We start from the raw sequence: 922746 nt of genomic DNA on the forward strand, positions 1-922746 counted from the left end.
AAATCCCAAAAACGTCCGGTTTCACTAGCATTATAATTGAAATATTCTTTGTTGTTATACGTCGCTTTTGGAGAAAAATTGTAGATATCCCACAATTCCGCAGAGAATTTCCCCGCTTTGAATCCTGCATAATTATTGAATTCTTTGTATGAACCATCAGCAGTTCCTCCTGCCCAAAATCCGCCGTAAAAGTGATCATACTCTAAATAAATATTTCCAGTATATGTCAATCCTGCGGCCACTTCTAACCCTCTCCAAAGATGAGAATTTCTAATCTGCAAAGCGGAATGAAGATTTTGGTTTATAAAATTATCTTTTATAGAATCGTTTTGAGCCTGAACATTTGTACACAAAAGAAAAATCGTTAATATTATTGTTTGTAAGGCTGTTTTACTTTTTAAATGGCTTATAGTTATCATTATTATTTTTTGTTGATTTTGACTTTTAATGCGATGCGTGAATTATTTCTTCTTGTTTTCCTGTGACTATTTGCCTGTCTTGGGTTCTAATTTTATAACCAAACAATGCATAAGACAGCATGAACAATTCACAAGCTACATTTAGCAGCCAAGTGTATCTCCAAGAGTGAAAAAAATCAGCTAAACCTCCTTGAACCAGTGTAAATACCGCTCCACCAAATACCGCTGAAACAAATATTCCAGAAGCCTTTGAGGTGTATTTGCCCAAATCTTTTATGGCAAGTGAGAAGATGCAGCTCCACATTGAAGAGTGGAATAGTCCTACAGCAACTAAATACCATAAATTTTCCTGAAAAATAGAAGTCAGAATAAGAATCGTTGCGATTGTCGTGGTTACTGCCAGCTGTACTTGGGCAGGAATTTTATTAAAGAAACTTGAGATTGCTCTACCTACAAGAAATCCTCCCCAATAAAGTGTTGATAATAATGCGTGAACACCGAAATCAATTCCTCCAATAATCATATCTTCTCTTCCGAAAAAAGTTATCGGATTTCCTGATTTAATTCTTTCTAAAGCATATAAATTGATGTTTGCACCAATTGCAACTTCTGTTCCCACATAAAAGAAGATCGCCATTACCCCAAGTGTAAAATGTCTGAATGAAAAGACGCTTCTCTCCAACACTTCTCCTTCTGCAACACGCGTATGAGGCAAATCTGGAATGTTTAATTTTTTGGTCAAAAATATAACCGCAATAATACAAAGTATCAAAATCGATAACGGCGTTATCAATTGTTTGATTTGGATGCTTTCGATAGAAATTCCGCTGAACATAATTACCGTAACAAAGAATGGAGCCGATGTTGTTCCGATAGAATTGATACCCGTAGTGATATTCAGTCTTTGAACAGGTTGCGTTCCAGGCAAATCATATGAAGCTATATACGGATTTACAACAACTTGTATCACCGCCGCCGAACAACCCATGATGTATGAACCACAAAGGAAAATTAAATAGCCATACGGAATTGTGACCGCGCCAATCGTTAAGTTAAAATGCGGAAAATTATGCCCTATTATTGTTGAAGTTAGATAAACTGAAAGTCCGAGCACGATAAACATCAAACCTCTTATGATGGTTTTCTTGTATCCGTACTTGTTCACCCATCTGCTTCCGAGCGTTCCGTTTACCAGGTAACCAAGAAAGAAAAAGAAGGATATTAAAGTGGTAAGTGTATTTTTTATATCACCTGCTTCCGTCAAAAAAGTTCCTTTTAGTGGTGCCTGCAACTGCTCGTTGATTGTCGTTAAAAAACCTACAATAAAGTAGATAAACGTAACAATAACAAAAGGCATTAATTTATTAGTTGATTTCATAATTTTATGGTTTGGTTGTTAAATAGTTTCTAATGTTTTTGCTATTCCGTTTGTCTTGATATTTTCTGCAAAAGCGCTGTACTGGCTCACAAAACGCTCATATGATTTCAATTTGACATTTTGAAAAGCAGACAACTCTAAAAAGTCTAGTACATTGTCGCTGTCGATTAATTTTTGATCATCTGGAGTCAACCAAGGTTCGTTTATTTCATAAGAAATACCTTTGTCATCTACTTTATATTTCAGGTAATGACGGTACGAAGCAATCAAGAAAGTTACCCTTGTTAAATCTTTGTCATCCTTTAGCATTTTGGTAAGATTCGGAACAACATAAACCGGAAATTTGGATATTCCATCAGAGCACAAACGGCTTATTTGATCACTTACGGCTTTGTTTGCAAATCGTTCGATAAGTGTGGTTTTGTAAAGCTCAAGATCTGTTTTTTCAGGCGCTGGAACGTACGGAGTAATGTCAATATCCATAAAATCTTTTAATAATTTCTTGAATATCGGATCGTGCATCGCATCATCTACTTTTCTGTATCCAAACAATAAAGAAGGATAAGAAAGCAATGTGTGAGAAGCATTCAGCAAACTAAGTTTCATGTTTTCGTACTTCGTAACATCTTGCGTAAACTCAACACCAACTTTTTCTAAAGCCGGTCTTCCTGCAGCAAAATTATCTTCGATAACCCATTGAATAAAGTCTTCGCAATATACTGGCGCTTGGTCGTTTAAACCGCTTTTTTTATTTAGAGATTCTACGTCAGCGGGCGTTGTAGCAGGCGTAATTCTGTCAACCATGCTATTTGGAAACGTTACATTTGTTTTTACCCAAGCAGCAAGATCTTTGTCTTGTGCTTCGATAAATGTTGTAAACGCTTTTTTGGTCACGTTTCCATTATGCTGAAGATTATCACAGGAAAGGATTGTGATTCCTCCATTTCCATTGGCTTTACGCTTTCTCAAACCTTCGGCAACAAAACCGAAAACAGTTTTTGGTTGAGATGGATTAGCAAGATCGTGCTGCACATTTTTATCTTCCAAAATAAATTCGCCACTGGCCTTATCTATATTGTAACCACCTTCAGTAACGGTAAGTGTCACTATTTTTGTAGCAACGTCTGCGATTTTATCTGAAATAGCATTTGGATTTTCTACTCCCCAAATTAATTCTACGAGAGAACCAATTTTAATAACCTCATCTATTCCGTTTCTGCCGCAAATTGTGAGTGAATATTCTCCGTCTTGGTTTTTCAGTTTTTTTACAATCGTTTCATCCGAAGGCAAAAGTGCTACGCCGCAAATTCCCCATTGCTGTTGCGTAGGATCTGCTAACAGTTTATTAATATAAAATTCTTCGTGTGCACGGTGAAAATTACCAATTCCAATATGTACTATTCCAGTCTGTACATTTTCTCTTTCGTATTCGTAATGAGTGACTTGTATTTCCATTTTTATATTTTTTATGTATCTTTTCTTTAATTTTAAGCTAATTTATAAGACAATAAATGAAAACGTTATAGTTGCGTTTCTAAAACAGCCTGCAAACGTTACCGCAAACGTTTGCAAAATCTGCAAACGTTTGCATGCAACAGAAATAAATTATTATTCTATATTTGTTTTTTTGTACTAAATTACACACGATTATGAAATCGAAACCCGTAACAATCAAGGATTTATCAAAACACTTATTTTTATCAATCTCGACAGTATCAAGAGCTTTAGCCGATAATAAAAATATCAGGCAAGAAACCCGTGATAAAGTTTTAGAAGCTGCCAAAGTATTGGGATACAAGCCAAATCTTACGGCAGTAAACTTAAAGTCAGGAAGAACTTTTAGTATAGGTGTGATTGTTCCTGAAATGATTACACCTTTTGCATCTCAGGTTTTAGAAGGAATTCAAGAAATTTTATATCCAAAGGGTTATCGCGTAATTGTAGCACAATCTGATGAAAATCCGGAGACAGAGTATAAAAACATTCTTCTTATGGAACAGTTTCAAGTAGATGGCATCATCATTTGTCTTTGTGACCAGACTTTAAATAATGATTTATATTTAAAAATTCAAAATAGCGGAATTCCTTTGGTCTTTTACGATCGGATTCCGAAGGATATGGATGTATCTCAAGTATTGGTAAACGATTATACAAAATCGCTTTTTATGGTCGAACACCTTATCGAAACAGGTAGAAAACGTATTGTTCACTTAAAAGCTCCTCCGTCTATATATAATTCTGTTGAAAGATTAAAAGGGTATCAGAAAGCATTGGAGAAACATAAAATTCTTTATGATCCTTCTCTGGTTATTCAAGCTGGACTAACTTTTGAAGACGGAATGAGGGCTGCGGCACATTTGCTCGAAAATAAAATCGAATTTGACAGTATTTTTGCCTTTACAGACACATTGGCAATCGGAGCAATGAATTATTTGCGTGAACAAAATATCACGGTGCCACAACAAGTTGCTATAGCGAGTTTTTCAGGAACAAAACTTTCAACGCTTGTTTACCCGCAATTGACTACTGTAGAACAACCTTTGGAACAAATGGGACGTACAGCTGCTGAGATTATACTCAAAAAAATAGCCAACAATTCGGTTATCAACGAAACCATAATATTAGATGCTGCAATCAAAATAAGAGCTTCAAGTGTGTCGTGTATTCCAGAAAAAAAAGAACAATTGTAATATTGAACCTCTTTCTTCTTCAATCAAACATTTATATATTTTCCAACTTAAAAGTAAAAAATAGAAGAAGGAAAAACAATTGGAAAATTAAAATGTAATATTCTAAATAATTAATATGCAGCTAATAAAACATTAAAAAAGAAGCTTCATCTCACTGCAAAAAATCCTAGTCAGAGATTAGGACTTTTTGTAGAATGGAACTAAAAATAAAAAACTGCAAATCCTAAGTAGATTGCAGTTTTTTTTATTTATCTAAGTATAAAACCGTTTTTCATTGGGTCTTTTGGATCTATCAAAAATGTATTTATGCCTGTCACAAAAGCTGTCCCTTCAACTTGTGGAATTACAGCTTTAAAAGGGCCAAATTTTTCCTCTCTAACAAGAGATCCTTTAAAAGTACTTCCGGTAATGCTTTCTATGGTAATAAACTCATTTAAATTTATAGCATTTCTAGCTTTTTCAATCGCAACTCTTCCAGAAACACCAGAACCTGTTGGAGAACGATCAACTTCTCCATCGGCAAACACACAAACATTTCGGCTATGATTTGAAATATTCATCGGTTCATCGATAAAAATAGTTCCGTATAAAAAGCTCAAATCTTCTTCAAATGGATGTTCAATTTCTTTATCACGATTCATTACGGCATGTTTTATGTCGACGCCATTTTGAATAATCGCTCTGTAATTCTCTTCGGTTAAACCAAAATTCAAACGTGTATTTTTCCTCAAATCCACATAAGCATAAAAAGCGCCGCCATAAGCCAAATCATAAACAACATCACCAATGCCCGGAACATTGACCACACGATCTAAACCTACGACAAAACTTGGCACACAATGAAACCTCACTCCTATTACTTCTCCATTTAATACGGTCACAAATGAAAAAATTCGGCCGCATGGCGCATCAATTTTTAATTCATTTTCACCTTCTTTTACTTTGATCCAATTCATTTTTGCTGCAAGAGTACTTATCGCAATAATCGCATGACCACACATGCTGCTGTATCCTTCATTATGCATAAAAAGAATTCCAAAATCTGCATCTTCATCGTTTGGCGGAAGCAAAATACAGCCATACATATCAGCATGACCGCGAGGTTCAAACATCAATGCAGTTCTTAAATAATCGTAGTTTTCTTTTATATCTCTTCGGTATTCTAAAACGGTATTTCCTTTAAGCTCTGGAAAACCAGAAACAATTACGCGCAAAGACTCGCCACCTGTATGCATATCGATTGTTTTGATTTGCAGTACAGAGGCGTCTGCTTTATAATCTATATTATTACAAATATTTTGGTAGGTATTAGACATTTTTTTGTGTTTTTAAATTATATTCTTCATAAAAATATCCTGCTGCAACAAGATCTTCTAAAGCATGTCCAACAGACTTAAAATAAGTGATTTCGGTATGCGAAGTTCTGCCTTGCTTTGTATTGCTGCACAGTTCAAACAAATCTGCTTTGATTGTTTCTTTGGTGATAATTCCACTCGTAAGCGGAATCAAGATATCGCCGCTTTCTTTTAGTCCGCCCTGGTATGTATCAAGAAAAAGACTTGATTTTAAGACTGCTTCGTCATCGGCCTCACGCATGTCCTTTTTATATGCGCCAACAAGATCTAAATGCTGTCCTGGTTTGAGCCATTTACCAAAAACAAGCGGAACGGGCGATAAAGTTGCTGTCGAAATAATAGCTACTTGAGAAATAACTTCTTCTATTGTTGGAACTGGTGTACAGATCAGTGAAGAATTTTTGAATGCATCGCACACCATTTGTGCTTTTTCTATAGTTCTTCCCCAAACGTAAACTTCTTTTATAGGCCTAACACTTGCATGCGCTTTAATTAAATTAATAGCCAGCGCTCCTGTACCAATCATTAGCATAGACGAAGCATCTTTTTGCGAGAGGTAACTGCTCGCTAAAGCAGATGTTGCCGCAGTGCGTTTACCTGTCAGTGATTTTGCTTCTAGAATTGCTTTTATATTTCCTTTATGCCCATCGAGATAAATGTAAGTTCCTTGAATTGAAGGCAAGTCATATTTACCATTATTAGGACTTACAGTGACTATTTTTACTCCTAAATCTTTACCCGCCTGAAACGCTGGCATTAACAATAGTGTAGAATCTTTACCTTCTTCTGGATTAGGATAATCATGATGATGACGCATAGGCACTTTGATGTCTGGGGTCGAAAACCCAGTCCGAAGCCTTTCTATAAGTTCTTTAAAATTGCATTTTTCTTCAATGAAATGATCTGAAATAAATTGTATTGGTTCCATGTATTTTGTTGAAATTTCACTAAAAATAGAAGATTATTTTATCGCAATACTATTTCACCTACAATCAGATAATATAGGTCAAATTAGGGTTAATATAATACCAATTATCTACTTCGTTAATATTGTTCATTGGATAGAAAATCAAAAAAAAATTCTATTGAAGTAGTCTTCAATTCGAAAAGCAGAATAATACATACTAAAAAAAGTAAATCTACTTACTATGCCATCAAAGTTAGTTATACAAGTTTTTTTTGTTATTTTAGTTTTATCAATACCTTTCAAAAAGCCAAATTTTAATAATTATCTCAAAAGAGAATCAAATGAACCTGAATTTTTATCAGCCTAAAAATGAAACTTTAAAAAAATATATTGAGGGATATTACTTTATTTCAAAAGATAAAAATTCAGGATCTGTACAATATTTCACTTTCCCTAATAATTTCTGCATTTTAACCACAAATGAAGATTTAGACGTTGAAGTACAAAACAACGAAGTTATTATAAAGTCATCGCCAATAAAAAACATAATGACATGTGTAGTTTCTCGTTATACCAAACCAATGAAAATACATTATAAAGAGCTTATAAATGAAGTTACTATTTACTTTAAGCCATTAGGAATAAGTCAGTTTTTACCCAATTCAAAAAATATTTTTTCAGAAGGAACTATTTTAGATTTTACTTTCATACCTGACTTTAATGATAAAATGATTGAAATTTTCAGTCTACCCAAAGACAGACAAAGTCAGGAACTTGAAAATTATTTGCTTTCTAAATTACAAATCAAAAAATTTTCTTTAATTGAAAAAATACTTGAGGCCATTGAAACTGATGAGAAGATTGAAGAAATTGCACAAAAGCACCAAATAAGCAGGCAATATTTGAATAAAATATTCACAAAACACATTGGTAAATCGCCTTCAGAATATCGAAAAATACACCGCTTTAGAAATTCAATTCTTAAACAGAAAGAAAGCAAGAATTTTTCCGAATTATCTCAGTATGATTTTTATGATCAATCTCATTTTATTCGCAATTTTAAAGAATTAACTAATAGGAATCCCCAAATATTTTTCAAAAACATAGATACAGAAAAAGAAAATATTTGGCTGTTTGTCTAAACAGTTTCCATTTGTACAATTCTACAATTTTGGGTTAATCTACTTTTACCAAGTTCGAAATCTATATGAAATAAAAAAATCCCAAAAAACATGAACTGGCAAAAAATCCATCTTTACTTACACACATTCTGTCGATATTTTCTAGCTACAATTATAATTTTATATGCTTATGGCAAAATATTAAAAACCCAATTTGTATCACAGCCAAGCGTATACGATATGCCAATTGGCTCATTAGATGGTTTCCGTCTTACCTGGTATTATTATGGTTACTGCTATTGGTACCCAATTGTTATTGCCGTTACGCAGATTATAAGCTCACTCCTACTCTTTTTTAGAAAAACGACCAGAATTGGAATTGTTCTTTTCCTAAGTTTTATGATCAATATTCTTCTAACAGATTATGCTTATGATATTAATGCAAAAGAAATTGCAATAACATTAACTCTAATGGCATTGTTTGTATTTTTCTCTGATTACAAAGTTTTTTACAAATATTTTTTAGAAGAACCACCATTGTTCCAGAATAGCGACAGACCTAAATGGGTAAACAAGATTAGCATCATTAAATTCATTTATATTCCCGCTGTATTCATTGGTTTCTTTATCATGTTCAGTATTTTGAAGAAAGAATACATGTCGCAGGATGATTTTTATGGAACTTGGGAAAATCTTCAAACAAAAGAAAGATTGCATTTTGAGAATCTGAATAATTTTCAACTTAACAAAGCAGATCATTTAAAAAGCACCGTAAATGGAGAATACTCGTTTACAAAAGATTCTTTAACTTTAAAAGCAAAGGATAAACAGAATAAAACAAAAGAGTATCTAAAAGGAAAATATAAGTTATTAAAATCTAATTTAATCATTACAACCACTACCGATGATCTAAAATTTATAAGAATTAGATAAAAACAAATCTGAGAAAACATTAAAGACCTGATGAAGATGATGAAAAATAAATCAACTTTATCTTTATTCAAAAAAAACCTTAAAAGAATTCTATAGGTTCTTTTAAGGTTTTATTTTTGGTATGTTTAACGACTTTCTAATATCTCTAAATTAATCTGCAACGTATTTATTATTCCAATTTTACGATTACTTTTTTAAACTTATAAAATCCCCACAATTACATATACCCTTCTCCATCTGTTTTACTTAATTTAGAAAAGGTATAGCTAGACAGAATGGTGAAAATAGCCAATGTAATAAAAGTATATTTAAATGCTTTGTCTGTGTTTAAATCAAAAATACCTGTCTGAAATAACGAAAGTGCAAGACTAGAAACAGAAACTCCAAAACTTACCGAAAGCTGCTGCATAATTACCAGCATTGTATTTCCTCCGCTCGCTGTGTCTTGATCCAAATCTGAAAGTGTTATGGTATTCATTGCCGACATTTGCACAGAAGTAAAAATTCCATAAAATATCATCAGTAGAATATAGTAGCCAAGTGGCGTTTCTTTTGTTACAAAACCTAGAACAATCAATATAATTCCCAACAGAATGGTGTTGCTTATCAATACTGTTCTATAACCAAAAAACTTTATAATACTTACCATAAATGGTTTTACAGCTACATTTGACAAGGCCGAAGGCAACAGCAATAGTCCCGATACAGAAGCCGAATAGCCAAAACTTGTCTGGAGCATAAGTGGCAATAGTAACGGTAATCCGCCTATTCCTAATCTGGTGATCAAACTGCCAATTAATCCAATTTTTAAAGTTCTGATATTTAGAAGATGTAAATCAATTATAGGTTTTTCAGTTCTTTTATAATGGATATAATAAAAAAGTGAAAGAAGCCCAGATAGAAATAATAAACTTAAAATGACAATCATGTGAGTTCTTTCGTCTCCTATAAGTTCTAAGACCAAAGTGATAGAGATCAGCGCTAAGCTAAAATACATCAAACCTCTAAAATCGAACCTTCCAACGGCATGTTTAAAATTTGGCATTATTCGATATGCCATCGAAATTCCGATAATACCAATAGGAATATTCACCAAAAAGATCCAATGCCAACTTAAATTATCAGAAAGAAACCCTCCTAGACTTGGACCCGCAACCATTCCTAACAATCCAAATACGGTTATAAAATTCATCGTTTTGAGCAGTTCGCTTTTCGGATATTGATATAAAATAGCCAATCGTGCAACTGGAACCATCATTGAAGCTCCAACTGCTTGCAACACTCGAGCCATATTAAAAGATTTTAAATCGGTAGAAAGTGCGCAAAATAAAGATCCCATAATAAATAAAAATACAGCAATCATAAACATCGTTCTTGTGCCAAATTTGTCTGCCAGCCATCCAGAAAGCGGAATAAACATTGCCAATGTAAGTGTATAAGTTACAATAACAGAGTGCATTTCTGTTGGGGAATATCCCATATCTCCAGCTATTGAAGGAAGCGAAGTATTAAGAATAGTGCCATCTAATGATTGTATAAACATGGCAATTGCTGTTACCCAAGGAAGCAGACGAACCGCATTTTGCTCTTTTTTTTCTTCTTTATCGTTTAGCATCATATAGTTTTAGATAGAAACTCGATTTATAGCTTATGAAAATTAAGAAAAAAAACTTAATTAAGAAAAATCCTAATTAGATTATAGAAAACAAAAACCCGTTTGAAAATATTCAAACGGGTTTTTGTTTTTACCTGACAGCATACGAAGTCGTAATTCATTTTCTATGGCTATAGCAGTTTCTTGATAACAAGAAGTAAAAGCAATAAATAGTAATAAAGTATTTTTCGTTCAGAGTATTTTAAAGCGCTGCAGTTATTTACAAAACCGCAGTGCTTTCTTTTATATTATTTTTCTGCAGCTGCAAATTTTGCTTGGAAATCAGAGATTTTAATTAAGTTACCAGACACCAGCAAATAAATATCATTCCCTTTAAACTTAAGCATTTCAGTGTATTTGAAAGAAGAGTAAACCCCTCTACCGGCTGTTCTAACTTTTAAATCTCCATCTTTATAAAGAGACAGACTATTATTCTGAAGATTTAATTTAAAGATTCCTTTTCCAGCATTCACAACGTATAATTCATTTTTTGTATCAAAAGTAAGATCAGTAAAATGATCACCATTTGTTACCGAAACTAGAGTTGTTACTTTCCACTCATTGTTCACATATTCTAATTTTCTAATCGCAGAGTTTTTGTAAGTCCCTGTACTTGGATCATAAACTTCATCAATTAAATACAAAACACTATTCAAGCTAATTATTTTTGTTACAGCAGCAAAACTTGCCTCTAACCCTGAACCATCTTTTATTTCTTCTTTACCCGAACCAGCAACAAAAACATCTCCGTTTAACTCTGGTAAAACTCGTTTTATATTTCTTGCACTCAAGTCAAAAACAAAATAAGTATTATCGTTATTATTACAGATACGAAAAAGATTAATCTTACTAGCAAATGGAGAACTTATTGGTTTCATAGTATAAAATGGGTTCAACTCCGAAAAGTTATTTTCGAAACGCATTATCTTATCCTGATTTGGCTCATTATTCCCTTTTGCAACCAATAGAAGATCTCCATTGTTTGCCAAAGCAAGTCTGGCAAATGTGTAAGTTGCAAGATCAAGATTTTTAAGCGTAGTTTCTTTACCATCAAGATCAGTCTTTTTTAAACTTACATAATATCCTTTTTCGTCGTTAGTTTGCCCAATACTATAAAGTGTATTATCAGCGCCAACAACAAAGTCATTGATAAAGAAACTTGTAATGTAATCTGCTTTTATTTCCCCTTTTTCTTCGGGCATTCCTCCCGGCTGACTTTCTGGACCTGAACAGCTACTTAGTATTAAAAAAAACTGTAGTACTACTAATAAAATACCTTTTCTCATTTTTACCATTTTATATATTAATTCATTATTTTATTTAGCCTGACTTCCTAAAGTATAGCCATTTCCAACTAATACCCTAACAATATTCATTGCTGTAATGTCTTTACTCATTTTATACCCTATAGGATTTCCTCTATTATCAAAGGTTGCTTTCAGTACTTTTTTGTCAAAAGTGATTACCTGTTCGTTCAGAAGTTTATCATATCCTGAGAACATTCCTCCTCTGGCAAACCAAGTTCCGATTAAGTTACTATTAAGGTCTAAAACTTCATATTTTAAATCTCCATTTGAAGAAGGTGATGTCACTCTTACAAACCCAATTCTTTTGTCGTCTGGATTTTGATTTTGTGCTTTAACACTATAAATAGTTCCTGAATCATCAATTGTTAATTGGTACGTATCTGCAATTTTATTAGCGTTGTCTACTTCTCCTTGAACTCCTAAACGTTTTGCGGCTATACCTGCTGATTCACCGTTGATAAAACTTTCAACTGCTTCTTTGTTTAAACCTTCTGCTCCTATCATTCCTCTGTCTAATAGTTCGTAGATAATACTGCGATCATAATTGAAGGCACTAAACTTTCTGCTTTTGTTCTTAAATTCTAATTCGTTAGTTTTTCCTGTCGCTAGATCTTTAAGTTCAATCCATGGCAATACCAAAGACTCTTCGTTTGGGGCTTTCTTTAGTTCTGCTGTAATTGAATAATTTTTATCTAAGCTAAAAATGGTAAAAAGTGGTTTTTTCCCCTCTACAAAACCAATTGTTTTTTCATCTAGCTGTATTTCTCCTTTGTCAATTTTTAATTTTTGTGCAAAACTGCATGCTCCAATTAATATTACTAATAGAGTTAAAAGATTTTTTTTCATGTTTAAATTTTTAGTTTTTGTTTTTAAAAAATGTTTTCGTTTTAACTACGAAAATTCATTGTCTGTTATTAATATGATGTTCTATTTTCAAGTATTATTCAATATCATTTTCATTTATTGTAATCAACAGTCTTTTTATAATTTATCTATTCATTTGTGGTCACGAAAAAGATACTTGCACTAGCAGAGAAAAATTATCCTCATTTAAGATTTGCGACAGACTTATTATCTTTCTGAACAAAGTCAATTATAGAATCTAATGATTCTGGAGTTAATGGTTTTGAGGTAAGATGGACTTTTTCTGGTTGAGACAGAACATTTCCGTCACATAAAACTGTAGTTCTTGTAATTGTAAATCCTTTTTTATTTGCTTTCTTCCATTCGATTGGAGAATTAACAGCCCAGCGAATTAAGATTCTATCCTTTTGTGCTCTGGTATTTACGATAACAGCAGCACTTTTGGTATGTGAATAGGATAACGATACAAACAATAAGAAGAAAAAAATATACATATTTGGGGGCATAAGATGTAATTATTTCTATGTTAAAAAAACAAAAGTAGTTTTTAAAATTATAATTTAAATACGGTTTCCCGTACTACAATGTAAAAACATGTAAAAAGAAAAAGATAATACACTAACATACAACATCATACATTAAATTTTACCTTTTTTTTCTTACGAATTAAAATCAAAAAAAATCATTTTCAATGTTTTTCTATAACATTTCTTGCTGAGGAAGCGCTTACTATTGATTTAAACAAATTCCTAAAAATTAATTTAACTTGTTTTTCTATAGTTATAAATAGCCAATGCATTTAGTACAATGGCGAAAATAAGCAAGTACAGAAGCTCTGTCCCCACTTCTTGTAATCCACTTCCTTTCAAAACAATAAGCCGAACCACTTTTATAAAATGCGTAACAGGAGTAAATTCTGAAAAAATTCTTGCCCAATTCGGCATGCTGTCGGTACTAGTAAAGAAACCGCTCATGAGCATAAAAATCATCATAAAGAAATAAGCAATAAACATAGCTTGCAATTGTGTATCTGCAAATGTTGAAATCAAAAGTCCTAATCCTAATAGAGCCGTTAAATAAACTCCCGCAAAAAGATATAATACTAAGAAACTTCCTTGCGGAAAAATTCCATAAATCAAATACATTACGATAAGGCCTACTGTAAATACAATCATTCCGACAATCCAAAAAGGAATGAGTTTGCCTAGAATAAATTGCCATTTCTGAATTGGCGTTACATTAATCTGTTCAATTGTACCAATTTCTTTTTCTTTTACAATATTTAGTGCCGTAATAAATCCGCCAATCAAAGTGAGGAGTAAAACTAGGATTCCTGGAACCATATAGTACTTATATTCTGCTCTCGGGTTGTACCAATTTGTACTGTTCAAAGTAATTAAGGATGGTGAAACAGAAGCAGATTGTGGCGGTAATTTATACCGTATATCAAGATCGTTGCTAAAATCTGCCAAGACAACATTTAAATAAGCATTTCCGATATTTGATTTCGTTCCATTAATGGCGTCTGCGGCGATATTTACTTTCTGACTGCCTTCTCTTACCAAGTTTCGTTCAAATCCAGAAGGAATTTCTAAAATTAAGTCCGCATCTTCTCTTTCAATAAACTCCAAGCCTTCTAGGTAAGAAGATGGAGCTCCAACAATATGAAAATATCCTGAAGAACCGATTTTATTAATTAATTTTTGAGAATAAGAGCTGTGATCGTGATCTACATAAACAATGTTTACACTTTTCACTTCAAAATTAGCAGCCAAAGGCAAAATAATGAGCTGAAAAATCGGAACAAAAAACATCATAGCCAGTATGGTTTTGTCTCTAAATATCTGGCGAAATTCTTTCTGTAATATAAAACCCAGCACTTTCATGACAGTCTAATTTTAAATTTCTTCAAAGATATTGTCAGCAATACAACAGTCATTACAGCCAATATTAAAGTTTCCTTCCAGATGTAAGAAAACCCCAAACCTTTGAGCATTACAGCTTTTACAATGATATAGTAATAATGAGACGGAATTAAATGAGAAATAGCCTGAAATATCCAAGGCATATTTTCTAACGGAAACATAAATCCTGTAAGCAGTAAAGTTGGCAGCATCATTCCCATCATGGATATAAGCATTGCGGTCTGTTGCGAATCGGTTACGTTTGAGATAAGCAAACCAAGAGAAAGACAAGTGATAATAAACAAAATACTCTCTGCAAAAAGAAGCAAGAAACTCCCTTTAATTTCTACATCCAGCAGATATACCGAAAGAAGAATAATCAAGATGAAATTGATTATAGAAAGCACTAAATACGGAATTGCTTTAGCGATTAGAACCATTATGGGACTGAAAGGCGACACAAGTAAAATTTCCATAGTTCCTAACTCTTTTTCACGCACAACAGCAACAGAAGTCAAAGCTGTGCTAACAATCATAAAAATCAAGGCAATTACGCCTGGAATAAAATTAAGCGAACCGTTTTGCTCTTCGTTATAAAGCTGTCTTAACTCAGGAATTATTTGATAATTTAATTTCGCAGACGGATTTAGTTCCTGCTGATAATCTCTAATAATGGCGTTCAGATAATTGGTCACAATTGTTGCCGTATTGGGGTCTGATGCATCTGCAATTACCTGAATTTTTGCTCCTCCAAGACGCTGCACATCTGAACCAAAATTGGATGGAAAAATAACTGCACATTTTATCGTTCCATCTTTAAATCTGTTTTCAATATCATTGTAATTCAAGATCGGATTTTCGACATGAAAATAAGAACTGGACTGTATCTTTCTTATCATTTTTTCAGTATGAAGATCGTGTGAATTATCCTGAATGGCAATTCCGATATTCTTGACTTCACTGCTCAAAGCAAAACCAAAAAGAATAATCTGAACAACAGGAAGTCCAAAGAGAATCAAAAGCGTTCTTTGATCTCTGAAAACATGATAAAATTCTTTTCGGATAAAAGCCAATAATCTTTTCATACTAATCTGATGTTCTTTTGGCATTTCGCGCCAATTCATAAAAAACCTCATCCATAGAAACGGCATTGAAGCGTTTTTTTAAGGCCGATGGAGAATCTATTGCTGCTACACGCCCATCAACCATTATACTGATTCTATCACAATATTCGGCTTCATCCATATAATGCGTGGTGACAAAAACCGTAATTCCGTCAGCTGCCGCCTGATAAATCATTTCCCAAAACTGACGTCTTGTTATTGGATCAACGCCTCCTGTGGGTTCGTCCAAAAAAACAATTTTAGGACGATGAAAAACTGCAACAGAAAAAGCCAATTTTTGTTTCCATCCTAAAGGCAATCCTCCAACCACTTTTTTCGCCTCTTTTTCCAGTCCTAAAGTCAAAATCAGATCCTTGCTTCTTTCTTTAATTTCAGATCTTGAAACTCCATAAACGCCGGCAAAAAATTCAATATTCTCCAAAATAGTCAGATTATCATACAGCGAAAACTTCTGACTCATATAACCAATATTCTTCTTGATTTTTTCCTGCTGTTTGTAAACATCAAATCCAGCCACATGAGCTTCTCCAGAAGTTGGAAAAGAAAGTCCGCAGAGAATTCGCATCGCAGTTGTTTTTCCTGCACCATTGGCACCTAAAAAACCAAAAATCTCGCCTTCATTCACTTCAAAACTAATTTTATCAACTGCTTTGAAATCTCCAAATTGCTTGGTTAGATCTTTACAAATTATAGCTTTATTTTCCATCTAGCATTTCTTTTGGTTCTCTAGAATTGTCTTGTTCTCGCATTAGACGAATAAAACTGTCCTCAATAGTAGGTTCTGTTTTTTTTACTTCTAAATCTTCTGGATTGTATTTTTGAGCGATCGTTTTAATTTTTTCTTCATCTGCTTTTTCTGAGACTAAAGTAAGATGAAGAAATTCTCCAAAAGCATCACAATTCTCGATTTCTTTTTCAGTTCTAAGATTTTGTAAAAGCTTGTAAATATTCTTTGCTTTAACCGCAAAAAGCGTTTTAGGAAAACTTTTTATAATTTGCTGCGGCTCATCGACTGTCATTATTTTTCCGTTTTGAATAAGAGCAATGCGGTCGCATAATTTTGCTTCATCCATGTAAGGAGTTGACACTACAATTGTGATATTTTGCTTTTTAAGTTTTGCCAGCATTTCCCAAAACTCACTTCTTGAAACTACATCAACACCAGTAGTGGGTTCATCTAGAAATAATACTTCAGGTTTATGAATTAACGCACAGCATAAAGCCAATTTTTGTTTCATTCCTCCCGAAAGTTTTCCAGCACGTCTGTCATTAAAAGGTTTTATCTGATCGTAAATATCTTTAATCAGATCATAATTTTCTTCAATTGTAGTACCGAAAATAGTGGCAAAAAATTCTAGGTTTTCTTTTACTGTCAAATCCTGATATAAGGAAAATTTACCTGGCATATAGCCCACTTTATTTCTAATTTCCTGAAACTCTTTTACAACATCATGACCTTCAACAGTTGCTGTGCCTCCTTCAGCTAAAAGCAATGTGGTTAAGATTCGAAAGATTGAAGTTTTTCCTGCACCATCTGGGCCAATTAGCCCAAAAAGTTCTCCTTTCTTCACTTCAAAAGACACCTCATCTACAGCGACAAAATCACCATACTTTTTAGTAATATTTTTTAATATAACTGCCGGCATAAATTATTGTTTTATTTGGACCAAAGGACTTCTCCGTACATACCAATTTTCAAATATCCATCATTTTTCACCCTTACTTTTATGGCATAAACCAAGTTGGCGCGTTCGTCTTTTGTCGGAATCGTTTTTGGAGAAAACTCCGATTTGTCGGAAATCCAGCCAATTGTTCCCTGATATTCTTTGTATTTCTTTTCGCCTTGATCAATACGCACTTTTACCTGCTGTCCCATTTTTATTTGAGGCAATTGTGTTCCTGTAATATAAGCTCTCAAGTCGAGCGTTTCTAGATTTGCAATTTTATATAACGGTTTTCCAATTACCGCCATTTCATACTGTTCTGCATATTTTGCCAAAACGGTTCCTTTTATCGGATTCACAATTACACTTTTACTCAATTGATCTTCAATTCCTTTTAACTGAACTCCAACCGTATTTCCTTGTTGAGTCAAGTTTTCATTTGTAGTTTCCAATGAACTTTTCTGAGCCTTTATCTGAGCTTGTAGAGCAGCGACTTTAGAATTTATATCATCTAATTGTTTTTGAGAAGCCACTCCGCCTTTTACCAATTTTTCAGTTCTATTTCGGTCTAAAATGGCATTATCAAGCTGTCTTTTTAAACTTTCGGTCTGAATTTGTATTTGTGGCCTACCGCTAAGAATCGCTTTTTCATTCTGCCTTAATTGCATTTTGTTTATAGCAAGCTGTGTACTGTCTATAAAACCTACTTTTTGTCCTGCTTCTAATTGCTGACCTTCTTCTACATTTAATTGTAAAATCTGCCCATTTGCTTCTGCTGACAGAATGGTTTCAACAGCTTCAAAAGAACCTGAAGCATCAAAATCATTTTCTTTATCATTGCAGGAAAACATGAATATTGCTGGAATAAGAAAATATAAAAGCTTTATCTTTTTCATAATGTATAGTATTAATTTCCTTTGATTGTCTGATACTCGTATTCTGTCATAAGCAATTGAATTTCGTGCAATGCTTTTTCTGCACGTGCATTTCCCTCTTTTTCGGTTGCATTCAGCAAATCGATCAACGGACCAGCGCCAGTGTCATATTTCAGCTGATATCCTTCGCGAATAGTCTGACGAAGTTTTACAATTTCATCATCGTCTTTCAAAATGGCTTTTTGTCTTTCGATATCTGCTGTTTTTTGATTCATTTGAAATCTCGTATTAAATAAAAATGTTTCTTCCTGCAATTCTATTTTTTTCAAATTCTGCTCTTTCAGCTGTTTTTCATTGGAGTTTTTATACAGCCCGTTTACGTCCCATCCAACGCTTAATCCGGCAACGCCAACCGTAGAAATTTTATTAGCGCCTAAATTAATTCCTGGTGCCAATGCGATACCCGCTCCTAGTAATCCAACTTTGGGCATAAGACTTACTTTCTGCATATCGGATTGTGCATTTACCAGATTACGCTGATTGGCAAAAAGCTGCTGCTCGGGACGTTTGATTATGGTGTCAATACTGGAAGAATTTAAAGGTTTTCCCAATTTTTCCTGATTGATATTTTTCCCAATCAAATAAGAAAGCATGGTTTGATAGCCCGATTTAGTATACTCAAAGTCTTTTTTCTGTCTGCTGAGATTAAGCTGTTCGGCTTTCATTTCATCGACATCGGTTTTGTATGCCAAACCATTTTCATGAAGTTTTCTAACTTTATCAATATTATTGGCAATAATACTGTTTTGTATCTGTAGCTGTTTCAATTGCTCGTCTATAAGCAATACGCCAAAATAAAGCTGATTTACCCTAGAACGTAAATCGTAAAGCGAAACTTCTACAGACGCTTTATCAATCTCTGAAGAGGCATTAATTATCTTTTTCTGTGTCTTAGTAGCACCTCCATCCCAAATAACTTGATTGACTTGCCCGAGACCAATAAACTTAAATTTGCTGTCATTACCAGAACCGCCCAAACTTGGAAAATCTCCAAAAACATATCCTTCAATAGCAGTTAAGCTTATCTGAGGCAAATAGGCTTTATTCGCATTACTCAAAGTATATTCTTTACTTTTTTCTATTAGCTCATATTGTTTGATTAAAGGATAATTTTCAACGGCAAGCTGATAACTCTGATCAATTGTCAAAGTCTGTGCCTGTGAAGTTATAAAGAACAAGATTCCTATATATTTAAAGTATAATTTCCTCATCGTATATAAAATTAACTTCTAGTTAGTATTAGACAGCTGTAAACATCATTTTAATCCATATTGGAATTTTTTTCTTACGCTCTTGCATTAAAGCATGAAACTGAGAAATTTCAAGATTTTTACTTCCCATAATGATTGGTTTTGCTATAAATGGAAAAACAACTAATCCCATTACATTCATTATAAAATGCAACGGATTCGGCTCTGCTATTTCTTTATTTTGAACTGCTTTCTGGAATTGCTGAATAAAAAACGATTCATTCACAATTTCTTTAATTGGCAGTCTTTTTAAAAGTCCTTCTGGATTATTGCGGATTTCAGTTAAAATAAAGGTTGGAATTTCTGGTTCTACGCTGATGAAATCAATATATCGCTCGGCAATAATTTGCACTTTTTGCTCCAAAGAAGTTTTTTCATCATTCAAAATCACTTTCATACTTTCTATAAAACCAGATAAAGTTTCGGTCATTATGATTTCAAAAAGTTTAGCCTTACTTCTAAAATAATAATTAAGCAAAGCAAGATTCAAATCGGCTTCTTCAGCAATATCTCTCGTTCGGGTTGCTGAAAAGCCTTTTTTATAAAAAACAGTTTTGGCCGCCGTTTTTATTTTTTCTTCTGTGGTTGAATCTTTTTTCTCTGAAACACTCATTTCTAATGATTTACATACAAATATAAATTATTTTAAAAAACTTTAAACAATAATTTTAATCAAATGATTAAATATTTTGATTAATGTGTAAAATCAGTAAGCCAAAAACATTTTTAAATTCCAAAAACAAAAACACAAAATACTGATTTAAAGAGTATTAAACTTTATATTTAATTCGAATATTCTCATTAAAAAACAATATCTTTACTTATACTAATTGTTTCCATAATTGCCTTAGACTGATTCAAAAGAAATTTGTTTTTTACTAATTTCTAGCGTTTTTAATATGAAAAACAATTTTATCAGATTGCTAATTATATTGTTCTCTTTAAGCACATTAGGACAAACTCAAAAAAAAGACATTAACCAACAGCTTCAGACTTGGGTTTCTATCAATACGGTTACCAAATTTGCAGACCATTGGGGTGTGATTGGTGATTTTCATATCAGACGGAATGATTTTGTTTCCGATCCGAGTTTTTATTTTATAAGAGGCGGTATCAGTTATATACCAAATTCAAACATTTCTCTAAATCTAGGATATGCGCACATGTGGCTTGCTCCATCAAATCCCGATTGGAGTACTTTTTCAGATGAAAACAGGATTTATCAGCAGGCTCAGTTAAATACAAAATTTGGAAATGTAAGCATTTTGCAGCGTTTGCGAAATGAACAGCGCTGGCAGGAAAAAATCGTCAATGATAAATCCAGCGGCGATTGGCGCTTTACCGATAGAATTCGCTATCTGATGAGTTTCACTTTCCGAATTTCTGATAAAAAATCGTGGCCTCAAATGGTTCTTTCAGATGAAATTTTGCTGCATTTTGGAGAAGAAGTTGTTTACAATACTTTTGATCAAAACCGATTTTTTATCGGAATCAAAAAAAATATCAATCCGAAATGGAGTTATGATTTTGGATATATGAATGTCTATCAGCAAAAATATTCTGGCTATCAATATGATATGAATCACACGATACGATTGTTTTTTTATCTGAGTACCAGCATTAGAAAAAAAGCACCTTCTGAGATTGAGAATTCTGGAGATGAATAAATTAAAGATTTTCTAAATTAAAAGTATCATTAGATTTAAAAGATTCAAAAAACTCAAAAGCTCTTTTCTCGGCATAAGAATATTCAGAATCACGAAGTGGAAAAGCACAATGTCCACCATATTTTGGAGTTTCCAGATAAACAAATGCACTGTTTTTGGCGATAGTTCTCGGATAGCATCTTTCGCCCAAAAAAGGATCGTCTAGCGAATTTATAATCAAAACTGGAGTAGTAATATCTTTAAGTGAAAACTCTGGAGAAACACGTTCGTAATAATCATCACGGCTAGCAAATCCATGCAAAGGAGCCGTAAAATATTGATCTACTTCATCAAAAGTTGAAATATTATCAATTTGATCACGGTTGATGAAATCGGGAAATTGCGCTGCTTTATATTTCAGTTTCTTTTTAATATCTATAGTAAAATTCTTTAGATACACTCTGTTAAAACCTTGCTTAAGCACTTCTGCGCTTGTCGCAATATGAGTAGGAACGGAAATAGAAACCGCTGCTTTTATACGTTCATCGATTTTTGTCCATCCTAAATAATTAAGAAGCTGAACACCTCCCATTGAATATCCTATTAAATAAATATCTTCAAATCCTTTTTGCAATGCAAACTGAACCACTTCATCAAGATCGTCAATTGCGCCATGATGATACAATCTCGGAAGACGATTCATTTCTCCGCCACAAGTACGATTGTTCCATGCAAAAACCGAAAAACCTTTTTGCAGAAAATAGGCCGCACAACTGTTATTATACGTTCTGCGCGAATCTCCTTCTAAGCCGTGGCATAAAATAACTGCTTTCTTAGAATCATTTAAAATATAATCGATATTGATAAAATCACCGTCATTTAACTCATGTTTATCTCTTGTATATTTGGGAACTTCAAATTTTTTAAACAAAGCAGCATAAATAGTAGAAACATGCCTATTGCGATGAATAATAGAAGGAGAAATATATTCTGATTGTTCAATTAGTGGCATAACAAAGCGTTTTTATGGTACTTATTACAAATCTAAGAAATCAATATGTAATTTTATTCTTAATTTTATTTTTCTCTCTTTTCAGATAATTTATCTCTATGTAAATTTAAAAAAACCTTAGAATACAAAAACAGATTCAACTAAAAATTAACTGTTAAATATAGAGAAACAGCGCTCTACGTACGCTCATCGCGGGTTTGAATGTTTACTTTATTCGTATATTTGTAAAATCGATTTCTAAAAAGCAAAATCCAATAAATGTTTGAACTTTTACAAGTAGATCCAAAAACTATTTTTCAACTTTATTTCTGGGGTAATTTTTTTACCTGCATCCTTATTTTTAGTTTTTCTTTTTCGTATGCCACTAGCGATAATAAGAAAATACTAAAATGGTTTGGGTTAGGCAAATTAATACTTACGCTCGCTTGGATAATGGCTCTTTTACGCAATATCATTCCAGATTTTGTTTCTATCAATATTGCCAATTCCATGATTTTTGGAGCCTGCTGCTTTGAAACGATCGCCATGTTATCGCTCATTAAAGCGCAAGCAAAAAGGCTTTTTCAGATCCAGATTGCCATTACCACTGTGGCAATATTATTTTTTAATATTGCTACGCTTTTTGATGCAAGCATGAATACTCGAGTAATTATTGGTGGCGTTGGTATATTTGCCATTTATTTATTGCCTACTATAACTTATTTTACAGAAAAAGAAAAAAGCTTTTTTAAGACTTTTTATGTTATGTGTTATATGGCATTTGAAGTTTTAATCGCAATAAGAGCGGTTCACAGGTATCTTTATCCGCAAAACTTAATTATTTCAAATGACACTCTGGATAGTTTGTACAGCATTTGCCTATTTCTTTTGACCTTAATTGGAATCGTAGGTTTTTTGCTTTTGGTGAAAGAAAGACAGGATAATAAAATCAAAAAGCTTTTAAGCGATAAAAACCAATTTTTCTCTATTATTTCTCACGATTTAAGAGGTCCTTTAGGATCATCGGTTTCATTATCGGAGATTTTGCTTGAAAATATAGACCAATACAGCCGTGAAGAAATTAAGGAAATATCGGAAATGCTGCATGATTCAAATAAGAACATTTACAAATTGCTTGAAAACTTATTGGAATGGTCGCGTGTCCAAACCGGAATGATTACTTTTAATCCTAAAAACATATTGCTAAATGCTTTAATCGAGGAGAATATCGAATTGAGCAAAAATGTGGCTTTAAATAAAAATATTTCAATCTTATTTGAATCGGATGAACTTGTAGAAACGGCAGCTGACCAAAATATGATCAGTACGATTTTACGAAATCTGCTGAGCAATGCCATAAAATTTACGGACAAAAACGGCGAGGTTAAAGTCAAACTGCTGAAAGCAAATCAAAAAGTAGAAATTTCTATTACAGATAACGGAATTGGAGTTCCAGACGCGATAAAAGAAAAGTTATTTAAAATTAACGGAAAGGTATTGCAGAAAGGAACAGAAAATGAACTTGGAAGCGGACTAGGATTGTTGCTTTGTAAAGAGTTCGTAAGTATTCATGAAGGAACCGTTTGGGTAGAAAGTGAAATGGGGAAAGGAAGTTCATTTAAATTTACACTTCCACTACTTTTAAATTAAAATCCAAATTTCAATCTTCAACAAAAAAAAATCCAAATCCCAGTTTGAATTGGAATTTGGATTTTTAATATTAGAATTTAGAAAAGTTTAGTCTAATACAAAACTTACACTAACATTTGCTGTAATTTCGATTTCGCCAATTGCTAAAGTTTCGTTTGCAGCTCCTCCCATTGAGTCTGCTTCTTTCATTCTCATAGCAGCATACATTGGCTGTGGACGGTAAATTTGAGAGTTGTCAGAAATTGTAAACGCCTTACCTACTTTTTGTCCTAAAACAGAAACGTACTCTTCTGCTTTTGTTTTAGCATCTTTCATAGCTAGTTTTCTAGCTTCAGATTCGTATTGCGCTAATTTAGATGTTTCAAAAGAAACTTTGTCAATTCTGTTGATTCCTTGCTGAACCAAACCTTCCATTAACTCATCATACTTAGCCAAATCTTTTACTACGATTTCTACAGTTTGTGTAGCATTGTAAGAAGTTTTCTTTTTCTCATAATCGTACTGCGGATTAAGAGCTACTTGTTTTGTTTTAAAATCTGCTGTTGGGATATTCATTTTTTTGATGAATTTTAGAACAGCATCCATCTTTTCGTCATTTTGCTTTTTGACGTCTTTAGCATTATTCCCTTTTGTTTCAACCGAAGCTGAAATACAAACCTGATCAGGTGCTACTTTTACTTTTCCTTCCCCATTAACATTGATTAGAGGAACTTGTTTGATTTCTTGGCCGTAAGACATAGTCATAAACATGATTGTTAAAAATAATACTAGTTTTTTCATTTTTGTTATATTTTAATATTTAATTGAAACTTTTCAAAAGTTGTGCCAACATTACAATTTCCCCAATTTTGCCATTCCAAAAAGTATCAAAATTGGTATTGCAAGGAGGATCACCATCATTGTATGGTCTGTAATTAATGATGGCATTTTTATCAAAGTGATCAAATACCCCCCTATAGCGCCCCCAAAGTGCGCTGTATGCCCAATATTGTCATTTTTGGCTTTCATTCCATAAATTGAGTACAATAAATACAAAATTCCGAAAAGGTAAGCAGGCATCGGAATGATAAAAAATATTCCTAGCATCATGTCAGGCTGCAGCAATATTGCAGAATACAAAACTCCGGTTACAGCGCCAGACGCTCCAACGGCTCTATAGCTATAATCGTTTTTATGGAATAACATAGTAAGAAGACTTCCGAAAATTAAACTTCCAAAATAGACTAGAACAAAAGAAAAATTTCCGAGCCAGTTTAAAACAACGGGTGCAAAAAAATACAAAGTCAGCATATTAAAAATTAAATGCATCATGTCTACGTGCAAAAAGCCCGAAGACAGCATTCTGATCTGTTCTCCAGAGCGAATACTTCCTACATGAAATTCGTATTTTCTAAAAAAATAAAGATCGTTAAATCCTTTGTAACTAATAACAACGTTCGCAACGATAATCGCTATTAAAATAATATTCATAAGTAATAGTATATTGTGAATTCAGAATTGTAAATATAATCATTCTTAAAGATAAGTTAGCACGAAAGCAAAATAGCAGTCGTTAATCATTTTTAATTTATCTTTGTAAAAAAAATTTACATGCAGTTTCTTGTTTATATTTTAGCCTATCCTCTACTTTGGCTTATCTCTATATTACCATTTCCGATATTCTACTTATTCTCAGATTTTGTATATTTTCTGGTTTATAGAGTTATTGGATACCGTAAAAAAGTAGTTCGAGAAAATTTGGCTTTAACCTTACCACATTTAAGCGATGCTGAAAGAAAAGATATAGAAAAGAAATTCTATAAGCATATGTGTGATATGTTTTTAGAAATGATTAAAACCATGAGCATGTCTCCTGAAGAAATGGAAAGGAGATTTCAGGTGACCAATATTGATCTTGTTCGCGATTATGCTAAAAAAGGAAAAAGCGTTATTCTAGTTGCTTCTCATTATGCCAGTTACGAATGGCTTTTAACCATAAATCCTAAACTTGGATTTCAGGGAGTTGCTGTTTACAAAAGACTAGCCAATCCTTATTTTGATAAATTGGTTCGAAAAATCCGCTCGAAATACAATACAGAGATGATCGAAACTCGAAAAGCGATTCCAACAATGGCACAAAACCAGCGCAATGGAGTTTTAAGCATGTACGGTTTAGCAAGCGATCAATCTCCTAAATTGGATAGAATTTTTCATTCGATGAAATTTATGGGAATTGAAGTTCCTGTGCATACGGGAGCAGAAATGCTAGCCAAAAAATACGATTTGGCGGTTATAATGGTAAAAGTAGAAAAAGTAAAAAGAGGTTTTTACGAAGCAACATTCGTCTCTCTTGCCGATAATCCGAAAGATTTTGAAGATTTCCAGATTACAGAAATGTATTTAAAAGAAGTCGAGAAACAAATTCTTGCAAAACCTGAGTTCTACTTATGGACGCATAAAAGATGGAAACACAGAGTTAAGTAATATCTTAAAAGAAATTAAAAGCTAAACTCATAAAACTAAGAAGCCTCTTTTGAAACTTTCAAAAGAGGCTTTATTTATTAAGAAACTGAAATTTTAGATTCCAGCAATTACTTTAATCTCATCAATAATTCTTAGTGCTAATTTATCTGCTGCATCTTGAGAAGGCGCTTCAGTATAAATACGAATAATTGGTTCTGTGTTTGATTTTCTTAAATGAACCCATTCTGTGGCAAAATCAATTTTTACACCGTCAATTGTCGAAATATCTTCGTTTTTGTATTTCTCTGTCATTTGAGTTAAAATCGCATCAACATCAATTTGCGGAGTCAATTCAATTTTATTCTTACTCATGTAATATTCTGGATAAGAAGCTCTCAAAGCAGAAACCGGCATTTTTTTATTTGCTAAATGCGTTAAAAATAAGGCAACTCCAACCAAACTATCACGTCCGTAGTGCAACTCAGGATAGATAATTCCACCGTTACCTTCACCACCAATAATCGCATTGTTTTTCTTCATTAATTCTACCACATTCACCTCTCCTACGGCACTTGCTTCGTAGCTTCCGCCATGCGCTTTAGTAACATCTCTTAAAGCACGAGAAGATGACATATTAGAAACTGTGTTTCCTGGAGTTTTGCTCAAAACATAATCTGCACAGGCAACCAAAGTATATTCTTCACCAAACATTTCACCGTCTTCACTGATAAAAGCCAAACGATCTACATCTGGATCTACCACAATTCCAAAATCAGCTTTTTCTTTTACCACCAATTCAGAAATATCAGTTAAATGTTCTTTTAATGGTTCTGGGTTGTGCGGGAAATGTCCGTTTGGTTCGCAGTACAATTCAACCACTTCAACTCCCATTAATTTTAGCAGTTTCGGAATAATAATTCCTCCAGAAGAATTTACACCATCAACCACCACTTTAAATTTAGCTTCTTTTACTACTTCGATATCTACCAATGGCAAGTTTAAAACTTCATCGATATGAATATCCATGTAAGCGTCATTAGAAATAACTTCACCTAAACTATCCACGTCAGAAAAATCAAAAGCTTCAGCTTCAGCAATTTCAAGTATTTTTGCTCCGTCGGCTCCGCTTAAAAACTCACCTTTAGCATTTAATAATTTTAAAGCATTCCATTGTTTTGGATTATGAGATGCTGTTAAGATAATTCCGCCGTCAGCTTTTTCCAAAGGAACAGCTACTTCAACAGTTGGCGTCGTAGAAAGTCCAAGATCAATCACATCGATTCCTAAACCAATCAAAGTATTAACTACTAAATTATGAATCATTGGTCCAGAAATTCTAGCATCACGGCCAATTACAACTGTCAATTTATCTTTAGCAATATTATTTTTTAAGAAAGTTCCGTATGCCGATGCAAATTTTACAGCATCAACAGGAGTTAAATTATCTCCTACTTTTCCTCCGATCGTTCCGCGGATTCCAGAAATAGATTTTATTAGAGTCATTTTAATGAGTTAGGGTTATTTTTTTACAAATATAAAAAAGTTACTGAGTTACTAAGGTGCTAAGTTTCTAAGATTTTAAATTTAACCTGTAAGAACCTACTTGCATCTTGTTGTTTTTATAACAAAATGATTTAAAAAAGTTTTTATACATTTACTAAATAACTTAGAATCTTTACGGCATTTAGATTCTTAGAAACTTTAAAAAATGAATTTCTTAGCCCATATATATCTTTCTGGAGACAATGATTTAATTAAAATCGGGAATTTTATGGCGGATGGAATTCGCGGTAAGCAGTTTGAACATTTTCCTGAAGATGTCCAAAAGGGAATTCTACTGCATCGATTCATTGACACTTATACCGATTCTCATGATATCTTTAGAAAAAGCACTAAACGTCTTCATGAGCGATACCATCATTATGCGGGAGTTATTGTAGATATCGTTTACGATCATTTCTTAGCTAAAAACTGGACACAATATTCTGATGAAGAATTAGCGCTTTTTGTGAAACGTTTTTACAATTCCTTACATGATAATTATGATATTTTAACCGAAAAAACACAAGGTTTAATGCCGTATATGATTGAAAGGAACTGGCTTTTGAGTTATCGAACCACTGAAGGAATCCAGAATATTTTGACTCAAATGGATAGAAGATCTAAAAATATTTCGCAGATGCAGTATGCCGTTGAAGAGCTTACTGAATTTTATGACGAATTTGAAGAAGAATTCACACTTTTTTTTGAGGAAATGAGAAAGAAGGCTCAAGAAAAACTACTCTCTCTTTAAGTCAATTTAATTTTATTACACATGAAAAAAATTACGATTTTAATCGCCCTTTTATATATAAGCAGCAGTAATGCACAACAGACAGCTCCAAATCCGACTGGATTGGTAGTTACAAAAGCGATGGTAGTTTCGGCTCGCGAAGAAGCTTCAAAAATTGGTTCTGATATTATGAAAAAAGGCGGAAATGCTTTTGATGCTATGGTTGGAACAGAGTTAGCTCTTGCAGTTGCTTTTCCGTTTGCGGGAAACATCGGCGGTGGCGGATTTATGGTGTATAGAAAAGCAAATGGCGAAGTCGGTTCTTTGGATTATCGCGAAAAAGCGCCGCTAGCTGCTACAAAAGATATGTTTTTAGATAGTGAAGGAAATGTTATAAAAGGAAAAAGCACTCAAACAGCACTTGCCATTGGTGTACCAGGAACTATTGCAGGTGTTTTTGCTGTACATAAAAAATACGGTACAATGCCTATTTCTAAAATTCTTGAGCCCGTAATTGCTTTGGCAGAAAGAGGTGTTGTAGTGACCAAAAAACAAGAGAAAAGCTTAAAGGATTATCATGAAAGCATTGTAAAAATAAACGGAGAGGATTCTCCAGCATCAAAAGCTTACAAAGAAAACGATACCATCAAATATCCAGCTTTAGCCAAAACTTTAAAAAGAATTCAGAAAAAAGGAAGAAACGAATTTTATAAAGGTGAAACGGCAAAAATCTTAGTCAATTATCTTAAGGAAAAAGGCGGTATTATTACCATGCAAGATTTAGCCAAATATGAAGCCAAATGGAGAAAACCTTTACAATTTACTTATAAAGATTTAAAAATCACTTCAATGGCTCCGCCAAGCAGCGGCGGAATCTGTCTGGCTCAAATCTTAAAAATGCTAGAGCCCTATGATTTAGCCAAAATGGGACATAATTCTGCAGAAGCAATTCAGGTAATTGTCGAAGCTGAAAGAAGAGCTTATGCCGATAGGAGTTATTTTTTAGGCGATCCAGATTTTGTCAAAATTCCGATGAAAGAATTATTAAATGAAAACTATCTTCGTGAAAGAATGGCTAGTTTTAATCCGGAAAAAGCAACTTTGTCTAGCGAAATAAAAGAAGGAAAAGTAAATTATGCCGAAAGTACTGAAACTACACATTATTCGATTGTAGACCAATTCGGAAATGCTATTGCTGCGACAACAACCTTAAATGATGGTTATGGTTCTAAATATTATTGTGATGAACTTGGTTTCTTTTTAAACAATGAAATGGACGATTTTAGTGCTAAACCTGGTTCTCCAAATATGTTTGGTCTGGTTGGAAATGAAGCCAACAGCATTGCTCCACAAAAACGAATGCTAAGTTCTATGACGCCAACAATTGTAGAAAAAAACGGAAAACTTTTTATGGTAGTTGGAACACCAGGAGGTTCAACTATTATAACTTCAGTTTTGCAGACTATTTTAAACGTTTACGAATATAATTTAAGTATGCAAGAAGCAGTTAATGCTCCGCGTTTTCATCATCAGTGGCTTCCAGATTTAATTACTTTCGAGCCTAATACTTTTGCATCCAAAACCATAGATAACCTTAAAGCTAAAAGTTACATTATCAACGAAAAACCAACTCCAATTATAGGAAAAGTAGATGCTATTTTGGTTTTACCTGACAATAAATTAGAAGGAGGAGCTGACTTTAGAGGCGACGATAAAGCCGTTGGTTTTTAATAGTCCTAAGTTTTTATTTTTTTAATCTAACATTATAACCTAATTTTGTAAGAACGATAATTTTAAAACAGAATGCTAAAAAAATATTTCAGAAGACTCGAAAGCATCATTGCTTTGGCACAATCCTTAATGACTCCAAAGCAGTTTCTTTTTTTGTCAAGCGTTCTTATCGGAATATCTTGTTCCCTTGCGGTTATCGTGCTTAAAACTTTCGCACATAGCGTATTCTCTTTTGCCACCTATATTAATGGAATCCTAAAATTGAGTTTCATTAACAGTATTCTGCCTATCATCGGTATTACATTAACGGTTTTCGTAGTAAATAAAGTTCTTAATGGAAGTATCCAAAAAGGGACTTCACAAATCTTATATGCAGTTGCCAAAAAAGCTAGTATTATTCCAAGAAAGCAGATGTATGCCCAAATTGTGACGAGTTCGTTAACGGTAGGTTTAGGAGGTTCTGCTGGTTTAGAGAGTCCAATCGTAATTACTGGAGCAGCATTTGGTTCCAATTATGCCCAGAATTATAAGATGCAGTATAAGGATCGAACTTTATTAATTGGATGCGGAGTTGCGGCTGGAATCGCAGCAGCATTTAACGCCCCAATTGCAGGAGTTCTTTTTGCTATTGAAGTTTTATTGGTAGATGTCAGTATTTCTGCTTTTACTCCCATTATGATTTCTGCTGCGACAGGCGCTTTGGTTTCAGCAATTGTTTTGGATGAAAGCATTCTTTTAAGTTTCAAAAAACAAGAAACATTTGATTATCACAACATTCCATTTTATGTTATTTTAGGTGTGCTTACTGGATTAGCAGCAATTTACTATTCAAGAAATTTTCAGAGAGTAGAGCATTATTTTGCGAAACAGCAAATCAATCCTTATAGAAAAGCTTTAATTGGTTCATCTCTATTAGCTTTATTAATTTTTATTTTTCCGACTCTGTTTGGTGAGGGATACGAAAGTATCAAAACCTTATCTGAAACCGATCCAGGAAAATTATTGGACAACACATTATTTGCTGATTTCAGAAATAATCAGTGGGTTTTACTTTTATTTATTGGAGCCACTATGATGGTTAAAGTATTTGCTTCAGGATTAACCCTAGGAAGTGGTGGAAATGGAGGAAACTTCGCTCCTTCTTTATTCTTAGGATCTTATTTAGGATATTTCTTCTCTAAGCTAGTTACGATGATAGGTTTATCAAAACTTCCTATAAGTAATTTTACTATGGTCGGAATGGCTGGAATTTTAAGTGGTTTATTTCACGCGCCTTTAACTGCAATCTTCTTAATTGCAGAAATTACAGGAGGTTACGGATTAATGATTCCGCTGATGATCGTTTCTTCAATCAGTTTTGCCATTTCTAAACGTTTTGAAAAATATTCGCTTGACGTAAAAGGATTAGCCAAAAAAGGCCATGCCTTTACAAGCAATAAAGATTCTAATATTTTATCGACTTTAGATATCGACTCAATTATTCAATGCGATTATCTGACTGTTCATCCAGATGAAAATATGAGCAAGTTGGTAGACCTTATTTCGCATTCTAACCAAGTAGTTTTTGCAGTAGTAAACAATGATAAAGATTTGGTCGGAGTAGTTCATTTTAACGATATTCGAGAAATTATATTTAATTCTTACCGCGTAAAATATACTTTCATTAGAGATGTAATGAAAGCACCAGCTGCCACAATTTCTACACTTGACAGTATGGAAATCGTAATGCGTAAATTTGAAACTACCAAATCTGCTTTTCTACCTGTTCTAAGAGATGGAAAATACCACGGATTCATTTCAAAATCGATAGCACTTGAAGCTTATAGAACAAAACTTCGTTCTATGACGATTGAATAATCTTAATATCGGATACGTTAAAAATTTTATTTATCCGATATTAAGAAGTACCTTTGTAGGATTATGCTTAATATTGACCTAACATACCGAGAAGAATTTCAATCAACCTTTCATCGATTGTACCAAAAAAGGCAAGAACTGCAAAATAGCAGACCATTGCCCAATATCGCCTTGAATAAAATAAGAGAGAGCCTTTCTCTAGAATGGACTTATAATTCTAATAGCATTGAAGGAAATACACTCAGTCTCAGAGAAACTCAAATGGTTATTCAAGAAGGAATTACCATCAAAGGAAAATCACTTCGTGAACATTTTGAAACTCATAATCATGATAAAGCCATTGATTACCTATACTCCATTGTAGATGAAAATTACAAACTAAGAAGTATAGACATTCTTTCTATTCATGGTTTGGTAATGCGCTCTATCGAAGAAGATTTTGCAGGAAGAATTCGTAACGGAGGAGTTCGAATTTCAGGAGCTAATTTTATGCCTCCAAATGCCAATAAAGTCTCCGATTATTTAGACGAACTAATTGAGTTTATTAATACAAATCCGCTTGGTTTAAATGATATTGAACTCGCTACAATATATCATCACAAATTAGTCTGGATTCATCCTTTTTTTGATGGAAATGGGCGCACAGTTCGTTTAAGCATGAATTTATTGTTGATGCGATGTGGTTTTCCGCCAGCTATTATTCTTAAAAATGACAGAAAAAAATATTACGAAGCGCTTAATCAAGCTAATAACGGTAATTATCAGAAACTAACCCTTTTAATGTGCCAAGCCCTCGAAAGAACACTCAATATTTATCTGGGTGCGATGCCAGGAAGCACTTATGACTATCAATCTATTCAAAATATTGTTAGTGAACCAAATACGCCTTACGGCCAGGAATATGTAAGTTTATTGGCCAGAACAGGCAAAATTGATGCTTACAAAGAAGGCCGAAACTGGTACACCACCAAAGAAGCAATAGAAAACTATATGGCAACCCGAAAAAGAAAACGCTAGTTTAAACTAGCGTTTTTTGTTACTAATTGTAACATAAAGTTTTGCTATCGAGCACTAAAAGAACAAATCAAAGTGGTAACTTTGCGTTTTGCTCAAAATTATGTTAGATAAAGACAATACTATTGAAGTTCTTGGCGCAAGAGTTCATAATCTAAAAAATATCGATATATCCATTCCGCGTGAAAAACTGGTTGTAATTACTGGTTTATCAGGTTCGGGAAAATCTTCTTTGGCATTTGATACTATTTATGCTGAAGGTCAGCGTCGTTATGTTGAAACTTTTTCAGCTTACGCCAGACAATTCCTTGGCGGATTAGAACGTCCTGATGTAGATAAAATAGATGGACTTTCTCCTGTAATCGCGATTGAACAAAAAACAACCAGTAAGAGTCCGCGTTCTACAGTTGGAACTATTACTGAAATTTACGATTTCCTAAGGCTTTTATACGCACGTGGCGCAGATGCCTACAGTTATAACACAGGCGAAAAAATGGTTTCGTATTCTGATGAACAGATTAAAGATCTGATTATTCAGGATTATAACGGAAAACGAATTAATATTCTTGCTCCAGTTATTAAAGCCAGAAAAGGTCATTATGCTGAGCTTTTCCAACAGATTACCAAACAAGGATTCTTAAAAGTTCGTGTAAACGGAGACGTTCAGGATTTAGTAGCCGGAATGAAACTGGATCGTTACAAAACGCACGATATCGAAATTGTGGTGGACAGAATGGTGATTGAGGACAATCCAGATACTCAAAAAAGATTATCTGAAAGTATCAATACAGCGATGCATCACGGTGAAGATGTCTTGATGATTTTAGATCAGGATTCTAATGAGGTTCGTTATTTCAGTAGAAATTTAATGTGTCCTACAACAGGAATTTCATATCAAAATCCAGAACCAAATTTATTTTCGTTCAACTCTCCAAAAGGAGCTTGTCCACATTGCAACGGATTGGGAACGGTACACGAAATCAATGTTAAGAAGATTATTCCAAATCCGAAATTATCTATAAAAGCTGGTGGTTTTGCTCCCCTTGGAGAATATAAATCTTCTTGGATCTTTAAACAATTGGAAACCATTGGAGAAAAATTCGGATTTAAAATAACCGATCCAATCGAGAAAATTCCGGAAGAAGCGATGCAAATGATTTTGTATGGCGGAAAAGATAAATTTTCTATCAACTCAAAAGATCTTGGCGTTACAAGAGAATATAAAATCGATTTTGAAGGAATTTCCAATTTCATTAAAAATCAATACGATGAAAGTGCTACAACCAGCATAAAACGTTGGGCAAAAGATTTTATGGACGAAATTAATTGTCCTGTTTGCGACGGTTCGCGTCTTAAAAAAGAAGCATTATTTTTTAGGGTAAATGAAAAAAATATCACCGAATTGTGTGATATGGATATTTCAGATTTAACTGCTTGGTTTCAAGATTTAAATAGCCATTTGACAGACAAACAGCTTTTAATTGCTTCTGAAGTGGTAAAAGAAATCAAAGACCGCTTGAACTTCCTGATGAATGTCGGTTTGAATTATTTAGCTTTAAGCCGAAGTTCAAAATCGCTTTCTGGAGGTGAAGCACAGCGTATTCGTCTAGCAACTCAAATTGGTTCTCAGCTGGTTGGAGTTCTTTATATTTTGGATGAACCGAGTATTGGTCTACACCAAAGAGATAATGAAAAACTTATTCATTCTCTCGAACAATTACGCGATATCGGAAACTCAGTTATTGTGGTCGAACATGATAAAGACATGATCGAAACGGCTGACTATGTAATTGATATTGGCCCAAAAGCCGGAAAATACGGTGGAGAAATCATCAGTATAGGAACTCCTAAAGAAACTTTAGCTTCAGACACTATAACCGCTCAATATTTGAACGGTAAAATGAAGTTTGATATTCCGAAGAAAAGAAGAAAAGGAAATGGTAAATTCTTGAAACTGACTGGTGCAACAGGAAACAATCTTAAAAACGTTTCGATTGAAATTCCGTTAGGGCAATTAACCTGCGTTACGGGAGTTTCTGGAAGCGGAAAATCTACTTTGATTAATGAAACGCTTTATCCGATTTTAAATGCGTATTATTTTAATGGTGTAAAAAAACCGCAACCTTACAAAAAGATTGAAGGTTTAGAACACATTGATAAAGTTATTGATATTGACCAAAGTCCGATTGGAAGAACACCACGTTCGAATCCAGCAACTTATACGGAGGTTTTCACAGAAATTAGAAATCTGTTTACCATGACTTCTGAAAGTATGATTCGAGGTTATAAAGCGGGTCGTTTCAGCTTTAACGTGAAAGGCGGACGCTGCGAAACCTGCGAAGGTTCTGGTGTAAGAACAATAGAAATGAACTTTTTACCAGACGTTTATGTAGAATGCGAAACTTGTCAAGGAAAACGCTTCAACAGAGAGACTTTAGAAATTAGATATAAAGGAAAATCAATTTCTGATGTTTTGGATATGACAGTTGATGAAGCGGTTCCGTTTTTTGAAAATATTCCGAAGATTTACAGAAAAATCAAAACCATTCAAGATGTTGGTTTAGGTTATATTACGCTTGGTCAGCAAAGCACAACTCTTTCTGGCGGTGAAGCGCAACGTATAAAACTGGCGGGAGAATTGTCTAAAAAAGATACTGGAAATACATTTTATATTCTAGACGAACCAACAACAGGTTTACATTTTGAAGACATTCGCGTGTTGATGGAAGTAATCAATAAATTGGTTGATAAAGGAAATACTATTTTGATCATCGAGCACAATATGGACGTTATAAAACTTGCCGATTATATTATTGATATTGGTCCAGAAGGTGGAAAAGGCGGGGGACAATTGGTTGCCAAAGGTACTCCAGAAGAAGTGGCTCAGAATAAAAAGAGCTATACAGCTAAGTTTTTGAAAAAAGAGCTAGAGTAATAAGAATATCTTTGTCAAAGTTTGAAACTTTGACAAATATTTAAATATTTTAACAATTTAACAATAATTATTTTATATTTTAGCTTTAAAAAAGCGAAATATGAAAACCACCGTATTATTTATTATAATATCGATATTCTCACTTAACTCCTATTCTCAGTCTCAAAAAGACAGCCTCAATAAAGTTGTTCAAGAACGAATTAAAAACATAGAGGAAGATCAATCCGAAAACCCCTATTACAGCCAGCAAGAACTCGAAGACAATTATAAAAACGAAATTAATACCTTTCTGGCTTTAGCTCAACCAAGTGAAAATAGTGATTTAGCAAATCATTTCAAGGTCTACTTGGAAAAAAGACTTCTCAAAAAAATAGATTTTTCGACAATTAAGTGGTCTGCTTTTTATAAAGAAATTTCAAAGAATAAAACAACTCTTAGCGTTCGATTAACTTTTGAATTAAGCAAAACAGGTAAAGCAACAAACTGCCGTATCAATACCAAAGACAAAGAATTAGAAAAAAACATTATCGAAGTTTTCAAAAAATTTCCATTAGAAAAACTGGGAATAAAAGAGAGTGATAAATTAGGAAAAATCAGCGTGCAGCTATTTACTAAGGAAGATAATGAAGTTGTTATAAAAGCAAGTCAATTTGCTGTAGTTGATGTACCTCCAATACTAAAAGGATGTGAAGATGCTTCGTTATACTGGCAATTAAATAAATGTCTTTACGACAGATTATATGATTACATTTTAAAAAACATTTCATTAAAAACGCTTAATAATCAAGAATTAAGAGGTGAAATCATATTCAGACCACGTTTTACAATTAATAGCAAAGGAAAAATTATAAACGTAAATTCTATTGCACCAAACAAAGTGATTAAAGACGAAATTGATCGTGTTATATTATCCTTTAATGAAACAATAGAACCCGGCAAAAGAAATAATGTTCCTAAAAATACCTATTGTGATACGTTCCGTACTATTACAATAGAAAATTTGAAATAGTATTTTTTTTTGATATAAAAGGTCAACAATCCAATCATTTATTGAAATTACGGAAGATCATATTTGAAATTATAATTAATTTTGATTCAAATTTAATTCATTGATAATGAAACAAAAACCCCATATTCATCATTATCGCAACATTACTTTTGGATTATAATTCCTGTTTTTTATAACAATTCTAGAAAAAAGCGTTAATTTAGTGTCCGCTTTTTTTGAAAAATTCACGCTTTTTAAAGAAAACATGTTTCGATTAAACTGAATGTTTATTTGAAAGCAACTGCCCTAGCCCTGATGGGAGCGGCATCCTTTTGTGGCGGGGTTCGCCACAAAAGATATAGTGGACAGCGGGAAACAGCTCCTAACTCCGACTATACTCAGGATGACAAATACAGGGACAAAAACATAAATAAAATAATAAATTAAAATACCTAAAATGAGATTAGAAGATTTTGATAATGATGAAGATAAAGTAATTCAGGATCGTTTGAAACAAAGAACGTGGAATGAAATTAAAACCAATGACAGCTGGGCAATTTTTAAAATTATGTCTGAGTTTGTAAATGGTTATGAAGCAATGGGACGTATTGGTCCTTGTGTTTCAATTTTTGGATCGGCGAGAACAAAACCAGAAGATAAATATTATCAATTGGCAGAAAAAATTGCCTACAAAATCAGTAAAGCAGGTTACGGTGTGATTACAGGAGGTGGTCCCGGAATTATGGAAGCTGGAAATAAAGGAGCGCATTTGGGCGGAGGAACTTCGGTTGGCTTAAATATCGAGCTACCGTTTGAACAGCATTTTAATCCGTATATTGATCATGATAAAAACCTGAATTTCGACTATTTCTTTGTGAGAAAAGTAATGTTCGTAAAATATTCGCAAGGTTTTGTGGTTATGCCAGGAGGTTTCGGAACTTTAGACGAAATGTTTGAAGCTATCACTTTGATTCAGACTAAGAAAATTGGAAAGTTCCCAATCATCTTGGTTGGAGTAGAATTCTGGTCTGGCTTGATTGAATGGGTTAAAACTGTTTTGGTGGAAAAAATGCATACAGTAAGCCCTGAAGATTTGAATTTATTTAAAATTGTAGATACTGAAGACGAAGTTGTTGAGGCATTGGATAAATTCTACAAAAAGTACGATTTAAGTCCGAATTTCTAATTTCCGAACCATATAAGCGTAGCGTTTAAAGCAATCTTTTTAAATAAACTTATATCACTTATATGGTTAAAATATACTGCAAATACGCAAAAATTGAAAGCTGTTTTTTTAAACAGCTTTTTTTATACTATTTTTACAAAAATCCGTAACTTCAATACATCGTAACATAAGTATGTCTGATAATTTTTAAGCCAATATTTGAAAGCACTTTATAAAATTATTTGCCTCGTTTTGGTTTTATCATTTTCGATAAAACTAACTGCACAACATCAATCTAAGATGGAAGTGGCGGTAAATCTCGAGCTTAAAACACTTAACATAAAACAGGATATTACCTATCATAATAATACAAACGACACTTTGGTTTCGATTGTTCTTAATGATTGGAATAATGCTTATGCAGACAAAAACACACCATTGGCTAAACGTTTTTCTGACGAATTTTACAGAGGTTTCCATTTAGCAAAAGCTGCAGACCGAGGAAAAACTACGATTATAAATCTAACTGACACCAATTTTTCAGCTTTAGAATGGGAAAGAAGTGCCGAAAATCCTGATTATATTACTGTGCGATTGAATCGTAAACTTCTTCCAAACGAAAAAATCGATTTACATATTAATTACATTGTAAAAATACCGAATGACAAATTCACTCATTTTGGTTTTGATCAAAATGGCGGAATGGCATTAAAAAACTGGTTTTTAAGTCCTGCCCGTTTTGAAAATGGTCTTTTTGTAAAGTACAATAATTTCAATTTGGATGATATTGCAAATGCAGTGAGTGATTATGATGTTGAAATCAAAATCCCAAATCAATATGCTATTGCTACCGATTTAAATTCGGTTTCAAAAGATACTACCAATCAGAATTACAGTATTTATTCTTATTCAGGGCAAAATAGAACCGATTTTAGTCTTTATATTGAAAAGCAAAATAGTTTTAGAGCATACGACAATGGTTCTTTGGTGGTTCTAACGAATTTAAAAAACAAAAAAATAGACGAGTATCAGAAGGCGATCATTATTAATCGCGTAGTTTCTTATGCTGAGAAATTTATAGGTAAATATCCGCATGAAAAAATCACAGTTTCGCAGATAGATTATGATAGAAATCCATTTTATGGTTTAAATCAGCTGCCATCGTTTATCAGTCCGTTTGAAGATGATTTCATCTTTGAAATACAATTTTTAAAGACTTTTTTAAACAATTATCTCAAAAACAGTTTGCGCTTAGATCCAAGAAAAGACAATTGGATTTATGATGGAATCCAGATTTACACCATGATGAAGTATATGGAAGAACATCATCAGGATGAAAAAATGCTGGGAAAACTTTCAGACATGAAACTCTTTAAAAGCTATAACATTACCAATCTGACTTTTAATGAGCAATATAGTTATTATTACATGCTAATGGCGCGTAAAAATCTGGATCAGCCTCTTGGAGATCCTAAAAATACGCTGATAAAGTTTAACGAACAAATTGCTAGTAAATATCGTGCGGGTTTAAGTTTGAGTTATTTAGACGATTATCTTAATCATGATATTGTTCCTAAAAGCGTGAAGGAATTTTACAACCTCAACCAATTTGGACAATCTAATCGTTATGACTTTGAAAAAATCTTAATTCAAAAAAGCCCAAAAAATATCGATTGGTTCTTTAAAACTATTATCGATTCTAGAGATATAATCGATTATAAATTTACTAATGTTTCGAGAACAGCAGACAGCATAACATTTTCGGTAAAAAATAAAACTGGAATTTACGCTCCTATTCCGATTTACGGAATTAAAAAGAAAGAAGTCGTATTTAAAGAATGGATTGAGCCTGCTAAAAAAGATTCTGTTTATGAATTCAGCCGAAAAAATGCGGACAAAATCGTTATCAATTACAATAACGAAGTTCCAGAATATAACCAACGAAACAACTGGAGATCTCTAAAAAATGTTTCACTAAATCGTCCTGTAAAATTTAATTTTGCTAAAGATTTAGAAGACCCAGATTACAATCAAATTTTATACATTCCAACATTAAATTATAATTATTATGATGGCTTTACACCTGGAATTCGTTTTCATAATAAAACCATTCTAGACAAACCTTTTAATTTTGATATTAATCCCGCTTATTCAATAAAGGCAGGAACCATTTCTGGCTCATCGGCTTTTTCTTGGAATCAATACTATCGTAACAGTACTTTATTCAATGTTCGATATTCTATCAGTCAAAATTATTACCATTATGCTCCAGATGCTACATATTTGAGATTAAATCCTATGGTAGTGTTTCGTATTCGCGAAAAAGATTTCAGAGACAATAGAAAACAAGCGATCATGTTTCGTGAGATCATCGTAAATCGCGAAGCTAGCAGTTATATAACAGATAATTCAGAACCTAATTATTCGGTATTTAATGCTCGATATTCTAATACAAAAACAGAATTGATTGATCATTTTAGTTTTATGACTGATCTGCAGTTTTCTGGAGGATTCGGAAAAGTTTCTGGTGAAGTCGAATACAGAAGATTATTTGAAAATAACAAAAAGTTAAATTTAAGATTATACGCTGGAAGTTTCCTCTACAATACAACAAACTCAGATTATTTTAGTTTTGGTTTAGACCGTCCGACTGATTATTTATTTGATTATAATTTATTTGGAAGATCAGAAAGCACAGGATTTTTCAGTCAGCAGTATGTTATTGCCGAAGGAGGTTTCAAATCGCAAATAGAACCTTCCTACGCCAATCAATGGATGGCCACTCTAAATGCGAGTTATGCAATCTGGAATTGGGTAGAACTTTACGGTGACATTGGTTTTTTGAAAAATAAACACCAAAGCGAGTTTTTTGCTTACGATACTGGAGTGCGTTTAAATATGGTTCCTGATTATTTTGAACTCTATTTTCCTGTTTATTCAAATAATGGATGGGAAATATCACAGCCTAAATACAATGAAAAAATACGATTTATAATCACCTTTTCACCAAAAACGTTAGTCACACTTTTTACTAGAAAATGGTTTTAATCAAATAAAAATTAAACAAAAAGTTGCGAAATTATCAATAAAATTAAATTTTACATAAAAATAACATAAATAAAATACATAGTTTTTAGATTTGAATACAAATAATTAAATTATATTTACTTCAAAGAATTATGATTATTGATTGTTTTTAAGTAATTTCGCGACATAAACAACATGACCCTGCAAGATTATGATAAAAGAAAAAAGCAATACTACACTGACATTTGAAGATTTCAAAACTGAGGTATTGAATGACTATAGAATTGCGGTAACAAGCCGTGAATGTAGTCTTTTAGGTCGAAAAGAAGTATTAACCGGAAAAGCTAAGTTTGGTATTTTCGGAGACGGAAAAGAAGTGCCACAGTTGGCAATGGCTAAAGCTTTTAAGAATGGAGATTTTCGTTCTGGATACTATCGCGATCAAACTTTTATGATGGCTATTGGCGAATTGGATGCTAAGCAATTTTTCGCTGGTTTATATGGTCATACTGATTTAGCTTTTGATCCAATGTCTGCGGGAAGACAAATGGGCGGACACTTTGTAACGCACAGTTTAAACGAAGACGGTTCTTGGAAAGACTTAACTAAACAAAAAAACTCAAGTTCAGATATATCTCCTACTGCTGGTCAGATGCCAAGATTATTGGGATTGGCACAGGCTTCAAAAATTTACCGAAACGTAGACGGAATTACTATTAAAGACAAATTTTCTGTAAATGGTAATGAAGTTGCTTGGGGAACTATAGGAAACGCAAGTACTTCTGAAGGTTTGTTTTTTGAAACCATAAATGCTGCTGGAGTTCTACAAGTTCCGATGGTAATGAGCGTTTGGGATGATGAATACGGAATTTCTGTTCATGCAAAACATCAGACTACGAAAGAGAATATTTCTGAAATTTTAAAAGGATATCAGCGTGATGAAGATTCTAAAGGTTATGAAATCTTTAGAGTTAAAGGCTGGGATTATGCAGAACTGGTTTCTACTTACGAAAGAGCTGGAGCCATTGCACGCGAAGAACACATACCAGTTTTAATTCACGTAAACGAATTAACACAGCCACAAGGCCACTCTACTTCTGGTTCTCACGAACGTTACAAAAGTTCAGAAAGACTGGCTTGGGAAAGAGATTTTGATTGTATTCGCCAAATGCGTTTGTGGATGATTGCAATTAATATCGCTTCTCCAGAAGAATTAGCAGAACTTGATTTCGAATTAAAGAAAGAAGTTTTAGAAGCTAAAAAAGAAGCTTGGAATAGCTTTATTAATCCAATTATTGATGAACAAAAGAATCTTTTAGCTTTATTGGAGCAAATTGCCGAGGCAAGCATCAATCATAAAGAAAGAATCAAAAAATTAATTTCTGAATTGGCTGCCATTAAAGCACCACTTAAAAAGGAATTATTGGTTTATGCAAGAAAGATTCTTCGTTTTATTGAAGTTCCAAATAGCAAAGTTCTTTTATCTAATTGGATCACAGGATTCTTAAAAGAAACACAAGAAAAATTCAGCAGCAATCTACATTCTGAATCTGAACAAAATGTATATTCTGTACAAAAAGTTCTTCCTAAATATGCTGAAAACGCAAAACCAGATTTAGACGGAAGAATGATTTTACGAGATAACTTTGATGCTTTATTTGCAAAATATCCTGAAACTTTAATTTTCGGCGAAGATGTTGGAAACATTGGAGACGTAAATCAAGGTTTGGAAGGGATGCAGGAAAAATACGGAGAACTTCGTGTTGCCGATGTCGGAATTCGTGAAGCAACTATTATTGGTCAGGGAATCGGAATGGCTTTGAGAGGTTTACGCCCGATTGCTGAAATTCAGTATTTAGATTATTTATTGTACGCTATTCAGATCATGAGTGATGATTTAGCTACATTACAATATAGAACTGTTGGAAAACAGAAAGCGCCACTAATTATTAGAACTCGTGGACACCGTTTGGAAGGAATCTGGCATTCTGGTTCTCCAATGGGAATGATCATCAATGCTATTCGCGGAATTCACGTTTTGGTTCCAAGAGACATGACACAAGCTGCTGGTTTTTATAATACTTTGCTAGAATGTGACGAGCCTGCTTTGGTTATTGAATGCTTGAATGGATACCGTTTAAAAGAAAAAACACCTTTGAACTTCGGTGAATTTAAAACACCAATTGGAGTTGTAGAAACTCTAAGAGAAGGTTCTGATATTACTTTAGTTTCTTACGGATCAACATTAAGATTGGTGATGCAAGCAGCTAATGAATTGGCAGAAAAAGGAATTGAGTGTGAAGTTATTGATGTTCAATCTTTACTTCCTTTTGATATTAGTAAAGACATTGTAAAAAGTATTGCTAAGACAAACCGTCTTTTAGTAATTGATGAAGATGTTCCTGGAGGAGCTTCAGCTTTCATTTTACAGCAGATTTTAGAAGAGCAAGATGCTTACAAACATTTAGACAGCAAACCACAAACTTTAGCTGCTAAAGCACACAGACCTGCATACGGAACTGATGGTGATTATTTCTCTAAACCTTCTGCAGAAGATATTTACGAGAAAGTGTACGATATGATGCACGAAGTTAATCCTTCTAAATATCCTGCTTTATACCAGTAATTAAGAATTTTAGATATTAAAAAAGCTCCAAGATTTTGGAGCTTTTTTTTGTTTTTACCCAAAGTGTCCACACAGTTTTGTCATTTCGACGAAGGAGAAATCTCCGTAAGTAGCTCTACAAAGATTGATCAGCATTGTGGAGTTTCTTGCGGAGATTTCTCCTTCGTCGAAATGACAAGATTATGGATAATATTATTCAAACTAATTAAATATCTCGCAACATAGCTCTCGCTCTTTCTAAATCCTCCGCAGTATCAATTCCGATTCCCACGTGAGTTGTTTCGACCATTTTGATACGTTTTCCGAATTCTAAATAGCGTAACTGCTCCAACTTCTCAGAAGCTTCTAAAGATTTCATTGGAAGGCTGTAAAAGTCTAATAACGCTTGTTTTCTAAAAGCATAAATTCCGATATGTTGAAAATATCTTACTCCAACATTTTTCTCTCTCGGATACGGAATTACAGAACGTGAAAAGTATAATGCAAACTGTGACTGATCTACTACCACTTTCACATTATTCGGATTATTGATTTCGTCCTCATTGGTAATTTCACGCATTAACGAAGCCAAATCAATTTTTCTATCTGAATCATTCTTAAAAACAGATAATACTTGAGCTAAAGGCTCAGCTTCTGTAAATGGTTCATCGCCTTGTACATTCACTACAATATCAACATCGAGATCGGCAATAGCTTCAGCAATTCGATCGCTTCCAGATTCATGTTCTTTGATACTCATTATGGCTTTTCCTCCATTGGAAACAATTTCATCAAAAATCAGATCAGAATCAGTTACAACAAAAACATCATCGAATAATTTTGTAGAAACTGCTGCTTCGTAGGTTCTTAAAATTACTGTTTTTCCACCTAAATCCTGCATTAGTTTTGCAGGAAAACGTGTTGAAGCATATCTGGCCGGAATTACTGCTATTATTTTCATTCTTATATTTTACTGAGTTTAAAAACTCAAAAATTAGTAATTTAATTTTCACTTCTTTTAAGTGTTTACAAATATGCAAAAATTACTTTTAAATTTTCTGTTTTTCTATTTCTGTAAGGGATGAAAATCATGTTCATAAATTTTCTGCCTAGTAGCAAACAACACATTGATTGTTATTAGCAACTTTCTCGTGCTATTTATTAAGACAAAAAATTAAACCAAAACTGTAACACGAAGATAAGTTGCGGGAATTAATGTAGAATTTTTGTCATTACTTTTGTTTTGGCTATTGACTAATTCGTCAAGTTTCGCATACAAATCCGAGGTTTTCCCATTTTGCTCAGCAGCTTCGAAAGCATTCATAGTTGGACCATAATAATTTTTCAATCGATCTAGCCACTCCGAAGGTGGGAATGCTGCTTTAAATGTAAAGGTATCTTTCTCAAAAGAAATATTTTCTTTAGGAACACCAGCATTTGTGAATCTTTCAACTACGTTATCCTCAATCCCCCAAAGCATTGGACTTACAAAACCCTCAGGAGGAGGTGGCGTAAATTCTGAGCTAATTTTCAAGATTTGTGCAACCAACGTTGGATCTCCCGGTATCCAATTACCCATAATAACTTTACCTCCAGGCCGTGTAACACGAACCATTTCTTTAGCAACATCAAAAGGTTTTGGAGCAAACATTGCTCCAAAAATACTCATCGTAACATCGTAAGATTGATTTTTCAATTCATTCAAATCGGTTGCGTCACCTTCTTTAAATACAATATTATCTAATCCTTCCTTTTTTGCTCGAAGATTACCAGCTTCAACTAAATTTCTTGCTATATCAACACCTAAAACATTGGCTCCTAATTTTGCCGAAGGTATTGCAGTAGTACCATCGCCACAGCCTAGATCTAGAACGTTGTTATTTTCTTTAATTCCAATTTTGGCAACCAATTCCGCACCACTTTCTCTCATAGATTCTGCAATACGCGTAAAATCGCCTTTTTCCCATAATGCTTTGTTTGGATTCATCTTAGTTTTATCAGTGATTATAGTGCTGATGCCGCACTTTAACTTAATTTACAAATACCTTCTATCGTTTTTTAAATGATCACCAGTTAATCATAAAAGGCATTTAAAAAAACTACTTAAAAAGAAGATACATATCAAATAATCAACTGACAAACAATTACTTACGCAAAAATAAACAAAATTTAGATGAAACATTTTACTATCTCCTAAAATTTACTTTTTAAACAAACTGTCTAGATTATAACTTTTAAACCAATACCATATAAATGGAAAAAGATTGGAAAAACTTTGACCAGTTCTTCTCTATTTTCACACAAAAACAAATACACATTTCACAAAGAGTTTTCTAAAATATTTTTATAACATTTTCATTAAAGCATTGTTATTTAATTTCTTAGAATATTTTTATTTTTATATAAAAAACTATGAAAAGAAACTTTACTTCTCTCCTGCTCTATTTCTTTTTAATATTTACCTCCAATGCTTTTTCTCAAAATGAAACCATCAATGCATTTACAAATCGAATTTTTGATGGCAAAGGTTACCAACCATTGACTAATTTAAAATGGAAATTTAAAACAGAAGGAAAAATCTTTTCTTCTCCAATTGCACAAAACGGAACAGTTTATATTGGTAGTGAAGATGGTTATTTTTATGCTGTCGATGAAAAATCTGGGATTCTAAAATGGAAATTTAAAACCAATGGAGCCGTTCACAGTTCTGCAAGCCTTTATAATGATATTGTTTATTTTGGAAGTTTTGATGGATATTATTATGCTGTAAATGCAAAAACAGGAAAAGAAATATGGAGATTTAAAACCAAAGGAGAACATTGGTATAGCGAAATTGGAATGTGGGGTATGAAACCTAGCGATCTTCTTATGGCCGATTTATGGGATTTTTATCTTTCTACTCCCGTTGTTTATGTAGACCATAATTCTGCATTGGCAATTTTTGGAAGCAGCGACGGAAATCTATATGCTGTTGATGCTAAAAATGGAAGTTTAAAATGGAATTTTCAAACAAAAGCGGCTATACACAGCACTCCTGTACTAGAAAAAAATACCGTTTATTTTGGTGGATGGGATAGCGTTTTTTATGCTTTAGACTGCAAAACAGGAAAAGAGAAATGGAAATTTTCTACTGAAATCAAAACGGGCTTCACGGGAATTCAAGCTTCTGCCACTGTTCATGACGGAATCGTTTATTTTGGCGCAAGAGATCCTTATTTGTTTGCACTAGATGCCGAAACAGGAAAAGTAATCTGGAAATACAACGCCGAAAATTCTTGGATTTTGAGTACGGCTGTTGTCAAAGATAATATACTGTATGTTGGAACTTCAGATACTTACGCTTTATTGGCATTGGATGCTAAAACAGGAAAAGAAAAATATCGATTTAAAGGAAACGGATATATTTATTCTTCGCCAGCAATTGCAGGAAACACGATTTATTTTGGAGATTTTACGGGGAATTTCTTTGACTTAAACTTGCTTTCTAATGGAAAAGAATCGAACATCATTCCAACAGAAAACAGAAATAAATATGCGGGCAGCACTCTTAAAAATAATCTTTTAGATTTTGGATTTGTTACCAAACAGGCAGATTTATCTAGTTATGCTGAAAACCAAAAAGTCATGTGTGAGTTTTACAAATTAGGCTCCATTGTTTCTTCTCCATTCATCAGTAATAATATTATTTTTTACGGAAGTGCAGATGGATATCTGTATGCCTATAATTTGAGAAAGGAAAAATAATCTCTTTGCGAATCTCCGCGTAAATCTTTGTGCAACTTTGCGGTATAACTTATTACACAGAGACCAACAAAGCTTTCGCAGAGATTCGCAAAGATTATTACATCAATTTTACTGAAGTCATACTCAGAGATCCAGCCAGTAATTTATCATTAAAGAGGCTTAAATCATCTGTTTTATCTTTCAAACCTAAAGTATACAATAACGGAAGATAATGCTCTGGTGTTGGAACTGCCAACTGAATAGCTTTATTCATTTTTTCGAAATCAATTAAAGGCTGAAAATTTCCATCTAACAAATAATTATTTACCGTTTCGCGTGCTTCTATAGCCCAATCGTAGCCGTAATTATCTTTATCAAAATTTCTAAAATCGACCATTCTTAGATTGTGGACAATATTCCCGCTTCCGATAATTAAAACGCCTTTGTAACGAAGCGCTTGCAGTTTCTGAGCCAATTCAAAATGATATTGCCCAGATTTTGTATAATCGATGCTTAGCTGAATTACAGGAACATCGGCATTCGGGTATAAATGTTTAATTACGCTCCAAGCACCATGATCCAATCCCCAATGTTCGTCTAATTCGACCATAACAGGATCTAAAAGCTTTTTAGTTTCAACTGCCAATTCTGGACTTCCTTTTGCTGGATATTGAACATCAAAAAGTGCTTGCGGAAAACCTCCAAAATCATGAATGGTTCTTGGCATTTCCATCGAAGTTACTTTTGTTCCTTTTGTAAACCAATGTGCAGAAACGCATAAAATAGCATTGGGTTGCGGAAGTGTTTTTGCCAGATTGCGAAAACCAGTCACAAATTGATTTTCTTCAATAGCATTCATTGGGCTGCCGTGTCCTAAAAATAGAACAGGCATTTTATCTGTGTTCGAAAACGTAGATGAAATCGAATGTAAGTCGTTTAGTGTTGTCATTTTATAAAAGTTTTTTTGCCACAGATTAAACGAATTTTCACAGATTTTTACTCATTTTAAGTTAAAATGGTGGATGCTTAATTTTTGTTTCACGCAGATTTTGCAGATTGAGCAGATTACTTGATTGCATTTTTTTTAATTAATAATCCGTTCAATCTGCAAAATCTGCGAGAGAAATTTAAACGCATTAAAAAAAAAAATCTTTTTAATCCTTTTATCCCGATAGCTATCGGGAGTGGCTAAAATTTATTCTTCAAAACTCTCGTCTTTAAATCCTATCAAATATAACTTATTTTTGGCACGTGTCATAGCGGTATAAAGCCATCTAATGTAATCAGAATCAATTCCATTAGGCAAAAATGGCTGTTCTATAAAAACAGTATTCCATTGTCCTCCTTGCGATTTATGACAGGTTATAGCGTATGAAAATTTAACTTGAAGTCCGTTAAAATATTCATTTTCCTTTACCTTCTGGAATCTTTTGTATTTAGTCGGTTCGTCTTCATAATCTTTCATCACTTCTTCATACAAACGATTTGATTCTTCATAAGTTAAAGAAGGCGATTCACTTTTTAAAGTATCCAAAATCAAAACCGTTTCAAAAGGCTTTTGCTCTGGATAATCGACCATTCTGATCTTTACTTTCGCAAACGTATATCCATATAATTCTTTGATTCCGAAAAGTTCTAGAACTTCAATGATATCTCCATTGGCAATAAATCCCGCTTCGTCGGTTTCTTTTAGCCAGAAATAATTGTTCTTAACGACCATCAAGAAATCACCTACCGAAAGTTCACTTTCTTTAAACAAAATACGGCTTCTAATCTGTTCATTATATTGATTGGCGCGTTTATTTGAACGCACAATAAAAGCAGTATCTTCAATGCTATAATTGCTGTACGCCGTATTTATCGCATCTTGAATATCATAGCCATCTGTCAGGCGAACAATGTCTTTAAACCTCTTTACGTTGAACTTAAATTCAGTTATAAAACTCTCTTTCAGCAATTCACGCAATTCGGTTGCATTGTATAAAATTCCAGAATTTTCTTCCTGACGCATTACTTCGTCCAATTCGATATGATCAATTTCTTTGCTGTAATGAAAACCCAAAGTATCAATATCTAAAGCAGGACTAACATCCAAATTGACTGGTGGAAGCTGAGCTGTATCTCCTAAAAGTATCATTTTACAGTTTTGACCAGAATACACATAATTGATCAAATCGTCTAGAAGTGATCCGCTGTCTAAAGTACTGTCTGAAATCATCGAGGCTTCATCGACGATAAAAATCGTATTTTTATGTTTGTTGACTTGTTTGGTAAAAGCGACTCCGCCACCAGAAGACTTCTTCGGGAAATATATTTTTTTATGAATTGTAAAAGCTGGATTATTCGAATAATTAGCAATTACTTTGGCAGCACGACCAGTTGGCGCAAGCAAAACGTACTTTTTATTAATATCTCCTAAATTATTGACAATAGTAGAAATAACGGTTGTTTTTCCCGTTCCAGCATATCCTTTCAAGACAAAAATGGTGTCGTTTTGAGGTTCAGTCAGGAAAATTGCAATCTTCTGAAAAAAAATATCCTGCTTATATGTTGGAGGAAAAGGAAATCGTTTTTGTAAAATACCGTAAAACTGTGCAGAATTCATAAAATAATATTGAAATACAAAGGTCGACTTTTTTAATGGCAATGACAAAAATCAATTTCAATGTCAATTTCAAATTTCAACAACTCCAAATATTCAATGAAAACAATCAAATTAGCACAAACCAAACATAACTATTTAACTTTCAAATAAATATACTTTTTCTTAACCTTGTATTAAACTTAGATTCAAATTGTTTTTTGAAATTGCAATTATAATTGTTCCTTTTTAATTTGTAAGTTTGTGGTCGCTTAAATTCTTTCTTGATTTAAAACAGGTAACGAATTGTAAATCAACTATGTCATTACAAAATACTAACATTACTTCAAAAAATTACAGAAAACTTTCTATTCAGGTTTCCCTGACTGGATTTTCATACTGCTGTTTTGATACTTTAAATAATGTCATTACTTCTTTTAAAGAAATAAAGTTTGACACTAACAACAAAATACCTCGAATTGAAGATTTATTCAGCAACGCTTTCAAACTAAATCCTGAATTAAAAGAGACTTACGACGAAGTAATGGTTATTCATAATAATAATTTTTCGACTTTTGTTCCGACTGCTTTATTTGATGAGAATTATTTAGGAAGCTATCTGCAATACACTACAAAAGTATTTGAAACAGATCACTTTACTTTTGATCAAATTCCGAATTATCAGATGAATTCAGTTTATATTCCTTATGTGAATATCAACAATTTCCTGATTGATAATGTAGGTTCTTTTAATTCTAAGCATGCCAACAGCATTTTAGTCGAGAAAATTCTAGACAATTCTAGAAACAACGACGATAAAAAGATGATTGTGAATTTTAACCCAAGTAATTTTGAAATTATCGTGGTGCAGAATCAGAAGCTTTTATTGTTTAATTCATTCGAATACAATACCCCAGAAGACTTTATCTACTATATATTATTTACAGCAGAACAAATGAGCATGAATCCGGAGAGTTTCAAATTAGAATTGTTAGGAACTATTTCAGAAAACGATCCATTTTATGCCATAGCTTACAAATACGTGCGCCATATTTCTTTTATGGATGTATCAAAACTAAAAGAGAAAAACAGCTTTACAACTGCTCAAAATCAAAAACATTATATCTTATTTCAATCATGAGAATCATTTCAGGAAAATACAAAGGACGCCGAATTTTTCCGCCAAAAAATCTACCTGTAAGACCAACGACTGACATGAGTAAAGAAGCATTGTTTAATGTTTTGAATAATCATTTTAATTTTGACAGTTTAAAGGTTTTAGATTTATTTTCGGGAACAGGAAACATCAGTTATGAGTTTGCTTCACGCGGAAGTGCTCCTATCACCTCCGTTGATGGCGATTTTGGATGCGTAAAATTCATTAAGCAAGTTTCGTCAGAATATGATTTTGATATTGCTGCAACCAAAAGCGATGTTTTCAAATTTTTAGAAAACTGCAGAACCACTTACGACATTATCTTTGCAGACCCTCCTTACGGATTGGATCAGGCAACTTTTGAGAAAATTGTTCTAACGGTTTTTGAAAGAGATTTATTGGAAGATGACGGAATGATGATTATCGAGCATTCAAAATATACCAAATTGGATCATATGAGTAATTTTTCTTTCCAGAAAAGTTATGGCGGTTCTTTCTTTAGTTTTTTTGAATTGAATTCGACAGACGATGATGAAGAATTACCACACGATGCTTCTAAAAAAGAATCTGAAGAAGACGAAGGATAAATTTTTAAATATTAAAATATCAAATTCCAAATTTCAATTTTGCCTGAAACATCAGGATTGGAATTTGGAATTTTCTTTTTGTTTTTTTCAAACCTTATCTAATTCTATTTTCACTTTCATTCACGCTTTTTTCTTTGAATTCAGAATCTTTTATTTTTCCGAAAGAATAACGAACTGCAATAGAAATCTCGTTAGCATCAACTAAATATCTAGCTCTAGAACTTATATTATTAATTGTAAATCGTTCAGTATAAATTGTATTTTTAAAAATATCATTATAATTTAAAGTACAATTCCAATTTTTACCAAATGATTTTGCCAAAGACAAATCAAAAATCAGTTTTGCATTTCTTTCAAAAACTCCCTCTTTTTGTTTGGTTGCACCCCAAAAAGATAGAACAAAAGTAAAATCCTTTGGCAGTTTGAAACTGTTATTCGAATAATAATACAAGTAGGTTTTAGAAGAATTAAACAATGCCGATTGATCCTCAATTTTATTGGTCGCAAAAACTAAAGAATTGGTATTTGTCCAAATTTTATAAGTAAACGGCAACGTAAATTCAATATTATAACCCGTTTCTTTCTGAAAATTTTTCTCGGTAAGAGTCAAAACATTATTCTGATTGTCAAATACAAAATCTTGATAAATAGGATTTTTATTTTGATATAAAGTCAGTTTTACAGATTTATCATGATATTGAAAAACCGTTGAAATCACATCCATAAATGTTGGTCCGAGATTGATATTACTGCCATAAATAAAATACGGATTTATATACGTTGCAATCATACTCAAAGACGAATAATTAGGCCTCGAAATACTTTTAGAATAATCTACAGTCAAACTCTTGGTGCTATCTATAGAAAACGAAAACTGCGCTTTTGGAAAAAGATTAGTATAGTTTTTATCAACTAAAAACGCGTTATCTGTACTGTATTTACCACTGACATTGGTATTTTCAATTCTTAAACCAGCAGAGAAACTGAATTTTTTAATTTTTCCCGAAAGCTGTGTATAGGCAGCTAAATTGGCTTCTTTAAAATGATAATCAAAAGAAGTGTTTTCGTTTTTATCATAATCAAAAACATCATAATCTGATTTGGAATTTGCCGATGAATAAAGTCCACCATATTCCCAATTCATATCATTCTTGAACTTTTTCTCTAAATCAATTCTTCCAGAAAAAACATCAACATTAAACTTTTGATTTCGGTTCTGCGACAGCTCCAATTCGGTTTCATTATAATTGTTCTCTACCAAACTCCATAAATGTTGATTGAAATTGGAACCTTGAAAACCAACAAACATCTTTGTATCGATAGCTTTTATTTTTTTTGAATAATTCACAAATGAATTAATAAAATTTTTGTCGCTCGAATTATCACTAAAAGTAAAAACATTATTTATCTGATCTTGATTTTTATTAAAAGTAAAAGTATTGATATCGAAAGTATCGCTTTGCATTTTCCCATTTACATTTGCCGAAAAATAATCTTCCTCATTTATTTTATAAAATAAACCTCCACCAAAAATGTACTGATTTCTATACGTAACCGCCGAAACATTATAATCTGAAACAATATTGGCCTCTGGAATTTGATACGCAATACTGTGGCTTTCCCAAGGATTTAGTTTATTATAATTGAAATTGGCTTTCCATTCTAATTTACCTTTCTTAAAGCTAGAATTAAAACCTAAATAATTATTGTAATTCTTTTTGAAAGAAGCTGTTTCTGAAATTTCGGTTCTAAAACTATCTTTTTTACTGAGTTTCCGTGTAATTAAAATTACAGCACGCCCTTCAGCTTCATATTTAGACGACGGATTCTGAATGATTTCAATTGTTTTGATATCAGCGACAGCTAAAGCATTTAAATCGTTCATTCCGACTTTCTGATTATCAATATAAATTAACGGATTTCCTTTACCCACGATCGAAATACTTTCGCGATTTGAACTTACCTGAACCAAAGGAAGCCTCGAAAGCAAATCAACCGGATTTGGAATTGAATTGTAAACCGAATTGGCAACATCAACTTTTATGTTTCCGTTTGAGTTTGTAAATGTTTTTTTCTCCTGACTGATTACAATTTCATCTAATTGATTTGAAATAGAATCTTTTGGTGTTTCGTTCTGAGCATTGGCAATACATGAAAGACAAAAAAGTAAAAGTGTTATTAGAAGTTTTAAAGGCAGATAAAGATTCATTTTAAAATTGAAATTGATTAGTAGTGCTGCAAAAATGCTTTGAAAATCTAGTTCCGAAAGTTAATCGTAGGTTAATGCAAGGTTAATCTGCTATTTGTATGGTAAAAGCCGTATTTTTGAAACAGAATTTTAAAAGAGTATGAAACAAAGAATCAATTTATTAATCACATTTTCTGTCATTGCGCTAATTGTGCTCATGACAGTACAATGTTATTTGGTAAAAACAGCCTACGAATATAAAGTGGCACAGTTTCATACGCAGATTAAAAATGAAATTGCCCAGATTTCGAATAATTATAGCGATATTGATTCGGCTTTGGTTGCAAAAAGAGAAATGCTTTACAAAAGCCTTTCGGAAAAATATATAAAAGGAAAAAACACCAAACTGGATCTTAAAATTGGCGTTTTACAAAATGAATACCAGAGCGCTGTAACTCGAGAAATCCAAAGAAAATTTGAAAGAGATTTACCTAATTTTAAAATTGATTTTGCGATTGTTCTCAACAAGTTTATTTTGTATCAAAGTGCAAAAAAAGCCGATACGATTTTCTCGGAAAAGCCTTTTATCCATAATAAGTTGTACGGAAATCTGGCTTCTTTAAATCATGCTTTTTTAGTGCGAAATTATGTTGGAACAACCAACGGAACTTTTGAAAATCAGGAATATCAATTACTGACAGAAGACTCCATGTACGTTTCTGTAATGGATTGGGAAATGATTATTTTGAAGCGAATGACTTTTATTCTCATTCTGTCTCTATTATCAATTTTGACTTTAATTACGCTTTTTGTTATTGCCTTAAAAGCTTTAATCAAACAGAAAAAAGTGAGTGATGTAAAAACCGATTTCATCAACAATATTACACACGAACTTAAAACGCCTTTGGCAACTTTAGGGATTTCGACAAAGATTTTAGCACAAAAAAGCATTCGTGACAATGACGAAAATTTTAATGCCATTGTGAGTACAATTTCACGTCAGAATAACCGTCTGCAAAATCTAATCGATCAGGTTATGGCGAATTCTTTAGCAGAAAATGAAATTGAATTGCAAAAGGAAAAAATAGATGCCGAAGATTTCCTGCTTTCTATTGTCAATGATTTTAAAATTGCTTTTCCAAAAATCAATCTTAAAACCGATTTTCAGACAGCGAAAACTATTCTGGTTTTGGATAAATTTCATTTGACAACTGCTTTCTTAAATGTTCTAGAAAATGCTGTAAAATACGGATCGAACACTATAACGGTAAAAACAAGAATTGCAGAAAACCAGTTTTCTATTAGTTTTGAAGATGATGGAATTGGAATTGCAAAAAACAAACAAGCATTTCTTTTCGAGAAGTTTTATCGTGTTGAACAAGGAAATCTGCATAATACAAAAGGCTTAGGTTTAGGATTATATTATGTTGATCAGATTGTAAAAGCACATCAAGGCTCTGTTAACGTTATTAGCGAGTTAGGAAAAGGAACTCAGTTTACTATTTTATTAAAAGTTTAATTACCTTATTTTGAAAAGATTACTTTTAGCCGAAGACGATTTTGATTTTGCTGCAATTTTAAAACAATATCTAGAACTGCATCAATTTGAAGTAATCTGGGCAGAAAACGGCGAGATAGCTTTGGACTATTTTAAAAACCAGGCTTTTGATATTTGTATTTTTGATGTCATGATGCCCAAAATGGACGGATTTTCATTGGCTGAAAAAATAATTAACATCAATCCAGAAATTCCTTTTATTTTTCTAACAGCTAGAAAGCTCAAAGAAGATAAAATTATTGGTCTAAAACTTGGCGCAGATGATTATATCGCAAAACCTTTTGAAGTCGACGAACTGGTTCTTCGTTTACAGAATATTCTAAAGAGAATAGAGCAAAAAAGAAGTTTGGAGGGGAATAATATAATTGAAATTGGTTCGTATATTTTTGATAATGAACGTTTGACTCTGAATAATAAAAACCATGTTCAACAGCTTACAGAGATGGAAGCTTCACTTATTGAGTATCTCTATCTCAACCATAATCAGTTACTAAAGAGAGATCAGATTTTAATGTCGGTTTGGAAAAAAGACGATTATTTCTCAGGACGAAGCATGGATGTTTTTATTAGCAGACTTAGAAAATATTTTAATTCAGATCCAAAAATCAAAATAGAAAGCGTTCGCAATATCGGATTAGAATTTAAAATAGAAAAACCTTGACGAATCAAGGTTTTTTCTATTTTTTTTATTTGATGACCCAACCTAAAGTAAAGTTTCCTACTGGTACAAATTCTGTATCATATTTATCAAAATTCACTCCTGGTCCAACATTAAACTCGAGATTAAATCTTCCTTTATAAGTTCGCTGCAAACCCCATAATGCTGCAACTGTAAATGATCCTACGTAATTCCCGAATTTATCATTCGTCGAAATCGAAGGAAAACTATAAAGTACATTTGCTGCAATATAATTTCCTGAGTTAAAAGCTGTTCTTTTTCCTTTGTTAGCTCTTTTTTCTAAATTATAATAATGACGAAACTGCTCATTAATTAAAGGGAAAAGATAGACATTGCTCTCGTCATAATAACTGTTGTATCGATATCCCAAACCTAAAGCTGCCTCCGAATAAAGTGTGTTTTTTGCTGACAATGCATGTTCATAAACAAAACCTGGAAATAGCAGATTAATTTTAAACTGATTTTTTACAGAAACTGAAGCTTCTTCTTGTGCTTGAATTGCAGTAAATGAAATAGTAAATAGAAGTAATAAAATGTAATTTTTCTTCATTGTTTTTCAATTGGTTAGTTGCGACAAAAATAGTATTAAAAGTATATTATCCTACTAAAAGCAAATTTATTTTCTTACAACTAGAAATAACAATCTATGGCACTGCAAATCATGTAATTTTTCAAGATCAATTATATAACAACAATTAACTTATTGAAATTTAACTTTGTTAGAGAACTTTTAAATCTAACAATCATGAACCTAAAAAGATTTTTCGGCGGATTGCTTACAATCCTCGGAATTATAGGACTTATCTATACTGCGGTTATTTTTGCCGGCACATCTGGAGAAACTAGAGATATAAAATCGCTTATTATTTACGGCATACTCGGAATCGTATTTTTTACATCGGGTATTAGTCTGGTGCGAACTACAAAGGACGAAAGTTAAAAAAAGGTACAAAGAGGCAAAGGCTCAAAGAGGCAAAGTTTTAAATCCTTTGTACCTTTGAGCCTCTCGACCTTTAAACCTAAAAAATAACTATTCCGAAACAGGATCCAGATTTAACTCTGTAAAATCTCTTTCTGTTTTAGAAATTATTATGGTTGCGACTGTGTTTCCAATTAAATTGGTAATCGCTCTAGCTTCGCTCATAAATTTATCTACACCCAGTAAAAATGCCAAACCTTCAACTGGAATTTTATGCAAGGCTGTTAAGGTTGATGCTAAAACAATAAATCCGCTTCCGGTTACACCCGCTGCTCCTTTGGAAGTAATCATCAAAATTCCGATAACGGTCATGATTTCAAAAAAGGTTAAATGCACGTCATAAAGCTGTGCAATAAAAAGAACCGACATTGAAAGATAAATCGAAGTTCCGTCAAGATTAAAAGAATAACCAGTCGGAATCACCAAACCTACAACCGATTTACTACAGCCCATTCTTTCCAATTTCACCATAATACTTGGCAAAGCAGCCTCAGAAGAGGAAGTTCCGAGAACCAGTAAAAGTTCTTCTTTAATGTATTTTAAAATCGAAAGGATACTTATTTTATAATATCGTAATATGCTTCCTAAAACCAAAAAGACAAATAATGCCATTGTTAGATAAACACATAGCATCAGTTTTCCAAGCGGAATCAAAGTGGCAAGACCAAACTTTCCTATTGTGTAGGCCATTCCGCCAAAGGCACCAACTGGAGCAAGATACATTACATATTTTAAAGCAGTAAAAACGACTTTTGAAAATCGTTCTAAAACTAAAATAGTCTGTTCTCTTTTCTGATAAAAGTTCAGCGCGATTCCGCATATAATGGCAGCCAATAAAACCTGTAATGTAAAGTTGGACAAGAAGAATTGCAACCACGAAAAATCCTTTGCTGCTCCGTTTGTATATTGGCTTGCATCTCCAAAAGTCAGACCCGATTTATCAATTTTTCCCGGTTTAAATATATAAGCAACAGTTACACCAATTGCCAAAGCAACGGTCGAAACCACTTCAAAATACGTTAAAGCTTTAACGCCAATTCGACCTACTTTTTTTAGATTTCCCATTCCCGAAATTCCCAGAACGATCGTCAGGAAGATAATTGGACCAATAAAGAGTGAGATTAACTGAATGAACTTTTTACCCAGAAATTCCATCTTTACACCATTTTCTGGAGAAAAATGTCCAAGTAAAACACCCGAAATAATAGCAATTAAAACCCAAAAAGTAAGATTGGTTACTATGGCTCTAAAAAGGCTTTTTTTAGATTTTGGCGAAGGATTTGGAGTAGTAATATTCATGAGAATTAGTTAGATAGTTCACAAATATATAAAAAATGCAGACCTGTAAGCCGGATTCTGTTCTTGTCTCATTTTGCAATGATACAATACCTTATCATTTATCTAGATTCAGCATTACTACTGAACTCAATCTACCTACCCTTCGGCAACGGACGAGAAGCCCTTAAATGCCGATATACTTGGTATTTCACCGCATAGAGTTTACCTGGTTTCACTACAGCATTACCTGTACATACTTTCTGCTGCACTTGTCCTAATCCCTTTCGGAACCGACGGGCGTTACCCGCTATGCTTCTCTGTGGTGTCCGGACTTTCCTCCCTTCCGATCCCGATAGCTATCGGGACGAAACGACGATAAGGCGGTCTGCGCTGCAAAAGTAGCGATTTAAGAACTAACAATAATAATTTTAAATTTCAGATTTTATGAATTTTATCATAACTTTTTAATTTTAAAATAGTTATCTTTAAAAATCTATAATTTAAATTCGGTTTATCATGAAAAGAATGTATCATTACGCAACTGTTTCAAAGGCTTTAGATCAATTGAATGAGAAAGGATTTACGTGCGACTTTAATCGAAATGCAGACGCGATTAAAAAAAATCCTGAGAAATTTGAAATTGTTCATGTGTATCGATACGAGGGTGAGTCAGACCCAGCAGATGAAGCAGTTGTATACGGAATTAAATCAACTTCGGGCAAAAAGGGAGTTTATGTCGCTGGTTTTTCAGCCGATTCAGATCAGGAAACAGCGAAGTTTTTATTTGATTTAAGCATCCGAGGACGTTAGAAAATCAAGTAAAAAAATGAGAACAAAAAAAATATTAAATAATCTATGTCATTCCTAGAAGCCGAAATTCTTTTTCGTTTTTTAGGAATGACATAAAATAAAAACCTTTGTTCTTTTGAAGCTTTAACCCCTTAAAGCTAAAAAAGCTAAACTGTCGGTATTTTCAATTTCCATCCTGGCTTAATTAAATCAGGATTTGAAATAATATCCTTGTTCGCTTCAAAAATATCCTGCCAAGAAACTCCGTATGCTTTTCCAATCTTCGAAAGAGAATCTCCTACTTCAACTGTATATTCTCTCGAAAAGCCTTCTTCCACTTCAATATTCATAACCAAATCGGCCGATCTAAAATCAGGATCAATAGTATTATAAGCATTCCAAAGCTTTTCTTTTTCTGCCGCAGATTTTGCTTTTCCGTCAATATAAAGCACATTATCCTGCTCTCTTACTTGCAAATTTTCAATTCCTAATTCGGATGCCAAATCTGTCACTTCTCTATATTTATCTTGTAAACTCATAACAACTTATTTTATAATTAATTTGTTATCTACTTTTTTAGGTTTCAATTCCTGAATGCTTTGGATAAGAGGCTGTAGTTTGTCTCTTTTAATTTCTCCCGAAAGTGTTACAACGCCTCCCACAACAGTTGCACTAACACCATCATAAGCATCTACAACTTTACTAACGGACTTGTCTAAATCGGCATCTGAATTAATAACAACAGTAGCCGCAGCTTGTTCCTGATTGGCTTTTTCAATTTCGCAGGTATTAACTACAGATTTAACACCTTTGGTTGCTTTTACGCTTTTTCCAATATTTTTTTTGAACATTTCATCATCACAAACACCTGTAATTGTAGCCACACCTTCATGTACTGTAACTTGGATGTCTGGATCATTTAATTTTTCATTAATTGCTTTTTCAATATCGGCATCACTGGGTTTGCACGACACCAAAAAAACACTGAGACTCATTCCTAATAAAATTGATCTAATTTTCATAATGATAGGTTTTAATAATTAACTCCTTAAAGTTAAACAAATTAAATATCAACAAGTTATATGATATTGTTATGATATTTGTAAATTTTCCAGCAATTTAACTTTTATCAACTTCTAAAAATTATTCAAAAAAAAACGCAAAAAGAAATTTCTGATAAAGAAAAAACAGAAGCAAAATTGGAAACTTTCAGTCGATACATTATCATTTCTTTGATTGTCAACATCGTATTATTTCTGATTTTACTCTTTGTTATTTTGAAGAAAAAGAATTTCGCTAAATAACTAAAATCGGTTTTAAACAACGAAACAAAAGTCATATATTTGCTATCGAATAAAAAAGAATATGGAACAATTTGTAGTATCGGCACGTAAATATCGCCCGCAGACCTTTAAGGATGTTGTGGGGCAAAAAGCCATTACCAACACTTTGTTAAATGCTATAGAAACCAATCACTTGGCTTCTGCTCTTTTATTCACAGGACCGCGTGGAGTTGGAAAAACAACCTGCGCTCGTATCTTGGCTCGAAAAATAAATCAGCCTGGATATGATGATCCTACCGAAGATTTTGCCTTTAACGTTTTTGAGCTGGATGCTGCCTCAAACAACTCGGTTGATGATATTCGTAATCTTATCGATCAGGTTAGAATCCCGCCACAGACTGGACAATACAAAGTATATATCATTGACGAGGTTCATATGTTGTCTTCGGCCGCTTTTAATGCTTTTCTTAAAACATTAGAAGAACCGCCAAAACATGCTATTTTCATTTTGGCTACAACAGAGAAACACAAAATCCTTCCAACGATTTTATCTCGTTGTCAGATATTTGATTTCAAAAGAATTACGGTAAAAGACGCTAAAGAACATTTAGCAGATGTTGCCGAAAGTCAAGGAATCGTTTTTGAAGACGATGCATTGCACATTATTGCTCAAAAAGCAGATGGCGCCATGCGTGATGCTTTGTCTATTTTTGACCGTGTAGTTTCGTATTGCGGAACAAATTTGACTCGCCAAGCCGTAACCGAGAACCTAAACGTCTTAGATTACGAAACCTATATTTCGATTACTGATTTACTTTTGGAAAATGAAATTCCGAAACTATTATTAGCATACAATGATATCTTAGCAAAAGGTTTTGATGGACATCATTTTATTGCAGGTTTGGCTTCACATTTCAGAGATTTATTAGTAAGCAAAACGCCTTCGACTATTGCTTTATTAGAAGTTGGCGAACAAGCACAGCAAATGTATGCCGTTCAATCACAGAAATGTTCTCAGGAATTTTTACTTAAAGGGATTGACATTGCAAACGACTGCGATTTAAAATACAAATTAAGTCAGAATCAACGCCTTTTAGTTGAATTATGCTTGATGCAATTGGCCTCTATCAACTTTGATGGAGAAAAAAAAAAGCTGAGCAATTCATAATTCCGCCCGTTTACTTTAAAAATGGAGGTTATTCTATAGTTGAAGTCCAAAATCCAAAGCCTAAAGTTGAAAGTTCTGTTGCAACTGAGAATCAAACTTCTCAAGCTGTAACTGAAACTAAAACTGCCATTTCTCAACCGCAACACGCTACTGAAACTCCAAAAGTTCAAACTCCTGAAGCTCCAAAAACAGAGGCAAACGGTGCTCCTAAAGTTTCTGCTTTTTCTCTTGCCAGTATCCGCAAGAAAAAAGAAATGGAAGCCAGCGGCAAGACATATGTTAAACCTACTTCTGCTTATTTAACTGAAGAATTTAATGAAACCGATATGCGTCTTCACTGGAACAAATATGCAGAACGTTTAGGCCAAAAAGGTCTTAAGATTATGGAATCGATTCTATTGATTAGCGATCCTGTTCTGAATGGCACAACAATCTCTTATGAATTGCCAAACGAAGGTTCTAAATTGGATTTTGAAGGTCAAATGAATGGTTTATTAGGATATTTAAAAGGTCACTTACATAATCATGATATTACAATTGAAGTAATTGTAAACGAAGAGATTAAAGCAGTAAGAGCTCTTAACGATCAAGATCGATACAATCGTTTCTTAGAAATCAATCCAAGCATTGAACTTTTACGCACTACATTTGGATTGGATATAAATCTTTAATCTCTTGTTTCTACCACAAATCAATTCATTCTGGTAATTTATAACAAAGTTTTATTTGTTTTTGAGTCCGAGATTGTAGACTTTCTCAAGCCATTTCTTTCTTTGCTCTTCGTTAGAACCTTTTATAATTCCGACGTAACTCACTCTGACAGGTTTTACACCGCAAAACTCCAAAGTAGATTTCTTTAACTGGTTTACGCTTGGCCTTCCAAAAAACAAGCGATAATACCAGCCTGGCTGATCTAAAGTTGTGATAATATGAGCTGTTTTACCTTTTAGCAATTTATCCCACCAAACCGAATTTTCGCGATACTGAAATGTCATTCCTGGTAAAAACAAACGATCTATAAATCCTTTTGTTATCGCTGGGAGTCCGCCCCACCAAACGGGATGAATCCAAACCAGATGATCTGCTCTTTTTATTTTCTCCCACGATTCTAATAAATCTGGTTCTAAGCCTGTTCTTTTTTGATAACCAAATTTTAGATTTGGATTGAAATTTAAATTGGCAATTGTGATGGTTTCAACTTGTGCACCAGAAGCAATTGCTCCGCTTTTATAAGATTCAGCAATTCCGAAATTGAAACTTTCTGAATTTGGGTGTCCGTTTATTATTAGTATTTTTTTCATATTTATGTTTTTTCAAAAATACTATTAGTACATTTTCTTTTACTGGACAAATGTCCTGAAAAGTCTTTTTTGCCACAGATTACACAGATTAAAAGGATTTTTTAAATCTAAAAAACAATAGCCTTTCTAATTCTGCTTAAATGTCTTGGAGTAATTCCTAAATACGAAGCCAAATATTGCAACGGGATTAACTGAATATAGTTTTGATGATTTGTGCAAAGTTCTTCGTAACGTTCTGCGCCTGATAATTTTTGAAACGAAATCATTCTTTTATGCAGGTTTACAAATTCTAATTCAGTCAATTTCCTGCCTGTTTCCTGCCAATTAAAACCTGATTGATAGAGCTTTTCTAAACCTTTTCGGTCTAAAATCTGTAATTCTGTATCGGTTAAAGCCTGAATATTTTCTTCTGCTTTTTCTTGGGTAATAAAACTGGCAAAAGAAGCCATAAATTCATTTTCAAAAGCAAAACAATTGGTAATTTCGTCGCCTTTGTGATTGACAAAAAAGGAACGGAGAATTCCTTTTTCTATAAAAACAATTTCGTTGCAAACCTGATTTTCAGTCAAGAGAAGTTCTCCTTTTTTTAATGTCCGAAATGTAATCAAACCATCTAAAAGGCTTAATTCATCATCTGAAAAATCTTGAATGGACTGGAAAACAGTTTTCATAAATTAATCCTCAGAAGCAAAAACGCGTTCAATTCTTTTATCTGGAATAAGCCAAAGCATAGCCACAATAAAATAAGCTGCTCCTGAAATCCATTGATTATAAAATGCAGTGACAATTCCGATTACATATAAAACTAAGGAGATTTTACCTTTAAAATCCTTTTTAAGCACTCTTCTCAAAGCCGAATCATTTCCTTCACTGCACATAATGGTATATTGCAGAATAACATACGAAATTGCAGAAAGCAGCAAAATAGTTCCATATAAACTCATTGCGGCCTTTTCAAAATTATGCTCTCCCATCCAAGCGGTAGAAACAGGAATTAAGGAAAGCCAAAACAAAAAGTGTAGATTACTCCATAATACCTTTCCGTTTACTTTTGACAATCCATGAAGTAAATAATGATGGTTATTCCAATATATTCCAACGTAAATAAAACTCAAAACATAACTTAAAAACTTTGGGATAAGAGGTTTTAAATCTGAAAACTCATGCCCTTCCGGCGCTTTGATTTCCAAAATCATAATCGTAATAATGATTGCCAAAACGCCATCACTAAAAGCTTCAAGTCTGCCTTTATTCATTTACAAAGAAAATATAAATATTAAATTTTACCGAAATACATTGCTTTTACAATACCATCAGAAAGTCCGATTTTAGGAACATAAATCTGGCGTGCACCGCTCCATTTCATCGCATTAAGATAAATACGAGTTGCATGGATAATTACGTCGGCACGGTCAGAATTCAGTCCTAATTCGGCAATTCTCTGTTCGTAAGTCAATGAATTTAAAAATGCGTACTGTGAGTTAACATAAATGTAAGAAAGCGGTTTTTCCTGCTGTTTTCCAGACATTTTAAACAACTTATTGATGTTTCCTCCAGAACCAATCAGTGTTACCTCATCGTAATCTGCCGTGTTGGTTTTAATCCATTTTTCGATCTCATCCCAAACTGAATCATGAACCATATTATTCAGTAAACGAACAGTTCCCGCTTTGAAAGATCTTGAAGTAATCATTTTTCCGTCAGAGAATAAAGTAAATTCGGTACTTCCACCTCCAACATCCACAAATAAATAGGTTTCGTCTGACTTGATTAAATGATGCAAATCTGTAGAAGCAATAATTGCTGCTTCTTTTTTACCGTCGATAATCTCTATTTTAATGTCGGCTTTTTTCTTAATTAAAGCCACAACTTCTTTAGCATTATATGCCTCCCGCATTGCAGAAGTTGCAAACGCCATATAGCGTTCTACTTTATGTACTTTCATCAAAAGATTGAATGCTTTCATCGCATCAACCATTCGATCTATATTTTCTGGTGAAATTTCTCCAACCGTGAAGGCGTCTTGTCCTAAACGAATTGGCACACGAACAAGGGAACTTTTATTAAACTGCGGTTCTTTACCTTCTTGTTCCACAACGTTAGCGATCAAAAGCCTCATGGCATTTGAACCGATATCTATCGCTGCAAACTTCCTAATATTAATCATGCTCACTTAATGATTTGAAATTGGTATTTATTATTAATTTATTTTTTGAGGAACCTCATCTAGTATCGCTACTTTATTCTGATAATATTTATAGGTCTCAAATTGCGCTCTAAATGGGGCATGATGATTTTTGGGCTTATATTTATTATCCAATTTATAAGAATGATATCTCACTTTTACGTTTCCTTTCCAGGCAATATTGAAGTTGTCAATCAATTCTTTCTTAATTTCAAGGTCATAAATCGGACAGGTTACTTCGACTCTTCCATCAAGATTTCTGGTCATAAAATCGGCAGACGAAATATAAACTTCGGTTAAACCAGCATTTCCAAAAATATAAACTCTCGAATGTTCTAAGTAATTATCTACAATACTTATAGCCTCGATATTTTCACTCATTCCAGGAATTCCAGGAATCAAAGAACATATTCCTCTAACTTGCAATTGGATTTTTACTCCGGCATTGCTTGCTTCGTATAATTTATCGATCATTTTAAAATCAGATAAACTATTCATTTTTAACTTTATATGTGTTTTTCTACCTGCAAGCGCATGCAGAATTTCACGGTCAATCAGTTTTATGAATTTGCTCCTTGTATAATGAGGCGATACGATTAAATGTTTGTATCTGTGAACTCTATAATTGATATCGAAAAACTCAAATATTTTTGATGTGTCTTTTAAAATTCCCTGATGGCATGTAAACAATGTTACATCGGTATAGATTTTTGCTGTCGACTCATTGAAGTTTCCAGTTGAAATAAATCCGTAACGACGGTTTTTACCTTCTTCCATTCTTTCAATTACGCAAATCTTACTGTGCACTTTCAATCCTTTGATACCAAAAATAAGTTCGATGCCTTCTGTCTGCATTTGTTCTGCATACGAAATATTCGATGCTTCATCAAAACGTGCCTGAAGCTCGATTTGCACTACTACCCTTTTACCATTTTTGGCCGCATTTATTAGCGAACTGATAATCTGTGAATTCTTCGCTAAACGATATAATGTAATTTTTATGCTAGTTACTTTTGGATCTAAAGCAGCTTCACGCAAAAATCTAGTTAAATAGGAGAATGACTGATATGGCGCATGAACCAAATAATCTTTTTTAGAGATTTTTTCTAAAATACTTCCTTCCAAACTCAAACCTGGAACCGGCAATGGTTCGTTTGGTTTATACAATAAATCGTATCTGCCTAGATTTGGAAAACTCATATAATCACGACGATTATGATATCTTCCTCCTGGAATTATACTATCTGTTTCTACAATTTTCATTTTATCCAAGAAAAATTGAAGTGTGTCTTCTTCAATTAAATTGTCATAAATAAAACGAACAGGTTCTCCAATTCGGCGATCTTTTACAGAGTTCGAAATTTTTTCAAGCATACTTTTACTCAAATCGCTATCAATATCCAACTGCGCATCGCGTGTAATTTTAATCATGTGAGCAGAAACGCTCTTATAATTAAATATATTAAAGATGTTTTTTAGCTTGAAACGAATAACATCATCAATTAAAATGACATATTGCTTTTCGTCATCAGAAGGAAGAACAACAAACCTGTTAATGTTTTTGGGAATCTCAATTAAAGCATAACGAACCTCATCATTTGCCAATTCTAAACGAACTGCCAAATATCCTAAGGTATCTTTTAGAATTGGAAAAACGGCTAAATCATTCAAAATGATGGTTACCAATTCTGGACTTAACTTTTGGGTATAAAAATCTTTTAAAAAACATTCTTGTTTTGGTGAAATCTGCGTTTCGTTTATAATAAAAATATTTTCAGATTCAAGCTCTGCTTCAATATTTCCAAGTATACGCAAACTTTCAGATTGCTGCTGAATTACGATTTCGGTAATGTCTTTAATTAATTGATGGGCAGAAATACCACCCAAATATTTTTCGCCAGAAATACCAGAAAGGCTTAATCTTCGAATGGCCGCATACCGAACTCTAAAAAATTCATCTAAATTGTTTGAAAAAATTCCAACAAAACGCAGTCTGTCTAAAAGTGGTACTGTATTGTCTGCTGCTTCCTGAAGCACTCTTGCATTAAACGCTAGCCAGCTTTTTTCTCTATCGATATATTTCTGTTCGTACACTGTAATTATTTTAAATCTTTGGGGAAAATAGTTTTATGTGTTTTGCCCTTATGGATCGTGTCCCAGCTGTCGGCATCAAATTGTAAAGATACAAAGCCTGAAGTTGGAACATTTTCTATAAAAACATCCCCAAATTTATTAACAAAATTTGTAATAGCCTCGTTATGTCCGAAAAGAATAACGCTTTCAAAACTATTATCACATGATTTAATAACTTTTTCGAGTTGCCTTTCATCAAAAGTGTATAAATCATCTCTAAAAATGATACTCTCTAAAGGATAGGATAAGTTTTGCGCAAAAATTAAAGCAGTTTCTGAGGCTCTCGCAGCAGTACTGCTCCACATTATATATGTCTTAGGAAGATACCCTGAAATATTTAATGAAACATCATGCGCATCTAAAATTCCCCTTTTCATTAACGGACGATCAAAATCTTTTAAAGGTGCTTCCCAGCTAGATTTGGCATGACGAATTAAAATAAGATTTTTCATAAACAGCAGAATTTAAAAACCTGATGTCCAGGTTATTTTTAATTAAGTTCTAATTTACAAAAGATATTTTAAACCTTCTCCTTTTTTTATTTCTGTTAACATTATAACGAAATTTTAACAAGAATAAACAATTCTCAAAATGTTAACAATTGGAAAATCATAGAAAAACAAAAATTGCATTTTATGTACTTCGTCTATAAAATTAGTATTTAGTCGATAATGTGACAGTTCGCAATATTTTAACTAATTATTTGATTATTAGTTATTTATAATATTTCAAATAAACCAATTACCGCTAATAAAGCAAAAAAATGTACGAAAAAATTTCACTTTTTAGAGTTAAAAAAAAGCGTTTTTGAGTCAATTTTGGATGAAAAAACAACACTTCAACGAGTTTTTAGGTTAGTTACAGATAAAAAAATAATATTAGAAAAACTCTAATATAACTTTGATTCTGTTAAAATTTCATAAATACTTTAAAACTAAATCTTAAGTTATGAAAACAAAATCTACTCTTGAAAAAGCAGTAAAATTTGTAAGCAATTGTAAGTTTATTTTTTTCTCGAAGAAAAACATTTTTACTAAAAACATTTTTTGCGCACTATCATTTTTAACCATAACACTTTTTCATGCTGAAAATGTCGATTCGCACCTAAGCAATTTAGATAATTCTAACCAAGCATCTAAAATGATTTACTTAAATGATAGCCATCTTTTGCTGAATTAAAAACCTCCCTTTTGATTTTACCGAGCCCTAATGTCATTTTATAGTTTAATAAAAAGGCAATCCAAAAACACAATCTGATTTAAAATATCAATAAACCGATAAAAGCTATCAATATGAAAAAATTCTACTATCAATATTTAACATTTTGTTATTTATTTTTACTGCTACTAAGTGGGACTTTCATTGGAAATGCACAAGAAATACCTACACGAATTGGGAATACATTGTCTCCAAGTAAAGCTACCGCAAAGACGGCTGCAGTTAGTGCCCTTGCCGCTGCTGGTTCCATCGATGTTGCAAATGCTTCATATGGCTACAATGGCTACACCCCCGACCTATTAGTCCGCAACATTTTAACCTCTGGCTGTCTTAGTATAAGCAATGTTCGTTTTGGTTATTACAAAAGAAGCAATAATAACTGGAATTGGGTAAACCACAACTGGTCTACAACAGCTGGAGACAGACAATTAGGCTATTACAATAAAGCAACTTCAACATTTCCTATAGACGAAGGTATTCTCTTATCTACTGGGAAAATCAGCTCTGCTATGGGACCGAATAGTTATACCAATAGATCAGACGAACTTGTCAATGAAGCTAGTGATCCCGATTTGACCAATATATCTGGTGAAACCATGCACGACGCAGCAATACTTGAATTTAATTTTATTCCCGACGGAAATTTAGTTGAGTTTAAATTTGTATTTGCTTCCGAAGAATATTTAGAATATGTGCATACAGATTATAATGATGCTTTTGGATTTTTCTTAAGCGGATCTGGAATTAATGGCCCCTATACGAACAATGCTATAAACTTGGCTCAGTTACCAAATGGCGATGCAGTTACAATTAATAATATACATTCGTCAGGAACAAATGTCAACAATGTATCTTTCCCAAATCATAACGTTGCATATTATGCTAACAATCCTGCTGGTTCTGCCACAATGGAGTATGATGGATCAACTGTGGTATTAACTGCTACTTATGCCGTTACACCAGGACAGAATTATAAAATAAAAATGGCAATTGCAGATGCATCTGACCAAAAATGGGATGCTGGAGTATTTTTAAAAGCAAAAAGTTTTGCAACAAATACGTTGGTTATTACAAACCCAGCCCCAGTTTGTGCAAATGGTACAGCAAACTTAACATTGCCTGCTATTACGGCAGGAAGTACTTCTGGTCTAACCTATACTTACTGGACAAATTCTACAGCAACTACTCCTCTCGCTACGCCAAGTGCTGCGCCTGTTGGAACATATTACATTAAAGGAACCAATGCCGAATCAGGTTGTTCTGATATCAAACCTGTAGTGGTAAGTCAAACCAATATTGTAATAACTGAAACCACGGCTTCGCATATTGATGTCAAATGTAAAGGAGCCGCAACTGGTTCAGCCACTGTAACTGCATCAGGCGGAACGGGAAGTTATAACTATTCTTGGAATACTTCTCCCGTTCAAACTAATGCAACAGCAACAAACTTGTCTGCTGGCACATATACTGTGACTGTAACTGATTCAAAAGGTTGCAGTAATACTAAACAAATAAGTATTACTGAACCTACAACTAGTTTAGCCGCATCTACAACTCAAGTTAATTTAACTTGTAATGGAGGAACAAATGGTTCTGCAACCGTTACTGCAACAGGAGGAATGGGGACTTACACTTATTCTTGGAACACAACTCCAGTTCAAACCTCAGCTACAGCCTCTAATTTAGCTGCTGGAACCTACACTGTAATAGTAAAAGATGCAAATCTTTGCCAAGTTACAAAAACTGTAACCATAACTGGACCTACTGCAGCTTTAGCTTTAGGGGCATCTTCTAAAACCGATGCTTCATGCTTCGGAAAAAGTACCGGAAGCGTAACGGCTGGAACCGTTACAAATGCGGTTGGAACCGTAAACTACTCTTGGAAAAACAGTTCGAATGCAGTGGTTGGAACAGCAGCAACGGTTTCAAACCTTCCTGCGGGAACTTATACTTTAACTGTAACTGATTCCTGTTCTTCTCAGTCTAATTCTGTTACAATCGGACAGCCAGCGGCAGCTTTAGCTTTAGGAGCTTCTTCTAAAACAGATGCTTCCTGCTTCGGAAAAAGCACTGGTTCTGTAACAGCGGGGACTGTAACAAATGCGGTTGGAACTGTTTCTTATTCTTGGAAAAACGGCAATGTTGAAGTAGGAACTTCAGCAACGGTTTCAAACCTTCCTGCGGGAACTTATACTTTAACTGTAACTGATTCCTGTTCTTCTCAATCCAATTCTGTTACAATCGGACAGCCAGCGGCAGCTTTAGCTTTAGGAGCGTCTTCTAAAACAGATGCTTCCTGCTTCGGAAAAAGCACTGGTTCTGTAACAGCGGGGACTGTAACAAATGCGGTTGGAACTATAACTTACTCTTGGAAAAACGGCAATGTTGAAGTAGGAACTTCAGCAACGGTTTCAAACCTTCCTGCGGGAACTTATACTTTAACTGTAACTGATTCCTGTTCTTCTCAGTCTAATTCTGTTACAATCGGACAGCCAGCGGCAGCTTTAGCTTTAGGAGCGTCTTCTAAAACAGATGCTTCCTGCTTCGGAAAAAGCACTGGTTCTGTAACAGCGGGGACTGTAACAAATGCGGTTGGAACTATAACTTACTCTTGGAAAAACAGCTCGAATGCAGTGGTTGGAACAGCAGCAACGGTTTCAAACCTTCCTGCGGGAACTTATACTTTAACTGTAACTGATTCCTGTTCTTCTCAATCCAATTCTGTTACAATCGGACAGCCAGCGGCAGCTTTAGCTTTAGGAGCGTCTTCTAAAACAGATGCTTCCTGCTTCGGAAAAAGCACTGGTTCTGTAACAGCGGGGACTGTAACAAATGCGGTTGGAACTATAACTTACTCTTGGAAAAACAGCTCGAATGCAGTGGTTGGAACAGCAGCAACGGTTTCAAACCTTCCTGCGGGAACTTATACTTTAACTGTAACTGATTCCTGTTCTTCTCAGTCTAATTCTGTTACAATCGGACAGCCAGCGGCAGCTTTAGCTTTAGGAGCTTCTTCTAAAACAGATGCTTCCTGCTTCGGAAAAAGCACTGGTTCTGTAACAGCGGGGACTGTAACAAATGCGGTTGGAACTGTTTCTTATTCTTGGAAAAACGGCAATGTTGAAGTAGGAACTTCAGCAACGGTTTCAAACCTTCCTGCGGGAACTTATACTTTAACTGTAACTGATTCCTGTTCTTCTCAATCCAATTCTGTTACAATCGGACAGCCAGCGGCAGCTTTAGCTTTAGGAGCGTCTTCTAAAACAGATGCTTCCTGCTTCGGAAAAAGCACTGGTTCTGTAACAGCGGGGACTGTAACAAATGCGGTTGGAACTGTTTCTTATTCTTGGAAAAACGGCAATACTGAAGTAGGAACTTCAGCAACGGTTTCAAACCTTCCTGCGGGAACTTATACTTTAACTGTAACTGATTCCTGTTCTTCTCAGTCTAATTCTGTTACAATCGGACAGCCAGCGGCAGCTTTAGCTTTAGGAGCTTCTTCTAAAACAGATGCTTCCTGCTTCGGAAAAAGCACTGGTTCTGTAACAGCGGGGACTGTAACAAATGCGGTTGGAACTATAACTTACTCTTGGAAAAACAGCTCGAATGCAGTGGTTGGAACAGCAGCAACGGTTTCAAACCTTCCTGCGGGAACTTATACTTTAACTGTAACTGATTCCTGCTCTTCTCAATCCAATTCGGTTACAATCGGACAGCCAGCGGCAGCTTTAGCTTTAGGAGCGTCTTCTAAAACAGATGCTTCCTGCTTCGGAAAAAGCACTGGTTCTGTAACAGCGGGGACTGTAACAAATGCGGTTGGAACTATAACTTACTCTTGGAAAAACGGCAATGTTGAAGTAGGAACTTCAGCAACGGTTTCAAACCTTCCTGCGGGAACTTATACTTTAACTGTAACTGATTCCTGTTCTTCTCAATCCAATTCTGTTACAATCGGACAGCCAGCGGCAGCTTTAGCTTTAGGAGCTTCTTCTAAAACAGATGCTTCCTGCTTCGGAAAAAGCACTGGTTCTGTAACAGCGGGGACTGTAACAAATGCGGTTGGAACTATAACTTACTCTTGGAAAAACAGCTCGAATGCAGTGGTTGGAACAGCAGCAACGGTTTCAAACCTTCCTGCGGGAACTTATACTTTAACTGTAACCGATTCCTGTTCTTCTCAATCCAATTCTGTTACAATCGGACAGCCTGCGGCAGCTTTAGCTTTAGGAACGTCTTCTAAAACAGATGCTTCCTGCTTCGGAAAAAGCACTGGTTCTGTAACAGCGGGGACTGTAACAAATGCGGTTGGAGCTGTTTCTTACTCTTGGACAAACAGCTTGAATGCAGTGGTTGGAACAGCAGCAACTGTTTCAAACCTTCCTGCGGGAACTTATACTTTAACTGTAACTGATTCCTGCTCTTCTCAATCCAATTCGGTTACAATCGGACAGCCAGCGGCAGCTTTAGCTTTAGGAACGTCTTCTAAAACTGATGTTTTCTGTTTTGGAGCAAGCACTGGTACTGTAACGGCTGGAACCGTGACAAACGCAATTGGAACTGTAAACTATTCTTGGACAAACAGTTCGAATGCAGTGGTTGGAACAGCAGCAACTGTTTCAAACCTTCCTGCAGGAATATACACTTTAACAATCACTGATTCCTGTTCTTCTCAATCCAATTCTGTTACAATCGGACAGCCAGCTATAGCTTTAAGCTGCTCAGTTATTCAAAACAAATCTGTTACTTCAAATGGATTAAGCGATGGAGAAGCAACTGTAACACCAATTGGAGGTAATGTTGGCTATACTTATTTATGGGATAATAACGAAACTACTCAAAAAGCACTTGGATTAAATGCAGGATTACATACTGTTACAGTTACCGATTCAAAAGGCTGTACAACAACTTGTACTGTCACTATAACTCAACCAAATGTACTCTCTTGCAGTATTTCTCAAGATAGCGCTGTAAAATGTTTTGGAGGTAATACTGGTAAAGCAACTGTAACTGCTGTAGGTGGTAACGGAGAGTATACATATTTATGGGACAATAGTGAAACAAGTGCGCAAGCAGTTGCTTTAACTGCCGGTTTACACACTGTTACTGTTACTGATAAATTAGGTTATACAACAAATTGTTCTGTAACAATTTCGCAACCTCAAAAAGCATTAAGTGCAATAAAAAGTCAAACAGATGTTACTTGTGGCGGAGGAAATAATGGTTCTGCGACAGTAACTGTTTCAGGTGGAACTGCTCAATATAACTATTCTTGGAACTCAGTTCCTGTACAAATAACTGCAACTGCAAGTAATCTTGCTGCTGGAAATTACACTGTGCTTATTACTGATGCAAACGGATGTACACTTTCTGAATCGTTTACTATTTTGGATGGAGATTCAATTAAACCAATTGTAAATCCGCTGCCTGAGGTTACTACTATCAATTGTCCAGCAGTACCTGTTTTTGCACAAGCAACGGCAACTGACAATAATGGAACTATTTCTTCATTAACTTTCGAAGATACTATTATACAAGGGAATTGTGCCGGCTCTTATACTAAAACAAGAACTTGGACCGCAAAAGATGCTTGCGGAAATATTTCTCTTCCTGTAAGCCAAACTATAATAGTTCAAGATAATACTGCTCCAATCTGGGCAACTCAGACAGGATCTTTAGATAAAACTGTTGAGTGTAGCGATACACAAGCTCTAGCATCGGCTCAAGCCTTATTTCCTAGTGCTAGCGATGCCTGCGATGCTGATGTTTCAAACATCATAAAAGTAAGCGGAAAATTTACAGCTTCTGAAGGATGCGGAAATGCAGGAACTTATACCAATACTTGGACTGTAAAAGACGACTGCGAAAATACTTCTGAAACTTTCACGCAAGTGATTACAATTCAGGATACTGCTGCTCCAACTTGGACAACTGCTGCAGGAACTCTAAACGCAACTTTAGAATGCAGCGATACTCAAGGACTTGCAGCAGCTCAGGCTCAGTTTCCTATAGCTTCTGACTCATGCGATGCTGATGTTTCAAACATCACTAAAGTAAGCGGACAGTTTGTAGCTTCTGAAGGATGCGGAAATGCCGGAACTTACACCAATACTTGGACTGTAAAAGACGATTGTGGCAATACTTCTGAAACTTTCACTCAGGTGATTACAATTCAGGACACTGCTGCTCCGACTTGGACAACTGCTGCGGGTTCTCTAAACGCAACTTTAGAGTGCAGCGATACTCAAGGACTTGCGACAGCTCAGGCTCAGTTTCCTATAGCTTCTGACTCATGCGATGCTGATGTCTCTAACATCACTAAAATAAGCGGACAGTTTGTAGCTTCTGAAGGATGCGGAAATGCCGGAACTTACACCAATACTTGGACTGTAAAAGACGACTGCGGAAATACTTCTGAAACTTTCACGCAAGTGATTACAATTCAGGATACAGCTGCTCCAACTTGGACAACTGCTTCAGGAACTCTAAACGCAACTTTAGAGTGCAGCGATACTCAAGGACTTGCGACAGCTCAAGCTCAGTTTCCTATAGCTTCTGACTCATGCGATGCTGATGTCTCTAACATCACTAAAGTAAGCGGACAGTTTATAGCTTCTGAAGGATGCGGAAATGCCGGAACTTACACCAATACTTGGACTGTAAAAGACGACTGCGGAAATACTTCTGAAACTTTCACGCAAGTGATTACAATTCAGGATACAGCTGCTCCAACTTGGACAACTGCTTCAGGAACTCTAAACGCAACTTTAGAGTGCAGCGATACTCAAGGACTTGCGACAGCTCAAGCTCAGTTTCCTATAGCTTCTGACTCATGCGATGCTGATGTCTCTAACATCACTAAAGTAAGCGGCCAGTTTGTAGCTTCTGAAAATTGTTCAAATGCAGGAACTTACACCAACACTTGGACTGTAAAAGACGACTGCGGAAATACTTCTGAAACTTTCACTCAGGTGATTACAATTCAGGATACAGCTGCTCCGACTTGGACAACTGCTGCAGGAACTCTGAACGCAACTTTAGAGTGCAGCGATACTCAAGGACTTGCAGCAGCTCAGGCTCAGTTTCCTATAGCTTCTGACTCATGCGATGCTGATGTCTCTAACATCACTAAAGTAAGCGGCCAGTTTGTAGCTTCTGAAAATTGTTCAAATGCAGGAACTTACACCAACACTTGGACTGTAAAAGATGATTGTGGCAATACTTCTGAAACTTTCACGCAAGTGATTACAATTCAAGATACTACTGCTCCAATGTTTACTGGCGATCTTCCTCTAGATATTGAAGTATCATGCGATGCAGTTCCTGAATCAGCAGAAATGCATGTTTCAGATAATTGCAATGATAATTTACCAATAGTATTTTCAGAGGTAAAATCTGGTATTGAGAATGAATGTTCAACTAATTATACTTTAACTCGCACTTGGAAAATTAGCGACTGCGGTGGAAATACAACCACTCACGTTCAAATTATTACAGTAAGAGATAAAACTGCTCCAACAGGAACAGCTCCTGAAAGTATAACAAACTTAGCTAGCATTGATTTAATACCAGCAGGAAATCCGTCAGATATTAAAGACGCGGCTGATAATTGCAGCTCTACTGTAAATATCACTGTTTCGGACACTAACAATGAAGGAAACGGCTGCGACGGAACACCTTATATCTTAACAAGAACTTATACTTTAACAGACTGTGCTGGAAACAAAACCGAATTGGTTCAAACCTTTACAGTTGAAAGCAAAGTTACTGTTAGCGGAGTTGCAACAAACACAAGCTGTTTTGGAGGAAGCGATGGTAAAATTACAGTAACCAATAGCCCTGGCTCGATTGTAGTAATTACTAATGAGAGAAATGAAGTAGTTGGTAATACAAATTTACCAGCTGGAACTTATACTCTTACTGCAACGGCACTAGTCAACGGCGAAAATCAAACTTGTTCTGCTACAGCTACAGTAGTGATTTCTCAACCAGAATATACTGTAAAAATTTCTGGACAAGTAATAAATGTAGATACCAATACGCCTCTTGCCAATGTACCTGTTACTTTAATTCCGCAAGGAACAACACCTGGAGCAATACAAATGCGTATTACAGGAACTGATGGAATGTACAGTTTCTCTGGAATGCCTGCTGGAAGTTACTTGGTACAAGTACAAGATGCAAACTTAAATAGTGCACATCAATTATATCCTGTAGATTCTAGTTTATTCTTTACAACTCTTGAAGATTGTAAAGTTCAGACTCATAATTTCGAATATGGCAAATCTACTCTTCCTGTACTTGGAGATTATGTTTGGTATGATCTTAATAATAATGGAATTCAAGATGAATGGTACGATGCCAATAATGATGGAGTGGTTACTAAAAATATTCCAGATTCAAATGGCTCTATCGATTACAGCCAATGGGAATGGATAGATCTTAACGGAGATGGAAGCTATACTGGTCCTGAAAATAATGGAGAGCTAAATGCAGCAGGTTTCGGTAATGCTCTTAGTTCTAATATAATTGTTGATGGTCCAAATGGCTACCATGCAGATGTAATTGTCGGAATTGAAGGATTCTGGAGAGAACGTCCAGAAACTGCAAATCCGTATGGAGATTATACAATAAAATTAGTAAGAGATGCTAATTTCGATGCTGTGGCTGCTGCTTTAGGTGCTACTGGTCTAGTGAAAGTTATCCCTTCTTCATCTGCTAAAAACATAAGTGGTAAAACGAGCAAAATGCAAATGCATACCGTTTGTCAAACCACAACAGATGCCGGTTATGTAGTAACTGTAACGCCAGAGGATTTAGTTCACTTAGACATTGACTTCGGCGTAAGCTGCAAAGAATACAAAGATATTGTTGCTAATGATGACAGTGCAGGTCCTATTGCTGGTGTAAATCATACCACAACTAACGTATTAAATGTATTAACAAATGATACTTTAGAAGGAGCAGCGATAACTGCCTCTGATGTAATTATAACGACTGTAACTCCAAACGAGTTTTTACAGCTAAATCCTGATGGTTCTGTTGATGTGTTACCAAATGCTCCAGTAGGAACATTGACAATGGTATATCAAATTTGCGAAGCCGATCAGACAGATAATTGTGACACTGCAACGGTTACAATTACAATTGAAGCACCAGTAATGACTGTTACAGCAACATCAATATGTGTGAACGACGTTCCTTACGTTGATTATGTGGTAACGCCAGTAAACTTCACTCCTGTAAATGGTGTGACAATTGCTTGGGCCGATAGCAACAACAATGTCGTAACAACAATGACCAATTTACCATTGAGCGGTCGTGTATTATGGCCTGGAGCTGTTGTAGATGGGCAAGGAAAAGGAATTGATTGGCCTGGATGGATTTTTGAAAACAACAAATGGATTGAAGCCGCTGATGGATTTGAGAAATTACGTCCAACTGCTAACCTAACCGTTTCTGTAAATCCTAGTGAAACTATCACACTTAGTTATCCACCAGCAGATCCTTTCTGTACTGCGAGACCAACATTTGCCATTGTCGCAACTTATGATAATCCAGCACCAATAACAGGACCTGCAGGACAAACTAACATAGTGAATGTTTTAACTAATGACACATTAAATGGTTCGTCAGTAAATATAAACGATGTTACCTTAACAACTACTGTTCCTGACCCAACTGGTGCCTTGACATTAAATCCTGACGGATCTGTAAATGTTGCACCAAACACACCAGGTGGCACTTACACGTTAACTTACCAAATTTGCGAAAAAGCCGATTTTGGAAACTGCGATAGTGCAATTGTAACAGTAGTAGTTCTAGATCCGCCAGCGCCACCTACACCAGTAGTTGCAAATGACGATACGTACAGTAATATTGGATGTAACTCTTTCGGACTAGTTGGAAATGTATTGAGCAATGATACGAAAGGAATCACTCGCGCATCATTAGAATTAGTAAACTTTACACTTCTTACTGAAGCAACCGGCACTAAATCAAATCCAAATATCACTTTTGATGGTTCTGGAAATGTAACAGTATCAAGTTTAACACCTGCCGGCACTTATACGTACAGCTACAGAATTTGCGACAAACTAAGTTCTGAAAATTGTGATACTGCAACTGTTACGATTATAGTTGTTCCAAATGGTGTTACTCAAACTAGTGCAACAGCTTGTAACGATGATTCGACATTGGTAAATCTAAGCAGTCTGCTTCCTGAAGGAAGTCCTTCAACAGGAACTTGGATTGATAAAAATAATACTAATGCCCTTCAGGGAACAATTCTTAATCCGTTTGGTTTGGCATTAGGCAATTACGTTTTCGAATATGCAATAGCTGATGAAAAATGTCCAAGAAGCATAGTTTTAAACATGGAAATCAATGATGATTGTAAAGTCTTAGCTTGTGGTGACGTATTAGTTCATAATGCTTTTTCTCCAAATGGCGATAACAAAAATGATTTCTTCAAAATTGACAATATCGATGACACCACTTGTTATCCAAGCAATTCTGTCGAAATATATAATCGCTGGGGAATTTTAGTTTTTGAAACTACAAACTACAATAATACAACAAATGCTTTTGATGGTACTTCTAGAGGAAGAACAACTGTTAAGCAATCTGACGGACTACCAACTGGGACTTATTTTTACATTATTAATTATAAATCTCTAGATGGAAACAACAATGTTCAAGATCATAAACTAGACGGGTATTTATATCTATCAAAATAATCCTTTTCAAAATACGCTGTAAAAGCTCTTTTACAGCGTATTTAAAACTGAAAAAATGAATCAATCTTGAATAAGAGCACATTGAATTACAATGATTTAAAAGTCAATAGTATTAAAATAATATAATCTACTATGAGAACAAAGCTATTTTTCTTCGTCATTCTGTTAGTTACATGTTCAGGGTATGCACAGCAAGACGCTCAGTATACACAGTACATGTACAACACAATAAATATAAATCCTGCTTATGCAGGTTCTCGTGGGGTATTTAGTGTTTTTGGTCTTTACCGTACTCAATGGGTTGGTCTTGACGGAGCACCGGAAACAAGCAGTTTTTCAATTAATACACCGCTAAACAATAGCAGACTAGGTATAGGAGCTTCTTTGGTTAACGACAAAATTGGTCCAACAAACGAAAACAATATCTCAGTTGATCTATCGTATACTGTCCAGACATCTGCAGATTTTAAACTTTCGTTTGGTATTAAAGGAACTGCAAATATCTTCAATTTGGATGTAAACAAACTAAATCCGGCAGATCAGGGTGATCCGCAGTTTCAGGATTTAAGCAATAAATTTTCTCCTAATGTTGGTGCTGGGGTTTACTGGCATTCAGACAAGGCTTACATTGGTTTATCTGTTCCAAATTTTATTGAAACAAATCGTTACGACGACAATGATGTAGCAATTTACAAAGACAAAATCAATTACTATTTAATGGCAGGTTATGTATTCGATCTAGACAAATATCAATACATTAAATTCAAACCAGCTATTTTAACCAAAATGGTCGAAGGTGCACCGCTACAAGTTGATGTTTCTGCCAATTTTATGTTCTACGACAAATTCATGGCTGGTGTAGCTTACAGATGGAGCGCTTCATTAAGTGCTATGGTCGGATTTCAGATTACAGACGGACTTTATTTAGGTTATGGTTATGACAGAGAAACCACTCATTTAAATAATTACAATTCAGGTTCACACGAAATTTTCCTTCGTTATGAATTCTTCTCCAACAAAGGTAAAATGACAACTCCTCGTTTCTTCTAAAAAATAAGGTATCATGAAAAACTATACACTACTTTTCCTTACAATTCTAGGTGCTTTTTCATTTAGCAGTTATGCACAGCAGTCTAAAATAAATACTGCAGACAAAAAATATGACGGCTATGCTTATGTCGATGCTATAAAGACCTATGAAAAAGTTGCCGCTAAAGGCTACAAATCTGAAGACATGTTTAAAAAACTGGGAAATGCTTATTATTTCAATTCAGATTTTCAGAATGCGGCAAAATGGTACGGCGAATTATTTGCAATGAACACAAATGTTGAACCAGAATATTATTTTAGATATGCACAATCTCTAAAATCGACTGGAGACATTACCAAAGCAAATAAACTTCTGGATGAATTTAATGCTATCTCAAAAAATGACAGCAGAGGAAAACTTTACAAAGAAGATGTAAATTATCTGGATCAAATTAAAGCAAACTCTGGGAGGTACCAGATAGAAGATGCTGGAATTAACAGCAAATATTCAGATTACGGATCATTTGTGTATAACAATAAAGTTTATTTTGCATCGGCGCGAGATACAGGAAATTTTACACAACGTAAACACAAATGGACAGGAGAATATTTTACAAATATTTATAATGCTGATTTGGATCCTTCTACCGGTAGCACATCAAAAGTAAATAAATTTAAATCGGCTATTAATACCAAATTCCATGAAGCTTCTCCTGTTTTCACAAAAGATGGAAAAACAGTTTATTTTACCAGAAATAACTACATCGACGGAAAAAAAGGAAAAGACGAAAACAAAGTCACCTTAATCAAGCTTTACAAAGCTGAATTGGGGAAAGATGGCAAATGGACCAACATTGCAGAGCTTCCATTCAATAGCAATAACTACAGTACAGCTCACCCTGCTTTGAGTCCAGACGAAAAAACACTGTATTTTGCTTCTGACATGCCAGGAACTATTGGCGAGTCAGATTTGTATAAAGTCAGCATCAATTCAAACGGAGGTTATGGCTCTCCAGAAAATCTAGGAAGTAGTATTAATACGGAAGGAAAAGAAACCTATCCATATGTTACCAGCGAAAATGAAATCTATTTTTCATCTGACGGGCATCCAGGCTTGGGAGGTTTAGATGTTTTTGTTGGAAATATTGACAATAACGGAAAAGTTAGCAATATTCAGAATGTTGGAGCAGATATCAATTCTCCAAAAGATGATTTTGCCTACATTATTGATCCCGAAACAAGAAGAGGATTTTTTACTTCCAACAAAGATGGAGGTCAAGGTTCAGATGATATTTATAAATTCTTAGAAACTAGAAGGCTTAAATGCGTTCAGGTATTATATGGCACAATTACCGATGCTGAAACTGGCGTACCGCTTCCTGGAGCAAAAGTAACGCTGTATGACGCAGGAATGGCACTTAAAAATTCTGCCGTTGCAGATGGCTCTGGACTATACTCTTTTGATGTAGAATGCGGAAAAACATATTATGTAAGAGCAGAAAAACCAGAATTTGCTACAAAAGAAGTTAGCATAACTGTAGACAAAACAAGTGGTAAAACAAACCTTCCTATTGCACTAGAAAAATCAACTTGCAAAGTTACTGTGGGTGATGATTTAGGAAAATGTTTTGGAATTAAAATGATTTATTTCGACCTCGATAAATCAAATATTAGAACCGAAGCAGCATTAGATTTAGAAAAAATATTGGCTGTTCTGAACGATAATCCTACTATGAAATTAGATATCCGTTCGCATACAGACAGTAGAGCTTCTAATCAATACAACGAAGCCTTATCTGACCGAAGAGCAAAATCAACTATACAATGGCTGGTTAAAAACGGAATTTCTCCTAACCGCTTAACTGGAAAAGGCTACGGTGAAACAGAGCTCGTAAACAAATGTTCCGATGGCGTACCATGTACTGAAGAAGAACATCAAGCCAATAGACGAAGCCAATTTATTATAACCGCTTTATAAATTTCTTAATAGATAAAAAAAGCTGCCTAGATGGCAGCTTTTTTAATTTAAAAAGTCGTTACATTTCTAAGAATTGCAACGACTTCTAAAAAACCAACCTGTTCAATAAACTTTTAAATCTTAACAAAAATGTTAGTGTAATATTTTTTTCCTGTAGCTGGATCCGTTGTTACAGACAATCCAAAATGAGTATAATCTCCTTCTATATTTTCTTTGTGCCCTGGGCTATCCAGCCAAGCTCTTAAAGCGGCTTCGGGAGTTTTATAATTGTAGGCAACATTCTCGCCTACTTTTTTTGCTCCCAATACACTAGTAATATTACTAGATCTTGCCACAAAATCGTTATGATTCACCACATTATTTTCAATCATATATTTATTATGCTCTTCGCATTTAAAAGATATATGATTAACTCTCTCCAAGGCATTCAAACCAATACTCACGCGGTATTCGTTTATTAACCTCATTGTTTCTATTTCGGTGTCATTATAAGTATAATTAGCAACAAGCACTTCTGTTGGAGTGGCAGTATCCGCGCTTGCTTCGGCGGTGTCGGCAGAACATGCGTTCATTGCGACTAAAATCGCAATGAACAACATGGTGCGCATTATCTTTTTCATAATCATCAGCATTTTAGCGGTTTAAAGTAAATGTTGGGGCAAATCCTTTAAATTTATCTTTGAATAAATTCGTTCGTATTATTGTATACCAAACGTATTCAATTTACCGTTAAAGTGCAAAAATAATCGATGAAATGCACTATTTTTTATTTTTAGTATATAAAATTCTTACGTAAAAGCAATTTTAGGAAGACAACCTTTCAATCTTCCAAGAAAAATCTGACTGACTTGTATATCGAATTCTATCGTGAAGTCTATTTGGTCTTCCCTGCCAAAATTCAACTTGAAGTGGAGTCACGATATAGCCACCCCAATTTTCGGGTCTCGGAATTGGCTTACCTTCAAATTCGGTTTCTAATTTTTTTAAATTTTCTTCTAAAAATGTTCTTGACGGAATCACTTCGCTTTGATTGGAAACAATTGCTCCTAGCTTACTACCATCAGGACGTGAATCAAAATAATTATCCGAAATAACTTCAGATGTTTTCTGCGCAATTCCTTTAATAATTACCTGACGTTCTGCTTCCTGCCAAAAAAAAGACAAACACACATTTGGGTTTGCTTCTATCGCTTTTCCTTTTTCCGAATTATAATTGGTATAAAATATAAACCCTTCTTCAGAAAATTTCTTCAATAAAACCACACGCGATTTAGGAAAACCATCCAATCCAATTGTTGAAACCGTCATGGCATTCACCTCCCCGCTTCCTCCAAAATCTTCCACCTCATGAAACCATCGGTTAAAAAGATTAATTGGATCTTCTGGAATATTCGTTTCTAATAATTCGCTTTTCTCGTAAGATTTTCTATAATTACTTAAATCATTCATAGTTTTTGATTTTAGTTTATTTTGTTTCAAGTTTCAAGTTTCAAGTTTCAAGTTTCAAGTTTCAGGTTTCAAGTTTGTCAGGCTTAGTGAAGTCGAACGTTCACAAAGCACGTTCTATTCAAAAAAAGCATTTCGACTTCGTTCAGTGTGACAATCATATACTAAGATTCCATCAACTTAAACTTGAAATAACTACACCAAAACTTAGTCGCTTAGCAACTTAGCATCTCAGAACCTTAGATTAAAACTCAAAACTAACTCCATCATCTGCCAAAAGCACATTTGGAAAAACTTCTTCTGCTTCTTTTTTAAATGGCTCCAAACCATCATAACGTGTCGAATAATGACCTAAAATAAGCTGTTTTACATTTGCTTTTAAAGCAATGCTTGCTGCTTCTTTTGCAGTCGAATGCAGTGTTTTTTCAGCTAATCTTGCTTCCGATTCTAAAAACGTAGATTCGTGATATAAAATGTCTGTATTCTGTATAATCTGAATGATCTCTTCATTGTAAACTGTATCAGAACAGAAAGCATAACTTTTTGCTGGTGGCGGGTCAAAAGTAAGTTTTTCATTTTCAATTACTGTTCCGTCATCAAGTGTAATATCTCCGCCATTTTTTATTTTCTGATAATACGCTACATGAATATTATAGCGCTGAACAGCTTCTACGTTTAACTTTCTTTCGTCTGGTTTTTCCTGAAAAAGGTATCCATTTGTATAAACACGATGCTTTAGCGGAATTGTCTTCACAATGACCTTCTTATCTTCAAAAACAACTTCACTTTCTTTCGATTCTAATTCGTGAAAGAACAAAGAATATGTTGTCCAAGATTCAGTCAGTTTTAATTGAATAAGGATCAATTCTTTAATTCCTTTCGGACCATAAATATGTAAATCTGTGGTTCTTCCTAAAAGGGAAAAAGTTGAAATAGTGCCAATTAATCCAAACAAATGATCTCCATGAAGATGCGAGATAAAAATGTGATTAATTTTTGAGAATTTAATCTTGTTTTTGCGAAGCTGTACCTGAGTCCCTTCACCACAGTCAATTAAAAACAATCTGTTTTTAATCTCCAAAACCTGCGCAGTCGGATTGGTAAGCGTTCTAGGAGTTGCGGCATAACAGCCAAGTATAGTTAACTTCATTTCTCAATTAAAAATTGATAATTGACAATTATTAATTTTTAATTATCAATTGTTAATTATTAGAAACCTAGGTCTCTTTCGATTTCTTCCATTTCGATAATATCGTGAGCCTCTAAGAGAGAAGGCACTACCACTAATTTATCTGAAATAGCATTAAAATCAAGATCGGTAGCTACAATTACAAACGATTTTTTTGCTTTTTTCTGAACTTTAGATAGCGGTAAAAAAGCTTTTAAATCATTTTCTGAAATATTAGAATCTGCTGATAAGTCGATTATAATATTTTGTTTTTCAAAGGTTTTAAATTGTTGCGTCACTTTTTCCAAGAAAGCGTTTACATCTCCTTGCGTATCTTTAATCGTAACGGTATGTCCTTTTTGATCTACTTTCATTTTATAATTTGAGGGGCTTATATTTTATGATGCTAATTTACTAAGTTTTTTTGTTGTTTCAAGTTTCAGGTTTCAAGTTTTATGCTCACTGTAACATTCATTTCAACACTGAAAACTGCGACTGTGACTGAAAACTAAAAAACTATTGAATCTTAGATGCTAGCAAATAAATAACCGCCATTCTAATCGCAACTCCATTCTCCACCTGATTCAAAATAACTGAATGATCAGAATCGGCCACCTCAGAAGTAATTTCTACTCCTCTGTTGATTGGTCCTGGGTGCATGATTACGATTTCTTTTCCTAGCGAATCCAAAAGCGGTTTGTCTACTCCATATTGCTGTGCGTACTCACGCGTTGATGGAAAGAAATTCACATCCATACGTTCGTTCTGTACACGAAGCATATTCGCAACATCACACCATTCTAATGCTTTTCTTAAATTTGGTTCAACCGTAACACCAAGCGATTCAATATATCTCGGAATCAATGTTTTTGGTCCGCAAACTTTTACTTCTGCGCCTTGCATCTGCAAAGCATATATGTTTGAAAGCGCTACGCGTGAGTGCAGAATATCACCTACAATAACTACTTTTTTTCCAGCAACATCACCCAGTTTTTCTCTAATCGAATAACTGTCTAATAAAGCCTGAGTTGGGTGTTCGTGCGCGCCGTCTCCAGCGTTTACGATACTCGCTTTGACATTTTTAGATAAAAAATAAGCCGCTCCGGGATTAGAGTGGCGCATTACAACCATATCCACTTTCATCGAAAGGATATTGTTTACAGTATCAATCAAGGTCTCTCCTTTTTTAACAGATGACTGAGCTGCAGAAAAACTGATTACATCAGCAGATAAACGTTTCTGCGCTAATTCGAAAGAGAGTTTGGTTCTGGTACTATTTTCGAAGAAAATATTGGCAATAGTAATATCTCGTAATGAAGGAACTTTTTTAATCGGTCTATTAATGACTTCTTTAAAATGATCTGCCGTTTCAAAAATCAGGTTAATATCATTCTCATTGATATATTTAATTCCTAATAAATGATTTACGCTTAATTCTTTCATTGTGTGTGTTTATATGTTTAATCGTTGAATTGTTTAATCGTTTTTTTGTCAAATTTGTTAATCGGAATTACTACCGATTAAACAATTAACCGGTTAACCGATTAAACTTAATTCGTCACTAGGTGAACAACATCTTCACCATCATTTTCTTTCCAGCTTACAATTACTTTTTCACCATTAATAGCATCGACTTGACGGCCTCTGTAATCGGGCTGAATTGGCAAATGACGGCTGAAACGTCTGTCTATTAAAACCAATAATTCAATTTCTGAAGGTCTTCCAAAAGATTGAATGGCAGTTAAAGCAGAACGAATGCTACGTCCAGTAAACAAAACGTCATCGATAAAAATGACTTTTTTGTCTTCGACTATAAAATTGATTTGGGTTTTATTGGCTTCAAGCGGTTTATCAGTACGACGGAAATCATCTCTAAAAAAAGTGATGTCCAGATATCCTAACGAAATTTCAGGAACCTTGTATTCGTTTTCTAATATTTGTTTTAAACGTTCAGCTAAAAAAACGCCTCTTGGCTGAATTCCAACCAAAATGGTATTAGAGAAATCAAGATGTTTTTCGATTAACTGACAAGCCAAACGATGGAGTATGATAGTAACTTCTTTCGAATTAAGTAATACTTTTTGACTCATAAGTGATTGTAATGTTTGGTTGCGCAAATATACGGAATCTGATTTTATTTGTTGGGATGTTGGGGTTGGAAATATTTTTATTGAATTGGCAAGTTTAAAAAAAATATATTGAAATGGTGACCATAACATAAAAACATTAACTTTGTAGGAATTTTATCGTAAAAAATTTGATATCATTTTTATTTAATTATTAAGAAAAGAAAAAATGGGAACATTCTTTAATGGCGCAAATTGTGATATTTACATTGGCAAAGGAGCTGGCAAAAAATTACTTGATGATATTACTAATGCAAAAAAATCCGTTAAAGTAATTTCACCTTATCTTTCTCCTGCATTAATAAATGAATTGATAATCCTTCATTCTAAAGGAATAAAAATTTCACTAATAACAAATGACACTATAGAAGATTTCTACGGTAACTACGAGAAAAACATTTTTAAATTAATACAGCAACATCGCACTTTAGATAGTTCTTCTAACGAATTAAGAAATAAATGGATTGGTTTTGAAGAAACAATTCGCTATATCTTTTTTGGATTTTTAGCAATTTTTGTTTTTGCATTATTTTTATTTAAAAGTTTTAAAACCCTTTATCTTCTATTTCCACTGATATTAATTTATCTGTTAAGGAAAATGTTATTGTCTAAAATAAAAAATAAACGCATATATAATTACTCCTATAGTCAATTATTTCTTTTCAAAGTTTATATTTCACCCACAAACATTAAGAATGATTCTAGTACATTCGTTCACGGAAAAATATATATAATTGATGACGAGATTGTTTATATGGGTTCCCTCAACTTTACCGCTAATGGAACTAAACATAATTATGAAACAAGAATTAGAACTATTGATAAAATTGCTGTTGATACAATTATTAAAGAGTATAACGAATTATTTAATAATTCAGGTTTTCCAGAAAGAAATATCCAAGATTGGGGAAAACAACTTTATAATGAACCTATAAATTAAAAAAATCTCTCTTGCTATTCAAGGTCTCCTGGCTTCGCATTTATAATCATAGAAGATATTAAGAAATTTTGTAGAATGTTAAAATGATTTTACAGAGGAGAGCGGTTATTATCAATCGAGTCTCTTTAGAAATTAATTAAAAAAAAATACCTTGATCCTTATACCAATAATTGGTATATTTGATAAAATTTTTCAATCATGCCAAAAAACACATCAATATTATTAGGTGATTATTTTGACAACTTTATAAGTTCTCAAATAAAAAGCGGAAGATTTTCATCTGCAAGTGAAGTTATTCGAACTGCATTAAGAATGTTTGAAGAAGAAGAATCAAAAAAAAGTGAGCTAATTAAAGAACTAAAAAAAGGAGAAAAATCTGGATTTGTAAAAGATTTCGATCGTGTTTCTTTTTTGAATAATCTTGACAAAAAATATCCTGATAATGAATTATAAGATCAGTAGTGAAGCATCTTATGATTTAGAGAAAATTTGGTTATATACTTTTGAAAACTGGTCGCGCGAGCAAGCTCATAGATATATAGATTTAATTATGGATGAAATCGAATATTTATGCTTAAATCCAAAATCTGGATACGATGTAAATCATATTAGAAAAGGATATTTTCGTAGTAAAGTAAAGTCTCATTTAATTTTCTATAAAATCAACATAAAAGAAAACCAATTAGAAATTATTAGAATTTTACACCAAATGATGGATATTGAAAATAATCTAGGAAGATAATTATAAAATCCAAATCCTAAAACATTTCCCAAAAATTCTATAACACATTTTGCCTATTCCTGAAGTAATTTTAAGTATCAATTTAAAACATCAGAAGTCATGCAAAATAAAATACTAAGATTGTTAATGGTATTTGTAATACTGTTTTCATTTACAAGCTGTGAAGTTATTGGAGACATTTTTAAAGCCGGAATGGGATTCGGGATTTTTATCGTAATCTTTATTATTGCGATTATTATCTGGATTTTCGCAAAAATGTTCGGCAGCAAATAAGACATAAAAAAATCCCGTTATTTTCATAACGGGATTTTTTTTTATTAAAGATTATACATCTTCTTTCTTTGTTCTTGAATTTTTTCATCATCAAGATATTCGTCAAATGTCATGTAACGGTCGATTACTCCGTTTGGTGTCAATTCTACGATTCTGTTACCAACTGTTTGCGCGAACTCGTGGTCATGCGTTGTGAAGATTACAGAACCTTTAAAGTTCTTCAATGAGTTGTTGAAAGCGGTAATAGACTCCAAATCTAAGTGGTTTGTTGGCTCATCAAGCATCAAAACATTTGCACGCTCCATCATCATTCTAGAAAGCATACAACGTACTTTTTCTCCTCCAGATAAAACTCTTGAAGTTTTTAAAGCTTCTTCTCCAGAGAAAATCATTTTCCCTAAAAAACCTCTAATGAATACCTCATCACGCTCTTCTTCTGTTTTAGCGTACTGACGTAACCAGTCAACTAAACTTAAATCATTTTCAAAATATTTGTGATTTTCAGCTGGTAAATACGCTTGATTGGTTGTAATTCCCCAATCGAAAGTTCCAGCATCTGCTTTTTGCTCACCGTTTAAGATTTCATAGAAAGCTGTTGTAGCACGTGAATCTTTAGAGAAAAGAACGATTTTATCGCCTTTTGCCATATTCAGGTTAATATCTTTGAATAAAACTTCTCCGTCTACAGAAGCCGCTAAGTTTTCTACATTCAAAATCTGATCTCCAGCTTCACGATCCTGATCGAAGATAATCGCAGGATAACGACGGCTAGAAGGTTTAATTTCTGAAATATTTAATTTCGAAATCATTTTTTTACGAGAAGTTGCTTGTTTCGATTTCGCAACGTTTGCACTAAAACGACGAATAAATTCTTCCAACTCTTGTTTCTTCTCTTCTGCTTTTTTGTTTTGCTGTGCACGTTGTTTTGCCGCTAATTGGCTAGACTCGTACCAGAACGTATAGTTTCCTGAGTAGTGGTTGATTTTTCCGAAATCTATATCAGAAATATGTGTACAAACCGCATCTAAAAAGTGACGGTCGTGAGATACAACAATTACAGTGTTTTCGTAGTTTGCCAAGAAGTTTTCTAACCAAGCGATTGTCTCGAAATCCAAATCGTTGGTAGGCTCATCCATAATTAGCAAGTCAGGATTTCCAAAAAGTGCCTGCGCCAAAAGCACACGTACTTTCATTTTTCCTTCCATATCTGCCATTAAAGTATAATGATCTGCTTCTGTGATTCCTAAGTTAGATAACATCGCTGCAGCATCAGAATCGGCATTCCATCCGTTCATTTCTTCAAACTGAACTTGTAACTCTCCTATTCTGTCTGCATTAGCATCATTGTAATCTAAATAAAGTTCATCCATTTCTTTTTTAACAGCGTACAGAACTTTATTTCCCATTAAAACGGTTTCCAAAACAGTATGCTCGTCGAACATGTTGTGGTTCTGGTTTAAAACCGACATACGTTTTCCTGGCTCTAAATGAATGTGCCCTGAAGTTGGATCAATATCACCCGAAATCACTTTTAAGAAAGTAGATTTTCCTGCACCATTTGCTCCAATAACGCCGTAAATATTTCCGTGAGTAAACGTAGTATTTACTTCGTCGAATAAAATTCTTTTACCAAACTGAACTGATAAATTATTGACTGTTAACATGAATGTCTTTTTAATTAATTTGGTGCAAAAGTAGTGAAAAAGGTTCTAAGTTGCAAAGATGCTAAGGTGCTAAGGTTTTTTATGCTTGTGTGGGTTTCTAGCAGTCCCGATAGCTATCGGGAGCAAAGGCGCAGAGTTTTTTTACCAAATTGATTACTGCGTAATCTTGTCATTTCGAGGGACGAGACCCGAGCGATAGCGAATTGGCGAAGCAAATCTTCGCGAGTAGCTCCGTAACAAAAACCCAATCTTTGTAGAGTTTCTTGTGGAGATTTCTCGTTCCTCGAAATGACAAAAAATGAGGTTACTTTGTCGATTAACTAGTGCGATTTCTCCTTTCAGTCGAAATGACAAAAATAGGTTACTTTGCCATAAAACTTTGCGACTTCACTCCCGATAGCTATCGGGATTGCGAGATTAATTAAGACTTTACAACTGACTTTCTTTAGCTAAAGCCACTTCTAAACTCTCAAAATTAGGAAGCACTTTAGCAATCATTCCTTCTTTGTTTAGAATAAAATGTGTTGGGAACGAATTTAACTGCAACGATTCATTCATATACACTTTCATGTCTGGAATTACAGAATATGAAAGAGGTTTTCTTGCTAAGAATGTTTTTAATTGTTCTGCTGAATCTTCGGCTAGACTCATAAAAACGATATCTTTTCTGTCTTTATATTCTTCGGCCAATTTATTGACTTGCGGAAATTCTCTAATGCATGGCGTGCAGTGAATGTACCAGCATTTAATCACAATAATTTTTCCCTTCATGGATTCGTTGGTTACCAGATTTCCGTTTAGATCTTTGAATGAGAATTTCGGAAAAGCGGTTCCTTCCATTTTATAGTTTTTATAAGCATCAAAACCAATTTGATTGATGGTTGCTTTTATACTCGTATCTGTTTTTGGCAAAATTTTAAAGAGCTTATAAACGAATACACTTTCTTCTGATTTTAATCGAACTGGAATAAAATTTCCGTTTGCCAACTGGTCTAGAAAAACTTCTTTAGTAATTTCTTTTGAAGATGCATCTAAAGCGATAAAGTCTCTAGAAAGCATTATTTTTTTATTCTGATAAACGGACCATTCTGGGTAAGTTTTTTGAATTTGAGTGGGGTCTACTTCTGGATTTCCGAATTTGTTTTGAGCTTGACTAAACGAAAAGATGAAAAAGAATAGTATAAGGGTGAAAAATTTCTGCATGAATTCTGAAAAATGTATTTGATTCCAAAAGTAATCAAAATTTAATAAGCCTATTTTTCTTCATCCAATTTTAATTCAAAAAATCGCTATTGTTATTACTTTTTATTGGATAAACTCTAAAACAATAGCGAACTTGATTGCATCGGGAATTAAACTAATATTCCTAATTCTTAAGCCTTGGCAAAAAAGAAATATCCATAGTATATCTAGCTGGATTTTCAGGGTCTATAAAAACCCTTACATCGTTTGTTTTTACAAATTCTGTAGGATCAAACCAAATGTTATCACTTTTGAAAACATATAATTCATTTGTTTTCGGATCTTGCCACTGGCCGTAAATCTGAAAAGGATTTCTTCCATTTACTGCATAACCGGTATTTAATTGCACTTGAGTAAATTTTGCTGAAACTAGTTTTCCTGTTTCGTGCAAATTTTGTATTTTATTATTTTTAAGCCAACGAAATAAAATTCCCAAAGAACCTAACAAAAAGAAAACTACCCCTACAACTCCTAAAATCAATACACCAAGCCATAGCGATGCAAAGCCTTTTATTTCTGCTTTGTTAGGATTCGCCGGATCATAAAAAACTTCAACTTTCTCACCAACATCATAGCTTGGTGGGCTGCTGCTTAATGATGAATGATGAGTAATTACTTGACCAGCTTTAGTCGAAAAAGAAACAACCGGACTATAAGTTGTTGATTCTTTAGATCGCTTCGGAACCAATTCTACAACAGTTCCCTGTACGATTTCTGCTTTCGCTAAAAAAGTTTGTTTATCTACATAAAGATAAATAGCTCCAGCGATTAAGCCAGCGCCAATAATGGAGAATACAAAATTAAAAATTGAAAATATTTTCATTAGTTATACAGTTAATTAGTTATCGTAAAAATAATATTAAAACAATTTTTTCCTAATAATTTGAGTATTTTTTTTAACAAAAAAAACCTGACAACGAATTGTCAGGTTTAAAAATGTCCTAATTCAGGCAAAAACCAAATAACAAATTACCTAAAGTTGGCACATTGTTTTGAAATAAAATTTAGATTAAAAAATAAATAACCAAACTCAATTTTAACCCAGTAAAAAATTTTACCTCACTTAATTTTCATGAACTTTGTTATTAACTCTTGAAAATATATCTGATTCTAATCATTTATAATATGACCAGAAAAATGTCTTCTGTAAATATCTCTGCCAAAATATTTCCGGAAGAGATAAATCATTTCAAATTAATAAAGGCAATAAAATACTAAACACTAATTCAAACTAATTTTACAATAGTTTCTTCAAGCTTGTATAAACAGCTAGTTCTACATCGGCATGATCCTTCGTATTACAATCTTCTACTAACTTTTTCAAATCATCAGCTTTTAAAGCCGATTTATTATCCAAAGCCAATAGCAATTCTTGTGAAGCATCATTTAGTTTTTTAGATAATGGCAATATAGGCTGTACCAATGGTGCATTATTGCTTAATTCTGTTAACCCTTTATGAACAGCAATCCATTTGGTAAAAAATGCTGCCACTTTAGTTTTATTATCTTCAGATTTATTGGTTAAATATTGATTTACAGCTGCATCAAATGCAAGGGCATCTTTTGCATCTGGTCCACAAGCATCTGCAAATAAAGTAAACGGAGAATACATTTGATACTCTGTTCCGCCTTTATTACGAGTATATCCTTTTAGCGGTTCGCTTACATTTGAAAACTCTTCCAACGATTTGATATCCTGATTATTTGCGATATTTCTTAAAATCACATTTTTGTTACGAATATGTGTAATGCCTAATTCTTCTAATCTAAAAGAAATCGTTTCTAAACGTTTACGCATATTTTCTACGTCAACGATATCTTCTGCAGACCATAATCTTTCTGCAATTGCGGCTGTTCTCGGCCAGATTCTTGAATCTATTGTTGTTGGTGTAGCCAATTCTGTCCACATAGTAGCTTCGCCACCTAGAATTCTTGCTTTTTCATCACTTGTTAAATTAGCTCCTTTTGGCATCGGATCGTTTAAGTAATGACTTGCAATTGGATACATTAAATCGATATAATATCCGTTAGACAAAACGGTTTTGTATCCTTTTTTTACTGCTTCTACCAAAGATTGACCTGCTGGCATTCCTTCGTTTGGACCTCTCCAAGAATGTACAATTGCTTCTTTTGATAAATCTTTAGTCAAAATTTCTTCCCAACCCATCAATTGCTTTCCGTGTTTCTTTAACATCGGAGCCAACTGCATTGTAAAATACGTTTGTAATTCGTGGTTGTTCTTTAAATTATGCTTCTTTTTGAATTCCTGAATTTTAGGATTCTCGTCCCAGTCTTTTCCTTCGTTTTCATCTCCTCCAATGTGAAAATATGCACCCGGAAACAACGGACAAACCTCATCAAAAACTTCGCTTAAAAGCTGGTATGTTTTAGGATTTGAAGGATCTAATGTTGGAGAAAAAATTCCAGCATTTCTTTCAATTCCATAGGTAGCAATTGCTGTACCTTGAATATTTTTTTCGGATGTTCCTCCTGTCAGCGTAATCACTTTGCTTCCAATTTCTGGATAAGCTGTTAAGATTGCAGATCCGTGACCCGGAACATCTATTTCTGGAACTATTAAAATACCGCGCTCATCGGCATATTTTACGATATTTTTAATTTCCTCTTGTGTGTAATACATTCCATCTGAGGCTACTTGCGTAAACCTTGGATATTTTTTCATTTCGATTCTCCAGCCTTGATCGTCAACCAAATGCCAGTGAAAAACATTCATTTTCATTGCAGCCAGTGCATCGATATTTCTTTTAACTACATCGATAGGCTGAAAATGTCTTGAAACATCCATCATTAAACCTCTCCATGTAAATCTTGGAAAATCTGAAATTTTTGAAACTGGAAAATAAAATGTTTTCGAATTGTTTTGAAGCATTTGAAGCAATGTCTCTAAACCATGTAAAGCTCCTAAATCGCTCGAAGCATTTAAAGTGATTTTGTTTGCAGCAATATCCAAATGATAACTTTCATCTTCGTACAAACCAATTTTACCGCTTTTGGTACAATTAATCTGTAATTCTGCATTTGGAACTTCATTTAATTTGGTAATAAAACCTTGTTCAAAAAATATACCTGTTCTACCATCTAAACGGCGCAAAAAACGAGTTACTCCTCCAAAAATTCTAGCATTTGGATTACCAGTAATATTTACTTTAAAATTTTTACTTAAATTAAAATTACCTTCATTAATTACAACATTCTGAGGCCAAGGCATAAGATTCAGCTGCTCTTTCTGGACTTGAGCACCTGCCGATATACCTGCAAATAATAGTACAAATAAATATTTCATTTTTCTTTTTTTTGGTCGGATAGCTTTTAATGACTATCCTAAATTTATATTAAAAACAAAACTCAGAGTGATTTCAGCTTTACCTCACTTTTGCTATGAGATCATTCTGAATTTTGCTATTTGATTCATTAAAAAACGAATCAGATTTTTTTAGTAATCAAAACGCTTAAAGGCTTCTATTGCTTCATATTCAGCCAAACCTAGTTCGTCATATAAAATTGCTGTGTTTTTGTTTCGATCTTCTGCCCTAACCCAGAATTCACGAGAATCATTTCCTTGAAACATTACTCTGTCTTTTTGAGACTGGTGATGTAAAATGGCATGACGTTTTAATAATACTTCTGAAGGGCTTAACGGAACGGCCATATCAATTTCATGAATATCCCATTCGTGCCAAGCTCCTCTGTAAAGCCACAACCAGCAATCATTCATGTACGGTTCTGGTTTAAGCTCTTTTAATGCAGCAAAAATGGCATTTAAACAAACCTCATGTGTTCCGTGCGGATCTGCAAGATCTCCAGCAGCAAAAACTTGATGTGGTTTTATTCTAGCAATAATGTCTTTTACGATAGCAATATCTTCTGGTCCTAACGGATTCTTTTTAACCTGTCCTGTTTCGTAAAAAGGAAGATCCAAAAAGTGCGTATTCTCATCTTTCAATCCGATGTATCTTGTTGCTCCGTAAGATTCTCTTCTTCTAATCAATCCTTTTAATTTTCGAACTTCCAAAGAATCGATTTGATTTTCAGATTTGTTATTTAAAAACTCGATAACCGATTTGAAATTGATATCAGCTTGACCTTCTCCGATAAAATCACTGGCAACTTCTGCAAATTTTAAAGCTTCATCGTCTGAAACTGCAATATTTCCCGAAGTTTGGTACACCACATGAACATCGTGTCCTTGCTTGATTAATTTTGAAAATGTTCCTCCCATAGAAATCACGTCATCGTCTGGGTGTGGGCTAAAAAGAATAATCCTCTTTTTTGCCGGGTTTGCCCTTTCTGGACGAAATGAATCATCTGTGTTTGGTTTTCCTCCTGGCCAACCCGTAATAGTATGCTGTAGAATATTAAACATATTAATGTTCATATCATAAGCAGAACCTTCCTGAGCCAAAAGATCAGACATTCCGTTATTATTGTAATCACGGTCTGTCAGTTTTAAAATAGATTGTTTTGTTTTTTGACAAAGCCAAACAATAGCTTTACTTTTTAATTCGGGAGTCCACAGACATTCGCCAACTAACCAAGGCGTTTTAAAACGGGTTAATTCTGACGCTGCCGACTGATCTAAAACAAAAGTTGCATTTGGATGGTTCTGTAAAAATGTAGCCGGAACTTCTGAACTGATATCTCCTTGAATAGTTCTTTTGATGATATCTGCTTTGTTTTGTCCCCAAGCCATCAAAACAATACGTTTTGATCTCATAATGGTCGAAACTCCCATTGTTATGGCGCGTTTCGGCACATTATCTATACCATTAAAAGCAGATGAAGCATCGACTCTTGTGATATGATCTAAGGTAATAATTCTTGTTCCTGAATTGATGTGCGAACCAGGCTCGTTAAATCCAACATGTCCTGTTCTACCAATTCCAAGCAATTGAAAATCAAGACCACCCGCATTTTTAATATTCATTTCATAATCAATACAGTATTGATTGATTTCCTCAATTGCTACAGTACCATCAGGAATATTAATATTTTCAGGCTTGATATCAATATGATTAAAAAGATGCTGATGCATGAAATAATGATAGCTTTGATTATTCTCCTTAGTCATTGGATAATATTCATCCAAATTAAAAGTGATTACATTGCTAAAACTAAGTCCTTCTTCTCTGTGCATTCTCACTAGTTCCTCATAAACTTTGATCGGAGAAGAACCTGTTGCCAGACCTAAAACACAAGGTTTATTTTTTTCTTGCTTAGATCTAATTAGCTGCGCAATTTCCTGTGCTACAATTACAGAAGCTTCAATAGAACTTTTAAAGATTTCGTTATGAATTTTCTCAAAACGAGTTTCTTCAAATTTTCCCGCGCTTTTATAACTGATATCAGGTTTTATTTCTAAAGCACTTTTCATTTCTTTTCTTTTTTGTAGTAATTACCATCATGGTTTTAAGATATGGTATAGACAGCTTTCGCCATCTATACCACACTACTAACCAAACTTAATATTCTTGTTTTTTCTTTTAGAAGTTCGGAGCGTTAACGTCCCACCAAGTTCTTGTGCCTCCGTTATCAGGACCGTTAAGTTTTGCAATACCTGTTTTAAGACCTTCTGGGTTTCCATCTTTTTCAGTAGAAACAAAGTTTATTCTTCTTACACCATATTCAGTCGTGATTGCACCAGCACTTTGGTTGTTAAGAATTGGCAATAATTTAGGATAACCAGTTCTGCGGTGTTCAGCCCAAGCTTCCATACCGTCAGGGAAATTAGCAATCCATTTTTGAGTAATGATTTTTTGCAGTTTCACTTCGTTACTTGCAGCATCATCCCAAGCAACAGTTACTTTATTTACAGCTAAACCACTATTGAATGGAGCAACTGGATCTACATAATCTTTAGCTGTTTTTACATTATTTGCAATATAGTCAGAAGCACCACCTACAGAAAGCTGTTCAAAAGAAGCCGTAATACCAGCTTTGTAGAATGTTGCAGCGTCACCACCCATATTCCAGCCTCTTAAAGCCCCTTCTGCTCTTAAGAAGTAAACCTCAGCTGCATTTAACCAAACAACTTGTTTGTCTTCGTCTATTATCTTACCAAAGTTCGAAAAATTAATGTGTTTTGACTTATCACCAAGAATACCGCCAGTACGGATTCCTTTATATTCTCCAGGAAACTGTTCTGAAGTTTTAAAATAAACACTTATTCTAGGATCATTGTAACCTCCCATGATAGACTCCATATCTGCAGACATACGGCTATCATTATATTCGTAAGCAGCAACTCTAAGTGGGTGTTGTGAAACATCTTTATTTACAATAAAGCTGTCTGCATTTACTGTCATTACACCAAATTTTTGGCTAATTGCTTTTTCAGCTTCCGCTTTAGCTAATGTTGGATTAACTTTTACAACACGCATTGCTAATCTTAAACGTAAAGAGTTTGCATATCTAACCCATTTTGTATAGTCTCCTTTATAAGTCGAACGATCGATTTTTGTAAAAGAACTTGTTTCTCCTGCATCAATTCTTTTTGTTAATTCTGTAACAGCAAAATCTAAATCTTTAAACATTAAGCCATAAGCTTCTTCTTGAGAATCATATCCAATTGCTGCATCTGTAGTCCCTAATTTAGAATAAACTATTGGTCCCCATGAATCTGCAGCTTTATGTAAAGTCTGTACTTTTACTATTGTTGCCAAAGCATAAAACTCATCATATTTTCCTTTAGATGCAGCTTCAACTTTCAAGTAATTTGCCATTACTTGCGTGTAAATAGCTTCCCACCCCCAAAGGTTCCAGTTGTCAGCAAGCGCATAAGAAAGGTTATTATTACCGTCAAAACCTGGTGCTGTAGTATATCCTCCCCAAGTGTTACCCGATAAATCAATAGCTACCTGATACTTCCACCCTGGCACATTTACCATCACGTTGTCAAACATCGTAGTAAAAGGCCCTTTAATATGATTAAAGTCTTGCGTTAGTTCCTCTTGTGTAAAACCATCAGGATTACTATTAATCTCGTCAAAATTATCTGTACAACCAACTAAAGCCAAAAGACCAAGACAGATTAGTGATTTTTTTATATTATTTGTTTTCATGATGTTTTAATTAGAAAGTTACATTTAAATTAAGACCAATACTTCTTGTTGATGGTAAACCATAAATATCAACTCCTTGTAAGCCCTGACCTGTACTTAAAGCAATGTTTGGATCGAATGGTGCATCTTTATAAAAGAAGAATAAGTTTCTTGCGATTAATGATAAAGTTGCTGTATTAACAAATGGAATTGCTTTTTTATTGAAAGTATATCCAAGCGAAACCTCTCTTAAACTTACGTTTGTTGCATCATATACATACTCGGCAGTAGCACCGTTAAGACCACCTACAGCTTCATAGTATTTCTGAGGATCCATTTTAGTTACTTTTGTACCATCAGGCATAACTGCATTTACAGCAACACCACCAGCATTTCTAGCATCTCCAGATCTTTTTGACACTCCATAAAAATCATTCATAGATTCTGTAATACTCATTACATCTCCTCCAAAACGTCCATCGATTAAGAAGTTAGCTGTAAAAGCACCAAATTTGAATGTGTTTGACCAGCCTAACATAAAATCAGGGTTTGCATTACCAACTTCATGAAAATCAGCTTCAACTGCTAAGTTTCCTTTGTCGTCTAAAACAATTTCTCCTTTATCATTTCTAACGATACCTTTTCCTTCAATCACACCAAATGGTCTTCCTTCTGTTAAAGAGTATCTGTAATTAATATTATTTACAGGAGTTAATGGAATTTTACCTCCTAATTCTTCTGGAATTTCTTTTACTTTATTTTTATTGTGAGAATAATTTACCATAGTTTCCCATGAGAATTTTTGTCCCTCAATAATTTTACCGCTAACAACAAGCTCAAGTCCTTTATTTTCTATACTACCAGCATTTATCCCGTAGAAAGTATAACCGTAAGGGTTTGTTGCCGGAGCAGGAACTTGAATGTATTGATTTTTAGTTTCTGAGTTATAGTAAGAAATTTCGAAACCTAATCTATTGTTAAACATTCTCCATTCAGTACCAAATTCAAATTCTGATTTCAATTCAGGTTTCAATCCTTCACCTGGTCTTGGACCTACTACAGGAGGAATAATATTACCACCTTGAATAGTCGATTTTGGAGAAGTTACAAAAGCAGAAACGTCATTACCTACTTGAGCATAAGTTCCTCTCACTTTTCCGAAGTTAATCCATTCTGGCATTGTTGCCATTTCACTAATAAGAGCAGTAACCCCTACAGATGGATAAAAATAAGATGAAGTATCAGTATTTACTAAAGTAGAAGACCAATCATTACGCCCTGTAACATCTAAGTATAACATGTTTTTATAACCAAAAGTTGCTGAAGCAAAAATTGATTGAACCTCTCTTGAAGAACCTGTAGCCTGAAGGCTTAAGTTATCTAAACCACTTGCACTTGCAAAATTCCCCAAAGTAAACAAGTTAGCATTTACAAGCCCGCCAACAATACCAGAATCTAACGTAGTCTGTTGATTTGCCAATGTATTATTGATACTTGTTCCTACGATAGCATTAAAGCTAAAATCTTCGCTGAAATTAGTATTAATTTTAGCAATCAAATCTCCGTAACGTTGTGTGCTTAAATTAGCAACGTTTATATATCTACCATTTATATTAGATAAAGAAGTATTTGTTGTAGCATAAATCTTTTTATCATAATCATTTTCAACTCTATTATAGCTATATCTTGCAGCAATGCTTAACCAATTGTTTGCTTTATATTCTAAAGCTAAATTTCCGTTGAAGAAATTATCTTTATCAATAGATTTATTTCTGTTGATTAACCAATAAGGATTCTGAACATAGATATCAGCATTTGGTGCGCTGTAGAAGTTTTGACCGTATAGGTTTCTAGAAGGAATAAATGTTTCAAAATTATCTTTATAATAATTAAAGTCATTTCCTCTTTGGAACAAATAAACTCCAGTTAATGGGTTTGAATACAATCCGTTTACTGGTCTGTTGTCAATAGTCTGAGTTGTATATTTAGCGTCAGCAGAAACAATTAATTTATTGTTGAAAAATTTACCTGTTTGGCGAATTCCAAAGTTGTTTTTCTTTAATCCATTTCCTTCTATAACTCCTGACGCAGCAGTATTAGCATAAGAAATACTAGTTGAAGAAACATCAGATCCAGTTGTAAAAGCAGCAGAAGTAATTTGTGTAACTCCTGTGTTAAAGAAGTCTTTTACGAAATCATTTGAAGAAACTTTTCCTCCCCAAGATTTTTGTGCCCCAGCTGTACCATATTCATACTGAAATTCTGGTAATGAATGAACAGATTCAAAAGTAGTAACAGAAGAAACAGCTAAATTTCCTGTATTTTCTTTAACTTTTTTAGAAGACAATAAAATAACCCCATTTGCTCCTTGAGATCCGTATAATACAGAAGCTGCAGCACCTTTAAGTACAGTCATTCCTTCGTAATCGTCTGGATTAATCAAAGAAATAACATCTCCTCCGTCACGGTTACCTCCAGCAGTACTACCAAATGAATCATTTGATGCATTTGTATTACCTTGCTGATTCGAAGTACCATTATACATAGGAATACCATCAATAACGTAAAGTGGCTGGCTATTCATGATAGAAGAGTTACCACGAATTACAACTTTTGTAGATCCACCAGTACCTCCAGCACTTTTTGTTACTGCAACACCGGCAATTTTACCTGCAATAGTATTAATAACGTTGGCATCTTTTACACGTGTTAACTCTTCACCTTTAAGTTCTTGAGCAGCGTATGTTAAAGATTTTCTTGTTTTCTTAACACCTAAAGAAGTTACAACAACCTCGTTCAAAGCATTTGATGCAGCTGCAACCATTTTCACATTAATTGTAGCAGCATCTCCTACAACTATTGTTTGAGTTTCTAGTCCTACATAAGTAAAAACCAAGTTCTGACCTTTTTGAACTTCAATAGTATACAATCCGTCAAAATCGGTAGTTGTTCCTTTTTGACCTCCTTGTACAGAAACAGAAGCTCCTGGTAATGGCATACCGTCAGAATCTGTAATCACACCCTTGACATTTTTTACTTGTGCAAGCGAAACTTGCGCCGTAAAAACAATCATAAAGATTAAGAAAATTTTTTTCATGTTTATTTTATTTTGTTAGTTATGAAGTAAAATTATTCTTAAGGCATTGTTAAAAAAAATAAATTAAACCAACGACAACAAAATTTAAACCAACGACATAAATCATTCAATAATACGCTTTACGAAAACGTTCTACTTGAAAAATTAAGCACTAATATCCTTTTTTTGCGAAATTTTATTCAAAAAAATTGCCTCTTTGCAGTTAATTGTTTAAAGTTGCACAATATTTCATTATTGTTAAGAAAAACTAAATTTATCTAATAGACCAAACCAATTGAAAGAAATAAGAAAAGTTAAATTTGATATTAAACTGCAAAATCATGTTTGGTTCTGGGGTGTTTATTTTACTTTAAACTTCTTAAGATGGGGTGCTTACTTTAATGATTATCCTTATTCTTTCAAATCCAACTTAATAGAATTCTCATTGGTTATTCCTTTGGTGTATTTAAATTTATTTGTTTTAGTCCCAAAATATGTATTGAAGCAAAAATATATTATGTATACATTTTTATTGCTTCTCAGCCTATTTGCGATTTATTTGGCTAAAACTGCCCTCACCTATTATATAATATCCGAAAATATCTGGCCAGAAGCCAATAGAGAATATCATCCTTTTGAAATCAATCATATTGTGGCTGTTTGCATTGGAGAATTGTATGTTCTCGCAATGGCATCATCTGTTTACCTTACCTTGACATGGTTAAGAGAGCGAGAAAGAAATAGATCTTTAAGAGAAAATCAGTTTAAAATAAAACTAAAGTATCTCGAGAATCAGATCCAGCCACACTTTTTCTTTAACACATTAAACAATCTCTACGCTTTATCATTAGAGTCTTCAAAGAAAGTTCCAGATGTAATTATCAAACTTTCTAATTTGATGGAATATGTTCTATACGATGTAAAAGGCACCAAGTTTGTTCCTCTTATTAAAGAAATCGATTATATTCAGAATTATATTGAAATTGAAAAATTGCGTTTTGAAAATGTAGAAGTAACAATAAATCTAGAGTCAAATATCGATGATGTTGTCGTTCCTCCGCTTATTTTTATTTCATTAGTAGAAAATGCCTTCAAACATGGCGGATTAAACAATAAAAACCTAAAAATAAAGATCAATTGCAGAGTTATCGACAATAAAACGCTCGATTTTGAAATCTTAAATAATTTTGTAATTTCACAAAATCATAATCCAAAACGAGGAATCGGTTTAGTTAATACAAAAAAGAGGTTAAAGTTAATTTACAGAAACAATTTCAGCCTTAAACATACCACTAAACTAAATTTCTACATAATCCGATTGCAAATACCTACCCAGAATGAAGATTAAATGCGTGTTAATTGATGATGAGCCTTTAGCTATCAAAGTCCTGCAAAATTATTTTACCAATTTTACAGATTTTGAAGTTGTCGCGACATTCAATAACTCTTTAGAGGCGCTCGATTTTATAAACAGTACTCCTGTTGATGCCGTCTTTTTAGATATAAACATGCCTATGATGACTGGCTTTGAACTTATTAGTCTTATCGAAAATAAAACCAAAGTTATTATTACTACTGCTTTTAGAGAATTTGCTGCCGAAAGTTATGATTTGGATGTACTGGATTATCTCGTTAAACCAATTCCGCTTCCAAGATTTATAAAATGTATTAATAAAATTACCACCGAATACAATCTTAAAAACAATATTAAGGTTGAAACCTCAAAAGGTGATTCTCATATTTTTATTAAAGTCGATAAAAAAATGATGAAAATTAATATTGAAGAAATTTTATTTGTTGAAGGAATGAAAGAATATATAAAAGTTGTCACGCCTGATAAAACTTATATTACTCATAAATCTCTTACATCATTATCTGAAGAATTACCAGCAGATCGTTTCCTTAGAATCCACAAATCTTATGTAATTGCGCTAAATAAGGTAAAATCTATAGAAGGAAACCGCGTTCAAATACAATCTTACAACATTCCGATAGGCAGAAACTACAGTAAAGAAGTTAAAAATAAGATATTGGAATAAATATAATTACGAATTACATTTTCTAAGTAGGTTAAAATTAACACTTTGTTGAAAAAACATAGTCGTTGGTTTAAATTTAACATTATTTATACCTTTTTATTTTTTTTTGATAATCCTAACAAATATATTTACGGTCTTCAAAAAACAATAAAATAAAAATTAACCTTATTATTATGAGTTCAGAAAATGTGCAAACCAAATGGGGGCAATTTATCTCTTTGATAATCGTCTTCTTCTTTTGGGGTTTTGTTGGATCTGCCAATGACATCCTGATTCCAGTATTCAAAAAAGTATTTACGTTATCGCAAGTACAATCTCAATTAGTAGCATGGGCTTTCTATGCAGCTTATTTTGTTGGATCAATCATATTCTTTATCGTTTCGTTAAAAGTAGACGTTTTACAAAAATACGGCTACAAAAGAACCTTATCTGCAGGATTAGTTCTATCTGCTATTGGTTCATTTTTATTCGTTCCTGCTGCTACAACTCAAAGCTTCCCTTTCTTCTTAACAGCTTTATTTACAGTAGGATTAGGTTTTTCAATCCAACAAATTGTAGCAAACCCTTTAGCTATTAAAATGGGAAGTCCAGAAACTGGAGCACACCGTTTAACTCTTGCCGGCGGAATCAACTCTTTCGGAACAACAATCGGAGCTATTTTGCTAGGAATTGCACTATTCGGAATGGGAGACAACAAAAAAACAGCTCTTTCATTAGAAGATATTAAATTGCCTTTCATCATTTTAGGTCTTGCTTTTATCGCTGTTGCCGTTTTTATGAATTTTTCTAAAATCGAAGACCCAGCAAAAGAGGAAGAAGCAATCATAAAAGACAAACACAGTAAATTCAACATTCTTGACTATCCGCAATTATACTTGGGTATGTTAGGAATTTTTATTTATGTTGGAACTGAGGTTACTATCATCAGTAATCTACCTGCATTATTACACACTCACGAATTCGGAAATGTTCTAGAAGATGCTGTTGCACCATTTATTGCGCTTTATTGGGGAAGTTTAATGATCGGTCGTTGGAATGGCGGAGCAAACGTGTTTAACACTTCAAACTTAGTAAATACTGCGCTTAAATTTATTGTTCCTGCTGCTGCATTTGGAGTAATTATCGGAGCAAATATCTTTGCTGCACACGACGTTTCTTCATTCTACATTTACCCAATCTGGATTTTATTATTTATCGCTGTAAGTTTTGTTGGTGGTAAAAATGCTGGAAAAACATTAATGCTTTTCGGAATTTCAGGATTAACTATGATGGTCTTAGGGCTAGTTTGGCCAGATCCTTCAATAGCTAAATTCTTCTTTATCTCTGGAGGGTTATTCTTATCTATTATGTGGCCTTCAATCTTCGATTTAGCCATTGCTGGATTAGGAAAAAACACAGGAAAAGCGTCCTCTTTCTTGATCATGATGATTCTTGGTGGTGGAGTAATTCCGTTAGTACAAGGAAGTATATGTGATTTAGATGCTACAAATCCAAACGGAATTTTAGGCATCACTTACACACACTTCTCATATATTGTACCACTTCTAGGTTTTGCTTATTTAGGATTCTACGGTTTCTACTGTCCAAAAATTTTAAAAAGACAAGGAATCAGCCATATCGAAAGTGCTGGTGGAGGACACTAATATTTAGAAATATCAATATAAAAAAATCCAAATTTCAAATAAAACTGAAATTTGGATTTTTTTTATTTCCAAAGAAGAGAAACCTCAGAACCTCAGTATCTCAGAACCTTAGCCCCTTTATTTCGCATTAATAATATTCTCAAGATTCTTCTTAAAAATTGCCTTATTTTGCGCCGTTAAAGAATAAACAACATCTTTATCGGCATGAACAATTACTTTGTCTATATTGGCATTTAAAAGCGCTTGGGGATCTTTAATTTTCAACGTGCACGCTCCGTCAAAAAAACCATCATCTTCTATGGTTTTTCTCGCCTCAATAATTGTCCCATCACTTAAAACAGCCGAAATAGTCATTTGGCTATTTAATGTTTTCGAATAAAAACCATCCATTACCAGCAAAAGACGATAAGAATTTTTTAATTCTGGCCCTTTAAATTCGTGCCTCGTAATATTATACCGAAGACCTTTTGCGAGAGTTTGAAATTTAACCGAACAATCTAATTCATAAGTAGCAACATCACCCGCTTCATTTACCGAAGTAATTACTTTAGCGGCTTGGGCGTTTATAGAAAAACTCGCTGCAAAAAAAGACAATATAAGCACTATAACTTTCATATCTAATGGTTTAAGATTCAATATAAAAGTAAAAAAAATCGTCTCTTCTCGTTAGAAAAAAGACGATTTTAATTTTATAAGTATCTAAGGATTATTTATTTCCTTTTTCAAAGTCAGCTACAAACTGAGCTAAACCGATATCTGTTAATGGGTGTTTCAATAAACCATAAATTGCAGAAAGTGGTCCTGTCATAACATCTGCACCAATTTTAGCACAGTTTACAATATGCATTGTATGACGTACAGAAGCCGCTAAAATTTGAGTTTCGTAACCATAGTTATCATAAACTTCTCTAATTTCCTGAACCAAGTTCAATCCATCAGTAGAAACATCATCTAAACGGCCCACAAACGGAGAAACATAAGTTGCTCCAGCTTTAGCTGCCAAAAGCGCTTGTCCTACAGAGAAAACAAGAGTTACATTAGTTTTAATTCCTTTATCAGAAAAATATTTAGCTGCCATAACACCTTCCTTAGTCATAGGAAGTTTTACAACGATTTGCTCATGCAATTCAGCAAGCTCCTCACCCTCTTTAACCATACCTTCAAAGTCAAGAGCATTAACTTCAGCACTTACATCACCTTCAACAAGATTGCAAATATCAACATAATGCTTAAGGATATTGTTTTTTCCAGTGATTCCTTCTTTTGCCATTAATGACGGATTAGTTGTTACACCATCCAAAACACCTAAAGCTTGTGCTTCTTTAATTTGAGCTAAATTAGCTGTGTCAATAAAAAATTTCATAATTTATATTATTTAAATTGTGTTGATTTATTCAGGGCGTGACCAGATTTGCAAAAGGCGCACCAATCAAACCGCTTATAAGCGCCTTTTCCAAATCCGGTCGGGCTATCCGTACTACTTCGGTAGTTTACTCCTATCCCTCACGCAAACGCAGCTGCAAAATTACGAAATCAATACCAATAACAATTTCAAAAATCAAATCAATTTGTGATTTAAATCTAAAATCAAGTAATTAATTGCGATTTATAACTTATAATGATTCATAAGCATCTTCTCGTACATTTTATCTGGAAGCGCACGTTTCAATACAATCGAAAACTTCTGCATAAAAGCACCCACTTTATAATGCCCATTTGGCTTTTTGGTTTGAATGATTTTATAAACTGCTTCTGCCATTTCGTTCGGATTACTTCCTGCATCAACATGATCATTCATAGTTGCCAAAACATCTCCATACACCTTTTCATAAGCAGAATCTTTAATAACTGGCGCATGATAACGGCCAGCCGCAATATTGGTTGCAAAATCTCCAGGCGCAACATTTGTAATTTCAATTCCAAAAGACTTTACTTCCATTCTCAAAGCTTCAGTAATCAATTCTAAAGCTCCTTTTGAAGCCGAATAAACACTTCTATACGGAAGTCCCATATAACCAGCAATCGAAGTAATATTGATGATAAGTCCAGAATTCTGTTTACGCATTTGAGGCAGCGCAGCTTTCATCACTTCAATCGGACCGAAAAAGTTCGTTTCAAAATTGTTTCTTATCTCTTCAGTCGGAATTTCTTCTAGAGGTCCTGTAATTCCAACTCCAGCGTTATTAATTACGATATCTAATCTTCCAGAAGTTTCAATAATTTTGTTTACCGCGTTTTTAATAGAATCAACATTTCGGACATCTAAAGCTACTAAAGGAAAAACTGAATTTAAAACTTTCTCAGGATTTCTGCTTGTTCCATAAACTACGAAACCTTTTTGATGTAAAAACTCACCAATAGATTTTCCAATTCCTGATGATCCTCCGGTAATTAAAACGACTTTGCTCATTTTTTTAGTTATAAGTTATGGATTATGAGTTATGAGTTTTTGGAATTGGGTTTATTTTGAACTACATAAAGCAGTCAACTTTTTGCTTCTAACCAATAACATCTAACTTCAGATAGGGTCAAAAATAAAAAAATCCTCCTGAAAGGAAGATTACAAATTAAATTTATTCTAAAAAAAGTGGCAAGCGACCTACATCGCACCGCTCAACCACGTACCCTTGCTATGTTCCCATCCTGGGGGAGTCTGCAGGAGCTGGTCGTGTAGGACTTGCCGGTGCAAATATACAATCTTTTTATATTTTTGCAAGAGCTTTGTTGCTATAAAAATAACATCGTATATTGGCTTATTGAAATTTTAAACTATGAAAAAATATAACTTCCTAGCTGTCATTTTATTAGGAATCACATTAATCGGATGTGGAGATACAAAAAAAGGTGAAAATTCTTTGTTTACTATCGACGATTCTGCTTTTCCGGCTCATTTTACGCAAAAAGAAGTGCTTAATATTGGAATTTTAAACCCAAATTCGAAAGAAATCGACAGCGTTGCCTACTTCATAAACGACCAAAGAGTTGGAGGCACAAAAGGCAAAGAAAATTTTAGATTTGAATTAATAGATCAAAAATTAGGTTATCAATACCTAAAAGCTACTGTTTATTTTGGTGGAGATTCTTCTGACGCTACTAAAAAAATTGAAGTGGTTTCAGACGTTGAGCCAAAACTTTTAAATTATAAAATCGTAAATACTTTTGCACATGACTCTTTAGCTTTTACTGAAGGTTTAGAATTTCATGACGGAAAACTTTTTGAAAGTACAGGACAAAAAGAAGATTCATACTTTAGGGAAGTAGATTATAAAACCGGAAAAGTAATCAAACAAGTTGATCTTCCGAAAGAATATTTTGGAGAAGGAATCACTTTCTTCAATGGGAAATTATATCAGCTTTCATGGCAGGAAAAAACTGGTTTTATTTATGATGCTAAAACTTTTAAACTGGAAAAAACATTCAAATACGATAAAGATATTGAAGGTTGGGGAATGACGCATGATGACAAATACATTTATCATTCTGATGGAACAGAGAAAATTTGGAAAATGGATCCTGCTAATCAAAAGCTAATTGATTACATTAATGTTTATTCTGGCAGTTCAAAAATTAAAGCATTAAACGAATTAGAATTAATCAATGGTAAATTCTATGCTAATGTTTGGCAAAAAGACGCTATTGCAGTTGTAGACCCAAAATCCGGTGCAGTTGAAGGAATTATCAATTTATCTGGACTACGAAAATTTGTAAAAAGCAAAAATGCTGAAGTTTTAAACGGTATTGCTTACAACCCTGCTACGAAAACCATTTTTGTTACAGGTAAATATTGGGATAAAATATTCGAAATAACAGTTTCTGAATAATCTTTAGAGAAAAACAATTTTGCGAATTTCACAAGTTTTCACATATTAATCCGTGAAAATTTGTGAAATTTGTGTTTTATAACAACATCTACAATGACAACATTAATCACAAATATACTAGAGCTATTGCAGGTTCGCGAAACTTCAATTGCCAAAGTTTCAGGTTCTGAAATGGCCAATCTTCCAACAATTAAAAATGCTTTCTTAGTTTTAAAAGACAATTTAATTGAAGATTTCGGCTCAATGGATAATCTTCCAAAAATCAATGCTGATAAAACAATTGATGCAACTGGAAAAGTTGTGCTTCCGTCTTGGTGCGATAGCCACACGCATATTGTATACGCAGGAAATCGCGAACAAGAATTTGTAGATAGAATCAACGGGCTCTCTTATGAAGAAATTGCCAATCGTGGAGGCGGAATTCTTAATTCGGCTAAAAAGTTAAACGAAACTTCTGAAGAAGAAATTTACAAGCAATCTAAAAAACGTTTAGAAGAAGTAATGCATTTAGGAACTGGTGCAGTCGAAATAAAATCTGGTTACGGATTGACTGTTGACGGGGAATTAAAAATGCTTCGAGTTATAAAAAAACTGGCAGAAAATTATCCAATTGCCATAAAAGCAACCTTTTTAGGTGCACATGCTTTTCCTACTCACTACAAAGACGACAAAGCAGGATATATTGACGAAATAATCAATGAAATGCTTCCTGAAATTTCAAAAAACAATCTTGCCGATTATGTAGATGCTTTTTGCGAAAGTGGCTACTTTTCTGTAGAAGAAACCGAAAAAATAATGGAAGCCGGTTTAGCATTTGGCTTAAAACCAAAAATCCATGTCAATCAATTTAATTCTATTGGCGGAATACAGGCTGGAATTAAATTTAACGCCCTTTCTGTAGATCATTTAGAAATAATGAACCCAGAAGACATTCAAGCATTAAAAGGGACTGAAACAATGCCTGTTGCATTACCTTCATGTTCTTATTTTCTAAGCATTCCATATACTCCTGCCCGCGAAATGATAAAAGCTGGTTTACCTATAGCATTAGCCACAGATTTCAACCCCGGCTCTACTCCATCGGGAAATATGAATTTTGTAGTTGCAACAGCATGTATTAAAATGAAAATGACGCCAGAAGAAGCAATTAATGCCGCAACCATAAACGGAGCATACGCAATGGGACTTTCAGAAACGCACGGAAGCATTACAAAAGGTAAAAAAGCCAATCTGATTCTAACAAAACCAATTTCTTCTTACTACCAAATCCCTTATGCTTTTGGAAGCAATCTTATAGAATCTGTTTTTGTTGAAGGAAAAATTTTAGAATAACTCAGTGGGTAAAATAGAATAAAACAAGGTAAGATACCCACTTTTCATCAAACAAAGGACAAACTTAAAATACAATAATATGAAATGAAAGCCTCTTTAATTAGAGGTTTTTTTATTTACTATATTTGAATAAAAACAAATATGGAAATCTTTATAGGTATAGCAGGACTTCTTATTGCTTGGTTAACATATCAGAAAACTTTTCATTCAAAACCTGATGAAGAAAGAAATAATTTGTTAGGTGTTTTCCTAACCACACAAAAACTTCATTTAGAAGTTCAGTCTCTTCTGCAAAAATATATAGACGATAATAATGGAGCTGGACATTTTATTTATCCTGACATAACTTTTCAGCGTATATTGGATATGTATAAACAAGGTTTTGAAAAAGATTTATCTGATAAAGTTTATGAGGAATTAAAAAATAATCAAAATTATACTAAAAGTAATATTGCTACTTTTCAAAATCAGATTGATATACAACATAATGCATTATTGCAATTTCGCAATCAATTGCTATTTTTACAAGCGCCCAATAACGAATAGATTCCAGTTAAAGGAGCATACTTACCTAAAATAATTTGATCCAATCTTCAAAATCTAATTTAGATCAACCAAAATCTTTTTACATCTAAAAAAAAATTCTATACGCAAAATGTTTCACGCAGATGTAAAAAGATTATAGCAGATAAATACAGATTAAATTGAAAAAACCACCATACATTTTCCCATAAAAAAAGGTCTGTGAAAATCACAGACCTTTAATATCTAAGTGGTATTTTATCCCTTTGGCAAATTATCTTAAACTGAAACTAGTTTTAGAAACCAATTCGTCGTTATCAAAAACATTGATAAAGTAAGTTCCTTTAGCAAAATCTTTTCCTGGAAGATCCTCACTTACTTGTACCGTTTTATTTTCATATTTAACTGTAGTTTTGAAGCTGTAAGTTAATGAGTTATCACCAAAACTTTCTGTTTTCTTTTCGCCTAAAACATTGTTTTTAGCATCGATAACTTGTACATAATACGTTTTGTCTCCAGATTTTGCAATTTGATTTTCAGCAATTGTAAAACTAACTTTCAAAACATCAGCACGGCTTGCTTTATCAGTTTCGATTTGTTTACCAGAGCTTTTCAATTTGTAAGCCGAAGTTTTAGTATTTAATACTGATAATTTAGAACCTTTTTCTACAGTTTTAGCCAATTCTTCGTTTTGACCAACCAATACTTCATTATATTTTTTAGATTCTCCTAAAACTACAATAGTACTATCTCTTTGAGTAGTTAAAACACCATTTTGTTTTTTCAACTCATCATTTTCAGCAACTAGAGTTTTCATTTTGCTCTGCATTGCCTGAACTTGAGATCTGTATTTAGAAACATCTCCTTTAGACTTGTTCAAATCATCCATTAAAGCAACCACTTTGTCTCTTTCTTGGATTAATTCGTCAGACATAGAAGTATTTTCAGCAATTGCTGCATCATAAGTCGCTTTTAGCTCCTGTAAATCTTTCATTACAGATTCTTTCTCTGTCAAAGTTGTTGTAAGCTCTGTTTTAACTACCTCTGTATCAGAAGATAATTTAAAAATATACACTAAACTACCGATTAGTAGGACTGCTAAAACTGCGATTACCGCCTTTAGACTTGAATTGTTGTTCTTTGGGTTTTCCATATTTAAATAATTTTCTTTAATAACAAATTTAAGAATTAATATAAGGTAATAACGTAAGTTTCTACAATTATATTATTTTTGGAAAATAAATTTTTTTCATGGAAAAATTAATCCCTTTCACTATAAATGATTTAGCAAAAGTCACAAATCATAGAAGTGGTGAAATAAAGTTTGGAGAAAAGATGATTGTCATTCCGCCAGGAGTTGACAAAGTTAATTTTCTTAAAGAAAGCGAAGCAAACTATGTGCTTTTAGGAATTCCAGAAGATATTGGAGTACGCGCCAATTACGGAAGACCTGGAGCTGCTTCGGCATGGCAGTCTGCGATAAAAAGTATTGCCAATATTCAGCATAATAGATTTTGCAAAGGCAGCAACATTATTGTCTTGGGTCAAATTAATGTTTCTCAAGAAATGCGCGATGTCGAAAATCTTGATTTTAATGACATTGATGATCGCTCAAAATTAAGTCAGCTAGTTGAAAAAATAGACAAAGAAGTATCTCATATTATTTTTACAATAATTAAAGCGGGAAAAATACCCATAATTATTGGTGGCGGCCATAACAATGCCTACGGAAATATTAAAGGTGCCGCTCTTGCGAAGGGGAAACCTGTAAACGCCGTAAATTTTGACGCCCATTCTGATTTCAGGATTTTAGAAGGCCGTCATAGCGGAAATGGCTTTTCTTATGCTTATGAAGAAGGTTTTTTAAAGAAATATTTCATTTTTGGACTTCACGAAAACTACACTTCAAAAAGCGTTTTAGATATTATAAAAAAACTGGAAGACCGTGTTCGCTATAATACTTACGATAGCATCAATATTAGAAAAGAAAAAGACTTTAATCGCGAAATGATTACAGCTTTGGATTTTATCAAAAATGATGCTTTTGGAATCGAAATCGACCTAGATGCAATTCCGAATATTGCCAGCAGTGCCATGACAATAAGCGGATTTTCGGTTGAAGAATTAAGACAATTTGTTTCTTTCTTTGGTGAACATAAAAATGCAGCTTATTTGCATATTTGCGAAGGCGCGCCAGATTTAGACAATTCTCCGAACAATAACTTAATAGGTAAACTAATTGGTTATCTAGTAACCGATTTTGTCAAAGCAAACATAGAAAAAGACTGATATTAAAAAGCCAATTGCGAGTATAACAAATTGGTTTTTGCCAAATAAAAGCCAATTCAAACAAACGATTGACTGAATAAACCTATCTTTGCACGGCATTTTAGACTTAAAACTAAAATAGTTAATCACCAAGATATGTTATTCGAAGATCTATCACTTTCAAAAAGTATACAAAAAGCCGTATTTGAAGAAGGCTATTTAAATCCGACCCCAATTCAAGAAAAAGCAATTCCGGTTGTTTTAGAAGGCCGTGATTTAATTGGCTGTGCGCAAACAGGAACAGGAAAAACGGCAGCATTTGCTATTCCAATCATACACCAATTACATCGTATTGTAGGTTCATCAAAAAAAGCCAAAGTTATTCGTGCGCTTGTGGTTACACCTACTCGTGAATTGGCGGTACAAATTGGGCAAAGCTTTGACACTTACGCAAAATATACCAATTTAACACAGCTGACTATTTTTGGAGGAGTTTCTCAGAATCCCCAAGTAGATGCTTTAAAAAACGGAGTCGATGTTTTAATTGCCACTCCAGGACGTTTGCTTGACCTTCATAAGCAAGGTTTTCTTGATCTAAACCATCTGCACACTTTAGTGCTTGACGAAGCCGATCAGATGTTAGATATGGGTTTTATAAACGATGTAAAGAAAATCGTAAAGCTTACGCCTAAAAACAGACAAACTTTACTTTTCTCTGCAACAATGCCAATCGCCATTCGCGAACTGGCAGAAATGTTTCTTCAAGATCCAGCGCAAGTAGAAGTTTCTCCCGTTTCATCTACTGCAGAAAATGTAGAGCAGCGTGTTTATTTTGTTGATAAAACAGAAAAAAGAAACTTGCTTTATACTTTAATTAAAGAAGAAAATTTATCAAACGTGCTTGTTTTTTCTAGAACAAAACACGGTGCAGACAATGTTGTAAAAGCACTTCGCAAAAAAGATATTCCTGCAGAAGCAATTCACGGAGACAAATCACAAAATGCAAGACAAAGAGTTCTAGACGCTTTTAAAAATAAAGAAGTTGGTGTTCTAGTTGCAACTGATATTGCTGCAAGAGGAATTGACATCGAGCAATTGCCTTATGTAATCAATTTTGATTTGCCAAATATTCCAGAAACTTATGTTCACCGCATTGGCCGTACAGGACGTGCTGGAAACGGCGGAATTGCAATTTCTTTCTGCGGAAAAGACGAACTTCCATATTGGAAAGACATTCAGAAACTAATAAAAGTTGATGTAAAAACAATTGCAGATCATCCGTATCAATGGCATTCTGGAAGTCCAGAAGCTGGAGAGAAGCCTAAAAGCTCAAACAGAAGCGGCGGTGCTCACAAATCGAGAAAATCAACAAACGCTAAGAAGAACAAAAAACGCTGGTACTAAACAGCGTTTTTTTCTTTTATAAGGAAATTAATTATTTTAAACAATTTAACCGGTTCAAAAGGTTTAATAATAATATCATTCATTCCAGATGAAATCGCTTCATCTGTAATTTCATCTTTATCAAAAGCAGTCAAGGCTACAATTGGGGTCTCTATACCTTGAAGACGTATTCGTTTGGTAGTTTCAAATCCGTTCATTAAAGGCATATTAATATCCATTAAAATCAGATCAAACGTTTCTTCTTCTAAAATTTTAAGTGCTGCAAAACCGTCATCTACAACCTTGCAAGAATAATTATTCTTTTCAATAATTTTCTTCGTAACAAGCTGATTGATAAGATTATCCTCGACAACTAAAATTTTATAAATTTCACTTGAAGTCAGATCAACTTCTATTTCATTAATAATACTTTTAGTTTTCGCTAAATCGTGTTCAAAAGCAATTGTAAATGAAAACGCAGTTCCTTTTCCGAGATCACTATCCAATGTGATGGTACTTCCAAAAAGCCCTAACAATCTTTTTACAATACTAAGCCCTAAACCTGTACCTTGATAATCTTCGTCTCTTCTGCCAACTTGAACAAACTTCTCAAAAATTTTATTCTGATCTGCAACCGCAATTCCGATACCATTATCTTTAATTAAGAAATCCAAATAATACAGCTTCCCTTCTACTTTATTCAGCTTTACATTAATTTCAACTTGTCCATCTTTAGTAAATTTCAATGCATTGCTTACCAAGTTCATTAAAATTTGAGCAAGACGAAGTTTATCTCCAATTAAATACTCAGGAATATGTGAGTCTATATTGGTAGAAATTCTATTATTATTTTTTTGGGAAAGAAAAGAAAGTGAGTTTTTAATTACCGTAATTTCATCAGAAATATTAAAAGTCAGGTTTTCAAGAACAATTTTGTTTTCTTCAATTTTGTTAATCTGCAGAATATCATTTACAAGAGATAGTAAATATCTGGCAGAAAATTTAAGGGAACTTAAATGCTGACTTCTTGAAATTTCTTTATGCTCTTCGAGCAGCATATTGGTAATTCCAACCACACCATAAAGCGGAGTGCGTAATTCGTGGCTTATAGTCGATATAAACTGCGTTTTAAGCAAAGAGGCTTCTTCTGCAATTTCTTTCGCTTTAAGAAGTTCTAAATTGTGTTTTTTCTTGTATCGAATGTTCTTTATTAGCGTAATAATCAAAATTAAAAGAATCAGTGAAATCAAAACAAAGAGAATCACAATAATTTTTGATTTCCTTAAACTTTGAGATTGTTCTACTTTTTCTCCCTCAACTTTGTCAATCTGCCTTTTATATTCGTCCAATTCTAAACTTAAACCAGCTTGAGATGCCTTTTTAATTTTTTTTACATCGTAAAGATTATTTGAAATATCATAATGTTTAACAAGTGCATCATAAGCTTCTTTATGTCTGTTGGTTTTATTTAAAAAATGTGAATATTCTAAATAAGCACGTGACAGATCTAATTTCTCCTGACATTTTTTGCCTGATTCAATAGCACTCAAAAAATAAGCATTGGCTTCCTTATTATCATTTTTATAGCTAGAGTAAATACCATTCAACATAGCAACAATAACCTCAGTTGACTCGTCGTTGTACTTTATTTTAGTACTATTTACATACTTTAAAAATAGATATCCCTGATTGTAATTTCCGATATCAAAATAAGCCCATGCAATATTTACGTTTGTAAAATAAACCTCTTTTAAATCATTTATTTTCAAAGCGTAAGCTACTGCTTTTTTATAACTCCGAATTCCCTCATCAAATTGTTCTTTCCCAAAACAATACATGTTCCCTAAATTATTATAAAGGTTACATTTTAAAGAATCGTTAGTAGTTTTATTAGCATAATACAAACCTTTTTTATAGAAAAAAATGGCTTTATCATACTCTTCCAATTCGTTATAATTGGCAGCTATAATATTATACGAGCGAGCCGTAAGGCAATAATCTTTTATTGCTGTCGCGGCATTAAGGGCAACTCTAGAATAGATAAGTGATTTTTCGAAATTGGATTCTCTAAAATTTAAAAGCGCTTTCTTTACATTCTTCTCAATTTTAGGATCGAGGTTACAATTAGATTGCGCGATTGCTGAATTGGCAAGGCAATTCAGAACCAATAGAAAAAGTAAAAAAATCCGTTTGTGGGGCATTAATCGGCTAATTTGATCAAATATACACTTTAAAATAAAAAAAAGCTGCATTTCATAAAAAAATACAGCTTTTCAAATATTATTTCAATAACTAAGATAAAAAATTAAAATCTCAGTACTATTTTTATTCTTTTCTTTCCTCCCATTGTCCTACAACAGAAGTCGCTAATGCATTTCCTAATACATTAGTAGCACTTCTAAACATATCGCAGAAGTGGTCAATTGGAAGAATCAACGCAATACCCTCAATCGGAATATCAAACATACCGCAAGTTGCAGCCACTACAACCAAACTTGCTCTCGGCACGCCTGCAATACCTTTACTAGTAAGCATTAAAACTAAAAGCATTGCCATTTGCGTTCCTAAATCTAAATGTACATTGTAGAATTGAGCAATAAAAATACTCGCAAAAGTCATATACATCATACTTCCGTCAAGGTTAAATGAATATCCAAGTGGCAACATGAAAGAAACGATTTTATCTTTTACTCCAAAAGCTTCTAGTTCTTCTGTCAATTTAGGAAATACAGCTTCGCTACTTGTTGTTCCAAAAGCAATAGCCAAAGGCCCAGTAATACGTCTTAATAATTCAGTCATTCTTCCTTTTAGGAAAATATATCCAATGGCAATTAAAATAACCCATAAAGTACTAATACCAATTAAAAACGAACCGAAAAATTTAAAGTAAGTAATTACCAATTCTTCTGCATCTCTTATCGCAAACACACCAGCAATTGCTCCAAAAACTCCAATTGGCGCAAATTTCATCACGTAGTTTACCATTTTTAAAACGATGTGCGACAATTTATCGAAAGCACCAATTATCGGCTTTACAGTAGGCCCTAAAGAAGCTGCTGCCAATCCGAAGAAAATTGAGAAAACTACAATTTGCAGAATCTCATTCGTTGCCATTGCTTCAACGATACTTTTTGGTACGATATGTTCAACAAAATTATCAAAAGACAAGTTTTGTGTTTTACCAGTAACTTCAGAAGCTGCTGCCATATCAACGTGATCCAGTTTTAGACCAACACCTGGCTGTAAAACATTTACGTAAAACAATCCTATTAGAAGAGAAATAAATGAAGCTGTAAAAAACCACCCAATAGCTTTTCCTCCAATTCTTCCAACAGTTTTAATATCACCTAATTTCGCGATTCCAACCACTAAAGTTGTAAAAACCAATGGAGAAATAATCATTTGCACCAAACGAATAAAGATGGTGGCCAGCATTTTTATTTTACTGCTAAATGCCTGCGCTGCTTCAGGTGAAATGGTATTATGCAATATAATTCCTAAAATGGCTCCAAGAACCATCGCAATTATAATCTGCCCTGTTAATCCCGAAAAAAATGATTGTTTTTTAGTTTCTGTAACTTCTTGCATTAAATTATTTTTTAATTATTAAAATATAAGACCCTCACTGTCTTACCTTTTATTAATATGTTTTGTTGATTAAATAAAAATCTGCCAAAACAATTGCAGCCATCGCTTCTACGATTGGCACTGCGCGAGGCACTACACAGGGATCATGACGTCCTTTTCCTGTCATTGGTGTAATATTTCCTTTATTATCTAAAGAATCTTGAGTCTGCATGATAGTTGCAACAGGTTTAAAAGCAACTCTGAAATAAATATCCATTCCGTTACTAATACCACCTTGGATTCCGCCAGAAAGATTTGTTTTTGTAGTTCCGTCAGGATTGTATAAATCGTTATGTTCGCTTCCTTTCATTTCAGAACCAGAGAAACCGCTTCCGTATTCAAAACCTTTTACCGCATTAATAGAAAGCATTGCTTTTCCTAATTCTGCATGAAGTTTATCAAATACCGGCTCTCCTAAGCCAATTGGAACATTCTGAATTACGCAAGTTACAACTCCGCCAACAGTATCTCCCTGTTTACGGATGTCACGAATATATTCTTCCATAATTGCCGCAGATTTCTCATCTGGACAACGAACTGGATTGCTTTCAATTTTAGAAAAATCCAATTCCTGATAAGGTGTTTCTAAATGAATTGGACCAACAGAAGAGACATAAGCATTGATCTTAATTTCAGGAAGCATTTGCTTTGCAATTGCACCCGCTACTACTCTACTTGCTGTTTCTCTTGCAGAACTTCTTCCGCCACCGCGATAATCGCGAAAACCGTATTTCTGATCGTAAACATAATCAGCATGGCTTGGTCTATAGTTATCTTTTATATGAGAGTAATCGTCTGATTTTTGATTGGTATTTGGAATAATGAAACCGATTGGAGTTCCAGTAGTTTTTCCTTCAAATATTCCAGATAGAAACTGAACGCTGTCTGGTTCTTTTCTTTGTGTAACAATTGCTGATTGACCAGGCTTTCTACGAGCCATATCTACTTCAATTGCTTCAAAATCTAATTGTATTCCTGGAGGGCATCCGTCAATAATTCCGCCTAAAGCTTCACCGTGAGATTCTCCAAATGTAGTTACTTTATATAGTATGCCGAAGCTGTTTCCTGCCATTGTGTTTTGTTTTGAGCAAATGTAAGTTTTATGAATTAAATTAAAAAATTTAAAACTGGTATTATTAACGAAACATTAAATGGGATAAAAATCACAATTTGGTAAAATTATCCTCTTTTTAATAACCTTTTAATAAACTCAAATTTCACAAACTTTCTTTCATTTGTAAAACTTCAAATCAAGAAAAATTGAAAAAAAGAAATGTCGAATTGGTCGTTCTTTCTGATGTTCATTTAGGAACTTACGGAAGCCACGCAAAAGAACTAAACAACTATCTTTCAAGCATTAAACCCAAAACTTTAGTTTTAAATGGTGATATAATTGATGCTTGGCAGTTTCGTAAATCTTATTTTCCAAAAGCACATTTACGAGTTATTCAGCGTATTATTGGAATGGCCTCTAAAGGAACAAAGGTGTATTATATTACTGGAAATCATGACGAAATACTTCGAAAATTCAGTGATATGAATATGGGAAATTTTGCCCTTGTTGATAAATTGGTTTTAGAATTGGATGATAAAAAAGCCTGGATTTTTCACGGAGACGTTTTTGATGCCTCTGTACAACACTCAAAATGGATTGCGAAACTAGGCGGATTAGGTTACGATTATCTGATTTTAACAAACCGATTTGCCAACTGGTGTCTGGCGAAATTAGGACGTGAACCTTATTCTTTTTCAAAAAAAATAAAAGCAAGCGTTAAAAAAGCAGTAAAATTTATTTCTGATTTCGAAACTACTGCAACCGATCTAGCCATAGAAAAAAATTACGATTATGTTATTTGCGGACACATTCATGAACCAAAAATCGTAACAAAAGAAAACAAACACGGTTCTACTCTATACCTCAATTCTGGTGACTGGGTAGAAAACTTAACCGCTTTAGAATATCATAAAAAACGCTGGAAACTGTTTTCTTATAAAGCCAGTAATTTTGCGGAAGAAGAAAATCTATTAGAAATGGAAGATCTTCTCACTTCTCAGCTAATTTCTTCGATAATACTAAAATAGAGCGCTCAGAAACAGTTTTTTTTTAAGAATTTTAACGCTTCAAATTTCTAAAAATGTAAATTATATAACAATTTTCAAAAATATTATACGTTCTCTATCTGACTGTAATAATACATTTGAAAAAAATTAATTTACCACTTTTATGAAGAAGATACTTTTATCTGCCATTATGCTTCTTGGTTTAGCATTTACGGCTCAATCACAAGAAATTTCAAAACACGCTTTAGGATTACGTTTGGGCGACAACAACGGATTTGGAGGAGAAATATCATACCAATTAGGATTAAATCAAAAAAACAGACTTGAATTTGATTTAGGATGGAGAAACAGCAGTGATGTAGACGCTATAAAAGGAGTTGCTCTTTACCAATGGGTTTGGAATATCGACGGAGGTTTTAACTGGTATGCTGGTGTCGGAGGTGGACTAGCTGCTTGGGATCACGATTACTACAATAACAACTACAAATATAACGATAGCGGAACTTATGTTTTTGCAGCTGGAGATATCGGTATAGAATATAGATTTAAAGAAGTGCCTCTTACTTTATCATTAGACGCAAGACCAGAAATTGGTTCAGGATATTATGACGATGACAATTTTGGATTTGATGTTGGTTTAGGAGTTAAATTTAGATTCTAACTAAAAATAAAAAATAATTGTAAGAAGAAGCCTGTCGTTTAAAAGCGACAGGCTTTTTTTTATTACTTCAAAACACTTAGCTCTTAATTAATGATAATCGGTTTTTTAGAATGGATTTTCACAACGGTATAAGGATATGAAATAACCTGCATGGTCATTGCGTCTTTTGCAGGGCTGTTTTCTTTTACAGTTATAATGATATTTTTATCTGTTTCTTCGACTTTTTCAACATCAATACTATAACCGCTTGTGTTTTTTTCACCCATATTCAAAATCACATAATTATAATCATGAATATTTGGTTCTTTCATTTTATCAGCCAAAAGCGGATCATTTTCAAGCATTTTAATTTCATTCGGCTCAGTTAAAATCTCGAAAAATTTAATATTTCCTCCACCGTCCGATTGCGTTGTTAAAACTTCGTACAATGCATTTGAATTTTCAACTTTCTTCACTCCACACGAAACCAAAACAAAAATCGCTAAAACAGAAATTACCTTTTTCATTTTATCTTTTTTAATTAGTGCTTCTCCAATTTGTAATCATCAACCGCTTTCTGGTATAAAGCTTCATATTTAGGCAATATGTTTTTAATGTCAAATTTCCTTGCCACTTCCAGAGCATTTGCTTTAAACTGACTCAAAACCGCATCATCTTTTAGAATCTTTAATGCATTTTGTGCCATTTCCTCAACATTTCCAACATTGCTTAAGTATCCAGAAAAGCCATCAAAATTAACTTCAGGCAGTCCACCAGAATTACTTGAAATTACAGGAACACCGCATGCCATTGCTTCCAATGCTGCCAAACCAAAACTTTCAGTTTCTGAAGGAAGCAAAAACAAATCGGTCATACATAAGATTTTATCAATTTCGTGGCTATTCCCAAAGAAAATGACTTTGTCTAAAATACCTAATTCCTGACATAAAATTTCTGCTTTTTCTTTTTCAGGTCCGTCTCCAACCATCATCAGTTTAGCTGGAATTTCTTTCTGAACATTATAGAAAATCTTAATGATATCTGGAATTCGTTTTACTTTTCTAAAGTTACTAATATGCGTAATAATACGTTCGTTTTCATTCGCCATTACATAACGGTGACAAGGCGCGTTTGGATCTTTTTTGACTTTGTCCAATTCAATAAAATTCGGAATCACCTTAATTTTATTTTTGATTTTGAACAATTTCAAAGTATCATCTTTCAAACTCTGAGAAACTGACGTCACATAATCTGATTTATTAATGCTAAAAGTCACCGCAGGTTTATAAAACGGATGATTTCCAACAAGTGTAATATCAGTTCCGTGAAGCGTTGTAATCATCGGAAGATTAATTCCTTCGTTTTTAAGCATTTGTTTTGCCATATAACCTGCATAAGCATGCGGAATGGCGTAATGCACATGCAAAAGCTCTATTTTATACAATTTAACCATATCGACCAATTTGCTCGATAGCGCTAATTCGTACGGCTGATAGTGAAACAAAGGGTACTCCGGAACATTTACTTCGTGATAATGAACATTCGGATTCAAAAGTGCCAATCTTACTGGTTGGCTATATGTAATAAAATGTATTTCGTGTCCTCTTCTGGCTAATTCGAGACCTAACTCAGTGGCTACTACACCACTACCTCCAAAAGTAGGATAACAGACAATTGCTATTTTCATGGATTAAATTTAATTCTACGAAAATACTCAAAAATAGCGTTTAATTAACCGTTTAAATTGTTAGATTTTTGACAAAATTAGATTAACTCTGGTTGATAAATATTTTATAGAAGCAGAACAATATCGGTTAAAACAACTTGCAGTCCCGTTGTCCGCTAAATTCCCGATTAACAAAAACTACGGCTGAAAAAGCCTTGTTTTTCTAAATCGGGAGATACCGCTCCCATCGGGGCTAGATTAGACGTTTTTGTTTCCATAAGAATTGGCCCTGTCCAACTTTGTCAAAGTTTAAAACTTTAACAAAGTTCTTTATACAACGAAACCCGAAAAGTTTCAAACTTGAAACCTGAAACTTAATAAAACTTTAAACCATAAAAAAAAGGCATAAAATCTACATTTTATGCCTTTTAAATATATCTTAAATACTATTAGAAAAATCTACTGTGCCAGCTATCGGCAGCAGGAACTTCCCAAGATTCGTTGAATTCTTCGATATTATTTACCAAATTATTGAAAACAATTGTATTCTCAGAAACTGACTTATCTTTTACCATTTTCTTGAAATCAATTAATGGTTTGTGTGCAATATGTTCGCCTAGTTTAAAAGTAACATTCATTTTATCTAACAAATCAACATTATACTTTTTCTCTAAACTTTGAATAAATTCAACAGAACTATCAATAGAACAACCTGTAGCAGCTTGTACATCTTGATTTACTGCCAATATTATAAATCGATTATATTTCAATAAAAACGAAGCTTCTAGACTTGTGCCGTGTGCAGCCCATTGTTCTACAAAAGCTTTTAAGTCCGTTTCTATTTCAGAAAACTCTTCCTCAGAAAATTTTCTGTTCGACTGGTAAATCCAGACTCTAGATTCACCTGGTAAATTTTCAAAAGGTATATACATTTTTTCTTTTTTTATTTGTTTTTGTTTCAGGTTTCAGGTTTCAAAACTTAGTAGCTTAGCATCTTAGAACCTTAGCACCTCTTTTACAAATCCTGTGCATTCGCTATTAATTCAGCGATATCCAGAACTTTAACCTGTCCTTCTTTTTCTTGATGTTTAATTCCGTCCGTCAACATCGTATTGCAGAATGGACATCCCGCTGCAATGATATCTGGTTTTACTTCTAATGCATCTTCCGTACGAAGAACGTTTACTTCTTTGTTTCCAGGTTCTGCATCTTTAAACATTTGCGCTCCTCCTGCTCCACAGCATAAACCGTTTGCCTTAGAACGTTTCATTTCGACCAATTCAACGTCTAATTTCTGAATTAAATCTCTAGGTGCTTCGTACACTTTATTGGCTCTTCCTAAATAACAAGGGTCATGAAAAGTGATTTTCTTCCCTTTAAACTGTCCGCCTTCAACAGTCAATCTTCCATCATCAATTAATGATTTCAAAAATTCTGTATGATGAATAACTTCGTAGTGGCCTCCTAACTCAGGATACTCATTTTTTAAAGTATTAAAACAGTGCGGACAAGCAGTAACGATCTTTTTAGCTTCATAAGCATTCAAAACCTCGATATTCATCATGGCCTGCATTTGAAACAAAAATTCATTTCCAGCTCTCTTTGCAGGATCTCCAGTACAACTCTCTTCTGTACCTAAAACTGCAAAAGAAACATTAGTACGATTTAAAATTCGCACAAACGCTTTAGTAATTTTTTTTGCTCTATCATCAAAACTTCCTGCGCAACCTACCCAAAACAAAACCTCTGGCTGTTTTCCTTCGGCAAGCATTTCTGCCATTGTTGGTACTACTAAATTTTCTGACATTTCTCTCACTTTTGTTTAATCGGTTAGTCGTGAAATTGTTTGATCGCTAAAAGCAAAATGACAATTCTATAAAAACCGAAATATTATTTTAAAATCGATTAAACGGTTAAACAACTAACCGATTAAACAATAAATCTTAATTCTCGTTTTTCCAATTTAAACGGTCTTGCTGGCTGTATTGCCATGGAGCACCGTTATTTTCAATATTAGTCATCATCGCGTTTAATGACATTGGAGCTGCACTTTGTTCCATAACCAAATAACGACGCATATCCATAATAATAGATAATGGACTAATATTTACAGGACATTCTTCAACACAAGCATTACAAGACGTACAAGCCCATAACTCTTCTGGCGTGATATAATCGTTTAATAATGTTTTGTTATCTGGAACAAAAACACCTTTATTGGCATCGATATTTTTACCAACTTCTGTTAAACGATCTCTTGTGTCCATCATAATTTTACGTGGAGACAATTTTTTACCGGTTTGATTTGCTGGACAAGAAGAAGTACAACGTCCGCATTCTGTACAAGTATAAGCATTTAACAACTGAACCCAGTTTAAATCCTGAACATCACTTGCACCAAATTTAGCAGGATGAGCATTCTCATCAGCTGGGGCTGCTGCAAAAGGATCAGCGTTTGGATCCATCATTAATTTTACCTCTTTTGTAACCGAAGCCAAATTATCAAATTGTCCTTCTGGATTTAAATTGGCAAAATATGTATTTGGGAATGCTAAAAGAATGTGTAAATGTTTTGAGAAGTATAAATAGTTCATAAAAACTAAAATACCCGCAATATGCAACCACCAGAAAACTTCAAATAACAATCCAACTGTTTCATTAGATGCACCATTAAAAATTGGCGCGATAAATTGACTTATCGGGTAACTTCCTGCTTTATGAAAATGAGAATATCCGCCTGGAACATTTTGCAAATGAAAATCGGAAGCATTCATCAACAAAAACAAAATCATCAAAACAGTTTCAAAATACAAGATGTAATTGGCATCACTTTTTGGAAAACCAGTTAAATCAGAATGTATAAAACGCTTTAATCGAATAAAGTTTCTTCTTAGCCAAAATACTGTAACAGCAAAAATTACAAGTATAGCTAATATTTCAAATGAAGCAATTAGAACATCATAAACTACACCTAAATAAGGCGCAAATATTCTATGCGTACCAAATAAACCATCAATGATGATTTCAAGTAATTCGACATTAATAATTACGAAACCTACATATACAATAATATGAAGGATTCCAGCAACAGGGCGTCTCACCATTTTTGATTGCCCTAGAGCAATTAATGCCATGTTTTTCCAACGAGCTTTAGGATTATCTTTTCGATCTACATCGACTCCCAAATTAATATTTCGGATGATTTTTTTTACGCTCGTTGCAAAAAAACCGAAACCTGCAATAAGAAGTACTGCGAATAAAATATTATCTAAATAACTCATTTATACTTATTTTTTATCAGTTGAGTTTGTTTCTTCTGTTGGTGCTACGTATGGTTTATTTTTCTTTCCGAAAAGAGAAACGTTTACGTAACGAGTTGGGTAAAGGCGAACATCTTGCAATAACAATTCAAGCTCTTTTGAAGTTTTTGCCAAGTTATTATACAATGCATCATCGTTCAACAACTTACCTGCTGTTCCTTTTCCAGAATTCAAATTAGCCATTAAAGCATCTACTTTAGCCAAAGTCTGGTTCAAGTTACGAACTGTTTTGCCTAAATCTGCTTTATTTAACGAATCTGAAATTTTATTGAAATTACTAGACATTTTATTGAAGTTTGAAACCGCTCCATTAATTTGTCCTTTATTAGTATCCAAAATATTATTAAGACTACCTGAAGCTTTATGAAACTGTGTCATAGTCTGACTTAGTTCTGCAATTGTTTTCTTTAGGTTTTCTTGAGTGTTTTTGTCTAAAGTATTATTTAATCCAGTAACCAAAACATCAATATTTACAAGCATCTTATCCAACTTTTGCTGAATTGGCTCAATTTTTCCTCCTAAAGACTCTGTTAATCCTAATTCAACTGTTGAAGTCAATTTCTGCCCGTCTTCAGCTAATTCTTTATCGGCAAAATTTGGAATGATTTTAATTTGTTTCCCACCAATTAAACTTGGAGAATAAATAGAAGCTGTACTGCTTTTAGTAATCGGAAAATCCGTTTTAAGCTGAAGCTCCACTAATAGTTTTCCTGTAACTTCATCAATTGTAATTTTATTTACTTTACCAATCGCAAGTCCGTTAAGTGTTACTGGTGCAGATGGTGATAAATCTTCAACATTATCATATTCAGCATATAATATTGTATAATTAGTAAAAAGGTCTCTTCCCTTTAAAAAACTATATCCCCAAATAAATAGTAGAATGGATCCGATGACTAATATAGCCGTTTTAATTTCTCTTGTTAGTTTCAAAATTCTAAGTGTTTGTACAAAATTAATATAAATATTCGAACTTGTGATTATTATTTAATCGCGTCCTGAATACTGATTTTCTCACCATCTTTAGTTGCTACTAAAAATGCTGCGCCATATCCTTTACTTTTAGCTTCTTGCAGATATTTCTGTGCTGTTTCGTAACTTGTAGTTTCTTCGTAGAAATATTTATAAATATTGTTTTCGTATATCATTGTTACATTTTTAAGTCCTTTAAAGTTTTTAGGTTCTAAAGGTGTTTTTTTGATACTTGCAATAAGCTGTACTTTAAAAAATGTTCCTTTTGGAGCATTCTTCGCAACAGCAACTGGAGTTGTTGCTTTAGATTTTGAAGGAGTAGTATCTCTTATGGGCCGACTATCCTCTGATTCAGTTCCTGAACCAAAGTATTCTCTTTTATAACTTAAAATAGCTTCTGCAATTGCTTTTGCAATATCATCCTGACCTTCTTCTGAATTCAAGATATTTCCTTCTGTTGGATTCGAAACAAATCCTGTTTCAACCAAAACTCTAGGCATGTATGCTTTATGAAGTACCATAAAAGGCGCTTGTTTTACACCGCCATGACGAAGTTTTTTTCCTAATTTCTCAAAGTTTTCTTCGATTTTAGTTGCTAAAGTAATACTGTTATCTAAATATTCTTCTTGCATCAAAGTCATACCAATCATTGATTCTGGTGAATTTGGATCGTAACCTTCATATTTACGTTTGTAGTCTTTCTCTAATGTAATTACTGAGTTCTCTTTTTTGGCCGCTTCAAGGTTTGATGCTACCTTACTTAGACCCATTACATAAGTTTCGGTTCCGTCGGCTGCAGTATTTTTATTGGCGTTACAGTGAATCGAGACAAAAATATTCGAATTTGCTCTGTTTGCAATATTTGCTCTTTCGACCAAATCAACAAAAACATCTGTTTTACGAGTGTAAATTACATTAACATTTGGATTAAGCTCTAAAATCTTTCCTACTTTCAAAACAATAGCTAAAGCAATATTCTTTTCAATCCGTCCGCTGTAAACAGCTCCAAAGTCATGATCTCCATGTCCAGCATCAAGTGTCACTTTAAACACATTTGACTGACTATGAGCATAAAAAGACGATATCATTAGAAATAAAGCAAATATTACTTTAAATTTGTTAATTCCATTCATAAATCTAAAAGTTAATTTTAATAAAACGCAGCTGTTATAATTTTTAGAATTGATTATTTTTGCCAAAAAATTATATGTAAGTTTGACGTGTCAAAAAACAAGCCATAATTTTACAAAAATAGCATTTAAACCTTTGCATACAAACTTATTTAATATCGTTTTAATATCATTTTTCCTAACTATAGGTTGTGGTAATTTATATTCGCAAGAAATAAAAAACAAAAAAAAGCCTTTACCTGCTGTAAAACAAACAGATAAAGAAACTGTTGCGATTACAGACACCATAAAACTTGACACGGTTAAACCGAAAAAGACTTTTTTGGACGGAAAAGTTAGATATAAAGCAAAAGATTATGCTAAAATTGACCAGAAAAAAAAGCTGATTACTTTATATAATGAGGCTGAATTATACTACAAAGATGTCGAGTTAAAATCGGGTATCATTGTACTTAATTACGAAAAAGACGAAGTGTATGCAGGAAGAATTAAAGATTCTGCTGGTGTTTTAACTCAATATCCAAACTTCAAACAAGGACCAAGCGAGGTACAGCCAGACTCTATCCGATTTAATTTTAAAACTAAAAAAGCCTTAATCTACAATTCCAGAACAGAACAAGGTGAATTTAAAATTAAAGCCGCGGTTACTAAAAAAGAAAACGATTCTGTTTACTTTTTAAAGGGAGCACGTTTTACCACATCAACAGATGTAGATCATCCTGAATACTATTTCCAGACTAGTAAAGTTAAATTTATACCAGGAAAAAAAGTAATTACTGGTTTAACAAACATGGTAATTGCAGATGTTCCTACTCCTCTAGCGCTGCCTTTTGCCTATTTCCCAATGAGTCAGGAAAAGAGCGTTTCGGGTATTATTATCCCGAGTTATAACGATTCTAATACTCGAGGTTTTTCATTGCAGAATGGAGGATATTACTTTGCATTAAGCGATAATTACGATTTGACCGTATTAGGAGATTATTATACCAACGGAAGTTACGCCATGCGATTTGAATCGGCATATGCAACACGATATAAGTATAGAGGAAATGTAAATATTCGTTTTGAGAACTTAATCAATAGCGAACGTGGTTATCCTGATTATTCAAAACAAAGCATTTACAATATTCAGTGGTCGCATTCTAAAGACACAAAATCAAACCCCAATTCTACTTTCTCTGCGTCTGTCAACATGGGTAGTAGTAAGTACTTCAAACAGTCTATTAACCAAGCCAATATTGGATCAAACTTAAACAACACTTTAAGTTCATCTATTTCATATAATAAAACATTTAATACTATTCCTGGTTCTCGTATTTCGTTATCTGCAACCCATAGCCAGAATACGCAGACAGAAGACATTATTATGACACTTCCGTCTTTACAAGGAAGTATTGACCGTGTATATCCTTTTGTTGGAAAAGATGGCGTAAAAAAGGGATTAATCAAAAACATCAACTTACAATATAATGTAAGCGGTAAAAACTATTTCAAAACGAAAGATTCGCTGTTTTTTAAGCCTCAAATGTTTGACGATGCACAGCTAGGATTACAGCAAACTATTCCATTGAGCACTAACTTTAAGATTTTCAAATATTTTAGTGCTGGAGCTTCTACCACTTATCAAGAAACATGGGTAAATAAAACCATTCAAAAAGTTTATGACCCAACTGCTGGACAAACCATTAATAAAACCGTAAATGGTTTTGATGCTTTTAGAACTTATAATTTCAGCACCAACTTAGGTACTACTATTTACGGAACTTTCAATTTTGGAGACGACAAGAGAATTCAATCTATTAGACACGTCATGCGTCCGAGTATAACGTATGCTTATACCCCAAGTTTTGAAAAATACTACGACACTTATGCCGTTGATGCTTCTGGAAGAATTACTTCTGAATATACAAGATTTGAAAACGGATTATATGGAGCTCCAGGAAAAGACAACTCTAACATTGTTGGTTTTGCTTTAAGCAACACCTTTGAAGCCAAAGTAAGAGATCGTGACAGCACAAAAACAGAACCTAAAAAAATAATGCTGTTAAACAACTTAAACTTCAGTACAAGCTATAATTTCAATGCTGACGGAAAATCAACATTTGGGTGGCAGCCTGTATTAGTTAGTGGTGGAACGCAGTTTTTTGACAACAAAATGAATATGAATTTTGGTGCAACATTAGATCCATATGCGATTGACAACGGAGGTAACAAAATTGACAAATTCAACATTGACAATGGCGGAAGTTTATTTAGAATGACAAGTGCAAACGTAACTTTAAACTATTCATTCTCAAATAAAGGAACTGGAAAAGAAAAAGAAAAAAATACGCAAAGCCAACGGAATGGTGGACGAAGCGATGATTTATTTGGTACAAATACAGACTTAAATGACAGCCGTAATAGTCAGTTTGCCAATGAGCCTGAAAAAGATGATGTCATTACAGAATTCTTTAATTCTAAAGTCCCTTGGGATATGACACTTGCGTATTCGTTAACATACTCAAACGTAAAGAGGGAAAGCACTATTTCTGGAAACTCAATCATGGTTTCTATTAATACCGATCTTACGCCTAAATGGAAAGCGGGAGTTTCAACAGGTTACGATTTTGTTCAAAAAGGAGTTACCTTTACACAATTCCGTTTTGAAAGAGATCTGTTAAGCTGGAGAATGGCTTTTAACTGGCAGCCTTTAGGAACAAATTCTAACTGGAACTTCTTTATTGGAATTAAATCTGGTATGCTTAGCGATATCAAATGGAACAAGCGTAGCGTTTCAAACAGATAAACCACTTTCGAATCAAAATAATTTCATTATGAAAAAAATCATTTTCACCGAAAAAGCTCCGGCGCCAATCGGACCTTATAATCAAGCTGTATTATCTGGAAACACACTTTATGCTTCTGGACAGATTGCAATCAATCCTGAGTCAGGAGAATTGATTACAGACAACATTAATGATGAAACCAATCAAGTTATGAAAAACATTGCTGCTATACTTGAAGCTGCAAACATGACTTTTGAGAACGTTGTAAAGTCAACTATTTTCATCATGGACATGAATAACTTTGGAGCAATAAACACCGTTTACGGTTCTTATTTTAACGAAAAAACCGCTCCAGCTCGTGAAACGGTTCAAGTGGCTTGTTTGCCAAAAAATGTTAATGTAGAGATTTCTATAATTGCTGTGCAATAGCATCTAATAATAATTGTGCCGTTGCTTCATTGGTTGCCAGCGGTACATTATGCACATCGCAAACACGAATTAGCATATTAATATCAGCTTCATGCGGATGACTTGATAATGGATCTTTAAAAAAGAACACCATTTGCGTAATTCCTTCCGCTACTCTTCCTGCAATTTGCGCATCACCTCCAAGAGGACCAGATAGCATTCTTTGGGTTTTAAATCCAGCAGCTTCCGCTTTTCCCCCCGTAGTTCCGGTACCAATTAATCTTATTTTTTCATTGTGTAAAACAGCTTCATTTTTAATTAAGAAATCAATTAAATCCGCTTTTTTTCCATCATGAGCAATAATGGCAATTTCCATAAAACCAGAACTATTGATTAGCGACATGGTAAGCAATTAGTCCATCAATAGGTCTTCTTAAAACATTACCTAATTGAAGTTCATATTTATTAAATGTCTCTTGTAATTCATCTTTCAAATAGAATGCAATAGAACCAACAAAATGTACTGGAACTTCTTTGCAGTTATCAAATTGTTTGATGTAGTTCTTAACGAAAGACTTCATTCCTTTGAAGATAATTTTTCTGCAGAACTCTGTATCTTTATGCTTAATCAAGAATTTAGCATAAGTAGCTAAATAAGCATTCGGATTTGGTTCTTTGTATAATTTGTTTTTAATAAAATCTGGATCAACGTCGTACTCTTTTTCAAGTTCAACAGCCAATTCTTTAGGCATTTTATTAAAATAGTATTTTCTAATTAATTCTTTTCCAAAAACATTACCGCTGCAATCATCCATTACGATATAACCTAATGATTGAACTTTTTGATGCAATACTTTTCCATCAAAATAACTGCAGTTAGAACCTGTTCCTAAGATAGAAACAATCGCTTCTTCTCCTTTTGGAGTTGTTGCATAAACAGCAGCGTAAGTATCTTCCTGAACGTCTACAATTGCGTTAGAAAAATATTCTTGAAAAATTCTTTTCAGCCACTCTTTCATTCTGTCTGTACCACAACCGGCACCATAAAAGAATAAATGTGTAGCATTTTTTTTATTTTGTAAGATATCAAAACGGTCATTTAATCTTTCGATAATTTCTGGCTCGTCTAGAATTTCAGGATTTAATCCTAAAGTTTGTGTTGTGAATAATACTTTTCCATTATCATCTATCGCAATCCAATCGGCTTTAGTAGATCCACTGTCAACTATTAATTTCATTTGTTTCGTTTTTGGAATTAGGTTTTTCTATTTTTTAATTTAAAAGTGTGATATTTACATTAATCATAGAAGTAACAAAATAAGAAAATCCCGTTATTGTAAAGTAACGGGATTTTGCAAAAATATATATTATTATTTTAAACCTGCAATATGTACAGATAAATCGATTAATTTACTTGAGTATCCGTACTCATTGTCATACCAAGATACTAATTTGAAGAAAGTAGAGTTTAATCCGATTCCTGCACCAGCATCAACGATAGAAGTTCTTTTGTCTGAGATAAAATCTTGAGATACAACAGCATCTTCAGTGTATCCTAAAATACCTTTCATTTCGTTTTCTGAAGCTTTTTTCAATACAGCTAAGATTTCTTCGTAAGTAGTTTCTTTAGCTACTTTTACAGTTAAATCTACAACAGAAACGTCAGCAGTAGGTACACGGAAAGACATTCCAGTTAATTTTCCATTTAAAGATGGGATAACTTTTCCAACCGCTTTAGCAGCACCTGTTGAAGAAGGAATGATGTTGATTGCAGCAGCACGTCCACCTCTCCAGTCTTTTCTAGAAGGTCCGTCAGCTGTCATTTGAGTTGAAGTAGTTGCGTGAACAGTAGTCATTAAACCTTCAACGATTTCGAAATTATCGTGGATAACTTTAGCTAAAGGAGCTAAACAGTTTGTAGTACAAGAAGCGTTAGAAACAACTAAATCAGAAGCTTTTGCAGTTTCGTGGTTCACTCCCATTACAAACATTGGAGCATCAGCAGAAGGAGCAGAAATGATAACTTTCTTAGCACCACCTTTTAAGTGCTCACTTGCAGTTTCGATAGTTGTGAAGATACCAGTACATTCAGCTACTACATCTACATCAACTTCGTTCCATTTTAAGTCAGCTGGATTTCTTTCTGCAGTGATACGGATATTTCTTCCGTTTACATATAATTTTCCTTCTTTAACTTCTACAGTTCCGTTGAAACGACCGTGAACTGAATCATATTTTAATAAATAAGCTAAGTGATCTACGTCTAACAAGTCGTTGATTGCAACAACTTCTACATTATCTCTATTGAAAGACTCTCTAAAAACGATTCTTCCGATACGTCCAAATCCGTTTATTCCTAATTTTACTTTTGACATTTTACTAAATTTTTTGCTTTTGTTTTTATTACACTATTTCAAAGTCTAATTTCCTCACAATAAACTTCTCTTCTTTTTAAACTTTTATATTGATTATGTAGACATGATGTCTGACACTCTTAATAATTCTCTATCAATTTCTGATTTTCCTTTGATAGCCTGCTCCAACGGCGTTAAGATCACTTTATCTTCACGAAGTCCAACCATATAATTTGATTTTCCTTCAATTAAAGATTCAACTGCTTTAACTCCTAGACGGCTTGCCAAAACACGGTCAAAACAAGACGGAGAACCACCACGCTGCATGTGTCCTAAAACAGAAACTCTTACATCGTACTCAGGCAAGTTAGCTTCAACGTAATCTTTTAATTCGAATACGTTTTTACCAATTTTATCTCCCTCTGCAATTACAACTATACTAGATGATTTTCCTGATGCTTTACTTTTTTGAAGTGAATCTAAAAGACGATCTAAACCTAAATCTTCTTCAGGAATAAGGATTTCTTCTGCTCCTGCACCAATACCTGCATTAAGAGCAATGTGACCAGCATCTCTACCCATAACCTCTACAAAGAAAAGACGATTATGAGAACTTGCTGTATCTCTAATTTTATCGATACAGTCTACAACAGTATTTAAAGCGGTATCATACCCTAAAGTAAAACTTGTACCAAAAATATCATTATCAATTGTACCTGGAATTCCCATTACAGGAAAACCAAATTCTGCATTAAAAATTAATCCTCCTGTGAAACTTCCATCACCACCAATAACAACCAAAGCATCCACACCAGCCTTAACAAGATTCTCGTGTGCTTTTTTTCTACCTTCAGGGGTTCTAAACTCAACTGAACGAGCCGATTTTAAGATCGTTCCACCTTTGTTTACAATATTATTTACGCTTCGTGGTCCCATTTCTTTGAAGTCTCCTTCAATCATTCCTTGATACCCTCTATAAATTCCGATGCATTCTATATTATGGTATGCGCAAGTTCGAACAACTGATCGTATTGCAGCATTCATTCCAGGTGAATCTCCTCCTGAGGTAAGAACACCTACTTTTTTTATTGTTTTTGGCATTATTTAAGTATTAAAGTGTAAAATTAGCAAACATTCAGCACTTTTCGGGTTACGATTATCATAAATTAATAAAATCTGTTAAATTCAAACGTTTTCGTTAATAAGTTTTTTCTAGGAAAAAATTTCATTAAAAATAATAAAACGCTATTTTTTTAATTAAATCGTCAAAATTAACAATACCCTAATGAAGTGTTATAAAAATAGAATTTCCCGCTCAAATGGAAAATTTTAAAAGAGTCCCTAAATTTAGCACAAAAAAAACCATTATGAGAATAATGGTTTTATAAAAGGCTATTTTTAACAAAGTGTTAATAATCGTTGTCTGGAATTAGTCCTTGATTATTGCTTGGTGTATGTTCCTGTTCTTTTTTCTTCTTTTCTTCTTCTTTTTTCTTTTTCTCCTCCTCTTCTTTGGCTTTCTTCTTGCTTTTATCTGAATCTTTCTTACTAGAGAAATTCATATAATCAGGAAGATAGGAATCCTGGAGTTCATCAGAAGCAGAGCCTTTAACCGCTTTTTCGATTTTATGGTTTTTAAACAGCTTGTTCACAAGCTCGCTAAAGGTATCAAAATCTACTTCGTAAGAAATACCGACACCTTGCGTATAACCAATTCCCTGTCCTATATAATTAATATCATTTTCTTTATTAAACAAACGAAGGTTCATTGTACCATCTTCATTTACACGATATAGAATTTCGATATCTCCAACAATCGCAGATTCGTTAACACCTCCAACAGGAACTCCTAATTTTCCGTTGATCGTGATTCTTTCATTAATCTGAGAAGATATATTAGCCACAAACTGTCCATCTACTTCCTGTCCTGTTCTTCTGTCAGCAGCGATATAATTTAAATCGATATTTACTTTATCATTATCCGACTTAATAATGCCTCCCAATAAACTAGAAGCTGTTTCTGTCAATGTTCCAGAAAAATCTCCTTGGCTAAATCCGTCGGTACTCATAAACGAACCAGTCGATAATAAATAAAGTGCTTGTGTCTGACGAATATCTTTATCGTCTAACTTATATTGTATTTCCGATTTTAAAACATTACTTACCGATGGGAATTGGATATCAAAATTAGGTTCTGGACTCGCCAAATCTCCTCTTAATCCAATTACAACTTCTACTGGAACTTTTTTATTGAATGAAGACGTATTATCTAAAAGAACAGCCGGATTGGCCTGAGTTTTATAAACTGCTTCTAAATTCAGCTGAGCACGCATCGGGTTTCCTTCCCAAATGATCGAACCTCCTTTTTTAACCGTAAACTTTTTATCGATAAGACCACCGTATTTAAAATTATAAGTTCCTTCGTATGCCTGGAAATCCCCCCACATATTAAATTTACCTAACGTATTAATTTTAAATAAAAGCGATCCGTATCCTCTTCCTTTCATACCATGTCCCGAATTTCGATCTAAAATAACTTCTACTTCGGCATCTGGCGTAATATCAAAATCAAATTCTAGTTCAAGTCCGTTATAATCTCTTGTTTTTTCGACAATTCCGTTCTCTAGATTATATTTTTCTTTTGGCGTTACAAAATGAATCCAGCTACTTTCACCAACACTTTGTGTATTATTAATTGGAATCTTGACTTCGGTACCCTTTTCAGATTTTGCATCTACCTTAATAAACAACCCCTCTACAGGACCTTTTATACTGGCCGTTCCGTTTATGAATGCTGTTCCGAAATAAGCTGCATCATCACTATCTTTTGTATCCAGTGCCACTAAACGCTTAGAAGTAATTTTTAAATCTAATTTCCAATCGCCAAAATTATTATGTTCGATACTTCCATTCAACAGACCTTTTGTGCCATATTTAGTATCTGTTAACTGATTATTTCTAAAGAGGAATTTTTCATTAGTCAAATCAATAACGGTTCGATCACTTAATTCATAATCGGTATTTAGATACGGAATCGTCATTCCTGCTTTTTCAACATACAAACGGCCGTTGATTTCCGGTTTTTTCAAATTACCGACAACAGCGGCATTTCCAGAAACAGAACCGCGAACATTAGACAAAACATCGCCTCCGACAGTTCCTAAAGTAGCCAGATTGAAACCTTCTAGTTTTAGGCTCATATCCAAGATGGTTTCTTTATTCTCTACAGCAAAAGTTCCGTTTGCTCTAAATGATTCTGTAAAACCATTTTGAATCGATGAATTAACGGTGAATTTCTTAAAAGATTCATCACCAGAAATATCAAAATTAAGCGTACCTAGTTCCGTCTTGTTCATCACAAGATGATCAATCTTTATGGATGCTGTGGGCTGATAAACATTTTTATTCTGCTTATAATTGACATTTCCATTCAAATTACCATTAAATACAAACTTAGAATTGACGGGGGTTATTTTATTAATATCAACATCTTCAAAAGTCAGTTCGAGATCTTTATAATCTGCTCCTTTTATAACTCCGTTTAAATCAATTTTCTGATTTTCATGAGATAAAACGATATTATCAAACGTGAAATTTTTAAAGAACTGATCAAAAATAATCTGATTATCTTTTTCAGCATCTTCGTTTAAGTACCAGATATAGTCCTTAAACTTCATTTCCGATTTCTTGATTCCGACAATATTATTTTTACTCTTATCTATCGTATGATATAAATCTAGGTTAAAATAATCTTCTCCTTTATCACCGCCTTTAAACTCAGAACGAACAAAAAGCGTGTCATTTGCTGTAACGTTAATCAAGTTAAAATCGCGTATTTTATAATAAGGAGTTTTTATACTGTCTAACTCGACATAAGCATTATAAAGCGGATTCTTATTATCAATATTGATACGAATATTATCAAACGTATTTTTGTCTGCTGTAATTTTTTTCGATCTAAAACGGAATTTAAATTCTTGCAAGTCAGAATCTATTTTCCCTCGTACAACTGTAGACGAATCAATATTTATTTCTGGATAAAGCATTTCGACCACTTTGTCGTAAACGCGGAAATTAAAGGTTAAAAATTGCCCTTTTTTCAACTTATAGGGCTTATAATTGGTATATAAGCTTCCCACAGAATTCATAACCAATTTATCCAATTGGTCAAATCTAAATTTACCCACAATTTTCCCGTCAACAACATCATTCGAGCTAATAGTTATTGTTCTCAAACGATCTGCATCGAAACTGGAATTCAAATTTACCTGATCAAAAACATAAGTCGCTTTTGGATTCTGGTATTCTGCATCATTAATAAAAATGTCTCCTTGCAGATTTTCAATAGAATTCCCAGACAGCTGAACCACAACATCACCTTTAAAATGTGAAATCGAATCGCCAACGAATTTAAGTTTTCGCAAATCTGAATTTTCAACATTAATATGAAAATCATAACGGTTTTCTCTTTTACTCAAATCAAGCAATCCATCAAAACTCAAATTTAAGTTCGGATCATTTATCGCAATTTGTCCTTTATAATATGGAAGTTTAAAATTTCCGTTGACTACAATATTATTATATGTGTATTTATTGTAATCCAGCTTTGCAATATCTCCTTTAATAACCGTATTCAAATATTTTTCAGTAAAACCAACTCCGTCAACATCAAGATTCAACGTTGTTTTACCAATATCTTTTCGATTTAAAACCGCACCAACATCAAAATTATTTAAAATAATATTTCCCGAATACGATGCTCGGTCAATAAAATCCATATTATTCATATGAAGATCAACTTGTCCGTTTCCTAAATCAGTAGCAATTTTGAAATCAGTTTCTAATGCTGTAGTTGAAACTTTTGCTTTTCCGACAATATTAAACTTACCAATTCGCTTCATTTCTGCAGGAAGTCTTTTCCCTAAAACCCCAGGAAGCAAAACAACCAAATCATCATAACTGGAAAGTAGTTTGCTAAACTTTCCATCCATAGAAAACTTCTGCGTTTTACTGCCCAAAAGATTTCTGAAATTGATTGTTCCATTAATTTTTGATCCATTTGTATCGCTTAGCCTCAATCCTGTAAGCGTCATATTGTTCAATGGACCGTCTAATTTGGTTTTCAGTTTAAAATGCAGATTTTTACCTAAACCATCATAAAAATGGCGAATATCGTTGGTTGCGACAGAAGAAGAATCTATCAAAACATCAAATCGAACTTTATCTGTAAAATCAAGAAAATCTGATGGCTTATAATTTAAAATTGCAACACCATAAATTGAAGATCTTTTGGTTTTAATAGCCAGATTTTCAACTTTAATCTGCTTTTTGGTATAACTAAATTTCCCTGCAAAATTAGAAACATACAAACCACGGTGATCCATAAATGAAAATCTGTGAATATTTGTATTCACATCTGGTCCGTATAATTTAAACTCACTGATATAAGCATTCAGTTTTGTAAAATCTAGAAATTTAGGAGTCGTTTTATTTTCATCAACAACAGAAAATCTTCCTTTTTCTATGTAAGCGTTTTTAGCCGTTAAAAGAAAATGTTTTGTTGATTTTTTCTTTGGCGTATTTTCTACCTCAAAAGCTTGAATAAACTTATTAATGTTGTTTTCATCTTCACCTTTGTACGTTTTCAGATTAAAAATTAAACCTGTAAGGCGTAAATCTCCAAATATTAAATCTCCATCCAACAATCTGCTGAAACTGGCAATATCGGTCGTAATGATATCCGAATAAATCATCGTTTTTTTATGATGATCTAAAATGGTCACTTTCTTCAATTTTACTCCACCAAAAATATTAATTGCCGTTTTTTCAACATTAATATTAACCTTGTAATCTTCGTTTAATGAGTTGGTAACGTAATTGGCAATCTGTGTCTGAACGACAGGAAGAGATAATATGATAGCAAGCGCTAACAAAAGTAAAATCAACCCCATTAGGATTCGTGATATTATTTTCTTTACTTTTTTGATAGCTTCTTTAATTTTAGTTTTTCTTTAATTTATTTTGAACAGACAAAGAGCTGCTGTTTTTGATAAAAATTCTTTAATTTTGGGGCACAGCTTAAATCAAAGAAATATAATCATTTGATTTGTCAAATATAATTCAAAATTTGTGCCTTTATATGCAAAATCAAGAGGTTTTTATTCTAGCCATCGAAAGTTCATGCGATGATACTGCTGCCGCGGTTCTACATAACGACAAAGTATTGTCAAATGTTGTAGCCAATCAATTAATTCATAATCAATACGGAGGTGTTGTTCCTGAATTGGCTTCCCGAGCACATCAGCAGAATATTGTCCCTGTGATCGATGCTGCACTTCGTAAAGCAAATGTACAAAAAGAACAGTTAAGCGCAATCGCATTTACACAAGGTCCAGGTCTAATGGGATCTTTATTGGTGGGAACTTCTTTCAGTAAATCATTATCATTAGCCTTAAATATTCCGTTAATTGCTGTAAATCACATGCATGCTCATATATTGGCTCATTTTATTGACGAAGAAGGCTATGATAAGCCAGAATTTCCTTTTTTAGCTTTAACGATAAGTGGCGGACATACCCAAATTGTAAAAGTGAATAGTTTTTTTGATATGGAAATTATTGGAGAAACTACAGATGATGCTGTTGGCGAAGCTTTTGATAAAAGTGCTAAAATTCTTGGACTTCCTTATCCTGGCGGACCTTTGATTGATAAATATGCGAAAGAAGGAAATCCGAAAGCGTTTCCTTTTACAAAACCGAAAGTTCCGGGATTAGATTTTAGTTTCTCTGGACTAAAAACGGCTATTTTATATTTCATTCAAAAAAACAAACAGCAGAATCCGAATTTTATTGAAGAAAATCTAAATGATATTTGTGCTTCTATCCAGCATACCATTATCGAAATTTTGATGGATAAAATTAAATTGGCTGTAAAAGAAACTGGAATTACACAAATTGCAATTGGCGGTGGAGTTTCGGCAAATTCGGGAATTAGAAATACGCTAAAAGAAACTGAAAGCAAATACGGCTGGAAAACTTTTATTCCAAAATTTGAATATACAACAGACAATGCTGCAATGATTGGAATTGTAGGTTACCAAAAATACTTATCTAATCGTTTTGAAACTTCTGCGGTGGTTTCTAAAGCAAGAATCCAATTTTAAATCATGCAGTTATTTTTTAATCCGAATATAGACGAGACAACCGAAAGTTTTTCTTTTGACAAAGAAGAAAGCCGTCACATTATAAAAGTCCTTAGAAAAAAAGATGCAGATATTCTGCATGTTACAAATGGTTCTGGATTATTGTTTGAAACTCAGATTACTTTGGCTTCAGATAATAAATGTATTGTTGAAGTTCTCAACATTACGAACGCTGAAAAACCAAAATTTCATTTGCATTTGGCCGTTGCGCCAACTAAAATGAATGATCGTTTTGAATGGTTTTTGGAAAAAGCAACCGAAATCGGAATTCAGGAAATCACGCCAATTTTCTGCGATCGTTCTGAACGAAAAGTGATTAATCGTGATCGTTTTGAAAAAATCATTCTTTCGGCAATGAAACAATGCAACGAAACTTTTCTTCCAAAATTAAATGAAGCTATTTCGTTTAAAGAGTTCATTAAGCAAAAGCAAAATGGCTTACAATTAATTGCACATTGCGAAGAAACAGACAAAAAATCACTAAAAGAAGTTCTAAAACCAAATGAAGATGTTACCATTTTAATTGGACCGGAAGGCGATTTTTCCGAAAAAGAAATTGCGTTAGCATTAGAAAATAATTACAAACCTGTAACTTTAGGAAATACCCGTTTAAGAACAGAAACAGCTGCTGTTGTAGCTTGTCATAGTGTTGTTTTTTTTAATGAATAAATAAATTAATCGTACAAAGTTTGTCATCCTGAGGAACGAAGGATCTCACTCGATTAGACAAAGATTGGCAACAAACGGCGAGGAATTTCTAGTGTGATCCTTCATTGCTCAGGATGACAAAAAAAAGGCTTTTACACATATCAGAGCACTAAAAATATTATGAAAAAAATATTCTATCTATTTTTACTAATTTCACTCTCTTCTTTTTCTCAAGAAATTGCTTTGCTAAAATACAGCGGTGGTGGCGATTGGTATGCAAATCCAACTTCTTTGCCTAATCTAATTAGTTTTTGCAATGCCAATATAAATACTCGTATTAAAAACAAACCTTCGACTGTAGAACCAAGTAATCCAGATTTGTTTTCGTATCCTTTTGTGCACATGACAGGTCACGGAAATGTTGTTTTTAGCGATTCTGACGTAGCCAACTTAAGAAACTATCTTACAGCCGGCGGTTTTCTGCATATTGATGACAATTATGGAATGGATCAATATATTCGAAAAGAAATCAAAAAAATATTTCCAAATAATAATTTAGTAGAGCTTCCAGCAAATCATCCAATTTTTCAAAAACCGTTTCCTTTCCCAAACGGATTGCCAAAAATTCATGAACATGACGGAACGCGTCCGCAGGCATTTGGCATTTTTACAGACAATAAATTGGTTCTACTTTATACTTATGAATGTGATTTGGGCGATGGCTGGGAAGATCCCGAAGTTCATAACGATCCGGCAAACGTAAGAGACAAAGCCCTAAAAATGGGCGCAAACATTATCAATTATATTTTTACCAATTAAATTTTAGAAAGTGCAGCTTACTCACGAAGAAAATCAATTTGAAAGAAAAACATTTCCCATTACTTTGATATGTGATCATATTTATTTTCAGCAGAATATTGGTTCTTTATTCAGAATTTCTGAAGCTTTTGGAGTTGAAAATATTATTTTTTTCGGAAAAGATATTCCGCTTACACCTCGCAAAATCAACAAAACTTCTAGAAGCACACATCTTCATGTTTCGCATTCTGTAATAGAAGACTACAATGAGCTTCACTCCTTTTTAACCGCTAATGACTTTGAAATTATTGCTTTAGAAATAACTTCAAACAGTAAACCTTTGAAAGAAGTTACGATTCCTGAAAACAAAAAAATTGCGCTTTTGATTGGAAGTGAAATTAACGGAATATCTGAAGAACTTCTTAAACTTTCTAATCAAATCGTGCATATCAATATGTTTGGCAAAAACAGCAGTATGAATGTGGTGCAGGCTGCGAGTATTGCGCTTTACGAGATTACTTCTTTATAAAAAATCATTCTTCAAGCATTTTGTTTCATTTTTTGCATCAATTTAACCGTTTTAAATTATCGATAAAGTACAGATAATCAAGACGAAATACATTTAAAAAACACAAAAGAAAGAAAAAACTTATTAATATTTTTATTTCTTTTTTTGTAGGAATCAGTATCTGTAAGGGTTTGCAAAATTTCTGACAAAATATTCTTTGTAATATTTTTCCACGATATTTTTTTGTTATAAAATTGCTGCAATGTTTAACTAATCAACATTTTTATAACAAAAACCCAAATTATTATGAAAAAAGTTATTATTACCACATTTGCAGCATTAATGCTGTTTGCATGTCAAAATGAACAATCTGATTCTGCCAACGCAGATGCAAGCGTTCCTGCAAGAAGAGGCTGTGCAACACAAGAAGTTTTAGAAGCTCAATTGAAAGCCGATCCTATGTTGGCAATTAGAATGAACGAAATCGAAACTTTTACCGCACAACACGCAAGTTCAAATTTTACTGGCCGTTTGGTTAATGGAAAAATTGAAATTCCAGTTGTAGTAAACGTTTTATACAAAACTGCTGCACAAAACATTTCAGATGCACAAATTCAATCACAAATCGATGTTTTAAACAAAGATTTTAATGCTTTAAACTCTGACTACAATAATGTACCAGCATTATTCTCAGGAGTTAAAGCTAACATCGGGATTACTTTTGTTTTAGATCAGGTTATCAGAAAATCGACAACTAAAACCTCTTGGGGAACAAATGACGCTATGAAGAAAACAGCTCAGGGCGGAATTGCTCCTACTTCTCCAACTACAAAATTAAACTTATGGTCATGTGTTATTGGGGGCGGAATTTTAGGTTATGCACAATTCCCTGGTGGCGCTTCTGCTACTGACGGAGTAGTAATTGATCCTAAATACTTCGGATTATCTGGTTCTGCAAATGCTCCATATAACTTAGGAAGAACAGCTACACACGAAGTTGGTCACTGGATGAACTTACGTCACATTTGGGGAGATGCAACTTGCGGAAGCGATCTTGTTTCTGATACTCCTACACATAACACAGCAAACTACGGAGTTCCTTCTTACCCTCATTACAGCACTTGTACAGGTACTCCTGTAGAAATGACAATGAACTACATGGATTATGTTGATGATGCTGCAATGTACATGTTCTCAACAGGACAGAAAAATAGAATTTCGGCTATTTTTACAACTGGAGGAGCAAGAGCTGCTTTTGCACAATAAGCTGAAACTAAAAATATCAATAAAGCGAGATGATTCATCTCGCTTTTTTTGTTTATCCATAAATTTTAGAATGCTTTTTCCTATATTTATAGTCTAAATTTTAAGCATGATCACATCAAAAACTATTTCTAACGGAATATTAAGAGCCTTAGCTACAATTTTAATAATTGGCATCGTCTTATATTTTTTATATGAAATTCAAACTGTAATTGTCTATTTGTGCATTTCGCTAATATTGTGTTTGATTGCCAATCCGATGGTGCTGTTTTTAAAGAACAAATTAAAATTCAGCAATTCGATAGCCGCTACAACGACAATTATCTTTTTCATTTTTCTAATTGTGGGCTTTATTTTATTGTTTGTTCCTTTAATTATTTCTCAAGCAAATAATCTGGCACTTCTTGATACAGCGCATCTGCAGGCTCAATTTATAGAAACAGAAAACAGTCTTGAAAAATACTTTAATATTCCGCATATAGATTTGAATAAAGTTATAAAAGATTCTAAACTTATTTCTTTCTTAGATTTCAGCTATTTTACAGGATTCATCAACACTATAATCAACTTTATGGCCGATATGGGAATGGGATTGGTATCTGTATTTTTTATTACTTTCTTTTTCATAAAAGATCAGGATATCTTTAAAGATCAGGCTAGAAGAATATTGCCAGATTCAAATGAAGATAAAATTTTAAATTCAGTCACAAAAATAAACCATTTATTGACTCGCTATTTTATCGGATTATTACTGCAGCTAATTGTTGTATTCATTCTCTATCTAGTTGTATTGCTAATCTTCGGAAATAAAAATGCTTTTGTAATTGCTTTTTTATGTGCCATTCTAAATATAATTCCCTATTTGGGGCCTATTATTGGAACAACTTTAGCAGCCATTCTGACTATGATAAGCATGATTGGAAAGGATTTTCAATCAGAAATTCTTCCAACAACAATTTATGTCGTTATTGGATTTTTATTGGTTCAGGCAATTGACAACAATATTAGCCAGCCAATAATTTCGTCAAAAAGTGTAAATTCGCACCCGTTAGAAATATTCTTGGTTATATTAATCAGCGGTATTACGTTTGGAATTGTCGGAATGATAATCGCAATTCCTGCATTTACAATGATTAAAGTAATTTTAAAAGAATTTTTTCCTGACAATAAAATTGTCTCCGTATTAACCGAAAGAATTTAGCTTTGAACAATCCTATTTTGCATCCAGAAATTCAAGAATATATAATTCAAAATACTGGTGCAGATATAACAAAATTGGCGCTCCAAAAAAATCCATTCCCCGATGTAGACTGGATTTTAATATTGAATCAAATTGAAGCACGAACAAAAGCAAAGGAAAAACTTCCGACTTGGTTTACAGCCGAAAACATCATTTATCCGAGTAAAATTTCTGTAGAACAAACCTCTTCAGAAAAAACAGCAGCTTACAAAGCTTCTTTAATTTCAGGTGAAACTTTAATTGATTTAACTGGCGGTTTTGGCGTTGACGATTATTATTTTTCGAAGAAATTTAAAGCGATTACGCATTGCGAAATAAATGAAGAATTATCTGGAATTGTAACCCACAATTTTAATCAGCTAAAAGTTGAAAATTGTACATTTTATACTGGAGATTCCATCCATTTATTAGAAGAATCAAACCAAAAATACGATTGGATTTACATTGACCCTTCTCGAAGAAATGACAGCAAAGGTAAAGTTTTCATGCTGAAAGACTGTCTGCCAAATGTTCCTGAATTACTTGATTTTTATTTCGAAAAAGCAAATTCAATTTTAATTAAGACTGCTCCATTATTAGATATTTCAGCAGGATTGTCAGAATTGAAAAACGTAAAGAACATTCACATCATTGCATTAGAAAACGAAGTTAAAGAACTGCTTTTTGAAATTCATAAAGGATATGCAGGCGAAATAACTTTAAAAACGGCCAATATCTTAAAAGATAAAACTGAAACTTTTGAGTTTGTTTTAGACAGCGAAATTCCATCACTTTCTTACGGCTTTCCATTACAATATCTTTACGAGCCAAATGCGGCAATCATGAAATCTGGCGGTTTTGATCAAGTAAGCAATGCTTTTCAGATTAATAAATTGCACAAACATTCGCATTTATATACTTCAGAAAGTTTAATTGATTTTCCTGGAAGAAAATTTGAGGTTCAAAAAGTCCTTTCATACAATAAAAATGAAATGAAAAACGAACTAGCCGGTAAGCAGGCCAATATCACTACACGTAATTTTCCAGAGACTGTAGAAAGCATTAGAAAAAAATGGAAAATAAAAAATGGAGGAAATTTGTATTGTTTTTTTACGACAGATGTAAAAGATAACAAAATAGTTTTAATTTGCACCAAAATAATCTAACACAATGAAACAATTAATTACGCTAACTCTATTTTTATTAACCTTTACCGCATTTGCCCAAAAACCTTGTGAATACAGTGTAAATGTAAACGACTCTATTGGATCTTATAAAATAACAAATGAATATTTGATGAGTGAGAAATATTTCGGCGGAAGCTTTAATTATATCTTCTTCTCTTTGGCTCAAACAGATGGTTTACCAACATTGAACCTACAATCTATCCAAAAAAGCAAAGATTTTATAAAGGCAAACTGTTTTGATAAAAACTCAAAAATATTTTTGCAATTAGAAAACGGAAAAATTGTAACCCTAATGCATATCAATCAAGAGAATTGTGGAACACTTGTTCGTGACGAAAAAGGGTTTGATAACCGTATCAATACTGGTATTTTTATGTTTATGAAAGACAATTATGAGGAACTGAAAAAATCTCCAATTTCTATAATGCGAATAAAATACCTTACCAACACAGAAGATTATATTGTAAAACGAGAACTTACTTCTGAATTAACTGGAAAGGTAACGAATCCGAATACTTATTTTATGGATAATATCAGGTGCGTTGAGTAATTAATCGCATTTCCATTTCTGGTTGGAAACTTTATCTTTTAAACCTGTTTTTAAATTATAATGCCACCATTCAGAATCAAAGGAGTTAAAGCCATTTTTAATCATAGTCTTTTTTAAATAAGCCCTATTAGAAAGAATTTCTTTTGAAAGCTGTTTAAAATTATGACTCGCCATAATTCCAAAAAAATCAAAAGAAGTTCCCATATCCACTTCTTTTCCGGTTATATCGACCAATGAAATATCTACGGCTCCTCCTCTATTGTGGATGGAGCCTTTTTTTGGATCGGCAACGTAGATCGGATTCGACACAATCTCCCACATTTTCTTCTGAATATCCAAAGGCCTGTAACAATCGTAAATTTTAATTCTATAGCCTTTTTTCAAAAAATCTTTATTGGCTTCAACCAGCGCTTTTACAGTTTTTAAACGAAGCATACATTCCGCACAGTCATAAACTTTTGTTTTTAAGAAATTATCTTCGGTTGCATATTTCATATCATAAACAAAATCGTTGCTGTAATCTCGCAGATTCACAAAGGTAGTATCCGAAATTTTCACTTCAGCTGATGCAGTATAAGTTTCATTTTGAGCATGCAAACAGCTTATTCCAAAAAGAAAAAAAAATAAAATTTTGAGAGTATATTTCATTGTCTGAAGATTTTAAAAACTTGAAATTAAACAAAAAAATCTTAAAAACCGATTCTAAGATTTTCCTTTACAACTAAAAGCCCATTTTTTTGAATTCCTAATTCGTCATAAATTACTTTCAAACCAAAGTTTATTTTTAATATCTTTATGATAATTAAACCATTACGTCTTTGTAAATTAAATTATTAATTCTAAAAATCAATTATGTTATGAATTACAGAGCTAAATACATTTCAGCAGCAATCGTAAGCAGTTTAATTTTGTTTTCCTGCAAAAAAGAAATTATAAAAGAAGTTCCTAAAACAGATTCTACTTCTATAAAAACAGAAGCTTTAAAAGAAGACAGCATAGTGTTGAACCCGAATGATTCTTTATATAGTTTAGTAGATAAAAGTGTTATTGGAACGCAGTTTCTGACCAAAAGCAGTATAGCTCCGAGATTAAAAAAATTATTAGGAGCAGATTATGACCAAATGGTAAAAAATTGGAACACAGAAACTCCTTTTGAAAAACAAGATAATATACTTCATGCATGGGGATGCAAACAGCATGACTGCAGCAATTATTCTTATGATTTGTACATCGATGTTAAAAACAATAAAATCAATGTCTACAAATTTTCCGAATCTAAACTAACCGTTTTTAAAGAAGATAATTTTGATATTGAAATTAATGGTAACTTTTTAAAAGATCTTGAAATTAAGAAGCAAAATATCATAAATAAAAAATAATAATGTGCCCGTTTAGGCGCTTAAAAAAAAACAGAAGTCTGGTTCTTATTGAACCAGACTTCTGTTTTTTATAAAATTACTTTTAATAATTATATCTCTCCTGTAATCAAAATATTTTCTTTTACTCCTTTGTCTCTCAGCATTCTAAAATGAGAACGAACAGCATGATAAAACGGATACGAAGTGTATGGCAGATTATATTCTTCTGCATAACGTCTTATAATTGGCGTAATATAAGGATAGTACGTATGGCCAACAGCAGGAAAAAGATGATGTGCCACATGATGCGTAAATCCGCCATAAAGAAAATTAGCCAATTTACTTTCAGTGCTAAAATCCTTAGTAACAATCATTTGATGCATTACCCAAGTGTCAGAAAGATTTCCATCTTCATCCGTATGTGGAAAATGGGCATCTTCATCAACATGTGTAGAAACTAAAGCTACAACTCCAATCGCACTGCCGCATAGATGCATAGAAAGCCAAGCAAACAAAACCATGTACCAAGGCTGGCTTAACAACATCATAGGAATAAAAAGCAAATAAATAAGATTAATAATCTTTGCCGCAAAAAGTCTATACACTTCCTGTCTCGGTATTTTATCCACCACTCTTTTTACGTAATTATCCTTTGTTCCAAAAAAATCTTTAAAGTCTCTAATATAAAGCCAATTAAGACTATAAAGAGGATAAATAAACCACATGTAAATATGCTGGTACTTGTGGTAATTAAATAGCGGACTGTTTGGAAATATTCTAATAATATCGCTCTGCTTGATATCAATGTCCCAATCTGGCACGTTTGGATAAGCATGATGCAGACTTATATGGCGTCGCATCCAAAGCCAGTGATTACTGCCAAATAATTCTAAAACATATAAAAACCATTCATTATGCTTAGGCTTTTTAAACAAAGCTCCATGTGCAGCATCATGAAAAGCATTTATAAATAAAACGATCATTGTAATACCAGACAAAATGTAAAAAAGAAATAGTAAGGGCGTCTGGTTTCCGAAAATTAAAATACAGGCGTAGAACAAAAAAAATACTGCCAGAAGTCCTAAAGACTTCACGACATTTAATACATACAAAGACGAGTTTTTTAAGACCGTTTCATTCACTTCTAAACGCATCTTTTTAAAAAAATCATCTGCTCCTGGTTTAACATAAACCGGTCGTTTTAATTTTTCCATATTGGTTACTGCTAGAAATTGTTAACCAAATTTAGTAAAAAAAAACTTAAACTGTAAGCGTAGATTTAAATAAAAATAGAGTATTTTAAACAAAAAAACCACTCTGTTAGAGTGGTTTAAATTAATTTGACATTTAAAATTGTTAGATATTTTTTGGAAAACTTTTTATTATTCCTCAAACTTTTTATCTGCCAATCGCAATCTAATATTATGAATACGACCTTCAATCTCTTGCAAATCATTCAGAATATTTTGTTTTTCATAAATCGCGCCGACTTCATTAACCATATCTTGCTCATCGGGAGCAAAAAGATCATTCAAATCCACATCAGGAAAATTTTTACTCAAGCTAATAATAAATTCAGAACCCATACTAGCTGTCCCATGTAAATATCTTCCAATCATTGCAGGGCTAAATCCTAGAATTGCCCCGACTTCCTTCTGCTTTAATCCTTTATCCTTAAAGAATTTACTTAGTTTCTCGTGATACATCATTTTTAAATTTCAAAGAAAATATAGGTAAAATATATTTTTTAACATTAAAAAGAATAAATAATATAATATTATTCTTACATTTACACGTAATAAAATACATACAAATAATTATTAGCAAATATATGTCAAAATTAATCAATAATAGCAATTTTAAAGAAGATAATTCTCACAATAAAAAAGCTTATGAATTTATAGATAAGCATTTACCTGTTACCTATGTTGACCTCACTATTGCTTGTATTGTAAAAAAAGGACAACCAGCCCCAAGCAAAGCATTAATTAGAAATGTCAGAAACAAAACCATACTTCGAAATGACGTCTTACTTGCACTGGTAGAAGTAGCCAATGAAAACAAAGAAGCAATCGAAAAAATTAAACTTCTAATCTCATAATTTTCAAAACAAAGAAAAACGATTTATAACCAAAGATTATTTTATGACAACCCGAAATAATAATAAAAAAGAAAACCCTAGACAAAAGTCTATTCACAATCATTTTGAAATCTTATCTTCAGATAAAAATGATTTCAAAAACATTGCTTATTTATACGGAATGAGTCCTGAACAATATAAAGAAGGACTTGAAATTCATTTAAAATGTTTTAGCCAAATTGAAAAAGTGAAAAGAATTATCAATTAGGAATATATCATCTATCAATAAAATTATATCAAATACACATCATCTCTTTTTTAAATCACTTCATAAAACCAATAAAATTAATTCGTATTGTAATTTTCAAATTTTAACATCAAAACATTATTTCAGCTAATTTTCAACTTTTTTGTAATTTGCCTTCCAACAAATTTGTCTTAGCAAATCTTCTCTGATGAAAAATTTAATAGTATCGATTTTATTTCTTTTAAGCTGTTTCATTCAGCAGGACTGTCTGGCTCAAAAACATAAAAAATCACGTTTTAAAGCTTTGGTTTTATATGAAAATGGTGGACATCATCTCCCATTTACCAAAGCGGCTAAACCATGGTTAAATAAACTTGCCATTGACAGCAGCTTTACAATTGATTATTTCGAAGGTACTAAAACAATCAACGAGGCACTTTTAAAACAATATCAAGTTTTTATTCAATTAGATTATCCTCCGTACACTTGGAGTGAAGAATCTATGCAGGCGTTTCAGAAATATATGAACAGCGGAAAAGGTGGATGGGTTGGTTTGCATCACGCTACTCTGCTTGGGGAGTTTGATGGATACCCAATGTGGAAATGGTTTTCTGATTTTATGGGCGGAATCAGATTTGTGAATTACATTCCAGATTTTGCGAGCGGAAAAGTAAATATAGAAGATAAATCTCATCCTGTAACTAAAAGAATTCCATCTGATTTCATTATCCAAAAAGAGGAATGGTATATTTATGACAAAAGTCCCAGAACAAACGTTCATGTTTTGGCTTCGGTTGATGAGTCTACCTATCAGCCAAATTCAAAAATAAAAATGGGAGATCATCCTGTGGTTTGGACGAACGATCGCTTTGCTTCACGAATTGTTTACATTTTTATGGGACACGCACCAGAATTATTCCAAAACGAAGCATACACTACCCTACTTCGAAATTCAATTTTCTGGGTGGCAGGCAAAAAATAATTCAGTATTACACCTAATTGTTATTTTTGCCAGTCATCAAAAAATTAAACAATCAAGACTGTGATTCAAAAAGTAAATAAAACAGAATATCCCGAACTGATTTCAGTTTGGGAATCTTCAGTAAAAGCAACGCATGACTTTTTAAAATCTGAAGATTTTATATTTTACAAAGAACTTATTCCAAATTTTTTTGATAATGTTTCTTTACACTGTATAAAAAATGACCAACAACAAATTATTGGTTTTGTTGGAACTCTTGACGAAAACTTAGAAATGTTGTTTGTAACAGCAGACCAAATTGGAAAAGGAATCGGAAAAAAGTTATTATTATATGCAATTGAAAAACTTAAAATCTCAAAAGTTGATGTAAATAAAGATAACCAAACAGCCACTGCATTTTACAAGCATTTTGGTTTTGAAATACAATCAACATCCGATTTAGATGGATGCGGCAAACCCTATCCGATTTTGCATTTAGAACTAACAAAAGAGCCACTTCATTAAAGTGGCTCTTTAGATTTTACAACAAACTGCTTTTATTTTTTCCAATATCTTAAAAACAAATTAAATAATTCTTCCGCATTAATTTCAATCTCTGAAGCGGAGTACATTATATTCAATTTCGAATTTTGTTCATCATAAGCCATTTTCCACAGAAATTTAGAAACGTGACCCTCATACTTGGCTTTATTATCAATTGTGATGGCAACCAAAGTATCACCTCCTACTTTCGTTAATTGCAAATCGGTAACATCTTGCCACTCTATTCTTCCAAAAGCTTTAGCCACTGGCGTTGTTCTTCCAGAAAAACCATTTGAATCTATTTGAATTAATGGGGATTTATCTTTTATTCCGGCAAGAACTTTAAATGTTAAAACAAGCATAATTAAAAGAATTGCACCAGAAACTATTGAAAGTTTTATTTTAAATACTCCATCAAAAGTTCCTATGCCATATAAAAGCATAATTGCTAATAAAGCACTAATTGCGCCAGCATATAAAAGTAAGTTTCTCGTTTTCTTGGCATTTCGGTAAAATTTTATTTCTTCATTCATGGAGCGTAGTAAAAATTTTTATTTATTATTAGAATTAAAAATGAAGAAGCAATTTACTACAAAATATTCTAATAACGTAAGAAACTTCTATAAATATTGATTTAACTAAAGAGACAAAACAATTTCAATTAATACATTTCAAGCAACTAAGCTTACAAAACACTGCAAATCAATTTTCTACCCAACTGGAAATTGTATAACTTCTATATGAAATTAAATACTTTCAAACGCAATCTCCATTTGTACCTTTATTATAAAACTAAATATTCATAATAAAAATACAGGTTATGGCAGAAATTAAAATTGAGAAAAAGAAGCCAATTTGGCCATGGATTGTAGCAATCCTATTAATCTCAGCACTTGTATACTATGTCTTTATAAAAGATGATCAAGTGCAAAATGAAAACAGAATGGAAATCGAAAACAATTCTAGTGTAGACAGCACAGCAAATTATTAAGAAACTATGGAAAATAAAGATAGAAATTTATACAGATTAGATGAGCTTTCCGATTATAAAGTTGCTTCAAACTATTCTGATGTAAGAGGTTGGAAAATTGTAGACTCAGACAACCGCACGATAGGAAAAATTGATAACCTATGGGTTAATAAAGATATGCAACGTGTTGTTTATCTAGACGTTAACCTTGATAAAGGATTAATAGAAGACAGTCGTAATGAAGTGCATGATGCAATTGCGAATGAAAATGGAAAGGAATTTATCTATAAAGATGGAGACAGCCACATTATTATACCAATCGGCTCTGTGAGTATAAATAAAGACACTAAAATTGTCATGGCCAACAATATTGGATATGATACATTTAGAAAAACAAGCAGATATAACTGGCAAAATGATTTTGATAGGGAATACGAAAGAAGAGTATTAAATTCTTATTATCCTACTGAGGAATCGCGCCTTGCTTCTGAAAGTAATGACGATACTTTTTACAAACGAAGAGAATTTGACAATTATTGATAAATGTAATTTGCAATAAAAACAAATCTTACAAACGAATAAAGACCAAGCGTTCAAGAATGTTTGGTCTTTATTTATTTTATCTCTTTAATATTCTATTTTATTTTGAATTTGATTTAATCTTTCAGATAAATTTCCTTTTACTTCAATTACTTCCAAATCAAAATCATCAATTAATTCTCTGACAATATCATTTACTTCATACCTCAGTTCGGGCAAATCAGAAGCTGAGCACAAAATTCGATCTGGCTTTTCAATAGGAACAAATACAAAAACGTCAATTTCTCTAATTGCATTTTGAATTTTATTAAATATTGACGAAAAATTTAATTTATCATCGACCGCTAAAGCATATGCTAAAAGATCAATTGGACAGCGGTCAAAAATAGCGTTTCTGTTACTTCTTACTATTTGTTTTAAAGAATGTTCTAACTGGATTATATAATCATCTGAAGTAGGCACTTCAGAAAAATCAAAACCCATTTCTTGCAGTTCAAAATACGGTTCTGAATAAAACTCATAATCAGGAAGAGTTTCATGCAGTTTTTCTGCAAATGTGGTTTTACCAACCTTATGAGCTCCAAGTATTGCTATTCTCATACCATTACTATTTTTTAACTATAAACAACTAAAAATAAACAAAATAGGCACAAAACAAAAAAGGATGATCAAAAATGATCATCCTATAAAGTGATCCCAGAAGGATTCGAACCTTCGACCTACGCATTAGAAGTGCGTTGCTCTATCCAGCTGAGCTATGGAACCATTATTTCAAAATTTCTAAAAATAGAAATCAAAACTATTTACATAAAAACAAAAAAACCATTCTATTTGAATGGTTTCTTGTGATCGCAGAAGGATTCGAACCTTCGACCGCCTGCTTAGAAGGCAGGTGCTCTATCCAGCTGAGCTATGCGACCATTATTTCAATTGTAGTCGGGGTGGCAGGATTCGAACCTGCGGCCTCCTGCTCCCAAAGCAGGCGCGATAACCGGGCTACGCTACACCCCGAGGCAAAATTTAAGCGGAGAGACAGGGACTCGAACCCTGGCGACGGTTACCCGTCGACAGATTAGCAATCTGCTCCATTACCGCTCTGGCACCTCTCCTTGCTTGCGGAATTGCTTCCGTTTTGCGAGTGCAAATGTATAACAACATTCCTTTTCTCACAAGCTTTTTTTTGAGTTTTTTTAGTTTTTTTTTATCTTTTTTCAAAACCACTTCACAATCAAACAAATAGAATTAACAAAAAATTCACCTTAAATTTAAAATCATCGTGATTCAATACAAAATTTGAATTTATTCAAATAAACATTAAATTTGCTTACTAACTATTATTAAACAGAAAATGAACAAAAGAGTTGTTATCGTTTCTGCCGTTAGAACACCTATCGGAAGTTTCATGGGCGGGTTATCTAGTGTACCTGCTCCAAAATTAGGCGCTGCTGCCATAAAAGGAGCGCTTTCAAAAATTAATCTTGACCCAAAATTAGTCGATGAAGTTTTCATGGGAAATGTAATTCAGGCAGGTGTCGGACAAGCTCCAGCACGCCAAGCAGCACTTTTTGCTGGTCTGTCTGAAGAGGTTGCCGCTACAACAGTAAACAAAGTATGTGCTTCTGGAATGAAAGCTGTAATGTTTGCTGCTCAAGCAATCGCATGCGGTGACGCTGAAATTGTGGTCGCGGGCGGAATGGAAAGCATGAGTTTGATTCCTCACTACGTACAAATGCGTGCCGGAAACAAATTTGGTCCAGCTACTATGCTTGACGGAATGCAAAAAGATGGTTTGACAGATGCTTACGACAATAACGCAATGGGAGTTTGCGCTGACTTGTGTGCATCTGAATACAAAATCAGCCGTGAAGAACAAGATGCATTTGCAATTCAGTCTTATGAAAGAAGTGCAAAAGCTTGGGACGCTGGAAAATTCGATAATGAAGTTGTTCCTGTTGAAGTACCGCAAAGACGCGGCGAACCTGTTATATTTTCTAAAGATGAGGAATATACTAACGTGAAATTAGATAAAATTCCATCTTTAGCACCAGTTTTCACAAAAGACGGAACTGTAACTGCCGCAAATGCTTCAACAATAAATGATGGAGCTGCTGCTTTGGTTTTAATGTCTGAGGAAAAAGCAAGTGCCTTAGGCTTAAAACCTTTAGCTTACATAAAAGGCTATGCAGATGCTGCACAAGAACCAAAATGGTTTACAACAAGTCCAGCAAAAGCATTACCAAAAGCTTTAGATAAAGCAGGAATTTCAATTTCAGATGTTGATTATTTCGAATTCAACGAAGCTTTCTCTGTTGTTGGATTAGCCAATGCAAAAATATTAAACCTAGACAATGATAAAGTAAACGTAAATGGTGGCGCTGTTTCTTTAGGACATCCTCTTGGAGCTTCTGGAGCACGAATTATCGTAACTTTACTTAATGTTTTAGAACAAAACAATGCAAAAACTGGAGCTGCTGCAATTTGCAACGGTGGCGGTGGCGCATCGGCAATTGTTATCGAAAGAGCTTAAAACAATATCTCAAAAAATCAGGAGTTACCAATATAACTCCTGATTTTCAACTTATAAATTTCCTTAAATGTTTGGAATTTGCAATTTAGCCATAGTACCTGTTCGAGCTGAAGCCAGCGACAGAAGTGAAATTGTTACACAGCTCTTGTTTGGCGAGCATATCGAAATTTTAGAACGCCAGAATCAATGGGCTAAAATAAGAATTCAGTACGACGATTATGTTGGCTGGGTAGATTCTAAACAATATCAGGTTATTACCAAAGAACAATTTGATCTTCTGAGCAAAGAGTCAATTATTTTAAATGCCGATTTAATTGATTATATCACTGCACCAAATAATCTATTACTTCCAATTCCGCTTGGAGCTTCATTATCTTTTTTAAACAATAGCGAAATCAATACTTCCAACTTTGATTTTGAAGGAACCAAAACCAGCGGTATCAAACCTAAAAGCGCTTTAATTAAAACTGCCTTTATGTATTTGAATGCTCCGTATTTATGGGGCGGAAAAACACCTTTTGGTATTGACTGTTCTGGTTTTACTCAAATGGTTTACAAATTAAACGGCTATAAAATTCATCGTGACGCTTCTCAGCAGGCACTTGAAGGCGATCCGTTAAGTTTTATTGAAGAATGCGAACCAGGTGATTTGGCTTTCTTTGATAATGATGAAGGAAACATTACCCATGTTGGCATCATCATGGAAAACAACTACATCATTCACGCAAGTGGCAAAGTACGAATTGACCGTTTGGACCACAGCGGAATTTATAATCCAGAAATAAACAAACACACTCATAAACTTCGTGTGATTAAGAAAATCATCTAACTTTTATTTCGTATCGAAAAATAGAATTAAAGTACGCGGATAAAACAGATTCGCTTTGCGAAAACGCGGATTTATACAGATTTTTTCTTTTTCTCTCACAGATTGAGCAGATTTATTTAAAAAAATCTATTTTAAATCAGCCTAAATCATTTAAAATCTGCGTGAAATAAAAAATCCTTTTAATCATTATAATCTGTGGCTAAAAAAATTAGCGCAAATTCAGGAAATTTGTAGCAAACAAAACCTTAAGCACTCAATCGAATCGTCTTTCTAAACTCAGACGGACTATACCCTTTTTGTTTTCTAAAAAACTTATTAAAATGGCTTTCATCCGTAAAACCAAATTCATAGGCTATTTCGTTAATACGTTTCTCGCTAAATTGCAAACGATGTTCAATCAATTTCGTTTTATAATTGCTGATATACTGCTGCATCGTTTCACTGGCATGTTTCTTAAAATAACGTCCTAAATAGGTATTCGAAATTCCGAAATAATCACTGATTGATTCTGCTTTGATTTTTTCAGGATAGTAGATATTGTTTTGAATATATTGCAGAATATCCATCGCTTTAGCTTCCGTATTTATGGTTACTTGTTCAGGCAAGTATTTCGCGATATTTCTCGCCACAATAATAATCAGCGTATTCACCAACTGCTGAATCAATTCCTGATTGTAAACATCTTTATCCTGATGTTCGCGACAAATAGCTTCAATCATCACTTTCACTAGACATTTATCAGGATCATTTTTAAGAATACAGCCCGGCTGATGATTGGCATTTTGAAGTATATATTCTAATCGCTGAATATTTTCATTCTGCAAACTCGAATTTTTCAAATAAATATCATTAAACCTCAAAAAGAAAAACTTCGTTTCGGTTTCAATTGTAAAATTATGGCAATCCTCAGGCGTTAATAAAAACAAATGCCCAGGATCATATTCGAATATATTTTTATTGATACACTGCCTCCCAGTTCCTTCCAAAATATAAACCAATTCGAAAAAATTATGACGATCTCCAACGTCTGGATATTCATTCAGCGTTTCAAAAGAAACCGTAAAAGGTTCATATAAGTTTTCTTTTTTCATAATTACATTTTATTTGAAGATGCAAATATACCTAAAAAAGACAAATATATACCAAATAAGAATCATAAAAACAGTATAATTTTGCCTCATTAATTTTAAACATAAAAAATCACAATCATGGAATATAGAAAACTAGGCAACTCAGAACTTGAATTATCAGCAATTACATACGGCGCATTTGCTATTGGCGGAACCATGTGGGGCGGAACAGAAAAGAAAGATTCAATAGAATCTGTTCAGGCTTCTATCGACCACGGCGTTACCACAATCGACACTGCCCCTTTTTACGGATTTGGTTTAAGTGAAGAAATGATCGGGGAAGCCATAAAATCTTACGATCGTTCTAAAATTCAATTACTTACTAAATTTGGTTTAGTTTGGGACGGAAGTAATAATGGAAAAGGCGATTACTTTTTTGATGCTGACGACAATGGCAAAAAAGTTCCGATTTACAAATATTCATCAAAAGCAAACGTCATTAAAGAAGTTGAAGAAAGCTTAAAACGTCTTCAAACCGATTATATCGATTTATTGCAAATTCACTGGCCAGACTCAACAACACCAATTTCTGAAACTATGGAAGCTGTTGAAACTTTAATTCAGCAAGGAAAAATCAGAGCTTTTGGAGTAAGTAATTACAATATTGCACAAATTCAAGAAGCACAAAAAACAATTCAAGTAGCTTCAAATCAAGTTGCGTATAGTATGCTAAACCGTGGAATCGAAGCAGATTTAATTCCGTTTACAGTGGCAGAAAACATCGGAATCATTGCTTACAGTCCAATGGAAAGAGGTTTATTGACTGGAAAATATTTCACAGACAGCAAATTAAAAGAAAACGACCACAGAAACGGCTATTTCGGAAAATTCGATTTACAGCAGGTGAAAACTTTAATAGAAGAATTAAGTTCTTTAGCGCATTCAAAACATATTTCAATTTCTCAATTGGTTTTACGCTGGACCACTTTACAAAAAGGAATTTCAATTGTCTTAGCGGGCGCAAGAAACGCAGAACAAGCTATTTCAAACGCCAAAACAATGGATTTCGATTTATCAGCTTCAGAATTAGAATTCATCAATCAAGCAATTTCAAAAATTAAATAATTAGAATTTGGGCGTGTCCCAATCCCGATAACTATCGGGAGGGCTATCCGCTAAATCTTTTACTTTTTAAAGAAAAAAGTAAAAGGATATCGCTACTATCCCTCACGCATCACGTATCCATAACAACATAAAGTAAAATGAAAAAGATATTTATAATTAACGGCGGACAAAAATTTGCCCATTCAGGAGGAAAATTCAATAAAACAGTTCAAGATTGGACAATTGACTTTCTTTCAAAAAGCAAAGAATACGAAATAAAAACAACTCACGTAGAAGACAATATTGATCTTGACCAAGAAGTAGAAAAATTTGTTTGGGCAGATGTAATCATTTACCACACACCAGTTTGGTGGTTTCAGTTGCCAAACCTTTTCAAAAAATACATAGACGATGTTTTCACAGCAGGTCACAACAAAGGAATTTACAAAAGCGACGGAAGAAGCCGTGTGAATCCAGACATCAATTACGGAACTGGCGGACTTCTACACGGACGCAAATACATGCTTACCACAAGCTGGAATGCGCCTGCAACGGCTTTTACACTTCCAGGAGAATTCTTCGATCAAACTTCGGTTGATGATGGCGCTATGTTTGGTTTCCACAAAATGAACAAATTCACCGGAATGGAAAAAATAAACAGCTTCCATTTTCACGATGTCGAAAAAGGAGCAACACCAGAAAATATTGCTATCTTTAAAGAGAATTACACGAAACATTTAGAGCAAACTTTTAAAAACTTATAATTATGATTTCGATTACAGCAATTTTAAAAAGTAAACCAGAGCATTTAAATGAAGTTCAAAACCTGCTAACACATCTAGTAACCGAAACTAGAAAAGAAGTTGCATGTATTCGTTACGATTTACACACTTCCGAAAATGTTTTTATCCTTTGGGAAGAATGGAAAGACCAACCAGGATTAGACCTGCATAACAATCAATCCTACTTGCAAGAATTCATCAAAAAAACGGAAACGCTGGTTTCAAGTCCAATTCAGGTTTACAAAACGGTACAGACTTTATAAGTTTTTTTTCAATAGCCACAACCCGAGCGATAGCGAATAGGCGAAGCAATTCACGAATTAATATAAAATCTATGCGTATAGATTTTATATTAATTCGTGACCCAAGCGATAGCGAACAGGCGAAGCAATTTGTGGCTATTAAATTATTCCGAAAAAAGCTAAATTGCCTAAAATTCAGAAATCTATATTTTATGAGCAATTATCATCTTGCCGAAATCAATATTGCCAAAATGAAAGGAGTCGACATTAACGACCCAATAATGAAAGAATTTGTAGACAATTTAGATACTGTAAACACTTTAGCCGAAGAAAGTGAAGGTTTTGTTTGGCGTTTAAAAGACGAAACCGACAATGCTACAAATCTTAATCCGTACAATGATGAACAAATTATCATCAATGTTTCGGTTTGGGAAAGTATCGAAACTTTGGAACATTATATGTACAAAACTTTTCATAGTGATTTTTTAAGACGCCGAAAAGAATGGTTTCAGAAATTCGGAAAAGCGCATACGGCTATGTGGTGGATTCCTAAAGGACATATTCCTAATCTTGAAGAAGCTGTCGAAAAATTAGATTACCTTCAGCAAAACGGTCCATCCGACTTAGTTTTCGATCTTCGAAATAAATATCTAATGCCGGTTAATACATAGTTGTATAGCCACGAATTCACGAATATATTTTTTAAAAACTATGCGCAAACATTTTTAAATTAATTCGTGAATTCGTGGCTAACAAAAAACTACTTTATCCCTCCAAAAGCCCCAAAACACATATTTTTATGTAAAATTTCGACTTTTGAAAATCCTACTTTTTTCATTAAATCCAATTGATAATTCATCGATCTCGGAGAATCTTCTTTTTCGATATAATCCAAAACCTTTTGGCGATACTCTGCCCCTCCTATTCCTTCTAAATAATCGCCGTAACGCTGCCAAGTATATTCATTCAATAACTCTGTGTCTTGTGTGATTAAATCCGAAATCATCAAACAACCTCCTGGTTTTAATAATGTAAACAATTTAGTAAAAGTCGTTTCCCAATCGCTATCATCACGCAAATGATGCAAAACTGCACCAGCCAAAATGATATCAAAACTATTTTCCTCTAAATCTATTTCGCGAATATCGCCTTGCTTTGTTACTACTTTTCCGTTGGTTTCAGCTGAAACCCTTTGAAAAGCGCGATCCAACATTGGCAAGCTCAAATCGACCAAAGTGCAGTTTAAATCTGGCACTTTAGATAACATTTTTAAAGTATAATTTCCGGCGCCACAGCCAACATCTAAAATTGTTGTAGCATTAGGAACAATGCGCTTTGAAGCTTCGGTTATTAATTCCAAAGAAATAGTTGCATCGATTGTAGCCACTTGTCCTGTTTCTAAATTCGAAAATCGTTCGACATCATTGTCAAAACGTTCTTTGATTTCTTCAATAGTTGATTTTTTCATAGTTCTTGCTTTTTATACTCTCACAGATCTAGCAGATTTAGGGGATCTTTTTGCTATTATTGATCGGAATATTGGTGATTAAGAATTAAAATAATTTTAATTAATCTGTAATCTGCCCTATCTGCATAATCTGCGAGAGAATTGTTTTTTGATTTTTCAAAACTATCTCTTTCATAAATACTTTAAAAATACTATTTTTATCAATTAATAATACTTTAAAAGTATCATGGAATTACGTCACTTAAAATATTTTTTGGCTGTAGCCGAAGAACTCAACTTTACCAAAGCGTCAGAAAAACTCTTTATTTCGCAACCACCTCTAAGTCGACAAATAGCTGAATTGGAAGAAGAACTTCAAGCAAAGCTTTTCATCAGAAACAATAAAAAAGTAGAACTTACTGAAGCTGGAAAATATTTTGAAAAAGAAGCCAAAGCACTTTTTCAGAATCTAGAACGTATTTCACTAAAAACAAAAAAAATCGCAGAGAATGTGTCGGGAGAATTTAGGATTGCTTACATAAGTTCCATACATTCTGCTACAATTTCAGAATTGATAAAACATTTAAAATTACAATTTCCTTATGTCAATTTCAAGCTTTTTGAGGTTTCTACAAGCAAACAAATTGACGCTTTAGAACAAGGAAAAATTGAAATGGGAATTATTCGTTCCCCTATAAAATCTCCCAAAATACAATCGCAATTATGGTTTCAGGATGGTTTTTCAATTGTTTTTAATAAAACAAACATTCATCTCAAATCTGAAAAAGAGATATTGAATTTAAAAGATGAAACATTCGTTTTCTTTAACAAAGATTATGCACCACATTATCACGAAGTTTTACTGGAATTGTGTGCTTTTTATGGCTTTACGCCGAAGATTATCCACGAAGCCAACAACATCAATTCAATAGTACAATTAGTCAAAAACGGATTAGGAATTTCGATTGTTCCGTCAAATATTGCTAAAAACAATCAAGATTCTGAGATTAGTTTTATCGAATTGAAAAAAGTGAATTTACGTACGGATGTTTCGATTATAACTTCAAAAGAAGATGACTCTGAAATTACAAGATCTGCTGTTGATTTTTTGTTGCTACAAAGGCGCTAGGACGCAAACTTTTTTTAAGTAGAAAGAAGCGTACAGTTTGTCATCCTGACGAAGGAAGGATCACACAAGAAATTCTGCAAAGAGAATCGTCAATCTTTGTCGAGTTACGCGTGTGATCCTTCCTTCGTCAGGATGACATAAAATGAGAAAAATCCTTTTAATCATTATAATCTGTGGCAAAAAAAACTTTGCGTCCTAGCGCCTTCGTGGCTATAACAAAAAATCGTTACAATTTAGTACAGAAATCCACATTATAAAAAGAGAACTTTTAAATACCTTAGCAAATCAAAATTCTACAAAATAAAACTACTATAAAAATGGCTGAACAATCTTCAATTCAGTGTCCAAACTGCGGAACTCCAATCGATGTCAATGATGTTTTGAAACATCAATTGGAAGACAGCATCCGTAAAGAATTTCAACAAAAAGCCACTATTCAAAATAAAGAATTAGAGCTTAAAAACGAACAATTGGATAAAGCCAAAGCCGAATTTGAAGCCAAAAAGAAACAAGAAAACGAACTTTTTGCCGAACGTTTGGAACGTGAAAGAAAAATTGCGGAAAAAGAAATTTCGGAAAAACTTAAAACCAAACTTGAAGAAGAAAACAAAGATCGTTTGCTTTTAATGGAAAAAGAACTCTCTGAAAAATCAGAAAAAATCAGGGAATTAAATAAAATGGAAGGTGAAATCGCCAAATTACAGCGCGAAAAACTGGAAATGAAAGATGCCATTCAAGCTGAAGCCGAAAAACAATTGAACACGCAATTGGCTTTGGAACGCGAAAAAATCAGAAAACAGGAAGACGATAAAAACGAACTGAAATTCAAAGAACTTCAGAAACAACTTGAAGAACAAAAAAAGCTGACGGAAGAAATGAAACGCAAGCAAGAACAAGGTTCGATGCAATTGCAAGGCGAAATAATGGAATTAGCAATTGAAGAATGGCTTGCAAACAACTTTCCTCTTGATAGTATTGACGAAATTAAAAAAGGTGCAAATGGTGCTGATTGTCTTCAAATTGTAAATACTCGCGAGCATCAGAATTGCGGTTCTATTTATTATGAAAGCAAGAGAACAAAAGCTTTTCAGCCTTCTTGGATTGAGAAATTCAAAAACGATATCAGAACCAAACGAGCCAATATTGGTGTTTTGGTTACCGAAGTAATGCCAAATGGAATGGACCGAATGGGAATGCGCGACGGAATCTGGATTTGTACTTATGAAGAATTTAAAGGTTTAAGCGCCGTTTTACGTCAATCTTTAATTCAGATCAATCAAGCTGTACAAGCGCAGGAAAACAAAGGCGATAAAATGTCGATGTTGTACGATTTCTTAACCAGCAATGAATTCCGTTTGCAAATTGAAGGAATTGTAGAAGGGTTTACACAAATGCAAAGCGACTTAGATTCTGAAAAAAGAGCGATGCAGAGAATCTGGAAACAACGCGAAAAACAAATCGAAAAAGTGGTTCATAATACTTTAGGAATGTACGGTTCGATTCGCGGTATTGCCGGAAATGCGGTTCAAAGTGTAAAAGCTTTGGAATTGGATTTTATTGAAGGTGATGATGAAGAAGAAGAAACTAAAGAACTAGAATAAATCCTTCGACTTCGCTCAGGAAGACAAACGAAATGTCAGGCTGAGCGAAGTCGAAGCCCTTATAAAACCTAATCCACCTTCTTAAAAACCAAAAGTTTCCCAGAAGGATTCGAAAGCGTCAGTCTGTTATTTTCTATAGAATAAGTCGTCGTACTTTGCAACGCTTTCAAAAATTCACCTTCTTTATTTCCTTGTGCGCAAGCCATAAGAGTTGAAATCACTTTTGTAAATCGCAATACATCTTTTTCATAAAAAATTTGTCCGCTGATTCCGTTACAACCTCCGTAACCAGAAAATCTGTTTTCTGAAGAATTGATTTCGATTCGAGGAAATTCCTTTTGAAAATCGGTTGCAAAAACTTTATAACCATTTAGTTCTTCCAAAACCCAAATATCATGAAGTCTGTAATCGGTAAGATATTTTCCGCATCCGCTGAGTTTCTTCGTTTCTAATTCCGAATTGTTTCTAATTTCAACTTTTACACTATAAGGCGAAATTGCACCAGACATAGAGTCTTGACAATCTAATTGCTGAATCGTAATCGTAGCCGAAGTCGTTTCATTATTTACTTTATACATTTTCACATTTGCGTCCATAGCTCTAATGGCTTCAACTGCTGGAAAAGCAATTTTTTCTTTCCCAGGAATTAAGGATGTAAAAACAATTCCTCATTGCCCATTTTGATTCCCCAAAAAGGTTCGTTTCCTGTTCCTTTAAAGTAATATTTTAAATCTTCTTCGGCAGAAATTGTTGAAGTTGTTCCTCCAGAATCCTTATTTGCTGTTGTTTTACAGCCTATCACTAAAAGTGAAAATAACAAAATTGAAAGTATTTTTTTCATGAGATCTCAGTTTAAAAACATGTTTCTTTTTCAAAACTCCTGTAAAATTCTTATGAATTTACGACTTTTTTCTGAAACGCTTATTTAGAATCTTTTCAAATTTTAAAAAACTAAGTAAGTACAAAATCATTCAAAACCCACACCACGTAAAAGACTACGCCGAAATACGTAGTAAAAAAACACATCTCTTACTTAAAAATTAACATAATTACGTATTTTTATAAGTATAAATACTTATATTTGCGAAGTAATACTTAATTAAAGAAATCATGATTAAAGTAATAGTAGTTGGAAACGGCATGGTTGGTTATAAATTTTGCGAAAAGTTCATTGCAAAATCAGGACAAGAAAAGTATCAGATTACCGTATTTGGCGAAGAACCAAGACGAGCATATGATCGCGTACATTTAAGCGAGTACTTTGGAGGAAAAACAGCTGATGATTTATCATTATCTACAACCGAGTGGTACGCAGAAAACAATATTATTTTAAATACATCTGAATTAATTACAGATATTAATCGTGATGCAAAAACGATTCATACACACCTAAACAAAACACATACGTACGACTACTTAGTTTTGGCAACAGGTTCTTCCGCTTTTGTACCGCCAATTGAAGGTGTCGAAAAAGAAGGTGTTTTTGTGTACAGAACCATTGAAGATCTGGACGCTATTATGGCCTACGCCAAAAAAATAAAAATAAAAGGCGCGACCGAAGCTGCCGTTTTAGGTGGCGGTTTATTAGGTCTTGAAGCTGCAAAAGCAGTTAGAGATTTAGGCTTGAATCCGCATGTGGTGGAATTTGCGCCACGCTTGATGCCAAGACAATTAGATCAAGGCGCAAGCGATATGTTGCAAGCTAAAATCGAAGAACTAAATATTGGAATTCATCTAAACAAAGCGACCCAATATATTGACGGAAAGGAAAGTATAACGGGAATGATGTTTGCTAATGAGGAATTGTTAAAAGTTGATATGTTGGTTATATCTGCTGGGATCAAACCTCGCGACGAACTGGCAAGAGTTTCAGGACTTGAAGTGGGCGTTAGAGGCGGTATTGTGGTAAACAATCAAATGCAGACATCAGATCCTTCTATTTATGCAATTGGCGAAGCGGCACTTTACAATCAAAACATTTACGGACTTGTTGCTCCAGGCTACGAAATGGCCGATGTTGCGGCCGAGCAAATCTTAAATGGCGATAAAACCATGAGAGAAACCATTGATATGTCGACACAATTAAAATTAATTGGTGTTGAAGTCGCGAGTTTTGGCGATCCTTTTATCGAAAATGAAAACGTAACTGCCATTATTTATGAGAATAAACTAAGCGGGATCTACAAAAGAATTAATGTTACCAAAGATTCTAAAACCCTTTTAGGCGGAATTTTAGTCGGCGATTCAAGTGACTACAATTCGCTTTTCCAGATCTACAATAACGGAATGGCTTTGCCAAAAAATCCAGAAGATTTGATTTTGGGTTCTCGTGATGGCTCTGAAGGTTCAAGTTTAGGAAGTGTAATGGATTTGCCAGACACAGCCGTAATTTGTTCTTGCGAAAATGTTACAAAAGGCGCAATCTGCTGTAAAATTTTAGACGAAAGCTGTTCTTCATTATCAGATGTTGTCAAAGCTACAAAAGCAACTTCTGGCTGCGGAGGCTGTAAACCAATGGTTTCTGATTTGGTAAAAGCCACTCAAAAATCTTTAGGAAAAGAAGTAAAAGAAGTAATCTGCGAGCATTTCAACTACAATCGTCAGGAATTATTCGATTTGGTAAAAATCAATAAATACGAGAATTTCTACGATGTTTTGGATCATCATGGAAAAGGCGACGGTTGCGAAATCTGCAAACCGGTTGTTGCTTCTATTTTCTCTAGTATTTATAACGATACGGCGAATAAACACGTTACAACTCAAGATACAAACGATAGATTTTTGGCCAATATTCAGAGAAACGGAACGTATTCTGTTGTTCCAAGAGTTGCCGGAGGCGAAATCACTGCTGAAAAATTAATTGTAATAGGCGAAGTAGCAAAACAATTTGATTTGTACACTAAAATCACTGGAGCACAAAGAGTGGATTTATTCGGAGCGCATTTAAGCGATCTGCCAAAAATCTGGAAAATTTTAATCGACAATGGTTTTGAAAGCGGTCACGCTTACGGAAAATCGCTTCGTGCTGTAAAAAGCTGTGTCGGAAATGCTTGGTGTCGTTACGGCATGGACGACAGCGCCGGATTTGCCATCGAATTAGAAAACAGATATAAAGGAATCCGTTCTCCACATAAATTAAAAGGAGGTGTTTCGGCCTGCATCCGCGAATGCGCCGAAGCCCGCGGAAAAGACTTTGGATTAATCGCTGTTGAAGACGGATGGAACTTATACATCGCAGGAAATGGCGGCGCAAACCCAAAACACGCTGTTTTATTGGCAGAGAAAATCGACAAAGAAACGGTTATTAAATACATGGACAGATTCTTAATGTATTACATCCGCACTGCTGGACCGCTGATTCGAACTTCAACTTGGTTAGAAAAATTAGATGGAGGCTTAGACTATTTAAAAGAAGTGATCATCGAAGACAGTCTAGGAATCTGCGAAACCTTAGAAGCTGAAATGCAGACTTTAGTCAACACTTTCGAATGCGAATGGAAACAAGTTCTTGAAAAACCAAGATTATTAAAACGCTTCAATCACTTTGTAAACTCAGACGAAAAAGACGATAACGCCGTTTTTGTTCCACTTAGAGATCAAAAAATGCCAAAAGCCTGGTCTTAAAAAAAAAATTGCCACAAAGACGCAAAGTCACAAAGTCAAAATAAAAAAAACTTAGCGCCTTTTCGCCTTTGTGGCAAACCACCATAAAGCTCCAAAAAAAAAAAAAATCATTAAACGTTTGCTGTCCTCTTACCCTCTTTTTTACTGCGCCATCATAACTCTCATGATTGTAAAAAGAGGGCTAAGAAACAGGAAATCAAAACTTAATCAAAATGGAAGAAATCTTAAATCAATACGAAACAGTTCATGCGAGCGATGCAACAATTTGGTTCAAAGCTGGTAAAGTAGAAGATTTCCCGACCAACCGAGGCGGATGCATCAAATACAAAAACAAACAAATCGCTATTTTCAACTTTACGCGCCGAAACGAATGGTATGCGTGTCAAAATGCCTGTCCGCATAAAATGGAAATGGTGCTTTCAAGAGGAATGACAGGCTCTGCCGATGATATTCCGAAAATTGCCTGTCCGATGCATAAAAAAACATTTTCTTTAGTTGACGGTTCAAACCTAAATGGCGAAGACTATAACATTGCAACTTATCCAGTTAAGATTGTTGATAACGAAGTTTTTGTTGGATTTGTAGATTAGACTTTTAAAGAGCCAAGAAGCAAGAAGCAAGAGACAAGGTAATAAAGTTTTTCAAAATCTTGCCTCTTGCTTCTTTCATCTCACTTTCGAATTTTGACTTTCTACTTTTCTACTTAATTCCGTATCTTTGAAATTCTATTATCAAACCAAAAAATGACTACACCTTTTCAAAAAGCAAGCGAATGGATTGATGCTGAAAACGCTCAAGACCCAAATATTGAAATCGACCAAAACCAAGAATATCCAAAAGAATTATTGTACTCCAACAGGATGTACGAAAGATTAATGCAATTTGAACCAAATGCCTCCGAAGAAATCCAAATTGCATCAAAAGCACAACACATCTGCCGATGGAAAGTAGCTCGTGAATCTTACCCAATGGATCGTGTGGGTTATTTGAAATGGAGAGAAGAATTAAAAAAATTCCACGCAAAAACTACCGCCGAAATTCTGAAAAAAGCTGGTTACGATCAAACTTTTATCGATCGTGTTTCATTTTTGATAGAGAAAAAATTACTTAAAAAAGATCATGAAACCCAATTACTTGAAGACGTGATCTGTCTGGTATTTTTAGAATATTATTTAGAACCTTTCGTACATAAACACGACGAAGAAAAACTAAAAAACATCATCAAAAAAACTTGGGATAAAATGTCCGACAAAGGACACCAAGAAGCCTTAAAGATCAAATATTCTGAAGAAAACTTAAACTTGATAAAAGCTTCTTTAGGATTGTAAAAAAGATATGAAGAAAAGCAATCAGGAAGCTGCAGAAAAAATCACATTCAAAAATTTACGTCGTCTGTATTTTTTTGCGCTTCTTACTATTGCCTTAACTATAATTATCAGTCAGTTTTTAGTACAATACAATCTTAATCAGCAATTAAGCGATTCTAAGATTATCAATTTTTCTGGTAAACAAAGAATGTTGAGCCAGAAAATCGTCAAAGAAGTTCTGATTCTGCATTATGTTTCTGATACCGTTTCTGCAAAACAAATTTCGCATTTAGACGAAGTCTTATCACTTTGGAAGAAAAACCAAAATGCACTCGAAAACGGCAATGACAGCTTGGCTTTTCCAAAAGAAAAATCGGAAACACTTTCTAAATTATATCTTGAAATTAATCCGATTTTCAATAAAATTGCACAAACTACAGAGGCTTTTTTATTGAATTTACAGCAAAAAAAATCGGTTTCTGAAAATCAAAAATTGGTTCAGATTATTTTAGAAAACGAAGGCATTTTCCTTTCAAAAATGAATCAAATCGTAACCCAATACGATCTTGAAGCGCACGAAAAAGTAACCGAACAACGCCGAATAGAATATTGGATTTTCGGTTTCACACTTTTAATTCTGGTTTTAGAATTCTTTTTCATTTTCAGACCTACAAATAAGAAAATCGAGCGATTAATTACAAGACTTTTATCTTCCGAAAAGAAAGCTTTAAAGCTCGCATACGACACAGAAATCCTTAGCGAAATCAAAGAAAATTCGGTTAAAGAATTAAAATCGCTCAATTATGCAATGGAAAATACTTTATTGTATTGCCGAATTACGCCTGATGGTTCGATCATTCATATTGGTGAAAAATTTGCTAAATTGCTGAATTATACCAAGTTTTCATCCAACAAAAAATTCTCCGAAGTTTTAACTGTTGATGAAAAAGAACAAGCCAATTTTGACAGACTAATTTTCGAAAAACAAAGAAGTGGCTGGCAAGGCGAAATCAGTATTTTAAACAAAGAAAACGAAACCATTTGGCTAGATTTATCAATGGTTCCGGTTATGATCAAAAAAGACGAATTAGAACTCTTAATTGTCTGCTTCAACATTACCGAACGCAAAAAAGCACAACGAGAAGTCGAACGTTTAAATCTTGAAAATACCACCGAAAAAATCAATCAGCAAAAGATTATTTCGAGTAAAATTGTTGAAAATCAGGAAAACGAACAAAACCGAATCGCCAAAGAAATTCACGACGGAATTGGCCAAATGCTTACGGGTTTAAAATTCAGTTTAGAAAGCATTAATTTAGACGACAGAGAAAAATCAGAACAAAAAATTGAGTATTTAAAAAAGCTTTCTTTAGATATTATAAAAGGTGTCCGCACGGCAACTTTCAACCTAATGCCACCAGAATTAAGCGATCACGGCATCGTTTCTTCTTTGGCAAAACTCACGCAGGAACTTTCAAAACTTACAGGAAAAGAAATTCTTTTCTACAACAAAACCGATTTTGATCAGCGTTTAGATTCTCTAATCGAAATCAACATTTATCGTCTCACGCAAGAAGCCATCAACAACGCCATAAAATACGCCGAATCGTCACATATTATTGTACAACTTTCGCACAGTGAAACTTTACTAAGTATTATTGTTGACGATAACGGAAAAGGTTTCGACGTAAATTCAGTCGACAAAAAACGCAACAGCGAATCTGGAATGGGACTTTTATTCATGAAAGAAAGAATCCAATACATCAACGGACGCGTTTTCATGAACTCAATCCCGGGCGAGGGAACCAGAATTACGTTCAATATTCCGATTCTTAAATGAGAAAATTAGTCAATTAGATAATTTGATAATTACTTAAAGTAGCGTAAAAAATTATCTAATTCTTAAATGACACATTCCCTAATTTTCTAATTGCCACATTAACTAATTATCTAATTAATTTGGGCGAGCCAGTATTAGAAAAAGTGGGCAATTTAACTTTGTCTATATACGCCCACTCTTCCTAATACTGTCGGGCTATCCGCTCCGCCGAGGCGGATTGCTCCTATCCCTCTCGCGGGCAATCGGTTTCAGTATATCATCAAGTACTATTTGTCATTTCGAGGAACGAGAAATCTCCACAAGTAGCTCTATAAAGATTGGCGATTTAGATTGTGGAGTTTCTTGTGGAGATTTCTCGTTCCTCGAAATGACAAACTTGATGTAAAACTTTCTCCGAATCTAGAGTTTTATCCTTGAAATTTAAAATTCCCAACATTAGAAATTTTAATATTGGAATTTAATTTTAAAAAAAGTACGTATATTAGCATCTTCTTTTTAGATGAATATACGTAAAAATCGAGAATCAAAATTAAGTAAACTATGAGCAATATCATTCGAGTAGTATTGGCAGATGACCATGTTTTTGTTAGAGACGGAATCAAATCCTTACTGGAAAATGAAGCAAACATCGAGGTTGTAGGTGAAGCAATCGATGGTGCAGACGCTCTGGAAGTAGTTGCAAAAACGCAGCCAGACTTACTTATAGTAGATATTCGTATGCCCAACTTAACTGGTATCGAAGTAGTAGAAAAACTTAGAAGCGAGAATAACAACGTAAAAATCATCATGCTTTCGATGCATGAATCAGAAGAATATGTATTGAAATCGATTAAAGCAGGCGCCGACGGTTATTTATTAAAAGGCTCAAGCAAAGAAGAATTCTTAAAGGCATTGCACAGTGTTGCTGCTGGCGGAAAATATTTCAGTGGAGATATTTCTTCTATATTAATTGGACAATTGACTAATTCTTCGGTATCATTAGAACCAAAACAAACCTTGGGAGAAGAAATGATGATTACGAAAAGAGAAAAAGAAATCCTAACACTTCTTTTATCAGGAAAAGGAAACAAAGAAATCGCCGAAGCTCTTGATATTAGTAAAAGAACTGCCGAAGTGCATCGTTTTAACCTAATGAAAAAACTGAAAGTAAAAAACCTAATGGAACTTTCAAACAAAGCGGCTGAGTATTCGTTAATCTAAAAAATACGTATAAATACGTAATTATTTTTCAAAAACTGCGTTTTAGCAGGTTTTAACTAAGTTATAGTACTTATTTTTACATAAAAATATAAGTGCTATGAAAAATACAAACTCACTATCGCAATCACACAAAATTTTATTTTTGAACACATTGGCATTTACTGTGTGTTTTGCCTGCTGGACATTAAATGGGGTTCTGGTAACCTTTTTAGTCGATAATGGAATTTTCCATTGGGATGTTATTCAAGTCGGATGGCTTTTAGGAATTCCAATTTTAACCGGATCTATAATGCGTCTGCCAATCGGAATCCTAACAGATAAATTTGGAGGAAAATATGTTTTTTCACTATTACTGCTTCTAAGTTCGATTCCGCTGTTCCTTCTTCCCTACGCCGACAGTTTTTTTATGTTTGCCGTACTTAGTTTCTTCTTCGGAATGGTTGGAACCAGTTTTGCAGTCGGAATTGGCTATACTTCAATTTGGTATCCAAAAGAATGGCAAGGGCGCGCACTCGGAATCTTCGGAATGGGAAATGCTGGTGCAGCCATTACAACATTCTTAGCACCATCGTTATTAAACCATTTTTCAATTGATGATCCACAAAATGGTTGGAAAATTCTGCCTGTTATTTACGCTATTTCATTGGTTGCAATTGGTGTTGCGTTTTTAATTTTCGCTCAAAACAAAAAAATAGAAAGCAACGGTAAATCTATTTCGCAAATGCTTACCCCTTTAAAATCGCAAAGAGTTTGGCGTTTCGGAGCCTATTATTTCTTGGTTTTCGGATGTTTTGTAGCTTATTCACAATGGTTATTGCCAAATTTTATGAACGTGTATCAAACAAGTTTGGTAATGGGAGGTTTATTTGCCACTATGTTTAGTTTGCCATCTGGAGTAATTAGAGCTTTTGGAGGTTATTTGTCTGATAAATTTGGAGCTCGAAAAGTGATGTATTGGGTTCTGGGTTCCTCGGTAATCTTAAGTGCTTTGCTATCAATTCCTAAAATGGAAATTACCACTTCTGGCCCAGGAATATTAGCGGCTAAAAAAGGCGTTGTAAATCAAATCAGTGATAAAACCGTAAAAGTTGGTGATAAAGAATATCCTATTGCACAAAAGAAAGCTACGACAAATGAAAGCACTATTTTTCCAACCACTTCAAGCTGGCAAGATGTAGTAGTCGCACACAATCAAAGCGTGGCTAAAAAAGAACTAATTGCAAAAGGTGTAACTGTAATTAAGTTTGATGCTAATATGTGGGTGTTTTTGATTCTAGTAATTCTAATCGGGATTTCTTGGGGAATCGGAAAAGCGGCAGTTTACAAACATATTCCAGAATATTTCCCAAAAGAAGTTGGCGTTGTTGGCGGAATGGTCGGAATGATTGGCGGTTTAGGCGGTTTCTTGGGCCCCATTATCTTTGGATATTTACTAACAGCAACCGGAATCTGGTCAAGTTCATGGATCTTTATTCTAATCTTTTCAACTGTCTGCCTGGTTTGGATGCATTATACTATAACACAATTATCTAAAGAGAAACAAATTAAAGTAAGTAAAGCAAAATTAGAACCAGCATATTAGACTTAGATTAAAAAAAAATTAGAATTATGATTGAAATCATAATAAATACTGGCTTTTTCTTATAAATTTACTTTCAATAAAAACCAAAAAATTTTATGAAGAAACTTAAACTAATTTTATTACTTATCGTAGGATTAAGTTTTGAAATGCAAGCCCAAGAATTAGATGTAAACCTACAAATTAGACCACGTTTTGAATATCGTAACGGTTACAAAACCCTTCTTCCAGAAGGACAAAAAGGAACCTCTCAAATTTCACAGCGTTCTCGTTTAGGAATCAATTTCAAACAAGACGATTTAATTCTAAAATTAACTTTCCAAAATACAAGAACATGGGGAGATGTCCCTCCTGCTACGGTTGCCGATAAAAATGGAGTGGCTGTTTTCGAAGCTTGGGCACAATATAATTTCACTGAAAAATGGAGTGCCAGAATAGGGCGTCAGGTTCTTTCTTATGATAATCAGCGTATTTTGGGTGAAATGGATTGGGCACAGCAAGGTCAAAGCCACGATGCGTTAACGGTTTCTTTTCATGATGAAACTCAAAAATTAGATTTTGGAGGCGCTTACAATTCAACAGCAGAAAATGTTGTTCAAACTCCATATACCGTTGCCAATTATAAAGCAATGCAATATGCTTGGTACCATAACCAATTTAACGAAAAATTAGGTGCGAGCTTTTTACTGCTTAATACTGGCTACGAATATGCTCCCGATCCTGCTCCTTCTACAAAACTATTGGTAGATTACATGCAAACTTTTGGTCCCTATTTAACTTATAAAAAAGATAAAATTGATACCAGTTTTTGGCTGTATGGACAAACTGGAAAAAGCACCGATCAGCAAGTTAGTGCCTGGAATGCTGCTGCCAACGTTACTTACAGCATAACTGATTCGTTTAAAGCTGGCTTAGGTTACGAATTTTTATCTGGAAAAGATTCAAATGACGGAAGCACGGTAATTAAGTCTTTTAACCCAATTTTTGGAACCAACCACGGATTTAACGGTTACATGGATTATTTTTATGTTGGAAATCATTTAAAAAACGTTGGTTTACAAGACGCTTTCTTAAAATTGAATTACAATGTAAACAAATGGCAATTTGCTTTGATTCCACACGTATTTTTATCTGCAGCTGATGTAGTGAATGTTAACGAAAAAATGGATTCTTACTTAGGAACTGAGATTGATGCAACTTTTGGATATAATTTCAAAAAAGATATTACTGTTACAGGAGGTTATTCTCAAATGTTCGGATCTAAAACTATGGAGTTTATCAAAAACGGAGATGCAAATCACACCAACAATTGGGCTTGGTTAATGGTTTCTGTGAACCCGAGAATTTTTAGCTGGAAAAAATAGTTTTTCTTTAAAATTAACTCAAATATTTTACCCTTTTCCTATTTCGGAAAAGGGTAATTTTTTTTTAACATTCTAAAGTACAATTATATATTTTAATACTTATATTTGAGGCGATTATGAACCCCCAATTCTATCCTAATGAAACCATTTCTAAAATTGTCTTTGGTGACTTTTATTGTCACGCAAACAGGCATCGCGCAAAAGTACAATGACGCCTTAATTTCTAAAAATTCAGAAATAAACTTTGCTAAAACGCAAAAAAGAGGAATCAAGAAAAACAACATTGTTTATTATGTCGAGAACGATTTACAAACCATTTCTGCCTACAAAAGAAGCAAATTGAAATGGCAAACTAATGTAATTTCTGTTTGCGGAAAACCAAAAAAAGGAGAGCCTGAAATTAGATATGTTGGTTACAATTCAGACAAGCTCCTTATCGTTATCGGAAAACATAATTTTGCTGAAATCGACATTAACAGTGGTGAAACAAAATTTGTTGGTTAAGATTAAAGAAATCTAAATATTTAAACTGCCCTTTTTCTATTTTGAGAAAGGGTATTTTTTTTATTAATCGCATAAACATCTTTTTTTAATATATTTGATTGATCAAAATGATAATTTGAATCAATTATTTGAATTCCGGATATTGAAAAGAGATACAGAAATAATAACAATAAACTCAATTGATCAAATTCCTTCATTGGAAGCAATAAAACGCATACCTAGAAATATAACTTTGAAAATTATTTTCGGGAATTCTGTTCAAAATCAACGTGAAACTATTGGTCAAAATTTTAAAAAGGAACTACAAGGATTTCAAGTTGGAATTCATCTTTTAAATCCAGAAATTAACATTGCTAAACTAATTACAAATCAAGAAATCGAAGAACATCAAGATTTCTTCGAAAACTGTGCAAAGGATTATAGAGAATTAGGTAGGAAACTAATCTTTGAGTTAGCAAAACAATTTAAAATTACAATGTTTGAAAACTATCCCATATTAGCTTTTAATAAATTGAAAGGTGATAAAAGAGGACGTGGAAAAATGGGTGATTGGAAATATTTTTTTCACGGATTTCATTGTTGGTTTGAAAATCAAAAAACAGGACAAACAATTGAAGTTCCATTAACTTTCGGTCTTGAGTTTGGTGATTTAGATCCTTATTTTTTTTCAATTTTTATTAAATCCACACCAAATTATCAGCCGTTACCTGTTGAAATTTACGAAGATTATGCAGATGGTGTTAGAATAAATGAAAAGATGCTTTCTCTGGGAAAATTTGAACACATCAATTCAAATTTTAAAAATCATTTCGGAATTGTAGTTACAGATCGGGAAAAAATAGAAATCAAAGAATATATACCTGAAGAAAATATCACAAAAAGAAAATTTAGCTTTTGGAATATTATTAGACTCAAATTTTAAATTCTTACCAAATGAACCTAATCGCTTGGAACTGCAATATGGCATTCAGAAAAAAAGCTCAATATATTCAAGCTTTGAATCCTGATATTGCTGTAATTTCTGAGTGTGAAAGTCCTGAAAAACTCAAATTCCCAGATGGCACAAAATTACCTTCGGATATTCTTTGGTACGGCGAAAATCCTAATAAAGGAATTGGTATTTTTTCCTTTGGAGATTATAGATTTCAATTGTTAGAATACCATAAACCAGATTTCAAAAACATCCTTCCAATTGCCGTAACAGGCGGAAAAATTGACTTTACTTTATTTGCTATTTGGGCCAATAATCCTACAGATAAAGAGGGCGCTTATATAACTCAAATTTGGAAAGCAATTCATTTTTATGAAGATTTAATCAAAGAAACTAAAACCATTTTAATTGGAGATTTCAACAGCAATACGATTTGGGACAAACCCCGTCGAGAAGGAAATCATACAACGGTTGTAAACAAACTAGCCGAAAAGAATATTTTCAGCACTTATCATAAATACTTCAATCAAATTCAAGGTAAAGAAGAACATCCTACTTGGTATTTGTATCGTCATGAAAACAAACCTTATCATCTTGATTATTGCTTTGCTTCAAATGATTTTATGGAAGTTTTAGAAAGCGTCGAAGTTGGCGCTTACAAAGATTGGACGTTGTACAGTGACCACAAACCTTTAATTATTAAATTCAATATATAAACCATGAACAACTGGACTCAACGTTGGGACGACCGTTACAAAAGCGAAGAATTCGCATACGGCGAAGAACCTAACAATTATTTAAAAGAAGAACTTGAAAAACTAAATCTCGGAACAATCCTTTTTCCTGCCGAAGGCGAAGGAAGAAATGCCATTTTTGCAGCTAAATTAGGCTGGAAAGTTTCAGCATTTGATATAAGTGAAGAAGGAAGAAACAAAGCGCTTCGTTTAGCAGAAAACAATAATGTTTCACTTGATTATCAAGTTGGCGAACTGGAAACTTTAGATTTTCAGGAGGAACAATTTGATGCGATAGCTTTAATTTATGCTCATTTTCCAGCTGCGATAAAATCGGAAATTCACAAACAACTGAATCAACTTTTACGAAAAGGTGGTATTATTATTTTTGAAGCTTTCAGTAAAAAGCATTTAGAATATGTTACCAAAAATGAAAAAGTTGGCGGGCCAAAAGACATCGAATCTCTTTTTTCAATAGAAGAAATCAAAGCTGATTTTCCTAATTATGAAATCATCCAATTAGAAGAAAAAGAAATTGAACTCAACGAAGGTTTATTTCACAACGGAACTGGTTCTGTAATTCGATTTATTGGCAGAAAAAAATAAATCACACTCGACGTAGAGACGCAAAGAAAGCGTCTCTACAATAAGAAACCTTAGAATCTTAAAAATACTTATGCTCCATAATTTCAGATCTCAACTCTGAAACTCCTAAAATCCCAACACGCTTTCCTTCAGTTTTAATCAGCGATTCTTTTTTAAGACTTGATAAAATACGTATTGCCTGCTCTTCTGTAGTTCCTGCAAAATCGGCAATTTCTTTTCTCGAAAGCTCAATATCAATCAAGCCATTATTTTGTCCAAACTTGCGATGAATATAAAGCAATAAATCAATTACACGTTCGCGAACATTCATGTGTGCAATTTTGCGGATGTTATTTTCGCTTTTATTTAATTCCTCGGCATAAAATAGCATCAACGCATACGTAAATTCAGGAATATGCTGCAAAATTTCGAGCATTGTTTCATTGCTGAAATTACACAAAACTGTATCTTCCAAAGCATAAGCGCCAATTAAGTATTTTTTTCCAGTTCCAAATCCGCGAAAGCCAATTATATCTCCATTTTTGGTCAATCGAACAATTTGTTCACGACCGTTAATTCCTGTTTTTACTGTTTTGGCTTTTCCTTTACAAATAAAATAGAGTCCTTGTAAAGACGAACCCTCGGTAATAAACTGATCCGATTTTTTACAGATTATATTCTGTTTTTTAGTAATATAACCTGCCATCTGTTCTAAATGCAGATGTTTCTTAATAAAACAATTTTCATTGACGCAGGAATAACAAATGGTTTGCTCTTCTTTCATGAGTCCTAATTTTTAGCAGATTAAAAACTAATTTGTTGTACCTCATTTATTTTCATCAAAATTAGAAAAATAAATCTAAAAAATAAGTATTAATACGTAAAAATACTTATTTTTGCATAAGTACTTTTCTAAAGTCAGACCAATCACTATAAAGTAGTATCTCTAAATAGAACTCTAATGCAAACTACGAAGATCAAAACTACGTGTTCCTATTGCGGCGTTGGCTGTGGTATAATCGTGACCAATGATGCTAAAAACGGCGTGATGGTAGAAGGCGACAAAGATCATCCTGTAAACAAAGGAATGTTATGTTCAAAAGGAATGAATTTGCATTACGTAGTCAACGATACTTCTGACCGAATTTTATATCCCGAAATGCGCGGGAGCAAATCCTATCCGCTGGAACGCGTAAGTTGGGATACCGCTCTAGACCGTGCTGCTGCTGTTTTTTCCTCTATTATAAAGAAACACGGATCAGATAGCGTTGGTTTTTATATTTCTGGGCAATGTTTAACCGAGGAATATTACTTAGTTAATAAACTAGTTAAAGGATTTCTGAAAACGAATAATATCGATACCAATTCGCGTCTTTGCATGAGTTCGGCAGTTGTGGGTTACAAAAAGACTTTTGGAGAAGATTCTGTTCCCATTGCCTATGATGATATTGAGTTGGCGGACACTTTTTTAATCACAGGAGCAAATCCGGCTTGGTGTCACCCTATTCTTTTCAGAAGATTGGAAAAACACAAAGAGAAAAATCCGAAAACCAAAATAATTTGTATCGATCCCAGAAGAACCGATACGGCCGCTTTTGCCGATTTACATTTGCAGATTATTCCTGGTTCAGATATTATTTTATATCATGCCATTGCGCGAAGAATTATCGAAAAAGGATATGTAGATCATGATTTCGTTAAAAATCACGCAGAAAATTTCAAACAATACAAAGATTTAGTTTTAGGAACTTCTCTTGAAAAAGCTTCTAAACTTTGCGGAATTTCGGTAAACGATATTAAACTTGCCGCCGATATTATTGGGAAAGCAAAAGGTTTTATTTCGCTTTGGGCAATGGGTTTAAACCAAAGTGCAGTTGGAGTAGATAAAAATACAGCATTGCTGAATTTATCTTTATTAACAGGGCAAGTCGGAAAACCAGGTTCTGGACCATTTTCATTAACAGGTCAGCCCAACGCAATGGGCGGACGCGAAGTTGGCGGAATGGCAACACTTTTAGCCGCGCACAAAGACATTGCGAATCCAACACATCGCAAAGAAGTGGCTGATTTTTGGGGTGTTGACGAGATTTCAGATAAACCGGGTTTAACAGCTACGGAAATGTTTGAAGCTTTAGAATCAGGAAAAATGAAAGCGGTTTGGATAATCTGTACAAATCCGTTAGTGAGTTTACCCGATTCTAGAAGAGCCGAAAAAGCACTTCAAAATGCTAAATTCGTAGTCGTTCAGGATATTTCTCACAATGCCGATACAGCCAAATTTGCTGATTTATTATTGCCTGCTGCGGGCTGGTTAGAAAAAGAAGGAACAATGACCAATTCGGAGCGTCGTATTTCTTATCTGCCTAAAGGCATCAATGCACCTGGAGAAGCACTTCCTGATATTGAAATCTTGATTCGTTTTGCTAAAAAAATGAATTTCAACGGATTCAATTTCAACAGTGCCGAAGAAGTTTACAAAGAACATTGTGCGCTTACTAAAAACACTAATATTGATATTTCATTCTTAAATTATAATCGTTTAAAAACTGAAGGCACTTTTCAATGGCCAGTTCCAGATTATAATCATCCAGGAACTCCAAGATTATTTACAGATAAAAAATTCTATACGCCATCTGGAAAAGCAATTTTTAATCTGCCGGTTTCTATCGAAAACACATCGGTTCAGCCAAATGATGAATTTCCTTTTATTTTAACAACGGGAAGAATTCGCGATCAATGGCATACAATGACCAAAACTGGGAAAGTCTCTCGTTTGTTAACACATATTCCAAGTCCAGTTTTAGAAATAAATCCGATTGATGCTTTTAAAAACGATATTAAAAATGGTGACATTGTCGTAGTTTCAAGCAAAAATGGAGAAGTTCGTGTAAAAGCGAAAGTCACCGATACAATCAAAGAAAAAGTAGTTTTTCTACCAATGCATTGGGGAAAACAGCTCGAAAATGATTTGAATAGAACGAATAATTTAACGAATACGGTTGTCGATCCAATTTCAAAAGAACCTGATTTTAAGTTCACAACCGTTTCGATTAAAAAATATGTAAAACCATTCCAGAAAATCGCGATTGTTGGCGCTGGAGCAGCTTCTTTTCGATTTATTCAAAACTATCGTGAATTCAATTCAACCGATGAAATTATTGTTTTTTCGAATGAAATAAATCCGTTTTACAATCGTGTTTTACTTCCTGAATATATGACGGGAGAATTCAGTTGGGAACAGCTTTTAAAGGTAAAAGATGGGGAAGCTTTCAGTAAGTTGAAAATCACAATGAAAGCTGGAGTGGCAATTGAAAAATTAGACCCAAAACAAAAAACAATTATAGATAGTCAAGGTGAAATCCATACTTTCGATTCTTTGATTATAGCAACTGGAAGCCGTCCTTTCGTTCCCGAAAATGCACAGCTTCATCTTCCTGGACGTTTTACCGTTAGAAGAAAAGAAGATGCTGATCGCTTGAAAAAACACTTGGACAGCACTAATCTTCCGCCAGAAGAACAGCACGTTGTCATTATCGGCGGCGGATTATTAGGATTAGAATTGGCCGCAGCTTTAAAACATAAAAAAGTAAAAACAACTATAATTCAAAGGGCTTCACGTTTAATGGAGCGCCAATTAGACCGAATTTCAAGCAAATTATTGGCCGAAGAAGTTCAGCTTCGTGATATTCAAATTTATTTTGACAATGAAGTCAGTACGGTTTTCGAAACTGATAATCCGAATGAAATCGAAATTGCTTTAAAAAGTGGGAAAATCATAACGGCAAATGCAATTGTATACACGATTGGAACTATTCCGAATATTGAAATTGCTCGTGAAAGCGGTTTAGCTTGCGGACGTGGCATAAAAGTCAATCAGTATTTGCAGACTTCAAATCCGGATATTTTTGCAATTGGAGAAATAGCAGAATTTGATAATAAGTTATTCGGAATTACTTCTGCAGCTGAAGAACAAGCTGATATTCTAGCGAATTTCCTTGCTGGCGATATTAGCAGTTATTACAAAGGTTCGATTTTAATGAATATTCTAAAATTAGAAGACATTAATCTTTGCAGTATTGGCGACCTTACCATTCCTGAAAATGACGATTCGTACGAAGAAATTGTTTTTGCCGATTTAAAAAAACGTTATTACAAAAAGTGCATCGTAAAAGACGATCTTTTAGTTGGTGCCATTTTAATGGGAGATAAAAATGAGTTCGCCGAATTCAAAACGATGATTGAAAGCAAAATCGAATTATCAGACAAACGAAATACGCTTTTGAGAGGAAGTTCAAACGCAAAACCCGTTTTAGGTAAATTAGTCTGTTCGTGCAGTCAGGTTGGGGCTGGAAACATTGAAGAATCCATTAAAAGTGGTGTTAATGATTTCACTGAATTATGCAAAAATACAGGTGCAGGTTTAGGATGTGGAAGTTGTAAAACAGAGGTAAAGGAAATATTGGCAAAGTGTAAATAGTTTGTTTTGTTTCAGGTTTCAGGTTTCAAGTTGCTTTACTTTGAGCATAAATTTTAACGCAAAGAGCGCAAAAGTTTTTCGCAAAGTTTCGCAAAGTTTATTTTTTTTAAGTAGACAAAGTTCACAAAGCTTTGAATAAAAATTTTAAGTATTGCTTTGCGAACTTTTCGATAGAAAATAATTTTGCACAGAATATAAACCTTCAAAACTTTGCGAAAAACTTTTGCGCTCTTTGCGTTTAAATCAACACAATCCAGAAACTTGAAACCTGAAACAAAGAAAACCTGAAACAAAAAGAAAAAATGGAACTGACAAGATTAATAGTAAAAGGAGGCGTTATTTCGCCAGGAGAACTTAAAGAAGTTGTAAACATCGCTTTGAAAGAAGGTCTGGATTCGATTTCGTTTGGTTCTAGACAGGATATTATTTTCCCAAAAGGCTTTAAATCTTTAGATAAAACCACTTTAGGAAAACATCATTTTGTTTATCCGGATCAAAAAAGCGGCAACAATATTGTTTCATCTTATGTTTCGACAGATATTTTCAGAAATACCAATTGGCTTACTGGAAATAGATTTTTATATATTTTGGAAGAATTTAAAGAACAGCCAAAACTTAAAGTCAACATAACCGATCCGAAACAGCAATTAGTTCCTTTGTTTACAGGACATTTAAACTTTATCGCTTCGGAGCATGAAGATTATTGGTACTTATACATTCGTCTTCCAAAATGGGAGAAAATAGAAGTCTATCCTGTTTTGATTTACAGCTGGGATCTGGCTAAGATTTATTACGAAATCGAAAAGATTTCCGAAGAAGAAATAACGGATATCGAACTGCTTTTTACTTTGGTAAGCGAAGCTTTAGATACCAACAACAGAACAATCGACAAACCGTTGAATATTCCTTTTTATCCATTTCCGTATTATGAAGGAATGAATAGAATGGGAATTGATCAATATTGGTTGGGTTTGTATTGGAGAAATAATTTATACGATTTGGATTTCTTAAAAGAAATGTGCGATTTGTGTTTTGAATGCAAAATCGGGAAAATCTGTATCACTCCTTGGAAATCTTTCATTATAAAAGGAATTCCGAAAGATCGAAAACTAGAATGGGAAAAATTCTTAGGGAAACGAGGCATTAACGTACGACATTCTTTATTAGAATTAAATTGGCATTTACCTGTTGCGATGGAATGGGCTTTGAATCTTAAAACTTTTCTGGTTCGAACTTTAGATCAATTTGACATCAGCACCTATGGATTGAACTTTGGAATTTCAGAATACAATCGCGACGGACATTATTTTACTTCAATTGTCATCGAAAAAAATGAGCTTCCAAAAGACTTGGAATCTATTAAGATCAGAGACACTTATAATGTTTTGTTTGCGAAGAATTTCGACCCAAATACGCGTGAATACATTGTACACTCTCAAGATATCGACAAACTGGAACTGCCAACCATTTTAATTGAGTTAAGCCGAAAATATTTTGACGAACTTGGAAACACAGCTGCAGAAACAACAGAAAATCTTCAGAAAAAAGAAAAACCACAGTTGGATATATACCAATGCCAGGAATGCTTAACCCTTTACAATTCTCAATACGGAGACGAAACCCAAGGAATTCCAAAAGGTCTTTTGTTTGAAAATCTCCCAGAATCTTATTGCTGTTCTCTTTGTGAAGCACCAAAAAGTAATTTTAGAATTTTGGAAGCAGTTGAAAATTAGCGAGTTCTATTATTTCTGTATTCAAAAATTGCGTATATTTAACTTAACTAAGAGTTTATATTTAAAGAAATATACTTCGAAGTCTTTAAAATCACTTGGTTAAAATCTATTCATTCAATAAAAAATACAGTTATGATAAAAAGAACAACACAATCTTCTGCTGACAAAGCTACTGATGTTCCAGCAGAAACAGCTGTAGAAAGTACTACAGAAATACAACCAGAAACTAAGACAACAATTAAAAGAACTACTAGAACTGCAGTAAAACCAACAACTGCAAAAACAGCCACTACTAGAACGGCTGCTACAAAAGCACCTGCTGCAACTGTCAAAACTGCAGCAAAAACTCCCATAAGAGCGGCTTCTAAAACAGCACCAGGAGCCACGGTGAAAAAACCTGCAACAACAGCTGCAAAAACAGAACCTATCGTTTCTGAAATTGTAGAAATTAAAACCAATGACGTTGCAGAAAACAAACCTGTTGTAACTGTTGAGAAAATTGGTAAAGAGAAAAACGACATAAAATCAAAGCTTAAAGCTAAACTTAAAGCCAAAAAAGACAAAGAAAAGAAAAGAGAAAAAGCGATTAAAGCTGTTATCAAAAAATTAGAAAAAGCGAAAAAAGCAAAACTAAAAGCAGCTGAAAAGAAAAAAGAAAAGGCTAAAAAAGCGAAAGAAAAAGCTAAAGCTAAGAAAGTTGCTGACAAAAAAGCTAAAGCACAAAAAAAAGCAAAAGCTAAAAAGAAAAAATAGTATTCTGAGAAGGTTTGACTTTGAAAAAAGTTAAACCTTTTTTTATTTTCATTAGCAATGTACATACAGTTTGTCATTCTGAGAAACGAAGACACGAACGATAGCGAACTGGCGAAGCAATCGCACTCGTAAATCGACAAAGATTGGAGAATTACTATGACGAGCTTCTAGTGTGATTCTTCGTTCCTCAGAATGACAAAGCTATGCGGTTAAGACGTCGACTTCACTAAGCCAGACAATTCACAATTAACAATTCACAATTAATTACCCCCCAATCGCAATCATGCTGCGATTATCAAAATGTTTTGTAGGATCGTCCATTTCATCCATCGTAACCATTCCTGCACGGACTTTCTTTTTATTTTGAATGGATTCTGAAATCAAATCAGTAATAGATTCTCCATTTCTAAAAGCAGTTAATAAGTCAGTTTCTGAATTAGAGAAAAGGCAGTTTTTTATTTTTCCGTCTGCCGTCAAGCGGATGCGGTTGCAACTGTCACAAAACGGATTTGTGATGGAACTGATAATTCCGAAATCGCCTTGAAAACCTTTTATTTTATAATTTCTTGAAGTGAAGTTTTTTTCGTCTTCTAGTTTTTGAATTTCTTCCGAAGAAAATTGCGTTTCAACTAACGCTAAAATTTCGTTCTGTGATACCATTTTGCTTCTGTCCCACTCGTTTCCAGCAAATGGCATGAATTCTATAAATCGAACCGAAATAGGCAGAAACTGAGTCAGTTTTACAAAATCTACAATTTCATTATCATTAAACCCTTTTATCAAAACCACATTTACTTTTACCTGAAAATCGTTATTCAAAAGTAAATGCAGATTATCAATCACTTTCTCAAACTGATTTCTAAGCGTTATTGAAGCGAATTTAGAAGAAACCAAAGTATCTAAACTCAGATTGATTTTTTTGACATTAAACTGCTTTAAAACCTCAATTTGACGATCAATTAAAATTCCGTTTGTAGTCAAAGAAAGTGAAATGTTTAAGTGCGATAATTTAGAAACAATTTCTGGAAAATCTTTTCTTAGCAAAGGTTCACCGCCAGTTAACCTGATTTTTTCAACACCATTTTTTACGAAAGTCTGAGCAATTGCAAAAATCTCATCGGCAGTCATTAAACTAGCTTTTGGAGACAATGCGATTCCATCCGCTGGCATACAATATGTACAACGCAGGTTGCATTTTTCCAGCAGCGAAATGCGCAGATAATTATGCTTGCGCCCAAAACCATCCGTCAAAATAGTATTAGAGGCTGTCATGATTTTTTCCTTTTAAAATATGAAAAACATGCATTACATGCGGAAAAACAGCATCCATAGATTCTCTTACACCGTTTGTTGAACCCGGCAAAGCCAAAACTAGGCTTTTTCCTAAAGTACCTGCAACACTTCGAGAAAGCATGGCGTACGGCATTCTTTGCTGACCGTAACTGCGAATGGCTTCTTCAATTCCTGGAATTCTGCTTTCCAATAATGGTTCTAAGGCTTCTGGTGTAACATCTCTTGGTGATAATCCAGTTCCGCCTGTAAAAATAACCAGCTGATTTTCTTTAGCGAAAGCTTTTGTTTTTTCCTGAATAATATCCAATTCATCTGGAATGATTTCGTAGTGAGAAGTTTCTACTCCGTACGAATCTAGTTTTTCTACAATTGTTTTTCCTGAACGATCTTCTTTATCGCCCGCAAAAATGGAATCGGAACAAACGAAAACCGCAGCTTTAATTACATTCGGGAATTTATTTTTGAAAGACGATTTTCCGCCTTCTTTATTAATTAATTTGATAGTCGAAATTTCGATTTCCTTGTCAATTGGTTTCAGCATATCGTACATTGTCAAGGCTACAATCGAAGCTCCATGCATGGCTTCAACCTCAACTCCAGTTTTATAAACAGTCTTTACACTGAAAATAATATGAATTTCTAATCCTTCTATATTGTATTCAACAGCAGTATACTCAATTGGAAGCGGATGACAATCTGGAATGGACAAATGGGTATTTTTTACCGCAAATAATCCGGCAGTTTTTGCCATTTCCAGTACGTTTCCTTTTGGCACCAAATTATTGACAACAGCATCAATAGTTTCCTGTCTACTGACTTTTACAATTGCAGTTGCTGTTGCTTTTCTTAATGTGCTTATTTTATGCGTAATATCTACCATTAACTATTTTGTTTCCAAGTGAATGTATCGTTTTCAAACATTTCTTTGCCAAAAATTGGCACATCTGTTTTTATCCAGTTTACGATCGCTTCCGTTGCCTCATAAACTTGCTTGCGACGTGTTGCCGAAACAAAAACGAACAAACAGATTTCGCCCGCTTTTACAACGCCTAAGCTGTGATATATATGCATGCAGGTTAAGTCAAACTTAGCGAAGGCCTTTTCGCGAATGGCATACAAAGCTTCATTTGCCATGTCTTTATAAGCTGAATAATCGATTGCTACGACTGTGTTATCATGAATAACATCGGCACGAACTTGTCCTAGAAAAATATTGTGCGCTCCAATCGTATGTTTTGATTGGTGTTTAGCGATCGATTCGGCTATAAATTCAGGAGCAATTGGCCCTTCTACAAATACATTTTTACTCATTTTTTATTTTTTTTTGCCACAGATTATATGGATTAAAATGATTTTTCTTTTGCCACGAAATACACGAATTTTCACGAATTAAAACTCAATATTGTCATTTCGACGAAGGAGAAATCTTCGCAAGTAGCTCCGCACAGTATTTCCCCAATCTTTGTCGAGTTTCTCGTGGAGATTTCTCCTTCGTCGAAATGACAAACTAGACGAACATTTTAAAATCTATGACTATATTTTTATTTCTTGTAATAATTGTTTCATTGCCAAAGCGCCACCTGCAATGCTTTTTGCATATTTAAATTGATACTTTTGAAGCAATTCGACTGCGATTTTACTTCTAATTCCAGATTGACAGAAAACATAGATTTTTTGGTTTTTATCCAGTTTTTCTATTTCCTTTTCTAAATGCATTAACGGAATCTGAATTTGATTATGTAAACTGATTTTTGGCACTTCATCTTCATTTCGAACATCTAAAAAAAGAACCTCATCGTTTTCTATTTCATCCAAAAGAAGTTCAAATTTTATTTCTTCAATTTCTGTTTTATTATATTTTTCTTCGAATGCTTCTCTGCTTATAGACTGAAAATCGCTTTTATCGAAATCATACTTCTGCTGTTCATTATTCAAAATAGTATAAACCAAAATTTTTCCGCTTAAAACTTCTCCAACTCCAAGAATTATCTTTATGACTTCATTGGCCTGAAACATTCCGATAATTCCAACTGAAACGCCAATTACGCCAGCGTCTTCACAATTTGCAGCATTCGAATTTTCATCTGGATACAAGCATCTGTATGTTGGTCCGTTTTGATAATTGAAAACTGAAACTTGCCCCTGAAATCTAAAAATAGATCCGTAAACCATTGGTTTATTCGTCACGACACAAGCATCATTAATTAGATATTTTATCGAAATATTGTCTGTTGCATCTACGATAATATCATATTTTTCAAATAACGAAATGGCATTTCTTCCAGATAATTTTTCAGAGAAAGCATTCACTTTTATTTCTGGATTTAATTCTGAAATCATCGTTTTAGCTTCTTCAGCTTTGGATTTTCCAACAGCCGAAGTTTTATAAATAACCTGACGATGAAGATTCGAAACATCAATTACATCATCATCAACAATTCCGATTTCACCAATTCCTGCACCAGCCAAATAAGGCAAAACTGCAGCACCCAAACCACCAGCACCAATCACCAAGACTTTTGCTTTTGATAATTTATACTGGCCTTCTACTCCTATTTCAGGAAGAATTGTCTGTCGGTTATATCGTGTTGATTCTTTCATAATTTTTCAATTAACCGCCAGCAAATGGAGGCAACAAAGCTACAATATCGCTAGTCTGTAAAGTATAATCTGAAGTTTTAGAAACTATCTTCTGATTTACCGCAACGCTAAAAGTCAGTGATTTGAATTCATATTTCTCGTTCAAATCCTGCAACAATTTTTGCAATGACAATTCTTCAGAAAAAGATAACTTTTCGAATTCACATTTTGTCTTTTCAGCAACAGCTCCAAAATATTTAACCTCGATCATTTTTATAAATTTAAATTCTGGAAAATGAATTCGTCTTCAAAGTGTTCTTGAAAATACGAAATCCAGCTCGATGTATTTCTGACTACTTCACCAATCACGATAATGGCTGGCGATGATATATTTTTTTCAACCACCAATTTAGTAATTGTATTGATAGTTCCTATTACTTTTTGCTCCGAATTTTTCGTTCCGTTTTGTATAATGGCAATTGGCAGATCATCATTTCTGTTTTGCTGATAGATTGAAATAATTTCATACAGTTTATGCATCCCCATTAAAATCACAACAGTTGCTGCCGATTTTGAAGCCAAATGAACGTCTTTTGACAATTCATGAGATGAAGTTGTTCCTGTGATAACCCAAAAACTTTCGGCCACTTTGCGCTGTGTCAAACTGATTCCGACTGAAGCAGGAACTCCTAGTGCTGACGAAATTCCAGGCACAATAGCTGTTTCTATTCCGAAATCTTCAGCAAATTCAATTTCTTCACTTCCTCTTCCAAAAACAAACGGATCACCGCCTTTTAAACGAACCACATGTCCGTGAGTTTTTGCCATGGAAACAATCAATTCGTTAATCTGATCTTGTGTGTACGCGTGACAGCCCAAACGTTTTCCAACAAAAACAATTTCTGCATTCGATGCATATTCTAGTAATTCTTCGTTTACCAAAGCATCATACAAAACTACATCGGCACTTTTTAAAGCTTTAATTGCTTTTAGCGTAATCAATTCAACATCGCCTGGGCCAGCGCCGACAATGGTTAATTTTGGTGTTTTTAAAGTTTTCATAATGCCTTAAATTGAATTGATATTTAAATCATCTAATTCGTCTGCCGAATTAATATTACTTAAATGATAATTTTCACTTTCTTCTATATTGATAATCTGATGTGGCAGTTTTGCTAGCAGATCCATCATTTTTAATTCATTAGAATCAATTGCTTCTTTTATTACCGGAACAATATTTTTTGAATAAATTCCGATTAATGGATGGGTTTTACTTTCAGATGCAAAAACTGTAATTCCCGCTTCTTGTGTATGCTTTGAAATTAATTCCTGCAGTAATTCGGTTGAAATTAACGGAATATCACAGCTTAAAATCAGATTGAATTCGGTTTCAGAATATGACAGTGCGGTGTAAATTCCTCCCAACGGACCTCTGTCTACTATTAAATCTGGTATTTTTTGATAGGGCAAATAATCATATTCTTTTGATCCTGTAATCAGCTTAATTTGATCTGTTATGGGTAAAATAGCCTGAATAATATGTTCGATAAATGGCTTATCCTGAAACAAAACCAATCCTTTTTCTGATTGCATTCTGGTGCTTTTTCCTCCGCAAAGAATAAATACTGTTAGTGTTTCCATAGTTTTTTTGTTTCAGGTTTAAATTGAAAAGTTTTTTTACCGCAAAGTGCGCTAAGTTTTTTATTCTTTTAACCTTTAAATTAAGTTCGCAAAGCTTTGCGCACTTAACTATTTCGAAAATAGCTTTTATAAAACTTTGCGTGCTTTGCGGTTAAATTCAATTTTATTTTCAAGGAAAGATCAATTTAACACTTGCCATTAAAATCACTGTTCCTAATACCATTTTTAATGTTCTGTTAGAGAAAGAGCCACTTCCGTAAAAACCACCTAACATTCCTCCTACTACAGCAATTGGAACGAGATAGAAACTTTCTATCGGAATTGTTTTTCCTCCTAAAAAGAATCCTAACATTCCCGCAAATGAATTCACAAAAATGAATAAACTTGAGATTGCCGCCGATTCTTTTACAGATGCCCATCCTAAAAACAATAGAATCGGACTTAATATAATTCCGCCGCCAATTCCTAACATTCCAGATAATAATCCGATGGCAAAACCAATTGCCAAAGCAAACGGAAGATTTATTTTTACTTCCTCTTTTTCTTTAAAATTAAAGACTCCAAACAACCTCAACGCTGCAAAAACCAATACAACTCCTAAAACAATTTTATAAATCGCATTATCTAAGGTTATAAAACCACCAATAAACGCTGCCGGAATCGATGCAATGGCAAACGGATAAAAGAGCTTTGGTTTGAAATAATTATTTTTATAATAAAACAAAAACGAAATACTCGAAACAAACAAATTCAACAGCAAAGCCGATGGTTTCATTACAGAAACCGGAAAAGCAAAAATGCTCATCAATGCTAAATATCCTGATGCTCCGCCGTGCCCGACACTTGAATATAAAAACGCTATTATAATTAAGGCGAAACTGAATAATAGTATATTTTCGGAAGTTAAGAGGCTCATGTTTTTTGTTTAATCGTTTATTTGGTTAAATGTTTAACGGTTAGCTATGTGTTTTTATTTATATAGCGCTTTCCGCTTCTTATCTTAAAAATCTTTAATCTTTTCTATTTAATCTTTGTTCTTTCTTCTTCCTATCTAAAAACCTTTAATCAATGGGCAAGATTGTTACTGAAGCTCCTTTTTTAATGTTTTCAATATCATGAGGCACAATTACCAAACCATTTGCAATAGCAAAAGAATTTAGCATTGAAGAGGCTTGCCCTTCTAAAATCGTAACACTTGTTTCATTATACAATGCCTTTAAAAAAAGTGTTTTCCCTGTGTTATTTACGACCTCGCTATCTAATTTTCGAACAATCTTTGGCAAATGTGTATTAGAAAATCCCATTTTATTTTTGACTGCTGGATATACATAAATATAAAAATTAGTCAAAGATGAAGCAGGATTTCCAGGCAAGGCAAATACCAAAGTATCTTTTTTAGAACCAAAAAACATTGGCTTTCCAGGTTTCTGATTGATCTTGTAAAAAAGTTCTTCTACTCCGTTTTTCACTAATGCTTCTTTTACAAAATCATAGTCTCCAACAGAAATTCCGCCAGATATAAGCACAATATCATTCTTTTTGAGAATGGATTCCAAGGCTTTTTTTGTTGCTTTTAAATTGTCTTTAACAGTATGAACTTTAATTTTATTAACGCCTATAGTCTGCAATGCAGCTTGAAGCATTATAGAGTTGCTTTCGTAGATTTTTCCTTTTGAAAGTTTTTTTCCAGGTTTTACCAATTCATTACCTGTAACTAAAATAGCTACTTTCGGCTTTTTATAAACCGTTATTTCTGTAATTCCTAAACACGCTAAAAAACCAATTGCAGCGGGTGTAATCAGGGTATTGGCATCAAGAACAACATCTTCTGCATTAATCTGTTCACCTTTACTTCTAACATTGGCAAAAGGTTCTGGCATTTTTGCAATCAGAATAGAATCTCCGTTTACCATTACATGTTCCTGCATAACAACAGTATCTGCATCATTAGGAACATAAGCACCAGTAAAAATACGAACGGCTTCAGTCTCTTTTAGTTTTATATTGGCATGATCTCCAGCTTGAGAAATTCCTACTACATCAAACTGATGTCTTCGTGAATGAATAAAAGCATAACCATCCATTGCCGATTGGCGAAACGGAGGCATTGAAATTGGCGAATAAATTGTTTCTGCTAAAATATATCCCAACGCCTTATCTACAGAGATTTTCTGAGTGGTCAAAACAGAACTATTTGCTGCAACAATTTCTAAAGCTTCATTTACTTCTATCATTTCTTCGGATTATAAAACTAAGTATAAATACTTAATACAAATATAAGTATTTATCATTAGGTTGATTAAAAAATTTGAATTTTCTTTTTGATACGTATAAAATTACTCTAATTTATTCAAAATCAACTTTAAATTCAAGTTTAGATTTTACAAAATCAAAAGCAAAATAACTTTTTTCGTCATTTTTTTCCTTTTTTTATTACTCCTAAATCTTTCCAAAGTTGTTTTTTACTTGAAAACAAAGTGTAAAATACTACAATTTTACTTAGTTTATAAGATTTCTTTTAACATTTGTTTGAAACTTAAAAAACCTGTCAACACCTTTAAAATAAGGCAATAAAAGAAATAATTCTGTCAACAATGTCTCTGTAAATGTATATTTTTCAAAAAAAACTCAACAAACTTTTGGTTTTTATTATATAAAATTTAACTTTGTCTATAGGATTAGTAGAGTTTAAAATAATATTTCAAACCATAAAAACTATTATTGTGAAAACAACAGAAAGCATATCGCGTTACATTCTTCCTAAAAAATACACTTATAGCACTTTTTGTTATATGTGTTTCTGTTGTTAATAATCTCCTTTTATTTTGTTTGCCTCTAGAATCCATATCGAAGCAAATCAAAAAAACACCACCAAAAATATTTACTGAATTTTATCCAAAAGTCTCTCTGATGCATTCACTTGTGTCGGGCAGATTCTTGAAACCATATCTATTATTCAACAAATTAAATGACTAACAACTAAAAAGACTAAAATGAAAACAATGCAAACCTGTTGCTGTAAATAAAAAAAGCCATTTCTGCGGCAACAGAAATGGCAAGGCTTAAAGAACATTTATCACTAAATCAAGAACACCATTAGAGTGCTGTATAAACAGTGCTCAGGGCGTCTTGTTAATTACTTAAAACCAACACAAAGAAATGAAAAAAAAGTTAAACATACACATACTGCTGTTTCTACTCTTGATAACGGCAGGAATACAAGCCCAAAATACCACACCGCTTATTCAATCAAAACTAGACGGAACTGTTGTTGATGACATTACAAATCAGCCTATTATAGGTGCTTCTGTAACTATCAAAGGAACAACTCATGGTGTGGTGACCGATGCAGAAGGAAAGTTTTATTTTCAGACAGGACAGAAATTTCCGTACACTTTAATCGTAAGCTACATCGGATATAAAAAATTAGAAATAGTAGTTGAAAAAAATCCAGTAATCATAAACCTTAAAGAAGAACGCCAAGAACTAGACGAATTGGTAGTTGTGGGTTACGGAACTCAAAAACGAAAAGACATTACAGGTTCTGTAGCTTCCGTTCCAAAAGCCAATTTATCTCAGGTAACTTCATCGGCAGATAATCTTTTAAGAGGCGCTGTAGCTGGAGTTGTAGTCACACAAAGTTCTGGTCGTCCAGGTGCTTCTTCAAGTGTTCGCATTCGCGGAGGAAACTCTATTACTGCTGGTAACGAACCTCTATATGTTGTGGATGGAATTTTAATTTACAACGACAATAGTAATAGTGGCGCGGGAGTAACTTATGCCGGAGCAAGTGTAAACGTTTTATCTACTATAAATCCTGCCGATATAGAATCGATAGAAGTGCTGAAAGATGCATCGGCAACAGCAATTTACGGTTCTCGTGGTGCAAATGGAGTTGTAATTATTACGACTAAAAAAGGAACAAAAGGACAAGATAATATTTCGTATCAAGGTTATTTCGGATTTCAGAATATTTCAAAAAAACTTAGATTAATGAATGCCAGCGAATGGGCAAGTTTACGAAATGATGTTCAGGCAAGCATTGGCCAAGCTCCTTCTTTCTCTCCTGAACAAATCGAGGCTTTAAAAACCTCAGGAAATTACGATTGGCAGTCAGCGGCATTTATTACTGCTGCCCCTGTTCAAAGTCATAATCTATCTTTTTCTGGTGGAGATGAAAAATCAAGATATGCCGTTTCTGCAGGTTACTTCGATCAAGATGGTATTGTTTTGGGTTCTAATTTTAAACGTATTTCGCTTCGAGCAAACTATGAAAGAAATTATTCTCAGAAATTCAAATTTGGTGTAAATGCTAATTATACAAACTCAATTGCAAATGGAGTTGGCACAAATGGCGGTGCGGCGGCTGGAAGAAATCCGAACCCACTTGTTAGTGTGCTTTTAACAGCTCCTGTTGTACCTATTAAAAATGCAGACGGAAGCTATAATGTAACCAACAATCCTTATGCAACTTCTGTAAATGGTTATGTTCCAAATCCAATAAATGATCTGGATAATACAACTAACGAAACCAAATTAAACAGGATTCTAACCAGTTTATTTGGCGAGTATAAATTCAATAAAGAATTGACTGCAAAGGTCGCTGTAAGCGGTGATGTTTTAAATACCAAACAAAACTATTACGCGCCATCAAACACCACAACAGGAGCTGGAACAAAAGGTTTAGCTTCTATTGGAGAAAGATCAGTAGGTTCTGTTTTAAATGAAAACACACTAAATTATAATACCCATTTTGGCGAAAATCATAAATTTTCTGCTTTGGGAGGTTATACACTTCAATATACGAAAGGCGAAGTTGTGAATGCTGGCGCTCAAACTTTTGTTAATGATGCCAATACTTACAATGCTATTCAAGATGGTGTTCCTGTAAAACCGTATAGCGACGCTTATGAAAGTGTTTTGAAATCTTGGCTAGCAAGAGTGAATTATTCTTATAAAGGAAAGTACAATTTTACGCTCTCTGGACGTGCGGACGGTTCTTCTAGATTTGGTTCAGAATCACTTTGGGGTTATTTTCCTTCTGCAGGATTTTCATGGAATATTACCGATGAAGAATTTGCCAACAATATTAAAGGTGTAACAGAAGCTAAACTGAGAATTACAGCAGGAACAACAGGAAACCAAGAAATTGGAAACTACCTGCCTCTGGCTTCAATGGGATCTGTTAATTATTCTTTTGGAGGAACATTATACACAGGTCTGGCTCCTACTCGATTGGCAAATCCAGATTTGAAATGGGAAAAAACCAATCAGTACAACGTTGGATTGGATTTATCTTTATTAGACCGAAAAATCAATTTTGTTTTTGATGTTTATTATAAGAAAACAAAAGACCTTTTAATCAACGTTCCAGTGCCGTTGAGCTCTGGTTATGCAACAGTTCTTCAGAATATTGGAGGTGTTGAAAATAAAGGTTTTGAGGTTGGATTAACAACTGAAAACATTAAAACAGAAAACTTCGCATGGAACTCCAACATCGTATTTTCTTTAAATAGAAATAAAGTTACTGAGATTGGAAATGGTGTAAACGAATTTTTCCCAGTAGTTCCAAATGGTTCTTTATTGCAGCAGCAGCCAGTTATTGTAAAAGTAGGTTTGCCTTTGGGAACTTTCTGGGGATACAAAACCAACGGAATTTTTCAAACTCAAGAAGAAGTTAATACACAGCCAAAAATCAACAGTTTAGCAAACACCAAAGTAGGTGACAGAAAATATGTGGATACCAACGGAGATGGCGTAATTACAGCTCTTGACAAAGGAAACTTAGGCACTTCTCAGCCAAAATTTGTTGGAAGTTTCAGTAATACTATTTCATACAATGATTTTGATTTGAATTTCTCTTTTCAAGGAGCATACGGAGGAAAGATATTCAATGCTTTAAATCAGCAATTAGAAATTTCAACTCTTGGAACCAATGCAGCAGCAACTTTAAATGATCGCTGGACACCAACAAATCCGAGTAACGAAATTCCGAGAGCTTCTAGTTCTCCGTTAGGAATTGTTTCTGAGCGCTATGTTGAAGACGCTTCTTTCTTACGATTAAAACTAATCACATTAGGATACACTTTACCAAAAAGCATTTCTAAAAAAATAGGAACAAAGAGTGTAAAAATTTACATCTCAGCAGAAAACCTAATCACATGGACCAAATACACTGGCTATGATCCAGAGGTAAGTTCATACGAACAAAACAATTTATATCCGGGAATTGATTTTGGCTCTTATCCAAACTCCAAAACATTCATCTCGGGCTTGAACGTAACTTTCTAAGTAAAAAGATATTAAAATGAAAAAGATAATTATAACATTCCTTTTAAGTGCCGGTCTATTGGTATCGTGCGCAGATCTTGAGGTAACACCTACCTCATTTGTAACCGAAGACAATTATTTTGTCACTCAAGATGATGCTACTGCAAGTGTAACAGCAGTTTACGCTTCTTTAAGCCTTGATCCAGGCGAGCAGAGTTTGTTTGGAAGAAACCTTTATTTCTTAACCGATATGGCTTCAGATTATGCGGCGACGGGAGTTTCCGCAACCAATCCGCAAGTAAGGGCTTTAAGTAGTTTAACGCATGATGCTACTTCAGATCGTGTTCAAGTGGCTTGGAGACAAATTTATAACGGAATCAACAGAGCCAATGTTTCTATTGACAATATTCCGAAAGTTTCTGGTTCAGAGATTATCAAAACCAGATTGATTAATGAAGCTAAATTTATTAGAGGGCTCTTGTATTTTCAAGCAGTTCGTCTTTGGGGAGGTGTTCCAATTGTTTTGCACGAAGCGACTTCTATCAATTTGGGAGATTTAAAAACCAATCGCTCTACTGTTGATGAAGTTTATAATCAAATCATTAAAGATTTAACAGATGCTGAAGCTCTTCCAAAAACGTATACCGCTGCAGATGCTGGACGCGCTACATCGGGAGCCGCAAAAGCGATTTTAACCAAAGTATATCTGACTAGAAAAGACTGGCCAAATGCTATTGCGAAATCTAGAGAAGTAATTGATGGCGGTTACGGATACGCGTTGTTTGAAGATTTCCAAGATATTTTCACTAAAACAAAAAAGAACGGAAAAGAGCATATTTTCTCGGTTCAATTTGAGCCAAATCAAGCAGGAAATGGTTCTAGCGGAAGTACTTTTCAAGCCACTTCTTTTACGGGATTCACCGCAACAGAACCGGCAGATATTATCTCAGATGTTGCTTTGTTTTATGATATTTATGCACCTGGTGACAAAAGAAGAGATGTAAGCTACGCCAAACAGTTGCTTAATCCTGCAACGGGAACGCTTTACACTTTTCCGAAACCAATCTTCAAAAAATATTTGGATTTATCCAATTTGGCTACTCCTGGAAACGTAGCGATCAACTTTCCGGTTATTCGTTATGCGGACATCCTTTTGTCTTTAGCGGAAGCGATAAATGAACAAGGCGGACCAACGGCAGAAGCATACGAATTAATCAATCAAGTTCGCAGAAGAGCTTTTGGAAAACCTATTACAACTCCGGATGCTTCTGTCGATTTAGTCGGATTAAATCAGACCTCTTTTAGAGCGGCAATTCAGGAAGAACGCAAAAAAGAATTTGTTCAGGAAGGACAACGCTGGTACGATTTGGTAAGATGGGGAACTCTGGTTACCGAAGTAAAAAAAGTAACGGCTAAAAATTCGGTTTCAGAGCGAAATAATCTGTATCCGATTCCGCAAAGCGAAAGAAATATCAACCCTGATGGATTACCTCAGAATCCTGGATATTAATTAAAACCATATAACTAAAAAACTATAAAAAATGAAAAATTTAAAAAATAGCATTTCAATCAAAGGCTCTAAGAAAGGGCTTTTGATTACTGCTGTCCTAATTGCACAATTAGGATTTGCACAGGACAAACAAGAATTTAAGGGTACAATTGGTAAAACTTTAGCTGATTCTAAAGAATATTGGCCAGATCCTGTAACTGCACCAAAAGGCGCTCCGAATATTGTTTGGATTCTTTTGGATGATGTTGGATTTGGAGCTTCAAGCACTTTTGGAGGATTAATCAACACTCCTACTTTTGATAATCTGGCAAATAATGGTTTGCGTTATACCAACTTTCACACAACAGCAATTTGTGCTCCTACCCGTGCCGCATTACTGACCGGAAGAAATTCTGGTAGAGTTCACGTAAGCGGATTTTCTCACACTATTTTATCTGCTGGTTTCCCAGGTTGGGACGGAAGAATTCCTTCTGATAAAGGAACTATTGCAGAGATTTTACGTGACAACGGATACAACACTTTTGCGGTTGGAAAATATGGCGTTACACCAGACGAAGATGCTACAGATGCGGGTCCGTTTGACAGATGGCCAACTGGAAAAGGTTTCGATCATTTCTACGGATTCTTAGGTTCTCAAACCGATCAATACAATCCTGATTTGGTAGAAGATCAAGTTCATATTAAACCTGACGGGCGTCATTTAAACGAATTGATTACAGACAAAGCCATCAGCTACATCCAGAAACAGCAGAAAGCAGCGCCGGGAAAACCATTCTTCTTGTATTATGCTCCAGGAGCGGTTCACGCACCTCATCAGGTAGCTGAAAAATGGGTTGAACCTTATAAAGGAAAATTTGATGAAGGTTGGGATGTTTACCGCGAAAAAGTATTGGCAAACCAAAAGAAATTGGGAATATTTCCTCAAAATGCAGGACTGCCAGATCGTAATGCTTTAATTACGGAATGGAAAAAATTAACTCCAGACCAAAAGAAAGTATACGCAAGATTCATGGAAGTTTATGCAGGATTCCTGACGTATACCGATTATGAAATCGGACGAGTTGTGGATTATTTAAAACAAAGTGGACAATTGGATAACACTTTAATTTTTGTTGCCATTGGTGATAACGGAGCTAGTAAAGAAGGAACTTTGCAAGGAACAATCAATCAGAGTTTGTTTGCTCAAGGAAAAACAGATGAAGAAAACTTCCAAAGCAATTTGAATAATATTGGAGAAATCGGAACAGCAAAAGGTTTAAATACCAATTATCCTTTAGGATGGGCACAAGCAACCAATGCTCCTTTCAAAAACTGGAAACAAGATGCACATTCAGAAGGAGGAACTCGTAATCCGTTGATTGTTTTTTATCCAAACGGAATTAAAGATAAAGGCGGAATCAGAAATCAATACAGCCACGTAACCGATTTGCTTCCAACTACATTGGCAATTGCAGGAATTAAAGCTCCAGAATATATTAAAGGAATCAAACAAGATATTATTCAAGGTTCTTCATTTCAAGCTTCTTTAGATAATCCGAAAGCCGAATCATTGCACAAAGTTCAATATTACTACATCTTTGGAAACAGAGCCATTTACAAAGACGGATGGAAAGCTTCTGCGGCACATTTACCAGATTCTTTTGCTGTGAAAAAATCTCTAGGAAGCAACGAAAAACCAGCTCCAAGCAACTTCGATACAGATGTTTGGGAATTATACAATCTTAACGAAGATTTCAATGAACGTAATAATCTGGCGAAAAAATATCCTGAAAAACTGGCTGAACTTCAAAAATTATTTGATGAACAAGCCAAAGAAAACAACGTCTACCCTTTGATTGATTGGCAGGATGTGTACAACAGAAGAATTCACAATACAGGCGCTGATAAAGGAAAAACAGTTTCTGACTTAATCAAACAAGCCACTAAACCTGGAGGAACCAATAACTAATTACCGAACCTGCAAGGTTTCCAAAACCTTGTAGGTTTAAATTAAAAGCTTAAAAAAACATACCTGCAAGGTTTGAAAAACCTTGCAGGACATAAAAAAGAGTAATTATGAAACGAGTAGATTATGAAATTATAGGAAAAAAGATTGTCGTGGGGATAATCTTGTTTTTAGTTCCACTAGCGATTCTAGCTGGCGGATTAGCAGTAGTAAATCAATTTTTAAAGTAAGAAATCATGGCAATAGTTCAAAAAGAAAAATTAACCAGAGACTTAACGATAAGTTTCTTCATTTATTCATTGCCGGTAGTGGCAATTTATTTGTATTTCAAATTAACAGGCGGAGCCATAAATGAATCGCACATTACACTGCCTTCATTTTTAGAATTTGCACAACCTGTTTTTGCTAATATCAGAACTTGGGGATTAACGGTATTTATGATCGTTTTAGGAATTATAGAATTTGCAGCTGGACTGTACGATGACGAATGGACAGGCGAAGAACGTAAAATAGATATTGTTTGTTTCCTAGCACCAAAATTACTTTTGCCTCCCGTAATTGCTTTTTTCAGTTTAACAGCTTTGCCTTATTTATTGCCAAATTTGGCAAATTCATTATCATGGGTTCCATTTTGGGGAGGCTTTTTCTTAATTGCCATTGCAGACGATTTAACACAGTATTGGTACCATAGATTGCATCATCAGGTTCCGTTTTTATGGCGTTTTCATAGAACGCATCATTCGGCTCCATATATGGGAATGGCGATGGCTTCTAGACAAAACTTTATTTACACGGTTTTCTTTTCTCAAATTTATTTGACAGCAACTTTAACCTATTTGGGTTTAGGACTTCCTGCTTTATTTGTTTTAGTAATCAAAAGTTTTATCACTTTAGGTGCGCACTCCAGTATTCCTTGGGATAAACCTTTTTACAAATACAAAGTGCTGCATCCAATTGCATGGGTTTTAGAAAGACTGATTTCTACTCCTGCAACACATCAAGCGCATCATGCAGACACAAGCGGAGACGGCGTTGGTCACTTTAAAGGAAACTTTGGAAATATGTTTTTTATCTGGGATATCATTTTCGGAACAGGTCTAATAACACGTAAATATCCAAAATCATTCGGAACAAAATCGTACAAACAAGAAGAATGGTACGCTCAGTTTCTTTGGCCAATTTTTAAATCTAAAAAAGAAGGCAGTTCTCTTGCCGAAGGAGTATTATCGTTTCCATTAAAACCTAAAACGGCTGCTGTTGAAGAAACTCCTGCTCCAGTATTAGAACAAGTATAAAAACTTCCTTACATGAAAAATCACATCTTAAAAACTAGTATAACAGCAATTGCCTTTTTATGGGCAGTTGCTGCTTTTTCGCAAAATGAAATTCATAGCTCATTGTCGCTAGATTCATTTTATTCGAAAATAAAAAGTCAAAAAAATCCGCAGATTGTTGATGCGAGAACTCCCGAAGAATTTGCTTTGAACCATATTGAAGGCGCTGTAAACTTTAATCTTCAATCTGAAAATTACGCGCAATCTGTTGCTAAACTAGATAAATCTAAGCCTGTTTTTATTTATTCTATTGGAGCAGGCCGAAGTGTGGCCTTAGAGAAAGAATTATTAAAAAATGGTTTCTCAGAAGCCTACAGTTTAGAAGGCGGAATTGCCAATTGGATTGGAAACGGAAAACCTTTTTATTCCAATCTAAAAAGTAAATTGTCTTTAACAGAATTCAATAAAATAATTGCTGCTAATAAAACTGTCCTAGTAGATATTGGTTCCAAATACTGCTCGCCTTGTAAAAAAGTAAAACCCATTTTAGAATCCATTCGATCGGAATATGGAACCAATTTGAAAATCGTAGAAATTGAGCTGGAAGACAGTCCGCAGGTAATTGCCGATTTAAAAACGGTGAAAGTTTTCCCGACTTTGATTTTATACGAAAATGGAAAAATTATTTTTAAGAAAGAAGGCATCAATGATTTGAAGAGTGAAGTTGATGTTGCTTTGGCTTCGAAGTAATGCTTTTAAGCTTTGTCAAAGTTTTACATACGTACAGTTTGTCAGGCTGAGCGAAGTCGAAGCCCGCAATCAAAATCGACAATCTTTATAGAGTTTCTTGCGGAGATTCCTCGTTCCTCGGAATGACAAAAATGCGTGTAAAACTTTGACAAAGTTCTTGCATTCCATTAAAAAACAAACCAAAAACCATATATGGCAACCTATAAAAAAATAACCAAAATTGTAATTCCCATTTTACTAGTGCTTCTCATTCTAGGAGCATTTTTATTCTGGCCGATTAACACTGACGGAACATTAGTAAAAGAAGACCAGAAACTAACGAAAGGTAAAAAAGTATTTTTAGCCTCAAAAGCACCATCCGATTCAACAGTAAAAAAGCCAAATATCATTATTCTCCTTGCCGATGATTTAGGTAAATATGATATTTCGCTTTATGGAGGAAAGTCGACTCCTACTCCACAGATTGATTCTTTGGCGGCTTCTGGAGTTACTTTTACTGATGGATATGCTTCAGCTGCAATTTGTTCACCTTCACGCGCTGGATTAATCACAGGAAGGTATCAGGAACGTTTTGGGCATGAATATCAGCCGGGAGATCGTTATCCGAAGAATAATTTAGAATATTATGGTTTTAAATATTTAATCAATACAAACGGATGGAGATTAAATGATAAAATCAATTATCCTAATGAAGCTTCGATTAAAACGCAAGGACTTCCAAAATCTGAAATCACATTTGCAGATTTAGCGAAAAGACAAGGCTACAGTACTGGAATTATTGGTAAATGGCATTTAGGCCACAACAAAGGATTTTTTCCTTTAGACAGAGGTTTCGATTATCATTACGGATTTTATCAGGCATTTTCGCTTTATGCACCTGAGGATAATAATCCAGATATTATCAATCACCATCATAAAGATTTTACAGACAAAACGATTTGGGGAAATGGCCGCGTTGGAATTGGACAAATTCGCCGAGATACCACCATTATTGATGAAAAAGCCTATTTAACCGAAAAATTTGCTGATGAAGCCGAAGCTTTTATTGATAAAAATAAGAACAAACCTTTCTTGCTTTATATTCCGTTTAATGCACCTCATACGCCGTTTCAGGTTCGAAAAAAATATTATGATCGTTTTCCGAACGTAAAAGATGAAAACAAACGTGTTTATTTTGCGATGATTAGCGCTTTAGACGATGCAATTGGAAGAATACGTGAAAAAATCAAAAAAGAAGGTTTAGAAGAAAATACTTTAATCTTTTTTGCCAGCGATAATGGCGGTGCCGATTATACTTTTGCCACAACAAATGCTCCACTTAAAGGTGGTAAATTTTCTCATTTTGAGGGCGGAATCAATGTTCCTTTTGCACTTTCGTGGAAAGGAAAAATTAAGCCTCATACAGTTTACAAAAACCCCGTAAGCACTCTTGATTTTTTCACAACTATTGCATCAGCAATTGGTTCTGATTTACCAAAAGACAGAATTTATGACGGAGTTGATTTAGTAAAAACAGTAAATGAAAATAAAATTGCCCACAAAGATTTATACTGGCGTTCGGGCGATGCAAAAGCGATTAGAAGTGGCGACTGGAAACTAGTTATTAGTGGAAGAACCCATGAAAAATGGCTGTACAATCTTGCTTCTGATAAATTTGAAAAAACAGACCTCTCACAAAAAAATCCTGAAAAGGTAAAAGAATTGCAAACTGCGCTGCAAAATTGGGAAAAGGGTTTAATAAAACCGCTTTGGCCTAATTTAACTTATTACGAATTTGACTTTGGCAAACAGAAATACTTTGTCGATTTATAAATTGTAATTTTCTAATACAAACCCGACAGTTTTAAAAACCTGTCGGGTTTAATCCTAAAAATCAATTGCCTCCAGTTAAAACTGTAGGCAATTTCACCAACATTCTCAAAAAAGAATTTAATTCAAACTTTAATGTCAACCTCAACAAAATTTACTATTCACGAAGATTGGACCGTCGTTATTCTCGCTTTTCTAATTATCGGAATTTCTCTTTTTCTTTTTCTGCCAGAAGTTCCCGTTTTTAAATGGACAAATGGAACAGATTTAATAAATAATGTTTTCGAAATAAAAAACATTCAAACCATTGGTGTTCAATTTCTTTATTTTATTTCTATTGGGATAATCGGCACTTTCTTAGTTGGGAAATCAGTTAAAAATTTCGTTTTAGGATTTCCAATCATTTATCTGCTGACAGTAATTGCCTTGATACTTGCTGGAAATTCTGAGGTAAAAGCGCTAAATCTAGAAGCAGTCATTTTCAGTTTGGCCATTGGATTAATTATTGGAAATTTCTTCCACCTTCCAAAGTGGTTTCGTTCAGCATTATCAACCGAACTTTTTGTCAAAATCGGATTGGTTTTACTGGGAACGAGTGTTATTTTTTCTGATATTTTAAAAGCGGGTTCATTAGGTTTAATACAGGCTTTAGTTGTCGTTTTATCGGTTTGGTATTTTGCATTTTGGTTATGCAAAAAACTAAAAGTCGACGACGAATTAACCATGATGATTTCGAGTGCGGTTTCAATCTGCGGAGTATCAGCGGCGATTGCAACTTCTGGAGCGATAAAAGGAGATTCAAAAAAATTGTCCTATGTGATTTCGATGGTTTTGGTTACCGCAATTCCGATGATGATTTTTATGCCGATCATAGCCAGTCATTTTAATTTTCCCGAAGAAGTAACAGGCGCTTGGCTCGGCGGAAGTATTGATACCTCTGGAGCTGTCGTCGCATCTGGAACTTTGGTTGGCGAAACTGCTTTAAAAATAAGTACAATTGTCAAATTCTCACAAAATGTTTTATTGGGTATAGCCGCTTTTGCCATTTCAATTTATTGGACATATACTCACAATCAATCTTCTGAGGTTCAAAAATCGAAACCAACTCTAGGCGTAATCTGGGAACGTTTTCCAAAATTTGTCATTGGGTTTATAGCAGCTTCTGTTGTCTTTTCGTTTTTTGTTGCACCAGAAACCCGAGATGAAGTAAAAGAAAGCTTAAAAAATCTGCAAGGACTTTGGTTTGCCTTAGCTTTTACAAGTATTGGCTTAGAAACCAATTTTAAAGATTTGCTTCAAAACAACAGCAGAAAACCTTTAATAGCATTTCTCGCTGCGCAATTCTTTAATATCATTATTACATTGATTATCGCTTTTTTGCTTTTTAAACCTTAAAAATAGTATTACTATTCTATATCAAACCCGACAGGTTTTTAAAACCTGTCGGGTTTAGTTTTATAATTCAAATATTAAGCTTAAAAAAGCAAGTAAAAACTGTATAAACAAAATAGTTTAAATCTATTTTTACTTTTTAAAACAAAAACCATAAATAACTAATTTACAATTACTTAAAAACACTTAAAATATATTTAAAACTCTTGAAATATACTTTTCCTTAAAAAAAATTAAATAATCTTTTGGTTTTCATTATAATAAAATTAACTTTGTCTATAGGATTAGTAGAGTTTAAACAATAAAGAACTACATTTTGAAAACAACAGCTTACACATCGCATTACATTCTTCCTGAAAAATTCACTTATAACACTTTTAGTTATATGTGCATGTGCTGTTAAAAATCCAATCTCCGTTTTCGTTTCTTATCGAAAATAAATTCACAAACTAAATTACATCTTGACAATGAACGATTAATACTTAAAGTATTGAACGATTAACTATGTCAAAACCATATTAACTAAAAAAGAAAAATAATAACTAAACAAGATTACAAAATGAAAATAATGCACTGCCCTTTCCATTCATAGTAAAAACCATTTCTGCGGCAACAGAAATGGCAAGACTCAAAGAACATTTATCACTAAAGAAAGCCTTCGGAAATTGGAAAACCAATTTTCCGTACCGCTTTATTATTTAAATCCAAAAAAGTAATGAACAAACAATTACATGCCTTTTTGTGGCTTTTTGTATTTTTGGTTTCAACCGAAATTAAAGCACAAAATACACAGCCCTTAATTAATTCGACCTTAAATGGTACCGTTGTAGATCAAGTTACCAATCAGCCAATTCCTGGCGTAACAATTCAGATCAAAGGAACAACTCATAGTTCTGTAACAGACTTAGACGGAAAATTCTATTTTCAAACGGGACAAAAATTTCCTTATACTTTAATCGTAAGCTATTTAGGTTACGTTACCGCAGAACATATTGCAACCAAAGATTTCATTCAGATCTCGCTAAAAGAAGATGTAAAAGAATTGAACGAAATAGTAATCATTGGTTATGGAAGCACTTCTAAAAAAGACTACACTGGAGCTGCAGAAACTGTGGCTCAGATGTCCTTAAAAGCAACTCAGAAAACATTAGAAAGTTCGCTTCAAGGTTCTGTAGCGGGTGTTAACGTAACACAAACTTCAGGGCAGCCAGGAGCAGGAATGAGCATTCGTATTCGTGGAGGAAGTTCGATTCAGGGGGGAAATGAGCCTTTATATGTTATTGACGGCTTTCCGTTATACAATTCAGAAGTCACTTCTGGTGTTTTAAGCGGTACGCCGACCAATCCGCTTTCAACAATAAATCCGTCAGATATAGAATCGATTACGGTTTTAAAAGATGCTTCTTCAACAGCAATTTACGGTTCTAGAGGAGCAAACGGAGTTGTTATTATCACGACCAAAAAAGGTTCAAACAATGCTACAACTGTAAGTTATGATTTTACAATCGGTCAACAGTCAGTCCGTAAAAAAGTTGATGTGTTAGACGCACAAGGATTTTCTAGATTGAGAAATGCCGCTTTATACGATTCTAATCCGTCAGGTGGAACAAACCAATATTTGAGCGATGCGCAAATTGCCCAATTAGGAAAAGGAACCGATTGGCAAGATGCAGCTTTCCAAAAAGGACTGACACAAAATCATCAATTGAGTGTTTCTGGCGGAAATAATCAGACCAAATATGCGGTTTCTGGAAATTATTACAATCAGGAAGGTATTATAAAAAATACAGGTTTTGAACGTTTCAGCGGACGCGTTAATTTAAATTCGAAAATAAGCAGTAAAGCAAGATTTGGTTTGAATTTAACAATTGCCGAAACGAAATCTAAAGTAGCTCCAAGCGGTTTGGTTACCGCATTATTGAGCATGCCTCCTACTGCAACGATTTACGAACCAGACGGAAGTTATACTTTAAGAAATCCGTTTGAGAATATTTTTGCCAACCCGATTGCGACTTTAAACGAGCGTAAAAACCAATCTATTACCGACCGCATTTTAGGAACTATCTACGGTGAATATGATATTTTGAAAAATTTGGTTTTGAAAATTTCTTTTGGAACCGATATGATTTTCAATAAAGAAAAAAGCTATTTGCCTTCTAGCATTTATGAAGGTTCTATTACCAACGGAGAAGGAAAAATTGGAACTGCCGATTCTAGAAGCTGGTTAAACGAAAACACCTTAACTTATACAACAGTAATTGGCGAAAAACACCATCTGAATGCTTTAGCAGGTTATACACAGCAAAGTTCAACCAGAGAATTTAACACTTCTGGATCACAGCAATATGTAAACGATATTACAGGTTACTACAGTTTACAAAGTGGAAATGTGGCTTTAATGCCAACTTCTGGCGAAAGTACTTGGGCGTTAAATTCATTCTTATCAAGGGTAAATTACAATTACGATTCTAAATATTTCTTAACAGGAAGTATTAGAGCCGACGGTTCTTCGCGATTTGGAAAAGACAATAAATGGGGTTATTTCCCTTCTGTTGCCGCAGCTTGGCAGATTAGTAACGAATCGTTTTTTAATCCTGTAAAAGACGTTATCAATAGTTTAAAAATCAGAACAAGCTGGGGTGCTACAGGAAATCAGGAAATTGGAGAATATCAGTCTTTATCTACTTTAACAAGTGTAAAATATCTTTTTGGAGATCAGATTTATACGGGTTTTACGCCTACGCGAATTGCAAATAATAATTTAGGATGGGAATTAACCAATCAATTTGATGCTGGAGTTGATGTTGGCTTCTTTAATGATAAATTGAATTTAACGGTTGATGTGTATCGCAAAACCACCAAAGATTTATTGTTAGATGTTCAGCTTCCATATACGACAGGATTTACCTCTTCACTTCAAAATTTTGGATCTGTAAGAAATCAGGGAATTGAATTTGGCTTGAATGCTTCTCTTGGAAATACTGCTTTTTCTTGGACATCGAATTTCAATATTGCCTTCAACCAAAATAAAATTATTGCTTTAGGAAATGGTGCTGAATTCTACACTTTTGGAAACTATATTTTAAAAGTTGGCCAATCTTTAGGAACTTTCTACGGAGCAGTAACTGACGGAATTTTACAGACAAATGAAGTAGCTACAAAAGGAGTTTATACCGGAAATGCAACGCCAAAAGCAGGAGATCGCTTGTATAAAGATATTAATGGAGATGGCGCATTTACAACCGCTGCTGACAGAACAAGTATTGGCGATGCACAGCCCGATTTTGTTTTCGGATTCTCTAATAATTTTATTTATAGAGGTTTTGAATTAGCGATTTTAGTAAATGGTTCTGTTGGAAATAAAATCCTTAACGGAAACCTACAAGCTCTGGAATTGTACAACGGACAGCAAAATGCATCAACCTCAGCTCTGGACGCTTGGACACCGACAAATCCGAGTAATACAACGCCAAGAGCAAAATTAGATCCTGCACCAGTTTTCTCTAATCGTTTTGTGGAAGATGGTTCTTTCGTGAGATTAAAAAACATTGCTTTAAGTTATAATCTTCCTAAGAAATTATCAGAGAAATTAAGTTTGACCTCAGTAAAATTCCGCGTTATCGGAGAAAACTTATTAACGTGGACAAAATATACTGGCTACGATCCTGAAGTAACAAACGGAACGACAATTTCTCCTGGAACAGATACTGGAATTTATCCTGCTTCTAAAACAATCTCAGGAGGTTTAATCGTAACATTTTAAAAGACTTATCATGAAAAAAAATATAATATTCAGTTTAGCGGTACTCTTTTTACTGAGTGCGTGCAATACTTTAGACGAAGATCCAAAAGCTTTTATTTCGTCTACCAATTTTTATAAAACCACCGAAGATGCCGATGCAGCCGTAATTGCGATTCATAATGCTATAAACAGTTCGACACATACGTTGTACAATCGTTTAATTCAGATTGCAACCGAAATGGCGACCGATGATTACGAAGCGGGACCAAGAGCAAGAAATGCGCATGTTAGAGCGTTGTCCAATTTAACGCATGATGCATCAAACGACCGTATGATCGAATTATGGAGACAAAGTTATGACGGAATCAATAGAGCAAATGTGGCTATTGACAATATCGCGAAGAATCCAAATCTTAATTCACAGAAAGACAAAGATTTAATTAACGAAGCAAAGTTCTTACGAGCGCTTTTATACTTTAATTTAGTGCGATGGTTTGGAGATGTTCCGCTGGTTTTACACGAAACAACAGTTTTAACGCCAGAAGCAATCAATGTCAGCAATACGCCAGAAGCAGATGTTTATACGCAGATTGAAAATGATCTAATTGATGCCGAAGCACTTCCTGTAGTACAGCAAAATAAAGGCCGAGTAACGGCTGGCGCTGCAAAAAGTATTTTGGCAAAAGTATATTTAACTGAAAAGAAATGGCAGAAAGCAGCCGAAAAAAGCAAAGAAATCATTGATAGTAAAGTTTATGATTTGTTCGAAAATTATGCTGATGTCTTTAATGTGGCAACCAAAAACGGAAAAGAACATATTTTCTCTGCTCAGTTTAAAGGATTAACCAACTGGAACGGAAATATGCTGGCTTCTACAGCCGCGCCTACTTCGGTTCCTGGAATTGCAGGAGATCAGGCTGATGCTTTGCACAAGGAAGGTAAACTTTTTGAAGCTTTCGCTGAAACAGACAAAAGAAAGTACATCACTTTTGCAGTCGAATTTGTAAGTCCGACCGATGGAAAAACGTATAAAGTTACGCCGCATTTCAATAAATATTTCGATCCAGCGACGCCAACTTCGCCAGGACAGTCTTCTAAAAATACGCCAATTATACGTTTTGCAGAAGTATTGCTGATTTATGCAGAAGCTTTAAACGAACAAAACGGAGGTCCAACTCCACAAGCGTATGCCGCAGTTGACCGAGTGAGAACTAGAGCAGGCGTTGAATTATTAGCAACAACTTCTCCCGCATTAGGTCAAGACGCATTTAGAGAAGCGGTTTTTGAAGAAAGAAGAAAAGAATTGGTTTACGAATATCAGCGCTGGTTTGATTTGGCAAGAAGAGGCCCAGATTATTTTGTAGCTAAATTAAAAGCCGCAGGAAAAACCAACGCACAGCCAAAACACGTTCACTTTCCTATTCCGCAAAGAGAACTGGATTTGAATCCGAATTTGAAACAAGTTCCAGCTTGGAGATAACTTTTTTTGAAACACATAAATTTATTTAACACATAGAAACATAGCTCTTTGATACTGCATAAAGACATTTCACTTGTTTTGAAAAAACATAGTTTAAGACTGATGTTTTATAAGCAAATAAGCTATGTGTTGAGAAATGTATTTCACTTTTACATTCTTTTCAAAAGCAAAAAAATCTATGTCTCTATGTGTTTGAAAAAAATTAAAAATATACTAACAGTAAATTATAAATAAGATGAATAAAAGAATAAACATTTTATTTTCTGTTTTATTGACAGGAATAATAGGTTCTTATGAAGCCGAAGCCCAAACCGCATCCTCTAAACCCAATGTAATTTTAATTATGGTTGATGATATGGGATATTCTGATTTAGGGAATTACGGTTCTGAGATAAAAACGCCAAACCTGGATCGTTTAGCGAAAGAAGGAACTCGTCTCCGCGAATTTTACAACAACTCAATTTGTGCGCCTACGAGAGCTTCCTTATTAACAGGACAATATCAGCACAAAGCTGGAGTTGGTTATTTTGATGTGAATTTAGGACTGCCAGCTTATCAGGGTTATCTAAACAAAGAATCTTTGACTTTAGGCGAAGTTTTCCGTTCGGGAGGTTACAGCACTTTAATGTCAGGAAAATGGCACGTAGGTTCTGAAGATCAGGCGCAATGGCCAAATCAAAGAGGTTTTGATAAGTTTTACGGAATCTTAAAAGGTGCAGCGAATTATTTCGACACAAAACCGCTTCCTTTCGGGAAAACGGCTTATCCTGTGAAAATGATTCGCAATAATGAAGAATTGCATCCAAAAGACGACTCGTACTATTTCACAGACGAAATCGGAAATAATGCGGTTACTTTCTTAGACGAGCAAAATAAAGAGAATAAACCTTTCTTTTTATACTTAGCCTTTACAGCGCCTCACTGGCCATTGCAGGCAAAACCTGTTGACATTGCCAAATATCGAGGAAAATTTGATGAAGGCTGGGATGTTTTGAGAGAAAAAAGAATTCAAAAATTAAGAGAAAACGGCATTTTGCTTCCTAACCAAACTATTGCTCCTCGCGACCCAGAAGTTCCAGAATGGGATAAATTGACTTACGATGAAAAACAATTCTGGAAAGCCAAAATGGAGGTTTATGCCGCAATGGTAGACAACATGGATCAAAACGTTGGAAAGGTTTTAGATAAATTGAAAGCTTTAAAAAAAGACAAAAACACTTTAATCATTTTCATTGCAGATAATGGTGCTCAAGGCGGATTCAATACGTATAATCCATTAAAAAGAGGTTTAGTTCGTAACGACGGGCCAATCGGAACTTCTGGTTCTTTTGATTATCAGGAACAAAACTGGGCATATCTTTCTAATACACCTTTACAGGATTATAAAAACAATATGCACGAAGGCGGATTCAGTTCTCCGTTTATTGCTTGGTATCCATCAAAAATTAAAGCAGGAAGAATCGATAAAGGAACGGGACATATTATTGACCTTGCTCCTACTTTTTATGAATTGGCTGGAATTGAATATCCTAAAAACTTAAATGGTGTAACTTCTAATCCGCTTGCTGGAAAAAGTTTATTGCCCGTTTTATTTGACAATGCATCAGAAGTAAACCGTGGCGCTCCTTTATTCTGGGAAAGAGCTGGAAACAGAGCCGTTAGAGAAGGAAAATGGAAATTGGTTTCTATTTATCCGTCTTACCAATGGGAACTTTATGATCTTGAAGCAGACCGTGGCGAAACAACAAACGTTGCATCACAAAATCCTGGAATTGTAAATGATCTTTCTGCCAAATATTTTGATTGGGCAGACAAAACAGGAGTTGTAGAATACAGCAAATTCAAACAAAAAGGAGAATTGATTCCGGGAGCTGCTGCTAAGAAATAATTCAAAGCTTTAAAAAAATCATCTTTTTTGAATTTTAAAAGCATTCAAGGGTCGAAAAACGAGTTCTAAAAACTTATTTTTTCGACCCTTTTTTATTGTATAAAACAAAACACAAACAACTAACAAACAATACATTAAAGCCAAAATTTTTTATTTATCACCAAATAATTTCATAACGTATCAAATAAATTTCAAAAAAGATTTGGATTTTATCATAATAAACATAACTTTGTCTATAGAATTAGTAGAATTTAAATAATTAAAGCACTACATTTTGAAAACAGCAGAAAAAATATCGTCTCACATTTTTCCTAAAAATTATACATACACTACATTTTGTTGTATGTGTTTCTGTTGTTAATTCCTTTACTATTTTCTTTTTAGCGATTTCCATTTAAAAAAAATGGGAAGCAAAAAGCGATTCTCTTTATTTCCCAAACACTTTCCTACTGTAATCTTATAATCACTTTGCTGTTTTGCATCAAGAGGATTATTATGTCATCAAATACTATTTAAAAGGTTTTGATTCAGATATCAGTTATGGTAAGAATTTCAATTACAAACCAAAAACCAATTGTTATGAAATCTTTTTATCACGAAATAGCGCGACAACATCAGGAATTATTAATTCTTCCCGAAAAAAAAGTTATCCATCAGTTTATTGATGATTTCTTCCTTCTGCTGTATTCAAATACAACAAAGACTTATGAAACTGAGGCATCTGTAAGATATAAATTCAATCTTCTTGAAAAACAGTTTGATGAACTAGTCACCGATTTTTCTCCCAAAAGTGATTCAAGACAACAGACTGAAATCTTTTTTGAAGCCATTCCGCATTTACACAAAAAAGCAATAAATGATGCGCTTACCATTTTTACAAAAGATCCAGCCGCAAAATCCTTTGAAGAAGTCTTGTATTCTTATCCTGGCTTTTTTGCTATTGCGGTTTATCGATTTTCACATCAATTATGGGAACAGGATCTAAAACTTCTTGCCAGAACTATTTCAGAATATGCACACATAAAGACGAGTATAGAAATTCATCCCGGCGCTCAAATCGGAGATAATTTTGCCATTGATCACGGAACCGGAATTGTAATTGGCGAAACCACAATTATTGGCAATGATGTACAAATTTATCAAGGCGTTACGCTTGGGGCTATGAGTGTAAAAAAAGAAGACGCATTTATAAAAAGACATCCAACAATTGAAGATAATGTGGTAATCTATGCCAACAGCTCTATTCTTGGCGGTCAGACAATCGTTGGAAAAAATTCAATTATTGGCGGTAATGTATGGCTTACCAACAGTATTCTCCCAAATTCTATTGTGTATCATAAGAACGAAATAAAAATAAAAACACTTTCAGAAAACAAAAAAGAAATCCAAAAAGACACTGCAAGCCTAACTTTTAATTACAATACAGGAGAAAGATATTTATCTGTAGATGAGCTGTTTGAATAAAAATTATCAATAACTTTAAGGGATCAAAAAACAAATTATAAACCTATTAAAACTCAAAAAATGGCAGAAACAAAACCACAACAGACCGCATTAGGCGATGTTGCAGCAAGACAGCTCGCAATAGCAACTCGTACAGTTCCACAAATCGGAACCGTGACACCAAGATGGCTAACACATTTATTACATTGGACACCAGTTGAATCGGGCGTATTTCGTTTAAACAAAGTTAAAAATGCCAACCATATCGAAGTAGACTGTTCTGCCCGTGACGAAAGAGTTTTACCCAACACTTTTGTTGATTATATCGATAATCCAAGAGAATATAATCTTGCGGCAGTACAAACCATTATTGATGTTCATACCCGTGTTTCTGACTTATACAGCAAACCTTATAATCAGATTTCAGAACAACTTCGCTTGGCAATAGAAACGATTAAAGAACGTCAGGAAAGCGAATTAATCAATAATAAAGATTATGGTTTATTGAGCAATGTTGTGCCTTCACAAATCATTAAAACACGCACAGGAGCTCCAACTCCCGATGATTTAGATGAATTGCTTACAAAGGTCTGGAAAGAACCTGGATTCTTTTTACTGCATCCATTGGCCATTGCAGCTTTCGGGCGCGAATGTACTCGTCGTGGTGTTCCTCCTCCTACTACATCTTTATTTGGATCTCAGTTTTTAACTTGGAGAGGAATTCCGCTTATTCCTTCGGATAAACTGCCAATTGTAAAAGGAAAATCTAAAATCATTTTACTGCGTACAGGCGAAAGCCGTCAAGGCGTTATCGGATTAATTCAGCCGGGATTGCAAGGCGAACAATCTCCAGGATTATCCGTTCGTTTCATGGGAATTAACGAAAAAGCAATTGCTTCTTATCTGGTTTCACTTTACTGCTCTTTGGCTATTTTGGTTGACGATGCCATAGCTGTATTAGAAGATGTAGAAATAGGAAAGTATCATGAGTACAAATATTAACAACAACGGTTTACCTAACATAGACGATTTGCAGTATTTAGCAAACGAACTGTTCAAAGCCTTGCCTAACGAGTTTCCTAAAGAAATTTCGTTAAGTCCGGATAAGACTGAACATCCGCGTGCGACAAAGATTGCAGAAACGATATTGCAAACAGGAAACATTGGTTCATTAGATCAAATTCCTTTAGCAGTTCCGTCGAATGTACAACCTACTCAGCATTCCTTTAGCGGGTTTGGCGCTTCTCCTTCCGTATCCAATTACGAAAACACAGGAGCTTTCGCTTTGCCTCCAAATGCTGGAGCAGGTTTTGATCCAAAGGGCGAAAAAAGTTCCTCAGGAGTGCAGGAAAATCATGATTTAAACATGGATGATCCGCATACTGGTTTTCATGATATTAATTTAAATAATGGAAATCCGCAGCTGAATGAAGAATCTACTTTTTCGCCATTGTTGCTCAACAATCAATATCTGCCATTTCAAACAGAAAATTCTTCTTTTGAAATTGAATTACAGGCAGCCTTATCTTTTGTTGATACGCAGTTTAAAAAACGAGAAGATTTTCCGTTAAACGGAAATGAAACGGCAACATCGTATTACTTTTTAGATCAGAATCCTTTTGCATTTGATAGAAGAAGTACCAATATCTCCGTCGGAAATTCTTTTGATGCTAAAGAAATTAATCTTTTCAAAGGACATCATTTTAATGCCGAATTGGTAAAAAAGGATTTTCCAATTCTGAGAGAAACCGTAAACGGAAAACCTCTAGTTTGGTTTGACAACGCCGCAACGACACAAAAACCGCAATCGGTTATTGACAGAATTGCCTATTTCTACGAACACGAAAATTCGAATATTCACCGCGCGGCGCACGAATTAGCAGCTCGCGCCTCTGATGCATATGAAGCTGCCCGAGAAAAAGTAAAAACTTTTTTGAATGCCAATTCGGTAAACGAAATTGTTTTTGTTCGAGGCGCAACCGAAGGAATAAATCTAGTTGCTTCAACTTGGGGCGATCAGAATTTAAATTCGGGTGATGAGATTATTGTCAGTAATCTGGAACATCATGCGAATATCGTTCCGTGGAAACGTCTTGCTGATAAAAAAGGTTTGAAGCTAAGAGTGATTCCTGTTGATGATGACGGTCAGATTTTGTTGGATGAATATGCAAAACTGCTGAATTCGAGAACTCGTTTAGTTGCTTTTACACAAGTTTCGAATGCATTGGGAACTGTAACTCCAGCCAAAAAAATAGTTGAAATGGCACACGCTGCTGGAGCAAAAGTTTTGATTGATGGCGCACAATCCGTTTCGCACATGAAAGTCGATGTTCAAAATCTGAATCCAGATTGGTTGGTTTTCTCTGGACATAAATTATTTGGCCCAACGGGAATTGGCGCTTTGTATGGAAAAGAAGATTTATTGAACGAAATGCAGCCGTATCAATCTGGCGGAAACATGATTCAGGATGTCACTTTTGAGGAAATAAAATACCACAAAGCTCCGAATCGTTTTGAAGCGGGAACAGGAAATATTGCCGATGCCATTGGTCTTGGCGCCGCTATTGATTATGTAACCAAATTAGGAATTGAAGCAATTGGTCAGTACGAGCATTATTTACTCGAGTATGCTACCCGACTTTTAAAAGAAATTCCAGGAGTACGATTAATAGGAACTGCCAAAGATAAAGCCAGCGTTTTGTCTTTTAACTTGCAAGGCTACTCAAACGATCAGGTCGGACAGGCCTTGAACAAAGAAGGAGTTGCGGTAAGAACCGGACATCATTGTGCACAACCTATTTTACGTAGAATGGGGGTTGAAACAACAGTTCGTCCTTCATTAGCATTTTACAATACAACTCAAGATGTGGATACTTTTATTAAAGCCTTATGGGAATTGAAAAAAGTGAGATTCTAAAATAAAAATGAGTCAATGCTTTAAAAACATTGACTCATAAGAAATAGTTACTTTTTTTGATATTTTAAGTAATTATAACCAGAAGGCGATTGTTTCATTACAGTCGCCTTTTTATATCATTAAAGTTACGGAGAATTAATTAATTTCTGAACTCATTCAAAGATTTCTCGATAATTTCAAGACATTCTTTAATCTGCTCTTCGGTCATTACCAAAGGCGGAGCCAATCTAATTTTATTTCCGTGCGTTGGTTTTGCCAATAATCCGTTGTCTCTGAATTTAAGGCAGATTTCCCAAGCCAAATCAGATTCTTCATCTGTATTGATAACAATTGCGTTCAAAAGTCCTTTTCCACGAACCAACGTAATCAAGTTATTTTTTTCAGCGATTTTATTTAATCCGTCTCTTAGAATTACTCCTAAACGTTCTGCATTTTCAGCCAGTTTTTCGTCTTTAATCACTTCCAAAGCTGCGATTGCTACAGCCGCTGCAACAGGATTTCCTCCAAAAGTAGAACCGTGCTGTCCTGGTTTAATCACATTCATGATTTCGTCGTTACATAAAACAGCCGAAACCGGATAAACTCCGCCAGAAATTGCTTTCCCTAAAATTAAAACATCAGGCTGTACATTTTCGTGATGAACGGCTAAAAGTTTTCCTGTACGAGCAATTCCTGTCTGAACTTCATCGGCAATAAATAATACATTATGTTTTTCGCAAAGCGCTTTCGCTTTCGCTAAATATCCTTCAGAAGGAACATAAACTCCTGCTTCGCCTTGAATCGGTTCAACCAAGAATCCTGCAATATTTTTAGATGAATTTAACGCGTTTTCAAGTGCTTCAAGATTATCATATTCAATTTTAATGAAACCATCTGTAAAAGGCCCGAAGTTTTTACGAGCTGTTTCATCATTCGAAAATGAAATGATAGTTGTAGTTCTTCCGTGAAAGTTATTCTCACACACAATAATCTGTGCTTGATTTTCTGGAATTCCTTTTACTTCATACGCCCATTTTCTTGAAATTTTTAGCGCTGTTTCAACTGCTTCAGCACCTGTATTCATTGGAAGAACTTTATCAAAACCAAAATAGTTCGTCACATATTCTTCATAGTTTCCTAATTTATCATTGTAAAAAGCACGCGAAGTCAAAGTCAGTTTTTGCGCCTGCTCTACCATTGCATTCACAATTTTAGGATGGCAATGCCCCTGATTTACCGCAGAATAAGCAGATAAAAAATCATAATATTTCTTTCCGTCAACATCCCATACATATACGCCTTCTCCACGCTCTAAAACTACAGGAAGCGGATGGTAATTATGAGCTCCATATTTGTTTTCTTTTTCAATCAAAACCTCTGATTTTGATGAAAGTGTTTTTTCTGTACTTATCATAATATGCTTTTTATTTCCACAAAAATATTAAATTTAAACAAATAATAATCCAAAAAACAATATTTTGACTTAAATATAACAAAATCAAAGTCAAAACTTAAAATTTGCCACCTCTAAAAAAGCATATTTATTTTTTCGAGAATAAGATTAGATGACCGTTTATTAAAAAAAAGAATTACTTTTATAAATCGCAAAAGACTCAATTTTAAAACGATTTTTACTGAATGGAATTATTAGACGAATTTGATATTAGTATTCTCAAAGAATTAGAAAAAGACGGAAGAATGGCTTTCTCAGCTATCGCCACTAATCTTAAAATATCAAATACAATGGTGCATCAGCGTATTAACAGAATGATTGAACAAGGTGTAATTGGCGGGATTAAACCCATTATTCAGGAAAAGAAAATTGGTTACGACTGGGCTTCTTTTACTGGACTTACATTAAACAAAGATTCAGATTCTGAACGAATTATTGAAGCGCTTAAAGAAATCCCTGAGATTACCGAATGTTATTATGTAACCGGTTCTTTTACGCTTTATATAAAAATCATTGCGAAAAATCATGAGCACATGCGTCGTATTCTTTACGAAAAAATCGATGGAATTCCTGGTATTGACAAGACTGATTCTATTGTAGAATTGGGATGTGCTTTTAAACGAAACATATCACTATAAGAGAAAAAACATTCTTTCAAAATATAGGTTACAAACCTCACAAGAATTTACTTGTGAGGTTTTTTTGTAACATAATATTTCTGATATTTGTTAAAAATTGAAGAAATCATGAAAAACACCATAATTATTTTATTCAGTGCAATCTTATTCTCAAATCTTATGAATGCGCAATTAAAACCCGTAAAATATACAGAAGGAAGCCAACAGCTAAACGGCTTATTTATAAAATCTGCTAAAAAAAGCAGTAACAATCCAGGAATCTTACTTTTACCAGCGTGGCTTGGAATTGATAATGCCTCTAAAGGAATTGCAGAAGAATTATCTAAATTAGGCTATCATGTTTTTATCGCTGACATCTATGGCGAAGGAAATTATCCAAAAAACACAGGTGAAGCAGGAAAACAGGCTGGTTTTTATAAAACAAATTTCGAAGCGTATCAAAAACGTATTGATGCTGCCTTAAAAGAATTAGTCAAATCTGGCGCTAATGCCGATAATATTGTGGCTATTGGATATTGCTTTGGAGGAAGCGGTGTTCTTGAAGCTGCCCGCGGACATTTGAATGTAAAAGGTATTGCTTCTTTTCATGGCGGTTTAGGAAAAGATGCGAGCAGAAAAAACGAACCAATTGCTACAAAAGTTCTTATTTGCCATGGAGCTGATGATCCTTTTGTTTCAAAAGACGAAATTGCTGCTTTTCAACAAGAAATGCGTGATGGCAAAGCAGACTGGCAAATGATTTATTATGCAAATGCGGTTCACTCTTTTACTAATCCTGAAGCAGGAAGCGATAACTCTAAAGGTGCTGCATATAATGCTGTTGCTGCCAAAAGATCTTTTGAACATTTACAGCTTTTCTTAAACGAAGTCCTGAAAAAATAATTTCAAAAAACAAATACCTAAAAACTACCAGAACAAATCAATTAACACAAACCAATGTCACATAATAAAATTAGAGAAGACAAAACTTGTCTAAACTGCAGGCATGTTGTTGAGCAGAAATACTGCCCAAACTGCGGACAAGAAAACAGTGATAGCCGAAAAACTTTTCATCATTTATTTATTCATTTTTTTGAAGATTTAACGCACTACGAAAATGCATTTTGGAAAACAATAAAAAATCTGCTGTTCAAGCCTTCAACGCTGACTAAAGAATATCTTTCAGGAAAACGCTTGTCTTATCTTGCTCCAGTCCGATTATATATTTTTATCAGTTTTATTACTTTTTTATTGATTGCAATGTTTCCAAATAATGTTGGTGAAAAAATTGATAAAAGTGAAGAAGCGCTTAACAAAGAACTCTCTAAAGCTACTGACAGTTTAAGTATAAGCAGAAAGGACGACAAAAGATACTTTCATTTTAAAACGATGAAAGAACTTGATTCGATTCAAAAATATGGAAAACCAAATGAGAAGCTGAATGCTTCTTCGTATTGGTTTGCCGAAAAAGCGATACACGTTACGGAAAAATATACCAAAAAAGAGATTTATGAAAAATTCGTTGAATCGTTCTTTCATAACCTGCCTAAAATTCTCTTCATAATCATGCCGTTTTTTGCTTTTTTCTTGTGGCTTTTTCACAACAAAAAAAGATGGTATTATTTTGATCACGGAATTTTCACACTGCACTATTTCTCTTTCCTATTACTGATTTTTCTCATCATGTTTATCATCGACAGATTGATTGGTCTTTTTGGAGAAGATAGTCCGCTGTCTTTTATATCATCAATTACAACATTTGCAGGAACCGTTTGGATGTGCTATTATTTTTATCCTGCGCACCATCGCTTTTATGGTGAGTCAAGAATAGTCTCTTTTATAAAAAGCTTCTTCTTGTTTATAATAAATTCTCTTTTTATCCTATTTTTACTCACTTTATACGTTCTTTACACATTTATTAATTTACACTAACTACTAGAATGAAAAAAATACTCATTTTATTCTTAATTGTCTCTGCGTATTCTTGTAAAACTGCGCAGTCAACTACAGCTAAAGACAATTCGGATCCAACAAAATACGTAAAAGCGATCAGCGAAAAAGATCTTAAAAAAATGCTTTATACTGTTGCTTCTGACGAAATGGAAGGCCGCGAAACTGGCTCTAAAGGACAGAAAAAAGCAGGTCTTTATATGATCGAGCAATACAAAAAAAGCGGAATTTCTTTTCCAAAAGGAGCTAAAGATTTCTACCAGCCTGTTCCTGCTGCATTTATGAATGCAAGACGTAATCAAAATCTTCCAGATTCTGAAAATATCTGGGCTTACATTGAAGGTTCAGAAAAACCAAATGAAGTTTTGGTAATTTCTGCACACTATGACCACGTGGGAATTAAAGATGGTGAAGTTTATAACGGTGCTGACGACGATGGTTCTGGAACTGTAGCTGTGATCGAAATGGCTAAAGCTTTTGCTAAAGCTAAAAAACAAGGTCATGGTCCAAAACGTTCTATCTTGTTTCTTCACGTAACTGGCGAGGAGCACGGTTTACATGGATCTCGTTATTATTCTGAAAATCCATTATTTCCAATCGAAAACACCATTGCAGATATCAACATTGACATGATCGGACGCCGTGATGTTGAGCATTCAAATACAAACAACTACGTTTATGTTATTGGTGCTGATAGATTATCTTCTGATTTACACAATGCCGTAGTAGCTCAAAACGAAAAATACATCAAAATGGACTTAGATTTTAAATTTAATGATCCAAAAGATCCAAACCATTTCTATGAGCGTTCTGACCACTATAACTTTGCAAAACACGGCATTCCAGCTGTTTTCTTCTTCAACGGAGTTCACGAAGATTACCACGGAAAAGGTGACGAACCTCAAAAAATTGAGTACGATGCTTTAACTAAGAGAACGAAACTGGCTTTTGTAGTAGCTTGGGATTTAGCTAATAGAGAGAATAGACCGGTAGTTGATAAGAAGTAGTTCTTTTTAAGATACTAAGGTTCTAAGATGCTAAGATTCTAAGGTTTCTTTTAGGAACGGTCATAAAAAAAAGGATGAGTTTAACTCATCCTTTTTTTGTTATTTATTATTGATTTACTTTTTCTTAATGCTAAAAACCTTAGAATCTTAGCATCTCAGAACCTTAGCAACTTTCCTAGTCATTCATCGAAATCAAAAACTCTTCGTTGTTTTTTGTTTTCTTGAAACGATCGTTTACGAAGTCCATAGATTCTACTGGGTTCATGTCTGATAAATATTTACGCATAATCCACATTCTTTGCAATGTTTTCTCGTCTAATAATAAGTCATCACGACGTGTACTAGACGATGTAAGATCGATTGCAGGGAAAATACGTTTATTGGCTATCTTACGGTCTAATTGAAGCTCCATGTTACCTGTTCCTTTAAACTCTTCGAAAATAACTTCGTCCATTTTAGAACCCGTTTCAGTCAATGCAGTTGCAATGATACTTAAAGATCCTCCATTTTCTACATTTCTCGCTGCTCCAAAGAAACGTTTTGGTTTTTGCAAAGCATTGGCATCAACACCCCCACTTAATACTTTTCCAGATGCTGGCTGAACCGTGTTATAAGCTCTTGCAAGACGAGTGATTGAGTCTAATAAAATCACTACATCGTGTCCGCATTCTACTAAACGCTTAGATTTTTCTAATACAATATTGGCAATTTTCACGTGTTCTTGTGGTTCTCTATCGAAAGTTGAAGCAATAACTTCACCACGAACACTTCTTTGCATATCTGTAACCTCTTCAGGACGCTCGTCAATCAAAAGAACGATTAAATAAACTTCAGGATGGTTTGCTGCAATTGCATTTGCAATATCTTTAAGAAGCATTGTTTTACCAGTTTTAGGCTGCGCAACGATCATACCACGCTGACCTTTACCAATTGGTGAAAACAAATCTATAATTCTGGTTGAAATAGAACTGCCTTTTTCGGCTAGTTTAAATTTTTCTGAAGGAAAAACGGGTGTCAAGTGTTCGAAAGAAACTCTATCACGAACTACTTGCGGATCGTGACCATTAATTTTTAACACACGAACCAAAGGGAAAAACTTCTCACCTTCTTTAGGCGGGCGAACCACTCCTTTTACAGTATCTCCGGTTTTTAAACCAAATAATCTGATTTGTGAAGTTGATAAATAAATATCATCTGGAGAAGCTAAATAATTATAATCTGATGAACGTAAGAATCCGTAACCGTCAGGCATCATTTCTAGAACACCTTCACTTTCAATAATTCCGTCAAATTCAAAATCAGAATCTCTAAAATTATTGTTATTCTTTTTATTCTTATGATTAGGATTTTGATTATTGTGATTTCCGTTTCCATTGCCATTCCCGTTCTGATTTTGGTTCTGATTCGGGTTTTGATTTTGGTTCTGGTTTTTATTCTGATTCGGATTGATCTTTTTTGCAGGAGCAATTTGTGGAGTTTTCTCGGCTGTTTCGGCTGTTGGCTCAGAAACAATTGGTTCTGATGGAGCTGATTCTACAGTCTCTTCTGCAGTAACTTCTTTTACAGCTTCTTTTTCTTTTTTAAGGGCAACTTTTTTCTCGTATGCCGATTTGCTGAATTTTACAACTTTAGACTCTTTTTTTGCTGCTGGTGTTTTATTTTCCTGTGCTTCTACCGCCGCCTTTTCTGCAATTGGCTCAGCTGTATCAGCAGTATCGTTTTTTTGAACAGTTTCCTCTACTTTATCAAATTCTAAAACGGGAGTATTTTTGGTATTTGCTGCTTTTGTTTTTGCTGGAGCAATTCTGGCACGCTTTGGCTTATCGTCTTTTGCATCAGAAACTACTTCTGTTTGAGGAGCTTGAGCAGGCGCATTAGCACTCTCTTGGTGTGCTAAAATCTGACTAATTAAAGTCTCTTTTTTGACACCAGTAATCTTTATTGTTTTAGCTAACTTAGCTATTTCTTGAAGCTCAGAAAGCTTCATTTCTTTTAATGCAGAAATATCAAACATGAATGTTCTATGAATTTAATTATTTTAAGGAATACTGTAAAAAGAATAGGTAGATAATTAATTTGAATTGACCGCAGTATGAAGTGCTTACGGTATTATGATGCAATAATACGAATAAAATTTTATCATACAATAGTATTTTAAAAAAAGAAAATATATTTTTGTAAAACATTTTTAGACCATGATACAAAGAATTCAGACTGTATATTTATTTCTAGCTTTTGCTGCAACTGGCATTTTAATGCTTTTTGTTCCGCTTTGGACAACTAGTGCAGGAAAACCATTCTTTTTTATGCAGGATCAGCTTTATACTGTTTTATTAGGCTTAACAACTATGCTTAGTATTATCAGTATTATTTCATTTAAAAAGAGACAAAATCAGTTTGTATTAAACAGACTTAATATAATATTAAATTTAATTTTATTAGGATTATTTGTATATCGATCACTAAATTTATCTGGAGGGACTGAGGTCTCTGAGAAAGGTATTGGGATGTTCATGCCGATTGTTGCTATCGTGTTATTAGTTTTAGCTAATAAGGCCATCAAAAAGGACGAAGATCTTGTAAAATCTGTTGATCGTTTGAGGTAAACCTATAAACTTAGTTTATTTTGTGCGAAGAAGAACCCGAATTTTTATTCGGGTTTTTTTTTGCCCTATTATGGTATAAATCAAACCTAAAGAGCATCTTAAAAACGTGTTTTACATGATAAATTTGCATTTTCAAATTCAAATTATCATGATCCCAAAAATAAGGATTCATCTTGCAGACGATCACCAAGTCTTAATTGATGGACTATCCAACTTACTTCAAACCGTTTCAAACTTTGAAGTGGCAGGAACTTCACTAGACGGCACCACTGTCTATGATGATGTTGTGGAAGACAATGCCAATGTCTTGATTCTAGATATAAGCATGCCAAAAAAAGACGGAATTGAAACACTGAAAGAGTTTAATGAAAAACAGCTTCCTTGCAAAGTCATCATTTTATCTAGTTATGATGATTTAAAAATCATTAAAGAAGTCATGAAACTAGGCGCAAAAGGTTATCTCACAAAAAATTGCGCTGGCGAAAATATTATTGAAGCTGTTGAAGCTGTTTATCAAGGACAGGAATATTTTAGTGATGCTGTTAGAGAAAAAATCTTCAACTCTTTTATGGACAGCCCCAAACTAAATCACAATGCGATTACAGAAAACCCGATTTTAAGTCCGCGAGAGATTGAAATCATTATCTTGATTGCTTTAGAATACAGTGGAAAAGAAATAAGCGAAAAGCTTTTTATCAGTTCGCATACCGTCGAAACACATCGTAAGAACATTATGAAAAAACTGAATATTAAAAGTACAATTGGTTTAGTTAAATATGCTCTTAAAAACAATCTGATCAATCCTTAAAATTGCTTTTATGTTTGCTTTTCGTTTTTTTATCTCTTTAGTTTTATTCTTGGCTGTTCAAGGAACTAGCATTGCAATTCCAAAAGATACCGCAAATGTAAAGACGCCACAAACCCAAGTTGATAACAAAACCGCATTTAAGCCTACAAGCAAATCCGAACAATTACGAAATAAAAAAATTGTCAGCTTATCTATTATCCTCACTGTCATTATTTTTCTTTTGCTGTACTTTTTATACCAAAACAATAAACTAAAGCAAAAAATAAAACGAAAAGACACCAAACAGAAAATCCTGCTCAACATTATCAATTCCGGCATTGATTCGCAAGAAGCAGAACGCAAAAAAATCGCTTCTTTTCTGCATGACAATATCAATTCGCTATTATCTTCTGCAGGATTGCATTTAAATACATTCACTGCACAGCAGAATATAAAATCAGACGAAATACAGAAAGCAAAAAGTATTTTATCAGAAGCTCATGAACTTTTAAGAGATATGTCGCATGACCTTGTTCCCGCACTCTTGGTTCGTTTTGGATTAATTTATGCTTTGGAAGATTTATGTGAAAAAAACTCCAATTCTGCTATGGAGTTTGATTTTTCAAGTTCTATTCCGACCAGTAAAAGATATGCCGAGAAATTTGAAATGAAAATCTATTTCATTGTTAGTGAATTATGCAGCAATATCACTAAACATAGCAATGCCAAAAAAGCCATACTTTCTTTGTCCGAAAAAGAAAATCAATTAGTCCTGCGTATTCACGATGACGGAATTGGTTTTAAAACCCAAAAACTAAAAGATGTAGAAGGTTTTGGATTAAACAGAATTAGGGCTAGAATTAAAAAATACAAAGGCTCTTTGTCTATTATTTCAAAAGAAAATAAAGGAACTAAAATCAAAATCGAGATTCCGTTGCCACATTAATTACTTCGCTCCTATTTCGACAATTTCCAAATCTTTGATTTTATCATCGTCAATTACAAATCGTAACATGGTTCTCACTTTATGAAACCCGCTCTTTCCAGCCGCTCCTGGATTCATGTGTAATAAATTGTTCTTTTTATCAAACATGACTTTCAAAATATGCGAATGCCCACAGATAAATAATTTCGGGGGATTCAAAGCCAATTCTTCTCTAACGTTTGGATTGTATTTTCCAGGATAACCACCAATATGCGTAATCCAAACCGAAACATTTTCGCATGAAAAACGATTATTTAACGGAAATTCCAATCTTGCCTTTGCATCGTCAATATTTCCGTAAACTGCTCTTAAAGGTTTTAGTTTTTTAATAGCATCTGTCACGCTCAAATCTCCAATATCACCAGCGTGCCATACTTCATCTGCCTGAGCAACATATTTTAAAATAGTATCATCGATGTGACTGTGAGTATCTGAAAGTAACAGGATTTTGGTCATTTTCTAAGGTGCTAAGATTCTGAGGCGCTAAGGTACTAAGGTTTTTTCTTTTTTTAGTCCTGAGATATTAAGGTTCTTAAGATCCCAGTGTTTCTTTTGCTAAGTAAGTTTTTAATGAAAAAATCCGATTCACTTTCGCAAATCGGATTCTTGAAATTATTTAAGATGTAGAACTTATTGTTTTTTAGGATTTTTTCCTTCTTTTAATTCTTTTGTGTCCATCATTTCCATCAATTTCAATCCTAATAAGCCACTAATTGAACCATCAGAACCGCCATTTCCTGAAATTAATACATCTGGAATTACTTTGATATTTCCTTTACCAATTTCTTCGGTTACCTTGTAACGGGTAAAGTTGTCTCCGCCCATAGCACTAACTTGCAATTGATATGCTTCTGCAGTAGATTTACCAATCGCCATAATTTTCTCCGCTTCAGCCAAACCAGTTTTCGAGATTTTTTCAGCTTCTGCGCTTGCGTTCAGTCTTGTTGCTTCTGCTTGTGCTCCTGCTCTTGCTTTTGTTGCTTCTGCTTCCGCACTTGCACGCATTTTTGTAGCTTCTGCTTCAGCATTTACATTGAGCTTTAAACTTGTTGCATCTCCTTCAGCTTTCTTAACAGTGGCATCTGCGGTACGTTGTGCAATTTCAACACTTTGCGAAGCTCGTACAATCTCTTTCTGCATATCTGCAATTGCTGTTTCCTTTTCCATTCCCTGACGCTGTTCTTGCGCCAATTTTTGGGTTTGATATGTTTTTTGTTCTTCTTCAGCCAATTTTCTATCTGTCAACGTTTTCATTAACGAATCTGGCGGAACAATATCTCCAATTAACGTATCAACTGCATTTACGTTATATTCATCAAGAACTAACTTAATATGATTTTTAGCCGATTCCTGACGTTCTTTTCTAGTTGTCAAGAACGAGATCACGTCGCTGTCCTGAGCTGAGTTTCTGAAATAATTACCAATTGTAGGTTCTAAAACCTGAGAAACTAAGTTGTTCATACTACCAAAACGTGCAATTACTTTTGGCGCTTCGGCTGCTGGAACGTGAATAATTTGTGCAACGTCAAGATTGAATGGGAAACCATCTTTTGAACGAACTGTAATCGTAGATAGGTTTTTATCTAAATCATGCGATTCACTTCTTGCATTGGCCCAGTTTAAAACCAAATTTGTTGTTGGAACAGGTTCTAACTTGGTTGTATATTTATTCAAGGCATATTTTCCTGGTCCGAAAGGCTCCATCCAAACACCGCGCTGTCCTTTTGAAACAATATTTCCATGTTTAAAAGTGTCGCCTGTAACGTCTTGGCCGTCTTCTCCAATATAAGAAATCACAACGCCAACGTAACCAATTGGCACATCTGTCATTGGATTTTGTTCAATTAGAATTCCCCAAGTATTAATATAATAAGAACCCGCTAACATAACCTGAGGCTGCAAACCACGGTTTCCGCCATGTTCAAGGAATTTATCAAAATCCTGAAAATTGTTGTGACTATCTACAAACTTACCTGCAATCTGTCCTTGCGGAATTGGTTCGCCATCAAGAGCTGTAACAATACCAATCATGTTTTCGTAAATCTTGATTTGATCTGTAATTACAATCTCAAACAAAAACGTATTGATACGATACGATCCTGTTGTAATAAAAGCAGTCTGACGCCCTTTTTGTCCGCCGTTGTCTAAAAATGCTGTTGCATCTTGAAAGTTATCACTTTCTACTCTTCTGGCTAAGATTCTTCCTGTCGGAATTTCTTTTCCATCTTTACTAAGAACTAGTCCAATTTTTCCTTCTGGAATTAATGTAAAACTAGTCATGTCAATTGAATACTGCCAAATCCACATTCCCCAATATAACCCCGGAGCAAGTGTTTTGGCTTGATAGCCCGCTTCGCCTTTTGTTGCGATAATTCGACCGTCGGGTAATGATTTGTCTGCGCCAAACAAAACAAACTTTTTAGTTACTAAACCAATTTTATCCTCAGGAACGATCACCATTCCGAAGAAAACGCGCAAAATAAATTTGTAAAAAAGAATGGCAAATACAATTAAAAGTATCCACCAATAAGAGGTAATTTCATTCATAGTTTTTGTTTTTTAGTGATACAAACATAGGAGAAATATGAAATGTTAAAATGAAAAATTTTAAAATTTAACATTTAGAATTTTCTGACTAAAAATGTTAAAAAATAATTTCAATTATATCGTTGGAATTGTCAATTTCTGACACGATTTTTAGCTGAACAAACTATGATTTGCATTTTGGCTTTTAAAGGATTTTAACAAAGCTTCTAAGATTCTGAGATACTAAGCGACTGAGTTTTTGTTTTTAGAATTTATAGAAATGGATGTTTATTAGTTAAAAAACATATCGAAAATAGTATACCTATATATAAGTACAATTTTTTCAATCGGGCGTGAGACGCACTGCGCTGCGTCTCTACAGATATGCACGATGAAAACTTTACCTCTTTGTAACTTTGAACCTTTGTTCCTAAAAAGAAAAAACTTAGAACCTTAGTACCTCAGAATCTTAGCATCTTTTAAAAAAAACCTTTGTACCTTTGCCACTCAGAACCTCTGTCCCTTAAAATGAGATATTTTATTCAATTCGCTTACAACGGAACACATTATCATGGCTGGCAGATACAGCCAAACGCTTCTTCTGTTCAAGAAACTTTAAATAAGGCTTTTTCGGTTTTATTAAACGAAACGATCAGCATTATGGGTGCTGGGCGAACAGATACTGGTGTTCATGCAAGTGAGATGTATGGACATTTTGATACTGAAAAGACTTTGGATATTCCGGTTTTGGTTTATAAACTGAATTCTTATTTGCCAAAAGATATTGCGATTTTTGATATTATTCCGGTTCGTGATGACGCACATTGCCGATTTGACGCAACAAAACGAACTTACGAATATCATATCAATACGATTAAAAATCCGTTTTTACAGGAACTGAGCTGGTATGTTACGCAACAACTTGATGTAGATTTAATGAATGAAGCCGCTCAGATATTATTAAAGCACACCGATTTTCAGTGTTTTTCAAAAGTTAATACTGATGTCAACACATTTGATTGCACGATTTTTGAGGCATACTGGAAACAAGAAAATGGGAAACTAATTTTTACGATTTCGGCAAATCGTTTTTTGAGAAATATGGTTCGTGCAATTGTAGGCACTTTGATTAATATTGGTTTAAAGAAAATTACTTTAACCGATTTTGAAAATATCATTGCCAGCAAAAGCAGAGAAAAAGCTGGATTTTCGGTTCCGGCGCATGGTTTATATTTGACCAATATTTATTACGATTACATTTAATAGCCCTGATTGAAGTGAAAAGCTTTTTTGAAAAAAATATAGTTTTTGTAATTTTTATGGAGCGACCAACGGAAGCTTTATAAAAATTAAACAAAAACATATTTTTGAGAAAAACTTGTAACGGAAAGCAGGAAACAGCTCCTAAAAATAAATGAAAGCAAAAGCATTCGACACAGGATTATTCAAACGAATTTTAAAATATACAAAGCCTTATAAATGGCGTTATTACGGCGTAATTATTTTTGCCGTTTCGCTATCTATTTTTGCTGCGCTCCGTCCTTATTTACTTAAAGAAACGGTTGACGGGTACATTAAAACTCATGATAAAATGGGTTTACTAATGTATATCGTTTTAATGGGCGTAGTTTTACTAATGGAGGTTTTTTCGCAGTTTTACTTTGTGTATTGGGCAAACTGGCTTGGTCAGGACATTGTAAAAGATATTAGAACGAAACTTTTTCAGCATATTCTGAGTTTTAGAATGAAGTATTTTGATTTGGTTCCGGTTGGACAGCTGGTTACACGAGCGGTTTCGGATATTGAATCGATTGCCCGTATTTTCAGTCAGGGTTTATTTATGATTATAAGCGACTTGATGAAAATGGTCGTGGTTCTTATTTTTATGTTTTACATGAACTGGAAACTAACTTGGATTGTGGTAATTGCCATGCCTATTCTGGTTTATATTACGAGAATCTTTCAACGCAAAATGCAGGTTGCTTTTGAGGAAGTACGAACGCAAATTGCCAACATGAACTCGTTTGTTCAGGAACGCGTTACGGGAATGAAAATTGTACAGCTTTTTAACCGTGAAAAAATAGAGGCCGAAAACTTTAAAGAAATCAACAACAAACATAGAGTAGCTTGGATTAAGACGATTCTGTACAACTCGATCTTCTTCCCTATTGCCGATATTATTTCGTCTATTACTTTAGGTTTGGTTGTGGTTTATGGTGGTTTCAGAATCTTGAATGGAGATCATTTTACAACTTTCGGAGATTTATTCTCATACACGATGTTTATCGGAATGCTTTTTAATCCGTTGAGACAAATTGCCGATAAGTTTAACGAGATGCAATTGGGAATGATTGCTGCCAATCGTGTTTTTGATATTATCGATACACAAGATCATATTCAGGATACTGGAAAAATTGAAGCGCCAGTTTTTGATGGAAGTATCGAATTTAAAAATGTTCGTTTTAGTTATATTCCTGAAGAAGAAGTAATAAAAGGTATAGATCTTTCAGTTTCTGCTGGGCAGACTGTTGCAATTGTTGGTTCTACAGGCGCAGGAAAATCTACTATCATTAATTTATTGAATCGTTTTTACGAAATCAACAGCGGAACAATTTGTATCGATGGCGAAAACATAGAAAACTACACTTTGGCTTCTTTAAGAAAACAAATTGCTGTGGTTTTGCAAGATGTATTTTTGTTTGCCGATACGATTTACAATAATATTACGCTGCACAATCCAGAAATTACAAGAGATAAAGTAATTGATGCAGCAGAGAAAATCGGTGTTCATGATTTTATTATGAACTTACCGGATAATTATGATTTTGATGTAAAAGAGCGAGGCGTTATGCTTTCGTCTGGACAAAGACAGCTTATTGCTTTTTTACGTTCTTATGTGAGTAATCCTAGTATTTTAATTTTGGATGAAGCAACTTCTTCAATCGATACGTATTCTGAAGAAATGATTCAGCGTGCAACAGAAACGATTACAAAAGGAAGAACTTCTATTATTATTGCGCATAGATTAGCAACAATTGTAAATGCAGATAAGATTGTGGTGATGGATAAGGGATTGATTGTTGAACAAGGTACACATCAGGAGTTATTGCAAAAGACTGATGGGTATTATAAAAATTTATATGACTCGCAATTTGCCGTAGCAAACTAAGTCATGATGTTACTTTTTGAAATTTAGATTAAAAAATATTACCTCTAGGCGCGCATTTCTAATATATGTTATTGTTTCGATCCTGATTACGGTTTCGGCAGTCTATATTCTGAGCAATCTGATTACTGATTTAACTGAAAAATCGAATGACGATATAGCTACGCGCAATTTTTTTAAAAAGCAGGAATTCATGTCCGAAGAGCTTTCGAAGTTTTTGGAGCAGGAAAAAAAAATTGAGCATGTTTTAAAAATAAGCAATTCTCAAAACCTAGGTAATAATCTTCAGCTTTTATCTTCGCTTCAAACATATAATAAACTGATTGTAAACAATTGGTTTCAGATTAATGAAAATGCAATTCAATACGGAAATTCTTCTATTTCTAACGAAATTAAAAATGACGTAAAAGCATTTCTTCTTCAAAATAAAAACAGTGATCATCTGAGCGTAATTCTTCCGCAAGGAAATGAATGGGTTTGGCGTATTTATTTCAAATTAACTTCAGAAAACAAAACCATTGTAAAATATGGCTATGATATCAATTTAAGATTGCTTCATAGTTATATTTCTAAAATAGACAAAACCAAAACGGCTACTAATTACGCTTTTGTTTTTGACAAAAACGGAAATTGCATTTACCATCCAGAAATTGCTTTTCTTGGAAAAAATATTTTTAAGATTTCATCTTTCAAACCGTCTGACACTATTTATAGTAAAAAACAAGATTTTGCCAAAAGCACAACTTTGTCTGAGTTCTTGCAGTTGGATGTGATTCGTTTTACCAAAAAACTGGACATTAAACACTCAAACTGGTTCATCTGTGTTAATGTTCCAAAAATGGTTGCAGACGAAAATGTGGCTTTAGTTAAAAAGTACTCAACTTCGATTTATTTGATTACAACTGTAATGTTGCTACTAATTTTCTCTCTTTTCTCTTATGCCAGCAGACGTGCTTATAAAGAAAAAGAAATTGTTACAAAAGAGAAAAACAAACTCTTAGTCGAAAACGAAAAAATCATCAAAGAAAAAGCTTTGATTCAGTTGCAACAATTAAAAGAGCAGATTAATCCGCACTTTTTATTTAATTCACTCAATTCGCTTTATATGCTGATTGGAAGTGATATTAAAGTTGCACAAAAATTCACATTAAACTTATCTCGTATTTATCGTTATTTAATTGATCCGCCAGAAAAGAACATTGTTCGCTTGAAGGACGAATTATTATTTATCGAAAAATATATCTTTTTGCAGCAAACTCGTTTTAAAGAAGAGTTATTCTTTTCTATTGAAATTGAAAGCGAAATTGCATTAAACAAACACATCCCCTATCTTGCTTTTCAGATTGTGGTCGAAAATGCTATTAAGCATAACAGAGCCACTCAGGAAAGTCCACTTACTACAAAAATCCTGATTAAAGAAGATCAGGTTATCATCAGTAACAATCTTCAAAAGAAATTGACTGCAGAATTGAGTACTAAATTTGGGTTAAATTACCTAAAGAGTATTTACAATTATTATTCAAAAACAGAATTTAAGACATCAGAAAAAGATGGCTATTTTGTTTGTATTCTTCCATTAATATCCATTCACTCCTAAAAAAAAGCCACTCACTCCTTTTTGTTTTTTTCATGAACTAAAATAAAATAGTTTCGGACCTAAAATTAACCTAAACTTAACATCTGATGAAGGAAAAATCATTCCTGCATAATTTGATAACAATTTGCATACTCCTATTATTATTATCGCCGCTTACCGTTCATTCTCAAAAGAAAAAGAAAGACAAAAAAGAGGACAAAACTGAAATTAAAAAAGATTCTACCGATTCTAAAAAAGGTAAAAAATACGACGACCTTGTAAAAAAAGGTTCTGTAAAAAAGGGAATCTTCAATGTCATTCAAGTAAAAACCGATGTTTATTTTGAAATTCAGGACAGTTTATTCCAAAGAGAATTTTTAGTAGTAAACAAATTATCTCAAGTTCCTTTTCAAGTAAACGAAGCTGGCTTAAATAAAGGAATGAATTATGAAAACAAAGTCATTAGTTTTTATAAAGATACAATAGCAAAGAAAGTCTGGGTAAAATCGTATGTCCCTAAGGTTTCTTCACCAAAAGAAGATGCGATTACACAATCGGTTCAAAATAATTTTGCAGAATCTATTATTGAAGTTTTTGATATTGAAACCAAAAACAACGATTCGACTTCTGTTGTTATTAAAGTAAACAAGATTTTTGACGGAAAACAAAAAAGCTTCAATGATGTTTTGAGCAACATTGGTTTTGGAGGTTCTGTAAAATCTGAGCTTTCTTATATTGAAGGCGTAAAATCGTTTCCTAAGAACATTGTCGTAAAATCACAACTGACAACTTCTGTAAGCGAAGGCGGACCGGCATTATCGGTAACGCTTGGCGTAACAAGTAATATTATTTTATTGGATAAAACTCCAATGAAACCACGTTTTTCTGATAACCGAATTGGTTTCTTTTCTGAAAAACATTGGTATTTTACCGATGCACAGCAGGCAATGGTTGAAAAAGAACTCATTACACGCTGGAGATTAGAACCTAAAAAAGAAGATGAAGAAAAATATTTGAAAGGTGAATTAGTAGAGCCGAAAAAACCAATCGTTTATTACATCGATCCATCGACTCCAAAACAATGGAGAAAATATATTATTGATGGAGTACACGATTGGCAGGCAGCTTTTGAAAAAGCGGGTTTCAAAAACGCTATTATCGCAAAAGAACCTACTGATAAAGATTTAGATTTTGATATTGATGACGTTCGCTATTCGGTAATTACATACGCTGCGTCTCCAAAATCAAATGCTATGGGGCCATCTGTCGTTGACCCACGAAGCGGTGAAATTATTGAAGCCGATATTATCTGGTGGCATAATGTAATGACTTCGCTTCAAAGCTGGATGCGCATTCAGACAGGACCAATTGATCCTAAAGCTAGAGGAAATAAATTTAGTGATGAACATATGGGAGAAGCTATCCGTTTTGTTTCATCTCACGAAGTTGGACATACTTTTGGTTTAAAACATAATATGGGTTCTTCTTTTGCTTACGATGTAGAATCGTTGCGCTCTAAAGAATTCACAGCAAAAATGGGCGGAACAGCTCCATCAATTATGGATTATGCCCGTTACAATTATGTAGCACAGCCAGAAGACAACGTAACAGTTATTACTCCGAAAATTGGAGAATACGATAAATATGCTATTGAATGGGGTTACAGATGGTACTCGCCTAACGACAACGAAACAACAAAACTAAACGCCTTAATTACAAAACATCAAGATGACCCCATTTATTTTTATGGTGAGCAGCAAGGAAATGTAATTGATCCTCGTTCTCAGTCTGAAGATTTAGGAAATGATGCCATGAAAGCAAGCGAATACGGTTTGAAAAACTTAAAACGTGTTGTAGATAATATTTTAAGCTGGACTTACGAAAAAGATCAGTCTTACTACGAAACAGGCAAACTGTATATTGGAGCTATTGGCCAGTGGCAAACATACAATGAGCATGTATTAGCTAATATTGGTGGTGTTTATTTAAATACAACGGTTCATGGCGATAACAAACAAAGTTATGTTCCAGTTCCTGCTGCAATGCAAAAAAGAGCTGCAGATTATTTAGTTAAAAATGTCCTTACAATTCCGCAGTGGTTGTTTTTCAATGATATTTTAGAAAAAACAAATCCGTTGAAAGATTCTCCTTTTGGACCTTATGAGTATACACCATACACAATGGCACGAGGATTACAATACGATGCTATGTACAGCTTGTTCAGAGACGACCGTTTACTTCGAATGACAGAGAATGAATTATATCAGCGAAATAAAACTAAAGACCCTGTTTTTACCGTAAATGATTTGTTTAAAAAAATGCATCAAAACGTTTTTGCTGGAACAATTGCGAATAAATCACTATCAATTCTTGAGCGTATGACACAAAAGAATTATGTAGATGTATTAATTATTTCGACAAATAAATTATTTGAAAAAACCGAAGCGAAGAAATCAATCGAAATTCAGCAGACTTTAAGCATGCCGCATTTATGCAATTATTTAGATGATGCTCATATGGCGAGAAACATTAATAATGCTTTTTTAAGTAGAGTTGCAGAAGTAACCTCAGATAAAAAAGGCGAATTAAATAAAGTGCTTCAGTTATTAAAAACCAAAAAGAATACTGGAGACCAATCAACCCAAAACCATTACCGCGATTTGATACAGCGAATCGAAAAAAGTCTAAACACAACCTTTTAATACACAACCCAAAAACATGAAAAATTTTCTACAAGCCTTACTGCTGTTCCTGGCCATCGCAGGATACTCGCAGGAAACCCGAACCATTTCGGGGATCATTTTAGATGAAAATGATCACCAACCTATTCCTGGAGCTTCAATTTTTGTTGAAAACAACTCTATCGGAAGTAAAACATCACAATCAGGAATTATTCAAAGTGAAAGCATTGGAACTACAACAGATTTTGATGGTAAATTTACTTTGAAAATAGGAAAAAAAGTTACCGCATTGAGAATCACTTTTATGGGATATCAGCCTTATACCCTTGAATTGTCAGCTCAAAAAGAATATACAATCAACTTAAAATCTGAGGTTGCAAAACTTCAGGAAATTGTAGTTACGGGATACCAAAAAATTGAAAAAAGAAAGCTTACATCTGCTATTACAAAAGTAGATATGGCTTCGATTCAGCAAGCTGGGGTTTCTAGTATCGATCAATTATTAGTTGGACAAGTTGCAGGAGTTGCTGTTACTACTCCATCTGGAGCGCCAGGTGCAGCGGCAAAAATCAGAATTAGAGGTACAGCTTCTTTAAACGGCTCTCAAGATCCTTTATGGGTATTAGACGGACTTCCGTTAGAGAATAATGATGCTCCTAAAAATTATGATAAAGACAATATTGATGTTTTAAACAACTACTCTATTGCTGGTTTAAATCCAGACGACATTAAAGATATTACTATCTTAAAAGATGCGGCTGCAACGGCTATTTATGGTGCACGTGCTGCAAATGGAGTAATTGTGGTTACTACTAAAAAAGGAAGAAGCGGTAAAATGTCGATTAACTTCAACACAAATACCTTTATTACGCTAAGACCAGAAATGTCAAAATTAAACTTGATGAACTCTAATCAAAAAGTTGATTTTGAACTTGATTTGGCTAGCCGTGCAGATTTGACTTACAGAGACACCGGTGGAGATGTTGCTCGTATCCTAAACGGAGCGAATGAATTAGATGCATACAGAGCCGGTGGATTCTCTTCTTTGAGTCCACAGACACAGCAGTCAATCAATAATTTAAGAGGCATCAATACAAATTGGGGTAACTTATTATACCAAACTGCAATTAATACACAGCATGGTTTAAGTTTATCTGGAGGTGGCGAAAAATCAGATTATTATTTCTCTTTAGGATATTATGACGAAAAAGGAACTACTATTGGAACTGGTTTAAAACGTTATAACTTAACATTAAAAAACAATTTCGAAATAACGGATAAATTTAAAGTTGGTGTTGGAATTTTTGGTTCTGAAAACAAAACTACTTCTTATATCGCAGATACAAGTGGTTTTACTAATCCTGCCAATTATTCAAGAAACGTAAATCCGTACTTGACTCCTTATAATCCTGATGGAAGCTACAAATACGATCCAGACATTGCTGGTTATTCTGACCGTTATGTTCCTTTCAACATCATCGAAGAAAGAAACAATACTTCTTACGATTTAAAAACGAGAGCAGTTAAGGCTTTATTAGACGCTGAATACAAAATTACAAAAGACTTAAGAGTGACCAGCCAATTAGGTTTACAGTTAGATAATAGTTCAAGCGAAAAATTTGCTGCTGCAGACACTTATTTTACAAGAAGAACAAAAGAACAAACACGTTACTACAAAGACGGAAAATACAATTATTTCCTTCCAAATGGAGGTATTATTCAAAATTCAAACACCGATTTCTTTCAGTATAACCTAAAAACAATGGTTAACTATAGCAAGACTTTAGGTGAAAAACACGAAATTGAAGCAATGGTAGGTAATGAATTGAGAAGAACTTACACTACAAGTATTGCAACAAAAGGTTTTGGATTTGACCCAAACACATTGACAACACAGCAAATTATTTTCCCAAATTCAGACTCAGCAAACAATCCTGAATATAGAACATACGTAAAAAACCAGAACGAAAACGCTTTTGCTTCATTTTACGCAACTGGTTCTTATACTTATGATAGAAAATATACCTTCTTTGGAAGTGTTAGATACGATGGTTCTGACTTATTTGGTGTAGATCCTAAGTACAAATATTTACCGTTATGGTCGGTTTCTGGATCTTGGTTAGTTTCTCAAGAGAAATTCCTTCAAGACAGCAAAGTAATATCTAATTTAAGACTTCGTACTTCGTACGGTTTACAAGGTAATATTGATAAAGGAACTTCGCCATACGTAATGGGAAATAACAAAATAACAACTATTTTACCTGGAACAACAGAACCAACAATTGTTGTTATAAGTCCACCAAACGATAAATTGCGTTGGGAAAAAACACAGAATACCAACTTTGGTTTAGACTTAGGATTATTCAATAACCGCATCAGCATTGTTACAGATGCTTACGGAAGAAAAAGTACTGACTTAATTGGTATGAGATCTTTGCCGTTAGAAAATGGTTTTGAGTTTACAAACATGAACTGGGCGCAAGTAAGCAACAAAGGTTATGAAATCGCTATCGCGACAAAAAACATTGATCGCCCAAATTTCAAATGGACAACAAACATCAACTTTGCACATAACAAGAGTAATGTTGACCGTCTAGAAATTCGTGACAACACGTATACGCCAAACCAAGAAGGTCATGCTGTAAATGCTGTTTTCGGATTTAAAACAAACGGAATTGATGAAAACGGTTATCCACTATTTGTAAATAAAAAAGGAGAAACGGTAAACGCACAAACTTTCTTTGGTTTATTTGATCCTTATGCAGACTTTTTCCCTGGAGAATTTGCGCAATCAAGCTTAACGCCAGCAGAATTTAGAGATTTATTTGTTTATTTAGGAGACAAAGACCCGAAATTTACTGGAGGTCTTACCAATACCTTTAAAATAAACAATTTTGATTTGACAGTTGCTGCAGCTTTCAATTTAAAACAAACTGTAGTTAAAACACCTCCTTACAACGGAACACAAGTAGATAGAGGACAAAACTTTACAACAGATATTTTAAATGCTTGGTCGCCAACAAATACATCTTCTAATTTACCAGGAATTACAAGTAAAGATTCTGGAACAGGAGATTCTTATTTAGCTTATTTATGGTTTGCTGGAGCAAATCAAGTGCCTACATACAACTATTTGGATACATGGGTTAGCGAAATGAGCTACATGAGATTAAGCAGTGTGCGTTTAGGTTATACATTCCCTAAATCTTTCACAGATCAAATTAACATTCAAAGCATCAGATTAAATGTTGAAGCGAGAAACCTATTTGTTGTAGGTTCTGATTTTAAAGGATATTTTGATCCTGAAACATACGGAAACATTTATGCGCAGCCAGTTCCTAGATCATTTACTATAGGATTTAATGTAACTTTCTAATACAATTAAAGATGAAAAAATTCTCAAAATATATATTTCTTTTTGTCGCTTCGATTGCTGTCAGCAGTTGCGATGAATATCTAGATGTGACTCCTATCGGAAAAGTGATTCCAGAAACTTTACCACAATTTCGAGCTGTTTTAACTACAGGCTACTCCATCTATCCAGAACACAAAGCATTGACGTCTATGCGTACAGACGAATTGGTTTTAAATGAAGATAGTGACAGAACTGTATCTTATAGAGACATTCATATCTGGAAAGATGGAAACCCTGATCAGTTTACTAAGTTTTTTCCATATGATGAACTATACACTACGATTTTCTATACGAATGTAGTAATCAATGAAGCTTCAAAAAAACTGGATGCTTCTCCTGAAAGAGATCAATTAATTGGAGAAGCTTATGCACTTAGAGCTTTAGCTTATTTTGACTTGGTAAATCTTTTTGGAAAACCATACAATGCAGCAACAGCTCCTTCAGATAAATCAGTTCCGTTAGCTTTAGAAATCGACTTAGAGCAAGTTTTTGTTCCGCAAACTGTTGAAGTTATTTACAACCAAATTATTTCAGACACAAATGAAGCTGAAAAATTAATCAATGTAAGTTCTCAAACTAAAGGCATAAACTACCGCTTTTCTAAAGTTGCTTTGTACAGTTTAGAAAGCCGAATTTATCTTTATCGACAAGAATGGCAAAAATCTTTAGATGCTGCCAACAAAGCACTTGCTATAAACAGTAATCTAGTTAATTTAAATTCGACTCCTATTATTCCAACAAAGTTTGATACTGCAGAATCTATTTTAGCTATAGAAGTAGGATATACTACCGACATTATGGAATCTTCTTTTGCATCGCCAGAGTTGATTAACGCTTATAGCAAAACAACAGATTTGCGTTTTCCTCTTTACTTTTCAACTAGTGGAAGCAATTACATAATTGAAAAAGGAAGATTCGACGAGAACAAATGTACTATCAGAACTTCTGAATTGTATTTGACAAAAGCAGAAACATCTGTAAAACTCAACAATATCTCAGATGCTAAAAAGACTGTTTTAAGTTTTGTGAAAAACAGATATTCAGCAACAGGATACACACAACTTGAAAGCGAAGTAAACGCTATGAATGCAGCAGATCTGACCAACTTTATATTGGCAGAAAGACAACGTGAATTTGTTGTTGAAGGTCAACGTTGGTTTGATTTAAGAAGAACAACACAAAAACAGATTGTTCATACTCTAAAAGGACAAAATTATACTTTGATACAAAATGATCCGCGTTATACTCTTATTTACCCAGCAAACGCGAGATTGAACAACCCCAATCTATAATACACCTATTGTTTTTTTTAAAAGAGGTCTAGTTTTTACAGCTAGGCCTTTTTTTATAAAAAACTACCAACAAAATAGCCTCTTTATTACGAATGGATTTATCTTTGCAAAATATACTGATTATTTAAAGTCCGTAAAATGAAAATTGCTATTGTCGAAGACGAACATCTTGCTTCCAGCTATCTAAAATCTATTTTAGAACAGCAGGACGTTTTATCGATTGATGCAATCAACGTTTTAAAATCGGTTAAAGAAGCTGTAGCATTTTTTAGCGAAAACAAAGTAGATCTTGCCTTCATGGACATACATTTGGGCGACGGAAAAAGTCTTGAAATTTTCGAAAAAGCAGATATCTCCTGCCCTGTTATTTTTGTAACCGCTTACGATTCGTATGCCATTTCTGTTTTCAAACATTTTACAATCGACTATCTTTTAAAGCCATTTGAAGAAGAAGAATTGTTAGAAGCACTTCAGAAATTCAAAAAAATAAAAGATAGCTTTAACAGCAATGCTACACTTCGATCTTTAGTTGCAATCGAAAATCCTGAAAGCAGTAAAATACAGCGTCATTTCCTAGTAAATCACGGTTATAAAATGATTTCTATTAATGAAAACGAAATTTCGTATTTTCTAGCGACTGGAAAACATCTTTTTATTCATATAAAATCTGGAAACAGCTATTTGTACAATAGTACTTTGACTGATATAATAAATAGTCTCGACCCTTTCAACTTCTTCAAAATAAACCGAAAATATATCGTTAGCCGAGACAGCATTAAAGAAGTTATAAAACATTCTAATCAGAAGGTCGAATTGATTTTGACGGTTCCAGCAGCTGAATCTGACGCGATTTTTATCAGTAAAAAAGAAATCAATAACTTCAAAAATTGGCTGGATCAATAATTTAATAATTATTTAGCTATAAATTAATCCAGATTCAAAAAACAAGAAAACTGCGTTTTTGATAATTTGTGATTTAAAATCCGACTAAAAACTATCAAAAACACTTTAAAACGTTAAATTAGCGTTATAGAAATCATAAAATTGCCCTTTCACAATGAATGAGATAGCTGAAATTTTTGGTTTATTTTTTATCTTTGAGAGTATAGAAATCAAATGTAAAAGACAATGCCACAAAATAGATTTTATCCTGATGAAAAATTCAAAGAAATAGAAATAAATGCCTCATTACAATTAAGATATGCCATTTCAAACAGGGGAAGACTAATAAGCTTTACCGACGATATTGAAAACGGACGCATCTTAAAAGGCGGTTTAAGCGACGGATATCCAACTTTCCGTTTTAAGGTTAAAAAAGACGATAAAATCGTAAATAAATATCTTTTCTTATACAAACTAGTTGCGCAATATTTTATTCCGAAAGAATCGGAAGAACAAACGTATGTACTGCATCTGGATTACAATAGAGCCAACGATGATGTAAGAAACTTGCGCTGGGCAACCAAACAAGAAATGATGGCGCACAGCCGTAAAAGTCCGCGCGTGATTCAGGCAAAGAAAAACTTAATTGAACACAACCTAAAAGCTGATGGGCGAAAATTAACCACTACAAAAGTGATGTTAATTAAAAAAATCCTTGCAAGACCAGAACAAAAAACACGTCTTAAAATGATTGCCAAACAATTCGGCGTAAGCGAAATGCAGATTAGAAGAATTGCCAGCGGAGAAAACTGGGGACACGTTAAGATTTAATGGTGAATGGTTAATTGTGAATGGTAAATTATTAATTCATAACTCATAATTATATAAGCCACAGATTATACAGATTAGCACAGATTTTTTAGAAATCATTTTAATCTTTATAATCTGTGGCTTATTTTTTTATGACAATAGATTCAACAATTGTCAGGCTGAGCGGAGTCGAAGCCCGCACAAAGCTCTTCGACTTCGCTCAGAGAGACAACTAAATAATCATCTAAATTTTTCAGATTTATCGTCAAAATAGCAAAAATCACTTCATAATTCACAATTTACAATTCACAATTCATTCGGTTTCTGTGAAAAGACCAAAATCTCTGTCTTTAAAAACAAAATTTCAAGTGTTCATATAAAATAAATCCTTAAATTCGCAATCACAAATAACAAAAGAAGAAATCGAAAGATGAGTTTCGGAAATATAAACTTCACATTCGATTGTTAATACTAAAAGCAAAAAAAATGAAATACGACGTTATTGTTTTAGGAAGTGGTCCTGGAGGATATGTAACAGCGATTAGAGCTTCACAATTAGGCTTTAAAACTGCTGTAGTAGAAAAAGAAAATCTAGGTGGAGTTTGCCTTAACTGGGGATGTATCCCAACAAAAGCGCTTTTAAAATCTGCTCAGGTTTTTGATTACCTTAAACACGCTTCTGACTACGGATTGAAAGTTTCTGAATTTGATAAAGATTTCCCTGCTGTTATTCAACGCAGCCGTGGTGTTGCTGAAGGAATGAGCAAAGGTGTTCAATTCTTAATGAAAAAAAACAAAATTGACGTTATTGAAGGTTTTGGAAAACTAAAACCAGGAAAAAAACTTGACGTTACTGATAAAGACAATAAAGTTACAGAATATAGCGCTGATCACATTATCATCGCAACTGGTGCTCGTTCTCGTGAGTTGCCAAACTTACCTCAAGATGGTGTAAAAGTAATTGGATACCGTCAAGCAATGACATTGCCAACTCAGCCAAAATCTATGATCATTGTTGGTTCTGGAGCAATTGGAGTTGAGTTCGCTCACTTCTACAACTCAATGGGAACAGATGTTACTATCGTAGAATTTATGCCAAACGTAGTTCCTGTAGAAGACGAAGATATCTCAAAACAATTTGAGCGTTCTTTGAAAAAATCAGGAATTAAAGTAATGACTAACTCTTCTGTTGAGCGTATCGACACAACTGGAGCTGGAGTTAAAGCTTTCGTTAAAACTGCAAAAGGAGAAGAAGTTCTAGAAGCTGACATCGTACTTTCGGCAGTTGGAATTAAAACAAACATTGAAAACATCGGATTAGAAGAAGTTGGAATCGCGGTAGACAGAGATAAAATCTTAGTAAACGCGTACAACGAAACTAACATTCCGGGATACTACGCAATTGGAGACGTTACTCCAGGTCAAGCTTTAGCTCACGTGGCTTCTGCTGAAGGAATTAACTGCGTAGAAAAAATTAAAGGTTTACACGTAGACCCAATCGATTACGGAAACGTTCCTGGTTGTACTTACGCAACTCCAGAAATCGCTTCTGTAGGTTTAACAGAAAAACAAGCAAAAGAAAAAGGTTACGAATTAAAAATTGGTAAATTCCCATTCTCAGCTTCTGGAAAAGCAAAAGCTGCTGGAAATGCTGACGGATTCGTAAAAGTAATTTTCGATGCTAAATACGGAGAATGGTTAGGATGCCACATGATTGGTGCTGGTGTTACAGATATGATTGCAGAAGCAGTTGTAGCTCGTAAACTAGAAACTACAGGTCATGAAATCCTTAAATCTATCCACCCTCACCCAACAATGAGCGAGGCTGTTATGGAAGCTGTAGCTGATGCTTACGGCGAAGTAATTCACTTGTAAAAATATACAAAGTAGAGACTAAATGTCTTTACGGAGTTATATATAATTTTCAATTTATAAAATCTGATTTGTGAAAACAAGTCGGATTTTTTTATGCCTATAGCTTTATCATTTCAACCGAAGAGAGAAATCACACTAGAAATTCTACAAAGTAAATCGTCAATCTTTGTCATTTCGACCAAGGGGAGAAATCACACTAGAAATTCTACAAAGTGAATCGCCGATCTTTGTCATTTCGACGTAAGGAGAAATCTTAGCAAGCAACTCGACAAAGATTAGAAAAAAATCATTGCTAATAACTTTACTTTGCGGAGTTTCTCGCGAAGATTTCTCCTTACGTCGAAATGACAATACTACGGTTAAAAAAAAGAACTTCAAACAAATCTCAAAATTCATTAAACAACATTTCTCCCAAAGTACTAAAAAGATTACTTTTATAAATCATTATAAACAAGCATTGTTATGGAAGAAACAAAAATATTCTACGCCGACGGGGAAAACCCTAAAATGATCGAAGCTTACAAAAGAGCACAAGAAACCTTTAAATATTTCTGGAGAGAACTATCTTGGGAATACAGATGAATAGTTCCAGGATTGGATGTTGCTTGTGTAAAACTGGCTTTTACTCAAGAAATAGACAACGAAACAATCGTAGAGCACATGTGGATTAACGACGTCAACTTTGATGGCGAAAATATATACGGAATTTTAGTAAATGATCCCGATGAGCTGACCAATGTAAATAATGGAGACGAAATCGCAATTCCAGTTAATCAAATAAGCGACTGGCTATTTGCTATTGATGGCAAAACTTATGGAGCGTTTACAATTCAAGCAATGCGTTCTGAAATGAGCGATGAAGAAAGAGAATCGCATGACGAAGCATGGGGATTGGATTTTGGTGATTTTAATGACATTCTGGTTGTAAATGAGCAAAAAGAAAAACCCGAAAATCTAATAGAACATCCAATGAGCAAAAACATGAGAGAAAGTCTTATCGATTTTGTCAAAAATAATCCAGAGGAAGTAACCAATCAGGATGAGTTAGGCTATACTTTTCTGCATCGCGAAGTTATAGCAGGAAACCAGAATTCTGTAGAAGTTTTACTAGAAATTGGTGCAGACAAAAATGTAAAAACAGAAACTGGCAAAACTCCTTTAGATTTTGCTAAAGAATTAAAATGGGATCATTTACTTCCCCTACTACAGTAAAAACTTCAAAATCCGATTTGCTTCTGTAAATCGGATTTTATTTTTATGTAAAGTCTTATATATTTTTTCAACTCAAGTCCAAAACTATTCTATTTTTCATCTGTTAAAATTAAAGAATGTACTACTTTTGCTGCTCCAAATCTAAAATGCCACAGAATGAAAAAATTATTCTTTACGCTAGTACTGTTAACCTCAGTTCTTATATCTGCCCAAACCAAAACCGACACTGATTTTGCTTCTCAACTGAAAAACTCATTTTCAGGATCTGCAGATTGTGTAAACGACTTCGAAAAAATACTGAAACCAGCTGAACTTCAGTCTTTGAATACCACACTAAACGGTTTTGAAAAAAAATATCTTTATAAAATTGTTGTGATCACGACTCCTTCTTATGCGCCATTTAAGTCATTGGAAGAATATACATTAGAACTCGATAAATTTCTATCAAAAGACCCTAGACTAGACCCTACTCTTTTAATAATAGTAAGTAAAACGTTAAGACAAATTCAGGTAATAAGTGTCGATTTTATAAGATACAAATTAAGTAATGAAGACACCCAAAACATAATTGCTACTTATTCTGTTCCAGAACTTAAAAAAGGAAACTATTATAAGGCTTTAGAGCTGGCATCAAATGAATTCATGAAAAAGCTTCAGCTCTAATAAAAAATCAAAATCCGATTTGTGCAAACCAATCGGATTTTTTATTTATCTTGTTTACGCTTAATAAACAATAAATGTAAATTCGAAATGATAGTTGTAGAAGAATCTAGAAATATCGATTTACCACGTTTAAGAACCATTTTCTTAAATGAAAGACAGCGAACATTTACGGAGCAAGACACATCAGAATTTAAATTAGAAGATTTCGATAAGCAGACTCAAGGAGAATATATCCTAACTGCTCTCATAGATAATATTGCTGTCGGATTTATTTCGATCTGGATGCCTAACAATTTTATTCATCATCTCTACGTTGATACTATATATCAAGGAAAAAACATTGGCACTCAATTATTACAAGCCGCCATACAAAAAACAGCATTTCCAATTACGTTAAAATGTCTTGTGAGCAACACAAAAGCAACTGAATTTTATCTTAAAAAAGGATTCAGAGAAAAATCTAAAGGACAGTCAAGCAACGGAACTTATATTTTATTTGAGCTGACAAAAGATGTAAAATAACCTAAATGTTTTAGCTATGAATCAGGTTCAGGAATACAACAATTCTCAGACAGCAGAAAACAAAGAAATCTGTAATCTCCTTTATTCTATTATAAATAAAAACTTGATCGAAGCCGAAAACAAAATATGGCACGCTCATCCTGTTTGGTTTCTAGACGGAAATCCGATTGTGGGCTACAGCAAATTAAAAAATTCGGTTAGATTACTATTTTGGAGCGGACAATCTTTTGATGAAGAAAAACTGCAAAACGAAGGTTCGTTTAAAGCAGCAGAAATGCGTTACATAAACTCCAGTCAAATAAACGAAGAAGATTTAAAACGCTGGCTCAAAAAAAGCAGAGAAATTCAATGGGACTATAAAAACATTGTGAAACGAAAAGGCGAATTGCTTCGGTTAAAATAAATTATAATAGCTTAAAGATTTAATTTTCAAACTTTATTTTTAATTTTATTACTGACATACAGTTGTCATAAGGTCATTTTACCTTTATAAAGTAAAATTAAAAAGATGGAAACTAAAGACGGAAAATTAGCCGTTTATGCCCAAACAAGACAAGATTGGCGCAATTGGCTACAGCAAAATAGTCAGACAGAAAAATCAGTTTGGCTTATTTTGTATCATAAAAAAAGTAAAATGAAAAGTGTCAATTTAGTTGAAGCAACCGAAGAAGCGCTTTGTTTTGGCTGGATTGACAGTCTCTGCAAAAAAAGAGATGCAGAAAGCTATTACCTCACTTTCTCTCACCGAAATCCAAAAACCAGTAAATGGAGCAAACCAAATATCGAAAGAGCCGAACGCATGATTCAGCAGAATTTAATGACAGAACAAGGTCAGAAATTAATTGATATAGCAAAAGAAAAAGGAAAATGGATAATAGATGAAACATGATGAAAACGTATTTTGCCATGCTGAATTAGGATTTTAAAAGAACGTTTCGCTTTAAAATAATTTGTATTTTAGTAAGACCAGAACTATAATCTAAAACCTTCTAGATCATGCTAAAACAAACTTTTGTTCTTCTCTTTTTTTGTTTCGGAATCCATTTAAATGCTCAAGATATCGGTTTTACCAAACCAGATTACAAAGCAATAGAAAAAGAAATCAGTGATAAAAACTCCAAATTCTTTTATCCGAAATTAATTGAAAGGCTAGTGAAAAATGATACGCTTTTAACCCACGACGAATACCGCCATTTATATCTAGGTTACTTTTTTCAGCCCAAATACAACGCCTTTTGGACTTCTCCCGATGACGAAAAACTTCGTACTTTTTATGCTAAAGAAAAACTCGAAGCTTCAGATTATGATGAAATTATAAAACTGGCCAATAATTCTTTAAAAGACTTTCCATTTGACCTTAGACAGCTCAACTATCTAGCTTACATTTATCACTTAAAAGGCGACGAAACTGCTGCAAAAATTACCTCTTTTAAATTTCACAGTATCATGAATGTCATTCTTTCTTCTGGCGACGGTAAAAAATGCGAAACTGGTTTTCATGTTTTAATGGTCGATCACGAATACATACTGCTCAATCTTTTTGAAATTGAATCGAAAGGCCAATCACTTGTTGAAAATTGTGACTACCTAAGTTTCGAAAAGGGTGTTTATAATGTAGACGGAATTTATTTTAACATTGAAAAAATGCTCGAGAACGAAAAGAAAATGCTTCGATAAACAAAATCTCTAAACATACAACAATAGCTTCGTCATTAAATTGATGAAGCTATTTTTTTTGATAAAAACCATTTATTTATTGCTTATCAATAAATTTTTATTATTTTAGCAGCATAACTTCTAATCTTAAATAACATGGAAATTAAAATTGGAACACCGCAGATTCTAAAAATCCTGAATATTTTATCTTGGATTATTTTTATTGGCTTATGTGTAGAAGCTGGTATGTATCTTTTTAACGGAATTTATACCATGACCATAAATTCATACAATGCTAGATTTCTAGATTTACTTGACCTTTATACTTTTAATACAGGTTTCTATGTACAGGAAATATGTTTCATCAGTATTGTAGCTATTCTCAAAGCTATTATGTTATACATAATTGTAAAATTGCTTCATGAGAAAAAATTAAATATAGAACAGCCTTTTACCTTAGAAACAGGAAACTTTATATCATATCTTTCGTATCTAGCTTTCGGAATCGGATTATTTTCCCTTTGGGCCGCAAAATTCAATATCTGGCTAACTACAAAAGGAATAAAAATTCCTACACTGGAAAGTTTAAATCTTGAAGGCGGAAGCGTTTGGATATTTATGTCCATTATACTTTTTGTCATTGCACAGATTTTTAAAAGAGGAATCGAAATCCAATCTGAAATTGACCTAACCATTTAAACGAAAAATTATGCCTATTATAGTAAATTTAGATGTCATGATGGCAAAAAGAAAAATGTCATTAAATGAACTTTCAGAAAAAGTAGATTTAACATTATCCAATCTTTCCATTCTAAAAACTGGCAAAGCAAAAGCAATCCGTTTCAGCACACTTGAAGCCATCTGCAAAGTTCTGAATTGTCAGCCTGGAGATATTTTAGAATTTTCTGAAGAATAATAAAAACTTTTATTTTAATTTGTATTTTCGTACAAAATTCAATTAGTTTTTAAGAGCATTTTCTAACACAAAAAATCTAACAATGAATATTCTAGTTGTTTACGCGCATCCGAGCAAAAAATCATACACTTTTCAGGTTTTAGAAAGATTAAAATCAGTTTTAGGCAATGAAAATTGGAATATTGAAGTCTCCGATTTGTATGCATCTAATTTTGTTAGTGATATGTCTGAAGCAGAATATGAGCGTGAAGGTTTTGCTAAGGCACAGCTCCCAATTTCTCAAGATGTTTTAGTAGAACAGGAAAAAATAGAAAAAGCAGATTGTATTATTTTCCTGTATCCTGTTTGGTGGAGTGATTGTCCAGCAAAATTAAAAGGCTGGTTTGATCGTGTTTATTCAGTTGGATATGCTTACGGACAAAATGAAACTTCAAGAAAGATGAAAACCATTCCGTACGGACTTGTAATTTGCACTGCGGGACATCCGAATGAATTTTTACTTGAAATTGAAATGGCTCAAAGTATGGAAAAAATTATGCTCGAAGACCGTTTAGGAAAACGTTTTACGCACAAAGAAATGATTATTCTAGGTGGAACATTAGAACTTGAAAATGTAATGGCAAAACATTTTGAACTGATTAATAAAATTCCAGAAAAAATTAAAGCAATACAATAGATCACAAATCTTATTTTATAAAAAATGATAGAAGACAATAATTTAGAAAAATCAGTTTTTGAAGAAATTCCAACCGAAAAAATATATTCAGAAAAAGCGATACGAATAGGAACATTTTTTGCTGGTCCGCTGGTTGCAGCGTATTGCATTGCAGAAAATTTTAAAGCATTTAATGATTCTGAAAAAGCAAAGAACACATGGATTATTACCACACTGTCAATGATTGCAATTATTGGACTTATTTTTATCATTCCCGATAATTTCCCTAGTATTCTCTTCCCTATACTTTATTCAGCTGTGGCTTCTTATTTCTTGAAAAAATTCCAGGAACAGAACATTCAAAAACATATTCAAAATGGCGGTGAAACTTTCGGCGGATGGAGAGTTACTCTGATTGGCTTATTGAGCATTCTTATATTTTTAGGAATTATTATGAGTGTTGTCCTATTAACTGAAAACGCCTCATAGTTTTTCTGTCCGAAACACCCCTTAAATTTGTCTCTAAAACACCTTAATCAATTGATTTTTAGATTGTAATTTTACTTTACTAATTTAAAAAAATCAATTGATTATGAATACTAACGATTTTACCACAACAATACTTTTCAATCAATCACCAGAAGAAGTTTTTAAAGCTATACAAAACGTTAAAGGCTGGTGGTCGGAAGAAATTGAAGGAAAAACAGCAAACAAAGGCGACGAATTTAAATACCACTATGAAGATGTTCATCGCTGTAAAATAAAACTAATTGAAGTAGTTCCAAACCAAAAAATCGTATGGCTGATTGAAGAAAATTACTTCAGTTTTACCAAAGACGACACGGAATGGACCAACACAACAGCCGTTTTTGATATTTCGAAAGAAGGCGATAAAACAAAACTCACTTTTACACACGTGGGTCTGGTTCCAGAATACGAATGTTTTGACGTCTGCAAAGCTGGTTGGAGCAACTATATCGAGAACAGTTTAAAAAAATTAATAGAAACTGGAAAAGGACAGCCAAATGCAACTGGAAAACCTCAAATAGAAACCGAAAGAGCATTATCATCAAAAGAATAAATTTCATAAATTCGTTACAATAAAGAAACGAAAATTATGAATCCTATTTTAAGAAATACTTTGGCCATAATTGCAGGTCTTGTTATCGGAAGTATTATCAACATGAGTATCATTTTAATAAGCGGTTCTATAATTCCGCCTCCAAATGGTGCCGATGTTACCACTACAGAAGGTTTACAAGCAACTATGCACTTATTCGAGCCAAAGCATTTTTTATTTCCTTTTTTAGCCCACGCAATCGGAACTTTCGCTGGAGCATTTACAACTGCATTAGCAGCTGCCTCACACAAAACGAAACTAGCTTTTATTATTGGTGCTTTCTTTCTATTTGGTGGCATAACAATGGTATTAACACTCCCATCTCCACTCTGGTTCAGCATTGTCGATTTGGTTTTTGCTTATCTACCAATGGCTTATCTCGCTTCTAAAATCGCTTCAAAAAAGAAAATCTAAAGAAAAATGGAAACCAAAAACGCTCTAAAACCAGCTAAAAAATGCTACAGCCACATTGGCGGTAAACTCGGCGAACTTCTTTTGGAAACATTTGCCGACAAAAAATGGATTGCAAAAAACGAGGCTTCAGATAAGCATTTTTACATCACCGAATTGGGCGAAAAAGAATTTGCCAAATTGGGTATCGATCTTACCAAAATCAAATCGGAAGCCATTTAATTTTATAAATTCACTGTTATTTTCTGCAAAATTTATAGCACTTAATTTCATAACTTAGTTTACTTTAAAAACCTGAATTATGACTAAGAAAGAAATCGCTAAAAACTTCCTGAAACTAGCAGCAAAAGGGCATCCTCATGAAGGTTTTCGATTGTATGTCGGAAAGAATTTCAAACACCACAATGCTTATTTCAAAGGCGATGCAGACACTTTAATGCTTGCCATGGAAGAATCTGCCAGAACAAATCCGAATAAGCTTTTTAAAATTCATCATATTTTAGAAGATGGAAATCTCGTTGCTGTACACTCTCATCTCAAACAAACTCCATCAGATATAGGTTTTGCAGTAGTGCATGTTCTAAAATTCAAAGACGATAAAATCGTAGAACTTTGGGATTTAGGACAGCCTGTTCCTAAAGATTCTATTAATGAAAATGGAATGTTTTAATTTTTGTTTCAAGTTTCAGGTTTCATGTTACCTACAAAACGTGAAACTTGAAACTTGAAACCTGAAACTTGAAACCTGAAACTTGAAACCTGAAACTTGAAACTTGAAACCTGAAACCTGAAACCTGAAACTCGAAACCTGAAACCTGAAACCTGAAACTCGAAACCTAAAAAAATTCACCATTAACAATTATAAATGAACTTCATCACCAAAATCTCCTTATTATTAGTTTTAATCTTTGTTTCTTGCAATTCATCTGCTCAAAAAAAAGACAATTATAAAAAAAGTATTGATAGTTTACTTCAAAACACCAACCCTAAATTTAATGGTGTGATTTTGATTTCTCAAAACGGAAAAACATTGTATTCTAAAGCAGAAGGTTTTTCGAATTTCGAAACCAGAACACCTATAAAAATGGATACTCAATTTGAAATCATGTCCAACAGTAAATTAATTGCTGCCGTTTTACTGTTGTTGGAAGTAGAAAAAGGAAAAGTAGATTTGAATGATCCAATCAAAAAATACCTACCAGAACTTACACAAACTTGGGCAGATTCAGTAACAATTCATCAGCTTTTAAACCATTCTCATGGAATTATCGATTTAGAAAAACCATTGGCTTTTAAACCGGGAACCGATTTTAAATACGGAAATCTAAGTTTTAATCTGGTTGCAAAAATTGTCGAATTCAGCTCTAAAAAAAGCTACACAGAAGTTGCCGAATCACTTTTTAAGAAATTAAAGATGAATCATACTTTTTGTTATTCAAAAGATAAAGAACAAAATCTGGCAAAAGGCTATTATAACATAAAAAATCAACTGGAACCCGATACTTCAAGACAAATCACAGATGAAACTTTAGGTGCAGACGGCATTATTTCAACCGTTTCTGATCTTGCTATTTGGAACAATAATCTTCATAAAGGAAAAATATTAAAACCAGAATCGTATCAGTTATTAACTAAAAACACCATTTTATCTCAGCATAATTTCTTCGGAAAAGAAAAGCAACCTTATGGATACGGAATTCGAATTGTAGAAGAAGAATCCGTTAAATATCTTGGACATACAGGTTTGGGAGACGGGTTTTCTGGCGTAAATTTGTATTTCCCACAAAGTGATGTAAGTTTGATTGTATTGGAAAATCAGATGCCCGAAGATGCCAGTTTGTTTTATGCGACTGAGTTTAAAATCAAAAACATTCTTTTAAAAAGTAATTTATTAAAGAAAAAGTAAGCTAAAATGGCAAAAAATAAAACCACAGAAACTCAAAATAGCGTTACTGATTTTATTAACGCTGTCGAAAATGAAGTTAAAAGAAACGACGCTTTTGAACTTCTAAAAATAATTCAAGAAGCAACTGGTTTTGAGCCCAAAATGTGGGGACCAAGCATTATTGGTTTTGGAAGCTATCATTACAAATACGACAGCGGTCACGAAGGAGATGCTCCGTTGGCTGGTTTTTCGCCAAGAAAAACAGCCATGACCGTTTATTTTTATCTGCCACAAGAAAAAAGAGAAGAACTTTTATCTAAACTTGGAAAACATACTTCGTCTAAGGCATGCATTTACATTAAAAAACTCGAAGATATTGATATTGAAATCTTAAAAAAGATAATTTTACTTTCAATTGAATATACCCAAAATTTATATCCTCAAAATAAATGACAACATTCGTAATTCTATTATTGCTGATTGGTTTTGCAATTTATATGTTTCTGCAACATCCAAAATTCGGAAAAGCGCCTTCGGGAGCGAGACTAGTTCAAATTCAAAATTCGCCACAATTTAAAAACGGAAAATTCGAAAACCAGAGCTTTACGCCCGATCTCGCTGAAGGAGCAACTATGGCTGGAGTTTTGTTTGAATTTTTCTTCAAGAAAGTAGATCGAAAAATTCCAACCGATCTTATTCCGTCTGTAAAAACCAATTTATTGGAGCTTCCTCTAGATCAAGATATTTTGGTTTGGTTTGGGCATTCGTCTTATTTTATTCAGCTTGAAGGAAAACGCTTTTTAATTGATCCCGTTTTTAGCGGTAACGCCTCTCCTATTCCTGGCACAACAAAATCGTTTAAAGGAACAGATATTTACACGGTTGACGATCTTCCAGAAATTGATTATTTATTGATTACACATGATCATTATGATCATTTGGATTACGATACATTTCTAAAATTAAAACCTAAAACTAAAAAAATAATTACGGCGCTCGGTGTGGGTTCGCACTTGGAATTCTGGGGATTTCCATCTGAAAATATCATTGAAAAAGATTGGTACAGCACTATCAAATTAGATGAAAATCTGACAATTCATACTGCACCATCAAGACATTTTTCGGGCAGAGGTTTTAAAAGATGCAATACGCTCTGGACTTCTTTCATTCTCGAAACTAAAGATTTTAAAATGTATTTAGGCGGAGATAGCGGCTATGATTCTCATTTTGCTGCAATTGGTGAAAAATATGGCCCATTTGATATTGCTTTAATTGATAACGGCCAGTACAATGAAAAATGGAAATACATTCACAACATGCCGGAAGATGTTATAAAAGCCATGAAAGATCTGAAAGCAAAAAGAGTATTTCCTGTACATTCTTCAAAATTTGCTTTATCGTTACATTCTTGGGATGAACCTTTAAATAAAGTGACTCAATTGAATCGTTTATCTGAAAATCCAGTTCCACTAATTACACCAATGATTGGCGAAATTGTTGAATTGAAGAATGACAAACAAGAATTTAAACAATGGTGGAAAGGGGTTAATTAATTATGAATTGTTAATTATGAATTATGAGTTCTAAATCTATGCAATGTCACCCTGAGCGATCCCGAGGCTTCGGGAGAAGGGCGCTCCAATTGGCACTAGGGCTTCGACTTCGCTCAGCCTGACAAAAGTGAACAAAACATGAAACCTGAATCTTGAAACTCTAAAACCAAAAACAAACTAAAAACCGTGAAACAAAAAATAATATTTCTATCCTTTTTCTTCCTTTTAATAACCAATGCCTTTTCTCAAAACACTTATGTCTTTTTAGGATCATATAATCGTGATAAATCGGCAGAGGCTATTCAGGTTTATCAATTGGATACTTTGAGTGGGAAGCTAACCAAATTTACGTCGGTTAAAAATATTGTAAATCCGTCATATTTGACGGTTTCTCCAAATGGGAAATATGTGTATGCGTGTACAGATACCAAAACACCAAATGCAGGAAGTGTAAGCAGTTTTGAATTTAACGCAACAGCAAAAACTTTGACTTTTTTAAACAGCCAGAGAAGCGGTGGCGAAAATCCTGTGTATGTCAGCGTTCATAAAAGCGGAAAATGGTTGGCAAATGCCAATTATACAGAAGGAAGCGTATCGGTTTATCCGCTTCTAGAAAATGGTAAAATTGATTCTATTGCGCAGAATTTTCAATATACAGATGGAAGCGTCAATAAAGAAAGACAAACCAAATCTCATGTGCATTCTGCCGTATTTTCTCCACAGTGCGATTATTTGTTTTTACCCGATTTAGGCGCCGACAAAATACGCTGTTATGCTTTTGATGAAAATCAGAAAAAACCTTTAATAGAAACTCAAAATCCATTTACCAAAACCGATTTGGAAGCTGGACCAAGACATTTTACCTTTCACCCAAATCAAAAATGGGGATATTGCATTGAAGAAATGGCTGGACAAGTAAGTGTTTACAATTATGAAAATGGCATTTTAAAAAAAATACAGCGCATTGCCACACATCCCGACAAAATTAAAGAAGGTTTTGAGAGCTCTGATATTCATATTTCTCCCGACGGAAAGTTTCTTTACGCCACAAACCGAGGCAAGGAAAACAATATCGCAATTTTCTCTATTGATGAAAACGGACTTTTGAAAAACATTGGTTATCAATCTACTTTAGGAAAACATCCTCGTATTTTTGCTATTGACGAAAGCGGAAAATTTCTAGTTGCTTCGAATGTTTTAACGGGTAATATTATAGTTTTTAAAAGAAATCTGAAAACGGGATTATTAAAGAAAGTAGGAAAAGAAGTAAAAATGGAGAATGTTTCCTGTGTGAAGATTAAGAAAATTTAACCACAAACCATTAATCAAAAAACCATAAAAAATGCAAATATCAAACTTCAATTTACAGCCAGATTTTTTAGAAAACGAAATTTCAAAATTAATTCCGCTAGAAGAAAAACATTTTGAAGCATTGTTTGAAGCAGCTTCCGATCCTTTAATTTGGGAACAGAATCCTGTAAAAGACCGATATACAAGAGAAGGTTTTAAAACTTATTTTGACATTATAATTACAAAAAGTTCCTTCTTAATTCTCGATAAACAAACCAATGAAGTTATGGGAACAACAAGTTTTTATGACTACAATCCAGAAAAATCGAATGTTGGAATTGGTTATACTTTCATTACAAGAAAATATTGGGGCGGACCATATAATAGTTCAAATAAGAGATTAATGATGGATTATGCTTTCCAGCATGTTAATTCGGTGCTTTTTCATATCGGAGCTGAAAATTACCGTTCTCAAAAAGCCGTTTTAAAGCTAGGAGCGGAAAAAATCAACGAACTGACATTTATTATTAACGGCACTGATTTTCCTTATTTCGAATATGAATTGAAAAAAAAGTAAAATACTTCTAATTTACCATTTCACATCTAACATTTCACAAAAAAGAATGAAAAGAATAACTGTTTTCTGCGCCTCTAGTTTCGGCACTGAAAAAATTTTCGAAGAACAAGCCTCAGCTTTAGGGAAAACTTTGGCCGAACAAAATATAGAATTAGTTTACGGCGGTGCAAATGTAGGCTTGATGGGCGCAGTTGCAGATGGAGCTTTAAATGCAGGCGGAAAAGTAATTGGCGTACTTCCAAACTTTTTAAGATCTAAAGAAATTGCTCATTTGGGTTTAACCGAATTAATTTTGGTAGAAAGCATGCACGAAAGAAAAACCAAAATGAACGATTTATGCGATGGTGTAATTGCACTTCCTGGCGGTTTTGGAACACTAGAAGAACTTTTTGAAATGCTGACTTGGGCGCAATTAGGATTGCATAAAAAACCGATTGCTATTTTAAACGTAAACGGTTTCTACGATTCGCTAATAAATTTATTGCAAACCATGACAGAAAAAGGATTACTCAAAGAAGTCAATCGAGAAATGCTTTTAGTTAGTGAAAATATTGACGATTTGCTGGAGCAAATGAAGAATTATGTTGCGCCAACTGTTGGAAAATGGATTGATAAAAAAAAGTTATAAATTGTGAATTATGAGTTAAGAGTTGCCTGTTCAGAATAAAAACTACAAAATTTAGAGTTATATTTACAAATCCATCTCGCTTCTAACAAACAACATCTAACTTCAAAAGAAATGAAAACAGAAAATAACAAATTCGCAAGAGCCGAAATGCTGATTCGAAAACCTGTTTCAGAAGTTTTTCAGGCTTTTATTGATCCGCAGATAACGAGTAAATTTTGGTTTACAAAAGGATCCGGAAAATTAGAAGAAAATCAAAAAACCGAATGGACTTGGGAAATGTATGGTTTTTCGCTTTCGGTTACCACGCTAGTTTTACAGGAAAATAAAAAGATTGTCATTGAATGGGGAAATCCAGATGAAATCACTTTGGTAGAATGGGTTTTTAGTCCTTTAAACGAAAATGAAACTTTTGTGAGCATTACTAATTCTGGTTTTCATGGAGATTCAGACAAAATAATTGATCAGGTTCGCAATTCAACTGAAGGTTTTACTTTGGTTTTAGCGGGTGCAAAAGCTTATTTGGAGCATCGTTTACAATTGAATTTGGTTTTGGATCGTTTTCCGAAAGGTCTTGCTTAATTTCATTTAACCGCAAAGAGCGCAAAGTTTTTTTGAGAGTCATTAAAATGAAAAGTTTGCAAAGCATTTTCTACACAAAACTTTGCGAACTTAAAATATAGATTTTGCTTAATCTTCGTATTAAAAAAAACCTTAGCGCACTTTGCGGTAAAAATTTAACTACAAAGAAAGGCAAATTGAAACAATTAAAAACAAAAGAAAATGGAAGTAAAAAAGCCGGAAAATATAGACGAATACATTGGCGGATTTCCTAATGACGTTCAGGAAGTTTTAGAAAATGTTAGAGCAACGATTCATCAAGCAGCGCCAAATGCTAAGGAAAAAATTAGCTATTCTATGCCAGCTTTTGAGCAAAATGGTATTGTAGTTTATTTTGCTGCTTTCAAAAACCATATCGGACTTTACGCTTTGCCAAGCGGACATGAAGCTTTTGCCGCAAAACTTTCTAAATATAAATCAGGAAAAGGTTCTGTTCAATTTCCATTAAAAGATCCAATGCCTTATGATTTGATTACTGAAATTGTAAAGTTTAGAGTCAAAGAAAATCTTGAAAAAGCCAAAAAGAAATAATTCTAAAATCTATTTTCTTATCATTTACAAAGTCTTATTTAATGAAAAAAATAAATCTTCTTTTTTTACTTTATACCTTTTTTGTAAGCTATTCTAGTTTTGCTCAAGACGAAACTACAATTGAAAAAGAAATTTTAGAACTTCATAAACCCACAAAAAAAGTTCGTGACTCAATTATAAAGTTGCAAAAAGAAGTTTATTTAAAAATTGAATTTGAAAAAGACTCCATAATTAAAAATCAATTAAAGCTTCGTTTAGATGAATTAGAAAACGCAAAAGATCAAAATGATATTGAAGAATTAAAACTTGATTTTGTTTTTGCTAAAAACCATCCTAGTTCATACCACGCTTTACAACTAATACGAGTTCCTGTTAATCGTTTTATTGGAATGAATTTTTATGACACTTTTGTGGAAGTTTTTGAAAATTTCACTCCAGAAATAAGGAATTCAGAAAAAGGGCAGGAAATGTCCGAGAAACTAAAATATTTCAAACAAAGTAAAGTTGGAAGTCAAGCTCCCGATTTTAATCTGAAAGATATTAATAACAATGCCATTTCGCTTGCTGATTTTAAAAACAAACAATATGTTTTAATAGATTTCTGGGCTAGCTGGTGTGCTCCTTGCCGCGAAGAATTACCTTATATTAAGGAATTATACAAAAATTATAAATCACTTGGCTTCGAAATTATAAGCATTACTAGAGATGAAAACTTAGATGCCTGGAAAAAGGCTATTATTAAAGATAAAATCGAGTCTTGGAAACATATTTCAATTTTAGAGAATAATAGTTCTATTGATAAAGATTATTTTGTTAACGGAATTCCTCATAAAATTCTTATCGATAAAAACGGCATTATTATTGGGAAATGGAAAGGCAGCGGAGAAAGCAACAAACATGATTTACAAAAGCTTTTAAAATCGATTTTTGAAGCAGAATAATATACATCAATGAATTTAACCGAACATTACAATCAGCTTTACAAAACATCTTCTGAAATCATTTCGGCAGGAAAATATTCAATCGATTCTGAACTTAAAAATGAATCAGATTCCCGTTTTGGAATCACACTGCTTATTCGCCCAAATGAGGAAATTAAAGCTAATATTCAGCAATTTATCAATGCATTAAAAAAAGCGGAACCTGAGCAGTATTTTTATCCCGATTCAGATATTCATATTACAGTAATGTCAATTATTTCTTGTTCGGATAAATTTACTTTGAATCAGATTTCAACGAACGAATATATTGAGGTAATTTGCAGAAGTCTTGTTAATGTTGAAAAAATTAAAATTCATTATAAAGGTGTAACTGCTTCTCCATCGGCAATTATGATTCAGGGATTTCCAAGTGATGAAACACTGCATAATTTACGAAACAGACTTCGTGAAAATTTCAAGAATTCAGGATTACAGCAATCGATAGACAGCCGATATGAAATTTCTACCGCACACTCTACCATAATGCGCTTTCAAGAAAAACTTCATGATCCTAAAAAACTGATGGGAATTGCAGAAAAATTCCGTGATTATGATTTCGGAGAATTTGAGGTTAAAAACTTAGAATTGGTTTATAATGACTGGTATCAGCGTAAAAGCACTACACGTGTTTTGGGTGATTTTGGATTGAGGTGATTTTTTTGCTTGCCACTAATTTTATTGAAGTGAATAAAAAAATAATTCGTGAAAATTCGTGGCGAAAAATAGAATCCCAACTTTATTTAAATTTTCCAAAATGCCATAAAACTCCCGAAGGATCGTGCAGGAAACATTCGCTTCCCCAATCTAAATGACGAGTTGGGGTTAGTTTTACACCGTATTTTTCAGTCAAATTGAGTGCTGCTAATTCATTATAATAACGATCCACATCATCAACTTCGAGAAAAATCATAGTATTTTCGTTCCAGCTTTTATCGTAATAATCTTGGAGATAAAAAGCGATTTCTCCCGTTTTAAAAACTGAGAAATTAGATTCTAAAACTATTTCCTCAAATCCTAAATCACGATAAAAGCTTCTTGAGATTTCAAAATTTTTGGAACCAATAAAAGGACGTATTGACTTAGCATTGTGATTCATTTCAGTATTTATTTAAGATTACTATTTTTTGTAAGTTAAAAAGAAATAAAACCCTTTATTTAACTTTCACAATATTATATTTTAAACCATCTCTCGTTTCTCTATCGTTTACGACACCAAATTGATAAACAAAATCATTATACTTTAATGTTTTGTCTTTTCTATCATAAATCAGAATAGAGATAAAGGAATCATATTTTGACGAATTGTCTGTTTTCTTTTCATTGTAAAATTCGTTAAAAATTATGCCTTTAACTTTAAGCAAATTTTGATCATACTTTACGTCAAATTGTGTTTCTTGTGTAACTTGATTTCCATAATGCACAACTGCCTTGTAAGTACCTTCCACAAAATCGTCATACATTTCTTTTCTTACCAATGAATTATCTCTACAATCGACAGAAACAATTTTAGATTTATTATTAAATTTGACATCCTTTATTGCTTCATTTTCAACAAATCCAACAAAACAGCTTTTATCTTTAAACACAGAGATTTTCGAGTATTTACTTCCTTTAGATAGCAACTCGATTCGCTTTCCTGCAGGAATAACAAAATCAATATTTTTATAGTTATTGGTATCGAGAGTATCACTTAGCAAATAATTTTGCCTCGCAGTTAAATTATCAATATCATTTTTATCAAACAAAATCTCCAGCACAACTTCCTTATCAAATGATCTAACTTGTGTTACTGAGAAAGATTCATCTTTATATTTCTTAAGCTTAATAATATTAAAATCACATCCTTTTTTACATTTTCCAATTAATTCTACACTATCATTTTTAGTAAGTGTAACTATTTTACCATCTTTTAAGCTGGAAGGTGTTGTAAAGTCTGATGGCAAACGAACTTTATGAGTAAAGTTTCTTTGTGCAAAAGCACAACCTGACAAAAACAACAATGCAATTAATACTATTTTTTCTCTCATTTATTTTTTCTGATATACTATTGAAAAACTTATTCGCTTCTGAAAGATTACAAATTTATGTCGTTATAATAAATTAAAAACCATTTATTTTTGATCAGTTTAAATTGTCTTTCGACTTCAAAACCGCTGTTATCAATCCAAAATTTCTCCGTAATTAATGTATCCGTTTTTATTATTGAATGTTGATACTCTCCTATTTCAGTTTTTTCAGCAACCGGAATTACTTGAAACTGCCAGTTTTTTCGCGTCCAATTGCTCTGCTCAAAACCAGTGATATGCTTTCCTTCAATAGGGAAATCAACTCTCGAAACCTGAAAAATTGAATCTGAGTGGAATTTTTTATTGAACTCATCAAAATTCTCAGGCAGTTCTCTTTTTGCAGATCTTGCAACGCTATCAATATCAGGCATTTTAGAATTCAAATCTGATTCCTGTTTTACTTTGTTAGTACAATTCAAAAAAATGAGTGCAAAAGCAAAAATTAATAAAACGCTCGAGATTTTCATTAAAATGAAATTTAATTCTTTTTCAATATACTTCCAATACCTCGACCAATCTGTTCTATTGCCTCAATTCCTTTTGCTAGAGGCGATGCCGTAAAATCTTCATAAGCATCCATTGCGCTTTCTTTGCGATCGTCTTGCGGGTACACCAGTATTACGTTGTTGCTATCGAAGTATTTTTCGAATTTCTGTGGCAACTTATCAAAGATAGATTGATACGAAACAGAACCTTTTCTAGAAAGATTAAAGACTACCAAATCTGTTGGTTTTATTTCGTCTGAAATGCTTTCAAAATCTTCCCAGTCAGAAACATTTTTAAATCCTAATTTGGCGTTTAATTTCAAATTATTCGCAATCTGCTGAATGGATTCATGCGTTTTGTATTCAGCATAAACCACAATTGGAATACTTAATTCTTGTGATAAACGACATATTTTCTGAAGCAGTAAATGAAAACCAACGCCTCTTTCAGTAAATGGAGGGCAGACAAAAACCAATCTTTTTTCTTCTATAAAATTCTTTTGGAATCTACAGATAAACAAACTTTTATCAACATTATTAATTATTGAATCGACATTTTCTCCAAATATTTTATCAATAAAACCTGTTTTTCTTGGCCAGCCTACAATCACAATATCAGACATGATTTCTTTAGAAGTTCTCGCAATTCCACTCGCAGGATTATGATCAATTCTGGCAATAGTATTGATTTTAACTTCTGAAGCTGAACCTTGAATAACAAATTTATCAGCCGCTTTTCTGTATTTTAAAATGTTCTTTTCTGCCTGATTATTGTTAGGAACAATTGTTAATAAAGTAATTGGGTTAGATGATTTTTTATCTTTTATCAAAAGGGCAAAATCCAGTAAACTTGCTGCTGCAGAAGTTTTGGCCAGTGGAATCAGAATATGTTCGTCTAAAATTTGATCTCTTCCAGTATCTTCATGCGAGAATTCTTCTTCGCAGATAGCAATTTTCTTAGCCGCTTTTTCAGTCGCAAACGACGCTACGATGCAAGTAATCAGAATCAGGATAATAGTTCCGTTTAAAATATTTTCATCTAAAATTTTGGCTTTAAAACCTACCAAAATAACAGCTAAAGTAGCAGCAGCGTGTGCACTGCTCAATCCGAAAATAAGCTGTCTTTCGGTTTTGGTGTATTTAAAAACAATTTGAGTAAAAAATGCAGCAATCCATTTTCCGAATATCGCTACAACACTTAAAGTTCCTGCCACAATCAAAGCTGTAGGTCCGCTCAAAATAACGCTGACATCAACTAGCATTCCAACAGAAATCAAGAAAAACGGTATAAATAGCGAATTCCCCATAAATTCAATTCTATTCATCAGAGCAGATGAATGGGGAATTAACGGATTTAAAGCCAGACCTGCTACGAACGCTCCAATGATTGGCTCTACTCCTGCTACTTCGGCCAAAAAGGCAGCAAAGAACACGACAGAAAGTACAAATATATAATGGGCGTGTTTCTCACTTTCTAGTTTCTTAAAAAACCATTTAGCAATTCTCGGAATAACCACAAACATAATAGCAGAGAAAATCGCTAAGGAAATTGTTAGTTTAATCCAAAATGCCTGATTTAAATTCCCCTGAGCGCTTCCCATAATCACGGCTAGAATAATCAAAACCGCAGTATCGGTCAAAATGGTTCCTCCTACTGTAATGGCAACCGCTTGGTTTTTGGCAATTCCCAGTTTACTTACAATCGGATAAGCAACCAAAGTGTGGGTCGCAAACATACTTGCTGTTAAGAAACTGGCATTAAAATCGTATTGAAGCAAATAAAAACAAACTGGAAATCCTATGGAAAGTGGCAGAATAAACGTAAAAAAACCAAAAAGCAAACTCTTATTTCGATTGGCTTTAAACTCATTCATATCCAATTCTAGTCCAGCAATAAACATAATGTATAAAAGACCAATAGTCGAAAAGAGATCAACCGCAGAGTTTTTTGCCAAGATATTTAAACCGTGCGGACCGATAATAACTCCTGAAATAATAAGTCCAATAATTCCGGGAATGTTAATCTTTTTAAGTAAAATTGGACAAAGCAGAATTATAAAAAGTATTAACGAAAAAATCAATACAGGGTTGCTTAAAGGTAATTCGAATTCTTGTAATAGATGTCTGAAAAATTCTATCATATAGTAACTTTATCTTCTTGTGGTATTCATATTTGTAAAAAGACATTCTCAGAATTCAAACAAAATCCATGAAGTATTAATAATTAAAGAGCGAAGCATTAAATGCAACTCGTTCTTTTACAAAAATACCGAAAAAACACTAACTTTTAACGGAAACCGCATATTAAGGTTTTAAATTTATTTCGTTGCCGAATTATTAAATTTTAATATAATTTTTAACAAATACGCAAGATTAACATTAAAAAATAAATCATCGTTGCATTATTCGATTATCTTTGTCTTAACAAAAACTAAACAATGGAAGAATGTATCTCTGTTTTTGATATGCTTAAAATTGGCGTTGGCCCTTCAAGCTCACATACTTTAGGTCCTTGGCGTGCTGCCGAACGTTTTTTGGAAGAGCTCAAAGACGAAGCAATTTTAGACGATATTACAAGAGTAAAAGTCGACTTATATGGCTCACTTTCTTTAACTGGAAAAGGCCACGCAACAGATCTTGCCGTTATGCTCGGATTGAGCGGACAAGATCCTGAATATATCCCTGTTGAAGATATCGCAGGAATTATTAAAAAAATCGAAACCACAAACGAAATCAATTTGGGCAACAAAAAAGTGATTCCGTTCTTTTTTCTTCAAGACATTGTTTTCAACAAAGACTTTCTTCCGTTTCACGCAAACGGATTGAAATTTACAGCTTACAAGTCTGATGATTCAGAATACGAATCTACTTTTTATTCTATTGGTGGTGGATTTGTTGTAAAAGAAGAGCGTACAAATGCTAAAGAAAAAAAAGCCATAAAATGCGCCTTTCCTTACCCAATTCAAAACGCTGCTGAATTATTGAATTATACAGTTACAGAAAACAAATCAATTTCTGAAATTGTATATCAAAATGAAATTTCGATGCGTCCAGAAGCCGAAGTGCATTCCGAATTAATGCGTGTCTGGAACACCATGCTGGAGTGTATGTACATTGGCTGTCACTCTGAAGGTATTCTTCCTGGCGGACTTCATGTACGCAGAAGGGCTTTTGATATGCACCAAAATCTAATCGGATTATCCAATTATACCGACCCGCAAAGTTGGCTGGAAGAAATTAGAAAAACTGAAGTTAAATTTCGTCAAATTTTAAAATGGGTAAGCTGTTTTGCACTTGCCGTGAATGAAGTAAATGCATCTTTAGGACGTGTTGTAACTGCTCCAACTAACGGAAGTTCTGGTGTAATTCCTGCCGTTTTAATGTATTATATGGTAATTGAAAACCATAATGCAGGCGAAAAAGAAATCAAACAATTTTTGATGGTTGCAGGCGAAATTGGAAGTATCTTCAAGAAAGGATCCACTATTTCTGCTGCAATGGGCGGATGTCAGGCCGAAATTGGCGTTTCGTCTTCTATGGCGGCGGCGGCACTTTGCGAATTAATGGGTGGAACTCCTGCTCAGGTTTTAATGGCTGCTGAAATCGCAATGGAACATCATTTAGGTTTAACATGCGATCCAATTGGCGGTTTGGTACAGATTCCTTGTATCGAAAGAAATACAATGGGTGCAATTAAAGCGATAAATGCTGCTGAATTAGCTTTAGAAACTGATTCTAAAAATGCTAAAGTTCCTTTAGACAAAGTGATCAACACAATGTGGGAAACAGCAAAAGATATGAATTCAAAATACAAAGAAACTTCTGAAGGAGGTCTTGCAATCGCTGTAAATATGGCTGATTGCTAAAATTTTTATTTGCCACAGATTAAAAATAAAAATCTGTGAAAATCTTTTTAATCTGTGGCAAAAAAAAACAAAATCAAAGAGAAATAATTACAAGTTTTCAATCTTTTTATTGTTTGATGTCATACACTGTCTGAAAAAGCTTTCATTGAAAAACATAGAGCTTATACTGAAGCTTCTCTAAAATCACCTCACACTTATAGTATCATAATGGAACACAGGCTATTCCGATTAGAATTTAAAGACAGTAAACTATTTTCTATCGAAATATTCTATTATTGCTGATTCCCATTCTACAATTATTCAATACTTTTACATTATCAAAAAAACAATAAAATGTCAGTAGCAAAAAAAGATTATAAAAGAATCACAACAAAGTCATTAATTGAAATGAAAAGCAATGGAGAAAAAATCTCTATGCTTACTGCGTACGATTATACAATGGCTAAAATTGTTGATACCGCTGGTGTCGATGTAATTTTAGTTGGTGATTCGGCATCAAACGTAATGGCTGGTCACGAAACAACATTGCCAATTACTTTAGATCAAATGATTTATCATGCTTCTTCTGTAGTTCGCGCTGTAGAAAGAGGTTTGGTTGTAGTTGACTTGCCTTTTGGAAGTTATCAGTCAGATTCTAAAGAAGCCTTACGTTCTTCTATCAGAATCATGAAAGAAAGTGGTGCGCATGCTGTGAAACTTGAAGGTGGAAAAGAAATTAAAGAATCTATCAAAAAAATATTAAATGCTGGAATTCCAGTTATGGGACATTTAGGTCTAACTCCTCAATCTATCTATAAATTCGGAACTTATACTGTTCGTGCCAAAGAAGAAGAAGAAGCAGACAAGTTAATTGAAGATGCTCAAATGCTTGAAAAAGTAGGGTGCTTTGCTGTTGTTTTGGAAAAAATTCCAGCTGCTCTTGCTAAAAAAGTAGCAGAAAGCATTTCTATTCCTGTTATCGGAATTGGTGCCGGAGGCGGTGTTGACGGTCAAGTTTTAGTAATTCACGATATGTTAGGAATGAATAATGAGTTTAGTCCGCGTTTCTTACGCCGTTATTTAAATTTATACGAACAAATGACACAAGCAATTGGTCAATATGCTGCAGATGTTAAGTCTAGCGATTTTCCGAACGCTAGCGAACAATACTAATTTTTTTTAAGATACTAAGGTTCTGAGTTGCTATCCCGATAACTATCGGGACTAAGTTTTTAGGTTCAAAGAAGCAAAGGAACAAAGGTTCAAAGATTTTTGAATTGCCTCCAGCTTTAGCTGGAGGTATCTTTTTTTAGATCTCTAAAAGGCTTTAGCCAAATCTTTATATATAATTCGAAATTCTCATTATGAAAATTATTTCTACTAAAGACAATCTCCAAGTTTTACACGAAGACAATCACATAATTGTGGTCAATAAACGTGTGGGTGATATTGTACAGGGAGATAAAACAGGCGACAAACCTTTGTCTGATGTTGTAAAAGAATACATTAAAGCCAAATACAATAAACCTGGTGATGTTTTTTTAGGTGTTATTCATCGTTTGGATCGACCAACAACAGGAATTGTAGTTTTTGCGAGAACCAGTAAGGCTTTATCGCGAATGAATGAATTGTTTAGTAATCGCGAAACAAAAAAAACATATTGGGCTGTTGTAAAGAATAAACCAATTGAAGCGTCTGCTAAACTGGTTCATTATTTAAAACGAAATGAAAAAAATAATACTTCAAAAGCACATTTAAAAGAAGTTCCTGATAGCAAATTAGCAAGTTTAGATTATACCATAATTAAAGAACTTCAAAATTATACTGCGCTCGAAATCAATTTACATACGGGGCGTCATCATCAAATTCGTGCACAGTTATCTGCAATTGGTTCGCCAATTAAAGGAGACCTTAAATATGGCGCAGACCGAAGCAATCCGGATGGAGGAATTCATCTTCATGCCAGAAAACTCACTTTTGTGCATCCTGTTTCTAAAGAAAACGTTACGATTATTGCTCCTACGCCAGATGATCCAATTTGGAATGCTGTATGATTTTTATGATTTAATTGTTAAATTTTTAAATTTTATCGATTAACTTGCATGGAGTAAAAAACAAGCTAATCGGAAAATGGATTATAAAAGTAACATCGGATATCGAAAGGAAACTCTAAAAAAGTTATTGTACAATATTCAGAAAAGTGAAGATTTAATTGTAAAAGCTTTGTACGATGACTTTAAAAAACCGGAGTTCGAAGCTGTTTTGACCGAAACCAATTATGTCATTTCAGAGCTTAAAGATGTTATAAAAAACATCAATAAATGGGCAAGACCCAAACGTGTCCTTCCATCCATTCTTAATTTTCCTTCTAGCGATTACATTTACAAAGAACCTTACGGAGATGTATTGATTATTGCGCCTTGGAATTATCCTTTTCAGCTGGCTTTATGTCCTCTGGTTGCTGCAGTTGCTGCAGGAAATAGAGTAGTTTTAAAACCTTCTGAACTTACGCCTCATACCTCTGCCGTAATTGCAAAAATTATAGAAAAAACTTTTCATGTTAATCATGTTGAAGTTTTTGAAGGCGGAATTGAAGTTTCTAATAAACTGCTTGCACAGCGCTGGGATTATATCTTTTTTACCGGAAGTGTCGCTGTTGGTAAAATTGTTGCAAAAACAGCAGCAGAAAACCTAACTCCTGTTACGCTCGAATTAGGAGGGAAAAATCCATGTATAATTGACGAAACTGCCAATTTAAAGCTCGCCGCAAAACGAATTGTCTGGGGGAAATTTATCAATGCTGGCCAAACTTGCATTGCTCCTGATTATATTCTGATTCAGAAAAACATGAAGGTTAATTTCATTTCTTATCTAATTGAGGAAATCATAAAAGCGTATGGCAAAAAAATAGACAAATCTCCCGATTTCGCTAGAATTATAAATACAAAAAATTGGTACCGACTAACCAATATGATTCAAAATGAACATGTTTTATTTGGAGGAGAAAGCGATGCCAACAAACTTTATATTGCCCCAACACTTCTTGAAGAGCCAGATTTGGACAGTCCGGTTATGAAAGAAGAAATCTTCGGTCCGATTCTTCCAATTCTAGTTTACGAAAATGAAAATGACATCGAAAAGATTGTCAGCCGATATGAGAAACCTCTTTCATTTTATATTTTTAGCGAAAATAATTCATTCGTTCAGCAATTACTTTCAAAATATTCCTTTGGAGGTGGCTGTATCAACGACACTGTGATTCATTTTTCTAACAATAGATTACCTTTTGGCGGTGTTGGTCATAGCGGAATTGGAGCTTATCATGGCAAACGAAGCTTCGACACATTTTCTCATCATAAAGCAATTGTAAAAAAAGGAAACTGGTTGGATTTGCCTATGCGTTATGCACCTTACAAAGACAAACTGGTTTCAATAAAACGAATTTTAGACTGGTTATAAATCAGTTAGAAACATTTCGGAATGTTTTATAGATTTTTATACTGAATTGATTAAAAATATTATATTTACGTCAAGATACCTTTCAAATAGTACAAGTCTATAAAACAATTTTACATACAAATGAAATCTACACTTAACCAAATTGAGGACATTAAAAAAAATGGCTATTCCCTTGATTTTGCTACAGTTTTTAATCACGCTTTCGAAAACTATAAAAAAATAGCACTTTATTCTGGGCTAATCATTTTAGTATTTTCAATTATTGCCGCTGTGGCTTTTATGGGCATTATGATTGCCTATTTTGGAGCTGAAGCCATGACAAAAGATTTTATTCAAAACATAGAAAACCAACAATTCACTGCTGTTCAGCTTGTAATACAAACCGTTGCTGTTTCTCTGCTTGCTGGAATTACAGCTCCATTTGGCGCAGGTTTTCTTAAAATGGCAGATTCTGCAGATAAAGATGTAGAATTTAATGTTTCAACTATTTTCAGCTATTACAAAGCGCCCTATTTTGGACAAATTTTTGTTGCTGCTTTTATTCCTGCTTTAATAGGAACAGCTCTTGCTACTTTAGTAGAAAGTTCAGGAATTTTATTTGTCGGAAATCTGATTTCATTTACAGTTTCTTTCTTTATGTATCTATCAATTCCATTAATTGTTTTTGGAAACCTTAATGCAATTGATGCCATAAAATCAAGCTTAATTATCGTTACTAAAAATCCGCTTAACATATTTGCTTTTTTTATCATAGGTTTTCTTGGTTCGATGGTAGGCTTTATAGGCTGTTGCGTCGGAATTATTTTCACGGTTGTTTTTAACAGTTCTATGATTTACGCCACCTATTTTGCCATTTTTGGAACACCATCTGAAGAAGAAGATTCAATTGATTCAATCGGAAAATACAATGTAGATTAAAATAGAAATTTCTTAATTAAAGAGAACCTAACCACTTCTTTTAAGAATTTTCAAAACGCTATTTACTTAACCAACATACCCCAAATTCTATGGCCGCAAACTGTAGTTTTTTCAATTCGGTTATCTCAGGAATTTCCGCTATAGGGAGTGCCTTTGAATCAATTATGACCGGATGGTATGTGTTTAATTCTGACATCATTTATTACAACAACCCTAAACTTATTGTTTTAGGGTTATCGCTTATTGCTTTTCTTTCTCTTTTAGTTTATCAGTTTTTTAGGATCAAAGCTAAAATTGGATATTTCATCGAAAAGAAGAAAGAACAAGATGCTATAGGCAAAGAATACCAGCTTTATATTTTATTTTTTGGTATTGCTGTCATTGTCATCGAAATCATTAATGAAATTTTCAAGATTAGACCCAAAAGTCTATTAATTGTAAATGTTCTAATTGGTGTTTTTGTGCTTGTTATTTATATAATAACGAACAAAATCAGATGGGTTAGAGAACAAATTCAGCAGATTTTCATATCTTGTTTTTTCATTTACATAAGCTACGTAGCGTATAACATTGTCACTTTAAAAAGTGATGTTGTACCAATCATTGTCTTTCTGATTTCTTTTTTCTTTTCGTACAGCATTCTTAAGCCCATAAAAATCTACTGGTCTTTTGTTGCTTTAACTTTCACCTTTCTAATTGCTGCGTTAGCATTTCATCTCATACCGATAAAATCATCCATTTTACTACTCAATTTCTGCATTCTTATTTTCATTATCAATCAAGTAAAATATGCCGTTTTATTAAACAATCGCGATAATTTTAGATTTGCTAACGAAATTGTTCATAAAGGAAATTCACTCACAATAGCATCCAATCAGAAAGGCGAAATACTATTTTGTAGCGAAACTATAACTTCTATTCTAGGACATCAGCCTGAAGAAGTTATGGGATTAAAATTCTGGGAGCTACCTCACGATTCAGAGCCAGAAGAAAAATTAAACCTTGCCAATAATCCAGAAAACAGACTTTACATCAGGAAATTAAAAACTAAAAACGGCGAATACAAATACATCCAATGGAAAGATAAAAAGTTCTCAGATGATTTAATCATCAGCATTGGGCAAGATGTTACAGAACAGGTTATTGTTCAAGATCAATACAAAAATTTAATCCAAACCGCGACTGATATTATTTTCGAAATTGATGCCGAAGGTCATTTTACTTTTATAAATGAATTTGGAATTTCAGTACTGGGCTACACTGAAAATGAGATTATAAATAAACACTATTCTAACTTTATTCACGAAAATTATATCAGCAGTGCAGTAGATTTTTATGAAAATTTAGTGCTTAATGAAAGTAATTATCCTATTATTGAAATCCCTATATTAAAGAAAAATGGTGAAGAAATATGGATTTCGCAAAAAATCATTGTCCGTAAAAATGATTTAGGATTAACAACTGGTTTTTCTGGAATTGCAAGAGATATTACAGAGAAAAAAAATATTGAGAACGAGAAAAAAAAGCGTCTTAAAAAAATTGAAGCCTATAATAATTCGACCAAAAAATTATCAACTACAGACTTTAGCAAATACGACGAATTAAACACGGTTATTGATTTAATATTAAAAGAAGCCGCTTCGATAAGTCATGCCAACCGCGTAAGTTTCTGGAAATATGATAGTGACTTAATTACTTGCAAAAATCTTTTTAGCCTTGATAACCAAAGTTTAAGCGACAAAAACATTTTAAATAAAGAGTCCTATCCTATTTATTTTGAAACACTAAACAATAAAGCCATTATTAATGCTCCAGATGTTTTCAATAAATTGGAAACATCTGAATTTGAAAAACTTTACTTTACAAAAAACAATATAAAATCAATGCTGGATGTCCCGATTTTCTTAACAGGACAATTGGCAGGAGTTGTTTGTTTTGAAAATACGGAACAAAAACGAGAATGGGATAATGAAGACATTAATTATGCAAGAACTATTTCAGATGTAATTTCGCTTGCCATTTCTTCTCAAATGCGTTTAGAAGCAGAAAGAAAACTAGAACTTAAGAGCCAACTTTTGTCAGCACTTTCTTTATGCACCGAAAAGTTCCTGCTTAGCAAAACTACTCACCTAATGTTTCAGGAGACCTATGATATTATTGGAAAAGCAGCCAAAGTAGATCATATGTATTATTACGAAAAAGATGCAATCTACAATACTGTCAGTCAAAAATACAAATGGTCGCGAGAAGGAGTCATTCATCAGATGACACCACTTCGTCATATGACTGAAGAAAATCTGAAGGAAATTTACGAGGTTGCATCGCAGAGAAAAATCTTAAACACCTTAACTCAAAATCTTAATGAAGGATTTTTCAAAAAACTTCTGATCGATAATGAAATTAAATCAATTTTAATTTTACCGCTTTACATTAACGATATTTTCACTGGTTTTATTGGTTTCGACGATTGTACAATAGAAAAACAATGGTCTGAAGATGAAATCAACATCTTCCAAGTATTAGCAAACAATATTTCGTCTGCATTAGAAAGAAATCGAAATGAAACTAAAATTATCGAAAGTGAAGAAAAATTCAAACTGATTGCTAACAATATTCCAGGAACAGTTTATTTATCCAAATTCGATGCTTTCTCGACCAAAATATTCCTAAACGATGAAGTCACAAGCCTAACCGGATATTCAAAATCCGAGTTTATTGAAAATAACTTATCCTTTCTTTCGTTAATACATCCAGATGATAAAGAAGAAGTAATTAACAATCAAATTGATAATTTACAAAACGGAATGCCTCTGCATAATGTATACCGCATTAAGCGCAAAAGTGGCGAGTTTATTTGGATAGAAGAGTTTGGAGACGTAATTAAACGAGATGACGAAATTGAATTTGTCGGCGGAATTTATTTTGACATTACAAGCAAAAAGGAAATCGAAGATGCTATAAAAGCCAAACAGCTGGCAGAAGCTGCTAGCAAATCAAAATCTGACTTTTTAGCCAATATGTCTCACGAAATCAGAACTCCACTAAACGGAATTATTGGTTTTACACACTTATTGATGAAAACAGATCTGGAGGAAATTCAAGAAAAATACATGACCACGATTAACCAATCTGCTCATTCACTTCTTGAAATTATAAATGATATTTTAGATTTTTCTAAAATTGAAGCTGGGAAATTAGAACTGTTTATTGATTTATATGACATTAAAAAGGTTCTAGGACAAGTCTTTGATTTAATTGTTTTTGAATCCAACAAAAAAAATCTAGAACTTGAATTGAATATTGATCCAGACGTTCCAAAATACATCTGGACAGATATTGTTCGTATTAAACAGATTTTGATTAACCTGCTTTCTAACGCTGTCAAATTTACAATTGAAGGTTCGATCAAATTAAATGTTTCTGTTTTAGAAAAGAAACAAAACAATAAATGCACTATCCGTTTTGCTGTAAGCGATACCGGAATTGGTATTTTGGAAAAAAATCAAAAGAAAATTTTCAAAGCTTTTTCTCAGGAAGATAGTTCTACAACAAGAAAATTTGGAGGAACTGGCTTAGGTTTAACTATATCCAATCAGTTGCTTGCTTTAATGGAAAGCCGTTTGCAACTGGAAAGTAAAATTGATGAAGGAAGCACTTTCTTCTTCGATTTAAATTTAAAAACAAGCAACCAAAGTATCACTGATAAATACAACGTCGAACTTAAAAATCTAAATATTGATTTAGATTCTTATAAGACACAAACAAATGGCAATCATATTACCTTTCTAATTGTTGAAGATAATAAGGTAAATATGCTTCTTCTTAAAACAATTATAAAAAATTTATACAAGAACGCTTTTATCGTCGAGTGTGAAAACGGCTACGAAGCCATTCAGCAATTTGAAAAAATAGATCCAACCCTTATTTTCATGGATATTCAGATGCCAATTATGAATGGTTACGAAACCGCAAAAGCCATTAGAAATACTACCAAAGGACGTGATGTTCCAATAATTGCAGTTACCGCCGGCGCAGAAAAAGATGAACGAAACAAATGTCTTTCTGCAGGAATGGATGATTATATCTCTAAACCAATTATGAAAGGAATTGTTGAAGAAGCTTTAATTAAATGGCTGGGATGATTTTTAGTTTTAAGTCGTGGCTCAGTTTTAGCTGAGACTAAAAACTGCAACTAAAAACTAAACATAAACGATTCAATTTCAAAATTTATCATAAAAAATCTATAAATTCGTACAACGTTTTAATTAACAAATTAAAAAACAATTCAATATGAAATGGCAAGGCAGAAGACAAAGTGATAATGTCGAAGACAGAAGATCAATTTCCGGCGGAGGAAAAGCGATAATTGGCGGAGGAGTTATTGGGATCATTGTTTTGCTTCTGAATGTTTTTGGTGGTGAAACTGGTCAGCAAATAGCACCGATTCTAGAACAAATGCAAGGCGGACAAGGTCAGCAAACCGAAGCTGCAGCCCCATTAAGTAAGGAAGATGAAGAAATGGGAAATTTTGTGAGAGTTGTTTTGGCTGATAACGAGGACATCTGGAGTAAAATTTTTGCCGAAAATGGCATGACATACGAAAAACCTAAATTAGTGCTTTTTAAAGGCGCTGTACAAACCGCCTGCGGAGGCGCATCATCTGCTTCTGGGCCATTTTACTGTCCTGGCGATCGAAAAGTGTATATGGATTTGGGTTTCTTTGAAGAACTGAAAACTAAATTTGGTGCAAAAGGAGGCGATTTTGCCATTGCTTATGTAATTGCGCATGAAATTGGACATCACATTCAGACTTTGCTAGGAACCTCTTCCAAAATGCGCCAAATGCAACAAGGAAAAAGTGAAGCCGAAGCCAATAAATTATCAGTAGCATTAGAATTGCAAGCCGATTTTTATGCTGGTGTTTGGGCACACTATAATCAAGCCAATCTAGACACAGGAGATATTGAAGAAGCCTTGAGTGCCGCAAATGCTGTTGGAGATGATGCAATACAAAGTAAAATGCAAGGACACGTTGTTCCTGATTCTTTCACCCACGGAACTTCAGAACAAAGAATGTATTGGTTTAACAAAGGTTTTAAAAGTGGCGATATTAAACAAGGAACTACATTTGAAGAAATTCGATAATACATAAACCAAATATAATAACCACCAGAAAGCATGATGCAAACGTCATGCTTTTTTTATTTTTCAACTATATAAGTGATATAAGGTCATTTTAGACTTTGGTTATATTTCAATAAAAAATCAATTAGAGGTCATATTAGAAAACATAGCCAGCGGTTTCAACCGCTGGAGCGCAACGCATATCACGATTTATTTCTATATCTATTTTATTAGCATCCTGTGGCTGAAACCACGGGCTATATTTGAATATTAGTTTCTTTATTTAAATCTTCTGTTTAAACCTTATTATTCAGCCTTAATCTAAACTGAACTTATATAACTTATATGGTTCAAAAAAATTAAACGTACAAAAAAAGCCTTGAATTTCTTCAAGGCTTTAAATCTGGGTGGCTGACCGGGTTCGAACCGGCGACCCGCGGCACCACAAACCGCTACTCTAACCAGCTGAGCTACAACCACCATTTTTCTGCTTAGCGAGTGCAAATATAAAACAAAGGTTGAGTTCTACAAAGAAAAAAATGAAAAATTTTCATAAAAATTATATCAAATTTTCTAAGCTATTGACTGCCAAACATCTTTCAACTGTAAAACCTTCTGCAAAATCTTTCCCAACTAGTCTTCCTAAGTCCTGCGCACGGTAATTTAAGCTTTCAAAAAAGTTTTTACTTGTAATTGGCGTTGCAGGCTCACTTGAATTCGGATCGTAAAATTGTGTTTTATATGCCATAATTGCTTCAATTTTCTTTTCTTCGAATCCTGTAATATCTACAACAAAGTCTGGTTCAAGATTTTTCCATTGAATATAATGATACACCACTTTTGGCCTCCACGCTTCTTGTCGCACTCCATCAATAGAAGTTTCGATTTTCATTAACCCTGAAAGAAAACAAGAATCAGAAACTAATTTGCTTCCTTTTCCGTGATCAATATGACGATCGTCGATTGCATTGCACAAAACGATTTCTGGTTTGTACTTACGAATCATTTTAATAACTTCTAATTGATGCTTTTCATCATTAACGAAAAAACCATCACGCATTGCCAAATTTTCACGCACAAGAACCCCCAAAATATCAGCAGCATCTTTTGCTTCCTGATCTCTCGTTTCAGCTGTTCCCCGCGTTCCTAATTCACCGCGAGTTAAATCAACAATACCTACTTTTTTACCAAGTGATACTTCTTTTAAAATAGTTCCCGCACAACCCAATTCTACATCGTCTGGATGTGCCCCGAATGCTAATATGTCTAATTTCATTTATTTTTTGTTTCAAATTTCAAGTTTCAGGTTTCAAGTTGTCACCAGAACGTGAAACTTGAAACCTGAAACTTGAAACAATTTTATAAACTATTTTCTCAAAACTCTTTTCATCGTCATCGATTTATTGACGCTTTCTTCCCATTCTTTTTCAGGAATACTTTCTTTTGTGATTCCGCAACCCATGTATAAAATCGCTTTATCTTCCTGAATCTGCATGCAACGTAAATTTACAAATAAATCAGAACTTGAATTATTTCCTTCAAAAGAGCTATTTAGCTCTCCTAAAAAACCAGTGTAGAAAGTCCTATCGTAATTTTCATTTTCTAGAATAAATGTTTTCGATTTCTTTTTAGGAAGTCCGCAAACTGCGGGTGTTGGATGCAGCGTATCAATAACCTCTTCTAAAGTTGAGTTATCTTTCAAAACTCCAGAGATATCTGTTTTAATATGCCAAATCGATCCAGCTTTCAAACTATAAGGTTCAGAAACCACAACCGAAGCCGTAAATTCTCGAAGTCTTTTCACAATAAAATCGGTTACAAATTGCTGCTCGTCTTTTTCCTTTTGCTGCCAAAGGATTTCTGTTTCCTTATTATCTTTCTGTGTTCCTGCCAAAGCCATGGTTTCGAAAACATTTCCGTTTGCCTTCAAAAGTTTTTCTGGAGTTGCTCCCATCCAAAGTCCAATATTCGGATGAAAGAAACAATAACAGAAAGTTGCCGGATATAATTGAACCAAGTGCTGAAAAGTTTCAATAAAATCAAATTCAGACAAAGGCACTTCTTCACTTCTCGACAAAACTACTTTTTTGAATTCTTCATTTTTAATCGCCTGAATTCCTTGGGCAACTAAATATTCATATTGAAATTTAGCTTCTTGATCAAAACTCAAATCATCAATTTCTATAGACTCAAATGAAGTTGTTTCCTTTTCGGTGCTAATAATTTCAGATTCGTTTTCTGGAATCAGGATTAGTTGTTTTTCATCAAAAGAAGCAAAAACAAACCCTTTTTCACTATAATCTGAAACGGTATTTAAAATAGAATTTTGCTGTAATATACCAATATAGTTTGTTGCATTGGGTTTTGAATAAAGTACAAAAGGTAAATTTTGCTCTTTATGATTTTTAATTTTTAAGAAAAATGGATTCATAATTTACTCACTTTTCTTTCTATCTAAAACCATATTCGTCAATTTGCAAAGCGAAACTAGATTCCCTGCTTCATCGGTAATTTTGATTTCCCAAAGATGAAGGCTTCTTCCTTTGTGGATAATTCTGGCTGTCCCAAAAACATAACCTTCGCGAATACTTTTTAGATGATTTGCCGAAATTTCGATACCTCTTACCTCCTGTTCTTTCGGATTGATAAAAAAGAAAGAAGCGGCACTTCCAACGCTTTCTGCTAAAGCTACAGAAGCTCCGCCATGCAACAATCCCATTGGCTGGTGAACATTCGGATTTACAGGCATTTTTGCAGTTAAAAAATCTTCTCCGGCATCGATATATTCAATTTTTAGCGTTTCCATTAATGTGCTTTTAGAAAACTCATTACAGCGCGCTAAAATCTGTTCTTTTGTATAATTCATTAAAATAAACTTTAAAAACGTAAAATTAAAGAAAGATAAGACATAAATCTAAAATCCGATCCTAAATTTAAAATTCAACTTCAAACGTGTAGGTTTTTTGTTATTTTTACAAAAACAATCAAAATCAATCTTTGGCCATTTTTTGCCACAGATTACACAGATTAAAAGGATTTTGAAATACTTTGTGTTGATTTTTTTTTACCACGAATTCACTAATTTTTCTAATTTAAAAAACAAATAATTAGTGAACTCGTAGCGGAAAAAAATCTTTTTAATCCTTTTAATCTGTGGCTAAAAAAACATTCAAATGCGTCAATACTTTACAATCTTTCTTCTTGGTTTAATTTTAGCATTCAGTTCTTGCCGAACTGACTTTGATACCGTTGCCAGCACTGGAGATTTGAAGTTTTCAAAAGATACCGTTTATTTGGATACTGTTTTTAAAAATATCGGTTCAAGCACGTATCAATTGAAAGTTTACAACCGAAGCAAAAATGATATTTCGATTCCGATTGTGCAGTTCAAAAAAGGTTTGAGCTCAAAATACCGCATGACAGTTGACGGAATGAGCGGCAACAACGGAAAAATCTTCAAAGATGTTACGCTTTTAGCAAAAGATAGTTTATACATTTTTATAGAAACTACGGCAGATATTACAGATGCAAATCCGACTGATTTTCTTTATACCGATGAAATCCAATTTGACAGCGGCGCGAATCTGCAAAAGGTCGCTTTAGTAACTTTGATTCAGGATGCCGTTTTTCTTTATCCAAATCAAAACCCTGACGGAACAAAAGAAAAAATAAAAATTGACGGCAAAGATGTTGACGGTTTTTATTTAAGCGAAAATGATTCACAAAACGGAAACGAGTTGATTTTTACCAACCAAAAACCATACGTAATTTACGGTTACGCGGGAGTTCCAGAAAATAAAACAGTAACTTTTGAAGCTGGCGCAAGAGTTCATTTTCATGCTAATTCTGGTTTATATGTTGCAAAAAATGCTTCTCTTCAAATCAACGGAACAAATTCAACAACTGATAAATTAGAGAACGAAGTTATTTTTGAAGGCGATCGATTAGAATCAATGTACTCTGACATTCCTGGACAATGGAAATCGGTTATTTTTGAGAAAGGAAGTGCCAATCATTCCATTAATCATTTAACTTTAAAAAATGCGATTGTTGGTTTAGATTTTAGAAATTCTTCCAATACTATTGAAATCAAAAACTCACAGATTTACAATTGTGCCGAATACGGAATTCTAGCTCAAAATGCTCAAATTAACGGAGAAAACTTAGTAATTAACTACGCTGGTTTGGCTAGTTTATCTTGTGTTTATGGCGGAAATTATAAATTCACACATTGTACTTTCAATAATAATTGGTCATCTTCATCTCAATTTGCTGTTAGCTTAAGTAACTCATTGGCAGGAGCAACTCCAGAAACCAATCCGCTGACACAGGCTACTTTTAACAACTGTATCATTTACGGGTCAAGTACAAACGAATTTAATTTAAGTAAAAGCGCTAATTCGTCATTTGTTTATCAGCTGAACAATTGTCTTTTAAAATTCAGCAGTTCATCAACAAATCCACTTTATCAATTTAAAACTGATACAGAACATTATACTAATATTATTCTAAACGAAAATCCTAAGTTTTATAAACCTTCTGAAAACAAATTCAATATTGATAAAACTTCTTCCGCTTTCGCTAAAGGAAATCAGGCGTATATCATTACAACAGATATCTTAGGAATTACAAGAACTTCACCTCCAGATTTGGGTGCTTATCAGAGTCAGGAGTTTCCTAAATAATAGTTTTGCCACGAAGGCGCTAAGGCGCAAAGTTTTTTTAGAATTTTACTTGTGTATTTTGCTCACAAAGACGCAAAGTCGCAAAGTATTTTGACAAAGTATCCATGACGTTTGTCATTTCGACGAAGGAGAAATCTTCGCGAGTAACTCCGCGAAGAGAATCCAATCTTTGTCGAGCTTCTTGTGAAGATTTCTCCTCCGTCGAAATGACATAAATTGAGAAAAAATTTTCTTTTTTTAATAAAAAAACTTTGCGACTTTGCGTCTTTGCGAGATTAAATTTCCTCAATCTTGCAATTTTCTCGGATTTCCTTTAAAAAAAATTGTAATTAAATTTTAAGAATCTCTTTCTTATCTAGAAGTCCTTTTTTGATTCAAATTTGAAAAACAACAATAGTTTACAGCGAAAATCTGATGATCAAAAAATGTTAAATTTCATATGTTTCAACTAGCAAAAAAATTGCATTTTTAGGGCAAAAAAGTGGAAAAATAAATAATTAAAAAGGCTCAGATTCTTGCTTTTTTTTTCGGTTTAGATTGACTAAATTTGCAGCTCAATACAACAAACTACACAAATGATCCATTTCTTTGAAAACCAAAGCAAAACTGTTTTTGCCGTACAAACGCAAAACGAAATTTCAGCTCAAGACATTTCAAAATTAAACTGGCTTTTTGCCGACGCAAACAAGATCGAAAAATCTGCATTGACAGGATTTTTTGTTGGTCCACGCGCCACTATGATCACACCTTGGAGTACAAATGCTGTAGAAATTACTCAAAACATGGGGATTTCTGGCATTATCAGAATTGAAGAATTTCATCCTGCAACGGAAGATTTTACAGATTTTGATCCAATGCTTTCTCAAAAATTCAACGAATTAGATCAGGAAATCTTCACTATCAACATTCAGCCGGAACCAATTCTGGAAATTGATGATATTGCCACTTACAACAAAGTAGAAGGTTTAGCTTTAAGCGAAGAAGAAGTTGATTACTTAAACAATCTTTCGACTAAACTAGGAAGAAAATTAACTGATTCTGAAATTTTTGCTTTCTCACAAGCGAATTCAGAACACTGCCGTCACAAAATCTTCAACGGAACTTTTGTAATTGACGGTGAAGAAAAAGAAACTTCTCTTTTCAAATTAATCAAAAAGACATCTCAGGAAAATCCGAACGATATTGTGTCTGCTTACAAAGACAACGTTGCTTTTGTAAAAGGACCAAAAGTGCAGCAATTTGCACCAAAATCGGCTGACAAACCTGATTTTTACGAAATAAAAGAATTTGATTCGGTAATCTCATTAAAAGCCGAAACACACAATTTCCCAACAACAGTTGAGCCTTTTAATGGAGCTGCAACAGGTTCTGGAGGAGAAATTCGTGACCGTTTAGCCGGAGGACAAGGTTCATTGCCTTTAGCTGGAACTGCGGTTTACATGACTTCATATTCTCGTCTAAAAGAAGATAGAAAATGGGAAAATGCAGTTGAAGAAAGAAAATGGTTGTACCAAACTCCAATGGATATTTTGATCAAAGCCTCAAACGGAGCTTCTGATTTCGGTAATAAATTTGGTCAGCCGCTTATTACAGGTTCTGTTTTAACTTTCGAACACGAAGAGGAGAACCGTAAAATTGGTTACGATAAAGTAATCATGCAAGCGGGAGGAATTGGATACGGAAAACTAGATCAATCAATTAAAAAGAAACCACAAGAAGGCGATAAAATCGTAATTCTTGGAGGAGAAAATTATAGAATCGGAATGGGTGGTGCTGCGGTTTCTTCTGCAGATACAGGAGCTTTCGGTTCAGGAATCGAATTAAATGCGATTCAACGTTCAAATCCTGAAATGCAAAAACGTGCTGCAAACGCGATTCGTGGTTTAGTTGAAAGTGACAATAACCCAATTGTTTCTATTCACGATCACGGAGCTGGAGGACACTTAAACTGCCTTTCTGAATTAGTGGAAGAAACTGGAGGTTTAATCGATTTAGATAAATTACCAGTTGGAGATCCAACACTTTCTGCAAAAGAAATTATCGGTAACGAATCTCAGGAAAGAATGGGATTGGTTATTGGTCAAAAAGATATTGATACTTTACAAAGAATTGCTGATAGAGAGCGTTCGCCAATGTACGAGGTTGGAGATGTAACGGGAGATCACCGTTTTACATTCGAATCAAAATCAAATGGTTCAAAACCGATGGATTATGCTTTAGAAGATTTCTTCGGAAGTTCTCCAAAAACGGTTATGACAGACAAAACTATCGATAGAAAATATGCTGATGTTGCGTATTCAGCAAATGACTTCGAAAGTTATTTAAAAGACGTTTTACGTTTAGAGGCTGTTGCTTCAAAAGACTGGTTAACGAACAAAGTTGACCGTTGCGTTGGTGGAAAAGTAGCAAAACAACAAAATGCAGGTCCGTTACAATTGCCTTTGAATAACGTCGGCGTTATGGCTCTGGATTATTTAGGTAAAGAAGGAATTGCAACTTCTATCGGACACGCTCCTATCGCTGCTTTGATTGATCCGGTTGCAGGAAGTAGAAATGCTATTGCAGAATCGTTATCAAACATTATCTGGGCGCCAATTAAAGATCAGATAAAAGGTATTTCATTATCTGCAAACTGGATGTGGGCTTGTAAAAACGAAGGTGAAGACGCTCGTTTATACGATGCTGTACAAGGTTGTTCAGATTTTGCAATTGAATTAGGAATCAATATTCCAACAGGAAAAGATTCACTTTCAATGAAACAAAAATATCCAAACGATGAAGTAATTGCGCCGGGAACGGTTATTATTTCAGCTGCTGGAAACTGTACCGATATTAAAAAAGTAGTAGAACCTGTTTTACAGAAAAACGGAGATTCTATCTATTATATTAATTTGTCTCAAGATGATTTCAAATTAGGAGGTTCATCTTTTGCACAAATCAGAAACACAATCGGAAACGAAACTTCTACAATTAAAGACGCTTCTTTCTTTAAAAATGCTTTTAATACAATCCAGGATTTAATTGGTGAAAACCAAATTTTAGCGGGTCACGATATTGGAAGCGGTGGTTTAATCACTACTTTATTAGAATTGTGTTTTGCTGATGTGAATTTGGGAGCTAAAATTGATTTCTCTGCATTTGCTGAAAAAGACTTGTTGAAAATCCTTTTCGCAGAAAACATCGGAATTGTTTTCCAAGCTAAATCTGACGCAGCTGTTGAAGCTAAATTGAAATCTAATAATATTGAATTCTTCAAAATTGGTTCTGTAACTTCTACAGCAACTTTAGAAATTGCAGATTATAAATTAGATATTCCAACTTATAGAGACGTTTGGTTTGAAACTTCTTATTTATTAGATCAAAAACAATCTAAAAACGGAAGAGCTCAGGCACGTTTTGAAAACTATAAAAATCAGGTTTTAAACTATACTTTCCCAACACATTTTACAGGAAAGAAACCAGAAATCGACAATTCTAAACCAAGACCAAAAGCGGCTATTATTCGTGAAAAAGGAAGTAATTCTGAGCGTGAAATGGCAAATGCGATGTACTTGGCAGGTTTTGACGTAAAAGACGTTCACATGACGGATTTAATTTCTGGTCGTGAAACGCTTGAAGATATTCAGTTTATTGGAGCTGTTGGAGGATTCTCTAATTCAGATGTTTTAGGTTCTGCTAAAGGTTGGGCTGGAGCTTTCTTATACAACGAAAAAGCAAAAACAGCTTTAGACAATTTCTTCAAAAGAGAAGATACTTTATCTGTTGGAATCTGTAACGGTTGCCAATTGTTTATGGAACTGGAAGTAATTAATCCTGAGCACGAAGTTCACGGAAAAATGCACCATAACGAAAGCCAGAAACACGAAAGTATCTTTACTTCTGTAACAGTTCAAGAAAATAATTCGGTTATGTTATCGACTTTGGCTGGAAGTACTTTAGGAGTTTGGGTTTCTCACGGAGAAGGTAAATTCAAATTGCCTTATGCAGAAGACCAATACAACATTGTTTCTAAATACGCTTACGAAGGTTATCCTGCAAACCCGAATGGTTCTGACTACAACACAGCAATGATGTGTGATAAAACCGGAAGACATTTGGTTATGATGCCTCACATTGAGCGTTCGACTTTCCAATGGAACTGGGCGCATTATCCAAAAGATAGAAATGACGAGGTTTCGCCTTGGCACGAAGCTTTTGTTAATGCTAGAAAATGGATTGAGAAAAACTAAAAATATATTTTTACTAAAGCGCCCGAATTTTATCGGGCGTTTTTTTTTAGCCACGAATTCACAAATTTCTATTTTCAAAAAATAGAATCAAGAAAATTCGTGAATTCGTGGCTATAAAAACTATTTAAAACTATTCTAAGATTAATTTAATGGTATCTTAAGACAGCTTAAGCAAGCGTAAACATTCTGGTAAATATCTTTGCTACATGAAAAATATTATACGCAAAATATACCTCGCAATTCTCTTATTTACTTTAAGCCAATTTTCTTTTGCTCAAAAAACAGCAATAAAAGGAACCATCACAGACGGAAAAAATCCTATAGAATTTGTTGATGTAATTTTAAAAAACACAGCCGATTCAACCAAAACCGCTAATTATGCTGTTACGGATATTTCTGGAAATTTTTCATTAGAAAATGTAACTTCTGGAGAATATCTGCTTCAGTTTAAATTAATTGGTTTTAAAACCAATACTAAAAAAATAAAATATACCGGTACAGCTATTTCACTTGGCACGATCACTTTGCAAGAAGATGCCAACCAGCTTAATACTGTCGTGGTAAATTCACAGAAAAAACAGATTCAGAAAACAAACGAAGGCTTTATTTTTAATGCTGTTTCGAATATTTCGCAAACGGGCGGAACCGCTACAGATATGCTTAAAAGTATTCCAACGGTTGCTGTCGATGCAGAAGGCGGTATTACCTTAAGAGGAAAATCGCCAATGATTTTGATCAACGGAAAAAATTCGGCTATTACCAATATGGATCAGATTGCTGCGAGCAGTATTGAAAGTATTGAAGTAATTAGTAATCCTACGGCTAAATATGATGCAAATGCCGAAAGCGGTATCATTAATATAAAACTCAAAAAGAACAACCTCAGCGGTACAAATGGTGCTGTAGCATTGGGCGCAGGTTTTGGTGCAAAAGGAAGAGTAAATAGTTCTGTTCTTTTCAATCATAAAACAGAAAAATGGAATTTTGGTTTAGGCTATGACAATCGTTTTGCTGGAAGAACAAAGAAAATAAATGCCGACCGAACCAATTATTTTATTGATGACGAACATTTTATTCATCAAAATCGAAATGATGAACGAACTGAGGGTCTTCAGAATCTCAAATTAAATATTGATTTTTCTCCAAATGACAAAAATAGCTTTTCATTTGAAGCGCTTGGAAATCTAGAAACTCAAGACAATGACGAGACTTTATACACGCAGGTAAACACAAGTGCCAATGCCTTTTTCTCCAATAACAGAAGACATTCATTAGAACTGGAACGCTCAAAAGTTGGCGAACTTGCTTTTACCTATGATCGTAAATTTGATGATGCCCGAAAAAGTTTAAATACCTCAATTACCTCTTCTTTCGGAAAACACAGAGAAAATACCGATATTGACACTTATAATTACGATGAATATCAGCAGCAGATTGGTGACGCTTTGTTACAGAGAACACATAATTACGAAAATCAAAATATTTCGAATGCCATAGTTAATTATGCTTTTCCAATTTCTGAAAAATCAGTTATAGAAACGGGTTACAAAGGAACCTTCAGATTTTTCAATTCAGATTTTGAAAGTGCCGATATGATTAATGGTGATTATGTTGTAAATCCTTTAGCTAGTAATAGTTTTGAATTCAATGAACAGATAAACGCTGTTTATGGTTTGATCAATTCTTACATTGGTGATAGCGAAAATCCAAAATGGAAATACAATTTAGGTTTACGTGCCGAAAATGTTTCCAATACTGGAGCAACGCAAAATAATAGCGATCGATTCAGTAATAATTACTTGAAACTCTTTCCATCAGCTTCCATACAATTGAATTTAAAACCTTATGAATTCATAAAGCTAGGATATAGCAAACGAATTAACCGTCCTGATCTCGATGATTTAAATCCGTTTATTGATATTACAGATGCACTGAATCCGCATGGTGGAAATCCGTACTTAAAGCCAGAGATCATTCATATTGCCGAAATGAGTTATAATAAAAACTGGAAAAATTATTCTTTCTCGACCAATGCTTTTTACAGAAATGCAACCGATGCCATTAGGCAATATGCACAGCTTTTGGACAATGGTGTAATTTTACTTCAGCCACAAAACATTGGAAGTACTGTTACGTACGGTTTAGAAACAATTTTCAGTCTTAAACCATTTTCTTTTTATGATGCCAATATTAGTTTAACTGCTTTTCAGCAAAACATTAATGCAGACAATTTGCCACAGGCCGAAGATGTTGTAAGCAGTGCTTTTAGCTGGTACGGAAAAATCATTAATAATTTTGTTCCTTGGAAAGGCGGAAAACTTCAAATTATTGGCAACTATAATTCGGCTGTTGCAACTCCGCAAGGAAAAAGAATTCCGATTTATAATGTTGATATGGGATTTCAGCAAAAATTAGGAAAAGGAAATGCTCGACTAGGTTTGGTTGTTACAGATATGTTTAATACACTCGAAAGCGGTTATAAAAACAATACACTTTTGTTTAGCAATAACCGAACGAACAAATCAGATACGCGTGCTCTAATGGCAACTTTTGCTTACACTTTCAGATCTGATTTTAAAGAAAAACTACTCGAAAACCAGTTTTCTACGGAATAAAAACTCATCTAAAATAAATAAAACATAAAAATTTCATTCTTGTATTTTTAAGCTTCCATTCTATAAAAAAAATGGATTATATTCGCCCAACAAAAAATCAGCCACTAGATTTTTTCGGCCCAAAAACACTTAAACCTACATCGAATGAAATTTTTAAAATTACTTTTTATTTTCAGCATCTTCTTTGCTGTTACACCATCGCATTCACAAGTTCACGTAGATCAGATTATTCACAATTCTAAAGAACGCTATATCACCACAACTATCGGTTATCCAGTTCCTGGAACTTACGCACCTTTAAATCAAAAACAGCCTATAACGGTATTAAATCCAGACGGAACAGGTTTTATTCAGGCCGAAGATTTAAGCAAACAAAAAATCAATTGGGGAATAGAATGTAACGAAGAAGGTGTTCCTGTCTTTAAAGAAGGATTCAATAGTGCCTCTTATACGTTTTGGTACAGACCAAACGATAGTGAAGAATGGTACTACTCTCAATTTTCTATTCATTTTGTCAAGAAAAAAATGTTTTTGATGGGCGAAAGAGTAAAAGAATATGTAGATTACAACGTACAATAAGCATTAAAAAAAGAATCCAAATTAAACTTTTCTTGATTTTTAGGAAATTTCACCGCAAAAAAGAAAACGTTTTCGTTGATTTTTAATAGTCTCTATAAATTTTCCCATAAAATTTCATTAAATAAAAAATCATACCTAATTTTTATTTAATTTGCGATAAAATTCAATATATTAAACATGGTTTCAATCACACGCCTTTTTGATTTTCCCTATTATCAACAAGAAACTTACAACCTTCCAGTTGCTCTTGCAACCAAAAAAAATGGAGTCTGGGAAAAAACATCCAGTGAAGAATATATTGCAAAAGCAAATGCTATTTCGAGAGCATTATTGCGTATGGGCGTTCAGAAAGATGATAAAATTGCTTTAATAAGCTCAAATAACCGTACCGAATGGAATATTATGGATATTGGTATTTTGCAGACTGGTGCTCAGAATGTTCCAATTTATCCAACTATTGCAGAAGAAGATTACGAATATATTTTAAACCATAGTGGCAGTATCTATTGCTTTGTTTCTGATGAAGAAGTGCTACAGAAAGTAAATGCAATTAAAGCCAATGTACCTTCATTGAAAGAGGTTTATTCTTTTAATGAAATTGATGGCTGTAAACATTGGTCAGATTTATTGATTTTAGGCGAAGATGACAGCAATCAAAGCGAAGTTGAAGCTAGAAAAGATAGCATCCACACAGACGATTTAGCAACAATTATTTATACTTCTGGAACAACAGGAAGACCAAAAGGCGTTATGCTTTCGCACAAAAATATTGTGTCAAATGTTTTAGACAGTTCGCCAAGAATTCCGTTTGATCCAGGAAAAAGTACAGCATTAAGCTTCTTGCCTATCTGCCATATTTTTGAAAGAATGATTTTATACATCTATCAATATTATGGTGTATCGGTTTACTTTGGAGAATCTATTGATAAAATCAGTGATAACTTAAAAGAAGTACGTCCAACTGTAATTACTGCTGTACCAAGGCTTTTAGAAAAAGTATACGATAAAATTTATGCTAAAGGTGCAGAATTAACAGGTATCAAGAAAAAACTGTTTTTCTGGGCTATCGATTTAGGTTTAAGATATGAACCATACGGAGCAAATGGCGCTTGGTATGAATTTCAATTAAAAATTGCCCGCAAACTTATTTTCAGCAAATGGAAAGAAGGTTTGGGCGGAAATTTAGATTTAATGGTTTCTGGAAGTGCCGCTTTACAGCCACGTTTAACAAGAGTTTTTGCTGCTGCAGAAATTCCGGTTATGGAAGGTTACGGTTTAACTGAAACTTCTCCAGTAATTGCCGTAAACGACCAAAGAAACAAAGGATTTAAAATTGGAACTGTTGGAAAACCAATCCGTAATGTGGAAGTGAAAATTGCCGAAGACGGAGAGATTCTATTAAAAGGTCCGAACGTAATGTTAGGCTACTATAAAGACCCAGAAAAAACTGCTGAAGCTGTAATTGATGGTTATTTCCATACCGGAGATATTGGAGAAATTGACAACGAAGGTTTCTTAAAAATTACAGATCGTAAAAAAGAAATGTTTAAAACTTCTGGCGGTAAATATATTGCTCCGCAAATGATCGAAAATGCAATGAAACAATCTCGTTTTATTGAGCAGATTATGGTTATTGGTGAAGGTGAAAAAATGCCAGGCGCTTTTATTCAGCCAAACTTCGAATTTGTAAAAGAATGGGCTAAAATCCATAAAATTACTTTAGGAAGTTCTGATGCAGAAATTAGTGCTAATCCAGATGTTATTAAACGCATTGACGAAGAGGTGGAAGGCATCAACAAAAAATTCGGACACTGGGAACAAGTAAAACGTTTTGAGCTTACACCAGATGTTTGGTCTATAGATGGCGGACAGCTTACTCCTACTCTAAAATTGAAACGTAAAATTATAAAAGAAATTTATAAAGATCTTTACGGAAAAATCTACGGAAACAATTAATAAATCAGAATAATATAACCAAACGAAAACGGCTGTCAATTGACAGCCGTTTTTAATTTATGTGTAAATCCCTCAATGACTAATGTCATGATAATTATCAAAATGCTTTCTATTTTTCTAGAAGAAAAAGTTTTTAAAATCTAGGAAGAAACTTCTTTTCTTAGCTTTCTTTTCAAGCTTTTCTTTTTTTTCGGTTCTTTTCTTTTTGAGAACCTCTTTAGCTTTCTCCATCCGTTTAACCGGCTTTATTTCCTGTGTTTTAGAATTTTCGTAAAACTTTTTGAAAGGACGCGGTTCAAAATCAACCAAAATTGCAGCCATATTTATAGCATCAATGTTTGATGGATCCGTTTCACCTTTAAAGAAAGTCTCGATAGGTCTAAACTTATCTTTCTTCTCCTTAAATTTATTCTTTTTGCTGTGATCGAAATCTAAACCCAAAAGATTACTGAAGACATTCATATCATCTTTGGCTGGGTTGTCTTCGAAAATCAACCAGCACAAATCACGAAGTTTACCACGAGAAGGCTGATACAAATAATCAAAGTATTTACCTTCCTTTTCTATCTCGTATTTTTTTCTAATTGCTTTTTTATATTGTTGTAATGTATTGTTTTCCATGGTATTTTGATTTTGTAGTTCTTGGGAATCTCAGGAAATCGAAGGTTTTTCTAAGAAATCCAATATCACACAAGTTCAAAAGCACCATTGCTTTACCAGAGAAATTTCTCTAAATGATATGTATAATTTTCCTAAAATTCACCTTTCCTTTCCATAGGTTAATAAGTTCTAAATCCACCTCTCTACTCGAGGCAAATGGCAACTCACTAAATTCCACTTTATCTGTTTGACCACTATAGTCTGACCTAAGTCCTATTTTTTGATTCATCCTTAAATTTTTATTGTTTAGTATTAAGCTTCTGAGGCACTAAGATTCTAAGCAGCTAAGCTTTTCAAAACCTTTGTCCCTTTGTTTCTATGAACCTCAGCCCTAGAAACAAAAAAAGCACCCAATTAAAGGTGCTTCTATAACAAATACGATATAACTATCCTATTGCCTATATTGATGCACCGACATGTAAAAGCATTCACGAAACGAAGTCGCGGCTACTAATCCTGGGTTGTGTATGTATAATTTAAAACTCATTTTATTTATTTTTTATAATTGTTGTTGTTGTTTTCTGAAACGCTTTGTTTCAATTTTGTTTGGCAAAGATATGATAGAAAAATTCATATTTCCAAATATTTTTTAGTATTAATTTTCTGACTATCAATTAGTTAGACTTAAAATTTAGACAAAGAAATTCCTGTCCGCAAACTGGTGCAGATCTCATTTTTGTATCAAATGACTGTTACTCATTAGATTACTTTCCAAGACTATATCTTTCTATTTTTATTACTCATTAAACATTTTGGTCAACTATTTTTTTAGTTTTTTTAGTTCTGGTTTGTTTTCTCTATCATTTTAAACATCTTTCTTGTCATATTGAGCGAATTTCATTGTCACACTGAGCGAAGTCGAAGTGCTAAAAACAAAAAAAACGTCCTACAATGAGGACGCTTTTCTATTTTATGATGAGTTTGACTCTAAATACTAAATCATAATTTCATAAAAATACATACGCATCCTGAGCTATTAGCTGGAAAATCTCCTGCTAAAGGTTCAAAAAATTGGCTTGATGAATATTTCATATGTATTTTTTCTATTATTAATTACAGATACAAATGTACTATATTTTAGATTAATTTAACAAAATATAGCCAAAATATATTTTTTTGTAACAAAAAATCCCGACAATTGGTTATTGTCGGGATTTGAGTTTTTATTGAAATAATTTACGGTTGCTACTACAAGCCTTATAAATCTGCTTCTCTGAAAATAGCGATAAGGTTTCTGCCAGATTTCGGCTGGTTCTTAAACAGCTCAGGATTTTTTGCCTTAAATTGATATCGTCGCCAAACTCTGTATGCATTAAAAGCTCGAAGATTTCCTGCAAATACAAGGGCTGTTCTTTGTAATCTCCCTCAAACAATTCGTCTGAAAGGAAATTAATTACGGATGGCACTACATCACGATGTGTTGGTTTTTGATTTTCTTTTGTCATTTTTCTGAAAATATTAAACGCACGAAACCCTCATCTTCGGTTGTGACAAAACATTCTTATCGAATGAGATTAGGGCTATCACTAGCTCCAGCAACGTGAATGAGGGCTTCGCTTATGTTAACTTATAAAGTTTCAAAGTTCTCGATTGCCGATAAAATGTTTTGTCGAGAACAAAGATATACTTTTCTTTTGAAAAGAAAGAAAAAACTTACTTTTAAACTTTTTTTTTAAAATTTAATTTTGATTTTAGGTTGAAAACAAAGATATTGATTAATGCTTAGGTCTTGAATTGCTTAACATAATTTAATTTTTGAAGGAATTAATAGTTTTCTAAATTCTATTTTTCATATTAATAGATTTACCTGTTAAGCCAAATCTATCATATTTGTATCGAATAAATTTAGAATATCTATCTTCATGCGTTGAAAGAATTAATTGTTGATCACTAAAATTATACTTCAGCAATTCTACCAATGAATGAGTATTAATTTCATCTAAAGTCTGTAATGGATCATCAATTAAAATAGTTCCCAGTTTTGACTGATTAAAAACTTTATTCAAAACTAGCATTAAAGATATAACAGTTGCTGATAGCTGACCAGAACTTAAGAGATACGCCACTTCTTGATCTTTACAAGTTGGTCTTATATAAACCTGTTTTTGTTTACCTGTTTCAAATTCTATAGAAAGCCCAGAACCTAAACTATGATTTTGTAAAATTTTACCAGTATATATGTGGAAAGGAATACTTATTTTATTAATAATTTCTTCCGTGTAATCTTTTATTTTCTGATCATAAACTTTTATAATACCGTTCAATTTATCCTCAACAGTTTTAAGTTTATTATGCTTTAATTTAAAACTTTGTAGCTCAGAATCAATTGCTTTTAAATATTGCGATTGAACATATTTCTTTTTATCTAATATATCATCTGAAGTAACTTGTTCTAAAACTTCTAGTGATTTATTGAAATAGTTTTCAAAATCAGCTAAAACTGAATTAATTTCTATTTCTTCAGAAATTTTTGGCTTATTATCATTTATAAAAGAATATACTTTTCTGATAATTTCATCAATAGTATCAATAACTCTATTGTTTACAAGACTAATTAATTCATCTTTTTTATTCAATACAAACAATTCTAAAAAATGATCAAACTTATTTTTCAAATTTTCAAATCTGTCCTTTAGCTGTAAAAATTCATCATTCCTTATTAATTTTTTATTTTCTTCATCTAAAGAATTATTTTCTTTTATCAAAAATTCTTTAATTGGATTCAGATTTTCATTAATCAATAATTGTTTTTGCTCTTCAAAATTTTTATTGTTAATTAAATAATCACTAAATATCTTTTGCTGAGTAACATTTATCTGCTCGATTAATGCTTCATTCGTTTTCCAATCAAAGCCACAAGTGGGGCACTCGCCATCATTTAAATTAATGTGATTTTTATGTTCATTACGAAAATCAATTAAATCTTGCCTTCTATCTTTAAAATTTGATAAAATAGTATTTTGTATTGATAAACTTTCTTGTAAGCTTTTAACCAATCTAATTTTTACTAGAAATTCTTCTATATTAATTTTTAATTTTTCTTTTTCTAATAAAAAATTATAAAAAGATTCATCATTTAAATCGGTAAACTTTTGTTTCTCTATAAGCTCAATTTTTAAATTGTTATTTTTAATTTCTCTCTCGTTTTTATTCCTTGTAGAATATTCATTTTCTAAAAATTCAAAATTTGTTATGCTCCAATAATTTTTTGAAAATTCTTCTGCGAATGTTAAGTTTGAATAATTATTTAATTTACTGATTAATTCGATATCATTTAATAAAGATTTATTCTCAAATAGATAGCTTATTTTATCTATTTCATTTAAGTATGAAATATTAATATCCAAGACAGTATTTTTAATTTCACTTTTATCCCATTCAAAATCTTTGTCTGAAATTAAACGCTTATAGCTTAATTCATAATTTATATTTGAAAAATCATAATTTAATTTTTCAATTTCACCAATTCTTTCTTTGTATTGCTTTTTTCTTCTAAAGATGTCTAAACCACATTGCGTGATTTTAATCAATTCGTTTCTTTCTTCTTCACCTCCAATTAATGAAACCAAAAAAGAATCATACCTATCTTTAGGGTCTTTTTTTAGAAAATAGGTATTTTCATCTTGTTCTACGTAATTTAGAACAGAATAAAGTTTATATAAATTTGAGAAATCTAATGTTTGTTCTAAAATATCATAAGTAGATTCTTTATTATTGATAAAAAGAGTAGAATCGTTAAAAATTTGACTTATATTATTTGATTTTGATTTACCTATACTTTTCGGAAAAACTCTTTTTATTGAATGTTCTGTTTCATTTCCATCATTTATAATTAATTCCAACTCTACTTCTAAATTATTAGATTTATGTATTGGGCTATCCAAAAAAGTATATCTAGCATCTAAGTTGACGTCTCTAAATCTTCTCGGCTTTTCAGTAAATAATATTTCTATAGCCTCAAAAACGGTGGTTTTACCATATCCGTTTGGTCCATCAAAAACAATTAAATTATTAGAATCAAAACTAAATTCAATTTCATCAATGCATTTGAAATTTTTAATTTTTAATTGACTAATTCTAAATCTATTCCCTTGATTCATTTTCAAATAAATTATTAGTTAATAAAAAGTCTTCTATGTCTTGATTTTGGTAAAAATTACTTAGAATAGTCTCAACAAATATCTTTTCAGAATCATTCAATTCTGAATTAATCTCATTTTTAATATTTTTTAATTGCTGATTATCATTTAAGGGAATATAGTTAAGAAAAGGAAGCTTAATAAACAAACTCATTAGAAGCTTATACCATGTTTCTTTTTTATTATTTAATAAACTACTATTTTTTATCGCTATTTTATTCAGTTCAACAATTGCATTTCTCGATTTAATCTTTTGTTTTAAATTGTTAACATCTTCTTTATTGTACGGCAGTATATATTTTTTAGCGATCCGATAATTCTCTTCAATTTTATGCAATTCTTTCAAAATTAAATCTGTTTCTTCTTCAAGGTTTAGAATTAAAATAAATGAAAGATTATAATCTAAATTAACAGCATCAAATTCTTTTAAATGTTTTTTTCTGATATCTTCTTCAACGACAGCATTTATCAAAAATTCAAACTTAAATTCACTGTCTCCATTCAAAATCTTTAGTTCCTCATAACTCATAAATAACAAAACATAATAATCTTCCTTTCCGTCTTCAAAAAAAGTAAAATACATTTTGTAATCATATTGAATCTCATGAAATACCATTTTATTTTCAATCAATATTTCTTTAATAATCTCATCCATTGTTTATTTCTCTTATTGAATTTTCAACACTTTTAAATTCGAATTCAAACCTTTTATCGGTTATATCTAACCCTTTCTCTACTTCAAAATTTGGTTGCATAATATTTCTTAAAACATCTTTTACTTGCTGTTTTTCTAAATTTAAATTTTGAGTAACAATAGTATTTATTTTACTCAAATTATTGTTTTCAATGTTTGAGCAAAACTCATAAAGTCTCTTTTTTTGATGCGTTCTAGAATTTTCATCAATGTTTAAATTAATTAAACTAAGTTGATAATTATTTTCATTATGATTATAAGTAAGGTCTTTAAACAATGGATCAATACCAATGTCTTCAAAACATTTAATTATTATTTCTCTTATTTCATTTTCAGGTAAATAACCAGTAAAATTTTCAACTTTAATATCCTTTTCTAAAAGTATATGGGCATTTATTCTATCCTTAATCAATATTTTAATATCATCAGAAGGTAAGTCATTAATTTCTTCTAGATATCTAATTAATTTTTGTTTTAGTCTACTCTCTATTGCATCATTTTCATCATATTGTTCGATACAATCTCTAATTGTCTTAAAAAATTTCTTTATAATTGAAATCCAAGCTATTTCTTCATTAAAAGCAAGATCAGAGTTCAAAATCCATTCTCGTATTTCATTAAGCGAAAAAGATTTAACCGTTTTAGTTCTATGTCTCTCTTTTATTGCAGAACATATTTTGTAACAACTATAATTCCTCTTTAATTCAACATCAGAATTGTTTAATCCAGGCAAAAGTAATTTTATAGCATCATCAATTTTTGTTGTTATATTTTCAAGAGTATAAACTCCAGATAATACATTTGCTTCTAGTCTTTCCTTTTCTAGAGTTACATTAAATTTATTTAGCTCAATATCACTTTTATGGAGGTAAAGAAAATTGCGTTGGGCATTATCAGGAAATCGAGTCATCATATCATCCCATGCCTTTGAATATTTCGTATAATTATGTGTTCCGTATGCTTTAACTTGAAAGGCTTCCCAAATATTTGTCGTTATTGAAAAATCCTCATCCTCTTCTAATTTTAGACAATAAGATTCTGGAATATCATTCCCTAATAATTTATTAATTTCTTCAAGCGCTTTACATAAAGCTACCTCACCTTGAAATATATATCCCGACCAACTGGGTGTAGCATCTGTACTCATATCTTATTTTTAATGATTTTTCTAATAAAAATTACCCCTTATTCTATTTATTCGTTACAAATATCAATAAAGATTTTATTGGTGTTTTACGGTTTTCCATAATCTCAACAATTTTAATTTGCTCAAATATATACAAACAAAAAGCCTTCAAACCAAGTACAAACACCTGATTTAAAAGCCAACAAATAATCTCTATAATTAAGACTTAAATCCCAAAAAAGCTCTTAGAATTCCTAGTAGTTTCCTCCGCTACTTTAGCTAAAGTAATTCCTTTAAACTGTGCAATTGTTCCGGCAACATACGGCAGAAAAGCAGGTTCGCAACGACGTTCGTGGTATTTCTTAAGGAGGCTGTTCGGGACATTTTTAGGAAGCATAAACGGCGCATCGGTTTCAATCATCATTCGGTCGAGCGGTACGTACTGAATGACTTCTTTTAAATGGCTGAAACGCTTGGCATCTGAAATCGCTCCCGTAAAACCCAAATAAAATCCGTGATCGAGATAGGTTTTGGCCTCCTGCAAAGTTCCCGTAAAACAATGCACAACGGCTTTTGGCAATTGCGGTAAATAGTCTTTGGTAATATTCATAAAAGAACTAAAAGCGCTTCTTTCGTGCAAAAACAAAGGTTTCTGTACTTCAATCGCCAATTCTAATTGTGCTTTATAACATTCTTCCTGTTTGTTTCGGGGCGAAAAGTCACGATCAAAATCGAGTCCGCATTCGCCAACGGAAACAACGTGTTTCAGTTCTAATAATTTCCTGAGTTTCGAAATACTCTGCGCATCGAAACTCTTCGCATCATGCGGATGTATGCCCGCCGTAGCGTACAGCACGCCTGGATACTGTCTCGCAATCCTTGCAGATTCTTCGCTATTTCGTACGCTGGTGCCTGTGAGTATCATTTGCGATACATCGGCATCGAGCGCGTCTTGTACGACATCGTCTATGTCGTTTTGGAATTGTTTGTTCGTTAGGTTGATTCCTATGTCTATGTAATTCATTTTTTTAAGGTGCTAAGGTTCTGAGAGGCTAAGGTGCTAAGGTTTTTTCCTCTCAACCGATTATTTTTTCTTTTAAGATTTTGTAGAAGAAAGAAGCAAGAGGCAAGACGGTCATATCTTTCTTCTTGGTTCTTGTTTCTTTCTTTTCCAAAATTCAAAGAAGCAAGAAAGAAATCTCAAAAATCTTGCTTCTTGTCTCTTGCTTCTTCTTAGTCTTCTCGGCTTCCATCATCAGCCATTCTAACCAATTTCGGTGTAAACTTCGCCACAACATCAACTAAATCCTGTTGCGCTTCCATCACCTGATTGATATCTTTATATGCCATTGGGGCTTCGTCAAGACCTGCTCCGATAAGCGTAACGCGATGATCTCTCAGGATCGATTTCATTTCGGTTTGTGTGATGTTTTTTATGGCTTGCGTTCTGCTCATTTGTCTTCCTGCTCCATGCGAAGCCGAATTGATGGCATTCTCCTCGCCTTTTCCTCTCACCAAAAATCCTGGCGCGGTCATACTTCCCGGAATGATTCCCATAACGCCTTTTCCGGCTGGAGTTGCTCCTTTTCTATGTACGATCACTTCTTCGTCGTTCCAGATTTCTTTCCAAGCAAAATTATGGTGGTTTTCGACTTTGGCTAAAATCGTTGCTCCCAAAGCGCGTTCCATTTTGTTATGGATAATCTCGTGACAAGCCGAAGCATAATCTCCCGCCAAATTCATCGCCAGCCAATATTCCTGACCTAATTGCGAATTCATATCTAAATACGCTAAATTTCTGGCAACTTCTGGAAGTTTACATTCGTCTTTGGCGATTTTGGTATAATGACCTGCAATGGTCGCACCCATTCCGCGTGAACCGGAATGCGTTAACAAAGCGACGTATTTTCCTTTTGGGATATTCAAAACCGCATCGTCTTGCGCAAATTCCATGATTCCGAATTCCACAAAGTGATTTCCACCACCCGAAGATCCTAATTGCGACCAGGCTTTATCTTTCAAGTTCTTCACAAACGCATTCATATTAAACGTTTCGTTCTCCAAAACCGCATGATCTGATTTGTACTGACCGTGAAATCCGTGACCTGCTCCAAAAATAGAATTCGCAATTAACTCTTTTTTAAATTTGGCTTCATTTTCAAAGTAAAACTCTTCTGGAATATCATAAACCGACAACGCCATTCTACATCCAATATCAACACCAACACCATACGGAATAATGGCATTTTTTGTGGCTAGAACTCCGCCAATTGGTAATCCGTAACCTTGGTGCGCGTCTGGCATTAAAGCTCCAGCAACCGTAATAGGCAGTTTCATGGCAACTTCCATTTGTTTTCTGGCTCCGTCCTCGATATGATCCAATCCGTAAGCCGAATACGCATTCGGAGTTTCATTTAAAGCAATGAAATCTTCTGGTTTTTCATTCGATTTTTCGATTAAAGCCACAGCCAGTTTGCTGAAGATTTTATCGTCTATATAGTTTTCCGGAGTTTCTAAGACGTTTTTAAAATTAGCCATCATTTCGTCTCTTGTGAATCCGTTTCTTTTGCTGTTTATTTTTAAGGCGATTCCGATTATTTTTCCTTCTGGAAATCCTAATTCTAATATATCTGTACCGTTTATTTGTGTTTTCATTTTTTCTTTTTTAAGGGACAAAGGCGCAAAGGTTTTTTTACTGCTTCGCAGTTGTTCTGCATAACTATTTTAATTCTAAGTTTTTTTGCTCCGCGAAGACATATTTCTCGCAAAGTCGCAGAGACGCAAAGGTTTTTTGATTTAAGTTTGTCATTTCAGCAAAAGTTAGCTGAATCCGTTACCTAAATAAGTAACCTTTACCGAAATGACAAAACAATGTAACAATACTAATAATGAACATGTGCAGTAGCGTTATTTCACGAAAATTTCTTTCAATTGACTGATTACGTTTCCACCGCCCGAAATCGTAATTTCACCAATTTTATCAGCAATTTTTTCTACATATTCCATCTCTTTCAATTTCCACAACATTTCATTTTCTTCCATAAGCTTTGCTGTGTTTAATAAACTTCTTGTTGCAGCAGTTTCCTCTCTTCTCATAATGCTATTTGCTTGCGCTTTCTTCTCAGCAACCAAAACCTGGTTCATAATTTCCTTCATATCACCTGGCAAGATTACATCTCTAATTCCTGCATCTGAAATTACTAAACCTAAATCTTTGATTTTAGTTTTTGCATCTTCTAAAATAGCATCTCCAATGGCATCTTTTTTAGTCAATAATTCGTCCAAGGTCAAACCTCCAATAAAGGCTCTTAAAGCCAATTGCATTGCGACATACAATTGTTTTTCGAAATCTTTATTATCAACCAAAGCTTTCAAAATATCTACAACTTGATATCTTACAAAAAAATTGATTCGTAATCCAGCCTTATCTTTGGTTAACAATTCCTGACCAGAAATTTCAACTTGTTGTTGTCTTGTATCTACTGTTTTAACTTCGATCGTGATTGCATTATTCCAAAAATAATGAGTTCCTGATTTCAATTCTTTTACGAAAGTACCATTTACAAACAACAAAGCTTTGTCATTGCTTGATACAATGTATTTTCTTGTAAAGAATCTCATTTTAGCATTTTCCAATAAATTAACTCCAATGTCTTCTGTAATTTCGATTTTAGATAAATCTGCTTTTATAAACTCATTTTTTACAATTCCTTTCCAAAAAGCGTATTTTCCTGGCACCAAAACTTCTTTGAAATTTCCTTTAACGAATTGCAAAACAATTTCGTTATCGGCAACCTCAACAATTTCTAAAAGTGAATTTAAAACTTCATTTTGCAATAAAATATCCAATTCAAAAGGTGCTTGAAAAGATCCGTTTACATCGTAAATCATTACATTTTTGTTTCCGACAATCCAGTGTAATCCTTCTTCAATCACTTTTACTAATTTTCTGTTTTCGAACACCAAGCCCACTTGGAATGCTTCGATTTTAATTCTTTTAATCATGGTTATATTTTTATTCTTTTGTTTTTTTAATTCGTTTTTTTTTCAGATTTCAAGTTTCAGATCTAAAATCCTAAACTTCGTTATCTCTATTTTTTTTAACATTCTCTTCTAATTCTAAATAAAAAAACTTCATTGCCTTTCTCCTCTGAGAAAAACGGACGAATAGTTTACGCTTTGGTTATCTGGATTGTTTACGATTTTATTTTATAAAGAGAATCCTCAAATTCTCTTAACAATCAAACCGAAAAGAAAACAAGCGTTTCAAAACATATTGATACTCGCACAGGCTTTATCAGAGTGTGAAATTTCAGATTCGAAAATCGTGATTGCACTGACAAAGACAAATCAGTTTTTTTCCTAATGGTCATCTTTTTAAGAGTGATGGTCTCTGAAAATACAGATTTTTAGTCTGCTGACTTACCAATTCGTCCAATCAACCATAGGTTGATGCAGGATTCGAACCTGCAGATTTCTATTACTCTAACCGGACTGAGCTACCGCATTACTGCGAATGGGATTCGAACCCATGACAAATAGATTGTGAGATAGTTTTTTGGAAAACTACCAAAACCTCCAAACCAAGCTGCATAGAAAAACATAATACGCTTTAGCGAAAAGTCTGCTACAATGGTGCTATACAGAAACACCCAACGAGGCTTGTTTGATATTTTCTTCAAAGTTTCCTTTGATCATTTCAATTTCTAAAAGAACTTGTTTTATTTCTTGAGCAAAGATTTCAAAACCACTACGCAATTATTTTGCGCAGTGAAAAAAGAATTTTAAATTTGAGTAAAAAACAAGATGAGTTTAAAAGAAATTTATTCTGATTTACTTTCTAATATTGGTTTTTCAGCCAATGAAATTCAGCAAAACTGGTTGGATTTAGAAAAGGCATATTCCAAAAAATCAAGGCATTACCACAATTTCACGCATTTAAAAGAAATGATTGAAAGTTTTGAAGCGTATCGAGACAAACTTGAAAACCCAAACGAAATATTATTTTCAATTTTTTATCATGATTTTGTTTATTCGGCTTCTAAAAAAGATAACGAACTTAAAAGTGCTGAATATGCTTTGGCTGTTTTACCTGAAAATAGCAATCTAAATAAGCAATTGGTTTTTGATGCGATCTGCGCCACACAGCAACATCAGCAAAATGAAATTGAAGACATTAACTGGTTAATCGATTTTGATTTAAAAATCCTCGCTAAAGATTGGGAAGATTATAAAATCTACTTCGAACAAATCAGAAAAGAATATCGCATTTATCCTGATTTTCTATACAAACCCGGGCGTGCAAAAGCGTTGAAACATTTTCTGGAGAATGAGTTTATTTTTCAGACTGATGCGTTTAGGAGTTTGTATGAAGAGAAAGCGAGAGCGAATATCGAAAAAGAAATAAAGTTATTAAGCTAAAAAATTGAATTTCGCAATCCCGATAGCTATCGGGAGCGAAGTCGCAAAGTATTTATTTAAAGTATTAATTAAACGCACAGTTTGTCATCCTGAGGAACGAAGGATCACATCCAATATTCTTCAAAGAGAATCGCCAATCTTTGTCGAGCTTCTTGTGTGATCCTTCGTTCCTCAGGATGACAAAAAAATCATTTTAATCCTCATAATCTGTGGCTTAAAAACAAAAAAACTTTGCGCCTTTGCTCCCGATAGCTATCGGGATTGCGAGCAAAAAACACACAAAGCAATGTCACAAAACAAAAACGCCTTAATTCGCTACAAAACGATCGATAAATGTCTACAGAATAAATACCGGCAATGGACATTAGAAGATTTAATCGAAGAATGTTCTGAAGCTTTATTTGAATACGAAGGAAGACAGAATCCAATCAGCAAACGAACGATTCAGATGGATATTCAGCTCATGCGAAGTGAAAAACTAGGTTATAATGCGCCAATCGTGGTTTATGATAAAAAGTATTATAAATATGAAGACGAAGATTTTTCGATAACCGATATTCCGCTGACGGAAACAGATATGAATGTTTTAACGGAAACGGTTTCTATGCTGAAACAGTTTAAAGATTTCTCTCTTTTTAATGATGTTTCAGATATTCTGCAGAGATTGGAAGATAAAATCTACGCTGAGAAATCGCATACCAAACCCGTTATTTATCTGGATAAAAATGAGAAACTAAAAGGACTGCATTATTTAGACGAAATTTATCAGGCGATAATTAAAAAAGTTACGTTGGTAATTACTTATAAATCTTTTAAATCGCAAGAAGAAACAAAATTTCATTTTCATCCCTTTATATTAAAGGAATTCAATAACCGTTGGTTTTTAATCGGAAGGAAAAAAGCCTCTCAACCAATTACCAATTTGGCTTTGGATAGAATTATAGCAATTGATTATGATTTCAACCTTCCTTATATAGAAGAAGATTTTGACGCTGATTTATTTTATAAAAACGTAATTGGGGTCACGGTTAATACTGGTTTAAAACCCAAACGAATCGAACTTTGGATTGATGCCGTAAATGCACCTTATGTTCTGACAAAACCTTTGCATCAGTCTCAGCGTTTAATTAAAGAAAATGAAGATCAAAGTATCATTGTTCATGTTTTTCTTTTGCCAAATTATGAAATGGAACGCATTTTATTAGGTTTCGGAGATGGAATTGAAATTCTTCGACCCGAAAACCTTCGAAACCGAATGAAAAAAATCCTTCAGAAGGCAATTTCGAGATATGATTCTGAAAAACCAACTGAAATAAATGCATAATTTTTTACAGAATACAGAAATAAATGCGTTTTAAAAACTAAAAAAAGATTTTTACCGCATTAAAAATGTTAAAATCTAAAAAAAGAATAGTATATTTCACTTAAAATAAACCACCAAAACCCTCTAAATCAGGGATATTTTATAACTAACCAAAAATTTATTAAAAAATTATATGCATGCATAGTATTTTTTAATTATATTTGAAATCGATATAGTTACCTATGAAAGACAAAACGATAGATTATATTTTAAGAGCGACATGGCAGGCTGTTTCAAGAATGTATAATGAAGAAGCTGCTAAATACGATGCCACAATGGCGACTGGATTTGCTCTTTTAAGTATGGACAAGGAAGAAGGAACTCCATCAACGGCTCTTGGCCCAAGAATGGGAATGGAAGCCACCAGCTTAACAAGAACCTTAAAATCTATGGAAGAAAAAGGTTTGATTGTTCGCAAAAAAAACCCAAGTGATGGCCGAGGCGTTTTAATCTACTTGACCGAATTTGGAAAAGAAAAAAGAGATTTATCTAAAAATACAGTTCTAAAGTTTAATGAAAGCGTACGAAAACATGTTTCTGAAGAAAAACTGAAGCATTTTATCGAAGTTTCTGAAATCATCAACGAACTGATTCACGATAAAAACATATTTAATCACACAGAAAACACAGAAGAAAAATAATCAATTTTTGATTGTCCTAATTCTGTAAAAAAACAAATAGTAACAAATTATGAAACGCACAATTAAAAAAGTTGCTGTAATTGGATCCGGAATTATGGGTTCAGGTATAGCTTGTCATTTTGCTAACATTGGTGTCGAAGTTTTACTTCTGGACATTGTACCGCGTGAACTGACCGAAGCTGAAGCTAAAAAAGGATTAACACTTGAAAGTAAAGCCGTTCGCAACCGTGTGGTAAACGAACATTTGGCGAATTCATTAAAATCGAAACCATCTCCTATTTACAGTCAGAAATTCGCTAATAGAATTACAACTGGAAATACGACAGATGATATGGCAAAAATTGCTAATGTTGACTGGATTATCGAGGTTGTTGTAGAGCGTTTAGACATTAAGAAATTAGTTTTTGAACAAATCGAGAAATTCCGTAAACCGGGAACATTAGTTACTTCTAATACTTCTGGTATTCCAATTCATTTTATGAGTGAAGGAAGAAGCGAAGATTTCCAACAACACTTCTGCGGTACTCACTTTTTTAACCCTGCGCGTTACTTAAAATTATTTGAAATTATTCCTGGTCCAAAAACTTCAACTGAAGTATTGGATTTCTTAAACGAATACGGATCTAAATTCTTAGGAAAAACTTCGGTTGTTGCTAAAGATACTCCGGCGTTTATTGGAAACAGAATTGGTATTTACGGAATCCAAAGTTTATTCCACCTTGTAAAAGAAATGGGATTAACGATTGAAGAAGTTGATAAATTGACTGGACCAGTAATTGGTCGTCCAAAATCGGCTACTTTCCGTACCGTTGACGTTGTTGGGTTGGATACTTTGGTACACGTTGCCAACGGTATTTACGAAAACTGCCCAACAGACGAACAACACGAATTGTTCAAACTTCCTGATTTCATCACAAAAATGATGGAAAACAATTGGTTAGGAAGCAAAACCGGACAAGGTTTTTATAAAAAAGTAGATAAAGATATTCTTTCTTTAGACTTAGATACATTAGAATACCGCGCTGCTAAAAAAGCAAATTTTGCTACGCTTGAACTAACTAAAACTATTGATAAACCAATCAATCGTTTTAAAGTTTTAGTAAAAGGAAAAGATAAAGCGGGTGAATTCTACCGTAAGAGTTTCGCCGGAATGTTTGCTTATGTGTCAAACAGAATTCCTGAAATCTCAGACGAATTATACAAAATTGACGATGCCATGAAAGCTGGTTTTGGATGGGAAAATGGTCCATTTGAAATCTGGGATGCTATTGGTGTTGCCAAAGGAATTGAAATCATGAAAGCTGAAGGTTTAGAGCCTGCTGCATGGGTTACTGAAATGTTGGCTTCAGGAAGCGACAGTTTCTATACTGTAAAAGAGGGAGCGACTTATTTCTATAACATTCCGACAAAATCACAAGTAAAAGTTCCTGGACAAGATTCATTCATTATTCTGAACAACATTCGCGAAAGCAAAAAAGTTTGGAGCAATAGCGGTGCAATCATTCAGGATTTAGGAGACGGAATCTTGAACTTAGAATTCCAATCTAAAATGAATACAATTGGTGGCGATGTACTTCAGGCTATCAATAAAGCAATCGATTTATCTGAAAAAGAATATCAAGGTTTAGTTATTGGAAACCAGGCAGCAAATTTCTCTGTTGGGGCTAATATCGGAATGATTTTCATGATGGCGGTTGAGCAGGAATACGACGAATTGAACATGGCAATTAAATTGTTCCAAGATACAATGATGCGCGTTCGTTATTCATCTATTCCAGTTGTGGTTGCACCTCACGGAATGACTTTTGGTGGTGGATGCGAAATGAGCTTACACGCTGATAAAGTGGTTGCTGCTGCTGAAACGTACATGGGATTAGTTGAATTTGGTGTTGGTGTGCTTCCTGGTGGTGGTGGATCTAAAGAAATGGCTTTAAGAGCTTCAGATTTATTCCGCAAAAATGATGTGGAATTAAATGTTCTTCAAGAGTATTTCTTAACTATCGCTATGGCTAAAGTTTCGACTTCTGGTTATGAGGCTTTTGACACTGGACTTCTTCAACATGGAAAAGATATTATCGTAGTAAACAAAGATCGTCAGATTGCTGAAGCTAAAAAACATGCTTTGTTAATGGCTGAAGCTGGTTATACACAACCAATTAGAAGAACTGATGTTAAGGTTTTAGGTAAACAAGCTCTTGGAATGTTCTTAGTTGGAACGGATCAAATGGAAGCTGGAAAATACATTTCTGAACACGATAAGAAAATTGCTAACAAACTGGCTTATGTAATGGCTGGCGGTGATTTATCTGAAGCGACTTTAGTATCTGAACAATATTTATTAGATATCGAACGTGAAGCTTTCTTGAGTTTATGTACTGAGCGTAAGACTTTAGAGAGAATCCAATATATGTTAACTAAAGGAAAACCGCTTCGTAACTAGAAAAGTAGAAGAAAGATGCAAGAAGCAAGATTTCAAAACAAAGTTTTGTCTTTTCTCTTGGCTCTTGCTTCTATAAATCTTTAAAAAACAAAAACAAATGAAAACAGCATATATAGTAAAAGCATATAGAACAGCAGTTGGAAAAGCTCCAAAAGGTGTTTTTAGATTTAAAAGACCTGATGAATTAGCTGCAGAAACGATCCAGTTTATGATGGACGAACTGCCTAATTTCGACAAAAAACGTATTGATGACGTTATGGTAGGAAATGCCATGCCGGAAGCAGAACAAGGTCTAAACGTTGGACGTTTGATCTCTTTAATGGGATTAAAAGTTGAAGACGTTCCTGGTGTTACAGTAAACCGTTACTGCGCATCTGGATTAGAAACTATCGGAATGGCAACTGCTAAAATCCAATCAGGAATGGCAGATTGTATCATTGCAGGTGGTGCAGAAAGTATGAGTTATATTCCGATGGGAGGTTACAAACCAACTCCGGATTATAAAGTTGCTGCTGCAGGTCACGAAGATTACTACTGGGGAATGGGTTTAACTGCTGAAGCGGTGGCAAACCAATACAAAATCTCTAGAGAAGATCAGGATGAGTTTGCTTACAACTCTCACATGAAAGCTTTGAAAGCTCAGGCTGAAGGAAAATTTGACAAACAAATCGTTCCAATTACTGTTGAGCAGACTTTCATCAATGAAAATGGTAAAAAAGAAACAAAATCATACGTTGTAAATAAAGACGAAGGTCCAAGAGCAGGAACTTCTAAAGAAGCTTTAGCAGGTTTAAGACCAGTTTTCGCTGCTGACGGAAGTGTAACTGCTGGTAACTCTTCTCAAATGAGCGACGGTGCTGCATTCGTTTTAATTATGAGCGAAGAAATGGTAAAAGAATTAAACCTTGAGCCAATCGCACGTTTGGTAAACTTTGCTTCTTCTGGTGTTGAGCCAAGAATTATGGGTATTGGTCCGGTAAAAGCAATTCCGAAAGCCTTGAAACAAGCGGGATTGACATTAAACGATATCGAGTTAATTGAATTAAACGAGGCTTTTGCTTCACAAGCTTTAGCAGTAACTCGCGAATTAAACATAAATCCAGAAATCGTAAACGTAAATGGTGGAGCGATCGCTTTGGGACACCCTCTAGGATGTACAGGAGCTAAACTTTCTGTTCAGTTATTCGACGAAATGAAACGCAGAGGTAATAAATACGGAATCGTTTCGATGTGTGTGGGGACTGGGCAAGGTTCTGCGGGGGTTTACGAGGTATTATAGAGTGTTTTTAAGAGGAAAGAAGCAAGAAGCAAGACTTAATGTTGGAATGAAGATATTCTGAAAATACATTTCATAAAAGTAGTAAAAAACTTACTTTTAATTTTTCTTCTTATCTTGCCTCAAAAAACATGAGACACAATTTTAAGAATTTGAAAATTTGGATTTTAGCTATGGAAATTACAAATGATATCTATAAACTGACTGCCACTTTTCCAAAATCAGAAACGTATAGTTTAGTAAGTCAAATGAATCGATGCTCTGTTTCAATGCCTTCTAATATTGCCGAAGGTTCAAACAGAGGGAATAAACACTTTCAGCATTATTTAAATATTAGTTTAGGTTCGTCATTTGAATTACAAACACAATTATTGATAGCTTTTCAAAATGATTATCTATCTAAAATAAAAACAGAAGAAATAGAAAACAAAATAATTGAATTTCAAAAGATGACCACAGGTTTCATCAACAAGTTAGACAACAATCTTTCTTCTTGACTCTTGCATCTTTTAATCTAAACAAAAACAAAATGGCAGATACAATCCAAAAAAACGTGACTCGTGGTGGTCAGTTTTTAGTTAAAGAAACAAAATGCGAGGACATCTTCACACCAGAAGATTTCTCTGAAGAGCAGTTAATGATGCGTGACTCTGTAAAAGAGTTCGTAGACAAAGAATTATGGGCACACAAAGATCGTTTTGAGAAAAAAGATTATGCCTATACTGAATCATCTATGCGTAAAGCTGGTGAACTTGGACTTCTAGGGGTTGCGGTTCCTGAGGAATACGGCGGATTAGGAATGGGATTCGTATCTACAATGTTAGTTTGTGATTACATTTCTGGCGCTACAGGATCGTTCTCAACTGCTTTTGGTGCTCATACAGGTATTGGAACTATGCCAATTACGCTTTATGGTACTGAAGAACAAAAGAAAAAATATGTTCCTAAATTGGCTTCTGGAGAATGGTTTGGAGCTTATTGCTTAACTGAGCCAGGTGCAGGATCTGATGCTAACTCAGGAAAAACAAAAGCAGTTTTATCTGATGATGGAAAATACTACTCTATTACAGGACAAAAAATGTGGATTTCGAATGCAGGTTTCTGCAGCGTTTTCATCGTTTTTGCTCGTATTGGAGATGATAAAAACATAACAGGTTTCATCGTAGAAAATGATCCGTCTAACGGAATTTCTATGAATGAAGAAGAACATAAATTAGGAATCCGTGCTTCTTCTACTCGTCAAGTTTTCTTCAACGAAACAAAAGTTCCAGTTGAAAACATGTTATCTGAAAGAGGAAACGGTTTCAAAATTGCAATGAATGCTTTGAATGTTGGTCGTATTAAACTAGCTGCAGCATGTCTTGATGCTCAAAGAAGAGTTACTTCTGGAGCTGTAAAATATGCTAACGAAAGAATTCAGTTCAATACTTCTATCTCCTCTTTTGGAGCTATCCGTTCTAAATTAGCTGAAATGGCAACTAATGCTTACGCTGGAGAAAGTGCTTCTTACCGTGCTGCAAAAGATATCGAAGACAGAATCGCTGCTCGTGAAGCAGAAGGAACTTCTCATCAAGAAGCTGAATTGAAAGGTGTTGAAGAATATGCTATCGAGTGTTCTATCTTGAAAGTAGCGGTTTCTGAGGACGTTCAATCTTGTTCTGACGAAGGAATCCAGATTTTTGGTGGAATGGGATTCTCTGAAGACACTCCAATGGAAAGTGCTTGGAGAGATGCTCGTATCGCTCGTATTTACGAAGGTACAAACGAAATCAACAGAATGCTTTCTGTAGGTATGTTGATCAAAAAAGCAATGAAAGGACACGTTGATTTACTTGGACCAGCAATGAAAGTTCAAGAAGAATTAATGGGAATTCCATCTTTTGATACTCCAGATTTCTCTGAATTATTCTCTGAAGAAAAAGGAATTATTGCTAACCTTAAGAAAGTTTTCTTAATGGTAGCAGGAAGCGCTGTTCAAAAATACGGTCCAGAACTAGATGCTCACCAACAATTATTAATGGCAGCTTCTGATATCTTGATCGAGATCTACATGGCTGAAAGTACAATTTTGAGAACTGAAAAATTAGCAAAAGCTCAAGGCGAAGATAAAGTTCAGGAGCAAATCGCTATGGCAAAATTATACTTATACAAAGCTGTAGATATCGTAAACTTAAGAGGAAAAGAAGGAATCGCTTCTTTCGCTGAAGGTGACGAACAAAGAATGATGTTAATGGGATTGAAACGTTTTACAAAATACACAAACTTGCCAAACGTTGTCGCATTAAGAGAAAAAATCGCAGCAAAATTAGTAGCAGAAGATACTTACTGCTTCTAATATAAAGATAGTTTTTAGCTTTTAATTTGTTATAAACCCGCGCAAGTCCGAAACTGTGCGGGTTTATTTTTTTATAATTTTCAACGAAAGGCATTTCTTATAAGACGCAATATTTTTGCAGTTATTTGCAAAATATTTGTTAAAATTAGCTTTTCGACTCATGGAGAATAGTTAAACATCAAATGTATTACATTATATTTAGCGTTCTAAAAACTATAAAAAACAAAATAATGAAACAAACTAACCTAATTGCATCATTTTTATTGTGCTTTTGTATCAGTGTTACTTTCGCACAAAAGAATAAAAAAATGGACATTATTGCCTATTACACTGGCGATTCTCAACTTATTGATCAATACGAAGTTGGAAAATTGAACCAGATTATTTTTAGTTTTTGTCATTTAAAAGAAGGCAAACTAAGTGTCGATTCAGCAAAAGATTCTCTTACAATCAAACATTTAGTTTCGCTAAAAGCGAAAAATCCGCAACTTAAGATTGTTTTATCACTTGGTGGCTGGGGAGGTTGCGAACCTTGTTCAGAAGCTTTTTCTACTGCAGAAGGGCGCTTAAAATTTGCAAAATCTGTAAAAGAAGTAAGTGACTATTTTAAAGTTGATGGTTTAGATTTAGATTGGGAGTATCCATCAATTGAAGGACTTCCAGGTCATTTATATCAAGCTGCTGATAAACCTAATTTTACAGAACTTCTTAAAATTTTACGTTCAACATTAGGAAAAAAATATGAACTAAGTTTTGCAGCTGGAGGTTTTCAAAAATGTTTAGACGAGTCTATCGACTGGAAAGCTGTTGCTCCTTATGTAAACCGCATCAATATTATGAGTTACGATTTAGTAAACGGATATTCAAAAGTTACAGGACATCACACTCCATTATACAGCACAAATCCGAAAGAAGAATCTACTGATAGAGCTGTTGAATTTTTATTAAAAGCTGGTGTTCCTGCTGAAAAACTAGTAATTGGAGGCGCATTTTATACTAGACAATGGAAAAACGTAGAAAACATCAATAACGGATTATATCAAGCTGGAGAACACTTTCAAGGTGTTGATTTTAAAAACTACGCTACAACCTACACAGAAGCAAACGGCTGGAAATATTTTTATGATGAAAAAGCTCAAGCACCATATTGGTACAACGCTTCCACGAAAACTTTTGCAACATCAGATGATTTAAAATCGATCAAAGCAAAAGCTGAATACGCAAAAGCAAAAAAATTAGGCGGAATTATGTTTTGGGAACTTACTTTAGATAGTTTCCGCGACGGAATGGTAAATGAGATTTACAAAGTCAAAACTGAAAAATAAGATTTTAAAAAACAACCTGAACAACTTTTTTTCAGGTTGTTTTTTTTTGTAGTATTTTTGATAGGACTTTAAAAACCAAAACATTATGACATTTTTCAATAAAACGCGTTATGTTTTTTTCCATCTAAAGAATACTGCACAAAAACTGACTTTAAAAGTCTTTATTACAATATGCCTTCTACATAATTTCACCACTCATTCACAATCCAATTTAACTAAAGATTCTATTGGCTTAAACAAAGGTAAAATAGAAAATTTACTGAAATTAGATGAAACCAACAGCAATGATCTTTTTAAAGAAAATCAAACCCATAGACAGCGTGCTTTATTGTTTGATGCCATTGCAAAAAATATCCAAAGTGCCGATCTTATTCTAAAAACTGGAATTGACTATAAAGGTTTTACCTCAGAATTAGATTATGTCATCAAATTAAAAAAAACTGCAATTGATGGTATAATCAAAAATAAAAATGATTTTCAGACCCTGAGAAACATTACAGTTACCTCTGTTATGCTAACAGAATTGCAGACAAGAGTTGATCTTCAGCTCGAAAAAATCCAAAAAAACAATTTAGAACTGAGTCAAATACAAAGTACCATTGATTCTCTCACCATAAAAAAAGCGCTTTTTATATTACCGAAAGATTCTTTAAGAAAATCATTGTATTATGAACGTTATTCTGAAATGAATTCTCAGGTTAAAAAATTAAATGTAAGATTTAAAAACGCATTAGACAGCATCAGTAAACTACAGATTCTTGCCAGTAAATTTAAATATGATTTACAAAATGATATAATTGAAACTGATAATATCAGAAAAAATGAATTTGAAAATCTGTTCCATTCTGACGGACAAGTTTTTAAAACCAGTTCCAACAAAATGTCTTTTTATGATTCCTTTTTTTATTCCTTTTTTAAAGAATTTGTAATATTAGCCTTTTTCATATCAAATCATTTTAATACTCTTACCTTAATGCTATTGCTTGCAATTGCATTGATTGTTTATCTTTTGTTTCTCAAAAACAAATACAAACATGAAGGCATCTACAATCAGATTGAATTTTCTAAGCGTATTTTTAAACATCCTGTAGCCTGCGCTATATTAATTTCCTTTACGCTGTTTAATTTTTTCTTTGTTTATCCACCTTTTGCTTTTACTGCTTTAATTTGGCTTATTTCAATCATTGCCCTCAACGTAGTCAACAAAGAGTTTTTCAACGCCAAGGATAAATTTATTTGGAGAGTCTTTGTTTTACTATTCCTTCTTACTTTATACGACAATAATATTTTAATCCATTCGGTAAAAGAGGTTTTTCTCATTCTGATTTTAGCCATTGCATCTACACTGTTTAGCATTTACAATTTAAAAAACAATAAAAATCACCTAAATCCTCTTTTCAAATACAGTTTGTATGCATTAATCGTTTTTGAAACCGCTTCTGTGCTCTTTATTGTAATTGGCCAAAATTATAACTTAGGAAAATTGCTGATGGTAAACGGAATCATAACCGTTTTAATGTATTATCTGTTTTCAAACGCTTATCGATTACTGGCTGACATTATAAATTATTCGAATCTTATACGCGAAAGAAACGAAGAAGGCCAACTTGCAATAAATAAACTGGAACACATTACTTTTAATAGAACTCAAAATATATTATTCCTTATAAGCTGGATTATAACAGTCGGAAAAAACTCTTATTTTTTCCATACAATACTCGATCCTGTAATTGATTTTTTCTACGAGCGCAGAACCATTGGCGATATTAATTATTCTTACGACAGCATTGTAATTTTCTTCTTTATTATTTTTATTTCGGTAGTTATAGCAAAAATTGTCGCTTTTCTCACAAGCAATTCAATTGGCACTTCTGATACAAACAAAAAAAACAAGCTGGGAAGCTGGCTAATATTAATTCAGATTATCATTTTTAGCATTGGAATTAGCCTTGCTTTTATCTCTTCTGGAATTCCTGTTGACCGCTTAACAATCATCATTAGTGCATTAGGAGTCGGAATCGGGTTTGGTCTTCAAACATTAGTTAATAATTTGGTAAGCGGACTTATTATTGCTTTTGAAAAGCCTGTCAATATTGACGATACTATAGATATTGGTGGTCAGACTGTAAAAATGAAATCAATTGGAATAAGAAGCAGCGTTGTTGCCACATTTGACGGTGCCGACGTAATTATACCAAATGGCGATTTATTAAGCCAACACTTAACTAATTGGACTTTATCAAATAATAAAAAAAGAACCGATATTTCCATTGGCGTAGCCTACGGTTCTAATCTAGAAGAAGTGAAAAATTTATTAAATGAAATACTAAAAAATCATTCTTTAGTTTTACAAAATCCCGCTCCTATTATTTGGTTTAAAGAATTTAATTCTAGTTCAATTGATATTATAATTAAATTTTGGGTAAACCATATCAGCATGGCAAATGATGTAAAAAGTGATCTAATAATTTCGATTGATAAAGCTTTTAGAGAAAACAAGATCGAAATTCCATTTCCTCAACAAGACATTTACATCAAGCAAATTAACTCAAAAGAATCAGAGGATAAATCGGATATTTAACAAACAAAAAAAGGCAGTTATATATTTATAACTGCCTTTTTTCAATAAAGATATTTTTTACTGTACCTTATTCTTATCTAATTCCCCAATAAACGGAATTGCTTCTAAAATTTCGCTTCTAATTATGGTTTGAAGATATACCTCAAGCTGAATAAACTTCGCTGCATTTATAGAACCAATAGCCTTTTTTGCCTGATTATATGTTTTAGAATAAAGCTTTTCATAATCAATATGGTTCTTTAATGTTGCTTTTGCCAATTCATCAGCTTTAGCATCGGTTAAAGTTTCGTAATTAGCCGCATAATCATTTATCAATTGAAACTTTGTCTGACCTAAAGCCTTTCGCGACGTTTCATAATTATCATAAACTTTAGCAAAGGCTGTAGCTTGTGCATCAGATAAATTCATGTACTGTTTTACCAATTCGGCTTTAGATTTTCCATACACACTTTGTACTACTTCTAAATCTTCTTTGTAAGAAGACTGCGCATAAGATGAAAATGAGGCTACTGCCATGATAAGAATAAGACTTAATTTTTTCATAGTTTCAATTTTAAATTTGTTTTTAAAAATATATGCATACTCAAATATACTGATTTTAAACACATTAAATTATAATCAATATTTTAAAAGAAAGAATATTGATAAACTGCTGATAAGGCATAATAATTTAGTCCGTTGTTGGTATAAGCTCCGATATGATATTGAAATCTGACCGACTGCCCTTTGGCAATTGGAGTAGAAAAAGTTCCTCCTACTCGCCAGTTATCAATCTGGCTATCATCTGAAACTCCATCAGTAATAGTTCGACCTCCAAAAAACCAAGTCGTATTGAAGCCAACCCACATTTGGTTTTTAAAATAATAGCTTGCATGCGCCTGAAGGCTATAGGTTGGTTTTTGCTCTAATTTTTTTCCTAAATAATCATTATTATCCGTATAAAACCACATCCCGCCATAGGCTTCGGCATAAACATGAGCAAACCGTTTCGATACCCCTATTTCGGGTTTAAAAGCCCAGCGATTTGTTCCAATGTTTACTTGTTTATCGCCATAATATCTTCCTGTTGGAACTGAAGTAACCAAACTGACTCCAAGAATTGTTTTTTGCTCAAAACTTCTAAATTCAGATTTATCAAGTGCAGGAGAACCTAGCAAATTAATTCCGAAACGCACTTTCATATCTGCAAAACCAGTTCTTGAGCCAGTAACCAGCTGATCACTAATTACAGCAGATCCATCCATAAACGTAAAAGGTAGCGCTACCTGTATACGAGCCAGTTTATCTGCCATACCAAAAGTTCTGATATAATTTACAGCCATATTGTGGCTTTGAAGCGTAAAATCTTTTATGGGTAGAGAAGGATCTGTCAGCACATTTCCGTTCATAAAAACATAACCTGCAGCAATTACATTTAAACCTTTAGGAACATTTGCATACACTCTGGGTTCCAAATCCTGACCAAATACGCTGAACACACCAAAAAAGAAAAATAAAATCGAAAACTGCCACTTTAATAACCAAAGAAAGATTCTTACCATATATTCAGACGAATTTGTGACAAGTTTAGTATTGAATTAAATCATTGTTTCTCTGCTGTTTTTGGAGCATATATTACTCCATCATAACTAATTGGACCTCTATTATTGCTACTCACAGAAAGTGTTGTACTACCATTATAGAATATAGAAAAGGTTAAATCGTAGACATCACTTTTACCTCTTACTGTTGCCTTTAGAATGGTATTATTCTTTTTACTTTCGACTCTAATATTCTGCGGCTTCCCTTCAAATTTTATACCTCCATCGGTATTATAGCCTACATTATAACCACGTCCAAAAAAGGGAAGATCGCAAGTTGTGCTATCAACTTTAAACTTTAAAAAATAAGTATTATAATCTAGCTGAATTAATCTCCCGCCTTGAGGCGTTGTTTTTTGAGCTTCAAAAACAAAATTCCGACTATCTATAAGCGCTTTAATTTCATTTTGTTTCTTGAGTTCTCTTTCTTGCTTAAGTTCTTTTTTTGTTTTTTCCTGTCCATAAACCGAAAAGTTAATTACAATCAAAAACAGTAAAACAGACATCGTAGTTTTCATAACACTATTTTTTAGTAAAACGCATCATGGCAATATCTCCAGAAATAAAATTCAAGGTCTTACCATCATCAGTTACATCGTAAGAAGTTATTTTTTGAAGCGTACTCAAATAAGTTTGTTCACCTTGCAATCCATCCAGACACATCATTTTTGTTACTGCCATTGGTTGCGTAAAATCAATTTTGTTGCCATCAACAACCAATTTTCCTGTGTATGAATTACAGCTTGCGTTACCAGAAATCTGATTTGTTTTGGTATCAAATTGTATGGTTGGTTTTTTATTTGGATATAATCCATCAAAAGCAATTCGTGGTCCAGAAATGTAATTCAGTTCCCAATTTCCATCAAGCTTAGAAACTGCATCCGTTTTTGCGCATTTGCAGGAAATTAAAAACGAACTAAAAAAAACGAGGGTAATAATCTTTTTCATCATAACATTAAGGATTAAATGTGAGCGAATTAGATAAATGGTTTTCAGAAATTATTCGTTAAAAACCTATACGAATTTAAACAATATTTTCGATTTTTAACTCAATCAATATCAAATTATAACGTATAGTTTGACTTTTTTTTAACTTTTAGAGTTAATCAATTCCGTTATTTTATGTTAAATTTACTTAATCTTTAACTAAAAATGCCCGTAGATATGAAAAAACTAATTGTTTCTTTCGCTATAATTACAGCCTTAATCATTGGCTGTAAAACAAATAACAAATCAAATGACGCTAAAACTCTGACTGTTGCATTAGAACCAAAAAGCAACAGCAAAGTAGCCGGAACTGCTACTTTTGTTGAGAAAAATGGTAAAGTAACTTTTACAGCAAAAATTACTGGATTAGAACCTGGAGTTCACGCAATTCACATTCATGAAAAAGCAGATTGTAGTTCTGCAGACGGAAGTTCTGCTGGAGGACACTGGAATCCAACTTTCAAAAAACATGGAAAATGGGGAGTTGGGGAATATCATAAAGGTGATATTGGAAACTTTACCGCTGATGCAAAAGGTAACGGATCTATCACTTTAACTACTGACGAATGGTGCGTTGGATGTGGAGATTCTAATAAAGATGTTCTTGGCAAAGGTTTAATTGTGCATGCCGGAACAGACGATTTTACAACTCAGCCAACTGGAAATGCTGGAGGAAGAGTTGCCTGCGCAGGAATCATCAAATAAGAAAAATCATAATAACCGCTATTTTTAACAAAATCTAGCGGTTATTTCATTTTAAAATGAATCCTAAAACAAGAAAAAGACATAGCTTTGCATCAGCAAAATAAAGTCCATGATTAACCCATCAGCACCAGGCTGGATCGATAAATTTTTTAGTGAACAGAAGTTTTCAGAAGCTATTCCTTTTGAAACTGTAGATTCGTTTTACTATAAAGTAAGAGAAACGGGATTTATTTACGGACATATTATCGCTATAGATTCGCAAGTTCCTATTCCGATAAAAGGCTGGTTTAAAACCGAAATTTCAAAAGTCGCTTTACTTAATACTCTATATCATGTTTTTTGCTTAGAGAAAAGAAATTCGGAACCTAAAAATTTTATTTCTGAAGCTTTAAAGTTCTACAAGCAAATGAATCCAGAAGGATTTAATTTATTTAAAATTTTATTGCCAAAAGATACTCCTTCTCTATCTCTAGAAAACATTATTGACCAGAGAGTTCAAACCAATGATAGCATTATCAGCAAAAACTTCTCACATTTGGTAACCAATGCGTTATTGTTTATTGATGTTTTGGCCTTTAGACAATATTTGGAGCATGGAGAAATTCCTGAAAAATATTTAAAAAGAATTGAAGAAACGGTTCTCGGAATTGTTGGTTTGGCTTTAAAAACTAAAACTGTAAAATCACAGCACGACGATCTTTTAATCAAACTTTTTGAAGCTTCTATACGCTATTCCAAATTTTCAAAAGTTACTGTTGAAACTTTAGAAACTTTACAGCTTGATTATTTTAAAAATGAATTAGAGCATTATTATCTAATTGACATGGCTGGAATGGCTTTATGGAGTGATGGTGTTGTAGAAAATGAAGAATCGTATTTTTTATATGCCTTAGGGTCAACAATGGGAGTTTCTGATGATTTTGTAACGAAAAGCATGGATACAACCAATACTTTTATCACAACACATAAAAAGAAGATTCCATACTTTAATTATTCGAATCCTGTTAAGCACTTTTATGACCAAATGACACATAGTGTAGTCAAACTAATCATACGAAACAAAAACCGATTGATTAAGGAAATTGTACAGAGTAAAGAATTGATGGTGCTACTCGCCTATTCTACAACGAGAGATTTAGATGCAAAGGAAAAGAAGAAAGTAAAAAAACAGCTTTTGGACATTTGTAAAACCATTCCATCGCTAACCATATTTTTACTTCCTGGAGGAAGTTTACTTTTACCAATACTGATTAAGTTTATCCCAACAATGCTGCCATCGGCATTTAATGAGAATTTAGACGAAAACGAATAAAAAAAATCGCCCTTTTGAGGGCGATTTCTATTTCTATCTATTAAAGATCTAATTGGTAAACTTCGTCTAGTTCATCATTCGAAGCGATGTTTACATCTAAATCGGTTACAAAACCTGAATTTAATCCGTAAACCCATCCGTGAAGCATTAAATCTTGGCCATTTTTCCAAGCATTTTGTACAATAGATGTTTTTGCTAAGTTGTAAACTTGCTCTTTAGTATTAATTTCAACAAAAGCATTAAAACGCTCTTCTTCGTTTTCAATAGAATTCAAATATTTATCGTGCAGACGGTATTCATCTTTAATATGACGTAACCAGTTATCGATAATTCCAACAGACTGATGTCCCATTGCAGCTTTTACACCTCCGCATCCATAATGTCCGCACACAATAATATGTTTAATTTTCAAAACATTTACAGCATAATCTAATACACTTAACATGTTCATATCAGAATGCACAACCATATTGGCAATGTTACGGTGAACGAAAACTTCTCCCGGTTTTGCACCGACAATTTCGTTTGCAGGAACACGGCTATCAGAACATCCAATCCATAATAAAGGCGGTGATTGTCCTTTTGCTAAATCAGCAAAATAATTAGGATCTTTTGCCAATGAAGTTTCAACCCACTTTTTATTATTTTCTAATAACTGCTCATAAAATTTTCTCATTTTTTTTATTTTTTTGTGTGGTGATTTCTAATTTATAATAGTCTCAAAAAATGAACTTGATGTAAAGTTACCTAAAATTTGAGATTTCTTCTGCCTTAAAAACACCTTATTTTAATTATTCGCTTTTAACAACCTCTCTTTGAACCAGTTCTCTTTTTGCCACATCATAATAGTGTTCAATCGTAACATGATTACTATTTTCTGGCGTATTTTCCAATTCGTAAGCTTCTTTGAAACCTTTAAGCTTCACTTTAATATTTTCATCAACAGCTCTCGTCTCTTTAAATTCACGAATTAAATCTAAAACATCATGCGCGATGTACTCTGTATCATGAGCATTGATAATCACTTTAGAATTTTCAGGAATATGATTCAATGTTTGTTTAATCGCAGCTTTATTTAAAAACGAAACTTCTTGCGCTAAATCGATATGAATAATATCACCGTCTTCATATTCTTCTTTCTTGAAAACATAAGCTCTTTTCAAGTTTCCTCTTAGAACAAAAATAATACTGATGATAATTCCCAACGCAACACCTTTTAGCAAATCTGTCGCAACAACAAAGACCAAAGTTGCAATGAAAGGTACAAACTGGTATTTCCCCTTTTCCCAGAAATGCATAAAGGTTGCTGGTTTAGCTAATTTATATCCGACCAAAATCAAAACAGTCGCCAATGTTGCCAATGGAATCTTGTTTAGAATTGCCGGTATAGACAATACACTTATTAATAAAAGTACACCATGAATAATAGCAGACATTTTAGATTTTGCACCTGCATTATTATTTGCAGAAGATCTTACAACCACAGAAGTCATTGGCAAACCTCCTAAAAGAGAACTTATCATATTACCAACACCTTGCGCTCTTAATTCTACGTTGGTGTTTGTATAACGTTTTTGCACATCCATTCTATCAGAAGCTTCTATACATAAAAGAGTTTCAATAGAAGCGACAATGGCAATTGTAATAGCAACTACCCAAACTTGCGGATTTGTAACAGCAGTAAAGTCTGGGGTAATTATAATTGATTTAAAGTCATCAAAAGATTTTGGAACTGGCAAAGAAACCAAATGTTCTTTCGCAATTGCCAAAGTGCTTCCTGTAGATACAAATATTTCGTTTAAAACAACTCCTGCAATTACAGCAACCAAAGCTCCAGGAACTAGTTTTATTCTTTTTAAGAAAGGAACTTTTTCCCAAGCCAGCAAGATTACCAATGAAACTGCAGAAACTACTACAGCCCCTAAGTGAATATGATTTAAGACGTCAAACAAAAATGAAAATGAATTACTTCCATCGTTTTGAACAAAAGCCTGATCTCCTTCGAAATCTGCATCATAACCAAAAGCGTGCGGTATTTGTTTTAGGATGATAATAATTCCGATACCTGCTAACATTCCCTCGATCACGTTTGTCGGAAAATAGTTTGATATACTTCCTGCCTTTAAAAATCCTAATGCTAATTGAATTAATCCAGCAATAAAAACAGACATTAAAAATACATCGAAAGCTCCTAAATCGGTAATTGCGGTTAAAATGATAGCTGTTAACCCAGCAGCTGGACCTGATACACTAATATGCGACTGGCTTAAATATCCTACAACAATACCACCCACAACACCAGCAATAATTCCAGAAAATAATGGTGCTCCAGAAGCCATTGCAATACCTAAACACAACGGAAGAGCCACCAAGAAAACCACTAAACCTGAAGCAAAATCAGATTTAAGGTTGGCAAAAAGATTGATTTTTTTTGTCATAATATAATACTAAAAAAATTATTCATTAAAGATTTACCCCATCTCAATAGAAATGCGGCTAAAGTTCGAAATAATCGGAAGTATTATGCTACGTTAGGTGGTGGAGCAAATATGCTCGGAGATATGTTGTCTAGTTTGACAATATTTTCAGAAATAATTGTTTTTTTCTCGATATAAACCGGAATCAAAACTTCATGCTCAAGAATAGTAGGGTGAACTACATTTTTAAGTTCCTTATGCACTTCTTCTTCAGAGATACTAAAAGATATAGCCGTATTATTCCCTTTCTTAATCGCCTGAACAATTGTCGGGGTCGATAAGAAGGCAATAAATATGAATAGTAATATGCGGGCTACAAATTTCATCAGAACAAAAATAGCGTTAAACAAATAAAATCAAAGAAAATTCATAGAAATTTAACACAAACAAAAAAGCAGAATGCAATTTTTATTCCATTCTGCTTCTAATTATTTAAAAAACAATTATTTACAAAGTTTCTTCTAACCAAGCATTCATCATCCAAATCGTTTTTTCCTGCTCAGCAATGAAGTCACTCATCATAGAATTGGTACCTTCATCATTAATTTCATCAGATTTGTTCAATATTTCTCTCTCGATTTTCAATAAATCTGATAAAGAGTGAACAATCAATTGAACTGCCTTTTCATCGTTAGAAATATTTTTTCCAACCGTCAATTTATTGTTTTTAATATAATCTTCAAAAGTATGCAGAGGCGTTCCGCCAATTGTCAAAACTCTTTCTGCGATCATATCTATTTTCAATTGTGCATCAGTATATAATTCTTCGAATTTCACATGTAAATCAAAAAAACGCTTTCCACGAATATTCCAGTGAATTCCTCTCAAGTTTTGATAATAGACTTGAAAATTTGATAATAACACATTCAGTTCTTTTACTAATAATTCTGACTCTTTTACTGGTAATCCTAAAATATTTGTCTTCATAATCTAATTTTTTACACTAATTTACTACAAATTTAGAGTAACTTTACTAAAATAAACATAAATAAAAATTATATTTTCTTATTTTTGCATCACAAATTACTATCAACATGACTATAACTCAATTGCAATATGTGTTAGCGGTTGCTGAGCATAAAAATTTTACACTTGCTGCAGAAAAATGCTTTGTAACTCAGCCAACTCTTAGTATGCAAATACAAAAAATTGAAGAAGAACTTAATATTTTAATTTTTGACCGAAGTAAAAAACCGATTCAGCTTACCGATATAGGACAAAAAATCGTAAATCAGGCAAAAAATATCGTAAACGAAGCTGATCGTATAAAAGATATAGTAGAACAACAAAAAGGTTTTATTGGCGGAGAATTTCGTTTAGGAATTATTCCAACTATTATGCCTACGCTTCTACCAATGTTTTTGAATAATTTCATTAAAAAATATCCAAAAGTAAAACTCTTAATCGAAGAGCTTAATACAGAAGAAATTATCCTGAAACTAAAAAACGGACATCTCGATGCGGCAATTGCGGCAACTCCGCTTGAAGACGAAAAAATAAAGGAAATTGTTTTATACTTTGAACCATTTGTAGCTTATATTCCGGAACATCATGCTAGTTTCCAGAAAGAAGAAATAGAAGTTGCCGACTTAAACCTAAATGAAATCCTGCTTTTACAAGACGGACATTGTTTTAGAGATGGTATTTTGAATTTATGCAAAAACGTTTCTGACACCGACCAAACTAATTTCCAGATTCAAAGTGGAAGTTTTGAAACCTTAATTAAATTAGCAGACGAAGGCCTTGGTACAACGTTACTTCCGTACTTGCACACCTTAGACTTAAAAGAGTCCGACAAACTGAAGCTCCGAAACTTTAAGGAGCCAAAACCAGCTCGAGAGGTAAGTTTGATTTACCCAAAGAGCGAATTAAAGATGCAAATCATCGATGCACTCAGATCTACAATTGCAGGCGTCGTAAAAGGTGCAATTGTTTTTCAGAATGTTCAAATCATTAGTCCATTACAAAAGAAAGCGTAATAAAAAAGGAGCCAATTTGGCTCCTTTCTTTTTATACTTTAATTAGTTGTAGACTTTGTTTTAATTCTGGTTTTCCGACAACGAAATTCAGTAACCACTCTTGCAATTGTTCCATTTCGTAAGGTAACAGTGTTTTGATAGCTTTTTCTAACTCTTTGCAGAAAAGTATCGGATCGAAACTAACTCTTTCAAGTATTGATTTCGTGTAATCAAACATCATTTTTGACATAATAAAATAAGATTTTCGGGGGTTATCTATTTTTTTAAACTCGAACCAAATTTAAACAAATAACTAACATAAATACTACATTTAACTTATTTTTTTAAAAAATTTAGCAACGAATACGTTTTCTTAAAACACATAAATCAATATAGAATTATTCTAAATAACTCATTTAAACCTTTTTAAAAGCTCGAAACATTTCTCTTTTTCCTGGAGGCCCTGTTAATTTTTCCACAGTAAATCCGACTTCAATCATACTTCTTTTAACAACTCCTCGAGCAGCGTATGTAACCAAAACGCCATTTGGTTTTAAACTATTGTACATTTTTTGAAAAATCTCAGTACTCCAAAGCTCCGGCTGCACTCTATATCCGAAGGCGTCAAAGTAAATCAAATCAAAAATTTCAAAATCGTTTATTTCGTGAAAAAATTGTTTCCTTTTGGTTAACGAGAACAGGTCGCAAATTTCTGCCTTTTCATTCCATTCACTTTTATGCATTTTCTCGAAAATGTTCTCAAATTCCAATGCCTCAAGTTCAGCTGCATAATTCATTTCCAAGATTTCGTCTGCATCAACCGGATAAGCTTCTACTCCAACATAATCTATTTTCTGATTTTTTCTAATGGCTTCCAAATAGGTGATAAAAGCATTTAACCCAGTCCCAAAACCTATTTCTAAAATACTTATCGGATTTTCGAATAAAGAAAGTCCGTTTTTAATAAAAACATGTTTTGCTTCCTGAATTGCTCCATGTTTAGAATGATAACATTCGTCCCATTCAGGCAAACGAATTGTAGTTGAACCATCTAGCGTTTTAATTATTTCTCTTTTCACTTTTTTCAGAATTTTACAATGGCCCTTTATTGGTTTTAAAGCCATTTTAATAATCAAATTTAATCAAAACTAATGCGTAAAGCCTCAAAAAACCATACTTTTTTCATAAAATCTTTATAAAAACCAATCAAATATTTGAGTTTATTATAGGATAAATAAATCTCAGTCAAAAGCTATAAATAATGAATTTTCACTAAGCATTTTACAGATTTTTACTTAATTTTGCATTCAATAAATTCTATTTTACATGATATCATCACTTTAGTTTTTTCGACAGTGAAAAATATCTCACAAAAAAACTTACATAACTATGAGTACAACTCAAACAAGCAAAATTGAAATCATCAAAGCTGCTTCTACAAAAATCAATGAAGTAGATTTTGACAACTTAAGTTTTGGTGCTGTATTTACAGACCATTTATTCGAATGCGATTTTAAAAACGGGCAATGGCAAAATCCTGTCATTAAGCCTTATGCTCCTATTTTAATGGATCCATCTTCAAAAGTCTTCCATTACGGACAAGCAATTTTTGAAGGAATGAAAGCTTATAAAGATGACAATAATGATGTTTGGTTGTTTAGACCAGATGAAAACTTTAACCGTTTCAACAAATCGGCTGTAAGAATGGCAATGCCAGAAGTTCCTGAAGCTATTTTTATGGATGGTTTAAATGAATTATTGAAATTAGACAAAGACTGGATTCAAAGAGGAAACGGAGCTAGTATGTACATTCGTCCATTTATGATTGCGACAGGTCCTGGAGTTATCGCAAATCCTTCTGACGAATATAAATTCATGATTTTACTTTCTCCTGCAAAAGCTTATTATGGAGGTGAAGTAAAAGTTATCATTGCTGAGCATTTCAGCAGAGCTGCAAATGGTGGAATCGGTGCTGCAAAAGCTGCCGGAAACTATGCTGCTCAATTTTACCCAACTAACTTGGCGAACAAAGATGGTTTCCAACAAGTTATCTGGACAGATGATGCAACGCACACAAAACTAGAAGAAGCTGGAACAATGAACGTTTTCTTCAGAATTAATGACACTTTATTAACTGCTCCAACAAGCGAAAGAATTTTAGATGGTGTTACCAGAAAAAGTTTAATTGCAATGGCAGAAAAAGAAGGATTAAAAGTTGAAGTTCGCCCAGTAATTGTTTCAGAATTGGTTGAAGCTGCTAAAAACGGATCTCTAAAAGAAATCTTTGGAGCAGGAACTGCTGCAGTTATTAGCGTTATCAAAGGATTCTCTTATAAAGATGAATACTTCGAAATGGCTCCAATCGAGAATTCTTATGCTACTTTCTTAAAAGAAAAATTAACAAGTCTTCAAAACAAACTTTCTGAAGACACTTACGGATGGACAATTAAAGTTCAATAATCCAAAACCATTATAAAAAGAAACCCGATAAATTTACTTTTATCGGGTTTTGTTTTTTATAATAATTTCGAAAAATCAGGTTTAAAATAATTTGGGCCTTTCATTACTTTTCCGTCTTCACGATAAATTGGTTTTCCATCTTCACCCAATTTACTCATATTACTGCGTTGAATTTCATCAAATACAGCTTCTATTTTATCTTGAAGTCCGTGTTCTATAATTGTTCCGCACAAAATATACATCATATCTCCAAGTGCATCTGCAATTTCAACCAAATCATTATTTTGAACTGCCTCGTAATACTCTTCATTTTCTTCCTTCATTAAATTATAACGAAGCAATTTTTTCTCTGCTCCTACATCGGCAATTGGAGTTGCGCTATGGCCAATTTTAAAAGCAGTGTGAAATTCGGTTACGGCGTCAAGTTGTTTTTTCATATAGTAGTTTTCTTTTTTTTGCTAATTTAAGTCACTTTCTAATAAATCTGAAAATTTATTGAATGAAATGAAAAGCCAATTTAGCAGCAAATCGTTTACAAATCTCTAAATTTGCTAAAAATTTTTATAACTATGTTTAGTCAAGGACAAATACTATTTGGAGTATGCTTTTTTATCGCTTTTGTAATCATTATGATATTTGCTTATCGAAAAGATTTAAAATTACATAAAGTCTTTTATAAAGGAAATTACAAAGTACTCCTAGCCTTTCTGCTTTTTATTGTCCTTTTGTTCGTAATTAAAATATTTTTAAAAAGATAAATTATTCTGGTCGCCATAAAATAAACCTAATCATTATGGGTTATTAGTAAGACTCATGATAAATTTATAACTTTACCGAAACCAAACAATCTACCATGAAAATTCTAAAGTATTTATTTCTTTTTGCACTTTTAAGCTTTGTTGCTCTTACTGTTTTTGTTGCTACTCAGAAAGGAGATTTTTCTGTAGAAAGAAGTAAAGTTATCAATTCGCCTCGTGCAACGGTTTATAACTACTTAAATGACTTTAGAAATTACGAAGATTTTGAATCATGGTCGGTTGAAGATCCTTCTATCAAAATGACGTATGCTAATAAAACAAGCGGAAATGGCGCTACATTTTATTGGGATGGTGTTGATGGAAAAGGAAATTCTATTATCCTTAAAACAAAAGATGGCGAAAGTATTGACCAAAAAATGCAATTTGATGGTACAGAAGCTAATGTAAACTGGACCTTAAAAGATACTTTGAACGGAAAAACAAAAGTTACTTGGAAAGGAAAAGGAACAATGAGCTTTTTGTTTAAAATATATACCGCATTACATGGAGGTTCAGATAGAGTTATTGGAACTATTTACGAAAAAAGTTTAGCCAATATTGATAAAAACTTAGACTACGAAACCAAAACTTTTGCCGTTACAGTAGATGGAGTGATAAAGAAAACCGAAACTCCGTATATCAAACAGACTTTTACTAGCGAAATTGCCAAAATAAGTAAAAATGCTAGAATTGTAATTCCGAAGCTTATTCACTTTAGTGAAACAAATGGTTTGTCTGCGGTAGGAAAGCCTTTTATCATTTATCATACCTACGACACCAAAACTGGTTTAGCAAAGATTTCAATATGTCTGCCTATTAACAAAGAAATTTCAACTAGCTCGGGAAGCGATATTTTAGCTGGAAAATTAAATGGTTTTGACGCTGTAAAAACAACTCTTACTGGAGATTACTCTCATAGAAACGAAGCAATAGCTAAAACAACTGCTTACATTAATAACCAAAAAATTATTCCAGACTTAAGCTGGTCGCATCTTGAAATCTTGACTTTAAGCAAATTGGATGTAAAAGCTTCTTCAAAATTGGTAACTGAGATTTATTTCCCAATAAAGCCTAAAGTAGTTCCTGCTGCAACTGTTACCGAGCCTGTTTATGCTCCAGAAAGTACTGGCGAGACTACAAGCGAGCCACGTACAGAACAGCCACGCACAGAACCCGTAAAACGCAAACCAGCCGCACCAGCTCCTGCTCCAGCGCAAACACCTGCACAAGAAGAAGACTCAGAATTTTAAATAATTCCAAAGGTTTATTAAACCTTTTGCTTTAAATTCTGTCTAACTTCTATTAAAAAAAGTTTACAAAACAAAAAGTTTGATAGACGAGAAAGAATTTATAAAACAATTATTAACCCCTGAAACGCAAAATGTTGCGTTTCAAAGACTCTTGTCCGATTATCAGCGTCCTCTGTATTCTCATATTCGAAACATTGTTTTGAATCATGATGATGCTGATGATGTTTTACAGAACACTTTCGTAAAAGTCTTTCAAAATCTTAAAAACTTTAAAGGAGAAAGTAAACTTTTTTCCTGGATGTATCGCATTGCTACCAATGAAGCTTTGACTTTTTTATCTCAAAAAGCAAAATTAAATGGCATTTCGTCTGAAGATCTGCAAAACAAAACGATTGATAATTTAAAAGCTGATCTTTATTTTGATGGAGATGAAATTCAAATCAAACTTCAAAAAGCAATTGTAACGCTTCCAGAAAAACAGCAATTAGTTTTCAAAATGAAATATTTTGAAGAATTAAAATATGAAGAAATCGCAGAAATCTTAGGAACATCTGTTGGAGCTTTAAAAGCATCTTATCATTACGCAGTAAAAAAAATTGAATTATATGTTACATCAAATTAAACCTTTTGTAACAAAAACTATCTTATAAGTATCATGAAAACATTTAAATTAGAAAACGAACCCAAAATAAAATCTGGTTTTAAAACCCCAGACAATTATTTTGATAATTTTCCAGAAAAGGTTTTACAACAATTAGACGAAAAAGAAGTTAAAGTAATTCCTTTTTACAAACGTAACAAAACAATTTGGATGGCTGCTGCTGCCGTAATTGGATTTGCATTGTTAATTCCTGTCATAAATAATTATAAAGCAAACTCAAACGATCTTGACGAAGCTACTTTGGAAAACTATTTATCTTATCATTCTAATATCAGCCAATACGATTTAATTCAAACCTTAGACGACAGTGATATTGAAAAATTAGGCAACGATGTTACTTTGGAAGACGAAACATTAGAAGATATCTTGGCGACAAGTCCAAACTTAGAACACTTAATTTCAGAACAAAATTAAATCAAACTTAACTCAACAACTTAGCTTAACAATGAAAATAAAAAACATTTTACCACTCCTGCTATTTCTGACAAGTTTTTCAATTTTTGCCCAAAGCGGAAAAATTGATGAAAAGCGAGAAAAAATCAAAGCTTTTAAAGTATCTTTTTTGACAACAGAATTAGAATTAACTTCAACCGAAGCAGAAAAATTCTGGCCAATTTATAATGCTTACGACGATAAGCAATATGAATTAAAGTATTTAAAAATGAAAACGTATCTCAAAAAGCTTAAAGATGATAATCTTGTAAATCTTTCAGATAAAGATGCTGCAACATTATTATCTCAGATTGAAAGTACAGATAAGGAAATATATCAGCTTCGAGAAAAATATACGAATAGTCTAAAAAAAATACTTCCAGCAAAAAAAATATTATTGCTTAAAAAATCAGAAGACGACTTTAATAGAAAATTATTGCAACAATACCGAGACAAAGGCAATAAAGACTAAGAATAACAAAACAACAGCGATAAGAACCCTATATAATAATACTTACTTTATTATTTAGGGTTCTTATTTTTTTATTTAAAATTCAGTCGAACTACTTTATTATGTCCAGCTGCGATTGCAGTATTTCTGTTTACAAAACGAATGGTAAAAAATTTGGTATCTGTAGAAAGCTGCATCCAGTTTTCACCACCATTTTGAGAATATTGTATTCCTTCTGAACCTACACAAACAATTTCTCTTCCATTACCTCCAGGAACATATTGAATGCATGATGCATAACCAAATCCCATATTCTGACCAATTAATTGCCAAGTCTTGCCACCATCTTTTGTAAAAGCTTTATTATTGGCTTTATTATTAGGAAGGTCGTAATCTCCTCCTGCAATGAAACCTTGTTTAGAATCATAAAAATCGGCAGTAAAAATTCCTGTCATTTGCTTTCCTTGCACAATAGGAGTTTCTACAACTTTCCATGTTTTTGCTTTATCAGGAGAATAAAAAACACGTGCTTTTTTTCCACCTGAAACTAACCATGTATCATTTCCTTTTATAACGATATTAGTGTTACTTGCAGCAAAAGCAGCCTCTCCAGTACTATTTGTTGGCAATTTATCAGACAGTAATTTTGTCCACGTTTCTCCACCGTCACGAGTAACAATAATTGAGAACGTATCCTCTGTTGGATCACCAATTGCAATTCCTTCCTTATCGTTCCAAAACTGCATGCTATCGTAAAATACTTTCGGATTAATTTCTTTATAAACCAATTTAACTTTGCGGTCTTTTTTTGAAACTGAATAAAGGAGTGCCGGATTTGCAACACTTAGCAAAAAAATATCTTTTGAAGTTTGTGCAATACTTCTAAATTCTAATTTAAGTGTATCACGATAAATATGTTCTTCAAATTTTTCTTTTTTATCCAAATCATAATAACCAAAACGAGAATTATCTGCCCCATACCAAACTTTATTTTTATCAATAAGAATTGCTCTAATACTTATTCTGTCTTTGAATAATGTATCTACAGTCATAGATGTGAAGCCATTATTGTAAACAACGTCAGTTTTATAGTTAAATGTCCTAAAAGACATCAGTAAAATAAAAATAACACAAAATAAAGCGAGTTTTTTCATAGGAAATTTAAAATTTGGTTAACGCTAAAATACAATTAATTCCCACATAGAAAATAAATTTTCCCATTTTTTTCGACAGGCCTATTTATTGTTTCATTTACAGAACTTTATACAAAAAAAAATATTAGCAAACATTTATTCAAAATTAAAAAACTAACAATCAACTATTTACATACACCGTAATAACCTTCAAATTTTATGGCACAGTAATTGGATATCTCCTATCACAAATAATTTAATACAAATTAGCCATGAAAGCGAATTTACTTTTAATAGCGATATCAGCCTTAGTTTTTAGTTCTTGTGCTGTACAAGGCCAGACTACTGTATATGCAAAAAACTCAGATATAAGCGATAACTTAGATTTAAGAGCTGTTGCTTCAATGTTTGGAGAATCAGCTAACCTTCAAGATTTTGAAAGACGTTTAAATGATCCAAAATATCAAATATCAAATTTAGACCTTAATGGCGATAACGAAGTAGATTATCTTCGTGTTATTGAGAGCGTTGAAAACAGAACACACGTTGTAATTATTCAAGCTGTTTTAGATCGTGATGTTTACCAAGACGTTGCTACTATTGATGTAGAAAGAGACAATTACAATAAAGTAAGCGTTCAAATTGTTGGTAACACGTATTTGTATGGAGCAAATTATATTTATGAACCCGTTTACAGTGTAGCTCCTGTTATTTACACCTCATTTTGGGTAACAAATTACAGACCTTATTATTCAACCTGGTATTGGGGCTATTACCCAACGTATTATGCGGCATGGAGACCATATCCTGTTTATAGATACAGAAACAATATTAACGTTTGCATCAATGTACACAACACATACAACTATGTAAACGTGAGAAGAAGTTACAGAGCTCCAGCAATCTATGAAACAAGACGTACTTATGGATATGAAAGAATGCGTCCGAACAACAGTTTTGCAGAAAGACATGCTAACACAACCAACAGATATGATTTAGATCAAAGACGTGTTACGAGCAGAGAAACTAGCAGAAATACATATAATACAAACAGAAATTATACAGGTAGAACTTCTGATAACGGAATTTCTAACAGAACATACGCTGATAATAAAAACACAACAAGCAGACCTACTGTAGACAGAAGTAACAATAGCTATGGTAATAGCAACAGCAACAGAGGTTACAACTCTACAGGCAGAAGTTCTGAAAGTGTAAATACTGAGAGAAGCACAAATCGTGATTATTCTACTAGAGTAAATAATTCACAAAGAGCTGAGAGTACTCCAAGAGCACAAAATACCCAAAGAGTAGATTACGGAAGCAGCAATACTTCTGCTACATCAAGAGGATATTCTAATCGTGAGACAGCTGCTCCAAGAGCCGAAAGAAGTTCAAGAAGTTACTCAGAAAACCAATCTAGTGGAAACAATAGAGATTATTCTGCTAGACCACAGCAAAATCAGCGTTCAGAATCTCCAAGAATGAGCCAGGAATCTTCTAGAGTAAGCCAAGAATCTCGAGGAGGACAGAGCCAAAGAGATAACGGATCTAGTTCTAGAGGGAACGGCAGAAGAGGTTAATTTTAGAATAAATAATATTTAAAAAGAGAAGCACAATTTTACGATTGTGCTTTTTTTTATCTTTTTAATTTTAAATGCCTCTAATTTGTTTTAAAACAGTAAATTTGCAACCGTCTTTTTATAAAATTAACATGAGCGCATCGCATAAAAACTTACATAGTAAGTTGTCTATTGGGGGTTTATTAATTACTTTAGGGATTATTTATGGAGATATTGGAACCTCTCCATTGTATGTAATGAAGGCTATATTAGGCGATCATACGATAAATGCTGATATTGTTTTAGGAGGTATCTCTTGTGTATTCTGGACCTTAACATTACAAACTACAATTAAATATGTACTTATTACTTTAAGTGCAGACAACCACGGTGAAGGAGGAATTTTTGCTCTATATGCATTAGTCAAAAAAACAAAAATTCAATGGCTCATAGTACCCGCCATTATTGGAGGTAGTGCCCTGCTCGCCGACGGAATTATAACCCCACCTATTTCGATTTCATCTGCTGTAGAAGGAATTAGAGCATTCTACCCGACGATGGAAACACAAACCATTGTGTATATCGTAATTACAATTCTATTCGTTTTATTCACCATTCAGCAGTTCGGAACTAAATTGGTTGGTAAATTCTTTGCCCCAATGATGCTGATCTGGTTTGCTATGTTAGGAACCTTAGGAGCTATTCAAGTAGCAAATTATCCAGAAGTAATAAAAGCAATCAATCCATATTACGCTTATCATTTATTATCGATACACCCTGATGGTTTCTTCGTTCTAGGTTTCGTATTCTTATGTACAACTGGAGCAGAAGCATTGTATTCTGACATGGGACACTGTGGTAGAAAAAATATCAGAATTAGCTGGATGTTTGTAAAAACGACTTTAGTTTTAAACTATTTCGGACAAGCAGCTTATTTAATTCACCACGAAGGAAGCACATTACAGCAATTAGGTGGTGAAAACGGAAACCCGTTTTACTTAATTATGCCACATTGGTTTTTACCATTCGGAATTGTAGTTGCAACTCTTGCAGCTGTAATTGCATCTCAAGCGCTTATTTCTGGTTCGTTTACTTTGATCAACGAAGCAATGCGTCTGAACTTCTGGCCAAAAGTAAAAATCAAATACCCTACTGAAGTAAAAGGTCAATTATATATTCCGTCAATCAACTGGTTATTGTTTTTTGGTTGTGTTGGAATCGTTTTACATTTCGAGAAATCAGGAAATATGGAGCATGCTTATGGTCTTGCCATTATTTTGTGTATGATAATGACTACCATATTATTAAATTACTACTTAATCATGAAACGTGTAAAACTATACTTCATGGTACCGTTGATTACTATTTATTTATTGATTGAGTTTAGTTTCCTTTTCGCTAATATTACCAAATTTGCAGAAGGTGGTTATGTAACTTTAATCATTGCTAGTTTATTGATTTCTGTAATGACTATCTGGTATTTAGCTAAGAAAATCAACAAAAACTATACGAAAGTGGTTAAGGTTGACGACTACAAACAAGTTCTTGTTGAGTTAAGTCAAGATTTATCTATTCCGAAATACGCTACGCATTTGGTTTATATGACTAATGCTAACCGCGTTGATGAACTCGAGGAAAAAATCATTTATTCTATCCTTCAAAAAAGACCAAAAAGAGCTGATATCTATTGGTTCGTTCACGTGAATATTTTGACTGAACCTTATAAAACGCAATATAAAGTGACAGAAATTGCGAAAGATGATATTTATAGAATTGACTTTAATTTAGGTTTTAGAGAACCAACCAAAATCAATTTGATGTTTAGAGAAGTTATCAAAGACATGGTAAAACGTGGCGAAGTAGATATTACGAGCCGTTACGAATCTTTAAACAAAAACAATATTATTGGAGACTTTAAATTTGTATTGTCTGAGAAATTCTTATCAAATGACAATGATTTAAGATGGCATGAAAACATTATCATGAATTCTTATTTCTTCATCAAGAAACTGAGTTTGTCTGAAGAAAGAGCTTTCGGTCTGGACAGTAGCTCTGTTAAGATAGAAAAATTCCCAATGGTGCTTCATGCTCCAGAAAATATTGGATTAACGCGAATTATTTCAAAAGAATAAAAAGCTTAACAATAATTTCAAAAAACACTCTAAATTAGAGTGTTTTTTTCATTTAGTGAAAGTCTAAAGCAAGATTCAGTATTAAAAATTTAACTTTCAATCAATTAATAGTACCTTTGCAACTCAAAATATAGAAATGAGATTACACAGAAATTTAGTTTATACTACCATTGACTCTTTAAATGCAATTTTCAACGAAGGAGAATATGCTGATAAAGTGGTAGCAAGAGCATTAAAAAAAGACAAACGTTGGGGAAGTTCTGACAGGAAGTTTGTTGCTGAAACCATATACGAAATTGTTCGCTGGAAACGATTATACGCAGAAATTGCCGAAGTAAAAGAACCTTACGACAGAGACAATCTATGGAGAATGTTTGCGGTTTGGGCTGTTTTACGCGGTTATCCAATTCCAGATTGGAGACAATTGGAAGGAACTCCTGAAAGAAAAATAAAAGGACGTTTTGACGAATTATCTAAGACTAGAGCTATCAAAGAATCTATTCCAGATTGGATGGATGAATTGGGCGTAAAAGAACTTGGAGAAAAAGTTTGGGCTAAAGAAATTGCTGCGCAAAATCAGCCTGCAAAAGTTATTCTTAGAACCAATACTTTAAAAGGCACCAAAGAAAGTCTTCGCAATACTTTAATGGACTTAAATATTGAAACTGAATATTTAAAAGACCAGCCAGAAGCTCTTGTTCTAAAAGAAAGAGCAAATGTATTTTTGACAGATGCATTTAAACAAGGTCTTTTTGAAGTTCAAGATGCCAACTCTCAATTAGTTGCAGGATTCTTGGATGTAAAACCAGGAATGCGTGTTGTAGATACTTGCGCTGGTGCAGGCGGAAAAACATTGCATATGGCTTCTTTAATGGAAAATAAAGGGCAATTGATTGCAATGGACTTGTACGAAAGCAAATTGAAGCAATTGAAATTAAGAGCAAAAAGAAATGGTGCTTTTAATATCGAATACAGAATTATCGACAGCACAAAAGTGATCAAAAAATTACACGAAAAAGCAGACCGTGTTTTAATTGATGCACCTTGTAGCGGATTAGGAGTTTTAAAAAGAAACCCTGATTCTAAATGGAAATTACAACCTGAATTTATCGATAATATTCGTAAAGTTCAGAGTGAAGTTTTGGAAAGCTATTCTAAAATTGTAAAACCAGGCGGAAAATTAGTTTATGCAACTTGTTCAGTTCTTCCATCAGAAAACCAAGAGCAAGTAGAGAAATTCTTAAAAACAGAAATCGGACAGCAATTTACTTTTATTGAAGATCGTAAAATGTTAGCTTCAGAATCTGGTTTTGATGGTTTCTATATGGCGCTTTTGGAAAGAAAAAAATAAAATCAAATTCCAATATATTAAAAATCCCAAATTTCAATCTTAGTTATTGAAATTTGGGATTTTTTATTTTCTATGTCTCTCTACTTAGTCAACTTTGTCAAAGTTCAAAACTTTGACAAAGTTCCAAACTCCAATTTTGGAATTTAATTATTAGGATTTAATCTTGTAAAGTAGGTTTTCGCAACAACTTTCCGTTTTCGTTTTCTTTGAATTTTGAAACAAAAACTATTTCTTTGGGTTTTTCATATTTCCCTAAAACGTCAAAGAAATCAGGAGCAAATTCTTGTTTTTCTCCTTCTACAACCAAAACTAATTTTTCCCCTAAAGTAGTATCAGGAAGTCCTGTTACAAAAAACCTGTTGTTTATTTTTCCGATCAATTTCGCTTCAATCTGTTCTGGAATCAGCTTCACTCCTCCACTATTGATTACGTTGTCAATTCTGCCTAAAAATTTAAACTGTTGTTCATTTAATAATTCAACCAAATCATTGGTTACAATTGGCTCATCAGAAATAGAGGCAACATTAGTCACCAAACACTGACGATCGTCTTGAGATATTCTTACATTTGGAAGAATCGAAAAAACAGAATCACCTAAACGTTTTGCAGCGATATGTGTGATCGTTTCGGTCATTCCATACGTTTCGTAGATTTCTGTTTTAAGTGGCAATAATTTTTCTTCGAGAGCCGAATCTAATTTTGCTCCTCCGATAATAAGTTTTCGCACTTTAGAAAGTCCTTCGATAGAATTCTGAACTTGAAGTGGCACCATCGCAACAAAATCGTAAGTAGTACTATTTAAAGCCAACGGATGCAAACTTGGCGAAACCACATCTAATTCTAATCCTAAAATCAAACTGCGAACCAGCATCATTTTTCCAGCGATAAATTGGGTTGGAAGACACAATAAAGCCTTGTCTCCTGGTTTTAAATCAAAAAAATCACCCGTAGCCAACGCTGACTGAATCATGGCTTGTTTTTGTAATCTAACCAACTTTGGAAGACCTGTTGTTCCAGAAGTTGTCATTTCGATATAATCCTTTTTATCAAACCAATCTAAAAAAAACTCTCCAATAGATTGTTCATAGCTATCTCCTTCTTTGATAAAACTATAAGCTACACGGCACAAATCTTTTGCATTTAAATGATATCCATTTAATTTAAAATAATTGTGAACGTTATTATGAGTTAAGTTTTGCATATTCTTAAGCATTTATTTCGACATTACTAATTTTTCCTGTTAATCTTTCTTTCCAATTGGTCCAGCCATATTTTTTACTGAAAATAAAAAGCAGAATTGGATAAATAACTACGACTGGCAAAAGGACGTCTATTCCCGCCGAAGGTTCTGAAAGATCTTTAAATATTGCATGAGTTTGAAATGCAGACCACTCAGAGGTTACCAATAATGCTCCTACAAGATTATTCGCAGCGTGAAAACCAAGCGCCAATTCCATTCCTTCATCCATTAAAGTAATTATTCCCAAAAATAGACCTGTACCCATATAATAAACCATCACTATATTACCCATTTTAGTTACCTCAGGATTACCCCAATGCAAAGACCCAAAAATAACGGAAGTCATAACAAGCGGAAACCATCTATTGCGTGCTAAATTGGCAAATCCCTGCATTAAATAACCTCTAAAAACATATTCTTCTGTACTGGTTTGTATTGGAATTAAAATAATTCCTATAACGACCAAAATAAGAAAAGGTTTTAATTTAAAATTTAAAACAAAATTCTCTGGAGAAATAAAATAAACAATAAAAAAACTTAAAACAGAAATCGAACTCCATAAAAAGAAAGAAAAAAGAATTCGATTCCAATCTACTTTTGGCCTTGAAGTTGTGACTGATAAAAAAGTTTGATTATGCTTATATTTTACCACAAAATAAATTGCAGCAATAGCAAAAACAAAAGAAATCATTGCTAAGAAAAGCGTAATATTGGGTTCAAATATTTTCATGTAATTTCCATTAGAAGTCGAAATAATTTTACCTCCTAGATTTGCTCTAAATTCTATGGCAGCTATTAATGGAATTTGACCTATAAAAGACGCTGAAATAATAAAGACAGATCCTAAAAGATATTTCCAAAATTTATTTTCGGGTTTAATCCCTTGTTCTAAAAACATAAAGTTAAAATTTTAAAAAAATGAGAATTCAAATTCGATAAGTTAATCTTACTTTTGGTATTGCTAAAATACCCCTTTTTTATTGTAAGAATATTTGAAACGATTAAATATAACAAAATGATACAAATTTACCATAATCCGAGATGCGGAAAATCGAGAAACTGCCTTGCTTTTATCGAACAATCAAAGCAAGATTTTGAAATTATACCTTACTTAACCGAAACTCCAACTTTTGAACAGCTAAAAACATTATTAGGACAATTAAATCTTGAACCAATTCAATTAATCAGAACCAAAGAAAAAATCTGGATCGAAAATTTCAAAGGCAAGACCTTAAGTAATGATGAGATTATCAATGCAATGGTAGAAAATCCTATTTTAATTGAGCGCCCTATTGTTGTAAAAGACGGAAAAGCAATAATTGGAAGAGATCCTGAACTTGTTGCTTCTTTTTTAGATTGATTCTAAAATACCCTCTTAACATTTTTTTGTGATTTCTCTCTTTAAACCAAAAACTACATTTGCCGTCTAAAGAGAAAAGAAAAACCAGAAAATGAAAAAAATCAAATTTGCTGTATTACTTGTATTCTTGTTTACAAGTTTTTACAATTACTCTCAACAAGGTCCGGGCGGCAGACCCAAAGTAAAAGTCACTGGAAAAGTTTTCGAGAAAGTAAGCAAACAACCATTAGAATACGCTACAATTTCGCTTACCAAACCAAATGACACAAAAGTTGTTGCTGGTGGTATTACAAACCCGAAAGGAGAATTTGAAGTTGCAGTCGCGCCGGGAACTTACGATATAAAAGTGGAATTTATTTCATTCAAATCGACTGAAATTAAGCAAAAAAGCATTCAAGATGACACCAATTTAGGTGTCGTAAACCTATCTGAAGATGCTGCACAATTGAACGAAGTTGTAGTTCGTGCCGAAAAATCGACTGTCGAGATCAAACTGGACAAAAAAGTATACAACGTTGGTCAAGATATGATTGTAAAAGGCGGAAGCGTTAGTGACGTTTTAGACAATGTTCCATCTGTTTCGGTTGACACAGAAGGAAATGTAAGTTTAAGAGGAAGCGACAATATTCGTATTTTAATTGACGGAAGACCATCGCAAGCTATAAATATAGCAGAAGCTTTAAGACAGCTTCCCGCAGATGCTATTGATAAAGTAGAAGTAATTACAAATCCATCGGCACGTTATGATGCAGAAGGTGGATCTGGAATTATCAATATCATTCTTAAAAAAGGTAAAAACCAAGGTTTTAATGGAACTTTTATTGCCTCAACTGGTTTACCAGAAACGTATGGCGCAAGTGCCAACTTAAACTATAAAACTGAAAAGTTAAACTATTTCACCACTGCTGGTTACAACTATAGAACTACAGAAGGAGCTGGTAAAACAAATTCAGAATATTTTGATCAAAACAAAGTAACAAAAAGTTATTTAGACGAAGACCGTGATACAAAACGTGTCAGAAACGGATTTAATGGAAGAGCTGGTGTTGAATGGACACTGACTCCTTCTACATTTTGGACAAATGCAATCAATTACCAAAAAAACACTGGTGACGATAGAGATTTGATCAATTATTACAACTACGATGCTGCACATAATTATACAGGAACATCGTATCGTTTAAATGACGCAGATACTGGAAGTGAAAACTTTGAGTATACTTCGAACTTTATTAAAAATTTCAATGATAAAGGACATAAACTTACTGCAGATCTTTCGATTTCGAGAAATACAGATGACAGTTATAGCACCATAACAGCTTCACCAAATTTCAATAATACACTAAACGATCAAATACAAAAACAAGTATTATTTCAAGCCGATTATGTTCTTCCATTGGGTAAAGGAGGGCAATTTGAAGCAGGCTACAAAGGAAGTTTTGGAGACTTGAATAATGAATATTATGTAACTACCATCGAAAATAATGTTCCAGTAAAGGATCCTAATTTATCAAACACATTAGAATACAAAGAAAACATCAATGCACTTTACACTCAATATGGCTTTAAAGTAAATAAATTCTCTTATTTATTTGGCCTAAGATGGGAAGACACAGATATTCATGTTAACTTATTAGACAACAGCAATTTCAATACTAAAAAATACAACAACTTGTTTCCAAGTGCTTTTATTAGTTATGAAATCTCAGATCAAAGCAACTTTTCTGCAAGTTATAGCAAACGTTTATCTAGACCAAGAGGTCGTTTCATGAACCCTGCTGTAAATTATGCGAGCAACATTAATATCTTTCAAGGAAATCCAGACTTAGACCCATCTTTAACAGATAAATATGATATTGGTTATATTAAAAAATGGGATAAAGTAACCTTCAATACATCTGCCTATTTTGAAGATACAAAAGACGTTTTCAGCTTTGTAAGATCTCCTACTGGTGATTATGTAACTGCTGATGGTGAAGTGGTAACTCCTGCACCAGGTGAAGTAGTTCACGGTACTCCAGTAATCAAAAGTCAGCCTATTAACTTAGGAAAAGAACAAAAATTTGGTTTCGAATTCACATTTAATTACACTCCTTACAAATGGTGGAAATTAAACAGTAACTTCAATTTCTTTAATGTAAAAACTACAGGAGAACACAGTTACGTAGATACGCAAGGAAATACTATAGTTCAAAATTTAGACAATCAGGCTACATCTTGGTTTGCAAGAGTAAACTCTAAAGTTACTTTACCATATAAAATTGACTGGCAATTGACAGCAATGTACAACGGAGAGCAAAAAACAGCTCAAGGTAAAAACTTAGGGCAATTCGGAATGAATACTGCTTTAAGTAAAGATGTTATGAAAGATAAAGCGACAATTGCTTTCAACATTAGCGACGTTTTCAATTCAAGAAAAATGAGATCATACACTTATTTAGATGGAGTGACTTCGTATAGCGAATTCCAATTCCGTAAACGTCAATTCAATTTATCATTCACTTACCGTTTCAACAAACCAAAGAGCGAAAGAGATAAAAACGCACAGCCTAGAAATGATGGCGGCGGAGAAGGCGGCGGAGATTTTCCAGGATAATTTTTTTAAATTCCAATACTGAAATTCTAAATTTCAATCCAATTGGATAACTTCTAAAATTTAAAATCCAAATTCCAATTTTAAAGTTGGAATTTGGATTTCTTTATTTATAACGAAACCCGATAGGTTTTAAAACCTGTCGGGTTTAAATACGATTCAATTTGGAATTTGGAATTTCTTTTTTATTTGTACCAAAAAAAAAGAACCCTAATGGGTTCTTTTCTTATGACATCAATCTAAAATTAAATAGATTGTTCTTCTTGTCTTTTTCTGGCTCTTTTTTCTTTGATCATTTCCCAGCTAGCACCCGTAACCCAGTAAGATACGAAACCAACTAAGAAAAACATTAACCAAAACCCTATAGTTAGTATGGTTAAGAAAAGTAAAAAGCCTAAGTACTGTGAAAATTCAAACATGTTTTCCGGAATTTTTGAATGTTACGACAAATGTAGGGTATATATTTTTTCTCAGCAATAAAATCTAAATCAATTTTCGTTAAATAACATTTATCCGTATATTTATACTCATTTTAAATAAGGACTTTTTTCCGAATATTATTCAACTGTCTAAATTAGAAGAATATGAGTATTTTAAGGAGCTATTTCCCGCTATCCGCTACAATCTTTTATGTTTTTAAAGAAAAAACATAAAAGGATTTCCACTCCTATCGGGGCTAGAATTCATATTCAAAAGAAATTTGAAAAAACCCCAATATAAAAAATCCGTTTTAATCCGCGTTTTTACGAAGTAAATCAGCATTATCCGTGTTCCTTTTAATCTCAAAGATTGCAAGCTAAATCCAACAACTCACATTTTACAGATAACATTTTACAAGCAACATAATGAAATACAGAATAGAAAAAGACACCATGGGCGAAGTTCAAGTCCCAGCCGATAAATATTGGGGTGCACAAACAGAACGTTCGAGAAATAATTTCAAAATCGGACCAGTGGCATCTATGCCAAAAGAAATCATAGAAGGTTTTGCTTATCTGAAAAAAGCTGCCGCTTATGCCAATTATGATTTAGGAGTTTTACCAATCGAAAAAAGAGATGCAATTGCAACAGTTTGCGACGAAATCCTCGAAGGCAAACTAGACGATCAGTTTCCACTTGTAATCTGGCAAACGGGCTCTGGAACACAAAGCAATATGAATGTAAATGAAGTAATTGCCAACCGAGCTCAAGTTCTTAAAGGTTTTGAAATCGGCGAAGGTGAACAGTTCATAAAAGCCAATGACGATGTGAACAAATCACAATCATCAAACGATACTTTCCCAACCGGAATGCATATTGCAGCTTATAAAATGGTAGTTGAAACCACTATTCCAGGTGTAGAAAAACTTCACGCGACATTAGCAAAAAAAGCAGTCGAATTTAAAGACGTTGTCAAAATCGGGCGAACACATTTAATGGACGCTACACCATTAACACTTGGACAAGAAATTTCTGGTTACGCCGCTCAATTAGCCTTCGGATTAAAAGCTTTGAAAAATACTTTAGCCCATTTATCTGAAATCGCCCTTGGAGGAACCGCTGTCGGAACTGGATTAAACACCCCAAAAGGATACGATGTAAAAGTTGCTGAGTATATTGCAAAATTCACCAAACATCCTTTTGTAACAGCAGAAAACAAGTTTGAAGCACTCGCAGCACACGATGCCATTGTAGAAACACACGGAGCTTTAAAACAATTAGCAGTTTCTTTAAACAAAATCGCTAATGATGTAAGAATGTTGGCTTCGGGTCCGAGATCTGGAATTGGCGAAATCCATATCCCTGAAAATGAACCAGGATCTTCTATTATGCCCGGAAAAGTAAATCCGACACAATGTGAAGCTTTAACCATGGTTTGTGCTCAAGTTATCGGAAACGATATGGCCATTGCCGTTGGAGGTATGCAAGGACATTATGAACTAAATGTTTTCAAACCTGTAATGGCAGCTAACTTTTTACAATCGGCACAATTACTGGGCGATGCTTGTGTTTCATTTGACGAACATTGCGCTCAAGGAATCGAGCCAAACCATAAACGAATTAAAGAATTAGTAGATAATTCGTTGATGTTAGTTACCGCATTAAACACTAAAATTGGATATTATAAAGCTGCGGAAATCGCTCAAACCGCCCACAAAAACGGAACAACTTTAAAAGAAGAAGCCGTTCGCCTAGGTTATGTAACATCAGAAGATTTTGATGCTTGGGTAAAACCTGAGGATATGGTTTGACTTAATTGTGAATTATTAATTGTGAATTGTTAATTATCAAAAATGACGTACTGTCAAACTGAGCGGAGTCGAAGTCTTATTAGATCTGAAGCCCTTCGACTTCGCTCAGGGTGACAAATAAAACAAAAGCCTGAAATTGATATTTCAGGCTTTTTAATTTATAATTCAAAATTTACAACTCACCATTATCAACATAGTCTTGCAAATAGCTAAATCTTTCTGTCAGTTTTCCATTTTCTGTGATTTTGGCTCGTTTTAAGATTCCGTCTTTATCTCCGTTGAAGAAAGCAGGAATTACGTGCTCCATAAACTGTTCACCAAAACCTTCGCTGGCATCTTTTGGAATTTCGCAAGGAAGATTATCTACTGCCATGACCGCAACTGCTGCGGGATGAAAGAAATCAACTTCACGATCTTCTAAAGGAAAATATCCATATAACGGTTCTTCAATTGTTGACGAACGAACCGTACAAGCAATTGGTCCATTTACATCGCAAGAAATATCGGCTACAACTTTCAATTTGCAATCACTTGCATTGAGCATTTCTTTGGTTAAAATCATTGGCGCATTGCTCGCATAAAAATGTCCAGCAAAATAGATATCAGAAACTTTAGTGAATCTTTCAAAATCAGATTCATACTCTTCAGGATGATTCACAAAATCTGTAAAATCCAAAACCTGACCGTCTTTTCTTTTGTTATATTCTAAAACATCTAACTGTACATAAACAGCTTGAGCGTATTTCTTTGTCAGATAATTATCAATTGTAATTTCTTTTACTTTTATTGCATCCAAAATTTCTTTTGCTCCGCTCCCGACCTTTCCAGTTCCAGTAACCACAAATTTTAAAGCCGGCATTGTAATGCGTTTTAAATGCTTTATCAAATCCTCTTTTCCTGAAAGAGATTCTGCTTTTGGAAGTTTAAACAATTCAAATTTAATTCCGAACGCACGAATTCCGTTATAAACACCAACCATTCCAGCATACTTTCCGAAACCAATTAAACGATGATCATGCTCATTTACAATCGTTTCATGATCGTATAAATCGATATTTTTTTCTAAAATCGCCTGAAGCAGTTTTCTATTATGAGGCTGTTTTTTAATAGTATGAGAAAAAAAGAAATAAGATTTATTTGGAATCAAATCGTCTACAGGAACTTCTTTTACACCAAACAAAACATCGCAGTCAGATACATCATCAGCAACGGTAATTCCCATATTTTTATAATCGTCATCAGAAAATATTCTGATATCTGAACTTTCAACTTTTACAGAAGCATCATGATAAAGCTGCTTTAGTCTTGTCAATTCATTTGGAGAAAAAACAACTCTTCTATCTGGAGGGTTTTTTCTCTCTTTTATGATTCCAAATTTCATTTAATGTGGTTTTTTAGTATTTTATAATATAACTTTTTACAATGTATTTGTTTCAAATATAACAAATTTAGTTAAAATTTTGTTTCAAAAATTCTATTTAGAATGTTTTAAAACCGTTAAAAGCTGAAAAACAACCGACTAAAATTTACTTTTCTTAAAAAAAAGTTAAAAAACACAAATTAAAGCCCCAGAACCAAGAATACAACAAAATTGAATTCGATATATTTGTTTTAAAGAACGATGCAAATGATTTTCCTTAAAAAGACAAAGATACCACAATTACTTTTTTCAATGCTTGTTTTAAGTTCATGTGGTCAAAACAAAACAACAGCAACAGATACTACTCAGACAGTCGAAGATACTTTACCTAAAATGAAACCGTTAGGTGCAGAACCGAAAGTTTCACAGGCCTATAAAAACTCGGTTGTCGGCAGAATAAATCACTTTTACAATAAAAACTGGCCTAATAATACCATGAACGGAAGCTTCTTGGTTGCCAAAAATGGACAAATTTTATTTGAAAGATATAATGGTTTTGCCAATAAAAATGAAGGGACTAAAATAACTCCTGAAACAGCTGTACAAATTGCTTCAGTAAGTAAAGTACTAACTGCTACGGCGGTTTTAAAATTGGTCAATGCAGGTAAAATTGACTTAGACCAAAAAGTAAATACGATTCTAAAAACTTTCCCATACGAAGAATGTACTATTAGAATGTTATTAGATCATCGTACAGGAATGCGCAATTACGCTTATTTCACAGATCGTGACAAATCAATCTGGGATAGACACAATCAATTAACAAACAAGGATATCTTAAATATTCTGGCTACAAAAGATATTGGATTAGAATCAAGAACTGGAACACGTTTTAGCTATTGTAACACCAATTATGCAATGCTTGCACTTATTATTGAAAAAATTACAGGTTTGACTTATAAAGAGGCAATGTCTCAAATGATTTTCAAACCACTTGGAATGACCAATACGTATGTTTTTGATGATGATAAAGACAGAAAGAAAATCGTTCCTTCTTATAAAGGAAATGGTGTAGAAATTGGTTTTGATTATCTAGACAATGTTTACGGCGATAAAAATGTTTTTTCTACAGCAAGAGATCTTTTAAAATTTGATCGTGCGAGACAATCGCCAGATTTCTTAAAACCTGAATTATTAAAACAAGTTTATACGGGTTACAGCAACGAACGCAAAGGAACTAAAAATTATGGTCTTGGAATTAGAATGATTAATTGGGAAACCGGACAGAATTTTTATTTCCATAACGGCTGGTGGCACGGAAATACCTCATCTTATATTACTTTGATGAACGAAGGTGTAACTATTATTGCGTTATCTAATAAGATGACCAGAAATACTTATGCGGTTCGTAAACTAGCTCCAGTCTTCGGAGATTATCCTTTTAATTTTAAAGACGAAGAGTAAAATTATAGTCTTAAAGCCGAAAGTCAAAAGTCGTAAAGTCTTAAAAAACATTTGCCAATGCTGACTTTGGACTTTGACTTTGGACTTTATGACTTTTTTTTAAATTTTTAGTAGAAAGTAATTTCAAATACTCTAAATTTGCAGACTTATTTTTTGGGGTCGACTGGTTTTGACAGCAAGTCGAATTGAACAGTAAGCACGTCGAGCATTGAGACCTTGCTCGTAAATATAAGATCTCGAACTTTTACACGGCGAAAATAATTACGCTTTAGCTGCATAATCCGAATCATAGTACGATTGCGCCACGTCTCTACAAGGTAGAGAAGCTGGATTCTCCTGGAAAGCCTTGGTTTGTGGCGTTCCGTTCAGGGGAACCGTAAAAATAAACCTAGATATCCATGAGCTTCGGGTGGATTTCGAAAATTAAGAAGATAAGTGTTGGGTGGTTGTTTCTGGCCTAGCTCAACATCGAAAATTCAATCAGGAAATAAACGTGTAGAAAGCTCTTTAGTTGCTTGTTTGGACCCGGGTTCGATTCCCGGCGACTCCACAAAAAAGCCTGTAAACTCTTTGTTTACAGGCTTTTTGTTTTTCAGTTGACAATTTCGTTGTCGATAAATTTAGCATGTCTCTTTTGATTTCTTTTAAGTTTTTCATTAACCTTTGGTGGATTTAAAATTGCATTCACAAATATTTTCTTGTCCTCGTAAGTTTTCACTACATTTCATTCTCCTGAATAATTTTGTTGGCCTCCAAATTTATGCACCATACTATAAATTCGCTTGACTATTTAAATCCTCGTAATGCTGATGCATACTTAATTAACTCCTTTTGATTTTTGCTAATACGAACATCTATTTGGTCGTTAATTATTGTTGACATAATACTCTATTTGTTTTGAATTTATATATTGTTTTAAATTTTATTACTTTATCTGTTTCGTAGTTTATTCGTTTTTTATAATTAATAATTTGCTTTCGTTTTCTAGTTTTTTTAGTTTTTCTTTTTCATGATATTTATTCGAATCCTACAATTAAGAAGCAAGATTCCATATTAACTTTTGAAAATATAGGTAAAATAAGCGTACAAAAAATATTTTATAAATTTAACTAAGTGGCAATTATTATATATATTTGAAAGTTTTATTTTACAAATACTATATTATAACGTAATCCTAATGAAGATCAATCTTAAAAAACCGCCAACGCTCTTCGAGAATTTTATCCGAGTAACTGTAATTGCTCGGATTAAAAACCGTAAAAAACACTCGAAAATTATTAATACAATCAAATTATAATGAAAAAAAATTTATTTAAATCTTTTCTCATAGTCATAACTGTGGCTTTATTTTTCTCCTCTTCTTCATGTGAAAAAAGTGAAGAAATATTAACAAATAAACCTGAAAGCATCTATAGATTAACTGATCAGGATATTATTGATGCTAGCAATCTTATAAAATTGAAAGATGACAATATTCAAGCTAAAAAATATGGCAAAACTAGTAAAGCCAATTTTGATGAACAAGAAGCTCCTGAACAGCCATATTTACAATATATGGCTTTAATAGCCGATCAAGATTTACAAGTTGAAATTGATTATAGAACTGAACATATTTTAGATAAAACATATGAGGAAAATATTGAATATCTAAAACAATTGAATTTATATAGTGAAAATGAGCTTGCAGCTATAACTGCATTTAAAGATGAGTTAATAAATACAAAAAACTTCAAAACATCAATATTTCATTTTGAAAACGCAATTTTATTACTTCCAATGACTCAAAAAAAATTACAGCGTTTTTATAACTTAATTGATGGTTTAAAAGTTATCAACGCGTATGATCCAGAATTTTTTACTAAGGATAGCTATACATCTAAAAGTACAGGTTTTTTTGGAAGCTGCTTATCGGCATCAATCGGATTAGGGGCAGCATTTGTGGGACTTGCAACGATACAAGTTGGTTCTTTTGGAGTGTCAACTGGAGTTACTGTTGCGGGCTTTATATGGGCAAGTGCAGAATGGGGTGCTGCTTGTAAAGATGTAGGCGGAAATAAAAGAATATATCCTGCAGATGTCAATAAAGCAACTTTTCGTCATTCTTCAGATATTTTTATTACTTTAGATGAAAATGGAGATTTGGTAGAATCTCCTATTTTAGTTTACTATCAACCAAAACCTTATATTCCTTTTGAACCATAAAAATTATGATTAAAATAAACTATAAAATTCAGTTTTGCTTATTCGCTATTTGTCTTTTTTTCATCGGTCTAGGAATTTTCCAAACTTTTGATGAAGGATTAAAAGAAGGAATGGAGCTATTTTGGCAAATTTCTCATTTTGTCCCGTTTGTTATGGGAGCAATAATTTTTGGAAATAATATATATTCTAAAAAAGTAGAAAACTTCAAAAATTAATTTAGAATTACATTAGAAATTAATAAGTGCGTAAATATCTTACAGTTTACGCACTTATACATTTATAGACTTCAGTTAGAAAAAACAACAGCACGAATACCTAAGTAATAGTTCCTCTTTAAACTAAATTTACTTTTCAGTACCTTTCTCAATCTTCATTCGGAAATAAGCCTCTGATTGTTTTAAATTTTTATTATAATGATCTAGAATACTTTAAATTTTAAGCATTAAAAAAAATAAATAATCCCTTTCCCTTTAAACTTAAGCAGCATTTCTTCATGAGCTATAAAATCTCCATTTTTGATATCAAGTTTACCTAGTTCAGTATCATTTTTTAAATCAGCCATTATATATTTCTCACTCATTAATAGATTAACAATTTCTTGTAATTCAGAATTTGCAAAACTTTCGTTAACCAGATTGGTACTGAATCCGCTTTCAGTAAATGAAGAATTTTCCAATATAAAATTTCGTATCTATTTACTTATAAACAGCAAAATAGGTTATAAAAAGTGTAATAGCCGGCGACTCCACAAAAAAGCCTGTAAACTCTTTGTTTACAGGCTTTTTGTTTTTTTGTTTGACAATTATCTGTATTATATATAATTAAATGATACTTAGCAAATTACCAGACAAAGCTCTAATCAAAATTGATTTCAATGCCTAATTTGATTTTCAATTCATTAAAAGATTTCTTATCCAATGGCCCAAAAATTCTTCCGCTAAATTTATCAATTATAAAATATCTTGACACTTTCTCATTTTTAGGCAACTGTAAAGCAATGATATAATTATCATCTGAATACGCCTTTTTGACAGTTGCCTTTATGATAATTTCATCAAATTCGTTTTTAGCACGACTTTTATAAATGATTGCACCATCAGGTAAACCAATGTCTAAAGCATCATCTTCTGATAGGTAATAATAGCCATTGCCAAGATCTGCTTGATCTGTACATCCAGCTGTAATAAACATTACTAGTAAGCACAAAAATTTTCTCATTTTATTTTATTGTAATTTTTACAATATTTTTAAATTAGCAAAAAATAGAATTAATAATATCTGCCTTTGTTGTTGCAATAATTTTTGTAACAGACATTTATATCATTGAAGAATCAATATTAAATCGCTTAAAGAAGAATCTCCAATACAACCATCCAAATTGATAAAGAACAATTCCACTAATTGCTGTAATAGATGCAAGGTTAGTTACCATGTTATTTTTTGAGTTTTCCATATATATAATTAAAAATTCAATTCCAGATTTAAATATAAATATATCAGATTAAAACTAAATTTCATAATCTGCAAAATGTATTTGATTTAGCTTTTAAATAAAAAAGATAATTTCTGCCAAGCAAAAAATTCACCTGACAAAAATTATCAAAACATAAACACAATATTTTAGAGTTTCTTTTTTCCCTGTATCGTATAGATAATCAAAGAAGAAAGCAAACAGATTAAGGCAATTATTGCAAACAGAAATTTAGTTTCTCCCGTTTTTTCAATTATAAATCCGAGGAGCGGTTCGCCCAAAGCGGCAAATAAATAACCACACATATTCATTATTCCGATAGAAGTTCCAGTTCTTTCGGTTCCCATAATTTCTGGACATAGCGCCCAAAAGTTTGCCTGAGGGCCATATACAAAAAATCCACAGGTTATAAGCAACAGACTTACTACAAGTAAATTTGCATTGTGCGTAAAAAACAACAAAAATGAAAGACACGAACAAATGAGCATTCCGAAAAAAATGGAGCGATAATTACTTTTAAAGTAATACGTCGAAAGCTGTCCAAAAGAAAAGGCACCTAATGCCATGCCAAGTGGCAACAAGAATGTTACCCAAATTAAGGACGGATTTTTCTGCCAATCGTTTCCTAAAAAGTGTACGGGAATCCAAAATATTAGTCCGTACCGCGCCATGCTTTCTAAACCGAATGCAAGACAGACAATTCTAAACTTTTTATTTCCTAAAACATCGCTGTAGCTTTTCTTGATTTCAGAGAAATTAAATCCTCCAGACTTTTTCTCTATTGCAACTGGCGAAGGTTTTATGAATATCAGGAAAACAGTAGCTGAAACTAAAAGCAATAAAACGGGAATTCTAAAAAGCATTCGCCATTCTAAATGTAGCGAAGTAATGTAAATGGAAATCGCAAAAGTTACAGCAGACGAAAATCCTGCCGCCATGGTGTACATTCCGAATGCTTTGTTTCTTTCTTCGCTAGAAAACCAATTGGCAATAATTCTGCCGCCTGGCGCCCATGCCATCGATTGAAAATAGCCGTTTAAAAACCATAAAATCAAAATCATGTATGGTGAATGCGTAAAGCTTATACCTAAATTACAGGCAATTGAAAGATAAGCTCCAAGAGGCACTAAATATTTTGGACTGAAACGATCGGCCAAATTTCCGTTGATAAACTGTCCAATTGAATAACCAATCAGCATAGCAAAACTAATCCAGCCGATAAAAGTATACGAGATTCCGAGATCTTCTCTCATTGCTTTTGTTGCCCACCCAAAGTTGTGTCTGCCTGTATAAAAAAACAGGTAGCAAAACATGGTTAAAAAAAGCATTTGGTATTTTTTTGAGATTGTTCTCATTTTTAAATATTGATTAAAACCCTGAAAGGCTTATATTTTATAGCATATTCGAATGCTTCTTTGGTTTCTTTAAGTTCAAATTCTTTTTCGATGAAAGTTTGAAAAGGATAATCTTCAAAATAATCTTCAAAAAAAGAAACGGCATTTACAAAATCTTCAAAATTGTAATTGTGCATTCCTTTTATGCTCAATAATTTTCTGATCATCGTTTCAGGATTTATTGCAATATCTTCTGTTGGCGTTACAGCTCCAATCCAAATGTGCTGTGCCCCTATTGCACTATATTGCAATCCCGTTTTTATAGCTTCAACAGAACCGCTCATATCGATTATAACATCAAAACCTTGTTTATAAAATTGAGAAGCAATATCTTCTAGTTCAGCAATTGGAGATTGTGCATTATAAATATATTTTGCACCAAAATCTTTACTTTTTGTGAGTCTTTCATCATCAATATCCAAAACCGTAACCGAAGCTACTTTTTTCTGATCTGCGATTGAGGCTGCAATTAGACCTAAAACTCCAGCACCAAGAATCAGTATGTTTTTATTTTCAATTGTCTCGATTAATCGAAAAGCAGCCATTGCAGTTGCTCCAGCACAATTGATTATTGGAGCAAATTTTTGGTTTATAGATGAAGGCAGTTTCAAAATTCCTGTGCCTTTTTTAAGCACACAATGCGTTCCTAATCCGCCGTTGAATTTTTCCTCTTCGGTAAATTTCACATGACCGTATTTAAATAAACTAGCTGATTTTTGTGGCATTTTATCTTTTACAAATTCATCTTCATTTGGCGCTGCAAAAATTGTCCAAGTAATAATGTCTCCTAATTTTAAGACATTTCCATTCAAATCATAAAAAGGTTCATTGGAATCCATTTCTATAATCTCGCCCACAATTTCATGACCTAAAACTATTGGCGATGGTTCTTTTCGTCTTCCTGTAAAAGTGTGCAAATCACTTCCGCATAAGGTTGCGTATTTGTTTTTTACTAAAATTTCTCCCCTTTTAAGTTCAGGAAGTGCTGTAAATTCAGGAAGAATACTTCTTTCTCTGTCATCAAACAGCATTACGCATGAATTACACATTTTTTGTTAAGTTGTTTAAATTATCAATTTTAAATTGAGGTCCGTTTCTTTCTCCACTATTAGGTAGCAGAATATCTTTGTTGAATTTGTAGTCTATTTTTATTTCTTTCTGAGCCACATTCAAAATAAAATAGCCGTGAGCTGCGATGTTATTGTACACCATATGCGGATTTAATTTATAAAGCATTTCGCTTTTCTTGATTATCTTTTCTTCCGAAAGGCGATCATCATTTTTTGAAGTTATCGAAGGCGTTAAAAACTCCCATCCTGCAAAATTTTCTTTTGAAATCTTATCTGAGGCATACAATTCTAAAACATGACTTTGATGATGATCTCCAGTTAAAATAATGGGCGGATTTTTTAATCCCTGAAAAACTTCAATCAATCTATTTCGCTGATACGGATAACCTGTCCACCAATCTTCTTCTTTAACCGATTCTTCCTTTTTGCTTTTGTAGCCCGTAAACATAACCTGATTGACCAGAAAATTCCAACGGGCATTACTATTTTTTAATTCGTCAGATAAATATTTAAACTGTTTGTACGAAATCATTTTACGGTCTGGACTTTGTTTGCCAAGATCATTGCTCAAAAGCTGTTTGTCTCTTCCGTCTAATCTTTCTTCCAGAAAAATGAAATTAGCGTCGTTTCCGATTTTTATGGAACGGATCATTTCTTCAGCCGATTTTGCTCTTACGGGCATCCACTCAAAATAAGCTTGCATCGCTGCCGCACTTCTGTCTGTCCATTTTCCTTCATCGCTCTGATGATTTTTGGCACCGTCTTTATAAGCATTGTTCGCCAATTCGTGATCGTCCCAAATACAGATGAAAGGTTTATGCTGATGCGCTCTTTGAAGCTCTTTATCTTTACGATAAAGAGCATATCTTTTTCTGTAATCTGCCAATGTAACGAGTTCATGAAGCGGATCATTTTTTCTGTTGCTTTGTTCTAAGAAAACTTTGTTGCAATATTCTCCTGTTCCGTATTCGTAGATGTAATCACCTAAATGAAAAACGTAATCGATATCTGGATTATCGGCAATATGACGGAAAGAAGTAAAATAACCATCCTCATAATTATTACAGCTTATTACCGCAATCTGCAAAGGTTTTACAGCTGAATCTGGAAGCGTTTTACAAACTCCCACATCAGAAATAACATTTTCATAAATAAACCTGTAATAGTAAATCTGATTTTTTTTAAGGCCTGAAACATCAACTTTTACCGTATAATCTTTCTCTTGAGAAGTAGTAACAAAACCTTTTTTAATGTCTTTACTAAAATTTTTATCGGTCGAAATTTGCCATTCTACGGTACAATCTCCAATAGGATTGGCATTGATATGCGTCCAGATTATTACGGCATTTTCTGTGGGATCTCCTGACGCAATTCCGTGAATAAAATATTTTTTTTCACCTGAATTTAGCAACGATAAAAATGGCGAAGGGAACAGCAGCGGCATCATCCCCAGCATTGATTGTTTTACAAAACGTCTTCTGTTCATCTTAATATAAAATAGGCAATATTACTGCTTGAATGTTACTTGTATGTTACTGAATATTAAAATCTATAACTTGCTCCTACGCGGCCTCTTAACCCGTAATACTCTACTTGTTCTGGTCTTGAAACCACACCGTGATAGTATCGTAATTCTTGATTGTTAAGGTTATTCAAGTCAATGAAAAAAGTAATATTCTTTGGCGTTGTGTAGGAAAGGTTCATATCCAAATGAAAATCTTTATCCTGATATCTGTCGGCTCCTGGATTATCGCGAATCTCTACTAAAAATGCTTCACGATAATTGGCTGCTAATCTCGCCGCAAATCCTTTGTATTCGTATATAAGTGATGCGTTGAAAATATTTGGCGACTGATTCATTAATCCGATTTTTTCATTTCCTCTTCCTTCCAATGTGGTTTCAGATTTGGTAAAAGTATAATTTCCTTTTAAACTAAAATTGCTCAAAAATCCAGGCAATTCAGAAAACTTTTTATTAAAACCAACTTCAAAACCGTACAAAAAGGCATTATCAGAATTTAACGGTTTTGAGACTTTGTATAAGAACGTTTCACCGCCAACAGTTCTAATTTCATCATGCGATTCAGTATAAATCAGATCTGATAAATCTTTATAAAATGCGCTTCCTGTTATATAATCGCTTTTGTTTAAATAATAACTTCCTATTACATCGTAGTTCCAAGAAAAAGTAGGTTTTAAATCCACATTTCCTTCTACCACAGTATGATTATCTGGATTAACTCTTGTGCTCGGACTTAATTCGTTAAAAGCCGGACGTGCAAATGTTCTGGTTACAGCTGCTCTTAAATCCAGTTTTTTAGACGGTTTATAAATTAAATGTGCCATTGGCAAAAAGGCTCCATAATTTTTAGTTCCGTAAACTGGCGTAACGACTTTTGTAATATCATTAAATTCATAACTTTTGGCATCAACCGCTGTATTTTCGTAACGAATACCTCCAACCAAACGGAAATCTTCGTTTATATCCCATTCGCCAGACGCATAACCTGCCCAAACTTTTTCAGTTGCATCATAATTACCTGTGGCATAGCTTGAGTTTGTGGCATCCTGATAATTATATTTTAAGTTTTTTGCAATCGCAGGATTTCCCATTGGATCAATAAAAGAACGTTCTGTCGGATAATTGAATTTCAGATTATCATACGTATTATTCAATTCAGGAAACCAATTATTGGTCGGGAATTCTTCTCTTTCCCATTGATTTAAATACGCTTTTGGTGCTTTTGTATCGTAAATCCAAGTAATGTAACGATAGTCGTAAGTGCTTCTTTTATCTCTAAATTTTCCACCAAATTTGATTTTTAAATCTTCATTGGCATCATAATCAAAATCTAAAGCGGCAACTTTATCTTTTTCTTCCACATTACGAATCGAAGTCACATATCTATCCAAATAGTATTTTTCTGGATCATAGGCCGTAGCAAAATGCGGCTGAATGTTGTTTGCTGGATCACCAACATAACCTGCTGGTCCGTCGCCTTGAAGAAATTTATAATCTTTGCCATCCACTTTAACCAGATTGTTATACTTAACGGTCTGAATCCAGTTTCCGTAATAATAACCACGATCATTTTTAGTTGCAGACGAAGGTCCGTTGTAGCCAGCCCATGAGGTATATGCTGCTACTTTTGCATTCATTTTCAATTTGTCGGTCAATTTACTTTCGTATCCAAATTCACCTCCGTAATTTTTAAATAAATAATCTACTGTACTCCATCTTAAAACTGCATTGCTCGTTGTTTTATTAAAATAATGCATCGTTTTTCTGTTGTCTTCTTCGTCCAAAAACTGACTATAATAGCCTCTTGCATAGATTTTATTTCTTTTATTGAAACGAAAATCTGTCGCAGCATTGAATCCCGTATTAGTTCTCACACCTTGATAATTTCTCACGTCAAGCGTGTTTACGTTATGCAATTCATTTCCATAAACCACTTCGTAATCATCTGTAGAATAAGTACGGCGATTGTAATTGGACATTACTAAAAAGCCAAACTTTTTATTAAACAATCGTTTACCGTACAAAACCGTACTGTTGAAACCTACTTTATCATCAGCGCGAAGATTAACTGGAATACTTCCCGTAATACGAAGTGTTTCTTTTTTAGGAGAAAATTTCGGAATATAATTGATTGTTCCTCCAATTGCATCGCCTTCATATTCTGGAGTAATCGCCTTAATTACCTGAATATATTCCAGAAATTCTGTCGGCAATAAATCCATCGGAACAGTACGATTTCCTAATAAATCCCCCGAAGTTTTTGCTGCTGGCATACGATCACCATTAATGGTTGCCGAACTCCATTGAGACGGCGTACCTCTTACGGTAACATATCTTCCTTCTCCCTGATCTCGATCTATACTCACACCAGGAATTCGCTGAACTGCTTCTGCAGCACTTATATCGGGCATCTTGCCCATCGCATCTGCACTTACGACATCCATAATCGCATTAGATTTTTGGCGCATTTCTATTGCTTTTTTCTCGCCGCTGGTGTAATATTCTAAAACTACCTCATCTAACTTTTCTTCCTGTCCTATTATTACATTTCCTAAATCAACATTTTTATTAGAAACCGTTACCGAAATATGTTTTGCAACATAATTTTCGCTCGAAATTTCTAAATGGTACACTCCAGGTTCTAATTTTATAAAGAAATTACCATTACGGTCATTGGTTATTGTTTTTGATTTTTCTACAATCAAAATGGAAGCCGGATATAATGGTCCAGATTCAGTACTAATTTTACCTTTAACTTCTTGCGCGTACGAAGAGCCAAAGATTAATGCAATAACAACATACAGGAATGTTTTCATGATTTATTAAAAAATTAAAGATTGTTTTTTAACTCTGAAAGGTTATCAATAATATAATTGTGATAGTGGTTTTGAAGTTCTTCTCTGCTGTAAGCTCCAGTTGTAACTCCAACCACAAGTCCGCATTTTGCATTTTCTCCCTGCTGAAGATCAGACATGGTATCGCCTACTTTTCCGACTTGTGAAGCGTCAGAAATATTAAAATGTTCCATTGCTTTGAAAATCATATCTGGATAAGGGCGTCCGTGTTCTACTTCGTCTGAAGTAATGCTGAAATCAAAATCAATTCCTTGTTTCCAGTTTAGTTTTTCGAAAATAGCATCGGCAATTGGTCTTGAAAATCCAGTATCAAAAGCTACTTTGATTCCGTTGTTTCTTAAGTACTGAATGGTTTCATAAGCATTTGGTGTAGCCTGAACTTCGTTGCTTTGTTTGTAGTACGCAATCATTTTCTCTACAAACGATTGGTGAATTTTATTTATTAAAGATGCATCTACATTTTCGTCATTTATTAAAATCGAAATGGCAACTGGTTTTTCATATCCCATTACAACATTGATTTCTTCGATAGAAAATTCATAACCAAATTCTTTTAAAGCAGTCTGTAATGTTAAGCCAACTTTATTTTCGTCTTGGACTGTAGTACCAGCCATGTCAAATACAATTAATTCCATATTTTTTGTTTATTTTTACAGTGCAATATTACTATACCTTTGTTTACTATATGTAAACAAAAGGTGAAATAATGTTTAATTAAAATAAACTTTGTATACTTATACTAAACATGGAAGGAGTTGTAATTTTAGAGATTAGCAAACGCATCAAACAATATAGAACCGAGAAAGGCTTTACGTTACAGGAACTTGCCGATTTAAGCGGGGTCACAAAAGGAATGATTTCGCAGATCGAGAACGGAAGAAGTATTCCGTCGCTAACCGTTCTTTTAAGTATAGTAACTGCTTTACAGATTAACCTCAGCGAATTCTTTAAAGATATTAGTCAAGAAGAAGAATTGGTTATTATAAAGAGAAAAGATGCTTACGATCAGTTTCAAAAAGAAGGTTCAAGCGGATTTTTATACGAACGTTTTTTAACGCGCACCATAAAAAATTCAACAGTCGATATTGTATTTCTAACTTTGGAACCTAACAGCTACAGAGATCAAGTTACTACAGATGCCTATGAATACAAGTATATTTTATCTGGAGAAGTAGATTATCTTATAGCCAACGAAACCTATACTTTAAAAGAAGGAGATTCTCTGTTTTTTGATGGAAGATTAAAACACGTGCCTTTAAACAAAAGCTCTAAGCCATGTAAAATGCTGATCGTTTATTTTTTTGATAATTAAACCTTGAAAACGAATTCGATTATTACTTTATAAAAGACAGGAAATTTTAGTTCCTGTCTTTTTTTTTATAACTTAATATCATGTCAGATGAAAATTTGACAAAACTGTAAGAAAATTATATAAAACAAATAGCAGTCTTAGCTGTAATTTTAGATTAATCTAATTGAAGAATTAGATATGATTATTCATCCATTAAAAAGTTATTTATATGAGATCAGAAAATTACATGTCAGAAGAATTTGGATTTGAAATGAATTCTTATGAGGAACAGCTACTATTAAATTACGATGATTATCTAGACGGCGATTATACCAATAGGCTGACCGCTTCTAATCATTACAACTTAGAGCTTGGAGAATTGGAAGACAATCTTGAATATGACTTTCATTCAGAGTATGATGAAAATGACTGGGAAGAAGAGGATTCAAATGAAAATCTTGCAGGAGAATACGATAAGAACGAAGAAAAGCCTGGAAGTTTTGAAATGTTAAGCTAAATGATAATGTTATGAAAAATTTGTTTCTACTTCTAATTTCCTTTTTCTTTTTTTCATGTCAGCAAAAGGAAAACAAAGAAACTTTTGCTAAATCACCAATACCTGTTGTTCAAAAAGAAAAAAAGCAGGAGAATAAACAAATAGGCGACACTATTGCTATGAATTTTAAGAATGAAGAAAATGTGTTTTTGGCAGAAGGCCATATAGATTCTTTAAATTCAAAAGTATACATTCAATTTAAAAATGAAGATTTGGGCGAATTAAACGCTCAAATAATTCCAGATACGGGAAAAGGAAACATTCGTTTTAATCAAATTCTTTTTCCTGATAAAACCTCAGATGGTCCTTTTGGAATGGACTTGAAAATACCTCTTCAACAAAAAGGAACTCACATTTTAATCATCGGACATTCTTTAATGGCCGATAATCCATATTACGGTAAATTTAAAGTACAGTTAGACATTAAAAAAGAATAAGGCGCTAGAAAATTAGGCTTTAATTCTTCTTTTATTTCTCGCCCAATAAGTCAGATATACAATCCCAAGCACTAGCACTAAGATATCAAATCTGATGATTTGCGGTATGCGGTTGATTTGATCGTTATAATAAGTTCCTCCTAAAAGAGCACCAGAACCAATTCCGAGTTCCATTGAGATATACATTGTCGCAACCGCTTTTCCTCTATGTTCAGGATTACTCATATCAATAGTCCATGCACTAATCGCTGGTGATAAAATACCGGTACCAACTCCGTAAATTCCGGCTCCGACTAATAACATATTGATATCTCTTCCCGCACTTATTACAAAAAGTGCGATTGAAGTTATGATTAATCCAGCCATGATTACTTTTGGACGTCCATGTCTATCGGAAACTTTTCCTGCACCAAAACGCACCATAACCGACGCTACTGTAAAAGCTGTAAAAAACAATCCTTTATTCGTTGCGCCTAAATGTTCACTCCAATCTGGAATTAAAGTTAAAATGAGTCCGAATGCGGTGTACGAAAGAAAAGTGATAATTCCTGCTGGGAACACATTTCTATCTACAATATCATTTCGTCCAATATAAAACATAGATTTGTTCAATTTCTCTTTTGTCGCCAGCGTTTCTTTCATATTAAAAACAATAATAATCGATAAAAAAGCCAGAAATGACGAACTGTAAAACATTGCATTCATTCCATAAGCATTCACAATCATACTGCCTAATGCTGGTCCCATTGCTCCGCCAATACTAAAACATAATCCGTGCATTCCGAGTGCTTCACCCCATCTATGCTGCGGAATAATATCTGCCACATAAGCTGATGTTGACGTAGGTTTAAATCCTGTCGAAAAACCATGAACTAAACGCAAAAGCAAGAACCCTGAAACAGAACTTAAAATAGGATACAAAAATCCGCATACCACACATACCGAAGAACCTATTGCCATAACAGGAACACGTCCCCATTTATCGGTAAGCTTACCACTAAACGGACGGGAAATTGCAGCTGTTAATGTAAACAATGAGATAATAAGCCCTTTGTATTCTGCTCCTCCAAGACTGCTTAAATAATTTGGAAGTTCAGGTATCATCATATTAAAACTTGATGAAAACAGTAAAGAACTTAAGCAAAGTAAAATGAACTGTAAAGTATAGATTGATTTTTCGTTTTGTGGCATTATTATATTTTTAGATAACTTAAGGCTTATAGGAAATTATGTTTTTTAAAATAATTCCAGCTGATTGTTTGGGTTTATAGGTTTCTTTTTGGGAGGTTTCGCATCTCCAAAAACGGTTCTTCCGCCATATTTATGCGATTCTTGTCTTTCTCTCTGAATTAAAGCATCAAAATTAGAATTTGGAGTAAAACTTTCTTCTGCTTTTCTTGAAATTTCAGATAGTTTTTGAATAGCGCTCAGTTTGTCGCTATTTCCAATTTTAGCACGATTAATGGCTCTTTGCAGCGTATCGATAGTTTCATCATAGATTTTAACGGGAACAGGAAACGGATGTCCGTCTTTTCCGCCATGAGCAAATGAAAAACGGGCTGGATCTTCAAATCGTGTTGGAGTTCCGTAGATTATTTCGCTTACCAAAGCCAAAGACTGCAAAGCTCTTGGTCCCATTCCTTTTAAGAGCAGTAACTCTTCAAAATCTTCAGGCTTGTTTTCGTGAGTAGCCCAAAGCATGGCGCCCAATCTTTTCATATTCACATCTTCCATTCTCACATCGTGATGCGCGGGCATAGAAAGATGCTGCATTTCTTTTATAATTTTGACTGGAGATTCTTTTACCAATTCTAAAATACCTTCACGAGATTTTGTGGCAGCATTTGCTGTAAGATTTAAAATAGCGCCTTGATTTTCGCCATAAATAAAAGTATGCGGTTCATTTATAAAAGACTTTAAATCTTGCGAATGCCAATGATATCTTCTGGCAGTTCTAGCATTCGGATTCATTCCCTGCTGAATTACAGCCCATTGTCCTTTATTATCGACGATAAAATTATGCTGATACAATTGAAATCCGTCTTGAATGGCTGTATTATCCACTTTGGCGGTAAGTCTGCTACAGCTCGCAAGATTAATTCCGTCAAGACCAGTTTTTTCGCCAACAAATAAAAGTTCCTGCGGCGTTGCCATAGAGTATTTCCCTTTTCCTCCGCAGATATAAATTCCGAGTTCTTTTGAATGCGGATTAACCGATTTTTTTAATGCTCCAAGAACCGAAGTTGTAATTCCAGACGAATGCCAATCCATTCCCATAACGGCTCCAAAACTCTGAAACCAGAAAGGATTGCTTAATTTACTTATAACTTCGGCAGTCGAAAATTCCATTGCAATCGTTTCGACAATGGCAAGACCAAGTTTAGACATCCGTTCAGCAAGCCATAATGGAACATGTCCATAATGTAAAGGAAGATCTGCTGTACCGGAACGTTTCATTTGCTAGAATTATAATCCTGCAAAAATACTTTATTTAATTGTGAATTATAAATTGTGAATTGTTAATTCAAGCGTAAAAAGTTTGAGGTGTAAAATGTGACATGTGAAAAGTAAAATGGTACTCCCATCTTACATTTCACATTTCACAATAAACAATTTAAACAATCTCAATATCTTCTTCGGGTTCTGCAACAGGTTCTGGATTATCATCCAACCAAGCAACAAACAATTTATATCCTATTGAAAACACAATTGGCCCAACAAACAATCCTATGAAACCTGACATGATAAAGCCGCCAATTACACCTAGGAAAATAACAAGCATTGGCACGAGAGCGCCTTTTCCTAATAACAACGGTTTTAGGACATTATCTGACAATCCGCTGATAATGAAAAACACCGTCCAAAAAATAGCATAACCAGAATCTCCTGTTGAGAAAAGGTAGATAATAACTCCGATGTTAATTATAATTGGCCCAATCTGTAAAATAGAAAATATCAAACAGATCAAAGTCAAAATTCCCGCATACGGAATATCTGCCATAAACAACCCAATTGCCTGAATAATAGTCTGAATAACCGCAACTCCCAATATACCTTTAACCACTTGATAAATAGTAGAAACCGAAATAGTCATAATTCCTTCTGCTTCACTTCCTGCAATTTTTTTAAGAAACTTCATGAAAAAAGTTTTACCACTTGGTGACACTAATAAAACACCTGCAATAATAACCGATAAAATAAACTGAAGAAATGCTGCGCCAGAGCTCAAAATACTTGCCATAATTTTAGAAGACAATTCTTTTATCTGATCTTGGTATTTAATAACACTCTGCTCTAAATCTGTAGATAAAGACAGTAAAAATTCGTAGAGCGGTTTACCAATTATCGGCCATTCTTTTATAGAAGCTCCCGGTGAAGTAATTTTTAAGGTTCCTGCTTCAAAACTGCTTTTCAATTCTAAAAAATTCCCCGTTGCCGCTTTCAAAAAATAAATAAGAGGAACCACCATTATTGCAATAATCAGAATCGTGATAACAACCGATGCCAGTGCTTTACGTCCTTTTAATATTCGCTGCAGCGAATTAAACAACGGATAAAACACAACAGATAATATAATAGCCCAAACTATAGGCATAAAAAAAGGCAACAGCAATTTAAGACAAAACCCCACAAGGAGGAAAATAAAAAATAACTGCAAAATAGTATCAAAGAGTTCTTTCTTTTTAGTCGAATTGGTTGTTTTCATGGTTATTGTTTTTAATGGTGAATGGTAATTGTGAGTTGTGAATTGTTAATGGTAAATGAATTCTCTCTATAAATCTCTACTCTAACTTCTTTAATCTTGGTTCTTGCATCTTCATTCTTTCTTCTTGCCTCTTTCTTCTCTAATCTAGACTCTTTCTTCTCTAATCTTGATTCTTCCCAGTCTTATTAGTCGCAAAATTGGCATCAGAAACCAGTCTTCCGATTAAGATTACAGGATATAAAACGCCTGTAAGCACTTCGATTTGAACTAAAGATCGAGCCAAAGGATGAAGAGGCACAATCTCTCCAAAACCCGTAGATGTGATACAGACATAACTGAAATACATAAAACTAGCCTGATCGCTATTACTCAAAAAATTTGATTCTGCTATTTGAAAAGCACCTTCTATATGCTGGAAAAGAAACAAATAAAGTGTAGCCCAAAAGTGAACCAAAAGCATGTACACTACAATCGACCCCACAATGCGATAAGTGGTTACAGGACCAGGTTCTAAAACTTTTATTAAAACTAAAGTGATCAAAAGTAACATGATCGCAACTGAGAGAATTAAATCGGCAAAGAGGATAAAAATATTATGTTCAAAATAATTAATCCATTGTGTTATAATAAATAAAAAGGGAATTATGGAAATGAGAAAAGCCTGTTTTTTATGTTTTGATAAAGCTATAATTCCCGCAAAAAGAAATAGCATCCAAAATATATTAACCGCAACCATAAAACGCGTATAACCGCCAAAAAACGGAATCACAATAAAATGCATTATACACAACAGAATCAGCATACCACTGAGTCCTTTCTCTTGCGTCCAAAAGCGATATAAAAAACGGTCTTTTTGTGCTATCATAATATAATTCAAATCGTTAACTTGTTACTTTCTTCTCCAATATTTCTAAACTCTTTATTCTTTAATCTTGCTTCTTGCTTCTCAAATCCCCAATCTTGCTTCTTGCTTCTTCCCTCCTCACCCTCAAATCGGAATCGGCTCTACTTCTACCATTCCAATTGGTCTTCGCCAAAGTTTGAAAAGCAGAATAATAAAAATGGGCAAAAAACAAACTGCCGACATGACGAGATAAATATCTTTGTAAGCCAATAACATAGAAGCTTTAGAAGTCTGATTCGAAAGACTCTTCTCGGCTTTTTTCTGTGCTTCGGCATCTGATAATCCCATGAATAAAAATTGCCTTTTTGAATTTTCCAACTGCTGTTCGGCTTGTTTATTTATCGGACTCAATTGCTGGCTTAAACCTGTTTTATGCTGTACATTCATGTTCGAAATAAAAGTTCCTAAAACAGCGCCTCCAAGTAAAGAAGCAAAAACAGCCTGAGCAATAATTCCAGTCATCATGCGCGATGTGCTCAAAAACGGCGGAATTCCCTCTGAAATGTAAAGCAGCGAAACAGGAAAAAGAAACCCCATTCCTAACCCTTTAAAAATTAAAGGCAGATAAAAATCAGACGCATCGATTCCTGGATAAAATCTGAAAAAAAGTATAATATGATAGATTCCATAGCAAGCAAAACCAATTACCCAAATCGTAGCCAGATAAATGCGTTTGTATAAAAGATAAGTCGAAAGCGGAATCGAAATGCATAATCCAATTAAAAGCGAAAGATGCGTTACTGCTCCCAGAACGGGATCAAAACCTAAAATATTAGTCATATATCCCGTTACGACGCTTCCTGTTCCATTTATTAATCCGATATAAAACATTAAAAAGGCACCGGGAATTACATTTTTAAACTTGTAAACATCTGGATTAATTAAAGGTTCTGCCGTAAAACGAACATGAAGCAGATAGATTCCTGCTACAATCAATAAAACTGCAAAAGCCAGCGTTATTTTAGGATCACTAAACCAATTTCTAGTCTGTCCTTCGGCACATAAAAAAAGAATAATCGTAAAAAATAAAATCAGGATAATCCAGCCTCTCCAATCAAATTGGAATTTGGTTTTTAAAGGCGCCACATCGGCTTTATAAAAATACCAAGCTAAAAGAATACAAATTAAAAAGTTGACATTTAAGAAATAAATTCCAAACGTCCAGTTATGAAAACTTACAAAATGCGCTCCCAAATATTGATACAAATGCTGGCTTCCTTTTTGTATAAACTGAAAAATTCCGTACATCAAAGCCATATTGAGAGCAGGATTATATTTCAATAAAATTGGCACCATCGAAGCAAATATTCCGATAACCGAAACCATTGCCAAAAGAGATCGGCATACAACAAACCAAACAATTGTTGGCGCAAACAATGAAGCTGTATTGAAAAGCAAAGACAAAAATGAAACGGATAAAATCATGGTGCGAACCTTGATTTGTTTTCCTAATTTTAATCCTAAAGGCAAAAAAGCCAACATGACAAAAATAGGAACATAAACCGCATAACTAAAAGCTGTTGTTGAAGGTCCGAAATGTCCTAATATCTGTGAATTATCATAAGTCGTAACATTGAGTCCGTTAAAAAAAGGAATCGTCAGGATATACAATCCTGTCAGTGTAAAAACGCTTCCTTTTTTTCCTGCAAACATCTCTTATTTTTTTACATCAACTGTTACATTCATTCCGGGTCTAACTTCCTGAAGCTCTTTTGTGGGAGTTTCAAATTCAATTTTAACTGGGATTCGCTGGGTAATTTTGACAAAATTTCCAGTCGAATTATCGGGTTCTACCATTGAGAATTTAGCTCCAGTCGCGGGAGAAAAACCAGCCACTTTTCCTTTAAATTCTTTTCCGTCCAAGGCATCAATTGTAATGGTTACTTCTTGTCCCTGTTTTATTTTCTCTATCTGAGTTTCCTTAAAATTGGCCGTAATCCATAATTTTTCATTCAATACAATTGTCGCAATGGTTTGATTGGCATTGATTAATTCGCCAATAGATAAATTTCGTTCTCCCACAAAACCACTCGTTGGAGCCGTAATAACGGTATAGGACAATTGAAGTTTTGCGGCATCAAGATCTGCTTTCTTTCTAGCGACAGTTGCTGTGGCGGCTTCAAGATTAATTGAACTTTGTTTAGTAATCGAGCTGCTGGCATCCAAACCTTTTTTACCGGCTTTCACATAAGCTTCTTCCGATTTTAATTTGGAAATAACCTGATCGTACTGATTCCGTGTTACAGCCGAATCGGCATACATATTTTTAAATCGCTGATAATCTTTTTGCGCTTTTTCTAAACTTGCTAAATCTCCAGCCAATTTCTCTTTTCCCGAAGCTTGATTGGAAATCGAAGTCGTAATATTTTGCTGCAGCGAATGCAGATTTCCTTCAGCTATAGCCAGATCAGCTTCTGCTTGTTTGACTTTAATAATATATTCTTCGTCGTCTAAAACAACCAACGTATCTCCTTTATGAACCATCTGATTGGCTTCAAATCGTATTTCTTTAATATGTCCTGTAGCACGCGCCACAACATTATTGATGTAAGCTTCAACCTGAGCATTATTGGTGGTTTCATAAGAACTAAAATCGAAGAACAGACTTAAAATCCACAAGCCTCCTGCAATTAAAAAAATAAAAGACAATACTGTTAGAATTGTATTTCTTCTTTTTTCATTTTTCTGAACCGCTCCATTTTGTGTATCTGCTTCGCTCATAACAAGAAATTTTAAAGTTTGCCCATTGCATATTGAAGTGAGTAATACTGAATAATTAAATCTAAATTGGCGTTTACAAGTGAAATTCTAGAGTTATTTAATTGTAATTCCGCATCTACAATCTCGCTGATTAAAGCAAAATCGTTGTCATAACGGCTTTTCACAATTTTATAATTGCTCATTGACAGCTCTACATCTTTTTTGTAGGTTTTGATATTTTCCTTACTTTCTGCATATCTGACGTACGCATTTTTAACTTCTGTAGTAATCTGGTCTTTTGTCACTTCTAGAGCGATATTACTTTTATCAATTTCCAGTTTATCACCGCTTATACGATGTTTCAAATTATAAAAACTCGAAATATCCCAGTTTAAAGAAAGTCCTGCCGCCCAGTAATTGAGAATGTTTACATAATTGGGCCATTGCGCTGGATATTCTGTATTCAAAATAAGATTTGCATTTAAGTTCGGTTTAAATCCGCTTTTGGTTAAACTCAATGATGATTCAGATAATTTGATTCTTATTCCTGCCCGTTTTATTTCTTCTCTATTCAGAAATGCTTCTTCTAAACTTTCCTGCAGATTCATATTTTCTGTCGGAATCATACTTTCTGCCACTTCAGGTTTCAAAATCGTATTGGTCGGAAAACCGATTAATATATCCAAATAATTGCTAATAAGCTGAATAGTATTAGTGCTTCTAAAAACTGAAACCTTAAAATTAGATTGCTGCAACTCGGTTCTCAAAAGATCACTTGTCAGGTTCTGACCATTTTTTACACGCGATTTTAGCTGATTTATTCGAATGTCGGTATTGATAATATTCTGTTTCGTAACCTCAATCTGTCGGTATAATTTTTCAAGTGTAAAGTATTGTTCTGTAATGGCATTTTTGACATCGGCTTCTGTCATTTTAACGGCAGATTCCTGCATTTCACTAATTAATTCCTGCTGATTAATTCTAGTATTAATGGCGTTCCCAGCGTAAATTGGAAGTGAAGAGACAATATTGGCAAAGGCCTGATGATCGTAATAATCTACGGTTACATTTCTAGCATAAAATCCTTCATAAAGTTTAGGATCTCCAATATAATTGTATCCGCCATTTAAACTGATTCTTGGCGCTTTTGCAATTTTTGCCTGACTGACATTTTCGTTAGCAATAGCCAAATCGGCATTGGCAAGTTTTAATTGCCGATTATTTTTAATGCCCAATAAAATGGCTTCATCGAGTCTTATTTTTTTTGCAGATGCAAGACTGCTGGTATCCTGCTGCGCAAAACTTACATGGAGACAGCAGCTCAATAGAAAAAGAGCTAAATGCTTTAAACGAAAAACTTTAAACCGCCAATAGCTCATAAGATTATATTGATTTAATTTTGCACTTTTTGGAAATTTGCAATCAACATTCTTTAATATTTAGCAGAACTTTCGAGAGAATTAAATTTTAGCTAGGCGGAAAAATTACGATAGTTATTTTGGATTCTGCTATTCCAGCATTATGATTTTCGTATAAATTTAAACAATTATTATTCAACACTTTATAATACAAACACTTAAAATTGTTTCATTTTATAAGATGAAACAATTTTAAGGGATCATAAGAAAAAAACAATTAATAGGGAACTAAAAATCTTAGCTCATTTTAAAATCAAAAAAAGTACGCTTAAGAACTATCTTCTTTTTTAATTTTATTTTTTTGAGGAGATTAAAACAATGTTGGGTTTTGGAGCTGGGTTCATTCCAAACCCCATATAAAAACTCGTATGCGGCGGCTGATTATATCCTACGTTCTGCCAAGCAATACTCAAACGATACTGTGGGTCGTGCATTAAAGTATATTGGCGAACATTGGTTGGAATTGTCGTAGAATAAATTCTAAGCTCTTTATTATCTTCAGATCTCAAGATTAATTCCTCGCGCCAGTCTCCCAAAATATCCGCAGAAAGTCCTGGAGTCGACTTTGTGCCATTGTTAGAAACCGCGCCTTCAGCCGTGAACAATCTTCCTACATTGTATTTATCAATATAATTCGAATTTAAAAGTTCTCTGGAAGTGTCGCCGTCCCAATAAATTAAAAAATTAGTAGAACTTGGCGCTTTTCCAATAGCATTTCCTTTCATATCATGCAAATACGGAGAGCCCGACCACCAGCATTGTGCGCCTTTTCTAGTTGGGTCAATATTGTCGGCAACTCCTCTGCCGACATCGCCGTCGAGAGAATCTGTAAATAAAACTTTTCCATCTTTTGCAGAAAAAAACGTTACGCCTGGACCCGTTGTTTTGTTTTCGATTTCATGAATATTGAAAACCTCTAAACCTGGAACATCAAGATCAAGATCAGAAACATGTATGGCATCACCATGCCTGAAACCCGTTGTGTACAAGCCTTGTCCATTATCGTCAACACACATCGATCCGTAGATAATTTCATCTTTTCCATCATTATCGACATCGGTAACAGTAAGATTATGATTTCCCATTCCAGAATATGGATTTTCTGCATTTTTACTATCGAAAGCCCATTTAGAAGTCAGCTTTTTATTTTTAAAATCCCAGGCAGATAAAACCGTTCTTCCATAATAACCTCGGCACATGACCACACTTGGATGAACCCCGTCTAAATAAGCCACGCAAGCCAAAAAACGATCCATTCGGTTTCCTTTAGTATCATTACCTCCGCTTCCGCCATTTCCGCCCCAGCCTGCTAAATCGCCACGTTCCGGAATATAATCTACAGTTGTAATCAGTTTTCCAGTTTTCCCTTCAAAAACTGACAGATATTCTGGGCCTTTTAAAATTTTACCATAGGTTTTCGAATTCGGATCTCGGTCAACCCAATCTTTTGAAGCATCGCCAACAACAGTCCCTTCGCTGTCTTCACTTCCATCCGCCGTTTTGCAAACCAATTCTGCAACTCCGTCGCCATCTAAATCATACACCATAAACTGCGTATAATGTGCGCCTTCGCGAATGTTTTTTCCTAAATTAATTTGCCATAAAAATGTTCCATCGAGCTTATAAGCCTGAAAAATAGGCGGATCTGTAATCCCCACCTGTGAATTATCATGCGATTTTCCAGTCATATGAAGAACCAAATCATATTGTCCATCGCCATCCAAATCACCAACCGAAAGATCGTTAGCAATATATCCTTCAATTTCTTTCAGTTTAATCGAGAGATATTGTTTGTCTGAAGCATTGGCAGAAAGCGTAAAACTTCCTGGTGCATTTGATTCTTTTCCGTTTAAAACTGTTTTTATAAACCAGATATTCTCAACATTCAAATCGGCTTTTGAATCAATAAAATTTGTTGCTCCTGTAATCGGTTTATCGTTTAATAATACTGCTTTTTTACTGCCATTTTTTCGATATAAATTAAAAGCCAGATCATCAGAATCTGTTCCTAAAAACCTCCAGCTGATAAAAACCTGACCTTTGTTTTTTATCGCAATTATACCGCGATCAAGATTTTCCATTTGTCTCTGGCTGAATATATTCAGACTTACAAAAAGAAATAGTATTAAAAAGGCTTTATTCTTCATAATTTACTGCTTATAAAATTTAACCGCAAAGGGCGCAAGGGTTTACGCTAAGTGCGCAAGGTTTAGTTCTCGCAAAGACGCAAAGTTTAAGAATTAAACTATATAAGTTCAATTAAGAGAAAACTTAAAATCTCTTATATAATTTATATAGTAAAAAAAAAAAAGCATCTTGGCGACTTTGCGAGATTTTTTTCACGCCACCATAAAAACCTTTGTCTCTTTGCAACTCTGTTTCTTAATTAAAACATCTTGTTAAATCCTTCGCTCTTCACTTTCCAAGTGCCATCTTTTGGGAAACCTGGATTTTGTTCTGTAGACCCGTCCCAGCCGGCACACATCATGGCAACTGCTGTTAAAATACCTCCATTACCCGGAAGATAAAGTGTTAATCTTTCTGCTTGATAATTATGTCCGTTTTTCAAATAAGTATTAGTAGTTACATTCATAAAAAGTGCATCTACAGCTTTTTCTGGCATGTTTAATCTTGCGGCCGACATGGCTGTCATCGGAAAATCCCAGCCCCAAGTTTTATCCCAAGACCAAGTATTCCAAACCAGATCAAAAGTGTTTTTCATGATTTTTTTGTCTAAAAGAGACGTTTCTGGAAGCATCCCAAAAGTTCCTAGGACAGAAGGATGATCGGTTTTAAATTCTGGATTAGTATAAGAATCTGTAGCGCTTTCTGTTGCCAGATACACATTATCTGCCACAGGAAGTTTAGATAACTTAGCCAAAACCGTTTCCCATTTTTCAGGCACATTCTGATTGAGCTTTTTCTTCCATGCAATAGCAGTTTTCAAAGCCCAGTTCCAATACGCCAATTCATAAGTTGGGTTAAACGTTTCCATTGCTTTAAAACGTTCTTGCGCCGGAATTACGCCCGGACCTAATACATAACGATCCTTTTTATCATCGTAATGAGCAAACGAAGCCATAAAATCAGCCGTCGCAAAAACACGTTCGCTGTATAAATTCAACGTTGAATTTGTTGGATTAGCCCTGTACATTAATTCTGCATAGGTTATAAAATGCGGTTGCTGCCAAATTAAAAATGACCCTACAGATGATGGGCTTTCGTTTCCGTCTGCATCCACCATTTTTTGCCATCTTGCACCTTCAAAACCTTGTCTTTTGGCAATATTTTTGGCCTTATCAAAAACCTTTTGATACCAAGGGAGACTTCTCTCCAGCAATTCTGGTCGGCCCCAAAGTGCAAAATGTACACCATGCCACCAATGCATTTCCAAGTGCGGTTTTCCATACCAGCTGTTATAGGTTAAACCTGTTTCTTGTGGCGGAACTTTTCCCGTACATTGTGCTTTTGTCAAATACTGCGATAAAATTATTCTTCGTTCTAATTCATTGGCACGCTTATCTGTACTGCCCGAAAAATCTACGGCAGCACCGCTTTTCCAGAATTTCTCCCAGCCTTTTATACTGCTGTTCTGAATGTCGGTAAACGAAGAATTCTGAATCGATTTATTTCCCGCCAAAGCAAAAAGCGCGCTTAATTCCAATGTATTAGAATCTGAAGCTTCAACCACAAAATAATGATTAGACGCTTTTTTGATTTTAGCATTTCCTTTCCATCTGAAATTCACATTATACGAAATGCTGTCCATTTTATGTGTAACAACAGCTTCGGTTTTAGATTTTTCTATAAGTTCGCTTTTATAATCCTGCTTCCCTTCATATTTCGTTCCCATATCTGCCCATTCGCCAGTTGGAAACGGAATTCGCAAACTGATTTTTAAACGCTTTTCTTTCAATAAATCTGATTTTACTTTTACGCCAATTTCATCTTTTTCCTGATGCGAAGCTGTTAAAACTGTTACAGGAGTTCCTTCAATTTCAAAATAACTTTCAATTTCTCCCGTCCATACATTCAGCTTTTGCGAAATTGCTTTTACATCAGTCGATTGAGCCCAACTGCCGTCTTTTTTAGTAATTTCAAAACCCAAATTCCCTAACTGCAGTAAATGCGGATTCTGTCTAAACCAGTTCACAGCATCCACTTTTCTTTTGGGTTCTTTAATTTGAACCGTATACGAAATATCTCTTCCGTATTGTTTGTAATCTCTTAAGGTTTCAGAAAACTTATAATTCTCTGTATTTTTATAACTATCCCACCCCCATTCAGATTGCGTTCCCAGCGGAATTCCGTTTTGATAGGTTTTCGGAAAAGTCTGCAGTCCGGTGGCATCTACGGTAAAAGCAAAAGCTCCATTTCCGACCGTTAAAGATGCCAAAGTATCAATAGCCGAAATTTGAACATTGTGCCTTGCCACCAAAGCCTTTCGATCAATTTTCTGCGCCAATGCCGAAATCGAAAATAAGAATATGGTTATGAGCTGATAGTTTTTCATGTGGTTATTTTAGGTTAGTTTTTTTTTTGTTTCAAGTTTCAAGTTTCAAGTTGGCTTCGACTTAGCTCAGCCTGACAGATAAGGCATTTTTACTTTGTTTCTTTGTTTCTTTATTTCTTTGTTTCTCTGCGTGTCAGGCAGAGCGAAGTCGAAGCCCCATTCTATAAATTATCTCATTATCTAATTGAGACATTACCTAATTAAAGTAACACCCATCAAACCAATCACCACATCATTGGCAATTGTTTTCAAAGTGAGGCTTTTTAAAGTTTTGTTTTTATTTAAAGGCAAATCTAGAATTGTACCTGCACCGCCTTCAACTCCATAATTACTGAAACCTTTTATAGCTTTAAAATCTTTAAAGTCTCTTGAAATCTCACCAGTTTTAAAATAAACTCTCGGCGGTCTAGGCGCACCGGTTGTAAAAGCTTTTCCGTCAATAAAATAATCTTGTTCGATCGGCCACCAGTTTTCTGGGTTTTTTAATTGCAGAATTTCCGACGTCCCGTCCGTATAATTTACTGTAATTTCCCCATTTACAATTCGGCTCTGCATTGGATTTGTTGTTCCTGCAAGCATAAAATAAGCATGTGAAGCTTTTCCGTTTAATGGAATACTGATTCTTTCTGGAAAATTATCCCACATCGATGTGAAAACAATATTCTTCTGATTTTCATCTGATGGTGTTTGAAACGTAATCCCATTTGGCATTTTTATTTCACCATTCTGTTTCGCTTTTTCTCGAAGTCCAGAATCATCTATTTTTACGGTCACATTTGGATAACACCAGTTTCCAATTCCTTGTTTTGGGAGCTGTAATGTCACAGTTTTAGGTCTTGGCGACAAATATTCGTAATTAAAAATATCGGTGACTTTTGCATTAAAAAATGAAGAAAGTAGAACTGTTTCTGTTTTCGCTGTCTTATCCAGAGGCATATCCCAATTGATATTGTTTTCATCTGATTGTTTTTCAGCTTTTACATTCAGGTGAACAGGATTCCACCAAGTCATTTCTCCTTGTTTTAATTTCACAAAAAATACTTTATCGCCAGCCGAATTTACTTTCGCTTTAAGCGAATAATTTTCCTTCGAAACTTCCTTTAAAAGCTCCTGCGGATCGTAAACAGAAATTATCTCCGACTTTGATGTTTTAAATTCTAAAGTTTCATTAATTGCATAAAAATCTTTTGTTTTAATATCTTCCAAAGCATCTCCTTTCCATTTAATGTGAATCTCATAATTCGGATTATAAGGAACTTCAATACTGATTTTTACTTTTCCGATACTTTCATCAACTAATTTCCATGCAACTGATTTCCCGTTGACTGAGATACTTTCTACACTTTCAAAAGACGAATTCAAAATCAATTTCAAATTCATTTTTGCCGCAAACTGATTTTTAATTGAATATCTCTCTTCTTTATTTTCTCTTTTAAAATCAATTGAAATATCTGGAATCTCCAATGAGGCAGTATTCCATTTTTCAGGAAAACCCTGCTGGATAGTTACAACCTCGTTTATAGCATCAGGCTGGATACCGAAAAGTCCTTCAACCAAAGTTCTCGACGCCATACCAATTGGATCGGCAAAATCGCGGTACAATTCTCCTCGCATGGCATCCTGAAACAAAAGCTGTTCAAAACCTCCAGGCGAAGCACCCAAATACATACTTTCTATTAACGCGCTTTCCCACATCTTATAAGCTTTTTCAGATTGTCCGCCTTGCCAGAAAGCCAGCGAAGTATGCAATTGTTCTGCCAAAGCCACATTATTGGTTGACCAAGTATAAGGCTGCCAATTTGTGGTGGAGATTACATAAAGATCTTTTTTATCCAATCCATCTGCCGAAATCGGAATATGCGGAATCTGATTGTTCACATAATCAAGCATTTGATAACTCTCAAAAGGATTTGACAATTCGGAATCGATTGTATGATAAATACTCCAAACGCCAGGCGAATCGTGCAATAATCGATTTCTTAAAGCATCTTTATATTCGGCAAAAATTCCCTTTTTCGAAATCCAAAGCTGTTGGTTTACCGCTTTTAAGATTTTATCTGCTTCTTTTACATAAGGTGTATCATCTTTTCCTATTTTTCTTGCCAGTTCTGCCACCATTTTATTGGCATAATAATTATATGCAGAAGAATGAATAACGCCGCCGCCGCTATACTGCAAAGCATCACTCGCCCATATCGACGCGTAAGCATCATAAAGTCCGTCATTGTCTGGGTCAAAATTTCTTTTTTCCCAATTTAAATGCCGCTCAATTGTCGGCCACATTTCTTTTAAAAAAGCAGTATCACCAGTCCATTTAAAATGACGAAACATTTGATCAAAAAAAACCAGATTCATATCATAATGATGCGCAACATTATTTTTATTCGGACTTCGGCTGATGTATCCGCTGCTAAACATCGATGTGCCAATTTCTTCTTTTTGTCTTGCCAGATTTTTTTCTTCATCAAAAACTACGGGTCCGCTTTCTGGAGAAATTACTTGAGAATTGCTGTAACTTGTAAAATGCGTTTTCGCTCTGTCATGCCAGCCCAAAGGATCTGCCGTATAAGCTCCACGCCACGCATTTAAATACATCCTCCACGCAATTGCTCCATGAAGATACGCAGGACTTTCCCAAATTCCGTCTGAAGCAATTGCCAACGCAGAACCTAATGTATTAATATAATCGTCTGGTGTTTTTACTTTAATTCTGTTGGCTAAAAAATGTGTTTCATCAACTGCTTTTTTATAAAGTTCGGCAATAGATTTTTGGTTATAATTTATTTTTGACACTTCTGGAACAAAAAGCCAATAATCACCTTTTGCTGAAACAGAATTCACTTTTCCAGTTATTAAAGACAATCCCTCTGCTTTAGAATCAAACAATTCCAGCGGGTTTTTCTGCAAATCGGCATTAGCCAAATGAACTTCTGAGCCAGGAAAAAAACCGCTTAAAGTTCTGTTATTTCCTGTTTTTTGTCGGTTGCTTTCTGAACCATATTCTAAAACGAAAGATTCTTTTTTAAGAGTGTACTTATTGCCAAGACAATATTGTGGCTGTAAATAAAAAACTGATTCAGGATCTGCACCAACATCACCGTCACGGCTAAATTTCTTTCCTGTTGCACCGCCAAAAGCCCACACTAAATTGATTTTCTTAGGCAGTTTTTCACCATATATTTTTACTATAAAACCTTCACTTTCTTTTAACGCAGCAACGTCTACAAATAGTTTTCCGTTTTCTAAAATAGGATCTTCAATAGTATAATGCATCGTTCCTAAAACATATCTCGTATCAATTTTAGAAGCTTCAGTTATCCATTTGCTTTCTTTTCCGTTTACGAGAGCTAATTTAAAATTGCCTCCCATACCAGGCATGTACATCGCAAATTCAGGAAGATCTCCGGTTTCAACTCTAAAAGCGGTATTAGAACCATAAAGCGCTCTGTTGAATTTTCGAGTTCCGTTTTTCAAAACAAAACTATTGCCTTCGGGTACATAATGTATTTTACGAAGTGGAGCATTTTCCTGACCAAAAATGAAAAGAGTCGATGACAGAAACAAGACAGCTAAAGTGCAAATAGTTTGTTTTTTAATTCTCATAAAAATTCAACATATTGATAATTATTGAAATCTGAATAATAAAATTTTTCCTTTATTATTTTATCAATTAAATAATGTAGTTGCAATTTCTTTGTTTTTTTATCGGATAGTATCCTGTACCTACCTGATTTTGGAAATTTAAAGAAAATGCCAATTTTTAGAACAATCTTACAATTTTTAACATCATAGTACAGGATACAATATCTAAAACGAACAATTAGATTTGATATACTAATTTCTTCCAGCCACAAAAAAGGTAAAAGAAAACGACCCACAAACCAACCCAAATTTGTATGAACAGCAGGCTTTCAAAAAACATTCTCGCATTTCTTATTTTCAGTGCTTTTCTTTTTAATGCCAACGCCCAGAAGACGGATAAAATTTTTCTTTCTGGACTAGATTTTGAACATCCTGCACAGTGGGATTTTTATTGTACCGATGGCAATAACAGTAAAATTTGGACAAAAATAAATGTGCCATCGCAATGGGAATTGGAAGGTTTTGGCGAATACACTTATGGACGCTGGTACAAAGAACTTAATCAGAAAGAGCCCAGCAAAGAAGAAGGTTTTTATAAATATGAATTTGATGTTCCATCCCATTACAAAGATAAAACGATTCTAATCGCTTTTGGTGGTGCTATGACCGACACTGAGGTAAAAATCAACGGGAAAATTGCAGGACCGATTCATCAAGGCGGATTTTACGAATTCAAATACGATATTTCGTCTCTTTTAAAGTTAGGTTCTAAAAATATTTTAGAAGTTCATGTTTGGAAACATTCTGCTAATAAATCTGTAAATAATGCTGAAAGAAGAGCCGATTGGTGGCTTTTTGGCGGAATTTATCGTCCAGTTTGGCTGGAAGTTTCACCTAAAACTCAAATTCAGAATATTGCGGTAAATCCAAAAATGGACGGTTCACTTACGGTTGATTTGAATCTGAAGAACATTTCAAAAAATACAATCGTAGAAGCATCCATATCAAGTGATCAAGAAACTTTTCCTGTTTTTAATTTTCCGCTTAAAGCGAAAGCTATACAAGAAACTATTGCGGTAAAATGGGAAAACGTTAAACCTTGGAATCCCGAAAATCCGAATTTATACGACTTAAAACTGGTTTTAAAACAAAATGGAAACATTATCCATGAATATCATAAAAAGATAGGTTTTAGAACTTTAGAATTCAAAAAACAGGACGGAATTTACGTAAACGACACCAAAATTATCATGAAAGGAATTAACCGTCATTCTTTTTGGCCTGAAGGCGGACGCAGTACAAGCAAACGCATAAGCGAGCTTGATGTAAAACTGATTAAAGATATGAATATGAATGCCGTTCGTGGACATTATCCGCCAGATGATCATTTTTTGGATGTTTGCGATTCTCTTGGGCTTTTTGTTTTGAATGAATTGGCAGGCTGGCAAAACTCTTATGACACCCAAACAGGAACTAAACTCGCCAAAGAAATGATTACAAGAGATGTAAATCATCCGTCAGTCATAATTTGGGATAACGGAAATGAAGGCGGATGGAATTATGATGTCGACAGAGTTTTTGATGAAAATGATCCGCAGAAAAGAATTGTGATCCATCCGTGGGCCGATTTTAATGGTTGGGATACGCATCATTATCCAACGTATTTAACGGGAATGCATCGCTTTAATTCGGGTGAAAATGTATTTTTCCCAACTGAATTCATGCACGGAACTTATGATAACGGACATGGTGCTGCGCTTGAAGATTTTTGGAATCGATACAAAGAAAGTCCCTTGTTTGCAGGCGGTTTTATGTGGGCAATGCTTGACGAAGCGGTAAAACGTTCTGACTGGAAAGGTGAACAAAAATTTGATTCTAAAGGTTCTCTGGCAGCCGATGGAATTCTGGGACCTCATCGTGAAAAAGAAGGAAGCTATTTTGCTGTAAAAGAAATTTGGGCACCAATTCAGTTTCAGCCCAAACAGATAACAGATACTTTTGACGGTTCTTTTTTAATTACAAATGATTATTTATTCAGCAATTTGAGTTCCTGCAAAATGGAATTTAAAGTTTTGAAAGCAGACACAACTATTTTATATACGGATAAAACGGCTCAAGAAATAAGCTCTGGTAAAATCGAAATTCCGAGTATTAATCCAGGTGAAAGCAGAAAAATTAAATTTGCTGTTCCTCCAAATTTCTTTGAAGGCGATATTTTATCTATTACAGCGTTCGGTCAGTTCAACAAGGAAATTTACACTTGGACCTGGCCTATTCATAAGGCTAAATTTTATGCTTCTAAATTCTTAGCAACTCAGAATTCAAAAACAAAAGCTTCGGTAACCAAAACCAATTCTGAAATTACATTAAAAGGAAATGAGGTAACGGTTGTTATTGATGCCTCAACTGGCGAAATTCAGAAAATCAGCAATAAATCTGAAGTGATTCCGCTTACAAATGGTCCGCGTCCGATTGGTATGAAAGCCAAATTAAAAGACATTCAAATATCGCACGAAAACGAAAAAGCAATCTGTCAGGTTAATTATTCTGGTGGTTTGTCATCCATAAAATGGATTATGGAAGCCGATGGGAGATTAAAAATGGAATTGCTGGCTTTAAAAAATGCATCAGGCGGAGATGGTTTTGATGGTGCTTTTTTTGAAGATAAAATCAATGCTTTTGGTATTACTTTCAGCTTTCCCGAAAAAAAAGTTATCGGAATTAAGTGGTTTGGAAGAGGTCCGTATCGTGTTTGGAAAAACCGCATAAAAGGCACAACTTACGGCTTTTGGCAAAAGGATTACAATAATACAATTACAGGAGAAAGTTTTGAAAATCTCATCTACCCAGAATTTAAAGGTTATCACGCCAATTTATTGGGAGCCAATTTAAAAGCAGGAAATTCATCTTTTAAAGTTTTCAGCGAATCCGATAATTTATTTTTGAGACTATTTACGCCAGATCTTCCTAAAAATGGTTTTCCAGGAAGTTATCCTCAACCTGATTTTCCTGAAGGTGATATCTCTTTTATGTATGAAATTCCAGCTATGAGAGATTTTAAACCTTTAGAACAGCAAGGCCCGCAAAGTCAGCCTACAAATATTAGAATCAAAAAAGGCGACGATGGAATTAGAATGGATTTGTGGTTTGATTTTAGATTTTAGATTTTAGATTTTGCCATAAAGGCTTCGACTCCGCTCAGCCTGACAAATGAAAACGATTGTCAGCCTGAGTGGAGTCGAAGGCCCATTTTACAACTCACATTTCACAATTCACAATTAAAAAAAATATGAAATCATTTAAAATACTTTTCACTTTATTACTGGCTGTATTATTTTTTAATTTCACTCCAAAACAAGATTCTAAACCTACACTTTATACAGTGGGCGATTCGACTGTGAAAAATGGAAAAGGCAAAGGCGATGGCGGACTTTGGGGTTGGGGAGATTTTATTGGTCAGTTTTTGGACACTACCAAAATTCATGTAGAAAATCATGCGCTTGGTGGTACGAGTAGCCGAACTTTTCAGGATAAAGATTTATGGACCGTAGTTTTAAGTAAACTTAAAAAAGGAGATTATGTATTGATTCAGTTTGGACATAATGACGACGGGCCAATAAACGATAGTCTACGCGCCCGCGGAACGATTAAAGGAATTGGAAATGAAACGCAGGAAATCGATAATATCCTGACGAAAAAACATGAAATCGTTCATAGTTATGGTTGGTATATTCAGAAAATAGTTCGCGAAGCAAAATCAAAAGGTGCTATTCCGATTGTGTGTTCGCCAATTCCGAGAAACGACTGGAAAGACGGAAAAGTTCCCAGAAATAATCATTCGTATGGACTTTGGGCAAAACAAGTTGCCCAAAAAGAGCAAGTGACTTTCATTAATTTAAATGAAAAGATGGCTCTTGAAATGGAAAAATTGGGTGAATCCAAAATAACCGATACTTATTTTTACAAAAGAGACCATACGCATACTTCGGCAAAAGGCGCTGTCATGTCGGCTTCTGTAATTATTAATGAGTTGAAAGAGAGTAAAAACACTTTAAAAAATTACATTTTAAAAAATCCTAAAATTGTTTTTCCCTCCAAAAATAAAGTCTTTTTAATTGGAGATTCTACCATGGCCGATAACGGAAGTCCAGATGCTGTAGGCTGGGGTGTTGTTTTTCCTAAATATTGCGACACTACAAGAATCGAAGTTATCAATAAAGCTCGAGGTGGTCGAAGCTCCAGAACTTTTATTACAGAAGGACTTTGGGAAGAAGTAAAAAATCAGTTACAGCCCGGAAATTTCGTCCTGATTCAGTTTGGACATAATGATGCGGGTGCGGTTGATAAGGAAAAATTTAGAGGTTCTTTAAAAGGAATTGGCAATGAATCTCAAGAAATAACGCGTCCTGACGGTTCCAAGGAAACAGTTTACACATTTGGCTGGTATATCTCAAAAATGATTCGTGAGGCTAAAGAAAAAGGCGCAATTCCGATTGTATTGAGTTTAACTCCAAGAAACGAATGGCCGAATGACAAAGTAGAACAACGATTTGATACGTATGTTAAGTGGTCCAGAGAAATTGCCACAAAAGAAAATGTTACTTACATTGATTTAAGTGATGAAATTGCTAAAAAATATGAAGCTCTTGGAAAGGAACAAGTAAAAGCTTTTTTTCCTAAAGATCACACGCATACCGGTATGAAAGGTGCCGACTTCAATGCATTAACCGCAGCAGAATGTATTAAAAAAATAAAAAATTGCGACTGGATAAAATAGAATAAAATAGTTTGATGCAGCAAAATAAAAATCTAAGCTGGTGAAGAAATTAAAAAAAATGGCTTCGTTTAAAACCGAAGCCATTTTGATTTTTATACTTATAATATATTCGAAACTATTCCACTAATTTCTTATTTACATACACATTTTTAAAAGTTACACCGTTAATCAGACTTTTATCTACAGCTATTTTTGCTGCTTCGATATTCATGTTTTCAAAAGTAAAATTGGACAAACGAACATTTGGATCATTTTCTACTCCGTAAAAAGTCTCGCATTTCAAATCTATATTTTTTAAAGTCACATGATCTCCGTAAGATAGCGGAATATCAGGACGCCCTTTTAAATCGAAAAATTGTTTCCAAGCAAAAATCGCAAGACAATTTTTGGCACTTCCTTTTATATCTTCTACTCTTATATATTCGTATCGCTGCGGCGTATCTGGTCGCATTTTAAGCCAAAGCATTCGCGAAGCTCCATCAATTTTACAATTTCTCATAATGACATTTTTATTATGAATCGATTCGCTTCCATTTGTTAATGCCGAATGGCAGAATCCGAAATTGCAATCTTCAATTATAATATTGCTATTCGGACCGTTATTTTTATCTTGATCTGCGTAAGGCCCCTTTCCGCCTTTTAAAGCAATCGCATCGTCATTAACAGACATGTAACAGCCTTTTACTAAAAAATTAGTGCAGATATCAATATCAATGGCGTCTGTGCTTGGCGCTTTAATCTCAATATGAGGCGAGAAAATATACAAATCCAGTAGTTTTACATTATTGCATTTATAAAAATGATTTGTCCAAAAACCAGAGTTAATCAATTTTACGTCTTGAAGCTGCACGTTGTTTGAATTCCACACAAAAACCAATCTTGGTCTAGACACTTCAAGATTAGTGCATTTTGGATTTTCTTTACGTCGCTCCCAGAACGCCTCCCAATATTTTCTACCGTTTCCGTTTATCGTTCCTTTTCCAGAAATCGAAAAATTATCTACTCCATAAGCATTAACCAATGCTGGAAAATAATCTAAATTCTGCCCTTCCATTCGCGAAGGCATAATCGGGAAATCGGCAATACTATCTGATCCTTTCAACACTCCGCCTTCCGAAACATACAAAGCCGTTTTGGGCTTAAAAAACAAAGCGCCGCTCAAATAAACTCCTTTCGGAATCACAATTACTCCTCCGCCACTTGCGGCTGCTTTGTCTATTACTTTCTGAATCTGAATGGTCTGAATTTTAGTGCTGTCTTTACCCACACCAAAATCAGTAATGATGTATTGTTTCCCTAAATTTTTCAATTGAATTTTAGTATAATCTTTAAACCAATTGGTAATCGGGCTTCCGTCTGGAAATGTATCATTGGCATAATTTTGCGAAAATGAAATTTGAAAAAAGCCTATGATGAAAACTAAAACCTTTAAAATATTTTTCATTTAGTATTTAATTAATAGTTTTTTGATTGAATGAATTTTTACAAGTTAATCCAAATGAAAAACTTCTGTGAGCGTATTTGCTTTTGGCGAATTATCTGGATTTGTATCCATTATATCGGCCATATAATTCCACCATTTTCTCATTAAAGGATGGCTGGAAAGTTTAGAACGGTCAAATGCTGCGTTTAATTTTTGAACACCAAAAAGAATACCGCTTTCTTCGTCTAGAAATATAGAATAATCCTGTATGCCACTTTCTGAAAGCAATTGTAAAAGTTCTGGCCATATAGTATCATGCCGCAATTTGTATTCTGTCTCAAAGCCAGATTTCAATCGCATTGTAAAAGCATTTCTAATTGTATTATTTTCCATTTTTTCACTTTAATTGTTTAACATTTTGTGCTTCATTCTATCTTAAAAATAAAAGCTGACGAGGTTTCATATTTTCCTCCTTGCGAAGCCGTAAACAAATAGGTTGCTTTTCCTTTTTGAAACAAAAGCTGCGGACGCTCGGCACGACCATAACGGTTTAAATATTTGGGCGCTTCGGGCTGCTTGATATATTTATTTAAGGGCTGATAGGAAATCAAAGGCGCATTCCAATGCATTCCGTCATCAGAATCCATGTAGAGGCCATAATCCATTCCGAAAACGCCCATATCTCGGGCCAGCATTTTAAATTTTTTATTTTCATACCAGACAAAAGCATCTTCGCATTGTTTATTGTCTCCGAGTTTAGAAAAATCGATAATCGGGTTGTTTGGATATTTTATATAAGGTCCCGTTAACGATTTTGATATTGCCAACCCGTATTTCCTATTTCCTTTTATTGGGAATTTCGGATGCTCATAATTTTCTGTATCTAATGATTTATAATACAGCCAATATTCTCCGTTTGGATGTTTTAAAAAAGACGGATTTGTAGTCAGCAGATCGTCCCAATCTCCTTTTTCACCAGGAAGCAATAAAGGTTCGTCTGGTCGCTCCCACGGACCGTAAAGCGAATCTGAAAGTGCTAAACCGATACGTTTAGTATTCATTTTTCCGTTAGAATTTCCCATAAAAAAAAGCGCGTATTTGCCATCTACAAAATGAATGCTTGGATTATGGCAAGTCGTAGCATCCCAAAAACCTTCGCCTCTTGGCGCCAAAACGGTGCTCACATATTCATAAGGGCCTTCTGGTTTGTCTGCAACAGCGTGCGCTATTTCAGAACCGTTGATCCAGCCACTCATCGATTTTGATTTTTTCCATCTTGAAAAAAACACATGAATTTTTCCGTCAGGGCCTTCAATCGGACTGTTGCACCAAACGTAATAATCTTCAAACTCTAAAGCTCGTCCGACAGGTTTTAGTTTTTTTTCGAAATCTGAAAGTTTGGGATTTTCTAAAAAACTGAAGGCTTTCGCCGAATACGGAAGACATAATGCCATAACAGCTAGAGAATTCCCGATTATAAATTGCCTTCTATTCATTTTATTTTTTAATTAAATTCTCTCGCAGATCTAACAGATTGAGCAGATTACTTATTCTTAATTCTTAATTTTCTCAACTTCTACCCAATCGTCTGTTCTAAAAGGAGAAGCTGGCAGATTGTCATTATTGAATAAATTGGGTTCTGGAACGGCTTTCCATGCAAAACGCACTGCTACCGGTTCTTTTACTTTTGCAGCAGAAACGATTATTGTTTTTCCATCAATTTTAGCATCAGCTGGATAAAAGATTTGATCTTCTCCTGCGATTTCAAATTCTTTTAAAACATCACCCGTCTTTTTTAGTCCCGATTCTGCGTAATCAAAAAACAATTGTGCTTTCTGTTTTTTTATTTTCATGTGATTATAAATTGGTCCAGAATAAACCAATTTGTTTTCGCCATAGGTTTTTGCACGCGCAATTAAAGCCAATCTGTAGCCAACAGTTTGTTTGTCTATTGGATGAATGTTTTGCGCGTCGCCAACATCGGTGGTAACTACCATTCCGCTATTTGGAATTACTTTTAGCGACATTAATTGTGCTTCTCTAATGGCTGCATTTTGTCCTTTATGAGGGGTAATCTGAACGTAATAGAAAGGAAAATCGCCTTGCTTCCACTCGTCTCTCCAGCTTTTTACCATTGCAGGAAATAAAGTTCTGTACAAATAGGCTTTTCCCGAATTGCTTTCGCCTTGATACCAAATCGCGCCTTTAATGGTAAAGTTTACCAACGGATGCAGCATCGCGTTATACAAAACATAAGACGTTTTATTGGGTTCTTTTTTTGGCCTTTTTAATGGTGTTTTTGACACATTTGCGGCAGAAATTCGTTCATTGGTTAAAGCCAAATAGTATGATTCGAGTTTTTCCTGATAGATTTTTTCATTTTTGGCATCTTCCTGAAGTATTGGCAAAAAGGCCGTTTCTTCTTCTAAAATATTTTGAGCCGTCCAAGCTTCTGCCTTTGTACCGCCCCAAGAAGTAGAAATTAATCCGATTGGCACATTTAATTTTTGATATAAATCTCTTCCGAAAAAATAGGCTACAGCCGAGAAAGTTTTACTATTTTCAGCATTGCATACTTTCCAGCTTCCAACAACATCTTCTAAAGGTTTTTGAGAAGCATTTAGCGCCACGGTAAAAAGACGAATATCTGGAAATGCAGCATTTTTTACTTCTTCTTCATAATTCTTAACTCCGGTTTTCCAAGTCCCTTCTTCCCTTCCCACAGGAAAAAACATATTAGATTGTCCCGAACACAACCAAACTTCTCCAATTAGTACATTTTTTAAAGTGATTGTATTAGAAGCATTAAGTGTAATCTCGTATGTTTTCTGACTTCCATTGGGCGTTGAAACTGTTGTTTTCCAATTTCCGTCGGCATCGGCCACAACATCAACAGGAAGATCAGACCAGCCCATTTTAATGCTGATTTTTTCGTTTGGAGCAGCCCATCCCCACAAATTGACTTTTGCTTGCTGCTGCAAAACCATATTGTCGGCAACCAAAGAAGGAAGTTTTATTTGCGCCGCTGCCGAAAATTTTGCAAGTAAAACAAAGGAGAATAATAAAAGTTTTTTTAACCCAGTCATTGGCATTGATTTTAAGTTACATTTAAATTTAAAAATAATTGAACGATCTACATCATTTGCAACTTTTCATTATAAGTCTAAAAAATGAAAAAAAAGCTGCCTGAATAGACAGCTTAATTTCAAAAACAAAAACATTATTCTAAAGCTTATTATTAATCGTAACCAAGATTCTGATCGTAAAGTCCAGGAACAGCCAAAAGCTCTTGCAATGGAATTGGATATAGCAATGAGTTATTGTCAATCGTTCTGATTTTATTCTCCGTATCTTCAGCAAGTCTCCAGGCATTCATTATAGTTACGGCTTTTCCAGATCTGATTAAATCAAACCATCTTGTTCCTTCTGAGAAGAATTCTTTTCTTCTTTCGTCAAACAATTGGTCTAAAGTAATATTTGAAGCATTTGCCGCAACTCCTGCTCTTGTTCTTACTTTATTTACAATATCGTCAACTTCTGCCTGAGTTCCGCCGCCGCCATGAAGCGTACATTCTGCCATTAACATCAAAACATCTGTGTAACGAGTTACCATAAAATCTACTCCCCAGTCTTCACGGCCGTTCCCGTATCTTGTAGGATCAATGTATTTTTTAAAGACCGGTTGTGTATAACTTCCTTTGTACGTTCCAGATGCTACAGTATAACTTGTTGCAATACCGAATATTTTACGTTTATCTGTTGCTGCAAACATATCCATCAAACCTTTTGAAATTGGTCTTGCTTCTAGAGCTCCTTGTGCCGATAAATTTACAGATGCAAAATAGGGCTCATAACCCACTTCTACCATAAAGTTACCTCCTACTGGAGTCGAAATATTTTGTGTGTACGGAATTGTCAATACATTCTCTTTGTTGGCAAGTCCTTCTAATTTAAAAATTGGATCATATTCTGTACTAAAAGTATACAGACCGCTCAATTTAATATCATTTAATTCTTTATAAGCTTTATCCCATTCATTTAAACCAAGCATTGCACCGTCGATTCCGTACGTCGGACTTGAGCGTGTCATGTATACCAAACCTAGTAATGCTTTTGCTCCATATTTGGTAACACGTCCAAAGTTGGCAGCATCATAAGATGGACTCAAATCTGGAATTGCAAGCTGTAAATCTGAAATGATCAAATCGTATACTTTTGTCACTTCAGTTCTAGGTATTTGTGATGCTTCTGTAGCGGTTACTGTTTTATCGATTAAAGGCACACGCCCGAACCATCTTAACAAATCGAAATAACAAAATGCTCTTAAAAATCGTGCTTCAGCTGCCATTGATGCTTTATCAGCTGGAGAGGTAAAGATTTCATCTCCTTTTTCTGCAATTTTTTCTAGTAACTGATTGGCTTTATAAATGGCATTGTAATTGCCCATATAAGCTTCTTTTACATAAGTGTTAGAACTTATAGAAGTATAAAAGCTGTTAATTCCTTCCCAATCACGTGACGCTTGAGTTGTTGCCATCAAATTGTCGGAACGCGTTTCACTCAAATTCAAGACCCTGTTTGCGTAACCGTATGCCGAAAGTCCGTGAAAAGCTACTGAATAGGTTGCATTTCTTGCCTGAACAAAATCGCCTGGCGTTGCATAAAAATTCTCGATTGTACCTTGTGACAAAGGCAGCTGATCCAGTTGATCTGTACAAGATGATTGTGCAAATAATAGTAAAGCACCTGCTGCTATGAAGATATATTTTTTCATTTTGTTTTAATTAAAATTAACGTTTAGTCCGATAACCAATGATTTTGCTAAAGGTGCCCCACCATAATCTACAGGCACTGCGAAATCACTATTTGAACTTGCTGAAGTATTTACTGCTTCAGGATTGAAACCAACTCTGTACTTGTTCCAGTAGAACCAGTTTTCGCCTGTTACATACAATCTTGCGTTATTGATTCTAGAAATTCCTTTTAAGGCTTGTCTTAAATTATATCCTATAGAAATACTTCTCACACTCACATAATCAGATTTATACAACCAGTCTGAGTTTGCTTGATATCCAAAAGAAGTTCTCCAATTTCCTCTTACTGCTGGGTCAACACTTAGAGAATTTTCTACAGACCCCATTCCTGTACGGTCAATAGCACGTCCTGTTAATCCGTAAACTGTTCCGCCATTTTGTCCTTGAACCAAAACACTTAAATCTAAATCTTTGTATTTGAAGGTATTTGTAATTCCCCAAGTATATTTTGGAGTTGGATTTCCTAAATCAACACGGTCTTCAGAGTTGATTTTTTTATCTCCGTTCTGATCTACATATCTCGGATCTCCAAGAACCAGTTTGTTTCCTCCAATTGTAGTTCCGCCAGCATCGATATCCGCTTGAGTTACAACTCCATTTTGTTTCAATCCGAAAATCGTGTACATTGGTTTACCCACTTCTAATTTGATAAATGGCACACCTCCGTCAAATGAATTGCTAATTTCAATTTTACTTTGATCTGGACCTAAAGCCAGAACTTTATTTTCGTTATGGCTTATATTTGCGGAAGTTCTCCACTCAAAATTGCCCGTTTTTACGTTTAATGAATTCAACTCAAATTCCCATCCTTGATTTTGCACTTCTCCAATATTGGTTTGATATGTTGGAAAACCAGAATCACTAGGAATTGGAACTCTTAACAGTAATTCATTGTTTGTTTTTCTATACAATTCGAATGTCCCAGAAAGTCTGTTTTTGATAAAACCAAAATCCAATCCGAAGTCAACACTTTTTGATTCCTCCCAATGCAAGCTTGGATTCGGAATAGAAGATGCCCCTTGTCCAGCTGCAGCTGCTCCACCAATAGAATAATTGAAAGTTCCAAGAGTGGCATATTGTGCATAACTTCCGATGTTATTGCTTCCGTTAACACCTGTGCTTGCTCTTAATTTCAATTCAGTCAGCCAATCTACATCTTGCAAAAATGCTTCCTGCTTTATTCTCCATCCAAGCGAAAGAGAAGAGAAAGTTCCCCATCTTCTGTCTGCACCAAACTTAGAAGAGCCATCACGTCTAATACTTCCTGCTATGATATATTTTTCTTTGAAATTGTACTGAATACGAGAGAAAAATGAAAGCAAAGTATTTTTTTCTGCATTAGTAGAACCAATAGATCCTGCAGGCAATGTCTCAATTGTTGAACTATTGTAAAGTGCTCCAGAAGACATTGTAGATCTTGTGATATCGTACGAGTTGAAAGATTGTCCCAAAAGAACATTTACACTGTGGCTTCCGAAAGTTCTGTCGTATGTCAAAGTATTTTCGTTAACTAGATTTTGTCTTCTATATGTATTATAAGCTCCTCTAATACTAGCAATTACATCATTTGGCGTATAACTTTCGTTAACGTTATCTGAGTTATCAAAGTTGATCGTACTTTTTAAATTAAAACTTTTAGCAAATTGATAACTAGCATATGCAGAAATTAAATTTCGATACATCGAATTTCTTCCTGTTCTTGCCAAAGCATTCAACATATTTGTCGTGCTGCTTCCCCACATATATCGCGTTGTATACTTTTCACCCTTAGCATTTTCTGTGCTTTCAAAAACTGGAGTTGCAGTAAGCGCTTTAAAAAGTGTATTATCTTTCCCTTCAACACCTGGATCATTTTTTATAGAATAAGAAGGCGCTAAGTTGATTCCCATTTTGAAATTTTCTGATAATTTAATATCAATATTTGCTCTTGCAGAAAAAAGAGAATAATCTGTTCCAACAATATATCCCGTATTTTTTTGATAGTTGGCAGAAACATAGTAGTTTACAGCATCTGTAGCTCCAGAAGCAGTTAGCTGATAATTGCTGAATTCTCCTGTACGAAACACTTTATCCTGCCAGTCAATATAGTCCAGACCAGGATGTCCAGGCATATCCCATCTGTCATCATGCAAATATGTATAATATCTTGAGTTGCTCGGTATTAATGGAGCAGTAGGATTTACAGCATTGTAAGTTGCAATTCTTTCTGCCGTTGTTTGACTTGCAGAAGCTCCTGCAATTCCAGACCCTACCCATTGCGAATCAATCATCACTTTTGCTCTGTCAATCCATCCTTGAGCAGAAAGCATATCTACTCTATTTGCTTCTTTATTTACACCGCCATAGGTATTAAAAGTAAATTGCGGTTTTCCTTTTTTACCCTTTTTTGTTGTAATAATAACCACCCCATTTGATGCACGCGAACCATAAATTGCAGCGGCCGACGCATCTTTTAAAACCTCGATAGAAGCCACATCGTTAGGATTCATATTATCTAGCGGACTTCCGTTAGAGAAAGCTCCGTTGCTATTTGATCCTTCTGTATAAATCGGAAATCCATCAATAACGTACAATGGCTCGTTTCCTGCTGTAATCGATCCGGCTCCACGAATTTCTATGCTAAAAGGCTGTCCTGGCAAACCCGTAGTCTGTTTTACACGAACCCCAGCTACCTGACCAATTAAACCTTGGTCAATTCTTGAAATTGGACGCTCTGTAAAATTCTCTGTTTTGATTCCAGAAATAGCTCCCGTTGTGAGCTTTTTCTTTTGAGTACCATAACCGATGACAACAACTTCATTTAAGTTGGCACTTTCTGCTTCAAGAGAAATCGTATAATTTGTAGCAGCGCCAATTTTCACTTCTTGTTTTACAAATCCAATAAACGAAAAAAGTAAAGTTTCTCCAGGTGCAGCAGCAATGCTAAACTTTCCATCCATGTCTGTGCTCGTTGATCGACTTGTTCCTTTCACAATTACGTTGGCTCCCGGAATTGATAATTTAGCTGCATCGGTAACGGTTCCTGTAACCGTTTTTTCTTGCGCATAGCCCGATGAGTACAACAGTACCAATAAGGCTATAGTCAGCAAAAGATTAAGCTTGTTTTTCATAAAATTTAGTTTTGGTTAGTTAATTAGTCTAACTCAAATTTATCTAGAAGCCTTTTCCACAGTATCCTGTAGTATCCTGTTAACTTTCAATATCTTATATTTTATTTTAAGTTTTGATTAACAGAAAATACGCACAACTACCTGATTTACAAGCTTTAATTCGTTGCGAAATCAAAAATTACAGTATCAAAAATTTTATTAAATTATTTTTGAAGTATTAATATTTAATTACATAAAAAAATATTAATTATACAACAAATAAGTGTAAATTTTACACATTTAATTTTAAGCCATTTTTAAATAAAAACAGGATGCTACAGGATAGCTTTTAAAATCGCTCCCTCTACTTTTACTTTAATACCAAGACAATCTATCGTATTTTTTAAACCTAAAAAGTAGGAAAGAAACTATTTTTACAAAAGTCAAATACGGCATAAATAATGAAAAGATTCTGCTTAATAACACTATTGCTTTTCTCTTTTTTTCAGGCTAATTCGCAAGAAAAAAATAAATCCCCATGGCCAAACTCTACCAACCTGAATCAGCCTTGGGCGCGTTGGTGGTGGATGGGAAGTGCAGTAGATAAACCTAACTTAAAAAGAAGCCTTATTGATTTTCATCACGCTGGAATTGGCGGAGTTGAAATCACACCAATCTATGGCGTAAAAGGAGAAGAAAATAACTTTATCGATTATTTATCTCCAAAATGGCTGGACATGTTAGATTACACCATTCGCGTTTCAGATAGTTTAAAAATGCAGGTCGATATGGTTTTAGGAACTGGATGGCCTTATGGAGGATCGCACGTAACATTGAATCATGCTGCAACTAAACTTATAGTCGAAAAATATCAGGTTAAAAAAAATGAAACATTCAATCGCAACATTATAGTCAATACCAAAGGGAAAAATCCAGCAGAATTATTGTATGTGGTAGCCTACGGAAGTGACGGATCTATTGTTGATTTGACAAATGATCTTAAAAACAAAAAGACAAATGTAAACGATAAAGGTCTTGAAGGTTCAAGTATTAAATTACCCAGTAATCTACAACCCAATCTACTAAACTGGAAAGCAAAAAAAACAGATTATACCATCTACGCCATATTTAGCGGAAAAACAGGACAGCAGGTAAAAAGAGCGGCTCCCGGCGGAAACGGATATACGCTAGATCACTATTCCACAGAAGCTTTAAAAGCTTATGTTGCTCCGTTTAATGATGCTTTCAAAGGTAGAGAGGGAAAAATAAGAGCTATTTTTAATGACAGTTTTGAGGTCTACGGAACCGATTTTACTCCCAACTTTTTTGATGAGTTTAAAAACTTGCGTGGTTACGATTTAAAGAAAGAACTTTCTGTTTTATTGAATGAAACCGACAATGAAGAAGGTAACAGAGTCAGAAGCGATTATCGTCAGACTATTTCTGATTTGCTGCTTAATAAATTTGATAAATCTTGGACTAACTGGGCACATTCTAAAAACTTCAAAACAAAACTTCAGGCACATGGCTCTCCAGGAAATTTAATCGATTTGTATGCTTCTGCAGATATTCCAGAATGCGAAACATTTGGCTCTATGCCGTTTGATATTCCGGGTTTGAGACGTGATAAAGAGGACATTCGCGAAGGAGATGCTGATCCTGTTATGCTGAAATTCTCTTCGTCTGCAGCTCATATTTCTGGTAAAAACCTAGTATCCTCAGAAACGTTTACTTGGCTGAGAGAACATTTTAAAACGGCATTATCACAATGCAAACCTGAAGCTGAAGATTTAATGATAAATGGTGTCAATCATATTTTTCTGCATGGATCGACTTATTCTCCAGACCGCGCCGTTTGGCCAGGATGGCAATTTTATGCATCGGTAAATTTTAATTCGAATAATACAATTTGGGAAGATGCACCTGCTCTTTTCTCTTATATTTCAAATTGCCAATCTCTTTTACAACAAGGAAAAGCAGATAACGAAATTTTATTGTACTGGCCGATTTTTGATGCCTGGGACAAATACCAAAATGGAACTTTATTTTTCCAATTCAAAATTCATTCGCTATCAGAATGGCTTCACGGAACTTCTTTTTATGACACCACAAAAAACCTGATCAAAAAAGGATACAGTACCGATTTTATTTCGGACAATTTTATAGCTCAAGCTAAAGTGGTAAATGGAAACATCATTTTATCAGGCGGAAGTTATAAATCCTTGATTGTTCCAGTATGTAAAAAAATGCCATTAGAAACACTTCAAAAATTAATTGAATTGAAAAAAGCAGGCGCAAGCGTTATATTTGAAGGTTTACCAGAGTCTGTTCCTGGATTATATGATTACAAAAATCGAGAACAAAAGCTCAAAAAAATACTATTAGACAATCAATCTCTAGTTTCGTCTGAAGACATTTTCAAAGCTTTAGAAAACAAAAATATTAAACCCGAAAGTCTTGTAAATACTGGATTAAAATTCATTAGAAGAGATATTGACGGAGAAAAAATATATTATATCGTCAATCATACCAAAGAAACAATAGATGATTTTATTCCGATTGAGATTGCAGATAAGGAAGTCCTTATTTTAGATCCGTTAACTAAGGAATACGGAAATGCCATTGTCCATAAAAAAGACCACAATACATTTGTAAAACTAAAAATTGAGCCTGGCCAATCTTTCTTTTTAAAGACAGAAAAAATCGCATCTCAAAAAAAATGGCTTTACTATGAATCTGATTCTAAAACATTTCCATTGCAAGGAGATTGGAAAATTACTTTTGATAAAGGCGGACCAAAATTACCTCAAAGTACTGTTGTTTCTAATTTAGAATCGTGGACAAAATTAAATCCAGATGCTGAAGCTTTTTCTGGCTCTGCAACTTATACGCTTCAGTTTGAAAATCCCAACCCTACAGTACAAAACTGGAGTTTAAATCTGGGGGACGTTCGCGAAAGCGCAAAAATTTGGATCAACAATGAATTTGTCGGCACACTTTGGTCAATTCCATATAAACTGCAGATTAAAAATCTAAAATCAGGGAAGAACACCTTGAAAATTCAAGTGACCAATCTTCCTGCCAATAGAATTAGAGATATGGAGCTGAAAGGTAAAGAATGGAAAATTTTCTACGAAATAAATATGGTGGATAAAGATTATAAAAAATTTGATGCCACAAAATGGAATCCGATGCTATCAGGACTTTTAGGCCCTGTAACGCTAACTCCTCTGAAAGAACAAAACTAACAGCCAAAAATAAAAAATGAAGAAATTACTATTACTCTCCGCACTTTCTATTTTTTCTATAAAAAGTCTGTCCGCACAAGATTTAACGGATAAGAAGCAAATTCTAAAGCAGATGATTCTTGCCAATGATTATTTTATGCAGAAATGGCCAGACACTGGAAAAACGATTATAACCAATAAGGAAAGATCAAGCAATATCTGGACTCGCGCTGTTTATTATGAAGGTTTAATGGCGCTTCATGAGATTTTTCCAAAAGATACATATTGTGATTATGCTTACGCTTGGGCTGAATTTCACAAATGGGGATTCAACAGTGGCAACACAACTCGAAATGCCGACAATTACTGCGCCGCGCAAACGTATATTGATTTGTATAATTTGGAGCCTGAATCGAAAAAACTAAAAAATACAAAAATAAATATCAATATGCTGCTCAACACCCCTCAAATCAATGATTGGTCGTGGATCGATGCTATACAAATGGGAATGCCGGTTTTTGCGAAATTGGGTGTTTTAGAAAAAGATAATCGCTATTTTGAGAAAATGTATGATATGTATATGTATTCAAGAAATAAACATGGAGACAACGGACTTTACAACGCGAAAGAAGGTTTATGGTGGCGTGATGCCGATTTTGATCCTCCGTATAAAGAACCGAATGGTAAAAATTGTTATTGGAGCCGCGGAAATGGTTGGGTAATTGCCGCTTTGGCAAAAGTACTGGCTATAATTCCAGAAAATGCGCCTCACAGAGAACAATATGTAAAAGATTTAAAAGCAATGGCGACAGCGCTGGTGCCGATTCAGAGAGCTGATGGTTTTTGGAATGTCAGTCTTCATGATTCGACCAATTTTGGAGGAAAAGAAACTTCTGGAACTGCACTATTTGTATATGGAATGGCATACGGCGTAAATAACGGAATTCTAAAAAAAGAAACGTATTTACCTGTAATTGAAAAAGCTTGGAAAGCAATAACAACAGAAAGTCTTCACGAAAATGGTTTTTTAGGTTATCTGCAGTCAACAGGAAAAGAACCTAAAGACGGACAACCGCTTTCTTACGATAAAATACCCGATTTTGAAGATTATGGTTTAGGATGTTTTCTGCTTGCTGGTTCTGAAATTTATAAAATGAAGAATTAAAATAGTTTTAAAAACCCGACAGTCCAGAAACTTGGAGATAAAACCTGTCGGGTTTAATACTTAACTAACTATACTTAAACTAACTTAAACCATTCATTTACTTCTCTTGCGATGGTATCTTTAATTTCCGGATTCTCAAATTCATTCGAAACTGGATTATATTCATAATCTTTTTTCCATTTCTTATAATTTACAGCTACTTTTTCAATCGCATCGCAGATATAAAAAAGCTCTTCATTGGTTGTAATTGGATGCAGTGATAAACGAACCCAACCTGGCTTATTGGTCTGATTTCGTTGCAATAATTCATTTGTAATTTTTGCCGATTTCTTTTCATTGATATTAAACAAATAATGTGCATAAGTACTTGCACACGACCAGCCTCCACGTACCTGAATTCCGAAACGGTCATTTAAAAGCCTAACGATTAAATTGTAATGAATATCTTCAATTACAAATGAAACACAGCCAATTCGCTCTGTGGTTAAATCTCCCAAAATAGATAATCCTTGTACTTTTTGAAGTCTTGAAAAACAAAGATCAAGCAGTTCTTTCTCTCTTTCCCTAATTTTCTCCACACCCATTTGCTCTTTTAATTCTAAAGCCAACGCCGTTCTAATAACTTGCAGAAAACCTGGAGTTCCACCATCTTCTCTCACTTCTATCACATCACTGTAACAATATTTCCCTAACGGATTAGTCCATTTTACATTTCCTCCGCCTGGATTATCTGGAAAATCAGATTGGTATAATTTTTCATTAAAAACCAAAATACCGCAGGTTCCTGGTCCGCCTAAAAATTTATGTGGCGAAAAGAAAATTGCGTCCAATTGTTCGTCTGGATCTTTTGGATGCATATCAATTTTAACATACGGCGCCGAAGCTGCAAAATCTACAAAACAAAGTCCGCCGTTTTGATGCATGATTTTGGCCAATTCATGATAAGGCGTAATAATTCCGGTAACATTCGAACAAGCTGTAAACGAACCAATTTTCAAACTTCTGTCTGCATATTTTTTAATTGTTGCAGCAAGAACTTTTGGGTCAACCAAATTATTCTCATCAGGTGGCAAAATCACAACTTCGGCATTGGTTTCATACCACGAAACCTGATTAGAATGATGCTCCATATGTGTGATGAAAACGACAGGTCTGTCTTCTTCAGATTTTGTTCGAAGCGCCATAATACGCTGCAGTTTCGATAAAGCTGCCGTCATACCGCTTCCTGTAGTTACTAAAACATCAGATTCATTTGCATTAACCGATTTTTTAATAATATCTCTTGCATGCTGATAGGCATAAGTAGAGGTTTTTCCTGTCTGACTTGAAAGTGAATGCGTATTGGCAATCATTGGACCAATTTTATTGAGCATTATATCTTCGATTGGATGGTATAATCTTCCGCTGGCAACCCAGTCTGCATAAACTAAATTTTGTTCTCCGTAAACCGATTCGAAAGTATGGTCAATTCCTACTGTATTTTCTCTAAACTTAGAGAAGTAACACTCAGGTTCTGTTGGTTTTGTTGTTGGCTCAATAGCATTCATATCCTATATCATTTTAATTAACTAAATTGTATTTGCAAGTGTTTTATTCTTCTTTTTGTCATTTCGAAGGAGGAGAAATCACACATGTAACTCGACAAAGATTGACGACTTTCTATATGGATTCTCTAGTGTGATTCCTCGTTCCTCGGAATGACAAGATTGCGTATTTCTTTATTAAATTTTATTCTCTAAAAGTCTTTTTAGCGTAGCTTGCAATTCTTCTCCGTGCAGGTTTTTGGCAACGATTATTCCTTTAGAATCTACTAAATAATTCCCCGGAATAGCTCTAACTCCATATAATTTGGCAACGGCACTGTTCCAGAAAAGTAAGTCAGAAACATGTGTCCAGGTTAAATTATCATCCTTGATTCCTTTAATCCAGTTTTCTTTCTTTTTATCTAGAGAAATCCCTACGATGTTGAATCCTTTATCATGAAATTCTTTGTAAGCAGCCACAATATTCGGATTTTCTCTTCGGCATGGACCGCACCAAGAAGCCCAAAAATCGACCAAAGTGTACCCTTTTAAATTATCATAAAGGCGAACTGGCTTTCCGTCAGGATCATTGGCTGTAAAATCAGGGGCTTTTTTACCTACTGCTAATCCGTCTAAAACAATAGCCAACTCTTTTAATTCTTTCACGTAAGTAGTATTCTGAAGACTTTTATCCAGCAGAGCAATATTTTGTGTAATCTGCTCTGGCGTTAATCTATAAGACCAGTTTCTGTACAATACATAAGCAGAAACAATAGATTTTGGATTTTCTGTTATGAATTTGCTGATTTCTACATCTTTGCCCTTTTTGTAGGTTTCGAATAAATCTTGAGAAGCCGAACCTTCAACTACAGAAGCGGTATAATATTTCTTTGGACTCAGTTTTACCGAAATTGGATCTTTTTCAAGGAAAACATATAAAGGCGAGCTTTCTGTATTGACGCTTAAACCGTATAATTCTGGTGTTTTTACTTTTGTTTTAAAACTAAAATTTCCATCTTTTACCTTTGCCGAATCTATCTTAGTAAACATTTTATTGTGAAACTTCTGCAAGTAAACATATTGTGCCACTGTATCGACAACAGTTCCTTTTAATTGTAAATTACTTTCCTGCGCCTGAGTTTGAACGGCTCCAAGAAACAAAGCAAAACCTAATAGTATTTTTTTCATTTTATTTTTAGTTTTTAAGATTAGACAAAAGAATTTCAGGCCAATGCCAAAGGACATTAGCGGATTTTAATTATTTAAAGAAGGAAATTTGGTAGAACTAATCTATTCTCGCTAGAAAAAGGCAAAGCTGTTTTCTTCGAAAATGGAATTCAAAAGCTCATAACCTGCGTACAAAATTGTTTCTGCTTTCATTTAAAAAAAATAAAGATTTAACGTTGATGAACTTAAACAGATTTAAGGATGAAATCTTTTCTTATCTGCCCGCATAAAGCGGAAGGATTTAGCACCTTGTTCGGCAACAGGTTGCTAAGACGTCAATGGGCCTATTCCCTCAGTCTTTCTGGATAAGTATCATTTTATAATTTTTCTGATACAAATATATATTAATTCTACCGAATTAGTCAAGTTTAATTTGTGTTTTTTATTTTTTTATTAAAAAAAATAGCATTCACAAAAACACAACATTATAAAAATCAATAGATTAAAATAAATTTATTTTTATTTACAAACTCCTTTTTATAAAAGAAATTCATACTTTTTTTGCATGGAAAAGCAAAGTATTTTACTTATTCAGCAGTAAACACATGGAGAAATTTATTTTTTTCTAGATCGAAAAGTGATTTTTTTAATCCCTTATCAAGGTTTGAAGTAATCGATCCAAGAACCTTTTTTAGATCCTTAAAATCAGTTGGTTTCACAAAATAGCATACAGCACCAAGATTTGCTGCCGCTTCTAAATCGTTTTTATGTGAAGAAGTAGAAATCATAACGACTGGAATTCCTTTATAATTCTCATTCAATTTCAGCCTTTTCAAACATTCCCACCCATTCATTATAGGCATATTCAAATCCAGAAAGACAATCCCTGGAATTTCTTCTTGTTTTTCGAGTAATTTTAGTGCTTCGCTTCCATTTTCGGCACAATGACAAATAATACTTTTATCTATATCTGCCAGCGCTTCACAAAACATTTCTGCATCATCCTGATCATCATCTGCCAATAAAATTATCTTTTTCCCCATAGGTTTTAATTAAATGTCTTTTTCTTTTTGTTCAAATGGCAGTGTTATGCTAAAAACTGCTCCTTTATCAGCAATTCCTGTCGCAGTAATACTTCCTCCATGTCGTTCGGCAATTTTTTTACAGAGAGACAAACCTAAGCCTGTTCCTTCGTAACGATCTTTGGAATTTAAGCGGGTAAAAGTTTCAAAAATACGTCCGGTTTGATTGTCTTCAAATCCAATTCCGTTATCTTCTACCGTAATTACCGCTGCTCTTCTTCCGTCTTCAATTTGTTCATTTGCCTTAATAGTGATTTGGGGCGACACTTCTTCTCTAGCAAATTTAATAGAATTGTTAATCAGATTATAAAACAATTGATAAAGCAATACAGAAGCTCCTTCAACCACTGGGAGTTCTTCATAATAAATTTTACCTCCTGTTTTTTGAAGCGCGATTTCAAGGTCGCTTTCTATATTTTTAATCACTTCATTTAAATCGACAACCGTTGCTTTTTGCAAATCGGCATTGATTTTAGAGTAGGCCAACACACCGTCAATCATAGTGAACATACGGTCTGCCGCAACATGAATTCGTTCAATATATTTTGAAGATGATTCGTCTAACTGTTCGCTAAGATGATCTTCAAGACGGCTTAAAAATGTTTTGATTTTTCTAACAGGCTCTTTTAAATCGTGAGATGCAACATGTGCAAATTGCTGTAAATCGTCGTTAGAACGCTGTAATTCTTTGGTACGCTCTGCCACCAAAATCTCCAATTTTTCGGTAATCGATTTTTGCTCATGAATATCGGTGCAAGTGCCAAACCAATTGGTTATTACGCCTTCTTTATCTCTTATTGGAAGCGCTTTACTCAAAAACCAACGGTATTCTCCCGTATTAATATTTTTTAAACGAAACTCAATCTGATACGAGGTTCCTGCATGAACACTTTGATACCAATTTTTTGAAACCATTGATACATCATCTGGATGAAGTACGGGCATCCAGCTCGAATCTCCAAATTCATGTTCATTGAAACCGGTATATTCGTACCAGCGGCTGTTATAATAATCTATAAATCCTTCAGGATTCGATGTCCAGATAATCTGCGGAACCAGATCTGCAAGCTGCCTGAATTTTTCTTCGCTTTCTGCAATTACATTTTGAAGTTCTTTCTGCGAAGTTATATCGCTTGAGGCACCAAACCATTCTACAATTTTTTCTTTATCGTTCAATATCGGAACCACTCTAGAAAACACCCATTTCACAGTATCATCTTCATTTATAATTCTGTGTTCCATTTCGAAAATACTTTTCTCCACTATCGATTTGGAAATAAGATGTACGGCCTGCTCCAGATCACTAGGATGAACAAACTTATCCAACCAATTGATGCCTTTTTTTCCTGGACTAGACAATTCTCCATCTCCTTCCAGATTATGCATGATCATCCAATCGGCATCCATACGATAAACTAAGTCAGACGAAGCGTTGATTAAGGCTCCGAAACGATTTTCGCTTTCCTCCATCTTCTGGCGTGCCACCACTTGCTCGGTAACTTCTACTGCTACTTGTATCATTCCAGTTATCTCTCCTTCTTCTATTAAAGGTCGATAAGCCAGATTATAATAGTAGTTCTTCATTTCTCCTGTCCGATTGTGAGGCACTAGAACTTCGCTTTGATCAAACGGAATTCCTTCGTTATAAACCCTTAAAACTTGTTCCCAAACATATTGTCCTTCAAGTTCTGGCAATACATCTATCAGACGCATACCAATAATTTCTTCTCCTCGGCCTATCATTTGAAGCATGTGTCTGTTTATCTGTTCAATAACAAGATCACCTCCTCGAAGTACTAAAGTCGGAGCTGGAGTCTGATGAATCATTTTACGGAAACGGCTTTCATTTTGCTGCAGTTTCTCTTCAGCCAGCTTACTTTCGGTTATATCTCTTGTTGTTCCAGCAACACATTCTACTTCTCCTTTTTCGTTAAAAACGGGAACAAAAATATAGTCGTAAATTCTTCTCCCTAATTCGGCATGCGGAAAAGAAACTGTTCCTCTAATTGGCTTTTTATTGGCCACAACAGCATCAATTTCGCTTTCATGCATTTCGGCATGCCAGTCTTCGTAACCATTTTCTCTTAATCCGCGGCCAATAGAATCTTGTTCTGTTTTGCCCCACATGGTTAATAAAGCTTTGTTTGTATAAATGAACTTGTAATCAAGATCAAATACATAAACCAAATCGGGAGTGCTGTTTATTATAGAATTGTAAAGTCTTTTTTGTTTTTCTGCATCAATCAATGCTTCATTCAATGCAGTTTCTGCCTGTTTTTTTTCGGTGATGTCTTCCATCGTTACCACCAACAATTGATCTTGAGCTACGGCAGTAAAACGGAACCATTGTTTTTTGGTTTCAGTACCAAACCATTGTTCAAAATTAGCTGGAATACTGGTTTCTAAAGTTTCAATAAACTTTTCAAGAACGTCTGTTCCGTTGACATTAGAAAAAACTTCACTGTATCTTTTATTTTTATAATCCGAATTTCCGATCCAGTTTACTAAATAGGCATTACATAATAATATCGTAAAGTCTCCAGCTTTACCCTTTTTACCATACAAAGGTTTCAAGACTGCAATACCATTTGGCGCAGAATTAAAAACAGTTTGAAAAAGGTCTAGATTATGTATTAGCTCCATTAAGATATTTGATGAAAATAATTTCTAATGCTGTTTTTTGCTACTAATGAAACGTAAATTTGTTAAATTCTTTCTCAAATATAAATAAAAACACGATTGCCTGTTTAAAAAATAAAAAAAGCCAAATCGTTTAAAATTTGGCTTTTTTTCGGTTTCACAAGAATAACATCAGTTACTGTCTAATATGCAAAAGAGCGGAGTATTTTTCCGCTCTTTTTAAAATTAATCTGTTTTTGTTTCTTCATTTCCAAAAGTACGAATATTCATATTGGAATTGTCTTTATGTCTCAGTTCTTCATAATCGCTATCATCTCCCCAATCTCCTGTATTGGTGTGCTGAATAGGATTGTCACTTTCATTTACATATTCTACTTTATTTTCGTCATTCGGAAAATACATATGGTATCCTAAAATGGGATCCCAGTTTGATTCCTGAGTACGATCAATACCATCTTGGAATAAATCGTTTTGTTCATTTCTTGTTTCCATTTTCTACAATTTTACACCCTCAAAGATTGAAAGCCCGATTATTATTTCATTCGTAAGTTAGTAAAATTCAACAAATTAAATCACAACCTATTATATCATTTAACGAAAATTTTACATGATTCTGTATTGTTAAATAAATTTTCTAATGCGTTTTAATTCAGTTTTTAGAATTGTATTGAAACTAAAAAAGCCTGTAAAAACAAGATTTACAGGCTTTTTAAAATAATCTGATTTTTTAAAAAATTTACTTCTAAAAAGTAACCAGTTTTACTCCTAAAGTAAACCAGCGTGATGGCAACGGTACTGCCCCTACTTCGTAATAAGTTGCATTGAATATATTTTGTCCGTCTAAAAAGATTGTAAATTTATTAATTGACTGACTTACTCTAAAGTCATTTACCCAATAAGATGGTCCTGTAATTCTTTCGTTAAAACGAGTTGCAAACATAACCGATAGATTTTTAAACTGATAATCTATAGTGTTGGTAATTTGATGTTTTAATGACGAAATTGCATATTTTGAATATGTTTCTGTACGCGCACTTTTGAATTCAGAATCTAAATAGGTGTAAGCCAAAAGAATATTTAATCTAGAATCTTTAGAGAAATCGAATCTGTAAGTTCCGCGTAAATTGATTCCGTTTGTGTTTAAATCTCCAGTGTTTTGGCTCTGCCAAGGCTGTGTGGTAAGATTACGCATCCAGTCGATATAATTGTCAATTTTTCTATAGAAATAATTGGCATTCAAGCTTAAAGCTCTTTTGTTGTACTTGAATCCAATTTCGCTTTGAAAAGCATTTTCTGAATCCAAATCTGGGTTTCCAACATTTCCTGTCTGTTTCAAATACAAATCTGTAAACGACGGAATTCTTTGGCTTGTTCCGACATTTCCAATAATTTTGAATGCATCAGTAATCGCATAACTAGCATCAATTCCTGGATAAATCTGCCATTTATAATCTGAATTGTAATTTAAATATGTTCCGATATTTACATCCAATTTTTCAGTAAAACTTCTTCTATATTCTGCATAAAGTCCCACATTTTCGCGATCGTGATCACCAATGTTTGAAGAGTGGATATTTTCGTTTCTAAATTCAGCTCCAAAACCAATTTCTCCTTTAGACAATTTTACTGTAGAGTTCAATTCTCCAGCAATAGAATTGGTATAATGCTGACTTCTTCCAACAGCTAAATTAGAGTTTCCTAAATAACGGTAATCATCATAATTGTAACGATATGTTATTCTCGGCATAATTTTCCAACTGTCAGTAATTTGATGATTAGACTGAAGATTAGCAAATGTAGTCTGAACAATTTCCGTTGAGTTTTTATCTCCCGGCGCAGCATAAAATCCGTTTGCTCCAAATCCGTTTTTGATATATCCTGCAGAACCCTGAATTTCATTTTTATCATTGATCTGAACATTTCCCTGATAGAAAATTTTGTTGTTTTCGAATGCTGTGTTGTAACGATAACCGTTGCTTTTATCATGCGAAGCAAAAAGTAAATGCTGCTGTTTCTCTTTACCTAAAACAGCTCCCGCCTGAACTCCTGTTCCGTAAAAAGTATCTCCTGTATCTTGAGTGTCTTTTTCAAAATTAGATCCTGCATAAGTGCTTACCATAAAACCAGAATCGGTTGGTTTTTTGGTAATAATATTAATTGCTCCTGTTAAACTGTTAATTCCGTAAATTCTCGCTGCTGGTCCGCGAACAACTTCAATTCTTTCAATTGCCTCGACCGGAAGAGGCAGATTTAGCATATTATGAGCAGTTTGAGAATCGATTACTTTTGCTCCATTTAATAAAACAACAGTTTGTTCAAAACTTCCTCCGTCAACACTAATGTCGGCTTGAGTTCCAAAAGGTCCTCTTTGTCTGATATCTACTCCGTTGGCATATTGCAATACTTCTTGCAAGGTTCTTCCTGGCAGTTTTTTAATGGTTTCGCTCGAAATAACATATACATTTCTATTTTGTTTAGAAATTGGTGTATTAAAACGGCCTTCATTAATAATAACTTCATCCATTTGGTTGATGGAATCTTTCTTTGTCTGTGCGTAAAAATTGGTACAAATTACTGCAAAGGCAGCAAAATAGATTTTTTTCATTTTGGTTTACTATTTTTTTGGCAAAAGTAGCTTCTTACCGTACCAATAAAGTATACCAGTTTTATAATTACAACTAGACCGGATGATATTATGTTCTATTTTGCTAAAATCTAAGCAAAAGTGAGAGATATTACTTATAAATCAAATATTTAGCGCGCATTTTTTTTAATACCTGTACAACTTATTTCTAGCTGTTTCTTATTTCTTAATCTGATTATGATTAATTTTTTTCATCACGTTTGTTTTTTTTTGCTACTCCCGATAGCTATCGGGATAAAAGGATTAAAAAGGATTTTTTTATTTGGTTGCGCTTAGTTTTTTTTCACTCAGATTTTGCAGATTTATTTGAATTTTATAATCTGTGTTGATCTGCTTAAATCTGCAAAATCTGCGTGAAACAAGAAATCATTTTAATCCTTTTAATCTGTGGCTAATACTATTTATTAATTTGCCTCCAGATTTTAGCACTAAAATCATCCTTGTACATTAATCTGTTTGTTCTTGTTGGATTAACTCGATTCGTCAAAATGATTACAAATCGGTTTGTGCTTCTATTCATAAAGAAAAAAGTTCCTGTAAAACCTGTATGTCCAAAATCGTCTTTTGTAAAAAACTCGTCTGGTTTTCTTTTATCAAAACCTAAACCGCGATAAATTCCTTCTTTGGCAAGCGGCGAATCCGTAAACTCTTTTACGACATTGGCTTTTAGAATCTGTTTTCCTTTGTAATTTCCGTTGTTCATGAGCATTTTGCAGATCACGGCAATCGATTCTGCGTTGGCAAATAAACCTGCATTTCCAGAAACACCTCCAAAAATGGCCGCTGCCTCATCGTGCACATAACCTTTTACAGTATCTTTTCTAAAGAAATTATCCACTTCAGTTGGCATCACATTATCTATTGAAGTCCATTTTAGCGGATTATATCCAATTTTTGAAATGCCTAACTCAGTATAAATTTCATTGGTAAACTGATCGAGTTTTTTTCCTGTTTTAGTTTCAATCATTTGCTTCACCAAAAGCAAATTTAAATCACTATACAAATATTTTCCTCTCGGATTTGTATTTGCTTTGGCAATCCTTTCATAAACCGACGGATAAAATTCTGGATTGAGCCACATGTTTTTATAAATCTGAACCCAATTTTCTTTTGGCTCAAAAACCAAATATTTTGAATCGTAAATGATGTTTTTATTTACAAACATATTATCAAAAGGCTCAACATATTGCTCTGATTTTTGATTGCTCAAAAAAGGCGAATTATCTGGTGTAGAAAGCAGTGCTTGATAAAAAGTGATACTTGGCGTTAATCCAGAAGTATGTGTTAACAATTCAAAAAGCGTTAAATCGGAAATCGCTGTATTTTTGTACATCGGAACAATTTCGCCCACTTGATCTGTCAATTTAATTTTTCCATCTCCAACCAAACGCATTGTTACAAGTGTGGCCCCTAAAACTTTAGACATTGAAGCCAAATCAAAAACGTCATCTGATTTTATTAATTGCTTTTTCGTATAATCATGATAACCATAATTTTTAGATATCAGATTAGAATCTCCTATACCCACGATAATTTGCGCTCCTGGAAAAAAGCCTTTTTCCAGCGCATTTGTCATCATCGAATCAATGTAAACTTCATTACTTTTTACATCAAAAGATTGCTTTGCCTTTTTCTGCGAATAGCCTTTTACTCCCAAGAAAATCAAGTAAACCATTATAATTTTAATGCCAATATTTTTCATAGTACTATGGATTAATTTTTAAGTCCTGACTTGCCATCAAAGGATCATTATTGGTTCCTGTAATTTGTATTCTAACGGCTTTTACAGGCTGTTTCGGATAAATGGATGCGTTTCCGTAATCAAAATCAGCACCTTTTATGAAATCAGTTCCATTGTATGAAAACTCCACAAAACCATTGTTAATGATAAATCTTGGGTGATGCGGAATTCCAGTTAAAACATCTATTTTAGAAGAGGTTACAGGATTAGTAAAGGTATACAAAATCCAGTCGCCATCTTTGCAGGCCACATCGGTACGCAAGTACGATTCTTCATTATAATCTTGCAGATTCGAAATTGGAAACTTCGGATTTTCTGCCATCGAAGAAGTTACTTTTACTTCTGGTTCCTGATAAGGCGAACAGATGAATTTTACATTTGCTGCAGATTTTTTCTCTTCTTTATTTTCGACTGTAAAATCTAATCTGTAAGTGTTTTTTTCTTTGTAATTATCAATTAAAAATCTCAATCGAGGTTTTGATTTTAGTGCTTTTTCGTCTGCATAAGTCTGCACTAATTTATCATTTTCAAAAAGCGAAACATTTTTGATTGTTCCATTTGCTCCATCATCTGTCGGATTAAAACTTAAATACCAAATGCCTTTTTTATCTACATGATCTGATATATTTTCAGAAATAGTCAAAACTTCTGCTTTTGAAGTATTCCAATTGGCTACAGGCAATTTTTCAGCTTTCACTGCAGGACTTGCCGAATATTCATTAAAAAATACTCTGGACATATAGCGTTCGTAATCCTTCGTTTGAATTGGCCCTGTATACAAAGGCGATTGTCTTGTTGGCTCATTTCCATCTTTATCAAATCGTACAACGGCACCTTCATAAGGTGGCGTTACGGTAATTGTTCCGTTTTTATAAATCGCTGTTGGAGGAAAATCCCTAAAAGCAATTCCCATTTCAGCCAATCTTTTTAAATGGCTATTGGTTAATCTTCCATAAAAATCATCCCAGTTTTTATCTTCTTTTTTAGACCATCCAATTTCAGACAGTGCGCTGATTCTCGGATAACTTTGATATTCCATAATTCTTGCAGGACGATCTAAATATTCACTCCACAAAGCACCTTGAACGCCAATGATATTTTTCTGTTCTTCTGGAGTTAAATCGGTATCTGGAATTGGTTCAAACGAATAGGCTCTTTTGGTATCTGTGATTGCTGCCCAACGATGGCCACGTTCTGTTTCAGATTGTGCCATATCGTAATATGTAAATTGCCCTGGCATCATGATGGTTTTATATCCTTTTTTTGCCGATTCAATTCCGTAACTAATTCCCTGCCAAGCAGAAATTAGTGTATTTGGATTGATTTCTCCGCCTTTCAGAATTTCATTCCAGCCGTCTGTTTTTTTATGGTATTTGTCTACAATTTTCTGAACTCTTTTAAAGAAATAATTCTGAAGCTGAAAACTATCCGTAAATCCTTCTTTTGCCATTAAAGCTTGACATTTTGGGCAATGTTCCCAATTGGCACGATTGACTTCGTCTCCCGCAACATGAATATATTCAAAAGGAAATAATCCAGATACTTCTCTAATGATTGAATCCAGAAGATCATAATTTTCTTCACGTCCTACACACCAAACATTTTTCACTTCTCCTTGAACACTTTTAAGTTCCTGCGTTATCGCGCAACCCACTTCTGGATACGAAGCCGTTACCGCACGCGAATGCCCCGGAATTTCAATTTCTGGCATTACAGAAATGCCACGATCTGCTGCATAAGCCACGACTTCTTTAATGTCTTCTTGCGTGTAAAACCCTCCGTAACGTTTATCTCCTGAACCATAAGAAGGAAGCAAAACTTCGCCTGGACCTCTCCAAGCACCTTTTAAAGTTAAATCTGGCAATGATTTGATTTCGATTCTCCAGCCGTTATCGTCAGTTAAATGCCAGTGAAAAACATTCATTTTATGAGCAGCCAACCAGTCAATATAATTTTTTACGGTTTGTTTGTCGAAGAATTGTCGCGAACAATCCAACATCATTCCGCGCCAATCAAAGCGTGGATAATCTTCTATTTTCACAAATGGAAGAGCGCCTTTTTTGACTTGTTTTGCAGAGCAAATTTGCAATAAAGTCTGAAATCCGTTTAATACGCCTTTATCTGTTTTTCCTTTTACGAAAATCCCTTTTTCATTTATTTCCAATTGATATCCTTCGTTCGGAAGATCCAATTTCTTGTCAACCAGAAATGAAATATTATTTTTTCCGTGTTTTTTTCCAATCGAAACAATTGGTTTAATTTCGGTATTTTTTGAAATACTTGTTGAAATATAATCGGCGCTGTTTTTTAGTTTTTTGTCTACAACAATTTTTAATGATGAAGGAAAAACAAACTGTCCCGCACTTTGCTGAACCGATACAGGTTTTGGAATTATGTCTAGTTTTTGGGCTTGTACAATACTAAGTGAACTTAGAAATAGGGCTAATAGAAGAATACTTTTTCTCATTTCTTTTTATATTTTATTTTGCTAAAAATTCAATCGGACTGCTTTCCGTCTGGGTCTGACTCAGAGCGGTGATCGCATAAACGTAGTTTTCCAAATCGGCATTCGTAACTTCTAGTTTTACAGCCGTTGTCACATAATAAATATTCTGAGGATTTGAGAAATCGGTTATTCTTCCTTTTGGGAATTTGTAGATTACATATTTTTTATCGTTTAATGCTGCTTTCCAAGTTAAAACTGCATTATTGCCTTTTTTCGCAATTACTGCATTTGTTGGCGGTTCTGGCTTTAATCTTGTAATTCTATTGGCTTCGGGAGTTAGAGCGATGTATTTGTATTCTTTTTGAAGAAGAGGTTTTCTAAGAGTATCTCCTTTTTTTAGAAAATTCGAAGCAGTAAAATGCATAGAACCGTCAATTTGAGGCATTTTACGAATCATTTCAATCTGTTTTACAATCTGGTCTGGACTTCTCCATTCTGGTTCTTTGGCGGTAGTTGAAATTTTATAATCACCATGGCCAACGTAAACATTTGCTCCATACTTATGTTCTGCCCACCATTTTGCCAGAACTTCAAAATTGGCTCTGTCAAAACCAATGTGCCAATAGATTTGAGGCGTTACATAATCGATCCAGTTTTCTTTTTGCCATTTTAAGATATTCGCATACAAATCATCATAATTGGTTGCTCCGGCTCTTGTATTAGAACCTTGCGAATCTTTGGCAATATTTCTCCATACTCCAAAAGGCGAAATTCCGAACTCGACTTCTGGTTTATTGGCAATAATCGTATCTCTGATTTGTTTGATGATTAAATCCACATTGTCTCTTCGCCAATCGTCTTTATCTTTAAACTGACGTGGTTCTTTGGCAAATGCCTTATCATCTGGAAACTCCTGCCCTTCAATTTTATACGGATAAAAATAATCATCCATATGCACAGCCTGAATATCGTATTTACGAACAATCTCGCCTACAACAGAAGCAACGAAATTTCTGGTTTCTTGCAAACCTGGATTAAAATATCTCGTTTTTCCGTACGTCAGAAAAAGGTCTGGTCTTTTAAAATATAAATGATTTTTTGAAAGCACATCTCTAACGGTGTCTTTCTGAACACGATATGGATTAAGCCAAACGTGAACGTTCATTCCGCGTTTTCCTGCTTCGTCAATCATCATTTGCAACGGATCGAAACCTGGTGCAACGCCTTGCGTTCCTGTTATCCAATGCGATGCTGGTTCTTTAGTCGATTTGTAATAGGCATCGGCAGTTGGACGAATCTGAAAAATTACAGTATTCATATTGTAAGAACGTAGATTATCCAGAATGGCAATCATTTCGTTCTTCATTTCTTTATCTGATAATCCTGGTTTAGAAGGCCAGTCGATATTTTCTACGGTAGAAATCCAAGCGGCTCGCATTTCTCTTTTTGGCGATTGCTGACTGAAAATTTTGGTCTGAATCAGCAATACCAAAATCATAATTTTTAGACTTTTCATAAATTATTATTTTAGGTCGTTAGTATAATATTCTTGGTAGAAAAATTTAACCGCAAAGAGCGCAGTGGTTTACGCTATGTTCGCAAAGGTTTCTTTTCCTTTTTTTAAATCTCGCAAAGGCACAGAGACACAAAGTTTTTATTATTTAATGGTTATTTTCTCTCGCAGATTAAGCAGATTTAAAGGATTTCATTTGTTGCGAAAAAATCTTTTATAATCCTTTAATCTGTGGCTATTTTTACTCTCGCAAATTCAGCAAATTTAATTCGTGAAAATTTGTGAAATTAGTGGCGAAAAAAATCTTTTATAATCCTTTAATCCCGATAGCTATCGGGAGTGGCTAAAAACTATTCCAATAAATAAATTCCGCCTTCTATTAAAGATGCCCAAACTTGTCCTTTATCATCAACAGTAAAGCCATTTATACTTGAACTTCCTAAGTTAATTTGTTTGATGATTTCAAATTTTGTGGCATCAACAATTACAACTTCGCCTTTTCGGCTTCCTAAATATATTTTATTGTTTTTTTCTAATATTGCTGCAGGATTGTGTTCATATCCCCATTTTAAATCCAAGACTTTGCTTTGGCTTACAACATTTTCTTCAGTCAATTCAATAGTATCATTAAGTGGCACTCTTACCAGTTCGCCATCCATTGTTTTGCCATAAAACCATTTTCCGTCTTGGCTTTTACCCATTGATTCTCTAATTTTCCACTTCGAAGTTCTTAAAAGCGTTTTACCCGTTTCAATATCTAAAATGGTTAAGAAACGTTGAGGCGTAACAAAATAAAGTCTGTTTTTTGATGCAACCATATTGACATTTCCAGCAGAATATAAAATTTGTTTATCGTTGCCATTGTTCCATTTCCAGATCAGTTTTCCTGTATTTTTATCCAAACAATACACATACGAGTCCCACACTCCAAAAATTACTTTATTGTCTTGTATTAACGGAGTTCCCTGCGAATAAGAAGCTGGTAAATTGCTCTGCCAAATGACTTTACCACTTACAGCGTCTGCACAAACAAATGCCGTAGAACTCGCCGTATAAATTTTATTGTTTTCAGCAATTGGCGAACCTACTAAAACACCACCAACAGGAATTGTCCATTTTTGTTTTCCTGATTGAGTATCAAAACCTAATAGATTTCCTTCAATAGTTCCTATAACCAAATTGTTTTTTACAATTATTGGTGAAAAATAAATTGAATTTCCTGTTTCCGTTTTCCAGTTTACACTTTTACTTTTTAGGTTAACCGATTTTATTTCACCTATTGAATTCGTAAAATATAGATTCTTTTTATCGAATGCCGGAAGGCTGTAAATAGAGGCAATATCTTTTATAAAAGGAGTTTGCATCGTTACACTATCTTTCGGAATTTCAATTTTGGAAGGTTTTGATGGCACCGAAAATTTAAAAACTCCCGGTTTATCAATTTCTTTCTGATAGATACTGATACTGTCTTTGCTGATAATTACTTGATTATAACTTTTTGTTTTTCCGTCAAGCGAAGTTATCGAAGTTCCCATTATACCGCTCAAACCAGAGAAATCATATTTTTTTAAAGTGTGTCCGTGACCGCAAAAAGTGGCAACAGTTGGATATTTTTCTAAAACAGAAAGCACTTCTTTATAATTGCTCACGCTATTATCTAACGGATAATGAGCAAAATTCAACACTTTTTTATTGTTGTTTTTAAGACTTTCTTTTAAAGTTTTATCAAGCCAAAGCACATCTTCATGTTTTACAAAACCATCTCCCATTTTCATGTAAGGTCCGCACGGAAAGCCTATAAAGACATAATCACCTTTTGAAAATACGAATCTATCCTCGCCAAAGATTTTTTTATACGTCAAACCGGCGCTTTCACTCCAGTTCGTTTCATGATTTCCAGAAATTACATAATATGGAATTTTCAGTTGAGAAAGGATAGAATGAACTTGCTTTAACTCATCATCGGCACCGCGATTGGTTAAATCTCCGGTTACAACCGCAAATTCAAAATCTGAATTGTTGATTTCTTTTACAATATTCTGTAATAAAAAGTCATTGTCATTTCCTACTGAAACGTGCAAATCAGTTAGCTGTACAAATTTGATATTTTCTGATTTTCCTGCATTTTGAGAGAACCCAGAAACTATTACAAAAAGCAATAATATTCTTAAAAATAGATTTTTCATTGGTGTTTTTTTCTTTATTAAACAATAATTTATTTTTAAACAGTTCCTATTATGGAATTTGCTATATTACTTAACCGCAAAGAGCGCAAGGATTTACGCAATGTCCGCAAAGTTTTGTTTTTTAATCTCGTAAAGGCGCGAAGACGCAAAGTCTTTCTTTTTTAAATATTTTTTTCTTTGCGCCTCTACGACTTTGCGAGCAATTTCATTTACAAAAAAAATTAAATCCTTTTAATCTGTGGTTATTATTTTCTCTCGCAGATTTAGCAGATGCAGCAGATTTTATTCGTGAAATTTTTCTTATTCGTGGCAAAAAAATCTTTTTTAATCCTTTATCCCGATAACTATCGGGAGTAGCGAAAAAAATACCTAACAGGCTTAGAAAACCTGTTAGGATAACCAACCAAAATTTATGTATTGCCATAAATCAACAAAATGGCAATGCATTTAACGTTTACTGCATTTTTTCAGCATCATTAAAATAATTGTAAAAAAACAGCAGCTGATATTTTAAGGAATTCTCCCAATATTTTAAATTATGTTCGCCTGGACGTTCTATATAATCGTGATTTATCTTTAGGTCTAACATTTTTGCGTGAAGTTCTCTGTTTACTTTCATAAAGAAATCATCAACTCCACAGTCAATAATCAGTTTAAGTTTATTGTCTTTTACCAAGTCTAACATATTCGTAACGGTGTTCTTGTTCCAATTTTCTGGAAATTCTGTAATTGGACCTAATCGTTTTTTGATATCCCAATTTTCAGGAAACGGACGAAAATCTACGCCTCCGCTCATGCTTCCTGCCGCACCAAATACATCTTGATGTCTGAATGAGAGATACAAAGCACCATCTCCGCCCATGCTCAAACCTGAAATAGCTCTTGCTTTACGGTCTGCAATTGTTCTGTATTGTTTATCAATAAACGGAACTAGTTCTTTTACGACATAAGTTTCATATTTGAAAGTCGGATCTATTAGGACTATCAAAATACCAGCTTGAATAATTCCCGTCTACACCAACCACTATAAAACCATACTGATCAACTTGCTTTCCGAGTTCTTTAAAATCTTTTGCCCAAGATCTATAATTTCCGCTATAGCCATGAAGCAGATAAACAACCGGAAATGCCTTCTTGCTCTTTTTATAATTGTCTGGAACTACAACGCAAGTTTTAATATTCTTCTGCATCGAAGCACTAAAAACCTGTAAAGTATCAACCTTAGCCGCTTTGGCTGTAAAAATGAAAAGCAGCAGTAAGATTGAATAAATTGTTTTTTTCATAATTGATGTTTTTATAAAATACTATTTTTGAAAAGCACTGGAAAAATACAAAAAACTATTTCAGACAATCTTTTAAAATAGTCACAGGATGCAAAGCTTTTCTGCTGGTTCCGTCAAAAATCTGATGGCGGCAGCTGGTTCCTGCTGCTGCAATTTCTGTTGATTGCTCTGTTGCCCTGATTTTCGGAAACAAAGTATCTTCTCCCATCTTCATACTGATTTCGTAATGTTCTTTCTCGTAACCAAATGAACCTGCCATTCCGCAACAACCAGAATTATAAATTGTAACCGTATTATTTTTTGGAACATTCAGCATCGCAAAAGAAGCTTCAACTGAGCTCAATGATTTTTGATGACAATGTCCATGAATTTTGATATTTTTCTCTTTTTCAGAAAATTGATCTGCGTGAATTTTTCCGTTTGAAATTTCTCTTTTGAAAAACTCTTCGACTGTAAAGGTGTTTTTAGCTAATTTTTCAGCACTTTCCTTATCAGCAGCCAATCGGATATATTCATCTCTGAAAGTCAATATTGCCGAAGGCTCAAGACCTATTAAAGGTGTGTTTTCAGAAATTATATTTTTAAAAGTATTGACATTTTTATTGGCAATTTCCTGCGCTTCTTCCAAAAAGCCTTTTGAGATAAAAGCTCTTCCGCTTTCCTCATGATCAATTACAATTACTCTATAGCCTAATTCTGTTAAGAGTTCGTAGGCATCGATTCCGACTGAAACATCATAATAATTAGTAAATTCATCACAAAAAAGATAAACATTGCCATTCTCAAAAGAACTGTTTGTGTTACGTTTTTTGTTCTTTTCATACCATTTTCTAAATGTTTTTGGAGCCAATAAAGGCACTTGTCTTTCAGGTGCAATTCCCATGCGTTTTTTAACGAATGAAAGATTAGAAGCCCAATTGGTAATTGATGGTGCAATACTTCCCAATTCATTCAATTTCGAATTGAAAGCAAATATTTTATTTCGGAAAGAAAATCCGTTTGCTTTTTGATATTGGTATAAAAATTCAGCTTTTAAAGTTGCTACATCAACATTACTTGGACACTCGCTGGCGCAGGCTTTACAGCTTACACACAATTCAAAAACCTTGTATAATTCTTCGTGATCGAATTTATTTTCTTTTTCCGAATTTGTTAGATATTCGCGTAAAGCATTGGCACGTGCTCGCGTAGTATCTTTTTCATTTCTTGTAGCACGATAACTCGGACATAAAGTTCCGCCTGCTGATGGCATTTTTCTGCAATCGCCAGAACCATTGCATTTTTCGGCGGCACGTAAAACCCCTAAACTATCCGAGAAATCCTGAATCGTTTTTATTTCAGGCTCTACTCGTCCCGCTTCAAAACGAAGATTTTCATCCATTTTCGAAGCGTTTACAATTTTCCCAACATTCAAAATCGTGTTCGGATCAAACGCTTTTTTTACTCGTTTTAGCAATTCGTAATTTTTATCGCCAATCATAAACGGCAAGAATTCTCCACGTAGAATTCCGTCGCCATGTTCACCGCTTAACGAACCTCTGTATTTTTTTACCAAATGAGCTACTTCAGTAGATAAATTTCTAAACTGATGTAATCCTTCCTTCGTTTTCAAATTTATCTTCGGACGCAAATGTAGCTCTCCCGCTCCAGCATGTGCGTAGTAAATGGCACTTTGTCCGTGCCTTTCCATCATCGCCGCAAAATCGGCAATATAATTGGGCAGATCGCTCAATTCAACCGCTGTATCTTCAATAGAATCTGCTGCTTTATCGTCTCCCACAATACTTCCTAAAAGTCCAAGACCTGCTTTTCTTACCTCATTTACTTTGTCTATATCTGTTCCGTAAATTTTTGGCAAGGCATATCCGAAGCCATTATTTTCAAGATCTTTAATTAATGCATCAGCTTGCAGTTCGGCATCTTCCATACTAATGTGCGATCCTACTTCTAGCATAATAACTGCTTTTGGTTCACCTACAATAAAAAATCGGTTTTTAGCTTGTTCTCTATTGGTTTTGGTACAGTCTAAAATCGTATCGTCCATCATTTCGCAAGTGTACAAATGATGTTTCATTGCAGTAACGACAGCTTCTAAACTTTCTTGAATGGTATGAAAATGCGCCACAACCATAATATTGTTTACTGGTGGCAAGTCGTCTACCTTTAAAGTAATTTCTGTCGTAAACGCCAAAGTCCCTTCACTTCCGCAAAGGAGTTTTCCTAAATTGATCGTATCCTCTGTTCCCGAAAAAAGTTTTGATTTTAGCAGAACATCAATCGCATAACCGGTATTTCGTCTATGAATTTCTGGTTTTGGAAATTCTCTTAAGATTTCTTCTTGGTTTTCTTTGTTCGAAAGTTCTTCGTAAATGGTTTTGTAAATTTTATTTTCTAAAGAATCTCCTTTGGTTTTCTCGATAAACTCTTCAGAAGTTAAATCTTTAAATATTGCGGTAGTTCCGTCACTTAAAACGGCTTTTATTTCTACAATTTTATCTCGGGTAACACCGTAACGAATCGAAGTTGTCCCTGACGAATTGTTTCCGACCATTCCGCCAATCATGCATCTATTGGTTGTTGATGTCGTTGGCGCAAAAAACAGTCCGTGGGGTTTTAAATACAAATTCAGTTCATCGCGAATTACTCCAGGCTGAACCGTTATGGTTTTCTTTTTAGGATCAAAAGAAACAATTTTATTAAAATGTTTAGAAACATCGACAATAATTCCGCTTCCGATAGTTTGACCTGCAAGTGAAGTTCCTGCCGTTCGTGGCGTTATAGAAATTTTATTTTTTGAAGCAAACCGAATAATATTTCTAATATCATTTTCTGATTTTGGAATAGCCACGGCAAGCGGCATAATTCTATAGGCAGAGGCATCTGTGGCATATATTTTTTTATGAAGGTCATCATAAAAAAGAGTTCCTTCTAGTGAAGTTTCTAATTCTTGTAGTTGGAGAGAATCGGACATTTAATTTGGTTCTGTTGCTTTTGGTTCTTTAATAAATGTTTTATTTCTGCACTTCGCTAAAATCAGTTTGGCAAAAACAACACATTCTAAATTTTATTAGAATTCAATATTTATTAAAGTTCCTTTTAAAAGCTTTGAACTTCCTTTAAAGCACCAAAGAAATGGCAACTAAACCAAGAAATGATTTTCATAAATATATCTTACTAATAAAATTAGTTTTAACAAATATAGATACAAAAAGCATACAAATACATTATTTTGCGTTTTTTAACATAATAAAATTAAAATAACGCAACAAAACGCAAAAACCACATTGTATAAGTTTAAAGTTATAAGATAAACACTCCAGATTTTCTATATTCGTCTAGTTTTTCATCTTCTGGATCTAACTCTGTCACAATCGTATCCAATTGCGTAAGATCGCATACGCCGTGCGGCATTTTGGTATTTAATTTATTTGAAGCAAACATGGAAACCACTCTGTCAGAAGCCTCTATCATTGCTTTTTTGACGATTGAGATTTCGTAACCTACTTCTGTAAGTCCTTGTTTGATATTAATGCTGCTGGCGCCAATGAAACAAATGTCGGCTTTAATTTTTGAGACCACCTGAATTACATCCATACCTATTGTTACCATTGCGTTTTTCTGCATTTTTCCACCAATAAAAATCAAATCGATATTAGGGTGCTGAGACAATTGCATGGCTATCGGTAAGCTATACGTATATATTGTAGCCTTTAAATCGGCCGGAATTAACTTTGCAAAAACCAAATTGGTGCTTCCTCCGCTCATTATAATAACCTGATCGTCATGAAGTAGAGACAATGCTTTTGTCACGATTTGTTTTTTCTGTTCTTCTGCAGCTATTGCTATATCAAATACATTTGCAGACTTCTCTTTAACCTGAACCGCACCGCCATATACTTTTTCTAACAGCTTTTTACTGTCTAACTCGTTCAAATCTCTTCTTATTGTATCTTCAGACAAATCGAGAGCCAAAGCTAAATCTGTTGTAACAACTTTTTGGTCTTCAATAAGTTTAGTCATTATATATTTATGTCTTTCGGCCTTCAGCATTTTTTTATAAAAGTTAAAATTTATCACAAATATATCAAATATTTCATTCTATATCAGAAAATAGCCTAAAAACTGCAAAATCATGCATCGATAAGATTCTTAAAATAAACTCAATAATTATTTTCTTCTAAAAAATTGCGTTATTTTGCGTTTTTCAAATTATTTTTCGAAAAAAAATTCAAAATAATGCATTTATATGCAATAATTAAATATATTTGCTCAACAACAACCATAAAAAACCAGATTAATCATGAAAAAATTACTCTTTATTTCAGTGTTGTTTTTGTGCATTCAAGCAGCATTTGGACAAGCAAAAACAGTTACTGGAACAGTAAAAAGCAAAGCAGACGGAATTCCAATTCCTGGAGTCAGCGTAGTTATTCAGGGAACAAATAACGGTACTACAACTGACTTTGATGGGCACTACAGTATTTCTGTAGCACCGGGACGAACTCTAAACTTTAGTTACATGGGTTACGAAACCCAATCTATTAAAGTGGAGAGCCAACAGAAAATAGATGTTGGCCTTTCAGAAAGCACTTCGAAACTAGACGAAGTTGTTGTTGTAGGTTTTGCCTCTCAGAAAAAAGCTAATCTTACGGGAGCGGTTGCAAAAGTAGATGTAAAAAAAGCTCTAGGAAGTGTGCCTATTACTGATATCACAAGAGGTTTGCAAGGAACAACTCCTGGACTTAATATTACTTTTAATTCTGGTAATATCAGTAAGGGATCAAATGTTAACATTCGTGGAGCTGGAACTATTATAAATGGAGAAGCTAAAGGATCACCACTTATTTTAGTCGATGGTGTTCCAGGCGAATTGTCGATGCTAAATGCAGAAGACGTAGAATCTATGTCTGTGCTTAAAGATGCTGCTTCTGCTTCTATTTACGGTGCACGTGCTGCATTTGGAGTTATTTTAATTACTACTAAGAGCGGTAAAAATTCAAAAGGAAAAGTAAGATTCGCTTATAGCAATAATACAGGTTGGAGCAACCCAATTTCTTTGGTTCAATTTAATGATCCAACTGTAGAGCTTCCCGCAATGATTGATGCGCAGGCTAGAGCTGGAAATGCGAATCCAGAATCTTTCGGTATGAACTACAAAACATTATTGCCAGGCATCATTAACTGGAAAGAAAAATATGCTGCAACAAGAAATCCAAATGACAAAAACATGATCTTAGGAGAAGATTTTGATGTTATTGGAGGAAAAGAATATTTCTACAGAATTTGGAATCCGCATGATGAAATGTTAAAAAAGAATGCGGTACAAACACTTCATAATTTATCAGCTCAAGGTTCTTTGAGCGACAAAAGTTCATTTATTGTTTCGTTAGGACTTTCTAATCAAGATGGTGTAATGAAAATCAATAATGAAACCAACCAAAGATTCAATCTTAATCTTGGTATGACAACGGAGTTAGCAAGCTGGCTTACTGGAGATTTTAAAGTATTGGGAACTTTCCAAGAATATGATTCTCCTTTTAATTACTACAACAATGGTATTGATACTGCTGGTAACGGATATTTTGGGTACTATATGCGTTGGGGTTCTTATTTCCCTTATGGAACTTATAATGGAACTTACTTTAGACATGCGCCTGGTTATATGGCAAACGCATCTCAAAACGAAAGTAAATCAAATGATATGAGGATAAGCGGAAGACTTACTGCTCAAATCACAAAAGACTTTAATATCGTTGGAGAATATAGCTTTAATACCAATTTTTCAAGCCTAAAAATGAATGGTGGTCAAGTACCGCTTTGGGACTGGTGGACAAGTGCTGCTGATTTAGTTGCCGGAAAACCTACTTCAATGGAAACTGCCAACGATTTTGTTGCGCAAGCGAAAACATCTTACACTAGAAACGTAGCCAATATCTTTGGAAATTATACTAAGACATTAGGAGAAAATCACAACTTCAAAGTATTAGGTGGTTTGAATACAGAATGGTACGATCAAGAAAGAACTTATGCTCGTAGAAATACACTTTTGGACAAAACCAAACCAGAATTTAACTTAGCTATTGGCGACCAATTTACTTCGCCTCTTGTTGCTAATGACATTCTAAATCCTGGTTTATCAAGATATGCAATTGCAGGATTTTTTGCACGTGTAAATTACGATTACAAAGGTAAATATCTATTGGAGGTAAACGGACGTTATGATGGTTCGTCAAAATTCCCTACTAATGAGCAATGGGGATTCTTCCCTTCTGCTTCTGTTGGATATAGAATTTCAGAAGAGAGCTTTATGGAAGGAACAAAAAGCTGGTTAAATGATTTGAAAATTCGTGGATCTATTGGTTCAATCGGAAATCAAAATATTGCCAACAATGCCTTTTTACCAGTTATGACTAACGTTACTACTAACCCTAACCCATATTGGATCGGTAGTGGTACAACTATTCCTCCGACTGTTAATCAGCCAACAAATGTTGACCCGAATTTAACTTGGGAAAAGGTAACTACTCAAGATATTGGTATTGATATTAGAATATTTAGCATGTTAGGTTTAACATTTGATTACTACCAACGTGATACAAAAGGAATGTTAGCTCCAGGAAAAACACTTCCAGGTTCATTTGGTCAGGCTGCTGCCAACACAAACTCTGGAAACTTAAGAACGAGAGGTTGGGAACTTGCTCTTAACTTTAATAAACAAATCAACAAAGACATCAGTGTTTACGCAGATCTTACGCTTTCAGACAATACTACAGAAGTAACAGAATGGAACAACTCTGCTAAGTTAATCAGTACTTCATCTTTTTACTCAGGTCAAAAATTGGGTGAAATCTGGGGATTGGAAACAGACCGATTAATTCAAACAACAGATCAAATTGATGCGACAGGATTAATAGTAAACGGTATTGATTATAAAAATATAAGAAGTGGAGCGTTTAAATTTGGCCCTGGAGATGTAATGTATAAAGATTTAGATGGAGACGGGGTAATCTCAAGAGGTGACGGAACAGCTCTTAAACCTGGAGATTTAAAAGTTATTGGTAACACTACACCTCGCTACCAATATGGAGTTCGTTTAGGTGGTGCTTTATACGGATTTGATATTGATGCTTTCTTCCAAGGAGTTGGAAAACGTGACTACTGGACAACTTCAGACTTAGTATTGCCTTTCTACAACAGAACAGATGCTATGTATCAGAACCAAAATGATTACTGGACAGCAGAAAATACAGATGCCTATTTCCCTAATCCATACCCTGGACATGCAACTAATGCTTTTGGAACTTATGCGCCTGGATCAAACAATTTTGTGGCACAAACTCGTTATTTATTAGATATGTCTTATTTACGTTTAAAATCGATGACTCTTGGATATACTTTCCCAAAAAGTATTTCTCAAAAGGCTGGATTTGATAAAATTAGACCATACGTTTCAGGTTTCAACTTAGCTACTTGGAAAAGCAGTAAATTACCGGTAGACCCTGAAATTAATGAAAGTGAATCAATGTGGGGAAGAACTTTCCCTTACTCTAAAACATGGTCGGTTGGTATACAACTTGCGTTTTAATAAAGGTATTTAAAAATCAAAAATTAATTAAGATGAGAAAATTAATCATAAACTCTAAGATAAAACTATCAGTTGCCTTGCTAACTTTTGCAAGTCTAACTGTTAGCTGTTCAGATTTTTTGGATACACCTCCGGAAGATGTATTCACTGACAACAATTTTTGGACTTCAGAAAATAACGTAAAAACATTTTCTTGGTTGAACTATAATACCTTTAATGGATACGGAAATAATGCTGGTACTACCGCTGATTTTTACTTTCATGCTTCTGCAACAGGTTTAATAGATGACAACTTGGCGATGAACGTTTTCACGAACTTTCTAACAGCTCCAAATGCAACTAACTCAAACTGGAATGAGTATTACACTTTGATTCGTCGTTGCAATCTTATGTTAGAAAGAGTGCCAAATGTTCCTATGGATCAGACAAAGAAAAATCACTACATAGGTGTTGCTAAGTTCTTTAGAGCTCACACTTATTTTCGTTTAGCACAGCAGTTTGGCGATGTACCATACACAGACCAATATTTAGCTCAAAGCGATGCAAATGTCTACAAACCTGCTTTATCTAGAGCAGAAGTAATAGACAATGTAATTAAAGACTTAGAAGAAGCGATTCCGTTGTTATTAAATGTTGATGATAGCAATGTAACGGTAAACAAATATACTGCTTATGCATTATTAAGCCGAGTATGTTTGGGTGAAGGTACTTACAGAAAATACAATTTGGGTCAGAATGGAAATGCGTATCTTCAGAAAGCTAAAGATGCTTCTTTAGCCGTAATGAATAACAACGCTTACAAATTAAACACAGATTGGAAATCTCTTTACAATTCTGTTGAATTATTAGGAAATACTGAAGTAATCTTAACAAAAAGATACATAAAAGGTGTTTTAGGAAACGGAATCCAAGCCTACACTAATACATCTACTGTTCAAAACGGATTAACAAAATTTGCTGCAGAAAGCTATGTAACTACTAACGGATTGCCTATTAAACAAACTGGCAATGCTCAATATTTAGGAGACAACACTATTGCAAATACTTTTGCTAACAGAGATCCAAGATTTGCTAAAGCTTTCAGTACAGCAGATTATGCTTACTCTGACAAACCTTATAACGGTTTAACCTCTATAACAGGTTATGTATTCCAATTGTATAATAATCCTGCTACTACAGGTACAGAGGTTACCACAATTGGACAAAATCAAATTGACGCTCCAGTTTTCACACTAAGCGAAGTTTATTTGAATTATGCTGAAGCATGTGCAGAATTAGGAACAATTACTACTGCAGATCTAAATTTATCACTTAACAAAGTTCGTACACGTGCTGGAATTGCAACTTTGACTACAGATGGTGCAAGCGCAAGTGCAAACGGCGTTCAGATAGATGACCCGCAAAGAACAGCTTCATTAGAACAAATTTCAGGAATTGTGAATCCAATTATTTGGGAGATTCGTCGTGAGCGTAGAATCGAGTTTATGGCTTGGACTACAATGAGAAAAGAAGATCTTATGCGTTGGAAAAAAGGAGATTATTTGGATACTAATTCTAATCCAGATGTTATTTTAGGAGCTAGAATAATGGCTTTAATAGGAACTAACTCTAAAACAAAAGTAAACGCACAAGGATATGTAATTCCTTATGCAGCTGGTGTATCAAGATTATTTATATCACCAAAAAATTACTTGAGTGCAATTCCGACAAATGATATCAATTTATACGCTGCAGAAGGTGTAGAATTGAAACAAAACCCAGGCTGGTAATTAGGTAAAAACTAAAATACCACATCTAATACAACTGCCTCCGACGTGAGACTTTTCGGAGGCAGTATTTAAAATACTCTTTTTAGACGCATTGTGACCAATAAAAAGACCAAATAGAAAAATTAATCCTGATTCATGCAGGTTATATCTTGTTAGTTTTTAGATTCCCCAAATCTGCCTTAAACATTCATATACTCCGATAAAATATTAATTTTATTAGTGCAATTCGTCTTTAACTAATAACTGTATTTAAAATGATAAAATTTATAGCAAAAAGTGCTTTTGTTACAGCATTTCTGTTTCATGCTACGTCATATTCGGCAACCATTCAGCCCAATAAAACCGATATTTTAGCAGAAATCAATAACACTGTTATAAAAACTGGAGCTGACAATTACGAAAAATATCTTCCGCTATTAAAAGATAAAAAAGTCGGAATTGTTACCAATCAGACTGGAATTTTATCCAACAAGACCCATGTCGTTGATTTTTTATTGGAGAAAAAAATTGCTGTTCAGACTATTTTTGCTCCCGAGCACGGATTTAGAGGAACAGCCGATGCCGGCGAACATGTTGTTGATGGAAAAGATCAGAAAACAGGCTTGCCGATTATTTCGCTTTATGGCGACAATAAAAAGCCAAAACCAGCGCAGTTATCTGGAATTGATGTCATGATTTTTGACCTCCAAGATGTAGGCGCACGATTCTATACCTACATTTCTTCTTTGCATTATGTAATGGAAGCTTGTGCCGAAAATAACGTTCCACTAATTGTTTTTGATCGTCCAAATCCAAATGGCTCTATCGTCGACGGACCGCTTTTAGAAAAAGAATTTACCAGTTTTGTTGGCATGCACCCTATTCCGCTTTTGCACGGAATGACAATCGGTGAATATGCTAAAATGGTAAATGGAGAAAAATGGCTAAAAGATGGCGCTCAATGTAAACTAACGGTTATTCCTTGTGTCGATTACAGCAGAACAATGCCATACAGTTTATTGGTAAAACCATCTCCGAATTTACCAAATGACCAGTCTATAAATTTATATGCAAGTTTATGTCTTTTTGAAGGAACAAATGTGAGTATGGGACGCGGAACTGAAAAACAATTTCAAATTTACGGTTCTCCCTATTTAACCAAAACCAATTTCAGTTTTACTCCAAAACCCAATTTTGGCGCAAAAGATCCTTTATACAATGGAAAAGAATGTTTTGGCGAAGATTTGACTGCTTATCCGAAATTGAAACAATTAGAACTGAAATGGCTTATTAAAGCGTATCAGAATACGAGCGATAAAACAAAATTCTTCAATGCATTTTTTACCAAACTGGCAGGAACAAAAAAATTACAGCAGCAAATTGAAAGCGGCGCTTCTGAAACTCAGATAAGACAATCTTGGCAAAAAGATCTTGAAGCTTTCAAAAAAATGCGAACAAAATATCTGATTTATAAATAATATTTCTAATTCAGTTCCCTTAGACTTAATTTTTTAAACAATAGAAACATAGACTTTGATAGACTTACACAAAAGCGTTTCATTAGCATAAACACACACATATATATTGCTATGCAGAAATGTAGTTCTCTTTGGTTTGCTTTTTAAAGATTGGTTACCTTTTTAAACAAAAATCAAAACCTGTGTTTCTATGTTTTAAAATTAAATTCCATTATAGAAAAAACAGCAACCTATTAATGTAAAATAGAGATCCTGAAATTGAAAAATTTTAGTTTCAACAATCAAAAAAAAAGAAAAATGAAAAATAAAAATCCTGAAACTGAACAAGAATCTTTGTACAAAGACTTGGATCAAATGAGCGTGAAAGAACTTCTTACAAACATTAATACAGAAGACAAAAAAGTTCCGCATATTATTGAAGAGCAAATTCCTAAAATAGAAAAACTGGTTAAAGCCATTGTAAAAAAAATGCAATTGGGCGGAAGATTATTTTATATCGGAGCTGGAACTTCTGGGAGAATCGGAATTTTAGATGCATCGGAGTGTCCGCCAACTTTTGGCGTTCCGCATGATATGATTATCGGAATTATTGCTGGTGGAGATACTGCCATTAGAAAAGCAGTAGAAAATGCGGAAGATGACACCGAACAAGCTTGGAAAGATCTGGCAAAATTCGAAATTTCAAGCTTAGATATGATTATCGGAATTGCTGCTTCCGGCAATACACCTTACGTTTTAGGAGCCCTTAAAAAAGCTAAAGAACACAACATCAAAACAGGAAGTATTTCTTGCATCAGCAACGGACTTATCGCTCAAGAAGCCGATTATCCGATTGAGTTAATTGTTGGTCCTGAATTCTTAACAGGAAGTACAAGAATGAAAGCAGGAACAGCTCAAAAATTAACTTTGAATATGATCTCTACTTCGGTAATGATCAAATTAGGAAAAGTAAAAGGCAACAAAATGGTTGACATGCAGCTTTCTAACGAAAAACTGGTAAAACGCGCCATTAAAATGATCATGGAAGAACTTGATTTAGAATATGAGGCAGCCGACGAATTGTTGCAAAAACATAAAAGTGTACGAGCTGTTTTATTAGCGCACACTAAAAATCAGGAAAACTAAAAACCTCACTATCAAAATCTTTTTATAGATTTATACAAATTCAAAAACTGGATAAATTCATTTTTTGGAGTTTTTAACACCGACCTGACAGACTAAAATCCGTCAGGTCAATTAAAAAATCTTCCTGATTTGAATTATTTTAAAAAACCAAAAATCACCAAAACTATAAAATGACACCAAGTACCATTCTTCTCCTTATTATCATTTATTTCGGAACATTGTTCTATATATCGCACAGAGTCAGCAGAAAAGACAGCGGAAATGAAGCCTTTTTTACTGCCAATAAAAATTCAAAATGGTATTTAGTGGCTTTCGGAATGATCGGAACTGCTCTTTCTGGAGTAACTTTTATCTCTGTTCCTGGAGAAGTTGGCGCGCCAAGCGGTGAGCAATTTAAATATTTTCAGTTTGTTTTAGGAAATGCACTTGGATTTATTGTCATTACAAAACTTTTATTGCCTTTATACTATAGAATGAATCTAACATCGATTTATGGATATATAGAGCAAAGAATGGGCTTTTTCAGCTACAAAACAGCAGCTTCTATTTTTCTAATCAGCCGAACGATAAGTTCTGCTTTCAGATTGTATTTGGTCGTGATCGTTTTACAGCGTTTTGTGTTCGATTTTTATCATATTCCTTTTGCGTTTACTGTTTTAATTTCATTGCTGTTAATCTTCTCTTACACATATAGAGGCGGACTAAAAACAATTATTATTACAGATACTTTACAGACTTTCTTTTTGGTAACTTCTGTTTTTCTTACTATTTATTTCATCTGTGATCGTATGGATTTAACTGCCATCAGCGCATTTGAAGAAGTAAAAAACAGTAATTATTCTAAGATCTTTTTCTTTGATGATTTTATGGGAAGTAAATTCCATTTTGTAAAACAAATTTTGGGTGGAATGTTCGTAACTATCGCTATGACTGGTCTAGATCAAGATTTAATGCAAAAAAACTTGAGCTGTAAAAACATTGGCGAAGCACAGAAAAACATGTTCACTTTTACAGGAATATTTGTTATCATTAATATTTTCTTTTTGAGTGTTGGAGCGTTATTATATATCTATGCAAACAAAAACGGAATCGCTGTTCCAACCGATTTAGTTACCGGAAAACCAAGAACCGATTTACTTTTTCCTGAAATTGCACTAAATCACTTAGCACTTGTTCCCGCAATTGTATTTTTATTGGGAATTATTGCTGCCACTTTTGCAACTACCGATTCTGCCTTAACAGCCTTAACAACTTCTTTTTGCGTTGACTTTTTAGGCATGGACAAAGCAGAAAACAGCCATAAGAAAAACACGGTAAGAATCAGACATTTAGTGCATATCAGTTTTTCTGTTTTAGTCTTTTTTATCATCCTGATTTTCAACTCAATCAATGACAGTTCTGTAGTCGGAATGATTTTTAAAGTTGCCTCTTATACTTACGGTCCATTGTTAGGATTATACGCTTTTGGTTTATTCCAAAAATCAAGACATGTAAACGATAAACTGGTTCCATTTATCTGCTTGCTTTCTCCATTATTCACTTATTTCATCAATGAATATTCTAAAGTTTTATTCGCAGGATATGTTTTTGATAATGAATTAATTATACTAAACGGATTAATTACTTATTTAGGATTATTTATAACCAGTTCACGCAGTGAAAAAGAAATAAGTTTCTAATTCAGCTTAATACTATTGATGAATCAATTTGAATTTAAATACATTAAACTCAAATTGATTCTTAAAAAAATGATATGAAAAATCCATTTATAAAAATCAGTTTATACGCCGCTTTTATATTTTTAATTACCAATTGCGCATCCAAAAAAAATAATGGTGCAGCAGATGATAAAAAGAATATCCCTTTAAAAGACACTGTTGTTTACGTACCAAAAAACACTTCAGACAAAAAAACTTTCTTTAAAGATTCTGATAAAGAAACGGCTTGGGTTGATAGTATTTATAACAAAATGACGGTACAGGAAAAAATCGGGCAATTGTTTATGATTTCTGCCTATTCAAACAAAGATTCTGTACATGTTAATCAGATTAGTAAACTGATTGAAGATTATAAAATAGGAAACGTTATTTTCTTTCAGGGTGGACCAGTTCGTCAAGCGAAATTAACCAACTTATATCAGTCAAAAGCAAAAGTTCCTTTAATGATCGGGATCGATGCCGAATGGGGATTAGCCATGAGATTAGATTCAACGTATCGTTATCCTTGGAATATGACTTTGGGCGCTATTCAAGATTTAAGTTTAATTGAAAATGTGGGAAGAAATATGGCAGCCGAAAACAAACGAATCGGCGTTCATTTCAATTTTGCACCAGTTTTAGATATCAATACCAATCCGAAAAACCCAATTATTGGAAACCGTTCTTTTGGTGAAGATAAGGTCAATGTAACCGAAAAAGCTCTTGCTTTAATGAAAGGAATACAAGGAAATGGCGTTTTCTGTACCGGAAAACACTTTCCTGGACATGGTGATACTTCAACCGATTCGCACCACGCCTTGCCTACCGTTAATTTTTCTAAAGAACGAATGGAATTGGTCGAACTTTATCCGTACAAAAAATTATTCGACGAAGGTTTAGCTTCTGTAATGGTAGCGCATCTTAATATTCCAAGCTTAGAATCACAGCCAAATTGTCCTTCTTCTGCTTCCTATAATGTGGTAACCAATCTGCTTCAAAAAGAATTAGGTTTTAATGGCTTAATTTTTACAGACGGTTTGGCTATGAAAGGTGCAGCTAATTTTAAAGGTCCTGGAGATCTAGAAATCGCTGTTATTTTAGCAGGAAACGATATTTTACTTTGTCCAGAAAATGTACCCGTTGCTTTTCAGAAATTGGAAGAGGCTTACAATACGCAAGTAATTACAGAAGAACGATTGGCACATTCGGTTAAAAAAATTCTTCATTTTAAATACAAAGCAGGATTAAATAAATACAAACCGATTGATTTAAATAATTTGTATAATGATTTGAATCCGTCACAAAATGATGCTTTACATTATAAACTATATGAAAATGCGATTACAGTTTTAAAAAACGAAAAAGAAATTCTTCCAATAAAAGATTTAAGCGAAAAAATCGCCTATATAAAATTGGGTGAAGACACCAATAGCACTTTCGTTTCGACCTTAAAAAAATACACTAATATTACAGAAGTCAAAGACACCAATCTTGACAGTCTGAATAAAGAATTGAAAAAATTTGACAAGGTAATTATCAGTTATCATAAAGTAAATAAAGCTTGGGAAAAACAAGAATTCACATTACAAGAAATGCTTTGGTTGAAAGAAATTGCAAAACACAACAAAGTAATTCTAGACATTTTTGCAAAACCTTATTCGTTATTATCTATTAATAATTTTGATGATATTGAAGGATTGGTAGTTTCCTATCAAAACTCAGATATTAGTCAGGTTGTTTCGGCAGGATTACTTTTTGGTGCCATCGAAGCCAAAGGAAAATTGCCTGTTTCTATAAATGATGCTTTCCATGTAAATGATGGTTTGACTACCGAAAAACTAAATCGTCTGGCTTTTACAGCTCCAGAAAATGTAAATATGAATCCGGCAATTCTGTCCAAAATCGATGCTGTGGCACAAAAAGCAATTGATGGTAAAATGGCACCAGGAATGCAGGTTTTAGTGGCCAGAAAAGGAAATGTTATTTTTCAGAAATCATACGGAGCGCAAACTTATGATTACGGAAAAAAAGTAACTGATTCGGATTTATACGATGTAGCTTCAATTTCAAAAATGATTTCGACATTGCCAAATGTGATGCAATTGTACGATAAAAATAAAGTAGAGCTGGATACCAAATTGAAAGACATGCTGCCGTTTTTTGCTAAAACAAACAAAGAAAACATCATTTTCAAAGATCTGTTAAATCATTACGCAGGACTTCAGGCTTGGATTCCGTTTTACAAAGCAACTTTAGACAGCAACAATCAGCCTTCTGAAAAATACTATCGAAAAGCAGCAGAAAACGGTTTTACAACAAAAGTAGCCGACAATCTTTATATTCGAAATGATTATCATGATACGATTATGAAAATCATTGCTGAAAGTCCTGTAGCGCTAAAAAAAGAATACAAATACAGCGATTTTACTTTTATCATTTTAAAAGAATATTTAGAAAGAAAAACACATAAAAAATTAGAAGAGCTGAGCCAAGAAAATTTCTACAGTACACTAGGAATGACCAATACGCTTTATAATCCATTAGACAAATTTGACAAAAGCAATATTGCACCAACCGAAATTGACAACTATTTCAGACATCAGGTTATTCAAGGTTATGTACACGACATGGCGGCCGCAATGGAAGGCGGAGTCGCAGGTCATGCAGGAATATTTTCTAATGCGATGGATGTAGCCAAAATGATGCAGCTTTATCTTCAAAAAGGAAATTATGGCGGAATTCAATACTTTTCTCCACAGACTTTTGATGCTTTTAATACGTGCTATTACAAAAATCAAGGCGTCCTGAGAGGTTTAGGATTTGATAAAAGAGTACACAAAGGCGGACCAACTTGCGACTGTGTTTCTGAAGCCAGTTTTGGCCACACAGGTTTTACAGGCAACTTGGCTTGGGCAGATCCAGAAACCGAAATTGTGTATGTATTTCTATCCAACAGAACGTATCCAGAAGTAGTAAATGACGAAAATAAATTAGCCAAAGGAAAAATCAGAGAAGAAATCCAGCAGATCATTCAAGACGCTATCATAAAATAACCTGAAAGCAAAGTCCAAAGAATCTTTCTTCTTGCATCTTTCATCTAAAAAAAATCTAACAACCAAAAAAAATAAACCCAATGACAAAAGAACGTTTAACCTCACTCGATGTCTTTAGAGGATTTACTATTCTCTTAATGACGATTGTCAATAATCCGGGAAGCTGGTCATCTATTTACCCGCCTTTGGAACATGCTGAATGGCATGGCTGTACGCCTACTGACTTAGTTTTCCCGTTTTTTGTTTTTATTATGGGAACGGCTATTCCGTTTGCAATGCCTGTAAAACATTTTGACGGAAGTGTTTTCAATAAAATTTTAGTCCGTTCTCTGCGAATCTTCTGTTTAGGATTATTTTTAAGTGTTTTCAGCAGAATCCATTTATTTGGCTTGGAAGGAATTCCGTTATTAGGATTAAGATTGGTAATTGCTTTTGCCGTTGCTTATGCCCTTTTAGGAAACTTTTCAATGAAAGTCAAAACCATTCTTGCAGTTGGAGTATTTCTAATTCTTATCTCATTATCATTTAGCGGACTTGAACATTTTGAAGACACCAGAATCCCTGGCGTTTTACAGCGAATTGCGATTGTGTATTTCTTTACTTCTATTTTGTATTTAAAAACTAATTTAAAAACACAGCTTTTAGTTTTAGCCATACTTTTAATTGGATATTGGCTTGTAATGGCTTTTGTTCCCGTTCCTGGATTTGGTCCTGCCAATTTCGACAAAGGAACCAATCTTGCCGCTTGGATAGACGATACACTTCTAAACGGACATTTATGGGCTTCATCTAAAACTTGGGATCCAGAAGGAATCTTAAGCACTTTACCAGCCATTGGAACTGGAATTTTAGGAATGTACATTGGTCAGCTGTTAAATTTATCTGTCGATAAAATGGAAATCGTAAAAAAGACCGCCATTGCAGGAACTGGTTTAGTAATTGGAGGTTTAATTTGGAACATCTTCTTCCCTATTAACAAATCACTTTGGACAAGTTCTTATGTTTTATACACAGCCGGAATTGCAACCTTATGTTTAACACTTTTGTATTATATAATCGATATTCAAGGACATAAAAAATGGACGAAATTATTCCTGATTTGGGGCGTGAACCCGATGATCGTATTTTTCTTTTCTGGAATAATTCCGAGAGTTTTAAGTGGCATAAAAGTAGCCGATCCCGAAAAAGCTGGAGAAGAAATTGGACTTCAAGCGTATATATATAACCACGGAATTGTTCCTTGTTTTGAAAATCCTTTAAATGCATCACTCGCTTATGCCTTATCTTATGCTGTTTTCTGGTCGTTCATTTTATGGATTTTCTACAAAAAGAAACTGATTTTTAAAGTGTAAGTCGGTTAAATAATATTTCAGCCGGACTTAATAGTTTGATTTGGTCATCGTTCTAGCACTTATGTAAAGATCACTTTTCTTTTTTCCTAAAAATTTTAAGAAAAGCAGTATCTTGCCGTACCAACAAAAGTGTCAGTTTATAAATTATGGATAGTCCGGTTGAAATTCCTTTTAAAAGCTTTATTCAGCTTAAACCAGAAGAAAGCACTGCTATTTATCTGCAGCTTGTTTTTGAATTTATCAAAGCCATACAAACAGGGTTTCTTCCCGAAGGTACCAAACTTCCTGGCACTAGAATTTTATGTAAAGTGCTTTCTGTTAACCGAAACACTTTAATCAAAGCCTTTCAGGATTTAGAATCACAAGGCTGGATTGAGACACTTCCGAACAAAGGAACTTTTATTTTATCACAGCAAAAACAAAAAAACAAAGCTGAAATTAGTATTTCGAAAGAACAAAATACCACTCCAGACAATATTGGTTTCAGTTTTCAGCGTTCAACTATCCTTGAAAGTCCGATTGAAATCAGTAATCTGCCGTATCAATTTAATGATGGAATGCCCGATTTACGATTGGTTCAAACCGATGTTTTGGCTAGATTATATGTTTCGAAATTAAAAAGACGAAAAACCTCTAAAACTTACGAACAGATAGAACTTCGTTCGCATTCGAATTTTAAAACTCATTTTTCTAATTATCTGAATCTTACACGAGGAATTCGTATTTCGACTTCTAACCTTCTTACAACAAGCAGTCACGAAATCGCTTTGTATCTGGTTACAAAAGTGCTTATTACTTCAGGCGATAAAGTCATCGTAGCTTCGCCGGGATATTATATGTCAAACATGACGCTTACCAATACGGGAGCGCAGATCATTTCTATTCCGGTAAATGAAGACGGAATTGATACTAAACGATTAAAAGAAATTTGTGAAACGACCAAAATTCGAGTTTTATATTTAACATCCAATTATCATTATCCAACCACTATTTCGCTTAGCGCTAAAAAAAGAATTGAAGTTTTGGAATTGGCCAATCAATACGGATTTGTGATTCTAGAAGACGATTACGATTTTGAATTTCATTATGATAATAATCCTGTTTTGCCATTAGCTGCTTTTGACTCTAATCAGAAAGTGGTTTATATTGGTTCTTTCGGAAAATCATTACCATCAGGATTCAGTTACGGTTTTGTCGCCGCACCTGCCGAATTTATCAAAGAACTCGAAAAGCATCAAAACATCTTAGAACCCAGAATTGATGTTATAAAAGAACAGGTTTTAACCGAATGGATTACCGAAGGCGAAGTGCACCGTCTTTCTAAGAAAAATAAAAAAATCTATAAAGAACGTCGCGATCATTTTGTTTCAATTCTTAATGAAAAACTCAAAGGCAAAATCAAATTTAAAGTGCCACCAAGAGGATTGGCAATTTGGGTTGAATGGCTAGATCATTTTAATCTGATTCAGTTTCAAAAAGAATGTTCTAAACATGGTTTGTTTCTGCCAAAAACCATTTTATATCAAACCAAAAACCTCACCGCGACCCGTTTAGGATTTGGACATTTGGAGAAAGAAGAAATGGAAAAAGCCGTTTCTATTTTGAGTAAGAGTTTGGAAATAATTCTAGAGAAATAATTTTTCAATCCATAAAACAAAACATAGCGCCTGGTTTCAACTACGGGTTATATTGAAATATAAATGTGCACAGAATAATTGTTTATTCTAAAAAAAATGGCTGTCGCAAAAGACAGCCATTTTCATTTTATTACAGACTTTTTTCTCTTTCCCAAAAACGATGTCTTCCCAAAGCTTTTATAAACGAAGTAGCCAGTAATTTGTCTGCGCCATTTTCACTTGTCAAAACTCCCGGGTCTTTAGATTTTATATCACTGTTATTTTTTAAGACCTGTACTCCTTCGGCTTCAGCTGCAATAAATTTACAATGATGATACGAATCATTTAAAAACTCTTTTACTTCTTTTATTTTCGAAAGATTTGCAATTCCTTTTCCACTTGGAATAAAGACGCCATCAAAAAGTACCGATGCCGCAATTTTATATGTCTGATCTACTGGAATTTCTGTTCCTTCTGCAGAAACAATAGTTCCTAGATGCGGTGCTATAATAACGGCTTTTGCTCCTGCATTTTGCAAGGCCGTTTTCATTACTTTTATTGAATCTGCACTTACACCATCCGTACATAAAAAAGCTATTTGTCGAGTTGCAATTGTATTGGAAATGGTTGGATTTTTAAGCATACTCAAAGCATCTGAACTCCCTACATTTGGTTTTACTTTTGTAGGTTCTTGATTTCCTTCATCGTCTGCTCCAACCCCATGATTTATTGGTTTTTCAATATTTTTCGGAACTGGAATTCCTAAATTTTTAGCAACCTTTGATGCTAAATCAGTATTTACCTGATTTAAAAGTCCGAGCATTCTTTCTCTAATCGAAACCGTTTCTACTTTTCCCAATTCAAAAGACAAAGCACTAGCAATATGATCTTGTTCTATAGGCGTTTGGCTGTTGTAAAAAAGCGCTGCCTGACTAAAATGATCCGAAAAACTGTTGCTTCTCGCTCGTACTTTATGAGCATCTACTCGTTCATTAAAACTTACAAATCCGCCCTGATCCATTTTGGCTTGAAATGGGCATCCGCCTCCTAAAGAATTTGGATGATAACTCACTTTACCTTTTGCAATTTCCTGACGCATGTGTCCATCACGCTGATTATTGTGCATTGGCGCAATGGTTCTATTAATTGGAATTTCGTGAAAATTTGGACTTCCTAATCTTGATAATTGCGTATCAGTATACGAAAATAATCGGCCTTGCAATAAAGGATCATTTGAAAAATCAATTCCAGGAACTATATGTCCAGGGTGAAAAGCCACCTGTTCTGTTTCTGCAAAAAAGTTATCTGGATTTTTATTCAAAACCATTTTTCCGACAATCGTTACAGGAACCAATTCTTCTGGAACTAATTTGGTTGGATCAAGTAAATCAAAATCAAATTTATGTTCGTCGCTTTCAGGAATAATCTGAACCCCTAATTCCCATTCTGGAAAATTTCCTGCTTCTATGGCTTCCCATAAATCCTGTTTATGAAAATCTGAATTTTTTCCTGATATTTTCTGTGCTTCATCCCAAGCAACTCCGTGTGTGCCTAATTTTGGTTTCCAATGAAATTTTACAAAATGCGATTCATTTTTCTCATTAATAAATCTAAAAGTATGCACTCCAAAACCTTCCATCATTCTTAAACTTCTTGGAATCGCCCTATCGCTCATTACCCACATAATCATGTGCATCGATTCTGGCATTAGCGAAATAAAATCCCAAAAGGTATCATGTGCCGAAGCAGCCTGCGGAATTTCATTGTGCGGTTCTGCTTTAACAGCATGAATCAAGTCTGGAAATTTCATGGCATCCTGAATAAAAAATACAGGCATATTATTTCCGACCAAATCAAAAATACCTTCCTGCGTATAAAATTTAACAGCAAAACCGCGAACATCTCGAGCTAAATCGGTAGATCCTCTAGAACCAGCAACAGTCGAGAATCGAACAAAAACTGGTGTTTTGATACTCTTATCGTTTAAGAAGCCTGCTTTGGTATATTTTTCCATGCTATTGTACAATTCAAAATAACCATGCGCTCCCGAACCTCGTGCATGAACAATACGTTCTGGAATTCTTTCGTGATCAAAATGGGTGATTTTTTCTCGTAATATGAAATCTTCTAAAAGAGAAGGGCCTCTTTCTCCTGACTTTAAAGAATTGTTATTGTCGTTTATTTTAACGCCTTGGTTAGTGGTTAAAAATTCGTTTTCGGCATTTGATTTATTCTGTTCTAAATCGTTCTGTTTTCCATCAGAATTGTCTTGATTTGTTTTTTTTGAATTTTTCATTTTCTGTTGATTTTACATTTATCATTCAATGAAGCTTGTGATATTTCTCAAACAATAGGTTAACAAAGTTAGATGGCTTTTCAAGTTAAAATTTATACAATTCAGCTTAAGGGTTATATTATTCGAATCATAATATATTTGAAATCAATGTTTTACTGATAATTATATAAGTCGTTTTTTTAATCCTATAACAGAAAACACTCTTTTTAAAAGTAACTTTGACTTAGCATTTTATTTCAAAAAACAAGTTCCATATGATTTACACCATTATACAAGTAATTTTAATTTCTATTGGGGCGACGTCGGCTATGACTTTGTTTAGTTATGTTATATCGAAGAATTTTAGAGAATTGTATAAAGAACCTGTTTTATTGAGTTTTGCTATAAAAAAAACAAACATCAGCCTTTCCGAAGAATCTCAGAAAACTTGGGGCTGGCTGATACATTACATTATTGGTTTTCTATTTGTTATGGGATATCATATAGTATGGGTAAAGAATATATTACCAGTTTCTCCACTCAATGCTCTCCTACTAGGAGTTATCAGTGGTGTAATTGGCATACTCAGCTGGATTATCATATTTAAAATGACCGATCATCAACCCCCAATTGATTTTAAAGGTTATTATATTCAGCTGTTCTTTGCCCATATTATTTTTGCTGTCACAGCAACGACGCTTTACTCTATATCATTAACCACTTTAATTCTTTTGAAAACTTATGTCACTGTCTAAATACCATCAAAAAAGAGATTTTAAACAAACCCGTGAACCAAAAGGAAAAGTTGAAAAATCGATAAACGAATTGATTTTTGTCGTGCAGAAACATGCTGCATCGCATCTTCATTATGATTTCAGGCTAGAAATGGATGGTGTTTTAAAAAGCTGGGCAGTGCCAAAAGGTCCGTCAATGGATCCTGATGTAAAACGTCTCGCCATGATGGTCGAAGATCACCCTTACAGTTATAAAGATTTTGAAGGCACAATTCCAGAAGGAAACTATGGCGCTGGAAATGTAATTGTTTGGGATAATGGAACCTATACTTCGGATGAAAAAACAGCTTCTGACGAAAAACAATTATTAAGCGATTTAGAAAAAGGACGTTTGAGTTTTGTTCTAAAAGGCAAAAAACTGAAAGGCGAATTTTCTCTAGTGAAACTTCACGGAAAACAAGAAAATGCCTGGCTTTTAATCAAGAAAAATGACAAATATGCTTCTACTGAAGATATTTTAGAAAAAAATAAATCGGTTATTTCTAAAAGAAGTTTAGAACAGCTAATACAAAAATCTGAAAAACAGGCTTCAAAAACAGAAGAAAAAACGGTTGAGAAAAAAGCTGTAAAAAAAAAGACCAATCCAAAAACCGAAAAAGCTGAATTTCTAAAACCCATGCTAGCCAGCGTACGAGAAAAACCTTTTGAGGATGATGAATGGGTTTTCGAAAATAAATACGATGGCTATAGGACGATTGCTGTCATTAATGCGCAGCAGGTAGATCTATTCAGCAGAAATCAGCTTTCTTTTACTGAAAATTTCAAACCAATCGCCGAAGAATTACAACAAATAGATCATAATGTAGTTTTGGATGGCGAAGTTGTGGTAGAAAATGATGCTGGCAAAGCCGATTTCCAGCTGCTTCAAAACTATATGAAAACCGGAATCGGAAATCTTAAATATTATGTTTTTGATTTATTGAATTTGGATGGAAATCTGATTACCGAATTATCGCTTCTGGAACGAAAAGAACTGCTGAAAATTCTCTTCAATAAATATTCTTTTTCAAATGTTTTTTATGCTGAACATACCGTTGGCGACGGAATACAACAATTTGAAAAAGCGGTTAAAAACAAAACAGAAGGAATCATTGCCAAAAAATCTGATAGCACTTATACTGTAAATAGAAGAAGTTCCAACTGGCTTAAAATAAAAACCGCCAATGAAGAAGAAGCAATTATTATTGGAATCACAGAACCTAAAAATTCGAGAAAGTATTTTGGCGCTCTTTTACTTGGCCAATATGATGGCAAAAAGCTCCATTATATTGGCAAATGCGGAACTGGCTTTACAGAAGCAATCCTTAAAGAATTATACACTAAACTAAAACCGCATTTTATTGAAAAATCTCCGCTTGATGAAAAAGTTCCTTTGCGCGACCCGATTCAATGGGTAAAACCAAAAGTCGTCTGTCAGGTAAAATTTTCAGAATGGACGCAAGATCAACATTTGAGGCATCCGGTTTATCTCGGAATAAGGATTGATAAAAAGGCCGATGAAGTTAATTTTAATGGCAATGAGAATGGAAATAACAATAGCAATAAAGATTCTAATTTAATTGAAATGGGACATTTAAATAAACACAAAGCCGAAAATGATTATGATCTAAAAATTGGTAAAACGACTTTGCATCTCACTAATCAGAATAAAATTTATTTTCCAAAAGATAAGATTACAAAAGGCGATATTGTGCACTATTATAATGAAGTTTCAGAACTGATTTTGCTCTATTTAAAAGATCGACCAGAGTCGATGAATCGTTTCCCGAACGGAATTGATTCTCCAAGTTTTTATCAGAAAGATGTTGATGTTGATAAAATTCCGAAATGGCTTAAAACCAAAAAAATCTTCTCAGAATCCAACAATGCCGATATTGATTATCTAATCTGCAATAATAAAGAAACGCTGCTTTATATGGCCAATTTAGGCTGTATCGAAATGAATCCGTGGAACTCGACCATCAAACATATTCAGAATCCAGATTGGCTCGTAATTGATTTAGATCCTGCAAAAGATGATTTTAAGCAAGTGGTTCAGACGGCCTTGGTTGTAAAGGAAGTTTTAGACGAATTGGAAACCGAATGCCTCTGCAAAACTTCTGGAGCTTCTGGGCTTCATATTTACATTCCGCTTGGAGCACAATATGATTATGATTCTATAAAAATTCTGGGCGAATTGATTGCCAAAGAAGTGCAATCCAGACTTCCTGATATCACGACGGTTGATAGAAGCATCAAAAAGAGAAACAACAAATTGTATATCGATTTTTTACAAAACCGACGCGGACAAACTTTGGCGGCGCCGTATTCTGTTCGTCCAAAACCTGGCGCTACAGTTTCTACGCCTTTAGAATGGAGTGAGGTAAATGATAAACTGCATCCTTCGCAATTTACCATCAAAAATGTATTAAAGCGATTTGAGAAAAAAGGCGATTTATGGAAACCCGTTTTATCTAAAGGCGCCAATATTAAAAAGATTATTCACAAACTGGAAAATAGTCAAAACAGTTAAGACGATTTTTTCTTTTTATTTTCTAAACTTGCTTTCAGCATTTCCATTAAATCGTCGCTTTGTTTGTGTACCACTTTTAGTTTTGGAGCTGCTTTCTGTGGTTTTCCTTTTGCTTTCTTTTTAATGATCGCCAAAAGCTTGGCAGTATATTCGTCTTTAAACCCAGAAATATCAAACTTCTCTGTTAGCTGATCTATCAGTTTTTCTGCCATATCCATTTCTTTTGTTGCTTTTTTGGACATTGGCGGCAGTTTCAATTCGCTCGTACTTCTAATTTCCTGTTCAAACCGAATTCGATTTAAAACAATCACATTTTTGTACGGTTTTAAAATTGCTAGGCTTTCTTTATTTCGCAGTACAAATCTTGTAATGCCTACTTTTCCTGAAGCTTCAAGCGCATCGCGAAGCAATCCGTAGGCATTCATTGCGCCTTTATCGGGTTCTAGATAATACGGCTGTTCATAATAAATACTTTGGATTTCTTTTTCGAAAGCAAAACTTTCAATATCGATTGTTTTGGTTTTAATGGCATCTGCGGCTTCAAAATCAGAATCTTCCAGAATAATATATTTGCCTTCCAGATTATATCCTTTTACAATATTGGCGTAATCTACTTCTTTGCCCGTATTTTCATTAACACGTTTAAATTTGATATTGGCATGATCTTTTGCATCCAACATATCCATATCTAGACTGCTTTCCTCTACAGCCGAAAACATTTTTATCGGAATATTAATCAACCCAAAACTTACCGAACCTGTCCAAATCGCTCTCATGATTTTTGTTTTAAAATTGAACCTAAATTTAGTTCAATCAAAAAAGGTAAGCCTTACAAAATCAACAGATTGTTTTATATAATTGTGAATGGTTTATGGTTTATATAACCGCGTATTCCCGTGGTTGAAACCACGGGTTATATTTGAATATATATGCGTAAAGACAAAAAAATATGAGTTATGAGTTTATGCAAATAATGATGTATTCTCGTGGTTGAAACTAAGAGTTATGTTTGAATATAAGTGCATATAGGACAAAAAAAAATGAGTTATGAATCATGAGTTAGCAACACTCATAATTCATAACCCATAACTCATAACTAAAAAAAAATTACCAGCCTTTTACTGCTCCGCCTTTAAATTCTTGCTCAGCTGCTTTTTCAACTTCTGGAGATTGAAAAGCTTGTAAAAACTGTTTTACTTTTTCTTCGTTTTTATTGTCTTCACGACTTACCACCAAATTCACATAAGGCGATTCTTTATCTTCAACAAATAAAGCATCACGAGAAGGAACCAATCCTGCTGCAGAAGCGAAAGTATTGTTGATGATAGCAATTGAAACATTTTCGTCGTCTAATGCACGAGGCAATTGAGGCGCTTCCAATTCTAAAATTTTTAAGTTTTTAGGATTGCTCATAATGTCAGTTACCTTTGGCAATAAACCAACGCCATCTTTCAACTTCAATAATCCGTTTTTCTGTAAAAGCAATAAAGAACGTCCTCCGTTTGTTGGATCGTTAGGAATAATAATTGTGCTTTCATTTTTCAATTCAGAAAGGTTTTTTATTTTTTTAGAATAAGCTGCAATCGGATATACAAACGTTTTTCCGATAATAGCCAATTTGTAACCACGCTGTTTTGATTGTTCGTCTAAATACGGTTTATGCTGAAAAGCATTTGCGTCAATATCTCCCTGACTCAAAGCTTCGTTTGGAATCACATAATCGTTGAAAGAAACCAGTTCTACTTCCAAACCGTATTTTTCTTTTGCTACTTTTTTAGCCGCTTCCGCCACTTTCAATTCTGGTCCAGAAGCAACCCCTACTTTTATAAAATGAGGATCGTTATTTTTACTTTTCCCGCAATTGGATAAAACAAGCGCCAAAGCCAAAACTCCAGCTATTTTTAAAATATTTCTTTTCATAATAATTTATATCTTTTTTAAATTTTAACTTCTAACATTTCACTTTTGACTTTTGACTTTTGACTTTTGACTTTTGACTTTTGACTTTTGACTTTTGACTAAATCTTATCTATGATCGAATCGTTTTGATAATCTATCTCCCGCAAACTGAATCACGAATACTAAAATGACCAATAAAGCCAAAACCGAGTTCATTGTTACAGCATCATAACCAATATAACCGTACTGGTATCCAACTTGTCCTAAACCGCCTGCTCCAACAGCTCCACCCATTGCAGAATATCCAACAAGAGTGATTAAAGTAATTGAAGCTGCATTGATTAAAGAAGGCAAAGCTTCTGGCAATAATACTTTGTACACAATTTGCAAAGGAGTTGCTCCTAATGCTCTAGCCGCTTCAATTAATCCTGAAGGAAGACTTAACAGACTATTTTCTACCAATCGAGCAATAAATGGCGCCGCACCAATGCTCAACGGAACCAAAGCGGCACTCACACCAATTGAAGTTCCAACAATGGCACGTGTAAACGGAATCATCCAAACGATTAAAATAATGAATGGAATAGAACGAAAAACGTTTACCACTATCGATAATGTTCTGTTTAAAACTGGCTGTTCTAAAATCTGGTTTTTACGAGTTAAGAACAATAAAATTCCTGTTGGAAGTCCTAACAAAAACCCGAAAAAACCTGATACAAAAGTCATAACAATGGTTTCCCATGTTCCTTTTAACAATAAATCTATAAGAGAATCAGACATAACCTATAATTTCTGTTTTAATGTGTTTTGAATTAAAATATTGAATGGCAGCATCGTAATTTTCACGTTTTCCTGAAAGTTCGATCAGCATTACGCCAAAATTCACTTCGCCAGCCTGATCCATTTGTGCGCTAACGATTTTAAAATCGGTATCAAAAAGTCTTGAAACTTCTGAGATAACAGGTTCGTTAACCGATTTTCCTGTCATTTCCAATTTCAACAACGGATTCAGATTTCCATTATCCTCTTTTTGTAATTTATCCTGATAAACAGATGGAACTTCGATATGAAGCGAAGAAGAAATAAATTCTCTTGTCAATTCATGTTTCGGGTCGGCAAAGATTTCTCCAACACTTCCCTGCTCGATTAATTTTCCGTGACTAATAACCGCAACTTCATCACAAATAGATTTTACCACTTCCATTTGGTGCGTAATTAGTAAAACAGTAATATTAAGACGTTTGTTAATGTCCTTCAGTAAATTTAAAATCGATCTTGTTGTTGCAGGATCTAATGCACTTGTTGCTTCATCGCACAATAAAACTTTCGGATTATTGGCTAAAGTTCTTGCAATAGCAACTCTTTGCTTCTGACCACCCGAAAGACTTGCCGGATAATCGTTGGCTTTTTCTGCCAATCCAACCAATTGCAATAATTCTAAAACACGAGTTTTGATTTCGCTTTTTGAAGTTCCTGCCAATTCTAGTGGAAAAGCCACATTTTCGAAAACCGTTCTCGAAGAAAGCAGATTAAAATGCTGAAAAATCATTCCGATTTGTCTTCTTTCAATTGCCAATTCAGCATTTGATAACTGCATTAAAGCTTTTCCGTCAACGATAATTTCGCCAGAAGTTGGTCTTTCCAACAAATTCACGCAGCGAATCAGCGTACTTTTTCCTGCTCCGGAAGTTCCAATTACACCAAAAATTTTCCCTTCAGGAACCTTTAAAGAGACATCAGACAAAGCAGCGACAATTCTGTCTTTCTGATGAAAAGTTTTGGTTACATTTTTTAATTCAATCATTCTTTACAGTTTAAAAACAAAAAAGCCTTCCATTAATTAGTTGAAAGGCTTTCTTGAAATAAATTTTATCATTTTATATATTAAGCCAGATCAATAAATACCATTACAATAGCACAGCACATCATGCTGTAACGATAATAATTATTCATTTTCTGGTTATCTTTCTTCATAGCGAGTGCAAATTTAAACAGTTATTTTTAATTTTTAGCTATAAATTATCAAAACTTTTAATACCCTATCAATATAGTAGGTTATTTTAAATAAAAAAATCCAAATTCCAATTTAGCTTGGAATTTGGATTTTAAAATATTGACATTTAGAACTTAATTGTTCTGTTCTGCAATTGCCGATTTGTTCAGTTTTACCACTCTAATTTTCTTATTGGTATTATCTGATAAGAAAATACGATCATCAAGCTGTGCAGTTCCTACAATAGTTCCGAACTTATTCTCGCCAAAAATATCTGAAGCATTCAAAACCGCTTTATAATTTTTTCTGATAAATTCTTCTTTTGGATACAATCTTAAATAAGATGTGCTTCCTTCATTTTCTGTAGTTACCGCCCAATCTTTACTAAAAGAAACTGCAATTGGTTTTATGTCTACAAATTGCAATTTATCTGGTTCAATTGGAGTTGTTAGCGAATTCTTAGCATTTGCTTTAATGTTTGCAATATCATAGTACAGATAACTTTTCGCATCTCTTCCTGCAACCACAAGATTCCCACCATACACATCCATAGAATATACTTCTGTGTAGCCATTTATGGTATTTAATTTAGCGATTGGCTCTAAATTCCAATTGCTTGTCTCTGTAATCTGAGAAGTTTCAAATACTTTAATGCTTTTTTCTTTTTCCTTTACGAATATCAATCCGTCTTTTACTACAACACCAAAAACGTGTACAAAAGTCTGCCACCATTGTCCGTTTCCAACCGTACTGATTCCAGCATTTGTAGTTTCATCAAAAACAAATAATCTAGATTCTGTACTTCCAACATAAATACGACCATTGTCAACCGCAACCGAAGTCAGGCTTGTTAACGGAATTGTTGTTGTTCCTTTTGTATATTCTTTAATTGTTTTAATGTGCGCTAATGTCAGAGCATTAAATACTTCTAAAACATTTCCGTTGATAACGTATAGTTTCTCGTTTGCAACTGCGATTCCTTTCGGATCAAATGCTTCAGCACTCCCTGGAATGTTTTCTGCTGTAATCGAAGCTTCATCTGTTGGGTAATAATAACTATAGTCTTTGGTCTCATTGTCGTCTTTACTGCAATTGGTAAAAAAGCAAAGAGCAAATATCAGGGGCAAAATATTTTTCATCGTTGTTTTATATTTTAATTCCATTTTCCTTCGCCTTTGTATTTGACTAAAAATGGATTTTTCGGATTAATTTTAAACACTGGTTTTTTATAATTTCCGCTTACGTAATTTGTTTTCTCATACGTTTTCAAAACGTCCGGATCTGTAAAAGGTAGATCATTCAGATAAATTAAATACTTATAGAAATCTGTCAGCATTTCCTGTTGGCCACCGCCTTCACCACTATTTGCTAAATTACTGCTGTGGCTAAAACCGATGTGATGCGAATATTCGTGCGACCAAACCGACATTTCTCCAACCCAATGTCCCGTTACGTAACCCGATTCCCATTGCGATGCTAGATTTCCTCCGCCCCAAGCAGAATCTCCTCCAACCATTGCCATCCAAACGGTTCTTTTGTCTAGATAATTCCAATATATTTTTTCGATTTCTTCTTTAGAATAATAATCATAAACACCGTCTTTATCTTCTGCATTTCCGTGCCAGTTTAACGCACCGTTTATGCCTGTTCCAGCTGCAGCGGCTTGTTCTTGTTTGTATTTATCAAAATTGGTAAATGTGCTGTAATACATTGGATGGCTCAGCGCATAAGAATAATTGATAATCATGGTAATTGCTTCTTTTGCCAAAGCTGGATTCATAGGAAGAAATTTACCCATTTCATTAATGTGGTATCCATCATGAAACTGAACCAAATGATTTGATTTTATTTTTTTGAATTTTAGAAATAAAGGATCATCCGATTCTACTGAAAATTGAATTGCTCCAGAAGAGAATCCTTCAATTTTCTCGATCGTTACTGTATTTCCTGTTTCTAATAAATAATCGTTTGCTTTTTCTGTTAAAGGAAGTTTATGAAACGAACGATGAAAAGCTGGTATTTTAGAAAAAGTGTAAAGCACAAACTTTTTATCATAATTTGGAAGTTTCGCATAGATTTTCACATTTGTAAGTCCGACTGGAGAATACAACGAAATCTGTACAGAATCTTTTCCTTTTTGGATAACCTGAAGCGGTTCGTTTACGCGGAACCAACGGTCTGTTTTATCATACATTTTTGAAGGACTTTCATCATCTTCAAACATGGTCATTGGTTTGTTTTCTGCTGGTAAAGCTGTAGCATCAATGCTTGGCAGATAATTTGGCTTGTACGAATCTCCGTCGTCACTACAACCAAAAATAATACTTGCCAATAGGGCAAATACAAAAAAGTGAGTGTTTTTTCTCATCAGTATGTCAGTAGGTTTGGGGTTAAAAATATGGTGCAAAACTATAAATATGATTTTTAAAAACAAGTATATTGCAAGAAAAATATGAAGTATAAGTTTACTAATTGTGAATTTTGTATACTTACACTATACTTTTAAATTACTTAATACTTTGATTTTCAAATATCTTATATTATTTTTTTCTTTTGTTTTTTTGAATAAAGATTGATATACAATCCTAATATAACGAAGATAACACCGAGTAAAGTATATAAAGTCAAAGGTTCATTGACAACAAAATAGGCGATTAAAAATCCGAATATCGGACATAGAAAAAGCCAATACGAAGCTTTTACTGGATCTATCTTTAAAAGATACAGCCAAAACTGAATGGCTCCAATGGAGACAGCAATTGCTAACCACGCGGTCGAAAACCAAAAATCGGCATTAAAAGTATTTTTATCCGATTCGTAAGTCAATCCTAAAGCTGGAAGCAGAAATAGTGCTCCAATTATGGTCTGCCAGCCGTTTATGGTTAAAATGTGTAATCCGTTCCATTCTTGTTTGGAGTAATAAATAGTTCCAAGTGAATAAGCAATCATGCTGACAATTAAAATGAGTATTCCGCCGGGAGTTGCAAAGCTGCTTTGTAATAAGGGATAGGCCGCAAAAAAAACACCCGAAAAACAAAACACTAAACTGATTACACTTTTAAAATTGATTTTATGAGATAACCAAACTGCAGAAATCAAAACAATAAAAACCGGATTAGTTGCTACTGCTAAACTCCCTAAACCAGCGGATACTTTTTGCATGGCAATAACATACAACCCCAAATAAAAAGTGATGTTCAGCAGACCATAAATGCTGATTTGAATCCACTCTTTTTTTTGAGGCAGGCGTTTTGCCATTATAATATGTGAAATTACAAGCATGATACTTCCTGCAATTAAAAATCTAAAAATAGAAATCACAAAAGGCTGTGCAGAATGAAGTCCAATTTTTGTGGCTGTTGAGGCAGATGCCCACAAAAAAGCGAAAATAATTCCAATAAAAATTACTTTCCATTCTTTTAATTGACTTAAAATTGGAAACTTTTTTTCTTTAATCATTATAAAATAAATGAATCTGTTTAAGAAAAATTAAGTGTTTCTATTTCGCTTAAATCAGCATTGAATTTGACAAAGCTGGCAGGAAATCCAGATTTTATTTTTCCAACTCTATCTTGAATACCAATAGCAGAAGCGACTCTTGTAGAAGCCATTTTTATTGCTTCATCAGCCGAAACATTCAGATGATTGTAAGCATTTTGCACTGCTTCTGCCATTGAAATTGTTGCTCCCGCCAGATTGCCATCTTCATTTCTGTAAAAACCATTTTCTAAATGAGCGTCAAAATTATCCCATTTAAAATTTTCTACTTTTCGTCCTAAAAACGTTGCATCACTTATTAGAAAGAATTTGTCTTTTTTTAATTTGTATGCCACTTTTGCAGCAGCATAATCGCAATGTGCGCCGTCTAGAATAACTGGAGCATAAACATCTTCGTTTTCAAAAACGGCTCCAACCAAACCTGGTTCGCGATGTCCAAACTGTGTCATGGCATTAAACAAATGTGTTACCAGATTGATTCCTTTTGCAAAGTAAGGTTGTGCTTCTTTGTGCGAAATAGTCGAATGTCCGATTGAAATAGTAATTCCGCTTTCAATCAGCTTATTTAATTGTTCTTCTGTAAAACATTCTGGAGCAATTGTAATTACTTTGATGATATCTTTTCCTTTTTCGATAATTTCATCCAATTCTTCATCGGTTGGTTTTCTAACCTGATCAATACTATGCGCGCCGCGTCGCAATGGGTTTAAAAATGGTCCTTCCAAATGCATTCCGATAACGCCATTATTGTGTTTTTTCATGTAAGAACGAACCGCTTCAATTCCTTCTAAAATGGTTTCTTTTGAAGAAGATATCAAGCAAGGTAAGACATGCGTTGTGCCGTATTTAAGGCTTGCATCATAAATATCCTGAATCGTTTCTTCGTTTGGAGTCTGGCTGAAATAGAGTCTTTCTCCTCCATTGATCTGAATATCTATAAATCCTGCCGAAAGATGATTTCCTCCCAAGTCAATTTTTTCCAAATCATTTGGGATTTCTTTTTGCACTGAAATAACTTTTCCGTTTTCAATAATTACCACTCCATTTTCAATTATTTCATCGCCTGTATGCACAACAGCATTTACAATCGCTTGTTTCATGTTTTAATTTATTTCTTTATAATTTTACTGCTAATTGAAGTCTTTGCATCATTTACATTTAAGAGATAAATGCCCTGTGGCTGATCTGCTAATGAAAATGAAATTTCTTTTTCGTTCAAATTTACAGAGGTAGATCGGATTAATTTTCCAGATAAATCAAATAATTTAATACTTGCAGTTCCAGAAGCATTATTTATATTAATTTTTAAAAGATCTTTTACTTCAACTGCATTTTTTGCTGATAAAGAACTGGGAGGCAAAAAAGTATTTTCTCCGTTTTTATAATAAATCTTGATTGTTCTGTTTCTTATCTAAAATGCATACTCTCTTCCCGTGATTGAATTGCGGATAATCGGAAGAAACGAATTTTAATTATTTTCTAGATATTCCTGTAATATTTGTGTACAGCACCATTCCTGTCTTGGCAAATGAAATGGTCCTTTATAAAGATTCCCTTTTGCGGTTTGCGCTACGCTGCCATCTCTGTGCAAATAGCCAAACCATTCGCCATTTTCTTTATCATGAAATTTACTGTACGAGTAATCGTGAATCATTTTATGCCATTTTGCATATTTCTCATTTCCTGTCATGGTATAAGCCAGTAAGGTTGCAATAATCACTTCATTATGTGGCCACCAGAATTTCATATCCTGCCAATATTCCTGAACAGGATTTCCATAAACATCAAGGAAATATAGAATTCCTCCGTGTTCTTTATCCCAGCCACGTTCCCACATATAATCGAGCATTTTACAGCCTAGTTCAATTAAATGCGGATCGTTATTTCTGTATTTTGCTTCATGCAGAATAAACCACGCGCCTTCTATCGCATGTCCAGGATTTAATGTTCTTCCGTCAATATGATCAATTATAGAACCGTCTGGGGCAACTTGTTCCATCACACATTTTATATCGTGCTTTACGAAGTCATTTTCGATTTCGGCTATCCATTTCATAATCCATTCATCACAACGCGAGTCGCCAATATTTTCTCTTAATTGTTGTGCTGTATTGATCATAATCATTGGAGAACCAATTCCTTTTGAAGGTCTTACATTCGTATATTTTGGTTCTAATAAACCTGGAGTTGTGGTGTATTTGATACATTCTCCAAAAAGATGACGTGCTTGTTCTGCGGCCGCTTCATCTCCGCTCGCTTTTGCGTAAGCACTCAAAGCAATTACTGCAAAAGTTTCAGAAAAATAATAACGGCGTTTGCGTATCGGACTTCCATCTTGTGTGACATGAAAAAACATTCTTCCGTCTGTATCAAAACAATGTTTGTTTAAAAAATCAATTCCAGATTTTGCACCGTCAAGCCATTCTTGTTTTGGTTCGATTGTGTTGTAAAGTGTAGACAGAAGCCATGAAGTACGCCCTTGAAACCAAACTGATTTATCGGTATCTATTAAATCTCCAGTTTGGTTCCGCATCAGTAAGTAACCACCATGCTTAGTATCTATTGAACGCGGAAACCAAAATGGAACTGTATTATTTAATAATTGGTTCTGATAAAACTCTTTTAATTCTATTAAATCAGTTTTTGAATAGCTCATTTTAATATATGTTTTTACACCTGAAATTCGATTCAGGTTCTGTTATGTTGATAGGTGAAATCGCTTTAGATGTAAATTTTATTCATCTAAAGGAAAATATATATAGAGAAAGATGCTTTCTAGTTTTGGTGCACAGAATCCAGTTCCAGCCTAAAAGTGGAGCATGGAAGACTGGCTTCGTTTACCAGATTTGCTGTTGTGAAAGGTTTATAGGCGTATAAAATTTCTTTTATTTTCTGGTCTTTCGGAATGCTAATCTGCACTTGATCTTTTACAATTATTGCTTTACTTTCAATCCGAATTCCTTTATCGGTTACTAATTCAAATCCGATTACTTCTTTTTTATCTGCTGTAAATAGTTGTTTTGCATTTGAAAAAGAAACTAGAATAACATTTCCTTTTTGAATGGCTTTTATTGGTATTGGTCCTTCGGCAGTTATCTTTTTTCCGTACGTATATTTTAAAGCCAATAATGCCAATCGATCTCCGATGGGTTCTTTTTTTATCGGATGCACATTGGTTTCGTCGCCAAAATCCATACTGACTGCCATCGCACTATTTGGAATCTTTTTCTGAATTCTATTTTGTACATCTCTAAACAATGCCCAAGACGGACGGTTTATGCTTGATAGCTGCACAAAATAAAACGGTAATGAAATTCCCCATGCTTTCCGCCAGCTTTTGACCAATTCTGGCAATAAATGTTCGTAGAGTTCTATATTATGCGCATTGCTTTCTCCTTGGTACCATAAAAATCCTTTAATTGGAAATTCGGTAAACTGAGAAACTCCAGCTTCATAATTGTAACAAGGATCGTAAGGATGACGCTGTTTTGGATTTACAGCATTTTTTAAATTTTCGTCAGCACGAGATCGAACCCAAGGCATTAAAAAATCAGATTTTCGCCAGTTGGTCAATACATCCACTTCTTTATCATCATGTTCTAAAGTATATCGATCGATCCAAGATTCGATTGGAGAACCGCCAACCGCAACTTGAACTAAACCAATTGGCACATTTTCTTCCTGAACAATATTTTGTCCAAAATAATACGCCACTGCCGAAAAATCTTTGGTACTTATTGAATCACAAATTTTCCAGTTTCCTGAGAAGTATTTTAATTGATTTGTTTTTTCTAAAGTGAGAGAATCCCAAGCTTTTTCATCAGTTTCCTGAATAACTTCAAAATTGAATAATCGGAGTTTTGTATTTGTTGCAGCTTTTTTTAATTCGGAAATTCCGTTTTCTGCTTTTTTCAAAGGAAAAGCCATATTCGATTGTCCCGAACAAAACCAGACATCTCCAATTAGAATATTTTTTAAAGTGATATTTTGATTGGAAGTTGAAATCGAAATCTGCTGTATTTCTCCCGATTTCATAGCAGGAAAAACAGCTTTCCATTTTCCGTATTCATTAGCTGAAACTGTTATTTTTTGCTTATCAAAACTCACTTCCACTTTTTCTCCTCCGTTTGCATTTCCATAAATTACAATCGGCAGATTTCGCTGTAAAACCATATTATCCGTAAAAACAGCAGGCAATTTTAATCCGCCAAAATCTTGCGTAACATTCTCGTAAACGGTTTGTGCTAGTATCTTTGCTCCTTCTTTTGTTGGATGTAAGGCATCTGGAAAAAGATCTGGACGTGAATATAATTTTTCGTGAAGGTCAATTAAATGGACTTTATTTGCTTTAGCAATTTCATTAATATGTTCCTGAATCTGCCAAAACCAATCTCGTGTTCCCGATTTAAAACGAGGATGTTCATTGAAAATCGGAGTCATACGACAGATAAAGATTTTTACATTCGGATTCTGTTTTCTTAATGCATCAATCAGCCAAGAATAATCGGCATTAAAATCGTCTTTGTAATTCGGCCAATTTCTCGGATCGGTATCATTTAGTCCCAAATGGATAATCGCAATATCCGGCTGATAGGCAATGGCATCAGAGCATTCTTTAGTTTTATAATAAGGTTTACTTCCTTTTTTTAAAAGAGTGGCACCGCTGTAACCAAAATTTTTCACTTCATATTGACTTCCCATCAAAACCTGCAATTGCGAAGGATACGATTCTGATTTCGGATTGGCCAAAAGATAGCCAGCTGTAACAGAATCTCCAATACAAGCTACTTTTATAGCAGTCTGCTGCGCATTCATTCCTAAATTAAATAGGAAAATGAATGCTGTTATGAGCAGTAGTAAATTTCGTTTTTGTGTTCTCATTCTTCTTTACATTGTACTAAAATTGAGGTGTTATGAGCCGAGCGAAACGGCATAGCTCCGCCCGGGCTTATAAAACCAAAAAAGCAACTAACAATCTAATTTTAAAAAAAGGTGACTTTGACTTAAGCTCCTTCGAAATCATTTACTTTAGGACGCAAAAAGCTAATTTGCGTGATAAGGGCAATCAGGACGATACCGGCCATCAAAGAAAAACCATAACCCAAATTACCAGCATCGGCTGATTTCCCTAATAAGGAGGTGACCAATGCGCCACAGCCAACCCCCGTCATATTTAAAATACCATAAGCCGTCGCCCGATATTTTGAAGAAACAAATTGACAGATTATGGGCATATTATTTGCGTCAAACATTCCGTATCCTATACCAAAACACAGAACTGCGCCAACCACGTGAAACAACGAATGCCCAAATCCGATCAATAGTAATGCAGGAATGGTCAAGCTTAAACCAATCGCGCTGGTATAAATTCTTCCTTTTATATTTTTTTGAACCCATTTATCTGATAAAATTCCACCGAACACAACTCCCAATAAAGAAGAAAATGAAATTGTAATGGTTGCCAAAGGTCCAGCCTGATCCATAGAAATTCCTAAATTGTCCGAGAATAGTGTTGGAAGCCAGTTTTTAGTTGCCCATCCCGGTAAACTTATTATCGCAAAATAGAACAGAATTACCCAAAAAGAAATATTGGTAAATAGTAACGCCAGACCTTTTAGCAAAGGAGCTTTTTCATGGGTTTTGTTGAATTCGGGATCAAAAATCTTTGTCTTTTTCTCGTACAAAAAGAAAACCAAAATAACCGAATAAACTACTCCAATAATTCCGAAATGATGAAAAGTTGAATGCCAAGAATAGCGTGCCGCAATTGTAGCCCCAAAACCTCCCAAAGCAGAACCTACATAAAGTCCTGTCATGTGAATACCAATGGCAAGCGATCTTGTTTTCTGCTGATGATAATCGGCAATTAAAGACAATCCTGCTGGAATGTATAACGCTTCGCTCACGCCCATAATGGCTCTTAACCAATAAATCTCATCGTAAGTTTTGGCATATCCCATTGCATACGTTACAGCAGACCAAACGAATAAACTCCCGATGATCAACCATTTTCTATTTAATTTATCAGCTATAATTCCAGACACTGGGCTCATTAAAGCATAAATCCAAAGAAAAACAGCCATCAGACGCCCAAAATTTTCTCCTGAAACTAATTCCGGAATGTCACTTTCCATGGATGGTCTCATGGTTGCGAGCATCTGCCTGTCCATGTAGTTTAATAAAGCTACAATCCAAAGTAACGCGACTACGAGCCAAGGATAATATTTAGAGTTTTTCATTTTGGTTTTGGTTGATTTTTGGTTTGGTTTTTATTAGACTTCCTTAATTAAACCTGACAGGTTTTAAAAACCTATCAGGTTAATAATCAAAGCAACTTAACTTAATTTTTATTTTTATTCAACAGTTCCAATCATAACATCTGGTGTACGAATTCCAGGTTTAATTTCTCCATTTGATAAAACAATTTTATCGTTCCAAAGTACTGCTGTTGTCGTTACATGAGCCAGAAATGGCAATTCACCAATTTTTGACCATTTATTTTTTAAAGTATCGTACAATAAAACGGCATTGTAAAATCCTTGATGTGTTGTATTTAAGATATTTTTTTCAGCAATTAATTTTGCTTTTTCTTCTTCTGAAGCTGTCTTTGAAATTTGAGATAAATAGGTTTCTATTTTATGAAATGTTTCTCCGTTATCTCCTCCCGTAATAATGATATTGTGTTTCCCAAAAGCGACTCCTGCTCCTGCAGAAAAGTTGGTCGTTTCCTTTCCGTCCGTTATAACGGCTTTAGTTTCCCAAATTTGTTTTTTTAAGTTGAAAGCCAATGTTGTGTTGTGTAAATTACTTATTCCAGAAGCTGTTTTGGTTCTTCCTCCAACAACATAAATGACTTCATTCTGAACCACTGCTACTGAATTTGCTAATGCAAAAGGTAATTTTTGTTCTGATTTCCATTCTAATTGTGTTTTATTCAAATCAATACTAAAAACCAAATCGGAACTTTTTGTGGCTTCATCGCCGCCAATTGCATATACTACATTGCTTGCATTTACAAGAGCAATATTGGTTATGTGGATTGGAAAATCAGGTAATGCTTTTATTTCAATTTCATTTTTTTCAGAATTCCAATTTAAAATATGTGCTTTGTTGGATAAACCATTTTCGTTTTCTCCTCCAACGTACACGATTCCTAAACTGGTTGAAACATTGCCGCAATACGCAATTGGTTCTGGTAATTCTGCTGTTGATTTTTTATTCCAATGAAAGGTTTTATCGCTTTTTTCTAAAACATGAATTTCTTTTGAATAATGTTTTTTTCCTCCTTCCCAAGGCATTTTATCTTGAAAATTTGCTCCTCCAGCTACAATCAAAACATCATTTGTCACGCCATTAATTGGTCCTGCAAAACCTAGAGAAAGACTTCCATCGGCATTTTGAAGCTGAGACGCTTTTTGCCATTCTATTTTTGAAATATTTTTTTGCTGCGAAAGACCAACTGTTGCTGACATAATTGAAATAGTAAGGATTGAGAAAGAAAAAAATCGATTCATAGTTGTTTGTTTTAGCCGAAAACGAAACGTATTATTTTGATTTAAAGGCGTCGAAATTTAAACCTTCAACATCTTTTTTGAACAATTCAAATTGTGCTGCGCTCATATTTTTGACTGGCAATCTGAATTCTCCTAAATTATGTCCAACCAATTTCATGTAGGCTTTTCCAACTGAGATTCCGCCATACTTTCCTAAGAAACGAATCATATCAATTGACTTCTGCTGTAATTTTCTAGCTTTCACTAAATCATTATTATTAAAAGCATCAATTAGATCGTAGTATAAAGGAGCAGCATAATTAAAAGTGCTTCCAACTGCACCTTTTGCCCCTAAAACCAATGCCGATAGCATATTTTCGTCACGTCCCCAAAGCATATCAAATTTTCCATCAGCATAACTCATACAGCTTTGGAAATCCATAAAATCTTCATGCGTATATTTAACTCCAGCAAAATTTGGCAATTTTCCGTCTAAAGCTCTCACTAAGTCAAACATCGGAATATTAACTCCTGTTAAAACAGGAATATGATAATAGTACAATGGCATGTTTGGAACGCTTTCTCCCACTTTGATACAGATTTCTGCCAACGTATCTACGTTTCCAGGTTTAAAGTAAAACGGAGCTGTGATTGAAACTGCATATAAACCTATTTCATACGAATATTTTGCCAGCTCGATACAATCTGTTAAGCAAGTTCCACCCAAAAAAACCATTACTTTAAAGTCAGCATCATGATTGGAGCAGTCTGCCCATGCTTTTGCAACCGTTTTTTTCTCTTCTAATGACATCGAAACCCCTTCGCCAGTAGAACCAATTATAAATGCACCTGCTACGCCATTTCTTTTTAGAAAAGTATAATAAGTTGGAATCAGGCTCACATCCAATTTTCCGCTCTCGTCAAATGGAGTAAATGGAGCTGAAATAAGACCTTGTAAATGTTCGATTTTCATGACTTTTATTTTTAATTTTTTCGTTTTATCAAACTGGAAAAGCTTTCATTTCCAGTTTGATTTTAAACTTTAGTTTTTTTTATTCTTTGTTTCGTTTAATTGGTATATCCTGGATTCTGAACAATTTTAGGATTGAAATTGATTGTGTTTTGAGAAATTGGAAACAATACTTGTTTTCCTGCCATTGACGGAACTATGCTTGTTTTGTTAAAACGAACAATATCCCACCATGATTTTCCTTCAAAGGCCATTTCTTTTAAACGCTCTCTTAAAATCACATCGTCATTTGCTGCCGGAGTATCATTTGTAAATGAAGCCGATGCGTCAGCTCTTTTCATTACCAGATTCATTTCTGTGGTTGGATCCTGACCTAAAGCGTTTTTAATCTCTGCTTTCATTAATAAAATATCTGCCCAACGGTAAATAATAATATCACTCACAAATCTTCTGATTGTTCCGTCTACAGTTCCGTTGTATTTTACCAAACCTGTAACTACTGGAGTTGTACCGTTATATAAAGTTAAATACGTTGCGTCTTTTCTGGTATCTGTAGCTGCAAAATTGAATCTTGTAATGTCTGGCTGTACTCTCGAAATACCAGCATTTCCTGAACCTGTTCCTAATGTACCGAAAACAGCTGTTGCCTGTGCTGATGTTAATGGTGCAAAATCACTTGGTCCAACAAACATAAACTGATTCCAGTTATCTAGTAGTGATGACGTTAAATCGGCTAATGAATAACGAACTGCAAAAAGCACTTCGGCATTTCCTTTTTTGTCAAAAGCAAAAACATCTTTGAAACTTGGCATTAAAGTCGGTGTTCCCGGAATTGCATTTATTGCTGCCAAAGCATTATTTAAATCTGCTGTTCCTCCATTTAATTGTTTTGCTGTCCATAAATTCACTTCTGCTTTTAAAGCATAAACTGATGGAAGAGCCAATTGCGTTTTGTTATTGTTTGCATCGGGAAAATTAGCAATGGCCTGATCAATATCTGATTTAATAAATGTAAATGTTTCTTCAATCGTATTTCGCGGAATAATGTATTGCGACTGATTGGTATTTTCTGTTGGTTCTGTTACAATTGGCACTCCTCCCCAAGAACGCGCCATAATGAAATAACATAACGCACGCATGGTATAGGCTTGAGCAATATATCTTTTTTGCTCTTTTACTGTTGATGGACTAAATGTAATTTTTGGCACATATTTTAAAACCAAGTTTGCCGAATGAATTACAGTATACAAACCAGCCCAATCTACATCTATATTTTGTGGTGTAAGATTGTTGTTATAGTAATTTGCCAATGTTAAAGGAGACTGAACTCCGCCAGTAATTTCGGCACTTCTTGCTCCTCCTAACAAATAATAATTTTGCTGAGTTTGGATTCTGAAGTTAACATACATTCCGTTTACGCCTGCTTTGGCATCATCTTCTGTTTTCCAGAAACTATCAGATGTAATAACACTATCAGATGTTAATTCTAAATCATCTTGACAAGAATTAAAAAGAGAAAGACTTGAAAAAAGTATTGTGTATAAAAGAAATTTCTTTTTCATGATTTTTTAATTAAAAATTTACAAACTGATATTTAAACCAAGAATAATGTTTCTAGGCACTGGGTAAGTTCCTGTAGAACCAGCTGCGTTTAATCCTAAACTAGATCCTCCGTCAATACCTTGTACCTCTGGGCTTAATCCTTTGTATTTAGTAAAGTAGTATAAATTACTTCCTGTAACATACAGACGAAGTGATGTTAAACTTGCTTTTTCGATAAGTGTTTTTGGAAAACTATAACTGAAAGTAATTTCTCTTATGCATAAGTAATCTCCACTTTCGTAGTAACGGCTGTTACCTTGAAACATATTGGTATTGTATGCAGCTCCACTTGCTTCAGATCTAAATAAGTTATTCTGGTTTGTCTGATCTGCCCAACGGTAGCGAGGAACATCTGTAATATCTCCTTCTTTCTGCCATGCTTGTGCGCTTTCTGCCAATAATCCGTAGTTACCTTGAAACTGACCTAAGAAACGTGCTCTTGCTTCGTTGTAAATTGTTGCTCCTAAAGAATAATCTGTTCTAACTGTTAGAGAGAAACCTTTGTATGAAGTATCAAAATTGAAACCTCCTACGAATGTCGGGAACATATTCCCCATATATTGTCTGTCTCGGCTGTCAATGATTCCGTTATTGTCTGTATCTTCAAAAACTGCATCTCCAGCAAATTTTCTTCCATCTGGATTACCGCCATTTGCAGCCGTTTTCGTTACATAAGTATCGTGAACTTTTGCGTTGTATGCATCTGCTTCTGCTTGAGTTGAAAGAATATATAATTGTTTATGAGCGTAGAAATTTCCAATTTTTTGTCCTTCCTGTAAACCTCCTACATAAACATATTTACCACTTTTTGCATCCCAGATCTCAGTTCCTCCAATTCTATTATTTCCATTTCCATTAAATGGTAGTTTTTCTACTGTATTGGTATTGTGCGAAACGTTTGCTCCAACATTTACTTTCCAATCATTTTTATTGTAAACATTTGCCTGAACTTCTAGCTCAAAACCTTTACTTCTTAATCCTCCTAAATTGGTTAAAACAGTTGAGAAACCACTATTTGAAGGCAATGTCAGATTCGTCAATAAGTCTGATGTCAATTTATTGTAGAAATCTCCAATGATTCTAATTTTATCTTCGTTTAATCCGATATCAAAACCACCATTTATCGTTTCAGATTGTTCCCATTTCAATCCTGGGTTTGCAATTTGAGAGTTGATAATCGCCGATTGTCCATTATAACTATTTGGAAGTCCGTTTGTAGTTCCTGCATATAATCCTCCAGCTTGGAAATCTCCTAAAGTTCCTAAGTTTCCGTTTACACCATAACTTCCACGAAGTTTAAGAGAAGAAAAGAATTTTGGCATTGTATTGGCCCAGAATTTCTCTTCCTGCATATTCCATCCTGCCGAAATCCCAGGAAAGAACCCATATCTATTGTCTGGTCCTAAACTTGATGAACCGTCATAACGAAATGAAGCTGTTGCAAAATATCTGTTTTTATAATCGTAATTAACACGTCCGAAAACACTATTTAAAACCAATTTGGTATTGTTGCTGTAAACCGAAACCGGAATTGGAGATGAGTCTAAAGTCTGCGCTAAATCTGAGGGGCTTCCTTTTCCTGCTGCATTAAAATATTTAATGGTTCTATCGTATTTTGAAACTCCTAGTTTAGCATCAAAGTTTCCAATATTTTCCCAATCTTTTTTATAAGCAAAAACTCCTTCGTATTGCACTTGATACGTTTGATTGCTCAATCTTGTTGCAGTTCTTGTATTATCAACCAAACCGCTGCTTCCGCTTAAAAATGCCTGTTGAAAAGTATTGTCATTTTCGTTCTCGCTGTATAACGAAATGGCTGGTGTGAAAGTAAAATCTTTTGCAAGTCTTAATTCACCATCTACACTCATCTGAAGCTTATCGTTTTCATTTTTCCCCTTAACTTTCCCCATCTGGTACAATGGATTTCCGTTAATGTTGTTTTGTCCTGGAGCTAAAGTTCCGTCTTCTAAATATAATTTTGTAGTTGGTGAGTTTCCTAAATATCTATTGAAAACTACACTGTTAGCCACAACCTGATTGTTGCTTGCTTTTGAGAATAAAACACGTCCGTTAATTGTAAAATTGTCTGCAACTTTTAAAGAAGCGTTTAATTTACTGGTAAATCTTTGGTACCCTGTGAATATCGTAATACCATCACCTTTTAAATATCCTAAACTCAAATCGAATACGCCTGTGTCTGTTCCTCCACTAAAACCAAGTGTATGGCTTTGTGTAATAGCATCTTGAAATAAAATATCATTCCAATCGGTGCTTTTATACATAATTGTACTGTTCGCATTTAAAGGATCTGCTATTTCCTGCCATCCTTTTGCCTGAAGCGTACTTATGGTTTCTGCAGATAAATTAGACTTTAATAAAGTAGCAAACGGAGTATTATTTTCTAGATTATTTCCTGTACCTGCAGGTGTTGCACCAGTCAATTGTCCTAAACGCGCGATACCAGTAGTGGTTGAAAGTCCAGCAAGTTCGGCTGCATTGTACAATCCTTCACGCTGCATTTTGATGTAATCGCCTCCATCCATAAAATTGTATTTTTTACCAATTCTACTGTTTTGAGTTGAAACATTATAAGTAACTTTTAGTTTTCCTGCCTTACCTGTATTTGTCGTGACAATGATTACACCATTTGAAGCTCGTGCACCATAAATAGAAGTTGCAGCAGCATCTTTAAGCACTTGAAGTGAAGCAATATCTAAAGAGTTAATATCATCGATTTGGTTTCTGATAACACCATCGACAATATATAAAGGAGTTGCGCCAGAAGGATTATCAATTGAAGTACCTCCACGAACAATTACATTGGAAGCTTTTCCTGGCTGTCCTGAAGAAGTTTTTACAACCAAACCTGTAACGCTTCCTTGTAAAGATTGCGTAACGTTTGAATAAGGTACATTTTCAAGAACTTTTTTATCCAGTTTAGAAACCGCAGTACTTAAAGTTCTTCTGTTTTGAGCTCCATATCCTACTACAATCACCTCGTTCATTTGCTGTCCTATTTCTTTTAAGACAATGTTCAATGGACTTCCGGTAATAGCAACTTCTTGATCTTGTAATCCGATATAAGTTACGATTAAAGTAGTGGCATTATCTGGAACTTCAAAAGCAAAATTTCCATCAAAATCGGTTTGAGTACTTACACTTGTTCCTTTAGCAACAATATTTACACCTGGAAGAGATTCTCCTTTTTCGTTAGTCACTTTTCCAGTAACTTTCTTCTGAACGGGATTGTTCTTTTTTACATTTTTATCCGTAAACACAACGCTTTTTTCTGTTTTAGCAGATGCTAATTGCATAGTAAAAGCTAAAAGTAACGTAGACGTAAGTTTAATAACTTTTACGTGTTTAGGAGTAAACCTAAAATTTTTAGGCTTACTTTTAGGCAATAATTTCATACTTTTGTAATGGTTTGGTTAATAAAACTTTGTTAAGGTCAATTTATTTATTCCTAAATCACCGTTCTCAAGAAGAACAAGCCAGCAATGTTCACAGCATTGGCTGGCTTTTTTTATGATCTAAAAACAATATATTTTTCCAAATGGTTAGTTTGGTTTTGAACATCAAATCTTAATTCTAAAGTTTTCTTTTTAACAGCTAATCGCTAAAAATTAAATGTAAACTTTCTTTAAACAATTTATTATTATTTTGTAAAGATATAAATTATTTTAAAATAACAACATTAGTTATTAAAATAATTTAATAACTACGTTTTAGTTTATGAATTTAATTATTAATCAAAGGGAATAATAGCTTCTCTTTAATCACACAACAAGCACCGATAACTCCCGCGCGACGCCCTAATGTTGACTTTTTAAGCTTCATATCGCGGTTTACTAAACCAAGCGAATACTTTTTTAAAGCTGATTGTATTGGCAGAAGTGCATAATCGCCAAGTTGTGCGAAATCTCCTCCAATGACCAAAAGATCGGGATTGAAGATGTTTAGCAAAATAGAAAGATAGCGTCCCATTTTTTCACTTTGCTGCGTTACAAGATCTACGCAAAGAGTATCTTCTAAGTTTACTGCTCCAGAAATAATAGCATGATGCTGTAATACAGGTGAGTTCTCATCCAATACCACTTTAGACTGCTTGCCATCTTTTATGGCTTCTTTGAACTGATTGATTAAAGACCAACCTGAAATTTCGGTTTCTAAACAGCCGAGTTTTCCACATTGGCACATAATCTCATTATTGAAAATCGTGCTGTGTCCGAACTCTCCCGAATAACCTGATTTTCCGTAATAAAGTTTTCCGTCTGTAATCATTCCGATTGCAACTCCCCAGCTATAATTGACAAAGATGATATTTTGCTCGTCGTCTACAACACCTTCGCAATATTCTCCAAAAGTCATTGCGCGCGTATCATTTTCTAAATGAACTGGAAGATTCAGCTGTTCTGAAATGATTTCTGTTAATGGTCTATTCTCACTAAAAAAATAATTATAGCTAAAGCCTTCCATCGAATTAATGCGACCAGAGAAATTGATACAGACTCCAACTATCATTTTCTTTTCGACAGAACTATCTTCAATAAAAGAGTTAATTAAACTACAGAATTTGAGAAGTGATTCTTGTGTGTTTTCTAAAGCGAAGGAAGTTCCTAGCTCAATGCTTACTAATTCGTTCTTTATATTCTGGAGGCCAATAGACATAGTTGTAAGTCCAACTTCAACACCTAAAAAATAGGCACAGGTCGGATTTATACTAAACAACGAAGGTCTACGTCCGCCACTATTGGTTATTTTTCCTAGGTCGACCACATAACCTTCAGCCAACAATTCATTGACTGCTTTTGTAACTGTAGGAACACTGGATTGCAGTTCTGTACTCAATTCTGCAATAGTCGAATTTCCGCCAGACAACAATCTTTTTACAATTGACTGTCTAAGCAAATGCCACTTTTGTTCGGATAAGCTTTTGTCTTTGCTATTATCCAATAAATCTTTTAAACTCATTGCTTTCCTAATTTGGTTCACAACAAATTTAAATTATTTTTTAAATCAGCATAAAAATACAGTCTTTAATATTAAATTATTTTAAAATATTAAGAACTATTTTTAAAAAGTAGTGCAAAAAGATTTCAAAAATAAAATTGAAGAAAAATAATGAAGTAAAACTATTAATCTGCGCCTCCATCGACGCTATCAAATGTTTCGCGTTCTTTTGGTTTTACGCTATACTTTAATGAAACCATTGGTCCATAGTAAACATCAAATTGAGTTCCGTTTGTTCGCAACTGCATCTGACCGATTACGCCTGCCAAGAAATGAATATTCGGCGTAATTCCGGCAGTATAATAAACTGATAATCTGAAAATATCGAAATGTTCGTCGGCATAATCTTTAGAGGCAAATTTCAGCATCAATTCGGTATAATAGCCAATATTTGGTGCCAGAAAAATTGGTTTTTCTTTGCTTTGTCTCAAATAATGATTGACTCCAAAACGTGCTCTTATTCTTGGTATTGTTTGGTGATTGCCATTTCTATCATCAAAAAACTTGGTTTCGAATCGCACTTGTTCGAAAAGAGATCCTTTGGGCATTTCCTGCGTATAGGTTCCCATAACAATAAGTCTATTTTCTAAAGTTTTGTAATTTCCCGCTTCTTCTATCGCATATTTCTGATTGTGTGCATATCCTAACCAAAGCTTCATATTTTTAAAACCAGAATAAATAATCCAAGGGCGTATTACTTTTCGCTGTGTATATTCAAAAGGATTTCCGTTTGTGTAAGCGCCTTGTGTAACGAGCTGCATGTCTGCCTGACCGCTCAAATTCCATTTTTCTATTAACGGAAAAGCAACGTCAACTTCGCTTATAGATGCAGGAATAAATCCCATTGTGTAAGGTGCGTCTTGGGCTTTTAAAACTTGAGAAAGAATGATGCAGCAGAATACAAGGAAACTCTTTTTTAATAAACTCATAATTCGTCAATATTAAATTATATGGCTTCGAAATAAGAAAGTCTATCAAATTTAAATAAAGATGTTTTTTACTTTAAAAAAAAGCGGTTTCATGTTATAATATGAAACCGCTTTTTGAACATTTCTTCAAAACAAAAAAGCTTTAGACAAACATCTAAAGCTTTTTTTAAACTCAAATTCTGAAAATTAATAAAATGCAGACAGGTACAAAGCTGACTGTTATTTTTGTGTACACATGATATTTCGCCCCTCTGAGGCTATTTTATAGATCAATCATACATTTCTATAAATATTTCGTCCCGCTGGGACTACCGCTATATAATCCCGCCGTGACTTTTTAAAGCTCTGGAAGAGCAAAATATTTATAGCTAATAAATCTATGGTCCCTAATTCAAAAGCTCCAGAGGAGCGGCATATTAGGTTCCTATAAATTTTCAACTATCCAATTATACATCGAAATTTGTTAATCTGGATTTGCCAATATCTTGTACAATTCGGCATTCGACAGATAAAACTGATTCTCTAAACTTATTTGCGACAATTTTGCGCTAACCAAATTGTTTTCTCTTGAATTGATCAAGAAAATCGAACTTTCTCCGAATGAAAATAATTTTTCTTCTGAGTTCAGCATTGTCATATAATCTTTTACGAGATTGTCAATTACGACTTTCTGTTTTCTTAATGATGCAATTTCGGTCTGCTGCGCTTTTACTTTATTTTTAAGTTCTAAGCGCTGTTGGTCTATGTCAAACTGCATGTCCTGAATTTTCAGTTTTGCCATCTTTAAACTTCCGCGTTCTTTTCTTAAGAAAATAGGAAAGCTGAAATCGACATTGAACTTATAATCATCGGCATTAAAATTATTCCAATAATTGGGTTCTGAAATGTAGTTATAACCCACATTGATTTTCGGAAGTAACGAATTGGCTTTCAGCTGGCGATTGACTTCCAAGATATCCATTTTAGTTTCTAAAGATTGAATTTTTGGGTGTGCGTCTAATGATTCAACATCGACCATCATGGCATCTGTCTTCAACGTTTCTTCTATAGTTTGAATTAAGTTCTGCTCTGGTTTCACCAACTCGCCCAATTCAACTGGAACATTCTCAATCCATAAAAAATTAGCCAGTTTCAGTTTTGCTTTAGCTAATTTCAGGTTTCCGTTTTCAACATTCAGTTCTCTGTTTCGTACCGTAATTTTAGCTTCAACGCTATCAATTGCCGGTGCATCACCTGCTGCGATCAGCTTTTTAACGCCTTCAAAACGAGTGCTGGCAAAACCTAAATAATTTTTATAAAGCTCAGCTTCGTTGTAGCTTTTTCTCCACTCAAAATAAGCTTCACTTGCTTGATATAAGATTTCAATAGCTCTCAGTTTTCGCTGTGCGTCACTTAGTTTTACCTGAAGTTTTCCTTCACGGACATCAGCCATTCTCTGATTGATAAACATTCCTTGCCCCAAAGCAACATTAATTCCAAGCGAAGTTAAACCTGCTTCTGGCGTTTTGTTTTGCGGGTTAAGATATTGTCCTTCCGCATCGTCAAAACCAGCTTTTACTTCAATTCCATACCAAGTCGGAATTTTGAAACTGCTGTTTAGTACCGAATAATATTCTGTGCCTTTAAATTCTTTCTTATTGTAATCTACTTCAATTTTTGGGTCAAATCCGCCTCGAGCCAACATCAATTTTGCCTGCGCATTGGTTACTTCAAGATTGGCTTGTTTTACTAGCGGATGGTATTTTTTTACGTATCCCAAAAACTCCACAAAAGAGAGTTCTTCTTCATTAAAATTCTGGCTCTGCAGTGTAGAAAAACTCAATAGAAATAAGAAAGAAAACAATTTTACAAGATTTCTCATTTTACTTTTTCTCCTTTCCTTTTGCTTCTTTTTCTCCTGAATTATAATAGTTTGGCGGGAAACCATTTAAGTTTCGCCAAATCTCATACCATACCGAAACGGTTTCTAACAATGCAATACTTTGTGCTCCAGCTCCAATACTCAATTCTTTTGGCCAATGGCGATCTTCTCCGTCTGGCGAAACCAAAATTCTATATTTACCGTTTGGACTAATGAAGTTTTCTATCGCTACAACTTTACCTCCGTAAGTTCCGTAAGACAACCCAGGCCATCCAGAGAATACAATTCTAGGCCATCCGTCAAACCAAACACGAACTTTTGCCCCGCGATGCACCAAAGGCAAATCGATTGGATCTACATACGTTTCTACAGCAATATCATACTTAGAAGGCATAATGCTTACTACTGGAGTTCCTTCTTTTATTGTTTCTCCAAGACCAGCCAATAAAGCACGGTTTACATAACCGCTTTGTGGCGCTGTAATATAGTACAAACCGTTTCTCAACCTGTAATTGGTATATTGATTCTCTAGTTTGTTAACCTGAGCTTCTGTGTCGTACTGTGTGCTTAAAGCGGTAAATTTATCGCTTCTTGATTTTGATATTTTTTCAGCATATTCAGCAGTAATTCTGCTAACTTCTACTCTTGCATTAATCAATTCGTTTTTACTGCTCAGCAGTTTATTTTCTTGCGTAATCACATACGCTTCAGACTCTTGCAGTTTTAATCTTTTCTGCTCGACATCTGTCATTGGTTTTAGACCTTCTTTGTTTAATGCTGTCGAACGGTCAAATTGTGTTTTTGCAATTCGAAGCTGTGTTTTTACCGCAACAAGATCCATACTGTCGCTTTTTATTTTCAGTTGCGACTGACGAATTTTGTTTTGCGCCTGCTGTAATTTCAATTGTTTTTCTGTATTCAAAGACTGCGCTTGAACATCTAGCGAATTTACTTTATCGCCATACGATTCTACGGCCATTTTTTTGGCGTCTACCTGCTGTTTGGTATTGTTAACCAAATTAGGATCCAAGTAATCTTCTTTGATCTCAGAAATGTAAAGTATTGTATCTCCTTTTTTCACATAATCTCCTTCTTTTACAAACCATTTTTCGATACGTCCTGCAATGGCATTATGAACCGTTTGTGGTCTTTGATCTGGTTTTAAAGTCGTGACAGAACCTGTTCCCGATATATTCTGCGTCCATGGCAAAAAAAGACAGGCAACACCAAAAATCAAAAATCCGATTATGACTTTATTTAAAATCTCGTAATGAGGTCTTCGGGCAACGCTTGTAATCGATTTGTATTTGCCCGGCGTTATAAGTACGTTGTTATCTTTAGATAGGTTGAGCATGATTAAAGCTTTATGTCGTTAATAATTTTTCCGTCATCAATCGTAATCATACGACTGCATTTGCTTTTCCAAATATCATTTTTAGAAGTTACAATAACAGTCCAGTCGTTTTCTTCAGAAAGTAAAAAATCAACAATTTTACTTGACGTTATTTCGTCCATTTTATCAACCGGATCTTCTAAGAATAAGATATTTGGTTTACCCACAATACTTCTGGCCAAAAGAATTTTTTGAACATCAGAAGCAGAAAGTTCACGACCTCCGGGATGGATTTGATTTTCCAGTCCGTTTTCGAAAGTTTTAATGTATGGTGTCAGTCCAACATTATCTAAAGCCCATTTTAAATCATCACTATTTAGTTCTTCATTTCCAAAAACAATATTCTCGCGAATTGTTCCTGCAAAAAGTGTATCGCCCTGCAAAAAAGTTCCCGCCTGAGCTCTGTATGTATCTTCGTTAAGACGATTCATATAATTATCGGTAACATACATAGCACCGCTTACTGGCTCCAAAACTCCCGAAAGAAGTCGAAGCAAAGTACTTTTTCCTGCACCATTTGTTCCGGTAAGAATAATTTTTTCGCCTTGAGAAATTTTCAAATTAATATTCTTAAGCGATTTTTTATTGTGCTCTGGATAATGGTAATTGATGCTTTCAGTTTCGATATTGATTCCGTTTTCTGTTTTGCCTGAAGTCTGAGGAATACATGAAGTTTCCATATCGGTCACCTGGCCAATTTTTTCAACAGAGGTCAATACATCGTAAAAAGATTCCAATCCGAAGATGATTTTTTCTACCGAGTTGATTAATAATACAATTACGATTTCAGCTGCTACGAACTGCCCTATGTTCATTTGGTGGTGAATTACCAGAAAACCACCGATCGATAATAAGGCAGCAGTAACAATTACTTTAAAAATAGTCAGCTGAATATATTGTTTCTTCATTACCTGAAAGTGTTTTTCTCGGTAATTTACATAGCTGGTTACGTAGCCGTCGTTTCTGTCCAAAGCATATTCAAAAGCTCCTTTTCTGCGGAAACTTTCTCTATTTCGCGCAATTTCCTGAAGCCATGCTGCAACTTTATATTTAAATTTCGATTCGTTTAAACTGGTTTCTAAACCGTCTTTGTACGAAAATTTAAAAATGACATATAAAATGACAATAAAAAGAAGTCCGATCACCATAAAGAATGAATGGTAAAGAACCAAAAGAATAATTCCCAAACCTACCTGTAGGAATGCGGTGCAGAAATCCAGCAGCAATTTTGCTGTTCCTTTCTGGACCATCAAAGTATCAAAAAAACGATTTGCTTTTTCTGGAGCGTACTCTGAGTACATTTCTTTAAATTTAATTAAGGGCAATCTGTAGGCAAATTCAAACGAGGAACGAACAAAAATTCGCTGCTGCAGATTTTCTACAATACGCAGCTGTAAAATGTTCAGCACTCCTCCAAAACCAACACCAACCGTAACCAGAATCACGAGAACAATCCATGAAACGCTTAGCTGTCCGCTTTGAATAAAATTAATAATGGCCTGAATTCCCAAAGGCAGAGAAAGATTTACTATCCCTGCAAACGCAGCATAGAAGATAATTTGATAAACATCGCGCTTATCTAGCTGCAATAAGTTGTAAAATCGTTTGAGTGGTGTCATGAATTTAAGTATAAATACAAGATTATTACATAGAATAAATATACGGCAAAAACCGCAGTAATGGATTAAGATTTTTATCGTAATCCCTAAAAAACAAGTATTTATGAATTAAATCGAGGAGGCGGTATATCTATTTTACCATGAAAACCAAACGAGAAGATTGTATTATCAATATATTTTTTACCTTCAGCTTCTATTAAAAAATAAAAATTAGGCATCAGCGATTCTGATGAAACCAGATATTCCATTAAAGGAATTCCTTTTGCTAATTTGGCTGTTTTAGTATCCTTTGTTTTGTAATCGTCCAATTCTTCTGGAATTCCGTCGCATTTGAAGATCTTTTTCAAGAAGTTGCAAGTAATCCCTTTTACAGTATACGTTTCAGCATTATCGCTTAAGATTCTTCCAACACTATTAAAAATATTTAAACTGCTAATTAGAAAATAGCCGACAAGTAACGCCTGAAGGCATTTACATAAAAAGCTATTTTTAATTTTGTTCAACATAATTCTAAAAGGCCGAAAGTTTAATTAAATCACATCGTTTTTGAATCAAAATATCAATGATTTAAGGTGTTTACTGTAATTTTTATGAGGGCGCAAGTTAGAGCCTATTTTTTTTTAGAACATTAAAATAACATTAGAATTTAGAACGGTTCAAAACTTTAAAATTATATTAACAAGGCATTCTTACACCGCTATCGGAATTATGTAACGACCAACTGCAATTCTATAACTTCTACTAAAATGCGTGTTTTACCTTTGATATTCGAAAATTTTGACAAAGAATATTAAAGCAGTGCAACCGTGTTACCTATTAAAGAAACTCCATATATAAACGATTTAATACAGAATCAAAACATGATCTACGCTAAGAATGATTTGACCCGATTTTTAGACGCACAAAACAAATTGTATTTGACTGCTCTTTCTGAAATTAAAAAAGGCAAAAAAGAAACGCATTGGATGTGGTTTATTTTTCCCCAGATTAAAGGTTTAGGAAAAAGCACTATTTCTGATTATTATGCTGTTGCCGATTTAAAAGAAGCCACAGAATTTTTAAATCATCCGATTTTGTCGAAACATTTAATTGAGATTTCGAAGCTTTTACTGACTTTAAACAAAAAATCGGCTGAGGGAATTTTAGGAGATTTAGGCGCCAAAAAATTGCATTCTTCTATGAGCTTATTTGTTCAGGTAGAAAACGCACATCCTGTATTCCAGCAGGTTTTAGATACTTTTTTCTTTGGGCATTTGGATCAGCTGACTTTAAATTTTACTACTACCAACGAAATGTTCCTAGCGGAACAAACAAATATGTAAAAAAAGCCTCATAGAGATAAATATGTCGCTCTTCCAGAGCTCTCTCATATTTTGGCATTTATTATCTATAAATATTAAACTCCTCCGGAGCTTTCTACTTCAAAATAAAAAAAAATAAGGCTGATTCAAAATGAATCAGTCTTATTTTCTGAAAATGCTCCAGCGGAGCAGAATATTTATAGCAAAGATTATCTTTGAGAATCAAAAAGCTCCAGCGGAGCGACATATAATCTTTTTAAGACATCTTTTTTATTAGCTTTTCTCAAAATTAGAAACGCCTTTTTTCAGCCAATTCAAATATTCTTCGACATCTGGGTTGTAAGCCGAAGTTTCGTTGAGCGTTTCTCCATTATGATCTACCAAAACATAAAATGGCTGTGCATTGGTTTTGTATGTCAGCGTTTGGAATTCGCTCCATTTCTGTCCAATATATTTTAATTTTTTTCCCGTCAGTTTTGAAGTAATCTGCTCATGCGGATTCAGTTCTCTTTTGTCATCTACATAAAGTGAAATTAAAACCAAATCGCCTTTTAAGATTTTCTGAACCTTTTCGTCAGACCAAACATTGTCCTCCATTTTTCGGCAGTTTACACAAGCGTGACCTGTAAAATCTATCATAACCGGTTTTCCTATTTTTTTGGCATATTTCATACCTAAATCATAGTCGGTAAAAGCCATAATATTATGCGGTCCAAGCTCTGCTCCTTCTGGAAGATTTTGCGTTATTTCTTTTGAACTGGAATTATTTAATCCATTCGGAATTTCACTGTAATGCATCGGTGGCGGAAAACCGCTAATCATTTTAAGAGGCGCTCCCCAAATACCTGGAATCAGATAAATGGTAAAAGCCAAAACCAAAACGCCCAATCCCAATCTTCCAACGCTTATATTTGAAACTGGGCTATCATGCGGCAACTGAATTTTTCCGAACAAATAAAAAGCTAGCGTTCCAAAAATGGCAATCCAAATTGCTAGAAAAGTTTCTCTTTCCAGCCAATGCAATTGCAAAACCAAATCGGCATTGGATAAAAATTTAAACGCCAGAGCCATTTCTAAAAATCCTAAAAATACTTTAACCGAATTTAACCAACCTCCCGATTTTGGAAGCGAATTCAGCCAGCCCGGAAAAGCAGCAAATAAAGTAAATGGCAAAGCCAAAGCCAGAGAAAAACCAAACATTCCGACAAAAGGTGCAATTCCTCCGCGAGAAGCGGCTTCCACCAATAAAGTGCCTACGATTGGTCCCGTACAAGAAAAAGACACAATTGCAAGAGCCAAAGCCATAAATAATATTCCGACAATTCCACCTCTATCGGCTTGCGAATCGACTTTGTTTGCCCATGCATTTGGGAGCATGATTTCGAATGCGCCTAAAAATGAAAACGCAAAAATCATTAAAAGCACAAAGAAGATCAGATTAAACCAAACGTTTGTAGAAAGTGCATTAAGCGAATCTGCTCCAAAAACCCAAGTTACAACAGCCCCCAAAAAGATATAAATGGCAATAATGGCGATTCCGTAAAAAACGGCTTTTCTAATTCCTTGCGATTTGGTTTTACTTTGTTTGGTAAAAAAACTCACCGTCATCGGAATCATCGGAAAAACACAAGGCGTTAGCAATGCTGCAAATCCAGAGAAAAATGACAATAGAAAAATCGTCCATAAACTTCTAGATTCGGTTTTAGGTTCTCTTTTTTGGATTTCTTTTTGAGGTGTTTTTACAGCTTCAGCAGGAACAATTTCTTCTGTTTTTTCTTTTATTTCGCTAACCGAAGAATCTATTACTGCTGTTTTTGTTTCTTCCTTTTCAGCAGCTTCTATTAAAGTTTTCGCTTTCGCGGAATGGCTAACGGCAAACTCCAATTCGTCTGAACTTGGCGGCAAACAATTTTCATCATTACAAACCATAAATTCAACCTCTGCTTTAATTTTGAAAGGTTTGGACGAAAGTATTTTAACACGTTGTCTAAAAGTCGTTTCCTTTTCAAAAAACTTAATCTGCATTTTAAAAACAGGATCGTTAACCGTTTTTCCTTTTTCTTCTTTTACAGCATCCGTTAACTGGAAATCTGCGCTTTTTATAAAATTAAAATGAGTTGGAATCGGTCCTCCATCTGCAACTTCCTGACTGTACAAATGCCAGCCCGATTCTATAATGGCTTTTGCCTGCAATTCGTATTCAGTATCGGAAATTTTCTCGACACTGGTTTTCCATTTTATGGGATTGTATATCTGAGCCTTTACGAATATGGAAAACAGCAGGAAAAAGCCCAGTAAAAAAATATTCTTTTTCATGGGTAAAAATCTTTAGAAAGAGGGTTGAATAGCAAAAAACAACCCTCTAAGTAATCCGCTATACAAACTAAATTGCTTACTAATTCAAAATAACTATTTGATAGGGAAATACAAATTAAACTCTAGTAAATAAAGGGGTCAGATTATTTTAATGGTTTAAAAACTACTTCATAAGAATCTGCTTTGTTCAAAAATGAATTAGCAAATTCCTGAATGTCTTTGGCAGTGATGCTTTTTACAATATCAACATAATTTTTAGGGTCATTCATATCGTAAGCATTCTCAAAATAGTTATAAATCAAGTTCATGCTGTAACTGTTGAAGTTTTTGCTGTCTTCTCTCGATTTCAAATAGTTTGTTCTTGTTTTCTCAATGTCTTCAGCAGCGATTTCTCCTTTCTTGATTTTATCAATTTCCTGATACACAATTGGCAGTAAATGTTCTACTTTGTCGGCATCGCAATCAAAATTAATCTGAAGATTTCCCTTTGAAATTGGAAGTTTATCCATAGTTCCTCTTACTTGTGCACCATAAGTTCCGCCTTCTTTTTCGCGAAGACTTTCAGTATAACGTAAAGTCAGCACATCACTTAAATACGAAACCAAAATTCTATTTCTTTGAGAAAAAGCAAGATCTTTTAAAAAGGAAATTCGAACAGAACTTTTTGGTGTTTCCATTTTGATGAAAACATCTCTATCAATTTTATTTGATGTCCATTTCGGAATGTCTGTTTTAAATTTTTCTTTACGTTTAATTCCGTTTATACTCGCAATATATTTTTCTAACAAAGGTTTTAAAACTTCTGGCGTAACATCTCCAACAATATAAAATTCAAAGTTTGAAACATCTGCAAAACGATCCAAATAGAAAGCTTTCATTTTATCAAAAGATAAATCATCGATAAATTTTTGATTCAATGGCAGAATTCTTGGATTGTTTTTCCCGTAAACCACATCCATTAAACTGTCTCCCATTTTTGCATTGATATCATTTGCCCTGTTTTTAAGCGAATTTTCTAATCTTTGCTTCATAAGCGCATACATCTGATTATCAAATCTTGGCTGCACAAAACGCAAATGAACCAATTGCATCATTGTTTCGATATCTTTTGCATTTGCCCATGCCGTAACAGTCTCTTTCAAAGAGCCTACATCTACAGAAGAGCCAGCAATTTTTCCCTTTAAAACTTTTGTCAAATCAACATTTGACAGCTCACCAACTCCAGACATTAGAGCTAATTCGCTTGCGCGACTAACTGATGGTAAATCTTGAGATTCATACAAAGAAGATCCTCCAAAACTTTCACCTTTCAGATCTACTTGCTTCTTGTTTTTATCGGCAAATTTATAATGCACTTTTACGCCATTGCTCAATACAAAAGTGGTAGCATCAATTGCCGTTTCTTTTTTCTCTGAAACAATTTTTCCTGAATTGATTTTCAGATTTCCTAAAAGAGTTTTTCCTTCAAAAGTATCCACATAAGGTTGTAACGAAGCATCGTTTTCGGCTTTCTGAATAATATCAAAAGCTTTTTCTTGAGTTAAGTTATTCTCGTTTTCTACACCTGTAACCGCTACAACACGATTTTGTGCCGTATATAATTTACTGATTTGCTCTTGAAGAATTTTGGTGTCCACATTTTTCAAAATGTTTTTTACCATTTCAAATTCAGCTTTAGGATCGGCAATAACTTCGTGATTTAGATAATCATCCTTCACCATTCCGATAACATCCTTATGCGAAATCTCATTTAGTTTTTCTAAATAATTTTCGTAACCCGAAATGTTTTCTGTAACCGCTCTTTCAATTTCTCCTTTAGAAAAACCAAATTTGTACGCACGAACCCATTCATTCATGACCATTGCAAAAGCTTCGGCTTGTTTTTCTGGTTTTGGCGAAACATTCAAAATCCAGACATCATTCAAACGGGAAAAATTTTGGTATCCAATTGAGGCACTTTTAAATGGGCATTCTTGTTTCTGTGCCATTTCTACCAAACGATTATTTAGGATAGAAAAAGCAAGACTTCTTTGAGTAGATTTTTCTAATTCGGCATAAGTATTTGTTGATTTTTCAGCCGTATGACGAATCATATAACTAATGTTTGAAGCCGAAATTTCTTTGTCTAAAGCCAGTTTAAAAGTTGGTTCTGTTCTTTCTGGAATCGCGATTTCAAAACGCTTTTTAGGATTTACTGGCGTCGGAATATCTGCAAAAAGTTTCTTGATTTTTGCTTCAATTTCGTCTGCGTTAATATCTCCTACAATTGCGATTGCCTGCAAATCTGGACGATACCAATCTTTATAAAAATCTTTTAAAACTTGATATTTAAAGTTCTTTACAATATCCATATCGCCAATCGGCATGCGATCTGCATAAAGCGAATTATTGTAATAATAAGGCGCTAACTGATTGTAAATTCTAGCTCTTGCATTTTGTCTCGTACGCCATTCTTCGGTAATTACACCGCGTTCGGCATCAATTTCTTCATTTGTAAGCGATAAGAAATTAGACCAATCGTGCAAAACCAGCAAACAAGTATCGACAACTCCGCCATCTTTTGATGGAATATTGTCTAGGTTGTAAACCGTTTCGTCTGTGCTTGTGTACGCGTTGATATTTCTTCCGAAAACAGCACCTTGTTTTTGAAGCGTATTCAGAATTCCTTTTCCTTCAAAATTTTTCGTTCCGTTAAACGCCATGTGTTCTAAGAAATGCGCCAGACCTTTTTGCTGGTCGTTTTCTAAAATCGAACCAACGTTTTGAATGATATAATAACTTGCCGTATTTTTATTGACATCTGTCGGATAAATATAATACGTCATTCCGTTTGGCAGCAATCCTTTTTTTATTTTTTGGTTGACTGCAATCGGATCTGTTGCTTTAAAGTTTTGCGCTTGCGCGAAAGTTAAACTTCCGATAAAAAGCAGTAAAACTGATATTTTTTTGCTGTATTTCATAAAGCTATTAATTAACCTTTCAATAATTTATCCAGTTGCTCTCTCAACTCTGGATTTGACGGACGAAGTGCATCTGCATTGATAATATTTCCTTTTGGATCAAACAATAAAAATCTCGGAATTGCATTTACATCATAATTCTTAGCCACATCAGAACTAAAATCTTTATCAGCCATTAGCTGAATTCCTTTTAATTGTTCTTTGGTAACATAATCTTTCCATTTTTGTGCATCCTTTGGTTTATCTAACGAAAGGCTTACAAAAACAATATTTTTTCCGTGATAATCTTCTTCGATTTTTTTCATGTGAGGAATCTCAGCTTTACAAGGTCCGCACCAAGTTGCCCATAAATCGATGTACACAAATTTACCTTTAAAATCTGAAAACGATACTGGTTTATTGTTAATGTCATTGTATGTAAAATCTAAACCTTTCTGCCCTACATTTTTATGCAATACTTTTTCATATTCTACTAAAAATGCTTTGCTCGCATCAGAAATCATGAAAGGTTTAATGCTTGGCGCAATTTTTTCGTATTCTTCAATTTTCATTCTTGAAGTTGCCACTTCTTCACGAAGGTACGCATCCTTTAAAGCTGGATCAGTAATATGCGTAATCGATTCTGTTAAATCTATGCGTTTTGGTGCCGCACCGCTATTAACGCTTACGTAGAAAAAATAATTTGTCATTAAAGAAACTCCATTTGCTAATTTTAACAAATCTGGATCTGTAAATTTCTTGTCTGTCTGCCATGTTTTAATCACTGCTGGACGATCGTCTTTGTCAGGAAATGCAGTTCTTGGCATTCTGAAAAAAGTATACGTTAGTTCTTCTACATCTGTTGCAACAGCTAATTTTAATAATTTATTGAAATTGGCATCTTTTGTTTTAATAGATTTTGAAAATTCATCTGCTTTAGCCACTCCTTTATCAATGAAAGGGTAAAATTCTACATAGGTTACATTTCCTCCTAATCTAGCGAAAGGAGCAAAATCGTTGTAAATTTCGTTTGCTTTTTGCACCAAAGCATTTTGTCCGATGTTCTTTCCGCTTAAAAAATAATTTTCTTTATTGATAACCAGATTAAGATCTAATTTAGGTTCTAGATACAAACGAATTAATTGGTTTCTGCTTTTAAATTGACCATAATCTACATAATAAAAGCCAGCAGCTGAAACTGGTGCCATAAAGCCGAATTCCCCCAGCGAATTGACTTTTGCAGTAGCCGCAACGGCTGGCTTTCCATCTTCAACATTGTAAAGCGTAACTTCTTTTGCTTTGAAATCTGGAATTGAAATTGTTCCTCTAATTACTGCGTATTCTGAAAGGTTTGCAGCAAAACTCATTTGAACTGTTAGGAAAGTTAAAATGAAATAAAAAATGTGTTTTTTCATTGTTTCTTTGTTTTTTGGTTGATAGTTTTAAATTGAAATTCTCATGGATTGATCGCCTTGTTCGATAATAAAATCTTTGCTTTCTTTAGTTTCTTTCAGCTTTTTAAGATTTTCAGGATTCAATAAATCTTTGGCTTCAAAATCATTGATTTGTGTGACTTTTGCGCCAATTTTGACTTTCTTCAAATCTTCATTTTCCTGATCGATAATTCTTTTTACTAGAAGATTCTGGTTTTCGTCAAAATCTAAAATAAGTCCGCTCAAATAGATAGAAGACGCTTTTTTGAAACTTTTATTAGGTTCGAGATAAACGGTTTTATCCAATAAATTGATTGTAAAATTGAATCGTCTGATCAAGTCAATTCCAAGAGAACCATCGGCGAAAGCCCAGTTTTTATTAGCTTCGTCATATTCTTGCAAGGCAATTGTTACGTTGGGAAAATTGTTCCCGTTTATGGCAACATTTGGAATGGCTCCTCCCACAATTTTGGTTTGTTTTCCCAAACTATAATTGACTGACGAATATTCGGTTTTTAAGCTTGCTTCGAGATTATTTTTATGATTAAAAGGTCCATAAGCAATTAAATCGTAACCTGCTCCAGTATCAAAAGTGAAACTGCCTTCGACTGTTTTTTTATCCTCAAAAGTCAGATTCATTTTTACTACCGGAAGTCCCGATTTATAATCAAAAACTAATGGTTTTGCTTTTCCCCAATACTTAAAATTTCCGAAATTGTACAAGTCAATCGTCATCGTATCAAAATTGACAGAAGTGATAAAATTGCGAAGCAGGTTTGCACCAAACAATCCGTCGTAAACCCCATGTTTCGGAAAAATAACCAAGCCTTGATTTTTCAGAACCTGATCGCCAATATAAATGGTATTGTCTGCCGAATACTGCACTTGCTGACTTCCGCCAACTACAGAAGCCGATTTGCTTTTGGTAACGACAACGCCAGCTTTGTATGCACTATCTGGATTGAGCGCCATTCCGTCGGCACCCGTATCAAAGAGCATTAAAAACTCACGATCGGCTTTGTTTAATTTTATTTTAAGAGCGATTCCGTTTTCGATAATTTCAAATGGAATGCTTGCTACTTCTTTTACTGCTGCATGTCGATCCACTTTATATAAACCATCGAAAAAAGTCACGTACAGTATTTTATTTTCTGAGTTGAAAACAATTTGAGACGGCTTTTTTTCTTTTCCATTAAAACAGAAATCTACCAAGACAAATGTTTCATTTTTAATCGCCACAGATTTTCCAATCTGAATAGAATCTAAAGCTGGAAATGCTTTAAAAATACCATTCAGATAAAATTCGTTTGAAGAAGAATCTCCAACGCCAACAGTAAATTGCGGCGCCAGAAGATCTTTAATTTCAGCATAACTCTTGTTCTGAAAAGCTTTTTCGAAAGTTTTAATAGATTTCTGAATGTTGTTTTGAGCATGAATTTTACAGCCAAAAATCAATATTAAAAAGAATAGTATCTTTTTCATTTCGATTACTTGTGTGAAGCCGACGGATTAACTACCACTTTTTCTACTCCAAAATCTTTCAGTAAAATACCCGAATATTTTGTGAATTCTTCTGGCGTATAGAGTTCTTTAGATTCATTTACTAATTCTGTAAATCCTTTTAAATCGTTCTTTTTTTCGAATTCTTTTTTCTTGCGCTGTAAAATGGAAAATACGTGTGTTGTCACATTCCATGTTCCGTAATCTTTCGCCAGTTTTTTACTATTGAAAAGAAATGCATCATCATATTGTTTTCCAACTCGCAATCCAGTAACAATTACAAAAGAAATTTCATCAGAAGGATCTTTAGATTTTAAATATGTATCGATAACCTCAAAAGGAACATTTCTTTTTCCGTTTAAATACGCTTGTTTGTAAAAATCAGGATAATCATTTTCATTGATTTCAGGACTATACTTTTTGAATATTCCTTTTTTGGCTGCGTCTTTTGCGTTTTGAAGTAAGGCTGTAAATTGCTCTACGTTGTGAAAACCGCCTGCAATGTCAATTATTTTTCCGTCGCCATTCATCAATAAAAAAGTTGGAAAACCAGTAACGCCATATTTCATGCATAGCTTTTTACCGATTTCTTCTTTCAAAATATCTGATTTGAAAGTGACAAAATCAGCATTTAAAACCGAAGCAACTTTTGGATCTGGAAATACTTCTTTGTCCATTTGTGCGCATGGCATACAGCCTGTAAAATACAAATCGACAAAGATTAATTTTTTCTCTGTTTGTGCTTGTTTTTTAGCTTGTTCCCAGCTTTCTTGAGTGGATTGCGCTTGTGCTTTTAAGGCAATAGATGGACAGGCAAGCAGCAAAACTGCGCTTGCGATTTTAATAAATCGATTCATAAAATGTGGTTTTTAGAAACCGAATGAAGAATGAGGCTTATTCTTCATTCGGTTTGGTTTTTAGGTTTTATAATTATCTCACACGATATGCAACATCAACAATTTTGCATAATCCTGAATAACTGTTTTCCAAAATTAAATTTCCGTTTACAGGCGGCACGGTGTACAATTCTAATTTTCCTGTTGTACTGTACGAACCGACAATTAATTTACTGATAATCTCTTTTTTCCCTCTTTTGCTGAAACCTAGATAAGTAATTTCTTCACTGCCTTTATCTAACATTAATTTTGCAGATTGTGTGCCGCTGTCATATTCATAGACTTTGTTGCCAACTGTATAAAACAAATATCCTGCATCTGGACTTACGGCAAATTTTGTTGCTTTGTCTAAATCTGGAGCATTCAGCATTTCTTTATAATAGGTTTGTACCGTACTTGAATTAAAACGAAGCAAATAGAATTTACCTGTTGAAATATTCTTTAATACGGCAAAGCTTTCGTTCAAATTAAAATTTGATGTGGTCATATAAACCAGCTCACAGTTTGTATTGTTCCAATCTAATACTGTTGCAGAAGCTGTAACAGGAGGCATTGCCGAACAAATTCCTTTTGAAGTGCTGTAACGCAGAAAACGATGTTTTTCGACATCAAAAAAGACAGGAGTTCCTGCTGACGAACCTTCTGCGATAAAAGGAGCTGCATAGAAAGTTTTAGTTTCAAGATCTACTTTATTTTGCGGCAATCCATATCTAATTTGTAGTGCTCTATTGTAATAATAAATATCACCATCTTTATACAGTAAATTTTCTGATCCGATAGGGCATTTCATAAAATCTACTGCAAAATTTGTTGGAAAACTTCCACCAACAGTTTCGTATGCAATATTCATGGTCTGATTCCATTCAAAAGAATCGGGTTCTAATCTTGCTGTTCCAGATTCTGATGCTGTTACATAGATTCCATAAATAACACTTCCTGGCAAAGGCCCGCTAAAAGTTTCTACATCTACAGCTTTTCCTTTTAATTTTAATGCAGATCCAGCCGCATCTAATACATCATTTATAATACGCGGTTGCGGAATTCCTGGAATTATCGAAACCATATCCAATCGAGCTTTTCCATCTGCATCTCCAACAACCAGCCAGCCTTCATAAATAGAAGAAACCACATTTAAGGTAATGATAGGCTGCTGCCAATTAATTCCGGTTACTTTATCCTTAATAAAATAATATAACTCATATTTAGCTGGCGGTAATTTTAAAATACCATCCAAGTTTTTGGTTGTAGCAATAGTCGTTCTAGCTTCGATGGCCAATTTCCCAGGATTTAATGCAACCCATTTATATTCATAACGATCAAAATCTGCTCCATCATCTAGAGTCGGATTTAGTTCTGGAGTAATCTTAAAATAATCTCCCGTGTAAACGGTATATTCTTTTTCAATTCCTGTTACATTAAACTCATTTATAGCATTATAATCGTAATTTCCTTCATCACTTACACAGCCGTAAGCTAATAAGAGAAGTCCTAGTACAGCTAACTGTATTTTTATATTTTTAAACATCGCTTTATATTTTAAATTAAAGAATGGTTTTATGGAAATAACATTTCTTTTCCGTCTTCCTCATAAATAGTATTGCCATTGGCTTTCTGATCGGCGAGATAACGTTTCATAAAACTTGCATAATAGAGCGTTTCAGGAATTGAGAGCCCTGGTGAGCCAGGAGTCTGATTGAACATTTCTGGTTCAAGATTCATAAGCTCGCACATTAAAAAGAATTTTTTTGCGGTAAATACGCCAAATACAGCCTGCCATCCAATTGGTGTTGATAATTTGTCATTAAATGACAATTTAAAACGAATATAGCTTCTAGTTTTCCCAGTAAGAACATTCGTTACCTTAGATTGCATGTTGGTGGTAAAAAATTCATTTTCTTCCAGATTTAATACCATTGTCAGATCTTTATCTTTCATATCAGGGGTTCTAAGCACTCTGATAAAAACAGTGTCTAATTCTTTCCCTGCATGCATTACAATATTTTCTGGCAATATAAAATGAGTGCCTAAAACAGCTGTACTTGTTGGGTCAACTGTAAGTTTAACAGCACGATCTACATCGCTTACTTTTCCTTGCACACGTATCTCAAGAGGATAAATTCTTTCTACAACGGCTGCTTTATCCAAACCAAAACTAAAGCCTGTACTGTCTATAAGCGGTCCGTTTTTATATTCTGGAAATATAGCACGCGAGAAATAAATGTTATCTGTATCTGAGTAAACTTCAATTTCTTCTTTATCACATGATGTCAATCCTAACAGCGATAGAAAAGTGATACTTAAAATCAATATTTTTTTCATGATTACTTTTTTTAGTTTTGAAAATTAACTTCACTGTCTGGCAATGGCACCACGTATTTAACTGCATTCATGGTAACATTTCCTGAAGAAGCAGAACCATTTGGAATTGCAGTAGAATTGATTCTTTTGTAATAGAAGAACAATTGCCCTTCGCCAATAAATTCTTTTCTATACTCTTTTGTAATTTCTGTAGCTAACACTGCACTAGCGGCCAAATTGGTCAGACCTCGATTAAATCGAAGTGTGTTTAAAAAAGCAATACCGTCTGCTGGAACTGGTGCTGTTTCTGCTGCAATAAGATACAGTTCTGAAAGTTTGAACATCGGAATCTGAAAACGGAAAAGTTTCGTTTTGTCTGTTACATCTTCATACTTAAAAAATGTCTTCTGGGTTTTTCCTCCCGAAATTGGAATTTTCCAGCTTGGCAAACTTCTATAATCATTATCATTGGACTCAAAAACAGCATTTATTCTGCTCAACATTGGAGCATAAATATTAAAATCATCTAAACTTGAATCAAAAAGTGCTTTTTGTTTTAGGTATAAAGTTTGATCGCTAAGAGCAAAGAAGTTTTCTGAAGAAAAAATACGATCTGGATTAGAAGTATTAGTAGCTTCCAAGAATGGAGTCCAAGTAATAACAGGCTGTCCTTTTACGAAATTTATAACTTCAGTTGCTACAGCATAAGCTCCCGTTTTATCTCCAGCGTATAACAGAACTCTTGCTTTTAAACATTTTACCGCCAATATATTCATCCTTTGTCCGCGATTTACAGAATAATACGGATTCGAATCAAATTCCGTAGAACCCGTATATTTTCCTGTAGTCAATATGGGATCTTTTGCTAAAAGTACAATTGCAGCATCTAAATCGGCTATGATTTTGGCAATAACATCTTGAGCTGGCAAAAGCGGTTTATTTACAGTTACGGCAGCATCATAATAAGGTATTGATGGATCTGCTGGCGCTACTTTGTAAATTGGCCCGTACATTCTTAACATGTCAAAATGTATCATTGCACGAATGGCGATTGCTTCTCCTTTTAAAATAGCTGTTTTTTCTGCTGAAATAACTTCAGGATGTTCCTCAATACTCTCTATAAATTTATTTGCAGACAAAACGGTTGTAAATGCACTTTCCCAAATTCCAGCAAAAGCAGTTTTAGAAATTGTTTCTTCATACGAGTACGTCGATATTTTGTTTTTAACATGCGATCCTGACATATTATACTGCTGCCCTAAGATTTCTACAGCATCCATTGTGAGCTGTCTACCGTAAAGACTATTTGATGCCAATTGAAGATAAAGCCCGTTATGCACATTCTGCACACCTGCCTCCGAGCTGTAAGCCTGATCTTCTAAAATTTTATCTTGTGGCACAACATCCAAAAAATCACTGCAGCTTATTACAGTTAAAGATGCAAGCAAAAGGATTGTAATTTTATATAAATACTTGTTCATAATCTCTTTATTAAAATGATAAATTAAGACTCAAAGAATATATTCTTGAGAAAGGATAATCAATACCACGTTCTGCTTTAATTGTTGAAACTCGGAAGAATTCATTTGCCAAAGCATTAAATCCTAATGCGGTTAAACCTGCTCTTTTTAACCAAGCTCTATCTGTAACACGGTAGCCTAAGCGAATAGATTCTCCAGAGATATAATCGTCTTTTTGGATAAAACGTGACGAAATTGGCGTATTATTGGTTAAGCCAATTGCTTTAAATTGCGCCATTTGACCCGGAGTTGTCCAACGGTCTGTGAAAGCTCGCACATCTTGATTATCGAAAACATTGTCTCTCGAAATATTCTCTACTTTGTTGTATAAGGCAGAGTTAAATCTCTCTGCACCAAAACTGTAACGTACAAACAATCCAAAACTAAATCCTTTGTAATTTAAGTTTGTAGAAACCACTCCTGTAGCCGTTTCTCTAGAATTTCCCATTACAACTTCATCTTTTTTATCTAAATCAAAAGTAGTCTGGCCATTTTTCTTTAAGAAAACTTCTTTACCCGTTGCAGGATCAATTCCTAATGAAGGTACAGCCCAAAGATCGTTGCTACTTGCTCCGTCATAATATCTCGTTAAGCTGGTTGTTTTTTGCGCTTCAGAGTTTAGAGAAGATAATGCGTTACCGAAACCTCCTAATTCATTGTCTCCAGTAGTTCCCATTAATCCAATTCCCCAAACAAAATTTCGACTCAAATCGTAGATGAAATTGTAGTTCATTTTTAGTTCTAATCCTTGAGTAGTTAAATACCCAACATTTAAAGGATAACCGTTAAGTCCTGTAGAAGCCGCAAGGTCGATAGCTACAATCTGTGGAGATGTTTTACGTTTGTATGCGCCCAAAGTCATCGTTAATCTGTTTCTAAACATAGCCAGATCTAGACCTAAAGACAAATCTTTGGTTCTTTGCGCTTCTAAATTTGGGTTTGCAATTTGAGAAACTCCCAATCCTGCCCCAAAAACGTTTGTATTTGCGTTATAAGCATATACATCATAAGAAGCAAAACCAACTAAATTCTGGTTTCCAGTCTGACCGATATTGGCGCGTATTTTAAAAATATTGACAATATCTTCGTTCATTTTAAACTCATTGTTTAAGTTCCACCCAAAACCAATTCCCCAATAAGGCGAGTATTTTTTGTTTGTCCCGAAGTTTGTTGCTCCAGAAATGGTTTGAGTAAAATCGAATAAAAATCTGCGGTCGTAAGCGTAGTTAATCTGATTGGTTAAATCTACACTTCTTATCAATTGTGTATAAACTTCTGGTTTCCCATTTGGCTCATATCCAAAAGCGAATGCTGGATTTCCTCCAACACCAAGAGGAAATCCTCTTAAAGATGTTTTATAAGAATTGTTTTTTGTTTCTAAAGCCTGAGCTCGTATGGTATAGTTGAAAGAGTGGACACTTTTGAAAACATTAGAATAAGTTGCACCAAGATTCGCATTCCACTTATCTGTAATAGCTTCGTAACTGCTGTAAGATCCTTTTTCTGTTGAAATATTATTTACAAAGCGCGTATCGTCTGGAGAAACAAAAACCGTATTGTGGCTATCTAATCTCGAAACAGACAAAGCTCCAGTTGCTTTAATATGCGGGTTTATATCGTAATTGATCGCAAAGTTATTGGTAAAATCAAAATTTTTTCCTTTATCAAAACTTCCTAAAAATACATTGTAAAGCGGATTTGCAGGATGGTTTACAATAGTTTGCAAACTCGTTAAAGGCAATGAACTTCCGTCCATATAACGTGTTATGATTCCGTTCTCGTTATATTTTGGATAATACGGACTTGCTTTTGCCCAAATTTCAAATGAACCATATGGAGATTCCTGATTAGTTCCTCCAGAAACAAAAAACTGGTTGTTAAGACTTAATTTGTTTTTTCTGTAAGTTAAAGTCGTGTTGTAGCCCCAAGTATCGTGCTCAGAACCTTTCATTGTTCCGGTAAGCGTTCTGTAATTTCCAGCAATATTAAATCTAAATTCATCAGAACCTCCGCCAAAATTCAAACTGTGTCCCGATGTAATTCCCATCTGAATCGGCTCGTTTAACCAATATGTATTTACACCGCTACGCACAGCTGCAAGACGTCTGTTATATTCTTTATCCCAAGTTAATGGTGTTGTTTCAGCACTTCCATCCTTAACAATAAATGCTCCAGAAAGCCTTTCGAATTCTAGTTTTTGTGCGGCATTCATTAAATGATATACACTCAAATCGGCCAATTCATACGATGAATTGTAAGTATAATTAAACTGCAGTTTTCCAGGAATAGGTTTATTAGTTTCGATAACCACAACACCATTTGCAGAACGAGAACCGTATAATGCAGTTGAAGCCGCATCTTTTAATAAAGTTATGCTTGCAATTCTATTAATATCTAAATCGACAACTTGCTGTAAAGTAGTTGGAAATCCGTCCAGAATAAACAAAGGCTGGTTTGGATCATCTCTAAATTGGCTGTCAACCTGATTGGCTGTTAAACTTGTCTGCCCTCTCACCTCTATTGTTGGCAGAATATTTGGGTTTGAACCTGCAATATTATTATTAACAACAATGAAAGACGGATCTAATGATTTTAAAGCTTGTACCGCATTTTGCGTAGAAATCTGTCTTAATTCTTCTCCCTTAAAAATAGTTACTGCACCAGTTATCAATTCTTTTTTTCGAACTGTAACTCCCGTATTTACAACAACTCCTTCAAGTTCTTTTCGCTCTTCCTGAAGTTTTACATTAATTACTTTTCTGTTATTAACATCAACAATTTGCGCGCGATGTCCTATATAAGTAAATAAAATCTGCCCATCGTCTGGAGCCATGATGGTATATTTACCATCAAAATCAGTTTGAGTGGCAGCTCCTGTACCTTTTACCTTGATATTAACCCCAGGAATAGGCTCTCCTTTATCATTGGTAACCGTTCCTTTAATTTCGATTATTTTAGATTGAACGACAACTTTCTCTGCTTTTCTTTCTTTTACAATAATCGTATTTCCAGCAGAAAAACTAAAGTCAAAATCTTTATCAGAGAAACTGGCTTCCAATAAATCATTTACCTTAATTTTTCCTTTTTTCAAATGTACTTTAGGCAATTTTTTAAATAAATCTTCCTGATAAATAAAAGTATAATTGGTCTGTTTTGTAATGATGTCAAAAACTTCGTCAACAGATACTGTTTTATCAGCTGTAATTACAACTTTCGTGTTTTGTGAAAATAGATTTACGGGAGAAAAACCAAAAATTGTAGTACAAAACAAGAAGATAAAAGTTCTCATAATGTTAATAATTAGCCGCTTTCTAAAATAGAAATAGGCACTGGTTAATTTAAATTTCATAAATTTACATGTTAATTGGTTGGTTGGTTAATAAAACTGACTTACTGGTTGATACACAGAAAGGGATAAAGCGCAGTACGGTGAGAGGTCTAAACTTTAATCCCTTTTCTTTTTTATTTGATTATAATCTTATTGTCTTTTTTCTCATAGGCATTAATAAAATTAATATTCTTGATCGTGGTTAATATATCTTCTAATTTCTGATTCTTATTTAAAACCCCATTAAACTTAACATTGCCAAGCGCTGGATCTGCAAACACGATATCAACATCATACCATCTTGACAATACTCTCGCAATATCTTTTAGAGGCATTCCTTTAAACACAAACAAACCTTTTCTCCAAGAAATCTCATTGTAAACATCGACTTCAGAAACACTGATATTTCCGTTATACTCCGTTATTTTAGACTGCTGGCTCGGAGTCAGAATTTGCTTTTTAGCAGCATTGCTCACAGCAACAACTCCTTCTACCAAAGTGGTATAAATAGCTGGTTCGTCTCTGTACGCCTTAATATTAAATTCAGTTCCGATAACCTCAACATTCTGTTCTTGGGTTTTTACTTTAAATCTTGAACCTTTATGTTTGGTACTTGGCGATACTTCAAAATAAGCCTCTCCATAAACCAATTCTACTTGTCTGGTTTGTCCATCAACAAAAGCAACCGGATATCTTAATTGCGATTCAGAATTCAGCCACACTTTGGTGCTGTCCGCCAGCTGTACAAAAAACTGTCCGCCTCTCGGAATCGTTAAAAGGTTATTGGCAATTGCCACAGATTTTCCGTTAGAATTGTAAACCAATTTTTCTCCGTTACTAGAAGCATTTCCTTTGGTATATGATTTTCCTTTTTCTAATGCAATTACAGAACCGTCTTCCAGAGTCAGAGTGGCTTTATCGCTTCCGATTAAGATTTCTTTGTGTGCCACTTGCGGAGTTTCAATTTTAAGAGGATTTGTTTTGCTTACTATTAATGAAATTGAAATCAGCAATAACAATGACGCCGCCATTGCAGTCAGTTTAAAAGCTGTTTTGGTATAAAATGGTTGAATTGGTATTACTTTAGATTCTTCAGATTGAATGGCGTTTTGAAGACGGGCTCTCATTCTAAACTCAAGCTCTCCTTTAGATCCTAAAGTTTCATCCCAATCTTTATCGGTTTGAAAACTTTCGTAATAATTCAATAATTTATTATTCTCCTCGAGATTGGTATCACCGGAAAGATATCTATTTAGTAACAGTAAGAAATCCTCTTTTTTCATTTTTTATTGTATTATTTCGGGAGTATATGAGATAAGTAACCAAAAAGGAATATACCCCCTAGTCCAAATTGATTTTTTTTTTGATTTTTTTTGAAAAAGAATTAAAAAAGAAGAAAAACCACACACCATCAACCCAACCACTTCATTTTTAATTTTGCTAAAAGATATTTTTTGAAAGCCATAAAATCATCGCCATGCTCATGCTTTCGCCCATAGAAGATCGAATCGTATTCAATGCTTTTGTAATATGGTTTTCGACTGTTTTTGTAGAAATATTAAGTCGTTCGGCAATTTCTTTATGACTCAGCTGTTCTTCACGACTCAGCTTATAAACGGCCTGGCATTTTTCTGGAAGCGATTCGATAATTAAATTCAGCTGTTGCACCAATTCGTTGTGCATTAATTGTGTTTCTGGAGTTGTAGATAAGAAACGTTTTTCTAAATCATCAAAAAGTTCAACATGAACTTTGTCTTTATTTTTTCTCAAATGATTAAAAACCTGATATCTCGCGCAAGCATACATATATCCTTTTAGCGAAATATGAATTTCGATTTTCTCGCGATTATACCAGATATTCATGAAAATATCCTGAATGATATCTTCGCACAATTCTTTGTCTTTAATCACATTATAAGCCGACATAAAAAGTGCCTGCCAAAATTTATTATACAATTCTGTCAATGCCGATTCATCGCCGTCGCGAAGACGATCGATTAAAATCTGATCCTGATTTAAGATGGAATTTGGCAATGATGGCAGTTTATGAAGATTGAATAATTCGCAACAAACTTAATAAATTCCGTTAATAATCCTAATTTGTTCTCGACAACACCTTTTTATCTTTGCAATAAACCTTAATTCCATAGTCGGCATAACTTTGTGTATTTTTCAATTCTAAGTGCCAAACCGCTTTATTTTTTAAGCTTAAGCAAGATTCGTGATTAAAATAAAATGAATTTTTTAAAATATCAGATTTAAATCGCTGTTACGTTAAAATTGTATTGTTATTAAATTTCAAAAAAATGACGTAGCCAATTTCTTTAAATCTAAAATTGTTTTTTTTATACTTTCTTTTTTAACTCAAAATTTCCTAAATAAAAAAGAACCATAAAATTAGAAACGGATAAAAGCAGATTCGCTATCGCGAAAACGCGGAAAAAAACTGATTTAAAAAAATCTGCGTTAATCTGCGTTTTCGCGATAGCGAATCTGCTTTATCTGCGTTCAAATCTAGTTTCCTTTAAAAAATAATTCTTTCTGATTAATAATAAATATTCAAGAGAATATTTGACTTCGAAGTATCAATTATTTTTTCAAGTCTTTTAAAAAATGTTTCACTTACCATGGGACAACCGTGGCTAAGAGCAATGTAATGATCCTGCTCACCTTCTGGCACTGCTGAATACGAATGCAATACAATCATTCTTTTAATAGCATTATTATTCGTTGGATCCAATCCTTTTAAAACATATGCTTTACCAAAGATACCTCTATACGCTTTGCAAATAGCATAACGTCCAAGTGAAGTGCAATTTGAATTGGGTTCGTTGCTAAATTTAAGTTCTCCTTTTATACAGGTTTCAGAACCAGAACCGTTTGCAACTAAACCTTCATCAATTACTGTATTATTTACTAGATCATAAACAAAGAATCTATTTTTACCCGATTTAATCTTCATATCGATAAAAAATGCAATTTTAGAATTATAAGCAACAGAAGCGCTCATTTTTTTGACATTTTCAATCTGCTGATTAAAGCGTTCTTCATCCATATCAATTAAAGTTTTTTTTTCTTTTGGTTCGAGATTTCCCCAAAAACACATGGTAAGCAAGAATAATAAGTTTACTATTTTCATAAATATATCGCTTCAATTTCAAAGCATTAATAATCATTCATTTAAAGCTGCAAAACTAAAACTCTAACTTTCAGCAAAGTGTTTGTAAAAGACTAAAAAACAGCAAAATAAGTTTTTTTAATGCAAATAAAAGTGTGTATCCATCATAAAAAATTATATTTGGACTATCTTATAAAACAAATTCACCCAAAATAAACAGTCCAGATGCTTCGACCTTGGCCATTAGAAATTCAGCTCGATAAAAAATCAGAGAAGACAATTTACCTTCAAATTGCCGATGCTATAATTGATGCCATAAAAACTGGAAAATTAGTAAGTGGAAATGCACTTCCTGGAAGCAGACAGCTTGCCCAATTATTAAAAGTTAATCGAAATACAGTTGTGGAAGCCTTGGATGTTTTGATTGCCGAAGGCTGGCTTATTACGATTGATAGAAAAGGGACATTTGTAACCGATTCACTTCCCAGCATCAATCATTCATCAGAAAATAAAAAAGATTCCGAAATTATAATTGAAGAATCTAAAACCTTCCTAGTTTTTGATGACGGACTTCCAGACAGCCGATTGGCTCCTATGAATGATCTGGCAAGAGCATATCGCGAACTCTTCAGCCGAAAATCGCGCTGGCAGATTATGGGTTACAGCAGTGAATTGGGGAATTTGGAATTTAGAAAGTCGATTGCTCAAATGCTGAATTTTAAACGAGGCATGAGTATTTCGCAGGATCAAATCTGTATCACGCGCGGAAGTCAGATGGCTATGTATCTCGCTTCGCATTGTATTTTAAAATCTGGTGATTTTGTTTTGGTTGAAAATCCAGGTTATAAACCCGCATGGGAAACTTTTGAAAATGCTGGCGCAATATTACTTCCTGTAAATGTAGATTCGGACGGATTGGATATTGATCAGGTTGAGAAATATCTGCAGCATAAAAATATAAAAGCCATTTATGTAACACCTCATCATCAATTTCCGACCACGGTAACTTTGTCTTTAAAAAAGAGATTAAAACTGATTGAACTTTCTAATCAATACAATTTTACGATTATTGAAGACGACTATGATAATGAGTTTCATTTTGGCCAGCGTCCAATACTTCCAATTTCCAGTTATGCAGCTTTGAAAAACTATATTTATATTGGCACTTTCAGCAAAATTGTTGCCCCTGCGCTGCGTATTGGATATGTAGCCAGTTCAAGAGAAAACATTCAGAAAATCGGAAACCATAGAAAAATAATTGATGTTCAAGGCGACAATATTATGGAAGAAGCAATTTTAAATCTCATCAATGAAGGCAAAATAAAACGTCATCTTAAAAAGGCCAATTTGGTTTATAAAAGCAAAAGGGATTATTTTGAAAGTTTGCTAAATCAATATCTTCAAGATAAAATTACTTTTACAAAACCCGAAGGCGGACTTGCTTTTTGGATTGTTCCAAAAGAAGAGATTAACGTTCTTGAGATTTTTGAAAAGCTGAAATTGCAAGGAATCCAAATTATGAGCCCAGATCGATTTAGTTTTGACGAAACCATTAAGGGTTTTCGCCTAGGTTATGCTTCCCTTTCAGAAAAACAAATGGAAGAAGGAATCAAAGCGATTGCTAAGCTTTTATAAAAGTTTTTTAAACACATAGAAACATAGTTTTGCTACTGCTGAAAGGCGTTTCACTTATATTAAAGCACATAGTCTATGTGTTAAATGATGAGTCATTTTTTTTACCTTCTTCAAATAAATATATTAATCTATGTTTCTATGTGTTTAAATTAATTTAATTACAGTTTTCCATTTCAATAATAGAAAACCCATTTTCCCGAATCTGATTTTCAACTTCAATCGGCGCTTTATCAATGTGGCAAAAACGACATTCTTTTGCTGACAAAGCCTGTCCTTCTTGAGCTACACTTTTTAGATATATTTTACCATATTCATATACTTGTTCTGCATCGTTGATGTTTTCATCTACCAAAATATCAAAGTGCATTATTTTTCCGTCTTTGCGGGTTACGTAAGTATCCCAAACTGCTATTTTCATTTCTTTTTAGTTTCTAAGTTACTAAGCCGCTAAGGGACTAAGTTTTATTGTTTAATGATGCAAATTTATATTGGATTTAAAAGTTTAAAATCATCCAGTTTCTTCATTTTTTGAGATGTACTGGTCCAGTACGATTTTATGTTTTAGACATAGCTTTGCAATATGAAAAACGATATTATTTTTAATTTGATTAAAGTACATCAGCGCATCGAAAACGCTTGTCGAATTGCCGGAAGAAATCCTGCTAATGTTCAGCTTTTATTGGCAACCAAAACGGTTCCAGCAGAAAAAATACGCATTGCGATTGAAGCTGGAGAAAATTTAATGGGAGAAAATAAAATGCAGGAGTTGCGGGATAAAAATGATATTTTGCAAAATCTTCCCGTCGAACGCCATTTTATTGGACATCTTCAGACCAACAAAGTAAAAGACGTGCTGAAATACGTTACTTGCATTCAGTCTTTGGATCGAATAAATCTGGCTGACGAACTTCATAAACAGCTTCAAAACCAAAACAGAAAATTGGATGTTTTTGTACAAGTGAATACATCTTATGAAGAAAGTAAATTTGGTTTACCGCCAGAAGAGGTTTTATCTTTCATCAAAAAAATAAAAACTTACGAAACGCTAACTATTAAAGGTTTAATGACAATTGGTTTATTGGATGTGGAGAAAGAAAAAATGATTCCGTCTCTAAGACTTTTAAGAACTATTCGGGATGAAATTTATTCGGAAGGAATTGAAGGTTTAACCGATTTAAAACTTTCTATGGGAATGTCTCAGGATCTAGAACTTGCCATTGCCGAAGGTTCGAATATGGTTCGTATTGGTACTTCAATATTCGGAAACCGCTTTTTAGGGAAAGAAATCTGGAACGAAAACATTGCAGAATAAAACTTAATTTTGCAGCAAATAATAAGCAGATGAACCTGAATGATCTTACCGTAATTGATACTGAAAAAATTGCTCTAGACGATTTATTTTTTAGTGATGAGAATAAAGCCGCTTTACTTCAGATTATCAAAGAACATCAATATATCGAGGAATTAAAAAAGTACAATCTTAAAGTCGACAATAAAATTTTATTGCATGGAAGTTCTGGCTGCGGTAAAACGACAACGGCAAAAGCAATTGCAAATACTTTAGATAAAAAAATTATTATAGTAAATCTTAGCACCGTTGTAGATTCTAGAATTGGTGAAACTTCTAAGAATTTAAAAGCGATTTTTGATAAAGCCATAAGAGAAAGAGCGGTTTTATTTTTGGATGAGTTTGACCAGATTGGAAAAAGTCGTGACAGTGATGATAAAGATGTGGGCGAAATGAGGCGTTTGGTAAACACGATAATTCAGCTTTTTGATTATTTCCCTTCTGACAGCTTATTGATTTGTGCCACCAATCATTACGAAATAATTGATAGCGCTTTATTGAGAAGATTTCAGCTTCGTTTGAAATATGAAATGCCTTCAGAAAAACAGCTGAATGTTTATTATGATAAAATCTTAGGCAGTTTTCCAGAACATTTTCAGAATATAGAAAGACGTTATTCGATTTCTTATGCTGAGGCTTTAGATTATATCAACACTGCAATGAAAAAGCAGATTATTGCTGCTTTGGATTTAAATAAAAACGCATAAAAAACCCGCTGCAAAAGTTTGCAACGGGTAATTCTTGGGTGGAGTTTTATATATAGAATGAATAGTGTACTTATTTACAATCCTCTTGTCAACCAACCTTTTTTGTTGGCTGTTGCAATAGCATAAGGTGCAATCCAGAATAAACTGAAAGTGTAAAAAACACTATAAGAATAAGCCCAGAATGATTCTGAAAGCGTGTATCTTTTTGCGTAAAATACCATTGAAAAAGTAGAGAAGATTAAAATTGCCATTAATGTTGAACTTAAAAATAATACTGGGTGAACAGCAATAAAGTAAAACATAAATAATATAAACGGGTATGTCATAGCAATTTTGAAAAACTGGTTTAAGAATAACATTCTCGCTCCAAATTTTGATTCTTTTCTAAAATCTGTAAAAACATATTTTGCCATCATAAGATTTTCACGAACGTTACTTCTCGCCCATCTTATGAACATTTTGTACAATCCTTTGTATTCTTCAGGAACGTTTGTCAATACCACTGCATTTCTTTGAAATTTAACTTCAAAACCTTGTTTCAAAATCATATTAGTCAAAGCACGGTCTTCTCCAATATCTGATGGTTCACCCATAAAAGTTTGGTTGATCCACTCTGGAAGACAGTTAAAAACGGCATCTCTTTTGTAAGCTGCCAAAGCTCCTGGTGTACATAATACAGAACCTAATTCGCTTTCTGCAGAACGTTGGAATTCAAAACTCATTACAAAACTTACATTCAGCATTTTTGGCAAAATTGCTTTTTTGTTGTTCAAAACCTGAACGTTTCCTGCAACGGCACCACATTTTTTGTTTACTCCAAACGGACTTACCAAGTTTCTCAAAGTATCTTTTTTCACAATAGAATCACTATCTACAGTTACAAAGATTTCTCCCGTTCCTAATTTAAATCCTCTGTATAATGCCTGACGTTTTCCTTGGTTTTTTGGCTGCTGAAAAATCGTTACACGATCTCCCAATTTTGCTTTTGCTTCTTGCATCCAATACCAAGTATCATCTTTACTTCCATCATCAATAGCCAAAAGCTGTAGTTTTTCTGCTGGATAATCGCTGTCTGCAAGGCTTAATAAAGTATCCCAAACCAATTTCCCTTCATTGTATGCTGGAACGATAATCGTACAAGTTGGCAATAAATCGTCTGATACTGATGGAATCGCTTTATATCTTAAATACAAATAAGAGCTATACAAGAAAACTCCTGCTTGGTAAAAGAATAGGATTGTTGTGATAACTAAAAATGGTAATCCCCAAGTTGAAGCAATTCTTTCAAAATGAAATTTTTCAAAATCATCCTGCAATAGAAATACTACTCCAACACCTGCTAATAGTAATAAAAAAGTCCCAATAAGAACCGCCAATCCAAACGGACTAGTTGGTCTTTCTACATGCACTTTTTGTGATTTTTGTTGAGTTCCGAAAAAAGAACCATTTATTGTTTTTTCGCTGATCGCTGAACTAGTGTTCGCGTAAAATTGTTCTGAGATAATTGTTTCGCTTTCCATGCTTATACTCCTTTTTTAATTTGCTTAATGTGGCTTTTAGTAAAATCTTTTCTTTTCTAATTATTTGCTGCTCTTATTTCGAGAAACAATAAAAAAACAAACACATCAAAGATTTTGACATTAACACATTTTGCAAGCGGCGTGCCAATACGATTCTAAACTGGTATAGAGCCATTTAGAAAAAACAGCATAAAAAAGAGTGTGTAATTATTTCACACTTTCTGGATACGGTATACACTAAAAGGAAAGAAATTTGTAACTGCGAATTGAGATTTGATAAGGCTTTTGGCTTGTTTTTATTTTCTATTCTAATAAAAAACCCAAATCTCAAAGTATGCTTTTTGAGCACAAAATGGTAAGAATTATTAAAACGCAATTCTCTACATAAAATTGTATAAGCAAAATAAAATAGACAAAATTTATTGCTTTTTTCGTTTTTAAAGAAACATTCTTCCTAAAAAAACAAGAAATCTTGCTGAAAAAAGTTAAATTTATCGAAACAAACTTAACTCTAAAATTTAGGAGATTATAAAATGAGTAAAGAGCATTATTATCTTTTGCTGGCTGATGATGACGAAGACGACTGCCTTTTCTTTAAAGAAGCCCTCGATGAAATAACGGTCAGCGCTGATCTTTCTATGGTTCACGACGGTGTTCAGCTTATGAGTTATCTGGAAAACAATACTTCAAAACTTCCGGATGTTCTTTTTTTGGATTTAAATATGCCTAGAAAAAATGGCTTAGAGTGTCTAGACGAGATTAAAAAAGACGAAAAATTAAAAAATCTGCCCATCATCATTTTTTCTACTTCGCTGGACAGCGAAATAGTTAACAATTTATACTTAAAAGGCGCCTCTTATTATATTCGGAAACCTGGCGAATTTTCAAAACTCAAAAACGTAATTGAAAAGGCATTAACAATTGCGTCAGAAAATAATTTCAAGCAGCCCGAAAGAGCTAGTTTCATACTGCAACCTTAATTCTTTGGAAATGAACCGCAAAAAAAAGGAACATTATTTTCTTTCCGAAGGAGGAGAAATGGGAGAATTAATTCGTTCTGCAGATTGGAGCCAAACTCCGTTGGGAGATCCTGAAAAATGGCCACAAAGTTTAAAAACAATGATCGCAATGATGCTCGGCAATCCGTTTGGAATGTACATTGCATGGGGGAAAAATTATACTCAAATATACAATGATGCCTTTCGTCCTATTTTGGGCGCTTCTAAACATCCAGAAGCTTTGGGCGGAAGTTCTAAAGATACATTTGCAGAAATCTGGGATACAATAGGACCTCTATTTACCGATGTGATGCAAGGAAAAGCAGTAAGTTTTCCTGATTTTAAAGTGCCACTTAATCGGAATGGTTATACAGAAGATTGTTTTTTTGACTTTTCGTATAGTCCTATAAAAATAGAAGACGGCTCTATTGGCGGCATATTGGTGACGGTTATCGAAACCACCGAAAAGAAAATTGTTGCAGATGCTTTACAAGAAAGTAATGCACGATTTGTCAATAATATTATGCAGGCTCCGGTTGCCATGTGTATTTTTAAAGGCGAAAACAATATTGTAGAAATCGCCAATGAACAAATGTTACAGCTTTGGGGCGCAAAAGCTGAAAACATCATCAATAAACCTATTTTTGAAGTTCTTCCTGAATTGAAAAAACAAGGTCTTGATGAAATTCTGCAAACCGTTTTTATCTCAGGAAAAAAGGTAGTTACTGACGAACTTTTTGTTCCGTTAAACCGAAATGGACAAACTGAAAACACTTATATCAATTTTGTTTATGAAGCTTTACGAGAAATCGACGGCACTATTTCTGGAGTTGTAGCTATCGCCACAGAAGTTACAGCCCAAGTTTTGGCTCGTACAAAAGTAGAAGAAAGCGAACAGAAAATAAGACAGCTGGTTGAAAATGCTCCTTTTCCGATTGGTGTTTATGTCGGAAAAGAAATGCGCATTGAACTCGCTAATGAATCTATTATAAAAATATGGGGAAAAGGCCCAGATGTAATTGGGAAAACATATCGTGAAATTCTACCAGAACTGCAAAATCAATCTGTATTTGAGCAAGTTGAATCGGTTTTTGAAACTGGACAATCTTTTCATTCCAGAAATTCCCGTATAGATATTGTGATCGATAATGTATTGCAATCGTTTTATTTCAATTATAGTTTTACGCCTTTGTACGATCTGAATGGAAAAATTTACGGTGTAATGAATACTGCTGTAGAAATTACCGACTTATTCTTAGCCAAACAAAAAATTGAAGAAAGCGATAAACGATTCCGTGATACGGTAAGACAAGCTCCCGTTGGAATCACGATTCTTCGCGGACCAGAATATATAGTAGAAATGGCCAACGAGGCTTATCTTAAATTGGTAGATCGAGAAGAAAAAACTTTTGTTGGCAAACCTTTGTATCATTCATTGCCAGAAGTAAAAGAAAGCGTTAGTGCCTTACTAGATGGTGTTTTAAATACTGGAATTCCTTTTCATGGAATTGAAGTTCCCATTCCTTTAAATCGATTCGGAAAAATAGAAACTTCTTATTTTGATTTTCTTTATCATCCTTTAAAAGAAGAAAACGGAACTATTTCTGGAATCTTGGTAACCGTTACCGAAGTAAGCGAAAAAGTCGAAGCAAGAAAAAGGGTCGAACTGAATGAAGATCGTCTTAAAATTGTCGTGGAAGCCAGCGAACTGGGAACTTGGGAACTGAATGTAAAAACCCGTATTCCAACTTATTCTAAAAGATATCTTGAGATTATTGGTGGTTATACCGAAGATATAATGCTTACTCACGAAGAATTATTGGCGCATCTTCATCCCGATGATTTACATATTCGAAATAAAGGTTTCAAAGAAGCTTTAAGTTCAGGTTTTTTAAATTATGAAGTTCGCGTAATCTGGAAAGACCAATCTATACATTGGATTGAAGGAAAAGGAAAAGTTTTTTATGATGAGAACCATCAGCCGCAAAAATTAATTGGAACTATTCGAGATATCACCGAAGAAAAAAAATATCAGCAGAAAATTGAAGAAAGCGAAAAGAAACTGCGAAATCTTATTATGCAGTCGCCTGTTCCGAAAGCTATTTTGCGCGGAACCGATTTTGTAATCGAAATGGCCAATTTTGCACTTTTAAACAATATCTGGAAAAAAGAAGAAACTGAAGTTGAAGGAAAAAAAATACTCGAATTATTTCCTGAGCTTAATAAACAGAAATATGATCAATTATTAAATAAAGTCTACAAATCTGGAGAAGTGTATTCAGAATCTGAGTCTTTGCTTTTTATTGACAATGAAAACGGTGGCAATCAATTTTATGTAGACTTTGAATTTGCTCCGCTCCGCGAAAGCGATAATTCTATTTCTGGAATTAGAATAACACTTATTGATGTTACCGAAAAAGTTGAAGCAAGAAAGAAAATCGAAGAAAGCGAGAAAAGATTCCGTCTGCTTACAGAAAGTATTCCGCAGTTAATTTGGGAAACCGATGCCGATGGAAATGCCCTTTTTACTTCGGGAAGATGGCTTGAATATACTGGTATTGAACCTGGAATAGAAGGTTCTTGGCAAAAAATGATTCACCCAGACGATTTTGACGAAAATGTCAAGATTTGGCAGCATGCACTAGCAACTGGAGAAATGTATCGCTGTGACGTGCGAATGCGCAGAAAAGATGGTTCATACAGATGGCACACCGTTATTGGCGAACCCGTTTTTGGACTCGATAACAAAATAATAAAATGGGTTGGCGCTTTTACCGATATTCATACCGAAAAGGCCTTTACACATGAACTTGAGCAACAGGTTACAGCCAGAACGAGAGAATTAATCCAAATTAACGAATCGCTTCAAAAAAGCGAAGAACGCTATCATTTGATGGTAGAAGAGGTTCAGGAATATGCCATTTTATATTTGAATAGCAATGGTATTATTGAAAACTGGAATGCTGGTGCAGAAAAAATAAAAGGCTATAAAGCAGAAGAAATCATCGGAAAATATTTTGCTGTATTTTATACCGAAAAAGACCAAAAAAACAATCTTCCACAAAAACTGCTGCAGATTGCCAGAGAAAAAGGAAAAGTTATACATGAAGGCTGGCGCAAACGCAAAGACGGAAGTCTATTTTGGGCAAGTGTAGTAATAACGGCCGTTCATAACAAACAAAAAGAAGTTATTGGTTTCTCTAAAGTAACGCATGATCTGACCGAAAAAAAGAAAGACGAAGACAAGCTCAGAATGAATGCATTAGAACTGGCTCAGAAAAACAATGAGTTAGAAGAAATGAATAAAGAACTACAGTCCTTTGCTTACATTTCGAGTCATGATTTGCAGGAACCGCTTCGAAAAATACAGACTTTTGCTTCTCAGATTATAGAGAAAGAAGCGAAAAATTTATCGGAAAACGGAAAGGATAAATTTAAAAGAATGCAGAATGCCGCACAGCGAATGCAGACTTTGATTAATGATTTATTAGCGTATTCTAGAACAAATATTCAGGAACGTATTTTTATAAAAACAGATCTTGCTCAGATTGTAAAAGAAGTAAAAGAAGATTTAACCGAAGAACTAGATCAGAAAAGTGCTGTAATTGAAATTGAACAAAGCGTTGAAGTTGATATTATTCCGTTTCAATTCAAACAATTGCTGTATAACCTCATCAGCAATTCATTAAAGTTCTCAAATCCCGATATTCCAATTGTAATTAAAATAAGAAGTAAAATTGCATTAGGAAAAGATTTAGAAAATGAAAAACTAATTCCTGCAAAAAAATACTGTTATATAGAAGTTGCAGACAACGGAATTGGTTTTGAAGCGCAATACAATAAAAAAATATTCGAAGTTTTTCAGCGTCTCCACGGACGCGATCGCTATAATGGAACCGGAATCGGATTGGCGATTGTGAAAAAAATTATCGAAAACCACAACGGAATCATCACCGCTTCGGGAATTCAGAATCAAGGAGCTTCTTTTGATATTTATATTCCAGTAAAATAAAATTCATCAAATTCCATAAAAAAAACGGAAACTGCAAGTAAGCGGTTTCCGTTTTTCCATTTCAAACGAATTGAAATTATCTCAAAACAAATTTTATCTAGTATAAACAGTAATTATACCTGTTGTTTTGTCTTTAATTTTTAGCTCTTTGTTAGTTAGATTCATAATATCGCTAGTTGAGCTGATATTTCCAACAGTAAGCGTTAAATCGTTGTGAGATCTTACATAAGTACCTGTAGTTTCTGTTAAGGCACAATCACTTCCGTTATAATCACCAATAACCGCTGCATTACTTAATCTTAAATCTAAATAATCTCTGTTGCATCCTGCTTGATTCTGCGGAGCATCAACTAACACTTCCTGTCCATTAACAATTGTTCCAGTTTGGCTTAGATTATATTTCCCTTGAATTGGAACTATTGTTTCTCCTTCATTATCGTCGTTACTACAAGAGGTTACGAACATTCCCGCGCTTAAGGCTAATACGAATAAAAAGTTTCTATTTTTCATGATTTATTTGTTTTTTTATTAATTAATTCAATAATGCTAAATTAAAAGTATATACTTACAAAAAATTTCATGATTATGCGAATATCTTACATAAATCGCATTTTAATAGATTTTTACTTTTTTACATATTTATTCAAAATATATCTCGTTACAGGTTTTAAAGAGCTATTGTTCTCAGGATGTCTTCCATGTCCATTAAAGAAGTCTATACCATTTGCTGTTTTTCCATACCAGACAATAGCGTCTCCATTTTTATTAAAAAAAGCTGTTGTATCGCATACTTTTATCTTTTTTAAATCAAAAACGGTTTTGTCAAAAGGTTCTACAACATTAAAACTTCCCAAACCATTCACTTCCAAATCGCAGCTTACTTTTTCATAATGATCGCTTGACCATTGCATGCATTGTTTTTGAAAGAAGGCTAAATAAATCATTATCAATAATCCAGCAGAAAAAGCAGCAATTAATGAATATTTTATTATTCTAGATTTTGCTGGCTCTCCAGTTGTAACAAAAGTTGCTATAGGGATTGGTGTTATTTCTGATTCTGGTGATTGAGTTTGCTCTACTTCTTCATTCTTATCTTTTTCTGCTTCCTCATTTTTCAAACTAGGAAATTTTTCGATTTCTACCTCATCAATAAAACCAACAGAAGAAAATTCAGGTTTATAATGTTTGGTGTTTCTTAGCTCTTCAATCAATTTCAAATTCTCTGGATCAATTTCTTTTCTAAACTTATTAAAAGGTCTTGGATTAAAATCTACCAAAATTGCTGCCATATCAACAACATCTATTTTATCTGGATCTGTTTCTCCCTTAAAAAATTTTTCTACTGGTCTAAATAGATCTGTCTCTTGCTTAAACTTGTTTTTTGCACTAATATCAAAAGAAAGTCCTAGTAAAGAATTGAACACATTCAAATCATTTGAATGCATATCGTTATTCGCAAATTTTTCCCAACATAACTTATTTAGTTTTCCTCTTGTTGGAGCATTCAAGAAATAAAAGTCATCACCATTTTTTACTTCTTCATACTTTTCTTTAATGGCTTTTTTATATAAATCTTCCAAAGTATTGTTATTCATAGGCTTCATTTTTTTGGGTTTTTAAGGATTTATAAGGATCAATAGGGATTTTATAAAACTTAATCGGAAATCCCGGAAATCCGTATCAACACAGGCTCAAAACCATTGTTACTTTGCCTCAACAAAATTAGTTAGCGCTTTGATCTGCAGGTCAAAAACAAATGTACAAAACTAGTTTAGTCAACGAGTATGGAAAACCGTAAGACAGATTCTATCTGGGAAGTATAGATGAAAATCTTACGGTCCTACATACTCCTCACTTCCCATCAAATGGCATAATTCAGAAAAGTTCTGAACAGCAATGCCTATAACCAATCTAAAAAATTCAATTATGAAAAAGATTTTTTTATGGGGAGCATTTACCCTGTTGACAACTACATTATTTTCTTGCACTGCTGATGAATTCGAAACAGCTAACAACAAAACAGAAGTAAAAAAGGATACAGCTCCGGCGAAAGATATGCAGGCAACTGGACCAGACGACGATCCAGTTGTGGTGCCACCACCGCCAAAAAAATAATTTAAAATTTTGGAAAAAAAATTGTAATTTATAATAAATTACTATTTTCGGGGAAAGTAAGATTTATGTTACGATCCCCGTTTTTTTATCTGCTAATCATTCTCTTTTTCTTTTCGTGCAAAGAAAAAACAAATGCACCTGCTAAGGTAGACCTCAACCGTGAAGAAGCTTTTAAATTAAGAGATTTAGGCATTGCTAATCTGCAAAACAAAAATTACAACAGTGCTTTTTTCAATTTTAATAAATCAAAATTAGAATTTGAAATTTTAAAAGATAGCGCCAATATTGTTTACAATTTAATTCAGATGGCTTCTATTCAACAGATAAATGGGGATTATTACGGAAGCAAAGAAACACTTACAGAAGCTCTTCCGTATGTTAAAAAGAAAGATATTTACACTGTTTCCATAAATAATTTTTTCGGGATTGCAGACAAAGAACTCGCACTTTATGACGATGCTATTTATTATTATAAAGAGGCCATAAAAGATGCCGAAAATAATGTTTCTAAATTTTCTCCTCTAAATAATATTGCTGTCATTTACATTGAACAGAAAAAGTATGAAAAAGCAATTCAGATTTTAGAATCGATTTTAAATGAAAACCAAATTTCAAAACAAAGTAAAGCACGTGTTTTAGATAATTTGGGTTTTGCCTATTCTAAAATTGGAAATACTGATAAAGGTTTCACTTTAATGCAGGAAGGCCTTAAAATTAGAAATGGAGCTCAGGATTTATACGGCATTATTGGAAGCAATCTTCACCTTGCTCAGTATTACTCAAAATCAAATATTCAGAAATCAAATGAATATGCCACAAAAGCATATGAAATTGCTACAAAACTTCGCAGTATCGACGAGCGCTTAAAAGCATTATCTTTTCTCATTTCAAACGATTCTGAAGCTCAAAACGCTTATGCTCAAAAATTTATATTTTTAAACGACAGCATAATAAAAGTTCGAAACAATTTTAAAAACAAGTTTGCCCGAATTAAATACGATTCAAAAAAAGAAAAGGAAGAAAACCAAAAACTGAGATTAGAGCAAGCCGAGACTTCTCTTGCTTTACAAAAAGCACATTATCAAAAAATATTTTTCATAATAGGTATTTCATCTCTTTTTCTATTGCTTCTTTATTTGAGAAAATTTTATCAGAACCGAAATCGAATTGAAAAAATAAAAACAGCATACAGTACTGAAACCCGAATTGCCAAAGATATACATGATGGATTGGCAAATGATGTTTTTCATGCTATAACCTATACACAAACCCAGCCTTTAACAGACGAAAGCAATAAAGAAAACTTGCTCCAGAAACTAGATGACATTTATTCTCGTGTTCGGGGTATTTCTCGAGAAAATAATGATATTGATACCGGCCCAAATTTTGCGAATAATCTAAAAGAAATGCTTTCAACTTACAATAGCAGTCAGACAAATGTTATTATAAATGGTGTTGAAAAAATAAATTGGGATTCGGTTGAAGATTTAAAAAAGATTGCCATTCAGAGAGTTTTGCATGAATTAATGGTTAATATGAAAAAACATAGCGAGGCTTCTATTGCTGTAATTCGGTTTGAAAGCGGAACAAATATCTTGTTTATCAATTATTCAGATAACGGAAAAGGTTGCGAAAAATCAAAAATTATAAAAAATGGTCTTCAAAATATGGAAAACCGTATTTTGTCTAATAAAGGAACTATTACTTTTGAAACTGAACCTAATAAGGGTTTTAAAGTAAAAATAACAATGCCTAAATAAAAGCCTATGTTTAAAAAAGTAATTATAGCCGAGGATTTTGAAGAATTCAATTTAGCCATCAAACAAACTTTGAGTGATTTCAATATTACCAATTTTCAGCATGCCAAATATTGTGATGATGCTTTTCTAAAAATAAGAAAAGCGATTCAGGATAACGAACCATACGATTTATTGATTAGTGATCTTTCGTTTAAAAAAGATCATCGCGAAGTAAAAATCGAAAGTGGCGACGAATTGATTCAAAAGGTTCGTGAACTGCAGCCTGAGATTAAAATCATCGCCTATTCTATTGAAGATAAAAATGCCCGTGTAAAATCACTTTTTGAAGATTCTGAAATTAATGCTTTTGTTCTAAAAGGCCGAAATAGCATTGACGATCTCAAAAAAGCGCTTACCATAATTTCGGCTTCCGATCAAAAATTTATTTCACAAGAAGTTGCCTCTGCTCTTCAGGAAAAAGGCAATTACGAAATAGACGATGTAGATATTAAAATTCTAAGATATTTATCTGATGGAACATCTCAGGATGAGATTATAGAAATCTTTAAAAACAACGATATTAAACCAAATAGCAAAAGTGCAATGGAAAAAAGATTAGCAAAACTGAAAGACTTTTTCAAGGCTAATAATACTATCCATCTGGTTTCGATTACAAAAGATATGGGAATAATTTAAAGTTCATTTTTGTTTGTTATTTAAAGCTCCTTCGGGAGCTTTTTTTATTTCCTAAAATTAAATCTCAGCATTATGGATTTCCGTAAAATACTGGTTTTGATTGGTTTTACTTTTGGGTTATTAATTTAAAACTACAAACCAATGGAAATGAACATTCAACTAAAATCATTAGCCGATAAAATAAACCAGCTAAAAAGTAAAATTGAAACAGAAGAATCTACAAAACATGCTTTTGTCTTACCTTTTATAAATATTTTGGGTTACGATGCTTTTAATCCGCTAGAAGTAGTCCCTGAATTTACGGCCGATCTTGGTTTAAAAAAGGGAGAAAAAGTAGATTATGCCATTTTTCAAAATGGAGAACCAATTATCATCGTAGAATGCAAAAGCTGGAAAGAAAAACTTACGGTTCATAATTCGCAATTATTCCGCTACTTTCATGTAACAAAAACCAGATTTGCCCTTTTAACAAATGGAATTCATTATCAATTTTTCACTGATCTGGATGATCAAAACAAAATGGATGAAAAGCCTTTTTTAGAATTTGACATCTGCAATTTAAAAGAAAACATAATAAACGAAATTGCAAAATTTAATAAAGCTAATTTTGATGTAGACAATATTGTAAGCAATGCCAGTTCATTAAAATACATTAAGGAAATCAAAAAACTTATTAATGCTGAACTAGAAAGTCCTTCAAACGATTTTACAAAACTCTTTGCAAGCAAAATATATGCAGGAAGATTAACTGAAAAAGTTGTTGATGAATTTAAAGATTTGGTTCAGAAATCGGTTAGTCAATTTATTAATGATAAAATTAATGATCGTTTAAATGCAGCTTTAAGTAAAGAAACGATTAAACAGCAAGATGAAGAAATCGTCTCAGTTGAAGATGACACTAAAATTATTACGACCGAAGAAGAACTTGATGGTTATCGTATAGTAGTTGCCATTTTACGACGAAAACTGCCAATTGGCAGAATTGTATATCGTGATACACAATCCTATTTTGGAATACTGTTAGATGATAATAATCGTAAACCTCTTTGCAGACTTCATCTAAATAGTGGAAAAAAATACATTAGCCTTTTCAACAATAATAAAACCGAAGCTAAAATCGCTATTTCATCAATTGATGATATTTATCAATACGAAAAAGAATTACTAGAAACGGTGGCTCTTTACGAAACCGAATTAAATCCCGTATAAGTACTCATTTTAAAAAACTCAATTCTAATTAGATTTATCGCATCACAAAAATTATTAACCCATAATAAAAACACTATGAAACCAAAACATTACATAATTGCAGGGCTTTGCTTGATTTTATTGGTCACTGCACTTACTAATCCTGGAACTGAAAAACATAAAGAAGAAGTAAAACTGAAAATGAATGCATTTTTAGAAAAAGAAATAGATAAAGAAAATACAACTCAGAACAATGAAATGTCAAAAGTTGGAGGAATGTTAGGAAATGCTCTAGCACAATCGATGGTAAACATGCTCGTAGATAATATAGTTTCTTCATCAAATTATATTCTTTTTTCGACAACAGATGTTACTGTCGACGGAAAAACTAAAACTATTGGCTTTGGCATATTAGGAAATGTCTTTTTATCTAACAAAATAGATGAAGCAATAAAACAATAAAAAACAGGATTTTCAGCTAACTAAATACCACATTGCCTATGCAAAAAAACTACCTCATCTTACTTTCTTTATTTGCATTTTATTCCTGCAAAAAGGTGGCTTCTCCTCCTCCATTGCCACAAGTAAATTCATTTTACAAATCGACAATTACTGCAGATGATCGTAAAACAATCACTCCTGAAGAAGCCAGAACGTATCATGTAAATAAAACCTATCAATACGAATATAGAACAGGAAACCCTGGGAATTATGAGTACAATTATGATGTGAAAGGGATAAATAGCGCTGGAGATTCTGTCTCTGGCAATATAAACGTTTCGGGGAAATACGGCGCTGGTATTTTAACAACTGATACGATTGCAGAAATCGAAATCAATACGGAATGGATTTCATACGGGAAATTAAAAGCTATTGATAAAAAAGGAAACGAATATCAATTAATTGTCAAATAAAAATATCCAATGAAATATACACTACTCTTACTTTTTATTTTTGCTACATCATTTAGACCACCAGAAACCAACGTCTTTATTTGTGGTACTACTGGCGCAAAAAAATACCATTATAATGAAAACTGCCGCGGCTTAAGTGCTTGCAGTCATGGAACAGTAAAAACATCACTTAAACAAGCACAAGGTTTAGGTTTAACATTATGCGGATGGGAAGATTGATTATCTTCCCTTTTTCAATATTTAATCATTTGATAATAATCACTTTACAATAATTTCACATTAGTTTTCTTAATTTGATATAAAACTAATCGTTATGAAATTCTTTAATCTAAAATTCCTGGTATCATTCAAAGAATGGCTTTTTTTAAGAGCAATGCAATCTTCTTTCCTGCATTAATAAACTATTTAAAAATAAAGGAAAGCACTATTGAATGAATAAAATTGAAAGCTCATTTCTAAACAAAAACCAATTTGGTAACGACTTCTTGTGGGGTATTTCTACCGCCGCTTTCCAAATTGAAGGGGCACATGACGCCGACGGAAAAGGTTCTTCTATCTGGGATGTTTTTACTTCTCAAAAAGGAAAAATCAAAAACGGACATCATGCTATAACCGCTTGTGATTTCTACAACTCCTATCAGGAAGATATTAATTTAATTAAAGAATTAAATATTCCGAATTTTAGGTTTTCTATCAGTTGGCCTAGAATTATGCCGACTGGCGTTCATCCTGTAAATCAGGCGGGAATTGATTATTACAACAAAATTATAGATTCGCTTCTGGCTTCTGGAATAGAACCTTGGATAACACTTTACCATTGGGATTTACCGCACGAGCTGGAAGTAAAAGGAGGCTGGACCAATCGCGAATCGGTTTCTTGGTTTAAAGAATATGTCGAAGTCTGCGTACAGTATTTTGGCGATCGTGTAAAAAACTGGATGGTAATTAACGAACCTTCGGTATTTACTGGAGCGGGTTATTTTTTAGGCATACATGCGCCTGGAAAAAAAGGAATTACCAATTATCTAAAAGCCATGCATCATGTTACACTGGCAACTGCTGCAGGCGGTAAAATAATACGCGAAAAAGTTCCCGATGCACATATTGGAACTACATTCTCCTGCACGCATATTGAACCTTCGACCGAAAATGCAAAAGATATTGAAGCCGCAAAACGTGTAGATACTCTTTTAAACAGAACTTTTATAGAACCAATTTTAGGACTAGGCTATCCGCAAAAGGATCTTCCGGTTCTTAAAAAACTGAACAATTATATTTTAGAAGATGATTTAAATAATCTCGCTTTCGATTTTGATTTTATCGGATTGCAATGTTATACGCGAGAAGTTGTAAAGCATTCTATTTTGACTCCGTACATTGGCGCCGAATTAATAAGTGCTGAAAAACGAAATGTAATATCGACCGATATGGGCTGGGAAGTTTATCCGCCTGCTATGTACCATATTCTTAAAAAGTTTAACGAATATGACGGAATCAAAAAAATAATTATCACCGAAAATGGAGCTGCTTTTCCAGATACTGTCCAAAACGGAAAGGTTCACGATATAAAACGAACTCATTTTATTCAAGACAATTTAGAACAAATTTTAAAAGCTAAAAATGAAGGTCTAAATGTTGACGGGTATTTTGTGTGGACTTTAACTGATAATTTTGAATGGGCAGAAGGTTACAATGCCCGATTCGGATTAATTCACGTTGATTTTGAAACCCAAAAAAGAACCATTAAAAACTCTGGATTGTGGTTTAAGGATTTCCTATCTTAACTGTTTATTTTAACACAAAGTATACTAAGTATTTTAAGTCCTTTTCCTTTAAAACAAAGTTCGCAAAGCGATATAAATTGCTTTGCGAACTTTGCGTATCCCGATAGCTATCGGGATTGTGCCATTTGCGGTTAGAAAACTAACCCAAATATCATTAAGACTTATATTTATAATTCTGTTTTAAGATTCCAACATGAATTTTTCCATTAGGTTTTAAATTAGTTATAATCCTGATATATTTCTCCTCAGGATATTTTACCTCAAAACTAAAGGTTGTATCTTTTGCTTTAACCTGAAGCATGTGTTTTCCTTCACCAGAAGTTGATAATCCTACTGTTTCGTAAGTAGGCAGTGCTTCTGTTGCTTTTAGGGTAATTTCTTGAACTTTTTCTTTATCCAGAAATACTTCTAGTTTTATATTGTCCAATTTCATGTTTGTTGGCTGTTCAAACGAAACAACATATTTTTTACAGCCTACAGCGCATAAAATAATTACTAATAATAAGAGTTTTTTCATAGAAGATATTTTTTAAACTGATACTTAATAGAAATCCAAAATCTATTTTTTGTTTATAAATATAGATAATTTTATGGCAATTCCGCTAATGCAAAAATTCAAGTTTTACTGTTTCTAAAACGAGCAATTTCGGTTAAAAAAAACTTCAAAAAAAGGCTAAAAAATCACTTATTTTATTGAATTTCATTAGGTTTAACGGGATTTTTTTCTTATCTTTATAGTGTAAATAACAGTAAATATATGCCGAAAAACAAACTTTTTAAATGCCTCAATTACCCTTCAAAAAATTATTCTTTTTATTTCTTCAAGCATTTTATTTTTCAAAATGCGATCCAATTTCATTTCGAAATTAATCTTACCAATCTTTTTTCTGGACAAAGTGTAAACAGACAGAAAACAGTAGCACAAAAATTTCAGCCATAATCGTATTTATTTTGCGAAGATCTATTTTCTGAACTCCGTTTTTAGAAAATAAAACTTCCAAATTCATGAAAAGACTTCCTTTTTTTAGGAATCTCTTTCGACTCTTCATGTTCATTTTTCACCAAAAACTTTTTTTATATGCCATTATTTTTGACTTCGACAATTAAATTGTCACAAGCGCTTTCGATCTTTACTTCAATCCTATATTATTTCTGCATCTTTTAACCGTTCGCAGCCAACTTTTGACGGGCTTATTGCATCTATAATAAAGAGATCTCTTTCAACTTAAATAATTCAAACTAGCCTTTTGCATACTTTTTTCTGGGAATTCTCGGGAATCTCAGGAAAACGCAGGAATTCCGGGAATCCCTTGCTAGTTAAGGCTTAGAAGCGCCTTTACTTTGCACCAAGAAATTAGTTCAAGTTTTGTCTGCAGACTAAAACAATCGTAAAAACTAGTTCTAATTAGGAGTGTAAAAACCGTAAGACCGAGTTTATTCGGGAAGTATAAATAACGTCTTACTGTTTTACTCTCTTCACTTCCCAAAACCAATGTTGGTATTGCCACAGAAAGCCTCTGGATCATTCCGGACAGCAATACCTATGTCTAATTTCTTAAAAATAAACAAAATGAAAAACCTAATACTATTTATCGCTTTTGCGCTATTGTTCACGATATTTTCTTGCACTCCTGATGAGTACGAGACCCAACCAGTAAAGAAAATTGAAAAAGTAAATGGTCATGCTGGTGATGATAAGCCTAATGGTCCTGGTGATGAACCAAGACCACCAGTTAAACCATAATACTAATAAATTTATTTTTAGTATCTAATTAATTACTATTTTCGGGGAAAGTAAATTTATGTTACGGTCCCCGTTTTTTTATTTTATTCTACTTATTTTTCTTTTTTCTTGTAAAGAAGAAAGAACCACTCATCCTGATTCAGAATTGATTCGAAAACAAGCACTTAATTTACGAGATAAGGCAGATGAAAATTATGTAAAAGAAAACTTTAATACTGCTTTTTATGAATTTAACAAATCAAAAGCTCTTTTTGAAACTTTAAAAGATAGTGCCAATATTTCTTATATTCTTATCCAAATGGCCACTATTCAGCAGATTAATGGCGATTATTATGGTAGTAAAGAAACCGTAACTGAAGCACTGCCGTATGCTAAAAAAAACAAAGATCATAAAGGCTGTATAAATAATGCACTAGGAATTGCTGATAAAGAACTTTCTCTTTATCAAGATGCTGTATTTTATTACGAAGAGTCAGTGAAAGATTCCGAAAGCTTCAAAGAAAGACTACCACCTTTAGGCAATATTGCAGTCGTCTATATTCTTCAAAAAAAATATGATGAAGCAATTAAAATTTTAGAGTCAATTTTAAGCCAAAAATTGCTAAACGAAAAATCTAACGCTCGTTCTAAAGGAAGAATGCAAGACAATTTAGGTTACGCTTACTTTAAAAATGGAATGGATGAAAAAGGATTTCATTTAATGGATCAAGCACTCCAAATCAGACTTGAAATTAAAGATACATACGGAAGTATCGAAAGTTATCTGCACCTTGCAGACTATTACTCTAAACATAATCTTCAAAAATCAGATGAGAACGCTCTTGCAGCGTATAACATTTCTACAAAACTCAATAGTATCGACGAAAGATTAGAAGCGCTTCAAATATTAATTTCAAATGATAATACCCGTAATACCGCAAAATACACACAAAAGTTTTTCACCTTAAACGACAGCATTATTAAGGTTCGAAATAATTTTAAAAATAAGTCTGCCAAAATTAAATACGATGCCAAAAAGGAAAAAGACGAAAACGAAAAACTTCGTTTAGAAAAGGCCGAGAATCAATTATCGCTTCAAAGAGCCCAGTACCTAAAAATCGTATCCGTAATTGTTTTTGCTTTTTTAGTTATTCTAATATTCATTTTAATACGCTATTATAAAAATAAAAATAAAGCCATCGAATTTAAAACTTCGTACAACACCGAAACCCGAATTGCTAAAAAGATTCATGATGAATTGGCAAACGACGTCTTTCAAGTTATCGCTTTTGCAGAATCTCAGCCATTATCTGTAGAAAACACCAAAGAGAATTTACTCCAAAAACTAGATGATATTTATAGTCGCGTAAGGGGAATTTCTAGAGAAAATAATAGTATTGATACAGGAGCAAATTTTACCCGCAGTATAAAAGAAATGCTTTCTGCTTATAATACACGAGAGAGAAATATTATGATTACCAATTTAGAAAATATAAATTGGGAAGACATTGACGATATAAAAAAGATCACCATCAGCCGAATTTTACAGGAATTAATGGTGAACATGAAAAAACACAGCGAGGCCAGTATTGTTGTGATACGATTTGAAAGTGACCAAAAATCAATTTCAATAAATTATAGGGATAATGGTAAAGGCTGCGAAAAAAGTGTGATTGTAAAAAATGGCCTTCAAAACATGTCAAATCGCATTATAGCCATCAACGGAACATTTGATATCGATACAGAACCTGGCAAAGGATTTAAAGTAAAAATATCAATGCCAGAACAAACTCAGATTAAAGTAAAAGAAAAATTCGCGTATTAAATAAAAAGCCTTTCAGAATTAATCTGAAAGGCTTTTCTCTTCAAAAAACAATCCTATTATAACCTTATTTAGCTTATAATGTTTCGTTTAAAACCGCCACCGCTTCTTTCCAGTTATTTACCCGCAAATGGTGCGTCTTGTTTATATTATGAAAGGCAGTAAACATAATAGGCTTGCCCATGCAGTAATCTAAATTTTTGCAATGGTCATCAATTAAATAATCGGTATTTATAATTCTTTTACTGCCACATAAAACAATATTTTCCCATTTTATAAAAGGGAAATGCTCAGCGAGCCAAGCTACTTTTTCGGCTAGGGAAATTGGAAATTCTGTTGCTGCCGAAACAATAAAAATTTCAAAATTCTTTTGGAGTTCTTGCAAACTCTCGACTGCATCTGGCATTACAGGCAGGTTTCTAAAAAAATTTCCTTTATTTAAAATTCCGTGCAAAAGTGCTCTTTCCTTAAAAGCTTCTTCTTCACTTAATCCTTGAATACTTTCTTTTGAAAGGTTCATTCCGTATTCTTTATTATATTCTTCAATCAATTGGGTTTCTATATCCGCTAGTACCCCATCCATATCGACTGCAATGGTTTTCTTTCTCATGATAATTTTATTTTGCGGTAAAATTATGCAAAAATTGCAAAACATTGCAATTTTTAACTTATTTTTGCAATATAAAACCGCAAATAAAATGAAAAAGGAAGAACGTCAAAAAGCAATTTTAGAATATCTATCTAAAGAACATCGAGTTAGCTCTGTAGAATTAAGCGAGTATCTGAGCGTTTCAGAAGATACGATCCGACGTGATTTAAAAGAGCTTTCAGATCAAGGGCTTTTAAAAGCAGTTCGTGGCGGTGCGGTCGCTCCTTCTCCTATTCCTCTTCACTACAGGAAAAGAGAAAAACACGATATCGAAAACAAAAAAATTATCGCTCAAAAAGCTATTTCGTATTTAAAAGACGGACAAGTCGTTTTTATTGACGGCGGAACCACTTCTCTAGCTTTGGTAGCAAGCTTTCCTTACGATTTAAAATTGACGGTTATTACCAATAGTTTTCCCATAGCTTCGTTGGTGGAAGATTTACCCAATATTGATTTAATTTTTGCAGGCGGTAAAATGTGCAAAACTTCTTTTGCGACATCGAGTATTGAAACAATTGATTTCTTTAGAAATTTTAGAGCAGACATCTTCATTTTGGGAATCTGCAGTATTCACCATGAACGCGGTATTACGGGAATTTTATACGACGATTCTGTGCTGAAAAAAAATATGATTAAAAATTCCAATTTTGTCATCGCTTTAAGTTCTATCGAAAAAGTGGAAACTGCCGAATCTTATTTTGTCTGCCCAATAAAAGACATCGATGTTTTGGTAACCAATGTTTCTCCGGACGAGGAAATTTTAAAGCCGTATAAAAATACTGGTTTGACAATTTTATAAACACAAAAAAGCCTTTCAGAACTTTAGTTCCGAAAGGCTTTTTCTCTACAAATTAATTGGGAATATTATTTCCATCGGCCGCCCAAGTTCCAGCAAACCTAAATTTTACAATCAAAGTTAGGGCGCAATTCAATCACAAATAATAATTTCTATCTTTGTTTTAAACTTAAATTCAGAGTTAAAATCCAGTAAAAACAAAAAGTAGGTTTTTTCTTTCTTTTTAAAATAAAAGCATATCTTTGTAAAGTCAAAATACTATACAAGGAGAAATCCGAAACTTAAATTTTAAGTTAACATAACGAGCCCTCATTCACGTTGCTGGAGCTAGTGATAGCCCTAATTCCACTCCTTGTAGTGTTTTGACACAACCGAAGATGAGGGCTTCGTGCGTTTAAATATTTTCGAAAATGTCAAAAGAAAATCAAAAACCAACACATCGTGATGTAATGCCATCCGTAATTAATTTCCTTTCAGACGAATTGTTTGAGGGAGATTACAAAGAACAGCCAATGTATTTACAGGAAATCTTCGAGCTCCTCATGCATACAGAGTTTGGAGACGATATCAATTTAAGGCAAAAAATACTGAGCTGCTTAAGAACCAGCCGAAATCTCGCCGAAGCTTTATCGTCATTTTCAGAGAAACAGATCTATAAGGCTTGTGCTAGTAATAGATAAATATGCAATATTTTAATAGATTAGAAGTGTGTGTTTCTCTTCTCATAAAAAAAGCCTCTTAATATTAAGAGGCTTTTCTATTCTCCTCTATTGACGTGAACATCCCGCTAACCCATTGGGGAAACATATACATAAGAAGGTAAAATCTTTACCGAACTTTTATCATTTTTTAGTATTGCACTTATACTGTCATTAGTATTATTTATCTTCAATTCCAATAATAACTGATTCGGTTTTTGTAGAGTTTTTAGTTTTCTAAAAGCTTTTAAAGTTTCATCCTCTTTAAAATAAAATTGAGATGAAAATTGCTTTTTACCGTTACTCCATGATAAACGAAAACAATCAGGAATTTGATAAAAAATTGGTGTTTTTTCAGGCTTCTTGCTTTTGAAATACCAATTTTTTTGATTAAAAAAAGTGAAATCGGAATCTCCTAAATAAAATCCGCTAGGTAATTTAATGTCAATTTTATAAGGATAATGCTCCATTACCAAAGCTATTTTTATTGATATGTCAATAGTTGAAGTAGAATCAATTTGGTCGCTTTGATCAAAAATATGCCAACTTTCATTAACTTCTTTAGCTTGATAATTTCCAATTTTTAATTTATCATCATCATTCGAAATCCATACTGCGAGTTTTCCATTAGGCAATATTTCTGCTAAAAATCTAATCATAACTTTATTGGAATCTTCTTCTGAATAATTTTTCCCATATCGTTTCCTATTCATTCTCAACTGTTTTGCTTTTACCAAAATAATTTTATATGGCAAGATAAACTTTCCTTGATAAAACTTTTTTTCTGTGTATGAAAACCAACTTATTGACAAACTATCAGGATAAAAAACATTATTTTGAAGTTTAATGTAATTTATATCATCCCAGCCATCATCAATTATGTTTTCCTTCATATCATCATAATTCCAATCTATGGCATGATGAAAATGACAACTACTTACTTGAACCACGTTACCTTTACTGCTTAATACACCACTACCCCATTCAAACCTTTCATCAGCTTTATAATTGTATCTCTGAACAGCAATAGCGAATAGAATTAACACTAATAAAATTGAAAGTAATCCATTTATAGTATCTTCTCTTTTTGTGAAATATTTCATAATTATAATTAATGTGAAAATGCTTTTCCCAATTGTGCGATATATAAAAATCCTATAAAAAAAAGTACAAAAAGAATAGTACAAATTAGTATTATGATACCCATTCTGTGGCGGTATTGTGTTTTCTGGGGACTAAAAAAATAAATCAACAATATCAATATCGAAGTAGCTATAGGAGCTGTTAGAGTACAGACAACTTCAGAATAATTCTCTTCTGTACGGTCAAGATAAAACTGTAATGAAAAAGCAATGGCAGTTAGTAGAAGTAAGGTTACAAATACTTTCATTATGTTATTTTTAATTAAATGTGTTTCTTAAGTTTTTTTCCTACTGACGCGAGCATCTCGCTCGTGCTCTTGAGAATTAATTCGGTTAAATAAACTTTGTGTTCACGAGCGAGACGCTCGCGCTAACAAGGGAACTTTTTGAAGAAATTAATTTATGTTTAAAAAGTTATTAATTTAACGGGAATTCTGTTAGAGTAGATAACACCATCAAATAAAACATATCCATTTTCTTTAATCTCTCTTTTCACATTTTTACTAATTGTTTTATTAGTAGAAACGGAATCATTACGCAAAGAAATGGTAGCGAAATTAGGCTTTTTATTTTCTATATTTGATATCCATTTTTGATCATTCCTATATGGCAAGTTTATAACAGAAGTGAAATATTTTGTTTCTCCAGGTTGCAAAAAATAACTTTTTAGAGAATCATTCTCAGAACCAATATTTCTTAAGTCATATTTTTTAGGAAGTTTATTTTTAATCAAAAACTTCTTAATGATTGTATCTAGTTCTTGCAACTTAATAAATTCATAATCATTCCCACACATATTCTCAATTTTTGTCGAACTACCATCTAGAATCTTCCCATTTTTATACATATTAAACCCTATTGAGTTGCGAATTAATTTTTTCTTTCCTATAGCCTCATTATATAAATCTCTTTCTTCTGTTCCTAAAAAATTTTCATTTAGCATTATAAAATATTTTTTATTTGAAACATTCGTAATTTTATAATGCAAAACATTTTTCGAAAGACTGTCATAAATTTTATTAGGAAGATAATAAACTTCTAAAAAATCTTGTTTATTTACATTGTCAACACAAACAACTTCACTATTCAGTAAGTCAATTTTTATATCACTTTTATCTTTTTTTGTAGTACATGCGAAAAAAGATAATAGAAAAAAGTATGAGCATATTTTAATACTCATAAAGTTATAGCATTTCCTTGTTCCCATTCTTTATGATTTTTATATTGTTTTTCATTACCTCTAGCTTTTTTATAAAATGCATTGTCACTTGTATCAGCAACATTATTTAAAATATTCTCAAGCATTCTCTTTTTGAATCCAATAGATACATGCTCCCAATTTTTATCAACTAATACCTGATATCTATATGCTCGATCTTCTTGATAACCATCATATATTTTCTTTTTTAATCTGATTAATTCTTGTAAATGAAAATATTCATGGCCACAAACACTCATAATATCATAGCCTGTGTCAAAATTTACTCCAATATGTCCATATATAATTTTTATTTCTGCCTCCTCTTTTTTCAAATACTCAGAATTTGGACTTACACCTCCTAATTTAGTAACTGCATATCCCGTATTAGAAGGATCATTGGTTGCGTCAGTAATAGTTTTATATTTCAATTCATTTAAGCTATAACCAGCTTCTTGATAATAATAATTGTATATTTTTTCCGCAACATTAAATCGTGTTATAGGACATAAACTTGTTATTACTGTTCCATATTTTTTTGCAGCTTCTGCGTTTACAATATTTCCTTTGCCAGTAAAAGAAACATCTTTATCATAAAACTCTTTTGGTAGAGTTCCATGAGTATAAGGAATTCTTGTAATATCCCGTCCTGTTATAAATATCATTTTTTTGCTGTTTTTTGTCGAGCCCAAGTAATTTCCTGACATATCAAAAAAATCTCCTTCGACCTGCATTTTTTCAAACAATGTTTTAGGTGGCGCATCTTCAGGCCCACCATAGATAATTTCTCCATCGGCGGTCTCACGTATGAAACCGCCAGCATTTGTAATGATATTGCTATTGGAGTACATAATATAATTTCCTCCAGTAGTTTTGGTAATCGTACCCTTTACAAATCTTCTTCTCATGATTTAGTTGTGTGTTGTGTTTTCACCGCTATTGTTTTGAACATTACTTTTTGCGTGCTTAATAATATCTTTTTCACTATTGTTTTGAATGCCTTCTAAGCCGATTTCATTTCGTTCTTTTTCTGTGTGTGATTTCAAGTTTCCTTCTATATTTTCATCATGATCACCGCCCACATAAAACATGTTATTGCCAGTAACATTTGTATGTAACATTCCACCAACAACTGTTGACTTATCAACTCCCGCTGTTTCATAAATATTTAGTCCTGCATTAGATGTTATATCCCTTCCAGCTTTCATAACAATATCTTCACCAGCTTCCAATTCAATATTTTTAGGAGCTTTAAACCTAATGTTTCCATCACCATGAATCACGGCTATTGTTTCGCCTTTTTGGCTTTCAATTGTAATATCACCCGTAGCATCGTCATTAATAATTCTGTTTCCGCTTCGGCTATGCATTACTGCCTTTATATCATTATTCGGCGTACTATAACCGCTTTTTTCTTTTTTGCTGGTCATGGTTCCCATTACAATAGGCAGTTCGGCATTATTGCCCTGAAAATCTACAAAAACGGTGTCGCCAATTTCAGGTATGATGTGAGCGCCTCTGGCATCGCCTCCGTAATTCTGTACTAAAGGAATGTAAGGCGTGGTTTGGCCTTTGGCTGCCTGCCACGGCATCTGTACCTGTACGCCGCTAAATCCATCAGGATCTGCGTTGGCGGTTACAATGGCGGTCTGGCTCTTGCAGTAAGGCACTAAATCTGGATCTGTTTCGGGAGAAAATACAGAACCGTTAAAATTTACGGCTGTAAAGTGGTTTTCGTAACCGCCACCGTCATCACAAATATGTGTAATCTGTGTTACGCGGTAAGAGCTCTCCAATTGCATGTCGACACCCAATACACGCACTTCATTTCCTATAGTAATACCCGGAACTTCACTCGATGCTTTCACTTCTACCAAACCGCTTAAAACAGCGCGCATTTTGTTTTTGGCATATTCTTCTGAAGATCGTCTTCCAGATCCGCCAACAGGAGTCTGATTGAGCTGTATTACGGTTTCTATATTAAAAACCTCATTAGACCTGTTTAAAAAGTTTTGATGAAATCCGTCGGCTTCTTTTCTGTATCTTAAAGTTTCGTCGGTTTTATACTGCCCGTCATAATTGTCATTCTCCATTATTTTAAACTGGGCAGGCAAAAGTTTGATGGTATAATCAAAATCCTGCATGTTTATTCCGAAAATTAATTTTGGCTGTCCGCCAACGCCGCCAGGACTTCCAAAAATGGTTGTTCGCCCATTATAATATAGCCAGTGTCCGTTTCTTTTTGCCAAACGGTTCAGAAAAGAGAAATTGCTTTCGTTATACTGCACGGTATAAGGCAGATTATCCAAATAAAATGGCCTGACATCCATATCGATATCACAGCCCGATTTTACTTTGCTTACAATATCGCTCAAAGACATATTGGTAAAAGAGTTGCATTCTGGCCCATTTTCCAACACTATTGTAGAGCTTTTCCCTTTTATCACAATAGTTTCTTCTATGTCTTTGATACGCGATTTTTGCAGTTTGACTTCGGTCACAATACCATAAAACTGCATAATATAATCTTTAGGATCTGCGCCAATAATAAGATCTTCCAGTCCGTCTATAGGTTTTATCTCTATGCTTATTTTTTCTCCATATAATTTCTGGGAAAAAGGCATAACGCTTTTAAATTCTTCTACCAATAAATCCTGTCTAACTTCAAATGAAAAAGTGTGGTGGTCGTGAATGGTCTGAAAAACTTCTAATTTGTTGAAATTAGTAATTCGAATTTCGCCAATTCTAATATTTGTGATCGTTTGTAATGCCATATTAATTAGTCATTTAGAAGGTCTATGAATTTTTCCAGTTATTTTCAAAAAGTGTGTTTCCGATTTTTACTTCATTTGATGAAATTAAAATCTCGGTGACCATAGGAACAGATCCTTCATTTCTAAAACTTTTATGAAACGATATGCAATAGCCTTTTTTGAAGGTTACATTTTTCATGGTGCTCATGGCGTCTCTACGATAAAAAATGATTTTTCCGTCTTTTACACTCGTTTGGGATACCATCCACTCTGAAAACAAATCAGTCTGTGTCGTTTCTACAACCAGTTTTATCTGTCCGCCTTTTGTCTTGTTGGCAGGTTTTCCGTTGTTATCGACATTTTGGCTAAAGTGAACATCGAATTCTAAAACATTAAACACTTCATTGTCTAATTCTAATTTTGCTAAAAAACTCATATTTAAAGGGTATTGATTATTTTACAGGTTTGTGTAGATTTTATAACCTTAATCAATAAATGAGAAGTGGTATTTAAGTAAATAAAATATTACATAATTTATATTGTAAATATAATAAATAGTTTAAAATAAGTAAGAAAAATATTAACAATAAAAAAGAAAAACAAAAACATAAAAAAAAACCTGAAAACTAATTGTAGTTCCCAAGGTTTAAGGTTCCTTTTTTCAGAACAGTGAATTGCCAATACAAAATGTTTTTTTACAAAAAAGCCTTTCAGAATTTTACTTCCGAAAGGCTTTCCCTCTACAAATTAATTGGCAATATTATTTCCATCCGCCGCCCAAGTCTCTATAAACATGAACTGCAGCATTTAATTGTTCTTTTTTAGTATCGATTAATTCTAGTTTTGCTTCTAATGCATCTCTCTGCGTCATCAAAACTTCAAAATAATCCACTCTTGCCGATTTAAACAAATCGTTAGAAACGTCAATCGAAGTATTTAAAGCGTCAACTTGTTTCGATTTAAGATCGTAACCTTTTTGAAGATTCTCGATCTTAGACATTTGGTTTGACACTTCTAAATAAGCATTTAAAACTGTACGATCGTAATTGTATAATGCCTGAATCTGTCTTGCGTTGGCACTTGCAAACTCCGCTTTGATTGCATTTCTGTTAATCAAAGGCGCTACAAGATCTCCTGCCAATGAATATAAAAGCGATTCTGGCATGGTAAACAAATAAGAAGGTTTAAAAGCATTTACTCCAATTGCTGCAGTAATATCCAAAGAAGGGTAAAACTCAGCACGGGCAACTTTTACATCTAGTTTTGCTGCAACCAACTCTAATTCTGCTTGTTTAACATCAGGACGATTCTGTAAAAGTTGAGATGGAATTCCTGAACTTACTTGTGCTGGCAATAAACTCAAGAAGTTAGTACTGCTTGTTCTTTTGATTTCCTGCGGATATCTTCCTAGCAAAAAGTTGATTTTGTTTTCGTTTTCTTTTATCTGCTGTAAAATATCAAATTCTAAACTTTGTGAAGTTAAAACCTCTGCTTCAAATTTCTTAACTCCCAATTCTGTTGCTCGAGCCGCTTGCTTTTGAACTTTTACAATTTCTAAAGCATTAGTTTGCAATTTGATAGTCTGTTTTACAATATCCAATTGATTGTCTAAAGCCAATAATTCATAATAAGAATCAGCAACTTCGGCGATGAGGTTTGTAATTACAAAGTTTTTCCCTTCTACTGTAGCTAAATATCTGTTTAAAGCTGCTTTTTTAGAATTGCGCAATTTTTTCCAGATATCTACTTCCCAATTGGCGTAAGCAGCAATCGTGAAATCTCCTAACGGATCTGGTGTCTCAACACCCGGTTTAATCTCAGTTGTAGCATCACCCGCACCCTGGCTAGTATATCTACCTACTTTTTCTACTCCCGCTCCAGCACGTAAACCTGCTGTTGGCAATAAAAGACCTTTTTTTACACGAATATCATTCTTTGCAATTTCAATTTCCTGCAAAGTGATATTTAATTCTTGATTGTTTTTAAGAGCAGCATCTATTAAATCGACTAAATTTTGATCTTTAAAATAATCTTTCCAGTTTAATGCTGCTGTATTATTGTTTGCATCTTGCGTTTGAGCAGTTGCACCAAACGATTCAGGAACTGGAGTACTTGTAGTTACTGCTGCCTCAGGTGCAGGGGTTTTACACCCTGCAACTGCTAAACAAACAGCTAACGCAATACTATATTGATATGATTTAACTTTATACATGATTGTTATCAATTTCTTCTGTTAATGGATTTTCTAATTCATGTTTTACCAATTTGTATTTTTCAGCAATTTTGGCAAAAATGAAATACAAGCCTGGAATTACAAATACACCACAAATGGTTCCGATAAGCATACCTCCCGCGGCTGCAGTACCAATTGTTCGGTTACCAATTTTACCTGGGCCCGTTGCAAATGCAAGTGGCAATAAACCTGCAATAAAGGCAAATGAGGTCATCAAAATTGGACGGAACCTTGCTTTTGCTCCTTCCATTGCTGACTGTAAAACTGATAATCCTGCAGCATGCCTTTGTATGGCAAACTCTACAATCAGTACGGCATTTTTACCCAATAAACCAATCAACATTACCATGGCAACCTGAGCATAAATGTTGTTTTCTAATCCTGTTAATTTCAATAAAAGGAAAGCTCCAAAAATACCTGCTGGCAACGAAAGAATTACTGATAATGGCAGAATGAAACTTTCATATTGTGCCGCTAATACCAAGTAAACGAATCCTAAACAGATCAGGAATACCCAAATTGCTTGATTACCTTGAGCCACCTCATCGGCAGAAATACCTGCCCAGTCAATATCATATCCTCTTGGCAATTTTTCAGCAGCTACTCTCTGAATTACTTTAATCGCTGTACCAGAACTATAACCAGCAGCTGGAGAACCACTAATTTGTGTTGAGGTATACATGTTATGACGTGTAATTTCTGAAAGTCCGTACACTTTTTCTAATTTCATAAAAGCAGAAAAAGGAACCATTTCATCACGATCGTTTTTCACATATAATTTCAAGATATCATCTGGCTGTGCACGATATTCTGGTGAAGCCTGAACAATAACTTTATAGTTGATACCGAATTTAATAAAACTGATTTCGTAGTTACTTCCCACAAGAGTTGACAAAGTATTCATCGCATTTTCGATAGAAACCCCTTTTTGCTGCGCCAAGTCATTATCAACTTTCATCATGTATTGAGGGAAACTAGAGCTATAGAAACTAAATACGTTTGATAATTCTGGCTGTTTGTTCAATTCGGCAACAAAGTCATTGTTTACCTGCTCCATTCTCTTATAATCTACAGAACCAGTTTTATCTAGCAAACGAAGCTCAAATCCTCCAGCAGCACCATATCCTGGTACAGCAGGTGGTTGGAAAAACTCGATATTAGCTCCTGTAATATCTTTACATTTTTCTTCCATTTCATGCATAATCTCCACAACAGATTCTTTTCTGTCACTCCAGTCTTTCAAGTTAACCAAACACGTTCCTGAGTTGGCTCCTGTACCTTCAGACAGAATCTCATAACCCGCTAATGAAGAAACCGATTTTACTCCGTCAATATCTTCTGCGATTTTTTGAACTCTCTCAGCAATATTATTCGTTCTCTCTAAAGATGAACCTGGAGGTGTCTGAATTACCGCATAAAACATTCCCTGATCCTCATTCGGAATAAATCCTGAAGGAACCGAACTGCTTATTAAAAATGTTCCAATACAAAAAACTACAAGCGCTAAAATAGTAACCACTCTTCTGTCAACAATTTTACCTAATAAATGCTGGTATTTTCCTTGTGCTAAATTGAATTTTTCGTTGAAAGCATCAATAAATCTATTTGCAGGAGTTGGTTTTTTAGGCTGCCCGTGATTGTTTTTTAACATCATCGCACAAAGCGCTGGCGTCAATGTCAAAGCCACGATACCAGAAAGAATAATCGCCGTTGCCATAGTTACAGAGAACTGTCTGTAGAAAACTCCAACAGGACCAGACATAAACGCAACCGGAATAAATACCGCCGCCATTAAGAATGTAATTGCGATAATTGCACCTGCAATTTCATGCATGGCTTGTTTAGTCGCTTTAAATGGGGAGAGATGTTCTTCTTCCATCTTGGCGTGAACGGCCTCGATAACTACAATCGCATCATCGACGACGACTCCAATTGCTAATACTAAAGCAAATAACGTAATCAAGTTCAATGATATATCAAAGAATGTCATGAACACAAAAGTTCCTACCAACGATACAGGTACCGCAATTGCCGGAATAACCGTAGATCGCCAGTCTCCTAAGAAAAGGAAAACTACTAAACCTACCAGAATAAAGGCTTCAACCAAAGTGTGGATTACTTTTTCGATAGAAGCATCTAGGAATTTAGAAACGTCATACGAAATCTCATAATCCATTCCTTTTGGAAATCTTTGTTTGATTTTTTCCAATTTAGCTTTAACCTCTTCAATAACCTGATTCGCGTTACTTCCAAATGATTGTTTCAATACGATTGCTGCAGATGGTCTTCCATTCAAATTAGAATAGATATCATACATCGAGCTTCCAAATTCCACTTTAGCAACATCTTTCAATCTCAAAAGCTCACCATTCGGATTTGCTTTTACTACAATGTTCTCGTACTGTTCTTTTGTTGTAAAACGTCCAGAATATTTCAATACATATTCAAATGCTTGAGAACGTTTACCAGAACTTTCTCCCGTTTTACCAGGAGAAGCCTCCAAACTTTGACTTGATAATGCCTCCATTACCTCATCAGCAGAAATTTTATAAGCCAGCATACGGTCTGGTTTCAGCCAGATACGCATTGCATATTCACGTGTTCCTAAGATATCTCCAGAACCAATACCATTAACCCTTTTCAATTCAGAAAGTACGTTGATATCAGCATAGTTATACAAGAACTTCATGTCGGTATTTTTGTCTGTACTGTAAAGGTTCACGTACATCAACATACTTGGCACTTCTCGGGTAATTTTGATACCTTCACGAATTACCAAAGGAGGAAGTTTATTAGTAACAGAAGCCACACGGTTCTGAACGTTAATAGCCGCTTGATTAGGATCTGTACCTAAATTAAACACTACTTTAATTGTAGCTTCCCCGTCATTTCCAGCATCAGAAGCCATATATTTCATTCCTGGAACACCATTTAAGGCTCTTTCCAAAGGAATAACCACCGCCTTAACCATAAGCTCACCGTTAGATCCAGGATAATCTGCGGTAACATTCACCATTGGAGGTGAAATGGTAGGGAATTGTGTAATTGGTAAATTTAAAACCGACAACACCCCTAAAAAGACAATAATCAACGATATTACTATCGAAAGAACAGGTCTTTGAATAAATTTATTAAACATTTTTATATTTTTTAAATGATTAAACTTATTGAAGTTTAAAATGTTTTAAGTTTCAGTTTTCAAGTTTTGGGTTCAGTACGTAACTTGAAACCTGTCCCGATAACTATCGGGATGAAACTATTAAAACAAAAAACTATTCTGCTTTTAAGCGTAAATGATTGATTACTTCTTTAGGAGATTCGTAATCGAATTTAATCTTGTCGTTTTCTTTTACTTTTTGAACACCTTCAAGTAGGACTCTGTCGTTCTCTGTAATACCGCTTTTGATTACATACAAATCAGGAATTTCACCTGTGATGGTGATTTCTCTAGAACTAACTTTGTTGTCCTTACCAACTACAAAAACATATTTTTTATCTTGAATTTCGTAAGTCGCTTTTTGCGGAATTACAATAGCATTTTTAAGAGGAACATTCATTTGAACTTGTCCTGTTTCACCGTTTCTAAGTAATTTTCCAGAATTAGGGAATCTTGCTCTGAAAGCGATATTTCCTGTTTCGTTGTTGAATTCACTTTCGATAACTTCAACATTTCCTTTATCTTTAAAAAGTTCTCCGTTTGCCAAAACTAAATTCACTTTGTTATCTGCACGATCTTTAATATGCGTTTCATAACTGATGTATTCTGGCTCAGAAACATTAAAATAAGCAAACATCTGACTGTTGTCTGAAAGGCTTGTCAACAATTCGCCTTCATCGATTAAACTTCCTAGTTTTAAAGGAATACGGTCGATTGTTCCGTCAAACGGAGCTCTAATTTCTGTGAATGATAAATGAAGTTTTGCCAATGCAACTTCAGCTTTTGCAGATTGCAATTTTGCTTGAGCTACACTTAATTCGTTTTTAGAAACGATATTTTTATCAGCCAGTAATTTTGAATTTTGTAATTCAATTTCTACTGATTTCTGTTCTGACTGCGCTTTTAATAATTCTGCCTGATACATGTTTGGCATAATTTTAAACAACAGTTGTCCTTTTTTTACAAACTGTCCTTCGTCAACATATATATTTTGTAAAAACCCTTTTTCTTGGGCGCGAAGTTCGATATTACGAACCGATCTAATTTGTGAAACGTATTCTTTAGTAAACGAAGTATCAATTCTAACCGGATTAGTAACGGTAAATTTTTCAACTTCTTCTTTTTCTTCTTTTTTAGATGTGCAGCTCGTTAAGCACACCAAGGCCATTAAGCCTGTGAAAACAATGATTTTTTTCATGATTTAGTTTGGAAATTAAGCGATTGAATGCTTTGGAATAAAAATTCCTTTTGGATGTTAAAATGCATCAGTCAGCCTTAGTCCAGACCATAACTTTCATATAAGCGGAAGTAGAAAAAATATACAACAGCAAGATACGCAGAGATCAAAACTCAGGTAACCGATGTATACTTTAGAATCAAATTCTTAATACTCGTTGAGTAATATAGATAGGATTTGAATGCCCAAATATAGGCGCAGAAAATTTTAAACGATTAGAATCATTCGCTGCAGACTGATCTGAAAGTGCCAGATACAAAGTGTCTACCAAACTATACGAAGCAGTAAAATATTTGTTCGTAAGTAAATCAACATCTTCGCCACCAACAAGATCTTCTTCTAAATCAATATCTGTAGCTTCTTCAATTGTTGAAGTCCCACGATCTTGATTAGTAAATTTAACTCTGTGTTTTTGTAGATGATGGTGATTATGAGGACCAAAAGTATTTGCATTCAAATATTGGCCTCCGCCAAACAGAAGCATATTCATGAATACTAAAAATACTATTAACTTTCTCATTTCGGTGCGAAAGTAATAAAAGAATTAAAACAAAAAAAGATTTTTTAACAAGCTTTAACAGTTACATAAAATGAAAACGTTTTCGGTAACTTTTTATATGAAGATTAGATGAAGAAAAGCAACATCCGATTCAAAAAATGCAATATAAACAACTACAAAACAAATATTTATACAAACAAAAAAATTACTTTTCTATAGCTTAATTTCCATTATTGTAAATTCCTGTCCAGCTTTGACAAATGTTTTATGAGTATCTGTAAGTCCCATTTTTTCATAAAAAGACTTTTTGTTGCTTCTGGCATTACACCAAACTTTTTGCAAATCTTTACTTTTTGCAAATTCCAAAATATATTTTAAGAGATAAGACGCAATTCCTCTTCCCTGATATTCTTCTAAAGTAGCCAGTTTTCTAAACTGCATTTCTTTCCCTTCAATAAAACAAGAAACTATAGAAACTAATTGATCATCTTCAAAAACTCCAAAATGAAATCCAGCATTGTCTTCGTCTAACTTTACAAATTCAAAAGGCTGTTCTGGCCACATTACTTCATGACGAATCTGCCAAGTATCTGATGCTTTTATTGCTTTAATTTCCATAAGTATCTATTAAATCTTTCCAAAAATAATTCATTTTAATCTGATTAGAAAAAGTAAAACAAAAATCAGACATAACTAACTATCAAAACTTTACATAAAAATAAATCAGACAAATCATTCAATTCTAATCTATTATGTTTATTTTTATAGAACCAAAATCAAACAGCTTCCGTTATGAAAAAATTCTTTTTAGCAGCATTTTTATGTATTTGTGCCAATGGATTTGCGCAATTAATACAAATAGGACCGCAATTTTCGACCAATATTACTTCTGTCGATGCAAAAAATTTCAGCTCCGACCATACGAATACAGGAATTGGCTTTGCCGCTTTTGCTCGAGTAAATCTTACCGTTTTTTATGCGCAAGGCGAATTTGGTTATGCCCAAAGTAATTTCAGCGTTTTTCAAGACGGAAGAGGAGAAACCGAATTTAAACTGTCTGGAACCGATGCTACTTTAATTGCCGGTTTTAAAATCATTCCGCTTGGAAAAATAGGTAATGTAAGAGTTTTTGCGGGATACAATTGGAAGAATTATTCAGACATAAGCAGCAATAATAATCTAAATTCTATTGCTTTTGAAAGAAACAATCACAGTATACTTGGAGGTGTTGGAGTCGATGTTTGGAGACTTACTTTTGATATAAGGTATCTTGCAGGACTTAGTGATATAGATGCTTCTAATGGAGAAATTAAAACTGGAGTAACAAACTTTTCGCTAGGATTTAAATTTTTATAAAACATAAAGCCATAAAAAAAGGGAATCAGTTGATTCCCTTTTTTTATTATATTTTAACGTAATAACTTTCCTCGTTATCATTTTTTATCTTCTCGACTCCGTTTTCAGTTTTAACAGCTACATTAATAACATGCAATATGTTTGCTTTTTCATTAATACTGCAGTTCCAAACTGTTCCATCTGAAAGAATAATTTCTGAGAATACTGACACTGTCGCACTATTGTCATTGTAAACTAAATTTTCTGTTTTTAGAAGTTTCTTTACTTTCGTCTTTTTATCTACTTCATAAAACAATATTTCGTTTTCTTTAATTTCGATCAATTCATCAAAACTAGATTGACTACTGTCTGGCGATGCTGTTGTTGACCAAACTGGTTGACTTCCTGTTCTTTCCCAAGTTCCAATAACGTTGCTTAAAATTTCTTTTCTCAACAGTCCGCGCAAAGTATCTACTTTATTAACAGCATCTTTTCCAATCTCATTGTCTGGTTTAATTTTAGCTGCTAAAGAGAATAAATCTATTGCCTTGGCAAAATCGGCTTTTTTGTAGTAGGAAACTGCTAATTCGTATTTACTTTTTTGAAATGCGGTTTTTTGATCATTTTGTCCAAAGAACTGGAATGTATTTAACAATACAATAAGTACAAAAATATTTTTCATTGGGGGGCGTGGTATTTTCTTAGTATTCTGCAAACCTAGTCTATTTTAGAGAAATATTCCTATATTTCTCTATATTTTAGACATTTTTAATGTTTTTCAAAAAAATAAAGCTGCTTTATTAAATAAAGCAGCCTTATTTTTTATTTTATTAAAATTTAAATAATTATTTAACATTTAAAATATTATTTTCGGGAGTTGCATCCATAAAAATACCTCCATCTAACTGAATTTGGGCTATTTTCTTTGCACTTTTCAGAATTATTTTGGCTGTTTTTTGATTTTTCTCCCAAATTGCCGGCGTTTGATGAAGTGTGACTTTCGATTTATCAGCGTAAGTAATAATAACATCAAATGGAATTGCAAAACCTCCAATATTATCTATTGTTATAGTTTTTTTATCAGCAGAAATACCTTTTACAGTGATATCTAAATAGTTGTTGGTAAAAAACCAATTATTAAAAAACCAATTTAAATTCTTGCCTGTTGCAGTATTAAACGAATTAAAATAATCCCATGGAATTGGATGCTTTCCATTCCAATTATCCATATAAGTATGTAAGGCCTTCTTAAACAAATCGTCTCCTAACAGGTCTTTCAAAGCCAAATAAGAAAGAGAAGCCTTACCGTAAGAATTGTTTCCATAACCTGCTCCAGAAACCTGTGTAGACATTGTTATAATGGGCTGATCTTGTTCTGAAGATCGATCGTTTATATAATGCTTTACTCTGAATTCTTTATAAAAATTATCCGCAGCTTCTTTGCCATGTTCGGCAATTCCGATTAAATATTCAAAAGTTGTCGCCCATCCTTCGTCCATAAATGCGTAACGCGTTTCATTGATTCCCATATAAAAAGGGAAATAAGTATGTGCTACTTCATGATCTTGAACTAACTGTGCAAAAATAGGATCGCCCATTTGCGAGTCGTTGCACATCATTGGATATTCCATATCGGCAAAACCTTGAAAAGCCGTCATTTTTGAAAACGGATACGGAACTCCCGGCCAGTTGTTAGAAAACCAATCTAAAGCATATTGATTGTTCTTTACAGAGTTCACAAAATCTGTTCCTTTAACATCGTAAGCCGCCTGAACGCTCGCACGACGATTTGTTTTCTTGTCGACAACAACACTGCTAGCATCCCATAAATAATGGTCGCTTAAACCAAAACATACATCGGTTATATTTTTAGCTTCAAACTTCCAGACATTCCAATCATATTGTTTCGTTACGATACCGCTTTTCATTTCCTGCTCGTTTGCAATATGCAGAATTTCATCTGTCGTGTATGATTTTTTCAAACGTGAAGCAAACTCAGGCTGTAAAACCTCATCTGGATTCAATAAATCTCCTGTTGCATAAACAACATAATTTTTGGGTGCTTTTACAGAAAAAACATAATCATTAAAATCATTATAAAATTCTTGACGATCTGTATGAGGTAATCTATCCCAGCCATTGTAATCGTCAAAAACAGAAACACGAGGATAACTATACGCTACAAAAAAAGTAGTTTCGTCAATCTGTCCTTCACGCCCACTCTCTTTAGACAAAGGATAATTCCACTGAATATTTATAGTAGTTTTTGAATGCGGTAAAATCGGTTTTTGCAATTTCACATTTCCAACCGTTCCCCATTTTCTAGCATCTTCTTTGTATACTTCATTTTCAACTTTTAATGAAGTAATTGTTAATCCGTCGCTTAAAAAATCTTCGCTCACATCGTTTCCACGAGACGAAGTAGGTTTATGAAGATTATTTACAAAACGAATAGCCAAGTTTCTTAAAGTATCTTTACTATTGTTTTCATAAATAATGGTTTCTGTACCCGTAACCAATCTGGCTTTAGGGTCTACTGAGATTTCCATATTGTACTTTCCACGGTTCTGCCAATAGTTTACGCCAGGTTTTCCGTCTTTAGAACGTGTTCCGTTTTCGTAGGCTTTTTTTATATTTCGCGGCATGTAAAGCTCTTGAGCAATAGTATCTTGGGCAAAAAGAACGAATGCTATTAATGCAAATTGCAAAAATCTCTTTTTCATATGTGATTCTTAGGTCTTTAAATTGTTTGGTATATATGACTGCTGCTTGGCAACAATGTTACAAATTTAATTATTAATTGTTAATGGTGAATTGTGAAATGCGAGTCGTGAAATGTAAAATGCGAAAAACCTTTATTTCACATTTCACATTTCACAAAAAAGAAAAACCGTCTATCACCTAAAGCAACAGACGGCATCTACAATTAATATATAACCTGAAGACTACAAAATATAATCAGTATTAATAAAATTCGATTCTTTGCTGTTAAGCAATTCCTGCAGAATCTCATTATTATAATCAATATCTTTTGAAGCTACAAACGTACGAATTGAGAAAGAGCGCAAAGCATCTGGAATACTCAAAGTTCCTACAGCAGAATCTTTTCTTCCTGTGAAAGGGAAAGCATCTGGACCTCTTTGGCAAGAGCTATTTAAGTTTACTCGACAAACTAAGTTAACTAGAGCATCAATTAACGGAGCAAGTGTTTTTATATCTTTTCCAAATAAACTTACTTGTTGTCCGTAATTTGATTCTGCCATATCTTTCAATGGTTCTTTAATATCTTTAAAAGAAAGTACAGGAACAACAGGCCCAAATTGTTCTTCGTGATAAACACGCATTTCTTTGTTTACTGGATATAAAACTGCTGGAAAAATATAATTATCAGTATGTTTTCCTCCTTTTTCATTAATCACTTTTGCTCCTTTGTGAAGAGCGTCATCAATTAAACCTTGAATATATTTTGGTTTATCTGTTTCTGGAAGCGGCGTTAATGAAACTCCTTTTTCCCACGGATTTCCAAAAACCAAACTGTCTACTTTTTCAGCAAAACGTTTGTTGAATTCTTCCGAAATTGATTCGTGAACATACAACACTTTTAGAGCCGTACAACGCTGTCCGTTAAAAGATAAACTTCCTGTGATACATTCCTGAATAGCCAAATCCAAATCAGCATCTGGTAGAATAATTGCTGGATTTTTAGCTTCTAAACCTAAAATTAAACGCAATCTGTTTTTGTTAGGGTGCTGATCCTGTAAAGCAATCGCCGATTTACTGTTTCCAATTAATGCCAAAACATCAATTTTTCCAGATTTCATTATTGGAGAAGCCACTTCACGTCCTCTACCATAAACAATATTAATTACACCTTTTGGAAAACTGCTTCTGAAAGCTTCCAACAATGGCGAAATACATAAAACACCATGTTTAGCAGGTTTGAAGATTACAGTATTTCCCATAATCAAAGCTGGAATCAACAATGAGAAAGTTTCGTTTAAAGGATAATTATACGGGCCAAGACATAAAACCACTCCAAGAGGCCCACGGCGAATCATGGCGTTTACACCTTGCACTTTTTCAAAATGTGAACTACGACCGTTTAATTCCTTGTAGCTTGCAATGGTATCGTAAATATATTCTACCGTTCTGTCGAATTCTTTTTGCGAATCTCCAAGGTTTTTTCCAATTTCCCACATCAAAAGTTTTACTACTTCTTCACGGGTTTCTTTCATTTGTTTCACAAATTTTTCCATGCATTTAATGCGATCCACTACTTTCATAGTTGGCCATAAACCTTGGCCCATATCGTATGCATTGGTAGCAGCTTCGACAACTTCTGCTGCTTCTTTTTCTCCCATAAAAGGGATAGATCCTAATAAAGTAGGCGAATACTTTTCAGTTGAAGAAATAGTAGAAAACACAGGTGTGGTTTGCCCTGTCCATTGTTTCAATTCTCCATTTACAAGATAAGTATCTTGATTTATCAAACTTTTAATCTGATATTCTTCTGGTATAAAACTCATAATTTGGTTATTTAATGGTCTGGTAATTCATTTTCAAAAGAAAAAAGAGGCTTTTTTAGTGCCTCTTCTTCTTTTATGGTTGTACTGTTTCGCCTTCCCAATCCAGGATTCCTCCAAGCAGATTGTAGGCGTTTTCGATACCCAATTCGTTCATAATCTGACACGCTTTTGCGCTTCTAGCTCCAGAACGGCAGTATACGTAATAATTTTTATTTTTGTCTAATTCTTCGATTTCATAGATAAATGCCTGCCCTTTATTGATATCAATATTTAGAGCATTCTCAATGTAGCCGTCATTAAATTCGTCTTCAGTTCTTACATCAAGTATAACTGCATTTTCGTCAGTCTCTAACTGAGCAACCCAATCTTCTTGTGATAAATTCATAATAAAATGTGTTTTTGTAAAATTACGACGTTTCTCCATATGAAAAACGTACCAAATGCGATTTCGATTATTATTCTCAGAAAACGTTTTAGAGAAAGTATTATAATCAGTGAATTACAAATTTAGTTACTATTTTCAAAAATTCAGCCTACAAAATCGATAGAAAATAGGATTTTTTCATTTATATAAAATTAATCTTAAATCTAGTTTTCTGATAATTATTCCCATCTCAAACCCTTATCTTTGCAATCAATCATATATTTTTATTCGATTTTGATAAAAATATTCGCCACGAATTACACGAATTCTCACGAATTAATTGTTTTGAATTAATGCAATTGGCGGCAAAAAAATCTACAATATGCAGCATTCATTAAAAACCATTTTTCCTAATTTCTCTAACGAGCTTATCGCTACAATAGAAGAAAACGGAAGTCTTCAGGATTTTGAAACCGGAACCATTTTAATGCGCACCGGACAGTATATTAAAAATACAGTTTTGATTATTAAAGGTAAAATCAAAATCTATCGCGAAGGAGAAGATGGCGGAGAGTTTTTAATGTATTATCTACAGCCAGGGCAAGCCTGTGCTATCTCGATGATCTGTACTGCCAAAAGCGAAAAAAGTCAGATTATGGCAAAAGTCGTAGAAGATGTTACCGTGATGATGATTCCGTTGCAATTGATGGACAAATGGATGATGGAACATAGAAGTTGGTACGAATTTGTAATTGAAACCTACAGAAGCCGTTTTGAAGAAGTTCTCGAAGTGGTTGATAATATTGCTTTCCGTTCTATGGATGAAAGATTAGAGTTTTACCTAAAACGTCATTCCGATGCTTGCGGCTGTTCTGAGGTAAATCTCTCACACCAAGAAATCGCAACCGAATTGAATACTTCGCGTGAAGTGGTTTCCAGATTACTCAAAAAAATGGAACAGCGAGGTTTAGTCAAACTCAACAGAAACCAGATTGAGTTATTGAAATAGTTTTTTTTTAGCCACAGATTAAAAGGATTATTAGGATTTCTTTTTATTAAGAATGGAAAAATCCATCTAATCCTTTTAATCTGTGGCTAAAATATTTTCTCTTGTCAGGCTGAGCGAAGTCGAAGCCCCGCAAAGCATTTCGGCTTCACTTAATGTGACAAAATAATTCGTGAAAATTCGTGAATTCGTGGCGAAAAAAAAGCTTCTGTGATAAATGTTACTGTAGGATTCTAATTTCCGAGGCAACTTTGCATTAAAATAAATGCAATGGAATATTTAGGATTTTTTGCCTCAATCATAATCGGAATCTCGCTTGGCTTAATTGGTGGTGGCGGTTCTATTTTGACTATTCCAATTTTAGTTTATTTATTTGCAGTAAATCCTGATCAGGCTACTTCTTATTCTTTATTTATTGTCGGATTAACAGCATTGTTTGGAAGTTACAGCCATTATAAAATGGGGAATCTAAAACTGAAATCGGCATTGTATTTTGCTATTCCTTCTGTTATTTCAATTTTGATAATCCGTGAAGTAATCTTTCCCCAGATTGCATCAACATTGTTTTCTGTTGCTTCTTATACCGTTTCAAAAGATTTTCTTATTATGATTATCTTTTCCATTTTAATGATTACAGCAGCTATTTCTATGATTAAAAAAAATCAGCCCGAAATAACAGCAGTAGAAACCAATTATCCGCAACTTAGCTTAATTGGCTTTTTGGTCGGAATCGTAACTGGATTTCTAGGCGCTGGCGGCGGATTCTTGATTATTCCTGCGTTGCTTTTTTTCGCCAAACTGCCCATGAAACAAGCCGTTGGCACTTCTCTGTTAATCATTACCATAAATTCGTCAATAGGTTTTGTCGGAGATTTATACATTGGAACACCTATAAATTATACTTTTCTTTTAAGCGTTTCTGCAATGGCCTTAATCGGAATGATAATTGGAAGCCAACTTTCTAAAAAAATAGACGGCACAAAATTAAAACCTCTTTTTGGATGGTTTGTCCTCGTTATGGGATTTTATATCATTGCCAAAGAAGTTTTATTCTAACCGTAATCTCCAAGAACTTTTATTTAGTTTCACTTGTAGAGTAATCTTTGTCAAAGTTTAAAACTTTGACAAAGATGAAACTAAAACCTTCAAATCTCTCCAAACTTATCTTTATAACGTTCCAGTTCAATTTCGGTTCTCGAAAGCAGTTTTTCTAGCAACTGAATTTTGTCTTCATAAAGCTCTTTAAGAACCGAAGAATTATCGGCATTAATCAAAATACTGCCGTTATTGTTTCCTGTTATTTTGTTGTAATTATTAAAATATTTATCGTAATCAAAACTAATTATATCCTCAACGCTGACATCTAAAATCCTTCCTATTTCAACCAATTTTTCGTAACTCAAAGAAGTCTTTCCTTTTTCAATTTTACTGTAACCCGCCTGAGTTACACCTAACCTTTCTGCCATATATTCTTGAGTATAATTTTTTAACTCTCTAATGTTTCTAATCTTGTTTTTAATTGTTGTGGCCATAATTTTTTAATCTGATTTGGGGTCATGTATAGTTAAAACAGCCAGCCGTTAAATTACAACGGCTTAACTACACTTATTTTTGGGTATTATTATTATTGAAGCTTCATCAATAAAGAAATATGATAAGCATTTTTGTTAATTCTTTCTTTTTGTAATGAAATAACCGTACATCAAAGCTGCCATTATGAAAACAAAGTCATAACGGGAAATAGTAAATTCAAACATTTCTGATTTTTTTTTGTTAGGCAGTTCTTTTTACATTTCTTTCAAACTGAAGATCTAAATAGTAATCGATCTGTTTTCCAACCAATATACGGTCCTCTGGTGCTATTTTAGTTTTAATTTCTTTTTGGTAAATATCTTTAACAAAAAGAAAATACACAAACTCAGTTTTATCATTAAACCTCATTGCAATAATAAAAGCATAGCATAAAATTGATGGAATAATATAATAGAGATCCATTATATTAGAAAATAGCATACAATAATATGCAGCAGCAGTTACGGCGATAAAAGCGCCATTTTCAAGAAAATACTTTTTCTTTTTTTTGAGCAGTCCAAGTTCTTTAATTTCGTCAAATTGATACTGCCAGTTTTTAGATTTATAACGAAATCTAACCTCATCGGAAAAAATTGTTAAAGGCATAATTAAGTAGGTAAAATAGCTTTACGCTTTTAGTAAAAATGAATTGCTAAAAATTTTTTAGGGGGAAAAAATTCTTAGATACGCAATATTAAGCATTAACTGCTTTTTTTTCTTACAGTACAGCTTATAGAATATAACTATCAGTTGTAATTAAATCTTTCGTAAAAATTATCATACACTTTTAACTGCCAAAATATATTTATTTTTAAAAGGCAATAATTTGGGCGTTTCCTTCGGCCGGGCTATCCGCTTGTATCTTTTCCTTGCTAAAGAAGCAAGAAAAAGGATACCGCTCCTATCCCTAACGCAATATCGGGTCAAATGATCTTTTCGGTTTTAATATTTCCAATCAATTGCCTCCAGTTTTAACTGGAGGTAAAAAACATTTTAAAAAAAGGCTTTAGCCAAAACCGCAAAGTTTGGCTAAAGCCCAATTCAAATTCAAACAAAAAACCTCCAGTTAAAACTGGAGGCAATTCATATAGAATTTGTGAAAATTTGTGAAATTCGTGGCAAACAAAAAAATCAATGTTCCCCATACCCAATATCATCCATTTTCCCGCTAAAAACACGATATTGAATAATAAAATAAATAATCACGAGAAACAAAGCGATAAAAAACCAGCTCAAGCCAGCATTCAATCCGTATTCGTGAGCGGCGGTATTATATATCGTTAAAGACGGATTCACTTTATTGGTTGAAGGCAAAACATTTGGAAAAATCGAAACTGCTGTTGAGGCAAATCCTCCAACTAAAAACAAAGTCGAAAACAGAAATCCGTGACCGTCTTTTTTGAAGGAACGAACTTTGAACAATCCTGCAATTCCGACAAAAGTCATTAAAGGAAAAAACCAAAGAATTGGATTTTCGACGAAATTATGAAAGGGTTTCGGCTCGATAAAGTGCCAAATTCCCAAAGAAATAAAGACCAAAATCAACAGAACAAAGTTCAGTCTAAAAACTACATTTTTCAATTTCGGATTCAGCGCAGAATTTGTTTTATAAATAATCCAGTTTGCACCGTGAATCGTTAATGCGACAACACTCACGATTCCTAAGAAAAGCGTAAACCAGTCAATAATTCCCAATTCATCTGCTTGCGGACTAAAAGTAGGATTCCATAAAGGCAAAAAGAAAAAATGCGCTTCTTGCGTAGAAACTCCATTCTGAACCATTCCTAGATTAACACCGCGAACGATATTTCCTAAAGCAATTCCGAAGAAAAGAGCCAAAAGCAAACTCGCGATTCCGAAAGCTTTATCCCAAATGCTTTCCCACATGTGATTGTGAATTTGTCCGCGCATTTCCAATCCGATCGCACGGAAAATCAAAAGCCATAAAATCATAATCAAAGGCAGATAAAATCCGCTGAAAGATGATGCATATAAAGTCGGAAAAGCAAAAAACAAAACTCCTCCAGCTGCAATCAGCCAAACTTCATTGGCATCCCAAAACGGACCAATGGCATTGGTGATTGCTTTTTTATCTTTTTCTGTATCAGCAAAAAATAAATGAATAATTCCTGCACCAAAATCGTAACCGTCCAAAACTAGATAAACGGCCAGAATTCCCATTAAAACTACGTACCAAAAAAATTCCATACTTATATTTTTTCTGTTGAAAGTTCCACATGACGCGGACCTTTATTGATAATTTTTCCAACTAAAAGTAAAAACAGCATTCCCAGTAAAAGGTATAAACCAATAAAACCAAGTAGCGTAAATAAGGTATTTCCTGATGAAACCGTCGGTGAAGCTCCGGCTGCTGTTCTCAATAAATTGTAAACTAGCCAAGGCTGTCTTCCTAATTCTGCGGTATACCAACCCGTTGTATTGGCAATGTACGGAAACGGCATCATGAACATTAGAGACCATAAAATCCATTTGGTTTCAAACAATTTCCCTCTAATTAATTGAAAAAGCGAAAGCACCATCAATCCAATAAAAACTGTTCCGAGTCCGACCATAATATGATAGGCATAATACAAACCAGAAATATTGGTTGGGTGCAAGTCTTCTTCAAACTGATCTAAACCTTTTATTTCCTGATCCCAGTTTCCATAAGTCAGGAAACTTAGAATGTTTGGAACAGCGATTTTATTATCCAGTTTTTTATCTTTTACATCGGGCTGACCGATTAAGACAATTTCTGAACCTTTCTTTTCGGTATGAAAAATTCCTTCCATCGCAGCAAAAGTTACCGGTTGGTATTTCACTACATTTTTAGCCAGTAAATCTCCTGTTGGAACAGCCACAATGACACTCGAAATCAATCCGAAGATTACTCCCGTTTTAAGGAATAATTTCCCGAAATCAACATTCTTTTTACTTAAAATATAGAAAGCTCCAATTCCAGCCACAACAAAAGAACTCGTTACCAAAGAAGCGGCTTGATTGTGCAAATACGAAGGCCAAAGCCAAGGATTTAAGAATAAAGCTTGAAAATTATTTAGAACAAATTTTCCATCTTCGAGGATTTCATAACCAACTGGATTCTGCATCCAGGAATGTGTGGCAATAATTAGGTAACCACTCGCCCAAGAACCAATCATGATTAGCAATCCCGTTACAAAATGCCATTTATGCCCGAGAAGTTTTTCTCCGAACAAAAATAATCCAAGAAAAGAAGATTCGAGAAAGAAAGAGAACATTCCTTCCATTGCCAGCGTCTGACCAATGATTCCGCCAGTTAATTCAGAGAATTTTGCCCAATTGGTTCCAAATTGAAACTCCATCGGAATTCCCGTTACAACGCCCATTGCAAAATTGAGGGCGAAGATTTTCATCCAGAAATGGGTGGCGTGATTGTATTGTTCGTCTTTAGTCTTGAGATATTTCCACTTGAAGTACACAATGATCAACGAAAGACCCATTGTAAGTTGCGGAAAAAGATAATGAAAAGTGATCGTGAAGGCAAATTGCATTCGATCATAAAAGAGCATTTCTTCCATAATGGTAATTTGTTTATGAAGTTCCACAAATTTAACCATTAGAACCCGAATTAACCTCCTTTAAAAAAAGTTTATCACCCGATATTTGTTAAACTTTTCAACAATTTAAAGGGTAGAAATGACACTTGTCATTTTTTGAGTTAGGTACAGTTTGTCATTTCGAACGAAGAGAGAAATCTTCGCAAGAAGCTCGACAAAGATTTGACTTTCGTTACGGAGTTACTTGCGAAGATTTCTCCTTCGTCGAAATGACAAGATTACATATAGATTTACATGATCAAAAACATAACCCGTGGTTTCAACCACGGAAACGTATCGTGAATATGCATGAGTTCCTGCGGTTGAAACCGCAGGCTATGTTTGATTTTGATTGCTTGGCACTATTAGTTATTTCTCTAAAATACCTTTCTGAACACTTTCATTAATCAAACCTTCGGCATAATTCCATAATGATTCTGAACCATTTTTAATGACGCTTTTCTTTTCGTAAACTTTATCGTATTTCACTCCAAACTCTTTCCAAGTTCCGCCGTTGTTTGATGTATTTTGCAGCAAAGGCTCTAATCTGTCCATTGATCTTGCAAATTTGGCTTCGTTAGTTTCTCCTGCTTCAAATTCTTCCCAGATTGCAATTAGTTCTTTGGCTTGCTTTTCTGGCAGTAATCCAAAAATTCTATTTGCGGCTAAACGTTCTTCATCTGTTTTGTCATGACTTTTTACAGTATCATAAATAAAAACATCGCCTGCATCAATTTCGACAATATCATGAATCAAAACCATTTTTACGACTTTCAAAACATCAATCGGTTCATTGGAATGTTCTGCCAAAACAATTGCCATCAAGGCCAAATGCCAGCTGTGTTCTGCATCATTTTCGCATCGGTCGCTGTTGAACAATTTTGTCTTGCGCTGAATGTATTTTACTTTATCAATTTCTTTTATAAAAGCAATTTGATCTATTAAGTCCTGTGTGTTCATTTTCTTTTTTGTTTTAAAATGACATTCGTCATACGCAAAATTAAAGCTTAAAGCGTAATTGCTCAACTTAAAATTAAGTTATCTCAATCGAATATGGCAAACTGCGCTTTTTTTTACATAAAAACCTAATTTCTGTAACATTAGTCACCTATTTTTTTAAAAAACAAAGTTACCTTTGTAACCCATCATTTTACAATATCTATCATGAAAATAGAACAAATTTACACCGGATGCCTTGCTCAAGGTGCATACTATATCACTTCAAATGGTGAAGCGGCCATTATTGATCCGCTTAGAGAAATTCAGCCTTATCTGGATCGTTTAGAGCGTGATGGCGTTAAACTAAAATATATTTTTGAAACGCATTTTCACGCCGATTTCGTTTCAGGTCACGTTGATTTAAGCAAAGAAACTGGAGCTCCAATTGTTTACGGACCAAATGCTGCCTGCGAATTTGACTGCATTTCTGCAAAAGACGGACAGGAATTTAAAATCGGAAAAATAACCATTAAAGTTTTGCACACTCCTGGACATACTATGGAAAGCACTACTTTTTTACTGATTGATGAAAACGGGAAAGATCACGCTATTTTTTCTGGTGATACTTTATTTATCGGAGATGTTGGACGTCCAGATTTAGCGCAAAAAGCAGCTGGAATGACACAAGATCAATTGGCTGGAATTTTATATCATTCGTTAAGAGATAAAATCATGACTTTGGCTGATGACGTAATCGTTTATCCAGCGCATGGTGCAGGAAGCGCCTGCGGAAAAAACATGAGCAAAGAAACTGTTTCTACTATTGGAAATCAAAAAGCGACCAATTATGCTTTGCGAGCTAATATGACCGAAGAAGAGTTCATCAAAGAAGTAACTGACGGTTTATTGCCTCCTCCTGCCTATTTCAGCATGAATGTCGCGATGAACAAAGGTGGTTACGAAAGCTTTGAAACTGTTTTAAACAACGGAATGAAAGCTATAAACGTAAAAGATTTTGAAGCTGTAGCTGAAGAAACTGGCGCTTTAATTCTAGATACCAGAAGTGCTGTCGATTTTAGTAAAGGATTTATTCCACAGTCTATCAATATTGGAATCAATGGTGATTTTGCGCCGTGGGTTGGAACTTTAATTGCCGATGTAAAACAGCCAATTATATTGGTTACCGCCGCTGGCATGGAAGAAGAAACGGTAACTCGTTTAAGCCGTGTAGGTTTTGATACGATTATTGGACATTTGGAGGGAGGTTTTGAAGCTTGGCAAAATGCAGGTTTCGAAGTTGATACTGTAAATAGAATTACAGCAGAGCAATTTGCCAATGAATTTAAACTTGGCGAAGACAAAGTAATAGATATTCGTAAAGAAACAGAATACGAAGCAGAACATATTGACGATGCTTATAGCAAACCCCTAGCTTATATTAATGATTGGGTAAAAGACATTAATCCCAATGAGCATTTTTATCTGCATTGCGCAGGCGGTTACAGAAGCATGATAGCAGCTTCTATACTTCAAGCAAGAGGTTTCAGAAATTTCTCTGAAGTTGAAGGCGGTTTTGGAGCGATTTCTAAAACCAATGTCCCTAAATCAGATTTCGTATGCCAAAGCAAAACTCTCAATTAGATTTTTGCCACAGATTAAAATGATTAACACAGATAATAAATTTAATATATAATTAGCTTGCAGATTTACAGATTACAAAGAAAAAATCCTTTTTAATCTGTGAAATCTGTGGCAAAAAAACTAACAAATGAGTTTATTAGAAATAATAAGAGAACCATGGCCTTGGTACGTTGCAGGCCCGCTGATTGGATTAACTGTTCCAATTTTATTAATTATCGGAAACAAGTCTTTCGGGATTAGTTCTTCTCTTCGTCATATTTGTGCGGCTTGTATTCCCGCGAATATTTCGTTTTTTAAATACGACTGGAAAAAAGAAAGCTGGAATTTATTCTTTGTTTTAGGAATATTTCTAGGCGGTTTTATCACTGCTCATTTTTTATCGAATCCAAATCCTGTGGAGATTGCTCCTGAATTATCAGAGAAATTAGCCACCTACGGCATTACAGATCATAGTGGTTTAGTTCCTGCACAATTATTTTCTTGGGAAAGTTTATTAACGCTTCGCGGATTTATCATGATTGTCGTGGGCGGATTTTTAGTAGGCTTCGGAACTCGTTACGCTGGCGGATGCACAAGCGGACACGCGATTATGGGATTATCAAACTTACAATGGCCTTCATTGGTAGCTACTATCTGTTTTATGATTGGCGGTTTTGTAATGGCACTTTTGATTTTACCTTATATTCTTTCACTTTAAAATTTCAAAAATGAATTTAGAAAATAAAAATATAGACGGCGAAGGAATCAACGCAAGCCAGAAAAAAGAAACTGTATTAGGAAATCTTAAGTATTTAATCGTTGGAATCTTTTTCGGAATTGTATTTGTAAAAGCAGAAATCATCAGCTGGTTTCGTATTCAGGAAATGTTCAATCTAGAGTCATTTCACATGTATGGCGTAATTGGATGCGCTGTTGTTGTTGGATTAATATCGGTACAATTGATTAAAAAATTCAACATCAAAACTCTTGATGGCGAAAAAATCGAAATTCAGCCAAAAACTTTTAATAAAGGACAAATTTACGGCGGATTACTATTCGGTTTCGGATGGGCAATTACTGGAGCTTGTCCAGGTCCGCTTTTTGCTCAAATTGGCACAGGCGCTACTGTAATTGTAGTTACTTTATTAAGTGCAATTGCTGGAACTTGGGTTTATGGTTTGATTAAAGATAAATTGCCTCATTAATTTTTTATAAAGTAAATCCAAAAATGAATTCTACAGAACAGTTAGTATTACGAAAAGCAGCTCTTTCTGAAGTACCTGCAATTTGGGAAATACTGCAAGATGCAATTGAACAAAGACGATTAGACGGAAGCACGCAGTGGCAAGATGGTTATCCGAACGAACTTTCTATTAAAAGCGATATCGAAAATGGTTACGGATATGTTTTTACAGAAGATGAATCGATTCTGGCTTATGCGGCTATTATTTTTGATAAAGAGCCTGCTTACGAAAATATCGAAGGCAAATGGCTTACTGATGGCAATTATACTGTTGTGCATCGTGTAGCCGTTTCGAAATTGGCAAAAGGAAAGGGGATTGCAACAAAATTATTCCAAAGCATTGAAGGCTTATCTGTCGAAAATAAAATTTACAGTATAAAAGTAGACACAAACTTCGATAATACTCCGATGTTGAAAATTTTAGATAGATTAAAATATACGTATTGCGGAGAAGTCTATTTTAGAGGCTCTGCAAGAAAAGCATTTGAAAAACGATTGATATAAATAGACAATATATAAAATTGATAACCCGACTGGTTCTATGAATCTGTCGGGTTTGTTTTTGTTTCAAGTTTCACGTTTAACGTTGCCTACCGAAAACCTGAAACCTGAAACTTTTTTCTTCATCAATTTTTAATTTCATTTCGTTAAGTTTGCTTTAAACAAAAAGTCCCGTAAAAAATATGAATCGCTCAGAGCAGTTACTAAAACTACAAAATACAGAAAATTGGGACGTAATAATTATTGGTGGAGGTGCAAGCGGACTAGGAACTGCAATTGATGCGGCAAGTCGCGGCTACAAAACCATTTTATTTGAAGCGGTAGATTTTGCAAAAGGAACTTCCAGCCGAAGCACTAAACTAGTTCATGGCGGAGTACGCTATTTGGCTCAAGGAGACGTGCATTTAGTTAGAGAAGCATTAAAAGAACGAGGATTGTTGGCGCAAAACGCAAGTCATTTGGTAAAAAACCAATCTTTTGTTATTCCTAATTATCATTGGTTAAGCGGTTACTTTTACACTATTGGACTAAAAATCTATGATCTTTTATCTGGTGGTCTAAGTTTAGGTAGTTCAAAATATCTTTCGAAAAAGAAAACTATTGAAATGCTTCCTAACGTCGAAGAAAATGGTTTAGTAAATGGCGTAATTTATCACGATGGACAATTTGACGATTCTCGTCTTGCTGTCAATCTGGCTCAAACTGCGGTAGAAAACGGAGCTTGTGTTTTAAATTATACTAAGGTTGTTAATTTATTAAAAGACAATAACAATCAAGTAATTGGAGTTCAGGTTCAGGATCAAGAAAGCGGAATTAAATATGAACTTAAAGGTTCTACCATTGTAAATGCGACAGGAGTTTTTACAAATGCTATCATGAAGCTTAATGATAATGTTTATAAAAAATATATTGTTCCGAGTCAGGGAATTCATTTGGTTTTCGATAAATCATTTCTGCCTGGAGATCACGCCCTAATGATTCCGAAAACAAAAGATGGAAGAGTTTTATTTGCGGTTCCTTGGCATAATCGAGTTGTAGTTGGCACGACTGATACTTTAATAAAAAAACAAAGTTTAGAACCGATTGCTTTAGAAAGCGAAATTCAATTTGTACTTGAAACTGCACAGCGATTCTTGGCAAAAAAACCAGAAAGAAAAGATGTATTAGCTGTTTTTGCAGGTTTGCGTCCATTGGCAGCTCCAAAAGAAGAAGGTAAAAGCACCAAAGAAGTTTCTAGAAGCCATAAAATTATAGTTTCAGAAACTGGCCTCATTACCATTACAGGAGGAAAATGGACCACTTACCGAAAAATTGCTGAAGATATAATTGAGAAAGCCATCAAAACAGGTAAATTACCAAAGAGAAACTGTACAACAGAACATCTTTCTATTCACGGAAGTCAACCTACTACTTCATTTGATAGAGAAAATCACCTCTATATATATGGTACAGATATTTCGAAAATAATCGAGTTGCAAGAAAGCGAACCTGCATTAAAAGAAAAACTGCATCCTAATCACGAATTTACGATGGCAGAAGTTGTTTGGGCAATTCGCTACGAAATGGCACGAACTGTTGATGATATACTGGCAAGAAGAGTTCGTTTATTATTCTTAGATGCCAGAGCTGCAATTGAAGTTTCGGAAAAAACAGCAAGAGTAATTGCCAAAGAATTGGGACACGATGAAGCTTGGATAAACAATGAAATTGCTAATTTCAAGCAAATTGCGAAAGGTTTTCTGCTGTCTGAGTTCCAATAAATCGTGAAATGAGCTGATTTTGAATGTTTTTCAATTTAAAATTATCTTACAAAAAAGTTGTTCTCTAATTTTTCAGCCTAAAATTATTTTTAGACTTTAAAAAATCATTAAATAACAATATATCAATACATTACAACAAAAAATTAGCTTACTTTTATTCTTTAAAAGACCTCTATTAAGTTCTTTACAAAAGCGCATTTAAACAGATTAACAAAAAATTAACACAACACTTGTATATACAACTATTAAAAGCTATACATTTGTATATACAAATTATACACTTACGACTATGACAATTGAAGAGGTTATTAAGAGTACGGTTAAGATGGATAATGCGAAAAAAGTTATTCTGAATATCATGTACACGCAAAATGTGATTCAGGATCATTTCAACGAGTTGATCAAACCGTATGATTTATCTGGAGAACAGTACAATGTGTTGCGTATATTAAGAGGACAAAAAGGACAGCCTGCTAATATGTGCGTGATACAAGAGCGAATGCTTGCTAAAACAAGCAATACAACACGTTTGGTAGACAAATTATTATTGAAGGATTTTGTAACTCGAAATGTCTGTCCGGATAATCGAAGAAAAATTGAAGTTTCGATTACACAAAAAGGATTGGATGTTTTAAAAGAATTAGATCCTAAAGTAGATGAACACGAACAAACGTTTGCAAACAATTTAAAACCAGAAGAATTGGTTTTCTTAAATCAACTATTAGAAAAATATAGAACCAACAAATAAAATAATAAAAACTATGAGCAATTTCTTAGAAAATCAAAATTGGAGATACGCAACTAAACAGTTTGATGCTTCAAAAAAGATATCAGACGCTGATTTAAATACACTAAAAGAAGCCGTTAGATTAAGTGCTTCTTCATACGGATTACAACCTTACAAAGTAATTATTGTTGAAAATCCAGAATTGAGAGAAAAATTAAAAGGTGCAGCTTGGGGACAAACTCAAATTACTGATGCTTCTCACCTATTCATTTTTGCAAATGATTTAAGCCTTGATGCAGGTTCTGTTGACAAATACATCAATAATATTAGCGAAGTTAGAGGTGTTCCAGCAGAAGCTTTAGGAGGATTCAGCGATATGATGAAAAATGTAATTTCAAATTTATCTGAAGATGCAAAACACATTTGGACTGCAAAACAAACGTATTTAGCTTTAGGAAACTTATTAAACGCTGCTGCCGAATTAAAAATTGACGCAACTCCTATGGAAGGTTTCAATGCGGCTCAATTTAATGAAATCTTAGGTTTCGATAAATTAGGTTTAAACGCTTCAGTTATTGCAACTGTAGGTTACAGACATGATGACGACAAATCTCAGCACCAGAAAAAAGTTAGAAAATCACACGAGGAATTATTTATCACACTATAATTATTTATTAATCAAATTCAAATTTAATTTTAAAAACATGAAAAATTTAAAAACTATTGCAATAGCATTATTCGTAGCAGCAGCTGGCATCTCAGTAAACGCTCAAACTAAAAAAATCGACGTAAAAGCATCTACTATTAAATGGGTAGGCAAAAAAGTAACTGGAGAGCACTCTGGAACTGTAAACTTCAAAGATGGTGCTGTTATTTTTAAAGGAAAAAAATTAGCTGGTGGTAACTTTACAGTTGATATGACTTCATTAACTTCTACAGATTTAACTGGAGAATACCAAGGAAAATTAAACGGTCACTTAAAAGCTGACGATTTCTTCGGAACTGACAAATTCCCAACTTCAAAATTAGTTTTCAAAACTATCGGTGCAAAATCTGCTGACGTTTATACTGTAACTGCAGATTTAACTATCAAAGGAATTACTAAACCAGTAACTTTTGATATCACTGTAAAAGGAAATACTGCTACAACTGCTTTCAAAGTTGACAGAACTAAATACGATATTAAATACAACTCTGGTAACTTCTTCGAAAACTTAGGAGACAAAACCATCAATGACGATTTCGAATTGACAGTAGCTTTAAAATTCTAATATTTAGGCCTTACTAATTCAGAAATACAGTAGACCCCGACAGTTTTAAACTGTCGGGGTTTATTTTTAAAAAAACTTTTCAAAACCTTAACCTTCTTAATAATATAATAACTCTTTCGTAATAAGTATCAGGACTTTGATTAACATACGGCTTCTATTTTTGGGGCAATTAAAAAAAATCAAAAACTAGAAATCAAAGTCATAGTTATGAAAACAAAACTACATATTGCATGCATACTCTTCATTATCAGCTTTTTCGCACAAGCTCAGCAACAGCCAAAAGGAATAACTGGTACTACAAACTGGATGACCAACTGGACAAGCTTTAGACCGGCTGCTAATGACTATGGCGAAGCAACCAATATAATTGCTGGAACAATTGATAAAGACACGCGATTAGTAAAGCGTAATATCTATCATTTAGTTGGTGTTGTGTATGTTACAAACAATGCAACTTTGACTATTGAGCCTGGAACTGTTATTCGCGGCGATGATAAAACCTGCGGAACTTTAGTAATTACAAATGGTGCAAAAATTATGGCCGAAGGACTAGAAACTGACCCAATTGTTTTTACATCTGAAAATGAAATAAATAACAGAAAACCTGGTGACTGGGGCGGAATCATTGTTTTAGGAAAAGCTCCTATAAATTCTTTAGGAGGCATTCATACTTTGCCTTTCGATTTAGATCCAACTTTAAATCATTATGGAGGTCAAGATCCAGAGGATAATTCTGGAGTTATGAAATATGTGAGAATCGAATATGCTGGTAGAAAATTAAGTGCATCAAAAGAATTAAACGGTCTTTCTCTTGCTGGCGTTGGAAGAAAAACAACAGTTAGCCATGTTCAAATTAGTTATTCAAATGATGATTCTTTTGAATGTTATGGCGGAGATTTGAATCTAAGCAATTTAGTTTCATACCGAACAACAGACGACGATTTTGATTTTACGCAAGGTGCCCAAATTAATATCTCAAACAGTATTGCCATTCGTCACCCATTTTCTTCAGATATTTCGGGATCAAGATGTTTTGAGGTCGATTCATACGAGAAAGTTGCTACTACAGATATGACTAAAAAAATGACTAAAATTAATGCAAGCAACATCACTTTGGTTAATTTAGAAGAAAACAATCAAGGTTTGGTTAGAGAATCTGCTTACATTAGAGAAAATACTTTTTTCAACTTAACTAATAGTGTCGTTTCTGGGTTTGCTCCTTTCATTTTATTGGAAGGAAATATCGGAAATGGTGAAGCCAATCTATCAAAAATTACTTTTAAAAACGTTGTGGCAAATAATTGCCAAGGTGAAATTGAAAGTGAATCTGGAAGCAATATTCCAGGTATAAAAAACTATTATGGAAACCCAGCTTACGGAATAGAATATACAAAAATAAAACTTAACGAGTTATTTGCGCTTCCAAACATCAAAGGAAATCCAGATTTCAGATTAAATGTAAACAACACTATAGCAAGTGGAAACTAAGGAGTTAAAGAAGCATTCCGAATTAAAATTTAACAAATTTTACAGATTCGAAAAGTTTTTTTTCAAATTTTATGTACTCTAATTAAAATTACATTTATATCTTTGTCACATCAAAATAAAGAAATGAGAACAATTTTAAACAATACTTGGTGGTGGAGCAATTTACGTCAGACGTCGTGAACGAAGCTTCCTATGGTATTGTAAGAAATATAAAAATATAAAGGGCTTGTCATCACGACAAGCCCTATTTTTTTGATCAAAACCGAAACATAAATTAACAACACATAAAAAACTATATATTTTGAAACCTTTTATTCTTAATACACATTACAAACAAATTCTGGCAGATACTGTTACGCCAGTAAGCATTTATTTCAAAATCAGAGATAAATTTCCAAATAGTTTATTGCTAGAAAGTAGTGATTATCACGGAAATGATAACAGTTTCTCTTATATCTGCTGCAATCCTATCGCTACAATTAAAATCGAAAATGAAACAATCTCAAAAACATTTCCTGATGGAACTTCTGAGAAAACGTTAATCGATGCTTCAACAAATATTCCTCAGGTAATTCAGGAATTTTCAAGTCAGTTTCAATCAGAAAAAAATGATTTTAAATTCATTAATAATGGTTTGTTTGGTTACATTTCTTATGATGCTGTTCGTTACTTCGAAAAAGTTTCAATTGCAAAAAAAGACAATGCAACTTCAATTCCAGACGTTTTTTATGCAGTATATCAAAACATTATCGCGATTAACCACTTCAAAAACGAAGCTTATATTTTCTGCCACAGCGTAGATAATAAAAATAATATTGCTGAAATCGAGCAATTACTTCAATCTAGAAATATTGCTTCTTATAAATTTTCTAAAGAAGGTGAAGGTTTCTCTAATTTAACCGATGAAGAATTTAAAGCAAATGTGGCTTTAGCGAAAAAACACTGCTACCGCGGAGATGTTTTTCAATTGGTTCTTTCTCGCCGATTTACTCAAGGTTTCAAAGGAGACGAATTTAATGTATACAGAGCCTTAAGAAGCATTAACCCTTCTCCATATTTATTCTTTTTTGATTATGGAGATTTCAAAATATTCGGTTCTTCTCCTGAAGCACAAATTATTGTAAAAAATAGAAAAGCTGAAATTCACCCAATTGCTGGAACTTTCAAAAGAACAGGAAATGATGAGCGTGATGCACTTTTAGCAAAAGAGCTTTCTGAAGATAAAAAAGAAAACAGCGAACATGTTATGCTGGTTGACTTAGCTAGAAACGATTTAAGCAGAAACGGACATGATGTAAATGTAGAAAAATACAGAGAAGTTCAATTTTTCTCTCACGTAATTCACTTAGTTTCTAAAGTTACGGGACATTTACACGATAAAGCAACTACAATGCAAGTTGTAGCAGATACTTTTCCAGCAGGAACTTTAAGCGGCGCACCAAAACACAGAGCGATGCAATTAATAGAAGAATGCGAAAAGACAAATCGTAACTTCTACGGAGGTGCAATCGGAGTTATGGATTTTGAAGGAAACTTTAACCACGCCATTATGATTCGAACTTTCCTTTCTAAAAATCACCAATTGCATTGTCAAGCAGGAGCTGGAATCGTAGCGAGCTCTGACGAAGAAAGCGAAATGCAGGAAGTTTACAATAAGTTAAGAGCCTTGAATACAGCACTAGAAATGGCAGAACAGATTTAGTTTCAAGTTTTTTTAGTTTCAAGTTTCAAGTTAGGAAACTTAGAACCTCAGAACCTTAGCAACTTAGAACCTTAAACAATTAAAAACAAACCATAAAACCACAAACTATGAAAAAAGCAGTATCAATTTTAGTTTTAATCATTACCCTTAGTTCTTGCAATTCAGAAAAAAAACAAAATCCGATTGAGGGAACCTGGCGTCTTATATCAGCTGAAACGACAGAGAAAGATTCAACGTTCTCGACTTTCAATTCAAAAACAAAAATGATTAAAATTATTAACGATACACATTTTGCCTTTTTTAATCATGATTTAAAACACGGAAAAGATACAACAGCAGCATTATTCTTTGGCGGAGGCGGAAAATATACTTTAAAAGATAGTGTTTATACAGAACATTTAGAATTTTTCAACAACCGCGATTGGGAAGACAATAAATTTGAATTTGTAGTGAAAGTTCAAAACGACACCTTAATTCAAAAGGGAATAGAAAAAGTAGAAAAATTAGGCGTAGATCGTGTTATAGTAGAAAAATACGTTCGAGAGAAATAAAAAAAATTTAGTTTCAAGTTTTCTTTGTTTCAAGTTTCAAGTTAGGAAACTTAGAACCTCAGAACCTTAGCAACTTAGAACCTTAAAAAAAATGAAAAAGATTTTAGTTATAGACAATTACGATAGTTTCACTTACAATTTAGTGCACTATTTAGAAGATTTAGATTGCGAAGTTACTGTTTACAGAAACGACGAATTTGATATTGATGAAATTGCTGGTTTTGAAAAGATATTGCTTTCGCCAGGACCTGGAATTCCTGATGAAGCTGGTTTATTAAAAGCAGTAATCGAAAAATACAGTCCAACAAAAAGTATTCTTGGCGTTTGTTTAGGACAACAGGCAATTGGAGAAGTTTTTGGAGGAACGCTTTCCAACCTTGACAAAGTATATCACGGCGTTGCAACAAATGTAAAAACTTTAGTAGACGACGAAATTTTATTTGAAGGTTTAGGAAACGAGTTCGAAGTTGGAAGATACCATTCTTGGGTTGTTGACAATAATTTACCTGAAGATTTAGAAGCGACTTCGGTAGATGAAAATGGACAAATTATGTCTTTACGTCACAAAAATTATGATGTAAGAGGCGTTCAATTTCACCCAGAAAGCGTTTTAACACCAAACGGAAAAAGGATTCTAGAGAATTGGATTAAGAGTTAATTTTTGTTTCAAGTTTCAAGTGTTGGAACCTGAAACCTGAAAAATAAACCTTAGAATCTTAGCATCTTAGAACCTTAGCAACTTAAAAGAAAAAATGAAAACTATATTAAATAAATTAATCAACCACGAAGTTCTTACTAAAGAAGAAGCAAAAAGCGTATTGATTAATATTTCAAGCGGTCAGTATAATCCAAGTCAGATTTCGGCATTTTTGACTGTTTTTATGATGCGAAGCATTACAATTGACGAACTTTCGGGCTTTCGTGAAGCTTTATTAGACTTATGTATTCGTGTCGATTTATCAGCCTATAATACCATCGATTTGTGTGGAACGGGCGGTGATGGAAAAGACACTTTCAATATCTCCACTTTAGCTTCTTTTGTATCTGCCGGAGCAGGAATAAAAGTAGCAAAACACGGAAATTACGGAGTTTCATCTATCTCTGGATCAAGCAACGTAATGGAAAAAATGGGAATTAAATTCAGTAATGATCCTTCATTTTTAGAAAAATGTATTGATCAAGCTGGAATCTGTGTTTTGCACGCTCCCCTATTTCACCCTGCGATGAAAAATGTTGGACCAATTAGAAAAGAATTGGCAGTAAAAACATTCTTTAATATGTTAGGTCCAATGGTAAATCCGTCATTCCCACAAAATCAATTGGTTGGGGTTTTCAACTTAGAATTGGCTAGAATGTATGCGTATTTGTATCAAAATACCGATGTGAATTTTACCATCTTACATTCGCTTGACGGATATGATGAAATTTCATTAACTGGTCCGACAAAAACAATTTCTAATCACATGGAAGGAATGTTGAATCCAGAAGATTTTGGCATTCATCTTTTATCTCAAACTGAAATCGAAGGTGGAAAAACCATCGAAGAATCAGCTGAAATTTTTACGAATATCATTTCAGGAAAAGGAAACGAAGCTCAAAATAATGTAGTTTGTGCGAATGCAGCAATGGCAATTTCAACTGTTACCAAATGTTCTCCAAAGGAAGGATTTGAATTAGCAAAAGAAAGTCTATTGTCAGGGAAAGGACATCAAGCATTAAAAAAATTACAAGAATTAAGTAAATAAAATTTTGTTTCAAGTTTCAGGTTTCAAGTTATTTTAAACGTTCTACATCTTGAAACATAAAACTTGAAACATGAAACAACACAACAATGAACATTTTAGATAAAATAATAATAGATAAAAAACGAGAAGTTGTTCTAAAAAAATCGATCATTCCAGTTTCTCAATTGGAAGCTTCAGTCTTCTTTGGAAAACAAACCATTTCTCTTAGTCAGAAATTAAAAGAAAGTAATTCTGGAATTATTGCCGAACATAAACGTCGTTCGCCTTCAAAATCAATCATCAACAATAATTTTACGGTTGAAGAAGTAGTAAAAGGTTATGAAAATGCAGGCGCTTGCGGAATCTCAGTTTTAACCGACGGAAAATATTTCGGTGGTTCTTTAGACGATTTGCTTTTAGCTCGAGCTTCAGTCAATATTCCACTTTTGCGAAAAGAATTTATTGTTGACGAATACCAAATTCTTGAAGCAAAAGCACATGGAGCCGATTTAATTCTTTTAATCGCAGCCGTTTTAACGCGTGAAGAAATCAAATCATTATCTGAATTTGCAAAAAGTTTAGGTTTAGAAGTTCTTTTAGAAGTTCACAATCAAGAAGAACTAGAAAAATCGATTATGCCAACTTTAGACATGATTGGTGTGAATAACAGAAACTTAAAAACATTCGAAGTAAGTCTTGATTTCAGTAAAGAATTAGCATCACAAATTCCGAATGATTTTGTAAAAGTATCAGAAAGCGGTATTTCATCAGTAGAAGCCATTCAAGAACTAAAACCATACGGTTACAAAGGTTTCCTAATTGGAGAAAACTTCATGAAAACCGACAACGCAGGTCAAGCCGCAACGGATTTTATTAAAAATCTGGGCGTTTAAAAAATAGCCACGAATTCACGAATTTAATTTACAATCATTCGTGAATTCGTGGCGGAAAAACTTTGCGAACTTTTTCGCATTATAAACACAAAACAAAAAATCTTAGCGCACTTTGCGGTAAAAAAACACAACGAAATGAAACTCAAAATATGCGGCATGAAATATCCCGAAAACATACTCGAAGTAGGTGCACTCCTACCCGATTATATGGGATTTATTTTCTGGGAAAAATCCGCACGATATTTTAACGGAACTATTCCTGAACTTATTGAAACAATCAAAAAAGTAGGTGTTTTTGTCAATCAAACTCAGGAAGAAATTCTGGAAAAAGTAACAAAATACAATTTACAAGCCGTTCAATTACACGGAAATGAATCGGTTGAATTTTTAACGGAATTAAAAAATCAATTGCCAAAGAAAATCGAAATCATAAAAGTATTTTCAGCCGATGAAAATTTTGATTTTGAAACAATTACACCTTTTGAAAATGTCTGCGATTATTTTCTATTTGACACCAAAGGAAAATTACCCGGCGGAAATGGAACAACTTTCGACTGGACCATATTAAAAAAATACAATTCGAAAAAGCCTTTCTTTTTGAGCGGTGGCATCGGAATGAATGAATTAAAAGCCATTGAAGAAATTTCAAAAACCAAATTACCTATTTATGCAGTCGATGTAAATAGTAAATTTGAAATCGAACCAGGGCTGAAAAATAAAAATCTATTTAGCAACTTCAAACGCAAATTTGATGTTGCCAACTTTTAAAATTTAAAAAAATGAGTTTTAACGTTAACGAAAAAGGATATTACGGAGAATTTGGAGGAGCTTATATTCCAGAAATGCTGTATCCAAATGTAGAAGAATTACGTCAGAAGTATTTAAGCATAATGGATGAACCTGATTTTAAAGCAGAGTTCAATCAATTGTTGAAAGATTATGTTGGACGCCCTAGTCCGTTGTATTTTGCAAAACGTTTATCTGAAAAATACAACACCAAAGTTTATCTAAAAAGAGAAGACTTAAACCATACCGGAGCGCACAAAGTAAACAATACTATCGGGCAAATTTTACTTGCAAAACGTCTAGGCAAAAAAAGAATTATTGCCGAGACTGGAGCTGGCCAACATGGTGTAGCAACAGCAACCGTTTGTGCTTTGATGGGAATTGAGTGTATTGTTTATATGGGAGAAATTGACATTGCACGTCAGGCTCCAAACGTAGCGCGTATGAAAATGTTAGGCGCAGAAGTTCGTCCAGCGCTTTCAGGCTCTAGAACTTTAAAAGATGCTACAAACGAAGCAATCCGCGATTGGATTAATAATCCTGTAGACACACATTATATTATTGGATCAGCAATTGGACCACATCCTTATCCAGATATGGTAACGCGTTTTCAAAGTATCATTTCAGAAGAAATTAAATGGCAGTTAAAAGAAAAAGAAGGTCGTGAAAACCCTGATTATGTAGTAGCTTGTATTGGTGGCGGAAGTAATGCTGCAGGAACTTATTATCACTTTTTGCACGAACCGGAAGTTGGAATCATTGCAGTTGAAGCAGCTGGAAAAGGAGTTGATAGCGGACACAGTGCTGCAACAAGCAAACTAGGAAAAGTGGGTGTTATTCACGGCTGTAAAACGCTTTTAATGCAAACTCCTGACGGACAAATTACAGAACCATATTCTATTTCAGCTGGATTAGATTATCCTGGAGTTGGCCCATTACACGCTCATTTGGCACAAACAGGACGTGGCGAATTTTTCTCTGTAACCGATGATGATGCTATGAATGCAGGTTTACAGCTTACGAAATTAGAAGGAATTATACCAGCTATAGAAAGTGCTCACGCATTTGCGGTTCTAGATCAAAAGAAATTCAAACCTGAAGACGTTGTCGTAATCAGTCTTTCTGGACGTGGCGATAAAGATTTAGATAATTACATTGATTACTTTAAATTGTAATAAAAGTATTAATTTGCACCTCTCTAATCGCAACTATTAACGAGAAAAATATAATTATGGAAAAGTTATTCTCATACGGAACATTAAGATCTAAACAAGTTCAAATGCAGATTTTTAAAAAAGTATTAGTAGGAACTCCAGATCAGCTCTTGGGTTATAAACTAAAAAGTTTACAAATCGAAGAAGAATTTGGAATGGCAGATTATGTGGTAGCAATTGCAAGTGAAAACGCCGAAGAAAATATACATGGCGTAGTTTTTAATGTTTCTAATGCAGATTTAGCAAAAGTCGATTTATTCGAATCTAATTCGTATCGAAGAGTTCAGGTTAAATTGAAATCTGGGACAGTTGCTTGGGTTTATACCGAAAATAAATAATTTACAAAAATGATTTTAGCAGCGGCGCAGACAAAACCAAAACGCGGAAATATTGCTTCAAATTTATTAAATCATTATCAGCTTATTGAATTGGCTGCACAAAACGGAGCTCAATTAATCGTTTTCCCAGAAATGTCAATTACAGGATATGAAAGAGAAAATGCTTTAGAATTGGCTTTCGTCGAAGATGATTATAGAATAGATCATTTGAAAGATTTGGCAACCGATAATAATATTGTCATTATTGCTGGTGCCCCAATTTTAATTGAAAATCAGTTGTTTATTGGGCAATACATTATTGCTCCCAACGATTCGGTTTCTATTTACACAAAGCAGTTTTTACATGAAGGCGAAGATGAATTTTTCCAGTCTTCATTTGAAAATAATCCGATGGTTAAGATTGAAGATCAAAACATTGCATTTGCGATTTGTGCTGATATTGATAATCCAAAGCATCCTGAAAATGCTGCAAAAAATAACGCAGACATTTATATTGCGAGCATTTTCTTTTCGCCAAATGGAATTCCGAATGCGTACAGAGATTTACAAAATTACGCCGAAAAGCATCAAATGAATGTTTTGATGTCCAATTTCAGCGGAGAATCTTGGGGTTCGCCTTCGGCTGGACAAAGCGCTTTTTGGAATAACAAAGGTGAATTAGTTGCCCAAATGAATGACTCTGACTCTGGATTGTTATTGGTTGAAAAACAAAATGATAATTGGATAAGTAAAATCAGAACAGTTTAAGTTCCTGCAAGGTTTTCAAAACCTTGTAGGTATAATTAAATTACATAAAATAAGAAACCTACAAGGTTTTAAAAACCTTGCAGGAGAAAAACATACTAAAAATGAACAGAATAACTCAAAAATTACAAGAAGATAAAAAGATCCTTTCGATTTACTTTTCTGCAGGATATCCGAACTTAAACGATACTGTGCAGATTATTCAGGATTTAGAAAAAAACGGAGTTGATTTAATCGAAATCGGACTTCCTTTTAGCGATCCTTTGGCAGATGGTCCAACTATTCAGGCGAGTTCTACACAGGCGCTTCATAACGGAATGACAACTCAAATTCTTTTTGATCAGCTGAAAAACATTCGCGAAAGCGTAAAAATTCCGTTGATTATCATGGGATATTTTAATCCGATGCTGCAATACGGAGTTGAAGCGTTTTGCCAGAAATGTGCTGAAATTGGAATTGACGGTTTAATTATTCCTGACCTTCCGGTTGATGTTTATGCTGACGAATACAAAGCGATTTTTGAAAAATATGGTTTGATCAATGTTTTCTTAATTACACCTCAAACTTCAGACGAACGTATTCGTTTTATTGACAGCGTTTCAAACGGATTTATCTATATGGTAAGTTCTGCAAGCGTTACAGGATCTCAATCTGGTTTTGGAGATGTTCAGGAAAGCTATTTTGAAAGAATCTCTAATCTGAATTTGAAAAATCCTCAAATAGTTGGTTTCGGAATTTCGAATAAAGAAACTTTTAATCAGGCAACTAAATATGCTAAAGGTGCAATTATTGGAAGTGCTTTTATCAAACATTTGAGTGAAAAAGGAAGCGGAAAAATTGAGGAATTTGTTGGAGAAATTCGATAAATAGATTTTAATGGAAGTTGTAAAATATTCATTAGCAATAATTCTTCTTATTTCAATAATTTCATGTCAAAAAGCCCAAACCGAAAAACTTATCGGAAGTTGGAAGATGAAGGATTTAGTAAATACGACTGGAAAAAATATAGAGGACAAAACGACTTTTACAAAAGATAGTTTATTGATTTTTGAATTAATATCGAATGGAAAAACTATTGATAAAGAAGTTGCTAATTATAGTTTAAAAAACAATATAATTACTGTAAAATTTAAGAATCAAAATCCATACGATTTTAAGGTCTTAAAACTGAATAATTCAGAAATGGAATTATTAAATATCAAAGAAAAAAGAGCTTATAGGTATGTAAAATAAATATTAGAAATCTAATTTGTCATTTCGACGAAGGAGAAATCTTCGTTGCAAAATCGACAAAGATTGGATTTCACTTTACTGAGCTACTTGTAGAGATTTCTCCTTCGTCGAAATGACAAGATTGTGAAAAAAAGCCTGAAAAAATAAAGTTTTCAGGCTTTTTTATTTTAACTAATTAATGCACGATTTAACATAAATTATCGAAAACGCTTTATGTTAATATTATGTTAAAATAAAATTAAACAAGCGTTTAAATTAAACAAGTGTTTAATTTTGCATCCGATTAGAAACAATACCATGTCACACATCGAATTGAACGATAAAAAAATTCAGATTCTTAATGTTGCAGAAACGCTATTTTCTGAGAAAGGATTTGAAGGTACATCGATACGGGATATCTCCAAAGAGGCCAAAATTAACATCGCAATGGTCTCTTATTATTTTGGTTCAAAAGAAAGGCTACTGGAAGCTCTTATTTTTCACAAAACTGTTGATTTAAAACTACAACTCGAAAATTTATTACAAGAAGACATCGAACCTCTTGAAAAAGTCAATAAATTAATCGAAATTTACATCAATAGAATTTGCCTTAACAAAGGGATTTACAGGGTTTTACATTTTGAACTTTATAATAAGAAGAGAGAAAAAAGCCTTCAAGCTTTTACTGAACTTAAAAAAGGAAATTTAAAATCGGTTGAAAGTATTATCAAGCAAGGCCAAGCTCAGGGGGTGTTTAGAAAAGATGTTAATATCCAACTCATTACACCTACGATTATTGGAACCTTTTTTCACTTTCACATGAATCGCTCTTTCTTCGAAGAAATATTTGATTTGAAAACCGACGAAATGTTTAACAATTACATTAAAAACGATCTTACAAAGCACATTCAACAAACTATAAAAGCGCTACTTGTTTATGAAAATTAGTCAATTAATGCTCTTTGGAGTTTTCTTTATCGGAATATCTTCAATGGAAGCACAAGAGAAAACAAGTTTAACCTTGGGCGAGGCCGTACAAATGGCTTGGGAAAAGAGTAACGAAGTTACACTTGCCAATACTAAGGTAAACACAAAAAAATACGAATTAAAAACCGTAAAAAACAATCAATACCCAGATCTTAAAGTTTCGGGGCAATATCAGCGTCTTACAAAAGCATCGATTGATATGCCTAATCAAGGTGAAAGTGCTTCATTAGCTTCTCCAGATAGAGCAATGCTTGGAATGGCAAATTTAAGTCTTCCTATTTTTGCTGGATTTAAAATTCAAAACAGCATTGATGCATATGAAGGAATGTACGAAGCAGAAACTGCTAATGCTGAAAAAACTAAAGAAGATGTTGCTTTAAAAGCAATTACTTATTACACAGCATTATACAAGGCTCAAAAAACTTTAGATGTTTTAAACGAAAATCAAAAAAGTGCAAAACAGCGTGTTACTGATTTTACAGAGTTGGAGAAAAACGGAATTATTCCGAGAAATGATTTGTTGAAAGCGCAATTATTAGTTTCTAAAACGCAATTATCTATTGATGAAGCTAATAATAACATCAATAATATCAACTTCTATTTGACTACTTTGTTAAAATTAGATCCGAATGTAAAAATTCAGGTAAATGAAGAGGATTTCTTTAATCTTAAAACAAGCAATTCTATAACATCTGATGCTGTTGCACTTGAAAGCAGAAAAGATTTAGAAGCAATAAGATTACAAGGCAAAGCTTCTGAAGCAAATGTAAAAATTGCAAAAGCTGGATATTATCCTTCAATTTCACTTTTAGGCGGTTATACTGCATTTGACTTAAAAGACATTGTAACTGTAAAATATGCGATGAACTTTGGAATCGGATTATCTTATGATTTATCAGGAATTCTAAAAAATAATGTTCACGTAAAAGAAGCAGAAAGCAGAGCTTTGGAAGTAAAAAATACCGAAGCAATTATGACAGACCGCATTAAAGTAGAGGTTCAAAAATCTATTGAAGATTACGACCTAGCAATTAATCAAAGTGTGGTGTATGAAGAAGCATTACAGCAAGCAGCCGAAAACTACAGATTAGTAAAAGATAAATTTGACAATGGTTTATCTGACACTAATGATTTAGTAGAAGCAGATGTAGAGCATTTAAATGCCAAAATTCAAACTGCTTTATCTAAAGCAACCATTATTCAAAAATATTACGAATTACTTTCAGTATCAGGACAATTATCACAATCATTCAATCTTTCTAAAATATAATCGATAGCTCTCATGGAAAAGAAAAAAACAAATAAAAAATTCATCATCATACTTGCAGTTCTGATTTTAGGAGGCGGAACTTACGGAATATCTAAATACCTACACGGCCAAGCTCACGAAGAAACAGATGATGCTCAGATTGAGAAAAAAATGAATCCGATTATCCCAAGAGTTTCAGGATATATCAGCAAAGTTTATGTGAAAGATAATGATTATGTAAAAAAAGGAGATACTTTATTTACTATCGATAAGAGAGATTATCAATTAAAAATTGATGAAGCTAATGCTGCATTATTGGGAGCTGAAGGGCAATTTGAAGCTGCAAAAGCAGATATTGGAAGTGCTTACGCAAGCATCTCTGTTTCTGATGCTCAAATGAGATCTGCAAGCGGTTCTATCGAAAGTGCAAAAATCAGATTGAGACAGCTTACAAATGATTATAACCGTTACAATAACTTGTATAAAACACATACGATTACAAAACAGCAATATGAGCAGGCCTTAACTGCAAAAGAAGAAGCTGAAAATCAAGTACGTGTTTTAGAGCAACAGCAAAAAGCTACTTCTTACCAAAAATCGGTTATTCAATCAAAATCTAAAGTTTCTGATAAACAGACAGAAGTTGCTGCTGCAAACATCAAAAAAGCAAAAACAATGCTTGATGTTGCACACTTAAACCTTTCTTATACTGTAGTTACTGCTGCAATTGACGGTCAGGTTTCTAAAGTTGATATTCAGCCAGGACAATTAGTTCAGCCAGGACAATCTTTATTTTATATCATCAACAATAATGAAGCTTGGGTTGTAGCTAACTTCAAAGAAACACAATTGAACAAAATGGTTGTAGGACAAAAAGTAAGCTTAAAAGTAGACGCATATCCAAACTATGAGTTTAAAGGAACTGTATCTTCTTTCTCTCCAGCAACAGGTTCTCGTTTTTCATTATTGCCTCCTGATAACGCAACAGGAAACTTCGTAAAAACAATTCAGAGATTACCAGTAAAAATTACCATAGACGAATCTAACGATCCTGAAAAAGTGAAACTTTTAAGACCAGGTATGAACGTTGACGTAGATGTACATTTGAAATAAAATAAATGGCTACAGCAGTACAAGACGACGATTTAGTAGAATACGGTTTCAGACGTGTTATCATTACGATTACAGCAGTGCTTTGTGCACTGTTGGAAATTGTAGATACTACGATTGTAAACGTAGCGCTGACAGACATGCGCGGAAGTCTTGGTGCTACCTTGACCGATGTGGCATGGGTTATTACAGCATACGCAATTGCGAATGTTATTGTAATTCCGATGACGAGCTGGCTATCGCAGCAATTTGGAAGACGTAATTATTTTGTGGCTTCCATTATAATATTTACAGTCTGTTCTTTTTTGTGTGGTAATGCCACTAATATTTGGGAACTAGTAGCTTTCCGTTTCGTACAAGGTATGGGTGGTGGAGCATTACTAGTAACAGCCCAAACGATTATTACAGAAAGTTATCCAGTAGCAAAACGTGGAATGGCACAAGCTATTTACGGAATGGGTGTAATTGTTGGTCCAACATTAGGTCCACCTTTGGGAGGATATTTAGTAGATAATTATTCTTGGCCTTATATTTTCTATATCAATATTCCATTAGGAATTATTGCTACTATTTTGGCTTTAACCTTTGTTAGAAGTCCAAAATATGGAGAAAAATTAAAAGCCAATCAGGTTGACTGGTGGGGAATTATATTGTTGACTGCATTTATCGGTTCTTTACAGTTCGTATTAGAACACGGACAGCAGGACGACTGGTTTAATGATTCTACAATTGTAACCCTGAGTGTTGTAACTGTTCTTGGATTGGTTCTCTTTATTTGGAGAGAGCTTACCTATGAACATCCAATTGTAAACCTAAGCGTTCTAAAAGATGGAAATCTTCGAATTGGAACCATAATGTGTTTTATTCTTGGATTTGGATTATATGGTTCTACTTTAATTATCCCAATTTACACGCAGTCAATTTTAGGATGGACGGCAACAGATGCAGGATTATTATTAATTCCGGGATCTATAACCACAGCGATTATGATGCCGTTTGTGGGTAATATGATTCAGAAAGGTGTACCTCAAGGGTATATGGTTGGAGTAGGGTTTTTAATTTTCTTCTTCTTTACCTTCATGATGTATAGCCGTATGACGCCTGATACAGGAGTTGAACATATGTATTGGCCTTTAATTTTGAGAGGAATTGGTTTAGGATTGCTTTTCGTTCCTATTACAACACTTTCGCTTTCCACCTTAAAAGGGAAACAAATTGGTGAAGGAGCGGCATTTACTGGAATGATGCGTCAATTAGGCGGATCTTTTGGTATTGCGATTATTACCACTTTCATCACTCGTTTTAGTCAATCTCATAGAGTAGATTTAATTAATAACCTAGATCCTGCCAAATTTGATGTGCAGCAGCGTATTGCAGGAATGCAGCACGCCTTTATGGCAAAAGGATACAGTGCAGATGTTGCTTTGAAAAAAGCATATCAGGCGATAGAATATTCCATAATGAAACAAAGCACTGTAATGGCTTATATGGATATCTTCCTTTATCTAGGAATTATGTTTTTATGTTGCATACCGATTATTCTCTTTATCAAAAAAGGGAAGAACAAAATTAGTGCAGCCGACGCAATGCATTAATAATAATAGATTTATAATACGCAGAAACGCCGAATTCATCATTTAGAATTCGGCGTTTATTTTTTCTGTTTAACCACCGCAAAGTTCGCAAAGGTTTATTTCTAAGGGTCAATAAAACGCAAAGTTCGCAAAGCTTTGCCATAAAAACTTTGCGAACTTTGCGTAAAACTTTGCGTCTTTGAGGTTAAAATCTCAGCACATTAAAAAGTTATCTTGTAAAAACTAAATGACTTCCCTTAGAAAGATTCGCATCAAACTGATATCCTTCGTAATTAAAACCTTTTAAATCATCTATAGTTTCAGCATTGGTATCTATAATATAACGAACCATCATACCTCTCGCCTTTTTAGCAAAGAAACTGATCATTTTTAGTTTTCCGTCTTTATAATCTTTGAAGTCTGGTGTAATTACTGGAACTTTTAAAGCTTTTACATCAACAGCAGAAAAATATTCGTTACTAGCCAAATTCACAAACAATTCTCCTTTTTTCAATTCTTTGTTTAATGCTTTAGTAACAACAGGTTTCCAGAATTCATGCAGATTTTTATATTCACCAACTGGCATTTTGGTTCCCATTTCCAAACGATAAGCCTGCATTAAATCAAGTGGTTTTAAAAGACCGTAAAGTCCCGATAAAATTCTCAATTTATCTTGAAGAACATCTAATTTTTCTAACGGAATAGTATAAGCGTCTAAACCTGTATATACATCTCCATCAAAAGTATAAACTGCCGGACGAGCATTTTCAGGTGTGAAAGGTGTTTTCCAATCCTGATTACGTTTCCAATTTAAATCGGCTAATTTGTCTGAGATTGACATTAGTTCTGATAATTCAGAAGGCTTTTTTGTTTTTACTACTTTATGAACCACTCTTGCTTCTTTTAAGAATGAAGGTTCAGTATATTGAGATGTTGGTAATTCTTTTTCGAAATTCAATGATTTCGCTGGAGATATAACAATTTTCATGTGTGCTTTTTTCTATGATTCAAAAATACAAATTGAATTTCTAAAAACAGATTATCGCAATTGATTTGTTTTATGGAGCCATATTTTTTTTCGCCACGAATTCACGAATTTTCACTAATTATTCTTTTGCGCAAATTGTTATATTTTTTTTGCCACAGATTAAAATGATTTACACAGATTTTCTTAATCTATTACTATTTTTTTCTGCCACGAATTGCACAAATTTTCACTAATTAAAAATCTTTTTTAATCCTTTTAATCTGTGGCAGAAAAATAAATTCGTGGAAATTCGTGCAATTCGTGGCAACCATTCTCATTTTAATAAAATTCTGCACGACAAAATGTGAAATTGTTCAAAAAAGTAAGCTCTAGATTATAATAGGCATTTTCTATGTTGTAAATTTGCATGCATTTCATTTCTTAGAAATTTGAAATTGCATTTTTACTCAATAATTAGTGAATTCGTGGCGATACAGACAAACTATAAAACTGCTTTACAAAACAAAATCTTCGATGTTATTTTGAAAGCTTCTCAGGAACTAAAAGTCGACTCTTATGTGATCGGCGGATTTGTTCGTGATTTGCTTTTAAACCGAGGTTCTAAAAAAGACATTGATGTTGTTGCAGTAGGAAGCGGCATCGAATTGGCTCTTAAAGTTTCCGATTTACTTCCGAACAAACCAAAAGTTCAGGTTTTTAAAACTTACGGAACTGCAATGCTTCGTTTTGAAGATACCGATATCGAGTTTGTTGGTGCCCGAAAAGAATCTTATACCCGAGACAGTCGAAATCCGATTGTTGAAAATGGAACTTTGCAAGATGATCAAAATCGTCGTGATTTTACCATCAATGCCTTAGCACTTTCTTTAAACCAAAATAATTTTGGAGATCTTTTAGATCCGTTTGACGGATTAACCGATTTAGAAAATAAAACAATCAAAACTCCTTTGGATCCAGATATTACGTATTCTGATGATCCTTTGCGAATGTTGCGTGCCATTCGTTTTGCAAATCAATTGAATTTTGAAATTGAAGAAAATTCATTAAACGTCATTACCAAAAATGCTGATCGCATCAAAATAATTTCTGGGGAGAGAATCGTTGATGAGTTAAACAAAATTCTCATGACCGATAAACCTTCAACAGGATTTTTACTTTTATACAAAACTGGACTTTTAGATATTATTTTACCTGAATTGACCGCTTTGAATCAGGTGGAAGAAATTGAAGGTCATACACATAAAAACAATTTCTATCATACATTGGAAGTTGTTGACAACATATGCCCAAATACGGACGATGTTTGGCTTCGCTGGTCAGCATTACTTCATGATATTGGAAAAGCACCAACCAAACGTTTTACAAAAAAACAAGGATGGACTTTTCACGGACATGAATTTCTAGGCGGAAAAATGGCAAAGAAAATCTTTGAACGTTTACACATGCCTTTAAACCATAAAATGAAGTTTGTGCAGAAAATGGTTATCATGAGTTCGCGCCCGATTGTTTTGGCACAAGATATTGTAACCGACAGCGCGGTTCGCCGTTTGGTTTTTGACGCTGGCGAAGATGTAGAAAACTTAATGACTTTGTGCGAAGCCGATATCACAACCAAAAATCCATCGAAATTCAAGAAATATCATAAAAACTTCGAGCTTGTCCGCAAGAAAATTGTGGAAGTTGAAGAACGCGATCATGTTCGTAATTTTCAACCGCCAATTTCTGGCGAAGAAATTATGGAAATATTTGATTTGAAGCCTTCTCGCGAAATCGGAATTTTAAAAGAAGCGGTAAAAGAAGCTATTTTGGAAGGCGTTATACCGAATGAATATCAGGCTGCTTATGATTTTGTAATTAAGAGAGCTGAAAAATTAGGCTTAAAAAAAGTTGAGAAATAAGTATTATTTAATAAAATGAAAAAAGAGAATAAATCAGTAATCATTTGGTTACTATCGGGCTGTGTTTTATTGTTTTTAATGGTCGTCGTGGGCGGAATCACACGTTTGACCAATTCAGGTTTATCTATGACTGATTGGCATTTGGTAACCGATACCTTTCCACCTTTAACAGAAGCAAAATGGCAAGCTGCTTTTGACGAATACAAAAAATTTCCTGAGTATCAGAAAATCAATATTCACAATGATTTTCAATTAGCCGATTATAAATTCATCTATTTCTGGGAATGGTTTCATCGTTTTATCGGCCGTATTATTGGTTTGGTTTTCTTTGTGCCGTTTGTTTACTTTTTAGCCAAAAAGAAATTAGATACTCCAACCATCAAAAAATGTATCGTTCTTTTGGCAATGGGAGCTTTCCAAGGATTTTTAGGATGGTTTATGGTAAGAAGCGGATTAATTGACAATCCAGATGTAAGCCATTTTAGACTTTCATTACACTTAACTTTTGCTTTTATCACTTTTGCTTATACACTTTGGGTTGCACTAGATTTGATTTATCCTGAAAGAAATATCAATAAAATTCTACCTTTAAGAAATATTGCGCGTTATGCTTTAGCTGCTTTATTAATCCAAATTATTTACGGCGGATTTGTGGCAGGATTAAATGCCGGATTAATTCACAATCACTGGCCTTTAATGAGCGACGGAGAATTTATTCACGAATCGGTTTTTATTGAGCAATCTTCTTTAATAAAAAATTTAATTGAGGGAAAAAGCGGTGTTCAGTTTGTACATAGAACTTTTGCTTATGTAGTTGTAGCGATTATTCTTTTTCTTTTCTTCAAAAGCAAAAAATATACACTTACACATACTCAAGCAAACGGAATCAAAACTTTAGTCGTTTTTGTTTTCATTCAATTCTTGCTTGGAGTTTTCACTTTATTATACAGCGTGCCTTTAGCTTTAGGATTAATTCACCAAATTATGGCATTTTTCCTTTTAAGTGCTATGACATATACATTGCATAGATTGAGTAAATAAACTAACTTTCATAAAAAAACATTTATGAAAACAGTCTTTTTTTTATTTACTATTCTTTTTACTTGCCTTGTTTCTGGGCAAACCAAAGATAATCCGTTAGTTATTTTGGATTCTAAAAGTATTGGATATATGAATCAGGCAAAAAGTACCTTGAAAAATATCGACCAAAGCGATCTGCTGATATTTATTTATAAAGGGAGTGCTGAAGAAGTGGAGCAAAAGTTCGGTTCTAAATCGGGAGTTATAATCTTTGCTACCAAAAAATATATTCTTAATAAGTTTTATCAAAACAATATTGAAAACTCCCCATTAAAAAAAGACATTCCAACAACGGATTATTTATCTAAAGTTGGTATTATAGGAAGTATTGCTGGTAATATAAATCAGCCTTATGATGAGCTTGTAAATTATATCAGCATTACTCCAAACAATGAAACAGCAAAAAAAATTGCGTCAATAACTTTTATAAAGCCTACTGACGCTCAAATAATAAATCCTGATTGGAAATTTGGAGCTATAGAAATTATGTCAACAATTGACAACTAATTATCCTAACCAAGCCTTAAAATCCTGCACTTTTTCTCGGCTTACAATGACCTCATCTTCTTTATAAGTTGGAAGAATCACTTTAAGTCGAGAATTAGTATAAACCTGAATTTCTTTAATCGCTTTCAGCGGAACAATAAATTTTCTGCTTACGCGAAAAAAATCCTTTTTGTCTAGTTCTTGTTCTAAAATCTCTAATGTCGAATCGATCAAATAATCTCGATTGTCGTAGGTATGAATATAAGTTCCTTTATTTTCGCTGAAAAAACATTCAATTTCTTCTGTAGTAATTACTTTTAAATGTTGTCCTATTTTAACTGTAAATCTCTTTTTATACGTTTTCTCAAAAGGATTTGACAACATTTGACGAATCTGCTCAAAATCTAATTGTAGATTTGAAGTTTCTGCTATTTTCGGAAGACGCGATTTGAATTTTGAAACCGCAACTTCCAAATCATCTTCGTCAATTGGTTTTAGAAGATAATCTATACTGTTTAATTTAAAAGCTTTTAAAGCGTATTCATCATAAGCTGTAGTAAAAATGATAGCGCTTTTGATATCTATTTTTTCAAAAATCTCAAATGACAAACCATCAGACAACTGGATATCCAGAAAAATCAAATCTGGGTGCGGATTATTTTCAAACCAATGAACCGATTCTTCAACTGAGTGAAGCATGGTTTCTACGGTTACATCTAACTTTTCAAGTTTTCTTTGCAACAATCTTGCTGCTGGTTTTTCGTCTTCTATAATTAATGTGATCATTTACTATAATGTGAAATTTGAAAAAATTATGAAGTCAAAGTTACTCCCATTTATTTTTATTTGCAGTATCCTTTTCCATGTATTTTTGGATTTTTCTTTTCTCCCAATCTGGGCCAAAAAACCAATCAGCGCCAAAAACAGATAATGCGTGAGCTAATAGACCAATTCCCCAAAAAAACACCGTAGAGTAAGTTTGCCATTTTGTTAAACCACTTAAATCCATCACAATTAGACCAGCAGACCTATCTCGAGTCAAACTTGATACAATGATAATAATGTTTACAATGATGAAAATTTTCAAATGCGAGTAAAATCTTTTAAGTCTTTTTACTCTTCTATAAGCTGCATTGTAATTTGGATCGTCTGTATACTCTCCAAAATGCTGTTTTGTATAATCTTCATACATTTCTCTTCTAAAACGTCCCATAACTATATTTTAATTATTTCCACTTATTTTTATTCTGTTTTTCCTTCTCCATAAACTCTTTGATTTTTCTTTCTTCCCATTCTTTGCCCATTCCTGGAAAAACTTCAAATACTTTTAATCCGTGAAAAACTACTCCTACTCCCCACCATAACAATGGCCAGAAAAACCATAAATAACTTGGTGATGTATATAAATTTATAAAAATCAAAATCGCATTTACTAATACGAAAGCCAAAAGATTTCCATAAAAACCTTTAATATTTTCTACTTTCTTTTTGGCCTGAATATATCTTTCTTCTTCGCTTAAATTCGTTTCCATGATTATTCCCATTTTTGTTTTTTATATTTTTTTTCTAAGATGCTTTTTAGTTTTCTTTCTTCCCATTCTTGCCCAAAAATCTTGTAAGAAGCAAACAAATCTATTGCAGAACCCACAATTACGGCTGTCCAAATAATTACAATTATCCAATTGATGTATTTAATTGGAAAAAATTGCAAGGGCAGATTGGTATATTCTTTTAGAAGAAAAATTATCAGTGCAATGGTATAAACGAACAAATGCTTGTAAAAAGATTTCAGCTGAATTACTTTTTTTGTTGCTAATTCTTCCAGCATTACTTGTTCCTGATCATTATTCAAATTTGTTTCCATGATTATTTTCTAAACGTTGCTGCTTTTCTTTTTCTAGAATTTCTCTTATTTTTTTCTCTTCCCATTTCTTATTAAAGAAGGGCGGTAAACTAAAAACTTTCAATCCGTGTAAAACAATCGCTATTCCCCATCCCATTACAGACCAAATCCACCACAGATATTCTGGAGAAGTCATATAATTTACAACAATCACAATCGGGTTGCATAAAGCGTAGACAGTCAAATGCTCGTAAAATCCTCTTATCTCTTTTACTTTTTTCTGAGCATCATAATAACGAACTGTTTCTGTGAAATTATTTTCCATTACTTCCACGTTTTTTGTTTGTTGTCTTTCTCTAAAATTTCGCGAATTTTTCTTTCTTCCCAATCTGAGCTATATCCAAATACTTTAAAAGCATGCATGGCAACTCCAAATCCCCAGCCTAAAGCTGAAAACCAAAACCATTGAAATCCTGGTGAAAATTTTAGATTAATAAAAACTAAGAACGGAATCACACAGCAATACGAAATTATATTTCCGTAAAATCCTTTAAGCTCTTCTACTCTTTTTTTGGCTCTATAATAAGCTTTTGCTTCGTCGGTATATTCTGCACTCATTTCCATAACCGCAATTTGTTTAGTTAAAATTGGAATCCTAACGGTGAAATTCTTTCCATCTTCTTCAATCTTCACTTTTCTGTCTGTTACAATTCCGTATCTGTTTACAATATTCTGCAATCCGACACCTTGCCTGTCTTGCAAAACTTCTTTTTTCTGAAGATCATTCTGGATGGCCAGATAATCTTTATCAATAAAAATTCTGATATGAAGCGGTTTTTGCTCGCTTACTACATTATGCTTTACAGTATTCTCTAGCAAAAGCTGTAAAGAAAGCGGCACCACTTTGGCTTCTGGATTGATGTTTTCTGTTGGCAATTCGTAAAACAAACTATTTTCGAAACGCATTTTCAGAAGATTCATATAGGTTTTTGCAAATGACAACTCGTCTTCAACCGAAACCAATTCTTTGTCTTTCTGTTCTAAAACATATCGGTAAATTTTAGATAATGAAGTGGTAAAACGCTGTGCATTATCTGGATTTTCTTCTATTAAAGAACTAAGAACATTTAAACTATTAAAAAGAAAATGCGGGTCGATCTGATTTTTTAAACTTTCAAATTTGGCATTTGCTGTTCCCGCAATAATCTTTTGTTGTGTTACTTTGTTTTCCTGATAGAGTTTATAAAAATTAAGTCCGTGAAAAAACAGTAGGACAATAAAAGTCATTACTGCAGATTCTATGTAATTTTCAGCCTTTTCATTGGCAAGAAAACCAATAATTGTCTTATTCTCGATTATTACACTTGTAAACAAACGTAATACTAAAATTACAATCATCGATATTAAAAAAGAACTTGCAAAACCAATTAAAATTCTCTTTACTGAATATGGATTTTCTCTAAAGACCCTATCTAAAAAATCAAAAAGAACGACATTTACGATATACAAAACCACACTGTAAAGCATGCAGTACAAGAAATAAATGTAAAGATTCTTGTTAAAGACTGCTGTTCCTAAAGAGGCAAACCGAATTAGAAAAGAGAACAAAAATACTATTCCTCCAACTAAGCATGCTTTTAACAAATTAGGTTTTAATATCATCATATTTATAATACTGAATTATTTACAAGTTTTTTGAATTTCTAAAGCTCTTTCTAATCCCCATTTTGGAGAATAAGGTGTTGCTGGTTTAAAAGTATTAAAAAGTTCAATAGATTTATCAACTTGCGCGCATAAAGGTTTTGTATCTACTCCTGTCCATTTTGCTCCCCCTATCTGATAATCTGCTTCGCCAAAAACTGCTCTCGGATTATTTGGGTCTAATGCCTTGGCTTTTGCGTAAGCTTCCATCACTTTAGCAGAATATTTCATTCCATTTGTCATCGGGTCTGCTACAACATATCCTGTATAAATTAAGGCTTGCATTACATACAATTCTGAATTGGCTTGGTCTTTTATCAACTCTATATCTAATGCATCTTGTGCTTTGGTCAATAACAAATCGATTTTTGTTTTGTCTTTTTCTGTAAAAACAGCTGTCGCGTTGATCATAGCGATATAATAATTTGGCAAGTAACTGTTTTTTTCTGCCGCAGCAATTCTTTCGAATAAAGCCGAAGCTTCAGCATTTTTTCCTTCTTTCCAAAGTCCGAATGCTTTATTCATTCCTTGTTCAAATTGTGTTTGAGCCGAACTTATTACTGCTATAAATAGTGCAATTAAAGTGATGATTTTTTTCATTTTATAAGTTATTTAATGGTTTGTTTATATGGATTAGTTATTTGTTTATTAGAATATAATTTCAATTTTTGAATCTTTGCTGACATTAAATTTAGCATCTTGATATGATGGAGGCCCCATAAATCCTTTTGCATTGTTTGAAGCTGCATATTCTTCTGATGGAGCTCCCATTGCATTTCTGTCAAGCTTTCCGTTGCTGTTTTCATCATGATAGGTTGAGATTGCATATTCTCCAGCAGGAAGATTATCAAAAGTTACAACCGCTTTATTGTCTTTAATTTCCGAAGCCAAACTTTTGTAAGTTGTTTTAAGGAAAGTTCCGTCTGAATTATATAATCCTACTTTCACGATTCCTGTGTCATTTTTCAAACCTGAAACGGCAACAGTTAATTTCACATTTTGAGCAGACATTAAGCTGCAGATAAATAAAATAGTTATTGTAATAATTTTGGTCATGATTTCTTTTTTTTTTTAAGGTTCTAAGGTTCTGAGTTACTAAGGTTCTAAGTTTTTTTGTTGATGATTAAAACTCTTTTTTTTAGGTTCAAAGGTTCAGAGCTGCAAAGATTCAGAGATTCGTTTTTCTCATTACTAGTATTTAAAAAACTTTGAACCTTTGTCGCCTTGTTTCTTTGTTCCTTTTAAATTACACTTCAAAAGTATGCTGGTTTTTAGTCTTTTAAAATTAAATGATACTGAGTTGTTGATTTTTGATGATGAATTGTTTTTTTAAGTTGCTAAGGTTCTGAGGGGCTATCCCGATAGTTATCGGGACTAAGTTTTTTATGCAAAAACCTTAGCAACTTAGAACCTTAGTAGCTTAGCATCTTAGAACCTTTTTAAAGATTCTTCAATTGATTCTCATTCTTGTTCTGGCTGATCGTCCAAAAGAAACCTACAAAAAAGAATCTGTCTGCTGTTGGCACTACCGCTTGTCTTTGATACACTCCGCTTGCGTCTGGCGTTTTGGCGTAATCGTATCCAAATATATTTTGAGTTCCTAAAACATTCGAAACTGAGAAATAAAGGATCTTTTGTGTCGTTAATAAATATGCCCAGCTAAAGCTTAAACTATTATACGATTTTGTTTTTCCGTTCATAAACTGTGTCTGATTCGGATCGTTGTATGGACGACCTGAGCTGAAACTGTTTGTTAAACTAACCTGAGATTTCCAATCTGTAATAAAATATTTTGCTACAACAGATAAGTTATGATTGGCAATAAAACTTGGAGTCGCCATGTTTGGAAAGTTTTTATATTGTCTTTCTGAATCGATATAAGAATATGAAATCCAATATTCTAGGTTTTTGTGCAAATTGCTGTCTTTCCAAAATAAATCGAATCCTTTTGCATAACCAGATCCATTATTATTAAAAACCGAATTGTACTGAATATCTCTTGTGTCGTATTGCACTAAATTGCTGTAATCTTTATAATAAGCCTCTGCTCTAAGTGTTTGACCTATTCTTGTAAACGTATAATTAAAAATATAATGTCTTGCTTTTTCACTTTCAAACTGATGATATTTAGAAAATTTAATGTAATCTACAACCGGTGTTTGAGAATAATCTCCATAAGCAAACGAGAACTGACTGTTTTTTGAAGCTTTATATCCTAATGAAGCTCTTGGCGCAATATTATTTTCATTTAATAAACTGTTGTTTGAATATCTTAAACCAACTTTTAAGGCTAGTCTTTTAGAAAATAAAATATCACCTTCAGTATACGCTGCAAAAATGTTTGAATCATAACCATTTGTAACATTAAGTGAAATATTATCAGCTACGTTTTCATCGTATTTTGTAATGAAATAATCACTTCCGAAAGACAATTTAAAAAAGTTTGAAAATTTCTTGCTTAATTTCAGCTTCAGCTGAGCGGCATTTTCTTGGTTTTCGATTCCAGTAATATCATATTTCAGTTTGTTTTTGCTGTAACCATAGCTCACTCCAGAAGTAATCTGCCATCCAGTTCCAAAACTTCCTTTGTAAGATGAATTCAAATAGAAGTTATTATTGTTCATGTCAGTTCGAACCGGATTCTCGAAATTGACATTTTTCTGATTCAAATCAAATTTTTCAGAATCAAAAGAAGCATACAGCTTAAATATTCCGTTTGTAAAATTATATCTATAAACCGTCTCACCTCCAAGAGATTGATACGGATTATTCCAATCTACATTTTGCGGAATAACAGCCTGATAAGGTGCCAAATTCACATACATCATATTTACACTCAATGAACTTTTTTTGAATTTCTGTGTATTTCCTAAACTCAAACCAACCGTCATTAATCCGATATCCGTTTTTTCATGATCTTCTTCGTCTTGAGTATTTAAAAGTAAAACACTCGACAAGGCTTCACCATATTCTGCAGAATAACCACCTGTAGAAAAAGCGATTCCGCTAAATAAAAAAGGAGAAAAACGGCTTCTTGTAGGTAAGTTATTTGTAGTTGCGCCATAAGGCTGCGCTACACGAATTCCGTCAACAAAAGTCTGTGTTTCGCTTGCTTCTCCTCCACGAACAAACAAACGTCCGTCTTCACCAACCGTTTGAGTTCCTGGCAAAGTCTGTAAAGCCGCCACTATATTTCCTGCAGAACCTGCTATTGTAACAATATCTAGCGGTTTCAAAACAGAAACTCTCGATTTCTCTCCCGATTCTAAAGTTCCAGCTGTGATAACAACGGCATCCAAAGTATTAATGTTCTCTTTTAATTTTACTATTTGATCTTTATAATTAGCAACATCAATTTCTTGTTTGTAGGTCTCAAAAAGTAGAAAACTTACCACTAAAAATTTATTTCCAGTTTCTGTAGTTTCAAAAGAAAATTCTCCTGTTTCAGAACTTGTTGCTCCGTCGTAAGTTCCGTCAATATAAATATTAGCTCCAGCAACAGGTTTTCCTTTTGGGTCAAGTACTTTTCCAGAAATAGTATTTTGAGCAAAAATTAAAGCTGTAAAAAATAAAAAGCTTATTGTAAAAAATAATTTGGTTTTCATGTCATCTTTGGTTTTTGATGAAGCAAATGTATTTTAACAATTCATGTTAAAAAATATATAATAACCCAATTGTAGATTTTCGAGGATGAGTTGTAAAATACTAATTTGTATCTTAGTAACGTGTTTCTAAAAACTATTAACTATGTCAGAAAGTAAAAGAGTTTCGAATTTATATCAATCCATTTATAATGGAAATCCATGGCTTGAAGTAACCTTAGCAGATACTTTAAAAGATGTAACTGCAGCTCAGGCTTATAAAAAAATCAATCCTAACTTAAACACGATTTGGGAAATTGTCAATCACCTAATACAATGGAGAAGAAACATATTAAAACGTGTTCAAGGAGAAATAATTACAACTCCCGATCATAATTATTTTGTGCCCATTTTAGATTCATCTGAGCCCGCTTGGGAACAATCACTGCAAAGTCTGGCAAAATCTCAGGAATTATGGAGTGCTTGTCTGAGTGATTTTAATGATGAGGATTTCGAGAAAATAGATCTAAACAATAATCACAATTTTTATGAAGATATTCACGGAATCATTCAGCATGACGTGTACCATTTAGGACAGATTGTTATTTTGAAGAAACTGCTTTAAAAATTCATAATCATGAAAAAGCCACTTTTAATTTTTGTTTTTTTAGTAATGAGTGCAATCGGGTTTTCGCAAGAAACCGAAGTTAAATATGATGAAGCTCTAGCCAAATCACTTCATGCCGACGAATACGGAATGAAGAAATATGTTTTTTGTCTTCTAAAATCTGGAAGTAATACAACAGCTTCTAAAGAAGAAACCAAAAAATTATTTGAAGGACACATGGAAAACATTGGCAAATTGGCCAAAGAGGGAAAACTGGTTGTTGCAGGACCTTTCATGAAAAATGATCGAAATTATCGTGGCATTTATATTTTTAATGTAGAAACCGTAGAAGAAGCCAAAGGTCTTGTTGCCACCGATCCGGCAATAAAAGCCAATTTACTCGAAGCCGAATTAACGCCTTGGTACTGCACCGCAGCTTTGCAGGAAATTCCGAAAATGCATGAAAAAATTGCCAAGACGAAAATGTAAAATATGAAAACAGAGAAAGAAAAAATGATTTCTGGCGAATATTACAACGCCTTTGATCCCGAATTAGTAAAAGGACGCCGTGCGGCAAAAAACCTTTTACACAGCTTAAATGTAAAAGAATATAGAGTTACCAAAAAAGCAAAAGAGATTCTAAAAGAATTGATTCCGAATGCTGGAGCTGGTCTTTATATTGAACCACCTTTTCATTGTGATTACGGTTACAATATTTTTGCTGGCGAAAATGTTTATTTTAATGTGAATTGTGTGGTTTTAGACTGTGCGCCAGTAAATATTGGCTCAAATGTATTTATAGCACCAAATGTTCAAATTTATACTGCCTCACATCCGCTTGACGCTGAGTTGAGAAAAACGCTTGAAAACGCATATCCCGTTACAATTGGCGACGATTGCTGGATTGGCGGAAATTCGGTTATCTGCCCAGGCGTAACAATCGGAAAAGGCTGTGTTATTGGAGCTGGATCTGTGGTTACAAAAGATATTCCAGATAATTCGCTTGCTGTTGGAAATCCGGCAAAAGTTATTCGAAAATTAAATCAAGAACCTGAATCAAAAAAATAATGCTTACCCTTAATAAAGTTCATCATATTGCCATTTTATGTTCCGATTACGAAAAATCGAAATATTTCTATACTCAGATTTTGGGTTTAACCATTATTCGTGAAATTTACCGCGAAGAACGTCAATCTTATAAATTGGATTTGGCTTTGAATGGCTCTTATGTTGTGGAGCTATTTTCATTTCCAAATCCGCCACAAAGACCTTCAAGACCAGAAGCTGTTGGTTTAAGACATTTGGCTTTTGAAGTAATTAATCTGGAAGAAACAATTGCTTTTTTAACTTCAAAAAATATAGAATCGGAACCAATCAGAATTGATGAAACTACTGAAAAACGTTTCACTTTTATTGCAGATCCAGATTTGTTGCCGATTGAGTTTTATGAGCGTTAGGCTTTTTTTCTGCCACGAAGGCGCTAAGACGCAAAGTTTGTTTTTATTTAAGACAACAATTAAACAGGCAGTTTGTCATTTCGACGAAGGAGACTCGAGCGATAGCGAACTGGCGAAGCAAATCTCCGCAAGTAACTCCGCAATCAAAATCGCCAATCTTTGTAGAGCTTCTCACGGAGATTTCTCCTTCGTCGAAATGACAAAAAATGAGAGAAATCTTTGCGTCTTAGTGCCTTTGTGGCAAAAAACCACATCGAAAGAATTTTCCTGTTTATATCCATTTTAACACACTAAAATAAAGATTTCCTAGAAAAAACCGAATTTGATGCTTAATTTTGTAATCCGCAGAAAAAAAATGCGATTCTCAAACTTATAATGATGAACAAAACGGCGCAAATCAAAAAAAATCATCAATTAATTAAACTCCGAAAATTAGTTATTGTTTCTATCTTAATTGGCTTTCTTTCTGCCTTTCTCGGAATTTCACTAAAAAAAATAACCGAATATTACGAAGAAATCTTCATTCATGAAGTTTCAGTTCATCCTATTTTTTACATCATATTCCCTGTTTTCGGTTTGTCGGTAATTTATTTTCTTAGACAATATCTTTTTAAGAAAAAAGAAAACAAAGGAATCAAAGAGGTTTTTGAAAGCACTGCATCAAAATCTAAAAATCTGCCTTCTTATAAAATTCCATCTCACTTCATAAACGGATTATTGACCGTTATTTTTGGAGGTTCTACAGGAATTGAAGTTTCTACCGTTGTAGCCACAGCAACTATTGGTTCTGTAGCACACGAAAAAGAAAATGTTTTCCGTCAATACAAAACAGAACTAATCTGTGCGGGAGTTGCGGCGGGAGTTACAGCACTTTTCAGCAGTCCGATTGCAGGAGTTTTATTTGCTTTTGAAGTTATTTCTAGAAAAGTAACGCGAGCATTTATCATTTCAAATTTAATTGCCGTTTCTATCGCTTTTGGTTTACTAACGATTTTAAAAGAAGAACCATTATTTGCAGTTTCCATCACAACATGGAACTTAAAAGCCATTCCGTACTTCATTCTTTTAGGCATTTTAGCGGGAATGAATTCTGTTTATCTGACACGTTGTGTGTTATTCTTTAAATCTCAATTTGGAAAAATCGATACGCATTATTACAAAATCATTTTAGGATCTGCTGTTTTAAGTATTTCATTATTCTTTTTTCCTCAATTGTATGGAGAAGGTTATCATGCAATCAAAGGAATTTTTGGCCCTTCATCTCAGCTTCCGCTAACCATTACTTTGGCTTTAACATTTATCGGAATTTTAATTCTAAAACCAATTGTAACTTCAATTACTCTAGCTTCTGGCGGTGACGGTGGTGTTTTTGCACCAAGTTTATTCATCGGAGCATTTTTAGGATTATTGTTGGCTTCTATCTTAAACAGCTTTTTCCATGTAAATGTAATTCCGGTTAACTTTATGATTATCGGAATGGCAGCTGTTCTTAGTGCAAGCATTCATGCGCCTTTTACAGCTATTTTTCTGGTTTGCGGTTTAACGAATGATTATACTTTGTTTTTTCCGATTCTTGTAGTTTGCTTGATTTCAAAATATACAGCCAAAACAATTTATCCTTACACTGTTTATAGCTATTCGCCAAGTTTAGTTAAATAATTTCAGACTATTACGATCTGAAGATTTAAAAGATACAGCAAAGTATATTTAAAAGCATAACGAGTAAAATATAATACGACAATAATGCCAACTGAAAAAATAAAAAGAAGCTACCGCAAAACACGTTACATTCTTTATAAAGAAACTTTAATCGATTATAAAGAGCATTTTTGGTCCTTTTTAGGTTCGTTTGTCGGAATTGGGATTCTTTCTTATCTCGATGCTTCGCAATTTGCAGGAAGTGATATGCTGTTTTTAATTGGTTCTTTTGGTGCGTCGAGTGTTTTGATTTACGGAATTATACAAAGTCCGTTTTCACAACCAAGAAATTTAATTGGAGGACATCTTATTTCGGCCTTTATAGGAGTTACCGTAAATAAACTAGTACCTGATATTGTATGGATTTCGGCTCCTCTTGCTGTCTCTCTTTCGATTATTTTCATGCAGATTACAAAAACCTTACATCCGCCTGGAGGTGCAACAGCTTTAATTGCAGTTACCGGTTCAGCACAAATAAAGGGCTTAGGATATATGTATGTGATTTCTCCTGTTCTTGTTGGTGTTTTAATTTTATTTGTGACTGCCTTGTTTTTTAATAATATTACTTCAAGCAGAAGTTATCCAAGCCATAGCACTTATCATAAACATTATCATAAAATTAGAAAAAGACTGGCGAGAAAATAATTCTGGCCCTTCTCCTGCAAGGTTTTCAAAACTTTGTAGGCATAAACTTCAGCATTAATAAGACCTACGAGGTTTTGAAAACCTCGCAGGATCATAAAAAATTAAAACACAGAAAAACAAGAGACTAAAATCTTTTCAACAAATCGTAATTCGTGATTCGTATTTCGTTTTTTATATTTTACCTTTGACCTCTCAATAAAAACAAAGATTATGGTTTATAAATTTAGAGTTATTCTAGACGCCGAAGAAGATATTTTTAGAGACATTGCTATTCTTGAGGAAGATACACTTGAAGATTTACACAATGCAATCTTCAATGCTTTTGGCTTTGACGGATCAGAAGTGGCTTCATTTTATACTTGTGATGACACTTGGAATCAGGAAGATGAAATTCCGCTTTTTGATACAGGAGATGTTCCTGGCGAAATGAGAACCATGAACGATTATCCGTTATCTAGTATTTTAGACAAAGAAAATACAAAGATTATCTACGTTTACGATTTCATAAGTATGTGGACATTCTTAGTCGAATTGGCTGCAGTCGAAGATGAAACCGTTGGAGCAACTTACCCTGAAACTTTATTCTCTCACGGTGAAATGCCAGACGAAGCTCACGAAAAAAACTTCGAAGCCGATGACATGCACGACGATATCTACGGAGAATTTGAAGACGACTTAGACGAAGACGATCTTGACATGTTTGAAGGAGACGACAGCTTCGAAGATTATGGATTTGAGGAGAACTGGAATTAATTTGAGGTTCTAAGGTTCTGAGACGCTAAGGTTCTAAGGTTTTAAATTGAAAGATTTTTCTTATTTTTATATTTAATTTAAAAATAAGAAATGAGCAATTTTAGAACTTTATTGGTTTGGCAGAAATCTATGTCCTTGATTACCAAAATTTATTCCTTAACAAACAAATTCCCAAAAGAAGAAGTCTTCGGATTAACTTCACAAATTAGACGCAGTTCAATTTCTATTCCGAGTAATATTGCAGAAGGATTTGGCAGAGAAAGCGATAAAGAACTTTTACGTTTTTTAAACATTTCTGTAGGATCATTATTCGAAATGCAGACTCAGTTAGAAATTGCTAAAAATATATCTTATTTAAAAGAAGACGATTTTAACAAATTATACGAGGACAGTCGCGAAGTAGAAAGAATGTTAGTTTCTTTTATAAAAAAAATAAAAGACAGAACTAAACCTTAGTACCTTAGCATCTTAGAACCTCAGCACCTTAAAAAAATATGATCAACTTATTCAACACCCACATCGACACGCTGTCAATACACCGCGTAGGAAACAAAAGCCGTAACGAAGCAATTTTTTTATCGGAGCAGCCATTTAATTTAAATGACGAGATCGTTCCTTTGATAAAAGAATTCTTTTTTAAGCCTTTTAGAGAAAAAGAAGAAAACTATTATCAGTTTGCACACGAAGTGGACTTGGATTACAACGACATGTTTAAATATGCAACTGAGATTTTCGCTAATCCGTCAAATGTTCATGAGGTTTCTAAAAACATCACGAAGCATTTATTTGAGCAGTCAAATCACCCGCACATTAAAAACGGAGAGGTTTATGTAACGTATTTGACCAACTTAAGCATCGATAATAATGTAGTTGATGCCATCGGTATTTTTAAAAGTGAGTTACAAGCCGACTTTTTACAGTTTGAAGAAAACGGAAGCAACCTTGAAATGATTTTACAGCAAGGAATTAACTTGAGTAAATTGGATAAAGGATGTTTGATTTTCAACTATAAAAAAGAAGAAGGATACAAAATCTTAACTGTAGATAGCAACCGTTACGATGCGCGTTACTGGTTAGAGCACTTTTTATCTGTTGATGCTTTTGAAGATGAAAATTTCATCACAAAAAAATATTTAAAGTTCTGTCAAAACTTCGCAAAAGACGTGGTTTTGCCAGCAGAAGACAAGAAAGAGGAAGTAATGTTTATGAACCGATCTGTGAATTATTTCGCTAAAAATGATCAGTTTGAAGAGCAGAATTTCTTGAATGAAGTACTAGACAATCCTGATTTGATTCCTGAATTTAAAAACTATAAAGTTGATAAAGGAGAAAAATACAGCATCGAAGATGTAACCTCATTCCCTATCGCCAACGCAGCAGTTTCTGACGCTAGAAAATCGATTAAAAACGTAATTAATTTGGATACTCATATTCAGATTAAAATGGATTTTATCAACCCTGAAAGTGCAGAAAAATTTGTTGAAAAAGGCTGGGATGAAGAAAAACAAATGTATTACTACTTAGTTTACTTCAATAAAGAAGAGAAAAGCTAAGAAGTTTTCATTTTCTATTACTTACTTAAAACAGAAAACGGCAATTACGAAAGTAACTGCCGTTTTTTTATTGTCTTAAATTTTTAATGTTATAAAACCGAAAATACTGCTTTTACAATATCATCGTACACTTGTTTATTTCTTTCTCCAGTGCGAGCTAAAACTCTAATTCCTGAGTAATTATTAAAGATAAATCGAGCCAAAACTTTTGCATCCAGCTGTTTGGAAATATGTCCTGCCTCCTGCCCTTTTTTAACAGCATTTGTAAAGACTTCTTCCATAGTTTGGCTGTTGTTTTTTACAATTTTGGCAATTTCCTCATCATGTATCGCTAGTTCTACAGAAGAATTAACCATAAAACAGCCTTTTGTAATTCGATCTTCTAAACTCTCGATCACTGCTTGCTTAAAAATAGCCAGCAAAGTTTCTTTGACATTCTCAGATTTTTCTAAAAGTTCTTTTACCGCATCTTGTGCCTGTTCCTGATAACGTTTTAAGGACTTGGTAAACAATTGCTGTTTATCTCCAAAAGTATCATACAAACTAGAACGGCTTAAACCTAAATGCGTCACCAAATCCTGAGCAGAAGTGCCGTTATAACCTTTGTGCCAAAAAATTTCGATTGCTTTATCCAAAGCCTGATCTTCATTAAATTCTTTCGTTCTAGCCATGACATTCAAATTAAATTCATCTACAAAGATATAAAAATACGGAACAATCGTTCCTGAATTGGTCAAAAAAATTATAGTACGGTATTTACGATAAGCCCGCCGTCAACCACAATTTCAGATCCAGTAATAAATGAAGCATCATCTGAAGCTAAAAAACTAACTGTTTTTGCAACTTCAGCAGCTTGTCCAAAACGTTTTAATAAAATTTTCTCTCCTAAAGCAGAACCTAAACCTTCTACTTCTTCTTTTTCTAAACCAACTTTTCCGTACAATGGTGTTTCAATTGGACCAGGAGAAACCGCATTTACTCTAATTTTTCTTGAAGCCAATTCTACGGCAAAAACTTTATTTAAAGACAATACAGCTGCTTTACTTGCGGCATAAACACTAGAATTAGGCATTCCGACATGAGCGTTTACCGAAGTATTAAAGATAATTGAACCGCCGTCATTTAAAATTGGCAACACTTTTTGAACTGTAAAATACACTCCTTTTACGTTGACATTCATAATACTGTCATAATGATCTTCTGAAGCTGAATCTAGTGGCGCAAAAGCTGCAATTCCAGCGTTCAAGAATAAAATATCAACTTTACCAAATTTTGATTTTACTTCTTCAACTAAATTGTCGATTGATTTTAAATCAGACTGATCAGCTACAATTCCTGTAACATTCAATTCTTTTTCCGCTTTTGCCAAAGCTTCTTTGTTTCTTCCTGTTACAATTACTTTTGCTCCTTTTGCTGTTAAATCTGCTGCGGCTGCATATCCAATTCCGCTGTTTCCACCTGTCACGATTGCTACTTTGTTTTCTAAATTTTTCATTTTATTTATTCTTTAAGTTATTGATTATTCAATTATTATGATACAAAGATATAATAACGGAACGATCGTTCCGTTATTATTATAGTTAATTTTATGTTAAAATATTTAGATCTGTTTCAAACTCTTTATTTATAAAGGAATTAACTATTACACCATAAGTGAAAGAAATTGCAAAATGTGGCTATTTCTTAATATTTGATTAATTTTGTATCCTAAAAACAAAACATATGGAACGTGTTTTACCACATGAAAGTCCTTTCGAAACCATCATCTCTTTTCATAAATTAATTGAATCTTTTGAAGAAATTGCTACATCTGACGTAGATTATCGTTCTAATTACGCCAAAGCTATTTTAAAAGAAGTTGAGTCTTTTCCTGAATTCAGAACTGGAATTCATGATTATAATATCATTAAAAACAACGAAACCTTAATTAAAAACATAGCTGCGGACTTATTTCCTACTGCTCTGACTCACAATGAGATTAAAGCAATTACAATTCCGTTTCAAAACGTATCTTTTAATTATACAGAACGTTTCAAAAAAATCTTGAAAAATGCTGGAGACGAATTTTATATGGAAATTCGTGATTTTAGCGAGCATCAGTTCTACATCAATAACTGCTGTTTAATTTTAAGCAGTTATTACAAACAGCATATCGACTTCAATCAGCCATTTTTCTATGACATTCCAGATGAAAATGGTATTGAAAAGCATTATCGTATTTTATACAATGCTGATTTTATGGAAATTACTCCAACAGAAAACGCTGTTCCGCTAACTCAAGAAGATATTGATCAATTACTTGATAATTATAATGATATCAATTTATGGAAATCTAAATTCCCAAAAGGAAGCTGGATATTAAGAGGTTTCGGTATTGTTTCTTTATTTGATGCCACAACAGAAAGTGCTATTTCAATATTGAAAAGCAGTTTACTAAAACCTGGCCCAAAAACAGTTGCCACAGATCAGGAAGTTTCTAATATTTTTCAGTCGATTTTTAATCTTCCGAATTTAAAAGTCGGATTTATTATTTACAATCCTGAAGAAGAGAAATTTATGCGACCGGCAAAATACGAAAATCAGATGAAGAGCTTTCTGCTTTCTGCCGATCAGGAAGTAGATTGCAAAAATGCTTTTTTTGGCTGTTCTTTCGAAAATTTATTGGACAAAAGAGAACCTTTTGTTATTTCTAATGTCAGCAAGTTTACCGAAGAATCAACAAATAAAAGACTTGGCGAACACTTACTTACACAAGGTATTCAAAGCTGCATTTTTGCTCCGGTAATTAAAAGTGGGCAATTGTTAGGCGTTGTTGAACTGGTTTCTGAAAACCCGAGAGATTTAAACAGTGTCAATGCCACAAAACTAGATTTGGTTCTACCGTATTTAACTGATACTATTGATCGTTATAATACCGATATGCAGCATCAGATTGAAGCGATTATTCAGCGCGAATATACTACGATTCACCCAAGCGTATATTGGAAATTCAAAAGAGAATCTCAGAACTATTTTCAAAATATGAATCATACTAAAGATTATATTTTTAAAGAAATTGTCTTTAAAAATGTATATCCGCTGTACGGACAAATTGATATTAAAGGTTCTTCTGAACATCGTAATGAAACGGTAAAAATTGATTTGAAAAGTCAATTGACTGCTCTTATGGAAATTTTTGATAATCAAGAAGAAAATTCAAACCTAGTTCTTCTAGAGCAAAGAAAATTTGAATTGGAATCGCTTCGAAGCGAATTGGATTATCCACTAAAAGCAGATACAGAACAGCACATTCAGCGTTATATCGAAGAAGAAATTCATCCGATACTGAAAAATACGAAAAGCAATCCTAAATCTGAAAAATTAGAGCAATTATACTTTGACAGTCTAGATGAAAAAACAGGAATGTTCTATCAGGAAAGAAAGAAATTTGACAATGCCATGTCGATTATCAATAAAAGACTAGCAACGGTTTTGGATAAAAAACAAGTTGAGGCGCAGCAGATTTATCCGCATTATTACGAACGTTTTAAAACGGACGGTGTTGAGCATAATTTATATATCGGAGCTTCAATTTCTCCAACAAAACCTTTCGATATTATGTATTTGCACAATCTTCGTTTGTGGCAGCTGCAAACTTTATGCGAAATGGAACTGGAACACCATGAACTTAAGGAATCTCTTCCATACGAACTGGATGTTACTTCTTTAATTCTCGTTTTTAGTTCTGCGCTTTCTATCCGTTTTAGAATGGACGAAAAACGTTTTGATGTAGATGGAACTTACAATGCAAGATATGAAGTTGTTAAAAAACGAATTGACAAATCACATATTAAAGGAACAAACGAAAGAATTACTGAGAAAGAGAAAATCACAATTGTATATTCTCAAAATAGTGAAGAAGCAGAATATTTAAAATATATTAAATATTTACAGCACAAGAAAATTCTTGAACCGTCAATAGAGCAATTTGAAGTTGAAGATCTTCAGGGAGTTTCTGGTTTGAGAGCTATTCGTGTCAAAGTAATCAACAATAGTTCAAACCCAGGAATTAAAAAAATAACTTATCAGGATTTATTAGATGAGCTCAACTAAATAGTTGAGCTTTTTTTCTTTTTTAAACACATAGAAATATAGATTTTGAAACTTAAAAAAGGCGTTTCACTTGCATCAATTCACATAGCTATGTGTGAGAAACTAGTTTCTTTCTTTATTCTTTTTAGATAAGAAAAAACTATGTTTCTATGTGTTTAAAATATTTCTATTAAAAAAAACTTTGTCAAAGTTTGAAACTTTGACAAAGCTCTCCAAATCTAGATGGATTTAAAAGCGATCACAAACGCAATCACTGTTATGATAATTCCGAACATAAAAAAGTTATAGGCAATTCGGAGTAAATTATATTTTCGCTGTAAAACCAATCCGAGATAGTATAAATCTTTGATCATTGTTGAGTACAGATAATCACGATCTTTCATCATTTCGTTCATTGCCCAGTCATAATCTTCGAGAGGCATTTTATAGAAATTTCCAAAAAACATTAAATTCACTTTTTTAGCCTCCACATCGTCTCTCGTAAAAAATCCAGAAGTTACTTTTGGACGTGTAGAAAGAATCGCAAAAATAATCGTAATCACGCTCGACATTAGCATAATAAATGTCGGAACAACCAAATGCGCATTTTTGGGACTATCTAATTTCGGAATAATAGACGATAATGCAATCGAAATGATAATCGCATTAACAGACAATAAAATATTGGCTTTGCTATCTGCAATACCGCTTAAACGGGTATGATTTCCAAGTGTAACACGAAATAAAGTATCAATTCCGCGGTCTGGTTTTTCTGTTTTATCTTTCTTTTTGGATTCTTCTTCTAACGCTTCAGCTGCCTTCAATTCCTGTTTATTTATTTTTTTCTGAATTAATAATAGATTTTTTTCTTTCAAAGGCTGCCATTTTCTCAAGGCATAATCGGTATAGAATCTATGTTTGTTTAATAAGAAATTGAGGTTTTCTCTTGTCCATTCGGCATTAGAAAAACTAACTATTCCAGCATTTTTCAATTCCAAACGCAATAATTCGCAAGTTGTAGTATATTCGGCTCCCATTAAGTGAGCATAATCTGCGTCTCTTATAATTTTTTCAAGATGCGTTTTTGGTTCATATTCTTTAACTGTAGCCAGAATCAAACTTGAAACAAGTGCTATAAACTCTTCCGATTTTCCTTTTTCGCGTAAAAAGTTAGCGGCAATTTCGGTACTTTTCTTTTCATGATTTTCATACCCTTCAATATATCCAGTGTCGTGAAACCATGCCGCCACCAAAAGCGCTTCCTTGTCCTCACCGCTTACATCTTCTTTTTTGCAAAGTTCTTTTACTGCTGTAACAACTGTAAAAGTATGATTAAAATTATGGTAAGAATATAAATTAGAAAGTTTATCTTTGAGTAAATTCCCGACAAAATCCTCGGATTGTTCTATTAGATTCATAAAGAATATTTTTATACCACTAAATTATGAAATTGTTTTTGGATAATCATTTTATTGCCAAGATTAAAAACTTTTTAATAGCAATAGTGTCACTCTTCATTGTTTATTCCTGCGCGACCCGCAAACCGCAATATGGAAAAAGTGTAAGTGCCAACGAAACAGAAAACGCAACAGATACTATAAAAATTGCACACACCTTTTTTCTTGTTGGTGATGCTGGAAATGCCGATGAAGAACAGGCACAGCAGACACTGGAGCTTTTACATCAAAAACTTAAAAAAGCGAGCAAAAAATCGACACTGCTATTCTTGGGTGATAATATTTACCCGAAAGGCTTTCCTGGTGATAAACATCCTGAAGACAAAGCTTTAGCAGAAACTAAACTCACCAATCAATTAAAACTAACTAAAGGTTTTAAAGGAAAAACAGTTGTAATTCCTGGAAATCATGATTGGTATAACGGCATTAAAGGCTTGGAACGTCAGGCCGATTTTGTAACGAAATATTTAAACGATAAAAAAGCATTTCTTCCGAGAAAATCCTGTCCTATTGAAAATGTAAAAATTGACAGCGTTACAACTTTGATAGCTGTTGATAGTGAATGGTTTCTAGAAGATTGGAACGATCACCCGACTATAAATGACAATTGCGAAATCAAAACTAGAGAAGCTTTTTTTGAAGAGTTAGAAGGACTTTTAAATAAAAACCAAGAAAAGACAGTTGTCTTGGCCATTCATCATCCGCTATTAAGCAACGGAACGCATGGCGGACAATTTTCATTAGAAAAACAGTTATTTCCTTTGGAGCAAAAAATTCCGCTTCCGGTAATTGGTTCATTTATTAATTTATTGCGAAAAACTTCTGGTGTAAGTCCGCAGGACATTCAAAACAAACAATATACAATTTACGCAAAAAGAATTAAGACCCTTTTGCAGAAGCAGAAAAATGTAATTGTAGTTTCGGGTCATGATCATAACCTTCAATATATCAGTAAAGAAAATATTCAGCAGATTATTAGTGGCGCCGGATCAAAATCGGAAGCTGCAAGAGCTATTAGTCCTTATGATTTCTCGTATGGCGGAAATGGTTATGCAACACTAACGATGTTTAAAAGCGGAGATGCAAAAGTTTCTTTTTATGGAAATGAAAATGGTAAAGAAAAACTGCTTTTTGAACGTGAAATAATAAAAGCCAAAGAAATCAATTGGGCTTCAGATATTCCGAACAAGTTTCCTGCAACTGTGACCACTTCGATTTATTCTCCAAAAATGACTCAAAAAGGTGCATTTCACAGGTTTTTATTTGGTCAGCATTATAGAAAGTATTACAGTATGCCAATTGAAGCTACAACAGCAACAGTTGACACTTTAAAAGGCGGGTTGAAACCAATTCGCGAAGGCGGAGGACATCAATCTGTTTCCTTAAGAATGTCTGATCCTCAAGGGCGTGAATACATCATGCGTGCAATGAAAAAAAGTGCAACCGTGTTCTTACAGTCAGTAGCTTTTAAAGATCAATATGTGGTAAATGAATTTGAAAAAACATACGCCGAAGATTTTTTATTTGATTTTTATACCACTTCTCATCCTTATTCTTCTTTTGCTATCGGAAGTATGTCTGATCAAATTGGACTTAGACATACCAATCCTATTTTATATTATATTCCGAAACAAAATGGTTTAGGCGAATTTAATGCAAGTTTTGGTGACCAATTATATATGGTTGAAGAAAGACCAGCCGACAATCATCTTGACGGCAAAAATTTTGGAAAACCAAGCAATATTATCGGAACTGATGATATGATGCTGAACCTTCATAAAGATGAAAAATATACTGTTGATGAAAAGGAATATATTAAAGCGCGTTTATTTGATATCCTTTTAGGCGATTGGGATCGTCACAGCGATCAATGGCGTTGGGCTGAATATAAAGAAGATGGAAAGGTGATTTACAGACCGATTCCGAGAGATCGTGATCAGGCTTTTGTAAAATACGATGGCGCTTTGCTTTCACTTTTAATGAATATGCCACCTCTTCGTCATATGCGAACTTTTAAAGGAGACAGAATTAATGTGAAATGGCTTGGAAGAGAACCGTACCCAATGGATTTGGCATTTCTAAAAACTGCTGGAGAAAAAGACTGGGTTGAACAAGCTAAATACATTCAAGAAAACTTGACAGATGCAGATATTGATGTAGCTTTCAAAAATATGCCTAAAGAAGTTCAGGACGAAACGGTAAATGAAATTAAAGCAAAACTAAAAAGCAGAAAAAAAGATCTTCAGAAATATGCTCGTGAATATTCTGATGTGTTAGATAAAACTGTTATGATTGCGGGAACAGACAAAAAAGATAAGTTTGTTTTAAATCATAATGTAAAGAAAGGAATTGAAATACAAGTTTTCAGAATCAAAAAAGAAGGTGATGAATTGCTTTATACCAAAAACGTAACCGACGACAAAACCAAAAATCTTTGGATTTACGGACTAGACGATAATGATGTTTTTGAGGTAAAAGGAGATCAAAAATCTAGCATCAAAATTCGTTTGATTGGAGGCCAAAATAATGATACTTATAACATTGAAAACGGAAGAAAGGTTATTGTTTACGATTTCAAATCAAAAGAAAACACTTATAACCTCGATTCTAAAACTCAAACACAACTTACAGACGACTACGAAGTTAATGCCTATAATTACGAAAGACCAAAGTATAATGTAGTTTCTGGTCTTCCAAACATTGGCTATAATCCAGATGATGGAGTAAAAATGGGAGTTAACGTAAATTATACCGTTAATAATTTTAAACAAAATCCGTATACGCAAAGACATATTTTTAATGCTTTCTACTACTTTGCTACTGGAGGTTTAGAATTTAATTATGCAGCACATTTCCCTGGGTTATTAGGAAAATGGGTTATTGATGTGGAATCATTATATACGACTCCGAATTTTGCCATGAACTATTTTGGATACGGAAATGAATCGCAATATGATGATAATTTAGGAATGGATTACAATCGTGTCCGTATCAGAAAATTTAATGCTTCGGGTGCCATTCGCCATGTTGGAAGATATGGAAGTGAGTTTAGCATTCAGCCAATTTTCCAGAGAATGACAGTTGAAGATACCGAAAACAGATACATTAATATTCCTGGAATTGTAAATCCAGATGTATTTGACAGTCAGAATTACGGAAGTTTAAAAGTAAAATATCAGTTTAAAAATTCAGATTTTGCTGCAAAACCAACTTTAGGAATGGCTTTTATGATTGCGGCGACTTGGACAGCTAATTTAGATGACACCAAGAAAAATTTCCCAACTCTGGAAAGTTTCTTAGGTTTTACTCATAAAATTGATCATAACGGAAAACTAATATTAGCCACTTACGTTAAAGGAAAGGCTATTTTTAACAATAATTATGAATTCTACCAAGGTGCTTCTCTAGGTGGAGACACGGATTTACGCGGTTATAGAAATGAGCGTTTCTTAGGAAGTTCGTATTTCTCTCAAAGCTCTGATTTACGTTTAACTATTGGAAAAATCCGCAAAACAATTGTCCCATTTACTTATGGAGTTTTAGGTGGTTTTGACTACGGAAGAGTTTGGCTTGATGGCGAAGAATCAAGAAAATGGCACCAAGATTATGGTGGCGGACTCTGGCTGAATGCCATAAATGTTATTACAGCTAGAATCTCATACTTCAAATCTCCTGACGAAATTGGAAGGGTGATTTTTGGGGCAGCATACAGTTTTTAAAAAGGTGCTAAGGTACTAAGATGCTAAGGTTCTAAGGTTTTCTACTCTGAGTAAAAAAAACAGCCACGAATTCACGAATAATTTAATTAAAATTCGTGAATTCGTGGCTAATCTTTTCTTAGCACCTCAGTAACTTAGCGATTTAGAAGAAACTCATAAACCTTTCCTCCTATTTTGTTTGTTTTTTCGTCGGCTATAAGTAAGGTGTTGTTGTCTTTAAAAACAATGGCTTCTTTTTGCGAGAAGTGATTCAGATTAATTTCGGTTTGAGTTCCTTTATGAAATAAATCTCCTTTAAATCCTTTAAACAAAAGTACTTTGTCATGACTAAGCAAAGCCACTTTTTTTCCGTCAGGACTAATTGTTGCACTCGTTAATACACAATGATTGTAATTATTGCAGGTTTTAAACTCCCCAATTTTAACGGCTTTTTGAGTTCCCGCAGCATTTTTGATTTTGTAAATAAAAGCTGTGCCGTCAAAACCTTTGCTTCTGTTTTTGGTAAATAGATAAAAATAGCCTCCCTGTTCAAAAAATCCTTCAACATCATAGAACATTTCTTTTTTCTTTGGAGGAAATTCTGTTTGTTCTGGGTATGAAAATGAAATTTTATATTCGGCTTTAGCCACATCATTATTCAATTGATTTTTTGCGACTTTATAAATACACAAATCTCTTCTTTCGTTATCATTATTTCCAAAATCACCAATGTAAATATTTCCACTTTTATCTTTGGTAATATCTTCCCAATCTACATTTGTGGCATTCGAAATTGTGATTGTTTTAGCTAATTTTCCTTTAGAATCGATAGCATAAAGAGCATTTTTATTTCCACTGTCTTCTAAGGTATAAAGAATGTTGGTTTCAGGAAAATAGGTAATTCCAGAAACTTCCTTTAATTTCTTTGGAAGGGAATAAAGCTCTTTTAAATCAGAACCTGATTGCTTCTGGCAAGCTAGTAAAACTATCGAAACAACTACTAAAAAAGATTTTTTCATAAAATTTATTTTTTTTTAAAACCATATAAGTTATATAAGATAATTTAAAAGCATGACATAATGGACTTATATAACTTATATGGTGAAATTTTTTAAACTAAGTTAGTATTTTTAAAATTACGCGTAATAAATTCAAACGCAGCATGCATCACATGCCCCATTGATTTTGCGTTTTTAAATTTCATATCATTCGTATAACGATACAATTCCATTTTCAATTGTGTCAAATGCTCTTGCGTTGAAATAGTATCGTGGCACATAATATTCAACAATTTTTTGATTCTCGTTTCGGCAGAATGAATACGTTTTGCTAAAATCGCCCTTTCTTCATCTTTGTATTGAATAATCGAACGCTCTTCTAATTTCTCTTTGATTAATTGAATCATCGGAAAATTTTCCTTGAAAAACTGAGGGCGATACACTTTAAAATTTCCCTCGTAACATTGCTGGTCAAAATCGATTGGACGAATTTTATAAACCACTTGATCAAAATCGTGAATCGGGACAATTACATAATTATAGGCACGCATATCCCCTAAAAGACGAATCATACAGCGTTCGTTAAACTTGACGAACTCTTTGGCAATTTGCGCCTTTTCCATTTCACTGCATTGGTCTAGCAACGTATCCATAAAAACATCGCCGGGAATTCCTATAATATGTTCCTCTATCAGAGTATCTTTATAAACTAGAAAGTTGATTTTATCTGGCGAAAGAATGTCTTCCAGCTCCAATCCGTAAATACGGGAAGCATCGGCTTTTTTGATGTAAAAATGAACATAGTTGTCATTTAGAATATTTCGAACCTTAATTCTAAAAGGTTTCGAATTTCCGAACGTACAATAATCAATTGCATCGACATTTAGATATTGAATAATTTCACTATTTCCATCAGAATGCAGAAGCGAATATATTTTCTTTAGATTTAAATCAATTTCGTTACGCTCAAATTCTCCATAATAAACTCTGATCCAAAGTGTATCTGTATCGTGTTTGTCGTAAACATTTATAGAACCTGAAAAACGAAGCAAGTCATCATAAAACACAGAAACTTTAGAAATACGTTCGTATCGCTCTAAATAACTTAAAAGTGGCTGTGTTAAAGGGTAAGACGGTTTTTTTAAAACCATTAAAGGCTCGCTCATTTTGAATATCTTTATTACAAATTTACGTGAATACGATTTAAAGTCAGAATTTAAAGTAACAAAAATCAACTTGGCTCGTCATACTAAAAACTAAAACCAGAAAAATTTGGAAACCATATTAACCATCGAGAATTTAAGTAAAAGATACGGCCGAATTCAGGCTTTGAAAAATGTATCTTTTCAAATACAAAAAGGTCGTGTTTATGGCATTCTAGGGCCAAACGGCAGCGGAAAATCGACTACATTAGGAATTGTATTGAATGTTGTTAATAAATCGTCTGGCAGTTATCGCTGGTTTGATGGTAATGTGGAAACTCATGACGCATTGAAAAAAGTGGGCGCTATTATAGAAAGGCCAAATTTTTATCCATACATGACAGCCGAGCAAAACCTGAAATTGGTTTGCAAAATCAAAAACATCAACTATTCTAAAGTCAATGAAAAATTGGAATTAGTAGGTTTGATTGAAAGAAAAGATAGCAAGTTCAGTACTTTTTCATTAGGAATGAAACAGCGTCTGGCAATTGCATCAGCACTTTTAAACGATCCGGAAATTTTAATTTTAGATGAACCAACCAACGGATTAGATCCGCAAGGAATTCATCAAATTCGCGATATCATAAAAAAAATTGCTTCGCAAGGAACTACTATTCTGCTTGCTTCACATTTATTGGATGAAGTAGAAAAAGTTTGTTCACAAGTCATTGTTTTAAGAAAAGGCGAAGTTTTATACTCAGGTTCAGTTGATGGAATGTCTTCAAATGAAGGTTTCTTCGAAGTGCAGTCAAATGATAATTTAGTTTTAAAATCTGCTTTGCAAGAACATCCTGCTGTAGATAGAATTTCTGAAGAAGACGGGAAAGTTTTAGTTTATCTAAGATCTGATTTATCGGCTTCAGACTTAAATCAGTTCTTGTTTTCTAAAAACATTGTTTTAAGTCATTTAGTAAAACGTAAAAACAGTCTAGAAGCACAATTTTTAGAATTAACCAAAAACGCTATCGCCCAAAAAAACTAAACCATGAAAAGACTTCTCTCTATAGAATTACAAAAAATCTGGATGAACAAAGCCAGCCGTATATTAACCTTAACTTATTTTATCTTACTTTCTTTTATTGCTTTAATCGCAGCTATTAAGTTTGATATTGGTCCATTTAAATTTCATTTGGCTGAAATGGGAATCTTTAATTTTCCGTTTATTTGGCATTTTAATACTTATGTTGCAGCTTGGCTTAAATTCTTTTTAGCTATTGTAATCGTTTCGATGATGGCGAATGAATATAGCTACGGAACTTTAAAACAAAACTTGATTGACGGTCTCAGCAAAAAGGAATTTATTTTATCAAAATTCTTAACTGTAGTTTTATTTGCTTTTGCGTCTACCGTTTTTGTCTTTGTAATGAGTTTGGCTTTAGGATTATGCTTTTCTTCTTACACAGAGTTTAGTATTATTTTTAGTGATTTAGATTACCTTCTGGCCTTTTTTGTAAAATTGACCGGTTTCTTTTCGTTCTGCTTATTTTTAGGAATTTTAGTAAAACGTTCTGCTTTTGCATTGGGCTTTCTTTTGGTTTGGAACATAATTGAGGCAATTGTAAGAGGCACTTTAGCATTTAAAATTTTTCCAGACAGTGATACTGATAAAAAAATCACGCAGTTTTTCCCTTTGGAATCAATGTCGAATTTAATTGTTAATCCAGGTCCAAGATTGTCTGTCGTAAAAAACATTGGCACACAAATGGGAATTGAAACAGATGCTGATTTTAGTGTTGATTATTTTGCTGTATTAATCGTTTTAGCTTGGACTTTTGCATTTATATATTTTTCTTACAAATTATTAAAAAATAGAGATTTGTAGTATATTTGTTACTATGAGTCTTCAAAGAACTTTATTCCTAACTTTCATTTTGTGCTGCTTTTATAATAAGATCAGCGCACAGAGCATTACTGTAGATTCTAACGTAACAGCGGCAGATTTAATTCAGAATGTTTTAATTAAGAGTTCTTGCATTGATACTGAAAGTGTCAATGCATCAGGAAACCCAACTCCAAACCAGCAGAGTTATGGCTCTTTTATGGCAGGTGCAAATTTTCCTTTTTCAAGTGGAATAGTTTTAAGCACTTCACCAAGCAAAAAAGCAGAAGGTCCTTATAATCAGCAAGACTCAAAGGGCACCCAAGTGCCAGGCTGGAATGGTGACCCTGATCTTAATCAAGCTTTAGGAATTAATAACAGTACACAAGCAACATTTATAGAATTTGATTTTATAGCATTAACTAATTCGATTAGCTTTAATTATATTTTTGCCTCGAATGAATATCAACTTAATTTTCCTTGCATCTATTCCGATGGATTTGCCTTCCTAATTAAAGATGCAGACAATCCCAGTGAAGCTTACAAAAATCTTGCAGTTTTACCTAATTCTGCAACTGCAGTTTCTGCAACAACGGTTCATCCAAAAATTAATACTGTAAATAATAGCAACGGAATTCCTTTAATTGGCTGTGAAGCCGTTAATGAAAACTACTTTAATGGTTATAATACAGCCGCAAGCCCTATTAATTATGCTGGTCAAACAGTAGTAATGAATGCATATACAGATGTCATTCCAAATAAAAAATACCATTTAAAACTGGTTATTGCAGATGATGCCACAAGACAATACAACTCTGCCGTTTTTATAGAAGCAGGCAGTTTTGTAACGAAAATTAATTTTGGCGAAGATAGAACTGTGGCTAATAACAATCCTGTTTGCTTTGGAGAAAATTATGTTTTAGATACCAATTTAAGTTCAACAACTCATACGTTTGAATGGTTCAAAAAAGACGCTTCAAACAATTATGTCCTAATTCCAGGTGCTACATCTCCATCTTATGCCGTTTCCGCAACAGGAACATATAAAGTAGAAGCAACTTTGGGTAGTACAACATGTGTATCAATTGGAGAAATTACAGTTGAGTTTTCACCTCAAATTCAATCAACCAATACTTCTTTATTGCAATGTGATGATAATACAGACGGTATCACCATTTTTGATCTGACTAAAGTTGCCAATATTGTAAAAAATAATAATACGCAGATTACCAATCAAGGATATTATGAAACTTTGGCCGATGCACAGGCCAAAACAAATCCAATTTTAAATCCGCAGCGTTATACCAATAAAGCTCCAAATCAAATTGTTTTTGCAAGGATTGAGAATACTTTTGATTGTAGTGCAATAGCTCAAGTTACTCTAAATGTTTCTAATACTTTAATTCCAGATCAATCGCCAATTGCTAAGTGTGATGAAGACGAAATACAAGACGGCTTATATCAGTTTAATTTAGAACAAGAAGTAACGCCCCAAATTTTAGCAGGTTTGCCACCTGGACTGATAGTTAATTACTTTCTGACTGCTTCTGATGCTATTACAGAGACAAATCAGCTACCGAATATTTTTAAAAATACTACGCCAAATAGCCAGACTATTTATGCGCGTGCCGCAAACGGTTCAGATTGTTATGATATAACTCCAATTGAATTGATTGTACACACTTTTGATCCACCAAATTTTGAAGATGAGACGCAATATCTTTGTAAAGGAGATCAAATAACAATATCTGTCGCTACAGGTTTTAGCAGTTATGCTTGGACTAATAGCGGAGGTTCAACAAACTCAATGCTTGTTACGAGTCCTGGAGATTACTCCGTAACCGTAACCGATGTAAATGGATGTAAAAAAACTAAAAACTTCAAAATAATTTTATCAGAACCGGCAACAATTACAGGAGCAGATGTAAAGGACTTCTCTGGAATAGATAATTCTGTAAAAATTCTATATACAGGTGTTGGAAATTATGAATTTTCTCTTGATGGAACCGCTTTTCAAGATGACCCAACTTTTACACAAGTAACCCCAGGGGTTTATACTGCAATTGCTAAAGACAAAAATGGTTGTGGAATATCTAATTCTTTTACCGTATATGTTTTAGACTATCCGCGTTTCTTTACTCCAAACGGAGACGGGTTCAATGATTTATGGGTAATCAAAAACATTGATCAAATGCCCGATTATACAATCTCAATTTTTGATCGTTATGGAAAATTATTAAAACAAATGAATCAGAATGGCTCAGGCTGGAACGGAATATTCAACGGAAGAGAAATGCCTTCAGATGATTATTGGTTTACGCTTCTTTTTGTCAATGGCAAAAATGTTAAAGGACACTTTTCTTTAAAAAGATAACTTTTATACATTTCAAACTCTGAAATTCCAAATTCCAATACTTGCTCAAAAATTCAGTTCTTTAAACAATTTTAATTTAGCATAAAAAAGAATCCCAAACTCCTTAATTGGAATTTGGGATTTTTTATATTGAAAGTTAAAACGAATTAGATTTTATATCTTTTTCTATCCGTTTCACTTAAATAAATCTTTCTTAAACGTAAAGATTTTGGAGTAACTTCAACATACTCATCTTTTTGAATGTACTCTAAAGCTTCTTCTAATGAGAATTTGATAGCTGGGATAATTCTAGCTTTATCATCAGCTCCAGAAGAACGAACGTTAGAAAGTTTTTTCGTTTTAGTAACGTTAACAGTCATATCGTCGCTACGAGTATTTTCTCCAATTACCTGACCTTCATAGATATCCTCGTTAGGATCAACGAAGAATTTACCACGATCTTGTAATTTATCGATAGAATAAGGAATAGCTTTTCCGTTTTCCATAGAGATTAATGAACCGTTGTTACGTCCAGGAATTTCTCCTTTGTATGGTTCGTATCCAATGAAACGGTGTGCCATAATAGCCTCACCAGCTGTAGCAGTAAGCAATTGATTTCTTAAACCGATAATTCCACGAGATGGAATATTGAATTTAATAATCATACGCTCTCCTTTACCTTCCATAGAAAGCATTTCACCTTTACGGATAGTAACAAATTCAACCGCTCTACCTGAAAGATTTTCTGGCAAGTCGATAGTTAATTCCTCAATTGGCTCACATTTAACACCATCAACTTCTTTGATGATAACTTGTGGCTGACCAATTTGAAGTTCGTACCCTTCTCTTCTCATTGTTTCGATAAGAACAGATAAGTGAAGTACACCACGACCAAAAACCATGAATTTATCAGCAGAATCAGTTTCTCCAACTTTCATCGCTAAGTTTTTCTCTAGCTCTTTTGTTAATCTTTCGCGAATATGTCTAGAAGTAACAAATTTACCTTCTTTACCAAAGAAAGGAGAATCGTTAATTGTAAACAACATACTCATAGTTGGCTCGTCGATAGCAATTGTTTGTAAAGCTTCTGGGTTTTCAAAATCAGCAATAGTATCACCAATTTCGAAACCTTCAATACCTACAACCGCACAAATATCTCCAGCAACAACTTCTTCAACTTTTCTACGGCCTAAACCTTCAAAAGTGTGTAATTCTTTAATTCTAGATTTGATGATTTTCCCATCTCTTTTTACCAAAGAAATTGGCATACCTTCTTTTAAAGTTCCTCTTTCAAGACGTCCGATAGCGATACGACCTGTAAATGAAGAGAAATCTAAAGATGTGATTAACATTTGTGGAGTTCCTTCAGAAACTTTAGGAGCTGGAACATTAGCAATAACCATGTCTAATAATGGTTCAATGTTTTCTGTTTGATTTTTCCAATCATCAGACATCCAGTTGTTTTTAGCAGAACCGTAAACAGCTGGGAAATCCAATTGCTCTTCAGTAGCACCTAATTCAAACATTAGATCAAAAACTTTTTCATGAACCTCTTCAGGAGTACAGTTTTCTTTATCTACTTTGTTGATAACCACGCATGGTTTTAATCCTAAATCGATCGCTTTTTGTAAAACGAAACGAGTTTGAGGCATTGGACCTTCGAAAGCATCAACTAGCAAACATACACCATCGGCCATGTTCAATACACGTTCTACTTCACCTCCAAAATCGGCGTGGCCAGGAGTGTCGATAATATTGATTTTTGTTCCTTTATATTGAACCGATACGTTTTTAGAAGTAATTGTAATACCTCTCTCACGCTCTAAATCATTATTATCTAAGATTAAATCACCTGTGTTTTCGTTCTCACGAAATAACTGACAGTGATACATAATTTTATCAACCAAAGTTGTTTTACCGTGATCGACGTGGGCAATAATTGCAATGTTTCTAATAGATTCCATCTGTGATTTTTAATGGGCGCAAAGGTACACTTTATTTTTTAAAAAAAAATGTTTCTACCATAGTTTGCGTATATACAATCAATTAGTTAATATAAATCATGAAAATATCGACCTCAAAATGATATTAACATACGTTTAGTTATGGTTAAATTAACTATATTTGAGATGATGAAAAGTAAAACTCTCCAAATTACTCTTATTTATACAATCATCTCGATAATTATGGCGGTCATATGTCATAAATTACTCACAACCTACTTTTCTTCTTCAGAATATCCATATTTATCTTTAATAAAAGACATTGTATTTATCCTAATCACAGTATTGGTTTTCAGTTTTATACTTTCAAAAAACGAAAAAAGAAATATAACCATCTTTGAAAAGTTAAACAAAACCAATGAAGAAATAAAAGAATCAAATGAGAAATATGACATTGTAGCAAAAGCAACAAGCGATACGATTTGGGACTGGAAAATTCAAGAGGACAGTATTAATTGGAACAAAGGAATTGAAGGTGTTTTTGGTTACGATCCAAAAGAAGTAGGCAAAACTTCTAAATGGTGGTTCGACAAAATTCACCCTGAAGACAGCATCCGAATGTCAATAAAATTATATTCTTTTATAGAACAAAAAACCGAAAAATGGCAGGATCAATATCGTTTTAGATGTGCAGACGGATCTTACAAATATGTCTTGGACAGAGGTTTTTTATTAAAGGATGAAAATGGCAGAGCCATAAGAATGATTGGAGCCATTCAAGATATTACAAAACAAAAGGAAGAAGAACAGCGATTAAAACTTTTAGAAACCGTAATTACACAATCTAAAGATTCAATATTAATTACTGAGGCTAATTCTTCTGAAAGAAAAATACCTAAAATCGTTTACGTAAATCCTGCATTTTCCCAAATGTCTGGCTACCAGTCAAATGAAATAATCGGGAAATCGCCAAACATTTTTAAAGGACCAAAATCAGATTCTGATGAATTAAAAAAACTCTTAAGTGCCATAAAAAATGAAGAAGAATGCCTGATTGAAACTATTAGTTATACGAAAAGCAAAGAAGAATATTGGGTACGCTTTTCTATGATTCCAATTTTCAGTAACGAAGGACTAATTTCTCACTGGATTTCGATACAGAGAGATATTACAGATGAGAAAAAACTTGAAACAGAAAAAGAACATCTTATTCGAGAGTTAACTCAAAACAATAAGGACTTAAAACAGTTCTCTTATATTACATCGCATAATCTTAGAGCACCACTTTCAAACTTAATTGGGTTATTAAATTTAATGGAAGACATTCCGATAGAAAATGAAGAACTTCAAGAAATAGTAGCTGGATTTACAAAATCGACACATTTACTTAACGAAACCATCAACGATTTAGTAAAGGTTATTATCATTAAGGACAATCCTTCGATGCAAAAAGAAGAAGTTTCCTTAAAAGAAGTTTTTGAGAATGTATTCAGCCAACTTTCATTTCAAATTGAATTACACAAGCCTATAATTAAACTTAAGTTTGACAAAGTCCCAGAACTTATTACAAACAAAGCTTACATAGAAAGCATTTTATTGAACTTGCTTACCAATTCTATAAAATACAAATCGGAAAACAGAAAGTTAAAGATTTCCATAACGGCAGAACAAATAGAACAAAGAACAATCTTGACTTTTAAAGACAACGGAATCGGAATTGATTTAGAGAGAAATCGCGACAAAATATTTGGATTATATCAAAGATTTCATAATTACCCTGACAGCAAAGGTTTAGGATTATATCTTGTAAAATCACAGGTAGAAACAATGGGAGGAACAATCTCGATTGATAGCGAAGTCAATAAAGGAACCACATTTACAATAACATTTAAAAATTAATTATTATGCTTGAGCAGATTTTATGCATCGATGATGACCCAATCACATTGATGTTATGCAAAAAAGTAATTTCAAAATCTTCATTTTCACATGAAGTTATTACGGCTCAAAACGGCGAAGAGGCTCTTCATCATTTCAATGTCTTAAAATACACAAACGACAAAGCAAAGAAAAGACCCGAATTAATTTTTTTAGATTTGAATATGCCTATTATGGGAGGATGGGAATTTTTAGACCATTTCACCTCTCCGGATTACACAGAATTCAATACCGTTCCTGTAATTGTACTCTCTTCAACAATTGACCCTGAAGATCTTGCTAAAGCAAAAAAGTATCCTATAATAATAGATTTTCTTTCTAAGCCTATTACACAGCCAATGCTGGAATATCTGAAAAAGAAAATTGATTTATAAAATTCCACAACACACACAAATTAAAATTCCAAATTCCAATATATATAAAGATTGGAATTTGGAATTTATTTTTTTCATTGGAATTTCACACTAGAGTTAAAACAAAAAAAGTCCTCTAAAAGAGGACTTTTTTATATTTTTAGCAAATTGTTTTTAATTACAATTTAGCAACGTGTTTTGTTAATTTAGACTTCAAGTTAGAAGCTTTATTATCATGAATGATGTTCTTTTTAGCTAATTTATCAATCATAGAGATTACAGTAGATAATTTAGCAGCAGCATCAGATTTATCAGTAGCTAATCTTAATGCTTTAATAGCGTTACGAGTAGTTTTGTGCTGATATCTGTTAAGAACTCTTCTTTTTTCGTTACTTCTGATTCTTTTTAATGCTGACTTATGATTTGCCATTTTCTTTTAATTTTAGATGTAATAATTATTATAAATACTAGTTAAAAAAGAAAAACCTCCCACAATCGTATAACAATCACTTTGGTTTTAACTAATAAAACAAAAACCGAGACACCAATTTTTGTTTTACAAAACTTATTTACAACTAATTTGTAGTCCGTAGGGGAATCGAACCCCTGTTACCAGGATGAAAACCTGGCGTCCTAACCCCTAGACGAACGGACCAATATTCTCCTAAGTTGGAAACTTTTCAATATGTAATATAACTTGTAGTCCGTGGGGGAATCGAACCCCCCTTACCAGGATGAAAACCTGGCGTCCTAACCGATAGACGAACGGACCGCGCTTCTGTATTGCGGATGCAAAGATACATCTATTTTTTAGTTGCGCAATACCTAATGCAAAAAAATATATATTTTTTTAATAAGCCTTAGCAAAAAGCACTCTTTTAGAGGATGGTTTCCCAGTAAACACGCAGGTTCCCGCCTCTTCAATAGCGTCCAAAGGAATGCATCGAATCGTCGCTTTTGTCAATTCTTTTATCTTTTCTTCTGTCTCTGCAGTTCCATCCCAGTGAGCAGATAAGAATCCACCTTTTCCTTCTAAAACCTCTTTAAATTCCTCAAAATTATTCACTTCCGTAATATGAGTATTTCGATAATCTAATGCTCTAGTAAATAAGTCGGTTTGAATCTGTTCTAAAAGATCGTTTACATGTTCAACGATTTTTTCATTAGAAACAACTTCTTTTGTCAAATTATCACGTCTTGCAACCTCAAAAGTTCCGTTTTCCAAATCTTTCGGACCAACTGCAATTCGAACAGGAACCCCTTTTAATTCCCATTCCGCAAATTTAAACCCTGGTTTTTGCGTTGTTCTATCATCAAACTTAACAGTGATTTTCAATTTTCTCAGTTTAGCCGTCAAATCCTTAACCGCTTCAGTAATTTGAGCCAATTGTTCATCAGTCTTATATATAGGAACAATAACCACTTGAATTGGAGCCAAATTTGGAGGCAATACCAATCCTTGATCATCAGAATGCGTCATAATCAACGCTCCCATTAAACGAGTAGACACTCCCCAAGAAGTTCCCCAAACATGTTCTTGTTTCCCTTCAGCGTTTGCAAACTTAACATCAAATGCTTTTGCAAAGTTCTGTCCTAAAAAGTGAGATGTACCAGCTTGCAATGCTTTTCCGTCTTGCATCAACGCTTCAATACAATAAGTCTCATCTGCTCCAGCAAAGCGTTCTGTTTCTGTTTTAAAACCTTTCACCACTGGAATTGCCATAAAACTTTCAGCAAAATCAGCATAAACGTTCATCATTTTTTCTGATTCCTCAATTGCTTCTGCTTTTGTAGCGTGAGCCGTATGCCCTTCTTGCCATAAAAACTCTGCAGTTCTCAAGAACAAACGCGTACGCATTTCCCATCGAACCACATTAGCCCATTGATTAATTAACAAAGGTAAATCTCTATAAGATTGCACCCATCCTTTATATGTAGACCAAATAATAGCTTCACTTGTTGGACGAACAATAAGCTCCTCCTCTAATTTTGCGTTTGGATCAACCATTAATTTCCCAGGTCTTTCCTCGTCATTTTTTAATCTATAATGCGTTACAACCGCACATTCTTTTGCAAATCCCTCAGCATTTTTCTCTTCAGCCTCAAACATGCTTTTCGGTACAAACAAAGGAAAATACGCATTTTGATGTCCAGTTTCTTTGAACATACGATCTAACTCAGCTTGCATTTTTTCCCAAATAGCATATCCGTATGGTTTTATTACCATACATCCTCTAACTCCTGAATTTTCAGCTAGATCTGCTTTTACAACCAGTTCGTTATACCATTTCGAATAATCTTCTGATCTTGTAGTAAGGTTCTTACTCATATTATATTTTTTGGCACAAATTTTGTTTTAAACAATTTTAACTAAATAGTTTGACAAAACTAACTAATTTTGTAATGTGCAACAATAAAAAACACCACAGATATGAAAACTTACCTTTCACTCCGCCAAAACTCTAATCATTTTTACTTAATTGGATTATTGAGTTTATTGCTAGCATCGTGTGGTTCTTACCAAAATTCCTCTTATTATGATAATGATGGAGTTTATGGTGGTTCATCTGTTAAATATGTAGCAAATGGAACAAACAATCAATACAAGGAATATTTCAGATCACTGCAAGATGACAATCAACCAACTGAAATTTTTACTGACGTTGACAATTATACTAATTATTCTGATAGCACTAAGACTGCATCTGTAGCTTATCCTGCATGGGGAAGCAGCAGTTCTGATGTTTCTGTAAACTTCTACACTACTCCATCATGGTCATTTGGATTTGGATGGGGCTATCCTTATTATGGCTATGGCTATTACGGATGGGGATACCCTTATTACGGATGGGGATATCCAGGATGGGGATACCCTGGTTGGGGTTATCCAGGATGGGGATACCCATATTATGGTTACGGATACAACTACTCTTACAACTACGGAAGAAGAGGCTCTGCAGCTTATTATGGAGACAGAAACTATGCTTACAACAGAAATTATAGCACTAACAGAGGATATACAACCAATCGAAACTACACCACTAATAGAGGTGACTATACTACCAATAGAGGAAATTACACAACAAATAGAAATTATACCACAAACAGATCTAACAGCTATACTGACTTTAGAAGAACCTCTACTTTAAACAGAGGAACTACTAGCCCTACATTCACCAATAGAGGAAATTATAACAACGGTTCTAATTACGACTATAGCAATAGAAGATCTTACAACAACGGAAATACCACAACAAACAGAACCTACACACCTAGTAACAACGGTGGTTCATCAAGAAGCTACACTCCTAGCAATAGCGGCTCTTCAAGAAGCTACTCTCCTAGTAATGGTGGAGGTGGTGGCTCAAGATCGTACAGCGGTGGCGTTGGCGGCGGTGGCGGAATGAGATCTGGCGGCGGTGGTGGCGGAGGAAGAAGATAATTTTTTCTCAGCACACTTAATTCGAACTAAAACTCATCAAAATGAAAAAAATACTTTTCCTATTTATAACAGGACTAACTGTCAGCGCGTCATATTCACAAGAAGTTTCAGATGCTCTACGTTATTCCCAAGAAAATCTTACTGGAACTGCGCGTTTTAGAGCCATGAGTGGTGCTTTTGGAGCGGTTGGAGGAGACATATCTTCTTTAAGTGTTAACCCTGCTGGATCTGCAATTTTCAACAGTAATCAAGTTGGAGTTTCCTTTAGCAATCAGAACATTAAAAACAATTCTAATTACAACGGAACTCAAACATCGGATAAAGAAAACTCTTTTATCTTAAACCAAGCGGGAGGTGTTTTTGTATTTAAAAATAACAATCCAAACGTCGGATGGAATAAAGTTTCAATTGGTGCGACTTACGAAAACACAAACAATTTCAATAATGAAGTTTTTTCTGCTGGAAACAACTCTACTCATTCGGTTGACTCTTATTTCCTAGATTATGCAAATTATAGTAACGGAGACGCACCTGTTCCTCATGAATTTGTTAACACACAAGACAACGAAACAGTTTCTGATTTATATCATTATTTAGGGTCTAATTTTCCAAATGGCCAATATCCTAATCTAAGTGGGTTTTCTGCACAACAAGCCTTGTTAGGATATCAGGGGTATATTATAAACATTGATGATGTAAATAATCCTAACAGCCCTTATTCAACAAACGTTCCAAAAGGCAACAACACCAACTATTACCAAACTAACGACATTTACTCAAGAGGATATAATAGTAAATTAAGCTTCAATATCGCAACCTCTTATAAAGATCGACTATATTTAGGAGCAAATTTAAATGTTCATATCACAGACTATAGAAGATCAACAAGTTTTTACGAAACCAATAATGGTGTGCTTACACCAAACGAAACAATATCAAGTATAAGATTCAATAATGATTTATATACTTATGGAAATGGCTTTTCTTTCCAACTTGGAGCAATAGGAAAAGTAACTGACAATTTTAGACTTGGTGTAGCATACGAATCTAACACTTGGTATGAATTGTACGACGAGCTTTCACAAAGTTTATACACTACAAGACAAGCTGCAGGCGGGCCAATTGTCAATGCCAATGTAGCTCCTAATGTTGTAAACGTATACGAATCTTATACTTTACAAACACCTGACAGATGGACTTTTAGTGCTGCATACATATTTGGAAAATCCGGTTTATTAAGCATTGATTATGGCATAAGAAATTACGGAAACACGAAATTCAAACCAAGCAGTGCAGGCTTTGGCGGCATTAACAATGAAATAGACAATAGTCTAGCGAGTACTGGAGAACTTCGTATTGGTGCTGAATACAAAATCAAGCAATTAAGCTTAAGAGGTGGATACCGTTATGAGGGAAGCCCTTATAAAAATGGAATTACGGTTGGAGAACTAAACAGTTATTCTGCTGGTCTAGGTTATAACTTTGGATCTACAAAATTAGACTTAGCTTACTCTTATTTAGAAAGAGATTCAAACCAAGGCTTTTTTACAAGAGGATTTACAGACGGAGCTAACATTACTTCGAAATTAAACAATGTCACTATGACTTTATTATTTGAATTGTAATTAGAAATCAAAATAGATGATTGAAATTTCCGTCAGGTTTTTATCTGACGGATTTTTTTTATCCTTTTAAAAGTCCTTATATTTTAAATTCAACTCAAAAAACATAAGCGACTAATCCAGTTAACTTCATAAAAAACAGCTAAAACAAACGGCAAACTATCGTTGTTTGAATAAAAAAAGTGTAATTTTGCACTCCAATTTATAAAAGTATGAGAACCAAGTCTTTAAAAAAGAACAAAATTAACGTAATCACTCTTGGGTGTTCAAAAAATGTTTATGATAGTGAAGTCCTAATGGGACAGCTACGTGCGAATGGAAAAGAAGTTGAACATGAAGCTCCTGCAGAAAAAGAAGGAAACATTATTGTAATTAATACTTGCGGATTTATTGATAATGCAAAAGCAGAATCAGTAAATATGATTTTGGAATATGCAGATAAAAAAGACAAAGGACTTGTTGACAAAGTTTTTGTAACAGGATGTTTGTCTGAACGGTACAGACCAGATTTAGAAAAAGAAATTCCGAATGTTGACCAATATTTTGGAACTACAGAATTACCTCAATTATTAAAAGCTCTTGGAGCCGATTATAAACATGAATTACTTGGAGAACGTTTGACTACAACTCCAAAAAATTATGCTTATTTAAAAATCGCAGAAGGATGCGACAGACCTTGCAGTTTCTGTGCGATTCCGTTAATGAGAGGTTCACACGTTTCTCAGCCAATTGAAAAATTGGTTAAAGAGGCAGAAGGATTAGCTAAAAATGGAGTTAAAGAATTAATCTTAATTGCTCAAGACTTAACTTATTATGGTCTTGATCTTTACAAAAAGAGAAATCTTGCTGAATTATTAGAAGCTTTGGCAAAAGTAGAAGGAATTGAATGGATTCGCTTACACTACGCCTTCCCTACTGGTTTTCCTATGGATGTTTTGGAAGTAATGAAGAGCGAACCTAAAATCTGTAACTACATTGATATTCCGTTACAGCATATTTCTGACTCAATTTTGAAATCAATGCGTCGTGGTACAACTCAAGCAAAAACGACTCAGTTATTAAAGGATTTCCGTGCAGCAGTTCCTGGAATGGCAATTAGAACTACATTAATTGTTGGTTACCCAGGTGAGACTCAGGAAGATTTTGAAATTCTGAAAGATTTTGTTCAGGAAATGAAATTTGACAGAATGGGATGTTTTGCTTATTCTCATGAAGAAAACACTCATGCTTATTTGTTGGAAGATGATGTTCCAGATGATGTAAAACAAGCTAGAGCTAACGAAATTATGGAACTGCAATCTCAAATTTCTTGGGATCTGAATCAAGAAAAAGTAGGTAAAGTATACAAATGCATCATTGACAGAAAAGAAGGCGCTCATTTTGTTGGACGTACAGAATTTGACAGTCCAGATGTTGACAATGAAGTTCTAATCGATGCTTCTAAACATTATGTAAAAACAGGAGAATTTGTTAATATCAAGATAATTGAAGCAACAGAATTTGATTTATACGGGGAACCTGCTTAAATTTACGCTGAACAATTGTTAATCACAGATAAAAATATTTTTATGAAACCTTTTCAAACTTTATTTATTTTAGTTTTTGGCTTATTTACTTTTACTGTTTCTGCTCAATATGGAGGAGGATACAATAATGGTTATGGTGGTGGTTATGGCAATGGTTACGGAAGAGGTAGCGGAATGGGTATGGATAGAAGCATGATGGCTGGACCACAGCAGGGTTCTCAAAGCAAACCTAAAGAAACTCCTCCTGAAGAAACTGCAGGAATTATTGTAGAACAAATGAAACCGCAAGTAAATCTAGATGAATTACAGGCGATTGCTATTACAAATGTTTTAGCAGATAGTATACGCGAACAAGGTATTTTATTAAAAAACGAAAGCAGCAATCAAGATCAAAAAATTGAACAGATAAAAGCTTTACGCGAAAGTACCGATAAAAAGATTACTGCTTTTTTAAATCCAGACCAAGTTGAAAAGTACAAAACCTTCATGAATACTTTAAAAGAAGTAAAAAAGACCAAATCAAAAAAGAAAAAAGATAAAGATTCTAAAGAAGATCCAAAAGAAGTAAAAGACACCCCAGATACGAAAATATCAGAATAATCGTTATTAATCTATAAAACAACGAATTATGACAAAAAAACATTTTTGTTATCTGATTTTAGCTGTTATTATCAGTGCTTGTTCTACAAATCCGTACAAGAATACTGAAAAGGCTTATGATCAGCAGCTAAAAAATTTGGAAAACCAAATCACAAGTAAAGAAGCCAAACCAATTCCAGCAGTTTCGCCTGTTGTTATTGACACTTCTTATGCACAGCAACTGAGAATTGTAAAAGACACTTTGTCTAAGACAAATTCTACTTATTTACAAAACGGAATTAATACAGAATGGATTGGTACTGTAAATTTCAATTTAAGAAAACCAAGCTTTGTTATTATTCACCATACAGCTCAAGATTCGCTACAGCAAACCATTAATACTTTTACTAAAACCAAAACTCAGGTAAGCGCACACTATATTATTTCTGAAAACGGAAAAGTAGTACAAATGCTGAATGATTATTTAAGAGCTTGGCACGCTGGAAATTCAACATGGGGAAAAACAACAGATCTAAACTCTTGCTCAATAGGCATTGAGTTAGATAATAACGGATTCAAACCTTTTACAGAAGCTCAAATCAGTAGTTTGGTAGCTTTGTTGACCAAATTAAAAAAGGATTACAATATTCCGACACAAAACTTTTTAGGTCACGCGGATATTGCCCCTGGAAGAAAACAAGATCCAAGCGCCTTATTTCCATGGAAAACCTTAGCAGAAAAAGGATTTGGAATCTGGCCAGATGAAGTCTTAGAACCAGCTCCATTTGATTTTAAAATTGAACCTGCATTAAGAATAATAGGCTATAACACCAAAAACCTAACTGCAGCAATTCAGGCATTTAAGCTGCATTACATTCAAACTGATGCAACATCGGTTTTAGACAGAAAAACAATAGATACTATTTATTCGATTTATAAAAAACAGGTTCAGTAAAACCTCATCATAAAAATAAAAAAAGCGTTTCTGTTAATTCAGAAACGCTTTTTTTCATAATAATTCATCATAACAAAGAGACATACTGTAAAGAGGGATAAGAAGAAAGAAAGAAAGAAAGAAAGAAAGAAAGAAAGAAAGAAAGAAAGAAAGAAAGAAAGAAGAATAAAGAGCAAAGATACCTAAATCCTAAAATCTCAAACTTGAAACCTTAAACTTGAAACCTTAAACTTGAAACCACAACAAATAAAAAAGCTGCCAAAACATAATATGTCTCGACAGCTCCAAAAAAAAAAAAAAAAAATATCAATCTTTATCTCTAGAAAGAGTATGTTGTTGCAATTAAGGCATAGAAACTTCCGCCTGTTGGCAATGCATCTTTATCTAAGAAAATATCTTCAGACGCTGCATCGTATCTTAGCTCAGGAATTATAGTCAATTTTCCAACTTTATAATTTAAAGAAACAGTATTAGCAAATACATTTGATCCTGCTAAAGTTCCTAAACTTGGCGCCGCATCTTTAGCATCAAAATATTCCATTCTGTAAGCCAAAAGCAATGTTGGATTGAACGAATAAGTAGCGTAGCCTACTAAAGAAAACCAATCTCCGTCTAAATTACTATCAAAATCATTTGTTGTTTTAGCATAAGTCGCATTTAACCCAAGCGAGAAACTATCTGAAATTGCTTTAGAAGCTGTTAAGTCAAACTGCGTTTTGTTTTCGTCTGAAACCGGAATTAAGCTTCCTGGTATCGGGTTAGTACTTCCTGTTGTAAAATTCAAATAAGCACTTCCTGTATCACCGATATATCCTACTTGTCCAATGAACGTTTTTTGATACGAACCTGCATCCATAGCAGACTTAAAGTCTGTTGGGTTGGTTAATCCTAACATGGCAGTAAATTTACCAGAAGTATATTGCGCTTTAACCCCGGTATTAAAAAACGGTCCGTAAGAAAACGCATAAGACATACTGTAGTTTTTATTATCTACTGCATCTAATACTTCATAACCGATATGAGTTCCGAAACTACCTGCTACTACTTTAAATTCATCAGTCAAATTGTATGTAAAAAATAATTGTTTAATCATAAATTTTGCACTTGCATCTTTATCTGGTGTTTCATTATATGAAAATTCTGCTGCTCTTTTTCCGAAACCTAAGTCTACAAAAACTGAAGCTTTTCCAAAAGTATGGCCCGCTTCGATCGATGCCATTCCTAATTCGAATGAATTCTGTGAGTTGGTAAAGCTCGTTAATCCATTCATTTGTTTTGAAAAATCATATTTATAGTACGCATCTGCAGAACCTCCCCATGTGGTTGCTGGAGCGGCTGCTTCCTCTTCTTGGGCAAAGGCAAAAGAACTTGTTAACATCGCGGCTAAAATGTGAAATGCTTTTTTCATGTTTTAATTTGGTTTTTAGTTATTAATTGATTCTGGTTAGTTAATCTTTTATATATCTATTTAATAGTATAAGTCATTTCTAAAACCTTTCATGCGCCTTCAAATCATCATCATTTTCATTAGCGAATTTATTAACTTTTGTATGAGTAGAATAATTCAAAACTGCTTTTTTGACGTTTTAGACGAAGAATTATGGATTACAAAAATTAAGTCGCCAATAATCGTGATTTGACATTTATAGATAATTGTTTTTGAAAATTCAACAACGTATTTTTCCGTTATTTTTAAATTTTATAATAGGTGTAAGTAAAAATTACTACAAAAAACAAACATAAAACACTATAAAAATACATTTGAAAATAAAATACCCCATAAAAAATAGGGGTCATATATAAAAAATCAAAAACAAACACCTAGAACACTTTCAAAAAAAACAGCTTACAAGCCTTTTTTCAACAAGAAAAAATTCTTACAAATAATACCCTTACAAAACACCTCTGATTTAAGAACTGAAAAGCGCTTTTACGATATTGAAAAACAAAAAAAAATCCCGTTCATTTAAATGAACGAGATTTTGTATAAACGACTCAAAATGATCTATTCTTCTTTATTATATTTTCTTAAATACTCACGGACTTTAATTCCTGATTCTTTCAAATCCTCATCTTTCCATTTCCCATCAGATTTGGCAGACTTTTTCAAAATAGAGCAAGTTTCATCTTTATCAGACACGGACCACGTGATCCAACTTAATTTTCGAGCTTCCATCCAATCGATATATTCTTGCCAAGCTTTATAATTTAAAGGTCCGTCTCCGGAAGCTTCCATTCCAGCAGATTCTGAAATAAAAACTGGCAACCCTCTCTTAATGGCCATATCTGTTCTATCTCTCAATTCTTTACCATGAGTTGCCGCATAAAAATGCATGGTATACATTATATTAGTATAATCTCTTATCGGATCTTCGGCTGGAAGATCAATATCCTGATCCCAATGCGGACAGCCGACCAAAATAATGTTATTAGGATCGTTTTCACGAATTACTCGAATTATCTCTTCGGCGTAATTTTTAACTTCCCACCAAGTTTCATAATCTGGTTCATTAAATACCTCATATATAATATTAGGATACTTAGCATACTTTTTTGACATTCCTGAAAAAAAGGCTGTAGCTTCTTTCAGATTTACATTATGACTGTGCCAGTCTATAATTACGTAGATATCAGATTTTATAGCACCATTTATTACTGCTTCTATTTTCTCTTTAGAAAATTCTGGATTATTAATGTAGGTGAAATCTCCAAGTTCGATGCCCATTGCGGCACGAACCACATTACAATTAAAATCCTTTTTTAGCCAACTCACTGCTTTTTCATTATAAAATCTCGGCCACATGCTATGCCAACCAAAACTTAATCCGCGAAGCACAACCGGATTATTATCTTTATCAACAAGCTGAGTTCCAAGAACACTTAATTGACCATGTTTTTTCACAAATTGTGCTTTTGAAATATTTATAAACATCAAAAGTAAAATAGCGGCATAACAGAACTTTGATTTCATAATGTATTAATTTAAGGGATTAATTTTAAGGTAATCACATCATGCGAAGCTATTTCTGCACTAAAAGGCTTCTTTGTATTTCCTGCTTCTTTATTTTTCCAAAGATCTTTTATTTTGAATATCGTTTTTACAAAATCAGCTTCATAACCAAAATCAGCATCTTTGATATTGTTCTTTTTCCAATCGAAAGCGATCTTTTTTGAAGTTTCGGTTCTATTTACAAAGCTAACTGCCCAAGCTCCATGTGAAAGTGGTTTTACCCATACTTCTACTCCATCTAATATAGCATATTTAAAGCCTTGAATCCCTAATTTATCTTGATTGACAGCCAGTAATTCTTTATTCGTTAAAATAGCCAAAGTTTCTTTCGACATTTTTCGATAATCATTTCCTGTAAACAAAGGAGAAGAAAGCATACACCACATTGCAAAATGCGTTTTATCTTCGGTATCGTTCATTTCGTTTCCAACTTCCATCATATCAAAATCATTCCAATGATCGGGACCTGAATATTTTCGAATATCTTTTCTCATATCGGCTATTTTCATGAATCCCCAAGACGACCAATTTTCTGGATGTTTGAATTCGCAGTCAAAGCATGGGTAAATATCTCCCGATATTCTCCAAAGATTACCAATTGGCTTTCCCCATTCCCATGGCTGATTGTCTCCCCATTCGCAAAGGCTGAAAACAATTGGTCTTCCAGCTGTTTTAATTGCATTGCTCATTGTAGTGTAAGCTTCTTTTGCTGTAATTCCTTCTGTATTACACCAATCGTATTTTAAAAAATCGATTCCGAGTTTTGCATAAAATCTAGCATCTTGATATTCGTAACCTCTTGTTCCTGGATAACCTGCACAGGTTTTTGTTCCTGCGCAATTGTACAAACCAAATTTCAGACCTTTACTATGCACATAATCAATAAGCGCTTTCATTCCGTTTGGAAATTTTTCAGGATCGGGCACTAAATCACCGTTTACATCACGTTCGTGCGTCATCCAGCCATCATCTAAAACAATATAATTATAACCCGAAGCCGCCAGACCCGAAGTAACCATGATGTCTGCAGTTTCTTTCACTAATTTCTCATTGATATTGGTTGCAAAAGTATTCCAAGAATTCCAGCCCATTGGTGGTGTCATTGCCAATCCTTCAAATTTACCGCCTTGCTGTTTATGTGTATTGCCTTGGCTAAAAGCAAAACTCGAAATACCCAGAATAAGTACTAAAATTATTTTTTTCATTCTTTATTCATTTAAAAAAGACATATAAAAAGATATTCCCTAATTTCTCAATTAGGGAACACCTCAAACTAACTCATAACCTATTATTATTTTTATAAAAATCCGATATCATCTATATAAAGAACACTAGACGGAGTAATTGTTCCTCCAGAAAACTCCTGAATAAACACACTATCAAAATTTCCATCAGTTAAAAGTTCAGGATGCAAAGCCGAAATAGGAATTGAAATATTATTCCATTGCCCTGGCACTAAAGTAACCGTCGTACCCTTGGCAGAATCGCCCGTATCACTATTTATGGTAACCATAATTTTAGTGCTTTCTGTTGGAAAAATAGACATTTTAACAAATTGGTAATCTGATGCTTTTAGAAGAAGATCAGAGTGCATGAAAAGTCCGCTCCAAGCTTCAGCAACTTTTTTGATTGCATTTGTTCCTCTGCTAACTTTTTCAGTGCTTTCCCAGGTTATGTCTCCTCCCCAGCCCCAGCCCCATCCTTTCAATGAGTCTTCGTATAATAAATATTTAAGTCCGATTCCGCTTGGAGCAGACACTCCAAACTCCGTTTCAATAACTATAAGCGCATACGAATCAAAATCAGCAGGAACAGTTGCTTTTATTTCTGTTTTAGAAACTGCAGTAAATGTCGCTTCAGTAGATCCGAACTTAACGCTTTTAACTTTTACAAAATTTTGTCCCGTAATAGTTATAACATCTCCTGGAGAAGCCAGAACTTGCGATAAGCTGCTAATTACTGGAGCTGGAGGAGTCAATTCAATCACATTACTTAAAACATTGACAAAACCATTTGTTCCGTAATAATCTAATCCTGGCGCTTCTTTATCAGATCCGTTTACTTTTAAAGTATTATTGGTTACATTAATACTCAATAAGTATAAATCTGCATTTACTGCATTTGCCATTGTCGCATAATCTCCTGTTTCCAGATAGTCTGCTTGAACCCCTTCCAATTTAGCCACTCTTTTCTTAACACCTTTAATAACGTGACTTAAAACAAGCTGTTTCAAATCTGCTACAGGAACTAAGTTTACATCTGGATATCCTAAATCATTTACATAACCATTAGCTACCAAATATGCATCAAAAGCAGTATTGTTAGGTACGAAATAAGTGTAATTATCAGCTGTATCTAATGTCGATTCTAAACCAGCCAGTTTTATCGCTTTTGTAAACGTAGTTAAATTACTATTTGCCTGAAGCAAGCCGTATGCCGTATTATAATTTTGCTGTGCTCCTCCAATATCTTCAATTTCGTTATCGCAGGAAGAAGCTGCGACAACCAAAAAGGCACATATAGCAATATGTTTTACTTTATTATATATATTTTTCATAAATTCTTTTTTAGTTTTTAATTATGGATCTTACTAAACAAACTCAGTTTAAGAATCGAAATTTATTTTCGAATCCCACCCAATTATTTCAATACAAATCCAATATTATCTAAATAGATAACATTACCTCCAAATCCTCCAAATTCTTGAAATCCTATATTAGATATTTCTGTAGGGCTTCCGACTGCAGTATATGGTATTTCAAAATAAGTCCATGAGCTTTTGATTTCAATTATTTCAGTATTAGCTTCAACATTAACATCATTAGCAAAAAACTTCACTTTTCCTGCTTTTTCACCTTTAATCCAAAATCGTATAGCCTTAAATTTATCTGTATCATGATAAGACCAGTTATTAATTCCGATTACATAACCATCCCATTCTCCCGACTTCCATTGAATACATTTTAATCCTTGCTTAACATCCTTAGTATAAGCCTTATCAAGCTCGTTGTTATCATCCCATAAATCTTCCCAACCCCAAATGTTTGTGGAGGCATCATCATAAATTCCCGAACCTATTGTTTCTGGAGCTACTGTTGTTCCAGATACATTTGTTACAGATAAACTTTTCAAGTAACTTCCCTCAGGAACTTTAACCTGAATCTCTGTCAATGTAGAAGATATTGGCTCAACTTGGATGTCTCCAAAATTAACTACAGGACGCAAGAAATATTCACCTGTAATGGTAATGATATCTCCTGGATTTGGATTAACAGGAAATCCTGTAATATTAGGACTTGGGGGTCTAATCGCTACTTTATAGCTCAAGGTGCCTTTTCCGGTTACGATCTTCATTTCGTCCATCTCATTATAGTATGGCGTTTTTGAATCTACTAAAACCACAATTGCATTGTCTGTTACGAATGTGGGATTAAAATAAGACTCTAATCCGTTGAATGAAATTGATTGTAATGTCGAAAAACCAGATCCTCTAATGATATAGTAGTTTCCTGCATTAATAACATCTGTAGGAACATCTACTTTTCTATCACCTTCAACCAAAGGATCGTCAACAACAGATCTGCTTATACCTGTTACTTCGAGTTTTCCAGATGAACTTGCCGAATCATCATTTGAACAGGAAGCGAAGAGGAAAATTGAAATCGAAGCCAAAAAATACAACTTCAATAACATGCTATTTTTTATATTTTTCATAGTGATTTACTTTTAAAAAATTATTTGAAAGTGTAAGGAACTGGTGCCTCTTTCAATTTTGGATTTTTTCTAACTTCGACATCTGGTTTTGGATAAATAAAATCAGTTGGCGTTGGCGTATAATGTATTACACCTTGAGAATCGAAACCTCTATCTTGCTTAGAAATTATATTGATTGCTTCCTGACGTGGCAGTCTTCCTAAATCGAACCAAAATTCTCCTTCAAAAGCAAATTCAACTCTACGCTCATGAAATAAAGCCGCTTTTGTTAAAGGAACATTAGTCCCTAAAATGCCAAGACCTGCTCTAAGTCTCACTTTGTTATATGATTCTTTTGCTGCAGCGTTTGTAGTTTCATCAGCTCCAGCCATAGTTGCTTCGGCATGTATTAATAAAAGATCGGCATAACGCATAATATAATTACAGTTATTCATTCCTCCCCATCCATCAGCTGGTCCTGTTTCGCTAGTCACTTGCCCAACAACATATTTCTTAACCGCTGCTCCTGTATTGGCTAATGCATCTGGATATTTCGTTTTATCCATAACAAAACCGACAACACCATCTCCTTTAATGTTAGGATAAGAATCTCCATAAATCATAAAAGACTCTTTTCTTCTTAAATCTCCGATTTCAAAAGCATCCTGAACATCATTACTCGGCACATAAGTAGCACCGTATGAAGCGTTATCATTTAAAATATCTAAACCATATTGAATATTCGAAAAATTTCCTCCTCCATAAGTATTGATAGCTCCTGACCACTGCCAAGAATAAATAGACTCTTGGTTATTATTTCTACTTGTCAGAAACAAATCTCCGAAGTTTGGCATCAAATCGAACTCACCAGAATTGATTACTTTTTCAGCCATTGATTTAGAATCTGCATATTTCTTTTCATATAAATATACTTTGGCTAAAAATGCTTCAGCAGAACCTTGAGTTACAAAAATATTGTCTCCGCTAGGAGTTCTAGATCTAATTTTTGATTTAAGATTTGCTGCGGCAAATTTTAAATCGTTTTCAATGAAGGTATAAACGTCTTCAATTCTATTTGTATTTACCATTGGATTTTTTGCCAAAGCCAAATTATCTTCTATAATAGGCACTGGTCCATACAAACGAACCAAATAAAAATACGCGATCGATCTAAAAAAATGTGCTTCTGCAATTGTGTTTTTAATAACTGCCTTATTCACATCTGCTGTGGCATTTTTTTCAATATTGTTAATTAAGTTATTGGCTTGCGCTATAATTGCAAAACAAGCTCTCCAAGGATCTAACAATATTGGACTATCAGAAGTCAATTTAAACTGAATCAATTCTGGCCCATCAGCATAAGCCAAACAATTCCCTGATGACAGTTCTGACAATGCGTAAAAGTTTTTAGTATAATAAGGAGCCCACATTGCACCATACATTCCGTAAGTAGTTCTTGCAACCTGCTCATCAGTATTATAAAACTGGTCACTGCTGTAACTATCTTCAGATGGGCGATCCAAAAAATCTTCGCTGCAAGAAGTAGTTGCCAAACCTAGCGTTAAGAATAAAACTAAGGTCTTTATATTGATATATTTTTTCATAAGAGTAGTAATTAAAATTCTAAATTCATTCCAAAAGTGAAACTACGATTGGTTGGGTAACGCCCTGAATCGATTCCAGATAATAATGGATCTTGGTTATATGATCCAATTTCAGGATCATAGCCTGTATATTTGGTAAATGTGTAAAGATTTTGAATACCAAAGTAAAATCTTAATTTACTAATGCTCGCTTTTGAAATCACATCTGAAGGCATATTATATCCTAAAGTAACTTGCTGGATTCTTAAATAAGAAGCATCTTCTACATAACGATCAGAGATTGCAATATTTGGATGTCCGTCTCCTCCATCAGGTCTTGGATATTTTGCATCGGTATTTTCTGGTGTCCAAAAATCTGCAGCTTCTGCCAACTGATTTTCATACAAACGTTGGTTTTTTGTACCAGCACGTCTTGTTAGGTTCATTGCTTTATTGCCATAAGATCCCTGTAAGAAGACACCTAAATCAACATTTTTATATTTAAAAGTATTGTTGAAGCCATAAGTAAATTTCGGTGCTGGGTTACCAATATAGGTTAAGTCCTTATCATCAATCAAACCATCTTTGTTCTGATCTACATACTCCACATCTCCCAACTGGCTTTTTACCGCTTTATTTCCTGTAAAAGGAATTGGTGCATTGGCCAATTGCTCGTTTGTTCTGATAATACCAACTGCTTGATATCCGTAAAACTGTCCAACCGGCTGACCAACTACAGTTTTGGTTACTGCTTTAGTCGTATAATCATTAAGCATTACATCTTTTGTCAAATCAAAATTGTCTTGTAGACTCAACAATTTATTTTTATTTGTAGAGAAAATTACTTTTGAATTCCAAGAAAAGTCTTTTCCGAACTTTTCATTATAATCTAAAGTCATTTCAAAACCTTGATTTCTTAAACTTCCTAAATTTACGCTTGGCGCTCCTAAACCACCTTGATAAGCATCTGTACCTGTAACGTAGTACGGCAATGGCAATACAAATAAAAATCCTTCAGATTCTTTTTTGTATACATCAAATGTTGCTTGAAGTTTTGATTTGAAAAGTGTAAAATCTAAACCAAAGTTGGTTTGTTTAGAAGTTTCCCAAGTTAGATCTGGATTTGCAATATTATTAACCGTAAAGAAGTTACCCATTGCCGATTTTATTGCACGAACAGTACTCATGTAACCGCCACCGCCAATATTTTGGTTTCCAGTCTCTCCATATCCACCTCTGAACTTGATATTATCAATATATTCTCTCGTTCCTTCCATAAACTTTTCGTTCGAAAGTTTCCAATAACCTGAAACCGAAGGAAAGTAACCCCATTTTTGACCTGGCCCGAAATTTGAACTTCCATCCGCTCTCATAGTTGCCTGCAAACCATATCGATTATCATAATCGTAATTAAAAGATCCGAAGAAAGAATACAAAGCAGAACTTCCTTTATATTCTGAAGCAACAACTGAATCAGGATCTCCTAAACTAATAGAATGAATATCATTACTCAATAACCCAGAAACAGATTGCGAATTTCCAAACCAATGACTATCATTTGCCTCTTGACCAGCTAAGACGTTAAAATGATGATTCCCTACATCAGCTTTATATGTCAAAAGGTTTTTAACATTAAGCTGATACCAATTGCTTGCTCTTTCTGTCAGCATATTGGTTTCTCTAACCGCTGAGCCCCACTTATAAGTAGGCTGAAAACCTTCAAAATTATCAACATTTGTAGAGCCTCCAAAATCAAATCGATATTCCAATCCTTTTGCAATTCTAAAGCTCGCATAAAAATTTCCCAAGAAATTCTTTTTGATTAATTTATTGGTATTCATCAAAGCCGAAGCCACAGGATTGATCCAAACTCCAATTGATCCGTCTGCTGGCGGACCAGAATAATTACCATTTGTATCTTTTACCGCAACATCTGGAGTAGATAAAATAGAAGTACTGATAATACCATTACTCGCTCCATTTATAGTAATATCTTCATTTGTTATACCAGCACCAACAGACACTCCAACTGTTAGCCAATCTTTTATTTTGCTATCAACATTTGTTTTAAAATTATATCTTTTAAAAGCAGAACCTATAACAATTCCTTCCTGATTGGTATAACCTCCAGAAATATAATAGTTTGTACCATCTTTTGCACCAGAAAACGAAACCTGATAATTATTCATTATAGCCGTTTTATAAATCTCATCTTGCCAATTTGTTCCTTTACCAAGAACAGACGGAACAGCAAATTCGTCTCTCGGCGCCACACCATAAACAGCAGCCAAAGCATTCTGCTGTGCAGCATATTGACTCAAAGTCATAGTATCTAACAAGTTAGTTACATTTTGAATAGAGAAATAAGAATCAAAAGTGATTTTTCCTGTTCCTTTCTTACCTCTTTTTGTAGTAATAATAACAACTCCATTCGACGCTCTAGAACCATATATAGCAGTTGCAGAAGCATCTTTCAAAATATCCATCGTTTCAATGTCATTCGGATTTAAAAAAGAGATTGGGCTCGAAGTTACGTTTCCTGTATTTGTTCCCAAATAACCTGTAACTATAGAACCTCCAGTTGCAGTATTGGCAGCATCTCCAGAAATAGGAATGCCATCAACAATATACAATGGCTCATTGGTTCCAGAAATAGAAGTAGTTCCACGTATTTTAACTGACACACTACTTCCTGGCTGTCCAGAGTTGTTCGTAACTGTTACCCCAGCAGCACGTCCTTGCAACAATTGATCTACAGATACTTGTGGAGAGTCTGCAATATCTTTAGAAGTAACAGTAGAAATAGCGCCTGTCAAATCCTTTTTCTTTACACTTCTATATCCTACATTTACCAATACTTCACGCAAATCTTCAGCGCTCAGTTTTAAAATCACGTTGAATGTTCCTCCATTTTTTATGTTGACTGTCTGTGTAACGTAGCCAATAAATGAAATAGAAAGAGTAGAATTTGCGGGTGCTTCTATAGAAAATTTCCCATCAAAATCTGTCGAGGCTACTTTTTTTGTACCTGTAACCATGATGTTGGCGCCAGGAATAGACAACCCCTTCTCGTCAGATACTGTTCCAGAAACCTTTACCTGTGCTGTAATAAAATTACTGGTCAGTAACAAAAATAATATCAAAGGAACGGCTCTGTGGTCAGCCCTCCAATGAATGAAGCTAGTAATTAGTTTTTTCATAATAAGTGTTTGGTTAGTTAAATTTGTTTATTGCATAATCTTAAAGTAAATGCCAGGGAAAAGTTACTCTTAAATTATTTAACAAATCTATAACAGAGACCATTATCAAATCAATAGTATTATATCATTTAATGATAATATTTTTACTATAATCGATTTAAAAAACACATATCAAAATAAATACGGATAAAAATTGAATTATTCGCAAAGACAACCCTCTTAAACAACTCAACCATGAATAAAAACTAATGAAATCTAGAAAAGAAAACGATTTCGCTAAAAATAATATTTACAAGTGATAAAAAAGTATCACTATAAAATGCGTTTCAAACCAGAAAATTCTTCGCGATACTGACTTGGAGTACAATTTTTAGTCGCTTTAAAACTACGGTTAAAATTGGCTATATTATTAAAACCAGATTTAAATGCAACCTCAGAAACACTCATATCTTTCTCAACCAACCAACGTGCTGCATAACCAATTCGAATGTCATTTATATAATTGACGAAAGTTTTTCCTGTACGTTTTTTTATAAATCGGTTAAAAGAAATAATTGACATACTCGCCACATTTGCCACGTCTTCTAAAGTGATTTTCTCAGCAAAATGTTTCTGCACATACTCATAAACCAATTTCATTTTATCATAATCATCAAACGTATCATAATCGACGGTATAAGTCGAAAGCAGACGCTGATTTCTAGAATTGGCAAGATCATATAATAAAGACGTTATTTCAAGAAAATAATCCATCCCGTCCAGTTTTGAAAGCCTCACAAGCCTTGGCGTCAGCTCTTCGGCAGTTTTTTTTGAAAACAAAATTCCATGGATCGATCGGTTAAACATGTCCCGAATCGGATTCATAATACGTCTTGCAAGTAAAGATTCATGAAATAAATCGTTGTGAAACTGAATCGTAATTTCGTGTATTTTTTTATTTGTGCATTTATTCAATTCCCAGCCGTGATATAAATTCGGACCAATCAAAACCAATTCGACATTATCAATTTCTTCAATATTATCTCCCACAACTCGCTTAACCCCTTTTCCGTTCAGGATAAAATTAATCTCAAATTCCGGATGATAGTGCACCGGAAAATCAAAACTATCTTTTACACGATCAAAAACCAAAAAGCTGTCACCCGCAGCAAGCGGTGCAATTTCTCTATAAAAATTTTTCGTAGTACCCATCTTAAAACTATTTTCAGGAAAGTAATGTGTATATTTTTGACTGCAATAATATGATATATAATTGATAAAATAATATTAATTACACTATTATCATCCGTTTATCTTTGAAAAAATTAATTATCATTTCTTTAAAAAGAATATTAATAATAAACATTAATCATTTTTAATCGAATATCTTTTTATAGTTTTAATAATTTTAAAGAGTAATCGCTAAAGAATTTTCGAGTAATACAAACAGTAGATTTTCAAATCATAAATCATTGTATATTTATCGTTTAGCGCCATTAACAACCAATAATCCGACAATGAAAAAACATTTTATTATGCTCCTAACTGCTGTTTTGATAAGCACTTCCTGCGAATCTCAAAAAAACAACAGTAATACAATTTTGTCACTTTCAGATAAAAAAGCCACTCCAGAAACGCAATCACTTTATAAAAACCTAAATACATTATCGAAAAAAGGTTTTCTGTTTGGACATCAAGACGATTTAGCTTACGGTGTAAAATGGAAATATGAAGATGGACGAAGCGACATAAAAGATGTTGTAGGCGATTATCCAGCTGTTTATGGATGGGATATTGCAGGTTTAGAAAATAATAAACCTAATAATATTGACGGCGTTCCTTTTGCTAAAATGAAACAATATATTATTGATGCCAATGCCAGAGGCGGAATTTCTACCATAAGCTGGCACTTTGATAATCCTGCAACTGGAAAAAATGCTTGGGATAACGTTCCTAATTCTTTAAAAACAATTTTGCCTGGTGCCGAAAATCATAAAAAATTTACTTCTTGGCTAGATAAAGCTTCGGCTTTCTTTTTGTCTTTAAAAGATAAAAACGGAAAGAGCATTCCGATACTTTTTAGACCTTTTCATGAGTTTACTGGCGGATGGTTTTGGTGGGGAAAAGGAAATTGCACTCCAGAGGAATTTAAAACGGCTTGGAAATTTACAGTTGATTATTTGCAGAAAAAAGGCGTTCATAACTTGATATATGTATACAATACTGGGAGTTTTAATAGCGAAGCAGACTTTTTAGCCAATTATCCTGGAGATGATTATGCCGATATTTTAAGTTTTGATACTTATCAAAACAATGATGACCCGAATGGTGAAAAATTTATAAGTGAAGTTCAAAAACAATTTAAGATTTTAAATGAGATTTGTCTTCAAAAAAACAAACCAATGGCACTGGCCGAAGCTGGTTACGAAGCCGTTCCAGATCCAAAATGGTGGACAGGAACTTTACTAAAAGCAATTGGAGATTATAAAATTTCTTATGTCTTGATGTGGAGAAATCATGGCTGGCAAGAAAAAGAACAAAAAATGCATTATTATGCGCCATTTTCTGGACAAGTAAGCGAAAAAGATTTTGTTGATTTTTACAATCTCGATCAGACTATCTTTGAAAAAGACATTCAGAAAAAATTAAAATGATCAATTAAGCGAAATAGAACAAAATTTAATTTCAACACATAGAAACATAGATTTTTACTGCTTCTGTTTGAGGTTAAAGAAAAAGCAAGCTTTAAAACATAGTTCTATGTGTATTATTCTAAGTGAAACGCCTTTAGTAAATTCCTAAAAGCTATGTTTCTATGTGTTAAAAATAATTTTATCAAACGAGTTAAAATAATTGCCCCAAAATAAATTAAAACCTTAAAAAATAACCAATGCACGACAAAATTAGTTTAAAAGAAAAAATCGGTTACGGACTTGGAGACGCTGCTTCATCTATGTTCTGGAAAATTTTCAGTATGTATTTACTGTTTTTCTACACCGACGTTTTCGGATTGGCACCTGCTGTAGTCGGAACCATGTTTTTAATTACCCGTATCTGGGATTCTTGTTTTGACCCAATTGTTGGAATACTGGCTGACAGAACCAAAAGCAAATGGGGAAAATTTAGACCATACTTACTTTGGGTAGCGATACCTTTTGCCGTAATTGGAGTTTTAACTTTTTACACTCCAGATTTTGACGAAAAAGGAAAAATCATTTACGCATACGTGACTTATTCATTAATGATGATGATATATTCTTTGATCAACGTTCCTTATGCATCACTTTTGGGCGTAATGTCATCTGATAGAAAAGAAAGAAATACACTTTCGTCTTACCGAATGGTTTTTGCTTTTGGAGGAAGTTTATTGGCACTTTGGCTAATTGAACCTTTGGTGAATTATTTTGGAGGAAATTTAAATTCTAAAACGGGCTGGCTGGCAACAATTGCTGTTTTCGGTTTAATTACCACAGCATTTTTCTGGGCTTGTTTTGCCTTTACAAAAGAAAGAATCAAACCTATTGCAGACGAACAAAACAACTTAAAAGAAGATTTAAAAGATCTTTGGAAAAATAAACCTTGGTGGATTTTATTGGGAGCAGGAATTGGAGCTTTGGTATTCAATTCAATTCGTGACGGAGCTGCGGTTTATTACTTTAAATATTATGTAAGCAGTGCTGTAAATTTCGATTTTTCGCTTTTCGGAACCGATTTTCACATGACTCCAACCTCTATTTATTTGGTATTAGGACAAGCAGCAAACATTATTGGAGTAATCATTGCAACGCCAATTGCTAATAAAATTGGTAAAAAGAAAACCTTTTTTGGAGCAATGGCTTTAGCAGCAATTTTAAGTCTTGTTTTCTATTTATTCGGAAAAGAAGATGTTTTCTTAATTATGAGTTTCCAAATTTTAATTAGTATTTGCGCGGGCTGTATTTTCCCATTAATCTGGTCAATGTATGCCGACAGCGCTGACTATTCAGAATGGAAACAAGGACGCAGAGCAACAGGATTGGTATTTTCAGCATCCTCAATGTCACAAAAATTCGGATGGACAATAGGTGGTGCTGGAGCAGGATGGCTTTTAGGATATTACGGTTTTCAGGCCAATGTCGAGCAAACCGCAACAGCTCAAAACGGAATTCAATTAATGTTAAGCATACTGCCAGCAATTGCGGCCGCAATCTCAGTAGCTTTTATCGCATTTTACCCTCTATCAGAAGAAAAACTACAGATTATAGAACAGGATTTAAACGAAAAAAGAGATCAAAATCAATAAAAAAATAAAGACATAGAAATCAATTTATATGACAACAATAACATCTTCAGTCCATTTTCAAGAAAGAAAATCGGCATTAGAAAAAGAACATAAAACGCTGATTGAGCAAAAAAATGAACCGCAAAAAATTGCAGGAAACGGTATTTACGAACGCTATAAAAACCCTGTTGTTACTGCTGCTCATGTTCCTTTAAACTGGCGTTTTGATTTTAACGAAAACACAAATCCGTTTTTACAGGAAAGAATTGGCGTAAATGCCGCTTTCAACGCTGGAGCAATGAAATGGAATGGCAAATATTTACTTGCTGTTCGTGTAGAAGGAATTGACAGAAAATCGTTTTTTGCCATTGCAGAAAGTCCAAACGGAATAGATAATTTCAAATTTTGGGATAAACCTTGCGTAATTCCGCAAACAGAAGAACCTGACACCAACGTATACGACATGCGTCTGATCAATCACGAAGACGGTTACGTGTATGGAATTTTCTGTACCGAAAGAAAAGATCCAAAAGCTCCAAAAGGTGATACAAGTTCGGCTGTTGCCAATGCTGGAATTGTTCGTTCTAAAGATTTAGTAAACTGGGAAAGACTTCCTGATTTAATTTCGAATACTGGACAGCAGCGAAATGTAGTGTTGCATCCTGAATTTGTAGACGGAAAATATGCTTTATACACACGTCCGCAAGATGGTTTTATTGATGTTGGGTCAGGCGGCGGAATTGGTTTAGGTTATGTTGAAGACATGAAAAATCCAGTTGTAAAAGACGAAAAAATTATTTTTGGAAAACAATATCATACCATTTATGAATTGAAAAATGGTTTGGGTCCGGCTCCAATTAAAACCTCAAAAGGCTGGTTACATTTAGCCCACGGAGTTCGTAATACGGCTGCAGGATTACGCTACACTTTATACATGTTCATGACCGATTTGAATGATATTTCGAAAGTAACACATGTTCCTGCAGGACATTTTATGGGACCTGAAGGAATTGAAAGAGTTGGCGATGTTTCGAATGTTTTGTTTTCTAACGGATGGATTGAAGGCGAAAACGGAACAGTTTACATATATTATGCTTCGTCTGATACAAGAATGCATGTGGCAGTTTCTACAGTTGATAAATTGGTTGATTATGTGATTAATACTCCCGCAGATACTTTTATTTCTGCAGGTTCAGTTCAAACGATTATTAATCAAATCGAAAAAAATAACGCAATCTAAAAATACCGTGTCATTACAACTAAAGCTTTTAAAATCGGAACTAACCGCAGAACTGGATTCCATTCTAAACTATTGGTCGCAACGAACTATTGATGAGAAAAATGGTGGTTTTGCTGGTCAAATCGATTTTAACGATCATCTGATTGCCCATGCCGAAAAAGGTTCGGTTTTAAACGCCCGAATTCTTTGGACATTCTCTGCCAGCTACAAAACCACAAAAAACAAAAACCACAAAAAACTGGCAGAAAGGGCATTTGAGTTTCTTGTAGCTTACTTTTATGACACCCAATTTGGAGGTCTTTTTTGGAGTATTAATGAGGATAAAACTCCAAAAGACACCAAAAACCAGATTTATGCTTTAGCCTTTGCGATTTATGGATTGTCTGAATATTATTCGATTTCAAATGAAGAAAGAGCTTTAGAAATTGCTAAGAAACTCTATCTAAAAATTGAGGAACACAGTTACGATCCTATAAACAAAGGGTATTTTGAAGCTTTCACAAGAGATTGGCAGCCAATTGAAGATTTGCGATTGAGTGCAAAAGATGCCAATGAAAAGAAAACCATGAATACACATCTTCATATTATTGAAGGTTATGTGAATTTATATAAAGTTTGGAAAGATGAAAAACTGCTTGCTACTATTATCGAATTACTAGAAACCATCGAAAAATATTTTATCAATACCGAAACGGGACATTTGCGTTTGTTTTTTGATGAAAATTGGAAAGAAAAACCAGATGTTATTTCATACGGACATGATATTGAAGCAGCTTGGCTTTTACAGCAATGTGCCGAAATTTCAGAAAATGAAACTTTGATTGCCAATTATAAAAAACATGCCATTCAAATTGCAGAAGTAACCAAAGAAGGTTTAGATACTGATGGCGGTTTATGGTACGAATTTGATCCTGAAAAAAATGAGTTAATTGCCGAAAAGCATTGGTGGCCACAGGCTGAGGCCTTAATTGGTTTTTATAATGCTTATCAATTAACAGGAAAAGAAGAATATCTGGATATTGTTTACAAAAACTGGAAATTCATAAAAAAACACATGATCGACCGGCAAAACGGAGAATGGTATTGGGGAATTTATGGCGATTATAGTATAATAAAAAAAGACAAAGCTGGATTCTGGAAATGTCCCTATCATAATGGCCGTGCTTGCCTAGAACTTATTCATCGAATTGAGAATTAAGGTTTCAAATAAAAATCAAAACGTCTTACAGAACGTAAAGCCCTAGCCCCGATAGAAGCGGCATCCTTTTATGGTGGGGTTCACCATAAAAGATATAGCGTATAGCGGGATTAGCTCCTTAAAATATAAATTATGAAAAACAGATTCTTTAAAACCCTTTCATTGGCCTTAATTTTTACTACAATTGCTTGTCAGGCGCAGGAAAAAATAACCGTAAAAGGAAATGAATTTTACAAAGGTGATAAACCGTACGCTTATATTGGTACCAATTATTGGTATGGAAGTATGTTGGCTTCTAAAAAAATAGGCGATCGTAAAAGACTTTTGCGCGAATTGGATTTAATGAAGAAAAACGGAATCGATAATTTACGGGTTTTAGTTGGTGCTGATGGCGGAAAATATGATTTTACAGTTCGTCCAGCACTGCAATATGAAGAAGGAAAATATGATGAAGATTTATTGGATGGATTGGATTTTCTGATTAACGAAATGAGCAAACGAGGTATGTACGCCGTTTTATACTTGACCAATAACTGGGAATGGTCGGGCGGAATGTCGCAATATTTGGAATGGAATGGTAAAGGTCCAGTTCCTGTTCCGAATATTCCGCCGAATACTTGGCCACAGTTTATGTCGTACACAGAACAATTTCATAGCTGTGAACCTTGCATGGAAGCTTTAAACAATCACGTGAAGTTTATTATTGGAAGAACAAATGCCTATTCTAAAAAGAAATATAACGAAGACAACACGATTATGTCTTGGCAGGTTGGAAACGAACCTAGACTTTTTACGGTAGAAAATGAAGTTAAATTCACAAAATGGCTCAATAACATTGTGGATTTGATTGATAGTTTAGACAAAAATCATTTGGTTTCGACAGGCTCTGAAGGAAAAAATAGTTCGAACGACAGCATGGAAATCTTCGAAAGAACACATCAAAATCCGAACATTGATTATTTGACGATGCATATCTGGCCTAAAAACTGGAATTGGTTTAAAGCCGATAATGCCGAAGCGACAATGCCAAAAACTATTGAAAACGCTGGTAAATATATTGACGATCATATAAAAGTGGCAAACAATCTGAAAAGACCCATAATCATTGAAGAATTTGGACTTCCGAGAGAAAATGAAAATCTGAATTCGGGAGCATCTTCTGTTTACAGAAATCAATTTTACAGCTACATTTTTGGAAGAGTCGCTGAAAGCGTTAAAAACAATGGTCCGTTAAGAGCTGCCAATTTCTGGGGTTATGGGGGTGAAGGAAAAGCAATTCACCCAGACGGAAAATGGAATCCCGGAGAGCCTTTTACAACAGATCCTCCACAAGAACCACAAGGGTTGAATTCTGTTTTTAATGGAGATAAATCGACATTAGAAATTGTAAAAAAATACAACGTAGAATTAAAGAAATAAAAGAATCATTCATCTCTATTTTCTGTAGAGACGCACCGCAGTGCGTCTTACGCAACGATTATACGCGTCGTAAACTGAACGTAGACGCACTGCGGTGCGCCTCTACAGAATAACAAAATCGAAATTTGATAAAAAAGCACAGCATGAAAAATATATTTATTCTTTTTTGTTTTTTATTTCTGAACATCTCTTTTTCACAAAAGAAACAAGACTTTATTCTGAAATCTCCCGACGGAAAAATCGAAGTTAAAATTGCTGTGAATGATAAAATCTCTTGGTCAATTTCGCATGAAAAAGATTTGATTTTGGCTACGTCTGAAATGTCGATTACTTTATATCAAAATGAGGTTTTAGGAAAAAATCCAGTTATTTTAAATTCAAAAAAAGAAAATGTAAATACTTCTTTTGAAACACCTTTTTACAAAAAGAAAACCGTAAAAGATCAATACAACAAACTGATTCTAAATTTTAAAAATGATTTCGCTCTCGAATTTCGTGTTTTTGATGATGGGGCAGCGTATCGATTCATCACAAAAAAGAAAAAAGAGATTACTGTTAAAGACGAAGAAGTGGTGCTAAATTTCGACAAGGATTATAATACTTTGATGCCGTATGTACGTGATTTAAGAAATCCGAAAGATCAGTTTATTTCTTCTTTTGAATCGCACTATGAAAACAAAAAAATCAGCGAGTTTTCTAAAGACACTTTGGCATTCTTACCTTTTCTAATTGATTATAAAAACCATAAAAAAGCCATTTTCTTAGAAGCTGATCTAGAAGATTATGCGGGACTTTTTGTAACCAATAATAAAAACAAAACTGGCTTTGAATCTCGTTTTTCTAAATACCCTACTCAAGAAACCAACGGCGGTTTTAATTACCTCAACAAACTGATTACCGAAAGAGCCGATTATTTGGTAAAAACAAAAGGAACGAGAACTTTTCCGTGGAGAGCGATTGTCATTTCTGAAAATGATGCGGCTTTGGCCAATAATGATATGGTTCAGAAATTAGCAGAACCTTCTAGAATAAAGGATATTTCATGGATAAAACCAGGAAAAGTAGCTTGGGATTGGTGGAACGACTGGAATATTTACAACGTAGATTTTAAAGCTGGAATTAATACGCAGACATATAAATATTACATTGATTTTGCGTCTAAAAACAAAGTCGAATATGTGGTTTTGGATGAAGGCTGGAGTATTGAAACCGACATTATGAAACACAATCCAAATGTCGATTTGGAAGCTTTAATCGCTTACGCGAAAGAACGAAACGTTGGCATTATTTTGTGGGCTTCGTGGATGGCAATAAACGATAAAACAGAAGCCGTTTTTGACAATTATGCAAAACTAGGCGTAAAGGGCTTTAAAGTAGATTTTATTGACCGCGACGATGCCAAAATGGTAAATTCGGTTTATGATATTGCACAAAAAGCAGCCAATCATAAATTGATAATCGATTTTCACGGAATGTACAAACCAACTGGAATTCAGAGAACATATCCAAATATTTTAAACTTTGAAGGTGTAAAAGGCTTAGAAAACAATAAATGGACACCAAATGATGATGTTCCGTTATACGATACCACAATTCCGTTTATTAGAATGATGGCGGGTCCAATGGATTATACGCCAGGCGCTATGCGAAATGCTACAAAAAGCGAATTCAAGCCAAGTCATTCAACTCCAATGAGTCAAGGAACGAGATGTCACCAATTGGCACTATACACTATTTTTGAAGCGCCTTTACAAATGATGGCCGACAGTCCGACCGCTTTTATGAAAGAGCAAGAAAGTACTGATTTTATCGCTAAAGTTCCTACGACTTTTGATGAAACTGTTTCCTTAGACGGTGAAGTTGGAAAATATGTTTCTATTGCTAGAAGAAAAGGAAATACTTGGTACTTAGGCGCAATAACAAATTGGGATTCTAGAGAAGTAACAATTGATTTTTCTTTCCTTGAAAAAGGCAAAAAATTCCAAGCCGAAATTTTCTCTGATGGTATAAATGCCGACAAAGCTGCAACTGATTATAAAAAAGAAATGATTACTATTGACTCGACAACTAAACTAAAATATCGTTTAGCAAACGGTGGAGGATTGGCGATGATTATAAAATAAAATCCATTTCTATAAACAAACCCGACAGGTTTTAAAAACCTGTCGGGTTTATAATATCTAAACATGACGTCGACGCATAGAAGCGTATCTACGATTATGTATTTTTACGAATTAACAATTTATAATTAACAATTTATAATTAACAATTTATAATTAACAATTTATAATTAACAATTTATAATTAACAATTCACAATTAAGACAATATCTTCTCAATCGCATTCAATTCATCTTGCGAAAATTCAGTATTCTGTAAACAGTCAATATTATTACACAATTGTTTTACAGAACTTGCTCCAATTAAAACAGAAGTAATTCGTTTATCTTTTTGCAACCAAGCCAAAGCCATTTGTGCCAAAGACTGATTTCTATTCTGAGCAATTTCATTCAGCTGGATTAATTTCTGGATTCTTTCGTGCGTCACCTCATCTTCTTTCAAATGCCCATTTGGATTATGCGCTCGTGAGTTTTCAGGAATTCCTTTTAAATATTTATCCGTTAAAAGTCCTTGTGCTAAAGGTGAAAAAGCAATACAGCCTACTCCTTTTTCTTCTAAAACATCTAACAAGCCATTTTCAACCCAACGTTCCAACATGGAATATTTTGCTTGATGAATCAAACAAGGCGTTCCCAATTGCTTTAAAACATCGACCGCAACTCTGGTTTGCTCAGCAGAATAATTACTGATTCCAACATACAAAGCTTTTCCGCTTCTAACAGCGTGATCCAAAGCCATCATGGTTTCTTCAATTGGCGTTTCTGGATCTGGGCGGTGTGAGTAAAAAATATCGACATAATCAATGCTCATTCGTTTCAAACTCTGATCTAAACTTGACAATAGATATTTTCTCGAACCCCAATCTCCATAAGGACCTTTCCACATGGTATAACCTGCTTTAGTAGAAATTACGATTTCATCACGAAGATTCCCTTGAAAATTATGCCACAAGATTTTACCAAAGTTTTCCTCAGCAGAACCTGGAACTGGCCCATAATTATTCGCTAAATCAAAATGGGTAATTCCTTTATCAAAAGCTTCAATGGCAATACTTTCGGCATTTTCAAAATTATCAACCGAACCGAAGTTGTGCCATAATCCTAAAGAAATTTCAGGAAGCAGCAAACCGCTTTTTCCGCATCTGTTATATTTCATTGTTTTAATTTAAAAGTTGGAGTTTTTAATAGATTTTAAAAATACAAAAAACTCCCGCAGATTTAGCAGATTTTGGAGATTAAAAAAATCTACTTGATCTGCTAAATCTGCGAGAGAAAATTAAAATCTAATTCTTTTTTAATGTATTAAAAGTTAAAGAACAAACGATACTCTTTATTCTAAATCGTGTAGTCTTTTCAGTTTGAAAGAAAAATAAATATAAAAAATACCGCTTGCGATGAAAGCAAAAGCAGTCCAATATACTATTGAAAGTCCAGCAAAAATAGGATTCCATAATAATAAAAACGAAAACAACACTCCCAAAATCCCTAATCCTAAAAGATTTTTCCAATCTGGAACCGAATAGCTCTTTAAATTAAAAGCCATAAAAATAGCCATTATAGAACGAAACAAAATAGCCAATCCAACATAAAGTGGCAAAAGTGTTACCGAAACTAACGGATTAGCAATTAATACGATTCCAACACCTAAACCTATAATTCCTGATACCAGTGTCCAACCCCAATTGTCTATTTTTTTTCTGTTTGAAAGCGCAAAAATAATTTCAAAAATTCCGCTGACCAGAAACGACACACTAAATAAAAATGCCAAAGTTAAATATGCTTTTACAGGTGTGGCAAAAGACCAAAATCCGATGATTACAAAAAGTATTCCCACTAATAACGGAATGTACCAATAATCAATTGCTGCTTTCACTTTTTTAAATAAAGAATGTTCCATAATACTATTTTAAAATCTTGCCTACTCTATAAAGTTTTCAGCTTACCTTGAATTGCCAATTAAAAAACATTTAAATAGCTGTCTATCAAAGATAAAATAAAAGCATAAACCAAAATAGTTTTTCTATAATAAAATACTTACATGTAAATTTTTATCATGGCATCTATTAAAAACCCAATTCATTTTTAATTTTGTAAATTTGTTTAAATTCTTAAATTATGAATAATAACTGGCAAAATTTAATTTCGATAAATCCTGATATAAGATTTGGTAAACCTGTAATCACGGGAACTAGAATTTGTGTTTCAGATATTCTTTCATGGCTATCAACAGGAATGTCTTTTGAAGAAATTATTGAAGATTTCCCTGAATTAAATAAAGAACATATTCTTGCAGCTTTAGCTTTTGCGGCCAACAGAGAAAACATTACCAAAATAGTCGCAGCATAATGAAACTGCTCTTAGACGCCAATATTTCTTGGAGAATAACCAAACTTATTGAAAGTAGTTTTCGTACTTGTCTCCATTCTAAAGATATTCCAGTAAATCAACCCGCAAAAGATTTGGAAATTTGGGAGTATGCTAAAAAAAATAGTTTTACCATACTTACACATGATGATGATTTTGAAAAATTATTACTTCTAAAAGGTGTTCCTCCAAAAGTGATTATTTTAAAGACTTTCAATAAAAATACTAAAGAACTTTCGGAACTCTTAATTTCAAAAAAGGAAATTATAGAATCATTTATTCAAAACGATGAATTAATGATTTTAGAAATATATTAAAAATATATCGCCACGAACTCACGAATTACAAATCAATTAATTCGTGAATTCGTGGCGAAAAAACTCTGAACCTTTGTCACTTTGCTTCTTTGTCCCTCAAAAAAGCTACTCTTTAATTTCAAAAGCACTCTGCAAACCTTTATCAGAGCTTCCTCCAACCATGATTTTAAACGTTCCCGGTTCTACCAAATAATTTCCTTCATTATCATAAAACCCAAGTTCCTTATCGGTTAAAGTAAAGTTTATCGTTTTAGTTTCACCTTTTTTCAAATTAACCAATTCAAAACCCTTCAATTCTTTTATTGGCCGAACGATACTTGCAAATTCATCATGAATGTATAATTGCACCACTTCTTTTCCATCATAATTTCCTGAATTTGTAACCTCAACGCTTACCTGAACTTTTTCACCTTTTGCAAAAGCAGTTTTATTCAACTTCAAGTTTTTATAATCGAAAGTTGTATAGCTTAAACCAAAACCAAACGGAAACTGAGGCGTTTTCTCCACATCCATATAATGCGACCAGAAAACATTTTTATCACTGTCAGTTGGTCTTCCTGTGCTGTATTTGTTGTAATAAATTGGAACTTGCCCAACATTTCTAGGAAACGACATTGGCAATTTCCCACTCGGATTATAATCTCCGTATAAAACCTGCGCAATTGCATTTCCAGCCTGCGTACCTAAATGCCAAGCTTCTACAATTGCCGGAACATTTTCTGCAGCCCATGGAATACTCAACGGACGGCCATTATTTAAAACCAAAACCACATTTGGATTTGCTTTATAGATTTCTTCTAATAATTCCTGCTGTAAACCTGGCAGATTCAAATCAGTTCTGCTTCTTCCCTCACCACTTTGAAAACCGTATTCACCTAAAACCATCACCACAACATCGGCATTTTTTGCTGCATTTTTAGCTGCTTCAAATCCGCTTTTATCTATTGTATTGAAAACGGTTTCAGTTAAGAAAGTCGCTTTTTGTTTTAATAAATCAGCTCCTTTTTCAAAAGTTAGCTGATTGCCTTTATATTGCTGCATTCCTTCTAAAACAGAAACTGCAGTATCATCAGAAGCTGCAATTCTCCAGCTTCCCAACGGACTGTTTTTATCATTTGCCAACGCTCCAATCAAAGCAATTTTCTGTCCAGATTTCTTTAGCGGAAGCAAATTCTTTTCATTTTTCAGTAAAACGATCGATTTCTTCGCCATATCCAAAACGCCTTCGTTGTTCGCTTTGCTTCCAACAACTTCTTTTTCGCGTTTTTCATCACAATATCTGTACGGATCATCAAATAAACCCAATTCAAATTTGACACGTAAAATTCTGCGAACCGCATCATCGACCAAAGCTTCTTTTACTTTTCCAGATTTTACCAGATCAACTAATTTCGCCACATACAAATACGATTCCATATCCATATCAGAACCTGCAATTACTGCTTTTGCCGTTGCATCGGCTTCGTCTTTTGCATAACCGTGCGCTATCATTTCACGAATTGAAGCATAATCAGAAATCACAAATCCGTCAAACTTCCATTTTCCCTTTAAAATATCTCTTTGCAAAAAAGCGCTTCCAGTCGCAGGAACACCATTCAAAGTATTAAACGAATTCATAAACGTTCGAACTCCAGCGTCAACCGTTGCTTCAAAAGGAGGCAAAACCGAATTGTACAATTTCGAATTACTAATGTCTACAATATTATATTCCAATCCCGCTTCAACATAACCATAAGCCGCAAAATGTTTCGCACAAGCCGCGATCGTATTTACTTTAGCCATATCAGCTATAGTTTCTCCTTGAAAACCTTTAACTCTTGCATATCCAATTTTACTTCCTAAGTATGGATCTTCTCCCGAGCCTTCCATCACACGTCCCCAACGCGCGTCGTTCGCAACGTCAACATTTGGTCCAAAAGTCCAATTGATTCCAGATGCCGAAGCTTCATCTGCTGCAATCGCCGCCGATTTTTTAATCGCTTCCAAATCCCAACTTGCCGCTTCTGCCAACGGAATCGGACTTAACGTTTTATAGCCATGTATTACGTCAAAACCAATAATTAATGGAATTCCCAAACGGGTTTCTTCCACCGCAATTTTCTGCACCGCGCGCACTTCTTTCACGCCACGAACCGTCAGCATTGATCCGACCAATCCTTTTCTTAAATGTTCGTATTTTAACTCAGCTGTTCCGCCTTTTGGCGCAGGTCCCGTAACATCCCAAAAGCCATTATATTGGTTCATCTGCCCTACTTTTTCCTCCAATGTCATTAACGGTATAAGCAAATCAATACGCTGCTCAACAGTTTTATTCTTATCCAGATACGGCTTTTTTTGTGCATTCATATTTCCAACAGTAAACAGGGAAAATACCCCAATAATTAGTATTTGTTTATTTTTCATTGTGGTTTAGTTAGTTTTTTTTCTAAGGTTCTGAGACGCTAAGATTCTAAGTTTTTATATTTTGGCGTGCCCCGCTGAAAAAAGCGGGTCGGGCTATCCGTTTCAAGTCCTCGCCTGTTCGTTCCTCACGGCTGTGGGCTTTCCACTTCTATCCCTCACGCAAATCGTTTTCAAAAGAACGTTTTGGTCATCTTGTCATCCTGAGGAACGAAGGATCACACTAGAAGCTCCGCATAGAACTCCGCTAATCTTTGTGGAGTTACATGTGTGATCCTTCGTTTCTCAGAATGACAAACTTTGTGTCTCACTTTGCGGGCTTCGACTTCGCTAAGCCTGACAAAGCAAATCAAAATCTAAAATCTTGCTTCTTTCTTCTTTATAGACTCACTCAGAAACAAAACAAGAAGCAGGCAAATTCGCTTTATTAAACAAATCTGACTGAATCGTATTTCCCCATGCAAATCTCACTTTTGCTGGAGAAGCTACTTTCTTACTTGTCAAAATCACTTCGTTATTTTTAATCGAAGCTTCGGCTGGATAGAAAACTCCATCTATTCCCGCAACCTCAAATTGATTCGATTTTTTGTCTTTAAAGTATAATCCGTCTCCGTAGTGAAAAGAAACTGTTACTGTATTTTTATCCACTTTAATTCCCTTAAAAATAGGCCCATTAACCAAACTAGAATTGGTTTTGTAGTTTTCTGCCAAAGCCAAATTCGCTAAACGAATTCCAACCGATTTTTTATTTTTTGGATGAATATCAATCGTATCCGAAATATCACTGATTACCACCATTCCTGTTTTCGGAACTTCTTTCAATAATTTTCTCTGCGAATCTCTAACTGTCACATTAGAAAAATTGTTCTTTCCGGTTTTAAATGGTGCAATCTGAACATAATAAAAAGGAAAATCGTCTTTCCATTCTTTTCTCCATGAAGTAATTAAAGCAGCCAAAGTTTTATCATAAACCAAAGAACCTACATTCGACTCTCCTTGATACCAAAGCGTTCCTGCAATTTTAAATCCTATGATTGGATATATCATGGCATTGTAAGCTCTTCCAGGTTGTCTTGGTCCATATTCTTGTTCGTTTAATTTTTTGGCGTTTTCCAATAAAATCGGATCGTTATTTACGACTTCTGCAGGCATCCAAATTTCTGCGGGAGTTCCGCCCCAATTTGAAGAAATTAATCCGATTGGGACGTTTTGCAAATCTTCGCGCAAGCGTTTTGCAAAAAAGTAACCAACAGCGCTAAAATATTTCATGGTTTCTGGAGTCGATTCTGTCCAATTTCCCAGCAAATTATTCTGCGGATTCTCAGCAGTCAATTTCGGAACTGTGAAAAAACGAATATTAGGATTTGTAGCATTTTTCATTTCTTCTTCGCCATCATCAATTCCCCAGCTCACCGACATTTCCATATTCGATTGTCCGGAACAAAGCCAGACTTCGCCAATTAAAATGTTTTTTAAAACCACTTCATTATAGCCTTTTATCGAAATTGTAAACGGTCCTCCTGCTTCTGGAGTTTTAATGGTAATTTCCCATTTTGCCTGATTATTGGCAACAGTTTTATATTCCTGATTATTCCAGCTAGAAATTAGTTTGATTTCTTCTTTTGGATTCGCCCAACCCCAAATTTTCACTTGAGAGTTGCGCTGTAAAACCATATTATCACCAAAAATATTCGGAAGCGACACATTTGCCATCATAGTACTGGAAATCAATAGAAAGAAAACAAACTTAAAAATATTATTTTTCATTTAGCAACTTCTTTAAAAATGGGCCATATTCCTCTGCCAAAACCTTATGATCTGCCATATCTGGATGACCTGAACATCCATTTGGTGTCATTGGTTTGAACTTGAAAATCTTAATTGATTTGTGTGATTTATCATTCGCAAAAGCGTTCTTAACTTTATTCAGACAATCTTCAAAAACAACTGCTCTTTCTCCGCCAACCATTGGACTATTTGTAATTACAATCTGTGTATTCGGATTGTGTTTGTAAAGCATTTTGATGAAGTCGATATAATTCGAAACATACTTTTCTGGATTAAATGGCAAGCGTTCTTTTTTACCATCTCCACCAGAAAAATCATTTGTTCCTAAGGCAATACTGATAATGTCGGGCTGAAACCCAAAGTCGTATTTCGGTTTTGAAGCCTCTTTTGTCAAATATAAATTGGGATAAACATCTGGCATTATGGCTTCGTCTTTATGCTCATCGTTCCAATTTCTGTACATTCCTATTCCCGAAACACAGCTCATTAAATAATCGACACGAATTGCGCGCGAAAGTGTTGGCCCATAAGCATAATACCCATTATGATGATCCATATATTCGCCTTTATCGCAAGGAACATCCGATGGATCGCTCGCAGCACCGCAAGTAATAGAATCGCCAATGAACTCGATTTTCTTTTTCTTTTGAAATGAAATTGTAGTCAGTTTTGCAGTTGTTCCTGCAAACAAAATATTGCCGCTTTGTGCTTCTGTATTTTTGTAGATTTCTAGTCGATGTTCTTTTTGCTTAGAAGTAACTTTGATTGGAAATGACTGAACCGCTCCTTTTTCAATTCTAATCTTTCCTATATATTCTCCATCCAAAACCAGTTGAACATAGTTATGATGTTCGTATGAATCAACGCTTTGAAGTGAGATTGCACATTCATTTCCGAAAAAATTAAAAGTTACCGAAGAAGCCGTTCCAATTAAAATAACCTCATCGTTTTGAAGTTTATCAATTCGACCTTGGTATAAAAAAGTTTTATTAGAATTTTGAGTTTGTGAATTCGAAATCAGAGAAATCAGCAAAAACGAAATTAAAACAGCTATTTTTTTGGGAAACATAGTTTATTTGTTAAAATATAAATACGATTCACAAATATATTGGAAAGAGATTATCCAAAAAGATACTAAAATGTCAAAAAGTAATAAAAAAACACCACATAAACACATCATTCCAACCGTTATAGATGTCAATTCTTACATCTATCATAAAAACTAACAATTTAGAACTATCTTTAGCGTTTAATACTTTTACAATCTGCAAAAATGAAAGTCTTAGTCGTAATTTTTTTATTGTTTTTTATCACTCTTTCTTCCTTCAATTTAAAAAAGGAAAAAGATCAAATTCAAAACAATATATCTCAAACCGAAATCAATCGCGATTCAATAATTGTTTACGCAAAAAAATATTTAGGCACGCCTTATGTTTATGCCAGCAGTAATCCGAAAAAAGGTTTTGACTGTTCGGGTTTTGTGAGTTATGTTTTTAAAAATTTTGGAATGACTCTCCCTAGAAGTTCAAGCGGTTATAAAAACATAGGCAAGACTTTAAAACCAGAAGAATTTAAAGTGGGAGATATTTTAGTTTTCTATGGATATAAAAATAGGAATATTGTTGGTCACATCGGCATTATCTGCGAAGCCAACGGAATGCAGTCAAAATTTATTCATGCCTCATCAGGAAAAGCGCAACAGGTAACTATAACAGCACTTGATACAGAACATTACACCAAACGCTTTTATAAATGTGTTGATGTTTTATCAAAATAGTTTTTTTAGCCACGAATTACACAAATTTATCTTTTGCCACTCCCGATAGCTATCGGGATAAAAAGATTAGCACAGATTTTTTATAATCATTTTAATCCTTTAATCTGTGGCTTTATTTTTTTGATTGCAATACTTATAAAAATTTAATTCGTCAAAATTTGTGTAATTAGTGGCGAACTTAAATTATTCTTCAGTTAAGAGTTTAATCAAACTTTCATCTCTTCCGTAAATATCTTTATAGAAATTTAGATTGCCTTCGCGATCTACCCAAGCCGTAAAATAACCAATATAAACTGGAACTTTTTTCTTCAACGTATACCAGCTTTCCTTTCCTGCATGCATTGCTTTATCAATTCTTTCTGGATTCCATGCTGGATCTGGTTTTAATAATTCAATTGCCAATTCTCTAGGTTTTGCAACACGAACACAACCGTGGCTAAACGCTCTGCTTTCTCTTTCAAACAAACTTTTTGAAGGCGTATCGTGCAGATAAATATTGCTTGAATTTGGAAATAAAAACTTCACCAGACCAAGTGAATTATTTTTACCTGGAAGCTGACGAACGGCGCCATTATTCCACTCTAAGTTTTTCTTTTGTAAATAATTTTTATCCCTAGCCATTCCAGGTTTTATCTCAGATTTGATAATACTTGGCGGAACGTTCCAATACGGACTGAAAACAATATTGCTCATCATTCCGCTAAAAATTACGGTTTTTGTCAATGCCCTTCCCACTACAACTGCAGATGTAAATGCGATTTTTCCATCTTCAATTATATACAATTTAAATTCAGGAATATTAACCTCTATGTACTTCTGCCCTTTTTCTAACTCAGGATCAATCCATCGACAGCGTTCCATATTGGCAATAATCGTTTTGATGCGGTCTGAAACAGGAATGTTCAAATCGTTTATATGCTCCAATAAAATGGTGTTTTTGGGTACATAACCATGACGTAATTCATAGTTTTTTAAGGCTTTCATTAAAACCGTATCGCAAACTGTGCTTTTGGTATCTTCCTTAAGATCTTTGGTTACAAAAAGTCGTTCTCTAATCTGTGCAATAACAGTAGACGAATCGCCTAATTTTAAACTTTTATAATCTTCTCCCGCCTCAATAGTTTTCCAGCCTCCGTTTTTCTCTATTTCTCTATATTCTTTAAGAGCATCGCGAAGCTTATAATATTGGCTAAACATCTTTCTTTTCTTATCATCCAAAATGGTTGATTTCTTAAAGATCGAATCTGAAAGCACTTGGTAGTTCAGTTTTTTACGAGGTAAAAGCCATTCTAAAGAAACTACTGTTTTTTCGTCAAAACCGCCTACTTTTTCACCATAATAGTAATATAAATTAGAAAGAAGCAAATCGGTATCTTCTTTTGAAAGTTTAGTATTCGCATTATTATCAAAAACCGAATTTAATTGTTCGTTATAAGGATAATTGGCTTTTAATCCTTCCTGATCGAGATTTTTGTATTGATTGAACAATGTATTGGCAAATTCGACAATTCCTTTATTGTCCTGCCATAATTGAGTTGATTTGTTTTTTTGATATAAAGAAGTTACATCATTTTTGAATTTATCCAGTTTCGGATAATTTTCATAAAACTTCGCAATACGAACACTGTCAATTGTAAGTTTTAATTCAGGCATTTTTTCAACCGTTTTTATCGAGTTTTCCTCTTTTTTATCAGCTTTCGAATTACACGAAAAAACAATCAAAAAAACAATAGCAATAATAGGCGTATACCAGATTCTCATAACTTAAAATTTTTGATTAAAAGTAGAAAAAATTCTATTAAAAAAAAGAACTAAGAAATAAATCTTGAGCCTTATTTTTTTGAAGTTTAAGCCGTTACTAAAAAATAAAAAGCTCCAAACAATTTACATGTCTGGAGCTTTCGCCATATAACCAACCTATTAAAATTCTAATTAAATAACAGTACCTTTTAAAGTAAGTACTTTTGGTGTTGTTTCTGCACTAGTTGTTACAGTAACTGTTTTTGTAAAAGCACCTTTGTTTGCAGCATTGTAAGTTGCAGTAACTTTTCCAGATTTTCCAGCCTGAATTGGTTCTTTTGTGTAATCTGTAGCTGTACAGCCGCAAGATCCTTGCACGTTTGTAATCACTACAGCCGTTTTTCCAGTATTTTTAAATTCGTAAACAATTGCTTTTGGAGTTCCTTGCGGAATTTGTCCAACATCAATTGTTTCTGCTTTCCAAGCAATTGTAGAAGCTGCAGTTCCTGAAATCTCAGTTTCTGAAACTAAAGATTGTACGGGAGCAATTGCTGAAAAAGACATTAGGCCTAAAGCCAAAGCTAACATCGAAATTTTGATCATTTTCATAACGGATATATTTAAAATGGTTTATAGTTCATTTTGATATTACAAAGGTAATTCAGACAAATTCAAGTCGCTGTTAACTGGTTTCAAACGTTTGTTAATGACTTGTTAACCGCCCATTTTTAGGCTAAAATTGATTAATATTACACTCTCAAAAATCTTTATTCTTGAAAATTAATAAACTCAACAGCATCATTATCTTAGGATTAGTCGCTATCATTAGTATTTTGGTAGCGCAATTGCTTTGGACAAAAGAAGCTTTTACAATCGAACAAAAAAAGCTCAGCCAAAAAGCGCATATTGCTTTATTGGAAGTAGCTAAAAAATTATACGAAGGAACCAACCACGAACTTCCTGTTCAAAATCCAGTTCAGAAAATTGCAAACGATTATTATATCGTAAATGTGGATAATGAATTTGAACCCGATATTTTAGAGTTTTATCTAAAAACGGAATTCAAAAAAATGAATATCACCACCGATTTCGAATATGCGATGTACAACTGCCAAAGCGACGAAATGATCTATGGAGATTATATTTCGCTTTATAAGAAAAAAGCAGAATGTAAAAAAACTGTTTACTTCCCAAAACATAAAAATCTGGTTTATTATTTTGCTGTGCGTTTTCCCAATGAAACGACCTATTTATTTAGTTCAATGCGCTTTTGGTTTATCCTTTCAACTGCATTGATTCTGATTTTATTGATTTACGTTTATTCAATTTTTAAACTTTTACAGCATAAAAAATATTCAGAATTGCAGCGTGATTTCATTAATAATATGACGCATGAATTTAAAACACCTTTGGCTTCTATTCTGATTGCGTCAAAATATCTGATTGAACAAAAACCAATTAAAGAAGATAAAAAACTGTATACTTATACCGACATTATTATCAATCAGGGAAATAAGTTAAATAGCCATATCGAAAAGATTCTAAATATTGCAAAGTCTGATTATGCTCCTTTAGAGCTTAAAAAAGAAAATATTTTAATGGTTCCGATTATTGAAGAAGCAATAGAAAACATTAAATTAAACTATCCTGAAGCTTCAATTGCAATTGAAACTGTTTCAAAAGAATATTTAATTGAAACAGATACTTTTCATTTTGCTAATTTAGTTTACAATTTGCTGGATAATGCAATTAAATACTGTAACGAAAAGCCAGAGGTTACGATAAAAATCATCGAAAATAATAACTGCTTAAAATTGGAGTTTACTGATAACGGAATTGGAATTAATCCTAAAAAAATATCTTTTATCTTTGATAAGTTTTACCGCGTTCAGAACGAAAAAAGTAACGAAGTGAACGGATTTGGACTTGGTTTATATTATGTAAAAGAAATCTGTAATCTTCAAAACTGGAAAATAAAAGCCGAAAATAATCAAGAAAAAGGTATCACTATAACTTTATCAATTCCTTACAAAAAATGAGAAATTTCAAAATACTATATGCCGAAGATGATGAAACCCTAGCGTTTTTAACCAAAGATAATTTGGAGCAAAACAATTATGAGGTAATACATTGTTCAGACGGAAAATCAGCTTTGAAAATTTTTGAGGAAGAAGAATTCGATATTTGCATTTTTGATATTATGATGCCAAAAATGGACGGTTTTGAACTTGCTGAAGCGGTTCGAAAAATTGATCTTGATGTTCCTATTATTTTTCTTTCTGCCAAAACTTTAAAGGAAGATCGCATTAAAGGCCTGCGTTTAGGCGCCGATGATTATTTAATAAAGCCTTTTAGTATTGAAGAATTGCTTTTGAAAATTGAAATTTTCTTAAAACGTTCACAGAAAAATATCCCGACTGCAAAAACGATTTACGAAGTTGGTAAATATCACTTTGACACCAAAAACTTTATTCTTTTCAATGATGAAGAAAAAGTTGGTTTGACACAGCGTGAAGCCGAATTATTGAAACTTTTTCTAGACCATAAAAATTCCGTTTTGAAAAGAGAACAGATTTTAACTTCTTTATGGGGAACAGATGACTACTTTATGGGAAGAAGTCTAGATGTTTTTATTTCACGTTTGCGTAAAATCTTAGCAAACGAACAAGGAATTTCGATAGAAAACCTACATGGAATTGGGTTTAGGTTTTCGATTGGGTAAAAGCATTCCTTGGTTCTATAAACACACCGTTTGTCATTCCGACGGAGGAGGAATCTCCGCGGCAATATTCTACAAAGCTATTCCAATCTTTGGCGAGCTACTTACGGAGATTCCTCGTTCCTCGGAATGACATACAGAACTTAAATACTTTAAATCAACTACAGTAACCACAAAGTTTTGTCATTCCGACGGAGGAGGAATCTCCGCGGTGATATTCTACAAAGCTATTCCAATCTTTGGTGAGCTACTTACGGGGATTCCTCGTTCCTCGGAATGACATACAGAACTTAAATACTTTAAATCAACTACAGTAACCACAAAGTTTTGTCATTCCGACGAAGGAGGAATCTCCGTGGTGATATTCTACAAAGCTATTCCACTCTTTGGTGAGCTACTTACGGAGATTCCTCCTTCGTCGGAATGACAAACTAGACTTGAAAAACTTTGTCTTCGAATTAATACTCCAAAAATTTCAATTCAGGATTTATAGTTTTAATTAAATCAATTTTCTTTTCTCTCCTCCACCCTTTAATTTCTTTCTCCCTCGGAATCGCTTCTTGAATCCAAGTAAATTTTTCGTAATAAAGTAAGAACTCGACATTGTATTTCGAAGCAAAAGTTTTATTGTTCAATAAAATATTCTCTTTATGCTTTATTAACTTCTTTTTTAAATTGTTAGTAACTCCAACATAAAAAACAGATTTTGCTTTATTTGTCAAAATATAAATGAAATACGTATGAAAACCTTCTTGTAAATGCATAAATTTAAATAATGACAATACTACTAAAAATAAAGAAAAATCTGTAAATTACTTTTAGAAAAACTTTGTATTTTTAATATCTAATTTTCTTGGATATGAAATTACATCATTTGCGAAATGCCTCTTTGGTAATTGAAACAGAAAAGCATGTCATTTTAGTTGACCCAATGTTAGGTAAAAGAAAAACAATTCCACCTTTTACTATTTTCAGATACAAACCAAAACGAAATCCGCTGGTGGCTTTGCCAAAAAACAGCCGCGACATCTTAAGCCGTGTGACGCATTGTTTGATTACGCATTTGCATCCAGATCACATTGACAAAGCAGGTGAAGTTTTTTTGAGAAGAAAAAGCATTCCTGTTATCTGCAGTTCAAAAGATGAAAAAGCACTTGTACAACGAGGACTGAGTGTCATTCAAACTTTGGAATATTGGGAACCTCAAAAATTTCTTGACGGAAAAATCACCGGAATTCCAGCAATTCACGGCTACGGATTTGTTGCTAAATTAATGGGAAATGTAATGGGATTTCTTATCGAACTGGCAGATCAAAAATCTATTTATATTAGTTCTGATACCATTTTTACAGAGCATGTAAACAAAGTATTAACGCAGCTTAAACCAGACATTTCGATTGTTGCCTGCGGAACCGCAAGATTAGATATTGGACAGCCTTTATTAATGCGAATGAATGATATTCTAAAATTTGTCACACTAGCTCCAGGGAAAGTTCTTGCTAATCATTTAGAAGCATTAAATCATTGTCCAACGACACGATTACAATTGAGAACAGCTCTTTCAGATCATGGACTTCTAAGCAAAACTTCTATTCCGAATGACGGAGAATGTATTGAATATTAGCTTAAAAAATTAAGCCTTTTTTTTGTATACTTTTATTTCTTATTCTCTCATAAATATTATATTTGGTTCGCTAACCAAATCAAAACAAATGGACGATTTCTTAAGGAGAATACAATTAATTAAAGACATTTCTATACAATTGCCCGTTTCAAAAATAGATTTTACAAAAAAATTCAAAGACAATGTTGATGAATCAGATTTAGGATATGAACCTTTTGAAATGCTAAAATCTTCTAACAATGAATACAAAGGGAATATTCTTAACAACAATTTCGAATTAAAAAAAAGAAGGAAATTTTTTGACACTAATTACTCGTTTGCAAAAGTAAAAGGTGAACTTAAGGAAGAAAATAATACTCTAGATGTAAAACTTGAAATAAATGCTTTTGGAAAACGAATGATAGCATTCTTCGCTTTTGCCTTTATTTTTTATCTAATCTTTTTTACAGGTGCCATTTTTTCTGCAAGTGAAACTAATGTTCCATTTTTTATTTTGCCTTTTCTTCTAGTCCATATGTGTTTTATGCTCGGGATTCCTTATTTTGTTATGAGAAGAAGTGTAAAAAGAATGATTTACGATTTAGAAAGAGACTTACATTATTGGGTAACCAAAAACTAATTATTACTTTTAAAGAACAAGTAATCCAAACTCACGTAAAGTGTTTACAGGTCTAGAATACCAAAACAATTCGAAATCTTCTAATTCGGTTTCAAAATCATTTTTAACCTCCTGAAAAGTATAACTTTTAGAGCCAGAAACGGCTATTTTTAATAAAATTGAAGTTAGCCACTCGCCTTCTTCTTTACTCGTTTGGATATCGAAACTTTCTTTTTTATCATGAAAAGTTAGCGACATCATTTCCCAACTTCTTCCTTTTTTTGATTTTGTAAAGATTTCTGCAGCGGGTTTTCCTCCAAGCCAAACCACTTTTGCATTTGGTTTTGTATTGAAATCGTTTTGTTCTTCTAATGCATTAAAAATAAAATCGGGATGGATTTTGGTTTTCGGAATTTTAAAATCAAACCAATCCTGAAGTTCGTAATCAAAACAGATTCCGTGCATGAAATTAAAAAGCGATTTTTTTAATCCGAAACTGAACTTGTCGTGATTGATTCCTGTTGCATCGATATATTCAATATCATTATTTGCGAAAGTTCCAATCGTTTCCGTTTTTTTGGTCACGCCAAATTGTTCCGGATACAACCCAACTGGACTATGTGCCGTTAAAGCAAATTGATGCCAAAATCCAGACTGCAAAACTCCAGCTTCAAATAATTGGCGAACCATCTCAAGACTATCCACCGTTTCCTGAATGGTTTGCGTTGGATATCCATACATCAAATAAGCATGAACCATAATTCCAGCTTCGGTAAAATTACGAGTTACTTTTGCGACTTGTTCGACGGTAACACCTTTATCAATTAATTTCAACAATCGATCTGAAGCGACTTCCAAACCTCCTGAAACTGCAATACAGCCAGAAGCTTTTAGCAATAGACATAAATCTTTTGAGAAGCTTTTTTCAAAACGAATATTTGTCCACCAGGTTACCGCAAGTTTTCTTTTTAGAATTTCAAGAGCCAAAGCACGCATTAAAGCGGGCGGAGCAGCTTCATCTACAAAATGAAATCCGTTTTGACCTGTCTGCTCGATTAATTCCTCCATTCGATCGCAAAGCAAACTTGCCGCAACAGGCTCATAAACTTTTATATAATCTAAAGAAATATCACAGAAAGTACATTTTCCCCAATAACATCCATGAGCCATTGTGAGTTTATTCCAACGTCCATCGCTCCACATTCTGTGCATCGGATTTACAATTTCGATAACCGAAATATATTTATCCAAAGGCAGATCGGAGTAATCTGGGGTTCCAACTTGAGATTGTTTATAATCGTGTTTTAGAGAATTATTTTTATAGATAACTTCACCTTTTTCTAACAAAAATGTTCTTTTAAAAGAATCAGAATCAGGATTTTCTAAATGAAAAATCAGTTCTTCAATTGGCACTTCTCCATCATCTAATGTGATAAAATCAAAAAACTCAAAAACGCGTTTATCTGAAAGCGAACGTAATTCTGTATTTGGAAAACCTCCTCCCATCGAAATCTTAATTTCGGGATGGTTTTGTTTTACCCATTGTGCACAACGAAACGCACTATATAAATTTCCTGGAAAAGGAACAGAAATTAGAAATAAAGTTGGTTTTACAGCTCCAATTTTAGCTTTCAAAAGTGAAATTAAAATCGAATCGATATAAGTTGGCTTTTGCTGCAAAGCTTTATATAATTCGTCAAACGAGTTGGCACTTCGTCCTAAACGCTCAGCATATCGGCTGAAGCCAAAATTCTCATCAACACATTCGACAATAAAATCTGAAATATCTTCGAGATATAAAGTCGCCAAATGTTTAGCTTTATCTTGAGTTCCCATTGAACCAAAAGCCCAGTCGAGTTCTTCCAATTGCGCAAAACGAGAAGCTTCGGGCAGAAAATCTTCCTGACAAATCTGCAAAGCCAAAGTTGGATTTTTTCCTTGCAGAAACTGAATGACAGGATCGATTGTTTTGATGTATTCGTCTTGAAGAGCAAAAATGCGTTTTGAATTATCTGAGATTTCGTTTCCAACAGCTTCAAACTTGAAACCTGAAACTTGAAACAAATCAATCAATCCTTTCCTAGAAAACAATTCCAAAATCACATCAATACCCAAATCTGCTTGAACCGATTCGATATTTTTGGTATTCAGAAAACCTTTTATATAAGCCGTTGCCGGATACGGTGTATTCAGTTGGGTAAAAGGAGGCGTAATTACAAAAAGTTTCGTTTTCAAAAGGGATTGTTTTTTTTTGCAAAAATACGGGTTATTGTGGATTTTTTACTGAAAAGATTTTATTCGCTTGGGTTTTGATTTTTTAATTTGGTTTTGTAGATATTTAATTACATTTGCGACATTCCAAATCATAACAATGAAACAAAAATTACTTCTATTTTTTATATTTTTCACTGCCTCAATTTCAGCACAAAGCATTCAATGGCAAAATACTATCGGCGGTAATGATTATGATTGGTGCGATTTCATAGAAAAAACAAATGATGGAAATTACATTTCCGGAGGTTATTCTTATTCTAATATTTCGGGAGATAAAAATGAAAATTCAAGAGGCCAAAATGATTTTTGGCTCTTTAAACTTGATAATTTAACTGGAAATTTATTATGGCAAAAAACCATTGGTGGCAATAGTAATGATCACTTAGTTTCTGCGAAAGAAACGACAGATGGAGGTTATATACTAGGAGGATATAGTTCTTCAGGAATTTCTGGAGAAAAAACTCAAAATTCTAGAGGGGGCGATGATTACTGGATTGTAAAGCTTGATTCTAACAGAAATATTATTTGGGACAAAACCTACGGAGGAACCGGAACAGATCGAGTAACCTCCATAATTGAAACTGAAGATGGAGGGTATTTAATTGGAGGAGAATCTGATTCTAATATTTCTGGTGATAAAACTGAAAATTCTAAAGGAGGTATTGATATCTGGCTTATCAAGATAGATAATCTAGGGGCTATTGTCTGGCAAAAAACATTAGGAGGAAATAATTTCGATTTAATTTCGTGTATCAGCAAAACAAATGACCATAATTATGTTTTAGCGGCATCTTCCAGTTCGAATATATCGGGTAATAAAACTCAAAACTCTAAAGGGATTTCCGATTACTGGATTTTAAAACTTGACCTTAATGGATCGATCATTTGGCAAAATACTATTGGTGGCAATAATGGTGATTATGCAAAAACAGTAATCGTTACACCAGATGGAAATTATTTAATTGGAGGCGATTCTTCTTCAGGAATTTCTGGCGATAAAACAGAAAAGACCCTTAATAATTCTACAGATGTCTGGCTTGTCAAATTAGATAGTAATGGACAATTAATCTGGCAGAAGAATTTTGGAGGAGATAGTACGGAAATTTTTGCTAATATGCGAGCAACTTCTGACAATGGTTTGGTTCTTGGAATTATGTCCTACTCAGGAATTTCTGGAATCAAAACAGAAGCTTCTCAAGGCGATCGCGATTATTGGATTGTAAAATTAGATGTAAATAATGTAGTAGAATGGGACAAAAGTTTTGGAGGATCTAGTCTTGATCAAACACAATCAATAATTCAATCGAATGACGGCTCGTATGTCGTTGCAGGTTGGTCACAATCTAATATTTCTGGAGATAAAACTGAAAATAAAAGTGGGTTACAAGATTTTTGGATTCTTAAATTTAGTGTCTGCAATACCTCAAAACCAGCAGCAGATTCTCAGCAATCTTTCTGCATACAACAAAACGCAACTTTAAGCGATATTCAAGTTATTGGACAAAATCTAAAATGGTTTGACACTTTTTTTTCGGCATCTACTTTACCCGAGACAACTTTATTAGAAAGCCGCGTTTATTATGTTTCTCAAACCTTGAATAACTGCGAAAGCGAAAGATTACCTGTTACTGTAAAAATACAAGATACACCACTTCCATCTGCCAATTCTCCACAGCAGTTTTGCATTCAAAAAAATGCAAAAATTAGTGATATTGCAATAAATGGCCAAAGCATTAAATGGTACGAAAGTTCTTCCTCTACAAGTCATTTATCAGAATCAACTTCATTAGAAAATGGAATTACTTATTATGCTTCTCAAACAGTAAGTACTTGTGAAAGTGACAGAATTCCTGTAACAATAAGCATTCTAGAAGCATCAGCTGGAGATTGTATTCGTTTGGTTAATGAAATTCCGTATCCAAAATTCTTTACTCCAAATGGAGATAGTTTTAATGATACTTGGACAATTGACCCTGATTATTTAGCTCCTAATTCAACTATTAGAATATTTGATCGTTACGGAAAACTTATTAAAGAACTAGGATTAAATACTTCTTGGAACGGAACTTATCTAGGAAATCCAGAACCTGCTTCAGACTATTGGTTCACCGCAACTAGTATAAATGGAAAAGAATATAGAGGTCATTTTTCTTTAAAGAGATAAAGCAAAAATCGCAAAAATTTATGTCCAAAAGCAAACTCTTTGCAATTGCATAAATCTTTGCGATTCCATAATTTTATTTCGTCTGCAACAGAACCCAGCTTGAAATCTCTTCTAATGCTGTCGGAGATATTGTTTGCTCAATTGATGCATACTCTTCAGGTAATCCCGTTTTACACTCTTGAAATAAATGATTTAAATTTGGCAGTTCTTTAGTTGTCACCTTTTTATTTCCTGCTTTTGTCAAAGCCTTATTAATATTTTGAAGATTTATTTCTGAAGGAACTTGCAAATCTTTGCTTCCATTAATTGCCAAAACTGGGCATTTTACTTTTTCTAAATATGGAGCTGGGTCAAGTTTTAAAAAATTATAAATCCAAGAACCTGTAATTTGATCTGTGGTAGTTTTAGCTTGCTCTTCACTTAATAATTTTGATTTAAAATAAGCGGTAACACTCGCTTTCAAATTATCATCATTTACCGTACTTTGCACAATAATATCATAAGCACCCTTAAGAATTTCTTTGTTCTGCTGTATCATTGCTTCTGAAATTCCCTTTTGTTTTTCTATTAATTCCTTTTGCAAGAGAAGCAATTTATCACCTCGAATTCCTGTTCCTGCCATTAAAACAATAAATGAGATATCTTTAGAATTTCCAGCAACAATTGGAGCAATTACTCCTCCTTCACTATGTCCAATTAAACCAATTTTACTTTTATCAATTTCCTTCCTAGTTTTCAAATAGTCAACACCAGCCTGTACATCTTTTACAAAATCTGTAGTAGTTGCACTTTTAAAATCACCAGTAGACTCTCCAAAACCACGATCATCGAAACGCAAAACAGCAATTCCTTTTCTGGTAAGATAATCTGCTAGAACTAAGAATGGTTTATGTTGTAATGCTTCTTCATCTCGATTTTGCGCACCGCTTCCGGAAATTAGAATAACTACTGGAAAATTACCTTCTTTTTTAGGCAACGATAAAGTTCCTGCCAAAATCACTTGATCTTTTTTATTTTCGAATTTTACATCTTCTGTATACTAAGAAAATGGCTGTTTTGGTTCCTGAGGCCTTACAATTTCAATATTTCCTTTTGATAAATTAAGATCAAATGTGTGTCCGTTTTGAGTTATTTTTCCAACAAAAACATTATCAGCATTCAATTTTCCTTCGTACGAACCACCTACTGCAGGAATATCTAATTTCAATACCGAATTTTCGAAAGTAGTGGATTTAACTGGAATTCCTTTTGCATTTTGGTCTGGACTATCTGTGGTAGAAGTGTAACCGTTTTGTGTTTTTGTAAGATTAAAAACAACTCTTAATTCATTGTTTGGAAGTTTTAAAACACCATTCCAGTGCCCTGAAATATCTTGTGCGAACGATTTTGAAGAACTAAAAATTAGGAATATAAAAAGTATTATTTTTTTCATTTCGATGCTTAATTACTTAAAGATTGTTTTCTTTTTTTTCTAAACTTTTAAACTTAAAATAGGAATAAATTATAGGAACAAAAGCAATGGTAAGACCAATACCTACAAAAAATTTAGAAAAATTAAATCCCGAAAACAACAAGCCTCCCAAGATGAAAATAAAGCCAGCCACAAGCCATAATTTTCCTGCAAAAGAATGAGTAGCTTTCCATACCTGCTGATTCTCTAGTGTCCACGGCGTGCGAATTCCAATAAAATAATTCGGCTGAATAACTTTAAAATAATTTCCAAAAATCATTAGTAAAATTCCAACTGCAACATACATTAAGCCCGGACTAGAAAAAGATTGATTTTTCGTTATATAAACAATAAATGTAGCCAGCAAAGACATGAATAAAACCAAGAAGAATTTGAGCTGATAAAACTTCCTTCCCATTAATGAAATTCTATTTTTGGGGTCAATTTTAGATGCCGCAGTCATTAAGCCGTACATCAAAACTGGAAGCATAAAAAGCAAAAATATTAAGCTAAACTTATCACCCCAATTGTCAATTTCTCCTTTGTAATTCCAATGCACAGGGACTCTTTCAGGAAGTTTGTTCCAAATTGCTGCTAAATAAATAAAAGGAATCAAAACAATTCCAATTAAGGGAAGCTCTTTTTTTAATTCTAAATTCATTTTTTATTGTTTAAAGGTTAGTATCCATTGCAAAACATCTTCCATTATGGTGGTATTGATGGAGTAAATGATGAATTGCCCGTTTTTTTCAGATGTAATTAAATCAGCTCTTTTTAAAATATCTAAATGATGCGAAATACTAGGTTTAGAAATATTAAAAGCATCGGCAATCTCTCCCGCCGACATATCTTTTTGCTTTAAAAGATCCAGAATCTCTCTTCTAGTTGCGTCATTTAATGCTTTAAAAATATCATTCATCTCATTTACATATTTAGACAAATATCTAAATACTTTTTAAACTAACAAAAAAAAAGCAGTAATTTTTTACATTACTGCTTTTAAATATTTTTATGAACAACCTAAAACTTATGTTCGTCTTTACTAATTACTAAAAAGGCAATTAAAGAGATTAAGGCTGCGGTAACTAAATAATACCCTACATAACTTACATCATAAGTCTTAGCCAGCCAAATTGCAATCATAGGCGCAAAAGCAGCGCCAAGGATTCCAGCCATATTAAAAGTCAAAGATGCTCCAGAATAACGAACGTTTGTTGGAAACAATTCTGACAGGAATGTTCCTAAAGGCCCGTAAGTAAACCCCATTAAAGACATCCCGATACAGGCGAAAACAGTTACCAAAGTTATATTTCCTGAACTCAAGAAATAAGAAAAGAAAAATCCGAAAACAGCAATCGCACCTGTAGCAACAATAAGCATTTTACGTCGGCCTATTTTATCTGCAACTACTGCAGAAACTGGAATAAACAACGCAAAAAACAATACAGAGAACAATTGTATTAGTAATCCATTACGTTTAACAATTCCTAAATCTGAAGTTGCCCAACTTAATGTAAATACTGTCATTAAATAAAAAACTAAGAATGTTGTAACAGCAGCAAGAGTTCCAAAAATCAACTGATTTTTATAAGATTTCACCAATTCTAAAAAAGGAACCTTTACTTCTTCTTTTTCCTTTTTGGAATTTTCAAAAGAAGGCGTTTCAGTAATTTTTGTTCGAATATAAAAACCAACGATTACCAAAAGTGCACTGGCAATAAACGGAATTCTCCATCCATAATTCATAAAATCATCATTGCTCATTGAATCAGTAAGCAATAGAAAAGTTCCGCCTGAAAGCAATAAACCGATTGGAGCTCCCAATTGCGGAAACATTCCGTACCATGCGCGTTTATTTGGTGGCGCATTCTCGATTGCAAGCAAGACTGCTCCTCCCCACTCGCCTCCTAAACCAACTCCTTGTCCGAATCTACAAAGCATCAATAATAATGGAGCCGCAACACCAATGCTTTCATAACTTGGCAGGAAACCAATTGTTACGGTAGAAATTCCCATTGTCAATAAAGCTGCTACAAGGGTAAATTTACGTCCAATTTTATCTCCGTAATGTCCAAAAAATGCAGAACCTAAAGGGCGCGATAAAAAGGCGATAGAAAATGTTGCTAAAGATTCTAGAGTCGCCATTGTCGAATCTGAACTTGGAAAAAATAATTGCGGAAAAACCAATACAGCCGCATTGGCATAAATATAAAAATCAAAAAATTCGATTGTGGTGCCTATAAGGCTTCCAAAAAGAACATGTTTTAAAGAGTTCTTTTTACTTGGGTTACTTTTCATGAAAACTGATATCTTTTTTATTTGCAAAAATAGAGTTTCATTATTAAAAACTCACAGTTAGATCAATTACTTTCATAACTAATTTACATTTTTAACAAATTATGTAAATTTTCAATTTTCAACAACCTTACAAAATAAAAATTTAAAAACTTGATTTCAACGCTTTTAAAAACATTAGAAAAAAAATCAAATCTTAAGCAATTGTTAATAGCGTTTTTAACTGTATATTTTCATTAAATTTACAGCTATCAAAAATAAATTTAAAATTATGCCTACCGACTGTATCAGCTTTCAATCTTCTGGATATTTCTCTAAACTAATGCAGGATTATTTAGATCAAAAACCAGAATTAAAACCGCTGTACAATAATTTTCCTACCTTAGAAAATTTCGAAAAACAAATAGCCGAAAAAGCAGCTAATTTTGATCAGAATAACCGAACAGTATTGGTTGACGCTCTGCATAAACAATATCAAAATATTGAAATTTCAGATTTAACGAGACAAAACATTTCGCTTTTAGCACTCGAAAATACTTTTACCATCACCACTGGCCATCAGCTAAATTTGTTTAGCGGGCCATTGTATTTTTTATATAAAATTATTTCGACAATTAATTTGACTAAAGAATTAAAATCGAAATACCCTTCGTACAATTTTGTTCCAGTTTACTGGATGGCAACAGAAGATCATGATTTTGAAGAAATTAATTATTTTAATTTTAAAGGAAAAAAAATCCGCTGGAATGCAGAAAGCACTGGTCCAGTTGGAAGACTTTCAACCGATGGTTTAGAAGATTTATTTGAAGTTTATTCTAAAGAACTAGGTTCGAGTTCTAATGCAAATACCCTAAAAAGGCTGTTTGAAGACGCTTATTTAAAACATGAAAATCTAGCAGATGCAACTCGCTACTTAGCAAACGCACTTTTTGCCAATTACGGTTTAGTAATTATAGATGCAGATACTGCCGATTTAAAACGTGCTTTTATTCCGTTTGCAAAAGAAGAATTAGAAAATCAGACTTCATTTAAAGCAGTTCAGAAATCAATTGAAGAACTTGCAGATTATACAGTTCAGGTAAATCCGCGTGAAATTAATTTGTTTTACATTGAAGATAAACTGCGCGAAAGAATCATTTTTGAAAATGATAAATATTGGGTTAATAATACCAAAATTTCATTTTCAAAGGATGAAATTTTCAAATTACTAGAAAACAATCCTGAAAAATTCAGTCCAAATGTAATTATGCGTCCGTTGTATCAGGAAATAATTCTTCCTAATCTTTGCTACATTGGCGGAGGCGGAGAAATTGCGTATTGGCTAGAATTAAAAGCTTTTTTTGATGCTGTAAATATTACTTTCCCAATAGTATTAGTTCGAAATTCGGTTCTTTTAGCAACCGAAAAACAAGTTAAAAAAGCCGACAATTTAAATTTATCTTGGAAAGATTTATTCAATAAGTCGGAGAATTTAATAAATGAGATTACTCATAAACTTTCACCATTTCCAATAGATTTAACTCCCCAAAAAGAAGCGCTTGAAAAACAGTTTAATTATCTTTTTGAATTAGCTGAAAAAACAGACAAATCTTTCACCGGAGCCGTAAAAGCACAGGAAGTGAAACAAAAGAAAGGTCTTGAAAATCTGGAAAAACGTTTGCTAAAAGCGCAAAAAAGAAAACTTCACGATCAATTGCAACGTGTAACCGATTTACAATGCGAGCTGTTTCCAAACAATAGTCTTCAGGAGCGCCAAGCTAATTTTTCTGAATTTTATTTAGAAAAAGGAGATCAGCTGATTCCGCTTTTGATTCAAAAATTAAAGCCTTTAGAACATAATTTTGACATCATAATAATCTAAAATAATTATCTTTAGAAATTCAAAAGCGATAATTTAGGAACAAATAACCAGCACATCTCCTAAATTATTGCTCTCTCAAACCAAATAGAATTATATTTTTATAACCTATTAACGAACTAACCTGATGGTAAGAGAACGCCTAATTTCGCTTGATGTCTTTCGCGGACTGACTATTCTATTGATGACTATTGTAAACAACCCTGGTGATTGGGGAAATGTCTATCCTCCGCTTTTGCACGCACAATGGAATGGCTGTACACCAACAGATCTTGTATTTCCATTTTTCATCTTTATAATGGGAGTTGCCGTACCGCTAGCAATGCCAGAGAAAACGTATGACGAAACAACATTTAATAAAATCCTGATTCGTTCTTTAAGAATGTTCTGTTTAGGGATTTTCTTTAACTTCTTTGGAAAAATTCAGCTATTTGGTTTAGACGGAATTCCACTTTTGATTGGCAGATTGGTTATTACTTTTGCCGTTGGCTATGCTTTGATGGGAAATTTTAGCAACAGACTAAAAAACATTTTGGCCTTTAGCATTTTAGCCCTATATCTCATTTTAGCTTACGGAGGATTTGAAAATTATGCAGATGTAAGACTTCCTGGAGTGCTACAACGTATTGCGGTTGTCTATTTTGTAGTTTCGCTTTTATACTTAAAAACAACACGAAAAACTCAGCTTATTACCGGAATTGTTTTGCTTTTAGGCTATTGGGCCGTTATGACTTTAATTCCTGTTCCTGGACTTGGAGAAGCTAATTTAGAAAAAGGAACCAATTTAGCCGCTTGGGTTGACAGCGCCTTTCTAAAAGGACATATGTATCACGAAACCAAAACTTGGGATCCAGAAGGAATTTTAAGTACAATTCCATCAATTGTAAACGGGATTATTGGCTTATTTATTGGTCAAATCTTACTTCTAAGTGTAACTAAAATCCAGAAAGCCCAAAGAATGGGAATGATCGGGACTGCATTAATTTTTTTCGGTTTAATCTGGGATTTAGTTTTCCCGATAAACAAATCGATCTGGACAAGCAGTTATGTCGTATATACAACAGGACTAGCAACAGTTTGTCTTACAGCACTATATTACCTAATTGATATAAAAGAATTCAAAAAAGGCTTTAAGCTATTTGTAATTTGGGGAGTAAATCCAATGATTGTTTTCTTTGCCTCGCAAATTATCCCGCAGGCTTTGGTCATGATTCATTTTCAAAATCCGTCACTTCCAAACCAACAGATCAATCTATTAGATTACTTGTACCGATTTGGCATCGCGCCATTCTTCAGCAATCCAATGACAGCATCTTTAGCAGGCGCATTAACCTATGTAGCAATCTGGACATTTATTTTATGGATTTTCTATAGAAACAAACTAATCTTTAAAGTATAATTTTTGAAACCTTATATGTAGAGACGCACAGCAGTGCGTCTTTTTTATTGTCAACATTTGTTCGTGTTAGATGCACTGCAGTGCATCTCAACATATATACCAATCAACATAAAACACATTTTTGTCCAAAACATCATTCTAAAGCGTTTTATTTATGATTTTATTAAAATCAATTCATAAAAAAAGTATACTTTTGCACAAAATTTAATAAAATACAAAATGGCAACAAATAGAACTTTTACAATGATTAAACCAGATGCTGTTGCAAACGGACACATCGGGAATATCTTAGCAATGATTACTAATGGTGGTTTCAAAATCGTTTCATTAAAATTAACTCAATTAACTGTAGCAGATGCTAAAGCATTTTACGCAGTTCACGCAGAAAGACCTTTCTACGGAGAATTAGTTGAATTTATGTCTCGCGGACCAATTGTTGCTGCTATTTTAGAAAAAGACAACGCAGTAGAAGATTTCAGAACTTTAATTGGAGCTACAAACCCAGCTGAAGCTGCTGAAGGAACTATTCGTAAAGCATACGCTACTTCAATTGGAGAAAATGCAGTTCACGGATCTGACAGCGACGAAAATGCTGCTATTGAAAGCGCATTCCACTTTGCAGGAAGAGAGCAATTCTAATAATTTTAGATTGCAGATTGTAGATTTTAGATTTCAGATTTCAGATTTCAGATTGCTGAATCTAACGATCACAAATAAAAAAATCCATTCGCTTAGCGAATGGATTTTTTTTTATCGAAAAATCTAAAATCTAAAATCTAAAATCTGAAATCTAAAATCTAAAATTCTAAGAAGTCTAACGTAAAACGACATCTTTCACAACTTCACGCCCCAATTCCTCATTGATCATTTTTACGATTTTATATTTTCCATGAGTCAATTCTTCACGCAGAACAGAAGAACCTAATTCTACATAAAGCGTACTGCCTTTCAAAACAACATTTCGGGTATATGTATTCACACCATTCCCCATAAGCTGCCTCCAAGCCTCACGAACATCAATTTCATCCATTCCAGGTTGCAATTTATTCACCTGAATAATTTGCTGTAAAACAGCACCAATTGTTGTTTCGCTATTTAGTCTTTTCGCCATCGTTCATAAGATTTACAGGTCCAGTTTTTTTATAATGATATTCTATTTTTTGCGGGTTTTTAACCACTAATTTGTCATCTGAAAGTGAAATAATTTCTTCGCTCCATTTTGTATATTTCGTTTTATAATCTAGAAAAACATGTTCTCCTGCAAAACGAACTGAAACGTTCTCAAAAGTGTCTGTGGTCAAAAACGTTTCGTCAAACTGAGGCATCACTTTCGTTCGAATTCCTTTATTATTTTTAATTTGAAAAAAATCAAAAGTCTCGTTCATTTTATACTCCTTCTCTTCTCCTTTATCAAAAACCACTTTTTCAATCTCCCAATAGCCATTTAGTTTAGCAATATCTGCAGGTTTTATTTCTTGTTTACAGCCTGCAAACAAAAGTGAAAAAACCATAATCACAAAAATGTTTTTCATACTTAAAAATATTAAAATTTATTCTTTTTCTTTAAATGAAGTCGAAGATTTAGGAGCTATTTCCTGCTGTCCCCTCTATCTTTTGTGCCGAACACCGGCACAAAAGGATGCCGCTCCCATCAGGGCTAGGGCTCCTGTTTTCAAAAGAAATTTTATCGAACTACAAAGATAATCTTATAATCATCAAAAGAAATAAAAAATCAAAAAACACCATAAAGTATTTTTCAAAGCAAGGTATACCTAATAAAAAAGAGCCTTCAAATAGAAACGCCTAAACGAATCCTATTTAAAGGCTCAATAAATTTTCAATTATATTTATCGATTAGAACGTATTCTTTTAAGCACTCCTAAAAAGAATAAAACTATTCCCAGAACCAATAAAATATAGTATATCGAAAGATTTTTATCCTTTAAAACATTTGCCAGAACAAAAGATAGTACACTAGCAAAATAGAATGTTAAAGCTGATACATTTTTCATTATAAATTATTTAAAGAAACTGTCAACGAATTCATATTTATTAAAGACTTGCAAATCTTCAATTCCTTCGCCGACACCAATATATTTAACTGGAATTTGAAATTGATCAGAAATACCAATTACAACCCCTCCTTTTGCAGTTCCATCCAATTTTGTAACTGCTAACGAAGTTACTTCTGTTGCTGCTGTAAATTGTTTAGCTTGTTCAAAAGCGTTTTGACCAGTTGAACCATCTAAAACCAAAAGTACATCGTGAGGAGCATCAGCAACCACTTTCTGCATGACACGTTTTACCTTCGACAGTTCGTTCATCAAATTCACTTTATTATGAAGACGTCCCGCTGTATCAATAATAACAACATCTGCATTCTGAGCCACGGCTGATTGCAAAGTATCAAAAGCGACAGAAGCTGGATCACTTCCCATATTTTGTCTCACAATTGACACCCCAACACGGTCAGCCCAAACTTGTAACTGATCTATCGCCGCTGCACGGAAAGTATCTGCCGCACCTAAAACAACTTTATGCCCTGCTTTTTTAAACTGATACGCCAATTTACCAATAGTAGTTGTTTTTCCAACACCATTTACTCCAACAACCATTAAGACGTAAGGCTTTTTATCTTTTGGAACTTCAAATTCTGTTGCTTCACCTGTATTTGTTTCAGACAGTAAAGCTCCTATTTCATCTCTTAGAATCTGATTTAACTCATCTGTTCCTAAATATTTATCTTCAGCAACACGTTTTTCAATTCTTTCAATGATTTTTAATGTAGTATTTACTCCAACATCAGAACCTACAAGAACTTCTTCCAGATTATCTAAAACATCATCATCAACTTTAGATTTTCCTGCAACGGCTTTACTTAACTTCGAGAAAAAAGTAGTTTTTGTTTTTTCAAGACCTTTGTCTAAAGTCTCTTTTTTTTCGCTAGAGAATAATTTTTTAAAAAAACTCATTTTTTGTAGATTATTAGATTTACTAGATTTCTCGATTTTCAGGCAAGAAATCCAAATCTTTAAAGAAAGTGCAATTGTTTTTTTAAAAACGACCAATTGTTACGATTCTTTAAATTTTTAGACAAATATAGGTAATAAAAAAGCTACTTCCGAATGAAAGTAGCTTTTCTATATAATGTAATTGTAATTATTTCTTTTTCAAGAATTCATCAACTTCTTCAGGAGCCATAATAGATTCTACGAATGTATATGCACCAGTTTTAGGAGATTTTACCATTTTGATGGCTTTTGATAATCTCTTAGAAGATGTTTGTAACGATGCTACGGTTTTCTTTGCCATGATTCAAATGTTATTTGAAGTTTTTCATAAAACTCGAAATGGCTAAACCATTTGAGATTTATAAAAATCTCTAATTATTACTTAATTTCTTTGTGAACAGTTACTCTTTTCAAAACTGGATTAAATTTTTTAATCTCTAATCTGTCTGGAGTATTTTTTTTGTTCTTAGTTGTAATATATCTAGAAGTTCCTGCAACACCAGAAGCTTTGTGTTCAGTACATTCTAAAATTACTTGGATTCTATTACCTTTCTTTGCCATCTTGCTATATATTTATTTAGGAAAAGATTATTTGATAAATCCTTCTGACTGCGCTTTTTTCAAAACTGCAGTGATTCCATTTTTATTAATTGTTTTTATCGTAGATGCTGCTACTCTAAGAGTAATCCATCTATCTTCTTCTGGAAGATAAAAACGCTTTTTAACTAAGTTTACAGAAAACTTTCTCTTAGTTTTGTTCATAGCGTGAGAAACGTTATTTCCTACCATCGCTCTTTTACCTGTAAGGTCACAAACTCTTGACATTATACTTATCTTTTATCGTTATTCAAAATCAGGGTGCAAAGAAAAGAAAAATAAACCATTGTAGCAAAAAATTATTGCACAAATTTTAAAATTTCTTTCTGTAAAATTTCCAAACTCTTGATAGATGCCCTATCTATCACTTTTTCACGAGGTTGTCCGAAGTTAAATTCCTCTACAATTACTCCCTCTGGAGTTGCTAAAGCAATAAAAACAGCTCCAATTTCGGCATCAGAATCACCTTTTGAAGGTCCCGCATTACCTGTCGTTGCTAGAGCATAGTCAGTTTTTAGCAAATCTTTCACACTCAGCGCCATAGCCGAAGCAACCTCAGCACTTACAACCGAGAACTGATCAATTAAATTTTGCGGAATTCCCAAAACATTCACTTTTGCCTCTGTTGCGTAAGAAACCACACTTCCTTTAAAATAGCCCGACGAACCAGGAACACACGACAGTAGCGAAGCAATTCTTCCTCCTGTACAACTTTCTGCTGTTGAGATTGTTTTGCTTTGTTTAGAAAGCAATTTACCAATTACAGTTTCGATTGTCTCGTTTTCTTCGTAACCTACAATTATATCATGAATTACAGCATCTAAAGACTGAACATTAGATTCTATTGCTTCTTCCAACTCTTCTTTATTAGTTCCTCTGGCGGTCAAACGCAAACGAACTCGTCCCGGATTTGGCAAATAAGCCAATTTTATAAATTCTGGAAGATTATTCTCCCATTGCTCAATACGTTCTGCAACTAAACTTTCGCCTTGACCATAAGTCAAAATGGTTTTATGAATAATATAAGGGCGTTTATATTCACGAACAATCTTTGGAATTATTTCTTCTTCTACCAAATATTTCATTTCATACGGAACTCCTGGAAGCGAAATAAAAACGGTATTTTCCTTCTTCATCCACATCCCTGGCGCAGTTCCCACTTTGTTATGCAAAACAGTACAAGTTGACGGAACCAAAGCTTGATCTTTATTCAATTGAGAAATTGGTCTTTTATAAAAACCTTCAATCAATTCGGTTACATGCGCCAAAACTTTTTGATCTACAACTAACTCATCATTAAAGTATTCACAAAATGTTTTCTTTGTAACATCATCTTTTGTTGGCCCTAATCCGCCAGTCACAATAACAACATCTACTTTGTTTTGCAATTGAGCAAAAGTATCTAAAATATGTTTTTTGTCATCGCTTATCGACAGCATTTCTGCCACCTCAACTCCAATTCTATCGAGTGATTTAGCAATAAAAGCCGAATTTGTATCTACGATTTGGCCAATTAAGATTTCATCTCCAATAGTAATAATTGCTGCTTTCATATCAGTGAAATATTTTTGTTGCTTAAATAAATAAGCCAATAATTTATAAGTAGAAAATTTAAATTTTGTCTTGGAGGAAGGTATTAACGGCTTTTACAAACTATAAGCCTGTTTACAAAATTTAAAAAATGTTTTGACTTATTCCTTTAAAACAGGAATAAGTCAAATTTTATATTAAAGATCAAAATCTTTTTTAATTTCTTTAATCGCTTCTTTTACTTGTACCTTAATACTTTTAAAAGTTTCGATAATATCTTTTTTCTTGCCTTCAGCTTTTGTCCAAGCTTCTACTTGCAAAATTTCTTCAAAAGCCACATTTAATCCCATTAGATCCAATGTAGGCTTTATTTTATGAGCATAGGAATAGGCGTATTTATGATCCTTCTTCTTAATTCCTTCTTTGATTTGTTTTAAATCTTCAGGAACTTCTGTAACAAATAAAGTTAAAATCTGATTTACAAATTCAGGATCGTTATCTGAAAGCGCATAAACTTTCGAAAGGTTGTACTTTAAAGCCATTATTTTACTTGTATTCTGAATAATTTTTTATCTTCTAAAAAGCCTTCTAAAACATCATTTGGTTTTACAGCCGCAACACCTGCCGGCGTTCCTGTAAAAATAATATCTCCAATTTTTAATGTAAAAAACTGAGATACATGTGAGATTAATTCATCAATCTTCCAAAGCATCATACTCGAGTTTCCTTTTTGAACTGTTTCTGAATTGCTTCTTAATTCAAAATTAAGATTTTCCATAGAAACAAAATCAGTTTTTGGCAAAAAATCACCAATAACCGCAGAACCGTCAAAAGCCTTGGCTTTTTCCCACGGAAGCCCTTTTTCTTTCAATTTACTTTGCAAGTCTCGAGCAGTAAAATCGATTCCTACACTTATTTCATCATAATATTTATGAGCAAATTTTGGCTCAATATATTTCCCAACTTTATTAATCTTTACGATTATTTCAACTTCATGATGAACATCTTCAGAAAACTCTGGAATTACAAACGGATGCTGTTTCAGCAAAACCGCAGAATCAGGCTTCATAAAAACAACAGGCTCACTCGGACGCTCGTTTTTCAACTCTTCTATATGATTGGCATAATTCCTGCCGACACAGATAATCTTCATTCTTCTTAAGGTACTGAGGTTCTAAGGTTCTAAGATTCTAAGATTTCATGTTTAAAAAACTCAGAACCTTAGAATCTTAGCATCTTATTTTGTATTTAATTTTCTTAATTTAATTGCTGTCAAAACTTTTTTGGTATATAAAGGAAAATCAGCATTTTGGATCCAGCTGAAATATCCTGGCTCTGTTTCTAGAACCTTTTCTACTTTTGCACCTTTATGTTTTCCAAAAGTAAAAATTTCTTCGTCATCTTTATCAAAAGCAATCATTCCGGCAAAATCTGCTATTTTTTTACGTGTTGTAAACTCAGATAAAGATTTCATGTCATTTTCTAATTCTGGATAACGATCTAATTGCGCTTTCAAGATTTCGTAAGTAGCCATTGTATCTGCTTCTGCCGAATGTGCATTATCCAAATTTTTTCCACAATAAAATTTCAAAGCAGCACTTAATGTACGCTCTTCCATTTTATGAAAAATCGTCTGCACATCTACAGAAACTTTATTTTTCATATCAAAATCAACTCCTGCACGAAGCAGTTCTTCCGCTAGAAGGGGAATATCAAAACGATCTGAATTAAATCCGCCAAGATCACTGTCTTTTATCATATTATGAATATGCGGAGCAAGTTCTGCAAAAGTCGGTTCGTTGGCTACTTTTTCGTCTGTTATGCCATGAACTGCAGTTGTTTGTGGAGGAATTGGAATTGTTGGATTAACCAGCCAGGTTTTACTTTCTTTGTTTCCGTTAGGAAAAACCTTGAATATTGAAATTTCTACGATTCTATCTTTACCGATATCAATTCCCGTTGTTTCGAGATCAAAAAAGCAAATTGGCTTGTTAAGTTTTAATTCCATTTCTAATTTTTATAAGTTTACAAATGTAATTTTTAAAGCGGAATATCTTCCCTTATTCTGATTTTTTTTGTCGAAAAATGCTTTCAATTATGCAATTTTAACTTTTAAAAAACAAGCCCTTAATAAGTCTGCGTATTACTGCTTAATTCTTTTCTTACAAAAGAAAAAATCCGACAAGTTTAAAACCAGTCGGATTTGAATTTATTTTTAAAATGAATTTTAGAAATCTCTATCTACATCAAAAGCTTCTAAATATTCTGCTACTCTTTTCACAAAACTTCCTCCTAAAGCTCCGTCAACAACTCTATGATCATAAGAGTGCGATAAGAACATTTTTTGACGAATTCCGATAAAATCACCTTCTGGAGTTTCAATAACCGCAGGCACTTTACGAATTGCGCCAAGCGCTAGAATACCAACTTGTGGCTGATTGATAATTGGCGTTCCGAATACACTGCCAAAAGTACCAACGTTTGTAACGGTGTATGTTCCGCCTTGCGTATCGTCTGGCTTTAGTTTTCCAGCTTTTGCACGGTTTCCTAAATCGTTAACCGCTTTTGCCATTCCAACCAAATTCAACTGATCTGCATTTTTAATTACGGGAACAATTAAATTTCCGTTTGGCAATGCTGCCGCCATTCCTAAATTGATATTTTTCTTTTTAATGATATAATCTCCGTCAACAGAAATATTCATTCCAGGAAAATCTTTTAAAGCTTTTGCAACCGCTTCCATCATAATCGGAGTAAAAGTCAATTTCTCGCCCTCTCTTTTTTCGAAAGCTGTTTTTACTTTATCTCTCCATTTTACAATATTCGTTACATCAACCTCAATAAAAGATTGTACGTGAGCAGAAGTCTGAACCGAAGCGGTCATATAACCAGAAATCAGTTTACGCATTCTGTCCATTTCAACAATCTCGTCAGCACCGTTTACAGAAACTGGAACCGCTTGCTGGCTTTTTTGAACAGCTGGCTCAACAGCTTTTGGCGCTTCAGCTTTCGGAGTTTCAACAGTTACTTTTGGAGCTGTTTCAACCGCTTGAGGAACTTGAACAGCACCCGATTTACGAGCTTCTACATATTTTAGAATATCTTCTTTAGTCACACGTCCGTCTTTTCCAGAACCTGCAATATTTTCAAGTTCGTTTAAAGAAAGACCTTCTTCTTTTGCAATATTTTTTACTAATGGAGAAAAGAATTTATCTGATCCTGAAAAATCTTGAGAAGTTACCGTTTCTTTAACCGATTCGATTGTTTTTTCGATTTCAGCGACTTCTGCAGGAGCGGCAGTTTCTTGAACCGCATTTACAGCTTCTGGAGCTGCTGTTTCTCCTCCTTCAGTTTCAATAATGGCAATAGCCTGCCCTACTTGCACTAAATCATCTTTACCAAACAATTGCTCAACTAAAATTCCTGATACTTCACTAGGCACTTCGCTGTCAACTTTATCTGTTGCAATTTCGAGTACGGCTTCATCAGCCTCAATTTTGTCTCCAACCTCTTTCAACCAGTTTGTTATGGTTGCTTCAGCGACACTTTCTCCCATTTTAGGAAGTTTTAATTCAAATCTTGCCATATTGTTAATCTAAAAGATGTTTTTGATTTTCAGATTGCGAAATTAATGAAATTTTTAAACATAAATTACACTTAATATAATTTTTTACTCAATTTTCATGATTTGCCCTCTGTCATTCCTTGAATTACTTCCAATAATAAAACCCGTATTTTTGGGAAAAATTTTAAAAGTAACCTGCTTATCTTTAAGAGTTTCTATGATTTCGATACATTTTTTGAATGAAATATAGTGATTATCCAAAATGATCTCTGCCTTTTTACCCTTTAAAATTAGGCACGAATTTACCATTTTTTCTCCTTTGAAATCTAAAAAAGCAACTTTATTTTCCAAAATCGAAGCCAGTTTTTTAGCGAAATTCTCATTTTCGGAGTATAAAAAATAACTTTCCGGCAATGGGTTTTCTTTTCGTTTTCCTTGAAACATTTTAGCTATTGAAAACAAAAAAGCACCTATTTTAATAAAGATACTAAAGAACTGCGATTTCTTAAAATGTTTCTGATAAAAGAAATTCATGGCTTCTTGAAAACGCATCATGTACTTTTCGTCTTTTATCGTACTTTCTCCTTTATAATGCAAAACGGTGGTTTCATGAAAGTAGAAATTCGTTTTTCCTATTTGTAAAGCCCTATACGACAAATCAATATCATCTGCATACATAAAACAGTTTTCGTCAAAACCATTTAAACCTTCATACAGTTTTCTTTCTAATAACATACAAGCACCAACGAGAATATCTACTTTTCCTGTTTCGTTTTCGTTTAAATGCTGCGCGTAATATTGATTAAAAAGTCTGGTTTTAGGAAAGATCTTATACAATCCGAAGATTTTTGTGAAAGACACCCAAGGCGTTGGAATACCGCGTTTGCTTTCTGGAAGAAATGCTCCTATTCCGTCAATTAATTTACAGCCAATAATTCCTAGATTGTTTTGCCTTTCGGCGAAAGCCAAAATCTTTATGAAAGTATCTTCTGCAACGACAGTATCAGGATTTAAAATACAAACGTACTTTCCTTTCGCTTGACGAACACCAATATTATTTCCTTTTGGGAAACCAAAATTTTCTTTGTTTTCAATCAGTTTTACGTCGGGAAATTTTTCTTTCATCATCAAAACACTTTCGTCTGATGAATTATTATCGACTACAATAATTTCTGCATCGATTGACGCAATTGCTTCCTGAACACTTAAAAGGCATTGTTCGAGAAAGTAACGCACATTGTAATTTAAAATAACAACCGATAATTGCATGAATAATTAAGTCTGTAGATTTTGGCCGAAGTTAGAAATTTTCTGATAACCCTAAGCGAAGCGACCAGTCGTTTTTACTGATTCCGTAATCCAGAGCCAAATTACTGCCGTTGCGTTTATTCCATTTAATGCGAATTCCAGTTCCGACAGCAGGATTCCATTTTTTAAATTCATACGTATCCAGTTTAGAAACCGAAGAAACATTGGTAAAAAAAACAGCACCAAAAAAACCGTTACGACTGATATCTGTTCGATATTCGGTTTCAAAATAAATTAAGGCATTACTTCGGTATCTGTTTTTGGTAAATCCTCGTCCTGTTTTCCCTTCACGATCCCAGCCAATACTTGGGAGATCCAAATAATGCGGTTTCCCTCCAAAAGTAGACCAAAAGAAAGCTCTTGATGCCCAAACCCGATGTTTGGTTTTACTAAAAGAATGGTATTTTCGAGCATCAAAATACAAAGATTGCCATTTGTCTCCTTCTACTCCACTAGTATTGATTCGCAAATCAGCTTCGACGTACAGACCTTGTTCGGGATTGATAATATTTTCTCTAGAATCGTACAAACCCTGAATTGCAAATCCGAAAGAAGTCTCATCAGAATAATCGCCATTCATATATTTATAATAATCTGTTTCTCCGTCTATATAAGACTCTTCAGAAATATTTTTGTAATTGTCAAAAAGAAAACCAACTCCTAAACGATAATTACCGACAATCTGCCTTGTTATAAACTGATAAAAACGCCATTGCTGATAATCGAGCGTAGAGATTTCCTTTTTTGTATTATCTTCTCCCAAACCGTAAGTATCTTGAGGATAAATCATATACCGATAATCTCCCATAAGATTCCACTTATTGTCACTCGTATAAATATAAGATTGGATCGGAAATACAAATTGATTGCTGAAACTAAAATATGGCGAAAAGGTAATTTGAGACATTTTGGTTTTTTCTGCATCTCCCAAGTAAAAAGTAGTCAGAAAAGAGACAACCAAACCATTACTAGAATTAACACCGACAGGAACAGGCAATAAAGAAAAAGCCAGTTTTCGTTTTCTATCTGGGCGAATAGTATCCTGTTTATCAAAAATTTTATGAATGACGTCTAAGATATCACGAGTTTCCACGGCAGTACTATCGTTTTGAGCCTGACAAAACGATCCTATTAAAAATAAAATCAAAATGTATTTAATTTTTAAACCATTCACTCACAATATTTTAAAATCCGTCTCTTACAAATTTAAAATTTTATTAAGAATATTAAGGTCGATTTTGAGGAAAGTTTTCAGTCGCGGTTTTCAGTCTCAGTTTACAAATTGAAAACTCTAAAGATGTAGCTGAATTTTATATCTATTCAAAATCTTCATTACGAAAAGCATAATTATTGAAAACACCAGAGACCATAAAATTCCTGGAACGCCTTCTCTGAAATATCCTGGTATTATATGAAAGTTAAAAGCTTTACAGAAGTAATAAATTACGCCTGGCAAAATATAAATCAATAACGGGTTTGCAGCTGCAGGCATAAAGAATTCGCTCCATCTCGTCTGTTTCTTAACTTCCATCAGCCAATACAGAAAATAGAAAAGGACGGTGCAAATTGCTGCCGAGAACATTGTCCAAGAAGGCGTCCCTTTGATTTTCGATATTCCAAAATACGGGCGAAGCAAGATTGCTGTTACTGTAAATAAAACAATAAAACCAATTACTGCCCAATTGATTTTGGAGCTAATTTTTTGATCAAAAAATAATAACGAAACTATAATTCCAGCAGAAGTCAAAGAAACATGTGTAAGATGTCCTGCTATAAAGCTTAACCAAGAAGTGCTGTGAACAAAAGAGTTTTCTGTTAAATTAAGGGAATTCATAATTACAGAAAAAACTAAAAGTCCAATCATTGCCCATAAGTTTCCTGAAACCAGCCAATAATAAATTACTGTAAAAAGATATGCCCAACCTATTAATCCTAGAATTCCCCACCACTTTGGCGTCATTCCGCGATCTCCAGTATCTTGCACATAAATGAAATAAAGTGCGATGAGAACTAAAATCCCTCCATATTGAAGCACATTTTTTAACCAAGCAGGAAAATCTTTCGGGTATTTATTCCAAATCGGAATAGGCATACTATACGCCAAAAGTCCCCAAAATGCTGGCGTGATAATCATTTTTGCTACATCATATCCATATTCGGCATTGACCATAAAAACACCAATCACAATAAGTGCAATCGCTCTTTTTAAAGTATGAGTCCAGATGGTTTTCGGGCTGTCGCCTTTTATAAGTCTAGCATTAAAAGCAAACGGAACAGACATTCCGACAATAAATAAAAAAGCAGGAAAAACTAAATCTACAAAAGTCATCGCATCGGCATCTGCGGGCATGTGTTTCATCCATTGTGGTACGTTTTGAATACTTGCAAGTTCGTTTACAAAAATCATTACAAAAATGGTAATTCCACGCAAAGCATCAATAGAAATAATACGCTGATTAAACAGATTCTCTTTTATTTTCATAATTTTTTACTTTTTTACTAAAAATCAAATATAGTATAATTCTAAAATGTCTTGTTACAAATTCTCTACTAATTTTGCGCATTATAAAACTGATTTATACATTTTTGCCACATGTTATCATTCCTCAAATCAAAACCCGTATTAAAAGAACTGCTTGATGGCAATTTTGTCGATATTCATTCTCATATTTTACCGGGAATTGATGACGGGGCAAAAAACATGGCAAAATCAATTGAGTTGGTTTCGTCTTTGAAAGCGCTTGGAGTTTCCCAAATTATAACTTCTCCGCATATCAATCATTATGTTTGGAATAATTCGCCAGAGATTATTCAATCTAAACTTCAAGACACCCAAAAGGCATTAGAAGAAAGTAAAATCAAAATACCTCTTCAGGCTGCTGCCGAATATTTTATAGACAGCTGGTTCGAAAATCATTTTAAAGAAGAAAAACTGCTGACTTTAAAAGACAATTATGTTTTGGTAGAAATATCTTATTTAAATGCACCGCTAAATATTTACAAGACCATTTTTGAGATACAAGTCGCGGGTTATATTCCAGTTTTAGCACATCCGGAACGATATGTTTTTTATCACAACAAGTTTTCGGAATATGAAAAATTAAAAAATGCAGGCTGTCTTTTTCAATTAAATCTGCTTTCGACTGTAGAATATTATGGTTCGCAGATTGCTAAAACAACCGATGCTCTTTTAGCAAAAGGAATGTATGATTTTTGCGGAACCGATATTCATCATAAAAAACATATTGCAGCTTTTGACGATAAGATTAAAACCAAAAATATTGCTCCTTTAAAAGAAGTTATTGCTAATAATCAGTTTTTTAAATTCTAAAAAAGCTTAATAGGCGTTTTCTTCTCCTTTAAAAATATTGATAACAGTCTTTACAATAATCTTAATATCTAGCAGAAAACTCCAATTTTCGATATACCAGATATCATATTCCACGCGGTTTTCCATATCGCTTAAGACTTTAGTTTCTCCTCTAAAACCATTTACCTGCGCCCAGCCTGTAATTCCTGGTTTCGCGTATTGGCGTACCAAATAATTATTAATAAGATCGCTGTACTCTTTTGCAAGATTAACCATGTGTGGTCTTGGTCCTACAACGGACATGTCTCCAAGAAAAACATTAAAAAACTGTGGCAGTTCGTCTATACTTGTTTTACGGATAAAAGCACCAAATTTGGTTATTCTGCTATCTCCTTTTTCTGCTTGTTTATTATGTGCCAGACCATTTACATACATACTTCTAAACTTTATACACATAAACGATCTATTGTCTCTCCCCGATCTTTCTTGCTTAAAAAAGATAGGACCTGGTGATTCGAGTCTGATAATAATCATGATAATCGGAAACAGCCAAGGAAAAATAAGTAGAATCACAAGACCCGAAAAACAGATATCGAAAGCCTTTTTCAAAAGTCTGTTGGATGCAAATTCTAACGGTTCTGGACGAAACATTAAGACTGGCGTATTTTCATAAAAAGCAACTTCTACTTTACTTGCTTTGGTATAAAGCTGAAAATCGGGAATGAATTTGATACGAATCATATTTTGCTCGCAAATTCTAGTCAGCTCATTAATAATTTCGATATTGTCAATATGCAATGCAACATATATCTCGTCGATCTTTTTGTCGATCACGAATTTTTCAACATCTTCAAATTTCCCAATAATTAAAGCCGGATCAACAATTTGATTATCATTTATTTCGTCAAAAAAACCTAAAAAACGGTAGCCAAACGTAAGATCTTTTGCAAGAACTTTACGAATTTTTTCACCAGATTTATTGGCCCCTACGATTATAAAAGTCTTAAAATTATAGCCTTTCGCTCGAACATATTTTAAAAGCTTCATTGACAAATAACGAGAAATCATCAGCAATCCAAAAAATATCAGGTAAAAATAAACCAAGCGAAGTCTTGAAATATCAACGTATTTTAAGTAAACAACGAATATCGAGACCAAAGCGGCATGAATAGAAATCTTTTTGATTGTTCTCCACAATATCGATTCTATCGGCTCGACTCTCACGCTTCTATTAGAATCTTTTTGGAGTAATAAAGCAACCCATATTAAAATGGCTAAAAGCGAAACTGTTCTTTCATCTTTAGATAATAATTTATCTAAATTGCCAAACCTTGCCAAGGCCGAAAGAATAGTCGCAAGATTCAACAATACAATATCAACTACTACAAACAAAAGTTTATAATAACGTGAAATTCGATAGTGTGATAATTTTTGTAAAATTTTCATTGCGGGGCGTAGTTTTATCCAAAAAGAATAAAAAAGACTTTTACATTTAATGTGATGCAAAATAACATTTAAATTATATTTTTTAAATACTTATTTCGTTCTATTATTTAAAACTTTACTTTTATCTTATGCAGACTTAACATTGCACTTATGCTAAAAATTGTATTTTTCTTTCTAACCATCACCGCTTCGATTAATGCTCAAAACCCTGGCTGTACAGATCCGCAGGCAGAAAATTACAATTCGAAATTTAGACAGAATGATGGAAACTGCCGCTATAAGAACTTAAAAATAAAACCTGAATACTCTATTCGTTTAAGCGATTCAATTAAAGAAACTTCTGGATTGATTGCCTTTGAAAACCTACTTTGGACACACAATGACGATCACGACACAACGATTTACGGATTAGATTCTCTCGGAAAAATTAAAAAGAAAATTATTCTCCCAGCAGTTATCAATCACGATTGGGAAGAAATATCGCAAGATGATACTCATATTTATGTTGGAGATTTTGGAAATAATTCTGCCGGAAATCGATCGGATTTAAGAATCCTTAAAATCGAAAAAAAATCTTTTTTAGAAGGTAAACCAAAAATTGAAACCATTACATTTTCTTATTCCGACCAAACTGATTTTACTGCTTCAAAACCCAATAAAACTAATTTTGACTGTGAAGCTTTTATTGTTTCTAAAGACAGCATTTATCTGTTTACCAAACAATGGAAATCATCTAAAACCAATATTTACGTTTTATCTAAGCAAGAAGGAACGCAAACTGCAAAACTCAAAGCCACACTTGACACCAAAGGTTTGGTCACTGGCGCAACTTATTTAGAAGATAAAAAATTAATTACTTTGTGTGGCTATACCAAAGTCGGAAAACCGTTTTTGTATCTGCTTTATGATTTTAAAAATCACGATTTTCTGTCTGGAAATAAAAGACGAATTGATATAAAACTTCCTTTTCATCAAATAGAAGGAATTGCAACAAAAGACGGACTTCATTATTTTATGACAAATGAATCTCTAGTTCTAAAACCAATTTTAAACAATCCACAGCAAATTCATTATTTTGATTTGAGTTCAGCCCTCAGTTTGTATCTCCATAAATAATTCGCAAATGCAAGATAATAGTTTACTTTTGCAGAAAGTTATGTTTTAGAAACATTCATAACTCATAATTTTATAACTTATACTTACAAAGTGAATTACTTATCTGTAGAAAATATATCGAAGTCATTTGGCGAAAGAGTCCTTTTTGACAACATTTCTTTTGGAATCAACAAAGATCAAAAAATCGCTTTTATTGCAAAAAATGGTTCTGGAAAAACAACCATCATGAGCATTATTAACGGATTGGAAGAACCAGATACTGGACAAGTTGTTTTACGAAAAGGAATCAGAATGGCATTTCTTTCTCAAGACAATAATCTTCAAGACGAACTTACAATTGAAGAAAGTATTTTCGCATCAGACAATGAAACTCTTAAAGTGATTGAGGCTTATGAAAAAGCTTTAGAAAATCCCTCTGACGAAGAAGCGTATCAAAAAGCCTTCGATGCAATGGATCAGCATAATGCATGGGATTTTGAAACGCAATACAAACAAATTCTATTCAAATTAAAACTGGAAGATTTTAAACTAAAAGTAAAAAATCTTTCTGGTGGACAGAAAAAACGTCTTTCTTTGGCTATAATCCTAATCAATCGTCCAGATTTATTGATTCTAGATGAGCCAACCAACCACTTAGATCTTGAAATGATCGAATGGCTTGAAAGTTATTTTGCTAAAGAAAACATTACGCTGTTTATGGTAACGCACGACCGTTTCTTTTTGGAACGTGTCTGTAACGAAATTATCGAATTAGACAACGGAAAACTATATCAATACAAAGGAAACTATTCTTATTATCTACAGAAAAAAGAAGAAAGAATCACTTCTGAAAATGCTAGTGTTGATAAAGCCAAAAATTTATTTGTAAAAGAGTTAGAATGGATGCGTCGTCAGCCAAAAGCGAGAACGACTAAATCGAAATCACGTCAGGATGACTTTTACATTATTAAAGAAAAAGCGCAAAGTCGACGAAAAGAAAACAAAGTTGAGCTTGAAATTAACATGGAAAGAATGGGAAGCAAAATTATCGAGCTTCACAAACTTTCTAAAAAATTCAAAGACCGTGTTATTCTAGATAACTTTAGTTTTGATTTTCAGCGTGGCGAAAGAATCGGAATTATTGGAAAAAACGGAACTGGAAAATCGACTTTCTTAAATCTGCTTACAGGAACAATTCCACCAGACAGCGGGCGTGTTGTAAAAGGAGATACCATTAAAATTGGATATTATACACAGTCTGGAATTAATCCAAAACCTGGGCAACGTGTTATTGATATTATAAAAGAATACGGAGAATATATTCCGCTTACTAAAGGAAAAATTATTTCGGCTTCGCAACTATTGGAACGTTTTCTTTTTGATGCAAAAAAACAATACGATTATGTTGAGAAATTGAGCGGTGGAGAATTAAAACGTTTGTATTTATGTACGGTTTTAATTCAGAATCCGAACTTTCTGATTCTAGATGAACCAACAAACGATTTGGATATCGTAACTCTGAACGTTCTAGAAAGTTTCCTTTTAGATTATCCGGGATGTTTATTGGTTGTTTCGCACGACCGTTACTTTATGGATAAAATCGTTGATCACTTATTTGTCTTTAGAGGACAAGGGGAAATCGAAAATTTCCCAGGAAACTACTCTGATTTCCGTGCGTATGAAGACAGTGCTGATATTGCTCAAAAAGAAGAAAACAAAGCTGAAAAGAAAGATTGGAAGCAAAATAATCCAACCGGAAATTTAAGCTTCAATGAGCAAAAAGAATATCAGAAAATCGAACGAGAAATTAAAGATTTAGAAATCGAAAAGACTAAAATCGAAAAATTATTCTCTGATGGAAAAGTCGCTGATGCTGATATTGAGAAAAAAGCCAATGAACTTCAAAATATCATAAACAAAATAGACGCAAAAGAAGAACGCTGGTTTGAACTTTCTGCTAAACTTGAAGGGTAAATTTTTGCTTCACGTTTTCAGTTTTAGACTTTTCTATTAATGTTAATGTCTCAAAAACTGTAACTGTCATAAAAACTTATTTATATATTTACGACCTTAAAAAAACAAATACCATATGAAAAAATTATTAACGGCATTTTCAATCCTTACGTTTTTTATTTCTTGTACTAGTGATTCAGGACTTGAGAGAATTCCTGAAAAGATCGATTATAGTGCTGAAAACGAAAAAGAAATTACTGAGTATTTAGCGAAAAATAATTTAACAGCTCAAAAGACAAACACAGGTCTGCACTATATTATCAAAGAAGCAGGAACAGGTAAACAGCCAACTCTACAATCAAACGTAACGGTGACCTACAAAGGTACTCTAACGAATGGAACTGTTTTTGATCAGACTACTACCGATGCAGGAGTAACATTTCCATTAAACAAACTAATATTAGGATGGCAGGAAGGCTTACCACTTTTAAAAGAAGGAGGAAGCGCCTCTTTGTTTATTCCGGCACACTTAGGTTACGGCAGTAGTAAGGTTCAAAACATTCCTGCTGGCTCTGTTTTAATTTTTGAAATAAAACTTGTTTCTGTAAATTAATCAATCTGTAGAACAAAACATTCTAAGAGTGCTTTTTCAAATAAAATCTTACCTAAAATTTTTATGGAATTCTAAAAACGAACACGCGGTTCATTCGCCGTTCGTTTTTAGTTTACTGACAAAATGTTTCTACGATAAGAAAGCAAAGCCTGAATATACTATTCTAAAGAACTATAGGAAATCGCTTTTAGGAAATAAAAATTTCATCGAAGTAACTGATTTTGGCGTTGGATCAAAAGTCTTTAAATCCAACCGAAGACAGATTTCTAAAATTGCGCAAACAGCAGGAATTTCTCCAAAACGGGCAGAATTATTGTTTAGAGTAACCAATTATTTCCAGCCAAAAAATATCCTCGAAATAGGGACATCTTTAGGTTTAGCGAGTTCAGCTATTGCATTGGGAAGTAAAGAATCTTTTTTACTTAGTCTTGAGGGGTGTCAAAATACACAATCAGTCGCGGAAAATTTATTTAACCAACAATTTCCAGATTCTAACTTTGACTTTGTGAATTCAGAATTTAGCAAATTCTTAAAAGATGGCTCTGCAAATATCTGCGATTGGGATTTAATATATTTCGACGGAAATCATTCTAAAAAAGCAACTTTAGAATATTTTGAACTTTTGTTGCCAACAATCAACAATGATTCTGTTTGGATTTTTGATGATATTCATTGGTCTCCTGAAATGGAAGAAGCGTGGGAGATTATAAAAAATCACCCAAAAGTAAAAGTCACAATTGATACTTTTCAATGGGGATTTGTATTCTTTAGAAGAGAACAGCCAAAAGAGCATTTTATAATTAGAGCATAAAAAAAGACGATCATTTCTGATCGTCTTTTTTATTTCTAATTCAAAATATTAAAATCTTATTTTTTTGCGTCTTTGTTTTCTTCAGATTTAGCTCCCATTCTGTTTACAGTATACATTGGTGCAAATTTGATTTTCAAACCAGCAATTTTTCTGTTATCCTCAGCAGAAAGACCTTCTTTTTCAACTGTATTTTTACGGCTGTCAAGAGCTTCATACATTAATTTGATTTCATCCCAGTCTTCTCTAGAATATTTGTCTTTATTGTTTTCTACAGTATGAACAAACTGCTGATAAACGCTATGAATATTTTGGGCGTTAACCCAGCTAAAACTCATATCATCACCTATTTTTCCTGCGCCAAACAAAGCATCTCTTAACTGTTGTTTCGGACTAGGAGCTGGAGGGGCAAATTGGGCGGTCATTTCATTTTTAAATTCCTCGTACTTAATTTTACTTGCATTTATTTTTTCTGTTGCAGCAGCATTGTCTTTAATATCAGCTAACGCAGCTTGCGCTTCCTGAGATCTTCTATCATATTCTGCTTCAACACTTTTCCAATTGTCTTTTAAGTCAGCAGCTGCCACATTTTTAACAGAGTCAACATAGATTACATAGTTGTCTACTGTTTTTTGAGCTCTTTCTTGTTTTTCATCTTTACACGATGTTAACCCTAATACTAATAAAGCAATTCCTGTAGCTATTTTGATATTTTTCATAATCTTGATTATTTAATTAATTGATTAATCAAATTTACCAAACGTTTATCTTAATAAATTACATTATTATCATGTTTTTAAAATTAAAAACATCTTAAAACTATAAAACATAAAAAATAATGATAATTATACAAAATATCCTCAAAAAGATATAACATTTCTATTTTTTTTTAATGCATTATACAAAAGGGCATTTACAACTGTGCTTTGTAACAAAAACCAATTCTGAACTACTTATCCTTTTTATTGAAAAGTGTTTTGTACTTTTAAATCCAAAATTGTAAAACGAAATGGCTGAACCATTAATTAAAATAACCGACATTAAACGAAATTTTACTTTAGGAAATGAAATCGTTTATGTTTTAAAAGGAATAGATTTAGAAATTCAAAAAGGAGAATACGTTGCTTTAATGGGGCCTTCAGGATCAGGAAAATCTACCTTAATGAATTTATTGGGCTGTTTAGATACACCAACTTCTGGTCGTTATATTTTAAATGGAAAAGATGTCAGCAAAATGAAAGATGATGAACTGGCCGAAATCAGAAACAAAGAAATTGGTTTCGTTTTTCAGACTTTCAATCTTTTGCCAAGAACAACTGCGTTAGACAATGTTGCGTTGCCTATGATTTATGCTGGTTACGGAAAATCTGAAAGAATAGCCCGCGCAACCGAAGTTTTAAAACAGGTTAACCTAGCAGACAGAATGGATCACCAGCCGAATCAGCTTTCTGGAGGACAGCGCCAGCGTGTTGCTGTAGCAAGAGCTTTAGTCAATAAACCTTCAATTATTCTAGCCGATGAGCCAACAGGAAACTTAGACAGTAAGACTTCTGTAGAGATCATGAAACTTTTTGGAGATATTCATGCACAAGGAAACACGGTAATTCTTGTAACTCACGAAGAAGATATCGCAGCTTACGCACATAGAATTATCCGTTTACGAGACGGTTTAATTGAAAGCGACACGAGAAAAACTGTTTAACCGTTTATTTGATTAATTGTTTAATCGGAAAAGGAAAAACCAGATTTTAGATTAATTCAAAAGGAGAGAAACCTTAGAATCTTAGCACCTCAAAACCTTAGCATCTTAAAAAAAATGAAAGTATATACCAAAACCGGCGACAAAGGCACAACGGCTCTTTTTGGAGGAACGCGTGTACCAAAAGACCATATTAGAATTGACAGTTACGGAACTGTTGACGAACTGAACTCTTATATCGGACTAATCCGTGATCAGGAAATGGATTCGCATTATAAAACGATTTTAATCGAAATTCAGGATCGTCTTTTTACAGTTGGTGCCATTTTGGCAACTCCACAAGAGAAAGAGGTTTTAAAAAATGGGAAACTTCGCTTGGAAAATCTCGGCATAATTGATTCGGATATTGAATTACTCGAAAATGAAATTGATAAAATGGACGAAAGTCTACCGCCAATGACGCATTTTGTTTTACCTGGTGGCCACCCGACCGTGTCACATTGTCATATAGCGCGCTGTATTTGCCGTCGAGCAGAGCGTTTATCAGTCCATTTAAGTCATAATGAACACGTTCCAGAAATAGCAATCACATACTTAAACCGACTTTCTGACTACCTTTTTGTCTTGGCACGAAAGTTGTCCTCAGACTTAAAAGCAGATGAAGTGAAATGGATTCCGCGTAAGTAAACAGTTATGGTTTTCAGTTTTCAAACTGCAAGCTCACACAAAAACTGAATACTTAAAAACACAGTAATTGTTGGCAAATTTTAGCTTTAAAAACTGAAAACTGTCACTGAAAACTGAGCACTAACAAGGACGTTCTTAAATTTTATTAAAATAAATCAAAATTTACTTGTCTTTTTCAGTAAAAAATTTATTTTTGCACAAACTAAACAGATAACAGATGTATTGGACATTAGAATTAGCATCTTATTTAAGTGATGCGCCATGGCCTGCTAACAAAGATGAACTTATTGACTACGCCATTAGAGCAGGTGCTCCATTAGAGGTAGTAGAAAACCTTCAATCAATCGAAGATGAAGGCGAGATATATGAATCAATGGAAGAAATTTGGCCTGATTATCCAACAGACGAAGATTATCTTTGGAATGAGGATGAATATTAAAAAATAAACCAAAGAAAAAAGTCTCATCATAGAGACTTTTTTTTTGGTTCAAATACATATTATATAATAAAGAAATACAATAAATCATGAGTTTCATAAACAGTATTATTAAAGTCTTTGTCGGCGATAAGTCGCAAAAAGATGTCAAAGCTTTACAACCTTACTTAAACAAAATCAAAACGTTCGAAGCTCCTTTAATGAGTCTTTCAAATGACGAATTAAGAGCTAGAACCATTTATTTTAAAGATAGAATAAAAGAAGCTAGAGCTGACAAAGATGCTAAAATTGCTTCGCTTAAAGCAGAAGTAGAAAACATCGAAGACATCGATAAAAGAGAAGACATTTACGATGCTATAGATGCTCTTGAAAAAGAGGCTTATGAAATCTCTGAAAAAACTTTATTGGAAATTCTTCCGGAAGCTTTTTCTGTAGTAAAAGAAACGGCTCGTCGTTTTAAAGAAAACTCACATATCGAGGTAACTGCAACTGCAAAAGACCGCGAATTCTCAGCAACAAAATCATACATTACTATTGATGGCGAAAAAGCGATCTGGGCAAACAAATGGAATGCTGCTGGAAAAGATATCACTTGGGACATGATTCATTACGATGTTCAGTTAATTGGTGGTATGGTATTGCACGAAGGTAAAGTTGCCGAAATGCAAACGGGAGAAGGTAAAACTTTGGTTGCTACTCTTCCACTTTACTTAAACGCTTTGACAGGAAACGGAGTTCACTTAGTAACAGTGAATGACTACTTAGCAAAACGTGATAGTACATGGAAAGCTCCTTTATTCGAATTCCACGGTTTATCTGTTGACTGTATCGATAATCACCAGCCAAGTACAGAACAAAGAAAGAAAGCATACGACGCTGATATCACTTACGGAACTAACAATGAGTTTGGTTTCGATTACTTAAGAGATAACATGGCACATTCTCCAAGCGATTTAGTGCAGAGAAAACACAATTTTGCAATTGTCGACGAGGTTGACTCTGTATTAATTGATGATGCTAGAACGCCGCTTATCATTTCTGGACCAGTTCCTCAGGGAGATCGTCACGAATTCAACGAATTGAAACCAAAAATTGAAAACTTAGTTGCACAACAACGTCAGCTAGCAAATGGTTTCTTAGCTGAAGCTAAAAAATTAATCAAAGAAGGAAATACTAAAGACGGAGGTTTCTTACTATTAAGAGCTTACAGATCTTTACCTAAAAATAAAGCATTAATTAAATTTTTAAGTGAAGAAGGAATTAAACAATTACTTCAAAAAACTGAAAATCAATACATGCAAGATAACAATCGTGAAATGCACAAAGTTGACGAAGCTTTGTATTTTGTGATTGAAGAGAAAAACAATCAAGTAGAATTAACAGATAATGGTATTAAATACCTTTCTGGAGATACAGATGCAGATTTCTTCGTTTTACCAGACATTGGAACAGAAATCGCTGCGATTGAAAAACAAAAATTAGATAAAGACGCCGAAGCTGAAGCTAAAGAAAGATTATTCCAAGATTTCGGAGTAAAAAGCGAGCGTATCCACACTCTTACTCAACTTTTAAAAGCTTACGCTTTATTCGAAAAAGACGTAGAGTACGTTATCATGGACAACAAAATTATGATTGTCGATGAACAAACTGGTCGTATCATGGATGGTCGTCGTTATTCTGACGGTCTTCACCAAGCGATTGAAGCTAAAGAAAATGTAAAAATCGAAGCTGCTACTCAAACTTTCGCAACTGTTACATTACAGAATTACTTCAGAATGTACAACAAGTTGGCAGGTATGACGGGTACAGCAGTTACAGAAGCTGGCGAGTTATGGCAAATCTATAAATTGGATGTTGTTGAAATTCCAACAAACCGTGGAATTGCAAGAATTGACAAAGAAGATTACATCTACAAAACAACACGTGAGAAATTTAACGCTGTAATCGAAGATGTTACTGAATTATCTCAAGCTGGAAGACCAGTATTAATTGGAACAACTTCTGTAGAGATTTCAGAATTATTAAGCCGTATGCTTAAAATGAGAGGAATCACACACAACGTATTGAATGCTAAAATGCACAAGCAAGAAGCGCAAATCGTTGAAGAAGCTGGTAAAGCTGGAGTTGTAACAATTGCAACAAACATGGCTGGTCGTGGTACCGATATTAAATTATCTCCAGAAGTAAAAGCTGCGGGAGGTTTAGCAATCGTTGGTACAGAACGTCATGATTCTCGTCGTGTAGACAGACAGTTACGTGGTCGTTCTGGTCGTCAGGGAGATCCAGGAAGTTCTCAATTCTATGTTTCTCTTGAAGATAACTTAATGCGTTTATTCGGTTCTGAAAGAGTTGCGAAAGTAATGGACAGAATGGGATTGAAAGAAGGTGAAGTTATTCAACATTCTATGATGACTAAATCTATCGAACGTGCTCAGAAAAAAGTAGAAGAAAACAACTTTGGTGTTCGTAAACGTTTATTAGAATATGATGACGTAATGAACTCTCAACGTGAAGTAGTTTACAAACGTCGTCGTCACGCATTGTTCGGAGAGCGTTTAAAACTGGATATTGCGAATATGCTTTATGATACTTGCGAATTAATCGTAAGCAACAGCAAAGTAGCTAATGATTTCAAAGGATTTGAATTTGATTTAATTCGTTATTTCGGAATCACTTCTCCAATTTCTGAAGCAGATTTCTTAAAATTATCTGATATCGAAGTTACAGGAAAAGTATATAAAGAGGCTTTAGCATTCTATACTGAAAAAACAGAAAGAAGTGCAAGAGAAGCTTTCCCAATTATTAAAGGAGTATATGAAGAGCCAAACAATCATTTTGAAAGAATTGTAGTTCCATTTACTGATGGAATCAAAACTTTGAATGTTGTAACAGACTTGAAAAAAGCTTACGAAAGCGAAGGTGCTCAATTGATTGCCGATTTCGAGAAAAACATCACTCTTTCTATTGTTGATGAAGCTTGGAAAAAACACTTGCGTAAAATGGACGAATTGAAACAATCTGTTCAATTGGCTGTTCACGAACAAAAAGATCCATTGCTTATTTACAAATTAGAAGCGTTCAACTTGTTTAGAGGAATGTTGGATAACGTAAACAAAGAAGTAATTTCATTCTTATTCAAAGGTGATTTACCAGCTCAAAACGTTCCTGAAATTCATGAAGCAAGAGAAGTAGCTCGTCCAAAAGAAAATTTACAATTAAGTAAAGACGAAATTCCAAACAGCGAAAGCATGAACCGTGAAGCTGGAGAAACTCAACAGCGTCAGGTTACTGAAACTATTGTTAGAGATATGCCAAAAATCAACAGAAATGATACTGTTGTTGTTCAAGAAATTGCTACTGGTAAAACAGAAACAATGAAATACAAAAAAGCTGAAGCTTTAATTGCTGCTGGAACTTGGGTTTTAATTAACTAATAAAAATCCAATCTTAAATATAAAATCCCCGATTACAATTGTAGTCGGGGATTTTTTTGTTTTTTATTATTAATAATATTCATTTTAGTACTTTCTAATTAGAACCTTTTTCCTACATTTATCTCGCTAAAAATCTTTAACTCTACATTGAAAAATCATCTAAAATCTTATTTCCCACTATTACTTTTATTAGTTTTTAGTTACTTTTTTGTATTGATGATTAAGATCGCATTGCAGTATTTTCCATTTAAAACAGATGTTGCGTTTCTTCAAATAAAACAAACAGAAGTCACAGAAATCCCTCTATATATTCTCTTTTTTTATATTCATGTCTGCTCATCGATCTTTGTTTTATTGGCTGGGTTTACGCAATTTAATTCCAGCATTTTAAAAAAATACCCTATACTTCATCAAAGAATAGGAAAATTATATGTTTTCACCGTTCTTTTTCTCAGCGCACCTTCAGGATTATTCATTGGCATTTTTGCGAATGGTGGTTTGTTTTCTAAAATATCATTTGTAACACTGGCTTTGCTTTGGTTTTATTTCACGCTAAAAGGATTTACCAGCATTAAAAAAAGAGATTTACATTCGCATAACACATTTATGTATAGAAGCTTCGCTTTAAGTTTTTCTGCCATAACACTTCGATTTTGGAAAGTTGTAATTGTAACTTTATTTCACCCCCCTCCCATGGATGTATATCAGTTTATAGCATGGCTCGGATGGATTCCCAATTTACTAATCATTGAATATTATCTTTATAACCAATCAAAAAAATGAAAAACTGTTTTTACTTATTATTTTTCGTTTTGCTTTTTTCATGCAATTCGAAAGAAAAAAAAGCTGTAGAAAATCTGCCTCCAAAACCTCAGGAACAAGAATTAATGACCGAGCTGTATGGCTCTTGGGTAGGTGATTTTATTGCAGAAGAAAGAAGCGGAGAAGGAACTGAAAACGAAATGTATAGCAATAAAATTAATATCTCAATCAAAAAAATCACCTCTTCTGAAGTAATAGGACAAAGCATTGTTGCTGGAAATAACAGACCGCTTAAAGGCAGAATGACAAAAAAAGGCGATAACATTCATTTTATCCTCAATGAACCTGGAGATGACAAAAATGATGGCTTTTTTGATTTTGAAATTAAAAACGACACTCTTCTTGTAGGTACTTGGACAGCAAATAATCCTAATAAAGAAGTAAGAAAAAGAAGTTTTGCACTTACTAAAAAAGAGTTTAGATATAATCCTTATGTAATGTTGCCTGAAGAAGGAATGTATATTGATTATCAAAATCCTAAAATAGAAAAAGTAAAGTATGAAGAGGAAGAAAGTGAAGGGAGCGAAACAGGAACCGAAAATGAAGAAACAGAATATGAAAATGCATCCTTGTACAGGGTTGCTTCTGAGAAAATCGTAACGCTTAATTCATCCCTACAGAAATTTACAGAGTCAGATTTGAAGAATTTAAAGAAAATTGATTTGCAAATTCTCAGAAATACCATTTTTGCGAGACATGGACTTACTTTTAAAACCAAAACAATTCGTCAATTTTTTAATCAAGTCGAATGGTATATTCCAATGTATAGCAATGTAAATGATAAACTGACAACTTTAGAAAAACAAAACATTACCATCTTAAAACGTTTTGAAAAATATGCAGAAGACAATTATGATTCCTTCGGAAGATAAGCTTTAAATTAAATATGTTTTAGCCTCTAATTCACATATTATTTTCTGAAAATACATTCATGAATTCGAGGCTAAATTTCTTCTAACTATTACTTGGATTATCTTGATAATATCTTTCCTCAATTCGCTTTATATCTTTTATAGAATTTTTAGCCCATAGCAAACGTTTTACTAAAATTTCTTCATCAGTTAATCTCCAATCAATCTCTGATCTTCGGAGTCTGTTTGTCAAGCTTTGAATAATAATCGCAGCCGAAACCGAAATATTCAAACTTTCTGTAAAACCTACCATTGGTATTTTTAAGAAACCATCTGCATTGTCCATAATTTCCTGAGACAAGCCTTCTTTTTCTGTTCCAAAGAATAAGGCACTTGGTTTCGAAATATCAAAATCTTCCAACATACAATCCTTTTCGTGCGGAGTTGTCGCGATAATTTGATACCCTTTACTTTTTAAATCAGAAAGGCAACCTGAAACCGAATCAAACCGGTTGATGTCTACCCATTTTTGTGCTCCTAAAGCAATTTCTTTATCGATTCTTTTTCCAAAACGCTGCTCAATTACATTTAATTCCTGAATTCCGAAAACTTCACAGCTTCGCATTACTGCACTTGTATTGTGCATCTGATAAACATCTTCTACTGCAACTGTAAAGTGTTTGGTGCGGTTTCCTAATACTTCTAAAAATCTTTCTTTGCGGTTATCTGTTAATATATTTTCGAGAAAAGCTAAGTAATCTAAATCAATCATTTTAATACTATTTTATCGCAAAAATACATTTTAAAGAAATCTTTTTATTGCTTTACCTTCATTTTTATTCAAAAATAGAACTTACAACGGTTTCAAAAATAGCATCTCTAAGTGATTTATTATTATCCTCATCTGGGAAAATTGGTTGGGGTTTAATGGAGCTCATTTCCAGCTTGAGCAATTTATTGGTATTGGCAAGAGAATAATAATGTTGTGATTTTGTATTAGTTGGCAAAAATCCAGGTTTTGGATTATAAATCGAATATGCTTTTAAGGAATACAAAAAGTTTTTATATTCCATAAAACATAATGGTTGCACTTTCACAAACGAAAAAGAAGTTATTGCACTATCTACATAAAATAAATTTCTATTTTTGGTTTGAGCACAAATAATTGCGGTTGTTAAGAATAGAAATAATAAAAACAGCTTTTTCATTTTATAAAAGTAAGAAAAAACTATCTTTCCAATTTAATATATTAATGAACTTTGTAATATGCTACTAAAGAATAAATTTTAAAAAATGAAAAAGAAACTTGTTGTTTTAACAGGAGCAGGAATTAGCGCCGAAAGTGGCATAAAAACATTTCGCGACAGTGATGGATTATGGGAAGGACATGATGTAATGGAAGTTGCCACTCCTGAAGGCTGGCATAAAAATCAGGAATTGGTTCTCGATTTTTACAACAAAAGACGCCAACAGCTGAAAGAAGTAAATCCGAATTTGGGTCATATTATTTTGGCTGAATTGGAAAAAGATTTCGACGTTTACATTATCACCCAAAATGTTGATGATTTGCATGAACGTGCCGGAAGTACAAATGTTTTACATTTGCATGGCGAATTATTAAAAGTACGAAGTACACAAAATAAAAATCTAATTCTGGATTGGACTGAAGATTTGCAAACTGGAGATTTAGATATAAACGGGCATCAATTACGCCCGCATATTGTTTGGTTTGGCGAAGAAGTTCCTGCACTCGAAGAAGCTATTGACATTACCGAAACTGCAGATTATTTTGCTGTAATCGGGACTTCTCTGCAAGTTTATCCAGCAGCGGGATTAATTGCTTATACGCCAAGTACAACTCCTGTTTTTTATATTGATCCAAAACCAATTTCAATTCCGAATCTTAGAAATAAAGTAGAAACTATTGCCAAATTTGCTTCTGAAGGAGTTGCCGATTTGAGAGAAAAATTACTGAACTTAGAAAAAACAAAATGATTTTTGAAAGCTGGTTACAACAGTTAAGTCAATTTAACACAATCTACCTCTTTGTTTTCTTTTTGATAGAAAATTTAGTGTTGGTTGGTTTATCCGTTTTAATTGGAAAAATAATCGAATCTGAAAATACCTTTTTACAGACTAAAGATCAGAAATGGGTACTTTCTACGCTTTTTTGTAACACAATTATAACTTTAATTGGTTTCAAATTGTATCAATACGGAATTCTGAGAGTAGATTTTTCAGCGTCTATTAAACTTATCATTTTCGATACACTTTTGTTGATTCTTTTAATGGATCTTTTTATGTTTATTTTTCATTTTTTGGTTCATCATTTAAAATGGATGTATCCGATTCATAAACTGCATCATACACATGTAGAAACCAATGCTTATAGTTTATATGTCCTTCATCCTATTGAAACTTTAGGTTTTGGATTTATTTGGCTGTTTTTAATTACGATTTTAAAGTTTAATTATTTGAGTATCATTATTTATTTGATTCTAAATCTTTCTTATGGGGTATTTGGACATTTAAAAAAAGATATATTTCCATCTTTTTGGTATAGCAATTACTTCACAAAATGGATTTCTACCACTAAATTTCACAATGATCATCATAAAAATGAAACTCATAATTATGGTTTTTACTTTACAATCTGGGATAAAATTTTCAAAACCATAATTTAAGCATCAATATAGCTTTCAGAAGTTTTAACAATACCTTATATTTGCACCTTTCGAAAAAACAACATCACAATGACTACTCTAAACGAATTGAATGCTATATCGCCAATTGATGGAAGATATAGAAATAAAACTCAAAATTTAGCACCTTTCTTCTCTGAAGAAGCTTTAATAAAATACCGCGTTTTGGTTGAAGTGGAATACTTCATCGCTTTATGCCAAATTCCATTGCCTCAATTGCAAGGTATTGATTCTAGCTTATTTGAAAGCTTGAGAAATATCTACAAAAACTTCTCAACAGAAGATGCGCTTTGGATTAAAGAAACAGAAAAAGTAACCAACCACGACGTAAAAGCGGTTGAATACTTTATTAAAGATGCTTTTGAGAAATTAGGTTTATCTCAATACAAAGAGTTCATTCACTTCGGATTAACATCTCAAGATATTAACAACACTGCTATTCCGCTTTCTACAAAAGAAGCGTTTGAGCAGGTTTACATGCCAACCTTAATTGCTGTAATTGCAAAATTAAAAGAATTAAGTGTTGAATGGAAAGACATTCCAATGTTGGCGCGTACACACGGACAACCAGCTTCTCCTACTCGTTTAGGAAAAGAAATTTTGGTTTTCGTAGAGCGTTTAGAAGAGCAAATGCGTTTATTATTCAATATTCCGTTTGCTGCCAAATTTGGAGGAGCAACAGGAAACTTTAATGCACACCACGTAGCATACCCACAAATTGACTGGAAACAATTCGGAAATAAATTTGTTGAAACAGATCTTGGTTTAAAACATTCTTTCCCAACCACTCAAATTGAGCATTACGATCATTTTGCTGCTTTCTTTGATGCTTTAAAAAGAATCAACACTATTATCATCGATTTAGATCGTGATATCTGGACGTATGTTTCAATGGATTATTTCAAACAGAAAATCAAAGCTGGAGAGATTGGTTCATCTGCAATGCCACACAAAGTAAATCCAATTGATTTTGAAAACTCTGAAGGAAATTTAGGAATTGCAAATGCTATTTTTGAGCATTTAGCTGCGAAATTGCCAATCTCAAGATTACAGCGTGATTTAACTGACAGTACTGTTTTACGTAATGTTGGTGTTCCTTTTGGACATACTATTATTGCTTTTGAAGCAACTTTGAAAGGTTTAAACAAATTACTTTTAAACGAAGGTAAATTTGCCGAAGATTTAGAGAAAAACTGGGCTGTAGTTGCAGAAGCTATTCAGACTATTTTACGTCGCGAAGCCTATCCAAATCCGTACGAAGCCTTAAAAGGTTTAACAAGAACAAATGAAGCAATCGACAAAAATGCGATTCATAACTTTATTGCGACTCTAGAAGTTTCAGATTCAGTTAGAGCAGAATTGTTAGCTATAACTCCTAGTAATTACACAGGAATTTAATTCGATGCAATATCGTTTTTTGCTCCTTTTATTACTTGTTTTTAGCATGTCTATTTATGCACAGAAAAAAGTAGTTAACGGAATTGAAATAGAAATTCTAAAGGCAAAAGAACCTTCCGAATTTTCTACTCTAATGTTGAGAGGCATAAAATTTGACCAATCGCAGTATAAGTACATTATGGTCAAATGTAAAGTCAAGTCAATAGAAGAAAATCATGCCCGAATAAGTGCTTTTGCATTAGTAGACACTGTTAATAAAATTAGATACCGTCTCGGAGACTATTTAGGTTATGCAGCTATAGCAGGAAACCCTGAAAGAAATTATTTCAGAAAAACGAAGTCTGAAAATAAAGATTACAGTAGCAACCTGCCTCAATACAAAAGCACTGAAATAGATCAATTTGACAAATTTAATATAACAGGTTATACTAATTCTGAAATTGCAGTCGAGCTTGGAACTAAAAAAAATCCTGATTCCAGTATTGTATATTTTGGACAAACTGCTTATAAAAATTTTAAAGCTGAGTTATTTTTCATTATTCCGCTAACATTAAAAGTTTCTACATTTAATCTTTATTATAGGGACGTTAATATAGGTACAGTCAAAATAGAATAAGGAACATAATCCAAAAAAAAACCGAGCAATCACGCAAGGAATTTAAGAAAAATACCAAATATTTTACCAGAAAAAGCTATCTTTATCGAGATAGCTTTTTTTTATTAAATCCAGAGGCAAATCCAGATTACACTCCTTTTATATTAATTGGAGCTAACGAATTTCTTTTGAAACAAAAAGCTGGATCAACTCTTTAAAAAAAATACCACCTTTTTATATGATTGCACTAAATGCCGCTGCAGAAACTACACACCATTTACAACCTTTAATTAGTGATTTAGGATTAATCCTGATGACTGCCGGAATTGCCGTTCTATTATTTAGAAAAATGAAACAGCCTTTGGTTTTAGGCTACCTGATTGCAGGATTTCTAGCTGGAAACCATTTTGATTTCTTCCCTTCTATAACCGACATGAAAAGTGTTGAAGTTTGGGCAGAAATTGGGGTTATATTTTTGCTTTTCAGTTTAGGACTCGAATTTAGCTTTAAGAAACTAATGAAGGTTGGAGGGACTTCGTCTGTCACCGCCATAACCCAGATTTTGTTCATGACTGTAATTGGTTATTGTGTCGGGCAATGGATGGGCTGGGGAAAAATGGACAGTATTTTCCTGGGAGCTACACTTTCTATTTCTTCGACAACCATTATCATTAGAGCTTTTGATGAGCTGGGCGTAAAAGGAAAAAAGTTCGTTGGAATTGTTTTCGGAGCTTTAATTGTAGAAGATATTGTTGCCATTTTAATGTTGGTTTTATTATCTACTATTGCGGTAAGCGACCAAGTTTCAGGAACAGCATTACTGCAATCTGTTTTAAAACTTATTTTCTTCTTAATCATATGGTTCTTAGGAGGAATATTTATTATTCCGACAATCTTTAAAAAAGCAAAACATCTATTAACTGATGAGATGCTGCTGATTATCTCATTGGCTTTATGTTTAATGATGGTTATTTTTGCTTCAAACGTAGGTTTCTCTCCAGCATTAGGTGCTTTTATCATGGGATCTATTATTGCTGAAACGACGATGGCAGAAAAAATCGAACATTTAATTCAGCCAGTAAAAGATTTTTTTGGAGCCGTTTTCTTTGTATCAGTGGGAATGTTAATCAATCCGGTTACTTTGGTTAATTATGCGCTTCCGGTGGCTATAATTACATTATTAACCATATTCGGAAAAGCATTCAGTTCTTCTATTGGAGCTTTAATTTCTGGCCAGCCTTTAAAACAATCTGTTCAAACCGGAATGAGTTTAGCTCAAATTGGTGAGTTCTCGTTTATCATTGCCACTCTCGGAATGTCCTTAAAAGTTACAAGCGATTTCCTATACCCTATTATTGTAGCCGTTTCTGCCATTACAACATTTACTACTCCATTTTTAATTAAATACTCAGAAAGATTCGCTTTCTTTTTAGAATCTAAAATGCCAAAAAGATGGGTTAAAAACATTAATCGATATAGTGTAAATGCGCAAGCAATTAAATCTGTCAGCACTTGGCAGATTGTACTCCGCTCTTCGATTACACAAATTATTCTTCATACAATCATCATTACTGCCATTATATTATTGTCGTCTAAATTTGTAGCGCCTTTGGTTGCCGATACACGATTCGGAAATACCTTGGCCGCTTTGTTAACTTTGGTTGTAATTGCACCGTTTTTATGGGCGTTATCGCTTCGTCGTGTAAAAGTAGATGAAGTTGAAAAGTTATGGGAAGAACGCAAATACCGTGGAGCGCTTTTAATGCTGATTCTGATTAGAATGAGTCTCGGTTTATTCTTTGTCGGATTCTTATTGAATATTTTCTTCTCGCCTTTGGTTGCATTTGTGGCCTTAATTATTGCAATTGGTGCATATCAAATTTTTCCTAAAAAACTAAATGAGCAATATCACAAAATTGAAAATCACTTTTTGAAAAATCTAAACGATCGCGAAAACAAAAAGATTGACAGACGATATGCTAATTTAATGCCATGGGATGGACACATGTCTTTCTTTGAAATTAAAAAAGAATCCAATTTGGTTGGACAAACTTTACAAGAACTCCGAATTCGTGAACAGCTCGGAATTAATATTGCTTATATTAAACGAGGAGAAGTAACCATTCCGATTCCTACCAAAACAGAACGTTTATTTCCTGGCGATGAGATTTGTGTAATTGGAACTGATGCTCAAATTGCAGAATTCACGAAATTCTTAACTCAAAACGAAACAGAACCGCCTACAAAAGTAGAAGAAACCGATATTGTTTTGCGCCAGCTTGAAGTTTCTCAGGACGAATTCATTCAAAAAAGCATAGGACAATTCAGAACCAAAACAGACGGAATGGTCGTAGGAATTGAACGAAACGGAAATCGAATTCTAAATCCAGAATCTAGTCTAATCTTAGAGAAAAATGACATTCTCTGGGTTGTAGGAGACAAGAAAAAAATGAATGCTTTGTTGGCAGCTAAGTAAGGTTCTGAGATGCTAAGGTGCTAAGGTGCTAAGTTTTTATATATAAAGCGTTGAAATTTTCATAAATTGAAAGTCTCAACGCTTTTTAATTTTCTTTGCTTTTCATAAAAACAAAAATGCTAAAATTCTAAGAAAAAAACTTAGAATCTTAGCACCTTAGTATCTTAGAACCTCAAAAAAACTATTTATTCGGCTGCGGTGTCAAACGCAAATAAGGTTTAATTGGCGTATGTCCTTTTGGGAATTTTGCTGGAATATCGCTGTCTGGAATTGCTGGTGCAATTACAACATCTTCTCCATCTTTCCAGTTTGCTGGAGTCGCAACACTATAATTTGCTGTCAATTGTAAACTATCGATTACACGAAGCAACTCATCAAAATTTCTTCCTGTAGAAGCAGGATAAGTCAGCGTTAATTTGATTTTTTTATCTGGTCCAATAACAAAAACAGAACGAACTGTAAATTTATCACTTGCATTTGGGTGCAGCATATCGTATAAATTAGCTACTTTTTTATCCTCATCTGCAATGATTGGGAAATTTACTTCTGTATTTTGAGTTTCGTTGATATCTTTAATCCATTCTTTATGAGACTCTAGGCCATCTACACTCAAAGCAATAACCTTAGTATTTCTTTTTTTGAATTCTGGCACATAGTTCGCCACAGTTCCTAATTCAGTAGTACAAACTGGCGTAAAATCTGCTGGATGCGAAAATAAAACACCCCACGAATCTCCTAGCCATTCGTGAAAATTAATTGGTCCCTGTGTGGTTTCTGCGTGAAAGTCAGGAGCTATATCGCCTAATCTTAATGTTGACATAATTTCATTTTTTTAGTTCATCTAAAATTAACCAAAAAAAGGATATAGAAAACATTGATTTTCTTAAAAAAAGTTAAAATTCTACTTTGTCGATATAATTACTATTTTGAACTAAATAAAACTTAGAACAAAATACCAGAAAGCAAGCGTTACAAAGGAAATCGGAATTCCGAAACCGATCATCATACTGCTTAATTTGGGTTTTAATCCGTAAGTTGAAGCAAGGATTGCACCTGTTATCATTGGCGCCATAGCGGTTTCCATTATCGTAATTTTTATAACTTCAGAATGCTGGTTAAAAATAAATACATACAGCACAAAAATTATAAAAGGAATCAAAAGGAGTTTAAAGAAAAGTCCAAGACGTAAAAATTTCCAATGCTGGCTTTTTCGATCGAAAGTCAATTGCAAGCCAACAGAAAGTAATGCTAAAGGTGTTACCAAACTTCCAATTTTCAGTAATATAGATTGAAAATTTTCATTTAATTTATAATCAAAAATATTCATGAAACAAGCCAAAACAAACATTAGAAAGGGCGGAAATAGAATAATCTTTTTAAAAATCCCAAATGCATTTGGACTTCCCTTAGAATAAAAGGCCGCAGTAAAAACGCCAAGAGTAGAAACCACAACAAAAGTTCCTGGTTGATCTACTAAAACTGCAGTTTCTAAACCTTTCTTTCCAAATAAAGCTTCAATAATCGGATAACCTAGAAAAGAACTGTTGCTCAAACCAGCTGTCAAAATCAGACAGCCAATCAATTTATTCGACCAGCCATTTCTTCTTCCCAAAAAATGAAAAAAGATAAAAGCCAGAATATAAGTAATCCACCCTGCTCCTATTGGAAATAGCAATTCGCTGCTCCATTTTATTTTCGGAATATGATATAAAGTAATCGCTGGAAGACAGAAATAAATAACAATTTTATTGAGCGTTTTGTAAATATGAGTCGGAAATTGTTTTACATGCTGTAAAACCAAACCCAGCAAAAGAAAGAAAAATATTAGTATAAAGTTGTTCATATAGTAAGATCAAGACAAAAATAAGTATTTCTAATTTAGTGATTAGCGAAAAGTAAATAGTAATTCGCTTTTTGAATAAATCGTAACTACTGATTTTCTTTTGTTAAACATATAACATTTCAATAAAAATCAATCGCTTCTTACTGAATACCAGTCACTTTTAATCAATCACTCATCACACATTTCAAAAAAAATAGTTAAATTAGTACTTTGTGTTACAAAAAGATGTAAATTTGTAACATATTTTATTACAGTATGATTTCAGGTAAATTTGCCATAACGATTCACATTCTTACTTTACTCCATAAATTCCCAAATGATTATTTGTCATCGGAGTTTATTGCGGGAAGTATTAATCTAAATCCTGTTTTGGTTCGAAAAGAAATTGCCAATCTAAAAGCGCATCATATTGTAGAAAGTAAAGAAGGAAAAAATGGCGGAACAAAATTGGCGGTTAATCCTGTTGACCTGACTTTAAAACAAATATTCGAAATGACTTTTGAAACCATTGGTTTAGGTTTCGCAAAGAATCAGCCAAATCCTGATTGTCCTGTTGGAAAAAGCATCAATCAGAATTTGGAAGCTTTGTATAAAGAAATGAATGATAAAGTAAGTGCTCAGCTTGAGAACATCTCTCTGGAGGATTTTTCGAATCAATTTTAAAAACTATTTTTTTACCCAAAACTGTAACATTTTTTATTACTAAATAAATTTATATATTATGAAAATCGCACTTATTGGAGCTACAGGATTTGTTGGCTCAGCAATTTTAAACGAATTAGCAGATAGAAAACATGAAATCACTGCTATTGCAAGAACTCCAAAAGATACCCCAAACGCTACTTGGGTTGCTGCAGATATTTTTAATGTTGATACTTTGGCAGAAATCTTAAAAGGTCACGATGCTGTGGTTAATGCTTATAACCCTGGATGGACAAACCCAAATATTTACGATGACTTTTTAGCAGGTTCTAAAGCAATTCAGGAAGCGGTTAAAAAATCGGGAGTTAAACGTTTTATTACAATTGGTGGAGCTGGAAGTTTATATGTAGCTCCAGATTTACAAGCGGTTGATACGCCAGATTTTCCAAAAGAGATTTTCCCTGGTGCAAATGCTGCAAGACATTATTTAAACATTATTAAAGAAGAAAAAGATTTGGATTGGGCATTCTTTAGTCCTGCTTTCGAAATGCATGCTGGAACTAAAACAGGAAGAACTGGAAAATACCGTTTAGGATTAGAAAATCCTGTTTTCAATGATGAGCAAAGAAGTATTTTATCTGTAGAAGATTTAGCAGTTGTTATTGCTGACGAAGTAGAAACTCCAAAACATCATCAGGTTAGATTTACTGCAGGTTACTAAAAAGATTCTAACTTTTTTTTGCCACGAATTCACGAATTTTCTTTTAAAATCTTTGAGATTATTTTTTCGAATTAATTTGAATAATATTAGATAAAGATTAAAAAAAAGAAAATTCGTGAATTCGTGGCAACTTATTTTTACTCATTGTGAGAATAACAAATTAGCGGAAATTCGTGTAATTAGAGGCAAACTAACTTTTTGAAACTGTTTTTGTTTTCTGTACTTTTACAGTTCTAAAAAGTGCGTTTTGTCAAATTATAATAAACAAACTGGTAGCATCTCTGAAAAAGCTGGAATTTCACCTCCCGAAATCACCAATATTTCGGCTATCAATCAAATTAAAAGCAAACGCAGACAACAACCTACTTCTCAAGAATTAATTAATGGCATTTTAGAAGGAAATAGAACTTCTTTAAGTCGTGCCATTACTTTAATTGAAAGCACTAATCCAGATCATTTTAAAAAAGCAAGCGAAGTCATTCAAGGCTGTTTAGCTCATGCTAATAAATCAGTTCGTATTGGAATTACAGGAGTTCCTGGAGTTGGAAAAAGCACTTTTATTGAAGCTTTTGGAAAACATTTGACACAATTAGGAAAAAAAGTAGCTGTTTTGGCAGTCGATCCAAGCAGTTCGCTTTCGCACGGAAGTATTTTGGGAGATAAAACCCGAATGGAAGAATTGGTAAAAGACGAAAATGCTTTTATTCGCCCTAGTGCTTCTGGTGAAACTCTGGGAGGTGTCGCGCGAAAAACCCGAGAAACCATTATTCTTTGTGAAGCCGCAGGTTTTGATACTATTATTATCGAAACAGTTGGAGTTGGCCAAAGCGAAACTGCCGTTCACAGTATGGTCGATTTCTTTTTGCTTTTGAAAATTTCTGGTGCAGGCGACGAACTTCAAGGTATTAAACGTGGTATTATGGAAATGGCAGATGCAATTGTCATTAATAAAGCTGACGGCGATAATATAAAAAAGGCAAATCAAGCGAAATTGGAGTTTAATCGCGCTTTGCATTTATTTCCTCCCAAAAAATCTAATTGGCAGCCCAAAGTCACTACTTGCAGTTCACTGACAAAAGACGGAATTCCTGAAGTTTGGAATACGATTTCTGATTATTTTGAAATGACGAAAGAATCAGGATTTTTCCAAGACAAAAGAAACGAACAAAACCATTTCTGGATGATGGAAACCATCAACGAACAATTGAAACAGAATTTCTATAATCAGCCTGAAATCATTTCGCTTTTAGAAGAAAGCAAAAAAGCAGTGCAAAACAATGAGATTTCATCGTTTGCAGCTGCTTCTGAGTTGTTAAAATTATATTTTAAAAAAAGGTTCTAAGATACTAAGCTTCTAAGTTACTAAGGTTTCCTTTCTGTTCGAGTGGAGTCAAGAACTATATAGCATTTCGACTTCGCTCAATGTGACAAAACTTAGAAGCTTAGCAACTTAGTACATTAGCATCTTTATTTTTTAGGTCTAAGCTTATATTTACTTTCTTTATATAAATTTCCTGCTGTAATAACGTGCGCTAAAGCATCTTTTGCTAAATCTTCATTTAATTTAACTGGAATTAAAGTTGTATCATTTTTGATTTCAAACTGCAATGGTTTCAAATTTGGCTGCATGATCACAACTTGATTTTCAACTCTAAATGCATTGATGTCATTAAACTGCATAATAGATCTTCCTTGCACTTTCGGATCCAATTTGCTTAGGTTTCGACCTACCATTGGAGTTTCAAACGGAAGTCCTAAGTAACTTAACAATGTTGGCGGAATATCAATCTGACTTGCCAATCTATCATAAACCGCTCCTTTTGGAACTCCTGGTCCCATAATAAATGCTGGAATGTGGAATTTGTTTATTGGCACTAAATTTTTCCCATAAGTTCTTGTGTTATGGTCAGCAATTACAATGAAAATCGTATTTTTAAAGTACGGTTCTTTCTTTGCCATTTCAAAGAATTTCCCAATAGAGAAATCGGCATATTTCATGGCATTATTTACCGTATTAGGCTTTTTATCATAAGGTTTAATTCTTCCAGCTGGATATTCAAATGGTTCGTGATTTGAAGTAGAGAACATTAAAGAGAAAAATGGTTTGTCTCCTTTTGATTTGAAATACTGATTTGCTTTCGTAACTAAATCTTCATCAGAATAACCCCAAGTTCCTTTGAAAGCATATTTATTTCCATCCGAATCAAAATCAGTTTGGTCTACGATGTCTGTAAAACCATTTCCGTTAAAGAACGAAGCCATATTATCAAAATTGGCCATTCCGCCATAAATGAAACTGGTATCGTAACCTTTTTGTTTTAATGCGTCTGCCAATGTAAAAAATCCTTGTTGTGAATTTCCAAGCTTCACTACACTTTCTGATGGCGAAGGCAAAAATCCAGTTACAACTGCTTCAATTCCGCGAACACTTCTGGTTCCTGTGCAATACAAATTGGTGAACAATAATCCTTCTTTAGACAATTTATCAAATTCTGGAGTTAATGGTTTTCCTCCCAAAATTCCAACATATTCTGCACCTAAACTTTCCTGTAAAAATATCACCAAGTTATATGGCTTTTTCATAACAGAATCTGGCTGCTGTACATGCAAAAACGGAATGTCTTTATCGCTAAAATCGTTTGGTCCTGCTATCATGTATTTTTTTACACGAGCGATCGCTTCGGCTTCATCCATTTTACCATACATTTTAGTATTTCCCTCATTTTTGATTGAATACGCGGCAAAAGCAACAGTGTAAAATGAATTTAATCCTAAAGTATTTGTAAGCTGATCCGTTGAGAAAACAGCATTACTAGCATTAATAGGACGTTTTGAAGTAAGACTTGAACGTGCTCCGAAAAACAATAAAAAAGCCACTAATGGAAATACCATTAATTTGAATTTATATTCTGTACTGGTTGTATAAAATAATTGTTTTCCTTTTTTGAAAGCAAAATAAATTACAACTCCAAGAATTAGGAAAGTCACAATGATTGAAGTCAGGTAACTTTTTAAAAGCATTCCAACCACTTCTTTCGGGTAAATAAGATAATCTAAGAAAATCTTATTCGGGCGCGTATCATATTGCTTTACAAAATCTGGAGAAGCTAATTCTACAAAAAGAATTAAAAACAGAAATAGAAAACTATAAATTACCAGAAATTTGTTGGTGAATTTTATCCATTTATTTGGCAGAAAAGTAATTAGAACTGCTGGCAAAAATGACAAATAACACAGTAATATTAAATCCATTCGTAATCCGATTGGAAAAATATACCAGAAATCTGGCGTCTGCACTACTCTTTCTTTAAAAAGAAAAAACAAAAAGATTCGGCTTAAAGTGGTAATCAATAATCCGATTAATATAAAACTGAAAATAGGTTTTAAAAAACGTAAATTTTTCATTAAAAATAGTATAAGAACGTAAGATTAGAAAAACAAATTACTCTTCGTAACGATTAATTTCTCTGTCGTAAAACTCATTTGCTTTTTCAATTAAACTTTCCATTTCGGCGTTTAATTCAGCTTCGTCAAGATCTTCTGGTTCTTCTAAAAACTCAACCTCATCATCTTTCAAATTGATAATAAATCTTGGGTAATCTAGGTGAATGATAAAAATATCGTCTGGAAAATCGGTATTATCTCCAAGTAAAAATTTAGGTAATTCCATATCTATTATTTTTTTTAATGGTTATTTTTTTGTCTCAGATTATACAGATTAAAAGAATTTCTCTTGACTTTAAACTTTACAATCTTCGACTTATTTTTTATTCAAATTTAGTTATTTAGATCTGAATCGATAATCAATCTCTTTGTTAGGTAATGAAAACGAATATACAAACAAATCGCCGCTGCTGTTAAACCTGCCAAAAGTCCGATCCAAACCCCTTGAGCTTTCAATTCGGTGTATTCTCCTAAATAGTATGAAATAGGGAAACCAATAACCCAATAAGCTACAAAAGTAATATACATTGGTACTTTTACATCCTGCAATCCACGTAATGCCCCAAGAACCACAACCTGAATTCCGTCAGAAATCTGGAAAATTGCAGCAATTAAAAGTAATTTTGAAGCAATTCCTATTACTTCTTCGTTATCTAAAATCTGTCCTGTGTTTTCCATATTCAAGAAAATATAAGGCAGATAATCGTGGAAAATAATAAAGAAAATTGCAAAAATTGTTTCTAAGATTATAGCAAGCAGAAAAATAGAACGCGCTACAACAATTAGCTTTTTATAATCCATTAAACCTCTTTGATTGCTGACACGAACCATCGAAGTTACGCTTAATCCCATGGCAAACATAAAAGTCATTGACGCTAAACTTAATGCTATTTGATTTGCTGCCTGACTTGTTTTTCCGATATTTCCGCAAAGCCAGATTGAAGCGGTAAATAGCACAACTTCAAAAAGCATCTGCATTGCAGAAGGGAATCCTATGCTGATAATCTTTTCTATTGTTGTTTTTTTTATTTCATTAAAACTGAAACCTTTAAAAAAGCGTTTTAAATCGTCTCTTCTTGAAAGCATGATATGCATGAACATGACCAAAAATATTCTCGAAATTACAGTTCCCAAAGCGGCTCCAATAATTCCCATTTTTGGAAAAATCCAGATTCCATAAATCAAAACATAATTAATTCCAACGTGAAGCACATTCGCCATAACCATAGCATACATAGAATATTTGGTTAATGACATTCCGTCAGCAAACTGCTTATAGCCCTGGTACATTACCAAAGGAATCAGCGAGAAAGCCACCCATCCTAAATAAGGTTTTGCAAGTACGATAACATCTGCTGGCTGTTTTAGCAATTCCATTATTGGTTTGGCAAACATAATTACCGTAAAAAGGATTAATCCTAAAATAGTGCATAGAAATAAACCATGATGAAAAGCAGAGCGAATTTTAGTATCATTTTTCTCTGCATCACCTTCGGCAACGATTGGAGTTATTGCTGTAGAAAATCCAATTCCTAAAGACATTGCAATAAAAATCATACTGTTACCTAGCGAAACTGCTGCTAGTTCTGTACTTCCTATTTTTCCCACCATTATGTTATCGACAATACCAATTAAAGTATGTCCGACCATTCCTAAAATAACAGGATAAGCCAGTCTTAAATTATACGAAAACTCTTTGGTGTACTGCTTTAAATTCACTTCTATTCTTTTTTAGTCGGCAAAGATAGTCAGAAGCTTCGAATTCTATCCAATTAATAAAAATATATGCCAATTTTAAGACAAAAATAAGCTCACCTCAATATTATGTAACGAAACCTGAAAATTGTATAACAAACTCCAAACGCCTCCAATATAATTTTACATTATAGAAATTTCAAAAATATAAGCCATGAAAAAATTACAGATGTTATGCCTAGCTGCTTTCACATTTTTATTTGCCAACAACACATTTGCTCAAGAGACAGAAGCAACAAATTACGACCAAGGTTTTAGATTAGGTTTTGGTTTAAATGGAGGATTGCCAACCGACAATGATTATGACTGGTCTCTTGGGGGAGATGTTCGTTTACAGTATGATCTTTCCAAAAAAACATCTTTGACCTTAACAACAGGTTTTACGAATCTATTTATGGGAAAAGACGATCTTGGAAATAACGTAAAAGATCTTGGATTTATTCCAGCTAAAGCAGGTTTTAAAGCTTTTGTTTTAAAAGATCAATTTTATGTATTAGGTGAAGTTGGTGCCGGTTTTGCTGTAACAAACGGTTACGATAAGACAACTTTTTTATGGGCTCCAGGGATTGGGTATGCTAACAAATTTATCGACTTAAGCGTTCGTTATGAAGATTATCATGATTTTAGAACCAATCAGGTAGCATTGCGTGTTGCTTATGGTTTTAAACTATAAAAAATAGGTTTAATTTATTATTTTGTTTTTGGTAAAAACCCGACAGTCTCCAAGTCTGTCGGGTTTTTTATTTTTTACCAATGGGATATAAAATAACCCCGACAGTTTTTTAAACTTATAGGGGTCAAAAATTATCTAATTGACTTATTATCTCAATTGCCCAATTACTTCTCTCCTAATTCTTTCTTATACAATTCAATATTTACTGCTGTTTTCTCATCCAGCTCTGGTTCTTTAATATCCGTATGTTTTTTCATTTCTTCCCAGATAATTTTGGCTACAATATAACGAGACATTTCTTTGTCATCGGCAGGAACAATATACCATGGCGCATGAGGTGTAGAAGTTTTATTGATGGCTTCTTCATAATACTTCATATACTCGTCCCAATAGCCACGTTCTTTCAAATCACCTGGCGAAAATTTCCAATTGTGTTTTTCTTCTTCCAAACGGCGCAACAAACGCTGACGCTGTTCTTCTTTGCTCAAGTGAAGATAGAATTTCATTACTATTGTTCCGTTTTGGCAAATATGTTTTTCAAAATTGTTAATCTGTTCGATTCTGTTTTTCCAAAATTCAGGTGTAATATCATCGACAGAATTAATGTCTGGAAGATTTTCAGCCAGAACATATTCAGGATGTACTCTTGTGACCAAAACATTTTCGTAATGTGTTCTATTAAAAATAGCAAACTTTCCTTTTTCTGGCAAAGCGATATAATGGCGCCATAAAAAATCATGCTCCAGCTCTGTAGAAGTTGGAGTTTTGAAACTATGCACTACTACCCCACGCGGATTAAATTCTTTAAAAACTTCTCGAATCAAACTGTCCTTTCCCGAAGTATCCATTCCTTGAAGACAAATCAAAACGCTGTATTTATTGTGCGCATACATTACGTCTTGCAAATCGCTCAATTTAGCTTGAACCTTATCTAATTTTTCTTCTTTTTCATCGTCATCGGCTTTGATATTCAAAACAGTCGGAATTTCTTTGAGCTTTATTTTATCTACAACTTTAAAATCTTTCGGGTCTATTGATTTCATATCTTTTTCATTTTTTGTCTTATAAATATAGTAATTTTACGAATTCCGATAGCTATCGGAACTGCTATTCATTGCAATAAAAAACAACATTTCATGGAAAAATTCACATTAGAAATATTATTTCAAATCATCGGAATCGGTTCGGCATCAGGTTTATTTTATAACAATGACGCGCTTTATGTAATTGGCGATAACAGCGGATTCTTATACGAATACAATATGCAGAATCAGCAATTGAATCAGCATGCTTTGATCGACAATCCTACACAAAATATTCCGAAAAACTTAAAACCCGATTTTGAATCGCTTACACATCATAATGATACGCTTTATGTTTTTGGTTCTGGTTCTACCGAAAACCGAAACAAAATGATTGAGTTTGATATGAAATCAAAAACCGTTTTACAAAAGAACAATTTAGTCGATTTGTATGCTGTAATGCAGAATTTCGGAGAAATAAAACCAGAAGATTTTAATCTAGAAGGCGCTATTTTTGATGGTGAAAACTGGTATTTATTCAATCGAGGAAATGGCATTTCTAACAAAAACACGATTTTTACGATTCATGCCAAAAATCTCGGAGAAGAATTTGCCTTGATTTCTGTCAATTACAAACTCCCAAAATTAAAAGGCGTTCGTTCCAGTTTTACCGATGCCATTTTGGTCGATGACAAAATCTATTTCCTTTCAACTGCCGAAGATACCAAATCGACTTATGATGACGGAGAAATCTTAGGAAGTTTCATCGGAAGAATCGATGTTAAAACGATGAAAATAGATTTCACTCAAAAAATTACGGCAACCAATAAATTTGAAGGCCTGACTTTCTACAAAAAAGAAAACAATAAAATAGAGTTTTTACTTTGTGAAGATAATGACACAGAACTTTTAGAAACTAAGATTTATAAATTGACATTGCCGATTAAATAAAACTATTCAATTACAATATTGACGTAGAGGCGCACTGCAGTGCGTCTACGCAAAGAATGTCAAATTATGGATTCTCTGACGTTAGACGCACTGCAGTGCGTCTCTACAATAAAACCATTGAACCTTTGTTGCTTTGCAACTCTGAACCTTAAAAAAGATTTTTTTTCACCTCCGTCCCAACCTTTTTATCTTTTTTACTCTCTATACAAGAAAGACAACAATTGTGATAAACGAAACTCAAATAGCAAATTGTAAAAAAATGCATCGCGATGCCCAGCGTCAGGTGTACGAATACATGGCGCCAAAGTTGTACCGCCTTTGCAAAAGATATTTAAAAAAGGAGGAAGAGATAGAAGAAGCTTTGGCAGATTCTTTCTTTACTATTTTCACCAAACTTGATCAGTTAAAAGAAGCGTATGCTTTTGAAGCTTGGGCTAGAAGAATAACTGTAAATCATTGTCTGGCGACCATCAGAAAAGCAACCAACTTTAATATGTATCTCGACGACGTAAAGCTGATTTCTCAGCCTTCTGTTGACGAACTAAATACTTTAGAAGAAGAAGATTTACTTAATTTATTAAACCACATTCCAGACGGCTGCAAAACGGTATTTAACCTTTTTGTTATTGAAGGTTTCTCCCATAAAGAAATAGCCGAAATGCTAAAGATTTCTGAAGGCACATCAAAATCACAATTGAATGCCGCTAAGACCAAACTGAAAGAACTGGTTAATAAATTGTATTATCAAAAAGCAAAATAGTCATGGACAATCAAGATAAATTATTCGATAAAATAAAAGAAGCTTCGCAAAAAGCCGAGTTTCAAGACTTTCCAGGAATGGAAAAAGTCTGGTCGCGAGTAGAAGAAAAACTGGACAAAAAAGAAGATAAAAAAACAATTGCATTATGGAAAAAAATAGCGGTTGCGGCTTCTCTTCTATTATTGTTTTCTTTAGGTTTTCAATTTTTACATTCTGATAAAGAAGCAGTAACAGAAACACCAAAAGTAGTTTTGGAAGAAAAAGAAATAGAGCAATCTCAAACTCAAGAACCTGTTTTAATTCAAAAAGATGCAACTCCATCTTCAGATTCTGGGATAGTTTCAAGCGAAGAAGCGGTTAAAATTTTAGAAAATCAAACTAAAAACAAGCAACGAGTTGCTGTTCAAGAAATAGCAGTTCCACAAACAGAATCTTTTCATTCTTCTTCTACACCAAAAATTGCGGAAGAAACAACGATGCCTGCTCCAATATTATTAAATGAAACTTTTGATGAAGAAGATAATGTTTCTGCAAAAAAAGAAGCAACTCCAAATATGGATTATTCAGGTTATTCTCAAAGAGAGTCTGCAAGAGTTGCTTACTCTGCGGCGTCAGCACAAAAAGCAAAAAAAAGCAGTCCTCTTGTAGTTTTAAACGGAAATGCATTGGCACACAGTGATGATACCAAAAAAGACAAAATGATTCAGAATGAGCTTCCGAATCTACAGCCAGAAAATTTAGATTCGCTCGTAGTTCTTGACGAACCTTTGTATATCATTGACGGAATTTACTATTCAGAAAATGATTTGTTTGGTAAAAATCCAACAAGTCCGTATGCACCTTTAGACAAACAAGACATTAAAACCATAACAATTTTACAAGACCTTGAAGCAACCGAAAAATATGGCGAAAAAGGTAAAAAAGGAGTTGTTATAATTACTACTAAAAACGGAAAACCAGCTCCGAAAAAATAATCTAATGCTATGTCAAAGTCTGCAGCTTTGACATAGCAAAACTCAAACATTAATTCTAAAACTTATTATCATGAAAAGTCTAAAACTTATTTCATCAGCCATTGCTATGCTTATATGTTTCGTAAGTATGGCACAAGAAAGAACTATTTCTGGAATCGTTTCAGATGAAACAAAACAACCGCTTCCAGGCGTAACTATTTTCAATCAGACCTCAAAAACTAATGTTTATACAAATTTTGATGGCCAATACAGTATTCAAGCCAAAACTGGCGACATGTTGGTTTTCACTTTTATTGGATACAAAAACCAAAGTCAAAAGGTTCAAAATTCAAATATTATGAATATAAAAATGTTTCCAGAAATGTCAAGTTTGCAAGAAGTTGTAGTTGTTGGTTACGGTTCAAGCGATGCTGAATATAGCAATCGTAGTTACGAGCGTGCTGAAAGAAAAAAAGCAAAAATGGCAACAGCTTCGGTAGCTATGCAAGGAAAAGTATCAGGAATTCAAGTTCAAAATTCTATGGGGTATTCTGCCATGCCAAGCCCAACTGTTACTATTCGCGGAAATGAATCTGTTTCTCCAAAAAATGAGCCTTTGTACATCATTGATGGAGTTCCTGCAAAAGCCAATCAAATGGCAAAAATAAATCCGAATGATATTGATAATGTTTCGGTTTTAAAAGATCAAGCAGCAACTTCAATTTATGGAAACAAAGCGTCAAATGGCGTTGTTGTAATTTCAACCAAAAATGAAATCTATAAAAATCTTTCAGAAAAGGAATTAGATAAAAAATTAAATATAATACCAATTCCAGCTGAACCAACTCAGGAAGATTATGACACTTTTGTAGAAAATGCTTTCGAAAGTCCAAAAACAGCGCCACTTTCTACCTTTTCTATAGATGTTGACAATGCTTCGTATACGAATATCAGACGTTTTTTAAACAACGGACAACAAGTTCCAAAAGATGCAGTTCGTGTAGAAGAAATGGTGAATTTCTTTAAATATACTTATCCACAGCCAAAAAATGAACATCCGTTTTCTATCAATACAGAAGTGAGCGATTCACCTTGGAATAAAAACAATAAAATCTTAAAAATTGGTTTACAAGGAAAAAATATTCCAACCAATGATTTACCTGCTTCAAACCTTGTTTTCTTGATTGATGTTTCGGGTTCAATGAGCGACATGAACAAATTGCCTTTATTGAAACAATCTTTAAAAATATTGGTGAATGAATTACGCGTAAAAGACAAAGTTGCCATTGTTGTTTATGCGGGCGCTGCAGGAATGGTTTTACCGCCAACTTCTGGAGATGAGAAAAAAACGATTATCGACGCTTTGGATAAATTACAATCTGGAGGAAGCACTGCCGGTGGCGCAGGAATTGAACTGGCTTATAAAACGGCAACTGAAAATTTCATTAAAGGTGGAAACAATCGTGTAATTCTAGCTACCGACGGAGATTTTAACGTTGGAAGTTCTTCTAATTCTGACATGGAAAAACTAATTGAAGAAAAAAGAAAAACAGGCGTTTTCTTAACTTGTTTAGGTTACGGAATGGGAAATTATAAAGACAGTAAAATGGAAATCTTAGCCGATAAAGGAAACGGAAACTATGCTTACATCGACAACATTCAGGAAGCAAATCGTTTTTTAGGAAAAGAGTTTAAGGGTTCGATGTTTGCTATTGCGAAAGATGTGAAGATTCAGATTGAATTCAATCCAAAACAAGTTCAGGCGTATCGTTTAATTGGTTATGAAAATAGAAAATTACGTCCTGAAGATTTTAAAAATGATGCAATTGATGCTGGTGAATTAGGAAGCAATCATACCGTAACAGCTTTATATGAAATTATTCCTGCGGGTGTAAAAAGCGATTATTTGACTGTTCAAGCAGATGATTTGAAATACACCAAAACCGAAACCAACTCTGCAAATTATAGTAATGAATTGGCAACGATAAAATTCCGTTACAAAAAACCTGACGGAGATAAAAGCATCGAAATGATTCAGGTAATAGAAAATAAATCGGTGGCTTTGGATAAAGCGAGCGACGATATGAAATTTAGTTCTGCCGTAGCTTGGTTTGGATTAAAATTGAGAGATTCAAAATTAATTGCCGACAAATCTTCTGAAGAAATTGTAAAACTGGCAAAGCAAGGAAACTCTAATGATGGCGAAGGTTATAAAGCTGAATTTATTCGTCTGGTGGAAACTTCTAAACAGTATAATTAATAAATATTTTATTACATTTGCGGCTTTATTTTTAAAACTTTTTTACACACGTATGAATCCTATTTTAAGCCAAAACCTATTTTTAGTAAAAGAACATATTGGAATGTTCAAAGCCGCAAACAATTACGATATATATCATCCAGAAAACAATCAAATCATCATGAACTGCCGAGAAAACAATCTTGGTTTTTTCACTAAAGTTCTTCGATTTACAGATTATAAAAGAGCAACTCCATTTAATGTTGAAATTACAACTGCATCTGGCGAAAAGTTAATTACGGTAAGAAGAGGTGTTGCCATCTTTAGATCGACTGTTGAAGTATTGGACGAAAAAGATCGTTTGGTTGGAACTTTCAAACAAAAATTCTTTTCGATTGGAGGAAAATTTGACATTTTGGACAAAAACGAAAAACCAGTCGCAACGCTTCAAGGAAAATGGACCGGTTGGGATTTTAAATTCTCTCATGAAAACAAACAATTGGCTCAAGTAAGTAAAAAATGGGCAGGATTAGGAAAAGAGTTTTTTACAAGTGCCGATAATTATGTTCTTCAGATTGAAGATGCAATTGCTGCTGATAGTCCGTTGAGACAGTTAATTTTAGGAGCAGTAATGTGTATTGATATGGTACTGAAAGAATAGCAAAAAGTTGTTAAACTTAGATTAAGAATACCTTTTAAAGCATCATTTTAGTTTTCAAAACCTTATTTTTGTAAGACTTAAAATGATGCTTTCTGCATTTCTAAAAACACAATCATGACCGACTTAAAAAATAAAAACGCCTTTATTACAGGCGCAGGAAAAGGAATAGGAAAAGCTGTGGCAATTGCTTTGGCAAAGGAAGGTGTAAACCTGATTTTGGTTTCAAGAACTCAAAACGATATTGATGAGCTGGCTGCAGAAACTGCTAAACTTGGCGTAAAAACTTTGGCTTTGTCTGCAGATGTTTCTGATATTAATTCTATAAATGCTGCTGCTGAAAAAGCAATCGCAGAATTTAAAAGTATCGACATTTTGATTAATAGCGCTGGAATTGCTTCTTTTGGAAAATTCTTAGAATTGGAACCAGAAGCTTGGGAAAGAATTATTCAGGTAAATTTAATGGGAACATATTACACAACTCGTGCGATAATTCCAAACATGATCGAAAGACAAACTGGCGATATCATTAATATTTCATCTACTGCTGGATTAAACGGAAACGCTCTAACAAGCGCTTACAGTGCTTCAAAATTTGCTGTTTTAGGTTTAACAGATTCTTTGATGCAGGAAATGAGAAAACACAATATTCGTGTTACGGCTTTAACGCCAAGTACAGTTGCCACCGACATGGCAAAAGATCTAAATTTAACTGACGGAAACCCAGAAAAAGTAATGCAGTCTGAAGATATGGCAGATTTAATTATTGCTCAGCTAAAATTAAATAGAAGAGTATTTATTAAAAACAGCAGCATTTGGTCTACTAATCCTTAAAACTAAATTCCAATACTAAAAACATGGAACAATATTTAAGACAATTGGTCGAAATAGAATTTCAGGATAAAAAAGAAATCTTCAGCGGATTTTTAATTGATTACTCTGATGATTGGATTTTGCTTCGTAATAATCCTGTAGATTTTGTTTTGGATGGTTTTGTTATTTTAAGAAATAAAAATATTGAAGCTGTAAATAGAGATCATGATCTGGCCTTTACAGAAAAAGTAATTCGTTTGAAAGGCTTAAAAATCAATTCTGATGATATTATCCCAATCAAAGATTTAGCTTCAATTATTAATTATGTTTCAAAGAAATATGGCATTTTTCAAATCGCCAAAAAATCATCTAAATCTGCTTATTTAGGAAAACTAATAAAATTGAATGACGAAGAGTTGACAATTGATTTTCTAGACACAAAAGGTCAGTTTGGAGGAGAATTAGATTTTAATCCCGAAAAAATTCGAGTTATAGAATTTGATACTGATTATATTAATTCGTTGAAATTGATTATTCAGGAAAATGAATGATTTATAAAAATAGGAAAGCCTCTAATAAGAGGCTTTTTTTGTCATTCCGAGGAACGAGGAATCACACTAGTAATTCCGTATGCTATAATTATCAATCTTTGTCAAGTTTCGAGTGTGATTCCTCGTTCCTCGGAATGACAAATACTTTGTGTTTATTTCTTTTTTAAGCTTCCGCCAATTTATTCAAAAACTCCAAACGTACACTTCCGTCTTCGTCTATTTTAGTTAAATTGATTTCTTGCAAAGTATTTACCAATTCTGGATTCCAAGGTGTTTTTACTTTCACGTAGTTTTCTGTAAATCCGTGAATGTATCCTTCTTTATTTTCGCTTTCAAAAAGAACCGTTCTGTTTGTTCCTAACTGGCTTTCGTAAAATGCACGACGTTTTTTAACCGATAAGCCACGAAGCATTTTACTGCGTTTTGCTCTAACATTTGAAGGAACAACTCCTTCCATATCTATCGCTTCTGTATTATCTCTTTCTGAATACGTAAATACGTGTAAATACGAAATATCTAAATCATTTAAGAAATGATAAGTTTCTAAGAAATGCTCATCTGTTTCTCCAGGAAAACCAACAATAACATCAACACCTATACAAGCGTGAGGCATTACCTCGCGAATTTTGTTTACACGATCAATATAAACTTCGCGCAAATAGCGACGTTTCATTAACTTTAAAATATCATTGCTTCCTGATTGCAATGGAATATGAAAATGCGGTACAAAAGTTCGGCTTTTAGAAACAAATTCGATTGTTTCATTTTTCAACAAGTTTGGTTCAATTGACGAAATTCTCAAACGCTCAATTCCCTCTACTTTGTCTAAAGCTTGAACTAAATCTAGAAAAGTATGTTCATGTTTTTTGTTTCCGAACTCCCCTTTTCCGTAATCTCCAATATTTACACCTGTTAAAACAATTTCGCGGATATTTTGAGCCGAAATTTCTTTGGCATTTTTCAATACATTTTCTAAAGCATCACTTCTAGAAATTCCACGAGCTAACGGAATCGTACAATACGTGCATTTATAATCGCAACCGTCTTGAACTTTTAAAAATGCTCTTGTACGATCTCCAATAGAATAACTTCCTACGTAGAAATCGGCTTCGGCAATTTCACATGAGTGAACTTCACCCATATCGTTTTTACTTAAATCATGGATATAGTCTGTGATTTTGAATTTTTCTGTTGCACCCAAAACCAAATCAACACCATCAACAGCTGCTAATTCTTCTGGCTTTAATTGCGCATAACAGCCAACAGCGGCGACAAAAGCTTTTTCGTTCAGCTTCATTGCTTTCTTAACTACCTGCTTAAACTGCTTATCTGCATTTTCTGTTACAGAGCAAGTATTAATGACATAAATATCTGCTATTTCTTCAAAATCAACGCGGTCAAAACCTTCGTCATTAAAATTTCTGGCAATTGTAGAAGTCTCTGAAAAATTCAGTTTACAACCCAGCGTATAAAAGGCAACTTTTTTTCTATTTTCCATAATCTGTCTTAAATTAATGAAATCGTTGTCAAAAAATTTAAGGCTGCAAATTTACAAACAATATTCATCAAAAGAAAGCAATTAATGGACTTCCAATCAATAATTTGCGCTAACGTTAATTTAGAAACATTAAAAACCTAATCTTTTTATTTTATTTTAGAAAAAGTAAAAGCCTACATTTTTTCAGATTTTGGCTTTCAAATAAGAATAAAACGACAAAACAATCGACAAAAAGCAAATTTTATCGATTAAATACGTTTTTTTCTGTTTTAAATTCAAAATTTCTTACATTTACCATTATGATGAATCAAGTTGCCAATAAATTCATATTCGAGAATTTTAGTAACTTTAATTAATTTAATAATAATTCAGTCATAACAATTTTGAATTTTACTCGTTATGTTGTTGTTTTGTGTTACAAAATGAAATGGGAAAGCCGAAAACCAAAGAGAGTAGGCAACAATTATAATAACAAATACCACTTTATGAAAGCATTTTTACCCACAATCTGCTTGATGTTCTTAACCATTTTTAGTTCGCAAGCGCAAACTAATGCTCCAGCTGCAAATGCAAATCCATTTCCTTCTATTAGCACATTAACATCTTGGGCAAGCTTAAACTCTCAGCAGCAATTTGACGTTGCTATTCGTGCTGTTGGTTTTAAATTTGAAGTAAAAGAACCAGGTGAAGGATCTACAGCTTATACCTACATTCGTAAAGTAACTGTTAACGAAGTAAATTATACAGATAGAATTGTATACAGAATTACAAATAACAATTCTGCAAGTATTATTTCGTTAGTAACTGCTTCTACTGATTTGGTTAGCTTATACACACCACAATTGGCAAGTTTTAAAAACAACAACTGTAAAACAGAAATGTCTAAAGACAAAAATACAACTTGCAGCTGTTACGAAAGTGCAAATTTTGCAATCGATCTTTGCGACGAGCGTGTAAAATTAACTATGGGTGACGGAAATAAATACTTTGTTTCTGTAGCTAAAAAATAATTATAACTCTGATTTGTTTCCAAATCTTTACTGACTTTTAAGTATGTAAAGATTTGGAATGCATTTCTTAGTTTGAGTTTGGATTTTTAAGTTCGTACCAAACTTCTAATTCTTCTTGATATTCGAAAGAATTCACAAAATGAAAACCTAATTTCTCTAAAATTTTTCTTGAGTTTTCGTTTCCTGCATCTGCGTAAGCATAAAGCATTTCTACTTTCATTTCATTAAAAGCATGATCAATAAAAGCTTTTCCTGCTTCGGTTGCATAACCTTTTCCCCAATGCTTTTCGATAAAACGATATCCTAGCTCGTAAAAGTTTTTGTGATTATTGATTTCGTCTGTAATAAATTTAATTCCAGACCAGCCAATAAATTCATTTGTTTCTTTTAAAACAACTGCCCATCGACCTGTTCCAAGATCTTTGTATTGTTTTTGAACAAACTTGATATATTCGATACTTTCTTCAATATGTTTTACGGGTCTATTTCCAACAAATAAATGCACATTCGGATTAGAATCCAATTCGAACATTCCTTCAGCATCAGAAAGTTCAAGTTCCCGTAAAATTAGACGTTCCGTCTCAATTGGATTTTTCATTTTAGTTTAGTTTAAAATATAACGTGTTACTACCTCAGCAACACCATCATCATTATTTGAAGCTACGATTAAATCGGCTTTATCACGCAATTCTGGTGTCACATTATCAACCCAAACTCCTAAACCAGCATATTCTATCATGGTCAAGTCATTTCCTGCGTTTCCAACTGCGATAATTTCACTTTGATGAATTCCTAGCTTTTCAGCTAAAAGTTTCAAGCTCGCCGCTTTATCAATGCCTTGCTGAGCCGCTTCTAAGAAAAATGGTTTAGACATCGAAACACTTAAATGTGGCATTACCTCCTTTAAATCTTTTTCTAAGGTTTTTAAATACGCTGGATCTTGCAACAAAATACATTTAACTGCCGGTCTGTCTACATAATCTTTAAAGCTTGAAACTTTATGATGCGCCATTCCTGTAATTTCTTTTTCGACCTCAATAAATTCTGAATCTGTTTCGCTGATAATCTCATCATCCAAATACGTGATAATATGCGCATTTTTCTTTACACTATAATCGTACAGCGCGTGAATTTGTTCTACAGTTAATTTCTGTTCAAACAAAACCAAATCGTCTTTAACACGGCTAATTATTGCTCCATTAAACGAAATCATATAAGAATCGTTTAAATCCATCTCAAGCTCTTTCGCATAAGCCGTCATTGCAGAAGTCGGTCTTCCAGAAGCCAAAACAACATAAACGCCTTTTGCCTGAGCTTCTAAAATTACTTTTTTATTTAAATCTGAAATTCTGTGATCGTCTGTCAACAAGGTATCATCCATGTCGAGCACTAACATTTTGTATTGCATTTTTTTTTAGTTTGCAGTTTTCAGTCACAGTTTCACGCTGATAACTGAAGACTGTGACTGAATACTTTTTAAAGGCTCATTCTAAATTCTTCTATAACTGGATTTGCTTTTGCAAAATCGGTTTCCTGAATAAAAACCTCAACAGCCAAATCTGTCTGGCCAAAACCTCCTAAACGAGCCGATTGAATATTATCTTTTTTTACTGTTTCTACTCCAGCTTCTTCTAATCTTTCCTGCAAAGCAATTGCTAATACTTCACTTCCAGAAAATACTTTCATTAATCCCATAGCGTTTTATTTTTTTATTCTAATATTCTTTTTAATTGTTTTTGAAAATCTTGATTTTCATTTACCCCAATGTGTTCTTGATTTTTTAGCGGATAAAAGTAGGCATTTGCTTTTAATAACTTCTTAAGTCTAGCTGAATTATCAATTGGAATTAACTGATCTTTAGTTCCGTGAAAAATATAAATTGGTCTTTTTATTTTTGGAAGATAAAGATTTGTTTCTAAACTAAATTTCTTCATAAAGTCAGGAAAAAATGGCGCTCTAGAGCTAGATAATTCTAAAAAATTATAATACGGCGCTTGAAGAATCAAAGCTTTCGGATTATTCTCTAACGCCAATTTTGTGGCGAAACCAGAACCAATTGAATATCCTGCAATAATAATTTTATCTTCAGGATATCTCTCAGCCACTTTCTTATACACGATAGAAATATCTTTACTCAATTGCTCTTCATTCTCAATTTCGCCTTCACTTTTCCCGAAACTTCTGTAATCTAAAATAAAAATATCATAGCCTAATGAGGTATATATTTTTGCAATTTTACCCCAGGTTTCAAGTGTTCCCGCATTTCCATGAAGATAAAAAACAAGTCCTTTTGAGTTTTCACCTTTAAACAATAATCCATTCAACACAGATTCATCAAAAGAAGAAATATTGATTTCTTCAAATTTTTGCTGATAATCAAATTTATAGTCTTTGGGCAATTTTGAACGATAGAAAACTAAATCAACCTGATTAAAATAAAAATAGGATATCATCAAAACATAAATAATCAGAAAAAAGCACAACAGTACAATTCCCAAAAATTTAAACGTTTTTAAAACCTCCATATCTAAAATTAGTTTTGAATCGCAGTTTTCATTTTTAGTCTTTACCAAGATTGAAAACTGAAAATACAAATAATTAATAAAAAATCCCGCTTTTCAGTTACTGAGACTGAAAACCGGGACTAAAAACTTTATTGTAAACTATTCTTCTTCAATATCGTCTTCGTCTTCATCAAGCTCTTCTCCGTCTTCGTCCATATCAAACAAATAAGGCTCAACCATGATTTTATCTGCCAAAATTTCAATACGCTCTGTCAGAGTTTCAGAAAAGATAATTCGCTGCACTTTAGCAATACTATTAGAAATACGTGTAATTTTTGGATCATGACGTAATTTCAAAATTGGATCTGCATCATCTAGAATAAACATTTTTAGACGATTTACGTTATATCCTGCTGTACTAAACATATCGTTTAATTTGGTCGGTGTTCCAATCAAAACATCTATTCCAGTAGAAACGTAATTTTTATCGTAATCCATGTCGCCTTTTTCGTTTACGCCATAAATTTCTAAATTGGTGTATTTTCCATATTTCTCAAAAAGCTCAACCATTTCTAAAACCTTCGCTTTGTCTTCAACAATGATTAAAGCGCGAGGAGATTCTTCCGTTTTACCAGCCAATTGCTGAATGACATTTAAAACAATTGTTGTTGTTTTTCCACTTCCTTTTGGAGAAATAATCACACAATCGGCACCGCTTTTTATAGTCGAAAAAGTTTCCAGCTGCAAAGCATTAGCTTCTGTTAAACCATTTTCAATTAAGGCGTCTTGTAATTTCTCGTTTATTTTTTTTAGTTTCATTTTTTTGAGCTTTAAGCTTTAAGCTATATGCTATAAGCAAAAATTATTTAGTTTCTATAAAAGCTTAAAGCCTAAAGCTTATAGCCTAAAGCGCGAAGCATTTACTTGCTTGCGAACATTTTCACATCTGTTTCAGAGATTTCGTTTCCTCCCAAAATGATTAATCTCTCGACCACATTTCGAAGTTCACGAATATTTCCTGTCCAATCATATTCCTGTAATAAGTTTATAGCTTGCGCCGAAAATGTTTTTACCGCGTTTCCTTGTTCTGAAGCAATTTTTTCTGCAAAATGCGAAATCAAAGCAGGAATATCGTCACGTCTTTCATTCAATGGCGGCACTTTTATCAAAATTACAGCTAGACGATGGTATAAATCTTCACGGAAACGACCTTCGGCAATTTCTGTTTTTAAATCTTTATTGGTTGCAGCAACGACACGAACATCGACTTTTATATCTTTATCGGCACCAACTCTGGTAATCATATTCTCTTGAAGCGCGCGCAAAACTTTGGCTTGCGCCGAAAGGCTCATATCTCCAATTTCATCCAGAAAAATAGTTCCTTTGTCAGCTGCTTCGAATTTCCCGGCACGATCTTTCACTGCCGATGTAAAAGCTCCTTTTACGTGTCCGAATAATTCGCTTTCGATCAACTCACTTGGAATCGCCGCGCAGTTTACTTCGATTAAAGGAAAACCAGCACGCTCACTTTTTTCGTGTAATTGATGCGCTACTAATTCTTTTCCCGTTCCGTTTGGTCCAGTAATCAAAACTCTGGCTTCCGTTGGAGCCACTTTATCAATCATTACTTTGATATGATTGATTGATTCGCTGTCACCAATCATTTCGTAATTTTTACTGACTTTTTTCTTTAGGATTTTATTTTCAACTACTAATTGTTTTTTATCTAAAGCATTACGAACTGTATTTAGCAAACGATTCAAATCTGGCGGTTTCGAAATGTAATCAAAAGCCCCCAAACGCATAGTCTGAATTGCAGTTTCCATGTCGCCATGCCCCGAAATCATCACCATCGGGATTTCTGGTTTTATCTTTTTTACTTCTTCTAAAACCTCAACACCATCCATTTTTGGCATTTTGATATCACACAAAACCAAATCGTAATCGTTGTTTTTTATTTTTTCAAGTCCAGCAACTCCATCTTCGGCTTCATCAACCTGATAGGTATCATTTTCTTCTGATAATATCTTTACCAAAACTCTTCTGATCGCTGCTTCGTCTTCGACAATTAGTATTTTACTCATTTTTTTTAAGGTTCTGAGGTTCTAAGATACTAAGGCTCTGAGGTTATTTATTAAGAAGCTAAAAAAATCTTAGCATCTCACCACCTTAGTATCTTAGCACCTTTAAAAAATTAATATTTTAGCCACTTATACAATTCCTTCCAAGTTGGTTTTTTGCCGTACATTAAAATACCTATTCGGTAAATTTTGGCTGCGAACCAGACAACAAGGAAGAATGTAGCAAACAATAATGATACCGAAATTGCAATTTGCCACCACGGCACACCAAACGGAATACGCATTAACATAACTATTGGCGATGTAAGTGGAATCATCGAAAATACAACGGCAACAGTTCCGTGAGGATCATTTACTACAGTAAAAAATCCGATATAAACACTCAAAATCAGAGGCATTAAAATTGGCAATAAAAACTGCTGAGAATCGGTCTGATTGTCTACTGCAGCACCAATTGCCGCATAAAATGAACTGTACAGAAAATATCCTCCAATAAAATAAATTACAAAACCAATTATAATGCTTGCAATTGGCAGATTCCATAATTCTGCAATATACATTTGCGCAGAACCTGAAAATTGATGTTGAGCCGTTTGCATCATTTCTGGCGAAATTCTTGCTGTCGGTCCAACATTTACTCCAAAAAATGCCGAAGCCGCAAACATCAAACCTAAACCAATTATAGCCCAAATTATAAATTGCAGGATTCCAGCTAGTGAAGTTCCGACAATTTTTCCAATCATAAGCTGAAATGGCTTTACAGATGAGATAATAATCTCGATAATTCGATTTGTTTTTTCTTCGATTACGCTTCGCATTACCATGTTTCCATAGATGATAATGAACATCATAATTAAATAGCCAAAGGCACCTCCAATTCCGATTTTAATTTCGTTTAAACCTTTTAAACTTTCCTCTCCAGAAGCTTTAACTAAATGAATATTGACATTTGATTGTGCTTTCTGAATCGCCACAGTATCCAGTTTTTCTTCTTCCAGATTTAGTTTCGTGATTTTACTAGCAATGATATCTTGAGTATTTTCAATAAAAGAAATACTCGGACTATTATTAGAAATAAATTCGATTTTACTTTCTAAATCTTTTCTGTTTTTTGTTTTCGGAATAACAATTAATCCATTGAAATTCTCCTTTGTAATACTGTCTTTTAAAGCATTCACTTCAATTTCAGACAGATTTATATATTTAAATTCGGCTCCTTTTTTATTTTCTCTTAAAAAATCTGAAACAAAAATTCCAGTTTCATCATGAATAGCAATTCTTTTTGTTTCTGCTTTCATAGAACTTAAATAGCCAATAAAAACAGCAATAGCCACAAATAAAAGCGGACTCAAAAATGTCATGACAACAAAAGATTTATTGCGGACTTTAGCAATAAATTCTCTTTTTATAATTAATGAAATAATACTCATTTCTTGATTTTAGATTTTAGATTGTTGACTTTAGATTTTCAAATTTCAGGATTACTTCTGAAATCTAAAATCTGAAATCTAAACTTTATTTTCTGTAACTGTCTGGATAAAAATATCATTTATGCTTGGAATTTTTTCAACGAAATGCGTCACTTGTCCGCGCTGTGTTAAAACATTCAATAACTCGTTTGGACTTGCGTTTCCAATCTGAATATTTAATTTTAAATCATCATTTAAAGATTTAAAACTAGCAGGCGAAACCGTAAATTTTTGAGTAATATCATACATCAAACCTTCAACATTATTAGTCAAAATTCCTACCTCAAAACTATTGGTTCTAAACTGACGTTTTACATCAACCACTTTGCCTTCTATCAGTTTATTTGATTTATGGATTAAGGCAATATTCTCACATAGTTCTTCTACGCTTTCCATTCGGTGCGTCGAAAAAATAATGGTAGACCCTTGTTCTTTTAATGCCAGAATTTCATCTTTAATAATATTAGCATTAACAGGATCAAATCCTGAAAATGGCTCATCTAGAATTAAAAGTTTTGGTTTATGCAGAACACAAACCACAAACTGAATTTTCTGCGCCATTCCTTTAGAAAGTTCCTGAATCTTTTTATTCCACCATCCCTGAATACCCAAACGATCAAACCAATAGTCTAACTGTTTTTTGGCTTCGGCTTTAGAAAGACCTTTCATCTGAGCCAGATAAAGACATTGCTCACCTACTTTCATTGAACTGTACAAACCACGTTCTTCTGGCAGATAACCAATTGTCTGCACATGTTTTGGCTGTAATTTTTCTCCATCCAAAATTACTTCACCACTGTCAGGCATTGTAATTTGGTTTATGATTCTGATAAGGGAAGTTTTTCCTGCTCCATTCGGACCTAAAAGTCCATATATACTGCCTTTAGGCACATTTAATGAAACTTCGTTAAGTGCTACATAGTCGCCATATTTTTTTATGACATTATGTACTTCAAGTAAGTTACTCATGTTATTTTTAAGGATTTACTGCGTCACTTTACCCATTACGGTTCAGCGACTGTAAAAGTAAATAATTACTAGCGAATCTGTGTCATATTACGCAAAAAACCCATTCTATTTTATGCTAGAATGGGTTTTTATTATTTATAACATTTAAAAAAAGTTCAGATTAAGAGAACATGTCTTTTACTTTTTCAAAAAATGATTTTTCAGACTTTTCTGGACTTGGAGTAAAATGCTCGTTATTTAAAGCATTTTCAAAGAATTGTTTTTGTTCTTTGTTTAATGTTTTTGGAGTCCAAACATTTACGTGAACCAATAAATCTCCGCTTCCGTAACCATTTAAACTTGGAATACCTTTTCCTTTTAATCTTAAGATTTTTCCAGATTGGATTCCTTCTTCCAGTTTAATGCGAACTTTTCCGTTGATTGCTTCGATATCTTTAGAAGCTCCTAAAACTGCTTCAGGGAAACTGATATATAAATCGAAGTGAACATTCTCTCCTTCACGCTTCAAAAATTCGTGCTCAACTTCTTCAATCGCAACAATTAAATCTCCCGGAATACTGTTTCCTGGCGCATCGTTACCTTTGTTAGCAACTTTTAACTGCATACCGTCAACAACTCCAGCAGGAATTTTGATTGATACTGTTTCGTCTTCCTGAACCATTCCTTGAGCATCTGCCTCAGAAGGTTTTTTATCTAAAATCTGGCCAGAACCTCCACAAGTAGGACAAGTAGATGCAGATTGCATTCTTCCTAAAATGGTATTGGTTACTCGCATTACCTGACCTTGCCCGTTACAAGTGGTGCAAGTTTTATAAGTAACGCCTTTTGCCTGAACTTTACGTTTTACTTTTACTTTTTTCTCAACTCCATTTGCAATTTCTTCTAAAGTCAGTTTAACTTTAATTCGAAGATTGCTTCCTTTCGCACGGCGAGGACCTCCGCCTCCGCCTCCGAAACCTCCAAATCCGCCACCAAAAATATCACCAAATTGGCTGAAAATGTCATCCATGTTCATACCTCCGTGACCGCCAAATCCGCCAGAACCATCAAATGCTTGATGACCGTATTGATCGTATTTCGCTTTTTTCTGCGGATCACTTAAAACTTCATAAGCTTCTGCCGCTAATTTGAAGTTCTCTTCTGCCTCTTTGTCGCCTGGGTTTTTATCAGGGTGGTATTTAAGCGCACTTTTTCTGTAAGCTTTTTTAATTTCAGCAGCATCAGCATTTTTTGAAATGCCTAGTATTTCGTAAAAATCTTTTTTCATAATTTAGGTTAAATTCTAAATCTAAAACTCCAATCTCCAATCTTTAAAAATTGAATTTCAGAATCTTAATTGCTTTTAGTTTCCAACTACAACTTTAGGGTAACGAATAATTTTCTCTCCTAATTTGTATCCTTTTTCAATTACATCTACAACTTTCCCTTTTAATTTATCAGATGGTGCTGGAATTTGGGTAATTGCTTCTGCAATATCAGCGTTGAAAGCATCTCCTGCCTGAATTTCAACTTGCTCTAAGCCTTTAGAAACTAAAGTACTTTTCAGTTTTTCATGAATTAGCTCAACGCCTTTTTTCAAGTTTTCATCTTCAGATTTGTTGATCTCTATAGCGGCTCTATCAAAATCATCTAAAACTGGAAGCATAGCCAATAAAACTTCTTGGTTTGCCGTTTTAAATAATTCAAGACGCTCTTTTGAAGTTCTTTTTTTGTAATTTTCAAATTCAGCAAATAATCTCAAAAACTTATCTTTTTCGTGAGCCAAGTCTTTAGCTAATTGCTCCTCAACACTTAATTCTTCAACAATTAACTGCTCTCCGTTGGCATTGTTCTCTAACGTTACATCGTCTAATTCCTGATCGAATTCTGTATTTTCCGTAGTCATATTACTTTTATTTTTAAAAATATTCTTAAACTTCATTTTTTATTTCTTTCTGTTGGATTGCAAAAGTACTGCCAAATCTTATAAAATGTCAAATTGTCACTTTATTAATTTTGAGGCGTTTAAAAAACGTTCGCAAGCTAGAAAAATTTATTATAATTTTAAGACTATTACGTTTTAGTTTATCTTATCTTTGAGACCAATAAATATAAATTATTACCACCAAAAATTGAATTTAAGGGTTGGCTTCGGCCTCTAAATAATTATTAATTCAAGTTTACCTTATATTAAAAAAAAGCTTCGTCTTACAGAGACGAAGCTTTTTTTATGCTTTCTTCATCTTTAATGTATTAATGACAAAAGCTGAAAACGAAAAAATTTACCGCAAAGAACGCTAAGTTTTTTACTCTTAAGTTTTATAAAAAAAAAGTTCGCAAAGCTTTGCATTAATATAGCTTTGTGAACTTTGTGCTTTTTAAAGTATTTTTAGACAAGACTCTTTGCGTTCTTTTCGATAAAAAACTTTTTTTTGCACGGGCGGAGGGATTCGAACCCCCATCAACGGTTTTGGAGACCGCTATTCTACCCTTGAACTACGCCCGTAACTTAAGGTTGGCAAATTAAAAGTTTTTTTTCTTCTCTGGCAACTATTTTGCGAAGAGATTTTAAAAGAAATCCCTTTAAATCTGCGGAAACTTAAACAAAAACCTTAACCCCAAACAGTTAAGCCTGCAAAGCTTTTTTCAATCCTTCGAAGTCTACAGAAACCTGTTCTCCTGTCACTAAATTTTTAAGCGTATATGAATTCGAATTAATTTCCTGATCTCCAACCAATACTGCAAAAGGAATTAAACGTTTATCTGCATATTGAAATTGTTTTCCAACTTTTACATTATCTGGATACAGCTCTACTTTTATGTTTTCTTTTCTTAATTTCTGAATTGCTTTTGAAGCATACAAAGCTTCTTTGTCTCCAAAATTCAAGAATATTGCTTTCGAAGTCGCCGCAACAGTTTCTGGGAATAATTGTAATTCTTCAAGAACTAGATAAATTCTATCCAATCCAAAAGAGATTCCAACACCACTCATATTTTTTAAACCGAAAATACCCGTCAAATCGTCGTATCTTCCGCCACCGCCGATAGAACCCATAGCTACCGTTTTTGGTGCTGCAACTTCAAAAATAGCTCCAGTATAATAATTTAAACCACGAGCTAATGTCACGTCTAAATCTAAGGTTGCGGTTGACAAACCTAAATCAGCCACATTGTCGCAAATAAATTTTAATTCTTCAACTCCTTTCATTCCTTCTTCAGAAGAAGACAATAAGTCCGAAAGCTGCGCAATTTTGTCTGCAAAAGTTCCTGAAAAACTGAAAAGTGGCTGTACTTTTACCAAAGCTTCTTCAGAAATTCCTTTTTCGATCATTTCTTTTTTAACGCCGTCTTCTCCGATTTTGTCTAATTTGTCAAGAGCAACTGTAAAATCAATTAATTTATCTGAAGCACCAATTACCTCAGCAATTCCAGATAAGATTTTCCTGTTATTGATTTTAATTGTAACCCCTTCTAAACCCAAAGAAGTAAAAACAGTATCATATAATTGAACCAATTCAACTTCCTGCCACAGCGATTTTGAACCAACAACATCGGCGTCACATTGAAAGAATTCTCTAAAACGTCCTTTTTGCGGATTATCAGCTCTCCAAACTGGCTGAATTTGGTATCTCTTAAAAGGAAACTCAATTTCACTTTGGTGCTGCACAACATATCTTGCAAACGGAACGGTCAAATCGTAACGCAACGCTTTCTCAGAAATTTTTCCTGTGAATTTATTTAACTCAATTCTTTGCTCTAAAGTTATTTTTTCAGCAGAATTCAGCTGTAATTCTTCGATTGATTCTGGCAACTCAATTTTACTTTTATTGTAGAAAAAATTACCTGAATTTAAAATTTTAAAAATCAGACGATCTCCTTCTTCTCCATATTTCCCCATTAAGGTATCTGAATTTTCAAACGAAGGTGTTTCGATTGGCTGAAAACCAAATTTTTCGAAATTTGCTTTTATAGTCTGAATAATATATTGACGTTTTGACACCTCAGCTGGTGAAAAATCTCTTGTTCCTTTTGGTATACTTGGTTTTGAAGCCATCTTTTTTATTTTAGATTATTGATTTTAGATTTTAGATTTCTTTTGAAACTTAAATTCAAAAACCTTTAAAATTAATTTATTTATATTTTTTTTGATTGCTGGCACTTTAGACTTTCGACTTTATGACTTTCCAACTTTCGACTTAATTTAAGTCTGCAAATATCTTACTTTTTAAAATAAATAATAACACTTCGAAAACAAACTTGTAACAAAAACCGTATTTTCGTGACAAATTGGTCATGATGCTAAAATTATTTAAAGAAAATATCCGAATTGCTTTTGGTTCTATCAAAACACAAATTCTGCGTACTATTCTTACCGTTTTAATTATCGCTATTGGTATTACCGCTTTGGTTGGCATCTTGACCGTAGTTTCTGCTTTAGAAAACACAATTTCGACCAATTTTGCTTCGATGGGAGCTAATACTTTCAACATTAATCAATATGAAAATAAGGTTCGAAATCGTGGCGGAAATGAGCGCGAAGTAATCAATCCAATTATTTCATACCCTGAAGCTGTTGCTTTTAAAAACAAATACAAATATCCTTTTACGGAAACATCACTTTCTTTTACCGCAACCTCAAAAGCTGAAGTAAAATATTTAGACACTAAAACAGATCCAGAAATTACAGTTGTTGGCGTTGACGAACATTTCATCAACAATTCTGGCTTAGAAACCACTTTGGGCCGTTCTTTTAACCAGTTTGACATTGACAACAACACATATTCGTGCGTTGTCGGTTCAGATTTTGAAAAAGGGCTTTTAAAAGATGTAAATCCGATAGATAAAATCATTTCGATTCGCGGAGCAAGATTTAAGGTCATTGGTGTTCTAAAAGAAAAAGGCTCTACTTTTGGAAATAGTCAAGACTTACGTGTTTTGATTCCGATTCAGGTTGCAAGATCTTTGTTTTCTGCACCAGATATCAACTATACGATCAGTGTGATGGTTTCTAAAAAAGAACTTTTAGACGAAGCTGTCGACAATGCCACAAGCACCATGAGAAGAGTTCGCAAACTGAGTCCTGTTCGTGACAATAATTTCGGAATTGGACGCAGTGACGATTTAATAAACCGAATTTTAGGCATTACAAAATATTTAGGCTGGGCTGCTTGGATTATATCTGTTATTACCATTTTAGGATCGTCTATTGCCCTAATGAATATTATGATTGTTTCGGTTACAGAACGCACCCGCGAAATTGGTGTCCGTAAAGCTTTAGGAGCAAAAAGATCAACTGTTGCTTTTCAGTTTTTTATCGAAACTTTATTAATCGGACAAATTGGAGGTTTGGTTGGAATCGTTTTAGGAATCTTACTTGGTTTTGCTATTGCAACAGCCATGAGTTTTGTGTTTGTGATTCCGTGGATGGCGATTTTTGCCGCTTTTGCAACTAGTTTCTGCGTAGCATTGGTTTCTGGACTATACCCTGCCATTAAAGCATCAAAACTAGATCCTATTGAGGCTTTGCGATATGAATAATTTCTATAGTTTTCAGTCTAAGTCTCAGTTTTCAGTTATTACTGAGACCGAAAACTGAGACTGAAAACTTAAACACTGCCTTTCAGCATGCGATCATTATCGTAAATATCTTTTCGCAATTCAATATTTTTATAATTCATATTTTCTAATAAATCAATCATTTCTTTTCCTAGATACTGATTGATTTCGAAATATAATTTTCCTTTCTCAAGAAGTGCCTTTTTTGCCAATGAGGCAATTTTTCTGTAGAAAATCAAAGCGTCATTATCTTCAACAAAAAGAGCCAAATGCGGTTCGTAGTCCAAAACATTTTTCTTGATTTCTACTTTTTCCAAATTTCGAACATAAGGCGGATTAGAAACAATGATATCAAACTGGCATCTTAATTCTTCTTCTTTTAAAATATCCAGCATCACAAAAGTTACCTCAACATTATTCTTTACCGCATTTCTTTTGGCCGTTTCGATTGCTTTTTTAGAAACATCAATAGCAACAACTTCCGCATTTGGAAGGTTTTTTGCCAAAGAAATAGCAATACAGCCACTACCCGTTCCGATATCTAGTATTCGTATTTTTTTTGACTTTTCTGGACTCGCATTTTCGTTAATAATCCATTCGACCAATTCCTCTGTTTCTGGTCTCGGAATTAAAACATTTTCATTTACTTCAAAATCCAAACCATAAAAATTGGTCTTTCCAAGCAAATACTGGATTGGAACTTCTTGCTTCAATTGTTTTAACAATTCATCCCAAATTATAAAATCGTTTCCTTCAAAAGTCAATTCGTGATTTAATGCCAGATCAATCTGGCGAAGTTTGTGTTTCTCTTCGAGAATTAAATAAAAAAAACTCTCCGCTTCGTACGCATCGTAAAAAGGTGATAATTCTTTGATAAATTGAGTGCGGTACTGTTTAATTTTCATTTTTTTTTTGAACATTATGTCACCAGCCAAAACTGATCTTTTAAATAAGTCTCCTTGAACCAAATTTGTTACAACAATTACAATACTTTCAGCATCCAAACCGGACAAGAATTGTGTCCAGTACAACCTAATGGTTCCTCTAAATATTCAAAACCAGACTTTCTGTACAGCTTTTGTGCGGCATGCATAAATGGCATTGTTTCGATGTAACATTTTTCAAAACCAAAAGCTTTTGCTTGCTCTAAGCATTTTTCCATCAATTTGGCTCCAATTCCTAAACCGCGAGTTTTTGGCAAAAAATACATTTTCTGCAATTCACAGATTCTCGGATCTCCATTTTCTAAAGGCGCGATTCCTGCACATCCTACAACTTCACCCTCACTTTCCACCACAAAATACATTGATTTTACTTTGCTATACTCTTCAAACATTAAATCCAAATATGGATCTTCGTAAGCCGTTCCGACTTTTGGTATTTCCATTTCGTCGAAAACTGATCTAATTAAACTTGCAACTGACTGATTGTCTTCTTTTTCAATTGCTCGTATAAGCCAATTTACCATTTTTTTTATTCTAAATCATTATAAACACAAAAGTAAATATACTTTTTCTATAGTTTCTTAACTTAGTCATAAACTCAAAAATAATTACTTTTGCACTGTGAATATACATGAAAAATATATAAAACGCTGTATTGAACTGGCACAAAATGGGCTTGGATCAACTTATCCGAATCCAATGGTCGGAAGCGTAATCGTTTACGAAAACAAAATTATCGGTGAAGGCTGGCATAAAAAGGCCGGAGAGCCACATGCAGAGGTAAATGCAGTGCGATCTGTAAAAGATAAATCGCTGCTGAAAAAAGCTACAATTTATGTAAGCTTGGAGCCTTGCAGTCATTTTGGAAAAACACCTCCATGTTGTGATTTGATTATCGCAAATCAAATTCCGAATGTGGTTGTCGGCACAGTTGATCCAAATGAAAAAGTGGCGGGAAAAGGTATTTTGAAATTAATTGAAGCCGGAGCCAATGTTACTGTTGGAGTTTTAGAAGATGAATGTAACGAACTGAACAAACGCTTTTTTACTTTTCATCAAAAAAAGAGGCCTTACATTATTCTAAAATGGGCAGAAAGTCAAGATGGATTTCTGACTCCTGAAAAAGTCAGCAACCAGGATCGAAAACCTATCTGGATTACCAATCAATATTCTAGACAATTAGTGCACAAATGGCGAACAGAAGAACAAGCTATTTTAGTTGGAACACAAACCGTTGTTGATGACAATCCAAAATTAAATGCTAGAGATTGGGCTGGAAACAATCCAGTTCGAGTAGTTATAGATCAAAACAATAGAATTGATGAAAACAGTTTTATTTTTGATGATTCTGTGAAAACTTTTATTTTTTCTAAAGAATCAAAACCATCAAAAGAAAACACTCAATTTGAAGTAATTGATTTTAGCAAAAATATCATTTCTCAGCTATTGGATGTTTTATATCAAAATCAAATTCAATCTATAATAATTGAAGGCGGAAGACAAACCCTCCAAGCTTTTATTGATGAAAACCTTTGGGATGAAGCTAGAATTTTTGTTGGGAAAACGAATTTTCTAAATGGAACAAAAGCGCCAATTATTACAAGAAAAAATACCACAAAGACCAACATATTAAGCGACGAACTAATACAAATTAGAAATTATGATTGATGCGATAATTTTTGACTTTGGAGACATTTTTATCAATTTAGATAAACCTGCCACAATTTCTGGTTTACAAAAATTAGGAATGAAGGAATGGAACAACGAACTGGATCAATTAAATCTCTCTTTTGAAACAGGATCTATTTCGCCAGAAGATTTTATTGGTGGCTTTCAAAAACAATTACCCAATGCTTCAAAAGAAGAAATCTTAAAAGCATGGAATGCTGTTTTGGCAGATTTTCCTTTTTATCGTTTGGAATTTCTTCAGGAGTTATCAAAAAAATATCGCTTGTTTTTGTTAAGTAATACCGATTCTATACATATTAACACATTTGAAGAAAAGAGCGGTGTTTCTTTCTACCAAGATTTTTACAATTGTTTTGAAAAAGTTTACTTTTCTTTTGATATCGGAATGAGAAAACCAGATCCGAAAATTTATCAGTTTGTCCTTGAACAAAATAATCTCATTGCAGAAAATACTTTGTTTGTAGACGATAAAACAGAAAATACCGACAGCGCTGCAACTTTAGGAATCAAAGTATGGAATCTTCAAGTTGGCAAAGAAGATGTTGTTGACCTATTTACCAAAGGATTATTGTAAAGCATTTATTCTCGTATAAAATATTTGGCCACAGATTAAAAAGATTCTCACAGATTTTCTTTTAAAAACAAAAAAAGAAATCTTTTTAATCCTTTTAATCTGTGGCTAAAAAAAAACTTAAACTCTTACAATTGGAAATTAACGATACTTATCAAACTATTGCAACTGCATCTGAAGAAATACTGTTTAAAGAAAAAGGCAGCAAGTTCTTTGGTTATGCTTTTCCAATAGATCACGAAGACGAAGTAAAACCCATAATAGAAGACCTTAAAAAACAACATCCGCATGCGGTGCATTATTGCTATGCCTACCAATTGGGCGTTGGAAATAAAATTTCGTATCGCGCTAATGATGATGGCGAGCCTAGCAATACTGCGGGAGCACCAATTTATGGCCAGATACAATCTTTTGGAGTTACGAACGTTCTTGTTGTTGTGGTTCGAATTTTTGGAGGAGTAAAATTAGGCGTTGGCGGCTTAATTGCTGCATATCGAACAACGGCACAACAGACTTTGGAAGTTTGCGAAATTGTGGAAAAGACAATCGATGTCGAATTTTTAATTTCTTTTGATTATAAAAACATGAATAAAGTGATGCGTGTTATCAAAGAAAAGAAATTAGAAATTGTATCTCAAGAAATGGAAATGGATGAAATTTCGGGACTGCCAATTGGCAAAATTGTGACAAAAACTCGAAAAAAAAATGCCGAAACAGTGTTCAGCATTTTTGATTTAATGTTCGAAATCAATATTAAATTAGTATAATTTAACATCAAAATCCTATTCGTTTTAACAATTATTCAAGTGATTTAAATATTTCTAAAATGTACTCTGGAGGAGCTGTCGGACGACCCGTTTTTAACGCAACAAATACTAAAATAAACGTCGCTGTTGTTAATAACTCATTTGCCTCATTGTAGATTGCGCAGTCAAATTCGATCTTTACAGAAGAGTGACTTTTAAAAGTCGTGTGAATTGTCAAAAGTTCGTCGTATCTCGCCGATTTTTTGTAATTGATATTCATGTTGACAATTGGAAGGCCAATTCCGCTTTCTTCCATGATTTTATACGAAACTCCTTTATTTCTAAGCCATTCCACGCGTCCAATCTCAAAATAAGGCACATAATTTCCGTGATAAACAACTCCCATTTGGTCAGTTTCTGAGTAACGAACTCGTACTTGAGTCTGATGATTTTTCATTTATAAAATATTAAAAAATTTCGAATTTAAAAAGCCACATTACAACTTTTTTTTATAAAATTAGATACCAAAATATTTTTTTTTACAGAAATTTGTTCACATATTTGTTATCCCGAAATACGGAATAAAATTGCTCCTTTTTTATTAGGAGAATCTTTATAACAATAATAAAAATTTATCTGAATCTATGACTAAAACTGCTCAATCGGTATGGGAAAACTGTTTGTCCTTTATAAAGGATAATATTCAAGACCAAGCATATAAAACTTGGTTCGAACCAATCAAATCAGTTGAGCTAACCGATAACGCATTATACATTCAGGTTCCAAGTAAATTTTTCTACGAATGGCTCGAAGAGCATTACGTAAAATTATTGAAAGTTGCGCTTACCAAAGAACTGGGAAAAAACGCAAAGTTACTCTATAAAATTAAAATGGAGAACACTTATGGCAATAAACAGCCGTTTACCGAGCAGCTGCCAAGTGCCAACAGAGTGCCAATGAAACCGCAAGAGGTTGACGCTCCGTTTAAAAACTTAAATCCTGAACTTAAAAATCCGTTTGTAATTCCTGGAATTAGAAATTTAAAAATTGAGTCTCAGTTAAATCCGAACTACAGTTTTGATAATTTCTTAGAAGGAGATTCAAACCGTTTAGCTCGTTCTGCAGGTATGGCTGTCGCCAACAAACCTGGAGGAACTTCATTTAATCCTTTGTTGATTTTTGGAGGAGTTGGTTTAGGAAAAACACACTTAGCACATGCTATAGGCGTAGAAGTAAAAGATAAGTATCCGGAAAAGACCGTTTTATATATTTCTGCCGAGATTTTCACACAACAATATATTGACTCTGTAAAAAAGAATAATCGTAATGATTTCATTCACTTTTATCAGTTAATCGACGTTTTGATTATTGATGATGTTCAGTTCTTGTCTGGAAAATCAGGAACACAAGATGTATTCTTCCATATTTTCAACTATTTACATCAAAACGGAAAACAAGTAATCTTAACTTCAGATAAAGCTCCTGTTGACATGCAGGACATCGAACAAAGATTATTGTCTCGTTTTAAATGGGGATTATCTGCAGAATTGCATCAGCCTGATTATGAAACCCGTATCTCAATCTTAAAAAACATTTTATACCGTGATGGTGTAGAAATGCCAGAAGATATTCTAGAGTATGTTGCTAGAAACATTAAATCAAATGTTAGAGAACTTGAAGGTGCTATTATTTCGTTAATCGCTCAATCTTCTTTCAATAAAAAAGAAGTTACAATCGAGTTAGCGAAGAGCGTTGTAGAGAAATTTGTTAAAAACGTAAAGAGAGAAATCTCTATCGATTATATTCAAAAAATTGTTTCAGACTATTTCCAATTAGATATTGAAACACTTCAATCTAAAACCAGAAAGAGGCACGTTGTACAAGCAAGACAACTAGCGATGTTCTTTGCTAAGAAATTCACTAAAGCTTCTCTTGCTAATATTGGTTCACAAATTGGAGATCGCGACCACGCAACTGTTCTTCATGCTTGCAAAACAGTTGATAATTTAGTTTCTACAGACAAACAGTTTAAAAAGTTTGTCGAAGACATCAATAAAAAACTAACGCTTTAAGACGTACCATGCCTGTAAAAATCTTAATGGTTTGTTTAGGAAACATCTGTAGATCTCCTTTAGCAGAAGGAATTTTAGCTTCTAAATTACCTCAAGATAAATTCTTAGTTGATTCTGCAGGAACAGGTTCTTGGCATGTTGGACACTGTCCTGACAAACGTTCTATAGAAGTAGCTAAAAAAAACGGAATCAACATTAGCGCGCAAAAAGGAAGACAAATTCAAGTTTCTGATTTTGATAAATTTGATTATATCTATGTAATGGATAATGCAAATTTTCGTGATGTCATTCATTTAGCTAAAACTCCTGAGCATAAAAATAAAGTTCGTTTAATTTTAAACGATTTATTCCCAGACGAAAACGTCGATGTACCAGATCCATATTACGGCTCCGCAAACGGTTTTGACAACGTTTACCAAATGCTGGACGAAGTAACTGATTTAATTGCAGATCAGCTTCTTAAAAAACACTCCTAATTCAATTCAATTGTTTCTAAAAAAGAGATAATTGAATTTTTTAATTTTAAACAAAAACACATGAAATCTTTCGGAAAATTATATCTAATTCCAACAACAATGGGCGAAAGCGATCCGATGGATGTTTTACCTCAAACTGTTAGAAGAACGATAGAAGTTATCGACCATTATATTGTTGAAAACGACAAAACTGCCAGAAAATCTATAAAAGCAGTTTATCCAGAAAAAAAACAGTCTGAACTGGTTCTTTTTACTTTAAACAAAAGAACAGAAACTAGTGAACACCATGACTTCATCAAGCCTTTGTTAGAAGGAAAAAACATGGGATTAATGAGTGAAGCTGGCTGTCCAGGAGTTGCTGATCCTGGAGCTGCAATTGTAAAATTAGCTCACGAAAAAGGGATTCAAGTTGTCCCTTTGGTTGGGCCTTCTTCTATCCTATTAGCCATGATGGCTTCTGGAATGAACGGACAAAGTTTTACTTTTAACGGATATTTACCAATTGATAAAGACGAGAAAAAATCGGCAATTCGTCATTTTGAGAAATTATCTTATGATAAAAACCAATCGCAACTATTTATTGAAACTCCATACAGAAACAACAAACTGATTGAAGATCTTTTGCAGATTTTAAGTCCCGCAACTCATCTTTGTATTGCAGCAGATATAACGCTTCCAACAGAATTCATAAAAACTATGAAAATTTCTGATTGGAAAAAATTAAAAGTTGATTTAGATAAACGTCCAGCTATTTTTATTATTCATAAAATGTAATTGCCTTTAAGCAAATTGCCTATGAAAAAGGTTTTATTTCTGATTTTGATTTGCGGTCTACAAACTGCGTTTTCTCAAAACACTAAGCAAGTTTCTAAAACAAAAGCTTCAGAAACAAAAAATGAAAAACCAGTTATTATAAATGACAAAAATCTTTATTTTGATTCGCATTTAGTCGTTGAAGAAGCTCCTCCAGCGAATAGTGATAACACTGTTTACAATACGGCAGAAATAGACATAAAACCAATCTTTCCAGGAGGATTTGAGAAATTTTATAAATTCGTAGAAAACAATTTTAAATATTCTGACGAAGGTGTTGACTTAAAAGGAAAAAAAATATATGCAAGATTTATAGTAGAGCAAGATGGCGCATTAACTGACATAAAAATCCTTAAAGATGCCGGCTATAATACAGGAACTGAAACAATTCGAGTTTTAAAAAAATGCCCGAGATGGTCTCCTGGAGAAAAAGACGGCAAAAAAGTTAGAGTTTTATATTCACTCCCAATAACTTTAAAATAGTTAAACTTCATCATGAGCAAACTTCCAAACGTAACCACAAGCATATTTACGGTAATGTCAAAAATGGCAACCGAATATAATGCTATAAATCTTTCGCAAGGATTTCCAAATTTTCCTGTAGATGAAAGATTAACAGATATTGTTTCCCGATTAGCAAAGGAAAACGTTCATCAATATACACCAATGGCAGGTTATCCTCCGTTAATGAACAAAATTGCAAAATTAACTCAGGATTCTTATAACAGAACAATTAGTCCAGATACAGAACTTTTGGTTACGGCTGGTGCAACTCAGGGAATTTTCACTACAATTTTAGCTTTAGTAAAAGAAAATGACGAAGTAATTATTCTGGATCCAAGTTATGATTCTTATGAATCTCCAGTTTTACTCTGTAAAGCAAAACCCGTTCGAGTAGCACTAAATGATGATTACACTCCAAATTGGGAAAAAATTGAAAAAGTGTGTTCTGCTAAAACCAGAATGATGATTATCAATAATCCGCATAATCCGACGGGAAAAATTTTAACCGAAAATGATTTTGTACAGTTAAAAAATCTTCTTGAAAAATATCCAGACATTATCATTTTGTCTGACGAAGTTTACGAATACATCACTTTCGAAGAAAAACATATTTCGGTGCATACAAAAGATTTTCTTTTAGATCGCTGTGTTATGGTTTCTTCTTTTGGAAAATCTTTTCATATAACAGGCTGGAAAATTGGTTATACCATTGCACCAGAACATTTAATGAAAGAAATCAAGAAAGTGCATCAGTTTTTAGTCTTTAGTGTAAATAGCATCTCCCAATTTGCAATAAGCGAATATCTTGATGTTGTCGATGTGAATCTTCTTGGAAAATTCTATCAGGAAAAAAGAGATTATTTTCAAAAACTGCTTCAAAATAGCCGTTTTGAATTAAAACCTTGCGAAGGAACTTATTTTCAAGTTGCTTCTTATGCTAATATTTCAAATGATGACGATGTTACTTTCTGCAAAAATTTAATTATCGAACATGGTGTTGCTGCAATTCCAATTTCAACTTTCTACTCAGATCATAAAGACCAGAAACTGATACGTTTTTGTTTTGCCAAAGATGACTTCACGCTTGAATCTGCAGCAAAAAAATTATGCGATATATAAAATTTATTGAAATTTTATAACATTATTATGCGTGCATCCTATTTTATTTAATTAATATTGTAAAAAAAAGAAAAAATATGAGCTACACAGATAAAATGTTACGTGATGATGCTTTAAAAGGCAAAGTCATTGTCGTTACAGGCGGCGGAAGCGGTTTAGGTAAAGCTATGACTAAATATTTTCTCGAATTAGGAGCTCAAGTAGCCATAACTTCTAGAGATTTAGAAAAGTTAAAAACTACAGCTGCCGAATTAGAAAGTCAGACTGGAGGCAAATGTCTTCCTCTTCAATGTGATGTTCGTCATTACGAAGAAGTAGAGAACATGCTTCAAGAGACTTTAAAGGTTTTCGGAAAAGTAGATGTTCTTTTAAATAATGCCGCAGGAAATTTCATTTCTCCAACAGAAAGATTATCTGCAAATGCATTTGACACTGTGATAGATATCGTGCTTAAAGGTTCTAAAAACTGTACGTTGGCTTTTGGAAAACACTGGATCGATACGAAACAAACTTCGGCAACGATTTTAAATATAGTAACTACTTACGCTTGGACAGGATCTGCTTATGTTGTTCCTAGTGCTACGGCAAAAGCGGGAGTTTTGGCAATGACACGAAGCCTTGCTGTAGAATGGGCAAAATATGGAATTCGTTCTAACGCGATTGCTCCGGGGCCATTTCCAACAAAAGGAGCTTGGGACAGATTATTGCCTGGAGATCTTTCGGAGAAATTTGACATGGCTAAAAAAGTGCCATTAAAAAGAGTTGGAGATCACCAGGAATTGGCAAATTTAGCAGCTTATTTAGTTTCTGATTTCTCTTCTTACATTAACGGAGATGTAATCACAATTGATGGAGGCGAATGGTTAAAAGGCGCTGGACAGTTCAATTTATTAGAAGCAATTCCAGAAGAACTTTGGGATCAGCTTGAAATGATGATTAAAGCAAAAAAGAATAAATAATTACAAGTGCTTACTAAATTCAGAATATTTTTTTTTAAACTATACTGATTGCACGAAATCCCGAAGGTTTACTTTCGGGATTTTTTTTTCACCATATAAGTTCATATAAGAGATTATAAGTTTAGTAGGAATTTTTAAAGTTCTTTAAGTCAAAAAAAAGAACTATTTATATTTACTTCTATTACTTAAATAATTTAAAACAAATAATTCGGTCTTTTATCAATATAACGGCAATAATTTCAGTTAAGTAACATTTTGCTTAAATATTTTCTAGCTTAAATTTACTTACATTACTTATATGGTTAAATTATTTTAAATGTTTAGCGATTCAGTTAAATTATTATTTTTGCCAAACAAATATCAAACAAAAATTTTATGCTCATTATCGGACTTGCAGGAGGAACAGGAAGTGGAAAAACTACAGTAGTGCACCAAATTATGAATGAATTACCAGACACAGAAGTTGGCGTAATTTCTCAGGATTCATACTACAAACAAACCGATAATTTATCGTTTGACGAAAGAGCATTGATCAATTTTGATCACCCGCGTGCAATTGATTTCGAATTATTGGTAAAACATCTAAAAGCTCTTAAGGCTGGAGAAACAATCGATCAGCCAGTTTATTCTTTTATTCAGCACAACAGAACAGATGATACTGTTTCTACTCATCCAAGAAAAGTGATGATTGTCGAAGGAATTTTGATCCTAACTAATCCTGAATTACGTGATATGTTTGATATTAAAATCTTCGTTCACGCAGATTCAGACGAAAGATTAATTCGTCGTTTAAAAAGAGATATTTCAGAACGCGGACGTGATATTGACGAAGTTTTAAACCGTTACCAAACTACTTTAAAGCCTATGCACGAGCAATTTATAGAACCATCTAAGGCTTTCGCAGACATTATTATCCCTAATGATAAATACAACACGGTAGCAATAGATGTAGTTCGCGCTGTAATTAATCAGAGAATTTCATAATTTTTATCGTAAATTTAAACCATAATAATTAGGAGCTTATTACCGCCTTTATCTTTTTATGGCCTCATTAAAGAAACGAGACCATAAAAAGAATAACGGCTCAAACGGAGTTCACTGAACACAAATAAAAAACAATGTCTCGGTGAAGTAATCGGGGCTAGAAATAACATATTCAAAAGATATATTCGTTTAAAATGAAATTTAAAAATCCATACAAAGACAAAAGATGGTTCAAGTACCTAGGCAACAAATACGTTTGGGTTTTGCTCTTTTTTATTGTTTGGATGTTATTTTTAGACAATTACTCTTATTTTGACCATCGTTTTTTAGATGAGCAAATTCATGAACTTGAGGATAATAAAAAATATTATCAGGAAGAAATCAGAAAAGATCAAGAGCAGATTAAACAACTCAAAAATCCGGAACAAATTGAAAAATATGCACGCGAGAAATATTTCATGAAGAAAGACAGCGAAGATATTTACATCATACAATTTGAAGGAGACACCATTCAAGAAAAAGAATAATCAAACAAAACAAAATGGCCACTAACCTATTCGACGATTTTAATCCGATTTCATCCAAACAATGGAAACAAAAAATTCAGTTTGAATTAGATGGAGCCGATTACAATCAAACTGTTATTTGGAATTCACCAGAAGATATTCAGGTAAAACCTTTTTATCATATAGATGAATTTACAAAAGCAGCCAATATAAATACTCAAGTCTCAGATTTTAAAATCTGCCAGAATATCTTTGTTTTCGATGTAGAAAAATCTATCGAACGCGCTCTAAACACTTTAGAAAGAGGTGCTGAAAGTTTACGATTTACAATTCAGAATGAAAAAACTGACGTTCAAAAACTACTAGAGAATCTTCCTTTAGAAAACAAAATCGTTTACTTTAATTTCAATTTCGTCTCAATCGATTTCGTTAAAAAATTAGACACGATTGCGATACAGAAAAAAGCCATTTTCTATTGTAATTTTGATCCGATTGGAGAATTAGCACGCGAAGGAAATTGGTTTATAACTCCCGAAAAGAATAATTTTGAGACATTGTCTTTATTATTCAAAAACGCAACCAATTTAAATTTGCTAAGTGTTGATCTAGGATTATACCAAAATTCAGGTGCCAATATTACACAGCAGATTGCTTATAGCTTAGCACACGCAAACGAATATTTAAACCGCTTTTCTGCAGAAACAAAATCAGTTGTTTTTCAGATTTCAGTTGGAACGAATTATTTCTTCGAAATTGCCAAACTTAGGGCGCTTCGAATGCTTTTTGACTTAATTGCTAAAGAATATAATCCAGAAATAAAATGTCATTTCTTGGTAACTCCAACTAAACGAAACAAAACAATTTACGATTATAATGTAAATATGCTTCGTACAACAACCGAGTGCATGTCGGCAATTTTGGGTGGTGCAGATGCAATTGCCAATTTACCTTATGATGCTTTATACCACAAAGACAACGAATTTGGAGATCGAATCTCTAGAAACCAGCTTTTGATTTTAAAACACGAAAGTTATTTTGACAAAGTAAATAATCCTGCTGACGGGAGTTATTATATTGAAAGTCTAACAGTTCAATTGGCAGAAAAAAGTTTAGCCTTATTTAAAGAAATTGAAGCAAACGGAGGCTTTTTGAAACTTTTAAACGATGGTACAATCAAAAAGAAAATTCAAGAAAGTGCCAATAAAGAACAGGAATTGTTCGATTCTAAGAAAGAAATTCTTTTAGGAACAAACAAATATCCGAACAAAGAAGACAGAATGAAACATGATTTAGAATTGTTTCCTTTTGTAAAAATCAAACCAAGAAAAACATTAATTACACCAATTATCGAAAAGAGATTGGCCGAGAAAATGGAGCAGGAAAGACTGGAATTGGAATAATCTCATAAAAAGTAATTAATTACAAATTCAAACAAAGCGTCTCAATGACAAGAAAAGACCTTAAACATATAAAGTTAGAAGTTAAAAGTGAGGAACCAGAAGTTAATTCTAATTCTGACAACTTCATTACAGCTGAAGGAATCGAAATCAAAAAAAACTATTCGGAGAAAGATATCGAAGATTTGGAATTTCTTGAGTTCGGAGCTGGTTTTGCACCCAATTTACGCGGGCCATACGCAACCATGTATGTAAGACGTCCGTGGACGATTCGCCAGTATGCGGGATTTTCTACAGCAGAAGAAAGCAATGCTTTTTACAGAAAAAATTTAGCTGCAGGCCAAAAAGGACTTTCAATCGCTTTTGATTTACCAACGCATCGCGGTTACGATTCAGATCACGAAAGAGTTGTTGGTGATGTAGGTAAAGCAGGAGTTGCGATTGATTCTGTTGAAGACATGAAAGTGCTTTTCGATCAGATTCCGTTGGACGAAATGTCGGTTTCTATGACCATGAATGGAGCTGTTTTACCAATTATGGCTTTTTATATTGTTGCTGCAGAAGAACAAGGCGTTAGTCCAGAAAAATTAGCAGGAACAATTCAAAACGATATTTTAAAGGAGTTTATGGTTAGAAATACTTATATCTATCCTCCAACTCCTTCCATGAAAATAATTGCTGATATTTTTGAATTTACGAGCAAGAAAATGCCAAAATTCAATTCTATTTCTATTTCTGGTTATCACATGCAGGAAGCCGGAGCTACAGCCGATATTGAATTGGCTTATACTTTAGCAGATGGTTTAGAATACATCAGAACTGGATTATCTACAGGAATGACCATTGACGATTTTGCTCCAAGATTGTCTTTCTTTTGGGCAATTGGCATGAATCATTTTATGGAAATTGCCAAAATGAGAGCAGGACGAATGATTTGGGCAAAACTATTACAGCAGTTTAATCCGAAAAGCGAAAAATCTTTGGCTTTAAGAACACACTGCCAAACTAGCGGATGGAGTTTAACAGAACAAGACCCGTTTAATAATGTAGCCAGAACTTGTATTGAAGCTGCAGCGGCGGTTTTTGGAGGAACACAATCTTTGCATACCAATGCTTTAGATGAAGCTATTGCGCTTCCCACAGATTTTTCTGCTAGAATTGCTCGAAATACGCAAATCTTTCTTCAAGAAGAAACCAAAATTACCAAAACAGTAGATCCTTGGGCTGGAAGTTATTATGTTGAAAGTCTGACGAACGACATTGTTGAAAAAACGTGGAAGCTAATTGAAGAAGTCGAAGAATTAGGCGGAATGACCAAAGCGATTGAGGCTGGAATTCCGAAACTTCGAATTGAAGAGGCTGCGGCAAGAAAACAAGCAAGAATTGACAGCGGACAAGATATTATTGTTGGTGTAAATAAATACCGTTTAGAAAAAGAAGATCCGTTGGATATTTTAGATGTAGACAATCAATTGGTTCGTAAGCAGCAAATTGAGCGTCTGGAAGAAATCAAACAAACCAGAGATTCTGAAAAAGTAAATAAGTCACTAGAAAAATTAATCCTTTGTGCACAAACAGGACAAGGCAACCTATTAGAAATTGCAATTGAAGCCGCAAGAAACAGAGCAACATTAGGCGAAATCAGTAATGCATTGGAAACTGTTTTTGGTCGTTTTAAAGCACAAATTAAATCTTTTAGCGGAGTGTATAGTGCAGCAATAAAAAATGACGAGAATTTTGAAAAAGCAAAACAACTAGCTGATGTTTTTGCTAAACAAGAAGGTAGACGTCCTAGAATTATGATTGCAAAAATGGGACAAGACGGTCATGACCGAGGCGCAAAAGTGGTTGCAACAGGTTATGCCGATGTTGGTTTTGATGTTGATATTGGCCCTTTATTTCAAACTCCTGCAGAGGCGGCAAAACAAGCTGTTGAGAATGACGTTCACATCTTAGGCGTTTCATCACTTGCTGCTGGACACAAAACTTTGGTTCCGCAAGTAATCGAAGAACTAAAAAAACATGGACGCGAAGATATAATGGTAATTGTAGGTGGTGTTATTCCGTCTCAGGACTATCAATTTTTGTTTGATGCTGGGGCATCGGCTGTTTTTGGTCCTGGAACTAAAATAAGTGAAGCCGCTATAAAAATCTTGGAAGCTTTAATCGATTAAGTTTTTATAGTCTCAGTCTCGGTTTTCAGTTTAATAATTGGATAAAGCTGAGGATTGAGACTTACTACTCACGAAAGAGAATAAAAAATAGAAAAAGAGGTTGTTTCACTGATGCGAAACAACCTCTTTTAATTTAGTCGTTAACTGTTGCGTTACTATCTGCTTCTATAAAAGAAAGATCGTAACCTGCAAAATCTCTCATATAGCTTTTCAAAGAAGTCCCGAAAGCATCTCTAAAATGTCTGCTTCCTTTGTTTTTGAAAAAATTCTTTACAGAACCTGCACCACCTAAATGGGCTGCAGCTAAAATTCCAGATTCGGTAATTTCAATACCGCTGATGATTTTGCCTTGATACTTTTCGATTTCGTAACGTAAAATCCATTTGTTTTTGGCTAACAAAGCCATAAAAGCTTTTTCTTGCAGCGCTGGATCTTTTAAAAAGGCTTTATTATCATTAATTCCAATTGCTCTTAAAGCTTTAGAACCAAATTGATATTTACCCATATAACCAAGAGTGTTTACAAGTCTGTACTGCCCTTGTGATTCTTTAAAAGCTACTGCCTCTTTAAATCCTATTAGATGATTTCCTGTGTATGGGACATTGGTGTTTGGATAATCATCTTTTTCTTTTGATGGAAAAATGTATTCTGATCCATCTGTTTTTTCAATTAAAAACCAAGGTTTGGTTTCATGGTTAGAGGGAATAAATCCCAAACTTAAAAATGTAATAATAACGACTAAACTCGCATAAAAATACCATTTCTTTATCATAAATTGTTTTTCTTCAAGACGCTGTCACCCTCTTGAAATTTCTACGCTGCAAAGATAAGTCTTTTCAAAATATACTATAAATCAACGATTTAACATTTATCATTTAAAAACTCGATTCGCTTTCATCCCAGATATACTAATGGATTCCGAAAGATTTGAAGTCTCTTTTTTCTCTTCTAAAACTTGAAATTTTGGGTCAAAAAAAATCGCATTTTATAGAAATTTTAAGCAATTTTTACAAAAAAGAAAGAATTAACTTATGTAAAATATATGATTTTTATGCAAATTTTGAAAAAGTGGTTTTCGAATTTTATAAAATTCATCATTAAAAAATGGTTATTTTTTATTATGACAAATCGAAAAATACACAAAATAGCAATTTCATAATTTTTCAATTTCAAAGACTTTTTTACATCAGAACAAAACAAAAAAACCGAAGTCAAATTGACTTCGGTTTTCTAATATTATTTACACAAATCAGATTATCTTGTTACTCCCTGACTTGCGATCCAATCTGAATATTTTTTTGCATTTACGTTATGTTCTGCTAGTGTTGCAGCAAATTCGTGATATCCGAAACGATCTACACTTGCACAGAAATAGATATAATCGTTCTTTTCTGGATTTAAAACTGCTTCTAAAGCCGTAATATCTGGCATTGCGATTGGTCCAGGAGGAAGTCCTTTGTTTACGTAAGTATTATATGGAGATCTCATAACTAAATCATTATAAAAAACTCTTTTTATTACTTGGTCAAAATCATTATCTCTTAATTTTAAAGCATAAATAACTGTTGGATCTGCTTGCAATGGCATTTCTAAGCGTAAGCGGTTTAAATAAACACCAGCAATACGGGGTCTTTCGTCTTTCTTAACTGACTCTTTATGAACAATTGATGCTAAAATTGTGGCTTGAACTGGAGTTAATCCTTGTGCTTTTGCTTTAGCAATTCTATCAGCTGTCCAGAAATTATGATATTCTTTAATCATCTTATCACGGAACTTTTCTGCCGATGTATTCCAATAAATCTCATAAGTATTTGGAATAAACATAGCAAAGACGTTTTCTTCATTAAACCCGTTTGCTGCTAAAAATGTAGAATCTTTTATCGCTTTCATTAATGATAAACTGTCCGCTTCGATTTCTTTTCCGATTCTTCCAGCAAAATTTTCTAAACGCTCCTGATTATTAAAAACTAACTTAACCGGAATATTAGAACGCATAGCACGAACTAGATCGATGTTGTTCATGTCTTTCTTTAAAAGAAAACGACCCGATTTTACATTTTGCGGATAATCTCTTTTTTCGGCAACCATTTCAAAGTTGTCAAAATTCTTTATATAAGGTTCCAAAATTTTCTTTACATCGGCATAACTAGCTTCTGTAGGCACGTAAACATATACTTCTTTCTCTTCAAATTTAGTATTAGAACTAAAAATTTTACTTACTAGAATAAAACCATATATCAATAGAACTGAAATAATGGCTACGGCACTTATTGTGATTATTTTTTTTAGACTCAAAGCTTAAAATTTAAATTTGTTTGTTAATTAGCTGAAAAATTGCTTCATCATGATAATGGTTATGATACAAAATCCAGTCTTTTTTTATTCCGATTTTCTTAAAACCAAATTTAGTAAAAAGTGCAAGACTGGCTACATTTTGTACACCAATATTTGCATACAATTGATGGAGATTTAAATTATAGAAAGAATACTTTATTAAAAGCTCTAAAGCCTCAGAACCAATGTTTTTTCCTTGATTTTCGTCTTTCTGAATAACAATACCTATTCCCGCCCTATTATTTCTAGGATCAAAATCAAACAAATCAATCAATCCTATAGCAGGAAAATCTTCGTCCTGACAAATTGCCAAACGAAGTTGTTTTGCCTCATAAATATCTTGATGGGCGTTTTCTAAATATTGTTTGATTAAAAAACGGCTATATGGAGTTTGCGTGTTACTAACTTCCCAGATATTTTCATCATTTTCTATAGAATAGATGAACTCTAAATCTTGAGGTTCAAGTGCACGTAAATAAATCGAATCGCCTTTTAATGTTATCATCTAGATATTTCAGATTTTAGATTGCAGATTTTAGATTTAAATCTCAATTGTTCCTTTGAAAACGAATTTTGCAGGTCCTGTCAAGAAAACATTGGTATAACCATCATTATCTTTATCAAAAGAAACGACAAGTTTTCCGCCTTCAACATTTAAGTTTATCGAAGTTTTATCTGTTTCCCCAATCGCATTCATAGCAATTGCTACTGCCGTTGCACCAGTTCCGCAAGCAAGAGTTTCGTCTTCAACACCTCTTTCGTATGTTCGCAAAGAAAAAGTATCGTTATCTACTTTTTTCACAAAGTTTACATTGCTGCCTTTTTCGCCATACAATTCACCATAACGAATTGCTGCTCCATTTTCTTTTACATTATAATGTTCCAAATCATCTACGATCTGAACATGATGAGGCGAACCAGTATTTAGGAAAGTATAAGAATCTTTTTTCTGAATTTCGTTCACATCAATCATTTGCAACGAAACGATTGAATCTGCATTAACAGAAGCATGATGTAATCCGTCTGTTGCAATAAAAGTCGTTTTATCATCAATTACTCCCAATTGATTAGCAAAAGCAACAAGACAACGACCACCATTTCCACACATCGAACTTTGGTTTCCATCAGAGTTGTAATACACCATTCTAAAATCGGTTTCAGTATCATTTTCTAAAAGAATTAATCCATCAGCTCCAATTCCGAAACGTCTGTCGCACAGACGTTCAATAAGTTTTACATCGTCTTTTGGAAAGAAATTTGTACGGTTATCAATCATTACAAAATCATTTCCTGTACCTTGATATTTATAAAATTCTACTTGCATTTTTTAGTTGTTAGAAATACAAAAGTACGAACTATTAATTAATGAAATGTTAATCATTGTTAAAGAGCGTTAAACCGTTTTTACAAATAATTTTTTGAAGTAATTTTACGTTAAATAAAACATGAAACTTAAATTCTAATAACTTAATTACAAATTCTAATATGAAAAGATTTTCAGCCTTATTTTTAGTGTCATTATTAAGTGGTGCTATTACTCTTGGTGCTTACAAGTTATTATTTGAAAGCAACAATTCTTTTTTTGGAAAAGGAAATTCTGTTGTAACTCTTGCCCCTAATTCTTATGCAAAAAATGTTGGTTTAGGTGCTGAAACATTAGATTTTACCGAAGCCGCAGACAAGACTGTACATACTGTTGTTCACGTAAAAAATGTTTCAAGAAGAACCGTAAGCAATCCGATGCTTGAGTTTTTCTACGGATACGGCGGACAGCAACAGCAAGAACAAGTAGGAACTGGTTCTGGTGTAATTATTTCTGAAGACGGATACATTGTGACTAACAATCACGTAATTAAAGACGCGACAGAAATTGAAATTACTTTAAACAATAAAAAATCATACAAAGCGAAGTTAATTGGTACAGATTCTAAAATGGACATTGCCCTTTTAAAAATCAATGCCGATGAAAAACTTCCTTACACTGCTTTTGCCAATTCTGATAATGTGAAAGTTGGAGAATGGGTATTGGCAGTTGGAAACCCGTATAATTTAACTTCAACAGTAACTGCAGGAATTGTTTCGGCGAAAGCCAGAAATTTAGACCAAAGCGGAATCCAATCTTTCATACAAACTGATGCTGCTGTAAACCCAGGTAATAGCGGTGGAGCGTTAGTAAATGCAAGAGGAGAATTAATCGGAATTAATACGATGATTTCTTCTATGACAGGTTCTTATGTTGGATATTCTTTTGCCGTTCCTTCTAATATTGCCCGAAAAATTATCGAGGATATTATGGAGTATGGAAATGTTCAAAGAGGTATTCTTGGTGTTGAAGGAGGCGAATTGAATGCAACGGCTTCTAAAGAATTGGGAGTAACAGAAACACAAGGATTCTACATTAATAGAGTTTCTAAAAACTCAGGCGCAGAAAAAGCTGGTTTAACAAAAGGAGATATTATTGTAAAGCTGGATGATCAAAATATTGCGACATATGCTGATTTATCTGGTTATATTAATACAAAACGTCCAAACGATGTTGTAAAAGTAACTTATATTAAAGAAGGAAAAACCAAAACGGTTCCTGTAACTTTAAGTAAAAATGAGTTTTACAGCGCTGAATTTAAAGGAATCGAATTAGAAAACATTGATGCTACCGACAAGAAAAAATTCAGAATTGATTATGGTGTAAAAATTAAAAACATAAGCAATGAGAATTTAATGCAATATCAAAACGAATTACTAGGAAATATTATTCTTAGCATTGATAATGTAAAAGCGACAAATGTTGAAACTGTTTCTAAACTTTTAAGCAAAAAAGACGAAGGACAAAGCGTAAGAATTGAAATGATCAACAGAAATGGAGAGATTTTCAGGATTATAATTTAAGTCGCTGTTTGCAGTGACAGTTTTCAAGAATCAAAAAAACTAAAAACTGCGACCGAGACTGAAAACTTCAAAAAAGCCATCTTAGAAAAATTAAGGTGGCTTTTTTATTTTCAAAAATAAATGCTAAAATAGTTTACGAAATCGATTGAAATAGATACTTTTGCGCAAAATTTTAAAATAGTGAGCATTTTATTTTTTCAATTATGAGTAACAAATCATTGTACCAAAAAGAGGTATCCTTACAAGTCGACCGAAGAAAAGCCGGCGTCGAATTAATTAAAATCATAAGCGATTTATGGTATGACAAATCAATCGAAATGGTTTTATTCAAAAATCAATTATTGGATAAAAACGTTAGCGATATTATCAATCTTCATCAATATGCTGGAGAATTTGTAGGCAAACCAATCACCATTTTTGATTCGGTTGAAATTGCAAGAGTTGTCTTATCATTAGACCTTCCGCCAGCAAAAATAGATTTAGGAAAACTTACTTATGAGTATCGCCTAGAGGATGAAAAATATCCAGATGCAAGATATTTTGTTATTGATAAGCTAAAAAAAGCAAAATCTTCAAAAGAAATTCAACCAAAAGACGTTGTTTTATATGGTTTTGGAAGAATCGGACGTTTATTAGCAAGAGAGCTAATGTCAAAAACTGGAAAAGGAAATCAATTGCGCCTGAGAGCAATTGTAACACGTGATAAGAACGATGCAACGAGCTTAGAGAAACGAGCTTCTCTATTGCGATATGACTCCATTCACGGAGATTTCCAAGGATCTGTAATAGCCGATGCTAAAAATAATGCCTTAATTATAAACGGAACAACTGTTCATATCATTACAGCAAATTCACCAGAAGAAATCGATTATACCGCATACGGAATAAATGATGCTTTAGTAATTGATAATACTGGAGCATTTACAACTGAAGAAGCATTAAAAAGACATTTAACTTCAAACGGAGCTAGTAAAGTTTTACTGACTGCTCCTGGAAAAGGTATTCCAAATATTGTACATGGTGTTAATCATAACGATTTTAATCCAGACGAAGTAAACATTTTTTCAGCCGCATCTTGCACAACAAATGCCATTACTCCAATTCTAAAAGTTGTTGAAGAAACTCTTGGAGTTGTAAAAGGACACTTAGAAACAATTCATGCCTATACAAACGACCAAAATTTGGTTGATAATATGCATAAAAAATACCGCCGCGGGAGAGCCGCTGCTTTAAATATGGTAATTACCGAAACTGGCGCAGGAAGTGCGGTAGCGAAAGCTTTACCATCATTAGAAGGTAAACTAACTTCAAATGCTATTCGAGTTCCTGTTCCAAATGGATCTCTTGTAGTTTTAAATTTAGAAGTTAAGAAACCTACATCTATTACGGCAATCAATAAAATTATGAAGAAATATGCTCTAGAAGGAGAACTTGTGGAGCAGATAAAATATTCTTTAAATAACGAACTAGTTTCATCTGATATTGTCGGCACTTCTGCCCCGTCTATTTATGACAGCAATGCAACGATTGTTTCAAAGGACGGTAAAAATATAGTACTTTATATTTGGTACGATAACGAATATGGTTACAGCCATCAAGTAATTCGCTTAGCAAAATATATTGCCAAAGTAAGACGTTATACTTATTATTAATTCAACCAAACTAACTTTTTTTCTTAAAACCATCAGGAGCTTCTTGATGGTTTTTTGTTTTACTTTAAATAGGAAGAACTGTTGTGCTTTTAACCTCCGAAATCACAAAAACGGTATTTATTAAAGAAACTTCAGGTAAGACCGATAATTTTTTCTGATGAAAATGATGATAGCTTTCCATGTCTGGAATTATGATTTTCAACATATAATCAAAGTTTCCTGAAACGTAATTACATTCTACAACCTCAGGCAAATTCAAAATTGACTGATTAAACCCTTCCGAAGTATCATAAGTCTGCTTTGTCAATGTAACTTGGCAATAAACTGTCAAATTATTTCCAAGTTTTTTCTTATCTAAAATAGTCACATATTTCTCTATAATGCCATCTTTTTCAAGACGTTTCACTCGATCATGAACAGGAGTCAAAGACAGATTTATTTTGTTTGCAATGTCTTTTAATGTGTAATGCGCGTCTTCTTGTAAAAGACGTAGTATTTTTTTGTCAATTTCATCTAAAGCCATAACGAAAACGTTTTATTAAAATAAGTTCGATTTAGTCATTTTTTCTTTTTGAATAATCAATTTCACTTCAAAACAGAATATTTTTCTGTAAAAATAAAAAATAAAATAATATTTTCTTATTTATGAAGCATTAAACCATAATTTATTCTCTATCTGTAGATTTGTAAAACAATTTCAATAAAAACAAAAAAATATAACAAAATGATAATAGGTGTTCCTAAAGAAATAAAAAATAACGAAAATAGAGTTGCATTAACTCCTGCAGGTGTTTCTGAAATGAAAAAACATGGACATACAGTATATGTTCAATCTACTGCTGGTTTAGGAAGTGGTTTTGCCGATGCAGAATATGCTGAAGCTGGTGCAGTTGTTTTACCAACTATTGAAGAAGTTTATGCTATCGCTGAAATGATCATCAAAGTAAAAGAACCAATTGCATCTGAATATCCGTTAATCAAAAAAGATCAATTGTTATTCACATATTTCCACTTCGCTTCTTCTGAAGAATTAACGCATGCAATGGTAGAAAAAGGAGCTGTTTGTTTAGCTTACGAAACTGTAGAAAAAACAGACAGAAGCTTACCATTATTAGTGCCAATGTCTGAAGTTGCTGGTCGTATGGCGATCCAACAAGGAGCAAAATACCTTGAAAAACCATTAAAAGGAAGAGGAATTCTTCTAGGTGGTGTTCCAGGTGTTCCGCCAGCAAAAGTATTAGTTTTAGGTGGAGGAATCGTAGGAACTCAAGCTGCTAAAATGGCTGCTGGATTAGGTGCTCAAGTTACAATTATGGACTTAAGCTTACCGCGTTTACGTCAGTTAGATGACATCATGCCAGCAAACGTAAACACAGAAATGTCTAATCACTACAATATCACAAGAGCAATTAAAGATGCTGACTTAATTGTTGGAGCTGTTTTAATTCCAGGAGCAAAAGCACCTCACTTAATTACTCGTGATATGCTAAAATTAATGCGTCCAGGAACTGTTGTTGTTGACGTTGCTGTTGACCAAGGAGGATGTATCGAAACTTGTACTCCAACAACTCACGAAAACCCAACTTTTATTATTGACGATATCGTTCACTATTGTGTAGCTAATATGCCAGGAGCTGTTCCTTACACTTCTACTTTAGCTTTAACAAACGCAACTTTACCGTATGCTGTGCAATTAGCAAACAAAGGATGGGAAAAAGCATGTGCAGAAAATGAAGAATTGAAAAAAGGATTAAACGTAGCTAATGGAAAAATCCTTTACAAAGGAGTTGCAGAAGCTTGGAATCTTCCTTTTAACGAAGAAATAGTATTAGCAAACGCATAGTGCTAATACTTGTATAAGTGCTTACTAAAATCACTATTACAAAAGGCTTTTCTTAATTGAAAAGCCTTTTTTTATGGCATAAAAAAAGGCTTTTCTTAATTGAAAAGCCTTTTTTTATGGCATAAAAAAAACCTGTCGCGAAGACAGGTTTTCAAAGCTTTATATTTTATTATTTTTTACTATCCAAAACTTCGGTCATAACTTTCGCTTCTGTCCCATTTGGAAACGTAACTTTAATTTTCTGCGCTATTGTTGGAGCAATCTCTGTAATAGCTTTCTTATCATAAGATTCTCCTTTTTTAATATGCCAACCGTAGAAAATAGCAGGTACATGTGTATCATAGCTATAAATTGTTCCATGCGATGTTCCTGTTGGTGTATACTCTATCATTCCGGGCTTATCCACAATAACCAAATCACCATTTTGTGTAATATCATATCCTTTTGCTACAAAATTAAGAGCATAATCATTTCCAGCATTAGCTAAAATTTCCTCCTCTGTATATACCTTTTTAACTTGTGGCTGAGTAATTAAAAACTTTTTAAAAGCATCTTTAACCTTATCGAGGTCTAATTTCTTGTCTTTAATGATTTGCTTATTCAAGAACACATTAAAATTTGAATAATTTTGAACCAAATCTACACCGAAAGTCTTCGTTGAAAAGTCCTGCAAGCTTTTCTTAACCTCTTTCGACGGATAATTATCCACATTATATTTACGATCTTTTAAATAAATAACATTTTCAGCTCCAGCATGATCAGCTGTTAAGAAAAGCAAATAATTTCCTTTACCAACAGTTTTATCTAAGTACGCTAAAAAATCTGCAATAGTCTGATCCAATCTCAAGTAAGTATCTTGAAGTTCCATAGATCTTGGCCCTAACAAGTGCCCAACGTAGTCTGTAGAAGAAAAACTAACAGTCAAAAAATCTGTAATATTATCTTTTCCTAATTCTTCTTTCTCAATAGCTCTTTTTGCAAACTCAGCTAACAAATCATTTCCGAAAGGCGTAGCTCTAATCACACCAGCGTCATTTTTCTCATACATTGATTTTAAATCGTATGGAAAAACTGGCGTAGCACTTCCATATAATTTTCCTTCATACGGATTATTATCAGGAAGGCTTTCATTATAAACAGAAGCTGGTTTGTATAGATCCCAACCTTTATTGATATACTTTAAGTAGTTTTTCTCATTATTGAATTCGGTAACCCACTCAGGTAATTTCTCCCCATAAAAAGTACTAGAAATAAAAGAACCCGTTTTACTGTACCAAAATGCCCAGTTTGCAAAATGACCAGCTGGTAATATAGCACCACGATCCTTTAAACTCATTCCGATAACTTTACCAGTAAAATTAGTAGCCATTCTAACTTCATCAGTAATTGTAGTACTTTGAAGGTTTTTTGGAGACATAGCACCTTCTTCTGCCGTACCATCACCTACTGTTTTAACACCAGCATCGTCAGTACAATACGTTTCTTTACCTAGCGTTCTGCTAAACCATTCGTTACCTACAATTCCGTGAGTAGCTGGAGTTGTACCTGTGTAGATTGAAGCGTGCCCAGGAGCAGTATAAGTTGGCATATAATTATAATGCATATTCTGGAAAGTAAATCCATCATTCATTAATCTTTTAAAGCCATTTGGAGAAAAATCATCTGAAAAACGATATAAATATTCCATTTTCATTTGATCCACAACTATACCCACAACTAACTTTGGACGTTGTTGCGCACTTAAACCTGTTACAGCAAGAAGCGCTAACAATAAAATATTTTTCTTCATATTTAAAAAGTAATTTAAACACAAAAATACTCATTCAAATCCAAAAAGTCTAAAGTATCAATATTTAACCGCCAACAATTGACTATAATTTAACACTTATGGACTTTATAATTCAGATGCTTATGGCGTTTCCCTCCGGGCCGCGCTGTCCGCTGTATCTTTTGCGGGGGAAGGATAATGGCGAAAGAGCTTTTAGGTGTCCCGCAAAAGGATGCCGCTTCCATCGCTAACGCGGCATACGGCCTATAAGCGGCTATTGTCCTCTGCCGGCAGGCATCTTTTCCAAAACAGCAAAAAACAGAAAACCCTATCCGTTTTGGATAGGGTTTTCAAAAGAAAGGCGACGACATACTCTCCCACAATGATGCAGTACCATCTGCGCAGGCGGGCTTAACTTCTCTGTTCGGGATGGGAAGAGGTGAGCCCCGCCGCAATAACCACCTTAAGAAGTTACAATTGCTTTGGGCAATCTTTTAATTGTTAATTATGAATTGTTAATTATCAATTAAATAATATTTTAACATATTGAGATAAAGAAAAGAAGAATATTTTAGAAAGTTTCCTCCCCCGATTTTCATCGGGGGAAAAGGGTGTACATAAGCTTACGGATTATTAGTACTACTCGACTATGACATTACTGCCTTTACATCTGTAGCCTATCAACGTGGTCATCTTCCACGATCCTTAAAAGAAATCTCATCTTGTGGTGGGTTTCGCGCTTATATGCTTTCAGCGCTTATCCCTTCCCAACGTAGCTACTCTGCGGTGCCCCTGGCGGGACAACAGATACACTAGAGGTTAGTCCAATTCGGTCCTCTCGTACTAGAATCAGATCCACTCAAATTTCTAACGCCCGCAGTAGATAGAGACCGAACTGTCTCACGACGTTCTGAACCCAGCTCGCGTGCCACTTTAATGGGCGAACAGCCCAACCCTTGGGACCTTCTCCAGCCCCAGGATGTGACGAGCCGACATCGAGGTGCCAAACCCCCCCGTCGATATGAGCTCTTGGGGGAGATCAGCCTGTTATCCCCGGCGTACCTTTTATCCTTTGAGCGATGGCCCTTCCATGCGGAACCACCGGATCACTATGCTCTACTTTCGTACCTGATCGACCTGTATGTCTCTCAGTCAAGCTCCCTTATGCCATTGCACTCTACGCACGGTTACCAAGCGTACTGAGGGAACCTTTAGAAGCCTCCGTTACTCTTTTGGAGGCGACCACCCCAGTCAAACTACCCACCAAGCACTGTCCCCCGCAGCACGGGGTTAGGCCTCAGATAAACAAAGGGTTGTATTTCAACAATGACTCCACAGCGCCTGGCGACGCCACTTCACAGTCTCCAACCTATCCTACACATCATTTATCCAAGGTCAATACTAAGCTATAGTAAAGGTGCACAGGGTCTTTTCGTCCCACTGCGGGTAAACGGCATCTTCACCGTTACTACAATTTCACCGAGCTCATGGCTGAGACAGTGTCCAGATCGTTACACCATTCGTGCAGGTCGGAACTTACCCGACAAGGAATTTCGCTACCTTAGGACCGTTATAGTTACGGCCGCCGTTTACTGGGGCTTCAATTCAATGCTTCTCCGAAGATAACATCTCCTCTTAACCTTCCAGCACCGGGCAGGTGTCAGGCCCTATACTTCATCTTACGATTTTGCAGAGCCCTGTGTTTTTGATAAACAGTCGCCTGGACCTCTTCACTGCGGCCCCGATTGCTCGGGGCGACCTTTCTCCCGAAGTTACAGGTCTATTTTGCCTAATTCCTTAGCCATGAATCTCTCGAGCACCTTAGGATTCTCTCCTCAACTACCTGTGTCGGTTTACGGTACTGGTTCTTACTGCCTGAAGTTTAGAGGTTTTTCTTGGAAGCCCTTAGGCGCACTATCTCTTTGTCCGAAGACTCCGAGTACTATCGCATTTCACCAAGATCTCCGGATTTGCCTAGAGACCCTATAGCTAGGTGCTTTAACGAACTATTCCGTCAGTTCGCGGCGCTTTCATCACTCCGTCACCCCATCACAGCAATAAGAAGTACGGGAATATTAACCCGTTGGCCATCGACTGTCCCTTTCGGGTTCGCCTTAGGTCCAGACTAACCCACAGCTGATTAGCATAGCTGTGGAAACCTTAGTTTTTCGGTGTGCGGGTTTCTCGCCCGCATTATCGTTACTTATGCCTACATTTTCTTTTCTGACCGGTCCAGCACCCCTTACGAGATACCTTCAGCCCTGTCAGAATGCTCCCCTACCACTTGCACATACATGCAAATCCATAGCTTCGGTAATATGCTTATGCCCGATTATTATCCATGCTCGTCCGCTCGACTAGTGAGCTGTTACGCACTCTTTAAATGAATGGCTGCTTCCAAGCCAACATCCTAGCTGTCTGGGCAGACAAACCTCGTTCTTTCAACTTAGCATATATTTGGGGACCTTAGCTGATGGTCTGGGTTCTTTCCCTCTCGGACTTGGACCTTAGCACCCAAGCCCTCACTGCTATCAATCATTATACAGCATTCGGAGTTTGTCAGGAATTGGTAGGCGGTGAAGCCCCCGCATCCAATCAGTAGCTCTACCTCTGTATAACTAAAATAACGCTGCACCTAAATGCATTTCGGGGAGTACGAGCTATTTCCGAGTTTGATTGGCCTTTCACCCCTACCCACAGGTCATCCGAAGACTTTTCAACGTCAACCGGTTCGGTCCTCCACTGTGTGTTACCACAGCTTCAACCTGCCCATGGGTAGATCACACGGTTTCGCGTCTAACACTACTGACTAAAGCGCCCTATTCAGACTCGCTTTCGCTGCGGATCCATGGCTTAACCACTTATCCTTGCCAGCAGCGTTAACTCGTAGGCTCATTATGCAAAAGGCACGCCGTCACCCCACGAAAGGGCTCCGACCGCTTGTAGGCGTATGGTTTCAGGATCTATTTCACTCCGTTATTCACGGTTCTTTTCACCTTTCCCTCACGGTACTGGTTCACTATCGGTCTCTCAGGAGTATTTAGCCTTAGCGGATGGTCCCGCCAAATTCAGACAGGGTTTCACGTGCCCCGCCCTACTCAGGATACCGCTATCCTTTACATTCATTACTTATACGAGGCTATCACTCTCTATGGCCCTGCTTTCCAGCAGATTCTAATTCTTCATGCAAGAAATGTCGCGGTCCTACAACCCCAGCAATGCCGTAACAATGCTGGTTTGGGCTAATCCGCGTTCGCTCGCCACTACTTACGGAATCACTTTTGTTTTCTTCTCCTCCGCCTACTTAGATGTTTCAGTTCAGCGGGTTTGCCCACCTATCGGTGTGCTATATCTTCAATATAGCGGGTTGCCCCATTCGGATATCTGCGGATCAATCTGTGTGTGCCAGTCCCCGCAGCTTTTCGCAGCTTATCACGTCCTTCATCGCCTCTGAGAGCCTAGGCATTCCCCATACGCCCTTATTTTGCTTATTGTACCAAATCATAATTTAATATGATCCGTTTTTTTTTGTTTTTCACAATAGAATTGTAAAAAACGCTTTCTACTTTCTTATTATTTTCTTATCTCAATATGTCAATGAACTTTTATCCTTTCGGACCAGTGGAGAATAACGGAGTCGAACCGTTGACCTCCTGCGTGCAAGGCAGGCGCTCTAGCCAGCTGAGCTAATCCCCCATTTTTTAGTGATGAGTTATTAGTTATGAGTTATGAATTATTTCTCATAAGGCCTCAACCTCTAAAATTTCCTTTTTTAAGTCAAATAGTAGTCCCGGGCAGACTCGAACTGCCGACCCCTACATTATCAGTGTAGTACTCTAACCAGCTGAGCTACGAGACTCTGTTTTACTTAAGTTTTATCATTTTTTTAAATTAACAGCAAGAGCAATACAATCTTCAATCCCAAACCTTTAGTCAGGCATCTTATTTCCCAAGCGTGCTTTTCAGCTAACGCTTTGGGCTCTAGAAAGGAGGTGTTCCAGCCGCACCTTCCGGTACGGCTACCTTGTTACGACTTAGCCCTAGTTACCAGTTTTACCCTAGGCAGCTCCTTGCGGTCACCGACTTCAGGCACCCCCAGCTTCCATGGCTTGACGGGCGGTGTGTACAAGGCCCGGGAACGTATTCACCGGATCATGGCTGATATCCGATTACTAGCGATTCCAGCTTCACGGAGTCGAGTTGCAGACTCCGATCCGAACTGTGACCGGCTTTATAGATTCGCTCCCCCTCGCGAGGTGGCTGCTCTCTGTACCGGCCATTGTAGCACGTGTGTAGCCCAAGGCGTAAGGGCCGTGATGATTTGACGTCATCCCCACCTTCCTCACAGTTTGCACTGGCAGTCTTGTTAGAGTTCCCGACACTACTCGCTGGCAACTAACAACAGGGGTTGCGCTCGTTATAGGACTTAACCTGACACCTCACGGCACGAGCTGACGACAACCATGCAGCACCTTGTAAACTGTCTTGCGAAAGATCTGTTTCCAAATCGGTCAGTCTGCATTTAAGCCTTGGTAAGGTTCCTCGCGTATCATCGAATTAAACCACATGCTCCACCGCTTGTGCGGGCCCCCGTCAATTCCTTTGAGTTTCATTCTTGCGAACGTACTCCCCAGGTGGGATACTTATCACTTTCGCTTAGCCACTGAGATTGCTCCCAACAGCTAGTATCCATCGTTTACGGCGTGGACTACCAGGGTATCTAATCCTGTTCGCTACCCACGCTTTCGTCCATCAGCGTCAATCCACTGGTAGCAACCTGCCTTCGCAATTGGTATTCCATGTAATCTCTAAGCATTTCACCGCTACACTACATATTCTAGTTGCTTCCCAGTAATTCAAGTCCAGCAGTATCAATGGCCGTTCCACCGTTGAGCGATGGGCTTTCACCACTGACTTACCAGACCGCCTACGGACCCTTTAAACCCAATGATTCCGGATAACGCTTGGATCCTCCGTATTACCGCGGCTGCTGGCACGGAGTTAGCCGATCCTTATTCTTACGGTACCGTCAAGCTCCTTCACGAAGGAGTGTTTCTTCCCGTACAAAAGCAGTTTACAATCCATAGGACCGTCATCCTGCACGCGGCATGGCTGGTTCAGGCTTGCGCCCATTGACCAATATTCCTCACTGCTGCCTCCCGTAGGAGTCTGGTCCGTGTCTCAGTACCAGTGTGGGGGATCTCCCTCTCAGGACCCCTACCCATCGTTGCCTTGGTAAGCCGTTACCTTACCAACTAGCTAATGGGACGCATGCTCATCTTTCACCGTTGTGACTTTAATTACAGGATGATGCCATCCCGTAATGCTATGAGGTATTAATCCAAATTTCTCTGGGCTATCCCTCTGTGAAAGGCAGATTGCATACGCGTTACGCACCCGTGCGCCGGTCTCAAGCACCGAAGTGCCCTACCCCTCGACTTGCATGTGTTAAGCCTGCCGCTAGCGTTCATCCTGAGCCAGGATCAAACTCTTCATCGTATATTTTAATATTATTATTCGATGCTATTCCTATCGGTTCTTTTTCGAATCTCACGATCCTACTGCTCTTATTCTTCTGTCTCGTTTTAAACGAGACGGCTGTCAATTCAATATGTCTACGAACGTAATTTCTCTGTCTTTCGCTTATCTCTCAAAGCGGGTGCAAAACTAAAACTTCTTTTTGTTTCCTGCAAGAAAAACTTGAAAAATTTTTAAAGCTTTTTTTTGCCTCATTTTCCCAATTCTTCTTCCAATCTTTCAAAGAGCTTTCCGTGTTTTGCGGGGTGCAAATGTAAAAAGCATTTCCGAATCTCGCAAGCTTTTCCGGATCTTTTTTTCTGGAAATTTCTTTCCCTTAAATCCTTCTTTCCTGCCAGTATTTCGAAGAGCGCCTTTCGCTGTTGCGGGTGCAAAAGTAGAACCTTTTTCCGCTTTTCCAATACTTTTATGCGTCTTTTTTCCATCTTTTTTGCCCTTTTTTCTTAACGCACTGATAACAGCTTCTTTACAGACCGACTTTTTCTAAAACATTGTGAGGTTTTTCTGCAGTCCTTTCTTTTTTCTCTATTTTAAGCCATCTTCCCTCTCCCATTTTTACGGATTTTTATCTTCTATGCCTTTTTTTGCCATACTTTTAATCCCGAAAAAACGCCTGAACGTGAAGTTTTCTCCTTTTTCCTTCTGAAAACTCATGCCCTAGCCCCGATAGAAGCGGAAATCCTTCTGCTTTTTCCTTTAAAAAGCAGAAGATTGGAGCGGATAGCGGGAAATAGCTCCTTATTAAAACATATGACAATTCAAAAACGCTACAGCCGCCCTTAACAGAATAATCGCGGCCATCAAGTCATGACTCATATATATCATATCAAAGCTTCAATACTTATATATGTACAAAAAGCGAACCCGATAGGATTTAAAAAACTGAAGGCCCACAAAGGAGAAACGCTCTTACACATAATAAAGCAATCTTCTACATATATATATTGTATGTATTTTTGTAATCATGTATATTTGCATTCACAAAATTATAAACAATGATCAAGATTACTTTACCCGATGGGTCAATTAGAGAGTTCGCTCAAGGCGTAACTCCAATGGAGGTCGCTAAAAACATTAGCGAAGGTTTTGCTAGAAACGTGATTTCTGCATCTTTTAATGGTACAACTATTGAAACCGAGACTCCATTGACGACCGACGGTAATCTTATACTATATACTTGGAATGATGCTGAAGGTAAAAAAGCTTTCTGGCATTCGACTTCGCACGTAATGGCTCAAGCTCTTGAGGAATTGTACCCAGGAATTAAATTAACTCTTGGACCTGCAATTTCTAATGGCTTCTATTATGATGTAGATTTTGAAGATCAGAAAATTTCTGAAGCTGATTTCAAAAAGATCGAAGACCGTATTCTTGAAATTGCAAGAGGAAAGTTTGATTTTAAAATGCGTCCAGTAACTAAAGCGGAAGCATTGGAAATGTATAAAGACAACGTTTACAAGACTGAATTGATTTCAAATCTTGAAGATGGAACTATTACATTCTGCGACCACGCTACTTTTACTGACTTATGCCGCGGTGGTCATATTCCAAACACTGGAATTATCAAAGCCGTAAAAATCATGAGTGTTGCTGGTGCTTACTGGAGAGGTGATGAGAAAAACAAACAGTTAACTCGCGTTTACGGAACTTCTTTCCCTAAACAAAAAGATTTAACTGAGTATCTTGAACTTCTTGAGGAAGCAAAACGCCGTGATCATCGTAAATTAGGAAAAGAACTTGAACTGTTCGCTTTCTCTCAGAAAGTTGGCCAAGGTTTACCTTTATGGCTACCAAAAGGAGCTGCCTTAAGAGATCGTTTGGAGCAATTCTTGAAAAAAGCTCAAAAGAAAGCTGGATACGAACAAGTTGTGAGTCCGCACATTGGTCAAAAAGAACTTTATGTAACTTCTGGTCACTATGCTAAATATGGAGCTGATAGTTTCCAACCAATTCATACGCCAGCAGAAGGTGAAGAATTTTTATTAAAACCAATGAACTGCCCTCACCACTGTGAGATTTACAATGTAAGACCTTGGTCATATAAGGATTTACCTAAGCGTTATGCTGAATTTGGAACCGTTTATAGATACGAGCAATCTGGTGAATTACACGGTTTAACACGTGTTAGAGGATTTACTCAAGATGACGCACATATTTTCTGTACTCCAGAACAGTTGGATGAAGAGTTCAAAAAAGTAATTGACCTTGTATTATATGTATTTGGTTCATTAGGTTTTGAAAACTTTACAGCTCAAATCTCATTACGAGATCAGGAAGACAGAGAAAAATACATTGGTACAGATGAAAACTGGGAGAAAGCCGAAAATGCTATCATCAATGCAGCAAAAGACAAAGGTCTTAATACTGTTGTAGAATATGGTGAAGCCGCATTTTATGGTCCGAAACTAGATTTCATGGTAAAAGATGCTTTGGGAAGACAATGGCAATTAGGAACAATTCAGGTAGATTACAACTTGCCTGAGCGTTTTGAATTGACTTACAAAGGTGCTGATAATGAATTACATCGCCCTGTTATGATTCACAGAGCTCCTTTTGGATCTATGGAACGTTTTATAGCAATTTTACTAGAGCATACAGCAGGAAATTTCCCACTTTGGCTAATGCCTGAGCAGGCTATTATCTTGTCTTTGAGCGAGAAATACGAAAATTATGCTAAAAAAGTTTTAGATTTGCTAGAAAATCACGAAATTCGCGCCCTAATTGACAACCGAAACGAAACTATCGGTAAGAAAATTAGAGATGCAGAGATGCAGAAAATTCCATTTATGCTTATCGTTGGTGAGGAAGAAGAGAAAAACGGTACAATTTCTATTCGTCGTCACGGACAAGAAGGAAAAGGCAATATCACAGTTTCGATTGAAGAATTTGCTTCGATTGTTGACGAAGAAATAAAAAAGACATTAAAAGTATTTACAGTTTAACTTAAATTAGAAAGTCATAGCAATAAAAAGTAACAGAGGTTTTCAACCTCGAGTAGAAAAAAAAGATGCGCACAGAATAAACAATCTTATTCGTGTTCCTGAAGTACGTCTTGTAGGTGAAAACATTGAGCCTGGGGTTTTTAAAATAGCAGACGCGTTACGTTTAGCTGATCAGCTTGAGCTGGATTTGGTTGAAATTTCGCCAAACGCTGAACCACCAGTTTGTAAAATCATGGACTACAAGAAATTTGTTTACGAACAAAAGAAAAGAGATAAAGCATTAAAAGCTAAATCTTCTCAGGTTGTTGTAAAAGAGATTCGATTTGGTCCTCAAACTGATGAGCATGATTATGAATTTAAGAGAAAGAACGCTGAGAAATTCTTGAAAGAAGGAGCTAAATTAAAAGCTTTTGTATTCTTTAAAGGACGTTCTATCATCTACAAAGATCAAGGTCAGATTCTATTATTACGTCTTGCTCAGGATTTAGAAGAACATGGTAAAGTTGAAGCTATGCCTGTTTTGGAAGGAAAGAGAATGATTATGTTCATTGCTCCGAAGAAAAAGAAATAGTGTTCCGTTTTCAGTCTCAGTGTTCAGTCAAAGAACTTGAAACTTTAAACCTGAAACAAAAAAATAAGTAAGTAAGAATAAATTAAAACACTAGGAAAAATGCCTAAAATGAAAACAAAATCTAGCGCTAAGAAACGTTTTAAAGTTACTGGCTCTGGAAAAATTAAAAGAAAGCATGCTTTTAAAAGTCACATCTTGACTAAAAAATCTAAAAAACGTAAATTAGCTTTGACACACTCAGCGCTAGTTCACTCAACAGATATGAAAAGCATCAAACAACAATTAAGAATTATCTAATTATAAGTCAAAAGTTAGAAAGTCATAAAGTTTAAAAGTCAGTATCTGACTTTATGCATTTGACCTTAAAACATTAGACTAAAGATTTTCTTTAGGTTAAAAAATTATTTATATAACCTTGGAGTATGGCTTTAAGTTCCTTTGATTTAATTCAGGACGCCTGCTACAAAAACACATTAAAATTATGCCAAGATCGGTAAATTCAGTTGCTAAAAGAGCAAGAAGAAAAAAAATAATGAAGCAAGCCAAAGGTTTCTTTGGAAGACGTAAAAACGTTTGGACAGTTGCTAAGAATGCAGTAGAGAAAGCGATGAGCTACGCTTACCGCGATAGAAAACAAAACAAAAGAAATTTCCGTTCATTATGGATTCAACGTATCAACGCTGGAGCTAGATTAGAAGGAATGTCTTATTCTCAATTCATGGGGAAAGTTAAAGCTAACGGAATCGAATTGAACCGTAAAGTTCTTGCAGATTTAGCTATGAACCACCCAGAAGCTTTCAAAGCTATTCTTAATAAAGTAAAATAAACGTTTTATAAACTCAATTTAAGATTACTTACTTATTATAAAAGAAACCATTCGTTAACTCGAATGGTTTTTTTGTTTTTACAACAAGTTTTGGTTAAGTCCCAAATAATGAATTACTTTTACTTTAAAGTAGCTAAAAAAATGCAAAACGCACTTATCCTTCATATTCAAAAGTTTATTGATCTAGCACATTCTGAGATTGATTTATTAGAATCTTCTCTTAGTCTTTCGCAGATCAAGAAAAAAGAACATGTACTTCAAGAAGGCCAAATCTGTAATACAATGTATTTTATTGTAAAAGGCTGTATGCGTCAATATATAATCAATTCTAAAGGTACTGAGCAAACACTTCAATTTGGAATTGAAAACTGGTGGATTACTGATTATTTGAGTTACCATAATCATATCCCATCAAGCTTTTATTTGCAAGCAATAGAGACGTCAGAGGTTATTGCTATTGATAAAAACGTTTTGGAGTCATTACTAATTGAAATTCCAAATCTTGAAAGATACTTTAGAATCGTTACTCAAAAAAGTTTCGGCGCAACACAAATGCGAATTAAATTCTTGTTTACGATGTCTGCTGAAGAAAGATATCATCATTTTAATGACAATTTTCCAGATTTTGTACAACGCGTTCCTCAATACATGCTTGCCTCCTACTTAGATTTTTCTGCGGAATTTATGAGTAAAATAAGAGCCGGAAAAGTCTGATTTGAATTTCTTGAAGTAGTTCAAGTTTTTAAAAGTATTGATTACTGACCTTTGTAATGAACTTTTAAAACATATAAAAATGAAATCAAGAATTGTTATCCCACAGGTTGCTCCAGAAGCTTATCAAGCCATGTTAGGCTTAGAAAAATATATCGCATCAACATCATTGTCTCCAGTGCACAAAGAATTAATCAAAATTAGGGCGTCTCAAATAAATGGATGCGCTTATTGTATCAACATGCACACTGCTGATGCGCGAAAACTAGGTGTTACAGAAGAACGCATCTATTTATTAAGCGCGTGGCGTGAGGCTGATTTTTATTCTGAAGAAGAAAAAGCAATATTGGCTTTGACCGAAGAAATTACTTTAATAAGCAATCACGTTTCTGAAGAAGTTTATCAAAATGCAGCCAAATTATTTGACGAAAAATACCTTGCCGAAATCATTTTAGCTATTATCACAATTAATGCTTGGAATAGAATAGGAATTGCAACAGGAATGCGTGCCCAATAATTTTATAAAGATAAATTTTACAACAAATATCTAAAGACAAGCCCTCTAACTAGAGGGCTTGTTTGTATATATCTGTAAATGAGAATACGGAAATCAGAAAATTTAAGTTTTTACAAAATACCGTATTTATACTCTTTTGTAAAATCTAGATTTTTTTATTTTTGGCGCATGGTTACAAAAAAAGCACAATTTTTTCTATATATAATTTTAATTTTTACAATCTTTTTTGCCTGTCAGAAGAAAAAATATTTAACAGAGAAAATTACAAATAACAAGGTCGAAATAGGAAAGATAATAAATGCTGCTGATTCATTTTATAAGAATAAAGAGTTAGATAGTGCATTTTACTTTTACAATAAAGCGAGAACAAAATGCAATCCAAACGAAGATGCCAAAAACTACGTTTACTGCATGTACTATATGGCCGAAATCCAACAAGCACATGAAGATTTTATTGGAAGCACGAAGACTGCCACAGAGGTAATTCCTTATTTAAATAAAATTAAAGATCCAAATTACATATGGAATATCTATAGTGTTTTAGGAAGAAACTATTATTATACTTATGATTACCCAAATGCTATTTACTATTACTCTAAAGCCTTTAATTTAAAAATCGACAGGATCAACGTACTTGAAGCAAAAAATAACATAGCCACAATTTATATAAAACAGCACAAGTATAATAACGCGCTTCAAACTTTTCTCTCCATTAGTAAAGAAAAAATTGTACAGCAAAATCCAATTTATTATTCCAAAATATTAGACTATATAGGTTACTGTTATTTCAAACTCAACGATTCGAAAGCTTTGAGCTTTTATAAAAAGAGTTTACAAATTAGCACTAAATCAAAAAATGAAGATGGATTAGGCAAAACGTATTATAATCTTGCCCAATATTATTACAACAATAAAACTTTATCGATGATGTATGCTAAATTAAGCTACAAAAACTACACCTTGTCTGGAAATACTAATAATCGTTTGCTTGCTTTAAAATTTATTATAGAAAACACTAATTCTGCTTCAGAGACAAAAGAAAAGGCACTTCTCTATATAAAAGAGAATCATAGTATTTATGCATTCAGACAAAAGGCAAAAAATCAATTTGCAAAAATGAAATATGATTCTAAAAGGGAAAAAGATGAAAACTTAAAATTAAAAGCCCAAAAAATCAAAAATGAACTGCAATTAGAAAAACAAGAAAGCAAAAATATTATCTCATATATCGTAATGATATTAGCCTCATGCTTAATTGTTTTTGTTTATTATTATCTGACTGCACGAACTACTCGTCAAAAAATTGAAGCAACTTATCGAAGCGAAACTCGAATTTCAAAAAAACTACATGACGAATTAGCTAATGATATTTACCATACGCTTGCCTTTGTAGAGAACAGAAATCTATCTATTGAAGAAAACAGAAGTCATTTATTGAAAAAGCTAGATGATATCTATTCTAGAACAAGAGATGTATCAATGGAAAATAATTCGATTTTGAGCAGTCAAAATTTTACAATTTCACTTAAAGAGATGATTTCCGGGTTTAATACGTCTAAGATGAACCTCTTAATAAATGGATTAGATGAAATTTCATGGGATCAATTGGATGAAATTAAAAAAGTATCTGTTTACAGAACTATTCAAGAATTGTTGGTAAATATGAAAAAACATAGTAACGCCACTTTGGTTGCCATAACTTTTAAGAAAAGAGACAATACTATTATAATCAATTATACAGACAACGGCAAAGGAATTGATTCAAACAAAATGGTTCACAAAAATGGCTTGCATAATATTGAGAATAGAATTCTAGCCATAAAAGGCAAGGTTGAAATTCATTCAGATTTTGGAAAAGGTTTTAAGGTTTTAATTAAATTTCCTGTATAATGATTAAGAACTTGATCCGCTTTTTTCACAAAAAAAATATTCTTTTCTGCTTGCTAATCGTTTGTTTGATTATAGCAACTCTTTTTTTCGTACAGTTTTCTGGAACAGAAAAACAACAAAAAAAGCACGTAAAAGCCGACCTCACAATTAAAATAAAAAAAACATCAGAAAAAGCTCATGCTTTTTTTAATGCTGGAAAATTTGACAGCGCTTATTTCTACTTTAACAAAACGCAATTACTATGTGAGCCAAAAGAAGATTATGCAGATGCATATGTTGGTTCATTAAACTACATAGTCGAAATCTTGCAACGATATGGCAATTTTTACGAAGCAGAAACAACACTTATAAAAGCATTTCCTTATTTAGAAAAAACATCTAATAAAAAGTATGCCATCAATGCTTACACGTTTATGGCTTACAACTATTTTTATACTTATAATACCGAAAAGGCACTATACTATCATAGAAAAGCTTTAAAAACAGCAATATCCACATTTAGAAAAGCGCGAATATTATCTGAAATTGCATTTGTTTATGTTCAACAAGAAAAATATCAAGAAGCTAAAGATATATTAGAGCCAATATCTAAGTGTAAAATTGCAGATCAAATTACACCTTCAAACACAAACATTGTACGTTCGGCCATATTGTATAATCTAGCTCTTTCCTACATAGGCCTAGGAAATCATAAAGAGCAAGCTTTAAAGTGCCTTGACGAAAGTTTAGAATTAACCATCCCATATAACAATGATTTTGAACTAATTGCTAACTATTTTGGTTATTATAAATATTACTCAAAATACTATAATCCAAAACTAAAAAAATATTATGCAGAGAAATCATATTATGCTGCAAAACGAGCAAAATCAGCAGGAAATGAGATCGATAGATTAGCCGATCTAATTGAAGTAGATAAAGCTGAAAATTCAAAAAAACTCTGGAAAATTTATACTAGAAAAAATGATAGTCTCTATTTAAGCAGAAAAATGGCAAAAAATCAATTTGCTGACTTAATATACGACTCAAAGAAAGATAAAGACGAAAACTTTGAACTCAAAAATCAAAAAGCAGAAAAAGAATTACAATTGCAAAGACAAAAAAACAGAAGCTATATTTCTTATGTCGTAATTTCTTTAAGCCTATTTATTATACTTTTTTTAATATTTTATATTACGACTAAAGGCAAACGAGAAAAAAACGACATCATACTTAAAAGTGAAATGAGAATATCTCAGAAACTCCATAATGAGCTTAACTCTAATATATATGAAACATTATTATTTGTTCAGAATAACAATGTAGAAAACAAGGAAGATAAAGAAAAACTGTTGAATAGTTTAAATAATATCTACTCGAAAACTCGAAATATATCGCGAGAAAACAGCAAAGTTCCTATTGATGACCGATACTTGTCTGTCTTGAAGGAAATGATTTCAGAATATAAAACTCAAGATGTGAACATTATCCTTAACGGCTTAGATTCCATTTCTTGGAATAAAATTGACAAAAATAAAAAAATAATACTCTACAGAATTTTGCAAGAATTACTATTCAATATGAAAAAATCTAACACTTCAAGTTTAGTAAGCATTGTTGCTAAAGAAATAGATAAAAACCTAATAATTTATTACACCGACAACAGCAGTGAAATCACATCAGAAAATAATATTTTAGAAAAAAGACTACAAAATGTGGAAAACCGTATTAAAACAATAAAAGGAACTCTTAATTTTGACACAAGCTTGCAAAGAGGTTTTAAAATTAATTTCAAATTCCCAATATAACCCAATATATGTTTAAAAAAGTTTTAGTTGCCGAAGATTTAGATAGTATCAGCATTGCAGTAATTCAAGTACTTGAAGAGTTACAGGTTCCAGTAATTAACCATGTGAAGTATTGCGACGAAGGCTTGCTTAAAATAAAAAAAGCATTGGCTGATAAAGAACCTTATGATTTATTGATTACAGATTTATCATTTAAATCTGATCACAGAAAAGTAAACTTAAATAGTGGAGACGAACTTATTGAGGCTATAAATACAGTGCAACCAAACCTAAAAAAAATTGTTTTTTCTATAGAAGATAAAAGTTATAGAATTAAAACACTTTTTAACGAATTAGGCATCAATGCTTATGTTTCTAAAGGACGAAATAGTATTTCAGAACTAAGAAATGCAATTGAAAGTACATTTAACAATGAAGAAAAAATACTTTCTTCTGATTTGTCTTTTAGTTTCAACGATAAGTCCTTAATCGAAATTGAATCTTATGATATTTCAATCTTAAAACTTTTATCACAAGGATACATTTTAGAAAGCATTTCTAAAGAGTTTAAAGATTTATCGATAACTCCCAACGGAACAAGCAGTATCGAAAAAAGAATAAATAAACTAAAAATTTACTTTAAAGCCAATAACAATGTGCATTTGATTGCAATCGCAAAAGATTTCGGCTTGGTGTAATTTTCACAGTACTTTACGGGTTTCCGTAAGGATTACATTTTTAATACCGCTAAATTTGTGACAATCTATTAACCTACCATGAAACTGAAAAGTAAAGCGAGTATTATATTCTCCAAAATTAATACTACACAAAATAAAATTATTATGAAAACAATGTTACTTTGCTTATTTTTATCAATTAGTTTTGCGTTTGTTTCTGAAAAAACAGGCTGGCTAGAAATTGATTGGAAAATAATATTTATTCCAGCATTATTGGTATTGCAAATTATAATTATAGGAACTGCTTTAAAAAACCGTTATAAAAAACATTAATTCATTTTAAGAAAGGCTTGATTATTGCTGGAAGAGAAGATTTACATTTTCCATTACATTTCGTATGAAAAGAAATCTCAGCCTCCTCTTATTACTCTTTACATTTTTATCTTTTTCGCAAACCAAGGTTTTATCTTGGAATATAGAGAACTTTGGCAAATCCAAATCTTACATCCATTTAAATCATATTGCCAAAACAATATCCAATTATGATATTGTTGCAATTCAAGAAGTAGTAGCCGGAAGTGGAGGCGCTCAAAGTGTTGCAAAACTTGCATCATTACTCAATCAAACAGGAAATAATTGGGATTACACAATAAGTGATCCAACCTCTAGCAGTAGTTATAAAACAGAACGTTACGCATTTATTTGGAAAACTCGCAAAGCCAAATTAAAAAACAGACCTTGGCTAGAGAAAAAATTTAGTGTAGAAATTGATCGGGAACCATATTTTGCTACGTTTGAAATTAATAAAAAGACCATCACCCTTGTCAATTTTCATGCAATAACACAAAAAAAGCAACCCGAAACAGAAATCAAATATTTCAAATTCTTACCAAATCAATATCCCGATTTAAATCTTGTTTTCTTAGGCGATTTTAACTGTCCTGAAAAACACACCGTTTTTAATCCGTTAAAAAAAATGGGATACGCTTCTGTATTAAAAAATCAGAAGACAACTCTTAAACATAAATGCAAAAATGGTATCTGTCTCGCATCTGAATTTGATAATATATTCTACAAAACCACTAACTTAAAAGTTAGCAATTCTGGAATTATTAAATTTTACGAAGATTTTGATTCACTACAGAATGCAAGAAAAGTATCCGATCACATTCCGATCTGGTTTGAATTTTCTTTAAACTAAGTTAAGTTTTAAGCTTCTTTTTTCTAGCAGCAGGAAATAAAACATTATTTAAAATCAACCTATATCCTGGCGAATTAGGGTGTAAATCTAAAACTGTTGGAGGATCTCCAACCTGGTGCTGAAAATCTTCTGGATCATGTCCGCCAAAAAAAGTAAACATTCCCTTGCCTTTTTCTCCATGAATATATCTTGATTCACCATTTAATTCACAGGTTCCCATAATCAAGATATTCGATTTTATTAATGAAGTATCAAATGAAGTTGTCTGTCCCATGAAACCTTTTACCAACTGTGTATGGTTTTGGCACAACATACTCGGAATTGGATCCCATTTTGCAGAAAATTCCATTAAAGTAAAATAATCTTTCTCCATCAATATTCTCCTTTTAGTGGTCATATCAATATCCGAAAATTCATAAACCTCAGGTCTTCGCTCCAAAGTAAAGTTTTTGAAGGCAAAAGAGTTGTTATAGTTTAATTTTGACTGATAATTAGCTTCGCTTGCGTCTCCGTCAAACATAGCTTCACAAATATCTACTCCATCGGCCGCAAGAGCAATATCAAAACTATCTGTAGCAGAACACATGGCAAACATAAAGCCTCCTCCAATCACAAAATCTCTAATTTTTTTTGCAACTGCTCCTTTTTCCTGAGACACTTTTGCATATCCTAATTTTGCCGCTAAGGCTTCAGCATCTTTTTTTTGGTCAATATACCAAGGTGTATTTTTATAGGCAGCATAAAATTTCCCATATTGTCCAGTAAAATCTTCATGATGCAGGTGCAACCAATCATACATTAATAATTGATCACTTAAAACTTCTTCATCGTAGATTGGGGTAAAAGGAATCTCTGCATAAGTTAAAACCAAAGTCACCGCATCATCCCAAGGCTGTTTTCCTTTTGGAGTATAAACTGCTATTTTTGGCGCCTTTTCTAAAATCACCGATTCCATATTTTGAGAAGGACTCGATATTTCATTTAAAATAGAAGCTTGTTCACTATCTGAGATTACTTCAAAGCTTACTCCCCGTATTTTGCATTCTTTTCTAATCTCATCAGCATCAGGAAGTAAAAAAGACCCACCACGGTAATTTAAAAGCCAACTCGCTTTATAATCCCTACTTAAGCACCAATAAGTAATTCCGTACGCTTTTAAATGATTTTGCTGTGTTGTTTCGTCCATCGGAAGTAAGATAAACGAAGCTCTTGAACTAAATGTAACTAATAGTATAAAAAAGTAGAGTAAACCCTTATTCATCAGAAAATTATTTTAGTAAAGATATAAAAGGCTGTCACAAAAACAGAATGCTAACAGTCATTTCTAGCACAATAGAATGTTAAAATAAATAATCTTGAAAAAAAACGACTTTCTGCAACTATAAAAACAGGTAAAAACACCTATACTCTAATAAAATATTCTCTATACATTTGCTATCCCAGGTTCATAAAACTAATCGCTGTAAAAACAACCACTATGAAGTTTAATGATAGTAATAACCAACAAAAGGGTCTGAATGTAATTCAGAAAATAGGATTATGTGTTCTTGTAATAACAATTATATTATATTATGTATTGTCAATACAGTTTTTGACAGCATAATTTTTTTAAATTGTTAAGACTGCCAATTCGTTTTGAATGGCATAAACAACCAAACCAGCAATATTTCGTGATTCTGTTTTAAGCAATAGATTATTCCTATGTCCCTCAATAGTTCTTGGGCTTAAAAAAAGATGTTCTGCAATTTCTGCAGTAGTTTTCTGCTGACAAATCAATTGGAGGATTTCTATTTCTCGTGGCGAAAGAAAATTAGTTTCTAAACCGCCTCTTGTATTTTTAGGAGAAACTATTGTCTCTTGGATTGTCTTTAAAACATTCTCGTTGTAGTAGAATCCTTTTTTTGCTACTTCGTTGATTGTATAAATTAAATCTTTTGGAGTAGTATTTTTAATTAAGTAAGCTACTGCTCCAACTTGAATCATATTTGCAATAAACGATTTGGTATCGTAACTGGTTAATGCAATAATCTTAATGTCGGGAAACGTTTTTCTTATAATTCTAGTGGCTTCGACTCCATTTAAGACGGGCATCTTTAAGTCCATCACTATTATATCAGGTTTTATTTCTCTTTCATTCAATTGTGAAATAAGTTCATCTCCGTTTTCGGCTTCAAAGAGAATATCTATATTTTCTTCTCTCTGCAATAAAAAAGAAATTCCTTTTCGAAACAAAATTTCATCATCAACTAGAGCAATTTTAATAGCAGAATTCATCTTATTTGGTTTTGGTCGTTTAATTTGGTTTGTCGAAATTACAAAATATGATTTAGATAAAGTCTAAATACTCCATTTTATCGACTAAAAACCTTAATAAAACACATAATTTTACCTAGAAAGTAAAATTTACAACAATACCGTTATTAATTTCAGAGCTAATTTCTATTGTTCCTTGTAAAAATGATATTCGGCTGTCAATATTTTTCATTCCTAAGCCTTTTTGATTTTCATCATTCGAGCTATCAAACCCGACACCATTATCTCTATAGTCACAAGTATTTATTCCATCTATATTAGCAAACGAAATCCATATCTCGGATGCTTTTCCATGACGGATGGAATTATTCATAAGTTCCTGTAGAATTCTAAAAACATGTAAATGTCTGTCAATGTCTTTCTCATCAAAATCAATTTTATTTTCATAATAGGTTTTGACAGATTTACTGCTTTCAAATTCTCCGCATAACTCTTCAATACCCGCGCTTAGTCCAAACTTTTCAAAAACTGGAGGCAGCAAATTATGAGCAATTTTTCTAGAATTATCTAATGCCTTTGTTGTCAGAGCAATTATATTTTCTGTAATTTCTGCAGTTTCTGCTTCTGTGAGGTTTGGAGCCGTAAGCAAATGACTATTTAAAGAAACAATGTTTAATTTTGAACTAATATCATCATGAAGATCTTGCGCAATTCTTTTGCGTTCTTCTTCTTGAGTTACGATAATAGCGTGCAATTGTTCTTTTTGGTATCGAAGTATTAAATCTATCTTTTCTAGTTCCTTTTGGATGATTTTTTTTCTAGAAAAATAAAAGAATATAATTAGTGCTACTGCAACAATTATAAAAAACAAAGAGATATATAATATTATGGCTACGAGCTCTTTCTCAGAAATATGACTTGCATTCATATTATTTAGATTATTCTTTTAAAAAACTTACTTTATAAAAGCTCTTTATCCATTCAAACAAGAAAACCAGATAATAAATAATAAGCAGAAAAGCATTTAATTGCCAGCTAAGATATTTTAAATCAGGACTTAATCCTGTAGAAAGATTACCAATCAAAAATAATACTGTACTAGCTAATAGGTAAAATACTATCCCCATACTTATGTAATAGTATTTTTTGCTCTCTGTCAGCATATTATAAAAATGCACTAATGCAAAAACAACAATCAGCAAGGAAGTTAATGTGATTCCGAATAAATTAAATTTTAAAAACTGACTAGAATCTGTCACAAATTGTATTAATAAAATCAATAAAGCAATTATTAATGAGGCCTTAACGAATATTTTTTGAGCTTTATTATAAAATAGCGAATTGTAAAAAAGTCCTAGTATAATCATTTGTCCTATAAAAAAAATATTAACAAGAAATAAATTGTTCATACCTAAATGATACACCAGTTCCATTGAAAACTGAAGCACTGTAGAAAAAGCCAAATACGAAACAAAAAAAACATTAGCTTTTTCCTTTTGGAAAAAGCTAAATGTATATAATATAAGATTAATCAATAAAATCAAATAACTTGAATATATTAAAAAATCATCCATTCTAAAAAATTTTTAATTAATATGGTGGGCTTGGGCGTGCGCCATCATACACTACATCTCCACCGCCTAGTTCACCATCTACACTTTCTCCTACACCGTAAACATTAATCCATTTTTTAGTTACCGGATCATAATTGGCCCCTACGAAAAGTAATGTCTTTTCTTTTTGATCATTTATTCCTAAATAAGCCCAAACAGCTTCTGTTTTAAGCGCTAGCACTTTTTCTAAGCTTTCTACGGGCACTAAGAAAGCTTTTACTTTTTTCTTAGAATCTTCGACTGATTGATCGTCTTGATATCTCTGCTCCCACTCGTTTGCAGTTGCTACAGGAATCTGGATAGGTCCTGGAAAAGTTTCTTCATTCATAATTTAAATTTGTTATTGGTTAATAATTTAAAAAAAAATTAATAGTTTATAATTGGTTTAGCTAAACTACTGATTTTTATTAGAAAATTAACCTAAAAACATAAAAAAAGCCTTAAAAATTAAGGCTTTTTATTTTTATTAAAACGGAACATCACTGTCGTCGTCGTCATTTAAGTTACTTCCGAAGGCTTCGTTGGCTGAAGGCAGATTATTAGTAATAAACGGATTATCATCGTGATTCATTTTTGATGGCAAATCATCATAGCTACCCGAAAATTCATCAAGGTTATCAAACTTTCCTAAGTGTCCTAAGAACTTCAAACGAATATTTTCAATACCACCATTACGGTGTTTTGCAATCATAATTTCAGCCTGACCAGCAGTTGGCGAAGCTTCTTCATCATCCCATTCCTCAATTTTATAATATTCTGGTCGATATAAAAACGAAACGATATCAGCATCCTGCTCAATCGCTCCAGATTCACGAAGATCCGATAGCAAAGGACGTTTACTAGAACCACGTGTTTCTACAGCACGCGACAACTGAGAAAGTGCAATAACTGGAACGTTAAGTTCTTTTGCCAAAGCTTTTAAGTTTCGGGAAATAGTAGAAATTTCCTGCTCACGGTTTCCTCCTCCTTTAGCATTTCCTCCTGCGGTCATTAACTGCAAATAATCAATAATGATAATTTTAATACCATGTTGCGACGCTAAACGACGGCATTTTGCCCTTAAATCGAAAATCGAAAGTGAAGGCGTATCATCAATAAATAAAGGTGCTTTTTCTAAATCTTTAACTTTAGTACTCAACATTGTCCATTCATGAGCCTCTAGTTTTCCTGTACGCAATTTTTCTGATGACAATCCTGTCTCAGAAGAAATAAGTCTGGTAATTAACTGAACAGATGCCATCTCCAGAGAGAATAAAGCTACTCCATGCCCATATTGAATAGCAATATTTCTAGCCATAGAAAGTACAAATGCCGTCTTTCCCATCGCTGGTCTGGCCGCAATAATAATCAAATCACTCGGCTGCCATCCAGAAGTTAATTTATCCAGATTATGAAAACCAGTCTCTACACCACTTAATCCCTCTTTTTTAGAAATCTCTTCAATTTTCTTTTTAGCTTGTAAAACTAAACTTTGCGCAGTTTCAGAACTACGTTTGATATTTCCTTGTGTAACTTCGTATAATTTAGATTCCGCTTTATCCAATAAATCAAAAACGTCTGCACTTTCATCATATGATGCTTCAATAATTTCTGAAGAAATTCTAATCAAACTTCTTTGAATAAATTTTTGAAGAATAATACGCGAGTGAAATTCGATATGCGCCGAAGAAGCAATTTTCTGTGTAAGCTGAATTAAATAAAAATCTCCACCTGCCAAATCTAGCTTACCGTTTTTCTTTAACTGAGTCGAAACTGTTAAGATATCAATTGGCTGCGTTTCGGTAAAAAGCTGTAAAATCGCTTCAAAAATATGTTTGTGTGCGTCTTTGTAAAAAGCTTCTGCCTGCAAAATATCAATTACATCATCTACCCCTTTTTTATCAATCATCATTGCACCCAGCACAGCCTCCTCCAAATCAAGAGCTTGCGGCGGCAACTTTCCTTTTTCTAAGTTGATAATCGTGGTTTTGTCGACCTTAACAGGGTTTAAGTTTTTGAAATTTTCCATATAGCGAAAGTAGCAAAATTTAAAAAAATTCTGCTATCGAGTTATAACTAATAATTGTTTATAAATAATCTTGATTTGTTCATAACCAAAAAAAAATCCGAAACTGTAAGGCTTCGGATTTTAAGTCTCTTTTTATGAATTTACTCTTTATACTCGCCCATATTACTGTATTTGTCCATTCTTTGGGCAATTAAGTCAGCTGTTGATAAGTCTTTCAATTCATTATATCCTTTAGTGATGTATTCTGCAACCGTTTTGAAAGTGGTTTCACGGTCGTAGTGCGCTCCTCCAAGTGGTTCTGGAATTACGTCATCAACTAATTTTTGTTTTTTCATGTCAGAAGAAGTCAGTTTTAAAGCTTCTGCTGCACGTTCTTTGTACTCCCAGCTTTTCCATAAAATAGAAGAGCAAGATTCTGGAGAAATTACAGAATACCAAGTATTTTCTAACATATAAACTCGATCTCCAACACCAATTCCTAAAGCTCCACCAGAAGCACCTTCACCAATAATAACCGTAATGATTGGCACTTGCAGACGAACCATTTCGAAGATATTTCTAGCAATAGCTTCTCCTTGCCCTCTTTCCTCTGCTTCAAGTCCTGGATATGCACCTGGAGTGTCCACTAAAGTTAAAACTGGGATTCCGAATTTCTCAGCCATTTTCATCAAACGCAAAGCTTTACGGTATCCTTCTGGATTTGCCATACCAAAATTACGGTATTGACGTGTTTTTGTATTAAAACCTTTTTGCTGACCGATAATCATAAACGACTGCCCGTTTATTTTACCAAGTCCGCCAACCATTGCTTTATCATCTTTAAAACCTCTGTCTCCATGAAGTTCTAAGAAAGTATCTCCACAGATTGCTCTAATGTAGTCTAAAGTATAAGGTCTATTTGGGTGTCTTGACAATTGTACTCTCTGCCAAGCCGTAAGGTTTTTATATATTTCTTTTTTAGTCTCTACTAATTTCTTGTTGATTTCCTTGCACGTTGGCGTTACGTCAACGTCAGATTCTTTTCCAATAATAACACACTTTTCTAACTGTTCTTCAAGTTCTTTAATTGGAAGCTCAAAATCTAAATATTCCATGGATTTTTGAATTTTGTTTGTAAATCGAACCGCAAATATAAAAATATTATATCATTGGCGAAGTTAATTGTTATTTAAAGTATAAAAATGCATTTTAATAATAAGGAAACTATTACAAGTTTTCTTTCTTATTCTGATAATGTTTGAAAACACCATTTAGAATAACTGTTATGATAATAATAACTGCTCCAACATAAAATTCGACACTCATTTTTTCTTTTCCGCCTAAGATAAAATAAGCCAAAACTATTCCGTAAACTGGCTCTAAATTAGTGGTTAACATTACGGTATAAGGCGTCAATCGCTGCATTACTTTCACTGAAGCGGTAAACGCATAAGCCGTACAAATTGAAGCTAAAATCAATAATAAAACCCAGTTATTTAAAGACATTTGGAAGAAATCTGCCGTAAATTTTCCTTGAAATAAAAAATAAATCGTGATAAAGAAAACTCCCGCACCAAATTCATAAAATGTTATAACTGAAGGTTCGTGATCAGAAATTAATTTCCCATTCATCAAAGTAAATAATACTCCTAAAATAATGGCTGCCAAGGCATAGTAAACTCCAGTAAGGTATTTTATTTCAACCTGAAGAATCAATCCTAAACCAGCTATAATTACAAGTCCAAAAAGAACTTCGTACCAAAGCACTTTTCTTCCGTAAAATAATGGCTCTAATAATGATGCAAAAAAGGCTCCCAAAGAAAATATAGAAAGCGTAATTGAAACGTTGGAAACGTGAATTGCTTTAAAAAAGAAAATCCAATGAAGCGCAATCAGTAGTCCAACAAAAATCAATTTGAAAAATTCTTTTATTGGAACTTGAAAAGACTGTTTTTTAAATGCAATAAATCCGCCAAGAAAAATCATAGCAATAAGCATTCTGTACCAAACCAAATTGTCGGCATCAATTGTAATTAAAGCGCCCAAAATGGCTGTAAAACCCCAGATAAAAACAATTAAGTGAAGATTTAAATAACTTTTTAAATTATCGTTTCGCATTACGTAATAGATAAACTGCTAAAATTCCGAAAACAATATTCGGAAACCAAACAGCTAATAAAGGTGAAAATGTAGATTTTTCGGCAAGCGTACCAAAGATTTTATCAAAGAATACAAATGAAAACGCAATTGCAATTCCGATTGCAAGGTTCATACCCATTCCGCCACGACGTTTCATAGAAGAAACTGAAACCGCAATAATCGTTAAAATAAATGCTGAAACTGGTATGCTATATTTTTTATAAAGAACAACCAAATAGGTATTAATATTTCCTGAACCTCTTTTTCTTTCTTTTTCTATAAAATCAATTAATTTACCAAGGGTCAGCGTTTCGGCAATATAAACTACTGGCGTCAAATCTGCCAATTCAAATTTGAAGGCAACACTTTTTTCAGGAGCTTTTTCAAGTACGTCGTTTAATTCTCCTACTGTTCTTTTTGTATAATCGTATAAAATGTAAATCTTCTTTTTAGGATCCCATTTAATACGGCTTGCTGTAATTTTATAAGTCAATTTTTCTTTTTCAAAATGCTCTAAAGAAAAATTGAAAGCTGTTTTTGATTCTTCGTTAAAGCTATTTACAAAAATAAAATCATGATCGTTAATTTGCCTAAAAACATTAGTGTTTTCGCCTCGCATGAGTTCTTTTCCATTTCCTTTTAAATAAGTGTATCTAAAATTATTATAGCCTTCACTCGCCGCAGGAACAATAAAAAATCCCATAAGCAATACAAAAATCGAAACAATTGTTGCACCAATAATGTAAGGACGCAGAAAACGAGTAAATGAAATTCCAGAACTCAAAATGGCAATAATTTCAGTATTATTGGCCAATTTTGATGTAAACCAAATTACCGATAAAAACAAAAATATCGGAAACAGCGAATTAATAAAGTAGATTGTAAAGTTGTAATAATAGAAAGCAATATCGCCAAACGGAATCTTGTTTTCAAGCATTTTATTTACCTTTTCAGAAACGTCAATTACGATTCCGATTGGCGCAAATAAAAGAAGCATCACAGAAAAAGTTCCGAGGTATCTTTTTAAAATGTATTTATCTATTATTGTCAGCATATAGAAACTTGTTTGTTTTGTTTCAGGTTCCAAATTTCAAGTTACGCTGAGCAACTTGAAACCTGAAACTAAAAAAACTTGAAACTCTTTTAAAGTCTTTGACTCATATTTTTAACCATCATTTCTTTCCATGGTCTAAAATCGCCTGCTAAGATATGTTTTCTAGCTTCACGAACCAACCACATATAGAAACCAAGATTATGAATGGTAGCAATTTGCTTTCCTAAATATTCGTTGGCCGCAAACAAGTGGCGTAAATATGCTTTTGAATATTCTGTGTCAACAAAAGTGTGTCCCATTTCATCAATTGGAGAAAAATCGGCTTCCCACTTTTTGTTCTTGATATTGATCGTTCCGTTTGCCGTAAACAACATACCGTTTCTTGCATTACGCGTTGGCATAACACAGTCGAACATATCAATTCCTAACGCGATATTTTCTAAAATATTAATTGGAGTTCCAACTCCCATTAAATAACGAGGTTTATCTTCTGGAAGAATTTCGCAAACTACCTCAGTCATAGCGTACATTTCTTCTGCTGGTTCACCTACAGAAAGTCCACCAATTGCATTTCCTTGCTGCCCTGCATTGGCAATATATTCAGCCGACTGGCGACGCAAATCTTTATAAGTACTTCCTTGAACAATCGGAAAAAAAGTCTGTTCGTAACCATATTTATAAGGCACTTTTTCCAAATGATTGATACATCTGTCCAACCAGCGATGCGTCATATGCATAGAACGTTGCGCGTAACGGTAATCACAAGGATAAGGCGTACACTCATCAAAAGCCATGATAATATCAGCTCCAATTGTACGCTGAATTTCCATTACATTTTCTGGCGTGAAAAAGTGGTAAGAACCGTCAATATGCGATTTAAACTTCACTCCTTCTTCTTTAATTTTTCTATTTGAAGAAAGAGAATATACTTGATATCCTCCAGAATCAGTCAAAATATTACGATCCCAGTTCATGAATTTATGTAATCCTCCCGCTTTTTCTAAAATTTCGGTCTGTGGACGTAAATATAAATGATATGTATTTCCAAGAATAATATCCGGATTTATTTCTTCTTTAAGCTCACGCTGATGCACACCTTTTACAGATGCAACCGTTCCAACTGGCATAAAAATAGGCGTTTCAATTACGCCGTGATCAGTAGTTATACTTCCCGCTCTTGCTTTAGACTGCGGATCTTTTTGTAATAAATCGAACTTCATTTGTTTCTTTTTTCAGTCGGCAAAGATAAGCTAATTTCAGGGAAATTTAATTAATTAGAAAATTTGTGAATTATAAAATTGAGTTAATTCAAAATCAACATAAAACCTAAACTTCAAAAATTTTTAAATTTGAATAAAATCTATTAAAAATGAAATATAGTGCTGTCAGATTGCATGAAGTTAAAGCCCTCACACAGCATATTCACAATAAAAAAACAAATGAACTTAGCTCGAAAACTCGGATATCCTGAAAATAGCAAATTGTTAATCATTCACGCTGACGATGCGGGATTATCACATTCCGAAAATCAGGCAACTATAAAAACACTTCAAAACGGATCTGTCAATTCGTACAGCATAATGGTTCCTTGTCCGTGGTTTTTTGAAATGGCAACTTTTGCTAAAAACAATCCGAATTATGACTGCGGAATTCATTTGACTCTGACTTGCGAATGGGAAAATTATAAATTTGGTCCAATTCTTCCCATTTCCGAAGTTTCAAGTCTAGTAGACCAAAATGGTTATTTTTATAAAACCAGACAAGACTTCAAAGTCAACGCAAAACCATCTGAAATTAAAAAGGAACTTACCGCTCAAATCGAAAAAGCTCTGCAATTTGGCATTCAGCCTACACATCTCGACTCACATATGTGCAGTGTTGGCGTTACTCCTGAAATTTTAGAAATCTATAAAGGGCTAGGAAAAACATACAATTTACCTGTTTTCATTAATAAAGACTTTGTAGAATCTGTTTCTTTATCTGATGAAAAATATAATTTTGATGATACACTTTTGGCCGATAAACTTTTAATTGGATATTATAATGACTTTGAAAAAGGAGAACTTCAAAAATCTTATGAAAAAGCTTTAGACAGTACCATTTCTGGATTAAATGTTTTCCTGCTCCATCCTGCATTTGATGATTTTGAAATGCAAGGTATTACCATAAATCATCCAAATTTTGGTTCAGAATGGCGCCAAATAGATTTCGATTTTTTCACAAGTGATCAATGCAAAGCAAAACTAAAAGAGAATAATATTCAATTAGTCACTTGGCGAGAGATTGCTGCTATTAGATAATTTTTCAAATTAGAAAATGAGATAATTTATTTTATGCAAATATTATAACATACTGATTTTAAAAATATAACTATTGAAACCATAGATTTCATAACTTTATAATAGATTAAAGTATCTGTTTAATAATATTAAATATTGGCATTATGATAAATTCAGAAGATAAAAACACAGCAAAAGAAAATGAAATCGAAAGAAATCTGGAAAACCTAAATTATCCAGCAAATGAGGACATTTACAATCGTGAAGACAAATCAGAAGATGTAGATCCAGAAAGCATTTCAACTGACCAAACGATTACTCAAAATGACAATGAATGGAAACAAAATAGTGACAAACTTGGAAATGATTTAGATATTCCTGGCGCTGAACTAGACGACCAACAAGAAGAAATAGGCTCGGAAGATGAAGAAAATAATTATTACAGCGAAGGCGATACTGAATAAAAACCACTATTTATCATATAACACATATCTAAAGTCTTGTATTTCACAAGGCTTTTTTTGTGCTTTAACATAAATTGTAAAAACCACATTTATACAAGATTAAAAAGCAAAACACACGTTATATTTTTCTTTATAATGTAAAAAAAATAGTAAAATTTAACAATTGCTATAAAACTAAAGCAAAAAATCATTTGTCTCCCCGCAAAATAACGATTACTTTTGCTCCAGTTTAACTTTTACATATAAAATGAAGCCTAACACACAACAATTAAGCGATTTAACGATCCAAGTAAGAAGAGATATTCTTAGAATGGTACATGCTGTAAACTCTGGACACCCAGGTGGTTCATTAGGTTGTACTGAATTTTTGGTAACATTATATCAAAACATAATGGACCGCAAAGAAGGTTTTGATATGGACGGAATTGGAGAAGATTTATTTTTCCTTTCAAACGGACACATTTCTCCTGTCTTTTATAGCGTTCTAGCACGCAGTGGTTACTTTCCAGTTTCAGAATTAGCTACATTCAGATTATTAGATTCTCGTTTACAGGGACACCCAACAACTCACGAAGGTTTACCTGGAGTTCGCATTGCGTCTGGTTCATTAGGACAAGGTTTATCTGTAGCTTTGGGAGCAGCTCAAGCTAAAAAATTAAACAAAGACAATCACATCGTATATAGTTTACACGGAGACGGTGAGTTACAAGAAGGTCAAAACTGGGAAGCTATCATGTATGCTTCTGCTAAAAAAGTAGACAACATTATTGCAACTATCGACCTTAATGGAAAACAAATTGACGGAACAACAGATGAAGTTCTGCCAATGGGAAGTATCCGCGCTAAATTTGAAGCTTTTGACTGGGATGTTTTAGAAATTAAAGAAGGTAACAATATCGATGCTATTATCGCTGGATTAACTGATGCTAAATCAAGAACAGGAAAAGGAAAGCCAGTTTGCATTTTATTACACACAGAAATGGGTAATGGTGTAGATTTTATGATGCACACTCATGCTTGGCACGGTAAAGCACCAAACAATGACCAATTGGCAAGTGCTTTAGCTCAAAACATTTCAACTTTAGCAGACTATTAAATTAATTGATTGATGAAAAAGCATTTTGCATCTTTATTTTTTTTAATTCTGTTTCAAAATGTTTTTTCTCAAGAATATCATTTTGATTATTTTACCCTTTACAAATTCGACAAGGATTCTTTAATTGGCAATAATAGTCAATTCGAATACAATTATTCTAATTCAAAAGACAGCACATATATCCTTAAAATAACCAAAATTAAAGATACTATATCAAGTGCCGTATTGGTTGATTTAGCGAGAGGGAAAAATTTTATATACAAAGATGAGTCTCATAAAAACAAAATAAATGATATAAGTTTATTATCCAGCTCCATTTCTTTTACTTACAATACTGATTATTGTAAATTGAAAAAAAATGGATATTTCTATGAAGTTTTATATTCTTTGAAAGACAATGTAAAAAACATCAATATCAAACAATTCAAAAACAATAGAAAAAGGGAGCTAATTAATGAATCATTTTATGAAACTGCCCCATCTGAAATTTCAAAAAATCAACATTTTAATTTCAGAATCCTAGCAACCCCTTTGTGGTGTCAAAAATTTAGATTAAAAAATAATGAAGTTATAACTAGCTCTTATTTTATTGAAAAAGGCAAGAAAATGTATTTTCGAAAACTTTTAAAAATTGAAGAAATAGATTTTAGCTTAGACATTAAAAACAAAAATATTACAGCAAATTAAAGCTATGAAAAAATACGAAAATACAGGAAGTAAAGATACTCGTTCTGGTTTTGGAGCGGGAATGACTGAATTAGGTCAAAAAAACGAAAATGTTGTCGCATTATGTGCTGACTTAATTGGATCATTAAAATTTGATGATTTCAAGAAAAATCACCCAGAGCGTTTTTTCCAAATCGGAATCGCTGAAGCAAACATGATTGGAATTGCGGCAGGTTTAACAATTGGAGGAAAAATCCCTTTTACTGGAACTTTCGCTAACTTTTCTACAGGAAGAGTTTACGATCAGATTCGTCAATCTGTTGCTTATTCAGATAAAAACGTAAAAATCTGTGCCTCTCACGCTGGTTTAACTTTAGGAGAAGACGGAGCAACTCACCAAATTTTAGAAGATATTGGTTTAATGAAAATGTTGCCAGGAATGACAGTAATCAACACATGCGATTACAACCAGACTAAGGCTGCAACTATTGCATTAGCTAACCACCACGGTCCTGCTTACTTACGTTTCGGACGTCCAGTAGTTGCTAACTTTACTCCTGCAGATGAGCCATTCGTAATTGGAAAAGCAATTTTATTAAACGAAGGAACAGATGTTACTATTATTGCAACAGGACACTTAGTTTGGGAAGCTCTTATTGCTGCTGAAAAATTAGAAGAAAAAGGAATTTCTGCTGAAGTAATCAACATCCATACTATCAAACCTCTTGACGAAGAAGCAATTCTTAAATCAGTTGCCAAAACAAGATGTGTAGTTACTGCAGAAGAGCACAACTACCTAGGGGGTCTTGGAGAAAGTGTTTCTGGAGTATTAGCATTAAACAATCCAACTCCACAAGAATTTGTAGCAGTAAAAGATAGTTTTGGAGAATCTGGAACTCCAGAGCAATTAATGGAAAAATACAAATTAAACAACCAAGCGATTGTTGAAGCTGTAGAAAGAGTAATCAAAAGAAAGTAATTCTTAAACTTTCTTACTTTATAAAAAACCTCGAAACTTAAGTTTCGAGGTTTTTTATTGCCCTGTCTTTTTCCAAACAAACTGACAGATCAAAATCTTCTAGCTTCTAGATTTACTCATAAAAAAAGCCTCAAAAATCACATTTTGAGGCTTTCATTTTTCAATATTATTTTATTTAATTCTTTTGATAAGGATATGTTTTATCCAAATGAATTCTTAATCTTCCAGGTTTCGTATAATCTTCTGGAACAAATTTAGCAGGATTTGTTATTGATTCAGGTTTTGTAGGATCAGTTAAACCTCCGCTTGGTCTACTAGGAATTCCTCTCGGTTCAGTTTCATCAACATTTGGCGTAGCAGAATCATCGTTCATTGGATCCCAAGGATAATAGTTTCTTATTCCAAAATAAAAAGGTGACCCATCCAATGTTCCCCAACCTATCTGATCAGTAGGCTTTGTAATTTCAAATCGAGTTGTATAACCATCTCCGTCATCATCAAAATCCAAAAAGTCCGGAATTCCGTCTTTATCAGTATCTTCTATTTTATCATCTGTCAAAGTAGGATATCTTGCAGTATCTCTCGGATCATAAAGATAACCATCACCATTAAGATCTTCCAAATAAGTTGGCACACCATCACCTATTTTCGCTTGCGCAGACGAACTATACTCAATATCAGATCGTTTTAAAGCAAGTAATTTAAAACTAAATACTAAAGGAGAATAAACAGGAATACCTGCCGGGGGATTCCCATAATACCCTAAGCCTGATGGCAAAAACATTACTCCAGCACCATATCCATCATATGTAAAACTTCCATCAGCGCCAGCTGGGTTACGAGTCCCAACTCTAAATTGTGGCATAATCTCAGGCCAGCCATCTATAATAGGATTTGTAAGATAAATATCTAAATTGAAATCACGTTCTAATCCGTAAGAACTATCAAATTGAGTACCGTCTAAAAGCGTTCCTGTGTACGAAACAGTAATCTCATCAAAATTGCATGGTCTCTCACCAACACCTTCTCTAAAACTTAGATAATAAACTTTGTAATTAACTCCACGGCTAGCAACCTCTCTATATTTTAAAGGATACTCCTGCTGCTCCCAAATAGAAGTTTGCGTTCCTCCTGCTGGAATCTTTGCTATTGTAACATCATAATTATCTGTTACTGTAATATAATTTGTCTTTAAATATTTTTCAATAGAATCATTATCTGCTTTATACTGCTCTGCATAATCTCTCACAGGAACCACTACCGATTTATCATCATCGCTTTTATTACAAGAAACGATGGCAATACCAGCGAGTAACAAAACAAAATAATATTTAAATTTATTCATTATTATCATTTTTTTAGGTGCGCAAGATACAATATTGATTTATTTTTGTAAAGAATTTAACTTGGATTTTAGAAAAATTATGAGAATAGATAAATACTTGTGGTGCGTTCGTTATTACAAGACCAGAAACATGGTTACTGAAGCCTGCAAAAAGAATCAGATCACTGTAAATGGGCAGGTTGCAAAACCATCAAAAGAAGTTTTTCCTACGGACCGAATTACTTTTAGAAAAGATCAAATTACACAAATTATAACGGTTTTAGATATTCCGCAAAGCCGTGTTGGAGCAAAATTGGTTGATATTTACCGAAAAAATGAAACGCCGCCAGAAGCTTATGCACATTTAGAGCTATTAAAACTATCTAAAGAACATTATAGAAGAAGTGGTACCGGACGTCCAACTAAAAAAGACCGAAGAGACATTGATGATTACGGAGACGAAATTTACGATGACGAAGAAGAGGAAACTGAATAAATTCCTTTTTTAAAATTTCATTTTTTTAAATTCCAAATTCCCAAAAAAAGTAATCAAATTTCAAAACAGTCAAAATAAAAACAAACTTCCCGCAATAATTGGAATCTGGAATTTATTTTGAGGTTTCGGGATTGGATTTTAAATTAATTATCTTAGCAAAAAAAATACACCATGAGTAACAATATTATTCTAACCCATCAGGAAATCGAACATAAAATAAAACGTATCGCTTACCAAATTTACGAGACTTTTGTAGACGAAGAGGAAGTTGTTATTGCCGGAATTGCTTCTAACGGATTTGTTTTTGCCGAAAAAGTTGCTTCGGCGCTCAGCAGTATCTCTACTTTAAAAGTTTCTATCTGCGAAGTCAAAATAAACAAACAAAATCCGCAAGAAGCGATACAAACTTCATTAACTCCTGAAGAATACAAAAACAAAGGACTAGTTCTGGTTGATGATGTCTTAAACTCGGGCACTACATTAATATATGCTGTTCGTCATTTTTTAGACGTTCCGCTTAAAAAATTCAAAACAGCAGTACTTGTTGACCGAAATCATAAAAAATATCCTGTAAAGGCAGATTTTAAAGGAATTTCGCTTTCAACTTCTTTATTAGAGCATGTTCAAGTAGTTTTTAATTCAGAAAATGGCGATTATGCTTTTTTAAGCTAAGATTTCTAAAATATCCTGAACCGTTTCTTCGACAGATTTATCATCTACCGAAACTTTATGTTTTGCCTGATTGTAATAATAACTTCTGTCGAATAAATGTTTCGCGATAAACTCTTTCATTTCCTCCTCATTCATATTAGCAATCAAAGGACGTTTGCTTTTATTATGCACCAATCTACTATATAAAGTATCAATAGATGCTTTTAAATATATAGATACAACATCATCCCCTTTTAATAATTCATGATTATTGGCATAACATGGAGCTCCTCCACCTAATCCGATAATATTATTTTCAGAAGATTGCAGTAATTCTACAAACATTTCGTGCTCTAATTTTCGAAAATACACTTCCCCGTGCTTTTCAAAAATCTCATTTATGGATAAATTTGCTCTTTCTTCGATACATTTATCCAAATCTAAGAACGGAATATTTGTAATTTTTGACAAATTTTGGGCAATTGTTGACTTTCCGCAACCCATGTAACCTAACAGTACAATTTTTTTCATATTAATAAAACCTTATAAACTAAGCAATTGGAGATTTTTCCAAAAAAAAGACAAATTTATGATAAAATAGCTTGGAAACTTCAAAAAAAACTCCTTATATTTGCACCCGCATTCAAGAAATTAAATGACTCGATAGCTCAGTCGGTAGAGCACATCACTTTTAATGATGGGGTCCTGGGTTCGAGCCCCAGTCGGGTCACAAATTTTGTGATTAACAAATTAAATTTCTTGAAAGCAATGACTCGATAGCTCAGTCGGTAGAGCACATCACTTTTAATGATGGGGTCCTGGGTTCGAGCCCCAGTCGGGTCACAAAGGTCGGGTAATTTATTTTACTCGACCTTTTTTCTTTTTAGGCCATGTGGAGAAACGGTAGACTCGCCATCTTGAGGGGGTGGTGCTCGCAAGGGCGTGAGGGTTCAAATCCCTCCATGGTCACATTTTTATATTGCTTTAAACTTAAAACGTCTTTTTTAAAAGACGTTTTTTTTTATTAGTTTCCCTTTTTGTTGCGTTCCTAAATATAAAATGGAAACAAATAAAAATCAATACACTATTTCTCTATAATAGACATCTGGATTTTCTTTTCTATTGCTTTTTTTAACTACCCAGTTGCCATATTTATCCATTTTATACGAGTATTTTTTTTTATCCAAATCCCAAGCATTAAACTTACTTACATTAAATTCTTCCACGCCAACACTCTTTAAGCTATCAACATTATATTTTCTTTTATAATATTCTTTTCTCCATGTAGTTATAGTATTGTCTCGATTATGTTTATAAACTTCCAAAACACGGTTTTCACCAGCAACTGGCACTCCATTTTTTTGAATTTCTATCCAATTACTATTATTCACTTTTTTCAATAAATTCCCTGCTTCATCATATTTTCTAAGACATCCAAAATAAACAGTATCAGATTTGATTTTTCTCAAGTCATCAACTAACTTATTATCAATTTTATCCTTGAAATAAATAAACTTTTGCACAAATTTTTCTCCAAGCGCTGTTTCTGTTGAATTTATTATCAATTCATTATTTCTAAATTGATACAAGTGACAATTGGCATCTATCTTAATAGAATCATTTTCGATAAGCTGATAACAAGTTTCTTTAATAACTTTTGGATCACCATACAAAGTATCCGCTTGAAAAACCAATATTTTCGGTTTATCATAAACTTTACCAACAATTAGCGAATCTAAAGAACCATCAAATTTTTCAATTGAAGAATAGATTTCTTTTTTTGAATTTTGACAACTAGCCAAAATCATTATAACTATTAGATTTTTAAAAAACCTACACATTCCCATTTTTAGCATATAACAAACTTACTATACATAATACAACCCGAACACCTTCTCTATTTTGAAAAATTAAAGGCAATTAAATAGCTAATATAAAACTATTTCTAAGCTATTCTTATTTTTTTTTCAACAGCCATTAAGTCGATTCTTTCCCATCTTTGCCTTTAAAATAATTAAATTTTACCTAAAAACCGTACATTTCTCTACCATCAACGCCATTACATCAAAATATATTCAACTACAAAACAAACACTTACACCTATAATAAAAATTTATTTAAAAATTCATGTAAAAAAAGGGTTGTTAAGCTAAATAAAGTCCTTATATTTGCACCCTCATTGAAGAAATGAAGACTCGATAGCTCAGTCGGTAGAGCACATCACTTTTAATGATGGGGTCCTGGGTTCGAGCCCCAGTCGGGTCACAAAAGGTCAAGTAATTATTTTACTTGGCCTTTTTTGTTTTTAGAATATATTGAATTCTAAAAACTTTTCTACTTCCTCTTACTGTCTCCTTATTTACTAAATATTATTCAAAAAGAAAATCTCTTACAAAATAAAAACTTTCTTAAATTCGTTGGGAAATAATTAAATCACTAATCCCAAATTAGTTTTATGAAAAACCTACTATTAGCATCACTTATCATGATGTCTTGCTCTATCTGGGCACAATCTGCAACTGGCTATTTTGACAAAGCCATAAAAAAAGCTGAAGCTGGCAACACCAAAGGCGCAATTGCCGATTACACGAAAGCCATTAGCATGAATTCTAAATTTGTCGAAGCTTATCAGAATCGTGGCGTGGCAAAATTCAAGCTAAATGATTTAAAAGGAGCTCAAGCCGATTTTAGCAAAACAATCGAACTAGACAACATGAATGCCGACGCCTTTACAGGAAGAGCCAATGTGAATTACAAATTACAAGACTATCAAGGAACTATTGACGACTGTACAGCTTCTTTAGGTTTAAATCCGAAAGATTACGTTGCTTACAACCTAAGAGGTTTGGCTTACAACAAAATTGGCGATAAGAAAAACTCTTGCAAAGATTTCAGCAAAGCAATTGAGCTTGGAAGTCAGAGTGCTATAAAAAACAAAGCTACTTTTTGTAAATAATAGCGTCTAAAGATTAAAAACGGTCTGCATATCAAAAATATGCAGACCGTTCTTTTTTATCAAAGTAATATATTTCTTAAAAATTTTATACCTGATTTTAGGTAAAAAATATATTTTAAATACGTAAACCTCTAATCCTCTATCTTTTTAATGTAGTTTTAAGGTCGAATCTAAGATTTTATTTTACATTTGTTGACTTAATCGCGAAAAATGATAAACAATATTAAAACTGTTTTCAGTATTAAAGATCTTGAGAACTTATCTGGAATAAAAGCGCATACCATACGCATCTGGGAAAAGAGATACAACATCCTTGAACCAATGCGAACCGACACTAATATTAGATTTTACAACCTTCATAATCTGCAGAAACTTTTAAATATTACGTTACTGCACGAATACGGATATAAAATTTCTAAAATTGCAACATATCCTGAAGAAAAGATACCACAACTGGTACGCGAAATAATCTCGAAGAAAAACTCTCAAAACTACGCTATCACCTCTTTTAAAATGGCGATGATGAATTTTGATCAAGAGTTATTCTTTAACACATTCGATTGGCTTATTACAGAAAAAACATTTAAAGAAGTTTTTAAAGAACATTTTTTACCGCTTTTAAAAGAGCTTGGATTATTGTGGCAATCTGAAACCATCACTCCTGCAAATGAACATTTTATGAGTCATTTAATTAAGCAGAAAATCTTAATTTACACAGAGAGTCTTCAGATCAGAAAACCAATCAAAACCGATCGCATTTTTGTTTTATCACTTCCGTTAAACGAAATTCACCAGATCGGATTATTGTACTTGCAGTATGAAATTCTTGATAAAGGTTACAAAACCATTTATCTTGGAGAAAGCATGCCGATTGAAAACCTTCAGGATTTAACCAAACACTTTGAGAATATTACGTTTATTTCTTTTATGACTGTTCAGCCAGACAGAAGCGTAATCAATCAATATGTTAAATCGATGGGCCAGAAATTATTGCAGGAAAACAACGAGATCTGGCTTATGGGTAAAATGGTCGAACACATTGACCAAAAAGTCCTTAGCGACAGAATCCGCATTTTCGATTCCATGGAAGAAACTATTAACATGCTTTAATTTATTTTTGTTTAAGTTTTTCTTATATTTGTTAAACAAATGAGAAAAACTATCCAAATAATAGGCTCAGGCTTCTCTTCTTTAGCAGCCGCATGTTACCTTGCTCAACAAGGAAACACGGTTACTGTTTACGAAAAAAACAATACAATTGGCGGGCGCGCAAGACAATTTAAAGAAGATGGTTTTACTTTTGATATGGGACCAAGCTGGTATTGGATGCCAGATGTGTTTGAACGCTTTTTTCAGGATTTCGATAAAAAACCTTCTGATTATTATGAACTGATAAAATTAAATCCTGCTTATAGGGTTTATTTTGGGATCAATGATTTCATCAGTATCTACGACAATCTTCAAGAAATAAAACGCACATTTGAAACCATAGAAAAAGGAAGCGGTCAAAAACTGCAAAACTTTATTGATCAAGCCAAAAGCAATTATGATATTGCGATTAAAAATTTAGTTTATCGTCCTGGAATTTCTCCTCTCGAATTAATTACTAAAGAAACCGCATTAAAGCTTGATCAATTTTTCAAGAATGTAAGTGCTGATATTCGCAAAAATTTTAAAAATGAAAGACTGATTCAGATCTTGGAGTTTCCAGTTTTATTTCTTGGAGCTAAACCTGACAAAACACCTTCATTTTATAATTTTATGAATTATGCCGATTTTGGCCTCGGAACCTGGCATCCAAAAACAGGAATGTTTGATGTTATTCGAGGAATCGAAAAACTGGCTTTAGAACTTGGCGTTACAATTAAAACCAATTCACCAATAGAAAAAATTATTGTTGAGAATAAAACTGCAACTGGAATCGTAATTAATGGCGAAACTATAAAAGCAGATATTGTTTTAAGCGGAGCAGATTATCAGCATTCTGAAACTTTACTTGACAGCGAACACAGAATGTATTCTGAAAAATATTGGGAAAACAGAGTTTTTGCACCTTCTTCTCTCCTATTTTTTATTGGTTTTGATAAAAAAATAGAAAACATTTCGCATCATGCTTTGTTTTTTGATGTCGATTTCAATCAGCACGCAGCAGCTATTTATGATCAACCGAAGTGGCCAGAAGCTCCATTGTTCTATGCTAACTTTCCATCTAAAACAGATAAAGCTGCGGCACCAGACGGAATGGAATCTGGATTTTTCTTGATTCCGCTTGCACCTGGAATCGAAGATACTGAAGAACTGAGAGAAGAATATTTTGAAAAAATCATTTCTCGTTTTGAAGAACTTACCCAGCAAAAAATTAAAAATAACATTATCTTTAAGAGATCATTCTGTAAAAACGACTTTGTTGCCGATTATAATGCCTACAAAGGAAATGCTTACGGAATGGCCAATACTTTATTGCAAACGGCTTTTTTGAGACCAAAATTAAAAAGCAAAAAAGTCAGGAATCTATATTTTACAGGACAATTAACCGTTCCTGGTCCAGGTGTTCCGCCTGCTTTAATTTCAGGAAAACTAGCAGCTGAATTAATTCAAAAATCTTTTAGATCTTAAAAAATGAAATCACTATTCGACGCCGTTTCTTTCAAATGCAGCAAATTGGTTACCAAAAATTACAGCACTTCATTTTCTCTTGCTGTAAAAATGCTTTCGCCAAGTATTCGTGATGCTATTTACAGCATTTACGGATTTGTACGTTTTGCCGATGAAATTGTAGATTCATTTCACGGCTACGAAAAAGAATACCTGATTGAAGATTTTGAAAAAGAATATTATAAAGCTATGGAATTAGGCATTAGCTTAAATCCTATTTTGAATTCTTTCCAGCAAACGGTAAAAGAATATAATATTACAGACGATTTGGTTCAGGCATTTTTAAAAAGCATGAAAATGGATCTCATAAAATCGAATTACCAAACACAAACCGAGTACATCGATTACATTTATGGTTCTGCCGATGTTGTAGGTCTCATGTGCCTAAAAGTTTTTGTAACTGGAAAAGAGCACAAATACGAACAGCTGAAATACGAAGCCATGCGTTTAGGATCGGCTTTTCAGAAAGTAAATTTTCTTAGGGATTTGAAAGACGATAATACCATTTTAAACCGTTCTTATTTTCCTGGCATTAATCTGAATAACTTCAATGAAGATTCAAAAAATCAGATTATAAAAGAAATTGAAGAAGATTTTAGAATTGCCTACCAAGGAATTGTAAAGTTGCCTATCGAAGCCAAATTTGGAGTTTATACCGCTTATGTTTATTATAAAAAATTACTCAAAAAGCTAAAAAACACACCATATTACGAAATTGGAAATGCTAGGATTCGAGTTTCTAATTATACAAAAGCTGGGCTTCTGGCGCAGTCTTTTGTGACTTATAAATTGAAGCTTGTATAATCTTATTCAATTATGGAGTTCTCAATAAAGCCAACAGTTTGTCATTTCGACGAAGGAGAAATCTTCACGAGAAACTCTACAAAGATTGGCATACTGTTGAGGAGCTACTTTCGAAGATTTCTCCTTCGTCGAAATGACAAGATTGAGAGAATCGCAGACTTAAAACCAAATAGTGAATCTTTTTGAGTCAATCTTTTATAATCTAAAGCTAAACTCAAAAACAATAAAACGATAATTTTAAAACATCAACATTACAAAATGATTTCTTTTTTAATCTTTTTAGGCGTTTTTCTATTTATGGAATGTGTGACCTGGCTAACACATAAATATGTTATGCATGGTTTTATGTGGTATTTTCATGCTGATCATCATCAGCCGAAATATGAAAACACTTTTGAACGCAACGATATTTTCTTCGTCATTTTTGCCACTCCGAGTATTATTTTATTCTACTTTGGTGTCGAGGGCGGATTCAATTACTTGTTTTTTATTGCATGTGGCATTACACTTTATGGCGCTTGTTATTTTTTAATTCACGATGTTTTAATTCATCAGCGATTTAAATGGTTTAAAAACACCAAAAACAAATACCTCATCGGACTTAGAAAAGCTCATAAAATACACCACAAACATTTACAAAAAGAAAAAGGAGAATGTTTCGGAATGTTGTTCGTACCATTTAAATATTATAAAATGTAGCATTATTTGAGCATTTTTCAAGAACAATTTGATTATGAAATTATACAAAATAGTAACCGTACAACATATCAATGCTAGCGTAGAAGAGTGCTGGGATTTTTTCTCAAGTCCAAAAAACCTTCAAACTATTACACTCGATAATATGAATTTCCAAATTCAGGATTACGACGGAAAGCGCATGTATCACGGACAAATTATTACCTACACTTTAAAACCGCTTTTCGGAATCAAAATGTCTTGGGTTACCGAAATTACAGCTTGCCAAGAAAACGAGTATTTTGTAGACATTCAGCAATTTGGACCTTATAAACTATGGCATCACAAACATTTCTTTGAACCAACACCAGACGGAGGAACCAAAATGACAGATATTGTTCATTATGCTCTCCCATTTGGAATTCTAGGCAGAATCATGAATCGCTTGGTCGTAAGAAACAAACTAAAAAGCATTTTCGACTACCGATATAATAAAATTGAAGAATTATTTAATTCGAAAAAATAAGCCATAGATTTCACAGATTAGAATCTTTTTAATCCTTTAATCTGTGGCAAAAAATTATCCTCAAAAATGACAAAACAAAAAGTTACTTTATTCTGGTTTAGACGTGATTTGCGTTTAGAAGACAACACAGGATTATTTCATGCCTTGCAATCAGATTTCCCTGTTGTTCCTCTTTTTATTTTCGACGATGATATTCTAGAACATCTTCCAAAAAATGATGCCAGAGTAACTTTCATTTATGATTCACTTCAAAAAATAAACGCAGAATTAAATAATCTTGATTCTTCCATCTTAATCAAAAAAGGAAAAACTACAGACGTTTGGAAATCACTAATTGAAGAATTTGATATTCAAACCGTTTTCTTTAATAAAGATTATGAACCTTTTGCCATCAAGCGTGATATAAACATAACTGCGTTATTAAAAGAAAACAACATTGAATCTTTTTCTTTTAAAGATCATGTAATTTTCGAAGAAAAAGAAATCACAAAAGCAGACGGACTTCCATACACCGTTTACACGCCTTATAAAAACAAATGGCTAGAGAAATACCATTTTTCGGGTTCTGCTCCTGAATATGACATCAAACCTTTTCAATCTAATTTTGCAAGAAATCAATTTAACTTTCCTAATTTAAAAGAAATTGGTTTTGAAAGAAGTTCCATAAAAATAAAACCACATAACTTAACACAAATAGCCAATTACAAAGAAACGAGAGATTTTCCAGCTTTGGACAGCACTTCTTATCTTTCACCACATTTACGTTTTGGCACTGTTAGTATTAGAAAATTAGTGAACTGGGCAAACCGAAAAAATCAGACATTTTTAAGTGAATTAATCTGGCGAGAATTCTTTATTCAAATTCTCTTTAGCTTCCCGAATTGTGTCAATCATAATTTCAAATCCAATTATGACGGAATTCAATGGCGAAATAATGAAGAAGATTTCAAGCGCTGGTGTTCTGGAACAACCGGATATCCGATGGTCGATGCTGGAATGCGTCAGTTGAATGAAACTGGATATATGCACAATCGCGTGCGTATGGTGGTAGCGAGTTTTTTATGCAAACATTTACTCATTAACTGGCAATGGGGCGAAGCTTATTTTGCAGAAAAACTTTTAGATTTCGAATTAGCTTCAAACGTAGGAAACTGGCAATGGGCAGCAGGAACGGGTTGTGATGCTGCGCCTTATTTCAGGGTTTTTAATCCCGAAATTCAGCAGCAAAAATTTGACCCAAAAGGAGAATACATCCGCAAATGGATTCCTGAATTTGATTTTGGTTATAACGAACCTATGGTTGATCATGCTTTTGCTAGAGATCGTGCGATTGCGACTTACAAGGCTGGGATCTTGAAATAAAGTTTTTGTTTCAGGTTTCAAGTTTCAGGTTTACACTGGATGCTTAATTTTGTTTCACGCAGATTTTGCAGAATAAGCAGATTTATATTCATTTTTGTCATCCTGAGGAACGAAGGATCACACACTAGAAACTCCACAATCAGAATCGATAATCTTTGTTGAGCTACGTGTGTGATCCTTCGTTCCTCAGGATGACAAACTAAACAAAAAAAACTTTGTCAAAGTTTTAAACTTTGACAAAGTTCTATATCTAAAGTTCAGCCAACTTGAAACCTGAAACCTGAAACAAAAAGAAACTATTAATTAGTATTTTAAATAATTCTCCACAACGATTTTCGCTTTCAAATCAAACATTAAATTATATAAACCAAAGAAAGTACGATTCATATAAATAAAATGTTTAGAGCCACGATTTCCGTTCATTTTTTTGAGATTTGTATCTTCTGAAAAACGTTTTCCTAATTGGGCAATTGCGCTAAAGAATTCTTCATCGGCAAAATCGAAAGTTTCGTTTTGAAATGGTTTCGTAAAAAGAGACAATAAATCATGAAACATTTCGGTGAAATATTCTATTTCTGCTGGCGTATCATCTGGACGAAGAATCTCCAATTCGAATAATTTCTGATTGAAAAGCTTCTCGTCTGTAATGACATTTTTATTGATCAATTCGAAATAAGGAGTGTAGAAATCATCTGGAATTTGTTTCATACAGCCAAAATCTAAAGCGATTAACTGGTTTTGATCATCAACCAAAAAATTTCCAGGATGCGGATCTGCATGCACTTTTCTTAAAACATGAATTTGATACATATAAAAATCCCAAAGCGCCTGACCCAATTTATCACCCGCTTCTTGGTCGGTATTTTTAGCTGTGAATTCAGAAAGATGAATTCCAGTCATCCAATCCATCGTAATAATTTTCTCTGATGAAAACTCTGGATAGTAATTCGGAAAAGTAATATTTTCAATCTTACTGCAAGCCTCAACAACTTCTTGGCTTTGTTTCAATTCTAACAAATAGTTAGTTTCTTCAATCAGTTTATCTTCGACTTCTTTAAAATATTTATCAGAATCTTTTCCCTGCAGATTAAACATTCTTATTGCAATTGGTTTTACCAAAGCCAGATCAGAAGAAATACTATTGGCAACACCTGGATACTGAATTTTAACCGCCAGTTTTTTATCGCCTTTTTTTGCCAAATGCACTTGACCAATACTTGCCGCGTTTACCGAATTCGGATTGAATTCGTCAAAAATTTCATAAGGCGTTTTTCCAAAATTGCTTTTGAACGTTTTTAAAACCAAAGGCGCAGAAAGAGGCGGTACAGAAAATTGCGATAACGAAAACTTTTCTACATAAGCTTGCGGAAGAAAGTTTTTATCCATACTTAACATTTGAGCGACTTTAAGTGCACTTCCTTTTAAGCTTTTTAGTCCGTCATAAATATCTTCGGCGTTGTTCTCGTTGAGTTTGTCACGGCTCAAATCTGGATTAACCATTTTTTCGGCATAATGCTTTACATAGTTTACACCAATTTTAGCACCCGTTTGAACCAATTTTCCCGCTCTTTCTATTTTTGAAGTTGGAATATAATCGATTGTTTTCATTATCTGCTGTATACTTTTTCTTTAAACAAAAATTTCCCGAAATCAATCAAATGATTCATTGGCGCAACATTCATTAATTCGAACGAAGCATTCACAGATTTTTCAATAAAAATATCTGTCTTTTCGAAAGCCGGAGATTCATCTTCCATCCAAAATTTGATTGTCATCATTAATTGCACCCAAGATGATTCCTGAATGGCTTTTTCTTGAAATTTTTGAAATCTTTCCTGTTCCAATCTGTAATCGTCTGTCAGGATTTCAGCAACATATTCTTTAAAACTATTTCGAAGTGTAGTTAACTGCACTAAATTTTTAAGCGGATTTTTATCCATTTTAAGCGATTGTAAAACATAGCTTCTATTGGCAGTCAGGATTTCAAAAAAAGTAAAATAAAAACTCAACATTTTATTCTTCATGTCATATCCCTGATATTCCTCATTTTTATGAAGAAGATTAATTGTGTTTTCAAAAAACAGTCGGAATATTTCTTTTTCTAAACCTTCTAATGTTCCAAAAAAAGCATAAAACTCGGCTTCTGTAAAATCATTTTCTTTGGCAAAATGATAAACCGATTTTGGTTTTTGACCTTTTTCCAGAACCTCTTCCATATATTTTGAAACGATATCATCTTTGGTAATTACCTTTTTTTTAGTCGCCATTTTATTAAAATTTAGAATTTGCCATAAAGGTAAACATTGTTTAAGTACCTTTACTAATCCTTAAACACTATATACTGTTAAATATATTATAAACTATTATGGCTCAAAATGTTCTATTAACAGGCGGAAGCGGTTTCATTGGAAAACATTTAACAGATGTTCTCATCGAAGCCGGATTTTCTGTATCTGTTTTGAGCCGTTCAGACAGAGAAAATACTCCGAGAGTCACTTATTACAAATGGGATATCAAAAAAAATTACATTGATAAAAATGCTGTCCTAAATGCCGACTACATTATTCATCTTGCGGGAGAAGGAATCGTCGAAAAAAGATGGACTAAAAGACGAAAAAGAGCTATTCTTGAAAGCCGAATTAGACCTATAGAAATGATTTTTTCGGTTTTGGAAAACAACAATAAAAAACTAGAGGCATTTGTTTCTGCATCAGCTGTTGGTATTTATGGTGCTGTAACCAGTCATAAAATCTGTACCGAAGACACGCCTCCAGCAAATGACTTTTTAGGCATCACTTGTCAAAAATGGGAAAATGCTGCTGATAAAATGAATTCTTTAAACATTCGAACTGTCAAAATTAGAACTGGTATCGTTTTTGGAAAAGAAGAAGGTTTTATAAAAAAGATGATTCCGACCTTTAAATCGGGTTTTGGCGCGGTATTGGGTTCGGGGAAACAATATCTCCCTTGGATTCATGTTGAAGATTTATGCCAGATTTACTTAAAAAGTCTAGAAGATTCTAAACTTGAAGGCGCTTACAATGCTTGCATAACCGATAATACAACTAATGCCCGATTTTCTAAAACATTCGCTAAATTGTTTGATTATGCTATTTGGCTTCCTAATGTTCCTCCTTTTGTACTAAAGATTTTATTGGGAGAAATGAGCATAGCAGTTTTAACTGGACAACGTGTTTCTTCAGAAAAAATTCAGAAAACAGGTTTCGAATTTCAGTTTACTGATTTAGAAAAAACACTTATCAGCTGTATCAAATAATTTTATTTTAAAGTAAGCATAGTATCTTCACTTCGAACAATGCCCGTCAGTTCTGTATTAGCTGTTTTTGAAATTTTGGCAGCTATAGGAGTTGGAATCTGAATATTAAAATCAGAAACTTCAATTGGAAAATCTGAAATAACCTGAATTCCTTCCGGCACTCTTTTAATCAAAGCATTCACAATAATTTCTTTTGATTTGCCTCGTAAATTCAATTTTCCCTTTATCTGATATTGCTTTTCAACCTCATTAATATCTTTCAAATCAAATTTTTCAATCTTCCCTTTAAATACTGCTTTAGGATAACGATCGCTTTGCATATAATTTTCATTGAAATGCTCTTGCATGAGATCCAATTTAAAACGAAAATTTTTGATGACAACAGTACAGATAAAAGTACTTGTTTTAGGTTCTAAAAGTATAGCTACTTGTCTATTTACTGCTCTAATCTCCTCAAACATAGGAACGGAGGCTTCAAAATTAATTGTCCCTGTATTAGTGAAAAATTTGTCTTGGGCAATAACAGAAAAAGCAGTAAAAAGTAAAAAAAGTAAGGTAGTTGTTTTCATAATCGTCTACGTTTAAACAATTATGTCATTCCATTTATTCTGACCAACAGAAAATAAAAAATTCAGCTTTTAATTAATCTGAAAAATAGAACGGCAATACTCAGTGAAAAAATTCCGTAACCCAATAATTACACTTAAAGTTACGAAATTTCTCAACGCCGAGTTCTGAGATTAATGCTAAATATTTGTGAATTTTTTTTTCTTCTGAAAAGGGAATCGTGAGAGGTAAAAAAGACTAAAATACTCTTTTTACTAATGCATAAATTACATTGATAAAAAATAAAAGCTGCGCGCCAAATAATGCAAAAATGAAAATCACTATTCCTATTTCTATTCTTTGGTTAAAACTCATGTCTTCTAAAAGTCCAACCATATCGCCAGGAATACTTTCTCTTAAAAATTTAGGCAAAACGAAAACCGCAAACAAACCTATTATGCTTATTAAAATATGAGAAACAGTCATCCAATTTATTAAACCAAAATTTAGTTTCAAAAGACCAAAATAAATAAAAGCCAATATTCCATAAATAAAAGAAATAAGAATCATTAAATGTTTCCAAGAAATAACAAAATACGTATCATGAATATTGATTGAAACTGTTTGATTTCCTTTATAAAACCCATATAGTAGAAGAACTACTATTAATCCTAAAAACACAAAATAAGGTTTGCTTTGTATGTAATTCATTTAAAAAAAATTAGTCGTTAACCTTTTACCTCTGTGCAAATTTCAATTAAAAATCCATTCAAATCTCTTGCATAAGCTACAATTTGTCCCCAAGGTTTTTCTACAGGTTCTAAAACTATAACCGCACCAAAAGAAGTTGCTTTCTGTAAAACTTCTGGAACGTTATCTGTAATGAAACCAATTTCTATTGCAAAAGGCTTATTTTCTAAACTGCTTTCAATAAAACCGTCTTTCAAACTTTGAGAAGCCAGCTTTTTTGATGCAAATGAAAGTGTCGTTTCTCCTGTACTTAATTCGCCATAATCGCCATCTGGCGTAATAAATTTTCTCGAGAACCCAAAAGCATTTTCATAAAACGCAATAGATTCTTCAACATTTTCAACATATAAAATTGTATATCCAAACTTGACCATAATTTCTACTATTTAATGTGTATCTAATAAATATAAGAAAATTTAGCTAATTTCTAGAAGGACATTATATTTTTCTAAACTCGCTAGATCTTCAATCGAATTTATATTGGTCAATTTTTCGTGTTCTTCTACTTCTTTTCTAACCTCAATATGTTTTATTGCTTTTCTAAAACGTCGCACTTCTTCTAAATTAGATAAAATCAATCCTGGAACTGGAACGCTTTTTCCGTCTTTATCTTTGGCAACCATTGTAAAGTAAGACGAATTACAATGTTTGATTACACCAGTCTGAATATTTTCGGCTTCTACGCGAATGCCTACGATCATCGAACTTCTTCCAACATAATTTACAGAAGCTTTCATGGTTACTAACTCTCCTACTTCAATTGGTTTTAGAAAGTTTACCGTATCTACAGAAGCCGTTACGCAATAATTTCCGCTAAATTTTGATGCCGATGCAAACGCAATCTGATCTAATAATAACAAAATATATCCTCCGTGAATTTTTCCGCTAAAATTGGTATGCGAAGGAAGCATTAATTCTGATATACTAACTTTTGATGATGAAACGGGTTTAAAATCTGTACTCATGTTTTTATTTTTGGTATTTTTTGATTAGTTGTATTCTATATTTTTTCTCTTGCCTCTTACTTCTTTCCTCTTCTAATTCAATAATTCATTTTCATCTGAATTAATCGCTCTTGCAATAATATTGTCTGGAAGCGATTTCTTTGCTTTTGCTCCCATTTTTTTCAATCTTTCTACGCTCGAAATCAGATTTCCTTTTCCATCAACCAATTTATTCATTGCGCTTTCGTATTCTGTTTTGGTGTCTTTTATTTTATTTCCAATTCGGACTAAATCGGACACAAAACCTTCAAATTTATCATATAAAGCTCCAGCTTGTCTTGCAATCTCAAAAGCATTTTCCTGCTGTTTCTGATTGGTCCACATACTGTCAATAGTTCGCAATGTAGCCAAAAGCGTGCTTGGTGTTACAATAACAATATTTCGGTCAAAAGCTTTGGTGTATAAAGATGGATCTTCGTTTAAAGCAATAGCAAAAGCAGGTTCCATAGGAATGAAAAGCAATACAAAGTCTGGGCTTTCCATTTGGTATAAATCATGGTAATTTTTACTTCCTAACTGCTCCACATGCCTTTTTATAGAAATAACATGCTCTTTAAGAAATTCTATTTTTAAAAGTTCCGATTCTTCATTTACCCATTTTTCGTAAGCCGAAAGTGAAACTTTAGAATCGACAATCATTTTTTTACCGTCAGGAAGATTAATCACTACATCTGGCAAAACGCGGTTTCCTTCATTATTTGTAAAACTCTGCTGTACTTCGTATTCTCTTCCTTTTTCTAGTCCTGATTTTTCTAGAACACGCTCCAAAACCAATTCCCCCCAATTTCCCTGCATTTTACTGTCACCTTTTAATGCTTTGGTAAGATTTAAGGTTTCTTTGCTCATTTGTGCGTTCATTTCGCTCAAACCAATAATCTGCTGGCGAAGCGCTGCATGATAATCGATACTTTCCTTATGAGTTTGCTCAACCTTTTGTTCAAAAACAAGAATTTTATCCTGCAAAGGCGTCAGGATATTTTTCATGTTCACTGTGTTTTGTTCGGTAAACTTAGCCGATTTTTCTTCCAGGATTTTGTTGGCAAGATTTTCAAACTCTTTAGTGAATTTTTCTTGAAGTTCGTTGATTTCGCTTTTCTGCTCTTTATGGCGTTCCCATAAATTTTCAAAATCCACTTCTTTTTTAGAAAGCTGAATTGCAAGACTGTCTTTCTCTGTCCTAATATTTTCTTTCTCAGAAATACTCAACTGTAATTGTTTCTGAAAATTATTTTTTTCGTTTTCAAATTGCTCTTTCAACATTTGCAACTGCCCATTTAAAGCATTCAATCTTTCCTCAGAAATAGCCTTTTCAGAATTAAATTTTGACATAGAAAGCATTCTCCCTACGTAGATTCCAGCAAAAAGTGCAACAACAAAGCCTAGTAAAAACGGTAAATAATCAGACATAACTAAGTTAATTTTACGTAAAAGTACGCAATAATACGTAGTGCTTAGTTTTTAAAATAGAAATTTCACTAATTCATTTTCAAATCCAACTAAACCAACATTTTATTTTTTTTGAAAAAATTTTAACCTCAACGCAACCTTTTTTTAAAAGCACTATCTACTAAGATATAAACCTATTAAAATAATTATGAAAAAATTAATGCTTGGCTTGTTTGTAGCCTTTGGATTCAGTGCTTGTTCTCTCAATGACGGAAATAAATATGTAGATTGTGGAGCTAATACAGCTGTAAATTTTACTGGCTTTCCGTTCGCATGTAATTATAATGTAAAATCAATGCCTAATAATCCTGCTGCTGTTGTTATTGTATCTCAAGAAAAAATGGAAGAGTTTTTTACAAAACATGAGAACAACTGTCCTGTTGCAAGTGACCCTAATATTGATTTTACAAAAGAATATCTAGTTGGAATTTTTGCAGGCGCTAAACCTACAAGCGGATATGCCATCAAAATTACTTCGATTGTAGAAAACAATTGCGAGATCGTTGTTAATTACTACGAAAAAACTCCTGCTGAAGGTGAAAACGTAACCCAAGCTCCTACTTATCCTTATGATTTTGTTTTGATTCCGAAAACATCAAAAGGAATGATTTTTAACAAAACAGTAGAAATTGCAGACGCGATGGTTATTGGAAGTTTCAATAACCAATGTTTAAGCTCTGACTGCCAAAAATTCTATCAGATTAACGATTTTAATACTTTAAAATTCTTAAACGTTGGCGCTAATCAATATGATTTTGGACAATATAGATATACTCCAACAATTAAGAGAGGCGAATATACTTTATTGTTAAAAAGTGTTCCTGCTGAAATTTTAGCTTTAAAAGGACAAACAAAAACGTATGGTACTCCAGATGCAACAGATCAAGGCGGAATTTATTTTGAGCTTCGTCAAGGCGCAAGTACCACTAAAGTTTATATCGACAACAATGACACTGAAGATCAAAGTTCAGAAATAAAACTTTTCAAAAAAACAATTCAAGAAAAAATTACAAGTTTAAAATAATTCTATCATGAAGAAACTCTTTTTATCTTTTATTATTTGCTTTCTTTTTACATCAATGATTTCTGTTAATACTTCTACAGAAGCTGCAGGATCAATTATAAATACGTGGACTTGGGAAAAATCTATTGGGGGTTCTAATAATCCTTATGTAGCTACACCCAAAACAATTGGATTTACTAAGAAAATCATTTTCACCCAAGACGGAAGGGTTATTACTTATAAAAACAATGTAGAGATTAGAAATAGTGCGTATCAGATAGAAAAGGGAAAAGGATATTTTGATCAATCAGAACATGATCTAATTACCTTTGAAGGCAAAACCTACATAATAGAAAACCTTGACAATCAAAATCTAACAATTGTAAGCAACAGTCAAGACGGTAGTCGAACTATTTTTAAAAGATAGTTTTGTAAGCTATTTAAAACTATTTTTGCAAAATCAAATTTGAACCATTTCTTGAAAGACGAGTTAGAAAAATATATCAAACTGTGCATGAAAAATGACAGGGAGGGACAACTGAAAATCTATCAGTTGTTCTCTCCTGTTTTATATGGTATTTGTTTGAAATATATGAAGAACGAAGATGACGCAAAGGACGTTTTTCAGGAAGCATTTGTAATTGCCTTTCAGAAAATAAGCCAATATAAATTTGAAGGAAGCTTTGAGGGATGGTTAAAACGAATCTTTATAAACAAACTCATTGAAACTTTAAACAAAAAGAAAAAGGAGAGTTTCTTTTTAGATGTTTTTGATCCCGATACGGATTTTGTGGAAGAAGAGGAACTGGAAGCTATTCCGATCGAACAGGAAAAACTTCTGGAGTATATTAGGGATTTACCAGATCAATATCGAACGGTTTTTAACTTGTATGTATTTGAGAAAATGAAACACAGAGAAATCGCCGAACTATTAAAAATCTCCGAAGGAACATCAAAATCAAATTTAAATCGCGCCAAACATATATTACAAAAGCGAATTTTGAGCATAAAAAATTTTAAGATAGCATGAAGAAGCAAAAAATAGAAGATATTTTTTCATCAATGGAAGACTTTTCGAGTGTTCCGCCTCCAGAATTATGGAGTCAGATTGAAGAAAAATTAGATAAACCTAAAAAGAAGAAGAGAGTTGTTCTTTGGTGGTCGGCTGCTGCATGCTTATTATTAGGGTTGCTTCTGCCTTCAATTTTACATTTTACTGCTTCTTCTGAAAATACAAACCTCAACAACGGCAATTTAGAAAACAATACAAACAGCGTTGTTATTGACAAAAAAACAAATAACGTTCATACTGGCAAAGATTCAAATCGAAATAAAAATACTGGAAAAGCAATAGATTCGTTAAACGAAAATTCTCCAAGGAATCAGTTCAATAGTGAGTCGCAAATGCAAGTTCAAGAAACTTCTGTAGCGGAAACAAACTCTGAGAACAAAACCAGTAAAAGAGATTCTAAATCTGATGTTGTGGTTCCAGCAAATACAGCAAACCAATCTGTTGCTTATCAAAAATCTGGTTCATCAGAAGAAAAATCAATTGTAAAATCTTCTAAAAAATCTATTTTAGAAAATAATACAAGATCTTCAAATAAAGGTATTTCCGAAGAGAGAATTGCTTTTGGAAAACAAAGTAAATTTAATTCGACAGCAAAAAAACAGCTTTCAAATTCTATTTTTGAAGAACAGCTTACTCCGAAAAACAGTAAAAATATAGCTTTCACTAATCAAGGATATGCTACAAATAATAACCCTTTTACAAACAGTAATGCATCTAACTCAAACAATGCCGTTTTAGGTAAAACTGAGAATAAGCGAACTGATAAAGCAGTCATCATAAAAGACGATCTGAAAATCACTAACGGTTTGAGCAAAACAGACTCTATGCAACTTGCTGAACTTCAGAATTTAGAAAAAGGAATTTTAGCTCCAGAAAAGGAAAAAGAAGAAAAAGAGAAAAAAGACAAATTGCTTAATAAACAAGAAAAATGGGCAGTTGCCGTTTTTGCAGGTGTAGCTAGTTCTGAAAACACTAGAAACGAAAAAACTTTAGGTAACGTGAATGATTCTAAGCAGTCTAATTCTTATGGAGTAAAAACAAAATATAGCATTAATAAAAAATGGGCCGTAGGTTCTGGGCTAAAAATTAGTGAATTAGGACAGAGTGTTGCCAATGTATCGTATTTAAGCGCCAAAAGCAATGCTTTTTTTAATCCTGGCACTCTAAATGCCGATAGTAATAACAGTCCCGTTGTTTCAGCAGACCCGTCAAGCCAAGGTTATCTTTTTATTTCAAATAGCACAAAAGAAGCTTTGAAAAATGAAAACGTGCAAACTGGTAAATTGGATCAGAATTTAAGATATGTAGAAATGCCGCTTGAGGTTTCTTATTCTGTTTTTAATAAAAATAAAGCCAGCATTAACTTAAATACAGGAGGTTTTGTAGGTAAATTAATTTCTAACAACGTAGCTCTAGACGGACATTCTATTGGAGAGAATATAAATGCCAATGACTATGTTTATGGTTCGACTTTGAGCAGTACGGTTCAGTATCGCGTGTATAAAAAGACAAATGTTTTTGTTGAACCTGCGGTAAATTATTATATCAATCCGTTAAACAGCCAGTCTTTCAACCAGTTCCAATGGGGATTAAATTTTGGACTGAATGTTAATTTCTAAAGTAAATTTGTAGTAATTTTCAAACTATTTTTAAAATAGATTTTTATGAATTTTACCATTGGCTCAGCTGATTTAGTATTGAGCAAAGAAAGCATTTTTGATAAAGCAGATTTGCAGATGACTTCTTTAGAAAAGGAAAGCGAAAGTGAAGAATACAGTGCATTTCGTTTTCAGTTAGACAATAAAAATATTTGTTATAGAGAATCAAAAATTACTCCAACCAAAACAGGCCAATTTGTTACTTTATGGAAACGAAATCAATCAGGAACGATTGAACCTTTTGATTATTCAGATACTATAGATTTTGTAATTGTGACTGTTCGAAAAGACCAAAATTGGGGACAGTTTATTTTTCCTAAAAAAACATTATTAGAAAAAGGCATTTTTTCTACTCAAAGTAAAGAGGGAATTAGAGCCACAAGAGTTTATCCTCCTTGGGATAAAACTACAAGTAAACAGGCTCAGAAAACACAAAAATGGCAATTGGATTATTTCTTTAACTTTTCAGATCAAAGTAAAATTGATTTAGACGAATTGAAAAAAGTTTTTATATAAAAAAAGGCAGTCTTAAAATGACTGCCTTTTCTGTTTTAAAATCCATTTTATTTCTTGATGATTTTATCTTTAAAAATCACTTTATTATTTTCTGTAACCGTGTAGAAATAAACTCCAGAAACTAGATTCCCAACAGCAACAACTGCTGTACTAACTTCAGATTCATTTTTAACATTGATTGAATTTCCAATTGCACGACCATTAAAATCATACAATCTAATTTTTAGATCTCTTCCTTGCGTTGCTGTTTTGATATCAAAACTCAAAACATCTGTCGCAGGGTTTGGATAAGCTTTTACGAAATATTTATTTTTCGCTCCAAAATCTGGTGTAGAAAGCACGTCTTGTTTTAATTGGAAACGAGCAATTACTGGTCCGTGATCTGAAGTTGTTGTGGTATAATTTAGAATATCATTTCTTGGATCGTAAACTGCAGTTGACTGATCTATATATTGATCAAATAATTCATTAGAAATCATAATATGATCTAAAAACCCACCTGAGCTTAAAAAACTAAAAGCACCAGCCTGACTTATTTCTAAAGTTAGTGCTTTATAATTGCTCGTATCTGTTACAAAGTTTTCGTAAGTCGAAGGATTGTTTGTACCAAAAACTGATTTTTTCACATCATCGTTGTAATCTCCCAAAATAATTAAATTATCATTTGGATAATGTGCATCTAAACTGTCTTTAAAAACTTGCGTATCATACTTACGTCTCGTGTAAGTTGTCATATCAGATCCGCTGTTTGCTCTAGCATGAACATCTATCAGTTTGATTTCATTTTTAACTCCATTAAGATTAGTTTCTAAAGTTACGATATAAGGTAAACGACCTGAAGAGAAGAATCCTGAACTTGGGTGTACTGGCGGATTACTTGCAGGCAACGGGTAATTTGCTAAAGTTTTGGTTCCTGCAACCAATTCATCGTAAAACTCTTTAAACATTACTCGAGTTTTTTTCAATGTAGCTGTTTGAGTATTATAAATAACCACTAATTTTTGAGGTGGAAAAGTTGGATCTGAAGTTGGATCCCAAGAATACGACCAAATTGGCGAGATAGTTTTCTCAAATGTTTTACCGTTGATATTTAACTTTTGAATTAAATCGTCTATAGCTGTATCGCTAGAAACTTCCTGAACCACATATACATCGGCATTTAATTTATTCATCACTTTTGCCACATTTGCAATTTGCAAGGCATTGTCTGTGGGTCCGTTACTAGGATTATCTGAACCAAAAAATTCTAAATTATAAGTAACCACATCAAAAGTTTCTGATTTTAATATAGAAGATCCTGTAAATGAACCAATTTGTTTGTTCAGAGATGTTCCTGTTACTGTTAATGCTCCAGAAATTGTTGGTTCTTTTGTGGTTGGCGCAAATCTTGCATAAATTGTTTTTCCTGCTAAAGCATCGGCTGAAGAAACAACAATACTTGAAGTAAATGAAGTATTATCTAATGACAATTGGTACGAACCTGGAGCCTGAATAGCAATATCACCATAACCTGCGGCTCTGAAAATAAAGGACTGACTAGCAGTAATTGAATTTGGACTTACATCTGCGAAATCTAAAATCGGATTTGAATCTACGTATTGCGATTCATTTGTAATAGCAAAGTCATCGAAAGAGAATTCTGCTGCATTACCACTTCCTCCCGAAGCTGTTTCGTAAACCCAAGCCAAATAAGTGTGATCTGTTTTATAAGCTGTTAAATTTATATACTGAGATTTTGTATAAGTTCCTGTATTTCCAGGGAATTTACCATCTAATTCTATCCATGTTGCTGTATTTGGCGCGCTTACTCCATCATAATCTGTTGAAACCATTAATTTTAAAGATGGTCCATTGTAAAATTGACGAGAGTAAAAAGATAATAATGGAATTTGACTAAAATTATCTAAACGTAATCTCGGAGAAATCAGCCAATCTTTGCTTGCTCCATTTTCTGAAAATCCGTTTATTAAAACCGAACCAGTTCCAGAATTAACATTACGTGAAAGAATAGTATGTGACCATTTATTCAAAGGTCCCGCCTCATTGTATTGTGACCATCCGCTATTTGCTAAAACATTTGGATCATTAAAACCTTGTATATATGGGTTTGTTCCGCTTCCAGACAGACTAACTATTTTTGTTGTGCCTCCTGCTGTTTCATGAGTTATTGAACCTGTAAAACTTCCAACTGAAGTTGGAGTGAATTTTACATAAACTGTTGGTGTTGCATTTGAAGCAAAATCGGCCAATGCAAAAGTAATAGAAGATCCAAACGTGGCATTATCTTTAGATATTACAAAGTTTGCTGATGCGGCTAAAACAACATCTTGTGTTAAATCTGTTGCTCCAACTTGATAACTTAAAACTTTTGAATCATAATTTGCTTCTGATGCTCCTAAATCTAAAGAAGCTATTGTAGTCGATAAAACTGGCGCAATAGCAGTAGTAGCATCTAATTTACTAAATACAATTTGTGTATTATTATAAGAATCTTCTGAAATAGAAAAAACAGAGTAAGTGGTATTTAAATTCAATCCAGCAAAACTCTTTACATATTCTTGAGTAGGATCTGTAATATCTAAAAAACCAGACTGTAAGGCTGAAGCTCCTTCCGCATTCTGTCCTGCCTTTATCTGTGCAATTGTTGGTGTTGAACTGCCATTAGGCAATAACACATAATATGTTTTTCCTTTCTCATTTATTTTACTGATAAAGTCAAAACTATCAGCTAAGATATTAGTAACCTTTGGATAGCCGGTAACATTAATTGGCGCATCTAGATCGCTAAAAACTTTTACATCAACATTATCAATGGCAAAAGCTGGACGAGAGCCTCCTCCGGAAATTTGTCTAGAAATCCATCGCACTTGAACTACAGGTTGATTATTACATTCCGCAGGTAACATTACTGTTATATGACTACTTTGTGGTAACGTAGTTTCATCCATGCGTGGGGTGGTATTATTGCGAAAATAAGTATCAGACAACGTTACAAAATCTGCCGTAGTACCAACTCGGTATTGTAAAGCAAATTCATTGATACGAGAACTTGTAGTTGAACCACTTACTGTACCGTACGGATTACGAATTACCAAAGCATCATATTGAATTTCAATACTTGCTTTTTGTTCTGTTGAAAAAGCAAGAGCAATTGCATAATCATTAGTTCCAGAATTTAGAAAACCAATTTTTCCATCATAATTATAAACATTTCCTGTACCAGAATTCGCTTTTCCTCCAGCCGTTAAAGCCTTATCTGCTATAATTACACCAGATGTAACATAATTTGTAATACCAGAACCATTTGTATTTCCTGCGGTCCATCCTTGAAATCCAAGTGGATATACTACAGAAGTACCACCATTTAAATCGTTAAATTCTTCTCTTATAGGAAGTGAAGTTCTTATCGTAATCTGAGCAAAAAGATTACCAGAAAAAAGGCAAAAAAAACATAAAAGAGCCAAAAGATGGCGCGAAAAGTAGAGTTTTTTCATATGTTAAAGAATAGAGTTTTTAGAGTTCAAATTTATCTTCTTTAAAGTTAAGCCAATATTATAAAACTATAAACTTAATGTTTGATATTTTATAAATATTATTCATCAAAACTTAATATTACATTAAATATAATAAAATAAAACCAATAAAAAGAACATTCTTTCACACATAATTCAAACAGATAACTATCCAAACAACATTAAAAAAACTCCGTATTTCCTACAAATACTAGGGTTTTTACACAAAAAAAGCAGTAAACTTTCGCTTACTGCTTTTCACTAATTCAAAATAGTATTCTCTAACAAATATTAAACCGCGGTATAACCACCATCGGCAATAATATAACTTCCTGTAGTAAATGATGATTTATCAGAATTTAGAAAAACTACTAGCTCGGCAACTTCTTCTGCTGTTCCTAAACGATTCATCGCAGATTTTGCTGCAACGGCCTGCATCATTTCCTTATTTAAATTATCTTTTAAAAGTGCTGTTTCAATATAACCCGGTCCAACAGCATTACAACGAATATTTTTTTGCGCATATTCTACTGCAATATTTTTTGTCAAACCAACAACACCATGTTTACTTGCTGTATACGCAACACTATTTGGCGCGGCAACTTGTCCGTGGATTGAAGCAATATTTACGATGCTTCCACCACCATTTTTCTCCATTTGTTCCAATTGGTAACGACAGGCATAAAAAACGCCACTTAAGTTTAAGGCAATAACCTTATCCCAAGCTTCTGGCTCATATTCGCCAGTTGGTTTTGCCGACCCGCCCATTCCTGCATTGTTACAGGCAATGTCTAATCCACCGTATTTTGAAACTGTCACCTCAACCATGTGTTTATTGTCGGCTGCGCTAGACGAGTCTCCTTTTACGAAAAAAGCTTCACCGCCCTTTTCCTTTATCATTTTTACGGTTTCTTCACCGTGTTCTACATTTATATCAGCTACTACTACTTTTGCTCCTTCTCGAGCGTACGCTTTTGCAACTGCGCGTCCGATTCCAGATCCTCCGCCAGATACAAAAGCTACTTTATTTTCTAAAAGTGCCATTTTGTATATGTTTTAAATTGATACCCCTAATTTACGAAGATATCAACCGATACAGAAGCTTTAAAATGAGTTTACAATAACATTAACGCGAACCGCTAATCTTATGTTATTTGACATTAAATTGACTCTATTTTACTTAAAATTTTGTATTGTCCTATTCGTCTTCGTCTAGTTTCATATTCCCACGATCTTTATGATTATCAGGATGTGAGTTTGGATATCGATTTGGCGTTATATCAGAATTGCGGTCTTTATTCTCTACTGTTTTCTTTGCCTCCTCCTCTGTTTCTACTCCGCGATTTGCGTTTGAGTTATTCGGACTTATCTGATGAAGCGTTTTATTAATATCCTCATTTTCATTTCGAGCGCGTTCTACAATCTTTTTATCGCCGTCTGCATCGGTTACCAATTCTCTATTCAATTTTGCGTCTTTTAACTCTTCATCATGTGAGACGTTTTTACCTTTAGATTCATCAATATTTTTCTGCGTCCCGTTTATCTTTTTTGTTCCTAAATTATTTGTTTCCATGACATTATTCTTTTTACATTGAATTTATAATATTACGAATTCTGATTGCGAATAAATTATGACTTCATATTGCTTTTCTTTTATAATTGCCATCTATTTTTTTATTCATTACCTTTATTCAAAGCAACTTAACAACCTTAATTAGTATGAATTTCTTCAAAATCAAAACTAGCTGGTCCAATTCAGAATTTATCTTGATTAAACTTTGTATGGCTTCTGCCTATATTTTTATCGGAAGTTATTTTCATGAATTTTTCGAAAATTATTATCCTGTTTTAATTGTCATTTTTGCTATAACCGTAATTTGGTTTGTCTATCAATGGTTAAAAAAAATGAAATCTCAAAAACAGTTATAAGATTTAGTTCTAAGAAAGAAACTATCTTTGCAAAAAATTAAAAATGCACCAACACTTCATTCTTTTTAAACCCTACGGCTATTTAAGCCAATTTATTTATGAATTAAAAAGAAAGAAAAAGCTTTTGGGCGAATTGTACGATTTCCCAGAAGGAACAATGGCAATTGGAAGATTAGACGAAGATTCTGAAGGTTTGCTTCTTTTGACTACTGATGGAAATATGAGTGAACTCGTTCGAAGTAAAAAGGTTGAAAAAGAATATTATGTTCAGGTTGATGGATTAATTACGCCAGAAGCAATTGAACAATTACAAAATGGTGTCGAAATTGGACTTGACGGTGGAAAATACAAAACGAAACGCTGCAAAGCATCTATCGTGACCGAAATTCCAGATTTTGGTCCGAGAGCCAAAAAAATCAGGGACGAACGTCATGGTCCTACTTCTTGGGCATCCATCACAGTAAGAGAAGGAAAATTTCGTCAAGTTAGAAAAATGACTGCTGCAGTTGGTTTTCCAACCTTGCGTCTTGTTCGCGTTCGAATAGGAAATGTATATTTGCAAAACCTAAAAGCGGGTGAAGTTTTGGAAGTTTCCGATTTTCAATTAGAAAATTTCTAGAAACTCATAACTTATAACTCATAATTCATAACTAAAAAAAGATGTTAAACGTTGTTCTTGTAGAACCAGAAATACCAAATAATACCGGAAATATAGGAAGATTGTGCGTAGGCACAGAAAGCCGTCTTCATTTAATTCATCCTTTCGGATTTGTGATTAATGACAAAAACCTAAAACGTTCGGGATTGGATTATTGGATTCATCTTGATGTAACAGAATATCAAAATGTCGAAGAATGGATTGCTCAGATTCCAGATCAATCTCGTGTTTTTTTAATGAGTTCACATTCTGATAAATCCTATTTAGAAAATGAATTTCAAGATGGTGACTGGCTGGTTTTCGGAAAAGAAAGCGTTGGTTTGAGTGCAGCATTTATGGCAAGATTCGAAAATCATTTAACGATTCCGATGTCACCGCTTATTCGCAGTTTTAATATAGCCAATTCGGTTGCTTTTGTGGTTGGTGAAGCGAAAAGACAGATTGGACTGAAGAAAGTTTAATCGTTTATTTGTTTAACTGTTTAATCGAAAAAGCTTCTTCTGAAAACGGGACTTCTAGCCCTGATGGAAGCGGCATCCTTTTGTGGCGGCGTTCGCCACAAAAGATATAGCGGACAGCAGGATTAGCTCCTGAAAAACTAACTCACAATAAATTTCCCTTTTTCAGCATCAAAAATAATATTTTCATCTTTGAATAAATTACTGAAGCTTCCATTTGAAATTAAATTACAAGGCTGATCTTGCACTATACTTTCAGGCGTCATCATAATCATTTCATCACTTAATTGAATAGCCAGATCTATATCGTGCGTAGAAAACAAGATACATTTTTGAGTTTCCTGAGTTAGCTTCTTTAATAATTTAAATAAAGAAACTTTATGCAGTAAATCAAGATGTGTTGTAGGTTCGTCTAGAATAATTAATGGCGTATCTTGCGCCAAAGCTCTTGCAATTAAAACTTTCTGCAATTGCCCATCACTAATTTGAAAATGTTTTTTTGAAGCTAAATGTTCGATTTGCGTCAAAGTCATTGCTTCTTGAACTTTTAGAACATCTTCGTCAGACAATTTATCGACCCAATTGGTATAAGGTTGGCGGCCTAAAGCCACCAATTCAAAAACGGAAAGATTACTTGGCGGCAATTTTTCGGTCAAAACCAAACTTAGATTTTGTGCCAGTTCTAAAGGCTGATAATCTGAAATATTTCTTTCATTCAAATATACTTTCCCAGATAAAGGTTTCTGAATTCCTGTAATTGTTCGTAATAAAGTTGACTTTCCAATTCCGTTTGCTCCGATTAAAGTAATTAATTTACCTGCTTCCAGACTAAGATTAAGGTTCTCAGCAATAGTCGTAACACCTTTTTTGGATTTGTATCCAATACTTAAGTTTGAGGTTGATAGAATTGTTTTCATTTTTTTGAGGTTCTAAGTTACTAAGATGCTGAGATTCTAAGTTTTTTTCTTTTAAGCCACAGATTAAAGGATTAGAATGATTAAAAAAATCTGTCCAAATCTTTTTAATCTGTGGCAAAAAATTATTGAAAATTTCTTTTTCGAACTAAAAGCCAAATAACAACTGGCGCACCAATTATAGACGTAACGGCATTTATTGGAAGCGTGACATCAAAACCTGGCATTTGTGAAACAATATCACAAAACAGCATTATTATGGAACCAAAAAATAAAGTACTCCAAAACAAAATAGTATGATTGCTTGTTTGAAAAGTCAGCTTTGCAATATGAGGCACTGCTAAACCGACAAAAGCAATTGGTCCCGCAAATGCTGTAATCGCTCCTGATAATATGCTGGTTGCAAATATGATTATTAATCGCGCTTGTTTAAAATTCAATCCCATGCTTTTTGCATAATTTTCTCCAAGAAGCAAAGCGTTTAATGGTTTAATACTTTTAGCACTTAAAAGCAATCCGATTCCAACACAGAAAGTTAAAATTACAATAGTTGTCCAAGAGAGATTTCCAAGATTTCCCATTGACCAAAAAGTAAATTTCTGAAGCTGTTCTGCCGTACTAAAATACGTCAGAACACTTACGATTGCGGTGGTAAAACTTCCGAACATTAAACCAACAATCAAAATGGCCATTGTATCTCGCAATCGTTGCGAAACGACTAAAACCAAAAATAAAACCAATGTACTTCCTAAAGTAGATGCCAAAACAATTCCGTAAGAAGACAATGCAATCGCACTTAAAAAAGAAGGCAAAAATCCTGCTCCTAAAATCACAAAAGCAACTCCAAGACTTGCTCCAGAACTTAATCCTAAAACATAAGGGCCTGCAAGCGGATTTCGAAACAAAGTCTGCATTAAAAGTCCGCTCATCGAGAGTCCCGTTCCAACTAAAACGGCTGTAATAGCCTTTGGGAGACGGTAATTAATGATAATATATTCCCAAGTCGATTTTGTTGCATGACCTCCAGTTAAACTGGCAAAAACATCTTTTAGCGGAATCGTAACCGATCCTAAACTAATGCTCGCAAAAAACATTAGAAAAAGTCCTAAAGTCAAGGCAACAAATAAAATGGTATTTCTTTTTTTATTCGCCAATTTAATTCAGTTTTGATGCAAAAGTAAATTCGTAGCCTGTCAATAAATCGGGATGAAATATCTTGATATAATCTTTTAAAACTAAATCGGGACGGCTTGGTGCCAATTCATAATAAACTGTTCCTCCTGTTGCTCCCATCTTTCCTTCAAAATTATATACACTTTTGTTTTTGAAGGCATCAAATTCTGAGTAATGCGGATTTGCTTTTTGCAGTTCTTCTAAACTTTTAAAAGATCCTGATGCAATCCAGACATTAGCCGTTTTCGCTTTGTCTAAAACCTTTTCAAAAGACAAACCTTCACTTCCTGTTCCTTTTAAATCTGCCCATAAATAATTAGCTTTTGCATCTTTCATAAACTGCGCTACCCAGCTATTTCCTTTGGCAACATACCAGACATCTTCGTACATAGAACCATACAATACTTTTGAAGTCGCAGGTTTCTCTTCAACCAGTTTTTTTGCCTGATTGTAGCTTTCTACGATTTTATCAAAAAGCTCTTTTGCTTTGTCTTCTTTTCCAAATAAGGCGCCATAAAGTTTAATCCATTCTGCTTTTCCTAGCGGAGACTGTTCCATCCAATCGCCTTGAATAAGTACTTTTAGACCGCTTTTTTTCAAATTATCCAACATCGGATTATTATTATCGACACCAAAAGTAACAATCAAATCTGGCGACAATTCTATTAATTGTTCGATGTTCAATTTTTCATTTTGTCCAACGTTTTTCACAGAACCTTTATCAATTAATGCTCGTGTTTTTTCTGAAGAAATGTAATCTGTGTGTGGAAATCCGACCAATTTATTCTCAACTTCCAGCATTTCTAAAAAAGGAATATTTGTTGTCGAAGTTACCACAACACTTTCTAACGGAACTTTTATAGCAGGATATTTTTTTAAACTGTCTGGAATTTGTACGTCTTTTTCCTCTAAAATGTAAGTAAATTTCTCCTTAGCATTTGGCCACGGATTAACCACATTTACAATCGAATAGCCTTCGTTTTTTATAATCGAAAGACCCGAAGCAAATTCGATGCTTTCCTTCGCAGCAGTAGATTTTACAGGATCTGGCGCTTCATTTTTTTTACAGCCAACTAACAAAAGAAGCAAAAAAACGACAAGTAATTTATGGAAAAAATATTTCATATTTTATGTTTTGTGTGATCACAAAGGTAAATTAATTTCTATTTTTTTTGTTTACCTTTATTCGCACAAATTTAAACAAATAGCCTTTTATTTGATGAGTGTACCAAAAACAAAAATCTGCTCCAGTTGTGAGGCCGCTTTTTCATGCGGAGACACTTCACCTGAAAATAAGTGCTGGTGCAATGATTACCCGCCTATTTTCAATCTTTCAGAAGGAGGCGACTGCCTTTGCCCTGTATGCTTTAAAGAAGCCTGCGAAGATAAAATTGATGCTTATATCGAAACCGTAACTCCAAAAAAAGCTCTTAATAATAAAGCAATGCTTTTACCCAAAACTGATAATTTAATTGAGGGAATTGATTATTATATCGAAAATGGCAATTATGTTTTTAAAACCTGGTTTCATCTAAAAAGAGGAAGTTGCTGCGGAAATAATTGCCGACATTGCCCGTATTAATTATTAATTATAAATTGTTAATTGTTAATTATGAAAAATAATATTGTTCGAGATAAAAGTTTTGATTTCGCTATAAGAATTGTCAAACTATATCAGTATCTAAATAATGATAAAAAAGAATTTATTCTTGCGAAGCAACTTTTAAGATCTGGCACTAGTGTTGGCGCAATGATACGAGAAGCTGAACATGCTGAGAGTAAAAGCGATTTTATTCATAAGTTTGCAATTGCTCAAAAAGAAGCTAATGAAACTGTCTATTGGCTAGAATTATTAAAAGCCACTGATTATCTCAACGAAAAAGAATTTAAAAACATTTATAATGATGCTATTACAATACTAAAATTAATAACTAGCATCCTTAAAACTTCCAAAAAACAATCAGAAGTAAAAAAATTAACAACTAACAATTAATAATTAACCATTATACATAATGATTTACTTGGTAACTGGCGGTGAACGTTCAGGAAAAAGCGGTTATGCACAGAAACTTGCTTTAGAACTTTCCAACTCTCCTATATATGTAGCAACGGCTCGAAAATGGGATGCTGATTTTCAAAATCGAATTGATCGCCATCAGCAGGAAAGAGACGAACAATGGACAAATATTGAAAAAGAGAAATACTTAAGTGAAATTGATTTTTCCGGAAAAACGGCTTTGATTGATTGCGTTACTCTTTGGCTAACTAATTTTTTTATAGATAATAAAAATGATGTGGCTTTGAGCTTGGAAGAAGCTAAAAGAGAATTTCTTGCTATTGCAAAGCACGAAAATGCTAATATCATTATTGTAACAAATGAAATCGGCATGGGCGTTCATGCAGAAACGCATATCGGAAGAAAATTTGTTGAACTTCAAGGCTGGATGAATCAATTTCTTGCTGCGAATGCCAATGAAGTTGTGCTGATGGTTTCTGGAATTCCGGTTAAAATAAAAGGATAAATTCCAATACAAAAACTCCAAATTCCAAAGCTATGCTTTACCTTTACTAGAATCTTTCCATTTTCAGATTTGGAATTTGGAATTTACAAAATTGGAATTTAAAGAAATGAGCAATTTAGACGATATATTAAAATCACGCCGCGACACAAGACATTTTACAGCAGATGAAGTTCCGGATGAAGTAATCCAGAAAGCTTTACAGGCTGGGCATTGGGCACCTTCTGTAGGACTAACCGATGCTACTAGATATTATCTCATTAAATCTCATGAAGTTAAAAGCTCTATTAAAAACCTCTTTTTAGATTACAACAAAAAAGCCGAAGAACTTACAGATAATCCTGAGCAGAAAGAATTATATAAATCCCTAAAATTAGAAGCAATTGAAGAAGCTCCAATTGGACTTGTTATTGCTTACGATCGTTCGGTTCTAAATCAGTTTACTATTGGAACAATTGGCAGTAACGAAGCCGTAAAATTCAGTTCGGTTTGTGCGGCACAGAATATCTGGCTTTCGCTAACGGAACAAGGATACGGAATGGGTTGGGTTTCGATTCTCAACTATTATCAGTTTAAAAAAATTCTCGATTTACCCGAAAATATAGAACCGCTTGGTTATTTCTGCATTGGGAAACCAGCAACCAATTATAACAATCAGCCAATGTTGCAGCAATTGCATTGGAAACAAAAATCGGAAGCTCCGATCTGTACTGAAATCACAGAAATTAAGTCAATAAATATTTCTGATTTAGATTTAAAATCAGAAAACAAAATCCAAAATAAAGCCGATTTCTATACTCTTTTGCAAGACAAAATAGATTCGAAAACAAAACCTGTTGGTTCTTTGGGAACTTTAGAAGCATTAGCTTTTCAAATGGCAACGGTTTTTGAAACTTTAAATCCGAAAATCGTAAAACCTAATATAGTAGTTTTTGCAGCCGATCACGGAATCGCAAATCATGGCGTAAGTGATTATCCGCAAGATGTTACACGACAAATGGTCAATAATTTTCTAGATGGCGGCGCAGCTATAAACGTTTTCTGCAATCAGAATAATATCGAATTATCAATCGTAGATTCAGGCGTAAATTATGATTTTCCAACCAATGCAAATTTAATCGACGCGAAAATTGCAAAAGGAACGCAGTCATTTCTACACGTTCCTGCAATGAGCAAATCTGAAGTACAATTGTGTTTTGATAAAGGAAAATCAATTGTTGAAAATATTGCAGAATCTGGTTCAAATTGTATCGGTTTTGGCGAAATGGGAATTGGAAACACCTCGACAGCTTCTGTTTTAATGAGTCTTTTAACAGGTTTTCCAATTGAAAAATGTATCGGAAAAGGAACTGGAGTTGAAAACGAAAAACTGCTTTCAAAACAAAATTTACTTAAAAAAGCATTAGATAATTATTCTGGTCAAGATGAATTAATTTCGCAACTCTCCTATTTTGGAGGTTTTGAAATTCTTCAAATGGCTGGCGGAATGCTAGCAGCTTTTGAAAATAAAATGTTAATCTTAGTTGATGGCTTCATTTGTACTGTGGCCTATTTAATTGCTTTTAAAATAAATCCGAACATTAAGCAAAATACTGTTTTTTGCCATTGTTCTGCCGAAAAAGCGCATTCAGAATTGCTAAATTATTTAGAAGCAAAACCTATTTTAAATCTTGATTTACGTTTGGGAGAAGGAACTGGCTGCGCTGTAGCATTCCCAATTTTAAAATCGGCTGAAGCTTTTTTGAATGAAATGGCCAGTTTTGAAAGCGCGGGAATAAGTAGGAAATAGTTTTGCATTTCTAAAAAACAATTATGTTTCATGGTGATTTATTCTCATTTTTGTCATTTCGACGAAGGAGACTCGAGCGATAGCGAATAGACGAAGTAAATCTCCGCAAGTAACTCCGTCCAAACAGACGCCAAACTTTGTCGAGCTTCTCGTAGAGATTTCTCCTTCGTCGAAATGACATACTAAATGGAAAACTAATTATATAAATGAAAAAAGAACTACACATATTCTTCACCTGTCTAATGTTTTATACCAGAATTCCATGCCCTAAAAACATTACACATCATCCAGATTATTTAAATAAAGCCACAAGATATTTTCCCTTTATTGGCTGGATTGTCGGAAGTATATCTTTTATTGCTTATTCTCTATTTGCCTTATTTCTTTCATCAGAAATTGCTGTTATACTAGCGATTATTGCTTCTATTTTAACTACCGGCGCATTTCATGAAGACGGATTTGCCGATGTCTGTGATGGTTTTGGCGGAGGCTGGACCAAAGAAAAAATCTTAATGATTATGAAAGATAGCGCCATTGGCGCTTACGGAGCAATTGGATTGGTTTTACTTTTTCTATTAAAATTCAAACTGCTTTCAGAATCTATTTTATTATTCAACGATTATGATTCTACAGCTGTTTTTAAAATTTACCTCTTATTCATTTCTGCACATTCACTAAGTCGTCTGGCAGCGATAAGCATTATTTTTACACACGAATATTCTCGCGATGATGCTTCAAGCAAAAGCAAGCCAATTGCAAAGCAATATACTTGGAAAGAGGTTTTCGGCTCTTTCTTTTTTGGATTAATTCCGTTACTTGTATTTTCTTATTTTGATTTAAAACTTCTTTTAGCCGTAATCCCTGTTTTTATAACGCGATATTTTTTAGCGCGATATTTTCAAAAATGGATTGACGGTTATACCGGAGATTGTCTTGGAGCTACACAACAGGTTTGCGAAGTGGTATTTTACTTAAGCATTTTATTCTTATGGAAATTTATCTAGTTCGTCATACCGAAACCGTCTGCGAAAAAGGAATCTGTTATGGACAATCGGACGTTGATATTGCTGTTCCTTTTAATGAAATCTTTGACAGAATTATTTCTGAACTTCCTTCTGAGGCAATTATTTTTTCGAGTCCACTAAAGCGTTGCGTTACATTAGCAAAACATATTCAAGAAAATATCAAAACCATTTCGTATCAGGAAGACGAACGTTTAAAAGAAATGAATTTTGGCGATTGGGAATTGAAAAGCTGGAACGAAATTCCGTCTGAAGAACTTAATCCTTGGATGGAAGATTTTGTGAATATAAAAGTTTCAAACGGAGAATCCTTTGTTCAATTACACGAAAGAGTTGGTAATTTTTTATCCGATAAAATTTCAAAAATAAACCAGCCAATTGTAATTGTTGCTCATGCCGGAATCATCAGAAGCATTTTATGTCATCAAAGTTCATTACCCTTAAAAGACGCTTTCAATAATAAAGTTGATTTCGGAGAAGTTATAAAAATCGATTTTTAATGCAAATTATTTATAATTTTTCATGAAACGTAAAACAAATTTGAATAATCAATATTTTTAACTTTATCTTTGCAGCAAATTAAGGTTGTGTTTTTGATTTAAAAACACATTAAAAGGGAATCAAGTAAATTCTTGAGCTGTACCCGCAACTGTAAGCTAAGTTCAAAACGAATGCTTGCTGTTAACTACAAACCACTGTCACGCCCGGCGCGATGGGAAGGTAAACAGCAAGACGCAAGCCAGGAGACCTGCCTTTGTAACAATTTATAGAACTCTCGGGAAAAAGAGTGACGGAATTATGACTTTAAAACAACTTTTTGCTTTTTGCTCTTTTATAATGTGCCAGATTATTTCGGCGCAAAGCGATTCTATTACCAGTCTTAAAGAAGTATTGGTTTCAGACAAAAATTTAAAAACCTATTCAGTTTCTCAGTCTGTTTTAAAACTCAATGATTCTGTAATCAATAAAAACGAAGCTCTTCTAACCGATTTATTAAATTTTAATTCGACTTTATATTTTAAAGAATATGGACGCGGAATGCTTTCTACTGTTTCTTTCAGAGGAACAACTTCTTCGCAAACAGCAGTAATTTGGAACGGGATAAATATCAATTCTCAAATGAATGGAAGCACCGATTTTAATACAATTTCTGGTTCCGATTATAATTCAATAAGCGTTAAAGCAGGTGGTGGAAGCGTTATTTACGGAAGCGGGGCTGTTGGAGGTACTGTACATTTAAATAACGATTTGTTATTTTTTAATCGATTTGAGAATAACTTAAGACTAGATTACGGCAGTTTTAATACGATTGGGATTAATTATAAAACTTCTATTTCTAACAAAAAATGGAGCGCCCAAATTGGACTTTCAAAAAATAGCTCGACAAACGATTATAAATATTTAAATCGATATACTTGGAGAGGCGACCAAAGATGGAATCAGAATGGACAATATGACATCATTACCCTGAGTGCTAATGCTGGATATAAATTCAACCAAAATCATATTTTAAAGCTTTACAGCCAAAGTTCAAACACCGACCGTAATACTTCGTTAGTAGTAGAATCTGAAACCAAAAGCAAATACATAAATGGATTTAACCGAAACTTATTGGAATACGATGGAAGTTTCGGAAAACTTAAAACCAATTTCAAAACCGCTTACATTTTTGAAAACTATCAATATTTTGCTGATAACTCTTTAAAAAATTATAGTTACGGAAAGACTGAAAATTTAATTACGAAGTTAGATGTCGATTATCATTTATTTAAAGCAACTCATATAAACGGAATTGTCGATTACAGTAGAACAAATGGCTACGGAACCAGTTTTGGAAACCATATTCGCGAAATAAGTTCTGCTGCTTTGCTAATTAGACAAGATTTTGGCACTAATTGGAAAAACGAATTAGGCGTTAGAAAAGAATTTACCAATAATTACAAATCGCCCGTTTTATTCAATTTAGGATCTTCTTATAAATTTAACGATTGGTACAATCTAAAACTGAATGTCTCTAGAAACTTTAGAATTCCAACTTACAACGATTTATATTGGGACGAAGGAGGAAATCCGAACTTAAAACCTGAAAGCTCATATCAAGGAGAAATTGGCAATGTCTTTACATTCAAAAATCTGACTTGGACGCAGAATTTTTATTACATGAAAATTACTGATATGCTGCAATGGGTTCCAGGAGCAAATGGTATTTGGACTCCACAAAATCAAGACAAAGTAAATAGTTATGGTACAGAAACTGTTTTAGGTTGGAAAAAAAGTTTTGGCAAAAACAATTTTGCTTTAAATGCCACTTATGCCTATACAATCTCACAAGACGAAAAAACGAAAAATCAAATCTTTTTCGTTCCATTTAATAAGGCAACAGGAGCATTTTCGTATTCTCGAAATAAAATAAGTGCTTATTATCAAATTCTTTATAATGGCTTTGTCTATACGAGAGCCGATAATAATCCAGACGAAATTATTAATGATTATACGATTTCAAATATCGGAATCGATTATGATCTTAAATTTTTAGATTCTTTCAAAGTAGGTTTTCAGGTCTTAAACCTTTTTAATAAAGACTACGAAAGTCTAGAAAACAGACCAATGCCTGGTCGCAATTTCAATATGTATTTAACCTTAAAATTTTAATATATGAAGTTTAGTAAATTACTTTTAATAGCGTTAAGCATCTCGTTATTTGCTTCTTGTTCAAGCGATGACAACGATAGTCCAAAAGGTGCTTACGACAATGGTTTTTTTATTTTAAATGAAGGAAGCACAGATGCTGGAACGGTATCATTTTCTAGCGATGATTTCAGCATTTTTACTAAAGACGTTTATAAAGCAGAAAATGGATCTGATGTACTTGGGAAATTTGCTCAAAACATCTTTTTCAGCGGAGACAGAGCGTATATAATTGCTGGCGGATCTAATGTAATAAACATCGTAAACCGTTATACTTTTAAGCTAATCGCTAAAGTTGACAGCGGATTGGCTAATCCAAGATATGGTGTTGTAAAAGATGGCAAAGCTTATGTAACAAATGCAAACTCATATGATTCTGTTACAGATGATTATATTGCTATTATTAATTTAGCAACAAATCTTGTTGAATCTAAAATTAACCTAAATACAACTGGAAATAGAATTGTTGAAGAAAGCGGAAAATTATACATTACAGATCCTATCGGTAGTGACAAGCTTTCAATTTACAATATCAACACAAAAGCTTTAGAAGCTCCAATAACAATTGGCTCTGGTTCAGATTCTATTGAAGAAGAAAATGGAACTCTTTATATCTTACGTCCTTCTTTTACACAAAGCAGCGAAATTATAAAAGTTAAAATCTCTGACAAATCAGTTTCTAAAATTGAAATTCCAGAATCTCAAGGAGTTGCCGGATATTTAGACATCGAAAACAACCAAGTTTATTATACAGTAGGAAACTCAGTATACTCAATTAACACGGCTGCAACAACAGCTTCTGCTAGCCCACTCTTCACGGCTACTTCAGATATTGGATACCTTTACGGATTTGCAGTTAAAGGCAACCGCGTTTTCCTTTCAGATGGAGGAAACTTTAAAACAGACAGCAAAGCCTATATTTATAACTTCAGCGGAAGTTTATTAAAAGAATTAACTGTTGGTGTTGGTCCAAACGGATTCTACTTTAACGATTAATTTTAACCTTTAGAATTAGTTTTTGTTTTTTTTATGGAAAAGGCTTTCATTTCTGAAAGCCTTTTCTATTTATTGTATTTTAGTTTTTTAATGGATTTTGAATGTACATTCCGTGTCTTAATCCGTTAATGATTTTTGAATCTGTCAAATAAGGGGTATTCGGCTCAGAATTATCATTAAGAGTTCTTTTGGCTGTAGATCCTGTGATTTTAGAAATAGCCAGATTAAGCAAAGGCTCAGACGTTTCTCCTAAAACACCAAAAGTATCCAAATATTCTCTTTGCGCATAAGTAGGCTGTAAACCTTGCTGGTAATCACCAAAACCTGCAGAATTTGAGATTTTAAAAACTAGAGGTTGCATCGCATATTTATGATTTGGATTAATTCCTTTTTTAGAAAACAAAGTTTCTGAATCGTAAATGGTATAAGAGCCAACGTTTTTACCTATAGTAGTTTCTCCAATCTGAACTACATTAATATAAGGCTTTAAGCCATTTATAACCAATTCGCTGGCAGATGCTGTACTCGCAGTAGCAATAATATAAACTGTATTTAAATTTAAACTGTTTAATGCTGTCCCGTCAATATTATTTACAAATCTATAATTCAAGCTTTCTAAATCGTCAGCAGTCATATCTTTCATCCACTTAGTATTAAATTGCGTTTTTGCAAAAACCTGAGTATCAAATTGTCCTGTGATCATACTAGAAAGTCTTATAGCAGAAGGCACCGATCCTCCTCCATTATATCGAAGATCTAAAATCAAATCTGTAACTCCTTGTGATTTTAATTCTCCAAAGGCCTGATTTAATCTACTGTCATAACTTGAATAAAAACCATTATACATCAAATAACCAATTTTATGGCTTCCAGAAGTAATCACTTTATTAATGAAAATAGGATTTTCTTCTAAAACAGTTTTAGTTAAGGCAACCGATTTTCCGTTTAGAACATAACTCGTTCCATTATAATCTGCCAAATCTAAAGTATAACTATCTTGATTTAATAATAGCTGCTGATAATTAGAAACAGTAAGTTTTGTCCCGTTTACACTAGTAAACAAATCGCCACGTTTAATTGCTTTAGTAGCGGCATCAGAATTTGGAATAATGTATCGCACAAAACCCACCACATCATTTGATGTCGAAGATACTCGGCTTAACCTAAAATCGACACCGTTATTCTTAGTAACACCACTTAACTCCTGTTCTAGAACAGTATAATCTTCAACAATCCAGCTAAAACGATCAATAGCATCTCCGTTAGGATATTTACTAACTGGTCTGTTTAATAAATCTTCAAATAAATCTTCGGGATGAGAATATCCTCTTAAAAACTGATTAAAATCTGGTTGTAAATTACGGCCATCAGCTAGATTTGGAACATCTTGTTGCCATAAGTAAACTTCATTTAATCCTCTCCATATAAAATTATTAATCTGCAGGTCAGCTGGAGCAGCTACATCATCCTGATCTTCACAAGACTGTAAAGAAAAAGCGAATAAAAAGAGAAAAAGAACACCCTTTAAAGTTGTTTTCATATCGTTTAAGTATCTTAGTAGTATAACTGTAAAAATAGCATCTTTACTTTTAGCTTCGTTAAAAAGCAGTTTTTTTTACATAAAAAAATTTAGTTTTTCTTGTAACAAACATAATTGTACCTCGTCTTGAATATATAAGCTAACGATTAACCATCAGATTAATGAACCAAGTTGTATTTATAGAATTAATAAATCCTTTTAAAGACAAAGTTTTTCGTCTGGCAAAAAGATTGCTTACAAGTACTGAAGAAGCAGAGGATGCAACTCAGGAAGTAATGGTAAAATTATGGAACAAAAAAGACAATCTAGAAAGTTACAATAGTGTTGAAGCATTGGCAATGACTATGACTAAAAACTATTGTCTCGACCAGTTAAAATCTAAAAGAGCTAGCAATCTACAGATTGTCCATAATAATTTTACGGATCGGCAGCCACAATTGGACAAAAAATTAGAGGATCAAGATAGTTTAGAATGGGTCGAAAAAATTATAAACGAGATGCCCGAACAAATGCAGCTTTTAATTCAGCTTCGGGATGTTGAACAATATGAATTTGAAGAAATAGCCAAAATCGTAAATATGAACGAAACCGCAATACGCGTGGCACTTTCGAGAGCGAGAAAAAAAATTAGAGAATCAATGACAAATACACACCTTTATGGAACTAAATAAAATAGAAGATATATTAGAAAAATACTTTCAGGGAGAAACTTCTATTGCCGAAGAAAATCAATTAAAAGAATATTTTTCTTCACCAAATGTTGCGCAGCATTTGGAGCAGTACAAACCTATGTTTGGCTATTTCTCTCAAGCAAAAGAACAGAAATCGACGTATGAGATTCCACTACAATCTAAAAAACGCAACGTAGCGTGGTTATCGATTGCGGCTTCTACTGTTGTTTTGCTGGGCATCGGAACCTATTTTTTTGTTAGCGAAAAAAATGACACTACTGCAGTAGCTTCGCAAACAGAATTAGGAACTTACGATGATCCCGAAGAAGCCTTAAAAGCAACTCAAAAGGCTTTGGCTTTATTATCAAACAATGTTAATGTAGGTATTGAAAGTGTACAGTACATTAAAGAATACGAACAATCAAAAAACAAAATCTTTAAACAGTAATTAAACAAAAAAATAATCATGAGAAATTTCATTATAACTTTAGTCTTCGCATTCGTTTCTACCACTTTTTATGCACAAGGTGCTTTTGACAAATTTGACGGTCAAGACGATGTAACTTCTGTAATTGTAAACAAAAAAATGTTCGATTTAATGAGCAAAGTAAAATCTGACCCGTCTGATAAAGAGACACAGCAATATATTGCTTTAATTAAAAAACTGGATTATTTAAAAGTGTTTACCACTAAAAATCCAAAAATCGAAGCCGATATGAAAGCTACTGCCGACAAATATGTAAAAACAGCCGGTCTAGAAGAATTAATGCGAGTAAATGACAGCGGAAAAAACGTTCGAATTATGGTAAAATCTGGTGCTACTGATACACAGATAAAAGAACTTTTAATGTATGTTGATGGTGCCAAAAATGACGAAACTGTTTTATTATCTTTAACTGGTAATTTTGATCTAAACGAAATCTCAGTATTAACAGATAAGATGCAGCTTCCTGGAGGAACAGACTTAAAAAAAGCTTCAAAAGGCAAAAAATAAAATGAGAACAAATATCTTCATCATAGCACTTACAGCTCTACTAACTTTAGGGAGCTGTAATTCTGAACCTTCACTTCAAAAATATTTTGTCGAAAATTCAGAGAAAAAAGATTTCATTTCATTAGATGTTTCACCAACTATTCTAAATGTTGATAAAACAAAATTATCTGCAGAACAAAGCGAGGCTTTAAATTCGTTTGACAAAATGAATATTTTAGCTTTTAAAGCGGATCAAAATAATCAGGCAGAGTTTGAAACAGAAAGAAACAAAGTAAAAGCCATATTAAAAGATCCGAAATATCAAGAATTGATGAAGATTGGATCTGGAAAAGACGGTGCCTCTGTAAGCTATGTTGGAAGTGATGACAATATAAAAGAGTTTGTCATTTTTGCCAACAGAAAAGAAAATGGTTTTGCAGTAGTTCGTGTGTTAGGCGAAGATATGAACCCAAATAACATTATGACTTTAATGTCTGTTTTACAGAAATCTAAAATAGACATGGAACAGTTAAAACCTTTAGAACAATTGCTGAAAAAATAAAAACTTCTTACTTTTTACAACTTAAAAAGCTCCATTAACTGGAGCTTTTTATATTTTTTTTACTATTAAAATACTATAGGACCTTTAGGAGAGGTAGCATACACTGGATTGTTATAGACATAACCAAGACTAAGAGTTAAACTAGATGGATATTCGCTATCCACAATTTTTGTATATAAATAATAATTATTAAACGGAGGATTTCTATTGCTTAACTTATACCCATAAAGTTTTGTAGTTCCAAGTTGTTGCGTCGGATATAAATACCCTAAAATTATATCATTAACGGATAAACGTGTAGTACTCAATCTATGATCGTTTACTGAAAGTACATTAATTGATCTATACAATGGCACAGTTCCTGCAACTTGTGTTGTATATAAATAGCCTACATCTCCGTCAAAAACATATCCATCTTTACCTGGAATTATTTCACAAGGATTTATTGAATAAAAATAATACTCATTTTTTTTATATCTATATATTTTTTTTGTTCCAACTTCAACAGGATATAGTGTACTAATAGCAACGTTATCATAATATGAAAAACCTCTCCAAGCATTATTTATTGCATTCATTACAGAAGAGGGATCTGAAACAGGCGTACATGATATCACAGAACCATCCAATTCATTAGTATGATTAAGTCCAAAAGTGTGACCTAATTCATGTACAATTGTAAAAATCTTATTTGGAGCTTCTAAAGTATTGTAAGCAGAATTAATGTATATATTAGATCCTGGTCGTCCCGTACTAGTTGAAGAAAAAGCTTCGGCAATTGTTCCATTACGGCCTTTATTAGCTGCCGTTATTTTAATATTTGCAGTCGCCAAAGTAGTGACAATAGTAATTGATATATTTGAATTTATGGCATTCCAGTTCTTTACTGCTTCCGTAATCGCAATTTGCCAATCCGTTGGCACGTCCGGATAAACATAAATTTTAATTGCCTTTGCTATTTCTGGAGATACTATATAACTTGCAACTCTTTGTTTGCTTTTACTAGTGCTTTTTCCATTAAATTCATTATAATCACTTCTAACATCTTCTAAGGAAATTAACATATCACCGTCTATTATAAATACAGTTCTCTCTGAATCGTAAACTATTTTTTTTATATTATAATGCCTACTCGTTGAAAGAAATTCACGTAAAAGATTAATTTCTTCACTATAATTTTCTACAGGCTTTTGTACCGTTTCTTTATTTTCATCTGAACTGCATTGAATAAAAAATAGTACACAAAATAAAACAAACATCAATCCAATCTGTTTGATCTTTTTCATAATTTCTTTTTTTAAGATTAATCCTTCAAATATAAACCAAATATTCTATAAAATACGTTTTTTCTTACTTTTTAATTATTGAATTAAAAAATTTACTTATAATTTAAACCAATCAACAAAAAATAGAATCAAAACTTATTTTATGTTTTTACATGTATTTGAAAGGTAATACTGCATAATTTATTCGTATTTCACTTTGATGCGCATCAATATTACTTATATTTGCTTCTTACCAAAATAATAAATTATGATACAAAAAACATCAAATGCCTTTATCGCGGCATCTTGGGTTGCTCTTGGAGCAGGAACAGTCGGCTTTATTGTTGGACTTGCCAGAGCTGAAATGCTATTAAACGAAAAAGGCTATTATTTCACTGTGTTAATGTTCGGACTTTTTGCTGTTGTTTCATTGCAAAAAAGTGTAAGAGACCGTCTTGAAAAACTTCCTGTAACTGATATATATTACGGAATCTGCTGGTTTGGAACATTACTATCAATCGTTCTTTTAGTTGTTGGACTTTGGAATGCAACGATTCTGCCAAGCGAAAAAGGGTTTTATGCTTTTGCTTTTCTATTAGCTTTGTTCGGTGCAATTTCAGTTCAAAAAAATACTAGAGATAATATGACTTTTAGTCAAAGTGAATAAAAGTTTAAAACCAATTAAAATAAAAAAAGCTCCAATTTTCATTGGAGCTTTTTTTATACTAGAATTTGAGATTATTTACTCAAATACATTTTTCTTCTAGAGTACAATTCGTAGAATTGATCATCTTTCAAGTCATCAATAAACAAGATGCTTTCTCCTGTCGATTTCATTTCTGGTCCTAACGCTTTGTTTACGTTCGGGAATTTGCTGAAAGAGAAAACTGGTTGTTTGATTGCGTATCCTTTTAATTGTGGATTGAAATCAAAATCAGTTACTTTATTGTGACCTAACATTACTTTTGTAGCATAGTTTACATAAGGTTCTCCGTAAGCTTTTGCAATAAACGGAACCGTTCTTGAAGCTCTAGGATTTGCTTCGATAATATAAACTGTATCGTCTTTAATAGCAAACTGAATGTTGATCAAACCTACAGTTTTTAAAGCTCTTGCAATTTTATGTGTATGATCTTTAATTTGCTGCATTACAAATTCTCCTAAGTTAAAAGGAGGCAATGTAGCGTTACTATCTCCAGAGTGAACTCCACAAGGCTCGATGTGCTCCATAATTCCGATGATGTAAACATTTCCATCAGCATCACAGATTGCATCAGCCTCAGCTTCGATTGCTCCAGCTAAGTAGTGATCTAAAAGTAATTTGTTTCCTGGAATTGCTTTCAACAAATCGATTACGTGCTCTTCCAATTCTTTTTTGTTGATTACAATTTTCATTCCCTGACCTCCTAATACATAAGAAGGACGAATTAAAAGTGGGAAATCTAAAGTATCAGCCAACTTTGAAGCTTCATCAGCCGTTTCAGCGATTCCGAATCTTGGGAAAGGAATATGTAATTCAGTCAATAAGTCTGAGAAACGTCCTCTGTCTTCTGCTAAATCAAGCGCATCAAAACTAGTTCCGATGATTTTTACTCCGTATTTAGATAATTTATCTGCTAATTTAAGAGCCGTCTGACCTCCAAGCTGTACGATTACACCTTCTGGTTTTTCGTGTTGGATAATGTCATAAATGTGCTCCCAGAAAACTGGCTCAAAGTATAATTTATCAGCTGTATCGAAATCTGTAGAAACCGTTTCAGGATTACAGTTAATCATGATCGTTTCATAACCACATTCTTTAGCTGCCAAAACTCCGTGTACACAAGAATAATCAAATTCGATTCCTTGACCAATTCTGTTTGGTCCAGAACCTAGAACGATTACTTTCTTTTTATCTGTCAGGATACTTTCGTTATCTACATAACGCTCTCCATTTGCCTTTTCGATTTCTGCCTCAAAAGTTGAGTAGTAATAAGGTGTTTTAGCTTTAAACTCAGCCGCACAAGTATCAACCAATTTGAACACACGGTTGATGTTCATGTTCATACGTAAAGTGTGCACTTCACTTTCTAAACAACTCATCATGTGAGCGATTTGTCTATCTGCAAAACCTTTTTGTTTTGCCTCAAGCAATAATTCTTTTGGAAGATTAGAAACTTTGTAGTTTGAGATTTCTTTTTCTAAAGTATAAAGCTCTTCGTATTGCTTCAAGAACCACATGTCGATTCTTGTAATTTCGTGAATTGTGCTTAATGGAATTCCCATTGCAATTGCATCGTAGATTACGAATACACGATCCCAACTTGCATAAGTTAGTTTTTCGATAATTTGTTCGTAATTTTTATATCCTTTTCCGTCAGCTCCTAAACCATTTCTCTTAATCTCTAAAGATTGAGTTGCTTTGTGAAGTGCTTCTTGAAAAGAACGTCCGATTCCCATAACCTCACCTACAGATTTCATCTGAAGACCTAAAGTTCTGTCTGAACCTTCAAATTTATCGAAGTTCCAACGTGGTATTTTTACGATTACATAATCTAAAGTCGGTTCGAAAAGAGCCGAAGTTGATTTTGTAATTTGATTTTGCAATTCATCTAAATTGTATCCTAAAGCTAGTTTAGAAGCAATTTTTGCAATCGGATATCCAGTTGCTTTTGATGCTAAAGCAGAAGAACGAGATACACGAGGGTTGATTTCGATTGCTACGATATCTTCTTTTTCGTCTGGTGAAACTGCGAATTGCACGTTACATCCTCCAGCAAAATTTCCGATACTTCTCATCATTAAGATAGCGTAGTCACGTAATTTTTGGAAAGTCGTGTCAGACAATGTCATTGCAGGCGCAACTGTGATAGAATCTCCAGTATGGATTCCCATTGGGTCCATATTTTCGATAGAACAGATAATTACAACATTATCGTTTTTATCTCTCAAAAGCTCTAATTCGTATTCTTTCCATCCCATCAAAGCTTTATCGATCAAAACTTCGTGAATTGGAGAGGCTTCTAGTCCGCGAGTTAAAAGCTCATCAAAATCTTCTTTTTTGTAAACCACAGCTGCTCCTGTTCCTCCTAATGTAAACGAAGGACGAATTACAAGCGGGAAACCAAATTCCTGAGCAATTTCTTTTCCTTCAAGGTAAGAAGTAGCTGTTTTTGCAGGTGCAGTTGGCACATTTATTCTTTCTAAAAGCTGTTTAAACTGTTCTCTATCTTCAGTAATATTAATAGCATTTACATCAACACCGATTAATCTCACTCCGAAATCCTGCCAGATTCCTTTTTCTTCAGCTTCCAAACACAAGTTTAAGGCTGTTTGTCCTCCCATTGTTGGTAAAACAGCATCAATTTGCGGATGTTCCTTAAGAATTTCAATAATCGATTTTGTCGTTAAAGGTTTCAAATAAATATGATCGGCCATAGATGGGTCGGTCATAATTGTCGCTGGATTCGAGTTTATCAAGATAACCTCAATTCCTTCTTCACGAATCGAGCGTGCAGATTGAGATCCCGCATAATCGAATTCGCAAGCTTGGCCAATAACAATAGGTCCTGAACCTATTATTAAAACTGATTTTATTGATGTGTCTTTAGGCATTTTGTATGTATTGTGTAGTTGTTTACGATTTAAAAAAACTTTTCTAGTGCACTATAAACTAGAAAGTTGAGAGATTTTTTACCGACAAGGTATAAAAAAAGGCGATACTAAAAAAGTAATCGCCTTATGTATGTTTATACAAACATTATTTTTTGTGTCTAGGCTCGCTAGAAACAGTTAATTTATGTCTTCCTTTTGCTCTTCTACGCGCTAGAACTTTTCTTCCATTCGCAGAAGCCATTCTGTCCATAAATCCGTGCTTATTTCTTCTTTTTCTTTTCGATGGTTGAAACGTTCTTTTGCTCATTGCTTTGTATCTTTAAAAATGGTATCTATTAACTCGTTATTTGGTTTTGGATATCGTTGTTCAAAAACCGAGTGCAAATATACAAAGACTTTTTTTTCTGGCAAGCACTTTTATAAAAATATTTTTAATTCCTTTTACTATCTTTGCAATCACAAATTTACAATAATTATGTTTCACAAGAATATTAAACTTATTTTGGCCGGACTTCTTGTAGTGGCGGGCGTTTGGCAATTTACAGAAAGTAATATTGGGAATGGTATATTCCTTATCTTATTGACTGCAATTCCAATTTTTCTTTATTTTAAAAACGAATTTATCCTTTTAGCCTTCCTTAAATTAAGAAAACAAGACTTTGAAGGTGCTAATAAATGGTTATCATATATCAAAAACCCAGAAGGTGCATTAGTAAGAAAACAACAAGGATACTTAAATTATTTACAAGGCATCATGTTATCTCAAACTAATATCAACCAAGCAGAGAAACATTTCAAAAAAGCAATCGAACTTGGTTTATCAATGGATATGGATTTAGCTGTAGCTAAATTAAACCTTGCAGGAGTTGCAATGTCTCGCAGAAGAAAATTGGAAGCGACTAATTTATTAAACGAAGCTAAAAAATTAGACAAACAAGGTATGCTGAAAGAGCAAATCTCTATGATGAAAGAACAAATGAAGAAAATCTAATTTTCTAAATTACAATATTATAAATCCCAAATTCCAAAAGAGTTTGGGATTTTTTTATTGTAGATTGTTGAATTTAGATTTTAGATTTTGCTCATTTTATGTCTTCCTGAGCGAAGTCGAAGGACATGCAAAGAAAGAAAACACTGAATGGATTAACCATGAGATCCTTCGACTTCGCTCATAAGGACAAAACTATACTGATTCTCATATTTTTTCTTGAATTACTTTGTGGAGTTACATGCGAAGATTTCTCCCTATGGTTGAAATGACAAGCTGATACGTAGATCTTTACGAAAGTTCAAAAACTTGAAACTTGAAACATTAAACAAAAATTTTAGTCTTCCAATATAATAGAAGGCAAATTCTCATTCAGCCATTTGTACTTATTCAAGATCATAATATGAGTTCCTCCTTTGACTAAAATGCATTTATCAATATACTTAATCGGAAAAACTTCGTCTTGATCTCCGTGTATATGAACGACATTTTCATCAATTTTATCTCGATCCCATAAAATTACACTTTCCACAGCCCATTGCAGATAACCTAAATCACGAACAGATAGAAACTTCTCATATAATTTTATTCTCTTATTGACCTTTTCACCAAAAGAATACTTAGCAAGTTTCTCAATATTAAGAATTAACTGCATCGGAATTAGCTTGTAAGCTTTTGTCTTCTTCCCTATTTTCATTCTTTTCGGGAATTCATGATTACTTCTTACACTCGATATAATAATGACTTTTCGTGTTTTTATATGCTTTGAAATTTCCTGTACTAGAATTCCTCCAAAAGAAACCCCAATTAAAACAGGATTTTCGTGTTTTATGTTTTTGCTAATTCGAAGTGCATAATCTGATAAAGATTCTTTTTGGTTTGGAATTTCCCATTCCAAAAGATGCATTTCAAAAGTATCTTCATCCAATTTTATTCTTTCAAAAATAGATGAACTTGCCGCCAGACCTGGCATAAAATATACGGGAATTTTACTCATAACATTAAAATGAAATTACCATTAAGACCTTTATTGGAAAAAATAAAGTTACTTTTTTTAATGTCATGATAATCAAATTTCAGACCTATTTTATAGCAATTCAAAAAAAATCCAAGTTCAAAACAAAAACTTAAAGTTTATAGCTGCAAAAAATAATTTAATATTGAAAATCAAATGATTACCTTTGCAATTCGAAATATTTCTTGAATTTAAAACTTATAAAGAATTTTCTTTCAATAAAATTTCGAGTCCCAAATTCACTATTTACCAATAACCTAACAAGAAATTACTATGGAATCTTCTGTAACTATGGAAATCAAAGACAACACTTTTGCACGCCAATTTGAAACTGTCATCCCTGAAGGAATGTTAGCAGTTGAGTATTCATTTCAAGAAAAAAAAATCTTTTTAACCAAGATCAACAAACCAGATTCATACGAAGACGAAGAAACAATTAATACGCTACTTAAAAACATATTAGATTTAAGTTCTGAAAAAAATTATAGAGTAGTTCCTATCCACCCAAAAATTGTTTCATTTTTCAAAAAAAACCCTCGATATAAAGAATTGCTTCCTCCAGGAATTAGAATCTAAAAATATCCAATAATTCGGAGCCATAATCCTCCAATTACCATATAGATTAAGAGCATAACCAAACCGGTTATAAGCCCTTTGACCCACCAGCTCTTTAGGTCAACGTAACCGCTCCCGAAAAATACAGGTGCCGGACCATGACCATAGTGCGTTAACGTTCCGTAAAGAGATCCGACAAAACCAAGCATAAACGCTAATAACAATCCCGGAATTCCGAGCGAAACTCCAACACCAAGTAAGGCTGCGTACATTGCCGCAACGTGCGCAGTTGCACTTGCAAAAAGATAATGGCTAAAAAAGTATACCAATATAATAATCGGAAAAGCCATCTGCCAGCTTAATCCGCCAATTTGAGCTTTTACTAAGTCGCTAAACCAAGCAATAAAACCCAATTCGTTAAGTGAACTGGCCATCATTACTAGAACAGAAAACCATACAATAGTATCCCAAGCCCCTTTTTCTGATTTAACATCTTCCCAAGTCAAAACTGAAGTTAAAAGCAAAATTACCAATCCGATAAATGCAGTCGTTGTAGCATCAATAGAAAGCAAATCCCCTGTCATCCAGAGAAAAAGCAGAATAAAAAAGGTCAGCAACATCATCCATTCATCTCTCGTGATGGCTCCCATTTCTTTCAATTTCTGTGTTGCAATCTGCGGCGCATCTCCAGTCTTTTTTAATTCTGGCGGATAAATTTTATAAAGCACAAACGGAATTACAATAAAAGCACACAATCCTGGAACAATCGCTGCTGCTGCCCAAGACATCCAGCTGATTTTTATTCCTAAATTAAGTGCAAACTTCTGACACATCGGATTACTTGCCGTTCCCGTTAAAAACATGGAAGAAGCAATTAAATTCATATTATAACTATTCAAAGTTAAATAAGCTCCAAGTTTCCTATGCGTTTCAGGCTTGTCTGGCATAGAACCAAAACTCATCGACATTGATTTCATAATCGGATAAACAATTCCTCCTCCTCTCGCAGTATTGCTCGGAACAGCTGGCGCTAAAACCAAATCTGCCAATCCCAAGCCATACGCCAATCCCAAAGAACTTTTTCCGAATATTTTTATGAATAAAAAAGCAATTCTATTTCCAAGACCTGTTTTAATAAACCCTCTTGCTATAAAAAATGAAATTCCAATCAGCCAGATTACTTTATCTCCAAATCCTTTTAAAGCTAATGTAATCGACTTTCCAGGATCTCCAGGAGCTAAAACCTGAGACATTGCCGTTAAAGCAATTGCAATCATACACATTGTTCCCATTGGAGCCGCTTTTAAGATGATTCCTAAAATCGTAGCTACGAAAATGGCAAATAAATGCCACGCCTCTATCACAACACCTTCTGGAGCTGGAATAAACCAAATGGCAACTAAAACTGCCAGCGTAATTAAAGTCTGAGGAATTTTTACTTCTTTCATAAAAACAAAAATAAGGTGAATTAAATTCTGAGCTGCAACTGAATCAAAAACAAATCATTATTATAGTTCAATGTATCTGGAATACTTTTATCAAATCTGTCAATTTGAAATCCCATTTCAATACGGCCTGTATACGATTTTCCGAATTCTAAACTAACCATTGGCGTATAAGTGGTGCGTACGTTTGAATTGATTTTATAACTTGGATCGAAAGTTTCGTAACGACAAGACAATTCAAGTGCTGTAAGCTTTTTATAATCTACTACATATCTCAAATTCGGAAGAAAATAAATTCCTCTCATCTGATAATCGGCAACATTATCTGTTCTGCCAGTAACTGGAAGCGAATAGTACAAATTATGATTTGTTCCCTGCTTGTATTCTATCTGTAAATCAAAACTAAATTTATCCGTCAGCTTAAAATCGCTTGTAATATCTGCGCCGATTGCAAAAACATCTTCTTTAAAAACTTTTCCGAAACCGCCGTTTAAACCAAGATTTATTTTATGTTCTTTTGACAAACCAAAAACCCATCTAGAAGAAAATTGTTTTCCGTTGTCTTTATCCATTTCTTGATTTTTTCCGTTTCCGTTTAAAACTGAAACAGCGTAATTCACAGGAATTTTCCCAATATCAAAAGCTCCTGTTGCTGATGCACCAATTTGGAAACTTGTCCATCCATTTTTTCCGAATTCATAATACTGATTCGAAAAATCGAAAGATTTAATAATATCTACAGGAACAAGCTCCTCAATACCAAAAGCAGGGCGAAATTGCCCTCCTGTTAAAGCAATATATTTATTAAAAGTATATTTCCCGTAGGCATTCTCAAGAACTTTCCCTTTTGTATCCGATTTAAAATCTGCTAGATTGACCAGAATTACAATTTCTGTTGTTTCGCTTAATTTGGTATTTAGCCCAACACGCATTCTTTTTATATCAAAAGAACTTTGGGTTACATCTCCAGTTGAGTGCTGATTTCCTAAAACATCCACATTATCGCCAAAACTTTCCAAATATCTGGCTTGGAGAAGTCCTTTTAATTGAAACTGCGGATATTTTACTTCTTCATTTTCTTTTTTATCAGTTCCTTGACTGACATTATCTTGGGCATGTAAAAAAAATGGGGTTATAATAAAAAGAATTCGTATGAGTAGACTTTTATTCATAGGCTTAAAATAAATGAAATATTAATCTCTATAGCGATTTTAAAAATCGACTTATAGTCTTTAGGCAAAAAAAATTAACTCTTTATTAGTCAACACGAAATGAGAATACTAAAATAACAAAAAAAGATTCGTTATGTAAATAAAATTGCATTAAAATACTGTTATCAAAATAAACAGCAATAAAAAAAGGGCATAAGAATTAAACTTATGCCCTTTAGAATTTTATATTTAAAATACTTATTTTTCGATTTCTCTCATAGAATCCATTTTCTTATGAGCCAAGAAACCAGCTACATCTTCAAAATGTTCTTTTACTCTCTTATTTCCAAATTCAAAAACTTTAGTAGCCAAACCGTCTAAGAAATCACGATCGTGCGAAACTAAGATTAAAGTTCCGTCAAAATCACGTAGAGCATCTTTAATAATATCTTTAGTTTTCATATCCAAGTGATTCGAAGGTTCATCCAGAATTAACAAGTTAACTGGCTCCAACAATAATTTAATCATTGCCAAACGCGTTTTTTCTCCTCCTGAAAGCACTTTTACCTTTTTAGTAATATCATCTCCTTGAAACATGAAAGCTCCTAAAATATTTTTAATCTGTGTTCTGATATCTCCAACAGCAATACTATCAATAGTTTCAAAAATGGTCGCATTTTCGTCTAATAACGCCGCTTGATTTTGAGCAAAATACCCAATTTGAGCATTATGTCCGATTTCAACACTTCCAGAATCAACACCAATTTCTTTCATGATTGCTTTAATCATTGTTGATTTTCCTTCACCATTCTTTCCAACAAAAGCTACTTTCTGACCGCGTTCGATTACAATATTTGCATCTTTAAAAACAACATGATCTCCGTATGCTTTAGACATTTCTTTCACAATAACTGGATATTGACCAGAACGTGCCGCTGGTGGGAATTTTAAACGCAATGCAGATGTATCAACTTCATCAACCTCCACTATTTCTAGTTTCTCAAGCATTTTGACACGAGATTGAACAGCATCTGTTTTAGAAAATGTTCCTCTGAAACGCTCAATAAAAGCACGGTTTTCAGCAATCATTTTCTGTTGTTCATCATACGCTTTCTGCTGATGTATACGGCGATCTTTTCTTAATTCTAAGTAATGAGAATATTTTGCTTTGTAATCGTAAATTCTTCCCATTGTCACCTCGATCGTACGATTTGTAATATTATCTACAAACGCCCTATCGTGCGAAATTACCACAACTGCTTTTGCTTGAGTCAATAAGAAATCTTCTAACCATTGAATACTTTCAATATCCATGTGGTTTGTTGGCTCATCTAGCAATATCAAATCTGGCTTTCTCAATAAAATCTTCGCTAACTCAATACGCATTCTCCATCCTCCTGAAAATTCTGAAGTTTGACGTGCGAAATCTTCTCTTTCAAAACCTAAACCAACTAATATTTTCTCAACTTCTGCTTCGTAGTTTACTTCTTCAATAGCATAAAATTTCTCGCTTAAATCAGAAACTCTTTCGATCAATTTCATGTATTCGTCACTTTCATAATCAGTACGAACTGTTAACTGTTCATTGATCTCATCTATTTCAGATTTCATTTTAAAAATCTCACTGAAGGCTTTTGATGCTTCTTCCATAACAGTAGCACCATCTTCGGTAAGCAAATGCTGAGGCAGATATGCAATTACAGCTTCTTTCGGAGCAGAAATACTTCCCGTTGAAGGTTTGTTTGCTCCTGCAATAATCTTTAAAAGTGTAGATTTTCCCGCACCATTTTTACCCATTAGGGCAATTTTATCATTTTCATTAATAGCAAAAGAAACATCGCTAAAAAGTGTAGTTCCACCAAATTGAACCGAAATATCGTTAACTGTAATCATTTGTGTTTGTGAATTTTGTTTAATCGGTTAATCGTTTGACTGACTACCCATTTTTTTCGTGCTGCAAAGATAGATTTAATTAGATAATGTCCCAATTTGATAATTAGATAATTTTGAAAATGTGACAATTAAATATATTTTTTTTGCCACAGATTAAAGGATTTTCACTGATTATTTTTTTTACTGAGAATACATATTCTAAAAAAATCTTTTTAATCTTTTAATCTGTGGCAAAAAAAAAGAAGCTTGATTGATTTTTAAAGCTGCTCAGATTTTCCAATTTCAAAATTTTAATCTTACCTTGTATAATAATTTAAAAATCAGCAAAATATGAGAACGAAATTAAAACTGACCGTCTACTTAATTGCAGGATTACTATTTGGACTCACTGCAAATGCTCAAAAAACCGTAATTAAGAAGGAAGCTTTACCAGGAAATGCACAAACCTTCCTAAAAACACATTTCGGATCGAAAAAGCCAAGCTACATATTAGAAGACAAAGAAATTCTTTCTACAGAGTACAAAGTACAATATGACAACAAAATTGAAATTGAATTTGACAAGAAAGGAAACTGGAAAGAAGTAGATGCTAAAACTGGAAAAATTCCAAAATCTATTATTCCTAAAAAAATTGCTTCTTATATAAAATCAAATTTTCCCAAAGAAGATGTAACCAAAATCGAACTTGGAAGTTCTGGCTACGAAACAAAATTAACCAATGGTTTAGAATTAAAATTCAATTTAAAAGGAGATTTTATTAAGATTGACAAATAAGTATAATTAGGAAATGTGTCAATTAGGAAATTAGAAAATTCTCAAAACCATAAAATAACAAAACCCGACAGTTTTTAAAAACCTGTCGGGTTTGTTATAACTATCTAATTTTCAAATTGACTAATTATCTCATTAATCTTTTCTCCATTTTTTAGTTTCTTCGAAAATATGCTCCATAATTGCAGCTTCCGTTGCGTCGAACTCTATATTTCTTCGGCTCATCACTAACCTTGCTGTTTCAAAAGCTTTCTTAGTTACATAAGTCGTAAATCCTGCAGCGCCCCCCCAAGAAAAACTTGGAACAAAATTGCGAGGAAATCCACTTCCAAAAATATTAGCACTTACACCAACCACTGTTCCCGTATTAAACATGGTATTGATTCCGCATTTACTGTGATCTCCCATCATTAAACCGCAAAACTGAAGTCCCGTTTTAGCAAAACCTTCTGTTTCGTAACTCCATAATTTCACTTCTTCGTAGTTGTTTTTTAGGTTTGAGTTATTAGAATCTGCTCCAATATTACACCATTCACCTAAAACAGAATCCCCTAAGAATCCTTCATGTCCTTTATTTGAATTTGCAAAAAGAACTGAATTTTTAACCTCGCCTCCTATTCTAGATCCAGGCCCAACAGTTGTTGCTCCATAAACTTTGGCTGACATTTTTACCATTGCATTTTCACACAAAGCGAATGGTCCGCGAATTACGGTTCCTTCCATAATTTCGGCATTTTTACCTATATATATAGGACCAGTTGATGCATTTAAAGTTACAAACTCTAGTTTTGCTCCTTCTTCAATAAAAATATTTTCTGGCGAAATTACATTTACGCTTTTTGGAATAGGCTGCGATGTACGATCTTCAGTTAGATATTTAAAATCCTGACGAATTGCTGCATCATTTTTAGAGAAAATATCCCAAGTATGCTCTATTGTAATACAATCTTCATTGTACTGAATAATTTCATAAGAATCAAAATCGACTTCTTCCTGATTCTCGTTCGTAAAAAATGCTATTACATCTTCTCCTTTAAAAATCGCTTGGTTTTCAGTTAAATTAGAAACCATTTCAGCAAGAGTATCATTTGGCAAATACGCTGCGTTGATCATAACGTTTTCTTCCATTTCAACCATTGGAAATTTTTCAGACAAATATTCTTCGGTTATAGTAGTGATTGTAGAACCTAAATATTTTTCCCATTTCTGGCGGATTGTCATAATTCCAACCAAAATATCCGCTACTGGTCTTGTAAAAGTAAAGGGTAATAAAGCATTCCGAACGGGGCCGTCGAAAAGAATGTAGTTCATAAATAATTGAGTGTTTGTTAAAATTTGATTTGGTTACCTGGCTTCAAAGTTACAAATATTTATGTGTTTGATTAAAAGTACTCTCATTCAAAATAAGAAAATAATTGCTTTTTGGCTAACATTTTTTTTTATATCGATAATCATTTAACCGCAAAGTGCGCAAAGTTTATATTATCAAGTTTTTATAAAAAATAAAGTTCGCAAAGATTTGTACAGATGCTAACTTTGCGAACTTTGTGTTTTCTAAACATAATGTCAGGTAAAATCTTTGCGCACTTTGCGGTTAGATTTTACAATTCCATAAAAAAAGCCTTCCAGAATTGGAAGGCTTTTGTATAATTTAAAACAGCTATTATTTTTTAGCGTGTTTAGCATATTTAGTTTTGAATTTATCAATACGTCCTGCAGTATCGATAAGTTTAGATTTACCAGTATAAAAAGGGTGAGATGTTCTAGAAATCTCCATTTTTACAACTGGATACTCAACTCCGTCAACTTCAATTGTTTCTTTTGTATCTGCAGTAGATTTAGTGATAAAAACCTCATCATTCGACATGTCTTTAAATGCAACTAATCTGTAATTTTCTGGGTGAATTCCTTTTTTCATCTTTTCTTTTATTTATTGTTTGGAGCACTTTTATTTTGAAGCTTTTTCATGGTTAGAAAAAGGTGTAAACAAATAATACTCTTTTTTGTTTAAAAATTTAATTATTTTTGAGTGTGCAAATTTACAATTCTTTTTTAATAAACAAACAGTTAGCCTACTTTTTTTTAGTTTATTTCGAAAAGCTTTTTTTATATCCGATTATAGTGGGAATTACTATATTTGTGGATTAATTTTAAACATATCGAAATATGATTAATGAAGTTATAAAAAAGAACGGTATTACGTATGGTGTAATGATCGGAATTGCGTCGGCTTTGGTTACTGCTACGATCTATGCTGTTGATTTAAACTTATTTACAGCTTGGTGGATGGGAATAATAGGAATCGTAATAAGTCTTACACTTAGTATTATTTTACTTTCTAAAACCAAAAGAGATTTAAACGGTGTTTTTCCTTTTAAAGACGCTTTTACTACTTATTTTATAGCGGCAGTAATTGGTATTTTAATATCTACAACTTTTAACATTGTATTGTTTAATGTAATTGATCCAGGTGCAAAAGATACTTTGAGCGAAATTATGATCAAATATACTATTGGTATGATGCAGAAATTTGGCGCACCAGCCGCTTCTATTAATGAAGCTGTTGCCAAAATGAAAGAAAGCAATCCGTATTCTACTTTTGAATTATTAAAAGGATCAGTTTTTGCAATGGTTGTAAGCGCTATTTTCGGATTAATTTTCGCAGCATTTTTTAAAAGCAAATCTACACAAGAATAAAAATATAAATGAATTTATCTATACTTATACCGCTTCTAAACGAGGAGGAATCACTTAAAGAACTCTACACATGGATCATTAAAGTGATGCAGTCTAACAATTACTCTTATGAAATCATTTTTGTAGATGATGGTAGTACAGATAATTCTTGGCAGATTATTGAAGGTTTCTCTAACGAAAATCCAAATGTAAAAGGAATTCGTTTCATGAAAAACTTCGGAAAATCTCAAGCTTTGCATGCTGGTTTTGCAAAAGCAAAAGGCGATGTTATTATTACAATGGATGCCGACTTGCAAGATAGTCCAGACGAAATTCCAGAATTGTATGAAATGATTACAGCTCAGAAATACGATTTGGTTTCAGGCTGGAAAAAGAAACGTTACGATTCTGTTGTAGCCAAAAATCTTCCTTCAAAATTATTTAACTGGGCAGCCAGAAAAACTTCTGGTGTTGAGCTAAATGATTTTAACTGCGGATTAAAAGCCTACAAAAATGTTGTAGTCAAAAACATTGAAGTTTCTGGCGAAATGCACCGCTATATTCCAGTTTTGGCTAAAAATGCTGGATTCGGAAAAATTGGAGAAAAAGTGGTAATTCACCAAGCTAGAAAATATGGTGAGACTAAATTTGGAATGGAGCGTTTTATAAACGGTTTTCTAGATTTAATTACTATCTGGTTTTTGTCAAGATTCGGAAAAAGACCAATGCACTTATTTGGCGCTATGGGCTCCTTAATGTTTATTATAGGATTTTTAGCAGCTGGATATATTGGAGTTTCTAAACTATACCATATGTATACTGGAATGAAATACAGTCTGGTTACCAATAATCCATGGTTTTATATTGCTTTAACTACTATGGTTCTTGGAACTCAGTTATTTCTAGCAGGATTCTTGGGTGAAATTATTTTAAGAACAAAAAATAACGAAGCAAGATATAAAGTAGCAAGAGAGGTTAATTTTTAATTTTTTTTGTCTTTATGCAGTATTTTATAATCCGTTTTTAATTAAGGCATAAAAATATTGTATACAGCACCGTTAACTCTCTGTAAAAATCTATTTTTAAATAAACAAAAACGAAATCAAAAATGAATATAGCACCAAACATACTAAACGCAGTCAATGAATGGTTAACACCAACATTTGACCAAGAAACGCAAGCTGCAGTTAAAGAATTAATGACCACTTCTCCAAAAGAACTGGAAGAGAGTTTTTACAAAAACTTAGAATTCGGAACTGGAGGAATGCGTGGTGTTATGGGTGTTGGTGACAATAGAATCAACAAATATACGCTTGGAAAAAACACTCAGGGATTATCTGATTACCTACATAAAGTTTTCCCAAACGAGCCTTTAAAAGTGGTTATTGCTTATGATTGTCGTCATAACAGCAATACTTTAGCAAAAGTTGTTGCTGATGTTTTCTCAGCAAACGGAATTCAGGTTTACCTATTCTCTGACTTAAGGCCAACACCAGAATTATCTTTTGCACTTAAATATTTAAAATGCCAGTGCGGAATTGTTTTAACAGCTTCTCATAATCCGCCAGAATACAACGGATACAAAGTTTACTGGCAAGACGGAGGACAAATTGTTCCTCCACAAGACAAAGAAATTGTCAATGTAATTGAAAGCTTAGGTTATGATAAAATCAAATTCAATGCAAACGAGAGTTTAATTGAATACATTGATACAGAACTTGACAAAGCATTTATAAAATCATCTATCGAAAACGCAAGTTTTAATACTCCAGCTGAGGCTAAAGACAATCTTCATATTGTGTTTACTTCATTGCATGGAACTTCTATAAAATCAATTCCTGATGTTTTATCGCAAGCTGGATACAAAAATGTTCATATCGTTCCAGAACAAGCTGTACCAGACGGAGATTTCCCTACAGTAAAATCTCCAAACCCAGAAGAACCAGAAGCTTTGACTATGGCTTTGGCTTTAGCAGATAAAACAAATTCTGACATTGTAGTAGGAACAGATCCTGATTGTGATCGTTTAGGAGTTGCTGTTCGTAACAATGACGGCAAAATGATTTTATTAAACGGAAACCAAACCATGGTTTTAATGACTTCTTTCTTATTGAAACAATGGAAAAAAGCAGGCAAACTTAACGGAAAACAATTCGTTGGCTCTACAATTGTTTCAACTCCAATGATGATGGAATTGGCAACAAGTTATGGCGTAGAGTGTAAAGTTGGGTTAACTGGCTTTAAATGGATTGCAAAAATGATCAAAGATTTTCCTGAACTTGAATTTATTGGAGGTGGTGAAGAAAGTTTCGGATTTATGGTTGGTGACGCCGTTAGAGACAAAGATGCTGTTGCCGCAACCTTATTAATCTGCGAAGTTGCAGCTCAAGCTAAAGCAACGGGAAGCTCAGTTTACAAAGAACTTTTACAACTTTATGTTGAAAATGGTTTCTATAAAGAATTCTTAGTTTCTTTAACTAAAAAAGGAATGGAAGGATTACAGGAAATCAATCAAATGATGATCGATTTACGCGAAAATCCTTTGAAAGAAATCAATGGCCAGCGTGTAATTATGGTTGAAGATTATCAATCTTCTATCGCTTTAAATTTATTGGACGGCTCAGAATCGACAATGGATATTCCGAAATCGAATGTATTAATTTATTATACTGAAGATGGTTCTAAAATTTGCGCAAGACCAAGCGGAACTGAACCAAAAATCAAATTCTATATCAGTGTAAATGCAGAAATAGAATCAGTTTCAGATTTTGACGAAGCAGAAAAATTCTTAGACGGAAAAATTCAGAACATTATCGCAGATATGAAGTTGAATTAAATAAACTCATTTTTTTAAAGTACAACCATTTACAAATAGCCTTTAAAAAGCAATGAGTTCCAACATTTAAAACTCTGATTTGCATTTATTAAAGATGCAAAATCAGAGTTTTTTTTATAAAAAAAACCTAAAAGAAATTGAAAATAATCCAATTGGATTATTTTTGTGCAGTAAAAATCCACCAAAAACGGATTCATCATAACAAAAAAATATTCCCAAAATTCGAAAGAACATTACCACAGCAAAAAAATAACATCCGAAAATAAATGAGTAATTTCAAAAAAATATTTCCTTTTATATACCCATATAAAAGATATGCATTCTTAAATATCTTTTTTAATATTTTATATGCACTTTTCAGCACACTTTCGTTCATGGCATTAATTCCCATGATTCAGGTTTTATTTGACAAAACCAAAAAAAATACAGTGATGCCAACTTATGAAGGAATTGCGCACATAAAAGACTACGGAGAAAATTATTTAAGCTACTACATCACTACAAATACCGACACTCATAACCCAGGTTATGTGCTTTCTATAATGGTGGCCATTATTATTTCGATCTTCTTACTAAAAAACTTAGCCGATTATTTAGCCATGTTTTTTGTCACTTTTTTACGAAATGGCGTTTTAAGAGATATGCGAAATGCGATGTACAAAAAAACACTTGAATTACCTTTATCATTCTATTCTGAAAAGAGAAAAGGAGATGTGATTTCAAGGATTTCAGCAGACGTAAATGAGGTTCAAACTTCGTTTTTAGCAATTTTGGAACTTATTGTAAAAGAACCTTTAACAATTGTTTTTACTATTATCGCTATGCTGATAATCAGCGCTAAACTAACTTTATTTGTATTTATTTTTATTCCCGTTTCCGGTTATATCATTTCATTAATTGGAAAACAATTAAAAAAACAGTCCAGTAAAGCCCAAGAAGAACAAGGAACTTTCTTATCAACCATCGAAGAGACAATTGGAGGTCTTAAAGTTGTAAAAGGATATAATGCGGAAAATTATTTTAATAAACTTTTTCAAGATTCTACAGATCGCTTCTTTAGTTTATCAAACACAATTGGAAACCGTCAAAACTTAGCTTCTCCTGCCAGTGAATTTATGGGAATTACAGTTATTGCCATTTTGCTTTGGTATGGCGGTCAAATGGTTTTAATTGACAAAACATTAGATGGCGCTTCTTTTATTGCCTACATGGGATTAGCTTATAACATTTTAACTCCTGCAAAAGCAATTTCTAAAGCTTCATACGGAGTAAAAAGAGGAAACGCTGCCGCAGAACGTGTTCTTGAAGTTTTAGACCAAGAAAACACTATTGTTTCTAAAGAAAACGCAATCGAGAAAACAACATTTGATGACAATATTACTGTTCAAAATATCAATTTCAAATATGAAGACGAAAATGTATTAAAAGATTTTTCTCTTGAAATTAAAAAAGGACAAACTGTTGCGCTTGTTGGACAATCTGGAAGTGGAAAAAGTACAATTGCAAATTTATTGACTCGTTTTTATGATGTAAACGAAGGCTCAATTTCTATAGACGGAATCAATATTAAAGACATAAATCTGCAATCGCTTCGCAGTTTAATGGGATTGGTTACTCAAGACAGCATTTTGTTCAATGACACTATCAAAGCCAATATTTCTCTAGGAAAATTAGATGCTACGGATGATGAAATTATCGAAGCTTTAAAAATTGCCAATGCTTATGAATTTGTCAAAGATCTTCCAAAAGGTATTTACACCAATATTGGAGACAGCGGAAACAAACTTTCAGGAGGTCAAAAACAGCGTTTATCGATCGCTCGCGCAGTATTAAAAAACCCGCCGATTATGATTCTAGACGAAGCAACATCGGCATTGGATACAGAAAGCGAAAAATTTGTTCAAGTAGCGCTCGAAAACATGATGCAGAACAGAACATCAATCGTAATTGCACACCGTCTTTCCACCATTCAAAAAGCAGATGTGATTGTCGTAATGCAGAAAGGAAAAATCGTTGAGCAAGGAACCCACGATGAATTAATTGCAAAAAACGGAACTTACAATAAACTGGTAACAATGCAGTCTTTCGAATCGTAAGAAATCATTAATACCAAATTAATAATGCACAGATTAAGGAAATATTAAAACTCAGTTTAATTTCTTTAATCTGTGTTTATTTTTATAACTTTAGGTTAGTTAAAGATTGAAATCATTTAATCTAAAGAAAATGTATCTTAACAACCCCAACATAAAACTTCCCGACGATCCCGATACTATTGTTTGGAAATATCTAGACTTATCTAAATTTCTTGATTTATTACTTTCTAAGAAGCTTTTCATGTCGCGTTCGGATAAGTTTGAAGACCAATACGAAGGCACTTTTAGCGAACCGACTTATGAAGAGATAAAAAAACTTGCCGCAGACAATCCTGAGTTTTTAAATTACTACAAAACACATCGCGAAAAAGTAGCCATTAGCAGCTGGCATATTAACGAATATGAATCTTTTGCCATGTGGCAGATTTTTACCAAAAACAATGAAGGTTTGGCCATTCAGTCCACCATTCGAAGGCTGCAGAAAGCGGTAAAACCTGAAAACAATTTTGACCAGTTTATAGGCGAAGTAAACTACATTGATTACAAAAAAGAATATATTCCGTTTGATGATTTATTCTTTCCGTTTTTATTTAAAAGAAAAAGTTTTCAATACGAAAGAGAAGTTAGAATTCTGAGTGACACTTCAAAAAGTGACATCAAATTAAACGACGGATTAAAAATCAACGTCGATATCAACCAATTAATCGAAAAAATATACATTCATCCAAAATCTGAAAACTGGTACAAAAAACTAGTCATAGAATTAGTAGAACGCCTTGGTTTTGGTTTTGAAATCGAAAAATCGGATCTAGAAAGTGATATATTGATTTGAAGTTGCTAAGGTTCTGAGAGGCTAAGATGCTAAGTTTTTTTTCTTGCCACAGATTAGAAGATTAAAAAGATTTTTTCAATATCTGATTATGTTCCGTAGGAACATTTCATCGGTAGAAAAAATTATATTGTTTTGGTTGATTTTACGTTCCATAGAAACGTTTGATTTCGATATATTTTTTTTAGCAATGCAACACTTCAAACGTTCCTACGGAACGAAAATTGATTGATCTTCATTTTTTTTCTACCAACCAGACATTCCTACGGAATGACGATTTGATGTATAAAAATGAAAAAATGCTGTTTTCATTAATGAAAACAATTTAAAAAAAGAGAGGCTGTTTCAACTTATTGAAACAGCCTCTCTTTTTTTTTAAAATCCTTCTAATCCTTTTAATCTGTGGCAAAAAACTTAGAACCTTAGCCTCTCAGAACCTCAGAACCTTTTAAATAGGTTTATAACTCTTCACTTCCCATTTTTTAGAAGCCAAATCTATATAATTGTAGTGCAAAACATCATTTTTATCGAATTGACCATTTTGGTTAGTATCTTCAATTGTTCTAAAATACAAACGGTTTTTAGATTCAATTAAGTTCCAATCTACCAATTCTTGTAAATCTGCTGAAACTTTCGTGAAATTCTCTCCGCTTATATCACTCAAGTATAAAGTTTTGATATCGCTAGTATCTATTTTACCATCTTTATTGGTATCTGAATCTGTCAGCGTGTAAACCATCACATTATTATGTGTTCTATCTGCAACTGTTTTTAAATACGTTGCTGTTAAAATCAAAACTGGTTTGTCTGATAATGGTCGGATAGAATCTGAATCTACTTTTTGGAATTTTAAATTCTGAAGATATCCTGTAATTTCAAATTCGCCTAAATTAGAAATTGTAAAACTCACATCATTAACACTCGAAGAACCATAACGAGCTTTTGAGCCTCTTTCATAAACTCTTAAATCTCCAACCGGATGAATTAAATAATTAGTGCCTTCCAACTGAATAGGAAGATCTGCAATTTCAATTTGGGTCGTATCGGTTTTGGTAATACTTACTTTATTTGAAGCACCGTAGCTTACTTTGGGTTTTTGAACTTCTTCTCGGCAGCTTATTACTGTTCCGATAAGTATAAGGGCGATATATTTAAAATACTTTTTCATCTACAATGATTATATACGATTATCAAATATACTATTTTTGATTGTATTTTTTGTTTTTATTGAATTTTACTGAACAATTGCGAAGCAGATTACAACCTCGCATTTATCTTAACGTTAAAAACCCTCGAAGTCATATAATTTGGAATCGCATATTGATTTTTTGAATACACATCACGAACCCAAGTATTCGTAATAGCGTTTTGATTATTGAAAAGATTGAAAATTTCCAATCCAACTGCTAATTCTTTAAAGTTTTTCAGCCAGCCTTTTTTTGTATTTTGCGTACTAGCATCTACAAAAACTTTTGCAAAACCAATATCAGCTCTTCTATAGTCATTCAATCGGTTTTGATATAAATACGGATCTGAATATGCTGGCGCACCACCAGGCAAACCGGTATTATAAACCAAATTCAAATATACTTTCACACTTGGAATATTTGGCATATAATCCTGAAACAGCATCGCAAATTTCAAGCGCTGATCTGTCGGACGGGCAATATAACCTTTGTCTTCGTAATTTTCTTCGGTTTTCAAATATCCAAAACTTATCCACGATTCTGTCCCCGGCACAAATTCTCCGTTTAGTCTAAAATCAAGACCTTGCGCATAAGCTTTTGCATAATTATTGGCAACGTAACGAATTCGAACATTATCTATTGAATAAACATTGACATCTGAAAGTGATTTATAATACAGTTCCGTTACCCATTTAAATGGACGGTTCCACATTTTAAAATTATAATCATTACTCAAAACCACATGAACTGCTTCCTGAGCTTTTACATTTGGATTTACAACTCCTTCCAAATCTCGTAATTCTCGATAAAATGGCGGCTGATGATATAACCCTCCCGAAATTCTAAAAACCATATCGCTATCCCAATCTGGTTTTATCGCAAATTGTGCACGCGGACTTACTACAAATTGTGTTTTTTCTTCTTCTAGAGCTCCCGCAACATTCCAACCCTGAAAACGCGCTCCCAAATGATACCAGATCTGACTCGAACCAATTTCTGATTGTTTGTTCCATTGCGCATAACCTGAAAATCGATTTATGGTATTAAAATTGGTCGCCCGAATATTTTGATATGGCAAAAGCGGTCCCGTATAAGGTGTATAAGGCTGATTATTTTTAGGAAGAATAACCAACGGTGGATTAATAGAAAACCCTGCCGAATCAACAACTTCCCACTCCACTACTCGATCTCGAATAGATTCTCTGGTATATTTTAAACCAAATTCCAATTGGCTTTCTTTCCAATCTTTAATTCCTTTTAATTCGATATTTGCAATTAAAGCATCGAGATCATTTCGAGCATGATTCAGCTGAGAACCAATTCCGCGTGTAAAATCAACTGCAGAGGCATTTTCTGGATCTTCGGCATTTACATTTCCTAAACGATATTGTGCCAAAATATCAAAATGCTCTTGTTCTGTAGTATGAAATAAAGAACTAATCAATTTAAGAGTCAGTGAAGGCGATGCTTTATAAGTAGTTTTTAAAGCACCAAAATAAGTATCGTATTGATCTTTTTCTTGTCCATCATAATAAACCGCCAGTGCCATCGGCTGATCCGCTGTTCCAAAATTTGTTTGGCGGACTAAAGGTTGATACGAATATTTATTCTGAGAAATATTTCCTAAAAAGCTCATTTGCCATTTCTCAGAAATATCATAATTTATATTGGTCTGAATATCTGCAAAAGTTGGTTTGTAGTTCGTTTCTGTATCTTGACTATTTACCAAAAGACTATTGTTTCGGTAGCGGACTCCTGTTACGGCTGACCATTTTTTATTTTTCGAAACCAAATCAACTGCAGCGCTTCCTCCTAAAAAGCTTGCCTCAAAGGCAGCACCAAACTGAGTTGGCTTTCGATAGGTAATATCTAAAACCGAAGATAATTTATCTCCGAACTTCGCCTGAAATCCACCAGCAGAAAATTCAACATTTTGAACCAAATCGGTATTGGTAAAACTTAAACCTTCCTGTTGTCCTGAACGAATTAAAAACGGACGATATACTTCTACTTCATTTACATAAACTAGATTTTCGTCATAATTACCGCCACGCACCATGTATTGTGTGCTCAATTCATTATTTGAATTAACTCCAGGAAGTGTCTTTAGAATATTTTCGATTCCAGCATTGGCACCTGGAATTTTTTTTATAGTTTCAGTATCAATTGATGTTATTCCCTGAACCCGTTTTCTATTTCCAGAAGAAACAAAAACTTCTCCCATTTGTTCTTCAGAATTGCTCATGATCGGATTAAAAACAAAAACTTCATTCGTTTTTAAACTGACAGTCAAACTCATCATTTTTAAAGAAAGGTGAGTAAAAATCAGAGAAACTTTTTTGTTTGATGGAATTGCAATTTCATAAAATCCATTTGCATCAGACTGCACATAAGTTCCTTGCGAAGAGACATTTACGCTTGCAACAGGATGTTTTTCTGCATCTAAAATCAGCCCTTTCACGCGAGCATTTTGAGCCAAAGCAATACAGCTGAAAAATAAAAAAAGAAAAGCGAATGTAAACCTATTGTAACTCAAAGATTTTGGTTTTTATTTTTGTTGACTTCTAAAAAAACGAGTTTCAAAGATAGTAGTATTTCCTACATTATCAACAACTTCAACCTTTAACACATTTTCACCTTCTGCTAAATATTGATCCTCAAAAGTATGCGTAATTCTTCTGGCTTTATTTTCGTATTCAAACAAAACCCAGCTTCCGTTTAGATAACCGTTATACGATTTTATTCCAGACAGAGAATCGCTTATTGTAAAATCAATTTTCTTTTGATCACTAATCCATTTTCCTTCAATTGGTTTTGCAATTTTAACAACTGGCGGAATCGTATCAAGAACTAAACCGTACGTTCCCAATATTTTTGCTTTCGCAGTAAAAACATCACCTTTTCTAATGGTTCCATTAAAACTTGTTCCTTTACCAATATAAAGCTTATCTCTTAGAGATTCTGGATAAGTATCGTCTTTTATGGTAATAGTAAAATTAGAATGCACAGGAACCGTATCATCGTGAATATAAACTTTGTTATTTTTCACATCAAAATTCATATTAAAATCATCGTAAAAAGTTCCAGCTGGAAAGAAAACCGACATATTATCTTTCTCAAAATTAGCATCTCTATTATATTTGATAAAATATTTTCCATTAACCGACTCTGACTCCACAAGAGGTATCGCAGCATCATATTCAATTGGAACTGTAATCGAATTCATATTTCCAAAATAATCCGATACTTCAATTTTGTAATTTGAAGTTAAATTAGGCTCTGTTTTTACAATACCGCGAAGAGAATCTGTTTTGATAATGCTTAATGCAAAAGGCGTTTTCATAAAAAGTTTCTGCACGCGCTGTCCCGATTTTTTATAACGAGAATAATCTATCAATGCATTTACATAACGCATTTCATCAAAAGAATAGGTATTAAATTGATAGTTATAATTCTGATTTCCGTTTAAAAAAGTCGACACATTAAAAACCCCATTTTTATTATGCGATACATCATCTGTATCTACCGCATTAATTCCGAAACCAATTTTTCCGTTTGCTTTCACTTTTGAAGCTAGATAAGTTCCGTCTTTTTGAAGCGCCATATTTACCAGCAAAGGCTGTTTAGACTGATTTACTGTAGCATTGTCCAATGGATAAACATACAAACTAGACAAAGTTGGCTTTTTGGTATCTTTAATATTTTGATCAAAGCCAAAGAAAATCGGGTTGATCACAAATTCTGTCTTGGTATCTCGAATTTCAAAATGAAGATGCGGCCCTTCTGATGAACCTGTATTTCCAGAAAGTCCAATTATATCACCTTTTTTAACAGGAAGCTCATCTGGTTTTGGAAACATTTCAATTTCATACGCTTTTTCCTTGTAATGCGTTTTTTTTACATAATCCAAAATTGGTCCAACTGGCGTTTGCAAATGTCCGTAAACAGATGTATAGCCGTTTGCATGAGTTATATAAATGCATTTTCCGTTCCCGAAAGTCGAAATTTTTATTCTAGAAACATATCCATCAGCTATTGCGTGTACACTTAAGCCCTCTCTTTGATTTGTTTTTAAATCAAAGCCCGCATGAAAATGATTCGGCCTTAGTTCTCCAAAATTGCCCGAAAGCTGCATTGGAATATCTAATGGAGGTCGGAAATAATCTTTTGGATATTGTGCTTGAGCAAATATAAAATTACAAAACAGAAGGGTAAGTACAGAAAATCTCATAAACAACATTTTTGCTAAGATAAAAAATTAACAGGGTAAAACCGAGGAAAATCCCCATAAAAACACAATAACTTGAATTTCATTTATTTGTCTATTTTTAATGTAAAAAAATCGATAAAAAATTGCATTAATAAAAAGGAATACTAACTTTGTATGATTAAGTAATGAATAGGATGTATAATGAGTGTAATTGCAGAAATAATTGATACTCTTGAATATAAAGTTGAAAAGCTATTTGAAAAATCAAAGGCTTTTGAACAAAACAATCAAGTATTACGATTAGAACTAGCCAAAGCTGCGCAAATTATCCAGAAACAATCTGAGGAAATGGAAGCTTTAAAGAAGCAAAATGAAACACTTAAGATAGCCAATTCGTTGCTTGGCAGCGACAATAACAAGAGAGAGACAAAGCTTAAAATAAATTCATTAATTCGCGAAATTGATTACTGTATAGCGCAACTATCAGATTAATAATATGGACGGAAAGCTTAGAATTAAAATATCAATTGCCGACCGCGTTTACCCACTTACGGTTGAACCGGCTCAGGAAGAAGGACTTAGAAGTGCTTCTAAAAAAATTGATGCTATGATCAAGCAGTTCGAAGAAAATTACGCGGTTCGTGACAAACAAGATGTTCTAGCCATGTGTGCATTACAATTTGCATCGCAAGTAGAACAAAAACAGATTGATAATGCAATCGATGGAGAGGAAACTATCGAAAGAATTAAAAGATTAAACACGCTTTTAGATCAATATCTCGAAAATTAAACGTTCTTTACAGAAACTAAGATACTGCCTACATTAGTTCACAATTGGTAAACTCAACACTAACAATTTAGAATGAGCAAATCGTCGCTACTATAGTATGCCCTCCTTTTGGCTGGGAAACTTGAACAGTGAGTTAGCTCAAAACTTGTCTTTACGAGTTTATACAAGCAATTAATGTAGGCTTTTTTTATATATAAACCCTAACAAACATGGACATCATAACGATCATCATTGGTATTGTAGGTATTGCAGCAGGATTTGCAATAGCTAAAATTATCGAGAAAAGTAATATTTCAAACCTAATTAAAAACGCTAAAAAAGAAGCAGCTTCTATCTTAAAAGACGCTAATTTAGAGGCAGAAAACATCAAAAAAGATAAAATTCTTCAAGCAAAAGAGCGTTTTATCGAACTAAAATCAGAACACGAACAAGTTATTTTAGCACGTGACAAAAAAGTGGCTGAAGTAGAAAAACGCGTTCGCGATAAAGAATCTCAAGTTTCTAACGAACTTTCTAAAGCTAAAAAAGTAAACGACGATTTTGAAGCAAGAACAGCTGAATACGAAAACAAAATTGAAGTTTTAGACAAAAAACAAGCTGAAGTTGAAAAGCTTCACAAAAGCCAATTACAGCAATTAGAAGTAATCTCTGGTCTCTCTGCAGAAGAAGCAAAAGAGCAATTAGTAGAAGGCTTAAAAGCTGAAGCTAAAACAAAAGCAATGTCTCATATTCAAGAAACTATTGAAGAGGCGAAGCTTACTGCACAGCAAGAAGCTAAAAAAATCATCATCAACACTATTCAAAGAGTTGGAACGGAAGAAGCAGTAGAAAACTGTGTATCTGTTTTCAATATAGAATCTGACGATGTAAAAGGTAGAATTATCGGACGTGAAGGACGTAACATTAGAGCGCTAGAAGCTGCAACTGGAGTTGAAATTATTGTTGACGATACACCAGAAGCAATTATCCTTTCTTGCTTTGATCCTGTTCGTAGAGAAATTGCGCGTTTGTCTCTGCACAAACTTGTAACTGACGGACGTATTCACCCAGCACGTATTGAAGAAGTAGTCGCTAAAACAGCGAAACAAATCGATGATGAGATTATCGAAGTTGGTAAACGTACCGTTATTGACTTAGGAATTCACGGTTTACATCCTGAATTAATTAAAGTTGTGGGTAGAATGAAATATCGTTCTTCTTACGGACAAAACTTATTACAGCACTCAAGAGAAGTTTCTAAGCTTTGCGGTATTATGGCTGCAGAATTAGGATTGAATGTAAAACTGGCAAAAAGAGCTGGTTTATTACACGATATCGGAAAAGTGCCAGATACAGAAAGTGATTTACCACACGCACTTTTAGGTATGCAGTGGGCTGAGAAATACGGCGAGAAAGAAGAAGTATGCAACGCGATTGGAGCGCACCACGACGAGATTGAAATGAAATCTTTATTGTCTCCAATTATTCAGGTTTGTGACGCTATTTCTGGAGCTAGACCAGGCGCAAGACGTCAGGTTCTTGATTCTTACATCCAGCGTCTAAAAGATCTTGAAGATGTAGCTTACGGATTCAGTGGAGTTAAAAATGCTTATGCAATCCAAGCTGGTAGAGAATTGCGTGTAATTGTAGAAAGTGAAAAAGTTTCTGATGACAACGCTGCAAACTTATCTTTTGAGATTTCACAAAAAATCCAAACAGAAATGACTTATCCTGGACAAGTAAAAGTTACAGTTATTAGAGAAACTAGAGCTGTAAATATTGCTAAATAATCTAAGAAAAAATAAATAAAAATAAAGGCTGTCAATTGACAGCCTTTATTTTTATCTACTATCTAAAGCTCTACATATCATTAAAAATGATTTTAAAGCTCGTTCCTACTCCTACTTCACTTTCTACTTCAACAGTTCCTTTCATCGCTTCAATTTGATTTCTGGTGATATACAAACCTATTCCACGTGCTTCTTCATGTTTATGAAAAGTTTTATACATACCGAACAACAAATCACCATAGACTTTTAAATCGATTCCAAGTCCATTATCTGTAATCTTAAGTGACTTAAAACCTTCTGGCTCGATTGCAAAATCAAAAGTAATTTCAGGATCACGATTTGGATGTGCATATTTGATTGCATTTGTGGTAAAATTCAACAAAACGCTCTCCATATAAGCCGGATTAAAATTAATCGTTAAATACTTAGGAACATTGTTTATAATTGTCACTTTACGCTGTTTATCGTAGCCTTTGATCGTCGAAATAGTTTTTTCGATATACTCGCATAGTTTTAACGGAACCACAGCAATATTAATATTGCTCTGCGTTTTAACAATTTGGGTAAGATTTGAAATAGTGTCATTCAAATCGTTAGAAACGGCTCGCAAATATTCCAGCATTTCTGCTACAGTCTGTTTACTAACATCGGCATCAATAAGATCTAAAATCGATTTTATATTTCCTGCCTGTGTATTTAAATTGTGAGAAACAATATGTGAGAAATTCAACAAACGGCTATTCTGATCGCTATACAGTTTCATAGTTTTCATAAGCTCAAGTTCTTTTTCCTTTTGAGCCGAAACATCTGTATGCGTTCCAATTACACGTAAAGGTTTTCCATTTTCGTCACGTGCAATCACTTTTCCACGGTCCAAAATCCATTTATAATTACCACTAGAAGTCATTACACGATGATAATTTTCGTAAAACGGAATCTTATTATCAAAATGATCATGAATATCTGAATAATATTTTGGGAGATCATCTGGATGCACAATTTTATCCCATCGCTCAGGATCGTCAAAAATATCAGCAGATTCTAGCTCCAAGATTTTAAGAGACAAAGAAGAATAAAAAACGCTATTTGTAACCATATCCCAATCCCAGATTCCAGCGGTAGAGGCATCGAGAGCAAATTGAAAACGCTCTTCAGAAATTCGAAGCTTTTCTTCCTTATCTTTCAATTCGGTAATATCTGAAACATGTCCGTAAAAAATCACACTTCCATTTGCCGAAGATTCTGTTTTTGAAGAAACCCTAAACCAGCGAATTCCTTTTTTAGGAAGAGTCGCTCTAAACTCTATTTCCCAAGGTTTTATTTCTTTTCTAGCTTTGACCAAAGATTGAAAAAAAAATTCACGATCCTGAGGTAAAATTCGATCGTAAACTATAAACTTCATATCGTTATTAAAATCTGCCGCAGAAAGTTCAAATATTTCATCTGCCGATTTACTTACAAGGGGAAATGTGTAATTATTATCCGCATCAATAACAAACTGAAAAAGCAGGTCGGGCATCTCGGCCAACAATTTTTTATAAAAATTATTTACCTCTAAGCAATCGTCATTTCCATATAAATCAAAAACCATATACTACTTCTTTTATGTAAATAAGATATTCAGAACTTATTCGGAAAAAGCAAAGATAAACTACAACGTTTTAGTGCTTTTTATTCAAATTAAGACAAAATTTTAACACAATATATAAATTTTCAAATCAAAAACATATCATACTGCAAAAAAATTATTTTCTTGGATGAAAACTATACATTACTTCTTTCAAAAAACTGCGATCCAGATGCACATAAATTTCAGTTGTTGTAATTGATTCGTGACCAAGCATCAACTGAATTGACCTTAAATCGGCACCATTTTCCAGTAAATGTGTTGCAAAAGAATGACGCAGTGTATGCGGACTGATACTTTTTTTTAAACCCACTTTCTGAGCTAGATCTTTAATAATCGTAAATATCATAGCTCGAGTCAATTGACCTCCTCTTCTATTTAGAAATAAGGTATCTTCGGCTCCTTTTTTAATATTAAGATTACAGCGGACAGCATTTCTATACAAATCAATATATTTCTGAGTTAAAGGTCCAATTGGAACAAAACGCTCTTTATTTCCCTTACCTGTAATTTTAATAAAACCTTCATCAAAGTAAAGATCCGAAATTTTGAGTGAAATCAGTTCAGAAACACGAAGTCCGCAACCATAAAGCGTTTCTAGCATTGCACGGTTACGCTCTCCTTCATTGGTACTTAAATCGATTGTTTCAATTAAAGTATCGATTTCCGGAAGCGATAAAGTATCGGGTAATTTGCGACCCGTTTTTGGAGCTTCAATTAATTCTAAAGGATTATCATTTCGATAATCTTCAAAAACCAAATAATTAAAGAAACTTTTGAGTCCAGAAATAATCCTTGCCTGCGATCTTGGATTAACTTCTTTGGCTACCGTATAAATAAATTGCTGTAAAGTTTCGTCGGAAATTTTTATTGGAGAAACATCAATCTGATTGGTTTCTAAAAACAGACATAAACGTTCAATATCAAAGCTATAGTTTTCGATCGTATTTTTAGACAAACCTCTCTCAATCCTCAAATACGACTGATAATCTTTTATATATCTGCTCCAATTCATATTTACAAAGTAAGTGATTTTTTGGCATAAAAAAACCTTCCGTTATCGGGAAGGTTCTTTAAATATTTAAAAATTCAGATTAGAATTTGTAAGCCAAAGAAATCTGGAAATTACCATTTTTCGCACTATCATACAAATCTTCTGAATCATCAATGTTGTCATCCCAAATAGGAGATAATCCCACAGTATAACGAAGACCAACTGAAAAATTATCAGTAAAACTATAACCTGCTCCGAAATTAAATCCAAAATCCACCGATTTCGTATCGTCTTTAATATCAAAACTATCAGATTTAGCTGATAGCAAAAAACCAAGTTGTGGACCCGCTTCTACGCTAAATTTTTTGTCAACAATATAATACTTCGCCAAAACTGGAACATTTAAATAGTTTAATTTTACATCCTCATTAGTTCCAAAAGGTCCATCAAATTTAGCTCCTTGAGTAGAGAATAAAAGTTCTGGTTGAATATAAAACTTTTCTACGACGTGGATTTCAGCTAAACCACCAATATGAAATCCTACTAATGAATTAGCATCTCTCACATCACCACCAACAATACTTGAAATATTAAGACCTCCTTTTATTCCAAATCTTGTTTCCTGAGCATTTGAGAATGCAAAAGCCATAATTGCAATGGCAGATAAAATAATTTTTTTCATTCTAATTTGTTTTGGGTTAAATTAATGAGTCCAAATATAAAAATATTCTTCATAAATCTATATTAGGAATTTAACAAATAAAATAGTAACTAATGTACTAATTGTTAATTTTCAATTAAGCCAATTTAAAAATTAGAGTTTAAACATAAAAAAAAGACCTTCCTTAAAAATTAAGGAAAGGCCTTTAAAAAACTAACTAAATGTTTTTTATTAGAATTTGTAAATTACACCAAATGCTACATCTCTTAAATCAGTTCCAAAACCAAAAGTGTTAGTTTTGTCAGCACCATGTCCGCCATTGTTGTTTACGCTGTATCCTAAACCAAGCCAAGTAGCTTCAATCGCAAAATGTTTAGACAAGAAATAGCTTAAACCTAAACCAATATTCGCACCAACTTCGTTCGCTTTATAATCACCGTTTTTTGAGTTTGTAAAATCAAGACCAGCCTGACCATAAACAGAAAATTGAGAAACTGGAGTAAAATAATATCTACCAAATGCCCCAACTGTAAAATCATTAGTTTTGTCATCACCGATTTTTGTCGATCCAAAACCTAATTTACCTCCAATAGCAATATTTTCCGTTACAAAATAACCTACACTAGGAACAATAGTAAAGTTGTTTTGTTTAGCATCTCCTTCTTTAGTTGAACCTACATTGAAAGCCCCAGAAACAAATACATCACCTTTAGAAAATCCTTCTGTTTGTGCGTTTGCAAAACTAAACCCCATTACTGCAATAGCAGCCAAAACAATTTTTTTCATAATTTTTAAAATATTATTTGATTAATATTCCGTAAAACTAAGATTCCGCTTACAAAAAAACTCCACAATAAGTTTAAAAAGTATTAAAATAAGGCAAAAATAAAGTCAGCTTGGACTTGTTGAAAATCAAAACTTTAAAAGAGAAAAAGAAAGATTTTATAGATTAAAAATCAATTTGAGTGGGAATTTTAGTAATTATTTAATCCAAATTATAATGCAATAAAATGCTAAATATGTAGTTTTGAACTTGAATAACATTTTAAAATACCAATTTTTAAAAACCTTTTTATGAAGAAAATACTTTTAGCAGCTGTTTTGTTTATTGCAACATCAGCGGCAGTACAAGCACAATTATTGAAATTAGGGGTAAAAGCCGGAGTTAACTTTGCAAGCCAGCCTGGTGATGCAACATTAAATGGTGTAGCGTTTGATAAAGATGGAATCACAAGCTTTCATGCTGGTGTAGTAGCTGAAGTAAAATTATTAGAAAAATTCGCAATTCAGCCAGAGCTTTTGTATTCTACTCAAGGAGCAACTTATAAATTTTCTGATGCTCAAAAAGATTTCGAAAATAAATTAGCGTATTTATCGATTCCTGTAATGGCAAAAATCTACATGACTAAATCATTAAGCTTAGAGGTTGGTCCACAAGCCTCATTTTTATTAAGTCAAAAAAATGATGTAAGATTTGACGATGCAAATACATTTGATTTTGCTCTTAATGCTGGTTTAGGTTTAAAAATTACAGAAAGCATTTTTGTTCAAGGGCGTTACAGTCTAGGATTAACAGACGCTTCTTCAAATGCAGACATTAGAAACTCAGTAGTTCAGCTTTCAGCTGGATTCATGTTCTAAAAGAATAATATCACATACTTTTATAAAAACCGCTCTAATTATTAGTGCGGTTTTTTTATTTTTACACTTATGTGTGAAATGTCATTTATGAAATGTAAAATGCATCACATTACTTAATTAAAAACGAAATTACTTTATGAAAATCTGCATTATCAACGGACCAAATTTGAATCTTTTAGGAAAACGCGAACCAGAAGTTTACGGAAGCCAGACTTTTGAAGATTATTTTGAAACGTTGAAACAAAAATTCCCAAACATCGAACTTTCTTATTACCAAAGCAATATTGAAGGCGAACTGATTGGTAAAATTCAAGAATGCGGTTTTACTTTCGACGGAATTATTCTGAATGCTGGCGCTTACACACACACCTCAATAGGTTTGGGCGATGCTATGAAAGCTGTTACAACTCCCGTAATTGAAGTGCACATTTCAAATACTTACGCGCGCGAAAGTTTTAGACATCAATCCTATTTATCTGGAAATGCTAAAGGCGTTATTTTAGGTTTCGGTCTAAAAAGTTATGAATTGGCTATACAATCCTTTTTATAGTATAATGTCATTTTGAGCAAAGTCGAAGGCCTTTAAGACTACTGACTTCGACTTTCCTCAATCAGACAAACTCTCTCATTCAATTTAACAAATTATTAATAAGCTCAGATTTAACTTATTATATTTTTGTAAGATAACCACACCTGTATGAGAAACTATACTTTATTTGCCTTTCTATTTTTTTCGCTTTCCAATTTTGCTCAAATAAGAGGAACTGTAACAGATGATAAGGGAAATCCGCTTCCATTTGTGTCCGTTTTTGAAGAAAACACCTATTCTGGAACTACCACAAACGAACAGGGAAAATATCAGCTGAATGTAAAAGAAGTTGGAAGAAACAAAATCACTTTTCAATATTTAGGCTATAAAACTCAAAAAATAACCGTCTTAGCAGCAACGAAAATTGTCAATTTAGATGTTAAACTCCAGGAAGAAAGTTTCGCATTAAATGAAGTTATAATTGATCCTAAAAACAATCCCGCAAACGACATCATAAAAAGTGCTATTGCGCATAAGAAAGAAAATCTAGGTAAAACAGGACGTTATACAGCCGATTTTTATTCAAAAGGAATGTTTAAAGTAAAAGATCTTCCAAAAAAAATCCTCGGTAAAAAAGTAGAACTTGGTAATGATATGGGCGCAAATTTAGATTCTACAGGAACGGGTATTTTATATTTGTCTGAAACTGTTTCAAAAGTTGCTCTTGAAAAACCAGACAAACTAAAAGAAAAAATTATTGCTTCAAAAATTTCTGGCAACAATCGAGGCTACAGCTATAACACGGCTGCCCTATCTAATTATGACTTCTACGACAACACTTTAGATTTTGATGTAAAACTCATCTCTCCTATTGCCGACAATGCTTTCAATTATTACAAATACAAACTGGAAAGCACTTTTTATGATGACAATAACCAGCAGATTAATAAAATAAAAGTTATTCCGAGACGAGATAAAGAACCTGTTTTTGAAGGCTATATTTATATTGTAGACGACAGTTTTGCTATTTATGCCGTTGATTTAGATATCAAAGGGTATCGAATGAAAAATGAATTTACAGAAGTAATGAATCTAAAACAGAGTTTTAGATTCATTACTAAAAATAAAATCTGGTCTAAAAATGCACAGACTCTGTCTTTTAATGCCGGTATTTTTGGAATAAAGTTTTCTGGAAATTTCAATTATGTTTATTCTAATTATGAATTTCCTGATGCTTTCGACAAGAAAACTTTCGGAAATGAACTTGTAGCTTTTGAACTTAATGCCAACAAAAAAGATGATGCTTTCTGGAATGAAATCCGTCCCATTCCGTTAACAATTGAAGAAAGTAATGATTATGCTAAAAAAGACAGTTTGCAAACCATTAGAAAATCAAAAAAATATACCGATTCTATTGATGCCAAAAACAATAAGTTTAAGGTTTGGGATATTTTAATGGGTTACGATTATAAAAATACTTTTAAGAAATATTCTTTTGATTATAAAGGTTTATTGAATGTTGCTTCTTTAAGTTTTAATACTGTGCAAGGTTTTAATTTGGATTCGGGTTTCTCTTTCAGAAAATGGGATGAAGAAAAAGGAACAAACACTTCTATAAGCACAACTTTTAACTATGGTTTTTCAGACGAACGCTTTCGCGTAATTGGCGAATTCAGCCATCGATTCAATACTATAAATTATGCGACAGTTTGGGGTTCGGGAGGAACAAAAACGGCTCAGTTTAATAGTGCCGAACCTATTTCTAAACTGATCAACTCTGTAAGCTCCTTATTTTTTAAAGACAATTATATGAAGTTGTACAACTTGGAATTTGTTGAAATCAATTATGGGCAAGATATTGCAAATGGAATGAATCTTACGGGAAAAATTGGCTACGAACAACGAAAACCACTTTTCAACACAACTGATTATTCTTTCTTTAAAAAAGATGATGTTTATTCCTCTAATAATCCCTTGGCTCCAGACGATTTTACAACACCTGCTTTTAATCAGCATCATTTGTTTAAAGCTCTTATAACAACTAGAATCAATTTTGGCAACAAATACATTTCTAGACCTGACGGAAGATTTAATTTCAAAAACGATAAATACCCGACGGTTTACCTAGCTTTTGAAAAAACATTCGCAGCGAGCGAAAAAAAGTATGAATATGAAAGAATTGGAGCTTCTGTTCAATATGATTTATCACTTGGAAACAAAGGTCTTTTAGGAACCAATTTTAGAGGTGGAAAATTCTTTAACGCCGAAAACATTTCCTTTATAGATTACAGACATTTTAACGGAAACCAAACTCATATTGGAACAAGTGAACGTTATTTGAATGTTTTCAACATGATGCCGTATTATTCTAACAGCACAAACGATAGCTACTTTGAAATGCATACAGAATACAATGACACAGGTTTTATCATGAATAAAATTCCGTTACTAAATCTTTTAAAGTCAACTATGAATATTGGCTTTCATTCCCTTGCGATTCCAGATCGAAAACCATACTCTGAATTCACTATTGGTTTAGATAATTTAGGTTTTGGTAAATTCAAATTATTCCGAGTGGATTATGTGCATTCTTACCAAGGCGGCATCCAACAAAATGGTGTTGTATTTGGATTGAAGATTTTGAATGCGTTGGATTAATAAGATACTAAGGTTCTGAGATGCTAAGATTCTAAGTTTTCTTTTAGTACTTAATAGTATTTTTTACCCGGCTAAGCGAAGTCAAAACCCAAGTGTAGCTTTTTAAACTTCAAAAAAAACTGCTTGATTTACAATCTGGTTTCAATTAGATTGTAAATCAAGCAGTTTTTTAAATTAATCTTTGTCAAAGTTTAAAACTTTGACAAAGAAAAAAAACTTAGAATCTTAGCATCTCAGAACCTTAGAACCTCTTTCAATGATAATCATCTGGCTCTATATGAATCAAAACATTTCCTAACTGTGGAATTTGTTCTTTCAATTTATCTTGCAGTTTATGAGATAAATCATGACCTTCTTTTACAGAAATTTTAGCCGAAACTATGGCGTGAAGATCAACATGATAACGCATTCCTGCTTTTCGGATATAGCATTTTTCTGTTCCAAGAATTCCTGGAACTGTCAAAGCAACGATTCGGATTTCTTCTACTAAATCATCGTTTAGGTTTTCATCCATGATTTCGCCAAGTGCAGGTCTGAAAATTTTGTAGCTGTTATATAAAATGAAAAAAGCCGCAAATAGTGCTGCCCAGTCATCAGCAGATTCGTAGCCTTTCCCCATGACCAAAGCAATGGAAATTCCGATAAAAGCTGCTACAGAAGTTATAGCATCGCTTCTATGGTGCCATGCATCGGCTGCCAAAGAAGAACTATTGGTTTGTCGGCTACGTTTCATTACCAAGCGAAAAGAATATTCTTTCCAGATAATAATTGCACCTAAAACATACAAAGTCCAAGATTTAGGTAAATCGTGTGAAGTTCCAATATTGGCGATACTTTCATAACCAATAATTGTTGCCGAAGTAATTAAGAACCCAACAACCAAAAAGGTAATTAGAGGTTCTGCACGGCCGTGACCGTAAGGATGATTTTCATCTGCCGGTTTATTCGAATATTTAATTCCAAACAGTACCAAAAATGACGCAAATATATCCGTCGTTGATTCAATTGCGTCAGCAATTAAGGCATAAGAATTGCCAAAAAAACCTGCGAGACCTTTTATAAGGGCCAGGCAGGTATTTCCTATTATACTAAAAATAGTAGCTTTTACAGCTTTTTGTTCGTTTGTCATTTAAAGACATTTTTTTAGCCACGAATTCACGAATTAAACGAAATTTAGAATTTATCTAATTTCTCTAATTTTTAAAATGAAATTAGTTTAATTTGACTTTAAAAATTTTGAATTAGTTTAATTCGTGGCAAATATTTTTTTAAGCTCTCACGATTTTTGCGCCGATTGCTCTTAAACGCTCATCTATACGCTCGTATCCACGATCGATTTGCTCGATATTTTGAATTGTACTTGTTCCTTTTGCAGAAAGCGCAGCAATTAATAATGAGATTCCCGCACGAATATCAGGAGAAGACATTGTTGTTGCTTTTAATTGAGATTCAAAATTATGTCCCATAACCACGGCTCTGTGCGGATCACATAACATAATTTTCGCGCCCATGTCTATTAATTTATCCACGAAGAATAAACGGCTTTCGAACATTTTTTGGTGAATTAAAACATCTCCTTTAGCTTGAGTTGCTACAACCAAAACAATACTTAACAAATCAGGCGTAAATCCAGGCCATGGAGCATCAGCAATTGTTAAAATAGAACCGTCGATATCAGTTTTTACTTCATACCCGTCTTTGTGAGCAGGAATATAAATATCATCATTACGTTTTTCAACTGTAATTCCTAGCTTTCTAAACGTATTCGGAATCAAACCTAAGTTTTCCCAGCTTACGTTTTTGATTGTAATTTCGCTTTTTGTCATAGCCGCAAGACCAATCCAAGAACCAATTTCGATCATATCAGGAAGAATTCTGTGCTCACAACCTCCAAGACTTTCAACACCTTCGATAGTCAATAAGTTAGACCCAACTCCTGTGATTTTAGCTCCCATCGAGTTCAGCATTTTACATAACTGCTGTAAGTATGGCTCGCAAGCTGCGTTGTAAACTGTAGTTGTTCCTTTTGCTAAAACAGCAGCCATCACAATATTTGCAGTTCCAGTTACAGACGCTTCATCCAAAAGCATATCTGTCCCTTTAAGACCTTCCTTAGGAGTTTCTACTCCATAAAAGTGATCTTCTCTGTTGTATCTAAATTTTGCACCAAGGTTAATAAAACCTTCAAAGTGAGTATCTAATCTACGACGTCCAATTTTATCTCCTCCAGGTTTTGGAATATATCCTTTTCCAAAACGAGCCAAAAGCGGACCAACAATCATAATCGAACCACGAAGCGCTCCTCCTTCTTTCTTGAAAGCTTCAGTTTCTAAATATCCAACATTAACTTCATCTGCTTGAAAAGTAATTGAACCTGGTTCGTTACGTTGAATTTTCACCCCTAAATTCCCCAACAAAGTGATTAATTTATTGATGTCTATAATATCAGGAATGTTATTAATTTTTACTTTCTCTCCTGTTAGAAGCACGGCACATAAAATTTGTAATGCCTCATTCTTTGCTCCTTGTGGAGTGATTTCTCCTTTTAAAGGAGTTCCTCCTTCGATTTTAAAAATTCCCATAGATCTTGTTTAGGTTCTTTCAAAGTTTCTAAGATTCTGAGATTCTAAGATTCTAAGTAAAAAAACTCAGCAACTTAGTAGCTTAGCAGCTTAGCAGCTTTTTTTTATTTTTGTTTTTGTTTATTTTTTAAGCATCTAAGTAAAAAAAACTTAGCAACCTAGTCCCGATAGCTATCGGGATAGCCTCTTAGTAGCTTTTTTTTACTTTTGATTATTATTTTTTTGAAATGTCTTTTTTTGACCGCCTTTGTTGTTGTTATTTTTGTTGTTCTGAATTTTTGGCTGTGCACCAGAAGCTGTTTTATTAGACATGCGTTTGTTTGTACGCATTAAGTCTGTTGTATTTAAAAGCTCTTCTGTGCTGTGTAATAAATTGATTTTACCTACAGATAATTCATATAAATGTTCAAAAATCACATCATCTTTTACGGTGTCTTTGTTCCAGCTTAAGAAAGATTTTTTCATGTGGTTGGCAATTACCATTACCAATGCATTTTTCATTTCGCCTTCTTCCCATTTATTGGCAACATCAATCATATATTTGATATTGTTACCATAAAATCTATACTTTGGAAAGTTCTGTGGATACTGTAAAACATCTGGTTTTAACTCCAAAACTTCTCTTGACGGAATTGGATACGGAGATTCTACATTCAATTTAAAATCAGACATAATAAAAAGCTGATCCCAAAGTTTATGCTGAAAATCTGGCACGTCACGCAAATGCGGATTCAGACTTCCCATAACCTGAATGATATATTTTGCGGCTTTATTGCGCGTTTCATCATCTTCGATTGCAGTTGCCTGATCAATCAGTTTTTGTAAATGGCGACCATATTCTGGGATAATCAAACGTTGTCTTTCAGAATTGTATTCTAAATTATACACAACGTCGCTTGCTGCTTCTCTTTTATATTTTTCGATCATAAGTTTATAATGAAACTATACCTTCAATTGTAGAAACTTCTTTGTATTTACTAATCACATCGTCTGAGCTGTGCATCGTAACGTCTACAGAAACACTGGTAAATTTACCTGTTTTAGATTTTGTTGTTTTAATTACCGCACCCATTCGATCAAAAGCTTTTTCGACACGTTCTACATTGTCTGCTACAGAAGGCACAATAAATTTGTATAAATATTCTGCTGGCCAAGTATTTGCGTTATCTAGCTCTACTTTTAATCTTTCGTAAAATTCGGCGGTATTTTTTTCTTTATCGTTCTCCATTCGTAATTAAAAATAAACGCAAATATACGGTTTTGATTTTAGACTTTTGAGTTTAGATTTTAGATTTTTTTGGGGCTTAAAACTTTGTTTTAAAGGAACAAAGTTACAAAGGTGTAAAGGTGCAGAGAAAAAAGCAATCGAAGATTATTTCTTTGTAAAATTTACTGCTATATTTGAGAAAATAATCTGCCGAAATCTCTCGCAAAGTCGCAAAGAGATTTCTTTAAGTTTAAAACTTTGCGTCTTAGCGACTTTGCGAGATTAAAAACACAATGCAATGAAAAAATTCCTTTTACTTTTTATCGTCCTTATATTCAACAATATTCAAGCACAAGAAGTCAAAACACTGACTTATTTCCAAAACGACACTTTAAAACTAGATTTAGATCTATATCTGCCAAAGAAAAAAGCTGGTGAAAAAATTCCGCTGATTATGTTTGCTTTTGGTGGCGGATTTTCTGGCGGAGAGCGTACAAGTGAAAAAGATTTTGGAAAATTCATGTCGCAAAATGGCTATGCCGTTGCCAGTATTTCGTACAGTTTATATATGAAAGGAAAAGATTTTGGATGCAAAGGAACTTTAACCGAAAAAATAAAAGCAATCCAAATTGGTGTAAGCGACATGTGGCAAGCGACAGCTTTCTTAGTTGAGAATGCTGATAAATATAATCTTGATACTTCAAAAATCTTTATTTCTGGAATTAGCGCCGGTGCCGAAATTGGTTTTCATGCTTCATTCTGGGATTATAAATTAATGAACTTATACAAAAGTAATCTGCCTGAAAACTTTAAATACAAAGGTTTCATCGGAGGTTCGGGAGCAATTCAGGATATTAATCTGATTACAAAAGAAAAAGCAATTCCGATGTTATTGGCTCACGGAAACAATGACGACACGGTTCCATACGCTGCAGGTTCGCATCGTTCTTGCCCGACAAATGCTTCGGGCTGGCTGATTCTTTTTGGCTCTTATGCGGTTTACAATCAAATGAACGATTTACATAAAGACATCGAACTAATCACTTTCTGTGGCGGTGGACATGAATTCTCTGGTTATCTTTTCCACCAAGGACAGCAATATGTTTTGGATTTTGTGAATGATGTTTTGAATGGTAAAAAATTCCAATCGCATGTGATTGTTCCTTCTAAAAATGGGAAAAGTTCCGGAAAATATTCATTTTGTGAATAGTTTTTTTGACTAAAGCCAGTTAAAACCAACGGCAATTCAAATAAAAATAGCTCCCGCGGAGCAAAATGTTTATAGCAAATTTCAATTTCTCGCATATCAAAAGCTCCAGCGGAGCGGCATATAAATTATTCAAAAGGTGTCGCCCCGCTGGGGCTTTTTAATAAATAATCAATTTTGTTTTCTATAAATATGCAGCTCCTCCGGAGCTTTTTAACCTATGACGTCCCTATTTTCTCTATAAATATGTCGTCCCTTTGGGACTTTTTTGTTTCGTAAAATTATATTCATAAAATAATTCCAAAAACAAAACCATCTCTCCTTTTTAGCCCTGATGGTAGCGAAAATCCTTTTGCTTTTTTCTTTAAAAAGCAAAAGATTGGAGCGGACAGCAGGAACCCATGACTGCTAAAAATGCCAAATCTTTCGCTTCAAGTAAATATTCTTTTTAATTATAAATAAGTTTAGGTAAATTTGCGCTTTATTTTTAGAATAGTGCAAAAAGAAATTATAGTCTTGCTTGGCGGACCTGGTACTGGAAAATCAACACTTATTAACGAATTGGTAGCTCGTGGCTTTTGCTGCTATCCAGAAATCTCTAGACAGGTTACCATGAAAGCACAACAGGAAGGCATTGAGCAGCTGTTTCTTGAACAGCCTCTTTTATTTAGCCAAATGTTGCTTGAAGGTCGTATTGAACAATACAAAAATGCTCTTGAAGAACCTGACAATGTGGTTTTTATTGACCGAGGAATTCCAGATGTTGTTGCTTATATGGATTATATTGGCGACGAATATCCGGAAAGTTTCGTTAAGGCTTGCGAGGACTATAAATATTCTAAAACTTTTATTCTGCCGCCATGGGAAGAAATTTACCAAAGCGATGCAGAGCGTTATGAAAATTTTGAACAGGCAGTTAAAATTCAGGAGCATCTTGTTGAGACCTATAAAAAATACGGTTACGAACTAATTGAGGTTCCAAAAGATACGGTTGAAAACAGAATTCTTTATATCTTAGACAAAATTTAGCAAAAGGTTTTAAAGTTGCAAAACTAGAAGCTGTTTTCTAAATTTTTAACTTTAAAACTTACGCAATGCTCGGAGCGCAGGATATTCTTCTAAAATACTGGAAACACGACAGTTTTAGACCGTTGCAAAAAGAAATTATCGATTCGGTTCTTGAAGGACAGGATACTTTTGCAGTACTTCCGACAGGCGGAGGAAAATCGATTTGTTTTCAGGTTCCAGCCATGATGCAGGAAGGAATCTGTCTTGTTATTTCTCCTCTGATTGCTTTAATGAAAGATCAGGTTGCCAATCTGCAGAAAAGAGATATTAAAGCAATTGCTCTTACGGGCGGAATTCACACCGAAGAATTGATTGATCTTTTGGACAATTGCCAATATGGAAACTATAAATTTCTCTACTTATCGCCAGAGCGTTTGCAGTCAGATTGGATTCTGGAGCGCATTAAAAACCTTCCCATCAATTTAATTGCTATTGACGAAGCGCATTGTGTCTCGCAATGGGGTCATGATTTTAGGCCTGCATATCTTAAAATTTCGGAACTGAAAAAGTTCTTCCCTAAAATTCCGTTTTTAGCTCTGACTGCTACAGCAACTCCGAGAGTTATTGAAGATATCAGAACGCAGTTAGAATTAAAAAATCCGAGACATTTTCAGCAGTCGTTTGAGCGAAAAAATATCGCGTACATGGTTTTTGAAGTCGAAGATAAATTATATCGTACCGAACAAATCCTTAAAAAGAATCCGCAGCCTTCTATTATATATGTACGAAATCGCAAAGCATGTTTGAACATGTCTTCTCAATTGCAATCTTTAGGTTTTACATCAACGTATTATCACGGCGGACTTTCGTCTAAAGAAAAAGACAAAAACATGCAGTTGTGGATGTCACAGCAAGCGCAGGTTATTGTGGCAACAAATGCTTTTGGAATGGGAATTGACAAAGACAATGTTAAAACCGTTATTCATACACAGCTTCCAGAAAACATAGAAAACTATTATCAAGAGTCTGGGAGGGCGGGACGAAATGGCGAAAAAGCTTTTTCGGTTTTGCTTTACAATAATTCAGACATGATCCAAACCGAACAGCAGTTTATAAACATTCTTCCCGATAAGAAGTTTTTAAAAACTATGTACATCAAACTCTGCAATTATTTTCAGATTGCATATGGCGAAGGTCTTGATGAATCTTTTTCATTCAAGTTGAATCACTTTTGCAATAAATACGACTTCCCTACCCTTAAAACGTACAATTCTTTACAATTTTTAAATCAGCAGGGAATTATTACGATGTCTCAAGAATTCTCAGAAAAGATTAGCGCTCAATTTTTAATAGAATCTAAAGAAGTCATTCGATACATAAGTTTGAATCCGAATGACGAAGAGATTATACTGGCTATTTTGAGAACTTATCCTGGAATTTATGACGTTAAATCTAATCTGAATCTTGGTTTAATTGCTAAAAAATCTCATCACTCGGAAGAACAAGTTACAGCACTTTTAGAGAAATTAAGAGAGAAAGAAATTATAGAATACAAGTCTAAAAACAACGACGCTACTATATTATTTAATGAAATCCGCGAGGATGATCTTACTATAAATAGAGTTTCGAAATATTTAGAGAAACAAAACGAGGTTAAAAAAGAACAGCTTTTGTCGGTTCTTCATTATATAAAGGATAACAAAACCTGTAAAAACAGATTGGTTTTGAATTATTTCGGAGAAGAAACAACTGAAAATTGTGGCATATGTTCTTATTGCATTACACAAAAAGGAAAAATCACTGAAGCCGATTCGATTGCAGACAAAATCCTTTCTTTGCTCAAAACAGCTTCGTTGACTTCGAGAGAAATTGAAAATCAAATCAAAATGGACACAAAAGACATTATTACGGTTCTTCAAGAATTGCTCGAAAACAATCATATCATTATACAAGCGAATAATAAATACACTTTAAAATCATAATGGAGAAATTGAGAATTATATTTATGGGAACGCCAGAATTTGCCGTTGGCATTTTGGATACCATTATTAAAAATAACTATGACGTTGTTGGCGTAATTACTGCTGCAGACAAACCAGCGGGACGCGGACAAAAAATAAAATATTCAGCTGTAAAAGAATATGCGCTTGCCAACAACCTTACTCTGTTACAGCCAACCAATTTAAAAGACGAAAATTTTTTAGCAGAATTAAAAGCGTTAAATGCTAATCTACAAATCGTAGTTGCTTTTAGAATGCTGCCAAAAGTCGTTTGGGAAATGCCAAGTTTAGGCACTTTTAATCTTCATGCTTCTTTATTGCCAAATTATCGAGGAGCTGCTCCTATCAACTGGGCTATTATTAATGGAGAAACTAAAACTGGTGTTACAACATTCTTTATTGATGATAAAATTGATACCGGAGCTATGATTTTAAATTCTGAAATCAATATTGAACCAGAAGAAACGGCAGGACAACTGCATGATCGTTTAATGCATTTAGGAAGCACAACTGTAATTGATACTTTAAAAATTATTGAAAACGGAAATGTAACCACAACAATCCAAGAAGATAGCGACGATATTAAAACGGCATACAAACTAAATAAAGAAAACTGCAAAATTGATTGGACAAAATCTGGAGCAGAAATTAATAACTTGATTCGCGGTTTAAGTCCGTATCCTGCTTCTTGGTGCTATCTAAAAGACCAAAATGAAGAACTTAACATCAAAATTTACGAGGCAAAACTACTCTCAGAATCACATTCTTATGAGACCGGAAAGTTAATTAGCGGTAAAAAAGAAATCAAGATTGCAATAAAAGAGGGCTTTATTCAGTTATTAAGTCTACAATTTCCAGGAAAAAAGAGAATGCTTGCTTCAGAATTATTAAATGGAGTGAGTTTTTCAGATGCTGCAAAAGTGTATTAAGGTCAGTAAAACAGGGGTTTGTACCTGTTTTTAATCGATAAACAACACTCTTTATGAACAAAAAAAGCAAGTTATTAACAATTTTTGCTAAAAATAAAGAAAACACTTGCACGCAACGGATTTCCTACTAAATTTGTGTATTAACAATTTTTTTTAACCAACAATTAATAACTAATTATTATGAACAAATCAGAATTAATCGATGCTATCGCTGCTGATGCAGGAATTACAAAAGCTGCGGCTAAATTAGCTTTGGAGTCTTTTTTAGGTAATGTAGGAACTACTTTGAAAAAAGGAGGAAGAGTTTCATTAGTAGGTTTCGGATCATGGTCAGTATCTTCTAGAGCTGCTAGAGACGGTAGAAACCCTCAAACAGGAAAAACTATCAAAATCGCAGCTAAAAACGTTGTAAAATTTAAAGCTGGTGCTGAATTAGAAGGTGCAGTGAACTAAGTAAGAAAGTTCTCTAAACTTATAATATAATTAAAACCTTCCTTCTGGAAGGTTTTTTTATGCGGTTTAACGATTTTTTTTGTGATTTTAATTTTTTTATGATTAAATTTAATAAAAATTGTAACCGTATGATTTCAGAAAAATTAAAAAAAGGACACCTGCTTATTGCCGAGCCTTCAATAATTGGAGATTTATCTTTTAATAGATCGGTAATTTTATTAGCAGACCATAACAAAGAAGGATCAATAGGTTTTATAATTAACAAGCCATTAAAATATACCATTAATGACTTGATTCCTGAGATTGATGCTAACTTTAAGATATATAACGGCGGCCCTGTAGAACAAGACAACCTTTATTTTATTCACAATATTCCTGAGTTGATCCCAAATAGTGTTGAGATTTCAAACGGGATTTATTGGGGTGGAGATTTTGAGTCAACCAAAGACTTAATAAACAACGGATCTATTAGTAAAAATAATATTCGTTTTTTCTTAGGTTATACTGGCTGGGAAGAAAATCAGCTTGAGAATGAGATGCAAGGAAACTCTTGGATTATTGCTGATAATAATTACAAAAATAAAATTATCGGAAAATCGACTACCCATTTTTGGAAAGAGCAGATTATTGAGCTTGGCGGTGATTATCTTATTTGGTCAAACGCACCAGAAAATCCATATCTGAATTAATTTTCAGAAATGGATTCGTTTAGTCGCTGCACTAATAAATGAGCCAGATTTGTTGTAAACTCCTTTTTTCGATATTTAGTTATCGGCTGTATTCCCGTGATTACATTAGTCAGAAATAATTCGTCTGCTTTTTGAAGATCAAAAGGCGAAATTATGTCTTCTACAACTTCTATGCCTTCAACTTTTTTAGCCAATGCTAAAATTTGCTTGCGCATAATCCCGTTTAAAGCACCTTCTGAAACTGGAGGTGTAATAAGCTTGTTACCTGTTACCATAAAAATATTCCCCTGAAGTGCTTCTACAACATTTTTACTATCATTCAGTAAAATACAATTTGCAAGATCATTTTCACTTGCATAAATACTTCCTGTAATATTGATCATCTTATTTGTTGTTTTAAGAGATGATAATAATTGTTTTGTTACATAGAAGTCTTTATACAAATCTACTTCGTATTCGTTTGTATTTATACTGTAGGCTTTATTTCCAAGAGAAATGGCGTTGATTAAGAATGAAATATCATTGCTTTTTGGAAGATACAAACCGCCATCATTTCTGAAAACAGTAATCCTTGCACGTGCTGAAGAGGCAATATTTAATTGATTAACCAAATTAAGAATTTGCTCTTCAAAATATTCCATTGTAAAATCCATAGGAATCGTCATTCTGACTACACGCATTGAAGCCATTAATCTAAAATAATGATCTTCAAGGAACAAGATTTTTCCGTTGACAATTTTTACTGTTTCGAATATTCCGTCACCATATAAAAAAGCGCGGTTTAGAGTTAGTATATTATCTTCCTTCGCTATATTTCCGTTAAAATTAATCATAAAAAAACCCTGAATTTTGTTCAGGGCAAATATAAGGTATAAAATAGACTTTTACTAAACAGATCCTATAAGATGTTTTAGATCTGAGATTTGATTCTCCCACAATTGTTTAGCTTCACCCAATTCATCTTTATCGGCAAAATCAACTACCATAAGCGATACATCTTTAGTCAATTCATCTACTAAAATATGAAGTTCAAAAAAGTACTCAGTATCCTTACTGCTGTCATCAACCCATTTAAACTTTACTTTTTCTCCAGATTTTTTTGAAGCTAGACGCGCTTTTTCTTGTGAATCATTCCACATAAAGGTAAAAAACTCACCTCTTGAATTAACATTGTCAGCAAACCATTCTTGTAAACCTGACGGAGTTGATATATATTGATACAATAATTGCGGCGAAGAATTGATCGGAAACTCGATTTCGTAACGTATTTTTGAATCCATGTGCTACTTTTAATTTTTTCGAAATATAAGAATATATGTCCAAAAACAATGCATTTTTAAAAATATTTTTTTTTCTTCATTTTATGCTTGTATGCTTTAATAATATTTATATCTTTGCACCCGCAATCAGGAATTCATGATAGCAGTCCAGGCGAGGTAGCTCAGTTGGTTAGAGCGCAGGATTCATAACCCTGAGGTCACGGGTTCAACTCCCGTCCTCGCTACTAGAAGGTAAAACCCTTAGACAGAAATGTTTAAGGGTTTTTTATTATTTTTAAATAAAAAACAATCCTAATTTTATGGAAGGAGAAATTAATTTAAGTACTATTTTAAAGAATCTTAATCCTGTTCTTAATGAAGGAAAATATGTTTTTACAAAAGTTGATGCTCTAGATCAGATTCCTTTTTCAAAGATTTTGTTTCTATTTAAAGAAAAAGAAGGAATCACTTTAGTATTAGAAAAACACTTTGCAGAAGAACTAAATCTTACTTTCTCTTATATTGCTTCTTGGATAACTTTAGAAATTCATTCTTCTTTGGCCGCTGTAGGTTTAACTGCTGCGTTTTCTCAAGCATTAGGAAATGCAAATATTAGCTGCAATGTTGTCGCGGCATATTTACACGACCATATCTTTGTTGATGAGAATGATGCTGTGAAAGCAATGGAAGTACTCCTGAAATTAAAACAAGAAAGTAAAAATTCTTTGTAATTAAAAAATCAAAAAATAACCGCAATAACTCCCATTAAAATAGTTATTTTGCAGATGCAATTTTATAACATATGGACATAGTAAAATTTAAGATCACATCTAAAACGATCAAAGTAGAAGTACGCAATTCTAACAATTATGTTTTTAATTTCAATACTGCTTTGGATATTGCCAAAGAAGATAAAGATGTTTTATTAAAACTTTACAATGCATTAGATCTTCTTTTTAAGAAAGAGCAAATTAGCGAAAACAAAAATTACATTTCGCCAAATCAGACTAATATATTAGACCAGATTTCTGCCGCAGATTTGGAAAAGGAAAACCAATAATTGTTTTTATTGTCCTTTCCTTAATACTTAATTAAAAGAATACCAAAAGTCCTTGAATAAAACATTCAGGGACTTTCTTTTTTTCCTGCTATTTTCTCTTCTCGTCAAAAAGCAGTAATTTTATCTGTATCCATAAAAAAAGCATTTTCTGTATCTGTACCCAAATTTTTAATAGCAATAATTTTGCTAAAAAAGATATGGAACCTAAAGCAGTAACACAGAAAAAAACAACATTTAGAGAAGTTTATGTATTTGATATGGAGATTCTGCAAAACATCTTCATTCAGAACATGCGTGAAAAAGCTGAAGATAAAATGATTTTTGGAATGCCTTTTCTTCTCTGCGAAAAAGACAATGAAATAAATTCGTTTGCCAGTTTAGTATTGGATGAAAATAATGAAATCGGATTTAAAATTTATGATAACGGAAGTTTGACAAATGAAGACAAAGCAGCATTTAATGAATACATCAAAAATTTTCTAACGAAAAAAAGAAGTGCCAATTTTAATAATGCTGAACAACTAAAAAAAAGTACCGAACATTTTATTCATTATTTAAACCTTTAAACGCTTAAGAAAAAGCACAATGAAGAATCAAGAAACATTATATTTAAAAATTGCAAAAATCATTGAAGATCAAATTCACACTGAAACTTTAATGCTTGGCGACAAACTGCCTTCTGTACGAAGTGCACAGAAACTATATAATGTTAGTCTTAATACCATTAAACAAGCGTATTTAGAACTCGAAAGCCGTTCTCTCATAGAATCTCGTCCAAAAACGGGATATTATGTAAGCAAAAGTTCACAACGCACAACAGCACTTCCAACAATTGCGAGTATAAACAATCATGAAACAGAAAATACACCCGAGGAGCTTATTGATAAAGTTTTCGGTACCATCAATCAAACCGATGTAACACAATTTGCACTTGGATTACCTGGGAAAAATTTTCTTCCAATTGCAAAACTTAACAAAGGAATCATCAATGCTGTACGAAATAGAAGTGACGCCGGCACAACCTATGAACCCGTTCAAGGATCTGAAGAACTTCGACGTGCCATTGCAAAATGGGCACTTGTTATGGAAGGAAAAATTACAGAAGATGATCTTGTAATTACTTCTGGCGCTATGCACGCCATGTACAATGCGCTTATGGCCACGACATCTCCTGGAGATAGCGTTGCTGTAGAAAGTCCTGCTTATTTTGGAATACTTCAAGCCATTAAGGCATTAGGTTTAAAAGCTGTTGAAATTCCGACCCATCCTTTGTATGGAATAGATCTCGACGCTTTAAAAAAAGTAATACCTGAAATAAAGGCCTGTTGTTTTGTTACCAATTTTAATAATCCGATGGGGTTTCAAATGCCTGATGAAAACAAACAAGAACTGGTACGACTGATAACACAATATAATATTCCATTAATTGAAGACGATATTTACGGTAATCTTTACTTTGGTTCAGAGCGCCCGAAACCTTGTAAATTTTATGACGAAGCTGGTTTGGTTTTGTGGATCGGATCTGTCTCTAAAACTCTCGCACCAGGTTATCGTGTTGGATGGATTGCTCCTGGAAAATTTAAAGATAAAATTATACGTCAAAAGTTGGTTCAAACGGTTTGTAATTCATCTTTATACTCAGATGTTATCGCAGATTTCTTAGAGCATGGACGTTACGATCATCATCTGAGGTCTTTTAGAAATAAGCTTTACAATAATTACCTTCAGATTAGTCGTGCCGTAGAATCTTATTTTCCAGACAACACCAAAATAGCGCAACCTAAAGGCGGTTTTATGTTATGGTTGGAATTGGATGAAAGAATTTCTACAACAGAATTATACAACACTGCCCTAGCCCAAAAAATCGTCTTTGCGCCAGGAAGAATTTTTTCGCAGTACAATCAATACAACAACTGCATGCGATTAACCTATGTCTTAGAATGGAATGAACGAGTAGATTCTGATTTGGAAAAATTGGGCAGAATAATAAAAAACAGTATTTAGCAGCATTATGAAGAATAAAGATCAAGTAGAAATAACAACTTACAACCCCAAATATCAAAAAAGTTTTAAGGACTTAAATATAGAATGGATTTCAACTTATTTTGAGGTTGAACCCAATGATGTAAAAGCGCTCGATCATGCCGAAGAATATATTATAAACAAAAGGCGGCGAAATATTTTCTGCAATCTTAGACAATGAAGTTTTAGGCGTCTGTGCTTTAATTAAAAGTGACGGAAAAAGTTATGATTACGAATTGGCAAAAATGGCTGTAAGTCCGAAAGCGCAAGGAAAAGGTGTCGGATTATTACTCGCTGAATCGGCAATAAAATGGGCTACTGAAAAAGGCGCTTCAAGAATCTATCTGGAAAGCAACACCAAACTGAAACCTGCTATCAAATTATATGAAAAATTAGGTTTTAAAGAAGTAGAAGGTCTTTCTTCGTCTTACAATAGAGTAGATATTCAGATGATGCTTGCACTTACCTTTTAGATTTAATAGCTTTTATAACCCGCAAATTATCTTTACCAATCATTTTGTAGAAATTAAAAAAAGCCTCAAATTCAAATAAATGAATTTGTGGCTTTTTTTTAAACAAAATCCGCTCTTTAATCAAATCGCTCTTTATATTTTTTGAACAAAGTATTCATTACTAAAAGCACTACTCCTACTCCCAATAAAACTAAGGCTCTTATTAAGAAATCGGCATTTGATAAATCGAAAAACATTAATCGAACGACACAAACACCTACTAAGGAAAGTGAAACATAACGGAAGTATTTTTCTTTTAGAATAATTCCGAGTATCAACAATCCTAAAGATTCCAAAATCCAGAAGAAGGTCAAGATTCCTTTGTCGAATGTGAGATATAAAAATAATCCAATGCTAAAAGTTGCAGGATAAATAATAATACTGTTTTTGAATTGAAAATCTTCGATAAACTTGTAAACGATAAAAATATACAGAGCAAGAAGTACAAATATAATGAGATACACAAACTCAAATTTGGATTCAAAATAGTTGAAACTAACAAAGGCCAAATGAAAATTAGCCAATAAATAATAAACAATACTGATTTCTTTTTTAGTGCTAATCTTTTTATAATAAAGCCAAGCATTTACAATCGCTGTTCCTGACCAAAATACTGGAAGCCATTTGTGCTCCAATTGTGAAAACATAATAATAGAAAGCCAAACGTTAATCACAATTTGATAATCGATCTGAAATGATTTTATAAACTCTTTTTTGTGAATCAGGAAAGTTAAAACAATCAACAATGCTACTGCCGAAAGTTGCAAAATCCAATCCAGTAAAGAGAAATCATTAAGGTTTTTAATGTTATAAAAAACAGAAGCCAAAATAGCTAAAACTCCTATAACTAATACTGATTCTGATACTAATACTATTTTTTTATAAAGAATCAAACCAAAATTGACTAATGCCAGAATCATAAACAGCAAGGGCAGATAAGCCATTTCTACCTGAATAAATAATAAAGCGATTACCCACAAATTTTGAACAATTGGCAAAACTGCAATAAACATTCTACCTTCTTCTTTACGACTTTTAGTCTGCAGATATACATATACAGCAGACAATAAAACACTTATAGTTTCTATAACATAGAGAGTCCATTGATTGTTTTTATTCAACTCAAAAGCACTTAAATAAATCGTTAGGAATACAGCAACAATTAAGAGTACAAAAGAGTAAATATTATAACGCTTGATATTTTCCATTTTTTGAAAAACCCAAAAAGTAACCAATGCCAAAATACCTAAATAAACAGGAATATAATTCATCTCAATACAAGAAAAACCAAAAACCAAAGCATTAAAAAGAACAAAATCAGAGTTTAGAACGTTGAAATTTTTCCATCCTAAAATAATTTCATTCGATTTATTTCTGATTTTTTCTCCAAAGAAAATATAGATTTCAATTGCAGAAAGTCCAACTGCGATTAAACCAATTTCGATATTATTGAAGAATCGCGTATTATACAAAAACACAAAACTTCCAAAAACAGAAAAAGCAAGACAAAACCCATATAATAAAGTTTGATTTTCTACAGAAAGTGTTTTTCGTTTAAACTGAATCCATAAAAATTCATGATTTAGTAAAGCGATTACAAACAATCCGAAAATCTGAACGATATAATAAGCGGCTAAATATTTATACAAAAAGGAGATTAACAAAGCATTAATCCCTATTATTCCAATAGTCTTAACAATAGAATTGTCTTTATAAAAGAACTTCGCAAACCAGTTGAGCGTTGTTACAGCAATAATTCCTGATGCAAAAAGAATATCTAAATTAGATTTTGGCTCTATAAGAATCAAAGTTAATCCTACGCCGATCGAAATTAGCAAAAACACAAATCTGCCAAGATCAAAAGTATCTATTTTGAACTTGAATCGTAAAGAACACCACAATAAAGCCAGAAATACTAAAGGATAATAAAACGAAATTTCGATAGTATGATACCAGCTTATAAAAAACAAAAACGAAAGTAAAACAGAGAAAATTCCATTTAAACTCAAATCCTTCTTGACAATGAAAGAATCGATTTCTAAAAATTCTTTTTTTATGACACAAAAAACAGGAACTATTAACGCCATAAACATTACAACAATAATCGACGCAAAAACATTAGTAACATTGGTCTGATTATAAGATGGATTAACATTGAGAATAAAAAAACCAAAAACAAACAAACATAAAATATGGTTGATGCCCAAAAATATTTTATGCAGTAAAATTTCTTTGCTTTTATAAACAATAAACAAACAAGTCAGAACAAGAAGATACAAGCCGCAGATAATAATATCAAAGCCAACTTTCCAATCATTAAGCATTATAATACTCAAAGCGAAGAGTACAAACGAAACCATTCCGTCTAAATGATACAGCCAAAAGATTTTTTTCTTTCTTGCAAAAAGAGCAGCAAAAAGACAAAGTATTCCCGCTACCAGCAAAACAAAAATTTTGATTTTACTGCCTGTTGAATGCAAAATTAAACCTGCCGCAAATAAAACCCAATTGATGAGATGCGTTAAAAAAGCAATTTTATCAAAATGTGTATTTGCATAAATACTGCGATACTGCATGTACATACAACTTACAGAAACCAAAATAATTCCGAGTATAGCAAACAAATTTTCTGTTGCTGTCAAGGCATTTGCTCCCTGGGTAAACCAAATATCAAATAGGATAAAACCTGAAATAACGATCAATAAATGATATTCCCATTTTTCTTTATACGATAAAACAATTCCAGCTGTTGCGGTTAATGATGCCAATAAAAATGTAACTAAAAGTTTTTCGGGAATTACACATAAAATTAAAATACTCAATATTACATGAAGCGATAAAAAAGTCTGTTGTTTGATAATATATCCAACATACAAATTGAGCGCAATTCCAAATCCAATAAGAGAATAAGCAATTGGAATATTAGCAATAAAAGTCAATGCAGGAATTTGTGAAGCTCCAAAACAACCAAACAAAAATAAACTTGCTCCCGCACTGCGCAGCCAAAGTCCTGTTTTAAACCATTTTTCCTTTCTCTGAAGAAAGTAATATGATCCAACTAGAATTCCAGCATAAAGCCAAAGAATTAAAATTCTAAACATTGGCGAAACTTTCAAAGCTGTGTAAATGCTTAAATAGCCAATTCCTAAAACCATAATTGCAGTTCCAAGAATTCCTGTCCAATTTTCGACAAACTGCTGTTCGAGCTTTTTCATAAAAATCGAAAAAGCACTTTCTACGTAAACTTCTTCTTCTCGAACTTGCGTTTCAGATTGCGATTCAAGAGCATTAAATGAACTGGTTTCTAAAATTTCTTCCAGTTCTGGAGTTTCATTTTTATCCAATCTAGGAAGTGAAGCAGATTCGAAGCTCACAACTGGCTCGATTGACTCTTCAATAGCTTCTTTTTCGTTTTGAACTTCCTCAATAACCGCAAATGATTCTGAGACAACTGGCGAGAAAACTTCTTCAACAGGATCTAAAAAAATCTCTCGTTTCTCAATTACAGATTTAGAGTCATCAACAATAAAATCAGATTGTGAAAGTTGCTTTCTAATCTCAGCTAATTCATTTTTCAAAGTATTAAAATCATCTCTATTTTTTCTGTAAAGTGAATCCAGATGATCATTTTCTTCTTTTAATTTATTAAACTTATTAAACAAGACAACGATACCTACAATTAATGCAAAAAGAATAAAATTCTCCATAGTTTATATTTTGGTTGGGGTAAATGTAGGAATTATTGGTTTAATTTTACTTTAAAAGAAAACATTTAAAAGGAAGAAAATCATTCTCCATTTCATAAAATGACATTTGAAATGATCTTCACTCTAGATTTAAAAAAAATACTACATTAAGTGTAACATTTTCTAAGAACAGCGTCAAATCTTGAATTAAATTACGGTTCTTTGTAACTTATTACATTCTCACTTGAGTTTACTCAAATTCTGAATACAATAATATTGACTCCAATGAGTTTAGAACTAGGAATCTAGTCGCGATATTTTCGTTATGGACAATAAGAAATTTATTTTAAGTTTAAAAAAAGGTAATGAAGCAGCTTTCAAAGAAGTCTACTTCAGCTATTACGATAAACTTATAAATATTGCCAAACGATTTAACTCTTCTGTATTTACTCCCGAAGATTTTGTTCAAGAGACTTTTATAAGATTATATAATAAAAGAGAACTACTTAACGAAGAAGTGCTGTTCGACAAACAGATATTTGTTATCTGCAAAAACATCATTATTAATCACGTTAATAGAGAAAGTAAAATAATACAGCTTAATCCTGCTCAAGTTGACATGCCTGAGGAAGAAACAGATTTGGGAATTTTTGAAGAAAGACAAGAAAAGCTTCAAAATTTTATTAGTCTGCTTCCGGAGCAGCAACAAAAAATATTCACTTTACACAAACTGGAAAACCTTAGCTATAAGGAGATTGCAGAAATAACGGATCTCTCTGAGAAGACCATTGCCAATCATATTTATCTCGCCAGTAAATTTATTCGAAAAAAAATAGAAAACCATTAGGAACTTTTTAGTTCTCGTTTGTTATACTTAAAAACAAGAACTAAAAATGCACATTGAAGCGTATAAAACTAATGTTAGAACAAAAAAAGACGCAAGCTTACTTGTAGCTCTTTTACAGTTTGTTATTTCTGACTGTATTATAAATTTTGATCGTCAGGGACAGGAAAATATCTTGAAAATCGAAACCAACCGCGACATTAAAGAAATGGTTTATCGTGTTTTTAATAAACACGGATTTCAGTGTCAAATCATTTAATAGCTAAAAAAAATGAATCAAGAAAAATTTGATGAGGAATTTGAAAAGTTATGGAATGAAAAACCTGAAGCACATTCAGATAATGAAAAAGAAGCTTCCTGGGAACAATTTCATGCTAAAACATTTTCAGAGAAGAAAAGAAAATTTAAGCCTTGGCGTATTTATGCGGCGGCTTCGGTTTTGCTTTTTGTTCTTATTGGAACTGGAATTTATTTTAACCAAGAACCTACTGCCGAAAACATAGTTCTTGCCGAAAACGTAATTGAAAATACTACCTCAGCAATAAAGTTTATTGTTTTACCAGATAGTTCAAAAGTCGAGTTAAGTCCGAAATCTAAAATTTCTTTCGGGCAAAATTTCGCTTCAAACAGAAAAATAGAAATTGTAGGCCAAGCTTATTTTAAGGTAAAAAAAGACAAACAGCATCCTTTTCAGGTTTTCTGCAACGAAACAACAACTACTGTTTTAGGAACTTCCTTTACAGTTAAAGAATCTGAAAACAGAGAAGTAACTGTTGAACTTTTTGAAGGAAGTGTTCAAATGAATGTGAAAGGCAAAGATCAAAAATGGATCTTGAAACCAGGTGAAAAATTTACTTATGGAAACCAAATTGCTTCAGTAACAGAATTTAGCCGATTTGTAGATTTTGACAACGAAAACCTTTCTGCAGTAAGCCTTTATATTGAAGAAAACTATGGCTATAAGGTGATTCTTCCGAAAGAAAATATGAATCAGAAAATTACGATTCGCATCAATAAAAAAGAAGATTTAAAAACAATTGTACAATTATTATCAGAAATGTATAACCTAAACTTTGAAATAAATGAAGATTTAAAACAGATCACTTTTCAATAAAAAACAAAAAAGGATGTAAGCCGCGAAACTACACATCCTCCTAATTTTCAGGATAACACGAGGTTAATCCGTTTAATAATATTCAAAAATACAAAATTTCATGAAGCATATAATTTCAGCGTGCTTTTTTTTATTCAGTTTATGTATGTCTGCTCAGAACGTTACAGTAACTGTAGATCAAAATGTAACTTTAAAAGAATTCTTCAAACAAATCGAAAGTCAAACCGACTTTAAATTTGCTTTTACAGATCAGATTGATACTAATAAAAAGTATTTTAATAAAAAAAGCACTTTTAAGAATACCGAAGTTAACAAGCTTATTGCGGAATTAAATCAAACTTCATCTGTACAATTTACGATCGTTGGCAGCAATATTTTTGTAAAGCAGAAATCTCAAGTTCAAAAACCAGCCAAAAAAAAAAGTAAGCTAACCGGTCACGTTTATGACGATGAAAGACAACCTGTTATTGGTGCCAACATTTACATAAAAGAATTAGAAACTGGTGTTGTTACAGATTCCGACGGAAAATATAGCATTGATGTACCAAACGGAAGTTATACTGTTCAGGTTAGTTATGTTGGATTTAAAAATGAGGAAAAACGTGTTTCTGTTTCCGATGATACCAAAATCAATTTCAATATCGATTCTGACAGCCAGCAATTGGGAGAAGTTATTATCATGAATAATAAGGCGGTTGACATTAAAAATACTCAAATGAGTGTTAATAAGCTTTCGATGCAGGAAATCAAAAAAATTCCTGTTGCAATGGGTGAACCTGATCCGTTAAAATCAATTTTAACTTTGCCAGGAGTTACCAATGCTGGAGAAGCTTCTTCGGGATTTAATGTCCGCGGTGGTGCTGCAGATCAGAATTTGATTCTTTTGGATGGCGCTCCTGTTTATGCAGACTCGCACATGTTTGGGTTCTTTTCTATTTTCAATGCCGATATTGTTAATGGTTTAGATTTATATAAAGGAGGAATTCCGTCAAAGTTTGGAGGACGTGTTTCTTCTGTTCTAGATGTTACCCAACAAACGGGAGATTTTGAAGAATATAAAGTAAACGGAGGAATTGGTTTAATCTCTAGCCGATTATTAGTTCAAGGTCCTTTAGAAAAAGAAAAAGGTTCGTTTATTCTTTCTGGACGTGCTTCGTACGCGCATTTGTTCATGAAACTGGCTGACAATAATAACTCTGCCATGTTTTATGATTTGAATGCTAAATTGAATTATCGTTTTAATGCTAAGAATACATTGTCTTTTTCTGGTTATTTTGGAAATGATATATTCGATATCAATGATCGTTTTGCTAGCACTTACGGAAGCACAATGGGAATTTTAAGTTGGAAACATAAATTTTCTGATCGTTTGAACAGCAATCTATCTACTTTCTACAGTGATTATAGATTTAATTTAGAAATTCCGATTGAAAGTTTTAAATGGGATAGCAATATTGCGAGTTATGGATTGAAGTACAATTGGAATTTCCAACAATCTGAGAAGTTTAAAATCAATTATGGTATTGATGGTTTGTATTATAATTTCAATCCTGGAGTTGTAAAACCGACTTCGCCAGATTCTCAGTTTAATTATATGCAGCTGGACAAAAAATATGCTTTGGAGGCTTCTGCTTTTGTTGATTTTGAAAATCAGATTACAGAGAAACTGAACTTCCGTTACGGACTTCGTTACAGCATGTTTTACCGTTTAGGAGATGAAACTATCAGCACTTACGAAAATGGTCAGGCGGTAGTATACAATCCGTTATACAAAATCTATGAAGAGGGAACACCAAACGGAAGCATCTCATACGGAAAAGGAAAAACCATCAGCAAGTTCAATAATTTTGAACCTAGAGCTGCTCTTTCTTATGCTTTTAATGACGAAAATTCGATTAAAGCGAGCTACAACCGAATGGCACAATACATTCATATTTTATCAAACACACAGTCTCCGTTGCCAATGAGCATCTGGACACCAAGCGGACCTTTTACAAAACCTCAGCTTTTGGACCAGTATGCGATGGGATATTTCAGAAATTTCAAAGACGGCGACTACTCTTTAGAAACAGAATTATTTTATAAAAATGTTCAAAATCGTATTGATTATATTGACGGCGCTGATGTCTTGGCTAACAACAATATTGAGCAGGTTATTCTAAACGGAAAAGCCAGATCTTATGGTATGGAATTATTGTTTAGAAAAAATACTGGCGTTTTCACAGGATGGATTTCTTATACTTTGTCTAGAGCAGAACAAAAAACTCCTGGAAGAACTCCAGAAGAACCAGGAATTGCAAATGGTGACTGGTATTTGTCAGGTTATGATAAACTGCATAATTTAAGCATTGTAGGAAGTTATGAACTGAATCCGAAATGGTCTTTTAATGGAAATTTCACTTTACAATCGGGTCAGCCGGTAACGTACGCAAATGGATACTACGAAATGGGAGGCATTCACATTCCGAATTATTCTTTGAGAAATGAAAACAGATTACCGCTTTTCCATCACTTAGATGTTGCGGCAACTTACACGCCAAAACCAGATAAAAAGAAAGGATGGCAAAGCTATTGGGTATTTAGCCTTTACAATATTTACAACAGAAAAAATGCTGCTTCTATGAGTTTTACAACCAATGAAGATACGGGAGCAAATGAAACCAGAAGACTTTCTATTTTCGGAATTGTACCTGGAGTTTCTTATAATTTTAAATTTTAATGCTATGAATAAATTGAAAAAATATACAATAATGAACAGAGCACTGGCATTAATAAGTCTTCTTTTTGTTTTTTCTTTTGCTTCTTGCGAAGATGTGGTCAATCTGGACCTGGAAACTGGTGAAACGAAACTGGTTATCGATGCCGAAATTATCTGGAAAAAAGGAACTGACGGAAAGGAACAAACTATAAAAATTAGTAAAACGGCTCCTTATTACAACAATTCTACGCCAAAAGTTTCTGGCGCGCAAGTACGAGTAGAAAACAGTAACGGAGATGTTTTTACCTTTAACGAAACCGAGGCTGGAGTTTACAAATGCACTAATTTTGTTCCTGTAATTGATATGGATTACAAATTATTTATTACTGCTGAAGGACAAAGTTTTACCGCAACAGAAAAGTTAACTTCTACAACTCCAATCACTAAAATCGAACAAAATATCGTTCCCGATTTTGACGGAACAGATATCATTGAATTGACTTTTTATTACAATGACCCAGCAGATCAAACCAATTTTTACGTAACAGATTATCAAAGCTCATTCTTGATTTACCCAGAATATGAAATTACAAATGATGATTTTTATAACGGAAACGAAATTAGCACGAGATACTCTAAAGAAGACAAAATGAAATCTGGAAATACAGTAAAAATTACCCATAGAGGCGTTTCTAAAAACTTCTATAATTACTGGAAATTAATTTTGGAAGCTTCCAGTTCAAATCCTTTTTCTGTACCTCCAGGAAATATTAGAGGAAATATTGTAAATACTTCTGATGCTAATAATTTCGCTTTTGGTTATTTTAGACTTTGCGAAGCTGATCAAATTGATTATTTAGTGAAATAAAAAATCAATTGTAGGAAAAAGAGAAAAGCCTTAAACAATATGTTTAAGGCTTTTCTCTTTTTCAGTCTTCTTTATTTATTTGATACACAAAATTCCATTTTGGATTTTCTCCAAAATAAGCCACCTCCTCTTCAGCCACTTTTTCTGCTCCTACTCTTGAAATTGCAATTTGTGATCGGATATTTTCTGAACCAATATGAAATTTCACTTTCGAGACATATTGAAAAAGATAATCCAGCATGGTCTTTTTCACACTTTGATTCACGCCTTTTCCCCAGCACGAAACAGCATAAAAAGTATAGCCTATAAAAATGCTGTCGTCTTCTTGATCAAAATCGTAAAATCGTGTACTTCCAAGAACATCTCCTGTTTCCTTATTTATAATTTTAAAAGCGCCTTTACTTTTCATGGCACCTTCAAAAAAGTTTTCAAAGACTTCTTTTTTCCATCTGTCTTTGTTTGGGTGCTGTTCCCAAATTTTAGGATCGGAAGCTACTTTATATAAAGCATCAAAATCTTTTTCTTCTAAAGGAGATAGAATGCAAAGATCATTTTCTAAAATGGGTTGTAAATTAAAATTCATACGCTCAATTTTCAATTTTAAAATTAATCAATATTTAAAGATTCCATTCGTAGTTTAGCCAATCTTTGTTTTCGTTTGCTCCAAGCCTTTCATAAAACTTTTTCCCCGCATCATTCCAAGGGGCAACAGTCCATTTAATTTGGCAACAATTACTCTTTTTAGCTTCTTCATATAAAGCATTCATTAATTGTTCTCCAATCTTCTGTCCTCTATATTTTTCTTCAACATATAATTCTTTCAAATAAATAGCTGGTTTATTTACAGCAGTGTAAGGTAGAAAATAGTATACTAACATTCCTGCAATTTGTTCTGCATCTTCTGCAACAATACAATAAAAATCGGGTGGACTTTTTCTAAATCCACTTTCGCGGACAATCTCCGGCGTAATTGCAAAAACATCAATATACTTTTCAAACACTGCCAAATCTTGCATTAAAGCCCAAATTTTTTCAGCATCTTTTTCAAGAGCTTTTCTTATTATGATATTGAATTCATTCATACTATTTTATCTTTTAAACTTCAAAATTAAACTTATATTGGATTATATTTGTAGTCCAATTTACTTAAAATGAATAGTCCAATTTTAAAGATAATTTTTAATGGTCTTCATCTTAATTCAGATGGAGATAAACCTATATATCTTCAATTAGCTGAAGTTTTATTGCTTTCCATAAAACGAGGAAAACTTCAGACAGGGCAAAAATTGCCTTCTTCTCGAGATATAGCAGTTTTTCTTGGCATTAATAGAATTACGGTTTCTAAAGCATTTGAAGAATTACAAAATCAGGGTTGGCTTGAAAGTTTTACTGGACGTGGGACATTTGTATCTGCTCATATACCTGAGATAAAACCTGAAAAACTTCAGGATAAATCTAACAAAGCACAAAAAACAGCAGGTTTTACGGTTGAAAAACTGCAATATTTAGAAAACTCTTATTTTGTTTCCACAGCTCAACTCCATTTTGATGATGGTTTTCCAGACCCGAAATTGGCTCCTTTAAAAGAACTTTACCGAGCTTATCGCAATCAATTAACTCGAAGCGGACTTTACGATAAATTTGGAAGTTACGGCAATCCCGATGGATCAGATTATTATAAAGAAGCTATTTCAAAATATTTAAATGAAACACGTGGTTTAAAAACTACTTCCCGAAATATATTATCAGTACGAGGAACTGTTATGGGAGTTAACTTGGTCTGTAATGCACTTATACATCCTGGCGATATTATTGTATCTGGTGTTCCTGGATGGCGTCGTGCCGAAAACAATTTTCTTCATGCAAAAGCCCAACATATCAGAATTCCTGTTGATGAATATGGTTTGGTTGTGGAAGAATTGAAAAAGATCTGCCAGAAGAATAAAATACGAATGGTATATATTACACCTCATCATCATTATCCGACAACTGTTGCGCTTCGTATTGACCGTCGATTAGAATTATTAGAACTCGCGAAAGAATACAGTTTTATTATTCTTGAAGATGATTATGACTTTGATTTTCATTACAACAATCGTCCTCTACTCCCTTTAGCAAGCGCTGATGAAAACGGAATGGTTATTTACTGTGGCTCTTTTAGTAAAAGTTTTTCTCCTGCTTTCAGAATGGGTTATTTGGCCGCTCCAGAAAATGTAATTGAACATTTGACAAATGTTCGAGTACTTTTGGACCGACAAGGCGATCACATACTTGATAATGCTATGGCGGAAATTATAAATGATGGAACTGTACAGCGATATCTTCGAAAATCTCTAACCATTTATGAAGAAAAACGAAATCAGTTCTGCAATTTATTAAATAGTGAATTAAAAAGTGCTGTTGATTTTTCTATTCTGCAAGGAGGCATGACGATTTGGACTAAATTTGATAAATCAATTAATTTAGAACTGTTAGCAAAAGAGGCCTATAAAAAAGGATTGTATTTTTCTGACGGAAAAGTGCACCGATATTCAAATTATAATGAAAACGGAACTAGGCTAGGTTTTGCTTCTTCTTCTAAAGAGGAATTAGAAAAAGGAGTCGAAATATTGAAAAAACTAATCTAAAACTATAGCACTAATTCTTCAAAAATTGGATCTTGCAAAAGCGAAGCATACAAAGATTCTATAGCATGTTTAGAGCCGTGTATCTGCCATTCTAAAATAATATGATCTACAGTACGGTGTTGCACTAACAGTTTAGATTTTATACCATAAGTAGAAAAAAGTTCTTTGCATCTTGCGTGTCCTGCGTCTGAACGTTTAAAGGTTATTCGAAGCGTTTTATGTTCGTTGATTAGGTCAATTTTATCTTGAAGAAAAGTTAGCATCGTTAGAATTATAAGAATCATAAGTGCCGCGCAAGCCGAAGCAAAATAATAACCCGCTCCTACTCCCATACTAACCGCCGCAACCGACCATATTGTCGCTGCTGTTGTAATACCAGAAACATGATTGTCTGATCTAAATATTACTCCCGCACAAAGAAATCCTAAACCAGTAACAATATTAGAAGCGATTCTATCGGGATTTCCAGGCCCACCAATCCATTCTGACATTAAGGTAAAGAAACAAGCTCCAACAGAAATCATTATTGTAGTTCGCAAACCCGCAGCTTTTCCTCTATACTCTCTTTCGGCTCCGATTAGCGCTCCCCAAAATGCGGCTAAAAGTAATCTTATGACAATTTCTATTTCCATTTATGTCTTTTAATTTTTCAAATTAAAATTAAGGAAAAAACATAAAAAAAACCTTCAAAATCAAAAATGACTTTGAAGATTTTTCACTTTATCTAACTTTATCTTATTTATATTCTTCCTCTTTTTGTTTGTACCAATCTTTCATTACATAAAAAGCTTTCTTTTTTATTCCGTTATTCGATATTAAACCTTTGCGATTAAAGAAATCCTGAATATCTGCAAGCTGTCTTCTTGGTGATCTAAAGTCAACGAGAATCCAAGGTGAAACTCCGGCCAAACCTTCAATTCTATTAAACATTTGCGTGTTTTGAATGTACAATTCTTCCTGATACTCTTCGTTCCAGCGTTCTTTCTTATCTCCATGTAAACCTTGTAACGCTTCGCCACCAAATTCACTTATGATAACAGGCTTGTTGTACGGAATTACCCATTGCATGTCTTTACAAGATTCATTAGTTCCTCTGTACCAGCCCAAATATTGGTTAAAACTTACAATATCAACATATTCGTTCATATTATCATGAAGCGTATTGATATTATTGGAACTCGAAGTAACTTCCATCGCCATACTTATTAAACGAGAATTATCTTGTGTGCGTGCGTATTTTGCTAATTTGCTTAAAAAAACATCACGATCATCGCCATGAGGCGTTTCATTGGCAATTGACCAAATTACAATTCCGCAACGGTTTTTATCTCTGTAAATCATGTCATGCAATTGGCGTTCGGCATTGGCATACGTATCCGGATTTGTCCACGAAATGGTCCAATAAACTGGCACTTCAGACCAAATCATCAATCCCATTTTTTCGGCTTTTTTAACCATATTTTCGTTGTGTGGATAATGCGCCAATCGAACATAATTACAGCCCAATTCTTTTGCCCAAGTTAGCAATGTAATTGCATCTTCTTCAGACCAAGCTCTTCCAGATCTAGAAGGCGCTTCTTCGTGAATGCTGATTCCGCGTAAAAAGACTTTTTTCCCGTTTAAGAGAATTTCTTTGCCTTTAGTTTCAATAGTTCTAAAACCAATTTGATCAGTAATATTTTCATCTGCTTTAGAAATGGTTACATCATATAATTTTGGCTTTTCAGGCGTCCATAAAACAGGATTGGCTTTGATTTCAAAATACGCTATTCCTTTAGCATCGGTCGTAACGCTTTTTTTAATTTTCAATTCTGGAATGGAAACCGAAACTGTTTGATTTGCCGATTCGCTGTTTAGTTTTATCCAAGCCGAAATTTTTCCTTTTTCTTTTTTATCCAATTGAACCAAATAATCTTCGATATACGTATTCGGAACTTGAGCCAGAGTTACATCTCTTGTGATTCCGCCGTAATTCCACCAATCCATGTTTACCGTTGGAACGTTGTCTTTATGGCGTTTGTTATCGACTTTTACTACTACGAAATTGTTTCCTTCAACTAATAAATCGGTTACATCAAAATTGAAAGGTGTATAACCTCCAATGTGTGTTCCTGCCAATTTTCCGTTTACGTAAACTTTCGCATCATAATTGACTGCCCCGAAATGAAGAATTCCTTTAGATTTTGCATCTTTTTTATAATTAAAGTCTTTCTGAAACCAAACCGTTCCTTCGTAAAAAAACAATCTTTCATCTTTCGAATTCCAATCAGACGGAATATCCATTACTGCTGAGGTCGCAAAATTATATTCGCTCAGTTCTGTGGTGTTCCATTTTTTATTTTCAAAAAATCCGTTGTCTTTAAAAGGCTCTAATCGGTAATTAAAATATCCGTTTTCGAGAGGATCTACAATATATCTCCATTTTCCATTTAAAGTAATATTGTTTCGAGCTGAAATATTAGACACTAACGGGATTTCCTGCGTCACAGCTTTTCCCATCAGCAAAAAAGCACAACACAGCATTGCAATTTTCTTCATAATAAAAATCATTTTGGTTTCAATAGTTAATTCGTTTTTCATCAAAAAATGAAAACCATAAAGTTAAAAAGTTTCTCAAATGCAGAGGTAAACTACTGTCCTTTGATTAGCCAAAATAACCCATCAAATACTTATCAGTTTTATGTTAGAATGAGTATTCTTGTTGTTTGTGGACTGTATTTGTTTAAAAACTATATGTCTCGATAAAGATTAATGTGTCGCTCCTACGGAGCAACTTCCTAAAAAGACAAAAGCCATTTCAATTAAGAAATGGCTTCTGATTCTTTTATCAAACCTAAAATTTTACCATAAGCAATTGCGGCTTTATGAACTTGAACCGTCCAGTCTTCGGCGGCATTATCATCGGCTCCGTCAGAAATATATTTTAAGCTTAAGAAAGGAATATTTTCTTTCATGGCAATCATAGCAAGAGCGTAAGCTTCCATATCGACAACATTGTATGCATCTGAGCAATGTCCCATTTCGAAATTATCTCCAGTTCCGCAGATTCCTTCTTGAAGATCGTCCATTAATAAACCATATTCTAAAACTGGCGGCAAACCCGAAAGAGGTGTTTCGTATAAAGCAAAACCCAAACCACGAACGTCCATATCTCTTTGAACAAATTTGGTACAGCAGATGACATCTCCTTTTTGAAAACAGCTACTTCCTGCCGAACCCAAATTAATAATTACGGACGGCTTTTTCTTTTGAATCGATTTTGTCAATTCGTAAGCAGCATTTACTTTCCCGATTCCTGTAAATAAGACATTTTGGTCTTTAAAAACTTCTGCTGCTTCAGATTCAAGCGCAAAGCAGAATAATATATCTTCAACAGCAAATGATGCCGTTTGGTTAATTTGTATCATGTGTAATTTATTTTCGGTTTACAAAAATACGCTTTAAAATTTACGCCGCTGTAACCTAAATTTAAAATCAAAAAAAGACGTTAAAGTCTGTTTTCTCTATTGGATTTTATGATTTAAAAAATACTTTTGCTACAACCAGAAAAAAATGTCTAAAAACCAGAAAGAATAACTGCATGGATAATGAAAAATTTATTTTCTGCCTTGAAGGCGTTAAAGATATAGACGATCATACCCCGACCAATGTGGTAAAATGTCTGGAAGAGCTGGCTATTGACCAAGGCATTTCAAGCATCCATAAAACCTGCGACACGATTGAAGGTTTAGAAGAAAGCTTGAATATTTTACTTTACGAAGATCATAATTTCAAAGATTATGAGATTATTTATTTGGCAATGCCAGGTCAGGAAAACAATATCTGCCTTCACGATTATTATTACAGCATCGAAGAAATTGCCGAATTGTTTGAAGGTAAAATGAAAGGCAAAATCATTCATTTTGCCAATCTTAAGGTTTTAGATTTAAACGAAGAAGAAGCACAATATTTCTTAGATATTACTGGAGCAAGAGCCATTTCTGGCTATGGTTCTACTTATAATAAAATTGCCAGTTGCAGTACCATCGACAAAGCTTTTTTTAGTTTGTATCAGGAAAACGACAACTTAATTGAAGTCGTTGAAGATCTTTACGCGAAACATTACAATTTATGCAAACTGCTTGATTTTAGATTGTATTATTAAAATGAAAAAGCAGGCAGAGAAAATAAAAACCTATAATCCAAAAGGATTTCGAGAAAAGTTTCTGGGAGAAGACAATCCTATTCACTTACTTTTCAAATCGAATTCGGATCATTTTTTCTGTCTCGAAATCGAAGAAATGATGCAGATGCAGCATCCTGTTCCGCCTTCGAAACATTCTTGCCATACTTTGATTTTTATTTCGTCAGGTCAGCATGTTATGAAATTGGGTTATCAGGAATATGCCACGACCGATAACGAAATAATTATGGTTCCGGCTGGTCAGATTTTTTCGCTTGATAATGTTAACAATATTCATAAAGGATTTATCTGCCAATTTCATCCTGATATTTTGATTCGGAAATATGGAAGTCGTGAACTTCTTAACGATTTTGATTTTCTAAAAATTTCGGGAGATCCAAAAATAAAACTAGCAACTGAAGATGTTGGCGCCATAACCAATATCTTGGAACGATTGAAAAAGGAATATTCAGAAACTACAATTGCAGATTTGAATATTGTACAATCTTATCTCATTACTTTGTTTTATGAGATGAATAAAAATGCTGTGAAAACTGTGAAAAATATTTCGGCAGCAGAAGCAATCACAGCAAAGTTTAAAGAGCTAATTCATGATCATATAAAAACACAGCATCAGGTTAATTATTATTCATCTCTACTAAATGTTACTCCAAACCATCTGAATAAATGTGTTAAGACCATAACAGGAAAATCTGCTGTTAAATGGATTGACGAAAACATATTGCTTGAAGCTAAATATTTATTGTTTCAAACCACACTTTCTGTAGGTGAAATCGCAACGCAAGTAGGCTTTGAAGATCAATCTTACTTTAGTCGTTTCTTTAAAAAAACAGAAGGAATTTCTCCTATTCGTTATCGAAAAATGATTGATAAGTCCTAATTATTGATTAGAGAATCCTAACAAATATGTAGACGTTTTTCAGAAATTTGCTACCTCAAAAATGCAAATTATGATTTATGTTTTTAAAACTTCCGTTGATAGCGAGGCCAAATTTGAATCGGCTTCTGCGCTTCTAAATGAATTATTACCTGATTCTTTGTGGAATTTTGACCTAGAAGATTGCGACAACATTCTGAGAGTCGACAGCGAATTGAATGTTGCAGCCTTACTTGAAAATAATCCTGTATTCGATTGTATCGAATTAGAATAACTCTTACATGCCTTTTTAAATTTATATGGAATCAAAATTATACCAAAACCGAACTTTTGAAACGATTGATTATTCGGATCAAAGTTTAGCCAATACCGAATTTGTAAACTGCGAATTCATAAACTGCAACTTTTCTAAAAGTGATTTGAGCCATAACGACTTTCTAGATTGCACATTTAAAAACTGCAATCTTTCGTTGACAACTTTGCGAAATACGGGATTGAAAAACATCAAATTTATTGGCTGTAAATTAATGGGACTTGACTTTAGTGCCTGCAATAGTTTTTTGTTTTCAATGAATTTTGAAGATTGCGTTCTAGACTATTCTACTTTCATTTACAAAAAACTAAAGAAAACCAATTTTACAGATTGCCTTTTAAAAGAAACTGATTTCTCAAATACCGATTTATCTTTTGCCGTTTTTAAAAATTGTGATCTTTCTGGCGCCACTTTCGTGGAAAGCATTTTAGAAAAAACAGATTTTAGAAGTTCTAGAAACTATGCTTTTGATCCGTCAGAAAATAAGATTAAAGGAACAAAGGTTTCGCATACGGCGCTTGCAGGTTTATTAGAAAAATTTGATTTATCTATTGAATGATTTTTTAGTTTTCAGTCTCAGTCACAGTTTTCAGCGACTGAGACTGAAAACTAAAAAAGCGGGATTACAAAGTAAATTGTATCCCGCTTTTCTCTATTTAATCAACCACGATTTTTTATTTTATCCAACGTGGATCTCCTACTTTTCTATCAATTAATGTTTGATTCTTAATAGTAAAATCACCCGTTGACGCACTTGTAAATTGAGGATCTAATACAGTTGCAGAAGCATCTGGTCTATTGTTACTTGCTGTAGACTGTAAATTAGGCGAATTGAAATTATTATTATTTGAGAACGTCGGAACGGCTGTTGCAGTAGTATTTGTATAAACTGCTGATCCAACATTTAATATCGTATTACGCACTATTAAAGCATTTGTAACAAAGCGTACATACAAGATTCTACTAGCAGCTGGAAGTGTTGGAGCATAAATTGTACATCCATCAATTAGCACATTGCTTGTTAATCCTGTTCCTGTTAGCCCTGCTGCTGCATCTAAACGTATGAAATCACGAGATGAACAAGTGTCAAATGTACTTTTTGTTAAAGATACATTTGCTACATAAGTAGTTCTGAAATCGATAAAATCAGCACCAGAAGCAGTATTTACATTTTTAATAATACTATTATCTACAGTGAACGATTTTAGTTTTGCCGATGCATTTCCATACATTAATTGAGATGGGAAATCATGAACATAACTGCCACTAATTAATACATCACCTAATTGTGTTGTAGCTGGCGAACTAATTGCAATCGCCCCACCAGTCGTTCCTGCTCCACTTAAATCGATATCAACTAAAGAGAAATTAACTACTTCGCTTGCATTATTAGGGTTGTTAGCAAGAGTGAAATTGAACTTAAGTTTTGGCTTATCGCCTGGTCTCAAACCTCTTAATGTCAATGTTTTATTTACTGCAATTGTCCCTGTTTGAGCTGTATAATCACCTGGCATGAAAACTAAAACAGATCCAGAAGGTGCGTTAGTAATTTTTTGAAGCACATCATCTCCTAATTTAACTAATATTCCAGTTCCAATATCTATTCCTGTTGTAAATGTTGCATCACCTCTTTTCTTCGTACCGTTGTATAAAATTGCTGTATAAGCGGTTTCAGGTGTTAAGCCTGTTAAAGTAGCTACTCCAGCTGTTTTTTCAGCAGCTGTAATAGTATGCACGATATTTCCAGGCATAGCGGTAATTTGTGTCACAGCGCTATTTGGAACCCATCTTAATGTAACTTGAGTTGCTTCAATATCTGCATCTTGAACAGGAAACATTATTTGTTCTGATAATGTCGTGGCAGTTATAACTGACCATTTTGAATCTTCTAATCCCGAAGTAACAGATTTTACTCTAATAGAATAAACTGTCTCTCCTTCTAGAGGCACTTGTATAGGAAGTTCTTTTGGTGCTACATTAATAGTTTTATAAATTGTACTGAAACTAGGGTCATCGGCACTAAATTCTACTACAAAATGATCTGCATTTTCACCTTTTTTAACCGTCCAATCTAGTTCGACAATAGTTTTATTTCTAATTGTTGCTTTAAGTCCAATTGGAGAAAATTCTCTTGTATTTCCTATATCGTCTAATAACGCTTCATTATAACTTTCACAGCCAGAAACAGCTACAGAAAGAAGTAATACGGTTATTAATCCTTTAAATATATTTATTGTTTTCATCATAATAACTTCTAATTGATTATTAATTTCTAAAGATTTTCATAACCGTAATCATTTTTTAATTGACCATTACTTGCACTAATAAACACTTGCCATATTGGCCAAAATTGTCTGTTATCAGGATTAACTCCTGGTTTGTACAATGAAGCTATCTTAGCATCAGCTGCTGTGCCTGTCCAAGTCCATGAAGTAGATGAATACAATACTCCCGGATTTGTAGTTTCTCCGCGATTAAGCCCGTAAATATCTAAACTTACATTATCCGCTTTATATTTATAATACAAAGTTGCTGGCACATCAGCATACTGTCCTGAGCGAGCTGATAGTTCTGTCATTTTTTGTTTTGCTTCGTCTAATTTTACTTTAAGCAAATTCCAACGGATAAGCGCTTGTTTACGCTCCATTTCTCCTGTAAACTCATATTTATTTTCCAAAACAAGAGCATTAAACATTGCATCCTTACTAGTTAAACCATCTACATAAGCGTCAACTTTTACAGCCTGATTAGCTGATGCAAATGATCTTCTGCGGATTTCTTTTAAATAAGGAGCTGCTGCACTTGGTCCTTCTAATTCGTTTGCCGTTTCAGCAGCAATTAAAAGCACCTCTGCATAACGCATGTACATTTTATTAACTCCGTCATCATTTGTAGATGTCACATAACGTTTCATCCATTCGTAGCGGTATTTACCAAAATACCACGTATCTAATGAACCTAATTCTTGTTTTGCAATTCCATTAACTGCTGCACCATATTTATAAGGTACACAAGTAACATCTCTACGAGTATCTGCTTGATCGTAATCGTAGAAAACAAATGGCAATGGTCCAGCGACACCTCCACGGTTAGCGCCATTAGCTTGAAATTGATCTGCAGCAGCAGTATGTTTTACAGCAAACGTAAATAACATTCTACCACGTCCGTCAGAAAAAGGAAGTTCCCATAGAGATTCTCCTCCAGCTGTAGTAACTTCTTCGTTGTATTTTCTCCATAATCCTTCAAAAGTAGATTCTAAACGGGCTGAGCCACTTTGGATTACTTCACGAGATTCTTTTAATGCCAATGCATACATAGAAGCAACTGAAAGATCTGGATCATTACTTCTTCTTACTCCATCAGGATATTGTTGGAAACCACTTGCAGCCAAAGCCAAACGTGCTCTAAATCCTTTTACAAAAGCCTTATTAACGTGTTCTACTGTACTTGTATATGAAGTTTGATTAGGCCAAGCAACCAATGTAGAAGCTTCTCCTAAATCTGCAATTATTTGTTTGTAAATAACATCTCTACTTGATTTAGGCAAATATAAAGTTGCTGTAGATATTGGTTCAAAACGAGCTGGAACATCTCCCCAAGTTTTAAGTAAATCAGCATAATAAATTGCTCTTAGTGTTAAAGACTCTCCTAGTAATTGCCCCATTTCGCTACCAGGCACAGGGTTTCCATATTGACGTAAACCTACAATACAAATATTGGCACGCTCAATACCTTGATACATCATTGCATAAGCATTATTGGTAGTATTCATTTCGGTATTTGTTGGCTTAGGATCATAAACGCAAAGATCTGCTTTGTCTCCTGCCGTTTGTGAAGCAGCAAACCATTCTACATCAGTATTAAGTCCGTAATATGGCAAAAATCTTCCTCTATAAGAATTTGTTTCAGCAAATGGCACTTTTATTCCATCAACAGCTCCTTTTGCAAGTGCTACTTCAGAAAAGATCAAAGATGGCTCTAGTGTCGATTTTGCAGGTGTATCTAGGTAATCATCTTCAAATTGCTGGCAAGAACTAAATAAACCCGAAATGATCAATCCTGCTATTATTATTTTATGTTTCATTTTTGTAATCGTTTAAATTAGAAATTAAGATTCATACCAAAAATCATTTGTCTGCTTCTTGGATAAGGACTCGAATCAACCCCAGGAGTAAGTGGAGTTTTTCTTTTTGTTGAAACTTCTGGGTCAGAGCCAGAATAGTTAGTCCAAACAAAAATATTGCTTCCTGTCAAGTAAAATCTCAATTTAGAAACTCCAAGTTTAGATGTAAACATCTCAGGCATTGAATACCCTAATGTTAAAGTATTTAATCTTAAAAACGATGCGTCTTCAACTGCCCAATCAGTAAAGATAGCTTGTCTCATGTATGGAGACCACATAGTTGTATTTGCATTTAAATCTGCCAATGCTGTAGGATCTGTTACTAATTGACCCGTTGCAGGATCCAAGTTAGTCCATCTTTTTCCATCAGCCATTGTAGAATTTAAGTTCTTATATTTTCCTGATGCTGTCGCTGTAGAAAATTCAATTTTATCCGCATTATAAACATCATTACCAATACTCCAGTTAAAAGCAGCCATTAAGTCAAAACCATAAGCGTTACCGTTAATAACAAAACCTCCTGAACTTTTAGGATTAACATTACCAATAACTGTTTTATCCTTACCATCTACTACGTTATCTCCATTAACATCTTTAAGTTTCATGTCTCCAGGTTTAAGAGAACTTCCGTCACCAACCAAAGAAGTAGAAGTATTCACTACACCGCTTTTTAAGACATATTTTCCTCCAACATAATCAAAGTCTGAAACTTCATATCTTCCATCATTTTTGTAACCGTACATACTTCCTAAAGAAGAACCAACCGCTATAAGATAATCATCTCCAATTTGTGAAGAAGCCCAATTAGTAGCTGCACCAAAATCACTCATAATACCCAATGAGTTAATACGGTTTTTGTTTACTGCCATGTTGAATGAAAAATTCAATCCATATTTCGCTTTTTCAATTGCAACAACGTTTATAGTAGCCTCGAAACCTTTATTTTGGTTTTGTCCCATGTTACGGTATTGAAAATCATATCCAACTCCTGAAACTGGGAAATTAAGCAATAAGTCGTTTGTTAGATTTTTATAGATATCAAAATTACCACTTAAACGATTTTTGAAAAATGCAAAATCTAAACCAATGTTCTGAGTAACTGTTGTTTCCCATTTCAAATCAGGATTAGGCATTGTTTTAGAAGGTGCCCAAACGCTAGTAACCCCATTAAGCCATGTTGTTGGTGTCGATTGAAAAATTTGAATTTGCTGTCCAACAGGAATATTATTATTACCTGCTTCACCATAACTTGCTCTTAACTTTAAAAGGCTTAACCAAGATTTATTTTTTAGCCAATTTTCTTCTGACATTTTCCATCCTGCTGCAAAAGCTGGGAAATATCCCCAACGGTTTGTTCCTAAAAATTTACTAGATCCATCTGCACGGAATGTAGCTGAAAGTAAATAACGATTTTTGTAATCATAATTTGCACGTCCGAAGAAAGATAATAATCTATCATCAGGGCTGTAATAATTATCTACTGCTTGAGGAGTACCTTGTGTGGTTAGAGTTTTTGCTTTTTCAAAATCAAAGAAACTTGGATATCCATGTATTGTACTTGTTACTGTATTTGTAGTATAGGTAATACTTTCTTCTCCAACAAGAGCAGTCAAATGATGATCCTCTCCCATTATTTTTTTGAAGTCGTAATTTAATGTATTAGCATTTCTAAAACGTTTTTGTTTACCATCTGACATAATCATTGCAGGTAAACCTTGTAAAGTAGCTGTTGGCGAATTATTTACGTAATAAGTTGATCTTCCGTAAAAACGATAATCTGTAATGTTAGAATTATCTAAACCTAAATCTACTTTCAATTTCAAATTATCAACAATTTCCCATCCAAAACTTCCTAACATATTAAAGTTTTTACGAAACTGCTGTGCGTTATTATCTGATATAGCTGTAAAAGGATTTATTAAAACATCTGTTCCGTCTCCAGTAGTATCATCTGATGTCAAACCTTGTACAGGAAGCGGTGCGTAACCCACAATAGTACGCATACGAGAATCTGAAGAAGATTTTTCGTTTTGCTCGTTTACACCACCACCATCAATTTCTGTATCTGAATAACGCATTGTAAAAGCTACATCAATCTTATCATTTAATTTGCTTTTTAAAGCTAATGCTAAGTTATTTCTTCTGTAATCTGAGCCTACCATGATAGCTTTTTCATCGTAGTGCGCATAATTAAAATTATAATTAAGTTTATCTGTTCCTCCTCTAATTCCTAAATCACGGCTTTGCACCTCACCAGTACGTCCAAAGATTTGTTTTTGCCAATCATCTCCTTTTAAACCGTTGTACATATCATGATCTTCCCAATTTCCAAAATACTTAGTGTATGAATCTGGATTAGTAGGCACTTTTGTTCCGCTTTGAGAAAGCAAAGCATACTCGTATTGCCATTTCGTATAATCCTCAGGCGACAAAACATCAATATCTTTGGCCATCGTTTTCATACCATAGAACATATTGAAGTTTACTGCTATTTTCCCATCTTTTCCGCTTTTTGTTGTAATAAGAATTACCCCATTTGCACCACGTGATCCGTAGATTGCAGTTGAAGCGGCATCTTTTAAAACAGTCATTGTTTCAATATCAGATGAAGAAATATCATTCATATTATTAATCGGAAAACCATCCACAATAATCAATGGCGAAGAATCTTGAGTAAGCGATCCCCCTCCACGAACTCTAATTTTAATATCTGCATCTGGAGAACCTTCTGCTGCAGTTACCTGCACACCCGCTATACGACCTGTTAAAGCTTCAGCAACATTTGCTACTGGTACCTTTTTTAAATCAGCTCCTGAAATAGTTGACACAGCACCTGTTAAATCAGATTTCTTAGCAGTTCCATATCCAATTACAACAACTTCATTCAAGTTATTAGAATCTTCAATCATTGTTGCATTCACTTTTGTCTTTCCTTCTGTTGGAACATTAATGCTCTGGAAACCTATAAATGAAAAACTTAATACTGCTTTCGGATTAGTCAGTTTTATTTTGTAATGCCCGTCAAAATCGGTAGAAGTTCCGTTCTTAGTTCCTTTTTCTAAGACGTTTACCCCAGGAAGAGAAAGTCCCGCGGCATCCTTCACGGTTCCCTCTATCGTTGTGCCCTGAGCGTGTACTTGACTACCGATCAATAAGCACAGTAAGAAAACAAGTTTAAAGCAAAAATTTGCTCCTTTGTTTAATAGTTCTTTAAAGTTCATGGTTGATTGTTTAAGTTATTAAAAGTTTTTTCTTTTTGGTTTAAGTGGTTTTTTGTGGTTACTTTCAATTCATTTTATAGTTAATATTTGTGGTTTTTATTTAACAGTAATTTATTTACCTCTCCCCCAAAGCTTTATTTTTGCTCTGTTTTCCATCATACAACTTAATCGATTTCGAAGATTAAAAATAAAGTTGTAATCGATTACACAAACATAGATATTTTTTTAAAACGAAAAATAAAATTTCATAAAAATTTCATAAAAAAAATTACATATTAAAAAATATAGCGACTTTTTCTATGACATATCTAATTTATCTCAAGATAAAATATTAAATATATTTTTATTATTCATGCATTTGATTCGATTTTTATAAAAAAAAACAATCGATTACATCAATAACTATTACGAAATTATTAGGTGTTATTTTTACACTTAAAAAGTTAAAATCAAGCTAAAAAAATTAGCGTGATTACATTTATATTTTAAAATTTACAATGATTTTACCTATAAATGAAGTCGACAAAATGAAGGAAAAAGTAATTTTGACTATAAGTTTGCGTCTTTATAAGCACAAAAAAAGCCCTTAAACAAAAGTTAAGGGCTAAGAAAATTGAATATTTTAAAATCAGATAGCTTGTACCTGAACTTGCTTTTGATGTAACCTCATCAATATGAATGTAATGATCATTCCGATAACCGACATTACAACTCCGATAAGATTAGGAGAAGAATAACTAAATCCTGCCGCTAAAGGTAAACCGCCTAGAAAAGCCCCTAAGGCATTTCCAATGTTAAAACTTCCTTGAAGAGATGCCGAAGCGATCATCTCCGCTCCTTTTGCAGTTCTAATCATCAACATTTGAATTGGCGCAATAACCGAGAACGAAATGGCACCAGTTAAGAAAGTTAGAAATAAAGAAACATATTGATTGAATGAGAAGAAATAAACCAAAATCAAATCAGTTGACATAACAAGCAGTAGAGCCAACGTTGTTGGCGCTGGCGAAAAACGATCTGCCAATTTACCTCCCACGAAATTACCAACGACCATTCCTAACCCAGCCAGAATCAAGATAGAAGAAACGTCTTCTGGCGAAAATTTAGAAACATTAATCAAAAGAGGTGCGATATAACTAATCCATGCAAATAAACCTCCGAAACCAATTGCTGTAATTCCGATGATTAGCCAGGCTTCTGTTTTCTTAAAAAACTGAAGTTGCGTTTTCATATTCACGCTTTCTCCTTTCTCTAGATTTGGCATCCATAAATAAATAGCTAAAAATGTCAACAGACCTACAATAGCAATTAATACAAAAGTATAACGCCAAATAAAGTGGTGCCCGATATAAGTCCCAATTGGCACACCAATTAAATTAGCAATAGTCAAACCAGCAAACATTATAGAAATTGCCTGCGCTTCTTTCCCTTTGTCTGCCAAACGACTTGCGACTACCGCTCCCACTCCAAAGAAAGCTCCATGCGGTAAACCTGAAAGAAATCGAGAAGCAAATAAAATATTATAACTAGGTGCGATAATTGATAAAGCATTAAAAACGGCCAACATTAAAGCTAAAATCAAAAGCATTTTTTTTGGCGCATAATTTCTTCCTGCGATTACTAATAAAGGTGCTCCAATAACAACTCCAAGTGCATAAGATGAAATTAAATATCCAGCAACAGGAATTGAAACTTTCATATCTGAAGCAATATCTGGGAGTAATCCCATCATTACAAATTCTGTAATTCCAATAGTTAACCCTCCTAAAGAGAGTGCAATAAGACTTTTTTTCATTTTATTAAAAGTAGAAAGGAATGATTTCTACGTTGCAAAGTTAACACCGTTAAGCAAAAAATAAATTGTAAATTTGTGACATAAAATTGTATATTTAAGTTATGCCGAAATTAAATCAGTTTAAGACACTTGTCCTTGACGAGTTTGAAGAAGAGAAATTCCATCTTCCGCCACATACGCATACCTACTACGAAATCATCTATATCAAAAAAGGAAGCGGCATTCATCACATAAATAACAATCTTCTTCATTATAAAGCAGGCGATCTATTTGTAATCTCTCCCGATGACGAACATTACTTCGATATTAAAAAAAGTACTCGTTTTATTTTTATCAAATTCACCGATAATTATTTTAACTCGAAACAAAACTTAACCTGTGACGAATTCTTGATTCATACACCTGAAAGTTTTATGCGCGATAAAATTTTAAAAGAAACAGTTTTAAAATTTGATGAGCCTTGTAAAACTATCCTAAAAAATACTGTCGAGAACATTACAAAATACGGAGAGTATATTGATGTTACCAATTCTCCAATTGTATTCTATCAGATCCTTTCGATTTTTGGACTTATTAAAGAAACCATACGATGTATGAATCTACAGATGACATCGAAACATTTGGATAATGAACAAATTGCCAATTATATTCATCAGAATATTTATCAGCCAAAACTGGTTCAGATAAAAGTAATTGCAGAACATTTCAATATTGCTCAAACGTATTTTAGTGCTTATTTTAAAAGAACTTTCAGCATTAGTTATCGCGAATACATTCATAATTTAAGAATGACTTTAATCGAAAAGAGATTTCACAATAATCAATTGCCCATTAAACAAATTGCCTACGAGTTTGGTTTTACAGACGAAAGCCATTTGACCAATTATTTCAAAAAACGCAGAAACATGAAACCAACCGATTTTAAAAAACTCTAGTTATCGAAATCTTAAAAAATAATTTCTGCGAATATTTTTAACTAAATTTGTATTCATAAAACAATTTCTTTGACCAAAAAAGTCCACATAATAATGCTTTTCCTAACGCTGAGTTTCTTCTTGAATCCTAGCGTTAATTACGCATGTAACATGGGACATCATAAAGAAATTTCAAAAGAAACTGACAGTTGCTCTAAAAAGTGCTGTGAAAAGAAGACTTCTAAAAAAGAAAAACAAGATTGCGATGGTAAATGCCGTCATTCTAGCTGTAATACCTCTGTGCTACAATTTGTTATTTTAGATTCAAATAATTTTGATCTGCAAAACGATGTATTCAATTTTTCTTTAAAAAACATTATCTCCTCTTATAACGAATCCGATATTTCTTCTGGATTCACTTCTATCTGGCTTAAGCCTAAAATATAATTATTGAATTGTTGACAGCCTATATTGGGTCTTATTGAAACGAATTTTTAATTAACTTTAAGGGAAATTTAAAGTCCTTTAATCAAATAATATATACAATGAAAAAATCAATTATAGCTTTAGCAACTGTACTAACAGTATTTTTTAGTGCAAATAATATTCAGGCAAATACATTAAGAGCTGAATCAGGAACAACAGAAATTGCAGATGCAAGTCAGCTGCAATCTGTTTACGATGCTTATTTTTCGGTAAAAGATGCGCTTATTAAAAGTGATAGCAAATTAACTTCGGCGAAAGCTGCAACTTTATTGACTGCTATTACTGCCGTAAAAATGGACAAATTAAAAAGCAACGAACATACCGTTTGGATGAAAGTGCTAAAAAAATTAACTGCAGATGCCAAAAGTATTTCAACTACAACAGATCTTAAAAAACAGCGCGAAACTTTTAAATCATTGTCTAAAAGCACTTACGATTTAATAAAAGTTTCAAGTCCAGAACAGCCAATCTATAAACAATATTGCCCAATGGCAGATGCAGATTGGTTAAGCAAAGAAAAAGCAGTTAAAAATCCATATTATGGTTCTTCGATGCTGACTTGCGGAAATGTGGTAGAAACGATCAAATAAATATGAAGCTTTACATCAAAAATATGGTGTGCAGCCGATGCAAAATGGTGGTGAAGTCTGAGTTCGAAAAACTCGGACTTCAACCTATTTCTGTAGAATTAGGAGAAGTTGAACTACAGGAAGAAATCAACGATTTGCAAAAAGAGATTTTATTAGAAAACCTGCAATCTTTGGGTTTTGATCTACTCGATGATAAAAAAACAAAAACAGTCGAAAGAATAAAAAACCTGATTGTAGATTTGGTTCATCATAAAAACAATGATTTAAAAATCAACCTATCAGAATATCTCGCAGAAAACTTAAATCAAGATTATAATTCATTAAGCAACTTATTTTCTGAAATCGAAAACACAACAATCGAAAAGTATTTTATCAATCAGAAAATTGAAAAAGTAAAAGAATTATTGATTTATAATGAGCTTTCATTAAGCGAAATTGCTGATATCCTAAATTACAGTAATGTAGCGCATTTGAGCAATCAATTCAAAAAAATTACTGGCTACACTCCTACTTCATTTAAACAATTGAAAGATAATAAGCGTATTCAGATCGAGAATTTGTAGCTTTTTTTAACCGCAAAGCACACAATCCCGATAGCTATCGGGAACGCAAGGTTCGCAAAGATGTTTTAAGACAAAGCTTTGCGAACTTTGCGTTTTTATAAAAACCAGCATATCAAAAATCCTTACGTGCTTAACGGTTAAAAAACAGCATTTCATGTCGAGAATTTGTAGTTTTTTATAACCGCAAAGCACGCTAAGGTTTACGCAATCCCGATAGCTATCGGGAGCAAAGATTTTTAGCCACACATTAAAGGATTAAAAGGATTTCAAAAATCTGTGTTAATCTTTTTAATCTGTGGCTAACTTTTTATGCGCAAAGCTTTGAGAATTCTCTAATCTTTAAACAAAAAAAACTTAGTCCTCTTTGCGTAAATTCTTTGCGTCCTTTGCGTTAAAAAAACAGCATTTAGTAAATCTTACAAATCATTCCCAAAATTCTACAAACCGAACTCAGACTTACTTCGGAAATTTGCATTGTAATACTTAAAAACCAATACAATGACTCATCAATATATAATCTCAGGAATGTCTTGCAACGGATGCCGAACTAAAGTAGAAAAAACTTTAAATGAAGTTGAAGGTGTTCAGGCAGAAGTAACTCTAAATCCTCCGACTGCTACAATAACAATGGACAAACATGTACCAACAGAAAAATTTCAAGAGGTTTTGTCTGCCGCAGGAAATTATACTATTGAAATGGATTCTCCTAAAAATCACGGCGAAGCTAAATCTTGCTGCTCTGGCCATAAAAAAGAGAATCACAACCATAATCATCATAAAACAGAAACTAAAAAAGTACATGTGCACAGTGCAAATGGCGTTTATTATTGCCCAATGCATTGCGAAGGAGACAAAACGTACAACAAACCTGGAGATTGTCCAGTGTGCGGAATGGATCTAGTGCCTCAGGTTGCCATAACGGCAACGCAATTTACGTGTCCGATGCACCCAGAAATCGTTTCGAACGAACCTGGCGATTGTCCGATTTGCGGAATGGATTTAGTTCCAATGCAAGCTTCTGAAAGTGAAGAAAACAAAACTTACACTGACTTATTAAAGAAAATGAAAATCGCGATTTTGTTTACGCTTCCTATTTTCATTATTTCAATGTCAGAAATGATTCCGAATAATCCGCTTTACAATATAATGTCTATCGAAAAATGGAACTGGGTGCAATTCTTATTTTCAATTCCAGTTTTGTTTTATGCAGGATGGATGTTTTTTGTTCGTGCCTACAAATCTATTGCGACATGGAATTTAAATATGTTTACTTTAATTGGAATAGGAACTAGTGTTGCTTTCCTTTTCAGTATTGTCGGAATGTTTTTTCCAGATATTTTTCCAGCCGAATTTAAATCGCATCACGGAACCATTCATTTGTATTTTGAAGCCGCAACCGTAATTATCACTTTAGTTTTATTAGGACAATTATTGGAAGCCAAAGCCCATGGACAAACTAATGGAGCCATAAAAGAACTATTAAAATTAGCCCCAACTGAGGCTACTTTGGTTGAAAACGGAATTGACAAAGTAATTTCTATTCATAACATTAAAAAGAGCGATTTACTTCGTGTAAAACCAGGAGAAAAAATTCCGGTTGACGGAAAAATAACTACTGGCGAAAGCAGTATCGATGAATCGATGATAACTGGAGAACCTATTCCTGTTGATAAAAAAACAGGCGATGCTGTAATTTCTGGAACAATAAACGGAACAAAATCATTTGTTATGATTACCGAAAAAGTCGGCTCAGAAACAATGCTTTCGCAGATTATTCAAATGGTAAACGATGCCAGCAGATCTCGTGCTCCAATTCAGAAATTAGCCGATCGCGTTTCTAAATATTTTGTGCCGACTGTTGTAATTATTTCGATTTTAACATTCTTTCTTTGGGCAAAATTTGGTCCGGAACCCGCTTACGTTTACGGATTGATTAATGCAATTGCAGTTTTAATTATCGCTTGTCCTTGTGCGCTTGGATTAGCAACTCCAATGTCGGTTATGGTTGGTGTTGGAAAAGGAGCTCAAAACGGAATTTTAATTAAAAATGCCGAAGCCTTAGAGAACATGAATAAAATTGATGTTTTGATCACAGATAAAACGGGAACAATTACAGAAGGAAAACCCTCTGTAGAAAAAATATATGCCGTTAATAATAATGAAGATTTTCTGCTTCAAAACATTGCCTCGTTAAATCAGCATAGTGAGCATCCTTTGGCGCAAGCCGTAGTCAATTTCGCGAAAGCAAAAAATAGTTCATTCAAAGAAGTTCAAGGTTTTGAAACTATTGCTGGAAAAGGAGTTTTAGGAACTATCGAAAATAAAAAAGTTTCTTTAGGAAATAAAAAATTAATGGATGAAATTGGTGTTTCTGTTTCTTCAGATTTAGAAAACAAAGTAACTGCCGAACAAAATCTTGGAAAAACTATTTCATATATCGCAATTGAAAAAGAAGTTTTAGGTTATGTTGCGATTACCGATGCTATCAAAGAAAACAGTGCAAAGGCTATTAAAGAATTAATCGCTCAAGGCGTTCAGGTTATCATGATGACAGGCGATAATCATAATACTGCAAAAGCCGTTGCAGAACATTTGCATTTGAGTTCTTTTAAAGCGGATTGTCTTCCAGAAGATAAATTAAAAGAAATTGAACGTCTTCAGGCGGAAGGAAAAATTGTTGCAATGGCGGGCGACGGTATTAACGATGCGCCTGCTTTGGCTCAATCTAACATCGGAATTGCTATGGGAACAGGAACAGATGTTGCAATTGAAAGCGCTAAAATTACTTTGGTAAAAGGCGATTTAAACGGAATTGTAAAAGCTAAAAACCTCAGCCATGCTGTAATGTCAAATATCAAACAGAATTTATTCTTTGCTTTTATATATAATACTTTGGGCGTTCCAATTGCAGCAGGAATTTTATATCCGTTTTTAGGAATATTGCTTTCGCCGATGTTGGCTGCGGTTGCTATGAGTTTGAGTTCTGTCTCCGTAATCGTAAATGCTTTACGATTGAGAAATTTAAAATTGTAAGTTGGAGCGAAATTATTTTAACACATAGAATCATAGTTCTGCTTTGCGGTTAAAGGCGTTTCACTTGCTTCAGTGCACATAGTTTAGCTATGTGTGGAAACTTATTTCTTTTATGCTCTTTTTTAGACACAAAAATCTATGTTTCTATGTGTTAAAATTAAACTGTGTTCAATTTAATCCAACGCTTTAAAATTATAATCGATGACAAAAATAAAATATATACTTGTGCTTTTTTTAATCGCTATTCAGTTAGAGGCGCAAAAAGTAGTGCGTTATGATTTGCATGTTCGCGATACGATTGTCAATTTTTCGGGTAAAGAAAAACGTGCGATTGCGGTAAACGGAAAAATTCCGATGCCTACTCTAACTTTTACTGAAGGCGATATTGCCGAAATTTATGTGCATAACGAACTCAAAAAAGAAACGACTTCGATGCACTGGCACGGATTATTTCTGCCAAATAAGGAAGATGGTGTTCCGTACCTGACTCAAATGCCAATTGAGCCTGGAACTACTCATAAATATACTTTTCCTATTATTCAAAACGGAACGTATTGGTATCATAGTCATTCGGGTCTACAGGAACAAATTGGTTTGTACGGACTTTTTATCATCAATAAGAAAAAAGACGATTCAACTGTTCGAAAAGGCATTGATGATTTGCCAACTATTCCAGTTATTTTAAGTGAATGGTCTGATTTAAAACCAGAGAATATTCAGCGAATGCTGCACAATGCCAATGATTGGTTTGCAATTAAAAAAGGAACAACCCAAAGTTATGCCGAAGCTGTAAAACAAGGACATTTTTCGACCAAAGTAACCAACGAATGGAAAAGAATGAACGCGATGGATGTCAGTGATGTTTATTATGAAAAGTTTTTAATCAATGGAAAAAATGAACAGCAGCTTTCGGACTTTAAACCAGGTTCAAAAGTAAGATTACGAATTGCCAACGGAGGCGCTTCAAGTTATTTCTGGCTGACTTATGGCGGCGGAAAAATAACCGTCGTAGCGAGCGACGGAAATGATGTCGAACCTGTAGAAGTAGATCGTTTGATTATTGCCGTTTCTGAAACTTACGATGTTGTTGTTACGATTCCTGAAGCTCCTAAATCTTTTGCTTTTTTGGCAACAGCCGAAGACAGAACGGGATCTGCGGCTTTGTTTTTAGGAAATGGAGAAAAACAGTCTATTCATCATCTTTCAAAATTAAAATATTTTGAGGGAATGAAAATGATGAACGATATGATGAAAATGAATGGCGAAATGAATGATATGGGCATGAATATGACTTTGAACAAAATGGACATGAATGCCGTAATGTATCCTGAAATTTCGGGTGAAGATGAAAATTCTAAACCAACAATGGATCATTCGAACCATAATATGGAAGGCATGAAAATGGAAAGTGACAGCACTGAAACAACTGAAATTGTGACTTTGAATTATGGAATGTTGAAATCTCCGTTTAAAACTAATCTTCCAAAAGATGCGCCTGTAAAAGAATTGCGTTTTACGCTTTCTGGAAATATGAATCGTTATGTCTGGAGTTTGGATAATAAAGTGGTTTCTGAAACGGATAAAATTCTAATTAAAAAAGGAGAAAATGTTCGTATTGTTTTATACAATGGTTCGATGATGCGACATCCAATGCATTTGCACGGACATGATTTTAGAATTTTAAATGAACATGGCGATTATTCTCCTCTCAAAAATGTGATTGACATTATGCCAATGGAAACCGATACGATCGAGTTTCAGGCAAATGCTGATGGCGACTGGTTCTTTCACTGTCACATTTTATATCATATGATGGCGGGAATGGGAAGGATTTTTAGTTATGAAAATTCAGCGCCAAATCCATTAATACATCATCCTGAAATGGCCTTTAAAATGCTAAAAATGGATGACCGTATGTTTCATTTTAGAGCAGAAAATGATTTTGCAACTAACGGAAATGATGGTGAAGCCATGTTTAGCAATACCAGATGGAGTATTGGAACCGAATGGAGATTGGGTTATAATGATAAACATGGTTATGAAACGGAAACTCACATTGGAAGATATATAGGAAAAAATCAGTGGTTGATGCCTTTTATTGGTTTTGACTGGCGTTACCGAAAAATGGGAATAGACGAACAAGAACAGAATCTTTTTGGACAGAAAAACACCAAAGACAATCGTTCGGTTTTTAGTTTAGGTGTTGAATATACTTTACCAATGCTCATAAAAGCACAGGTTGAGGTTTATACAGATGGAAATGTGAGAATACAATTTGAACGAAAAGATATTCCGCTTTCACAAAGATTGCGAATGAATCTAATGTGGAATACAGACAAGGAATATATGGCAGGGTTGAAATATATTGTTGCCCGAAACTTTGGAATTACAACGCATTATGACAGCGATATGGGAATTGGATTTGGAGTTAATCTTAACTATTAAATACAATTGCACAGGCTTTACAAGTCATTAACAGATTTTACAAAAACATTAACAATTTGTAAGAATCAGCTATAAGAATTCGAATTATATTTGATTAACCAATTATAATCTCTAACACGAAAAAACATTTAAACAAAATGACAAAAGTAATCACCGTAGTAACAGTTGCTTTCTTTTCTATTGGCGTAATGGCTCAGGACACAAAACCGGCAACAAAAGACAAAACCAAAAAAGAATCGTGCTGTAAAAAAACAACAGACAAAAAAGACACAAAATCTTGCTGTGTTAAAAAATAAATGAAATTCGACTTTCATTAAAAAGGCCTCAAAAATATTTGAGGCCTTTTTTTATACGGTTACGAAACTTTGACAAAGTTCATGAATTCGTTGCAATTCATGAATTCGTTGCAAAAAAACTATTTCACTCTAATACTCCATTCAAAATCCATTTCTGAGACTTGAACACCTTCTTCGTTTGTTCCAATAGACTTCATCCAAAACGTCTGCCCTTCTCCTGTTTCTATTGTTTTCTTTATAGCATCAGCAATCAAATGCCCGTCATTGCAAACAAATGTTATTCTACCAGTCGCTTTTTTTGTGAAGTTTCCCTTATTGTTGGCTACTAACATTGAAATTTTTCTGCCGCTTTGCTGAATCTGAGAAATCACCAAAGCTCCTGTCGTCAGCTCAGCAGCCATAGCCTGAACTGCAAAATACATTGAATTAAACGGATTCTGATTGATCCACCTGTGCTTTACCGTTACTGTACAGCTATTCTCATTTATGTCCTTTACGCGAACTCCGCAAAAGTATGCTGAAGGAAGTTTGAAGAAGACAAACTTATTAAGTTTTGATACCGAAAGTGCCATAGAATATATTTTTTATGTAAAAATACAAAAAAACTATGCACGCACAATAAATTATTATCATATCAGAATGAAACCAACAAAAACGGGGGTTTCGAATGATTTTCAACAATTTAAACGTGTTTTCATAATTTTTAATTTGTTAAATTTTTGTTAATAATTAGTACTATGCAAAACAAGATACTGTCTTTTAGACATATATTTGCATAAGAAATTACTATATACTTTTAATCATGGAAACAACAACACCACTCATCATGGAAAAAACATCAGAAAAGAATACAGCAGCATTTACTCATTTGAGTACTTTAAGCCAATATATAATTCCGTTTGGGAACTATATTTTTCCGCTAATCATTTGGACAAACTATAAAGACAAGTCTGAATTTGCAGATCATCACGGAAAACAAGCTTTGAACTTTCAATTAAGCATTTTGCTTTATTCATTGATTTTAGCACTTATCGCAATACCGATTTTCGTTACAGTTTTCTTGCAGAATCTTCCACTAGAAGCAGTTTTTAATAACGACGATTTTGTAATTAGAAACTTTAATTTTCAAGCAAATATTGGAATTCTAAGTGTCGGCATAACAGCTGTTATCCTTTTCGGATTATTAAAATTTGTTGAGTTCTTTTTAGTGATTTATGCTTCAATAAAAGCTTCAAACGGAGAATTGTACAAATATCCGATTACGATTCCTTTTATAAAGTAACATTGAAAAATTAAAAGTTATAGTCGAAACATCAATCAAATCATATAAGTTTCGAAATCAATCATCAATCAAATCATCATCAATCAAAAAACGAATTGTTCAATCAAAAAAAAACAAAATGAAATTATGAACATTGAAAACACAAAAGCACAGATGCGCAAAGGTGTTCTTGAGTTTTGCATCTTATCTGTATTAAAAGAAAAAGACGCATATACATCTGAAATATTAGACACTTTAAAAAACGCAAAATTACTAGTTGTAGAAGGAACCGTTTACCCGTTGTTAACTAGATTAAAAAACGATGGTTTACTTAATTATCGCTGGGAAGAATCGACCTCTGGGCCACCACGAAAATATTATGGATTAACCGAAATAGGACAAACATTTTTAAACGAACTTAGCGGCACTTGGACAGAATTATCCGACGCCGTAAATCTAATCACCAATCAAAATCAATAAGTCATGAACAAAACAGTAAATATTAACTTAGGCGGGATGTTTTTTCACATCGATGAAGATGCATACTTAAAATTGACACGCTATTTCGACGCTATAAAACGATCACTTAACAACTCATCTGGTCAGGATGAAATTATTAAAGATATCGAAATGCGTGTTTCTGAATTACTGACAGAAAAACAAAAAAGTGAAAAACATGTTGTTGGACTGAAAGATGTAGACGAAGTGATTGCAGTGATGGGACAACCAGAAGATTATAGAATTGAAGACGAAGAAAATGCAAATCAATCTTTCAATAACTATACTGCAAGAAAACACAAAAAATTATATCGTGACAAAGAAAATGGTATGATTGGAGGTGTAGCAACAGGTTTAGGACATTACTTTGGAATTGACGCGGTTTGGATTAAAATCATATTCTTAATCTTCGTTTTTGCAGGTTTTGGAACGGGAATTTTAGCTTACTTCGTTCTTTGGATTGTAACTCCTGAAGCGGTGACAACTTCTGAAAAATTGGAAATGACAGGAGAACCAGTGACTATTTCGAACATCGAAAAAAAAGTTCGCGAAGAAATTGATTCACTTTCTGAAAAATTCAAAAATGCAGATTATGACAAAATGGGAAACCAGGTAAAGTCGGGAGCTGGGAGAATAAGTAGTTCATTTGGAGACTTTGTCATGACGGTTTTTAAAATCTTTGCTAAGTTTTTAGGAGTAATTCTAATTATCTCAGGGATTTCTACCTTAATCATGTTATTGATTGGCGTATTTACTTTAGGAACTAATATTTTTATCGATTTCCCTTGGCAGAATTTTGTTGAAGCCGGAAACTTTACAGAATATCCTCTTTGGTCATTCGGATTGTTAATGTTCTTTGCTGTTGGAATTCCGTTTTTCTTCTTAACATTATTAGGATTTAAACTGTTATCTCCAAATTTAAAATCAATCGGAAATATTACAAAATATACGCTTTTAGCTCTTTGGATTATTTCTATCGCAATTCTTACTAGCATCGGAATCAAACAGGCAACTGAAATTTCATACGACAATAAAATAGTAGAGAAAAAAGTTCTGGCAATCAAACCTGCTGATACTTTATTCATAAAGTTTAAGTACAATGATTATTATACAAAAAGCTTGAACCACTATAGAGAATTCGAATTTGTACAAGATTCTGCAAACAACGAATTGATTTATTCTAACGATGTACGTTTACATGTATTACATACAGATGAATCAGCTCCGTTCATTCAGATTGAAAAAAGTGCAAGAGGCAACTCTTTTACAAACGCCAAAAAAAGAGCAGAAAAAATTAATTATAAGTTTCAAATTAGCGGAAATCATTTAATTTTGGATAACTATTTTCTGACAGATGTAAAAAATAAATTTAGAGGGCAAGAAGTTGACATCTATCTTTACTTACCAGAAGGACAATTAGTTAAACCAGATTCTTCTGTAAGAGATTACTATAACTCAGATGACAATTTCTTTGAACTTAATTATAAAGGAGATTACAATTACAAAGTTATCGGATCTAAAGTAAAATGTTTAAACTGTCCTGCTGATGAGGATAATGACAACAATTATGAAAATGATTATGAGAACGACAACGAAAATGACTATGAAAACAATACTGGCAGCACAAATGATACGATAAAAGAAGTTTCGGTTAAAATTAATGGAAAAGAAGTTTTAAACGGAAAAAAAGGAAAATTAACTATTGATAAAAACGGAGTTGTAATCAAAACTAACTAAACCATGATAAAAATAATTATTCATATTACGAAATTTATAATTGCGACTGTTACAGCCTTATTATTTGCCTCATGTAATTTTAACATGAATGCAATTGAAGGAAGCGGAAATGTTACAACAGAAAAAAGAACTGTTCAAGGAGAGTTTAAAAACATTTCTGTAAGTAATGCTATCGATTTGGTTATTGTACAGTCTGATGCTACAGAAATCACAGTTGAGGCTGATGATAATCTTCAAAAAGAAATTGTTACTAAAGTAGAAAACGGAACGCTTATTATTGAATGCAAATACAGCTCTTTCCGTAACATTACATCAAAAAAAGTAACAGTAAAAATGCCGGTTGTCCATAAAATTGAAGCTTCTAGTGCTTCAACTGTTGAAACTGACGGATTTGTTCAAAGTGAAGATGTTACTTTAGAAGCTTCGAGCGCAGCATCGATGGATGTTAAAATCGAATCTGACAGAATTGCAATAGATGCTGGAAGCGGGAGTTCTATAGATATAGAAGGAAAAGCTTTAAGCCTTACGACTTCGGTTTCAAGCGGAGGAAGTATTGATGCAGAAAAATTAATGGCTAATGACATTCATGCAGATGCTTCTAGCGGCGGAACAGTTTCTGTACGCCCAATCTTAAGCCTAAAAGCAGATGCTTCTAGCGGCGGAAACATCAATTATAGTGGTACTCCAAAAACAATTGAAAAATCTGCAACATCTGGAGGAAGTGTAAGTAAAAGCTAAAATCATAACTGTTAAATATAAACGAAATCATTCATCAAAAGTGGATGATTTTTTTATATTTGTCAAAATCAAATCTAAAATTAATGAAAAAAAGTACTGCCCTACTCCTATTATTATTTGTTACGACTCTGACTTTCGCTCAAAAAAGAGAAAAAATTAAAGGTTCTAAAATTGTAACGACCTCAATAAAAGAAGTTGGAAGTTTTGATGCTCTTGAGGTCGATGATAACCTAGAAGTTTATTTGGAACAAGGAGAGAAAAACGAAATTAAAATTGAAGCCGATGATAACCTGCACGATATTGTAGGAATGGATTTAAGAGAAAAAACACTTCGTTTATATACCAATAAAGAATCTACTATTTTTAAGAAACTATCTGTTAAGGTTACTTATACTAAATCTTTGAATAAAGTAATTACTAAAAACGAAGCTATAGTTTATGCTATTCAAGAGCTACAATTAGACGACATTACAATGAATTGCATGGACTTTTCTAAATTGTATTTGAATGTGAACTCAAAGAAATTTACTTTAATTGCCGATGATAAGTCTAGAACAGAATTAAACTTAAAAGCTGAGGACGGAAGTTTGCAATTGAGTAAATATGCTGGCGTTAAAACATTGGTTTCTGCAATAAAATTCAAATGTGATTTGTATCAAAAAGCAACCGCAGCAATTGAAGGAATTGCCGAAAAAGCAACTATTCGCTTAGACAATAATTCAGTTTTCACCGGAACAAAATTCACGTTGAAAGATGCAAATGTTACAGCTGAAGGTTCTGCCGTTGCTACAATATTAGCAGATACCACTATTGCAATAGCAGCTGGAGACAAGTCTGAAATTTCATTATACGGTGATCCAAAAATAGAACTTACACGCTTTAGCGAAGAAGCAAAACTGATAAAAAAACCAGGTGCAGCAAAGCCAAAAGCAGCAACATTGTAAGCTTTTTAAAGTTTAAAAAATCAATATAACGAAAAGAAAAATCCCAGTCTAGAATTTTAGACTGGGATTTTTATTAGAAAAGATTTCAGCTTTACAACAACTTGAAACCTGAAACTTGAAACTTTTTAACTTATTCCTTAGAAGCTAAATATCTTTCAGCATCTAAAGCCGCCATACATCCTGTTCCAGCAGCAGTAATTGCCTGACGGTATACATGATCTGCAGCATCTCCCGCTACGAATACACCTTCAACATTTGTTTTAGATGTACCTGGAGTATTTACAATATATCCTGTTTCGTCAAGAGTAATATAATCTTTAAAGATATCTGTATTTGGTTTGTGGCCAATTGCCACGAAGAAACCAGTTGCAGGAATTTCGATTGTTTCGCCAGTTGTTTTGTTTAAAGCTTTAATAGCATGAACTACATTGTTATCACCTAAAACTTCAACTGTATCATGATTCATTAAAATCTCGATGTTTTCAGTTTTACGAACACGTTCTTCCATAATTTTAGAAGCTCTAAATTTTTCGCTTCTAACTAACATGGTTACTTTTTTACAAAGTTTAGATAAGTAATGCGCTTCTTCACAAGCAGAATCTCCCGCTCCAACAATAACAACCTCTTGGTTTCTGTAGAAGAATCCGTCACAAACTGCACATGCAGAAACTCCACCACCCATATTTAAATAGTGTTGTTCTGATGGTAATCCTAAATATTTAGCCGAAGCACCTGTCGAAATAATTACAGTTTCGCAGTGTAATTCGATAGTATCGTTAATCCAAACTTTATGAATATCTCCAGAAAAATCAACTTTTGTAGCCCATCCATCACGAATATCTGCCCCAAAACGTTTTGCTTGTTCCTGTAACTGAATCATCATTTCTGGTCCTGTCACTCCATCAACATAACCAGGAAAGTTTTCAACCTCATTAGTAGTAGTCAATTGACCACCAGGCTGCATTCCTTGATATAATACTGGATTCATGTTAGCTCTAGCCGCATAAATAGCCGCAGTATAACCTGCAGGACCAGAACCTATAATAAGGCATTTAATTTTTTCGATTGTATTTGACATAGTAATAGTTTTTTTGAGTTGCAAATGTAAACTTTATTATAAAAAATAACGCTGAAAATAAATCTGAAATAGCTATATCAAAATAAGTTTTATTTATTTTCATTTTTTCCTTTTACAAATCAAATTTATTTATATCTTTGCATCCGCTTTCGGGCACTACAACAAAATTACATCTTCGGGGTGTAGCGTAGCCCGGTTATCGCGCCTGCTTTGGGAGCAGGAGGCCGCAGGTTCGAATCCTGCCACCCCGACAAAAGTCTTTTCATTTATTTGGAAAGACTTTTTTTTTGCAATAAACTAAAACCTATATAATCGAACGGTTATCGTGTCCCGGTTGAAAATCGGGAAGGCCGCAGGTTCTCCCGAAAGCTTTCGGGACTGCCACCCCGACAAAAGTCTTTTCATTTTTGAAAAGACTTTTTTTTGCTTTAAACTCAAATAAAAAACTTTGCAACTTTGTTAGCTATTCGTAAACATACTAGAAACGAAATAAATAGTATCCGCCACGAATTCACGAATTGTTTTTTCAAATCTTTGCGATTATTTATTCGAATTAATTCGAATAATATTAGATATAGTATTTAAAAAGAAAATTCGTGAATTCGTGGCGAAAAAAAATCGTTCTTACTATTTTTCCATACTTATATAAGAAGGATAGGATTCCTTATTAGGCAAAATAAATTCCTCATCAAAAGGCTCTACGCCTTCTGCATTATTATATGATGCCACACGTTTTGCACCAGTTACTGTGCTTCCACCCGTACCATTTATAACATTTTGAATATTTCCTGGTCCTGCAAAACGAGTAATGCACATTTTTTCCAGTTTTACATTTGGACTATTAGGTACTTCAAAACCATTTTTCTTATTCACATTTCCATCAGTTCCTGTAAAAACAGCATAAGATCCCATTCCTATAGCATGATGTTCCTTTACAGTATTTGCTACTTTAAAAGCCGCATAACCATCAACTCTTCCTCCTTGACTGCTCCAACTTGCTTGATTTGGCGCATCGTACGGAGGTTCGTTCTGAAAGAAGAAAGTTCTACCACGTTCTCCTAACCATAAGACTTCATATTCTTGATAATGCTCTACAAACAATGCATATAACGTTACATCATTACCCGCAACAATAAGTCCGTTTTTACATCTATCTCTTTGCCAGCGAGCATCGCCACCTTTTTGCGAACCATGATCGGCACGCCATAACCAGAAATGATCACCTACAACATTATTGCTATTAATCTGCATGGAAGCCTCAATCTGTATATTTTTTGATTGGACTCCGCCTACTCGACACGTAATATCGCTAAGCAAAATAGGATCTACAGCATGATCTGCTTTCGCCCCTTCATTACCAATTCTAACCTGATAAGCAGTGCTATTTAATGAATCCATTAAAAGTCCAGCAATGATAATTCCGTCTTTATCATCAGCATAAATACATCCCCAAGTATTTTTCTCTGTCGGCTCTAGCGTTACAGAAGCAATACCAGCACCAAGAAGTATGGCATCTTTTCTGTTTACCTGAATCGGAGCATTCAATGCATAATGTCCAGGAGTAAAAAATATATTTTTACCTGCTTTTAATGCAGCATTTATTTCAACATCGGTATCTCCTTCTTTAGCCACGTACCAGTTAGCAATCAAATCTTGAACTTCACCTTCTCCCATATTTACTGCTGACCAAGAAACCCCTACTCGATCTTTTTGCCATGCGGGAACAAATACTTTGTATTCTCCATCATTATCAATAAAAAGAAAAGGCTTTTCTCTAATAATAGGCGTTGTCGAAATAGGCGAATTAGCATCATTTGCTTGTGGAGGATTTACACATCCCTGCCAAACCATATTATAAGAACCTCCCATAGCTCCAGAGCCAGAAGGAAAAACAGTATTTCTTGTGTACCACTGCTGCTGTCCGCCCCAATTTGGCCTTGATGATGTATAATGAGTATCGGCAATAAAACCACCACTACCCCAAAAATTAGTATTCCCAATATCTGAAATATATTTTGAAGTACTTTCAATCAATAATCTTCTTGCGCTTGTTGATTGGGAAACAGTCCACGAAAAATCACGCATTACTTCTACATTTTCTACAGAACGCCAAAATGTACAAGTCGCATTTGCTCCACCCGAAAGATGAGGTCTAGTAAATATCGCACCTATTTTAACATCTGACGGAACTTTTCCCAAACCTCCAATATGAGAATAAAACCCTAATTCTATTGCATTTGATTCTACAGACGATGCAGAACCTGATCCGCCAATATCGTAAGTTTGTCCATTTAAATTTGGCTTAAAATAATAAGCCTGACGTTTTGTTGTCCATTCGCCATTTGCTCCCCCCAAACCAATGCTGCCAAATTGCGAATTGATATCATTTCTAGCCGTTTCAGCTTTTTCATATTTTCTGTCATAGAAATACATATTATCGCCAAAAATCTGATTTTCGAGCGAAATTATAATCGTAATATTATTTCGGCTTACTTTATAATAGTTCTCGTATTTATTTCTGCTAGGTTTATTATCGATAAATACCAATTTGGAAGTTGATCCTACCGATACAAAATCAGATGTCAAACGACTGCCTCCTCTTGTAATGATATAATTTCCAGAAGAACCAAAAGCTGACCATGACAACGTAATACTATGTCTCTGCTTGTTGTAAACAATTTTACGCTCGATTTTTTTATTCCCCTCTATTTTTTCGCTAGAAGAATAAGGCGAAACAAAACTGCTTAAAAGCATCATAAACGTAAATACTGTCAATAATGAGATTGCTTTTTTACTCATAAGAATGTTCATTTTGTGGTTTGATAGATTGTAATAATTGTAATTTTAAGAAAGCCCAAAATAGCTATAATCTCTAACCATCGAGTCCGTTTTGGGACTCAATTTTCTTATCAAAAACACTACAAAATCACTAAATCTTGTCTTTTTACAACATAAATAAACCCTATTGGGCATATCTCTTTTTCTTTTATAGCGTTTTTTTGCCCGCAAAAAAAAAGAGAAAATAAAATGAATAAGACCATACTATTTACTGTATTAGTTTTTTCTGTCACTACATTCGCACAACAAAAAAACATACTACTTATTGATCCATACTTAATAACTCAAAAAAGCATGTTATACAAGAAAAACGTACACGGATCTTATTATCATGATAGATTTAATGGAAGAAAAACAGCGAGTGGCAAAAGATTCCATAACAACGATTTTACCGCAGCGCATAAAAAATTTCCTTTTGGCACTCTATTAAAAGTTACAAATGAAGTGAACAAAAAATTTGTGATTGTAGAAGTTACAGATCGGGGACCTTTTGTTAAAGGAAGGGAAATAGATCTCAGCAAAAGAGCCTTTATGGATATCACATCTAATAAAAAAAGCGGTTTAGTTTGCGTGACTATTGAAATTTTAAAATAAAAAACTTTTCGCTTCAAATTTAGATTCTTGTATTTTTGCAGCGAAACAAATGCTAAATTATCTAAAAAACTTACTAATAATTTTATTCATAACTAAAATTATTTTCGATCAAACTCCCATAAAAGCCCGATTAAGCACACTTTCACAAATGTTAACAAAATAGATTTTCAGAAACCATAAATAATTGTATTTTTACGGTTCAAAATTCAGAAAATAAATGGGCAAAATCATTGCTATTGCTAATCAAAAAGGAGGCGTTGGAAAGACTACTACATCAGTAAATCTTGCTGCCTCATTAGGTGTTTTAGAAAAAAAAGTATTATTGATCGACGCTGATCCACAGGCCAATGCTACATCTGGTCTTGGAATTGACGTAGAAACAGTTGAAACCGGAACTTATCAAATACTTGAGCACACTGTAACACCAAAAGAAGCCGTTTTAAAATGTACAGCTCCAAACGTAGATGTGATCCCAGCTCACATTGACCTTGTTGCTATCGAAATTGAATTGGTTGACAAAGAAAACCGCGAATACATGCTAAAAAAAGCATTGGAAGAAGCAAAAGAAGAATATGATTATATCATTATCGACTGTGCTCCTTCTTTAGGTTTGTTAACATTAAATGCCTTAACAGCAGCAGATTCTGTAGTTATTCCTATTCAGTGTGAATATTTTGCACTTGAAGGATTAGGAAAATTACTGAACACTATTAAGAGTATTCAAAAAATACACAACCCAGATCTTGACATTGAAGGTTTGTTGCTAACAATGTACGATTCAAGATTACGTTTATCTAATCAGGTTGTAGAAGAAGTTCAAAAACACTTTAATGACATGGTTTTTGATACTGTAATTCAGCGAAATGTAAAATTAAGTGAGGCTCCGAGTTTTGGAGAAAGCATTATCAATTATGATGCAACAAGTAAAGGTGCCGTAAACTACATTCATTTAGCACAAGAAATTATAAAGAAAAACAGTAAATAGTTTTTATGACAAAAGTAATTAAAAAACAAGCCTTAGGAAGAGGATTATCTGCCTTATTAAAAGATCCGGAAAACGACATTAAATCAGTAGAAGACAAAAATGCTGATAAGGTTGTTGGAAATATCATTGAACTTGAAATAAGTGCGATTGAAATAAATCCGTTTCAGCCTAGAAGCAATTTTAATGAAGAATCGTTACGCGAATTAGCCACTTCTATTAAAGAACTTGGTGTAATTCAACCTATTACTGTTCGTAAATTAGATTTTAATAAATACCAGTTAATCTCTGGAGAGCGTCGTCTTCGTGCATCAAAATTAGTAGGACTTACTCATGTTCCTGCTTATATTCGTATTGCAAATGACAACGAATCATTGGTTATGGCTTTGGTTGAAAACATCCAGCGTCATGACTTAGATCCTATTGAGATTGCTTTATCATACCAGCGTTTAATTGACGAAATTCAATTAACTCAAGAACAAATGAGTGAAAGAGTGGGAAAAAAACGCTCAACAATTGCCAACTATTTACGACTTTTAAAATTAGACCCGATTATCCAGACAGGTATTCGCGATGGTTTTATTAGCATGGGGCACGGTAGAGCAATTATCAACATTGAAGATTTAGACGTTCAAACTGATATTTATCAAAAAATCGTTAGTCAAAATTTATCCGTTCGTGAAACAGAAGCTTTAGTTAAAAATTATCATGAAGGCCAGCAGCCAAAAGCAGATGGCAAACCTAAAGCTGATGCTGGATTTGTAGTTAGAGAAACACAAAAACACACTTTCAACGATTATTTTGGCTCAAAAGTTGATATAAAAGTCGCTGGTAACGGAAAAGGAAAAATTACAATTCCATTTAATTCTGAAGCTGACTTTAACAGAATTATAAAATTAATAAACGGATAGTGAATAAAATTGTCCCCATTGGTCTATTGTTCTTTCTAACAGGAACCGTTTCTCTTTTTGCCCAAGCAAAAAAAGACACGGTTTTAGTCGTAAAAGACACTACCGCATTACAAGAAATAGACCCGCTTACACCAGCAAAAGCAGCTTTTTACTCTGCTATTTTACCTGGTTTAGGTCAAGCATACAACAAAAAATACTGGAAAATTCCATTGGTCTACGGAGCAATCGGAACCAGTTTGTATTTCTATATAGATAACAATAAAAAATACCACGATTATCGTGACGCCTATAAACGAAGATTAGAAGGCTACAACGATGACAAATATCAATTTTTGGACGACAGCCGTCTTGTTGACGGACAAAAATTCTACCAAAGAAACAGAGATTTATCTGCTTTGTTTGTCGTCGGATTCTATGTCTTAAATATTATCGATGCCAATGTTGACGCCGCACTTATACAGTTTAATGTAAACGAAAGGCTTTCAATGCGTCCAGAAATTTATCCCGACGATGTAACATTTAAACCAAACGTCGGACTAACCTTTAATTATAAGTTTTAATAGAGCAACCTCTATTATAAAAATCAAAAACAAATCATAATGAAAATTGCGCTTTTAGGATACGGAAAAATGGGTAAAGTAATTGAAAGAATTGCTTTAGAAAGAGGTCATGAAATAGTTTTAAAGAAAGATGAATTTAACACCTATGACGGACTTTCAACAGCCGATGTTGCCATTGATTTCAGCGTTCCATCTGCAGCGGTTAGCAATATTTCTGCTTCTTTTAACGCTAATGTTCCTGTAGTTTCTGGAACAACGGGCTGGTTAGAACATTATGACGAAATGATTGCACTTTGCAACGAGAAAAAAGGAGGTTTTATTTCTAGCTCTAATTTTAGCTTAGGTGTAAATATTTTCTTTGGACTAAACGAATATTTAGCCAAAATCATGAATCAATTCGATTCTTATAAAGTTTCGATGGAAGAAATTCATCACATCCATAAACTAGATGCTCCAAGCGGAACCGCTATTTCTTTAGCTCAAGGCGTTATCGAAAACAGTGGCTATGCAAATTGGACAATGGACGAAGCGAAAAAGAATGAAATTCATATTGAAGCAAAAAGAATTGGAGAAGTACCTGGTACACATACTGTAACTTACGACTCTGCAATTGACAGTATCGAAATTAAACATACTGCTCACAACCGCGAAGGATTTGCTCTTGGGGCTGTTATTGCTGCCGAATGGCTTGCAGGAAAACAAGGAATTTTCACAATGAAAGACGTTTTAAACTTACAATAAATCGATACAATTTAGGATTACATTCCCTCCTAAATTTGAAACTTAAAATACAATATTATGACTTTATACTCTTGGTTCGTATTTTTTCTAGCTGTTCAGATTATTCATTTTCTTGGTACTTGGAAACTGTATCAGGCAGCGGGAAGAAAAAGCTGGGAAGCAGCAATTCCGGTATACAATTCTATCGTTTTAATGAAGATTATCGGGCGTCCTACTTGGTGGACCATCTTGCTTTTTATTCCGATTATCAACTTAATCATGTTTCCAGTTGTATGGATTGAGACATTAAGAACTTTTGGTAAAAAATCAACTTTAGACACTATTTTAGGGCTTTTCACTTTAGGCTTTTATATCTACGTTGTTAATTACACTCAGAAATTAGAGTATCATAAAGACCGTAAATTAACTCCAGAAAACAAAGCAGCAGATACTGTTAGCTCTTTATTGTTTGCTATTATAGTGGCAACATTAGTACACACTTATGTAGTACAGCCTTACACAATTCCAACATCATCTTTAGAGAAATCTTTGCTGATTGGCGATTTCTTATTTGTAAGCAAATTAAACTATGGACCTAGAGTTCCTATGACAACTGTTGCTTTACCAATGGTTCACGACTCTATCCCTATGACAAAAAGTAAGTCATATTTAAGCTGGCCACAATTGCCATATTTTAGACTTCCTGCATTCGAAAAAATAAACCGATGCGACATTGTCGTCTTTAACTGGCCTGTCGATACGGTTCATTATTTCTTTGAGCCAAAAGGAAGACCTGGTGTTATTAAACCAATTGACAAAAAATCAAATTACGTAAAAAGATGTGTTGGTATTCCTGGAGACAGTTTATCAATAAAAGACGGATATGTTTTTATTAATGGAAAAAAATTAGTTTTACCAGAAAGAGCTAAACCACAGTATTCATACGCTGTAGCTTTAGACGGAAAAACACCAATTGATTTTGAAACGATTTTCAAAGAATTAGACATTACAGATCCTGCAGGTTTTAGAACCGAAAAAAGAGATACACTTTATTTAGGTGCGCTAACCGAAGCTGGAGCAGAAAGATTTAAAAACACTCCTGGTGTCACTGCAGTAATCCGAAAAATCGACACAGGAAACAACAACGACATTTTCCCTCACATTAACAAATGGAACCAAGACAACATGGGACCAATTTATATTCCGGAGGCAGGAAAAACAGTTGCGCTAACAAATGAATCCCTTCCTTTTTATAAAGAAATTATCACTAATTATGAAGGAAACACATTAGAATTACAAGGTTCAAAATTCTTAATCAACGGAAAACCAGCAACAACATACACCTTCAAGCAAAACTACTATTGGATGATGGGAGACAACCGTCACAATTCTGAAGATAGCCGTTATTGGGGTTACGTTCCAGAAAATCATATCGTAGGAAAACCAGTTTTTATCTGGATGAGCTGGGATACCAATGGAAAAGGCATCAATAAAATTCGCTGGAACAGAGTATTTACAACTGTCGATGGTGAAGGCCAACCACACTCTTACTTTAAATACTTCCTAATACTTCTTGCTATCTACTTTGTAGGAGATTTTATTTGGAAAAAAAGAAGAGAGAATAAAGCGTAATTAAAAAAAAGTTATTTTTGTGTCAGGTTTCAAGTTTCACGTTTTTACGTCAACTTGAAACCTGAAACTTTTAAACTTGAAACAAAACGAAATGAATTCCTTAATACTTCCAACTTATTTCCCTTCTATTAGTCATTTTGCTGTTATAGCACAATCTGACAATATTACTTTTGAAATGGAAGATAATTTCCAAAAACAGACCAATAGAAACAGAACTTATATTTATAGTCCGAATGGAATTCAATTATTAAATATTCCTGTTAAGCATTCTAAAGCAACGCATCAGAAGACAAAAGATATTTTGATCGAAAATGAATTTGATTGGCAGAAACAGCATTTTAAATCGCTTGAAGCAGCTTATAGAAGCTCTCCTTTCTTTGAGTATTTCGAAGATGATATCATTCCTATTTTCGAGAAAAAACACCATTTTCTAATTGATTTAAACTTCGAAGTTTTAGACATTGTTACGAAATGCCTTCGAATGAAACTGGAATTTGGAAAAACAACAGAATATTTTCATGAAGTTGCTGATTTTACCGATTTCAGACAATTAGCAAATGGAAAAAAAGACACTAATTCTTTCGAGAAATACACTCAAGTATTTGATGACAAACATGGCTTCATCAACAATTTAAGTGTTTTGGATTTACTTTTTAACGAAGGTAAATTTGCAATGGATTATTTAAAAACACAGAAAATAATCTAAAACTGGTCTATCGAGAGTCTAGTCATAATAGGATAATGATCTGAGTTTTCGAAATCAGGAAAACTTTCAAACTCTTTTACCTTCATTTTAGTATCTGTAAAAAT

General features: G+C 33.7%; 786 protein-coding genes, 16 tRNA genes, 3 rRNA genes, 3 other RNA genes, 1 pseudogene and 2 riboswitches (2 of these 811 cut by a window edge). Of the genes and pseudogenes, 427 read left to right on the plus strand and 382 right to left on the minus strand.

Going from position 1 to position 922746, the window contains the following annotated elements; all coding sequences use genetic code 11:
• The 3 genes in view from OZP10_RS01200 to OZP10_RS01210 are tightly spaced (at most 25 nt apart) and all read right to left on the minus strand, a layout consistent with a single transcriptional unit that may run on beyond the window.
• A protein-coding gene (locus tag OZP10_RS01200) for a hypothetical protein (protein ID WP_281633143.1) crosses the window boundary here: on the minus strand, nt 1-419 show its 5' portion. 151 nt of this gene lie to the left of the window's left edge; only the first 419 of its 570 coding nucleotides appear in the window; it begins with the start codon at nt 417-419; its stop codon lies off the left edge, out of view.
• A 25-nt stretch (nt 420-444) separates the two neighbouring features.
• Nucleotides 445-1797 (minus strand): MFS transporter, encoded by a 1353-nt coding sequence (locus tag OZP10_RS01205; protein ID WP_281633144.1) that lies wholly within the window; start codon nt 1795-1797, stop codon nt 445-447.
• An 18-nt stretch (nt 1798-1815) separates the two neighbouring features.
• Nucleotides 1816-3252, minus strand: coding sequence for a mannitol dehydrogenase family protein (locus tag OZP10_RS01210; protein WP_281633145.1), 1437 nt, complete (start codon nt 3250-3252; stop codon nt 1816-1818).
• 194 nt (nt 3253-3446) lie between these two features.
• Between OZP10_RS01210 and OZP10_RS01215 the strand changes: the two genes are divergently transcribed.
• Nucleotides 3447-4487, plus strand: coding sequence for a LacI family DNA-binding transcriptional regulator (locus OZP10_RS01215; protein ID WP_281633146.1), 1041 nt, complete (start codon nt 3447-3449; stop codon nt 4485-4487).
• Between the two features lie 248 nt (nt 4488-4735).
• On the opposite strand, the gene OZP10_RS01220 is transcribed toward OZP10_RS01215, so the two are convergent.
• Nucleotides 4736-5803: a proline racemase family protein gene (locus OZP10_RS01220; RefSeq protein WP_281633147.1), complete on the minus strand. Its 1068-nt coding sequence runs from the start codon at nt 5801-5803 to the stop codon at nt 4736-4738.
• Nucleotides 5796-6770: a bifunctional Delta(1)-pyrroline-2-carboxylate/Delta(1)-piperideine-2-carboxylate reductase gene (gene lhpI, locus OZP10_RS01225; RefSeq protein WP_281633148.1), complete on the minus strand. Its 975-nt coding sequence runs from the start codon at nt 6768-6770 to the stop codon at nt 5796-5798. Before lhpI ends, OZP10_RS01220 begins: the two co-directional genes overlap by 8 nt.
• 320 nt (nt 6771-7090) lie before the next feature.
• Here lhpI and OZP10_RS01230 point away from each other — a divergent pair, with 320 nt between their 5' ends.
• Together OZP10_RS01230 and OZP10_RS01235 are read left to right on the plus strand one after the other, a co-directional pair.
• Nucleotides 7091-7891, plus strand: coding sequence for a helix-turn-helix domain-containing protein (locus tag OZP10_RS01230; protein ID WP_281633149.1), 801 nt, complete (start codon nt 7091-7093; stop codon nt 7889-7891).
• A gap of 90 nt (nt 7892-7981) precedes the next feature.
• The gene (locus OZP10_RS01235; protein ID WP_281633150.1) at nt 7982-8803 is read left to right on the plus strand and encodes a hypothetical protein; all 822 of its coding nucleotides are present in this window, start codon (nt 7982-7984) and stop codon (nt 8801-8803) included.
• Between the two features lie 217 nt (nt 8804-9020).
• On the opposite strand, the gene OZP10_RS01240 is transcribed toward OZP10_RS01235, so the two are convergent.
• From OZP10_RS01240 to OZP10_RS01290, 11 genes are all read right to left on the minus strand, one after another.
• A complete protein-coding gene (locus tag OZP10_RS01240) occupies nt 9021-10421 on the minus strand; it encodes a DHA2 family efflux MFS transporter permease subunit (protein WP_281633151.1) in 1401 nt (466 codons plus the stop codon).
• Between the two features lie 284 nt (nt 10422-10705).
• Nucleotides 10706-11743 (minus strand): hypothetical protein, encoded by a 1038-nt coding sequence (locus tag OZP10_RS01245; protein ID WP_281633152.1) that lies wholly within the window; start codon nt 11741-11743, stop codon nt 10706-10708.
• A 30-nt stretch (nt 11744-11773) separates the two neighbouring features.
• On the minus strand, nt 11774-12610 hold the full coding sequence (locus OZP10_RS01250) for a hypothetical protein (RefSeq protein ID WP_281633153.1): 837 nt from the start codon (nt 12608-12610) through the stop codon (nt 11774-11776).
• Between the two features lie 200 nt (nt 12611-12810).
• Complete coding sequence (locus OZP10_RS01255) at nt 12811-13122, minus strand: hypothetical protein (protein WP_281633154.1); 312 nt, start codon at nt 13120-13122, stop codon at nt 12811-12813.
• Between the two features lie 267 nt (nt 13123-13389).
• The gene (locus tag OZP10_RS01260) at nt 13390-14514 is read right to left on the minus strand and encodes an ABC transporter permease (protein ID WP_281633155.1); all 1125 of its coding nucleotides are present in this window, start codon (nt 14512-14514) and stop codon (nt 13390-13392) included.
• A complete protein-coding gene (locus OZP10_RS01265) occupies nt 14511-15617 on the minus strand; it encodes an ABC transporter permease (RefSeq protein ID WP_281634784.1) in 1107 nt (368 codons plus the stop codon). Before OZP10_RS01265 ends, OZP10_RS01260 begins: the two co-directional genes overlap by 4 nt.
• Before the next feature lies 1 nt (nt 15618).
• On the minus strand, nt 15619-16362 hold the full coding sequence (locus OZP10_RS01270; protein WP_281633156.1) for an ABC transporter ATP-binding protein: 744 nt from the start codon (nt 16360-16362) through the stop codon (nt 15619-15621).
• Nucleotides 16352-17302, minus strand: coding sequence for an ABC transporter ATP-binding protein (locus tag OZP10_RS01275; protein ID WP_281633157.1), 951 nt, complete (start codon nt 17300-17302; stop codon nt 16352-16354). Before OZP10_RS01275 ends, OZP10_RS01270 begins: the two co-directional genes overlap by 11 nt.
• An 11-nt stretch (nt 17303-17313) precedes the next feature.
• Nucleotides 17314-18216, minus strand: coding sequence for an HlyD family secretion protein (locus tag OZP10_RS01280; RefSeq protein ID WP_281633158.1), 903 nt, complete (start codon nt 18214-18216; stop codon nt 17314-17316).
• Between the two features lie 11 nt (nt 18217-18227).
• A complete protein-coding gene (locus OZP10_RS01285) occupies nt 18228-19466 on the minus strand; it encodes a TolC family protein (protein ID WP_281633159.1) in 1239 nt (412 codons plus the stop codon).
• A 28-nt stretch (nt 19467-19494) separates the two neighbouring features.
• Complete coding sequence (locus OZP10_RS01290; protein WP_281633160.1) at nt 19495-20118, minus strand: TetR/AcrR family transcriptional regulator; 624 nt, start codon at nt 20116-20118, stop codon at nt 19495-19497.
• Nucleotides 20119-20404: 286 nt separating this feature from the next.
• Here OZP10_RS01290 and OZP10_RS01295 point away from each other — a divergent pair, with 286 nt between their 5' ends.
• The gene (locus tag OZP10_RS01295; RefSeq protein ID WP_281633161.1) at nt 20405-21172 is read left to right on the plus strand and encodes a DUF2490 domain-containing protein; all 768 of its coding nucleotides are present in this window, start codon (nt 20405-20407) and stop codon (nt 21170-21172) included.
• A gap of 1 nt (nt 21173) precedes the next feature.
• On the opposite strand, the gene OZP10_RS01300 is transcribed toward OZP10_RS01295, so the two are convergent.
• Nucleotides 21174-22163 (minus strand): YheT family hydrolase, encoded by a 990-nt coding sequence (locus OZP10_RS01300; protein WP_281633162.1) that lies wholly within the window; start codon nt 22161-22163, stop codon nt 21174-21176.
• Between the two features lie 258 nt (nt 22164-22421).
• On the opposite strand from OZP10_RS01300, the gene OZP10_RS01305 reads away from it, so the two are divergent.
• Nucleotides 22422-23792, plus strand: a complete 1371-nt coding sequence (locus OZP10_RS01305; RefSeq protein ID WP_281633163.1) for a sensor histidine kinase — start codon at nt 22422-22424, stop codon at nt 23790-23792.
• Between the two features lie 87 nt (nt 23793-23879).
• Here OZP10_RS01305 and OZP10_RS01310 read toward each other — a convergent pair whose 3' ends face one another.
• On the minus strand, nt 23880-24572 hold the full coding sequence (locus OZP10_RS01310; RefSeq protein WP_281633164.1) for an SIMPL domain-containing protein: 693 nt from the start codon (nt 24570-24572) through the stop codon (nt 23880-23882).
• Nucleotides 24573-24623: 51 nt separating this feature from the next.
• Complete coding sequence (locus OZP10_RS01315; protein WP_281633165.1) at nt 24624-25262, minus strand: rhomboid family intramembrane serine protease; 639 nt, start codon at nt 25260-25262, stop codon at nt 24624-24626.
• Nucleotides 25263-25382: 120 nt separating this feature from the next.
• On the opposite strand from OZP10_RS01315, the gene OZP10_RS01320 reads away from it, so the two are divergent.
• Complete coding sequence (locus OZP10_RS01320) at nt 25383-26255, plus strand: lysophospholipid acyltransferase family protein (RefSeq protein WP_281633166.1); 873 nt, start codon at nt 25383-25385, stop codon at nt 26253-26255.
• A gap of 93 nt (nt 26256-26348) precedes the next feature.
• Here the strand turns inward: OZP10_RS01320 and glmM are convergent, their stop codons facing one another.
• Nucleotides 26349-27737: a phosphoglucosamine mutase gene (glmM, locus tag OZP10_RS01325; RefSeq protein WP_281633167.1), complete on the minus strand. Its 1389-nt coding sequence runs from the start codon at nt 27735-27737 to the stop codon at nt 26349-26351.
• Between the two features lie 205 nt (nt 27738-27942).
• On the opposite strand from glmM, the gene OZP10_RS01330 reads away from it, so the two are divergent.
• The 9 genes from OZP10_RS01330 (at nt 27943) to OZP10_RS01370 (ending at nt 43849) form a co-directional block, all read left to right on the plus strand.
• On the plus strand, nt 27943-28527 hold the full coding sequence (locus OZP10_RS01330) for an acyl carrier protein phosphodiesterase (protein WP_281633168.1): 585 nt from the start codon (nt 27943-27945) through the stop codon (nt 28525-28527).
• Nucleotides 28528-28548: 21 nt separating this feature from the next.
• Complete coding sequence (ggt, locus tag OZP10_RS01335) at nt 28549-30237, plus strand: gamma-glutamyltransferase (RefSeq protein ID WP_281633169.1); 1689 nt, start codon at nt 28549-28551, stop codon at nt 30235-30237.
• A gap of 72 nt (nt 30238-30309) precedes the next feature.
• Nucleotides 30310-32094, plus strand: coding sequence for a chloride channel protein (locus OZP10_RS01340; RefSeq protein ID WP_281633170.1), 1785 nt, complete (start codon nt 30310-30312; stop codon nt 32092-32094).
• 63 nt (nt 32095-32157) lie between these two features.
• Nucleotides 32158-33111, plus strand: a complete 954-nt coding sequence (locus tag OZP10_RS01345) for a Fic family protein (RefSeq protein WP_349293751.1) — start codon at nt 32158-32160, stop codon at nt 33109-33111.
• A gap of 100 nt (nt 33112-33211) precedes the next feature.
• Nucleotides 33212-36043: an excinuclease ABC subunit UvrA gene (uvrA, locus tag OZP10_RS01350; protein WP_281633172.1), complete on the plus strand. Its 2832-nt coding sequence runs from the start codon at nt 33212-33214 to the stop codon at nt 36041-36043.
• Between the two features lie 100 nt (nt 36044-36143).
• Entirely contained in the window at nt 36144-37052 is a 909-nt protein-coding gene (locus tag OZP10_RS01355) for a hypothetical protein (RefSeq protein ID WP_281633173.1), read from the plus strand.
• Between the two features lie 436 nt (nt 37053-37488).
• The gene (locus OZP10_RS01360; RefSeq protein ID WP_111425481.1) at nt 37489-38217 is read left to right on the plus strand and encodes an LOG family protein; all 729 of its coding nucleotides are present in this window, start codon (nt 37489-37491) and stop codon (nt 38215-38217) included.
• A gap of 279 nt (nt 38218-38496) precedes the next feature.
• A complete protein-coding gene (locus tag OZP10_RS01365; protein WP_281634785.1) occupies nt 38497-41244 on the plus strand; it encodes a gluzincin family metallopeptidase in 2748 nt (915 codons plus the stop codon).
• A gap of 190 nt (nt 41245-41434) precedes the next feature.
• Nucleotides 41435-43849 carry an alpha-ketoacid dehydrogenase subunit alpha/beta gene (locus OZP10_RS01370; protein ID WP_281633174.1) on the plus strand — a complete coding sequence of 805 codons (2415 nt, stop codon included), beginning with the start codon at nt 41435-41437 and terminating at the stop codon, nt 43847-43849.
• 205 nt (nt 43850-44054) lie between these two features.
• On the opposite strand, the gene kdsB is transcribed toward OZP10_RS01370, so the two are convergent.
• Both kdsB and OZP10_RS01380 read right to left on the minus strand, forming a co-directional pair.
• Nucleotides 44055-44789 carry a 3-deoxy-manno-octulosonate cytidylyltransferase gene (gene kdsB, locus OZP10_RS01375; RefSeq protein ID WP_281633175.1) on the minus strand — a complete coding sequence of 245 codons (735 nt, stop codon included), beginning with the start codon at nt 44787-44789 and terminating at the stop codon, nt 44055-44057.
• 213 nt (nt 44790-45002) lie between these two features.
• The gene (locus OZP10_RS01380) at nt 45003-45815 is read right to left on the minus strand and encodes a class I SAM-dependent methyltransferase (RefSeq protein ID WP_281633176.1); all 813 of its coding nucleotides are present in this window, start codon (nt 45813-45815) and stop codon (nt 45003-45005) included.
• 425 nt (nt 45816-46240) lie between these two features.
• Between OZP10_RS01380 and OZP10_RS01385 the strand changes: the two genes are divergently transcribed.
• Entirely contained in the window at nt 46241-47572 is a 1332-nt protein-coding gene (locus OZP10_RS01385) for an outer membrane protein assembly factor BamB family protein (RefSeq protein WP_281633177.1), read from the plus strand.
• A gap of 97 nt (nt 47573-47669) precedes the next feature.
• Here the strand turns inward: OZP10_RS01385 and ygiD are convergent, their stop codons facing one another.
• Entirely contained in the window at nt 47670-48500 is an 831-nt protein-coding gene (gene ygiD / locus OZP10_RS01390; RefSeq protein ID WP_281633178.1) for a 4,5-DOPA-extradiol-dioxygenase, read from the minus strand.
• 246 nt (nt 48501-48746) lie between these two features.
• On the minus strand, nt 48747-50156 hold the full coding sequence (locus tag OZP10_RS01395) for an ATP-dependent DNA helicase (RefSeq protein WP_281633179.1): 1410 nt from the start codon (nt 50154-50156) through the stop codon (nt 48747-48749).
• Between the two features lie 295 nt (nt 50157-50451).
• Here OZP10_RS01395 and OZP10_RS01400 point away from each other — a divergent pair, with 295 nt between their 5' ends.
• Together OZP10_RS01400 and OZP10_RS01405 are read left to right on the plus strand one after the other, a co-directional pair.
• A complete protein-coding gene (locus tag OZP10_RS01400) occupies nt 50452-51273 on the plus strand; it encodes a DUF3822 family protein (protein WP_281633180.1) in 822 nt (273 codons plus the stop codon).
• The gene (locus tag OZP10_RS01405) at nt 51270-51875 is read left to right on the plus strand and encodes an RsmD family RNA methyltransferase (RefSeq protein WP_281633181.1); all 606 of its coding nucleotides are present in this window, start codon (nt 51270-51272) and stop codon (nt 51873-51875) included. The genes OZP10_RS01400 and OZP10_RS01405 overlap by 4 nt, the downstream gene beginning before the upstream one ends.
• A 94-nt stretch (nt 51876-51969) precedes the next feature.
• Here OZP10_RS01405 and OZP10_RS01410 read toward each other — a convergent pair whose 3' ends face one another.
• Complete coding sequence (locus OZP10_RS01410; RefSeq protein WP_281633182.1) at nt 51970-54084, minus strand: TonB-dependent receptor domain-containing protein; 2115 nt, start codon at nt 54082-54084, stop codon at nt 51970-51972.
• 139 nt (nt 54085-54223) lie between these two features.
• On the opposite strand from OZP10_RS01410, the gene OZP10_RS01415 reads away from it, so the two are divergent.
• Entirely contained in the window at nt 54224-55582 is a 1359-nt protein-coding gene (locus OZP10_RS01415; protein ID WP_281633183.1) for a sensor histidine kinase, read from the plus strand.
• 10 nt (nt 55583-55592) lie between these two features.
• A complete protein-coding gene (locus OZP10_RS01420; protein ID WP_281633184.1) occupies nt 55593-56282 on the plus strand; it encodes a response regulator transcription factor in 690 nt (229 codons plus the stop codon).
• 25 nt (nt 56283-56307) lie between these two features.
• On the opposite strand, the gene OZP10_RS01425 is transcribed toward OZP10_RS01420, so the two are convergent.
• Entirely contained in the window at nt 56308-56850 is a 543-nt protein-coding gene (locus tag OZP10_RS01425) for a hypothetical protein (RefSeq protein WP_281633185.1), read from the minus strand.
• 195 nt (nt 56851-57045) lie between these two features.
• Between OZP10_RS01425 and OZP10_RS01430 the strand changes: the two genes are divergently transcribed.
• A complete protein-coding gene (locus tag OZP10_RS01430) occupies nt 57046-57240 on the plus strand; it encodes a hypothetical protein (RefSeq protein WP_111377225.1) in 195 nt (64 codons plus the stop codon).
• A gap of 90 nt (nt 57241-57330) precedes the next feature.
• Here OZP10_RS01430 and OZP10_RS01435 read toward each other — a convergent pair whose 3' ends face one another.
• The gene (locus tag OZP10_RS01435) at nt 57331-58578 is read right to left on the minus strand and encodes a cation:dicarboxylate symporter family transporter (protein ID WP_281633186.1); all 1248 of its coding nucleotides are present in this window, start codon (nt 58576-58578) and stop codon (nt 57331-57333) included.
• Nucleotides 58579-58608: 30 nt separating this feature from the next.
• An RNA gene (rnpB, locus tag OZP10_RS01440) (RNase P RNA component class A) lies at nt 58609-58949 on the minus strand.
• Between the two features lie 124 nt (nt 58950-59073).
• Between rnpB and OZP10_RS01445 the strand changes: the two genes are divergently transcribed.
• Nucleotides 59074-59367, plus strand: coding sequence for an SH3 domain-containing protein (locus OZP10_RS01445; protein ID WP_008467915.1), 294 nt, complete (start codon nt 59074-59076; stop codon nt 59365-59367).
• A gap of 146 nt (nt 59368-59513) precedes the next feature.
• Here OZP10_RS01445 and OZP10_RS01450 read toward each other — a convergent pair whose 3' ends face one another.
• Entirely contained in the window at nt 59514-59885 is a 372-nt protein-coding gene (locus OZP10_RS01450; protein WP_281633187.1) for a LysM peptidoglycan-binding domain-containing protein, read from the minus strand.
• Between the two features lie 6 nt (nt 59886-59891).
• Nucleotides 59892-60368, minus strand: a complete 477-nt coding sequence (locus OZP10_RS01455) for a BON domain-containing protein (protein ID WP_281633188.1) — start codon at nt 60366-60368, stop codon at nt 59892-59894.
• Nucleotides 60369-60711: 343 nt separating this feature from the next.
• Here OZP10_RS01455 and dnaX point away from each other — a divergent pair, with 343 nt between their 5' ends.
• Nucleotides 60712-61797 (plus strand): DNA polymerase III subunit gamma/tau, encoded by a 1086-nt coding sequence (dnaX, locus tag OZP10_RS01460; RefSeq protein WP_066034110.1) that lies wholly within the window; start codon nt 60712-60714, stop codon nt 61795-61797.
• 254 nt (nt 61798-62051) lie between these two features.
• Nucleotides 62052-62468: a DNA polymerase III subunit gamma/tau gene (locus tag OZP10_RS01465; protein WP_281633189.1), complete on the plus strand. Its 417-nt coding sequence runs from the start codon at nt 62052-62054 to the stop codon at nt 62466-62468.
• A 51-nt stretch (nt 62469-62519) separates the two neighbouring features.
• Here OZP10_RS01465 and OZP10_RS01470 read toward each other — a convergent pair whose 3' ends face one another.
• From OZP10_RS01470 to OZP10_RS01495, 6 genes are all read right to left on the minus strand, one after another.
• On the minus strand, nt 62520-63098 hold the full coding sequence (locus OZP10_RS01470) for an NAD(P)H-dependent oxidoreductase (protein WP_281633190.1): 579 nt from the start codon (nt 63096-63098) through the stop codon (nt 62520-62522).
• 107 nt (nt 63099-63205) lie between these two features.
• The gene (locus tag OZP10_RS01475) at nt 63206-63769 is read right to left on the minus strand and encodes a Crp/Fnr family transcriptional regulator (RefSeq protein ID WP_281633191.1); all 564 of its coding nucleotides are present in this window, start codon (nt 63767-63769) and stop codon (nt 63206-63208) included.
• Between the two features lie 3 nt (nt 63770-63772).
• A complete protein-coding gene (locus OZP10_RS01480) occupies nt 63773-64354 on the minus strand; it encodes a TMEM175 family protein (protein ID WP_281633192.1) in 582 nt (193 codons plus the stop codon).
• Nucleotides 64355-64374: 20 nt separating this feature from the next.
• Complete coding sequence (locus tag OZP10_RS01485; RefSeq protein WP_281633193.1) at nt 64375-65265, minus strand: Ppx/GppA phosphatase family protein; 891 nt, start codon at nt 65263-65265, stop codon at nt 64375-64377.
• Nucleotides 65266-65298: 33 nt separating this feature from the next.
• Nucleotides 65299-67377 carry a polyphosphate kinase 1 gene (ppk1, locus tag OZP10_RS01490; protein ID WP_281633194.1) on the minus strand — a complete coding sequence of 693 codons (2079 nt, stop codon included), beginning with the start codon at nt 67375-67377 and terminating at the stop codon, nt 65299-65301.
• Nucleotides 67378-67382: 5 nt separating this feature from the next.
• A complete protein-coding gene (locus tag OZP10_RS01495; protein ID WP_281633195.1) occupies nt 67383-67868 on the minus strand; it encodes a SixA phosphatase family protein in 486 nt (161 codons plus the stop codon).
• An 840-nt stretch (nt 67869-68708) separates the two neighbouring features.
• Here OZP10_RS01495 and OZP10_RS01500 point away from each other — a divergent pair.
• The 3 genes from OZP10_RS01500 to OZP10_RS01510 all read left to right on the plus strand — a co-directional run bounded on the left by OZP10_RS01500 (nt 68709) and on the right by OZP10_RS01510 (nt 82377).
• Entirely contained in the window at nt 68709-79370 is a 10662-nt protein-coding gene (locus OZP10_RS01500) for a choice-of-anchor L domain-containing protein (RefSeq protein ID WP_281633196.1), read from the plus strand.
• Between the two features lie 132 nt (nt 79371-79502).
• On the plus strand, nt 79503-80420 hold the full coding sequence (locus OZP10_RS01505) for a PorP/SprF family type IX secretion system membrane protein (RefSeq protein WP_281633197.1): 918 nt from the start codon (nt 79503-79505) through the stop codon (nt 80418-80420).
• A gap of 13 nt (nt 80421-80433) precedes the next feature.
• Nucleotides 80434-82377 carry an OmpA family protein gene (locus tag OZP10_RS01510; protein WP_281633198.1) on the plus strand — a complete coding sequence of 648 codons (1944 nt, stop codon included), beginning with the start codon at nt 80434-80436 and terminating at the stop codon, nt 82375-82377.
• A 113-nt stretch (nt 82378-82490) separates the two neighbouring features.
• Here the strand turns inward: OZP10_RS01510 and OZP10_RS01515 are convergent, their stop codons facing one another.
• From OZP10_RS01515 to pyrR, 6 genes are all read right to left on the minus strand, one after another.
• Complete coding sequence (locus OZP10_RS01515) at nt 82491-82997, minus strand: CAP domain-containing protein (protein ID WP_281633199.1); 507 nt, start codon at nt 82995-82997, stop codon at nt 82491-82493.
• A 184-nt stretch (nt 82998-83181) separates the two neighbouring features.
• Nucleotides 83182-83826, minus strand: coding sequence for a pyridoxamine 5'-phosphate oxidase (pdxH, locus tag OZP10_RS01520; protein WP_281633200.1), 645 nt, complete (start codon nt 83824-83826; stop codon nt 83182-83184).
• 241 nt (nt 83827-84067) lie between these two features.
• Nucleotides 84068-84973, minus strand: a complete 906-nt coding sequence (locus tag OZP10_RS01525) for a ribonuclease Z (RefSeq protein WP_281633201.1) — start codon at nt 84971-84973, stop codon at nt 84068-84070.
• A 59-nt stretch (nt 84974-85032) separates the two neighbouring features.
• A complete protein-coding gene (locus tag OZP10_RS01530; RefSeq protein WP_008468866.1) occupies nt 85033-85365 on the minus strand; it encodes a hypothetical protein in 333 nt (110 codons plus the stop codon).
• 142 nt (nt 85366-85507) lie between these two features.
• Nucleotides 85508-86434 carry an aspartate carbamoyltransferase catalytic subunit gene (locus tag OZP10_RS01535; protein WP_029273654.1) on the minus strand — a complete coding sequence of 309 codons (927 nt, stop codon included), beginning with the start codon at nt 86432-86434 and terminating at the stop codon, nt 85508-85510.
• Between the two features lie 107 nt (nt 86435-86541).
• Complete coding sequence (pyrR, locus tag OZP10_RS01540) at nt 86542-87081, minus strand: bifunctional pyr operon transcriptional regulator/uracil phosphoribosyltransferase PyrR (RefSeq protein WP_012026512.1); 540 nt, start codon at nt 87079-87081, stop codon at nt 86542-86544.
• Between the two features lie 205 nt (nt 87082-87286).
• Here pyrR and OZP10_RS01545 point away from each other — a divergent pair, with 205 nt between their 5' ends.
• The 4 genes from OZP10_RS01545 to OZP10_RS01560 all read left to right on the plus strand — a co-directional run bounded on the left by OZP10_RS01545 (nt 87287) and on the right by OZP10_RS01560 (nt 89072).
• On the plus strand, nt 87287-88057 hold the full coding sequence (locus OZP10_RS01545; RefSeq protein ID WP_281633202.1) for a phospholipase D family protein: 771 nt from the start codon (nt 87287-87289) through the stop codon (nt 88055-88057).
• A 198-nt stretch (nt 88058-88255) separates the two neighbouring features.
• Nucleotides 88256-88510, plus strand: a complete 255-nt coding sequence (locus OZP10_RS01550) for a type II toxin-antitoxin system ParD family antitoxin (RefSeq protein ID WP_091493027.1) — start codon at nt 88256-88258, stop codon at nt 88508-88510.
• A complete protein-coding gene (locus OZP10_RS01555; protein ID WP_281633203.1) occupies nt 88500-88799 on the plus strand; it encodes a type II toxin-antitoxin system RelE/ParE family toxin in 300 nt (99 codons plus the stop codon). The genes OZP10_RS01550 and OZP10_RS01555 overlap by 11 nt, the downstream gene beginning before the upstream one ends.
• A 99-nt stretch (nt 88800-88898) precedes the next feature.
• Entirely contained in the window at nt 88899-89072 is a 174-nt protein-coding gene (locus OZP10_RS01560) for a hypothetical protein (protein WP_008468862.1), read from the plus strand.
• 44 nt (nt 89073-89116) lie between these two features.
• Here OZP10_RS01560 and OZP10_RS01565 read toward each other — a convergent pair whose 3' ends face one another.
• From OZP10_RS01565 to OZP10_RS01595, 7 genes are all read right to left on the minus strand, one after another.
• Nucleotides 89117-90736, minus strand: coding sequence for an ABC-F family ATP-binding cassette domain-containing protein (locus tag OZP10_RS01565; protein ID WP_281633204.1), 1620 nt, complete (start codon nt 90734-90736; stop codon nt 89117-89119).
• 429 nt (nt 90737-91165) lie between these two features.
• Nucleotides 91166-91939 carry a TlpA family protein disulfide reductase gene (locus tag OZP10_RS01570; protein WP_281633205.1) on the minus strand — a complete coding sequence of 258 codons (774 nt, stop codon included), beginning with the start codon at nt 91937-91939 and terminating at the stop codon, nt 91166-91168.
• A 163-nt stretch (nt 91940-92102) separates the two neighbouring features.
• Entirely contained in the window at nt 92103-92801 is a 699-nt protein-coding gene (locus OZP10_RS01575; RefSeq protein ID WP_281633206.1) for a DUF3592 domain-containing protein, read from the minus strand.
• Between the two features lie 414 nt (nt 92802-93215).
• Entirely contained in the window at nt 93216-95282 is a 2067-nt protein-coding gene (locus OZP10_RS01580) for a beta-N-acetylhexosaminidase (protein ID WP_281633207.1), read from the minus strand.
• Nucleotides 95283-95432: 150 nt separating this feature from the next.
• Nucleotides 95433-97370 carry a glucosamine-6-phosphate deaminase gene (gene nagB, locus OZP10_RS01585; RefSeq protein WP_281633208.1) on the minus strand — a complete coding sequence of 646 codons (1938 nt, stop codon included), beginning with the start codon at nt 97368-97370 and terminating at the stop codon, nt 95433-95435.
• Nucleotides 97371-97479: 109 nt separating this feature from the next.
• A complete protein-coding gene (locus OZP10_RS01590; protein WP_281633209.1) occupies nt 97480-99057 on the minus strand; it encodes a RagB/SusD family nutrient uptake outer membrane protein in 1578 nt (525 codons plus the stop codon).
• Between the two features lie 10 nt (nt 99058-99067).
• Nucleotides 99068-102133, minus strand: coding sequence for a SusC/RagA family TonB-linked outer membrane protein (locus OZP10_RS01595; protein ID WP_281633210.1), 3066 nt, complete (start codon nt 102131-102133; stop codon nt 99068-99070).
• Nucleotides 102134-102407: 274 nt separating this feature from the next.
• Between OZP10_RS01595 and OZP10_RS01600 the strand changes: the two genes are divergently transcribed.
• The 3 genes from OZP10_RS01600 (at nt 102408) to OZP10_RS01610 (ending at nt 105794) form a co-directional block, all read left to right on the plus strand.
• Entirely contained in the window at nt 102408-103460 is a 1053-nt protein-coding gene (locus tag OZP10_RS01600) for a sensor histidine kinase (protein WP_281633211.1), read from the plus strand.
• Nucleotides 103450-104151 (plus strand): LytR/AlgR family response regulator transcription factor, encoded by a 702-nt coding sequence (locus tag OZP10_RS01605; RefSeq protein ID WP_125722852.1) that lies wholly within the window; start codon nt 103450-103452, stop codon nt 104149-104151. Before OZP10_RS01600 ends, OZP10_RS01605 begins: the two co-directional genes overlap by 11 nt.
• Before the next feature lie 173 nt (nt 104152-104324).
• Nucleotides 104325-105794: an MFS transporter gene (locus OZP10_RS01610; RefSeq protein ID WP_281633212.1), complete on the plus strand. Its 1470-nt coding sequence runs from the start codon at nt 104325-104327 to the stop codon at nt 105792-105794.
• A gap of 117 nt (nt 105795-105911) precedes the next feature.
• Here OZP10_RS01610 and OZP10_RS01615 read toward each other — a convergent pair whose 3' ends face one another.
• From OZP10_RS01615 to ffs, 4 genes are all read right to left on the minus strand, one after another.
• On the minus strand, nt 105912-106409 hold the full coding sequence (locus tag OZP10_RS01615; protein ID WP_281633213.1) for a hypothetical protein: 498 nt from the start codon (nt 106407-106409) through the stop codon (nt 105912-105914).
• 91 nt (nt 106410-106500) lie between these two features.
• A complete protein-coding gene (fsa, locus tag OZP10_RS01620; protein ID WP_111426268.1) occupies nt 106501-107157 on the minus strand; it encodes a fructose-6-phosphate aldolase in 657 nt (218 codons plus the stop codon).
• A 243-nt stretch (nt 107158-107400) separates the two neighbouring features.
• On the minus strand, nt 107401-108204 hold the full coding sequence (locus OZP10_RS01625; RefSeq protein ID WP_281633214.1) for an SDR family oxidoreductase: 804 nt from the start codon (nt 108202-108204) through the stop codon (nt 107401-107403).
• Between the two features lie 175 nt (nt 108205-108379).
• An RNA gene (ffs, locus tag OZP10_RS01630) (signal recognition particle sRNA small type) lies at nt 108380-108477 on the minus strand.
• An 88-nt stretch (nt 108478-108565) separates the two neighbouring features.
• On the opposite strand from ffs, the gene OZP10_RS01635 reads away from it, so the two are divergent.
• The 3 genes from OZP10_RS01635 to OZP10_RS01645 all read left to right on the plus strand — a co-directional run bounded on the left by OZP10_RS01635 (nt 108566) and on the right by OZP10_RS01645 (nt 111493).
• The gene (locus tag OZP10_RS01635) at nt 108566-109615 is read left to right on the plus strand and encodes a glutaminyl-peptide cyclotransferase (RefSeq protein ID WP_281633215.1); all 1050 of its coding nucleotides are present in this window, start codon (nt 108566-108568) and stop codon (nt 109613-109615) included.
• Between the two features lie 93 nt (nt 109616-109708).
• Entirely contained in the window at nt 109709-110947 is a 1239-nt protein-coding gene (hutI, locus tag OZP10_RS01640; RefSeq protein ID WP_281633216.1) for an imidazolonepropionase, read from the plus strand.
• A gap of 141 nt (nt 110948-111088) precedes the next feature.
• A complete protein-coding gene (locus tag OZP10_RS01645) occupies nt 111089-111493 on the plus strand; it encodes a hypothetical protein (RefSeq protein ID WP_281633217.1) in 405 nt (134 codons plus the stop codon).
• Nucleotides 111494-111743: 250 nt separating this feature from the next.
• Here the strand turns inward: OZP10_RS01645 and OZP10_RS01650 are convergent, their stop codons facing one another.
• Entirely contained in the window at nt 111744-112622 is an 879-nt protein-coding gene (locus OZP10_RS01650; protein ID WP_281633218.1) for a DUF8428 domain-containing protein, read from the minus strand.
• A 98-nt stretch (nt 112623-112720) separates the two neighbouring features.
• On the opposite strand from OZP10_RS01650, the gene OZP10_RS01655 reads away from it, so the two are divergent.
• Together OZP10_RS01655 and OZP10_RS01660 are read left to right on the plus strand one after the other, a co-directional pair.
• Nucleotides 112721-113758 carry a formimidoylglutamase gene (locus tag OZP10_RS01655; protein WP_281633219.1) on the plus strand — a complete coding sequence of 346 codons (1038 nt, stop codon included), beginning with the start codon at nt 112721-112723 and terminating at the stop codon, nt 113756-113758.
• 135 nt (nt 113759-113893) lie between these two features.
• A complete protein-coding gene (locus OZP10_RS01660) occupies nt 113894-115141 on the plus strand; it encodes a DEAD/DEAH box helicase (protein ID WP_281633220.1) in 1248 nt (415 codons plus the stop codon).
• On the opposite strand, the gene OZP10_RS01665 is transcribed toward OZP10_RS01660, so the two are convergent.
• The 3 genes from OZP10_RS01665 to aroC all read right to left on the minus strand — a co-directional run bounded on the left by OZP10_RS01665 (nt 115138) and on the right by aroC (nt 119819).
• Nucleotides 115138-117321: a response regulator gene (locus OZP10_RS01665; RefSeq protein WP_281633221.1), complete on the minus strand. Its 2184-nt coding sequence runs from the start codon at nt 117319-117321 to the stop codon at nt 115138-115140. The two genes, OZP10_RS01660 and OZP10_RS01665, sit on opposite strands and share 4 nt — an antisense overlap.
• A 124-nt stretch (nt 117322-117445) precedes the next feature.
• Nucleotides 117446-118708 (minus strand): dicarboxylate/amino acid:cation symporter, encoded by a 1263-nt coding sequence (locus OZP10_RS01670; RefSeq protein ID WP_281633222.1) that lies wholly within the window; start codon nt 118706-118708, stop codon nt 117446-117448.
• A 52-nt stretch (nt 118709-118760) separates the two neighbouring features.
• Nucleotides 118761-119819 carry a chorismate synthase gene (aroC, locus tag OZP10_RS01675; RefSeq protein ID WP_281633223.1) on the minus strand — a complete coding sequence of 353 codons (1059 nt, stop codon included), beginning with the start codon at nt 119817-119819 and terminating at the stop codon, nt 118761-118763.
• A 188-nt stretch (nt 119820-120007) separates the two neighbouring features.
• Here aroC and OZP10_RS01680 point away from each other — a divergent pair, with 188 nt between their 5' ends.
• Together OZP10_RS01680 and OZP10_RS01685 are read left to right on the plus strand one after the other, a co-directional pair.
• Nucleotides 120008-120829 carry a UDP-2,3-diacylglucosamine diphosphatase gene (locus OZP10_RS01680; RefSeq protein WP_202003969.1) on the plus strand — a complete coding sequence of 274 codons (822 nt, stop codon included), beginning with the start codon at nt 120008-120010 and terminating at the stop codon, nt 120827-120829.
• A 142-nt stretch (nt 120830-120971) separates the two neighbouring features.
• Nucleotides 120972-121469 (plus strand): hypothetical protein, encoded by a 498-nt coding sequence (locus OZP10_RS01685; RefSeq protein ID WP_281633224.1) that lies wholly within the window; start codon nt 120972-120974, stop codon nt 121467-121469.
• An 83-nt stretch (nt 121470-121552) separates the two neighbouring features.
• Here the strand turns inward: OZP10_RS01685 and OZP10_RS01690 are convergent, their stop codons facing one another.
• The 7 genes from OZP10_RS01690 to OZP10_RS01720 form a co-directional block, all read right to left on the minus strand.
• Entirely contained in the window at nt 121553-121975 is a 423-nt protein-coding gene (locus OZP10_RS01690; RefSeq protein ID WP_281633225.1) for a protease complex subunit PrcB family protein, read from the minus strand.
• Nucleotides 121976-121989: 14 nt separating this feature from the next.
• Nucleotides 121990-123135: an N-acetyl-alpha-D-glucosaminyl L-malate synthase BshA gene (bshA, locus tag OZP10_RS01695; protein WP_095930507.1), complete on the minus strand. Its 1146-nt coding sequence runs from the start codon at nt 123133-123135 to the stop codon at nt 121990-121992.
• Between the two features lie 428 nt (nt 123136-123563).
• Nucleotides 123564-124046, minus strand: coding sequence for a hypothetical protein (locus tag OZP10_RS01700; protein WP_057116491.1), 483 nt, complete (start codon nt 124044-124046; stop codon nt 123564-123566).
• A gap of 83 nt (nt 124047-124129) precedes the next feature.
• On the minus strand, nt 124130-124921 hold the full coding sequence (locus tag OZP10_RS01705) for a (Fe-S)-binding protein (protein ID WP_281633226.1): 792 nt from the start codon (nt 124919-124921) through the stop codon (nt 124130-124132).
• A 136-nt stretch (nt 124922-125057) separates the two neighbouring features.
• The gene (locus OZP10_RS01710; protein WP_281633227.1) at nt 125058-126395 is read right to left on the minus strand and encodes a 4Fe-4S dicluster domain-containing protein; all 1338 of its coding nucleotides are present in this window, start codon (nt 126393-126395) and stop codon (nt 125058-125060) included.
• Between the two features lie 6 nt (nt 126396-126401).
• Nucleotides 126402-127367 carry an MlaD family protein gene (locus tag OZP10_RS01715; RefSeq protein ID WP_281633228.1) on the minus strand — a complete coding sequence of 322 codons (966 nt, stop codon included), beginning with the start codon at nt 127365-127367 and terminating at the stop codon, nt 126402-126404.
• A 50-nt stretch (nt 127368-127417) separates the two neighbouring features.
• Nucleotides 127418-128539, minus strand: coding sequence for an N-acetylmuramoyl-L-alanine amidase family protein (locus OZP10_RS01720; RefSeq protein ID WP_281633229.1), 1122 nt, complete (start codon nt 128537-128539; stop codon nt 127418-127420).
• A gap of 82 nt (nt 128540-128621) precedes the next feature.
• Here OZP10_RS01720 and OZP10_RS01725 point away from each other — a divergent pair, with 82 nt between their 5' ends.
• Both OZP10_RS01725 and OZP10_RS01730 read left to right on the plus strand, forming a co-directional pair.
• Nucleotides 128622-131324, plus strand: coding sequence for a putative LPS assembly protein LptD (locus OZP10_RS01725; RefSeq protein ID WP_281633230.1), 2703 nt, complete (start codon nt 128622-128624; stop codon nt 131322-131324).
• Between the two features lie 28 nt (nt 131325-131352).
• Nucleotides 131353-131733, plus strand: coding sequence for a RidA family protein (locus OZP10_RS01730; RefSeq protein ID WP_281633231.1), 381 nt, complete (start codon nt 131353-131355; stop codon nt 131731-131733).
• Here OZP10_RS01730 and OZP10_RS01735 read toward each other — a convergent pair.
• The 5 genes from OZP10_RS01735 to OZP10_RS01755 all read right to left on the minus strand — a co-directional run bounded on the left by OZP10_RS01735 (nt 131714) and on the right by OZP10_RS01755 (nt 140017).
• Complete coding sequence (locus OZP10_RS01735; protein ID WP_044048067.1) at nt 131714-132088, minus strand: methylglyoxal synthase; 375 nt, start codon at nt 132086-132088, stop codon at nt 131714-131716. The two genes, OZP10_RS01730 and OZP10_RS01735, sit on opposite strands and share 20 nt — an antisense overlap.
• A gap of 10 nt (nt 132089-132098) precedes the next feature.
• On the minus strand, nt 132099-132950 hold the full coding sequence (locus OZP10_RS01740) for an N-acetylglucosamine kinase (protein WP_095930500.1): 852 nt from the start codon (nt 132948-132950) through the stop codon (nt 132099-132101).
• Nucleotides 132951-133082: 132 nt separating this feature from the next.
• Complete coding sequence (gene gap, locus OZP10_RS01745; protein WP_012026555.1) at nt 133083-134087, minus strand: type I glyceraldehyde-3-phosphate dehydrogenase; 1005 nt, start codon at nt 134085-134087, stop codon at nt 133083-133085.
• Between the two features lie 93 nt (nt 134088-134180).
• Nucleotides 134181-135167, minus strand: a complete 987-nt coding sequence (gene pfkA, locus OZP10_RS01750; RefSeq protein WP_281633232.1) for a 6-phosphofructokinase — start codon at nt 135165-135167, stop codon at nt 134181-134183.
• Nucleotides 135168-135475: 308 nt separating this feature from the next.
• Complete coding sequence (locus OZP10_RS01755; RefSeq protein ID WP_281633233.1) at nt 135476-140017, minus strand: translocation/assembly module TamB domain-containing protein; 4542 nt, start codon at nt 140015-140017, stop codon at nt 135476-135478.
• Nucleotides 140018-140205: 188 nt separating this feature from the next.
• Here OZP10_RS01755 and tsaD point away from each other — a divergent pair, with 188 nt between their 5' ends.
• From tsaD to OZP10_RS01795, 8 genes are all read left to right on the plus strand, one after another.
• Entirely contained in the window at nt 140206-141228 is a 1023-nt protein-coding gene (gene tsaD, locus OZP10_RS01760; protein WP_281633234.1) for a tRNA (adenosine(37)-N6)-threonylcarbamoyltransferase complex transferase subunit TsaD, read from the plus strand.
• 3 nt (nt 141229-141231) lie between these two features.
• Nucleotides 141232-141936, plus strand: coding sequence for a 16S rRNA (uracil(1498)-N(3))-methyltransferase (locus OZP10_RS01765; RefSeq protein WP_248727526.1), 705 nt, complete (start codon nt 141232-141234; stop codon nt 141934-141936).
• Between the two features lie 159 nt (nt 141937-142095).
• Nucleotides 142096-142734 (plus strand): DUF4159 domain-containing protein, encoded by a 639-nt coding sequence (locus OZP10_RS01770; RefSeq protein WP_281633235.1) that lies wholly within the window; start codon nt 142096-142098, stop codon nt 142732-142734.
• A 10-nt stretch (nt 142735-142744) separates the two neighbouring features.
• Nucleotides 142745-143242 (plus strand): TrmH family RNA methyltransferase, encoded by a 498-nt coding sequence (locus OZP10_RS01775; RefSeq protein WP_281633236.1) that lies wholly within the window; start codon nt 142745-142747, stop codon nt 143240-143242.
• A 285-nt stretch (nt 143243-143527) separates the two neighbouring features.
• A complete protein-coding gene (locus tag OZP10_RS01780; RefSeq protein ID WP_281633237.1) occupies nt 143528-144487 on the plus strand; it encodes a zinc metalloprotease in 960 nt (319 codons plus the stop codon).
• Nucleotides 144488-144593: 106 nt separating this feature from the next.
• Nucleotides 144594-145685: an AI-2E family transporter gene (locus tag OZP10_RS01785; protein ID WP_281633238.1), complete on the plus strand. Its 1092-nt coding sequence runs from the start codon at nt 144594-144596 to the stop codon at nt 145683-145685.
• Between the two features lie 2 nt (nt 145686-145687).
• Nucleotides 145688-146869, plus strand: a complete 1182-nt coding sequence (locus tag OZP10_RS01790) for a class I SAM-dependent methyltransferase (protein WP_281633239.1) — start codon at nt 145688-145690, stop codon at nt 146867-146869.
• A 4-nt stretch (nt 146870-146873) separates the two neighbouring features.
• Nucleotides 146874-147440: a hypothetical protein gene (locus OZP10_RS01795; RefSeq protein ID WP_111426295.1), complete on the plus strand. Its 567-nt coding sequence runs from the start codon at nt 146874-146876 to the stop codon at nt 147438-147440.
• Here the strand turns inward: OZP10_RS01795 and OZP10_RS01800 are convergent, their stop codons facing one another.
• Nucleotides 147441-148088 (minus strand): M15 family metallopeptidase, encoded by a 648-nt coding sequence (locus tag OZP10_RS01800; protein WP_281633240.1) that lies wholly within the window; start codon nt 148086-148088, stop codon nt 147441-147443. It lies immediately after the preceding gene.
• Between the two features lie 209 nt (nt 148089-148297).
• On the opposite strand from OZP10_RS01800, the gene OZP10_RS01805 reads away from it, so the two are divergent.
• A complete protein-coding gene (locus tag OZP10_RS01805; RefSeq protein ID WP_281633241.1) occupies nt 148298-148819 on the plus strand; it encodes an Ivy family c-type lysozyme inhibitor in 522 nt (173 codons plus the stop codon).
• Between the two features lie 89 nt (nt 148820-148908).
• Here OZP10_RS01805 and OZP10_RS01810 read toward each other — a convergent pair whose 3' ends face one another.
• Both OZP10_RS01810 and OZP10_RS01815 read right to left on the minus strand, forming a co-directional pair.
• On the minus strand, nt 148909-150012 hold the full coding sequence (locus tag OZP10_RS01810) for a fatty acid desaturase family protein (protein WP_281633242.1): 1104 nt from the start codon (nt 150010-150012) through the stop codon (nt 148909-148911).
• 168 nt (nt 150013-150180) lie between these two features.
• On the minus strand, nt 150181-150507 hold the full coding sequence (locus OZP10_RS01815; protein WP_281633243.1) for a helix-turn-helix domain-containing protein: 327 nt from the start codon (nt 150505-150507) through the stop codon (nt 150181-150183).
• Between the two features lie 122 nt (nt 150508-150629).
• On the opposite strand from OZP10_RS01815, the gene OZP10_RS01820 reads away from it, so the two are divergent.
• From OZP10_RS01820 to OZP10_RS01835, 4 genes are all read left to right on the plus strand, one after another.
• The gene (locus OZP10_RS01820) at nt 150630-150899 is read left to right on the plus strand and encodes a hypothetical protein (RefSeq protein WP_281633244.1); all 270 of its coding nucleotides are present in this window, start codon (nt 150630-150632) and stop codon (nt 150897-150899) included.
• Between the two features lie 43 nt (nt 150900-150942).
• The gene (locus OZP10_RS01825) at nt 150943-151146 is read left to right on the plus strand and encodes a hypothetical protein (protein ID WP_281633245.1); all 204 of its coding nucleotides are present in this window, start codon (nt 150943-150945) and stop codon (nt 151144-151146) included.
• Nucleotides 151147-151333: 187 nt separating this feature from the next.
• Nucleotides 151334-152107, plus strand: a complete 774-nt coding sequence (locus OZP10_RS01830) for a ThuA domain-containing protein (RefSeq protein ID WP_281633246.1) — start codon at nt 151334-151336, stop codon at nt 152105-152107.
• 60 nt (nt 152108-152167) lie between these two features.
• Nucleotides 152168-152611 (plus strand): GNAT family N-acetyltransferase, encoded by a 444-nt coding sequence (locus OZP10_RS01835; protein WP_281633247.1) that lies wholly within the window; start codon nt 152168-152170, stop codon nt 152609-152611.
• 32 nt (nt 152612-152643) lie between these two features.
• Here OZP10_RS01835 and OZP10_RS01840 read toward each other — a convergent pair whose 3' ends face one another.
• On the minus strand, nt 152644-153162 hold the full coding sequence (locus OZP10_RS01840; RefSeq protein WP_281633248.1) for an STM3941 family protein: 519 nt from the start codon (nt 153160-153162) through the stop codon (nt 152644-152646).
• A 287-nt stretch (nt 153163-153449) separates the two neighbouring features.
• On the opposite strand from OZP10_RS01840, the gene OZP10_RS01845 reads away from it, so the two are divergent.
• Entirely contained in the window at nt 153450-153620 is a 171-nt protein-coding gene (locus tag OZP10_RS01845; RefSeq protein ID WP_281633249.1) for a hypothetical protein, read from the plus strand.
• A 6-nt stretch (nt 153621-153626) separates the two neighbouring features.
• Nucleotides 153627-154139, plus strand: coding sequence for a PRC-barrel domain-containing protein (locus tag OZP10_RS01850; protein WP_281633250.1), 513 nt, complete (start codon nt 153627-153629; stop codon nt 154137-154139).
• Between the two features lie 87 nt (nt 154140-154226).
• Here the strand turns inward: OZP10_RS01850 and OZP10_RS01855 are convergent, their stop codons facing one another.
• The 5 genes from OZP10_RS01855 to OZP10_RS01875 all read right to left on the minus strand — a co-directional run bounded on the left by OZP10_RS01855 (nt 154227) and on the right by OZP10_RS01875 (nt 155248).
• Entirely contained in the window at nt 154227-154739 is a 513-nt protein-coding gene (locus OZP10_RS01855; RefSeq protein WP_281633251.1) for an AAA family ATPase, read from the minus strand.
• 91 nt (nt 154740-154830) lie between these two features.
• A tRNA-Arg gene (locus OZP10_RS01860) sits at nt 154831-154904 on the minus strand.
• Between the two features lie 81 nt (nt 154905-154985).
• Nucleotides 154986-155059, minus strand: a tRNA-Arg gene (locus OZP10_RS01865).
• 16 nt (nt 155060-155075) lie between these two features.
• Nucleotides 155076-155150 (minus strand) — tRNA-Pro (locus tag OZP10_RS01870).
• A 14-nt stretch (nt 155151-155164) separates the two neighbouring features.
• Nucleotides 155165-155248, minus strand: a tRNA-Ser gene (locus OZP10_RS01875).
• Nucleotides 155249-155487: 239 nt separating this feature from the next.
• On the opposite strand from OZP10_RS01875, the gene OZP10_RS01880 reads away from it, so the two are divergent.
• Together OZP10_RS01880 and OZP10_RS01885 are read left to right on the plus strand one after the other, a co-directional pair.
• A complete protein-coding gene (locus tag OZP10_RS01880; RefSeq protein ID WP_281633252.1) occupies nt 155488-156666 on the plus strand; it encodes an acetyl-CoA C-acyltransferase in 1179 nt (392 codons plus the stop codon).
• Between the two features lie 67 nt (nt 156667-156733).
• Complete coding sequence (locus OZP10_RS01885; protein ID WP_281633253.1) at nt 156734-157495, plus strand: C40 family peptidase; 762 nt, start codon at nt 156734-156736, stop codon at nt 157493-157495.
• Nucleotides 157496-157740: 245 nt separating this feature from the next.
• Here the strand turns inward: OZP10_RS01885 and OZP10_RS01890 are convergent, their stop codons facing one another.
• Nucleotides 157741-158586, minus strand: a complete 846-nt coding sequence (locus OZP10_RS01890; RefSeq protein ID WP_281633254.1) for an AraC family transcriptional regulator — start codon at nt 158584-158586, stop codon at nt 157741-157743.
• A gap of 117 nt (nt 158587-158703) precedes the next feature.
• Between OZP10_RS01890 and OZP10_RS01895 the strand changes: the two genes are divergently transcribed.
• From OZP10_RS01895 to OZP10_RS01910, 4 genes are all read left to right on the plus strand, one after another.
• A complete protein-coding gene (locus tag OZP10_RS01895; RefSeq protein WP_281633255.1) occupies nt 158704-159690 on the plus strand; it encodes an aldo/keto reductase in 987 nt (328 codons plus the stop codon).
• A 137-nt stretch (nt 159691-159827) separates the two neighbouring features.
• On the plus strand, nt 159828-160433 hold the full coding sequence (locus OZP10_RS01900; protein ID WP_281633256.1) for an NAD(P)H-dependent oxidoreductase: 606 nt from the start codon (nt 159828-159830) through the stop codon (nt 160431-160433).
• Between the two features lie 2 nt (nt 160434-160435).
• Nucleotides 160436-160714, plus strand: coding sequence for a putative quinol monooxygenase (locus tag OZP10_RS01905; protein ID WP_281633257.1), 279 nt, complete (start codon nt 160436-160438; stop codon nt 160712-160714).
• Between the two features lie 191 nt (nt 160715-160905).
• Entirely contained in the window at nt 160906-161364 is a 459-nt protein-coding gene (locus OZP10_RS01910; protein WP_281633258.1) for a DUF3291 domain-containing protein, read from the plus strand.
• An 89-nt stretch (nt 161365-161453) separates the two neighbouring features.
• Here the strand turns inward: OZP10_RS01910 and OZP10_RS01915 are convergent, their stop codons facing one another.
• Nucleotides 161454-162161 carry a class I SAM-dependent methyltransferase gene (locus tag OZP10_RS01915; protein ID WP_281633259.1) on the minus strand — a complete coding sequence of 236 codons (708 nt, stop codon included), beginning with the start codon at nt 162159-162161 and terminating at the stop codon, nt 161454-161456.
• Nucleotides 162162-162387: 226 nt separating this feature from the next.
• On the opposite strand from OZP10_RS01915, the gene OZP10_RS01920 reads away from it, so the two are divergent.
• Together OZP10_RS01920 and OZP10_RS01925 are read left to right on the plus strand one after the other, a co-directional pair.
• Nucleotides 162388-163269, plus strand: coding sequence for a LysR family transcriptional regulator (locus tag OZP10_RS01920; RefSeq protein WP_281633260.1), 882 nt, complete (start codon nt 162388-162390; stop codon nt 163267-163269).
• 317 nt (nt 163270-163586) lie between these two features.
• The gene (locus OZP10_RS01925) at nt 163587-164870 is read left to right on the plus strand and encodes a DUF2130 domain-containing protein (RefSeq protein WP_281633261.1); all 1284 of its coding nucleotides are present in this window, start codon (nt 163587-163589) and stop codon (nt 164868-164870) included.
• Nucleotides 164871-164938: 68 nt separating this feature from the next.
• On the opposite strand, the gene OZP10_RS01930 is transcribed toward OZP10_RS01925, so the two are convergent.
• Complete coding sequence (locus tag OZP10_RS01930) at nt 164939-165466, minus strand: META domain-containing protein (RefSeq protein WP_281633262.1); 528 nt, start codon at nt 165464-165466, stop codon at nt 164939-164941.
• Between the two features lie 50 nt (nt 165467-165516).
• Nucleotides 165517-165711: a hypothetical protein gene (locus OZP10_RS01935; protein ID WP_281633263.1), complete on the minus strand. Its 195-nt coding sequence runs from the start codon at nt 165709-165711 to the stop codon at nt 165517-165519.
• Between the two features lie 269 nt (nt 165712-165980).
• Between OZP10_RS01935 and nirB the strand changes: the two genes are divergently transcribed.
• From nirB to OZP10_RS01990, 11 genes are all read left to right on the plus strand, one after another.
• The gene (gene nirB, locus OZP10_RS01940) at nt 165981-168494 is read left to right on the plus strand and encodes a nitrite reductase large subunit NirB (protein ID WP_281633264.1); all 2514 of its coding nucleotides are present in this window, start codon (nt 165981-165983) and stop codon (nt 168492-168494) included.
• A 212-nt stretch (nt 168495-168706) separates the two neighbouring features.
• Nucleotides 168707-169084, plus strand: coding sequence for a nitrite reductase small subunit NirD (gene nirD, locus OZP10_RS01945; protein ID WP_281633265.1), 378 nt, complete (start codon nt 168707-168709; stop codon nt 169082-169084).
• 153 nt (nt 169085-169237) lie between these two features.
• Entirely contained in the window at nt 169238-169822 is a 585-nt protein-coding gene (locus tag OZP10_RS01950) for a DUF4202 domain-containing protein (RefSeq protein WP_281633266.1), read from the plus strand.
• Nucleotides 169823-169829: 7 nt separating this feature from the next.
• The gene (locus OZP10_RS01955; protein ID WP_281633267.1) at nt 169830-171641 is read left to right on the plus strand and encodes a PAS domain-containing sensor histidine kinase; all 1812 of its coding nucleotides are present in this window, start codon (nt 169830-169832) and stop codon (nt 171639-171641) included.
• Between the two features lie 540 nt (nt 171642-172181).
• Nucleotides 172182-172841: a response regulator transcription factor gene (locus OZP10_RS01960; protein WP_281633268.1), complete on the plus strand. Its 660-nt coding sequence runs from the start codon at nt 172182-172184 to the stop codon at nt 172839-172841.
• Nucleotides 172842-172938: 97 nt separating this feature from the next.
• Nucleotides 172939-174423: an MFS transporter gene (locus OZP10_RS01965; RefSeq protein WP_281633269.1), complete on the plus strand. Its 1485-nt coding sequence runs from the start codon at nt 172939-172941 to the stop codon at nt 174421-174423.
• Nucleotides 174424-174518: 95 nt separating this feature from the next.
• Nucleotides 174519-175784 (plus strand): alginate export family protein, encoded by a 1266-nt coding sequence (locus OZP10_RS01970; RefSeq protein WP_281633270.1) that lies wholly within the window; start codon nt 174519-174521, stop codon nt 175782-175784.
• A gap of 138 nt (nt 175785-175922) precedes the next feature.
• Nucleotides 175923-176288 (plus strand): hypothetical protein, encoded by a 366-nt coding sequence (locus OZP10_RS01975; protein ID WP_281633271.1) that lies wholly within the window; start codon nt 175923-175925, stop codon nt 176286-176288.
• A 142-nt stretch (nt 176289-176430) separates the two neighbouring features.
• Nucleotides 176431-177210 (plus strand): DUF6896 domain-containing protein, encoded by a 780-nt coding sequence (locus OZP10_RS01980; protein ID WP_281633272.1) that lies wholly within the window; start codon nt 176431-176433, stop codon nt 177208-177210.
• An 11-nt stretch (nt 177211-177221) separates the two neighbouring features.
• Nucleotides 177222-177935, plus strand: coding sequence for an exonuclease/endonuclease/phosphatase family protein (locus OZP10_RS01985; protein WP_281633273.1), 714 nt, complete (start codon nt 177222-177224; stop codon nt 177933-177935).
• A gap of 3 nt (nt 177936-177938) precedes the next feature.
• Nucleotides 177939-178559 (plus strand): class I SAM-dependent methyltransferase, encoded by a 621-nt coding sequence (locus tag OZP10_RS01990; protein WP_281633274.1) that lies wholly within the window; start codon nt 177939-177941, stop codon nt 178557-178559.
• Between the two features lie 58 nt (nt 178560-178617).
• Here the strand turns inward: OZP10_RS01990 and OZP10_RS01995 are convergent, their stop codons facing one another.
• Entirely contained in the window at nt 178618-179322 is a 705-nt protein-coding gene (locus tag OZP10_RS01995; RefSeq protein WP_281633275.1) for a Crp/Fnr family transcriptional regulator, read from the minus strand.
• A gap of 177 nt (nt 179323-179499) precedes the next feature.
• Between OZP10_RS01995 and OZP10_RS02000 the strand changes: the two genes are divergently transcribed.
• The 3 genes from OZP10_RS02000 (at nt 179500) to OZP10_RS02010 (ending at nt 185501) form a co-directional block, all read left to right on the plus strand.
• Nucleotides 179500-183015: a nitrate reductase gene (locus OZP10_RS02000; RefSeq protein WP_281633276.1), complete on the plus strand. Its 3516-nt coding sequence runs from the start codon at nt 179500-179502 to the stop codon at nt 183013-183015.
• Between the two features lie 302 nt (nt 183016-183317).
• Entirely contained in the window at nt 183318-184748 is a 1431-nt protein-coding gene (locus tag OZP10_RS02005; RefSeq protein ID WP_281633277.1) for a rubredoxin, read from the plus strand.
• Nucleotides 184749-184880: 132 nt separating this feature from the next.
• The gene (locus OZP10_RS02010) at nt 184881-185501 is read left to right on the plus strand and encodes a hypothetical protein (RefSeq protein WP_281633278.1); all 621 of its coding nucleotides are present in this window, start codon (nt 184881-184883) and stop codon (nt 185499-185501) included.
• A gap of 264 nt (nt 185502-185765) precedes the next feature.
• Here OZP10_RS02010 and moaA read toward each other — a convergent pair whose 3' ends face one another.
• The 9 genes from moaA to OZP10_RS02055 form a co-directional block, all read right to left on the minus strand.
• Nucleotides 185766-186773: a GTP 3',8-cyclase MoaA gene (gene moaA, locus OZP10_RS02015; protein WP_281633279.1), complete on the minus strand. Its 1008-nt coding sequence runs from the start codon at nt 186771-186773 to the stop codon at nt 185766-185768.
• Complete coding sequence (gene moaCB / locus OZP10_RS02020) at nt 186760-187674, minus strand: bifunctional molybdenum cofactor biosynthesis protein MoaC/MoaB (RefSeq protein ID WP_281633280.1); 915 nt, start codon at nt 187672-187674, stop codon at nt 186760-186762. The genes moaA and moaCB overlap by 14 nt, the downstream gene beginning before the upstream one ends.
• Nucleotides 187674-188105 carry a molybdenum cofactor biosynthesis protein MoaE gene (locus OZP10_RS02025; RefSeq protein ID WP_281633281.1) on the minus strand — a complete coding sequence of 144 codons (432 nt, stop codon included), beginning with the start codon at nt 188103-188105 and terminating at the stop codon, nt 187674-187676. Before OZP10_RS02025 ends, moaCB begins: the two co-directional genes overlap by 1 nt.
• A 222-nt stretch (nt 188106-188327) precedes the next feature.
• The gene (moeB, locus tag OZP10_RS02030) at nt 188328-189395 is read right to left on the minus strand and encodes a HesA/MoeB/ThiF family protein (protein ID WP_281633282.1); all 1068 of its coding nucleotides are present in this window, start codon (nt 189393-189395) and stop codon (nt 188328-188330) included.
• A gap of 10 nt (nt 189396-189405) precedes the next feature.
• Nucleotides 189406-189645 (minus strand): MoaD/ThiS family protein, encoded by a 240-nt coding sequence (locus OZP10_RS02035; RefSeq protein ID WP_281633283.1) that lies wholly within the window; start codon nt 189643-189645, stop codon nt 189406-189408.
• Nucleotides 189646-189647: 2 nt separating this feature from the next.
• On the minus strand, nt 189648-190436 hold the full coding sequence (gene cobA / locus OZP10_RS02040) for a uroporphyrinogen-III C-methyltransferase (RefSeq protein WP_281633284.1): 789 nt from the start codon (nt 190434-190436) through the stop codon (nt 189648-189650).
• Between the two features lie 6 nt (nt 190437-190442).
• Nucleotides 190443-191015 carry a molybdenum cofactor guanylyltransferase gene (locus OZP10_RS02045; RefSeq protein WP_281633285.1) on the minus strand — a complete coding sequence of 191 codons (573 nt, stop codon included), beginning with the start codon at nt 191013-191015 and terminating at the stop codon, nt 190443-190445.
• 169 nt (nt 191016-191184) lie between these two features.
• Nucleotides 191185-191931, minus strand: a complete 747-nt coding sequence (locus tag OZP10_RS02050) for a sulfite exporter TauE/SafE family protein (protein ID WP_281633286.1) — start codon at nt 191929-191931, stop codon at nt 191185-191187.
• A 145-nt stretch (nt 191932-192076) separates the two neighbouring features.
• A complete protein-coding gene (locus OZP10_RS02055; RefSeq protein ID WP_281633287.1) occupies nt 192077-193249 on the minus strand; it encodes a molybdopterin molybdotransferase MoeA in 1173 nt (390 codons plus the stop codon).
• Between the two features lie 925 nt (nt 193250-194174).
• Here OZP10_RS02055 and OZP10_RS02060 point away from each other — a divergent pair.
• The 13 genes from OZP10_RS02060 (at nt 194175) to OZP10_RS02120 (ending at nt 217435) form a co-directional block, all read left to right on the plus strand.
• Entirely contained in the window at nt 194175-197306 is a 3132-nt protein-coding gene (locus OZP10_RS02060; RefSeq protein ID WP_281633288.1) for a SusC/RagA family TonB-linked outer membrane protein, read from the plus strand.
• 16 nt (nt 197307-197322) lie between these two features.
• Nucleotides 197323-198795: a RagB/SusD family nutrient uptake outer membrane protein gene (locus OZP10_RS02065; protein ID WP_281633289.1), complete on the plus strand. Its 1473-nt coding sequence runs from the start codon at nt 197323-197325 to the stop codon at nt 198793-198795.
• Between the two features lie 31 nt (nt 198796-198826).
• Nucleotides 198827-200743, plus strand: coding sequence for an arylsulfatase (locus OZP10_RS02070; RefSeq protein ID WP_281633290.1), 1917 nt, complete (start codon nt 198827-198829; stop codon nt 200741-200743).
• A gap of 233 nt (nt 200744-200976) precedes the next feature.
• A complete protein-coding gene (locus tag OZP10_RS02075; RefSeq protein ID WP_281633291.1) occupies nt 200977-202035 on the plus strand; it encodes a sterol desaturase family protein in 1059 nt (352 codons plus the stop codon).
• A gap of 12 nt (nt 202036-202047) precedes the next feature.
• A complete protein-coding gene (locus tag OZP10_RS02080) occupies nt 202048-202764 on the plus strand; it encodes a thioredoxin domain-containing protein (protein WP_281633292.1) in 717 nt (238 codons plus the stop codon).
• A gap of 192 nt (nt 202765-202956) precedes the next feature.
• Entirely contained in the window at nt 202957-204576 is a 1620-nt protein-coding gene (locus OZP10_RS02085; RefSeq protein ID WP_281633293.1) for a sulfatase-like hydrolase/transferase, read from the plus strand.
• 132 nt (nt 204577-204708) lie between these two features.
• Entirely contained in the window at nt 204709-205968 is a 1260-nt protein-coding gene (locus OZP10_RS02090; protein ID WP_281633294.1) for a YeiH family protein, read from the plus strand.
• A 712-nt stretch (nt 205969-206680) separates the two neighbouring features.
• Complete coding sequence (locus OZP10_RS02095) at nt 206681-209728, plus strand: SusC/RagA family TonB-linked outer membrane protein (protein WP_281633295.1); 3048 nt, start codon at nt 206681-206683, stop codon at nt 209726-209728.
• Between the two features lie 10 nt (nt 209729-209738).
• The gene (locus tag OZP10_RS02100; RefSeq protein WP_281633296.1) at nt 209739-211187 is read left to right on the plus strand and encodes a RagB/SusD family nutrient uptake outer membrane protein; all 1449 of its coding nucleotides are present in this window, start codon (nt 209739-209741) and stop codon (nt 211185-211187) included.
• A 235-nt stretch (nt 211188-211422) separates the two neighbouring features.
• Nucleotides 211423-213075, plus strand: coding sequence for an arylsulfatase (locus OZP10_RS02105; protein ID WP_281633297.1), 1653 nt, complete (start codon nt 211423-211425; stop codon nt 213073-213075).
• 579 nt (nt 213076-213654) lie between these two features.
• Nucleotides 213655-214539 carry a serine O-acetyltransferase gene (locus tag OZP10_RS02110; RefSeq protein ID WP_281633298.1) on the plus strand — a complete coding sequence of 295 codons (885 nt, stop codon included), beginning with the start codon at nt 213655-213657 and terminating at the stop codon, nt 214537-214539.
• A 60-nt stretch (nt 214540-214599) separates the two neighbouring features.
• A complete protein-coding gene (locus tag OZP10_RS02115) occupies nt 214600-215520 on the plus strand; it encodes a family 2A encapsulin nanocompartment shell protein (RefSeq protein ID WP_281633299.1) in 921 nt (306 codons plus the stop codon).
• Nucleotides 215504-217435, plus strand: a complete 1932-nt coding sequence (locus tag OZP10_RS02120; RefSeq protein ID WP_281633300.1) for a family 2A encapsulin nanocompartment cargo protein cysteine desulfurase — start codon at nt 215504-215506, stop codon at nt 217433-217435. Before OZP10_RS02115 ends, OZP10_RS02120 begins: the two co-directional genes overlap by 17 nt.
• A gap of 139 nt (nt 217436-217574) precedes the next feature.
• Here OZP10_RS02120 and rocD read toward each other — a convergent pair whose 3' ends face one another.
• A complete protein-coding gene (gene rocD / locus OZP10_RS02125; RefSeq protein WP_281633301.1) occupies nt 217575-218828 on the minus strand; it encodes an ornithine--oxo-acid transaminase in 1254 nt (417 codons plus the stop codon).
• Nucleotides 218829-219052: 224 nt separating this feature from the next.
• Between rocD and OZP10_RS02130 the strand changes: the two genes are divergently transcribed.
• The 4 genes from OZP10_RS02130 (at nt 219053) to OZP10_RS02145 (ending at nt 222441) form a co-directional block, all read left to right on the plus strand.
• Nucleotides 219053-219505, plus strand: coding sequence for an Lrp/AsnC family transcriptional regulator (locus OZP10_RS02130; protein WP_129745654.1), 453 nt, complete (start codon nt 219053-219055; stop codon nt 219503-219505).
• Nucleotides 219506-219613: 108 nt separating this feature from the next.
• The gene (locus OZP10_RS02135; RefSeq protein WP_281633302.1) at nt 219614-220387 is read left to right on the plus strand and encodes a dienelactone hydrolase family protein; all 774 of its coding nucleotides are present in this window, start codon (nt 219614-219616) and stop codon (nt 220385-220387) included.
• Between the two features lie 54 nt (nt 220388-220441).
• Nucleotides 220442-221416, plus strand: coding sequence for a DUF3667 domain-containing protein (locus OZP10_RS02140; protein WP_281633303.1), 975 nt, complete (start codon nt 220442-220444; stop codon nt 221414-221416).
• Nucleotides 221417-221424: 8 nt separating this feature from the next.
• On the plus strand, nt 221425-222441 hold the full coding sequence (locus tag OZP10_RS02145; protein ID WP_281633304.1) for a M28 family peptidase: 1017 nt from the start codon (nt 221425-221427) through the stop codon (nt 222439-222441).
• Between the two features lie 175 nt (nt 222442-222616).
• Here OZP10_RS02145 and rho read toward each other — a convergent pair whose 3' ends face one another.
• A complete protein-coding gene (gene rho / locus OZP10_RS02150; protein ID WP_281633305.1) occupies nt 222617-224455 on the minus strand; it encodes a transcription termination factor Rho in 1839 nt (612 codons plus the stop codon).
• A 181-nt stretch (nt 224456-224636) separates the two neighbouring features.
• Here rho and OZP10_RS02155 point away from each other — a divergent pair, with 181 nt between their 5' ends.
• The 3 genes from OZP10_RS02155 to OZP10_RS02165 all read left to right on the plus strand — a co-directional run bounded on the left by OZP10_RS02155 (nt 224637) and on the right by OZP10_RS02165 (nt 226780).
• Nucleotides 224637-225047: a DUF4293 domain-containing protein gene (locus OZP10_RS02155; RefSeq protein ID WP_008468670.1), complete on the plus strand. Its 411-nt coding sequence runs from the start codon at nt 224637-224639 to the stop codon at nt 225045-225047.
• Between the two features lie 148 nt (nt 225048-225195).
• Complete coding sequence (locus OZP10_RS02160) at nt 225196-225855, plus strand: response regulator transcription factor (RefSeq protein WP_281633306.1); 660 nt, start codon at nt 225196-225198, stop codon at nt 225853-225855.
• A 10-nt stretch (nt 225856-225865) separates the two neighbouring features.
• Nucleotides 225866-226780: a sensor histidine kinase gene (locus OZP10_RS02165; protein ID WP_281633307.1), complete on the plus strand. Its 915-nt coding sequence runs from the start codon at nt 225866-225868 to the stop codon at nt 226778-226780.
• Here the strand turns inward: OZP10_RS02165 and OZP10_RS02170 are convergent, their stop codons facing one another.
• Nucleotides 226781-227275 carry a metallophosphoesterase family protein gene (locus OZP10_RS02170; RefSeq protein ID WP_281633308.1) on the minus strand — a complete coding sequence of 165 codons (495 nt, stop codon included), beginning with the start codon at nt 227273-227275 and terminating at the stop codon, nt 226781-226783. It lies immediately after the preceding gene.
• Nucleotides 227276-227449: 174 nt separating this feature from the next.
• Complete coding sequence (locus OZP10_RS02175) at nt 227450-229366, minus strand: SPFH domain-containing protein (RefSeq protein WP_281633309.1); 1917 nt, start codon at nt 229364-229366, stop codon at nt 227450-227452.
• 507 nt (nt 229367-229873) lie between these two features.
• Here OZP10_RS02175 and truA point away from each other — a divergent pair.
• The 33 genes and pseudogenes from truA to OZP10_RS02340 all read left to right on the plus strand — a co-directional run bounded on the left by truA (nt 229874) and on the right by OZP10_RS02340 (nt 260913).
• Nucleotides 229874-230608, plus strand: a complete 735-nt coding sequence (truA, locus tag OZP10_RS02180) for a tRNA pseudouridine(38-40) synthase TruA (RefSeq protein WP_281633310.1) — start codon at nt 229874-229876, stop codon at nt 230606-230608.
• 151 nt (nt 230609-230759) lie between these two features.
• On the plus strand, nt 230760-232514 hold the full coding sequence (locus tag OZP10_RS02185) for an ABC transporter ATP-binding protein (protein ID WP_281633311.1): 1755 nt from the start codon (nt 230760-230762) through the stop codon (nt 232512-232514).
• A gap of 190 nt (nt 232515-232704) precedes the next feature.
• The gene (locus tag OZP10_RS02190) at nt 232705-234108 is read left to right on the plus strand and encodes a histidine kinase (protein ID WP_281633312.1); all 1404 of its coding nucleotides are present in this window, start codon (nt 232705-232707) and stop codon (nt 234106-234108) included.
• A gap of 86 nt (nt 234109-234194) precedes the next feature.
• The gene (locus OZP10_RS02195) at nt 234195-236789 is read left to right on the plus strand and encodes a zinc-dependent metalloprotease (protein ID WP_281633313.1); all 2595 of its coding nucleotides are present in this window, start codon (nt 234195-234197) and stop codon (nt 236787-236789) included.
• 16 nt (nt 236790-236805) lie between these two features.
• The gene (locus OZP10_RS02200; RefSeq protein WP_281633314.1) at nt 236806-240144 is read left to right on the plus strand and encodes a SusC/RagA family TonB-linked outer membrane protein; all 3339 of its coding nucleotides are present in this window, start codon (nt 236806-236808) and stop codon (nt 240142-240144) included.
• 11 nt (nt 240145-240155) lie between these two features.
• Nucleotides 240156-241475: a RagB/SusD family nutrient uptake outer membrane protein gene (locus OZP10_RS02205; RefSeq protein WP_281633315.1), complete on the plus strand. Its 1320-nt coding sequence runs from the start codon at nt 240156-240158 to the stop codon at nt 241473-241475.
• A 138-nt stretch (nt 241476-241613) separates the two neighbouring features.
• Nucleotides 241614-242378: a LytR/AlgR family response regulator transcription factor gene (locus tag OZP10_RS02210; RefSeq protein ID WP_281633316.1), complete on the plus strand. Its 765-nt coding sequence runs from the start codon at nt 241614-241616 to the stop codon at nt 242376-242378.
• Nucleotides 242379-242603: 225 nt separating this feature from the next.
• Nucleotides 242604-243188 (plus strand): NUMOD4 domain-containing protein, encoded by a 585-nt coding sequence (locus OZP10_RS02215; RefSeq protein ID WP_111379090.1) that lies wholly within the window; start codon nt 242604-242606, stop codon nt 243186-243188.
• A gap of 465 nt (nt 243189-243653) precedes the next feature.
• A complete protein-coding gene (gene lpdA, locus OZP10_RS02220) occupies nt 243654-245042 on the plus strand; it encodes a dihydrolipoyl dehydrogenase (RefSeq protein ID WP_073416603.1) in 1389 nt (462 codons plus the stop codon).
• A gap of 462 nt (nt 245043-245504) precedes the next feature.
• Nucleotides 245505-246254: pseudogene (locus OZP10_RS02225) on the plus strand (YegJ family protein).
• 156 nt (nt 246255-246410) lie between these two features.
• Nucleotides 246411-246917: a TPM domain-containing protein gene (locus OZP10_RS02230; protein ID WP_281633317.1), complete on the plus strand. Its 507-nt coding sequence runs from the start codon at nt 246411-246413 to the stop codon at nt 246915-246917.
• 87 nt (nt 246918-247004) lie between these two features.
• Nucleotides 247005-247439 carry a GNAT family N-acetyltransferase gene (locus OZP10_RS02235; protein ID WP_281633318.1) on the plus strand — a complete coding sequence of 145 codons (435 nt, stop codon included), beginning with the start codon at nt 247005-247007 and terminating at the stop codon, nt 247437-247439.
• Nucleotides 247440-247455: 16 nt separating this feature from the next.
• Nucleotides 247456-247842, plus strand: coding sequence for a DUF1801 domain-containing protein (locus tag OZP10_RS02240; RefSeq protein WP_281633319.1), 387 nt, complete (start codon nt 247456-247458; stop codon nt 247840-247842).
• Nucleotides 247843-247947: 105 nt separating this feature from the next.
• Nucleotides 247948-248328 (plus strand): YdeI/OmpD-associated family protein, encoded by a 381-nt coding sequence (locus OZP10_RS02245; protein ID WP_281633320.1) that lies wholly within the window; start codon nt 247948-247950, stop codon nt 248326-248328.
• A gap of 107 nt (nt 248329-248435) precedes the next feature.
• Entirely contained in the window at nt 248436-249116 is a 681-nt protein-coding gene (locus OZP10_RS02250) for a DUF4919 domain-containing protein (protein ID WP_281633321.1), read from the plus strand.
• A gap of 135 nt (nt 249117-249251) precedes the next feature.
• Complete coding sequence (locus OZP10_RS02255; protein WP_281633322.1) at nt 249252-249794, plus strand: DUF2975 domain-containing protein; 543 nt, start codon at nt 249252-249254, stop codon at nt 249792-249794.
• Between the two features lie 10 nt (nt 249795-249804).
• Nucleotides 249805-250011, plus strand: coding sequence for a helix-turn-helix domain-containing protein (locus OZP10_RS02260; RefSeq protein WP_281633323.1), 207 nt, complete (start codon nt 249805-249807; stop codon nt 250009-250011).
• A gap of 82 nt (nt 250012-250093) precedes the next feature.
• On the plus strand, nt 250094-250687 hold the full coding sequence (locus OZP10_RS02265; protein ID WP_281633324.1) for an NAD(P)H-dependent oxidoreductase: 594 nt from the start codon (nt 250094-250096) through the stop codon (nt 250685-250687).
• Nucleotides 250688-250711: 24 nt separating this feature from the next.
• Nucleotides 250712-251155, plus strand: a complete 444-nt coding sequence (locus tag OZP10_RS02270; RefSeq protein ID WP_281633325.1) for a hypothetical protein — start codon at nt 250712-250714, stop codon at nt 251153-251155.
• A gap of 103 nt (nt 251156-251258) precedes the next feature.
• Nucleotides 251259-251747, plus strand: a complete 489-nt coding sequence (locus tag OZP10_RS02275; RefSeq protein ID WP_281633326.1) for an SRPBCC family protein — start codon at nt 251259-251261, stop codon at nt 251745-251747.
• A gap of 36 nt (nt 251748-251783) precedes the next feature.
• The gene (locus OZP10_RS02280) at nt 251784-252200 is read left to right on the plus strand and encodes a hypothetical protein (protein WP_281633327.1); all 417 of its coding nucleotides are present in this window, start codon (nt 251784-251786) and stop codon (nt 252198-252200) included.
• Nucleotides 252201-252206: 6 nt separating this feature from the next.
• Nucleotides 252207-252419 carry an ArsR family transcriptional regulator gene (locus OZP10_RS02285; protein WP_281633328.1) on the plus strand — a complete coding sequence of 71 codons (213 nt, stop codon included), beginning with the start codon at nt 252207-252209 and terminating at the stop codon, nt 252417-252419.
• A gap of 79 nt (nt 252420-252498) precedes the next feature.
• Entirely contained in the window at nt 252499-252867 is a 369-nt protein-coding gene (locus OZP10_RS02290) for a nuclear transport factor 2 family protein (RefSeq protein ID WP_281633329.1), read from the plus strand.
• Nucleotides 252868-253062: 195 nt separating this feature from the next.
• A complete protein-coding gene (locus OZP10_RS02295; protein WP_281633330.1) occupies nt 253063-254103 on the plus strand; it encodes a serine hydrolase domain-containing protein in 1041 nt (346 codons plus the stop codon).
• Between the two features lie 6 nt (nt 254104-254109).
• Nucleotides 254110-254535, plus strand: a complete 426-nt coding sequence (locus OZP10_RS02300) for a DUF1801 domain-containing protein (RefSeq protein ID WP_281633331.1) — start codon at nt 254110-254112, stop codon at nt 254533-254535.
• Nucleotides 254532-255635, plus strand: a complete 1104-nt coding sequence (locus OZP10_RS02305) for an MBL fold metallo-hydrolase (protein WP_281633332.1) — start codon at nt 254532-254534, stop codon at nt 255633-255635. Before OZP10_RS02300 ends, OZP10_RS02305 begins: the two co-directional genes overlap by 4 nt.
• Nucleotides 255636-255821: 186 nt before the next feature.
• On the plus strand, nt 255822-256946 hold the full coding sequence (locus OZP10_RS02310; protein ID WP_281633333.1) for a lactonase family protein: 1125 nt from the start codon (nt 255822-255824) through the stop codon (nt 256944-256946).
• Between the two features lie 31 nt (nt 256947-256977).
• Nucleotides 256978-257502, plus strand: a complete 525-nt coding sequence (locus tag OZP10_RS02315; RefSeq protein WP_281633334.1) for a GNAT family N-acetyltransferase — start codon at nt 256978-256980, stop codon at nt 257500-257502.
• A gap of 46 nt (nt 257503-257548) precedes the next feature.
• Nucleotides 257549-258130 carry an LOG family protein gene (locus tag OZP10_RS02320; RefSeq protein ID WP_281633335.1) on the plus strand — a complete coding sequence of 194 codons (582 nt, stop codon included), beginning with the start codon at nt 257549-257551 and terminating at the stop codon, nt 258128-258130.
• Nucleotides 258131-258241: 111 nt separating this feature from the next.
• Nucleotides 258242-258709, plus strand: coding sequence for an SRPBCC family protein (locus OZP10_RS02325; RefSeq protein ID WP_281633336.1), 468 nt, complete (start codon nt 258242-258244; stop codon nt 258707-258709).
• Between the two features lie 201 nt (nt 258710-258910).
• Complete coding sequence (locus OZP10_RS02330; protein WP_281633337.1) at nt 258911-259279, plus strand: iron chaperone; 369 nt, start codon at nt 258911-258913, stop codon at nt 259277-259279.
• A 41-nt stretch (nt 259280-259320) separates the two neighbouring features.
• A complete protein-coding gene (locus tag OZP10_RS02335) occupies nt 259321-260220 on the plus strand; it encodes a TlpA family protein disulfide reductase (protein WP_281633338.1) in 900 nt (299 codons plus the stop codon).
• A gap of 9 nt (nt 260221-260229) precedes the next feature.
• Nucleotides 260230-260913 carry a 2'-5' RNA ligase family protein gene (locus OZP10_RS02340; protein WP_281633339.1) on the plus strand — a complete coding sequence of 228 codons (684 nt, stop codon included), beginning with the start codon at nt 260230-260232 and terminating at the stop codon, nt 260911-260913.
• A gap of 82 nt (nt 260914-260995) precedes the next feature.
• On the opposite strand, the gene OZP10_RS02345 is transcribed toward OZP10_RS02340, so the two are convergent.
• Genes OZP10_RS02345 through OZP10_RS02360 form a run of 4 tightly spaced genes read right to left on the minus strand, consistent with a single transcriptional unit; the run spans nt 260996 to nt 264951 of the window.
• Complete coding sequence (locus OZP10_RS02345) at nt 260996-261355, minus strand: VOC family protein (RefSeq protein WP_281633340.1); 360 nt, start codon at nt 261353-261355, stop codon at nt 260996-260998.
• A gap of 55 nt (nt 261356-261410) precedes the next feature.
• Entirely contained in the window at nt 261411-262286 is an 876-nt protein-coding gene (locus tag OZP10_RS02350; protein WP_281633341.1) for a hypothetical protein, read from the minus strand.
• Between the two features lie 47 nt (nt 262287-262333).
• Nucleotides 262334-262792 (minus strand): hypothetical protein, encoded by a 459-nt coding sequence (locus tag OZP10_RS02355; RefSeq protein ID WP_281633342.1) that lies wholly within the window; start codon nt 262790-262792, stop codon nt 262334-262336.
• Between the two features lie 11 nt (nt 262793-262803).
• Entirely contained in the window at nt 262804-264951 is a 2148-nt protein-coding gene (locus OZP10_RS02360; RefSeq protein ID WP_281633343.1) for a cation:proton antiporter, read from the minus strand.
• Between the two features lie 297 nt (nt 264952-265248).
• On the opposite strand from OZP10_RS02360, the gene OZP10_RS02365 reads away from it, so the two are divergent.
• From OZP10_RS02365 to ypfJ, 7 genes are all read left to right on the plus strand, one after another.
• Nucleotides 265249-266676 carry an L-serine ammonia-lyase gene (locus OZP10_RS02365; protein WP_281633344.1) on the plus strand — a complete coding sequence of 476 codons (1428 nt, stop codon included), beginning with the start codon at nt 265249-265251 and terminating at the stop codon, nt 266674-266676.
• Between the two features lie 333 nt (nt 266677-267009).
• A complete protein-coding gene (gene panB, locus OZP10_RS02370) occupies nt 267010-267828 on the plus strand; it encodes a 3-methyl-2-oxobutanoate hydroxymethyltransferase (protein ID WP_281633345.1) in 819 nt (272 codons plus the stop codon).
• A 191-nt stretch (nt 267829-268019) separates the two neighbouring features.
• Nucleotides 268020-268709: an RluA family pseudouridine synthase gene (locus OZP10_RS02375; protein WP_281633346.1), complete on the plus strand. Its 690-nt coding sequence runs from the start codon at nt 268020-268022 to the stop codon at nt 268707-268709.
• Between the two features lie 76 nt (nt 268710-268785).
• Complete coding sequence (locus OZP10_RS02380) at nt 268786-270114, plus strand: aldehyde dehydrogenase (RefSeq protein WP_281633347.1); 1329 nt, start codon at nt 268786-268788, stop codon at nt 270112-270114.
• A gap of 120 nt (nt 270115-270234) precedes the next feature.
• A complete protein-coding gene (locus tag OZP10_RS02385; protein ID WP_281633348.1) occupies nt 270235-271032 on the plus strand; it encodes a DUF2189 domain-containing protein in 798 nt (265 codons plus the stop codon).
• Between the two features lie 89 nt (nt 271033-271121).
• Nucleotides 271122-275174, plus strand: coding sequence for a PAS domain S-box protein (locus OZP10_RS02390; RefSeq protein WP_281633349.1), 4053 nt, complete (start codon nt 271122-271124; stop codon nt 275172-275174).
• Nucleotides 275175-275322: 148 nt separating this feature from the next.
• On the plus strand, nt 275323-276177 hold the full coding sequence (ypfJ, locus tag OZP10_RS02395; protein WP_281633350.1) for a KPN_02809 family neutral zinc metallopeptidase: 855 nt from the start codon (nt 275323-275325) through the stop codon (nt 276175-276177).
• Between the two features lie 385 nt (nt 276178-276562).
• Here ypfJ and OZP10_RS02400 read toward each other — a convergent pair.
• The 4 genes from OZP10_RS02400 to OZP10_RS02415 form a co-directional block, all read right to left on the minus strand.
• A tRNA-His gene (locus tag OZP10_RS02400) sits at nt 276563-276636 on the minus strand.
• 79 nt (nt 276637-276715) lie between these two features.
• A complete protein-coding gene (gene bshB1 / locus OZP10_RS02405) occupies nt 276716-277432 on the minus strand; it encodes a bacillithiol biosynthesis deacetylase BshB1 (RefSeq protein WP_281633351.1) in 717 nt (238 codons plus the stop codon).
• A 90-nt stretch (nt 277433-277522) separates the two neighbouring features.
• Nucleotides 277523-278587: a chorismate-binding protein gene (locus OZP10_RS02410; RefSeq protein ID WP_281633352.1), complete on the minus strand. Its 1065-nt coding sequence runs from the start codon at nt 278585-278587 to the stop codon at nt 277523-277525.
• A 3-nt stretch (nt 278588-278590) separates the two neighbouring features.
• Nucleotides 278591-279022, minus strand: coding sequence for a PaaI family thioesterase (locus OZP10_RS02415; protein ID WP_281633353.1), 432 nt, complete (start codon nt 279020-279022; stop codon nt 278591-278593).
• Between the two features lie 307 nt (nt 279023-279329).
• Between OZP10_RS02415 and OZP10_RS02420 the strand changes: the two genes are divergently transcribed.
• From OZP10_RS02420 to OZP10_RS02440, 5 genes are all read left to right on the plus strand, one after another.
• A complete protein-coding gene (locus OZP10_RS02420; protein ID WP_281633354.1) occupies nt 279330-280841 on the plus strand; it encodes a hypothetical protein in 1512 nt (503 codons plus the stop codon).
• Between the two features lie 575 nt (nt 280842-281416).
• Nucleotides 281417-285070: a phosphoribosylformylglycinamidine synthase gene (gene purL / locus OZP10_RS02425; RefSeq protein ID WP_281633355.1), complete on the plus strand. Its 3654-nt coding sequence runs from the start codon at nt 281417-281419 to the stop codon at nt 285068-285070.
• A gap of 206 nt (nt 285071-285276) precedes the next feature.
• Nucleotides 285277-287685 (plus strand): TonB-dependent receptor domain-containing protein, encoded by a 2409-nt coding sequence (locus tag OZP10_RS02430; protein ID WP_281633356.1) that lies wholly within the window; start codon nt 285277-285279, stop codon nt 287683-287685.
• Between the two features lie 144 nt (nt 287686-287829).
• A complete protein-coding gene (locus tag OZP10_RS02435; RefSeq protein WP_281633357.1) occupies nt 287830-288264 on the plus strand; it encodes a hypothetical protein in 435 nt (144 codons plus the stop codon).
• 177 nt (nt 288265-288441) lie between these two features.
• A complete protein-coding gene (locus OZP10_RS02440) occupies nt 288442-290220 on the plus strand; it encodes an AMP-dependent synthetase/ligase (RefSeq protein WP_281633358.1) in 1779 nt (592 codons plus the stop codon).
• Between the two features lie 117 nt (nt 290221-290337).
• On the opposite strand, the gene OZP10_RS02445 is transcribed toward OZP10_RS02440, so the two are convergent.
• The 8 genes from OZP10_RS02445 to OZP10_RS02480 all read right to left on the minus strand — a co-directional run bounded on the left by OZP10_RS02445 (nt 290338) and on the right by OZP10_RS02480 (nt 300844).
• Nucleotides 290338-290841, minus strand: a complete 504-nt coding sequence (locus OZP10_RS02445; protein WP_281633359.1) for a hypothetical protein — start codon at nt 290839-290841, stop codon at nt 290338-290340.
• Nucleotides 290842-292043: 1202 nt separating this feature from the next.
• Nucleotides 292044-292325 carry a hypothetical protein gene (locus tag OZP10_RS02450; RefSeq protein WP_281633360.1) on the minus strand — a complete coding sequence of 94 codons (282 nt, stop codon included), beginning with the start codon at nt 292323-292325 and terminating at the stop codon, nt 292044-292046.
• A gap of 330 nt (nt 292326-292655) precedes the next feature.
• Complete coding sequence (locus OZP10_RS02455) at nt 292656-294980, minus strand: AAA family ATPase (RefSeq protein WP_281633361.1); 2325 nt, start codon at nt 294978-294980, stop codon at nt 292656-292658.
• Nucleotides 294964-295674, minus strand: coding sequence for a hypothetical protein (locus OZP10_RS02460; protein ID WP_281633362.1), 711 nt, complete (start codon nt 295672-295674; stop codon nt 294964-294966). The genes OZP10_RS02455 and OZP10_RS02460 overlap by 17 nt, the downstream gene beginning before the upstream one ends.
• Nucleotides 295667-296860, minus strand: coding sequence for a hypothetical protein (locus tag OZP10_RS02465; RefSeq protein ID WP_281633363.1), 1194 nt, complete (start codon nt 296858-296860; stop codon nt 295667-295669). The genes OZP10_RS02460 and OZP10_RS02465 overlap by 8 nt, the downstream gene beginning before the upstream one ends.
• 205 nt (nt 296861-297065) lie before the next feature.
• Complete coding sequence (locus OZP10_RS02470) at nt 297066-297863, minus strand: TatD family hydrolase (protein ID WP_281633364.1); 798 nt, start codon at nt 297861-297863, stop codon at nt 297066-297068.
• A gap of 209 nt (nt 297864-298072) precedes the next feature.
• Entirely contained in the window at nt 298073-299494 is a 1422-nt protein-coding gene (locus OZP10_RS02475) for an RtcB family protein (RefSeq protein WP_281633365.1), read from the minus strand.
• 252 nt (nt 299495-299746) lie between these two features.
• Nucleotides 299747-300844 carry a slipin family protein gene (locus OZP10_RS02480; protein ID WP_281633366.1) on the minus strand — a complete coding sequence of 366 codons (1098 nt, stop codon included), beginning with the start codon at nt 300842-300844 and terminating at the stop codon, nt 299747-299749.
• An 801-nt stretch (nt 300845-301645) separates the two neighbouring features.
• Between OZP10_RS02480 and OZP10_RS02485 the strand changes: the two genes are divergently transcribed.
• The 9 genes from OZP10_RS02485 (at nt 301646) to OZP10_RS02525 (ending at nt 314221) form a co-directional block, all read left to right on the plus strand.
• Complete coding sequence (locus tag OZP10_RS02485) at nt 301646-302260, plus strand: HD domain-containing protein (RefSeq protein ID WP_281633367.1); 615 nt, start codon at nt 301646-301648, stop codon at nt 302258-302260.
• Between the two features lie 286 nt (nt 302261-302546).
• The gene (locus OZP10_RS02490; RefSeq protein WP_281633368.1) at nt 302547-303584 is read left to right on the plus strand and encodes a helix-turn-helix transcriptional regulator; all 1038 of its coding nucleotides are present in this window, start codon (nt 302547-302549) and stop codon (nt 303582-303584) included.
• Nucleotides 303585-303805: 221 nt separating this feature from the next.
• The gene (locus tag OZP10_RS02495; protein ID WP_281633369.1) at nt 303806-304264 is read left to right on the plus strand and encodes a MarR family winged helix-turn-helix transcriptional regulator; all 459 of its coding nucleotides are present in this window, start codon (nt 303806-303808) and stop codon (nt 304262-304264) included.
• A 49-nt stretch (nt 304265-304313) separates the two neighbouring features.
• Nucleotides 304314-306704: a 3-hydroxyacyl-CoA dehydrogenase/enoyl-CoA hydratase family protein gene (locus tag OZP10_RS02500; RefSeq protein WP_281633370.1), complete on the plus strand. Its 2391-nt coding sequence runs from the start codon at nt 304314-304316 to the stop codon at nt 306702-306704.
• Nucleotides 306705-306801: 97 nt separating this feature from the next.
• A complete protein-coding gene (locus OZP10_RS02505; RefSeq protein WP_068842879.1) occupies nt 306802-307983 on the plus strand; it encodes a thiolase family protein in 1182 nt (393 codons plus the stop codon).
• Between the two features lie 128 nt (nt 307984-308111).
• Entirely contained in the window at nt 308112-308477 is a 366-nt protein-coding gene (locus OZP10_RS02510; protein WP_281633371.1) for a four helix bundle protein, read from the plus strand.
• A gap of 32 nt (nt 308478-308509) precedes the next feature.
• Nucleotides 308510-310315 carry an acyl-CoA dehydrogenase FadE gene (locus OZP10_RS02515; RefSeq protein WP_281633372.1) on the plus strand — a complete coding sequence of 602 codons (1806 nt, stop codon included), beginning with the start codon at nt 308510-308512 and terminating at the stop codon, nt 310313-310315.
• A gap of 230 nt (nt 310316-310545) precedes the next feature.
• Entirely contained in the window at nt 310546-311640 is a 1095-nt protein-coding gene (locus OZP10_RS02520; RefSeq protein WP_281633373.1) for a glycoside hydrolase family 18 protein, read from the plus strand.
• A gap of 85 nt (nt 311641-311725) precedes the next feature.
• Nucleotides 311726-314221: a mechanosensitive ion channel family protein gene (locus OZP10_RS02525; RefSeq protein ID WP_281633374.1), complete on the plus strand. Its 2496-nt coding sequence runs from the start codon at nt 311726-311728 to the stop codon at nt 314219-314221.
• Nucleotides 314222-314278: 57 nt separating this feature from the next.
• Here the strand turns inward: OZP10_RS02525 and OZP10_RS02530 are convergent, their stop codons facing one another.
• From OZP10_RS02530 to OZP10_RS02545, 4 genes are all read right to left on the minus strand, one after another.
• Entirely contained in the window at nt 314279-314764 is a 486-nt protein-coding gene (locus OZP10_RS02530) for a hypothetical protein (RefSeq protein WP_281633375.1), read from the minus strand.
• Between the two features lie 83 nt (nt 314765-314847).
• Nucleotides 314848-315762, minus strand: a complete 915-nt coding sequence (locus OZP10_RS02535) for a transporter (protein ID WP_281633376.1) — start codon at nt 315760-315762, stop codon at nt 314848-314850.
• A gap of 41 nt (nt 315763-315803) precedes the next feature.
• Nucleotides 315804-316319: a DUF4251 domain-containing protein gene (locus OZP10_RS02540; protein WP_281633377.1), complete on the minus strand. Its 516-nt coding sequence runs from the start codon at nt 316317-316319 to the stop codon at nt 315804-315806.
• Nucleotides 316320-316323: 4 nt separating this feature from the next.
• The gene (locus OZP10_RS02545; RefSeq protein ID WP_281633378.1) at nt 316324-316752 is read right to left on the minus strand and encodes an META domain-containing protein; all 429 of its coding nucleotides are present in this window, start codon (nt 316750-316752) and stop codon (nt 316324-316326) included.
• A gap of 213 nt (nt 316753-316965) precedes the next feature.
• Between OZP10_RS02545 and OZP10_RS02550 the strand changes: the two genes are divergently transcribed.
• Nucleotides 316966-317493 (plus strand): superoxide dismutase family protein, encoded by a 528-nt coding sequence (locus OZP10_RS02550; RefSeq protein WP_008468500.1) that lies wholly within the window; start codon nt 316966-316968, stop codon nt 317491-317493.
• Between the two features lie 109 nt (nt 317494-317602).
• Nucleotides 317603-318805, plus strand: a complete 1203-nt coding sequence (locus tag OZP10_RS02555) for an LETM1-related biofilm-associated protein (RefSeq protein WP_111379027.1) — start codon at nt 317603-317605, stop codon at nt 318803-318805.
• A 40-nt stretch (nt 318806-318845) separates the two neighbouring features.
• Here OZP10_RS02555 and can read toward each other — a convergent pair whose 3' ends face one another.
• The 4 genes from can to OZP10_RS02575 form a co-directional block, all read right to left on the minus strand.
• Nucleotides 318846-319481 carry a carbonate dehydratase gene (can, locus tag OZP10_RS02560; protein ID WP_111288601.1) on the minus strand — a complete coding sequence of 212 codons (636 nt, stop codon included), beginning with the start codon at nt 319479-319481 and terminating at the stop codon, nt 318846-318848.
• 115 nt (nt 319482-319596) lie between these two features.
• On the minus strand, nt 319597-321243 hold the full coding sequence (locus tag OZP10_RS02565) for a SulP family inorganic anion transporter (RefSeq protein WP_281633379.1): 1647 nt from the start codon (nt 321241-321243) through the stop codon (nt 319597-319599).
• An 83-nt stretch (nt 321244-321326) separates the two neighbouring features.
• On the minus strand, nt 321327-321608 hold the full coding sequence (locus OZP10_RS02570; RefSeq protein WP_281633380.1) for a hypothetical protein: 282 nt from the start codon (nt 321606-321608) through the stop codon (nt 321327-321329).
• Between the two features lie 121 nt (nt 321609-321729).
• Nucleotides 321730-322209, minus strand: coding sequence for a Dps family protein (locus tag OZP10_RS02575; protein ID WP_095928924.1), 480 nt, complete (start codon nt 322207-322209; stop codon nt 321730-321732).
• 107 nt (nt 322210-322316) lie between these two features.
• Here OZP10_RS02575 and OZP10_RS02580 point away from each other — a divergent pair, with 107 nt between their 5' ends.
• Complete coding sequence (locus tag OZP10_RS02580; protein WP_281633381.1) at nt 322317-323261, plus strand: LysR substrate-binding domain-containing protein; 945 nt, start codon at nt 322317-322319, stop codon at nt 323259-323261.
• A gap of 31 nt (nt 323262-323292) precedes the next feature.
• Here the strand turns inward: OZP10_RS02580 and OZP10_RS02585 are convergent, their stop codons facing one another.
• The gene (locus OZP10_RS02585) at nt 323293-323490 is read right to left on the minus strand and encodes a hypothetical protein (protein ID WP_095928926.1); all 198 of its coding nucleotides are present in this window, start codon (nt 323488-323490) and stop codon (nt 323293-323295) included.
• A gap of 166 nt (nt 323491-323656) precedes the next feature.
• Nucleotides 323657-324319 carry a tRNA (5-methylaminomethyl-2-thiouridine)(34)-methyltransferase MnmC2 gene (mnmC2, locus tag OZP10_RS02590; protein ID WP_281633382.1) on the minus strand — a complete coding sequence of 221 codons (663 nt, stop codon included), beginning with the start codon at nt 324317-324319 and terminating at the stop codon, nt 323657-323659.
• A gap of 310 nt (nt 324320-324629) precedes the next feature.
• On the opposite strand from mnmC2, the gene OZP10_RS02595 reads away from it, so the two are divergent.
• On the plus strand, nt 324630-325700 hold the full coding sequence (locus tag OZP10_RS02595; RefSeq protein ID WP_281633383.1) for a branched-chain amino acid aminotransferase: 1071 nt from the start codon (nt 324630-324632) through the stop codon (nt 325698-325700).
• Nucleotides 325701-325756: 56 nt separating this feature from the next.
• Here the strand turns inward: OZP10_RS02595 and OZP10_RS02600 are convergent, their stop codons facing one another.
• Nucleotides 325757-326137 (minus strand): pyrophosphohydrolase domain-containing protein, encoded by a 381-nt coding sequence (locus OZP10_RS02600; RefSeq protein WP_057116704.1) that lies wholly within the window; start codon nt 326135-326137, stop codon nt 325757-325759.
• Between the two features lie 416 nt (nt 326138-326553).
• On the opposite strand from OZP10_RS02600, the gene OZP10_RS02610 reads away from it, so the two are divergent.
• The 4 genes from OZP10_RS02610 to OZP10_RS02625 all read left to right on the plus strand — a co-directional run bounded on the left by OZP10_RS02610 (nt 326554) and on the right by OZP10_RS02625 (nt 329312).
• On the plus strand, nt 326554-327747 hold the full coding sequence (locus OZP10_RS02610; RefSeq protein WP_281633384.1) for an SRPBCC family protein: 1194 nt from the start codon (nt 326554-326556) through the stop codon (nt 327745-327747).
• A gap of 79 nt (nt 327748-327826) precedes the next feature.
• Nucleotides 327827-328369 (plus strand): RNA polymerase sigma factor, encoded by a 543-nt coding sequence (locus OZP10_RS02615; protein WP_281633385.1) that lies wholly within the window; start codon nt 327827-327829, stop codon nt 328367-328369.
• 33 nt (nt 328370-328402) lie between these two features.
• Nucleotides 328403-328822, plus strand: coding sequence for a hypothetical protein (locus tag OZP10_RS02620; protein ID WP_281633386.1), 420 nt, complete (start codon nt 328403-328405; stop codon nt 328820-328822).
• Between the two features lie 148 nt (nt 328823-328970).
• The gene (locus OZP10_RS02625) at nt 328971-329312 is read left to right on the plus strand and encodes a sensor of ECF-type sigma factor (RefSeq protein ID WP_281633387.1); all 342 of its coding nucleotides are present in this window, start codon (nt 328971-328973) and stop codon (nt 329310-329312) included.
• A 71-nt stretch (nt 329313-329383) separates the two neighbouring features.
• Here the strand turns inward: OZP10_RS02625 and OZP10_RS02630 are convergent, their stop codons facing one another.
• Nucleotides 329384-330445, minus strand: a complete 1062-nt coding sequence (locus OZP10_RS02630; RefSeq protein ID WP_281633388.1) for a beta propeller repeat protein — start codon at nt 330443-330445, stop codon at nt 329384-329386.
• Between the two features lie 251 nt (nt 330446-330696).
• On the opposite strand from OZP10_RS02630, the gene OZP10_RS02635 reads away from it, so the two are divergent.
• The 3 genes from OZP10_RS02635 to OZP10_RS02645 all read left to right on the plus strand — a co-directional run bounded on the left by OZP10_RS02635 (nt 330697) and on the right by OZP10_RS02645 (nt 335469).
• Nucleotides 330697-332007, plus strand: a complete 1311-nt coding sequence (locus OZP10_RS02635; RefSeq protein WP_281633389.1) for a hypothetical protein — start codon at nt 330697-330699, stop codon at nt 332005-332007.
• A 131-nt stretch (nt 332008-332138) separates the two neighbouring features.
• Nucleotides 332139-334118 carry a KUP/HAK/KT family potassium transporter gene (locus OZP10_RS02640; RefSeq protein ID WP_281633390.1) on the plus strand — a complete coding sequence of 660 codons (1980 nt, stop codon included), beginning with the start codon at nt 332139-332141 and terminating at the stop codon, nt 334116-334118.
• Between the two features lie 136 nt (nt 334119-334254).
• On the plus strand, nt 334255-335469 hold the full coding sequence (locus OZP10_RS02645) for an RsmB/NOP family class I SAM-dependent RNA methyltransferase (RefSeq protein WP_111379012.1): 1215 nt from the start codon (nt 334255-334257) through the stop codon (nt 335467-335469).
• 157 nt (nt 335470-335626) lie between these two features.
• Here the strand turns inward: OZP10_RS02645 and OZP10_RS02650 are convergent, their stop codons facing one another.
• Nucleotides 335627-336670, minus strand: a complete 1044-nt coding sequence (locus OZP10_RS02650; RefSeq protein WP_281633391.1) for an AMP-binding protein — start codon at nt 336668-336670, stop codon at nt 335627-335629.
• A 4-nt stretch (nt 336671-336674) separates the two neighbouring features.
• Nucleotides 336675-337607 (minus strand): CPBP family intramembrane glutamic endopeptidase, encoded by a 933-nt coding sequence (locus tag OZP10_RS02655; RefSeq protein ID WP_281633392.1) that lies wholly within the window; start codon nt 337605-337607, stop codon nt 336675-336677.
• A 117-nt stretch (nt 337608-337724) separates the two neighbouring features.
• On the opposite strand from OZP10_RS02655, the gene arsC reads away from it, so the two are divergent.
• Nucleotides 337725-338069 carry an arsenate reductase (glutaredoxin) gene (gene arsC, locus OZP10_RS02660; protein WP_281633393.1) on the plus strand — a complete coding sequence of 115 codons (345 nt, stop codon included), beginning with the start codon at nt 337725-337727 and terminating at the stop codon, nt 338067-338069.
• A gap of 91 nt (nt 338070-338160) precedes the next feature.
• Entirely contained in the window at nt 338161-340665 is a 2505-nt protein-coding gene (locus OZP10_RS02665; protein WP_281633394.1) for a TonB-dependent receptor, read from the plus strand.
• Between the two features lie 242 nt (nt 340666-340907).
• Here OZP10_RS02665 and OZP10_RS02670 read toward each other — a convergent pair whose 3' ends face one another.
• Nucleotides 340908-341081 carry a hypothetical protein gene (locus OZP10_RS02670; protein WP_111288649.1) on the minus strand — a complete coding sequence of 58 codons (174 nt, stop codon included), beginning with the start codon at nt 341079-341081 and terminating at the stop codon, nt 340908-340910.
• A 426-nt stretch (nt 341082-341507) separates the two neighbouring features.
• Between OZP10_RS02670 and fumC the strand changes: the two genes are divergently transcribed.
• Nucleotides 341508-342893 (plus strand): class II fumarate hydratase, encoded by a 1386-nt coding sequence (gene fumC / locus OZP10_RS02675; RefSeq protein WP_281633395.1) that lies wholly within the window; start codon nt 341508-341510, stop codon nt 342891-342893.
• 172 nt (nt 342894-343065) lie between these two features.
• On the opposite strand, the gene OZP10_RS02680 is transcribed toward fumC, so the two are convergent.
• Nucleotides 343066-344274 (minus strand): NAD(P)-dependent oxidoreductase, encoded by a 1209-nt coding sequence (locus tag OZP10_RS02680; RefSeq protein WP_281633396.1) that lies wholly within the window; start codon nt 344272-344274, stop codon nt 343066-343068.
• 240 nt (nt 344275-344514) lie between these two features.
• Here OZP10_RS02680 and OZP10_RS02685 point away from each other — a divergent pair, with 240 nt between their 5' ends.
• From OZP10_RS02685 to OZP10_RS02700, 4 genes are all read left to right on the plus strand, one after another.
• Nucleotides 344515-345717, plus strand: coding sequence for a serine hydrolase domain-containing protein (locus OZP10_RS02685; protein WP_281633397.1), 1203 nt, complete (start codon nt 344515-344517; stop codon nt 345715-345717).
• A 155-nt stretch (nt 345718-345872) separates the two neighbouring features.
• Nucleotides 345873-346270, plus strand: a transfer-messenger RNA (tmRNA) gene (ssrA, locus tag OZP10_RS02690).
• A gap of 743 nt (nt 346271-347013) precedes the next feature.
• Nucleotides 347014-347919, plus strand: a complete 906-nt coding sequence (locus OZP10_RS02695; protein ID WP_281633398.1) for a hypothetical protein — start codon at nt 347014-347016, stop codon at nt 347917-347919.
• 5 nt (nt 347920-347924) lie between these two features.
• Nucleotides 347925-348134 (plus strand): hypothetical protein, encoded by a 210-nt coding sequence (locus OZP10_RS02700; RefSeq protein WP_111366282.1) that lies wholly within the window; start codon nt 347925-347927, stop codon nt 348132-348134.
• A 227-nt stretch (nt 348135-348361) separates the two neighbouring features.
• Here the strand turns inward: OZP10_RS02700 and OZP10_RS02705 are convergent, their stop codons facing one another.
• The 7 genes from OZP10_RS02705 to OZP10_RS02735 form a co-directional block, all read right to left on the minus strand.
• Nucleotides 348362-348595, minus strand: coding sequence for a hypothetical protein (locus OZP10_RS02705; RefSeq protein WP_281633399.1), 234 nt, complete (start codon nt 348593-348595; stop codon nt 348362-348364).
• A 179-nt stretch (nt 348596-348774) separates the two neighbouring features.
• Nucleotides 348775-349137, minus strand: a complete 363-nt coding sequence (locus OZP10_RS02710; RefSeq protein ID WP_281633400.1) for a DUF3997 domain-containing protein — start codon at nt 349135-349137, stop codon at nt 348775-348777.
• A gap of 402 nt (nt 349138-349539) precedes the next feature.
• The gene (locus OZP10_RS02715) at nt 349540-350745 is read right to left on the minus strand and encodes an MFS transporter (protein ID WP_349293752.1); all 1206 of its coding nucleotides are present in this window, start codon (nt 350743-350745) and stop codon (nt 349540-349542) included.
• A 2-nt stretch (nt 350746-350747) separates the two neighbouring features.
• Nucleotides 350748-351833 (minus strand): zinc-binding dehydrogenase, encoded by a 1086-nt coding sequence (locus OZP10_RS02720; protein WP_281633401.1) that lies wholly within the window; start codon nt 351831-351833, stop codon nt 350748-350750.
• On the minus strand, nt 351826-353340 hold the full coding sequence (locus tag OZP10_RS02725) for an alkaline phosphatase D family protein (protein ID WP_281633402.1): 1515 nt from the start codon (nt 353338-353340) through the stop codon (nt 351826-351828). The genes OZP10_RS02720 and OZP10_RS02725 overlap by 8 nt, the downstream gene beginning before the upstream one ends.
• A 56-nt stretch (nt 353341-353396) precedes the next feature.
• Nucleotides 353397-356192, minus strand: coding sequence for a TonB-dependent receptor (locus tag OZP10_RS02730; protein ID WP_281633403.1), 2796 nt, complete (start codon nt 356190-356192; stop codon nt 353397-353399).
• A 14-nt stretch (nt 356193-356206) separates the two neighbouring features.
• Nucleotides 356207-356866 (minus strand): HAD hydrolase-like protein, encoded by a 660-nt coding sequence (locus OZP10_RS02735; protein WP_281633404.1) that lies wholly within the window; start codon nt 356864-356866, stop codon nt 356207-356209.
• A gap of 110 nt (nt 356867-356976) precedes the next feature.
• Between OZP10_RS02735 and OZP10_RS02740 the strand changes: the two genes are divergently transcribed.
• The 3 genes from OZP10_RS02740 (at nt 356977) to OZP10_RS02750 (ending at nt 358515) form a co-directional block, all read left to right on the plus strand.
• Nucleotides 356977-357543 (plus strand): helix-turn-helix domain-containing protein, encoded by a 567-nt coding sequence (locus tag OZP10_RS02740; RefSeq protein ID WP_281633405.1) that lies wholly within the window; start codon nt 356977-356979, stop codon nt 357541-357543.
• A gap of 208 nt (nt 357544-357751) precedes the next feature.
• Entirely contained in the window at nt 357752-358039 is a 288-nt protein-coding gene (locus OZP10_RS02745; protein ID WP_281633406.1) for a hypothetical protein, read from the plus strand.
• Between the two features lie 11 nt (nt 358040-358050).
• A complete protein-coding gene (locus OZP10_RS02750; RefSeq protein WP_281633407.1) occupies nt 358051-358515 on the plus strand; it encodes a hypothetical protein in 465 nt (154 codons plus the stop codon).
• Nucleotides 358516-358527: 12 nt separating this feature from the next.
• On the opposite strand, the gene OZP10_RS02755 is transcribed toward OZP10_RS02750, so the two are convergent.
• The 10 genes from OZP10_RS02755 to OZP10_RS02800 all read right to left on the minus strand — a co-directional run bounded on the left by OZP10_RS02755 (nt 358528) and on the right by OZP10_RS02800 (nt 375359).
• On the minus strand, nt 358528-359706 hold the full coding sequence (locus OZP10_RS02755; protein WP_281633408.1) for an MFS transporter: 1179 nt from the start codon (nt 359704-359706) through the stop codon (nt 358528-358530).
• Between the two features lie 45 nt (nt 359707-359751).
• The gene (locus OZP10_RS02760) at nt 359752-360972 is read right to left on the minus strand and encodes a DUF763 domain-containing protein (protein ID WP_281633409.1); all 1221 of its coding nucleotides are present in this window, start codon (nt 360970-360972) and stop codon (nt 359752-359754) included.
• A gap of 157 nt (nt 360973-361129) precedes the next feature.
• Nucleotides 361130-362221 (minus strand): AI-2E family transporter, encoded by a 1092-nt coding sequence (locus tag OZP10_RS02765; protein WP_281633410.1) that lies wholly within the window; start codon nt 362219-362221, stop codon nt 361130-361132.
• Between the two features lie 160 nt (nt 362222-362381).
• On the minus strand, nt 362382-363086 hold the full coding sequence (locus tag OZP10_RS02770) for an ion channel (protein WP_281633411.1): 705 nt from the start codon (nt 363084-363086) through the stop codon (nt 362382-362384).
• A gap of 123 nt (nt 363087-363209) precedes the next feature.
• Nucleotides 363210-364778 (minus strand): efflux MFS transporter permease, encoded by a 1569-nt coding sequence (locus OZP10_RS02775; RefSeq protein WP_281633412.1) that lies wholly within the window; start codon nt 364776-364778, stop codon nt 363210-363212.
• 3 nt (nt 364779-364781) lie between these two features.
• On the minus strand, nt 364782-365846 hold the full coding sequence (locus OZP10_RS02780) for an HlyD family secretion protein (RefSeq protein ID WP_281633413.1): 1065 nt from the start codon (nt 365844-365846) through the stop codon (nt 364782-364784).
• A gap of 11 nt (nt 365847-365857) precedes the next feature.
• On the minus strand, nt 365858-367204 hold the full coding sequence (locus tag OZP10_RS02785) for a TolC family protein (RefSeq protein WP_281633414.1): 1347 nt from the start codon (nt 367202-367204) through the stop codon (nt 365858-365860).
• A 332-nt stretch (nt 367205-367536) separates the two neighbouring features.
• Nucleotides 367537-369390 (minus strand): rhamnogalacturonan lyase, encoded by a 1854-nt coding sequence (locus tag OZP10_RS02790; RefSeq protein WP_281633415.1) that lies wholly within the window; start codon nt 369388-369390, stop codon nt 367537-367539.
• A gap of 239 nt (nt 369391-369629) precedes the next feature.
• Nucleotides 369630-371756 carry a hypothetical protein gene (locus OZP10_RS02795; protein WP_281633416.1) on the minus strand — a complete coding sequence of 709 codons (2127 nt, stop codon included), beginning with the start codon at nt 371754-371756 and terminating at the stop codon, nt 369630-369632.
• Between the two features lie 192 nt (nt 371757-371948).
• Nucleotides 371949-375359: a DUF4450 domain-containing protein gene (locus OZP10_RS02800; protein WP_281633417.1), complete on the minus strand. Its 3411-nt coding sequence runs from the start codon at nt 375357-375359 to the stop codon at nt 371949-371951.
• Nucleotides 375360-375652: 293 nt separating this feature from the next.
• Here OZP10_RS02800 and OZP10_RS02805 point away from each other — a divergent pair, with 293 nt between their 5' ends.
• Both OZP10_RS02805 and OZP10_RS02810 read left to right on the plus strand, forming a co-directional pair.
• Nucleotides 375653-378502 (plus strand): glycoside hydrolase family 2 protein, encoded by a 2850-nt coding sequence (locus OZP10_RS02805; RefSeq protein ID WP_281633418.1) that lies wholly within the window; start codon nt 375653-375655, stop codon nt 378500-378502.
• Nucleotides 378503-378627: 125 nt separating this feature from the next.
• Entirely contained in the window at nt 378628-380115 is a 1488-nt protein-coding gene (locus tag OZP10_RS02810; RefSeq protein ID WP_281633419.1) for a rhamnogalacturonan acetylesterase, read from the plus strand.
• Between the two features lie 115 nt (nt 380116-380230).
• On the opposite strand, the gene OZP10_RS02815 is transcribed toward OZP10_RS02810, so the two are convergent.
• The 6 genes from OZP10_RS02815 to OZP10_RS02840 form a co-directional block, all read right to left on the minus strand.
• Nucleotides 380231-381559, minus strand: a complete 1329-nt coding sequence (locus tag OZP10_RS02815; RefSeq protein WP_281633420.1) for a rhamnogalacturonidase — start codon at nt 381557-381559, stop codon at nt 380231-380233.
• 45 nt (nt 381560-381604) lie between these two features.
• Nucleotides 381605-381931, minus strand: a complete 327-nt coding sequence (rhaM, locus tag OZP10_RS02820) for an L-rhamnose mutarotase (protein ID WP_281633421.1) — start codon at nt 381929-381931, stop codon at nt 381605-381607.
• 32 nt (nt 381932-381963) lie between these two features.
• Nucleotides 381964-383034, minus strand: coding sequence for a glycoside hydrolase family protein (locus OZP10_RS02825; protein ID WP_281633422.1), 1071 nt, complete (start codon nt 383032-383034; stop codon nt 381964-381966).
• Between the two features lie 57 nt (nt 383035-383091).
• Nucleotides 383092-384624 carry a sialate O-acetylesterase gene (locus tag OZP10_RS02830; protein ID WP_281633423.1) on the minus strand — a complete coding sequence of 511 codons (1533 nt, stop codon included), beginning with the start codon at nt 384622-384624 and terminating at the stop codon, nt 383092-383094.
• A gap of 152 nt (nt 384625-384776) precedes the next feature.
• Entirely contained in the window at nt 384777-386312 is a 1536-nt protein-coding gene (locus OZP10_RS02835; protein ID WP_281633424.1) for a RagB/SusD family nutrient uptake outer membrane protein, read from the minus strand.
• Between the two features lie 6 nt (nt 386313-386318).
• On the minus strand, nt 386319-389462 hold the full coding sequence (locus OZP10_RS02840; RefSeq protein ID WP_281633425.1) for a SusC/RagA family TonB-linked outer membrane protein: 3144 nt from the start codon (nt 389460-389462) through the stop codon (nt 386319-386321).
• A 440-nt stretch (nt 389463-389902) separates the two neighbouring features.
• On the opposite strand from OZP10_RS02840, the gene OZP10_RS02845 reads away from it, so the two are divergent.
• Nucleotides 389903-392689, plus strand: a complete 2787-nt coding sequence (locus tag OZP10_RS02845) for a glycosyl hydrolase (RefSeq protein WP_281633426.1) — start codon at nt 389903-389905, stop codon at nt 392687-392689.
• A gap of 16 nt (nt 392690-392705) precedes the next feature.
• Nucleotides 392706-393833, plus strand: coding sequence for a glycoside hydrolase family 88/105 protein (locus OZP10_RS02850; protein WP_281633427.1), 1128 nt, complete (start codon nt 392706-392708; stop codon nt 393831-393833).
• A 74-nt stretch (nt 393834-393907) separates the two neighbouring features.
• Here OZP10_RS02850 and OZP10_RS02855 read toward each other — a convergent pair whose 3' ends face one another.
• From OZP10_RS02855 to OZP10_RS02920, 14 genes are all read right to left on the minus strand, one after another.
• On the minus strand, nt 393908-395380 hold the full coding sequence (locus OZP10_RS02855) for an aminotransferase class V-fold PLP-dependent enzyme (protein WP_281633428.1): 1473 nt from the start codon (nt 395378-395380) through the stop codon (nt 393908-393910).
• A 174-nt stretch (nt 395381-395554) separates the two neighbouring features.
• Nucleotides 395555-396544: a TlpA disulfide reductase family protein gene (locus tag OZP10_RS02860; protein WP_281633429.1), complete on the minus strand. Its 990-nt coding sequence runs from the start codon at nt 396542-396544 to the stop codon at nt 395555-395557.
• Nucleotides 396545-396794: 250 nt separating this feature from the next.
• A riboswitch (SAM riboswitch) is annotated at nt 396795-396895 on the minus strand.
• Between the two features lie 215 nt (nt 396896-397110).
• A complete protein-coding gene (locus OZP10_RS02865) occupies nt 397111-397566 on the minus strand; it encodes a response regulator (RefSeq protein ID WP_281633430.1) in 456 nt (151 codons plus the stop codon).
• A gap of 9 nt (nt 397567-397575) precedes the next feature.
• On the minus strand, nt 397576-400248 hold the full coding sequence (locus OZP10_RS02870; protein WP_281633431.1) for a PAS domain-containing sensor histidine kinase: 2673 nt from the start codon (nt 400246-400248) through the stop codon (nt 397576-397578).
• 222 nt (nt 400249-400470) lie between these two features.
• Nucleotides 400471-400737, minus strand: coding sequence for a hypothetical protein (locus tag OZP10_RS02875; RefSeq protein ID WP_281633432.1), 267 nt, complete (start codon nt 400735-400737; stop codon nt 400471-400473).
• A gap of 250 nt (nt 400738-400987) precedes the next feature.
• Nucleotides 400988-402850, minus strand: a complete 1863-nt coding sequence (locus tag OZP10_RS02880) for a TonB-dependent receptor plug domain-containing protein (protein WP_281633433.1) — start codon at nt 402848-402850, stop codon at nt 400988-400990.
• Nucleotides 402851-403286: 436 nt separating this feature from the next.
• Nucleotides 403287-404591 (minus strand): serine hydrolase domain-containing protein, encoded by a 1305-nt coding sequence (locus OZP10_RS02885; RefSeq protein ID WP_281633434.1) that lies wholly within the window; start codon nt 404589-404591, stop codon nt 403287-403289.
• Between the two features lie 4 nt (nt 404592-404595).
• Nucleotides 404596-407097, minus strand: coding sequence for a beta-N-acetylhexosaminidase (locus OZP10_RS02890; protein ID WP_281633435.1), 2502 nt, complete (start codon nt 407095-407097; stop codon nt 404596-404598).
• Nucleotides 407098-407110: 13 nt separating this feature from the next.
• Complete coding sequence (locus OZP10_RS02895) at nt 407111-408592, minus strand: glycoside hydrolase family 10-like protein (protein WP_281633436.1); 1482 nt, start codon at nt 408590-408592, stop codon at nt 407111-407113.
• A 347-nt stretch (nt 408593-408939) separates the two neighbouring features.
• Nucleotides 408940-410775, minus strand: a complete 1836-nt coding sequence (locus tag OZP10_RS02900) for an outer membrane protein assembly factor BamB family protein (protein ID WP_281633437.1) — start codon at nt 410773-410775, stop codon at nt 408940-408942.
• Nucleotides 410776-411229: 454 nt separating this feature from the next.
• Nucleotides 411230-411763 (minus strand): alpha/beta hydrolase, encoded by a 534-nt coding sequence (locus OZP10_RS02905; RefSeq protein ID WP_281633438.1) that lies wholly within the window; start codon nt 411761-411763, stop codon nt 411230-411232.
• Nucleotides 411729-412058 (minus strand): alpha/beta hydrolase-fold protein, encoded by a 330-nt coding sequence (locus OZP10_RS02910; RefSeq protein ID WP_281633439.1) that lies wholly within the window; start codon nt 412056-412058, stop codon nt 411729-411731. Before OZP10_RS02910 ends, OZP10_RS02905 begins: the two co-directional genes overlap by 35 nt.
• 55 nt (nt 412059-412113) lie before the next feature.
• Nucleotides 412114-415029 (minus strand): FAD-binding and (Fe-S)-binding domain-containing protein, encoded by a 2916-nt coding sequence (locus OZP10_RS02915; RefSeq protein WP_281633440.1) that lies wholly within the window; start codon nt 415027-415029, stop codon nt 412114-412116.
• A 329-nt stretch (nt 415030-415358) separates the two neighbouring features.
• Nucleotides 415359-416078 (minus strand): DeoR/GlpR family DNA-binding transcription regulator, encoded by a 720-nt coding sequence (locus tag OZP10_RS02920; protein WP_349293753.1) that lies wholly within the window; start codon nt 416076-416078, stop codon nt 415359-415361.
• A 280-nt stretch (nt 416079-416358) separates the two neighbouring features.
• Here OZP10_RS02920 and OZP10_RS02925 point away from each other — a divergent pair, with 280 nt between their 5' ends.
• From OZP10_RS02925 to OZP10_RS02960, 8 genes are all read left to right on the plus strand, one after another.
• On the plus strand, nt 416359-419643 hold the full coding sequence (locus OZP10_RS02925) for a SusC/RagA family TonB-linked outer membrane protein (protein WP_281633442.1): 3285 nt from the start codon (nt 416359-416361) through the stop codon (nt 419641-419643).
• Between the two features lie 32 nt (nt 419644-419675).
• Nucleotides 419676-421412 (plus strand): RagB/SusD family nutrient uptake outer membrane protein, encoded by a 1737-nt coding sequence (locus tag OZP10_RS02930; protein ID WP_281633443.1) that lies wholly within the window; start codon nt 419676-419678, stop codon nt 421410-421412.
• A gap of 254 nt (nt 421413-421666) precedes the next feature.
• Entirely contained in the window at nt 421667-422869 is a 1203-nt protein-coding gene (locus OZP10_RS02935) for an exo-beta-N-acetylmuramidase NamZ family protein (RefSeq protein ID WP_281633444.1), read from the plus strand.
• A gap of 297 nt (nt 422870-423166) precedes the next feature.
• A complete protein-coding gene (gene murQ, locus OZP10_RS02940) occupies nt 423167-423994 on the plus strand; it encodes an N-acetylmuramic acid 6-phosphate etherase (protein WP_281633445.1) in 828 nt (275 codons plus the stop codon).
• A gap of 170 nt (nt 423995-424164) precedes the next feature.
• Nucleotides 424165-425673: a sodium:solute symporter gene (locus tag OZP10_RS02945; RefSeq protein ID WP_281633446.1), complete on the plus strand. Its 1509-nt coding sequence runs from the start codon at nt 424165-424167 to the stop codon at nt 425671-425673.
• A 74-nt stretch (nt 425674-425747) separates the two neighbouring features.
• On the plus strand, nt 425748-428744 hold the full coding sequence (locus OZP10_RS02950; RefSeq protein WP_281633447.1) for a serine hydrolase domain-containing protein: 2997 nt from the start codon (nt 425748-425750) through the stop codon (nt 428742-428744).
• 80 nt (nt 428745-428824) lie between these two features.
• Complete coding sequence (locus OZP10_RS02955; RefSeq protein ID WP_281633448.1) at nt 428825-430096, plus strand: acyltransferase family protein; 1272 nt, start codon at nt 428825-428827, stop codon at nt 430094-430096.
• A 146-nt stretch (nt 430097-430242) separates the two neighbouring features.
• The gene (locus tag OZP10_RS02960; RefSeq protein ID WP_281633449.1) at nt 430243-431733 is read left to right on the plus strand and encodes an aminotransferase-like domain-containing protein; all 1491 of its coding nucleotides are present in this window, start codon (nt 430243-430245) and stop codon (nt 431731-431733) included.
• A 130-nt stretch (nt 431734-431863) separates the two neighbouring features.
• Here OZP10_RS02960 and OZP10_RS02965 read toward each other — a convergent pair whose 3' ends face one another.
• Nucleotides 431864-434008 (minus strand): catalase, encoded by a 2145-nt coding sequence (locus tag OZP10_RS02965; RefSeq protein WP_281633450.1) that lies wholly within the window; start codon nt 434006-434008, stop codon nt 431864-431866.
• A gap of 254 nt (nt 434009-434262) precedes the next feature.
• Between OZP10_RS02965 and OZP10_RS02970 the strand changes: the two genes are divergently transcribed.
• Nucleotides 434263-434742: a hypothetical protein gene (locus OZP10_RS02970; protein ID WP_281633451.1), complete on the plus strand. Its 480-nt coding sequence runs from the start codon at nt 434263-434265 to the stop codon at nt 434740-434742.
• Complete coding sequence (ligD, locus tag OZP10_RS02975; protein ID WP_281633452.1) at nt 434729-437293, plus strand: DNA ligase D; 2565 nt, start codon at nt 434729-434731, stop codon at nt 437291-437293. The genes OZP10_RS02970 and ligD overlap by 14 nt, the downstream gene beginning before the upstream one ends.
• On the opposite strand, the gene ku is transcribed toward ligD, so the two are convergent.
• The 22 genes from ku to OZP10_RS03085 all read right to left on the minus strand — a co-directional run bounded on the left by ku (nt 437290) and on the right by OZP10_RS03085 (nt 466069).
• Entirely contained in the window at nt 437290-438069 is a 780-nt protein-coding gene (gene ku / locus OZP10_RS02980) for a non-homologous end joining protein Ku (protein ID WP_281633453.1), read from the minus strand. The two genes, ligD and ku, sit on opposite strands and share 4 nt — an antisense overlap.
• A gap of 331 nt (nt 438070-438400) precedes the next feature.
• Nucleotides 438401-439213, minus strand: coding sequence for a methionine ABC transporter substrate-binding lipoprotein MetQ (gene metQ / locus OZP10_RS02985; RefSeq protein ID WP_281633454.1), 813 nt, complete (start codon nt 439211-439213; stop codon nt 438401-438403).
• A gap of 105 nt (nt 439214-439318) precedes the next feature.
• Entirely contained in the window at nt 439319-439972 is a 654-nt protein-coding gene (locus OZP10_RS02990) for a methionine ABC transporter permease MetI (protein ID WP_281633455.1), read from the minus strand.
• Complete coding sequence (metN, locus tag OZP10_RS02995; protein ID WP_111375784.1) at nt 439965-440996, minus strand: methionine ABC transporter ATP-binding protein MetN; 1032 nt, start codon at nt 440994-440996, stop codon at nt 439965-439967. Before metN ends, OZP10_RS02990 begins: the two co-directional genes overlap by 8 nt.
• Before the next feature lie 323 nt (nt 440997-441319).
• Nucleotides 441320-442324, minus strand: coding sequence for an NHL repeat-containing protein (locus OZP10_RS03000; RefSeq protein ID WP_281633456.1), 1005 nt, complete (start codon nt 442322-442324; stop codon nt 441320-441322).
• A gap of 14 nt (nt 442325-442338) precedes the next feature.
• A complete protein-coding gene (locus OZP10_RS03005; RefSeq protein WP_281633457.1) occupies nt 442339-443553 on the minus strand; it encodes a hypothetical protein in 1215 nt (404 codons plus the stop codon).
• Between the two features lie 167 nt (nt 443554-443720).
• Nucleotides 443721-444644: a DMT family transporter gene (locus tag OZP10_RS03010; RefSeq protein WP_281633458.1), complete on the minus strand. Its 924-nt coding sequence runs from the start codon at nt 444642-444644 to the stop codon at nt 443721-443723.
• 20 nt (nt 444645-444664) lie between these two features.
• Nucleotides 444665-445783 (minus strand): N-acetylglucosamine-6-phosphate deacetylase, encoded by a 1119-nt coding sequence (nagA, locus tag OZP10_RS03015; RefSeq protein ID WP_281633459.1) that lies wholly within the window; start codon nt 445781-445783, stop codon nt 444665-444667.
• Between the two features lie 8 nt (nt 445784-445791).
• On the minus strand, nt 445792-446043 hold the full coding sequence (locus tag OZP10_RS03020) for a T9SS type A sorting domain-containing protein (RefSeq protein ID WP_281633460.1): 252 nt from the start codon (nt 446041-446043) through the stop codon (nt 445792-445794).
• A 108-nt stretch (nt 446044-446151) separates the two neighbouring features.
• A complete protein-coding gene (locus OZP10_RS03025) occupies nt 446152-447339 on the minus strand; it encodes an AGE family epimerase/isomerase (RefSeq protein WP_281633461.1) in 1188 nt (395 codons plus the stop codon).
• A gap of 119 nt (nt 447340-447458) precedes the next feature.
• Entirely contained in the window at nt 447459-449564 is a 2106-nt protein-coding gene (locus OZP10_RS03030) for a GDSL-type esterase/lipase family protein (RefSeq protein ID WP_281633462.1), read from the minus strand.
• A gap of 122 nt (nt 449565-449686) precedes the next feature.
• A complete protein-coding gene (locus OZP10_RS03035) occupies nt 449687-450922 on the minus strand; it encodes an MFS transporter (protein WP_281633463.1) in 1236 nt (411 codons plus the stop codon).
• A 114-nt stretch (nt 450923-451036) separates the two neighbouring features.
• The gene (locus OZP10_RS03040) at nt 451037-452197 is read right to left on the minus strand and encodes a galactose oxidase (protein WP_281633464.1); all 1161 of its coding nucleotides are present in this window, start codon (nt 452195-452197) and stop codon (nt 451037-451039) included.
• A 31-nt stretch (nt 452198-452228) separates the two neighbouring features.
• Nucleotides 452229-453149, minus strand: a complete 921-nt coding sequence (locus OZP10_RS03045) for a dihydrodipicolinate synthase family protein (RefSeq protein ID WP_281633465.1) — start codon at nt 453147-453149, stop codon at nt 452229-452231.
• 95 nt (nt 453150-453244) lie between these two features.
• Complete coding sequence (locus OZP10_RS03050) at nt 453245-454708, minus strand: RagB/SusD family nutrient uptake outer membrane protein (protein WP_281633466.1); 1464 nt, start codon at nt 454706-454708, stop codon at nt 453245-453247.
• 18 nt (nt 454709-454726) lie between these two features.
• The gene (locus OZP10_RS03055; RefSeq protein ID WP_281633467.1) at nt 454727-458161 is read right to left on the minus strand and encodes a SusC/RagA family TonB-linked outer membrane protein; all 3435 of its coding nucleotides are present in this window, start codon (nt 458159-458161) and stop codon (nt 454727-454729) included.
• A 328-nt stretch (nt 458162-458489) separates the two neighbouring features.
• On the minus strand, nt 458490-459722 hold the full coding sequence (locus tag OZP10_RS03060) for an ROK family transcriptional regulator (protein WP_281633468.1): 1233 nt from the start codon (nt 459720-459722) through the stop codon (nt 458490-458492).
• Nucleotides 459723-459886: 164 nt separating this feature from the next.
• Nucleotides 459887-460690, minus strand: coding sequence for a DUF2490 domain-containing protein (locus OZP10_RS03065; RefSeq protein ID WP_281633469.1), 804 nt, complete (start codon nt 460688-460690; stop codon nt 459887-459889).
• Nucleotides 460691-461153: 463 nt separating this feature from the next.
• A complete protein-coding gene (locus tag OZP10_RS03070) occupies nt 461154-462551 on the minus strand; it encodes a TolC family protein (RefSeq protein WP_281633470.1) in 1398 nt (465 codons plus the stop codon).
• A gap of 1 nt (nt 462552) precedes the next feature.
• Nucleotides 462553-463905, minus strand: coding sequence for an HlyD family secretion protein (locus tag OZP10_RS03075; protein WP_281633471.1), 1353 nt, complete (start codon nt 463903-463905; stop codon nt 462553-462555).
• A 2-nt stretch (nt 463906-463907) separates the two neighbouring features.
• The gene (locus OZP10_RS03080) at nt 463908-465563 is read right to left on the minus strand and encodes a peptidase domain-containing ABC transporter (protein ID WP_281633472.1); all 1656 of its coding nucleotides are present in this window, start codon (nt 465561-465563) and stop codon (nt 463908-463910) included.
• 101 nt (nt 465564-465664) lie between these two features.
• Entirely contained in the window at nt 465665-466069 is a 405-nt protein-coding gene (locus OZP10_RS03085) for a hypothetical protein (RefSeq protein ID WP_281633473.1), read from the minus strand.
• Between the two features lie 354 nt (nt 466070-466423).
• On the opposite strand from OZP10_RS03085, the gene OZP10_RS03090 reads away from it, so the two are divergent.
• Entirely contained in the window at nt 466424-466885 is a 462-nt protein-coding gene (locus OZP10_RS03090) for a DUF1810 domain-containing protein (RefSeq protein WP_281634745.1), read from the plus strand.
• Between the two features lie 252 nt (nt 466886-467137).
• Here the strand turns inward: OZP10_RS03090 and OZP10_RS03095 are convergent, their stop codons facing one another.
• The 12 genes from OZP10_RS03095 to OZP10_RS03150 form a co-directional block, all read right to left on the minus strand.
• A complete protein-coding gene (locus OZP10_RS03095; protein ID WP_281633474.1) occupies nt 467138-469180 on the minus strand; it encodes a protein-disulfide reductase DsbD family protein in 2043 nt (680 codons plus the stop codon).
• 143 nt (nt 469181-469323) lie between these two features.
• Nucleotides 469324-472140: a M16 family metallopeptidase gene (locus tag OZP10_RS03100; RefSeq protein ID WP_281633475.1), complete on the minus strand. Its 2817-nt coding sequence runs from the start codon at nt 472138-472140 to the stop codon at nt 469324-469326.
• A gap of 11 nt (nt 472141-472151) precedes the next feature.
• Entirely contained in the window at nt 472152-473534 is a 1383-nt protein-coding gene (locus tag OZP10_RS03105; RefSeq protein ID WP_281633476.1) for a TlpA family protein disulfide reductase, read from the minus strand.
• 27 nt (nt 473535-473561) lie between these two features.
• The gene (locus OZP10_RS03110; protein WP_281633477.1) at nt 473562-475034 is read right to left on the minus strand and encodes an aspartyl protease family protein; all 1473 of its coding nucleotides are present in this window, start codon (nt 475032-475034) and stop codon (nt 473562-473564) included.
• Between the two features lie 5 nt (nt 475035-475039).
• Nucleotides 475040-475909 carry a thioredoxin family protein gene (locus tag OZP10_RS03115; protein WP_281633478.1) on the minus strand — a complete coding sequence of 290 codons (870 nt, stop codon included), beginning with the start codon at nt 475907-475909 and terminating at the stop codon, nt 475040-475042.
• A gap of 73 nt (nt 475910-475982) precedes the next feature.
• Nucleotides 475983-477473 (minus strand): PKD-like family lipoprotein, encoded by a 1491-nt coding sequence (locus tag OZP10_RS03120; RefSeq protein ID WP_281633479.1) that lies wholly within the window; start codon nt 477471-477473, stop codon nt 475983-475985.
• Nucleotides 477474-477502: 29 nt separating this feature from the next.
• The gene (locus OZP10_RS03125) at nt 477503-478267 is read right to left on the minus strand and encodes a DUF4843 domain-containing protein (protein ID WP_281633480.1); all 765 of its coding nucleotides are present in this window, start codon (nt 478265-478267) and stop codon (nt 477503-477505) included.
• Nucleotides 478268-478278: 11 nt separating this feature from the next.
• The gene (locus OZP10_RS03130; protein WP_281633481.1) at nt 478279-479727 is read right to left on the minus strand and encodes a RagB/SusD family nutrient uptake outer membrane protein; all 1449 of its coding nucleotides are present in this window, start codon (nt 479725-479727) and stop codon (nt 478279-478281) included.
• 10 nt (nt 479728-479737) lie between these two features.
• A complete protein-coding gene (locus OZP10_RS03135) occupies nt 479738-483055 on the minus strand; it encodes a SusC/RagA family TonB-linked outer membrane protein (RefSeq protein WP_281633482.1) in 3318 nt (1105 codons plus the stop codon).
• Nucleotides 483056-483228: 173 nt separating this feature from the next.
• Nucleotides 483229-484377 (minus strand): FecR family protein, encoded by a 1149-nt coding sequence (locus tag OZP10_RS03140; protein ID WP_281633483.1) that lies wholly within the window; start codon nt 484375-484377, stop codon nt 483229-483231.
• 157 nt (nt 484378-484534) lie between these two features.
• Entirely contained in the window at nt 484535-485128 is a 594-nt protein-coding gene (locus tag OZP10_RS03145; protein WP_281633484.1) for an RNA polymerase sigma factor, read from the minus strand.
• A gap of 511 nt (nt 485129-485639) precedes the next feature.
• The gene (locus OZP10_RS03150) at nt 485640-486233 is read right to left on the minus strand and encodes a murein L,D-transpeptidase catalytic domain-containing protein (protein WP_281633485.1); all 594 of its coding nucleotides are present in this window, start codon (nt 486231-486233) and stop codon (nt 485640-485642) included.
• A gap of 204 nt (nt 486234-486437) precedes the next feature.
• On the opposite strand from OZP10_RS03150, the gene pdxR reads away from it, so the two are divergent.
• Nucleotides 486438-487847 carry a MocR-like pyridoxine biosynthesis transcription factor PdxR gene (pdxR, locus tag OZP10_RS03155; RefSeq protein WP_281633486.1) on the plus strand — a complete coding sequence of 470 codons (1410 nt, stop codon included), beginning with the start codon at nt 486438-486440 and terminating at the stop codon, nt 487845-487847.
• A 154-nt stretch (nt 487848-488001) separates the two neighbouring features.
• Here the strand turns inward: pdxR and OZP10_RS03160 are convergent, their stop codons facing one another.
• Complete coding sequence (locus OZP10_RS03160) at nt 488002-488265, minus strand: DUF2024 family protein (protein ID WP_281633487.1); 264 nt, start codon at nt 488263-488265, stop codon at nt 488002-488004.
• A gap of 162 nt (nt 488266-488427) precedes the next feature.
• On the opposite strand from OZP10_RS03160, the gene OZP10_RS03165 reads away from it, so the two are divergent.
• A complete protein-coding gene (locus OZP10_RS03165; RefSeq protein WP_281633488.1) occupies nt 488428-489159 on the plus strand; it encodes a YggS family pyridoxal phosphate-dependent enzyme in 732 nt (243 codons plus the stop codon).
• 29 nt (nt 489160-489188) lie between these two features.
• Nucleotides 489189-489902 (plus strand): AAA family ATPase, encoded by a 714-nt coding sequence (locus OZP10_RS03170; protein ID WP_281633489.1) that lies wholly within the window; start codon nt 489189-489191, stop codon nt 489900-489902.
• A gap of 74 nt (nt 489903-489976) precedes the next feature.
• On the opposite strand, the gene OZP10_RS03175 is transcribed toward OZP10_RS03170, so the two are convergent.
• On the minus strand, nt 489977-491422 hold the full coding sequence (locus OZP10_RS03175) for a glycosyltransferase (RefSeq protein WP_281633490.1): 1446 nt from the start codon (nt 491420-491422) through the stop codon (nt 489977-489979).
• Nucleotides 491423-491955: 533 nt separating this feature from the next.
• On the opposite strand from OZP10_RS03175, the gene OZP10_RS03180 reads away from it, so the two are divergent.
• Both OZP10_RS03180 and OZP10_RS03185 read left to right on the plus strand, forming a co-directional pair.
• Complete coding sequence (locus OZP10_RS03180; RefSeq protein ID WP_281633491.1) at nt 491956-492402, plus strand: response regulator; 447 nt, start codon at nt 491956-491958, stop codon at nt 492400-492402.
• A 10-nt stretch (nt 492403-492412) separates the two neighbouring features.
• A complete protein-coding gene (locus OZP10_RS03185; protein ID WP_281633492.1) occupies nt 492413-496432 on the plus strand; it encodes a PAS domain S-box protein in 4020 nt (1339 codons plus the stop codon).
• Nucleotides 496433-496525: 93 nt separating this feature from the next.
• On the opposite strand, the gene OZP10_RS03190 is transcribed toward OZP10_RS03185, so the two are convergent.
• Together OZP10_RS03190 and OZP10_RS03195 are read right to left on the minus strand one after the other, a co-directional pair.
• Complete coding sequence (locus tag OZP10_RS03190) at nt 496526-496942, minus strand: lipocalin family protein (RefSeq protein WP_281633493.1); 417 nt, start codon at nt 496940-496942, stop codon at nt 496526-496528.
• 113 nt (nt 496943-497055) lie between these two features.
• Nucleotides 497056-498027: a hypothetical protein gene (locus OZP10_RS03195; RefSeq protein WP_281633494.1), complete on the minus strand. Its 972-nt coding sequence runs from the start codon at nt 498025-498027 to the stop codon at nt 497056-497058.
• A 331-nt stretch (nt 498028-498358) separates the two neighbouring features.
• On the opposite strand from OZP10_RS03195, the gene OZP10_RS03200 reads away from it, so the two are divergent.
• The 8 genes from OZP10_RS03200 to OZP10_RS03235 all read left to right on the plus strand — a co-directional run bounded on the left by OZP10_RS03200 (nt 498359) and on the right by OZP10_RS03235 (nt 504868).
• Nucleotides 498359-498547, plus strand: coding sequence for a hypothetical protein (locus tag OZP10_RS03200; protein WP_281633495.1), 189 nt, complete (start codon nt 498359-498361; stop codon nt 498545-498547).
• 65 nt (nt 498548-498612) lie between these two features.
• The gene (locus tag OZP10_RS03205) at nt 498613-500307 is read left to right on the plus strand and encodes a tetratricopeptide repeat-containing sensor histidine kinase (RefSeq protein WP_281633496.1); all 1695 of its coding nucleotides are present in this window, start codon (nt 498613-498615) and stop codon (nt 500305-500307) included.
• A gap of 6 nt (nt 500308-500313) precedes the next feature.
• Entirely contained in the window at nt 500314-500982 is a 669-nt protein-coding gene (locus OZP10_RS03210; RefSeq protein ID WP_281633497.1) for a response regulator, read from the plus strand.
• 141 nt (nt 500983-501123) lie between these two features.
• Entirely contained in the window at nt 501124-502191 is a 1068-nt protein-coding gene (locus tag OZP10_RS03215) for a type I restriction endonuclease (protein WP_281633498.1), read from the plus strand.
• A 75-nt stretch (nt 502192-502266) separates the two neighbouring features.
• On the plus strand, nt 502267-502632 hold the full coding sequence (locus OZP10_RS03220; RefSeq protein ID WP_281633499.1) for a DUF4359 domain-containing protein: 366 nt from the start codon (nt 502267-502269) through the stop codon (nt 502630-502632).
• A 38-nt stretch (nt 502633-502670) separates the two neighbouring features.
• Nucleotides 502671-503084, plus strand: a complete 414-nt coding sequence (locus OZP10_RS03225; RefSeq protein ID WP_281633500.1) for a hypothetical protein — start codon at nt 502671-502673, stop codon at nt 503082-503084.
• Nucleotides 503085-503093: 9 nt separating this feature from the next.
• A complete protein-coding gene (locus OZP10_RS03230) occupies nt 503094-503303 on the plus strand; it encodes a hypothetical protein (protein ID WP_281633501.1) in 210 nt (69 codons plus the stop codon).
• 212 nt (nt 503304-503515) lie between these two features.
• Complete coding sequence (locus OZP10_RS03235) at nt 503516-504868, plus strand: GH1 family beta-glucosidase (protein WP_281633502.1); 1353 nt, start codon at nt 503516-503518, stop codon at nt 504866-504868.
• Nucleotides 504869-505022: 154 nt separating this feature from the next.
• Here the strand turns inward: OZP10_RS03235 and OZP10_RS03240 are convergent, their stop codons facing one another.
• Nucleotides 505023-505385 (minus strand): hypothetical protein, encoded by a 363-nt coding sequence (locus tag OZP10_RS03240; protein ID WP_281633503.1) that lies wholly within the window; start codon nt 505383-505385, stop codon nt 505023-505025.
• 1053 nt (nt 505386-506438) lie between these two features.
• Here OZP10_RS03240 and OZP10_RS03245 point away from each other — a divergent pair.
• Nucleotides 506439-506612, plus strand: a complete 174-nt coding sequence (locus tag OZP10_RS03245) for a hypothetical protein (RefSeq protein WP_281633504.1) — start codon at nt 506439-506441, stop codon at nt 506610-506612.
• A gap of 145 nt (nt 506613-506757) precedes the next feature.
• Nucleotides 506758-508416, plus strand: a complete 1659-nt coding sequence (locus OZP10_RS03250; RefSeq protein ID WP_349293754.1) for a tetratricopeptide repeat-containing sensor histidine kinase — start codon at nt 506758-506760, stop codon at nt 508414-508416.
• Between the two features lie 73 nt (nt 508417-508489).
• Here the strand turns inward: OZP10_RS03250 and OZP10_RS03255 are convergent, their stop codons facing one another.
• On the minus strand, nt 508490-509023 hold the full coding sequence (locus tag OZP10_RS03255) for a 5' nucleotidase, NT5C type (protein ID WP_281633506.1): 534 nt from the start codon (nt 509021-509023) through the stop codon (nt 508490-508492).
• A gap of 88 nt (nt 509024-509111) precedes the next feature.
• Here OZP10_RS03255 and OZP10_RS03260 point away from each other — a divergent pair, with 88 nt between their 5' ends.
• Together OZP10_RS03260 and OZP10_RS03265 are read left to right on the plus strand one after the other, a co-directional pair.
• On the plus strand, nt 509112-509861 hold the full coding sequence (locus tag OZP10_RS03260; protein WP_281633507.1) for a DeoR/GlpR family DNA-binding transcription regulator: 750 nt from the start codon (nt 509112-509114) through the stop codon (nt 509859-509861).
• Between the two features lie 407 nt (nt 509862-510268).
• On the plus strand, nt 510269-510538 hold the full coding sequence (locus OZP10_RS03265) for a hypothetical protein (RefSeq protein ID WP_111426535.1): 270 nt from the start codon (nt 510269-510271) through the stop codon (nt 510536-510538).
• Nucleotides 510539-510645: 107 nt separating this feature from the next.
• Here OZP10_RS03265 and OZP10_RS03270 read toward each other — a convergent pair whose 3' ends face one another.
• From OZP10_RS03270 to OZP10_RS03315, 10 genes are all read right to left on the minus strand, one after another.
• A complete protein-coding gene (locus tag OZP10_RS03270) occupies nt 510646-511659 on the minus strand; it encodes a DUF2931 family protein (protein WP_281633508.1) in 1014 nt (337 codons plus the stop codon).
• A 445-nt stretch (nt 511660-512104) separates the two neighbouring features.
• Nucleotides 512105-512878, minus strand: coding sequence for a hypothetical protein (locus OZP10_RS03275; protein ID WP_281633509.1), 774 nt, complete (start codon nt 512876-512878; stop codon nt 512105-512107).
• Nucleotides 512875-513804: a hypothetical protein gene (locus tag OZP10_RS03280; RefSeq protein ID WP_281633510.1), complete on the minus strand. Its 930-nt coding sequence runs from the start codon at nt 513802-513804 to the stop codon at nt 512875-512877. The genes OZP10_RS03275 and OZP10_RS03280 overlap by 4 nt, the downstream gene beginning before the upstream one ends.
• 3 nt (nt 513805-513807) lie before the next feature.
• Nucleotides 513808-515670 (minus strand): phage baseplate assembly protein V, encoded by a 1863-nt coding sequence (locus tag OZP10_RS03285; protein WP_281633511.1) that lies wholly within the window; start codon nt 515668-515670, stop codon nt 513808-513810.
• A gap of 22 nt (nt 515671-515692) precedes the next feature.
• The gene (tssD, locus tag OZP10_RS03290) at nt 515693-516085 is read right to left on the minus strand and encodes a type VI secretion system tube protein TssD (RefSeq protein ID WP_281633512.1); all 393 of its coding nucleotides are present in this window, start codon (nt 516083-516085) and stop codon (nt 515693-515695) included.
• 324 nt (nt 516086-516409) lie between these two features.
• Nucleotides 516410-517861 (minus strand): TolC family protein, encoded by a 1452-nt coding sequence (locus OZP10_RS03295; RefSeq protein ID WP_281633513.1) that lies wholly within the window; start codon nt 517859-517861, stop codon nt 516410-516412.
• The gene (locus OZP10_RS03300) at nt 517854-521021 is read right to left on the minus strand and encodes an efflux RND transporter permease subunit (RefSeq protein WP_281633514.1); all 3168 of its coding nucleotides are present in this window, start codon (nt 521019-521021) and stop codon (nt 517854-517856) included. Before OZP10_RS03300 ends, OZP10_RS03295 begins: the two co-directional genes overlap by 8 nt.
• Before the next feature lie 133 nt (nt 521022-521154).
• Nucleotides 521155-522237, minus strand: coding sequence for an efflux RND transporter periplasmic adaptor subunit (locus OZP10_RS03305; protein ID WP_281633515.1), 1083 nt, complete (start codon nt 522235-522237; stop codon nt 521155-521157).
• A gap of 178 nt (nt 522238-522415) precedes the next feature.
• Entirely contained in the window at nt 522416-522796 is a 381-nt protein-coding gene (locus OZP10_RS03310) for a hypothetical protein (protein WP_281633516.1), read from the minus strand.
• Nucleotides 522797-522988: 192 nt separating this feature from the next.
• Nucleotides 522989-523393, minus strand: coding sequence for a GNAT family N-acetyltransferase (locus tag OZP10_RS03315; protein ID WP_281633517.1), 405 nt, complete (start codon nt 523391-523393; stop codon nt 522989-522991).
• 174 nt (nt 523394-523567) lie between these two features.
• Here OZP10_RS03315 and OZP10_RS03320 point away from each other — a divergent pair, with 174 nt between their 5' ends.
• Nucleotides 523568-524131, plus strand: a complete 564-nt coding sequence (locus OZP10_RS03320) for an outer membrane beta-barrel protein (protein WP_281633518.1) — start codon at nt 523568-523570, stop codon at nt 524129-524131.
• Nucleotides 524132-524177: 46 nt separating this feature from the next.
• Here OZP10_RS03320 and OZP10_RS03325 read toward each other — a convergent pair whose 3' ends face one another.
• From OZP10_RS03325 to OZP10_RS03340, 4 genes are all read right to left on the minus strand, one after another.
• The gene (locus OZP10_RS03325) at nt 524178-524792 is read right to left on the minus strand and encodes a tetratricopeptide repeat protein (RefSeq protein WP_281633519.1); all 615 of its coding nucleotides are present in this window, start codon (nt 524790-524792) and stop codon (nt 524178-524180) included.
• Nucleotides 524793-524955: 163 nt separating this feature from the next.
• On the minus strand, nt 524956-526833 hold the full coding sequence (locus tag OZP10_RS03330; protein WP_281633520.1) for a M1 family metallopeptidase: 1878 nt from the start codon (nt 526831-526833) through the stop codon (nt 524956-524958).
• Between the two features lie 222 nt (nt 526834-527055).
• Complete coding sequence (locus tag OZP10_RS03335) at nt 527056-528636, minus strand: NADP-dependent glyceraldehyde-3-phosphate dehydrogenase (RefSeq protein WP_281633521.1); 1581 nt, start codon at nt 528634-528636, stop codon at nt 527056-527058.
• A gap of 73 nt (nt 528637-528709) precedes the next feature.
• On the minus strand, nt 528710-529021 hold the full coding sequence (locus tag OZP10_RS03340) for a rhodanese-like domain-containing protein (protein ID WP_281633522.1): 312 nt from the start codon (nt 529019-529021) through the stop codon (nt 528710-528712).
• 361 nt (nt 529022-529382) lie between these two features.
• Here OZP10_RS03340 and OZP10_RS03345 point away from each other — a divergent pair, with 361 nt between their 5' ends.
• Nucleotides 529383-530009 carry a Crp/Fnr family transcriptional regulator gene (locus tag OZP10_RS03345; protein ID WP_281633523.1) on the plus strand — a complete coding sequence of 209 codons (627 nt, stop codon included), beginning with the start codon at nt 529383-529385 and terminating at the stop codon, nt 530007-530009.
• A 267-nt stretch (nt 530010-530276) separates the two neighbouring features.
• A complete protein-coding gene (locus OZP10_RS03350) occupies nt 530277-531062 on the plus strand; it encodes a sulfite exporter TauE/SafE family protein (RefSeq protein WP_281633524.1) in 786 nt (261 codons plus the stop codon).
• A gap of 89 nt (nt 531063-531151) precedes the next feature.
• On the opposite strand, the gene OZP10_RS03355 is transcribed toward OZP10_RS03350, so the two are convergent.
• From OZP10_RS03355 to OZP10_RS03375, 5 genes are all read right to left on the minus strand, one after another.
• Nucleotides 531152-531538: a helix-turn-helix transcriptional regulator gene (locus OZP10_RS03355; protein ID WP_281633525.1), complete on the minus strand. Its 387-nt coding sequence runs from the start codon at nt 531536-531538 to the stop codon at nt 531152-531154.
• Nucleotides 531539-531779: 241 nt separating this feature from the next.
• The gene (locus OZP10_RS03360) at nt 531780-532184 is read right to left on the minus strand and encodes a hypothetical protein (RefSeq protein ID WP_281633526.1); all 405 of its coding nucleotides are present in this window, start codon (nt 532182-532184) and stop codon (nt 531780-531782) included.
• A gap of 525 nt (nt 532185-532709) precedes the next feature.
• Complete coding sequence (gene cydB / locus OZP10_RS03365) at nt 532710-533786, minus strand: cytochrome d ubiquinol oxidase subunit II (RefSeq protein WP_281633527.1); 1077 nt, start codon at nt 533784-533786, stop codon at nt 532710-532712.
• 2 nt (nt 533787-533788) lie between these two features.
• Complete coding sequence (locus OZP10_RS03370; RefSeq protein WP_281634746.1) at nt 533789-535135, minus strand: cytochrome ubiquinol oxidase subunit I; 1347 nt, start codon at nt 535133-535135, stop codon at nt 533789-533791.
• Nucleotides 535136-535522: 387 nt separating this feature from the next.
• Nucleotides 535523-536113 (minus strand): HD domain-containing protein, encoded by a 591-nt coding sequence (locus OZP10_RS03375; protein ID WP_281633528.1) that lies wholly within the window; start codon nt 536111-536113, stop codon nt 535523-535525.
• Nucleotides 536114-536317: 204 nt separating this feature from the next.
• Here OZP10_RS03375 and OZP10_RS03380 point away from each other — a divergent pair, with 204 nt between their 5' ends.
• The 24 genes from OZP10_RS03380 (at nt 536318) to OZP10_RS03495 (ending at nt 558807) form a co-directional block, all read left to right on the plus strand.
• Nucleotides 536318-537733, plus strand: a complete 1416-nt coding sequence (locus OZP10_RS03380; protein WP_281633529.1) for an MBL fold metallo-hydrolase — start codon at nt 536318-536320, stop codon at nt 537731-537733.
• 127 nt (nt 537734-537860) lie between these two features.
• Entirely contained in the window at nt 537861-538430 is a 570-nt protein-coding gene (locus tag OZP10_RS03385; protein WP_281633530.1) for a YeeE/YedE family protein, read from the plus strand.
• 10 nt (nt 538431-538440) lie between these two features.
• Nucleotides 538441-538917 (plus strand): DUF6691 family protein, encoded by a 477-nt coding sequence (locus tag OZP10_RS03390; protein WP_281633531.1) that lies wholly within the window; start codon nt 538441-538443, stop codon nt 538915-538917.
• Between the two features lie 23 nt (nt 538918-538940).
• Nucleotides 538941-539459, plus strand: a complete 519-nt coding sequence (locus OZP10_RS03395) for a GNAT family N-acetyltransferase (RefSeq protein WP_281633532.1) — start codon at nt 538941-538943, stop codon at nt 539457-539459.
• Between the two features lie 179 nt (nt 539460-539638).
• A complete protein-coding gene (locus OZP10_RS03400) occupies nt 539639-541216 on the plus strand; it encodes a glycerol-3-phosphate dehydrogenase/oxidase (RefSeq protein ID WP_281633533.1) in 1578 nt (525 codons plus the stop codon).
• A gap of 289 nt (nt 541217-541505) precedes the next feature.
• Complete coding sequence (locus OZP10_RS03405; protein WP_111426563.1) at nt 541506-541964, plus strand: MarR family winged helix-turn-helix transcriptional regulator; 459 nt, start codon at nt 541506-541508, stop codon at nt 541962-541964.
• 13 nt (nt 541965-541977) lie between these two features.
• Nucleotides 541978-542610, plus strand: coding sequence for an NAD(P)H-dependent oxidoreductase (locus OZP10_RS03410; RefSeq protein ID WP_281633534.1), 633 nt, complete (start codon nt 541978-541980; stop codon nt 542608-542610).
• 37 nt (nt 542611-542647) lie between these two features.
• Nucleotides 542648-543214 (plus strand): YceI family protein, encoded by a 567-nt coding sequence (locus OZP10_RS03415; protein ID WP_281633535.1) that lies wholly within the window; start codon nt 542648-542650, stop codon nt 543212-543214.
• Between the two features lie 207 nt (nt 543215-543421).
• Complete coding sequence (locus OZP10_RS03420; protein WP_281633536.1) at nt 543422-544702, plus strand: hypothetical protein; 1281 nt, start codon at nt 543422-543424, stop codon at nt 544700-544702.
• A 301-nt stretch (nt 544703-545003) separates the two neighbouring features.
• Nucleotides 545004-546404: an anthranilate synthase component I family protein gene (locus OZP10_RS03425; protein WP_281633537.1), complete on the plus strand. Its 1401-nt coding sequence runs from the start codon at nt 545004-545006 to the stop codon at nt 546402-546404.
• 107 nt (nt 546405-546511) lie between these two features.
• A complete protein-coding gene (locus tag OZP10_RS03430) occupies nt 546512-546955 on the plus strand; it encodes a hypothetical protein (RefSeq protein WP_281633538.1) in 444 nt (147 codons plus the stop codon).
• Nucleotides 546956-547046: 91 nt separating this feature from the next.
• Nucleotides 547047-547613, plus strand: a complete 567-nt coding sequence (locus OZP10_RS03435; protein ID WP_281633539.1) for an anthranilate synthase component II — start codon at nt 547047-547049, stop codon at nt 547611-547613.
• A gap of 94 nt (nt 547614-547707) precedes the next feature.
• The gene (trpD, locus tag OZP10_RS03440; protein WP_281633540.1) at nt 547708-548700 is read left to right on the plus strand and encodes an anthranilate phosphoribosyltransferase; all 993 of its coding nucleotides are present in this window, start codon (nt 547708-547710) and stop codon (nt 548698-548700) included.
• An 86-nt stretch (nt 548701-548786) separates the two neighbouring features.
• Nucleotides 548787-549572, plus strand: coding sequence for an indole-3-glycerol phosphate synthase TrpC (gene trpC / locus OZP10_RS03445; protein WP_281633541.1), 786 nt, complete (start codon nt 548787-548789; stop codon nt 549570-549572).
• Nucleotides 549573-549707: 135 nt separating this feature from the next.
• Complete coding sequence (locus OZP10_RS03450; RefSeq protein WP_281633542.1) at nt 549708-550340, plus strand: phosphoribosylanthranilate isomerase; 633 nt, start codon at nt 549708-549710, stop codon at nt 550338-550340.
• 11 nt (nt 550341-550351) lie between these two features.
• A complete protein-coding gene (trpB, locus tag OZP10_RS03455) occupies nt 550352-551533 on the plus strand; it encodes a tryptophan synthase subunit beta (RefSeq protein ID WP_281633543.1) in 1182 nt (393 codons plus the stop codon).
• A gap of 56 nt (nt 551534-551589) precedes the next feature.
• Nucleotides 551590-551910, plus strand: a complete 321-nt coding sequence (locus tag OZP10_RS03460) for a gamma-glutamylcyclotransferase family protein (RefSeq protein ID WP_111426573.1) — start codon at nt 551590-551592, stop codon at nt 551908-551910.
• A gap of 9 nt (nt 551911-551919) precedes the next feature.
• The gene (locus OZP10_RS03465; protein WP_281633544.1) at nt 551920-552657 is read left to right on the plus strand and encodes a carbon-nitrogen hydrolase family protein; all 738 of its coding nucleotides are present in this window, start codon (nt 551920-551922) and stop codon (nt 552655-552657) included.
• A gap of 101 nt (nt 552658-552758) precedes the next feature.
• On the plus strand, nt 552759-553520 hold the full coding sequence (gene trpA / locus OZP10_RS03470) for a tryptophan synthase subunit alpha (protein WP_111426575.1): 762 nt from the start codon (nt 552759-552761) through the stop codon (nt 553518-553520).
• 10 nt (nt 553521-553530) lie between these two features.
• Nucleotides 553531-553887 carry a lipocalin family protein gene (locus OZP10_RS03475; protein ID WP_281633545.1) on the plus strand — a complete coding sequence of 119 codons (357 nt, stop codon included), beginning with the start codon at nt 553531-553533 and terminating at the stop codon, nt 553885-553887.
• Nucleotides 553888-554184: 297 nt separating this feature from the next.
• Nucleotides 554185-554814, plus strand: a complete 630-nt coding sequence (locus OZP10_RS03480; RefSeq protein ID WP_281633546.1) for a TetR/AcrR family transcriptional regulator — start codon at nt 554185-554187, stop codon at nt 554812-554814.
• Nucleotides 554804-556123: a TolC family protein gene (locus OZP10_RS03485; RefSeq protein ID WP_281633547.1), complete on the plus strand. Its 1320-nt coding sequence runs from the start codon at nt 554804-554806 to the stop codon at nt 556121-556123. The genes OZP10_RS03480 and OZP10_RS03485 overlap by 11 nt, the downstream gene beginning before the upstream one ends.
• Nucleotides 556124-556135: 12 nt before the next feature.
• Nucleotides 556136-557215 carry an HlyD family secretion protein gene (locus OZP10_RS03490; RefSeq protein WP_281633548.1) on the plus strand — a complete coding sequence of 360 codons (1080 nt, stop codon included), beginning with the start codon at nt 556136-556138 and terminating at the stop codon, nt 557213-557215.
• A gap of 5 nt (nt 557216-557220) precedes the next feature.
• Complete coding sequence (locus tag OZP10_RS03495) at nt 557221-558807, plus strand: MDR family MFS transporter (RefSeq protein WP_281633549.1); 1587 nt, start codon at nt 557221-557223, stop codon at nt 558805-558807.
• A gap of 208 nt (nt 558808-559015) precedes the next feature.
• Here OZP10_RS03495 and yaaA read toward each other — a convergent pair whose 3' ends face one another.
• Nucleotides 559016-559774 (minus strand): peroxide stress protein YaaA, encoded by a 759-nt coding sequence (yaaA, locus tag OZP10_RS03500; protein WP_281633550.1) that lies wholly within the window; start codon nt 559772-559774, stop codon nt 559016-559018.
• A gap of 464 nt (nt 559775-560238) precedes the next feature.
• Between yaaA and OZP10_RS03505 the strand changes: the two genes are divergently transcribed.
• The 3 genes from OZP10_RS03505 to OZP10_RS03515 are packed head-to-tail and all read left to right on the plus strand — an operon-like array spanning nt 560239 to nt 563259.
• Nucleotides 560239-561672, plus strand: a complete 1434-nt coding sequence (locus OZP10_RS03505) for a CCA tRNA nucleotidyltransferase (RefSeq protein WP_281633551.1) — start codon at nt 560239-560241, stop codon at nt 561670-561672.
• Between the two features lie 15 nt (nt 561673-561687).
• On the plus strand, nt 561688-562713 hold the full coding sequence (locus OZP10_RS03510) for a COX15/CtaA family protein (RefSeq protein ID WP_129745247.1): 1026 nt from the start codon (nt 561688-561690) through the stop codon (nt 562711-562713).
• A gap of 24 nt (nt 562714-562737) precedes the next feature.
• Nucleotides 562738-563259 (plus strand): hypothetical protein, encoded by a 522-nt coding sequence (locus tag OZP10_RS03515; RefSeq protein ID WP_281633552.1) that lies wholly within the window; start codon nt 562738-562740, stop codon nt 563257-563259.
• Here the strand turns inward: OZP10_RS03515 and OZP10_RS03520 are convergent, their stop codons facing one another.
• From OZP10_RS03520 to OZP10_RS03560, 9 genes are all read right to left on the minus strand, one after another.
• Nucleotides 563260-564024 (minus strand): LytR/AlgR family response regulator transcription factor, encoded by a 765-nt coding sequence (locus tag OZP10_RS03520; protein WP_281633553.1) that lies wholly within the window; start codon nt 564022-564024, stop codon nt 563260-563262.
• Between the two features lie 40 nt (nt 564025-564064).
• Nucleotides 564065-564451: a 2TM domain-containing protein gene (locus tag OZP10_RS03525; RefSeq protein ID WP_281633554.1), complete on the minus strand. Its 387-nt coding sequence runs from the start codon at nt 564449-564451 to the stop codon at nt 564065-564067.
• Between the two features lie 13 nt (nt 564452-564464).
• A complete protein-coding gene (locus OZP10_RS03530) occupies nt 564465-564770 on the minus strand; it encodes a 2TM domain-containing protein (RefSeq protein WP_255462965.1) in 306 nt (101 codons plus the stop codon).
• A gap of 2 nt (nt 564771-564772) precedes the next feature.
• On the minus strand, nt 564773-565102 hold the full coding sequence (locus tag OZP10_RS03535) for a 2TM domain-containing protein (protein ID WP_281633555.1): 330 nt from the start codon (nt 565100-565102) through the stop codon (nt 564773-564775).
• Complete coding sequence (locus OZP10_RS03540; RefSeq protein ID WP_281633556.1) at nt 565083-565406, minus strand: 2TM domain-containing protein; 324 nt, start codon at nt 565404-565406, stop codon at nt 565083-565085. The genes OZP10_RS03535 and OZP10_RS03540 overlap by 20 nt, the downstream gene beginning before the upstream one ends.
• A complete protein-coding gene (locus tag OZP10_RS03545) occupies nt 565406-566743 on the minus strand; it encodes a 2TM domain-containing protein (RefSeq protein WP_281634747.1) in 1338 nt (445 codons plus the stop codon). The genes OZP10_RS03540 and OZP10_RS03545 overlap by 1 nt, the downstream gene beginning before the upstream one ends.
• 18 nt (nt 566744-566761) lie before the next feature.
• Nucleotides 566762-567382: a hypothetical protein gene (locus OZP10_RS03550; RefSeq protein ID WP_281633557.1), complete on the minus strand. Its 621-nt coding sequence runs from the start codon at nt 567380-567382 to the stop codon at nt 566762-566764.
• A gap of 48 nt (nt 567383-567430) precedes the next feature.
• Nucleotides 567431-567838 (minus strand): DUF2141 domain-containing protein, encoded by a 408-nt coding sequence (locus OZP10_RS03555; protein ID WP_281633558.1) that lies wholly within the window; start codon nt 567836-567838, stop codon nt 567431-567433.
• Between the two features lie 383 nt (nt 567839-568221).
• Nucleotides 568222-570387 (minus strand): TonB-dependent receptor, encoded by a 2166-nt coding sequence (locus OZP10_RS03560; protein WP_281633559.1) that lies wholly within the window; start codon nt 570385-570387, stop codon nt 568222-568224.
• A gap of 142 nt (nt 570388-570529) precedes the next feature.
• Here OZP10_RS03560 and OZP10_RS03565 point away from each other — a divergent pair, with 142 nt between their 5' ends.
• The 9 genes from OZP10_RS03565 (at nt 570530) to OZP10_RS03605 (ending at nt 577076) form a co-directional block, all read left to right on the plus strand.
• Nucleotides 570530-570988, plus strand: coding sequence for a DinB family protein (locus tag OZP10_RS03565; RefSeq protein ID WP_111378292.1), 459 nt, complete (start codon nt 570530-570532; stop codon nt 570986-570988).
• Nucleotides 570989-571000: 12 nt separating this feature from the next.
• Nucleotides 571001-571459: a YciI family protein gene (locus OZP10_RS03570; protein WP_281633560.1), complete on the plus strand. Its 459-nt coding sequence runs from the start codon at nt 571001-571003 to the stop codon at nt 571457-571459.
• A gap of 3 nt (nt 571460-571462) precedes the next feature.
• Nucleotides 571463-572038, plus strand: coding sequence for a sugar O-acetyltransferase (locus OZP10_RS03575; protein WP_177212461.1), 576 nt, complete (start codon nt 571463-571465; stop codon nt 572036-572038).
• Nucleotides 572038-572427 carry an SMU1112c/YaeR family gloxylase I-like metalloprotein gene (gene gloA2, locus OZP10_RS03580; RefSeq protein WP_111363319.1) on the plus strand — a complete coding sequence of 130 codons (390 nt, stop codon included), beginning with the start codon at nt 572038-572040 and terminating at the stop codon, nt 572425-572427. Before OZP10_RS03575 ends, gloA2 begins: the two co-directional genes overlap by 1 nt.
• A gap of 375 nt (nt 572428-572802) precedes the next feature.
• Nucleotides 572803-574086, plus strand: a complete 1284-nt coding sequence (locus OZP10_RS03585; protein WP_432419406.1) for a chloride channel protein — start codon at nt 572803-572805, stop codon at nt 574084-574086.
• 84 nt (nt 574087-574170) lie between these two features.
• Nucleotides 574171-574770 (plus strand): HPP family protein, encoded by a 600-nt coding sequence (locus tag OZP10_RS03590; RefSeq protein ID WP_281633561.1) that lies wholly within the window; start codon nt 574171-574173, stop codon nt 574768-574770.
• Between the two features lie 210 nt (nt 574771-574980).
• Nucleotides 574981-575523, plus strand: a complete 543-nt coding sequence (locus OZP10_RS03595; protein ID WP_281633562.1) for an IS1096 element passenger TnpR family protein — start codon at nt 574981-574983, stop codon at nt 575521-575523.
• A 90-nt stretch (nt 575524-575613) separates the two neighbouring features.
• Nucleotides 575614-575979: a four helix bundle protein gene (locus OZP10_RS03600; protein WP_281633563.1), complete on the plus strand. Its 366-nt coding sequence runs from the start codon at nt 575614-575616 to the stop codon at nt 575977-575979.
• Nucleotides 575980-576017: 38 nt separating this feature from the next.
• A complete protein-coding gene (locus OZP10_RS03605; RefSeq protein WP_035647713.1) occupies nt 576018-577076 on the plus strand; it encodes a nucleoid-associated protein in 1059 nt (352 codons plus the stop codon).
• Nucleotides 577077-577165: 89 nt separating this feature from the next.
• On the opposite strand, the gene OZP10_RS03610 is transcribed toward OZP10_RS03605, so the two are convergent.
• Nucleotides 577166-577747 (minus strand): TetR/AcrR family transcriptional regulator, encoded by a 582-nt coding sequence (locus OZP10_RS03610; protein WP_281633564.1) that lies wholly within the window; start codon nt 577745-577747, stop codon nt 577166-577168.
• Between the two features lie 71 nt (nt 577748-577818).
• A complete protein-coding gene (locus OZP10_RS03615; RefSeq protein ID WP_281633565.1) occupies nt 577819-578571 on the minus strand; it encodes an SDR family oxidoreductase in 753 nt (250 codons plus the stop codon).
• 227 nt (nt 578572-578798) lie between these two features.
• Here OZP10_RS03615 and OZP10_RS03620 point away from each other — a divergent pair, with 227 nt between their 5' ends.
• The gene (locus tag OZP10_RS03620) at nt 578799-581168 is read left to right on the plus strand and encodes a GAF domain-containing protein (protein ID WP_281633566.1); all 2370 of its coding nucleotides are present in this window, start codon (nt 578799-578801) and stop codon (nt 581166-581168) included.
• 218 nt (nt 581169-581386) lie between these two features.
• Here the strand turns inward: OZP10_RS03620 and OZP10_RS03625 are convergent, their stop codons facing one another.
• Nucleotides 581387-582565, minus strand: coding sequence for a Pycsar system effector family protein (locus OZP10_RS03625; protein WP_281633567.1), 1179 nt, complete (start codon nt 582563-582565; stop codon nt 581387-581389).
• 26 nt (nt 582566-582591) lie between these two features.
• On the opposite strand from OZP10_RS03625, the gene OZP10_RS03630 reads away from it, so the two are divergent.
• The gene (locus OZP10_RS03630) at nt 582592-586323 is read left to right on the plus strand and encodes a metallophosphoesterase (protein WP_432419407.1); all 3732 of its coding nucleotides are present in this window, start codon (nt 582592-582594) and stop codon (nt 586321-586323) included.
• 134 nt (nt 586324-586457) lie between these two features.
• Here the strand turns inward: OZP10_RS03630 and OZP10_RS03635 are convergent, their stop codons facing one another.
• Entirely contained in the window at nt 586458-587321 is an 864-nt protein-coding gene (locus OZP10_RS03635) for an SdiA-regulated domain-containing protein (RefSeq protein WP_281633569.1), read from the minus strand.
• A 92-nt stretch (nt 587322-587413) separates the two neighbouring features.
• Entirely contained in the window at nt 587414-588466 is a 1053-nt protein-coding gene (locus OZP10_RS03640; protein WP_281633570.1) for a hypothetical protein, read from the minus strand.
• Between the two features lie 106 nt (nt 588467-588572).
• On the opposite strand from OZP10_RS03640, the gene OZP10_RS03645 reads away from it, so the two are divergent.
• The 3 genes from OZP10_RS03645 to OZP10_RS03655 are packed head-to-tail and all read left to right on the plus strand — an operon-like array spanning nt 588573 to nt 592695.
• Nucleotides 588573-589484 carry an ABC transporter ATP-binding protein gene (locus tag OZP10_RS03645; RefSeq protein ID WP_281633571.1) on the plus strand — a complete coding sequence of 304 codons (912 nt, stop codon included), beginning with the start codon at nt 588573-588575 and terminating at the stop codon, nt 589482-589484.
• 3 nt (nt 589485-589487) lie between these two features.
• A complete protein-coding gene (locus OZP10_RS03650; protein WP_281633572.1) occupies nt 589488-590324 on the plus strand; it encodes an ABC transporter permease in 837 nt (278 codons plus the stop codon).
• Nucleotides 590325-590337: 13 nt separating this feature from the next.
• Nucleotides 590338-592695, plus strand: coding sequence for a T9SS type B sorting domain-containing protein (locus OZP10_RS03655; protein ID WP_281633573.1), 2358 nt, complete (start codon nt 590338-590340; stop codon nt 592693-592695).
• A 146-nt stretch (nt 592696-592841) separates the two neighbouring features.
• Here the strand turns inward: OZP10_RS03655 and typA are convergent, their stop codons facing one another.
• Nucleotides 592842-594638 carry a translational GTPase TypA gene (typA, locus tag OZP10_RS03660; protein ID WP_111378311.1) on the minus strand — a complete coding sequence of 599 codons (1797 nt, stop codon included), beginning with the start codon at nt 594636-594638 and terminating at the stop codon, nt 592842-592844.
• A 165-nt stretch (nt 594639-594803) separates the two neighbouring features.
• Between typA and OZP10_RS03665 the strand changes: the two genes are divergently transcribed.
• Together OZP10_RS03665 and OZP10_RS03670 are read left to right on the plus strand one after the other, a co-directional pair.
• Nucleotides 594804-596516, plus strand: coding sequence for a PAS domain-containing sensor histidine kinase (locus OZP10_RS03665; RefSeq protein ID WP_281633574.1), 1713 nt, complete (start codon nt 594804-594806; stop codon nt 596514-596516).
• Nucleotides 596517-596521: 5 nt separating this feature from the next.
• A complete protein-coding gene (locus tag OZP10_RS03670; RefSeq protein WP_281633575.1) occupies nt 596522-596929 on the plus strand; it encodes a response regulator in 408 nt (135 codons plus the stop codon).
• A gap of 157 nt (nt 596930-597086) precedes the next feature.
• Here OZP10_RS03670 and rpsT read toward each other — a convergent pair whose 3' ends face one another.
• The 4 genes from rpsT to proS form a co-directional block, all read right to left on the minus strand.
• The gene (gene rpsT / locus OZP10_RS03675) at nt 597087-597338 is read right to left on the minus strand and encodes a 30S ribosomal protein S20 (protein WP_012026903.1); all 252 of its coding nucleotides are present in this window, start codon (nt 597336-597338) and stop codon (nt 597087-597089) included.
• Nucleotides 597339-597491: 153 nt separating this feature from the next.
• Nucleotides 597492-597563, minus strand: a tRNA-Glu gene (locus OZP10_RS03680).
• 45 nt (nt 597564-597608) lie between these two features.
• Nucleotides 597609-597680: transfer RNA gene (locus tag OZP10_RS03685), tRNA-Glu, on the minus strand.
• Nucleotides 597681-597758: 78 nt separating this feature from the next.
• Nucleotides 597759-599237, minus strand: a complete 1479-nt coding sequence (gene proS, locus OZP10_RS03690) for a proline--tRNA ligase (RefSeq protein ID WP_281633576.1) — start codon at nt 599235-599237, stop codon at nt 597759-597761.
• Between the two features lie 102 nt (nt 599238-599339).
• Between proS and OZP10_RS03695 the strand changes: the two genes are divergently transcribed.
• The 5 genes from OZP10_RS03695 (at nt 599340) to OZP10_RS03715 (ending at nt 605032) form a co-directional block, all read left to right on the plus strand.
• Nucleotides 599340-600350, plus strand: coding sequence for a hypothetical protein (locus OZP10_RS03695; protein ID WP_281633577.1), 1011 nt, complete (start codon nt 599340-599342; stop codon nt 600348-600350).
• Between the two features lie 41 nt (nt 600351-600391).
• A complete protein-coding gene (locus OZP10_RS03700) occupies nt 600392-601975 on the plus strand; it encodes an OmpP1/FadL family transporter (protein WP_281633578.1) in 1584 nt (527 codons plus the stop codon).
• A gap of 209 nt (nt 601976-602184) precedes the next feature.
• On the plus strand, nt 602185-603498 hold the full coding sequence (gene rimO, locus OZP10_RS03705; RefSeq protein WP_281633579.1) for a 30S ribosomal protein S12 methylthiotransferase RimO: 1314 nt from the start codon (nt 602185-602187) through the stop codon (nt 603496-603498).
• A gap of 42 nt (nt 603499-603540) precedes the next feature.
• Nucleotides 603541-604098: a hypothetical protein gene (locus tag OZP10_RS03710; RefSeq protein WP_281633580.1), complete on the plus strand. Its 558-nt coding sequence runs from the start codon at nt 603541-603543 to the stop codon at nt 604096-604098.
• A 28-nt stretch (nt 604099-604126) separates the two neighbouring features.
• Nucleotides 604127-605032 carry an N-acetylmuramoyl-L-alanine amidase gene (locus OZP10_RS03715; RefSeq protein WP_281633581.1) on the plus strand — a complete coding sequence of 302 codons (906 nt, stop codon included), beginning with the start codon at nt 604127-604129 and terminating at the stop codon, nt 605030-605032.
• A 319-nt stretch (nt 605033-605351) separates the two neighbouring features.
• Here OZP10_RS03715 and OZP10_RS03720 read toward each other — a convergent pair whose 3' ends face one another.
• The 8 genes from OZP10_RS03720 to OZP10_RS03755 all read right to left on the minus strand — a co-directional run bounded on the left by OZP10_RS03720 (nt 605352) and on the right by OZP10_RS03755 (nt 617709).
• Nucleotides 605352-606440 carry an outer membrane beta-barrel protein gene (locus OZP10_RS03720; protein ID WP_281633582.1) on the minus strand — a complete coding sequence of 363 codons (1089 nt, stop codon included), beginning with the start codon at nt 606438-606440 and terminating at the stop codon, nt 605352-605354.
• Nucleotides 606441-607037: 597 nt separating this feature from the next.
• On the minus strand, nt 607038-608003 hold the full coding sequence (locus OZP10_RS03725) for a glycoside hydrolase family 5 protein (RefSeq protein ID WP_281633583.1): 966 nt from the start codon (nt 608001-608003) through the stop codon (nt 607038-607040).
• 11 nt (nt 608004-608014) lie between these two features.
• A complete protein-coding gene (locus OZP10_RS03730; RefSeq protein ID WP_281633584.1) occupies nt 608015-609247 on the minus strand; it encodes a glycoside hydrolase family 27 protein in 1233 nt (410 codons plus the stop codon).
• Nucleotides 609248-609339: 92 nt separating this feature from the next.
• Nucleotides 609340-610599, minus strand: coding sequence for a fasciclin domain-containing protein (locus OZP10_RS03735; protein ID WP_281633585.1), 1260 nt, complete (start codon nt 610597-610599; stop codon nt 609340-609342).
• 83 nt (nt 610600-610682) lie between these two features.
• Nucleotides 610683-611756, minus strand: a complete 1074-nt coding sequence (locus OZP10_RS03740; RefSeq protein WP_281633586.1) for an IPT/TIG domain-containing protein — start codon at nt 611754-611756, stop codon at nt 610683-610685.
• Between the two features lie 20 nt (nt 611757-611776).
• Entirely contained in the window at nt 611777-613339 is a 1563-nt protein-coding gene (locus OZP10_RS03745; protein WP_281633587.1) for a RagB/SusD family nutrient uptake outer membrane protein, read from the minus strand.
• 11 nt (nt 613340-613350) lie between these two features.
• Nucleotides 613351-616518 carry a SusC/RagA family TonB-linked outer membrane protein gene (locus tag OZP10_RS03750; protein WP_281633588.1) on the minus strand — a complete coding sequence of 1056 codons (3168 nt, stop codon included), beginning with the start codon at nt 616516-616518 and terminating at the stop codon, nt 613351-613353.
• Between the two features lie 312 nt (nt 616519-616830).
• Nucleotides 616831-617709, minus strand: a complete 879-nt coding sequence (locus OZP10_RS03755; protein WP_177212433.1) for an AraC family transcriptional regulator — start codon at nt 617707-617709, stop codon at nt 616831-616833.
• A gap of 305 nt (nt 617710-618014) precedes the next feature.
• Between OZP10_RS03755 and OZP10_RS03760 the strand changes: the two genes are divergently transcribed.
• The 6 genes from OZP10_RS03760 to OZP10_RS03785 all read left to right on the plus strand — a co-directional run bounded on the left by OZP10_RS03760 (nt 618015) and on the right by OZP10_RS03785 (nt 626738).
• On the plus strand, nt 618015-619151 hold the full coding sequence (locus OZP10_RS03760) for a glycoside hydrolase family 26 protein (protein ID WP_281633589.1): 1137 nt from the start codon (nt 618015-618017) through the stop codon (nt 619149-619151).
• Nucleotides 619152-619387: 236 nt separating this feature from the next.
• On the plus strand, nt 619388-620779 hold the full coding sequence (locus OZP10_RS03765; RefSeq protein ID WP_281633590.1) for an MFS transporter: 1392 nt from the start codon (nt 619388-619390) through the stop codon (nt 620777-620779).
• 28 nt (nt 620780-620807) lie between these two features.
• Nucleotides 620808-621998: a glycoside hydrolase family 130 protein gene (locus OZP10_RS03770; protein WP_281633591.1), complete on the plus strand. Its 1191-nt coding sequence runs from the start codon at nt 620808-620810 to the stop codon at nt 621996-621998.
• Nucleotides 621999-622005: 7 nt separating this feature from the next.
• On the plus strand, nt 622006-623196 hold the full coding sequence (locus OZP10_RS03775; protein ID WP_281633592.1) for an AGE family epimerase/isomerase: 1191 nt from the start codon (nt 622006-622008) through the stop codon (nt 623194-623196).
• 132 nt (nt 623197-623328) lie between these two features.
• A complete protein-coding gene (locus tag OZP10_RS03780; protein WP_281633593.1) occupies nt 623329-624615 on the plus strand; it encodes a glycoside hydrolase 5 family protein in 1287 nt (428 codons plus the stop codon).
• A gap of 143 nt (nt 624616-624758) precedes the next feature.
• Nucleotides 624759-626738, plus strand: coding sequence for a retaining alpha-galactosidase (locus OZP10_RS03785; RefSeq protein ID WP_281633594.1), 1980 nt, complete (start codon nt 624759-624761; stop codon nt 626736-626738).
• Nucleotides 626739-626933: 195 nt separating this feature from the next.
• Here the strand turns inward: OZP10_RS03785 and mgrA are convergent, their stop codons facing one another.
• Both mgrA and OZP10_RS03795 read right to left on the minus strand, forming a co-directional pair.
• Nucleotides 626934-627890 carry an L-glyceraldehyde 3-phosphate reductase gene (mgrA, locus tag OZP10_RS03790; protein WP_281633595.1) on the minus strand — a complete coding sequence of 319 codons (957 nt, stop codon included), beginning with the start codon at nt 627888-627890 and terminating at the stop codon, nt 626934-626936.
• Nucleotides 627891-628064: 174 nt separating this feature from the next.
• Nucleotides 628065-628631: an HdeD family acid-resistance protein gene (locus tag OZP10_RS03795; protein WP_177212427.1), complete on the minus strand. Its 567-nt coding sequence runs from the start codon at nt 628629-628631 to the stop codon at nt 628065-628067.
• A gap of 218 nt (nt 628632-628849) precedes the next feature.
• On the opposite strand from OZP10_RS03795, the gene OZP10_RS03800 reads away from it, so the two are divergent.
• Both OZP10_RS03800 and OZP10_RS03805 read left to right on the plus strand, forming a co-directional pair.
• Entirely contained in the window at nt 628850-629080 is a 231-nt protein-coding gene (locus OZP10_RS03800) for a DUF433 domain-containing protein (RefSeq protein ID WP_281633596.1), read from the plus strand.
• Nucleotides 629080-629415, plus strand: a complete 336-nt coding sequence (locus OZP10_RS03805) for a DUF5615 family PIN-like protein (protein ID WP_281633597.1) — start codon at nt 629080-629082, stop codon at nt 629413-629415. Before OZP10_RS03800 ends, OZP10_RS03805 begins: the two co-directional genes overlap by 1 nt.
• A 105-nt stretch (nt 629416-629520) precedes the next feature.
• Here the strand turns inward: OZP10_RS03805 and bglX are convergent, their stop codons facing one another.
• From bglX to OZP10_RS03820, 3 genes are all read right to left on the minus strand, one after another.
• On the minus strand, nt 629521-631818 hold the full coding sequence (gene bglX / locus OZP10_RS03810; protein ID WP_281633598.1) for a beta-glucosidase BglX: 2298 nt from the start codon (nt 631816-631818) through the stop codon (nt 629521-629523).
• 384 nt (nt 631819-632202) lie between these two features.
• Nucleotides 632203-633582, minus strand: a complete 1380-nt coding sequence (locus tag OZP10_RS03815) for a sialate O-acetylesterase (protein WP_281633599.1) — start codon at nt 633580-633582, stop codon at nt 632203-632205.
• Complete coding sequence (locus tag OZP10_RS03820) at nt 633572-634672, minus strand: SGNH/GDSL hydrolase family protein (RefSeq protein ID WP_281633600.1); 1101 nt, start codon at nt 634670-634672, stop codon at nt 633572-633574. Before OZP10_RS03820 ends, OZP10_RS03815 begins: the two co-directional genes overlap by 11 nt.
• A 204-nt stretch (nt 634673-634876) precedes the next feature.
• Here OZP10_RS03820 and OZP10_RS03825 point away from each other — a divergent pair, with 204 nt between their 5' ends.
• Nucleotides 634877-635380, plus strand: a complete 504-nt coding sequence (locus OZP10_RS03825) for a C40 family peptidase (protein ID WP_281633601.1) — start codon at nt 634877-634879, stop codon at nt 635378-635380.
• Nucleotides 635381-635563: 183 nt separating this feature from the next.
• Here OZP10_RS03825 and OZP10_RS03830 read toward each other — a convergent pair whose 3' ends face one another.
• Together OZP10_RS03830 and OZP10_RS03835 are read right to left on the minus strand one after the other, a co-directional pair.
• Nucleotides 635564-637141, minus strand: coding sequence for a L,D-transpeptidase family protein (locus OZP10_RS03830; protein ID WP_281633602.1), 1578 nt, complete (start codon nt 637139-637141; stop codon nt 635564-635566).
• A 171-nt stretch (nt 637142-637312) separates the two neighbouring features.
• Nucleotides 637313-637729: a DUF1573 domain-containing protein gene (locus OZP10_RS03835; RefSeq protein ID WP_281633603.1), complete on the minus strand. Its 417-nt coding sequence runs from the start codon at nt 637727-637729 to the stop codon at nt 637313-637315.
• A 164-nt stretch (nt 637730-637893) separates the two neighbouring features.
• Here OZP10_RS03835 and OZP10_RS03840 point away from each other — a divergent pair, with 164 nt between their 5' ends.
• Complete coding sequence (locus tag OZP10_RS03840) at nt 637894-639159, plus strand: sensor histidine kinase (RefSeq protein ID WP_281633604.1); 1266 nt, start codon at nt 637894-637896, stop codon at nt 639157-639159.
• Nucleotides 639156-639842 carry a response regulator transcription factor gene (locus OZP10_RS03845; RefSeq protein ID WP_281633605.1) on the plus strand — a complete coding sequence of 229 codons (687 nt, stop codon included), beginning with the start codon at nt 639156-639158 and terminating at the stop codon, nt 639840-639842. Before OZP10_RS03840 ends, OZP10_RS03845 begins: the two co-directional genes overlap by 4 nt.
• A gap of 455 nt (nt 639843-640297) precedes the next feature.
• On the opposite strand, the gene OZP10_RS03850 is transcribed toward OZP10_RS03845, so the two are convergent.
• Nucleotides 640298-640603, minus strand: coding sequence for a GIY-YIG nuclease family protein (locus OZP10_RS03850; protein ID WP_281633606.1), 306 nt, complete (start codon nt 640601-640603; stop codon nt 640298-640300).
• Between the two features lie 95 nt (nt 640604-640698).
• Between OZP10_RS03850 and OZP10_RS03855 the strand changes: the two genes are divergently transcribed.
• Nucleotides 640699-641463 (plus strand): MBL fold metallo-hydrolase, encoded by a 765-nt coding sequence (locus tag OZP10_RS03855; protein WP_281633607.1) that lies wholly within the window; start codon nt 640699-640701, stop codon nt 641461-641463.
• Nucleotides 641464-641551: 88 nt separating this feature from the next.
• Nucleotides 641552-642082, plus strand: coding sequence for a hypothetical protein (locus OZP10_RS03860; RefSeq protein ID WP_281633608.1), 531 nt, complete (start codon nt 641552-641554; stop codon nt 642080-642082).
• A 9-nt stretch (nt 642083-642091) separates the two neighbouring features.
• Here the strand turns inward: OZP10_RS03860 and OZP10_RS03865 are convergent, their stop codons facing one another.
• A complete protein-coding gene (locus OZP10_RS03865; RefSeq protein ID WP_281633609.1) occupies nt 642092-644296 on the minus strand; it encodes a B12-binding domain-containing radical SAM protein in 2205 nt (734 codons plus the stop codon).
• Nucleotides 644297-644432: 136 nt separating this feature from the next.
• Between OZP10_RS03865 and OZP10_RS03870 the strand changes: the two genes are divergently transcribed.
• Nucleotides 644433-646499 carry a T9SS type B sorting domain-containing protein gene (locus OZP10_RS03870; RefSeq protein WP_281633610.1) on the plus strand — a complete coding sequence of 689 codons (2067 nt, stop codon included), beginning with the start codon at nt 644433-644435 and terminating at the stop codon, nt 646497-646499.
• A gap of 73 nt (nt 646500-646572) precedes the next feature.
• On the opposite strand, the gene OZP10_RS03875 is transcribed toward OZP10_RS03870, so the two are convergent.
• From OZP10_RS03875 to OZP10_RS03895, 5 genes are all read right to left on the minus strand, one after another.
• Nucleotides 646573-647493 (minus strand): alpha/beta hydrolase family protein, encoded by a 921-nt coding sequence (locus OZP10_RS03875; protein ID WP_281633611.1) that lies wholly within the window; start codon nt 647491-647493, stop codon nt 646573-646575.
• A 45-nt stretch (nt 647494-647538) separates the two neighbouring features.
• Complete coding sequence (locus OZP10_RS03880; RefSeq protein WP_281633612.1) at nt 647539-647931, minus strand: hypothetical protein; 393 nt, start codon at nt 647929-647931, stop codon at nt 647539-647541.
• Between the two features lie 16 nt (nt 647932-647947).
• Entirely contained in the window at nt 647948-648610 is a 663-nt protein-coding gene (locus OZP10_RS03885; RefSeq protein WP_281633613.1) for an SdpI family protein, read from the minus strand.
• Between the two features lie 3 nt (nt 648611-648613).
• Nucleotides 648614-648868 carry an autorepressor SdpR family transcription factor gene (locus OZP10_RS03890; protein WP_111378348.1) on the minus strand — a complete coding sequence of 85 codons (255 nt, stop codon included), beginning with the start codon at nt 648866-648868 and terminating at the stop codon, nt 648614-648616.
• 101 nt (nt 648869-648969) lie between these two features.
• Entirely contained in the window at nt 648970-650247 is a 1278-nt protein-coding gene (locus tag OZP10_RS03895) for an MFS transporter (RefSeq protein ID WP_281633614.1), read from the minus strand.
• Between the two features lie 268 nt (nt 650248-650515).
• Between OZP10_RS03895 and bshC the strand changes: the two genes are divergently transcribed.
• The 3 genes from bshC (at nt 650516) to OZP10_RS03910 (ending at nt 654140) form a co-directional block, all read left to right on the plus strand.
• Nucleotides 650516-652105 (plus strand): bacillithiol biosynthesis cysteine-adding enzyme BshC, encoded by a 1590-nt coding sequence (bshC, locus tag OZP10_RS03900; RefSeq protein WP_281633615.1) that lies wholly within the window; start codon nt 650516-650518, stop codon nt 652103-652105.
• 124 nt (nt 652106-652229) lie between these two features.
• The gene (locus OZP10_RS03905) at nt 652230-653501 is read left to right on the plus strand and encodes an acyltransferase family protein (protein WP_281633616.1); all 1272 of its coding nucleotides are present in this window, start codon (nt 652230-652232) and stop codon (nt 653499-653501) included.
• A gap of 219 nt (nt 653502-653720) precedes the next feature.
• Nucleotides 653721-654140: a nucleoside-diphosphate kinase gene (locus OZP10_RS03910; RefSeq protein WP_012026941.1), complete on the plus strand. Its 420-nt coding sequence runs from the start codon at nt 653721-653723 to the stop codon at nt 654138-654140.
• Nucleotides 654141-654315: 175 nt separating this feature from the next.
• Here the strand turns inward: OZP10_RS03910 and OZP10_RS03915 are convergent, their stop codons facing one another.
• The 14 genes from OZP10_RS03915 to OZP10_RS03980 form a co-directional block, all read right to left on the minus strand.
• Entirely contained in the window at nt 654316-654612 is a 297-nt protein-coding gene (locus OZP10_RS03915) for a DciA family protein (RefSeq protein ID WP_281633617.1), read from the minus strand.
• Nucleotides 654593-655033, minus strand: coding sequence for a lipocalin family protein (locus tag OZP10_RS03920; RefSeq protein WP_281633618.1), 441 nt, complete (start codon nt 655031-655033; stop codon nt 654593-654595). The genes OZP10_RS03915 and OZP10_RS03920 overlap by 20 nt, the downstream gene beginning before the upstream one ends.
• A 486-nt stretch (nt 655034-655519) precedes the next feature.
• Nucleotides 655520-656473 (minus strand): signal recognition particle-docking protein FtsY, encoded by a 954-nt coding sequence (gene ftsY, locus OZP10_RS03925; RefSeq protein WP_177212408.1) that lies wholly within the window; start codon nt 656471-656473, stop codon nt 655520-655522.
• 187 nt (nt 656474-656660) lie between these two features.
• Nucleotides 656661-656813 (minus strand): DUF4295 domain-containing protein, encoded by a 153-nt coding sequence (locus tag OZP10_RS03930; protein ID WP_008468081.1) that lies wholly within the window; start codon nt 656811-656813, stop codon nt 656661-656663.
• 77 nt (nt 656814-656890) lie between these two features.
• The gene (gene rpmG / locus OZP10_RS03935; RefSeq protein ID WP_011963553.1) at nt 656891-657073 is read right to left on the minus strand and encodes a 50S ribosomal protein L33; all 183 of its coding nucleotides are present in this window, start codon (nt 657071-657073) and stop codon (nt 656891-656893) included.
• 27 nt (nt 657074-657100) lie between these two features.
• Nucleotides 657101-657337, minus strand: coding sequence for a 50S ribosomal protein L28 (gene rpmB, locus OZP10_RS03940; RefSeq protein ID WP_008468080.1), 237 nt, complete (start codon nt 657335-657337; stop codon nt 657101-657103).
• A gap of 71 nt (nt 657338-657408) precedes the next feature.
• Nucleotides 657409-658662 carry a CinA family nicotinamide mononucleotide deamidase-related protein gene (locus OZP10_RS03945; RefSeq protein WP_281633619.1) on the minus strand — a complete coding sequence of 418 codons (1254 nt, stop codon included), beginning with the start codon at nt 658660-658662 and terminating at the stop codon, nt 657409-657411.
• A 174-nt stretch (nt 658663-658836) separates the two neighbouring features.
• Nucleotides 658837-659181, minus strand: coding sequence for an Hpt domain-containing protein (locus tag OZP10_RS03950; protein ID WP_008468078.1), 345 nt, complete (start codon nt 659179-659181; stop codon nt 658837-658839).
• Complete coding sequence (locus tag OZP10_RS03955; protein WP_111289096.1) at nt 659181-659792, minus strand: fumarylacetoacetate hydrolase family protein; 612 nt, start codon at nt 659790-659792, stop codon at nt 659181-659183. Before OZP10_RS03955 ends, OZP10_RS03950 begins: the two co-directional genes overlap by 1 nt.
• Nucleotides 659793-659876: 84 nt before the next feature.
• A complete protein-coding gene (locus tag OZP10_RS03960; protein ID WP_281633620.1) occupies nt 659877-660647 on the minus strand; it encodes a 3'-5' exonuclease in 771 nt (256 codons plus the stop codon).
• Between the two features lie 219 nt (nt 660648-660866).
• Nucleotides 660867-662225: a dihydrolipoamide acetyltransferase family protein gene (locus OZP10_RS03965; protein ID WP_281633621.1), complete on the minus strand. Its 1359-nt coding sequence runs from the start codon at nt 662223-662225 to the stop codon at nt 660867-660869.
• Between the two features lie 84 nt (nt 662226-662309).
• Nucleotides 662310-663473 (minus strand): glycosyltransferase family 2 protein, encoded by a 1164-nt coding sequence (locus OZP10_RS03970; RefSeq protein ID WP_281633622.1) that lies wholly within the window; start codon nt 663471-663473, stop codon nt 662310-662312.
• 31 nt (nt 663474-663504) lie between these two features.
• Nucleotides 663505-664659, minus strand: a complete 1155-nt coding sequence (locus OZP10_RS03975) for a BamA/TamA family outer membrane protein (protein WP_255462963.1) — start codon at nt 664657-664659, stop codon at nt 663505-663507.
• Nucleotides 664660-664803: 144 nt separating this feature from the next.
• Nucleotides 664804-665994 carry a DUF5009 domain-containing protein gene (locus tag OZP10_RS03980; protein WP_281633623.1) on the minus strand — a complete coding sequence of 397 codons (1191 nt, stop codon included), beginning with the start codon at nt 665992-665994 and terminating at the stop codon, nt 664804-664806.
• 111 nt (nt 665995-666105) lie between these two features.
• Here OZP10_RS03980 and OZP10_RS03985 point away from each other — a divergent pair, with 111 nt between their 5' ends.
• Nucleotides 666106-666843, plus strand: coding sequence for a tyrosine-protein phosphatase (locus OZP10_RS03985; RefSeq protein WP_281633624.1), 738 nt, complete (start codon nt 666106-666108; stop codon nt 666841-666843).
• Between the two features lie 6 nt (nt 666844-666849).
• On the opposite strand, the gene OZP10_RS03990 is transcribed toward OZP10_RS03985, so the two are convergent.
• A complete protein-coding gene (locus OZP10_RS03990; protein WP_281633625.1) occupies nt 666850-668268 on the minus strand; it encodes an undecaprenyl-phosphate glucose phosphotransferase in 1419 nt (472 codons plus the stop codon).
• 150 nt (nt 668269-668418) lie between these two features.
• Here OZP10_RS03990 and OZP10_RS03995 point away from each other — a divergent pair, with 150 nt between their 5' ends.
• From OZP10_RS03995 to OZP10_RS04010, 4 genes are all read left to right on the plus strand, one after another.
• Complete coding sequence (locus OZP10_RS03995) at nt 668419-669384, plus strand: T9SS C-terminal target domain-containing protein (RefSeq protein WP_281633626.1); 966 nt, start codon at nt 668419-668421, stop codon at nt 669382-669384.
• A gap of 90 nt (nt 669385-669474) precedes the next feature.
• A complete protein-coding gene (locus OZP10_RS04000) occupies nt 669475-671337 on the plus strand; it encodes an ABC-F family ATP-binding cassette domain-containing protein (RefSeq protein WP_281633627.1) in 1863 nt (620 codons plus the stop codon).
• Nucleotides 671338-671452: 115 nt separating this feature from the next.
• A complete protein-coding gene (locus tag OZP10_RS04005; protein ID WP_281633628.1) occupies nt 671453-671929 on the plus strand; it encodes an FKBP-type peptidyl-prolyl cis-trans isomerase in 477 nt (158 codons plus the stop codon).
• A 28-nt stretch (nt 671930-671957) separates the two neighbouring features.
• Nucleotides 671958-672740, plus strand: coding sequence for an O-methyltransferase (locus tag OZP10_RS04010; RefSeq protein ID WP_281633629.1), 783 nt, complete (start codon nt 671958-671960; stop codon nt 672738-672740).
• Between the two features lie 56 nt (nt 672741-672796).
• Here the strand turns inward: OZP10_RS04010 and OZP10_RS04015 are convergent, their stop codons facing one another.
• Nucleotides 672797-673456: a DUF6565 domain-containing protein gene (locus OZP10_RS04015; protein ID WP_281633630.1), complete on the minus strand. Its 660-nt coding sequence runs from the start codon at nt 673454-673456 to the stop codon at nt 672797-672799.
• Nucleotides 673457-673746: 290 nt separating this feature from the next.
• Here OZP10_RS04015 and OZP10_RS04020 point away from each other — a divergent pair, with 290 nt between their 5' ends.
• From OZP10_RS04020 to OZP10_RS04045, 6 genes are all read left to right on the plus strand, one after another.
• Entirely contained in the window at nt 673747-674439 is a 693-nt protein-coding gene (locus tag OZP10_RS04020) for an ABC transporter ATP-binding protein (protein ID WP_111426669.1), read from the plus strand.
• A gap of 114 nt (nt 674440-674553) precedes the next feature.
• Entirely contained in the window at nt 674554-675123 is a 570-nt protein-coding gene (locus tag OZP10_RS04025) for a cob(I)yrinic acid a,c-diamide adenosyltransferase (RefSeq protein ID WP_281633631.1), read from the plus strand.
• Between the two features lie 217 nt (nt 675124-675340).
• A complete protein-coding gene (locus OZP10_RS04030) occupies nt 675341-675562 on the plus strand; it encodes a DUF2795 domain-containing protein (protein WP_007138072.1) in 222 nt (73 codons plus the stop codon).
• Nucleotides 675563-675648: 86 nt separating this feature from the next.
• The gene (gene secA / locus OZP10_RS04035; RefSeq protein ID WP_281633632.1) at nt 675649-678993 is read left to right on the plus strand and encodes a preprotein translocase subunit SecA; all 3345 of its coding nucleotides are present in this window, start codon (nt 675649-675651) and stop codon (nt 678991-678993) included.
• Nucleotides 678994-679209: 216 nt separating this feature from the next.
• The gene (locus OZP10_RS04040) at nt 679210-679776 is read left to right on the plus strand and encodes a DUF2306 domain-containing protein (RefSeq protein ID WP_281633633.1); all 567 of its coding nucleotides are present in this window, start codon (nt 679210-679212) and stop codon (nt 679774-679776) included.
• On the plus strand, nt 679773-680687 hold the full coding sequence (locus tag OZP10_RS04045) for a YARHG domain-containing protein (protein WP_281633634.1): 915 nt from the start codon (nt 679773-679775) through the stop codon (nt 680685-680687). Before OZP10_RS04040 ends, OZP10_RS04045 begins: the two co-directional genes overlap by 4 nt.
• An 82-nt stretch (nt 680688-680769) precedes the next feature.
• Here the strand turns inward: OZP10_RS04045 and OZP10_RS04050 are convergent, their stop codons facing one another.
• Both OZP10_RS04050 and OZP10_RS04055 read right to left on the minus strand, forming a co-directional pair.
• Entirely contained in the window at nt 680770-681438 is a 669-nt protein-coding gene (locus OZP10_RS04050; protein ID WP_281633635.1) for a TrmH family RNA methyltransferase, read from the minus strand.
• A gap of 64 nt (nt 681439-681502) precedes the next feature.
• Nucleotides 681503-681874 (minus strand): hypothetical protein, encoded by a 372-nt coding sequence (locus OZP10_RS04055; protein WP_281633636.1) that lies wholly within the window; start codon nt 681872-681874, stop codon nt 681503-681505.
• 85 nt (nt 681875-681959) lie between these two features.
• Between OZP10_RS04055 and OZP10_RS04060 the strand changes: the two genes are divergently transcribed.
• From OZP10_RS04060 to OZP10_RS04080, 5 genes are all read left to right on the plus strand, one after another.
• Nucleotides 681960-682661, plus strand: a complete 702-nt coding sequence (locus OZP10_RS04060; protein WP_281633637.1) for an SIR2 family NAD-dependent protein deacylase — start codon at nt 681960-681962, stop codon at nt 682659-682661.
• On the plus strand, nt 682658-683350 hold the full coding sequence (locus OZP10_RS04065; RefSeq protein WP_281633638.1) for a sterol desaturase family protein: 693 nt from the start codon (nt 682658-682660) through the stop codon (nt 683348-683350). The genes OZP10_RS04060 and OZP10_RS04065 overlap by 4 nt, the downstream gene beginning before the upstream one ends.
• A gap of 69 nt (nt 683351-683419) precedes the next feature.
• Entirely contained in the window at nt 683420-684766 is a 1347-nt protein-coding gene (gene purB, locus OZP10_RS04070; RefSeq protein ID WP_281633639.1) for an adenylosuccinate lyase, read from the plus strand.
• A 46-nt stretch (nt 684767-684812) separates the two neighbouring features.
• Nucleotides 684813-685382, plus strand: coding sequence for a hypothetical protein (locus OZP10_RS04075; protein WP_281633640.1), 570 nt, complete (start codon nt 684813-684815; stop codon nt 685380-685382).
• Between the two features lie 217 nt (nt 685383-685599).
• A complete protein-coding gene (locus OZP10_RS04080) occupies nt 685600-687837 on the plus strand; it encodes a cation:proton antiporter domain-containing protein (RefSeq protein WP_281633641.1) in 2238 nt (745 codons plus the stop codon).
• A gap of 181 nt (nt 687838-688018) precedes the next feature.
• Here OZP10_RS04080 and OZP10_RS04085 read toward each other — a convergent pair whose 3' ends face one another.
• The gene (locus OZP10_RS04085; protein ID WP_198858320.1) at nt 688019-688657 is read right to left on the minus strand and encodes a peroxiredoxin; all 639 of its coding nucleotides are present in this window, start codon (nt 688655-688657) and stop codon (nt 688019-688021) included.
• Between the two features lie 111 nt (nt 688658-688768).
• A complete protein-coding gene (locus OZP10_RS04090) occupies nt 688769-689680 on the minus strand; it encodes an AEC family transporter (protein ID WP_281633642.1) in 912 nt (303 codons plus the stop codon).
• Nucleotides 689681-689935: 255 nt separating this feature from the next.
• On the opposite strand from OZP10_RS04090, the gene OZP10_RS04095 reads away from it, so the two are divergent.
• The 3 genes from OZP10_RS04095 (at nt 689936) to meaB (ending at nt 692385) form a co-directional block, all read left to right on the plus strand.
• Nucleotides 689936-690343 (plus strand): RrF2 family transcriptional regulator, encoded by a 408-nt coding sequence (locus tag OZP10_RS04095; protein ID WP_281633643.1) that lies wholly within the window; start codon nt 689936-689938, stop codon nt 690341-690343.
• Nucleotides 690344-690401: 58 nt separating this feature from the next.
• Nucleotides 690402-691043 (plus strand): NAD(P)-dependent oxidoreductase, encoded by a 642-nt coding sequence (locus tag OZP10_RS04100; RefSeq protein ID WP_281633644.1) that lies wholly within the window; start codon nt 690402-690404, stop codon nt 691041-691043.
• Nucleotides 691044-691290: 247 nt separating this feature from the next.
• Nucleotides 691291-692385: a methylmalonyl Co-A mutase-associated GTPase MeaB gene (gene meaB / locus OZP10_RS04105; RefSeq protein ID WP_281633645.1), complete on the plus strand. Its 1095-nt coding sequence runs from the start codon at nt 691291-691293 to the stop codon at nt 692383-692385.
• A gap of 125 nt (nt 692386-692510) precedes the next feature.
• On the opposite strand, the gene OZP10_RS04110 is transcribed toward meaB, so the two are convergent.
• From OZP10_RS04110 to OZP10_RS04120, 3 genes are all read right to left on the minus strand, one after another.
• Nucleotides 692511-694448 (minus strand): LTA synthase family protein, encoded by a 1938-nt coding sequence (locus OZP10_RS04110; protein ID WP_281633646.1) that lies wholly within the window; start codon nt 694446-694448, stop codon nt 692511-692513.
• Between the two features lie 37 nt (nt 694449-694485).
• The gene (locus tag OZP10_RS04115) at nt 694486-694713 is read right to left on the minus strand and encodes a DUF8828 family protein (protein ID WP_008468034.1); all 228 of its coding nucleotides are present in this window, start codon (nt 694711-694713) and stop codon (nt 694486-694488) included.
• Between the two features lie 107 nt (nt 694714-694820).
• Nucleotides 694821-696206, minus strand: a complete 1386-nt coding sequence (locus OZP10_RS04120) for an MATE family efflux transporter (RefSeq protein ID WP_281633647.1) — start codon at nt 696204-696206, stop codon at nt 694821-694823.
• Between the two features lie 190 nt (nt 696207-696396).
• Between OZP10_RS04120 and OZP10_RS04125 the strand changes: the two genes are divergently transcribed.
• Nucleotides 696397-696915, plus strand: a complete 519-nt coding sequence (locus OZP10_RS04125) for a hypothetical protein (protein ID WP_177212372.1) — start codon at nt 696397-696399, stop codon at nt 696913-696915.
• Between the two features lie 164 nt (nt 696916-697079).
• Here the strand turns inward: OZP10_RS04125 and OZP10_RS04130 are convergent, their stop codons facing one another.
• A complete protein-coding gene (locus OZP10_RS04130; RefSeq protein ID WP_281633648.1) occupies nt 697080-697958 on the minus strand; it encodes a PPK2 family polyphosphate kinase in 879 nt (292 codons plus the stop codon).
• A 93-nt stretch (nt 697959-698051) separates the two neighbouring features.
• Between OZP10_RS04130 and OZP10_RS04135 the strand changes: the two genes are divergently transcribed.
• From OZP10_RS04135 to OZP10_RS04165, 7 genes are all read left to right on the plus strand, one after another.
• On the plus strand, nt 698052-698888 hold the full coding sequence (locus tag OZP10_RS04135; RefSeq protein WP_281633649.1) for a DUF6929 family protein: 837 nt from the start codon (nt 698052-698054) through the stop codon (nt 698886-698888).
• Nucleotides 698889-699147: 259 nt separating this feature from the next.
• On the plus strand, nt 699148-699648 hold the full coding sequence (locus OZP10_RS04140; protein ID WP_111289274.1) for an RNA polymerase sigma factor: 501 nt from the start codon (nt 699148-699150) through the stop codon (nt 699646-699648).
• A 2-nt stretch (nt 699649-699650) separates the two neighbouring features.
• Complete coding sequence (locus OZP10_RS04145) at nt 699651-700622, plus strand: hypothetical protein (RefSeq protein ID WP_281633650.1); 972 nt, start codon at nt 699651-699653, stop codon at nt 700620-700622.
• Between the two features lie 70 nt (nt 700623-700692).
• Nucleotides 700693-702861, plus strand: coding sequence for a YfbK domain-containing protein (locus tag OZP10_RS04150; RefSeq protein WP_281633651.1), 2169 nt, complete (start codon nt 700693-700695; stop codon nt 702859-702861).
• A 52-nt stretch (nt 702862-702913) separates the two neighbouring features.
• A complete protein-coding gene (locus OZP10_RS04155) occupies nt 702914-703501 on the plus strand; it encodes an LURP-one-related family protein (RefSeq protein ID WP_281633652.1) in 588 nt (195 codons plus the stop codon).
• Between the two features lie 114 nt (nt 703502-703615).
• Nucleotides 703616-704332, plus strand: a complete 717-nt coding sequence (locus OZP10_RS04160) for a 3-ketoacyl-ACP reductase (RefSeq protein WP_281633653.1) — start codon at nt 703616-703618, stop codon at nt 704330-704332.
• 23 nt (nt 704333-704355) lie between these two features.
• Nucleotides 704356-704862 carry a hypothetical protein gene (locus OZP10_RS04165; RefSeq protein ID WP_281633654.1) on the plus strand — a complete coding sequence of 169 codons (507 nt, stop codon included), beginning with the start codon at nt 704356-704358 and terminating at the stop codon, nt 704860-704862.
• Between the two features lie 163 nt (nt 704863-705025).
• On the opposite strand, the gene mtaB is transcribed toward OZP10_RS04165, so the two are convergent.
• Nucleotides 705026-706360, minus strand: a complete 1335-nt coding sequence (mtaB, locus tag OZP10_RS04170; protein WP_281633655.1) for a tRNA (N(6)-L-threonylcarbamoyladenosine(37)-C(2))-methylthiotransferase MtaB — start codon at nt 706358-706360, stop codon at nt 705026-705028.
• 485 nt (nt 706361-706845) lie between these two features.
• Here mtaB and OZP10_RS04175 point away from each other — a divergent pair, with 485 nt between their 5' ends.
• Nucleotides 706846-707370, plus strand: a complete 525-nt coding sequence (locus OZP10_RS04175) for a hypothetical protein (protein WP_281633656.1) — start codon at nt 706846-706848, stop codon at nt 707368-707370.
• A gap of 67 nt (nt 707371-707437) precedes the next feature.
• Here OZP10_RS04175 and OZP10_RS04180 read toward each other — a convergent pair whose 3' ends face one another.
• The 12 genes from OZP10_RS04180 to hisS form a co-directional block, all read right to left on the minus strand.
• Nucleotides 707438-707968, minus strand: a complete 531-nt coding sequence (locus OZP10_RS04180; protein WP_281633657.1) for a GNAT family N-acetyltransferase — start codon at nt 707966-707968, stop codon at nt 707438-707440.
• Between the two features lie 6 nt (nt 707969-707974).
• Nucleotides 707975-708778: a Cof-type HAD-IIB family hydrolase gene (locus tag OZP10_RS04185; protein ID WP_281633658.1), complete on the minus strand. Its 804-nt coding sequence runs from the start codon at nt 708776-708778 to the stop codon at nt 707975-707977.
• 68 nt (nt 708779-708846) lie between these two features.
• Complete coding sequence (locus OZP10_RS04190; protein ID WP_091133675.1) at nt 708847-709065, minus strand: putative signal transducing protein; 219 nt, start codon at nt 709063-709065, stop codon at nt 708847-708849.
• 14 nt (nt 709066-709079) lie between these two features.
• Nucleotides 709080-709868 (minus strand): alpha/beta hydrolase, encoded by a 789-nt coding sequence (locus OZP10_RS04195; protein ID WP_281633659.1) that lies wholly within the window; start codon nt 709866-709868, stop codon nt 709080-709082.
• A gap of 165 nt (nt 709869-710033) precedes the next feature.
• Entirely contained in the window at nt 710034-710693 is a 660-nt protein-coding gene (locus OZP10_RS04200; RefSeq protein WP_281633660.1) for a DEAD/DEAH box helicase, read from the minus strand.
• Between the two features lie 101 nt (nt 710694-710794).
• Nucleotides 710795-711958 (minus strand): sigma-54-dependent transcriptional regulator, encoded by a 1164-nt coding sequence (locus OZP10_RS04205; protein WP_281633661.1) that lies wholly within the window; start codon nt 711956-711958, stop codon nt 710795-710797.
• 110 nt (nt 711959-712068) lie between these two features.
• A complete protein-coding gene (locus tag OZP10_RS04210) occupies nt 712069-713385 on the minus strand; it encodes an ABC transporter permease (protein ID WP_281633662.1) in 1317 nt (438 codons plus the stop codon).
• 78 nt (nt 713386-713463) lie between these two features.
• Nucleotides 713464-714393, minus strand: a complete 930-nt coding sequence (locus tag OZP10_RS04215) for an ABC transporter ATP-binding protein (protein ID WP_177212353.1) — start codon at nt 714391-714393, stop codon at nt 713464-713466.
• Nucleotides 714394-714553: 160 nt separating this feature from the next.
• Nucleotides 714554-715660, minus strand: a complete 1107-nt coding sequence (dnaJ, locus tag OZP10_RS04220) for a molecular chaperone DnaJ (protein WP_177212352.1) — start codon at nt 715658-715660, stop codon at nt 714554-714556.
• A gap of 75 nt (nt 715661-715735) precedes the next feature.
• Nucleotides 715736-716314, minus strand: coding sequence for a nucleotide exchange factor GrpE (locus tag OZP10_RS04225; RefSeq protein WP_177212351.1), 579 nt, complete (start codon nt 716312-716314; stop codon nt 715736-715738).
• Nucleotides 716315-716807: 493 nt separating this feature from the next.
• Nucleotides 716808-716878, minus strand: a tRNA-Trp gene (locus OZP10_RS04230).
• A gap of 120 nt (nt 716879-716998) precedes the next feature.
• Nucleotides 716999-718426, minus strand: a complete 1428-nt coding sequence (hisS, locus tag OZP10_RS04235; RefSeq protein ID WP_281633663.1) for a histidine--tRNA ligase — start codon at nt 718424-718426, stop codon at nt 716999-717001.
• 239 nt (nt 718427-718665) lie between these two features.
• On the opposite strand from hisS, the gene OZP10_RS04240 reads away from it, so the two are divergent.
• Nucleotides 718666-719910 carry an ABC transporter permease gene (locus tag OZP10_RS04240; protein WP_281633664.1) on the plus strand — a complete coding sequence of 415 codons (1245 nt, stop codon included), beginning with the start codon at nt 718666-718668 and terminating at the stop codon, nt 719908-719910.
• 68 nt (nt 719911-719978) lie between these two features.
• On the opposite strand, the gene prmC is transcribed toward OZP10_RS04240, so the two are convergent.
• Entirely contained in the window at nt 719979-720833 is an 855-nt protein-coding gene (prmC, locus tag OZP10_RS04245; RefSeq protein WP_281633665.1) for a peptide chain release factor N(5)-glutamine methyltransferase, read from the minus strand.
• Nucleotides 720834-720910: 77 nt separating this feature from the next.
• Complete coding sequence (locus OZP10_RS04250; RefSeq protein ID WP_177212347.1) at nt 720911-721396, minus strand: GNAT family N-acetyltransferase; 486 nt, start codon at nt 721394-721396, stop codon at nt 720911-720913.
• A gap of 97 nt (nt 721397-721493) precedes the next feature.
• Between OZP10_RS04250 and ribD the strand changes: the two genes are divergently transcribed.
• The 3 genes from ribD to OZP10_RS04265 all read left to right on the plus strand — a co-directional run bounded on the left by ribD (nt 721494) and on the right by OZP10_RS04265 (nt 723899).
• Nucleotides 721494-722540, plus strand: a complete 1047-nt coding sequence (gene ribD, locus OZP10_RS04255) for a bifunctional diaminohydroxyphosphoribosylaminopyrimidine deaminase/5-amino-6-(5-phosphoribosylamino)uracil reductase RibD (protein ID WP_281633666.1) — start codon at nt 721494-721496, stop codon at nt 722538-722540.
• Nucleotides 722533-723135, plus strand: a complete 603-nt coding sequence (locus tag OZP10_RS04260) for an HAD family hydrolase (protein WP_281633667.1) — start codon at nt 722533-722535, stop codon at nt 723133-723135. Before ribD ends, OZP10_RS04260 begins: the two co-directional genes overlap by 8 nt.
• 131 nt (nt 723136-723266) lie before the next feature.
• Complete coding sequence (locus OZP10_RS04265) at nt 723267-723899, plus strand: IMPACT family protein (protein ID WP_281633668.1); 633 nt, start codon at nt 723267-723269, stop codon at nt 723897-723899.
• A gap of 31 nt (nt 723900-723930) precedes the next feature.
• Here OZP10_RS04265 and OZP10_RS04270 read toward each other — a convergent pair whose 3' ends face one another.
• On the minus strand, nt 723931-724335 hold the full coding sequence (locus tag OZP10_RS04270; RefSeq protein ID WP_281633669.1) for an acyl-CoA thioesterase: 405 nt from the start codon (nt 724333-724335) through the stop codon (nt 723931-723933).
• A 187-nt stretch (nt 724336-724522) separates the two neighbouring features.
• On the opposite strand from OZP10_RS04270, the gene dnaA reads away from it, so the two are divergent.
• The 10 genes from dnaA to scpA all read left to right on the plus strand — a co-directional run bounded on the left by dnaA (nt 724523) and on the right by scpA (nt 734882).
• Nucleotides 724523-725950: a chromosomal replication initiator protein DnaA gene (gene dnaA, locus OZP10_RS04275; protein ID WP_095931847.1), complete on the plus strand. Its 1428-nt coding sequence runs from the start codon at nt 724523-724525 to the stop codon at nt 725948-725950.
• Nucleotides 725951-725958: 8 nt separating this feature from the next.
• Nucleotides 725959-726426, plus strand: coding sequence for a low molecular weight protein-tyrosine-phosphatase (locus OZP10_RS04280; RefSeq protein ID WP_281633670.1), 468 nt, complete (start codon nt 725959-725961; stop codon nt 726424-726426).
• A gap of 60 nt (nt 726427-726486) precedes the next feature.
• Nucleotides 726487-727200: an SAM-dependent methyltransferase gene (locus OZP10_RS04285; RefSeq protein ID WP_281633671.1), complete on the plus strand. Its 714-nt coding sequence runs from the start codon at nt 726487-726489 to the stop codon at nt 727198-727200.
• Between the two features lie 21 nt (nt 727201-727221).
• Nucleotides 727222-727722, plus strand: a complete 501-nt coding sequence (locus OZP10_RS22675) for an energy transducer TonB (protein WP_349293755.1) — start codon at nt 727222-727224, stop codon at nt 727720-727722.
• Nucleotides 727723-727734: 12 nt separating this feature from the next.
• Nucleotides 727735-728862, plus strand: a complete 1128-nt coding sequence (locus tag OZP10_RS04295; RefSeq protein WP_281633672.1) for a methionine aminotransferase — start codon at nt 727735-727737, stop codon at nt 728860-728862.
• A gap of 77 nt (nt 728863-728939) precedes the next feature.
• On the plus strand, nt 728940-729821 hold the full coding sequence (locus OZP10_RS04300; RefSeq protein ID WP_008467969.1) for an SDR family oxidoreductase: 882 nt from the start codon (nt 728940-728942) through the stop codon (nt 729819-729821).
• 375 nt (nt 729822-730196) lie between these two features.
• Nucleotides 730197-730805, plus strand: coding sequence for a uridine kinase (udk, locus tag OZP10_RS04305; protein WP_008467967.1), 609 nt, complete (start codon nt 730197-730199; stop codon nt 730803-730805).
• Between the two features lie 194 nt (nt 730806-730999).
• Entirely contained in the window at nt 731000-731332 is a 333-nt protein-coding gene (locus OZP10_RS04310) for an FtsB family cell division protein (protein ID WP_177212338.1), read from the plus strand.
• 14 nt (nt 731333-731346) lie between these two features.
• Complete coding sequence (locus tag OZP10_RS04315) at nt 731347-732711, plus strand: methylmalonyl-CoA mutase subunit beta (protein WP_281633673.1); 1365 nt, start codon at nt 731347-731349, stop codon at nt 732709-732711.
• A gap of 44 nt (nt 732712-732755) precedes the next feature.
• Nucleotides 732756-734882: a methylmalonyl-CoA mutase gene (gene scpA / locus OZP10_RS04320; RefSeq protein WP_281633674.1), complete on the plus strand. Its 2127-nt coding sequence runs from the start codon at nt 732756-732758 to the stop codon at nt 734880-734882.
• A gap of 133 nt (nt 734883-735015) precedes the next feature.
• Here the strand turns inward: scpA and OZP10_RS04325 are convergent, their stop codons facing one another.
• The 4 genes from OZP10_RS04325 to dapF all read right to left on the minus strand — a co-directional run bounded on the left by OZP10_RS04325 (nt 735016) and on the right by dapF (nt 738540).
• Nucleotides 735016-735654: a peptidoglycan-binding protein LysM gene (locus OZP10_RS04325; protein ID WP_281633675.1), complete on the minus strand. Its 639-nt coding sequence runs from the start codon at nt 735652-735654 to the stop codon at nt 735016-735018.
• Nucleotides 735655-736136: 482 nt separating this feature from the next.
• Nucleotides 736137-737177 carry an endolytic transglycosylase MltG gene (mltG, locus tag OZP10_RS04330; protein WP_281633676.1) on the minus strand — a complete coding sequence of 347 codons (1041 nt, stop codon included), beginning with the start codon at nt 737175-737177 and terminating at the stop codon, nt 736137-736139.
• 10 nt (nt 737178-737187) lie between these two features.
• Nucleotides 737188-737721: a GNAT family N-acetyltransferase gene (locus OZP10_RS04335; protein ID WP_177212332.1), complete on the minus strand. Its 534-nt coding sequence runs from the start codon at nt 737719-737721 to the stop codon at nt 737188-737190.
• 36 nt (nt 737722-737757) lie between these two features.
• Nucleotides 737758-738540, minus strand: coding sequence for a diaminopimelate epimerase (gene dapF, locus OZP10_RS04340; protein WP_198858272.1), 783 nt, complete (start codon nt 738538-738540; stop codon nt 737758-737760).
• Between the two features lie 161 nt (nt 738541-738701).
• Between dapF and OZP10_RS04345 the strand changes: the two genes are divergently transcribed.
• Both OZP10_RS04345 and OZP10_RS04350 read left to right on the plus strand, forming a co-directional pair.
• A complete protein-coding gene (locus tag OZP10_RS04345; RefSeq protein WP_281633677.1) occupies nt 738702-740102 on the plus strand; it encodes a trypsin-like peptidase domain-containing protein in 1401 nt (466 codons plus the stop codon).
• Between the two features lie 203 nt (nt 740103-740305).
• The gene (locus tag OZP10_RS04350; RefSeq protein ID WP_281633678.1) at nt 740306-741754 is read left to right on the plus strand and encodes a glyceraldehyde-3-phosphate dehydrogenase; all 1449 of its coding nucleotides are present in this window, start codon (nt 740306-740308) and stop codon (nt 741752-741754) included.
• Between the two features lie 64 nt (nt 741755-741818).
• Here the strand turns inward: OZP10_RS04350 and OZP10_RS04355 are convergent, their stop codons facing one another.
• A complete protein-coding gene (locus tag OZP10_RS04355) occupies nt 741819-742277 on the minus strand; it encodes an Lrp/AsnC family transcriptional regulator (protein WP_053474073.1) in 459 nt (152 codons plus the stop codon).
• 201 nt (nt 742278-742478) lie between these two features.
• Between OZP10_RS04355 and ald the strand changes: the two genes are divergently transcribed.
• Nucleotides 742479-743597 carry an alanine dehydrogenase gene (gene ald, locus OZP10_RS04360; RefSeq protein WP_281633679.1) on the plus strand — a complete coding sequence of 373 codons (1119 nt, stop codon included), beginning with the start codon at nt 742479-742481 and terminating at the stop codon, nt 743595-743597.
• Nucleotides 743598-743766: 169 nt separating this feature from the next.
• On the opposite strand, the gene pafA is transcribed toward ald, so the two are convergent.
• From pafA to OZP10_RS04395, 7 genes are all read right to left on the minus strand, one after another.
• Nucleotides 743767-745386 (minus strand): alkaline phosphatase PafA, encoded by a 1620-nt coding sequence (gene pafA, locus OZP10_RS04365; RefSeq protein ID WP_281633680.1) that lies wholly within the window; start codon nt 745384-745386, stop codon nt 743767-743769.
• Between the two features lie 335 nt (nt 745387-745721).
• Nucleotides 745722-745831 (minus strand): 5S ribosomal RNA (gene rrf, locus OZP10_RS04370).
• Nucleotides 745832-745978: 147 nt separating this feature from the next.
• A 23S ribosomal RNA gene (locus tag OZP10_RS04375) occupies nt 745979-748859 on the minus strand.
• Nucleotides 748860-748987: 128 nt separating this feature from the next.
• A tRNA-Ala gene (locus OZP10_RS04380) sits at nt 748988-749061 on the minus strand.
• 89 nt (nt 749062-749150) lie between these two features.
• Nucleotides 749151-749224, minus strand: a tRNA-Ile gene (locus OZP10_RS04385).
• Between the two features lie 126 nt (nt 749225-749350).
• Nucleotides 749351-750864 (minus strand): 16S ribosomal RNA (locus tag OZP10_RS04390).
• Together the 16S, 23S and 5S rRNA genes with 2 tRNA genes alongside form the textbook arrangement of a ribosomal RNA operon.
• A 230-nt stretch (nt 750865-751094) precedes the next feature.
• Nucleotides 751095-751328, minus strand: coding sequence for a hypothetical protein (locus tag OZP10_RS04395; protein WP_281631418.1), 234 nt, complete (start codon nt 751326-751328; stop codon nt 751095-751097).
• 570 nt (nt 751329-751898) lie between these two features.
• Here OZP10_RS04395 and thrS point away from each other — a divergent pair.
• The 11 genes from thrS to OZP10_RS04450 all read left to right on the plus strand — a co-directional run bounded on the left by thrS (nt 751899) and on the right by OZP10_RS04450 (nt 762004).
• Nucleotides 751899-753845 (plus strand): threonine--tRNA ligase, encoded by a 1947-nt coding sequence (gene thrS, locus OZP10_RS04400; RefSeq protein ID WP_281633681.1) that lies wholly within the window; start codon nt 751899-751901, stop codon nt 753843-753845.
• A gap of 76 nt (nt 753846-753921) precedes the next feature.
• Nucleotides 753922-754416, plus strand: a complete 495-nt coding sequence (infC, locus tag OZP10_RS04405; protein ID WP_211516891.1) for a translation initiation factor IF-3 — start codon at nt 753922-753924, stop codon at nt 754414-754416.
• A gap of 99 nt (nt 754417-754515) precedes the next feature.
• Nucleotides 754516-754713 (plus strand): 50S ribosomal protein L35, encoded by a 198-nt coding sequence (gene rpmI / locus OZP10_RS04410; RefSeq protein WP_007810722.1) that lies wholly within the window; start codon nt 754516-754518, stop codon nt 754711-754713.
• A gap of 184 nt (nt 754714-754897) precedes the next feature.
• Entirely contained in the window at nt 754898-755242 is a 345-nt protein-coding gene (gene rplT, locus OZP10_RS04415; protein ID WP_008464948.1) for a 50S ribosomal protein L20, read from the plus strand.
• A 141-nt stretch (nt 755243-755383) separates the two neighbouring features.
• The gene (locus OZP10_RS04420; protein ID WP_281633682.1) at nt 755384-755956 is read left to right on the plus strand and encodes a Crp/Fnr family transcriptional regulator; all 573 of its coding nucleotides are present in this window, start codon (nt 755384-755386) and stop codon (nt 755954-755956) included.
• 79 nt (nt 755957-756035) lie between these two features.
• Nucleotides 756036-756470: a carboxymuconolactone decarboxylase family protein gene (locus OZP10_RS04425; protein ID WP_281633683.1), complete on the plus strand. Its 435-nt coding sequence runs from the start codon at nt 756036-756038 to the stop codon at nt 756468-756470.
• A 168-nt stretch (nt 756471-756638) separates the two neighbouring features.
• Nucleotides 756639-758360: a tetratricopeptide repeat-containing sensor histidine kinase gene (locus tag OZP10_RS04430; RefSeq protein ID WP_281633684.1), complete on the plus strand. Its 1722-nt coding sequence runs from the start codon at nt 756639-756641 to the stop codon at nt 758358-758360.
• Nucleotides 758360-760147 (plus strand): ATP-binding protein, encoded by a 1788-nt coding sequence (locus OZP10_RS04435; protein WP_281633685.1) that lies wholly within the window; start codon nt 758360-758362, stop codon nt 760145-760147. The genes OZP10_RS04430 and OZP10_RS04435 overlap by 1 nt, the downstream gene beginning before the upstream one ends.
• 8 nt (nt 760148-760155) lie before the next feature.
• The gene (locus OZP10_RS04440; protein ID WP_281633686.1) at nt 760156-760824 is read left to right on the plus strand and encodes a response regulator; all 669 of its coding nucleotides are present in this window, start codon (nt 760156-760158) and stop codon (nt 760822-760824) included.
• Between the two features lie 144 nt (nt 760825-760968).
• Nucleotides 760969-761136: a hypothetical protein gene (locus OZP10_RS04445; protein WP_160782925.1), complete on the plus strand. Its 168-nt coding sequence runs from the start codon at nt 760969-760971 to the stop codon at nt 761134-761136.
• 64 nt (nt 761137-761200) lie between these two features.
• On the plus strand, nt 761201-762004 hold the full coding sequence (locus OZP10_RS04450) for an endonuclease/exonuclease/phosphatase family protein (protein ID WP_281633687.1): 804 nt from the start codon (nt 761201-761203) through the stop codon (nt 762002-762004).
• A gap of 1 nt (nt 762005) precedes the next feature.
• Here OZP10_RS04450 and OZP10_RS04455 read toward each other — a convergent pair whose 3' ends face one another.
• From OZP10_RS04455 to tgt, 10 genes are all read right to left on the minus strand, one after another.
• Nucleotides 762006-763265, minus strand: coding sequence for an asparagine synthetase B (locus tag OZP10_RS04455; RefSeq protein ID WP_281633688.1), 1260 nt, complete (start codon nt 763263-763265; stop codon nt 762006-762008).
• A 347-nt stretch (nt 763266-763612) separates the two neighbouring features.
• A complete protein-coding gene (locus OZP10_RS04460) occupies nt 763613-764278 on the minus strand; it encodes a response regulator transcription factor (RefSeq protein WP_281633689.1) in 666 nt (221 codons plus the stop codon).
• Nucleotides 764279-764393: 115 nt separating this feature from the next.
• Nucleotides 764394-765185 carry a sensor histidine kinase gene (locus tag OZP10_RS04465; protein WP_281633690.1) on the minus strand — a complete coding sequence of 264 codons (792 nt, stop codon included), beginning with the start codon at nt 765183-765185 and terminating at the stop codon, nt 764394-764396.
• Between the two features lie 10 nt (nt 765186-765195).
• The gene (locus OZP10_RS04470) at nt 765196-765831 is read right to left on the minus strand and encodes a hypothetical protein (protein ID WP_281633691.1); all 636 of its coding nucleotides are present in this window, start codon (nt 765829-765831) and stop codon (nt 765196-765198) included.
• A 16-nt stretch (nt 765832-765847) separates the two neighbouring features.
• Nucleotides 765848-766198, minus strand: coding sequence for a hypothetical protein (locus OZP10_RS04475; RefSeq protein WP_281633692.1), 351 nt, complete (start codon nt 766196-766198; stop codon nt 765848-765850).
• Nucleotides 766199-766336: 138 nt separating this feature from the next.
• Entirely contained in the window at nt 766337-767878 is a 1542-nt protein-coding gene (gene dnaB, locus OZP10_RS04480; RefSeq protein WP_281633693.1) for a replicative DNA helicase, read from the minus strand.
• A 140-nt stretch (nt 767879-768018) separates the two neighbouring features.
• Nucleotides 768019-768972, minus strand: a complete 954-nt coding sequence (locus OZP10_RS04485; RefSeq protein WP_281633694.1) for an acetyl-CoA carboxylase carboxyltransferase subunit alpha — start codon at nt 768970-768972, stop codon at nt 768019-768021.
• Nucleotides 768973-769084: 112 nt separating this feature from the next.
• On the minus strand, nt 769085-769975 hold the full coding sequence (locus tag OZP10_RS04490) for a DMT family transporter (RefSeq protein WP_177212313.1): 891 nt from the start codon (nt 769973-769975) through the stop codon (nt 769085-769087).
• Nucleotides 769962-771050, minus strand: coding sequence for an LptF/LptG family permease (locus OZP10_RS04495; RefSeq protein WP_281633695.1), 1089 nt, complete (start codon nt 771048-771050; stop codon nt 769962-769964). Before OZP10_RS04495 ends, OZP10_RS04490 begins: the two co-directional genes overlap by 14 nt.
• 89 nt (nt 771051-771139) lie before the next feature.
• Nucleotides 771140-772270 carry a tRNA guanosine(34) transglycosylase Tgt gene (gene tgt / locus OZP10_RS04500; protein ID WP_026727521.1) on the minus strand — a complete coding sequence of 377 codons (1131 nt, stop codon included), beginning with the start codon at nt 772268-772270 and terminating at the stop codon, nt 771140-771142.
• Nucleotides 772271-772489: 219 nt separating this feature from the next.
• Between tgt and OZP10_RS04505 the strand changes: the two genes are divergently transcribed.
• The 5 genes from OZP10_RS04505 to OZP10_RS04525 all read left to right on the plus strand — a co-directional run bounded on the left by OZP10_RS04505 (nt 772490) and on the right by OZP10_RS04525 (nt 776534).
• Nucleotides 772490-773350, plus strand: coding sequence for a polysaccharide deacetylase family protein (locus tag OZP10_RS04505; protein ID WP_281633696.1), 861 nt, complete (start codon nt 772490-772492; stop codon nt 773348-773350).
• 143 nt (nt 773351-773493) lie between these two features.
• A complete protein-coding gene (locus OZP10_RS04510) occupies nt 773494-773793 on the plus strand; it encodes a hypothetical protein (protein WP_177212310.1) in 300 nt (99 codons plus the stop codon).
• A gap of 247 nt (nt 773794-774040) precedes the next feature.
• On the plus strand, nt 774041-774889 hold the full coding sequence (locus OZP10_RS04515; protein ID WP_281633697.1) for a transketolase: 849 nt from the start codon (nt 774041-774043) through the stop codon (nt 774887-774889).
• Nucleotides 774890-774901: 12 nt separating this feature from the next.
• A complete protein-coding gene (locus OZP10_RS04520) occupies nt 774902-775576 on the plus strand; it encodes a hypothetical protein (RefSeq protein WP_281633698.1) in 675 nt (224 codons plus the stop codon).
• Between the two features lie 4 nt (nt 775577-775580).
• Complete coding sequence (locus OZP10_RS04525) at nt 775581-776534, plus strand: transketolase family protein (protein WP_281633699.1); 954 nt, start codon at nt 775581-775583, stop codon at nt 776532-776534.
• A 175-nt stretch (nt 776535-776709) separates the two neighbouring features.
• Here OZP10_RS04525 and bamM read toward each other — a convergent pair whose 3' ends face one another.
• Nucleotides 776710-777879, minus strand: a complete 1170-nt coding sequence (gene bamM, locus OZP10_RS04530; RefSeq protein ID WP_281633700.1) for a BamM family beta-barrel-assembly machinery protein — start codon at nt 777877-777879, stop codon at nt 776710-776712.
• Nucleotides 777880-777958: 79 nt separating this feature from the next.
• On the opposite strand from bamM, the gene OZP10_RS04535 reads away from it, so the two are divergent.
• Together OZP10_RS04535 and OZP10_RS04540 are read left to right on the plus strand one after the other, a co-directional pair.
• Nucleotides 777959-778354, plus strand: a complete 396-nt coding sequence (locus OZP10_RS04535) for an RNA-binding S4 domain-containing protein (protein WP_281633701.1) — start codon at nt 777959-777961, stop codon at nt 778352-778354.
• 171 nt (nt 778355-778525) lie between these two features.
• Complete coding sequence (locus OZP10_RS04540) at nt 778526-779026, plus strand: phosphoribosyltransferase domain-containing protein (protein WP_281633702.1); 501 nt, start codon at nt 778526-778528, stop codon at nt 779024-779026.
• On the opposite strand, the gene OZP10_RS04545 is transcribed toward OZP10_RS04540, so the two are convergent.
• Nucleotides 779018-779536 carry a shikimate kinase gene (locus tag OZP10_RS04545; protein WP_281633703.1) on the minus strand — a complete coding sequence of 173 codons (519 nt, stop codon included), beginning with the start codon at nt 779534-779536 and terminating at the stop codon, nt 779018-779020. The genes OZP10_RS04540 and OZP10_RS04545 overlap by 9 nt on opposite strands.
• Nucleotides 779537-779662: 126 nt before the next feature.
• On the opposite strand from OZP10_RS04545, the gene OZP10_RS04550 reads away from it, so the two are divergent.
• The 3 genes from OZP10_RS04550 to OZP10_RS04560 all read left to right on the plus strand — a co-directional run bounded on the left by OZP10_RS04550 (nt 779663) and on the right by OZP10_RS04560 (nt 779974).
• A tRNA-Lys gene (locus tag OZP10_RS04550) sits at nt 779663-779735 on the plus strand.
• Between the two features lie 40 nt (nt 779736-779775).
• Nucleotides 779776-779848: transfer RNA gene (locus OZP10_RS04555), tRNA-Lys, on the plus strand.
• 43 nt (nt 779849-779891) lie between these two features.
• A tRNA-Leu gene (locus OZP10_RS04560) sits at nt 779892-779974 on the plus strand.
• 107 nt (nt 779975-780081) lie between these two features.
• Here the strand turns inward: OZP10_RS04560 and OZP10_RS04565 are convergent.
• A complete protein-coding gene (locus OZP10_RS04565) occupies nt 780082-780813 on the minus strand; it encodes a hypothetical protein (protein WP_281633704.1) in 732 nt (243 codons plus the stop codon).
• 384 nt (nt 780814-781197) lie between these two features.
• On the opposite strand from OZP10_RS04565, the gene OZP10_RS04570 reads away from it, so the two are divergent.
• The 8 genes from OZP10_RS04570 (at nt 781198) to OZP10_RS04605 (ending at nt 787983) form a co-directional block, all read left to right on the plus strand.
• Nucleotides 781198-781270: transfer RNA gene (locus OZP10_RS04570), tRNA-Lys, on the plus strand.
• Between the two features lie 190 nt (nt 781271-781460).
• Nucleotides 781461-781961, plus strand: coding sequence for a tetratricopeptide repeat protein (locus OZP10_RS04575; RefSeq protein WP_255462959.1), 501 nt, complete (start codon nt 781461-781463; stop codon nt 781959-781961).
• Nucleotides 781962-782171: 210 nt separating this feature from the next.
• Nucleotides 782172-783071 (plus strand): MerR family transcriptional regulator, encoded by a 900-nt coding sequence (locus OZP10_RS04580; RefSeq protein WP_177212302.1) that lies wholly within the window; start codon nt 782172-782174, stop codon nt 783069-783071.
• Nucleotides 783072-783110: 39 nt separating this feature from the next.
• Nucleotides 783111-784577 (plus strand): phytoene desaturase family protein, encoded by a 1467-nt coding sequence (locus tag OZP10_RS04585; protein ID WP_281633705.1) that lies wholly within the window; start codon nt 783111-783113, stop codon nt 784575-784577.
• A 3-nt stretch (nt 784578-784580) separates the two neighbouring features.
• Nucleotides 784581-785420 (plus strand): phytoene/squalene synthase family protein, encoded by an 840-nt coding sequence (locus OZP10_RS04590; protein WP_177212300.1) that lies wholly within the window; start codon nt 784581-784583, stop codon nt 785418-785420.
• Between the two features lie 258 nt (nt 785421-785678).
• Nucleotides 785679-786119 (plus strand): sterol desaturase family protein, encoded by a 441-nt coding sequence (locus tag OZP10_RS04595; RefSeq protein ID WP_111363808.1) that lies wholly within the window; start codon nt 785679-785681, stop codon nt 786117-786119.
• 34 nt (nt 786120-786153) lie between these two features.
• On the plus strand, nt 786154-786621 hold the full coding sequence (locus OZP10_RS04600) for an SRPBCC family protein (protein WP_281633706.1): 468 nt from the start codon (nt 786154-786156) through the stop codon (nt 786619-786621).
• Between the two features lie 66 nt (nt 786622-786687).
• On the plus strand, nt 786688-787983 hold the full coding sequence (locus OZP10_RS04605; RefSeq protein ID WP_281633707.1) for a cryptochrome/photolyase family protein: 1296 nt from the start codon (nt 786688-786690) through the stop codon (nt 787981-787983).
• Between the two features lie 303 nt (nt 787984-788286).
• Here the strand turns inward: OZP10_RS04605 and OZP10_RS04610 are convergent, their stop codons facing one another.
• Both OZP10_RS04610 and OZP10_RS04615 read right to left on the minus strand, forming a co-directional pair.
• Nucleotides 788287-789591 (minus strand): ABC1 kinase family protein, encoded by a 1305-nt coding sequence (locus OZP10_RS04610; RefSeq protein WP_281633708.1) that lies wholly within the window; start codon nt 789589-789591, stop codon nt 788287-788289.
• Nucleotides 789591-790250, minus strand: a complete 660-nt coding sequence (locus OZP10_RS04615) for a TetR family transcriptional regulator C-terminal domain-containing protein (RefSeq protein ID WP_281633709.1) — start codon at nt 790248-790250, stop codon at nt 789591-789593. The genes OZP10_RS04610 and OZP10_RS04615 overlap by 1 nt, the downstream gene beginning before the upstream one ends.
• Before the next feature lie 98 nt (nt 790251-790348).
• Between OZP10_RS04615 and OZP10_RS04620 the strand changes: the two genes are divergently transcribed.
• Entirely contained in the window at nt 790349-791260 is a 912-nt protein-coding gene (locus OZP10_RS04620; protein WP_281633710.1) for a TIGR01777 family oxidoreductase, read from the plus strand.
• A 2-nt stretch (nt 791261-791262) separates the two neighbouring features.
• On the opposite strand, the gene OZP10_RS04625 is transcribed toward OZP10_RS04620, so the two are convergent.
• The 5 genes from OZP10_RS04625 to OZP10_RS04645 form a co-directional block, all read right to left on the minus strand.
• Nucleotides 791263-791829, minus strand: a complete 567-nt coding sequence (locus tag OZP10_RS04625; RefSeq protein WP_177212293.1) for a YceI family protein — start codon at nt 791827-791829, stop codon at nt 791263-791265.
• A 235-nt stretch (nt 791830-792064) separates the two neighbouring features.
• On the minus strand, nt 792065-792517 hold the full coding sequence (locus OZP10_RS04630) for a hypothetical protein (RefSeq protein ID WP_281633711.1): 453 nt from the start codon (nt 792515-792517) through the stop codon (nt 792065-792067).
• Nucleotides 792518-792534: 17 nt separating this feature from the next.
• Nucleotides 792535-792930: a VOC family protein gene (locus tag OZP10_RS04635; protein WP_177212291.1), complete on the minus strand. Its 396-nt coding sequence runs from the start codon at nt 792928-792930 to the stop codon at nt 792535-792537.
• A gap of 42 nt (nt 792931-792972) precedes the next feature.
• On the minus strand, nt 792973-793521 hold the full coding sequence (locus tag OZP10_RS04640) for an acyl-CoA thioesterase (protein ID WP_177212290.1): 549 nt from the start codon (nt 793519-793521) through the stop codon (nt 792973-792975).
• Nucleotides 793522-793593: 72 nt separating this feature from the next.
• Nucleotides 793594-794967, minus strand: a complete 1374-nt coding sequence (locus OZP10_RS04645) for a DNA recombination protein RmuC (RefSeq protein ID WP_281633712.1) — start codon at nt 794965-794967, stop codon at nt 793594-793596.
• 187 nt (nt 794968-795154) lie between these two features.
• On the opposite strand from OZP10_RS04645, the gene OZP10_RS04650 reads away from it, so the two are divergent.
• From OZP10_RS04650 to OZP10_RS04670, 5 genes are all read left to right on the plus strand, one after another.
• Nucleotides 795155-796030, plus strand: coding sequence for a protease complex subunit PrcB family protein (locus tag OZP10_RS04650; protein WP_281633713.1), 876 nt, complete (start codon nt 795155-795157; stop codon nt 796028-796030).
• Between the two features lie 7 nt (nt 796031-796037).
• Nucleotides 796038-796436: a hypothetical protein gene (locus OZP10_RS04655; protein ID WP_281633714.1), complete on the plus strand. Its 399-nt coding sequence runs from the start codon at nt 796038-796040 to the stop codon at nt 796434-796436.
• A gap of 165 nt (nt 796437-796601) precedes the next feature.
• Nucleotides 796602-797039, plus strand: coding sequence for an RNA polymerase sigma factor (locus OZP10_RS04660; protein WP_281633715.1), 438 nt, complete (start codon nt 796602-796604; stop codon nt 797037-797039).
• Nucleotides 797036-798700, plus strand: coding sequence for a hypothetical protein (locus tag OZP10_RS04665; RefSeq protein ID WP_281633716.1), 1665 nt, complete (start codon nt 797036-797038; stop codon nt 798698-798700). The genes OZP10_RS04660 and OZP10_RS04665 overlap by 4 nt, the downstream gene beginning before the upstream one ends.
• Before the next feature lie 45 nt (nt 798701-798745).
• Nucleotides 798746-799255: a MepB family protein gene (locus tag OZP10_RS04670; protein ID WP_281633717.1), complete on the plus strand. Its 510-nt coding sequence runs from the start codon at nt 798746-798748 to the stop codon at nt 799253-799255.
• 47 nt (nt 799256-799302) lie between these two features.
• Here OZP10_RS04670 and OZP10_RS04675 read toward each other — a convergent pair whose 3' ends face one another.
• The 3 genes from OZP10_RS04675 to OZP10_RS04685 form a co-directional block, all read right to left on the minus strand.
• A complete protein-coding gene (locus OZP10_RS04675; protein WP_281633718.1) occupies nt 799303-802749 on the minus strand; it encodes a T9SS-dependent choice-of-anchor J family protein in 3447 nt (1148 codons plus the stop codon).
• 309 nt (nt 802750-803058) lie between these two features.
• Entirely contained in the window at nt 803059-803811 is a 753-nt protein-coding gene (locus OZP10_RS04680) for an SDR family NAD(P)-dependent oxidoreductase (protein WP_281633719.1), read from the minus strand.
• A gap of 154 nt (nt 803812-803965) precedes the next feature.
• Nucleotides 803966-804340, minus strand: a complete 375-nt coding sequence (locus tag OZP10_RS04685; protein WP_281633720.1) for a hypothetical protein — start codon at nt 804338-804340, stop codon at nt 803966-803968.
• A gap of 146 nt (nt 804341-804486) precedes the next feature.
• Here OZP10_RS04685 and OZP10_RS04690 point away from each other — a divergent pair, with 146 nt between their 5' ends.
• The 3 genes from OZP10_RS04690 to OZP10_RS04700 are packed head-to-tail and all read left to right on the plus strand — an operon-like array spanning nt 804487 to nt 805815.
• Nucleotides 804487-804696 (plus strand): hypothetical protein, encoded by a 210-nt coding sequence (locus OZP10_RS04690; protein ID WP_281633721.1) that lies wholly within the window; start codon nt 804487-804489, stop codon nt 804694-804696.
• A gap of 43 nt (nt 804697-804739) precedes the next feature.
• Nucleotides 804740-805315 carry a pseudouridine synthase gene (locus OZP10_RS04695; protein ID WP_281633722.1) on the plus strand — a complete coding sequence of 192 codons (576 nt, stop codon included), beginning with the start codon at nt 804740-804742 and terminating at the stop codon, nt 805313-805315.
• Between the two features lie 41 nt (nt 805316-805356).
• Nucleotides 805357-805815: a tRNA (cytidine(34)-2'-O)-methyltransferase gene (locus OZP10_RS04700; protein WP_281633723.1), complete on the plus strand. Its 459-nt coding sequence runs from the start codon at nt 805357-805359 to the stop codon at nt 805813-805815.
• Nucleotides 805816-805952: 137 nt separating this feature from the next.
• Here the strand turns inward: OZP10_RS04700 and OZP10_RS04705 are convergent, their stop codons facing one another.
• From OZP10_RS04705 to OZP10_RS04715, 3 genes are all read right to left on the minus strand, one after another.
• On the minus strand, nt 805953-806729 hold the full coding sequence (locus OZP10_RS04705; protein WP_281633724.1) for an ABC transporter ATP-binding protein: 777 nt from the start codon (nt 806727-806729) through the stop codon (nt 805953-805955).
• Nucleotides 806730-806851: 122 nt separating this feature from the next.
• On the minus strand, nt 806852-807880 hold the full coding sequence (locus OZP10_RS04710) for a FecCD family ABC transporter permease (protein ID WP_432419408.1): 1029 nt from the start codon (nt 807878-807880) through the stop codon (nt 806852-806854).
• Nucleotide 807881: 1 nt separating this feature from the next.
• Nucleotides 807882-809024 (minus strand): ABC transporter substrate-binding protein, encoded by a 1143-nt coding sequence (locus OZP10_RS04715; RefSeq protein ID WP_281633725.1) that lies wholly within the window; start codon nt 809022-809024, stop codon nt 807882-807884.
• A gap of 94 nt (nt 809025-809118) precedes the next feature.
• Here OZP10_RS04715 and OZP10_RS04720 point away from each other — a divergent pair, with 94 nt between their 5' ends.
• The 8 genes from OZP10_RS04720 (at nt 809119) to OZP10_RS04755 (ending at nt 816913) form a co-directional block, all read left to right on the plus strand.
• Nucleotides 809119-809481, plus strand: a complete 363-nt coding sequence (locus OZP10_RS04720) for a C1orf53 family protein (protein ID WP_281633726.1) — start codon at nt 809119-809121, stop codon at nt 809479-809481.
• A gap of 30 nt (nt 809482-809511) precedes the next feature.
• The gene (locus tag OZP10_RS04725; RefSeq protein WP_177212276.1) at nt 809512-809892 is read left to right on the plus strand and encodes a four helix bundle protein; all 381 of its coding nucleotides are present in this window, start codon (nt 809512-809514) and stop codon (nt 809890-809892) included.
• Between the two features lie 19 nt (nt 809893-809911).
• Nucleotides 809912-810421 (plus strand): bifunctional adenosylcobinamide kinase/adenosylcobinamide-phosphate guanylyltransferase, encoded by a 510-nt coding sequence (gene cobU / locus OZP10_RS04730; RefSeq protein ID WP_281633727.1) that lies wholly within the window; start codon nt 809912-809914, stop codon nt 810419-810421.
• 106 nt (nt 810422-810527) lie between these two features.
• Entirely contained in the window at nt 810528-812207 is a 1680-nt protein-coding gene (gene cobT / locus OZP10_RS04735) for a nicotinate-nucleotide--dimethylbenzimidazole phosphoribosyltransferase (RefSeq protein ID WP_281633728.1), read from the plus strand.
• 206 nt (nt 812208-812413) lie between these two features.
• Nucleotides 812414-813211: an adenosylcobinamide-GDP ribazoletransferase gene (locus OZP10_RS04740; protein WP_281633729.1), complete on the plus strand. Its 798-nt coding sequence runs from the start codon at nt 812414-812416 to the stop codon at nt 813209-813211.
• Nucleotides 813196-813729, plus strand: a complete 534-nt coding sequence (cobC, locus tag OZP10_RS04745; protein WP_281633730.1) for an alpha-ribazole phosphatase — start codon at nt 813196-813198, stop codon at nt 813727-813729. The genes OZP10_RS04740 and cobC overlap by 16 nt, the downstream gene beginning before the upstream one ends.
• Before the next feature lie 65 nt (nt 813730-813794).
• Nucleotides 813795-813999, plus strand: a riboswitch (cobalamin riboswitch).
• Between the two features lie 28 nt (nt 814000-814027).
• A complete protein-coding gene (locus OZP10_RS04750; protein WP_281633731.1) occupies nt 814028-815881 on the plus strand; it encodes a TonB-dependent receptor plug domain-containing protein in 1854 nt (617 codons plus the stop codon).
• Between the two features lie 3 nt (nt 815882-815884).
• On the plus strand, nt 815885-816913 hold the full coding sequence (locus OZP10_RS04755) for a YncE family protein (protein WP_281633732.1): 1029 nt from the start codon (nt 815885-815887) through the stop codon (nt 816911-816913).
• A 79-nt stretch (nt 816914-816992) separates the two neighbouring features.
• Here the strand turns inward: OZP10_RS04755 and OZP10_RS04760 are convergent, their stop codons facing one another.
• Nucleotides 816993-818453 carry a GFO_1087 family putative carboxy terminal peptidase gene (locus tag OZP10_RS04760; protein WP_281633733.1) on the minus strand — a complete coding sequence of 487 codons (1461 nt, stop codon included), beginning with the start codon at nt 818451-818453 and terminating at the stop codon, nt 816993-816995.
• Nucleotides 818454-818614: 161 nt separating this feature from the next.
• Here OZP10_RS04760 and OZP10_RS04765 point away from each other — a divergent pair, with 161 nt between their 5' ends.
• Genes OZP10_RS04765 through OZP10_RS04780 form a run of 4 tightly spaced genes read left to right on the plus strand, consistent with a single transcriptional unit; the run spans nt 818615 to nt 820659 of the window.
• Nucleotides 818615-819124 carry an RNA polymerase sigma factor gene (locus OZP10_RS04765; protein WP_177212268.1) on the plus strand — a complete coding sequence of 170 codons (510 nt, stop codon included), beginning with the start codon at nt 818615-818617 and terminating at the stop codon, nt 819122-819124.
• Nucleotides 819111-819572, plus strand: coding sequence for a PG0215 family putative anti-sigma factor (locus OZP10_RS04770; RefSeq protein ID WP_281633734.1), 462 nt, complete (start codon nt 819111-819113; stop codon nt 819570-819572). Before OZP10_RS04765 ends, OZP10_RS04770 begins: the two co-directional genes overlap by 14 nt.
• 18 nt (nt 819573-819590) lie before the next feature.
• Entirely contained in the window at nt 819591-820118 is a 528-nt protein-coding gene (locus OZP10_RS04775) for a DUF4252 domain-containing protein (RefSeq protein WP_281633735.1), read from the plus strand.
• 1 nt (nt 820119) lies between these two features.
• Entirely contained in the window at nt 820120-820659 is a 540-nt protein-coding gene (locus OZP10_RS04780; RefSeq protein ID WP_281633736.1) for a GFO_1091 family lipoprotein, read from the plus strand.
• A gap of 65 nt (nt 820660-820724) precedes the next feature.
• Here OZP10_RS04780 and OZP10_RS04785 read toward each other — a convergent pair whose 3' ends face one another.
• Nucleotides 820725-821945: a M57 family metalloprotease gene (locus OZP10_RS04785; protein ID WP_281633737.1), complete on the minus strand. Its 1221-nt coding sequence runs from the start codon at nt 821943-821945 to the stop codon at nt 820725-820727.
• 247 nt (nt 821946-822192) lie between these two features.
• Here OZP10_RS04785 and yiaA point away from each other — a divergent pair, with 247 nt between their 5' ends.
• A complete protein-coding gene (gene yiaA / locus OZP10_RS04790; RefSeq protein WP_281633738.1) occupies nt 822193-822591 on the plus strand; it encodes an inner membrane protein YiaA in 399 nt (132 codons plus the stop codon).
• A 71-nt stretch (nt 822592-822662) separates the two neighbouring features.
• Here the strand turns inward: yiaA and carB are convergent, their stop codons facing one another.
• Both carB and rpmH read right to left on the minus strand, forming a co-directional pair.
• Nucleotides 822663-825518: a carbamoyl-phosphate synthase large subunit gene (gene carB / locus OZP10_RS04795; RefSeq protein ID WP_281633739.1), complete on the minus strand. Its 2856-nt coding sequence runs from the start codon at nt 825516-825518 to the stop codon at nt 822663-822665.
• Between the two features lie 145 nt (nt 825519-825663).
• Entirely contained in the window at nt 825664-825825 is a 162-nt protein-coding gene (gene rpmH, locus OZP10_RS04800) for a 50S ribosomal protein L34 (RefSeq protein ID WP_008464848.1), read from the minus strand.
• A 168-nt stretch (nt 825826-825993) separates the two neighbouring features.
• Here rpmH and OZP10_RS04805 point away from each other — a divergent pair, with 168 nt between their 5' ends.
• Nucleotides 825994-826509 (plus strand): DUF2892 domain-containing protein, encoded by a 516-nt coding sequence (locus tag OZP10_RS04805; protein WP_248728046.1) that lies wholly within the window; start codon nt 825994-825996, stop codon nt 826507-826509.
• Nucleotides 826510-826843: 334 nt separating this feature from the next.
• On the opposite strand, the gene OZP10_RS04810 is transcribed toward OZP10_RS04805, so the two are convergent.
• Nucleotides 826844-827503: an alpha/beta hydrolase family protein gene (locus tag OZP10_RS04810; protein ID WP_281633740.1), complete on the minus strand. Its 660-nt coding sequence runs from the start codon at nt 827501-827503 to the stop codon at nt 826844-826846.
• A 291-nt stretch (nt 827504-827794) separates the two neighbouring features.
• Here OZP10_RS04810 and OZP10_RS04815 point away from each other — a divergent pair, with 291 nt between their 5' ends.
• Nucleotides 827795-828097, plus strand: coding sequence for a GNAT family N-acetyltransferase (locus tag OZP10_RS04815; RefSeq protein WP_255462957.1), 303 nt, complete (start codon nt 827795-827797; stop codon nt 828095-828097).
• Here OZP10_RS04815 and OZP10_RS04820 read toward each other — a convergent pair.
• The 3 genes from OZP10_RS04820 to OZP10_RS04830 all read right to left on the minus strand — a co-directional run bounded on the left by OZP10_RS04820 (nt 828094) and on the right by OZP10_RS04830 (nt 832565).
• Nucleotides 828094-829524: an anion permease gene (locus OZP10_RS04820; RefSeq protein ID WP_281633741.1), complete on the minus strand. Its 1431-nt coding sequence runs from the start codon at nt 829522-829524 to the stop codon at nt 828094-828096. The genes OZP10_RS04815 and OZP10_RS04820 overlap by 4 nt on opposite strands.
• A 20-nt stretch (nt 829525-829544) precedes the next feature.
• Nucleotides 829545-830693 carry a porin gene (locus OZP10_RS04825; RefSeq protein ID WP_281633742.1) on the minus strand — a complete coding sequence of 383 codons (1149 nt, stop codon included), beginning with the start codon at nt 830691-830693 and terminating at the stop codon, nt 829545-829547.
• A gap of 237 nt (nt 830694-830930) precedes the next feature.
• Nucleotides 830931-832565 (minus strand): ABC-F family ATP-binding cassette domain-containing protein, encoded by a 1635-nt coding sequence (locus OZP10_RS04830; RefSeq protein WP_177212258.1) that lies wholly within the window; start codon nt 832563-832565, stop codon nt 830931-830933.
• 330 nt (nt 832566-832895) lie between these two features.
• On the opposite strand from OZP10_RS04830, the gene OZP10_RS04835 reads away from it, so the two are divergent.
• Nucleotides 832896-833339 (plus strand): PepSY-like domain-containing protein, encoded by a 444-nt coding sequence (locus OZP10_RS04835; RefSeq protein WP_281633743.1) that lies wholly within the window; start codon nt 832896-832898, stop codon nt 833337-833339.
• 132 nt (nt 833340-833471) lie between these two features.
• On the opposite strand, the gene OZP10_RS04840 is transcribed toward OZP10_RS04835, so the two are convergent.
• Nucleotides 833472-834647, minus strand: coding sequence for a GlmU family protein (locus OZP10_RS04840; protein WP_177212256.1), 1176 nt, complete (start codon nt 834645-834647; stop codon nt 833472-833474).
• 352 nt (nt 834648-834999) lie between these two features.
• Entirely contained in the window at nt 835000-835254 is a 255-nt protein-coding gene (locus OZP10_RS04845) for a type B 50S ribosomal protein L31 (protein ID WP_008464817.1), read from the minus strand.
• A 248-nt stretch (nt 835255-835502) separates the two neighbouring features.
• On the opposite strand from OZP10_RS04845, the gene OZP10_RS04850 reads away from it, so the two are divergent.
• From OZP10_RS04850 to OZP10_RS04870, 5 genes are all read left to right on the plus strand, one after another.
• Entirely contained in the window at nt 835503-836033 is a 531-nt protein-coding gene (locus OZP10_RS04850; RefSeq protein WP_281633744.1) for a DUF4199 domain-containing protein, read from the plus strand.
• Between the two features lie 8 nt (nt 836034-836041).
• Complete coding sequence (locus OZP10_RS04855) at nt 836042-836998, plus strand: glycosyltransferase family 2 protein (protein WP_111424571.1); 957 nt, start codon at nt 836042-836044, stop codon at nt 836996-836998.
• A gap of 122 nt (nt 836999-837120) precedes the next feature.
• Nucleotides 837121-838848, plus strand: coding sequence for a phospho-sugar mutase (locus OZP10_RS04860; RefSeq protein ID WP_281633745.1), 1728 nt, complete (start codon nt 837121-837123; stop codon nt 838846-838848).
• A 266-nt stretch (nt 838849-839114) separates the two neighbouring features.
• Nucleotides 839115-840944 carry an ABC transporter ATP-binding protein gene (locus OZP10_RS04865; protein ID WP_281633746.1) on the plus strand — a complete coding sequence of 610 codons (1830 nt, stop codon included), beginning with the start codon at nt 839115-839117 and terminating at the stop codon, nt 840942-840944.
• 130 nt (nt 840945-841074) lie between these two features.
• Entirely contained in the window at nt 841075-841776 is a 702-nt protein-coding gene (locus OZP10_RS04870) for a hypothetical protein (protein WP_281633747.1), read from the plus strand.
• Nucleotides 841777-842221: 445 nt separating this feature from the next.
• On the opposite strand, the gene OZP10_RS04875 is transcribed toward OZP10_RS04870, so the two are convergent.
• From OZP10_RS04875 to OZP10_RS04885, 3 genes are all read right to left on the minus strand, one after another.
• The gene (locus OZP10_RS04875) at nt 842222-842941 is read right to left on the minus strand and encodes a CREC-EF hand family protein (RefSeq protein WP_281633748.1); all 720 of its coding nucleotides are present in this window, start codon (nt 842939-842941) and stop codon (nt 842222-842224) included.
• An 89-nt stretch (nt 842942-843030) separates the two neighbouring features.
• Complete coding sequence (locus OZP10_RS04880) at nt 843031-845496, minus strand: TonB-dependent receptor plug domain-containing protein (protein ID WP_281633749.1); 2466 nt, start codon at nt 845494-845496, stop codon at nt 843031-843033.
• A gap of 12 nt (nt 845497-845508) precedes the next feature.
• Nucleotides 845509-847191, minus strand: a complete 1683-nt coding sequence (locus tag OZP10_RS04885) for a M23 family metallopeptidase (protein ID WP_281633750.1) — start codon at nt 847189-847191, stop codon at nt 845509-845511.
• A gap of 180 nt (nt 847192-847371) precedes the next feature.
• Between OZP10_RS04885 and OZP10_RS04890 the strand changes: the two genes are divergently transcribed.
• The 3 genes from OZP10_RS04890 to rny all read left to right on the plus strand — a co-directional run bounded on the left by OZP10_RS04890 (nt 847372) and on the right by rny (nt 849729).
• Complete coding sequence (locus OZP10_RS04890) at nt 847372-847662, plus strand: hypothetical protein (RefSeq protein ID WP_008464802.1); 291 nt, start codon at nt 847372-847374, stop codon at nt 847660-847662.
• A 4-nt stretch (nt 847663-847666) separates the two neighbouring features.
• Nucleotides 847667-847960: a cell division protein ZapA gene (locus OZP10_RS04895; RefSeq protein ID WP_008464801.1), complete on the plus strand. Its 294-nt coding sequence runs from the start codon at nt 847667-847669 to the stop codon at nt 847958-847960.
• Nucleotides 847961-848169: 209 nt separating this feature from the next.
• The gene (gene rny / locus OZP10_RS04900) at nt 848170-849729 is read left to right on the plus strand and encodes a ribonuclease Y (RefSeq protein WP_177212248.1); all 1560 of its coding nucleotides are present in this window, start codon (nt 848170-848172) and stop codon (nt 849727-849729) included.
• A 70-nt stretch (nt 849730-849799) separates the two neighbouring features.
• On the opposite strand, the gene OZP10_RS04905 is transcribed toward rny, so the two are convergent.
• The 4 genes from OZP10_RS04905 to OZP10_RS04920 form a co-directional block, all read right to left on the minus strand.
• A complete protein-coding gene (locus OZP10_RS04905) occupies nt 849800-851320 on the minus strand; it encodes a PAS domain-containing sensor histidine kinase (RefSeq protein WP_281633751.1) in 1521 nt (506 codons plus the stop codon).
• 154 nt (nt 851321-851474) lie between these two features.
• The gene (gene xerD / locus OZP10_RS04910) at nt 851475-852371 is read right to left on the minus strand and encodes a site-specific tyrosine recombinase XerD (protein WP_281633752.1); all 897 of its coding nucleotides are present in this window, start codon (nt 852369-852371) and stop codon (nt 851475-851477) included.
• A 79-nt stretch (nt 852372-852450) separates the two neighbouring features.
• A complete protein-coding gene (locus OZP10_RS04915; protein WP_281633753.1) occupies nt 852451-853032 on the minus strand; it encodes a porin family protein in 582 nt (193 codons plus the stop codon).
• Between the two features lie 210 nt (nt 853033-853242).
• The gene (locus OZP10_RS04920) at nt 853243-853797 is read right to left on the minus strand and encodes an outer membrane beta-barrel protein (RefSeq protein ID WP_281633754.1); all 555 of its coding nucleotides are present in this window, start codon (nt 853795-853797) and stop codon (nt 853243-853245) included.
• A 288-nt stretch (nt 853798-854085) separates the two neighbouring features.
• Between OZP10_RS04920 and OZP10_RS04925 the strand changes: the two genes are divergently transcribed.
• The 3 genes from OZP10_RS04925 (at nt 854086) to OZP10_RS04935 (ending at nt 857839) form a co-directional block, all read left to right on the plus strand.
• Nucleotides 854086-854652, plus strand: coding sequence for a porin family protein (locus OZP10_RS04925; protein WP_281633755.1), 567 nt, complete (start codon nt 854086-854088; stop codon nt 854650-854652).
• Between the two features lie 136 nt (nt 854653-854788).
• On the plus strand, nt 854789-855202 hold the full coding sequence (gene aroQ / locus OZP10_RS04930) for a type II 3-dehydroquinate dehydratase (protein ID WP_198858214.1): 414 nt from the start codon (nt 854789-854791) through the stop codon (nt 855200-855202).
• A 147-nt stretch (nt 855203-855349) separates the two neighbouring features.
• Entirely contained in the window at nt 855350-857839 is a 2490-nt protein-coding gene (locus tag OZP10_RS04935; protein ID WP_281633756.1) for a DUF5686 and carboxypeptidase regulatory-like domain-containing protein, read from the plus strand.
• A 253-nt stretch (nt 857840-858092) separates the two neighbouring features.
• Here the strand turns inward: OZP10_RS04935 and OZP10_RS04940 are convergent, their stop codons facing one another.
• From OZP10_RS04940 to OZP10_RS04955, 4 genes are all read right to left on the minus strand, one after another.
• Nucleotides 858093-858968, minus strand: a complete 876-nt coding sequence (locus tag OZP10_RS04940; protein WP_281633757.1) for a cation diffusion facilitator family transporter — start codon at nt 858966-858968, stop codon at nt 858093-858095.
• Between the two features lie 139 nt (nt 858969-859107).
• Entirely contained in the window at nt 859108-860421 is a 1314-nt protein-coding gene (gene murA / locus OZP10_RS04945) for a UDP-N-acetylglucosamine 1-carboxyvinyltransferase (RefSeq protein ID WP_144338813.1), read from the minus strand.
• A 201-nt stretch (nt 860422-860622) separates the two neighbouring features.
• Complete coding sequence (locus OZP10_RS04950) at nt 860623-861348, minus strand: DUF4290 domain-containing protein (RefSeq protein WP_281633758.1); 726 nt, start codon at nt 861346-861348, stop codon at nt 860623-860625.
• A 4-nt stretch (nt 861349-861352) separates the two neighbouring features.
• Nucleotides 861353-861649: a DUF493 family protein gene (locus tag OZP10_RS04955; RefSeq protein ID WP_066033683.1), complete on the minus strand. Its 297-nt coding sequence runs from the start codon at nt 861647-861649 to the stop codon at nt 861353-861355.
• A 277-nt stretch (nt 861650-861926) separates the two neighbouring features.
• On the opposite strand from OZP10_RS04955, the gene OZP10_RS04960 reads away from it, so the two are divergent.
• The 6 genes from OZP10_RS04960 to OZP10_RS04985 all read left to right on the plus strand — a co-directional run bounded on the left by OZP10_RS04960 (nt 861927) and on the right by OZP10_RS04985 (nt 867914).
• Nucleotides 861927-862838, plus strand: a complete 912-nt coding sequence (locus tag OZP10_RS04960; RefSeq protein ID WP_281633759.1) for an alpha/beta hydrolase family protein — start codon at nt 861927-861929, stop codon at nt 862836-862838.
• 492 nt (nt 862839-863330) lie between these two features.
• Nucleotides 863331-863864, plus strand: coding sequence for an AAA family ATPase (locus OZP10_RS04965; protein ID WP_177212237.1), 534 nt, complete (start codon nt 863331-863333; stop codon nt 863862-863864).
• Nucleotides 863865-863929: 65 nt separating this feature from the next.
• Nucleotides 863930-865825 carry a RecQ family ATP-dependent DNA helicase gene (locus OZP10_RS04970; protein ID WP_281633760.1) on the plus strand — a complete coding sequence of 632 codons (1896 nt, stop codon included), beginning with the start codon at nt 863930-863932 and terminating at the stop codon, nt 865823-865825.
• Nucleotides 865825-866772 carry a methionyl-tRNA formyltransferase gene (gene fmt / locus OZP10_RS04975; RefSeq protein ID WP_281633761.1) on the plus strand — a complete coding sequence of 316 codons (948 nt, stop codon included), beginning with the start codon at nt 865825-865827 and terminating at the stop codon, nt 866770-866772. Before OZP10_RS04970 ends, fmt begins: the two co-directional genes overlap by 1 nt.
• Nucleotides 866773-866952: 180 nt before the next feature.
• On the plus strand, nt 866953-867225 hold the full coding sequence (locus OZP10_RS04980) for an HU family DNA-binding protein (protein WP_008464760.1): 273 nt from the start codon (nt 866953-866955) through the stop codon (nt 867223-867225).
• Nucleotides 867226-867353: 128 nt separating this feature from the next.
• Nucleotides 867354-867914, plus strand: coding sequence for a YqgE/AlgH family protein (locus OZP10_RS04985; protein ID WP_008464759.1), 561 nt, complete (start codon nt 867354-867356; stop codon nt 867912-867914).
• On the opposite strand, the gene OZP10_RS04990 is transcribed toward OZP10_RS04985, so the two are convergent.
• Both OZP10_RS04990 and OZP10_RS04995 read right to left on the minus strand, forming a co-directional pair.
• A complete protein-coding gene (locus tag OZP10_RS04990) occupies nt 867911-868747 on the minus strand; it encodes an aminotransferase class IV (protein WP_177212234.1) in 837 nt (278 codons plus the stop codon). The two genes, OZP10_RS04985 and OZP10_RS04990, sit on opposite strands and share 4 nt — an antisense overlap.
• A gap of 54 nt (nt 868748-868801) precedes the next feature.
• Nucleotides 868802-869194 carry an START-like domain-containing protein gene (locus tag OZP10_RS04995; RefSeq protein WP_095929482.1) on the minus strand — a complete coding sequence of 131 codons (393 nt, stop codon included), beginning with the start codon at nt 869192-869194 and terminating at the stop codon, nt 868802-868804.
• A 150-nt stretch (nt 869195-869344) separates the two neighbouring features.
• Here OZP10_RS04995 and OZP10_RS05000 point away from each other — a divergent pair.
• The 6 genes from OZP10_RS05000 to OZP10_RS05025 all read left to right on the plus strand — a co-directional run bounded on the left by OZP10_RS05000 (nt 869345) and on the right by OZP10_RS05025 (nt 872728).
• Nucleotides 869345-869418, plus strand: a tRNA-Met gene (locus tag OZP10_RS05000).
• A 75-nt stretch (nt 869419-869493) separates the two neighbouring features.
• The gene (locus tag OZP10_RS05005; RefSeq protein ID WP_281633762.1) at nt 869494-869904 is read left to right on the plus strand and encodes an ACT domain-containing protein; all 411 of its coding nucleotides are present in this window, start codon (nt 869494-869496) and stop codon (nt 869902-869904) included.
• Between the two features lie 71 nt (nt 869905-869975).
• Nucleotides 869976-870233, plus strand: coding sequence for a hypothetical protein (locus tag OZP10_RS05010; protein WP_281633763.1), 258 nt, complete (start codon nt 869976-869978; stop codon nt 870231-870233).
• A gap of 197 nt (nt 870234-870430) precedes the next feature.
• Nucleotides 870431-870799 (plus strand): hypothetical protein, encoded by a 369-nt coding sequence (locus OZP10_RS05015; protein ID WP_281633764.1) that lies wholly within the window; start codon nt 870431-870433, stop codon nt 870797-870799.
• A gap of 19 nt (nt 870800-870818) precedes the next feature.
• On the plus strand, nt 870819-872237 hold the full coding sequence (locus OZP10_RS05020; RefSeq protein ID WP_281633765.1) for an aminotransferase-like domain-containing protein: 1419 nt from the start codon (nt 870819-870821) through the stop codon (nt 872235-872237).
• 221 nt (nt 872238-872458) lie between these two features.
• Nucleotides 872459-872728, plus strand: coding sequence for a GNAT family N-acetyltransferase (locus tag OZP10_RS05025; protein ID WP_281634750.1), 270 nt, complete (start codon nt 872459-872461; stop codon nt 872726-872728).
• Nucleotides 872729-872844: 116 nt separating this feature from the next.
• On the opposite strand, the gene OZP10_RS05030 is transcribed toward OZP10_RS05025, so the two are convergent.
• Nucleotides 872845-876474, minus strand: coding sequence for a hypothetical protein (locus OZP10_RS05030; RefSeq protein ID WP_281633766.1), 3630 nt, complete (start codon nt 876472-876474; stop codon nt 872845-872847).
• 304 nt (nt 876475-876778) lie between these two features.
• Between OZP10_RS05030 and OZP10_RS05035 the strand changes: the two genes are divergently transcribed.
• From OZP10_RS05035 to OZP10_RS05055, 5 genes are all read left to right on the plus strand, one after another.
• Entirely contained in the window at nt 876779-877300 is a 522-nt protein-coding gene (locus tag OZP10_RS05035) for an RNA polymerase sigma factor (RefSeq protein WP_281633767.1), read from the plus strand.
• Nucleotides 877301-877346: 46 nt separating this feature from the next.
• Nucleotides 877347-877556 carry a hypothetical protein gene (locus tag OZP10_RS05040; RefSeq protein ID WP_177212225.1) on the plus strand — a complete coding sequence of 70 codons (210 nt, stop codon included), beginning with the start codon at nt 877347-877349 and terminating at the stop codon, nt 877554-877556.
• A 12-nt stretch (nt 877557-877568) separates the two neighbouring features.
• A complete protein-coding gene (locus OZP10_RS05045) occupies nt 877569-878411 on the plus strand; it encodes a FecR family protein (protein ID WP_281633768.1) in 843 nt (280 codons plus the stop codon).
• 100 nt (nt 878412-878511) lie between these two features.
• Nucleotides 878512-881130, plus strand: a complete 2619-nt coding sequence (locus tag OZP10_RS05050; RefSeq protein ID WP_281633769.1) for a TonB-dependent receptor — start codon at nt 878512-878514, stop codon at nt 881128-881130.
• 4 nt (nt 881131-881134) lie between these two features.
• Nucleotides 881135-881977 (plus strand): DUF4249 domain-containing protein, encoded by an 843-nt coding sequence (locus OZP10_RS05055; protein ID WP_281633770.1) that lies wholly within the window; start codon nt 881135-881137, stop codon nt 881975-881977.
• A gap of 61 nt (nt 881978-882038) precedes the next feature.
• Here OZP10_RS05055 and OZP10_RS05060 read toward each other — a convergent pair whose 3' ends face one another.
• Together OZP10_RS05060 and OZP10_RS05065 are read right to left on the minus strand one after the other, a co-directional pair.
• A complete protein-coding gene (locus OZP10_RS05060) occupies nt 882039-882560 on the minus strand; it encodes a GNAT family N-acetyltransferase (RefSeq protein ID WP_281633771.1) in 522 nt (173 codons plus the stop codon).
• A gap of 34 nt (nt 882561-882594) precedes the next feature.
• Nucleotides 882595-883059: a GNAT family N-acetyltransferase gene (locus OZP10_RS05065; protein WP_281633772.1), complete on the minus strand. Its 465-nt coding sequence runs from the start codon at nt 883057-883059 to the stop codon at nt 882595-882597.
• Nucleotides 883060-883128: 69 nt separating this feature from the next.
• Between OZP10_RS05065 and OZP10_RS05070 the strand changes: the two genes are divergently transcribed.
• Nucleotides 883129-884604: an aminotransferase-like domain-containing protein gene (locus tag OZP10_RS05070; RefSeq protein ID WP_281633773.1), complete on the plus strand. Its 1476-nt coding sequence runs from the start codon at nt 883129-883131 to the stop codon at nt 884602-884604.
• A 2-nt stretch (nt 884605-884606) separates the two neighbouring features.
• Here OZP10_RS05070 and OZP10_RS05075 read toward each other — a convergent pair whose 3' ends face one another.
• The 3 genes from OZP10_RS05075 to OZP10_RS05085 all read right to left on the minus strand — a co-directional run bounded on the left by OZP10_RS05075 (nt 884607) and on the right by OZP10_RS05085 (nt 888011).
• A complete protein-coding gene (locus OZP10_RS05075; protein ID WP_281633774.1) occupies nt 884607-885236 on the minus strand; it encodes an MgtC/SapB family protein in 630 nt (209 codons plus the stop codon).
• Between the two features lie 103 nt (nt 885237-885339).
• Entirely contained in the window at nt 885340-887142 is a 1803-nt protein-coding gene (locus OZP10_RS05080) for a glycoside hydrolase family 2 protein (protein ID WP_281633775.1), read from the minus strand.
• A gap of 263 nt (nt 887143-887405) precedes the next feature.
• Nucleotides 887406-888011, minus strand: a complete 606-nt coding sequence (locus tag OZP10_RS05085; RefSeq protein WP_281633776.1) for a 5'-methylthioadenosine/S-adenosylhomocysteine nucleosidase family protein — start codon at nt 888009-888011, stop codon at nt 887406-887408.
• 173 nt (nt 888012-888184) lie between these two features.
• Between OZP10_RS05085 and OZP10_RS05090 the strand changes: the two genes are divergently transcribed.
• The 4 genes from OZP10_RS05090 (at nt 888185) to OZP10_RS05105 (ending at nt 890536) form a co-directional block, all read left to right on the plus strand.
• Nucleotides 888185-888748: a DUF6642 family protein gene (locus OZP10_RS05090; protein ID WP_281633777.1), complete on the plus strand. Its 564-nt coding sequence runs from the start codon at nt 888185-888187 to the stop codon at nt 888746-888748.
• Nucleotide 888749: 1 nt separating this feature from the next.
• Entirely contained in the window at nt 888750-889667 is a 918-nt protein-coding gene (locus OZP10_RS05095) for a helix-turn-helix domain-containing protein (protein ID WP_281633778.1), read from the plus strand.
• Nucleotides 889668-889737: 70 nt separating this feature from the next.
• The gene (locus tag OZP10_RS05100; protein ID WP_281633779.1) at nt 889738-889938 is read left to right on the plus strand and encodes a hypothetical protein; all 201 of its coding nucleotides are present in this window, start codon (nt 889738-889740) and stop codon (nt 889936-889938) included.
• Nucleotides 889939-889963: 25 nt separating this feature from the next.
• Nucleotides 889964-890536 (plus strand): pentapeptide repeat-containing protein, encoded by a 573-nt coding sequence (locus OZP10_RS05105; protein ID WP_281633780.1) that lies wholly within the window; start codon nt 889964-889966, stop codon nt 890534-890536.
• 115 nt (nt 890537-890651) lie between these two features.
• On the opposite strand, the gene OZP10_RS05110 is transcribed toward OZP10_RS05105, so the two are convergent.
• The 4 genes from OZP10_RS05110 to OZP10_RS05125 form a co-directional block, all read right to left on the minus strand.
• Complete coding sequence (locus OZP10_RS05110; protein WP_281633781.1) at nt 890652-892223, minus strand: DUF5123 domain-containing protein; 1572 nt, start codon at nt 892221-892223, stop codon at nt 890652-890654.
• A gap of 26 nt (nt 892224-892249) precedes the next feature.
• On the minus strand, nt 892250-894061 hold the full coding sequence (locus OZP10_RS05115) for a RagB/SusD family nutrient uptake outer membrane protein (RefSeq protein WP_281633782.1): 1812 nt from the start codon (nt 894059-894061) through the stop codon (nt 892250-892252).
• Nucleotides 894062-894078: 17 nt separating this feature from the next.
• A complete protein-coding gene (locus tag OZP10_RS05120; RefSeq protein ID WP_281633783.1) occupies nt 894079-897321 on the minus strand; it encodes a SusC/RagA family TonB-linked outer membrane protein in 3243 nt (1080 codons plus the stop codon).
• A gap of 628 nt (nt 897322-897949) precedes the next feature.
• Nucleotides 897950-899116, minus strand: a complete 1167-nt coding sequence (locus OZP10_RS05125) for an MFS transporter (RefSeq protein ID WP_281633784.1) — start codon at nt 899114-899116, stop codon at nt 897950-897952.
• A 101-nt stretch (nt 899117-899217) separates the two neighbouring features.
• On the opposite strand from OZP10_RS05125, the gene OZP10_RS05130 reads away from it, so the two are divergent.
• The 7 genes from OZP10_RS05130 (at nt 899218) to OZP10_RS05160 (ending at nt 907443) form a co-directional block, all read left to right on the plus strand.
• Entirely contained in the window at nt 899218-900051 is an 834-nt protein-coding gene (locus tag OZP10_RS05130; protein ID WP_177212555.1) for an AraC family transcriptional regulator, read from the plus strand.
• Between the two features lie 150 nt (nt 900052-900201).
• Nucleotides 900202-900477, plus strand: a complete 276-nt coding sequence (locus tag OZP10_RS05135; protein WP_281633785.1) for a hypothetical protein — start codon at nt 900202-900204, stop codon at nt 900475-900477.
• 98 nt (nt 900478-900575) lie between these two features.
• Nucleotides 900576-901106 carry a DUF3347 domain-containing protein gene (locus OZP10_RS05140; RefSeq protein ID WP_281633786.1) on the plus strand — a complete coding sequence of 177 codons (531 nt, stop codon included), beginning with the start codon at nt 900576-900578 and terminating at the stop codon, nt 901104-901106.
• Between the two features lie 2 nt (nt 901107-901108).
• Nucleotides 901109-901669 (plus strand): helix-turn-helix domain-containing protein, encoded by a 561-nt coding sequence (locus tag OZP10_RS05145; protein WP_281633787.1) that lies wholly within the window; start codon nt 901109-901111, stop codon nt 901667-901669.
• A gap of 498 nt (nt 901670-902167) precedes the next feature.
• Nucleotides 902168-904702: a heavy metal translocating P-type ATPase gene (locus OZP10_RS05150; protein WP_281633788.1), complete on the plus strand. Its 2535-nt coding sequence runs from the start codon at nt 902168-902170 to the stop codon at nt 904700-904702.
• Nucleotides 904703-904903: 201 nt separating this feature from the next.
• On the plus strand, nt 904904-907147 hold the full coding sequence (locus OZP10_RS05155; protein WP_281633789.1) for a multicopper oxidase family protein: 2244 nt from the start codon (nt 904904-904906) through the stop codon (nt 907145-907147).
• A gap of 137 nt (nt 907148-907284) precedes the next feature.
• Nucleotides 907285-907443: a hypothetical protein gene (locus OZP10_RS05160; RefSeq protein ID WP_281633790.1), complete on the plus strand. Its 159-nt coding sequence runs from the start codon at nt 907285-907287 to the stop codon at nt 907441-907443.
• A gap of 119 nt (nt 907444-907562) precedes the next feature.
• Here the strand turns inward: OZP10_RS05160 and OZP10_RS05165 are convergent, their stop codons facing one another.
• Nucleotides 907563-908015 (minus strand): DUF4442 domain-containing protein, encoded by a 453-nt coding sequence (locus OZP10_RS05165; protein ID WP_281633791.1) that lies wholly within the window; start codon nt 908013-908015, stop codon nt 907563-907565.
• Nucleotides 908016-908269: 254 nt separating this feature from the next.
• Between OZP10_RS05165 and OZP10_RS05170 the strand changes: the two genes are divergently transcribed.
• From OZP10_RS05170 to OZP10_RS05190, 5 genes are all read left to right on the plus strand, one after another.
• Entirely contained in the window at nt 908270-908725 is a 456-nt protein-coding gene (locus tag OZP10_RS05170; RefSeq protein WP_281633792.1) for a DUF4870 domain-containing protein, read from the plus strand.
• 126 nt (nt 908726-908851) lie between these two features.
• Nucleotides 908852-909184, plus strand: a complete 333-nt coding sequence (locus OZP10_RS05175) for a PadR family transcriptional regulator (protein WP_008464689.1) — start codon at nt 908852-908854, stop codon at nt 909182-909184.
• Nucleotides 909185-909187: 3 nt separating this feature from the next.
• The gene (locus OZP10_RS05180) at nt 909188-910939 is read left to right on the plus strand and encodes a PspC domain-containing protein (protein WP_281633793.1); all 1752 of its coding nucleotides are present in this window, start codon (nt 909188-909190) and stop codon (nt 910937-910939) included.
• 3 nt (nt 910940-910942) lie between these two features.
• Entirely contained in the window at nt 910943-911677 is a 735-nt protein-coding gene (locus tag OZP10_RS05185; RefSeq protein ID WP_281633794.1) for a head GIN domain-containing protein, read from the plus strand.
• Between the two features lie 83 nt (nt 911678-911760).
• Nucleotides 911761-912621 (plus strand): GIN domain-containing protein, encoded by an 861-nt coding sequence (locus tag OZP10_RS05190; protein ID WP_238989940.1) that lies wholly within the window; start codon nt 911761-911763, stop codon nt 912619-912621.
• Nucleotides 912622-912751: 130 nt separating this feature from the next.
• Here the strand turns inward: OZP10_RS05190 and trxB are convergent, their stop codons facing one another.
• The gene (gene trxB / locus OZP10_RS05195; protein ID WP_177212190.1) at nt 912752-913699 is read right to left on the minus strand and encodes a thioredoxin-disulfide reductase; all 948 of its coding nucleotides are present in this window, start codon (nt 913697-913699) and stop codon (nt 912752-912754) included.
• A 176-nt stretch (nt 913700-913875) separates the two neighbouring features.
• Here trxB and OZP10_RS05200 point away from each other — a divergent pair.
• Nucleotides 913876-913950 (plus strand) — tRNA-Pro (locus OZP10_RS05200).
• A gap of 376 nt (nt 913951-914326) precedes the next feature.
• On the opposite strand, the gene OZP10_RS05205 is transcribed toward OZP10_RS05200, so the two are convergent.
• A complete protein-coding gene (locus OZP10_RS05205; protein WP_281633795.1) occupies nt 914327-916498 on the minus strand; it encodes a pectate lyase family protein in 2172 nt (723 codons plus the stop codon).
• Nucleotides 916499-916726: 228 nt separating this feature from the next.
• Between OZP10_RS05205 and OZP10_RS05210 the strand changes: the two genes are divergently transcribed.
• The 7 genes from OZP10_RS05210 to OZP10_RS05240 all read left to right on the plus strand — a co-directional run bounded on the left by OZP10_RS05210 (nt 916727) and on the right by OZP10_RS05240 (nt 922642).
• Nucleotides 916727-917131 carry a septal ring lytic transglycosylase RlpA family protein gene (locus OZP10_RS05210; protein WP_281633796.1) on the plus strand — a complete coding sequence of 135 codons (405 nt, stop codon included), beginning with the start codon at nt 916727-916729 and terminating at the stop codon, nt 917129-917131.
• 217 nt (nt 917132-917348) lie between these two features.
• Nucleotides 917349-918116: a ParA family protein gene (locus OZP10_RS05215; RefSeq protein WP_008464569.1), complete on the plus strand. Its 768-nt coding sequence runs from the start codon at nt 917349-917351 to the stop codon at nt 918114-918116.
• 5 nt (nt 918117-918121) lie between these two features.
• The gene (locus tag OZP10_RS05220) at nt 918122-919024 is read left to right on the plus strand and encodes a ParB/RepB/Spo0J family partition protein (protein WP_281633797.1); all 903 of its coding nucleotides are present in this window, start codon (nt 918122-918124) and stop codon (nt 919022-919024) included.
• On the plus strand, nt 919024-919584 hold the full coding sequence (locus tag OZP10_RS05225; RefSeq protein ID WP_177212187.1) for a DUF5683 domain-containing protein: 561 nt from the start codon (nt 919024-919026) through the stop codon (nt 919582-919584). The genes OZP10_RS05220 and OZP10_RS05225 overlap by 1 nt, the downstream gene beginning before the upstream one ends.
• A gap of 39 nt (nt 919585-919623) precedes the next feature.
• On the plus strand, nt 919624-920325 hold the full coding sequence (gene dapB / locus OZP10_RS05230) for a 4-hydroxy-tetrahydrodipicolinate reductase (RefSeq protein WP_177212186.1): 702 nt from the start codon (nt 919624-919626) through the stop codon (nt 920323-920325).
• 57 nt (nt 920326-920382) lie between these two features.
• Nucleotides 920383-921936, plus strand: coding sequence for a signal peptidase I (gene lepB, locus OZP10_RS05235; protein ID WP_177212185.1), 1554 nt, complete (start codon nt 920383-920385; stop codon nt 921934-921936).
• 91 nt (nt 921937-922027) lie between these two features.
• Nucleotides 922028-922642, plus strand: a complete 615-nt coding sequence (locus tag OZP10_RS05240) for a WbqC family protein (RefSeq protein ID WP_281633798.1) — start codon at nt 922028-922030, stop codon at nt 922640-922642.
• On the opposite strand, the gene OZP10_RS05245 is transcribed toward OZP10_RS05240, so the two are convergent.
• Nucleotides 922639-922746, minus strand: partial view of an endonuclease/exonuclease/phosphatase family protein gene (locus tag OZP10_RS05245; RefSeq protein ID WP_281633799.1) — the end only. Its footprint extends 945 nt past the window's final position; the window shows 108 of its 1053 coding nt (coding positions 946-1053); its start codon lies off the right edge, out of view; its stop codon occupies nt 922639-922641. The genes OZP10_RS05240 and OZP10_RS05245 overlap by 4 nt on opposite strands.

Source organism: Flavobacterium luteolum (assembly GCF_027111275.1).
GTDB lineage: Bacteria > Bacteroidota > Bacteroidia > Flavobacteriales > Flavobacteriaceae > Flavobacterium > Flavobacterium luteolum.

Coding starts and splice junctions, on each gene's coding strand:
- OZP10_RS01205 (WP_281633144.1), bottom strand. CDS start 1,797: ATGAAATCAACTAATAAATTAATGCCTTTTGTTATTGTTACGTTTATC.
- OZP10_RS01210 (WP_281633145.1), bottom strand. CDS start 3,252: ATGGAAATACAAGTCACTCATTACGAATACGAAAGAGAAAATGTACAG.
- OZP10_RS01215 (WP_281633146.1), top strand. CDS start 3,447: ATGAAATCGAAACCCGTAACAATCAAGGATTTATCAAAACACTTATTT.
- OZP10_RS01220 (WP_281633147.1), bottom strand. CDS start 5,803: ATGTCTAATACCTACCAAAATATTTGTAATAATATAGATTATAAAGCA.
- lhpI (WP_281633148.1), bottom strand. CDS start 6,770: ATGGAACCAATACAATTTATTTCAGATCATTTCATTGAAGAAAAATGC.
- OZP10_RS01230 (WP_281633149.1), top strand. CDS start 7,091: ATGAACCTGAATTTTTATCAGCCTAAAAATGAAACTTTAAAAAAATAT.
- OZP10_RS01235 (WP_281633150.1), top strand. CDS start 7,982: ATGAACTGGCAAAAAATCCATCTTTACTTACACACATTCTGTCGATAT.
- OZP10_RS01240 (WP_281633151.1), bottom strand. CDS start 10,421: ATGATGCTAAACGATAAAGAAGAAAAAAAAGAGCAAAATGCGGTTCGT.
- OZP10_RS01245 (WP_281633152.1), bottom strand. CDS start 11,743: ATGAGAAAAGGTATTTTATTAGTAGTACTACAGTTTTTTTTAATACTA.
- OZP10_RS01250 (WP_281633153.1), bottom strand. CDS start 12,610: ATGAAAAAAAATCTTTTAACTCTATTAGTAATATTAATTGGAGCATGC.
- OZP10_RS01255 (WP_281633154.1), bottom strand. CDS start 13,122: ATGTATATTTTTTTCTTCTTATTGTTTGTATCGTTATCCTATTCACAT.
- OZP10_RS01260 (WP_281633155.1), bottom strand. CDS start 14,514: ATGAAAGTGCTGGGTTTTATATTACAGAAAGAATTTCGCCAGATATTT.
- OZP10_RS01265 (WP_281634784.1), bottom strand. CDS start 15,617: ATGAAAAGATTATTGGCTTTTATCCGAAAAGAATTTTATCATGTTTTC.
- OZP10_RS01270 (WP_281633156.1), bottom strand. CDS start 16,362: ATGGAAAATAAAGCTATAATTTGTAAAGATCTAACCAAGCAATTTGGA.
- OZP10_RS01275 (WP_281633157.1), bottom strand. CDS start 17,302: ATGCCGGCAGTTATATTAAAAAATATTACTAAAAAGTATGGTGATTTT.
- OZP10_RS01280 (WP_281633158.1), bottom strand. CDS start 18,216: ATGAAAAAGATAAAGCTTTTATATTTTCTTATTCCAGCAATATTCATG.
- OZP10_RS01285 (WP_281633159.1), bottom strand. CDS start 19,466: ATGAGGAAATTATACTTTAAATATATAGGAATCTTGTTCTTTATAACT.
- OZP10_RS01290 (WP_281633160.1), bottom strand. CDS start 20,118: ATGAGTGTTTCAGAGAAAAAAGATTCAACCACAGAAGAAAAAATAAAA.
- OZP10_RS01295 (WP_281633161.1), top strand. CDS start 20,405: ATGAAAAACAATTTTATCAGATTGCTAATTATATTGTTCTCTTTAAGC.
- OZP10_RS01300 (WP_281633162.1), bottom strand. CDS start 22,163: ATGCCACTAATTGAACAATCAGAATATATTTCTCCTTCTATTATTCAT.
- OZP10_RS01305 (WP_281633163.1), top strand. CDS start 22,422: ATGTTTGAACTTTTACAAGTAGATCCAAAAACTATTTTTCAACTTTAT.
- OZP10_RS01310 (WP_281633164.1), bottom strand. CDS start 24,572: ATGAAAAAACTAGTATTATTTTTAACAATCATGTTTATGACTATGTCT.
- OZP10_RS01315 (WP_281633165.1), bottom strand. CDS start 25,262: ATGAATATTATTTTAATAGCGATTATCGTTGCGAACGTTGTTATTAGT.
- OZP10_RS01320 (WP_281633166.1), top strand. CDS start 25,383: ATGCAGTTTCTTGTTTATATTTTAGCCTATCCTCTACTTTGGCTTATC.
- glmM (WP_281633167.1), bottom strand. CDS start 27,737: ATGACTCTAATAAAATCTATTTCTGGAATCCGCGGAACGATCGGAGGA.
- OZP10_RS01330 (WP_281633168.1), top strand. CDS start 27,943: ATGAATTTCTTAGCCCATATATATCTTTCTGGAGACAATGATTTAATT.
- ggt (WP_281633169.1), top strand. CDS start 28,549: ATGAAAAAAATTACGATTTTAATCGCCCTTTTATATATAAGCAGCAGT.
- OZP10_RS01340 (WP_281633170.1), top strand. CDS start 30,310: ATGCTAAAAAAATATTTCAGAAGACTCGAAAGCATCATTGCTTTGGCA.
- OZP10_RS01345 (WP_349293751.1), top strand. CDS start 32,158: ATGCTTAATATTGACCTAACATACCGAGAAGAATTTCAATCAACCTTT.
- uvrA (WP_281633172.1), top strand. CDS start 33,212: ATGTTAGATAAAGACAATACTATTGAAGTTCTTGGCGCAAGAGTTCAT.
- OZP10_RS01355 (WP_281633173.1), top strand. CDS start 36,144: ATGAAAACCACCGTATTATTTATTATAATATCGATATTCTCACTTAAC.
- OZP10_RS01360 (WP_111425481.1), top strand. CDS start 37,489: ATGAGATTAGAAGATTTTGATAATGATGAAGATAAAGTAATTCAGGAT.
- OZP10_RS01365 (WP_281634785.1), top strand. CDS start 38,497: ATGGAAGTGGCGGTAAATCTCGAGCTTAAAACACTTAACATAAAACAG.
- OZP10_RS01370 (WP_281633174.1), top strand. CDS start 41,435: ATGATAAAAGAAAAAAGCAATACTACACTGACATTTGAAGATTTCAAA.
- kdsB (WP_281633175.1), bottom strand. CDS start 44,789: ATGAAAATAATAGCAGTAATTCCGGCCAGATATGCTTCAACACGTTTT.
- OZP10_RS01380 (WP_281633176.1), bottom strand. CDS start 45,815: ATGAATCCAAACAAAGCATTATGGGAAAAAGGCGATTTTACGCGTATT.
- OZP10_RS01385 (WP_281633177.1), top strand. CDS start 46,241: ATGAAAAGAAACTTTACTTCTCTCCTGCTCTATTTCTTTTTAATATTT.
- ygiD (WP_281633178.1), bottom strand. CDS start 48,500: ATGACAACACTAAACGACTTACATTCGATTTCATCTACGTTTTCGAAC.
- OZP10_RS01395 (WP_281633179.1), bottom strand. CDS start 50,156: ATGAATTCTGCACAGTTTTACGGTATTTTACAAAAACGATTTCCTTTT.
- OZP10_RS01400 (WP_281633180.1), top strand. CDS start 50,452: ATGTCATTACAAAATACTAACATTACTTCAAAAAATTACAGAAAACTT.
- OZP10_RS01405 (WP_281633181.1), top strand. CDS start 51,270: ATGAGAATCATTTCAGGAAAATACAAAGGACGCCGAATTTTTCCGCCA.
- OZP10_RS01410 (WP_281633182.1), bottom strand. CDS start 54,084: ATGAATCTTTATCTGCCTTTAAAACTTCTAATAACACTTTTACTTTTT.
- OZP10_RS01415 (WP_281633183.1), top strand. CDS start 54,224: ATGAAACAAAGAATCAATTTATTAATCACATTTTCTGTCATTGCGCTA.
- OZP10_RS01425 (WP_281633185.1), bottom strand. CDS start 56,850: ATGAAGAAAAATTACATTTTATTACTTCTATTTACTATTTCATTTACT.
- OZP10_RS01430 (WP_111377225.1), top strand. CDS start 57,046: ATGAACCTAAAAAGATTTTTCGGCGGATTGCTTACAATCCTCGGAATT.
- OZP10_RS01435 (WP_281633186.1), bottom strand. CDS start 58,578: ATGAATATTACTACTCCAAATCCTTCGCCAAAATCTAAAAAAAGCCTT.
- OZP10_RS01445 (WP_008467915.1), top strand. CDS start 59,074: ATGAAAAGAATGTATCATTACGCAACTGTTTCAAAGGCTTTAGATCAA.
- OZP10_RS01450 (WP_281633187.1), bottom strand. CDS start 59,885: ATGAGTTTACAAGATAAATATAGAGAAGTGACAGATTTGGCATCCGAA.
- OZP10_RS01455 (WP_281633188.1), bottom strand. CDS start 60,368: ATGAAAATTAGATCAATTTTATTAGGAATGAGTCTCAGTGTTTTTTTG.
- dnaX (WP_066034110.1), top strand. CDS start 60,712: ATGGAACAATTTGTAGTATCGGCACGTAAATATCGCCCGCAGACCTTT.
- OZP10_RS01465 (WP_281633189.1), top strand. CDS start 62,052: ATGGAAGCCAGCGGCAAGACATATGTTAAACCTACTTCTGCTTATTTA.
- OZP10_RS01470 (WP_281633190.1), bottom strand. CDS start 63,098: ATGAAAAAAATACTAATAATAAACGGACACCCAAATTCAGAAAGTTTC.
- OZP10_RS01475 (WP_281633191.1), bottom strand. CDS start 63,769: ATGAAAACTGTTTTCCAGTCCATTCAAGATTTTTCAGATGATGAATTA.
- OZP10_RS01480 (WP_281633192.1), bottom strand. CDS start 64,354: ATGAATAAAGGCAGACTTGAAGCTTTTAGTGATGGCGTTTTGGCAATC.
- OZP10_RS01485 (WP_281633193.1), bottom strand. CDS start 65,265: ATGATTAATATTAGGAAGTTTGCAGCGATAGATATCGGTTCAAATGCC.
- OZP10_RS01495 (WP_281633195.1), bottom strand. CDS start 67,868: ATGAAAAATCTTATTTTAATTCGTCATGCCAAATCTAGCTGGGAAGCA.
- OZP10_RS01500 (WP_281633196.1), top strand. CDS start 68,709: ATGAAAAAATTCTACTATCAATATTTAACATTTTGTTATTTATTTTTA.
- OZP10_RS01505 (WP_281633197.1), top strand. CDS start 79,503: ATGAGAACAAAGCTATTTTTCTTCGTCATTCTGTTAGTTACATGTTCA.
- OZP10_RS01510 (WP_281633198.1), top strand. CDS start 80,434: ATGAAAAACTATACACTACTTTTCCTTACAATTCTAGGTGCTTTTTCA.
- OZP10_RS01515 (WP_281633199.1), bottom strand. CDS start 82,997: ATGAAAAAGATAATGCGCACCATGTTGTTCATTGCGATTTTAGTCGCA.
- pdxH (WP_281633200.1), bottom strand. CDS start 83,826: ATGAATGATTTAAGTAATTATAGAAAATCTTACGAGAAAAGCGAATTA.
- OZP10_RS01525 (WP_281633201.1), bottom strand. CDS start 84,973: ATGAAGTTAACTATACTTGGCTGTTATGCCGCAACTCCTAGAACGCTT.
- OZP10_RS01530 (WP_008468866.1), bottom strand. CDS start 85,365: ATGAAAGTAGATCAAAAAGGACATACCGTTACGATTAAAGATACGCAA.
- OZP10_RS01535 (WP_029273654.1), bottom strand. CDS start 86,434: ATGAAAGAATTAAGCGTAAATCATTTATTAGGAATTAAATATATCAAT.
- pyrR (WP_012026512.1), bottom strand. CDS start 87,081: ATGAGTCAAAAAGTATTACTTAATTCGAAAGAAGTTACTATCATACTC.
- OZP10_RS01545 (WP_281633202.1), top strand. CDS start 87,287: ATGGGAACATTCTTTAATGGCGCAAATTGTGATATTTACATTGGCAAA.
- OZP10_RS01550 (WP_091493027.1), top strand. CDS start 88,256: ATGCCAAAAAACACATCAATATTATTAGGTGATTATTTTGACAACTTT.
- OZP10_RS01555 (WP_281633203.1), top strand. CDS start 88,500: ATGAATTATAAGATCAGTAGTGAAGCATCTTATGATTTAGAGAAAATT.
- OZP10_RS01560 (WP_008468862.1), top strand. CDS start 88,899: ATGCAAAATAAAATACTAAGATTGTTAATGGTATTTGTAATACTGTTT.
- OZP10_RS01565 (WP_281633204.1), bottom strand. CDS start 90,736: ATGTTAACAGTCAATAATTTATCAGTTCAGTTTGGTAAAAGAATTTTA.
- OZP10_RS01570 (WP_281633205.1), bottom strand. CDS start 91,939: ATGCAGAAATTTTTCACCCTTATACTATTCTTTTTCATCTTTTCGTTT.
- OZP10_RS01575 (WP_281633206.1), bottom strand. CDS start 92,801: ATGAAAATATTTTCAATTTTTAATTTTGTATTCTCCATTATTGGCGCT.
- OZP10_RS01580 (WP_281633207.1), bottom strand. CDS start 95,282: ATGAAATATTTATTTGTACTATTATTTGCAGGTATATCGGCAGGTGCT.
- nagB (WP_281633208.1), bottom strand. CDS start 97,370: ATGAAAAGTGCTTTAGAAATAAAACCTGATATCAGTTATAAAAGCGCG.
- OZP10_RS01590 (WP_281633209.1), bottom strand. CDS start 99,057: ATGAAAACAAATAATATAAAAAAATCACTAATCTGTCTTGGTCTTTTG.
- OZP10_RS01595 (WP_281633210.1), bottom strand. CDS start 102,133: ATGAAAAAAATTTTCTTAATCTTTATGATTGTTTTTACGGCGCAAGTT.
- OZP10_RS01605 (WP_125722852.1), top strand. CDS start 103,450: ATGAAGATTAAATGCGTGTTAATTGATGATGAGCCTTTAGCTATCAAA.
- OZP10_RS01610 (WP_281633212.1), top strand. CDS start 104,325: ATGAGTTCAGAAAATGTGCAAACCAAATGGGGGCAATTTATCTCTTTG.
- OZP10_RS01615 (WP_281633213.1), bottom strand. CDS start 106,409: ATGAAAGTTATAGTGCTTATATTGTCTTTTTTTGCAGCGAGTTTTTCT.
- fsa (WP_111426268.1), bottom strand. CDS start 107,157: ATGAAATTTTTTATTGACACAGCTAATTTAGCTCAAATTAAAGAAGCA.
- OZP10_RS01625 (WP_281633214.1), bottom strand. CDS start 108,204: ATGAGCAAAGTCGTTTTAATTACCGGAGGATCATCAGGAATTGGAAAA.
- OZP10_RS01635 (WP_281633215.1), top strand. CDS start 108,566: ATGAAAAAATATAACTTCCTAGCTGTCATTTTATTAGGAATCACATTA.
- hutI (WP_281633216.1), top strand. CDS start 109,709: ATGACAACATTAATCACAAATATACTAGAGCTATTGCAGGTTCGCGAA.
- OZP10_RS01645 (WP_281633217.1), top strand. CDS start 111,089: ATGGAAATCTTTATAGGTATAGCAGGACTTCTTATTGCTTGGTTAACA.
- OZP10_RS01650 (WP_281633218.1), bottom strand. CDS start 112,622: ATGGAAAACCCAAAGAACAACAATTCAAGTCTAAAGGCGGTAATCGCA.
- OZP10_RS01655 (WP_281633219.1), top strand. CDS start 112,721: ATGGAAAAATTAATCCCTTTCACTATAAATGATTTAGCAAAAGTCACA.
- OZP10_RS01660 (WP_281633220.1), top strand. CDS start 113,894: ATGTTATTCGAAGATCTATCACTTTCAAAAAGTATACAAAAAGCCGTA.
- OZP10_RS01665 (WP_281633221.1), bottom strand. CDS start 117,321: ATGCCCCACAAACGGATTTTTTTACTTTTTCTATTGGTTCTGAATTGC.
- OZP10_RS01670 (WP_281633222.1), bottom strand. CDS start 118,708: ATGCAAGAAGTTACAGAAACTAAAAAACAATCATTTTTTTCGGGATTA.
- aroC (WP_281633223.1), bottom strand. CDS start 119,819: ATGGCAGGAAACAGCTTCGGCATACTATATAAAGTAACTACATTTGGA.
- OZP10_RS01685 (WP_281633224.1), top strand. CDS start 120,972: ATGAAGAAGATACTTTTATCTGCCATTATGCTTCTTGGTTTAGCATTT.
- OZP10_RS01690 (WP_281633225.1), bottom strand. CDS start 121,975: ATGAAAAAGGTAATTTCTGTTTTAGCGATTTTTGTTTTGGTTTCGTGT.
- bshA (WP_095930507.1), bottom strand. CDS start 123,135: ATGAAAATAGCAATTGTCTGTTATCCTACTTTTGGAGGTAGTGGTGTA.
- OZP10_RS01700 (WP_057116491.1), bottom strand. CDS start 124,046: ATGTATATACCTTTTGAAAATTTACCAGGTGAATCTAGAGTCTGGATT.
- OZP10_RS01705 (WP_281633226.1), bottom strand. CDS start 124,921: ATGTCAGAAAATTTAGTAGTACCAACAATGGCAGAAATGCTTGCCGAA.
- OZP10_RS01710 (WP_281633227.1), bottom strand. CDS start 126,395: ATGAGTTATTTAGATAATATTTTATTCGCAGTACTTCTTATTGCAGGT.
- OZP10_RS01720 (WP_281633229.1), bottom strand. CDS start 128,539: ATGAATGGAATTAACAAATTTAAAGTAATATTTGCTTTATTTCTAATG.
- OZP10_RS01730 (WP_281633231.1), top strand. CDS start 131,353: ATGAAAAAAATCATTTTCACCGAAAAAGCTCCGGCGCCAATCGGACCT.
- OZP10_RS01735 (WP_044048067.1), bottom strand. CDS start 132,088: ATGGAAATTGCCATTATTGCTCATGATGGAAAAAAAGCGGATTTAATT.
- OZP10_RS01740 (WP_095930500.1), bottom strand. CDS start 132,950: ATGAAATTAATAGTTGACAGTGGATCTACTAAAGCCGATTGGATTGCG.
- gap (WP_012026555.1), bottom strand. CDS start 134,087: ATGTCAAAAGTAAAATTAGGAATAAACGGATTTGGACGTATCGGAAGA.
- pfkA (WP_281633232.1), bottom strand. CDS start 135,167: ATGCCAAAAACAATAAAAAAAGTAGGTGTTCTTACCTCAGGAGGAGAT.
- OZP10_RS01755 (WP_281633233.1), bottom strand. CDS start 140,017: ATGGGGTTGATTTTACTTTTGTTAGCGCTTGCTATCATATTATCTCTT.
- tsaD (WP_281633234.1), top strand. CDS start 140,206: ATGCAAAATCAAGAGGTTTTTATTCTAGCCATCGAAAGTTCATGCGAT.
- OZP10_RS01765 (WP_248727526.1), top strand. CDS start 141,232: ATGCAGTTATTTTTTAATCCGAATATAGACGAGACAACCGAAAGTTTT.
- OZP10_RS01770 (WP_281633235.1), top strand. CDS start 142,096: ATGAAAAAAATATTCTATCTATTTTTACTAATTTCACTCTCTTCTTTT.
- OZP10_RS01780 (WP_281633237.1), top strand. CDS start 143,528: ATGAAAAAAGTTATTATTACCACATTTGCAGCATTAATGCTGTTTGCA.
- OZP10_RS01785 (WP_281633238.1), top strand. CDS start 144,594: ATGATCACATCAAAAACTATTTCTAACGGAATATTAAGAGCCTTAGCT.
- OZP10_RS01795 (WP_111426295.1), top strand. CDS start 146,874: ATGAAACAATTAATTACGCTAACTCTATTTTTATTAACCTTTACCGCA.
- OZP10_RS01800 (WP_281633240.1), bottom strand. CDS start 148,088: ATGAAATATACTCTCAAAATTTTATTTTTTTTTCTTTTTGGAATAAGC.
- OZP10_RS01805 (WP_281633241.1), top strand. CDS start 148,298: ATGAATTACAGAGCTAAATACATTTCAGCAGCAATCGTAAGCAGTTTA.
- OZP10_RS01810 (WP_281633242.1), bottom strand. CDS start 150,012: ATGGAAAAATTAAAACGACCGGTTTATGTTAAACCAGGAGCAGATGAT.
- OZP10_RS01815 (WP_281633243.1), bottom strand. CDS start 150,507: ATGATGTATCACGAGAAACTAAGTAAATTCTTTAAGGATAAAGGATTA.
- OZP10_RS01820 (WP_281633244.1), top strand. CDS start 150,630: ATGTCAAAATTAATCAATAATAGCAATTTTAAAGAAGATAATTCTCAC.
- OZP10_RS01825 (WP_281633245.1), top strand. CDS start 150,943: ATGACAACCCGAAATAATAATAAAAAAGAAAACCCTAGACAAAAGTCT.
- OZP10_RS01830 (WP_281633246.1), top strand. CDS start 151,334: ATGAAAAATTTAATAGTATCGATTTTATTTCTTTTAAGCTGTTTCATT.
- OZP10_RS01840 (WP_281633248.1), bottom strand. CDS start 153,162: ATGAATGAAGAAATAAAATTTTACCGAAATGCCAAGAAAACGAGAAAC.
- OZP10_RS01845 (WP_281633249.1), top strand. CDS start 153,450: ATGGCAGAAATTAAAATTGAGAAAAAGAAGCCAATTTGGCCATGGATT.
- OZP10_RS01850 (WP_281633250.1), top strand. CDS start 153,627: ATGGAAAATAAAGATAGAAATTTATACAGATTAGATGAGCTTTCCGAT.
- OZP10_RS01855 (WP_281633251.1), bottom strand. CDS start 154,739: ATGAGAATAGCAATACTTGGAGCTCATAAGGTTGGTAAAACCACATTT.
- OZP10_RS01880 (WP_281633252.1), top strand. CDS start 155,488: ATGAACAAAAGAGTTGTTATCGTTTCTGCCGTTAGAACACCTATCGGA.
- OZP10_RS01885 (WP_281633253.1), top strand. CDS start 156,734: ATGTTTGGAATTTGCAATTTAGCCATAGTACCTGTTCGAGCTGAAGCC.
- OZP10_RS01890 (WP_281633254.1), bottom strand. CDS start 158,586: ATGAAAAAAGAAAACTTATATGAACCTTTTACGGTTTCTTTTGAAACG.
- OZP10_RS01895 (WP_281633255.1), top strand. CDS start 158,704: ATGGAATATAGAAAACTAGGCAACTCAGAACTTGAATTATCAGCAATT.
- OZP10_RS01900 (WP_281633256.1), top strand. CDS start 159,828: ATGAAAAAGATATTTATAATTAACGGCGGACAAAAATTTGCCCATTCA.
- OZP10_RS01905 (WP_281633257.1), top strand. CDS start 160,436: ATGATTTCGATTACAGCAATTTTAAAAAGTAAACCAGAGCATTTAAAT.
- OZP10_RS01910 (WP_281633258.1), top strand. CDS start 160,906: ATGAGCAATTATCATCTTGCCGAAATCAATATTGCCAAAATGAAAGGA.
- OZP10_RS01915 (WP_281633259.1), bottom strand. CDS start 162,161: ATGAAAAAATCAACTATTGAAGAAATCAAAGAACGTTTTGACAATGAT.
- OZP10_RS01920 (WP_281633260.1), top strand. CDS start 162,388: ATGGAATTACGTCACTTAAAATATTTTTTGGCTGTAGCCGAAGAACTC.
- OZP10_RS01925 (WP_281633261.1), top strand. CDS start 163,587: ATGGCTGAACAATCTTCAATTCAGTGTCCAAACTGCGGAACTCCAATC.
- OZP10_RS01930 (WP_281633262.1), bottom strand. CDS start 165,466: ATGGACGCAAATGTGAAAATGTATAAAGTAAATAATGAAACGACTTCG.
- OZP10_RS01935 (WP_281633263.1), bottom strand. CDS start 165,711: ATGAAAAAAATACTTTCAATTTTGTTATTTTCACTTTTAGTGATAGGC.
- nirB (WP_281633264.1), top strand. CDS start 165,981: ATGATTAAAGTAATAGTAGTTGGAAACGGCATGGTTGGTTATAAATTT.
- nirD (WP_281633265.1), top strand. CDS start 168,707: ATGGAAGAAATCTTAAATCAATACGAAACAGTTCATGCGAGCGATGCA.
- OZP10_RS01950 (WP_281633266.1), top strand. CDS start 169,238: ATGACTACACCTTTTCAAAAAGCAAGCGAATGGATTGATGCTGAAAAC.
- OZP10_RS01955 (WP_281633267.1), top strand. CDS start 169,830: ATGAAGAAAAGCAATCAGGAAGCTGCAGAAAAAATCACATTCAAAAAT.
- OZP10_RS01960 (WP_281633268.1), top strand. CDS start 172,182: ATGAGCAATATCATTCGAGTAGTATTGGCAGATGACCATGTTTTTGTT.
- OZP10_RS01965 (WP_281633269.1), top strand. CDS start 172,939: ATGAAAAATACAAACTCACTATCGCAATCACACAAAATTTTATTTTTG.
- OZP10_RS01970 (WP_281633270.1), top strand. CDS start 174,519: ATGAAGAAACTTAAACTAATTTTATTACTTATCGTAGGATTAAGTTTT.
- OZP10_RS01975 (WP_281633271.1), top strand. CDS start 175,923: ATGAAACCATTTCTAAAATTGTCTTTGGTGACTTTTATTGTCACGCAA.
- OZP10_RS01985 (WP_281633273.1), top strand. CDS start 177,222: ATGAACCTAATCGCTTGGAACTGCAATATGGCATTCAGAAAAAAAGCT.
- OZP10_RS01990 (WP_281633274.1), top strand. CDS start 177,939: ATGAACAACTGGACTCAACGTTGGGACGACCGTTACAAAAGCGAAGAA.
- OZP10_RS01995 (WP_281633275.1), bottom strand. CDS start 179,322: ATGAAAGAAGAGCAAACCATTTGTTATTCCTGCGTCAATGAAAATTGT.
- OZP10_RS02000 (WP_281633276.1), top strand. CDS start 179,500: ATGCAAACTACGAAGATCAAAACTACGTGTTCCTATTGCGGCGTTGGC.
- OZP10_RS02005 (WP_281633277.1), top strand. CDS start 183,318: ATGGAACTGACAAGATTAATAGTAAAAGGAGGCGTTATTTCGCCAGGA.
- OZP10_RS02010 (WP_281633278.1), top strand. CDS start 184,881: ATGATAAAAAGAACAACACAATCTTCTGCTGACAAAGCTACTGATGTT.
- moaA (WP_281633279.1), bottom strand. CDS start 186,773: ATGACAGCCTCTAATACTATTTTGACGGATGGTTTTGGGCGCAAGCAT.
- moaCB (WP_281633280.1), bottom strand. CDS start 187,674: ATGGTAGATATTACGCATAAAATAAGCACATTAAGAAAAGCAACAGCA.
- OZP10_RS02025 (WP_281633281.1), bottom strand. CDS start 188,105: ATGAGTAAAAATGTATTTGTAGAAGGGCCAATTGCTCCTGAATTTATA.
- moeB (WP_281633282.1), bottom strand. CDS start 189,395: ATGAAAGAATCAACACGATATAACCGACAGACAATTCTTCCTGAAATA.
- OZP10_RS02035 (WP_281633283.1), bottom strand. CDS start 189,645: ATGATCGAGGTTAAATATTTTGGAGCTGTTGCTGAAAAGACAAAATGT.
- cobA (WP_281633284.1), bottom strand. CDS start 190,436: ATGAAAACTTTAAAAACACCAAAATTAACCATTGTCGGCGCTGGCCCA.
- OZP10_RS02045 (WP_281633285.1), bottom strand. CDS start 191,015: ATGGAAACACTAACAGTATTTATTCTTTGCGGAGGAAAAAGCACCAGA.
- OZP10_RS02050 (WP_281633286.1), bottom strand. CDS start 191,931: ATGAGCCTCTTAACTTCCGAAAATATACTATTATTCAGTTTCGCCTTA.
- OZP10_RS02055 (WP_281633287.1), bottom strand. CDS start 193,249: ATGATAGAAGTAAATGAAGCTTTAGAAATTGTTGCAGCAAATAGTTCT.
- OZP10_RS02060 (WP_281633288.1), top strand. CDS start 194,175: ATGAAAAAAAAGTTAAACATACACATACTGCTGTTTCTACTCTTGATA.
- OZP10_RS02065 (WP_281633289.1), top strand. CDS start 197,323: ATGAAAAAGATAATTATAACATTCCTTTTAAGTGCCGGTCTATTGGTA.
- OZP10_RS02070 (WP_281633290.1), top strand. CDS start 198,827: ATGAAAAATTTAAAAAATAGCATTTCAATCAAAGGCTCTAAGAAAGGG.
- OZP10_RS02075 (WP_281633291.1), top strand. CDS start 200,977: ATGGCAATAGTTCAAAAAGAAAAATTAACCAGAGACTTAACGATAAGT.
- OZP10_RS02080 (WP_281633292.1), top strand. CDS start 202,048: ATGAAAAATCACATCTTAAAAACTAGTATAACAGCAATTGCCTTTTTA.
- OZP10_RS02085 (WP_281633293.1), top strand. CDS start 202,957: ATGGCAACCTATAAAAAAATAACCAAAATTGTAATTCCCATTTTACTA.
- OZP10_RS02090 (WP_281633294.1), top strand. CDS start 204,709: ATGTCAACCTCAACAAAATTTACTATTCACGAAGATTGGACCGTCGTT.
- OZP10_RS02095 (WP_281633295.1), top strand. CDS start 206,681: ATGAACAAACAATTACATGCCTTTTTGTGGCTTTTTGTATTTTTGGTT.
- OZP10_RS02100 (WP_281633296.1), top strand. CDS start 209,739: ATGAAAAAAAATATAATATTCAGTTTAGCGGTACTCTTTTTACTGAGT.
- OZP10_RS02105 (WP_281633297.1), top strand. CDS start 211,423: ATGAATAAAAGAATAAACATTTTATTTTCTGTTTTATTGACAGGAATA.
- OZP10_RS02110 (WP_281633298.1), top strand. CDS start 213,655: ATGAAATCTTTTTATCACGAAATAGCGCGACAACATCAGGAATTATTA.
- OZP10_RS02115 (WP_281633299.1), top strand. CDS start 214,600: ATGGCAGAAACAAAACCACAACAGACCGCATTAGGCGATGTTGCAGCA.
- OZP10_RS02120 (WP_281633300.1), top strand. CDS start 215,504: ATGAGTACAAATATTAACAACAACGGTTTACCTAACATAGACGATTTG.
- rocD (WP_281633301.1), bottom strand. CDS start 218,828: ATGATAAGTACAGAAAAAACACTTTCATCAAAATCAGAGGTTTTGATT.
- OZP10_RS02130 (WP_129745654.1), top strand. CDS start 219,053: ATGGAATTATTAGACGAATTTGATATTAGTATTCTCAAAGAATTAGAA.
- OZP10_RS02135 (WP_281633302.1), top strand. CDS start 219,614: ATGAAAAACACCATAATTATTTTATTCAGTGCAATCTTATTCTCAAAT.
- OZP10_RS02140 (WP_281633303.1), top strand. CDS start 220,442: ATGTCACATAATAAAATTAGAGAAGACAAAACTTGTCTAAACTGCAGG.
- OZP10_RS02145 (WP_281633304.1), top strand. CDS start 221,425: ATGAAAAAAATACTCATTTTATTCTTAATTGTCTCTGCGTATTCTTGT.
- rho (WP_281633305.1), bottom strand. CDS start 224,455: ATGTTTGATATTTCTGCATTAAAAGAAATGAAGCTTTCTGAGCTTCAA.
- OZP10_RS02155 (WP_008468670.1), top strand. CDS start 224,637: ATGATACAAAGAATTCAGACTGTATATTTATTTCTAGCTTTTGCTGCA.
- OZP10_RS02160 (WP_281633306.1), top strand. CDS start 225,196: ATGATCCCAAAAATAAGGATTCATCTTGCAGACGATCACCAAGTCTTA.
- OZP10_RS02165 (WP_281633307.1), top strand. CDS start 225,866: ATGTTTGCTTTTCGTTTTTTTATCTCTTTAGTTTTATTCTTGGCTGTT.
- OZP10_RS02170 (WP_281633308.1), bottom strand. CDS start 227,275: ATGACCAAAATCCTGTTACTTTCAGATACTCACAGTCACATCGATGAT.
- OZP10_RS02175 (WP_281633309.1), bottom strand. CDS start 229,366: ATGAATGAAATTACCTCTTATTGGTGGATACTTTTAATTGTATTTGCC.
- truA (WP_281633310.1), top strand. CDS start 229,874: ATGAGATATTTTATTCAATTCGCTTACAACGGAACACATTATCATGGC.
- OZP10_RS02185 (WP_281633311.1), top strand. CDS start 230,760: ATGAAAGCAAAAGCATTCGACACAGGATTATTCAAACGAATTTTAAAA.
- OZP10_RS02190 (WP_281633312.1), top strand. CDS start 232,705: ATGTCCGAAGAGCTTTCGAAGTTTTTGGAGCAGGAAAAAAAAATTGAG.
- OZP10_RS02195 (WP_281633313.1), top strand. CDS start 234,195: ATGAAGGAAAAATCATTCCTGCATAATTTGATAACAATTTGCATACTC.
- OZP10_RS02200 (WP_281633314.1), top strand. CDS start 236,806: ATGAAAAATTTTCTACAAGCCTTACTGCTGTTCCTGGCCATCGCAGGA.
- OZP10_RS02205 (WP_281633315.1), top strand. CDS start 240,156: ATGAAAAAATTCTCAAAATATATATTTCTTTTTGTCGCTTCGATTGCT.
- OZP10_RS02210 (WP_281633316.1), top strand. CDS start 241,614: ATGAAAATTGCTATTGTCGAAGACGAACATCTTGCTTCCAGCTATCTA.
- OZP10_RS02215 (WP_111379090.1), top strand. CDS start 242,604: ATGCCACAAAATAGATTTTATCCTGATGAAAAATTCAAAGAAATAGAA.
- lpdA (WP_073416603.1), top strand. CDS start 243,654: ATGAAATACGACGTTATTGTTTTAGGAAGTGGTCCTGGAGGATATGTA.
- OZP10_RS02230 (WP_281633317.1), top strand. CDS start 246,411: ATGAAAAAATTATTCTTTACGCTAGTACTGTTAACCTCAGTTCTTATA.
- OZP10_RS02235 (WP_281633318.1), top strand. CDS start 247,005: ATGATAGTTGTAGAAGAATCTAGAAATATCGATTTACCACGTTTAAGA.
- OZP10_RS02240 (WP_281633319.1), top strand. CDS start 247,456: ATGAATCAGGTTCAGGAATACAACAATTCTCAGACAGCAGAAAACAAA.
- OZP10_RS02245 (WP_281633320.1), top strand. CDS start 247,948: ATGGAAACTAAAGACGGAAAATTAGCCGTTTATGCCCAAACAAGACAA.
- OZP10_RS02250 (WP_281633321.1), top strand. CDS start 248,436: ATGCTAAAACAAACTTTTGTTCTTCTCTTTTTTTGTTTCGGAATCCAT.
- OZP10_RS02255 (WP_281633322.1), top strand. CDS start 249,252: ATGGAAATTAAAATTGGAACACCGCAGATTCTAAAAATCCTGAATATT.
- OZP10_RS02260 (WP_281633323.1), top strand. CDS start 249,805: ATGCCTATTATAGTAAATTTAGATGTCATGATGGCAAAAAGAAAAATG.
- OZP10_RS02265 (WP_281633324.1), top strand. CDS start 250,094: ATGAATATTCTAGTTGTTTACGCGCATCCGAGCAAAAAATCATACACT.
- OZP10_RS02270 (WP_281633325.1), top strand. CDS start 250,712: ATGATAGAAGACAATAATTTAGAAAAATCAGTTTTTGAAGAAATTCCA.
- OZP10_RS02275 (WP_281633326.1), top strand. CDS start 251,259: ATGAATACTAACGATTTTACCACAACAATACTTTTCAATCAATCACCA.
- OZP10_RS02280 (WP_281633327.1), top strand. CDS start 251,784: ATGAATCCTATTTTAAGAAATACTTTGGCCATAATTGCAGGTCTTGTT.
- OZP10_RS02285 (WP_281633328.1), top strand. CDS start 252,207: ATGGAAACCAAAAACGCTCTAAAACCAGCTAAAAAATGCTACAGCCAC.
- OZP10_RS02290 (WP_281633329.1), top strand. CDS start 252,499: ATGACTAAGAAAGAAATCGCTAAAAACTTCCTGAAACTAGCAGCAAAA.
- OZP10_RS02295 (WP_281633330.1), top strand. CDS start 253,063: ATGAACTTCATCACCAAAATCTCCTTATTATTAGTTTTAATCTTTGTT.
- OZP10_RS02300 (WP_281633331.1), top strand. CDS start 254,110: ATGGCAAAAAATAAAACCACAGAAACTCAAAATAGCGTTACTGATTTT.
- OZP10_RS02305 (WP_281633332.1), top strand. CDS start 254,532: ATGACAACATTCGTAATTCTATTATTGCTGATTGGTTTTGCAATTTAT.
- OZP10_RS02315 (WP_281633334.1), top strand. CDS start 256,978: ATGCAAATATCAAACTTCAATTTACAGCCAGATTTTTTAGAAAACGAA.
- OZP10_RS02320 (WP_281633335.1), top strand. CDS start 257,549: ATGAAAAGAATAACTGTTTTCTGCGCCTCTAGTTTCGGCACTGAAAAA.
- OZP10_RS02325 (WP_281633336.1), top strand. CDS start 258,242: ATGAAAACAGAAAATAACAAATTCGCAAGAGCCGAAATGCTGATTCGA.
- OZP10_RS02330 (WP_281633337.1), top strand. CDS start 258,911: ATGGAAGTAAAAAAGCCGGAAAATATAGACGAATACATTGGCGGATTT.
- OZP10_RS02335 (WP_281633338.1), top strand. CDS start 259,321: ATGAAAAAAATAAATCTTCTTTTTTTACTTTATACCTTTTTTGTAAGC.
- OZP10_RS02340 (WP_281633339.1), top strand. CDS start 260,230: ATGAATTTAACCGAACATTACAATCAGCTTTACAAAACATCTTCTGAA.
- OZP10_RS02345 (WP_281633340.1), bottom strand. CDS start 261,355: ATGAATCACAATGCTAAGTCAATACGTCCTTTTATTGGTTCCAAAAAT.
- OZP10_RS02350 (WP_281633341.1), bottom strand. CDS start 262,286: ATGAGAGAAAAAATAGTATTAATTGCATTGTTGTTTTTGTCAGGTTGT.
- OZP10_RS02355 (WP_281633342.1), bottom strand. CDS start 262,792: ATGAAAATCTCGAGCGTTTTATTAATTTTTGCTTTTGCACTCATTTTT.
- OZP10_RS02360 (WP_281633343.1), bottom strand. CDS start 264,951: ATGATAGAATTTTTCAGACATCTATTACAAGAATTCGAATTACCTTTA.
- OZP10_RS02365 (WP_281633344.1), top strand. CDS start 265,249: ATGGAAGAATGTATCTCTGTTTTTGATATGCTTAAAATTGGCGTTGGC.
- panB (WP_281633345.1), top strand. CDS start 267,010: ATGTCAGTAGCAAAAAAAGATTATAAAAGAATCACAACAAAGTCATTA.
- OZP10_RS02375 (WP_281633346.1), top strand. CDS start 268,020: ATGAAAATTATTTCTACTAAAGACAATCTCCAAGTTTTACACGAAGAC.
- OZP10_RS02380 (WP_281633347.1), top strand. CDS start 268,786: ATGGATTATAAAAGTAACATCGGATATCGAAAGGAAACTCTAAAAAAG.
- OZP10_RS02385 (WP_281633348.1), top strand. CDS start 270,235: ATGAAATCTACACTTAACCAAATTGAGGACATTAAAAAAAATGGCTAT.
- OZP10_RS02390 (WP_281633349.1), top strand. CDS start 271,122: ATGGCCGCAAACTGTAGTTTTTTCAATTCGGTTATCTCAGGAATTTCC.
- ypfJ (WP_281633350.1), top strand. CDS start 275,323: ATGAAATGGCAAGGCAGAAGACAAAGTGATAATGTCGAAGACAGAAGA.
- bshB1 (WP_281633351.1), bottom strand. CDS start 277,432: ATGAAATTAGACATATTAGCATTCGGGGCACATCCAGACGATGTAGAA.
- OZP10_RS02410 (WP_281633352.1), bottom strand. CDS start 278,587: ATGAATCCATTTTTCTTAAAAATTAAAAATCATAAAGAGCAAAATTTA.
- OZP10_RS02415 (WP_281633353.1), bottom strand. CDS start 279,022: ATGAATTATACAAAAGAACAGATTTTAGCGCGCTGTAATGAGTTTTCT.
- OZP10_RS02420 (WP_281633354.1), top strand. CDS start 279,330: ATGCGTCAATACTTTACAATCTTTCTTCTTGGTTTAATTTTAGCATTC.
- purL (WP_281633355.1), top strand. CDS start 281,417: ATGATCCATTTCTTTGAAAACCAAAGCAAAACTGTTTTTGCCGTACAA.
- OZP10_RS02430 (WP_281633356.1), top strand. CDS start 285,277: ATGAAAAATATTATACGCAAAATATACCTCGCAATTCTCTTATTTACT.
- OZP10_RS02435 (WP_281633357.1), top strand. CDS start 287,830: ATGAAATTTTTAAAATTACTTTTTATTTTCAGCATCTTCTTTGCTGTT.
- OZP10_RS02440 (WP_281633358.1), top strand. CDS start 288,442: ATGGTTTCAATCACACGCCTTTTTGATTTTCCCTATTATCAACAAGAA.
- OZP10_RS02445 (WP_281633359.1), bottom strand. CDS start 290,841: ATGGAAAACAATACATTACAACAATATAAAAAAGCAATTAGAAAAAAA.
- OZP10_RS02450 (WP_281633360.1), bottom strand. CDS start 292,325: ATGACAAAAGAAAATCAAAAACCAACACATCGTGATGTAGTGCCATCC.
- OZP10_RS02455 (WP_281633361.1), bottom strand. CDS start 294,980: ATGAATCAAGGGAATAGATTTAGAATTAGTCAATTAAAAATTAAAAAT.
- OZP10_RS02460 (WP_281633362.1), bottom strand. CDS start 295,674: ATGGATGAGATTATTAAAGAAATATTGATTGAAAATAAAATGGTATTT.
- OZP10_RS02465 (WP_281633363.1), bottom strand. CDS start 296,860: ATGAGTACAGATGCTACACCCAGTTGGTCGGGATATATATTTCAAGGT.
- OZP10_RS02470 (WP_281633364.1), bottom strand. CDS start 297,863: ATGAATTACATAGACATAGGAATCAACCTAACGAACAAACAATTCCAA.
- OZP10_RS02475 (WP_281633365.1), bottom strand. CDS start 299,494: ATGAAAACACAAATAAACGGTACAGATATATTAGAATTAGGATTTCCA.
- OZP10_RS02480 (WP_281633366.1), bottom strand. CDS start 300,844: ATGATTAAAAGAATTAAAATCGAAGCATTCCAAGTGGGCTTGGTGTTC.
- OZP10_RS02485 (WP_281633367.1), top strand. CDS start 301,646: ATGAGTTTAAAAGAAATTTATTCTGATTTACTTTCTAATATTGGTTTT.
- OZP10_RS02490 (WP_281633368.1), top strand. CDS start 302,547: ATGTCACAAAACAAAAACGCCTTAATTCGCTACAAAACGATCGATAAA.
- OZP10_RS02495 (WP_281633369.1), top strand. CDS start 303,806: ATGAAAGACAAAACGATAGATTATATTTTAAGAGCGACATGGCAGGCT.
- OZP10_RS02500 (WP_281633370.1), top strand. CDS start 304,314: ATGAAACGCACAATTAAAAAAGTTGCTGTAATTGGATCCGGAATTATG.
- OZP10_RS02505 (WP_068842879.1), top strand. CDS start 306,802: ATGAAAACAGCATATATAGTAAAAGCATATAGAACAGCAGTTGGAAAA.
- OZP10_RS02510 (WP_281633371.1), top strand. CDS start 308,112: ATGAGACACAATTTTAAGAATTTGAAAATTTGGATTTTAGCTATGGAA.
- OZP10_RS02515 (WP_281633372.1), top strand. CDS start 308,510: ATGGCAGATACAATCCAAAAAAACGTGACTCGTGGTGGTCAGTTTTTA.
- OZP10_RS02520 (WP_281633373.1), top strand. CDS start 310,546: ATGAAACAAACTAACCTAATTGCATCATTTTTATTGTGCTTTTGTATC.
- OZP10_RS02525 (WP_281633374.1), top strand. CDS start 311,726: ATGACATTTTTCAATAAAACGCGTTATGTTTTTTTCCATCTAAAGAAT.
- OZP10_RS02530 (WP_281633375.1), bottom strand. CDS start 314,764: ATGAAAAAATTAAGTCTTATTCTTATCATGGCAGTAGCCTCATTTTCA.
- OZP10_RS02535 (WP_281633376.1), bottom strand. CDS start 315,762: ATGGTAAGAATCTTTCTTTGGTTATTAAAGTGGCAGTTTTCGATTTTA.
- OZP10_RS02540 (WP_281633377.1), bottom strand. CDS start 316,319: ATGAAAACTACGATGTCTGTTTTACTGTTTTTGATTGTAATTAACTTT.
- OZP10_RS02545 (WP_281633378.1), bottom strand. CDS start 316,752: ATGATGAAAAAGATTATTACCCTCGTTTTTTTTAGTTCGTTTTTAATT.
- OZP10_RS02550 (WP_008468500.1), top strand. CDS start 316,966: ATGAAAAAACTAATTGTTTCTTTCGCTATAATTACAGCCTTAATCATT.
- OZP10_RS02555 (WP_111379027.1), top strand. CDS start 317,603: ATGATTAACCCATCAGCACCAGGCTGGATCGATAAATTTTTTAGTGAA.
- can (WP_111288601.1), bottom strand. CDS start 319,481: ATGAGAAAATTTTATGAGCAGTTATTAGAAAATAATAAAAAGTGGGTT.
- OZP10_RS02565 (WP_281633379.1), bottom strand. CDS start 321,243: ATGACAAAAAAAATCAATCTTTTTGCCAACCTTAAATCTGATTTTGCT.
- OZP10_RS02570 (WP_281633380.1), bottom strand. CDS start 321,608: ATGAAATTTGTAGCCCGCATATTACTATTCATATTTATTGCCTTCTTA.
- OZP10_RS02575 (WP_095928924.1), bottom strand. CDS start 322,209: ATGAAGACAAATATTTTAGGATTACCAGTAAAAGAGTCAGAATTATTA.
- OZP10_RS02580 (WP_281633381.1), top strand. CDS start 322,317: ATGACTATAACTCAATTGCAATATGTGTTAGCGGTTGCTGAGCATAAA.
- OZP10_RS02585 (WP_095928926.1), bottom strand. CDS start 323,490: ATGTCAAAAATGATGTTTGATTACACGAAATCAATACTTGAAAGAGTT.
- OZP10_RS02595 (WP_281633383.1), top strand. CDS start 324,630: ATGAGTACAACTCAAACAAGCAAAATTGAAATCATCAAAGCTGCTTCT.
- OZP10_RS02600 (WP_057116704.1), bottom strand. CDS start 326,137: ATGAAAAAACAACTTGACGCCGTAACCGAATTTCACACTGCTTTTAAA.
- OZP10_RS02610 (WP_281633384.1), top strand. CDS start 326,554: ATGAAAATTCTAAAGTATTTATTTCTTTTTGCACTTTTAAGCTTTGTT.
- OZP10_RS02620 (WP_281633386.1), top strand. CDS start 328,403: ATGAAAACATTTAAATTAGAAAACGAACCCAAAATAAAATCTGGTTTT.
- OZP10_RS02630 (WP_281633388.1), bottom strand. CDS start 330,445: ATGAAAAAACTCGCTTTATTTTGTGTTATTTTTATTTTACTGATGTCT.
- OZP10_RS02635 (WP_281633389.1), top strand. CDS start 330,697: ATGAAAGCGAATTTACTTTTAATAGCGATATCAGCCTTAGTTTTTAGT.
- OZP10_RS02640 (WP_281633390.1), top strand. CDS start 332,139: ATGAGCGCATCGCATAAAAACTTACATAGTAAGTTGTCTATTGGGGGT.
- OZP10_RS02645 (WP_111379012.1), top strand. CDS start 334,255: ATGAGATTACACAGAAATTTAGTTTATACTACCATTGACTCTTTAAAT.
- OZP10_RS02650 (WP_281633391.1), bottom strand. CDS start 336,670: ATGCAAAACTTAACTCATAATAACGTTCACAATTATTTTAAATTAAAT.
- OZP10_RS02655 (WP_281633392.1), bottom strand. CDS start 337,607: ATGTTTTTAGAACAAGGGATTAAACCCGAAAATAAATTTTGGAAATAT.
- arsC (WP_281633393.1), top strand. CDS start 337,725: ATGATACAAATTTACCATAATCCGAGATGCGGAAAATCGAGAAACTGC.
- OZP10_RS02665 (WP_281633394.1), top strand. CDS start 338,161: ATGAAAAAAATCAAATTTGCTGTATTACTTGTATTCTTGTTTACAAGT.
- OZP10_RS02670 (WP_111288649.1), bottom strand. CDS start 341,081: ATGTTTGAATTTTCACAGTACTTAGGCTTTTTACTTTTCTTAACCATA.
- fumC (WP_281633395.1), top strand. CDS start 341,508: ATGAAATACAGAATAGAAAAAGACACCATGGGCGAAGTTCAAGTCCCA.
- OZP10_RS02680 (WP_281633396.1), bottom strand. CDS start 344,274: ATGAAATTTGGAATCATAAAAGAGAGAAAAAACCCTCCAGATAGAAGA.
- OZP10_RS02685 (WP_281633397.1), top strand. CDS start 344,515: ATGCAAATGATTTTCCTTAAAAAGACAAAGATACCACAATTACTTTTT.
- OZP10_RS02695 (WP_281633398.1), top strand. CDS start 347,014: ATGAAAAAAAATTTATTTAAATCTTTTCTCATAGTCATAACTGTGGCT.
- OZP10_RS02700 (WP_111366282.1), top strand. CDS start 347,925: ATGATTAAAATAAACTATAAAATTCAGTTTTGCTTATTCGCTATTTGT.
- OZP10_RS02710 (WP_281633400.1), bottom strand. CDS start 349,137: ATGAGAAAATTTTTGTGCTTACTAGTAATGTTTATTACAGCTGGATGT.
- OZP10_RS02715 (WP_349293752.1), bottom strand. CDS start 350,745: ATGAGAACAATCTCAAAAAAATACCAAATGCTTTTTTTAACCATGTTT.
- OZP10_RS02720 (WP_281633401.1), bottom strand. CDS start 351,833: ATGTGTAATTCATGCGTAATGCTGTTTGATGACAGAGAAAGAAGTATT.
- OZP10_RS02725 (WP_281633402.1), bottom strand. CDS start 353,340: ATGAACAGAAGACGTTTTGTAAAACAATCAATGCTGGGGATGATGCCG.
- OZP10_RS02730 (WP_281633403.1), bottom strand. CDS start 356,192: ATGAAAACATTCCTGTATGTTGTTATTGCATTAATCTTTGGCTCTTCG.
- OZP10_RS02735 (WP_281633404.1), bottom strand. CDS start 356,866: ATGGAATTAATTGTATTTGACATGGCTGGTACTACAGTCCAAGACGAA.
- OZP10_RS02740 (WP_281633405.1), top strand. CDS start 356,977: ATGGAAGGAGTTGTAATTTTAGAGATTAGCAAACGCATCAAACAATAT.
- OZP10_RS02745 (WP_281633406.1), top strand. CDS start 357,752: ATGAGATCAGAAAATTACATGTCAGAAGAATTTGGATTTGAAATGAAT.
- OZP10_RS02750 (WP_281633407.1), top strand. CDS start 358,051: ATGAAAAATTTGTTTCTACTTCTAATTTCCTTTTTCTTTTTTTCATGT.
- OZP10_RS02755 (WP_281633408.1), bottom strand. CDS start 359,706: ATGCCACAAAACGAAAAATCAATCTATACTTTACAGTTCATTTTACTT.
- OZP10_RS02760 (WP_281633409.1), bottom strand. CDS start 360,972: ATGAAACGTTCCGGTACAGCAGATCTTCCTTTACATTATGGACATGTT.
- OZP10_RS02765 (WP_281633410.1), bottom strand. CDS start 362,221: ATGAAAACAACCAATTCGACTAAAAAGAAAGAACTCTTTGATACTATT.
- OZP10_RS02770 (WP_281633411.1), bottom strand. CDS start 363,086: ATGATAGCACAAAAAGACCGTTTTTTATATCGCTTTTGGACGCAAGAG.
- OZP10_RS02775 (WP_281633412.1), bottom strand. CDS start 364,778: ATGTTTGCAGGAAAAAAAGGAAGCGTTTTTACACTGACAGGATTGTAT.
- OZP10_RS02780 (WP_281633413.1), bottom strand. CDS start 365,846: ATGAGCGAAGCAGATACACAAAATGGAGCGGTTCAGAAAAATGAAAAA.
- OZP10_RS02785 (WP_281633414.1), bottom strand. CDS start 367,204: ATGAGCTATTGGCGGTTTAAAGTTTTTCGTTTAAAGCATTTAGCTCTT.
- OZP10_RS02790 (WP_281633415.1), bottom strand. CDS start 369,390: ATGAAGAATAAAGCCTTTTTAATACTATTTCTTTTTGTAAGTCTGAAT.
- OZP10_RS02795 (WP_281633416.1), bottom strand. CDS start 371,756: ATGAAAAACTATCAGCTCATAACCATATTCTTATTTTCGATTTCGGCA.
- OZP10_RS02800 (WP_281633417.1), bottom strand. CDS start 375,359: ATGAGAATTAAAAAACAAACTATTTGCACTTTAGCTGTCTTGTTTCTG.
- OZP10_RS02805 (WP_281633418.1), top strand. CDS start 375,653: ATGAACAGCAGGCTTTCAAAAAACATTCTCGCATTTCTTATTTTCAGT.
- OZP10_RS02810 (WP_281633419.1), top strand. CDS start 378,628: ATGAAATCATTTAAAATACTTTTCACTTTATTACTGGCTGTATTATTT.
- OZP10_RS02815 (WP_281633420.1), bottom strand. CDS start 381,559: ATGAAAAATATTTTAAAGGTTTTAGTTTTCATCATAGGCTTTTTTCAA.
- rhaM (WP_281633421.1), bottom strand. CDS start 381,931: ATGGAAAATAATACAATTAGAAATGCTTTTACAATGCGATTGAAATCT.
- OZP10_RS02825 (WP_281633422.1), bottom strand. CDS start 383,034: ATGAATAGAAGGCAATTTATAATCGGGAATTCTCTAGCTGTTATGGCA.
- OZP10_RS02830 (WP_281633423.1), bottom strand. CDS start 384,624: ATGACTGGGTTAAAAAAACTTTTATTATTCTCCTTTGTTTTACTTGCA.
- OZP10_RS02835 (WP_281633424.1), bottom strand. CDS start 386,312: ATGAAAAAATATATCTTCATAGCAGCAGGTGCTTTACTATTATTTGCA.
- OZP10_RS02840 (WP_281633425.1), bottom strand. CDS start 389,462: ATGAAAAACAAGCTTAATCTTTTGCTGACTATAGCCTTATTGGTACTG.
- OZP10_RS02845 (WP_281633426.1), top strand. CDS start 389,903: ATGAAAAGATTCTGCTTAATAACACTATTGCTTTTCTCTTTTTTTCAG.
- OZP10_RS02850 (WP_281633427.1), top strand. CDS start 392,706: ATGAAGAAATTACTATTACTCTCCGCACTTTCTATTTTTTCTATAAAA.
- OZP10_RS02855 (WP_281633428.1), bottom strand. CDS start 395,380: ATGAATGCTATTGAGCCAACAACAAAACCAACAGAACCTGAGTGTTAC.
- OZP10_RS02860 (WP_281633429.1), bottom strand. CDS start 396,544: ATGAAAAAAATACTATTAGGTTTTGCTTTGTTTCTTGGAGCCGTTCAA.
- OZP10_RS02865 (WP_281633430.1), bottom strand. CDS start 397,566: ATGGGGAAAAAGATAATTTTATTGGCAGATGATGATCAGGATGATGCA.
- OZP10_RS02870 (WP_281633431.1), bottom strand. CDS start 400,248: ATGGAGCTAATACATAATCTAGACCTTTTTCAAACTGTTTTTAATTCT.
- OZP10_RS02875 (WP_281633432.1), bottom strand. CDS start 400,737: ATGGAAACAAGAAATGAACAAAACGATTTATTCCAAGATGGTATTGAT.
- OZP10_RS02880 (WP_281633433.1), bottom strand. CDS start 402,850: ATGAAAAAAATCTATTTTGCTGCCTTTGCAGTAATTTGTACCAATTTT.
- OZP10_RS02885 (WP_281633434.1), bottom strand. CDS start 404,591: ATGAAAAATATTGGCATTAAAATTATAATGGTTTACTTGATTTTCTTG.
- OZP10_RS02890 (WP_281633435.1), bottom strand. CDS start 407,097: ATGAGAAAAAGTATTCTTCTATTAGCCCTATTTCTAAGTTCACTTAGT.
- OZP10_RS02895 (WP_281633436.1), bottom strand. CDS start 408,592: ATGAAAAGTCTAAAAATTATGATTTTGGTATTGCTGATTCAGACCAAA.
- OZP10_RS02900 (WP_281633437.1), bottom strand. CDS start 410,775: ATGAAAAATCTATTTTTAAGAATATTATTGCTTTTTGTAATAGTTTCT.
- OZP10_RS02910 (WP_281633439.1), bottom strand. CDS start 412,058: ATGAAAAAAACAATTTATTCAATCTTACTGCTGCTTTTCATTTTTACA.
- OZP10_RS02915 (WP_281633440.1), bottom strand. CDS start 415,029: ATGTCCGATTCTCTCCAACTACAAGAATTAGAAACTTCACTAGAAGGA.
- OZP10_RS02920 (WP_349293753.1), bottom strand. CDS start 416,078: ATGACTAAACTTATTGAAGACCAAAAAGTTGTTACAACAGATTTAGCT.
- OZP10_RS02925 (WP_281633442.1), top strand. CDS start 416,359: ATGAAAAAATTACTCTTTATTTCAGTGTTGTTTTTGTGCATTCAAGCA.
- OZP10_RS02930 (WP_281633443.1), top strand. CDS start 419,676: ATGAGAAAATTAATCATAAACTCTAAGATAAAACTATCAGTTGCCTTG.
- OZP10_RS02935 (WP_281633444.1), top strand. CDS start 421,667: ATGATAAAATTTATAGCAAAAAGTGCTTTTGTTACAGCATTTCTGTTT.
- murQ (WP_281633445.1), top strand. CDS start 423,167: ATGAAAAATAAAAATCCTGAAACTGAACAAGAATCTTTGTACAAAGAC.
- OZP10_RS02945 (WP_281633446.1), top strand. CDS start 424,165: ATGACACCAAGTACCATTCTTCTCCTTATTATCATTTATTTCGGAACA.
- OZP10_RS02950 (WP_281633447.1), top strand. CDS start 425,748: ATGAAAAATCCATTTATAAAAATCAGTTTATACGCCGCTTTTATATTT.
- OZP10_RS02955 (WP_281633448.1), top strand. CDS start 428,825: ATGACAAAAGAACGTTTAACCTCACTCGATGTCTTTAGAGGATTTACT.
- OZP10_RS02960 (WP_281633449.1), top strand. CDS start 430,243: ATGGATAGTCCGGTTGAAATTCCTTTTAAAAGCTTTATTCAGCTTAAA.
- OZP10_RS02965 (WP_281633450.1), bottom strand. CDS start 434,008: ATGAAAAATTCAAAAAAAACAAATCAAGACAATTCTGATGGAAAACAG.
- OZP10_RS02970 (WP_281633451.1), top strand. CDS start 434,263: ATGATTTACACCATTATACAAGTAATTTTAATTTCTATTGGGGCGACG.
- ligD (WP_281633452.1), top strand. CDS start 434,729: ATGTCACTGTCTAAATACCATCAAAAAAGAGATTTTAAACAAACCCGT.
- ku (WP_281633453.1), bottom strand. CDS start 438,069: ATGAGAGCGATTTGGACAGGTTCGGTAAGTTTTGGGTTGATTAATATT.
- metQ (WP_281633454.1), bottom strand. CDS start 439,213: ATGAAAAGAAATATTTTAAAAATAGCTGGAGTTTTGGCTTTGGCGCTT.
- OZP10_RS02990 (WP_281633455.1), bottom strand. CDS start 439,972: ATGTCTGATTCTCTTATAGATTTATTGTTAAAAGGAACATGGGAAACC.
- metN (WP_111375784.1), bottom strand. CDS start 440,996: ATGATTGAATTAAAAAATGTAACCAAAACTTTTCATCAGAAAGACAGA.
- OZP10_RS03000 (WP_281633456.1), bottom strand. CDS start 442,324: ATGAAAAATATTTTGCCCCTGATATTTGCTCTTTGCTTTTTTACCAAT.
- OZP10_RS03005 (WP_281633457.1), bottom strand. CDS start 443,553: ATGAGAAAAAACACTCACTTTTTTGTATTTGCCCTATTGGCAAGTATT.
- OZP10_RS03010 (WP_281633458.1), bottom strand. CDS start 444,644: ATGATTAAAGAAAAAAAGTTTCCAATTTTAAGTCAATTAAAAGAATGG.
- nagA (WP_281633459.1), bottom strand. CDS start 445,783: ATGAAACAAGCGATTGTAAATGCTGTTGTGCATACAGGCGATGAAATA.
- OZP10_RS03025 (WP_281633461.1), bottom strand. CDS start 447,339: ATGAGCTATTCAAAAACTGATTTAATAGAATTAAAAGAGTTTTATCAG.
- OZP10_RS03030 (WP_281633462.1), bottom strand. CDS start 449,564: ATGAGAACACAAAAACGAAATTTACTACTGCTCATAACAGCATTCATT.
- OZP10_RS03035 (WP_281633463.1), bottom strand. CDS start 450,922: ATGAAAAACTCTAAATATTATCCTTGGCTCGTAGTCGCGTTACTTTGG.
- OZP10_RS03040 (WP_281633464.1), bottom strand. CDS start 452,197: ATGAATCGATTTTTTTCTTTCTCAATCCTTACTATTTCAATTATGTCA.
- OZP10_RS03045 (WP_281633465.1), bottom strand. CDS start 453,149: ATGAAAATCGAACATTTACAAGGTCTTATTTCAGCTCCATTTACTCCA.
- OZP10_RS03050 (WP_281633466.1), bottom strand. CDS start 454,708: ATGAAAAAGAAATTTCTTTTATACACAATACTTTTTTCAAGTCTTTCT.
- OZP10_RS03055 (WP_281633467.1), bottom strand. CDS start 458,161: ATGAAATTATTGCCTAAAAGTAAGCCTAAAAATTTTAGGTTTACTCCT.
- OZP10_RS03060 (WP_281633468.1), bottom strand. CDS start 459,722: ATGAGTTTAAAAGATTTATTGGATAATAGCAAAGACAAAAGCTTATCC.
- OZP10_RS03065 (WP_281633469.1), bottom strand. CDS start 460,690: ATGAGTTTATTAAAAAAGAGTTTCCTTGTATTCTGCTGCATCATTCTT.
- OZP10_RS03070 (WP_281633470.1), bottom strand. CDS start 462,551: ATGAGAAATCTTGTAAAATTGTTTTCTTTCTTATTTCTATTGAGTTTT.
- OZP10_RS03075 (WP_281633471.1), bottom strand. CDS start 463,905: ATGCTCAACCTATCTAAAGATAACAACGTACTTATAACGCCGGGCAAA.
- OZP10_RS03080 (WP_281633472.1), bottom strand. CDS start 465,563: ATGACACCACTCAAACGATTTTACAACTTATTGCAGCTAGATAAGCGC.
- OZP10_RS03085 (WP_281633473.1), bottom strand. CDS start 466,069: ATGTTGAACAAAATTAAAAATAGCTTTTTATGTAAATGCCTTCAGGCG.
- OZP10_RS03090 (WP_281634745.1), top strand. CDS start 466,424: ATGATCTACGCTAAGAATGATTTGACCCGATTTTTAGACGCACAAAAC.
- OZP10_RS03095 (WP_281633474.1), bottom strand. CDS start 469,180: ATGAAAAAGAATATTTTTTTACTGGGCTTTTTCCTGCTGTTTTCCATA.
- OZP10_RS03100 (WP_281633475.1), bottom strand. CDS start 472,140: ATGAAATACAGCAAAAAAATATCAGTTTTACTGCTTTTTATCGGAAGT.
- OZP10_RS03105 (WP_281633476.1), bottom strand. CDS start 473,534: ATGAAAAAACACATTTTTTATTTCATTTTAACTTTCCTAACAGTTCAA.
- OZP10_RS03110 (WP_281633477.1), bottom strand. CDS start 475,034: ATGAAAAAGATACTATTCTTTTTAATATTGATTTTTGGCTGTAAAATT.
- OZP10_RS03115 (WP_281633478.1), bottom strand. CDS start 475,909: ATGAATCGATTTATTAAAATCGCAAGCGCAGTTTTGCTGCTTGCCTGT.
- OZP10_RS03120 (WP_281633479.1), bottom strand. CDS start 477,473: ATGTTTAAAAATATAAAAATACAGTTAGCTGTACTAGGACTTCTCTTA.
- OZP10_RS03125 (WP_281633480.1), bottom strand. CDS start 478,267: ATGAAAAAAATATTGATTTTAAGTATCACTTTTCTATCGCTGTTAGGA.
- OZP10_RS03130 (WP_281633481.1), bottom strand. CDS start 479,727: ATGAACAAGTATTTATATAAAATTACAATCCTTTTGCTTGCATCTTTA.
- OZP10_RS03135 (WP_281633482.1), bottom strand. CDS start 483,055: ATGAGAACTTTTATCTTCTTGTTTTGTACTACAATTTTTGGTTTTTCT.
- OZP10_RS03140 (WP_281633483.1), bottom strand. CDS start 484,377: ATGAAAAAAGAGGATTTCTTACTGTTACTAAATAGATATCTTTCCGGT.
- OZP10_RS03150 (WP_281633485.1), bottom strand. CDS start 486,233: ATGAAAATAGTAAACTTATTATTCTTGCTTACCATGTGTTTTTGGGGA.
- pdxR (WP_281633486.1), top strand. CDS start 486,438: ATGCTTCGACCTTGGCCATTAGAAATTCAGCTCGATAAAAAATCAGAG.
- OZP10_RS03160 (WP_281633487.1), bottom strand. CDS start 488,265: ATGAAAATAGCAGTTTGGGATACTTACGTAACCCGCAAAGACGGAAAA.
- OZP10_RS03165 (WP_281633488.1), top strand. CDS start 488,428: ATGAAAAACGATATTATTTTTAATTTGATTAAAGTACATCAGCGCATC.
- OZP10_RS03170 (WP_281633489.1), top strand. CDS start 489,189: ATGAACCTGAATGATCTTACCGTAATTGATACTGAAAAAATTGCTCTA.
- OZP10_RS03175 (WP_281633490.1), bottom strand. CDS start 491,422: ATGGAAAGCGAAACAATTATCTCAGAACAATTTTACGCGAACACTAGT.
- OZP10_RS03180 (WP_281633491.1), top strand. CDS start 491,956: ATGAGTAAAGAGCATTATTATCTTTTGCTGGCTGATGATGACGAAGAC.
- OZP10_RS03185 (WP_281633492.1), top strand. CDS start 492,413: ATGAACCGCAAAAAAAAGGAACATTATTTTCTTTCCGAAGGAGGAGAA.
- OZP10_RS03190 (WP_281633493.1), bottom strand. CDS start 496,942: ATGAAAAATAGAAACTTTTTATTCGTATTAGCCTTAAGCGCGGGAATG.
- OZP10_RS03195 (WP_281633494.1), bottom strand. CDS start 498,027: ATGAATAACAATACTTTGGAAGATTTATATAAAAAAGCCATTAAAGAA.
- OZP10_RS03200 (WP_281633495.1), top strand. CDS start 498,359: ATGAAAAAGATTTTTTTATGGGGAGCATTTACCCTGTTGACAACTACA.
- OZP10_RS03205 (WP_281633496.1), top strand. CDS start 498,613: ATGTTACGATCCCCGTTTTTTTATCTGCTAATCATTCTCTTTTTCTTT.
- OZP10_RS03210 (WP_281633497.1), top strand. CDS start 500,314: ATGTTTAAAAAAGTAATTATAGCCGAGGATTTTGAAGAATTCAATTTA.
- OZP10_RS03215 (WP_281633498.1), top strand. CDS start 501,124: ATGGAAATGAACATTCAACTAAAATCATTAGCCGATAAAATAAACCAG.
- OZP10_RS03220 (WP_281633499.1), top strand. CDS start 502,267: ATGAAACCAAAACATTACATAATTGCAGGGCTTTGCTTGATTTTATTG.
- OZP10_RS03225 (WP_281633500.1), top strand. CDS start 502,671: ATGCAAAAAAACTACCTCATCTTACTTTCTTTATTTGCATTTTATTCC.
- OZP10_RS03230 (WP_281633501.1), top strand. CDS start 503,094: ATGAAATATACACTACTCTTACTTTTTATTTTTGCTACATCATTTAGA.
- OZP10_RS03235 (WP_281633502.1), top strand. CDS start 503,516: ATGAATAAAATTGAAAGCTCATTTCTAAACAAAAACCAATTTGGTAAC.
- OZP10_RS03240 (WP_281633503.1), bottom strand. CDS start 505,385: ATGAAAAAACTCTTATTATTAGTAATTATTTTATGCGCTGTAGGCTGT.
- OZP10_RS03245 (WP_281633504.1), top strand. CDS start 506,439: ATGAAAAACCTAATACTATTTATCGCTTTTGCGCTATTGTTCACGATA.
- OZP10_RS03255 (WP_281633506.1), bottom strand. CDS start 509,023: ATGAGAAAGAAAACCATTGCAGTCGATATGGATGGGGTACTAGCGGAT.
- OZP10_RS03260 (WP_281633507.1), top strand. CDS start 509,112: ATGAAAAAGGAAGAACGTCAAAAAGCAATTTTAGAATATCTATCTAAA.
- OZP10_RS03265 (WP_111426535.1), top strand. CDS start 510,269: ATGTCAAAAGAAAATCAAAAACCAACACATCGTGATGTAATGCCATCC.
- OZP10_RS03270 (WP_281633508.1), bottom strand. CDS start 511,659: ATGAAATATTTCACAAAAAGAGAAGATACTATAAATGGATTACTTTCA.
- OZP10_RS03275 (WP_281633509.1), bottom strand. CDS start 512,878: ATGAGTATTAAAATATGCTCATACTTTTTTCTATTATCTTTTTTCGCA.
- OZP10_RS03280 (WP_281633510.1), bottom strand. CDS start 513,804: ATGAGAAGAAGATTTGTAAAGGGTACGATTACCAAAACTACTGGAGGA.
- OZP10_RS03285 (WP_281633511.1), bottom strand. CDS start 515,670: ATGGCATTACAAACGATCACAAATATTAGAATTGGCGAAATTCGAATT.
- tssD (WP_281633512.1), bottom strand. CDS start 516,085: ATGAGTTTTTTAGCAAAATTAGAATTAGACAATGAAGTGTTTAATGTT.
- OZP10_RS03295 (WP_281633513.1), bottom strand. CDS start 517,861: ATGTATAAAGTTAAATCATATCAATATAGTATTGCGTTAGCTGTTTGT.
- OZP10_RS03300 (WP_281633514.1), bottom strand. CDS start 521,021: ATGTTTAATAAATTTATTCAAAGACCTGTTCTTTCGATAGTAATATCG.
- OZP10_RS03305 (WP_281633515.1), bottom strand. CDS start 522,237: ATGAAAAAAATCATTGTTTTCACAGGCTTAATGGCCTTGGTGTGCTTA.
- OZP10_RS03310 (WP_281633516.1), bottom strand. CDS start 522,796: ATGAGAAAGTTAATAGTATTTTTAGTATTCATGAATATGCTTCTGTTT.
- OZP10_RS03315 (WP_281633517.1), bottom strand. CDS start 523,393: ATGGAAATTAAAGCAATAAAAGCATCAGATACTTGGCAGATTCGTCAT.
- OZP10_RS03320 (WP_281633518.1), top strand. CDS start 523,568: ATGAAAAAATTCTTTTTAGCAGCATTTTTATGTATTTGTGCCAATGGA.
- OZP10_RS03325 (WP_281633519.1), bottom strand. CDS start 524,792: ATGAAAAATATTTTTGTACTTATTGTATTGTTAAATACATTCCAGTTC.
- OZP10_RS03330 (WP_281633520.1), bottom strand. CDS start 526,833: ATGAAAAAGAGATTTTTGCAATTTGCATTAATAGCATTCGTTCTTTTT.
- OZP10_RS03335 (WP_281633521.1), bottom strand. CDS start 528,636: ATGAGTTTTATACCAGAAGAATATCAGATTAAAAGTTTGATAAATCAA.
- OZP10_RS03340 (WP_281633522.1), bottom strand. CDS start 529,021: ATGAATTTATCACAAGAAGATTGGGTTGCTCAGTTAGAGACTGACGAA.
- OZP10_RS03345 (WP_281633523.1), top strand. CDS start 529,383: ATGCAGCATTCATTAAAAACCATTTTTCCTAATTTCTCTAACGAGCTT.
- OZP10_RS03350 (WP_281633524.1), top strand. CDS start 530,277: ATGGAATATTTAGGATTTTTTGCCTCAATCATAATCGGAATCTCGCTT.
- OZP10_RS03355 (WP_281633525.1), bottom strand. CDS start 531,538: ATGGCCACAACAATTAAAAACAAGATTAGAAACATTAGAGAGTTAAAA.
- OZP10_RS03360 (WP_281633526.1), bottom strand. CDS start 532,184: ATGCCTTTAACAATTTTTTCCGATGAGGTTAGATTTCGTTATAAATCT.
- cydB (WP_281633527.1), bottom strand. CDS start 533,786: ATGGAATTTTTTTGGTACGTAGTTTTAATGGGAATTCTGGCCGTTTAT.
- OZP10_RS03370 (WP_281634746.1), bottom strand. CDS start 535,135: ATGGAAGAAATGCTCTTTTATGATCGAATGCAATTTGCCTTCACGATC.
- OZP10_RS03375 (WP_281633528.1), bottom strand. CDS start 536,113: ATGAACACACAGGACTTAATAGATCAAATTGCTTTTATAAAAGAAATT.
- OZP10_RS03380 (WP_281633529.1), top strand. CDS start 536,318: ATGAAAATAGAACAAATTTACACCGGATGCCTTGCTCAAGGTGCATAC.
- OZP10_RS03385 (WP_281633530.1), top strand. CDS start 537,861: ATGAGTTTATTAGAAATAATAAGAGAACCATGGCCTTGGTACGTTGCA.
- OZP10_RS03390 (WP_281633531.1), top strand. CDS start 538,441: ATGAATTTAGAAAATAAAAATATAGACGGCGAAGGAATCAACGCAAGC.
- OZP10_RS03395 (WP_281633532.1), top strand. CDS start 538,941: ATGAATTCTACAGAACAGTTAGTATTACGAAAAGCAGCTCTTTCTGAA.
- OZP10_RS03400 (WP_281633533.1), top strand. CDS start 539,639: ATGAATCGCTCAGAGCAGTTACTAAAACTACAAAATACAGAAAATTGG.
- OZP10_RS03405 (WP_111426563.1), top strand. CDS start 541,506: ATGACAATTGAAGAGGTTATTAAGAGTACGGTTAAGATGGATAATGCG.
- OZP10_RS03410 (WP_281633534.1), top strand. CDS start 541,978: ATGAGCAATTTCTTAGAAAATCAAAATTGGAGATACGCAACTAAACAG.
- OZP10_RS03415 (WP_281633535.1), top strand. CDS start 542,648: ATGAAAAATTTAAAAACTATTGCAATAGCATTATTCGTAGCAGCAGCT.
- OZP10_RS03420 (WP_281633536.1), top strand. CDS start 543,422: ATGAAAACAAAACTACATATTGCATGCATACTCTTCATTATCAGCTTT.
- OZP10_RS03430 (WP_281633538.1), top strand. CDS start 546,512: ATGAAAAAAGCAGTATCAATTTTAGTTTTAATCATTACCCTTAGTTCT.
- OZP10_RS03435 (WP_281633539.1), top strand. CDS start 547,047: ATGAAAAAGATTTTAGTTATAGACAATTACGATAGTTTCACTTACAAT.
- trpD (WP_281633540.1), top strand. CDS start 547,708: ATGAAAACTATATTAAATAAATTAATCAACCACGAAGTTCTTACTAAA.
- trpC (WP_281633541.1), top strand. CDS start 548,787: ATGAACATTTTAGATAAAATAATAATAGATAAAAAACGAGAAGTTGTT.
- OZP10_RS03450 (WP_281633542.1), top strand. CDS start 549,708: ATGAAACTCAAAATATGCGGCATGAAATATCCCGAAAACATACTCGAA.
- trpB (WP_281633543.1), top strand. CDS start 550,352: ATGAGTTTTAACGTTAACGAAAAAGGATATTACGGAGAATTTGGAGGA.
- OZP10_RS03460 (WP_111426573.1), top strand. CDS start 551,590: ATGGAAAAGTTATTCTCATACGGAACATTAAGATCTAAACAAGTTCAA.
- OZP10_RS03465 (WP_281633544.1), top strand. CDS start 551,920: ATGATTTTAGCAGCGGCGCAGACAAAACCAAAACGCGGAAATATTGCT.
- trpA (WP_111426575.1), top strand. CDS start 552,759: ATGAACAGAATAACTCAAAAATTACAAGAAGATAAAAAGATCCTTTCG.
- OZP10_RS03475 (WP_281633545.1), top strand. CDS start 553,531: ATGGAAGTTGTAAAATATTCATTAGCAATAATTCTTCTTATTTCAATA.
- OZP10_RS03480 (WP_281633546.1), top strand. CDS start 554,185: ATGTCACACATCGAATTGAACGATAAAAAAATTCAGATTCTTAATGTT.
- OZP10_RS03485 (WP_281633547.1), top strand. CDS start 554,804: ATGAAAATTAGTCAATTAATGCTCTTTGGAGTTTTCTTTATCGGAATA.
- OZP10_RS03490 (WP_281633548.1), top strand. CDS start 556,136: ATGGAAAAGAAAAAAACAAATAAAAAATTCATCATCATACTTGCAGTT.
- OZP10_RS03495 (WP_281633549.1), top strand. CDS start 557,221: ATGGCTACAGCAGTACAAGACGACGATTTAGTAGAATACGGTTTCAGA.
- yaaA (WP_281633550.1), bottom strand. CDS start 559,774: ATGAAAATTGTTATATCTCCAGCGAAATCATTGAATTTCGAAAAAGAA.
- OZP10_RS03510 (WP_129745247.1), top strand. CDS start 561,688: ATGAAAAAAGAGAATAAATCAGTAATCATTTGGTTACTATCGGGCTGT.
- OZP10_RS03515 (WP_281633552.1), top strand. CDS start 562,738: ATGAAAACAGTCTTTTTTTTATTTACTATTCTTTTTACTTGCCTTGTT.
- OZP10_RS03520 (WP_281633553.1), bottom strand. CDS start 564,024: ATGATCACATTAATTATAGAAGACGAAAAACCAGCAGCAAGATTGTTG.
- OZP10_RS03525 (WP_281633554.1), bottom strand. CDS start 564,451: ATGGGACGTTTTAGAAGAGAAATGTATGAAGATTATACAAAACAGCAT.
- OZP10_RS03530 (WP_255462965.1), bottom strand. CDS start 564,770: ATGGAAACGAATTTAAGCGAAGAAGAAAGATATATTCAGGCCAAAAAG.
- OZP10_RS03535 (WP_281633555.1), bottom strand. CDS start 565,102: ATGGAAACAAATTTGAATAATGATCAGGAACAAGTAATGCTGGAAGAA.
- OZP10_RS03540 (WP_281633556.1), bottom strand. CDS start 565,406: ATGGAAAATAATTTCACAGAAACAGTTCGTTATTATGATGCTCAGAAA.
- OZP10_RS03545 (WP_281634747.1), bottom strand. CDS start 566,743: ATGATATTAAAACCTAATTTGTTAAAAGCATGCTTAGTTGGAGGAATA.
- OZP10_RS03550 (WP_281633557.1), bottom strand. CDS start 567,382: ATGAAAAAAATCATCACTTTAATTGCACTATTTATAGCAGTAATAAGT.
- OZP10_RS03555 (WP_281633558.1), bottom strand. CDS start 567,838: ATGACCAAAATTATTACAATAACTATTTTATTTATCTGCAGCTTAATG.
- OZP10_RS03560 (WP_281633559.1), bottom strand. CDS start 570,387: ATGAAAACCAAATTATTTTTTACAATAAGCTTTTTATTTTTTACAGCT.
- OZP10_RS03565 (WP_111378292.1), top strand. CDS start 570,530: ATGTCAGAAAGTAAAAGAGTTTCGAATTTATATCAATCCATTTATAAT.
- OZP10_RS03570 (WP_281633560.1), top strand. CDS start 571,001: ATGAAAAAGCCACTTTTAATTTTTGTTTTTTTAGTAATGAGTGCAATC.
- OZP10_RS03575 (WP_177212461.1), top strand. CDS start 571,463: ATGAAAACAGAGAAAGAAAAAATGATTTCTGGCGAATATTACAACGCC.
- gloA2 (WP_111363319.1), top strand. CDS start 572,038: ATGCTTACCCTTAATAAAGTTCATCATATTGCCATTTTATGTTCCGAT.
- OZP10_RS03585 (WP_432419406.1), top strand. CDS start 572,803: ATGATGAACAAAACGGCGCAAATCAAAAAAAATCATCAATTAATTAAA.
- OZP10_RS03590 (WP_281633561.1), top strand. CDS start 574,171: ATGCCAACTGAAAAAATAAAAAGAAGCTACCGCAAAACACGTTACATT.
- OZP10_RS03595 (WP_281633562.1), top strand. CDS start 574,981: ATGGTTTATAAATTTAGAGTTATTCTAGACGCCGAAGAAGATATTTTT.
- OZP10_RS03600 (WP_281633563.1), top strand. CDS start 575,614: ATGAGCAATTTTAGAACTTTATTGGTTTGGCAGAAATCTATGTCCTTG.
- OZP10_RS03605 (WP_035647713.1), top strand. CDS start 576,018: ATGATCAACTTATTCAACACCCACATCGACACGCTGTCAATACACCGC.
- OZP10_RS03610 (WP_281633564.1), bottom strand. CDS start 577,747: ATGGCTAGAACGAAAGAATTTAATGAAGATCAGGCTTTGGATAAAGCA.
- OZP10_RS03615 (WP_281633565.1), bottom strand. CDS start 578,571: ATGAAAAATTTAGAAAACAAAGTAGCAATCGTGACAGGTGGAAACAGC.
- OZP10_RS03620 (WP_281633566.1), top strand. CDS start 578,799: ATGGAACGTGTTTTACCACATGAAAGTCCTTTCGAAACCATCATCTCT.
- OZP10_RS03625 (WP_281633567.1), bottom strand. CDS start 582,565: ATGAATCTAATAGAACAATCCGAGGATTTTGTCGGGAATTTACTCAAA.
- OZP10_RS03630 (WP_432419407.1), top strand. CDS start 582,592: ATGAAATTGTTTTTGGATAATCATTTTATTGCCAAGATTAAAAACTTT.
- OZP10_RS03635 (WP_281633569.1), bottom strand. CDS start 587,321: ATGAAAAAATCTTTTTTAGTAGTTGTTTCGATAGTTTTACTAGCTTGC.
- OZP10_RS03640 (WP_281633570.1), bottom strand. CDS start 588,466: ATGAGCGAGCCTTTAATGGTTTTAAAAAAACCGTCTTACCCTTTAACA.
- OZP10_RS03650 (WP_281633572.1), top strand. CDS start 589,488: ATGAAAAGACTTCTCTCTATAGAATTACAAAAAATCTGGATGAACAAA.
- OZP10_RS03655 (WP_281633573.1), top strand. CDS start 590,338: ATGAGTCTTCAAAGAACTTTATTCCTAACTTTCATTTTGTGCTGCTTT.
- typA (WP_111378311.1), bottom strand. CDS start 594,638: ATGGAATCTATTAGAAACATTGCAATTATTGCCCACGTCGATCACGGT.
- OZP10_RS03665 (WP_281633574.1), top strand. CDS start 594,804: ATGATGAAAAGTAAAACTCTCCAAATTACTCTTATTTATACAATCATC.
- OZP10_RS03670 (WP_281633575.1), top strand. CDS start 596,522: ATGCTTGAGCAGATTTTATGCATCGATGATGACCCAATCACATTGATG.
- rpsT (WP_012026903.1), bottom strand. CDS start 597,338: ATGGCAAATCATAAGTCAGCATTAAAAAGAATCAGAAGTAACGAAAAA.
- proS (WP_281633576.1), bottom strand. CDS start 599,237: ATGAGTAAGAACCTTACTACAAGATCAGAAGATTATTCGAAATGGTAT.
- OZP10_RS03695 (WP_281633577.1), top strand. CDS start 599,340: ATGAAAACTTACCTTTCACTCCGCCAAAACTCTAATCATTTTTACTTA.
- OZP10_RS03700 (WP_281633578.1), top strand. CDS start 600,392: ATGAAAAAAATACTTTTCCTATTTATAACAGGACTAACTGTCAGCGCG.
- rimO (WP_281633579.1), top strand. CDS start 602,185: ATGAGAACCAAGTCTTTAAAAAAGAACAAAATTAACGTAATCACTCTT.
- OZP10_RS03710 (WP_281633580.1), top strand. CDS start 603,541: ATGAAACCTTTTCAAACTTTATTTATTTTAGTTTTTGGCTTATTTACT.
- OZP10_RS03715 (WP_281633581.1), top strand. CDS start 604,127: ATGACAAAAAAACATTTTTGTTATCTGATTTTAGCTGTTATTATCAGT.
- OZP10_RS03720 (WP_281633582.1), bottom strand. CDS start 606,440: ATGAAAAAAGCATTTCACATTTTAGCCGCGATGTTAACAAGTTCTTTT.
- OZP10_RS03725 (WP_281633583.1), bottom strand. CDS start 608,003: ATGAAATCAAAGTTCTGTTATGCCGCTATTTTACTTTTGATGTTTATA.
- OZP10_RS03730 (WP_281633584.1), bottom strand. CDS start 609,247: ATGAAAAAAATAATTTTAGTACTTATTCTGGGTATTTCGAGTTTTGCT.
- OZP10_RS03735 (WP_281633585.1), bottom strand. CDS start 610,599: ATGAAAAATATATATAATAAAGTAAAACATATTGCTATATGTGCCTTT.
- OZP10_RS03740 (WP_281633586.1), bottom strand. CDS start 611,756: ATGAAAAATATAAAAAATAGCATGTTATTGAAGTTGTATTTTTTGGCT.
- OZP10_RS03745 (WP_281633587.1), bottom strand. CDS start 613,339: ATGAAAAAATATATCAATATAAAGACCTTAGTTTTATTCTTAACGCTA.
- OZP10_RS03750 (WP_281633588.1), bottom strand. CDS start 616,518: ATGAAAAAACTAATTACTAGCTTCATTCATTGGAGGGCTGACCACAGA.
- OZP10_RS03755 (WP_177212433.1), bottom strand. CDS start 617,709: ATGGGTACTACGAAAAATTTTTATAGAGAAATTGCACCGCTTGCTGCG.
- OZP10_RS03760 (WP_281633589.1), top strand. CDS start 618,015: ATGAAAAAACATTTTATTATGCTCCTAACTGCTGTTTTGATAAGCACT.
- OZP10_RS03765 (WP_281633590.1), top strand. CDS start 619,388: ATGCACGACAAAATTAGTTTAAAAGAAAAAATCGGTTACGGACTTGGA.
- OZP10_RS03770 (WP_281633591.1), top strand. CDS start 620,808: ATGACAACAATAACATCTTCAGTCCATTTTCAAGAAAGAAAATCGGCA.
- OZP10_RS03780 (WP_281633593.1), top strand. CDS start 623,329: ATGAAAAACAGATTCTTTAAAACCCTTTCATTGGCCTTAATTTTTACT.
- OZP10_RS03785 (WP_281633594.1), top strand. CDS start 624,759: ATGAAAAATATATTTATTCTTTTTTGTTTTTTATTTCTGAACATCTCT.
- mgrA (WP_281633595.1), bottom strand. CDS start 627,890: ATGAAATATAACAGATGCGGAAAAAGCGGTTTGCTGCTTCCTGAAATT.
- OZP10_RS03795 (WP_177212427.1), bottom strand. CDS start 628,631: ATGGAACATTCTTTATTTAAAAAAGTGAAAGCAGCAATTGATTATTGG.
- OZP10_RS03800 (WP_281633596.1), top strand. CDS start 628,850: ATGAATAATAACTGGCAAAATTTAATTTCGATAAATCCTGATATAAGA.
- OZP10_RS03805 (WP_281633597.1), top strand. CDS start 629,080: ATGAAACTGCTCTTAGACGCCAATATTTCTTGGAGAATAACCAAACTT.
- bglX (WP_281633598.1), bottom strand. CDS start 631,818: ATGAAAAATAAACAAATACTAATTATTGGGGTATTTTCCCTGTTTACT.
- OZP10_RS03815 (WP_281633599.1), bottom strand. CDS start 633,582: ATGAAAAATAATATTTTTAAGTTTGTTTTCTTTCTATTGATTTCCAGT.
- OZP10_RS03820 (WP_281633600.1), bottom strand. CDS start 634,672: ATGTTTCCCAAAAAAATAGCTGTTTTAATTTCGTTTTTGCTGATTTCT.
- OZP10_RS03825 (WP_281633601.1), top strand. CDS start 634,877: ATGAAAGTCTTAGTCGTAATTTTTTTATTGTTTTTTATCACTCTTTCT.
- OZP10_RS03830 (WP_281633602.1), bottom strand. CDS start 637,141: ATGAGAATCTGGTATACGCCTATTATTGCTATTGTTTTTTTGATTGTT.
- OZP10_RS03835 (WP_281633603.1), bottom strand. CDS start 637,729: ATGAAAATGATCAAAATTTCGATGTTAGCTTTGGCTTTAGGCCTAATG.
- OZP10_RS03845 (WP_281633605.1), top strand. CDS start 639,156: ATGAGAAATTTCAAAATACTATATGCCGAAGATGATGAAACCCTAGCG.
- OZP10_RS03850 (WP_281633606.1), bottom strand. CDS start 640,603: ATGCATTTACAAGAAGGTTTTCATACGTATTTCATTTATATTTTGACA.
- OZP10_RS03855 (WP_281633607.1), top strand. CDS start 640,699: ATGAAATTACATCATTTGCGAAATGCCTCTTTGGTAATTGAAACAGAA.
- OZP10_RS03860 (WP_281633608.1), top strand. CDS start 641,552: ATGGACGATTTCTTAAGGAGAATACAATTAATTAAAGACATTTCTATA.
- OZP10_RS03870 (WP_281633610.1), top strand. CDS start 644,433: ATGAAACAAAAATTACTTCTATTTTTTATATTTTTCACTGCCTCAATT.
- OZP10_RS03880 (WP_281633612.1), bottom strand. CDS start 647,931: ATGAAAAAAATAATACTTTTTATATTCCTAATTTTTAGTTCTTCAAAA.
- OZP10_RS03885 (WP_281633613.1), bottom strand. CDS start 648,610: ATGAATTTAGAATTAAAAAAAGAGCTTCCCTTAATTGGAATTGTTTTG.
- OZP10_RS03890 (WP_111378348.1), bottom strand. CDS start 648,868: ATGAATGATATTTTTAAAGCATTAAATGACGCAACTAGAAGAGAGATT.
- OZP10_RS03895 (WP_281633614.1), bottom strand. CDS start 650,247: ATGAAAAGTAACCCAAGTAAAAAGAACTCTTTAAAACATGTTCTTTTT.
- bshC (WP_281633615.1), top strand. CDS start 650,516: ATGCCTACCGACTGTATCAGCTTTCAATCTTCTGGATATTTCTCTAAA.
- OZP10_RS03905 (WP_281633616.1), top strand. CDS start 652,230: ATGGTAAGAGAACGCCTAATTTCGCTTGATGTCTTTCGCGGACTGACT.
- OZP10_RS03910 (WP_012026941.1), top strand. CDS start 653,721: ATGGCAACAAATAGAACTTTTACAATGATTAAACCAGATGCTGTTGCA.
- OZP10_RS03915 (WP_281633617.1), bottom strand. CDS start 654,612: ATGGCGAAAAGACTAAATAGCGAAACAACAATTGGTGCTGTTTTACAG.
- OZP10_RS03920 (WP_281633618.1), bottom strand. CDS start 655,033: ATGAAAAACATTTTTGTGATTATGGTTTTTTCACTTTTGTTTGCAGGC.
- ftsY (WP_177212408.1), bottom strand. CDS start 656,473: ATGAGTTTTTTTAAAAAATTATTCTCTAGCGAAAAAAAAGAGACTTTA.
- OZP10_RS03930 (WP_008468081.1), bottom strand. CDS start 656,813: ATGGCAAAGAAAACCGTAGCATCGTTACAAACATCTTCTAAGAGATTA.
- rpmG (WP_011963553.1), bottom strand. CDS start 657,073: ATGGCAAAGAAAGGTAATAGAATCCAAGTAATTTTAGAATGTACTGAA.
- rpmB (WP_008468080.1), bottom strand. CDS start 657,337: ATGTCAAGAGTTTGTGACCTTACAGGTAAAAGAGCGATGGTAGGAAAT.
- OZP10_RS03945 (WP_281633619.1), bottom strand. CDS start 658,662: ATGAAAGCAGCAATTATTACTATTGGAGATGAAATCTTAATTGGCCAA.
- OZP10_RS03950 (WP_008468078.1), bottom strand. CDS start 659,181: ATGGCTTTAAAGTACAACCTTTCGAAAGTTTATGCGCTTTCAGATAAC.
- OZP10_RS03955 (WP_111289096.1), bottom strand. CDS start 659,792: ATGAAGATTATCTGTGTCGGCAGGAATTATGCCAATCATATAGAAGAG.
- OZP10_RS03960 (WP_281633620.1), bottom strand. CDS start 660,647: ATGGAATTAAAACTTAACAAGCCAATTTGCTTTTTTGATCTCGAAACA.
- OZP10_RS03965 (WP_281633621.1), bottom strand. CDS start 662,225: ATGGCAAGATTTGAATTAAAACTTCCTAAAATGGGAGAAAGTGTCGCT.
- OZP10_RS03970 (WP_281633622.1), bottom strand. CDS start 663,473: ATGCAATTATCGGTTGTTATTTTAAATTACAATGTGCGTTACTTTCTC.
- OZP10_RS03980 (WP_281633623.1), bottom strand. CDS start 665,994: ATGAAAATAAAAGAGAATCTGTTTAATCAGCGTATTATTTCTATTGAT.
- OZP10_RS03985 (WP_281633624.1), top strand. CDS start 666,106: ATGTTATCATTCCTCAAATCAAAACCCGTATTAAAAGAACTGCTTGAT.
- OZP10_RS03990 (WP_281633625.1), bottom strand. CDS start 668,268: ATGAAAATTTTACAAAAATTATCACACTATCGAATTTCACGTTATTAT.
- OZP10_RS03995 (WP_281633626.1), top strand. CDS start 668,419: ATGCTAAAAATTGTATTTTTCTTTCTAACCATCACCGCTTCGATTAAT.
- OZP10_RS04005 (WP_281633628.1), top strand. CDS start 671,453: ATGAAAAAATTATTAACGGCATTTTCAATCCTTACGTTTTTTATTTCT.
- OZP10_RS04015 (WP_281633630.1), bottom strand. CDS start 673,456: ATGAAAAATATCAAAATAGCTACAGGAATTGCTTTATTAGTATTAGGG.
- OZP10_RS04020 (WP_111426669.1), top strand. CDS start 673,747: ATGGCTGAACCATTAATTAAAATAACCGACATTAAACGAAATTTTACT.
- OZP10_RS04025 (WP_281633631.1), top strand. CDS start 674,554: ATGAAAGTATATACCAAAACCGGCGACAAAGGCACAACGGCTCTTTTT.
- OZP10_RS04030 (WP_007138072.1), top strand. CDS start 675,341: ATGTATTGGACATTAGAATTAGCATCTTATTTAAGTGATGCGCCATGG.
- secA (WP_281633632.1), top strand. CDS start 675,649: ATGAGTTTCATAAACAGTATTATTAAAGTCTTTGTCGGCGATAAGTCG.
- OZP10_RS04040 (WP_281633633.1), top strand. CDS start 679,210: ATGATTAAGATCGCATTGCAGTATTTTCCATTTAAAACAGATGTTGCG.
- OZP10_RS04045 (WP_281633634.1), top strand. CDS start 679,773: ATGAAAAACTGTTTTTACTTATTATTTTTCGTTTTGCTTTTTTCATGC.
- OZP10_RS04050 (WP_281633635.1), bottom strand. CDS start 681,438: ATGATTGATTTAGATTACTTAGCTTTTCTCGAAAATATATTAACAGAT.
- OZP10_RS04055 (WP_281633636.1), bottom strand. CDS start 681,874: ATGAAAAAGCTGTTTTTATTATTTCTATTCTTAACAACCGCAATTATT.
- OZP10_RS04060 (WP_281633637.1), top strand. CDS start 681,960: ATGAAAAAGAAACTTGTTGTTTTAACAGGAGCAGGAATTAGCGCCGAA.
- OZP10_RS04065 (WP_281633638.1), top strand. CDS start 682,658: ATGATTTTTGAAAGCTGGTTACAACAGTTAAGTCAATTTAACACAATC.
- purB (WP_281633639.1), top strand. CDS start 683,420: ATGACTACTCTAAACGAATTGAATGCTATATCGCCAATTGATGGAAGA.
- OZP10_RS04075 (WP_281633640.1), top strand. CDS start 684,813: ATGTCTATTTATGCACAGAAAAAAGTAGTTAACGGAATTGAAATAGAA.
- OZP10_RS04080 (WP_281633641.1), top strand. CDS start 685,600: ATGATTGCACTAAATGCCGCTGCAGAAACTACACACCATTTACAACCT.
- OZP10_RS04085 (WP_198858320.1), bottom strand. CDS start 688,657: ATGTCAACATTAAGATTAGGCGATATAGCTCCTGACTTTCACGCAGAA.
- OZP10_RS04090 (WP_281633642.1), bottom strand. CDS start 689,680: ATGAACAACTTTATACTAATATTTTTCTTTCTTTTGCTGGGTTTGGTT.
- OZP10_RS04095 (WP_281633643.1), top strand. CDS start 689,936: ATGATTTCAGGTAAATTTGCCATAACGATTCACATTCTTACTTTACTC.
- OZP10_RS04100 (WP_281633644.1), top strand. CDS start 690,402: ATGAAAATCGCACTTATTGGAGCTACAGGATTTGTTGGCTCAGCAATT.
- OZP10_RS04110 (WP_281633646.1), bottom strand. CDS start 694,448: ATGAAAAATTTACGTTTTTTAAAACCTATTTTCAGTTTTATATTAATC.
- OZP10_RS04115 (WP_008468034.1), bottom strand. CDS start 694,713: ATGGAATTACCTAAATTTTTACTTGGAGATAATACCGATTTTCCAGAC.
- OZP10_RS04125 (WP_177212372.1), top strand. CDS start 696,397: ATGAAAAAATTACAGATGTTATGCCTAGCTGCTTTCACATTTTTATTT.
- OZP10_RS04130 (WP_281633648.1), bottom strand. CDS start 697,958: ATGAAATCAATAGACCCGAAAGATTTTAAAGTTGTAGATAAAATAAAG.
- OZP10_RS04135 (WP_281633649.1), top strand. CDS start 698,052: ATGGAAAAATTCACATTAGAAATATTATTTCAAATCATCGGAATCGGT.
- OZP10_RS04140 (WP_111289274.1), top strand. CDS start 699,148: ATGCATCGCGATGCCCAGCGTCAGGTGTACGAATACATGGCGCCAAAG.
- OZP10_RS04145 (WP_281633650.1), top strand. CDS start 699,651: ATGGACAATCAAGATAAATTATTCGATAAAATAAAAGAAGCTTCGCAA.
- OZP10_RS04150 (WP_281633651.1), top strand. CDS start 700,693: ATGAAAAGTCTAAAACTTATTTCATCAGCCATTGCTATGCTTATATGT.
- OZP10_RS04155 (WP_281633652.1), top strand. CDS start 702,914: ATGAATCCTATTTTAAGCCAAAACCTATTTTTAGTAAAAGAACATATT.
- OZP10_RS04160 (WP_281633653.1), top strand. CDS start 703,616: ATGACCGACTTAAAAAATAAAAACGCCTTTATTACAGGCGCAGGAAAA.
- OZP10_RS04165 (WP_281633654.1), top strand. CDS start 704,356: ATGGAACAATATTTAAGACAATTGGTCGAAATAGAATTTCAGGATAAA.
- mtaB (WP_281633655.1), bottom strand. CDS start 706,360: ATGGAAAATAGAAAAAAAGTTGCCTTTTATACGCTGGGTTGTAAACTG.
- OZP10_RS04175 (WP_281633656.1), top strand. CDS start 706,846: ATGAAAGCATTTTTACCCACAATCTGCTTGATGTTCTTAACCATTTTT.
- OZP10_RS04180 (WP_281633657.1), bottom strand. CDS start 707,968: ATGAAAAATCCAATTGAGACGGAACGTCTAATTTTACGGGAACTTGAA.
- OZP10_RS04185 (WP_281633658.1), bottom strand. CDS start 708,778: ATGCAATACAAAATGTTAGTGCTCGACATGGATGATACCTTGTTGACA.
- OZP10_RS04190 (WP_091133675.1), bottom strand. CDS start 709,065: ATGGGATTAATGAAAGTATTTTCTGGAAGTGAAGTATTAGCAATTGCT.
- OZP10_RS04200 (WP_281633660.1), bottom strand. CDS start 710,693: ATGAAACTAAAAAAAATAAACGAGAAATTACAAGACGCCTTAATTGAA.
- OZP10_RS04205 (WP_281633661.1), bottom strand. CDS start 711,958: ATGAGTAAAATACTAATTGTCGAAGACGAAGCAGCGATCAGAAGAGTT.
- OZP10_RS04210 (WP_281633662.1), bottom strand. CDS start 713,385: ATGAGTATTATTTCATTAATTATAAAAAGAGAATTTATTGCTAAAGTC.
- OZP10_RS04215 (WP_177212353.1), bottom strand. CDS start 714,393: ATGAGTAACTTACTTGAAGTACATAATGTCATAAAAAAATATGGCGAC.
- dnaJ (WP_177212352.1), bottom strand. CDS start 715,660: ATGAAAAAAGATTTTTACGAAATACTAGGCATTTCAAAAAATGCTGAT.
- OZP10_RS04225 (WP_177212351.1), bottom strand. CDS start 716,314: ATGAAGTTTAAGAATATTTTTAAAAATAAAAGTAATATGACTACGGAA.
- hisS (WP_281633663.1), bottom strand. CDS start 718,426: ATGGCTTCAAAACCAAGTATACCAAAAGGAACAAGAGATTTTTCACCA.
- OZP10_RS04240 (WP_281633664.1), top strand. CDS start 718,666: ATGATGCTAAAATTATTTAAAGAAAATATCCGAATTGCTTTTGGTTCT.
- prmC (WP_281633665.1), bottom strand. CDS start 720,833: ATGAAAATTAAACAGTACCGCACTCAATTTATCAAAGAATTATCACCT.
- OZP10_RS04250 (WP_177212347.1), bottom strand. CDS start 721,396: ATGGTAAATTGGCTTATACGAGCAATTGAAAAAGAAGACAATCAGTCA.
- OZP10_RS04260 (WP_281633667.1), top strand. CDS start 722,533: ATGATTGATGCGATAATTTTTGACTTTGGAGACATTTTTATCAATTTA.
- OZP10_RS04270 (WP_281633669.1), bottom strand. CDS start 724,335: ATGAAAAATCATCAGACTCAAGTACGAGTTCGTTACTCAGAAACTGAC.
- dnaA (WP_095931847.1), top strand. CDS start 724,523: ATGACTAAAACTGCTCAATCGGTATGGGAAAACTGTTTGTCCTTTATA.
- OZP10_RS04280 (WP_281633670.1), top strand. CDS start 725,959: ATGCCTGTAAAAATCTTAATGGTTTGTTTAGGAAACATCTGTAGATCT.
- OZP10_RS04285 (WP_281633671.1), top strand. CDS start 726,487: ATGAAATCTTTCGGAAAATTATATCTAATTCCAACAACAATGGGCGAA.
- OZP10_RS22675 (WP_349293755.1), top strand. CDS start 727,222: ATGAAAAAGGTTTTATTTCTGATTTTGATTTGCGGTCTACAAACTGCG.
- OZP10_RS04295 (WP_281633672.1), top strand. CDS start 727,735: ATGAGCAAACTTCCAAACGTAACCACAAGCATATTTACGGTAATGTCA.
- OZP10_RS04300 (WP_008467969.1), top strand. CDS start 728,940: ATGAGCTACACAGATAAAATGTTACGTGATGATGCTTTAAAAGGCAAA.
- udk (WP_008467967.1), top strand. CDS start 730,197: ATGCTCATTATCGGACTTGCAGGAGGAACAGGAAGTGGAAAAACTACA.
- OZP10_RS04310 (WP_177212338.1), top strand. CDS start 731,000: ATGAAATTTAAAAATCCATACAAAGACAAAAGATGGTTCAAGTACCTA.
- OZP10_RS04315 (WP_281633673.1), top strand. CDS start 731,347: ATGGCCACTAACCTATTCGACGATTTTAATCCGATTTCATCCAAACAA.
- scpA (WP_281633674.1), top strand. CDS start 732,756: ATGACAAGAAAAGACCTTAAACATATAAAGTTAGAAGTTAAAAGTGAG.
- OZP10_RS04325 (WP_281633675.1), bottom strand. CDS start 735,654: ATGATAAAGAAATGGTATTTTTATGCGAGTTTAGTCGTTATTATTACA.
- OZP10_RS04335 (WP_177212332.1), bottom strand. CDS start 737,721: ATGATAACATTAAAAGGCGATTCGATTTATTTACGTGCACTTGAACCT.
- dapF (WP_198858272.1), bottom strand. CDS start 738,540: ATGCAAGTAGAATTTTATAAATATCAAGGTACAGGAAATGATTTTGTA.
- OZP10_RS04345 (WP_281633677.1), top strand. CDS start 738,702: ATGAAAAGATTTTCAGCCTTATTTTTAGTGTCATTATTAAGTGGTGCT.
- OZP10_RS04350 (WP_281633678.1), top strand. CDS start 740,306: ATGAGTAACAAATCATTGTACCAAAAAGAGGTATCCTTACAAGTCGAC.
- OZP10_RS04355 (WP_053474073.1), bottom strand. CDS start 742,277: ATGGCTTTAGATGAAATTGACAAAAAAATACTACGTCTTTTACAAGAA.
- ald (WP_281633679.1), top strand. CDS start 742,479: ATGATAATAGGTGTTCCTAAAGAAATAAAAAATAACGAAAATAGAGTT.
- pafA (WP_281633680.1), bottom strand. CDS start 745,386: ATGAAGAAAAATATTTTATTGTTAGCGCTTCTTGCTGTAACAGGTTTA.
- OZP10_RS04395 (WP_281631418.1), bottom strand. CDS start 751,328: ATGGAAAAAAGACGCATAAAAGTATTGGAAAAGCGGAAAAAGGTTCTA.
- thrS (WP_281633681.1), top strand. CDS start 751,899: ATGATCAAGATTACTTTACCCGATGGGTCAATTAGAGAGTTCGCTCAA.
- rpmI (WP_007810722.1), top strand. CDS start 754,516: ATGCCTAAAATGAAAACAAAATCTAGCGCTAAGAAACGTTTTAAAGTT.
- rplT (WP_008464948.1), top strand. CDS start 754,898: ATGCCAAGATCGGTAAATTCAGTTGCTAAAAGAGCAAGAAGAAAAAAA.
- OZP10_RS04420 (WP_281633682.1), top strand. CDS start 755,384: ATGCAAAACGCACTTATCCTTCATATTCAAAAGTTTATTGATCTAGCA.
- OZP10_RS04425 (WP_281633683.1), top strand. CDS start 756,036: ATGAAATCAAGAATTGTTATCCCACAGGTTGCTCCAGAAGCTTATCAA.
- OZP10_RS04430 (WP_281633684.1), top strand. CDS start 756,639: ATGGTTACAAAAAAAGCACAATTTTTTCTATATATAATTTTAATTTTT.
- OZP10_RS04435 (WP_281633685.1), top strand. CDS start 758,360: ATGATTAAGAACTTGATCCGCTTTTTTCACAAAAAAAATATTCTTTTC.
- OZP10_RS04440 (WP_281633686.1), top strand. CDS start 760,156: ATGTTTAAAAAAGTTTTAGTTGCCGAAGATTTAGATAGTATCAGCATT.
- OZP10_RS04445 (WP_160782925.1), top strand. CDS start 760,969: ATGAAAACAATGTTACTTTGCTTATTTTTATCAATTAGTTTTGCGTTT.
- OZP10_RS04450 (WP_281633687.1), top strand. CDS start 761,201: ATGAAAAGAAATCTCAGCCTCCTCTTATTACTCTTTACATTTTTATCT.
- OZP10_RS04455 (WP_281633688.1), bottom strand. CDS start 763,265: ATGAATAAGGGTTTACTCTACTTTTTTATACTATTAGTTACATTTAGT.
- OZP10_RS04460 (WP_281633689.1), bottom strand. CDS start 764,278: ATGAATTCTGCTATTAAAATTGCTCTAGTTGATGATGAAATTTTGTTT.
- OZP10_RS04465 (WP_281633690.1), bottom strand. CDS start 765,185: ATGAATGCAAGTCATATTTCTGAGAAAGAGCTCGTAGCCATAATATTA.
- OZP10_RS04470 (WP_281633691.1), bottom strand. CDS start 765,831: ATGGATGATTTTTTAATATATTCAAGTTATTTGATTTTATTGATTAAT.
- OZP10_RS04475 (WP_281633692.1), bottom strand. CDS start 766,198: ATGAATGAAGAAACTTTTCCAGGACCTATCCAGATTCCTGTAGCAACT.
- dnaB (WP_281633693.1), bottom strand. CDS start 767,878: ATGGAAAATTTCAAAAACTTAAACCCTGTTAAGGTCGACAAAACCACG.
- OZP10_RS04485 (WP_281633694.1), bottom strand. CDS start 768,972: ATGGAATATTTAGATTTTGAGCTTCCAATTAAAGAACTTGAAGAACAG.
- OZP10_RS04490 (WP_177212313.1), bottom strand. CDS start 769,975: ATGCGAAACGATAATTTAAAAAGTTATTTAAATCTTCACTTAATTGTT.
- OZP10_RS04495 (WP_281633695.1), bottom strand. CDS start 771,050: ATGCTGACAATAATAGATAAATACATTTTAAAAAGATACCTCGGAACT.
- tgt (WP_026727521.1), bottom strand. CDS start 772,270: ATGAAGTTCGATTTATTACAAAAAGATCCGCAGTCTAAAGCAAGAGCG.
- OZP10_RS04505 (WP_281633696.1), top strand. CDS start 772,490: ATGAACTTAGCTCGAAAACTCGGATATCCTGAAAATAGCAAATTGTTA.
- OZP10_RS04510 (WP_177212310.1), top strand. CDS start 773,494: ATGATAAATTCAGAAGATAAAAACACAGCAAAAGAAAATGAAATCGAA.
- OZP10_RS04515 (WP_281633697.1), top strand. CDS start 774,041: ATGAAGCCTAACACACAACAATTAAGCGATTTAACGATCCAAGTAAGA.
- OZP10_RS04520 (WP_281633698.1), top strand. CDS start 774,902: ATGAAAAAGCATTTTGCATCTTTATTTTTTTTAATTCTGTTTCAAAAT.
- OZP10_RS04525 (WP_281633699.1), top strand. CDS start 775,581: ATGAAAAAATACGAAAATACAGGAAGTAAAGATACTCGTTCTGGTTTT.
- bamM (WP_281633700.1), bottom strand. CDS start 777,879: ATGAATAAATTTAAATATTATTTTGTTTTGTTACTCGCTGGTATTGCC.
- OZP10_RS04535 (WP_281633701.1), top strand. CDS start 777,959: ATGAGAATAGATAAATACTTGTGGTGCGTTCGTTATTACAAGACCAGA.
- OZP10_RS04540 (WP_281633702.1), top strand. CDS start 778,526: ATGAGTAACAATATTATTCTAACCCATCAGGAAATCGAACATAAAATA.
- OZP10_RS04545 (WP_281633703.1), bottom strand. CDS start 779,536: ATGAAAAAAATTGTACTGTTAGGTTACATGGGTTGCGGAAAGTCAACA.
- OZP10_RS04565 (WP_281633704.1), bottom strand. CDS start 780,813: ATGATTTTGGCTAGTTGTCAAAATTCAAAAAAAGAAATCTATTCTTCA.
- OZP10_RS04575 (WP_255462959.1), top strand. CDS start 781,461: ATGAAAAACCTACTATTAGCATCACTTATCATGATGTCTTGCTCTATC.
- OZP10_RS04580 (WP_177212302.1), top strand. CDS start 782,172: ATGATAAACAATATTAAAACTGTTTTCAGTATTAAAGATCTTGAGAAC.
- OZP10_RS04585 (WP_281633705.1), top strand. CDS start 783,111: ATGAGAAAAACTATCCAAATAATAGGCTCAGGCTTCTCTTCTTTAGCA.
- OZP10_RS04590 (WP_177212300.1), top strand. CDS start 784,581: ATGAAATCACTATTCGACGCCGTTTCTTTCAAATGCAGCAAATTGGTT.
- OZP10_RS04595 (WP_111363808.1), top strand. CDS start 785,679: ATGATTTCTTTTTTAATCTTTTTAGGCGTTTTTCTATTTATGGAATGT.
- OZP10_RS04600 (WP_281633706.1), top strand. CDS start 786,154: ATGAAATTATACAAAATAGTAACCGTACAACATATCAATGCTAGCGTA.
- OZP10_RS04605 (WP_281633707.1), top strand. CDS start 786,688: ATGACAAAACAAAAAGTTACTTTATTCTGGTTTAGACGTGATTTGCGT.
- OZP10_RS04610 (WP_281633708.1), bottom strand. CDS start 789,591: ATGAAAACAATCGATTATATTCCAACTTCAAAAATAGAAAGAGCGGGA.
- OZP10_RS04615 (WP_281633709.1), bottom strand. CDS start 790,250: ATGGCGACTAAAAAAAAGGTAATTACCAAAGATGATATCGTTTCAAAA.
- OZP10_RS04620 (WP_281633710.1), top strand. CDS start 790,349: ATGGCTCAAAATGTTCTATTAACAGGCGGAAGCGGTTTCATTGGAAAA.
- OZP10_RS04625 (WP_177212293.1), bottom strand. CDS start 791,829: ATGAAAACAACTACCTTACTTTTTTTACTTTTTACTGCTTTTTCTGTT.
- OZP10_RS04630 (WP_281633711.1), bottom strand. CDS start 792,517: ATGAATTACATACAAAGCAAACCTTATTTTGTGTTTTTAGGATTAATA.
- OZP10_RS04635 (WP_177212291.1), bottom strand. CDS start 792,930: ATGGTCAAGTTTGGATATACAATTTTATATGTTGAAAATGTTGAAGAA.
- OZP10_RS04640 (WP_177212290.1), bottom strand. CDS start 793,521: ATGAGTACAGATTTTAAACCCGTTTCATCATCAAAAGTTAGTATATCA.
- OZP10_RS04645 (WP_281633712.1), bottom strand. CDS start 794,967: ATGTCTGATTATTTACCGTTTTTACTAGGCTTTGTTGTTGCACTTTTT.
- OZP10_RS04650 (WP_281633713.1), top strand. CDS start 795,155: ATGAAAAAATTAATGCTTGGCTTGTTTGTAGCCTTTGGATTCAGTGCT.
- OZP10_RS04655 (WP_281633714.1), top strand. CDS start 796,038: ATGAAGAAACTCTTTTTATCTTTTATTATTTGCTTTCTTTTTACATCA.
- OZP10_RS04660 (WP_281633715.1), top strand. CDS start 796,602: ATGAAGAACGAAGATGACGCAAAGGACGTTTTTCAGGAAGCATTTGTA.
- OZP10_RS04665 (WP_281633716.1), top strand. CDS start 797,036: ATGAAGAAGCAAAAAATAGAAGATATTTTTTCATCAATGGAAGACTTT.
- OZP10_RS04670 (WP_281633717.1), top strand. CDS start 798,746: ATGAATTTTACCATTGGCTCAGCTGATTTAGTATTGAGCAAAGAAAGC.
- OZP10_RS04675 (WP_281633718.1), bottom strand. CDS start 802,749: ATGAAAAAACTCTACTTTTCGCGCCATCTTTTGGCTCTTTTATGTTTT.
- OZP10_RS04680 (WP_281633719.1), bottom strand. CDS start 803,811: ATGGCACTTTTAGAAAATAAAGTAGCTTTTGTATCTGGCGGAGGATCT.
- OZP10_RS04685 (WP_281633720.1), bottom strand. CDS start 804,340: ATGGAAACAAATAATTTAGGAACAAAAAAGATAAACGGGACGCAGAAA.
- OZP10_RS04690 (WP_281633721.1), top strand. CDS start 804,487: ATGAATTTCTTCAAAATCAAAACTAGCTGGTCCAATTCAGAATTTATC.
- OZP10_RS04695 (WP_281633722.1), top strand. CDS start 804,740: ATGCACCAACACTTCATTCTTTTTAAACCCTACGGCTATTTAAGCCAA.
- OZP10_RS04700 (WP_281633723.1), top strand. CDS start 805,357: ATGTTAAACGTTGTTCTTGTAGAACCAGAAATACCAAATAATACCGGA.
- OZP10_RS04705 (WP_281633724.1), bottom strand. CDS start 806,729: ATGAAAACAATTCTATCAACCTCAAACTTAAGTATTGGATACAAATCC.
- OZP10_RS04715 (WP_281633725.1), bottom strand. CDS start 809,024: ATGAAATATTTTTTCCATAAATTACTTGTCGTTTTTTTGCTTCTTTTG.
- OZP10_RS04720 (WP_281633726.1), top strand. CDS start 809,119: ATGAGTGTACCAAAAACAAAAATCTGCTCCAGTTGTGAGGCCGCTTTT.
- OZP10_RS04725 (WP_177212276.1), top strand. CDS start 809,512: ATGAAAAATAATATTGTTCGAGATAAAAGTTTTGATTTCGCTATAAGA.
- cobU (WP_281633727.1), top strand. CDS start 809,912: ATGATTTACTTGGTAACTGGCGGTGAACGTTCAGGAAAAAGCGGTTAT.
- cobT (WP_281633728.1), top strand. CDS start 810,528: ATGAGCAATTTAGACGATATATTAAAATCACGCCGCGACACAAGACAT.
- OZP10_RS04740 (WP_281633729.1), top strand. CDS start 812,414: ATGAAAAAAGAACTACACATATTCTTCACCTGTCTAATGTTTTATACC.
- cobC (WP_281633730.1), top strand. CDS start 813,196: ATGGAAATTTATCTAGTTCGTCATACCGAAACCGTCTGCGAAAAAGGA.
- OZP10_RS04750 (WP_281633731.1), top strand. CDS start 814,028: ATGACTTTAAAACAACTTTTTGCTTTTTGCTCTTTTATAATGTGCCAG.
- OZP10_RS04755 (WP_281633732.1), top strand. CDS start 815,885: ATGAAGTTTAGTAAATTACTTTTAATAGCGTTAAGCATCTCGTTATTT.
- OZP10_RS04760 (WP_281633733.1), bottom strand. CDS start 818,453: ATGAAAACAACTTTAAAGGGTGTTCTTTTTCTCTTTTTATTCGCTTTT.
- OZP10_RS04765 (WP_177212268.1), top strand. CDS start 818,615: ATGAACCAAGTTGTATTTATAGAATTAATAAATCCTTTTAAAGACAAA.
- OZP10_RS04770 (WP_281633734.1), top strand. CDS start 819,111: ATGGAACTAAATAAAATAGAAGATATATTAGAAAAATACTTTCAGGGA.
- OZP10_RS04775 (WP_281633735.1), top strand. CDS start 819,591: ATGAGAAATTTCATTATAACTTTAGTCTTCGCATTCGTTTCTACCACT.
- OZP10_RS04780 (WP_281633736.1), top strand. CDS start 820,120: ATGAGAACAAATATCTTCATCATAGCACTTACAGCTCTACTAACTTTA.
- OZP10_RS04785 (WP_281633737.1), bottom strand. CDS start 821,945: ATGAAAAAGATCAAACAGATTGGATTGATGTTTGTTTTATTTTGTGTA.
- yiaA (WP_281633738.1), top strand. CDS start 822,193: ATGATACAAAAAACATCAAATGCCTTTATCGCGGCATCTTGGGTTGCT.
- carB (WP_281633739.1), bottom strand. CDS start 825,518: ATGCCTAAAGACACATCAATAAAATCAGTTTTAATAATAGGTTCAGGA.
- rpmH (WP_008464848.1), bottom strand. CDS start 825,825: ATGAGCAAAAGAACGTTTCAACCATCGAAAAGAAAAAGAAGAAATAAG.
- OZP10_RS04805 (WP_248728046.1), top strand. CDS start 825,994: ATGTTTCACAAGAATATTAAACTTATTTTGGCCGGACTTCTTGTAGTG.
- OZP10_RS04810 (WP_281633740.1), bottom strand. CDS start 827,503: ATGAGTAAAATTCCCGTATATTTTATGCCAGGTCTGGCGGCAAGTTCA.
- OZP10_RS04815 (WP_255462957.1), top strand. CDS start 827,795: ATGGAATCTTCTGTAACTATGGAAATCAAAGACAACACTTTTGCACGC.
- OZP10_RS04820 (WP_281633741.1), bottom strand. CDS start 829,524: ATGAAAGAAGTAAAAATTCCTCAGACTTTAATTACGCTGGCAGTTTTA.
- OZP10_RS04825 (WP_281633742.1), bottom strand. CDS start 830,693: ATGAATAAAAGTCTACTCATACGAATTCTTTTTATTATAACCCCATTT.
- OZP10_RS04830 (WP_177212258.1), bottom strand. CDS start 832,565: ATGATTACAGTTAACGATATTTCGGTTCAATTTGGTGGAACTACACTT.
- OZP10_RS04835 (WP_281633743.1), top strand. CDS start 832,896: ATGAGAACGAAATTAAAACTGACCGTCTACTTAATTGCAGGATTACTA.
- OZP10_RS04840 (WP_177212256.1), bottom strand. CDS start 834,647: ATGAACTACATTCTTTTCGACGGCCCCGTTCGGAATGCTTTATTACCC.
- OZP10_RS04845 (WP_008464817.1), bottom strand. CDS start 835,254: ATGAAAAAAGGAATTCACCCAGAAAATTACAGATTAGTTGCATTTAAA.
- OZP10_RS04850 (WP_281633744.1), top strand. CDS start 835,503: ATGATTAATGAAGTTATAAAAAAGAACGGTATTACGTATGGTGTAATG.
- OZP10_RS04855 (WP_111424571.1), top strand. CDS start 836,042: ATGAATTTATCTATACTTATACCGCTTCTAAACGAGGAGGAATCACTT.
- OZP10_RS04860 (WP_281633745.1), top strand. CDS start 837,121: ATGAATATAGCACCAAACATACTAAACGCAGTCAATGAATGGTTAACA.
- OZP10_RS04865 (WP_281633746.1), top strand. CDS start 839,115: ATGAGTAATTTCAAAAAAATATTTCCTTTTATATACCCATATAAAAGA.
- OZP10_RS04870 (WP_281633747.1), top strand. CDS start 841,075: ATGTATCTTAACAACCCCAACATAAAACTTCCCGACGATCCCGATACT.
- OZP10_RS04875 (WP_281633748.1), bottom strand. CDS start 842,941: ATGAAAAAGTATTTTAAATATATCGCCCTTATACTTATCGGAACAGTA.
- OZP10_RS04885 (WP_281633750.1), bottom strand. CDS start 847,191: ATGAGATTTTCTGTACTTACCCTTCTGTTTTGTAATTTTATATTTGCT.
- OZP10_RS04890 (WP_008464802.1), top strand. CDS start 847,372: ATGAGTGTAATTGCAGAAATAATTGATACTCTTGAATATAAAGTTGAA.
- OZP10_RS04895 (WP_008464801.1), top strand. CDS start 847,667: ATGGACGGAAAGCTTAGAATTAAAATATCAATTGCCGACCGCGTTTAC.
- rny (WP_177212248.1), top strand. CDS start 848,170: ATGGACATCATAACGATCATCATTGGTATTGTAGGTATTGCAGCAGGA.
- OZP10_RS04905 (WP_281633751.1), bottom strand. CDS start 851,320: ATGGTTTTTGATTTATATGGAAATGACGATTGCTTAGAGGTAAATAAT.
- xerD (WP_281633752.1), bottom strand. CDS start 852,371: ATGAATTGGAGCAGATATATAAAAGATTATCAGTCGTATTTGAGGATT.
- OZP10_RS04915 (WP_281633753.1), bottom strand. CDS start 853,032: ATGAAAAAAATTATTTTATCTGCCATTGCAATTATGGCTTTTGCATTC.
- OZP10_RS04920 (WP_281633754.1), bottom strand. CDS start 853,797: ATGAAAAAAATTGTTTTGGCTGCTATTGCAGTAATGGGGTTTAGTTTT.
- OZP10_RS04925 (WP_281633755.1), top strand. CDS start 854,086: ATGAAGAAAATACTTTTAGCAGCTGTTTTGTTTATTGCAACATCAGCG.
- aroQ (WP_198858214.1), top strand. CDS start 854,789: ATGAAAATCTGCATTATCAACGGACCAAATTTGAATCTTTTAGGAAAA.
- OZP10_RS04935 (WP_281633756.1), top strand. CDS start 855,350: ATGAGAAACTATACTTTATTTGCCTTTCTATTTTTTTCGCTTTCCAAT.
- OZP10_RS04940 (WP_281633757.1), bottom strand. CDS start 858,968: ATGACAAACGAACAAAAAGCTGTAAAAGCTACTATTTTTAGTATAATA.
- murA (WP_144338813.1), bottom strand. CDS start 860,421: ATGGGAATTTTTAAAATCGAAGGAGGAACTCCTTTAAAAGGAGAAATC.
- OZP10_RS04950 (WP_281633758.1), bottom strand. CDS start 861,348: ATGATCGAAAAATATAAAAGAGAAGCAGCAAGCGACGTTGTGTATAAT.
- OZP10_RS04955 (WP_066033683.1), bottom strand. CDS start 861,649: ATGGAGAACGATAAAGAAAAAAATACCGCCGAATTTTACGAAAGATTA.
- OZP10_RS04960 (WP_281633759.1), top strand. CDS start 861,927: ATGAAAAAATTCCTTTTACTTTTTATCGTCCTTATATTCAACAATATT.
- OZP10_RS04970 (WP_281633760.1), top strand. CDS start 863,930: ATGCTCGGAGCGCAGGATATTCTTCTAAAATACTGGAAACACGACAGT.
- fmt (WP_281633761.1), top strand. CDS start 865,825: ATGGAGAAATTGAGAATTATATTTATGGGAACGCCAGAATTTGCCGTT.
- OZP10_RS04980 (WP_008464760.1), top strand. CDS start 866,953: ATGAACAAATCAGAATTAATCGATGCTATCGCTGCTGATGCAGGAATT.
- OZP10_RS04985 (WP_008464759.1), top strand. CDS start 867,354: ATGATTTCAGAAAAATTAAAAAAAGGACACCTGCTTATTGCCGAGCCT.
- OZP10_RS04990 (WP_177212234.1), bottom strand. CDS start 868,747: ATGATTAATTTTAACGGAAATATAGCGAAGGAAGATAATATACTAACT.
- OZP10_RS04995 (WP_095929482.1), bottom strand. CDS start 869,194: ATGGATTCAAAAATACGTTACGAAATCGAGTTTCCGATCAATTCTTCG.
- OZP10_RS05005 (WP_281633762.1), top strand. CDS start 869,494: ATGGAAGGAGAAATTAATTTAAGTACTATTTTAAAGAATCTTAATCCT.
- OZP10_RS05010 (WP_281633763.1), top strand. CDS start 869,976: ATGGACATAGTAAAATTTAAGATCACATCTAAAACGATCAAAGTAGAA.
- OZP10_RS05015 (WP_281633764.1), top strand. CDS start 870,431: ATGGAACCTAAAGCAGTAACACAGAAAAAAACAACATTTAGAGAAGTT.
- OZP10_RS05020 (WP_281633765.1), top strand. CDS start 870,819: ATGAAGAATCAAGAAACATTATATTTAAAAATTGCAAAAATCATTGAA.
- OZP10_RS05030 (WP_281633766.1), bottom strand. CDS start 876,474: ATGGAGAATTTTATTCTTTTTGCATTAATTGTAGGTATCGTTGTCTTG.
- OZP10_RS05035 (WP_281633767.1), top strand. CDS start 876,779: ATGGACAATAAGAAATTTATTTTAAGTTTAAAAAAAGGTAATGAAGCA.
- OZP10_RS05040 (WP_177212225.1), top strand. CDS start 877,347: ATGCACATTGAAGCGTATAAAACTAATGTTAGAACAAAAAAAGACGCA.
- OZP10_RS05045 (WP_281633768.1), top strand. CDS start 877,569: ATGAATCAAGAAAAATTTGATGAGGAATTTGAAAAGTTATGGAATGAA.
- OZP10_RS05050 (WP_281633769.1), top strand. CDS start 878,512: ATGAAGCATATAATTTCAGCGTGCTTTTTTTTATTCAGTTTATGTATG.
- OZP10_RS05055 (WP_281633770.1), top strand. CDS start 881,135: ATGAATAAATTGAAAAAATATACAATAATGAACAGAGCACTGGCATTA.
- OZP10_RS05060 (WP_281633771.1), bottom strand. CDS start 882,560: ATGAATTTTAATTTACAACCCATTTTAGAAAATGATCTTTGCATTCTA.
- OZP10_RS05065 (WP_281633772.1), bottom strand. CDS start 883,059: ATGAATGAATTCAATATCATAATAAGAAAAGCTCTTGAAAAAGATGCT.
- OZP10_RS05070 (WP_281633773.1), top strand. CDS start 883,129: ATGAATAGTCCAATTTTAAAGATAATTTTTAATGGTCTTCATCTTAAT.
- OZP10_RS05075 (WP_281633774.1), bottom strand. CDS start 885,236: ATGGAAATAGAAATTGTCATAAGATTACTTTTAGCCGCATTTTGGGGA.
- OZP10_RS05080 (WP_281633775.1), bottom strand. CDS start 887,142: ATGAAGAAAATTGCAATGCTGTGTTGTGCTTTTTTGCTGATGGGAAAA.
- OZP10_RS05085 (WP_281633776.1), bottom strand. CDS start 888,011: ATGATACAAATTAACCAAACGGCATCATTTGCTGTTGAAGATATATTA.
- OZP10_RS05090 (WP_281633777.1), top strand. CDS start 888,185: ATGGATAATGAAAAATTTATTTTCTGCCTTGAAGGCGTTAAAGATATA.
- OZP10_RS05095 (WP_281633778.1), top strand. CDS start 888,750: ATGAAAAAGCAGGCAGAGAAAATAAAAACCTATAATCCAAAAGGATTT.
- OZP10_RS05100 (WP_281633779.1), top strand. CDS start 889,738: ATGATTTATGTTTTTAAAACTTCCGTTGATAGCGAGGCCAAATTTGAA.
- OZP10_RS05105 (WP_281633780.1), top strand. CDS start 889,964: ATGGAATCAAAATTATACCAAAACCGAACTTTTGAAACGATTGATTAT.
- OZP10_RS05110 (WP_281633781.1), bottom strand. CDS start 892,223: ATGATGAAAACAATAAATATATTTAAAGGATTAATAACCGTATTACTT.
- OZP10_RS05115 (WP_281633782.1), bottom strand. CDS start 894,061: ATGAAACATAAAATAATAATAGCAGGATTGATCATTTCGGGTTTATTT.
- OZP10_RS05120 (WP_281633783.1), bottom strand. CDS start 897,321: ATGAACTTTAAAGAACTATTAAACAAAGGAGCAAATTTTTGCTTTAAA.
- OZP10_RS05125 (WP_281633784.1), bottom strand. CDS start 899,116: ATGAAAAAAAGTCTTATTGCACTCTCTTTAGGAGGGTTAACTATTGGA.
- OZP10_RS05130 (WP_177212555.1), top strand. CDS start 899,218: ATGCCGAAATTAAATCAGTTTAAGACACTTGTCCTTGACGAGTTTGAA.
- OZP10_RS05135 (WP_281633785.1), top strand. CDS start 900,202: ATGGGACATCATAAAGAAATTTCAAAAGAAACTGACAGTTGCTCTAAA.
- OZP10_RS05140 (WP_281633786.1), top strand. CDS start 900,576: ATGAAAAAATCAATTATAGCTTTAGCAACTGTACTAACAGTATTTTTT.
- OZP10_RS05145 (WP_281633787.1), top strand. CDS start 901,109: ATGAAGCTTTACATCAAAAATATGGTGTGCAGCCGATGCAAAATGGTG.
- OZP10_RS05150 (WP_281633788.1), top strand. CDS start 902,168: ATGACTCATCAATATATAATCTCAGGAATGTCTTGCAACGGATGCCGA.
- OZP10_RS05155 (WP_281633789.1), top strand. CDS start 904,904: ATGACAAAAATAAAATATATACTTGTGCTTTTTTTAATCGCTATTCAG.
- OZP10_RS05160 (WP_281633790.1), top strand. CDS start 907,285: ATGACAAAAGTAATCACCGTAGTAACAGTTGCTTTCTTTTCTATTGGC.
- OZP10_RS05165 (WP_281633791.1), bottom strand. CDS start 908,015: ATGGCACTTTCGGTATCAAAACTTAATAAGTTTGTCTTCTTCAAACTT.
- OZP10_RS05170 (WP_281633792.1), top strand. CDS start 908,270: ATGGAAAAAACATCAGAAAAGAATACAGCAGCATTTACTCATTTGAGT.
- OZP10_RS05175 (WP_008464689.1), top strand. CDS start 908,852: ATGAACATTGAAAACACAAAAGCACAGATGCGCAAAGGTGTTCTTGAG.
- OZP10_RS05180 (WP_281633793.1), top strand. CDS start 909,188: ATGAACAAAACAGTAAATATTAACTTAGGCGGGATGTTTTTTCACATC.
- OZP10_RS05185 (WP_281633794.1), top strand. CDS start 910,943: ATGATAAAAATAATTATTCATATTACGAAATTTATAATTGCGACTGTT.
- OZP10_RS05190 (WP_238989940.1), top strand. CDS start 911,761: ATGAAAAAAAGTACTGCCCTACTCCTATTATTATTTGTTACGACTCTG.
- trxB (WP_177212190.1), bottom strand. CDS start 913,699: ATGTCAAATACAATCGAAAAAATTAAATGCCTTATTATAGGTTCTGGT.
- OZP10_RS05205 (WP_281633795.1), bottom strand. CDS start 916,498: ATGAGTAAAAAAGCAATCTCATTATTGACAGTATTTACGTTTATGATG.
- OZP10_RS05210 (WP_281633796.1), top strand. CDS start 916,727: ATGAATAAGACCATACTATTTACTGTATTAGTTTTTTCTGTCACTACA.
- OZP10_RS05215 (WP_008464569.1), top strand. CDS start 917,349: ATGGGCAAAATCATTGCTATTGCTAATCAAAAAGGAGGCGTTGGAAAG.
- OZP10_RS05220 (WP_281633797.1), top strand. CDS start 918,122: ATGACAAAAGTAATTAAAAAACAAGCCTTAGGAAGAGGATTATCTGCC.
- dapB (WP_177212186.1), top strand. CDS start 919,624: ATGAAAATTGCGCTTTTAGGATACGGAAAAATGGGTAAAGTAATTGAA.
- lepB (WP_177212185.1), top strand. CDS start 920,383: ATGACTTTATACTCTTGGTTCGTATTTTTTCTAGCTGTTCAGATTATT.
- OZP10_RS05240 (WP_281633798.1), top strand. CDS start 922,028: ATGAATTCCTTAATACTTCCAACTTATTTCCCTTCTATTAGTCATTTT.